A 732,931-nucleotide genomic window follows, 5' to 3' on the forward strand; every position below is an offset into this window, starting at 1 on the left:
GCTTGAGGATATCCGCGCCAGTACCTTGAATGACCGCGTTAAACGATGCGCGCTCCCAATATCCGATAAGGCCGCGATTTTCGGACAACGCGTCAATCTCCGTCTGCAGCACCGCAAGTTTACGCTGGTCAGCTTCGGTCGGCTTCGCCTTATTGCGCAGCGCCTTCCGCTCCGTATACAGCCGGATTAAGCGCTGCTCGTTCTTGCCGGCGCTGGCCGCAACTCGTTTGTAATCCGGAAAGCGCCGTTTCCGTCCGAACAAAGTTTCAACGTAACCGTGCTGGCGCATAAACTCGCGAATGTCCGCCACCATCGTCTTAAATGACGGGAACGTGCGGTCAAAGTTATCGAAGAACATTTCCGCAACGTCCGCCGATACGTTCATTTTCTTCGCGAAGGAGGCCGGGGACTGATCGTACGATACCGCGAGCTGGCCGGTCTTCATCATCGCGCGAGGCTTGAATGTATGCGTCGGGTCATACGCTTTGTCGACGCAAAACTCTTCCGCCAGGCCGAACGTCATCATCGCCATTGTCGTATATAGGTCAACGCCATCAACGAAGATTTGGCGCATTGAGTTATCGCCGTAACGCGTATACATGATATGCGACATCACGCGCGGTTCAATTTGGCCGAGGTCAGCGCCGACAAACGTGCAGCCTTCGCGCGGCACGAAGCAGTTTCGGACGCGATTGCCGGCGCCTTTTGACGGGAGGTTTTGAAGATTCTGACCGCGTTTAACCTTACGTTCGTCGGCGATGAGCTTACGGACGATAGCGTGATAGTTGGCGTCAGTTATGGCGAGCATTAAACGTACGTCCTTACGTCGTAAGTCTCTTTCAAGTATCCGCAGATGTCGTAGTAGTCCGCCTCAGTAATTCCCCAACTATCCAAGAAATCAAGGAAGCTGTCCCGCGCCGCATGTTTCGTCAGTGCGTACATTAATGTGCTGAAAACCTCGTTGTTCACGTTCATTCCTCCGTTTCAAATTCCGCTAATATGTCGATAGGTCGACCGCTGTAGCCGCTTGAACTGTACCGTCCGGTCGACGTCCCGCCAGATTTAAACTCCGAATGCACGCGGCCGTCTATTTCGATAATCGAGTCCTTACCAGCGCTGCCCAACATCGGTTGAATATACGTTGTCAGCAGCTTCTCGTACGCCGCAACGGTGGCCAGCGGACGGAGCGCGTCTTCCTCTTCGTAGTAAACGTCGAGTATCTCCGCCGCCGTACTCCGCGTTTTCCCGCGCTTAAACTGCCCGGTCCTGTCGCGTATTCCTAGGTGATCGTAGATTAAGTACGCGAGATGATTTCCATTTGTAATCGTAAACTCCTCGACGAATGCCGGCGCGTGCTCCACGTCAGGCGGCGCCAATTCCTCCGCTTCCAGTTCCGCTAATCTAGAGACCGCGTTCGTATACTTTTTGAGCGTTGTCTTGCCGGCCGCTTCGCATTCCGCGATAATCGTGCGCTGCTTCTCCTGCGCGGTACGATTCCGCTCGATTCGCGCCTGCTGCTTCGTACACCACTCCGTAATCTTGCTGGCGTTAAGTGTGCGGCCCATCTTGCGTACAAACTCTGCGTCGATGTTATACGCAGTAACCACGTCGGCCCGCGCCTTCTCAAGCAACGGCTCGAACTCCGCCTCTAATTCCGCCAGGCCGTCGAGGTCAACGCAGAAGCCGGACCGCGCCAGGAATACGTCCGTCTCCGGCAGCTTCGAGTCGATGAGCGCGTAGCATTCGAGTAGCTTACCGGGGCCTTCCGCCGAGGCTGCGCGCTGCATCTGTTCGAACTGCCATTCCGTCAGCTTCCACCCGTACAGAACGTCCTTTATCGCATAGATACCGACGAGTTCGACGCTGAACGGAGCCGGCGAGCGGTTTCCGAACATGTCCTCAAAGGTAAAGACGGGTCCGTCGATTCCGAAGCGACGGCCATACTTCGCGGTTAGTGGCTTCAAACCGAAAGCCTCTTCGTGTTCGTTAAGCATTCGCATTGCGTCCAAACTGTCCCATACGCATCCGTGAATCTCGTAGCCGTCTTTAATCGCGACGTGTAAGTCATAACGCGCCGACCCCATATGAAACGATTTGCCATGCGCCGGCTGCGAAAGGTACGGAGAAATGGCCGCTAGCACTTTCGACCGCGTTAACTGCTTGTCGCCCGTTTTAAACGCGCTCATATCGTCCAGGAACTCGAAGCCGTCCGCGCCGCGCATATCAACGTGACCGTACGGAAGGTAATAGCCCTCGTTAAGTAACGGAAGCCACACGGAATAACCGATAGAGACGTCAATATACGTATCAACGCCCGTTCCCTCGAAGTCATTCGCGGTTAGCGATTTAACGCCGAGCACCGCCCACCTGTCTGGCCACTCGCGTATCTGTCTGCGGCATTCCTCGCGCACTCTTTCGATGAACGCTGGCAAATCCCCGTCATCCGTAACGATATGGAAGTTCGCCGGCTTCGTCCGTAATGTCTCCGCAATCCTCTCCGCCCGTTCCTGCCGCTCGCGCTCCGAAAGTATCCGTTCGCCTGCGCTTATTACGTCTGCCTTCGTTATTTGTCCGCCACCTGAACGAAGCGGAGGTACGGACGGGGAATTGCCTGTTTCCCCCGTCGCGTATACATCCTTCGCAATTTCCACGAGTTGGCGCTCGCGGTCCGTTAGTGACATTCGGCTGACGCGTTCGATCGCTTCGGCGTCCGTTTCTTCCGCTGCCTTCTTACGACGGCCCGCGTCCTTAACGCGTTCGGCCACGTCTTCCGGCGCTTCGGCCGCGGATGAAGGGCGGAGATTGAGCGTTAGTTTAACGTCAACCATCTAGCGCCCTCCTTTACGCCGCCTCCGTTTTGTCGAAGCGCTGTTCGACCGGTACGATGAGTTTGACGCTATCATACCGCTCGGTGCAGACGCCGTAATCTACCGTTTTCACCTTGACGCCATCGGATACGACTTCGATTACGGGGACAACCGCACTATAGCCGGCGGTTACGTATTGAACGATATCGCCTGTCTTATATTCGTTTACCTTCCGGCCGATCTTCGCCCATTTCTCCGTCTCGACGCGTTCCTTCTCGATAGCCGACGCTTCCTCTGCGGTCAACTTTTCGAGCTCCTCCGGTTTGGCGTAACCATACCGCTGTCCTCCTCCGGTAATTTGAACCTTACCGTTATCGTACGGTGATTTAGGCGCATTAACCGTGTAGACACCGCCAGTAGCGTAGTCGCACAGTCCGGACGTTTCCCCTCCGCTAATCAACCGGACCTTATCGCCTTTAGCGAAAGCATCGCGCGGGTCCTTCGGCTTCTTCTGCGCCAGGAACTCCGTTTCGGTTGCGGGCTCGCATTCGGACACGCGGATGTAGTTTCCGATCGATCCGTCCGCCTTCTCCGCACGAAACTCGTCGTTACCATCCGTGTCTTTCGCGGTAATCTGCGCAATTTTAACGACGCTTCCGATTTCGTAGTTATGGTGTACGGAGTTGCCCGTTACCTTAACGTAGTCGCCGGCGGAATATGGCGTAGGTTCTTCCGGTTTATCGGTCGGAACAAGTACGACGTAATCAGCGGTCGCCAGGTACGGACCGGACTTTCCGGAACCTTTACGTTGAGGACCGTACGATCCAGCCAGCCACTCACCGACAATCTCCGTTACCTCTCCGATTTTGTACCCGTGCTTATTACCTATCATCGTATTTGCGACGACAAGGACGATTTCGCCGACGTTGGCAACGCGAGACTCCTTGCGGTAAGTTACACCGCTGTGAACGTAGGCATCGTCCGGTTCGAGTACGACGTATTCCGATCTCAAAACGTAATACTCATCATCGCCAGCGCAATTAACATAAACGTCGCCGTCCGAGTCGGCGCGATTAACTACGAACTCCGCCCCGTTTTTGTAATTCCGCTCAAAAGGGTCCTTGTCTACGATCTTAATCCGCTCGCCTACGCTGGCCTTCCGGCTAACTTCGCGGTACTGTTGCGCAGCTTCGGCTACTTTCTCGTAAACGTCGAACGTCTTCCCGCAGGTATCGTAATCATCGCCGTCGTCATCCGTAATCTGCGCGTCATCTACGCTATCAATCTCCGTTACGACGTACGGTCGGCCCAGCGTGAGGTAACTCGGCAATTGGGCACCGTCCGTGAACACGATAACGTCACCGACGCTGGCAATGCGGGCGACTTTGCGGTAGGCAGCGCCTTCGAACGTGATTGTATCGGACTCGGCGCTTACTGGCGCGTAGACTTCGTGTTCCCAGCCATTCAGCAGACGCGGGTCGTGGTCGTCGTCCATGAAGTGTGTCGCAGACCCATCCGCAAGATTATAAAAAGCGCCAGTTTCTACGTCTATGTCGGCTTCAAGCATTTTGACGATATCGCCCGCCTGCGCCTTGCGGTCAACCTTCCGATATTCCACACCGTTAACCAGTACGTTTACAGCCGGGTAAGTTACGTTCAATTTCGCCATTAATTCGCGTCTCCTTTAGTGGGGCTGTTCCGCAGAACCTCCGCCCCGGTTTACGTTATGATTGCGGTAGACTTCCGTTAAGCTGCGGCCGGCAAATCGGTAGATAGCGCGATGGCCTCCGTATAGATATCGCGATTCAGCGCTAACGGCAACTCGATCCAACGCTCCGACGCGCGGGCTTCTGCGCACCAATATTCGCCCAAAAGCCGGTTCTCGAACATGAACACGCGCGGTACTTCGCCCTCGACCGCCCATACTCCAACGATATAGTCAGCGTCGGCCAGGTCGTAAGTGGTCCCGTTACCTTTACGCGCATACACAACGAGGTCGCCGCCGCGATCCATGCGTTGACGAACGGTTTTAACTTGAATCTTAGCGTAATCGCCGCTGACCGGATCTCGCGCGAGGATGTCGTACGCTTCGTCCGTTTCCGATTGGTGAACGGTCCATCCGTTAGCGAGCAGCGCAAGCCGCGCCGCCAGCTCCGAATACTTACCGACGACTTCACTTAGATGTGCGATTGCCATCGTCCTCCTCTCCGTAATCTTCCGTGTGTTGTTGCGCCAGGAATCCGACAACAGGCGTTCCGTCTGCGTTGCGTCCCGGTACGCTCTCCGCATCAACTCCGACCTGTACACGGACGTCTAGCGCATAATCTTCCGCTGTCAAATCGCGCACGGTGTTAATAAACGCAGCGACATCGTGAGCGGCCGGACCGAGTTCCGCAGACTTCCGAAGGTTGATCCCTACGGTAAGCTGCGATTTAACGTCGACAATCTCGCCCTCTTCCGTTGTTACGTGAATATCATCGCTCAAATGCGTCGCCTCCTTCGTATGGTTATTGCGCGACCTCCGTCCGTTAGAACGGAAGGTCTTCGTCGGAGATATCGATAGGCTTGCCCGCGTCATACGTTTCGTCCGGCGTTGAGGGCTGCGAAGTCTGCGTACCATTTCCGGGCAATACTGACTTATCGACGTGTTCCGGATCGGCTTCACGCAGCAATTCGATGATGTCGTCTTCTTCGCGGAAGTTAGCGAGCTCGGCATACGGGAAGTCAAATCCGATAAACTGCGCTGCTTCTGGCGGAACCTCTGCGTCACCACTGCCGAGAGAATACGACTTGCCGTCGGATGTCTTCGTAACGCTGATAACGTCGCCAACCACCGTATAATCCTTGCTAAACTTCTTCGCTGCCTTTTCGAGTTTGTCGTAATCTCCGATGATATTCATTGCGTGGAACTCTTTGATATCGAGCACTCTCCACGTTTTGTATTCGATGTCGAATACGGGGATCATGAAATACAATTTCCGCTTGGCCTTCGCTTTGCACGAGATGCACGAACCGCCATTAGGCTTAGAGAACGCTTTGAGTTCTGCGCCGAGTCCGCGCGGGGAGTGCAGGCAAGTGTGTTTCTTAACATAGGTTGCCCGCGTTGCAAAGTCGCCGTCTTCGTGGCAGAAATAAAAGTACCAGTTGTCGGGATCTGCGAGGATTACGAACTGTCGGCCATCTTTCAGCTCGGAGCCGAGGCGCACATACCGCGTTACGCCTTCCGGAAGCCCTTCGTTAAGTCCGTTTCCTTTCGGAGTGTTGCGGTCTTCCTCACGTTGTTTCAGTTGGTCGCGAATGCTCATTCGTTCACGTTCCTTTACGTATAATGTACGGATAGGCTCCGCCAAGCCTCGGACTATTTCCCGTGTCCGCAGCGCGGTACTCGCTTGGAATACCGCACGGCCGGCGCAGGAACTAAACGTAGGTCTATCTCCGAAGTCGCTAGACGTAGGCAACAACGCTTTTCATAATGGCCGTCTTCTCGCGCTGAGTATCGAGCAACTCACGATCCAGCCGCGCTAACTCCGTGTCAATCAGTCCGATGCGGGCGGTCATTTCCGCTACCACACGTTCGGATTCCGATTTCGCCCGGCGGAGATCAAGCTGCGCACGTTCAACGGACAATTCCGCTTTCCTAACGGCTATCCGCTTCGTCTCGCGCTTTTCCTTGCGCTCCGCTGCGCTGACCGCCCGTTGAATAATGCGCTCGATCGGATTGCGGATCGTCTCGGACGCCAAGTGCTGCGGATACAGCGTAAGGACCGTTTGTTCCGTTAGCGCTACGATAAACGCTGTCCTCCGATACGCAAACATGCGGGCAGGCTTGCCGTCTTCGTCCACGACGTGTTCGGAGATTAACGCAGCCTTCCGTAGCATATCCATTACGTACATGGGAGCGCGGCTCCGGTCGATGCCGAAATGTTCGACGGCGCGATCGAGTGCGTGCGGTGTTACGAAAATCTTACCGATAAAGTGCGTTCCGGCTTGCGGATCGATTGCGATACTCATGCGATAACACGTCCTTTCAAAACGGTGCGGATATCGATGTAGTCGGCGGGGTCTTCGTAATCCTCGCGGCCGCCATTATATAGAAGAAACGCGTTATTCGTAAATTTTTCGTGATGTTTTGAAACCCGACGGACGGGCTTGCGTATATTCATAATGTCTACCTCCTAAAGTGGGCGTGACTAAATAAGCGTTGACAACCGCAAATTTTTTGCGTAAGATTGAAAACGTAGAAGTTTTAAAAGGAATTATTTGGGTAAACTATACATAAGAATTATTATCAACTATGTGTTATAATCAAGTTGGAACGGACTTCGTGCCTGATAGCCCGTTCCGCGATAAACAGGTCAGATTGCGTACGCCAACGCTTTTTGACACTCGGTTCTAAATCTTCCGATGGCCTTACGGTGCGTCTCCTCTTTACCTCCGAGCCTCTGCGCCAACAGAGATGCGGTTGTTGAGTCGTTAAAGTAAGGTTCCGTCCAAGATTTAAGAATCGCCAATTTCCTCGGGTCACCGGACGCCAATCCGGTGATTCTTTCGTTTAATAGGACGTTATCATCTACGAGCGCCAACTCGTCTACGATATCGTATTCGTTATCGTCGATTTCCCGGTTGATCGAGATTACGACAGCTCCTCGCGTTCTAGCGATGTTTCTCTTCTGCCATCTCCGCGTTCGCTCGCGTATCTTAGCCAAAGCGTGCGCCTCGAAGTTGCCGCGCTTCGGATCGTAAGTTTTTACCGCCTCTTCAATCCGCTTAAAGCAATCTTCCTCGTAATCCTGCTGACTACGCAGCATGTTTCGGTACTTGTCCGACAGGTTCGTGACATAACCGTGAAAGTGCGCCAACACATCCCACAAGGCCTTGTCTGAACCGTACTTTGCGTCTAGCGCCATTTTGTTTAGTTGTTCCTTATTCAGATTCGCCAACCTCTTTCCTAATTGTTTGCCTTACACTTACATACGGACAGCAGTTTTTAATATTGGGACATTGTGCTAAAATATTTTTGAGGTTATTTTTTTTATGGAGGTAATCAATGTACGTTGTCGGCGAATGCCGACTTCGGACGTTACTAAAAGAGCGCAGGATGTCGCAAGCCGAATTAGCTAGGCGGACTGGAATTGACCGCAAGCAGATCGGCAAATGGATAAACAACCGAGACGAGGTCGGCGTTATGGGCCTCGACAAGCTGCGCACAATAGCGGAGGCTCTGGAACTTGCTTCTCCGTATGAACTATACGAATGGAGCGAGACTTTGCCGGTAACACCGAAGTCGGTAGCGAGCGAGTAAATTCGTTCGCACCGGCCAGAATGTCGCCAAATTTGACGACATCTAGCGTACATTTAAACGCACGCCAACCGCATAAACTCGCTCTGCAGCTTCGCACGCTTCTCTAGTTGCCGCAATCCCCGCCGCATTTAAGTCCTTCGCTCCGTCCGGAACTCGTACGATTTTGAGTCGTACGTACCCGCTCATCTTCCGTTCGATCTCCCACCGCAGCTTTTCGCCAGCCGCGTCGTTATCGCCCGCAATCAGTAGCTCCTCGATCGGACTCCGCCGCAACAATTCCGCTTTAGCGTCCGTAAACTCGCTGCCACCGACCGCTAGGCCGAACGTACCCGCACTGGCCGCAGTCATTGCGCAAATCTCGGCCTCTCCGATCACAGCCCGCTTTATATTTCTTCGGTAGGCGACGTCAATTCCGTAAATCATATTCTTGACTGGCGCTCCGCCCTTCGCATACCAAAACGCCTTTCCCCACGTTGCCCGCCACTTCGCGTTAAGAATGTCGCCGCGCGGCCCCGCCCACGGCATCACAACCGCATTTTTCTGCGCATCAAATCCGCACCGGTAAAGGCGCTGAATGACCGGCGCTATACCTCGTCTAGTTAAGTACGGAACCTCTTGCGCTATGTACGGGGTAATGTCGATGGGCTTTCGCTGGGACGGCGGACCCTTAGCGCGAATCCTAATCCGTAGTTCCGGCCGTGTGTCAGCGCCGGGGACTTCGTATAAAATTTCACGGGCTTCCTCGTACGTTATATTTCTCAGGAACGCATATAGGCGTATAGGCCCTCCGCTCTGCCATTCCGGGTCGACTGCGCCCTTGTCCGACCAGCAGCCGTAAAACTGCGACGAGCGATCTACGTTAACAAAAAAAGAAGGCGCATTATCACTACGCAAGCCGAACGGAGAACTTGCGATCAGTTTCGTTGCATGCGGGATGACATTGCGCCAGGGGTATCGTCCTATTTCGGCATCTAAAGCGTCGGCGTTGATTTCGCGTAACATCGGATAACCTCCCTCCTATTGAACTTTTCCATTTATTACTGTATTATTTGCTTGTAGGTAGTCAGTACGCGTTTTGAATACTGACTACGAATACATAATATTCCTCATTACGCCAACTGTCAAGAGGTGGAATAAATGCCTTATAGTCAAATCGTCGCAGAGAATATCAAGCGGGCGCGTGAGGCTCGTGGCCTAGAAGCGCAAGAACTTGCGCGGAAGCTCGGAATATCGAAGCAAGCGATCAGCGGCTATGACTCAGGCCGCCGCAAATGGCCAATTGACCTAATACCGCAAGTTGCCGACATCCTCGGCGTAAGCATCGAATACATATACGGGCGGGAAAGAGACGAGTAGATCCGTTAAAACCCGCTCACATCCGCAAATTGCGCAGCCTGTCCCGCCGTGTCGATCTCCTGTACGATGCCGTAATTCGGCAGAAACACGACTTCGGCACGAAAGTCCTCGCCGCCCGATCGTCCCTTGCGCAACATAATAACCCCGCGCCCTTCGCGCGCATTCGTATCGATTCCGATAGTGTTCGCAGCATCGTGAAGTAGTTGTTTAGCCTTTGATAGCTCCTTACGGCGCGGGGGCATCAATTCACGGACGGCCTCATCATCGTCGCTCTCTTTATCCGTCTCATCTGCCTGCGTTATGGCATGTAACACCACTTCGGCCCTGCCGGTCATTATCCGTAGTTTCTTTGATGTGGCCGCTAGGTCACCTCCGGTTGTCTTCGACGTATTTGCTTCGAAGTCCATGTAATATACAGGATCGACGACAACCACGTCCGCTTCCGTTTCAAGTATCTGAGCCTCCAACTCGTTCACAGTCTTCGTAGTAAAGTCTGGGTCATTGATCGCCTTCACAATTATTTTCCCGCTTATCATGCCGTTAAGCTGTCGCAAAAAATCCCGGAAGCTAGTCTCAGTTTCTCCGTCGAGCTTCCCCGTCAGCAGCGATCGATTTTCGAACCCTGCTGCGTAATCCGCTCCGTTAAAGTTGGCGTTAAACGTGCCGAGCCGGGCGCTTGCCGACGAGCAGAAACGAGCCACCCACTCATACCACGACATTTCCAACGCCCATATTAACACAGTCGCCCCGTTGAACGCGGACTCAATTGCTTCCTCCATTACGAATATCGACTTTCCTCGTCCGGAGCGTCCGTACCATACGTACATGTTCGATGACATGTATCCCCCGCCGATCTCCGTATTAATGGATGGAAACTTTGACGGCCAGATTCGGAACGACTCTCCGGCCTTTCGTCGGTCAAACTCTGCTTCGAAGCGTTCCCTTTGTTCGGTAATGCTTACCAAACTACGAACGCCCGTTCGTGTTTCCATTTTAATCCGTTCGAGCTTTTTCGTCAAGTCGCCCGCAAACTCTTCCGCACTCTTGCCGTCAAATTCGTCCTGCAGTCCCGCATCTCCGAGAACTTCCGCTATCGCCCGCTTACCGGCCGCGTTCTTGATCTCTCGCGCAAGGTATTCGAACGAATCCGTCACGCTCGGTATATATGCGCAAACGTCGTCCGGGAACTCCGTTACGAACGTTGCGAGTGAAGGCGCTGCGCCGGCGTTCTCTGCTGCGTACTTGACTACGAAGTCGTGGGCGAGCCGCTCTCCGTCCGTTGCATAGTCTGTACGCTTGATTCCGAGCCGCGTAATTGCTTGGACGTCGCCGGTGTCGATAATCTTCGATAGTAATTGCTGTCCGTGCGCTGCCATACGTTACACCTCCTATTGTACTCCTGCGCCAATGACCGACCAAACCGTAAATTAGGCCATATTTCCGGTCCTAGTTTCGACACGTTTGGGATTATATATAAATATTTGGACGGCATTAGGAAATAATTAATACGATTAACTGATCTGTTTATCTTAGCTCTTGGCGGTTTTTGTCGAACTATAGTCCTAATTAACTGGAAACTCCCGTTATCTTAACGTAGCTCCTTATTACTCGTTATTTAGGCACTTTTGCGTATGCCGCGCTTACTTTCGCCAACAAACGTAATCTCTACGCACATATCCCGAACACGGTCCGCAAGCCTTGCGTCAAATACCGCTGCCAAATCGCCGATCGCAACGTTACTCGTGTAAACGGTCGGCAATGCGTTCGCTACCCGATGATTAACGATGCTGTGCAAGTCCGCGCGAAATGCCTCGGACGCGGTCCGTACTCCGATATCGTCCAGTACAACGAACGGTGTCCGCTTCGCTTTCTCCTCCATTGCGTAGTATTCGGCGGCGTGACGTTCGGCTGTTTCCTGCGGTACTCCCGGCCGCGTAAATCCGAGGAATAGCGTTTGCCATGCGTTCACATCGAGAAAGTACGCGGGACGTTCCAACGGTTGCCTGTTCCGTTGGATCGAACCAATATATTGGCGGATAATGTATTCGTTAAGGATCGCAGCCGCTGTCGTAGTCTTACCGGTGCCGGGCTCCGCGCTATACAGATACAGCGATTTAATGCGCTCCTCTTCCGCGTCACCGAATTGCCGCGCGAAAGTCTTGACGTACGTCTCTACCACGGAATACGCGCGGTACTCGCGGTCCTTGCCCTTCGCCATTACTTCGCGCGCCGGCGAGTTCTGCAGCGTAATCTTGCGGTAATCCGCCGGTACGCCCGCCGCGCCGATCCGTCCTCCGGTGCCATTGTGCCCCATCACTGCAATGTATGACGGACATATCGCAACACATCTCGGAGTCTCATATAAGGAGCATTGCTCTTTCAGGATACAGTTAAGCTGCGTCATTTCTGGCTGCACCTCCACTCATCCACTCATAAAACTGCTCTTTCGTATTTCTTAAACGGCCGTATGCTTTATGAAAAGCCCGATGACACTGAGTGCATAATGTCACCCCGTTTGTCACGTCAGTTCTTCTATCTAAGCACCACTCGTATCCGTCTAGGTGGTGTGCACACATACCTCCGGATTTACTACCGCATCTAACACACATATAAGCATCCCGCTCGCGCACCGATCTGCGCCAAATCCGATATTCAGTAAAGGCCCGTTTCTTAAGGCGCTCTTCAGTAGACATCTTTTGGTTAAATGTCGGACTTTTAACACCGGATGTCCTGTCGGGTAAGCACCCCTTACACAAACATCCCTGCCTAATGTTACTTAAAGAACTCCATGCAGTTCTCCCGCAAGTACAGACGTACTGTAACGGAACATCGACACCGTCGTACTGAGTAGATAAAAGCTTAAGTCCGCGACCTTCAAGTTCCTCTTTCACACTGGAGTAACTCAAGGTCTTTTTACTCGCGGATATTTCATGTCCACACCTACGGCAGTTTGGGTACCTTCGAAATTTTGAAAAACTCCGCAACCCTTCACGCCCGCATGAACACGTAAACCGCATTGGCGTTCTACAGTTCCTATACTCGGTTTCTAGTAGAATGCAGCCGTGCTCATAAAAGAACTGATTTACCTCGCTAAACGTCTTCTTAATGCCCGGTGTCTTTTCCACAGAACCTAACACCTCCTCCGCTTTACTGGCCCGCTCGTATGCTTGCTAATTTTTATGCCTTAGGCAGCTTCTCTTCTTTCGGTCAGCTCCGCAAACCACTCGCGATCACCGACGTCAAGCGCAATGTCGATTAGCGCCGTCAGGTCTTCCGCTGCGACAAAGTCCGGATTGAACGGCCGCACATTCGCGTGAGTTGGGCGGAACGTCTCGCCGGCGTATTCGGGCGGGTGCGTAACTTGGACGAATGTGACGTACGTTCCTAATTTCGTAACGAATCCTACGTACAGCTTTCCGCTCACATCAGCCGTTACCCAATCGCCAATTTCTACGTCTTCCATACCGCATTCCTCCCGTTATAAGAAGTCCGCAATCTCATCCGCCGTCATCCCGCCGTTAACTACCGCCTGCTCCGCCCGTTCCTGACGTTGCCTGTTCGCCAAGACTTGCGGCATGATTCGCGGAAGCATGTACGCGATTAGGAATCCCGCTGTTAACTGCGGATACTCACGCGTCGGCCGATATTCCACGAAGGCACGTTCGATTGTCTCGCGCAAGGGCTGCGCTCCGTATTCGGATAGCGCCCGTTTAACTGCGCCTTGCTCAAATCCCCATCCGCGTAACGGAACGTATTTCTCAACCGCAAATTTCTCCGCGTTGAGTTCGATGACCATCGCGTGTACGGTCGCCGTGTTCCAGTGTTCGAGAGGCAGGTTCCGCCAATCGCGGCGTTGTTCGGCGGTGATTCGCGGTTTAGGCTGCGCCTTGTCTGACGCTTTCTTGCGTGGTGCCATCAGCGCTCACCTCCTCCACCGCCCATTTAGCGAAATTGTATTCGCAAGTCACTCCGCGCCTGTTCGTCCCTAATCGCGTATAGTGTACGTCGAATAGATAACCTCGACCGTCCACGCCAATAATTACGATTTTGTCTACACGGCGTACGGTTCCGCGAGCGCTGCGGTACACGCGGCCTACGCAAATATCCGCACGATCAAACACGCGCGATCACCTCCCGCAACGCGTCATCGATAATCAGCGCGGCTGGAATATACGCTTCGCGGTCAACGTAGTATTTTGCGCGTTCTAGTGCGGCGCGTAGACGTTCGACATCCGCATCGGCCGCATCCGCACGGCTACGTAATTGAGCGCTTGAAGTACGCTCAGCCTCGTACATACGCAAGTACATAGACGCGCTATCCTGCAGGTCACGCAGCACCTCGTCTCTAATACCGCCTACCATCGGCCCACCGCCTTCTTTGCGCAGTAAACAACGTAGTCTGTTCCGCTAGATAGCCGCGTCTGCGCAATATCACCGCGTTCGAGCGCTTCGACCAGCGCCAGAAGCCAACGCTCCGCATTAATCGCCCGCTCAATGGCGTGAGGCCATCCGGTGCGCGCTTCGGCGATGAACACTGCGTCCTCCGGAGAAGGCGCATCCCCGCACACCTGGTCATACGCATTTGGCGCGGCTCCGAAATCCATTACGATGCTTCCGTCGTCTGCGTAAAACGCTCCGCAGTGTTCATCGTTCGCTACGTTTAAATACCACCCACCGCTAGTCGCCGCGCTGCAGATCGCTAAGTCTGCGTGTAAATCACGTTTCGTTTCCGTTGTCATTCCGTTTGACACCTCCGAGTATAAATTGATAGGTGCGAAATGGTAAAACGCCAAATTCGACGGTTTTACAGAACTGATGTGCTTATTTTGCTGGAAATTTTGATTAAGATATGTTAGGACAGAATAAACTATTTGAGATGTTTGATACCATTTGTTAAGATTGGATAAAGTAAATTCGGACAAATTTCCAGCTACCAATTTCCTACTGTCTCCCGTTTTCACCCGAATACTACGCCGCACGCACGTTTTCAACTTTTTTGCAGATCGTTAAACAGCGCAACTGCATCCCGCCAGCTCAACGTCTGATACTGCGGATTGTCGAACAGCCATACGTTAAACTCGCGGATTTCTTCGTTTGTCATCTGCGTCACGCTCCTTCCAGCGCAAGAGCCGCGCCAATAACCATTACTCCGATAGATACGAGCGTCCCAACGTCAGCGCCAGCGATTACGCATACAATTGTCGCGATCATTCCCGCACACAGCAACGCTTTTCCTGCGAGATACAGTATGAATCCGCGTCCTAAGTCGAACATCGCGTTTCACCTCCGTTATAATATCGATAACCTTCCGCCCGACCCGTATCCGCTCATAGCGTCACATCCCCGCTCCGACAATCGTTGCGGCTGATAGCACGAAAATGAGCGTAAGCACCGCCATCCCTACGACAGACCAGCGTACAGCACGTTTTGACATCCGGTAACTTTCCTCGCTAACTATCATTCCAAGCACAATTGCGCCAATTACCGAAGTAAGTGCGGCCGCCCATATGATAACCGACGCGAATAAGAACCAGTTCATCACGAAATCCCTCCCGTTATCCATGCAATAGGTACGATAATCAATATCGACGGAGCTCCCGCAACCCACAACGCAAATTCCGGCATCGTCATCGGCATGAGGCACCACGCAATCAGCGCGGACACGACGCCGACTAGTAGATAAATGCGCAGGAACCATGCGCCAATACGTTCAATTCGCGTCAGCCACGAGCGGTCTTGCGTCGGTCTAATCGGTTTCATTAACGTCCTCCTCTACGTAGCCGCTATACTCCGCATTGAATCGCGCTAACCACTGTTCCGGAGTCTCTCCGCTATCCCAAGCCGCTTTATCTGCGTCAAGGGCCGCAGCCACTTCCGGAATCTCGCGTGCTTCTGCAATCAACTTCGCGTGCTCATCTCCGAGTGCCATTAGCGTCCTCCCTTTGCGTCTGCGCCGCTTTTGGCGCTATAATGTTCGATGATGTCCGCTACACTTTCGAATTTCACTTACGCGACCTCCTTCATAAATAACGATAGCAAAAACCGTGTTGCATTTGTGTGCATTAATGCGGCGTGAGCACGTTAAAGCGTCAAAGTGTACCGTCCCATTCCGCGAAACGTTTGGCGGCCGCTTTCCGTCGTGCCTCATCTTCTGCCTTCTTGCGCTCGCGATCGGAGTATTCCGTCAACGTTTGCGTAGCCATACGTACGTAATCCGGTTCCATGTGGTCGTAGTCAACTATGCTGCGGAATACTTTCGTAAACATACGCTGAAACTTACGTCTCTTTACCGGAATGTGTAACGATACCTGCGCGATCCGTCCGTGGAAGTAGTCGTCAATCTCCTCAATCTCCACGCGAAACTCCGTCCCGTCCGGCGCTGTTACGGGGAATTTACGCAGACTCATTCGCAGACACCTCCGTTAATTTAGCGATGAGTGCGGCGAGGCATATCGCTTCCGGAAACGTCGGTTTCTGTATTATTGCGCGGATGCTCCCGTCGATTCCGTTTATACGTACCGCGTAGGAGACTGTTCCGCCCGGTATGCGCGCAACCTCTACGTATTCGTGTTGGTCAAACACCGCCCACGCTGCGTGAGTGTCCGTGCTCGGCTGGAAACAATCGCGAGCATCCACGGTTAGAGAATAATCAGTCTCGAACGCTGCGAGCCGTCCCTCTGCGTCCTGCCATCCGACAAATCCTCCGCCGCCGCCGCCTGGCCGCATAACTCTGCGCCATCCCATAACCGCCTGAGCCACCCACGCGTCACGTTCCCGCGCAGTCATCCCCGCCCACTTTGCGATAATCTCTTCGCGTTTCAAATATACCGCCTCCATTTCGTTATTTTTCAGCGCAAATCAGCGCTGGTTCGCGCTACCCTTCCGCTAATACTCCGCCCAGCTTATCGACGCTAATTGCACGTTGTTTCAACGCTGTTTCGACGCGTATTTCCGGCCAAGTGTCTACCGCCGATTCCAACGCGCTTGTTATACGAAGCGTCTCCGCTTGAAGCAGCGCTATGAACTCCGCGATTGACGTTGCGTCCGCGCCTACCGCGCTCTTAAACCGTACGTAATCGAGAGCCCCGCGCAAGCCTTCCGTACTGACCGGATAATAGGCAGCGTCTACCCAACGTTCGGACAATGCAGGAGCCGGCGCACCCTCTACCGCTTTGTAGCTGGGCGCTTTCGTTGGGTCAACGGTGCGGCGTTCCTTTACGATAAAGTTGCGGGCAGCGTCGTCAGAAACGATGGCGTAGTTTGGCGTGATTTGTGCGTTAAGCGGCATTAGGCAGCGCCTCCTTCCGTTTGTTCCGGGACGTTAACGCCGGGGATTACGATGCCGAGTACGTCGAGAACCCGCTTTACCGCCAAGGCTGCCATAAGGTACTGCGTCGGTTCTCCGTTATATGCCCTCCGCTCCTGATCGGCGGATGCGGATAATTTTCGGTAAATCTCCGCTACGGTTTCCTCTGGCGTACGCTCACGCTCGTACCCGTCGAGCAGAGCGCGCATAAGAGTGTCGAACGGGAGTTTGCGGATAGACTTGGCTAGAGAGTCGCTATACCTCGAATCTGTGTACACACGCGCAATGTCCTCGTTAGAATAAGCGCAGGTAGTCGCGAACTCTGACCGCATTACCTCGATTGCCTGCGCAACCTCACGCGGGATTACTACCGGTTTAATTTCGTTTGCCATTTCGATTCCTCCTCGTTTTAATTTACGCTGGAATTCTTTCGTAACGTTCGTACTCCGCCCGTACGCGTTTAACGGTCTGACTCACGGCCTGCGACGTTATGCCGATCGCTTTGGCCGCCTCAGTCTGCGTATAGCCTTCCGTCAGCAACCGGACAATGCGGCGCGGTTTCGGTCGCAATCGCGCCAGGAACGCGTCGGCAAAAACGCCGCTGTAATCGTCCGTGTTGCCGCGCTTATCATCGGCAGGCATGTCGCCGCAGTTGCGGACAGTAGCGCAGTACAGCGCCTTTTCCGCGAGCCGTACGCTAATGCCGAGTTCTTGCGCTACCGTTTCGGGGGCTTCACCTTCGAGGCCGGCGCGGGCCAGGCGGTTGACGATCGGAGTAATCTCTTTCGGAATGCGGACGGGTCCGGTTCCCCTGCGGAAATAGTTCCGCATGTACCCGTTTATCGTCTCTGTGGCGTAGGTGGCGAACTCGTATGTGGGATCGCTATATCCGTCGTAAGCGCGAATGAGTCCGACGTAGCCTTCCGAGATAATATCGTCGAGCGGCGTGTTCGTTGCGTAACAGGCTCCGCGAAAGCGTTGGGCGGCCTTATGTGCGAGACCGAGATTAGCGGTTATAAATTCGGAGCGCGGTCCAAGTAGCGGGTTGTCTGGATAAACGTTCATGATGGCGTTGATACCTCCGTTAGTAAAAGTGTAAATAAGTGCAAATGAATTGGCGCGGAACAATTGGTAATTACGGCGCTGGCGAGTTGTCATCGAAAAGTTTTTAAACTTAACGTTGACAAAACGCGGTAAATGTGTTATAAAAAGATATCTTTAAGAACTTAAGATCTAAAGATTAAGATCTTAACTCAGTTATTCACTACGTTCATAACTTCGTTACGGACCGGATAAAGACCAATCCGTCCCGAATATCAAAGATTAGCGCGCTAAAGGGTTATATAACAAGGATATGTGCGTCCAATCTTTAAACCTAAAGATAAAACCGTACCCGATGCGCCTCCGCCCCGACCTATTTCCGCAGCCCCACCTGTACCCTGCCGTCCGCCTCCGTGATTTCGCCGTGAATTACCGTTGAATTACGCGTTCTGATAGCGAGGGGGTACGTTTATGCCTCCCGTGTATTTAGAGCGCTAATTTCACGGTGATTTTACGGCGATACGTAAGGGAGCGGATTTTGGCGTGTTGGTGGCGGGAGGCTACGGAATTGGAAACGTAAGTGAACTCCGATATCGTTCGTCAGTATACACAAAGTGCAAACCGGTAACTAGCGTTGTTACGCGTTAGTGTCTACGCGGCCACTTCATCAGGACCGGCTACCGTTATCTTTACGATTTCAACGCGTTTACCTCGCGCTCGCTTTTCGCTCATATATCTACGCCTCCCTTCCGTTGTCCTTACACTTACATACGGACAGTGATTTCGCGGATTGGGACATACCGTCAAAAAAAAAAATAAGCGCAACCTCCGAAGAGATTACGCTTATTGATTACCGCCTCGTTTTCCGCTCTCTCGCCAACTTTCCGACAACATCGTTAATTGGCGAATACTGATCGTGCTGGTCCTTAACGGACTTCCTGCGCGAAAGGTGGGTATAGCGCATGATCATCCGCATATCGGCATGTCCGAGTATTTCCGCTAGATACCGCTCGCTTCCGCCGTTTTCCAGAAACAAGGTAGCGCTAGTATGGCGGAACAAATGCGGATAAATGTTAACGGTCAGCCCCGACCTCTCTGCGTGCTCCTTTAGCCGATTCCGAAATTGATCGTCCGTAAGCGCTCCGCCGTAATTTGTAAGGAAGATCGCGTCCGTCTCAAAATCAGCGTTCTCATCGATCAAGTCGCGCAGTAATCGGAGCGTCCGCTTTTGCAACGGTACGTACCGCGCCTTTCTTGACTTCGCTACCGTCTCCTTCACTGTCACCATTCCGGTATGCAAATCGACGTCCCCGGTCCGTAACGTCAGCACCTCATTTATACGGAAGAATCCGTCAATCAATACGTTCATCGCGACGTAGTCCCGAAATCCGGCGTACGTTCGCTGGTCTGGCGCTTTGAGTAGGCGCTGCAGTTCGTCGACCGTCAGTATCTCCGTTTCCTTTTCCGGTTCCTTCATCTTACGCACCTTTGCGCACGGGTCGTTAGAAATCTGACCGTCATCCTCCAGGAACTTAAACATCGTCCGTAACGATTTCATCCGCGTATTGACCGTAACCGGCGACAGCCCGACCGTCATGTTACGCTCATGCTTGTGCGCGTGTCCCTCCCACTTACGCCGACCTTGTGCCATCCACGCCATATAAGAGCGCAGCACGTCCGGTGTCACAGCGGTTAGCGACCGCTCAAGTCCGCAGTCGTCCAGGTAAGCGCAGAAGGCGGCGAAGTTCTCCCGGTACATTTCGAGCGTACGCCGCGACCGCCCCTCCGCCACCTTTGCGTTATAGAAAACGTCAAATAGGTGCGCGAGTGGCTTCGCGCTGTCCTGCGCTGCCCGATCGTTTTTAACGCGCTTGCCTACGCGTCCATCCAAATAAAAACGCCTCCTCAACGGTTATTTACCGCTGACAAAGGCGCGAACAATTGCGTATGTAATGACCGCACAACTGCGGACGTCCAACGAGACATCCACCGCAATGTGACGGGAATATTGACGAGATTATAGCGTGAAATTACTGCGGGACACCCCAAGGGTGCGCGCTACCAGACTGCGCCATACCCCGATGGTATGTACGTCTTCTGCAGATCGAATCGCATTAGCGACAAATATTATTATACGACTTACCGATCCCCTCTTGCAAGCAAAATCTGAGGTTAACACACACTAAATGCTTGCGAGAATCAACGTTCTACATATATTAAATTTCAGCTATAAACCATCGCTTAACATCATTTTACCGTATAGGCGCTCACCTATGCAAATTTTTGCCGCGCACCTATGTAGTCTATTTAAAGACAAAAAAAGGGCATATGCCATAATCGACATATACCCTCTCATCTCAACTCACATAGTATTTCTTATTTACATTATCCCACGAAACTTTATGTCCCAGTTCCTTCAGTATCTCTACAGAAACAAATCCTTTTCCATCCTTAAGGAATCCTTCAACCACCGAATTGTCCTTGGTAATGATCGCCTTTACGGCTTGCACGTTATCATCTTCTTTCGTCTCAGTTTCAGTTACAGCCTGAACTTGATCAACTTTATTAAATAATTCTAGTTCAGCCTTACGACGCTTCACCAATCCAGCAAGAACTGTACCACTGGATTTATTATAATTAGTGATGTTCTCACCAATCTGCGCTACAGTTCTTTCTTTACATAGGGTACGAAGGTTTCCAGATCCACAGTTGTAACAGAAGCTTACCAGTGCATCGAATTGATTCTGAGTAAGTTGTGCCGTAACTGGTACATATGATGCATCATTAACATAGGCTTCATACTTAGCCAAATCACTAACAAGTAAACTGTCTGCCTGAGCCTGAGTGATTGTCATTCCCTTTGTAACATCTGAACCGTAGTGGCCATATCCAATCGTGTAATAAGTTTCGGTTGGTACAGGTTTATAAGCCTTTAACCTGCAACCTTCAAATGACTTTATGAGGTTAATCCCTGCTTGAGATATTTTTCTACTCATATATATCTCCTTATTCCTTATTGGTTTTCTGTATGTTCTGCAACCTCTGATTTACCCTTCAGCACAGCAATTGCCTTCTTCATTTGTTCAGGCATAGGAAGATCCATCCGTCCGTAATTCTCGGCCAAGCTAATTAACTCATTGCCGAGATAGAAAAAAGTAGCTCCAACCATAAGGCTTAGATTGCCCTCAAGTCCAAGTAGTTGGTCTACTCTATAAAGAACAGCAATAACCGTAAACATAAGGACTTTTTTGAGAATGCCCCAGAAACCTCGGTTAGAGTTCAATCCTTTAGTGGAGTCATTCGGATGTTTCTTGCCCTCATAATAAGCAGCCGATAGACCTGTGAAGCAGTCTAAGGCCACCAAAAAACAGAGAAATGATAGTGCGTCATTCCAGCCTCCAAACGCATAGGCGATTATATAGCTGCCTACCGCAAGGAATATTTTCATAAAATTTTCATTCATTTATTTAGCCTCCAAAATTAAAAAAACAACCTGAACCAATTAAATATGGTTCGAATTGTAGGAAATTTGTCTTCACCTATTTTAAAGTTGATTCAAAAAAGCCAATACCTTCCGCGCTAAAATAATGTGCCATGCTGTATTTGGATGAAGACCATCCCCTGTACCCACTGTTCCTGCTCCTCCGTATGTATAGTTGGCTACGAAAGTGGTGCTGGTGATATTGAAGCTACTACCATTAAACAAGTCGAGGACAGGCAAGGAGTAACGCGCCGCTACAATCTTAATTGCATCGACATAATCCTTCAGAATAAATCCCTTGGAGTTAGCTGTGTTCATGCCTGTACGCGGAAGTGGCGTAATAACAGCAATTGTCTTCAACGGCCATTTGGCGATAGCATTACGATACGCGTTATCTACTGCACCATAGAAGGTGGTTGTGCCTGTATCGGCAGGCGTACCAAGATCAACGCCTCCGCCGTTAAAGAAGTCATTGGTTCCTGCAAAGAAAAGAACCAAGTCTGCCGTACTGTCTAAACCTGAGAGACGATTATAAATTGGAGTAGCATTTAGATAGCCTGTACCACTACGACCATCATTAAGAACCGTGCATCCGATCTGATCTTGAATCACATAGATGTATTTACGTTCGGGTGTAGCAAGATCGGTAATGCTATCGCCTGAGATTAAGATTTTCTTACCAGCCCATGTCCCGTTTGTTTTAGTATCTACATAACCTGTTGTAGCAAGGCGCTTGGGCTTTGTGTAGGTTATAGTAGAAGAACCATACATCATACCTATGGTTACTAAACTGCCACAAAGATTGATTCCATTTACTTTAATCTGTAGATTCTTTATATCTAGGTTAATGCCGGATGATGCAGACTTAGGCATGGAGATAACGACCTTCATAAAGTCATAGTTGGCTGCGGCCAATGTGATACTATTCTTGTAGCTAATTTTTCCTCCAACCATATTGGGGGTATAGCTATTTATATCTCCGAGAATGTTCGCCCAATCACCGGGATCTCCACTATTGTTACGGAAAGTACGGACATGTACCCCAGCCGATGAAGACACACCCGATGTTGCCGTTAAATCAAAAGAGAGGTTATAGGTGCCACCTACAGACTTAAACGGATTCGTAAACATGAATGATAGGAAAACATATGCACTATCCGTTGTTGATGTGTTCGTAAATTGTGCATCGATTGATGGATTAAAGAGGCCAGAGCCACTAATGCCCGCAGCATCTGCGATTGATGTTTTAGCTGCTCCAAGTGTTATTAAATCCATTTGTTACACCACCGTTCCCTTAACCGAAACATTCCCACCAGAAATAGAAGCTACTTCGACAATAAACGAAGTTAATCCAGTAACATCAAACTGCCATATCTCTCCCAAAGTACCAGATGTAGCAACTCCAAAGTCAGATATTCTAACACCAGACATTGCACGACTGGTTCCGCTTGGCCCAACTGCTTTAAAATTCACAGTTGCGGATGTTGCTGTTCCATATATTTCAAGAGTGATTTTTGATTTGTTATTAACTGTATAACTGCTAGTAGTTGTGCTAGTGACTGAATCCATAAAAGTAATAGCTTCAGGAGTACCACCACTCCCCATGCTTCCACCGACCACATAAACATTTCGGCTTCCATCATTATTAATACCGTTTGATCCTTCAACTATAGTTCCATTGGGTCTATGTACTTTGCCAGTATGCGAATCATAAATAAATCCTGTGTCCATTTATTCATCTCCTCATAAAAAATACACCCTCACATATAATGAGGGCAAATATAAAAGCACTAATATTAATTCAACTGAATTTAGTAACTGTCATTCTTATATTGTGAGTTTCCGCAATTGCGATAGAAGTTGTAGTAATATTAGCAATACGCAGTTTAACTTTATTTACTTCTGCTATCCATGCATTCCAAACAAGACCCGATGCCATATTGTCTATAATAACTCTGACATCATCATTAATAGCAGCACCTGTAAATGATAGGTCAATATCTATTGTAGAATTAGCTGGAATTGAAAGACCTGGAATTGCTGTTACTAAACTATAATTGGTCAATAAAGTGGAAGTAGTTAGTTGTGCCATGTGATCGGCAACTTGTGCTAAACTAATCGTTTTGGTTGTGGGCAGAAGTTGACTCCAACCTGTACTTGTTTGACCAATTATCCCATCCCAGTCTCCTTTGAGACAGAGATAGTAAGTAGAATTTAAAATGCCTCCTTCGAATTTGTAATAATTGTTGCATCCATCGAAGCTAGGATTGGTAACAACAAAACTACTATTACCAGTTGATAAATCAATGGCAACATTATAATTAAAGAATTTAGGCGATGTTAATTCGAATCCCACAATACGATGAAGTTTAATTGCAACATCTTGCTTTACTCCGTCCCAGTGTTTGAAACTACAGTTTCTAAAGCATATACCAGTTGGTGCATTGCCATCATCATCACCTATTTCTACTGGAATACCACCATTTGATTCTAGATTTACCGTATCAAATGTGACTGTACGAGTTTGACCGCCTTGGATTAAAACGCCGCCTCCAGCATTACGCTCAATAGCGCCTCCGACCCAATTAAAGACGTCTGGTGAATTTAGATACATTCCCATACCTTTGTTGTCTTTAATAGTGCAATTAATATGGTTGGATGGTGTAGCCGACACTTGGAAATAGGGTACTTGCCACCCATTATAACAGCCTTCTACTTTTACATTTTCAAAGTGAGTGTACCAACTACAACGCTCTGATACTCCAATAAAGTGATTTCGCACATCTACGTCAACAACTGTAACTGTGTGACACAAAAACATTTCTAAAGCTATTCGAGTGAAGGGAAGAGTGGATACATCACCAGTATAAGCAGAATCAATTGTGAGAGAGTGCAATCCCCATGTATCTATATATTCATTTCTAGGGTCAGTATTAGAACTTCCTTCGCCAATTGCTTTAATAGAAGGCCATACTCTTTCATGATTCCTCAATATCGTACTGGAACGATCTGTCCCCGCAATTGTTACGTGATCCTTCATCCATAAACGAGTGAATCTGTAGATGCCTTCAGGTAAGGCAATTCTGCCGCCGCCGTGATCGAAGCAATAATCAATTGCCGCTTGGATACCTCGCGTATCGTCATGTCTTACAGAAGTATTGCTTACTGTATAATTAGCAACATCTTGCATTGTAATTTTATTGGTCAATGAATTAACATCTACAATTTTTGTAACGAGTTCATCAATACCATCCATCATGTTGGTTATGACAAGTGTAACTCCTGTGGTTCCTGCATCATAGGTTATTTCGGGCTGTGGGCCTGCTATACTGCATTCGTATGCCAAAGTATTATCAGCGTTACTCCATTTTATCCATCCGGGAATATTGGGCCCCCATTCCAAGGTACCCTTAACAGATCCAATACTACCCGTTCCCTCTTGAATTTCTGCGAATTCACCCCATAAATCACCGAATCCGAAAACTTGTGCTCCATACTTTCTAGAGCCACATTCAACGGATGTAAATCTTACAACTCCAGCTGCCGGAGAGCTTATTGTCCAACCTTCCCATAAATTGGTGAAATATGGGTCTGTGGCAATACGATTGGCAAATACTTCTGCGGTTTCACCTTGATATAAATTTATGTATTTTGTATTCCATTCGAGAGATATACCAAATTGACCTGTTCTTTCACTAGTTCCGTGAAATGTTAAATCAAATATTTGTTGTTTGGTTACAATGTTGTATTGTGCTGTTAGAGTACCACACGTTAATGTTATTATTCCTGATGATACTGGTTTGGTTGCTACCTTAATAAAATTTAAAGCCTTAACATTTGCTGCATTTTCAATGGCTATATCTTGACCAACGATGAAACTATCTGTAGACGTAACGGTTAAGATATTTGATCCAGCTTGTGTATTACCAGTTGTAATAACACCAGAAGCGCTAATGTTGTATTGTTTTATATCAATTAAATTACCAGTTGTGCTTCCAGAACCATTATATTTTAACTGTGTTATTTCATCTTCCACATTGTTACCATTAGCCATTTTGACCGCAACGGCTTCAGTTTGTGGTGAAACAATTTCAACGACTTGACCTTGTTCATTTAGCAACTGTAATTCAACTTTCTTATTTGTCACTAACTTGCTCCTTTCTAAAAAATGACCAACAAAAAAGAGACTATTTCACATAATAGTCTCTTGGGCATTACATGTATTAAGCGGCTAATTAATAGCCATATGCGTTAATATAGTAGAGCTTAGGTGGGCACTTATGCTTTATTTTATTCCTGTACAATTGGATTTCCATTTTCATCAAGTCCAAGACTATTTAGATAAGCAATTGTATCTGTTCTTAATCCTGCTGGAACTTGTTGAATAGTTTTTACTTTTTTTCTGATTAAATCACCATATACTCTTGCCATTTTTAATTACCCCCTTGAAGTGCTAATAATTGTTCGTAAATATCAACCAATGCGATTTGCGTATTTGTTGTTTCTTCTTGTGAAGATTGCAACTGTTCATATGTATCTGCTAGTGCTAATTGAGTATTTGTTAATTCTTCATTTAGTTCGGCCACTCTTACACTTAATGCTTTTTGGAAAACAGGTGTTTGTGTCTCTTCTTGGTTTGGGTCGGGATAGCTAAATTCTAATTCTAAAGTTTCAGTATTAACACGATAACCAGTGCATTGTCCAAAATCTTCAATGTACTGGTTATAATCCAATTGAATAACTCCAACAGTTTCTTGTATACGCTCTTTTAAAATTTGATAAACTTCAAAGTCTTGTTCTTGTGTTGTTTCTACTACTTCTCCAGAACGTTGTCCGATGTCTTGAAGGACATTTCCAGTAATCTTATCAAAATAAATTTTTCTTCCAATTTCCATTATTTATCCTCCCTATTAGGACCAAGCTTCCCATGTAATTTCTGTTATAGAACCAGTACCAACCATTGCTCTGCATAGCGATGCGCTCATTTGGATATCTGTTCCGCCTGCCCAACCAGTTACGACCTCAGTTGCCCAATATTCGTTATTCCACCACCAAGTAACGAAACAGCCTAAGCCATAACCCCAAATATCACACATCACTGATGTACTCCAAACGCCATCAGCCTTAAATCTAACACGAAATATGTTAGGATTAAAACTTAAACCCGTTACACTAATCCGGTTCATCTGATAAGATCCTTCACGGATTCCAGCATTGTATGTTCCAGCGTCAGGAGACACTGTACCAGCCGCATACTGTCTAGGAGTTACGTTACCAGTAACCCCATATATCGTAACACCACTTCTTATGTTTCCTGCAGATAGATCGGGTTCTGCTGATTGTAATTGAGTTACGGACACTTTTATCTCTCCCGCTCCTGCCCCACCCTTTCTGTAACCTTCCGAGGGATATACCGCCAACCCGCCATCGGGCCACTGACCAACACCTTGGGCTGGGTCAGATCCAGAAGTAATAACAGGTATTGAACCCTGTAATCCAAAGATATTTTTATCAGAGCGGATATTGGCAGCTATAAAATCGGGATCATTTATAGTGGCAGACGCAATACCAGCTCCAAAACCAGAGTTGTTTAAATAAGCTCCTGTCGGAAATCCTGTAACCAAGTCTCCAGAACCATTGGTATAAAAACTGGATGAATATTGATCGTTCGCACGAGATGGTATTGTTCCCGTAACTAATCCAGTATCTGTACCTACCGTTTTTCCTGCAAGTACGTCTGCTGCTCCGGCAGTTCCATACTCACCCCCTTCACCCAACAGGGTAAAATTTGTTCCATCCCAAAATAGTGTGTATACACTAGCGTATAGTTTTGCATTGTTACCATTCGCTTTTTTAATTGCTGATGCTGTACCAGAATTAATTTTTAAAGTTGGAACAGTAGAAGATGCTGCATTAAATTTAATCGTAAATTTGCGATTTGCTGCAATTGACTCAGTTGTAGTAATACTATAGGAATCACCACTATTAGTAGTTGTTCCAAGATGAGGAGTCGCCTTTGTATGTACTTCATTTACAGCCTCAACGAGAGAATTTTTATCCGCTGTTGTTAAATCACCCATAACACCAATATCGTTACGGATAGATCCTGCTGTAGTAGCAATCGCTGAGTCAACAGCATTCGCTAAAGCATTTGTATCCCTTTTCACATCATTTATTGAATTATCTAGAATTAAGGGAAGGTTGTAATTTGAGGTTGTTGTCAAGTAATTAGCCCCCTATTTGTTATTTGTTCGTATGTTAATCCTGTTTGTGCTATTTGTTCGTATGTTAGTCCCGTTGTCTTCATTTCTGCGTATGTATAGTACTTAAAGACATAGTTAACTCGTAAATGTGCTGGTGTCATAGCACGTACAACCTTTTTAAGATCATCGATATTTGATGGGACTCCATACATATTGGTAAACTCCACTGTTACCCCATTATCAAGGTAAACGTCAACGTCTCCATGTGTATAGGAGTTAGCAACAAGCTTAATTTCGGCTGCACCTGTCTTACCTGTTACCCTCCACATAGATACAATTTGCTCTCTGCGCTCAGTGAGTGATTTAATTACATCAGTTACAATGCCAAGTTCGTTTTCGTACACGGGTAATGCCCATGTAGCTGTATCAATGTCAAGCTGTGCCGAAAAGTCATCCATACGCTCATCAAAGTTATCCATTGTAAGGCCAATCGATCCGTTAATTTCGTTGGTTAAAGAATCAGTACGAACGAGTTTATGTAGATTTTTTGTCAGGGTGTCTTTATACAATGGCCACATCTCCTAGAAAGGGAACCTCACGTTCGCCAACTGTAACATTTCCCGATTGCCCGTTAATGAGTAGATTAGAATAGTCCTCTACTCCTGCACTGTCCAAAATGGCTGATCCAATCTTTGCTTCGCTTACATAGGTAGTTTGGAAAGCAATACCCTCTATATATGAGGTAATCGAATCGGTTATGTTTTGTAGAACTTGTGCATCTGTGTATTCACTTGATTTTGTAATCGATAAGGTAATATCCAGCGTCTTAGTTGTTGCCGCATAGACATAACACTTAGCTCCGATGGGTGCTTGTCCGTAACCTAATCCTTCACTATTGGGGTCTATGTATTCTTGTACTTCACTAACGAGTGTTGTGCTTGCCGGGAGTTTATCCTGATCAATAATTACAATATCCACTTCGGCAATTCCACCTTGAACACCATTATCTACAGGGAAGACTTTAACAGACCCTACCCCACTAATCGATTTAGCCCAAGCTTTGTAATGACTAACGTTGCCACTTGTTGCTGTTTGCTGAAGTGATTCGTAGTATCTAGTACGTAAGATATTATCGGTTTCAGCTTCATAACCATCATGTGTTGCTACCGGATTGGTTACTGCTGTGATGCCTGATAGCGTGACTGGCATCTGTCTAATCTGGTTCGCTGGCACATTACCAACACTGCCAGCCGTTACGCACTCTATATTTACGATCCCATTGTCCGTAATTGTCTTGGTTTCTGTTGCGCGAAACTGGATACCATTTGCTACCTCGAATAAGTCCCCTATATTGACAGCCCCGTTACCTGTTACGCTGACTTGACCAACAGCATAAGTGGCCTCATTTCGCTTGATTCCCCGCCGCTGGAGAACGAACTTTGTTAGTTGATCGCCTGATAGTTTGTCTACATCAAGCAATGATTCGATCTCTTCCTGCTTTGTATACAGATCAGCAAAGACGATTGAAACAGATCTCATCATGTCGCTGATCAGATAGCCCTCGGTTTTGTCGTAGTCGTCGCTGATTTGGTTAATAAGTTGCTGATAGATATCATTAAGAGTAGCCACTGCACCACCTCCTATATTGTAATAACTAATCTAAGATTCGGGGTTATCGTACTGCCCAATAATGGCGTGCTGCTATATACTTGCATATTGTTAACGCTCGCCGTGTAGATAAGCTCCTCGTTTGGCTCATTCGAGATGACCACTTTGCTTAAGTAATCCCCGTTGATTTCCCTGCGTTTAGTCGATACCGTCATGCTCACTTTTGTCAGATCCCCATCACGGTCAATCGCGATGTCGCTAATAGCTGTAATCTCGGGATGTTGCACCAGCTTTTCTTGAAGCAAGCGCTCAAGCTCTGCTTCCTTGGTCCAACGGTCCATTTCTTGATTGCCAATCAGGTCATTGAGGGCAAGCCCGAATCCGGTATCCTCGTAAATTTTGGCCTTGTTCGCCAAGATGACGAATTGAATCCATTGGGCAATTGCTTGTTCGTAGCTTGCCTCGACAGGTCTGCCATTGGACAAGACGAATTGCTTCGTAGCGAAGTCAAAGAGGAATACTTTGCCCATCTGCTGGGGAACAGAGGATAGAGACTCTAGTTCCTCCAACGTGAAATCGTCATCAGGAAACATGCGGTTCACCTACTTTATCCAATAAGTAATAAATCTGACCGCTTGCTGTAGGCATTACAATCACACTGTCTCCTGCTTGCAATTCAATCTCATACATCCGAGAAGCAATCACCAAATCATCGACATCAAGGATAATGTCATCACTCAGTGATAACTTAATATCGGGCATGATGTCGATTACTTTAGCTACAGCAATTTCAGTAAGAGCTACATTCTCTCTTTCCTTAAATAGCTTTGTTAACTGTGTTTTCCAGTCGTCCATTAATTCACCTTCTCTAGTGTTACACTTACTTTATGTATTGCGTTTTGCTCAGTATGGTTAGCACTCTTGATAAGGTATCTTCCGCTAATCCCCGAAATCGAGTCTGCTACATCAATTAATCTTCCTGCCATAATGTCATCGTGTCCCAACAGATCAAGAGATACCTCTTCCTTTACTGTATTAAGTTCAGCTAATGTATTCTTGGCTATGTTACGTGCTTTAGCTGCTTCCTTGGAGTCTAGAGTTACAACTTCGGTTAACAGCCCATACTTCTTAATGCTATCTGTATCTGAACTCTCAGAATAAATCTTAGTTGAGTTGTCTTCACTCGTTACAACAATAACTTTATTCTTCATTTCTTCAATGGATAGGCTTCGGCTTGGATTGGAAATCTGTGAGGTTACATCAAAAAGCGGAGTGTTGTCCGTTAGTCTTACCTGAGGATTAATCAACAAATCAGTCTGCTTTTTAATGGTTAGCGTATCATCAACCATTTCCATCCTATAGGTTTTACCTGTTTCGGCTTTAACTTGGTCTAAGATGTCACTGATAGTTGTCATGACTTCATCTTTATAAATCTGCTTGATCTTAGTCGGCATATCTACAATGACATGTTTGACTCTAACTTTATTGCATAATTGTCTAATTGCATCGCTTGCTGCAACACCCTTGAACTGGATGACAGCTTTATTATTGTTGAGAAAGAAGGCATAATCGTAACAGGTAAAGGATTTGTTAACACGGCTATTTACATCCATTTTTATGACTTCATATCGACGAAGAGCCTTACCATTGTTAAAGAGGACAACCTTGTCACCCAGTTCAACAATGTCATATTTCTTAATGTTGGAATAATCATTATAGGCATAATCAAAAGTCAATTGTTCGGCCACTTCATCTGTACTACTGCTCCAAGCCAAATTGCCCACCAGTTGGGTAATGTTATACTTCTTACCTGACTTGATCAGGATCAATTCATGAGCCATTACGACACCACCGGAAATATGAACTCTTTGATATCCAATGTGTACTGGAAGTCACCAGCAGAATCAACACTGTACTCAAACGACTCGATAAGACAAGGCATGTTAAGGAGCTTTTTTGATTTGTCTGTAATGATGATTCGAATAGGAACACGTTTGTCATTCCACTTTTGAAAGAAGGCAACACAGTCATAACCGTTCTTCTGCACTTTCGCAAAGGAATAGTATTTATTGGGAAAGAATGAGGAAATAGACATTGATCGAAGTCCCTTGAGTCCGGGAAGATTTAGAGAGCCTACTCCATTTGCACCAGCAGATAGTGTAAACTCTTCATTTGCATTGGAGATAACTGGTATGGCAAGATCAGGAGGGACAAACGGCAATGTAAGCATCTCAGCGTTATTATTTGCAGTAAATACAACAGTAATTGACATTTTGACCTCCTTTATCTAGCCATATTAGGTAATTTTGTACTAACAATTGTTGTGAGTGCTTCGCCAACTTGACCAATAAGATCCTCTATACCAATAGCTGTTCCAATATTTATGGTCAGATTAACACCACTACTTTTCTGCATGATTTGCTTTGTTTTGCTTGCAGTTGTAACCTTCTCGCCACCTCGAAAGTTAACAAGTTCGGGGCCTCTTTCACCTACTAGAGCCATTCCCGCAGGAGCATAACTTGTACCTTTTGCAAACTGGGGAATTGTCGGGATATTAGGTGACCATATTTTCTGTTCGCCAGGAAGCCAATCAGGAGTTTTAAACGAAATGCCATTGATCTTATTAATAAGGCCATTGACAATGCCAATCATGTTGTTCACTTTCTCTTTGACGGTAGCAAGCGCACCCGTAAATGCTCCGCTAATCTTCTCCTTTATTGAATTAAATGCATCTGAAGTTGATGATTTAATACCTTCCCATTTCTCTTTGAGCCATGTCCATAGTTCTCCAGCTTTGGCCTTCACTGTATCCCAATTTTTGTAAAGTAATATGCCAGCCGTAACAAGGACACCTATAGCTATAGCAACTAAACCCATAGGATTCATTGACATAACTAGATTCAAAACACCTTGAGCCGCTGCAACACCACGAACAACAGTGGAAAGTGTTTTAAACAGCGATACAGCCTTAGATATGATATTAAATGAGACGAATGTTGCCAATAATCCACTTGCTACAGGTAGTAACCAGTTTATGTTATCCTTCACAAATTTAACTGCTTTGCCCAATCCATCAAGTGCTTTATTGAGTCCAGTTGTAATTTTGTTGGTAATCTTATCAATTGTTCCGTCTTTTTGCCACTTATCCAAGGTGCTTGCAACAGAACTAATTGTAGTCTTCAATTTGTCGTAGATACTGCCCTGCTTAATACTACCGTCAGATGTAATACCTACAAAAGAAGCCATAGCAGATTTAGCTGTACCTGTTACAGTTGACCATATACCTTTGAGTGTACCGGCTTGCTTCTCCATGCCACCATCAAATCTTTCATTCATGAGCGTAACCATCGCTTGGTTGAACTTTTCTTGGTCAACAATCTGGCCTTTCTTGTTGACAACTTCCTGTTTTTTGAACATTTTGTTAGCTTTTTCAGTGATTTTAGCTTTAGTAAGACCGAACTCTTTTAGTCTTTCTAGCTCCCCGGCTTGGCCGTCTATGATGGCCTCGACAGCCTGATCAAAGCTTTTGTTGGTAGCCGCCGCCATATCACCAATAATAGGTAGCCACTTCTTGGCGGACATTCCCATAGATTCAAGTTTAGATGCTCCTTCGACAAGTTCCCCGGCTTCATATGGCGTTTTATTAGCCAAATCAGAAGCGTATTGCATAATGGATGCTGCTTTCTTGGCATCCTTTGTTGCTGTCTCTAACTGGAGTCTATAACCCTCAAGGTTCATTGCCTCTTCGAATCCTGTTTTAATAGCCGCTCCAGCAAAAGTCGCCGTAATTCCCGCAGCCGCAGTAGCAGAATACTTGACCACATTCTTAAACTTGGTATTTGCTTCACTGGCAAATTTACCGACTGTGTTTGTCGCTAGTTTAAGTTGTCTGCTAAGTTGTTGCGTGTTACGTCCTGCTCGAAGAATCGTAGGACTCATGTTATCTTTCAAATTTAAAATGGATTGAATTGAACCACTCAATTTAGCCCCTCCTTCCTATAAAATTTTGTGGTATTCAACTTCCTTGTTGCCAACTGTCTCACTCTTCGCCTTACTATCTGACTGCTTTTGGTTGTTAAATGCAATAGCCTCAAGCATGAACAGTTTTTCCATATATGTCATGTTAATAAGCTCTGACAACGAATGGCCGCGCTCAACATAATAAGCGTACATTTTGTACTCCCATTCGTTATCAGAGTAGATTAGTTTTTTACAATATTATCCACAGATTCACTGCTTGTCAGTTTGTCAATTTCCTTGATTAACATATCAATATCCTCTACGGACAAACCATTAAATACAGCCAATTCGGGTAGACCTTCCTCTGCATAAAAAGCCGCTTCACGGAAAATAGGAACACATTGACCAATGAGATAACACATAGCCATAAACGTTTCTTGATTGTTATTGTTGGCTGCATTTACTCGATCAGCATAAGTAAACATTGTTGATTTAGTTGGTTCAACAAGCGTGATTTCACTATCAAACGAAGGAACAAACACATCTTTTGTTCGTTGTGGTCTATTTGCATTTTGTTTCTTCTTTGCGATGATTTCATCGAGAGTTAGTTTTGCCATCTATATGAATTCTCCTTAATTTTCAAATTTAAAAGGGAAGCAATAATGCCTCCCTTTGGTTTGTTACATCAGTTCCAAAACTTCTGGTGGATCACAAGCAAACGGAATTTCCTCTTCGACAAGAGACTGATTCTCGCTACTCATACCCGCTTCAGTGATTACTACATTGCGAAACACTAATCGTTCTGCTTTGCCCGTTTGGGCATTGAGAGCCTTCGATGTGATTGTGATATCAGGTGTTTTGCCTGTCTTTAAAACGTCACCAGTTAGCTTTAAGCCAAGCGATTGCGTCTTGCTAAATCCCATTGTGCCCTCACAGCTAATCTTGACGAGCTTCTTGTATGTTTTTAGACCATCTGGAACGTCTTCGAACTCATATGAGATCTTGTATTCGAAAGATTTAGCCTTGTAATCAACTCCGTTAACCCATACCGTAACTTCATTACCGGATACATATCTATTTCCTTCACTCATTTATGTATGTCTCCTCTCTTACTCCATTGTGATTGCAAACGTCATGTCTTCCATTGCATCCGCAATCTTGATTTGGCCCGCCAAATACAAGTTATCCTGATAAGGCATAGAGCGAACCTTTGTTTCATCCCAATCGGCAGCTTCCGGCTTACTAGGGAGCCATGCATTGCGCTGAGCCTCAACATCAATGAAGGCTCTGTTGTCATACTCGTTGTCGAGCACGTCTTGATTGGCTAGTTCGCGGAAATAGCTGTTGACAGCGCCGATAAAGAGCATTTGGTAATCAAGTTTGTTCTTGTACTTACCGATATAGTCGTTCTTAAACGTGCTAAAAATGTCATCTCGTATTAAGTCCATAACCTCTGTAACCAAGATTTTCGCACATGATTCTGGTACAGTCGGGCCAAAACTGGTCAAACTGTTGACTGCTCTAGCGATACGAACAACCCCATCGTCGTTAAAGAGTACTAGTTTACCAGCAGCGATTGCCGCTTCCAGATCTGCCGGTTGCGTAACAGCACTCAGGTCCAGAGGCAGGTAAGTAGCCGAACGACTAAGGCTAAGTCCAGCAAATAAGCCAAGCAAAATAGCAATGTATTTTTCACCCGTTACAGTTACGCCAGTATCGGCATAAGTCACATTGGTATTGCCAAAGTTTATCACATGCTGGCTATCGGGAGCAGTCACGTTATAAACAATTGCTTTAATCGTCTTATTAAGAGACTCTTGTGACTTTACATAGGTAGCCAAATCAGATTGCTCAGTTGTAGTACCTTCTGCAAAGCCAATATAGTTGTACTTTCTGCTGCCAAGTGCGGCGACAGCATCAGCAACCGCCGTTGTACCAGAAGTACCAACTCGAACTACGTAAACTTTGTTAGGGCCACCAGCCATTACTTGCTTAATATAATTGACATTAGAAGCAGTAAACAGGTTTGTCTCAATGTCGGTAATTGACTTGTATTCCTTGACGGTAAACGTGGTCGAGGTTGTATCCTTTACGATCAAGACAACAATACCTCTGGCGCTTCTCGCTACGGAACTGGCAGCGAGGGCTTTAAATGTTATCTCAATATTAGGTAATCCAATTGCCATTTATTTATCAGTCCTTACTTTGTTTAGTTTCAAAATTTAAATGTCCCATCATAAAGACGCTTTCTCCGTCTGCTTCTTCTTCGGGCTTGTACTCAAGTGATATTATGTCGAAACTTGTCTGTAACACTCCGTCAACCTTGACACTGGATATATATTCGGGGAAAACAACAAAACCCTGTCTAATGACAAGGTTCTCGGTGAAAGCTTTTTCTAATTTGTCTTGTACTTCAAGGATCTCTTTAAAATAATCGTTTTTATCAGTGGGAAAGTAATAAATTATGATGCTAATAGTTCTCTCAAGACCATCTGGCCCAACCTTAACATTGACTACATTATCAATATCAACATGGAAACTTGGTCTATCGAATCCCTCTGACACATCCATTAGATCAATTGATACTTCGGGAAAGATTGTGCCTAACTTTTCATTTATTGCTTCTAAGAAATCGCTAAGGGTTACTATTTAACTCAACCCCTTTTTCAACAGATCATTAATAAACTCTTCACAATCATCCAGGTATTGTCTCTCAAACTCCTGCTGTGACCTTTTAAACACCTTGTATCCTTTTGTAAAGCCATGTTCAGAGCCATCCTTGCCAACATTACGGTGCCCATGTTCCAGAAGATGAGCCTTAGGGTCGTTACTGTAAGCACGAATGCTTAAGTTTCCGTCAAATTTATATATTTTACCTCTCTTTATGGAACAGAAGTAGTTGCCTGATTCCTTCTCGATACCACTTGATTTCGCATTATTCCGCACCAGTCGAGTCAACTTCAACCCTTCTTGGCGAAGGAATTTCTTCGTTTCCCTTGGCATTGTTTCCTCAGCTATCTCCAGAAGTTGACGGGCAAATGCATCTAGCTTACGGGTGTCAAATCCATCACGCGCCATTATCCAACACTCTCCGATAAAAAGATTTCCAAGGACTCGTTGGCGAAGTATGGGTTCAGAATATAGAGGATATCGAATCGATTCCCACGATACTTGAACCACATGTCAGATGTGATATCCTTGCCGGAGTTATAACGAACGATTAACTTGTTGGTACAGTTAGTGAGGATCGTCTCTATCCCCTCTCTCCTCCCAATGCTTCCAGTCTGGGGAATTATCTGTGCCCATATCTCCTTTACCTTAACAGGCTTCTTCTGCTTGGCTTTTAACTCACCAATCACAAGTTCATTCTTCCAAACTTCTAGTTTGTTTCTGAGTTTACCAGCTTCCATATCAATCACCCCACTCAATTTGAGCCATAAGCGATTGAAGACTGTATTCAAGTGTTTTAGTGTTGGTGGTTACCACGGGATTTCTATTCTCATACTGATGGGAGCAAAATAGCATCACAGCAAGCTTATGTTTAGGATTAGTCTCGTCCACTACTTTGCCTGTTGCGGTCAATATGTAATTTCGCGCCGTATCAATTAAAAGACCGAGGAAGGAATCTTCCCCGGTATCTTCAACATCAAGGCGCAAATATTGCTTCAACTCTTCGAGCAATTTATAGCCCCTCCATTCTGGGACTAATTAAGTCCTCAATTAATTAGCTAACGGTAAGTTCACCGTACACATAAATCTTGTCACTGGAATCCACTTGCACTACATCCACAAGTTCAATCACACGTGCCATTGTAGCATTCTTAGTGAAGGCTGCTTCAGCACTCACAGCGAACTGATATGCTCCAGCATCAACAAACTTAACTGCCTCCATGCAGTTTCCATAGAAAATTGGCGCTTTCTTTGTGGTCGTTCCTGTAGTAGGCAGGAGAGCATTGGAGAATACATTCACAGGATATCCCATAAATAGACGCTGAGTTGGATTAGTAGGGTTTGTTTGAAGGACGGGTCTGCCATACTGGTCTAGTGCGGAGTCCAAAACATCAAACCCATCCTGGTTGGTACAGATGCAGGTACCGTATTTTACACCCTCATCGAGGTCGCGATTAATACTGGACTTCAACGCCTTCCAGTCTGCGATAGCCTTAACTGTTTTACCGTTCTTAAGAGCTGTAACAGCCATCTTATTTTCAGTTACTACCGCCTTTTTCGCGAACACCGTGGCGATATATTGAATCAGGTCATTGTCTGTCATTTGAAGCAGAGTATTAGACAGAGTAATGAGAGCGCCTTTTTCCTTGAGACTGAAGCTTACATTCTTGAATTTAACGTCAGTTGCTTCTACTCCATCTGTTCCATCTGTGAAGTCAACGAGTTCAGAGAATGTCTCAACGTCTTCAACTGGGAAAGTACCAGTAAGCGCCGTAGTAGGGATATAGCCTAGAACATCGCGGAAGGATTTGTATTGACGGATCTTCTCGACGATAATTGTCTTAATATCTTGAGGGAGGATATATCCTTCACCGTTAGTACCAGCACCACTTGCAGGAACAAGCAGAGAGTTTTCCACTTCAGTTAGCGGCTTACGCATAGCCATTTTAATCATGGCACGAACAGCATTTGCAGATTTCTTCATATCTTTAATTTCCATTTTATCTTCTACCTCTTTAGTATCAATTTTGTTTTGTACTTTTTCTAGAGCTTCAAGATCAAGCTGTTCCTGGATTTCAATTGCTGCCTTCAGTTCCTTGATTTCATCCATTTTTGCTTTTGCTTCGGCAACCTTGTTACCATCAAGCATGGATTGTGCTTCTGCTTTTGCAGTTTCAAGTTGATTCTTTAGTTCATCAATGCGTTTCATATATTTATATCTCCATTCATATTCAAAATTTTGGACAATAAAAAAGCCCTATAACATTTGTTATAGTAGCTCCAACTGTAGTTTCATTTTTAGAATCTCATTCTGGTCAATCTCATTATGTACTTCTTCACTATTGCTTAGTGATTCAGGAACATGTATGTAATTTTTGAAACTTTCGCTGATGCAAGCAGCCACATTATTTGCTTCCGCAATCTCAATGTTAAAGTACTTTGCCGCTTCGTTACCGTCAAGCCATGTTTCTTCATTTACCATTTGCCTAATAACTTCGATATCTACTCCATCTTTTAACTTATCAGCATAGACATTCATAATCCCAACTTCGATCTTATCCAAATCATCAGCTACTTTGCGAAAATCGTTACTGTTCCCAGCGAGCATATTCCAAGGTTTATGTATCATTAGATAAGCGTTAGCAGGGATAATAATCTTATCACCAGCCATTGCGATTACACTTGCAATACTTGCAGCCAATCCGTCAACGTAAACAGTCTTATAACCATGATAGCGTTTAAGGATGTTGTATATTGCAATCCCAGCAAAAACTGAACCACCACCGGAATTTATAAAGATATTTAGCTGAGATTTATCCTTTGCTTGATCTAACACTGCTAATACATCTTCTGGCGCTGTATCTGCTTCTGTCCATTTGTCCCAGAGTGAATTTACAATGTCACCATAAAAATAGATATCAGCAGAGTCTTGAGTAAGGTTCTTAATTTGTATGTATTTACTAGTCAATTTTTCACCTCCTTCTCTGAAGCCTGTTTGTCTACATTCTTGAGAGGAACATATGCGGAATTGATAAACAACTGATTACCGTTTGGATCAGGTGCATAACCCTCCTTCTTTCGGGCTTCATTTGGGGTTATTACACCATTATTAATACCTTGTGCATACCCTTCCATGCGAGTTTTGAAATCCGCTCTAAGGATTACGTCATAATCAAACTCAAGATTATACCTTGCGATCTGATCCTGCGATGTGAGTAATTTATATGTGGACTCCGCTTCGTACTGGACTAAAGCACTCATTAGAGTATCAACATAAAAAGCTCTATTTTGAGTTTCTGTACTTGCATATGTTGAAGATGAGTAATCATTTATCTGCGAGGGTTTGATTCCGAAGGCTGCTGCTATCTGAAGTGCGTTATACTTGTTCAATTCTAAAAACTGTGAATCAACCATCGAAATATTTAACGGTTGGAAACTAAATCCAAGAGGAACAGGAAGGATAGAACCAGCATTCTTTATTCCCGAAGCCATTGAGGCAAATTGCTCCTGCATCTTCTTGCGTGTCGTAAGATCGATATCTCCAACATACTGTAAAAGTCCTTTAGCAAATAAGCCGTTTTTAAAGTATGTATTTACAAAAGCTGCTCCTGATTTCTGATTTTCTATGTTCATAGATAAACATTCAAGAACAGATAATCCGGTTATTCCGTCAAAACTTGTACTGGTCTTAAAATGCATTACGCTATCATAAGACATCTTATATTGATGACCTGATTTTGAATCCGTGTAGATATACCATATTGAATTGTCTTTATCTAGCAATCCAATATTGTCAACCCAAATTTGAACACAGTTACTAGGAAGAATATGTAAAGCTGTAACTCTGCCTCTATTTGTTTCGATGTAAACAAACGCATTACCATAATGATGACGATTCAATTCTACAGTTGACCAGAATGTAAATGGAGTCATATATTTATTGGGTCGCTTCAAAATCTGGTTCAAATAATGCTCTGATGCAAGCCGTGAACTGTTGTCAGTATCTTGCCATAACTCAAGTGGCAGCTTTCCAACGCTCTCAGCAAGTAGCTTTAGACAAGTAAAGTAAGTGATCTCACCTAATTTGTATTTATCAACACTACTAACTTGGATGCCCAATGCATTAAGAAAGTCCGTATAGCTAAAGGCGGTAGTTAGATTTTTTACATTAGTTAATTGCCTACTAAAAATACCCATTTATTTGTCACCTCCTTGGCAGCGTAAAGTAAATGCCAATTAAAAGTAGAATGCCACCCAAGGTATATAACCCAGCAACAAAACTAAGATAAAAAGTTGCGTGAACAATAAAAAACAAGCCAATAATGATAAGTAAATCATCAATATGCTTGCCTACAAAGGTTGCGATATATTTTTTTAATCGTTTAATCATGCTACCATCCTAATTCCTTTAGGTATTCGTCCGTAATTAGATCATTTAGATTGATGGTTTCAATACTGTTATTGGCTACCGCTCTGCTAAGTCCCATTAGTAAAGCAATGATACCATCAATTTTATATTTGCTCTTCTTTTTGTCGTACTTCATACCATTCTTATCAGTAGCCACTACATTTCCGGCCATCCAGGTTAAAACGGGATTATTAGCAACAATGAGTCGGTTCTCCATAAGAAGATTTTCGAAATCATTAATAGCTGGAGCCATTGTCGCCCCACCTTGCCCCATCGTAACAACAGTAAAATTCTTCTCCAAAGCGGAAATAATGCCGATTGCCCCCCATCGGTCAAAGCCAATTTCTTCAACTTGAAACAAACCGTTTAACTCTTTAATATAACTGTGTAATTGCTCAAAATTGATAAACTGCCCATCGAGTGCTGTTATGTAACCTTTCTGAACAAATACATCGTAGCGCACATTGTCTCTCTCACTTCGCTCGGCAATTGTTTCCTTTGGCGTAAAGAGATGAGGATAGATTATGTATTTATCTTGATCTTCATCATAAAAGACTTGGACTAGAGCCGTGATGTCATTAACTGCTGACATGTCGAGACCGATCCAACATGGCTTTCCGTAAAACTCCTCTAACTTGATGTCTGCTAAACAATTTCGCCACAGATTCATATTGATTGCTGTCTCACCATCAAGGCTTATATGTTGATTTAGATACAATCGTCTAAATGCCGCTTCCCTCGTCTTTAGTTGCTTAGCTTTATTAGCTAAATCAACTAAGTCATCATATTTGCGGAAATTGCCTAGTGCTGGGTTAGCCTTAAACCATTGTTCTTCATCATCTAGTTTACAGTTCCGTTCAGCTTCGAATATCGCATAATAGAAAGATTCATTCGTCGTTCTTCCCGCCTCAATATCTTTGGCGTAATTGTACAACTCCATCTCTAAATTGTTCGGATCATTACCCGACGAGGCCGTGGTCAAGGTTATCAATAGTGGTTCATCCCAGATACCCATACCTGTACGAAGCTTGTCATATAGATTGCCATTCTTACTTTCATGGATTTCATCTAAGATACAGTAAAGACCAGCATAGGAGTCAGCATTCGATGCATCAGAACTGATTACTTGAAGTTTACTGTTCATATTCTTCTTCTCGATGACTTTGCGGCTATCACGAATCTTTACGTATTTCTTTAGAGTATGATTATTGGAGATCATGTATTTGATTGTGTCGAAGAGTTCACTTGCTTGTTTCGTTGTGTTGGCTGTAACGAGGATTGCCGAACCAAATTCATTTTTGCAGTAGTAGAGGTAAGTGATAATACAGGATATTATGAAGCCTTTTCCATTCTTTCGAGGGATGTTTATGTGTGCTTCGCGGTATCTTCTGAAGCCATTTACCCGCTTTTTTACACAAATAATTGAAGTACAGATAACAAATTGAAACTTGAGAAGCCTTATTTTTTGCCCCTTTTTACCCTTATCAAGTTCTAATTTTGAGATAAAATCGCGGAATTTTCGTGCCTCTGCTGCATCAAAATAGTACTTTTCATCGTCATATTTTGCTTTTAACTCGTTAATCCAAGACTCTATATCACCACTTGTCTGGATTTCAATCTGTTTTCTCGCAAATTCGTTCATTCAACCACCTATTTCTGAATCATATCCTCCATTTCGTCATCAGCATTATTATCTTCCTTTAAAATCATTTCCTTTAACTTCGTTCTCTCACGTGGTGTTAAAGCAAATTCTTTGATGAAGGAGAGCATATTCTTCATAGCATTATTCGCAATGCTAATCTCTGGGATCTGTTGACGATAACCAGTATCAGTAGTAAAACATAAATCGCCATTCTTTTTGATTGCCTTTTCAGCTTCAACCCAGTGCTGATAACTGGCACATAAAGCAGACAATGCAATTTCATCTCCGTCTCGCCATTTGTTATCGGCATTAAGAGCAGCATAAATGGTCTGAAATTTCTTCTTAGCTTCAACATTTAAAAATGCTGGAGGTTTAATTTGATTATCCATTCAATCACTTCCTTTCTGTGAAACCACCCCTCCTTAAAAATTCCTGTTCGGGTGCAAACAAGACTGGGCATACGGTCATTTACCTTTTCACTTTCAACATTTTTGATACCCCGTATCATATTTCTTTTAAATTTTATTTATATTTCTTTTTATCTTCCCAAGTTTTAGTGTTATGACACTCCAAACACAGGAAATCTATATTACTTTCGACCAATCTAAGACTCCAATCAACTTTGAGTGGAATCTTATGGTCTGCAATTACTCCTGCTTTAAGCATCTTATTATCCAAGCATCTGGTACACAAGCCATTACATTTAGCCTTAACAACTTCACGCAATAGTTCCCACTCTTTCGAATGATAGAACTGCGTAGCCTTCTTATCTCTCAAATATGTATCGTAATATCTATTGCGCTCTTGCTTATCTAACTGTCCTTGTTCCTTATGCTTGTTACAGTATTTATCACAAGGATTGCATAAACTATTGCAACCAGCTTTGTTACAGATCTTTTTGAGTGGCATTTTCGATGTAATCCACACCTTCAACAGTAAGTCCAACAATGAATGCATATGGATCACCCGTATAACTGCATTCTCTTTCCAAGTAGCCACTCTGAATCAGGTATTCAAGATTAAAATAACTAAACTTAAAGCCCTCATCTACCACACTTTTTAACTGATCAATGCTAAGCAAACTCATTCTCCCTTGTTTAATTCCAAGGTCATAAATGTAACGAAGCATTTCCTGTCTCTTCTCATTCATTTAAATAACTCCTCCATATTTCCACTCATCATTACCAACAATTTTTCAGCAATAACTGGATCATTTACTTCGTATGTCTCATCATTCACGCTAACTATGTATGTATTATCTGATTTGATAATCATACGCTCACCTTAAACCACATCTTTATAAACTTTTTGCTTAATCACGTTATAAATCGTTATGTAAGTAACATCTAATTGTTCTGCGATTTCCACGCAAAATGCTGTTTGTTGTCCTGTCCATTCATCAATATGTTTCCTAATCTCTCTAACCTGATCGTCAGTCAGTTTAGCAAAATTGCTCCTCTTACCAATTTTTGCTAAAGACATATTACTCCGTGTTGTTTCATCAAATTGTCCTTTACGATCTCTAGGTGATAAATTTATTGGACAATTGTTGTAAGGGACAGTATCCAAATGATGAGCCTCATCCCAACCTTCCCAAGTACCTAACCGTGCTGCCATTACAAAACGATGCTGTCCGCGCACGTAGGATTTATGACTATCATCCATTATTCCAACCTGTCTATAATTGCCCGTACATGGACTCGGCTTTAAATACCTTCCACTTTTACAACTCCAGATATTACCTGTTTGACTATGAACGAAATAATCACTAAATGACCTTTCAGTGCCATTCATATCGACTAGGTTAGGAATGCTCCAAAATTCATCCATGTTAACCGGCATTACTTTTTCCTTATTCTTCAATTCAATCACCTTATTATGTTTCAAGCGTTTCACCTTGTATCTGCTTCACTGTACACAAAAAAGAGACCAATGAAGTCACGGTCTCCTTAGTGTCTGATGGGCTATCTCACCCCATTATTACTCTCTGTCATTCCATTTTGTGGATGAATTTGTGGATTACTTGTGGACCGTTTGTGGATGTTCTGTGGATATCAAAAAACCAAAAAATATGTTTACAGATACAATATATTGGGTTATCTTAAATATGTAGTCGCAACATATTGTAGATCGGAGGTGATTTCAATGGCTAAATCAAGTTCTAGTAAAGTCTCTTCTTCTAAAATGTCGACTAAAGCTTCCTCAGTCCTTCGGAGCAGTTCTTCCAGTAAAACTGCCAAGTCTCTTGCAGGTTCTGTTTTATCACAATCAGGTAAAAGATAAAGTAAGTATTCTTCTAACAACCAAAGGAGATGGTTCACATGCCAAAGACAGTTAAGATTCGTGTAGGTGGTTCTAAATCACAATTTAAGAGTGACTTGAAAAAAGCTCAAAAGGAAATAGCGAGGGGTATTGAAAAACAAGTTAAACGCGAGTTGGACAGACTTAAATAGTACAAGCCTTCATAACCTTCATTTTCTCCTCCTCCAGGTGCGGGTACATCTGGAGGAATCACTTAATAAAAAAGAAGCGAACCAACTGGCCGCTTCTTACATGTTATATATTCAACTTTCATTTCATTTTCAATTCTCCACACATAACAAAAACCACTCCGATAGGGGAGTGGAATAAATTAAATAGAGGATATTCCTATTGTTGTAATTGCATTTAATCTAATCAAACTAATTAAAAGTCTCTTTAAGAAGAAATTATGAAGAGGTTCGTAATCATTTATATCTGCTTTCTTCATACATTCCAAATACTCAGGCTTATCTTCTGGTACCAAATAGATTGGTGGTAAGTTGTTTGTTCTCAACAGCCAATTCATCACAGCTCTACATAGCCTTCCATTTCCATCGCCAAAAGGGTGTATTTGAGCTATCCGATGATGAACTTTAACTGAAAACAAAAGCCAGTCAGACAATGATAAAATTTGTACACTTCCAAATGCCTCATCTATATCTTTGTCTAGCCAAAAAAGGTCTTCCGGTATTTGTCTATGATGAGAGGTATTAATTATTGCGCCACTTATGGCATTGTCTGTAGTTCTAAATTCACCCATTAATTCTGCTTGTGGTGCAATCTTGTATAATTCTTTATTCATTTCTTTAAGTTTATAGCTATCAAAACGTTCTTCTGAGTTTATTATGTAGTCATATAATAGAATATGACCAACAGTTTCAACGATGTTCTCATCATCTTGATACTTCGAATAGTACTCAGAATCATGTAATCTTAAACGTAAATCAGTACAAATTTCTGCTACTTTTTCTTTGGGTAAATCAATGCCTTCAACTCGACTATCGTTATAAACCAAGTCATGTTTAAAAATACTCCATAATGGACTAGTGTTGGCTTGAGGTATGTATGTATAGCCATTAATGATATTTTTTAAATAAAAGCTATCTAATGATTTAAGTTTTAGCAATTCAAATTGCTTTGTATATCCATAAGACTCAAAGAATTCTTTACTGGGTATTATATTTAAAACTCTCATATTATAGAGATGCCACATTACACTTTCATAACTAACGCCAAAATAGTAGGCAATTAGAACAGCGTCATCCGGAGAAACTTTCCCGTTTTTATCAGCATACTTTGAAATTTGTTTTTCAAAGTATTTCCTTGGCATCAGAAAATAAGTTGCAAACTGATTGGCATAGCGTTCCATGTGATCGTTACCACCAATTGGACTAGCGCTCACACTTTGAAAATCTCGTACATGATGACATAATTCATGAGCAGCAGTAAATCTTTGTCTTTCATATTTACTTTTACTGTTAATTGCAACAGCCGCATAGTTACCTTCATATCCAGGAGAGTACATACCCTCTAAACTATCTAATTCCATGAATCTATAAATGACTCCATAGTCTTTTAATACTTTGAAAATATCTATAGGAAAAATAGGGTCACTCTCTTTAAAGTAGTCATGAAAAACCAATTCAGCAAGCTCTCCGGGATGACCGCAATGCTTGCTGAATCGTCTTAAATATTCTAGATCAGTGTTGGGCATGGTTAATTATTCTCGACGCCTCTCTTTGGAAAGCTAAAAATTCATTAATTTGCCGTTTATCAAATTCACTAAGTTCCTGACCATTTCTAGCCAAGACCTGCATAGGTTTAGTTTCAGATTCATAAAAGAATGATTCTGGACATCCATAAACATAAGCGAGTTTTGTTACTTGAGCTTCAGTAGGGTTAAGCTCTCCCTTTTCAATGCTTTCCAACTCTAATGGAGATATGCCTGTCAAGTTAGAGACATATTCCAATCTCAAGCTTAATTCATTTCTGAACTCCTTCAATTGATTAAATAGCACTTTAGCCATAATACATCCCCCTTTCTAGGATATTCATTAGAAATCGAAAATGTGAAACAAAAGAACATTTGTTCTGTCTCAAGCAACTACTCTTATAGTATGGCATAAAACACAGCAAAATACACGTCTTGACAGCGACTTTTTTATGTAAATTTGTTGAACGAAACAATGATATATGATAGCATTTTAAGGATACCCACATTATTCATTGTCCGAATTCAAGGCGATTGCTTTGGTTATAATGTTTTTAAGGTATCAAAAAAGCGCCTTAAGGGAGGCGCTAAATTTAGCGATGATTTTCATAGTTCTCAATGGTAAATTTAACTTGCAAGTTCAATAATCTGTTGATTATAGTATCTCATCTGTTTTAAAATACTATTCTGTTTACGAAGATTGTCTCTATATTTTTGAGAACCTCTAGATATCGACTCGGATTCTATCTCCAATCTTTCTAACTGCTTTTTCAATTGGTCTATTTGTTTCTGCAAATACCGAATCGATTCCATCTTCTGTTTTTCTGTTTTGACTGAATTTTTAGTACTTGTTTTGGCTAATACTTGATCTTGAATCAAAAAAGTAGAAGAAGATAAAAACATGGTTAATGCAATAAATATTACAGCTATTTTTCTCAAACTCAAACACCCCATTCTATGTAATGCTTCCATTTTACACCAATGAATAAAATAGGTACATAGAATTAGACAGAAAGTTCTAATTATAAATATAACCGGTGCATATCCTTCATCTCCAATTACGAACAAGCCACAGATAGTAGCTTGCTCGTAAAAGTTTAGGAGGAAGCAAGGAACCCAGACTATTTGCTGGCCTTGCTGTACTTGCCTTTATTTATAACGCCCCAAAACAAGCGTGGCCCCTGAACTAGTGTATGCCAGTAGATAAGTGCGAGTGGAAGAAACGTGTAGCCGTGTAAATAATCATTTTTCTCCCTTTATTGACACCTTAACGCAATATTTAAATATAACAAAAATAGCCTTTTATATCAACACTTTTATTTTTAGATGTTGAAATACAAGGCTGAAAAGTTATGAAAACCATTGATTTACATAGCTTTTTTACAATTTTTCTTTCGCGCTTTTTCTCTAGATGCTGCACATTCGGGGCAGAATTTAAGTCCTTGCTTTCTTATTATATCCTTTCCACACTGCTCGCAGGGTTTGACTCTACTCAAATTCTCTTCAATATTACTGATGATCTCTTCACCGAAGCAATTCCACAACGTGTCTTTGTATGCGGTCTTCTTCACAGTATATAAATACTCAACCAATACATTTGTAAGTACTTTTGGATTGTTATACGCCTTCAACAGTTCATCACGAATGTATGTGAACATATAATCCGTAACTTGTTTTGTACTAGATTTAGTGTTTTCTCTCTGATACTTATTCTTGATGACCTTTTTATTTTTGTTTAGTTTATCATAGGTAAATCGGATCTCTTCAATCTCCCTCATTTTTGGTTCACGCTTTAACTCAGTCATCAACATTTTATAATTGAAATCATCAACTACATCGGCAAAAGATATGCGCTTGCTACTTACCATATCTGCTAAACGGTCAAGAGTTCTCTTACCTTCTGGCTGAAGACCCTTCTTTTTGTCTTTAGCATATTTAAAAACTTGTGGAAGTTTACCCCGTTTGTATTCGTCTAATCGCTTCTTTAATTCTTCGTCATTAATAGGCGCACGATACTGCGTCTTGCTGAAATCAATCTCCATGTTGTTTAATGCGCACAAACGCTTAATATCGTCCATTACCTCATCAGTAACTTCCATATGCCATGCCCGACTTATCGCATTACTTATATCACCAATGTTGGACCTAAAGCCATTCTTCAACGCTTCGAATATGGCTTCCTGTGTTATAATTTGTTTCGGTGCTGATTGCAAATTATAAGCGAGTGGAACGATGTTATTCATGTTACGTTCTGCAATGCTTATGAGTAATGGATCATCAGAACAAAGCAGTTTATCTCCATCCCAATCCAGCATAAGCAGTGTACTAATTGGGTCGTGACAACTTGTATAAACACAATTACTAATAAAGTAATCATTGTATGCCTGGTCAATCACATTGTTTCTAACCGCATGTTCTCGATACAAATGAGGAGAACGCTCAAGTAATATCTTACCTTGATCATAGAGATTACATCGCACTTCTCCATTCATCAACGCTCCAGAAGGATTCGCCTCTTGGTCAAACAACCACTGTAACCAAGCCACAACATCGGGACAAACATAAGTATACTTGCTGTTCGGGATAGATATCTTCCCTGCTTTCGCCTGTTTTACATAAGATTCTTTTGCAGTTTTAATTTCTTCCCGAACATAATTATCGCGGAGCAAATTCGGGTACACTTCCAACGCTTGTTGAAGGTAGTTCTTATTACTATTTGCTTCGGTTACACCCATAATCTCAAGCATTACATCTTTGTCTCTTCCAATCTGGTCAATTTTATCGTTAGTAGCAGTAACCAAAGTCTTCAATTCTTCATCTGAAACATCGGTAAGTGTCTGAAGCATTTGATATGTAAGCGATGCTTGGGCAAAAGTTTCATCTTCAACTGAACCAATTGCCATCTCACATTTATGTCGTTTAAACTTCTCCTTGTAGTCTTGCCAACTATCGTAATAATCGGACAATTTAAACTGTGATTTATGTAGAATTACTTGTATGTTATCATCTATGATATCCCAGGTCTTACCCCACACATCCACTACTTTTGTTGTCTTACCTTTGTATTTATCAAAAGGAACCGGGACTAACAAGCCTTTCATCCACGGTGACCGGATCATCATTGCTTTACTGCTGACCGAGGGAAGACAAAAACCAACACCATCAGTATGCTTAATGGTAATATCCCTTGTTGTTCTGGTCACAGACCAATCTTCGTCATTTACATAATCGACTACAACATCCGGTAATGTTGTATCCAAATCATCAATAACAATTACTCTATCTAAGTCAACCTTCCATGGCATTGTAGCTGAATTAGCAAGCATCATATAAGCAAGCAATTTTGATGGATTGATTCCTCCTTTTGTATTAATCATATCTCTAGTAAGCCCACAGGTTATTGTCATTTCATATTTCTTCCAGAGGGATATCTTAACGAAGACACCTTTCTTTTTCTTTATTTGCCCAGCACTTGAACTAAAATATGTGTATTCTTCACCCTTATATGTAAAGCCATCCTTCACCAGTTGACCGAACAAATCAAGATTAAAGGATTCAACGATCATCATATGATAACAGGGTTTCTTACTAGCCAATTTAGAATACTGACTAACCATTCCCAATGTCCTCGACAAAGTAGACTCAAACATTCCGGCCATATGAGAAGGCTTGATTGTAGATGTAAGTGAACGGTGAGAAACATTTTGCTTAACCAGTGAGTTCAATTCCTGTTTCGTTAAATCAATGTATTCCGTCATTTGCTTTTTTCTAGCTTTGTACATTCGTTTCTTAGACTTATTTTTCTTTGGAAGCTTATCAATGATTTCATCTCTTCGTTTTTGAATTCGATACATCTTAAACAATTTATCTTGGATTGCTTGCTCTTCCCCGTTAAAGAAGAATGAAGTAGTGATATTGGGGATGTACACCTGTTTTGATAGATTGGCCTTCTTTGATTTGTTGCTTGTCATTATATAAACATATCCTCCTGTAAATTTGAATTAAAAAAATAATATACAAATAATTACTCATGTTTAAGATGCCTTTGATCTTGATTTTAATCTTTTGTCTTTTGACTTTATCTTTTAATGTTTTCATCCCTTAAGCGTAGCGATTCAATTTCCAAACAAATAGGTCGCAGACCGTTTTGTAAATACTGAATCTAAACATCTAAAGAATCTAAAGATCTAAGACCTAATTAACTAGTGCCCATTCTATCCTGGATAATTTGGGATAGGTGATTGGATAAATTGGAATTAGACATTGGATTATTTGGGGATAGACATTGCATAGATTGGGAGTAGGTAAAATCATAATTTTTTTATGTTCTCATAATTCAAAAAATAGTGATTATTATACTTCGTAAATATCAACTTTCCATCCTCATCATATTGATAACTAGTCCCCAAATTATGTTTGTTGATGCTTATTAGCTTCTTGTCTACGAGCATTTGAGTATATTTTGGAATGGTATTCTTGCCCATGTTTAGTTCAGTTGACATCTTCTTGTCTATCCGTGTAAAGCAAAATTGTTTTCTCGAATCGGTAGCATTGATATAACTCTTTATATAGTAAAGCAGCCTTGCCTCCTGCCGAGTGAGCTTACCATCTTTAATACCAAACATTACATTTATAGGGAGCTGTGCAAAGAACTCTCCTTCCTTTCTGTTCTCGATATCAAATTTCTCCTTATTGAGTGAAATGAGAAACGGCTTGTTTGGCTCCAATTTACTCACTGGCTCAATTATGTAGTTCAAAGCATATAGATTTTGTAGTGATGCTTTCAAAGTTTTATTATCCTGAATATTCATATGTCGTTTTAAGTCTGGCCCCGACACCTCAAATGAGTAACGATCTCCGCTTCTAAATATGCAATATTTAAGATATAGAGATAAGGCGAAATCATTTATCGTCAGAGATGAATCTCGGACAACCGAATTAAGTACATTTATTGTTGAATTACCTTTCAAAAATTAGATGTCCTCCTTATTTTGTTGAATTAATGGAGAGAGGCATAAACCTCTCTCGTATGGTATGTAGAGATAAATTAAGACTCTTTTTTGTCTTTTATGTCAGATCTTTTTTGCTTGTTTTTATCTTCATTTCTTGTTTTGAGAGAATTTTGTTTTTCAGCATCCTTTTGTTTTCTCAAGTACTCTCTTCTACTAGGCTCGAAATTTTGAAACTCGTGATAGTACCCCATTCTTATATTCCTCCAAATTTGATATTTTTCAGCAGATAATCAACTTCCGTTTCATCATTTGGATACTCCATCCCATTTGAAGCACACAACATCATCAGCAATGATCTAACCATCTCAGCGTCAGCGTCATCTCTTCCCTCGTATAATGGCTTCACCTTGCTTATAATGTTTATAATGTCCATGTCCTTCTTATCTGTGTTTCCTCTTGATTTGAAGTCCTCGTATTCCTTAAGTTCTTTTTCGTAGGCTGATTCATAACCTTCAACTTCATCTGGAGCCTCCTGGTTAAGCATCTCACAATAGTCCGAGAAGAAATTAGAAATTTCTATTGGGACAGAGTGTCCCAGAGTCTCGCGACAATGCTTGTACAGATCATAGGTCTTATCATCAGAAAAAATCCAATGCCAAAGAGTATCGTAATATCCCTCCTGTTCTTTCAAAGTTAAAGTTTTAAAATTAAGAATATTCTTACTCATTCAATCTTCCTCCTATTTTTTGTTTTGGTCTTACTTTGTACATTCTAAAATTTCCAACCCCAACGGTAAACGTGCCGTTTAAATTCACCAATATCGGCGAATGACAACTCCTAATTTTTATTCGTTATTCCTGCATATTCATTCATCCAAATAAGCCTAGATGCTACATAACAAATCCTAAATGCTATAGAACTGCACTTCCGTACCATTTAGATGTTGCATATATTCATACTACATGATATTATTATGTACGTAGTAAAGGTATCTCCATTTCGAGGAAGCACCCGATGGAGTTTATTAATAGGCAAACAAAGGCATCACCTCCTTAAAAGAATAGGAAAATAAACGAGTAGGTCTATCAATGATTAGATGTACTCTATTTGAGTTTACTATAAATTGTAATCAAAATCTAGAGTTATTTTTCGTGACCGTCAGCCTGACGGAAGCGAAATTATTGATCACTTTGTACATTCTAATTCAAAACTTCTGTTTTCGTAAAGGTCCCCTACTTTCTCCTTTCTAGAGTTCAATTTGTTGTTCAATTTCTCTACCCGGTTTACTCGTTAAAATACTCTTACCCAACTTATCAAGCAATTCTTGCTGCTCATCTGTTTCTAGTTTAGCAAGAATGTTATAGGCAATAGATGGTTTAATTTTTTCCTTTCCTTCGCCGACCATAAGATCTTGCAAATCTGGAACAAGTTTAAGGAGTTGTTTATAACGCTGTAGTTGATCTACAGTTATACCCATTTTGTCTGCGAGGTTCTCTTGAGTTACAGCTTTTGCATTTTGCGTAAGCTGTAAATTTTTATTTTCTAATTGATGCCTATGTCCACCTTTACCTCCATTTTTTATCCCATAAATCCTCTCTAATCTTAATACCATGGATCATTGTAATGCTTAATGATATCACCTTGCACCCTACCGGCATCGTGTGACTCGACTTTATTTAAACGTCTAATCCGCTTTATTTCCTCCCTAATCTCTAAGCACCGGCTATGCGGTGTCTTACGATCTGAAGCTTCCTTGACCAAATCTGCAATAGTTAAATTACGCACTAATCCTTCCCCCGTTTAATGTTTGACTTTTCTTGACCTTAATTTAACCCATTGGTCAATCAAGGTCAATATTTAAAATTTTCAAGGAGCATACTGTTTATGATGCTATATAAAATGGAGTCCTAGATCATTGCTCTATGTTTAGCGGATATCCGGCGCCGCTCCGTCATAAAGAAGGAGCGTTCGGCCTGTCCAACTTGTCACCGCCACTATGACGGAAACCAGTGACAACAGGCCATCATCAGGCGGATTTAAGCATACATTAAAGCATCCATTAGATAATACTTTGGATTAGCTTGCTTCAGTTCATACAAGCGTCTTAGGCTTGCTCCTGACTCTTTAAAGTGAAACATAGCCCCATGGTTGATAGGCTCTACGAACAGACATTCAAGCGCTCTTTGTAGCTCCATTTCCTTAAGTTGTTCAAGGCTCACATATGTATGGTGGTTAGAGCCGATTTCCTTCGCCAGATCCATCATTCGGAAAGGCTTTTTTGGATGTTCGACCAAATTCCGCGAATCAAATTCTTGTATAAACAATACTCTGTCTTCGTCAGTCATAAGGAAAAACTCCAACTCAGCTTTAATGATGATTGCCTTTTTTGATACTTCGCAGTGGTTCAGGATTTCAGCGATTTCGACTTGTTTTTTCATTTTTGTTTCCTCCGTATGTTGTTGTTTTCTTTCATGTACCCATATTAACCTCTTTTGTACTCATTGTCAATAGAATTAGAGTACATTATTGCAACTTAATAGTACGAATCAATTGAATATGTACACATTGCGTGATATAATTAAGCATATACATTAAAGGAGAGATGGAAGTTTTGGAAGAGGAAGTTCAAAAAACAACAGAAGACTCTAGGAAGACTGTACAAGTTTTTGAATCAACGAAGAAGCGATTACAGGAGATAAAAACCGATCTTAAACTTTCTAATGAGAGTGATGTAGTAACATATTTAATTAGCCTATACGAGAATACTACTCATATCCCAAGAGAAGCACAAATTAAGCTACTAGAACTCATCAAGAAATAAAATACATAACAAAAAAGCCCTTGAGATGTGATCTCAGGGCTTTTTGCTGTCTATTTAAGATGAAGATTATTACCAAAGTCGCTCCATTCGCTGACCTTGTTATCTACAAAAGTCACACTTGAGGCACCATAATACCAAACTTCTCTATCTAGTAATTTGCTTATTGTATCTGGAGTACCCATGATCTCTTTGACTGTCGCTTCTGTGTCACCTTCTCCGAAAGTTTCTCCTGCGTATTCCTCTGCCGAATTGGTATACGACGAATTGACTGATGCCCTAAGATCATCATATTTATGACCTTCGTCAACCACATTCCGAGCTTCGGATATAACATCGTCTTTGGCTTTCTCTAATTCATCCTTGATGTCTGACAATATACTGTTTTTGATATCATCATTTTGTGTTTCTAACCTTGTATATACCTGCTGCTTGTATTCTTCGAATTTACTTAGCTGTGCATCTGCGTTGCCAACTGTCTCCCATGTGTTTCCCTTCAATACTTTCGTCTCACCTGTGATCCGGTTAATCATCACTGGATATTTTTGATTCAGTTTATCGTATTTGTACATTCCGGGATAAATAAAAAGACCAAATGCAGCAATACAGATAGCAACAGCTAAATATTTGAATCCATCCTTTAAAAATTCGGAGGAAAAATGTACAGGTTGATTCTTGGAGAGATTAACTCTCTTTTTTACCTGATCGTTTATCATAAAGCCAATTATGTATCCAGCTACGCCGCCAACAATGATGAGCAGAACTAATGCCCTAGTGCCGGAAGCAAAGAAATATTTTTTATAACTATATCCACCAAGAGCCAATCCCAAAAAAACTAAGATACTTGAATACTTATTCACTTAATCACATCTCCCAAATTTGTTAACCCTAACAAAAAGGTATCGTACATAATACATGCGAGCCATTTATGCTCTTATCCTCATCTCCCCAACAATCTCGACTTCGCTGATACATACTCCGCGCCCGCCAAATAGTCTCTTGCCCACAAACAGCCCGTAAGCGCTGTAGATGTGCCCCTCTTCAAGATCACAAGGTTGCTCAGACTCCCAAACAAAGCGCTCTCCTTCGCCTTCGAACACATAGTTGTGTACTGATGCCGCACTAATGTATCTGTCCAGATAGTCAACACCGTAATCATCCCTGATGTATGTAACTATGATATCAGTCTTTTTGTCCATGTTTAACACCATCATAATTGGTTGCTACTAGGCTTATTTTACCATACCAGATAGTACGAGAGTATGAATATTTTGGGTTCAGAGAACGAAGAAAAGAGATGTCTTCAGATAATTCTTAAGACATCTCTTTAGATAAAGTTTCCATATTATTCATTTTTTTATTATTTTCTTCAGATAATCATTCACATCTGATACATTCCTTTTACAGGAGTGACCCATTCCATAGCGCAAAAAGCCGTAGCTAAACTCCTTCTTGCATATTGGGCAAATTACTCTTGTTGATTTAATCATTGGCTGTTCCTCCAAAACTCTTGATAGAACTTTAACTTATTAAATTTCAACAATTTCATCTATATCAACTTTTCCAACTTTGCCTGTATCATCAAACTTCAACCTTGCAAACAACATGCCCCAATTATCTTCACTATAACCCATTAATGTCCCGGTTCTTCCTCTGTGCTTCAGTTTTAATTTATTGTACGGTTCAACTCTATATCTATTTCCAATACGAATAATCTTCTTTGATATGGTTTCATCGTTCTTTGTAATTATCACTTCATATTGACCTAATGAACCTTTATTATCTTTGACCTGCTTGATACTAGCTACTCTCATGGAAATCCCTCCACAGTCTAAATGTTCAGTCGAATTTTCACTTCAACATTCTAATTAACCTCATTGTATACTAAACAAGAAAAAAGCCAACCTCTTTAGAGATTGGCGAGTCAATTAACGTTTTGTTTTTCGTTCTTTTTGTAATCCACTTATTACGTTATTCATCGGTGTAAACTGTTCATGCTTTTCTTTAATTGATCTCTGGGACAAGTGAGTGTACTTACTCACCATACGCAAGTCAGAATGCCCCATAATCTCAGCCAAATAGCGTTCACTTCCACCATTCTCCAAAAACATTGTAGCAGAGGTATGTCTAAATAAATGAGGATGAGCTCTAATTTGCAATCCTGCCTCTTTAACATATTTCTTCAGCCTGTCTCGAAAACGGTCATCTGAGAGCGGCCCTCCATAATTAGTACAAAATATATAATCAGTTTCAAATTCAGCGCATTCCTTAAGCAGCTCTTTGATTAAGCGTGCCGTTCTTTTTTGTATTGGAACCGTGCGCCCTCTTCTCGATTTAGCTATGGTTTCATTTATATATATTGAGCCATGGACGAGTTCTACATCGTTGACCTTTAGCGTAAGCACTTCATTAATACGAGCAAAAGAATCGATGAGTACATTCATAATTACATAATCTCGGAACCCTGCATAAGTGCGCTGGTCAGGTACAGCTAACAACTTTTTTAGATCATCAGTTGACATAATTTTCATTTCTTTCTGCGGTTCCTTTACCTTACGGATCTTAGCGCATGGGTTCTTATCAATGTATCCTTCATCCTCAAGAAACGTAAACAGAGTTCGCAGCTTGCCGAATTTAGTATTAACCGTCACAGGCGATAAGCCTAGTGTCATATTCCGTTCGTTCTTATGGGGATGTTCATCCCATTTCCGTTTGGAATGTAAAAGCCAAGCAATAAATGACCGCAGTAAATCTGGTGTAATGCCAGTGATTGTTCGTTCGATTTTTTGTTCAGCAAGGAAGTCACAAAGGTAACGGTAGCTTTCCCTATACATTTCGAGTGTCCTCGGTGATCGACCTTCAGCTATTTTGGCACTGTAGAAAATATCAAACAATTCATCAAGTGACTTATCTGCACCAACCTTAGAACGACCACTTTTGTACCGTTTGCCTATACGATTATCCACAAAAAAACGCCTCCCCTTCGCGTAATTTGCGATGGTTCAGCGCTGAAAATTTAATGTATGTAGCCGCTCACCTTTGTACCGTAAATGTACAAAATTTAGCGTCAAAAACGTTGATAAATAAGGGTATCATCGTATAATTCTGAAGTCCAGACCCCAAGGGTGCGCGCTACCAGACTGCGCCATACCCCGATGGTATGTACGTCTTCTGCAGATCGAATCGCATTAGCGACAAATATTATTATACGACTTACCGATCCCCTCTTGCAAGCAAAATCTGAGGTTAACACACACTAAATTTCACCCTCACAGGTGCAAGGTTGTCCCACAAATTAAGGTGAAATTAAGGTGAAATTTAGGTGAATCTTGAGGTAACACCGGCTATTACCTTTTTTAGAAGGACCGCTAATAGTAGAGTAATGACAATGCAGATTAGATTATACGCAAGATTGTCGAAGCTTTTGCTTATTTTAGACGTGAGATGTAAAATCCTTTCATGAATCAAATAGATTTCAAGACTGTGTGTGCCGCAGAAGGTCAAGAAGATAAACTTTTTGATGCCAAGCTTTGAAGTAAATTGTAAAAAAGCAGCAAGAAACAAACACAAAGGCAGCGTCATTAAAATAAAAGGGTACCACCATATTCCATAATTCCATAAGTATTCGTCAGGTAGATATTTCAGACTGGCAAGTAAAGAGGTCAACCCGAAAATGACTGCCGCTAAGTTAATGATTACATGTGCCATAGTAATTTTTTTGTGGATTTCAATCCAATACCCGACAAGAAACCCAGTGAAGAAAATTGGAATTCTGATCGTGAAAATAAGCAAATACGATAATGGAGTTGGAGTAATGGCAACGGATAACAGTAATGCACCAATAACTACCGCAGAAAGTATAATATATTTGTTTTTCAACTTAAAATAATTCATAAAGAAGGGTGTCAGGAAATATAAAACCAAAATCGAAGGAACATACCAATCAAATTTCTTATCCGAGTTCAACCAAAAGCTTAGCGTCGTCAAATTTAAAACTGCATCTGTAAGCGACATTTCACCTTTATACCATTCAAAAAAACAAATGATAAACACAACGGCAAGATAGGTAGGAAGAATCCGCAGCAGTCTTCGCTTATAAAATGTATTTACGTTACTATCTTTCTGCCATGCAAAGTACAACCCCAAACCCGATAGCATTAAAAAAATATCCACTCCCCCATAACCGGTTGCTTTAATTGTATTGAGGATTGGAACAGTCGAGACGTTAATCGTAGAATGAAAAAATACAATCCATAATATCGCGATCCCCATAAGCTCCGTTCGGTACTTGCTAATTACCTTGTAATTAAGGTTGTTCATAAAGTCCCCCCAGTTGAATGGATATGAAATAATTATAACCAAAAATATATTTAGAATTTTATAGATATTTTCCAGGCGCTGTGCTATACTTTCCCTACAAGGAAAGGAGGTGCGTTCACATTAATAATGACATGTTGAACGTATCCCTTACCCGGACCATTGGCTAATGAATCGGCCTTGGTGGCGCGGGATACGGATCACGAAAGTTAAGCGCCTCGGGTAGAGAGACCGTCTTCGGACGGTCTTTTTTTATTGACCGGATCATATCGATAAGAAAAGCACAAGACCGCTTAGCCTTGAACCAGGGTCCACGGATAAGCGGTCTACTGGAAACGGATCTCTGACTGGCCTTAGCAGGGCCGATGAATAGGCATCACTGCCTCAAGGCAGCGGGTATGAAGCTTTAAGATTTCCGGTTCTTATAGAAGTCGATAATATCGCTGACCGTGCGGAGCGGCTCCGCTTCCTTGGAGGTCGGGTTCGTATTTGGCTTGAATTCGTCATGCGTCTTTGTTGTCATTTCAAAGTTCATCCTTTCGCTGGTTAGCCTTCTCTAGTATTTACGGCGCCTTATGTTATTACCCAAAAACAGCAGGCAACGACACCTATACAATATATGGCTTTGTTGAACTTTTTATGACGGCTATTTTCCCCTTTTTTCATTTCGAATATTCCGGAAACTCTGCGTGGCAAGCCAAGGTCTGTACCAACGAAAAAACGCCTTTTTAACTTGTCCGTTAAAAAGACGCCTTCTCTTCACTGCTGCAGCTGCCGCCGCAAGCTTCTTTGTTCTCCGCCTTCAACCGCTCCAGCAGCTTAAGGTCTTTCGGTGTAAGCTCCACCTTGTCCAGCAGGTCGGGTCTGCGCTCCAGCGTCCGCTTCAGCGCTTGCTCCTTCCGCCACTCTTCGATATTGGCATGATGGCCGCTCAGCAGCATATCCGGCACCTTCCAGCCCCGGAACTCGGCAGGCCGCGTATAATGCGGATATTCCAGCAGCCCCGTGCTGAACGAATCGGTCACAGCAGAGGATTCATTTCCCAGCGCCCCCGGCTGCAGACGGACAACCGCATCAATAACTGTAAGAGCGGGCAGCTCCCCGCCGGTCAGCACGTAATCGCCGATCGACAGTTCATCGGTAACGAGATGCTCCCGTATGCGCTCGTCATACCCCTCGTAGTGGCCGCAAATAAAAATGAGATGCTTCTCCCCGGCCAGCTCCTCGGCAATTCGCTGATCGAAGGTTTGGCCTTGCGGGCACATGAGAATAATCCGCGGTTTGGCGTTCTCCTCCTTCAGATTATCCAGAAGATGCTCCACCGCGGCAAAAATCGGCTCGGGCTTGAGCACCATACCCCCTCCTCCGCCATAAGGGGTGTCGTCAACGCTGTTATGCTTGTTGTTCGCAAAATCGCGGAAGTTCACCGCGCTCAGTTTGGCGATGCCATTTTCCCGCGCCTTCCCCAGAATGCTTGTCCCGAACACGCCTTCACACATTTCCGGAAAAAGCGTCAACACATCAACTCGGATCATGACAGCAGTCCTTCCATCAGCTGAATCTTGACCCGTTTGTTCGGTACATCGACGTCAAGCACCACATCGTCAATGACCGGAATCAGAATATCCTGGCCTTTCGGGCGCTTAACCACCCAGACATCATTGGCTCCGGGTGTCAAAATTTCGGCAATGACACCAAGCGGCGCGTTCCCTTCTTCCTCCGTAAAGACCTCGCAGCCAATAATATCGTGAAAATAGTATTCGTTCTCCGGCAGTTCTACACGTTCGCCCTCAGTCACTTTGATCAGACTGCCTTTGTATTTTTCGATCTGGTTGATGTCGCTAAAGCCCTTCAGCTTCACGATATACATTCCCTTATGCTCGCGGGCCGCCTCCACGATAACCTCGATCCGCCCTTTTCCATCTTCCGGAATAATGATCAGTTTACTGCCCGGCGCAAATCTCACCTCGGGAAAATCGGTACGGGACAACACTTTGATCTCCCCGCGGATGCCGTGGGTATTGACCAGCTTGCCTACCGTTAACAACGTTTCCGTCATGCCATCCACTCCCTTAACGCTTCAGCTTTATATTCATAACGTTCCCCGGTATAAGCAGCCTATGCCCGCGGGAAGGTCTGTTATTTTCTTAATCAAGAAGAAACGGCTTCGCCGTCCTTTTAGGGACGACACCCGTTTCTCGTAGAAATAGAAGAGACTTTTGTATGCGTACCGCATATACCTCTTCTATTTTAGACAAAAGGAGCCGGAATCCAGTGATCCCCAGCCCCTTTTCACATGACACCGATTAGGATAAAATATCCACGGTGACGCGCTTATCGCTCTTGACTGCTGCCGATGTAACGACTGTCCGAAGCGCTTTGGCGATCCGTCCCTGCTTGCCGATCACCTTGCCCACATCATTAGGATGAACGGACAATTCATAGACAATCAGATGATCCTTCTCCACGGTCCGCACCGTTACATCTTCCGGATGATCCACTAAAGCCTTAGCAATAACTGCAACTAATTCTTCCATAGAGGACCCTCGCAATCAGTCATTATTTCTGCAGCTTAGACTCATGGAACTTCTTCAACACACCCGCTTTGCTCAGCAAGTTGCGAACGGTGTCGGATGCTTGCGCACCGGTTTGAAGCCACTTGAGCGCTTTTTCCTCATCGATGTTCACTACTGCCGGTTGTGCAACCGGGTTATAGTAACCAATTTCCTCGATAAAACGACCGTCACGAGGAGACCGGGAATCGGAAACCACTACACGATAGAAAGGCGCTTTATGAGCACCCATACGTTTCAGACGAATACGTACTGCCACGAAATTCACCTCCTTCAAAGAGTTTCCCCTCCCAAACCCTCCCCAATGGGGAGGGCCCCAAGGGCTGCCGCCCTCTGGACACCGGCTAATGGCAATTGGCGTTGACGGGAGGACTGGCGGGACCTTGGATGGTTGGGGTAATGATCGCTTTTCGTCCCTGACGGGACACGCTTAACTGTTGATCTATCTAGTCACGGGTTGAACCCCTAAAAAACTAAAACCTCAAAAGATAAAAGACTAAGGGCGGATCAACCTATGTTGTACAATGGTTAATCTCGATAAAAGATTAAAACATTAAAGGCATGATTAACCTATGTTGTACAATGGTTAATCTCGAACAAAAGATTAAAACATTAAAGACTATGATTAACCTATGTTGTACAATGGTTAATCTCGATAAAACATTAACGGAAAGGGAATTTCATGCCTTTACCGCCGAGCGCCTTAAGCTGCTTCATGGCGTTCTTCTTGGAGGCTTTGCCTCCGCCCATTCCGCCCATCATACCTGAGAACTGCTTCATCATCCGGCGCATATCATCGAACTGCTTGATGAGCCGGTTCACCTCGGCGAGCGAGGTGCCGCTGCCGGCGGCGATCCGCTTGCGGCGGTTATGGTTGATGATCTCGGGCTGGCTCTTCTCCTTCTTCGTCATCGATTTGACGATCGCTTCGACGCGGCCCATCTGCTTGTCGTCGACCTTCAAATCCTTCATGCCCTTGGCTTTGTTCATGCCCGGGAGCATGTCGAGGATCTGATCGATCGGGCCGAGCTTCTTGACCTGATCCATTTGCTCCAGGAAATCGTCGAACGTAAACTCCGCGTTGCGCATCTTACGTTCCATTTCCTTCGCTTTGTCAGCGTCGATGTTAGCCTGAGCTTTCTCGATCAGCGACAGCATATCGCCCATACCGAGAATCCGCGACGCCATCCGCTCCGGATGGAACGGCTCCAGCGCGTCGATCTTCTCGCCGAGAGCGGCGAACTTGATCGGGCAGCCGGTTACGGCCTTGACGGAGAGGGCGGCTCCGCCGCGCGTATCGCCGTCGAGCTTAGTCAGCACGACGCCGGACAGATCTAGCTGCTTGTTGAAGCTGTCGGCCACGTTCACGGCATCCTGGCCGGTCATAGCGTCGACAACCAGCAGCACTTCGTCCGGCTTCACAGTAGCGTGAATCTGCTTCAGCTCTTCCATGAGCTCTTCATCGACATGCAAGCGGCCGGCGGTATCGATAATAACATAATCGAGATTGTTGTCCTTGGCGTGCTGTAGACCCTGCTTGGCGATTTCGACTGGACTTACCTTGTCGCCCAGCGAGAACACCGGCACCTTGATCTGCTCACCGAGCACCTCAAGCTGCTTGATTGCCGCAGGGCGGTAAATGTCGCCGGCCACGAGCAGCGGGCGGTGATTCCCCTTTTGCAGCAGCTTCGCCAGCTTTCCGGAGGTCGTCGTCTTACCGGCGCCCTGAAGGCCCGCCATCATAATGACGGTCGGCGGCTTGTTCGCCTTGGCCAGCTTTGCCTGGGTGCCTCCCATCAATTCCGTCAATTCCTTATTGACGATGTCGATGATGACCATGCCCGGCGTGAAGCTCTCCATGACTTCCTTGCCGATGGCTTTCTCCTTCACCTTCGCAACAAAGTCTTTGACGACCTTGAAGTTAACGTCCGCTTCCAGCAGCGCAAGCCGAACCTCGCGCATTGCCTCGTTTACGTCATCTTCGGACACTTTGCCTTTGCCGCGCAGCTTGCTGAACACACTCTGCAGTCTTCCGGTTAATCCTTCAAATGCCATAGGCTGCCTTCTCCCTTCAAGCTACTCCAGCTTCTCCAAAGAATCCACAATATCCGTAAAGCGCCGTTTGTACGGCTCAGGCAGCCCTACGTCCTTCGGCAGGCTGCGCAATTCTTCCAAATACCGGGTGCGGCTTTCATGCTTCGCCACCAGTCCCAGCTTATTCTCATAGTTCTCCAGCACCTGCTCGGCGCGCTTGATATGCTCATACACGGCCTGACGGCTGATATCGAATTCGGCAGCGATTTCTCCCAGCGAGAAATCGTCGTGAAAGTAATATTTCAGAAACATCTGCTGTTTGTCTGTAAGCAGAGATTCGTAGAATGCGAACAATATGTTAATTCGGTTGGTTTTCTCTAGCCGGTTACCCTCACTCATCAAGGGCACTCCCTTCGTCAAGGAAAAACACTTTACACCATTTCAACGCTCCCTATAATACCTAAAACAAAGAAAGATGTCAAGCATTTTTGCTTGTCATCTTTTTCTCTGTTCTGAGCCTTATAATTCACCGTTGTACCGGGCGCTCAGCGAATGGGCAGCAGGTACAGCAGCACCGCGAAAAAGTGCGTCACACTGCCCAGCAGCACGAACACATGCCAGACGGCATGGTGGAAAGGGAAGCCGCGCCAGACATAAAAAATGGTTCCCAGCGTGTACAAAATGCCGCCCGCCATCAGCAGCGCCATTCCGCCGTCTGCCACGGCCGCCGTGAGCGGCGCCCAGGCGATCACGATCAGCCAGCCCATGGCGATATAAAAAATCGTCGACATGAACAAAAACTTTTTCGTGAAGAAGGCTTTGAACAGAACCCCGAAGAAGGCGATGCCCCAAATGACGCCGAACAAGCTCCAGCCGAGCGTACCGCGAAGAGCGACCAGCAGAAATGGCGTGTAGGTGCCGGCGATGAACAAATAAATCGAAGAATGGTCGAAGAACTCGAACAGATCCTTCAATTTGCCTTCTTTAAGGCTGTGTACCATAGTCGAATTCAGATAAAGCAGCAGCATTGTCGTTCCGTAGATGGAGAAGCTGACAACATGCCAGGCTGTGCCCCTCAAGCTGGAAAAAACAATGAGCAGGACAAGCGCGGCCACACTAAGAATAGCTCCGATGCCGTGCGTTATAGCGTTCGCAATCTCTTCCCTCCGGCTGTAAGTGTACGTATTCGCCATATCCCGTCTCCTTCCATTCACATTTTTCTTCTATTATATCCGTTCAGTGTAAGACATTCCAATGTCGCCCAGACTATTCCGCCTGCTCCAGGTGATAGATATCGCGGTACTTCGCTTCCAGATAGTCAGCCAGATAATCGGGATTCAGCGGCTCGCCGGTTACCCGTTCAATAATTTGCGACGGTGTCTCGCTCATGCCGTAGCGGTATATTTTGTCCGTGAGCCATTCCTTGATCGGCAGCAGATTACCTGAAGACACCTGAGAGTCGAATTCCGGCAGCTCTTTACGCAGGGTATGTAGAATTTGCGCCGCGTACATGTTGCCCAGCGAGTATGAGGCGAAATAGCCGAAATCCCCACCCGACCAGTGCACGTCCTGAAGCACACCCAAACTGTCGCTCGGCGGTGTAATGCCAAGATACTCCTTGTACTTCGAGTTCCACACCTCCGGCAGCTCCTTGACGGTAAGACCTTCATTAAAAATAAGCTTCTCGATCTCATACCGGATAATGATATGGAGATTATAGGTCAGTTCATCAGCCTCAATTCGGATCAGCGAATTCTCCACCCGGTTGATCGACCGGTAGAAATCCTCTGCCTCCACATCCTTGAACGTCTCCGGAAAATTCTGCTTCAGATCACCGTAATACCGATGCCAGAACTCCCGACTGCGGCCGATCATATTTTCCCATAGTCTGGATTGGGATTCGTGAATACCCATTGAAGCGCCCTGCGCAAGCGGCGTGCCGACAAGGTTCTTGTCGATGTTCTGCTCATACAGCGCGTGTCCTCCTTCGTGCAGAGAGCTAAAAATGGAGCTGGTCACGTTATCCGGCAGGTAATTCGTCGTAATGCGGACATCCCCCGGATTCAGCCCCGTGGCAAAAGGATGGACGCTCTCGTCCAGCCGGCCGGCGTCGAAATCATAGCCCATTTGCTTCAGAATAAATAGCCCGAATTTCTCCTGCGCCTCCTTGTCAAAGGTTCCGTTCAAAATATCCCCATTCGGTTTGTTAGGCGAAGCGGCAATTTGCTCGGCTAGCGGCACCAGACGGCTGCGCAGACGGCTAAAAATATCATCGAGCTTCTCGACCGTCAGGTCGGGCTCGTACATGTCCAGCAGCGTGTCGTAACGTGTGCCTTTCACGCCCCAATAATCGATGAACTCCTGCTTGAAAGCGACAATCCGGCTGAGCCAAGGCTCAAAGGAAGCAAAATCATTATTTTCCTTGGCCGTTTCCCACATCGTTTCCGTTTGAGCGGCCAAAATGGCGTATTCTTCATATTTTTCCGGAGGAATGCTCTTACTGCGCTCGTACTCCTTCCGGCAGTCCTTGACAATTTTACGCTGCACGTCAGTCAGTTGGCTGTTGATCTCCGGCTGGCTGAACAGCTCTGTGAACCGCCCCATCTCGGGCGATGTTTCCAGCTTGAACAGTTCACCGCTCAGCATTCCGATCGTCTTCGAGCGGATTTCCGTTCCCTTGCGCGGCGCTCCTGTCCGCAGATCCCAATGCAGCAGGCCGATCGCCTCGCGATATCCGCTGATTTTGGCCAACAAGACACTGAAGGCGGTCCATTGGTCCAGTATTGGTTGTTCCATCCTACACACCCGCTTTCTGCAATTTGCATGCTACTCTTGATGATACTTTTTTAAGTGCGTATAATCAACTTCGGAGCAGATTTCTTAGATTTTAAGAATTTGGCTTCAACCCTAAGTTCAGACACAGGAAAAAGGAGCGTGAATAGCAATGAAAATTCAGGTGACACCGCTCGCGGAAAAAAGACTGAAGGAACGGCTGGGCAGCCGGCCAGGGACATTCAAGCTCTTTTACGATACGGTTGACTGCGGTTGCGACGGCATCAATGTGCTGCTGATTCTGGACAAGCCGGATACCGGAGACCTGCATGTCGAAGCCGGCGATCTGCCTGTAGTTGTCGGGAACCAGCACGAGATTTTTTATGAGGAGCAATTGAAGCTGGACGCCGATTCAAATACTTCTTCTTTTAAATTAAGCAGTGATTCACAGCTGTATGGACAAAATATTTTAGTACGCGATACGCGGGGGTTGCAAGAATTCGAATCCGCGCCGGCTTCGGCCTGCGAAGTTCGGACCCGTTCTTAAATTACAGAGGAGGTTCTGACGTCATGAGCCATATTTCGGAGATTCTGGATTTCAACCAAAAGTTTGTGGAAAACAAAGAGTACGAAGCCTATTTGACCAGCCGTTTTCCGGATAAAAAAATGATTATTATCACCTGTATGGACACCCGTCTCGTGGAACTGCTGCCGAAGGCGATGAATTTCAAGAACGGTGACGTCAAGGTCATTAAAAATGCCGGCGCCGTCATTTCCCAGCCCTTTGGCAGTGTTATGCGAAGCGTAATGGTTGCCCTGTACGAGCTGAACGCGGAAGAGGTTATCGTCGTCGGCCATCACGGCTGCGGCATGGCGGCGCTGAACGCCGACCACATGATCAACTCGATCAAAGAACGCGGCATTTCGGAAGAAGTTCTCTCCACGCTGGAAAATTCGGGAATCAAGCTGACCAAATGGCTGCGAGGGTTTGACAGCATTCAGGAAGGGGTAATTCAAACTGTGGAGCTTATTAAGCGCCATCCATTACTTCCCCCTGGTGTTCCTGTTCATGGCATGATTATGGATCCGACCACCGGTGCACTGGAGCTTGTCTCGGAAGGGTACACCAGTAATTGACATCTCTCTAAACTGCTGTTTGCGCGGGTACTGTACCCGCGCCTTTTTTTGTGCTTTCGGCTATAAATGCTTGAACAGCAGACGGTAATATTCCTCGGAGTTCGGCGTAAAATCCTCCAGCCGCACCAGCCTCTGCTCCCGGCTCACATGCTGCGATTCTTCATCGGCGACGATTCCTTCAATTGTAAGAGCATCCGTCTCCCCGCTCACAAGCTGCCGGAACTCAGGGATGTTCACAAAAAACAAACCCGAAATCTCTTCCCGCTGAAACCGGTACTTCTCTAATTCCTGATCACACGTATACAGAAACACATGGCTGAATTCCCTGTCGATTAGACCGGGCGCAGGTCTGCTCTCCTCCGCGGCCATCCCGCAGTAGATCAGGTCTTCAAACGGAACGGCAAGCCCAAGCTCCTCCTGAAGCTCCCGAACGCCATCCTCTACCGTTTCCCCGGCCTGAAGATGTCCCGCACAGGAGGTGTCGAGCCGTCCCGGGAAAGTATCCTTGCTCATATGGCGCAATTGAAACAGCAGGCTCCCGCCCGTGCCAACCGAAGGGTTAACGACCCAGCAGTGGAACGTTTGGTGCCACAAGCCTTTGACGTGCGCATTGTTCCGGCTGTCGGTCCCGATCCGGACCATTTGTTCATCGAAAATGTCGAACATTTCCGGCAGCGGCATTTCCTTTCCCTCCCTAGAACAAAGTTCGCAATCTCTGCTTCGTTGAATATTTTTAAGTATCGCAGTACAGGCTATCGGTTGTCTACAGTTTGGCCGCAGATGCTTGCCGCGCAGCATTAAAAATCAGATATTTAAAAATGAAACCATTTGGACAGGTCCGCGTATTACCGGATAACTGCAGAACTAAAGCATAAGCTTTCGAAGCGAGTTTTGCGAAGCTGTTCTGGAAGCGTATGCTTACAAAACTAAGCCAATGCTTTCGAAGCGAGTTTTGCGTAGTTCTGCCAGGAAGCGTATGCTATCAAAACTTTTAGGAGGTCAAGTTACTCAATGAAATTCTTAAAGAGCGCAATGATGATCGTAATGGCATTTACCCTCTTCTTTGTGGCGGCGGCACCGGATTACGCCGATGCGCGGCGCGGCGGGGGCGGCTTCAAATCGGGAAGGCAGGGCTACACGACAACGCCGAATAAAGCACCGCAGAGCAATGTGAGCAAAAGCGACGGCACCAAAGGAACGACAGCAGGCACCACGGCAGGAACAACGAACCGCGGATTCTTCAGCGGCGGCAGCTTTATGAAAGGCATGATGATCGGCGGTCTGGCCGGTCTGCTCTTCGGCGGTCTGTTCGGCAACATGGGCTTCTTCGGTAACCTGCTCGGCTTCGCCGTCAATCTGCTGGCCATCTATCTGGTAGTAATGCTTGTCCTTTCCCTCTTCCGCCGCAGACGCCGTCACAACTATAAAGAACGGGATGGCCGTTACTAATGTCCGTAACCGTGCTAAGCATGGACGAGATTATCAACGCCATTTGCCTTCATATGGCTGAGCGCAAGGGAATTCAGGCAACCGATGTCCAGGTGGAGCTCAGTTGGGAAGAAGATACCGGCTACACCGCCGAGGTGTGGACGCAGGGCCGAAGCCAGTATATCGTCGAGAGCAACATCATCGAGGCGATCCTGCGCTATCTTCATACCGAATACAACATCCGTGCATACCGCGAGGATGTCAGACTGGAGCTGGACGAGGAGATCACAGCGGTCGTCCATGGCTGATATTTCAGCTGGAGTATCCTTTGGCATCAGCTCAGGTAAAATATGCTACACGCAAAAAGCGTTCATCTGCCCGTGCGGTGGATGAACGCTTTTTTTAAGTATCTTTTTCCCGCATTTGACCCACATTGGATCTGTCTGCTGCGAGGAGATCGCTGTTCCCCCGCTTCTTATATAAGCGAAAGTGCCAGCAAATTATACAGCACCAGCGGCAAGACAACATTGCCCGGATAGTACGGATAGGGCGGGTAATACGGCTGGTAAGGATAGTAAGGCTGATAAGGATTATAGTAGCCGCGCATAGATTGGTATTGTGTAGACGTTGTTGTCACCGATACCGTCAAATAAAGATGGCCTTCATCAAAACCCGAGATGCAGCCTTCGTGGGTAACACCGTCGATAGTCGTTACCTTGACTTTCTGGTTAATGTAGGGCATCAGCGCACCGTGCATTGATTCGCGCACTTTTTTTACATGATGGAGCGAGGCGGGGTCGGCTTGATAAATTAGGGTCTGCGGGCCGGAATATGTGGACATAAGCTCATACCTTTCGTCGATGGATTTTATACAATAAGGTATGCATTCGCCCAGACGGTGGTGAAATAAAAAAGGGAGCCGCAGCTCCCTCCATTCAGCATTCAATCAAGATTCCGTCATGTTCTTAAAGGGCGATCATGCCCGTTATTTCGTCTCCTGCTCTTTTTTCGCCAAAAGCTCGCGAACAGCCTCAAGGCTTGTAATCGGCTCGCGGCAGGCAAAGTCCTGACAGACATACGCGGTAGCCGCTCCGCCGATGGCCGATTTGTCCTTCAGATGAGGAAGCAGAGCTGTAAGCTCATTCGCCGAATCTTCCCAATGGATGATCAGCGAAGCCTCAGGCAGATAAGCCTTCTGGACCAGTGAGATCATGCTGTGCAGCGACGGGTCGTCTTTCTTGCCGGAGAGCACCCATTCCTTGCCGCCGCTCGTCAAAGCCAGCAGGGCTTGCAGGAACATCCCGTAGCTTGCGGGATATTTCATCGCGGCTTTGGCCAGCACAGCGGCCGTCCGCTCGGCCACGCCTTTCAGCTTGACATCCTGGGTAATGGCCGCCAGCTTATACAGCGTCTTCACGGCCACGGAGTTGCCGGACGGCATCGCACCGTCATACAGCTCCTTCGAGCGGATGGGAAGCTTCTCCGCATCCTTGCCTGTGAAGAAAAATCCGCCCTCCTCCTCGTCCGTGAACAGCTCTAGCAGCCCATCTGTAAGCACCAGTGCACGCTCCAGATACACGGCGTCTCCTGTGGCTTCGTACAGCTCGGTCAGCCCCCAGATCATAAAAGCATAATCGTCGACATATCCCGGATAAGCGGCCTCGCCGTCCCGGTATCTCGCCAGCAGCCGGCCATCCTCGCGCCGCAGCCGCTCCCAAATGAAATCCGCCGCAGCACCGGCGGCCTTGGCGTATTCCGGTTTTTGGAACGCTTTGGCTCCTTTGGCCAGCGCCGCGATCATCAGACCGTTCCACGAGGTCAGCACTTTGTCATCCTTGGACGGATGCACCCGCTTCTCTCTGTACGCGAACAGCTTCTCCCGCCACTCCTCGATCCGGGACCGCAGGGCCAACGGGTTCATGTCCAGCTTGTCCGCAAGCTCTTCCGGCAGGCCTTCAAGCAGATTCGGGATGCTGTATCCACGCGAAATGCCCTCCTCCGTGATCCCGTACACATGACAGTACGAATGCATATCCTGGGCGCCCAGCGCTTCTTCAATCTCTTCCCTGCTGAAAATATAAAATGCGCCTTCCTCGCCGTCCGAATCGGCATCCTCCGCCGAATAGAACGCCCCTTCGGGTGAAGTCATCCCGCGCAATACATAAGTGAACACGCTCTCCGCAATCTCCGAATACAGCGGCTTCCCGGTAATTTGATAGGCTTCCACATAAGCAGAGGCAAGGAGCGCGTTGTCGAAGAGCATTTTTTCAAAATGGGGCACGAGCCACTGATCGTCGGTGGAATAACGGGCAAAGCCGAATCCGATATGGTCGTAGATTCCGCCCCGGTACATGGATTCCAGCGTCTTCTCCACCATTCGCAGCGCCTCCGGCTTGTCGAACGCCTGACTGTATGCGAGCAGAAAAGACAGATTATGCGGGGTCGGAAACTTCGGAGCCTGCCCGAAACCGCCATACGTCTCATCGAACAACGTAGTGTATAAGCGGAACGCATGATGCAGCAATTCATCCGTTAAAGCGACCTCTTCACCCTCGTTGTTCTTGAGCGCCGCAGCCTGAATTTCGGAGAGCAGCTCGTCGCCAAGCCGAGTTAGCTTATCGCTGTCCGTCTCCCATTTTAACCGGATCTGTTCAAGCACTTCCATCAAACCGACCTGTCCCATCATCCGCCGCTTCGGAAAATACGTCCCTGCATAGAATGGCTTCTTCTCTGGCGTCAGCACAACGTTCAAAGGCCAGCCGCCCGCCCCCGTCATCGCCTGACAGACCGACATATACAGAGCGTCAATATCCGGCCTCTCCTCGCGGTCTACCTTGATCGATACAAAATGGCCATTTAGCAGCTCGGCGACCTCTTCATCCGCGAAGGACTCCTCTTCCATTACATGACACCAGTGACAGCTTGAATAGCCGATTGATACAAATACAGGCTTGTTCTCCGCTTTCGCCTTTTCGAACGCTTCCTCTCCCCAAGGGAGCCAATCCACCGGATTGTGTGCGTGCTGGAGCAAATAAGGACTCTTCTCGTTGATTAACCGGTTGGTGTGTTTCGGTGGAACGGTTTTTTCGTTCATGGGAACAGCCCCTTTTTTTTCATATTTTTCGATAATTATAATATACCCTTTGGCAGCCGCACCTAAAAAAATGTGGACATTTCCGCTCAATACTTCATTAAAATAAGTCTAACACTATTAGATTTTCTTTTTTTGTAAATCATTTGAAATCTCCCATAATCATCTGATCCAATGTCGTTCCACTGAGAACCATAGGAAATACATTCTCTTCCTTCGGTACAACAAACTCCACAAGTACAGGTCCAGGCGTTTCCAGAGCTTCTTGCCAAATACGGAAAGCCTCTTCTTTATTGCTTGCTCTCAATCCCTTGATACCGTATGCTTCAGCCAATTTTACGAAGTCGGGACTCCCCCCAAGATCGATGTGGCTGTAACGATTATCGTAAATGATTTCCTGCCATTGTTTGATCATCCCCAATAATTGATTGTTAATCACAACAATTTTGACAGGTATATTATTAATAGCGCAAATAGTCAGTTCTTATCCTTTATCTGTACGAATTTTCGAGGAATTCAGCCGACATGCAGAGTTTCTAAAAATCATGTTCGGAACAAACGGAGACCTCTCTTACGCGAATCGGTACAAAAACTTTCTCGCTGAACAAATGATTGATAAATTCAGTTACTTACAACCACAGGATGAGAAAATGCACATTCCGCGAGATTACCTGATTGCTTATATGTCCTCGGCTAATTTCGGCATACTCATGCATTGGCTGGAATCCGGCATGAAGCAAACGCCTCAACAAATGGGAAGGATTATGGCCCAAATCATCAATTATGGACCCATTATTTCTTCCGGTCTCCGAGAAAAGTAATTTCAGGAAAATTCAGATGAGATGAAATAAGAATTGCCGCAAGGATGGGCTGAGGCCATACAGCAATAGGCCCGAGCTTTGCACAGTTCACATTTCATCGACAAGCACCAACCTTCTGTCCTCATCATTAACAAGGGAGGAAAGAAGGGCGGGATGCAGTTAGATAACAAAGATTATGAACAGCGGGCAATCTTTCTGGCAGCCGTCTGCGGACAGACTTATGCGCAATTTACAAATACGGACGGTTCGTTCGTCGTTCCATTGAATTACTCGGTCAGTCATACCATTCAAGCAAAATCTATAAGCAATGTATAGGAACGCTTCATATTTATTATCGAATCTCCGCAAGAGATTATTATTGCCTTTCGGGGAACGAGTTCAACGTCCGATTGGATCTCTGACATCATCGCTTCTCAAAAGAGGTTTAAATACACCGCTATCTTTCCGGAATGGAGGCGTTGGCCTCAATCACATCATCGGTAGCTATTTCACAGAGCTCTCCCGGCTTCAGCCGCAATTCACCCAATTGTTATGTGTAACGAACCCTGGGTTCTGTCCAGTTGCGGAAGTGAAACCACAAAAACCAACGAAGACTTTCAAGGAAACTATCTTTTTGAGAGGTTTTGAAAGCAAGCTGCCTTGTCCTACCAAATGAACAATAAAGATTTCACTGTGATTCTCCGCCGCTGCGGACAACGCGAACAGCAGGACTCACGAAAGAGCCCTGCTTTCTGGTATTGCTTCAAGCGAATTAGGATTGCTACTGTGCCTTCTCCAACGCATCATTTATTCTGGTAACTACTTCCTCCATTTTCTCATAAGTAATCGTTCCCCCCGAATTCATATCCATAAAAGTCTGAATGCCCCAGAACGACCATTTTAGCAATTCATCCAGATTTTCATTTGCCTGCTCTTGATTAATCAAGCCGTTTTCTATCAAAAACTGATAAAAGATTGGTTTGGCCGTCGCATTCTCTAGCAGTTCTGTAAATCCGCTGTCCGTCCTGATCTTTGAGACATACTTCCGGGAATTTTCCACCTGAACCGCCTTCGTAAGGCGGATGTCTCGGCTTGAGGCGCCGATCCGGACGATGAATTCCGCAGTGTCTGCAATCCATTTGCCGAACTCCGGGTTATAGTAAGAGAAGTCACGTTCTTCTAACACAAATTCAACTGTTTTCGTTTCTCCGGAATGGAGCGCCACTTTCGCGAAGCCCTTTAACTCTTGAACCGGACGAGGGAGCTTTGATTTCGGCTGTGAAAGATACAATTGTATAATTTCTTTCCCGTAGACATCACCAGTATTTGTAATATCTACAGTTACTTTTAAAGTTTCGGGCAGCTTAACCGATGATGACGATACGGTAAGATTGCTATACGTGAATTGCGTATATGAAAGGCCGTGCCCAAACGGAAACCGCGGAGCGATTTCTTTTTTGTCGTAATAGCGGTAACCTACATAGATTCCTTCACTGTAGTACAGATCCTTTTCATTGCCGGGGAAGCTAAGATACGCAGGGGTATTGTTTAATTTCTCCGGAATGGTGGCAGACAGTTTGCCGGAAGGATTCACCAAGCCGAAGAGGATATTGGCAAGAGCCGCTCCCATGCCTTCCCCGCCAAACCAGGTCTCCAGCACAACGCTAGCCATATCGGTCCAGGGCATCGAAACCGACTCTCCGTTAGCCAGTATCAGAATCGAGTTTCGATTTACGGCACAGACCGTTTCAATCAGTTGTTCATGACCCGATTCGATATTCATATCCCTCCGGTTGTAATCATCACTTTCTTCGGGCATAAAGGCTCCGGCGAAAATCAAAACAACATCCGCATCGCGGGCCAGAAGCCCGGCCTCCTGCAACAAAGCCTGATTTGTAGAGCCGTCGCTGTTATATCCGGGAGCATAAGCAACCTCGATAGTACCTTGGCACAGGCTGCGTATGCTATCCAGCGGTATATCTACCAGCTGCGCATTCACGACGGCGCAACCTGTTCCTTGATATAACGGTTCAACCGCCAATTTGCCGACAACCGCAATTTTCTTGATTTTCTCAGTGGATAGTGGCAGTAATTGCCGCCCGTTTTTCAATAAAACAATGGATTCCTCTGCGGCCCGCTGTGCGATCCGGTGATGCTGAACAAAATCGAACTCGGCCTTTGGTTCCGCTTTTTCCGTCAGACTAAATACAAGCTGTAGAATATGCTTCACCCGGCGGTTAAGCCACTCTTCGGCGATGTCGCCTTTTTGAACGGCCTCTTCCAAAAATCTTGACGAGCTTAAAGAAAGCGGCATTTGCAAATCAAGCCCCGCCAAGGTGGCTTCCACCACATTTTTGACCGCCCCCCAGTCACTGATCACCGCTCCGGCGAATCCCCATTCCTCACGCAAAATCTGATTGAGCAGCAAGGGATCTTCGCTGGCTTGAACCCCGTTAATTTTGTTGTACGCACTCATGACGGTAGTGGGCTTGGCCTGATTAACGACCCGTTCAAAGGCTGCTAAATAGATCTCCCGCAGAGCTCTTTCCTCCACAATGGCATCCACCAGTGTTCGTTTGGTATCCGAATTATGGCAGGCAAAATGCTTGAGAGAAGTGCCGACCCCTTGACTCTGCACACCCATAACCATGGCTGCGGCCATGTCCCCTGTTAAATAGGGGTCTTCCGAATAGTATTCAAAGTTGCGTGCTGTTAAAGGATGCCGGCGAATGTTCATTCCGGGGCCCAACAGTAGATGGATTCCCAGGCGACGGCACTCCTTGGCAATCGCTTGGCCGATCTCATAGATCAGCTCTTTATTCCATGAGCAAGCAATCGTTGATGCCGAGGGAAAGCAGGTAGCCTTATGGGTATTACTGATCGCCTCTTCACTGTCAAATCGGCTGCTAATGGACTCATAAAAGGATTGCGATCGGGTGATTTCGGAATCCTTCTGAAATCGGACGCCGCTTGAACCGTCACTCATAAGAATAGAAGGAATGCCCAGGTGTTTAAAGGCTTTGGTTTTCCATGAATTTTCACCGGTACATAACGCCACTTTTTCATGTAAGGTCATATCACTTATAAGCCTGTCCAAATCTTTATGCATAGTTAACCCCATTTCCAGTATTTTCGGTCTTTATTCAGCCAGACGATCCCATTCGTTTTGTAATTCTTGGAGGAAACCGTCCTTATCCACTTGACCGGCTACAAATCTCTGTACAGCTTCCCCAAAAGCCTGTGCAACACCATCCGGGTAGTAGGAATTGTACGATCCATATACCTTTCCTTCCTTTAAGTAGCGGGAAAGGTCTGCTCCCAAATCACCAATCGTTTCATTATCTGCCGAAAAGGAAGAGAATCCCGGTATAAGCTGCATGTCCTTGGTCATATGGGTTTGTCCTTCCGGCGTAGTGACAAGCCAGTTGAAGAAGTCCTTTACTTCTTTTTTTACATTAGAATCCTTATTGATGGCCCAATAACCACTAACGCCCGCATACAGTTTGTCATTCTCTTCCGGATTGTCGTTCACCGGGAGAGGCATTAACCCTGTTTCGAGGCTCGCATTTCCATTATCAATAGTCGGCTGGAGCCAGTTTCCTCCGAGCGTCATAGCTATCTCGCCATTCACCAATTGGGTAGTCTGATTATTAAAGTTGGTGCTCAGCCCGTTCTTTCCGTTGGCAAAATCATATTGAATAAAATCCGCCACTTCCTTAAAAATTTCATTTCCAACAAATGTAGCGGTTCCGTCATATAACCCTTTAATAAAAGCCAGCGGATCCTTCTGACGGGCAATCCCCATATTAACCAGGAAATTACCAGCCTGATACCAATCCATATATGCCCCTACTAAGGGTTGTATTCCGGCTGATTTCAGCGATTCGACATCCTGTTTCAATTCGGTTAATGTTACGGGAACCTTGGATATCCCCGCTTGCTGAAAGAGCTTTTTGTTATAGACATATCCATATCCTTCCACAGATACCGGCAGTCCGTATACTTTTCCATCATCTCCGGTAATGCCTTCCTTCGCCAGGGGAATCATATCTTTAGTCCAGGGCTGATCCGTCAAGTCCTCCAGTTGAGACTGCCAGAGTTTCAAATCCTGATTCCCAAGTACTGTAAAGACATCGGGCAGTTCTCCGGAAGCCAACTTGGTCTTGAGACCCGTGCTGAAATTGTCGCTGACAGACTCAATCGAAAATTGAATGTCCGGGTGAAGGGCAGTGTACGCTTCTGCTGTCTTTTTCAATGCCTTGTCAATCTCAATTTTGTTCTGATAAATATATATTGTCTTGGTTTTAGCGCTTTCCGAAGTACCCGTTTGCGAATTTTGTCCTTCGTTCGCTTGTCCACCGCATGCCGTCAATGCCAGCACCCCTGCCAACGACACGCACAGCATAGTAAGTCTCCCTTTTGTTCTCTTCATTCTTTTTCCTCCTAAAATTTAATTAGCTCAACCTTTTACAGCGCCCGCCATTACGCCTCCGACAATTTTCTTTTGCAGAAGGATAAAGATAACAATTATAGGAAGCATGCTCATGGTTAGAGCAGGCAAAGCTATGTCCCAACGGCTGTTATACATGCCGAACAAGCGGTTAATCGCCAGTTGAACGGTACTGAGTTTCTGATTGTTCAGCAGAACCAGTGGAATCATAAAATCATTCCAAACCCAGAACATATCCATCACAAATACACTGAATACGACCGGTGAAAGTAGAGGAAACACAATTCTTACAAATACCTGAATCACACCGCAACCATCAATCCGGGCGGCCTCCTCCAATTCATAAGGAAGAGTCTTGACTCCACTGCGGATCATAAAAAAAGCGAAAGGGAGTCCAATCCCCCAATAGGCCAGCACTGCTCCCGGAATTGTATTGTTTAAATGCAAGAACTTCATGACCTGGACAAGAGGAATCATAATTGTCGCGAAGGGAATCAACATGGATAGCAGGATGGCACTGCTAAAGATTCGGGAATAGACCGTCGGATGCCGCTCCGCCCAGTAAGCCGTCATCGTTGCCAGAATAATGACACCACATACAGCGGAAAAGGACACTATGGCTGTGTTCTTCATAATGTTAGGGATATTCACTTCTTCCCAAGCCTTTACATAATTATCGAAGCTCCACTCGTCTGGAAACCGGAGCGGAAAGGCTATAATTTCGTTAAGCGGCTTAAAGGAGTTCATGACCATGATCCATAAAGGGGCCACAAAGATTAGCACCCCCGCGAGCACAACCATAAACGTGATCAACATGGAAACTGGGTTCTTTTTCATAAGATTTGACTCTCCTTCCTTTTGCTCATGTACAATTGAACCGAGGTGATCGCTAAAATAATGACAAAGAACACAAGCGCCTCCGCAGTGGCTAATCCGTACTTATTGTTGGCAAAGGCATCGTTATAGATATTTAAGGCCATAGATGTAGTTGAGCCGTAGGGCCCTCCTTTTGTCAGAGAAACATTAGTCTCAAACATCTTGAGCGCGCTTGAAATCGTCCAGAACAGGGAGACTGTAATGTACGGAACACACAAGGGCAGTTTGATCCGGAGAAACGTATTTAGGGGTCTGGAACCGTCAACCTTCGCGGATTCAATCAGCTCCGAAGAAATTCCGCTCAAAGCGGCGATCATGATGACCATCACATAACCCGCATTTTGCCAAACATTGACGATGACTAACGCGGCGAATGCCGTCTTCTCTGTTCCAAGCCATTGCTGGGTAAAGAAGCCCAAATTCAGCTTGTCACCGATCGCCGGAAAACCGGCAATAAAAATAAACTGCCAAATAAAACCAAGGATTAATCCTCCCATCGTTTGCGGCAAATAAAAGGCGGCCCGGAATGGGTTCCGAAGAGGCAGCCTGGCTGTCAATGCTACAGCCAAAAGTATGCCGAGCAAATTGATGAGCAGTACACTGACCGCAGTAATACGGAGAGTGAACCAGAAAGCATCCAAAAACTTCGCTTTCCCCGAGAATATATTGTTGAAATTGTTGAGTCCCACAAACTTAATTTCATTGGAAATTCCATTCCAATTGGAGAACGAGTAAATAATACTTATAGCAAATGGAATAACAACGACGGCAAGAAAAACTAACGTGGAAGGTCCCAGAAACAGAAGATTACCCCATAACATGTTATATTTCTTTTTTTTCTTCAAACTCTTGTCCCCCATTTTTCAAATTCCTTTTTATAATGTCAGCATTTATAACACATTCTTTACTTGTTACTTTAAATTATATAAAATTAAAAACAAATTTCTTCGCTTTTTTTAGCTGATTTATAGCGAAAAATTGATATTGTGTCAGGGGGATGATCAATTTATGAATTATAGCCATGAAAGTATTATGGTTCCCGAAGGATTATTGGCATGGATCTACTTGCATTCGGAAAACCAAGTCACCTTGGTGGAAGATCATTGGCATCGCAGCCTAGAGTTAACTTTGATGCTCGAAGGTGAGAGCTTATATAACATAAATGGAAATGAAATCCTTGTTCGCGAGAATGAATTGGTTTTGATCAACAGCGGAGAAATTCACAGTTGTCAAATTGATCGGTCCAAACCCTATGAGGCTTTGACGATTATTTTTCCCTTTGATCTGCTGAAACAATCCAATCCAAGCGTTGAAAAATTTTTCTTCACCTTGGACAATGATTCGCCCAGCTATACACAATTGGTCTCAATATTTAGAGAAACCTACCACCTTTTCAAAAAACGAGCCTCCAATCCGCATTACCAACTAAAATTAAATAGTGTGTTTTATGATATTTTGTATCTACTCATGACCAGCTTCATTACTGAAAAAAAACTGTCCTTGTCTGTAAAATCCCAAAAGTACTGGAATAGATGTCAAATGATTATCGAATATGTAGACGAACATTATAAAGAGCAGCTTACCTTAACCTCACTGTCCAGGGAGTTTGGGATATCCAAAGAGCATCTGGCAAGGACATTTAAAGAATATATGGGAACAACTTTTAAAAAACATCTCACCCGTATCCGTCTGTTTTATGCTTATCAGTTACTTATCTATACCGATTACTCCCTCCTGGAAATCGCCATGAAAGAAGGTTTTACCGACAGCCGCTCCTTTATCAATAGTTTCAAAGAAATATATGGGATCACGCCGCAAAAATACAGAAAAACACTGGCAAATCATCATATCATCCGTCATAAAAAATACGATTTGACGTAAGTTATCCGTGACTGCAAACTCGTTCTCTCGCGTTTTGAAAAACAAATAGAAGCCCTCGCCACAAGCAGGAGCTTCAAGTTATTGAATCACATGACAATTTTTTATCTCAATGCCAGGACCATCTCTTCACTTGTCCGAATTCGGCCAGAGTTACTTTGCCGCTTAACTTTTGATGTATGTATTCAATGATTTTTTCTACTTTTATAGAGGCTCAATCTAAAAAATTAGTGTTTGATATTTTCAGCCAGATGAACGATGCCGATTGCATTCGACTAAAATGCCAGCTTTGTAACGTTCGCGATTGCGTGTGAAGTAGTGCCGGCGCTGATACGCTTTGATGCGATTGTGCCGTCCTTCGACGGTTGCGTTGGTCCAGCGGCAGCGATGGTAGTTCACAATCTCCGTTTCCCAATTGCGCATCGTCTTCAAGGTGCTTCGAACGGCATCATGATCAATGCTCTCGCCCTGCTGACACCAACGGTTAAAGCTAAGGCTAGCGATCCGGGCGTCCGGTGAACAGTTATACCAAAGGGAAAAAGCTTCTTTCCATTCCCAGACACTGCGCAGCAGCGGCGAGAAGCCGAGTAACCTAATTAGCTGGGCTTTACTCTTTTCCGGCAAGGTGTCCGAAGGGGATTCAGTAGTCGATGATGGCTTTTTAAGATCGCCTTGGCTCTTGGGGCAAGAGTCTGCTGTACCGACTTGCGGACGTCCTGGACACTTTCAATAACATAGCCGTGAACGTGGAAACGATCTGCAATGCGGATGGCACCGGGAAAGCATTCGCTGATCCACGTGTGGTATACCTGGGCCAGATCCATGACAACAGCTTTAGGCTTCAACGTAAGAAAGTCGGGGTGCTGGCGAGCATAGGTACGCAGGTCTTCCAGCTTGCGTCCAGCCAGCAAATCCAGCATGGTTTCGCCCCGAAGAAAACAATTTTATGAAGTTGTAGCTCTGGTAATCCGAAATTTCGTTGATATACTGGAGTGGCATCTGTCATTTCCTTCTTTGTTGTTGGGTAGGACTTACAACAATACAGGATTTGCAGATGTTTTTCCATTTTTAACCTTGTTTTATTTTCAACCGCTAATTTCGGTTTTGAGCCTTTAAAGAAATAGAGTAATTCTGATTTTACTTTTTGATATTGTGGTAAATGGCAATCAATAATGGCTGGAGACAGGTTCCATTTGCCATCATTCAAACTGACACGCGCATAACTAAAATGAACAGATAGAAAGCTGCAAGACCGCTCCTTATCCAGCTCTATAGAATGGGATACGCCGGGCCGAATGTAGAATAGCATCCCTTCTTTGCCTAGAAATCTTTTTCCCCCGACGATCATCCTTCCCGTTCCCCCGGTAAGAATTGCGAGCTGATGATAGGGAAGGGTTCTTGTGATTTTACGGGGATACTCTCCGGGTTCCTTGAGCTTCCTGCCGTTGCAGTAATAAATTTCCTCCATTTTTCATTCACCAACCTTCCGTCCTCATCATAAACAAGGAGAAAAGAAGGGCGGGATGCAGTTGGATAAGAATACCGGTTATGAGCAGCGGGCCATCTTTCTGGCTGCAGTCTGCGGTCAGACTTATACCCAATTTTCAAATGCGGATGGTTCGTTCGTTGTTCCATTGAATTACTCGGTCAGTCATATTATTCAGGCAAAATCCATTAACAATGAATGGGAGCGTTTCGGGTTTATTATCGAATCTCCGCAAGAGATTATCATTGCCTTTCGGGGAACCAGTTCCACATCCGACTGGATCTCTGACATCATCGCCTCGCAGAAGAGATTTAAATATATTAAGCAGGACTGTCTCACCCATCGGGGCTTCACTGACATCTATTCCTCGGCGCGTGATGAGCTCATTGCCGCACTGACCCGATTGTCGACAGACAAGACATTGTACATTACAGGCCACAGTCTTGGCGCGGCGCTCGCGACATTATGTGCGACGGATATTGCGGTCAATACTGCATATCGTTCACCTAACCTGTATACCTATGGGTCTCCCCGTGTAGGCGATCCGGCATTTTCCAAAGCTTTTACCGAATATGTCAGGAACAGCTGCCGCATTGCCAACCTCTATGATCTGGTAACCTATACGCCGCCAACCATTTACAAGCTGCCCAAACGGGAAAAAAAATACTATTACAGTCATGTCCAGACCTTCTCATCGCTGTCCTTCCAGAATGGAGGCATAGGCCCCAATCACGTAATCGGAAGCTATTTCGCTGCGCTCTCCCGCCTGCACCCGAAATACACCGAAGCATTATGCGCAACGAATCCTGGCTTTTGCCCGGTCACTGCAGTGTCCCCAACGGAATTGCCAGAGCCGCAGGAGATAAAAGACGGAAACTTGTAGAGCTTCGCAAAATGTTATAAAACAGAGAAAGATATTTTCCACATAAAAGCCAACCGAATCGAAGGAGATCACAAGATGGACAAGGAACGGGTTCTCGAAAAAACAAATCAATTCGTCAAAGACAAGCTAGAGGGTGAAGGGTCCGGACATGACTGGTGGCATATTGTCAGAGTCCGTAATAACGCGCTGGATATAGCCAGGCAGACCGATGGAGCCGATTGTTTTATCGTTGAATTGGGTGCTCTGCTGCATGACATCGCCGACCATAAGTTCGGATATACCGACGAGGACAGAAGAAGAATCATTTCGGAGCTGTTGATCGACTTGGAAGTTTCCAATGAGGTTATTGAAGAGGTAATCTACATAGCGAATCATATTTCTTATAAGGGAGGAACGAACAAGCATACACTGTCTACTATTGAAGCCAAAATCGTTCAGGACGCCGATCGGCTAGATGCCATCGGTGCGCTGGGGATTGCGAGAACGTTTGCTTACGGCGGGCATGTTAACAGACCTATATATAATCCGGAATTGAAAAAGGACGCTGGCAAAGCTGCAGTTGGCGGCAGCGAAAGCGATACAATCAGCCATTTCTATGACAAACTGCTTTTATTGAAAGATTTGATGAATACGGAGATAGGGGCACAAAAAGCGCAAAAAAGACATGATACCATGGTTGAATTTCTAAATCATTTCTATGCGGAATGGAACGGAGAAAATTGAAAAATGAAAAGCCTGTAAACGAGGCTGCCTCAAGCGGGCCCCGTTTACAGGCTAATTGAATGTTAACAATATGATTCCGTTAACGGTTCTGCTGCTGCAATTATTGAACCTTTGCTTCTCCGGTAACTGTACCTTCTACTTTGGCGGAGGATTGGAAATCAGCGCTTGCATAGTAGATGTTGCCGTCTACGGTTGCGGTTTTATCCAAAGTGAATCCGCCCGCTTGTACATAAACGTCGCCTTTGATCGTTCCGCCCTGAACTTTCAGGTTTTCACTTTTTACCGTGAGTTTAGGAACAGTCAGCGTGTAAGATGCAGTGATGTTATGATCGGCATCTTGCGAGTAGAGAGCAATTTTGCGGTAAACGTCTTTAGCCGCGTCGCCTTTGTCATGGAATTCGCCGGCAACTACAACTTCTCCATCGACTGTCAGGTCATTCAGAATGGCAATGATCCATGTTCCGTTTTCGCTTACTGCCGTTTTAAAAGCATCCGCTTGGTTTACGATAGACGCTGTAGTCGTAGCATCCGCTGCCGGTGCACTCGCTGCAGGGCTTGCTGCTGCACTTGCCGCCGGGCTTGCCGCGGAATTAGCCGCTTGATCATTATTCGCACCGCAGCCGGACAATACTGCAGCCGCGACTCCTGCTACCAACAAACCTTTTACTAGCTTCATAACCATTTCCCCCTAATTGTGTTTATGAAAAAATTATATATTAAACACTGGGAATAACAAGTGATGTAAGTTACAATTTGTCGAATTTTTCTATTTCGTGATTTATTATCGAATCAGGCTTGTCCGGTCAAACGTTCCATCAGCATTGCCAGAAACCGTTCACTGTCCACTTCAAGGCATACCTCCACATTTCCATCTTCATCCCGGACAGCGACAGTCTGCCCCGTCTTTGTCCGGTGATCATATTCGACCGTCACTTTCATTGTCTCGGTGCGAACAAGCGACCTGTCGATGAGAAGTGAAACGGTGAGCGGGTCATGCATGAATGTCTTCTTCTCCTTGATAAAATCGAACCAGAACTCCATCTGCCGGGCCAGCGCGGCATTCAGCGGATCATTCGCCGCCAGCAGCCGCTGCCGGTGTTCATCGGTGATGACAACCTGAAGCGTAACGTCGAGTCCGACCATTACGATGGGCGCACCGCTGCCAAATACGACCGAGGCTGCTTCCGGATCGCTGACGATATTATGCTCGGTCACAGGCAGTTCGGCCGCATTGCGTCCGAGGCGGGTAACGCCGCCCATCAGGATAATTTCTTTGACATGTTGAGCGATTCTCGGTTCACGGATCAGGCATGCCGCGATATTCGTCAAGGGTCCGATCGGCACCAGCGTAATTTCTCCCGGATTCGCCATGATCGTATCGATGATGAAATCAACAGCGTGCCGGTCTTCGTAAGGTAGAGCTTCCCCTTCCTCAATCAGCCCTTTTCCTTCGTGACCGGCCATCCAGATTTCGCGGTTACCGAGAAGCGGCCGATCCAGACCGGCGTACACGCACACATCCTCCCGACCCCCGAACTTAAGCATTTTGGCTACCATCCGGGCGCGCAAATCGGCATTGCCGTACACCGTTGTAACGCCTTCGAGCGTAAGCTCCGGGGATTTCATCGCCAGCGCAAGCGCCATGGCGTCATCGATATCGCTGCCGATATCCGTGTCGATAATTAAACGGTTCATATCCTGTTCCTCTCTTGTCACGCCACAGTTGTGATCGATCCGATCCAGCGGCTTTTTTTGCAAAAGCTGAAGTCATGTACTGATTTTATCAAATTTTAGCTTAAATTATTATTTATTTCGACGAAAAATGCACCCTTTAGAACGTTCATCAGCTAACCCGAGGGATTAAGCCAACGTACGTTCAAGGGGTGCATTTCATCTAAACCGGAGTTGTGTCTGTTTGTTTCATGCTGTTTCGTACTATGTGTATACGATCCGGTCCAGCCGTAAATCGGTTTCGGTTAGAATGTGATGCAGATCTTCCCAAAATACGAACCCTCGGCAAAATAATGCAGCGCTTCAATCGTACGATCAAACGGGAATACACGGTCCACAACCGGGCGAAGCCCGTTTTGCCGGATCGCTTGGTTCATCGCTTCAAACATGTCACGGCTGCCGACGTTAATGGCCTGCAGTCGCGCTCTTCTTAAAATGGCGGGGATTATGGCGAAACCATCTACCTGGTAGCCCGAAAGACCGCCTACCAAGCTGATCTGACCGCCCACCCGGAGCGCCGCAATTGACTTGTTCAGTGTTGCCGATCCGCCGAGATCGACGATATGATCCGCACCGCGTCCGCCCGTCCATTCCAGAACGACCTGATCCCAATCGGGCGTCTGTTTGTAATTGATCCCGAAATCCGCCCCGAGCTCCTTCGCACGCTTAAGCTTCTCGTCGCTGCTGGATGTAATGATTACCGCTGAGCCGTGTAGCTTGGCGAATTGAAGCGCGAACAGAGAGACGCCGCCTGTGCCTTGCACGACAACGGTATCACCAGCTTTGACCCGGCCTTCTTCCACGACAGCATGCCATGCCGTTACTCCTGCGCAAGGAAGCGCCGCCGCCTCTTCATCCGTCAAATGTTCGGGGACTCGAACGAGTCCTTTTTCCGGAAGCACGGCATACTCGGCAAGCATTCCATCAAGCGGACTTCCTAGCGTACTCACCCAATTTTCCCGGGTAGCCTCTCCGGAGATCCAGCTCTGCGTGAAAATACCGCTCACCCGGTCGCCGATCTTAAACCTAGTTGTTCCCTCGCCCAATGCCGCCACTTCGCCCACACCGTCAGATACCGGAATTAAAGGGGCTTTCAAATCGGGATTATAGAATCCGTCGATAACACCCAGTTCTCTGGAGTTAAGGGAAACCGCCCGCAATTTGATACTGACTTCGCCAGGACCCGGAACCGGAATCGGACGTTCAGCTTCCTTCAACTGATCTATTCCAAATGCGCCTTGAATTTCGTATACTTTCATGAGAACTCTCTCCTTTTTCGAATGGTATAGACACACATTAATACATGTACTACACTTTAGTAAGGAGGCACTTTATTGTGTCCAGGGAACCTGAAGGTGCACAGGAGGAGGTCAGATGAATTCTCCATATTCACAAAAAATAGTACAGCCCGACATTTCGTTAACTATTTGCGGATACAGCAAGGTGCTCGAAATCGTCTCCAATAAATGGACGGGGCTGGTCATCTATGCCATGGAAGACGGAATTATTCGTTACGGGGATATGAGAAGACGAATCGAAGGCATCTCCAAAAAAATGCTGACCCAGACCCTCCGCCAACTGGAACGGGACGGGCTGGTCAATCGCAAAATAACACCGGCGGTGCCCCCAATTGTCGAGTATTCACTCTCCGGGCTGGGAGAATCTTTGCTTGAACCTATGAAAGCGCTGAATCAATGGACGAAGGAGAATTATTCGCAGGTGGAGCTGGCCAGGGAGAACTACGATCAAATAAACAGCGGGGAATAAAATTCGGGACGCTTTTACGACTAAGTATTCGGTTCCATATATGTAATTAACCCTGTTTTACCCACCCCGTAGTCCGGGTATATTCATATCAAGTATGTTCTAAAATTCGACATGATCAACCGCTTCAACCAAACCAAGCAGAGGAGCGCAAAGATGAGCGAACACAAACTCACAATCACCGCCATTTGCGGAAGTCTTCGGGAAGGTTCTTTTAATCGAAGAGTGTTAAAGGCTATGGAAAAGCTTGCGCCCGAGCATTGGGAGATTCATCATGCCGATCTGTCGGGTATCCCACTGTACAACGCGGACACGGAAAGCCAGGGTGATCCCCCCTCGGTGACTGAATTTAAAGAAAGCATCCGGCAGGCGGACGGTGTGCTGATTGTGACCCCCGAATACAACTCGGGAATCCCGGGCGTGTTAAAGAACGCTTTGGACTGGGCTTCGCGTCCGGTCAAAAGCTCCGTGCTGATTGAGAAGCCCTTTGCGATTGCCGGGGCTACTCCGGGCGGCGGAGGAACGGCGCAATCCCAGGCACAGGTAAGACAGACCCTGCTTGCCATGAACGCTTATACCATGCCGGGTCCGAAAATTCTCATCGGCAGCGTTCACGAGAAACTGAATCAAACGACCGGAGAACTGGAAGACGAAGCCACTCTTCGGCATCTCCAAAGTTTCCTGACCGCTTTTGAACAATGGATTCATTACTTCAAGTAACACCAAAATGAAAGGCGTGAAGCATCGATGAGCGAACCCAAAGTATACTACGGAAAAAATATCAATGTCATGTTTAATTCGGAGATTTGCATTCATTCAGGGGTTTGCGTTAAGGGATTTCCTTCGGTTTTTAATTTAAGCAAGCGCCCCTGGGTTGATCCCGATGCCGCCACGGCGGAGGAAATTGCCCAGCATATTGACAAATGTCCAAGCAAAGCGCTAACCTATCAAATTCTGGAGGGGGAGAGTCCAATAAAGAACGAGGAATTGAATATACCTGTTGTTGAACATGATCTAGCCCACAAAAGATTCCTTATCCGGGATCAGGACGCAATCGCAGCAGAAATGACATATGTAACTTCAAGTCCGGAGCTTTACATCATCGATCACACGCTGGTCGACCCTGCCTACCGGGGACAGGGACTTGGCGACAAGCTGGTCGACGCCATGGTAGTGTATGCGAGGGAAAACGGAATCAAGATTCTCCCTTTATGCCCTTTTGCCAAAGGAAGATTCGAGCATTATTCGGAATACTGGGATGTGCTTCACAAATAACCGCAATCGTAAAATTCACGGTCATACCCAGCTCCTGCAGCGCAAGCTGCTGGAGCTTTTTTTGTTTTAATGCGGCTTTGTTAGTGTGATCGACTCCCCCTCCATCCCCTCCACCACCCTGGCAATCCGGACAACTTTCAGTGGTCATTCAGCCAAACTTCAGACAGGTTTAAGCTTCTGAGCGGATAATGGGTTCACAGATCGGAACAAGAAGATTGGAGATGAACATGTGAACAAGAAAAAACCGTATGTGAAGCTGGCCCTTGATGCTGCGATGGGCATTACTTTTGCTCTGCTGTTTAATACTAGAGTGTTTGGAGGGCTGACCTTTCACGAACTTGCCGGAATCGCCATCGGCTTCGCCATTTTAACCCACATTGGATTAAACCTTAATTTTGTCAAAAAAATCACGCTGCGTCTGTTCGATAAAAACCTTCCCAGTAAAACGCGTCTGAGCTATGGATTAAATGTGCTGCTGCTTTTATCCATGATCTTTGTTATTTTCAGCGGGCTGGTCATTTCCAGAGTCGTTCTGCCGAACTTCCAATTCGGGAACGAACGCTGGTTCAGTGTTTCCCATATGAGCATCGCTTATCTCACCCTTGCTCTGATCGGGATTCATGTCGGCCTGCACTGGCATTGGGTGATAAAAGTGACGAAAAGGCTGCTGCACCTGAAGATGTCAAGAACCCGTGCGCGAGTCTTAATGACCGGCGCCGCTGTTGTCGTAATGCTGTTCGGCGTGTACCAAGTATACGCGACTAACTACATTTCCCGGCTTCAGATGGTCGGGAACGTATTCGGCCTCTCGACGGTGGCGGCGGAAGAACGAGGAATGGAGCGGCATGATTTTGGCGAAAGGGCCTTCATGAATAACGGATCAGCGCCACTTGATGGGACAGACATGGACGAAGAGAACGGCTTCGGTCGTCGAGCTATGGGATTTTCCCGCGGAGAGCATGAAGGCGGCCAAGCACCCAACTTTATAGGCGTCATCTTGACTTATTTCGGCATTATGGCCGTGTTTGCGGGAATCACTTATTATGCGGATAAATGGACAGGCCGAAGAAAACGGGCCATTAGCGCTTAAACCACTTTGGAATTCGACGCCATCAATATTTCTTCAATTTCAGTCAAGGATTCCACTACAAAGTCCGGTTTAACATCATATTCCCAGACCCTGTTGCTTCTATTTATCCAGCAAGTTACAATGCCTTCTCTGGTCGCCCCAAGTATATCTGAAACAGAATCTCCAATGTGAAGAACATGTTTAGGATTGATGCGGTAGAATTTTAGCAATTCTTTAAACATCGTATTTTTGTCGTCGTTTTTATAGGATTGATGCCGCTCGGATGTAAAAAGATGCACCCCATAACTTTCATAAAAATAAGGAATCATTGCATCATCTGCGTCGCTTACGATACAAATTTTATGGTTCTTAAATATACTTTCAAGAAAGTCAACGGTCTCGTCATAGAATTCCGATAAAGTATGCTCCCGAAATAGAATGTTAACCGCTTCGCCGGCATCAAACGGAATCATTTTCTTATTAAACAATTCGATAAAACTTCGTTCATAGATTTCACTCATCAAAAAAAATTGTCCGCTCTTTCTTAGTTCCTGCCAGTGAGTAAAGAAAACTTTAAGCAAAGATTGTGCATACTCTTCAGCTAATTGTTCAGTGAAATGATGTTGTAAAATCGGTCTCCAGATTTGTTCGGTTCTGCTGTCCACATTTACTAAGGTTTGAAACATGTCGAGACTAATTACTTCAAAAGTGTGCAACAAATAATCAACTCCGATAAAAGAATGGGTGTTAGCCCTTATCCTATCATGATTTGGATATTTTTGGATAGTATATTCTCAGATTAGTCTCCTCATTTATTTGCATTGACATCAAGATACTCCCCCGGTATAATTCAAACAAACAATTAAAACAAACATTTAAATCATTTGTTTTAACCGTTCGAAACCATATCCATTTAAATTCGGGGAGTGAGAAAATTGATGAATACAATCAAGGCATTTTTGAAAATGAAGACGACGATCATCGGTATTGCCACAGCGCTGCTCTTTCAGCTGATCTTTTCGATCGTCTGGATGACAGGCTTTGAGGGTGTGTCGGATCGGATCGACAAGCTGAGTATAGCGATCGTGAACGAGGATGCGCAAAGCGGGACCATTATCGCGAAGCAACTGTCTGCGAAGCTGCCCGTTAAAGTACAGACGGCGGCGGACATGGTTTCCGCGCGCGAGCTGATGGATGACCGCAGCATTCAAATGATCGTGCACATTCCCGCCAATTTCACAGCGCTTGCGGCAAGCCCTGACGGCAAAGCGGCCATTCAATACGTCGTGAACGAATCCAACCCTTCGACGATCAAGAGCATCATGACCTCGATCGCCTCTCAGATAACGGCAGCGGCGAATAAACAGGCCATTGCGGCGGGTACCCGGGCCGCGCTGTCGCAGGGAATGCCGGCGGAGCAAGCCGCAGCCATCTCGGACATATTGTCCGAACGGGTCGTGTCCGACATCCAGTCGGTGAACAGGGTTAACGGAACGAACAACCAGATGGTCCCGATGATGATGGTGCTCGCCTCGTTAGTCGGTGCGATGATCATGGCCCAGAACCTGGAGGTTTCGGCGGCGGCGATCTCCTCCCGCACAGGACGCTGGCAGCGGCTCGCTGCCCGCTTCGCCATAACGATTCCGGCGGCCATCGTCGTTTCCCTCTTCGGAACTTCACTCGTAATGCTGCTCGGCGGACAAGTAGAACAGGGATTTTGGGCCTTGTTGGGCTTCCAGACCTTGTTCGTGCTCACGTTCATGCTTGTCGCCCAGACACTGCTCGTGCTGTTAGGGACGGCCGGTATGCTGCTGAACATCGTACTGCTGTCCATGCAGCTTGTGTCGTCCGGTGCGATGACTCCGCGCGAATTGCTGCCTGACTTTTATCTGCACCTCGGCAACCTGCTTCCGGCCACTTACGCCGTAGAAGGCCTCATGAGCCTGTTGTTCGGAGGTCCGGGAATCAGCAGCATCGCCGGACAACTGCTCGTTATTGCGGCAGTAATGACGCTTGTGATGATCGGAGTTACAGCACTGCGCAGAGCTGCTGCACTAGACCAGACTGCGGCCGTTCAGCCCCTTTCCAATACGGTTCGCGAATCCTGACCGATCCGCATATCGCGGCTGGAGTACAGAAACGGAGCTCACTGGAAAATTTCCGTTTGCCCCGCTTATAATATAAGGATAGACAAGGGATAGTTTTATTCCGCAAAGGGGTAATGGAAAGCATGGGCTCAGAAGAAAATGACGTGAAGCTGCGCATTTTGCAGGCTGCGAAGAAGCTGTTCGCACAGCAGGGCTTCAACGCTACGACCGTACGGCAAATATGCGAAGAGGCGGGCGCGAACGTATCGCTCGTCTCGTATTATTTTGGTGGAAAAGATAAAGTGTTCGAAGCCTTGTTCAAGGAGTATTTTCCGCGTGATGTCTTGGAAGGAGATCAAATAACGCGAATGGACCCCGTCTCGGGCCTCAAACTGCTGATACGGGAAATCACCGCATATCGGCGGCGCGAGCCGGAAATGATCAGTCTGCTGCAGCAGGAAATCGTCTTGCAGTCCCCCCGGATGAACAAAATTCAAGAATTGACGATGCCGATCTGGATACTGCTCCGGGATTGGCTGAAGCTGGGCCGCGAGCAGGGCGTGTTTCATTTCCGGTCACTCGATCATACGTTTATCAGCGTGATTGGCAGTATCCTGTTCCATAACAAGACGTATTATTTCAAGCAGCTGCTAGATAATCAGGAGGAAGATCAGGACTCCATTGTGGGGGATTTGACAACGTTTATTTTTCAAGCCATCGGTTACAAGGAACAAAGCTAAGCATTACAGCCCGCCGCCGTCGCTTCAACAGGTACGCATACCGCAATATTATTCAAGAATTCCCGTTCGGCCCATTATATAATGGCTGCAGATCGAATTGGAAAAGAAGGTGCTCACATGACTCGCGAGATTCGAGCGGTCCGTTACGATGTGGACTTAAAGCTGGAAGCGTACCGTTTTGAAGGGATTATGCAGAAGTTTCCCAATCATTTTCATGACTATTATGTCATTGGCTTTATTGAACAAGGCCAGCGGCGGCTGATATGCAACAATACGGAGTATATCGTTAACAGCGGCGATGTGGTAATCTTTAACCCGCATGATCCCCATGCCTGCGAACAAATAGATGGACGGACACTCGACTATCGCAGCATCAATATTCAACCGGAGGTTATGCGCGCATTTGCGCTGGAAGTGACGGGAACGGATGCTCTGCCCCGCTTCGCGAAGCACGTGCTGTACCACAGCGAGCTGGCCCCCCTCCTTCGCGAGCTGCATCTGATGATATTGGAGCGGCAATCCGGGTTCCCGAAGGAAGAATCGTTCCTGCTTCTGCTGGAGCAGCTGCTGAGAGAATATTCGGATGCAAGCGCGCAGACCCCTTCTCCCGAATGGACTTCGGAAATCCAAACGGTATGCGATTACATAGAATCCAACTATACGCAAAGCATCACCCTGGATCATTTAAGCGAGTTGACAGGAATTAGCAAGTACCATTTGCTGCGCTCCTTTACACGGGCAAAAGGCATCACGCCTTACAGCTACCTGGGGACCGTACGGATCAACCATGCGAAAAAGCTGCTGGAACAAGGAGTTCCCCCCATTGAAGTAGCCTATCGAACCGGATTTAGCGACCAGAGCCATTTTACCAATTTCTTCAAGAAGCTCATCGGCCTAACTCCCAAGCAATATATGCGAATCTTCGTTCAGGAGGCGGAACCGAAACCATCTGAGGAAATCCGGGTATGATGGATCAGCACAAAGGAACTGCCGGACATCTGCTATCGATCGTAACGATTTTAATCTGGGGAACGACCTTTATTTCCACAAAATTACTACTGACCGATTTTTCCCCCTTTGAAATTTTGTTGTTCCGGTTTCTTATCGGCTATGTTGTATTGTTCCTGCTCTATCCCCGGCCCGTCCGGACGAAGACGTTTAAAGAAGAATGGCTGTTTATCTCGGCGGGACTTTGCGGCGTCACCTTATATTTTTTAATTGAAAATATTGCCCTCACCTATACGCTTGCCTCCCACGTTGGCGTGATTGTGTCGATTGCTCCCTTTTTCACGGCGGTGATGGCTCATTTCTTCCTGGAGGGCGAAAAATTAACTGCCCCATTTATGATCGGCTTTGCGCTTGCGCTGACTGGAATCGTTCTTATCGGCTTCAACGGAAGCCTTAATCTGGACTTGAACCCTGTAGGGGATTTGTTGGCCTTTTTGGCTCCGGCCGTCTGGGCAGTGTATTCCGTGTTGATGAGAAAAATAAGCGGGCTGAACCATCATAATATCGGTGCCACCCGCAAAGTGTTTTTTTATGGACTCCTGTTCATGCTGCCTGTAATAAGGGTGGACGGCTTCCATCCAAACCTGGACCGGTTCTACAACCTTTCGAATCTCGCGAACCTTTTATACTTGGCAATTGGAGCCTCCGCAATCTGTTTTGTAACCTGGAACCGTGCCGTAAGCATCCTGGGAGTGGTAACAACAAGCGTCTACATTTATTTGGTGCCTGTCATTTCCGTAGCCGCCTCTGCCCTCTTTCTGCATGAACCGATCACCTCAGCGACCTTGGCCGGAGCCTTCCTGACGCTGATCGGCTCTTATATTTCCGAGCGGAAGCATGGCTTGATAGGAAAAAGAGAGCTTCGGAAGACGATACGAAGTGCGCAAAGTTCAATGGAAACAAAATAAAGTTGTGCGGCAAATCAACGACCGCTTCATACGGCTGCCAGACAGGCGCCGAGTTCAAACGCCTTTTTGCGGTCAATGGGGAACTGTTCCTCTCTGACCCTGGCCTTCTGCTCGGCGTCAAACCTGGAAGCTTCATACTTGGAATAATCGGCAAATTGATACGTATCGCAGGAGAGCAGAATCTCCGAATCCCCTCCGAGGATGTGTAGTAAATTCCGGTTGCCCTGGAATACCGCCTCGTAATTCATTTCCTTGGCCCGTTCTTCCGTAACATTCATGGTGTAAATAAAGCCTGAGTTAATCCTGCCCTTAAAAGTGGATCTCTCTCCTTCGTTGTAAGACAGATTCGGGAAGAGCAGCCGCTCCAGGAAGCTTCTCATTTCTCCGGTAACATTGCCGAAAAAGATTGGGGAGCCCAGCAGGAGGACGTCCGATTCCAGAATTTCCTGGAGCACTTCCCTTAGATCGTCCTTCATGGCACATAGTCCTTCCAGCCGGCTTCCCTTTCTTTTACAGGACAAGCAGCTTGCGCATCCCTTGTAATCCAGATTGTACAAATGCACCAGCTTCGTGTCCGCACCCCGGGCCTCTGCCCCTTGCAGCGCTTCCTGAAGCAGCGTCGCCGTATTGCGGTTTGTTCTCGGACTGCCGTTGACAGCAATTACTTTCATCTTTTTTCACTCCTAAAGTTCATGTAAGTTCAAAACCCTTTCCGCAGTGGCTGCGATCCCGAATGAAAAAAAGGTTCGCAAATCGCTCCTAAGAACAATTATACGAACCTTTGAGCTTATTTTCACATGAAATCATTCAAGACGACGGAATAGATATCTTCAACCAACTGTAACGCTCCATTATAGCCTACATACGATTTGCTCAGCACCAGCTCATTGCCGATCGGCGCGGAAACCGATAGCTGATAGGCGTTCAGGTCTCTTGCAACCACCCGTTCCCAGGAGCTGCCCAGAATGAGCGGACGGCTTCTGATTTTTAATTTACGGATTTCTTCCTCAACATAGCCTCCGTCATTGGAAAATACCGTTTCCGCAACGATGCCGCTAGTGAATTGCTCAAATTCAGCGGCTACGCCGCTTTGATAATCATTTGGCGTATCATCGGTGATGAACTGCTTCTCCGGAATGAGTCCCATGTCATTGGTCAAAAATCGGGCGATTCCCAGCGCATACAGGCTGTCCGCCACCGTAATGAAGCGTCTCGGCAGCAATCTCGTCTCCAGCAGCGTATCGGCCGCTCTTTCCAAATAGTAGAAATACCGGTCCTCCTGCTTGCGGATCACATTCTCTACGACTGCAGGATCAATCCCGGCGAATTCACCTACCGTTCTCAGGAAGTTGGAGGTTTCGGTCGGACCGATCGGAAGCGCCGGATAGTGCAGAAATGGTGTGCCGAATTTATTTTTCAGCTGCTCGGCCGTCCGGAGTCCCACCCATGGGGAGATCACCAGATTATACTGCGCCTTGGGTATCTCATTGATGGCGTCCACGCTGCTGTCCGGTCCGAAGACCACATTCGGTTTCAGCCCGAGCGAAGAAATGAGTATGTTCAGCTGCTCGATATCGCCTGACCAAAAGGTATTCTGATAAGGGACAGATGACCAGATATTGACCAGTCCCGGTTCAACCTCCTGCGGCTGCAAATGCTGATCGATAATGGCGCCCAGAACCAGTTCATGGCCGATCAGATTGCTTCCCTTGAACCCGCCGGTTTCCACATATACGATCGGTTTGCCCTGAGCCTGAAATTTTCTTGTAATCTCGCCCACATCATCCCCGATGATATCGGAAGTACAGCCCGTGAGTACAACGAATAAATCGCCATCGATGACGTCAAAGGTATTGGTGATCACTTTGCGCAGCTGGTCCGTACCGCCGAACACCACTTCTTTTTCCGAGGCATTGGTGCAGGGAATCGCATGTCCCCCGACATAGCCCGAGCCCTGATGACCGTTCTGGCTTCCGAGTGTCGTCCACAGCTTCGCTACGCAGCCCGGACCGGCATGAACGATGGGCACCGCTCTTTTGATGGCCAGTACCGATTCAAACGCACCGAGTGTGCACACATGTCTGATTTGCTCAACGCACTGCGACATTTTTCTTGTTCTCACTTTCTTTTCTCTTATTTTTTTGTTTAAGGAATTCGAAGGGGTCCTGCTCCAGCCACCATTCGGTATAGGGCAGCTGAATTCGTTTGGCCAGATTCAAGGCAAGACTATTGTTGGTCAGCGCATCAATAATGCGATGTCCGAACTCGATCGTTCCCTGATAACCGAAGGCGCTGTATTCATCGCTGACCATGATGGCGGGAATCCCCATCTTTGTAGCCCAGACGGACATTCCGGGATGTCTTCCGATAAAAATATCCGGCTTGACCTTTGACAACAAATTAATGACCTCGTGATTCTGCTGATCGCTTACGCTGACCGGGATATCTTTGTCTGTCTTGGTCAGTTCCACTGTGCAGGAAGGGCATCCGCCATGATCATGCTTGGCATCGTAATGCCAGGAGAATCCCCATACTACTTCCATGCCGAGATCCTCGAGAAACCGAATATAGTTATGCGCGAAGCTCGGCCCCATGCCGACGACCACTTTTTTGCCTTTCAGCTTAAACTTGATCTCTTCCAATTCAGGCGCAGCAATCACCTTTTGTTCCGCAAGATACTCTTCAACTTCTTTCTCCTTGCCCACTGTCTCTCCAAGCTTTGTGAGCCAGTCGTCAAATCCGGAAATCCCGTGCGGCTGCAGCGCCGTTACATAAGGGACGCCAAAATTCTGCTCCAGGCCATTCCCCATATAACTGCCGAGCGTGCCGCAAATACTGATTGTAGCCGCGGCTTCCGACCATCTGGAGATTTCCTCTATGTTGCTGTAGGGTATTCCGAACTGAGGCACCAGCCCCAAACGCCCGAAAATCTCGGTAATGACAGCCCGTCCACTGCCCGCAAAATTGATGACGTTAACAAGCTCGGGGCGCTTCTTCTCGGCCGGTTTGACAATTCGCGTAAGCAGAGCGTGAAATGCCGCATCGAATCCGGACGCCCAGATCTGTGACCGGAAGCCTTCGCAAAATACGGGAACTACGGGAATGCCAATCTCCGCTTCCGCTTTTTTTATCGTGCTTTCGATATCGTCTCCGATAATGCCCGAAGCGCAGGATGTCGTGACAAAGATCGCTTTCGGTTTAAATCGTTCATAGGCTTTCAGGATGCCTTCTTTCAGAATCTGGTCTCCACCGAATACGACAGCCTTTTCCGACATATTGGTATTGATGATTCGAACGTTTCTCTGGTTCCAGTCTCTGATACTCTGCCCCCATTGAAATCCCGCGTTTGCGCCCGCTACGTCACCCGCACAGCCGATCGGCCCATGATTGACGATAGCCGCATCCGTGATCGTGGACAGATACCCCTGCGCGCAGCCCGAGTTGCAATTGGTCGCCTGGCTGAATCCTCTGGTTGCGTTCTTGAGGCAGCCGGATTGGGACTGTTCCCCCAAATCCTTAATCGTTCCTTGATACCCTACAATGGATTTCAGTCTTTTTTCCCTGATGGTTACCTGTGAGAGATTTAAATTAATTGACAATATAAAAACCTCCTTCTAACTTATGTGGATATCATTTCACTCCTTAGGCGCACACCATTATTTGGCTGTTGCCAGGTAGAATAAAAAGCTAAATCGGACAAGGAATACGGTTATGAGAAAATCATGGAGAGTCGTCCGGATCATGGGAGGGCAATTGTACCCGCTGTATTATCCAGGGAAATCGTGGGGAAACGGGGAATTTGCTATGTACAAATAGGAAATCTTATTATTCCTAGTAATATAATAGTATTTATGTTTTTACTAGTATAACATTATTTGGGTATCCGTCAAGAAAAAAACGGAAAGAAGTTCAGGGTTTCACGAAGTTTTCAAGCTTAAGCGGGTTCGTATTGGTTAACAATGTAGAGGGGGCCTAAGCCAAACGCATCTTCCAAGGCCCGCTATTTCAGACCGCTTCAGAAGAAGGAGGTATACCATGAGAGAAGAAGAACAGGAACTGAATGAGCAAAAGGAATTTAACCGGACTGCGCTGGACCCTGAAGAGCAGAATGCCGGCGACCGGGGCTTGCATATGAAATCCGGCAGCGAACTGGAGCAGGAAAAGAAACTGGTGGAGTCCATGGATCAGCCGGATAGCTTTGAATATTAATGAAAAAAAGCGAAGCACCGGCCGGCGCGTCTTGGGAAGAGCGCTGGCCGGTGCTTCATTGTGTCATACACATATGGATCATTAATTTTGACCATATTGCCGGATCACCAAATTGTCAAAGACCGCCTTGCCGCCATCGGTGAACAGGGTGATCCCCTTATCATTCAAATCAGGAAAGATGACGCTCGAAAAGACAACCGATCCGTCATCAACGAAGACTTCGATGCTTGTTTTATCGACGAGGATCTTTAAGTGAACCTTTTTGCTGCCGGCATTAAAGGGCGCCCTGCTCTCCAAATAGGCTCCACTCTTGTCGGGCTGACCGGTAAAGGCCCGGTTGACATAGGTGTACCCGCCTTCCGCAAAAACGCCAACATCGACATGCCGCTGCTTATCGGCAGATTCGCGGAGCCGTAAACCGACATTCTTCAGCTCCGACCAGGAGATGTCCGCGTCAAGCTGATACGAGTCCCCGACTGCATCAAGCGTTCTTGAGCCGTCAACCTCTAGTTGCGGATAGGATCTCGCTTTCTGGGGCAATTGCTCCAAGGCTTGAACCGGCTGCGAAACGAGGGTGTACGTATCACCGGTCTGCTTCAGCTTGATTTGACGGACGATGGAATCCATTCCGTTAAATCCTTCCTTAAGCGTCGGCGTGTTGTGGGGGTAGTCCCAGTTATTCATCCACGCCAGCGCGTAACGGTGACTGAGCTTGTCTTCGCCCGGCCCCTCTTCAAACGTAACCGCCGCATACCAGTCAAAGCCATAATCCAGCCACTGCGGTTCTTTACGGTCCGGGATAAATTCCTTGCCGTTAAAGTCGCCGGTCCAGTAAGCATAGGTATTCGGTTTCCCCGCCGGCTTCCCGTTGGCGCTGACCCCTAGTATCCACCTATAGCTCCCGTCATCCGCGCGCATCAAATATAAGTCAGGGCATTCCACAAGCCCGATATTTTCTGTATTAAAACCGCTGATGTAACGCCAATCTTTCAAATTGGAGGACTCGTAAAAGCCCACCTTCGTTCCTTCTGCCATTGTCATGATCCATTTACGGGACTTCTCCTCCCAGATAATCTTGGGATCGCGGAAATCATGAGTCCCCGGATTGGGCAGCACAGGCTTGCTGCTGTAAGAACTGAATGTTTGGCCTCTGTTCGTGCTGTACCATAAATATTGCTCCTGCTTCCCTCCATCCGCGGAAGGCTGGGTTACAAGTGCCACAAGTGCCCCTTTGCCGAAGCCAGCCGTATTATCTTTATCGATGACGACCGAGCCCGACCAAGGATCACCGTTTCGGTTCGTATATTTCGGAAGGGCCACGCCTTCATCCTGCCAATGCACCAGATCCGTGGAGGTCGCATGCCGCCACTCCGTGCCGTTGCCTTTCGGATAATCCTTATTGTAGAGATAATAGTAGTGATACTTGCCATCGAAATAAATCGGCCGCTGCGGGTCGTTCATCCATTTGTCGGGAGTCGTGAAATGATAGCTCGCGCGGTAGGTTGGCTGTTGAGGAGCAAGAGGAGTTTCTTCACTTACACTAGTCTCCTCCTTGCTGTCCTTGGGATAATTAGCAATTAACGGTCCCCCGGCCAAAGCGGCTAAAAAAACAACCCATATCACACATCGCCGTTTCCATGTTTTCTTATTGTTCAATGTTACACCCCGCTTATGAAAAAAAGAAAATGCCAATGTAACATCGACATTTTCTTTTCTTTAATTTACGTTTAACCTGTTGTTACTTGATTGTCAATTGTCCTTGTTCAAGGATGCTGTCTTTGACGACCGAAGTCTTGGAGCCGTTAATTTGCACCAAGAAGCTTGGCGCGAAGGTGGATTTATGATCCTCGAAGTAACCTCTGTTGGTCATGTAGCTGGTAATAACCACTTTGTCGCCTTGAACTTGCGGTACAGCAAAGTGAGCGTAAGTCCAAGTGATGTCTTTTGGATCCAGATCTTGATGCAGGACAAGTCCGGTACCGTTAAGCGGTTTGTAAGGACCAGTCAAGGAATCCGCTACGTATCCGAGCATGTAGATATCTTCCGGTCCGATTCCGTCAACGACCATTTTAGCTCCTCTTGTATCGGTGAACAGGTACCATTTGCCGTTCAGTTCAAAGACGTTCGCACGTTCAATTTCATCCGTAACCGTGTTAGATGCAATCAGCGGCTTCAAGACTTGTTTCAGCGTATAGTCATCATTGAGTTCAACGATGCCCAGCGCTCCGTTGGCCTGGGAAGCGAGCTTCTTTTGAGGGCTTTGCAGCAGCTTGCTTCTCTCTGCTTCGAAGAATTTAGTGCTTCCTTCGTAGAATGCTTTATTATTGAAGGAATCTTCACCTTGGTAACCTGTTTCCGTACCGGTATTTGCTTCGAAGACAAGGTACTTGCGGCCGTTCTCTTCAACATAGTGAGGATCTCTCAGCGTATGGTTATCGGAGTAGTCTCCCGCGCCGAAAGCCTGGTCAACCGTTTGATAATATTTGCCGTCGCCGTCAAAGATCGATTTGAAGTCTTCCACGCCTTCCACCTTCAGCGTATTGGCATCCGGCTGGGAAAGATTGATTTGAGCCGTAGTCAGCGTTTGCTTACCGAAGAAGCCGTGAGCCGGATCCCAGCCATGACGGTTGGTATAGAACAAGCGAACTTCGCCATCGGAAGTCATGGTTGCGGAACCCGACCATTCCTCACCCTGTTGGTTTAGAATAGGATCGTTAGGCACGTATTTGTCGCTATCCTTGAATACCCGGCCGGCATTTTTCCAGGCGTCGATGGAGTTGTCGCCTTTCTTTTTATAGAACAGGTAGATAAAGGTGTCCCAGCCTCTTTTCGGGTCGCCTGCAAGACCGAATACAACATCGTAGCCTTTATAGTCCGCTACTGTGCCGTCAGCGTTTTGCAGCGGCCAGGTATCCCAAACGTCCAGATCGATGATGTTGCCGTAAGCATCATAACCTTTAGCGGATTCAATGTTCTTGATTTTGGATGCATCGAATTGCGGGACTTTAAATTGTGCTTGAGTTTGTTGTTGAGGGATTTTCAGAGCATCTAAGCGCGTAATGTGGGAAAAACCATAGTCCTCTTTGTAACTATCATTCCCTTTTGCAAAAGCCGAAGTTCCGCCACCTGCCAGTAAAGCTGTTGTAAAGGTTACTGCTGTCGCTTGCTTCACAAACTTTTTGATGTTCATGCTCAATCTCCTTTTTCTTTTGTTTTGTTCCTGAACAAACAGAAAAAGACCTAAAAATTCCTAATGGAGAATATCCGGCGCTTGGCCGCATGTCCCCAACGGACTTTTAGGTCTTGCCTGCTTTAACAGTAACAATCCTGTAATATTTTGTTGACACGGTTATTGTATATTTTTGATCTGCGGTCTGACTATAGACCAAAACTCCCGTTTTGAATAAGGGGGGAAGACGGGTGTAAGGCCTAGTCCATCCTCAATAATACCTAAAAGATTGTAACTATTTTACAGTTTCAAAACGATGAAGTTCGTTTAACATAGCCTTTCATCGACTTCCATCACTTCAATACAATCCCAAATCTACCCTTCATCGCCAAACCCAATCCATATAGGTCAATTGACCTATATGGATATTGACATTGAATTTTTTCGCTGACTTTAGTTGATCGTCAATTGCCCTTGTTCCAGGATGCTGTCTTTTACAACCGAGGTTTTGGATCCCTTGATGTTCATCAGGAAGCTTGGCGCGAAGGACGAACGATGGTCCGGATAGAAGCCGCGATTGGTAATATAGCTGGTAATCACCACGTTGTTTCCGTCGGCCTGCGGAACCGCAAAATGAGAGTACGTAAAGGTAACATCAGCGGGATCGAGATCCAAGTGCAGGACAAGTCCAGTGTCGTTCAATGGCTTGTAAGGTCCCGTCAGAGAGTCGGACACAAAGCCCAGCATATAAATATCCTCGGCGCCGATTCCGTCAATGGTCATTTTGGAGCCTCTGGAATCCGTGAACAGATACCATTTGTTATTCAGTTTGAATACGTTGGCCCGTTCGATTTCATCCGTTACAGTATTGGACGCGATCAGCGGCTTCATGACTGTTTTCAGCGTGTAATCGTCATTCAATTCAATCATGCCGAGCGCGCCATTCGCCAGCGTGGCGTCATGCTTTTTAGGGCTCTGCAGCAGGCTTTCTTTCTCGGCTTCGAAGAATTTTTTATTTCCACCATAGAAAGCCTGGTTATTGAAGGCATCTTCACCCTGGTAACCCGTCTCTGTACCCGTGTTGGCCTCGAATACAAGGTATTTATGACCGTTGTCTTCCACATAGTGAGGATCCCTCAGCGTATGGTTATCCCCTGAAGCATAGGCTCCTTCTTCGATAAATTGTTGAACATTTTGATACGTTGTTCCGTCTCCGTCAAAGATGGATTTATGATCCTCGACGCCGTCAACTTTCAGCGTACTGGCATCCGCCTCTGATAAATTGATTTGAGCCGTTGTTATCGTTTGTTTGCTATAACCCGTTCCGCCGTCTTCCGGCGCGCCCGAGAAATCCGTATAGAACAGACGCACTTGACCATCCGGGGTCAATGTCGCAGAACCGGACCACTCTTGGGTCTGATACTTGAGGATCGGATCATTGGCCGCGAATTTATCGCTGTCCTTAAATACACGGCCGGCGTTCTTCCAGCTGTCGATCGATTGCTCGTCGGCTTTTTTATAGAATATGTAGATCGAGGTATCGTTTCCGTCCTTCGGACTTCCCGCCAATGCAAAGACGATTTGATAGCCATGATAATTCGCCACGGTGCCGTCGGCGTTTTGCAGCGGCCAGCTGTCCCACACGTCGAGGTCGATCAGATTGCCGTATTTATCATAACCTTTTGCCGAAGCGATGTTCTTGATGGTGGATGCGTTGAACGCCGGCACTTTGAACTGTTCGCTCGTCTGCTGCTCGGGAATTTTCAGCATGTCAAAGCGTGTGATGTGGGAAAAATCATACGTTTCTTTGTAATCCACACTGTCTTTAGCCTTGGCCAAAACCGAAGTTCCGCCACCTGCCAGCAATGCTGTTGTCAAAGTTACGGTTGCCGCTGTCTTTACAAACTTTTGGATATTCATACTTTCTCTCCTTTTCCATTTCAAGTTTGGTTCCTGATAAATAGAAAAAGACCTAAAAATTCCATTGAGGGTATCCCGCGATCGCGGAAGCGATCCTCAAACGGATTTTTAGGTCTTGCCTGCTTCACCAGTAACAATCCCGACAATATTTTATTGTCTGGACTAATCTTATATTTTATAGCTCACAATAACTATAGACCAAATTTCCTCTTTTTGGATAAGGCGAAAATCAGGATAATTCTCCCAGTCTATCCTCATAAATTCCTAATTATTCCTGAATCTGATTTTCAAGATAATGATTATTTCACCATATCCTTCAACCGGGTATCCACCCGATTGATCTCCATGGCGATAAGCACCATCTGGCTGTCGGTAAAGGCATATCCGTAATCCTCTTCCACCTGGCTGGCAACCCATCCGGCTTGCTCGTAGGCCAGCACATAGCGTTCCTTGGCGATCCGCACGATTTCCGGGTCCAGCTCGTTGCGGAGCTTGCCCGTCTCATCGGCCTGGAGAATATTCTCCAGCTGGTTCACCAGACGCTCATAGTTGGCGGAGCTGCGGTTCATGGTTACACCGGCGGCATTTTCGATTCCTTCGGCAATGTCCCGGATCATGGCAGCCATGTTGGCGTCGGTTCCGCCGGCCCCGGCGTTCACCCAGGCGGTATGGATATGCATCGCGATATACCCTACCTCATCTTCCGGAATTTCGATCTGCAGCCTCTCCCGAATGAGCTTCTTCGCATGCAGCCCGATTTGGAATTCTCTCGGAAACAAAATGCGGATTTCCTCCAAAAGCGTGTTCTGGATGATCATCCCCTTGGTAAGTCTTTCCAGAGCAAATGAGAGATGATCCGTCAGCGCGATATGAATATGCTTGTTGAACGTTACTTCAAGTTCCAGTTCTGCATAGGAAATGATGCTCTCGGACACCGCAATCTCCTCTTCGGGCAGTGTCCGCAGCATTTCCTGGAGATGGCCGTATTGATCCGAATCGTCCATAATGAACACCTTCTCGATACGGGTCGGATCGACAATATCATTTTTTCCTTTTTGAAAAGCAATACCGGAACCCATGACAATCTTTTCTTCTCCCTGGTCGTGTACCACAACCGCGTTATTGTTAAGAATTTTTTTGATTTTCATGATATTCTCCTGTGCTTTTACGATTAGTATTTAGACCATTCTTCCTGATGATTCGGTTTGTCGACTCCGAGAAACCAGGTAACTGCAAAAGCTGTTCCCGTAGCCAGGAGGAAACCAACCATATAATGAATGAAATTGATGTGTCCAGGCGGGATGATAAAGGCAATCATTGGAATCCCGGTCAATCCGAATGAATTGGCGACCACCCCATGAAAGGCAACATAAGCCCCTCCCGCCGCCCCTCCCGCCGCTGCGCCCAGGAAAGGGCGGCCAAGCTTCAAGTTGACGCCGAAAGCGATCGGCTCGGTAACACCGAGAAATGCGGTGATCGAAGCGGGAAGCGCAATTTTTTTCAAATCCTTGTCCCGGGTTCGGGCATATACCGCAAGTCCGGCCCCTCCCTGAGCGATATTCGCCATCGACCAGATGGGGAGCAGAAAGTTGACACCGATGTTCGAATTGGAAATCAGCCCGATTTCAATCGCTTGAATGCCGTGGTGCAGCCCGGTTAAGACGATAAGCCCGTAGACCCCGCCAAGAAGCAGCCCAAACACCGTGCTTCCATATCGGAACACATCTTCCAGCAAGACGCTAAGAAAGTTGCCAAAATGCGCCGCAAGGGGCCCGATGACCAGAACAGCGAGTCCGCCTCCAACGACAAAGCTGAGAAAGGGAACCAGCAGAATGGTGGCAGATGACGGAACGATTCGCCGCAACCCCTTCTCGACAAACGTCATCAGCAATACCGCTAGAATAATCGGAATCACGGTGCCTTGATAACCGAACTGCGGGGTACTCGTCAAATCCACAGATTGTATCGCTGCTCCGCCAGTTCCTGATAGCTGTAATAAGTCGAGCCGGGTCATGACAATTCCGACTGCGGCGCCAAGCGCTGGGGTTCCCCCAAACCGTTTGGCCGCATGATAGCCGAACATCACGGCCATGATTTGAAAGGCCGAGCCGGTCAGCAATAATAGCGTTCGAAACCACGTGCTGTCCGGGGACGCCCAGCCGAAGGCTTGTATCATGCTGATCAAGCCCAGCATCAGGCCAACCGCGACAAAGAGCGGGATGATCGGCACAACAATATCGGAAAAAAAAGTGGCCTCTCCCATCACTCGGCTGAATAAATTCCTTTTTGCCGAATCTTTCATCTCTGGAGATGACTCCGCCCTTGCCTGATGTGCCAAGCCTTTCCGTTTCCATGCCCCCCGTAATGAAAGAAGCAAGGTATCGCCAGACCCCGCGACGCGAACAGGGCTCTCCGGTTCACTGGGTACGTACAGGCGCTCCACTTCCCGCTGCCGTTCCGGTCCGGAGTCCTTAAGAAGACTGACTATTTGACGGTGGACCTTAAAGACTATTGCCGGTCCAACAATAATTTGCAGCTGTCCGGAATGAACGAACACGTTCTGAACCTCTTCCAATTCCGCAAGACCGGCTTCGTCCACGCGGGCGCTGTCTCGAAACCTGATTCGGATCCGGGTTGTGCAGTGAGCTACTTCCGACACATTCTCCGGCCCGCCGGACAGCTCAATCAACCGCATAGCCAGTTCCCTTGCCGGGCTCAGATTATCATTCATTCTTCGCCCATCTTGAATCGGTTGAATATCGCCTTCTGGCATTTTCAGCTCCTCCCCGTTCCTTATGTGCAGCATCTAAGAAGTCATTCAAATTCTATATCGGCGGAGGACTTTCTTCTGTACATGAAAAAAAAGACCTATTTTCAGGTCAAGCACCTGCACCCTATAGATGCGGCCGCACTTGACTCTTCTCGGCCCTTGGTCCGCCCAAAAAAGTGACAATTCCGTAATATATTATAGTATATCTATTGTGACAATAATGGAATATAAAATCAATGGTCAGTAATTACCACCTTTATCAACTCAAAACAGGCACTATTCCTTAGTCAGAATCGATATCCGCCCAGTTAAGAGTTTAGAACTATCGACCTAATGAATAACAGGGATTCCCATACAATGCGAAACGGCAGCGAAAGCCGGATGCACGGTTTGCCGGACGGACGCTTTATATAAATAGTAAATTAAACTTCATCCAAAAAGGTCTCAAGCGCATCGTCGATTTCGGCAGAGTCCTCCGAGCCGAGCCACTCCTCCGGAATGACCAGATATCGGCCATCGCTCCGCTGAAGATAACTGTAAATAATCTGGGCTTCGTCGACCTCTTCGCGGCTCACTTCGCTGGAGGGTAGCCGGGTATCCGGTCCAAAATAGCTAAAAATGGCGGTTTTTATTTTCACGCACAGCGATGCCGTATCGCAGCCCCTAACAGAAATCCTTTCGCTGTACAAAATGCGGCTGCGCTTGATGAGAAAAAGCTTGATCCGATCCTCATCCAGTTCTTCAATGACGACGATGTTCCGGTCCTCCCCGGTGAAGCCGATCACTTTTTCCTTCATTAATATGTAGTCCAATGCTTCGATGCAGTCCCTGAATTTGGCCGCCGTCTCAAAATCATACCGCTCGGCAGCCCGCTGCATGCGATCCCGCATCTCTTCGTACAGACTCCGGTCGCTCCCGTCCAGCATCGCGATAAAACGGTCGATGATTTCATTGTATTCGTCTACGGCCTCCCCTCCAAGGCACATCCCCCGGCATAGACCGAGCGAATGGTTCAAGCAGGCAGAGCCGTTAAAACCGGCAGAACTGCAGGCGATTTGGCAGCATTCCAGAAAGCTCTGAACCGCCCTTTCCACCGAATGCCTGCTGGAGGTATACGGGCCAAAATAAACCGCGCCGTCGTTCCCGGCAGGCTCACCGGCGATTTCGATCCGGCGCAGCCCGTCCCTCATATTTACGACAATATAGGTGTAGGCGAGCGGATTTTTCATTTTTTTATTGTACATCGGCTTAAATTCCTGTATTAACCTGCACTCCAGCATAAAAGCTTCAAACTCGGTGTCCGTGACCCGATGCTCCAGATCCCTGATGTGGCTTACCAGCGCTTTTATCTTTTTCGGCTGGGATTTGGATTGATAGAAATATGACTGCACACGTTTCTTTAAATTTTTGGATTTGCCGACATAGATGATCCCGCCGAGAGAATCCTTCATTAAATAGACTCCCGGCGATGAGGGAAGGCTCTGAATCTTCTCTTTCATATCAATAATCCCTCCTTGCAGCTCCCGTCTTTCGCGCTCCCGATTTGAATGTTACTATGTCTACTGTAGACGAAATGGCCGAGGACGGAAATCATTTTTGGCAAATTTTTTGGCAAAGGGGAGTTTGGGCATGACCGATCCATTCAAGCCTATGATTGAATCAGCGGGAATCTGCCCTCTTTGCGGGCGTGACAATGGCTGCGCGGGCGCGGCCGGGCGCTCCCATGAAGGCTGCTGGTGCGCAGGCGAGGTTTTTCCGCAGGAGATATTTGAGAGGGTGCCGGAGGAATTAATCGGTAAAGCCTGTATTTGCAAGGAGTGCCTGGACGCGTTTAAGCGAAATGGCGAATAGTGTGCGTCTGCACGTATGGACACTAGAAACTTCATACAGCAAAAAACCGGGCCCCGGCAGTATGCCGAAACCCGGTCTTTTGTGCGCTTTTACTCGAAAGGATATTTTATTCCCCATTGATTACGGATATTGGTCATAAGGGCCATAACATCATTGGACAGATGCAGCGTAGCCGTATTCTTCCCGCTCTGAATGAAATTCTGCATGTCCTCCACTTCGTATTCCAATGCTTTAGCCGTCTCTCCGGCTTCAATCTGTTCCACTCTGCCGTCGGTATAGGTAATTGTGGCTTTATCCGCTCTTGGGAAGTTGTCCACAGTGATAAATCCAAGCTCTCCCGCGACGATACCGCGCTTCGGCATTTTGGCTCGCATGGTCAGCGAGATGACCGCCAGCTCGTCGGCCTCGTTCTTCAGAACGATTCCGGATTGCTCGTCCACACCAGTCTCAAATGTTTTCACCGTCGTCAGAACTTCATTCGGCTGCTGGGACAGGAAGAAGCGGGTGAAGGACAGCGCATAGGTTCCGATATCGAGGAGCGCGCCCCCAGCCAGATCTTTGCTGAAAAAGCGGTTCTTCACATCGTATTCCTTGCAGCTTCCGAAGGATACCTGAATCATTTTCAGCTTTCCGAGCTGACCTGAGTCCAGAATCTCCCGCAGTTTCTTATACAGTGGCATGTAGTACAGCGTCATCGCTTCGGCAACGACCAGGTTCTTCTCTTCAGCCAATGCGATAATTTCGGTCAATTGCTCGCTGTTCACGGTAATCGCCTTTTCGCTGATCACATGCTTGCCATGCTTCAGGCTCTCTATTATCAGCTTGTAGTGAAGATTGTGAGGGGTGGAGATGTAGACAACGTCGATGGCTTCGTCCTTTAACATCTCTGTGGTATTGCCGAAGGCATTTTCCACTTGATTCTTATCGGCAAAGGCCTGCGCCTCTTCCAGTGTTACTCCTGCAACGGCGTAGACGCTTCCATTTACCTCTTTGATCGCTTTGACAAAATCCGATGCTGCCCATCCCGGGCCGATGATGGCCCAATTCAACTTACTCATATTTTCAATTCCCCCTGAACATTTTCGTAATTTACTTTTGTATTGCTGTATTCACTAACAGGCTTCTTGATAAAAGAAAGGATGCCCGCCGTAACCGCTGTGCCTGCCAAAATGGCAATGATATACGGTACAAGTTGGGTAACGACATTCGGAATTAACAGCACCCATACGCCGCCGTGCGGAACGGCAAGTCCGGCTCCAAACGCCATCGACAGACCGCCGGCCACCGCGGAACCGGCCATGATGGACGGGATTACCCGGAGCGGATCAGTTGCCGCGAACGGGATGGCGCCTTCGGTAATGAAGGATGCGCCCAAGGCCCAGCAGGCTTTCCCCGCTTCTTTTTCCGCAGCCGTGTACTTTCTCTTCGCCAGCACCGTCGACAGCGCGATTCCAAGCGGCGGAACCATCCCGGCTGCCATAACAGCCGCCATAATCGGCGAAGCGTGACCCGGTACGAGAGTGGAGGTGGCGAACGCGTAAGCCGCTTTGTTAACCGGACCGCCCATGTCAAACGCCTGCATCAATCCAAGAATAATTCCAAGTATTGCCGCATTTGTGCCATTAAGCGAATTCAACCAATCAGCCAATGCCTTGTTGACGAAGGCGACCGGCTCTCCGACGACGTAGACCATGAGCAGTCCCATCACCCCAGCGGATAACAGAGGAATGATCAGAATCGGCATGAGACCCTGCATCGTCTTGGGAAGCTTCAGATATTTCTTGATCGCGATGACCAGATACCCCGCGGCAAAGCCGGCGAGCAGAGCGCCAAGGAAGCCCGACCCGTTCGTGCTGGCAAAATAGCCGCCGATCATCCCGGGTACCAGAGCGGGCCTGTCGGCAATCGAGTAGGCGATATATGCGCCAAGGATCGGAATCATCAAGGCGAATGCCGATTTGCCTGTTGTGAACAACGTTTCGCCAAATGAGCCCGGATGGTCGAAGACGTAGATGCCGCCGATGGCGAAGCCCAGAGCAATTAGCAGGCCCCCCGCCACGACAAAGGGAATCATGAAGGAAACGCCGGTCATCAGATGCTTGTAAATTCCGCTTCTCGATTCTTTTTCTTCCGCCTTGATTTGACTGACCTGCTCGGTCAGGTCCACTTTGGCTGGAGCCTCCGGCTTGGCGCTTAACGCCCGGTTAATCAGCTCTTTGGGATCTCTGATGGCTTCCTTAACCGGGACTTCAATGATCGTTCTTCCGGTAAAACGGCTCTTATCCACCTTCGTATCGGCCGCAATAATGATGCCGTTCGCTTCGCGCAGATCCTTCTCCGTAATCACATTCTCGGCTCCGACAGAGCCTTGGGTCTCCACCTTGATCTCATGTCCCATGGCTTTGGCCGCCACTTGCAGCGCCTCTGCCGCCATATAGGTATGAGCTATGCCGGTTGGACATGACGTAATGGCTACTAGCTTCATTCTAATCGTCCCCATTCACTTTGTTTTAAGCGCTTACAACACTGAAATTATTGGAAGCTCTGTTTCCTCTCATCCCTTGCTCGGCTGTATGACCATCCCCCTGCTCTATCTGCACATATGTGCATACTATAAAATTATGTGCAATAATGAACAACTTCAGTATAACACCGGCTTTGGGATTGTCAACCAGCAATTTTGCAAAAAAATAGAAAGGCTCCGCTATCCTCTTAAGGACAGCGAAGCCTTGGGCTCCATCAAGCTATACTACCGCTTCATTTTGTTTGGCAGCAATTAAACGGACGCCGCCTTCTCCGGCAACCAGCGCTTTCGTCGCAACCTGGACAAATAAAGACGTATCGACCACCCCGCGAATCTGCTGCAGTTCGCTTTCAAGGCTTGCGATATCCTCTACCTGCTCAAAATAGACGTCAAGCAGCAGGTTTCCGTTTTCGGTTACGGTGAACCCGTCTTTGGCGCCGCTGGTGCGAATGGCAGGCTTGCCTCCCAGTGCGGCGACTTTTTTCTGTACATAGGCCAGCGAATCCTCCAAAATCTCCAGAACAACGGGGTGCTTGAACGTCAGACGGTTCACTACCTTCGTCTCATCCACAAGCAGGATATAATCCTCCGCCATCGAGGCGATCAGTTTCTCCTTCGTATGGATGCCGCCGCCGCTTTTCAGCGCGTTCAGGCTTTCATCCACCTCGTCGCAGCCGTCAAAGGCGACTGATATTTGGTCCACCGCGGAAGTATACAGCACCTCCAGCCCTTGTTCGATGCAGAGCAGCCTCGTCTTGACCGATGGCGTGACCACCTTGACGCGGAGATCCGCATCCTCTTGGATGTATTGAATCAGGTAGGAAATCGTGCTTCCGCCGCCAAGTCCAATAACCGTGCCGCTCTTGATCCATTTGAGGGCTTCCCGCGCACATATTTTTTTAACATCGTCAGACATTTGTCTCCTCCTTATTCGGTCCGTTCCAGAATAGCCCTGGCCGTCTCCTCGGTCGTCACCAGAACGTTCAAATAACGTCCCCGCAGAGCGCCGATAATGGCGTCCGCTTTTTCCGGCGACTCCGCGACTCCAATGGCGTATTTCGTGTGCTTCAGGCGTTCGAGATTAACCGCAATCGTTCGGTCCGAGATGCTTGTCTCCACAAGATTACCCCCGATATCGAAAAATTGCGAGCAGATATCCCCGACAATCCCGCCTCTTTCCAGTTCGTCAAAAAGTTCATTGCCGTAAAAGGAATTCCATGTCGCCGTGCCCTTCATCCCAATGGAACCGATGCCAAAAATCGCGATCGTAATCTTGTCCCAAAGCTCGGAAATATCCTGGAAATATTGCGACTCCACGATGTGATCCCGCGTCTCCTTGCGTTCCAATATGGCCGGAACATCAATCAGGACAGAGGTCCCCTTAAACTTCTGGGCGGCGGCATACACAAGGGTATTCACATGGAATTGACTTTCCAGCTTGCCGGACGGCCCCCCGAGCATCGGGACAAATACAGCGCTGCTCTCGCGGGGCTCTTCCAGTTCATGAATGACCTCGGCAAGCGAGCTGCCCCAGGAGAACCCGACAACATCGTCATCCTGGACGATCCGCCCCAACAATTGCGCGCAAGCCCGGCCCATGACCTTCAGCTTGGCCTTCTTCTCGTCGCTCGTGACCGGCACGATGATCGCTTCTTTCAACCCAAAGCGTTCCATCAGCTGCTGCTCGATGCTGAACGTTTCGCTGAGATCGTAATTAATCGTAATTTTCACGATGCCTTTCTCGCGGATCTTTTTCAGCATGCGGCTGATCGTTGTGCGGTAGATACCGAGCTCCTTCGAGATTTCGCTCTGCGTCATGTCATTGTCATAATACATTTGGGCAACCTTCAGCATTAACCTGAGCTCTTCATTATTGTCCAATTCCAACACCTCTTACGTATACACATTTGTGCAGAGTAATATAAAATGTGCGAATGTGCAATTCGAGTATATGTTTTTTTCAAATGGGAGTCAATGCGTTATTCAGAAGATTCTTGGATTTACCGGGCACCACCCAGATATTGACAGATCAGGATGGTGTGATACGATATTTTAGACCGTTCTGTTTATTATATAGCAATTATCCAAATATGAAGGAGTGAATCGTGTGGGTTTTATTACAGTAGATCAAGAAGAGTGCATTCAATGTGAGATATGTGTGAAAGAATGTCCAACCCGTGCTATAACTATGGGAGAGTATGGTCCCGAAGCTATTGCGCCAAAAGATTGTATGGCCTGCGGACACTGTGTAGCTGTATGCCCAAACGAAGCGATCGATCATTCATTAACACCGCTGGCCAGGCAGCTTCCAATCTCAGAGTTTAATAAGTTTAGCGCAGAAGAAGCCGAGCGCTTCCTACGATCCCGCCGTTCTATACGCAGCTACAAGAAGACGGCCGTTCCACGGGAAAAGCTGCTGCAGCTTGTAGAGATTGCCCGCTTCGCACCTACCGGCGGTAATACGCAGGGGATCTCCTATGTCATTGTTGAGGATAAAGAGACTTTGCGCAAAGCATCGGAAATAACGATCCAGTGCCTGGAAAATGACCCTGTTTTAAGCACGCGATATTCTGCTATCGTTGACGCATACCGTGAAGAAGGAACGGATGTGATTCTGCGCGATGCTCCAAGCCTTATCCTCACAACCGCTGCTAAAGAATTCAAGAACGGCCGGGAAAATTCCATCTTCTCGTTGACTTACCTCGAATTATTTGCCCCTTCTCTCGGCTTAGGTTCTTGTTGGGCGGGGGGGCTCGAATTTTACGCGCTTATGGAAGATTCCCCTATGCTGGAGTTGTTCCATATCCCTGAGGATAAGGTCATCACCGGAGCAGTTATGGTCGGGTATCCTATGTATCAATACAAAAGATTAGTGGACCGAAATCCGCTGGATGTTGCTTTTTTCAGTCCTGAGAAAATTACCGTATAAAGAAAATGAATAGCGAGGTTCAGGCCGGAAAAGGTCAACAGTGTATGCAAAAAACGGTCTCTCCGTCATTTAATGACCTCTGAGACCGTTTCATGCCTGTCATTCTCATTTCTTCGTCTTCTGTTCGGTCAGTTCTTCAGACAACTCCGCGTTAGCGTATCCGGGAGATACTGGTCTGACGGGTGACAGCTGGCGAGTCGGCTTCCGGGATTGAACCGGAGATGTTCGGCGAAAGCGGCTGACCGCGTAAAAGACCGCAAATACCAGCAGGAACATCATTCCGGCGGCCAGGCCGCCGCCCTGCCCCGGGATAAGCGGCATGCTGACGATAATCGCAATCAAGCCGCCAATGGACAGCCAGGATGTATATGGGAATCCCCTCATTCCCCGCCCCTGTCCAAACGGACCGCCATGCCGCTTGCGGAGCCGATAATGGCTGGCTATAATGGCGACATACACAAACAGCAGCGAGAAGCCGCCCGAGCTGACCAGAAACAGATACACCCCTTGCGGCAGCAGCAGTCCAAGACCGAGAGCGGCCAGCATCGCCCCTCCCGATACCAGAATGCCCCGGTACGGAATATCCGTGCGGTCCCTCATCCATGCGGGCGTGTGTCCTTCCTCGGCCAAGGAGCGGAGCATCCGACCCAGTCCGAACACCGATGCCAGCATTGTGGACAAGATGGCCGTCACCAGCACGATATTCATGACGGTGCCTGTCCATCCCAAACCGTGCAGGGTAAGGGCCGACACGAACGGGCTGATCTCCTCGGACACGAGAGAACGGGGAATCAGAAGGAATAGCGCGGTTATGGCGGCTAAATACAGGCCGATAAGCAGGACCATTGTGAGCCGGATCGCCTTCGGGATCGTTACCGCCGGATTACGCGTTTCGGATGCGGCCAGCCCGAGTACCTCGAAACCCGCATAAGTAAACATCACCATCAGCATACTTCCGGCGATTCCGCCTATCCCTCCCGGAATCCAGGGCTCTCCGCGCAGGGCGCCGATTCCCGCCGCCACTCCTCCGCCCTGGCTGCCTGCCGCTGGCAGCCCGTTCGCCCCGATACCGGCGACGAGCCAGACGGCCAGCACGACAAAAGCGGCAATAGCCGACAGCTTGATCGCCGCAAGCCCGCTCTCCAGCTTACCGAGCCGCTCGGCCCCGAACAGGTTCAGCAGCGTTACGAGGACGATAATGGCTATACCAAGAAGCGGCAGTGACAGCCGGGGGAACCAGCCCCGGACCAGGATCGATGCGGCCGTTGCTTCGCTTGACATGGCCAGCACAAGCCCTGTCCAGTACAACCACCCGACCGTGAAGCCGGCCCCTCTGCCGAATGCCTGCTCGGTGTACGTACGGAATGATCCCGATGCCGGATTCGCCACAGTCATTTCCGACAGCGCGGTTAAGATAAAATAGACCAGAAAGCCGCCAATGACATAAGCAATGAGCACGGACGGTCCCGCCGCGCGAATCGCCACCGAGGAGCCCAGGAAGAACGAGCCCCCGACCACAGTTCCCAGAGCAAGCATGGCAAGCTGCCACACCGATAACCCTTTGCTTTTACGCTCCATAAGCCGCCTCCAAGCGATCTGTTTTACAACAGTATCTGCGGATATCGCGAAAATTAGCCATTTTAACCTGAAACCGCCGGCCAAACTCGCTGCTGAAAAAATCCAGATCCGGCCATAAAAAAAGTTCCGAAGCCTATGGCTTTCGGAACTTTCGTATACTCGGATGAGATTAACGGATCAATGGCCGGCCATCAGCGCCGGATCTTTCTGACGAACATCCCCGTCCCCGGAAGGCGCAGTCTTCGGCTTGCGCAGAATCAGGCTGATCAGAACTCCGGCGGCGGCGATGCAGGACGTAAAGAAGAAGACGTCGTCATAGCCCATGACGGCGGCGACCAGCGGATTGGCGTCCTTACCCGCCTCGGTCATATGAGCCGTAATCCGTGTGGTCAGGTATCCGGTCATACCGGCAACGGCGAAAGATACGATTACCTGCTGCGCCGCCGTCGTAAGCGGTGTTACGCGGCCGACCAGATGGCGCGGCGCGGCGTTAAGCACATGCGTATTCACCGGCATCATCGTAAGGCCCATGCCCAGACCCATGAGTCCGAGGCAGAGCATGATAAACGGCAGGCTGGTATCGACGGTAATGCCGGACAGCAGGTAAAGTCCGGTCGAAATGATGGTCAGTCCGACAAAGGCCAGCGGTCGCGCTCCGATCTTGTCGAACAACCTTCCGCCCAGCGGCATCCCGATACCGGAGGCTAGCGCCTGCGGCAGAAGAATGAGTCCCGTCTCTAGCGAAGAATACTGGCGAATCTGCTGCAAATACAGCGGTACGAACAGCATCGAGCCGAACAGGGCGGCCTGGGTTACCCAAGCCAGGAAGATGCCCCGCGTGAAATCGGAAGAGCCGAAGACACGCAGTTCAAGCAGCGGATTCTTCTGCCGCAGCTCCACGATAATGAACAGGAGCAGTGCGACCCCGCCAATGGACAGACCGGTAATCGCCGGGGTTGTGGACCATCCGGTGCTTCCGCCTTCATTGACGCCGTACGCGAGCATGGAGAAAGCGATCGGGGCCAGAATGATGCCCAGAATATCGAGATGCGGCGTCTCATGCCGCTCGGTTACCGGCAAATACTTGGTACCCAGCACGACGGCGAGAATGCCGATCGGCAGGTTGATCAGGAAGATCCAGTGCCAGCTTACATACTCGATCAGCCAGCCGGACAGAACCGGGCCCAGCGCCGGGGCAAGCAGCATCGGAATGCCCAGCATACCCATGATAGAGCCTCTGCGTTCCGGCGGAGCGAGCCGGAATACCATCGCCATCCCGATCGGAGCGACCATCCCGCCGCCAAGCCCTTGAATGACGCGGAAGATAATGAGCTGTGTCGAGGTCTGGGATATGGAGCACAGTACCGATCCAATGACAAACATGATAACCGTCCCCAGAAATATACGCTTCGCGCCGAAGCGGTCTGTCATCCAGCCGGCCAGCGGGATAACGGCGGACAACGCTAGCGTATACCCCGTAATCGCCCACTGTACCGTTTTGAGACTTGTGTCAAAATAATCGACCAGCACGGGAACGGCCACATTGACCACCGTGCTGTCGAGAATAACCATAATCATCCCGACAATAATCGCCAGCAGCGGCGGGATAATCGCCTTAAGTGAAAAAGGCTCCGCCGCGGCGGAGGAATTCACCTGTTTAGTATGCTCCATACATCTCCACTCTTTCTTTATAAGTTTGCCGTTTAAACCCCGTATTTGTGAAAATAATGATCAAATAAATGATCGACCTGTTCATCGAACGGGAGCTGATGCCAGAAAGGCTTGCTCTCTTCGTCATCATACGAATGTCCGCACGAGCACATGACCGCCGGCATTAATACCGCTCCGTACAGCTGAAACAACATCATCGTGAGCCGATCTTCATTCTCTTCGCCGGTGATCTCCCGCAGTACGTTCAGTGTTTTTTGTTTCTTCATCGTTTTGCTGTACTGGGAATATTGATGAAGTGACCCCATAATGGCCGGACTTTGGTCCATCATGTATCTCGCCAGCCCCGGATATTGCAGAAGATGGCCGATATACTGCTTGAGGAAGCGGCATAAGCGCTCTTTAGGCGGGAGACTTTCGTCCTCGAGGGCATTGAACGCGGTATCGAATCGGGAAATCAGCGTGCGAATTGCTTCGCGAAGCAGATTGTCTTTGGACTGAAAGTAGTAATTGACAAGAGCCAGATTGACCTTGGCATTTGCGCATATACGCCGCAAGGTCACACATTCAACCCCCTCCTCGCGTATCAAGTCGACAGTGGCGTCAAGAATTTGCTGCTTCGTATCTTTGTCCGCCGAAGATGCAGGTTCCGGAACTTTGTTCATTATTGTTGCTCCCCTTTTCTGCCGCTCAATTCAAACCGTGATTTAAACAACGTTTAATACGTCGTTTAATATACCCGTTATGAGGGCGATTGTCAACTTTTATGTAAAAAAAAGCGGCCTTCTGATCGAAGTCGCTCCTTTTCGTCACTTTTGACAATCCGTCCTCTTATTGCTCCAGTAGTGTCACCCGGTTTTTGCCGTTGGCCTTTGAATGATACAGGGCGTCATCCGCCAGCTTGTAAATATCCTTCTCTTTCAGACCATCCACCTTGACGGCCGCAACACCGACAGAGACCGTCAAACAACCGAAGACCGGACTCATTTCATGCCGTATTCCCAGTTCTTCGACGCTTCTGCGAAGCGTTTCGGCATACTCGAAAGACTGCCCGGGAGTCAGGCCGGAAACGATTATGCCGAACTCCTCCCCGCCGAGCCGGAAGACATAGTCGCTCACCTTTTGAGCCTGCTCCTTGATCGCCGCCCCCAGCTTGCGCAATACGTTATCGCCTTCATAATGCCCGTACGTATCGTTATATTTTTTGTAGAAGTCAATATCCAGCATGATATAGGTCAGGTATCCTTTATCCCTCTCGGCCCTGCTCACTTCCCGGTAAAAAATCGTATTGAAATGCCGCCGATTATAGAGACCCGTTAACTCATCGGTAATGGACAGCTTTTCGATCAGCCGGATATTTTTGTTCAGTTCTTCATTATTGAGTTCCAGCTCCCGGGTCCGTTCAATGACGAGCTCTTCCAGATGCTCCTTGTGCCGTCTTACCTCTTCTTCGGCCTTCGTTCTCTCGGTAATGTCCTTGACCGTTCCCTGGACCGCCGGCTTGTTCATATAATTGATCAGACTGACTTTATGAATGACATAAATCTCTTTTTTGCCATCCTTATGCAGCAATCTCGTTTCATATTCGCCGGGAGCGGTCTTCCCCTCCAATCTTCTCATGTAGTAGCTTTGCACCTTATCCAAGTCGGCGGGCACGATAAATTTCTCAAAAGGCTGGTCGATCATCTCTCCGATTTCATAGCCGAGCATCTGCGCAAGCGCCTCATTGACATATTTACAGATCTTGTCCTGAACAATGAATATGCCGTCCAGCATGTTATTGATCAGCTCGCGGTATTTCTCCTCCGAACGCTCCAGATCCGAATACAGGCTGGCATTTTCAAGCGAGAATACCATTTCTCTCGACAGCAGATTGATAATTTTCATTCTCTCTTTTGTGAAAACACCCGTTATCAGATTGTTCTCCAGATAAATGATGGCAATCGTCTTGTTATGATTGATCAGCGGCATGCATACGAGCGATTTGGGTCTATTCCGTAAAATATAGGCGTCGTTGACGAACCGGGTTTCGGAAAAAGCGTCATTATAAATCAGAGTCTCTTTGCTGTCCTCCACATAACGGATAATGGATTCCGGGAGGTTAAGCCCGCTTGAGACTTCATACAGCGCAACGGAGATTTTATCCTCTTCCGGCTTGTACTCTCCCTCTACAAGAAGCTCCTCGCCCGATCTCATCAGTATGCAGCCTCTTTGGGCGCCCGCATTCTTAATGACGATTTCCATCAGCGTTTCCAGCAAATTATTCAAATCGATTTCCCTTGATATGGCCTGGGAAGCCAGAAGAATCGAATTCAGATCAATGCTTTCCGTCGAATCCGTGACCGATTTTCCGATGGAGAATTCCTTTTTATTCTTCACAATATCAGCATACTGCTCTTCAAGCTGCCGGACTTTGCCCTTGGCCCCCCACACGGAGTAGTAATATAAGGACTGCCTGAACAGATGGGAGGCAAACTCTTTGAAATTCCTGTTGTTGTAAAACTTGGCGGCGAGTTCATAAGTCAGCGCTTTATAGCGGACGAAATTGCTCTTTTCGCTCGCTTCGATGGCGAGATCATAGTATTTGCCGGCCAGTTCCGCCTTTCCTGATATTCTCGCCCACTCGGCCTTCATCAGCCATTCGTGCTGCCGGAAATTTTCCGGGCAGTGAAGGGCCCACTTTTTGACTCGGCCGTATTCCTTGCGCATTCTCGCCTTCGCCTTCACTTTGTCATAAGCGGGCAAGTCTTTATAGCTATAGGCCAGATTCAGAAAAGTGTAAAGGGAGAACTCTTCCATAAAGGCCGAGCCTGCAAGGGTTCCAATGATGGCATACGCCTTATCTATATAATCCAAAGAGTCGCCGTAGCGCTCGTAGGAGAACAGAAGCTTCATTTTGTAAATATAGTAAATCGCGATTCCCGAATAATACTTGGCCTCTTCCAGCTGATGCAGGTAGTCTTCCTCGCTGAAAGTCTCGCTGTTGAAGGTCAGAGGGTCCTTCAGTTCTCCCGCCAGGTTGAGGTACTGCTGTCTGGCCAGTTTTGCCGTTGCCAGCGCTTCCTTGTATTTCGTATTCTCGATCATGGCGATATAGCGTTCGCTGTCATGAAGATAGGTGGCGATGTCCATCGTCGGATTCCAGAGGTTGATATAGAAGCAGGCGTGGGCCAGATACAACAGATCTCCCGTTCTCAGACTGGAATCAATCGATTTGCCGAACCAGTCATGCAGGGTGTCCCACGGCTCCTTCCATGCGTGACAGAACAGGGTATATAAGACATGCGCGGCCCCTCTCCACTGCAGATCATTGAATTTATCGTTAAGCCGGATCCCCAATCTGCCGAAATCAAACGCCCCTTTAATATCGCCGAAGCCGGACAGCAGGATGGAATAACCGATAAAAGCGATGGCCGATTCCGGGCAATTTCCGTATTTGAGCGTCAGCTCGGCTTTCTTCAGCACAATCAGGGCGAACAGATTGGTCTCTCCCGAGATAAACGCCGGAGGGAAGATATTGATCAGCAGCCGCATAATAAGCTTGATTTGTTCGTCTTTCATTTCGGGCTTGCCAAAAATCTCCTCGATCGTCAGCCCCCTGAGACCGGATTTAACCTTGATAAATTCATTTAGCACCGATGGCAGTCCCGGATGATCCGGTATTTTGATTCCCATCTCCTTAAGCCCGAGCTTCCCGGACCGGATCGATTCCTTCATCATTCCGAGGTAGGTATAATGATTGGCCTGCATCTCATAAACCTGAGCAGCCGCAACACTGTCTTCGGTATGTTCCAGAAGCGTCCGGCACGCCTGATCCGCTTCCTTGATATGATGGGTCAGATAGCCGCATTCCGCATACAATTTGTAAATTTCCGCCGTCTGCTGCTCCTCGTTCTCCCAGGAATATTTCGATAGCAGATGAACGGCGGCATGCAGAAACGCAAAAGCGGCATCAAAGCCAAAGGCGGCCTTCGCTTTTTTCGCGGCATTCAGATTGATCCGGATCACCTGCCGTTTCTCATCCTCTTCGCTGACAAAATTCAGCCCTTTATTAATATGCGTGGCGATATCTACAATTTTGTCCTGAGTGTCGGCTGGAGACAGCTGTGCCAGCAGCAGTCTGCCTATTTTAAGATGCAGCTTCTTGCTCGTTTCCGCGTCGATCATTTGGTATAAAGCCTGCTGAATCCGGTCATGCTGGAACCGGAAACGGATGTTGAGAGGAGGAACCCCCTCCTCATTCTCGTCACAGATATTCGTCAAAGCGGCGTAGTTGGTATCCGCCGGAAGAATAAGGTCTTCATCCACCGCTTTAATGAGCGATTTAGCAATAACCTTTAGCTCCGCTTCTCCGATCAGGGACAGCATGTTGAAATCGAACAGATTGCCGATGGAAGCGCCCAATCTCAGGACTTTCAGGTCTTCCTCGGGCAAAGTTTGGAGCCTGGACATCAGGAACTCGACGACATTGTCGTTTATATGCAAATCCGCAATCCGTGCAGTCTTCCACTGCCATACGCCTTCCAGGTCATCGAAATAAATGAAGCCGTTCTTATATAATTCCTTCAGAATTTCATTGATAAAAAAGGAGTTGCCTTTCGTTCTCGCATAAAGAATATCCGAAAGCTCCCGCACTCGATCCGCGCCGGTGTAGAGCGTATCGGCAATCAGATGCTGCACATCCCCGGAGGACAGAGGGCTGAGGACGATATTCTCTACCGTTCTGCTTTTTTCAATTTCGCCGATGGTGACGAACAAGGGATGGCTTTGAGGCATCTCGCTTTGCCGGCACGAGCAGATGATAAATAATTTTTGCAGCGAATTGCTTAGCGCCAGCTTCTTCACAAGCTGAAGGTTCGACAGATCAGCCCATTGAACGTCATCGAGAAACAGGACCAGCGGTCTTTCATAGTGAGTCAGGCCGGCTACAAAGTTAACGAAGGTCATAAAGAAACGGTTCGTTTCCTCCACAGGATTCAGGTGCTCGATTTCCGGCTGAACACCGATCAGCTTCTCCAGTTCCGGTATCAGATTCGTGACCAGCTTCCCGTTGCCGTCCAGGGCGGTTGTCAAGGAATTTGTTACTTTCTTTTTGTATTCGTCATCCGGACTGTCAACCAGTTGATTGATCAGCTTCTTGAAAGCCTGAACGATCGCGCTGTAAGGAATGTTCTTGTTGAACTGATCAAACTTCCCTTCCACGAACAGCCCTTTTTCCTGGCTGATATAGGGGTGAAGCTCGCTAACCAGCGCGGTCTTGCCCACGCCGGCGTCCCCGGTAATCAGCATGAGCTGCGGATTGCCTCTGACGCTCATCCGAAAAGCATTGACCAGGCTGCCAAGCTCCTCTTCCCGCCCGTACATTTTTTGGGAGATCCGGAAGATATTCAGCTTGTCTTCTTTGGCGATTTCAAAATCACGGACGCCGGCCAGACATTTCTTCAGGTCCGCTTTAATGCCGTAGGTGCTTCTGTATCTGTCCTCGGGCGACTTCTCCATAAGCTTCATGATGACGGCGGAGAGTGACTGCGATACACGGCCCCCGGTCAGCTGATAGGGAGAGACGGCTTCCTTGGCGATGATGGAATAAATCTGCTCCAGCAGATCGGCGGACTCGAAGGGCTTCACTCCGGTCACCATCTCATATAAGACGACGCCAAGCGAGTAGAAATCCGTCCGGTAATCGACATTCCGGTTCATCCGGCCCGTTTGCTCCGGAGAAATATACAGGAGGCTTCCTTCCAGCACGCCGCTGTTCTGGAATTCCCGCTTTTCTTTCGGCAGCTTGACCGCCAGATCGAAATCGATCACCTGTACAACGTCGGTTACTTCGTCCCATATCAGATTCGAAGGCTTGATGTCTTTGTGTATGACCATGCGATCATGGATGGCGCCAATAATATCAACGACCTTGATCATGAGCCTGAGGAGCGTATCCTGGTCCGGCTTGTCGCCCTCCATGATCCGCTTGAGTGACCTGCCCTGTATATCCTCCAGAACCATGACGAAGAAACCGTTCTGCTCTTCAAGCTTCAGGGGCTTGATCACCCCTTCGATGCTTGCGCTCAGCTCCTTGAGCATCTTGTATTCCTGCTTGAACCTCATAACCTCTTCAGGTCCGGAAAATTCCGATTTCAGCACCTTCAGTATAACCGTATCCCGGGAGACGGCGTCTCTGCATCTGTACACTGATTTTCTGTCGTTGTCGGAGATTGTTTCCAGTATTAGATAATTCTCAATCGCAGTCATACCCAGTCCACCTTCTAAGCGTTAATCTCCCTTAACTTCGAAATCGGCGTCAAAATTGAAAATATAAGCGGCAATCAGCCATATGATCCAGCAGTTTACTCCAAAAAATAAATAACCGAAATACCCCAAAATGGGCATCTCCGAAAAAATATGTATTTTGTCTAGATAAGGAACGGAATACTTCCAATAATTCGGATTGGTAGGCAGGGAATCATGGAACCATTCACTTCCGAAATTCCAGAATTCCCAGAAGAATCCGTTGAACAAGGTGGCTAGTGCAATAAGAATGACGGACGACCAATCACCATTCTTGATCGGTGTAAAAGGGGTCCAGTACCCCGTTAACGCCATCGCCGCCGACAGAAGAGGAACAAGTGCGACCCAGAGTACCCAGAACAGCACGTAAGGATAGTACCCCATGCCGAAAGCGAGCCCCAGTCCCAGGATGAAATATAGTAGAAGAAATTTAGTGCTTACCGAAAATTTGGGGCCGAACCGGTACCGGTCTCTGAACCCCTTGAACGTCTTCAGCAGCAGGTACCATTCAAAAATGGCGGGAAGCACCGTGGTATAAGACAAGGAGAACCAGAACACATTTCCGAAATTCGTAAAGACTTCATTGTTCGGATAATACCAGTTCTCAACGACAAAAAAGTTCAGAAACTCAAAGGCAAACCAGCTGAAGCAGGAAACGACGGCAAGAAGCTGCATGACCTTCGGCTTGCGAGAGACGATGGAATTTCCGTTATTCCGCTTGTACACGATCCCGTCCAGAATCAGGATAAACGCCCACCACAGCGGAACGAACGTATAGTATTCGAAAGCGATGAAAAAATGGACGCGCGCCCACATGAAATACCAGCTGATTCCCAGCACCGGCAGGCTCCACCAGAACCATACGGGGAACGGCGTCTTCTTGTCCGGTAACGATGGGTCTTGACCGCCGGGATTCTTCTTAAAGCCGAAAAGCCGCGGAAAAATCAAAAACAGGGCAATAAACAGCGCCACAAGCGAGGCCAGTGTAAAATACACCGCATTAAAGCCCGGGTCCGCCTCCGCAAGCTGAGCGGGAAAATCGCCGTAACCGGGCGGAAGGCCATTCCACCTGACCACGCTACCTATGTAGGGCAAAATAAAAATCAAGCTGAAAGTAACAATAAGTATAAGCTTTTTTTGCCAATTTTTCATCCATCTCAACCTTCCTATTTTAACGGATTCATAAGAGCTTTCATTCTCTATAACGGTATAAGCGGGAATGCTGTGAATAGCTAAAACCCCAAATTTACGGTTCCTGCAATCCCTGTTGGTTGATAGTTATCGGCTGTTTTTGATTGCCCCCCTCTCGCTCTTATTTCCGGCCGCATATGAATCCAAAGAGTATCACTTAACATTTTAAAGTTGTTATATGAATTTCCTTAGATTTTATTGTTTTTTTTAAAAATATTTACGTTAGTTAATCTTTATTCTAGAATTCCTTTCAAAGAGCATTTGTGCAGCAATGCCGGAGGACATGAGGAGATGAGGATAACGATGGATGAAATCGACCGCAGCATTCTGGAAGCTTTGAATGAGAACAGCCGGATGACCATCTCGGACATCAGTAAAAAAGTGAAGCTGTCCATTCCCGCGGTGACGGAGAGAATTCGCAAAATGGACGAATCCGGAACAATTGAGGGATATACCGTCAAAATTAACCGGGCCAAGGCCGGCTACAAGCTTCTGGCGTTCGTGCTGGTCGTCATCGACCGGACGGAGCAAATTCCCGCCTTTCGCGCTTTCATTGCCGGGTGCGGCGAGGTTCTGGAGTGCCACCATCTTGCCGGTGAATATGATTACTTGCTCAAGGTGCTAGTGGAAGACACCGGGGAGCTGGAGAAATTCCTGTCCCACACGCTGAAAAGCGTGCCGGGCGTGATCCGAAGCAATACCATGATTTCCCTGTCTTCGCTCAAAGAGAAGTGGAACCGTTGAACAGGAGGCGCACATGATATTACGTGGATTAAAATGGGGGCTGCTGCTTCAATTGGCCGTGGGCCCGGTCTGTCTGTTTATTTTCCGCGCCGCTTCGCTGCAGGGCTTCGGCGCCGCTTTTGCTGGAGTCATCGGCGTAACGCTGGCCGACGGACTTTATATTCTCGCCGCGCTGCGGGGCGTCCGCATGCTTGGCGCCGGTCGGAAGCCTGGCGGAGCTTTGTATCTTATTGGCGCGGGCACGCTCTTTCTGTTCGGCCTGAACATGATCGCCGGAATGTTCGACCTTAGCCTGCTCCCTTCCATCCCGCTTTCGCAAGGCACCGGCGGAGACAGCCTGTTCATTCGCGCCTTTCTGCTGACCGCGTCCAATCCGCTGACGCTGCTCTTCTGGACCGGGATCTTCTCGGCCAAAATGATCGAGCTGAGGCTCGGCGGCAGCGAGCTTCTTCAGTTCGGCACGGGCTGTCTGCTGGCGACCGTTCTGTTCCTGACAGGGGTTGCGTTTCTCGGGCATTTGGCCCATGCTTTCGTCACGCCCCTCGCCGCGAAGTGGCTGAACCTCATTATCGGCATCCTGTTCCTGTACTACGCCTTCCGACTGATCGTGAAATGGATCGTCAAGCCCGGGGAGCCCACAGCATGATGGACACTCCAGCGAGGCAGACCGCGGCGCCGATCCAGTCGTAAAGGTCCGGCGTTTTTTTGTCGACAAGCCATCCCCACAGCACAGCCAGCGCAATAAAGACTCCGCCGTATGCCGCATATACGCGTCCAAAGCCCGGGAAACGCTGAAAGGTCGGGATAATTCCGTAAACGACAAGGATCAGTGCTCCGGCGATCCCAGTCCAAAGCGGCTTCGATTCCCGCAGCCACAGCCACACCAGGTAACCTCCCCCGATTTCCGCCAGTCCCGCCAAAATAAACAATAGAATGGATATGGCCATTACCTTGCCTCCTGCTGCCGGATAGCCGATCTAGCAGTGTACATTTTCTATCCGGGTTATGTAGTTTCATTTGATATTTATTTGCTTATTTCGTGTTTTTTTCTGAAAATCCTCTATTATGTCACATTTCAGCGGTTTTTAGCGTTAAACTATCGCAGAAAGTGTCATTCGACATAAAACATTTGGTTGAAGCTTGAACCGGCTTTTGACATAATGAGTGAAATAGACAATTTATGACGTCCGGCAAGGGCGGTCAGCAAAGAAGACAAGGGGGAAACATCGTTGAAAGGAATCATTACTGTACTCGGTAAAGACAAGGTCGGCATTATCGCCAAGGTGTGTACATATCTGGCGGAACGCAATGTGAACATTCTGGACATTTCGCAAACGATTGTTCAGGATTACTTCAATATGATGATGATTGTTGATATCTCCAAAGCAGTGAAATCCATTGAAATTCTGGTAGAGGAACTTCAGCACATCGGTGAGGAAATCGGCGTGGAAATCAAGCTGCAGCATGAGGATATTTTCAATATCATGCACCGGATTTAGGACTTAGAGCCGATTCATTCAGACTTATCGAAGATAAACGCAAGCGGGAGGGTTACCATGATTTCATTGGTGGAAGTACAAGAAACGAATAAAATGATCCGTGAGATGAACCTGGATGTGCGGACCATTACCATGGGCATCAGCCTGATGGATTGCGCGCATACGGATTTGAAAGTATTTAACCAGAATATCTATGACAAGATTACCAAGTCCGCAGAGAAGCTGGTCAAGACCGGTGAAGATCTGGAAAAACAGTTCGGCGTTCCGATCGTCAACAAACGGATTTCGGTTACGCCCATCTCCATTGCGGCGGGTTCCCTGAATACGGACAGCTATGTTCCGGTTGCTGAAGCACTGGATCGGGCGGCGAAGGAAGTTGGAGTCAACTTCATCGGCGGCTTCTCTGCGCTTGTGCAGAAGGGTTGCACGACGGGCGACCGCAAGCTGATCGAGAGCATTCCTGAGGCGCTTGCCGTGACGGAAAGAGTCTGCTCCTCCGTCAATGTCGGCTCGTCCCGCAGCGGCATCAACATGGATGCCGTCAAGCTGATGGGCGATATTATCCGCCAGACTGCTGAGCGTACGGCCGACCGCGACTCCATCGGATGTGCGAAGCTGGTTGTCTTCTGTAACGCCGTGGAGGACAACCCTTTCATGGCTGGTGCTTTCCACGGTGTAGGCGAACGCGAATGCGTCATTAATGTGGGCGTCAGCGGCCCCGGCGTTGTCAAACGGGCCTTGGAGGAAGTGAAAGGGCAGGACTTCGAGACGCTGTGCGAGACGATCAAGCGGACCGCCTTCAAGGTGACCCGCGTAGGACAGCTCGTTGCCCAGGAAGCATCGAAGCGTCTCGGAGTGCCGTTCGGCATTATCGACCTGTCGCTGGCGCCGACACCGCTGATCGGGGATTCGATCGCGGAAATCTTCCAGGTGATGGGCCTGGAAGAAGCGGGAGCGCCCGGAACGACGGCGGCGCTCGCCATCCTCAACGACAATGTCAAGAAAGGCGGCGTCATGGCTTCCTCCTATGTGGGCGGACTTAGCGGCGCGTTCATTCCCGTCAGCGAAGACCACGGCATGATCCAGGCCGTGCAGCGCGGAGCGCTGACGCTGGAGAAGCTCGAAGCAATGACCTGCGTCTGCTCGGTTGGACTTGATATGATCGCTATTCCGGGCAACACGTCCAAGGAGACGATCTCCGGAATTATCGCCGACGAAGCCGCGATCGGCATGGTCAACAACAAGACGACGGCCGTCCGCATCATCCCCGTCATCGGCAAGGGTGTCGGCGAGATGGTCGAGTTCGGCGGACTGCTCGGCTATGCTCCGGTTATGCCCGTCAACTCCTTTAACTGCGCCGGCTTCATCGACCGGGGCGGCCGGATTCCGGCACCGATCCACAGCTTCAAGAACTAAAGCCGGACCGGGCTTACGGTCCGGCCATGCACGGCCTTCCGGCTTGAACGCCGCGCCGGAAAGCCGCAAAGCCTCCGTTCTCTCGCAAATCGCTGCGAGAGAACGGAGGCTTTTTCGATTGGAGCGGGCTGCCGTAGATGGCCCACTCCTTGATGTCAATTGTCGGTCTCCGGCGGATAAGCGCCCAGCTTATAAGTTCTTGTATTTGGACAATAAGAATTGCTTCAAGGCCTCACTCGTCCGGCGGGCTCTCCCTCTCGCACGGCTCTTTCGGTTTCATCCTCTGCCCTCTTCCGGTCTTCGCCGTTTCACTTCGACGCGAACCCGTTTCGTCCGGACGAACCGCCAGCCTGTCAGCACGGCCGCTGCCAGACAGATCGAAGCCGAGGTGATGAACACGACATGCATTCCCGCCAGGAAAATGTCAGGACGCCCCTTGACCAGCCCCGTCACGCGGTGGCCGGCCAAGCCGCTCATCACATGAAACAGCGTGGTGGTCGCTATCGTAATGCCGACGACCATGCCGATATTGCGTACCAGCGAATTCACGCTGCCCGCCGAACCCAGTTGGGTGCGCGGCACCGTCGACATGACCAGCGAATTGTTCGGTGACTGGAACATCCCGCTGCCGATACCGAGCATCCCGATCCATACGCCAACAAGCGCAACCGGGCTTCCGTCATGAAGCCGGGCCAGCCCGAACTGGGCGATGACCATAACAATCAGGCCAGCGAAGGTCAGCAGCTCCGATCCGATTTTGTCGGATAAGGCGCCGCTGAGCGGCGCGACCACGACCATACATATCGGGAACAGCATGAGCAGAACTCCCGCTGACGAGGGGGACAAGCCGAGCATGCTCTGCGTATAGAACGGAGCAATGATATTAAAGCAGAAGTTGGCGGCAAAGACGAGAAACCCGCAGAGAATGCTGAGCGAGAACAGCGGATTCTTGAACAGATTCAGCTGCAGCAACGGCTCGGGCTTGCGCAGCTCCACCCAGAGAAACGCGATCAGGGCGAGAGTTGCGGCACCCAGTGCAAGCAGGATTCCGGGATTGCCGTACCCGTGCTGCTGCCCGAGCAGAAGCCCGGCGAACAATGGAACGATGAAGCAGGCGAACAGCAGGCTGCCCGGAATATCGATTCTAGCCTGGACCCGGATCAGATCTTTCGGCAGCACCTTCCAGCCGAGACCGATAGCGATCAGGCCGATCGGGACATTTACCCAGAAAATGTACTCCCAGCCAAGGTTCGAGACGATAATGCCGCCAAGGCTCGGACCGGCGATGCTTCCGAGGGACACGAAGGTGCCGATCAGTCCAAGCGCCTTTCCCCGCTCCGTCGCCGGAAATATATCCGTCACAATGCCCTGGCTGTTCGCCATTGTCATGGCCGCCCCCAGCGCTTGAACAATCCGGGAAGCGACAAGCAGCGGCAGCGATCCGCTCAACCCGCACAGCAGGGAACCGGCGATAAAGACGACCGTCCCGATCTTGAACAGTTTGATTTTGCCTACGATGTCACCCAATCTCCCGAAGAACAAAATGACCGAGCAGATCGCCATCAGATATCCCGTCGTCACCCATTCGACCTGCGCGATCGGCAGACCCAGCTTCCCCGAGAGTACCGGCAGAGCTATATTCACAATGCTTCCGTCCAGCGTGGACATAAAAGTAAACAAATTAAGCACAATAAGAATCAGCCAGCGGCGGCGCTGCACCCCGGCATCCTCCTGATAAGTTCCTCGATTGATCGTGCTCATATGCCACCTCTTTTCACATCCGCACAATATAGTTGCGTGCGCAACGATTTTATAATCCACAGTGTACATCATTTTAGTTGCGCGCGCAACTTTTTTGCTGTACTATTTTTTTAACCCATTTGAAAGCTTAAGGACATTGAGTCCCGGCCCCTTAGAAAGGAGTCCCCATGACAGATACCCCCTCACTCAAAAAAGAACCGATCGGACGCCTGATCTCCTATATTCATAGAACCCAGCAGAAACGCTTGTCCCGCTCGCTTAGCGAATACGGCATCGGCGGCGGCGGACAATACAGCTTCCTGAAGGGAATTCTCATGACTCCGGGTACGACTCAGGACCAGTTAACCTGTAATTTGAAGTTCGACAAAGCGACCACCGCCCGCTCGGTCAAGCAGTTGGAAGCGGCAGGCTATATTGAGCGCACAACGGACCCGGAGGACCGCCGGTCGCACCGGCTGTACCCTACACCGAAAGCGCTCAAGTTCCAGCCGGTGCTGCAGGCCATTCTGGATGAGGGCAATGCCAAGCTGACACGCGATTTAACGGATGAAGAAGAGGATCAGTTGATCGCCCTGCTGCAAAAACTTAATCTGGAAGAATAACAAACGGCGCTTCTTCGCATGAAGAGCGCCGTTTTGCCGGTGTGTTGAAACAAAAGTCCTTTGTCACCAGCCGAATTAACCGCTAAAATGAGTAAATATTGCATAAGCTTTATTTTTTTCAGGAAAGGAACCCGTTCACATGTCTATTGAAAATGTAAAAGCACACTTCCGCGCCCTGAACAGGGAGCAGGACGTAATGGAATTTGACTCATCCAGCGCCACCGTGGAGAAAGCCGCGGAGACTATAGGCGTGATCCCCGCCCGCATTGCCAAGACGCTGTCTTTTCACGGCGAAGGCGGTTCGGCCATTCTGGTCGTCTCTGCCGGCGATACCAAGGTCGACAACAAGAAGTTTCGCACCGAGTTCGGATTTAAACCAAAAATGCTGAGTCCAGAGGAAGTGCTCGAACAGACCGGACATGCCGTCGGCGGCGTGTGCCCGTTCGGGTTGACCCATGAGCTGGATGTCTATCTCGATGTCTCTCTGAAGCGCTTCGACACCCTCTTTCCCGCCTGCGGCAGCTCGAATTCCGCCATTGAATTGACCTGCGGCGAACTGGAGCAGTATTCGGGCGGCAAGGCATGGGTTGACGTCTGCAAAGACTGGGAATAAAAGGCCTGCCGGGTTAGTGCCCGGCGGCCTTTTGATCTTCTGCCGTGCCTGTCATCTTGCTGCTTCCCATGAACAATGAGGATAGCAGAGCCAGAACCGCCGGAATGATAGCCCAGGCGAAAGTATCCGTGATGGAGGAAGACAGCCCCTGTGAAATCTTATCCAATATTTCCGGCGGAATTTTCGACCTCGTATCCGGGGACAACAGCGTATGGGGGTCCGACAGATCGAACGCCCCGGCCCCGCCCTGAGCGGCTCCCGCGAACAAATGGCTAAGCCGGTTCGATAAATAATGGCTCTGAATAATGCCGAACGTGGTAATGCCTACCGTCATGCCCAAAGACCGCAGGAAGTTGAGCGTTGCGCTGGCCGATCCGCGCTGCCGGGCCGACAGGCCGTCTATGGCGGCGTTGCTCAGAACGGAGAACGACGCGCCGATGCCAAGACCAATCAGGATCATATAGAGCGTGACAATGAGCCGCGTGGAGTCCGGCTGAAGCGTGGACGCAAGCCAGGTTCCGGCCGCCAGCAGCACAAGGGTAGGAATCATCAGGCTGCGGTAGCTGTATTTGGTCATCAGGAAGCCTCCGGCGGTTGCCGTGATAACGGAGCCCACCATCATCGGCAATAGCACCAGACCGGAGTTCGTGGCCGATCCTCCAAGCACGCCCTGAATAAAGATCGGGATGTAGACCGAAGCGACAATAAACGCCGCGCCGCTGAACAAAGCGACCAGAATGCTGAAGGCATACAGCTTCTTGCGGAACAATCCGTAGGAGATAATCGGCTCCTCCGCCTTCGTCTCGGCGTACAGAAACACCACGGCAAGCACCGCAGCCGCGCCGAACAGTCCGAGAATGAACGGGGAGTTCCATGCGTATTCTTTGCCCCCCAGCTCCAGGGCGAACATCAGGGAGACGACCGCTCCCAGCAGTGTGCCCGCACCCAGCCAGTCTATCGGCTGCTTCGAATGCTCATGCGATTCCTGATAAAAGAAAGCGACCAGTACGAAGGCAAGGACGCCGAGCGGCAGATTGATGTAGAATACCCACTGCCAGGCAATATGGTCCGTAATATAGGCGCCGAGCAGCGGACCGAAGATGCTGGACAGCCCGAACACCGCGCCAAAAGCGCCCCCCAGCTTCCCGCGCGTCTCAAGCGGGACCGCATCGAACATAATCGTGAAGGCGATCGGCACTAGCGCTCCGCCGCCTATTCCCTGCACCGCCCGGTAAATGGCGAGCTGGGTAATGCTGTCCGCCGTGCCGCACAGCACGGACCCTCCCATAAACACGATGAGGCCGAATACGAAAAATCTCTTTCGGCCGTACATATCGGACAGTTTACCGAAGATCGGCATGCCCGCCATCTCGGCGACGAGGTAAGCCGATGTGACCCAGACGAATTTGTCCATGCCGCCTAGTTCCCCGACGATGTTCCCCATAGCTGTCGCCACAATGGTGCTGTCCATGGAGGCCATCAGAATTCCCAGGAGAAGCCCTGCGATGACCACACCGAGACGGTTGTTTTTACTGCCACCCATAATCTCCACTCCAATATCTCTTTATTGTTTATCAGCTTACACTTTTACCTTGCGGCCCACCTTGGCGCTCCTGTGAATCTCAAGCGACTCCCTGTATTCAACTGTTTCGATATCGCAGCCGGGGCCGATAATGACGCTTCCGCCCCTCACGATTGCTGCCGACGCATACTCAAGCTCGACGAGATCCCCTTCAATTGTTCCGCTCTCGAAGCGGGCTTCCCGGCTCGGATGAACCATCGTAATCAGCTTGAATCCTTTGCTCCGCTTGATCCGGATCGAGCCTCCGCCCACATCTGCCGCCCGGCTGTACCCGAACAGGCCGATATCCAGCCGATCTCCGCTCAGCAGTCCGCCGATCTCGAACACGCCGCTAAGTCTGAATTCTCCGGCCTCGCAGTCATCTTTAACTTCAAGATGTCCCTCATATCCGAAACGTTCCGCCTTGAGCCGGGAATCAACCCTTAGCTCTCCCCGGCCCTTTACCGACAAGGCATCGATCCGGCCCCGGATTTTACATTCACCCGTTAGCTTAATTTCCTCCGCGCGAAGATTGCCCTCAATATCCGTATTCCCGGTCAGAGCGAATTTTACGCAGTCCACATCCCCGGTGAACCGGCATTCACCCGTTATGCCTATATTTTGAAACGAGCCACCCGCCGACGAAGAGTTCCCCAGAATTTTAAGATTGCGCTTGGCGAGATCAGTCACCGGTCTTCACTTCCTTTCCGACACGCGCGCCGGATTGTACCGATAATCCGGAGCGGTATTCCACTAGTCCGATACTGCAGCCTTCTCCAATGATTACGTCATTACCCCTGACGACATCCGCGGTCGTGTATTCGAGATCCAGGTGGTCGCCCTCGATGGACTTCGCCTTAAGCTCCGATTTGAGCTTCGGGATGATTCCTCCGATCAGCCGGTTCCACATGCTTTGGTTAACCCTGCGCACCTTCAGGCTCTCGGCTCCGATTTCGCGGACCTGCCACGCTCCGTTCAAGCGGATGTCGGCAAGCCCAACGCTCAGCAGACCTTCGACCGTAAAGCCGCCTTCCCCTCTCAGCTCCTCCAGCTCACAGTCTCCCCGCACGGTCACCAGTCCGTTCAGCGCACAGCTCTCACCTTTGAAACTGCCGTCAATATGGAGCAAACCCTCCAATTTCATTCGGCCAGTCTTCAAAGAGCCTTCAAGGTTCATGATGCCGCTTACTTCCATTTCCCCGGCTTCAAGTCCGCCTTGTACCCGAATCTGGCCGTTCGCCTTGAATAACCGCGCGGTGAGCGAATCCACAACCTTTCCCACACCGTCAATCAGAACCTGATCATAGCTTCCTCCCCCGGCGCTACCGACCCCATTCAGAATCAGATCCGGGAGCTGCCCTTCTTCCTTGAATGTTTCCGTCATTTAGGACAACCTTCCTTTCAACTGCTCGATTAAATCGCCTAGCGCCACCTTTGAAACGAGCCTCACGCCTTCATCGAAGAACAGTTCCGCTGGAGACGGAGCGAGCATGAACAGGGCAACACCCATTTTTCGGACAAAATACAAGTCACTCGGTCTGCCCTTCAGCTCCTCGGCATGTCTGTCCAGAGTACGCAGCAGCAGTCTGCCTTCGTCCAGATTCATGTCCCCGCTGGCCAGCAAAGTGTCCGCCGCAACCAGATGAAGCAGCTTATCAAAAGCGTACATATCATCCTTATCCCGAACATCCGCGCCGTAAGTTGACAACGTAAGATCCGTAACAATGTTTCGTTCTGAAATGGTCTTTGCCGTCAGACGAAGATCACTGAATCCTGCTGTATCAGAGAGCCTGCTCGCGAGTTCATCCAGCGAAAGATCATCTTTCATGTTTAATATATTTTGAACCCGGGCGAGCACAAGCATCTTCGGAAAAAAGGTTTCCTGTCCGGTATACGTAGATTTGCGGATAAACCATTCTTCCGGGATCAGCTGCTTTCGTTTCCAGCGGTACAGCTGGCCGTATGATATGCCTGTCAGATCCAGCAGCTCCTTTTTGGATATCAAGTCATCCTCCATCAGTTTCACCTCACGGAAGCATTGTAACATAACACTGTTACGTTGTAAAACAAAAGTTCGATTTCATAAGACAATCCTTACGGTTTCTTCGGCATGGATGGCTAACTTTTGGGGTTTTGTTGGTATAATGTACTTACCTATTCGCAGCATAATAACCCTAATTCGGTACATTAAGGATGGATGGACATGCTGAAGCCCAAACGGATCAAGCAGATTCAGCAGTATATTATGGAACACAGCACCGCGACGCTCGATGAACTGGTCAATGTATTCAATGTATCCAAAAATACGATTCGAAGAGATATTCAGGAGCTGGTCGAAGGAGGTGAGATCAAGAAGGTCTATGGCGGTGTAACGGCTGTACATCTCACGCCCCTCCTCTCGTTCAACGAAAGAAAGACGCGCAACCGTTCCGAAAAACAAAGAATTGGCAAGGCGGCAGCCAGCTTTGTAAACGACGGAGATATCATTTATATCGATTCCGGTACGACGACTCTGGGAATGCTTGAGTTTATCAAGCACCTTGAATTGACGCTCATTACGAGCAATCTCGATTTCATCCTCGGCGCCCTTCCCTATGGCAATTTGAACGTAATCTCAACCGGCGGCGTTCTGGAACGCAAGACGAAATCTTTTGCCAGCATCAAAAACACAGATTTGCTGAAAGCATACAACATTAATAAAGCCTTTATGGCTTCATCCGGGATTTCGCTCTCGGGCGGCGTCACCAACTCTTCACCGCTCGAAAGCGAAATCAAGCAAATTGTAACTCATAAATCCCGGGAAGTTTTCTTGCTCGCGGACCACAGCAAATTCGGCAAGCACGCGCTAATGACATACTGCAACCTGGAAGACATCGACTACTTGGTTACCGGCAGCATGCCCGGCGACGATTACCGGCAGTATGCTTTAGAGCATGCGATCAAGCTGGTCGTCGCTGACGAGTAGCGGGCCCCAATCATACCGTTTCAATGCGGGTAATAGTCAAAAGAGCGCGTTCCCCTCGTCCGGCGGGAACGCGCTCTGCTTGTCCGTGTAAGCGGGTCGCCACGCCGTTATCGACGGATAACAGCTAGAAGGCGAACGCATACACGAGAATCCATCTGATGAGATTCTGGAGGGTTGATCTCATATTCGAAGCGGACCTCGAAGCCGGTTAAGTCAAGAATCCCGCTTAATATTCCTGGACCGTCACCGCTGCTGCGTAGCGGACGGGCAAACTGAAGGCGGGGAGCAGGAGATGGATGTGAAGAAGCGGTGATATTTGGCGCACTGCTCCAGCAGCTTGCCGATCTCTCCCTTCCGCGCCAGCACTGTCAGACCGGCGCGGGCCAGCCGCTCGGACGGACCGGGACCGATTGCGGCGCAGAGAACGATGGAGCAATCCTGCAGCAGCTCCACCGTCTCATCCAGAATCGCCTCCTTGTCCGCTTCCCCGCATTCGGCCTTGCCATTGCAGTAAGCCTGAATCCGCCGAACGCCCAGCAGCTTCTGCTCTTGCCCGGACACCTCGTAGACAAGAAACTCGCGTGCATGGCCGAAGTGCACATTCACCTGGCCCCCGCCGCGCGTCGCCACGGCGATGCGCAGACTTCCGCGCTCTCCTTGCTCTCCCGCATTGGCTTCGCGCCGCTTGCGCTCCGCGGCCGTCCGGTCCAGCCGGATAAGCAGCTCCTCGCGTGCTGCCGGGTCGTATTCCCGGGCCGGCGCGTTCTCGGTCTTGACGCCAAGATCATCGCCAATCAGCCCGACCGCGTCGGCGCGGCATTGGCGGCAATGCCGCATAACCGGCATGACCGCCTCGCTGCGGGCCTGCACCTGAAGCGTCAGCGAATGAGCGGGCTCCTTGCGTCCCTCTTTTTCATATACGCTGCCCGGCGAGAGAATCAGCGGCATAATATTATGCGAGAAAGCGCCTGCCGCCTTGACCGCTTCGGTCACCTTGATCAGATGGCTGTCATTAACGCCGGGGATCAGCACGGAATTGACTTTGACCTTTACGCCGCGCTCCGCGATCCGCCGGATGCCCTCCAGCTGGTTGTGCAGTAACAGTTCTGCAGCGTCCTTCCCCCTGTAGGCCTTGCCTCGGAAGAACACGGCGCGGTATATCTCAGCCCCGATTTGCGGATCGACGGCATTGATCGTGACGGTCACATGGGCGATACGATGCCTGACGATATCCTCCGAATAATCAGGCAGCTTCAGCCCGTTGGTACTGAGGCACAGCTGCAGATCGGGCAGGCCTTCGGACAGCAGGCCGAAGGTTTCGAACGTCTCTCGCGGATTGGCCAGCGGATCGCCGGGTCCCGCGATGCCGACCACGGTCAGCTGCGGCAGCGAAGCCAGCGTACTGCGCACCTTGGCGTAAGCCTCCTGCGGCGTAAGCACCTTACTGACGACGCCGGGGCGGCTCTCACTGACGCAGTCATATTTAATATTGCAATAATTGCAGTTGATATTGCATTTCGGCGCTACCGCCACATGCATACGGGCAAAATAATGATGTGCCATCTCGTCGTAACAAGGATGGCGTGATTCGTTCGCCAACGCGAACACCACCTTTCCGTCAATTTTATCCGTCGTCTCCCTTCACCGCGAAGACGTTACCCCGAACAACCCTCCTTTCCATTTCAGACATCCGGTTTCCCCGAATGTCGATGCGGCGGCTATAATCGTGAATCAATTCACATTCCATTCCGGATCGGCACGCTGTTTCCATGCAACTCCGCCGAAGCATATCCCGATAGAGCAACATCCTCTGGATCCGATACCGTTAAAGCGACAAAAGCCGGACAACTGCAGCTGCAGTCATCCGGCTTCCTGACATTCGGTCGGCCGTGTTCGTTATCCCATAATCCCCATATGCTTAGAGTATTATAGAACGAGCTCCAATTTCTGTCAACGGCGAATGTAACAAATCCATGGTAAAGCAGCGGCGAGCGGCAATCAACGACTGATGAATGTTCTTGATTCCGTCAAATTCCGATTCGAATGCAGCCTGTAAATCTATTGACAACAAATCGTTGACAAAACTAAAATGTACAAAACTTATGAGAAAAATGGGATTTATAGAACGAACAGGGGGTTATACTTTCATGGCAACCAGGAATATCCCGGGTTTGCTGCTCGTCTGCTTGCGTTTATCCGGCATCGCCCTTCTCTGTATTCTGTGGGAGGTTTTGCCGAGAAGCGGGCTCGTGAATCCGACTTTCTTCCCGCCGTTGTCCGCGGTGCTGCAGGAGATCGCTGCTCTTCTGCGGGACCAGCATCTCCTTGGCCATACGATAGCCACACTGTGGCGTGTGGTTGCAGGCATTGGGCTGGCAGCACTGGTAGCCGTGCCGGCAGGTGCGATTCTCGGGTACTGGCTGCCCGGTCTTGCTGCAGGACTGAACCCGCTGTTCCGCATTCTGGCCCAGGTCAATCCCTTTTCGCTCATGACGGTATTTCTGCTGTTCTTCGGGATCGGGGAAAAGGCGAAGCTGATCATCGTCGCCTGGGTGGCGTTCTGGCCTCTGCTTCACCATGTCATTGTCGGTGTGCAGAATTTAGATGCGGACCTGCTGAAAGCGGCGCGCAGTATGGGAACCTCTCCCTCGCAGCTATTCCTGCGGATCATATTGCCGGGGACGGCTCCCTCTATTTTGCTGGGGGTCCGTACGTCGATTATATTGCTGTTGGCTATTCTGGTGGCCGGAGAAATGCTGGGAGGTTTGGCCGGTCTCGGCTGGCTGCTTCATTGGTCCAGCAATTATTACTCGTCTCCGTATGCTACAACGCCAATCTTTGCCGTTGGGCTATGTATTTCCCTGATTGGCGTCGCTCTGAGCGCCGTATTGCGCAAGCTGGAACGCGATCTGTTTTTCTGGAAGCCTCTTGAATCCGCATGGAGTGCATCGCCCGCCCCCGGGACGCTGCGAAGAAGGCCAAACCGTATTTTTGCAGTTACCGTATTGTCCGCTATGCTGCTGCTTCTCGTGGCTGGCGGCGCGTCAACAAGCTGGCTGAGCAAAACTAACGGCAGCTTCTCAGGAGAGGGCGATGTGCCTTCTCCCTCCGCCAGCGGGCACAGCGGCCACATGTCTCATGAGCATTCGTTACCTGCCGCCGGGCAATCCGGTCATTCAGGCCATACTGCGCCAACCGCTTCACCGGTACAGTCCGGACATCCGTGACAGACCTGGCGGCAATAAATTGTGTCGGGAGGAACGTAAGTGAATGTGTTAACCAAGCTTAGCAAGCGTTATGCTGCCGTAATCGCCTTCCTCGTCCTGTGGGAAGTCAGTGTAAGGTTCGAATGGGTAGACCCCCAATTCATTCCTCCTCTTACGCAGGTGCTTCAGTACATCGGCGAACAGGCGGCAACAGGAGCGCTGGTGCACCATCTGCTGATTAGTCTGGGACGCGCCGCCGGAGGACTGGCCATCGCCCTGATTGCAGGAGTGCCGCTCGGAATAGCTCTGGCCGGCTGGCCCTACATGATCCGTATAGCCTTCGAGCCGGTGCTGGAGTGGCTCTCTCACATCAATCCGTTTGTTGTGTTTCACATCATCATCGTATTCATCGGAGCCGGCGAGCCCACGAAAGTCTCGATTATCGCCTGGGCCTCCATTTGGCCGATTATGTTCAGCACATTGTCCGGGATGATCCATGCCGACGCAGACATTGTCAAAACGGCGCGTTCATTTGGGCTAAGCCGCCTTCGGCTGACGACGAAGGTCCTGCTTCCTTTAGCCTTCCCCTCCATCTTGACTGGAACGCGTCTGGCTGCGGGCTATGCGCTGCTGTTTCTGATCGCGGCTGAAATGATGGGATCCACCTCCGGCCTGGGCTTCATGATTTATACGGCTCAAGCCAATTATCAGATTGTGCAGATGTTCTCCGGAGTTTTGATTATTGCGGTCCTGGCCATCGTGCTGGACGGAATCATGTCAGCGGCAGGCAAACGGCTAGTCCATCCCGCTATAAAATAACAAATCATATAAAATGTTACAAATTTTCGAACTGGACGTTTTATGTAAATTCATGCGTTGACAATCATGAAAGTCTTAGAATAAGCTTTAATCCATAAATCTCATATGATTTATCGGATTAAAGAAAGTTGACCAGTTAGCTGGAGACTAACGTTCTTCCCCCCGGGAAGTTCGTTTAGTCTCTTTTTTTTATACTAAACCGAGGCAGGTGATGAAGGGCTGAATAGTTGCATCTTTGAATGTTAAATTTTTACTTAAATTAAAATTATTAGGAGTGAGAGAAAATGGCAGATGGTAAAAAGAAATGGGTTATTGTTTCCGTAATCGCCGCTTTGGTGATAGGAGGAATCGGCGTGGGCAGCTACTTGGGCCAGACGAAGAAAGGAATCGGCATCCAAGGCGCCGCAGGGTTATCGCATTTAAAGGATGCAGGGTTTGACCCGGCCAAATCCGGCAAGAAGGTGTACACCATCAAAACTGACACCAAGGTGAACTGCTCCTCCACACCATGGGTAATTGCCGAGAAAAAAGGCTTTTTCGCCGAGGAAGGGATCAATGTGGAATATACCGGCGAATTGACTCAAGCTCAAGTGCTTCCCTCCATCTTGAATGGAACGAATGATGTCTCCACCACCCATGTTAACAATGTCGCCACCTATATCGCCGGCGGCGCCAAAATCAAGGGTGTTGCGATCGGCGGAGTTGAACCGAAGCCGGATGTGGATGAAAAATATCATCACATGAAATTCTATGTCAGCCCCAAGGCGGGTGTTTCTTCACTGGAAGAGCTAGTCAAGAAGAAGAAGGGTGAGAAAATTACGATCAACGGCACCGTACCGAGCTGCACAACCTTCATCGCCACCAACGCATTCGACCATCTGGGCTTCAGTCGTGATCAAATCAAGTTTGTCGCTTTCGAAAGCGACACGGCGGCCTTGCAGGCGAACCAGCAGGGCAATATTGACATCGTCGGCGTCCATCCACCTTTTTACAAACTGGCAAAGGAATCCGGTCTGATCGAAGTTTTCGACACGGCGGATACCGGACTCGGCGAAGCGGCAGGCACAACCTTCTACTACTTCACGGATCAATTTATCAAGGATAATCCCGAAGCAGTCCAGGGCTTTGTCAACGCGGTGAAGAAAGCGCAGGCCTGGATCGTCAACCCGGCGCATGAGGAAGAAGCGATCAAGCTGACCGGCGACTATATCGGCCAACCGGTAAACGCCGTGCACTACTACTACACCGGCAAAGGATTCCAGGACAAGCTGATCCAGCCTTGGATTGATGATCTTGTCGTATCCGGTGCCTTGAAGAAGGATCAGCTGAAGGTCGACGACCTGATCACCACCCAGTTTGACCCGAACTAAAATGCCATCATGCAAAGGGAAATTGGCGTTAATTCGCTGCTTAATTACAATCAATTGTGAGGGAGAACCCGATTATGACTAAAAAACTGAGACAAATCGCATTTTACGGCAAAGGAGGAATCGGCAAATCCACCACTTCGCAAAACACCCTGGCTCAGTTGGCCGTCAATTTCGGCCAAAGAATTATGATCGTGGGCTGCGATCCGAAAGCCGACTCCACACGTCTGATTCTGAACACCAAAGCGCAGCAGACCGTGCTTGATCTCGCCGCCAAACTCGGAAGCGTAGAAGACCTGGAGCTGGAGGACGTAGTGTCCTCCGGCTTCGGAGGCATCCTTTGCGTGGAGTCCGGCGGTCCGGAGCCGGGGGTGGGCTGCGCAGGCCGGGGAATCATTACGTCGATCAATTTTCTGGAGGAGCAGGGCGCTTATGATGATGTGGATATCGTCTCCTACGACGTGCTGGGCGACGTTGTCTGCGGCGGGTTCGCCATGCCGATCCGCGAGAACAAAGCGCAGGAAATCTATATCGTCTGCTCGGGGGAGATGATGGCCATGTACGCAGCCAACAATATCGCCCGCGGCATTCTGAAATATGCACAGAGCGGCGGCGTTCGGCTGGGCGGACTGATCTGCAACAGCCGCAATACGGACCGCGAGCAAGAGCTGATCAGCGAGCTGGCGCGTCGCCTGAATACCCAGATGATCCATTTTGTGCCGCGGAATAATGTTGTACAGCATGCCGAGCTGAGAAAAATGACGGTTACCCAATACAATCCGAACCATTCACAGGCCGAAGAATACAAGCAGCTGGCCGAGAAAATTTTGCACAACGAGAAGCTGACCGTTCCCACTCCGATCGATATGGACGAACTGGAACGTCTGCTGATTGATTTCGGTGTGGTGGAGGATGAGGAGACGGCTCTGCAGACGCAAACCCCCAAGTAAGGAGGATGGAAACGCAATGAAATGGATCATTTCGGTTCATCAGAGATTGTTAAGCTTTTATCTTTTTTTCCTGGTGCTGATCATTTGGGAGCTCGCGCCGAGGCTGGGACTCGTTAGCAACGTATTTGTCCCGCCCTTCTCGCGGATCGTGGAGACTGGAGCCGAATTGGGACTTACGAACATTTTTCTCTACATTTCCATCAGTCTGAAAAGAGTGTTTGTCGGCTTTGTCCTCGCTACCGTTTTGGCCCTGCCTCTTGGCTTTATTCTGGCCGGAGCCATGCCGAAGCTGGCCGCATTTCTCCACCCTCTCACCAAATTTCTCTCCAGCATCCCGCCGTTTATTCTATTTCCGGTCTTCGTTATTATTATCGGAATCGGCGAAGGAGGCATCTATACGGTCATCTTCTGGTCGTCGTTCTGGCCGATATTGTTCACGACCATAGCCGGTATTCAGAATGTCGATCCGCTGCTGATCCGGTCGGCCAAATCCATGAATGCGAGCAAGCTGGTGATCTTCACAAAGGTGATCCTGCCCGGCGCCTCGCCGACATTGATCACCGGACTCCGTACCGGACTGACCATGAGCTTCTTCATGCTGATCGGTTCGGAGAGTATGGGCGCCGATTCCGGTATGGGCTGGATGATCCACAATGCCCAAAGCATGGGGTTTGTCGAGCGCATTTACCTTGGAGCCATTATGGTTGCAGGCGTCGGTCTGGCGCTCAATTATGTGCTTGAATACCTGGAGAGTGCAGTGCTGCATTGGCGGCAGGCTCCCGATTCAAGCAATAAAGCCGCGGCCTAGCCGGATCTTAACTTAAGCAAAGGAGGACGAGACGGATCCCATGAATTCCACCGCAGTCAAGCTTAAAAAAATCGGCATCGGCAGTATTCCGATCCTGTTGTTCTTCATCTTCTGGGAGGTCGGCGCCCGAATCATTCCGAAGGGCGTCATATCCCCTCCCAGCGACGCGATTCTAGCCATCTTCCGCTCGGTATTCTCCGGCTTGCTGCTGGAGCAGACGCTAATCAGCCTGTACCGGGTGCTGCTCGGGTTCTTGCTCTCGCTGATTATCGGTATTCCGCTCGGATTTTTGCTTGGCACCTTTTTCAGTTCGGCGGAGAAAGCATTGCTGCCTTTCTTGCGCACCTGCGAGAAGCTAAACCCTTTCGCGATCATTCCGATTTTCATGATCTTCTTCGGAATCGGGACTTCGGAAAAGGTGGTCGTCATCTTCTGGTCTGCGCTCTGGCCCGTACTGTTTAATACGATGGCTGGAGCCAAGGATATCGATTACAACCTGCTGCGGGCGGCACGGTCCATGGGAGCTACGCGCAGAGAGCTGTTTACCAAGGTCGTCCTGCCGTACACCGCACCCAATATTTTTATCGGTATTGAATTTGCCGCCCAGCTATCGTTCTTCATGATTATCGCATCTGAAGTAATCGGTGCCAGCACGGGACTCGGATGGTATTACATCAACTCTACCGCCCGCTACGATCTGCCGCTCATGTACGGCATCGTCCTGTTCATCACCGTGCTGGGCATTATCATCAACCTGTTGTTCTCCAGACTGAAAAAGCGATTTCTGGTATGGAAAGAAGCGTCACAGCTTCACTAAACACTACTTACATTTGAGGCCGCCGAGTAATCGCGGGAGAAGCTCGCAAGAGAAAATCGCAAACAATGCTTGGCAGAACAGGCAGAGCCGCCCCGGGGCGGCTCTGCCTGTCGTTGGTACAATTGACTGTTCTCCGGCCGCTCACCGTCCCTTTCGAGCAGCGGTAATCCGGCTTCAAGTTTCCGTCATTTCTCCTGATGTCCGGAATCCTCGGCTCACCGGTCCTCATCCGTCAATACCCTCCATTAATGAACACAAAAGGAGCAGACCGCTCCTTGCAGCAAGGGACGGTCTGCTCTTTTATTATTAGCCACAGCAGTACGAAATCAGGCTTCCTTGCCTTCCGAACCCTCGGCCGCTTCTTCCACGGCTGCGGGGGCTTCCGCCTCCTCGGCGGCAGGCTCTTCCGTTACGGTCGGCGGCAGAATCTTGATGACCAGAGTTTCCGGGTCGGTCAGCACTTCCCAGCCTTCATGCTTCGGCAGGTCGGATACCAGCAGCTGATCTCCGATCCCCAGCTCGGTTACGTCTACTTCGAACACGGACTCCAGCTTGTCCGGCAGCGTGCGGATATCGAGCTCGTGCAGTTCGACCGTCTGAACGCCGCCTTCTTTGACTCCTGCCGCAGTGCCTGTGAAGTGCAGAGCTACCTTGGTGTCCAGCTCGGCTTTTAAATCGATCACATGAAAATCAATGTGCAGCAGCTTCTTGCTCAAGGGCTCGCGCTGCACTTCATTGATAATTACATCTTTAGTGCCGGATGCCGGCAGTTCCGCTTTTAAAACCGCCCGCGGATTTTTGCTTAGAATATTGTCCACTGTTTTTGCATCCGCGCTTAAGGAAAGAGACTCCGAACCCGCACCGTAGATAACGACAGGCACGAGGCCTTGTCTCCGCTGCGCGGCAGGCTTCCCGGCTCTTTCGATCAAACGTACTGTTTCACTCATTGCCAATTCCTCCTAAGGATGGATTCAAAAAATAGAAGACCGATTAGATCGTATTCTAATCAGTCTCTTATTAACCATATTGCCTTTATCGGAATCAATATAGCACTATAGACGCGAGAAGTCAAAAAAAGGGAATATTCGTGTCCTTTAATAAAACTCAAACCAAATGGCATGCTACGTAGTGGCCTGCGCCGGTGTCGCGGAAAAGCGGAGCTTCCGCCTTACAGCGCTCCACGGTAAACGGGCAGCGGGTATGAAATTTGCAGCCGGAGGGCGGATTCGCCGGGCTCGGAATGCGGAGGGAGCTGTTCAAGCACGCTTTGCAGTTAAGCAGTCAACCTCGCTTTTTCCAATATCGGGTAGTAAAATAAAGATATTACACCAGAACAGGAGTGAAGAATATGGCGCAAATTCAAACCGGAGAAGGACGATTTTATATTGCTGGCGAAGGTAAGGACCTGGCCGAAATTACATACAGATTGGAAGAGAACAGCGGTGATTTGGTCATTGACCATACCTTTGTTTCGGAAGATCTGCGCGGTCAGGGAGCCGGAGAACAGTTGGTACGGGCGGTAGTGGACAAGGCTCGCGAGGAGCAGTTGAAGATTGTACCTGAGTGCTCATATGCGGCACATCAATTCAAGAAACACGCCGAATATTCGGATGTCCTGAGCGGGAACGCGCCCAGGGGATAAGCCCGTATTCGCGTGTGTCCCTAGGAGGATGACGGGTTTGACGACACATGAAACACTGAAACAGATTGAAGAATTGCAGCAGCGCTGCGAGGAATATGAAGACCTATCGTTGAAGCTCAACTGGGAATCCCTGCGCAGGGAACCCGGAGGCGGCAGCGCCGAATGGTTCGTTATCTACGAGGATGAACTGCTGGTCGGATTTATCGGGCTGTACAGCTTCGGCAGCGAAATCGAAGTATGCGGCATGGTACGTCCGGGTTACCGGCGGCGCGGCATTTTCAGCTCGCTATGGAAACGGGCACAGAGCTATATCGCCCGCCAGGGAGCACATACCGTGCTGCTGAATGCGCCGGCGGCCTCCAAGTCCGCTGCCGGCTTTCTGAAGACTCTGCCCCTCGCTTTCGATCATGCGGAATACCAGATGAAGTGGGACGAAGAGAAGGCCGATGAACGTTCAGCCTTTGAGAACAAGATTCTGCCGGATGACCATGTCATTCTCCGGCCCGCCCGCGCCGATGAAGTCCCTCTGCTCGTCGCTCTCGACAGCGCAGGGTTCGGCATGACGCCCCAAGAGGCTGCGAACATGTACGATGAATTCGCGGAGGAAGACAGCAATGAGCATATCATCATCGAGCTGGAAGGTCAGCCGGCAGGAAAGCTGAGGCTGTGGACAGAGCATCATGAAACGTGGATTTACGGGTTTACCGTTGACGAGAAGCTGAGAGGCAGAGGCATCGGACGCAGCGCCCTCCTCCAGACCATCCAGCGGGAAAAGCGCACCGGTAACGGAGTCAATCTTGAAGTCGCGCTGGATAATCCGAACGCGCTGAGGCTTTATGAGAGCTGCGGATTTGTTGTCACGAACAAGCAGGACTACTTTCGTTATGTCGGCTAGATGACGCCGGAAGCTTTGTAGAACCGACTTGCTTACCTTGCGCTTCATTTTGCCGATTAAGCAGCGGAAGCCGCTCAAACAAAATCAGGCCCTGCGAAACACCGGTATCGGTGCGCAGGGCCATTTTGCAATCGGATTGGCCGGTTGGCGGGTTCGAGGATTGATTGATTGGCTGTAAGTAAGCGGATTTGCGGCTACATGAGCAGCGGTTTTAATAAAGCATCCTCGCCGCTTTTGCATCCCTCGTCCTCCTCTGCCTGACAGTCTTGCATCAGTGTGCCCGGCTCATCGTTTATATTAGACAGCAGCCTCAAATAATCGAGCGAGGCCTCAAGCGTTAAGGAATCCCCCTCGTATCTGCGCATCTCCTTGTCCATCAGAAAATGAATCTCCACGCACTCGGGCGGCCTGCCGTAAGCTTTGCGGCAAAATACGTTGGTCATATGCAAAAACGCCGAGACGACCTCCTCATTTCTGCGAACCATATATTTCTGCACCTTCAGACCGCTTCCTTCTCTCCGGGCGTGCCAGACCAGATGAAAAATCATTGAGAGCTCCATTTGAAGCTCGGGTACGGGCACATACCACTGCTCATACAGCATGAACGGCATTTCATCTCTTTCGCTGCCGCCGGCCAGCCGGATCAGCTCATCGCATATCGTATCCTTGACTTCCCAATAGTGGCTCAGCGATAGAAAGCAGCGGGCCGAAGGCGGCCATCTTCGCTCCAGAAGAAACTGAATTGGCGTCTGCCTGCGCACCTCGGGGGTCAAGCTGTAATAATCATTGAGCGTATGGCCGACCGCATACTGCACCTGCTGCCGCCACAGAGGTAGGCCTTTTCCGCCGCTGCCGCATTGTTCCGCCATATCCAGCAGCGCACGCTCCACGACGTAATCATAAAGCTTCGGCAGCCGGGGCGCCTGATTGACTGGCGTACAATATGCCGTATTCATCTTCAAGATACCGCCAAGCAGAGCTCGGCAAAACGCTGCCCGAACTTACGGCATTCGTCTTTCTCCGCCGATGTCGGCCCGTACTCGATCTTCAAGCTTGGCTGCACGATGGCGGCCCCTCTTTCCTTCAGTTTTTCCTCTATCAAATCAACTGCGCCGCAGTATATCTCAAACCCGGTGTCACCGCTTCCGAACACGGCGGTTTTGTGGCCGGACAACTCGGTCTCCTCCAGCTCTTCATAGAAATCGAGGAATTCATCCGGCAGCTCTCCGTCTCCCCAAGTGTAAGCTCCCACAACCGCACCTTCATAGGATGCGATTTCGAAGGCACTGCAGCCGGTTACCGATTTCAGAACCGCCTCTTGGCCCGACTGACGGATTCCCCCCGCAATCAGCTCCGCCATTTCCTCGGTATTGCCGGTCATGCTCGCATAGACCACCAAAATTTTTGCCATCGTCCGCTTCTTCCCCCATTCGTTGAAACCATTCATATGTGCATCTCAGCCCCCGCAACCGTGCAGGACATAAATCTATTTTATTGATAATGATTATCAGTGTCAATTATGAATTAATGCTGAATCGCTGTCATGCGTTTCTCACAGGTTACGCGTCGCTCAAGCACTTCCACCGTTTGTTAAGAACCGGCAAAATGATGTACAATATAGGCTAAATGACTTCTTGAAGGATGGATTAACATGTACATGGCTCGGGACTGGAAAGATTATGAGATTATCGATACAGGAGGCGGAGAAAAGCTGGAACGCTGGGGAGATATTATACTTCGGCGCCCGGACCCGCAAATTATATGGCCGCTTGCAAACGAGACCGCGCAGTGGCGGAATGTCCACGGGCATTATCACCGCAGCTCATCGGGCGGAGGCCAGTGGGAAATGAAGAAGAGCATACCGGACAGCTGGAGCATTAGCTACGGCAAGCTTAAGTTTCATCTGCGTCCGACAAACTTCAAGCACACCGGGTTATTCCCGGAGCAAGCGGCCAACTGGAGCTGGATGATGGACAAGATTGCAGGTGCGGGACGCAAAATACAGGTGCTTAACCTGTTCGCTTACACCGGCGGGGCCACCGTTGCGGCAGCCAGCGCGGGCGCGTCTGTCGTGCACGTAGATGCCGCCAAGGGCATGGTCCAATGGGCAAAAGAAAACCTGCAGCTGTCCGGCCTTGGAGAACGTCCGGTCCGCTTCATCACCGACGACGTCTTCAAGTTCGTGCAGCGTGAGCAGCGCCGGGGCAACAAGTATGACGCGATCATTATGGACCCTCCCTCCTACGGCAGAGGACCTGGCGGCGAGATGTGGAAGCTTGAGCAGAGCTTGTACCCGTTCCTGGAAAGCTGCTTGAGCATTCTGAGCGATAACCCGCTCTTCCTGCTCATCAATTCCTATACAACCGGCATTTCCCCAACCGTGCTGGAAAACATGCTGTCCATGACCATGAAATCCCGTTACGGAGGCAAGCTCAGCGCCGGGGAAATCGGCCTGCCGATCACCTCTTCCGGGCTGAATCTGCCTTGCGGTATTCTCGCCCGTTGGGAGTCTTAAGAGCGATGGCGCAGAGCGTGAATGGCGGCCGGGAGGACGGACAGCCTGCGGCTTCTTTTGACATTTTATTTGAGGACAATCATCTTCTCGGAATCGTAAAGCCCGTCAATATTCCCGTACAGGAGGATGCAACCGGCGACACCGACCTGCTGACTCTGCTGAAGGAGGATGTTAAACGGCGGTATAATAAGCCCGGCAACGTCTTTATGGGGCTGGTGCACCGGCTGGACCGGCCTGTAGGCGGGGCCATGATCTTCGCCAAGACCTCCAAGGCCGCTTCGCGGCTCTCGGAGAGCGTCCGCAGCCGGAGCTTCCGGAAAGGGTATTTGACCGTTGTCCACGGCAAGCTTCCCGCAGCAAGCGGTCGGCTAAGAGATATCCTGCTCAAGAACGCCAAGACGAACACGGTCACCGTAGTCCGGGAAGGCACACCGGGCGGCAAGGAAGCCGTGCTGGACTACACGGTACTGGGATTTGCCGAGGGCCTCAGCCTAGTGAAGGTGGACCTGCTTACCGGCCGGTCGCATCAGATCCGCGTACAGCTTGCCCATGCCGGCTGCCCGCTGTACGGAGATCAGAAGTATGGAGCGGCCGTCAACAAGCCCGGCCAGCAAATCGCGCTTTGGTCCTCGCTTGTCGGCTTTCCGCATCCCGTGACCAGGCAGGAAGTCGAGCTGATCTCCCTGCCTCCGCGGCAGTACCCGTGGGACTTGTGGCCTGTGAAGCTTCAGGAGGGGGCGCTCCGGTAAGGGAAGATTCAAGGGCTGGCACGTCACGTGTTAGGAAAGGTGCCGGCAAAATTGTGTTCGCGAAAAGGCAGAAGCGGGTCTAAGCTCCAAAGAGAATAGGCCCGCTTTTTTGTGCTGCCCGTTCAGCAGGATGGCGAGTTTCTGAAAAGGCATGATCCGGCGTATTTTGTGAAGTGATATACATGCTCAGTATTGGTGCTGCGGAATAAGGACTACAGAACGCGCTTACTGCCTCCGGCAGCGGACGGTCTGCCTTCCCTGCCTCTGCGAGCTATCTGCTCATCTCCAGCGGAGCGATTTCGTTCCCCGGGGTCACAAGCTTGCCCATCAAGTACAGCAACAGCTGCTGGTTGTGGGCCGATATATGGTCCAGTACTTCCGCAAAAAAATCGCTGCGGACCTTAAGGCCCCGCGCTGCTTCCCTTCTCCCAAGATCAGTGATGCTGACCCAGACGATCCGGCGGTCGGCGGCATCCCTGTCCCTGATAATCAGCCCGCCCCGCTCCATCCGGTCGAGCAGCATGGTAACCGCCGCAGGGCTGGTGGCCAGATGCGGGGCGAGGTCGGAAGGCTTCGCCGCTCCCCGTTCCTGAACAAGCTCAAGCACGGTCAGTTGGGCGTCAGTAAGCGTAGGAGCCAGCTTTGTATCCATATGAACCTTATAGTCTTTGAGAATTTTGTGCCATATTTTACTAAATTCAAAGGAGTTCACAATTGTTCCTTCCTTTCTCGGCAAATGATCCGTTATAAAAATATGTTCGGTGAAGAGTTTGCTTTTCCTGCATCAGGAAAAAAATAAATAACCCCATAAACTTTTAACGGCCTAACCGCAATATCTCAAAGCTTGGATCACGAATGAACCAAATTTTAAAATCTATTAAATACCAAAATGAACCAGATTGTCAATCCGGTGTGGCCGGAATAAAACGCTTTCGACACATCGTTCCGATGCGGCTAACTTTGTCGTTTGGTTATTCGACATGACCTGCCACACAAGAAAAGACATCCGCGCTCTTGTCGAAAAAGGAGCGCGGATGTCAATGGAGACAAAGCCTGTATTCGAGAAAATCCGTTCTACTTCACGCTAATTTGCACGCTGACGATCTCGTCTTTCTTCTCAACCGGGACGAGAAGCTTGCCGGTCGAACGTCGTTCATCAATCGGTGCAGCCTCCGAAGAGAAGCTAAGGATCTCTCCTTCGCGTGTGATGGCCGTCAATTCGAATGTCTCCCTGCAGTAGAATGCCCCGGCAATCCGGCTGCCGTTCGGACGGACGCGTTTGCCTTCCTTGAATTCAAAAGTCGGCACGCCCTTGCCGCCCCGGCTCTGCGGGACATAATCCAGAAGCAGACTGCGCTTGCCGTAACCAATGTCGGATAGAACGAGAATCTCTCCTTCATCATCCGACACCCGGAAGCAGGCAACCACCTCATCGCCTTCCTTCAGCTGAATGCCTTTGACGCCGGCCGCCACCCGGCCCATCGGGTTCACCTCGTTCTCGCGGAAACGGATGCTCATGCCTTCCCGGGTGACCAGGACCAAATCCTGATCCCCTTCGCTAAGCATAACCGTCAGCACCTCATCTTCGGCTCCAACCTTGCAGGCGGCAATGGCTCCGCTGCGGGAGGTGACGTACTCCTTCAGCTCGGTGCGTTTAACCTGCCCCTTGCGCGTCACAAAAATCAGGCTGCGGACAGGCTCTTCGAAATTGCTGACAGGTATGATTCCGGCAATGCCGTCCCCCTTGGAAAGACCGATTACATTGACAATTGCGGTGCCGGGGTCCTTCCATTTGAAATCCGGAATCTGATGCACGGGAAGAAGGAAATACTGTCCTTTGCCTGTGAACACCAGCAGACTGTCCCGCGTATTAACGTCGAGAATCCGGGTGATATAGTCGCCTTCCTTGACTCCGGACGCGTTCCGTTCGCCGCCGGAGCGGGTGAAAGACAGCATGCTTGTCCGCTTGATATAGCCGTCCGCCGACAGCGTGACCAGCACATCCTCCGCATTAACCAGCGCCTCGAGGCTGACCTTAAGCTCTTCCACCTCGCCCTGAATCGCGGAGCGGCGGTCGATGCCGTATTTGTCGCGGATTTCCAGCAACTCCTTGCGGATGACGCTGACCAGTTTCTTGTCGCTCTCCAGAATTGCACGCAGGGCAGCGATCTTGCGCTGCGTCTCCTCCAGTTCTTTTTCCAGCGTCCTAATTTCCAGATTGGTCAGTCGATATAGCTGGAGTGTCAGGATGGAATCCGCTTGTCTTTCGCTGAAGCCGAACATCCAGACGAGATTGTTCTGGGCATCCTGGCGGTTCTTGGACGCTTTGATGGCAGCGATCACTTCATCCAGAATATTGAGCGCTTTGACCAGACCTTCCAGAACATGCGCCCGGTCTTCCGCCCGCTCCAGATCGAACTGGGTCCGGTGCGTGACAACTTCCCGCTGATGAGCGATATACGCTTCCAGAATGGCCTTCAGGCCAAGCTGCTGCGGAGCTTTGTTGACGATGGCCACCATGTTGAAGTTATACGTAATTTGCAGGTCGGTCTTCTTGAGCAGATATGCCAAAATCCCCTGCGCGTCGGCCTCCTTCTTCAGCTCGACGACGATCCGCAGACCCTCCCGGCCGCTCTCGTCGCGCACTTCCGCGATGCCCTCAACCTTTTTCTCCAGACGGATACTCTCCATCGCCGTAACAAGGCGGGATTTAACCACCTGAAATGGAATTTCGGTGATGACGATCTGCTGCTTGCCGCCGCGCAAATTCTCAATGTCTGTCTTGGAACGCAGATAAATGCGTCCTTTGCCGGTCCGGTAAGCGTCCATAATTCCGTCGCCGCCCATTATGAGCCCGCCAGTCGGGAAATCCGGGCCTTTCATAAAGGTCATGATTTCTTCGAGCTCGATCTCAGGCTTCTGCATAACCGCAATGCAGGCGTCAATCGTCTCGCGCAAATTATGCGGTGGTATCTCAGTGGCAAAACCGGCCGAAATGCCGCTTGTACCGTTTACGAGCAAATTTGGATATCGTGAAGGGACGACGACCGGCTCCTTTGCCGTATTGTCGAAGTTGTCCTTGAACAGCACGGTTCGCTTCTCGATATCGCGCATCATTTCCATGGCGATCGGCGATAGCCGGGCCTCTGTATAGCGCATGGCTGCTGCCGGGTCGTCGTCCATCGAGCCCCAGTTGCCGTGGCCGTCGACTAGCACATGTCCCATTTTCCAGGGCTGCGCCATCCGCACCATTCCTTCATAGATGGAAGAGTCGCCGTGCGGATGATAGTTGCCCATGACGTCGCCGACCGTTTTGGCCGACTTGCGGTATGGCTTGTCCGGTGTATTGCCCGAATCGTACATGGCATACAGAATCCGGCGCTGAACGGGCTTCAGCCCGTCGCGGACATCGGGAATGGCCCGGTCCTGAATAATATATTTGGAATACCGGCCGAAGCGGTCGCCCACGACCTCCTCCAGAAATGCCGGCAAAAATTGTTCGGATAAACTGCTCATGCATTCACCTTCTGTTCCTCAAACTGTCGCCTTTATAAAAGAATGGTGATCTGCGCGGGCGCTGTGCGACGGTTTGGACTTCCGGCCGCTGTTGTCTTCGAATTTCCTGAATGGATATCAAGAGGAAGAAATTCGAAGACAAAGGCGGACGCTAACGCTCCTCCAGTTCCAAACCTTTCGCCCTGCTTCGCAGATCGCCAAAACATTTAAACATCGAAATTCTCGTCACTACTCCACGATCTCGGTAAAATCAACATTCTCGACGATCCAGCGCTTGCGCGGGTCGACCTTGTCGCCCATCAGCGTGGACACACGGCGCTCCGCCTTGGCGGCATCCTCGATCTGCACTTGAAGCATGGTGCGCGTCTCCGGATTCATCGTTGTTTCCCACAGCTGATCGGGATTCATCTCGCCGAGACCTTTATAGCGCTGGAGCTCGAAGTTCTTGCCGAATTCCTTCAGATAATTCTGCAGCTGCTCGTCGGTCCAGGCGTAACGGACCGTTTCGAGCTTGCCCGATTTGCGGGTCAGCTTGTAAAGCGGCGGCTGGGCGATATATACCTTTCCCGCGTCGATCAGCGGCTTCATGTACCGGTAGAAGAACGTCAGCAGCAGCACCTGAATATGCGCGCCGTCGGTATCCGCATCCGTCATAATGATGATCTTGGAATAGTTGCTGTCCTCTACCGCAAAATCGGACCCGATCCCCGCGCCGATTGCGGAAATAATCGCCCGGTATTCGTCGTTCTTCAAAATTTCCGCCAGCTTGGCCTTCTCGGGATTCATCGGCTTGCCCTTCAGCGGCAGGATCGCCTGAATCTTCGAGTCGCGTCCCTGCTTGGCCGAGCCGCCGGCGGAATCGCCTTCGACGATGAACAGCTCCGTGCGGGAGAAATCCTTGGACTGCGCGGGGGTAAGCTTGCCGCCAAGGTTCGTGCCCTCGCTGCGCTTCTTGCCGCTGCGGATCTCGTCGCGCGCCTTGCGCGCTGCTTCTCGCGCCTTGGCCGCCTGAATGGATTTCTTCAGCAGGCTCTGCGCCACCTGCGGATTCTCTTCAAGAAAGCGCTGCATATTCTCGGAGACGACAAAGTCGACCGCGCTGCGCGCCGATGCGCTGCCAAGCTGGTCCTTCGTCTGGCCTACGAATTCGACCTCGGACATCTTGATGCTGATGACAGCCATCATCCCCTCACGCAGGTCGCCGCCATCGAGATTCTTGTCTTTCTCTTTCAGCAGCCCCGTGCGCCGGGCATAGTCGTTCATAACCCGGGTGTACGCCGTCTTGAAGCCCGTCTCATGCGTTCCGCCGCTGCGAGTCGGAATCGAGTTCACGAACGAAGCGATCGTCTCGGTATACCCTCCGTTGTACTGGATCGCAACCTCCACTTCGATTTCATCCTTCTCGGCACTGAAATGGATGACGTCGTGCAGCACGTCCTTGCCTTCGTTTAAATAGCGGACGAACTCGCTCGCTCCGCCCTCGTAATAATACTCGTCCTGGCGGCCGCTCCGCTCGTCTGTTAGCGTGATGCGCAGGCCCGAGTTCAGAAAAGCAATTTCCTGAAGCCGTTCGGAAAGCGTGTCGTAGTTCAGCGAAATGCCGCCCTGAAACACGCGAATATCCGGCTTGAACATAATCTTCGAACCGGTCTTGTTCGTATTGCCCAATACCTCAAGCCCCGTAACCGGTTCGCCAACATGCTCTTTCCCGTTCTTGTCCACCCAATATTCAAAACGCTGGCGATGGATCTTGCCTTCCCGGTATATTTCCACCTCAAGCCATTCCGACAAGGCGTTCGTCACGGAGGCGCCGACGCCGTGCAGGCCGCCGGATTTCTTGTAGCCCGAGCCTCCGAACTTGCCGCCCGCATGTAGCATAGTGAATACTACCTGCGGCGTAGGAATGCCCGTCTTGTGCATTCCGGTCGGAATGCCGCGTCCGTTGTCAGTTACAGTGACCGAACCGTCCTTGCGCAGCGTGATGTCAATTTTCGAGCAAAATTTCGCCAAATGCTCGTCTACAGCGTTGTCTACGATTTCCCATACCAGATGATGCAGTCCCGAGGAACTCGTACTGCCAATATACATGCCGGGCCGTTTGCGGACCGCAACCAGTCCTTCAAGCACCTGAATGTCGTCAGCATCGTATCCAGTCCGGTCTGCTGCGCCGTTTTTTGTGACTTCAGCGAACATATCGACCTGTTCGAACATTCATGTTCCCCCTTCTCTTCTCTAATCCCAAAATGCAAACAAATGTTTTGGTTACTTTGTACATTCTAATTCAAAATATCCCTTTTCGTAAAGATGACGAATGAAATGATCACTGAAACGGCCGCCCAAACGCCCAATACCGCAAGAGAAAACGGCAGGGTCATCCCCGCAATCGGCGCGGGAGAACCCGAGAGATAATTCGTCAGCCCCAGATTGACCATGAACAGATATTTCGCCGAAGTCCAGGCCGAGGCCATATTGGTCAGGATTGTACCGGCAATCAGCGCCGCCATCATTACCACAATGCTGGCGGCCGTGCTGCGGAACAGCACCGATACCATGAAGGCCAGCAGGGCTACGACGACGCTGACAAACCAGATGAGTCCGCACTGCATCAGCAGATACTCCCATTGCGGAACTGAATGGACCGCGGACATATCGACCGTGTCTCCGCTGAGCTGAAAGCCGGTGAATACCGGTACGTTGAACCCGCCGTAGCCAAAGGCGAGCCCAGAAATCAGGTAACTGACCAGAAAGACGGACAATATAATCAGCGACACGAACATGAGCAGCGCAATCAATTTGCTCATCAGCACCTTCCAGCGCTTGACTGGGCGGGTAAGGAGCATTTTGATCGTTCCCGTCGTGCGTTCACCGGATACGATATCCGAAGCGACCGCCATAATCAGCAGCGGGATGAACAGGGAGATCGAATTGTCCAGAAACTCGCGGGTAAAGGTTACGCCGCTCGGTTCGTTCGGATTTACGTCATGATCGAGATAGTACTGCATCTGCTGTATAAAAATTCGGCGGTAAGTCTTCCATTCCTCCGGAATGCGGCTGCTGCTTAGCGAATTTTCATTATCGGTGATTTGCTGCTGCAGTTCCAGACGCCAGTCGGAGCTGAACTTCTCCCGATTCCGTTCGGCGGAGCGCATCTGGGCATAAGTGAACATCGGAACAAGGACGAGAAGGATGAGAAGGATAACATAAAAGCGCTTCTTCTTAATGATCTTCATGCTCTCATTGCGGATGAGCGGCAGCAGGCTAATCAATGGTCTCACCCTCCGTCAGTTTCAAGAATAGCTGTTCCAGTGTCGGATGGATTTTATACACGGCCCTGACCTCCACCCCGGCGGTTACCAGAGCGGCAACGGTTTCGGGAACGTCTTCGTCGTCCATAATTGTTACGGCAGAGCCGGGTCGCATATTCGCCATCACCGTGTCGTCCAGATCCAGCTCTTCGGGATTGACCAGCCGGATTCCCGTTCTCGATTCCAGCAGGGCGGCTCCGCGTTCATACGGCTCCAGCTCCCACAGCACATAAGGCGAATTGCGGGCGACAAGCTCGCTCACGCCGCCGACGGCCAGTACGCGGCCCTTGCTGATGATGGCGACCCGGTCGCACAGCAGCTGAATCTCGCTCAGCAGATGGCTGGAAACGAACACCGCCATTCCCTCATCCGCCAGCCTGCGGATAAATTCACGCAGTTCCTTGATGCCCTTGGGGTCGAGGCCGTTCGTCGGCTCGTCGAGGATGAGCAGCTTGGGTCGTCCTAGCAGCGCCTGGGCAATGCCGAGGCGCTGGCGCATGCCGAGCGAGTAGGTTCTCACCTTGTCGTGAATACGCTGATCCAGCCGGACCGTTTCGACAACCTCGGCGATCCGCGCTTCGTTCACTCCCGGCTGCATACGGGCGAAATGCTGTAAATTCTCCCAGCCGGTCAAATACGAATACACTTCGGGATTTTCAACGATGGAGCCGACATATTGCAGCGCTTTTTCAGGCGACTTGTTGACATTATAGCCGCACACCGTAATGGAGCCCTCGCTTGGACGGATCAGATCGACAAGCATACGAATGGTGGTCGTCTTGCCAGCCCCGTTAGGGCCGAGAAACCCGAAAATTTCGCCTTCTCTTACGTCAAAGGTGACGTTGTCGATTATCCATTTGCGGCCGATTTTTTTACGGACTCCGTTCACGGATAACACCACATTCCCCGGTCCGATTTCTTTCTCGTTCGCCTGCATGTTCACCGCTCCTTTCCTCTAGCGCACCGCTTGAACGATCCGGTCCGCCATTCGCTGGTAGCCGTCGCCGTTCGGATGAAAATGGTCGCTGGACAAATATTGGTCAAGATGGCCGTTAAACAAATCCATCACCGGTACAAGCGTCATATCCGTATTGCGGTTGATAATATCCATGGCAGCGCCGTTCCAGGCCGTGACGGCCTGATTGCCCGGAATGAGCATTTCCCGGAGATCCCCAAAAGGGTTATAGAGACCGATATAGTAAACCTTGGCCGACGGATTGATTCTTGAAATGGCGGTTAATATGGATTCCAGCCGCTTCGAAGCGGAGGGAAGACCGGCCAGAAGCCTTTGGGGGTTCAAATTCTGTAAAGCGTTATTTCCCCCGGAGACGCCTCCGTTAACGGCAGTATTACCTCCGGCAGCTCCCGCGCCCGCACCTGAAGAACCGGCACCGCCGGATGATCCCGCCGAATTGGGTGCGCCGCCCTCAGGGGCCGTTCCTCCCGATGCCTCATTCAGCATGGATTGCGCTCCCTGAAACAGATCGTTCCCGCCGATCGAAACGAGAATAATATTCGCTTGGCGAAGGACGTACTGTACGCCATCCTCTTTCAGCTTGTCCTCAAGTCCGGCGGTCGTCAGCCCGTTAATGCCGAGATTCCCGACCAGTTCGGCTTTCATCCCGGAATCGGACAAGCCCGTAACGGTCCGGCGGACAAAGCCTTCGCCCGTGTTATCCCCCGTTCCCTTGGCCAGCGAGTCCCCGACCGCCGCAATCTTCAGTACACCCGTTTCGGCAGTGGGAGCCGCCGTGCTCTGCGGGGTCTGCACAGCAGGAGCGGCGCCCTTCGGATACATAATATCTCCTACGGCATATACAAAGCCGGTTAGCAGCATAAGGGTGGCCGCAATGGATAGAAGACTTGCGGCCCGCCAGGTCCATTTAAAATCGTTCAACATCATTCTCCCCCGTCCGCTCCGCAATGTGTTTTGTATTTAAACATAATTCTTCTATCGGCAATTTGCAAATGTACTGCATTTTCAAAAGAGTTGTCCAAGCGTAACCAATCCATGAAAAAAAGGACCAACCGTCGGCAGAAAGTTCTGCCTGGAAGATCCTTTTTCGGATAACCTGAAAGTACTGCTGGTTTACTCCGTGTACATGCCGGCGGGGCTGATGTTCAGCTTGATGGCGGCTTACCGCTTTCATCTGCCGGTATGGACTTTAGAAGCTAAAAAAACCGCCCGTCCTGCAATCCAGCAGGAGGGCGGAGATGGATAAAGCTTTTATTTTCCGATAAATTCCTGTGCCCAGTAGTTATTGTCAAAGCCCACACCGATGTAGTTGAAATTTTTGCTTAGAATGTTGGCTTTGTGGCCCGGGCTGTTCATCCAGGCTTTCATGACTTCTTCCGGCGTGCGCTGTCCCATGGCGATATTCTCGCCGGCATAGCTGTAAGTTACGCCGAAAGCGGACATCATATCAAAAGGCGATCCGTACGTTGGGGACGTATGCGAGAAATAATTGTTGGCGCGCATGTCCGTCGCTTTGGCTGCCGCGACCTTGTTCAGACTGTCAAGCGCAGCCAGCGGCGCGAGTCCAGCTTTGCCGCGTTCCTCATTGACAAGAGCTACGACCTCTTTGACAAAAGCTGAGCTGTTGGCCTGAGCCGCCTCAGGGGCTTTGGCCGCCGGAGCCGCGGGTTTGGCCGCAGGAGCTTCCACCGGTTTGGCCGGGGCCGGTTCCGCCGGCGGCGCAGCTTCCGGCTTGGAATCAACATCGCCCGTCAGATCAACAGTGATGGACCGGCCATAATATTGCTGCAAATATTGCATGAGCTGCTCATAGCTCATTCCGTTCTTGAGTGTTGCCTGCGGCGAGGCCGCTTCAGCCTGGGACGGCAAAGATATGCCTAGAGCCAACACTGCCGCTACGCTTCCGCTAAGTAATGCTTTTACCGTTCTGCTCTTCATTCCGCCATCTCCTTATTCTGGTTGTATTGTTGTCCGCCATGTAAGAAAACAGCGGCAAATATTACAAAGTTGTAATATGTTCCTTGGTCATTGTAACATACTAAACTCCCGAATGGAGTTCCAATTTCCGCCATTCGGGAGTTCTTTGAATATTTTTATCGGAGAGAAGAACGAAGCAGATGAGCCGGCAGGATGCAGTTAGCCTAGTGGTAGGACCGCCAGAATGCGCCTTCCGTGTTGATCAGGCCCATGATCTCGGCATAAGGAATCCGGAAGGTCGGGAAGCCCGCCGAGTAAGGGGCGATCTCATAAGGAGCGAAGTACAGATAGAGCGCCTCCCCGTCGACATAGAACGGCTGATCGGGTGCTATGCCTTTGTACGCATCGGGAAATACATAGGAATATTGAGGGTCAGTCTTGATTTGCCGGCCGACAATTTCGCTCAGTCTTTCCGTATATGGAATCGAAGGTTTGAACAGATCTTTTAGTTCGTAGAACGTTCCGGTCCGCAGATCAATTGGGGTAAAAATACGGGTCGGCATTCCGTGCGCGGCCCCGAACGGGTAGCGGTAACCGCTAAGCTCAAGCTGCAGCAGATTCTTCCGGAAGAAGGACACGGAAAAATCGCCCGTATAGCTGTAGTCTCTATCACTGCCCCCGGCACTGGCGGCATCGGCAAGCGAAAGCTTTCTCAATCTGTCATTGACCTGGGCGGATATTCGCGAATCGGAAATCCCCATGACGTAAGGATAGTAGACCAGATAATTGAAATCCGGTTTGAACTTGCGTTCCTCCACTGCATAGGGAGGGCGAAGGGGAATGAGTGTATTTTGTCTCCACACCTGCCTGCCGTTCCGGTCATAATATGCGGTGCGCTGATCCACGTCGGCTCTGATCAGTCTTCCGCTGAAGGAGAGGGTACCCGCTCCCGGGACAACCGGCGGCTGAGCGGCACGGCTGCCGCTTCGGTCGATAAAATACGTCTCGTTCTCGTCGTAGACGGAAGCGAGTCCCTCGCTGTAGTTATTCACTCCGCGCAGCGGATGAGTGTTCAGTATCCGGCCGGTTACTGCGTCGGCGATGGTGTACACGACCCCCTTATACGCCTCTGCCGGGTTAATGGGGGTACCGAGCGCGACACGGTTCTCCCCAAGCTGCTGTATATATTCGTATTGAGGCTGAATAACAAACTTCCCGCTCTTGTCGATCAAGCCGTAGGCATTCTCATAGTTCTCCGCCATATTGACGACCGCCCTACCCTCGGAAAAAGGCATCGCTGACGTAAACTGGGGACTGATCACCGTATTTCCTTCTTCATCGATATATCCGTAACGGCCGTTCTCCTCCGCCTGGTAAGCCAACAAGCCGTCCCCGGGGTTGCCTACAAAAGGATAGGAGTAGGTGTGCAGAACCTCTCCGTTCTTTCCAATGAGCGCAAACTCGCCCGCGTGCAGCTTGACCAGCGCTTTGCCATCCTTGAAGTCATTTGCGTCCTCGTATTTTGAAGGGATCGCTTCCCTGCCGTTCCGGTCCAGATACCCGTATTTGAGACCCTGACCTTCCGTCTGCGTGTTGAACAACGCCCGGCCTTCATGCAGGGAATTCAGATAATCGTACCTGCGGCCCGTGAGCGGCTTCCCCTTCTCGTCCATCAGGAAATAGCCCCGGCTGTCGCTCGCGACGGCGCGCCCTTCTTCAAAAGGACCAATATAGCTGTACATGGGCTTAACGACTTCTTTGCCCGCTGTGTTGATTAATCCGCTGCCATCCTTTCGCTGGATGACGGCAAGACCGTTATCCTGAAATTCCTCGGCGTAGTCGTAGCGTGGTTCAATGACTGTTCGGCCATTGTCGCCGATGTAGCCCCACAGCTTCCCTTCCTTCAAATTGAAAGGCGCCGGATGGAGTGAAACAACGCGCAGACCAACATCGTCATTAGCGTCGCTTCCTTCAATTATGGACGTCTCCCCGGCGCGGACATCGATCCAGTACCAGCCGGGCTCGGACGGAACGACCGCATAGGCGCTCTCGGCATACCGCGTTTCCGGCTGGGGAATGCGGCCGTTCCACCCTGTCCCGTCCCATTTCCAGACTTCCGCCGATACTCCTCCGTTCTTCCCGGCCTTCAGTGATCCGCTCAAATCAATTTTCAACATGCACCGCTCCCCCTAATCATAAGGCGTTTGCCTATAGAATATGGGATAAACGCCCATTGTGTGAGGGATGGCGCAGAAAAGCCGCCCCCAAGGCGGCGATAAATTTCCGACGGTCCGGGAAGCGGCCTTAATTCTTGAAATTGGGCTATCGTATGATGAGCCGCCTGCTTATTTCTTCGCGGAGTATTTCCGCATATCGAAGGCAACCGCGGCCACGATGATAAGGCCTTTGATAATGAGCTGCCAGTAAGGACTGACGCCGATAAAAGTCAGACCGTAGTTGATCAGGGTGAAAATAACGACGCCGACCAATACGCCCGGCACCGTGCCGATGCCGCCTGTGGTGGATACACCGCCGACTACGCAGGCCGCAATGGCGTCAAGTTCGTACATGTTGCCGTAGTTGTTCGTCGCGCCGCCCGTTCTGGCGGCTTCCAGCACGCCGGCAAGACCGTACAGGGCTCCGGCGATGGCATAGAGATAGATCAGGTTCTTGGAAACGTTGATGCCGGATACTTTGGCCGCCTGCATATTGCCGCCGATGGCGTACATGTTCTTACCGAGCTTCGTTTTGTTGAAGACGACCCAGACAATGAGAGCGACAACGATGGCGATGATGACGATATATGGGATCGAATACTGCCCTTTGCCGATAAAGCCGGAGCCTATATTGGTGAAATCGGGGCGCAGGCCGCCGATCGGCTGGGATTGGTTCGGTTTCATATCAAAGTACAGCGAGTTGATGCCGTACACCATAACCATCGTGCCGAGCGTCGCGATAAACGGCGGGACATTGAGCTTGGAAACGATCAAGCCGTTGATCAGACCGCACAGCAGACCGGCCAGAATGGCGATGACAATCGGAATGATGATCCACAATTGCGGCAGATCCGGAAAGAACCGGCGTGAATAATCCGGGATTTGCAGCATCGAGGCGGAGATCACCGCCGTCAGGCCCACGACCCGCCCGGCCGACAAGTCCGTTCCAGCCGTGATGAGAATAAAGGCGACGCCCAGAGCGATAATGACCCGCGTGGACGATTGAATGAGAATGTCGCGGAGCGTATTGACCGACATGAAGCTCGGTTCGTATACGGCGATGCCGAGAATCAGGATAACGAGTACGAGATAGATGGCATTTTGAGTAATAAAGCTTTGCGCTTTTTTGGCGTTCATTGGATGTTCCTCCTCTAAAAAAATGGTCCTGAATCAGTGCTGGGCAGCCAGACGCATCACTTCAGTTTCCGTCGCGGAGGCGCCGTCCAGGATGCCGGTCAGCCTTCCCTCCGACATCACCATGACACGGTCCGACATTCCAAGCAGCTCGGGCATTTCGGAGGAAATCATTATGATGCTCTTTCCCTGCTTCGCCAGATCAGCGATGATGGTATAAATTTCGAATTTGGCCCCAACGTCGATGCCGCGCGTCGGTTCGTCCAGCAGCAAAATTTCCGGCTCTGTGAGCAGCCATCTCGCCAGCAGCACCTTCTGCTGATTGCCTCCCGACAGATTCATAATCTGCGTCTTCGTGGTCGGCGTCTTGGTGCGGAGCTTTTCGATCATCTTGTCGACTTCCGTTTTTTTCTTCTTTCCGTTCAGCAGAAAGTACAGTTTCTTATAGCGCTCCAGGTTTGCGATGGCCCCGTTCTCATGGACGGACAGCACCGGAAAAATACCGGTAACGCGCCGCTCCTCCGTAAGCAGGGCGAGACCGTATTTCTTCGCATCCTGCGGCGAACCGATCTTGACCGGCCGGCCTCCGATGGAGATCGTTCCCGACTTCAGCGCCCGCAGGCCAAACAGCGCTTCGATCACCTCCGTCCGCTGGGCTCCCACCAGACCGCCGACGCCGAGAATTTCGCCTCTCCTCAGCTCGAAGGAAACATCCTTGAACGACCTCGGGTCGGCGGAAGTCAGTCCTTCGACCTTCAGAAACACCTCCCCCGGCACATTGAAGCGCTCGGGAAAACGGTTGGTCAAATCGCGCCCGACCATCCGGGAGATAATCAGATCGGTCGTCATTTCCACCGCCGGCCAGGTGCCGATTTTTTTGCCGTCCCGCATGATCGTAACCTCGTCGGAGATTTCCAGAATCTCTTCCATTTTGTGCGATATATAAATAATGGCAACGCCTCTTTGTCTAAGATCCCGGATAATCCGGAACAGATGCTTCACTTCCACGCTGGTCAGGGATGAGGTCGGTTCGTCCATGACAATGACGCGGGAGTTGAAAGAGACGGCTTTCGCGATTTCGATGGATTGGATTTTCGATACGGACAGCTTGCCTACAAGGGTTTCCGGGTGCAGATCAATGTCCAAATCCTTAAACAGCTTTTCTGTATCCGCATACATTTTTTTGTGGTCGATAAATTGAAGCGGTCCGATTCCTTTGGTCGGAAACCGCCCCAGCCATATATTTTCCATAACGCTGCGATGCGGCACCGGATGCAGCTCCTGGTGAATCATCGAAATACCGTTGTTAAGCGCATCATTAGAATTCTGGATAACCGTCTTCTGACCGTCCAGATAAATTTCGCCGCCATCCGGCGAGTAAATGCCGAACAGGCATTTCATGAGTGTGGATTTGCCGGCCCCGTTCTCGCCCATCAGGGCATGAACACTGCCCGGTCTGACCTTCAGGGTCACACCGTCCAGCGCCTTGACGCCCGGAAATTCCTTGGTGATATTGTTCATCTCCAGCACAAATTCGCTTTGAGCCATCGTCTTACGCCCCCTACGCTTTTTTTCTTATCCAAGAGAGGCACAGCGGTTCCATCCTTGTCTCCTGCCATAATAGGAATACCGGAGAGCGGCGGACCGCTCCCCGTTCGTGCAATCTGCTTATGCCCAAGCCGTAAAAAAGCTTACTTTACTTCGGATGCGTTGTCTTTCGTAATCTTTTTGTAGGAGATCCATACGTACTGGTTGTCGGAAATGTCAAAGCCCACATTGTCCTTCGTCGGCGCTTCGCCATTAGCAAGCAGAGCGGCCAGCGTGATCGCTGCCTTGCCCTGGCTCTTCGCATCGTTAAGCACGGTTCCGAGCATCGTTCCCTCTTCCAGCGCCTGCACGGCCGGAGCGGTAGCGTCAACGCCTACAACCGGCATGTATTTGTCGCCCGAGAAGTAACCTGCGGCTTTCAACGCTTCGATCGCGCCGAGCGCCATATCGTCGTTGTTCGCCAGAACGGCTTCAATCTTGTCGCCATGCGAGCCGAGGAACGCGGCCATTTTCTCCTGACCTTTTACGCGATCCCACATCGCGGTGTCTTCCGCCAGCTTCTCCACCTTGATGCCGGCGTCTTCAATAGCTTGAATGGAGTACTTCGTGCGCAGCTCGGCGTCCTGGTGTCCCGGCTCGCCTTTGAGCATCACATACTGCAGCACGCCGTCCTTGTTCTTGTCGGCTTCGGGATGAGCCTTCCAGTAGTCAACGATAAGCTGGCCTTCCAGTGTGCCGGATTCCTCCGCTTTGGCGCCTACATAGTAGACCTTGTCCCACTTCTTCATATCTTCCGGGAGCGGCTCACGGTTCAGGAACACCACCGGAGTGTTGGCCGCTTTCGCTTTATCGATAATGACGCCCGCCGCCGTCCGGTCAACCGGGTTGATCAGCATGCCGTTGTATTTCTTGGTGAGGAACAAATCCACCTTATCATTTTGTGTAGGCTGGGAGTTCTGGCTGTCCACGATGTCCACCTCGGCGATGCCTTTGGCGGATTCCTCGATCGCGTTACGGACCCCTGTCATGAAGGTATCGTCGAATTTATAAATCGCTACGCCGACTTTGGGCGTTTTGCCGGAGCCGCCGCTGTTAGCGGAATTGCCGGAACCAGTTGCCGCCGCGCCGCCGGAGTTGGACGAATTGTTATTGCCGCCGCAGCCAGCCAGAGCAGCACCGAGTAATGCGCTTGCAAGTAAGACGGAAGTAATTTTTTTCATGAGAAATTTGACCTCCTGGTATTTTGTCTTTTTGCTCTTTGGCCCCTCGCTCCCGGGCACATGTTTATTATGCAGGAAATGTAAGCGTTTGCGAATATAAAATACTCCTCAGATTTAGCAAAATTCTCATATCGAATTTCTAAGCTTGTCCTCCATGGGTAGACAAAAACCCGCTTTTCTCGCGAAAATTGTGCGGGTGGAGGGGACTTACACGCAATAAAAGGTTTGGGCCGACTTTGGCGTCTGCCCAAACCTTTTCTCCCCATAACCGCTGCCTTAGTTATCCTGCGGCCCTTTCCACCATCATTCCGCCTGCTCGCGATCAAGAAACGCCCGGTTCTTCCGCTTGTTCTCGAAAGCAATCAGCTTGCCGAGCGCATCCTCGACCGTTCCCCTGCTGGAATACACCGAAATTCCGATCTGCTTCAGCCTCTGCTGCGCTCCCGGCCCGATCTGAAGCACCAGCACCTTGCTACAGTCCTTTAACATATCGACTGTCCGGCTGAGCTCATCGGTATGATGCTCCCCTTCCTCCCTTGTCGTAACGTTGTCACGGACTTCCAGCAGCTCCCATTGCCCTTCATCGCTGACTTCATAAATATAGAACCGCTCGCTTCTTCCGAAATGCTGATCGACAAGCTCTCCGTCGCTGCTCCCTACCGCCAGTTTGTAAGACATTCTGCAATCTCCCTTCTCATTCGCCGCCTGCAAGCCTTCCATATGAAACTCCACACGGCATACGGCCGCCTTGACGCGGCGCTGCGTAGCGAAATTCTAGCATGAAAGCTGCAAATCTATCAATGAAAATAGATGCAAGGGAAGAAAATCCGGCGGTGAAAGCAAGGAAGATTTCATCAATACAACAAAAGAATACAACAAAAGTAATCCTGTTCTTAATTAACCCTGACCGCTCTGCTGGCCAGAATCTCGCGGCCGTAGCGGTCGGCTGCAAGAATGGCTTCCTTCATAAGCGGAACGCTCACTTCAAACGCCAGCCTCTCCCGGGCTTCGGGAGCAATAACCACGCCCTCAGCGATGTTGGCCGCCTGGACGGAAATGTCGCCGCCAATACCGAGCTGCTCCAGAGTGACGGGAAGCGTAAGCTCGCACAGAAATGAAACCAATTCGTTGATTTCCTGTAAAGTCTTGCCCGCAAGTACAAACTGGACGATTAAGCCGAAGATAACCTTTTCTCCATGAAGGCTGCCGTGGGTAGCGGGAAGAAAGGTCAGACTGTTATGAATCGAATGGGCCAACGCCACCCGCGGATTTTCTTGCGTAATGCTGCCCGCAAGACCGGCCAGTGCAATGACGGCATCCACGGTCTCGGCAAATGCCGGTGTAATGGCGCCGCTGCCCGCCGCCTGAGAGGCCTCCACCGCCTGTTCATCAAGAAGATCGAGCGCAAGCCGCGATACGCTTAAGCCGATGCTGAGTGACAGATCGGGCCGTCCGGTGGCATTGGGCTCCGCTTCATGCCATTTGACGATCGTATCGGCGATGCCTGCCTTCAGGTAACGGGCGGGGGCGGAAGCGAGAACGGCCGTATCCGCCAGAACAAGCAGCGGGGATTCCTGAAGCGGACGCGGAAACGCATATCTTCCTTCTTCATCGTAAATAATCGTCAATGCGGACCAGGCTGCGCAGGTGGCGGCAATCGTCGGAACGCTAATGACGGGAACACCGCCGTCCTCGGCGGCCGCCTTCGCCAAATCGAGCACCCGGCCGCCGCCGATGCCGAGAACGCAATCGGCACCGGTCTCGCGTACGAGACGGGCGCAGCGGGCGATTGCTGCGGCGGTACATTCACCCTCAAACGTATGCACGTGATAATGTACGCCCGCGTCGTCAAGGCTTGGCAGCAAGTGCTTGCCTGTCAGCGCAAGCGCTGTATTTCCGCCGATAATGAGAGCGTTTTGGCCAATTTCGGCGATCAGGGGACCTGCCGAATCGAGAATGTTCTTCTCGCGAATGTAGGTCTTCGGGGCTTTTAATGTAATCATAACCCGCTCCTCCTCAGATTTTGCCAACAAAAAAGCCAGCCGCGCGGGTTTCCCCTTGGATGAATATCGGCTTGGCTTCCTGTTGATCCGTCAACTAATTTGGCTGTCTCTGAAATAACGGTAATAACGGCCGCATTCGGCCAGCAGCTCCTGGATTCCGCCTTTGCGCGTGATCGCCATAATATCGGCGTGCCGGAGTTTCTCCTGCGGATACTCGCCGATTCCCGAGCACAGAAGAATGCGGCAGTCGCGAAGAAGATGTATAGTGTCTTCAAGAATAGCGCCTTTGTCCGCCCCTTCGCCGCAGTCGGCCGTGCCGTTGCAGTACGCCTGGATTTTGCGGATGCCCAGCAGCTTGCTCTCCCGGCCATGAACTTCATAGATCAGAAATTCTTTGGCATGGCCGAAATGCATGTTTACCTTACCGCCTCCGCGAGTGGCCACAGCGATTCGTATGCCCGTCTCCGCATCTCCGTTATTTGCAAAGCGTCTCCGGTGCCTGCTTTCCAATTCGTCATCCAGCTCCTTGAGCAGCTGCTCCCTCTCACCCAAAGAGTAGACCGGCAGGGTCTCGCTATTTCCGGTATCGTACAGGTCCTGTCCCCTGTCCTCACCCAGCAATCCGACCGCATCGGCCCGGCACTGCCGGCAATGCCTCATAACCGGTATAATCGCAGCCGATTCCTCCTGCACCTTGACGGTTAACTCCGGATCGGGCGCCTGTCTGCCTTCCCTCTCATAGCGGCTCCCCGGAGAAATGATAAGCGGCATAATGTTATGCGAGAATGCCCCCAAATCCCGGACCGCGCGCGACACTTCGGCAAGATGGCCGTCGTTCACCCCTGGAATTAACACAGAATTCACCTTGACCCGAATGCCTCTGGCGGCAATCTCCCGGATTCCGGCAAGTTGTCTTTCAATCAGGATGGCTGCGGCTTCCTGCTCCCGGTAAGCTTTCCCTTTGTAAAAGATGGCCTGGTAAACCTGGCTTCCGATCGCGGGATTGATTGTGTTCATCGTAACCGTAACATGGTTGATCCGGTAACGCTCGATCTCGTCCGCGTAATCCGCCAGCATCAGGCCGTTCGTGCTCAGGCACAGCTGCAGATCGGGCATTCCTTCCGCCAGCAAGGCGAATGTATCGAACGTCTCCTGCGGATTGGCCAGCGGATCGCCCGGTCCGGCGATGCCCACTACCGTCAATCTGGGAAGCACCGCGACAGTCCGCTGAACCTTGCGGTAAGCCTCCTCCGGTGTAAGCACGCGGCTGACGACGCCGGGTCTGCTCTCGCTGACACAGTCGTACTTAATATTGCAGTATTTGCAGCTGATATTGCATTTGGGAGCCACGGCCACATGCATTCTGGCAAAATATTCATGCGCCAATTCATCGTAACAAGGATGCCTGGTGCTCTGCTGCAAAACATTCACCCTCTTTCATCGCTTAGAAATTGGCTGATCTCAAAAAAAGCATGCGCTTTTCCATGGCAACCAAGAAGAAACGGCTTCGCCGTCCTTTTAGGGACGGTACCGTTTCTCGTTGAAATATAAGACAAATGAATAAGCGCTCAGCTTATACATTCTTATATTTCAAAAAAGGCCAAGCTCCATCACCAAAGTGACAGGGCTTAGCCTCCAGTTTACCAGTGAGCTCAACCATAATATCAAGTAATTACATCGGAATTGTTTATATATAGATCATAATACTTGTTAATCCTGTTTGTCAACAAAATTTGCCAATTGTGGTCTCGGGGATACAATTACCGTACGAAAGGAAACAGCAGCTTTTGGTTCTCCGGCCACAGCATATTGTCCAGATCGATCAGCTTTGTCCCCGTATCAACCCGCTCCGGTACCTGGATTCCCTGAAGGATTTCCACGGCGTTCTTGACTGCCAGATAGCCGTTGCTGAAAGGGTTCTGGATCACGGCAGCCTGCACGATCCCTTCCTGAATCTGCTCCATCATGGCAGGGGAGCTGTCAAAAGCGACCATCTTAATGCGGCGGAGACCGCGCTCCTGAAGCACAGCCGCCGCTCCCTGCGACGCCGTCTCGTTTAACGCCGCGATGCCGCGCAGATTCGGATGCTTATTGAGCATCTGTCTTGTAAGCTCTTTGGCTTCCGCCATAACGGAAGGCGTATAGGAAATGTCCACCACATGCACGGACGGATAGCGGGCGACGTAATTCAGAAAGCCTCTTTCCCTTTCGTCAGCGTCCCGTGCTCCGTAATCGAAATCGCTCTCCGGGCCGCTCTCCCGCTGATCCGAAGTATTCGTAAAGTTCAGAATGCCGATTTCGCCGGAGCCGTTCAGGAGCTGAACAAGCCGCTCGGCGGATTTCTGACCCGCTTTGTAGCCGTTCGAGCCGATGTAGGTCGTCACCCTGGCCGATCCGACCTCGGCGTCGACGGAAATGACCGGAATCCGGTTAAAGGCTGCCTTGTCGACAACCTGGGCCAGCCCCATATAGCTGCTCGCCGCCAGAATAATCACGTCCGCCCGCTCCTTGATGGAATCTTCGACCATGGCGATCTGCCGCTTCACATCGCTCTCCGTATCCGGAGCCTTGAATGTCAGCTTCACGTTGAATTCCCGGGCGGCGGCCTCTGCCCCCATTTTTACCGTGTTCCAGTAATCGCCTCTGTTCATTTTCACGATCATATGGATATTGCGGGTCTTTCCGACATCAAGATGCGGCGGGGACGAGCCGAGGCAGGAAGACAGCACAGCTCCCATAATGATAACGAGAAGCAGAGTGAGCCCAATCCGTATACGTTTCATTGGGATTTCGCCTCCTCCATCGCTGTTTCGCCGTCTTCACCCGCATCCCGAGCCGGAAAAGTAATCGTAACCGTAGTGCCTTCCTCAATCTCGCTCTCGAAGGACAGGCCGTATTCCCGGCCATAGTACAAGCGGATTCGCTCATGCACGTTGCGCACGCCGACGCCGGACCCGCCCCTGCTTTTTGCGCCGCCCTTTAAAATATTTTTCAGCATGTCCCCGCTCATTCCAAGCCCGTTGTCCCTGACCGTAATTACGACCAGACCGCTTCGCAGCCCCGCGGAGATTTCAATCAGCCCCTCGTCAGGCATCATTTCAATCCCGTGATACAGCGCATTCTCGACAATCGGCTGAAGAATCAGCTTGACCGTGGAACAATTCAGCACCTCCGGCTGCGCCTTGATCTCGTAGCGGAATTTATTTCTGAACCGGAAGCTTTGGATGACGAGATAATGACGGATATGATCTAGCTCCTCCCGGAGCGTAATAATATTCTTGCCCTTGCTCAGACTGATGCGGAAAAACCGGGAGAGCGACTGGATCATCGTCACCACCTCCTCATTCTTGCCGCGTTCGGCCAGCCGGATGACGGAATTGAGCGTATTGTACAAAAAATGCGGATTGATCTGGGATTGCAGCACTTCCAGCTCACCCTTGCGTTTCGTTTCCTGCTCGTAAATAATCTGGTCCATCAGCTTGCGGATGCGCTGGAGCATCAGATTGAACCGTTTGGACAACTGCTCCACCTCGTAAGGGCCGCGGACGTAGATCGAGGTATTCAAATCCCCCTCCACCACCTGCTGAACGGTACGCTCCAGCTTGGAGATCGGGCGGGCAATTCTGGCGGACAGCAGCACGGATACGACGATGACGCACAGGATAGACAGCGGGAGAAACAGCATCATGAATTGATTGAGATCCCGTTTGGTCGTCACAATCTCGTCGTAATAGGCGACGCCGACGATTTTCCAGCCCGTCTGATCCACCGTGCGAACAGTGATGAACCGCTTCTCTCCCGTCGATTCGTCCAGATAGCTGCGATAGGCGTACTCAAGCACCGGCTCCACATTCTCATATTTCAGTCCGGCATAAATCAGCTGCTGCTGCGGATGGTACACAATATTTCCGAGGGAATCCAGAATATAGGCATACCCTCTTTTTCCTAGCTTGACCTGTTTGCTCAGCTCGTCGATGGTGCGGAAATTGAAGTCGACAAGCAGTATTCCTTTTTTTCTTGTACCGTGGTCTGTGTAAGCGATCATTTTGCTCATGGATACCACCCAGGTGTAACGCTGCTTGAATAAGTTCTGGACATGCGGCTGGGAAAAAGAAATCTCTCCCGTCTTCCCGGGTGCGGTAAACCAGCTTTGTTCTCCCATTCGGGTGTTGCGCCTCATCGGGGCGAACGGAACGTCCAGCACCAGACGGCCTTCAGGCGTGAAGACAGCGAAGGACACCAGATCCTCCCGGGATTCGAGCAGTGTAGACAGGCTCTCTTGCAGCATCGGTGAATCAATAGCCGCATTCTGCCCGATCTGCCGCTCCGCTTTCATATAAATATTACGCATGCCGTTCACATACAGCCCGAGATTGTAATTGACCTGCTCGATAATCTGCTGCATATTCAGGCTCGCATTCTCCTCCGCCGTCTTCGCGAACCTGTTGTACAGCGCAAAGCTCACGATAACCGTCACGAGTACGGCAATCGAGGTCAGAGTTACCGTCAGGATCACCTGAATGCTGAGCAGCTTGGAGGTAAATGTGCCCCCGGGGCGTCCGCGCCGCTGCGGATGATGCGGAAAGAGACGGGTCCGCTCTTTGGGCATGGATTACCCTCCTCTGGCGCCGTTCTTGTACTCTTTGGGCGACTGGCCGTATTTCTTCCGGAAGCAGAAGCTGAAATAGTTCGGGTCGGTAAAGCCGATTTTGTCCGCGATTTCAAAAGCTTTAAGCTCCGTCGTGCGCAGCAGCTCCTTGGCCGCCTCCAGCCGGATTTGCAGCAGATAGCTCACGAACGTCAATTTGGTTTCTTTTTTGAAAATACTGCTGAAATACCCGGTGCTGATATGCAAATGCTGGCATACCTTTCCAATTGAAATATCGGAATCATCATAATGGCTCTTGATAAAATGTTTCGCCTGCTCGACCAACTGTTTGTAGCTGGACTGCCGCTCCAGGGCGATATGGTTCATCAGCCGGGTGCAAATATCGATAATCCACTGCTTCGCATCCTCCATATTGTTGAATTTGTTCATGTCCGGTAAGGACGCAATACCCGGCCCGAACAGCTCGTTCTTCTCGCTTCCGGACTCTTTGGCTACCCGCAATATGGAAGTGAGTATCTCCAGCAGAAAAATACGGTATTCACTCGCGGTCACCTGACTGCCGTCAAGCGTTCCGAACAATTCATTGATGATTTCTGTAAGCTCCTGCACGGTACCCAACTTGACAGTACGGATCAGCGACTGCTCGGTCAATTCGTCATAGACAGGCAAGCGGCTGGTACGCGACTCAACGTCCTCAATCCAGATCACCCGGTTGTTGCCAAGGATGAGCCGGTAGTCCAGCGCCTGAAGCGCGTCCGCGAACGAGCGGAACAGCAGCTCCGGCGTCCGGCATACCGTTCCCGCGCCGATGGTGACGGTCAGCTTCAGGAAGCGCTGCACGTTCTGGCGGATTTCCTCCAGCACCTCAAGCGTCCTGCCAGTCATTTCGCTCTCATCCTTTCCCGCGAGGGAAGACAGCATCACGAGATCGTCGCGGTGGATGAACACTCGGCCATAGCCGTGCTTCAAGCAAATTTCTTCGGCGATGTTGAGCACGGCGAACAGCTGCAGGTTGCGGTCGCCGGTATCGCGCAGGGAGACCGGATGATCGGCTTCCGCCGAACCCGGGCCGCGAATATAGTCCAGACTAATTACAGAGGATTGGAACCAGTCTCCGGAGAGCGGGATGCCGTATTCCCTGCTCTTTGCCGCAATCTCTTCCGGCCGAAGCCTGCGGGACACGAGCGAGGAGAGAAACTGCTCACGGAGAATGGGCAGGCTTTTGCGGTAATGCTCGCTGAGCACATGGATGTTTTCCTTTTCGGCAATCTCCGATTCTATCACAGCCTTAACCTTCAGCAGCACCTCGATCAATTCCCGGGAAGAGAATGGTTTCAAAATATATTCGTCAATTTGCAGCTTGATGGCACGCTGCGCGTACTCGAATTCATCATAGCCCGTCAAAATGATAACTTTCGTACCCGGGTGGCGGCTGCGAATATATTCCGCCAGCTGCAGTCCGTTCATAAACGGCATTTGAATATCCGTGACGACGACGTCAGGCAGCAGCCGGTCGACAAGCTCCGCCGCTTCTTTGCCGTTCTCCGCCTGCTCCACGACTTCAAAGCCGTAGCGTTCCCAGTCGATCTGCCCGATAATCCCCTCCCGGACATCCTCTTCATCTTCCGCCAAAATCAGTTTATACAAAGCACTGATCCTCCCCACAATACGTAAAGTATGCGCTTTCATAATAATTGTAAGGCTGACGCGCCCATAATTCAAATCGCAAACCGTGAAGAAACAGGCCAAAATGGCATGATGGTGTTTCAATCCGCCCTCAGACGTTTAATAAAAATATTGTGTCTGCCTGCAAAAAAAAGCCACCCCTGCACGTTGCGGGATGGAGATAGATGCCAGAGTAACGTTAAGTTAATACTAAACGATTTATAACAGCGATTTGCAAAAACGGTAACCGTTCTGGTCGAATCCGAGATGGCGGTAGAAAGCGTGCGCCGGGGCGCGTTCCACCCGGTTGCCGCTGCACAGGTAGATTTGCTTGCATTTCTTGCTGCGGGCCCATTCTTCCCCGGCTGCCATCAGCCGTCTTCCGAGGCCGGTTCCTCTGAGTGATTCCTCGACGATAATTGCGGTAATCTCGGCGACAGAGTCCTGGTTCTTGCAGTAAGAGATAACCTGACGGAGTTCAATCATTCCGGCAGTCTGCCCGTCCACTTCCGCGACAAGCGTGCAGCAGTCCGGATCGTTCTGCACGACTTCCAGTCTCTCTTTCATTACGTTGAGGGTTGTCGGATAGCCGAATCCTCTAAGCAGTGCCGTAATTGTATCCAGATCGTCCATACCGATGCTTCGAATCTGCAGTACTGGTGCCTGAGTACTACTGTTCATCCTCGTATACCTCCACTTTTAGCAGGGATGCCGCTTCTTTCGCAGCCGCCCGCGCTTTCTCCACATTATCGGCCGCGCTCAGCGCAACGGCCATCCGCCGTCCCGGGCGGACTTCCGGTTTGCCGAATACACGGACCTGCGTACGGGGAAGCCGCAGCGCTTCATTCAGTCCGGTAATGGCATAAGCAAATCCGGCAGCATCTTTCCCGGCCTTGAGCGTCGCCGACGCTCCCGGTGACAGCAATTCCACCGGCCCTAGCGGGAAACCGAGAATCGCTCTGACATGCAGAGCAAACTCCGACAAATCCTGAGTAACCATCGTCACCATTCCGGTGTCATGCGGTCTTGGACTTACTTCACTGAACAGGACGCCCTCGCGCGTCAGGAACAGCTCCACGCCAAAAATACCGTATCCGCCAAGCTCGTCCGTCACCCTGCGCGCAATTTCCTGCGCCTGGATCAGCTGTTCTTCCGTCATTTCATGCGGCTGCCACGATTCCACGTAGTCCCCGTCCTTCTGGATATGCCCGATCGGCGGGCAGAACACCGTACCGGAGGAAGAGCGAACGGTCAGCAGCGTAATCTCGCTCTCGAACACAACGAAAGACTCCACAATGACCCGCGTTCCTTTGGCTCTGGCGCCCTCAAGGGCCGTGTTCCAGCAGCTCTCTGCATCCTCGGGCTTCCGGCAGACGCTCTGGCCTTTGCCCGAGGAGCTCATAATCGGCTTGATCACGCACGGCGTTCCAAGCTCCGACACCGCCTGCTTCAGCTCTTCCAGACTGTCCGCGAACCGGTAATCGGCCGTAGGAAAGCCAAGCTTCTCAGCGGCGAGACGGCGAATGCCTTCCCGGTCCATGGTCAGCCTCGTTGCGCGCGCCGTCGGAACGACGCAAAATCCTTCTTCTTCCAATTCCAAAAGAGCATCGGTCGCAATGGCTTCAATCTCCGGAACAATGACATCGGGCTTCTCGGTACGGATCAGCTCCTTGAGCGCTTCTCCATCCAGCATATCCAGCACATAGGAGCGGTGAGCAACCGCCATCGCAGGAGCGCCTTCGTAACGGTCAACGGCTACCGTCTCCACGCCCAATCGCTGGGCTTCAATGATCACTTCCTTACCCAATTCTCCGCTGCCGAGCAGCAGCAGCTTGCGGCTGTAAGCAGAATAGGGAGATCCCCACATGTCGGTATTCAACCTCTTTCGGCAAAACCCGCCGGCCCTGCATCTTTTCATGCAAAATACGGCAGTTTCTTTTCAAATTTTCAGGCTACTTTATTTTCTTCCAAGACGCGGCAGATTGCAAGTGTTCTACGACAATTTCCTTCAAATTTCACACTTCCAACTTCATCCTACTGTCAAAAGCGATTTCCAGCTCGCGCAGTCCGCGGGCGAGAGTGCTCCAGCGTTCCGCCGAATCACCCCCTTTCAGCAGCGCGGACATGGCCAGCTCCTGCTCTTCCAGTCTTTCTCTCAGCGCTCCGGCCGCCCTGGCAAGCGCCTGCGCCGCAAGTGTTTCATAGTGATCCAGCAGCAGCGCCTCCCGCCCAGAAGAGGCTTCGGCCAACACTTCCTTCAGCAGCGGTTCGGCCGCGCTTCGCAAAGCGTCCCGGCCGCCGCCTTCAAAGAAATGCTTGGGCGACTTGAATAGTCCCCACCATCTCCCCCAATCCGCAGGCGGCAGTTCGCCTTCAAGACTTGCCGGGGCCGGCCAGGCCTCCTCCTCTTCCGGAACGGAGAACAGTGGTTCCACCGGCAGTCCAACCTCCGAGGCCGCGTTCTCCGATGCCTCGCTGACCAGTCTCCGGCCTGCAGCGGCGAGCCGCAGCGTTGTCGCCCACAGCTCCGCCTCCAGTTCACGGCCCGCGGTCCGCCACCATTCCCGGCCGCAGGCGGCGAATATCTCCTTCAGCGGCCCCGCTCCTTCCCGCAGGAGCGAGGGATGGAACGATTCCTGAAACATCCGGCCGAGCGCGAATCCGATCCGCTGCCGGACATGAAACAACAGCTCCGAGCCTTCTCGGCGAAGGTCGCGCAGAGGACGCTCCTCGGCGGCCAGCCGCGCAAGCCGTTCGGCCGCCGCGCGGCGCCGAGCTTCCATCCGGCGGCTCTCGGCTTCCCGCTCCGACTCCGCCTTCAGCGCCATGTCCCGCCATTCCTCCGCGTGGCTGCGGGACGATGACAGACTGTCCAAGGCCGCCTTCAGCGCCAGGTCGGGCAGCTCCTCGCCGGCGAACCGCCATAGCGCCGTCTCAAAGGCGCCGAACCGCGAGGCTTCATAAGACGCGCCGCCCCTTTTCCCCTCCAGCGCCTGCAGGCTGGAGAGCGCGTAAATGTGCGGGTTCGCAAGCCCCGCGGAGCGCAGGTTCAAGGCGACATGCTTCTTGACCTCCGCCAGCTCCTCCTCATCCGCCGCGAGATCGGACGCGTTGACGATAAAGAACATTTTGTCCAGCGGGAAGCTCTCCCTTATCCGGCCTAACTGCGATAGCAGCCGCCGGTCGGCCTTGGAGAACGCGTGATTGTAATAGGTGATAAAACAGATCGCGTCGGCTTCCTTCATATAGCCGAAGGTGACGCCCGTATGCCGGGCATGCAGCGAATCCGCCCCCGGCGTATCGACCAGCACGACGCCGCTCGCCGTCAGCGGGCAGGCATAGTGCAGGTCGATGCTCCGCACGAAGCAGGCCCGGCTCTCTTCGGCGACGAGACCCTGGTACTCGTCAAGCTCCACCGTACGGGTCGTTCCTAGAAGCGGCGCGGCCTCCTTCCATCCCCTTGCCGCCGCCTTCAGGAAACCGGCGTGCGGCAGAACCGAAGGGTGCAGCCCCCCTGCAGGCAGCGCCGAAACCGTATCCGTCCAAGCTTCAGGCTTCGGCTCTCCGAGCTGAAGCACGCCAAAGGAATGGCGGATATCATCCCATATTTCCTCCCGGCTCTTCATCGCAACCGCCGCCGTTCCATGCCGGAACGGTCCTTCTGGCGCTAGGATGCGGTTGACCGCGGCCGTGGCGGGGTGGGGAGACACGGGCAGCACCTCTTCGCCGAGCAGGGCGTTGGCGAAGGAGGATTTGCCGGCGCTGAACGCTCCCAGCAGCGCCAGCGTGAACCGGCCGCCGGCGAGGTCCGCCGCCCGCGCCGCCAGGCTGCGCGACGCCGAAGCCATCGCCGGCTCGCCGCGCAGCAGCGAAGCCGCGCGGTCCAGCAGCCGCGCGGCTTCGCCCAGCCGGCGGCGTCCCTCCGCCGGCGCGGGTCCGGCCGCGGCGCTCGGCGCGGCCGGTCCTGTGTCCGCCAGGCGAAGCGGCGGACGCTCCTGCGGGGCGGCCCCGGCATGGGCCGCCCGGGGAAGGGCGCTCACCTCCGGCAGCAGGCCGGGGGTGAGCGCGCGGCGCGGCGGCAGCAGCGCCGCGAGTTCGGCCGCGCGGGCGTCGTACGCGCGGGCGAGCGCCGCCAGCGCGGCGGCGGCCTGCGCCTGCCGGGCGCGGGCGGCGCGGCGGCGCGCAAGCTCCGCGCGGCGCGCCTCAAGGAGCGGCGGCAGCTTCGCCAGCAGGCCGTCTGCGGCGCCGAGGGCGGCGCGGCGGTAGCCGCTGCGGATGTCCGCCGCCAGGCCGCGGCAGAGCTGAAGCAGCGCCTCGCCCTCTACGGCCGCGCCCGGCTTCACCGCCTCCGCCAGCCACTGCGCGTGGGCTTGCGGAAAGCCGCTCTTCAGCGCCAGCTCATCCGCCTCGGTCCACAGCTCCAGTTCTTCGCCCCATGTGCGTATAAGTGACAGCACATGCCCTTCAAGCTGCGCCGATACCTGGCGCGCAAGCGTATCTGAGAGCAGCGCAAGCCGGCTCGCCCGCTCTCTTTCCCGCTTAGCCGCCGTGGTCAGCAGCCCGGTCCGGAAGCCGGGCCGCAAGCTGTCGGCGTAGCGGCTTACGGCCTCCCTGATATCGGCGGGCATCAGGTTAGCGTTGCCAAGAAGAGCGTCCAGGCTGCTTCGGAGCTGAAGCCGCGCCCGTTCAGGCAGCGTCTCAAGCTCTTTTTCCTCTGCTTCCATTTCGGCCAGCTCCCGTTCCAGCGCGGCTGGATCTTGGCCGCCAAGCTCTTCCAGCAGGGCTTCCCGCTCCTCCCGCTGACCCTCACGGCACGAGGCCAGATAAGCCTCCGCCGTATGCTCAACCGAGCGGGACAGGCTGTAGTCGAGAAGCGCTTCCCGCCGTTCCAGAAGCTCCGCAATCAGCCGGGGAAGGCTGTCCCAATGGCTGAGCGGATGCTCTTTATGCTTCAGCGAAGTAAACAGCAGACCGGCAAAATTCACGCCCCAATTCCGAAAAGCCTGTTCCGCCTGCTTCCGGTAGCTCTCCATCGGCAGTTCCTTTTCCCGGTGCTTGTCGATCTGATTAATAATCAGATACAGCGGCTTGCCCCAGTCGCTCAGCTGTTTGGCGAAAGCCAGATTATTCTCGGACTGCACATGGTTATAATCCATGATATAGAATACGATGTCGGCCAAGTGCAGGGCAGACCGGGTAGCGCTTTGGTGTCCCTCATCCGTCGAATCTACCCCGGGTGTATCCATCAGTACGCCATGCGGTTCAAGCAGCGGTACCTTGTCCCAGACCTCGATTGCAGTATAGTCGCCGCCGAGACGGCAGTAATCCCACAGCTGCTCCGCGGCAACTTCCATAGGTCCGCCTGAACCGCTTCGCGGGTTATCTTGGTAGATCAGGGCCCGGGGCCTGCCGTTACGTATCTTCACAATGTTTGCGCTTGTAGGCACCGGTCCTGAAGGGAGAATATCTTTGCCGCATAAAGCGTTGATCATACTAGATTTTCCTGCCGAAAAATGGCCGCAAAAAGCAATGGTCAATTCCCCATTCCGCTCTTTAGCCAGCAAATCCAGAAAAATATGCGCCCGTTCCTTGTCCCCCTGCCGCTCCATCCAGCCGGAAAGCTTTTGAATATATCGGGCCGCATCTGTCATTCCGCCGCTACGTACGATCTCCCGGTCCACACCCACGAATACCCACCTCTGCAGCCTTGGTATAGTCCATAACTTAGAATAATTCCATTTTATCACCGGATTGGCACAAATCAATGGTTTTGAAGTTGGATTAAGCATACACCTTTATTGCCTTGAGGGTATCACGCGTGACGTGGTTATGAGTACAAAAAAAAGAGCTCCCCGCTTGGGGAACTCCGTCTCTTCGCAGCTTAGGCGCTTTCGAGCACCGGCAGCAGAATTTCAAATACTTTACCATGCTGAAGGATCGTCAATCCGCGGGATTTATCCTTCATCACAACAACCTCGGGCTTTTGCGCCATGCGCTCCAGGTAATGCTCGGGCACGTCGCCGGAGTGGCTGATCGTAATGCCCTCTACTTCCTGTTCTTCATTCTCTTCCATCGAACTGTCCACTACACGGTCGAAAATATCCGAGAACAGCTCAAAATTGTCAGTGTATACGGAAATGCATTTCATTCCTATCCCATCCTCTTCTTCTCTCTGACTTTAACCGCCGCGCTTGCTATGATTTAGCTTGCCTGACTCGCGGCGTTTTCATACGTTTCTTGCCTTCCCGGCACACATCCAGAAGCGGGCATACCTGACATTGCGGATTCTGCGCTTTGCAGTGATATCTCCCGAAAAAAATCAGCCGGTGATGGGTCAGCGTCCATTCTTCCTTCGGCACGGCCTTCATCAGCTTCTTCTCGACTTCCAGCACGGAATCCTTCCAGCCTGCAAGCCCCAATCGTTTCGATACGCGCTCCACATGAGTGTCCACGGCAATCGCCGGCACGCCAAAGGCGTTGGATACCACCACATTTGCGGTCTTGCGGCCAACTCCGGGCAGCGTCACGAGCTGATCGTGGGCCCGGGGCACCTCTCCTCCGTACTGCTCGATCAGGATCGCGCACAAATTCTGAATATGCTTCGCCTTGTTGCGGTATAGCCCGATACGGCGTATGTCCTGCTCCAGTTCTTCCAGCGGAACGGATACGTAATCCAGCGGAGTTTTATACTTCCGGAACAAGTCGGCAGTGACCTTGTTCACCGTTGCATCCGTGCATTGGGCCGACAACAGCACCGCAATCGTCAGCTCAAATGCGTTACTGTGGTTCAACTCGCAGTCTGCATCCGGAAACATTTCGCCAATCGTATCCAAAATGTGACGTACGTCAGATATCTTCATGCTTCTACCTCACAAATCGGTATATCGGTCAGCAAGCTAAAAATGGCTGCGCCGGCTATCTAAGGAAAGTCCAACAAAGTAAGTATTATATCTGATGGTCATATACATTACAAGATTGTGTCTCCTTATTTTCAAAAAAAACGTCCTGACGCAGGAAGCCACGCGTCAAGACGGTATTTCTTGCGGAAAGCCGCCATTCCCTACTGCTTCGCAATTTCAACTACGAAATTGTTATTAAAATATACCGTAATTTTATCATTTTCTTTGAGAGATTGCACGGACAAAGTCGTGTCGCCTTGGTGAATGTATACGTTTGGCGCCAAGATAAACCGGTAATTCTCGTCGTCTATCGTATCCCTTTTAACAACAATACGGCCTGAGGCGGCATCATAGCTTGAGAAGCTGCGGCTTTGGACCGGGAGAACGCGGATAATGACGGTGCCGTCGGCATCCTTGCGAACCTCCGCTCTTTCGGATACCGAGAGGGAACCAAGAGCGCCGGAACCCGCGTTGTCGCGAATAATTTTAAAACCACCTCCAGCGCCGAACGTCAGAACCGCGCCGGAATAATCTTTGACGCTCAGTGACCCGGCTGCCGCATTAATCGCCGTAACCTGGCCTGTCGTCAGCTTGACGGACTGGATCGACAGCGGAGAGCTGCCAAGCGAGGAGACATTCACATAATCACCGGCTTTGAGATCGCCAAGCTTGATCGTCTGTCCCGTCTCATCAGTCAGCGGAAGCCCGAGCGTATAAATATCCAGATTACCGGCGGCCGCCTTGACGCCTAGTTTATTGTTCGCTGCGTCAACATACGCGAGCTGGAACTGCTGGGATGTCTTTACCTTGAGCGAAGTCAGCACGTCCTGGCTTGCCGACAGGAAGGCTGTGACGGCACTTCCCGCCGGTACGTCGTTAATGGTAAGGCCGGTCCGTCCGAATATCTCGATCACCGGCGGATAGGGCAGGCTCAAGGACCGGCCGTCTGCCGTTTTCAGCGCAAACATTTGAGTCGAGGTATTGACCGAAGCCAGCGTACCCTCGTATTTGCTTACAATTTCCAGAGAGAGCGCACGCTGTCCGAGGGCGCTGATATTCACCTTCCGGTTCTCTGTCAGCATCCCGGCCATGCTGCTCAGCGTCGGCACACTTCCGCTCGCGTTAGTCAGCTTCGTACTCGCGTCAAGCTGATAAACATGCGCCTGATTGTCGCTGCCCATGACCGTCAGCAGATTCGTCTTGGCGTTAAAGCTGGCGACAGACGCTCCGAACTGCTGCTCCATCCGGCGGTTGACTACGGTGATTTTGGTTACCTGATCGCTGCCGTTTAACGTCAGTTCCACGGTATCGCCGTAAACCGAATCGGCAATGAGGTCCGCTGCGGCAGGTTTGTCATAGCCCGGAATGACAATGGAGGCGCTTGGCGCCAGCAGCTGGACACCGCGTGTGCCGTCCGCCTTCTTGTAGACGACGGAGGCGTCGGTCAGCTCGGTCAGCATGCCCTGCACTGTCCGCTCAATCGCCTGCGTCACTTCGACAGAGGCGATCAAATTGTTCTTGATCGTGTAATTCACCGCTGAGCCCGCCTTCAGTTCGGATGGCGACAAGATAGCCTTTTGATAGCTGAACAGGGCGCTGTCGGACCATTTGAACGTTTCCTCCGCCCCGGAAGCGTTCTTGAAAGTTATCGTCTTGGCGGTAAGATCGATGCTCCCCAGCGTGCCGGATACCGTTTTATTGACGATTCCGGAAGTGACCTGAACTTTAAGAACCTTGTTCTGTCCGGTAAAGGTCTCGCGCGTGATCGTAATAAGGCTGTCCTCCGAGATCGAAGAAGCCGCAATGGCGCTCCCTCCCGCATCCACAAAGGCAGTCCCGCTGTCAAAGGCGTATTCCGGATAGCCGTCGGCATTTTTCAGCCATAATTTATTGGCACTTGGAGACAGTCTCGCGAACGTGCCTTGGATTGTCTCCACCTGCGGCTTTGGATCGGTCAATTCGACATAGGAAGCGGCTCCGTTCTTTCCGATGATCGTTACTTTCGTATAGGGCTTGATGTCATTCAGCGAAATCGCCGTGTCCGCTGTACTGGTGAAATAGGCGGTGCCGGAGCTGAGCGAATATACTGTGGAAGCCGCACCGCTGTAAAGAGCAATTTTGCCGTCCTTCACTTCGGTCACGATGCCGCTTGCCGTATTGTCATACACGACAGGCGACTGGGCCTCCGCCCGGCTGAAAAAGGTTGCAAGCTGCGCCCGCGTAACCTCGCCCTGCGGATTAAAAATATTGCCGCTTAGTCCGTTGGTTAATCCAAGATCAATAGCGGCGTTGATATATCCGCGTTTGTCCGCAGAAATTTTGGCATCGTCCGCAAAGCCCGAAGGCTCGCTCGCGACAGACTGCGCATCAGACGTCTTGCCGATGCCGCGAATGAGCAATTTGGCAATCCACTCGCGGGTAGCCTTGCGCGTCCCCCAGGACGTCTTCAGATTGTCCGCAGCCATTTCGGTCGCCTTATCCAGTACGTTCTGCTGAAATGCCAGCACGACATAGGGCTTGTAGTAATTGGACACATCAAAACCGGTCGGCAGCGCCGTAGCCACACTGCTGCCCGCCGCTTTATTCTCCAGTTTCATAAAACGAAGTGCCATTAGCACAGCTTCCTGCTGGGTAACGGGGTCGCCTGGACGGAACTTTCCGTTATTGCCCACAATGATTCCCTGAGCGGCCAGTTTGTAGATATGCTTCTCGGCCCAAAAGCCGGTCTTCACATCGGAGAAAGCTCCCGTGGCGGCAACGGACACCGGCGCAGCCAGCGATGCGGCAACGGCCGAAGCGCCGTCCGCGAATACCGCCCCTGCACCGCCGAAAACCATGGCCCCGGCAAGCAGAACAGATAGCGTCTTTTTCGTGTATTCCCTGCTGGTTGTATTGTGCTTGTTATTTCCCGACAATTTCAAGTGTTCCCCTCTCTGCATGTGGTTAAAGATTGCTATGATTAGCAAAATTCGACATCACGCCGTCCCATTCCTGCGTCAGGCTTACTGGCTGTTGTCTCTGGTCATGGGATGCAGCAGATCCGCGTGTCCCATCAAGCTCTCGACCTGCTCTCCATCCACTAGCAGTTCAATGCTCTGAACCTCCAGAAACTGGAACAGCGTCTTGGTCAGCGCGCTAAGCGCAAATGCTTCCCCGCCGGCCCCAAGCTGGGCTTCCGCCGGTTTATGAATGTCCATCACGATTTGCCCGTTCTCGAACTTCAGAGACTTCAGCTCGATTTTTCCCCAAAGAGAAATAAGATCGGCGTTATTGCTGTTTTGCAGCGCTTTGAAGGCTTCGGTATATTTTTCGATATCATTCTTGTATGCGATCGTCGCCTGTGCCGGCTTCAAATCCATCATTTGAGGATCGGTGTAATATACATCGATGCTCTTGCTCTGCTTCTCCTCCGGTGGTGTACTGCCGGGAGACGGCTCGGCTGTGGTATCCGTATTCCCCGTCGTCGGCTGGGACGAAGGATCGGGTACTGCGCTGCCCGAAGGCTGCGCCGAGGCTTCTGTGTTCCCCTCTGCTCCGCTTACTACCGCCGGAGTAACGATGCCGCCCTCATTTGCCGGCGCTGCCGCCGGCTTGCCGCCGCATGCTGCCAGCAATATGAGAAGGGCCGACGCCAAACCGATTAACCCCAATTTTTTATTGAACATTTCAACGCCTCCCAGTAAAAGTCTTCAGTTTGTCTAATGCGGGTAATATATAAGAAGAGCAGACCTTCACGCAAAGCATTCTCTATCCCTTTAAGGGCAGAAACCTGTCTTTGCGGCGCCGGTCTGCCGCAGGTTGTTAACTGATTCCCAGATATTCTTTGATTCCGCTGACGATTGCCTCGGCTACCCTGTATTGCAAATCTTCCGTAAACAGGGCGGCTTCGTCTTTCTTGTTGCTGAGATAGCCGACCTCTAGCAGAATCGCCGGCATTTTCGTTTCACGGATCACATGAAAGTTTCCGTACTGCACGCCCCGGTCGCTCAGACCGGTCGCCTGGACCAAATATTTGTGCATGACTTTGGCAAAAGCCTTGCTCTCGTCCCGTTTGTAATACGTCTCCGTTCCACTGGCAACCGAGGTGCTGCTGCTGTTGGCATGGACCGAAACGAACAAATCCGCGTTCAGGTTGTTGGCAATGGCCACCCGGTCCTTTAGCTCGAGGAAAGTATCGTCGCTGCGTGTCAGCACTACGTCGATGTCCGATTCTTTTTTCAGCAGCTCCTGCGCTTTCAGGACTACCGCCAGATTAAAGTTTTTCTCATACTTTCCGGTAATCCCGATCGCTCCTGAATCCTTGGCACCATGTCCGGCGTCCAGCACGATCAATTTTTTGCCGTCTCTGCCGGGTGGAACGGTCGTATCGTTCGTGGTGCCTGTGCTTCCGGCCGCCGCCACTCCTCCGGTTGCGTTCAAATCGACAATGGCCAGCTTTGACGCCGAATCCTCTGACGTGCTGTAACCGAAATCCTTGGAATAATTCAGCTCGATGACAAAACGCACCGTATAGGGATTGCTGCTGAACAACGCATAGCGGATTTCCTTAACGTCCGGGTATCCAGTCGCATCCAGCTTCCCCTGAAGGTTGGGGTCCAGAGCCTGGCCCGAGCCGAAGGTATCGGAGAATGTTGCATTCGGAATGTCCACGACAATCCGGTTCGGATTGTCCAGTACAGAAATCTTCGGCTTCGATGAGCCGGTCATCGCAATAATCAGCTGATTGCCGCTGAAGCTGACGCCGTTAACCATCGTGAGATTGCTTGAGGAATCAGGAGGAGTTGTTACGCTGCCTGTCCCGTTTCCGGAGGAATCGCTTCCTGCGGATGAGCCGCCACTAACTGAAGCGGGCGGTGTCGTAATCGTTACTGTCTTCTCCTTGTTGTCCCAATCCACCTTTAAGCCGAACTGCTCGGAGATAAAGCGAATCGGAACCAACGAGGTATCATTCTTCAAAATAGGCGCCTCGCTGAGAGTGACGGAATTGCCGTCCACCGACGCTGTTTTTTGCCCAACCGAGAGCTTGATTACCTTTCCCTGCTGCCCGATTGTCACCGTCTTGGCACTCTGGTTCCAGTCCACCTTGTAGCCCAAGTTCTCGGCGATCATCCGAAGAGGCACCATAATCGTGCCGTTCACGTTCTCGACCGGGACGCTTTGTCCTGCGGTTAGTTCCTTGCCATCGAGGAAAATCTTGTTGCTTCCAGAAGCGGCATGTCCATATTCCGGATTGATGAGTACGAATAATAGCACCAGCAGCATAAAACTTAACTTCTTCATCCTTCACCTCTAAGAGTCTAGTATTCCGCCCCGGAACGGCGTTCTTGGTGGTATCCTTCGACGACCTTTGACATTATTTAGACGCCTGTCGACTCAAAAAGTTGCGAAAGATTTCCATCCATTCGGCACATAAAAGCGCCCTTCCCCCGTTAGCAGGCGGATTATAGACCCAAATATTCAATGATGCCCGCCGCAATTTCCCGGGCCAGCGAATTCTGAAGCTCTTCCGTGTACAGCGCCGCTTCTTCTGCCGGATTGGTCAAATAACCGGCCTCCAGCAGCACTGCGGGCATGGAGGTTTCCCTAGTCACATGCAGACTCTTGGCCCTGACTCCGTTATCTTTGAAGCCAGTCCCCTCTACCAAATGCTTGTGCATGATCCGGGCGAACGGCAGACTCTCGCTGCGGGTATAATAAGTTTCGCTGCCGTTAACCTTATTCCAGTTGGACGCAGTCGTCGGCATCGCATTGGCGTGCAGCGATACAAACACATTCGCTCCTGCTTCTTCCGCCACTTTAACGCGGTCCTGCAGTCCAAGCGTCACATCATCGCTCCGTGTAAAGATAACTGTCATCCTTCCGTCGCTTTGAAGCAAAGCCCCGGCTTTCAGGATCACCGTCAAATTAAAATCCTTCTCAACACGTCCCGCCGCGCTGATCGCTCCGGGCTGTGAACCGCCGTGCCCGGCATCCAGTACGACAACAGGTTTGCCTTCACCGCTGATGCCGCCAGCATTCCCCCCGTTCAAATCCACGGTGATCAGTCCCGTGCTGTTATCAATGTTCATCCGGTATGGTAAAACATCCGTCGTTTGAATCTCAAACCGGACGGTCGATGAATTGCTTCCGGACAACGTATAACTGACGCCGGCTATTTGCGGATATCCCGTAACATCAAGCGTACCTTGGGAAGTCTGTCCGCCGGTGGACGCTCCTCCCCCTCCCACAAAATCAGCCGCCAGCACCGCTCCCGGCAGCTCGACGACAATCCGGCGCGGGTCCAAAGCCGATATATTCGGCGTAACGCTGCCGGTGACGGCAATAATCAGCTGATTCTCGCTAAATGCCGCTCCTTTTACCTGTACTGCGGCGGCTGTTCCGGTACCCGCCTGACCCGCAGAAGCTTGCGGTACCGATGAGGCGGTACCCGTTACGATACCGGCTGCCTGTGACGCCGCAGGTGTCGGTGTCGGTGAACTGACCGCAGCAGGTGTTGCCGACGGAGATGGCGCTCCAGACGGTATTGAAGAAGGTGCTGGAGACGGTGTAACTGACGGCATAGGCGCGGAAGGTACAGAAGCAGGGTCGGAAGAATTTCCCGACAAATACACAATTTTATCGTTGTTGTCCCAGCCGACTCCAAGCCCGAATTGTTCCCCGACAAAACGGATCGGAACCAGCACCGTCCCTCCGCTTTGCTTCGGCGCCGCATTCAGGCTGAATGGAACGCCGTCCGCGTCAGCCTGTTTGCTCCCGACGAGCAGTGCAATCGCTTTAAAATCCTGACGTATGGTTACTTTTCGCGTCTTTTGCTCCCAGAGCACCTCATATCCCAGATTTTCTGAAACCACGCGAATCGGGATCATCACGCTCCCGTTGACATTTTCAAGCACAATCCCTTTAGGGAGCGCCAGCTCCCGGTTGTCCAGCACAATCTTTCCGCTGCCCGCGGCGGCGGCTTCCTGCCCCGACCAAGCGATAAATAGCATCAGGGGCAGCAGCAGCGCGAACCATTTCAGATAAGCCTTCCTCATTCTCTTCTCCCCTTACTCCCTAACTTGTGGAACAACTGCGGCAATTTCCTTGACGCGGGCGCCCGCCAAAAGTTGCATCTGAACGGGCAGCCAAAGCCGATTGGCAAGAAATCTATGTAAAACTTCTAACGAAGTATCCTCGCAATTTCCGGTGAGCCCTTCTCTATTTGCGCTGCTTCTCTTGAAAGTTCAGGAAATATAATCCTGGTAATCATAGTATTCTGTTATTATAGCAAAAAAACTTCCATTCCCGGTGTCGGAAATGGAAGTTTTGTGTAAAATTTTATGAGATTTGTACCTGATTCACGCGTAAAGCTATTTTAGGCAAAAAGACGGGCAGCATTCTTCTGCTCATAAGCCGCAATTTCGTCCTCGTGCTTAAGCGTCAGGCCGATGTCGTCCAGACCTTGAAGGAGGAACTGGCGGCGATGCTCGTCGAGATCAAATGCGAGGTTCAAACCGTTGGAGTCGCTGATCGTCTTGTTCTCAAGATCAACAGTCAGTTCATAGCCGTCGTTGGCGGCCGTCCGCTGGAACAGGTCTTCAATCTGCTCTTCCGAAAGCTTGATCGGCAGAATGCCGTTCTTGAAGCAGTTGTTGTAGAAAATATCGGCGTACGAAGAGGCCAAAATCACCTTGAAGCCGTAGTCCAGAATCGCCCAAGGCGCATGCTCTCTGGAAGAACCGCAGCCGAAGTTGGCTCTGGAGAGCAGAATGGACGCTCCCTTAAAACGGTCTTGGTTCAACGCGAACGCCGGATTATCCTTGCCCGCTTCATCAAAACGCCATTCAAAGAACAGAAACTGTCCGAATCCCGTCCGTTCGATCCGTTTGAGGAACTGCTTCGGAATAATTGCGTCCGTATCCACATTGACCCGGTCCACGGGTCCGACAATTCCGGTTAATTTCTTAAAAGCTTCCATCTATGTTACCCTCCCGATTGTTCTCGAATTCTTAAGAGCTGACGGCTTCCGTCTTGAAGTTCCAATCCCGCACGTCCGTGAACCGGCCTTTGATTGCAGCCGCTGCTGCCATGGCAGGCGATACGAGGTGTGTGCGTCCTCCGCGGCCTTGACGGCCTTCGAAGTTCCGGTTGGAAGTCGACGCGCAGCGCTCTCCAGGCTGCAGAATGTCAGGGTTCATCGCCAGACACATGCTGCATCCCGCTTCACGCCATTCAAAACCGGCTTCCGTGAAAATCTTGTCCAGACCTTCCTTCTCGGCCAAAGCCTTCACTCTTCCCGAACCCGGTACGACAATCGCCGTTACGTTCTCCGATACCTTATGGCCCTTGGCAACCTCGGCTGCCGCGCGCAAATCCTCGATCCGGCCGTTGGTACAGGAGCCGATGAAGACGTAGTCGATGGCGATTTCGGAAATCGGGGTTCCCGGCTTCAGATCCATGTATTCCAGCGCTTTTTCAGCCGCTTTGCGTTCGTTCTCGGTAGCAAAATCAGCCGGGTTAGGAACCGTAGACGTAATATCGGTACCCATACCGGGGCTTGTTCCCCAGGTTACCTGCGGAATCAGCGAGTCCACATTAAACTCGACAACGGTGTCGAATTCGGCGCCTTCGTCGGTCACAAGCTGCTTCCAAGCCTCAACGGCCTCGTCGAATGCAGCGCCTTGCGGAACGTATTGACGGCCGCGCAGGTATTCGAATGTTTTCTCGTCGGGAGCGATCATTCCCGCTCTGGCTCCGCCCTCGATGGACATGTTGCAGACGGTCATCCGCTCTTCCATCGACAGCTCTTTAATGGATTCACCCGTATATTCAATAACATAGCCTGTTGCAAAATCCGTGCCGTATTTGGCGATCAGTCCGAGGATCATGTCTTTGGCCGTTACACCAGGATTGCGTTTGCCGATAAAGCGGACTTCCATCGTCTTCGCTTTGGCTTGCTGCAAACATTGAGTAGCCATAACATGCTCGACTTCACTAGTTCCGATACCGAAAGCAAGCGCTCCGAAAGCGCCATGAGTGGAGGTGTGGCTGTCGCCGCAGACAATCGTTTTGCCGGGATGCGTCAGTCCAATTTCCGGTCCCATAACGTGAACGACCCCGTTATCAATATCCTCAAGACCGAACAGCTTTACTCCGAAATCGGCGCAGTTCTTTGTGAGCGTATCAATCTGCTGTTTGGAGATCGGGTCGGTAATGTTGAAACGGTCCGTTGTCGGAACGTTGTGGTCCATTGTCGCAAAAGTCAGCTCCGGGCGGCGAATCTTGCGTCCGCTAAGCCGAAGTCCTTCAAACGCTTGCGGCGAAGTTACCTCGTGCACCAGTTGCAAATCGATATATAGAATGCCAGGTTTGCCCTCTTCCTGATGGATAACGTGATTGTCCCAGATTTTCTCGAACATTGTCTTCTTGCCCATGATTTCACCTCGTCATAGATTCGTTCATCAGTAAGGAAAATACGATTCTCCCTTAGAATGATATAAATATAACATGAGACTGTTTATTACGCCAAGATATAATATCTATAGTACCTATAGGTTCCGATTATAAGCAGGAAAGGTTTGTCTATTTCGCAGAGATGAAATGAATAACTGCGAATACTATCTAAAATATTGAACGAGAGCAAATATGAATATAAACACTCCAGTACCTATAGAGAGTCTGTTCCTTTTTACCTTGTTATCGAGATAATTAGCCCAGCCATTGAATATCAGCGTCCCGCTTGAAGCAGCCATAAACCAAAACCTGATCGAGTCACTATCATTCCAGATAAAAAATATGCAGATAACAACAGTCAATACACTAAACATGATGCCAATAATTCTGATAACCTTCCTCAAAAGTATGTTTTAAAAATAGAACCGACAACAAAAAAGGAGCCCGCCAGGCTCCTCATAACCCTTCCTGAATACTGATTCTAGGATTTATTAAGTTGAGCGATTTCTTGACCTCATTGAACCGGTATCCGGCGATTATGCATCTTTTGGATTTTGGCGTAATATTGCTCTCAAAATACGCGACTTTGAAAGTGGGATCCAATACGACCACCTTGTCCAAATTCAAAGAGTTACTCCTGTCAACCAGAGAAAAATTATGCCCGCTATTATTCAGCACTTCGTTCCAGAATGTTAGCGTGCCAATTGTATAATAAATATTCTCCGCGGTATGCACCAACACTCTGTCGATGCTTTTGGAGTAACTGAGCATTAGGATGTCGCCGATCTCAATATTGGTTATGCCGCTCTTTCCGCCAACATCTTTAGTTACCGATAATAACGCCATAGTCTTCATCTCCGTTTATTTAAGAAGCTCTTCCGGGACATCTCCGGAATATATATACCAAGCACTTGCCGAGTCGACGGTGGTAACAGCAACAAAGCTCAATAGCGCAGCCACATGCAGCATAGCACTATGCTTCATACCTTTGACTCTTCTTCTCATTCCATTGCTCACCTCCTTTCAGGCTGGTTAAAAAGCGATAATCCTTGAATAAAAAAGGCTGCCGCAATTACAGGGGAAGCTACAATAAAATTGACGAGTACAATCAAGCATGAAATGATTTTTAGCTGCGGATAAAAGGACTTGGGGATACGGGATTGCTTTTCGATTCCGGAGGGAGCAAAGACAGCGACAAGCAGCAGGCTTGCCAAATTTAAAAGGAATACATAGGTCCTTCCCGCATTAAAGAAAGATACGGCTGTAAGCATCGCGCTTGATACCAGCACACAGGTCATCCCTGTCTTCAGATGATAGCCGCCTGAAACCTGTCTCAATAAGGGGAAAGCAATTAAAGCGATCGCGGCTCCGCGCGTATTTCCAGTGAACAACGAAACCGCTAAAGTTAATAGAATGATCAATAAGGAATTAATAATGATGCTGAGTGAAAACTTCATGACGTTAACGGAGATCGGATGATCAGGAATGGACCGTTTAATCCCTTGAGCGAGTTTTAGAGAAATAAACTCAATCACGCTTCTTTTCCTTTCTTACCGCATAATATAAAAAGAAGATAACGGCGACTGAAACGAATAAAGCATCGAAGACATTATTTCTTCTTTCCAGCAAGAAAATAGTGAGGGCCAAAGCGCAGCCGATAACCCCATATAAAGCGAGCGTCTCCCGCTTCAAGCGAAGTTTTTCAAATTCGAAAGTAAAACCGCCCCCGAATACGTAAAAAACCCTGGAGCCGGCAATACCGAGGATGCTGCTTAACGTCTGCAGAAAGTAACCTTTTTCCGGATGAAGCTGCATCTCTGAGACTGACAGAACACCAAAAGAAAATTGCACAATGAGCACCTGCAGCAGCACATACAAAAAATATCCGGTTACCGAGATAATCCCGGACCACAACAGCGGGATCTTTATGACTGTCGCCAGCAGCAAAGTATACAGCAATATGTTGATCAGCGGCACAAATGCAGGCGTTTGTAAGTCCTCTCTTAAATAGAAGCTTTGTAAGTCCATCAGAAGAATCAGAAACAACGCTTGAAAAAAGAATTCAGAGGGGTGCATTCTAAATAGATACATCATAATAAAGTAAATCGCCACAAATTCCAAAGTTGAAAAAAACACAAAAGCTAAAGGCTCAAGTGACCAAGACAATACCAACACCGCCTGAATTGATTTTCACTGGACTAATTATATATCTTATTTCGTATTGACGTATACTACGATTGTACTATATCAGACAATTCTAGAGTAGACCGTCTCTACTGTTTAGGCAAGGTAATTTCGTATTCAAACTATGTTTCTATTATACCGAACAAATGTTCTGAAATCAATACAGTCCATCTACAAAACTTGCGCAAAAAATAATATAGCCCCGTCTCCTTTTATAGGTTATTCTTATAAGATGATGATTCTAAAAGGAGACCGCAAGCATGGAACTCAGACAACTTCTTTATGTACTGCAAATCGCAAATGAACGGAATTTTTCACGGGCCGCCGAGAAGCTGCATATCGCCCAGCCCTCGCTGAGCCAACAGCTGTCCAAGCTGGAGAAAGAGCTCGGGGTGATGCTGTTCCAGCGGAACACCAGCGCCGTCGAACTCACTCATGCGGGAACGAAATTTGTGGAGCAGGCGCAGATTATTATCGATGCCGTGGAGCTGCTTCGCCAGGAAATGACCGATATCTCGGAGCTTCGGACCGGCCGTGTCGTAGTCGGCAGCATGCCGATTACTGGAGCTCACCTATTACCCCACGTGCTGCCCGTCTTCAAGCGGAAATATCCGGAGATTGAAATCACCCTGCTGGAGGATTCCTCGATGAATCTGGAAAAACTGACCGCAAGCGGCCAGACGGATCTCAGCCTCCTGTCGCTCCCGCTGGAAATATCCGCGCTGGCCTACGAAATTCTTGGCGAGGAGCGTATCGATCTTGCGGTTCCGCCGGAGCATCCTCTGGCCAAGCGAGCGTCCACCGGAAGGAGAACATCTCTTGAGGAACTGAAACAGGAATCGTTTATCGTCCTGAAAGAAGGACAGGGCTTCCGGAAAATGACGGTAGACCTGTGCCGTCAGGCAGGCTTCGAGCCGTCGGTTGTCTTTGAGAGCAACAACATGGAGACCGTACAATCCCTCGTTGCCGCTGGCATGGGTGTGACCCTGGTTCCACGCTTTATTTCCCGCGCTCCCCGCAGTGAGTTTGTGCCCGTCTATCTCCCTCTGGCCGATCCGGTCCCAAGCCGGACGCTGGTGGTCGCCTACCGCAAGGGACGTTATTTGTCCAAGGCGGCCGAAGCTTTTATCGATACGTTCCAGACGACGGTAGCTGAACTCGCGCAGGAATGACATCAGAGAGGCTTCAAAACAGATTACTGCGGCAAAAAGCCGTTCATCACTGCTAAATGATGAGCGGCTTTGATTACTTTACAGTTGACCTTAGTTCTGGTATTTACGGAAATTCCGCTCAGAAATGAAATGGTTCTGAGTATCAGGCACATGCGAGGTATCTTCGTCAACCTGTCCTCTTGAATGGGGGCTTCCGGTCTCTTCCTCGATAAATTCGCGCATAGTCTGCCGCTGCTCCTCCAGCGCCTCTTTTCTTTCTTCAAGCTTCCGCAGGTCATCTTTATTCAATGGTTCCACCTCCTGGTCACGGATTAGAATTATTTTGCCCGCTTGCCCGAATGATAAACATTTTTTCATAAACCGGACTTATTCCATAGGCAATAGGTGGAACTCTCTTGGCAAACTTGGCTCTACATGGTATTCTAAATGACAAATAAGAGAAACGTGCAGACGGGACCAGTACGAACAGGTCTACCGCGCCAGAGAGTAAATTCCAACCGGCTGAAAGAATTTACCGCGGTTAGCGTTCCGAATCCTACCCCCGAACGGCCTGCCACGCAGGACGATTCCCTCTCGTTACGAGGCTAAAGTCGGATGATCCCTCATCAATGAAGGTGGTACCGCGGAAGTGAACCCAAGCTTTCGTCCTTTGCTCAGTCTTAGGATGGGGCTTTTTTTATTGTTCAATATGGATAAATAGGAAGTGAAAGGCAATGTCAACACGATTAGTCGTCAAAATCGGCAGCAGCTCTCTGACCGCGGCCGAGGGCGGCCTGAACCGCGATGCGGTCGCTTTTTTCGCCTCTGAAATCGCCGATTTGAGGCGGAGCGGCTGTGAAGTGCTGCTTGTAACCTCCGGGGCGGTAGCCGCTGGCTTCCGCAGCATCGGATATCCGGCGCGTCCCAAGCTGCTGCATGAGAAGCAGGCCGCCGCAGCTGTAGGGCAGGCGCTCTTGATGCAGGCCTATCAGGAAGCCTTCGCCGCGCACGGACTGACCGCTGCCCAGATTCTGCTGACCCGTACGGATTTCCGCAGCCGCCGCGCAATGAACAACGCCGTCATGACTGTGGAAGAGCTGCTGAGGCAGGGCGTCATTCCGATATTCAATGAAAATGACACCGTGTCCGTCGATGAGCTGAAATTCGGCGACAACGATATGCTGTCCGCGCTGGTCGCAAATCTCCTAAAAGCCTCGCGGCTGCTTGTGCTTACCGATATCGACGGCCTATACAGCGGCAATCCGCGCACCAACCCGGACGCTGTCCGCTACAGGCTGGTTGAGGATATCACGCCGGAAATCTACGCGATTGCCGGTGGAGCCGGATCAGCCGTCGGCACGGGCGGCATGCGTTCCAAGATCGACGCCGCCAAGATCGCCACCCGCGGAGGTGTGCCCGTCTTTGTGGGACGGGTTACCGAGCCCAGCGATTTGCGGCTGGCGGCGCAGGGTGAAGGCAAAGGAACATATTTTGCCACAACGCTGTCCTCTCTGCCTGTCAAGAAGCAGTGGCTGGGCTTCATGTCCACCCCGCTCGGCTCCATTATTGTCGATGCCGGAGCGGAAGATGCGCTGGTCCACGGCGGCCACAGTCTGCTGCCCGTCGGCGTCAAAGAGGTGCAGGGCAGCTTCCATGCCGGAGATGTAGTCGAGGTGCTCGGTCTCGATGGAAATCTGCTCGGGAGAGGCATTGTGAATTACGACGACGCGCAGCTGCTCAGCATTCGCGGCCTGCCCAGCGGAGAAGTCATGCGCCGGCTTGGAGAAGAAGTGCACCGGCTTGAAGTCATTCACAGGGATGAATGGATTACGCTCAAATAAACGAACCTACATTGAAGCCCGATAAGGAGGAACGATCATGAGTGAAGTTGCAAGCAAAGCGGCTTTGGCCAAAGGCGCGTCAGGAGCGCTCGGCCGGCTGACCACGGGGCAGAAGAACGAAGCGCTGCTGGTGATGGCGGATGCGCTGCAGCGGGAAGCCGCGTCGATTATATCAGCGAACGCCGAGGATCTGGAACGCGGCAGACAAGGCGGAACACCGGAATCCATGCTCGACCGCCTGGCGCTGAATACCGATCGGATAGGCGCCATAGCCGAAGGGCTTCGGCAGATTGCCTCCCTTCCCGACCCTGTCGGAAATATCCTGGAGACACTGGAGCGCCCGAACGGACTTATTATTGAAAAAATCCGCGTGCCGCTCGGCGTCATCGGCATTATCTACGAAGCCCGCCCCAATGTTACAGTCGACGCAGCAGGCTTGTGCCTGAAGACGGGCAACGCCGTCGTGCTTCGAGGCGGTTCGGCCGCACTCTCATCAAATCGCAAAATCGTCGAAGTGCTGCACGCAGCCTTGGCGGAGACGAGCCTTCCTGCACAGGCCCTTCAGCTTATCGAAGACCCGAACCGTTCGTCCGTCGATGAAATGCTAAAGCTGAACGGTCTGCTGGATGTGATCATACCGCGCGGAGGCAGCTCGCTTATACAGAATGTCGTAAAGAATGCTACCGTCCCTGTCATTGAGACGGGCGCAGGCATCTGCCATACTTATCTGGATGCCAGCGCGATTCCGGAAATGGCTGAATCGATCAGCCTGAACGCCAAGGCGCAGCGGCCTTCCGTCTGCAATTCGATGGAGACCTTGCTGGTTCACAGCAGCTTCGCCGCGGAGCACTTGACCAAGCTTGGAGAAGCTTTCCGCAGCGCCAACGTGGAGCTTCGCGGATGCGAGCGGACGCGGGAGCTCATTACGTGGGCCCTCCCGGTCACCGAAGAAAATTACGCTACAGAATACAACGATTATATTCTCAATATTAAAGTGGTTGACGGAATTGACCAGGCGCTGGAGCATATCGCCCAGTACGGAACGAAGCATTCCGAATCCATCATCACGGAGGACGAAGAGAACGCAGAGCGCTTCCAGGAAGAAGTCGACGCCGCGGCCGTCTACCATAATGCATCTACCCGTTTTACCGACGGATTCGAATTCGGATTTGGCGCGGAGATTGGCATCAGCACCCAGAAGCTGCATGCCCGCGGACCGATGGGTCTGCCGGCGCTGACTTCCACCAAATTTAAAATTTATGGCAACGGACAAATCCGGAGCTAAACCCATATCCGGCAAGGAGGATCAAGACAATGTGTCAACAAACCGCTAAGCCTTTGATTAACGACAAGATCGTCTTTCACGGCGCCGGCTCCATGGCGGAAGCTATCGTGCGCGGACTGATCGCACGCTCCGTTATCTATGCCGACAACATCATTATGCTTAACCGCAGCAGCAATGAGCGGCTGGCTGAGCTGCGTTCCCGGTACGGGGTTATCGGAAGTAATGATCCCGGACAAAAAGAGGAATATTTGCGCACATCCCCGGTTATTGTGCTGGCGATGAAGCCCAAGGATGCGGCAGCGGCACTGCGCAGTCTCGGACCGAACCTTCAGGACGGGCAGCTGATTATTTCCGTTATTGCCGGCCTCTCCATCAGAACAATCCAGGGTCTTATCGGTAAAAAACAGCCGGTTGTCCGGACCATGCCGAACACCTCAAGCTCGATCGGCCTCGGCGCTACGGGCATCTCCTTCTCGAAAGAAGTATCCGATGAGCAGCGGCGGCTGTCGCTCAATATCTTCGAAGCGATCGGCCTTACTTCCGTTATTGAAGAAGAACGTATGGAGATATTGACCGGCATATCCGGCAGCGGTCCTGCCTATATCTATTACATGATGGAAGCGATGATCGCCAGCGGTATCCGCGGCGGACTGTCTAAGGAACAGAGCGCTGAACTGACGGTTCAGACGGTGCTCGGCGCGGCCCGTATGGTACAGCAGACCGGTGAAGAACCGGCAGCCCTTCGCAAGAAGGTCACCTCTCCGGGGGGCTCTACCCAAGCAGCACTCGAAGTGCTCGACAAAGGCGATTTCTTCGAAACCGTCATTGCGGCGGTATCCCGCTGCGCCGAGCGTTCGCGTGAGATGGGAGCAGCGCTGGAAGCCGAACTGTCCGCAGAGACCGAAAAAGAACGGTAAACGCAAGGCTCTGACTCCCAACAAGAAGCCTAAAATTGCACTTCATTCAGTTTTACTCATAAATAACTGCAAAAACCGCAGCCCCAAGACCGAATGTCTTGATGCTGCGGTTTTTATTTTTCATGATACTCCGTATTTTTAGCTGCTTGTCTAGCTTCCCCCGCGGAACCGCTGGGAGTAGGCCTTGACGTCTTGAGCGTTCTTTACTCGGTTGCGGCTCCACTCCAGCAGAATCCGGTCGATATAACGAAAATATACTTTTCCGGCGAACACGGACTCCTTCAGAGCGAGCAGAATCAGCTCTTCGGGGTAACGGTCTTGATCCAGCCAGCCGGAGATCGTCTCGCATTCCATTGGAGAAAGCGGACGGCCGAACTCCTTCTCAAATACAACAAAGAGACTGGGGCGATCTTCTTCAGCAGGAACGATGCCGGATGGCATTTTCCTGCCCTTCTCTGCTCCCGATGACCGGGTGTCAGACTGGAACGAGGGGCTGCCTGCCTTTGGTGCCGCAGAACTTCGCTGGGAAGACAGATAACTCCCAAGCTTATCGTACAGCCCCGAAAAGTCATATCGTTCGTAATGAAGCCCCTTACCATCGTCGCTGCCCGCTTCAATCTTCAAGAATCCTTCCTTGATCAGCTTTTGCAGTTCTCCTGCAATGACGGACGCGCTGCGCCCGGTTACAGCCTGAAGCTCCTCCAGTGAAGGAAAATCCTTGCCTTCAACCTGGCGGAAAGAGAGCAGATGAATGAGCAGCATGGTCTCGCTGCCGGTCAAATCAAGCTTGCGGTAAGCGGTGAGAAGGGCATAAGGAATGACGGCCATCCCGCTCTGCAGCCCGAAGGACAGGCCTTCGCTCCAGCTCGTTTTTTCTTTGCCGTCCATAAGCGCCTCCTCTTATTTTTAAGGATAAAGCCGGTACAGCATGCGTGGAAATGGAATCGTCTCGCGGACATGATCCAGTCCGCAAATCCAGGCTACCGTCCGTTCCAGACCGAGGCCGAAGCCGGAATGCGGAACGGAGCCGTATGTGCGCAGATCCATATACCACTTGTACGTATCCAGCGAAAGCTCATGCTCCTTGAAGCGTTCTTCAAGCAGCGCCGGGTCGTCAATCCGCTGCGATCCGCCGATGATTTCCCCATAGCCCTCCGGTGCGATCATATCCGCGCACAGCACGACCTCCGGACGATTCGGATCGGGCTTCATATAGAATGCCTTGATGCCGGCCGGGTAATGGGTAATGAATACCGGCTTGTCGTATTCTTCGGCAATCGCCGTTTCATGCGGCGCGCCGAAATCCTCGCCCCAAGGGATGTCGAAGCCATTATCGTTAAGGAATTTAATGGCGTCATCATACGTGATGCGCGGGAAGGGCGCCTTGATATTTTCCAGCTTGGAAATATCGCGGCCTACCGCCTCCAGCTCTGACCGGCAGTTCTTCAGTACAGACTGTACGACATGGGTGATGAACTCCTCCTGCACACGCAGACTTTCCTCATGCTCCGTGAACGCCATTTCCGGTTCGATCATCCAGAACTCGATCAGATGCCGGCGGGTTTTGGATTTCTCCGCCCGGAAAGTCGGCCCGAACGAGTATACACGACCTAGCGCCATCGCAGCGGCTTCCATATAGAGCTGTCCGCTTTGGGTCAAATAAGCGTCCTCGTCAAAGTACTTGGTGTGGAACAGATTGGTCGTGCCTTCCGCTGAAGTCGGTGTAAGAATCGGAGGGTCAACGAGCGTAAAGCCGTTAATGTCGAAATATTCTTGGATGGCCCGGATAATCTCCGCACGGATGACAAGAATCGCCCGCTGCTTCGAAGAACGGAGCCACAGATGCCGGTGATCCATCAAAAAGTCTACCCCGTGCTCCTTCGGTGTTATCGGATAATTCTCAGTCAGATGCAGAACTTCAATTCCGGTCACCGTCATCTCATATCCCGATTGGCTGCGCGGCTCCTCACGGATAACTCCAGTGACGTATAGGGAGCTTTCCTGGGTCAGACTTTTGGCGGCATCCCAGACTTCCTCCGCCACTTCCGATTTAACGACTACTCCCTGAATATAACCAGTGCCGTCCCGCAGCTGCAGGAACTGAATCTTGCCGCTGGAACGTTTGTTGTTCACCCAGCAGCCAATGACGACGCTTTCTCCGACATGATCTTTTACGCCCTTGATAACAGTTTTGTTGGCCATGCCCACAATCTCTCCTCTTTAGAAGTACGGTTAAAGGTCCGACAGCCAAAGGCTGCTGCCTCGGCCTTTGGCTGTTGGAATATTCTCTCTGCAAAACGTAAGAAAGAATAAGCGTATCGCTTATCCTTTTCTACATTGCCTGGAGAAACAGGGAACGTCCTGAATAGGACGTTCCGGCTTCTCTTATAATCTATTGTATCTCTTTACGCTTGTTCTTGCACGATGCGAAGCGTATCACGGGCAATCACGAGCTCTTCGTTGGTCGGAACGACAAGCACTTCGACTTTGGAGCCGCTGGCGGAAATGCGGCGAGGGTCGCCGGAGCGGACCTTGTTCGCTTCTTTGTCCAGTTCGATGCCAAGGAATGTCAGGTTGCTCAGAACCTTCTCGCGAAGCAGAGACGCGTTCTCGCCTACGCCGGCTGTGAAGACAATGACGTCAACGCCGTCCAATGCCGCCGCATAGGAACCGATATACTTGCGCAAGCGGTATTCATACATTTCAAAGGCCAGTGTGGAATTCGGCTCGCCTTTCTCATAGCCGTCAATAATGTCGCGCATGTCGCTGCTCGTTCCGGAGATCGCGAGCAATCCGCTGTGCTTGTTCAGCATGGAGCTGGCTTCGCCCGGGGTCAGTTCTTCCTTGTTCATCACGTAAGGAACAACCGCCGGATCGATGTCGCCGCTGCGCGTACCCATCATCAGGCCTTCCAGCGGAGTCATACCCATCGAGGTATCCACCGAAATTCCGCCTTTAACGGCCGTAACGCTGGCACCGTTGCCGATATGGCAGGTGATAATCTTGAGGTCTTCAAGCGGACGACCGATGTACTCGGCGGCAGCTTTGCTGACAAAATCATGGGATGTTCCGTGCGCGCCGTAGCGGCGGACTTTGTACTTGTTATACAGCACTCTCGGAATAGCGTACATATAAGCTTTCTCAGGCATCGTCTGATGGAATGCGGTATCGAATACGACAACCTGAGGAACACCCGGCATATTGACTTCGGATGCGGTAATCCCCATAACAGCCGCCGGGTTATGTAGCGGCGCAAGGTCGAACAAGCGGCGGATTTCCGATTTGGCCGCCCCGTCAACGAGTGCCGAAGCCTTAAAGGTCTCGCCGCCGTGAACGACGCGGTGACCGACCGCATTGATCTCCGAGATCGAGTCGATTACGCCATGCTCTTTATCAGTCAGATTGGCCAATACTTTACGGATGGCCGTTGTGTGTTCCAGAATTTCGCTGACTTCGGTAACTTCCTGTTTGCCAGTCGGTTTATGGGTAAGGATCGAGGAATCCATGCCGATACGCTCAACCAGGCCTTTGGCCAGAACGGATTCGTCGGTCATATCATAAAGCTGATATTTTAAAGAAGAAGATCCTGCATTAATTACGAGTACTTTCATATACGGTCACCATCCTTGTCATACTTGAAGAAGCCTTCGCCGGATTTCATGCCCAGCTGTCCCGCGCGCACCATCTTTTTCAGAATGGTCGACGGGCGGTATTTCAGTTCGCCGAACTCGCGGAACATGCGCTCCAGAGCGGCGAGAACCGAATCCAGGCCGAAACGGTCAGCCATTTCAAGCGGGCCGTACTGGAACTGATAGCCGATACGCATGGCATCGTCGATATCTTCAGGAGAAGCGACACCTTCCTGCAGCACGTGCATAGCCTCGTTTATGAACAGGCAAATAAGGCGTGAAGTTACAAATCCCGGGGATTCGTAAATCATTACGCCTTTCTTCTCGACAACGTCGTCAACAAAAGCTTTCGTATGTTCAAATGTCGAATCGGAAGTCTTCAGTCCGCGTACGATTTCGACAATATCCACTTTGGCAACAGGATAAATAAAATGCATGCCGATTACGCGTTCAGGATACATCGTGGAGCTTGCCAGTTCGGTCAAGCTGAGTGTGGAAGTGTTGCTGGCAAGAATGATATTGTTCGGACACACCTGATCCAGCTGGTTAAATACTTTCTTCTTCTCTTCCAGATCTTCGATGATCGTTTCGATCACCATGTCGCAGGCGCTAAGTTCCGCGAAATGCGTCACTTTTTGGATGCGGCCGAGGATTAGCTTCTTCTCCGCCTGGGTAATCGCCCATTTCTCCAGCTGCTTATCAAGGCTAGTCTCAATCATGTTGTAGGAGTAGTCCAATTTCTCCGGCGTCTTTTCTACAAGCAGTACGTCCAGACCTTTGGCCGCCAGCATTTCGGCAATCCCTTGTCCCATCGTGCCGCCGCCGATGACACCTATTTTTTTGAAATTCATAAAAAGCCTCCATCCTTTCAGGTATCTCTACATTATTGTAGCACCTTTTTATCTGTCGAAAAAACAGCATACTCCGACATATAATCATATCTTAGCATGTCTGAAAAGTAAAAAAAAATAACCGGCATCAAGAATTATGCCGGTAAAAGGACACTGTCACGAAATTGACAACGAAATTGTTCTCCGGAAAGCACTTCTTCCTTCATCAGGATGTCCAGGGAAAAATCGAAAACATTTCGTTTATTTTCCAAAAGCGTACGGGTTCGCTCCATCAATTCGTCCAGAATTTTACTATTCTCTTTCATCAGTTCTTCCGTCGTCACCATCTCCAGCTTGGCGATGCCAAGCGAGGTCAGGCCCGATTTCATCATCATTTCCACGATGCCGAGCGCCTGATCAAAATCACCTCTTGAGCCCGTGCTGCGTCCGCCGTAATAGATTTCCTCGGCAGCCGCTCCGCCAAGAGCGATCATGATCTGCTCTTCCAGATACTCTTTGGTATATAAGTACTGTTCCTGCTGCGGATTATGTCTGACATAACCGAGCGCCTGTCCGCGTGGAGTCAGCGTGACCTGGCTTACGCTTCCCGGACGAAGCCCTTCGGCCATAATGGCATGTCCAAGCTCGTGAATGGCCACCCGCTTCTTCTCTTCCTGGTTCGTCTCGCGGTCCGTCTTCTCGCCCATCATCACCTTGTCGATCGCCATCGCCAGATGACGATGCTCCACCTGGGTCAGATTCTCTCGCATCATATAGATGGCGGCTTCATTCATGACGCTTTCCAGCTGGGCTCCGGAGAAACCGTAAGCTTCCTCCGCGATTTTGTCCAAATCAGTTTCAGGATGAAGCGGTTTGTTCTTCGCATGCAGCTCCAAAATCGACTTGCGTCCCTTTTTATCGGGCATGTCCACCTGGATGTGACGGTCGAAACGACCTGGACGCAGCAGTGCGGGGTCCAGCATTTCCTTGCGGTTGGTGGCTGCGATCAGCAGAATGCGCGGAGTGTCCGAGTTATAGATGCCATCCATCTCGGTCAGCAGCTGGTTCAGCGTCTGGTCGTACTCGCGCTGCTGTCCTCCTTCGCGCTTGCCTCCGATCACATCGATTTCATCGATGAATATAATCGCGCTCTCCTTGTTCTCCTTGGCGGCACGGGTCCGCGCGTCCTTGAACAGATCGCGGATGCGTCCGGCGCCGACGCCGACGTACATTTCCACGAATTCACTGCCGGAAGCCGCCACGAATACCGAGTTCGTGTAATGGGCCGCGGCCTTCGCCATCAGCGTCTTACCCGTTCCGGGAGGCCCTGTGAGGAGAATCCCCTTGAGCGGACGGATGCCGAACTTGCTGATTTCTTCATGCCGGATCAGAAAATCGAGCGCCTCGCGCAGTTCCTGCTTGGCATTGTCCTGTCCGCCGATTTCTTCAAATGTCAGCTTGGCCGGACCATTCTTCTTGCGCTTCTTTTCCGTACTGGCGCCTACCGCGATGCCGCCGCGCAGATGGGTAATCGTCAGCAGAGCGCCGACCATGGCGGCCGCAACGATAATCGGCACGACATTCAGACCGAGAAAGGCCAGAAATATCAGCAGCACAGGGACAAAACCGATTAATACTTCTTTGGTCCATTTAGGCATTGTTCCATACCCCCATCTTTTCCGGCTCGCGCGGTAAAATAATGAATTTGCTCTCTTTACCGTCCGTCAGGCTAACATATACATTTTTGTCGTCGATTTCCGTCGTGGCGGTAACGTTCTTGTATTGGGCGGACAGCTCTTTCAGCTTCTCCGGAATAATCGTATATTTGCGGCTTTCCATCGCTTCGGCTACGGAAAACATTGCTTTATCCCAGTATTCGTCAAGCGTTTGGTTGGAATGCTGTACCACATCCAGATTCACAGTCCGGCTCCCGATCAGAGGTTCGCCCTCGTTATTTATATATTGAACCAGTTCACGTAATTTCGTGCCCGGCTGCAGATCAAGTTTCAGAGTAACTGTATTGCGGTTAATAGAGATATGGGAAGCGTTGACTCCCTTATAGCTGCTTACAATCTTCTCAAGCGGCTCCTGGACGGCAAATTGGCGATACAAAAACCAGCCGCCGAACAGCAGCGCGGCCGACAGCAGCGCAGTCAACAAGGTTGGTATTAGACGTATTTTCAAGCAACGTCCTCCTTTCCAATAATGACAAACTTTATACCCTTCCATGCAGCGTGCCTGTGTTACTCCGAATCCGGCATATTTTTCTCATGCCCTAATACAACTAGTAGTATATCATAGGTGTATATACTAGAACGAATAATTTGTGACTAATATTTAAAATTTTACGTTCTATTTTTTCCCTATGACTATCGCAAAGGAGCTCTTCCCAAGTGGCAAAAACCTATGGCAAGCCTCTCTACCAAACGTTTTTAATTCATGGCGGACCAGGAGCGGCCGGAGAGATGGCTGTGGTTGCCGCCCGTTTATCACAGAAATTCGGAGTCGTCGAGTCCTTTCAGACCCGGCTGTCCATAGACGAATTGATCCTGGAACTCAAGAGAGATATTGAGGATTTCGGCAGCGGACCCGTCAGCTTAGTAGGCTACTCCTGGGGGGCCTGGTTATCTTTTATCTTTGCAGCCTCCTGCCCGGATCTCGTATCGAAGTTAATTCTTATAGGCAGTGCTCCGTTCGAGCAGCAATACACCAAAGATCTGCGGGCCACCCGGTTAGCCAGGTTAAACAAAGAGGATAGACAAAGAGTCCGTGAACTGGAGGCCTTTCTGCAAAAACCAGAGTCAAATAAGAATGAACTCCTTCGTCAATATGGAAAACTAATGGAAAAAGCGGATGTCTTCAATCCCCTACCGAGTGATAATGACGATGTGGAAGTCGATTTGAATATTTTTCAGCACATATGGAAGGAAGCCAGTGGACTCAGATCGTCCGGCGAACTACTCAAGCTGGGGTCTCAAATTTACTGTCCTGTAACCGCGATTCACGGAATCCATGATCCTCATCCCTATTCAGGCGTTTTACAGCCTCTGTCCGGTGTCCTTCAAGATTTTCATTACCATTTGCTAGAGAACTGCGGACATACGCCTTGGAAAGAACGCATGGCTAAAGATCCTTTTTATGATTTACTTGCCGCCGAATTGTCCGATAAATAGAATCCATGAAAAAAAGAACCAGCCATCCCCACAAGGGTTTGGCTGGTTCTTCGTTTGCGCCCCGCTAACGGTTGGGCAAGCTGTATCCGTCGCCGATCTGCTCACCGTCCGAAAAGCGGTAGAACCGGTAATAATACCGGTCACCCTCTTTATAAAAGAGCTGCCAAGCGTATTCGCCGTTGTACGCGCCGGGAAGCAGCCGCTTAATCTGGATGCCGGGAAGCGAGGAAGCGATGATCTGCCGCATTCTTTTCTCGGATGTGCCTTGCGACAGCTCCTCGGCATGCACGGCGCTATCTCCTTGCACCGGCTTTCCGTCTGTAGTGAATCGCACCCATACCATCATGTCGGTCCCGGCTTTGTTCTTGCCGGTTAGAACCCAGTAGATGGCATTTTCGTCCCAGATCGATTTCTGCGCCCGGTCGATTTCAGTAAGGGCCGCTCTGCTTGTGGCAATGGCTTCGGCCTCTTTCCGCTCGCTCCACGTATCCTTTAGGACATAAGCAAAAAATTGATAGAATCCAAACAGAAGGAGCAGGGCCAGGAATGCCCCGTATAACCCCCATTTTCTCCTTTTTCTCATCGCTTCAGCAGGTCCTCGAACGCTTCCTGCGCCTTTCGGCGGATCTCCTCTTCGTCAAGGGTCAGGCACTTTCCGTGCTGCACAACCTGCTTGCCGTCGACCCATACATGCTCCACATCCTTGGCGCTGGCCGAGTATACGGCATGTGATATAAGATCCGTATGCGGCAGCAGATGCGGCTGGTCGATATCAATCGCAATAAAATCGGCCTTCATCCCCGGAGCCAGACGGCCCACTTGATTCAGGAACACCGACTTCGCGCCATACTCCGTACCCATGAGCAGCGCTTCAGCGGCCGGAACCGCGGTCGGATCGCCGGAGACCCCTTTATGAATCAGCGCAGCCAGGCGCATTTCTTCGAACATGTCCAGGTTGTTGTTGCTTGCCGGGCCGTCCGTTCCAAGCGACACGGTTACACCGGCCTTCAGCAGCTCGGGCACTCGCGCTACGCCGCTGGCCAGCTTCAGATTGCTGCCCGGATTGTGGGCAACTCCAACCTGATGCCGGGCCAAAGTCTCAATCTCCTCGTCCGTCAGATGCACGCCATGCGCCACGAGCGACGGACGGGTGAACATGCCGAGCTTCTCCAGATGGGCGACGGGTCTCAGGCCGTAATCTGTTACGTTCTGCTCCACTTCCCGCCGTGTTTCGGACATATGGGTATGAATAGGCAGATCCAGATCATGGGCCGCCTGAACGAATTTCTCGATATAATCGGGAGGGCACGTATATGGCGAATGCGGCGAGATCATGGCCGTAATTCTGCCGCTTGCTTTGCCATGCCACTCTTTTGCAAAAGCAACCGCTTCCGCAAGCTTCTGATCCTGCACTTCGGCCGGACACAGCCCGATAACGCCCCGCATCAGGACTGCGCGAATTCCGGAAGCTTCCGCCACCTCGGCAACACGGTCCATATGATCGTACATATCAAGGAAGGTCGTTGTTCCTCCCTTCAGCATTTCCAATACCGACAGGGCGGTTCCCCAGTACACGTCGTCACCGGTGAATTTCCCCTCCATCGGCCACATCTTCTCCTGAAGCCATACCTGAAGCGCCAGATCATCTCCGTAGCCGCGCAAGAGAGACATCGCAGCATGCCCATGCGTGTTGACCAGCCCGGGCAGGAACAGCAAACGGCTGCCGTCAAAAGACGGAATGTCTTCCTCCAGCACAGGCGGTTCTTCCCCTATGTAAGTGATCAGATCGTTATCGATAACCATATAGCCATCGATCACAGGCTTATCTGAGCCGGGCACGGCAAACTTGCCGCCGCGGATGATCCATTTATTGCCCATCGGCTTCCTCTTCCTTTCCTTCGTGAAGATAATACGCCAAGCTTTGCAGATCGGTAGTAAAGTCTGCCGCATGCACTCGAACCTCTGACGGCGTCTTCAGAATGACCGGCGCGAAGTTCAGAATCGCTTCAATGCCGGATTCAATGAGAATATCCGCGACAATCTGCGCCTCCTGATCGGGCACGGTAATGATTCCGATACGGATGCCCTGATCCCGGACGGTTTGGGCAAGCTCTTCCATCGGCTGAACAGTCAGTGTATTGATTTTGGTTCCAACCTTCGGCGGATAGGAATCAAAGACGGCCGTTATTTTCATTGTATCTTTTAAATAGATGTTGTAATTGGATAACGCCTGACCCAGGTTACCGGCTCCGACCAAAGCAACGTTGATCGGCTGATCCAGCTTCAGGATATGACGGATTTTCTCGATCAGGTACGGAACGTCGTAGCCGATGCCTTTTCTTCCAAAGTCTCCAAAATAGGCCAAATCCTTGCGAATTTGCGCCGGGTTCAAGTCGAGCCGCTGTCCCAGCTCTTGAGAAGAAACAGTAGCGATTTCTCGTCTGTGAAGCTCGTTCAAAAACCGCAGATACACAGGCAATCTGCGGACGACGGCCTCCGATATTTTGTCCGATTTCATGAGTTCTCCTCCTAAAAGATTTTCGATCCCTCCCAAACCCTCCCTTCCAAGGGAGGGCCCCAAGGGCTGCCGCCCTCTGGACACCCGCTAAAGGCAATTAGCGTTTGGCGGAAGTTGGGCGGGACCTTGATCAGACGGTGAAGGATCGCTTTTCGTCCCTAACGGGACACGCTTTACGAATGGCGGGATTTAGCTACAGGACCCGCACAAAGCTACAAAACCGGGAGATCGACCTATGTTGTACAATGGCCGATCCGTATTTAAAAGCTGTAGAGCTTAAACCCATTTGATTGACCTATGTTGCACACGGCCACCCGAATTTAGGATGCTCCGTCATGCTGGAGCCATTCGGCAATTCGCGGAACCATCTGCTCTGTCGTCATATGCTCCATTTTCGGTCCGGGCAACGAGTACAGGAAGTATTTCCCGTAATAAGATTCGATTACTCTGGTATCATATACGATAACTATGCCGCGATCCTGCGCGGTCCGCACGAGGCGGCCAAATCCCTGTTTGAAGCGGATGACGGCCTGCGGGACGGACAGCTTCATGAAGGGATTCTTCTTTTGCGCCTGCAGCAGCTCGGCTTTGGCTTCCGCGAGAGGGTGGTTCGGCGGCTGAAACGGCAGCCTTACGATTGCAAGGCAGGTTAGCGCGTCGCCGGGAATATCCACCCCTTCCCAGAAGCTGCTCGTTCCAAGCAGAACGGAAGCGGAATTATCCTGGAAGCGGCGGAGCAGCTTACTCCGGCTCCCTCCTTCGACCCCCTGGCCCAGCACCGTGATTTCCTCGGAAGCCAGTACTTCCTTGAGCGGGTCGAACACCTGGCGCAGCATCTTGTAGGATGTGAACAGCACCAGCATGCGTCCTTTCGTCGTTACCGCAGCTTCAGCCAAGGATTGAACGAGCATATCGACGAACCGGGCGTCGCCAACGGTCCCTTTCACGCTGGGAAAATCCCGCGGAATAACCAGCAGCGCCTGATCCCGATACCGGAACGGAGATGGGAGCTGCATTGTGGACAGCCGTCCCTCCTCCTGAGCCTCGTTCAAACCGAGATTGTCGATCATATACTGGAACGATTTATCGACCGATAACGTTGCGGAGGTCAGGACAATACTTTTCTTCTTATCGAAAAAAAGCTCCTTCAGCTGAGCGCTGACATCCACAGGCACGGCATAAAGCTGGAGCGATTTGCTGCGGTAATTTCCATTTGCCTCCAGCCAATATACAACATTTTCATTATTCATGCCCATAAAAAAACGCACCTGCTCGCGGATTTCAGCCAAATCCTTGAACAGTCCGCCGATATCGGTTACGAGACTGTCTGCCGAAGACTGGCCGTCCTGATCGCGCATCTCGGACAGCATTTTCTCGCCTTTGCGGATCGCATCGCTTAATGAGAGATTCAGCGTATTCTCAAGCGATGCAAGCTCCTCCCAGCCTTTCGGCTTCTTGGTGGGAAGAAGACGGTGAACAAGCTGTCCCGCTTCTCCCGCCGCCGAGTCGGCACGTTCGGGTATGAGAGTGAACAGCTTCTCACTAAGCAGATCCCACGACTCCTTGACGGTAAGAAGATCGGGGTACAGCCGGTCGATAACGCCGCTCCACTCGGAGGCCTGCTCGCTCCCCGAGCTTTGAAGAATCTGACGCAGCGCGGGCAGCTGGCCGTTCCGGCTGTCTTTGTACAGACGATTCAGCGTATGGGACACCGTGAAATGCTTCATATTCATGCCCAGATGCTTCCCTGCCACTTCCTCCAGCTGATGCGCCTCATCGATAACCAGATATTCATAAGCAGGAAGCAGCTGATGACCCGCTTTGACGTCGGCAAACAGCTTGGAGTGATTGGTAATGACCACATCCGCGTTTCCCGCTTCATGCTTCGCGCGATGATAGTAGCATTTACGGAACCAGGGACACGCACGCCCAAGGCAGGAGTCGGTATCGCTTGCCACCGTTTCCCAGAAATCGCCTCCCCGGCTGCTCATGTTCAGCTCTTCGTCGTCGCCTGATTCAGTCTGGGTAAGCCACACGATCATCTGTGCGGCGGTCAGCGTATCCTCCCTTGGCGAGACGAAATCTTTCTTATTAATTTTATGTTCAAATTTACGCAGACACAAATAGTGTCCTCTGCCTTTAAACACCGCCGCCTTGAACGGAAAAGGTACGGTCTCGATCAATAATGGAATATCCCGTTCGCGAAGCTGATCCTGAAGATTAATCGTATGAGTGCTGACCATTACTTTTTGACCGGTGCGGACGCTCTGGTAAATCGCCGGCAGCAAATACCCAAGCGACTTGCCGGTTCCCGTGCCCGCCTCGATCAGCAAATGCTTCTCTTGTTCCAGCGCCTGAATCACTTCGGCGAACATGATCTCCTGTGCCTGCCGGCTTTCGTATTGGGGCAGGATGCTCCGCAGCCGCCTGAGAACCTCTTCCATATAGTCTTCAAAAGACAACTGCTCCGCCGGATTGTCACCGTCCTCCCGTGGTGGGGGAAGATCCGTCCAATCGCCTGCGGCGAGCGCTAGCTGACGGTAGAATTGAAGCTCGCTCTCCGGCTGAAACGATTCCATTTCACGTTCGCCCAGCAGACCGTCAAAGAACCAGCTCAGATCGCTGTCTTCTCCCGCAAACAGCTCGGTCAGTCGCTGCACTGTAATCAATGGCAGGCTGTGCAGCTCATCCAGACATTTCAGCAGCACATGCGCGGTGGCAAGCGCGTCGCTGTCCGCCTGATGCGGACGCTCGTGGACAATGCCGAAATGGGAGCTGACGGCTCCAAGCTGGTAAGAAGTGAGCGACGGAAAACAGATTTTCAGAAAATCGATCGTATCAAGAATTCGGCCCTGAAACGGCAAATATCCGCAGCGGTCCAGAGCATTCTGCAGAAAATGAAAATCGAAAGCGACATTATGTCCGACGAGCACGACATCATTGAGCAGGGGCACCAGTTCCATCATCATTTCTTCAAGCTCAGGCGCGTCCTGCACGTCGTTATCGGTAATGCCGGTCAAACCGGTAATAAAAGGGGGTATCGGTCCTCCGGGCTTGACGTAGGAACCGTATACACGCGAAATGGACCGGTCTTCTTCTATAGTGGCAAGTCCGACCTGAATAATTTCACCTACGGACTGGGTTCCTGTTGTTTCAAAATCAAGCACGGCAAATTTCATGATGTTTAAACCCTTTCATTTTGATACTACCTATCAGCATAACAGAAGTTGCGAAAAAAGGCGATGCACCCTGCCGAAAGCAGCAGTTGCATCGCTCCAAAAATAACCGCAAGATTTAAAGCAGAGAAGCCAGCTCACTTCCGATCTGCAGTTCGCCTCTGCCGCGCCGGCAAATCTCCAGATTGAGGCCGGGTTCCTGAAACGATGGATCATATTTCAGCGCCAAATTGAACAGCTCCTTGGCTTCCCCGAACCGCCGGCCAGCTGCAGCAATGCAGCCCATGGCGTTATAGAGATGCGCTTTAAGCTTACGGCTCTGAACGAGGGGCAGCATGTGTTCCAAATGTTCCCAAGCCTCGCCTGCTTTGCCCAGATGGAGATGGGACATCGCAAGGTACAGCCGGGCCGCAAGGTTGTCGGGATAATGAAGGATAACGGTACTGAACTGTTCGATGCATTTCGGATACATCAGCAGCTTGTAATATCCCTGGCCGCGCGCAAAATTCTCCATCTCAATCCCGGGTACTTCACTTCCGGCCGGCTCTGTCTCCGTCTCCTCGGAAAGATCCGCATGTTGACGGAACATACTGAGCGCCTCCGCAAAAGCCAGCCATTCGTCCAGCGCTTCATCGCTGAGCTTGCGGAGCATCCGGTATTTGCCTAGCAGCTCTTGCCGCCGGATGCCCTGAGCTCCTGGCCATTGTTTGGCGATATCGGAAAGCATCACGTTCATTTCGGCAAACATCTGTTGAAACACGGGAGCCATCCCTCCTTTTGGAACAATGAGATCAGTGCAGCTTGCCTGAATTCATTGTTCGCCTGAGGACGCTCTTTCATGCGTGGCAGTGATTGCATGCCCGCGTTATGACGGGATCAGGCAATCGTCGCGTGAAGCTCCTTATTTTCAAGCTTGACCGGACGATTGTTCTCATCCACAAAAACGACCGTCGGCTTGTGATGTTCAAGCTCTTCATGAGAAAGCATCGCATAGGAAATAATAATGACCGTATCGCCGGGCTGCACAAGTCTTGCCGCTGCACCGTTCAGACAAATGACGCCGCTGCCGCGCGGGCCCGGTATAACATAAGTCTCCAGACGCGAACCGTTGTTGTTGTCCACAATCTGCACCTTTTCGTTCTCCAGCAGATCGGCGGCTTCCATCAGATCCTCATCGATCGTAATGCTGCCGACGTAGTTCAAATTGGCTTCGGTTACCGTCGCCCGGTGAATTTTGGATTTCATCATATGTCTAAACAAGGGCTGCGACCTCCTTCGGCGTAAAGATTAAATTGTCGATCAGACGGGTGCGGCCGAACCGGACCGCCAGCGCCATGATAATTTCTCCTTCGGCCTCTACGAGCGGGAAATTCCCTTCCAGCGGTTCAAGCTGCGGAAAGGTCAGGATCTCCGCGTAATCAATATCGGCAAGCGGCGAGCTTGAAATAACGGATTTCAGCAGCTCCCGCACTTCATCGGTTGTAGCGACGCGGCCTTCTTCCACAGCACTGTGAGCTTCCCGGAGCGAACGGGACAGCACCAGCGCCTGTTGGCGCTCTTCGGCCGATAAATAGACATTACGGGAGCTGAGCGCAAGTCCGTCTGCTTCGCGTACGATGGGACAGGGAACAATCTTCACATTCATGTTCAAATCGTCGACCATCTGCCGAAGCACCGCCACCTGCTGGGCGTCCTTCAGTCCAAAAAAGGCATAGTCGGGCTGAACCATATTGAACAGCTTGGCAACCACCGTCGTCACTCCGTCAAAATGGCCCGGACGCGAGGCGCCGCACAATCTTGTTGTAAGCGACGAGACTACGATTTTGCTGCGGATTTCCCGGGGATACATCTCCTCTACCGCCGGAATAAACACAATATCCGCGCCTTCGCGTTCCGCGAGCTCCAGATCCCGCCGCTCATCGCGCGGATAGGCCTCGTAATCCTCATTCGGTCCGAATTGAATCGGATTGACAAAGATGCTCATGACTACCGTGCCGCATATTTCGCCCGCACGGCGCAGCAGACTGGCGTGACCATCATGAAGATAGCCCATCGTAGGCACAAGTCCGACGGGGCCTTGGCCCGCACCCCGCATAAATAAGGCGGCTTCCCGAAGCTGTTCTACCGTTCTAACAACTCTCATTATGATCTCGCTCCTTTTCCGGCTGCGCCGTACAGTGATTCCAGCACACCTTCATCCGCACCAAACGCGTGGTTTGCTGCTGGGAAGGCACGCTGTTTGACTTCCTTGACATACTCGCCGAGCGCTTCGCGGATGATGCCGCCCACATCGGCGTATGTCTTCACAAAACGCTTCTCCCTGTATGGCGAAGCATATTTCAGCACATCATGGTACACGAGCACCTGCCCATCGCAATAACGGCCCGCACCGATTCCGATGGTCGGTATGGAAAGCTCCCGCGTGATGGCCTCCGCCACTTCCTCAGTGACGAGCTCCAGCACGATGCCGAACGCTCCCGCCTTCTCCAGCGCCTTCGCCTCGTCCATCAGACGCTGTGCGTCCCTGGCGTCCTTGCCCTGCACCCGGTACCCGCCGATCGTATTCACCGATTGCGGCGTTAGGCCGATATGGCCCAGCACCGGCACGCCCGCGGAAACGATGGATGACACGGTTCCGCAAATTTCGAGCCCGCCTTCCATTTTTACCGCATGGGCATGCCCTTCTTGCATCAGACGGCGCACGTTGCGCAGACTTTCGTCAATGCTGCCGTGATACGTCATAAACGGCAGATCCGCCACAATGAAGGTATGCTCCGCTCCCCTTGCAACCGCCCGCGTATGATAGACCATATCGTCGATGGTTACAGGCAGCGTCGAATCATATCCAAGAACAACGTTGCCGAGCGAATCGCCGACGAGGATCACGTCGACGCCAGCTTCTTCAGCCAGACGGGCCGAAGGATAGTCGTACGCCGTCAGCATGCTCAGCGGCACGCCTTCCGCCTTCATTTTTTTCATTTTCACAATATTCAGTGCCTGTTTCTCAGCCATTCCCTTTTCCCCTTTTGCGAGTCACCGCGCCTCTATCAGCGCAAACAAAAAAACCTTTTAGCGTATCCGCTAAAAAGGTCCGAAGGGCAAAAAAGAGTCACTCGCGATCGTCCCTTCTGTCTCGGTCCTTGCGGCTCTGAGCAGAATCCAACGTAACCGTTCACTACAGTTACAAGAAGAAACATCCTGCGCCTTCCTCATAAGAAAGAGGCATTCCGTCTCACCATTCCAAGAGTGCAGTTCGTCTAACCGATACCGCCTCTTGCGAACAGTATAACAAATTCACCGCATAATTACACGATAAAAATATGACAAGGAATGGAATCCTTTGTCTAAATAAGGACAATTTCGCCGGAACAGACACTCGTCACCGTCCCGTTATCGTCCCGAAGCAGCAGTCCGCCATCTTCACCTAGTCCGATTGCCGTGCCTTCAAGCCAGCCCTGTTGGGTCTTCCGGCCAATCCTCCGGCCCAGAGTAACTGACTGCTCCTCCCATAAACGGGCAATCGGTCCAAATCCCTGCTCCAGGTACAATTCGTAGTGGATTTTCAGCTCCCGCAGCACTTCCCCGGCCAGCTTCACTCTGTCAACCGGCACTCCGCCTTCGATCAGCAGCGAGGTCGCTATTTCCTTAAGCTCCGCCGGATAGTCTTCCTCCGACAGATTGGCGCTGATGCCGATCCCGGCAATTGCATATTGAAGGCCTCCCGGCCCGACATTCGATTCAATCAAAATGCCGCACAGCTTCCGCCCGCCAGCCAGAAGATCGTTCGGCCATTTAATGCCCGCTTCAACCCCGGTCATCTTCCGGATGGCCGTGCAGACGGCGACGCCGGCCAGAAGCGTCAGCTGGGGCGTAGACTGCAGCGGAATGGCCGGTCGCAAGACGACGCTCATCCAGATGCCCTTGCCTTTGGGGGAATGCCATTTTCGGCCCATGCGTCCCCGTCCGCCGATCTGCTCCTCGGCCATGACGGCCGTTCCTTCCAGCGCGCCGCTCTCCGCCAGCCGCTTCGCTTCCTCCTGGGTCGAGACCACCGTATCCATACGGTGCAGCCTACCGGCCCAATCCGGGTCCCGCAGGCCGTCTGCTTCAGCGGCCCGCATCTTCTTCGTGCTCATGTTGATTCATCCTTTTCGCTATCGTAATCAGGGCCGCCCTATCGTTGAACACGTCACCCGCTGCCGCGGCCAGCAGCAGCTGCTGAAGCAGCTGCCCCAGCCACGGGCCCGGGCGCTTGTCCAGAGCGGACGCCAAATCGCTGCCCGTCACGGCCAGATCGGCCAGCTCGCGGACGGGCATCTCGCGCAGCCACCGCCGGGCGGCCAAGGCGTGCCCGGCGCCCGGGCCGCCGCCAGGCAGGGCGGTCAGCAGCGTCAGCCACCCTTCGGCGGCGTCCGCGCCGAAGGCCAGCACGGCGGCGAGGAATCGCCGCCGGAAGTCCGCGGGGCCATCCTCCGGCCCCGCCTCCGCCGCTGCGGTCCACGCCTCGCGGAACCGCAGCACCTGGGCGACGCCGCGCCGCGTCGCCCCCGGGAACGTCCATGCCCGCAGCACCGCCTCGGCCTTGGCGGCCGGGATGCCCAGGGCATGGAGGAGCAGCGCCCACCGCAGGAGGGCGCTCTCCAGTTCCCCTATGGAGGCGAGACTGGCGGCAGCGGCCGCAAGTCTTTCGCCCGTCCAGGGGAACGGGGCTTTTCCGCGCGCCAGCAGGCCGCTGCGCGCAAGCATCCCCAGGCCGCGTAAGGGCCTGGGGCCTTCCACGATGCGCGTCAGCTCAGCAAAGACGCGCTCCACGGCGATATGCGCCAGCCCGTCCCGGCGGCGCAGGAGACCGCGCCACGTATTCTTCGCGACGCGGAAGTCCAGCGTGGACGCGAACCGCACGCAGCGGAGCATGCGGAGCGCGTCCTCGTCAAAGCGCTCCTCCGCGGTGCCGACGCAGCGGATCAGCCGGCGGCGCAGGTCCTCCGCCCCGCCGAATGGGTCGATCAGCGCTCCGTCAAGACCCATGCAGATCGCATTGATCGTAAAATCACGTCGGCGAAGATCCTCTTTGACATCCTTAACGAAGACGACGTTCTCCGGACGGCGGTGATCGGCGTAGCCGCTCTCGGTCCGATAGGTCGTCACTTCAAACGGGAAACCGGCCTCCAGAACGGTAACGGTCCCATGCTGGAGGCCGGTAGGCACACATTTTGGAAAGAGCGACATGACCGATTCCGGCCGGGCCGAGGTCGTAATGTCCATGTCGTTAACTGGACGCCCGAGCAGCTCGTCGCGTATACAGCCCCCGACCCAGTACGCTTCATGTCCCGCTTCGGTTAGGCGGACCATGATCCGGCCCGCAGCCTCGGCCATCAGGGGATCGGCCATCTTCCAGTTCATCATCACTCAAGCTCCAATCTTTAGCAGACCGTGTTCGCGGTCTTGCGGTCCAGCACACGGTAATAAATGCTTTCGTATTGATCCGTAATGGCGTCGTTGCAGAAATCCTCTCGCGCGCGCTCCAGACAGGCTTTGCGGATATTACGGGCCAAAGCCTCGTCGGTCAGCAGACGGACGGCATATTCCGCCATGGCGGCCGTATCGCCGATCGGCGCCAGAAATCCGGTTTCGCCATGCATCACCAGCTCGGGTATGCCCCCGGCCTGCGAGCCGATCGTCGGCACGCCGCAGGCCATCGCTTCCAGAGCAACCAGTCCGAAGCTCTCTTTTTCCGAAGGAAGCAAGAGCACATCCGCAAGCGATATGACCTGGGCGATCTCATCCTGCTTCCCGAGAAACCGCACCTTGTCCTCCAGACCCATTTCCGCGATCTTGGCCTGAATCTTCGGGAGCTCCGGGCCCTCGCCCACAAGCAGGAGACGGGAAGGAATTTTCTTTGCAACCTTGTCGAAGATATCCACCACATCCCCAACTCGCTTGACCGGACGAAAATTGGAGATGTGCATCAATATTTTTTCATCCGGGGACGCGAAATCCCCACGCAGGTCGGAAACGTCCCGGGGATAATAGACTCTTTTATCCACAAAATTGTAGGTCAGGTCGATTTCGCTTGTAATATCCAGCACCCGCCGCGTCTCATTGATCAGGTCCTGCGATACCGCAGTCACCGCGTCGCTCTCATTGATGCCGAGCCGGATCAGATCCCTGAGCGATTCGTCCTGGCCCAGCACCGTAATATCCGTGCCGTGGAGCGTTGTGACCACCTTGACCCCATCGCCGCCAACCATCTGCTTCGCAAGAAAAGCACAGACGGCATGGGGAACCGCATAATGCACATGAAGAAGATCCAGCTTCTCCATCTTGGCTACCTGGGCCATTTTGGTCGCCAGAGCAAGATCATAAGGCGGGTAACGGAATACGTAATAGTCGTTGACTTCAACCTCGTGATAAAAAATATTTTTCTGAAACGTCCCCAAACGGAACGGAATGCTGTGCGTAATGAAATGAACCTCATGACCTTTTTCGGCCAGCAGCTTTCCCAGCTCCGTAGCCACTACACCGGAGCCGCCTAGAGACGGATAACAGGTAATGCCTATTTTCAACAACCGGTCCATATGTCCGTCTCCTTTATTTATTGACTGATTGGTCAGCGCTTATCCGCTGCTTGCGGGCGCCTTTCGTCACTGTTTCTTATCTTTTGAACCAATCTACCGCATAAGGAACTTTGGTAGCGAAGCCCTCGGCCAAAGAAAATCCTCTCCGCTGTCCGAGCAGCATATCTCTTGAGCGGACCCGTTCGATATAACCGTCGTTGAGCGGTGTCGCTACGACATCATCGCCCGGCGTCTTTTGAAACTGGGAGCGGTAAGCGGATAGAGCCGATTCCTTCGCTTCATAGGTTTCGGACACATCGACAACAAGATCCGTACGCCCCAAATCATTAATGAAGTAAAAATAGAGCTGCGGAGCCGGAACCGCCTTCAGCGCCGGCATATACCGCCGAAGCTTCGCATTAAAAACCGCCTCTTCCACAAGCCTGCCGCAGGCGACATGGTCGGGATGGCGGTCTTCCCAGTAGGGAGCGAACACGATATCGGGCGAGGAGCGGCGGATTTCCGCCGTCACAGCCCAAATCTGGTCTTCGGTCAGGCGCAGTCCCCTGTCGGGAAGGCCCAAGTTGGTGCGCGATGATACGCCGAGCGCAGAGGCGGCCCGGGCGGCTTCCTCTTTGCGGATCTTGGGCGTGCCATTGGAGGACATTTCCGCGGCGGTCAGGTCGCAAAGCCCGACCTTAAGCCCGGCTGCCGTATGCTTCGCAATCGTACCGGCCATGCCGATCTCCGCGTCATCGGCATGGGCGCCGAACACAAGAATGTCGAGTTTCATTCGTCGACTCCCGGCTTGTACTTGTGTACCAGATCCCGCCAAGCGAAATCGCCCCGGTCGATCGCTTTGACCAGGATTTCCGCGGTTGCGATATTGGTAGCCACTGGAATGCCGTACACATCGCACAGCCGCAGCAGAGCGGAGATATCCGGTTCATGCGGCTGGGCCATCAGCGGGTCCCGCAGGAAGATAATAAGGTCCAGCTCGTCCTGCGCAACAAGCGCGCCGATCTGCTGATCGCCCCCAAGCGGGCCCGACATAAAGCGATTAATTTTAAGCTGGGTCGCTTCCATAATTCTCTGCCCGGTCGTGCCGGTCGAATACATTTCATGTCCCTGGAACACATGCTCATATGCTGTTACAAAATTAACCATTTCATCTTTCTTGCGGTCATGCGCAATAAATGCAATCTTCATCGGTTTCTCCCCTGTCTATTCGATAAAGTGGTCAAATCCGTAAATCAAACCCGTATAACCCATAACCTTCTCGATGCCCAGCTTCACCCCGGGCATATATCCCGCACGCTCGTAGGAATCGTGGCGGATCTTCAGCGTCTGGCCGAAGCTGCCGAACACGACCTCCTGCTGTGCAAAAACGCCCGGCAGCCGGACGCTGTGAATCCGGAACCCGTTATAATAGCCTCCGCGGGCGCCCTCAATAACTTCCTCTTCCTGCGGGTTGCCCTGACGCAGTTCTTCCCGCGCCTCGGCAATCATCTCGGCCGTCTTGATCGACGTGCCGGAAGGAGCATCCAGCTTCTGATCTCCATGATACTCAATAATCTCAAGATGAGGAAAGTATTTTGCTGCCTGGGCGGCAAACTTCATCATCAGAATGGCCCCGATCGAGAAATTCGGGGCGATCAGGCCGCCGATTCCCTGTTCCTGGCACTGCTTGTCCAGTTCTTCTATCTGCTCCGGAGTAAATCCGGTCGTTCCGATAACCGGTCTTACCCCGTATTTGATGGACAACGCTGTATTGGCATAAGCCGATTGAGGTGTCGTGAAATCGACGAGCACGTCCGCGTCGCCCGCCGCCAAAGCGGCTTCGAGGTCCCCGGTAACCGTTACTCCCGCTTCAGGCAGGCCTACCAGCCGCCCCGCGTCAATGTCATGCAGCGAACGGTCCACAGCGGCCGCAAGCGTCAGATCTTCATCCTGAAGAACCAGCTTGACGACTTCTCTGCCCATCCGGCCGCCTGCTCCCGAAACAACGACTCTGATTTTATTATTCATGTACGTTCTGACCCCCGCTTTCTTCATCTGTTGATTACTGCATGTACTTTAGCAGCGATTTCTGCAGATCCTTCATTAATTCCTTTAACCCGTTATCGTCCGGGTGCAGCGCGATCACTTCCTTCATCGCTGCAATTGCCGGTAAATGCTCGTTCATTCTGCTGTAAGCAATGGCCAGCCATACGTAAGCATCCCCATAGAGCGGATCGAGCTTTACCGCTTCTTTGAGCAAGGTAATCGGCCGGTATGGGTTATTCCTAGCGTTTATATCGTCCTCCAGCAGCCGTTTGGCTTCCTGAACATGCAGCATGGCCTGCAAATGCTGCAAATGCAGTCTGTAATCCGTCTTGGCGCCGTCAAGCTTCACCGCGGCCTTGGCATGTTCGACCGCTTTTTCGAGCTTACCGCTGCGCGCGTAAGTGATTGAACAGCGATACCGGACTTCCGGATCATTCGGGTCGGCCGCAATCGCCGCTTCGAAGCATTGAATCGCTTCTTCGAAATCGCTTCGCAATATACAGCGGTACGCTTCCTTCACATAATCACCGGGACTCATACGTACCACCCTCCGTCATATGATTCATCATATGCGGCGGCGCCTAATCGGTGTTTTTTTTCGTCCAGCGGTCCGCGTCGCGGGTATTGAATTTGCGCATGACCTTGTCCATGGCTTCCGTCAAGTCGATTCCGAGAGAGTTCGCGAAGCAAACGGTGATGAACAGGATATCGCCCAGCTCGAGCTCAATCGAATTTTCCGGCTCGTCAGCCTTTTTCGGCTTCTCTCCATAAGAATGATTGACTTCGCGGGCCAGTTCCCCCACTTCCTCGGACATGCGCGCAAGCATCGATAACGGACTGAAGTAGCCTTCCTTGAACTGGGAAATGTAAGCGTCCACTTCCCGCTGTATTTCGGCGAGACTTTTCTCCATATTCCGGCGTCTCTCCTTTCGATCTGCCGCATATTGCCTTTTCGTTTGCCCCTATGTTATCGTAAAGACGTTTTGAAGACAAATCTTTTTTGCTCGCCTTGCGATTGTTATATAGGTATACTTTCATGCTGGCGGAGAAAAACTGCCGTTATCACGGCTTCACGGAGGATTCCATGAATACTGCAAAATTGAGTTCAATCATCAAGACGGTCGCTCCGATTATGCTCGGGACCGCGGTGTACGCTTTTGGACTGCTCTACTTCATTATTCCCAATCAGCTTATGGAAGGCGGCGTAACCGGGATCACCATTCTCCTGAATTATGGCTTCGACATCCCGGTGTTTCTGACCACGCTGCTGCTTAACCTTCCGCTGTTCCTGCTTGGCTGGAAAGAGCTTGGCGGCCGTCAAATCATCTACACCGGTGTCGGCATCGGATCACTGTCCTTCTTCCTGTGGGTATTCGAGCGGATAATCGCGCTTGGGTGGGTGGAGCCCTTCCAGACGGAGCATGATTTTATTCTTGCTTCCCTCTACGCAGGCGTTACACTGGGACTCGGTCTCGGCCTTGTTTTCCGGTTCGGCGGCACGACTGGCGGCGTCGATATCGTGGCCCGCATATGCGGCCGGCGTTTCGGCTGGAGCATGGGACAGGTCATTCTGGTGATCGATGTTGTTATTATCGGCTCTTCCCTGCTCTATATCCCAAGAGAGAAGATTTTGTATACGCTGGTTGCCGTTTTTATTTCTTCCCGCGTGATCGATTTTATCCAGGAAGGCGCTTATGCCGCCAAGGCTTTTACAATTATCAGCGACTTCGGGCAGGAAATCGCGGAGCTGATCACCAGGGACCTGGAGCGGGGCGTCACCTTGATCCCGTCGATAGGCGCCTATTCGAAGCAGGCCAAGCATACCGTTTACTGCGTTGTTTCCCGCCAGGAAATCCGGCGGCTCAGCCAACTGGTCAAATCGGTCGACCCCCGGGCGTTCGTCATTATCAGCGATGTGCACGACGTTCAGGGCGAAGGCTTCAGGGAAATATGAAGCTTTCGAGCGGATATATCTCGTTAACGAAACCAGCGGGACAGGTCGTGGAAGAATCCTCGCCCTGTCCCGCTGGTTTCGATTGTGCGCTCATTTCTGGAGCCTTATGAATTAACGAAGCCGGTCTTGTCAACGCCGCTCATTCAGTACGGATTCCAGCGGCTTTTCTCTCCCCTGTATTTTCTGTATCCGGTATAGGCCAGCGCCGCGAGAATAAATCCCGCTCCGAGCCACCCGGCCAGGCCGTACTCCCTCGGACCCAGAGGGAGAGACAGGGTCGGCTCATCCTTCTCTTTCCCGAACATCACCCTTGCGGCCTCCCGGCCGTTCGAGACAGCGTCCATAAGCTCTTCCCTGCCCGGGGGACGAGCAGCCGACGCCAGCCCGGAAGCATAGGAGAGCCATGCATCGAACCGGTTGACCTCTTCCGGCTTACGGGTAATAATGACCGCCGGCCGAATCGTATCGTAACGCTCCTGCAGACGGGAAACCGCCGTTCTCCAGCCCGCCTGATCGCTGCCGGCCGCGCTGCGTTCCATATCGTTCAGATCCTCCAGGATGAGCTTATAATATTGAAGCCACATCGGCTGACGGGGATGGGTCAGACTGTTGGCGGCCAGCCGGAGCCTTGCAGCGGCCAACTCCCACCGCTCCGGCTGGAGCTGGACCGCCGAAGCGGCGGCTTTCATGTCCAGAATCGCTCCGGAGAGCGCATTTACTCCTTCAACGGATGTAAGTCCTTCAAAAGAAGATGCGACGAACAACCGGGAAATCGCATCGATTGTTTCCCTTGTTTTGTTGATATTGCCTTCGGTAACGTAACCGTACAGCGCCTCCGCCTGCTTCTCCAGCTGCAGCGCGCTTGCTTTGGCCGCAACAGACGGCTGCGTCGGTTCCGCCGGCGTACCCGCCATACCGGATACCGATCTGCTCACAGGCAGAAGAACCTCGTTGTAGCCTGCAGCGCCTGCACTATCCCATCCGGCTGCCGCCGTGCAGACCAAGGCGAGCAGCGTCATCATCACCCAATACCTCCCGCGCAGCATGAGACATCCCTCCTGCCTTATGTGTATGCGCAGGGACAAGGGTTAGAACATCGTCTCATGGCTCCGTGCGCTGATGACGCAGCCGGACATCCCTCGAAACGAGCCAGGCGGCTAACGCGCTTACGAGAGTCAGGCCAATGGTGAATATCTGGATCTGCAGCACATCATCCTCGAGCGTGGCGGGAAGCCAAGGATAAACGCCGTAGGAATAATCGACGGTATCATTTAGCAATGTCCACAGGAGCGCAACCGGAATCATTTTCCGGCAAATAAAGTACCGGGCGTACAGCAGCGCCTCTACCGCCATACCGGTATGTGAAATCATCAGCATCCAGTCCTGCCAATCGACCGGACCGCCCTGGTAGCCGCCGGCTACAATAATGGAGACCGCCCAAATGCCGTATTTGACGGATGTGACAACCGCCAGCGCCTCGATCACCGCTCTTGCCGTAACCCCGGCCACCGTCTTGGGCGGATATAGCATGAAGATCAGCGCCAGCGTAAAGAACAGGCTTGCCGTAGGGCTGTCGGGCACAAACGGCAGCAGCCATCCCGGGTAATGGGAGGCCGTATAAGCCAATTGATTGCCATACCATATGTATCCATAAATGGTTCCCGGAATATTGACCGCAAGCAGCAGCCAAATCATTACCCGGTTGTTAAACAGTTTGTCCACTTCCCTACCTACTCTCGACACGACAGGCCTCCCCTAAAGCATGCAAAAACCTGACCGTATGACCCGATCAGGTTATGCTTTTTTCCTCTATTTTACTGTTCGGTTTTTTGTTTCGCAAGCCATTCCGCTAGCTGGTCAATATCCTTGTCGGTCAACCCGGCATTGATGGCCGTGTCGTACATAGGAGGCATCTTGTTATTGTACCCTTCCTTGATAATCGTTAAAATGCCCGCCTTGTCATGCTTGTCGCCGATGCCGCGCAGCGACGGTCCGGCCGCTCCCTTCATGTCGGCGGCATGGCAGGCCACGCAGCCGGCCTTCTGATAGACAGCCATGGCGGGATCTTCCTTGTCTATGATCGCCACCTCTTTTGCCTGTACGGCGCTGCTTGTCGGCAGTCCCTTCGCCCGGTTCTCGGCCGCCTTCTCCTCACGCTGCACATGTTCGGGCACCTGGCCGGTTGCCGCCATTTCATGTTTATACTCCGTCCACGCCGAGTTCGTCAAATAGATGATGGAGATCAGGGACAGGAACATGAGCGATGAAGCAATCGGTCTGCGGTAGAACCTGCGTTCTCTGCCCGTATCCAGAAAAGGGGCCAGCAAAAGGGAGCCGAAAGCGACGCCCGTAACACCCATCGTTCCAAGGACGATATAATCACCGGAGGCGTAAGGCAGCTTGAGGTATTGGTACAGAAACAGAAAATACCAGTCCGGGACCGGAATCACCGTCGCGCCGGGATTGGCGGGAAAGCCAAGGGGCGCAGGCTCCGAAATCGTCAGCACGAGAATCCCGACCAAGACGACAACGCCAACCATCCATTCTTTGAGCAGGAAGTTCGGGATGAACGCCTCCGATTTCCCGGGATAGGCGGAATAGTCTGGAGGAGCGATAAAGCCGTTTCCCCGCCTGACCCTGGAATCGCCGACGAAGACAATTTTTTCCTTGGAGCTGTCTTTATGTGCCACCTTATGTCCTCCTCTCCTTCGGATGCCGTTACAGCGGGCCCGAAATGCCTTGTCTGCGGATCATGACGAAATGTCCCACGAGCAGAATAAGCAGCACCGCCGGGAGGAAGAATACATGAAGAGCGAAAAATCTCGTCAGCGTCTCGGCTCCGACAATATTGCCGCCCTGCATCAGCTCCTTGAGCACCGGACCCAGCACGGGCACGGAGTTGGCGATTTCCAGTGTGACTTTTGTGGCGAAATACGATTTATTGTCCCAAGGCAGCAAATACCCGGTAAGTCCCAGTCCAAGCATCACGAAAAATATAAGCATCCCGACCACCCAGTTCATCTCCCGGGGCGCCTTATAGGAGCCTGTAAAAAAGACCCGCATCGTGTGCAGGAACATCATGACGATAACCAGACTTGCCCCCCAGTGATGCATGCCCCGGACGATTTGTCCAAAGGCGACCTTGGTCTGCAAATATTCGACGCTGGCGTAAGCGTTGATAATATCGGGGACGTAATACATTGTCAGAAACATGCCGGACAGAATCTGAATGACGGTAATGAAAAAAGTCAGACCGCCGAAGCAGTAGACGAATGCGGAAAAATGATGGGCCGGGTTGACATGCTCAGGCACCTCGTGATCGGCGACATCCCTCCAGATGGGTGTAATGTCCAAACGTTCGTCAATCCAGTTATAGACATTTTTAAACATCGGCGGTTACGCCTCCTTGGCGGCCTCGGTATTGGACACAATATCGCCCAGGTATACCCAGCCATTCTCAATTTTCGTCTTGTACTGATCGAGCGGCTTCGGCGCTACGGCCAGATTCTTGCCCGCCTTGGTGTAACGTGCGCCATGACATGGGCAATGAAATTCATCGGGCGTAGCCTTGTTATTGTTCCATCCGACCGTGCAGCCCAAGTGCTTACAGATCGGTGAAAGCGCATAAATTTCTCCTCGCTCGTTTTTGCGGATCCATGCCGTCAGCGTCGCCGTACTGGCATACCATCCGTCCTGCTGCTTGAGCTCAAAATGGAATTCCTGCGGCTCGCCCGTGATTTTGGATTCTTCCGCGACTTTGATAAACTCTCCCTCGCCCTTCTTATGTAGTATAGGGTCCACGGCGAAACGGATCATCGGAAGGACGGCGCCCACTCCCATAAAAGCGGAGGCTCCTCCGAGGGTGTAGGTTAAAAACTGTCTGCGGGACATTTCTTTGCGCCCGGGCGGCTTATTGTTCGGATGATTCTGGTGCTCTTCATGGCTGCTCATATCTGCGTTTACCCCCCTTGATCGGATTTGGGAAAGCGCTCGAAAGAACAATTAATACGTTTACAATGATAAAAATAACATTTATATCCATTCAACCTAATCATAGCTTAGCAGCCCATACCCGTCAATAACATCGTCAGGGAGAACGAATAGACAACAGTTCAACACCAACTGCATTGTCGATTTTCAGTCACATTTTCAGTTCATATTTCCTTCCCACATCTGCTGGATTTTTTGCATAAAAAGCGCCATTCCCTTATCTTTATTATCCCCGAAAAAGTCTTTAACGGCAATGATTAAATCGCTTTCAAAAATGATATCCCGAGTAAGACTTCCCACTCCGTCAAGCACGATGGCAAACCGGAAATTATTGGATTTGATATTGTGACATATTTCATTTATAATATCGATTTTCCCAATACCATCATATTGCACGGCGGGATATACCACGATACGTCCCTTAAAAGGGCGTTCCACCAGATCGATGGAGTCGCGAAGACGTTCCAGCCACTCGGCCGTTTGCGGAGGCGATTCCTTTCCCGTCAATCCAGAAAAAGGAATGAGACATGTATCATAAAATTTTCCGTTCTCTTCCCAGCTGCCCTTGTCGAAATCGCTGAATTTCATCCTGCCCCCGCCTCTCGCCGTTATTTGATTTCCGCAAAAAAAGAGGTGCGCCGCGAAGCGCATCTCTTCTATGCCAAACTTTTCAGTTCTTCTGTCAGGTTTCGGAATGCAACCTCGTCACCGGTAGCCAGCGCCGTGTCAATCTCACGGTACAAGATGGCGCACCGGCGCTTGCGCAGCGCTTCGTCCCACACCATTTCTGCCGCGAGCCCTAACATCACCTCATAGGTTGCCTTCATTTTGTCCATTCGAATACACCTCCGCTGTTTATGTTGTTCCATATTCTTTCCCGTACGACCATGGCCGGAGATCCGAGGGAAAGGGTGTAGGGGGATTTTTTGTTTTCGGTTACAATTTAACCGGCTCCTACTAAAGCATATTCACCAATCTCTGCTCTGTTCACAGAATGGCGCCCATTCCGATTAATGTTCCTCTGCCTATGCTGCGCAAATTTTACATCACCTATGAGTTTTGCTCCTATAGCCATATAGATGGACGGATGAAGCTGCGGTATGTAGGTCCCATACGCAATCCGCAAGCACTTTCCCCCTTTAGTTTAGCATCAATGGGAAGTCTTGCTCCCCCGGTGATGCGGCCTTGCAAAGCTCCTCTGCTCTCTACAGGAGCAGCTGTTTGGATTGCGCCATTTCCATTCCCCAATTCGTCATTTTAACGACGGGGCCTGAAGCCGCTTCGCCCGCTCGCAGCATTCCCAGATGCAGCATCATACGCAGAATGCGTTTTTCCAGAATTGAACCAGCATCATCGTAATAGAACGGCTTGATCAGCCAGCCCAGCGCATGTTCCAAAGATTTAACCGTCACCCATTCGTCCGCGCACACGCCAATCCAGTATACGAGTGATGGAAGGTTTGGAATAGCGCCTTTATAAAGTCTTAACCAAAAGGAGAAAATCTGCATCAGTGATTCGTATTTTGCTTCTTCCAAAACCGCCGCGCCCGTACTCGTCAATCTAAGCCGCTGCCCGTCCTCCGCAATCCACCGCCGATGGCGGGCAAAGTCGTACAAGAGGGCCAGCCTTGGCGGATAATGCTCGCAGGCTCTGCCGTACCCGAAGCGCCAGCCGCCTTTCGTCAGAAGCGGTTCGGGGATATGCAGGCTGTTCATCAGCATCTGCTGGCACCTTCTATACATGGCTCCTTCCAGATTCAGCTCCGGCTCGTCTTGCCCTACAAAGCGCAGGAGCGCTTGCAAATCTGCTGCGGCGAGGTCGCCCTCCTCCCTGTACATATCGGGCTCTCCGCCAGGCTCCACTCCCTCCTTAAGCCGCGCCGCCATCCGATCCCGGAAACGTTCTTTCAAATCCTTCGGAACTTGAAACAAGTACCTGGATTGCTGGGAAGTTCCGTTAAAGAGCCAGCCTCCGTTCTTGAACCGGGCCACGGTATCGCGGTAGCCTCCGTTCTGTCCGGCCGGAGTATCGAATGACGCCGCCCTTGCTGCGGCAAGTAAATCCTCTAGTGTAAGATAGCTTCTTTCGTCAAACAGCAGCGCATTCAGGAAGCGCAAATCTTGCTGTGAATATTCCCTTACCTGGGCCTCCATAAAATCTTTGCTTCCAAGCGTGTAGAGCAGCGTCTGAATGAGGTCCTGCTTGGAATTTTGCTTGCATTCGCAGCGGTAACGGCCTGCTATAGCCGTCAGCTGGTTCATGTCCGCAAAGCTGAGCATATCCGCCAGATTCATATTCATCGCCTCGCTGTTTTAATACCATTATGGGATTACTGGCTTTTTTTATTCCATTTTTCGCAAAAAAAATAACCCGAGGCCACCGGGTTAACGCTGATTTTGCAGGATATGTCGGGTACAGTTGTACAGCAGAGGGTTCCATTCCTTCTCTTTCTTCTCCAAAATGGTAAGGGACAGATTTCCGATCCGCTCGGAATATCTGTTCTTGTACAGCGCGGCATAGAGCTGGGCCAGCAGCCCTCCATGCGACACGACAAGCACGTTCTTGTCCGGATGCTTCGCGGATAAATCTCCCATAAAGGCAAGCGCCCGCGCCTGAAGCTGTTCATCCTTCTCCTGGCCGAATTCCTGACAAGCCCAGTCCTTTCCCCATCTCGCTTCGCGCTCGGCGGCCGTAAGCCCCTCTACCTGTCCGTATGCGCGTTCTCTGATACGCTCGTCTGCCTCAAGCAGCGGAAGCCCGAGCCGGCCGGCAATAACTCTCCCCGTTTCTTCCGCCCGGGAAAGATTGCTCGTGATGCAATAATCCCAGCGGTAAGGTTCATGCAGCAGGCGCTCCGCCAGCATCTCCGCTTGTCTGCGCCCTTCGCTGTTGAGCGGGATATCACTTTGTCCTTGAATCCTGCCGGCTGCGTTCCAATCGGTCTGGCCATGGCGTATCAAGCCCATCAACATAAGTAACTCCCATCCTTTTCCGTATATATTTTTTCTTACTGTACCATGGATAAGCTTAAATGTCTTCTTTTTTGACAGGCTGCGGACACAAGAAGAAACGCCTGACGGCGTCTTTGAAGTTTATATTTTCTGATATTATCAAAAAAGCCCCCTTGATTGTTCAAGAGAGCTTCTTCAATGCCTGCGGTACCGGTTGAGCCGGGTTAACGAAAAGATGGACAGGGCGATTCCCAGCATCGACAGCACCATCCAGTACTGCGGATGGGTTGGTCCCATGCTTACGACGAGCGGCTCGACAATCTGGCTGCCGCCGGATTCAACGGGATAGACGGACTGCCAATCGCCAGTCGCTCCGGCGACCCCGGTCGGTACGATTCCGCTCTTCGCCATAGTGGTGTTGTCCGGTGTCTGCACCAATGTAAAATACAGAAAACTGCACAGGAATATCGCAAGAAAGCAGGCGATCCACAGGCTGATCCGCCGCCGGAAGATTCCGGGCCTGCCGGGCGACTTGCCGTCCCCGGGCATCAGCCAGGGGCTTTCCAGGTAAATTCGTTCCATCACGCGCGCATTGACTGCCTCGGCGCGTTCCTCGCTGACCTCGGACTTTATGTCCTGGATCATACGGCTGCTTTCTTCCCACATCTCCCATTCGGCCGTGCAATAGGAGCACTGCGAGATATGCTGCAATAAAGCGATGCGCTCCAAATTGCCCGGGGGAGCATCCCAAAGAAGCGGAATCAAATTCTGCGCTTCTCTACAGTTCATTGGCTTTTCATCCTCTCAGGCTGTTCAACATAAGCAGGTTCGTAGAAATAGGACTCAAGCTGCAGCTTCACGCTGCTTCTGGCGCGGAACAACAACGATTTGACCGAGCTTACGCTCTGATCGAGAATGGTCGCGATCTCCTGATAATCCATTTGGTCATACTCCCGCAATATCAGCGCGGACCTCTGTTTTTCCGGAAGATTGTTGATCGCTTTGCGCACGAGATTCATCCGTTCATTGCGCAGTACGGCTTGCTCCGGCGCCACTTCCAACGGCGCGACCGGCGTATAACCGCTTTCTTCAAGCGACACATTGCCTAAGCGGTTCTTCCGAAGCTCGCTGAGCACGGTATTACGGGCGATCGTGTAAAGCCATGTGGAAAAGGAAGCGTCAACTTCACGAAAGGAATGAAGGCTGCGAAAAGCTTTGTAGAATGTTTCGGAACAGAGATCTTCAGCGATGAGCTCCATCTGGGAATTTTTTAGCATATGATAGATAAATGCCAGGATTTTGCGTTGGTAACGTCGCATGAGTTCTGAATAAAGTTCGGTATTTCCCTGCTTGATCAGCTGGATTAACTGGGAATCCGTCATGGTTGGGCGTTTCCTCCTCGCCATAGCACGTCATATCCCGTCCGTAATCATTATTACCGAACGGGTCCAAAAAAGTTGCGGTTGTTCTGAAAAAAAGATCCGATTTTCATACCGGTTTATATGTATATTCAGGACGGCTATTTTTAAGCTTAATATATTATTCTATCGGCAAATCTACAAAAATACTTACCTATTGTACCACATTTCGGTTAACGGTGACATGAATAGACGGATGAGGGATGGAAACTTCTATAAAGATAACCCTATTCGACAAAAAATGGGCTTGCCTGCACCCAGCTGCAAAGCAGGATTTTGATATGCCAAACGGGGCCTATAAATACTGAACTAATTTTTTTCGTGAAAGCGTTGACAAAATGTAAACGGATACATATAATAAAAGTACAGTATGGTTTCTCTCCACTCCTATCCAAATACTAAGCTCTAAATGAGCAAGGGCCGCTTTTGAAAGCGGTCTATTTTTTTGTTTTTTGGATGGATTGGACTGATTGAGGGTTACATAAAAAAGCCGGGCATTCGCCCGGCCTTGCTCTATTGCTATACATACACTGTGTAATCACGCCGCTGCAGCAGCGCTTTGGCCCGCTCCATATCGCATTCCTGACGGAAGGACAGGCGCATAATGCCCGGAACGTCCTCCCGGCTCTCGATAATTTGCACGTTGCTCAGGTTGATGCCTTGATCGCCCAGCTCCGTGGCAATCCGTCCGATAATGCCGGGGTGGTCGGGAACGTCGATATGCAGGTCGAACAGCGGGGTAATCATTCCCTTGCGCCGCTCGGGCAGCTTGCCGCGGAATCCGTTCGCTTCCTTGAACGCCTCCTCGATCCCTTCGCCGTCGGCGTTCTCCAGCAGCTGTACGAAGGAAGACACCTCTTCATTCCAGTCCTTGAGCAGTTTAAGCATTACCTCGCGATTATTCAGCAGAATATCCCGCCAGATTACAGGCTCACTCGATGCGATCCGCGTTATGTCGCGGAAACCGCCCGCAGCCAACGTGCTGTAAAGCGAGTCGTCAGAATCGTAACCGTGAACCTGGTTAACAAGCGCCACGGCAATGATATGAGGCAAATGGCTGATCGCTCCGACAATCTCATCATGCCGCTGCGGGTCCAGCCGCACGATTTGCGCTCTTGTATGTACCAGAAGTGCCTTGAGCGACTCATACGCCTCTTCGGGTACGCCCGGCGGCGGAGTCAGCACATAATAGGCGTTCTCGAACAGCAGCGACGAGGCCGCTTCAACGCCGGAACGTTCCGATCCGGCCATCGGATGACCGCCGATAAAATGAACGTCCTGCAGATCAAGCGAAGACGCGCAGACCGCGATGCTCGCCTTGGTGCTGCCGACATCGGTGATAATGCAGCCCTTCTTCAGCGGCAGCTTGCTCAGCCTGAGGAGATAATCCTCCAGCATTCCAACCGGAACGCATAAAAAAATAAAATCGGCGTCCAGCGCCGCCTCTTCAAATAACAGCGTCGCACTGTCGACTACGCCTCTGCTCACATATTTCTCAGCAGATTCCGGGCGGTGGGCATGTCCCACAACGCTGAAGCCTTCCCTGCCCTTGAAGCAAAGGGCAAGGGAACCCCCAATCAGCCCGACGCCGAAAATTGCAATCTTAGTCGTCATGTATTTGAACAACTCGCCTTCTGTATATTCCTTGCCAGGCCGGTGCTATGCCTGAACGCCCTGCTCTTGGAGCGCGGCCTCCAAAGCCTGAATAAAGACCTTGTTCTGCTCCTGCGATCCGACCGTAACCCGGATCCAGGTAGGATAAAGGCGGTGCCCGGCTCTTACGATGATACCTTTGCGAAGCAGCAGTTCGAAAATATCGAACGCCGGCACGCGGACGTCAACCATAATGAAGTTCCCCTGCGACGGGAAGTATTCCAGCCCCAGCCGCTTGAATTCATCCTGCAGCTGCACGAGCCCCGCGCTGTTAAGGCGCCGGCATTCTTCAACATAGTCCCGGTCTCCCAGCGCCGCGAGAGCCGCAGCCTGAGCAAGACGCGAGGTGTTGAACGGTTCGCGCACCTGGTTGATCAGCGTAATAATTTCAGGACTGGCGACACCGTAACCAATCCGCAGGGCGGCCAGCCCGTAAATTTTGGAGAATGTCCGCAGCACGACAAGGTTGGGGTAACGATCCAGCAGCTTGATGCCGTTGGAGTAGGACGAATCGGTAGCATACTCGTAATACGCTTCGTCAAGCACAACCATAACGCGGTCCGGGACCGCATCAAGGAAAGCCGTCAGCGCCGATTCAGACACAATCGTCCCTGTCGGGTTGTTCGGATTGCAGACCCAGATGACCTTCGTCTTATCGGTCACGCGGGCGAGCATCCCATCCAGATCATGGGTGCCCTGTACAAGCGGCACTTCGATGCTGACCGCCCCTTCGATATCCGCATTGCTCTTGTATACGGAGAAGGTCTGGTCGGCCATGATCGTCTCGTCGCCCGGAAGGAAGAAAGCGCGGGCGATCAGCGCAATAATCTCGTCCGAGCCGCAGCCGAAAATGATATTGTCCGCGTTGACCCCCAAATGGGCGGCCAGTGCGGCGGACAATTCGGCGGCTGAACCGTCGGGATACAGGCTGAGCTGATCAAGCTCGGCCTGTATTGCGGCTTTGGCGCTCGGCGAGGAACCGTACGGATTCTCATTGGAGGCCAGCTTAATGACCTCGTCCAGTCCGTATTCCTTCTTCACTTCTTCTATGGGCTTGCCCGGCTTGTATACCGGAAGGTTAACGATATGGGGTTTCGGCTTCATGAGCGGTCCTCTCTCTCAGTAAAATCAATCGATGTGTACAGCTACGGTCTTAATTGTGCCACAAAATTGCGAATTTGCAACAGTCCCTCGGCACGCTTCGCCGGGTCTTGAAGCAGGACAATCACTTCCTCGATTTTGCGGACGATTGCGCTTCCGACCACGACTCCATCGCAGATTTTGGCAAATCTGGCAACCTGATCGGGTGTGGAGATGCCGAATCCGACGGCTACCGGAAGGTCGGTCGATTGACGGACGGTTTCAATGAACCGGTCCACACTTTCGTGGAAAGACGAACGTTCGCCTGTCACGCCGAGCGAGGACACGCAGTAAACAAAGCCGCTGGCGTCATTTACGATCTTGGCGATGCGCTCGCTGGAAGTCGGTGCGACCAGCGGAATCAGGTTGATGCCGGCCTCGCGGCTGCGGCGGCGCATCTCCTCCGACTCCTCAATCGGCAGATCCGGGATAATCAATCCGCTGATTTCATGATTGCCCAGTTCCGCAAAGAATGTATCGAGTCCCATTTGCAGGACGGGATTGTAGTAAGTAAACAGAATGAACGGAAGCTGGCTTCCTGCCTTGCGGGCCTTGAGCGCCGCTTCCATACAGGTCCGAAGGTGAACGTTCCCCTTCAGCGCCCGCGACGAAGCGCGCTGGATCACCGGCCCGTCCGCCAGCGGATCGGAATAGGGAACTCCCAGTTCGACCATATCCGCTCCGGCTGCTTCCAGCTCGGCAATAATCGCAAGGCTGGTCTCCAGATCGGGATCGCCCACGGTAAGAAACGGAATCAGTGCCGTCCGGCCTTGCTCCTTCAGGCGGCGGAACGCGAGATCCATGCGGTTTGTCGTTTCGGTCGTCATTTCAGCCCTTCCCCTTCCGTATACGCCATAATCGATTCCACGTCTTTGTCGCCCCGGCCCGACAGACAGATAACGATGATGTCATCCTTGGAGAGCGTTGGCGCGATCTTCGCAACTTGCGCCACAGCATGAGCCGATTCCAGTGCGGGAATGATCCCTTCCGTCACGCAGAGCAGCTTAAGGGCATCGAGCGCTTCCCGGTCGGTAATCGGCACATATTTGACGCGTTCGATATCTTTCAGATAGGAGTGCTCCGGTCCGACACCAGGATAATCAAGCCCGGCGGAGATCGAGTGCGCCTCGATTACTTGACCGTGTTCGTCCTGAAGCAAATAGCTCATTGAGCCTTGGAACACCCCGTGGCTTCCCTTGCTCATCGTGGCGGCATGATACGGCGTATCGACGCCTTTGCCTGCGGCTTCGACGCCGATCATGCCCACGTTCTCGTCTTCCAGAAACGGATAGAACATGCCGATGGCGTTGCTGCCGCCGCCGACGGCGGCTACGAGCAGATCCGGCAGCCTTCCTTCCGCCTCCAGAATTTGCTTCCGTGTCTCATCCCCGATAATCCGCTGAAAATTGCGGACCATCATCGGATACGGATGCGGACCGACGGCGGAGCCGAGCACATAGAACGTGTCGTCTACGTTGCTGACCCAGTAACGCAGCGCCTCGTTGCCGGCATCCTTGAGGGTCCGAGATCCCGATGTAACAGATACCACTTCAGCTCCCAGCAGCTTCATACGAAATACGTTCAGCTGCTGGCGGCGGGTATCCTCCTCGCCCATGAATACCTTGCATTCCATCCCGAGCAGCGCCGCTACCGTGGCGGTCGCCACGCCGTGCTGGCCTGCGCCCGTCTCGGCAATGACCTTCTTCTTGCCCATCATTTTGGCGAGAATCGCCTGCCCGATGGCGTTATTGATCTTATGGGCCCCGGTATGATTTAAATCCTCGCGCTTCAAATATATTTTCGCCCCGCCCAGCTGAGTGCTGAGCCGTTCGGCGTAGTACAGCGGCGTCTCCCGTCCAGAATACTGCTTAAGTAAATACCCGACCTGCTCCTGAAACTTCGGGTCTGCCGAGAATTTGTTATAAGCCTCTTCCAGCTCGATCAATGCATTCATTAAGGTTTCGGGCACGAAGCGTCCCCCGAAAGCTCCGAAACGTCCATGCCGGTCCGGCACCTGTATCATGATTGCTTCACCCTTTCCACAAAAGCTGTCATTTTGGCGATATCTTTCACTCCGTCACTTTCCACTCCGCTCGACACGTCCACTCCGTCCGGCGCGTAGTCTTCCAGCAGCCCGCCTACATTGTCCGGCGAAAGACCGCCGGCTACAAAAAGGGGCACTCCCATAGCCCGCGCCCGTTTACGGTAAGCGGGAATCTTGTCCCAGGCGAACGTCCGCCCGGAGCCGCCTCTCTGCGCCCTATCAAACGTATCGAGCAGAAGGGCGTCAATCGCCCCGGCGTAGCTTTCAAGCAGCGGTTCCTTGCTTTCCGTATTATCCGTTTCCGCAGCTACCGGAAGCGCCTTCCATATCTGAACACCCGGGAAAGCTTCCTTCACCTCACGGCAAAATGCCGGGCTCTCGTTCCCGTGCAGCTGGATAACGCCAAGCGGTACAGCGGCCAGAATCCCGTTCAGTTCGTCCATCTCCGGATTGACAAAGACCCCGGCGGCAAGCGGAGCCTGCCCTGTCTTCCATTCTCCAAGGACGGAAGCCAGTCCCGCCGCCTGCTCCGGCGATACCTTCCGGCGGCTCGGAGCAAAGACAAGACCGATATAATCAACCGGCAAGTGTACCATAGATTTTAGCACTTCAACGTCCTGAAGTCCACAAATTTTTACCTTCGCCTCAGCCATTCCGCACCCGGCCCTCGCCACGGGTAATCGGGCCGAGCAGACTTCCGACCGCCTGTTCCACATCCTGCTGCCGCATGAAATATTCCCCGACCAGCACGCCGTCCGCGCCGTTCGACTTCAAATAGGCGATATCCTCCGGCCCCGCGATTCCGCTCTCACTGATCAGGGGAATGCCTTTCGGAGCAAGCGCCGCAAGCTCGGCCGTTGTGGCAAGCGCGGTCTCGAACGTTCGCAAATTGCGGTTGTTGATACCGAGCAGCACATGGGGAAGCTCCGCCTTGCCCGTGTTCAGTACCGCTTCCAGCTCGCTGCGGTCATGAACCTCGATCAATACGTCGAGTCCAAGGGTTCCCGCGGTATCTGCGAAGGAAGATAGCACGGCGGGCGTTAGTATTGCCGCAATCAGCAGTATGGCATCCGCTCCGATCAAGCGGGCTTCATAAATTTGCTTCTCGTCGATGATGAAATCCTTGCGCAGCAGCGGCAGGCTTACCGCCTCCCGGACCTGGGTCAAATATTCTCCGCTGCCCTGAAAATACTGCTGGTCGGTCAGGACGGAGAGACAGTCCGCTCCGCCGGCTTCATAGGATCTTGCGATCTGGACCGGATCGAAATCCGGGCGGATCAGCCCTTTGGAGGGAGACGCCTTCTTCACTTCTGCGATCAGCCCCATTTCACGCTGCCGTCCGAGCGTAAGCGCCCGGCGAAATCCGCGGGTCGCCGGCAGTCCGGCGATTTGGCGCTCCGCTTCGGCAAGGGAGAACGATGCGCTGAGCGTCTCCACCTCTTTGATCTTGGTAGCTACAATTTTATCGAGATACATGTTTGAGTTCCTCCGTAATGGCGATCAGCTGCTCCAGCTTGCGTGCCGCTTCGCCCGAATCGATCTTTTCCGCCGCCTTATGGACACCTTCAGCCAGCGTATCCGCAAGACCTGCGACATAGATGCAGGCTCCAGCATTGGCAAGCACAATGTCCCGGTAAGGTGTCTTCGCGCCTTCCAGCACCGTACGGATAATCGCCGCATTCTCATCGGGTCCGCCGCCGAGAACGGCTTCCAGCGGATGGCTGGGAAGCCCCAGATCATGCGGGGTAATTTCATAAGTCGTTACCGCGCCGTCCCGTAGCTCCGACACGACGGTCGGTGAGGAAATGCTGATCTCGTCAAGACCATCGCGGCTGCTGACCACGAGCGCGCGTTTCGAGCCAAGCTCCTTGAGCACCCGGGCCACCGTCTCGGTCTTGTCCAGGTCGTAAATGCCGAGGAGCTGCCGGTCCGCTCCGGCCGGATTCGTAAGCGGTCCGAGCATGTTAAACACCGTCCGGACGCCGAGTTCCTTCCGCGGGCCGGCGGCGTGCTTCATGGACGGATGATAAATCTGCGCGAACAGGAAGCAAATGCCGATTTCGTTCAGGCACCGCTTCGCCTGCTCCGCGTCCAGATGAATGTTGACGCCAAGCGCCTCCAGCACGTCGGCGCTGCCCGCTCTTCCGGAGGCGGAGCGGTTGCCGTGCTTGGCGACGCGGACCGATGCGGCTGCGGAAATAATCGCCGAAGCCGTGGAAATATTGAACTTGTGGATGCCGGAGCCGCCGGTTCCGCAGGTGTCCAGGAGCCGCTCATTCTCCGTGGCTACCTGAGTTCCGAACCCGCGCATCGCCTGCGCGAAGCCCGTGATCTCATCGACGGTCTCGCCTTTGATCCGCAGAGCGGTAAGCAGCGAGCCGATCTGGGCCTGCGTAGCCGCTCCTTCCATGATCGCGCCCATAATGTCCCGCGCCTGCTCCCGGGATAAATCCTTGCCTTCAATCAGCCCGGCGATTCCGGACTGCACCAATTGAGTAATGCTGCTCATTGCCGTATGTTCTCCTCTCGCTCCTCAGAGATTGATTATCGCTTCAGCCGCTTTTTGTAAAAGCCCGGTCAAGGGGTATATTCATACATGTAATCCTGATTGATGCTGCCCCTGTCCTTCGCTTTCGCCGGGAACATCGCCTCGGCCATCCGAATCGCCTTCAGCATGCCCTTGGCTTTGTTGACGGTCTCCTCGTACTCCTTCTCCGGCACGGAATCCCATACGATACCCGCTCCCGCCTGAACATAGGCCCGGCCTTTGCGGAAAATAATGGTCCGGATCGTGATGCAGGAATCCATATTTCCGGAGAATCCAAGGTACCCGATCGCTCCCGCATAGGCTCCGCGGGCTTCACGCTCAAGCTCGGCGATAATCTCCATCGCCCGCAGCTTCGGAGCTCCGGAGACGGTGCCCGCAGGAAGGCAGGAAAGAAAAGCGTCGAAGAAATCTTTGTCCTCGCGGAGTTTGCCCGAAACATTCGATACCATATGCATGACATGGGAGTATTTCTCGATCTCCATGAAAGAATCGCATTTGACGGTTCCAAACTTGGAGACGCGGCCGAGATCATTGCGCCCCAGATCGACGAGCATCAGATGCTCGGCTCTCTCTTTTTCATCCGCCAGCAGTTCAGCCGCCAGCGCCCGGTCCCGCGCCTCATTCTCGCCTCTCGGCCTTGTTCCGGCAATCGGCCGGGTCTCCACCCGGTCTCCGTCCACTTTCACCAGAGCCTCCGGCGAAGTGCCGACGATGATTTCATCATCCATTTTGAGATAGTACATATAAGGCGACGGATTCAGCGTCCGCAGCAAACGGTACACATGAAGCGGGGACACTTCGGTATTGATATGGAACCGCTGGGACAGCACGACCTGAAAAATATCACCGGCCCGGATATATTCCTTGGCCTTCTCCACATTGCCGACGAACTGCTCCTTCGTCAGATTGGAGTGAATATCACCCAGCTCGATATCCTGCGGAATGCTTCGCCGGTTCAGATTTTCCTGCGGTCCCTGGCTGTGCAGCTCCTCCGCCATCTCTTCCAGCTTGCGGTTCAACTGCTCGTAATTGGCCCGGATATCGGAATCGCTGTCGCCATCCTTGATATGAAGATTGCCGACCAGCAGGATCTGCTGTTTCACATGATCGAACACGATAATCCGGTCACAGAACATGAAGCGGATATCATCCATTTTCAAATCGTCGCTGGCATGCGCCGGAAGCTTCTCGTAATACTGAAGCAGATCGTAACCGAAAAATCCGATCGCCCCGCCGGTAAAAGGGGGCATTTCCGCAAGCTTCGGACTGCGGTACGACCGGAGCAGTGCTTTCAGCTCTTCGATGGGTTTACCCTTCAGCTGCTTGTTCTCGCCGCCGATCTCCACGTTGATGGCACCTTTTTTGCCGGAAATGAGCAGGAACGGATCGCTGCCGATGAACGAATACCGGGCCCATTGGATGCCGCCCTCCACGCTTTCCAGCAGAAAGGCATTCTTGCGTCCAGCAAACCGCTGAAAAATCCGGATCGGCGTTTCCATATCGGCCAGGAGCCGCTTTACCACCGGAATGAGGTTATACTGCTGCGAGAGCGATATCACTTGTTCAACACTGGGACTGGTCATTTGTCGTTCCTCCTTGAACTTTAGAAAGGGTATTCGAGCTGAAAATACAGAAAAACCTCCACCGAAGTAGAGGTTAGGTTAAGCAAGCGTATAAAAAGAGCGGGATTTCGGCATCAGGCAATTGCAACCGCTCTGCCCCGGAAGATGCAAACAAGATCCCCGCATTCAAAGCAATGCAACAACCAATATCCGAACAAGACGATATCTCCAAGGGTGGAGATAGATCTTAAACGATACAATCAGGCACAGGTCATGCTCAAATATCCGTGAGTCATGCGAACCTCGTGTCCGCAATCCCGCGCTTGGCATACCCGCCTTCTGCTGTATCCAATAAATCCCTATCACTCAGCTCTTCTCTGCTCATCTCAACTCTGATCAAACTCTGCTTCACTCGTCTGATTACACTATACATGATACAAACGCTCATTGACAACCCCTGAGACAACCTATTATTTGGAAAGCCGCGCCCTCTTTCGGGCAAGCTCCCTTATGCAGACCTCGGTAAACCTGTCATCTAAGCTTAAGTACAGCCCCGCAAGGAACTCCAATGCTTCGAGAAAGATACCTTGTACATTGCGGGGCCATTGAAAACTTATAAGTTCGGTAGGAAAATAACCGTTAGTTATTTACTCTCGGATAAATCCGGACGCAGCTTCTGCGCCTCGTTCAGATAGACATGACGGATTTCGCGCTGGCTCTTGTCCGTATTGACCTGCACCATCAGGCGAATGCATTTTGGCAGGCTGCCCTTGACCGGAATTTCGGTCGAGCACATCAAAGGCACGAGCTCCCAGCCTTCGATTTCGCGGATGGCCCGAGCAGGGAAAGTTGCATCCAGATCGGTGGTCATTGTAATCCACACGCTGCAGATATCTTCGGCGATAATGTTATTGCGTTCAACCATTTCCCGAAGCAGCAGTACCGTTTCCCGCAAAATTTCCTGTTCCTCGTTGCTGGTGACGGTAGTCGCTCCGCGGATGCCGCGGTTTACCATGGGCTCCCCTCCTCTTTAAGCTGCCGGATAACCTCGCGAACCGCGGACTCCTCAACACCGTTCACAATGCTGACGGCGCCGATCTCATCGGGAACGATAAACGTTATCCGGCCTTCCTTGAATTTCTTGTCGTGCATCATTGCTTCTATAATCTCTTCCTCGCCGTATTCTGCCGGGAGTCTCGTTGGAAGCTCCAGCGCGCCGAGCAGGGAAACCGTCTCCTCGTACAGGGAACGCGAACGACCCAGCTTGGCCGCGAGCAGCGCGGAACCCGCCATTCCGATGGAGATGGCTTCGCCGTGCAGGAAGGTTCCGTAGCCTCCCACCGCTTCGACGGCATGTCCGATCGTATGACCCAGGTTCAGGATGGCGCGAAGGCCGTGCTCCCTTTCATCCTCGCCCACGACATCCGCCTTGATCGCGCAGCCGCGCTCCAGCGCGTAGCCGAGCGCCTCAGGGTCCAGAGCGAGCAGCTCGGCCGCATGCTCCCGGCACCAATAGGCGAAATCACGGTCCAGAATCAGCCCGTGCTTGAGGACTTCGGCCAAGCCGGAACGCACCTGGCGCGGAGGAAGCGACAGCAGCGTATTCAGGTCATACACGACCATCTTCGGCTGGTAGAACGCCCCGATCATATTTTTCGCCAGCGGATGATTCACCGCCACCTTGCCGCCAACGCTGCTGTCATGCGCCAGAATCGTTGTCGGAATCTGCATGAAGCCGATGCCGCGCATATAGGTCGCGGCCACAAAGCCCGCCAGATCGCCGACGACACCGCCGCCCAGCGCCAGAACGGCGGAGCTGCGGTCCAGTCCGGCTGAGATCGCCGTCGTCATCACTTCTTCATAGACAGTCAGCGATTTCGAGGCCTCTCCCGCCGGAATGATATGGCTGACAACGGTATAGCCTCCGGCCTTTAACCGTTCCTCCAATTCCGAAAGATACAGAGGGGCCACCGCGCTGTCGCTCACGATCAGCAGCGGGCTGCGGACCGGAAATCCGGCTTCCGCGCACAGGCCGGCAATGCCCTCCAGAATTCCGCTTCCAATCACAATCGGATAGGAGCGTTCACCCAAAGCTACATTAATTCTCCGCATATTAATAGCTCTCCAATTGGGCCAGGTAGTTGTTGTAATTGGCCCGAATTTCTTCCATGGAATCGCCGCCGAATTTATCCAGGAATGCCTTGGCGATTTCCCAGGCGACCACATTCTCCAAAACTACGCAGGCCGCGGGCACCGCACAAGCGTCGGAACGCTCCACCTGGGCTGTAAATGGCTCTTTCGTGTCGATATCCACGCTTTGCAAAGGCTTGTAAAGCGTCGGAATCGGCTTCATTACTCCGCGCACCACCACCGGCATGCCATTCGTCATGCCGCCTTCAAAGCCGCCGAGCCGGTTGCTCGCCCGGTAGTATCCGCGGCCGGAATCGTACATGATTTCGTCATGCACTTTGGAGCCGCGCAGCTTGCCCGCTTCGAAGCCGATGCCGATCTCCACGCCCTTGAAGGCGTTGATCGACACCACCGCTCCGGCGATAGCGCCGTCGAGCTTGCGGTCGGACTGCACATGGCTGCCCAGGCCAACGGGGAGCCCTTCAACAATACATTCCACAATCCCGCCGATGGAGTCGCCTTCTTCCTTGATCTGGTCTATGTAGGCTTCCATCTTCTTCTCGGTTTCCTTGTCCACGACTCTGACCGAGGATTCCTCCGTACGGGCGATCAGCTCGTCAATCGGCAGATCGTTTGCGGGAGCTTCGATCTCGCCGATCCGGATCACTTGTCCGGCGATCTTTACGCCGAATGCTTCCAGCAGCTGCCGCGCAACCGCGCCGCAGGCCACACGCGCAGCGGTTTCCCGTGCGCTGGAACGCTCCAGAATATTTCGCAAATCCGTCTGATTGTATTTCAGGCCTCCATTCAGGTCCGCATGACCGGGGCGGGGGCGGTTAACCCGACGCTTATCCTCGTCCGCGCCTGGAATCGGCTCGACATTCATGATGTTCTTCCAGTGCGTCCAGTCTTTATTCTCTACAACGAGCGCAACCGGAGCGCCGGTTGTGCCGCCGTGGCGCACTCCGCCGACAATCTGGGCGGTGTCTTTCTCGATCTGCATGCGGCGGCCTCTGCCGTATCCCTTTTGACGCCGCTGCAATTGAAAATTAAGCTGCTCGAAATCCAGCTGCAGATTGCTGGGCAGACCTTCAATAATCGCCGTAAGCTGGGGACCGTGCGTCTCCCCAGCGGTTAAATAACGTAAACTCATGCTGCGTTCCCCCTTCGCGCTTTCAAACTGTAAACTGCTAAAATCCGTAATGACCTTTGCTCATTATAGTATAGGGAAATCCCTTTTGACAAGAAAAGCCCAAAGCTTATCCATTCTTTCATTATCAAACAAAAAACGCCGCCCGAACCCCAGTTAAGGAGCGGCGGCGCTTTAGCCGGACGCATAGCGGGCGGTATTACCCCCCGACGTGCTGGCTCTGCTGCGGGCAGGACGTTTTGCTCTCCTCCTGCTGAAGCAGGCGCTGAAGCTGAACGTCCTCCACACCGAGAATTTGACCGCATTCCCTCACGGTGATAAATCCGCGCCGGTATGCGTCAATCACCTTGCTTTTATCCATTTCCTAACGACCTTTCGCTTGGCATACTGACTCTATCATTCAGTATCTCTGCATCGGGCCGAAAGTATACCTCGCCCTGCCCGTATCCGGAATCCGGCGCTGCCCGGGCTATTTTTTACGATAGAAGAACGTTTCCGTAGATTCGAATCCGTATTTGGAAGGGGTGAAAATCTGCTCGGTGCTCCCGACGAACAGGTAGCCGCCCGGGCGAAGACTGGCCGAGAATTTGTGATACAGCTTATCCTTCGCTTCTTCCGTGAAGTAAATCATCACGTTCCGGCAGATAATGAGATCAAACCCGGTATCGAACTTGTCCAGCAGCAGGTTCTGCTTGCGGAAATCGATATGTTTTTTCAAATCCTCGCTGACCTTGAATATATGACCCTCCGGCGTAAAATACCGCGCAGCCACACCCTTCGGCACATCCTTCAGCGAACGTTCCAGGTACAGGCCATTCTGGGCCTTGGACAACGCACCATCGTCGATATCGGTAGCCAGAATGCCCGATTGGGACAGTATTTTTTTGTCGGACAGAATCATCGCGAGCGTATACGGCTCTTCGCCGGTCGAACAGGCGGCGCTCCACAGCTTCAGCCTTTTGCCGCTTCCCTGCAGTTCGGGCAGAATATGATCACGTAGCACTTCCCAACGGTTCGGATTGCGCCAAAATTCGGAGACGTTAATCGTCATCCTGTCGAGGAATTCGTAGAACAGCTGCTTGTCTTTCAGCATCGCCGCAAAAAAGTCGGAAAAGCTGTGGTAACCGTTCTTCGTGCGAAGGGTCGTCAGACGCCGCTTCATCTGGGCTTCCTTGTACTGTGACAGGTCGATGCCCGTACTTTTATTGACATTGTGAATGAACCCGGTATAATCTGGGTCCGCCGCCGGCGCTTCGCGTTCAGGCAACATCCTCATCTACCCCTGTCTTGTCACCCGGATCAGATCCAGGCCCCGATATCTTTCTTGTAATCATTCAGTTCCTCGGGAGCGAAAAAGTTGGCGATTTCTCGTGCTGCGCTCTCGGGAGAGTCGGAACCGTGAATCAGATTGAGCGGCGTGTGGCTGGCAAAATCCCCGCGGATCGTACCCGGAAGCGCTTCGCCCACCTTGGTCTTGCCGATCAGCAGCCTTGACAGGGCAATGACGTCGTCGCCTTCCCAGACCATGGCAAAGACGGGGCCGGATGTAATGAACGAGACAAGACCCGGAAAAAAGTCCTTGCCCACATGCTCCGCGTAATGCCGCTTGGCCTGTTCCTCGGTTATCGTAATGAGCTTGGCGGCCACGAGCTTAAAGCCCTTGTCCTCAAAACGCGACACAATGCGGCCGATCAGACCGCGCTGCACGCCGTCAGGCTTGATCATCAAATACGTCTTTTCCATAGGGTTCACTCTCCATTTTCCCTTACGAATGATGGTCTTGTACGATATCTTACCAAAAAAGGGGGCGGCTGTTAACCGTGCATTCACAAAATGCTGATCCTGTTAAAAAGCCTTTATGCTGCCGTTAGAACTTCCGGCCGGTTACAAAATGGGCGATGTCGCGCAAATTGCCCTTCGTGCGGTTATTGGGCAGCTTGTCGAGCGCCGTCAGCGCCTTCTCAATATATCGCGAGGCGAGCTGCTCCGCGCGGGATATGCCGTCTCCGGCGAGAATCATGTCGATTGCCCTTCCTACTCCGGAAAGCCCTTCCCGGATAAGCTCCAGCTCGCTCAGAAGAGAGGCGCGAAGCCGGTCGTCCTCCATCGTGTAGATGACCGGCAGAGTAATATTGCCTTGGCGCATATCGCTGCCCGGCGGTTTGCCGAGCTGCTTCTCCGTCCCCGACAAATCGAGCAAATCGTCGCGGATCTGGAAAGCCATTCCCACATTGTAGCCGTAATTATAGAGCTGCCGTGCGACCTCCGGCTCCGCGTCGGCGGCCAACGCTCCGAGCTGGCAGCTAATGGCGATGAGCAGCGCGGTTTTGCGCCGGATCCGGCGCAAATAATGACGGACGCTCTGCCCGCTGTTGAAGAAATCGCGGATCTGCTCCATCTCGCCGACCGACATCTCCACCATCGCCTTGGAGAGAATCTGGTGAACGCGCGGATTCGGCAGCTCTGCCGCTATAGACAATGCCTTGGCATAGATGTAATCGCCGGTGTACATCGCGATTTTGTCGCCCCATTTGGCCTTGACGGTCGGCTCGCCGCGCCGCGTATCGGCATCGTCGATGACATCGTCGTGAACCAGGGAAGCGCTGTGAATCAGCTCCAGGGGAATGGCCACCCGCTTCAGCTTCCCGAGATCGTAAGTGCCGAATTTGCCGCCCATCAGCACGAATACAGGCCGCAGCCGCTTGCCGCCTGCCTTCAGCAGGTGCAGCGACGTCTCCGTAAGCAGGTGATCGTCGCCCTGTACGCTAAGGTACAGCTCTTTTTCGAGAGCTTCCATATCCTTGTTCAGCAGGCCGAACATTTGCAGTCGTTTCATTCCTTCACCCGTGTCAACAGATTATCGCTCCAAAACTCCATTTTCACCTTCCGGGGCAGCAATCCCATCTCGTAGGCATACCGGAAATAGAGATTCAGGCCTTCCTGCTGCCTTTCTCCAAAATCATAACATAAATTGCGGAAATATCCGTACCAGTACTCGGGAGTCCCTCCGATCCGGCCGCAGGCTTCCCGGACTACCGGCTCCAGGTTTCTTAACCCGCTCCGTTTGCTCTCCGCAAAAGCCCGGTAAATCTCGCCGATAGCCTCCGGCACCTCACGCGCCGATTTCCGGCTTACCGCCCATACCGCAAAGGTCATTCCGAGGCCTGTCCAGGACTTCCATAGCTCTCCCAGATCGGTAACCGTATAATGACGATTCTGCCACATGCCCCGGATGGCGTGATCGCCGATGAGGAGACAAGCGTCGGCCCGCTCCATCATCTTCTCCAGATCCGGCTCGGCGCTTATGTACTCGGGCTGGCCGCCTATCGCCTTTTCCAGCAAAATTTTCAGCAGGTTCACTGAGGTGGCCGACGTGTTCGTCACAGCAATTGTGCCATTCGCCGCCTCCTCTACTGTTCCCTTAGAGAAGAGAAAAATCGATCCCACCGGACCGTCCGAGCTGACGGACAAGTCCGGCAGCAGCAGCAGCCGGTCGCTGGCCTCTGCAAAGGCAAACGAAGAGAGCGCCCCGACATCGATATCGCCGGTAGCCATGCCCCGGTTCAGCACAGAGGGCACCTCGCTTACCATCCGCGCCGGAAAAGATAGAACGGAAGGATCAAAGTGATGATAAACGGGCCATGAGTTGGTATAGCTGATTTTGCCGATTATGGCAGGACCGCCGCTCTTCATGCAAGTCACTCCCCCCATCTGCGAAATAAATCATGATCGATTCCGAAGCTGTCCAGCACCTTCCCGACCATAAAGTTTATCAGGTCGTCCATGCTTTGCGGCCCGAAATAAAAAGCCGGCATGGCCGGAATAATGCGCACGCCGAGCCGTGACAGCTTCAGCATATTTTCCAAATGTATCGCATGCAGCGGCGTCTCCCGCGGCACCAGTACGAGCGAACGCCCTTCCTTCATCATCACGTCGGCCGCTCGGGTCATCAAATTGTCCGAGGAGCCGTTCGCCACGGCCGAGAGCGTTCCCATGGAACAGGGCATGATAATCATGCCTTCGGTCCGGAAGGAGCCGCTTGCAATAGAAGCGCCGATATCGGCGACGGGATGATAGAACAGCGAACCGGGACGGCCTCTGAACTGTTCATTCAGAACGCCCTCCCGGTCTGAGACGTTCCAGCCCAGCTCTTCTTTAAGAACGCGCCAGCCCGCATTGCTGATAACGAGATGCACTGTCCGGCCGAGCGACAGCAGCGTTTCCGCCAGGCGCACGCCGTAAATGGCGCCGCTCGCCCCCGTAATCCCGACAACGAAGCCTTTGGAGCCTGAAATGCTCATTTGTAAGTCTGCACCACCAAGTCAATCAAAGTAAAGGAAAATACCACGATGCTGAGCACCCCGTTCATTGTAAAGAACGCCGTCTGCAGCCGGCTTAAATCATTCGGCGACACGATATGGTGCTCATAGAACAAGATAATATAAGCGATCACCATGCCGGTAATGTACCACCAGCTCAAATGGGCCAGAAACAGCAGCGAGATAAAACCAAGACCGGTCAGGATATGAAACACCTTGGCGATCTTAAGCGCTCCCGCGACGCCGAACCGGACCGGAATGGATTGAAGCCCTTCCTTCCTGTCGAATTCGACATCCTGGCAGGAATAGATGACGTCAAAGCCGGCCGTCCAGAACACGATCGTGAAATAAAAGACCATCGCCGTCCAGTCCACCTTGCCGGTGACCGCGACCCAACCTCCAAGCGGGGCAAGCGCGATCGTCAGGCCGAGTATTAAATGGCAGGCCCAGGTAAATCGCTTCGTAAAAGAATAAAACACGAGCAGAAAGACCGCAATGGGCAGCAGCTTCGCCGACAGCGGATTCAGCTTGAAAGCTGCCCAGAACAGCAGGAAGAAGGAAAAAGCGATAAAAGCGATCACTTCCCCAACCTTCAGCAGTCCCGCAGGAATGGCTCTACCTGCCGTACGCGGGTTCTTGGCATCGCTTACCCGGTCGATCAGCCGGTTAAGGCCCATCGCCGCGCTGCGCGCGCCGAACATGGCAATGATGATCCAGCCGATATCCCGCCAGGAAGGCAGAGAGCCCGACATGACCATCGACCCGAGCAAGGCGCCCATAAAGGCAAACGGAAGAGCAAATACCGTGTGTTCAAACTTGATCATCTGAAGAAAAATACCGATTTTCTTAAACATCCACATTCTCCTTGAGCCCAATGTGTAATGCAGCGATGCCTCCTGTCAAGGGGAACGATTCGACACGTTCTAGACCGGTTTCCCGGAAAATCCGCTCCAGCTGCTTGCGGTCCGGAAATAGCGCGAGTGATTCGGGAAGCCATTTGTACTGCTCGTAGCTCTTTGCGAACAGCTTGCCGAGCAGCGGGAGCATCCGTCTGAAATAGAAATAATAAATACCCTTGAAGGGCTGTATCGTCGGCTTGGACAATTCCAGACAGACGACCATCCCCCCGGGCTTCACCACGCGCTTCATTTCATGAAGCACCTGGATGGGGTCGGGCACATTGCGAAGACCGAAGCCGATTGTCGCATAATCGAACGAGCAGTCTCCGAACGGAAGATTCATCGCGTTGCCCTGCACCAGCGTAATCCGGTCTTCGAGCCCGCGCTCCTCCACCTTCCGGCGGCCTACGGCAAGCATGCCTTCGCTGAAATCGAGACCGATGACTTCGCCAGTCTCGCTCGCCTCCGCCATCGCAATGCTCCAGTCGCAGGTGCCGCAGCATAAGTCTACGGCGGTATCGCCGCGGCGCATCGCCATTTTGTCCATGGCGAACCGTCTCCAGGATTTATGGCGCCTGAAGCTGAGAATATCGTTCATCGTATCATACTTTCCGGCGATTTTCTCAAATACGGAGTGCACATATTGTTCCTTCGGCTTGACTCCGTTATCGCCGGTTACCGTTGACTTGTTCATGAAATGTCCTATGCCTCCCCTGCTGCTTGTCCCGTAATTTTCGCCTGCAGAAGGAAGCGGTCGAGCGCCGCCCGCAGCTCGCGGATCAGGCTTTCGTCCCTGAGCTCCTGAATGATTCCCTGAATGGATTCCGCCGCCTGATGAAGCTTGTCCGTCAGCAGTGAATCGCATTTATACTTCATCTTCAGCTTCTTCCAGTCCGGGGGCTCAAGCTTCCGTTCACGAAGCTGCCTTCTCTCGTCTTCGCTACCCGCCTCCAGCAGATGCCAATAGCAGTAACCGTCCAGCGCCTCGGCGGGTGCTGCTCCCCGCTTCAGTTCCAGCGCAACCGTCTCGAAGCGGCTGAATTCGTACAGCAGTTTCTCCCACGCGTCCGTCAGCCGATGGTCGATCAAAGGCGTAAATGCGCGGAACAGCCGCATGTTCAGCTGCACCACATCCTGCAGGTAGCCTTCAGCCGTCAGCCTCAGCTCTTTGGCCTTGCTGTACAGCCGGGCTTTAAGCACATTAAAGTCGGCGATCGCCGAGCTTAAAGTCCCGATGACCCCGATTTCGCCGCTCTTGGCCAAAAGGTGGTAGAACCAGCTGCTGAAATAATCTCCGGCCAGCACTCTGAGCTGCCGCGGGCGCATGGAATCCTCTCCCGGAGCTCCCGCCGGAAGGTCAATCGACTCATGGGTGTCCAATCCCAGCTGCACAAGACCGGTAACGAGCGTATACAGCTCTGCGCCGGGCTGCCGGGCCGCGCCATGGTTCAGAAATATATATAACAACGATCCCCGGGCATCCGGAAATGGCGGCAGTTCCGTATGCCGCTGAATCATGTCGTAGTCCGTATAAGATTTAGCCAGTTGCGGTATGCGGTACGGTTTCATTCGAGCCTCCGAGCCAATATAAAGTATGACCGATCGTTTGTTCACAATCTTGTCTATTATAGCACATGTTTTGGGGTGGCGCACGGCCCTGTACCCGCGCTGCTTCAAGCCTCTTAGTACCTTTTTACCCGGATCAGGGACCAATGAACTGATTTTTCCACAGGTTGGATTCGCTAATCCGAAAAGCCGCCTTGAGCGGTTCCGGGAGCGGAACATTATCCGTCATCTCAAGTTCTCCCAGCAGCTCGGGAGACAGTTCACGGCGTCTGGCGTCCGCAGCCAGCAGCAGGCGGGCCGTGCCCAGCCATTTGTCCTCCGCGATGACTCTCAGCATCACCTGGTCGACATTTTCCGTATTCCGGAATGCAAAATCAAATGTCTTGGCCATAGCGGCGTACACTTCCTTCGGCTGGAGACTGCTGTCCGTCACCTTCAAATCCAGCGACAGCACGCCGTCCTCCCAATCCACGCTGCCGATCGGCAGGGATAATGTCAGGCTGCCCACCGCATCGACTAGATTCCGGTTGCTCAGTACGACGCCGCTTGATCCGGGCGATAAGGTTTCCACCGTTCCGTGGGCGCGCAGCTCGGAAGAATGAAGGCTCTCCAGCTTCGGAAGCAGGACAGCAGACGCCGCCGTAAGCAGCATCGCCGCCCCGATCCACCAGGTACGGTTCATCTCTTCATCCTCCTTTACGCCTTGCTGATATGTCCGTGCACAACAGAAGCAGGACAGCACTGAGCTACTGCACTCTATACCTTCTTATATGTCAAAAAAAAGCAGGCTATGCCTGCTGCTGGTTCAGATCCCGCTTTCCAATTGTCCGTGCTTGGTCATTATCTCCGCCTTGCCGCGGATTTTCATCGCTGAGGTATGATCGGTAAACTGGGCAATCAGCACCTCGCCTTTGTCGAGCTTTTCGGTATGATGAAACCGGGTATCCAGGCCTCTCGTCAGTCCGATCACCTGAACGCCGTTCTCTTTGGCCTTGATCACGATATAATCGCTTGCCGGCGAATCCAGACCGGCCGCATTCTTGCTGTCGCTCATCGCTAATCTCCTCTCTTCCTAACCTGCCGCTTCCCGCTCTTAAAAACAAATGCCGCCTGGAAGGGCGGCATGATGCTTCAAATCAAGATTATAGTACGGATATGTAGAAATCTTATTTAATTCCGTCTTTAAGCGCTTTGCCCGGTTTGAATGCCGGAACTTTGCTGGAAGGAATTTCGATTTCTTCACCGGTTTGCGGATTGCGACCTTTACGTGCGGAACGCTCGCGGACTTCGAAGTTTCCAAATCCGACCAGCTGTACTTTGTCCCCATCCTGCAATGCTGCTGTAATCGCCTCAAAAACGGCGTCTACCGCTTTGGTAACATCCTTCTTGGGAAGTTCAGTTGCTTCCGTCACTTGATTAATCAAATCAGATTTATTCATTTCTTCTCACCTCCCTGGCTAATTCTCCCTTATTGTTCACTGTTTCCGTTTCAACGTAAAATATACGTGATTATTTCGTAAAGTGAAACATTACAGCATCCTTCCCCGGATGCGCAACAAATTTATAGTAATACAGGCCATCCATAATTTCAAGGCGTTCCTAAAAAAACAAGCTGAAATGATTTCCTGCGGCTTCAATCCTTATCCCACAGCCCCAAAAGATGAGGTCTCGCCCTTGAACTGCCCAAAAAAAAGAGCGGGACGCCGTGGTCCCGCTCTTTCTATTCCTTTGTTGTTCCGCTCGCTTGAAGCGCCTTACAGAATAATCGCGATCAGGCCGCCTGAGCCTTCGTTAATGATGCGGCCCAGCGTTTCCTGCAGCTTGTAACGGGCGTTGTCCGGCATCATGGCGATTTTGCCCTGTATGCCTTCGCGGACGATGCTGTGCAGCGACCGGCCGAAAATATCCGACTCCCAAATTTTGATCGGATCGTTCTCGAAATCCTGCATTAGGTAGCGGACCAGCTCTTCGCTCTGCTTCTCCGTACCGATAATCGGCGAGAACTCCGATTCGACATCGACGCGGATCATATGGATGGACGGCGCCGTTGCCTTCAGCCGAACTCCGAAGCGGGTACCCTGGCGGATCAACTCCGGCTCGTCAAGCGCCATTTCTGCCAGAGAAGGCGCCGCAATACCGTAGCCGGTCGTCTTGACCATCTCAAGCGCTTCCGAGAACCTGTCGTATTCCCGCTTGGCATGGGAGAACTCCTGCATCAGCTGCAGCAGATGGTCCTTGCCGCGGATTTCGACGCCGACCACCTCCATCAGGACCTGATCGTACAGTTCTTCGGGAGCGTACAGGTCAATTTCCGCTACACCCTGCCCCATGTTCATGCCGCTCAGCCCGGCTTTATCGATAAAATCATATTCCGCAAACTGGCTAACGAGCCGGTCGACGTCGCGCAGCCGGCGGATATCCTTGACCGTATCACGCACCGAATTCTCGTAATTGCTGCGGAGCCAGTGATTTTCGGGAAGCACCATCACCCAGCTCGGCAGATTGACGTTCACTTCATGCACGGGGAATTCATACAATACTTCACGCAGCACGCCGGTCACGTCTTCTTCCGTCATGGTGGCCGCGCTAAGCGTCATAACCGGGATATCGTATTTGGCGGCAAGCTCGGAGCGGAGCTGCTGGGTCTCGTCGCTTCTCGGCCGGGTCGAGTTGATGACGAGCACGAACGGTTTGCCGACCTCCTTCAGCTCCGCCACGACGCGTTCTTCCGAATCCACATAGGAACTGCGCGGAATCTCCGCCACGCTGCCATCAGTCGTGACGACGACGCCCAGCGTCGAATGCTCCTGAATCACTTTGCGTGTGCCGATCTCCGCAGCTTCCTGGAAGGGAATCGGCTCTTCAAACCACGGCGTGGAGATCATCCGCGGACCGTTCTCATCCTCATAGCCCTTGGCACCATCGACCGCATAGCCGACGCAATCCACAAGCCTGACATTGACCTCCAGTCCCTCGGCGACTTTGATCTGAACCGCATTATTCGGAACGAACTTTGGTTCGGTTGTCATAATCGTCTTGCCCGCTGCGCTCTGCGGCAGCTCATCCACGGCACGCACGCGGTCCGCCTCGCTCGTGATGTTGGGCAGTACGATCGTTTCCATGAAGCGCTTAATAAAGGTCGATTTCCCCGTCCGGACCGCGCCGACGACTCCCAGATAGATGTCTCCGCCGGTACGTTCGGCAATGTCCTTGAAAATATCCACTTTTTCCAAAAGAGATCCCCTCCTCATATACTTCCGAAGAAAAATGCCTGAAGAGCATCGACTTCGCGCTTGCCGCCGGTGTCCATCGCCTGAAAGAACCATGAACCGGACTTCGCACTGCCCGGCTGAAGCTTGGTCCGTAAGATCCGTAAGCTTTTGCCCCGCGGTAAACTCAAGAACGCTCGGACATGCATTTGGACTAGTATCATCATATGTACCCATTGCGGATTTATGACCTGCTTTCACGCAATTTGAAGGTTGTTCCTCCTTAATAGCAATTACGCGGCAGTCGTTTCCGGCGCCCGGAAGCTTTCTAGTCATGTATATGAGGATGCCGCCCGGAGTAGAACTCTTCAAGGAAAGGAATGGAGACAAGGCTTTAGAGACAACGCGAAAAAACGGCTCCCTCCTGGAAAACCGCCTTTTGCGCAAAATACTTTTATTTGGTTAGTCCACCTCTTTAATTTAATTGGAAGAAGGACGCGGAACGGGCTGACCTCCCGCCCAGTAGTACGGGAGCGACTTGACGGGAACAAACCAGGAATTATCCAGCAGATACGATCGCAGATCCTCATCCGGAGCGGGATGTGCCGACCCTTTGTCCACCGCAGTCATAATATCTAGCACATAATCCGCATAAACGCTGCCGGCCCGGTCCATGATGTAACCCATCTCCTCACCGGAATACACGCTTGTCAGCTTCAGTTTTTCCGTTCCGGCCTTTTTCCCGTCAACCGAATACAGTCCGGGATATACCTCTTCTGCAGCAGGCAGCTGACCGCCGTGGGACGAACGGTATAGATTCACCTTCCGCTGGACATCATTCACCGTTTGGACGGTGACGAGATCCATGACTTTGACCGTCGGATTCTTCTCCTCATCCAGCAGCAAAAAGCATGCGGTTCCGCCTTTTTCGAAGGCCGTCGCCGGAATGCTGTCCAGATAGCCCTTTTGGTTCAGCTTGTCCAGATCAATCCGGAATTTCTCAAATCTTGGCGTCGTCTCGTCGGCATTCATAATCGGAAGCAAGCCTTCGTCCCGGTAATAGTGGTCGACAGCGGTCTGAATCCGTTTGACGCTTTCCCGGTAGCTGACGGCTGAACCGCCGTTCTCCTTGCCGGGATACATACAACCGGGCAGCAATAGAGCAAGGATCAGCGTACCCAGCAACCCGGCGCGCAATGACGTTGGAATGCCTCCCCGAATGAATCTCACCTAGCCATGCATCCTTCCTCTCGTATTCTCACCACAGTTCATCCTCCCGTTCCCGGCGGGCTTCTTCCAGCCTGCGGCGAACAGCGGCTTTAAGCGGGTCCTCCGGAACGATAACCCGGACGTCGCCCCAGACCTCGGCCTGACAGGCCAGCCGTACGCCTTCGTCCAGTTGGCTGCCCAGCTTCCGGCGCTCGGCATCTCCGGGCGGTTTCACCGCTCCGGCTTCCTGCGCGTCAACCTGGACCTTGCACATGAGGCATCCGGCTTTGCCGCCGCACCGGGTTGCAATCTTGACGCCCGCCCTCCGCGCCGCTTCCAGCAGCGAAAGTCCTTTTGCGGCCTCGGTCTGCTTTCCTTCAGGCAAAAAGGTGACCTTATATCTTTTTTGCGGTTTCATGAATGCCCTATTTCCTCCTACTGTTTACTGTTTGGTTCATTTTAGAATGGCTATTATGAACAAAGCGCAGTTAAGCCTAACAGTTCGCCAAGCAGCCCGATATGGGAATGCTCCAACGAATTGCGGCGGATCAGTTTTTGAAGCAGAGGCAGATGGGCCGGCAAATTTTGTCTCATGACAGCGGCGATCGCCTCAAACCGGTCTCTTCGTCCGCGAAGCACGTTGAATACAAATTCATGAGCCAGCGGCATCAGGCATAGCTTTCCAATACCGGGGTAATCCACCAAAGGCGCGTTTCCCCGCAAAACCTCCGCCTCCACAACATACTTCGACGGACCGCTACACACCTCGAACCCGCATACGAGCTCCAGATGATAATTATCCAGCCGGTAATGGCCGATCAGCGAGTAACAGCCGCGGCTCCAGTCCTCCGCAGGCTCTCCGCAGGCATAACGTCTTAAAGCCGTGTGAAGCCTGCTTGCCGCATCCAGATCCGCATACACATCAATATCCCGGGGAGGCGCGGCCAGCGGCACATGGTGCAGCAGCAATCCGCAGCTCCCTCCCAGCAGCCATAACGGCGGGCTTCCCTCTCCCGCAGCGTTTAATGCGCCTAACGCCTGTACAAGAGCCTGACGCAATTCGAGTGGCATTGTATTTCCGTCCAGCATATCCCTACGCCCCATTCCATCAAAAATCGTGAACCGATTCAATCCGAAATATGTAATGGCTTACATAATTGAGGCCGCGCCGCCAAGCAGCCCAAGCAGCATAATCACAAAGGCGATGACAGACAACACGCCGCGCAAGAGGCCCTTCGTCCTGCTGCGGGCAAACGTAATAAGAAATACGGACAACCCCATAATCAAAATGGCAATGAGAGACAGCCACATTTTCGACATCGGGTCCATACATACGCCTCCATTCAGCTGGAATTGTAAGTATATTCATTATAACACGGACGAAAAAAAAGAGCATCGGAACCGCTCGGTCCTTCCGCTCTCTTATCATGGGTACTCTTATTTTTTCATCATCATCTTCACTAAGCTTTCCAGGCTGCTCGGATTCGTTCCGGTCTTTTTCACCGCACCGATAATATCTTTGATCGTGTCTTCGCTCACAGGCACTTTGGCCATCGCGGACACCTGCTTGATCAATTGGCGGAGCTGGGCTTCACTTTGCAGCGTTCCCGGTTTGACCGTACTGGCCAGTTTTTTCACAGCGCCTTCTGTGATATTTTTGCCCGTCTTTTTATTGATGGCGTTTAATGCGTTCTTGGGAAAATTTCGATTCATTTCTTATCCCTCCTCCGTCAGTCCCCATACAGCATATGAGGCTAACAGGCGAAAGGTGTTGGGCGTATCCCAAGTTCGCTTTAGGTATGCCACTGCTCCCAGGTTTCCTGGGAAATGGACTCCAGTTCGGCCTTCGGATCGCGTCCCATAAGTGCCTCGACCGCTTCCCGCGGACTCCGTCCCAGGAACAGCACATGATAAATTTGATCCGTAATCGGCATTTGCACACCCAGTTTGGCCGAGATGGCATAAGCCGCCTGGGTCGTGCGGATTCCTTCCACCACCATGCCCATCGACTCCAGAACCTCATCCAGCGGTTTGCCCTGCCCGAGCATGGAACCGGCCCGCCAATTCCGGCTGTGCTTGCTTGTCGCGGTTACAACAAGGTCGCCAATTCCCGCCAGACCGGCGAAGGTCAGGGGATTCGCCCCGAGCTCAACGCCCACACGGGAGATTTCCGCGATCCCCCGGGTTATCAGCGCAGCCTTCGCGTTATCGCCGTAACCGATTCCGTCAGACATTCCCGCGCCAAGCGCAATGATGTTCTTGAGTGCTCCCGCCAGTTCAACCCCAACCATATCCCGGTTCGTGTAGACCCGGAAATCGTTGTTCATGAACAGATCCTGTGCCTGTTTCGCGGCGTTCTCATCCAGAGATGCTACGACGACTGTCGTCGGGCAATGGCGGACGACCTCCTCCGCATGGCTCGGACCGGATAAGACGACAATGCGACCCTCCTCGCAGCCAAGCTCCTCGGCGATCACCGTGGACATCCGTTTCATCGTCTCCGTCTCGAATCCTTTGGTCGCATGAACACACAGCATATCTTCCTTCCAATAAGCCTTCAGACTGCGGGTCACCTGGCGCATGGCCGAAGAAGGAGCCACAATTACGACCGCCTTCGCGTCCCTAACCGCTTCTTCCATATTGGTCGTGGCGATAATGCCTTTAGGCAGAACGACGCCGGGCAAATAATGCTCGTTCGTGTGGGCCGTATTGATTTCGTCGGCCTGAGCTTGATTTCGCGTCCACAAATATATCTCCGGATGGTTCGCTGCCAGAACGCTTGCCAGCGCCGTTCCCCAACTGCCCGCGACCAGTACGGCGACTTTGTCAGACAACGCGTTTCCCTCCTTTGGGTTTGGAGCCGATTTTATTCTCGCGCCGCTGCGCGATTTTAATTATATTCGTCCGGTGCCGCCAGAATGCAAAGACGGCGATGACGAGGCTCGTCCACAGCACCGGATATGTAAACCCGGTGATCAGCAGGAACACCGGAGTCAGTGCAACGAACAGAAGAGACCCGAGCGACACGTAACGGGTAATAACGATGGACAGAATGGCGAAAATTCCGGCATAGAGTGCTGGAAAAAAGGCCAGCGTCGCCATGACGCCGATCGTCGTCGCAATCCCTTTGCCGCCTTTGAAATGAAAGTAAAGCGGCCAGTTATGCCCGATAATGGCCGCGATGCCGCATGCGGCCGCGACCCCGCTGCCCCAGCCGGCTGCCCATACCCCAAGCCAAACAGCAACAATGCCTTTGAGCACATCGAGAACAAGCACCAGTATGGCGGGGCCTGTGCCAAGCACCCGCAGCGTGTTGGTTGCCCCGGCATTTCCGCTACCGTACTGCCTGATATCGATTCCCTTAAGCAGTCTCGCCAACAGCACACTAAAGCTGATGGAGCCGAGCAAATAGCTGATTACAATAACCACAATCTCTAACGCCACGCTTCTTCTCCCCTATTCATCGTCGGATTTACGCCTAGTAAATATTCGGATCGGCGTGCCCTGAAAATCGAACGCACCGCGAATTTTGTTCTCCAGATAACGCTCGTAGGAGAAGTGCATCAGTGACGGATCATTAACGAATACAACAATCGTCGGCGGCTTCACGGCCACCTGAGTCACATAATTGATGCGAAGACGGCGTCCCTTATCTGTCGGCGGCGGGTTGATCGCAACGGCATCAGACACGACATCATTGAGCAGATGCGTGGCGATGCGGAGAGAGTGCTGCTGCGCGACATGCTGCACGACAGGCAGCAGCTTCTGCAGGCGCTGCTTCGTGAGCGCGGACAGGAAGACGACCGGCGCATAGGTCATGAACAGAAAATGGTCACGGATCTTGTTCTCAAAATGCTGCATTGTCTTGTCGTCTTTCTCGACGGCATCCCATTTGTTAACCACGAATATCGAGGCCTTGCCGGCATCGTGGGCATAACCCGCGATATGCTTATCCTGGTCGATAATGCCTTCCTCGCCGTTAATGACGACCAGTACGACATCCGCCCGTTCAATTGCCCGCATGGCGCGCATCACGCTGTATTTCTCGGTCGTTTCATACACCTTGCCGCGCTTGCGCATACCTGCGGTATCAATCAGAACATAACGCTGTCCATCCTGTTCGAACGGTGTATCGATCGCGTCGCGGGTCGTGCCCGCCACATTGCTGACAATAACGCGCTCCTCGCCGAGGATGGCGTTGACCAGCGACGATTTCCCCACATTCGGGCGTCCGATCAGCGCAACGCGGATGACATCCTCGTCATACTCTTCTTCCTTGGGCTCCGGCAGCCGCTCCGTAACCGCATCCAGCAGATCGCCGATTCCGGTGCCGTGACTGCCGGAAATACCGATCGGGTCGCCGAATCCGAGGCTGTAGAATTCATAGATGTCCTCGGCCCGCTTCATATTGTCCACTTTATTGATGGCCAGAATCACCGGCTTGCCCGACCGGAACAGCAGCTGGGCGACTTCTTCGTCCGCATTCGTGAGTCCGCTCTTCGCTTCGCACATGAATACAATAAGGTCCGCTTCCTCGATCGCCAGCTCCGCCTGTACGCGGATGGACTTTAGGATCATGTCCTCGCCATCGATTTCAATACCGCCCGTATCGATTACGCTGAACGCCTTGCCGTTCCACTCGGCTACGCCGTATATCCGGTCCCGGGTGATTCCGGGTTTATCCTCGACTATAGCCAGCCGATCACCGATCAGCCGGTTGAAGATCGTCGATTTCCCGACATTGGGCCTCCCTACGATGGCCACAACGGGTCTTGCCATGTTTCATTCCTCCTGTCTGTCTTACGTTTCCCATCATAGCAAAAAAGCTTACCTTTGGCTAACGCCCGAAAACACAATCGGCGAACCCTTAACTAAAGGGTTCGCCGATAAGTATACCCGTTATGTCAGACAAAAAGAGGAATTATTTCTCCTTGAATTTGTCCAGTTTGTCGCCGAAACGTTCGGCCAGCGTGAAGCTGAGTCCTTGGTTGCTAAGCGAAACGTTAGGGTTGTCAAGCACTTCTTTAGGCGCCCGATCTCTGTTTCTTTCCGGCTTGGCGCTAGGCGCTGGAGCTTCTTCCGTTTCCTTGATGCTCAGGGAAACGCGTTTCTCCGACGGATTGAAATCCAGAACCTTGACTTGAACTTCTTGCCCTTCCTTAAGCACTTCATGCGGCGTGCCGATGTGCTTATGGGAAATTTGGGAGATGTGCACGAGACCTTCAACGCCCGGGAACAGCTCAACGAACGCGCCAAAGTTGACAAGGCGTTTAACTTCGCCAGTTACCACATCGCCGATATGGATTTTGTCGGAAGCCGTATCCCAAGGACCAGGCAGTGCCGCTTTGATGCTCAGGCTGATCTTGCCTTTTTCCGGATCGACTTTCAGTACCTTCACACGTACCTTATCGCCTTCGGAGATAACATCGGCAGGCTTGTCGACATGGGTCCAAGCGATTTCGGACACGTGTACCAGACCGTCAACGCCGCCTACATCGACGAACGCGCCGAATTGAGTCAGACGCTGAACCGTACCTTCGATAATTTGGCCTTCGGAAAGCTCGGACATAATTCTTTGCTTGTTGGCTTCGAATTCTTCTTCGAGCACTTCTTTGGCGGAAAGAATAACTTTACCGTTCTCACGGTCAAGCTCTTTCACTTTGACGCGCAGTGTGCGTCCTTTGTAATCGCTGAAATCTTCAACGAAATGACGCTCAACCATGGAAGCCGGAATAAATCCGCGTGCGCCCACGTCTGCAACCAGACCGCCTTTGACAACGTCGGCGACGGTAACTTCGAAGGCTTCCTGGGAATTGTAATACTTCTCCAGATCATCCCAGGATTTCTCGCTGTCCACAGCGCGTTTGGAAAGAATAAGACTTTCCTTGTTGTCGTTGATGCTGACAACCTTGCATTCCACTTCTTGTCCTACTTCGACTGCCGAAGCGGCATTGTCGAGCTGAACAGAGGACAATTCGCGAATCGGAATGACACCGTCATATTTATATCCAATGCTGACATAAGCCTGGTTATCTTCGATTTTGACGATCGTTCCTTTCACGGTGTCGCCCTTTTTCAAGGAAATGAGTTGCTCCAGCTCATCCTGGCTTGCCACTTCCTCTTGATTGTTCGCAGCGGAATCTACCGCTTCTACGGATTCATTGTTTTCCACAGTCTCCGCAGCTTCCTGATTTCTTATTTCTTCAGACATGTGATTACCCTCCTCGATTCAAAACCCCATTTATTTAAACCCGCACTAGAGCAGGGTTCAAAACATACCTCTTTAAAGAAAGCCCCGCTTTAATTGCTAATCCCTATTATGTGCCAAAAAATAACGGCTATGCCACTTTCCGGCGGAGGAATATTTAGCTTCTTCGTAAATCGCATCAGTTACTGCTCGGCTTGCCGGTCTCAAGCATCTCCCGAATCCGGGACATGATCAGCTCGGTAACCGCTTCAGCCGAATCGCTGCCGCTTGCGGCATATTCGCTCAGATTGATCGGAGCGCCGTAAACGACGACCATCCGGCGAAATGGCTTGTAGTGGCCGATTATCGCCGCCGGAACAACAGCCGCGCCGCTGCGGAGGGCAAAGGTTGCCGCTCCCTTTTTGGCAATTCCACTGTCGCTGTTCCGCGTACCTTCCGGGAAAATCCCCATTACTTGCCCGTTTCGGAGCAAATTAAGCGCCGTTTTAATGGATTCTTTGCTTACGCCGCCGCGTTTAACCGGAAAAGCGCCAAGCTGTCTGACCAGCGGGCCGAGAACCGGAGCCTTGAACAGTTCCGCCTTGGCCATATAGTTCACTTTACGCTTAACCTTGATGCCCATGGTTACGGGATCCAGGTTGCTCGTGTGGTTGCCGCACAGCAGCACCCCGCCCTCGCTCGGAATATTGTCAACTCCGACCACTTTCAGCGGGAACAACACGGCATAAATCATGCGAAGCAATCCTCGGCAAATCACATAAATCATAAATGGTTTCTCTCCCCGCGAGCATAAGATCTGCAGTGGGACACGATCGTCTCCACAACCTGATCGATATCCATCGACGTCGTATCGAGCAGAAGGCTGTCCTCCGCACGTCGCAGCGGCGAAATTTCCCGATTCTGATCGAGATAATCGCGCTGTGCAATATCGTTCTCAAGCTGCTCCAGACTCACCTGCTCCTTATCCTTCAGCTCTTTGTAGCGGCGGAGCGCCCGTTCCTCCACGCTTGCCGTCATGAAAATCTTCACTTCGGCGTCCGGCAGCACGGTCGTGCCGATATCGCGCCCATCCATTACGACCCCTTTGACAAGCGCCATTTCGCGCTGCAATTGGCTTAATCGGGTTCGTACGGACTCGATTCTCGCGTACTGCGATACCATGCCGCTGACCTGGAGGGTGCGGATATGAGGAGTAGCGTCTTCCCCGTTGATCAGCACTTTCTGCACTTCTTGTCCGGGTATTAATTCAATCACCATATTTCGCACTGTTTGAAGCACGTCTTCGTGATCTTCCGGCTTAATGCCTTTACGGATCAAATACCAGGTAACCGCCCGGTACATCGCTCCCGTATCGACATAAATGTAAGAAAGCTTCTGTGCTACCTTTCGGGCTACCGTACTCTTGCCTGCCCCGGCAGGTCCGTCGATGGCGACGTTGATTTTGTCCAAAGTATGTGTCCCCTGCCTAACCAAAGGGGCAACCCTCCTCAAAATAAAGCCAAGACAGAGCTTGACAGGTGTTTCTTCTCAACATACCAAAGGGTCCGGATTGCCAAATCCACACCTTCTGATATCTTCAAGAAAAAAGCAGGCATTGCCTGCGACTTATAAAATTATACCACAGTTTATGCAGTAGTGCAAAATCGCATAGACTCAAAATACAGGCTTCAAAGCGGGGATAAACCGCGAATTTGGGAGAATTCAGAAACTCTTTGGGGCAATATCGCGCAAAAAATATCGGGAGCCCCTTTTTAGCGGTTACGGAAATCAAACTGCCGCTCGAAGCAGAAACGGATGATCTTTTGACGTTCGCCGTCCTGGATGTTCACGAATTTGAGCATCGCCAGACTCCGTCCGTTCTCAAGTTCCTTCATTCTCACAACCTCGGCTTCAAAGGATGCATGGTCGCTTGACCCGTTGCGGTATGGGACAAGAAGCCAGCACTGCAGCCGGTCCCCGAGTTCCAGCGGTACGTTCAGGTCCGTCCAGAACGATGCTCCGCCGCCGCCGACATCCTCGGTGTGGACCAGAAAACGGCTTCCTCCAATCGTTTTGGCCGCAAGCTCAAGCTCTGCGCTGACACGCAGGAAGCTTCGTCTTTGCATTTTCATAATTTCATTTTCGGCAGGCTTGCGAATGCGTACCATGCGGATGACATCCTCTTTGAATCCAAGCACATGCGTGTAAAAATAGTTCTTGATTCCGCCCTCGCTCATGAAGTAGACCGACAGCTCGTCTCCGATATGAAGTCTCTTGAGCCGTCCGGTGCCTTCCTGCATCGGAATTTCGATCAGAAATGATTCATCTTCCCATTCCGTAATTCTGGACCGGTATTCGGTCTCGGAATCGGCGGCGTCGCCGGATGCTGCTTTTATGAACAGGTGGTCGTTGATTTTGGGATACAAGCCTGTCACCGCCGTTATATTAGTAAGATCTTCTATAATGGCGATTATACCATGCGATTCGACACCTTTTCGACACCCAAGCGAGAAAATATTGCCGAATTCTCTACGAAATGTTATCTCTTGCCGAATTCCGCCGCAAAAAAGCAAGGCCGCCCGGATACGGACAGCCTTGCTGAAGTTCCAGAAAATCACTGTTTCTGCGCGCCCGAAGCGGTCCGGATCTCCTCCACCAATTCTTCGATGCCGGTATTCGCGTTTTCGTAGATGCGGTACTGCGATCCGTTGATCCGGCCCCCGAACTCGTGAGTGAGCACCTCTTCCCCGTCATCATTCTCGATCCAGGCAAGACGGTGGTACAATTCACGGAACTCGGGGTTCAGCTTTTTGCGCGCTTCGTCAACACTGATTCCCGGCTTCGGAATTTTGCGGTTCGTCTGGTGCTCGACCACGTAGTCGCTGGACTGAAATCCGGTAACGTCGCCGGTATCGAGTCCGGAGCGGACCGTTATTTTTTCCGGATAGATCAGCACGCCGTCCTGCTCAGTTACAAAAGTGAAGTTCGCCAGGTTGTCGAACCGGTCGGCGCTGACCGGCACCATGTTCGAATAACCCTTTCGCTCCAGAAATTGGCGGGCCTTGCTTTCAGCCTCATCCATAGATACCTTCGCCTTTCCGACCTCGCGGTTATTATTAAAAGAAATCAGCAGCCCGCCTTTTGTGGTGAAATCCATGCTGACCGTTTCTTTCGTCCCGATGACCGTCGCCGTATACGAAGCCCATTCCGTCCCTTTTCCGTTCTCGGTAACATGCACCTTCGCTCCGCTGCCGACATCCGCGTATTTCAGCGCCTTGCGGCGGATATCATCCACCGAAACCGGGGGACCGCTCAGCTTGCGGACGGAACGCTTATCATACACGCTGGCAACGGAAGGACCCCAATCGAGCTCCGGATAGGCGCTTACCCGTTTGTCCACGGTCTTGAAGCCGTCGATAATGGTGTTGTCCTCGGCCTTTTTCTCCGAAGCCAGCGCCGTCTCGACATCCATCCAGCGGAGACGGTTCGTGATTACCTTGTGCTGAACCTCCTGAAGATCCTTCGAGATTTCCCCCGAATTTTTATACAGGGCCTTCATGTTGTTCATTTCGCCTTCGCTCAAAGGCTTGGTCTTGAAATCCCGCACCGCTGCCTTGTAGGAGAAGTTCGATATTTTGGAGAGGAACTCTTCGGTCTTGCTGAACGGCAGCAGCGTCAAGGGGAGCTGGTTGATTTCATTCTGGGCCTCGCTCGTCAGACGCCACACATTTGTAAGACTTTTACGGTGCATTCCGTCGGAGGTGGAGCTTACGGCAAGCGCATTGCCGAGTTCGCCATGCAGCCGCTCCATATGATAAGACAGGTCATGGAAGGCACGCTGATACTGGTTCTCCGCTTTCAGCAGGACCGCGTTCTTCTCCTGGTTCTCCTGGTAACCCCACACAAGCGCTCCAATGAGCAGCACTGCGGTTATCGGGAACAATACGGCACTCATTCTTCTGTACATATGGCTGAAAGACTCCCTTCAGGTAACTTATTGCCCTTAGTTTGACAAAAGTCAAGAAGTCTTATGCACCGCCGCCCGGAGAAACCGCCAATGTCTGATCCCGTTGACGCAAAAAAGAGCAAGCTCGCCTCTCAAGCCTGCTCTTCAATCAAAAATCCTTCGGTGCAGTTGCAAAGGCACTGCTTGAATCCCGTGTGAATGACGCCCTGGGTTCGGATGCCGCGCAAAATATAGCTCTCCCCGCACTGCTTGCATACGATTCGCACTTTTACACGCAAAAAAGACACCTCGCTTCCGGGCAGTTTCCCTGTAGAAAATCATCCCGGTAACAGTGTGTCCATTTGCACTAAAGATTAACCTCTTCCTCCCGTTTCAGCAGGCGAAAAGGCGAAAGGCTGTTGGCCCGCGCCACCTTGATCATGCCTCCGTACCATAAAAAAGCCATCAGCGGCACGATAAACCAGATCCAGTAGCTTGAAGTCGTGTTCAAAATAAAATCATAAATCCCGTGCCACATCCAAGGGAGGAACAGCGAGACGGCAAGTATTCCCCGGCTTCTGGCCCCTTTGGAGAACTTGGCTCTCCCGAGATGATAACCCATCACAACCCCGAACATGGCATGCCCCGATACCGGAAGCAGCGCTCTCAGGAACATGGAACCGATAGACGCATGGCTGTACCAAGCGTACATCACATTCTCGATTGTCGCAAAACCGAGCGATATCGCCACAGCGTATAGAATGCCGTCATACGGCTCGTCGAACTCCGTGTGGTTATAGATGATATGATACATCACGAACCATTTCAGGCACTCCTCCACTCCGGCGGAGATCAGAAATGATTCCGTGTACGGACCCGCATGCAGCCCCAAGGACAGTCCCCGCTGAATAATCATAACCGGAAACACGATCAGCAGCCCCAGCAAAAAAACTTTAAGCACGATATGAAGCGGCTCCTGGTCGTACTTGTCCTTCAGGTAAAAATAAATCAGCAGGGCCAGTCCCGGTGCCACTGCCGACGAAACTACCGATAACAAAAGCACCGAACGTTCCTCCCCGCTAGTGAATATAAAAGAATAGGCCGGCTCTTTCCCTATGAAACAGGCAGGGCCGGCCGGCGTTGATGACAAGGGAGAGGGAATGTCATAACTAATCTCCCTCCCGCATTATTCTTGGCGTTTGAAAAAGGCGCACAGCTGCTGAACGGCGTTCTCCGCCATAACCGTCTTGCCGTATTCGTCCAGCACCGTCTCGGTTACCGGGGAAGAATCCCCGAATTCGGCAAGCACAGCGACGAGTGCCGACAGCGCCGGCTCCTCATATTCCTTCGGATCAAAATAGAGATACCATTTATCGTTATAGGAGTACAGCTTGCCGGCGGAAGTAATGTTGCCGATGAGCACATGCGCCGCTTCTACCACGACTTCGAAATCGCGGAAAGCGTAGACGATGGAGTCCGCCTGTTCCAGGGTAACCTCCATCTCATAAATCTCATCGGGCAGTTCTTCCTCCCCGGACGCTCCGTATTGATGATCGTATTTGCCTCGGGTGACGATGACGACCATACCTTGTGCGGGCAGAGCAAACACTTCCACGGCAAGAGGACCGGTTGCGTCAAATCCAAGTTCGTTGTATGCCTGATCCATCATTTCCGTAAAGAGGTCATGAACTTTGGGGACTTCTTGCCACATGTCTTCCTTCTGGATCCCCCGCTCGCTCAGGTCGTCAAAAGTGAGGAAAATCCGTATCTTATCTTGACTTAAACGCTCTATTCTCATGACAGGATCCTCCTTTTGAAAGCTCAGGTTTATTATAGTGTATGATGAGTCCCGAGTAATGAGCCAAAAATGGTTATTAAGTTGATTGATATGTATGTATGTTACCATTTTGCCGAGATAAATGCACGCAAATATGTAGGCGGGGCCTCTTACATTTTAAAAATGTGTGACTTATCGGCTCCATGCCCCGAACTTGCGGTCAAAAAAAAGAATCATTTTGAAGGTACAATATCCCCAAAATGATTCTTCAAAAAATAGTTGCGATTACAATCCGGGTACGGCGGTATGGGTTTCTTTGAGAATCTGCTCGACATCCCGTTTGACTTCAGGGTTGCTGCGGATGAAATCCTTCAGCATTTTGAGGTCGGCTTCCTTGGAACGGACAGGCGATTCCGTCTTGTTCCCTGCCTGAAGAGCGCTTGCCGTATTGGATTGCTGCTGTCCCGCGGAGGAACTGCCGAAGCCGGTCATCGCCATATCCATGATCTTGTTCTTGGCTTTGTCGGCTGCGCCGGATTGCCCCAGAAATGGAATGAACATATTGCGCTTCTTGGACATGAGCATACTAGTGGTGGCGCCCAGCATGACTCCCCATAAAAATGACGAAGTCTTCACATTTATTACCTCCTTGTGTGGTAAAATCATGACTAGTGTTCGCGGAAAGTTTCCGCCTCATACAGCCTAACGACAGGAAAGCGAGTTGAAATAAGTGGGTAAACAGACAGCAGCGCTGCTGATGGCCGCCTTGCTGCTGACATCGTGCAGCGGCGCGGGCGGCGGAGCGGATAACGCGGCGGCACCTGAGGGGACTTCCGCGGCTGCGACGCAAAGCGCGATCGCCTCTCCCGCTCCCGCCGGGACCGCGACGGCAGTACCCGCCGATTCTCCGCAGGTATCCGATTCAGGCAACGCCGCGGCTGCTTCGCCTGCTGCGCCCGGGTCTTCGGAGCCAGCAGCGACAGCCTCCGCAGGACCTACCGCTACCCCCACGGATGCGGGTAAGCAGTCCGCAAGCGGGATGAATGCCGATGTGCCGGTCCTGTATCATATGAACAAGAACTACGACATCAAACCGAATGAGGAGAGCACGAACAAAAAGATCGTCCTGCTAACTTTTGACGACGGACCGAAGGAAGCCAAGACGATCAATGCCATCTTCGACACGCTGGAGAAGCATCACGCCAAGGCGATCTTTTTCGTCAACGGCTACCGGATCAAGGAGCATCCGGAGCTGCTGAAGCTGATTCAGCAGCGCGGCGGAATCATCGGGAATCACAGCTGGGATCATATCGTTCTGAAGGACAAACCGTATGCGGAAGTCAAAAAGCAGATCGAGGATGTGCAGAGAATCGTCAAGGAAGTGACCGGGGAAACGCCCGTATTCTTCCGTCCTCCGCACGGCGCGGGCGGCGATGTCGGCAGGAAGGTTGCGGCCGAGAACGGCCTGCTGTACATGACCTGGTCTAACGGTTCGCTGGATTGGACAATGAGCGAGAAAGAAGAAAACAAAACGGGGAAAATTGTCAAGAATGTTACCAGTCAGCTTCACTCCGGCAGCAATATTCTCATGCATGAGCTTCCGTGGACAACCGAAGCGCTTGACACGCTGCTGACAACGCTCGAAGGCAAGGGCTACAGCTTTGTCGACCCTCGCAGCATCGAGCTGGGCACGCGATAATCGAAAAAGACGCCTTGTTCCATAATGGAACAGGGCGCCTTTTTTGTTAACGTGTTTTCGGCCGAGGAAATAAGCTGTCGAGCGATTTTCGGGCGGCGTTATCAATCAAGCGCTGTCATTTCCAGGCGCCCTTCCGCCTCAGCGTCAGAATATTAAGCTCGGCCGGGCTGTTCCAGCGCAGCGGCAAATGGGCGGTGCCGAATCCCCGGCTGATCAGCAGCTTGGCTTTTTTTCCCGTACCGTCACCTTTGGGCCACAGGAACATTCCGGCCGAGTAAATATGGTAAAAAGCTTCCACATGTCTTCGGCCGATATAGGGCAAAACCACCTGTCCCCCATGCGTATGGCCTGAAAGGACGAGATCGGCGGGGACGGTCTTCCGCTTCAGCAGCCACATCGGATCATGAACAAGGATAATCCGGCATTCCTTCTCCTTGCCCGGAGGCAGGTCCGGAAGCGGAGCATAGGCGACTTTGCCGCCGGTTCTAGGGTAGTCCACGCCGGTGAGCCAAAGCTGCGCTCCTTCCGTTGTCAGCGGAATGTTCTCGTCCGCCAGAAGCCGAACCCCGCTGTGTTCGAGTATGCGGTCAACCTCGCCGATATCCGCCTTGTAATCATGGTTGCCATGCACGGCGTAGACAGGCCCGATCGAAGCGAGCAGCGCCATATTCGCCCGGAGACGCTGAAGAGGACAATTCTTCTCCGTCATATCGCCGCCCACCAGCACAACGTCCACTTTGCCCTTCAAGCCGGACAGCAGCTTATGCGGAAGGCTCCGGCGATGAATATCGGTCACGAGCAGGATTCGATAACCGTCGAACGGTACGGGGAGCGTGTCCAGTGCAATTTCCGTCTCGGTTAGACGGCTGCGAAATGCTTCGGCCAGCATAACCGTGCCGATCGTGGTCAGACAGGCTGCGGCCAGAAGCAAAACCCAAACCGCTACCATAGCGTCCTCAGCGGCGGGGCGCCTTTGATTCCCCACCATACCAGCAGGATCAGGAGCATCATAAATAATACGTTCAGCGAATTGACAAACAGCTTGCTGAGTCTGACCCGTTCCGAACGATAGGTTGCGGACCGGGACGGGGCGGATTGCTCCTCTTCCTCCCCCGGTCTGGGGCGGTCCGCCCTCTTTCTTCCTCTTGGGGCTGCGGTTTTCCGGCCTTCCTGCCCGGTTTTACGGCTAGCAGAGGTGCTTTTGCGGGAACGGGAGAGGGTTGGCGAGGACGCCTGTTCTTTTTTCTTTGAGGCAGAAGCTTTCGCTTTGCCCGCGTTTTTTGCATGGATACCGGATGCTTCCTTGCGGATCTTTTTGTTCTTGCGTGACTTTATCCGGCTGAGCTCTTCACTCATGACTCCCTCCTGTAGCGAATCACCAATCCTGAGAACAGGTCAATGATAAAATGGCATAATATCGGTGCCCAGATCGTTCCGGAATAAATATAAATCAGTCCAAGTCCGTAGCTGCTCGCAAACACCCAGCCGGTTGGAATCCAATGCCTCAGGTAACGGACATGGATAATGGCGAACAGAATGCTTGTCCAATAGGGCCCGAAGGCATACTGTACCGCTCCTCGAAAGAGCAGCTCTTCGCAGACCGACACGATGGCGGCAATGAGCGCAATATGCCAGATCGGCCTTCCCCGGAACAACAGCTCATTGATCCCGCCGTCATCCATCGTTTCTTCGGGGACAATATAGGTTAACACGAAGTCCACGATGAGCATAATGACCGCCAGACCTAGGCCCCAGGCCACAAAACGGGCACCCTCGGGAAAATTTAATATGTGAAAGGGGTTTCTTTTCTGAAATAATATCCAGACCAAACCGATAATAAGAGTAATAGCCTGAGTGAAATAGAGATTAACAAGCAGCAGCCGGTCGGTTAACTGCTCCGGGGTTGCCTTTTTTACTTTTATATCGCCGAATTTAAATTTTTTCATTTATAACCTGCCTGTTCTATAATAGTGTTTTCCGGATGCTTCATCCTCAATTTATCTTTACTGAAAAAGGAGCCGTCGCTTATGAATCGCCGCACATCCCAATCCCCGCTGCTGTACACCCTCGGATTTTTGTTCAGTCTGATCTTGATCTTTGCCGTGTTCTTTACCGGAGTAAGGGTCGGGGCCGACAAGGTGGAGGCCAAATATGAGAAATCGAACGCCAATGCACAATTGGAAAAAAGCTACACCTCATACCGCCAGACGGATCTCGTCACCTTCTATCATAACGTATTTTCGCCATATCGGGAATTCAAGCGGAGCTGGAATGAGAAGGTGAGTCTATTGGCCGGAGGCGCCGATAACAGCTCGAATATCCTTAAGAGTCTCCGCTCGCTCGCGGATGACGCCTACGCGCAAGTCAATCAGGCCTCGCTCTTCCCCGATTCTCCTCTTCTTGAGCGGGGTCAGCTCAATATTCTGAAGAGCCTGCGCCTCTTCTCCGAGGCTGCGAACCAGGCGTCCGGGTTCTCCGGAGGAGCCCAGACGGCGAAGACGCTCAGAAGCGGCGAGTTCGCATCGGGCGCGGTTAAATTCGGACTTTTGGGCCAGAGCAATTATTATGCCTCGATGCTGAAATGGGGTTCCCAGACGAATTCTTCCATCCCTTCCGAAACGGGGAATCCGAAGGTGATTTCAATTGGCGAGTGGAAGAAGATGCCTCTTCTGCTCAAGAACGCTACAATCGCGGAAATCCTGCTGAACCGCGGCGTTTTTGCGGATTATGACCCGCAGGACGTAACAGCCAAGATCGACAACCTGATCCATTCCGGCACAGCGGAATCCCTTAAGCTGACCAGCATCCAAGGTGCGACCTCCTTGCTGATATCGACCGACGCCTTCGGGGAACGGGATTTCTCCAAGTGGCGCAATCAATACTACGGCAACGAGACGCTGCCCGCGCTTCCGTTCTTCTACGACTAAGCCGGCTAATGCATCATATCACAATTATCCGTTAAAATTCTATTGACACATGTCGCATGGCCATGTTACATTTATGAAAAATTAATCAAGCATAAAGCGATGATGGAACAAAGTTACTGAAGGTCTTCAGAGAGCCGGCGGGTGGTGCAAGCCGGTGACGGACGGTAGTCTTTAGCGCTCCTGAGATATTGTGTTGAACTTTAGTAGGCACAATCGGATCATCTCCGTTACCAGTGTTCCTGTTTACAGGAAATAAGGCTGTATCTGTAAAATGATGCAGTGAATTAGGGTGGTACCACGATACTCTCGTCCCTTACTGTGGAAGCAGTATGGGGTCGGGAGTTTTTTATTGCCAGCCCTGTATCTTTATTGGTCACCCGGAAGGCAACCTTCATCTCAGGCCCTGTTCCAGCTTTTGTCTTTGCTGCGGTACCGCGTTGACGCTTGCCTGGAAATGCGGTATGATCGCCTTCTCCTGTGATAATAATGGCTTTAGGTAATACGGAGAGCCCCATTAGGGCCTCCTCAAAATATAAAGTGTTTTACACATTTAAGGAGGAAAAAGAAAAGCATGTTTAAAATTTTGGTATCGGACCCGATCAGTGATCTGGGCATCCAACAGCTGACGGAAGCAAGCGACGTAACGGTAGACAAGAAGACAGGACTCAGCGAAGACGAACTGATTGCCATTATCGGCGAATACGACGGTCTGCTCGTTCGTTCCCAGACAACTGTTACGGACAAAATCATTGAAGCCGGGTCCAAGCTGAAGGTTATCGGACGCGCGGGTGTCGGCGTGGACAATATCAATCTGGAAGCAGCTACCAAACGCGGCGTTGTCGTTATCAATGCTCCCGACGGCAACACCATCACGACCTGCGAGCATGCTTTTGCCATGATGATGGCCCTGGCCCGTCATATTCCTCAAGCCTATGCCAAGACGGTTACCGGCGTATGGGATAAAAAATCGTTCCTCGGTGTAGAACTTCGCGGCAAGTCGCTCGGCGTTCTCGGCATGGGCCGGATCGGCAGCGAAGTCGCCAAACGCGCCAAAGCGTTCGGCATGAATATTTTGGCCTATGACCCGTTCCTGACGGCAGACCGGGCGGAAAAGCTGGAAGTCAAGCTGGCATCCGTCGACGACATCGTTCGGGGCGCGGATTTCATCACAGTTCATACGCCGCTGACGCCGCAAACCCGCCATATGATTTCCCGGCCGCAGTTTGAGGTTATGAAGAAAGGCATGCGCATCGTCAACTGTGCCCGCGGCGGCGTCATTGACGAAGGAGCGCTCGTGGAAGCTATCGATGCCGGCATCGTAGCCGGAGCCGCATTCGACGTATTTGAGAAGGAGCCGCCGGAAGCGGATCACCCTTTCCTGTCCCATCCGAAGATCATCGTTACTCCTCACCTTGGCGCATCCACCGTGGAAGCGCAGGAGAACGTGGCTATCGACGTGTCCGAGCAAGTGCTGCATATTTTGCGGAACGAGCCGTTTATCAATGCCGTCAACATTCCGCCGGTTGCTCCGAGCGTGATGAATAAGCTGCAGCCTTACTTTAATCTTGGCGAGAAGCTTGGCAGCTTCGCTTCGCAAATTACGAAGGGCGTTATCAACGAAATTCATGTTGAATTTGCCGGCGATCTTGCCGATGTCGATACTCAGCCGCTGAACCGTTACATCGTTAAAGGCGTGCTGTCCCGCCACTTCGGCGGAGACGCCAACATCGTCAACGCCATGCACCTTGCCAAGACAAGCGATGTTAATGTTGTCGTGACGAAAGCTTCGAAGCCAAAAAGCTTCACCAACCTCATTACAGTGAAGCTCCTCGCCGAGGGCGGCGAAGAGCGCCTTGTATCCGGTACGCTTCTGCAAGGCTACGGCGAACGGATTGTGCAAGTAGGCAAATTCCCGATCGATATCGCTCCGGAAGGCCATCAAATCCTGGTGTCCCATAACGACAAACCGGGTATTATCGGTAATGTGGGTACGCTGCTCGGCCAGAACGATGTCAACATCGCATCCATGCAGGTTGGACGGGTCGTTGTGGGCGGTGAAGCCGTTATGCTGCTGACCGTCGACAAAGAAGTGCCGAATGAGGTGCTTGTGAAGCTGGCCGCTCTGCCGGAGATCAACACGGCTACTGAGGTTATACTGCTGTAAACTGTTCAACACCAACTTGTAAGACGGTATAGATAAAGCGCCGGCTGCCCATTTCGAGGGCAGCCGGCGTTTTTATTTTTACATAAGAAAAACTCCTATTCTAGCCTCTTGAAGATGTTGCCGAATCCCTCTTTAGCGGTTGTTTTTCTTGAAATATCAGGAAGTCTGGCCTTTGAAGTTTATACTATTATAAGAAATACCGGCACGACCCTGCCGTCAATATCGGTGAACCCGTATCGCTCCGCCAACCGGCCCGCTTGCTGGGGAATGCCAGACAGCTCCATCACCTTCGGGTCCGAAGCCAAAGCGCTCGCCGCCCTCCCGATATAACGGGTCGATTCGGTCGAAGCCAATTCCTCCACCTCCTGCCAATGCGCTTCATCCGTATGAAAGCTGTCCAGCACCAGCTCCGTCCGCATCCAGCCCGGAGAAAGCGGAATGACAGCGATTCCGTCACCCCTAAGCTCCCTGGATAATCCGTACGCCATGCGAACCAGCGCGTTCTTGGCCAGATCATAGTAGAAGTTGCCCAGGTAGTTATACCGGTCCCAAAAGGTGGTATGAATAATCAGACCGCCCGGGCATTTCCTCATCAGTGGTATCGCATAATAATTCGTGATCAGCTGGGCATGCACGCCTGAATCGAACATATGGCTCCAATGCTCCAGCGGCTGCTCCCAAAAAGGTCGCTCATCAACCGGCAGCTCATTGCCACCCCATGCATTGTTCACGAGGATATCGAGCCTGCCCCGCTCGGAAGAGATGCGCGAGATCAATTGCTCTGTGTCCCCGCCCCTCGTATGATCGCAGCTTACCGCCGCTCCCCGGCCTCCCTCCTTCTCTATTTCTTCGACCGTAGTGTCAATGTCCCCCGGTCTGTTTCCCGTTCGATTGCCCTTGACGCTTCTCCCCGTCACATAGACATAAGCGCCGGCTGCGGCCAGCTCCAGTGCTATGCCCTTTCCCGCTCCTCTGCTTGCTCCGGTGACCAGCGCAACTTTGCCCTCCAAGGTCTTCATTTCCCGCTCCCTCTCTTCAATCGGTACTCGCCTGTCTCCGTTCGGTTTACCGGCTTCAGATCCGGACTTGCCGGATGATTCAGGCTGCATAATCAGCTTAATCTTTAATTATGTCACCGATTGTCATATATTCAGAATATTATAAGGATAATAATGACGATAACGAGTGAAGGAGGAACGTACATCAATGAGAGCCGACCGTCTGCTGTCCATACTGCTGCTGCTTCAGAACCGCGGCAAGCTGACGACCAGCCAGCTGTCCGAAATGCTTGAAATATCCGAAAGAACGGTGCACCGGGATATGGAGGCTTTATCGGCGGCGGGCATACCCGTACTTGCGGAGCGAGGGCGTGAGGGAGGCTGGCGCCTCTCTGAAGGATACCGGACCCGGCTTACGGGCATGAAGCCCCGTGAGATTGGGGCCCTGCTTCTGACCGCCGATCCGGCTATTCTGGACGATCTCGGGATCAAAGAGGATTATGCCGCTGCGGCCCGCAAGCTGGAGGCCGTTAACCGAACCATCGGCCCCGAATCCGGGTTTAATCTGGCCGGTCAGGTTCATATCGACGGAATCTCCTGGCATCCGATAGATGAATCCGTTCCCTATCTGACTCTGCTTCAGCAAGCGATGCGGGAATGCCGGAGCATCCGAATTCAGTATGGCCGGCAGGATGAACCAAAGGAGCGGATCATCGATCCGCTGGGATTGGTGGCCAAAAGAGGGATCTGGTACGCCGTGGCTTCCTGTGAAGGCGATCATCGGACATACCGGGTGTCCCGAATCATTCATGCGGAGATTCTGGAGAATCATTTTCAGCGGCCGGAGAATTTCGATCTTCAGGCCTACTGGGAGCAGTCCACCCGGGACTTCAGGGCTTCGCTGCCCCGCTACCCCGCCGAGCTGCGGATAAGGGACACCGCTTTACCGGAGCTTGAGAAGGAACGGTACGCGGCGGTGACTTCATTCTCCCCTGCGTCAGAACCGGGATGGATATGCGTGCAGGCCGAGTTCCAAACGTTTGAATCGGCCAGGCGCATCGTCCTGTCTTTCGGACCAGACGTGATTGTTACGGCGCCTTTGGAGCTTAGGCTCAAGGTCGCGGAAGCGGCCCGGGCCATTGCCGCTCTATACCGGGCGGCGGAGGATGGCGATACGTAAATCCGGCTAGCTCACGATGCCAGATGTCCAAAAAGATTAAGAATTTTTCACAATAGACCATGACTGCCTAAAGTCCTATACTGGTACAGAAATATTTTACAAGGGGGAATTTCGTATGGCTTGGATGAGCAAGCTCCCGCTGGGCCAAAGGGTACTCGCAGGTTGTTTTCTGATTGCGGCTTTATTCTCAATCCCGATGCTGGTCGTTTTTGCATTGATCGGCAAATTTATTCTGGGGCTTGTGCTGATTGCTTTGCTGGTCGTCTTGACCTATCCGCTGGCACGCATCATTGAGAGAACGCTTACATCTACATTTGAGGACATTTCCACCGTGACTCACAGCATTTCGAAAGGAGATTTCACCGTCAGAGCCGACGAATCGGGCTCAATTGGAGATATCAGCCGCACGTTCAACACCATGATTGACAAGCTTCGAGTCATATTGAGCGATGCTTCCCAGATTAGCCGCCATGTTATGGACGCCGGCCGGGGTATCGAGGAACGAAATCTGGAGCTGCAGATCGTTATGGCTCAGGTGGCCTCTTCTTCACACGAGCTGGCGCAGGGTGCCCATGAAATCTCGAACGACATCGTGGGCGTGATGGAATCAGTGAAGGGCATCGAGGATAAAGTGAAAAATTACACCGATGCCACGAAAGAAATGAACAACCGTTCAGAACACACGCTAAGTCTGGTTAACAAGGGACGCCAATCCATCGAGGTTCAAGCCGAAGGAATGAGAAGAAATATCGAAGCGACGCAAAAGGTTGCAGACAGCATTGATGCGCTGTCGAGGAATGCCCGCGGCATAACGATGATCACGAAGACCATCTCGGACATTGCCGAACAGACCAGCCTTCTCTCCCTGAACGCATCCATCGAAGCGGCGAGAGCCGGGGAACACGGTCTCGGGTTCGCCGTGGTAGCCGATGAGGTCCGCAAGCTGGCCGAAGAATCGGCCACGGCCGCTACCGAAGTGTTCAAGCTCGTCCGGCGGATCGAAGCGGATATGTCGCTGGCGGTAGAAAACACGGCCATTAACGAGGAGATTGTTCAAATTCAAAATGAAAAAATTCTGGAAGCTGGACATATTTTCTCCGAGATTGTCCAAAGCGTTCAATACATAACGGAACAGATCGCCGTATTTTCCAACGAGAGTGACCAAATGCTTGAAAGCGCGCTTCAAATATCGGGAGCCGTTGAGAATATTTCGGCGATCACCGAGCAGTCGGCGGCGGGAACCGAGGAGGTGTCGGCGGCGATGAATGAGCAAATCCATGCCCTTAAAGACGTAGCCGAAGAGACGGAAAAAATGACCCGCGCCGTCCTCAATCTGCAGAAGACGATTCAGATTTTTAAATTTTGATAGGATCTCCGGGAAACAGGGCTATTCAGCCGGCTGATTTCGGTTAGATTATAAAAAGGCGGACCGCGTCTCCCCCATCGGGAACGGCGATCCGCCATTTTTACGTACAAGATCTTTAGAAAAGCTGCTGACCGGCCTTACGGAGACTCATGCTTCTCCCAGCCCCGGGTCCGCGAAACGGCATCCTGCCAGACATGATAGCGCTGTTCCCGTTCTGCCTCCGGCATGGCGGGTGTGAAGGTCTTTTCCGCTTGATTGAAGCTTCGCAGCTCGTCACGGTTCCAGAAGCCAGCGAGTAGTCCCGCCAGCAGAGCCGCGCCAAGCGCCGTCGTCTCCGCGTACGTAGTCCGCGTCACTTCACTGCCCAGAATGTCGGCCTGAAACTGCATCAGCAGATCATTGCGGACCGCCCCGCCGTCCACCCTAAGCTCGGCAAGCGGCATTCCGGCATCCTTCTCCATTGCGCCGATCACATCCCTTGATTGAAATGCAAGCGATTCGAGAGTCGCGCGTACCAGATGGGCGGAGGACGTACCGCGCGTTAGGCCAAATACCGCTCCACGGGCATACATATCCCAGTAAGGCGCCCCAAGGCCGGTAAAAGCAGGCACCACGACAACACCGCCGCTGTCTTCAACCTCCCGGGCCTTCTGCTCGGACTGCCCCGGATTGTCAATTACGCCGAGCCCCTCCTCCAGCCACTGAACCGCGGCGCCCGCAACAAATACGCTGCCCTCAAGCGCGTAGTAAAGCTCATCTCCCATTCCCCAGGCGACCGTCGTGAGCAGCCCGTGCCGGGAAACCACCGCTTCGCTCCCGGTATTCATCAGAATGAAGCAGCCGGTGCCGTACGTGTTCTTGGCGCTTCCGGGTTCCAGACAGGTGTGGCCAAAGAGCGCCGCCTGCTGGTCTCCCAGCACCGAAAGGATGGGGATTTCCGCTCCGAACCACTCCTTGAGCGACGTCCCGAAGGACCCGCCCGACATCCGCACCGCGGGCAGCAGCGATGCCGGAATGTTCAGCTCGGCCATCAGCCTTTCATCCCAAACCCTACGGTGCAGGTCGAACAGCATCGTCCGCGATGCGTTGGTGACGTCCGTGGCGTGCACCGCCCCGCCAGTAAGCTTCCATATCAGCCAGGTGTCGACCGTTCCGGCCAGCAGCTCGCCGCATTCAGCTCTTTCTCTTGCGCCCTCTACGTGATCGAGAATCCAGGCAATCTTCGTGGCCGAGAAATAGGCGTCCACCACAAGCCCCGTCTTCTCCCCGATTTCGCGCTCAAGCCCTCTTCGCTTAAGCTCCTCGCACATCTCCGCAGTTCTCCGGTCCTGCCAACAAATCGCCGGATAGACCGGTTTGCCCGTCTCCCTGTCCCATACAATGGCCGTCTCCCGCTGGTTCGTGATGCCGATCGCGGCGATTTGCGAGGCATCGGCGCTGATCTTTGCTATGGCGTCTCTTGCCGCCTGGAGCTGCATTTCCCAGATCTCTTCGGGATCATGCTCCACCCAGCCTGGTTGTGGAAAATACTGGGTATTTCCGTATTGACCCTGCCCGACAATTCGGGCCTCATCGTTGAACAGAATCGCCCGTGAGCTGGTCGTGCCCTGATCAAGCGACAAAATATAGCGGCTCATCGGAAGCCTCCGCCCGGGTGCTTACTCGGCTGCAGGATGATTGGTGAAGAATAAATAAAGCGCTTAACTATTGCCGTTTTTCTCATGGAAAATCCTCCTGTCATACGGATACCCTTATTTACACGTTTTGTTCCACGGAGAACAAGATTTATCGGCTCTATTCAACAAAAAGCACCTCTGAAACAAGAGGCGCTGGCAAGTAATGTTTAAAATTTATTGTTTTTCGACAGGTAAACGCAAGGTAAAGCAGGTACCTTCTCCTAGCTTGCTGGCCGCCGAGATATGCCCGCCGTGGGATTCGACGATATTCTTGACAATGGCGAGGCCAAGACCGGTGCCCCCACTTTCTCCGCGAACCCGGGCTTTGTCCGCTTTGTAGAAGCGTTCAAAGATAAACGGAAGATCTTCGTTTGGAATACCCACGCCTTCGTCCCGGACCTCGATTTCGATTTCAGACCGGTTCGAATACGCGACCCAGTCGGCAACGATATCGATCTTTTTACCCGCCGGAGTGTGCCGGAACGCGTTGTCCAGCAGATTGGTCAGCACCTGCTCCAGCTTATCCTCATCGGCATCGTGAAGCCATAGCTCGCTGCTCTTTCGAATGCAATGCAGCTCGATATCCCGTTCCTTGGCGCGTACGGAGAATTTGCGGTATATCCGTTCGAGCAGCTCGCTCATGTCGACCGGAGCCTTCTGCAAATCGGTATGTCCCGCTTCCATCCGGGCCAAATCAAGCAGATCCTTGACCAGCCGTCCCATCCGCAGCGATTCGTCGTGGATTACCTGCACAAGCTCGCTGCTCTCCTCCGGCGAGGACGCCATACCGTCCAGCAGCGCTTCGCTATAGCCCTGCATCATTGACAGCGGAGTGCGGATTTCATGGGATACGTTCGCTAAAAAGTCGCGGCGCATTTTCTCAAGTCTGACTTCCTCCGTCACATCGCGCAGCACCGCCACAGTGCCCTGAATCTGGTTATCCGAATAGAGCGGCGCCATATGCACAGACCATACTCCCTGGCGGACATGCACATTGGAGCTGTGATCTCCGCCCTCCTCAAGCGTGCGCAGGAACAGAGTACGGAGCGGAAGCGGAACGCCCTGAGCGTCTGGGTACGGTTCTCCCGGGTCGGCCTCCTCCTCCTGCTCCCATTTCAAATCGCTCCAGCTCTCTAGGAGGGACTGGCCGTGCGGATTCGTCAGCACGATCCGCCCTTCGTTGTCAAAAGTGATCACAGGATCGCTCATGCTGCGCAGCACGCTGGACAATAGCCCTTTTTCATGGTTCAGGCTCCGGATCGTGCCCTCCAGTTCGGCCGCCATATGATTGAAAGAGGTTGCCAACTCGCCGATTTCGTCACTTGTCACCAGCTTCAGCCGCTTGCCGTAATCTCCCCTGCGAATGGCGTTCGCCGCGGCAATGACCTGCTGCATCGGCTGCGTGATCTTCGTGAACAGAAACAAGGCGAAGAAGGTCGTCATGGAAAAACCAATTAGTGCCGTATACATAAATAATCGTTTAATTGCGCCGGAATTGGCGAAGTTGCTGTCAATGTATGGCAGCAGGAACAGCCCCAGTGTCATAAGCACGACAGCGACGAGACAGATGATCGTCACCCACAGCTTGCCGACTAGGCTTCTCCAGAAGTTCACCTTATTTCGGGACCTCAAGCTTGTAGCCTACGCCCCACACCGTCGTAATCATCGCCGCCGATTCCGGCGACACCTTGTTCAGTTTCTCGCGAAGACGCTTGACGTGGGTGTCCACCGTGCGCAGATCGCCGAAAAATTCGTAATTCCATACATCCTTGAGCAGCTCTTCGCGCGAGAATACTTTGTCCGGCGAAACCGCCAAATAATGGAGCAGCTCATACTCCTTCGGCGTCAGGCTGACCTCTTGTCCTCCGGCGGTAACCCGGTGAGCGTCATGCTCAATGACCAGATGCGGAAATACGATATTGTTGCTGGAATTGGTCTCCTTGGACAAAAAAGCGGTTGCCGACGAGCGGCGCAAAATCGCCTTTACCCGGTAAATGACCTCACGCGGGCTGAAAGGTTTGACGACATAGTCGTCGGCGCCCATTTCAAAGCCCTGTACGCGGTTGATCTCTTCGCCCTTGGCGGTCAACATCAGGACCGGAGTGGACTTCACGTCCCGAAGCCGGGTCAGTACCTCGATCCCGTCGATTCCGGGAAGCATGACATCCAGCAAAATCAATCCGTAATCGGCAGCGGTCGCTTTGCGTAGCGCGATCTCCCCGTCTTCCGCTTCGTCGATTTCATATCCTTCTTTCTCCAAATACATTTTCAGCAGCCGGCGGATTCGTTCTTCGTCATCCACCACCAGAATTCTGTTCAGATGCTCTGCCATTTCACAACAACCCCTTCATCGAATACAAGTAGAAGATTACCTGAGAATGGCGCCCCCTGTCTACGCCCGAATACTTAGTCTGTACCGGCGTAAGAATGGAGTCCGGCAATAACCAGATTGACGCCAACCAGAGTAAACATGACAACCAGAAAACCGAGTACGGCCAGCCACGCGGATTTGCGGCCCTGCCATCCGCGTGCCAGCCGGAGATGGAGATAGGCGCTGTAAAACAGCCAAGTCACAAGAGCCCATACTTCCTTGGGGTCCCAGCCCCAAAATCTTCCCCATGCCACTTGGGCCCATATCATCGCAAAAATCAAAGCCCCCAGCGTAAAAATGGGAAACCCGATGGCGATTGCCCGGTACGTAATCTCATCCAGATCGCTTTCGTCAATTCCATCAAGTGCGGGTTGAAGCGCTTTGCCCAGAGGCTTGCGTACAAGGAGGCGCAGTACGCCGTAGAGGACGGCACCCGACAACAGCGACCAGATGACCGTATTGAGCTTCCGCCCCGCGTTGACTCCTTTCATCCAGAAAGGCGCTTCAAAGAGCGGTTCCTTCATGCCAAAAAACGACTGAAAGCTCTCAATTTCGCTATGGTAAGGTGCCACAAAGGGTAGCATTTTATAACTGACTTTCTCTATTGTACTATCATTCAGCCCGGGATTGTCAACGGTAACATTGCTTCTAATAAAAACCGTTTCGTATCCAGCCGCCCGAAAAGCGAACACTGAAGCCAAAAATCCGATGATGACGATGATGATGAACAATGTAAATTCGACGCCGAACTGCTGGCGTTTGTCGCTTTTTGACGAGCCGTTAAAATTCACCGTGCGCAGCAGATACATCAGTCCCGCCGCAAAGCCTACCGCAAAGAACGATTCGCCAAACGCCGCCAGGGTCACATGAATATTGAGATAGATCGATCTTAAAGAAGGAATGAGCGGCTGCACCTCCTGCGGGAACACGGCCGCGTAAGCCATAACAATAATGGAAATCGGAACGGAGAACAGACCGAGCAGGATTTTGCGGTAAATGGAGAAAATGATAGTAAATGCAACCATCACCATCATCGACAGGAAGGTCATGAACTCATACATATTGCTGACCGGGATATGCCCCCCGCCGGCCCAGCGGGTAAAGAAGTAGGCAAGATGGCACAGGAGTCCAAGGGATGAGACGGCAAAAGCGATTTTACCCCAGCGCGCGGTATGCGCCTCCGGATTCCGGCCGGACCATTTGCGTCCCATGATGGCGATGGTAAACAACATAAACGCGAGACTGTACAGGAAAAAGGCGGCGATAAACACATCGTTGCTGAACTGCAGCAGATTCATGCTTGACCTCCCCCGTTGTCGAGTAATTTTTCATCCGCAGAGATGCCCATTTTATTTAGGAAAGAGCTAACCTCCCGCCGGAAACCGAACCAGTTCTTGTTCGTATGCCCTCCAAGCGTCAACTCTCCCCCTTCCACGATCAGCCAGATCCGCCGATGCTGCCAGTAGAAGCCAAGCACCAGGCCAAGCATGACAATCCCGGCGCCGGTCCAGACGAACGGCATCGCTCGGTCCACCCGGATGTTGAGATAACTGGTCGACTCCGAGAAATCGACGCCGCTCATATCTCCAACCTCAAGCTCCAGAAAACGGTTCCCGCCTCCAAGCTTGTCGTTGATCGCGTCCTGCTGAAACTCCGCCTTGTCGTTCTGCTTCGGAAAATAGAAATACTGCTCTCCGTCAGGCGGCAAATCCGGACCCTTAATCAGAAAAAGAAAGGCCGGCGCGTTCGGATACGGCGATTTGGATATCGGCCGCCCTTCCGGGTCCAGTCCGAATTCCATGTATTTTTCCTTCAGCTCCAGCGTGTACGGTCCGGCTGTGAACGAGCGCTGCGGATTTTTCATCTCCAGCTTAAAGCTGCCGTAAGACTCGCCCGTCCGTGAATTCACCAGCTTAGGTGTCACGGAGCGCAGCACGGGAGTGAGGTCGTAGTCGAACTGATACGCTTTCATTCCATTGTAGCTTAAAGGATCGTTCACCCGGATGGCATGGGAAGCGACCTTCGTCAGCTTCGGCTTTTTGGAAGGATCGCCGCAGTTCGCCGTACATTCGTACAGTACCGCCTTCGTTTCGTACAGCTTCGGGAGCACTTTTTTGCCGCGGAATTCTTTGGGCATCTCTTCGTTGGAGTAGAACTCCACAGTGAATTTCTCATTCTTCAGGTAATAAGAGGTATCCGGAATGTGGATGAGATCGCCCTGGGGAAAAGCCAGATGATGATCCATTTGAAGGCCCGGCAGCCCTCTGGCCAGTACTGCAAGCAAAAAAACGATCAGACCGATATGTATAACGTAAGGTCCCCATCGGCTGAACCGGTGCTTCTCCGCCAGCAGCGCGCCGCCGTCCGTAAAGACATGGTAGCCTTGCTTCTTCAGAGGTTGAACAGCCCTTGCCGTCCAGGCTTCAGGGTCCTCCTCCACCTTCATCACAAAAACCACCTTCTGCCGGGTGAGGAAGCGGCGGTGCTTGCGGACATGCTGCCGGCTGAGCGCTTTGTAGAGAGGGAGTACACGGTCCAGGCTGCAGATGACAAGCGATGCCCCGATCATGACCAGGAGGGTGATGAACCACCAGGATTCATACGTATGGGAAAGGCCGAGTCTGTAATAAATTTCGCCGGCTGCGCCGTAACGCTGCTCGTAGTACGTGGAAGGATCGATATTCAAAAACGTGCTTTCCTGCGGGAAAATCGTTCCCAGCGTGGAGCCGAGAAGCGTCAGCACGATCAGGTAGACCGCGATCTTGACCGAGGAAAAAAAGTTCCACACCCGGTCGATCACGCCCGGATTGGCCTTTTGGGAGCGGCGGGCCATACCGTCATAGCGCATTTCAAGCGTCTCGCCGGTTTCGGGATTATCCAGCAGCGGTTTGCCGCATGCTTCGCACAGCACCGTACCGACCGGATTCTGATGGCCGCATTCGCATTTTGTATTGACAATAAGGGGCAGACGTCCGTTCATGGGTTCACCAGCTTTCCGATTTGCGCGCTCAGCGTGCTCAGATCAAGCTGTCCGATATGGATCGTATCTATTTTTCCCTTGGCGTTGATAAAAAAGGTAGTCGGCAGAGGAGAAACCCCATAGCGGCGCACCGCCTCCCTGTCCGTATCCAGCAGAATCGGGAAGCGGACTCCGGTACCGTTTACAAAATTCTCGACTGTCATTTGATCTTCGCCCACATTGACGCCGACGACCGCAACCCCCTGGTCCTTCCACTGCTGCCACTGGGCCTCCAGCGCAGGCATTTCCTTCACACATGGAGCGCACCATGAGCCCCAGAAATTCAGGACAACGGGTCTTCCTTTATATTCGTCCAGCGTGTGAGTTTGGCCGTCCAGACCGAGCAGCTCGATGGATGGAGCGCGGCTTCCCTCTTTGGGCTTGCCGCCGCCTCCAAACGCCGAAGTTCCTATAGCGTAACCGCCAAGCAGAACGATCAGAGCCAAAATCACGATTTGTACCGGTTTTCTCGCTTTGCCCACACAGATTGCCCCCTTCTGTGATACAGTTCATATCGCAAACAAGAAGTGTGAACATCCTATGAACATTATAACGAATCCGGTTCCATTTTTCCGTCAGGTCTTGGCGTCAGTTGTGAACATTATGTGTCTCTGCGTGTGTTGTTTCCTTTGGCCAGTCCCGCCTTGGCGAGCTGCTGCAGCCCGTTGATTTCGTCCTTGGTCAGATGACGGAAAGATCCGCGCTTCAGGTTCTGCAGCAGGATATCGCCGAACGAAATCCGCTTCAGCCGGATCACGGGATGGGAAATCGCTTCGAACATGCGCCGGACCTGACGGTTGCGGCCCTCGTGGATCGTGATGCTGATGACCGACTCGTTGCTCTCCTCGTCGACATCCTTGTATTCCACCTCGGCGGGAGCGGTCATGCCGTCCTCCAGCTTGATGCCTTGCTTCAGCTTGTCCAGCGCTGTACCGTGGGGGATGCCTTTAACCGTGGCCAAATACGTCTTTGGCACATGATGCTTCGGATGGGTCAGCAGATTGGCAAACTCCCCGTCATTGGTCAGCAGCAGCAGACCCTCTGTGTCATAATCAAGCCTTCCGATCGGATACACCCGCTCCTTGATGCCCTTCATGTAATCCGTTACGATTTTGCGGCCCTTCGGATCGGAAGCGCTTGTAATTACGCCCTTTGGCTTATTGAACATAATATAGACTTTATTCTCGCCCGAGATCGGTTTGCCCGACACTTTAATGATATCGGTACCCGGATCGGCCTTCGTTCCGAGCGTGGTTACTACCTCGCCGTTCACTTCCACTTTGCCGGCCAGGATCAGTTCTTCGCATTTGCGCCTTGAAGCTACACCGGCCTGTGCCAGTATTTTCTGTAATCTTTCCATTGTCGATTGGTCACCTCAGACTAATGATAACCATCGCCGGGATAAAGCACAAGTTCGTCCCAGGGAAAATACGAGCCAGGGCAAAGATCGTTATGAGGCTTCACGATCAGCGGAGATATGTCGTACAGTGCAGCCAGGTCGAGAATCAGCTTGCAGGCCCCAAAAAACTGCCGCTTGCCCTCGGCGGGCTCAGCGTCTGGAGATGAACGCCCGAAGTCTCCTTCCAGACAGAGGTGAATATAGTCCGGGTCCGTCAGAAGCGGGGCCGCATAGACCGTTCCCGAGGCGTCGATCCAGAAATCGAAACCTTTCCCGTTGATGGACGGACAGACGGAAGTGTGGATGATAAATCCTTTGTAAGGCACGCAAGCGTCGCCTCCCTTTATCATTGCTTCAATAGCATATGATAAAAGCGGATAGCGCGTTACGCGATCGCCTGAAAAGCCGCTGGTTAGCGGCGGCTTTTCGGGCAGCAAGGGAAGCGGCTTAGGGGGGCGGCGGCTGAGTTGGCTCGGGGCAAGGGAAGCAGCCCGGGGCGCGGCGGCTGAGTTGGCTCGGGGCAAGGGAAGCAGCCCGGGGCAAGGGAAACGGCTCGGCGGGCGGCGGCTGAGTTGGCCGGGGGCAAGGGAAACGGCTCGGCGGGAAGCGGCTGGGCTGGACCGGGCAAGGGAAGTGGCTCGGTGAGTGGCGGCTGAGCTGGAACGGGGCAAGGGAAGCAGCCCGGGCAAGGGAAACGGCTCGGCGGGCGGCGGCTGAGTTGGCTCGGGGCAAGGGAAGCTGCCCGGGGCGCGGCGGCTGAGTTGGCCGGAGCAAGGGAAACGGCACGGCGGGAAGCGGCTGGGCTGGACCGGGCAAGGGAAGTGGCTCGGTGAGTGGCGGCTGAGCTGGAACGGGGCAAGGGAAGCAGCCCGGGGAGCGGCGGGTCCCTGTAAAACCACCCTTGAACCAATAACTAACTGCGTCCGTTCAGTCTGTGTCCGGGTTACAGTGGCTGGCGTTTTCCTGCAAACCTGCAGGTTTGTCAGGTGTAATTTGCGCAGGAAGAGGTCAAACCTACATTTGTGCATCTTTTGGAGCTTTCGCGCTGCCAGACGGGGAAAGGAAGGAGAAATGCCTGCACTTTTGCAGGAACTGGGATTAGGATGAGGATTTCCCGAAAAAAAGATGTATAAACACAGGAATCTCTACATCCCACATATACCACACATCCCACACATCCCACTAGTCTGCCGTCCCCAGCCTAGCCCCCTCCACCAATCAATCCCCTCAACCACCGACCAAACCCGGCTTCGGGCCCAGCGTCAGCCGAACGCCAGCAGGCAGATCGCGATCGCCGCTACAAAGCCGACAAGGTCGGAGAAGAGCCCTACTTTAAGCGCATATCGCCCGTTGCGGATGCCGACGGCGCCGAAATACACGGTCAGCACGTACAGGGTGGTGTCCGTGCTGCCCTGGATCGTGGAGGCGATTCGGCCAATAAGCGAATCGGGACCGTGTACGCGGATCAGCTCAGTCGCGTAAGCGAGCGAGCCCGTCCCTGTCAGGGGCCGCAGCAGACCGAGCGGCAGCACCTCCGGCGGAACGCCGAGACCGCGCAACATCGGCGTGACGAATCCCATCAGGTAGTCAAGTGCCCCTGATGCGCGGAACACGCTGATCGCCACCATCATGCCGACCAGATGGGGAATGATCCCAATCGCCGTGCCGAAGCCTTCCTTAGCTCCGTCCACAAACGATTCGTAGACGGGAACCTTGCGGGCATAGGCATATAAAGGAATAAAAGCGATCATGACGGGAATGGCCCAGGTGGATATCAGGCTGATCAACTGGTACAAGGCCGGTCACCCTTTCGCTTCGGAATGCGCCCCGGGGGGCGGAGAAGCCGCGCCTTCCCCGGTCCGGGAAAGGCGGGCCGCCGGCGGCTCCGGCGGCCTTCGCAGCAGATGCAGCCGGCGGAACAGCCGGTCTGCGAAGACGGCGGCGAGCGTCGCGACCACGGTCGCCGCCAGCGTTGTCCCGACGATGCCTGCGGGATCGGCGGAGCCGTAGTTCAGGCGGATCGCGATCAGCGTCGCCGGAATGAGCGTGATGCTGGCGGTATTCAGCGCCAGCAGGGTGCACATCGCGGGAGTCGCCGTCTCCTTGTCCGGGTTCAGCGTCTGCAGCTCCTGCATCGCCTTGATGCCCATCGGAGTCGCCGCATTGCCCAGGCCGAGCAGATTGGCGCTCATATTGGACAGAATATAGCCAATTGCCGGATGCCCTTTCGGCACATCCGGGAACAGAAAGCGGACGACCGGGCCGAGCGCCCTGGCGATCGTCCGCAGCAGTCCCGCATCCTCGGCCACCTTCATGATGCCGAGCCAGAACACCAGGACGCTGATCAACCCAAAGCTGACCGTTACCCCGTTCTTCGCGCCGTCAAACACCGCCCCGGTGAAGGCGTCCATCCGGCCGTTCACCGCGGCGAACACAAAACCGATGACGATCATGCCGAGCCATATCGCGTTAATCATGGGAGCCCCCTCCTTCCGCTCCAAGCCGGAACAGGGCGCGAAGCGCGCTGCCTATCGCTTGAAGCCAGTTGTCCGCCGGATGGGCCTGCGTTGACGCGTACTTCTCTGCGTATGGCGTCGTGGCCGGCGGGAGATGGTCCGGTTCGTAAACCGGCACCCGGCCGATCGATACGTCGCCAAGTTTCAGCACGAGCGTCCCGCGAAGCCCGAAGCTCTTGTCGGCGCTGTCTGCCGTCTTCGGCCTTCCGTTCAAGACCAGCTCGGTGACAACCCGCTCCTGCTCGCCTGTGGTAAACGGATAAGAGAAATCCAGTCCGGCCACCAGCTCGTAGCCCTGCAGCTTCTCCCCCCGCTCGATCAGCGTTTTCAGCGGAAACCGGTTAAAGCCGAAATCGAGCAGGGCAGAGTGGTCGTTCCAGTCGTTGCCGTCGTTTAACGTCACGGCGACCAGCTGCTGGCCTCCCCGGGTCGCGGAGCTGACCAGGCAGCGCAGCGCTTTTTTCGTGTAGCCAGTCTTCACTCCGTCCGCTCCCTCATAGAGACGCAGCATCTTGTTTTTGTTGCTCCATTTATAGTCCCATGGCTCGTACGGATTTCCCGCCGTCTTGACCTGCGTCTTGACAATTTCCTTGAACACGGGATTATGCATGGCATAGGCCGTCAACACGGCCAGATCGTTCGCGCTGGAGTAATGCCCTTCGGCGTCAAGCCCGTGGGGATTGGCAAAATGGGTATGCTTTAGGCCCAGCTCCTCGGCTTTGACGTTCATCAGGTGAACAAAGCCTTCCTCCGAACCGCCGATATGCTCCGCGATGGCCGTCGCCGCATCGTTGCCCGAACGCAGCATGAGACCGTACAACATGTTCTCGAGCGTCATCTCTTCGCCCAGTCTGAGAAACAGGGACGACCCTTCTTTGGCAAAAGCGTTCTTCCCGACCTTGACCTTGCTCTTCAAATCCCCATATTCAATCGCCACGATGGCAGTCATGATCTTGGTCAGACTGGCAATCAGCATCGGCTCGTCGCCGTGGCTGCTGTACAAGATCCGCCCGGAATCCACATCAATCAGCGAGGCCGCCTTGGCATGGGTGGACACACTTTCTCGACCGGGCTCCGCCGCAGCAATCGGTGCAAAGAGCAAGAGCAGGCAGCAGCTGACCAGAACTAGAGAAGATCTGAAGTTTACTCTTTTCATGTTCATCCTCCGGCTTCCTCTTTAGCATTTTGTACAAGTGTATGCGGACGGGCGGAGCGGTATGTCCCAAAGGCTGCCGGACGCGCAAAATCGTCCTGAATCCGGGGTCTCTTCCGGCACCCGGTTCAGTAGGCGCTCAAGAGATCCTGAGAAACGTACACATCGTTTCCCTTCCAGACATAGACAAAAAAAGGATACCGCAGCTAATGTGCGATATCCTTATGTGCACGGCCCTGCCGCACCGGTCTTGTCATCCGTAAGCCATCCTCTGAGATCCCGGATTTTCCCGGAACTAAACGAGTCAGAACCCGACCGGTTACACCGGGGTAGACGGTGTAAAGGTAACGGCTTCGGAAGGAACGGGAGGCGGAGCCTGTGTATATTGCTGCTGCTGCTGTCCGGTGGATGATCCGCCCTGGTTCTGGAACATCGACTGGATTTTGTCGATCAGCCCGGGAGTGGAGTCGATAATTTTCTCGAAAATATGGGTCTGGTTGTCCAGCGGCACGATATGCACGCCTTCTCTTCCGACGACCAGAAAAGCGATCGGCCGGATGGATACCCCGCCCCCGCTGCCGCCTCCAAACGGAAGAATCTTCACGCCGTTCTGTCCGGCCACTGGCTTGTCGTCGTCTTCCACACTGAAGTCGCTGCCGCCTGCGGCAAAACCGAAAGCGACTTTACTGATAGGCAGAATGACACTGCCATCCTTCGTCTCCACCGGCTCGCCGACGATGGTGTTTACGTCGACCATGCCTTTGATGTTTTCCATCGCGGTCTGCATCAGACCTTGAATGGGGTGGTCACTCATATTGTTATCCTCCTTCGGCATATAGGGAATAGATTTCCGTCACGTCGTTTATATTCCCCCGAAAGAAGCGTTACTATGTAAACCGGCGGAGTCATGCCGCGCTTTTTTCACGCCGACGGGAGCGGATCTCGCGCATAATTTCCTTCCACTGCCTGATTCCTTCGTCGGCTTGCAAAGCCCGTACCAGCAGCCTCAATACTGCATACAGCACGTAGCCTGCCGATATTCTCCCTTTGCAATCAACCTCGGTGGAAAATTCCACGGTATCCTCAAAGACCGGAACGACAAACAGGCGGGGCTTACGCATCAGCTTTACCCATTGAGAGGTCCAGCCGATGATCGTCCATTTCAGTCCCCACAGCGCCCCGGCCGCCGTGGCCGTTCCCGCAGCATCGCCAAGCGAGAAATTGGTGGACCAGTCCAGCTTCGTAATCTGGACATGGGACATCGTCTCGGCAGTCCAGCGTCTTAGTCCGTACGTGGCTTTCAGCGCTTTTTTCCCGTATTCGATCCATTCCGAGACATCCTCCTTGTCGATATTCGTCTCTTCGTCCTTCGCTGATATGACCGGAGCGACACCAGTCTCTTCCAGCTTGACATGCAGCCCGCGCTTGAAACCTTCGAATACGAGCGCCGGAAGCGTGTAATGGAACTTGACAAGTCCGAAGAGTGCCGTGATATCAAGCACGATTTGGTCATCATGCCCTCTCCGGTTCAGACTCAGATGAAAAAAAATACGGGAAGAGAGCAGCAGGACCGCGACCGCAAGCAGCAGCAGGACGCCAATCAACAGCCATAGCTTCACGTGGTACCCTCCAAGCATTCTTTGATAAGAACTCCTTGGATTAGTATGGCAATTTCAGACTGGAAAAATTCGCTTGACGCCAAATTCGTCTCCAGTCTTCCATCTCGTACCTCCCCGTAAATAAGCTTTTTCTCTCCAATGCAAAAAAACCATAGACCCGTTCCGTCTATGATTCTTCATCATCTGCAAAATATATTACGATGGCTCCATTTCATCGATCGTCAACTGGCGCGTATCAAGCTTGTCGAACAGCAGCTGCGTTTCTTCCTCCAGATTGTCTCCGCTGTCCTGCGCGGAAGGCTCCGGCAGCTCTTGCAGACTGGCCAGCCCGAACGTCTCCAGAAAAGACTTGGTCGTTCCGTACAAAATCGGGCGCCCCACCGCCTCCGCCCGGCCAACCTCCTGGATAAGGTCCTTGTTGGTAAGCGTATGGATGGCTCTTTCCGACTTCACGCCGCGAATCTCCTCGATCTCCACCCGTGTTATCGGCTGCCTGTAAGCGATGATGGACAGCGTCTCCAGCGCCGCCTGCGACAAGGACGCTCGGGATGGTGAATAAGCCAGGCGCTCGAAATAAGGCGCATGGTCCGGCAGCGTCGCCAGCCGGTAATTGCCGGCAATCTGCACGACCTGAAGGCCGCGCCCCTGCGAAGCCAGCTCCTGACGCAGCTCCTCCACGGCTCCATTAACGAAATCCGTCCGCTGCTCCGTAATTTCGGCGATTTGTTTGGCGGACAAGCCGTCCTCTCCGGCCAGAAACAGCAGCCCCTCAATAATCGATTTCAGCCGTTTGTAATCCATCGAAGTCTTCCGCCCCTCTCCATTCCATCACAATGTCATCAAACAATTTCTCCTGATAGCACAAGATCGCCTTCATCTTCATCAGCTCCAGAATGGCAAGAAAGGTCGCCACAATTTCATGCCTTGCCATGCTGTCATCCAACAGCGATGAGAAGCGCAGCCGGCCGCCCTTCCCGGTTCGCCGAAGCGCCGCGGAAACGTCGCGGATGCGGTCCTTGACCGAGATCTCGTCTCTGGTGATCTTCGCGTACGAGGAACGTCTGGCCGCCTTGCCAAGCGCCTTGCGGAATGCGGCGATCAGATCGGAAGCGTGAAGCCCTATCAGGGTATTGTCGACCTGCGATGGCACAAAGGGAGCCAAATCGTCCGGTTCCTTCGTAAAAATCAGGCTGCGCTCGCTCTCCATATCCATCAATTGGGAAGCGATGCTCTTGATTTTGCGGTATTCGATCAGACGCTGCACCAGCTCCGCCCGGGGATCGTAATCGTCCTCCTCGTAGTATTCGAAATCGTCGATTTCGATCACGGGCGGCTTGGGCAGCAGCATCTTGCTCTTAATGGATAGCAGCGTTGCAGCCATCACCAGGAACTCGCTTGTAATTTCCAATTCGAGCTCCTGCATGTTCCGCAAGTATTCCATGTACTGCTCGGTGATCTCGCTGACCGGAATGTCCTGGATGTCGATTTCCGCCTTGTCGATCAAATGCAGCAATAAATCCAGCGGGCCCTCAAACGTCTCCAGCTTGTACAATACAGTCACGAGGCACCTCCCGCCAACTAGAAATTAAAGATAAGCAGACCGCTTGAACCTTTTTATAATATCAGAATGAATAAAACTTCAAAGACCAGACTTCCTGATATTGCAAGAAAAACAACCGCTAAAGAGGGATTCGGCAACATCTTCGAGAGGCTCCGATAGGAGTTTTTCTTATATTTCAAAAAAGTAAAGTGCAGCGCCCGAAATCAGACGCCACACAAATGTGAATACTTAAAAATGAAATTCGGTTTAAATACCGCACAGCAGACTCTTTCACTATTATTCTATCACAGATTCCGGATGTTGGACACGGCAAAGACGCCTTTGCCCGTCCGCTCCAGTTCCCGCTTAGACCAATTTGGAAAGATTGGCCATCTCGATGGCGGACACTGCTGCGTCCCAGCCCTTGTTGCCCGCTTTGGTGCCGCCGCGCTCAATCGCCTGCTCGATGTTCTCCGTTGTCAGCACGCCGAAGATCGTCGGAACGCCGGTCTTGAGATTAATTGCGGCTACACCCTTGGCTACTTCGTTGCAGACGTAATCGTAATGGGTAGTGGAGCCGCGGATAACGGTGCCCAGCGTAACGACGGCGTCATATTTGCCGCTTTCGGCCATTTTTTGCGCAATCAAAGGAATTTCGAACACTCCCGGCACCCAGGCGACGGAAATCTCTTCATCCTTGACGCCGTGACGCTTGAACGCGTCCAGTGCGCCAGACAGCAGCTTGCTCGTAATAAATTCGTTAAAACGTCCCACTACAATCCCGTATTTCAAACCTTCCGATACTAAATGTCCTTCAAAAATCTGCGGCATACTCATCAACAACCCTTTCTCATATTAGTCGGTTTTTGTAATTGATCGGCTTGCAAAATAAATTCGGCTCTCGCTTTCTGGCTTACGTTTTCTGGCTTACGCCTTCGAGCTTTCGTTCTGCTCAATGTTATCAAAATTCAGCAGATGCCCGAGCTTGGACTGCTTGGTGTGCAAGTAATTCGTATTGTCTTCGTTCTCCGGCATCTGGATCGGCACGCGCTCCACGACCTCAAGCCCGTAGCCTTCCAGCCCCTTGATCTTACGGGGATTATTCGTCATCAGCTTGATCCGGCGAACGCCCAGATCCTTCAGGATTTGCGCCCCGATTCCGTAATCGCGCAAGTCGGCCGGGAACCCGAGCTCCAGATTCGCATCGACTGTGTCGAGACCCTGCTCCTGCAGCTTGTAGGCGCGCAGCTTGTTGATCAGGCCGATGCCCCGGCCTTCCTGCCGCATGTAGAGCAGAACGCCTTTGCCCGCGGCTTCGATCTGGCGCAGCGCGGCTTCGAACTGCGGGCCGCAGTCACAGCGGTGGGAATGGAAGACATCGCCGGTCAGGCACTCCGAATGCACACGGACCAGCACCGGCTCGTCACCAGAAATATCCCCTTTGACAAGAGCGACATGCTCTTTATCATCTACCTCGTTCGTATAGGCGATCGTCTGGAACTCGCCGAAATCGGTGGGCAGGCGGACCGAAACTTCACGGTTGACCAGCTTTTCCTTCCCATTCCGGTAATGGATGAGGTCGGCGATGCTGATTAGCTTCAGATCATGCTTCTTCGCAATTTCATACAGATCGGGCAGACGGGCCATCGTGCCGTCTTCCTTGACGACCTCGCAGATTACCGCGGCGGGATAAGCGCCGCACATGCGGGCCAGATCGACGGCGGCTTCCGTGTGGCCGCTTCTGCGCAGCACGCCGCCTTTCTTGGCGATCAGCGGGAACATATGGCCCGGTCTGCGGAAATCCGCAGGACCTGCATTAGGGTCCATAATCGCCTTGGCGGTCAACGACCGCTCGTAGGCGGAGATGCCGGTCGTCGTATCCTTGTGGTCGATGGACACGGTGAACGCCGTGCCGTGGAAATCGGTGTTTTGACTGACCATCGGCTTCAGATCAAGCTCCGCCGCACGCTCCGCCGTAATCGGCAGGCAGACCAGCCCGCGTCCTTCGGTAATCATGAAGTTGATAACTTCCGGCGTCGCCCGTTCCGCCAAAGCGATAAAATCGCCTTCGTTCTCGCGGTCCTCATCGTCGACGACGATAACGACCTTGCCGCGCATCAAATCGTAGATGGCTTCCTCAATCGGGTCCAAACGAATGTCTTCGTTGTTATAGTGACTCATTTTTCTGACCTCCTGGTTCCTAGAAAATGGACTATCTTATAAAAAACCGTTCGCCGCCAAAAATTCGGTACTGATGCGGGAGCCCTCGGCCTCTTCCCTGTCTTCTTCGTTTTGCTGAGATGAGCCGTACCGGAGGAGATGATCCACGTACTTGCCCAGCACATCGCATTCCAGATTCACGCTGTCCCCCGCCCGCTTATAGGCAAGCACGGTTTGGGCGAGCGTATGCGGGATAATCGACACCGTGAACGATGAGGATAACGCGTCCGCCACCGTCAGGCTGATGCCGTCGATCGTGATCGAGCCTTTCGGAATAATGAACTTGAACAAAGACTTTCGAGCCGGCGCGATTTCGAATACGACCGCGTTCTGATCGCGTTTCACACTCTTGATCGTTCCCGTTCCGTCCGCATGCCCCTGCACGATATGTCCCCCGAACCTTCCGCCGGCCGCCATGGCACGCTCCAGATTGATCCGGCTGCCTGTCTTCAATTCCTTAAGCGTCGTGTTACGGTATGTCTGAGGCATGACATCGGCGGTAAAGCCGTGGTCGCTCAGGGAGGTTGCCGTAAGACAGACGCCGTTGACCGAGACGCTATCGCCGATTTTGAGATCGTCCATAATGCCTGAAGCATTGATATGCAGCACCATGCCTTCTCCGCTCGAGGAAACGCCCCGCAGCGTGCCGACTTCTTCAATCAGTCCAGTAAACATTCTGCTTCCTCCCTCCTTTTACACCAGTTCGGGTATGCCGCTGATGCACACATTATCTCCGAGAACTTCCACTTCCACACCCCGCAGCGTCACGGCGTTCCTCATCAGGTCCACTCCGTCAAAAGCAAACGCGGCCGGCGCCTCGGCGCCTCCCACAATCTTCGGAGCAAAGAAGAGCACCACGCGGTCCACCATCCCCTGCTCCAGCATCGCCCCGTTCAGGGTTCCGCCGCCTTCCAGCAGGATCGAGCCGATCTCCAGCTCGCCGAGCCTATCCATAGCGGCCGCCAGGTCGACGCGCGGCCCGGCGCCGCAGCGCAGCACCTGTACTCCGGCCGCCGTCAGCGCTTCTTCCTTCGCGGCGTCGGCGATTTCCGCCGCAATAATGATCGTCGGCGCCTGCCTATCGGTGACAACCGACGAATCTAGCGGCGTGCGGAGGCCGGAGTCGATGATAATCCGCACGGGGTTAATGCCCGGCACCTCGGTCCGGGTCGTCAGCGAGGGATTATCGGCTATAACCGTGCCTACGCCGACCATGATCCCCTGGTGCCGGTGCCTCAGCGTATGTACGATTTCCCGCGCCGACTCGTTGGAAATCCACTTGCTGTCTCCGGTGCGCGTGGCGATTTTGCCGTCCAGCGTGCTGGCCGTTTTCAAGGTGACAAAGGGGCGCTTCGTCAAAATATATTTGATAAACTTCTCATTGAGCCGTAAGGCGCGTTCGCGCAGCAGCCCGACCTCGACCTCGATTCCCGCTTCCTGGAGCATTGCAACACCGCGTCCGGCAACCTGCGGATTCGGGTCCTCGCAAGCGATAACGACCCTTGCGACGCCTTCGGCAATCAGCCTCTCGCTGCACGGAGGCGTCTTGCCGTAATGGCTGCACGGCTCCAGTGTTACGTAGGCAGTGCTTCCCGCGGCCTGCCCGGCCGCCATATTCAGCGCGTGCACCTCGGCATGGCCCGTTCCCCGCTTCAGATGGGTGCCCAGTCCGATTACCGCCCCGTCTTTGACCACGACGCAGCCTACAACCGGATTGATTCCCGTCTGTCCCTGGGCCCGCTCGGCCATATCGAGCGCAAGCGACATGTAGAACTCGTCATTCATTACTTCCATGCCTAATCCTCCGATCCCCTGCGTACCCAGCGCGCAAGCTCATATCCCCATAAGTCTAAAAAACCCATCTACAGCTCCTTCCAGGAGCGGTAAATGGGCAGTTTGAGAGTGTAAATGCAGCTCTTATCATATGCGTGCAAGTCCCCGTACATAGGTCCTTGTGAATTATCGCACATAATATGCGGAGCACTTTCATTAGGCTTGCCGCTTGAAACCTGCGGCAAACGGCTAACTCTCCTTCTTCCATCCAGACTGTAACTGTCGGTCCCGGAATCTCACCGGGTCCACCGTCCGCGCGGCAAGCGCGATCCGGGTAGCGGACTTGTCTTGCGCATGCCGCCTTAAGCGTCATGCGAATCATCACCGCCGGTAGGGAATTTCACCCTGCCCTGAAGGATTGTCTTATTTATTTGATAACGTAATAAATACCAAGGATTATGTCGGTATCTTATCATTTTATCGCGCAAAAATCAATCATTATTAAGTAATGGTTTTAAATTTACTTTATTATTGTAAGTTCTATACCGCATCCCTTACTTTTTCAGCACCGGGATCCAAATTTCACTTCTAAACGTTGGCGAGGTTACATCTATACTCTCATTCCACAGAATTTCCGGACCTTCCATTTGCTCATAGTTCGCAGAAGGGAACCATTCCGAATAGATACGCCCCCATATATTCTGCAGTGTGCTGGGGAAAGGGCCGATGGCTTCGAATACCGCCCAAGTTGAGGTGGGAACTTCAATCTGCGCCAAGCCGGCTGGACACTCTTCCGTCGTTGCCGCGCCAATGTAGTGATCGAGCTCCCCCTTTTCTTCCATTCTGCCCTCGGAAAAGTTCGCGGATGCGCTGATCAGCCCCTTGGGCTCTACATTAGAAAGTCCCTTAAGCCGGCGGATTGTTTCGCTGTCCAAGCTTTCCCACATCGCGGCAATCTCCGGGTTAACCCCTTCGAATTGTATCGGGACTCTTTTCTTCATCCCCACAATGCGAAAGGCTTCTTTCTCTTCGATCCGATAGTTCATTTCACTTCCTCCTTTAATTGTTAACTGAAAGGTCATCGGCGGATAAGCTTTAAGTAAATAACCGTTATTTCTCGCTTCCGACGGTTTGACGCCATGCAGTTTCTGAAAAGCTCTCGCGAAAGCGTCCGGCGAGTCATATCCGTATTTGACAGCAATATCAATGATCTTTTTGCTGCAGCCTTGAAGCTCAAATGCCGCCAGAGTAAGACGTCTGCGCCGAATATATTCCGATAGCGTGATTCCTGCGAGGAAAGAAAACATTCTTCTAAAATGAAAATCGGAACAGTGGGCCTTTTTGGCGGCTTCTTTGATGTCGATGTCGCTTGCGATATTTTCCTCGATATATTTCAACGCACTATTCATACTTTTGAGCAAATCCATGAATTCGACCTCCTTTTCATCATAAAAATAACAGAAAACGAAGACGTTCATCCGACATTTCGTGCCTGATTATGCAGGCACGACAGCCCCATTGCGGATTCTCAGCGTAGGTAAGACGCCCATGCTGGGCGTACCTAAAGAAGGCAGGCGGCGAAGCTTGCCGTCTGCCTTGATTTTTGACGCGATGCGCGGTGTGGTCTCACGCTCCCGATACCGATAATGAGCCAACCTTAAGCGATGGTGAGGTGCAGCTGCCGATAAACCGCGGATCGTTGCCGACCGTCTCAATTCCGTTAAGCAGCTCGAAAAAATTGCCGGATACCGTAATCTGATTGACCGGTCTCACGATTTCTCCGCGTTCGATCAAATAGCCGATTGCCGCCAGGGAGAAGCTGCCCGAAGTTGCATTCGTCCCGGCATGCAGCCCCTGAAGCTCCACAATCAGGATTCCCCGGTCCGTGTCTCGGATGATTTCATCAAAGCTGTCCGTGCCGGGAGCGATGTACAGATTGTGATGCGAAACCTCCACCATGCCTTTGTATCCGCCTTTCGCGGCGTTTGCCGTGTTCGCGGCTCCGGCCTTTCGGGCCGTTTTGCGGTTATGCAGGAATGTCAGCAGTCTTCCGTCCTTGACCAGCTCATGGCGCGCGGTGGCGCTGCCTTCCGCATCGAATGCTTTGCTTGTCGGCGCACTCTCCATCAGCGGGTCATCGATGATCGATATATTGCGGCCCGCCACCTGTTCGCCCAGCTTGCCCTTCAGCCGGGAAAATCCTTTGTCGACCGACTCTGCAGAGAACACCGACGCGAAGCTGGACAGCAATGAGGTTGCGGCGTCATTACGAAAAATGACCGGATAATTGTCCGATGGCACCGGGTTTGCGCCAAGCTTGGATACGGCCTCCCGGACTCCCGTCAGCGCCACAGCCTCCACATCGATATCGTCAAAGCTCCGCAGCGAGAAGTCGAACCAGCCCCCCGTTACCGTCTCCTTCGCATCCTTCGATTCTTTGGCAAGCACATAAATGCTCGCGGAGGCAGAGCTGTGCTTGCGGTGGCAGTTCAAGCCTTTCGTATTGACGATCAGCACGTCGCTCTCGCTTACGGAGGTCGCCGAGCGTCTGACCATATCAATGCGGGGGTCGGCGTCCAGCGCTATGCGTTCCATAGATAAGGCCGCTTCGATCAGCTGATCGGGTGCTGTGCCGATCAAGGAAGGCGAATACGTATTCAGGGAATGGTAGCGCTCCGAACCGGCAAACAATTCCTCCGGCTCCTCGTTCTCCAACACCTCGGCATTGCTCCTTGCTTCTTCCAGCAAATAGTCAATGGATTCCTGATCCAGCCTTTCGGTGGATGAATAACCCATCTTGCCGCCGATGAGACCGCGGAACGACAGGCCGCCGGTCTGGGCGTTTTTATACTCGTCGATTTCGCCTTTCAGCACCGACACCGAGACGGACCGGCCATTCGCATAATAAATTTCCATTTCGGTGAATCCCGCTTCCCGGCCTTTGGCAAAAAGAGCTTCCTGAAACTCTCCGATGTTCAAGCGCTACTCCCCCTTTCTTCCGCCGACGGTCATCTCCGACACCCGGATCGTAGGCTGCCCGCAGTTCACCGGAATACTTCCGCTGACAGACCCGCACATGCCCTGTCCGTGCTCGAGATTGTTGCCGACCATGTCGATTTTGCTTAAGCAGTCGATCCCCTTGCCGATCAGGGTCGCTCCCTTGACCGGCTCTTCGATTTTACCGTTCCGTATAATGTACGCTTCCTGAACGGCAAAATTGAAATCGCTGGTCGCCGTGTTGACCGAGCCGCCGCCCATGGACTTCGCATAAATGCCGTATTCGGTATTCGCGATAATCTCTTCGCGGGTCGAGGTTCCGTTGCAAATGAATGTGTTGTTCATGCGCGACGCCGGGGCGAATTTATACGATTGCCGGCGGCCGGAACCGGTAGCGGGCATACCCATTCTCCGGGAGCCCATCCGGTCGATCAGGTAGCCCTTCAGTATGCCGTTCTCGATCAGGACATTGCGCTGCGTTCTAGCCCCTTCGTCGTCGATATTGAGGGAACCCCAGGCGTTCACAATCGTGCCGTCGTCCACCGCCGTTACCAGCGGCGAAGCGACCCGCTCGCCGAGCTTGCCCGCGAACACTGACGAGCCGGGAGCGACGGAGGTCGACTCCAGCCCATGGCCGCAGGCTTCGTGGAAGAGAACGCCGCCAAAGCCGTTGTCGATCACGACGGGAAGTCTTCCGCTGGGCGCGAAGCCGGCTTTGACCATCGTGACCGCGATCCGGGAAGCCTTGCGGGCATGCTCTTCAATGTCCAGGCCTTCGAGGAATTCGTGGCCGGCATAGGCGCCCGGCCCGCTGAAGCCGGATTGCTTCTGGTCGCCGTCCTCCGCCACTGCGCTGATTCCAAGCCGTGTGTAGACCCGCTTATCTTCAGCCAGCAAGCCTTCGGTATTGGCAATCAGCACATGCTGCAGCTGATGGGTCGCATGGATTTTCGTCTGGGCAATGCTTGGATCGAATGCAGCCGCCGTGCTGTGGGCGCGGCGCATCAGCTCGATGGCGCGTTTCTTCTGCGAGCTGTCCGGCATAATTGCGACGGAATGGCGGTTATCGATGACCGCCCGGCGGAGATCCATAACCCCGCTGCTGGCGCCGCCGCCGCGAATGGCAGCCGCAGCCGATCGGGCTACAGCGACCAGATTAGACTCGCTGCTGTCGTTCGTGAAGGCATAGACGGAAAAGTTCCCTTTCAGTATCCGGATGCCCACTCCGTAATCACGGCCGGAGAGGGAGCTTTCCAGTATGCCGCCCACCATTTCCAGTCTTCCACTGATCTTGTCTTCGACGAAGATCTCTGCAAAATCGGCGCCCGTCTCTAGCGACGCCATCAATACATTAATAATAAGCCGTTCCTGAAGCATAGCCTTCCTCCCCGCTATTCTATAATAATACCTTTCCTTACCAGTATAGCTTATTTCGGCCGCTTCATCTCTCCACCCTTCTGTTCATGCGGACCGGGCGGCATCCCGGCTGTCCCTCCCACTATACTCCCACTGTACTCCCACTCACCTCCCGCTGCTGATAAAGCGGAAAATCTCCCTTTTATTCCGCGGCTGAAGAGCAATTAAGCCGATTAAGACGGAAAAGCTCCGTCTTATTTCTGACATAAGACCAAATTCAGGCGCATCCCTCCGATTAAGCTGGAGTTTTTCCAGTTCGAATGCGAGAAAGCCCGGTTTGGGGTCGAATAAGCTCCGCTTTTTCCGCTTTATTTCCCGCTACCCATGTCTTCCATTGCTTCTGACCACCAGACGGGGCAGGATTGGCCCAAGCAAACGTGCAAAGAAACTGACCGCTGCTGCTTGCGGGTACACTCTCTCCAGAGGCAGAAAAAGCGCCCGGGGAAATAAGCATCCCGGGCGCTTTCCGGCTGGGCCGGCGGTTCATTGTCCGTTCATTTCAAGTTGATTCCTTATTTATTCCGGTTTCTTGCTGCGATTGAGCCAGCGGTTAATGACAATACCGATCAGGATAAGGCCCAGGCCGCCCATATAGATCGGCAGCGAGCTTCCTTCTCCTGTCTTCGGCAGCTTGCCCGTAGCCGGGCTTACCTCCGGATCGGAAGGATTTCCCTTCGGTACGTCGTCATCGTCAATGTCGACTCCGCCAAGCGGAACCTCGTCATCGATCGGCACCTCCGTCGGCGTCACACTAGGAAGCGGCGTTGGCTGCGGTTCGCCCGGGTTCACCGGCCCTGCCGGGATTTGCTCATCCGGGATAATGACACCCGGAACGCTTGAACCCGTTGGCGATGGCGACGGAACCGGAACGACCACCGGTGGCGTTTCCGAAGATACCGGCGCGGTCGGTGTTGCCGACGGTGCCGCAGACACCTCTGCCGACGGCGTCACGGACGGCGCTGGCGACGGGGTCGCGGATGGTGTCGGCGACGCAGAAGCCTCCGCCGACGGCGCTGGCGACGGGGTCGCAGACGGTGCCGGCGATGCGGACACCACTGGTGACGGCGTCACAGATGGTACCGGCGATGCGGACACTACTGGCGACGGTGTCGCAGACGATGTCGGCGTTGCGGATGGCGGCGGAGTCTCGGACGGCACCGGCGAAGGGGCCACATGGTTGGTTATTGGCAGAACGATGTTCGCGCCTGCCCCGACGGTTACCGGACGCTCGGCGCCATCGAGGACATAGCCTGAAGGAGCTTTCGTCTCTACCAGGATGTAGCTTCCAGCCAAAATGCCGTTAAACACGGCAACGCCGTCAGCGCCTGTCGTCTGCGTTCCGATTAACAAGCGTTCGCTGCCGTTTAACCGGTACAGGTCAAAAGTAGCTCCGGCTAGCAGCTTCAGATAATCGCTGTCATCCAGCTTTTTGACCGTAAGCATACTTCGTGTTCCATTGCCCGTTCCCGAACCAGTTGATACCCCGACAATAACTTCCGTAGAAGTTTCTTTAGTGACTTCCACTACATTATTGCCGCTGAGCGTTACGGCGTTCGTCACGGTTTCTCCGCTGCGCGCGGCGATGAGCGACTGGTATTCCAGAATATAAGCCGAACCGATCGGATTCTTGAAGCTTAGGACGAACGTCTGCTTGCCATCATTCGTCGTAGTGACGTCCAGAGTATAATCGGTTCCCTTGACCAGTTCGGGGCCGGCCTTGGTTACCGTTCCGCTTGGAGAAACCGTGGTCGGATACAGATGGAACGAATCGGTCAGCAGCAGCTGATTTGCGCTTCCGACATCGGTAATCTTCGCGTCGCGTATAAACGATTGGCCGCGGTTGATGTAGACGCTCCAGTTGATTTTGTCGCCGGCTTGCGCCCCGTTCTTGACCACATATTCTCCGCCGAACGGAATGGTCACCGAACCGGTCAGATCCGCCGATACCGGCTTGTTGTCGTCATAGATGTTCGCTGTATTATTGATTTTGCCGCTGTTGATCAGCTTTCCATCCAGACTCGTCTTGAACTCGACATAAAACGGATAATTGACCGGCTCCAGCAGCTTGATCCGCAAAATGCTGTTGCCGTTCTCCTGAGTGACCGTATACGTATATTTGACATTTAGATCCCCATTTCTGGAGGTCAGGCCGCTTGGGTACAGATAGAGCTCTTTCAGCTTCACCGAACCGTCAATCAGGGATTGCGGAGCTTGAATCACATCCACGATTTCGGCGCTCTTCAGCGGTTTGCTGTTATAGTTGGCTGCAACATACCAGGAGATGGTCTTTGAAGCGGCATTGTATTCGCCAAATTTAAAGCCGTTGTTCTTGACTTCAATCCGGGGATTGAACACTCCCGTTGCCGAAGCCGAGCCTCCGTCCCAGGTCAAGTAAGCCGTATTATAGAATTTATTCTTGCCTTCCGTGAGTCCGTAATAGTCAAACTGCAGCTTGTAGCTGATCGTATATTTTCCAGTGATCGGCTTCAGGAAGGTGACTGTAAATCCTTTGCCCTGCACCACCGGTTTATCGTAATCCAGGGTGTATTCCGAAGTGGGGACTACGGCTCCCGAAGCGCTGCGGACAACGAGTGACTCCGGAATAAAGGTAAGGCCGCTGTACGGAAACGTATCCTTGACAACTACATTGCTCATCGGGTAGCCGTCATCATTAATCGTAATTTTCCAGTCCGCGGTTTTGTTGCGGTAATTCGCGCCGGCAGCATCGACCGTTTTATAAATAATGACGGGATAAATATCCTGATTTGCTTCCGCTCTATAAGTGCCGGAGGTTACGGTGTTGGTGATTCTTTTTGGCGAGAACAGCCGCTCCTTGGACTTGGTCTTGTATTCGATAAAATAAGGCGTGCTTACATCCTGCAAAAACCTGATCTCGAAGCCGATCTTATTAGCCGCCGATGCCGGTGTGAGCGTATAATCTGTCCCTTCGGCCAGCTGTGCGCCGACTGTTGCTTTTCCATCGCCATCGACTGTCACATTGTAGACTTTAACCGAGCCTGCGACCAGCTCCTGGGATTCGTTGAACAAATCCTTCAGCACCGCATCGGCCTGTGAAATGCTTCCATAGTTGTAATTATAATTTATGCCCCAGGTAATCGTCTGGATGGACGGCTCGTAATGAATGGCATACTTCTGAAGGCTTGGCGCTCGCTTGACTTCAACCGTTGACGAGGCTTCAGCTTGAGGTAAATTGTCGCCCGAAAAAAATGCTGTATTTTTAAATTTCGTTTTGGCTAAGTTAGTAATATCTGTGGAAAAAGCAATGCGATATGCGCCGCTAATCGGCGAATCAGCGAACTTCAGCTTAAGCTTTCCATCCTGCGTATCAAGCGTATAGTTTGAGGGATCAACGAGAATCCCCTGACTCACCGTGCCGTCCAGCCCGACATCAAGCTGATACACGGCAACCGTCACCGGGTCCAGACTCAATCCATCAGGGATCGGGTCGGTTACTTCCGCGCCGTACACGGACTCCAGCGTTTTGTTCACATCAACCGTCCAGTAAATGCTCTGAGCGTTATACCCCTCTGGCGTTCCTTTTTTCTCAATGGTTGACGCGACATCCGGCTTGAAGCGCAGGACTACAACCTGGGTATCCCCGTTCAACGGGAACGAAATCTGCTGAACCGTGCTTCCTTTGATGACCTCTTTATCGAACTTGGTCCTTAGGCTTAACGTTCCATGGACATTGTCATGATTTTCGATGAAGCTGTTGAAGGTCATGACGGCAAGGTAGGTATCTTTGTTTACCGTGAAGCTTCCCACATCGCCTTCATCCGAAACCAGCGGTCCGCTGATATCGTTATAGAGCTTGAACTGGTTGGGAATCTGGAAAGAAAATGTATCTCCCGCTTGATAGCCATGCCCATCCTGTAAAACCCACGTATAATTCAATGTTACCTCGGAGCCTTGTTCGTAGACGTCGCCAGTAACCGTCTGGCCATCGGGACCATACACCGCCATCGAAACGCTGGTGATAATGTTCCTGTCATTCTCGATTGCTCCCGCTTTCACTTCTGTCGTAAATCCCAGGCCGTAGCTGTACTCGGCAACCAGCAGCAGGATCACGAGCCACAAGGCCAGTTTCTTCCTAATCGTTCTCCGCGTCGTCATCCTTTTCTACTCCTCTCCCATAGTTCATTTGACGGTACAATACCTTGATCTTTCATTTATTAAAAAGCGGACTGATGCCGAATATATGCTGTTGTCTCCCCCCCGCATTCTCCCTCCTTGCCGGTCAGCCTTTTTCTGCGTTTCACTTTCTTCTGCGCTCGCTTATGTATGTCTTCCGGTCGTTCCCGTCCGCATCCCAAGCTTCGGCGCCCGCTCATCTATCCGTTCCAACTCCTCCTGCCGAACCAAAATTACGCTTCAAGTCTGATATGTACGCAGATAACCCTAATTTGTATTACCCATTTTTTCATGAACGAAATTTAAATTCAATCATTTTTAAGAGGTATTATTTGGGGCCGATCGGACTGTTGGATAAACCGATGGTCTTGTTCGTTCTAGATTACAAATACAGTCTACTATAAAGAACAAAAGGTGCACAAGAAGTACCGCCACGAAAAAAAAGCGCAGCTGATACGAACGCAGGCGAGTTAAAGTCTTGGGTTTTGCAGCAAAAAAGCGCCCTTGGCGGCAGTCTGAACAAGAAAGGGGTAATCCGAGGGGGGAATTCTTCAAAAAATTTACACAAAAAAAGCCCAGACGAGGTTCCGAATCACTCAGATCCTCATGCCGGGCTTAGGCGTGTATGATGCTTACGCTTCGTATACTTCCACAGAAGTCATTTTGTCGCGGCCTTGGAAGGCGTCGACGTATTCCATGCCTTTTACCACTTTGCCGAATACCGTATGCTGGCCGTCCAGATGCGGCTGCGGAGCGTAGCAGATGTAGAACTGGCTGCCGCCAGTATTGCGTCCGGCATGCGCCATAGCGAGCGTTCCACGCTCATGCTTGTTCGGGTTGATTTCGCAGTTGATCGTGTATCCAGGGCCGCCGGTGCCGGTCCCGTTCGGACAGCCGCCTTGAGCGACAAAGCCCGGAATAACACGGTGGAACACAAGGCCGTTGTAGAAGCCGTCACTGGCCAGTTTCTCAAAGTTGGCTACGGTGTTGGGAGCGTCCTTGTCGAACAGGTCCAGGATCAATTCGCCGCCGTTCTCGAGTTTAATTTTCGCTTGCTTTGCCATATATAAAATACCCCTTCCTCATTGGACAAAATGTGCAATACCTTAACAGTTTACTATGAAAGCCTCCCCAAAGCAAAGAGCCATCCATGCATGGGATGCGCATGAATGGCTCTTTCGGTTATTGCTATTTGGTAACCGGCTGTTTGGCGATACGCACCGGCACGATGTCATTGGCAATAATATCGCTGTGGCTTTCGCGCTTGACCACCAGATCGCTTTGACCGTTCTGCACGAAGACGACGGCTGGACGGCGGATACGGTTGTAGTTGCTGGCCATGGAGTAGTTGTAGGCTCCTGTGCAGGCTACGGCGAGCAGATCCCCGCTCTCCGCCTTCGGAAGCTCCACGTCCCAGATCAGCATATCTCCGCTCTCGCAGCATTTACCCGCGATCGATACGGTCTCTTCCGGCTGTTCGCCCGCCCGGTTAGCGAGCACAGCCTCGTACTTGGACTCGTACAGCGCCGGACGCGGGTTGTCGGTCATGCCGCCGTCGACGGCGACATATTTGCGGACGCCCGGGATTTCCTTGCTTGTGCCGATCGTATAGAGCGTCGTGCCGGCATCGCCTACAATACTGCGGCCCGGCTCAACCCAGATTTCCGGCAGCTTGCTGCCGATTCCGGCAAAATGCGTCTTCACCGCATCTGTAATCGCCGCAACGTATTCCGATACTTGCAGCGGCGTGTCGCCTTCCACGTAACGGATGCCGAAGCCTCCGCCGAGATTCACGACGCTGAACTCAATGCCCAGCTCTTCTTTCACCTTGCGGGCGAATCCGGCGACGCGCTCGACGGCAAGCTGGAAGCCTTCCGTCTCGAAAATTTGCGATCCGATATGCGAATGAACGCCAAGAAGTTTCAAGTTGGCTTTGCCCGAGGCCAGGTGCACCGCTTCCTGAGCGGAACCGTTGCCGATGTCGAAGCCGAACTTCGAGTCGGTCTGGCCGGTTGCGGCGTAAGCATGATGGGCATGCGCTTCAACACCAGGCGTCACGCGCAGCAGAACGTTGACCGTCTGGTTCTTCTCTGCGGCAATGGCTTGGAGCAGTTCAAGCTCCACCAAATTATCGACTACAAAGCAGCCGATTCGCGCATCAAGGGCCATTTCAATCTCATCCGGCGTTTTGTTGTTGCCGTGAAAATGAATGCGCTCGGCCGGGAATCCCGCCTGCAGCGCGGTGTACAGCTCGCCGTCGGACACGACGTCCAGCGACAGCCCTTCCTCATCGGCCAGGCGGCACATCGCCATTACCGAAAAAGCTTTGCTCGCGTAAGCAACCTGAAATCCAAGACCCGATGCCGCAAAAGCATCCATATATTCACGGCAGCGGCGACGAACAAGCTGCTCGTCCACTATATACAGCGGCGTTCCATACTCCGCCTTGAGTTCCGTTACGTCACAACCGCCTATTTCCAAATGTCCGGCATCGTTAATCCGGCTCGTCCCGTGTAAGAACATATTCGCAATCCTCCGATTTCTGTGGAATATCCATCCCATTCTTTTATGATATTCAGTATAGCAGAGGAAGGGAACGTCAAAGAATGGACAAATACGCAGTTGATTTGTATTATCCTACGGCTTGCCCTTCTTGCCTTCATTTTCAGACATGCGGGTGTTGTCCCGCGTTTTGTTGAACGACGGCCTCGTGCTGGAAGAAACCACCGACTGGCGGTACAGGATCGCTCCCATCGCTTTTGCATTAAAAGGTATAAACGGCCACAGATAAGACGAATTGTAGGAACGGTTGATCGTCAGCAGCAAGACAAACAGAGTCGAGCCGATCACGAATCCGGCGACGTGAAAGAGCCCCGTAGCTACGAGCAGCAAAAGCCGGACGAGCCGGTTGGCCAGTCCGAGTTCGTAGCTTGGCGTAGCGAACATCCCGATGGTGGCCACGGCCATGTAGAGAACGACCTCATTGACGAACAGTCCCGTCTTGACGGCGATGTCCCCGATCAGAATCGCGGCAATGAGGCCCATGGCCGAGCCGAGCGGCGAAGGTGTATGCACCGCGGCCATGCGGAGCAGATCCACACCGAACTCGATGATCAGAAACTGGACGAGCAGCGGGATCTTGGCCATTTCATGCGGACCGATAAATTCCAGCGGGGCCGGCTTAAGCTCGGGCTGTAAGACAAAGAGCATCCAGAGCGGCAGCAGAAAAATGGAAGCGAAAATACCCGCGAACCGCACCCAGCGCAAATAGGAACCCATGAGCGGAGTCTGGCGGTTTTCTTCCGCATGCTGGCACAGATCAAAAAATGTGGTCGGTATGACCATCACGCTCGGCGATGTATCGACGAACACGACGACTCTGCCCTCTAGCAGATGCGATGCGACGATATCGGGCCGTTCGGAATAACGGACCATCGGATACGGGTTCCATTTTTCTCCTATGATCGCTTCTTCAAGCTGTTTGTCGGCCAGCGGAATGCCGTCGATGTTGACGGTCTTGATTTTTTCGGTAACCGCCTTGACCTGAGTTTTGTCCGCAATATCGTCGATATAGGCGATGGCGACATCCGTCTTCGTTCTCCGGCCTACCTGGTGAAGCTCGAATTTCAGTCCCGGATCGCGCAATCTGCGGCGGACAAGCGCAATATTGCTCAGCAGCGTCTCGGTAAACCCGTCCCGCGCACCGCGCACCACCCGCTCGATGGAGGGCTCTTCCGGTCCGCGGACCGGATAGGCGCGCGTATCCATGATAATGACCTGGGCTTCTCCCTCTACAAAAAGAGCGCTCATCCCCGCCATCGTCTTGATCATCGCATCGCTGAGCTTCTCCGACTTTTCGACCTGGATATGGGGAATGTATTTCTGCATGAACGCGGCAAAAGCGTCGGAGGACAGATCATCCGGTGTAAGGTAGGTAAGCCGCTTCAGGATTTCATCCAGAATAACATCTTTGGCAAAACCGCTGATAAACAGCAGGGCAGCTTTCGTTCCGCCGAACGTCATCTCGCGGAATACGATGTCAAAAGACGCCCCGAGGCCCATTACTTCAGTCAGCACTTCTTTGGTCTGCTCCAGCGAATCCGGAACCCTGTCTTCACCATGCCAGTATTCGATTGACCCTTCTACCGAATTAGACAGCTCCTTGTCCCGTTTATTCTGCTTGGGGTCATTGGACAGTCCGATATCGTTCTCCTTTCCTTGGACGGGTTCCGTTTCCGGGCCCGCCTCAGCTGACTTCTTCGGAGATTCCGAATCGTCACTGCCGAAGAGGAAGTTCAGAAAGCCGGACGGCTTATCCTCGGAGCCATCATCCGGCGCTCCAAGCTCGCGGGCGGCTTCCATCTCGCCTGGGCCGGCGGCTTGACCGCTGATGGGATCAGCTGCATCCGTGCCAGCCTCGCCGCTCTGCTGTGCGGCGGCATCAACCGGGACGCCAGCATCCATGGCGCTTTGCTCCGCGGAAGCGCTGGCCTTATTCGCACCATCCTCGCCGTTTTGCCCGGCAGCGGCGTCTCCCGCGCTACTGGCATCGACGGCGCTCTGCTTCGCACCATTAACTACCGCGCCGCTTATATCCTCGGCGCTTAGTTGTGCGCCGGGATCAGCCGTATCTGCAGCCGCTGCTGCGCCCTGCTCCGCTCCGGGGGCGGCCGGGCCTAAGGCGTCCACGGTGCTTAGCTCCAAAGCGACGTCAGCCGGGCCGCCGGCGTCCAGACCGCTCAGCTCCACACCGGCATCGTCTGCTCCGGCTGTATCTCCGGCGTTCGGATTTGCACCGGCATCGGCTGCTCCGGCTGCCGCCCCCTGCTCAAGGCCGGAAACCGGCTGCCCGGTCCCATCGGTTCCAAAGTAATCTCCGCTGTGAACGTATTTGCTCATCTCAAGCCCTCCGTTTACTGTCGATACACAAACCAATCAAACAACGAACCGGCAACCTTGCCGAATACCATCGCCATCAGCAGCCCGAACAAGTATGAAGTCATGTGAAGACGTTTAGCCAAGATCGGCAGTACGTTCAGCACCTCCGTCAAAGCCGCGGCAAGCATGCCGACAAAGATTCCGTCGAACAGACCAACCGCCGTTACCACCACAGGTCCCGACGCCATTTTCCAGTTCCAGAAATCACTTACCGTCCCAAACAGCGATCCGCAGACCATCGCACCTTCATACCAATGGACCTTATCGTAAGAGCCCGTCAGCTGCGCCAGGCGCGGAATCATATCAAGAACTACGAACAGGGCGATCACTCCGCCGCCGACGGCGATGCCTCCAGCAATGCCTAAGAGCAAATTCAGGCCCACTTCGACCGGAGCCGTCATTTACGTCGCCTCCCTGCCCTTATCCGCTTCGCCGTGTTTCATTTTCCGGTATTCCTCATGAATGACATACTGGTCGATGTTTTTCTGGTACAGGAACATTTCCACTTCCAGCGGGGTAGGCTCTTCGTTCCATTTTTTCTTGAACAGATGATTGAAAAAAATAACCATGCCAAAGCCGATGCCGATCGAATAGGCCAGCTGGAACAAATAAGGATGCTCGTCCCGGCGGCCGGTCAGCATTTCCACAATCCGGATCTGGACTTCCTGCATGTTCACATCCACATGGAAATTCATAATCGTCAGCGCCGCGCCAAAGAACAGCAGCAGCCAGACGAGGGCGAACATCGCGGGCGAAGGCTTGCGCGGTTCCTCGGGCCCGCTGATCTGCACAATTGTCCGGCCTTCTCCAATCGGCTCGATATCGGCATCCGGCACGAGCTGTTTTACCAGGGGAATGACCTTCAGCGTGTCGATAAGGATCAGGTTGCCGTCACTGTATTCCGGCTGGACCAGAAGCAGCGATTTCAGCTTCTCCTCAAGCTCCGGCGGAGCGATCAGAAACGCAATGTCGCCAAGAGTCACCCCTTTTCCATGAGGAAGCGTTACCCGGTTCTTCAGTTGTATATAGATGGCGGAGCCAGAGTGGGTCTTCATCCGCTGTCCTCCTCATCAAGCAATCTTTCGAAAGAGCCGCCCGCCCTGGGCGCCCCCTCTGTTTCCGGTCCTAAGCTCCGGCATGCCAGAATAACGTTAGTATGGGTGGAAAGGCTTATTCTTACTCTTTTTCATAAGCAGCCAATCGGGAGAGCAGCCAATCTGCTAAAAAGTTCAAGTTCTGCCGGAATTTTCGGAATAGCGCAAAAAAACGCCCTCGCGGCGGTAATAACCGGTCTGGGCGTTCCTATTTTTTTCGGTAACAAGCCAAGTTCAATCCTTCTCTTCCCAGACAAAAGCGATAAAGTCGGTGTTCACCGGCTCCAGCCCTTCCATCCGCAAATAGGAAGAGATTTGTCCTCTGTGATAGCTTCCGTGAAGCACAACATGCGTCAAAATATCCGAAACGGTAGTGTTGAACGCCGTTCCGGTGCTGTTGCGGTATGCAACCTCCGCGTTCAGCCCGGAATCATCCAATCTGTTCAGAAGCTCCGCATACCCTGCGGCGTTCTCCTTCGCCAGAGCCGCACATTCCTCCAAGCTTTGGGGAGACCACGGCGCCATCCCTTTAGTTTCGAACCTATTGATGCGCATCAGCCATATCTTTTCCGCATTCAGTATATGTCCAAGCAGGGTCAGCGGTTTCCCGGGAATCCGGTCCGCCTGGTGAAGAGCCGCTACGATTTTGTCGTCCGCCCAGCTTGCATGCCGGAAGAGCCGGCTGAAATAATCCTTCGAGCTGCTGTTCTGCCCGCTCATATCCCCGCCTCCGTTAAACTGAATAGCAGGCGGCGTTTATCCGGACTTGGGTCTTTCACCACGGATGACGCCTCGTCAAAGATCAGCGTAGCCCGATCCGCAAGTCTGTACTGCGGCCACTGGAGGCGGGCGGTATCCGGATTTCCGCTGTGGGCGAATGCGGTCCATGCGCTCCGCATTGTATCCGACAGACTTTTCATCGCCGGACTGATCGCAAGCCCGAGCCGCCGCAAATGCGACAGGTTGCCGAACACATAGGGAATCTCGGCGGTATGTACCGCTCTGGAGAGCAGAGAATGGGCTTCCACTACCCAATCGAAGCGGTACATCCAGACCGGGCCGTGCTCCAGCAGGCTCTCCGCAAAAGCGACCGCGCCGCGCCAGAAGAACACATCCGTCAAGATTCCGGCTTGTCCTTCGCGGGTCGCGGGATAATGGGCGGCAAGCCCCGACAAATCGGGCAGGCCCAGCGTCTGCTCAAGCGCCCGGAGCGACTGGCCCATTTCGGGTAACGGCGCGCCTTCGCGGAAGAAATAGTCCCCTTCGTGGAGATTGGTTCCAATCAACACGGGAATGCCTTGAGCCGCACCCTTGGCTGCGGCGTGAACCGGCTCCTCCGGCAGCGTCAGCGGATCGATGACAGGCTGAAAAAACAGGGCGGGCGCTCCCCCGGTCAGCCGCTGCATGACAGCGCCTGCGGCCGTCGCAATCGTCTCGGCCGGAAGCGTCCTTAGCTTCCCGGCATCCTCCGGGGCGAGCCCGAGCTCTGCAAGCAGCGCTTGGGTGATCCCCCAGCCGTGGCCGGGGCTTAGCGCCTGCGACGGGCCGCTCTGCATGATCGCTCCGGCGATCAGGCCGCGCGCCTTGGGGCTGGCCAGCAGCGCGGCGATGCTGATGCTCCCCGCCGACTCGCCGAACACCGTAACACGCCCGGGGTCGCCCCCAAAGCCGGCAATGTTGTCCTTTACCCATTCCAGCGCGGCGATCTGATCCAGCAGTCCCGCATTGGACGTGAAGGTGCCGCCCAAGGGGGACAAATGAAGAAACCCGAACGGTCCGAGCCTGTAATTGACGGATACGACGATCACGTTTCCGTCAAGGGCCAAAGCCGTTCCGTCAAACAACGGCTGGCTTCCCGCTCCCGTCAGAAACGTCCCTCCGTGAATCCAAACCATAACGGGCAGCGATTCTGCCTCAGAAGGCGCCCATACATTCAAATACAGACAGTCCTCGTCATAGACGGGAGGCTCTTCCGGGAACCGGGTGCCTTTGCGGTCGGGCGGCTGATGGCTGACCGGACCGAAAGTTGAAGCGTCCCGTACCCCCTGCCAGCTCTCCGGAGGCAGGGGTGCGCCAAAACGGCGTTCGCCGACAGGCGGAGAAGCGAAAGGGACGCCGCGCCAGACGTTGACGCCGTCTTTTTGTATACCTCTCACTATTCCATACATCGTTGCAGCTTCAGGCTGTCTCACAAGCGGTCACCCTTTCGTCAAATGTCTTAGGAGTGTTCTCCGCCATCCTCGCCGGATGAAGCATATAGTCCGGAACGGAAACGGAACCACTGAAAAATATGCGTCGCCACAACCTTCAGCACGGCGTAGCCGGGCACGGCAAGAATGATGCCGACAACACCGAACATTTTGCCGAAGAACACAATGGCGAAGATGATGGTAATTGGATGAACCTTGAGCGTCTTGCCCATAATCTGCGGAGAAATAAATTTGCCTTCGATCAACTGAACGGCTGTCCAGACTACGATCATCTTAAGCAGCATCAGAGGCGAGGTGACCAGCGCCACGATAAGCGCGGGCGTAATCGCTATGGCCGGACCTAAATAAGGAACCACCGCCGTACAGGCCGCCACGATCGCCAGCACCAGCGAATATTCCAGCCCGATGATCAGGTAGCCGATATAGAGCAGCGCGCCGATACAGCAGCTTACAATAATCTGCCCGCGGATATAGGAAGAGATCTGCTGATTCATCTCGGACAGAACCATCCGGGTCTGGGGCTTCAGCGCGTCGGGCACAAGCCGTAAAATATAATCGGGCAGCCGCTTCCCGTCCCGAAGCAGATAAAAAAGAATGAGCGGGGTCGTCACGATCCCAAGCACAATCTCGGTCAGCGCCCCGACAAAGTTGCCGACACTGTTCAGTGCGTTATGCAGAAATGTGGTCAGCCATGTCGTAACCCGGTTGGTCACCGTGCCGAGCTCGGCCCCCGTGTTCTGCTGGAGCTGATCGAACAGTTCGCTGCCCGTCAGATGGGCAAGTTCATCCTGGATTTTCGAGCTGTACCGGGGAAAGTTGTCAATCAGACCCAGCAGCTGTCCCCGGATAATCGGAGTAACCGTCAGCAGAATGACGGTGATCACCCCGGCAATAAACAGATACAGCACGATAATGCCGTAGGTGCGCTTCACCTTGCTCTTCTTCTCCAGACGGTCCACCAGCGGGTTCAGCAGGTAATAGGCCACGCCCGACAAAATCAGAGGCAGCGCCACTGTGTGAAACAGCACCGACAAAGGTCTGAAAACGAACGGAATTTTGGCGAATACGAGCACGTTGAGTCCGATTAACAGCAGCACCAGCAGAAAGACGACGAATTTATTGTTGAGAAAAAAATTGCGGAATTTATCCGGCCAGAACTGCAACCTTTGCATCCTTCAGCCTCCCACTTTGCGAGTAATTCGTCTTAACAAGACGCCGTCAGACGTTTCTTCTTGCTAGCATAGTCAACTTGACTTGGGCAAGTCAAATTGGGCAGACCCGTTTCAGCAAGAAACGTTCGTTCAGCGCTTAAACCGCAGATCTGCAATTCTCCCCGCGCCTTTGAAGCCGATGGACTGATAGACTTTATTGGAATCGGGATTGTTGACATCCGCGTAGAGCATCGGCGTCAGGCCGCCCCGCAGGCAATAGTCGGACAAGGCGGCCACAATAGCGCTTGCATATCCTTTTTTCCGCGCTCCGGGGACTGTGTACACATCGTTGATTCGGGCATGCCGCGCCGTGCGGTGCGCGATTCTCGCAATGGATACCGTTTCTCCGCCCTCCTGCCAAAGGTACAGCCCTCCCGTGCCGATTGCCGCCGTCGCCGCTTTATATACCTCGCTTGGCTGGGGCTTGACATTAAAGGCTTCTATCGAAAAAGCGGCCAAATAGGCCGCGATCATCTCCGTATGCCGCGAGTTCGAGCGTTCCAGGGTTCCGCTAACATCTGCCGGGGGCTTGACTTCCGGGCATGCATACGCTTCCAGCATCATGTAAGGTTCAGGCTTCAGCCCTCGGCTTCCCGTATAATATCGGGCAAAAGATTCCGCAATCCCCAAATCACCGGATATGCCGGGAAAATCATGCGAAGACACTTGTTCCGCCAGCCCGCGGAGCAGCTCGTCCTCCCTTTCCTTCGAAAGCCCTGGAGCGATCCACAGCCAGGGATTGAACCCCGGGGTTTGAGCGAATATCAGCTCGTTGCTGTCATTTTTTATCCGCAGGGCCTCAGGAGAGCTGCAGATGAGATGAAGCAGGTTAAATCGGACCTCGTCTTCCAGAAACGGACTTCTGTTCAATACGTGATCCCTGTCGGCAAGCTTTACGAACATCCGGTCCACTCCCATCATTTCCTTTTATATCCTAACCTCTTTCGATCATAATGCCGAATGCCATAAAAAGAAACCCGCGGCGGCAAAATAGCCGGAGCGGGTTGTCAGGCGCCTGTCCCATTTCGGAACCCGTTACACCTTGGCTGCTTTTCCTCCTTTTTTCTTCCCCTTGGTTCCCCGTTCGCTTGACGCTGTCATACCGTCTTCTCCGAAGGTGTACATCTTGTTTTCTTCGGGCATCTCGCCCTTCAGCACTGCTCTGACCAGGGCCTTGCCGAGCTTCGGCGACATGTCCCCGTACCAGACGCCTTCGGGATAGGCAACGACCACCGGAGCGTCGTTGCACCGGCCCATACAGCGGGTCTGCGTCGGATGAATCCGGGCTTCAGCCCCCTGCTTCTCAATTTCCTCCTCGATCGTCTCCAGAATGTCTTCCCCTCTGCGCTTCTTGCAGCTGCTTCCCCCGCAGACCAGCAGATGGCATTTCGTTCCTTCGAGATTCCATGTCGTCATGACATTCACTCCTCTCTATAACGTTTATACCCCGTAGACACGGGTAATTCAATGAATAACGGGATGGACATACGATATAATATATTCAGCATATGTCCGCCAATCTTGCAATGCAAGGAGGAACAGGATTTATCATGAAAACCAAAATTATCTGTACCATCGGACCCGCTTCCGAATCGATTGAAACGCTTAAGGAAATGATTGCGGCCGGCATGACGGTCGCCCGCCTGAACATGGCGCATGGAGAGCTGGAGGAACATTCAGCCCGAATCCGCAACGTGCGGCAGGCCGCGTCCGAGCTGGGCACTTTTGTGCCGATTATGATGGATATCAAGGGGCCCGAAGTACGGATCGGGAAGCTGAAGGAAGAGTTCTGCGTCCTGAAGGCCGGGGAACGGCTCATTCTGACCACCGAAGAAATCCTCGGCGATGCGCAGTGCATTTCCGTTAACTATCCCGATATGACCGCGGTTGTGAAGCCCGGGGACCGGATTCTGATCGACGACGGGCTGATCGACCTGACAGTAACGGGAGTGCAGGGTCATGACATCGAATGCCTGATTGTCAGCGGCGGGAACCTGAAGCCGAGAAAAGGCGTCAATCTTCCCGGCATCCGCACGACTCTGCCCGGCGTCACCGAGCGGGATATCAGGCATATCCATTTCGGGTTCAAGGAAGGCGTCGAAATGATTGCCGCTTCATTCGTTCGCCGGGGCGACGATATCCGGGAAATCCGCAGCATTCTGGATGCTAACGGAGCTGATCATGTGCAGATTATTTCCAAGATCGAAAATCATGAGGGCATGACGAACCTGGACGATATTATTGAGGCGTCGGACGGCATCATGGCGGCCCGTGGCGATCTTGGCGTTGAGGTGCCGATCGAGGATGTACCGATGCTGCAAAAGGAAATGATTGACAAGTGCAACAAGGCCGGGAAGCCTGTAATTGTGGCGACGCATATGCTGGAATCGATGCAGATCAATCCGCGTCCCACCCGCTCGGAGGTCAGCGACGTGGCGAACGCGGTGCTCCAGGGCGCCGATGTCGTCATGCTGTCGGGCGAATCGGCTGCGGGGAAATACCCCGTGCAGTCGGTGCGCACCATGGCGGCCGTCGCCGCAAAAGCCGAAACGATGATCGATTATAAAGACCGGTTCATCCGGGGCTTTGAATGGGACAGCGAGAGCATTACCGAGGTGATCAGCCGCAGCGCCGTCAGCTCCTCGCTGATTCTGGGTGCCAAGGCGATCATCGCGGCGACCGAGAGCGGCTTCACCGCCCGGATGATCTCCAAGCACCGGCCGCAGGCGCCGATTATCGCCGTTACGCCGCACCGCGAGGTCCTGCCCAAGATCTGCCTGCTGTCGGGCGTCATCCCTGTCCTGGGCGATCCGGTATCCACCACCGACGAGATGTTCGAATCCTCCGTCAAGGGTGCGATAAAGACGGGAACAGTCGCCGCAGGCGATACCGTTGTGCTGTGCGCGGGCATCCCGATCTGGAAGACGGGAACGACGAATCTGGTTAAAATCCAGCAGGTCTGACCGGGAACAGCCCCCGGTGTATTCGATTTAGAAAAACAAAGCGGCCGCCGGGGACATGAACCGTAGTCCCGAGCTGCCGCTTGTTTTTTGCCAATTAGGCTTTATTGGAGGAAACGGATGCCAAATTTCAATGAAGATGACAAACGATTTGAGCAATTGGTATGCAGGATAGAGCCCAATGGGAAACTGCTCTCCGTACGGGAGATGACCGGCGGCGTATCCGCCCGGGTGACAGCGATTGAAATGGTGCTGGGCAGCGGCCAAATCACGACTCGGATCGTCCGCCGGCACGGGGAAGCCGATCTTAAGCGCAACCCGGGAATCGCCGCAGCCGAATTCAAGCTTTTGCAACTGCTGCGATCCGAAAGGCTTCCTGTGCCAGAACCTTATTATTTAGACGAGTCGTGCGGCATTTTTCCGCAGCCTTATTTAGTCATCGGGTATGAGGAAGGCGAGACTGATCTTGAGCCCGCCAATTTTGAGACTTATCTTATCCAAATGGCGGCGAATCTGGCGGCTATCCACCATGTGGATTGTCCATCGCAGCGCTTGCCCTTCCTGACCCGGCAGGAGGAATTGGCCGCCGAAATGCTGGATCAGGATTTCGTACAGACTGGCGATTCTCTAAATGTAAGCAGGATCAGGGAAATATTAACAGCGGTCTGGCCCTTAAAACAGACAAATCAAACGGCCCTTCTGCATGGAGATTATTGGCCGGGAAATATTTTGTGGGAGGACGGCAGGCTGGCGGCCATTATCGATTGGGAAGACGCGGCTTTGGGCGACCCTTTGGCTGACCTTGCGAATGCCCGGCTGGAAATACTTTTTCATTTTGGAATAGACGCCATGAATGCGTTCACCCGCCATTACCGGTCGCTTATGACGTGCATTGATTTCTCAAACCTGCCGTACTGGGATTTGTATGCCGCTTTGCGCCTGTCCAAATTTACCGAATGGGGACTGGACCAAGATACCGTGGAGCTGATGCGGGAAAGACACCGCTGGTTTGTGACCGAATCCTTACACATTATGAAATAATTATGCCGCTTGGGCGCATTCTCATATTGAAGGTTCCGGGCATATCCTATATAATTCAGTACAATATAAGCCGCTATTATTTATAGCCTTCGAAAGGAACTGAATAACGTCATGACAGAAAAGCTTAGAGCCGGTATCGTCGGCGGGACCGGGATGGTCGGCCAGCGCTTCATCGCTCTTTTGGAAAATCATCCGTGGTTTCAGGTTACGGCAATCGCTGCCAGCGCGAACTCTGCGGGCAAAACGTACGAAGAATCGGTAAAGGGCAGATGGAAGCTTTCCACCCCAATGCCTGAAAGTGTTAAACAAATTCCCGTTCAGGACGCTTCGCGCGTAGAGGAAGTTGCTGCCGGGGTTGACCTGATTTTTTGCGCTGTTGATATGAAGAAAAATGAGATTCAAGCGCTCGAAGAAGCATACGCGAAAGCGGGCGTGCCTGTGATCTCGAATAACTCCGCCCACCGCTGGACGCCGGACGTGCCGATGGTCGTTCCGGAAATCAATCCGGAGCATCTGGAGGTTATCGCTGCCCAGCGCAAGCGTCTCGGAACCGAAACCGGGTTCATCGCCGTTAAGCCCAACTGCTCCATTCAGAGCTATGTGCCGATGCTGACCGCCCTGCTCGGCTTCAAGCCGACACAGGTCATCGCCAGCACTTACCAGGCGATTTCCGGAGCGGGCAAGACCTTTACCGATTGGCCGGATATGCTGGACAACGTCATTCCTTACATTGGCGGAGAAGAAGAGAAGAGCGAGCAGGAGCCACTGCGCATCTGGGGTACCGTTGAAGACGGCCAGATTGTAAAAGCCTCCGCTCCGCATATCACGACACAGTGTATCCGCGTTCCGGTTACGGACGGCCACCTGGCAACCGTATTCGTCTCGTTCGAGAACAAGCCTTCCAAAGAAGACATTCTGGAAAGCTGGAAGAATTACAAAGGCCGCCCGCAGGAGCTTGAACTGCCGAGCGCGCCGAAACAATTCATTACGTATTTCGAAGAAGACAACCGGCCGCAGACGAATCTGGACCGCGACATTGAGAACGGCATGGGCATTTCCGCCGGACGCCTGCGCGAAGATTCACTGTACGACTTCAAATTCGTCGGTCTGTCCCACAATACGCTCCGAGGCGCCGCCGGCGGTGCTGTGCTGATCGCCGAGCTGCTGAAAGCCGAAGGATACATTACCAAACGGTAAGCAAGTCTAAAGCATATTAAATGCCTGTCTCCTGTTCGCAGGAGGCGGGCATTTTTTCGTTCAAACCAGTGCTCGGTGAGCAAAGGCAGCCGATGATTCACTATATTTCAATATCGCAACCATCAAAAGGCACGCCTCTTTCAATAAGTTTGACCGCATAGTTAATTGCATTCCGTTGCTCCACTGTAAGACGACTTTCATCACCATCCCATTCACCTAACCACCAGAAGAATGAACAAATATTCCGATACTCCATAAACATGGGTATTGTCTGTATCCAGTATTCGGAGAGATGATTTTCTTTACCGTAACCCAATAAAAATTCACGTAAGAACAGTTGAGCAAACTCATTTTTAGTTGCACGTTCATCTTTTTGCACTCCCCACCAGATGGCATGAGCGGCAGCAATCGCAATGTCTAATGAAAACCAGCCATAGATACTGTCGTCAAAATCAAAGACGGTTATTTCACTGTCGTCGATAAAAAAATTATAAGGGTGGAAATCATTATGAATCAGTCCAAACGAGTCTCTATCCCTTGGAAGTAAATGAATCCTACGCTCCATGGAGATCAATTTATCAAGAAGTACATTGAAACTGCCTCGCTGCAGATGAGGGCTATTGATGGTCTTTATGCTCCAGCAATCTCTTTTCACAAGAACGTCTGAAGCTCCGTAAGATTTCGAAAGCCGATGCATTCTCCCCATAGTTTCTCCCCAATTCCTAAATACCTTTGGTCCCCAATATTGTTCATCGTTTTTATCAAAAAAGCGACCTGAAGCCGCGTAAAAAGCTGTTGCAATATAACACTTATCTTCATCATGATAAACTGCTGTTAATTGATTTTCTCTTGTTTGGATTGGTAATGACGCACGTAAACCGTTCTTCACCAGATAATAGACCCAATCCACCTCAGCCCTTATCTTCTCTACGTATTCCTGTGGTTTCTGAGATAACCGTAAGATATAGGACAGATCACCCTTGGTAAACCGGTAGACTTCATTTGTTGAGTTGCTCAGGAAGACTAACGTTTCTGCATTAAATTCAAAAGATTTTGCAGCTTTAAGCAATATCTTCGAGCTTGCCATTAAGAATGCCCCCATCTATTAGAGTCACCCGGCCAGGTATAACCAAACAATATATGAAAATTCTAGAAAGATATAGACTTATCTTTTTTCCAAATATAAACTCATAATTAGATAAGGAGTTATTTTCTCTTCTACTAACTCCTATAAGTGTTTATTAATTTGTATATAAGTCCCTCCACTTAACCGTACAAGAAAAAAGATCGGACCAAAGTGTATTGGCCCGATCTTTTATTAGAGTTACGCTTTTCAAGACAACGCGGTCGGCCTAACCATAATTTCGCTGACTAGCGTATCATCAGGTTCATTAATGGCAAACGCGATGGCTCTGGCAATACTGTAAGGAGAAATCCCTATGCCGCTTATTTGATTGGCGATCGTCTGCACTTCCGGGCTGGTAATGCTGTCAAAAAGTTCGGTCTTCGTCAGACCAGGAGCAATCACGGTAGATTTAATACGCGAAGTCGAAGACTCTTCCAGACGCAATCCTTCCGAAATGGCTCTAACTGCGAACTTGGTGGCCGCGTATACGGCATTTGTAGGAGACACATGATAACCGGCGGTAGAGGATAGGTTGATGATATGACCGGACTGCTGCTCCCGCATGGTAGGTAATACCGCTGCGATACCGTATAAAACGCCTTTGATATTCACATCGATCATTTGATCCCACTCTTCTACTCTTAATTCATTCAGCCTGGAACTCGGCATGACCCCTGCATTGTTCACCAATACATCAATTCGGCCATACACACTTAAGGTAAACTTGGCCAAATTCTGCATATCTTCGGCAGAAACGACGTCTGCTTTTACAGAAATGGCCTCGCCGCCACCCTGTTTAATTTCATTAACAATCGCATGCAGACGTTCCTCTCTTCTGGCAGCCAATACCACCTTTGCGCCATTTTGTGCCAACAACTTCGCTGTAGCTTCTCCTATTCCGCTGGAGGCTCCCGTTATAATCACGACTTTATCTCGTACATTTTCCATTGTTAGATGCTCCTTGACCTAAAATTTTTCTTCGAAACGTGTGTTGAATATTTAACGGCCGTTGATTAATATTATAGACAGAAGCACCGATTACTCAATGGTTAATTGATGCGTATTTGTTTTATATAAAACAACACACTCAGAATTGTTGATTAGTTGAAGGAGGTAACGAAAGGAATGGAAAACGCTGTTAAAACCGACCGACGCATTCTCCGAACCAAGCAGTCCATAACGAAGTCGTTTCTGGAGCTTTTTTCGGAAAAAGATTTTGAACAAATCACGATTAACGAGATAGCGGAGCGTGCCAATGTTAACCGCGGCACCGTTTATCTGCATTACAATGACAAATACGACCTTTTGGACAAATGCATTGAAGATCATATCAACGAATTGATCTCGTTGTGCAAGAAACGGGAAGCCACGGTTAACCAAGGAATGGTACGTGAGCCCAAACCGGTTTTTGATTATTTGCGTGACAATTTCCCGTTTTTCTCTGCTATGTTTTCCAATCAAAGAGCCTTTCTATTTCGGGACCAATTGCTGGATTTTATCTCAGTCAATCTTATGGATAAAATGGAAAGGCCGGACAATGAGCCCGTTATCGACATTGAGTTAAAAGCCCAATTCATGGCCTCTGCTTTTATTGGCATTGTGGAGTGGTGGATACGTCATCAAATGCCGCATTCCACACAATTTATGGCCGATCAGGTTAGGAATTTATTTGAAAAAAATCAAGTTTACCCGAAGCAGGAAAACGGGGATACTTAAACGCTGATCCGCGTTAGAGCTTCCCTCATGGTTATGTGTTCGAATCAAAGGAAGGCTGGGTGACCTTCGTTACGTCTGACGCGAATTTTTCGGCGGACAAAGTTATCGTCGCCAACAATCATGGCATATTACTGCGCTGACCCAGAATTTTTTAAGGAAGCCAGTAAGGTATAATAAAGAAAGTCCTACCGATTGGTGGGACTTTCTTTATTTTCTCTATCCGTTAGCTCAAAGATGGTTGACAAGATATAAAACGCTTTCACTTATACCCTCCTTACTTTTTAAACCAATTGAGGGGGGGGATTTGGCATGCTTATTTTTCACTATACTTATAGAATTCTCTTAACTTTCCTGGGAATTTTGACATGCTATTAGCTGTTATCGCTTAACGAGATTGCCGGTGAAACCATATATCCATAATATAACATAGCAAAGGATACTGTATCATGGCGGAGAAAGACTAAAAATACGACCGGTCAGGTTCCCTAAGATTAGGAGAGACTGGATAAGGCAGAAATCTCGCGGATTATAAAGGGTGAGGATGCGAGCTTGGTTTGTTAGCATATTGGGATATGAGAGAATAAAACCGATTGGAGGAGTTAAAACGATGCCAGAGGTTAATCAACGCGACCATTATTTCGATAATGTGAAGTTTGTCTTGATTACGTTCGTGGTCATCGGCCATGTGCTCGAACCCCTTTATTCAACAAGCGAGTCCGCGAAGGCTGTGTACAACTTCATTTACTTTTTTCATATCCCGCTTTTTGTTTTTATAACGGGTTACTTTTCCAAGAAATCGGGGAAGCTTAGCCCCTATCTCGTTCTGTACGTCATTTTTGAAACGATGTATACGCTGCTGGATTATTATCTGAACGGCCGGGCAAACCTGAAATTCACCTTCTTTCTGCCCTATTGGATAACCTGGTACCTGCTAGCGGTTATTTTATGGAAAATCGCCCTGCCGTATTTTACAAAATTAAGGTATCCGATCCTGTTTGCAAGCTGCCTTGCGGTATTAGCCGGCTACGCTTCTACGGAACTGGGGTATAATTTGTCATCGCTCCGGGCGGTCAACTTCTTTCCATTCTTCCTGGCAGGTTACTATATGAAGCGAGAATACTTCTGTTATTTATTTAAATGGCCGGTCAAAATGGCATCTGCGTTTATTATGATCCTCACACTGGGGCTTCTATTCCGCTATGGCCAGAACCTCAATTGCGAATGGCTTTGGGGCAGCTACAGCTACTCCAAATTGGGCAGCCCGGAATGGTATGCGGGGTTATACAGGGTGGCTATTGCAGCTGTATCGGTCATTTTGTCACTTTGCGTTCTCTCCTTGATCCCAACAGGGCGGACACGGATCAGCGAGCCTGGCATTCGTACGATGTATCCCTTTTTGCTGCACGGTTTCGTATTTAAAATAATGGATCATCAAGGCATCTACCGGTATATCAACACTTGGGCGGATCAAATGCTGTTGATTCTGCTTGCCATCGTCATAACCTTTATCTTTTCCATGAAGTGGGTCGAAAAACTCTGCTGGGTGCTTTTCAGCCCTAACTTATCTTGTCTGTATAAAAAGAAAAGCTCACCATTATCGCGTGCGCAATGATTTTTTTCTTTCCACCTGATTTGTTTGATCAACGATTTAATCCGCGTTAGAGCTTCCCGTTAGGGTTAATTGACTATGCAAGAAAAACCTAACTGCTTCATGTTTACTAGTGTGGCGAAGCAGAGAAACTAGCAAAAAAACAGGAAACTCGGCGTCTCGGCGTTTATCGTATTTACCTTCCTTCGTTATACCTTCTTCCCCACCACGACGGAAGAGATTTCGCAAAAAAGAGGCATCAAAATGGGAAGTTCCCTTTACAACTGCTACAAAACTCATCCGGCATCCGTCTAATATACGAAAGGGGGACGGCCGCAACATGGAGGAAGGCACACAGGTACCCGAGCTGTTCCAGCGCTTGTTCCGGGAGCATTACCCCGGGGTGGCGCGGAAGCTCTATGCGTTGACCAGCGATTATGCGGCGGCGGAGGATTTGGCCCAAGAGGTGTTCCTGCGGCTTTACCGGAGCCCTCCGGACCGGCTGGAGGCCGTCGGCGCCTGGCTGCACCGGGTGCTGACCCGGGTGGGCTACGATTATTTGAGACAACGGTCCTCGGGAAAGACGTTACTGGAAAAAGAAACCGCCCGCGTGGCGGCTTGGTCGGAAAGCGCCGCCCCTTCGGGAGAGACGGAAGTCATCCGCGAGTGGGAAAAAGATGTGGTCCGCCGGGTGCTGCAGAAGCTCTCGGACCGGGACCGGACCGCCCTTATGCTTCGGGAGGAAGGGTACAGCTACGAGGAGATTGCCGTCCGGCTGGAGGTCAATCCAAAGATTGTCGGCACGCTGCTGGCCCGGGCGGAGGCACGGCTGAAGAAGAAATACGGGCAGGAGGAGGAGCAGCACGATGGCGGACGGAGCGAAGCGGACCGGCGGTGAGCCGGTTTTTGATACGGATCAGGCTTGGAACCGGTTTGAGAGACTGACGGCCCGGGAGCCGGTTCCGGCGTTTTGGAGGCAGGCGGAGGAAGGCCTGTGTTCGGATGAAACAAGAATCGAGGCACGATCGGATGGAAATCAAGATAATCATGATAAGGATGGTGCAGTTGAGATGAAACAGACGGAAGCATTCCGTGTAACAAAGGGGTCCTCGGCTGACCCAGCGATAGGGGCTGTAAGCGCGACAAGGGCTAACGGAGCGGACGGCGCCTGGCGGACGGAGAGACCGGCCAGGCGCAGGCTTCGGAGACTGACCGCCGGCGTTGCCGCAGCTGTCATGGCTATCGGCCTGTTCACCACCCCCCTGGGGGATCGTGCGCTGGCCGCCATGCTGCATACGTTCCGCATCCAGCACATGGTCGGAGTCGGGATTTCAGCGGATGATATGGCGGCCATCTCCAGCCTTCTGGACCACGGTTCGCCCGAGGGAGACCGGAGCTTCAATCTGGCCCAATACGGCACCTTGACCCAGTCAAGTGGCGGAGAGACCCGTACCATTACCTGGGACGAAGCGGAAAAACGGATGGGCGCCTCCCTGCTCCAGCTGGGGAACTCCACCGCCCCTTCTTACCAGCCAGCTACCACGCTTACCTTCAACCTGAATGTGAACGCGGTCAACCGGCTGCTCACCCGTTTGGGCAGCACTACCACCCTGCCCTCCGAAGCGGACGGCAAAGCCATCCGGCTGTACATCCCGGACGGCATCGCCACAGAGGGCACTTTGTCAGGCAAGCATGTGCGTCTGCTCCAATTCGGCAAGCCGGAGCTGACCGTGGAGAAAGGCATTGATGCGGCAACCGTCCGAGAGGCGGTACTGGGGCTGCCCGTACTGCCGGACAGCCTGCGGACCAAGCTGGCCGCCATCGGCGATTGGCGGAGCACCCTGCCGGTTCCGGCCCATGATGGCGTGACCAGCAACCTCCGGCTCGGCGGACATGATGCGGTCATGACCGCGGATAGCGGGAATCGCTATTTGCTCTGGCTTGGTGGGGACCGGATCAGCCTTCTGAGCGGCGATACGAAGGATTTCCCCACGGAATCCGCCTTCCAGCGGGCCGCGGAGGAGCTTGTCCAGCCATGATGATGATTGACACAGCAGAATTGACCAAGACCTACAACGGCCGCGGCGGCTGCCGCGGTATCACCCTGCAGGTGCCGGAGGGCTGCATCTTCGGCCTGCTGGGACCCAACGGTGCCGGCAAAAGCACCTTCGTCAAAATGCTGGCTGGCCTCCACCGCCCCGACTCCGGGCGGGCCACCGTACTGGGGCAGCCCCTGGGCCGGCCGGAGGCACGGCGCAAGCTCGGGTATTTGCCCGAGCTGTTCCGCTTTCAGGATTGGCTGACCCCGGCGGAGGTGCTCCGCTTCCACGGTCAGCTGGGGGGGCTGCGCCCGCAGGAAACACGGGCGTCCGCCTTCCGCAGCCGGGTCCGGGACACCCTGGAGCTGGTCGGCCTGTCCGATGCCGCAGACCGCCGGGTCGGCGGCTTCTCCAAGGGAATGCAGCAGCGCCTCGGCCTGGCTGCCGCACTGCTCCTGGATCCCGAGCTGGTCATCCTGGACGAACCCGCTTCGGCCCTGGACCCCGTCGGCCGGTACGAGATCCGCAGTCTACTGAAACGGCTCCGGGGCAGGGGCGTGACGATTTTCCTCAATACCCATCTGCTCGAGGATGTGGAGGAGCTATGCGATGAAGCCGCCTTCCTGTACGGAGGCGAGCTGCTGGCGTCGGGACCGCTGCACAAGCTGCTCAGCGGCACCGGAGATAGCGGGAGCAGCGGTACCAACTGGCGCTTCCGGCTCGGCGGCTGGCTCCCGGAGACTTGGGCGGAGCTGAACGAAGCGGTCGGCGGCGCCCTCTCCTCCCAACTGCGCCTGGTCGAGACCGATGAAGACGGCAACGCTCTCCTGACCGCCCGCGTTACGGACCGGGAACAGGCCGGCTACCTGTGCTCCCTATTCATCCGGAGCGGCCTGACGCTCTACGAATCCGGCCCCGAGCCGAACAGTCTGGAGGCCTGGTTCCTCCGGATGGCCGGGTCCCGCCAGGGAGGTGACCCGCAATGACCATGTATATTTCTGCCACCTTCAAGGAGCTGACTCGAAAGAGAGTGTTCCTCGTTACGCTAATTCTGACCTTCATCTTTCTGGTCCTGTTCGCCTTCGGGGTCCGGGAGCTGACCGGCATGACCGGACAGAACCAGGTCTCCCCCGCCGAACGATTGATGAACAGCATGGTGCTGATGGTGCTTGGGCTTTTTTTCTCGCAATTCCTGGCGGCCTTCTTCGTGCTCTTCTCAACCATGGGAACCGTCACGGGCGAGCAGGAGAACGGCCTGCTGCTGGCTGTCGCCGCCCGCCCCATCCCCCGCTGGAAGCTGTATCTGGCCAAATGGCTGGGCCACGCCGTCTGGATCACCGTTTACAGCACAGCCCTGTTCGTTTCCGTGGTTTGGACCATCCACATCCAGGCCGGATTTCCCGTACTGGCGGATGAGATGCTGAGAGGCTTAGGGCTGTTCCTCTGGATGCCCCTCCTTCTTCTCACGATTACCATGCTGGGCTCTGTCTATCTGCCGATGCTGGGGAACGGGATCTGCGCCGCCCTGCTGTACGGATTTGCCCTTTTCAGCGGGCTGGTTGAAGGGGTATCGAGCTATGGAGGGACCCATCCCGCAGTGGAAAAATTCGTCTTTCTGACCGGGCTGCTTCTGCCCACGGACTCGGTCTACCGAAGAAGCCTCTATGAGCTTATGGGGGGAGCAGATTGGGCCGGAATGGCGTTGTCTGACATGGGACCTTTTTCCATGCCGAGTGTTCCTTCAAATGCCTTCCTCTTGTATACGGTGGGATATGCGGCGGTTCTGCTCTTGCTGGGGTGCCGGGCGTTCAGCCGAAAGGATCTGTAGAGCTTGACCCTAACGGAAAAATCATGGTTGGTTGCATTAACTAACCTTGAGAAAAGAGACAGCGGCAGCCCGGGACGAGAAAAAAAGTCCGAGACTGCCGCTGTGCTATTTCACTAAAGTATTCCGGGCATCCATAGATATTATTGTACCTGATTAGCTAAGTCTATTAGGTCGGAAGCTTCTAATTTATTATTACCTAACTGATCGAGGCTTCCGTTGATATAATAAACAAATCGAGCCAAGAATCCTTTATCACTTTCCCACCAGATTGATTGACTGGTCTCGTCCTCTTCGTAATATGCTTGTTTCCCATTTTTAAGTGCAAAAAGTTGCTTTCCTTGCTCTGATATTTTCTCCGGTTCATCAATAACCTTGCTCAGAATATACCTTATTTCCTGCATGGACTGTTTGTTTTTATAATGAAAAACATATTGTTGGAGTACATATGGATTATCCATTGCTATCTCCGTACGAACTTCATTAACTTCAAATGGAAATCTAAACGGTTCATTGAAATCATAAAGCATTGATAAATCTCTATCTTCGGTTAGATTGCTACTACTACATCCACTTATTAAAATAATCAATATTAACAAAACTATAGAATTACTCTTCATTGTTACACCCCTTCTTATTACATTAAAAAAACAAGCATTTTGTTTCGTAAAACTGCCCATTAACCTAATCCCCATGGTATTCAGTGTGCATTTTTCATCACAATCCAGGGAAACTTAACAAGAAAAAATAATGGGATAATAGACATGAAAATAAAACTAAGAATTGCCCTTTTGCTACTGTCACTGATACTAATCATAAGACCCCTGGAATCAAAAGCATATCCGGGAATGCACAATCCAAAGCAAGATTCTACAGAACTCCAAATACAAGACATGCTTATGCTCTTACTAACTCCAGCGATTCAAGACGCAGTCAACAATTATTACTTGAAATATTTAAAGGAGCCGCCCTTGGTTTATCCGTATCAAATAGATGTAGTTCAGATAGAACGAAAAAATGGATTTCGGAGTTTCATGTTATTATTAACGGTGGAAGTGATGCCTGTTGTAGGACCACATATTACAGTAGGCATGGATCGTATTACGTTTGAAATATCTGCGGGACCTACCGTTAAGTTGAAAAAATATAACCACATAAAAGACTTTGAGCTGCCGCCAAATTGGAAGAATATCCTACGTGGAAAGTAGAGGAACCGCAAAAAAACGGGGAACTTAACCCCCTTGCCCTTCTCCGGCAAATGGAATAGCCCCAAGCGGATGCTTGGGGCTAGGATAGCTGTGTCTTCTTGTTGGCTGTGCTTTAATATTTCGAGACCAGATTATACAGCGCCTGCGCGGACTCCGCGCGGGTCGTATTGGCTTTCGGCATGAACCGGCTGCCATCCTTGCCTTTTAAGAGGCTGAGTGAAACGGCTGCGGACACATCGTTCTTCGCCCATCCGCTGATGCCGGAAGCGTCGGTGAACGAAGCTTTTGCCGAACTGTCCGCCGCTTGACCCGTCTTCACCTGGTAGGCCCGGATGATCATGGACGCCATCTCTTCGCGCGTTATTCGCTGCTGCGGGTTGAAGGCTCCCGCGCTTGCGCCCTTGACGATTCCGCTCTCGTAAGCGGCTGCGATGGAATCAGTGTACCATTCCTTTCCAGTCACATCCTTGAACGGAGCCTTACCCTTAGCGGTCAGACCCAACGAACGAACGAGCATTGCTGCGAACTCCGCGCGCGTAACCGGCTGGTTCGGGGCAAATACGCTGCCGTTTACTCCATTCACGATATGCTTCGCACTCAGCACGGTAACGGCCCGGTTCGCCCAATGTCCGGCAGGAACATCGCTGTAAGTCTTCACATACTCCATCGCTGCATAACGGCTGAAGTGAGTCACCTTCGCCTTGAGAAGGCCGCCATCCCACTCTCCTCCAATATACTCCGCGATACCAACGTTATTAAGGTAGTATACACCGGTAAGCTGTGGATCGGCTTTTGCGTCCGTGTGGAAGACAAGCTCTACCGGTTTCGGAAACTCGGAGAGGCTGATGGCCTTTCCATCCTTCGTTACCGCCTGAAGGGAGAAGTCGTACACCTCGCTCGCCAAGCCTATTGAGGTCCCGGTTGGCAGCGAAAGCTGCTTGATCGCTACTTCCTTGGCGGCCTGGTCCAGCTTGCCGACGTTCAGCGCAAGATGCGCCCCATTCAGCTGCTCGGCCGGCAGAAGAGAGGCCAGGGATTGCAGCACCGCGGCCGGAATCGTCAGTGACACTTGTTCTCCCTTGATTTCAATGCGGTCCACACCTCCGGCCGACCCGGATTGAACGGGCAGAACAAGCTGCTGAGCATTACGGTCCAGCGTAATCGAGGCGGCGCCGCTGCTATCCGGCTTCAGTTGATCAGCTGTTACCGTCTGGGTTCCGGCTGGCGGGGTTTGACCGGTTCCCGCGCCACCGCTTCCGCTGCCGGTTCCGCCAGTTCCACCGTTGCCCCCGGTTCCGTCCGAGGTGCTCTGCGGTACAACCTGGATATCAAAGCTCGTAATAAGTCCGTCATAACGGACGGTAATTGCAGCTGTACCCGGCGAAATAGCTTTAACCAGACCACCAGTTTCTACGCTTGCAATCTCCGGTCGGCTCGACTCGAACACGGACAGCGAAGTGACGTCAACCTTGCGGCCATCGCTGTATACCGCTTGAACAACGGTACTCCATGTATCGCCTGCCTTCAGGCTTGAAGCGGGTGCGCTGGCAATTAACTGCGCGGGCTTGTTGTTGTCCGGACCGTCCGGTTTCTTGACGACCTGCACCGTAAACGACTTCGACAGTCCGCCGTAGCGGACGGTAATTGCCGCGCTGCCTTCCGCCAACGCTTTAACAACGCCCTGGGCGCTGACACTGGCGATCTCCGGCTGCGAAGACTCAAACGACGCTTGCGGCGTGACATCCGCTTTGCTGTTGTCGCTGTACAGCGCCTGAACGGATGTGCTCCATGTGTCGCCCACGGTCAGGCTGGAAGCCGGAGCTGCAGCAGATAATCCGGTCAGTGTCGGCTTCACCGGCTCGCCCCCACTGCCGTTATCGGTTCCGGTTCTTGTGACGGTAATCGTCAATGTTTTGGTAGCTTGACCGGCGCGTCCCTTATCCGTATACCAAGGCAGGGCCAGCGTTTCGGCTGTCGGCTCAATATGAAGCACGAACTTGTTCACACCCGGCGTAAGCGGGATTCCGCTCAGCAGAACGTTGCCATGAGCATCCATCGCGCCTTCCGGGATCGGCTGCCCGTTAATCGTAAAGGCTACGCCGTAAGGCACGAACGCCTTCAAATTCATGGCACTGTCTTCGGTTGCATACTCAATGTCCGTGCCATATGAGGTTCGGGGCAGCGTGACGATCATCGGCATATCGACCCAGCGCAGCACATAGTCGTCGACGACCTGCTTGCTGCCGCCCTGATTGGCGATCGTCAGCCTCATATTGGTGTCGGTAGAGCTGTAAGCCCAGTTGCCCATATCCGTCGTGTCATTTGCAGAACGCGTATGGCTGGTGAACGCTTCAGTCTCCCAGCTGCCGCGGGTATATTTATACTGGATGGACTTGCCAGCCATCATCTTGAAATTGTATTCGACCACACTTCTGTTGGTCGCGCCGCTCGGCACCTTCAGCGGAGTCGAAGCGGCATTCCAGCCGTTGAAGTCGCCCGCGATATTAATGGTGTCTGTGCTCGGCGTGTAATCCGGCAGATGCAGGCGAAGCGTGACATCCACCATAACCAGCTTCGGCGTGACGGCCTGCTCCTCGGAGTAAGAGCGGTTGTAGGCGGCATCATAGGCTGCAACTTTGTACGTGTAAGCCGTATCGTTGCTGACCGTGTAATCCTTATACTCCCGTACCGTCTTATCCAGAGAGGCGATCAGCTTGTAATCTGGCCCGTCTCCCTTCCGGTATATTTCGATGCCCGCAGCATCCGCCGCGTCAAGGGTCCAGGTTAAATGCGTCATATTGGATTCAACCGGGATATCCGCCAGAGCCGGCGATGAAGGCGGCTCCGTATCGGCAGGATCGGAAGAAACGTTCACCGTCTCCGGTGCGGAGGATACGAAGCTTTCTCCGTTATCGGTGGATACTTGGGCCAAATACGTATAGCTGCCCGCGAATATCGGCTCAAAAGCCGCCCAATAAATCTTGGAGCCGCTTGGCTCATTGTCCGTTTTGTACCGGAGCTTTGTCTCCAGTGCCTGATCCGGCGAGCCCGCGCTCGGATAATAGATCAGCTTGGCGATCACACCCTCCGGCTCTTGATACACACTCGAAGGCACATCCGTCAATCCGGGAATGCGGATTTCCGCCTGGATTTCATAGGTGGCACTGCCGACACCGGCCGTCATATCCTCTGCTTTTTGCACGATCGTCACTGAATCGATGACAAAAGCAGGCGTCGCCGAAGCCATGTCGCACGGATCGCTCTCGTTGGCACCCGCTATGGCCGTCACCGTGTAATAGTACTTGCTTCCGTTCGTTACGCTGCTGTCGGTGAAGCTTGGCGTATCGCTCTCGCCCACCTTCTGCAAATCGCCGCCCTCAATCGCGGCCCGGTAGATTACATAACCGTCGGCTCCGTCTACGGCGCTCCAGGACAGAGCTACACTGCCGTCTCCGCCAGTGGCGTGGAGTCCCGTTACCTGGGGCACAACCGACAGCTCGCCCGTCGACAGCATCATAATGCCGGAGAGCGCCGGGATCGTCAGGCTGATCTTGCCGCCGGTCACCGTACCGGTAGCGTCACTGCCAAGCTGGTCTGCCAGTGTCAAGCCGTCCGGAAGAAATCCGGTCACATCAGCGTTCACCGTTTGGGCTTCGGTGCCCCGGTTGATAGCGACCAGTCCGCCTTTGGTGTCGTTTTTGCGGGCGTAGACAATAACATCTCCGCTGGCGTATGCCACCTTCAGATCGCCGGTACGGAAGACCTCATTGTCGTTCCGGACTTTAGCCGCAGACTGATATGTCTGGAACAGCTCCGCATATTTGCCCGTCGCACTGTATTCACCGCCGCCCGCAATAATTCTCTCCCACGGAAAAGTCCGTCTGGAATCGGGGTCTTTCGTACCCGTCACGCCGACTTCATCCCCGTAGTAAATGGTCGGAGCGCCGGGATACCCCATTTGCAGAATCGCCGTCAAGGCCTGCAGCTTAAGCGCTCGGTCCGAAGCGTCATCAGCAATGACTAAATGCTCTTCCTCATAGTCGGGATGATCATATTTGGTGATCGAGCGGGTCGTGTCATGCGAATCGACTAGATTCAGCATCGCCTGCCAGGCTTCCTTCGGATAATCCTCGCGGATCGATTCCAGCGACTGGTTCAGCGTATTCGCGTCACCGGAAATCATATAGCTCTGAACCGCGCCGCGGAAACGGTAGTTCATCACCGAGTCGAACTGGTCGCCCAGCAGGTAGCGTGTCGCCACGCCCCATTCTTCGCCCAGAATTACCGGGTTCTCGATCGGATTTCCGTTGGCGTCGGTTTTTCCTTCCACGGATTTGACCGCTTCGCGGAATTTCTTCCACGTTCCGCTGGATACGTCGGGAGCCACGTCCAGCCGCCAGCCGCTCGAGCCCATCCACATCCATCTCTGCGAGTTGGCGGATTCCATCGCCTTCTGAGCACCCGCTTCACTCAGCCCGCCAAGATCATGCCCAATTACCTCCTCCCGGTAGCCGATGTTGTTCCATTCATTCTGTCCATCAATTGCTTGCGCATCCGCCGGGAAAAACTCCGTTGCCGCCGTCTGCGGATCTTTCGCATCCATCGCCGGCAGCGAGTCATATCCCCACCAGGCGTCGTACTTGTAATGCTTGTTGTCGTCGTCGCGATTCTTGACCTTTTCATTGGTGATTGTGAACCATGTTGTATACGTAAAATCGTCCGGATACTTATAGTGCGTCCCTGTCAGCGGATTGATCTTGCTTGTGAACTCCGTGCGCACCGCCTCTTCGGCATCTGCTTGGGACAAGTTGCCTAAGTTCATTTTGTCGTAGACTTTGGCCCAGTACTCGTAAGCGCCAATCTCGGGGTATTTACTATACCGGTCAAAATAAATCGAATCGTCACCAACATGGTTAAACACGCCGTCGTTAATGATATGCATGCCCTGCTCGCGGGCAGCCTTGGCAAAAGCCTGGTATACCCGGTCGGATTCCGCCCGCGTAGCGGTGTAATCGAGTCCCGAGGACGGATCGCCGGGGGTACGGTATACCGGCTTGCCGAACATCGGATCAAGATGCCCGTAATCGGTGGCGTCGTATTTATGGTTGGAGGCCGCCCAGGCTACCGGATTCAAGTACAAGGTGTTGATGCCCAGCGATTTCAGATAGCCGAGCTTATCCTGAATGCCCTGGATATCACCGCCGTAAAATTCGTTCGTCCATGCTCCGTCCGTCTTGGCGCCCGGATAGTACGGCTGATTCTCGGCAGTTGTGCGGTCCGGGTTCTCGGGAACATCGCCCCAGGTTCCCCATACCTGATCCGGGGTCGGATCATTGGTTACCCCGCCGTCAAAATACTGCAGCTTCTGTCCGCCCTTATCCGTCGCATATTGACCGGAATTCGTGCCGCGGTATCCGTCCTCCGTCTTGGCGCGGTTATTGCTCTTGTCCCCGTCAAAGAAACGGTCCGGAAAAATCTGATAAACGACCGCATTCTTCATCCAGTCCGGCGTCTTGTAATCCGGATCGTATACCGTCAGGTCGTACGGCACCGCGCCTTCGTCGCTGACGCTGCCGCTTCCGCCTCTGGAAGTGTCGTCACCGTACTCGACTTTTGCCGTTCCGTCCACCAGTATGAATTTATAGCCCCAGATGCCGATTTTGGAGAACTGGCTTCCCGGAATCGTCACTTCAAAATAATCCTTGTTCCCTACCGAAGTCACCCGGTTCATCGTGAAATCCTTGGACAGCGAATCCGGGTTCGTCAGTTCGACTTTGGCGAGCTGCACGTCGCCCTTCAGGGCGGCAATGCGCAGCGTTACATCCTCCTGTCCCGATTTGATCGCTCCAAAAGGCTTCTTGTAAGTGATCGAGCGGCTGTCGAAAGAAACGGAGCCTTTATCGATTTTGCCGTCGAAGCTGGAGTTCTTCGAGACGTAATCATGGGTGAGATTTTTGCTGCCGGAGCTGTAATCGATGGAAAAAGTTACGTTGGCTGGATCAAGCACATTGATCGCCAGGTTCTGGCCGTTGTCTCCGTAATTTTCATCGCTGTTCCAGTCGGTACCGAAAATGACCTTCGCCTGATAGTTCCCCACGGGCAGGGTCCGCTGGATTTTGTAGACCGTATTATCGAAGTTGTAATCGACGAAAAACTGCCGGCTTCCTCCCGGCGACCATTCCGCTTCCCCGAAGACAGACTGCAAATCGCCGACCAGTCTTGGCCATTTCGCCTCAGGCAGGACCGGTGTGTACTGTTGAATACCCTGCACGTTCGGCAGGTTGATCCGCGCCTCGTTCAGTTCCTCGTTTATGTAGAAATTGACTTTGGCGGAAGCGCTCAAATCAAAGGCAAAGTTGTTCCCCGCATTGTCAAATCCGGTCCAGGTACCCGATCTGACCAGCTTGAACTCGTAATGACCGGCCGGGAGCACGATCGAATACACATAAAAGCCCCCTGCCAGATGCTTCATCTGCATCTCTTCGTTGCTGTTGTTCCAATCCTTGATGCCGACAACGATCCATTTGGTCGACCCGCCCGGCTGATCGGTCAAAGGATCAGCAGCCAGCGTCTCCGTATCGGCATTTGCCGCGGCCGGAACCAGCCCCGATACTAATTGGAGAACCATAATGATAGCGGTTACAACAGACAGCCAGCGCCAGCGTTTTTTTCCATACGACGTTGACATAAAGCTCATACCACCTCCGCAAAATAATAGACTTCAAACACTGTGCTAACGTTTGCACAAAGCCCATAAAAAAACTGCTGCTCTCTTCAGATCATCAAACTCAAGTTCATTTCCCATCGCTTTGAGTCGTTTTCCAAATCCAACAGCAGATCGCTTTAACGAACGTTTGCATCCCAATGCCTATTCGATCATAGCATATCGGCAAAATGATGTAAACGCTTTATTTGGGTTTCTCTGGAGATTTATTTTAGGATTTAAGCAGGCCCAGCGCCTTGTTCTTCTCCTTGAAGCGTTCGTTATGCGTTGAGACATAAGCGGTCTTCGGTGCCTCGGGGTCCAGATACAGCTTGGCGCTGTTCAGGGCCAATACCGCGTCCGTAAAGGTGCCGGCTATCAGCCTTACCTTACTGCCGTAATTCACGAAATCTCCGGCCGCGAACACGCCGGGCAGATTTGTCTCCAGCTTCTCGCTGACATTGACGTTCCGCTCTCCCATATCGAGCCCCCAATCTCTCACCGGCCCGAAATCGGATCTCATTCCATGATTAACGATAACGGCATCCACCACCAAACGCTCCGTGTTCCCGGTTTCCGTATGACAGATGGTAACTTCTTCTATTCGTTTGCCGCCGCTGCTGTGCAGTTGGCTTACCGTGAAAGGCGTACACACACGAACGGAGGACGCCTTCATCAGCGCAATATTTTTCTCATGTCCGCCAAACTCCTCCCGCCGGTGCACCACGGTAACCTGTGCCGCAACGGGCTCCAGCGCGTTCGCCCAATCCACAGCGGAGTCGCCGCCGCCGGATATCAGCACATTTTTGCTTCGGAACGGCTCCAATTCCTGAACGGTATAATGCAGATTCGATATTTCATACCGGTCCGCCCCTTCGATCTCCAGCTTGGCCAGTTTGCGAATACCGTAGCCGATCGCCAGAATGACGGTACGGGTCCAATGTTTATTTCCCGCGGCCGTAGTCAGCATATAGGTTCCGTCTTCCTGGCGGTCCATCGAGACCACCTGCTCACCCAGGACAATCGCCGGGTCAAAAGTAAGCGCCTGAAGCTTCAGCCGGTCGATTAACTGACGACACTGAATTGGCGTGACTCCGCCTACGTCCCAAATGATTTTTTCCGGGTAAAACAGCATTTTTCCACCCAGCTCCGGATTGACGTCAATCAGCTTGGTCTTCAAATCCCGCAAACCGCTGTAAAAAGCCGTATACATTCCGGCAGGGCCTCCACCGATAATCGTCACATCAAATAATTCCTGTTGATTGCTCATTGCTCTCCTCCAGATCGGACGTTTAAGTCGACATTTTATTCTCGCGATTGATAATCATTATCATTTGAATTGTATCCGATCCCGCTACCTTTGGCAACAGAAAAAGCCCGGACGACCCCGCCCGGACTTGATTCCCTGCTGTATGTACCTCTCTTAGGAAGCTAATGCCTCCTGCTTACTCAGCAGGGGGCGTAAACGTGCGGGCTGCAAATTCCGCATCCAGCATAAAGAATGCGTTGCTGTCGTTCTCGATCCGCTTCAGCTTTTGGATAATGCTGCTGAACAACGCCTCTTCCTCGACCTGCTCGTCAATGAACCATTTCAGAAAATAAATTGTGGCATGCTCACGTGCATCGAGCGCCAAATCGGCCAGATGATAGAATTTGCTGGTGTTCTTCTGCTCATGAGCGTAACTCGCCTCAAAAGCTTCCAGAACTGAAGCATACTCATTTTTCGGCTCCGGCAGTGCCGCCAGCGTAGCCCGGTGATCCCGGTCGTTCAGGAATTTGTAGATCTTCATGGCATGGAAACGTTCCTCTTCCGCCTGAATCAGAAAAAAGTTCGCGAATCCGTCCAGACTCTCGCCCGAACAATACGCCGCCATCGCCATGTATACATGCGCCGAATAAAACTCGAAATTCATTTGATCGTTTAACGCCTTTGCCAGTTCCTCTTGCATGTAACCACACTCCATCCTGTTTATATTTTCCCCTACATCATACCATGAAGTCTGTTTTGAATGCCTGACATCAGAGCGAAAAACTTGTCGAATCGGAGGAAAAACCACAGATCCGGAACTTGTTTGTTTCCTACGCCCGATGATCGGGCTGTTTATTCTTGCACTAATCGCGAGTACCACATTTCGAAAATCGAACTAATACATTGGACTGTGTTTTTTAGAGTAATTATCTATTTTTTCGAAAACTTCCTTGGAAGATTTCTTGTCTTGCATGGATGTACCATCCAGTATCTTAATTAAAACATCAATGTAGGACTTTAATTTTTTTGCAACATCGGGTAAATCCTTACCTTCCACTAAATAACTAGTAAATAATCGTGAAGAAGTGGTCACAAAATCCGCAGTATAACTTGGAAGAGGGGTTAAACCTCTGTTATATATTTGTTTAGACTTTAAATCTAGTAGTTTTAATTCAGAATCCATCTTGTAAGTAAAACTTAACACGTCGTACAGAGCCAGTTGTTTCTTCTTTTGATCCGTTTCACCTAAATAAGTATTAAGGCCTGTTTGTACAGCACGGACGTCTACCATAAACAACTCATATGAACCTTTGACTTCCCCTTTACCTGGAGTCGACTTGTAATCTTTATACAGCATAGAAACATTAACAAAAAGAGACACAAACAATAAAATAAGGAGTACTGCGCTAATATACTTCCTCAAAATTACTCCCCTTCCTAATGTTAGAAACAACCTCATTTCTTTAATATTCTCTCTTTACTTTACTTAACAGATCAGCTAACTCTTCTGAATTCTGATCTTTTAAATCCAGCATCTTTTCGCTATTGCTATCTTTAATCAGGAAGCCATTTTTAGTTTTATAATCCATATAAAGGCTGTATTCGACAACCTCAGAATCCGCGTAAGTAACAGTCATTCGATAAGTTGGTGGACCCACATCAACAGCCCCGCGTACTTTTTTTACAGTTCTTATAGCATCTTCAAATATTTGAATACTTTCAGTGTCAGTGTAAGTGATTTCCTTTGTTTCGGAAACAAGGCTAACGCTAACGATCTCTTGCTTTGGTCTGACTAATACAAATATTAAAATCAACAAAATTATCAGTGAAATTGAAAGGATGCTAATTCTTTTCATAAACTACCTCTCTTACTGAAGAAAGATGGAGACTGATCATTCAGTCTCCAAAATAATTTTATAACTCATTTGAGTATGTGCTGGCAATCTCATTAAATAAATTATCCCTAACTTTATTATCTCGTGTTCTCTACTTTCTGCAGTATGTAGCCGAAATCGGCAAGTGTACAAAGAAAATAAAGTCCTAGACTGTCGCTGTTTCATTGAACTCCCTCAGTACGATTCAGTTTTCTTACGAATGCTCACTTATTCGCAGGATTTCACCCTTGTTAGATTAACGGAATGATTGCTAGAGCAACCTAATTGAAGACCAGGACAACTTGAAGGCGTGAGGAAATAGAGGGGGAGGTTGCGAACCCCATATAATTCCATTTACTGCACACATTTCTCCACGCCGCCCCTGGAGGTTTTCACTCCCATGTCTCAACGGGTCTTTGCCCTCTCATTCCTTCGTTACGCCTGTCCAAGGGGTGGAGGCCGGTCTTGCTATCGTTACGGGTCGGTGCCCTTTGGTTCAATACATCCGGTACTCCGTGCTTTCTTTTGAAATCCTGCGAATAAGCCAAAATTCGTACGACGAAACGGTTATATGAAGCTTAAGCTGCCAATAGAATTGGCTTCGTTTTATGAGGATTGTACTCTTCGTTGCTCCGAGCCATTCCAACGAGTACTCGTGCTAATTTACCACACAGTTTCATCAGAGACCTCATTTTCTTCATCTTTTTAACCTGTACATTGTACGCATGTAACGCTTTGAACTCTGGGTTGTTCCCAACCATACTCATGGTCATCATGAAAATGAACCGGCGAAGGCGAGATCGTCCACGTTTACTAATCTTCATCTGTCCCGTCCATTTGCCTGAGCTTGCTTCTGCTAGGTTGAGCCCAGCGTGCCGAAGCAATGCATTACCATGAGCAAAGCCGCTTAAATCCCCAGCTTCACCAAGAATACCAGCGAGTGAGATCGCACTAATCCCTTTTACGGCAAGCATAGATTTAGCAAATGGTATGCGGTCTAACACTGCAATAATCTCTGTCTCTACGACTTGCAGCTGCTCACAAGCAAGGTCGTATTCAGCGAGAAGCTGTATTAAATGGAGCTTGTACGCATGCGTTGCCTGCTTAGAGCCAACAGAATGACTAGCAAGCGCAATAAGGGTCTGGCCCTTCTTGTCTCCTGGTTGTCGTTGCATAATGGATTTCCAGCCCCTTATCACGTCCTGGGGCGTTAACTTTCTCAGTTCTTCAGGTGTCGGGAAAAGACGTAGTGTTGCTAGTGAGCCTCTGCACATCAGGTTCTTAAATACTTGTCGTAGCTCAGGGAACACAACGTCAACCCAACGATGAATTTGGTTCTTCGCACTAACGAGTCTCGTAACAATAGAGTCTCGGTTTGAGAGTAAGACACGAAGCTCTTCAAATGCTTCAGGCGTGTTGCGAATGAACGAGTAGTAGCCGTTCTTAACCATGTCTGCGATAACGAGAGCATCCTTTTTGTCGCTCTTCGATGGTGTATTGTCGCGGTTTTCCTTATTCTTTTTCACGAGATGAGGATTAACAAGAACAACTTCGAATTGTTTCTCGGATAGCCATCTGGAGACGTTTAGCCAGTAATGCCCCGTCGGTTCCATGCCGATAATAACGGAGTTGAGGTTATGAGCTGCTTGCAATGATTGAATCCAGCGAACAAGGATCTGAAAACCTTCTTCGTCATTTGAGAAAAATAGCGGATTGCCAATTACGATCCCACGAAAGTTTACCGCACGAGCGACGTGTATTAGTTGCGCAATGTCGATCCCAACGACTAGATGCTGAGCGGTTATTTTTTCAATGAGTTGATTTGTTTGTCCTGCGCTTTAAACTTCATAAGTAGAGCGTCCTCCTGGATGATGGGATTTTAAGGGCTATGACCCGTTGCGTATTCCCATCGTACCGAGGCGCTTGTTTTTTTGCAAAGCTGTGTATTAACGCTCTACAGGAATGCTATCGTTCCCCGTTAGCTTAATTCCGAAATCCGTCGGGTAGACCGAGGGGCAATAGCTCCAATGCTTGAATATGTAGTTATCTGATGGATTCCCTCCTATGAAACACTAATCTCTCTTTTCATTAATTTCTTAAATGCAGAGTAATCCTGATCGGATTTAATAAAGCCTAGTATTTTTTCGGCACATTCTGTTGGACTCAACTCTTCAGTATTTACTTTAAGGTCATATTCATTAAAGGAATATATTTGGTCGTATTGGGAATTCGCTAGTCCAATCTGTCGATCTCCTCTGATTTGCTCTCTTCTTGTGAGTTCTTCTTTCGAGCATAATACGCCTACAAACAATGTTGGATGATCGAACAATAGATCAAGGTAATCATTAAACCGCTTGTCATTGTCGATTACGGTATCGACGATTACATTTAAACCCATTTCTGAAAACAACTTAATTGTTGCATAATACACTGAGATTATGGGATCAAAAAGGATTTTTCCGACATCATCTACTTCTCTTGTAGGTTCAATATCCGGAAAATTATTATCAATAAAATCATTGTAATTACCAAAAAAAGCATCTATGGATAAATGATGAAAAGGAATCTCTTTCTGATTTTTCAGTTCCATAGAAATACTAGTCTTTCCGGAACTTGAAGTTCCGTTCAAGAACACAATTAGTCCTTGCTTCACACGAATCACCCTCACATATAAGATTTGCGTATCATTCAGACAACATTATATTCATAAAGTTTATTAAATTATCCAACTGATAAAACATTCGAGAAACTATTAAACTATCCTGCCCGTTAGCTTAATGAAGTCATGACAGTCTAACACTTTATTTTCATTATTTATCAAGACCTAAATTAAAAAAGCCAGATAAAATAAAGGGCTCTACATATTGTACATGACTAATATGTGGAACCCTCTAAGTTTAACTATCGTTTTCATCAAACAATAGTTTTCTTAAAGTAATAATGCTTACTCCCGAATGGAGCTTCTTCAAATACTGCAACTTGGTTGTAGCCATTCTTAAATAAAACTCAGGAGCTTGAAAACTGAAAGTATTTAGCTTAATAAACGTAAAGCTTTTTTCCTTAGCGATTTTCTCAATAAGTTTTAACAGGCGGGTACCGTAACCCATCCCTCGAAGAGATTTTTCTATCCAAAGAATTTCAACCTCTACCCAATTCCAACAGAGAGTAGCTAACATTCCTCCAATAACCTGACCATCGCCATCTTTGATGGTTAGATTAATCTCTTCATACTGAGAACTTAAATTCTCAGGAACAAACCCTGCGTTAAATTCAATCAGCCTTCTACGAATGTATTCACTTTCTTCTTTATTACCAAAAGAAATATCCGGTTTATCAACCATGTTAGCTCCCACTTCCTGAGTTTTGGCTTGATGGCTCGGAACGGTATTGAACCGCGGACACTAGGATTTTCAGATCCGGATGCTTGTTGGCGAATGCCTCCAGCACTTCGGGGGCGTATTCGAACACGTACCGGTTCCCCTTATTTCCAAGCAGCGTGACGTCCTGCAATTCTTCGGCCGTTCTCCCCGCCTGCGGTTGACGCTTGTCCATACATAATCTCCTTTCTTACCTTCCGATAAAAAAATGTTGTCGCGGTGTCCTATCAGTCGGCAATCTCCAGCATCCGCTCCGAGGCAATCCTACCCACCCAATGGAATTTAAAAAAATTTTAGACGCCTGTGATAGAAAATGAAGTCCCCCTGTGTCTATAGGTTGAATCCCTATCGAAGGCTTCCCTAGCGGGTTCCTACGATTAGGAAAAAACCACATCAAAGGAGAAATGAACAATGAGAAAAGTTGTACTCTTCCTGCACGCATCGCTGGACGGCATCGTCGAAGGACCGAACGGAACGATGGACATCGAATGGATTTCCTATGACGACGACTTGGCGAAACACGCTGAGAACCTTCTGACTACGGTAGACACAATTTTGTGGGGACGCGGGACGTATCATATCATGAAGGACTATTGGCCGACCGTACCTTCGAATCCGTCGGCCAAGCCGCACGAAGTCGAACATTCAAAGTGGTTGGATCGCACGACCAAAATCGTGTTCTCCTCCACTTTGGACAACATAGACTGGGTCAACTCCGGATTGGTGAAAGACAATGCGGCGGAAGAAATCATGAAACTGAAACAACAGCCCGGCAAGGACATCATGATCCTCGGCAGCCCCGGGTTAGGGCACAGTCTTATGCAGCTCGGCTTGATCGACGAATATCAGATTACGGTGTCGCCTGTCGTGGTCGGCCGCGGTAAGCCGTTATTCAAGGGGATCGACGACAAGCTCCGCCTTAAACTGCTCGACAGCAAAACGACGAAATCCGGCGTCGTCTGCCTCCACTATCAGGTGCAGAAATAATCCGGCAGGAACGCCGCGCGATTTGTCGAATAACTGGTTATTCTGATTGGGTGGGACTGCAGCAAGTCTCACCGTCACAAGGAGGCATCGTGGATCACCCATTCGATTTGAAGGACTTGTTATCGCGTATTCGACAAGGCGACCATGCGGCATATGAGACGATTTTCAATCGGTACCGCGCAGCGGCGATGTCCTGGGCGCAAAGTGTCGTCCGCGATCCCTACTCGGCCGACGATATCGTGCAGGAAGCGTTCATCCGCATGAAAGACAAGCTGCACCAGTTGAAGGACGATCATAAATTCGCCGCCTGGTTCCGTCTAATGATCCGCCGGATGGCGATCAATTCGATCCGCGGAGGGGACAGCCGGCGCACGATCGTCATCGAGGAGATGCCCGAGTCGGGACCCGCGAATCGCGGCCGGTCCGACGAGATCCGTGAGTGGCAAGAGCAGGAGGCCAGCGCCGAGCTGGTTCGTCGCTCGCTTGCCAAGCTGTCCAAGCAGGCGCGGGACGTTCTGGACGCCGCCGCCAGTGAAGAAGCTACGCCGGAACAACTGGCGGACCGCTACAATATGAAGAAAAGCAATATCTACAACATCCTCTCCAGAGCCCGGCTCAAAGTGAACGACGAGCGGTTCCGGGAAGAGATTGCCGCCTATTTGCTGGAACGAGAAACGCACGGTCACCCGAACTGTTGTTTGTTGCCGGCGCCGACCTATTCGAGGCCTTATGCCTTTATCTCGGCCATGATCGGCGAAGCGCTGGGCACGGCCGATATTACGAATTTCACGTATACGGAACTGATGGGAATTTCGGCGGAGGCTTTCCGCATCAATATGCCGGAAAATTGCGATTGGCAGGGCATACTGACGTTCGACTGGAGCTATGCGGCTTACCGGACCGTCGAACGGCTCGGCTTCAGCGGAGTTTGTGTCGGTAGACCGCAGCAGACGACGGTGACGCCTGACATCCAGGTCCGAATGCTGTCGGTCGTCCACGGATCGGTCGATCGGGGGATTCCGGCCGTTATTTGGAATATGGAGCGGAACGAAATGGGCTTTGCCCACGGGTACGACGATCGTTCGCAGGAGATCCGGTACAAGGGATACAACGGGGAAACGCGGGTTTATCGTTATGACCAGTTAGGACGCCAAACCGACGAACGGCCGGTCTTCGTCTTCGGATTGCGAAGAAGGGTGTCGCCGCCTTCATCGGAGGATACGGTGCTTCGCGCGATCGTCGATCATGCCCGGGGCAAGGAGCCGCCGCTCAAGGGCTACGTCTTCGGTCTGGACGGTTATCGCGTCTGGCTGGAAGGGGCTCGGCGCAACACGCTCGATCTGAGCGGACATGCTTACCAGGTCGCCATTCTGGCCGAGGCGCGCCAGCAAGCCGCAGCTTTCCTGGAACTGCTGGCGGATAGATCCCGTGGTGCAGATCGCAGGACTCAGCTTCTGGCGGCGGCCGATTGCTACAAGCAAGTGAGCAAGTGGTTCGTGCGGCTCTACCCGCGGTTCCCGTTCGGCTACGGCGGCAGCCCCGCGAATCGGTGGCGGGATATCCAGGAGGGGCTGCAGGCGGCATGGGATGCGGAAGAAGAAGGCATCGCGCGAATTGAAGCCGTCATCGCCGGATCATGATGACAAAAATCCAAATATCCCAATTGAAGGAGGAAGTTTAACATGTCTCACCCGATATCGCCTCGCGTGCCGTCCGTGTTCGTGCCGGTTCGCGATCTAAAGCTGGCAACCGAATGGTACGCCAATTTGCTCGAACGGCATATTATCCCGAGAGAACATGAAGACGGCATATACATCTTCGACTTCGACGGTACGGAGGTCATCCTCGACAGCAATGCCTGGGGGTCTCCGTCCACCATCATGTTCGATACGAAGGATATCGCCTCCGCTTACGATTTCTGCGCCGGTCAGCGGTACGACACATTGACCGACGTGTTCAGCGACGAGTATATCTCCGTCTTTACCGTCAATTCGAATCTGATTTGCCAGGCGCACCGGCTGCCGGAAACGGCCAAATCGAAGCCGGCGCATGCGCTTCTGTCGAAGATCGGTCATGTGCTGATCCATACCGATACGTTGAATGAAACCGTGGAATGGTACGAAACATTGGTCGCGCGAACCGCCGAGCCGGACTCCAGATTCCCCGAGCTCTGCTGCATCCGGCTGGAGAAGGGCGCGCACCTGCTCTTCAACGACAAGCGGTTTTGCGAATCCGGTAAGCCTGTCGGCATTATCGAGACCTCTGACCTGGATGCGGCTCTGGCTCATGTGCAAGCCAAGGGAGCGACCGTCGCCCGCGGCATGGAAACCCGGATGAGCGTCCGCTGCTTCGTATTCGGCGATCCCGACGGCAACGAGTTTATCGTGTGCCAGACCGATGTGTGACGGAATTGCCGGCACCTGCGGGAAGTTGTTCGCAGAAATTACTAACCTGCCAGTGAGCGTAACGATCGACCCTCGATTAATGCTTTTTTCTCAGTCCGGAAAATAAACTTTTCTCAACCAAGGTCTTGATCATTTTCAGTCTAACATTTTATTTTCTTTTATCAGTTCTTTCATCAAAGACGAACTTGCTGTGTACAGCGGCCCAACCAACACTCGCTTATGGTCTCCCGAGCTCTCCATGTGGCTGAAAGAAGGATGGCGGCAGAAAAAACAAAACCCGTAAAAGGCAGCCATTGGGTTCCTTTTACGGGTTGTTATTGCTATGCAGTCACGATAGGTCATGCGTATCAACTAGTGAGCTCGGGCTTCACTGCGCAATCTGCTCCTTGATGTTCTGCAAAATCTTCTTCTCCAGCCGAGACACCTGGACCTGCGAGATACCGAGACGGCTCGCGACCTCGGACTGGGTCTGGTCGCGGTAATAGCGCAGGTAGACGATCAGCCGCTCGCGCTCGGTCAGGGAGCCGATGGCTTCGTTCAGCGCGAGCTTATCGAACCATTTCTCCTGGGATTCGTCGGCGATCTGGTCGATCAGGGTAATCGGGTCGCCGTCGTTCTCGAACACGGTCTCGTGGATCGAGGTCGGCGGCTTGTTCGCTTCCTGGGCGAAGACAATTTCCTCGGGCGTGACGCCGAGCGCGTCCGCCACCTCGCCGATGGTCGGCAGACGGTCGAGCGTTTTGGACATCTCGTCCTTCATTTTGCGCACCTTGTTGGCCATTTCCTTGAGGGAGCGGCTGACCTTCAGGGTGCCGTCGTCTCGCAGGAAACGCTGGATCTCGCCGATAATCATCGGCACGGCATAGGTGGAGAACTTGACGTCATAGCTCAGATCGAACTTGTCCACGGACTTCAGCAGACCGATACAGCCGATCTGGAACAGATCGTCAGGCTCATATCCCCGGTTCATAAACCGCTGCACCACCGACCAGACGAGCCGGATATTGCAGCCTACCAGCGTGTCGCGGGCGGTTGTGTCGCCGGCCTGGCTGAGCGCGATCAGCCGTTTGACCTCCGCATCGTCCAAATAGGTCGGCGGAGCTTTTTTTGACTCTGCATCCATGGCTCCATCCCCTAATTATATAAAGCTTTTTTTGAGACGATCGTCTTCTTCATCCGGATCGAGGTTCCGCGGCCCGGCTCGGAGGTCACATCAAATTCGTCCATGAAATTCTCCATAATGGTAAATCCCATGCCCGAACGCTCCAGCTCAGGCTTGGAGGTGTAGAGCGGCTGCTGGGCCAGCTCCAGATCTTCGATGCCCTTGCCTTTGTCCTCGATCATGAGATGCACCGTTTCCCCTTCGATCTTGGCGGAGATATAGACAATGCCCGACGGGTCGCTGTCATAGCCGTGAATTATGCAGTTGGTGACCGCTTCCGACACAACCGTCTTCAGATCATTCAGCTCATCGAGGGTCGGGTCAAGCCGCGAGACGAAAGCCGCTACGACGACGCGGGCGAACGATTCATTTTCCGACAGCGCCGCAAACTGGACGCTCATGAAATTTTTCGCTTGTTCCTGTGTCATAACGCAACCTCCAGATTCGAAAGCGCTGCCCTCTCATTCTCGTACAGCGGCATGATTTTCAGCAGACCCGACATTTCCAGGAGCCGCTTGACCGGCGGGTTGGCGGCGCAGATGACCATTTTTCCACCTTTCCCATGAATCAGCTTGTACCGTCCCAGAATAACGCCCAGACCTGAGCTGTCCATAAACTGGAGATCCTTCAGGCTCAAGACGAGATGCTCCACCTGTCTCCGCAGAATCGCTTCATCCAAATCCATTCTTACATAATCGGCCGCATGATGATCGAGCTCTCCCGTCAGACGAACGATGAGTACACCCCGGTGATGCTCCATTTTCACACTAGAATTCATATTATCGCCACTCTCCTCTTCGTTGCTTTGAAACGGCTTGGCTGATGACAACGTCTTCAAGGACAACGTTTTCTACGCGGTGGAGAGCGAATCCTGCCTCGCGACAAAACTAGAAGAAAACTCTCATCGTTCTACAAAAGGATCGGGGCCACCCGCCAAAAACCGCATAAGCTTCCGGCCCTTTCCAAAAGCTTAAGGCTCTGCAGCGCCTTTCGTCAGTTCCGTGAGAACATGGAACCCGTCGTCCGCTTGAACAGCTTCCACCAGCCGGCCTTCGCGATATCCTCGGGCGCCTTCAGCTCATACTGCTTCAGGGTGGCATTGCCCTGGTAGACCACCAGCTTGCCGATCGTCTGTCCTTTGGACACCGGGGCTTTGACTTTGTCCAGAATAACGGCTTCATGGCGAACGCCTTCCTGGGTGATTCCTTTTTTCAGCAAAAGGGTATAGTCCTCTTCCGCCTTGATCGGCAGCTCGGCCTTGACCCCCTTCTCGATCGTCAGGGTGCCCAGCGTATCCCCGGCCTTGTGGATCGTATGGACCTTATACTGCGAGAACAGGAAATCGAACATCCCCGAGACCTCGCTGTTGCGCGTCTTCGTATTGGGTTCTCCCAGGACGACAGCAACCGCCCGCAGCCCGTCTCTTGACGCCGTGGCCGACAGGCAGAATTTGGCCTCCGACGTGTAGCCGGTCTTCAGGCCGTCCGCACCGGTATAGAAGCGCACCAGCTTGTTCGTATTCACGAGCCAGAACGGCTTCTCCGTGTCCTTGCGAAGGTAGTCCTGATAGGAGCCGGTATATTTGATAATCTGGCGGTGCTTCAGCAGCTCGCGGCTCATGACCGCAATGTCATGCGCGGACGAATAGTGGTTCTCGGCAGGAAGCCCGTTGCAGTTGGCAAAATGCGTATCCTTCATGCCAAGCTCCTCCGCCCGTTTGTTCATCATGTCGACAAAAGCGCTCTCCGAACCGGCGATCTTCTCTGCCATCGCTACAGATGCATCGTTGCCTGAAGCCATCGCGATGCCCTTCAGCATTTCGTCAACCGTCATTTCTTCGCCAGGCTCCAGAAAAATCTGCGAGCCTCCCATCGAGGCGGCGTATTCGCTTGTCCGGACCTTATCGGTCAGCTTCAGCCGGCCGTCATCCAGCGCTTCGACGGTAAGCAGCATTGTCATGATTTTCGTGATGCTTGCCGGAGGCAGCTTGTCGTGGCTGTTCTTCTGGTAAATGACAGTGCCGGTACCGGCGTCCATCAGAATGGCCGAGCGTGCCTGCGGCGCGAGATCGACAGCTCCCGCTGAGCTGCCGGGCTTCTGCCCTTTTTCCTCGGCGAACACGGTGATCGGGCTTAATGCGCCGAAGACGATGCACAGCGCCAGTATGCAAAAGCGAAATTTTGTCATCAAAGTTCCCCTCCTGAACGTTTACCTTCATATCGCAGGTACTGTGTTCCAGTTTCGTCAGAAAAGGGCGGAATTATTCCTGATTTTGCTAGACAGACAAAAAAACAGCCGCAGAATACGCGTAATAGCGTATCCTGCGGCTGCTCCTGACTGCTGCCGAATATATGGCGAAAAGAGGGTTTTGATCGCGGCATTTCCCGGTAACCTCGTGAAGCAAGATGAACAGAATACCGGATAAGGATCATCCGTCAACCGAAATTACTCCTTGATCCGGACCTGCGTAATTTCACCGACATACATGCGGTGATAATCTTTTTTGGGATACATCTGATGAATGCTTTCGTCCAGAAACTTCTCCGGGTCGAGATCCTGATAATACAGCTTGCGGCATTCCAGCACGAGTCTGGCTTCCTTGAAATACACGATTCCCGGCGTATCTTCCACCGGCGTGATATCCGCAGCCGCTGCTTTATCCGTGTCTCTTCCCGAGGCGCTTCCGCAAATCTCTAGCGCGCTCCGGTAATCCTCCGTAAAGAACGACAGCGAGAACGTATCCGAGGACTCCATAAATTCATAGGTGTAGCGGGTTGGCCTTACCACGCAAAAAGCGATTTGTTTGTGCCAGAGAACGCCCAGTCCGCCCCAGCTTGCTGTCATCGTGTTATAACGCTGCGCGTCTCCCGCCGTGATCAGCATCCAGTCTTCCCCGACCAGCTTGAACACATTATCCGTCAGTTCCTGCGGCTCCAACAATTTAAACCCTTGGCTCATTCCTTCTCCTCCACCACGAAAAAATAACATCCATCACCCAGTATAACCCATTAATACCGGGTTACGCCATCCTTCGTGACGATAGCATAGACGAGCGGCGGCGGTATTACCGGCTGAGCCGAAATGCGGTAGGCCTCCAGCACTTTGGCCTCGGCTTCCTTCACTTTGCTCTCAGAAGCGTCATTGATATGAAGGACGGCCAGCGTCTCTCCTGCGGAGACGGCGTCGCCGACCTTCTTCGACAGCACGATGCCGACGGCCAGGTCGATGACGGATTCCTTTGTCTCACGGCCCGCGCCGAGCAGCATGGCGGCGATGCCGATTTCTTCGGCCTGAATCGCTTCGATATATCCGTCCGACTGCGCTTTAACCTCTGCCTGTCTCCGGGCAGAGGGCAGTTTCGAAGGCGTTTCAATCTGGGCGACATCCCCGCCTTGGGCCGCTGCGATCACCTTCAGCTTCTCGAACGCGCTGCCGTCCGCGATATGCTGCTTCAGGATGGCGCGGGCCTCCTCCGTATCCTTCGCCTTCCCGCCGAGAACAAGCATCTGGCTGCCGAGAATCAGGCACACTTCCGTGAGATCGCTTGGCCCGTGCCCGCGAAGCGTTTCGATGCCTTCTTTGACTTCGAGCGCATTGCCGATGCCGTAGCCGAGCGGCTGGTCCATGTCGCTGATGACCGCGACCGTGCGGCGGCCAAGCTGTGTACCGATATCGACCATCGCCTGCGCGAGCGCGATGGAGTCGTCCAGCGTCTTCATGAACGCGCCGCTGCCGGTCTTGACGTCCAGCACGATGGCGTCCGCGCCGGCGGCGATCTTCTTGCTCATGACGGAGCTTGCGATGAGCGGAATCGAATTCACGGTCGCCGTTACGTCGCGCAGGGCGTACAGCTTCTTGTCGGCGGGCGTAATGTTGCCGGACTGGCCGATGACCGCCGCGCCGATCTCGCCGACCTGAGCGAAGAAGCGCTCACGCTCCATCTCAACGGAGAATCCGGAGATGGACTCCAGCTTGTCCAGCGTGCCGCCGGTGTGCCCGAGGCCGCGCCCGGACATTTTGGCGACCGGCACGCCAGCCGATGCCACCAGCGGAGCGAGAACGACCGTCGTCTTGTCGCCCACTCCGCCGGTGGAATGCTTGTCCACCTTGATGCCTGCGATCGGGCTGAGATCGACCTGATCGCCGGACTTGGCCATTTCCAGGGTCAGGTCGCCGGTCTCGCGGGCGTTCATTCCCCGGAAATAGACCGCCATCGCCCAGGCGGACATTTGGTAATCCGGAATCTCTCCCCGGGTGTAGCCTTGAATGAGGAAAGAAATTTCTTCTCTTGTCAGCTCGCCGCCGTCCCTTTTCTTCTGGATAATGTCGACCGCTCTCATCTTACAGCTGCGCCTCGCGCACGAAAGCCCGGACAAGTCCGATAAACTTCGGCTTGGTCAGATTCGCCACCTTGACCACCTGCTCATGCGTCAGCGGCTCCAGCTCGTCGCCGATCGCCATGTCGGTGATACAGGTGATGCCGAGCACTCTCAGCCTGCTGTGGCTTGCGGCAATGACTTCTGGAACGGTGGACATGCCGACGGCGTCGCCGCCAAGGTACGCGAGCATCTTCAGCTCGGAAGGCGTCTCGTAGGTCGGGCCGCTGATGCCCGCATATACCCCTTCCTGGAGCGTCAGACTTTCTCCGTCAGTACCCTTGATTTCCGGCGCCAGCTTCTTGGCGAGCGCGATATATTCCGGATCGTAAGCCTTGGACATGTCTGGGAAGCGAACGCCGAGCTCCGGATCATTCGGGCCGATCAGCGGGTTGTCTCCTGTCATGTTCAGGTGATCGGTAATCAGCATCAGGTCGCCGGCCTTGAACGCCCGGTTCATGCCGCCACCCGCATTCGTGATGACAAGGGTGCCAATGCCGAGCTTAGCGAGAACGTATACGGGCAGCACGACTTTACGCATCGGGTAGCCTTCATAGTAGTGAAAGCGGCCCTGCATAATAATGACGTCCTTGCCTTCCAGCTTGCCGATAACGAACCGTCCGGCATGGCCTTCCACCGTCGAGCGGGGAAAATGGGGAATCTCCTCGTAAGGCAAATATACGGCATCCTCAATCTGGTCGCCGAGATCGCCGAGACCGGAGCCGAGAATCAGCCCGATAACCGGTTTATAAGAGCCCAGCTTGGACTCGATATAGGCGGCGGCTTCCTTCACCTGCGCGCCGTAATTGGCGGCTTCGGATACAATGTTAGCGGATGGTGTCATTGTGGATTCCTCCTCAATTGTCAAAGTTAATGTGCCGGAGTCCCCGCAAAGTACCTGAATAAGCTTCATGGATTAAGCTTCACTTTGCGGGGGATGTTTTACATTTTCGGAATAAGGGCAAGCACAAGGCTCAAGAAGCGCTCGCGGACACGCTCCGCCGTCTCCATGACCTCGTCATGGGACAAGGGCTGATCCAGAATCCCCGCGGCCATGTTGGTAATACAGGAGATGCCGAGCACCTCGATGCCTGCATGGCGGGCGACGATCGTCTCGGATACGGTGGACATGCCGACCGCATCGGCTCCCAGGCGGCGCAGCATGACGATCTCGGCGGGCGTCTCGTAGCATGGGCCGAGCAGACCCGCGTAGACGCCTTCCTTGAAGGTAAAGTTCTGCGCCTTCGCGGTTTGGCGCGCAGCCGCGATCAGTCTGCGGCTGTACGGCTCGGACATGTCAGGGAAACGTACGCCAAGCGCGGGATCATTTGGTCCCATCAGCGGATTGCGGCCCGTCAGATTGAGATGGTCGGTAAGGAGCATCAAATCGCCCGCCGAGAAATCCGTATTGACGCCACCGGCGGCGTTGGTGACGAGCAGGCTCGTTACCCCAAGCTCTTTCATGACGCGGACAGGGAACGCTGTCGTCTCCGGTCCATAGCCCTCGTACATGTGAAAGCGGCCTTTCATCATCACGACCTTGCGGCCTTCGATTGTACCGATCAGCAGCTCCCCTTCATGTCCTTCCACAGTGGACACCGGAAAATGGGGGATATCCTGATAAGGAATGCTTTTGCCGTCCTGAATCAGGTCGGCCAGAATGCCGAGACCCGAGCCGAGAATCAGCCCGATTTCCGGCGCTTCCGCGCCTTTGCTCCGGATATATTCTGCCGCTTGCTGAATCGCGCCGAGGCTGGTTGTGTTTGTCATGTATGCTCCTCCTTAAAGTAAACTTATAATGGGATGATACGAAACGCGAAAAAAGCCCTTCCATGCCGCCGTCAGGCAGATGATTATTTCAGCTCCCCGAGGAAGCTTGTCCCGTACTTCGGCGCAGCCGCTCCAAAATTATCGGCGATGGTCGCCGCCACATCGGAGAAGGTGGAACGGACGCCAAGGCTGTCCGGCGCCTGAAGCTTCGGACCATACACCAGCAGGGGCACATATTCGCGGGTATGGTCGGTTCCGCTGTGCACGGGATCGTTGCCATGATCGGCGGAGACGATCAGCAGATCATCCTCGCTCAAGGCGGATAAAATGTCCGGCAGCGCCTGGTCGAACACTTCGAGAGCGTGGCCATAGCCTTCCGGATCACGACGGTGCCCATACAGCGAATCAAAATCGACGAGGTTCGTGAACAGCAGCCCCTCGAACGGCTTGCGTAGCTGCTCTATCGTCACCTCGATGCCGTGCTCATTGCTCTTGGTCGGGTGGGCCGCCGTTACGCCCTCGCCTGAGAAAATATCGTTGATCTTGCCTACGGCGATCACATCTTTGCCGATGTCGGCCAGCGCGTTCATTACCGTCGGCTCCGGCGGCTTCACCGCGTAATCATGCCGGTTCGGCGTGCGGGTGAAGTTTCCCGGCTGGCCGACGTACGGGCGTGCAATGACGCGGCCGACCGAGAATTCCGGCGCCATCGTCAGCTCTCTGGCGATATGGCAGGCGCGGTACAGCTCGTCCAGCGGAATGATCTCCTCATGCGCGGCAATCTGAAAGACGCTGTCGGCCGAGGTATAGACGATCCAGGCCCCCGTCTTCATCTGTTCTTCTCCGTATTCCACGAGAATTTCCGTTCCGGACGCAGGCTTGTTACCAAGGACTTTCCGGCCCGTTGCGGCTTCGAATTTAGCGATCAGCTCTGCCGGAAAGCCATCAGGATATGTATTGAACGGCGTCTCAATCTTCAGACCCATCAGTTCCCAGTGGCCGGTCATCGTATCTTTGCCGACGGAAACCTCCTGCATCTTTCCATAATAGGCTTTCGGCTGCGGAACGGGACCCAGCGGCGGAAGGGGGGCGATGTTCGCCAAGCCCAAGCTCTGCATGTTCGGCAGCTTCAGCCCCGGGTTCCGCTCCAAAATATGTCCCAGCGTATGCGAACCCGCATCGCCAAAGCTGGCGGCGTCCGGCGCTTCTCCAATACCCACGCTGTCCAGAACGATAAAACAAATCCGTTTAAAAGAGGACACTTCGTCCACGCTCCTTCATTTGTAAGAAATCGTTAGGTTATTACGGTCATCCCTGTCATGCCCCGGGTGAAGGAGCGCTTGTCCGGCGTTACCGCGCCCGGGGATGATATCTTTCATAAACTTCTTTCATGTTCCCGCGCGCGATGCCGCTGTACATTTGCGTCGTGGAAATATCGGCATGTCCGAGCATCTGCTGGACAGAGCGCAGATCGGCTCCTCCCTCAAGCAGATGGGCGGCGAATGAATGCCGCAGTGTATGCGGAGTAATATCCTGCCGCGTATTCGTTTCCTTCGCGTATTTTTTAATCGTTTTCCAGAATCCTTGCCGGGTCAATCTACCGCCCAGACTGTTCAGAAACAGCGCCGGTTCATCCTTGCCTGCCCGAAGAAGCTTGTCCCGGCTGTCCCTGAGATATGCCTCCACACATTCGGAAGCAACGGCGCCGATCGGTACCACCCTCTCCTTGCCGCCGGAACCGGAGCATCGCGCGAAACCAAGCGCCGTCTGGACATCGCCCGCATCAAGCATAACCAGCTCCGATACCCGGATTCCAGTCGCGTACAGCAGCTCCAGCATCGCCTTGTCCCGCAGGCCATGTGTTGTGGAGACGTCGGGCGCTGCCAAGAGACGCTCCACCTCGTCCAAGCTGAGAATCACGGGCGGTTTCTTCTCCGGCTTCACCGCCTCTACCTCAAGCGTGGGGTCCGCACCGATCAGCCGTTCTTTAAGGAGAAAATGAAAAAAGGCCCGGATCGAGACCGTGCTGCGGTTAATCGTCGACGCGGCCCGGCCGGCCGCCTTCAGCCCGCCAAGATAAAGCGTGATCAGCGGTTTGCGGAATTCTTGAGGAGTTGTGACGCCCCGCTCCGCGGCATAGTCCAAAAACTGGGAGATATCGCGGCCGTAGGATTCCAGCGTGCTGGGTGACACGTTTTTTTCACGGGAAAGGTATTGTAAAAAATCCTGCAAAGTTGACTTCATAATCCTCCCTCCCGCCTTGTGCGCCGTTTTAGTGCGATTAGAGATTCGGGCGACAGCGGCGCTTTCATTCCCCGTACCAGTAATACAGGCGCAGCCTCTCCGACGGACTCAGCTCCCCGCCCCCCGGCTGAATTTCGCGAAACGCCCGCACGGCCGAACCTTCCGGAATCTCCGGGTCGGGCACAGGTCCCATCCAGCGATGAAGCAGGTCCATTATATTATAGAACAGGCAGCTCAGCGCGACAAATATCACAATAAAAAAGAGCCTCCGAAGTGCTTTTGGTACAGAAAAGACCATGTTCGCATTCCTCCCGCAGGTGGGCTAAGATCGGCCGCAGGGCTGATCCCTATCGTTTTCCATTTTTACGGACAATCCCCGTGCTTCACTTTATGCGAATCTGGTCTCCCTTATGTGTGCCGCGCAGTGTATAGCCACAAGAAGAAACGCCTGACAGCGTCCTGAAGACGCAAGTACGTTTCTCGTAGAAATATAAGTCAAAATGTTAAGCCCACGGCTTATAAATTCTGCCCAGAAGCTGCACAATCCCTTTTCTGACATTACCAAAAAGCCCTCCCCGGCAAAAAGCCGGAAAGAGCTTTAACGTACGTCTTCTATCCACTTGCCTGCCTGACTCTATGCACTCAATCGGCCCGGTTGTTATCCGATTTGTTCTTCTCCCTGCAGCGGTAGCAAATCCCGTGAAAATCGAGCCTGTGGTCGATTACGGAGAAATTGAATTCCTTATCCAGCTTCTCCTCCATCGGTCCGAGCCAATCCTCGCGAATCTCGTCCATGCTGCCGCACTGCACACAAATCAAATGATGGTGATGATGCTTGGAGGTATCCGTGCGCAGATCGTATCTGGCGACGCCGTCGCCGAAGTTGATCTTCTCCACAATATGCAGCTCGCTTAGCAGCTCAAGGGTACGGTATACGGTCGCAAGACCGATCTCGGGGGCCTTCTCCTTTACGAGCATGAACACATCTTCCGCGCTGAGGTGGTCTTCCTCATTCTCCAGAAGTACGCGCACCGTCGCTTCCCGTTGGGGTGTAAGCTTGTATCCTTGGGATTGCAGTTGCTGCTTAATTTTATCGATCTTGTCTTCCATATTCATTCTCCCTCCCCCCAGGAAAATAGCGCTGCGTTCTCTGAAAATCACTTCTTTCATTATAGGGGGAGTAATCTTGAGAAGTCAAACGCTTTTACTGCTCGTTAACCTCCGTCGCGTTCTGCACCAAAGCGGGGGTCACCCACTTCATCATCGACGGAGTCACCCAGGTCTCGAAGGACGAAACGCCAAGAATGAGAAGGGCCATGATAAAGGACAGCAGCGTATACATGGCAAAAGGACGCCCTACGTGAAGCGGACGGCGCGCAACCACCCGGCTGCGGATCATCAGCAGAGAGAAGGCGATCGCCGATGCACTGCATACGAGGATCACCGGGATGACGACCATATTATGGGGCGCGACTGACACGAGGGCGAACAGCAGGCCGTGCCACGAATATTGGCTGACCAGACAGCCGACCGTGAAGCCGATCAGGACCCCCTTGAGGAAATCCAGAATCAGAATTCCGGGAAGTCCGATAACCGACAGGCCGAGAATCCAGATCAGGCCGATCCATTTCAGATGAAGCCCGGCGATGCTCCAGAATGACTCCGGTGCCGCAGGCAGCCCGTTCTGGTCAACCATCACGAAGAAATTGCCGAGATAATCGGCAAGCTCCTGCTGCTGGTCCATTGTAAGCGCGCTGACGATCAGGGCGCCGAAGACGACCCCTACCAAGAATAATACGGCGACAAAAATATAAAGCGGCGTCTGCTCTTTAATCATATGACGGAAGTTCCGCATCGGGACGTTCTCCTCTCCTGGTCACATGTTACACCTTATGAAGAAGCGTCCCGCTCTATGACTTGTCCTTGGACGGATTGGCGACCCGGCCGTATGTTCCGCCCCCGCCGGCGGTCAGCTCCAGCGTCCCGGTTCGGGCGGCGGCGATTTTGGAAGCCAGCTCGGAACCGGCCACGGCCGCCAGCTCCTCCTCGGCGGTCTCGTGAAGAATATTCATCTCGGTGCCAAAGGCTTCCAGCAGCAGATTCATCTTTGCCTTGCCCAGGCCCGGGATGAACTCCAGCGGAACCTGATAGCGGTACGGCGGACGGTAACCGGGGATAACCGGCTCCTCCCTGTCGGCGATGCTCAGAATCCGGTCCAGCACGCCCTGAACCAGCTTCGTCCCGCCGCAGTACGGGCACCGCTGCGAGGTGGCATAGGCTTCGTCGATAATGCTGCCGCAGCCGGCGCAGTAGGTGCGGTGATATTTGCCCAGCCGTGGATTCAGCCCGTAATTGGCCGTAACCCCCCGGCCTTCGCGGCGCTCCAGCGCAAGCCTCAGCTCCGCGAACGAAGGAGCCTCCAGCTCCATTTCGTTGTATTCGCGGCCGATCTTGCCCAGCGAATGCGCGTCGGAGTTCGTCAGGAACGTGAACGGGTCAAGCTCGGAAATATACCCGGCCATTTCCGAGTCCGCGCTGAGGCCGAGCTCGACTCCTGCAATCCGCCGGAGATCGAACAGTTCGGCCATCCGCTCGGCGGCGCAGCCGTAGAGGCCCTTGTGCGGCGTGAAAATATGGGCGGGGATCAATATCCCGCCGCGTCCGCAGATCTCGTCCTGAAGCTCCCTGGACGGGACATAAATGCGCTGGGAGCTGAGATCGACGTTCTTCATATGCCGCCCCATCCAGGCGCTGAATTCGCTCATCGCCCGAAGATCCGGCATAAAGGCCAGCACATGGCACTCCTTGCGGCCGGGCTCGCGGATTTCAATCTCCGTCCCGAGCACGATGGCCGTTCCCCGGTACGCGATGCCGCCGCCTTCGGCTTCGGTCATCTCGCCTTCATCAAGACAGCGCATAATATCCCGCTGCACGGGAGGCGAGTGGCTGTCGATAATGCCGATCAAGCCGATGCCTTTGCGTTCGGCGGCTTCCCGGGCGATCCCGGCAAAGGTCAGATCGCGGCTGCCGCTGATCTTGACCGCCCGGCCCTCCGACGTTCTGCCAATATGAACGTGCAGATCGCAGTAATAGCGGGCAAGCGTCGGTTCCGCGGCCCGTTTCAGTGCATCCGCTTCTGCAGACAGATCTCCCCCGGCGGGAATCCGGTCTGCCCGATCCAGCTTCTTCTGTGCTAGTTCCATTTTCCGGTCAGCGTGCGCAGATGCCAGGCATAAACCGCCATAATCGTCTTCGCATCGGCGATCCGCCCGTCGGCGATGTATTCATACGCTTCCTCCAGCGTAAGCTCGGACACGACGAGGAATTCATCCTCGTCCAGCGACATCTCGCCGCTCTGCGCGTTCTCCGTCACATATAGATGAATAATCTCATCGGCAAAACCCGGAGAAGTATAGAACGACTTCAGCAGGAACAGATCGCCGCTGTGAAATCCCGTCTCTTCATGCAGCTCCCGTCCGGCCGCTTCCAGCGGGTCCTCGCCGGGGTCCAGCTTGCCCGCCGGAATCTCCACTTCCGTCCGTCCCATCGGCTGGCGGAATTGCTCTACCACGAGCATTTTCCCCTTGTTCAGCGCCAGCACCGCCACCGCGCCCGGATGCTTCACCACTTCACGGGTTGCCGTGTTGCCGTCCGGCAGGGTCACCGTGTCCACCTGCAGCTTAATGATCCTGCCTTCAAAAATCGGCCGGGTGGATACCGTAATTTCGTCCAGCGCCGGATTGGCGGGCCATTCTTTTTTTATTCCGGTTCCTTGATTGTTCATAGGTTTCAGGTCTCCTTTGTCTCTGGTCTGCATACGGTGTATTATAGCAAACTTCAATAGAAAGAAGGAAACCTTCATGAACAACAAGGTAGGTCGTACCCGCCGTACCGGCTTGTTTCTCTCGGGAAAACCGGACCATATCCGAAAGGAGCTGCTCGCCTTGCAGCAGCGGTATGGGCCGGATATGCCGCTCTCGTATGTGCTGTCGCTGCGCACCCCGGAATATACCAGACCCGTTCCGGAGAACCGCCCGCTGCCCGCGGCTCCTCAGGCCATATAAAGCGTGGGAAGCCCTTTAGGATGCCCGTAATCTTCTGGTATGGCGGACGACTGCCTCAGTTGTTGATGGATAAGTAAAAAAGCTGCTCCATAAACCGATCTTCCGGTCTTTGGAGCAGCTTCGCGTACACTATCGGCTGCCGCCGGCCTCTCTTGTTCCAAGAGCTGGCTTCGGCAGCCGCTTTGCCTTTATTTACTTGCGCTTTCCTTGACGATCGCCAATACCAGCTCGGCTGCCTTGACGATATCGCTGGCCTTGATGCGCTCCTTGGTCGTGTGGATATTCTCGTACCCGATCGCCAGATTCAGCGTCGGCACGTCCAGCCCGTTGAACACATTGGCGTCGCTTCCGCCGCCTGACGGGAAACGTCTTGGCGTCAAGCCGATCGACGAAATGGCCCGCTCGGCCAGCTGCACAATGGGATCATGCTCATTGAAGCTGAAGGCCGGGTAAATGATCTCGCTGCGGAATTCGCATTTCGCCCCGTATCCGCGAACTGTCGTTTCCAGCGCTTCACGCATCTGGGCGAGCTGCAGATCCACCTTGTCCTGGACAATGCTTCGCGCTTCGGCCTCCAGCTGCACATAATCGCAGACGACATTGGTCGGGCCGCCGCCGGCAAATTTACCGATATTGGCTGTCGTCTCGCTGTCGATGCGGCCAAGCTTCATCGCTGCAATCGCTTTGCCTGCCACCTGGATGGCGCTGATTCCGTCTTCGGGATTAACGCCGGCATGGGCCGATTTGCCGAAGATTTCCATCTTGATCTTGGCCTGCGTCGGAGCAGCTACCGCGATGGCGCCGATTTCGCCGTTGGAATCCAGCGCAAAGCCGAAATCCGCGTCCAAATATTTCGGGTCCAGCGAGCGGGAGCCAACGAGCCCGGATTCTTCGCCCGCCGTGATCACGAATTGGATTTGTCCATGCGGTATATTCTGTTCCTTGATTACCCGAATTCCTTCAAACAGCGCGGCCAGACCCGCTTTGTCGTCCGCCCCGAGGATAGTTGTACCGTCGCTCGTAATCCAGCCGTCTTCGCTGAGCGTAGGCTTGATTCCCTGACCCGGAACGACGGTATCCATATGACAGGTGAACAGCAGCTTCGGAGCGTCCTCTGCCGCATTTTCCGCTGGCCAGGTCACAATCAGATTGCCCGCGCCGTGCCCGGTTCTTTCCTGGGAATCGTCTTCTACGGCTTCCAGTCCCAGCTCCTTGAATTTGGTGATCAGATGATCGGCGATGTTCCGTTCATTTTTCGTCTCGCTGTCGATCTGGACCATCTCCATAAACTCCTGAATCAATCGGTCTTGTACTACCACCGGACTTCCCTCGCTTTCAAGTATACGTTACAATGGGATTAAACTAATTTCAAAGGAGTCACTCATGCAACGTCAAAAATGGTTCCGTATCTTTATTTATGTAATGCTGCTGGCAATGGTCGCCTCCACCCTATTGGTCGTCATTGAGCCTTTCATCGCCGGATAATTAGTCCGCGGGGCTTCTCCCGCTTATTCCAGCGGTCCGGGTATCCCGGGCCGCTGTTTCGATTTATTTGAAGGCCTCGGCTCCCGCCCAGTCCGATTCGATCGTGCCATAAGAAAAAATGTTCAGAAAATGGGGAATGAGCGCCGCGGCGACCCCTTCCACCTCGAACCGACGACCTGTACATTCTTCCAGCGAGGTAACACCGTACTGCGAGATGCCGCAGGGAATGATCCCCCGGAAGCCTTCAGCCCCGATGCCCTCCCGGATATTCAGAGCAAAGCCGTGGCTCGTTATAAAGCCTTTGCCCGCGCGGCTTCGGTTGAATTTGACCCCGATGGCGCATATTTTCACGTCGCCTACCCAAACCCCCGTATACTCCGGCTTTCTCCCACCCTCAATCCCGAAGGTGGCGAGATAATCGATAATCACCTGTTCCAGCGACCGCAGATAACCGTGAAGATCCACTCTTCCCTGCTCGCCGATCCGCAGCAGCGGATAGCCGACAAGCTGGCCCGGCCCGTGATAGGTAATGTCTCCTCCGCGGTCAATTTCAAACACCGAAATTCCTTGTTCCCGAAGCTGCTCGGCGCTCATCAACAGATGCTCGGGGTGATTTTGCGATCCGATCGTATAGGTTGGCGGGTGCTGCAGAAAGATCAGTTGCTCGGGACGCTCGCCGGCGTCGATGGCGCGGACGGACTCTTTTTGCAGATCCCAGGCGCGGCCGTATTCGATCATGGGAAAATAGGATATTTCGAGCTTCCGAGGTTCTGTGCTGTTCATGCTTAAACATCTCCCTTCCCGCGATTTGCACGGAGCCTGTATTAAGAAGAAACGGATACTCCGTTCTTTTAGCAGCTTAATCAGCTTATTAATGCTTATTTCAAAAAAGGGCCTCTCCGGACGTCCGGAGGTCACTTTGAACCCCGTCCATCCGGAGCCAGCCGCTTCCGCTTCTAGTAGACGTTCGTTTCCATACTGTAACTCTCGATATTGTCTTTCACGCGCTGCAGGAACCGGCCGCAGATGACGCCGTCGAGAATCCGGTGATCCAGCGACAGGCAGATATTGGCCATCGAACGGACGGCGATCATGTCGTTGATGACGACAGGCTTTTTCACAATCGATTCAAAGGTCAGAATGGCCGCCTGCGGATAATTGATGATCGGATAAGACAAAATCGAGCCGAACGAGCCGGTATTGTTCACGGTAAACGTTCCGCCCTGCATATCCTCCAGGCGAAGCTTGCCTTCGCGCGTCTTCACCGCCAGCTCTTCGATTTCCCTGGCAAGGCCCGCCACGTTCTTCTGGTCGGCCTTTTTGATGACCGGCGTCATCACCGAGTCCTCGGTGCCCACCGCCAGCGAAATGTTGATGTCCCGCTTGACGATGATTTTGTCGACGGCCCAGACGGAGTTCATGATCGGATAATCCTTGATCGCGCTGACGACGGCTTTCATGAGGAAAGCGAGATAGGTCAGATTAATGCCTTCCCGGCGCTTGAATTCGTCCTTCAGCTTGTTGCGCAGCAGCACGAGATTCGTCACGTCCACCTCGATCATCGTCCAGGCGTGCGGAATTTCCGAGACGCTCTGGCGCATGCGAGTTGCGATCGTATTGCGGATCGGCGTCACGTCGATCAGATACTCGGACCGGCCGCTCTCGACCTCAATCTCGGGGATGCGCGGCGATTCGGACAGATGCAGCCCGGAATGCCGGACGGGCGGCAGCGCCTCCTGCGGCGCGGGCGCTCCCGTCTGCGCGGCGGCGAACGCCGCGCTGTGCGGCTGCGCCGGCGCGCCGGATGCTGGCTCCGGCGCGGGGCGGCTCTGCGGCGCTGGTGCAGCCGCAGCCGCAGGACCTTTCGCAAGGAACGCTAGCACGTCCTTGCGAGTGACCCGTCCGCCGAGGCCGGTGCCCGGCACGGCGGACAGATCAATGCTGTGCTGCGCCGCGAGGCTCTGCACAGCGGGGGAATAACGCGCCCGCATCGGCGCGTCCGGGTTGTACGCGGCATGGGCTGCGCCCGATGCCGCGGGCTGTACCGCCGCCGCCGGAGCAGCGGCGGCGGAAGCTGCGCGCTGCGGCGCAGCAGCGCGCGCGGGAACGGCGGCTTCGGGGGCCGCCGAAGCCGGGGCCGGGGCCGCCGGAGCGGGCACGGCGATCCGGCAGATCACTTCGCCGACCGCGACCGTCTGCCCTTCCTCCACCAGAATGTCGCCCATGACGCCGTCCACGGTGGACGGCAGCTCGGCGTTAACCTTATCCGTAATCACTTCGCATAGCGGCTCATACTGCTCCACCGGGTCGCCCGGCTTCTTCAGCCATTTGCCGATCGTTGCCGATACAAGCGACTCCGCTAGCTGCGGCATCGTCACGTCCGTCAACTGCTTGTTGTCGGTCATACTTTCACTCCTTAGATGTCCTGCTCTTACAAGACCGTGTCTTCATTGGTTGCCAGTTGTAAACCATTGTGAGCCCCGGTTCCAATAGCTAAACGGGAATTTCTCCCGTTTAATCGATGGAATGGAGCGCTTTTTATCACATAAGACGGAAAAACTCCAGTTTATTCACTAAAAAACCGTCTTTTTCTGCCAAATGAGCAAAATAAGCGGGAACAATTCCCGTTCATTGCCTGATTTGTTCGGTTGGAGACAAATATGGGGAGTTTTTCCCTTTCAAGGGGGGGGGCATACGGCCGGGCTTGCTCACGCTCTGGGCCCTTCCGCCAGCGCGCTAGGCCCACGGCCTCCGGGCGCCTCGCCCTCCCCGCTCCGCTGTCCCCGCCAGCAACGCGGCTTTGGCTTTCCGCCAGCCCCCAGCCAGCTAAGCCGCTCTGTCTCCGCTTCGCAACAAGCGGCAACTTCCCTCGCCGCCCGGCCACATGCCCGTCAGCCTCTAATACTGCGCCAGGCGCAGCATTTCCGCTTTTACCTTGTCCTTGCTGAGCATAAAGAACTTCTCCATCGGCGGGCTGATCGGCATGGCCGGTACATCCGGGCCGCAGAGCCGGAAGATTGGCGCGTCCAGCTCGAACAGGCATTCCTCGGCGATAATCGCCGCGACCTCGGCGCCGACGCCGCCGGTCTTGTTGTCCTCGTGCACGATCAGCACTTTGCCCGTGCGCCTCACCGCCGCCTTGATCGCTTCGCGGTCAAGCGGCTGAAGCGTACGCAGATCAAGAATATGCGCCGTAATGCCCTGTTCGCGCTCCAGCTCCGCCGCCGCCTGCATTGCAAAATGCAGCGGCAGGCTGTACCCGATCACCGTGATGTCATCGCCCTCGCGCAGCAGATTCGCTTCGCCGATGGGAACGGTGTAGTCGCTCTCCGGAACGTCCTCCTTGATCAGCTTGTAGCATTTCTTGTTCTCGAAGAACAGCACCGGATCGGGATCGCGGACGGCGGCTTTCAGCAGCCCTTTCGCGTCGTAGGCCGAGTAAGGCGCGACGATCTTCAGGCCCGGCGTTCCGAAGAAGATCGACTCCGGGCACTGGGAATGGTACAGCCCGCCGAAAATGCCGCCGCCAATCGGCGCGCGGATCACGACAGGACAGCTCCAGTCGTTGTTGGAGCGGTACCTGATTTTGGCCGCTTCACTGATAATCTGGTTGGTCGCCGGCAGCATGAAATCGGAGTACTGCATTTCCGCGATCGGCTTCATGCCGTACATCGCGGCCCCGATCGCCACACCGGCAATCGCCGATTCCGCAAGCGGCGTATCCAGCACGCGCTCCGCGCCGAACTGCTCCTGCAGCCCCTTGGTCGTCGTGAACACGCCGCCTTTGACGCCGACATCCTCGCCGAGTACGAAGACGGAGTCGTCGCGCTCCATTTCTTCCTTCATCGCCAGCCGGATGGCATCGATATATTCCATCATCGCCATGACTTATACCCCTCCCTCGGAATCGCTGTACACATGCAGCAGCGTATCTTCCGGTTTCGGGAACGGCGCATTGTCGGCGTATTCGATCGCTTCTTTCAATTCCAGATTGCACTGGGCCGCGAAATCGCGTTCTTTCTCATCGTCCCACAGGCCGAGGTCAGTCAAATAGCTGCGGAACCGGGCCACACCATCCTTTTTCCAGTTCTCTTCAACCTCTTCCTTGGTGCGGTAAGCAAGGTCGTTGTCGGACGTGGAGTGCGGGGACAGACGATACATCATCGCTTCGATCAGCGTCGGTCCTTCGCCGGCAAGCGCCCGCTCGCGGGCCTCTTTGACGACTCTGTAGACTTCCAAAGGGTCGTTGCCGTCCACGCGGATGCCCGGAAAGCCGTAGCCAAGCGCGCGGTCGCTGACCTTGCCGCCAAGCTGGCGGTGAGCCGGAATCGAGATCGCGTACTGGTTGTTCTCGCACATAATAATGACCGGGAGTTTATTGACCCCGGCAAAGTTGCAAGCCTCATGAAAATCTCCCTGGTTGCTGGAGCCTTCCCCGAATGTGACGAACGAGACGAACTTCTTCTTCTGCATCTTCGCGGCCAGTGCAAAGCCGACCGCATGCGGCACCTGGGTCGTCACGGGGCTGGAGCCAGTAACGATGCGCAGCCGCTTGCTGCCAAAATGGCCGGGCATCTGCCGCCCGCCGCTGTTCGGGTCCTCCGCCTTGGCGAACACCGACAGCATCAGCTCACGGGTCGTCATGCCGACGGACAGCACGAATGCATAGTCGCGGTAATAAGGAAGAAAAAAATCATTCTCCCGGTCCAGCGCAAAGGCCGCCGCCACCTGGGCCGCTTCCTGGCCGATGCCCGAGACGTGGAAGTTGATCTTTCCGGCCCGCTGGAGCAGCAGACTACGTTCATCGTATTTGCGGGCCAGCGTCATATATCGGTACATGTCGATCACTTGGCCGTCGGTGAGTCCAAGCGGTTCATGCCTGTTCACTTTGTTCACAGTACCTTGCGTATCCATAATAAAGGTGCCTCCTTATTCATAAGGCCCCGACTTTTGCACAGGCGGGCAGATCCATATATTGATCTGATCTTAAAACCTGGTACTAATCGGGCATGAGTCTATTATATAGCGTTTGACTTCAAAAAGAAAAGCCGATTAGCGCCCGTTTACACCAGATAGCAGCCCCCTGGCTCCGGTTTCCCCCCGCTTCGGCCCCTCACCCCGGGCGCTGCAGTATATTGTGCGCTTTTACCGTCTTCCCACCGGATGCTGCCCTAAGGTGAAGCCCTTCTCTAAAGCCCCGGCAGACCGCCTTCAGGGTGAAGCCCTTCTCACCCCTGGTGGACCGTCTTCAGGGCGCCCAGCCGGGAGCAGGCATCTTCAGGGACCAAAAGCTCTCTAAGCTGGTAATGGTCCCGTCTACTGGAGTCGTCCATTCTCAGGGACCCTGACCGAACCTGACTTCCGTTTAAATGCCGATAGCCTTGCCGTCTACAGCGAGCATCGCTTCGCCTACGATTTCGGAGAGCGTCGGATGCGCATGGATCGTTTCGCCGACTTCCCAAGGCGTCGCATCCAGCATTTGGGCGAGTGCGGCTTCGCCGATCAGATCCGTCACATGCGGGCCGATCATCTGCACGCCGAGAATATCTCCGCTGGCCTTGTCGGCGACAACCTTCACAAATCCGTCCTTCGAGCCGTACACGAGCGCTTTGCCGATCGCCGAGAACGGGAACTTGCCGGTGGCGACATCGTGACCGAGGTCTTTAACCTCCTGCTCCGTATATCCCACGCTGGCTACCTCGGGCCGCGTGTACACGCAGCGCGGGACGAGATGCGGCTGGTACGGATGCAGCGGCTCACCCGCCAGATGATTGACTGCCATAATGCCTTCATGGCTCGCTGCGTGGGCCAGCTGCAGCCCGCCGATGCAGTCCCCGATCGCATAAATATGCGGCTCGTTCGTCTGCATGTTGGCGTTCACTTCGATAATGCCATTGTCGAAGCGGATATCGGTGTTCTCGAGGCCGATATTCTGAATATTGGCCGCTCTCCCCACCGATACGAGCAGCTTGGACGCGGACAGCGTCTCAGCCTTTCCGCCCCGGGTCACTTCCACGCTGACGCCTTCCTCCGTCACCCGGCTTGTTCCCGCGTTCACCGTCACGCCGGTCATTACGGTCACGCCGCGTTTTTTGAGCAGACGCTGCAGCTCCCGCGCCACTTCCTTGTCCTCACGGGGCAGCAGCTGGTCCGACGCTTCCACTATCGTGACCTGAACGCCGAAATCGGTGAGCATCGATGCCCATTCCACGCCGATGACGCCGCCGCCGACAATCAGCATCGAGGCCGGCAGTTCCTCCATCCGCAGCGCTTCCTCGCTGCTCAGAATGAACTGTCCATCCGGTTCAAATCCCGGAATGGCGCGGGGACGCGACCCTGTGGCGATAATGAGGTTGGCCGGAACCACCGTCTCCATTTCGCCGTCTTCCAGCTCCACCGCGACCGCTCCGCTGCGCGGAGAGAAGATCGAAGGGCCGATCACCCGTCCCTTGCCTTTGAGCACTTGTATTTTATTTTTACGCATCAAATACTGAACACCCTGGTGCAGCTTCTCCACAATCTCTTCCTTGCGGCGCTGCACTTTTCCGAATGCCAGCTTGACGCCGGAAATTTCAATCCCGTATTCCTCGCTCTCCGCGATTTCCGCATACACCTCGGCGCTGCGCAGCAGCGATTTGCTTGGAATGCAGCCCCGGTGCAGGCAGGTCCCGCCGAGTTTGTCCTGTTCGATGACGACAACCGACTTCCCGAGCTGTGCGGCGCGGATCGCCGCCACGTAACCCCCGGTTCCTCCGCCGAGCACCGCCACGTCACATGATATGGTCATGAATATGTATCCCCCAGTCTTTTGCACAAAATTTCGCATGAATCCACTCTATTGTACTCTCTTTTGCCGCTATAAGAAAATCCGGCTGAATTTTTCGAAAGAAGCAGCAGGAACGCTCCGCAAGCTACCGCAGTACCATAGACTTATAAAAATTTAAGCGTTATCATTAAAGCAGGAAAATCCGTTTAAATCCCCTTATTTTTAGGCTAAGGAGAGGAAGGGAATGCGCATGAAGCTGCTATTCTCCCGGTTTATTGCCATCCTGATTCTGGTGTTTCCCGGATTGCTCGCCATGAAGGGCTTCGTCATGATGAAAGACGATCTCTTCGACTATATGGCCATGCACGGAGACCATACGGCCACGCCGTCGTTCGCTTGGCTGCATTTTGCCGGTGGCCTTGTCCTATTTGCGGCGGGCATGATCTTCCTCGGCGGCTGGATTCTGACCCGTGACCGCAAGCGCAATTATGTCGGCCCCCGCTTCAAGGAGAAGCGCAAAGCCGGGCAGCCTCCCGCCAAGCCCTCAGCCTAGATTGCCCTCCCTCGCTTCCTCCCAAGAAGAAACGCCTGACGGCGTCTTTCAAGACGCAAGTACGTTTCTCGTAGAAATATAAGTCAAAATGATAAGCACCAGGCTTATACATTCTTATATTTGCACATAAACCGGGGCTTGCCCGTCTTGTGCCATCCGGTTATTTTATCATCACGACCGCCGCCAGTACAAACAGCAATAAACAATAATAGTTTTCTCAATTTTCTAAAATATGTATAATCATTTCAAATCACAAGTTCGCGGAGGTGTTCTTATTGAAAAGATACCATCAGCTGGACTCCTTGAGAGGGCTCGCGGCTCTGTCTGTCGTCATCCATCATTTTGTCTTTATTTTCACCGGATTGCTGTGGCTGGAAGCGTTGAACTACACCCCCTTGCGAATCTTGAAAGCCGGCCATGAGGCGGTCATCTTTTTCTTTGTCTTAAGCGGTTTTGTCCTGTCGCTGCCCTTCTACTCCGATAACAAAAAAGTGAATATCCCGCATTTTTTAATCAAAAGGCTGTGCCGGATCTATATCCCCTATATTGTCGCCGTTGGGTGCTCGATTGCGGCTTACCTCGCGTTTTACCGTCCGGGTGTGTACGCCGGCTTCAGCTCTTTTTTCCAGGATGTATGGAGCGAGCCCTTGTCCTTCCGGCTGATCATGGAGCATGTCTTTCTGCTCGGCAGCTTCAAAGATTACGCGCTGGACCCCGTCCTCTGGTCGCTGTCGGTCGAAATGCGAATCTCGCTAATCTTTCCCTTCATTATGCTGTTCGTCAAGAAATTCGGCTGGAAACCAAATATTGCTCTGGCCCTGCTCTTGCCTTGCTTGTCGGTCCTGCTCAACAATCTGGCGCATCCGGCCAATCCGAGTCCGATTTCCTCCAATATCTACTTCACTTTCCACTACCTTTCGTTCTTTATCCTGGGCGCGCTGGTTGCCAAATATCGGGTCAATCTCATGTCCTTGGCGCTTCGCTTAACCGTCAGACAGAAGTATGTCCTGCTGCTGCTCGGTTTGACGATCTATACCTACGCCGGGATTGGCGATGCCGTGCTCAAAAGGCTGTTCTCCGCAAGCGGGGTTTGGGTGGCGCTGGCTGCCGATTGGGGAATCGCGGCGGGTGTCTGCATTCTGGTTACGGCTGCGCTGTCTTCGCCCAAAATTTCAAACCTGCTCGGCCAAAAGCCGATTCAATTCCTGGGGAACATCTCCTACAGCCTCTATCTTTACCATTCGGTGGCGCTGTTCTCCTGCATTTACGCTTTTCGCAATCTGCTGCCGATGTGGGCGACGCTCTTTATTGCCATGTGCCTGTCGCTTCTCACAGCGTGTCTGTCGTATTATTTGATTGAAAAGCCCTCGATTCAGCTCGGCAAAAAATGGACAAGCAGCCCCGTCCGCAAGCTGAAGGAAGCGCAAGAAGTGGTGTAATACCGGCTGCTAAAGCCGATTTTGAAAGGGGCCTCACCCATGTATGAATTAAAAACGAAAGAAAACGACAGCAGCGTTACCGAGTTTATCGAAAATGTAGACAACCCGAAGAAGCGCGAGGACGCGTACAGGCTGCTCGATATTTTTACGGAAACAACCGGATTACCCGCAAAAATGTGGGGGCCCAGCATCATCGGCTTCGGGTCCTATCATTACAAATATGCCACGGGTCATGAGGGTGATGCGCCGCTGGTCGGGTTTTCTCCCAGAAAGGCCAAGATCAGTCTCTATCTTGCGCCTTATGATCCGGAACGCGAGGCGCTGCTCGCGAACTTTGGAAAATACACAGCCGGAAAGGGCTGCGTGTACATCAATAAAGTGGCGGACATCAAGGTGGAGGTGCTGGAAGCACTAATCACCCAATCGGTAGCGTTTCTGAAAAAAGCTTATCCCGGCGAGTGACCTGCGCCCCCGCGTGTATTGCCTGCTGGCCGGTCTCGCCGACCCGGTGCGGGGCGGGTTATAGCGATGGCCGCTTCGCCCCGTTTCCCGCCGCCCCCATAACCAGCTCGCTGTAAAGTCCTCCCTGCTTCAGCAGCTCCTCGTGGGTGCCCTGCTGGACCAGCTTCCCGTCCCGCAGCACGAGAATACGGTTCGCCATGCGGATCGTATTCAGCCGGTGGGCGATGACGAAGCTGGTGCGTCCCTTCATCAGCGAATGCAGGCCTTCCTGGATTTTCAGCTCGGTGACCGTGTCGATGCTGCTCGTCGCTTCATCCAGCACCAGCATGGCCGGTTCGGCGAGAATCGCTCTCGCAATGGCCAGAAGCTGCTTCTGCCCCTGGCTGATCCCGCCGCCGTCCGCCGACAGCATCCGGTCGTATCCTCCCGGCATCCGCATGATGAAGGAGTGGGCATTGGCCATTCTGGCCGCTTTTTCCACCTCTTCGTCGGAGGCGTCCAGCCGTCCGTAGCGGATATTATCGCGGATGCTTCCCTTGAACAGGAACGTATCCTGCAGAACAAACGCCATTTGGCTTCGCAGGCTTTCCCTGCGGATGGACGCCAGATCCTTCCCGTCAATCGTAATGGTTCCTTTGGACGGATTATAGAAGCGGGAGAGCAGACCGATCAGCGTCGTCTTGCCTGCCCCTGTCGGACCGACCAAAGCGATCATCTCGCCGGGTCTGGCCTCAAAGCTGATGCCGTTAAGGGTATCCGCTTCACCGTTATAGGAGAAGGAAACGTCCCGAAACTTCACCTCGCCCCGGATTTGCCCGAGCGGCGACGCGGCTTTCTCATCCTTCGCTTCGGTATCCTCGTCCAACACTTCAAAGACCCGCTCGGCTCCGGCGATGGCGGAGAGCACGCTATTCCATTGATTGGCCAGATCATTCAGCGGCCGGGTAAATTGACGTGTATATTCCACAAAGACAAGAATGACCCCAACGGTAATCGAGCCCCGGATCGCCAGAATCCCGCCGAATCCCGCGACAATGGCAAAGCTGAGATCGTTCAGCCCGTTCATGAGTTTCGGGATGAAGCCGGAGATCGACTGCGCCCAGAAACCGGAAAGCATGATCCGATTGTTCCGTTCCCGGAACCCCGAGATCACCCGTCGCTCCTGCCCGAACGCCTTGATCACACGCTGGCCCGACAACGTCTCTTCAATGTATCCGTTCAGTTCCCCCATGTTCCGCTGCCGCTGCTTGAACAAAGGACCGGTTCGCCGTGTAATCCAGCGCATGCCAAGAGCCATAAGCGGCACCACGATAAATGTGAGCAGGGTCAGCAAGGGACTGAGCCACAGCATGACGATTACCGTTCCGCCCAAGGTAAGCACGCCGGTGAAAATTTCGATGGCCGAGCTGTTCAGAGTGGAGCTTACATTTTCAATATCGTTGGTCAGGCGGCTCATGATTTCGCCCTGCTGCCGCCGGTTGAAGAAGGAGATTGGCAGCCGGTGCAGATGGGAGAACAATTCGCTCCTCATCCGGAACACCGTTTCCTGGGAAATTTCGATCATCCAGATGTTCTGCAGCCAGCTCGTTAAGGAATAAAGCGCATAAACGGCGCCGAGCCCCATCAAATAAAGCCCCCAGTGACTTCCGCCGCCTTCCAGGTAAATATCAACCGCTCTGCCGATCATAAACGGGCCAAGAAGCGAGAAGCCTGAGCTGAATACAACCATGACCAGTACGAGAATCAGCTTGACCCGGCGCTCGGCCAGAAAGCTCCACAACCGCTGCAATGTGCTGGACCAGTCTTTGGCGCCCGCCGCTTTGGGCTTCTGCCCGGACGACAAACCCCGGCCTTCGCCAAGCTCGATGACGGGGCGCGGATGGCGGAACGGCTCAAGTAAGGTTTTGAACATCAGCCTCCTCCTTTCCGCTTTGCGACTCGCAGATACTCCGGTACAGGCCGGAACTCGCAAGCAGCTCTTCATGGCTGCCCTTGGCGATCAGCCTTCCTTCGTCCAGTAGAAGTATCAGGTCGGCATTCCGGGTCGACCCGATTTTTTGCGTAATGATAAATGTCGTGCAGGACATGCCTTTCAAGGCATCCAGCAGCGCTCCTTCGGTGACCGCGTCAAGCGCGCTCGTGCTGTCGTCAAGGATCAGGATGGAGGGCTTCCGGACGAGAGCCCGAGCGATGCTGAGCCTTTGCTTCTGGCCGCCCGAAAGATTGACTCCCCGCTGTCCGAGCATCGTGTCGTAGCCGTCCGAAAGATGAAGCACTGTCTCCTGAATTTGCGCCGCCCGGGCAGCCGCTTCAATCTCTTCAAGGCTGGCATATTCATTGCCCCAGAGGATATTCTCCCGCACCGTTCCGGAGAAGAGCAGCACCTCCTGCGGCACGTAGCCGATAGCGCCGCGAAGCGCGGCCAGATCCATCTCCCGCACATCCCTCCCGTCAACCATGATCATACCCGCAGCCGGTTCGTACAGCCGGGGGATCAGGCTGACCAGGGACGACTTGCCGGAACCGGTCGCTCCCATAATGGCGATCCGCTCCCCCGGCCGGGCAATGAACGAAATCCCGGACAGGATTTCGATGTCGCTGCCCCGGTAGCGGAAGCCCACCTCCTCGAATCGCACCTCGCCCCGGATGCGTTCGGTCTCCTCGCTCTCCCGCCGGTTCTCCGTCTCTTCCGTACCGGATTCCGCAAGCACCTCCGAGACACGCTGCGCGGAGGCACGCGCCCTGGAATACGCCGCGACAATCCCGGACAGCGCGGACAAGCCGCCGATCGTCCGCAAAGAGTAATTGATTACCGCAACGGTCTGGCCCTGCGAAGCTTCGCCGGCGGCGATTTCGATCCGGCCGAGCCACAGCAGCAGCAGAATGCCGCCATTCATCATAAGAAGAATAAAGGGCATCGTCGTCTCCGTCAGCCGCAGCGCGGATACCGTACTTCTCATCAGCTCCTTGCTGTAGCCGGCAAATCGGCCGATCTCATGACCCATGCGCACAAAGACCCGGATCAGCCGGATTCCCGTCAAGTTCTCCTGCACAATGCCGTTTACCCTGTCCAGCTTGCTCTGGACCATGTGGAACATCCTCGACGATTCTTTCATCAGCACGATCAGGACGGCGAGCATCACCGGCACGATCAGCGCAAGGATGAGCCCCAGCCTCCACTGGACGACAAGCCCCATAATCACGCTGCCCACGACCAATAGCGGGATGCGCGACATAAACCGGAGACCCGTAAAGATCATATCCTGCAGCTGCGTCACATCGCCGGTCAAACGTGTAATCAGCGTGGACGCGGCAAACCGGTTAAACGCCTCATACGAAAAAGACTGCACCTTCCCGTACAGCCTGTCCCTCAGATCGGAGCCAAACCCCTGGCTTGCGTGCGAAGCGAAAAACGAGCTGAGAATGCCCGCAGTGAAGGCTAGGGCCGCGCTCCCGACAAGAATGCCGCCCCACAGCCAGACGACGGCGAGATTCCGCTCCCGGATGCCGTGGTCAATAATTTTTGAAATCAACAGCGGCTGCGACAATTGCACCGCCAGTTCAATCAGCATCATAAGCAGCGCGAGAGCGGCGGCGGTCCGGTATTTTTTTATAATAGAAAAAATAAGCGGCATACTGCTCTCCTCTATTCGTACAGGGCGTCGCGCAGACGGCTGGACATCGCCTGTCCCCCCGCCGCCTTCAGCGCGGCCCTCCGCAGCGCCCGGTTGCTCCGCTCCAGCTCCGCAAGCTCCAGAATCAGTTCGTCCAACAGCGCTTCGGCTTCAGCCGGCAGCTTGCCGTCCTCTCTCAGCTTCACGAGCCGCTCCTTCATTTCATCCGATTTCTCCGTCATCCTGTCCGCTCCTCTCTTAATGATAGCTATTTTAACAGATGGGATCGATAATTAACCAGTGTTCCCTTTTACTCTGGTCTCTCCCGCAGGGGTATGATACTCTAATAGGGTCGCATTTTCAGGAAGGGACAGATGGACAGTGGCGCAATTGTTTTTTAAATACGGTTCAATGAACAGCGGCAAATCGATCGAAATACTCAAGGTTGCCCATAATTATGAAGAACAAGGCAAATCCGTGCTTATATTCACCTCCGCTATCGACAACCGGGACGAGGTCGGCTATGTCTCCTCGCGGATCGGCCTCCGAAGACAGGCTATAGCCATTGACGAAACTACGGATATTTTCGGGATCGTGAATGGCAGCCAGCCTAAACCCTACTGCGTGCTCGTTGATGAATGCCAGTTTCTGAACCAAGACAGCATACTTCAGCTCGTCCGCATCGTCGATGAACTGGACATTCCGGTAATGGCGTTCGGCCTCAAGAACGATTTCCAGAACAACCTGTTCGAAGGCAGCAAATATATGCTGATCTACGCCGACAAGATCGAGGAAATGAAGACGATCTGCTGGTTCTGCGAGCGCAAGGCGACCATGACGCTGCGGGTAGAGGACGGAAAGCCCGTGTACAGCGGCAAGCAAATCCAGATCGGCGGGAACGAAGCTTATTATCCGGTATGCCGCAAATGCCACAAAAATCCGCCGCTGTAGCTCATACGGACGCTCCGCTCGATTCTTTAACCATAGCTAAATACGCGAACAGGGCCTTGGCAGGGATGATCCCCGTGCCGGCCCTGTTTCGCTATTCCAGCGCATATTATATAAATCCGGTTACGAGCTTGCCAATCGCCCGTTCCGCATCCACTTCAAGACAGATGTTTACATCGTTTCCCCTTAACGGATGAGGTCTCCGGTCGGTTACAACCATGCCGGATGTCAGACTTCCGCTGCATTCAATTTCGGCTTTCAGGGTCTGTATCTTGACCAGGCTTGGATCTACCGCAACCAGCAGCGCCAGCGGATCATGCAGCGGACATGCGTCAATGAAATCATTGACCCGGGTGTAGAAATTAAAATAGTAGGCCAGTGAAGCCCGCAAAAACTCCACAACCTCCCGGCAATCCTGACGCGCGTTCCGGTCCATCCAGTCGAGGTGCTGCATCGTCAGCTTCGCCTGTAATGTTACATCCAGCCCGACCATCGTCAGCGGAAGCCCCGACTTAAACACAAGCGCTGCCGCCTCGGGGTCCACATGAAAATTCGCTTCGGCTACCGGCGTGACGTTGCCGTGGGAAAATACGGTCCCTCCCATCATGACCACGTGCTTAAATTTACCGCGGATCGAGGGATCTTTCTCAAGCGCCAGCGCCAGATTGGTCAAACTTCCAAGCGTAACCAGAATCAATTCTCCCGGCTGCTCGTTGGCTTTCCGAATCATAAAATCAGCCGCAGATTCCTCAAGAGGAAGCTGGCTCGAAGGCGGCAGCTCCGCATTCCCGATGCCATTGTCACCGTGGACATGCACGACCCGTCCTCCCCATTTCCGCTCCAGCGGCCCGGAAGCACCCGGAGCAACCGGAACATTGTAACCCGGATTCGCGAGCTTAATGAGCCTCAGCGTATTGTCGGTTGCCTGGGCAACGTCCGTATTGCCAAATCCGGTGCAGATGCCCTCAATATGAATGTGCTGTGATTTTAACGCATAGAGAATGGCAAACGCGTCGTCGATTCCTGTATCGACATCGAGAATAAGTTGATGTTTGTTTGGCATCGTGTGCTTCCCCCATGAAAGATAAATAGATGAATGGAATAAAAAGTTCACAAACTGGAATTTATCCTTTTTCGGCGCCGGCTGTCAACCCTTGTGTCAGGAGCCGCTGAAGCAGAATGAACAGGAACGTAATCGGAACCGCGATCAGGACGCATCCTGCGGCAAACGTAGTGAAATCCGTAGACTGCCGCGTACTGATCATATCGAACAAACCGACGGCCAATGTCTTCGTCTCCGGTGTCCGCAGCACGAGCTTGGCAAAGATAAAGTCGGTGAACGAGCCGGCAAAAATACTCAGCGCCGTATACACAATAAGCGGTGTGGACAAGGGCATCACGATGCGGAAGAAAATGCCGAGATGACCCGCTCCGTCTATGCGCGCCGCCTCTACCAGGCTTTTGGGAATGGTGTCAAAGTAGCTTTTGGCAAAGAGGAAGAACAAGGGCGCTCCCGCCGCATAGACCAAAATAACCGCAAAATGCGTATTGAGCAGGTTCATCAGATTCAGCAAAATAAATACGGCAATCATGCTCATAAATCCGGGGAACAGGCCCAGCACCATCAATGTGCTCATCATCGTTTTCCGGCCGTTAAAGCGGAAGACCGAGAACGCGTATCCGGGGAGCAGCGTCAAGATCGTGCCGATCACGGTGGTAGTCACGGCAATCTTCAATGTGTTGACATACCAGCGGGCAAAATCGTATTTATCGAACAAATTGGCATAATGGCCGAACGTCAAGGCCGTCGGAAGCAAGGTTTCGCTGTACAGCGAATTGCCTGTCCTAAGCGAAGACATGATCACCCAAAGTGCCGGGTATACGGAGAAGACGCCGACGACAGCAAGCAGCACATAACTGACCGACAGCCAGATCGATCCTCTTATTTTACGGCTCATGACGATGTGTCCTCCTTAAATGCCTTGGTCCGGCGAACATTCCAGATCGCAAATGCGGACAAAAGAATAAAGATGATGATCCCGATAACGGAGGCGAAGTTGTACTGGCCGTTTTCCATGGAAAGCTTGAACAGCCAAGTGATCAGAATGTCGGTGTCTCCGGCGTACTGGAAATCGCCGTTGATCGGGTTCCCGTTCGTCAGCAGGTAGATCACATTGAAATTGTTCATATTCCCGACGAAGGACATAATGACCAGCGGGGCCATCGAATACATCACGCACGGGAACGTAATCAGCCGGGTCTTCTGAAAAGCACTCGCGCCGTCGATATCGGCCGCTTCATACATATCCTGCGGGATCGTCGACATGATTCCAATAATCATGAGCATCGATACCGGGAAAGATACCCAGAAATTCGCAATGATGAGCGTGACCTTCGCCCATGTCGGATCGGAGAGCCACGGAATTTTGCCGATGCCAAACAGCTCAAGATACTGGTTCACCGGGCCGAACTGGCCGTTAAACATATTTTGCAAAATCAGCATTGAAACAAACATTGGAATCGCATAAGGCAAAATAAACAGCGTGCGCCAAAACGACTTGAAGCGAATGCGTTTTTGCTGGACGAGCAGCGCCACCGCGAACCCGCCGAAATAACCGGTAAGCGTCGCAAGAAGCGCCCAGACAATCGTCCATAACGTGACACTGTAGAAGGTGCGGCTCCATTCTTTGATCCGGAAGAGTTCCCTGAAGGCCTCAAAGCCGGTCCAATCCAGCAGGTTCTTTGGCGGTGTATGCGTGGCCGTATAGTTTGTAAAGGCGATCAGGATCATGAAGACAATCGGCATGATGGTGAAGAAAAAGACACCCGCCAGCGGAACCGCCAGGATCAAATACGGGAAACGGTAGGACAGCACAAAACTGACCGTTTCTTTGAAGGTATTTGGTACCTCGCCCTGTTCCCTCATTTTCCCTGTACGATAAGAGTCTTTAATATTCATCACATAGATCCAGATAAAAATCAGCGCTACAAAAACGGTGACCAATCCCTCGATCATCAGGAAGACGGAGTGGTCCCCCATGACCTGCTTGTAGAGCCTGCCCACCTTTTTCAGCTGGGTCTCGGTTTCGCCAAGTGTGACCAGCCCCCATACCGCATGAGGCAGCCGAAAAATAAAGGTATACAAGGCCAGCGCGTGCACCGCCAGCAAAATAACGCCTTTCATGTACTGGCGATTGTACAATTGCCCCAATCCCATGGCCAGCGCCGACAATACCGCCGCAGTCCTGCTGTTCGTTCTGGTTAGCTTGGAACGTTCCTGCTCCATGATGAACTCCTGCATCCCCCTTTAACCTCCTTTTAATGAAATGCGATCACCCGTCGACAACCCAGGTGACCGCCCGTTACTCGCACAACTTCAGCTTCGATTCGTTATTTCTGATTGGCTATGTCCGATTTCAGCTTCTGGGCAGCCTTGTCCAAAGCGGCTTTAGGGTCTCCGCCTTTCCAGACGTCGGCTATAGCGGCATCCAGAGCCGGCCATACATATTTCGTTTCATAAAGACCGGGGAATCTATGGCTGCTTGCAATTTGCTTCAGGAAGCCCTGGGTCAATTCATCATTGCGGATTCCTTGCTCGGTTCCGGAGATATTGGCAGCCGGAAGCGCGCCGGTCAGCTCATTGTTCTTGATTTGCATTTCTTTGGTCGTGATGAAATGGGCGAGAAGCTTGGCCGCATTCGGATATTTGGAGTACGAGCTTACATAGTATCCCGTGCTTCCCGCAAGCGGCATCGCATTTTCACCGCCCGGCAGCTTCGGCATCGGCAGTACGCCTACAGGGAACGGCTGCTTGTTATGCTCCCCGATCGCCCAGCTTCCGTCCATATTAATGGCAAGCTTGCCTTGTGCCCATAGACCTCCTTTCAGATTGTTAGTGACATCGGCCAGTTCAAGCGGAATAATCTCGTGAAGAGATTGAATGAACTGCATGCCTTTTACAGAACCTTCATTATTGATTCCGATGTCATTGACATCCGTTTCATTGTTGCCGAAGATGTATCCGCCATACCCCGTCATGAAGGCGACGTCAAAGGCAGAGGTTTTGGGCTCGTACAGGAAGCCGAATTTGTTGTTCTTCACATCATTGAATTTCTTGGAGAAGGCGATAATATCATCCCATGTCTCCAGCTTCGCGTCTTTCACAAGATCTTTATTGTAGTAGAGGCTGAACGTATACACGTTCCAGGGATAACCGTACAGAATGCCGTCATGAGTAGCTGCCGCGATTGTGTCCGGCTTGTTAATGCTTTTCGTGTCTTCTTCAAAATAGTCATTCGGCAGCACGAGCCCGGATTGAACGGCATTTGCCACATCAGGCGTCTGCAGACCGAACACGTCAGCGCCTACTCCTGCCGGTCCGTCTGTCGACAACCGCTTGATGCTGTCCCAGTAACCGACATCCTCTACCGTGACTTTAATGTTGTACTTTTGTTCGAATTCTTTCAGCGCATAGTCAGTAAAAGGCTTCAGGTCGGTGATAAACGTCCAAAGTCTCAATTCCGCCCCTTCCTCGGGCTTCAGCTCTTCCGTAGCGGCAGTCTCATCTGTACCGGTCTGCGAACCCGCTGCATTGCTTGACTGATTACCGGAATTCGTCGCCGCGTTGCCGCCGCAAGCAGACAATGTGAACAGCATTATTGCAGACAGCATTACTAGACTTAGCTTCTTTTTCATGAAATATCTACCCCTTTTGCATGTATTCAGTGTGTACAAACCTTCGATCCAATTGAAGCGAGCAAAATGATTCGGGACGTCACTTTTCTAACTTTAGCCTGTTACCGCCATGCAACTCCCCCTTACTATAATTTCATGCGGAAGAATCCTTGTTTCCTTCAAATAATTCTCTTTCTGCTTGATTTGCTTCAGCAGCATCTCCGCCGTCTGTACGCTCAGCTCCTTAATCGGCTGCCGGACAGTCGTAATACCGGGACAGTAAGCTTTGGCCAAAAGGATATCGTCGAACCCCATGATGGAAATATCCCCGGGTACGCTCAGCCCGTTCATTTCAGCCGCCTTAATCGCGCCGATTGCGACCATGTCGCTCACACAGCACACGGCTGTCGGCCTGTCCGGTCTTTGAAATAACGTCATACCGTTCTCATAGCCGTGATCGATGTCGTAGTCATTGGCAAAAATCAGCGATTCTTCAGAGCCAATGCCGTATTCGGCCAGCGCTTGCTTATAACCGGATAACCGCTCCACCGCCTGACGGTAGATAAGCGGCCCGCCAAAAAACGCGATTCTGCGATGCCCAATCTCAAGCAAATACCGGGTCGCATCATACATAGCCTGATAATTATCGATATTGACGGACGAGAACTGCTGACTTGGGTCAATATGTCCCGCAAACACGGCTGGAATGTCCACCTGCTCAAAAAACTCAATCTGATGCGGCTTGGGAGGAGAGGTCATCAGCACGACGCCATCCACGTACTTGTCTTTCAAGAGCCTTAAATAATCCTTCTCGATCTCATCGTCGTTTCTTGTATTGCAGAGGAGCGTGGTGTAGTTGTGCTTAAAGAATTCCTCTTCAATAATGTTGACAAATTTTGAAATAAAGACATTATCAATGCTTGAAATGATGACTCCGATGAGCCGGCTTTCTTTCATAACCAGACTGCGCGCAACCGAGTTGGGATTGAAGTTCAGCTCTTCGACCACTTTCAGAACTTTCTCACGTATTGCTTTGCTGACGGGCTTGCTTTGATTGAGAACCCGTGAAACGGTTGCCGGCGATACATTCGCTCGCATGGCCACATCTTTAATCGTAATGCTCATGACTACACTCCCACCCCTCGCGTCAAAAACAACCAGACCCGGGGTATGCTGTAACTCACCTCAGTTGGAAAACACGGGAAATCGATTTCCCGAATTCCTGTCAAAGTGTTATGGATTGAAAATATGACTGCATCCCCTTGATAGAACAACTGTTACTCAGACAGGAAATCGTTTTCCGATATGACATCTGTCACTTAATATAACAACTACTGTTACGATATTGCGAATTGATTAAGAGAAATGTACATGATTTATACTATGAGAGCAACTAAGTTAACATTAGATTGTATATTTCGACAGATTATATTCTATTTCTTTATGCAGAATGCATAATTGACACGAATATTGTCGTGTAATGTTCATGTTATATTTGTGGAAACAGGAAAAAAGCCGCTTTTCAGCGGCTCCCAACAGAGGGTTTAATTGGAATAAGGATGGAAGGCGGAGCAATGGAGAATTAATGCAGGATAACCGTTACTTTAGGTAACGTTCTTTAATGATATTCAAATGATGCAGCTCATGTCCGATCAGCAGGCTGGCCTGCGCTCTGGCCGAAATGGGATGGCCGTTCGTGTTGCCTTTGCGGGTCCACGCCTTCTCCGGAATGGCCGCGAACAAAGCCAGCGTTGATTGGCGCGTCGCTTTGAACTGCCGAATCAGTTCTTCCAGTGAATAGGAGTCAAAATCGGCCGCATTTACGAAATCATTCTCATCATAGCCGGGAAGCGGCGTTTCATCTCCCCGGGACAGACGCAGCACGCGGTAGGCCATAATGCGGTCACTGTCCGTCAAGTGGCCGAGCAGCTGCTTAAGGCTCCATTTGTCCGGTGCGTACCGGTATGCCCCCTGCTCCTCGGTCAATCCTTCGAACAATGCGAAGACGGTCTCGGATAGTTCCTGCAAAACATCGGAAAATTCTCCTTGTTCCGGCACCAGTTTCAAATACTTCTCATTGGACTCTGCATACTCTTCCTTGGTCGGGCGTTGGCTCATCTTGAATCTCCTCTCGAAGTGAACTCATGACTCCAGTATACTCTGATTTTTTCCACTTTTGCTGATTTTCTACCGTGCACGATGATGATTTCTACTGTTCTCTTCATATCTTGTAGTTGACTTGCCAGTTTAAATTTTCGTTTCAAAAAGAAGCAATTATTATGTCATATTATCCATGATTTGTAAAGAAAAATTGAGGGGGAGAATGAAGGGAGACAAGCAGGCGTGAAAATGGTACCATTTGGAAAGGATGTATTTTCAAGAAACTATTTAACTTATGGAGGAATCTAATGAACTTTCATTTTACTCCTTCTCCACGCCCCTCCTCACTTGAAATGTTAACTAATGAACAGCTGTTGAACATCTATGAATTGGCGGTACAGGCGAAGGCATCTCCCGAATTTATTGAGATTATTGAAGAAGTCTTGTCCAAGAGAAGCTTGGAGCATTCCGAGCATTAATAAACAGTACTTTCTTTTTTCAATACAACGGGGCAGCACTTAGCAGTCTGCTTTCTTCATCTTCATATTATGGGAGTTTCCTTGTTCAGGCAGACCTTACGGTCTGCCTGTTCATTTTACTTGGATAATTCCCCCATTACTACAACTGAAAACACTCCTTTACTTGGCTTTCACAACCAAATAAAGGAGTGTTCCTTATTCCTTAGCCCGGTTTAACGGCTGAACGTTATTTATCCTGATCCTTACCCTTTCACGACACCTTATGCTCAATCCGCAGCTTGTCTGCCACCATCGCGATGAACTCGCTATTGGTCGGTTTGGACTTACTGATGTTGATCGTGTAGCCGAACAGGTGGCTGATGGAATCGATGTTCCCGCGGGTCCAGGCAACCTCAATCGCGTGTCGGATGGCCCTTTCTACGCGTGAAGGCGTTGTCTTGAATTTTTCGGCAATGGCCGGGTAGAGTGTCTTCGTAATCGCTCCCAGAATTTCGATGTTGTTGTACACCATCGTGATCACCTCGCGCAAGTACTGATATCCTTTAATATGCGCAGGAACGCCGATTTCATGTATGATCGAAGTGATATTGGCATCCAGATTTTTGCCTTTGGACAACGGAACAACATTGGATTTGACCGACGAGAAGATTGGAGAGCCGGCTGAGGAAGATGAGGTCATGACACTTCCACTCTGGGTTCCTACAAGCTGCCTTACCCGGTTGGTGAGCACCTCCATATCGAAAGGCTTCAAGATGTAATAAGACGCTCCGAGCTGCACTGCCCTTTGGGTGATATTCTCCTGTCCGAAGGCAGTCAGCATAATGATTTTAGGTTGAGGATTCAGGTCCATTTCCCTTAGACGTTCGAGGACGCCCAATCCGTCAAGATGCGGCATGATAATATCAAGGATAAGAACATCGGGAATTTTGCGTGCCTGGCTCAGCATTTGCACCACTTCTTCACCATTATACGCAATTCCGGTCACTGTCATATCTTCCTGCTCGGAAATATATTCAGCAAGCAAATTGGTAAATTCCCGGTTATCGTCTGCCAACAACACTTCAATATTCTGCACTGGCTGTTTCCTCCTTAAAAATATCAGCTTTGTAAAACAGCGTTGTCTTCTCTCCCTAAATATTTTCGACATGTGGAACGAATTTCCTTCTGTCGAAAATTATTTTTCTTTATTTTTTTTTTGGCATGATTTATAATTAATTATTTTATTACAGTTTTCGATTTTCTTCATGAACGTTCGACAAAAAATCTTAAGGCTAAACCGCCTTAAGATTGGATTGAAAACTATAGGGTTGTACAACACCGGAATCTTTAAGCATCCATTCGATAAAGCAGCCGTAACCCGATTTAGGGTCATTGACGAAGACATGCGTCACCGCTCCGACCAGCTTGCCATTCTGTACAATGGGACTGCCGCTCATTCCCTGAACGATTCCCCCGGTCTTATCGATCAATCTTGGATCGGTAATGCGCAGCACCATTCCTTTGGTAGCCGGCTGCTGCTGCCGGGCCACATGAATGATCTCGACATTAAACCGTTCGACCTGCTGGCCTTCAAGTACGGTAAGAATCTGGGCTGGCCCTTCCTGAACTTCGCTGCTCATGGCGACCGGAATCGGTTCGTTATACAGACTGTGGTCCGGGTTACGCCCCATTTTGCCGAAAATGCCGAAGTCGGTGTTGCTTTCAACATTGCCAAGCACCTGGCTCTCCTTAAGAAAGTGAGCCCGCTTCTCTCCAGGATCGCCGTCTTGACTCTTGGAAATGGAAGTTACGCTTGATTCCACAATATGTCCGCTGCCAACGACAATCGGGGTGCCGGTATTCATATCGGTAATGACATGGCCGAGCGCTCCATAAACGCCTTGGTTCGGCGCGTAAAAGGTTAATGTCCCTACCCCTGCAGCGGAATCCCTGATGAAAAGCCCCAGCCGCCATACACTGTCGTTCCGGTCATAAGCGGGTCTAAGCTTCGCCATCCGTTCCCTTCCATCACGTATATACCGGATAGTGAGCTCACGGCCGGAATCCCCTGCTCGCTTCACAAGGTCAGCCACCTTCCTTACCTCGTCCAGCCTCACCCCGTCAATCGATACCATCAGATCCCCCGGCAGCAGTCCGCTGTTCTCCCCAGGCGATAATTTGGTCTGCTGAGACACCTCGACCAGATGATGCCCCACAACCAATACGCCGGCCGATTTGACCTTGACGCCGATCGTCTGACCTCCCGGATACACCTTGACCTCCCGGGCCGTTTCCGATACTGCTCCTGCCCGGCTCCCTTCAGCCTGCGATACATAACCTGAAACCGGTACGCTAAACCCTGACACACTAAGAAAGAAAGCAAATAAAAGACCTGGCAATAACTTCCTGAGGTTAGGCTTCAATGGCTGTCACGCTCCCTTTTGCTTCTTTCGCTTGACGAAAAAAGTGGTCGCCAATTGCGTACCTATAAGATAACCTTGCCCCCAGGCTTTTATTACTGTCAATACTTAACCGGTTAGTGTTCTTGCGGCCTTGCTGGCGTCGGCCAGATTAAGCATTTCCTGCGCGTGATGCAGCGTCTTTTCGGTAATTTCCACGCCGCCCAGCATTCTCGCCAGCTCTTTGACCCGGCCTTCTTCGGACAGCGGCTGAACTTCGGTCATTGTTCGTCCGTCCTGCACTTTTTTGCGGATGAGGTACTGATGGTCCGCCATGCAGGCCACCTGCGGCAGGTGGGTAATGGAGAAGATCTGGCACATCGAAGATAACCGGTACAGCTTATCGGCGATGGATTGTGCCGCCCGTCCGCTCACTCCGGTATCTACTTCGTCAAAGATCAGCACGGGAATATCCTCATGCCTTGCAAAGATGCTCTTCATCGCCAGCATAATGCGCGACAGCTCGCCGCCCGATGCAATTTTGCTCAATGGACGAAGCGGCTCTCCCGGATTGGGAGAAATCATGAATTCGGCGCTGTCGATCCCTTGCCGGGTAAGGCGGATACGCCGGCCGTCAACCTCCACTCCTTTGGGATCTTCAAGGATGTCCAGCTTGACCTCAAGCGAAGTCCGTTCCATTTGCAGATCCTTCAGCTCGCCTTCCACTTGCGAAGCTAAATCCACCGCGCACCGGCGCCGGGCTTCACTAAGCTTGGCTGCAGAGGCCATCAGCTCTTCCAGAAGAGCGTTGCGCTTAACACCCAGCTTGTCCAAATATTCATCCTTGTTCTCCAGCATATCGGTTTCCCGTGAAATTTGTTCGTAATACTTCAGAATCTGCTCCACGCTATCGCCGTACTTGCGGCGCAGACTGGATATGAGATCCAGACGGTTCTCCACTTCCTCCAGCCTTGCCGGATTGAACTCGATATCCTCACGGTAATCGCGCAGCTGAAACGAGGAGTCCTCCAACTGGTAAAAGGACGACTGGAGCTGCTCCAGTACGGGCCGTAAATTTTTCTCATCAAAACGAACGACGTCCTCAAGCATCGAGATAACATTGCTGATCGCATCAAGTCCCTGCCGTCCATTCAGCAGATCGTAAGCGCCGGAAACGGAATCCATCATTTTCTCGCTATGGGATAGTCTGACCCTTTCATCCGAAAGTAATTCATCTTCTCCGCTTTTTAATGCAGCAGATGCGATCTCCTCCAGCTGAAACCGGTACAAGTCAAGCATTTGGTAGGTTCTTTGGCTTGAATCCTGCAGCTCGCGAAGCTCCTTCTCCACTTGGGCAAACTTCGAATATTTCTCCTGGTAGTCCGCCTTCATCGGTCCGATTACGGACTCTCCGTACGTATCCAAAAGCCCTAAATGGCGCTCCGGTCGAAGAAGATTCTGATGCTCATGCTGGCCGTGAATATTGACAAGTTGCTCGCCGATTTCACGCAGCATCGTCAAATTCACCATTTGGCCGTTAACGCGGGAGGTGCTCTTTCCCTGCGAGTTCAGTTCTCTGCGGATAATCAGATGCTCCTCTTTCTGCGCCCTGATTCCAAGCCTCTCCAGCGTGTCCCACACGGAATGATTATTGGGCAAGCTGAACAGAGCCTCCATCTCCGCCTTCTCGCAGCCGTAGCGGATGGAATCCGCCGAGCCTCGGCCGCCGGCAATCATGCTCAGCGCATCGATAATGATGGACTTGCCCGCACCCGTCTCCCCCGTCAGCACATGAAAGCCCGGATAAAAATATACATCTACCGATTCGACAACCGCCAGATTGCGAATAGACAATGTTTCCAGCACAAATATTGCACCTCCGACGCAAGAATCCTTGTGTTTTATGAACTGTCCTTCTCTAAGTAAGCGGTTATGTTACGCTAATAGTTGGTTAATGAATCAATTTCACACAAAGCAGCCGCAACCGATCGTTTGTTTGATGAATAGAACTTGTACAACTTTAATACAGAGTTTAATCAACGGCTGAACGGATGCGGAAATGAGATGCTCTGATGATCTGCATGGGCGAATTCCGCCGTTACTTTAGAGTATGACCGAACATAAGTTCGGAGTCAAGAGGATTTATCCAAAAAGTTAAGGGGCAGAGGAAGGAAGGGAATAAAGCGCTAACATAGAAGCTGCTTGAAGGGGCTTTAGGCAAGTTTCGGAACAGGTGTAAAACAGGTCGCGGTACGATTCTGTCACTATGCCATTCTGCAGGACAGTTCAGAGGGCTAATGCCCTCCCATGTCCAGAGACGATTCTTGTGATTAGAGAAGATTTTTCTCAGAAGGTGTTAAATGTAACCCATGATTTGCGATACCACTGTTTTGCTGTCATCCGCCTCTCGGCAGATTATCAAAATGGTGTCGTCACCGGATATCGTTCCCATAATTTCGGGCCACTCGATGCTGTCGATCAGCGCTGCGACAGAATTGGCCGTTCCAGGCAGGCATTTCATAACGACAAGATTGCCCGAATAATCGATGTGCACGAAATTGTCCACAAGCACCCGCCTCAGCTTCTGCGTCGGATTATAGCGCTGATCGGTCGGCAGCGAATATTTGTATCTCCCGTCATCCATCGGAACCTTAATCAGCAGAAGCTCCTTGATATCCCTGGAAACGGTAGCCTGGGTTACCTGGAAACCTGCATTCCGAAGAGCTTCGACCAGCTCGTCCTGCGTTTCAATTTCCCGGTGGGTAATAATTTCACGAATTTTAATATGTCTTTGACCTTTCATTAATGGCCTCCCGTATGTTCAAAAAGGTTCTAGTCGTTCTCTCCGTCATCCCTGCCAAAAGTGATCAGATTGACCGTGCCCGCCGCCGCATTCACATAGAGCAGTCCGCCCACCTCCGGATAAATCAGGAGATACGGCAGCAGCATGTCCCGCATCATGCTTCCGGTCCATTCCAGTGGACGGCGCGGCCTGGCCAGTATAACGAGATACTGCGTGCCGTTCTCGGCTTCCGCAATGTAATCAACGAACAGCCGGCTGTATAGCGGAGCGCCGTCAACGTTGAAGGACAGCGGTATTTTCAGCTTGCCGCCGACGACTTCATAGCCTGCATTTTCCAGCAGATTCAGCGCAGGATGGGAAATGATCTCTTTATTTAACGGAATGTGATCCTGCAAAAAAGAACGCGGCGAGCTCTGCAGCCATATATAAATGCGGTAGATGACCCAAACCGCCAGTCCAACGCCGATCAGCGCCATAACCGCCCTGTCCGGGCTACCCGTCATTGGAAATCACCTCGGTGATGTATTCGCTTAGACCGAGCCAAATCCCTTTTAAATAGCCAAAAGAAACTCATCGACCCGATGAGTTTCCATGAGATGCCTTACCGCCGAACGTCCCCGAGGCTTCCGCCACAACGGCTTCCGCGAGCGATGTATAATCGCCTTCAAGCCGGGGTAAAGCCTCCGCTTCGGAGGATGCTTTCCCCCCGTCCGCGCCTTCGCCGCCTGATTGTGTCTCTTCCGGTTCCAGATGCCAGTGGGCCAAAAATTCGATATTGCCCTCACCGCCCGTAATCGGGGAGAAGGTCAATCCTTTCAGAATAAATCCCTGTTCATGGGCCATCTCAAGGACATTAATAAGCACTTCCCGGTGAACCGCCGGATCGCGAACGACACCCGATTTGCCAACCTTCTCCCGCCCGGCCTCGAACTGGGGCTTAATCAGCGCGACAATATCAGCCGGCTTTCGAAGCAGCGCTTTTAGCGGAGGCAGGATAATCTTTAGCGAGATAAAAGAAACGTCGATGCTGGCAAAATCGGGAACGGGGCCTTTGAGATCGGGCGGCGTCATATACCGGAAGTTCGTCCGTTCCATGACGCATACCCGCTCATCTTCCCGGAGCGACCAGTCCAGCTGGTTATATCCGACATCGATCGCATAAACATAGGCCGCCCCGTTCTGAAGTGCGCAATCGGTGAAGCCCCCGGTGGAAGCGCCGATATCCAGCATTGTCCGGCCGCCGACATCGATGCTGAACCGGCGCAGCGCCTTTTCCAGTTTGAGTCCGCCGCGGCTGACGTACGGATGTACGGCGCCCTTGACCTTCAGGACAGAGCTGCGGGGCACTTTCATCCCGGCTTTCTCGATGCGTTCTTCATCCGCGAGCACAAGACCAGCCATGATGGCCGCCTTGGCTTTTTCGCGGCTTTCGTAAAAGCCCTGCTCGACGAGCAGCACGTCGATTCTTTCCTTCGGGCTCCGTTCTTTCTCTTTACCGTGCTCCATAGTCATCTCCAATTTCTATACTCGGGTCTCCCTTAGGCTTGCGAAGACGTTGTCTTGCCGAATGGATAAGAGCTTGCCGCCTTCATCGATTTGATCCGGGCGCATACCGCCTCGACGGTAAGTCCCGTCAGCTGGCGCTGTTCCTTGATCGAACCGTGTTCGACAAAAATATCCGGCACGCCCATCAGCTCCACCGTAACGTGATGCAGCCCATGCTCGGCATAATGCTCCAGCACGGCGCTGCCCAGGCTCCCCGCCTGGCTCGCTTCCTCCAGCACGATCATCTTCGTACCGGCACGGGCGAGACTTTGAAGCATGGAGCCGTCCAGCGGCTTCAGGAAGCGGGCGTTCACGACCCCCGTCTGAATACCCTCACGTTTGAGCAGATCCGCCGCATCCTCCGCCAGCTGTACCATTGGTCCGCAGGCAATGATAGCGAAGTCATCGCCGGGACGGAGCCGTTCCCAGGACCCGATCGGCAGGCAGCGCAGCTCCGGATCAAGCGCTGTTCCGGTGCCGTTAATACGGGGATAACGGTACGCGATCGGGCCGTCATTGTATTCCAGCGCCGTCTTCATCATATGGCGCAGTTCATTCTCATCCTTGGGCATCATCAGCACGATGTTCGGAATATGACGCATAAAAGCGATATCGTATACGCCTTGATGCGTCTCCCCGTCGGCGCCGACAAATCCGGCCCGGTCGATGGCGAACATCACGTTGGCGTTATGGCGGCAGATGTCGTGAACGATCTGGTCGTAGGCACGCTGCATGAAGGTGGAATAAACGGCGAATACCGGTTTCATTCCTTCCATGGCAAGCGCGGCGCAGAGCGTCGCCGCATGCTGCTCCGCAATGCCCACATCAATCATACGCCCCGGAAATTCCTTCGAGAACGGGAACAGACCGGAGCCTCCCGGCATCGCGGGAGTAACGGCGACAAGCCGTTCATCCTGCCGGCCGAGTTCGATCAGCGTCTCGCCGAACACTTCCGTGTACATCGGATGGCCAACCGCTTTCAACACCTGGCCGGATTCGATCTTGTAAGGGGTAATGCCGTGCCATTTATAGGAATCGGCTTCCGCCGGTTGATAGCCTTTGCCTTTGGTGGTGAGCACGTGAACCAGCACGGGTCCCGCCACATTGTCCGCCTGGTGGAACGTATCGATCATGGTTGCAAGATCATGGCCGTCCACGGGGCCAAGATACGTAAAGCCCAGCTCCTCGAACAGAACGCCGGGAACCATCATATATTTCAGGCTGTCCTTCATCCGTTCCGCGGTCTTCGCCAGACGGCCGCCGATCGCCGGAATCTTCCTCAGGAGCCCTTCCACTTCGTCTTTGGCCCGCAAATAATGGCGGTCCGAGCGAATTTGACTTAAATAGTTATGCATCGCGCCGACATTGGGGGCGATGGACATTTCATTGTCGTTCAGGATGACCATCAGCTTGCGGCGCTCATGTCCGATATGGTTCAGCGCCTCGAACGCCATGCCGCCGGTCAGAGCCCCGTCGCCGATAATGGCGACAACCTTGTTGTCCTCTCCCTTGAAATCGCGGGCCATCGCCATGCCCATCGCTGCAGAAAGGGAGGTGCTGCTGTGCCCGGCTTCCCACACGTCATGCTCGCTCTCGGAGCGCTTGACAAAGCCGCAGAGCCCGTTCTGCTTGCGCAGCGTATCAAACCGGTCCTGTCGGCCGGTCAATATTTTGTGGACATACGCCTGATGTCCGACATCGAATATAAATTTGTCCCGGGGACTGTCGTAGCAGTAATGCAATGCCAGCGTGAGCTCCACCACTCCCAGATTGGAGGCGAGATGTCCGCCTGTCGCAGACAGCTTCTCAATCAAAAACCTGCGTATCTCGTCCGCCAGGGTATTCAATTGTTCGATCGATAGCGATTTCAGTTGCTTAGGATCATTTAGTTGTGGAAGCAGCACGTGATTTCCCCGCTTTCCTGATGTTGTAAAGTATAACTCCCATTATAACATAAATGAAACGGCTGTCGAAATGCAGCCGTTTCCGCTTAGCTTTAGTGATCTCTAGACATTAAATAATCGGCGATTTCAATCAGACGTGCCCCATCAGCAAATCCGCCTTCCCGAACAGCGGATTTCGCTTCTTCCGTCAGCCGTTCCACTTCAAGCCGGGAAGCCTCCAGCCCGATAAAATAGGGATAAGTCACCTTCTGCTGCCGGACATCGCTGCCCGTCTTCTTGCCGAGCTTGCTTTCGTCCCCGACGAGGTCGAGAATATCGTCCTGCACCTGGAACGCCAGTCCGATGCTGACGCCGAAACGCCGCAGCGCTTCAAGCTGCTGATCCGACGCTCCGCCAATGCGTCCCCCGGCGAGCAGCGAGAATACAATCAGATCGCCTGTCTTGTGCAGATGGATATAGCGCAGGCTGTCCAGATCGGTCAGCCCCTGCTCGCCTTCCATGTCGGCCGCTTGGCCTCCCACCATTCCGCGCGGTCCGGCCATTTCCGCCAAGTCCTCCACGATCGACAAGACGTTCTCCGCGGACACCCCGTGCCGGCGGGCGGCCTGCACCACGCTGTAAAAAGCATGCGTCAGCAACGCGTCTCCTGCCAGAATAGCCGCCGCTTCGCCGAATACTTTATGGTTCGTCAGCCGCCCCCGCCGGTAATCGTCGTCGTCCATCGCGGGCAGATCGTCGTGAATCAGCGAATATGTATGCACCATTTCGATTGCCGCTGCCACAGGCAGCGCCGCTTCCCGGCATCCGCCAAGCGCTTCGCACGCCGCTATAACAAGCAGAGGGCGAAGGCGCTTGCCTCCGGCGAGCAGCGAATAACTCATTGCTTCCGTCAGCTTGGCGGGTACCTCCCAATGCTTCGGGAAGAGCATCGTCAGCTCGCCCGCAACAAGATCGCTAACGCCGGCGATATATTCCTTTAACGGCTGTTGGTTGTCAGGCTTCGCGCTTCGGCTTTCTTCCGGTTCCTTTCCGGAGAGTCCATTATTATACGGAATCATCGCTTTCCCCTTCCAGGTCGGCGCCGAACGGCTTCTTGCGCAGCTGTCCGTCTTCTTCCACGATCATTTCGATTTTGCGCTCTACCTGCTCCAGCTTCGCCCCGCACAGCTGGGAGAGCTTCATCCCCTGCTGAAACAAATCGATCGCCTTCTCCAGCGGAACGTCTCCGTGCTCCAGTTCACGCACGATCAGCTCCAGCCGGTCCATCGCTTCCTCAAACCCCAGTTCCGCTTCTTCCTTCGCCATGATCTTTCGCATCCTCCTTCATTCCCCATACCTGGCAGTCCAGCTGCCCGTCCGCCAGCTTCACGACAACCAGATCGCCGAGCTGAACCTCGCTTAACGATTTAATTAAATGCCGTTCCTTCTCATCGTAGACCAGGCTGTAGCCCCGCGCCATGACCTTAAGCGGGCTTAGCGCATCCAGCGCCTTAAGCTCCGCCGCAAAGCGGGAGCGCTTGTCCGCAAGCCGCGCTTTCATGGCGGCGACAAGCTCGCGCCTTGCGCCGTCGCTCCGGCGCCGGGCGGCAATGGCGCCCTCGCGCGGGCTGTAGCGCTCCAGGCGGTGCCGCAGCACCGCCTGCCGCTCGCGCGAGCGCGCCAGCCGCGCTTCGGCAGCGCGGTCAAGCCGCTGGCGCAGCATATCCAGCCGCTGCGCGTGCTGGAGCAGGTACCGGCGCGGGCTGACCAGCACCGGCGAGCGCTGCAGCGCCGCGAGCCGCTCGCGCCCGCGCATGGCGCGGCGCTGCAGCCCCTGGCGCAGCAAGCGCTGCAGCTGGCGGAGCTGCGAAGCCAGCTCCGCGGCATGCGGCACGGCCAGCTCTGCTGCGGCCGTGGGCGTCGCGGCGCGGAGGTCGGCCGCGAAATCGGCGATCGTAAAATCGGTCTCATGGCCTACGGCCGAAATGACCGGTATATCCGACGCCGCAATGGCCCTCGCCACCGCTTCTTCGTTGAAGGCCCACAGCTCCTCCAGGGAGCCGCCGCCGCGGCCCACGATGAGCACGTCGGCCTCGCCCATAGCGTTCAGGTCGCGGATCGCCTTCACGATGGACGGCGCCGCTCCCTTCCCCTGCACGAGTACGGGATAGAGCACGATGGACACCTGCGGATACCGCCGGCGCAGCGTGATGAGAATATCCCGGACCGCCGCGCCTGTCGGCGATGTAACGACGCCGATGCAGCGCGGATAGCGGGGCAATGGTCGCTTCAGCTCGGCGGCGAACAGTCCTTCCTGCTCGAGCTTCTTCTTCAGCTGTTCATAGGCAAGGTACAGACTGCCGATGCCGTCGGGCTGCATGTGCGTGGCATAGAACTGATACTGCCCGTCCCTTTCGTATACCGTCACATTCCCCCTGGCGATAACCCGCGAGCCTTCCTTCGGAACAAAAGGCAGCCGCTGGTTATGGGAAGCGAACATAATCGCCTTGATGCGGCTGCTCTCATCCTTGAGCGTAAAATACATATGCCCGCTGCCATGATGCGTAAAATTCGAAATTTCTCCCCGAATCCACACATCGGAGAGCAGATGATCCGAGTCAAGCTTCATGCGGATATAACGGTTGAGATCTTTAATGGAATATACCTTCCGCTCCGCCATGATGCCTGTCCTATTCCAGTCCGCGGCGGCGCTTGGCCGCAGTCAGCGTGTTCACCATCAGCATCGTAATCGTCATCGGGCCTACGCCTCCCGGAACCGGCGTAATATAACCAGCGACTTCCTTGGCGCTGTCGTAGTCAACGTCTCCCGCCAGCTTACCGTTATCCAGACGGTTCATGCCCACGTCGATGACAACCGCGCCAGGCTTCACATAAGAAGCGTCAACAAAGTTGGCGCGGCCGATCGCCACTACAAGCACATCGGCCTGTTTGCACAGCTCGGCCATATTCACTGTGCGGGAATGGCACATGGTAACCGTCGCGTTCTCCCGCTGGAGCAGCAGGGATACCGGCTTGCCGACAATATTGCTGCGGCCGATTACAACAGCGTGTTTGCCGGATAGATCGATGCCCGTGCGCTTGATCAGTTCGATTACGCCGGCCGGTGTACAAGGAAGCAGGCTGTCGTCGCCGATAACCAGGTTGCCGACATTGACTGGATGAAAGCCATCGACATCCTTCTCTACGGCGATGGCATCGATCACTGCTTTTTCATTAATGTGCTTTGGCAGCGGGAGCTGTACCAGAATGCCGTCGATTTCGTCCGCCTTGTTAAGCTCGTCAACGAGCGCGAGCAGCTCCTCCTGGGAAGTCGATGCCGGCAGCCGGTGCACTACCGAATGAAAGCCAAGGCTGATGCAGGTTTTTTCCTTACTGTTGACATATACCTGCGATCCCGGATCTTCCCCGACAAGCACTACAGCCAAACCGGGCTTTACGCCGCGCTGCAAAAGCGTCTCGACCTCACGGGCAATATCCACACGAATTTCTTCGGAAACCAGTTTACCGCTGATGATTGCTGCTGTCATGACACTTATCTCCCCTTTGGTGAACTTTTATTGTAGTAAGGTTGTCTTTTGCGAAAAAGGGCCAACAAGACGCATTGCATTGCTTTTTTAAATCAGCTTCATTTCTAGGAACGCTTGGTCTTCAGTTCTTCTAAATCCTGAATCATTTTTCCCAGCACGCCGTTGACGAACTTGCCGGAATCCTCGGTGCCGAAATGCTTGGCAAGCTCGATGGCTTCATTGACGGCAACCTTGGCCGGAACATCATTCAAATAGATCATTTCATAGGCCGCCAGCCGCAAAATTTGACGGTCGACGCGAGACAGCCGGCTCATCTGCCAACCTTTCAGGTAATGCTCCAGCATATCGTCAATCGCAGGCTTGGCTTCCCAGATGCCGTTGACATGGCTGAGCACATAATCTTTCAGCAGCAGCTCGTCCGAAATAACCCGCTCCGTCTCATTCTCCTCCGACGCTTCTTCCAGCAGCATCTCCACCGCCTCGCCGCTCTCGACCTCGTTCATCTCCATTTGATACAGGCTTTGTACTATAATTTCTCTCGCTACACGTCTTTTCATTGGGTTCCTCCTTATAATGATCCAGGCGATCGTTCAAATGCCCCGCTCCCATGTGAAATGGATGGAGACCTTCTTGGTATGCTTATATTAGGATGTACACTTTTCGTTCTGTTCATCGTCCTTGCTTCAGCGTCTGCTTAATCTCCAGATAGTCATCAAACGCAAAAAAACCGCACCGCCCTTCCCTCGGGCAAAACAAACAGCAGACCAGTTTCGCTCCGAAAGAAAGGCTTTAGCGCGGTTCACTTGAAGGGACGCCAGCGGGTCGTCAGCTGCTCCAGAAGCTCCCGCCAAGGGAACAATGGAGCCTGCGCGTCTTTCCTGCCGCCAAGCGTATATCCGATGAACACAACCAGTGCAAAGAACAGCATATCCCAGAAACCGCTAATTAAATAAATGATGCCAAGAATTAAGCCAAAGGCTACTCCGGCGATTCTGCCACCGTGACTTTCCCAAATTTCTCTCCAAGGCATTAGGGAAACTCACCTCTATTCCACTCGACTTTTGAAGCTTGGGGACTGAGCAAGATTCGCAATATAGACGGAGACGTCTGCAACCGGAACGCCCGTCGTTTCCTGTACGTATTCATGCACCTGCCGCTGGATTTCCGATGTCAGCAGCGGCAGCGAATGCTCGCCGTCAACTACGCCCCGGATCATAATTTCCAGTCCCGCCTGGGAAACACGGATGCGCGATTTCAGGTCGCGAATGCCTTTAACCCGTCCGGCTGCTTTCAGGCTCAGATTCTCGATTGTTTCCATCGAGATCTGAATATCCCCGTATTCCGTTCGCTGATCCACCGACAGGGTGGAAGTCCGCTCCCGGCGCAGGGAAATGTAGAAGAACCGGATACTAAGCAGAAATAAAATGACCGCCACGGCAACCGCAGCAATATAAGCGGTGTCCCAATCCCGGATCCTCAGATTATTCATTGGGAGAACCCCGCTTAACAGGAGGATGGCAATAACGGATAATGCTCCGATGCTCAAGCTGTATAGAAACAGCAAAAGTCTGTCCAAAATTTTCGCCACGAGCCTCTTAACCTCCTTAAAGTAGACTAAACCCTCGACTTGACCGTCGGGGGTTTAATGAAGACCGGAAGTCCTTATTTCACACGAAGGGCAATATCGGTATCGTCACTAACGCTGTTCTTCTCTGCTGTCTTGAACTGTACGTCGTGAATATGCACATTCACTTCTACGACCGTCAGGCCGGTCATCGTCTCGATCGACCGCTTGACGTTGCGCTGGATTTCCGCCGCCACTTCCGGAAGACGGGTACCGTATTCGATAATTACAGAGACATCCACAGCGGCTTCACGCTGTCCAACTTCCACCTTAACGCCTTTTGAAAGGTTCTTACGGCCCAGCAGCTCGACAATGCCTCCGGCAAAACCTCCGCTCATGCCCGCTACGCCTTTAACCTCTACGGTCGCGAGCCCCGCGATGACCTCAATCACCTCGGGAGCGATTTGGATTTCACCGATTTCCGTACGTTCGAATTCTGTCGGCAATGTACTCATTTAGTCCCCCACACCTTTCGTATTTGTTACTGACGGCAAGCTTGAAGCACGTCTCTCCATTAAACATACTATATCATTTGGCGAACTTTATGACAAACCAAACCGCCCCGTCCTAAATTTCATTTTCTTCAAGAAATTTAATATCGAAATGACCGTCCAGAAATACGGGATGCTCCAGCAGTTTTTGATGAAATGGAATGGTGGTATGTATTCCTTCAATGGCAAACTCGCCTAGAGCTCGCTTCATTTTATGAATCGCCTCCTGGCGCGTCGGAGCCCAGACGATGAGCTTGGCAATCATGGAGTCATAAAAAGGCGAAATCATTCCGCCAGGGTAAGCGGCGCTGTCCACGCGGACGCCAAGTCCGCCCGGAGGCAGGTAAAAACCGATCTTGCCCGGAGATGGCATGAAATTCTTGGCCGGATCTTCGGCGTTAATGCGGCATTCGATCGACCAGCCGTTGATGACGATATCTTCCTGGGTGAACGAAAGTGGATTTCCTTCGGCCACCGAGATCATTTCCTTGATCAGATCGACGCCCGTCACCATTTCGGTAACCGGATGCTCGACCTGGATGCGGGTATTCATTTCCATAAAATAGAACTGGCCGTCTGGCCCGAGCAAAAACTCCAGAGTTCCCGCGCCGGAATAATTCACGGCTTGCGCGGCGCGGACAGCCGCATCGCCCATGGCTTGGCGGATCTCCGGCGTCAGCACGGGGCAAGGCGCCTCCTCAACCAGCTTCTGGCGGCGGCGCTGAACGGAACAATCCCGTTCGCCGAGATGAACCACGTTGCCGTGATTGTCGGCGATAATCTGGATCTCGACATGCTTCATGCCTGTCAGATACTTCTCCAGATAGACCCCGGCGTTGCCGAATGCCTTCTGTGCTTCCTGCTGGGCTGCGGTAATCTGCTTGATCAGCGATTCCTCGTCTTCGGCAATGCGAATGCCTTTGCCTCCGCCTCCGGCCGTAGCCTTGATGATAACCGGATAGCCGATCTCTCTGCCGAGGAGAACCGCCTCCTCCACATTCTCAATTAGACCGTCGGAGCCTGGTATAACCGGAACTCCGGCATTCTTCATCGTATCTTTCGCTACCGCCTTGTCGCCCATCCGCGTGATGGCTTCAGGGGACGGTCCGATAAAGGTGATATTGCAGGAACCGCAAATCTCGGCAAAATCGGCATTCTCGGCAAGAAAACCGTAGCCGGGATGGATGGCGTCACATTCAGTCAAGGTGGCGACGCTCATAATATTCGTAAAATTCAAATAGCTGTCCTTGGAAGCGGTCGGTCCGATACAATACGCTTCATCGGCCAGCCGGACATGCAGCGAATCCCGGTCGGGCTCCGAATAGACCGCCACGGTGGAAATTCCCAATTCGCGGCAGGCGCGAATAATCCGAACGGCGATTTCCCCCCGATTGGCGATCAGCACTTTTTGTATATTCATTTCTTTCCTCCCGATTCTAAGATTCCGGTTTCACCAGGAACAGCGGCTGGCCGTACTCGACAAGCTGTCCGTTCTCGGCGAGAACGGATACAATCTCCCCGCGGACTTCCGCTTCCAGCTCGTTCATCAGCTTCATCGCTTCAATTATGCATACCGTTGTCTTCTCGGTCACCCGGTCGCCTGCGCTTACGAATGGAGGTGAGTCCGGCGAAGCCGAGGAGTAGAATGTTCCCACCATGGGAGAAACGATTTTATGTAAGTTTCCTTCTGCGGGAGCAGCCGGTGTCTCCTGCTGCGGAGCCGCTTGAACGGGAGCAGCCTGAGTGGGTGCGGCTTGACCGATAATCTGCTGAGGAACCGGCGGCTGCGGAGCTGACGTAAAGGGATAAGGATAAGGAGTAGCCGGAACCACATGCGCTTCCGCCGCTTCGGAACGGTCCGGTTTGCGGATGGCCAGCTTCATTCCTTCGCTTTCAATCTCCAGCTCGTGCACGGAAGAGGTCTGGTCCAGCAGTTTGATCAATTCCTTAATTTCGCTTAATTTGAACATTTCGATCAGTTCACTCCTTCAGCTTTCTCTCGAAGCCGCCAACTTGACGGAAAAGAAGAAACGTCATCGCCGCCTACAAAAGGACATCATCCGTTTCCCTTAATAATAGTAGGATGCCGGATTCGAGCGACGCTTATCCTCCTAATACTTCAAGATAACTTTATGTATTATATCACAAACGCAAGAAATAGAAAGAGCCCGGGAAAACCCGAGCTCTTTCGTCAATTTATGTGTTTTTCGTGTTTGACTTACTCTTCCGAAACATGCTGTACGCTCACTTTATCCTGGGATACGCTCAGCTCTTTCATGACAAGATCGATGATGGAAGCCGCCTGCTTCACGTCCAGCTTGCTGCTCAGAACGACAACTTTATAGGAGTTGCCTTCTTCCTTGACAATTGCTTCGCTATACTGCTGCTGAAGCTTTTCTTCGATTCCGGTGATCTTGGACTCCTTCTCTTCCAGCTGGTGCAACTGCTCCTGGGCGGCCGCGCTGTCCGCAGGCGATTTGTCCATATCGTTGATCTTGGCCATCAAATCCTGCTGTTCCTTCAGGTTCTTCTGATCTCGTTCATACAAATAGTTGGTGAACAGGCTGGAGGCCGACGCGCTTTGCGAGGCTACTTCGTTCAGTACGGCCGCGTCGCTCTTTGACGCGCTGCCGTCCGCCGAGGTGCTATCCTTGCCATTGTCCGCCGAGGCGCTGTCTTTGCCATTGTCCGCCGAGGCGCTGTCCGGTTTGGCGGATTCAGCCGGCGCTGAATCGGAAGTCTGATCCTTGGCGCCTTCCGAAGAAGAGTCTGCGGCGGATTTGCCGTTATCCGTTCCCGCCGCCGGCGAGTTCGTATCGTCTGCCTCCGAGCTTGCGGCGGCATTCGGATCAGCCGCAGTGTTAGGATCGGCGGCAACCCCAGTATCGGCGGCAGCCCCAGGATCTGCTGACGAATCCGTGTTTTGCGAAGTCACTTCGCTGACTTCCGCGCCGCTGTCGGCCGTCGATGGAAGGGCGTCGCCGGACGAATTCTTGACGGAATCCACCTGAATCGTTCCCGCTGTCTCCTTGGGCGATGAAACGCCCGAGTCTTCCGTGAACAAATAATACGCAGAGAGCACCACCATCAAGCTGAGCATGGATACCAACCAGATTGTTTGTCTTTTGCCGTTCATTGCTTTTCCTCCTTTTTGCTGTTCCTTCGGATTCGGCGTTTAGGCCGCTGCGCTAAGAAGAGCTATTCCTGTTTGCGCGGCACGACGGAAATGCGGTAGCTTGGCACGTTCAGCGCTTTTTGCACCGCCTGCTCGATCAGTCCCCTCACCACCTTGTTCTCGGCTCCTTTGGCAACAATGACGACGCCGCGGACCTGAGGCTTGATTCGTTTGGTAATAATCGGCGTCTCGTCTCCGGATTGACTGTAAGTGACGATCTCGCCGTCTCTGGTGTACGTGGTTGTGTGGCGCTTGCCGCCGTTCGCATCGGTCTCATCGCTGAGCTGCTGGGAATCGTTCACGTTCCGCTGGACAACGACCTCCTCGGTGGAATCGACGGTTACCATAATGTCCACTGTGCCGACTCCAACGATTTGCTCCAGAATTCCCTTCATGCGGTTCTCCATCTCCCGTTCGATGCCGTCAAACGAGCTGGCGCTTCCATCTGCCGTTTCCTGCATCGCCGCCTGCGAGCTCTGGTTCTGGGGCGGCTCTCTACTCGTATTCTCGCTGTCGAGCTTCTTCACATTGACAAAGGAATTGAACAGCATGATCGCTACGCCCAGCAAACCCAGAATAATCAACCACCGGAACGTATGGTTCCGCTTCGGGTTCTCGGCTCCGCCTCCGATCAACTGTTCCAGCTTCTTCAGCCAGTTGCCCACTTCGTAACTCCTCCCTCACGTTAAATCCGATTCGGCGGCGGCTACAGCTTCTCGCCGCTGCCGCTCAGCACGGTAATCTTCTCGGGGTCCAGACTCCAGTTCTTCTGGAGCATCGTCGTTACCGCTTTGGCATCGGTACCGCCCGAGCTCCCGTCTTCACCCGGCGCGGCTCCCGCCGGAACTGCCGCCGCGGAGCTCTCTCCAGTCTCCATCAGACCGCTCTTCCCTTCGCCGAGCTCAACCTTGATATCCTCCACAGGCTGAACCGTGATCGGAACACTCCCGCCGCTGCCGTGACCCCCTGGGACTGCGCTCGGCGATGCGACTCCATCTGCGGGAAGCTTGACGACCACCCCGGTGATTACCGGCACGGCATTGACTCCGGCTCCCTTCGCAAGGGCGAGTGTTACGGTCACATTCGCTCCTCGTTTTCCCGTCTCACCGGCAATCTGCTCCCGCATCTGTCCGGCGATCTGCTGCGCCGCGAGCTTCAGGCTCTGATCCCTCCCGCCTGCGGCCAGCTTCTGCCCTTCGGCCAGTATACGCGCAAGCTCGGCGTCTTCCGCCTTGCTCTGCCCGGGCGCCCCGCCGTCCGACTGGCTGAAGGCCAGACTGAGCTCGGACGCCGCATCGCCTTTCAGCAGCGAGACGATGGGGCTCAGAATCGTAAGCAGGACCAACAGGCTGAGCACGAGCCTCGCATAGCGCTCCATCGATTTGCCCGGCAGCAGCAGCTCGACGAAGGACGCCAGCAGCACGATCATTATAATTTCCCGCAGCCAATCCCCAAGCCAGCTCATGGTTCTCCCCCTTGTGAAGCTTCATCTCATCATGACCGTAACGTTGCCGGCGGTCAGAAGAATGGTTACGGCCAGAAAAAACATGAGCGATACGGCCGCCAGCGCCGCAAATACATAAATCATGCTCTTTCCGATCGTCTGCAGGCAGGAGACGATCGGCGTGTCGCCCAGCGGCTGCATTACGGCTCCGGCCACATTGTAAATGAGGGCCAGCACGAGGATTTTGATTGCCGGAAACGCGCACAGGAACAGGATGATAATGACGCCGGACAGCCCGATGGCGTTCTTCACCAGCAGCGAAGCCGAGATAACGGTATCGGTGGCATCCGCGAACAATTTGCCGATAACGGGTACGAAATTACCGGTAACGTATTTGGCTGCCCGGAGCGTGACTCCGTCCGTAACCGAACTTGTGATGCCCCTGACGGAGATCACGCCCAGAAAGACGGTAAGCAGAACGCCCAGCACTCCCGTGCCGATATTCCGCAGAAGATTCGCAAGCTGGGTCAGCTTGTATTTGTCCGAGATGGAACTGACCAGATGCAGCACCGCCGAGAAGAACAACAGCGGGAACACCATGGTGTGAATCAGCGTGCCGACCGTATGAATCATGAACACGATCAGGGGATGGGTCACCGAGACTGTCACTACATTGCCCATGGACGCGAGCAGCGCGAACAGAAGAGGGATCATCGCCATCATGAAGTCGATCATCCGGTCGATAGCGTCCTTGGCATAGCCGATGGCGATGTTAAAGCTGTTAACCGCAATTACCATCACCACCATGAAGCATAGAGCGTAGGCCACCTTGCTGACCGCCTTGCGCTCAAACGCGGTCTGGAGCGTCTCCAGAATCATGCTCAGCACGCTGATCATGACAATTGTGACAAGCAGCTTGCCGTTGTAGAGCACTTCATGCCACATGTACGACAGGAGGCCGGACAGCACATTTTTCAAGCTTAACCCCTGACCCCCGGGAAGCAGCATATCCATGAGCGAGGGAGTGGCACCGTCCGGAAAAAAACCGCCGTAATCCTTCATCAGCTGATTCCAGTATTTCTCGACTCCATCTTTGGGCAAGTTATCGACCTGGCTCTTTACCCATTGATCCACCGGCGTTTCGCTCTGACCGGTCTGCGCCCCGCCGGGTGGTTTCGTGGCCGCGCCTTGCCCCTCTGTGGCCGTATCGGCGTAACCCGCGGCACTGCCGGCTTGGCCGACATAAGCGCCCGATTGGTCTGCAGGCGTTCCGGCTTCAATTGCCGAAAAAGCGGCCGCTCGGCTCCATCCGATGAACACGAGACAGACAATCAGCAGCGCGACTTTTAGTTTGGGCGGTCGGAAAATGCCGCGCTTGTTCATTGTCTTTTCTCCTTTCTTTTGGCGGATGGGCCTTACCCGGAACTCCTTATGCCGGCAGCAGCTTCATAACCGTCTCAATAATGATGCCGATGATCGGCACAGCCAGCGTCATGATCAGCACTTTTCCGGCCAGCTCGATTTTGGAGGCAATGGATTCCTGACCCGCGTCGCGTACGATCTGAGCCCCGAATTCCGCGATGTAGGCGATTCCGATAATTTTGAATACCGTCTTCAGGTACACGGTCTCCATCCCCGATGACTCCGCAAGCCTCTGCAGCGTGGAGATTACTCCGCCGATTTTGCCGATCAGAAACAGGAAGATGAGGATTCCCGTTGCGGCCGCCAGCAAGAAGGCGAACATCGGCTTTTGTTCTTTCAGCACCAGAATGAGTACGGTCGACATCAGCCCGATTCCAACGATTTGAATGATATCCATGGCGCGCCTATTGAAAAAGAAAGATCGTCTTGATTTCCTGCAGCAGTCCGTCCAGCATCCGAATGACCATGAACAGCACGACGACGAAGCCGATAACGGTCACCCAATGAGCAATATCTTCTTTGCCCATCTGCTTGAGGACGGTATGAATCATGGCGATAATGATGCCGATGCCGGCAATTTGAAAGATCGCGTTGACTTCAATGTTCATTTCTGGCACCTCGCTAAAAGATCAAAATGACGATGAGCGCCCCCAGCAGAAGTCCCAGACTTTTGCTTACCTTTTCGTACTTGGCCTGGTCTTCGCGGGCCGATATTTCCTCCTGCTTCAACTGCTGTAGCGCCAGAGCGATATGATTCGTCTGATGGCTTCGGTCGCTGGTGCCGAGAGTGCAGCTGAGCTGCCGGAGAACCTCCTGCTCCGGGATTTTCATCGCGGTCGCCCTCCAGTGCGTTTCCATCGCCCGGTCCAGCGCTTCCTGCGCGGTCAGGTTTTGCGGCGGGATCATTCCTTCAGCCGCCGTGCCGAGCAGTCCCCGCAGCGGCTCCCTCGTCTGTACGGCGATTCGCTTGAGCGCCTCTGGCAGCGGCGTATAGCCATACATGATCTCGGTCTCCAGCCGCTGAAGCGCTGCGATCAGGCCGCGGATCTGGCGAGGCCGGTCCGCATATTGGCGGGCCCTGCGGAAGCCGGCCAGCGTGGCCGCGAGCAGGATCATCACGGCTCCCAGAAGCTTAAGCATGGCATTCGCCTCCTTTGCGTTCTCCCGGAGATGCCGGAAGCGGGCGTTTGCGGCCGTCCAGCACCCGGAAGGTCAGCTCGCCTGCAGCCCGGCGGAGGATGACGTACCTTTCGAACACGCCCAGTTCGATGATCCGGCCGAGTCCGGGCCTTAGTGCCAGCTCGGACACCTCGCGGCCGTGAGCTGCCGCCAGAACTGTAATTCCGGCATGCAGCGCCTCGGTCAGCGCCTCGGCGTCCTCCGGCCGGCCGATCTCGTCTGCGATCAGCACATCCGGCGAAAGGGAGCGGATCATCATCATCATGCCCTCGGCCTTGGGACAGCCGTCCAGCACATCGGTGCGCGGTCCGATATCAAAGGAAGGGACCCCTTTGCGGCTTCCGGCGATTTCGGAACGCTCGTCCACAATCCCTACCTTGAGGCCGGGGCGACGCCAGGAATCTCCCGCACTCCCGGCGGAAATCTGCCGGGCAAGATCGCGAAGCAGCGTCGTCTTGCCGTGCTGGGGCGGTGACAGGATCAGCGTATGCATGACCCGGCGGCGGCTGTCGTCCAGCAGGAGCGGCAAAATCCGGTCGGCGACGCCAGGAATCTCGCGCGCAATCCGGACGTTGAATCCGCCGATATCCCGCAGATGGCCCACGCTGCCGCTGCTCAGCACCGTCCGCCCGGCCAGTCCGATGCGGTGTCCCCCCGGGATGGTGATGAACCCCTTGCGAAGCTCTTCCTCCATTGTATAGAGCGAATGATTGCTGATCAGGTCAAGCATCCGGTGGCTGTCCTCCCGATTCGGCTTGTACGCTTCTTCCGGCTCCAGCGTCAGCCTGCCGGCTTCGTCCACAAAGTGGTATTTCCCCCCATAATTGATTTCCAGCGGCCGCCCTTCCCTGATACGGATTTCTTCCACCGTCTCAAGCAGCGGGAGCGGGAGCCGGGAAAGCGCGGCTTTCACTTTTTCAGGAAATATTTGGAGCCAGTCCGTAGCCATAAGCCGTACCCCCAAGTCGTTTCTATGGAATGCTTTATTCCATATTTATGCTTGTACGTTTGCAATATGACTACCAATCTATCATTTCTTCAAAATACCGATTAAGAGACACGATACGCCGGCAGCCACCCAGCACAGCTTGCTCGGAGAGAGATTCTGCGCCATGCCCGTAAGGCCGATGGCCGTTGTCAGAACAAGCACGGTCGGACCGACCAGCGCCAGCGCCGAATTGACCGCCAATGCCTTGTCCACCTGATTCAGCCTGAGCATAATCAGCGCGGCGGTAATCTCAGCACTGCCAGACAGCAAGCGCAGAATAGCCATCCAGCTAACATACTTGTCCACCTTTGTCCAACTCCTTCCGCCCGGATCGCCCCAATTCAGTCTTTCGAAACGGCCGCTTCCCGGCTGTTGTTCATAGATATGCGGGATTGTCCCGCTTTAGACAACAAGAATTTAGGATAAAACCAGATTCGATAATCCACTATATAGATAAGAAAGAAGACATTTTAAAAAAACTGATAGAAAATTATTATCGGTATGATATAATATTTTTAACGAAATAATAAAACAGTCACGCCACAGAAAGGAATGCTTTCATGCACACCCGTCATCCTGAAATGTCTATCCGATTCGAAAGTCTAACCAAAACAGCCAGAGAAGTCGCCACAGTCGTTATATCTGCCCTTCTGGTCGCCGTCGGTCTCAAGCTCTTCCTTATCCCTCACCAGCTGCTTAGTGGAGGCGTAGCCGGAGCGGCGTCCGTCATCGGTTACTTGACCGATCCCAAGTATATTTCGTTAATCTACTTCGGCATCAATCTTCCTATTCTGCTCTGGGGGTTCGTTGCCGTTGGAAAAAAATATATTTTCCTCAGTATGCTATGCGTCGCCTGCACGACATGGTTTCTGACGATTATTCCTCAGATGAAAGTAACCCAGGATCCGATTCTGGCCAGTATTTTCGGCGGGGTCATTATTGCGGGGGGCATCGGGTTCTCCCTTCGGGCGGGCGGCTCGTCGGGCGGGTTTGATATTCTGGGGTCAATCATTACGCGTAAAAGGGACGTTCCGATGGGGACGGTTCTGTTCATTATGGACGGATTGGTCCTGCTGACCCTCGGCTTTATGAAAAGCTGGGATTCTGCGCTCTATGCCATGCTGTGTACGTTTGTAAAAAGCCGGGTGGTCGATATGATCCATATCCGGCATGTCAAATTAACCTGTTTCATTGTGACTAAACGGAAGGAAGAGATGCTGGAGCGGCTGAACCGGCTTCCCCACGGGGTGACCGTTGTCAACGCGGAGGGGGGTTACAGCCACGAAGGGAACACAATGCTAATGACAGTCACCACGCGTTACGAGATTTCGGAGCTTCGCAAAGCCGTTATCTCCGTCGATCCAAGCGCCTTCGTGAACGTGCTGGAAACGGTGGAAATTCTGGGGAGGTTCAAACGGCTGGCCTAACCGGCCGCTTCGGCAGAATGAACCCGTTAATAGCTCATCGCAAAAAAAGGGACTGCTTCCAAAACCATGCCAGGCTTTGGAGCAGTCCCTTCATCTTTGTTAAGTATTAGACGCGGAAAATCGTTCCGCTTTAAGAGATTAGATTATAGCCGGATTAGCGGCGTTCCTGAGGACCGCCTACAAATACTTGCTGGTCGGTATCCAGCCCGTACGCCGTATGCAGCGCCTGGATGATCTCCGTAAGCTTGCCGGATTCCACGACGCAGGAAACCTTGATTTCGGAGGTGCTGACCATTTTGATGCTGACTCCAAGACTCGAAATCACATCGAACATCTGTGCCGCCACGCCCGGGTGGCTGACCATGCCGGCGCCGACGATGGAGATTTTGACCAGATTATCTTCCGAGGTTACCTCGCGGTACGGCAGTTCTTCGCGGATCTGACGGATGACCTCTTTAGCCCGTTCCATTTCGTCAAGCGAGACGGTGAAGGAGAAATCCGCTTCCCCATTCAGTACGCCGCTCTGTACGATGATATCTACGTTAATGCCCACATCAGCCAGCTTGCTGAACACCCGGGCCAGAACGCCGGGAACGTCAGCCACTCCCGAAATGCTGATGCGTGCTACATTTTTGTCATATGCGATGCCGCTAACGGCCACTCCCTGCTCCATGCTTGCTTCCTCCTTCACTACAGTGCCTTCATTATAATTAAAGCTCGACCGCACAACCAGCTTCACCTGGTACCGTTTGGCGTATTCCACCGCGCGCGGATGCAGCACGGCGGCGCCCAGATTGGCGAGCTCCAGCATTTCGTCGTAAGAGATCTCCGTAAGCTTGCGCGCGTTCTTCACGATGCGCGGGTCGGTGGAGTAAACCCCGTCGACATCCGTATAAATTTCGCAGACATCGGCTTTGATGGCCGCAGCCAGAGCAACCGCCGTCGTATCGGAACCGCCGCGTCCAAGCGTTGTGATCTCGCCGCCATTGGTCATCCCCTGAAAACCGGCGACGATGACAATCTTGTTCTTCTCCAGCGCTTCCAACACCCGGCCGGGGACAATCTCATTAATCCGCGCCCGTCCGTGCGTCTCGTCCGTGCGGAAGCCGGCCTGCCAGCCGGTATAGGATACGGCGTCGCGTCCAATGCCGCTCAGGGCGATGGACAGCAGCGCAATGGAGATTTGCTCTCCCGTCGTCATCAGCATATCCATTTCGCGCGCCGGCAGTTGGCTGCTAAGCTGCTTGGCCTGGTCGATCAGTTCGTCGGTGGTATCCCCCATGGCGGATACGACCACGACGCAGCGGTGGCCTTCGTCCTGCTTGTCAGCGATGCGTTTGGCGACCCGCTTCATACGCTCGATATCTCCGACGGAGCTGCCTCCGAATTTCATGACATAAAGTGACAAAGCATCATTCACTCCCAATTTCAATTTCTGCTACCCCTTGAAACATACGGTTTCCCGCTTTAAACCAGTATAATACGAAAGTAACCGATTGCGTTAGTTATTTTGCAAAAAAACGTCATACTTTATTTCCAAAAAACAGCCCCCTCGAATCTCATCCGATTCTCACGGGACTGTCTTTGTTGCCAGCCTTGATCTCTCGCCTGCTCCGGCTTATCCGGCCTTTGTCAGGCAGCCATCTTGCGGCAAGCCTCCACGCAGGCGAAGGAAGCTTCTTCGATCGCAGCGCTTGCAATGCCTGGCTTCATGCTGTCTTATGTATATCCGGTCTGTTCTCTTCCTGAAATACCAAAGCCTCCCTGCACTGCGCTGCGGGAGGCCCGGATCACATTCAAGCTGAAGAACTAAGCGCGGGAAATATACTTGCCTTCGCGAGTGTCGATCAGGAGAACGTCGTTCTCGTCAATGAAGAGCGGCACCTGAACGGTCAGTCCGGTCTCAAGCTTGGCCGATTTGGTTGCGCCCTGAGCGGTGTTGCCTTTAACGCTCGGCTCGGATTCCACGACCTTAAGCTCCACGCTGGTCGGGAGGTTGATGCCGAGAAGCTCGCCCTGGTAGCTGACAATGTTCACCGTCATGTTCTCCTTGAGGAAGTTCAATTCCCATTCGAGCTGATCGGCTTCAAGGCTGAACTGGTCATAGGTTTGGTTGTCCATGAACACATGCTCGGAGCCGCTGGCATACAGATATTGCACGGCGCGGTTCTCGATGATGGCACGGCCGATCGTTTCGCCGGCACGGAACGTACGCTCAACGGTGTTGCCGTTGCGCAGGTTCTTCAGCTTGGAGCGGACGAACGCCGCGCCTTTACCCGGTTTAACATGCTGGAAGTCCAGCACCGTGAAAATATCGCCGTCCACCTCAACGGTCAGGCCTGTCTTAAAATCGTTAACGGAAATCACTAATAAACCCCTCCTGAATTCATAAATAACTTGTTCTTATTAGAACAATTAAACTCTTAAGGTCGCAGCCTGCGCAGGCGGCATAACCGAAGTTTACAATACTGTGTAGTCTTTGGATGAATGGGTCAATCGCTCGACGCCGTTCTCCGTGACGACTACATCATCCTCAATGCGGACGCCCCCAAGTCCCGGAACGTAAATGCCCGGCTCCACGGTGACGACCATTCCCGGCTGCAGCACATCATCGCTGAGCTTGGACAGGCGCGGCCACTCATGCACTTCCATGCCGAGGCCATGGCCAAGACTGTGTCCGAACTGCTCGCCGTATCCGTAACGGGTAATGATATCCCGAGACAACGCGTCGCATTCCTTGCCGGTCATACCCGGCTTGATATGCTCCAGCGCGTACAGCTGAGCCTCCAGCACGATGTCGTAAATTTCCGTCAGCCTCGGATCGGGGCTGCCCAGTGCGATCGTCCGTGTAATATCGGAGCAATAGCCGTCCAGCAGTGCGCCGAAATCGAACGTTACGAATTCATTGGTCTGAATTACCTTCTCACTCGCAACGCCATGCGGCATCGCGGACCGCTCTCCCGAAGCCACGATCGTATCGAAGGACGATGAGGTCGCCCCGCGGCTTCGCATGTAGAACTCCATTTCCAGATCGACGTCCCGCTCGGTCATGCCCGGCTTGATAACGTTCAGAATGTGCCGGAACGTGTCGTCCGCAAGATCCGCTGCTCTTCTCATTACGGCCAGCTCGTCTTCATCCTTGATCATGCGGAGCTTCTCAACGGCCTGGGATACCGGAACGAGTTCGGCCGCCGTCTTCAGCGCTTCAGCGTAAGAGGCATAGGAGCCGTAAGCGACATGATCCTGCTCGAATCCGAGACGAACCTGCCCGCCATTCGGCAGCAGTTCGCTCACCGTATCGATAAATTTCGGACCATGCTGTACGACCTTAAGCCCTTTACTCTGTTCCGACGCCTGAGTCATATAGCGAAAATCGGTCAGCAAATAGCTTTCGTCGCCCGTAATCAGCACATAGCCGGATGAACCGGTAAAACCGCTCAAATAGCGGCGGTTGATGCCGCTCGTGATCAATATCGCGTCCAGACCTTGATCCTGCACTACCTTCCGCAGTTTGGAGACTCGGTTGTTGCCCATCATCATTCTCCTCTCGAAAATAGCCACATTGTATTGTAACATAGGGCCATGCCGCCTGAGAAGTTTTTTTGATGGATAAGAATGCCTTTTTCGCGCCGGATTCAGGCTAAATGTTTACCGGATTGTCAAGCCAATCCTGCGCTGCTCTCCCGTTTTCGTTCATCCGTGTATTCGGTCGCGGCCGTATAGCCGATGAACAACCCCCACAACAGGTACAGGCAGAACTCACTGATGACCGAATCCCAGGGAAGCCGGAAAGGCGGCTGCATCAGAAAGAGCCAGGAGCCTGCAAGAAAGAGAACGGACCACCAAAGAATGCCGTAGAGCATCCCCGCCCATGGTCCTTTTATTTTGCGGAATAATAGAACATACACGATGGAACAGAGAACCGAGAAGCCGATGAACAGCAAATAGCCCGCCAGCTGCCCGGCGCCCGTCACCAGAAATTTATGCTGAAAAAAAGGCTCTCCCAAATACCCGGGAATCACTTTCGTAAACCGGAACACAGAAAGCAGCCACTGAATTCCGCCCCAAATCAAGCCTGCAAAAAAACCCGTCTCAATCGCAAAAAACAGCGGATTCGTCTTCGGCCGCCGCTGACTCACCGTATTGCCCATTTTCGCCTCATTCCCCGCTTTCTGCTATAGTACAGGCCCCGACCTACGGCGGCGATCCTGCATATTGGCTAGTATGTACAGGAAAGATTGATCCAAGTAGAAATGTAAACAAAAATTAGTTACAATAAAGAATATAAAGAACATCACACTATTTTTTACGGGAAGGTGAATTGGTTGTCCCAGGAAACTCCGAGTTACGGCGGTCAGGCCGTCATCGAAGGCGTTATGTTCGGCGGCAAGCATGTCAATGTGACAGCCGTACGGCGGAAGAATCAAGAGATTACTTTTTTGGAGGTGCCGAGAAGCGAGAAGAGCTGGGTGAAGAAACTGCGCAAGATCCCGCTGCTCCGGGGCCTTGTCAGTATTATAGATGCCAGCGCCAAGGGCTCCAAGCATTTGAATTATTCCGCCGAGGCTTATGCGGAAGACGAAACTGAGCCCGAGGAACTCGCCAAGCAGAAGGGGAAGGAAGAAGGCTGGAGCCTGGGCATGATTCTGGGCGTAGCAGTTATGGGTATTTTGTCCTTCGTTTTCGGGAAGGTTATTTTCACCCTCGTTCCTGTATTTGTTGAAGATATTTTGTTCCGCAATGCATTTGACAATTATATTCTGCACAACCTTATTGAAGGAGCCATCAAGCTCGTGCTGCTGCTGGTCTACCTCTGGGCCATTTCCCAGACTCCTGTGATCAAAAGACTGTTTCAGTATCACGGCGCGGAGCACAAGGTTATCAGCGCATTCGAAGCCGGCGACGAATTGACGGTCGAGAACGTTCAGAAGCACAGCCGGCTGCATTACCGCTGCGGCAGCAGCTTTATGATGCTGACGATTGTGCTGGGCGTCATTATTTACTCCATTGTGCCTTGGCATACTCTGGTGGAACGAATCGTGCAGCGGCTGATCCTGCTTCCGCTTGTCATCGGCGTATCCTTTGAAGTGCTGAAGGGCACCAACGCCGTACGAGAACTTCCGGTGCTGCGCTTTCTGGGTTATCCCGGTCTCTGGCTGCAGCTGCTCACAACGAAGGAACCAAATAACGATCAAGTGGAAGTGTCGATCGCTTCCTTCAACCGCATGCGCGAACTGGATGCGGCCATCGAAGCGAATGGATATCAGCAATCTAATGTAACCGGAGGCATATTGGACCCTGCGAAAGGATGAGTGGCCTATGAAACGGCATGCTTTGATTTTTTGGAGCGCGATACTGCTAGCGGTTTTCGGTCTCGTATCGGGTTTGGCGGCAGAGGGCCTCTACTCGCTTAGAGGCTTTGTCATTCCCGTCCTTCTGTTCCTTGTCTTGTACCTGCTCTACAAGTTCCCGCCCCGCCGGTATGCCGCAAGCGGCCGCCGGTCCAGAATCAAGGTAAAGCCTTCCCAGAAGACCATGGCGAAGGTTGCGGGCATGAGAAAGAGCCAGCCGCCGGCCGGCAAACGCAAAACCTATCCGTTTCGTGTCATTGAAGGCAGCAAAGGAAAGAACGGCGAAGAACAGCTGCCCAAGTATCATTAAAGCTTTAACGCATGGTTTGGCGTCCTCACATTCCCTTAGGAGTGCGAGGACGCCTTTTTATTTACAACGAGCTGCTTATACGGCTGCCCTGGACGCCATTTCTTGAAAAACTCCGTCCCCGCCCGGTAACCGGAATCGTATAGCGCATTGCTTTCTTCAGGAGTCAGCTCGAATTGAACCGTGCCAATGCCTAACGTGGGAATTTTGACGGTGCGGACGGACTTTTCCTGCTCGATATACCGCTCGTCATGCGCAGACAGCATTGTGCCGACAAGCGCCTGAAGCATGCTGAACGGTCCGGTGATCCGGTGAGCCTGCGGCTCAGTACGTCCGACCATCTGGTAGCCGACAACCGGTACGCTTGCCGCTACCAGCGCTCCCTTCTCTTTTTCATCAAACAGCCACATCGGGAAGTTGCTCAATAGCCCCCCATCCACCATGTAGACGAACTGATCGGCAAAAGCTTTGCCCGCCGCCGCTTTACCGTTTCTGCGCAGCATCACAGGGTCGAAAAAGTACGGAATACTGCAGCTCATGCGCACCGCCTTGGCCACCTCGAAATATTCGGGGTTGATTCCATATTCTTCGAGCCCGTCAGGCAGGACTACAAGGCGCCCGTCCGTAATGTCTGAAGTGATAATCGACAGCTTGCCGGGAGGAAGATCCCGGAAGGAGACAATTCCCTTTTGCCGCAAAACGCCGCTTATCCAGGATTCCAGCGCTTCTCCGGAGTAAAGCCCTTTTTTCAGCAGGACCCGCAGGGCCGGGCCGATCAGCTTCGTATTGAAGACAGGCGACCTTTTCAAAAAAGAGCGGAAGGAGGTTGCCCGGATAATCCGGCTCATTTCCCCTCCGCTGTAACCGGCTGCCAGCAGCGAGGCGACAATGGAGCCAGAAGAGGTTCCAGCGACCCTTCCGAAAGTAATGCCTGCCTCCTCCGACGCCTGAACCGCTCCCGCAAGCGAAATCCCTTTGACGCCGCCTCCTTCGAACACCGCATTAATCTCCATATACGGCAATCCCCCGTTCCCATAGGCTTATACTGCTTATCTATGAGCACGGGGGATATTTCATGCCTTAAGGCGTCACGGTTTAAAATAAAACGTCAACAGGCTGCTCAAATCAGCCGGATTCCGTACAACGATGTCGCTGGCCCGGAAGAGAATGCTTCCCTGTACGGCTTCGTATTTCTCATTATATTTTAACTGATTAATGATTTGCTCTCCGCTCTGCCATTCGGCACTCTGGTGTAAGTCACCCACCTTGTAAGCCGCCTGGCCGATATACAGCTTCACATCCGTATTCCGCACCTCATTCACCCACCAGTCCACCAGCTTATCGTATCTCGCCTTCTCAAAGGACAAGCTCCAATAGATTTGCGGGGCGACATAGTCGATCCAGCCCTGCCGGATCCAGGTCCGCACATCGGCGTACATGTCGTCGTAAGCAGACACGCCGGCCGAAGTATCCGAGCCTGTAGCATCCTTATTTATATTACGCCAGACGCCAAACGGGCTGATTCCGTACGAAACCGCGGGCTTAATCGCATGGATCTGATTCCCCAGCTCGTGAACGAAGTCATTGATGTTCTCCCGCCGCCAGTCGGCTTTGCTGACGATGGCTTTGGGATTATACGTCTGAAACGCGCTGTCATCATCAAAAGCGGAGGACGGGTAGAAGTAATCGTCCAGATGAACGCCATCGATGTCGTAGCCTCTTACGACCTCCAGCACTGTGTCGATAATGCTCTGTCTGGCCTCGGGGATTCCCGGGTTGATATACAGCTTGCTGTCCGCCTTAACGATCCAATCCGGATGCAATTTGGCGACGTGATTGGCCGCAAGCGCTGCTGTTCCGGAATCCGTCGTCGCCCGAAACGGATTGAACCAGGCATGGAACTGCATTCCGCGGTCATGCGCCGCGTCCACCATATACTTAAGCGGGTCATATCCCGGGTCCTTTCCCTGGGTGCCGGTCAGCACCTTCGACCAGGGAACAATCGAGGACGGATACAGGCTGTCTCCGCTTGGACGCACCTGCACGAATACGGCGTTGAAGCCGATCGCCTTCAGCTTGTCGAGCAGGCTGCCGAAGTCTTTTTTCTGCTGGTCGATCTTCCCGTAGGAAGACGCCGAAGGCCAATCCAGGTTAAAAACGGTGGAGATCCATGCCCCTTTCATCGCCTTGCCCCCGGCGCCAGGAATGGCAGGAACCGATGGCACAGTCGGCGCCGGTATGGTTGGAACCGCAGGTACCGGCACAGTGGGTACCGTCGGATTCACCGGATCTCTCACCTGCGGAGGCTCCGCTCCCGTATACAGCGAAATTTGCTTCGCCGCGTGATTCCAGACGACCTGAAGCCCAAGCTGCTCCGCCACGAACCGGATCGGCACCATAATCCGGCCCTGCCGGATTACGACCGCGTTGTCCAGTAAGACGGATGAGCCGTTGACCAAAGCCGTTTTTTTGCCGCTCGTGAGCTTCAGCTCAATGCCGTCTTTGGCGATTGTGACGTTGCGGGTGCTTTGATTCCACTGCACCTGCGCGCCAAGCCCCTTGCTGATTACCCCCAGCGGAACCATGGTGACATACTTGGCCGTAATATAAGGCGGCACGTCGCTGGCAACTGTCATTCCGTCTAGTTCCAGTGTGATGGCTGCTGAAGCCGCACGGGCGGCGCCGGTTGACAGCAGCGGCAGGAGCAGCAGCAACAATAGCATCCCAGTGAACCATTTTTTCAGTTTCATAATTCCTCCCCCAAAATTGCAGTCCTGCATTATACTACAAGTTTGGACGAGAATAACCGGAAAAGGTTGCGAATAAACAAAAGAAACGGATGACCGCCCCACCCGGGACAATCACCGTTTCCGGTCTTTTAAAGTATAGGTACCAGAGAAAACGGAACCCGTTCCATTAGAACGGCTGCCGTTTCTTCCAGCTAAGAATCGCCGTAAAGCTCCTGGTGAATCTCATTCAGTGCCTGTATTCGGCTAGGATCGCGGCGGAAAAATTCAACCAGCGACTCGATGCAGGTAATGGAATCCCAGCTCAGGTGATGCTCGATCCCCTCGACGTCCCTGTAAATATTCTGCTCCTGTACGCCGATCATCGCGAGAAACTCTTCCAGCAGTTTGTGCCGGTCGACCAGGCGTTTGCCTACTTTTTTTCCTTTGGTGGTCAGGACGAGTCCGCGATACTTCTCATAGATGAGATATTCGTCCTTATCCAGTTTTTGGATCATTTTGGTGACGGAAGAAGGATGCACCTCCAGCCCTTCGGCAATATCCGAAACCCGCGCATATCCCTTTTCATCAATCAGCTTGTATATGCGCTCCAAATAATCCTCCATGCTGGGTGTTGGCATGCAATTACCTCTTTTCTATATTTCCATGGCGCCAAAGGCCAAACCTTGCTCTACCAATGATACATGTTTCTCCCCGAGCTTGGCAAGTCGCAAGCGCATAGGAAGCTTCCGTACACGCTGCATATGATTGCCAGGGTTCCCGGAACCGTCAATTCGTCAAAATAAGCGTATCCCTTTTTGTGAAGGAGTGTGAAGTGATGACAGTGCTGACGCCCGAACGTCTGGTTCCCGGAAAGCCAGGAAAACCGACGGGGCTGTTTATTCCGGAACTGGTGTATTTTGAGCCGGCCGCGCTCTCATACCCGAAGGGCGAGCGGATTATGAAGTGCGTTCGCGAACGCGATATTCCTTATCGTATGACGACTTCCCATAACCGGATTACCAATTTGCCCGGAGAAGGTGAACTGGAGCAGTACAAAATCGCCAAACGGACCCTTGTTGTCGGCGTCCGCAAGACCCTGGAGTTCGACCAATCGAAGCCGTCTGCGGAATATGCCATCCCTATCGCCACCGGTTGCATGGGCCACTGCCATTATTGTTATTTGCAAACAACGCTTGGAGCCAAGCCCTATATTCGCGTCTACGTCAACACCGGCGACATTATTGCCGCAGCCAAACGGTATATCGAAGCACGAGCGCCCGAAATTACAACCTTTGAGGCGGCCTGCACCTCGGACCCGCTTGGGATTGAGCATATCACCGGTTCCCTTGCAGAGCTTATTCAGTTCATGGCCGAAGAGCCTCTCGGCAGGCTGAGGTTTGTGACAAAATATCAGCATGTCGAACCGCTGCTAGGGCTTGCACATAACAATCATACCCGCATCCGGTTCAGCGTTAACGCCGATTATGTGATCCGCAATTTCGAACCGAACACGTCGCGGTTTGAAGAACGGATCGAGGCTGCCGCGCAGGTGGCCCGGGCAGGTTATCCGCTGGGATTCATCATAGCGCCGATCATCTGGTATGACGGCTGGCAAGAAGGTTATGCCGAGCTGCTGGCCAAGCTTGCGCAGGCCCTTCCCCCCGAGGCAGATAAAGACCTGACCTTCGAAATGATTCAGCACCGTTTTACCAAGACGGCCAAAGCCATTATAGAGAAGCGCTACCCGAAGACCAAGCTTGAGATGGACATCGAGAAACGCAAAAAGAAATGGGGCCGATGGGGGCAAAATAAATTCGTCTATCAGGACGAGCAGCAAAACGCCCTGCGGGAATTTATCACAGAGCGCATTTTTGAGTATTTTCCGGCAGGCCGGATCGATTATTTTACCTGACTATTTATCCGGTTGTTCCTAAAATTTAAGCCAGCCCGGGGTAATGCTTTGAAGCCAGATCGTAATCCGGAACATCTGATCCGTGAACAGCAGGATGCCCATAAACACCATCAGTGCCCCGCCTATCTTCATCAAAGGACCTGAATATTTCAGCAGCCGCCGAGCACCCCCGACAAAGAATGCCAGCAGGAAAAAAGGAAGCGCGAATCCGATACTGTAGGCTGTTATCAGCTTCAACCACGCTCCCGGTTCGCTCGCCGATAGAGCGATAATTGCCGTCAGGATCGGACCGATGCAGGGAGACCAGCCTGCCGAGAAGCCGATGCCAAAGATGAAGGAACCAAGATACCCTGCGGGTCTGCGGCTCAGTTCCATCTTGCGCTCGCGCATCAGGAAACGGGGCTGAAAGATGCCGAGCAGGAACAGTCCCATCGCAATGATCAGGATGGCGGACAGCTGCCGGATCAGCTCGCGCTGCCCGATGAAGAACTGCCCGAATACTCCGGCTCCGAAGCCAAGCGTATAGAACACTGCTGAGAATCCGAGAACAAAAGCCAGCGTATGGCTGAGTGTCCGATAACGGGCTTCCCTCCGCTGTTCACCCGATCTCAGCTGCTGTACCGACAGCCCGGTTATGTATGATAAATAAGAAGGATACAGTGGCAGGCAGCAAGGGGAAATGAATGAAGCCAGACCTGCAGCCAAAGCGATTCCCGCGTTAATGTCGGACATAGCGGCATCTCTCCTTCTGTCACTTTACCGGCAGCCTTTAGGCTTCCGGTTTTTGCTGTAGAGCCCTCTTCTTGCGGCTTATAACTATACTCTGATTCCTTTCTTGGCAATCAGCGTCAGCACGAGCAAAGCAATCAGCAGCAGCACAATGGTCGCTCCCGGTGCCAGATTCCAGATTCCCGCGATGACCAGCCCAATGACTACGGCGATTTCCGCAATGACAACGGACAATATGACCGATATCCTGAAGCTGCGGGCCCATAGAAGGCTGATGGCCACCGGAATTGTCAGAAGCGCAGACACCAGCAGCGAGCCGACGATCTTAATGGCTGTACTAATGACAAGCGCCGTCAGAATCGTAATCAGCATATTAAGCATCTTCACGGGCAGTCCGCTGACGTTGGCCGCGTCTTCCTCGAAACTGAGCAGAAAGAACTCTTTAAAGAACACCGTCACAACGGTGATCACTGCAACGGTAACGATACCGACGACCAGAAGATCCGCGTTGTCGAGTGTATAAATACTGCCGAACAGGTAGCTGATCACATCGGCGTTGTACCCTTTTCCCAAAGTGAAAAATAAAGAAGCCAGCGCGACACCGCCCGACATGATCACGGCGATCGACAGCTCCGCATAGCTCTTGTAGGCTTTACGCAGTTTCTCGATCGCAAAAGATGCCGCGACGGCAAAAATCAATCCCGCCCCCAGCGGATAAAAGCCGGCCAAAAATCCGAGCGCTACCCCGGCGATCGTTACATGGGCGAGCGTGTCCCCAATCATCGACAGCCGTCTAAGCACAAGAAAAACGCCCATTAGCGGCGCCGTAATGCCAATCAGCAGTCCGCCCGCAAGCGCCCGCTGAAAAAAATCGCTTAGTAGTATATCCAATGTGAAGTTTCCCCTCCCAAACCCTCCCCACCGGGGAGGGCCCCAAGGGCAGCCGCCCTCTGGACACCCGCAAATGGCGAAGGTGTGAAGGAGGGCTCTCCCTGGGACTGTTTGACTCATGATCGCTTACGTCCCAAAAGGCGGGACACGCTTAACTTACTGGTGTACTTAGAATTAAAAGACTAAAAGATAAAAGGCTTAAGATCAAAGGCATGATCGGCTGATGTTGTACAATGGCCGATCTTGAATGAAAATCTAACATCAAAGGCATGATCGGCTAATGTTGTACAATGGCCGATCTTGAACAAAAGACCAAGTGCAAAAGACCAAGTGCAAAAGACCAAGTGCAAAAGCCTAAGGACAAAAGCATGATCGGCTGATGTTGTACAATGGCCGATCTTGAATCAAAAGACCAAGTGCAAAAGACTAAGTGCAAAAACCTAAGATCAAGGGCTTGATCAGCTCATGTTGTACAATGGCCGATCTTAGTTATGTGAGCGTATGCTGCAGGTCTTCGGCGATGCAGTTTTGAAGCTCGTGCGAATGGTGGGAATAAAAGTTAATTTTTCCGTTTCGCTGAACCGGGTCTTTACCAAGATAGTTCTGGATCATATCGATGTCATGCGATACCATCAGGAATGTCATATGATGATGGGCATGCATATGTGTAATCAGCTCGAAGAACGCCGCCTGTGTCTCCGTATCGATGCCGACCGTAGGTTCGTCCAGTATGAGCAGGTCCGGATGGTTAATCAGCGCCCGCGCCAGAAATACGCGCTGCTGCTGGCCGCCGGATAACATGCCGACTCTCTTGTCCTGAATGCCCTGAATGCGCATTACCTCAAGCGCGTCATCACACTTGCACTGCTGGGCGCGGGAAATGCGGCGGCAGACATTTTTATTGTTATAAAGACCGGACATGACCACTTCCCGTACCGTGGCCGGAAACAGCGGGTTGAACGCATTTTTTTGCGGCACGTACCCGATTCGCTCCCAATCTTTAAACTTCCTCACCGGTTCTCCGAACAGACGGATTTCTCCTTTGGTCGCCGGAAGCAGACCGACGATCATTTTAAGCAGCGTCGTTTTGCCCGCTCCGTTCGAGCCGATAATACCGACAAAATCGCGTTCTCTCACGGTAAAATTCAAATCGGAAATGACCTTCTGTTCCCCGTAGGAGAACGAGAGGTTTTGTATATTGATCATATGCTGGTGGCAGTCCAGGGATACCGGTTGCATGACAATCCACCCTTTCACGTAAGCTTTCTATCTTATTTTAAAGCCAGAATCAGATTTTGCAAATTTTTCTCCATTAAAGTGAAGTAATTGTCATTGTTTTTTTCCTGCTGTTCTGTGAGTCCCTCCACCGGATTTAGCACCAGTGTCGACACCCCTGCCTCGGAGGCCAGCGTTTTGGCTAATTTATCCGAAACCAGCTCCTCGAAAAAAATATATCGGATACCGTCTTGTTTCACCAATTCCGCCAGCTTCACCAAATCCTGTCCGCGCGGCTCGGCGTCCGGGGATAACCCCATGATCGCGTGCTGTGTAAGTCCGTAGTCGCGGCACAGATAAGCAAAAGCCTGATGAGAAACAACGATCTCTTTATTCGGAACCTTGGCCAGCTCGCTTTCGAACTTCGCATCCAGCGCCTTCAGACGCTCCGCTAATTTGCCGAAACGCTCTTCATAGCCTACCTTACGCGCAGGATCAACCTGCACCAGACTGTTTTTAATATTTTCAGCCATAATTAGAGCGGATTTCGGACTGACCCACGTATGGGGATCGGTATGAAGGGAGTCGCTGGAAGCTTCTTCGCCGCTCTCTCCGCCATGATCGTGATCGTCTTCTTCATTTGTCATAATATAATCGATGCCTTTGCTAACTTCGACCGCCTGCACCTTGCTGTCGCTTTCGAGGCCCTTCAGAAAATTCGGGACCCAGCCTTCCAGCCCCGCACCGTTATAGAGAAAAAGCTGCGCTTTCGAAGTGTTCACAATATCTTGACTGCGCGGCGTCCAATCATGAGGCTCCACGCCCACCGGCAGCAAATTGATAGCATTAACATCTTCTCCGCCGATTTCCTTCGCAAACTCATAGATCGGATAAAATGTGGTGACCACATTCACCTTGCCCTCCACAATCGTCCCGCTGCTCTTAGGGCCGCACCCGGACAGCAGAACCGCAATCAGTATAAGCGGAAGAATAAATCCTTTAATTCCTTTTCCTGGCATGTTGTAGTGTTCTCCTCCTGATCGTAATCTTTACTATTAGCATTATAGTCGTAATCATTACGATAAGTCAATCGCCTACTATTCATTTTAGCGGGAATCTCGAAATCTATACCTCTGCTCACCTCAATTCATAGAAAAAAGCAGCCCGGTTCAATGACCCAGCCGCTTTCTCCTTTAAAACTTTTTAATCATCCGCCCTGCTTCTTCTAATCTACTTGACAATGGCGCCGTTCGGCATCGAATCGGGCACCGTCGCAATTGTAAGCTGATCGCCTTTGGAAGCCGCCAGAATCATCCCCTGCGACAGCTCGCCGCGCAGCTTCACCGGCTTCAGGTTCACAATACAGATCACCTTGCGTCCAACGAGCTCCTCCGGTGTATAGAACTTGGCGATGCCGGAGACAACCTGGCGCTGCTCGTAGCCGAGATCAAGCTGGAGCTTCAGCAGCTTGTCGGCCTTTTTGACCGGCTCGGCGGCAATGACCTGCGCAACACGCAGCTCGGATTTGGCGAAATCCTCGATGCCGATTTCCGCTTTGTGCTCTTCTTCCGGCTCGGCAGCAGCAGTTGGTTGCGCGCCGGCGGCCCCAGCGGTAGCTTCCGCTCCGGCTTCAGCCGCTTTCTTGCCTCCACCCATTGCCGATGAGATGTAGGCAACCTCCTGCTCCACGTCTAGACGCGGGAAGATCGGCGCTCCCTTCACAAGCTTAGTGCCGGCCGGGATTAGGCCGAATGTTTTGCCGCTGTCCCATGTGGTCAGTTCGCCCGGGGTGATACCGAGCTGCTCCCAGATTTTGGCCGGAGCCTGGGTCAGGAACGGCTGAAGCAGAATCGAAGCCGTCCGCAGCCCTTCCGCCAAATGTCTCATCACGGAAGCCAGTTCCGGCGTTTTGCTCTCATCCTTGGCCAGCACCCACGGCTGGGTCTCATCAATATATTTGTTCGTCCGGCTGACGAACGCTCCAATCGCGGCCAACGCGACGGAGAACTCCATGGTTTCCATCGCTTCTTCCACTTTCGCGTAGGTTTGAGCCGCTGCGGCTTCCAGTTCCCCGTCAAATGCGGTGACTTTGCCTTCATAGGCCGGAAGCTCGCCGCCGAAATATTTGTCAATCATCGCGACAGTGCGGTTCAGCAGATTGCCGAGATCGTTAGCCAGGTCGTAGTTGATCCGGTCCACGAAGCTTTCGGGCGTGAACGTGCCATCGGAGCCAAACGGAACCTCGCGCAGCAGATAGTAACGAAGAGCGTCAAGACCGTAGCGGTCGATCAGCGTAACCGGGTCTACTACATTACCCTTCGATTTGGACATTTTGCCTTCCTTCATCAGCAGCCAGCCGTGCGCGAATACCTTCTTCGGCAGCGGCTCGCCGAGCGCCATCAGAATAATCGGCCAGTAGATCGTATGGAAACGGACAATCTCCTTGCTCATGAGATGAACATCTGCCGGCCAGAATTTGTCATATAGACTGCGGTCCTCGGAGCCGTAGCCAAGAGCTGTAATATAGTTGGTCAGCGCATCGATCCAGACATAGACGACATGCTTCTCATCACCCTTGACCTTCACGCCCCAATCAAACGTCGTCCGGGATACCGCCAGATCTTCCAGGCCGGGCTTGATGAAGTTGTTGATCATTTCATTTTTACGGGATTCCGGCTGGATAAAATCCGGATTCTCCTCGTAATACTTCAGCAGCCGGTCCGCGTACTTGCTCATTTTAAAGAAATAGCTTTCTTCTTTCACCAGTTCCACAGAATGACCGCTGTCCGGGCTTTTGCCGCCGATAATCTTGCCGTCCGCGTCGCGGACAATATCTACAAGCTGCGTCTCCGTATAAAAGGTTTCATCTGAAATGCTGTACCAGCCTTCGTACTCTCCTTTATAAATATCTCCCTGCTGCAGCAGCCGGTCAAAAATATCCTGAACGACCTTGGTATGCCGCTCTTCCGTCGTGCGAATGAAATCGTCATTGGAAATGTCGAGCTTGCGCCATAAATCCTTGATTCCGGACACGATGTCGTCCACAAACTTCTGCGGCGTTTTACCCGCTTCCTCAGCCTTGCGCTCGATCTTCTGGCCGTGCTCATCCGTTCCCGTCAAATAGCGGACCTCATAGCCCCGAAGCCGTTTGTAGCGGGCCATAGCATCACCGGCAACCGTCGAATAGGCGTGTCCGATATGCAGCTTGTCACTCGGGTAATAGATTGGCGTTGTTAAATAAAACGTGTTCTTCTGGCTCATTTCCGTCATCCTTTCTTTTGTTGCAGCTGTTAGCCGCACTGCCGGTGCATCCGGCCGGTTCGTACTCAAGACACTCTATCGTCTATATCAAGCACTTCTGGAGCGCTGCACCTGCTGTACAATCTTTTTAGCCCGCAAAAAAAACTCTCGCCCCCATATGGGGCGAGAGTTATCTCACGCGTTACCACCCAAATTCTCCGCCTCCTCACAGAGCGCGGACTCTTCCAGTTCCCACAGCGGGAACTGCCCATTAACGCTGGATCACGCCGCAGGCTTACGCAGAGGCTTATGCGGCCTCAGATCGCTCGCGAGCGGTTCCTCCCGGACCATCTTCCACCTGACGTTCCAGACCGGCTTGCACCTGCCCCGGCTCTCTGTACTGGCGTCCCGATGTACTCATCCATTCGTCGGAAATACATTATTATTGAAAAATATAACCAATATAGCTTACCAATGTCAAGTAGAGCGTTCCGCCTTCTTCCCGGTAATCTTGCTCTTCGCCGGTGGCACCGGATCAAGCCCGCCCGGATGAAAGGGGTGACAGCGGGCAATCCGTTTGGCGGCAAGCCAAGAGCCCTTGAGAGGTCCGTGCACTTCCACCGCTTCGAGCGCATACGCCGAACAGGTCGGATAGAACCGGCAGGTAGCCGGCTTCAGAGGGGAGATGAAATTACGGTATAGTCTGATCGGAGCCTGTGCCGCTTTTCGTCCGATTCCCATACTTATTTCGCCTCTTCTCCGCGAGCCGCTTTGTCCTCTGCCCCCGCCTCCTCACATTCCCTACAGTACCCGAATACTTCGAATTTATGCTTCACCACGCGAAATTGATCGGGCGTATCCGTCATATTCATCGGGCAAAAAGAGATGGGGTACGTCTTCTGGCACTGGAGACAAATCATATGGTGGTGGTGATGGTCCTGGCTGCAGCTCGCCTTGAATTTGATTCCATCCTCAAAAACGATCTGCTCCAGCACCCCCAGCTCTTCCATAACACGCAGGTTGCGGTAGACCGTATCGAAGCTTAGTCCGCTGTACTTGCGTTCCATATGTTTATATACATCCTTGGCGGACAAATAACCCGTATTCTCGCCGAACAATTTGGCAAGCGTCTTGCGCTGATCGGTGATTCGCAGTCCCTGCTCCGACATGGCCACCAATATCTCTTCTGTCGACAGCATAAGCTCATCTCCCATAATATAGAGGATCAAGGTTTAACCCATCTATTAATAATGCCCCAAAAAAATAATGCCGTCAATGAAGGCCGCCATACCCCCAAATATTATTTCCCGGGAAAAAGAAACGGCTTCACCGTCCTTATAGGGACGGCACTTTTTTTCGTAGAAATATAAGATAAAATGGTAAGCGCTCCGCTAACAAATTCTTATATTTAAATAAAAATCCCGGCAGCAAGCCTTAACAAGCACTTGTGCCGGGAAAAAATGTATACAAATGATAACGAATCCGTTATTCCGTCTTCTGAGGCGGAAGCGGCATGAACAGCAGATTAATCGGCAGATTGCTTCCCGAAGCCGGGGTAAACACGATTTCTACCGTCTGCTCCAGGTTGCTGGTCCGGTACAGGACGCTGTTCTGATTCGGGGCATCTACCGCGCCCGCATTGGGGGCTTCAATGATATTGCCGTTGACCAGCAGCGGTCCCTGGTACTTTCCGCCGCGCGGATTGAGCGTAATCAGTGTGTTCGGGGCGACACGGGTAAGCGTTATTTTGTAGACAACGCCGAAGTTGCCAGAGTTGGATGCTTCCGTGCCCGATAGCGCGTCCATGCCCTTAAGGTTCAGGTCAGTGTTGTTATCTCCCAGAACCAGTCTTGAAGGCGCCTGGCCCACCGGATCGGTGACCGTAATGATTCGGTTCGCATCCGGGTACGTTCCGCGGTTATGTACACCGTCGCGATCCAGGTAGTTTAGGGTCGGCAGAGTTTGCAGCGGATCCTTGGTGGCGTCGATCATGATGATGGAGTATTTGACCGGGTAATCGCTGAATACATCAGACATCAGTGAAATGACTTGCCCAGGCTTCATCGTCACATTGTTGATTGCAGTCAGAACCGGTTTGCTCTCGCCGGGCTGCAGCGTGACATTGTCGTAAACACCGCCCATAGACATGGATTGCAGGTAGGTTTCGATCGACTTTTTGCCGGTGGCTGTCGGAATATCCAGCGGCCCGCCAAACCCGGACTGCTGAGTCGTAATCGTTGCCGGGTAAATATTATCGTTCGTTGCGATTACATACATCTTCATGTTGGTGGACATCTGGTTCTTATGATGAACCATAATCCGGCTGCTGCCCATCGCCGTCTCTTGATAAACAATGCCTTCCGAATTCACTGTTTCGGGACTATTGCTGCGGATCAGCGTAATCGGGTCCGAACTGACGGTATATGTGACCTTGTTCCATGTCGGAACTACACTTCCGTTGATTGTATAAATATCACCCAGCGGCACAAAAAGCTTGTTAAAGTCTTCCTGACTGTACAGCACTTCGTTCGTAATGTTGATTACCTTCTCAAAAGTGCTGCTGTGGCCGTGGGTATCGGTGACCGTCAGCTGAATGGGAACAGGGCCCGGGTTAAAAAAGGCCAGCGCGCGATTGGACCACGATTCGGTCAGCGCATCCCCGTCCGGATCGGAACTGATATTCGTAATAGTAATCGGCTCACCCATTTTGTATTCATCTTTATTCGTTGTAAACTGCGCTACCGGAGGCTGATTCGGCTTCAGAACATTGATGGTTACCGGATAGGGGTCGCTCCATTGACCATTCGAATCCCTAACTGAGTAACTGACTGTATAATAGCCGGGCTGCGCAAAAACGTCCTGACGTCCTTCCCAACGTTCCTCAACGATGGTCGCTCCATTAAACGCCTGGCTGCTGGTCACGTAATTGACCGTCGTTTCTCCAGCAAAAATCTCGGAAGGCTGCACGGTAAAGGATGCCTTTGGCTTTGTCTGCAGAGTCAGGATGACCCGTTTCTGCACATAATCCACTGTATAGGGAATGCCAAGCGCCTGAGTAATCGAGGTCAGCGGCACCATAAAAGTATTCTTATACTGGTAGGCCGGACCTTTCATCAGGGTGGCTTTACCGTTCACTGTATAAATCTTGCTGTTTGTCTTGAAACGAAGCTCGTTGCCGTCTTTGATGATAATCGTTTCTTTCGTTGCTCCGTTGTAGGTCAATTTCAGGCCCACACGCTCGACCATTGCCCGAATGGCCACGTTAGAGACACCATTCTTTACTGCCATCGGCTGTCCCGCCAAATACAGGACTCCGTTCATATACATCTTGTTGCTGTTCATCATCAGAACAAGCTGGCCGCTCCCTGCTGTGCTGGCCGGAATCTGTACGGCTGGAGCTCCGGTCGGCAGTGGCGCCCCTGAAGGCTGCGGCGAAGCTGATGGTAGCGCAGAGGCTGACGGTTCCGGAGTCGCGCCGGGCTGCTCCGTCGTTGGCGAAGCCTCTGGCGACACGGTCGGGGCTGGGGACTCGGTTCCCGTTAATGATGCAGCAGTAGCTGACGGCGATGGAGAGGATGCAGCATCGGCAGCTGCGGTTTTGGCTGCTGTCGATGCCGGTGCCGATGCAGCGGACTCAGCGAACGCCGGTAATGACGAAGCCGTCTGTGCCACCGTTAGTACAGCAATTAAAGCCAGTTTTCTAACATTCATTGGTATGACTCCTTCTGCTCCCTTATTAGTAAACAAAAAATCTATGACCGTATGGGCTCAGCCGCTCTCTATCTTTCCGACAAAAACACAGCCGCCCTTAGGCGGCCCGCGCTCTTATCATGGCTTCCCCAAAACAAAACATACTATTAGACGCAAGTCCCAGCAAAAAGTTTCAGTAAAATGGAGAAAATTTGTAAAAGACGGAAATCAATATGCGCATATCCATCAAACTTGGAGGGAAATACTAACGGCAAAGAGCGTCAACAAGTCGGCGCTTTTCATTATTTACGGGAGGTGATAAAAAATGAACAGACCCAAACCGGATAACCGGGAAGACAATGTAGCCCATTTGCAAAACAATATTGAAAACACCATCCGGAACTATCGGGAGACGGAGGATTATTTAAACGAACACCGCGACGAGATTTCCTCCGTCGAGAAAAATCAGCTTCAAGACAAGAATGAACGGCGTCTGAACAGCATAGAGGGATTCAGAGAAGAGGTAAAGGACGAAGCAAGAAATCAAAACAAATAACAGCTCTCTTTCGCCTGAATCCAATTAAAAAGGCTGTTTCCCAACATCCGGTCGTCTTCGGAAAGGGAACAGCCTTATTATGCGATGCCGCGATCTCCGATGAGTGACTCTCATCGTTATTCAAAATCGGAACCCCATTAATGAAGCTCTGATCGGTATTCGAGTTCGTAGTTACACCGGGGTCGTCTGCTTGCGGCCTTCTTCAATCAGCTGGTAAGCCCGCCGGATTTCTTCATCCCCGGGAGTAGGAACCCCTTCCAGCTCATAAGCCTTGCCGAGCATTTCCCATTTATACACGCCCATTTGATGATATGGCAAAATCTCGAATTTCTCCACCCCGTTCAGCGTTCCAATAAAACGGCCCAAATTAATGAGGTCTTCTTCTTTATTATGAATGCCGGGCACGTAGACATGACGAATCCACATTTTGCGTCCATGATCGGACAGCCAGCGGGCCAGCTTCAGGGTGCGGTCATTGGATTTGCCAGTCAGCTTGATATGAGCTTCGTCATCGATATGCTTGAGATCAAGAAGTACAAGATCCGTTACATTTAAGAGATCCGTAATTTTATCTCCCTCGTTATATCCATTGGAATCTAGAGTCGTATGGAGGTTCCAACGTTTCTTCACTTCGGTGAACAGTTGCTCCACGAACTTTGCCTGCAGCGTCGGCTCTCCACCGGATACGGTCAATCCACCACCGGAGGTACGGTAATAATTCAGGTAAGGTTCGATTTCCTTGAGAATCTCTTCGACAGTCACTTCTCTACCTTCATCTAAAGCCCATGTATCCGGGTTGTGACAGTATTGACACTTCATTAGACATCCTTGCATAAATAAAATGAAACGGATACCAGGCCCGTCTACGGTTCCGAAGGTTTCAAGAGAGTGGATACGGCCTTTAATCATAGAAGGTCATCCTTTCTTCACGACAGCTATAAACCAAAAACTTAAAATTTTAACAATCTCAACACAAGATTTTACCGCCCTTGATTCAAGGGCGGTATCACCTTGCCTTTTATAGCATTATTTAGAACTTAAATTCATCTTAGAGACAACTTACATCGAACCGTGGAAAGTACGGTTAATGACATCAAGTTGTTGTTCACGAGTCAGCTTGATGAAGTTAACGGCATAACCAGATACGCGAATGGTGAGTTGTGGGTAGTTCTCAGGATGTTCCATAGCGTCCATCAGTTGTTCGCGGTTAAATACGTTAACGTTCAGGTGATGGCCTTTGCTGTGGAAATATCCGTCCATCATGGATACCAGGTTCGATTTACGACCCTCTTCATCTTTACCCAGTGCCTTAGGAACGATCGAGAAGGTATTGGAAATACCGTCAAGGCTGTCTTCATAAGGCAGTTTAGCTACGGAACTCAGGGAAGCAAGAGCACCCTTCTTGTCGCGTCCGTGCATTGGGTTAGCACCAGGTGCGAATGGTTCGCCTTTTTTACGTCCGTCAGGAGTAGTACCTGTTTTCTTACCGTATACAACGTTCGAAGTAATCGTCAGAATCGATTGAGTCGGCAGGGAATCACGGTAAGTTTGATGTTTGCGAATCATGTTCATGAAGGATTCAACCAGTTCAACTGCGATGCTGTCAACAGCATCATCGTTGTTGCCGTAGCAAGGGAATTCACCTTCGATTTCGAAGTCAACTGCAATGCCTTGTTCGTTGCGGATCGGTTTAACTTTAGCGTATTTAATCGCGCTCAGGGAGTCGGCAGCAACCGACAGACCAGCGATACCGCAAGCCATCGTACGCAGAATGTCACGGTCATGCAGCGCCATTTCAATGCGTTCGTAGGAATATTTATCATGCATGTAGTGGATAACGTTAAGAGTATTGATGTAAGTCTTGGCAAGCCATTCCATCATCGGTTTGAAGCGGCTGATTACTTCGTTGTAATCGAGCACTTCGGAAGTAATACGCGGATATTCAGGTCCAACTTGAACGCCGGATTTCTCATCCACGCCACCGTTGATAGCGTACAGCAGAGCTTTAGCCAAGTTAGCGCGTGCGCCGAAGAACTGCATTTGTTTACCGATACGCATTGCGGATACGCAGCATGCAATACCGTAGTCATCGCCATAGATCGGACGCATCAGATCGTCATTTTCGTATTGGATCGAGCTGGTCTCGATGGATACTTTGGCGCAATATTTCTTAAATCCTTCAGGAAGCTTCTCGGACCACAGAACAGTCAGGTTAGGTTCCGGAGCCGGTCCCAGGTTGTACAGAGTGTGCAGGAAACGGAAGCTGTTCTTCGTAACGCGAGTTCTTCCGTCTACGGACATACCACCGATGGATTCTGTTACCCAAGTCGGGTCACCGGAGAACAGGTCGTTGTACTCAGGAGTACGAAGGAATTTCACGATACGCAGTTTCATAACGAAATGGTCAACAAGCTCTTGTGCTTGTTCTTCAGTCAGTGTACCCTCTTCAACGTCACGTTGAACGTAGATATCCAGGAAGGAAGATACCCGTCCGAGGGACATTGCGGCGCCGTTTTGTTCCTTGATTGCAGCCAGGTAACCGAAATATACCCATTGGAAAGCTTCTTTCGCAGTGTTTGCAGGTTTGGAAATATCAAATCCGTGCGCGGCAGCCATTTCTTTCAGTTCACTCAGAGCGCGGATTTGCTCCGACAGCTCTTCGCGGAGACGAATGACACTTTCGCTCATGGAATCTACTTCAAGGTTAAGTTGATCTTGTTTCTTTTCCTTGATCAGGAAGTCAATACCGTACAGAGCAACGCGGCGGTAATCACCAATGATACGGCCACGACCGTAAGCATCCGGAAGACCTGTGATGATACCTGCTTTACGCACAGCTCTCATGTCAGATGTATATGCATCAAATACGCCTTGGTTATGCGTTTTGCGAATATTCGTAAACATGTCCACAATGCTGCTCGGAAGCTCGAAGCCATAAGCTTTACAAGCGTCGATCATCATTTTGATGCCACCGAACGGTTGAATGGAACGTCTGAAAGGAGCATCGGTTTGAACACCAACGATTTGTTCCTTTTCTTTATCGATATAGCCCGGTTTGTGGGATACGATTGTGGAAACCGTGTTGAGGTCTACATCCCATACGCCGCCTTTATCTCTTTCTTCCTTGCTCAATTGGGAAATAATTTTCCACAATTCGTTAGTGTTGCTGGTTGGACCCACGAGGAAATCTTCGTTTCCTTCATAAGGTTTGATGTTCTTCTCAATGAAATCATTGACGTTGACATGCTTGCTCCATTTGCCACTAACAAATCCACGCCATCCCGACTTAACTTCTTGTACTTCTCTTTCAATCACCGACATACTAATCCCTCCATATATTTATATGATTTGTAGAGATCGCGGGCTTGAAGGATAATCCCGTGTCTCGTGATCCCAAGCCGTTATTTGTACCAAATTTCACAATGATGTTTCATAACTGGGACCTTATATAAACATCTTAGTTTACTTTCCAAAAGAAAACTGTGACAAATATCACCTTTAACCATCTTTTTGGTGATATTTGTCACTCCAGTTCATGTCCCAGATCTTACTGCTTTCAAAATAAAGTTTCTATATATATTTAAGGCGGGAAAGACATAATATTACTTAGAGATTAGTTGTCGAATTTGCCATAGAAAGCGTTGCGGTATACGTCGGCAAGTTCACTTACCAGCGGCAGCTTCGGATTGGCAGTTGTGCACTGGTCTTCGAAGGCTTTATCGGCCAGGTAGTCTACATTGGCTTCGAAATCCTTCGGATCAATGCCCAGTTGCTGGAAGGAATCTTCGATACCCAGTTTTTTGTTCAGCTCGCGAATGGCATTGATCAGGCTGTTGATACCTTCTTCGGTAGTGCGAGCCGGCAGTCCCAGAATACGGGCGATTTCAGCGTAGCGCTCGTCAGCCACAAAGTGCGAATATTTCGGGAACGAAGCGAACTTCGAAGGTTTCTTCGCATTGTAGCGGATAACGTGCGGCAGCAGGATAGCGTTGGTGCGACCATGAGGTGTGTGGTATTGACCGCCCCATTTGTGCGCCAAGCTGTGGTTGATGCCCAGGAACGCGTTGGCAAAGGCCATACCGGCCAGCGTCGATGCATTGTGCATTTTCTCGCGGGCAAGCTTGTCGGCTTCCAGAGCGGATTTCTCCAAGTATTGGAATACCAGCTGGATTGCTTTGATAGCCAAACCGTCGCTGTAATCGCTCGCCAAGATGGATACGTATGCTTCGATAGCATGCGTCAATACGTCCATACCTGTATCTGCAACAGCAGTTCTCGGCAGGCTGTATACGAATTCCGGATCGATAATAGCTACGTCAGGAGTAAGCTCATAATCAGCCAAAGGATATTTCGTATTTGGAGTAGTTGTTTTGTCGGTAATAACCGCGAAGGAGGTTACTTCCGAACCTGTACCCGAAGTTGTAGGGATTGCAACAAATTTCGCTTTGATGCCCAGTTTCGGGAATTTGTAGACCCGTTTGCGGATGTCCAGGAATTTTTGTTTCAGACCATCAAAGTCAGCATCCGGATGTTCGTAGAACAGCCACATTCCTTTTGCAGCATCCATGGAGGAACCGCCGCCAAGGGCGATGATGCAGTCCGGCTGGAATCTGTTCATCATGGCCGTACCTTTTTCAACCGTAGTTGTCGATGGATCCGGTTCAACTTCCGAGAACACTTCGATTGCTACAGGAGTTTGGCGTTGACGCAGGTAGTGCTCAACTCTTTCCACGTAGCCAAGCTTAACCATCATCGGGTCAGTAATGATTGCGACACGAGTGATGTCAGGCATTTTAGCCAGGTATTGCGTAGCGCCTTTTTCGAAGTAGATCTTTTCCGGTAATTTAAACCATTGCATATTCACGATACGACGATTCACCCTTTTCACGTTGATCAAGTTAATGGCAGTAACGTTTTGGGATACCGAGTTACGTCCGTACGATCCGCATCCCAGAGTCAGCGAAGGGATGTTCGTGTTATAGATGTCGCCGATTGCGCCATGAGTCGAAGGCGAATTGACGAGAATACGTCCGGTTTGCAGACGGTTCGAGAACTTCATGATTACTTCTTCGTTGTTGGAGTGGATGGCCGAGCTGTGGCCCATACCGCCAAACTCAACAACTTGCGCCGCACGTTCGATACCTTGATCGGCATTCTTAACTTTATAGCAAGCCAGAACCGGGCTCAGCTTTTCAGCGGACAGCGGGTATTTGGTACCTACGCCTTCCAGTTCGGCGATCAGGATTTTGGTGCCTGCAGGAACTTGAATTCCGCACATTTCGGCGATTTTCACTGCGGATTGACCGACGATTACCGGGTTAACCGCGCATTTTTCCACGTTCATTGCGCCGTTGGTCAGTTTAGCTGCTTCTTCTTTGTTAACAAAGTAACAGCCATTAGCGATCAATTTCTTCTTCACTTGGTCGAAAATCGGCTCTTCAATAATGATAGCTTGCTCGGATGCGCAGATCATGCCGTTGTCAAAAGTTTTGGAAAGAATGATGTCATTAACCGCTTGATCGATATTAGCGCTCTTCTCAATGAAGGCAGGCACGTTACCAGGGCCTACGCCCAGAGCCGGTTTACCGCAGCTGTATGCCGCTTTAACCATTGCGGATCCGCCTGTTGCCAGGATCAGAGCCACGCCGTCGTTGTTCATCAATGCGTTGGTTTTGTCCATGGTCGGTTGCTCGATCCATTGGATGCAGTTCTCAGGAGCGCCTGCTTTTACTGCTGCGTCATGCAAAATTTTTGCTGCTGCGGCACTACAAGCTTGCGCGGACGGATGGAAACCGAATATAATAGGATTACGCGTCTTAATGGAAATCAACGCTTTAAACATCGTGGTGGATGTTGGGTTGGTTACCGGAGTGATACCCATTACGACGCCGACCGGCTCAGCAATCTTTTGGTAGCTGTCGTAAACATTATCTTCAATTACGCCTACTGTTTTGTCATACTTGATTCCGTGCCAGATATATTCCGTTGCGAAAATGTTTTTCGTGATTTTGTCTTCATAAACACCACGGCCTGTTTCTTCAACAGCCAATTTTGCCAGGTACATGTGTTTGTCCAAACCGGCCAGCGCCATTGCATGAACGATTTTGTCAACTTGTTCCTGATCGAGAGCCATGAATGCTTCTTGAGCTTTCTTTGCTTTATCCACCAGAGTCTGAATATATTCTTCAGCGGTTGGTTGTTGCACTTGGGCGGCTACTTCATTCTTAACTGCCATTTCCCTCGTCCTCCTGTCAATTTGTGTGTTGTTCTTCTCTACACCTCGATAATATCACATCAAATGCGACTTGTATAGTGAAATCTTTCACAAAGTATAAAATTTTTTTGCGCTCTTTTCAAAGCGCTTACATTTTGGGCTATTTTCAGGGACGTCCTGCCTACTCCCCTTTCTTATATATGCTCAGGAAACCGTTGATTCTGGCCGATCAATAGAAGAATTCAATGCGATCAATTACCGATTACCCAAGAAACGCAGGTTCAAATATCTTTCCATGCTATTATTCCTAATTTTAACTAAAGGATGCGTTTCATTCCAATGGACAAAGGAACGGCAGCAATAGCACCAGCGATCCGGGACGCTCCCCCCGAAGAAATAATCGATGAATCGTTCATTTAGTAGAATGTCATAAACACTCTTCCCGATAAGCCCCATGATCCGGATTTCAGGTGCTTCTTATAGAACGGATCTTGTGAAAAAAAGCAGCAGCTCTATCCGCCTGTATCCATAAGGACGAGTTAACGCATTCACTGCCTTAAAATCCTGCTGCCCGGCCCACCACTAACTCCCGCAGTTTCCCGCTTCGCAAGATCGGCTTCGAAACTCCGCAATCAATCCTCTATAATAAACCCCTTCCCTACCAAGCCTATGAAAGTTGTTTCCAAATCGAGTTTCTTGCTTGCCTAAGGCTCAACCATCATTTATAGTAAAAAAAGCTGTTTCCCGTAATCAGAGACCACATCAAACAACATCAGTTGGAAATAAATATTAGAAATCACACTTAAAATCACGCTTTTGAAGTGAAAATAATCACAATGTTGAAAATTAGACACTTTTTGCGCAATTTTTTCACCCATATTGAGGAATTTCATTGTATAATTAATTTAAAATTTACTGAAAAACTGAGGGAATAAAGGGGATGTCGATTATGAAAGAACATACCAATGTCATCGAAGCCCATGGAAATACAAACTGTTTCTCCGAACAAAACTTCAACAGACTGCTGGTAACGATGAAAGAACGTTTGGTTCCTGAAGGCTCTCATTTATTCTGGGAAGGCGACTACTCGGATAAGCTGTTTTACATCAAACGCGGACGCGTCAAGCTGACCAAATCCACGGATGAAGGAAAAGAACTCATTCTTTATATGTATCAGGCAGGCGATATGGTCGGTCAAGCCGATCCGTTCTTCAGCACGAAGCACAGCTTCACCGCCGAAGTGATCGAGGAAAGCGAAGTCGGCGTGATCGAGCACAAGGATCTGGAAATTCTGATTTGCCAGCATTGCGATTTCGCGATTGATTTTATGAAGTGGATGGGTATCCATCACCGTCTGACGCAGACCAAATTCCGCGATCTGATGATGTACGGCAAGCCCGGCGCACTCTGCTCCACGCTGATCCGTCTGAGCAACACGTACGGCGAGAAGAACGGCGAAGCCATTCTGATCAACAAAAAGATTACGCACACCGACTTGTCCAACATGATCGGCGCAACTCGCGAGAGCGTTAACCGCATGCTTAGCGATCTGCGCAAAAAAGACGCCGTAGAATACGAGAACGGCATGATTGTAATTAAAGACATTGAAATGCTGCAGGAAATTTGCCACTGCGAGCTGTGTCCGAACGAGATTTGCCGAATCTAGCAATAACACTTCAACTCTTTACCCTCTTTACACCTCAGTGAAACATACATGTTCATTATTATTCGGTCTTATATTGTTCATGGCCGCAGGCGTCCGGTATCGGACGCTTTTTTTATGTCCGGATTACCCCTTGTCTATTGTTTCGAATATAAAAAAGACCGCCGCTCAAAGCCCGGACAAGGACGTTAAGCGGCAGCCTCTGCTGCGTACAGCGATTTGTGAGTAGAAAAAACGGACGGTTTACTTGGACTTAACTGCGCCTCTTACGGGCGAAATGACCCAATAAGCCATACCTACGAAGATCGCGCCGCCGATGATGTTGCCCAGCGTGACCGGAATCATATTATGCAGCCAACCGGCCAGGGTAACGGTCTCCGGATGGTTCGGCAGCAGCAGCGCCACGCTCATCAGCGTCATGTTGGCTACACTGTGCTCATAGCCGCTCGCGATAAAGGCAAGCAGACACCACCAGATCAGCACAAGCTTGGCGCCTTCGCTCTTCGCACGCGACGACATCCAGATCGCCAGACAGACGAGCCAGTTACAGAGAATGCCTCGGAAGAACAGCTCGGAGAATGGCAGGCTCATCTTTTTGGCCGCCGCTGCAAAGATCAGATGATCGGGTCCGGCAGCCTTGAACAGTCCCGCTCCCTGAACCAGCCAGGCGAGCAGCAGCGCGCCTGCCAGATTACCCAGGAAGACAACCACCCAGTTCTTGGCGGTATCCCACAGACTTGTCCGCCCCGCCAGGGTGCTGGCGGTAAAGAACATGTTATTTCCGGTAAACAGCTCCGAGCCCGCAAAGATTACCAGCGTCAGCGCGATGCCGAAGGTGGAGCCCATGACGAGGGGCTGGAAGGGCGACTTGGCCGCAGCCAGCGGCGCCCCCAATGTAAAGATCAGAATAATGCCGATTCCCACATAAGCCCCCGCCAACAGCGCGGCCAATGCGTACCTGGGCAGACTTTCGTTCATTTTGTCGCGTTTGGCTACCGCCGCCTCAACAATCGTTTCCACACTTTGCGTAAACATCTCCCTAACCCCCGTCGTCTATCTCGTTGTAAATCCTAAATCCCGATAAATATGGTGTCTCCGTCGATATGAACCGGATAGACCGCCGCCTGTCCCTTGTCAGGAGCCTGAACTTCACCGGTGCGAAGGTCGATTTTCCAGTCATACAGGGGGTCGTACAGATAGTGTCCCGAGACGATGCCTTCGGCCAGAGGGCCTCCCTTTGGATGCGGATTGCGGTTCTCCAGCGCATAGAACTCGTCACCGGAAGTGCGGAACACGGCCAGCTCTTTGCCTTCGATGACAACGACGCGGCCAATTTGTTTCAGATAGTCCTGTACCTTGCCTGCGGCATGGGTTTGTCTTGCTGCTTCCATCGCTCTCTCTCCTTTTGACCAAATTGGCTTAACGGATTTCCGCCTTTTCAAACAGCGCGTTGCGTGTAGGGTCGTCGTTCAGCATTTTTTTCCAAGGGTCTTTCACCTGTGTTAAGGCAAAATCGATGCGCTGTGCAAGAGCCTTGCGTTCTTCCTCGTTGTCCAGAATAGCGGATTTGATCTGGTCCAACCCGAGGCGTTCCACCCATTCGGACGTTCTTTCCAGGTAATTTCCGGTTTCGCGGTAATACTGCATAACGGCGGAGCAGATTTCGACCAGCTCTTCGTCCGTCTTCACTTTGCAGAAGGAATCCGCGATCCGCGGCTTGATCCCCCCGTTGCCGCCGATGAACACTTCCCAGCCGCCGTCGTTGCCGACAATGCCAATGTCCTTCGTGCACGATTCTGCACAGTTCCGCGGACAGCCATTGACAGCCATCTTGAATTTGGCGGGGAAATCCAGACGCTCGTACTTCCGCTCCAGCATCGCTCCAACGCCCATCGAATCCTGGGTTCCGAACCGGCAGAACTGTGATCCGACACAGGTCTTGACCGTGCGCAGCGATTTAGCGTAAGCATAGCCGGAAGGCATGTCCAGCTCCTCCCATACTTTGGGCACATCCTCTTTCTTGACGCCGATCAAATCCAGACGCTGGCCGCCGGTTACTTTGACAACCTTGACATCATATTTAATAGAGACATCGGCGATTCTCTTCAGATCTTCCGGTGTCGTTACTCCTCCGTACATCCGCGGAACGACCGTGAAAGTGCCGTCCTTCTGGATGTTGGCGCTCATCCGCTCATTGACAAAGCGAGATTCCTTCTCGTCTTCATGCGTATCCGGGTAGATCATGCCCAGATAATAGTTGACCGCAGGACGGCATTTCGAGCAGCCTTCTTCCTGCTTCCAGCCAAGGACGTTCATGACCTCTTTGGTCGTCGTAAGCCCTTTGGCCCGGATTTCGGCCACAATTTCATCCCGGCTGAGCGTGGTGCAGCTGCAGATGCCGGTCTTCGCGCTCTGCTCGAAGCCGTCGCCAAGCACATATTGAAGAATCTGTTCCACGACCGGCTTGCAGCCGCCGCATGACCGTGTGGCGCCGGTGCAGGCTTTAATCTCATCCACGGTTGTAAAGCCGTTATCCTGAATCGCGTCAACGATTGCCTTCTTGGTCACGCCGTTACAGCCGCAGACGATTTCGTCGTCGGACATGCTTTCAACGGATGCCGTCTTCTTGGCCCCGCCTCCGCCGCAGCAGCCAGTGCCCATGACGTCCGCATAAATATCGTCAGTCATCTCCGCGTCCTGCTTCACCAGCTTTTGCAGGTTAGCGGATTCCGTCACATCGCCGAACAGAACAGCGCCGACGATCATGTTGTCCTTCAGCAAAATTTTCTTGTAGGTTCTCTTCCAGTCATCTTTGGCGGCGATAACCGTGTGCTCCGGCGTGTCGATAAATTCCCCGGCGGAAAAGACGTCCACTCCGGAAATTTTCAGCTTGGTCGAGACGACCGAGCCTTCATACGGCTTCGTTTCCGCGCCGCACAAATGCTTCGCGAGCACATTTCCCTGTTCGAACAGCGGAGCTACCAGACCGTAGCAGGCGCCTCGGTGCTCAGCGCATTCACCCACGGAATACACATTTTCAAGCGAAGTTTGCAGATAGTCGTCCACCACGATGCCCCGGTTCACTTCAATTCCGCTGGCCTTCGCTACCTCCACATTCGGCTTAATACCGACCGCCATGACTACGAACTGCGCTTCAAGCTCCGTGCCGTCGCTGAAGCGCAAACCGCTCACCCGCTCTTCGCCGGTCAGCTCAACCGTCTGTTTGCCCATGGCGAACTTGACACCCTGGCGTTCCAGTTCCGCTTTCAACATCGAAGCCGCGGTATGATCCAGCTGCCGCTCCATCAGATCCTCCATCAGGTGGACGACGGTTACGTCCATGCCCAGGTTCACAAGCCCTTTGGCCGCCTCAAGTCCAAGCAGTCCGCCGCCGATAACGGCCGCTTTGTTATACTCCTTCGCTGCTTGCAGCATCGTTTCGCAGTCGGCAATGTCCCGGAAGCCGACGACGCCTTCCTTGCCGCTGCCGGGAATCGGCAGAATGAACGAATTTGACCCGGTGGCGATAATGACTTTATCGTAATCGGCGGTCAAACCGTTCTCCGCGATAACCTTCCGTGATTCTCCGTCAATGCGGGTCACTGCGGTTCCAGTATGCAGCGTAATGCCGTTCTCCTTGTACCAGTTCCAGTCGTTCAGGATAATATCGTCAACGGTTTTGCTTCCTTCGAGGACGTATGACAGCATAATGCGGTTATAGTTGGGATATGGCTCGCTGCCGAAGACGGTAATGTCATAATTGCCGCCCAGCTTCAGAATCTGTTCAATGGTGCCCACGCCTGCCATGCCGTTGCCGATCAATACTATTTTTTCTCGATTCGATGTCATTGTCAGGTCCTCCCTCAAAAGCTTTCGTAATCAACTCTCGTGCGTTATAACGGAATTATACTGTTTAAATTTTAACTAGGCGGGTGACCACAGTCACTCCAATAGTGAATGTTTTCACATCAATCTGTAACAAATATTGTTATTTCCCCTCTTGACAAACGGAAATAAGCCGATTCTCCAAGGATACTCCAGGGAAAATCGGCAGCTTTTCGATGCTGAAACTAGGCTTGATATCTCGGGAACAAAACGTTATTCTCCAGATGAACATGCTCGAAGGTCATGCCTTCCAGTTCTTCCAGCCGCGCATAGGTCAGACGGTAAGTCGTGCAGGCATGCTCGGGCGGGGTAAAATCGCCGGTAACGGCGCGAAGCTGTTTGAGAATGTTGCCCGCGGCGTCATGCTCTTCCTCTAAATCATGGAGAGACCAGCGCAGTGCAGACAGGGACTCTTCGTTTCCATCCTGCTCATAGGCAAGAATACTCGGGAAATCCTGCTCTTCTTCCTTCGCCGTATGCTCGAGCAGCTCATCTTTCAGCTGGTTGAACAGGCGGTAGACTTCTTCCAAATGCGGGGAATCCCCGCCGTGTACACGATAGACCTTCGTGACGTTCTGGCCGATCAGCGGCAGCTCTTCTCTCAGAAAGCGGTGATGCTTATCCACAATGTGGGCAATCAGCTCTTCAGACTTGGCTCCGTTCCAAGCGGTATCCTCTTCAAGCACCGGGTACTGCTCCAGCAGCTTGTACAAATCGCCGATGACGGTGTCCGCTTCAAGACCGCGCTCAATTGCCGCCTCCCGAAGCGGCTTTGCGCCGCCGCAGCAGAAATCGATTTTGCTTGCTTTGAAATAATCCGCAGCTTTCGGGAACTGCAGGACGATTTCTTTTACCAATGTATCGCTATTAAACAAAGGTTGTTTGACGCTCATTGTGACTCCTCCTTAGGGGTTACTTATTGATCTGCTTCTACAATAACCCCTGAGGGAGAGCCTCCGCGTGATTTGAATCACGTCAATTCGAAAATATTGTTGAACAGCCTTACTGCACATAAGCTTCCATATAGGTTCGTTTGCCCGCCGCATCCTTCAGATAAGGACCGAGTCCGGCAAATTTAGCTTGATTAACATATACCCCGGTCATCCATCTTCCCTCCGTCAACCCGTCATCCCATTGAAGAACAAGGTCAGGAGCCGCGATCCATTCCTGATAGACGCGGACATTGGTGTCCGTGTAGGCTTTACATGGTTTTGACAACTCCCGGAAACGGGCATCATTAACATAAGTCGGCACAAAATAGGCTGTAATCGTCTCCAGATCGTCATCATCCAGAAAAGGGTCCCCGCCCAAAAAAGGATGGAGCATCAGCGTTTTTTCAAACAGTCCCCAGATCGCGGCCTGGAGAATCAGGCTCTGTCTTCGGCCGTTGTGAAACGTGTACGTGCGCGGCTGATCCGGCAGGTCCGCCTCGCGCTTCGTCTCGCCCTGCTCCAGACAGTGTCTTTCGCACCCGATGCACTTCCAGCCCGAAGGTCCTTGAATCCATTTCTGAAACACCGTTCCGCCGTCGCCGTTGCCTTTATACAGGGAAGAAATAATGCTGTAAGGCACTCCGAATGAAGCGTTCCACAATGAGGCAGGGAGATGGCTGTGAAGCATGAACAGCGTCTTGTCGTAAATAAGCTGAACTTTGACGGACGCCGTTTCGAGCTCAGCCACATCCTCTTTTTCGTAACCGACTTCCCGCGAGAACAGAGTGGTCTTCATCTTGCTCGCCTCCCAATATTTCCCGTAATGCGGGGGAATTTGTTTAAGAAATGAATTCAGGAGTATACAGGATCCGAAAGAACTGGCCAATTACCTTACGGTGACTAAAAAGCTGTCTTTGGCGCAAATGTTTGGGCAAGCGCTTCCAACAGCCGAAGGACATTCGTTTTTTCTATTATATTACTTCTTTGCGGCTGTTGTGCAAGTTTTTTCTCAGGGAGATGCACAGCCGCTTTTTGAACACTAATTTAGAACTAAGCTCTATCACAAGCTCTCCAATTGATCCGCAAAACTGTATAAAATATCAGGCACGTAAATGCCTTGTTCAATAAATGACTTTCCAAATTCACTCATGATTGTTCTCATCTCTTCAAAAGACAGCGGCATATCATTCTTAAGCCAGTCTACTAAGATCGTAAAACCTCCTGCAATTTGATATTTTATTGAATATTTAAAATGTAATTCTTTTAATTTATCTGTATTTGTATGTTCTTTATTGTATAGGTTCACTAAATATTTAATTAATTCCTCAAATCGTTCATTTAGTAAACAATCAGGTACAGCATTAATGACCTTTAGTAAAGATTCACGATGTTTCTTTAATTGCGCAAAGAGGAGATCAGCAAGAACATCATTCTCATGAATGTCCTGCCATTTTTTTATTATGGTTAGGCGCTCTTTAAATATTTCATCAAAATATTGGATAATGATGTCGTCTTTACTTTTATAATTCCTGTAGAAGGTCTGTCTGGCGACTCCTGCTTTTTTTGTAATGCTGGTAATTTTAATCTGATCGTAGGGTGTAGTCTCCAATAATAACAGCAACGCCTCAAAAATCCATTCTTTTGTCTGATGCAACACTTTCACCTCTTTTGTCTATTTTCGTCGTTAAAAGCTCTATTAAAATTGAACTCTATTTTTACATATACTATAATTTATTCCATCAGATGGTACAATTCTAATGTATATGGAGGTTGATTAAAGTGAAGAAAACTCATATTGCAATGATTAATATTCCTGCTTTCGGCCATGTTAATCCAACTCTAGCCGTTGTATCAGAGCTCGTTCAAAGAGGCTATAAAGTGACTTATCCGGTAACAGACAAATTTATACCTGTTGTTAAGGACACGGGAGTTTCGGTTCTTCCCTATCATTCGAGCACAACGGATCTATTAGATCAACTAAGTCATGTCAAAGAAATCAATGAAGTCATAAGCAACCATTCGGAAAATCTTCCTATGAAATTCCTTGAAGAAGCGATATCCACTTATTATCAATTGGAGCAGATGTATGCCGATGATCTTCCTGATTTAATTCTGTTTGATTTTATGGCGCTCGGCGGAAAACTGTTTGCCGCAAAGCACGGCATAGATGCGGTACGCCTGTATTCTTCCTATGCGAATAATGAACATGTATCGACGTTACATGATGTTTTGGACGAGACCAAGAATGAATTGGCGTTAAAGCTTAAGGCTTTTTCGGAGAAGGAAGGGATTACGGGGGTATCCTTTATGGAGTTATTCGCTCCGGAAAAATTAAATATTACCTTTATGTCTCGGGCTTTTCAGCTTCAAGGCGATTCATTTGACGAACGCTTCCTCTTTGTTGGTCCGTCTATTGGCAAGCGCAGCTATGAAGAAAGCCTGCCGTTCGAAGAGAATAATGACCGCCCTGTCATGCTGATTTCGCTAGGTACGATTTTCAACCCATGGCCGGAATTTTATAAAATGTGCATCGAAGCTTTTCGTAACTCCGGTTGGCAGGTAGTCATGTCCACTGGATCTAAGATCAGTCCGGAAAGCTTGGGCGACATTCCAGATAACTTTATTGTCCGCCAGCAGGTCCCGCAGCTTGAAATTCTCCCTCAAGCCCGGTTGTTTATCACGCATGGCGGCATGAACAGCACGATGGAAGCGTTGAGCTGCGGTGTACCCCTGGTTGTCATCCCGCAGATGTTCGAGCAGGAAATCACCGCCCGGCGCGTTACGGAATTGGGACTGGGGCAGCATTTTCTGCCGGATGAAGTAACCGTTGAAGTGCTGCAGAAATCGGTTCAAGAAGTTTCAGAGGATGAGCAGTTGCAGCAGCGTGTGTATGACATGCAGAAGAACATCCAAGAAGCCGGCGGAGCTAAAAAAGCCGCTGAAGCCATTGAAAAGCTATTAAGTCTTTCAAATATACAGGCGAGGGTGTGAAGAGATGTCAAAGGCGCTTTTTTTAAGTATTCCGGCTCATGGTCATGTTAACCCGACACTCGGACTCGTAAATGAATTAATCAATCAAGGTGAGGAAGTCACTTATTTTTGTACAGAAGAATTTAAAGAAAAAATCGAAAAAACGGGTGCTGAATTTAAAAGCTATAGAGTAGACACTGTCCTGGGTAACAGAAAAGACAACGCACCGCAAAACATGGGAATTGAGCGTTTACTTAACAATATTAATGAAGCGCTCAAGTCAAGCGATAAAATAATTGAAGATGTCTTAGATCAAATTAAGGATAAACATTTTGATTATATCCTGTATACGGCGATGTATCCGTTTGGAAATGTCTTTGCTCAAATCTTGAAAATCCCTTCGGTTTCATCTTTTGCCGTATTTGCTACGCCGCAGGAACTTAAAGCTGGGCACAAAGAATTAATGAATGAAGAGTTAATGAACAACCATCCCGTTATGGATACCTTCAAAAAAGTTTCAAAACAATTGAAAGAGGTCTATAAGGTGGAGATGCCGGATAACCCGATGAGCTTATTTTTTAATAAAGGCGATATCAATATTGCCTATACATCCAAATATTTTGTCTCCCACCCGGAGTATTATGACGACAGCTTTAAATTTATCGGACCGCCAATCTATGACCGGCAAGAGAATTTGGACTTTCCGTTTGAACAATTGGAAGGTAAAAAAGTCATCTATATCTCATTGGGCACGGTATTTAACAGGGACATCAAGCTTTATGAACTTTTCTTTAAAACGTTTGCCGACACGGATGCTGTTGTGGTCATGACGGCATACAATGTAGATTTATCTGAAATTACAATACCCGATCATTTTATCGTAAGAAATTTTGTGCCTCAATCGGAGATTTTAAAGTATACCGACGTGGCGATCACACATGCAGGCATGAACAGTACCAGTGACTTACTATATAATGAAGTGCCTTTTGTAGCGATACCTATAGGAGCAGACCAGCCTTATATGGCAGGAAGGTCTGCAGAGCTCGGGGCGGCCATTTCCCTTGACAAGGACACAATTACTCCTGAACTATTAAGGGATTCTGTGGAAAAGGTGTTAAACGATCCAAGCTATGCTGAGAATATTAAGAAGATCAGTGATTCGTTTAAACAGGCGGGCGGTTATAAAAAAGCGGTTGAAGAGATTTTTAAATTAAAAAGCGAAAAAGGTATCCTCGTTTAAATTGAAAAATCTTATATGGGAAAAAAGAAAACTGGCGCCGAAAGATTCGACGTCAGTTTTCTGCTTGTTCTGCTGCTTTCCTCAGCTTTACTTCACCCAATTTTCCGCCCAGTGCTGAATCTGCTGCATGACAGGCTGCAGGGCGCGGCCTTTTTCCGTCAGCTCGTATTCGATCCGTACCGGCGTCTCGGGGTAGACATTACGCACCAGAATGCCTTCGCCCTCCAGATCCTTCATCCGTTCCGACAGCATTTTATCGCTCATCAAAGGAATAAGACTCGATATATCTTTGAAGCGCTTCGGTCCGCTCATCAAAGTCTGGATAATCAGGCCGTTCCACCGTTTGCCTAAAAAAGAAAAGGCCGTTTCAAACCGGGGGCACATCGTCAAATGATGTTCTTCCATTGTTATCACCTCTCGCTAATGGAAACTTACGTTAAGTTAGTATATATAATTTTAACACATTTTGTCCTTACTGAACACGGTTTGACAAAAAAAGTTTATTTTTCGGCATTCCCTCTTGCCGCAATCGCCTCGGTAATGACAAAGGCCAGATCGTCGTTACCATACAGCGAGAGTACGCCAAGCACCGTATCATCCGAGATAAAACCGGACTCATCCACAGGGACGGTCAGCGCAATCGCTCTCGCAAGCTGTTCATTGCCCTGCTGCTGCGGATACGCCTGCAAATAGAGGGCTTCGGGGTCAAGGCCGTTATTGACGCACCACTGGGCGAATACGAGAATCATCATCTCTTCGTCGCGCTTATAGCTATCTACAATGCGGTCTTCCACTGATTTGCGGTATTCATCCATTCTCACTCCCCCTCTCCTGTTAGTCTGTTCCATCCGCAAGCTGCGCCGCCAGCCTGTGTACCGGGAGTACGGACAACGCGGAAATGCTGCATTCAGCCGGTTTATGAATATGATCGAGAAAATGTTCAACGACGCCGCTAAAGCCTCTGCGCGCTAGAATTGTGTCCCAGCTTCCGAAGCCGTGAATGACAGGGGCTGCATTTCGGTCGTAAAAAACGGCGCGCTCCATGTCCGCGATCTCCGCCGATCTTCCATGTCCGTGCAGCTCCAATTTCTCCAGATCGGCTCCGGCATCCCGCACCATGCTGTACATGCCGGAAGCTCCGCCGCTCCAGCCGAGCATGCCCGAAGCCTGGACCAGCCGGCCTTCAAGATCGCTGTGCAGTGAGCCGCGCAGCAGCTCATAATCGTTCCCGCACAGCCACAGGAGCAGATCGAGCATGTGGATCAGGTCGTCATGCACGGTTTCCCGGCTGGACAGCTTCTGCCGCTTCGTCCGATGCTTGACTGCGCTGCAGTTGATGACGCCCCCGGCTTCACCCAGCCACGACTTGGCTTCGGCATAGAGCGGCGCAAAGCGGCGGTTGAAGCCGACGCCAAGCAGCAGTCCTTTGCTCGCTGCCAGCTCGGCCATCCGGACCGACTCCTCCAGCCGGTAGGATAGCGGCTTGTCGACATAGACCGCGAGTCCCCGCTCGAGACATTTCGTTACGATTTCATAATGGCTCGGGGTGGGGGCGTGCACAAATACCGCGTCCAGATCCCAGCTGAGCAGCTCATCCAGACTGCATGTGCCCCGAGGCAGCCGATAGGCGCTTACCGTGCTCTCCACTGTGGAGACCGAAGAGCTGAGAATCCCGGCGATCCGTACTCGCGTCGATTGCGAAAGCAGCGGCAAGTATACCTTGCGGGCGATATTGCCGATTCCAATCATGGCTATGTTTATTTCTGCGGTTTCCTTCAATATTCTGCCCTCCCAATAGATGATGCCGCTTGATCTCATTATGCTATTATACCCTGCGGGAAGGATTCGACAAATGAGCTTTCTTCTATTCTTCGATATTTTTCAGTATGATGGGTGAAGATGAAAGAGAAAGGACATATTAAGATGAGAAAATGGACAGTGGCGCTGCTCTATGTTTCGGGGATGCCCGCCGCGTTTATCTACAGATATACCATTCTGGATTGGCTCGGAAAAGACGGCCACGCGCTTCTCTCCTTTCTTGCCGCGACGGTGCTGGCCTTGTTTCCCGCTATTCCGTACAAAGCCGTGATTGGACTGTTCGGCTATGTCTACGGTAGCCTGGCTGGCGGAGCGATGTGCTGGCTGGCGACAACGGCGGCAGCGGCGCTGATGTTCGGCGGCGTCAAATGGCTGTTCCGGGAGCGAGCCCGCCGCTACCTGGCTTCCATTCCGGCGCTGGACAGATTTACGGCGGCCGTTCAGCAGCGGCCCTTCGCTTCCGTCGCGGCGGCCCGCCTGCTGCCGGTCGTTCCGCAGGCGGCGGTCAACGCCTATGCCGGAGCGGCGGGGCTGCCCTTCCGGAGCTTTATCCTGGCGACGGCCCTTGGAAAAATTCCGGGGATCGCCCTGTTCGCCTTCCTTGGCGGACAAGCCAGGCAGCATCCCGGAACCGCCGCGCTGGCCGCGGCGCTGTACATTGCGGCACTGCTGACTTTTTGGGCCGTGCTAAGGCCCGGAAAGCCCCGGAGCAAGGGACAAGGGGGACAAGCCTGAAAGGCTTGTCCGTGTAAGCCGCCTGCCCCGGGTACACTGGCATTCGTCATTTTCATCGTTTATAATTAAATTGCAAGCTATTTAATTGCTTATACGAGTGGAGGGACAATCATGAGTGACATACAGACTAATCCTACAGGTAACCGGACGGAAAAAGCGACATTTGCAGGCGGCTGCTTCTGGTGCATGGTCTCCCCGTTCGAGGAGTTGCCCGGCATTATCGATGTCGTCTCCGGCTATACCGGCGGACATACCGTCAATCCGACTTATGAAGAAGTATGCTCCGAAACGACAGGACATGCCGAAGCGGTGCAAATCACGTTTGATCCTTCAATTTTTCCATACAGCAAGCTGCTTGAGCTGTTCTGGCAGCAGATCGATCCGACGGATGCAGGCGGGCAGTTTCACGACCGCGGCTCCTCCTACCGGACGGCGATCTTCTATCATAATGAGAAGCAGCACAAGGAAGCCGAGGCGTCCAAGCTTGCAATCCAGCAAAGCGGCCGCTTCTCCGGACCAGTTGTAACGCCAATTGAGCCGGCAGGCGTCTTTTACCCGGCGGAGGAATACCATCAGGGCTACCACCGGAAAAATCCGGGACATTACAAGCGCTACCGCAAGGCCTCGGGCCGGGAAGCTTATATCGAACGCCACTGGTCGCATAGCGAAGACAAGCAAAGCCTGAAGGAGCGGCTCACCCCGCTGCAGTATGAAGTTACACAAAACAGTGCCACAGAACGTCCTTTTCAGAATGAATTCTGGGATCATCACGGGGATGGTCTTTATGTGGATATCGTGTCCGGAGAGCCTCTATTCAGTTCCAGGGACAAATATGACTCCGGCTGCGGCTGGCCGAGCTTCACCCGGCCCCTCCGCGACTACTCGGTGAAGGAGAAAACCGATCTCAGCCATATGATGATCCGCACGGAAGTCCGAAGCCGGGAAGCCGACTCGCATCTCGGACATGTCTTCAACGACGGGCCCGGGCCCAGCGGCTTGCGGTACTGTATTAATTCCGCCGCACTGCGTTACGTTCCCAAGGAGGACCTGGAAAAAGAAGGATACGGCGAATACCGGGTACTGTTCGAATAACTATTAAAAATCCTCCAAACCGCGCTGCCGCCGGTCTGGAGGATTTTTGGCGTTATTTGCGGTCCGGCGAATCGGTCGGCTGTGCCTCACCATCGGACTTTTCTTCACGGCTTCCCGGATCAGGTCCGGCTGCCCCGGAGGCTGCCCGTTCCTTCTCCCTCTGCCGGCCCGCTTCCCGGATCAGCAGCGAAGCCTTATCGCGGCGGCTCCTTCTGGAGCGCCCAAGCCAGAACAGCACAGCTGCAATGAATGCGGCGCCGATCAGCAGTGGAAGCGCTCCGGCCAGGAAGATAAAGAGCCACTGGAATGCCGTGGACAAGGCATTCAGTGTTCCGTGCAGTGCGTCCGCCGCTTTGCCAAACAGCGACCGGCGTTCTTCCAAGCGCTGATTGGCGGCGCTCTCATCCGTCTGGTACACTCGAAGCTCCACTGTAGAGTACAGCACGTTCTGGTCGATGTAGCGCATTCTGCCCTTGATCTGCTCGATGTTCTCCTGAATCTGTCCAAGCTCATTGGCGAAAGCCACCAGGTCGGAGGCTTTGGCAGCTTTTTTCATAAACTCGGTGTATTGGGCTTCCAGCAGTTGTTTCGCCTTGAGACGCGCTTCAAGATCGACATACTCTTCCGTAACGTCCTGGCCCTCAATGCTGCGCTGAAGCGACACATGCTTGATTTTCTCCAGATTGTCCATGAAGGAGGAGAACCCGGAAGCTGGCACCTTCACAACAAATGTGCCGCCATGCTCGGAATCGGACATGGTCTCGTTGAATCCGATAATATAGCCCCGGGAGAGATTGACCCAATTGCGCACCTCGGTCTGCGCTTTCTCATAATTTTCGACTTCCATGTTGAGATTGGCGTGGTAGATCAGCTTTTTGTTTAGACCGTCCGCCACATCGCCTGATGTGAATCCTCCGGGAGAGGCATTGCCCGTACGGTTCGCGGAATCGGTACTTGTCTGATTTCCGAACTGCTTTCCTTTCACTTGCGCGCCATCGGAAGATCCTCCGTTACCGGCCGTGATCGGAGCTTCTGCACTCGAAGAATTGGACTCGGCTGCTGTGCTGTCCATGCTTTCGGAATGTAAGGATTGTTTATCCTGATCGGCATGATCCTCGCTTCTTCCCGAACTGCAGCCAATCAGCGTCCCGGTCAGCAGCAGCAATGTTACAATGGTAAGCAATCCCCGCTTTATCATGACTCCCTCCTTTTTTTCTGTTCGTCCTTGGCGTTTGATTCCTAGACGATTCCATCCTCTGGAAGGTTGCAGAAGGCTGTATTTTTGTGACTGGGGAATAAACCGTCTCAAGATGATTTTTCTAAATTTTTAAATATTTTTGTTGCAATCCGGGAATGTGCGGGTATCTAACCAATAAGAACTTTTATTTTCATACAGGGAGGTAAATGCTCATGGCCAAAGATGTGCTGTGCGAAGTGAACACCTGTAGCCACTGGGAAAATGCAAACAAGTGCAACGCCGATTCGATTTTCGTCGCTTTCAACAAGGTGAAGGAAGCGACCCGCGCCGAAGAAACGGATTGTCAGACGTTCGAGAAGAAAACAGAGTAAGCTGGCTGCTCAAGCTGTTCTAACCTTTTGGATTTGAACAAGCCAAGAAAAAGAAAACACCGGGAGCCGTTTCCCGGTGTTTTTCTGCTTTTTTTATGCCCAAGTTACGGCTGGACCGCCCGCGCCTTCTTTCTCGCGTTGTCCGCGGCCGCCACCATATTCCGCAGCGACGCCTCCGTCTCGCTCCAGCCCCGCGTCTTCAGCCCACAGTCCGGATTGATCCAGAACTGCTCCGGGTGCAGCACCCGCAGTGCCCGCTCGATGCCGGTCTCCATTTCCTCTACGGACGGAACACGCGGACTATGGATGTCATATACGCCAAGGCCGATGCCCTTGTCATAATCCATTTGCTCAAAGCTCGCAATCAGCTCGCCATGGCTGCGCGACGTCTCGATGGAAATCACGTCCGCATCCATATCGGAGATGGAATCGATCATATCCCCAAATTCGCAATAGCACATATGCGTATGAATTTGCGTCGTATCCCGAACAAGGCTTGTGGAAATACGGAACGCTCTGACCGCCCATTCGAGATATTGCCTGCGGTCCTGTTCCTTGAGCGGGAGTCCTTCGCGCACCGCCGGCTCGTCTACCTGAATCATTTCCACGCCGGCGCTTTCCAGGGCCAGTATCTCCTGCCGCAGCGCAAGCGCAATCTGATTGGCCACCTGCTCCCGGCTCAGATCGTCGCGGACGAACGACCAGTTCAGAATCGTGACCGGCCCGGTGAGCATACCCTTGACCGGAAGCTTCGTCAAAGATTGCGCATAGACGCTTTCCTTGACGGTCATTGGCTCGGTGAAGGCGACGTCGGCGTAAATGACCGGCGGCTTGACGCAGCGGGAGCCGTAGGACTGCACCCAGCCGTTCCGGGTGAACAGGAAGCCGTCCAGCTTCTCGCCGAAGAACTCCACCATATCGGTGCGTTCGAATTCGCCATGCACCAGAACGTCCAGACCGATCTTCTCCTGCAGCGTGATGGATTCCGCGATCTGCTGCCGGATAAATTCATCATAGCGTTCCGGGCTCAGCTCGCCCTTGCGCCATTTCAGCCGCGCCTGCCGGACCTCCGGCGTTTGCGGAAAGCTCCCGATCGTCGTTGTCGGCAGCAGCGGCAGCCGCCACTTGTCCTGCTGGCGCTTGGCCCGTTCGGCGTAGACCGTGTTCCGCCGGTCCGTCAGCTCCTCCAGGCCGCGTTCAAGCTCCGCCACATCCGAGCGGTTTCGCTCCGGCAGCTTGCGGAAGGCATCCAGCGCTGCCTTCGCCCCGGCCCACTGCGCACCGGCCGCTTCCCTGCCTTCAAGCAGCGCGCGTTTCAGCAGTGCCAGCTCCGCCAGCTTCTCGTCGGCGAAGGCCAGCGCATTCCGCACCTCGGGCTTCAGCCGCTCCTCGCCCTGCACCGTCACGGGCACATGCAGCAGGCTGCTGGACGGCTGCAGAATCAGCTTGCCTTCCGGCACAAGCCGCTCCAGCCTTTCCGCCAGCGCCAGCTTCTCCTCCGGATCACAGCGCCAAATACCGCGCCCGTCGATCACACCGGCTCCAAGCGTCTTGTCCTCCGGCCAGCCCAGACGCTCGATCGCTTCGAGGTTGGCTCCGCCGTCGTGTACAAAATCAAGACCAAGCCCCTGCACCGGCAGCTTTAGCAGGGCTTCAAGCGGCTGCACCGACTCAAAGTATGTCTGCAGCATGATGCGAAGACCTGGAACCGCGGCATGAAGGGCGCCGTAGATATGGCCCAGCAGTTCGATATCCTCTTCCTGAAGTCCGGTCACGACAGCCGGCTCGTCGATTTGAACCCATGCCGCGCCCTCCCGCTCCAGTTCCTGCAGCAGCTGGACATAGACCGGCAGGAACCGCTCCGCCACGCTGCGGATTTCCGAAAGGGCAAACCCTTTGGAAAGCTTCAGAAACGTATATAGTCCGATGACGACAGGCTTGCCGTCGATGCCCGCCTGCGATTTGGCGAACCGGTACGCGGCCAGTGGTTTGTTCTCCGTCAGCACAGGCTGAATATCGCCGATCTCCGGCACGATGTAATGATAATTCGTATTGAACCATTTCGTCATTTCGCATGCCGCCGCCCGGGAGTTCCCGCGAGCCATGGCAAAATACAGATCCAGTCCGGCAGGCCCGCCTTCATACCGGTAGCGCGGAGGCACAATGCCGAACATAACCGCCGTATCCAGCACATGATCGTAATATGTGAAATCTCCAACGGGTATCAGGTCGATCCCCGCTTCCTGCTGCTTGCGCAGATTGCTGAGCTGAAATTGCTCCATTTCCGTCCGAAGCTGCTCTTCATTGATCTTTCCCGCCCAGTAGGCTTCCAGCGCTTTTTTCCATTCCCGGTTGGCTCCGATTCTCGGATATCCGAGATTGCTTGTTTTGGCATTCCTTGTCATCTCTTTCGTTCCTCCTCTATCTTCTGAACCTGCAAAAAAGGCGTCCTTCACCCCAGGAGCGCAGGGGGAAAGACGCCTACGTATTTCATTACGTTTGCGAACTTACACCTCCCTATCTCCCGTAGGTACAGCAGTGCGTCGAAACAGGCAGGTCTCCTGGCTGCGGCGTCATCGTCGTCAGCGGCCTTCCCGTCAAGCCCGGGCTGACAGTGGCATAAATGCTGATAGACTCTTCCGTTACAGTGGCGGGACCGCGTCGGCTTTGCACCGAGCTTCCCTTTTAAGCCTCCGGCCTTTTTCGGTCCGGTAAGCACCTGTTTCCGTTATTTAAGGTGAATTGTTGCTTGAATATTGAGTACACCATTTATGTTACGGCAAGACCCTGCGGCCCGCAATAGAAGATGGAGGCTCCAGTTATAGCAATACCTGATAACCGGTTAAAAGAAAATAATATAGACGATCGCTGCCAGCACAATGCGGTAGATGGCGAACGGCAGCAGCTTGATCCGGTTGATCAGCTTCAGGAAGAACCGCATCGACAGCAGCGCGAACACGAAGGCGCTGATAAATCCGGCAATAAAGAACGGCAGCGCGTCCAGCGTAAAATACTGCCAGTTCTTGAGCAGAGAGATGAAGCTGGCGCCCGCCATGATCGGAACCGCCATAATAAAGGTGAAATCGGCGGCGGCGCGGTGGCTCATGCCCAGAAGGACGCCTCCCGAAATCGTCGAGCCGGAACGCGAGAAGCCGGGCCACAGGGAGAAGCACTGAATCAGACCGACTGCAAGCGCCTGCCCGTATGTAATCTGGTCAACGGTCTGCACCTTAACACGCTTCGGTGCGAACAAATCCGCGCAGATCATAAATATGGCACCAATCACAAGACCGATCAGCACGGTTGACGTCGAGAAGAGGTACTCATCAATGTAATCCTCGAACAGCATGCCGGTAACACCCGCAGGGAGCAGCCCCGTCAATACCTGTCCTAGCTTTAGACGGCCTGACCCGGAGATTTGGGACGGTTGGCCGTCCGGAACCGGCTCAAGCGCCCCCCGGCTGAAGCGTTTCAGTCCCAGCAGATCGATGAAACGATTTCTGAAGATGACGACGACCGCGAGGATGGAGCCGAGCTGAATGACGACTTTGAACGTATTGGCCGTGTATTTTCCGAGAAATTCCTGGGATTTCAGCCACATGTCGTCGACAATAATCATGTGACCGGTAGAGGACACCGGAGCAAATTCGGTCAGGCCTTCCACCAGACCCAGAATAACGGCTTTGAGTATTGCGAGCAGATCCAAGCTTTCGCCTCCTTAAAAAAGATGTTTAAAGTTTTATTATAAGTAGCTTAAACATCACCGGCAATTTCTGAAACTTGCAAGCCCAATTTCCAGGAAAGAATACCTAACGCATGCATTTCGGCTCATCCTTGAGCACTTGCAGTACACCCAGGGAAATGTGTAATAATGTACAGAAAGATTACATTATAGCGGTATACGTTGGGAGGATGTTCATTGTTTGCACGCCTGCGTGCTTTTTTGTCTGCCTGGAGGGATTATCCCCGGGAAGAGGGAGATTGGATCGGTAAGCAGTACAAAGTGCTGTCCCGGATCGGCATGGGGAGCTACGGACTGGCATACCGCTGCCTGGACACGGCGGAGAACCGCCAGGTCGCCCTCAAACAGGCAAAGCCGAGCAAACGGGATATCGGAAAGAAAATGCTGATGCGGGAGCGGGATATTTTGCGGCAGCTGGAGCATCCCTACATCCCCGCTTTCCGGGATTTTTTTGAGGAACAAGGCTCGGCGTGGCTGGTTACCGATTATATTGAAGGGTTTACGCTGGAACAGCTGATTTTCGAGCAGGGCCTCTTGTTCGGAGAGCAGGACACGCTGCGCTTTGCCTTGAAATTGATGGAGCGGGTGCAGCATGTCCATGAGCGGGGCTTCGTCCACCTCGATCTTCGCATTCCAAATGTCATTCTCCGGAGAGAGGAACTATATTTAATCGACTTTGGACTGGCTCGCCGTATCGGAGATGACGGTTCGGGAGACGACAGCGAGCATGGGCTGGATCAGGACGGGCTGCCTAGGAGGATGCCTCCGGTCACTGCCTCCGATTTGCACGATATCGGGCATCTTATGCTCTTTATGCTGTATTCCGGTTACACACCGATACCGGGAGGCGAAGAACGCAGCTGGTCAGAGGAGCTGGAGCTTTCGGCGGAAATGCGCCAGATCCTGCTAAGACTTCTGGAGGGAGAAAATCCATATAAGGATTCCGGGGAGTTCATCCGGGAATTAGAGCAGGCTTTGTCAGCGTCTGCCCCGGGTTCGGATTCATAACTTTGATGCTGTCCCTCCAAAGCAGAAACGGCTTGCGCCGCCTCATATAGGGCGGCGCAAGCCGTTGACGCAATGCATCTTTTACAACAAGTCCGGCGATTAGCTGGAGCTTCCGTACCGGTTCTTGTAGTAGCCGTGCCCGCGTCCGCTGCCGTAGCTGTGTCTGCTGCTTGACGATCTTCCGTACTGCGGCCGTTTGTGGTAGCCGCCGGACGATCCTCTGTGTCTTTCATATTTTGAGTGTCCGACGGAGTGAATGAGTTTGTCGATAAGTTTCCTGAGCATGCTGTCTCCTCCTTTTTTTCGGATACTATCAGCCATCAGTATTACATCCTTACAATATCTCTATACGTAAAAAAAGCCAGCCGGTTTCGGCTGACTTCATGAATTACAATTTTCCCGTAATCGTTGCGGCCGCTTCCTGCCGGCCTCTCGCTCCAGGCTGAACCCGAAGCTTCTTGCCGCGTTTCGGCTTGCCGAGAGAGGTCGTGAATGTGATCACCTGCCCGGCCACAACCACCGCCATACCGGTATAAACGGTTTCCCTGAGCGGCATGTAGAAAAGCGAAAGCAGCAGCACGGCAATATCCATCATGATAAATACCGTACCTACCTTGATTCCCTTCCATTCACTGATCAGCAGAGATAAAATATCGTCTCCGCCGCTAGCGCCTCCGCATCGCAGCACCAGTCCCGAGCCAACCCCTGTGAGCAGGCCGGACAGCAGCGCCGCAAGCGCAAGGTTGCCATGGAAATCAAGGGTCATGCCAGAGTAACGCTCCATCAGTCCATAAAATACGGTAAATGATCCAACGGAAATAAACGTATGGCAGACAAAAGCTTTTCCTTTGAGCGCCAGCGCGATCAGCAGAACCGGCACATCGAGCAGCAGCACGGTGACAGAGGGTGACAGGCCCAGAACATACTTGCCGAGGAGCGACAAGCCTACAAACCCGCCTTCAGTGAGATGATTCTGGTAGTTAATATGATAGTAAGTAAAGCTAAGCACAAACGTTCCGATCAAATTGACAAGTAATTTTTGCGGCAGACGTGCACCGCGGATTGCATTCCTCATACCGATTCCCCTTATCGTAATTGGCGGCTAAACGTCCCACCAACCTCTACGACGGGTTGAACCGGAGGTCTTACTCCTTCGCATACCTGTTCCTTCCTTCGTAGAGGTGGTCGGGCGTCTTGTGACTACACACCTTCTACGGGGAAGCTAAGTATAAGATAGATCATAACGTTTCCAAATCGTCCTTTGGGAATTCGTCCTTCGGGGACACATGGTATCCTGATCCTTTCTCTTATGTTTTTAGTTCTGCAACCATTATAACACGAAAGAATCTCTTTCTAAACCGCCAGACAAGTCCTTACAGAAAAAAGTACAAGCCTTCAGCCCCGAAGCAGCCTGTTTACCGTCTCTCTGCGGACCCCGATCAGCTGACCGATCTCCTCCTGGGTAAGCAGTTCAGTCAGCGGAACGCCGTGCGAATAATCATCGAGCCAGCCGCTCAGCAGTTCCAGCCTTTCTGCAGGAGTCCCGACCGTAAGGTGATCCAGACGGGTCTGCATGAACCTGACTTTCTCCTGAAGCAGCAGTGCAATCTCCATCGCCTTGCCGGGTTCCTCCCGTAATTGGCGGTACCATTCGGATGCCGGAATGCTCTCAACCTCGCTCCTCATAAGCGCAGTGGCCGTTCCGTGAGCATCCTTCGGCGATATGAGTGAATGATGGGGCACCGTCTCGCCGGGATACAAAATGTTGAACAGCACGATATTCCCGTTCTCATGCAGCCTTGTCACCTTGAACAGACCGCTCTTCACTTGATAAAGATGATGGCAGCTGTCGCCCTGCCGGAATAAAATCTCCCCTTTATGCAGTATCATTGTCTATTCTCCTTTTGCCTTATGGGTTGTCAGATAGTTCAAGTATAATCAATATTCACCACCCTGCTCAAGGCATTGGGAAAACGTCTCATTCGCCTATTCCGTCTCCGCCCTTCCCGACATATCTTGAAGCATACGATCTAATAAAGCGGGTGAGAGAAGGTGGCAAGTAAAAACAACAGCCCACTGGACGACGAACTGTCCGCCGAAGACTATGCCATCATTGCTGCGGCGCTTGTCGCTTTGGGCGATTTCTTTGCTTTCCTGTCCCTCGTAAAAGCCAAGGAAACGACTGAGGCTGAAACGAATAAAAAAAAAGGTAAATCATGAAACAAGGCTGTCCTTTGGTCGTCAGGACCGAAAAGATAGCCTTGTTTTGGCTTGTTCACCGCTTCTCTCAAGCCTTCTCTCAAGCCGAATCCAAAGGGATCGCATTATGACTGTCGAACAGCTTGCCCAGTTCACTGGCTTTTCCTTTCTCCTCCGGCTCAAGCGTGACAATGACGATCACATGCCCAATGTCCACATGTTTCTCATAGGCCTCGGCGTCTTCTTTCGGAATTCCGATACCGATCAGTCCCACGGCGATTCCATCCTCTCCCGGATCATTTCCGAACTCCGCACCAGCAAGCCTTGGCGCCGCCGGCCCCGCTGCAACCGCCGTATCTGGCAGCATATTCAGTCCGATTGCGATCCCTTTCATCGTACCGAACAATCCGATGCTGCCGGGTCCCTCCTTCGGCTTGGCAATGCCGGTGCCATGGCTAAGCTCGCTGACGGTGCTTTTTTCCTTGGCGAGTACTGAAATTCTCTTGGTTCGTATTCCACTGTCCCGGAGATCCTGAATAGCCATTGAAGCATCCGTCTTGTGTCCGAATATGCCAACGACCAGCTTGGTCATCTGTGTCCCTCCCCTTGTTAAGCATGTACTTGCATTCCTCAACCGCTCAGGGAACCGCCGTTCCTCTCTATTGACCTATTAACTCCGACCGGCAGAATTGAACCCCCGGCCTTATGCTCCCGGAAAGCTCTGAATCAAGCAAGGATATTTCGGTTATTAAACTTACATATCAGCCGGTTCATTCTTAGGAGGTGCGGCCATTGCTGCTGCAGAACAAGTTCTTTCGTACCACGCTTGGAATCATTTTTCTACTACTCATCCTGTACCTGGGCTCCAAGGTTATCGTCTTATTCTCGCCCGTCGCTACCATCGTCAATCTCCTGCTTGTGCCGATGATGCTGTCCGGATTCATGTACTATTTGCTTCGTCCGCTGGTCAATCATCTGGAAAAAAGAAGGCTTAACCGCTCGGTCGCCATCCTGCTCATCTATCTTGTGTTTATCGGGCTGATCATCATTTTCTGGGTCGCCGTTTGGCCGACGCTGCAGGAGCAGATCCAGAATTTTATCAATAATCTTCCCTATCTCGTTCAGGATGTCCAGAAACAGATCAACCTGCTGCGAGAGAATCCGATGTTTGCGCGGTTCTTCCAGGGTGAATCGGATTTGACGGTACGTCTGACCGAGTATGTACAGAATGCGGTAACCTGGGTAACCAACTCCCTGAGTAATCTCATCACCGTCATTTCCAATATTGTCGTCGTAGTTGCCACGCTGCCGATTATTCTGTACTACATGCTAAAGGACAGCCACAAGCTGCCCCGCATTCTGCTCGGCCTCGTCCCGCGAAAATACCGCAAGCAAGGGCAGGAGACGTTGGAAGACATCGATTCGGCACTCAGTAGCTTTATCGTCACGCGGGTGATTCTGAACCTGATTCTGGGCGCCATGCTGTATATCGGATTCCTTCTGATCGGTCTGCCATATGCCCTGCTGCTTGCCCTTGTATCGGTGCCGCTGAACTTTATTCCCTATATCGGCGCGATTTTGTCCGCGGTTCCGGTGGTTATTGTAGGATTTATCGAATCTCCTATGACCGCCTTATGGTCTCTCGTAATTGTTATCGTAGCGCAGCAAATCCAGGATAATCTGCTGACGCCGATTATTTACGGCAAATCTCTGGATATCCATCCGCTGACTACGGTCATCCTTGTGCTCATAGGCGGCGAATTTTACGGTATTATCGGGATATTGATTGCGCTGCCGGTCTATATGATCGCCAAAATTATTTTTCTGCGGGTATATGAAATTGTCGTTGCGGAGCGGACGGACGAAATCTGAATGCACATCCCCGATTCCAAAAATAGAGTGTATGCAAAAAGAGCCCTGTCTGCCGATTGGCAGTCAGGGCTCTGTGCTGCGAGTGATCAACCTTCTCCCTAGCCTCGAAGCGAACGGACGACAAACAAATGCGTTCCCTTGGGCAGCGTTCTTCCGTCTTCCAAGGTGACCGCCCCCTTCGTATGCGAAACAAGAGTCGTATTAAGGGCAATCAGTCTGTCGCCCTTCCATACGGTTACGGCCGATTTGAAATAGACAGCATTATCGAATTGGAGCCGGTCCTTCATGATATAGCCGACCGAATACAGCACCGGAGGGAGCGCCCGTTCTTTGGGTGCCAGCGCCTTGATCATCGCGATATCGCGAATGGGAACAGCAATCTCCTGATGACCGATAATGACGCGTCCCGCGGCGCTGTCCCACCTGCGAAGCACCCCTCTCATCGAAGCATATTCAGGCTCCCGCAGATATACAATCACCGGCTTGCCTACCCAATGTCTCATGTCAATGCCCCCTTCCTGCCATATCTGTCCTATAAGTTCGGTATGGACCAGTCGATTGGTGCCAGACCGTGATCGCCCAGAAATTCATTCGTCCTTGAGAACGGACGGCTGCCGAGGAAGCCCCGATGAGCCGAGAACGGGCTCGGATGGGGCGACTGGATCACTTTATGACGGCTCTGGTCAATAAATGCGCCCTTCTGCTGGGCATGGCTGCCCCATAAAATAAAGACCAGCGGCGTGTCCCTCTCATTCAGCTTCTCCATAATAGCGTCCGTAAACCTCTCCCAGCCCATTCCTTTATGCGAATTGGGCTGGCCTTCGCGCACGGTCAGCACCGCATTGAGCAGCAGCACTCCCTGGTCCGCCCAGTGCAGCAATGAACCATGATTTGGAGTGCCGGCTCCCATATCGCTAGCCAGCTCCGTATAAATATTGCGCAGCGACGGCGGAATCTTCACCCCGGGCATAACCGAAAAGCTCAGCCCGTGAGCCTGTCCAGACCCGTGGTAAGGGTCCTGTCCCAGAATAACGACCCTGGTCCCGTTGTAGGACGTCAGCTTCAAGGCTGAGAATAGCAGCTCCTTCGGCGGATAGACCTTATACTGCTTAAATTCTCTCGCCAGTGAATAGCGCAGCTCCTGAAAATAAGGTTTCTCCGTTTCGTCATGCAGCACCTCGTCCCAATCGTTGCCAAACATATGCAAGTTCCCCTTCCGCATCTCCTCTATGATGAATAGTATACATGCCCTTTTTTCTATTAACCACTCTGGCGGTTCCTTTGACCAAGGCATGCAACGCCTTTCGTTCCAAGCGCCAAGGCTCCGGAAATCGCAGTCCGTGGAAAGGCGGGCTTTATTATTTTCTTCCGTAATCCGCCTTAATCTCTCCCCAGAGCCGGGTCTGCCACTTCAGCACCTTGTTAGCATATGTATTCGTCCGAAGCCAGTTCTCCGCGCGGTCAATCATTCTCCAGATCTCCTCCGTCGTATGATCGCGGGGAAGCGTGGTCGAAACCTTTTTCTCCCTGACCCATTTCATCGCGTTGACCGAATCGCTGTACACCGTCTTACTGCTGCCTTCTTTCTTTAAAAGCGCAAGCGCATGCACGATCGCCAGAAACTCTCCGAGATTATTCGTGCCTTTGCTGACCGGACCGCAGGAGAAGATGACCTCACCCGTCCGCGTATCCACCCCTTTGTATTCGACCGGCCCGGGATTCCCTCTTGTTCCCACATCGACCGAAATACTGTCGTAGTCAATAGCTTCCGATTCCGTCTGCGTTCCCGGTCTCTTGGAGGAATTGCGTCCCTGCGCCCCTGCGCCCGAGCCGCTTTTTCCGGGTCCCGTCTGTCCCCAGTTCCCTTTCCATCCTCCCCGGAACGCTTCCTCCGCCGCTTGTTTCGACTCATAGGATTTGTATTTCGCTCCCGTGAACTGGTCCGTCTGCTGCTTGCATTCCGCCCAGGTCGCGTAAACCCCCGGCTTCCGGCCCTCCCAGACCACATAATATTTCTGCTTTGCCATGATGTAGACTCCTTCCTGTCAGCTTAAGGTCCCGCTTAGTCCCGAGATTCCATTATTGCTCCATAGTAAATGACAAATGAGCAATACACAACTGGAAAAGCCCCCGGCAAACGGTGTCGTCCCTGCGGATGTTTCGACAAGCCTCCCATTTTTCTTGAAGGCCGAGCGCATTATGTCGATTGACAGCCGGACAGACCCGATTCATATGTTAAATTTAAAATAAAAAGCGGAAGGCAAACGATTAACCAGACGACAAATATGCATCGTTTCAGGACTATCAGACTATTTTTTGGATTCGTATTTTTCCGACAAAAACATCTCTTCACTCCCGCTGTTAGTTCCGGTATCATACTCTATATACAGTACAAAAGCATACACTTTCTGATCCGGCATCATGCATCTGCAGGATGAATGAAAGGGGTGCAACCATTCATTTTAGGAGGGGCGGCTATGGTTCTCTTATTGCACAACACTACCGCAGAAAGACTGGAACGTTTATCCAATGATGTACAATCGATTAACGATGAGGCGCGCAAGGCTTCGTACGAAATGAGCGTTATCAGGAAAGCCTCCGAGTCCGGTTATGAATGGGAGGTCACGGTTTACGGGAGGAAGGTATGCGTCAGATCGGAAGATATTTTCAAGATTCAGAGAACTCGCTTGGATTTAAGTATTAAAGACATTTTCAAAGAGATCGTCGCCTGGAAATTGAAAGCGTTGTCCATAATGCAATCCTAGCCACATTCGGGCGAAATCCATATCAATAAGCACTAATTGCAATTAAATGCACGCGGCAGCCCTTCCCGGTTTCGGGAGGGGCTGTTCTTACGTTTGCCTCGAACGCCGAGCGCCAAAATTACCATAACTTAACTCCTTCTGTTATACTTAATAAGTAACTATAAAAAAGGAGATGAATCTTTCAATGCCTGACAAACAGCAGCTTGGACGTACTGACCTTTATGTTACGCCTATCGGACTTGGAACCAATGCAGTGGGCGGGCATAACCTGTTCCAGAATCTGAACGAAGAAACGGGCAAGCAGCTCGTACTCACCGCCCTGGAGCATGGCATTGATTTTCTGGATACCGCTTATATATACGGACCCGAACGGTCGGAACAGCTGATTGGTGAAGTGCTTAAGGAGAAGGGCGGCCGGGATAAAATCGTGATCGCGACCAAAGGCGCGCATAAACCGGTCGGCGGTGAGATGATTCTGGACAACTCCCCGGCCTTTCTTGAGGCTTCGGTGGATGCCAGCCTGAAGCGGCTCCAAACGGACTACATCGATCTGTACTACATTCATTTCCCTGACGAAAATACGCCCAAGGACGAAGCCGTCGGTGCGCTACAGCGCCTGAAGGAAGCCGGCAAAATCCGGGCGATCGGCGTCTCCAATTTCACAATCGACCAGCTCCGCAAGGGGAACAAAAACGGTTATGTGGATGTCATTCAATCGGAATACAGCCTGCTCGCACGGCAAGCCGAGAAGGATTTGCTTCCTTATGCCAAAGAACACGGCATTTCTTTTATTCCGTATTTCCCGCTGGCCTCCGGACTTCTCGCCGGCAAATATGACCGGAACGCAACCTTCAACGATATTCGCTCGAACAATCCGCTGTTTGCCGGCGATGCTTTTGTCCGCAATCTGGAGAAAGTGGACCAGCTCCGCGGAATCGCCAAGTCGAAGAATACGGAGGTCGCCAAAATGGTTCTCGCCTGGTATCTGACCCGGGACGAAATCGATGCGCTCATTCCTGGCGCCAAGAAGCCGGAACAGGTTGTCGCCAACCTCAGAACGCTGGACGTCAAGCTGAGCGCGGAAGAAATCGCCGTAATCGATAGCATCTTCCGCGATTGATTTAAGGCATATCAGCTGCTCTCATCCTAAGTTTGCCGCCTGCACTGTATGTCAACGGACGTCGGTCGTGAAATGGTGGGCTGGCGAATGAAACGGAATTCCTCCCTCTTATTTACCTAAAAACGGCTCAAACAGACAGTGGAATGGAATTTCTCCGGTTTATTCAGGCGATTTTGCCGAAACCATTGGAAAATGGAGAAATAAACCGGAGCTTTTCCCGCTTATCGTTCCGGGACAGCCTTTTTTTCAAAAATAAGGGGGACATTTTCCCGTTCATGCATTACATAGAAAGTCCGGTTTAACCATAACCTAATCAGCGGAACTGTGCAGAAAGGAATGAGACAGCATGGAGGATGAGAGCAGGCTGACAGACCCCAAGGGAAGCGGCGTAGAGCCGATTCCTGATCCCGACAGCCCTCAGGCGAACAGAGAAGGATCGACCGGCAAGGTGGAAGATATCGTCCGCGGCATCATGGACAATGTAGAGGAAAGTCTGACCGGGAACCGTGATTCACGCGCGGGAGGCAGAGACAAGGCATAAAGCAGCGATGAATGAAAAAGCAGCGGATCGGACGCTATTTCCAGCGCCGGCCGCTGTTTTATTTTTCTGCCCTTTTTTTCATAAATGTGACCAATATGAAAACCCATTGAAACTTTCAAAACAGCGATGTATAATTTAGCAAATTAACGCGTTCCAATAGGTAGTCCATAAATAACGGGAGGGAAAATCATGCCTTACACCATTATGAAAAACGCCGAATTTTTCACCGCGGCACTTTCGCAGAAGTATGTATTTGCTCTGAAGATCGGTCCGGACGGCATGTATTCCCGCGTAGGCGCCGGACTTGTCCAAATGTTCTCCGATGAGTATGTTCGTCTTAAAAATTTTGACGGGTCGGTTGTCCTATACTCCAGATCGGATACCAAGTTTCAGCACTAGGTACTTCAATTCGCATTGAAGTACCTAGTATGGAAAAGAGCGAACTACTTCAATGTTTCATCGCCCCAACTCCACCTTCATTATCCCTCTTCTCAAAACTCGTAATTACAAAGTAACCGAACAGAACACCGGAGATTGGATTGATTATAGCAGAAGTCAATACCAGATAAACCGTGTCCTTCGGCAGCCAGCTCATTCCCCATGGCATATACGGATAGACACAGAACAACAGGGCAGGCAAAGCAAGAAAAATCAGCCGATACGTGTTAAAGGTCCAGCGGCCTCTCCGGCCGCGTTCCCGAAGCAAAGCATCTACACCGATAACCAAACCGGAAAGGGAGGGAATTAGAGGGTAAAGAAAAACAAGCTGGTCAGGGAATGGGAACTTGAAATTTTGACTTCGGTATACATCAATCTTGTTAACAACAATTCCCACAAGCAGCAATACGGCGATCAGAATAACCATTTTCAATAAATGGACCAAGACATTTTTCAAGCTCCTCACCCTTTCGCTTCTATAACCATCCTCTAAATCAAAACCCCACGTATTTTGTCAAAGCTTCTTTATACTCTCCTTAAACGCTAAACACAGTCTCTGCTGACCCATCTCATCCCCGGCGCCGCCTCGGGCCGTTCCTCAAACCCGAACTTTTTGTAAAAATCCGCCTTTTGAGCCGCCGCAAACAATTGAACCATCGGAATCTCCTGCTCTTTGCACTTTTTCAGCAATCTTTTAAGAATACCGCTGCCGATCCCCCTGCCCTGTTCATCCGGCACAATAATCAGATCGCAGATCAAAGCCTGAACAACGCCATCCGAGATCACGCGGCCTATTCCGACCAGCCGATTTCCCTTAAAAGCCGAAACAACGAGCCAGCTCTGGCGCAGAGCCGCTTCAAGCCGTTCGTTTCCCTTCTCCGTTATTCCCTGCCAGCCTGCGCTTTCCACTAACCGGATAAATTCGTCCCCAGCCGGCGTGTGTTCAAGGTATGTAATAGGCTGCAATTCCTTGAACATGATAATGTCCGTGCCAAAATCCTCCGATTCGATCACCCGAACGCGGCGGTACCCCATTTTTCCGTAAAAATACTCGGCCGTCAGGCTGCTGGGAACTTGAAGAACATGTACGCCGCTATTCCAAGCGGTCTGTTCCAAATATTGAATAAGGGAACGCCCCACTCCTCCGCCGTGATAATTCATATCTACGAAAACGGTGTACAGCGTATCTCCATCCAGACTTGCGGTACCGATGACCTTCTCGCCTTCCACGGCAACGATCATGGTTCTGGCTAAGGATGCTTGCATGATGTACTCCGATGTGAAGAGACCGGCCATTCTTTGAATGACCGGTTCCGGATAATCGCGGCTGTTCACCTTAAGCAGATTCTCCCTGATGAGAGCCGACACTGCTTCACTATCTTGCGGACGGAACTCCCGTATGGCTACAGCGCTCACTGTTTGCACCTCCGGCGATTATTATTCTTTAACCGCGATCCAAATCGACCAGCGGTCCTGCTCATGGATGGGGCGAGCACCCTCCAGCTTCTGTCCGATATAATCCACCAGCTCCAAGAGCTCATCATCCGTTAGTTCAAATAGCAGAGATCTTCCCGTCCGGCCCAGCAAATCCTGCTTTAGCTGTCCGAAATCCTCATAGCTCCGTCTGCTTTCCCAGAAAGAGAACTCAGTGATTAGGCGGAACCCGGTCTGCCGCAAAGCGTCGACCACCTCATTGCTGCAGTAACGTCTCTGAATCTCATGCTGAAGCAGCTTTGGATATTTCTCAAAAAAATACCCGCGGATATGGCTTGAACTTCCCGCCAGCGAACAATCTTCCGGCGTCCGGTCCTGGATAATGAATGTCCCGCCGGCCTGTAACACTCTATGTGCTTCCCGAAAGCAAGCGGCCAAGTCCTTAATATGATGAATTAATGCCCGTTCCAGCAACATATCGTACTGTCCATCCTTGAGGTCCGTATCAAGCGCATTCCCTTGAGCAAAGGCGATATTCGGAGTATCTCTGCAATTTTCCGCCGCTCCGTCCAGCATTTCCGCAGAAAAATCCATCCCTGTCACATGCGCAGCCCCGGATTGCGCCAGTGCCTTCGTGTAAATCCCGCCGCCGCAGCCAATGTCCAGCACCCGTTTCCCTTGAAGCCGGACATGCTTCGCTATCGTCTGAATCCAGTTAGCTGACGCCTCTCTGGAGGCATAGGTCGATTGATTATTCTGATCGTGAAAGTCGATAGGCATCCTAATTGCCGCCTTCCCACTCTTTTATAAATGCTTCCGAAACCCCTCCACACTCTCTTCCTTATAGCCCAGTTGCTCATAGAGCTTATGCGCTTCTTTCCGCTGCCCGCCCGACACGAAAATGATATATGCACAGCCTCTGGACCGCGCCGTCTGCTCGATTTCCAGCATCAGTCTTCTGCCGATCCCCTGTCTTCTGAAACGGCTGGCAACGACGACATTCTCGATAACCATAAAAGGCCTGCATTCTCCCACCAGATCCTGACAGACGATCCCCATCAGCGAGCCGGCTAACACATCACCATGAAAAGCGCCCAGCAAAATATAACGTTCATCCTGCTCCAGCGATTCAAAAGCTTCGGCCAGCTTGGCATCATTGGTCTTTCTCCCCATCAGTTCCTCATATAAGCCGCTTAAGCCGGGCAAGTGATCTCGGCCGATTCGTTGAATGGAAATCACACTCTTCCTGCCTTTCCGTTTGAAGCAAAAGCTTCATGCAGTTCCTGTACGGTATGTATGCAATATGTCGGGGCAATAGCTTCTATCTCAGCCTCGCTGCCGTATCCGTACAAAACGCCAATCGACGATATTCCGTTGTTATGCGCTCCGATAATGTCATGCTTCCGGTCCCCGATCATTACCGTGTCTGCTGTGTTCAGATTTTCTTGTTCAATGATATACCGGATGATTTCGCTTTTATCGGACAATGTTCCGTCCAGGTTGCTTCCCACCACCGCATGAAAAAAATGCTCCAGCTCAAAATGCTTCAATATCTTCTCGGCAAACACAAGCGGCTTGGAAGTCGCTACGATCAGTACGGCCTGCTGCTGAGTAAGCATAGTTAATAGCTCGGGAATGCCGGGGTACAGCTCATTTTCAAAAATCCCCTTATCCGCAAAATACTCCCGGTAAACCTGCACCGCCTGCCACGCATCCGCCTCCGAGAAACCGTAAAACTCCTGAAACGAATGAGTTAGCGGCGGCCCGATGAACGGCTCCAGCCGGTCCAGATTATCTTCGATAATACCAAACTTTGCGAGCGCGTACTGCACGGACTTCGTTATGCCGATCTTCGGGTCCGTCAGTGTTCCGTCCAGATCAAATAATATATGCGAAAAATTCAAATGCTCACCTTCTTTATCCGGATTACCTTCTTGTACTGTCACTTATATTCTCTTCTCAAAACATAGGCTGGACGGACAATCCGCGTATTCACCGAACCGTTCAATCTCGCCGTAGCCGTTTTTCTTATAGAATCCGACGGCCTCTGTCTGCAGATCCCCCGTTTCCAGCTTGATCCCTTTATATCCCTTACTGGCCGCCTCTTCTTCCAGCCGCTGCACAATCTTCCCTGCGATCCCCTTGTTCCGGTACTCCGGCTCCACGAAGAAACGCTTCAGCTCCACATGATCCTCGTCCAGCTTCTTGATCGCTCCGCATCCTACAGGCCGGGAGTCCAGATAAGCGACGATAAAATAGATATCATTCACGTAAGGATCTTCGAAATCGACCAGATAGACTTCCTCCGGCGGATAGAGCTCAAACAGATAACCGTCAAGCTGTGAAATCAGCTGGGCCAAATCCGAATTATCCGGCGCTACTTGTACCAGTTCAATATTTTGCATGTGTATTCTCTCCCTATGATTACTTCAAAAAGCTTGAATCCATTGTACTCCGCCAAGCCCAATTGAAAAAGACAACAAGTTCGGACAAAAAGCTTCCCCTTTTTCGGCGCTTGGTCCGCAGGTTAAAAAATCAATCAAGTTCGTGCAAATCTGCGCCCCTCACAACTAATTCCCCTTAAACGCCACAGCCAGTGAACCGATGTATTCCTTCAAAACGCCCCCAACCGTTTCGATCGCCCCTGGGCTGGGCGCCAGCTTTCCCGCATACCATGCCGCAGCAGACGCGGCGCTCGCATGATAATCGGTCGGGTACGGCTGGACCGTAAGTCCGGCCCGCCGGAACTCGGCAACCGCCCGCGGCATATGAAAAGCCGAGGTAATCAGGACCGGGCGGCTCAGCCCGTGTTCCTTGAGCAGCGCGGCCGTGTATTCGGCATTCTGCGCCGTGTTCAGCGAGCGATTCTCTGCGATGATGTTCTGCTCGGCAACTCCCAGCCCGATCAGCTGCCTGCGGGCAATGTCGGCTTCGTTACCGCTGTCGGCGAACACCTGTCCGCCACTGAACAGCACCGGCAGTCCGGTCTGGCGGTGCAGCCGCACCGCCGTGATCAGCCGGTTCGCCGCCGAGCCGCCTAAATTGCCCTCGCCGTCCACATCGGGGGTTCCCTGGGTGGCTCCTCCTCCGAGCACGACCAGACAATCGCCCTGCACCTGCGCCGGGGGCGAGTATTTCGATTCCAGCGTCCGCATCAACGGGTCGGAGATCAGCGGAATCGAAGACAAATAGAGAAACAGCGTTACGGTAAGCAGCAATGCTGCGAAGCCGCGCTGTTTTTTCCATAGCATCCACAATGCCAGAAGCGTCAGAAGCAGGACAAAGATTCCCGGAGGAAGCACGAAGCTGTAAATAAATTTGATGACATAGATCAATAGAATCCTCTCCTTTTCTGAAGTGATGAGTCTTAGGTCGCCGCAGCCAATTTGGCTCTGATGATCGATACGAGTTTGATTTTTTCCTCCTGCGGGACTCCTTCGGTTAATCTGGCCGCGGCTGTCGGTAATATCCACTCCTCAATCGCTGCATAGTCATGACCGGTTATGCGAAGGTACTCTTTAAGGTAGGCTGCCTTCAGCTTGTTTCTTAGTAATTGAGCCAAAACCTTGATGGGGGCCGGAGTGCCGTCAGGCATAGAACCTATGCTGAGCAAAATCACCGATCTCGCGACGTCACCGGCAGGATTTCCCGACATCCCCGTCATCCAGTCAAGGACCCGGCAGCTTCCGTCCAACATCACGTTGTCCGGATGAAAGTCGCCGTGGCACAGCCGGTTCCCGTCAGGCAACTCTTCCGTGTAACGAATAATTCGGGCCTTCTCCTGTTCGGTAAGAAGTGGAGCATTCTCTATATTTTCATAGAGCCTCTTCTTCTGTTTCGGGTTCAACTCCGCAGCATCAAAAGCATGAATTTCTGCGTGCACGTTCGCCAGCAGCTTAGCATATTTATTGACAGTCCAAGGCTTCTTCGTGAGAAGTGCAAGCAAAGAAGGGCCTAAGATGCGCTGGAAAACCAATCCGTTCCTTCCCTCAAGTTCGACAGGTCCAAAAGGCTCCGGAGTGCGAATGCCCAGCGAATAAGCCAATTGACTGACCACGAGCTCCTGATGGATTGCCTCCGCGGGAAAGTCCTTTTTGTAAAGCTTGATTATTCTTCCTTCGGCAAGTTCAAAAATATCGGCGGTTCTCCCCTGTCCAATCAGGTTCAACTCATTCATCTGGCTGTCTTCTCACTCCCTTCCTCTTCCCGGAGCCTGTGAAAACTTTCAATCGCCAGTAGCATCCCGTTCATTTCGTGGCAACGATATGCGTGAATATCGCAATCTCCCGATAAGGGCTCCGGCATCCAAGTTCAAACTCCAGCTCCATCGCCTGGCGGTGCCAATCTTCATCTTGCTTGATATCGTTATCCGCTATGTACCCGTAGACATTATGAATACCAAATCGCATGACTGACCCATATCCCGCTTCTCTCAACCATTCGGATAGCTGTTCAAAAGAATATGTCATTATATCGGTCTGAATGATTGCGCTATATTCTTTATTGCTTTCCATTCCCGCCAGAGCACTGTCCGGATCTTTGTTAATGATCGCCTTTTTCATCACTTTGGCCGCCGGATTGTGCGCGATTAGCGACAAATATCCTTTTTCCTGCTGATGAGCACCGATTTTCTCAATAAATAGCTTCGGGTCTTCCGTATATTCCAATATATTGTGGCAAAAAATCCATTCATAGGTTCCCAGCCCATCCGCCAGATTCTCAAAAGAGCCGCATGTAAATTGAGCACCTGATCCCTGCCCCGTCGCTATCTCAATCATGGATTTGGTCGGATCAATACCCGTAACCTTATGCCCTCGCCTTGCGTATTCATGGCTGGAAATGCCGAAACCGCAGCCGATATCCAAAACTGACATCCCAGTCCGGGTCATAAACCGGTCGATCTGCGTCCATGCCGTTTCATAGAACAACCGCCCCCATGGCATCCTTGTATAGTTCAGGTACTGCTCAAGCGTGTTCGAAAAGGCTTCTGATTTGTTCATCTATGCCTCCATCATACTTTTTTTCGAGCGGCAAACGTTATCCATTGGCCTCTGAATAAATTTGTTCATTTGCCAGCCCGCCTTTGCATTTCTTCTATGCCTAGCAAATAAGATTTCTAACTATTGGATATTCTGATAATACCTTCGCATTGCAGCGTTGACAAGCCGCCGAAACTTTCAATTAATACAGCACAATTAGACTAATATTCGAGTTTCCCTTCGTTCCGCTACTTCAACCTGTAAAGCCCGAATCTTTTGCGTATCCAGTGGGTTACAAACAAGATGGAGGGAATGACCGCGCAGACAGTAGTTAAAATATATTGTTGTACAACTCTCCCTTCTTCCAGATGTCTGGTATAGCTCTCCGTGCTGATGAGGGAGATCAACAGCATGACCACTCCGACAGGTACAGCCAATTTCCGGGGCTCCTTCACCTTGAACAGATCCGCAGCAACGACCATGGCGGCGTAACAGTAAACCGTCACTTTGAAAAAGATGCAGATGATCAAGTCCAGTATCACAAACGCATCCAATCTCTGGATAAAATCAGCCACATTTACGAGTGAAATGGTTGTAAACAACGGGAAGTTGGTTCTTTGGTATATCTCCTCTCCAAGCACCGACATTTCGATCGCATGCGTAAAACTCAACAACAGCGCGCTTAATATGAGGGCAGCAAGCCCTGAATTCCTGGCGGATTGACCTTTTCCGAGAAAGGGCAGGATGGTTGTGACTAACATGAGTTCCCCGAATGGAAACATCCATATGTTCGGATACGCTGAAGCAAGGGCCTCCTTCAAGTCCTTAATATTCAGAGGAAATAAATTTTGGAAATCCATAAGTCCCGATGCAATAATAATTGAATTACTGATTACACCGATCACAACAATCACAAGGAAATAGATTTCCGCTGTTCTGGCAAACACTTCTATTCCCTTGCTTAATACATACACAACAGCAACAATCATAATTGCGTTAATGATCAGGATGGGTGTCTTGTCATATGAGGCCGCGAGCAGCAGATATCCCGCTTCCGCCAAATTTCTTGAGCCGCTAAACATAAAGAACGGTACGTACAGCAGACTTATTGTCCAGCCGATCCATTTGCCCAGAATCTTTTGCATTAACCCGCTCAGGATCAGATTGGGAAATTGGCGGTACAAATGAGCATAAATCAAATATAATACTACACCTCCAGGGAGGGCCAGCAGGATGGACAACCATACGGCGTGTCCGCTTTCAAGGCCGACTGGAACTACAAGCGCCGTGCCCAGCTCAAACAGGACAATCAAGGAAACTAATTGTTTAGAACTGATGACTTCTTTTCTCATAAACGCCTCACCCGACCCTATCTTTAAATTCAATCCTCAAAGCGCCCCCGCAAATGACAAGGCGTTATGGACTAGGGGTACTTGCGAAGGGCAATACTATTTTTGTTTCCGTTCGGAAATCGGCTCTTTAAATCCATACCAAAGGGGTTATCTGATGAAAATCCTTCTTCTGTATGTACTTCTTTGCTTTTTGGGCTTGTCAATGACCGTCTTTGTAGATCTTATCTCCGGTATGAGTCTTTTCTCTACCCTTCAGTCCCTACGTACCACTTTACGTACCGCGAATTCAATGGAAACCACAGCCATGGCGCTTTTTTTCTCAGCACCGTTTATAGTAGTCATAGTGGATTCATTAACAAACAAAAAGAGGCAAAAAAAATGACGATGAGTAAATCGCTGTGCTATTCAGACGACAGGAACGGATTTAATCTCATGCCCGTATTGCGGATGAACGCTTCGACATGGATATCCAGCTCTCCTTTGGCGAATGCATGATCCCAATCCTTCCCGACTGATTTCCAACCATCGGAGTCTACTCGCTTAAGCTCATTTCCGAAATTAAAGACGTCAGTGTTCATACGCTGAGCGGCTTGAAAGGCCTGCGTCACCTCTTCTTTCGTTATTTTCTTCAGGTTATCTTCAAGCTTCCGGATCACTTCCCTATTGCTAAGCTCCAGCGTATCCTTGGTTTCAATCACAGTTCCTTCCTCCAAAATATGCACATGAAAGACGGGCACTCCATCCCGGACATCTACTTTGACTTTGGTTTCGGAAGTAAAAATATTGACGGCAGTCGACTCTTTTTTTTCTTCAGAGTCAATATTTAAAGTGGTCTCATCAATTTTGTCCAGCAGCCACAAGGTTCCTCTGGCCTCGGAACCATCCAGCCAACCGACAAGCTTACCGTCCTTTAGCACACCCAGTCCGCTCATTACGATGTTCGCCGACGACTCCGTTTGTTCAAGGTCCGATTTCTTCTTGCCTTCCTCCTTATCTCCGATGAGCCGAATACCGCTTATGGTCATGCCTCCTTCCCCGGTAAATCCGCTAATTAACTCCTTAACATTGACATACCGGTTTTCTCCCCATAAATGGGATGAGTTCTTGTTTTTTTTGGCTATTCCTATAGACGGAATGGTCTCCGCCCGCTGCAATTGCTTCATCATGGAAGCGGCATCCGTATCCCTCGATATAAGCACAGCCGAGTTAAGCCTGAGTTCATGAGACCTTTCGAAAATGTCAAATACATGATCAATTCCGCTTTCCGCCATGGACTCTCCCAAGATGACAAGCTGGGTATGAGCAAAAAAAAGCTGCCTGCTCACCTTCCTCGAGGCTTTCCTCATGGCCCCGAATAAAGTATTGTCGTTTGCCGAGTAGACCGCTATTGTAGACTGTTCCTTACCGGGTCCTGTACTCGATGAAGTAGCTGACGGATTTACAAGTTGAAATGTAACCCTGTATTCCTCTTTTCCCGGGAGCTTATCAATTCCAATACCGCTTACGATAGCAAGTTCATTCAATTCCCGACTGTTCCAACAGCTTGTGAGCAGCAGCGGCAGGCCTGAAAGAATAACCAGACAGCATATCCATTTAGCTTTCATGCTTACCCTCCCCTGATTTCGTTTCCCCGCCCTTTCCCCCGGTCCTATTCAAGAAATTCAATGGAGAACGGATAAACGTGTCTTTCTGATCCTCCGGTATAAAGGGAGCTATCGGGGACATATAAGGAGTTCCTAAGGATCGCAGACTGCATAAGTGGGCGGTAAAAATCAAGCTCATAATGGCGATGCCATAGAGCCCCATAAAGGCGGCCGCAAACATATTGATAAACCGGAGCAGACGTATGGACAGCGCCATATTATAAGCCGGGGTTGTAAAGCTGGAGATGCCCGTTAAGGAAACGGCAATAACCATGGCCGGAGAGACGATTCCGGCTTGAACAGCCGCCTGTCCCAATACCAGACCTCCGATTATGGATACCGTTTGGCCGATCGGAGAAGGCATACGAATACCGGCCTCGCGGATGATTTCAAAGGTGACCTCCATCAGCAATGCCTCGACAAAAGTAGGAAAGGGGACGCCTTCGCGTTGTGAAGCGAAATTGATCAGCAGCGGAGTAGGAATCATCTCCTGGTGAAAGGTAAGGGCCGCAACAAAGAGGGCAGGGCCGAATAATGATATAAACAAACAGATAAGCCTCAACATCCGGATCAAAGACGAGACATCATATCGCTGGTAATAGTCTTCAACCGTATGGAAAAACATAAAAAATGTTGTAGGAGCAATCAAAACGAAGGGCGTCCCGTCCACAAAAACAGCGATTCGTCCTTCCAGCAGATTTCCGGCCACGCTGTCCGGTCGCTCGGTATTATACATCGTTGGGAAAGGAGAATTCTTATTTTCTTCAATAAGCTGCTCAATATAGCCCGATTCCAAAATGGAGTCCACATGAATATTGTTCAGCTTTGTTCTGACCTCCTGAATCATGTTCTCGTTTGCAATCCCATGAACATACATAATCGCCACCTCGGTTCGTGTCACGGAACCTAAAGTTAACGTCTCTACCCATAAATCCGGATTCTTTATTCTTCTGCGCACAGCTGCAATATTCGTTCCAATCCTTTCCGTAAAAGCTTCCTTGGAACCTCGGATCGAAATCTGTGTAGCCGCTTCAGATATCGCCCTTACCTCGCCTCCGCTCGTATCTCCGCCTATAGCTTGGTTCAGACCGTCTATGAGAATCACCATATTTCCGGAAAGCAGAGCTTCGAGCAGCCCGTCCATATCCCGGATAGCCTTTTCTTTGCCCATCTCGAGCGCTTTTTCTTTCATATAATTGTTGATCTCCATAACGTCTGGAGCACTCGAATATCCGCTTCCTTCAAAGGACATGGCATGTCCGATAAAATCTTCAATCACCGCCTTATCGGTAATCCCTTCTATATATACAGCTCCCACTCGAACTTGTGAATGCATCAATTGAAAGTACCGTATAATGAGGTCAGGGCTTTTGCCGAAGCACTCACTAACCCGCTTTACATTTTCATCCAGACTGGAGGAGAGGGGGGCGTTCTTTTGCTTGCCGCTGTTCACCGCCGCAGGTTTTCTTGGTTTTGTTCTCCAAATGGACATAGCCGGCACCTCCTGCCTTTACTATTCGCCGCCCCCTGTTTTTTATTCAACTTATGGAAAATATGAAGTAAAAACGGGCACCCTCCCTCTGGAAGGTACCCGTTGTATATAAAGAAATATTAACTAAAAACGGACCCGCCAAGCTGATGCTGGCAGGTCTGTACGATTAATTCCGTGCAGTCGCGGAAAGCGTGTCGTCGCTTAAAAGAAGGTTCACATTAACCGCGCCATACTTGCGCATCCGAATGGAGTAAATTTGGTCGACACCAAATGATTTCATATATTCGGTATACGAATCGACGAGGTCTTTGGGCAGCAGGGCCATAATAACGCCGGCAAATCCGCCGCCATGAACCCGGCACGCCCCGGCGCCATTTTTCTTGATGAACAGTTCGGTAACGGCCAGGTACAGGGATACGCCCTGGGTTTCCGGGGTTAAATTGGAATAGACATTCTGCAGCCATTTCCACGACGAGTTGCCGGATTCATTGACCAGCTTGAGAAATTCGTCCGGACGGCCCTCATCCAGCGCTTTAATCTGCTTATCCACCCGGTCGTTTTCCTCGAAAAAGTGCAGCGCTCTCAGAACGGCTCTGTCTCCTGCCTTTTCCCGGAGTTCCTGAAAACGGCTCAGCACATCAGCCGCGCTCAAATCGCCGAGAACCTGGGCCCCGAGCTCCTTCGCTACCGCTTTCATTTCCGAGGGAATTGAAGAATACTCCTGGCTTAGATCTGCATGATTTCCGCCTGTGGGCACAATCAGAAGCTTGTAGGCCTGGTTCACCGGCTCAAAATTTAAGCTTGTGATTACCGGGTGCTGCGCATCCTTAAAGTCTATCGAGATCAGCCCCCCGTACCCGCAGGCGATTTGGTCAAGCAGGCCGGATTGCTTGTCCCACTTGGTGTTTTCGGCGTATTGTCCGATTTTGGCGCAAGCTACGATATCCAGTTGATTTCCGTTATAGAAGAAATTAAGGATCGCGCAGATCAGCATTTCAAAGGACGCCGACGAACTCACTCCGGCAGCGCTAATCACATCGCTCGTCAAACACACGTTGAAGCCGCCGATGGAATAGCCGTTTTTTTCAAACCCATTCAGGATTCCCTCAACGAGAGTGTACGTTCCGGATGCATTCGGGTTCTCTGCCCTGCGGCCCAGATCGATCGTAAAATCTTCATTATAAGTGATGCTTCTGATGCTGACCTTGTTATCCCCGGTCTTTTCAGCAACGCCTATGCAGTCCATGTTGATGCTGGCCGCAATCACTTTGCCCAAATTATGGTCGGTATGATTGCCGCTGATTTCACTACGACCGGGGGAACTAAACAGATAGACATCCGATCCGCCGAATCTTTGGCTATACTCATTGACTAAAGCGCTGTATCTTTCGGTTTGGCTGGAGAGCGCCTCTTGGCCATCCCCATAGAGTTCGGTCAGCCTGTCTCTGAACAACTCCGAATGGATCAACTGAAGCGTATCTGCAATGGATGGCATGTTACCGTTCCTCCTAAAGTTATTTTTTCCGCTAAGGGCTGAATCAAGATTGAACCTGACATGACTTAGGATAAGAATAACTCAGAATCGGGTGAAGTTACATGGAGAAACGTTACTTTTGCATGGAATTAAATGACTATCCCGGTCAGTTGGAGCCGGCCTCAGCCGCACACCGTTCCAGGAATTGAAAAGCTTTTTCTTTATTCACTGCGCCCGCGGAAACTCCGGCAATCAATTCGCCATGCTTCAAAGGCAGGGAAGACGCCAACTTGCTATTCGTAAAATCAATTCCATAGGGATGCTCGGCTCCGTCCTTGTCATTTAACGCCTTCCGGACATAACTATCTTTAGAGCCGGTGCTAAACCATTTGGACAGCCGAGAATCATCCAGAAGCTCAAGTCCGCCTTGCTGGGCCAGCCAAGGAAGAGTGTCCTTATCCAGGACCAGCACATCAGGCGTGCTTGCGGTCAATTCCGCAATGGCCTTTTGAACGTAGACCATGTCCCCGCCTTCCGAATTGGATGGAGGGATATACAAGGTTGTAACCTCCACTCGGCGCCACTCGGGAAACGCCTTTAATAACGCCTCTTCCACAGGCTGTCCATTTCCCTCCAGATCATTCTCTGCCATATAGTTGCCGATGAATATAATATTCAGATCAACCGGCGGCAGGCTGGCCTCTATTCTCTTCTTCTCCAGATAATTCTGTACACCGGCTACCCCTGCAATCAGCACCGCAACAATCGCGATGGTTACCAGCACGTGGGTCCTATACAGCCTGAAAAAATCCTCCACCCTGCCGACCGTGCCCGCGAATCTCCCCCATTTGGCCAGACGCTTATTCTCAGCCTCCTGAATTTCAGTTCTGGCCCAGTCGTCCAGAATCAGGCGGAAAGCCTTCATTTCGTCTTCATAGGTCTGGGTATGCCCGGAATCGGCAGTCCCGCTGCCAGTTGCCGATTTCCTGCGCTTCAGCTGGAGGTCGAACCGGCGGTTCACCTCTTCTTTGGTCACATCTTCTGGCAATCCCAAGAGCCTGTAAGCTTCTTTCACTTCATCCTTCAAGTCCGTTTCTCTCCTTTAACTAACATGACCGCCCACATCTCGCAAGCGGCCAAAGCTAAATCTCCACATTCTATTATTTTATCATAGATTTAATGCGTTTTCATGGTGAGCTAGGGAGAAGATAAAAGCAGTCGTTCCCCCTGCTGGTATCAGACAAAACCTTCTTGACCAATTAGAATAACCGGGACCAGTAACCAACCGTTAACAAGTAAATTCCAATCACCGAAAATAGTACAGCAATGATCCGGGAAAAAATAAAATACGCTCTGGGCGGTTCCTTAACCGCCTTCCAGCCTTGGGTGACCTTCCAGAAATAATACGGCCTAATAGCCGCAAAAACCGCGATTCCCGTCCAAATCAATAAAAACGCAGTTATAAACCATATAAAAACGTACGGCATCCCGTTCACGCTCCTTACGTTGTTTGGATAAAGAGTTCTTCAAATCCTAAAAACAAGCTTAATTCCATTGGGAGATCATGTAAATGATTATCGGTCTAAAACAGCAATAACCTCCTTCGCAGACATCTGACTGATCAGATACCGCAAAGGAGGGATAATAGGTTCTTATAATGAAACCTGTGCAGTACATTTAGGCACCTAGGATTCTATACTCTTGGTAAAAATAAAAAAACCTTGATTTCTCAAGGTTTCATCCAGATGCCGAGGACCGGGATCGAACCGGTACGGTAGTCACCTACCGCAGGATTTTAAGTCCTGTGCGTCTGCCAATTCCGCCACCCCGGCAGGGGTAAAAAATCATATCCCGCATAACGCGACAAGATATATAATATCATGGTTCAGGGCTTGGCGCAATCCCTTTTTTTTCACAAAGCATGACCCGCACCAGCGGTTCGCCGATACGGGCCATCGTCCTGCTTCAAAATTAACGGTGTTCGCGATTTCTGTTTCTCATGCCCGCCAGACCGAACAGACCGATCAGACCGAGCCAACCCCAAGAGAAGTTATTCCGGTTGTTGTTGACAGCAGTGGTACGGTAAGCGCCGGTGCGTGTTGTGTTCACGAGCGGAGTAACCGTATTGTCGTTGGTACGCAGCGTCCCTACGCCTGTAGGATAGTTTGTGCCGTCTCCGCGGTACATATCATTGGTACCATGGATCGCGACACTTTCCTCCCCAACTGTCGCGGATGCGTCCGATGCATACCCGACACCCATCAGACTCATCGATAAAACAGCGGTGCATGCAAAGCTAGCCATCAGCTTGTTCAAAGGTGAGTACCTCCTTGTTGTGTGAGTCGCTGTTATCTTCCCCCTTAACACCCCGATCTATGCAAAAGTGAGAACCCGCATGATTTTTTCGCCTGCCGGGAACACTAATCTGCGGAAAGGTGGGATGAACTATGGATATACACAGCGACAGCTACAAAGTAGCCACACTGGAGGATCAGCGGGATGCCATCGAAATTATCCAAAATGCCGAAACCCGCATCGCACAATTGACGGGCACTCCGGTTACGTTGATCGCATATGAAAAAAGCAGCGGTCCCGAAAGCTAACCGGGATACACTTCCATAATACGGTCCAACCCGATCCACTTCCATTCGTCTGCCCATTGCAGCTTGATTTCCCGCGAATGGGCATGAATGGAGGTGACAAATCCGCTCTGCCGCAACTCCTCAACCGAATCGCACCAAACAACAGTCACTCGAACATGCTCACGTAGCGACAGCGACAGCATTCTTTCCATCTCTTCCCGTTTCCGTTCATCCGTCAATTTCAATCGGCCGTTATCAAACAACGGGTTTCCCTCCAGTTTCTTCCCCAAAGGGAGTCGCCTCCTTTAAAATTAGCCAAAAACAAGAACGTATGTTTGTATTATAACCGCTTTTCGGCATTTTAATCAACCAGGAAAAACAAGCGAAAAAGGCGCCGACAGCCGATTAACGCTGCGCGCCTTGTATAGACGTTTAAATCCGTACTATTCGCTTTACTTCGGTTCAAGGAGCCCGATCGATTCTTTAGCCTGATTAAGCTTGGAGATCCCGTACAGCATGACAATATCGGCATTTTTGTTCATTTGATCGAACTGCTCGGGGGTTACGTCGGGTGAATCGGCGCTTTGCGAGGCTTCTTTCTTGATTTCATAGGCTTTTTGAAAAGATTCCTTGGCTTCGTTCAGCAGCTTCTCCACGTTATCCGGGAGTCCGGGTGCAACCTCGACATCATCCGCCTTATCCGACAAATCGGAGGCCGTATCCTGAAACTTCTCAATCGCCTTCTCCAGCTCGTCTGCCGTCAGACTGCCTCCTGAATATGAAGCCAGCGCTTCATTGAAGTCATTCAGGGATGTTTTTGCGGTCTGATCAAGCGAAGAAATCTCATTGTAGAATTCCTGAACGCTCTCCTGCACATCCTCATGGGACAGTGCAACCGGCGCTTTTCCGCCGCAGGCGCTGAGCAGCACAAGGGCAATTGCTGCGCCTGCCAGTAAGGCTTTTCTCATTTCTACTATCCCTCCTTTTAAAAGGATAGAGAAGATTGCGGGAATACGCAACTAAAAAAAATGGGAAAAACGATGTAAACAAATCCTTAAAATGAATTATAATTAAATTCTACGATTTGCATAAGAAAAGGAGTAGAACATTGAGTAAACAAAATCGGATCACAGCTCTTCTTGCCTTGCTTCTGCTGCTTTTGCTGCTGTCTTATCTTGCGGAGAGGAACGGGTGGGATTTCAGGAACGCTCCTTCTTCCGATACGGAAGTGGTACAGCTGATTTTTCCATCGGACGAGTATCCGGAAACGGCAAAGCATATTGAAAAAGCGATCGAGAGAGGCGAGTCCAGCATATGCACGATCAACCGTGAAGGAGCTGAAGAAAATCGCCGGGAGTCGCTGAAGGGAATTCCCACCAAAAAACATTATGATCGCGATGAATGGCCCATGGCCATGTGCGAGGAAGGCGGAACAGGAGCAGACATCGCATACATATCACCAGCCGATAACCGCGGTGCAGGCAGCTGGGTCGGCAATCAGCTGGAGAAATTGAAGGATGGGACCAGAGTAGAATTTATCATCCGATGAACGCACTAAAAAATCATGTTGTCTCTTCCCAATTCCAAAGCCCCTGCATCCCCTTTGCCGGAATCGGCTCCGGCAGCCGCCGGACATCCGCAAGCTCCCATGCGAAGCGCCCTAATGCAAACGATCCGAACGCTTTTTCAAGGTCGCCGATGACGATGGATTGCGAAGGGCTTTCCAGCTTAACCGCTCCACTTTCATTCTCGGTGACCTCAAGACAATCTGCCAGCCTGCATACCGCCACCACGCTCCCTGTCGGCAAGGTATCCGCTGTGTATCCGTGTTTTGCCAGTACGCTGCGGAACGGTTCTTTCTGGCAGATGGCCTTATCCACCTTCTTCCCGGCATGAATGGCGATGGAATCCCGGTGCTGTGTAGCCCAGCTTCTCGTTTCGAATTTTTTCTCTCCAAGCGCTAATAAAGTCGCCCAAGGCTGCCATATCGTGATACACCGCAAGACTAACCGCTCCTCTTTACTTCGCTGACTCAAGAAAAAAGCACCTAAAATAGGTGCCTCTTCTGCTTAAGCATTCAGTTTACTTCTATGATACCCGATCTTGCTAAAGATCTTCGATCTCACGCTCTCACACATACAATCTTCAAGTATAGTTTCGTTAAACCCCAACCAAAAAGAATGCCAATACTTTCCCATGCTTCTCCTCCTTTATTTCACATAAATCTACGGGAGGTGCGATTATTCGGGAGCTGGCTGACATACGGATTTCTCCACTTAGTCCCTTTAGCTTTGCGTCACTGATTTTCATCAGTTTTGCCTTTATCGTACGATTTATGTGACTATGTATTCAGGAATATTTTAGCATAGACAAAATAAAGAAGACAACGGTCTTAAGTAATAATGCCTATTACATGCTTGGGAAAACGAACAGTACCTGGGTATTGCGTCCGGACATCCCCCATTACAGAACTTAAGATTTGAAAATCCCCTCCGGTCTACAGTGCTGAATTCATGCTGTCATGAACTCTTTTTCAATGTATGCCAGAGGGGATTATACTAATTTACAACCGTTCAGACTGCCCGTCTCGACATTCGGGCTCTTGACCCTTTACTAGGGAGCCACGGTGGGGACGTTTACATCATCAATGTTGATATGGCCCCAGCCGCCGGTGGCGTTATCGACAATCTTGATGTAGCACTCCGTACCGATATAATCCGAGGCATCCCAATATATTCGGGTATACGATTCCTGGTCGAGTCCGGTTGCTTTGAACAACTCCTTACCGTCAGAGGCGCGAACGAGCGTAACATAGAGATCATAATAATTGTTGCCCCCTCCGACCAGTAAATTGATCTGTCCGTTGCCGCCGAGAACGAATTGCTCAGATCGCATAGCCCCGGTCTGACTGTCATTACCGCTTTGGACGCTCCACAGGTGCTTGGCGCCATTCTGGTTGAACGGGCCGCCCCAGCCCCAGTCATTGGCCGTCGTCACATCTTGGGCGGTGAAGGCGTCGCCGGACAGAATCGTCCAACCGTTGAATCCGTCTTCAAAATCGTGATTGGCGAGTTCCCCATGCGCCGGTTCCGCTGTGACTGTTACGGCAGTCGTCGCGGTGAAGCCGCCGATACGCGTCTTCGCGGTGATCGTGGCCGTGCCGACCGACTTCGCCGAAATGTTGCCGTTCACCACTGTCACCACTGCCGGGTTGCTCGATGTCCAGATGACATCCTTGTTCGTTGCATTCGCCGGCGTTACGGTCGCCAGCACCAGCTGGCTGTCGCCCTGAATAATCGTCTTGCTCGCAGGCAGCGACACTCCAGTCGGGTTGACGGAAGTATACGCCGAATTCATCTCCCAGATCTTCAGCGATTTCACAACGACCGTATCCGTGTTGTCATTCGCCCACAGGCGCACGCCCTTGGCGTCTCCGCGTGTCGGATAGGCACGGGTGGTCAGCGACTTGAGGCCGTTCAAATAAGCTTCCACCATGGAGCGGTCCACGTAGATATGAAGCTTGATGTTTTCGGTTCCGATATCCACCGTTCCTCCCTGATACCAGTGCTCCAAATCGGGATTGAGGCTGGATTTGGTCCGGTTGACGAAGAACTCCTTGGAGTTCCGCTTGTAGTAAACAATCGTCTCTTCTTCCGCTCCAGGGGAGCGGCGTAGACTGAAGCCGACCTCATTGGCGCTGCCCGGGTCGATCTCCGCTTCAATCTCGTACATGTCGGAGTTGACGGCCGAGGCCAGCGTCGTATTGGCGGCCGCAAAGCTCGTGTCGGTGCCGATATTAACGAGCTGCGTGCCGCGCAGCGCCTGAAGCTCGGCAATCGGCTCCTCGCCCAGCTTTCCGTCCGGACGGAGATATACGTTCAGCGGAAGTCCGAAATTATGGGCATAGCCGGCGTCCGAATCGATTGTCGCCGTTCTTCGTCCCTGCGCGATCGAATAGATGACGGTACGTCCATCGGGCGTCAACCCTGCCGCCGGGCCGGTGAAATGCTCTCCGACGTCCAGCAATTGCGGCGCCGGGCTGTCCGGCACGAACCGGGCCGTGTCCGGATTCCAGGTGCCGATCCAGTAATAGGTGTAGCGGGACTGGTACTCGCCGCGCGACATTTTGGCCGGATTGATCATGAAAATATACTTGCCGCTGCTGCCGAGCGGCCGCAGATTCGGAAGCTCCCATACGCGGCCCGTCTCCGGATAGGCGGAGTAGTCGCCAACGTAGAGATCGCCCCGGAATGTCCATCCGCTCTCGAGCGTCGGATCGGTGGTCGAATAGACCAGAGCGGTGCCGCCAATGTCGTTGCCGGAGGCGTCTTTTTTGCCGGACGTGACCAGCATGAACCACGTATTTCCGTCCCGGAACACGAACGGATCGCGGAATTCGCCCATGATCCCTTCGCCGTCTTGCTGATTGACCACGACTTTCGGACTCTTGATCCAATTATTCAGATCATTGTCCTGGTCTATCGCGTAATTGCTGCGGGCAATGTTGATCCGCTGTCCCGGCGTTCTCCGGTCGTCGCCGGCTGTATAGAAAATAACGGGCACATCATTGCCGTCCAGCACGGAGCCTCCAGCCCATGCGCCGTCAGGGTCCACGGCGTTCTTCTCGGGAATGACTGCATCCTTCGCGTCCCGCCAATGCACCATATCCGTGCTCACCAAATGCCCCCAGCGGATATGGTTCCAGAACGGCCCGCGCGGGTTGCTCTGGTAGAAGACATGGTACTGGCCGTTAAAGTACAGCGGCCCGCCAGGCTCGTTCTGCCAACCTGATGGCGGCTCCGCGTGATACTGCGGCCGCTGGCTGTCATCAGCGAGGATGCTGCGGTCGATCCGGTTGTTCGCCGTAGGCAGGTTACCGCCAAGCGCGCCCAAATAGCTGTCATACGCGTTTTGCACATCGGAAGCGCCCAAAGCGACGCTGCGGATTTTGACCTCGTCGATCAAGCCGCTGAACGCATTCATATTGAAGCCGTACAACCAGAACGCCTGATTGTTCCGGCCAATCAATAGATCGGTGTCGCTGGGAAGCAGGGCTTCGCCCGGTGTGAAATTCGCGGAGGCGACCTTTGTTCCGTTCAGGTAAAGCACCGCCTGCCCGGTTGAGCTCTCGTACGTGGCAACGACATACGACCAGGCATCGAGCGGCAGCTCGGCATCGGTCTTGACCTCCCGCCAGTTGGTTCCGGTGCCGAACTGGAAGCCCCAGGTGCCGTGGCGGTAATTGCCTAGAATAAAGCCCTCTTTCGCCTCCCGGTTATGCTGGTTGACGATCGCGGACAGCCGCGCTTCGTCGCCATGTTCGAAGTTGCGGGGCGCGACCCACGCCTCCACTGTAATCGCCTTGGTCGGGGTAGCGATCCGGTCCGCCGTCCGGGTCACATAGGTCGAGTAGCCGTCGAACAGCAGCGCGCCGCCGCCGATCCCGTCACTCTTCCACAGCGGGGATTGAGCAGGCTGGTAGACACCGGTGTTCAGATGATAGGCGACAGGGTCCGTTGTACCGGTCACCGACTCCTCGGTGTTCTTCCCCGAGCTCTCGTTCAGCTTCCAGTAACCGGCCAGACCTCCAGCGTAGACGGAATTCAGGACGTGAAAATCGTCGGCCCCGATATGGCCCCAGCCGCCTGTCGCATTATCGACGATACGGATGTAGAGATCCTGCCCGAGGTAAGCCGACGCGTCCCAGAATACCCGCTGGAACCCCTCCGAATTACGTCCGGTCTCTTTAAACAAAATCTGGCCGTCCGAAGCCCGCACAAGGGCCACGTACAGATTATCCGCGTCCCGTCCCCCGTTAATGAGAAAATCGATCCCGCCGTTTCCTCCAAGAGTGAACGTCTCGGACCGGATGGAGCCGGTCTGTCCGTCGCCTCCGTCCTTGAAGCCCCACAAATGATAGGTTCCGGCCTGGCGGAACTTGCCGCCCTGGCTGTAATACTCCTCATGCACGAGGCTGCTCGGCGCAAAGGCATCGCCGCTGACGCTTGTCCAGCCCCTGATTTCGTTCGGGTACAGGTCCGACTGCTCGAAATCGTGATTGTACAACGCGGGCTCGACATGAGCGTGGAGCGACGCGCTTTGCGGAACCACAATGTTATCGAGATTGATATGACCGGTTGACGAATTGTCCACCAGCTTGATGTACACCACCTTGCCGACATGCGCCGATGCGTCCCAGGTTATTGTGGTATAGGCATCACTCCCCGTCCCGGTCGCCTTGAGCAGTTCCGTGTTCGTGGCGTTGTCCACAAGCGCGACATACAGTTGGCTCAGATCGTTATCGCCGCCGACCATAAGGCTGATCTTGCCGTCACCAGCCAGCGTGAACGTCTCGGACACCAGCGTACCGACTTTAGCGTTATCGCCCCTCCCGCCCCAAATGTGCCAGAAATTGTGCTGATTGAACTTCTGCTTATTCCAGTAATCCGTGTCATTTGCCACATCGGCCGCACTAAAAGCGTTCCCGCTGTCTAACGTCCAACCGCTTAAGTCACCTGTCTCAAATCCAGGATTCGTGATGGTGTTGGAATAGGCCCTGGCCACTCCTCCCGGGATTATCCATTGAACCGATGAAACCAGCAAGGCGATAGCCAGCAACCGGCTTGTCCAAGACTGCAGCCCTTTCGGATAAATCATCTTTTCCCCTCCAGTGTCTTTGAAATCGGTCATCCTCTCCCCGGTGACACATGCGCACCGTTTACCGGTGGTCCCGCCGGTATTTCCAATTCTCTCCCTTCTGTCAGGATTTTTGAAACGTTTCCAACAATAATTGAAACGTTTCCAATTTTATTGAAAAATAAAATGGTTTCTTCTGTCTATATGTAATCGGAATTCGGCAGACCTCTTGGTCATCAACTTACTTTCCACCTGAATTCCGTCCTACCCGATCCTCTTCATACTCGGGGACATTAATGCCGGCCGCGTTTGCTGTCTCTATCAATTGGCTCGAATCTTTTAATACTGTATATGTCGTTCTCATGACATTCCTTAAATTGTTAGCGCTATCATAGCATTTATTTGGAAACGATTCAACTATTTTTTGAAGCGTTTTCCTTTTTGGGAGGCTTCGCTTCAAAGCAGTTCCGCACATTAAAGTCCATTGGATTATTTGATTTCTCCCAACTTCGAGGGTTCTTGTTACATAGCAAAAAAAACCCTTGGCAAGCCAAGGGTTTCAGGGTAGTGGGCCCTACAGGACTTGAACCTGTGACCAATCGGTTATAAATAAATGGACTTTCTTAGCTACATTCTGTAATTATTCGAACCTATTTTAGCGATAACTGTAGAGCCTGTAAAACGACCTGTCGTTGATGGAAGGCTTCTTCCGGCGGACAATCTCCGCAAATACTCAAAGTCCGGGTGAAACGTCTCATCCAGAAGATAAGCGGATGTTGTGCTGCCCGGCACTCGCTTTCTATTCAAAGCGGCGATGATTCCCTCCGCGGTATTAATGCCGATTCCATGCCCGTAGTACATTCCTTGGCCCAGCACGATAGCATTCTCGCCCTGCCACTCCGGTTTATCCGGAGCATGGTCTGGATTCTTGAAATACTGCACATCACCGGGATAGGCTTCCTCCCTGTTACTGATCGCAGTTAACTGTAAATCGCTGTCATACTGCCAATCATAGAGCAGCAGGTTTCTAAAGTACGAATTAAATACCTCTTCTCCCAGCGCATCAAGGACTCCCTTATATAAAACAACCACCACGGCTGTTGCGCACTCAAAGGCATACATACGGCCGTTCCGGAAAATATCATTGATCGCGTCGGACGGTAAAACTCCGTTATTTAAGAGGAGTCCTCCTTTATTGGTACGGGACCAAAAGTAACGATTGCCCCTGGTGTTCTCATACGGGACAAAGGTCACTCCGCTTGCATCGAGCGCGACAGCCGCTTCAACAATGCGCCTTCTCATATTCAGCTCAAATGCGAGCGCGGCGGGCGATTCGTAAACATAGGTTTCCGGGCTTCTCTGCTTCTTCTCCACTATCTCTCTCTCCACACCCGATAGCGTTGACATATCAATTCCGCTCTGGTCGCCGTTCAGAAAAATAATCACCGCTGTTCCTCCATTACTCGTTTTTCTCTGGATATAGGTTATTGTACGTGGCGCCGCCCAGGTATGTGCGAAATATGCGATTTTTGATATCCTTACATAGCAAAAAACCCTTGGCTTACGCCAAGGGTTTTAGTGTAGTGGGCCCTGAGGGACTCGAACCCCCGACCAATCGGTTATGACAAGGCCGCTCTAACCAACTGAGCTAGCGGAACCGATAAATCGTGTTAAAACTGATTCACATTCCCTTTATAATTGAGGGTTTTACGTCTATGGATTTAAATGTGTTTCTGGCAGTTCGTTGACAAATCCGTTGACAAGTTTCTTCGGTAAGCAGAACAACTTCTTATCTCCATTTACCATAATAAAGCCCCCGGTCGTGTACCGGGGCACAGTTTATGTACTCGCTATAATAATCTCGTCCATGTCGATCCAATCCCAGTCATCCTCTGACCATTTGAGCTTGATGCGCTGGAGTTGATAATCCACATCCAGTACGATTCCCTTTGCGATCCGTTCAGAATTCGGGTCGGACAAAGTAAGTGTGACCGGAGCCTTCTCCCACATGGAGTAATAAAGCGCCCGATCTATAAAATCCCGCTCTTGTTGACTTAAACTCGGCTTCATCATTGCGGCCTCCTTATGTACTTCCCTTCTTGAGCAATTCCCCCGCTTCTGCAATGTATCGCGTTAGCCGAATGCTTATTTCCGCCTTCATTACATCCCTGGTCATGCCAAACCGTTCCTTGTACCCCCGGCAATAAAAATAATGATATACGACCAAATCGGACTGTTCCTCCGTCAGAATCCGGATATTTCGCTGTTTAAGCTCCCGGCGCAGTCTGTACAAATCTTTCATGATTTGCTCCAGAATGTATTGGCCGGCGGCGAGATACAGGCGTTTGAGGATATGGGTGGAGTACTCGATTTCGGCTATGCTTTTTTGCACCATTGTTTCCATATACGGAAGCAGGATGCAGTCCCGGAGCATTGTGCGTTCCTCGGCGGTAATGATCTTGCCCGGGTGGGGAAGATGCTGCTGTTCATACTGCTCGACATGCTCTGTCAGCAGCATTTTGGATTTCCAGCGTTCGTTTTCATCTAATTTACTCATTTATAGTGTCCACCGATCTGTTCGGCCCGTTCAAGGGCAACTCCAGATTCCAGCAATGAAGACGCACGTATGAGAGCTCGGCTGCCGTATCTAGTTTTAATTTGATCGATTGCCCGCTCTCGGTTGTATGCGCGAATGCGATCGTCGAATAAGGTGAGCTGCATGACGCTGTCATCCGATAATTGAGAAATTGAGATCGCCAGTCGGCTAATCGGTAATCCCGTCCAATTCTCAGTAAAGAGCTTCAAAGCCGCGGCTGCCACCTCATGAGTCAAATATGACGGCTGCTGCAGCGTTATCTGCCGGCTGTAAGATTGGGCCTTATGTCCATCCGTCTCGGACACCGCGATGGATACGACGGAGCCCATATATCCATATCGCCGCGCCCGCTGGCACACCTCAATCACCAACTCCAGCAGCACGACCTCGATCTCCGACAGCCGCGTGTACAGATTCCACCGCAGCGCTTTGCCATGGCCCACCGATTTGATTTGGTGGCGAATTCCTGTCACGACAGGGCTGGGATCGATGCCGCGCGCAGTCTGCCAATAATATTCGGCTTGAATATCGCTTTGCTTACCCATGGTCGTGCGCATTCTCCGCTTAAACTCGCCCAGCTCCATACGGGCGATATCTCCAATTGTGGAGATTCCCATGCGGTAAAAATTTTTGGTCATTCGACCGGCTACCATAAACATTTCATACACTGGTAACGGCCAAAGCTCTTTATCTAAATTGTCGTAATCAAGCCTGAAAATTCCTCCTTCCTTCTTTTTCGCGAAATTGTTTGCCATCTTGGCAAGTATCTTTGTTGGTCCGATCCCCACTCGGGTACAGACCCCAGTTGATAAGAGGACATGCTGCTGTATGGAGTAAATCATCTCCTGCAAATCTCCTCCAAATAAGCTCAATGAGCCTGTCACATCCAAAAATTGCTCATCGATGCTGAAGGCTTCGACGAGGTCGGTATAACTGTGATATATCTCCGAAATCAGAAGTGAGACCTTTATATAAGTCCCCATCCGTGGTCGGATGACCACGAGCCCCTGACATTTAGTCATTGCTTCGCCCACGCGCGATGCAGTGGTTACACCATTGGCTTTGGCGATGGGGCAGGCTGCCAAGACAATGCCGTTCATCCGCGTTGGATCTCCCACGGCAACTGCCCGGTCTTTGTATTCAGGGTGAGCAGCTTTTTCAACACTCGCATAGAAGCTTTGGCAGTCCGACAGCAAAATAATTCGATCTTTAGGCATGTCGCTGACCCCGTGCCGGATGCCACGCGAGGATATTAGAGAGCAGAAATACTCGCGGCGCACGTATTGTTAAGCAAGTAGCCCGAATGCGACCATCGCGTATGCTCAAAATCTCAATCTGTCGCTGCGTAATCTGGTCTGCCTTATCTATATACACAATTTCCACAGTTTGGCCTGGTCGCATGTGCATAATATCGCCCCCTAAAACAAGAACATTTGTTTGTATATTATATGCGAACATTCGTTCTTTATGCAATGTAAAAAAAATCCCGCCCGGCCTAGTGCCTGACGGGGTTACTAGCTTACTTTGCAGAAACGAATTGAATAACTCCAATGGTCATTAGTATTAAAAACACACCTAATATGATCCAAATTAACATCCTCAGATAATTATTCGATGCCGGACGATTCATCTTACTCTCAAGTTTGGTCACGCGGTCCTCAAGTTCCCGGACTCTTTGATCTTGATTCAAAAGTCAGAGCCCCTTTCTTAAAGGCGTTAGGAATTGAAACTCACTCCGGAGGTAGTATTTATCTTGAATCTTTACGCTCACTGGCGTCAATTCGTAGATTACTCCATAATTTGGAGGAAATCAACAATAAATGACGAATCAGTAAAAGAGCAAATTTGCGACTATTCCTAAAGCAAAAATGAGATCCGGATCGATTATACCTTCATGCCGAATAGCCTCGGATATCCTTGTCACGATCCGTAGTGCACGACGGACGGATGACATATATATACGGATAATAGGGAGCTGTTCGTCTTGGAAGAAATCATTCTAAGAATCGAAGAACTCCGGTTGGAATTGAACCGATTGGCAAATTGTAAATTACTCTCCGATCCGGAGCTTATTCATGTGAGCCAACTTCTTGATGATGTGCTTAATCAGTATCACAGAATGATTCAGCGTAGAACGACAGAATAGCAAAAAAGGGACCTGCAGGCTGTACGCCGCAGGTCCCCATTTTTTAGATTGGCACTCGAAATTCAAACTCGCTCAGGAGATAATAAGCATCCGAGATCTTGACGCTCTCGGGTGTCCAGCGTTGGATAGGGCCACCATAATCGACTATGCAGTCAGCCAGATCGCCGCGAGTTTCGAAGACGGCGACCCGCGATTGAGCTAGAGCTGCGGTCAAGAGGTCGGCGTCGGTGGTAAGGATTTTAAAGGTAGTTGGCATGGATGGCTCCTTTATTTGCCAAAAGACACCTCGTTTAAGTACGAAGTGTCAGTAGTTTGATGAGTTTATGATAGCCTCAAGCGCTTCATGATCTGTCCTACTCGGCCATATTCAGAATCTTTCAAGCCATCAAGAGTATGTGTTATATCATTAGAATTGCCACACTTACTCGTCCACGCTCCTGATGCTAATTGACTCGCCGCATGTGTGGGATTGCCCCAATTATCAATATATATTGCGATTTTCTCAAAACACTTTCCAACTTGTCGTCATCACAGGTCTTATATCCTAAAGTCCCATAGGCAGCGATAAACGCATCTAGAGTAACTTCTCTAGGCACTTCATCAGGCCAATAAGCTAATCCTGCTTTATCAGGCCACCACCATCGATCATTTTCACTTGCTGCCCATGCTATACAATTGTATTCTGGAGTTCTTGGGCTCGTTAAAGACCATGGAGTATACCGTAAGTTTGGAAAATGGTTTTCTAATTCCATTATTTCAATAAGCAAATTCACAGTACCCGTCTCTCCCTGCCCCATTCTAGCCAAGACTCGGCCATCTTTTTGACTCTTCCGACATCCGTTTTTTTCACTGGGTCTTCCCCAGTAATAATTTTCAAAGCGTAAAACCAATGTCCTGGATTTTTTTCTAATTCCCTTAAAATTAAAGGCACTGCTTTAAATCCCATTGATATAATGTTTTGGTATGCTTTGTGATTTATGATGTCATCAATAGATGAACAAAATTCAATATCCTTCAGCCATTCATTTTTCAAATCTAGAAATTTCAACTGAACCGAGTTTTGTTGTAGTGAAAAAATCTGTTTTTGAATTTCATTCGCCTTACTCAGAACAACTAAAAGATCTTCTCCTACTCCAATCGGCGTGTCTCGTTTGCTACTCAAGGATGCAATATAAGACGGGTAGTTTACTTCAGGAAAACAAACAACAGAATTCATCACAGCTGTGCTCATCTGAACAACTCCCTTCCTTTATCTGTAATACTATTAAAGAAGATTTGGTTCTTATAATCATGCATCTCATCAAATAACAACCAAAAATCTTCCTTAGCGCTAAACACGACTTCTTTAATAACATTAATATCAAAAAGCAATGGTAAAATATGCTCAGTCCTTCTTGAGTTATCAATTGTTTCTGTAATAATTGCCATACATTTTCCGTCAGTACTCGGTATAACTAATTGCGTAAAAAAGTCAGAAAGACCCTGAGGAATTCCTGGAGCACGAGATTGTCGGCGAGGTTATGGAAATGCGTCATGCTGGTCTGATCTCCGACCTTCTGTGCCGCGAACCACGCCGGGGATACGTAATTGTCGATGATCGTCTGTGCAGTCCCGGCAGAAAGAGGAACGGCCACGGGCGCCTTGATTACGGCCGGCTGTCCTTGATCTCTGTGGCCACATCGTACAGCAGATCCTTCAGCGTCTTGCCGGCCATCGCTAGCGCCTGGTTACAATCGCGCTTCCTGGCCGGATCGAGCTGCTTGTGCGACGGGATATGCGTAAGAGGATTCAATCCCCATTTATCGCAGCAATAGGCCAGATACCATACGAATCGGTCATATGCGGCAGCGAAGTCGATCTCACCCCCGTAGCACAAATCTACGCCCAGAGCGATGTCGTTGGCATCGTCGCCGAATCGGTCATTGTCGGTTGACACATTGTACAGCACATGCCAGGCTTTTTCCTCCGGATCTGCCCCGGTGCCGGTTGGAATAATCTCCAGAATCTTTTTATCATCAATGAAGACCTGGGCCGAAGCCGAGCGATCCTTAAGGGTTTGAAAGTAATCGAAGTGGTTGTCCGCCGTCGCCCCGGGGTTACCGGTATCGTGGGCAACCAAAAAGCCCGGCGTTCCCGAGGTGAGCCGGGTGCCGGGCCGTACATTGTGGCGGACGTCGATATAACGCCGTTCGATTTGATATTTATTTTTGATCATTGTCTTTACCTTCCTCCTCTATTGTCCGATCCAGCCGTCGCAGCGCCATGAACTGATCGTATTTGCCTGTGAAGGTCAGCCATGCCAGCGCGATGAGCCCCGCCGTTGTGCCAACCTGAGCCAGCGTCCATCCGTACAGCAGCCACTCGGCGAGTTCGGGCGAGCCATAACCGAAAACCACGGAGGCCCAGATCAGCAAGACGATCACCATCTTGAACGTGTAAGCGGCCAAGAAGAATAGCATCGCCAGCATGAAGATGCTGACCGTTCCCTTCCGGAATCGTTCGTGAAAATATGCTTTGTGCCGGTGGATAATGTACAGCGAGCAGCCGATGGCTACGACGTACAAAACGATAAGTAAGTAATTAATGAGCATGATGATCCCCTCGATCGTAAACAAGATATTTGGCGAATCGGTTTCTTTGAATCTCCGCTTGAATTTCTTCAGACATATTTTTATACCGGGCAATCGTTACTGTCACCCGTCCGGATGCTTGCACCAGCTCCTTTTCTCTCTTGCGGTGCTGGGGCGATTGGCGATTGATCCATTTCATCAACACGTTATCCTCCCCTGTCCTCGTCATTTCCGCCGCTGACCCCGCCATGGTCTATCTTTAGGCGCTGCAGGACCTCAAGCGTCGGTGCCATAAAGTCAGCCCGCTCTTTATCCAGGATGGCCTGCAGCCGATCCCGGTCCTCCTCCGAGCGGTCCAGCAATTCCCGCGGCACCAGGTCACCCTTGACGATCGCGCGCAGCAGGAAAATCAGAATAATAAGCAAAATCAGCGCTACTACATAAGCCAGGCCGTACTGGTCCGCCAGAGGCAGCAATTTCTCCAGATTAGTGATGTCGTTACTATCCATTCCCCCGCTCCCTTCTCTCTATTTATCTGGTTCGCTTGTTTCTTCCTTGGCTTAAGATTCGGCAGCCATCTTGCGGGCTTTTTCCATTGCAGCCAGGGCTTCACCGACCTTCAAATCAACTTGCTTCAGCAACTCGTATTGCTGGCCGGCATGGACATTGGTGATGAGCGATATGATATCCACGATCTCTTCCACCGGACGAGAAAGGTCAATTGATACGTCGAGCTTGGTTACTTTGGCCAGGGGGACCACCTCCTTTCAGGAAAATAAAATGAGCCCTCAAATGAGGACTCAATACTCGTCACCAAAATTGCTTGTATCACCGCCTGCGTTCATATACGCCCTGAACACATTCAACATTGCCTGTTTCTGCCGCTTACTCAATACGATGTCTGTACTGTACAAATCAGTGCCGGTACATCGCACAATTGTTTTCTCAGCGTTAGCCATTGCTTTTATCATCTTTAGTTCATCACGACCAACAATATCATTGTAGTTTTCCCATACAGTTGAATATGAGCTTCTACTCGTAATGTAATCATTAATATTGTTAATATCAAAAAGTTGGTCATCAGCCCGTATGGTGAGCCAGTTTATATCAATCTGCGTTCGTCCTACATAATTAACTTCAAATTGTAAATCTGAGACAATCCCATTTTCCTTTCTAAAGTAAATGTAAAAGTCACTCTTTCCTCGATTTTCAATAGTCGTTTGTGCATAGTAAAACGAGGTATTGTAAACTTCATCCCGTTCTTCGATTAAACCAGACAGAGCTTTTTCCACTTCCTCTGGTGATTTCGTTGGTTGAGGCGGGCCTGCATTATTCTCGGCGCAGGCCGATAGGGTCATAACGACGAGCAGCAATAAGATGAACTTCTTTAGCATGTTATTTTTGGAGTCCAGCAAGTTGCGCCTTCAGCACAGCCAACTCCTTTTCCTTTTCAGTAATGACCTGCTGCTTCGCTTTGATCATTTCATTAATTTTAGCTAATCCATCTGCCTTCTGCTGTTCAGACGGAAGCTTATTAACCGATTCAATAGAATCCTCCAGCCCTTTTATTGCTCCCTTAGCGCTTTTGATTTCACTTTCGAGAGAACTGATTCGGAACTCCAGTTGATATTGCTGGGCCGTTTTTTTAGTTGTAGAACTACTTCCCATAATGATCTTTTTCCCCTCTACTTGGAGAGTTACTCCCACAGCTTCTGACACTGACCGAACAGGAGCATATGCCGATCCATTAATAATTGCCGCATCCGCGATTTTCTTCCCATCTTGCTTGATCGTGTAAACGCCTGATACTTTAGCCCCCACCAATGAAGTGCCTGCCGCAAAACCGATTGAGCTTCCCAACAGTAATACAAACACTACTAGACCAATAATCCTCTTCTTCATATAAACCTCCAAAATATAATGATTTACTAATTATATCCAGAAGGTGGTTTTTTGAATAGCTCATTATGCGCTGTTTTCCAATGCCTCAACGCGTCCGGACAGTAGAAGCAGGGAAGTGTCCACATTGCTTATATAAGAGTACAAAGCGTCCAGTTCTGAAGAAGTAGCAATCCTGTTACCGGGATTTTTGGTACCTACATAACTATCACCGTATAACATAATATTCATTGCATTTAGTGAAAGGTACAGACCACTGTCAATGCGTATATCGTTTGCGCCACGCATCTTCAGCTCCTTTGATAAAGCATCGAACGAAATATACGCCTCATAAAATCTGGGATCTACAAATTCAATCCGCCTGTTGTTCACTGCTCCAGCCAAACCCAGAAAAAGATTATTACCGATGCGCGCATCCTGAGTCACATTTATGTCCGTATCCGATGTTATGTCTCCGCCGATGATGTGGCCAGCGCGGAAAGTGGAGTCGGCAACTTCGCTCTCTTCAATTTTTCCCGTCAAAGTGATGTTCTTAGCAATTACCTCACCAGCCATGTTCACCCTGAAAGGAGCGTTTGCCCAATCTGCGTGCCCTGCGCTGATGCCGTTCGTATTCGTGATGTTATTCCCGATGCCGATTTCCATGGATACGAAGCTGCCTAAGACCCCGGCAATGACTTCGGCCGAAATCCCTCGACCGGTCATAGCCGTTCGTGCCGTTGCCCCACCGTCCTCCGTGATGATGATGCCATGTGAGGTCATAATCATCTGGACATCAGGATCATCGACTTCCTGAAGCACTATCCCCCGGCTGTCATAAATAACCTCGCTCTTTGAAGCGTTGATGTCGATGACGGCCTGTTTTGCAAATTCCTCAAAGGCCGATGCCCGAACCCTGCCGCCGGAAAGCAGATCATTAAGTATCTGCTTGCTACGCTCGAGGTCTGCAAGCACCTGCGTATCATCCCGCATAATGTAGTTGGCGAGCGTCGCCTGTGAATGTTTGTCCCGGGCGAAAGGATACTCTGTCAGCTCCATGACGCGGCAGCTAACCATGTTCATCACCATGTCCGGGTCGTAGGCGTAGACTGTGTCCCCGAGCCCGGCCGGATCCTCTTGATCATCAATCTTATGGATGTCCGCCGCGTTGACGCCGATTTCGAATTCCGGAATCTCCTTCTTACGGAGAGCTTCCCGGGTCGCCTTCAGCAGTTCGACCGGGTCCTCGATGTCCTGATCGACCAGCTCGCCATCGTAAAAGATGTTGACGTCATTGGTCCAATACTGTGCGTAGGGTGATATTGGGTAGTTGACCATGATCTTCCCGTCTTGAATGGCACCGGGTACTGACTGCAGCAGGCTGAGCTCTTCGGCCGTTAGGTTGTCGGTCGAAAGGCCGATGAATGTCCGGCCGTCCTTCATTTGCGCGAACATCCGCGTGACCAGGCTCGAAGAGTCGTCCTTGAAGCTGTCGCTGATGATATTCTTTCCGAGCCTGTACTGGAATCCCTTGTCAGACCCGATCCGCTTGTACAGATGAATGACCGTGTTGTCCGGCTCGATCTCGCAGCCGTAGAGGTTAAATGTATCCTGCAATGCGGCCAGCGCCGTTGTGCGGCCCCAGTCCTTCACGTCCATTAGGTCGAACGTATCATGGGTGACAAAAGTATACACGCCACCAGTCGCCGCGCTGATCTTGTCCAGCAGCACGCTGATGTGGACTCCGTAAGCCTCGTCGATGTACTGGTCGTAGGGGATTTTAAAGTCGATCATCTTGAACATGATGTGCGTACAGATGATCTGCGCAGTCAGTATCTTGTTGCTACGGTCACGTGCCCGGCTCTGAATGACATAGAATTGGCCACGCTCGTCTTGAACGTGGCCTTTGGGTATGATCTTTTCCCGGTAGTCGTCCGAAGTCATTGGGACCATGAAGGAAATTTCGTAGTCGCTGTTCAGCCGGCGGCGGCGCTGGACGTCGGTGGATACGACCAGCAACATTCTTCCATGAACTTGCTCATGTACTACGCCACTCCGGCGATCAGCGGCGCATGCCAGAGCTTTTCCGCCAGATGCAGGAGGCTGATGCTGACCGTTTCTCCCTATACGCAGGCATCCCATTCTTTATGCTCGAATCAATTCCCCTGCCGGCGGCAGAGGAAGAAGCAGCTGGACAACTCGCGGCAATCTTCCAGGTTCCGCCCGAGTTCGCCCTGCAACGACTACGGCAAATTCAGGAGCGGATCGCCGGCGCGGAGTTTCTGGCCGCTGCCTTTACATATCCAGCTGCGACACAGGAAGCACACCTCCCCATCACGGCCAACTCCGAACCGGTCATTCGGGGGATTTATGGGCTCGAAGATCTCTCCCGGCCGCATACGCTTGTTATCACGCAGCGCGGAGGATTCGACTGGGAAAGCCCGCTGCTCATCGATGTAGACGGCTACTTCAAGAGTGTCGACTCGCAGCCGCATTCGTATCGTGACGGGGCGGTGGTGCGCTCTGGTGACTTAAAAATCCCCCGGAACCGTGCCGGATACGTAACGATCGATATGGGCCGGGTGGCCTCCCGACACGGACAGACGGCGAATAGGCTGTTTCTTCCAATGGAAGCTGTCGATGACGCTATAAATTTCTAATTATAAAGGAGTAGTTAAATATGAAGGGACATGTATACCCGAGAGGGAAAACATATTCGTACGCTTTTGATCTTCCTTCCGACCCACTTACCGGAAAAAGAAATCAAGTCTTCAAGGGGGGATTCAAGACAGAGAAAGAGGCATGGACAGCCTGCCGAAAGGCGATGGCTGATGCAGAAAGAGGAGCAAACCTGAAAGCTACTAAAATGACCTTGGCACAATATCTTCAAGAGTATTTGAAACCCATGCAAAGCCTAACTTTAAACCGACATCCTATGACACAGAAAAGACAATCATTGAAGCCCAGATCATTCCGGCTCTGGGATAGGTGAAGCTCGAGGCGCTGACACCACGAGCCATTAAAACCTTTTACGCGGAGTTGCGGAAGTCATACTCAAAGGACTACGTGAAAAACATTCACGGCGTGCTGAAGCGAGCACTACGGCTTGCCTATACAGAATCAGGATTGTTGGGAGAGGATATCATGAGTAAAGTGTCCATGCGGAGCAAGGTCAATGCGAACGAGCAGAAGGAAATGCAGTTTTGGACAATCGAAGAATTCACACGCTTCCTGGAATCCTCAAGGGAGCATGTACATTATATTGTATTTTCTCTCGCCGTTTACACGGGAATGCGTCGTGGCGAAGTGCTTGGGCTTCGTTGGCAGGACATCGACTTCGAGCATAGAGAGCTTCGAGTCATTCAGACGGCGAACTGGACCCGCAATGGCCTAGTCATACAGCGTCCCAAAACGAACGACTCCATCCGTCGAGTGAAGCTTTTCCAGAGAATTATAGACGATCTTCAGGCGAGGTACGAGCAGGTACAAGCATACAAAGCAGAATACGGTGATGCATACGAGGATAATGATCTTGTATGCTGTTATCCAAGCGGAGGATATATCAAGCCCAAGCGAATCACTGAGGGAATGGAAGTCCTCGTCCGGAAGGCCGGTGTGAAGAAGATCCGGTTCCATGATCTGCGGCACACCCATGCTTCCTTTCTCCTCCGAATCGGGATCAATCCGAAAGTAGCAGCAGAACGTCTCAGGATGACGCCGGCCATGTTTAATGAACGTTACTCTCATCTCCTGCCAACCATGCAAGAGGAAGCCGTTGACAAGATCGAACAGGAACTCAACAAACACGCCGAAAAATCACTTGAACCTGTGGATAAATAAGTTTCGTTGACAAATCCGTTGACAAGCCACATTTACCGCTATATTTCATTGTCTACGGCTTATCGTTTTAAATCCGAGACAAGCAAAAAACCCTTGCTGCGCAAGGGTTTTAGTGTAGTGGGCCCTGAGGGACTCGAACCCCCGACCAATCGGTTATGAGCCGACCGCTCTAACCAACTGAGCTAAGGGCCCTGATCAAAATATCCGTATGCAATAAGTACTGTTTGAACTTGCACGTAAAATAATTGGTTGCGGGGGCAGGATTTGAACCTGCGGCCTTCGGGTTATGAGCCCGACGAGCTACCGGGCTGCTCCACCCCGCGTCAGTAATCATATTCAAACAGCGACAATAAATACTATACATCACAACATGGTGTTAAGTCAAGGAAAAGATGTTGCCATTTTTAAGGAAGAAACCGAACACCGTATTTTCCTTTGCGCGAACGGTAAATTTCCACCAGCTGCAGATCATGATAGCCATAAATCCAGCCATCCTGTTCGAGTCGCTTGGCCAAACAACCCGCCTGAAATCTTGTTCTGAACAGCTTGGCGAAATAAATCCAATTCATGATGCGCTCTTCCCCTTTCATGGTAGTTGTTCAAGTCCTCAACGATTGTTAGCTTGCCCATTTTTATAAAAAACTTACGGGACCCGCGTAAGCGTCACCTGAAATCCCGCAAGCCCTATTAAAAACCGCCCATTTCAGGGCGGTTTCCAATTTAATGCGCTTCAGGCTTCAAAATGATTACTTGCCGAATGAGGATGGATCGCGTCTCCACGATTGCAACAGCTCGACGTCTTCGGCCGCGATTTTGCCTTGACCGAGCGCGACGTCGATCAGGGTGCTGTAATTGGACAGGCTTTGCAGCGGAATGCCCGCTTCACTGAACGCATTGGTCGCACGATCCAGCTCATAGCTGAAAATCGCCAGTACCGCAAGCGGTTCGCCTCCCGCTTCTTGAACCGCCTGAGCGGCTTTCAGCGAGCTGCCTCCTGTAGAGATCAGGTCTTCGATCACGATGACCTTTTGACCAGGGGAGATAATGCCTTCGATCTGGTTCTGCTTGCCGTGTCCTTTGGCTTTGTCGCGGATGTAGGCCATCGGCAGATTCAGCTTGTCCGCCACCCAGGCGGCATGCGGGATGCCAGCGGTTGCGGTTCCGGCAATAACCTCTGTGCCGGGGTATTCGGCAGCGATCAATTCGGCGAAAGCGTCGGCGATATAGCTGCGGATTTCCGGGTACGAAAGGGTAAGCCGGTTATCGCAGTAGATTGGGGACTTGATGCCGGATGTCCATGTAAAAGGCTCCTGCGGACGCAGGGCGACCGCCTCGATCTTCAATAAGTAAGAGGCAATTTGTTCACTTCTGTTCAGCAATGGACTCACGCTTTGATCATCTCCTCAATAATTTGCTCTGCTGCCTGACGCGGGTCTGGAGCGGCCGTAATAGGCCGTCCAATAACCAGGAAGTGACTTCCCTGACGGATCGCCTGGCCCGGCGTCATGACGCGGCTCTGGTCGTCCAGCGAAGATCCGGATGGCCGGATGCCAGGGGTGACGGTGCGGAATGCGGGACCGCAGGCGGCCGATATGGCTGCGGCTTCCTGTGGCGACGCCACAACACCGTCCAAGCCGGCGGCTGAGGCAAGCTTCGCGTACCGCACGACCGTGTCCGGCACTCCGCCGGGAATACCGATTTCATTGTTCATGACCGCCTGGCTGGTGCTGGTAAGCTGGGTCACCGCAATAACCAGAGGACGGGCAAGCGCAGGGTTCTTGCGCAGGGCCGCTTCAATGCCCTCTACTGCGGCCGCCATCATGGCCGAGCCACCGGATGCATGGACGTTGAACATATCGACGCCAAGGGCGGTCACGCTCTCGGCTCCCCCTTTTACCGTGTTCGGGATATCATGCATCTTCACGTCAAGAAATACGGAATAGCCCAGAGCCTTCAGCTCTCTGACAAAATCCGGACCGGCGGCGTAGAACAGCTGCATGCCGACCTTCATGTAGCACGGGATGCCTTTCAGCTTGCCGATCAGCTCTTTCGCCTGCCCGGCATCCGGGTAATCAAGCGGGATCATCAGCCGATTGGCCATGCTCACCCATTGCGTGTTCTGTGTGACGGAATTCTCCTGCGCCGCAGCTTCCTGCAGTGGCTGCCTTTCTCCGGTCATAACAACACTCCTTCGCTGTAAGCTTCAAAGGCCCGGGCACAGCGGAACGGTCTGCGAGATGACGCAAACCGTTCCTGAAGTTCCCTATGCCTTGCCTTGCGCAATTTATCTTATTGTCCTACAAAAGCCGGCATCGACTGCGAGGAGAAGTTGATCGTCTCCAGCATGCGCAGCAGCGCCGTTACGGTATCAAGCGACGTCATGCAGACGATGCCGTTCTCGACCGCTTCGCGGCGAATAAGGAAGCCGTCGCGCTCCGGCGTCTTGCCCTTCGTGAGCGTGTTGAACACGAAGTTCGCCTGGCCGCTGCGGATAATGTCGATAATGGTAGGCTCGCCTTCGCCGAGCTTGTTGACGTTCATGACGTTAAGGCCCGCATTTTCCAGCGCCGAAGCGGTGCCGCCCGTAGCAATGATCTTATATCCCAGACGGTGGAAGCCTTTCATCAGCTCGATCGCTTCCGCTTTATCCTTGTCGGCCACGGTTACGATAATCGAGCCGGTGGTCGGGATTTTCATGCCTGCGCCGATCAGACCTTTATACAGAGCCTTGGCATACAATCTGTCGCGGCCCATAACTTCTCCGGTCGATTTCATTTCCGGACCCAGCGTCGGCTCTACTCTGCGCAGCTTGGCGAACGAGAAGACCGGCACTTTGACGGAGACGAAGTCGCTCTCCGGCCACAGGCCTTCGCTGTACCCTTCGTCCTTCAGCTTGCCGCCGAGAATAACCTTCGTGGCCAGAAGCGCCATCGGAATGCCCGTCACCTTGCTCAGGAACGGCACGGTACGCGACGAGCGCGGATTCACTTCGATGACGTAAACTTCGCCGCGGTAGATGACAAACTGAATGTTGACCAGTCCGACTGTCTTCAATTCCTTGGCGATCTTGATCGTGATATCGGCGATTTTCTGTTTCAGGCTGTCTTCCAGATGCTGCGGCGGATATACCGCGATCGAGTCGCCGGAGTGAACGCCCGCGCGTTCCACGTGCTCCATGATCCCTGGAATAACTACTGTTTCGCCGTCGCAGATAGCGTCGACTTCAACCTCTTTGCCCAGCATGTAGCGGTCGATCAGGACCGGATGATCCGGGTTGACCTTAACCGCCTCTTTCATATAAGTCAGCAGTTCGTTATCGGAATAGACAATCTCCATCGCCCGTCCGCCAAGCACGTAGGAAGGACGCACCAGAACCGGATAGCCGAGCGACTGGGCCGTACCTACCGCTTCTTCCACCGTCGTTACGGTGCTGCCCTGCGGCTGCGCGATATCCAGGCGTGACAGCAATGCTTCGAACCGCTTGCGATCTTCCGCTTCGTCGATGCTTTCAAGGCTTGTGCCAAGAATGTTGACGCCTGCCGCGCTAAGCGGAGCAGCCAGGTTGATGGCCGTCTGTCCGCCGAACTGCACGATAACGCCGATCGGCTTCTCCTGCTCGATGACATTCATGACATCCTCGAAGAACAGCGGTTCGAAATAGAGCCGGTCAGAGGTGTTGAAGTCGGTGGATACCGTCTCCGGGTTATTATTGATAATGACTGCTTCGTATCCGGCCTTCTGGATTGCCCAGACGGCATGAACCGTCGAGTAGTCGAACTCGATGCCCTGGCCGATACGGATCGGGCCGGAGCCAAGCACAACCACTTTTTGCTTATCGGATGGAAGCACTTCGTTCTCGGTTTCGTAAGTCGAGTAATAGTAAGGCGTAGTCGCCTCGAATTCGGCCGCGCAGGTGTCAACCATTTTGTAGACTGGTTTCAGTCCCTGCTCCAGACGCATCGTACGAACATCGGCTTCCTTCGTCAGTTTACCGCCAGGCTGGCCTTCAGCCCGCAGTTCGGCAATGGCGCGGTCGGTAAAGCCAAGACGCTTCGCCTGGTACAGCGTTTCCGGCGTCAGACTCTCTTCTTCGCGGATGCGGTCCTCGAAGCCGATCAAGCCTTCAATCTTATCCAGGAACCACCAGTCAACCTGGGTGAGATCCTGGATTTCCTGAAGCTGATATCCGCGGCGGAACGCCTCGGCAATCAGGAAGATGCGCTCGTCGTCCGGTTTCGCCAGACGGGTCTTCAGCACTTCATCCTCAATCAGTTCGGCTCCAGGCAGCTTGAACCGGTGAACACCGATCTCCAGCGAACGGATCGCTTTGTGAATCGACTCTTCGAAGGTGCGGCCGATGGCCATAACTTCGCCAGTCGCCTTCATCTGGGTACCCAGCTTGCGGTTCGCGTAGATGAACTTGTCGAACGGCCAGCGCGGAATTTTGCTGACGATATAATCGAGTGTCGGCTCGAAGCAGGCATAAGTCTGCCCTGTAACCGGGTTGATAATCTCATCAAGCGTGTAGCCGAGGGCGATTTTAGCGGCCATCTTGGCAATCGGATAGCCGGTTGCCTTCGACGCCAGCGCCGACGAACGGCTGACGCGCGGATTCACTTCAATGACATAGTATTGATAGCTCTGCGGATCGAGCGCGAACTGCACGTTGCAGCCGCCTTCGATGTTCAGCGCGCGGATAATTTTCAGCGAGGCGCTGCGGAGCATTTGGTACTCGCGGTCGGACAGCGTTTGGCTCGGTGCCACGACGATACTATCGCCGGTATGCACGCCGACCGGGTCAAAGTTCTCCATGTTGCAGACCACGATGCAGTTGTCATTCGCATCGCGCATGACTTCGTATTCGACTTCCTTCATGCCGGCGATGCTCTTCTCAATCAGGCACTGGCCGATCGGGCTGTAGCGAATGCCGGCTTTGACTGTCTCGCGAAGCTCTTCTTCATTCGCGCAAATCCCGCCGCCGGTGCCGCCCAGCGTATAAGCCGGACGTACGATCAGCGGATAGCCGATTCCCATGGCGAACGCCAGCGCTTCGTCGAGCGTCGTAACAATCGTGCTCTCCGGCACGGGCTGTTCAAGTTCGCGCATTAATTCGCGGAACAAGTCGCGGTCTTCCGCTTTCTCGATGGAGTGCAGCTGCGTGCCGAGCAGCTTGACGTTCTCCTGCTCCAGCACGCCCGCGCGCGCCAGCTCGACGGCCATGTTCAGGCCGGTCTGCCCGCCGAGCGTCGGCAGCAGTCCGTCAGGACGCTCCTGCCGGATAATGCCGGTAACGAAGTCGAGCGTAATCGGTTCAATATATACTTTATCCGCCATATTCGTATCGGTCATGATGGTGGCGGGGTTGCTGTTGATCAGAATAACCTCCACGCCTTCTTCTTTCAGCGCCTGGCAGGCCTGCGTTCCGGCGTAGTCGAATTCGGCCGCCTGGCCGATGACAATCGGCCCTGAGCCGATCACGAGTATCTTTTTAAGCTTATCGTTCTTAGGCATTCTATTAGTAGGCTCCTTTCACGGCTTCAAGCTGCTGTTTCGGGGTAGGCGCCGCGATCCGCGCGTTCGCCGCATGCTGGGCTTGACGGGAAATTGCGGGAGTATTCCGTTTGTGCTCCGCAATCATCTCCAGAAAACGGTCGAACAGGTAGCTGCTATCATGCGGGCCCGGAGCCGCTTCCGGATGGTACTGCACCGAGAAAGCGGGGTAGCGGGTATGCTTCAGCCCTTCAATCGTCTTATCGTTATTGTTGATGTGCGTCACTTCAAGCTCCGTGCCTTTTACCGAGTCTTCGTTAACGGTGTAGCCGTGGTTCTGCGAAGTGATATAGCAGCGTCCGCTCGACAGTTCCTTGACCGGATGGTTGCCGCCGCGATGTCCGAATTTAAGCTTCTCGGTGTCCGCGCCGCAGGCCAGCGCAAACAGCTGGTGTCCCAGGCAGATGCCGAAGATCGGGTATTCGCCGAGCAGCTCGGAAATAGTCTTGACGGCGTAAGGCACGTCTTTGGGGTCCCCAGGACCGTTGGACAGCTGGATGCCGTCCGGATTGATGCGGCGGATTTCGTCCGCGGTCACGTTATGGGGAACGACGATGACGTCGCAGCCGCGGTTGTTCAGCTCGCGCAGAATCCCCGTCTTGGCGCCGTAGTCCACGAGCACGATTTTTTCCTTCGTTCCCGGACTGCTGTATGCGCTGGCAGTGGAAGTGCGTGCCACCTGGTTGCGCAGCTCGTCAATCGAGGTATCGTTCATCATTTCCATCAGCTCTTCCACCGGCTTGTTGGAGGTGGTCAGGATCGCCTTCATCGTGCCATAGTGGCGGATGATGCGTGTCAGCATCCTGGTATCGATGTCGCTGATCCCGGGGATGCCGTACTCTTTCAGCAGGTCATCGACGCTGTACTCGGCCCGCCAGTTGCTCGGCACCGTCTCATGACGGCGCACAACGAAGCCGTGTACGAAAGGCCGCACGGACTCAAAGTCATCACGAGTGATGCCATAATTCCCGATCAGCGGATACGTCATCGTAACGATTTGCCCGCAGTACGAAGGATCGGACAATACCTCCTGATATCCCGTAATCCCCGTATTAAATACAACCTCTCCAGTCTTCTCGCCTTCCGCCCCAAATGCGGTGCCGGTAAACAGCGTTCCGTCCTGTAGCAGCAATCTTGCCTGCATTCCCTTCCACTCCTCTTCATTCTGTAGTTTCAAACTGTATATTTCCTGTTAACGCCGGAGTGTCCCACTCGCTTGTCAGCTTGTTAGGCCTGCAGCCCCGCTTCGTTCTTCCGGTTCTCTTCCAATTCATCACTCCATACAACCCGGCCGTCCGTAATCGTCAATACCGGCCAGCCTTTCAGCTTCCAGCCTGTAAACGGCGTGTTCCGGCCCTTGCTGGCGAAGGTTTCCGGGTCGACTTCCTTCTCCGTCTCCAGATCGATCAGCGTTACGTCCGCCGGAGCTCCCGGCTCCAGCACACCGGCGTTCAGCCTGAACACGCGGGCCGGATCGGCGGTCATTCTCTTGACCAGCAGGGCAAGATCCATCTTCCCGGCGGCGACAAACTTCGTATACATCAGCGGAAATGCCGTCTCGAATCCGACAATGCCGAAAGGTGCAGCCTGCATCCCTTTGGCTTTCTCTTCCGCGCTGTGCGGCGCGTGGTCCGTCACAATGATGTCGATCGTCCCGTCAAGCAAAGCTTCGATGCAGGCGTCCACATCGCGGCGCGAGCGCAGCGGCGGATTCATTTTCCAGTTGGCGTCAAGCCCCGGGATGTCCTCCTCCGACAGCAGCAGATGATGCGGACATACCTCGGCGGTCACACGGATGCCGATTTCCTTGGCCTGGCGGATCAGCCGCACAGACTGCTCCGTGCTGACATGGCACACATGGTAATGCACGCCCGTCGCCTCAGCCAGCAAAATATCCCGGCCGACATGGATCGCTTCCGACTCGTTCGGAATGCCCTTCAGCCCGTGCTTGCGGGCAAAGCTTCCTTCAGCCACCGGCGCGCCCACAACCAGGGAGTTGTCTTCGCAGTGCGCGATGACCGGCATATCCATGGAAGCCGCGATGCTCATCGCATCCTTCATCATTTGAGCCGTCTGCACGCCTACGCCGTCATCCGTAAAACCGATCGCTCCGGCTTCCTTCAGCGCGGCAAAATCCGTAAGCTCCTGCCCCTGCTGACTCTTCGTGATCGCGGCGTAAGGCAGCACCTTGACCAGTCCGGCCGCGCGGGCCTTGTCCTGCACCAGCTTCACCACTTCCGGGCTGTCGGTTACCGGCTTGGTGTTCGGCATGCTGGCAATCGTCGTATATCCGCCCTTGGCCGCCGAACGGCTGCCTGTCTCAATCGTCTCCTTATGTTCAAAACCCGGTTCGCGCAAATGCACGTGCATATCGATCAGCCCCGGAACCAGCAGCTTGCCGGCGGCATCAATCGTTTCCGAACCTTCGGCGATCGTCTCGTTCCCATTCAGAATCGCGGAGATCGTACCGTTCTCAATCTGGATGTGCTTGCGTTCCAAGACGCCTTCCGCATTCAAAACATTGGCATTTTTGATAATCACGTTGCTTCTCCTTCTGCCCGCGACAAGAGCATCCGGGCTCTATCGTTATTATATAATAAAAATTCATATCTGTGTATATTTATTAATTTTATTCAGCAGGGGTTTATCGGATCGCTCTTTCGATGACCGCCATCCGGATCGGAACTCCATTGGACATCTGCGGAAAAATCAGCGATTTCGCGCTTTCGACTACCGCGTCGTCAATTTCGACATTACGATTGACCGGTGCCGGATGCATAATGACTGTGTGCGAAGCCAGTTTAGCCGCCCGCTCTTCCGTCAGGCCGAACTGCCGGCGGTACTCTTCCGCCGATGACAGCATTCCCGAAGCGTGCCGCTCCAGCTGTACGCGCAGCATCATAACAACGTCCGCTTTCAGCGCTTCCTCCATCGAGACATAAGGCGCATAATCCATCAGCTCTGGGGCTTTCATATTCTCCGGCGCGCAGAACTGCACCTTGGCTCCCATCGTGGTCAGCCCCCACAGATTGGAGCGTGCTACCCGGCTGTGCATAATATCCCCGATGATGGATACGGTCAGGCCCTTGATGTCTCCGAAGGTCTTGAGCATGGTGTACAGGTCCAGCAGCGCCTGCGTCGGATGCTCATTGTTGCCGTCGCCGGCGTTAATCAGCGGAATGGATACTTTCTCGGAGAGCTGGGCCAGCAAACCTGCCGGCTTCAGCCGGATGACACCCGCATCGATGCCCATCGACTCCAGCGTGCGGACGGTATCGTAGATCGACTCGCCTTTTTCCACACTGGAAGCCGCGGCCGTGAAGTTCAGCACCTGGGCGCCGAGACGCTTCTCGGCCATTTCGAACGAGAAGCGGGTGCGCGTGCTGTTCTCGAAGAACATGTTGGAGACAAACCGCGAGGCCAGCACCGAGCTTGCCTTCTCCGTCTGCTTGTCCCAATACGCCGCTCTGTCCAGTATCGCGGAAACTTCCGCCGCGTCCAAACCTCTAAGTCCAAGCAGGCTCCGTTCCTTTACTCGGGTAGCTGTCATCATATTATTTTGCCTCCCAGTTCGATAGTATGTGCACTTCGTCCGTGCCGTCGACTTCCTTCAGCGCCACTTCAATCGATTCATGCCTTGAGGTCGGCACATTCTTGCCCACATAGTCCGGGCGTATCGGCACTTCGCGGTGGCCTCTGTCGGCCAGAACCGCAAGTTGGATCATCCGCGGCCGTCCGCAGTCCATCAGTGCGTCCATGGCCGCCCGAATCGTCCGTCCGGTGTAGAGAACATCGTCGAACAGGATAATCTTTTTATCCCGGGTACCCGAAACGCTGGGGGGAAGGATCAACGTCCCTTTTCCGTTACAATCTCCGTCGCTGGCATTCTTATTCTTCCCCGGCTCCAGATCGTCTCTGTAAAAAGTGACGTCAAGCTCTCCGCAAGGAACGTCGGCGCCTTCGATCTCTTTGATTCGCTCCGCGATCCGCCGTGCGAGATATACGCCCCGGGTGCGGATACCGATCAGCATGCAATCTTCGATGCCTTTGTTCTTCTCCAGAATCTCATGCGCTATGCGCGATAGCGCCCGGCGAATCGCCGTCTCGTCCATAATGACATTCTTCTCGATAATCATGCCAGGTTACCCTCCAGGTAATGCGCCGTATCCCCATATCTGTGGTGGAAATCAAAAACTCCTTGCCTGAAGCAGGCAAGGAGTGGAATCCGCAGATTGAAGAACGGTGACAAGCGCGCAGCAAAAGAGCTCCGTACAGACAGACGGATACCTCACTTAAAAAGCCGCGAACCTCGATTCACGTTACCTTGCCAGCCTCACGGGACTGATTTAAAGGCGCTATTCATTTATCATAAGAATTATGACAGAACGGACAGCCCATGTCAACTCCGGACCTATACAAATTTACCAGCGGATTCTACAGTAAAAAACAGCCCCCGAACCGAAAACCGGCACGGAGGCTGTTAAACGCAAAAGCTTGATTAAAATTCAAATTCCACGTCGCTGAGGCGGCGCTTGATTTCGGAAATAACGCGCAGCTCCTCTTCTTCGCCCTTGGCGATAAAGGTGACGGAGAAGCGTACGAACGCGCCGGCATCATCCCAAGGAACGGTCGAGATCAATTTTTCGCGAATCAGATATTGGGAGAAATCCTCGCCCGACTCGAAGCGGCGTCCGCCTTTGATTCCCTTTGGCGCTTCAACATACATAAAGAAGGAGCCCTTCGGTTTCGTTGCCTTGAAGCCAAGGCTGTTCAGCGCGTCCACCAGCAGGTTGTGTCGGCGGGAATATTTGGCCGCGATGGCTTCCGTAATTTCAGGATGAGCCAGGCCGTAAGCCGCCGCTTTCTGAATGGCGATGAACTGACCGGAATCGTTATTGTCCTTCACGTCGCCGAAAGCTTTGACGATCAGCGGATTGCCGGCCACAAACCCGATTCTCCAGCCCGTCATGTTGTACGATTTGGACAGGGAATGCAGCTCTACGCCAACATCCTTCGCACCGCGAACAGACAGGAAGCTCAGCGGCTTCAGGCCGTCATAGGTCAGCGCCGCATAAGGGGCGTCATGAATGACGACAACATTGTACTTCTTCGCCCAGGCTACGACTTCGGCAAAAAATTGCGGAGTTGCACTGGCTCCCGTAGGGTTGTTCGGATAGTTCAGGTAAAGAAGCTTCGCCTTGTAGGCGATGTCTTCGGGAATGGAACTCAAGTCGGGAAGGAAATTGTTCTCCTTCTTGAGCTCGACATTGTAGACCTGTCCGCCCAGATATTTCGTGTGCGTGCCAAGCACCGGATAGCCCGGAATGGTCATGATCGTAATATCCCCCGGATTGATAAAAGCGGAAGGGAGCATGGCCAGTGCCGGCTTCGAGCCGATGGAATGCAGCACCTCGGTAGCCGGGTCAATGTCGTTCACATTAAATACTTCCTTCAAATACTTGGCCGCCGCTTCCTTGAATTCGGCAATGCCGTTGTCCGCATAACCGCGGTTCTCTTCCTTAGCCGCTTCCTCGGCCAGCTTGGCGACGATGCCAGCATCCGCCATTTCGTCCGGCTCGCCGACGCCCATATCGATCAGTTCGATATCGGGAAAATCCTTCTTGGCCGCAGCCTTGGCGCGTTTGATCTTCTCAAATTTATAAATGTTGGTATCCTTGCCGTAGTTCGCTCCGCCGATGCGATCCGCGAAATTGTTCTGGATAAACGTATCCTGGTATTGTTCGATACTCATAAAGGTGTTCTCACTCCTGGCTTTTGAAATAGTAAACGGATGAACGAACGCTCAGCCTATTCATTTCCATATTGTTAAATATGACGCAACAGCCGCTGCAAAACAATGGACAAATCCGCAGTTCATTTGTACTTATCTGCTTCGCAGACGGGCCAGCAGTTCTTCCATGTCTCCCGGCAGCGGAGCCGAAAATTCCAGATATTCTCCGGTGGAAGGATGCACAAAACCGAGTACGGCCGCGTGCAGAGCCTGTCCGCCCTCCATGAAGATCCCTTTGCTTCGGCCGTATACGGGATCGCCGACGAGCGGATGGCCGATAAACTTCATATGCACCCGAATTTGGTGGGTGCGTCCGGTCTCCAGCTGCAATTGCAGCAAGGTACAATCGCCGAACCGCTCCAGCACGGTAAAATGGGTAACGGCGGTCTTGCTGTTCTTCTCCGTCACCGTATACAGCTTGCGGTCATGCGGGTCTCTGCCAATCGGAGCGTCAACGGTCCCTTGGTCATGAGCTACATTGCCCTGAACAACCGCAAGATAACGCCGGGTCACGCTGTGCGCCTTGAGCTGTGCCGCGAGCGAATTGTGGCTGGCGTCGTTCTTGGCGGCCATAATCAGGCCGGAGGTGTCCTTGTCGATCCGATGCACGATGCCGGGACGAATCTCTCCGTTGATTCCCGACAGGTCTTTGCAGTGATACATCAAAGCATTGACCAATGTACCTGAAGGGTGCCCCGCCGCCGGATGCACGACCATGCCCCGGGGCTTGTTCACGACAATCACATCCGAATCCTCGTAGGCGACATTAAGCGGAATATTTTCCGGGGTCAGCTCCGCGGCTGCGGGCTCGGGCACCGTCACCGAAATCATATCCTCCGGCGACAGCTTGTAATTCGCTTTTACCTTGCGGCCGTTTACCGTGACAAGTCCGGCTTCGATCCACTGCTGCACCTGGGAGCGTGAAATGTCTTCTTCCCAGGCCTCTGTAATATATTTATCGATACGTTCACGGGCGTATTCTTCCTGAACGGTCCAGGCGACCCCGTTATCGGGGCTCTCGCCTTCCGTCCGCTCATTAAGAGCGTCCTTATTCAATGCTACTCATTCCCTTCCTTTGCCTCGCCTGTTTCCTTCACTTCGGTCACTTCCGTCTGGCCGCCGCCCTTCATATCAAGGAGGGAATCCAGAATGATGAGCGCTACCCCGACGACAATGCAGGAATCCGCCACGTTAAAGATCGGAAACGTATAGCTGCCGAAATTAAACTGAAGAAAATCGACAACCTCGCCTGTCAACAGCCGGTCGAGAAAATTGCCGATCGCGCCGCCAAGCACAAGTGCAAGCGCCAAAGGCAGCAGCCGGCGCGTTTTTCTGACCTTATTCAGGTACCAGACGATTCCGACCACGACAACAATCGTCACAAGAATGAGAAACCAGCGCTGATTCTGCAAAATGCTGAAAGCGGCGCCGCGGTTGCGGTGAGATGTGATGAGAAAAAAATTCCCGATTACCGGAATTTGCTCGTCGAGCTGCAGACGTGAGGAGATTAAGTATTTCGTTCCCTGGTCAATCAAAAACACAATGAGCGCGATCAGATAGTACACCACTTCAGCTAGTCACTCCGTTCTTATTTTTCCCGCCCGAAAGCGATCCAAAACATGTATAAAGACTTGTATATTGTAGCACACGGCTTTAGAACACGTCCATTGACCCCTTCCAGCCTAAGTCTTATCCGGAGCACAATTTGCCAGACGTAAAAAGCCGGGCGACAGGCCAACCTAGTAAGGAAAAAGGCACAAAGAAAGGAGCCGACACTTATGAACCACCTGACCTCGGAGCAGCTTGACCATCTGCGCGGCCTTCTTGTCCGGCAGCGGGACGATATCCGGCACAGGCTTATAGAGAATGAAGATCACGGTCTGGAGGATTCTATGCGGGATATGTCGGGCGAGCTCTCGGAAATCGACAACCATCCCGGCGACGTTGCCACCGACCTATACCACCGTTCCATGGACATCTCGCTTCAGGAGCGCGAAGAGCTGGAACTAACCGAAATCGAGGACGCGCTTCGAGCGATGGACAACGGCACATACGGCATTTGCGCAGCAAGTGGCGAGCCGATTCCTTATGAACGCCTAGCCGCCCTGCCTGCAACACGTTACTGCAAAGAACACAGCCCCCGTCAGGAAAAACCGCATACGCGGCCTGTCGAAGAGGAGTTTCTGACCCCGCCCTTTGGACGGAGCAGCCTGGATGACAAGGAGTATAACGGGTTTGACGGCGAGGATTCCTGGCAGATCGTCGAAAGCTACGGCACCTCCAATACGCCGGCCATGGCCGAGGGAAACAATATCGATTCCTACAATGATGTAGAGATCGAATCCCACGATCCGGACGGCTGGGTGGAGCCCTGGGAAAATTTTATCGCCACGGATATGACCGGCAGCAACATTACGATCATACGCGGTCATCAGTACCAGCAGTATATGGACAGCGGAGAAGGCGACTATCTGCTTGATCCTTACGGTAAAAGAGAGAAGGAGTAGCCAGCGCGGGCTGCTCCTTTTTTGTACCCCCATAAACCGTCTAAGCCTATATGACTAATATGGGACTATAATCCTTCATTTATACCATTCAAAAAGCTATCAATTCGTCAAATTTCGAGTTATTAGCACAAATTCATTGACAAAAATAGGTCTAGGAATTTATTGTAAAGGGAGGGAAGGATTATTTTATGTGATTTATGGACTAAAAAATACATAATTCCCCGACATAAAACGACAAAACATCCATAGATCCATATATCCATAGACTCTTTTTCCCCTTAAGCCCATGACACCGGGTTTCTTATATACCAAGGGCCCTATGGTGATCAATTTTAGGCTCTAATCTACTTTTATATAACTTGGAGGAATTGTTTATGTCAGCCTATACTATTAATTATGACGAACAAAGAAATTTGATTATCGTAGTGGCCGAACGATTGGATGAAAATGCAGCAGCCGCTTATATCAAAGACTTTGAAGAAATTCTCAAAAAGGTTAAGCCTGGCTTCTCTGGGATTACGGATGTCCGTAAAGCCAAATCCGTCCTCTCGCAAGAGGTAGTAGCTTTGCTCTCGCCTACGATGCAGCTTGCAATCAATCGTGGTCTCCGCATGGATAAGAAGTGGGTATATCTTTCCGATAGTCCACTCTTTACAATGCAGCTCAATCGCATGTTCCGGAATCAAGTTGAATATAAAGAAACGTATGAAGAGGCTTATACATATTTTAGTTCGTAATTTCATGTAAAAAACAGATAACCTTTATCACTCCGGGCAGCTGCATGCTATTGCGGCTTGTTCGGAGTTTTTATTTCTACAAGTTGGGCCGGGACGAACGGTCATATCCACCAAGAGAACGGCCAACATGCAGACGGTCTGTATACTGGCCGATTAGGGTCTGGAACTAATACGTGTTAAGCTCCAGCTGATGCTGAACGATACGCACGATATCGGCGATGTAATCACCTATTATCGGCAGATTAAGCGCCCCCAGCACTTGAAGCACATAAATGATCGTCGCCGCAAAAAAAGTAAATCCGATGGCGATTCCGACGCCGCGTGCGGTCCCTGCCAGCACATTCAGCCATATAAGCCGCCATGGAGAAAAGAGCAGCTCCGTATACTCGGAGATTCTGGATTTTTCCATCCGCTGCGCCCAGTCGGTCGCCAGTCGGTATATGCGGTTTATTTTTTCCTTATCGCCTGGTTCGGGCGGCTCTCCTCCGCGCTCCAGCGGTTTCCAAGAGGTCAGGCTTTCCTTCCGATATGTCCCGCGATCCGGGTCCTCCTTCATCCTGCGGCTCCCTCCGTCCTTTAGCGCCGTAACGTAAGACGAGCCCGGCTTAGGAGAGACAGTCTGTCTCCCTCTCGCTCGGGGCTCGTCTTTGTGCGCCGAAATATTTTGGCAGGACATACCTTGGCGGAACGCCTGCGTTTATACTTCTGACACTAGTATATGCACTTTACGGACGGGACATGCGCCGCCGCTTGCTTTTAATCCAAGCTTTAGCCGATTACGATGCCGATCGTTTTGCCGCCAATATCCACCGTTTCAGGGGCACGATCACCGCTAAAACCAATCGTCGTAACCAGCACATTCTCCCGAAGGACATTCTCGAACGCCGTAACGGCCGCTTTCAGCTCATCATCGACACTCAGGGTCAGCGCAACGCGCTTGTCGATCGGCAGGTCAAGGCGTTTGCGGTAATCCTGAACCGCCCGCACGATTTCACGCACCCAGCCCTCTTGTTCCAGCTCCGGCGTGATTTCCGTATTCAGCGCGACCGTAATTCCGTAACCGGATGCGGACGCAAAGCCCGGCTTGGCCTGCTTGTCGACCAGCAGCTCGTCTGCGGTGATTTGCAGTTCTTCGCCTTCCGGAGAGGTGACGGCCACCTTGCCGCTTTGAACCGCTTCGCGGGTAGCGCCGCTGTCCATCGATTTCAGGAAGCCTTGGATGAAGCCAACGTTTTTGCCGTATTTTTTGCCTGCCACCTTCAGGTTCAGCTTCAGCGTAAAATCAACAAAGCCGCTGTCGCTCGTCTCCAGCACGATGGACTTGACGTTGATCTCGTCCTTGATGATCTCCTCGTAATCCGCGACATTAAAGCTCTGGCTGATGGAAACGATCAGCTCGGAAAGCGGCTGACGCGTCTTGATTCCGGTCTCGTTGCGGACGTTCCGCGCCAGCTCAACGATGTTACGGGCGCTTTCCATATCCTGCTCAAGCGTAAGGTCGATCAGGCTCTCGTCGGCAGCCGGGTAATCCGCCAAATGCACGCTTTCTCCGCCGCCCAGGTTGACGAAAATATCCTCCGCCAGCATCGGCATGAACGGAGCGACAATCTTCGCCGTCGTCAGCAGCACATGCGTCAGCGTACGGTATGCGTCCAGCTTCTCCTCTCCAAGCCCGCTGCCCCAGAAACGGTCGCGGGAACGGCGGATATACCAGTTGCTCAGCTCGTCGATAAAGTTCTCGATCGCTTTGGACGAGTTGACGAAATCGTTAACCGCAAGCCCTTTATCAACTACGAGGATCAGGCTGTTCAGCCGGGACAGAATCCAGCGGTCCAGCTTATGGGAAGACAGCTTGAACGGGTGCTCCGCCGGATCGTAGCCGTCAATGCCCGCATACAGCGTCAGGAACGCGTGGGTGTTCACCAGCGTATCGACGACCTTAGACTTGCTCTCGCCCACCAGCCCGCGGGAGAAACGCTTATTGTTCCACGGCGCGCTGTCGGCCAGAATCGCCCAGCGGAACGCGTCGGTGCCGTATTCGTTCATGATATCCCAAGGGTTGATGACATTGCCCTTCGATTTGGACATCTTCTGGCCGTTCTCATCGAGGATGTGGCCTGTCGCGATAACCGCCTTGTAAGGCGCCTTGCCTTTGAACAGCGTCGACACCGCAAGCAAGCTGTAGAACCAGCCGCGCGTCTGGTCGATGCCTTCGCAGATCATGTCCGCCGGATATTGTTCCTCCAGCTTATCCGCGTCCTCGAACGGATAGTGGCTTTGCGCAAAAGGCATCGAGCCGCTGTCGAACCATACGTCGATCACTTCGGAGGTCCGCACCATTTCCGCGCCTTCCTTGAACGGGCTGCGCAGGCGGATGTTATCCACATACGGCTTATGCAGCTCGATGTCTTCCGGCACTTCAGAGGTGGCCATTTCCCGCAGCTCGGCGATACTGTGCGGTGCAAACTCCTTGCCCGTCTCCTGGCAGACCCAAACGTTCAGCGGAGTGCCCCAGTAGCGGTTGCGGCTGATGTTCCAGTCTACGAGTTCGTCAAGGAACTTGCCGAACCGGCCTTCCCGGACATGACCCGGATACCAGTCAACGCCGTTGTTGTTCGCAATCAGTTGATCCTTGATCGCTGTCGTATTGATGAACCAGCTGTCTGTTGCATAGTACAGAAGAGGCGTGTCGCAGCGCCAGCAGAACGGATAGCTGTGTTCGTATTTTTCCTTGCCGTACAGCAGGCCCTTCTCTGACAGCGCCTTGACGATATCGAGGTCGCAGTCTTTCACAAAGCGTCCGGCAAAATCAGTAACCGTATTGGTATATTTGCCCGAAGTATCTACCACATTTACGAAGGTGATGCCGTTCTCGCGGCAGGCCTTGTAGTCGTCCTCGCCGTGCGCCGGGGCCATATGCACGATCCCCGTACCGCTGGCATCCGTTACGAAAGAAGCTCCGACGATCACATTGCTTCTCTCCGCCTGGATGTAGCTGAACGGAGGCTGGTACGTTTTGCCAACCAAATCGGAGCCTTTCAGCTCGGACAGCACCGTGTGCTCGCCCTTCGCCACTTCTTCGACCAGATTTTTGGCCATGATGTAGACGCCGTCCTCCTGCTGCACCCGCACATAGTCCATGTCCGGATTAACCGCCAGCGCCATATGCGCCGGAAGCGTCCAAGGCGTCGTCGTCCAGGCCAGCACATATTCGCTGCTGTCGTCCAGCTTGAATTTGGCGGTGGCGCTCAAGTCCTTGACCGTCTTGTACCCTTGAGCTACTTCATGCGAGCTGAGCGTCGTCTGGCAGCTTGGACAGTACGGGCTGACGCGGTGTCCGCGGTACAAAAGCCCTTTCTCATGAACCGTTGCAAGGATGTTCCATACGCTCTCGATGTAGGTATTGTTCAGGGTAACGTAAGGATTATCAAGATCGGTCCAATACCCGATCGCTTCCGTAAATTCACGCCACTGCTTCTCGTAGCCGAAGACGCTGTCTTTACATTTCTTGATGAATTTCTCGACGCCATAGGCTTCGATCTCCTGCTTGCCGGAGATTCCGAGCTGCTTCTCCACGCCAAGCTCGACCGGCAGACCGTGGGTATCCCAGCCGGCCTTCCGCACAACTCGGTAGCCCTTCATCGTCTGGTAGCGGCCGATGAAGTCCTTGATTACGCGGCCAAGCACGTGCCCGATATGCGGCGCGCCGTTTGCCGTTGGCGGACCTTCGTAGAACACGTAGTTCGGCTTGCCTTCACGGTACTCGATTGATTTGCGGAACGTATTCTCTTCGTTCCATTTCTTTAAGATGCGGACATCTCTGTCCCGCGCCTTTTCTTTGATGTCTACTTTTTGCATGGAATCCATTCCTCTCGTGGTTTTGTCTTAAAACCGTTTTCGATCCCCCTAAATCCCCCTTAGCCAAGGGGGACCCCGAGGGCTCGCCCTCTGGACACCCGGAAGTTTGTCGAAGCCCAGGGCAGCGGCGTTATTTTGAGTTACTGTTGTGATGTGCCCGCTTGCCGCAAGCGGCCGCTCTACAGGTGGCGCAAAGCGTAGGCCCAGCCGCCGCATATAGGCGGCTGGGCCGGGGCACCCGAGCCGCGATCCCGTTAGGGCAGCTCTTGCGAGGGGCCACTGGCGGGCGGGGCGCAGCCGCACGCACCCGGTTTGGCCCTTGCACCCGAGCCGCGATCCCGTCAGGGCAGCACTCGCGAGGGGCCTCCGGCGGGCGGGGCGCAGCAGCCCGCGTCCACTGCGCCGCTGTAAAGGCCCCTCGCGGCGTCCCCGTCAGGGGATGCCGCGAGGAAGGGCCGCTCCACCGCCAACCGCCGCTCCCGTCCGCCAAGCCCCCGCACCTCTCCAACCCTTGCGGGTGTCCAGAGGGTGCAACCCTTGGGGTCCCCCTTGAGGAAGGGGGATTTAGGGGGATCGCCGCCCCAAAAATAATAAACGCCCCGCCCCCAAAGGGGCGAGGCGACGCTCGCGATACCACCCTAATTCCGCGCAAACCTCTGCCGAATAAACGGCCAAAGATCATACGCGATCTCAGCTCCCGCGCAATTACGCAGGTCCGGTATAACGTCCGGGAGACGGCTCGCCTTACGCACGACACAAGGTTCGTTTCAGGTTCGCTTCTTGGGGAGGATATTCCGGCATGGTTTGACCATCGGCTTTCAGCAATCGCCGACTCTCTGGGGATCGTTGCCATGACGTACTGGTCCCGTCATCGAATACAATATTAAATGTTACAGATATGTTCTAGTTATAGCTTCTTTAACGATAAAAGTCAACAGGCCAGGGCCTTTGCCTCAAAATACTTCTTCGCGAACCTCGCGGCTCTCCAGCGCGTCCCAGTCATCCTGGGACAACAGCTCAAGCTGAGCTTCCACCAGCGTCCGGAACCGGGTGCGGTAGATAGAGGCTTGCTTGCGGAGCTCTTCGGTCTCAATGGCGATTTTGCGGGATTTGGAAAGCGCCTCGTTGATAATGCGGTCGGCGTTCTTCTCCGCTTCCTTAATGATGAGCTGCGACTCTTTCTTGGCGTTGTTCTTCACTTCGTCGGCAGCTTCCTGGGCTACAATGATGGTCTTCGACAAAGTGTCTTCGATGTTCGTAAAATGGTCCAGACGCTCCTGCAGGGTCAGAAGCTGATTACTAAGCTCCTTGTTCTCCCGGATGACGCTCTCGTAATCCTTAATAACCTGATCGAGAAACTCATTGACCTCGTCTTCATCATAACCTCGGAGCCGCCGGGCAAACTCCTTGTTATGTATATCGAGCGGCGTTAATGGCATGCTGTGCACCTCCTAGAAATTTCGGGCCTCTTCCGCCCAGCCGTCACTTCATCTTTCAGGATGAAGAAGGAAATCTGAAAAACAAGCCAGCTTAGGACAAGTCAAGCGGCCCATTTTTTCCGTGACTGTCTGAGATTTCGCCTCTTCTAAAACTATCGGCGTCCAGCTCCACAAATGTTAGCTGCCCTTAGAGTTAATCAATTTCGACAAGCCGACTGAAATTCCTGCAAGAAATTTATACAAATTTGCCGACCCGGACCCGGTATCGGGCTTTTTTTGTCAGTCCGCCGACCTCCAGCACTTTAAAGCGGCCAAAGCCCTGAACCGAAACGACATCGCCATCTTTCAGATGGAATGAAGGATCTTCCTCCACCTTCCAGTTCACCCGGACGCGTCCGGCCTTGATGGGAACGAGAATTTTGCTCCGGCTGAGCCGGCACACATCCGACGCGATGCCGTCGAGCCGCAGGGAAGATACCGTAAGCTCCATCGTTTCCAGCTTGACCTCGGCTCGCCGCAGCTCCGATACCGGCAGCACCTCCACGGTGACGGGAGCGCGGCCGACACTGCTCATATGCAGGGCCAAATAATCGGCGATATCCGACGTCACAACGGCATTGCAGCCGTCCTCCAGAACGTAGATATCGCCGATTTTGCTGCGCTTGATTCCGAGACCTAGCAGGGAGCCCATATAATCTCCATGCTCCAGCTTCGGCAGATTCTGCTCCGCCGGTGCTATGTGCAGCACCTTCAGTCCCAGCTCTTCATCTTCCAAGTCACGGTAATCGGGAGCAATCAGCGCTCTCCGCCGTTCCGCTTCTTCGTGGCCGCCATCCCATTTGACCTTCACATCCGGCTCACGGTTCGCGAGCGACTGCAGAATATAGCCCTGCCGCGGGTCGAGGAAATCCGTCAGCTTCAGCTCATGATACCGGACCGCATTCTCTATCCACTCATAAGCCCTGTCCACAAATTGCCGCTCGTCAGGGTGAAAATGACCGTAAATGTCCTGCTTCATGCTTAACCCATCAAGTAAAACAGCACGGACCTGAGTCCGTTCACCGCGAGTTCGAGCACCAGCAGCGCCACAATAGGCGAAAAGTCGATGGTTCCGAACAAAGGCGGAATTATTTTGCGGAACGGCGTCAAATAAGGCTCAACCAGCTTGCCGAGCAGCTCACCGATAAAGTTATCACGGACGTTCGGCAGCCAGGACATCAGCACGTAGAATAGGATCATGTAGAAGTAAATATTGAAAAGAATGTTAATTATGGAATCAATTTGGGACAAAGCCCGTTCACCTCATTCTGTTATAGTCTTGGTCGTCGGCGAGAATTTCCGAGATGGTGCCTTGAATTTCAACGGTATCGGGCGTGCAGAGAAAGATATTTCCGCCAATTTTGGAGATGCCGCCCCCCAGGGCGTACACCGTTCCGCTTAAAAAATCGATAATCCGCATCGCCTGATCGTTCCGTACCCGCTGCAGATTGACAACGACGGTTCGGTGCGACCGGAGATGGTCCGCGATTTCCTGGGCTTCGTCGTACGAACGTGGCTCGTACAGCACGACTTTGACATTTTTCTGCTGATGGATGCTGACGACATTCCCGACCCGCTGGTTCTTGCGGGTTTCTACAGGACTGGGCGCATAATCTTCCTCCTCATGCTGGCCCAGCTGTTCATGCTCGACAATCTCCTCTTGTTCCTGCAATCCCAAAAAGCTCATAAAGCGGTTCATGACACCCATTATGATTCCTCCTCATGGCCTACCAATACCGTCCCCAGGCGCACCCAGGTGGCTCCTTCTTCAATCGCCACTTCAAAATCATTCGACATGCCCATCGACAGCTCCGTCAACGGCTCCGGAGTCAGCCCCATGCCGTTAAGCTTGTCCCGCAGTTCGCGGAGACCGCGAAATACCGGCCGAGTAAGCTCCGGGTCTTCCTCATGCGGAGCCATTGTCATCAGTCCGACGATCTTAAGCCGGTTAAATCCCGAAATTTCACGTAAAAAATCCGGAACAGCTTCCGGATTCAGGCCAAACTTGGACTCTTCTCCGGAAATGTTCACCTGAAGGAATACGTTCACGTCCACTCCGGCCACCTCCGCCTTCCGCTGCAGTTCGCGGGCCAGCGACAAGCGGTCCAGTGAATGGATATATTGAAATTTGCCAATGATATCCTTCACCTTGTTGGTCTGTAAATGGCCGATAAAATGCCATACTCCCTGACTGCCAAGCGCTTCCCATTTGCGCTCGGCATTCTGCCAGCGGTTCTCGCCGATATCTGTAAGACCGGAAGCCAGCACGGCTGCTGTCATCTCCGGCGACACATACTTGGTCACCGCGATGATCCTGACTTCCGTTGCTTTCCGTCCGCCTTTGGCGCACGCGCGTTCAATGCGCCGGCTGACTTCGGCTATTCGTTCCTGCAATGTCGAGGACAACGGTCAACTCTCCTTTATTCCGATCCAGCTCGCCATTCTTCCCGTCACCCCGTTTTCCTTGCGGTAGGAGAAGAACAAATCAGGGCTGCAGCTTGTACACCAACTTGTACATTCGATATGTGTCGGCAATATTCCTGCTTTTATCATAATGCGTCGGTTCAATTCTTTCAAGTTGAGCATCATTTTGCCAATATGCGCTGTCGAAGGGCTGTACAGGCTTTCCCCGGATTCCTCATCCCGGATGAGGCTCTCCTCCAGCCTGCGCACACGGTCCATGACGAAATCGTCCACCTCGTAGCAGCAGGCCCCGATGCTTGGACCGATCGCTGCCCGGATATCCTTCTTGCGGCTGCCGTAGACAGCTTCCATCCTCTTTACCATGGACAAAGCAATTTCCGCCACCGTCCCTTTCCAGCCCGCATGGGCCAGGCCGACGGCTCCCGTCACCGGATCATAAAAATAGAGCGGAACGCAATCCGCGTAGAACGAAGCAAGCAGCACGCCTGGCACATCGGTCAGAAGTCCGTCCGTATCGGCAAACGCCGTGGACCGTTCCAGACTGCCCCGTCCCTTATCATCCGCCGTCACAACCGCGATTTCCGAGCCGTGCACCTGCTCCCCGCATGTCCAGTCTTCTAACAAAAAGCCGAGACTCTCGGCTACAAGCTTGCGGTTCTTAATGACATCCTCCGGGATGTCGCCTACATGAAAAGCGCAGTTCAGGCTTTCGTAAGGCGTTCGGCCTGCTCCCCCGGCCCGTCCGGTAAATCCGGCGGTTATTTTCGAATCCGGGTTCATCCACGACTCAAGGCTGAACAGCGCCGGACTCCCGCTTTTTTGCATAAAAGGTTCCATTCTCTCACCCCGCCTTCAAGTGTACCACAAGATCGCCCAGTAAAGTCTAGCGCCGGCCTTTGCGTTACTACGGATGCAAAAAGAAAGCGCAGCGTTCAGTACGTGCGCCGTTCATTCCTTTCTTCCCGCTGGAGCACCAGGATTTCACGCTCTTCCGCCTCAAGTGAAGGCCGGGGCTCCTCCATTTTCACCAGCACGACATCCGAACCGATCTTCACAATATTCCGCCATGGAATGACGAGATCGGCCCCTCCGCCGAACAGACCCATAAACCTCGTATAGCCCGGAACGATAATGGCATCGATCACCCCGCGCCGCAAATCCAGCTCCAGGTCGCTGACCTGACCGAGACGCCTGCCGTCGACAATATTGATTACATCCTTGGACTGAAAATCGGATATTTTCATTTTTTTGCCCGAAGCCGTTGTTTCCTGATTCATATGGCGCCACCTCTGTAAGTTCAAACGTACATCTAAGTATATGTGGCGGCGGCTTGGTCAAATGCCTCATATTTGGTGCTTAAAAAAACAACCCCACCTTCAGGCAGGGCCCTTGGGTGGGATGGGTTGTCCAATTTTTGTCTTAGGTTATGACTTCACATGCTTCTGCATCTGCTGGATGGCCGACTTCTCAAGCCGGGATACCTGCGCCTGTGAAATGCCGATTTCGTCGGCAACCTCCATTTGCGTCTTGCCCTCGAAAAACCGCATCGACAGGATGCGTTTTTCCCGCTGCCCCAGCCTCTGCATCGCCTCCCGCAGCGCAATTTCCTCAATCCAGGAGACATCTTTGTTTTTGTCGTCGCTAATCTGGTCCATGACGTAAATCGGATCGCCGCCGTCGTGGTAGATCGGCTCGAATAAGGAAACGGGGTCCTGAATGGCATCGAGCGCGAATACGACATCCTCTTTCGGAACGCCAAGCGCCTCGGAAATTTCAAAAATCGTGGGTTCCCGGGAATTCTGGTTGGTCAGACTGTCCCGCACCTGGAGCGCCTTGTAAGCGATGTCCCTCAGCGAGCGTGAGACGCGTATCGGGTTGTTGTCCCTCAGGTAGCGGCGGATTTCGCCGATGATCATCGGCACCGCATAGGTGGAAAATTTTACATTCTGCGACAGGTCGAAGTTATCAATGGCTTTCATCAGCCCGATGCAGCCCACCTGAAACAAATCGTCAACGAATTCCCCGCGGTTATTGAACCGCTGGATTACGCTCAGTACCAGTCTCAGATTGCCGTTTACCAATTTCTCTCTGGCGGATTTCTCGCCCTTCTGCTGCAGCGAAGTGAACAGCTCCCGCATCTCCGCGTTCGTCAGAACGGGCAGCTTGGCGGTATCCACACCGCATATCTCGACTTTATTTCGGGTCATGATGATTAACCTCCCAAGGAGAAACATTACTGTACATTATCTCCCCGGTCGGCCATTTTATTCCTTGGCCTTTTGCCTGCAAGAAGGGCCTTCAGGCAGGGCTAAACCATCTTGTTGAACTCTTTGCGCAGCCGCTTGATTATTCTTTTTTCCAGCCGGGAAATATAGGATTGGGAGATGCCGAGCAGATCGGCAACGTCCTTCTGCGTCTTCTCCTCGCCGCCGCGCAGGCCGAACCGAAGCTCCATGATAAGCCGTTCCCGCTCGCTCAGCTTTTCCAGCGCTTTTTGCAGCAGCTTGCGGTCCACCTGCTCCTCGATGTTGCGGTAGATGGTGTCGTTCTCGGTGCCGAGCACGTCTGACAGCAGCAGCTCATTGCCGTCCCAGTCGATATTCAGCGGTTCGTCGAAGGATACCTCGCTGCGCGTTTTGCTGTTGCGGCGAAGGTACATGAGGATCTCGTTCTCGATACAGCGTGACGCGTATGTGGCTAGCTTGATTTTTTTCTCGGGGTCGAATGTATTGACCGCCTTGATCAGACCGATGGCGCCGATGGATACCAGATCCTCGATATTGATGCCGGTATTTTCGAATTTGCGGGCTATGTACACGACAAGGCGCAGATTGCGCTCGATCAGCATGGCGCGTACGGCCGCGTCGCCCGAGGGGAGGCGCTGAAGCAGATAATCCTCCTCCTCCCGCGTGAGCGGCGGGGGAAGGGCCTCGCTCCCTCCGATATAATAAATTTCCTGGCTTTTCAGCCCGAGCAGAAACAGCACCCGGTAATACTGGAGCTGCAGCGTCAGTCTCCATTTGATCATCGTTGTTCCTCCTTCCTGAAGTAAGCGCTGAAAGCTGCCGAACCGCTTCTCCTTCCGAATCGCAGGGCCTTCAGTTCCGCAAGGGAAATGCGTCATGCATCAGGCAACTCCGCCCGGATGAATCGCAGACTCGCTCTGGGCCAAATCGGGATGAATGATCGCCCGGTAAGCCCCATCCCCGGACAGTGTGCCGCCGTCAAGGCCGATTAGCACTTTCCGGTGCCCGGTCGTCGTTTCGCCAAGGGTCACGGCAACATGGTCCGGCTTCAACGCCAGCATAAAAGACGCTCCCCTGTTCACCCCGCGGTAAGGGACGAGTCTTAGCCGGTCTTGCCATATAAAGGACTGCCCGTCCGTTTCCAACAGCAGCTGATCCGCCCCTTCCTGCGACAAACGCCCTTTCCAGCTTTCCGGCAAATACTCCTCCCACAGCGAAGCTTCCATCACCATAACGGGGGTTTTGGTCAACGGATCGTACAGCCGGTTCCCGGTGTCGAGCAATCCGGAGCAGGTGACGGTCACGCCTTCAATTTCGACCTGCACAGTGCCGATATAAGCTTCCAGCTTCTCTCTTCGCGCCCGGGAGGAATGAACGGCTTTATAACAGCCCAGCACAAGCAGCAGGATGAACAGAACGAACCAAAATCCGATTTTCAGCCGGTAAGCATAACCTCCTGCCGCCGTATACAGAATTCCGTTCCAGATATCCCCGGAGCTCTGAAGCAAATAATGTACACCCAGTATACCGCCCGCCGCCGCAAAATTAATGATGTAGAAGGCCCCCATGCTTCGCAAAAAGCCCTGCAGGCTGGTAAAACCGAAAGCGACACCGATCATGATGACCGACAAACCGAACTTGATCAGAAAGGTATACATGAACGAAAGCTCCGGCACAAACATCATAACGACATATAACGCGCCGACCAGGGCTGACAGCCAAAGCCTCCACCACCTGACCTTGACCTTGATCATCCATCGGGTGAGCCACAGCAGCACTGCGTCGATCAGCAAATTGGCGGCAAAGATCAAGTCGATATAAACTACCATGCATTCACCTGCCTAAGGCCGATATTGGAGCCACCAGATGCTTGGCTTCAGGTCTTTTTGCTGCGATAGGAATAGTATAGAAAGTCCGAAGTCCAAAGTCTGTCTAAACCTGGTAGGCGGCAGCGGGCTATTTTTGTCGAGTTTTCTTGTACCTTCGCCTATCCACAAAGCCTATGCTCGAATGACGATTGTTAGTACATTTTTTTGGGAGCATAAAAAAAGGAAGCCCTTCCTTTTTCAGGATGGCTTCCTTTGAATGTTGCCGTTTGTTAAGTTGTATTTACTCGCGATTGCCCCGCGAGCGGTTGCGCAGGAAGGTCGGAATGTCGAGCTGATCCGAGCTTACCTGGTTGCCGAACGGACGAAGGTTGTTCGTCTTATCCGGGGCCTGCTCGGTCTGGTTCGAAGCCGGACGGCGTTGCGCAGTCGGTGCTGCCTTATGCTCGAAGCCTGTCGCGATGACCGTAACCTTGATCTCATCCTTCATGCTCTCTTCGATAATCGCGCCGAAGATCATATTGACTTCGGGGTCAGAGGCGGAAGTGACGATCTCGGCCGCTTCATTGACTTCATACAGCGAGAGATTGGAGCCGCCGGTGATGTTCATAATGACGCCTCGGGCTCCCTCGATGGAAGTTTCAAGCAGCGGGCTCATGATCGCCTTACGTGCGGCTTCCGATGCCCGGTTCTCGCCTGTCGCGATGCCGATACCCATCAGAGCCGATCCGCGTTCCGTCATGATCGTCTTCACGTCGGCAAAGTCAAGGTTGATGAGGCCCGGAACGGCGATCAAGTCGGAAATACCTTGTACAGCCTGACGCAGCACGTTATCCGCTTCGCGGAAGGCTTCCAGCATCGGAGTCTTCTTGTCAACGATTTCGAGGAGACGGTCGTTGGGAATGACGATAAGCGTATCGACCTTTTCCTTCAGCGCCTCGATGCCGAGCTCGGCTTGTGTGGAACGCTTGCGGCCTTCAAAGGTAAAAGGACGGGTAACTACGCCAACTGTAAGCGCTCCGCATTCCTTGGCGATTTCGGCAATCACCGGCGCAGCGCCGGTACCGGTGCCGCCGCCCATGCCTGCGGTAACGAACACCATGTCGGCTCCCTTGAGCGTATTCGAGATCAGATCGCGGGATTCTTCAGCGGCCTTCTTGCCGACCTCCGGATTGGCGCCTGCACCCAAGCCGCGGGTCAGCTTATCCCCGATTTGCAATTTATGTTCCGATTTGGCCATATGCAGCGCCTGGGCGTCCGTATTAACCGTGATGAACTCAACGCCCTGCACGCCGTTCTCAATCATCCGGTTGACTGCATTGCTGCCGCCACCGCCAACGCCGATGACCTTAATTTGCGCCAGGCTCTCCATTTCAAAATCAAATTCCAACATATTGTTCCCTCTCCCCCTCAATGTGCTTGGATGGCCGGTCCAAGTGTATCTGGACATTCACTATATGAAATCGCTGAAAATATTTTTGAGTCGCTCCACGAATCCTTGCTTCTGGACGGCCTCCTGGCTTGGCGCGGCATTCGGTTTGCTGCGGCTGACCGTTTTCTTGTTCGCGCTAGCAGAGCCGCCGCGTCCCCGAAAGCTTCGGACAACGTGGTGCAAAATGCCGACGCCGCTTGTAAATCCGGGGTCTCTCACCCCGATGTAATCGGGTACCGCAATCCGGACGGACGCCGATAATTCCGATTGCGCCGCCTTCAATACGCCCGGCATCGATACAGTTCCACCCGTAAGTATATAACCTCCGGGGAGGTCGCTGTAACCAAGCCGCTTCACTTCCTGGAGAATCAGGTGGAAAATCTCCTGAACCCGGGGCTCGATAATCGCCGCCAAATCCTCCTGATTGAACTCCTTCTCCACGTTGCTGCCGATTCTCAGCACCTTGAACACAACATCGGAGGCCGCGTCGTCAATCCAGGCGCATCCGTATTTAAGCTTGACTTTCTCCGCCTGATCGGTCAGCGTCCGCAGTCCGTAGGCGATATCATTCGTAACAAATTCTCCGCCGATCGGTATCGTTGAGGTTGCAATAAGGGAACCTTCTTCATATACGGCAATCGTCGTCGCGCCCGCACCGATATCCACCAGCACCGCTCCCATTGATTTTTCATCTTTGGAAAGCGCTAACCCGCCAGCTCCGAGAGACATCAGTACGAGATCCTTAATCCTCAGCCCCGATTTCTCCACACAGCGCAGCAGGTTATGTATTGGCGTCTTGGCTCCGGTAACGATGGTGGCTTCCACTTCCAGGCGAACACCGATCATTCCGCGGGGGTCCTGAATGCCTTCAAGACCATCGACGATATATTGCTTGGCGACGACATCGATCACTTCGCGTTCAGGAGGCAGTGCGATCACTTCCGCAGCCTTGAGAACGCGCAGGATATCCTCCTCGCCGATTTCGCGATCTTCATTCTGGACGGCAACTACGCCATGGCTGGATTGCAGGCCGATATGATTGCCGGAAATGCCGACATACACTTCGGATATTTGAATGCCCACCATCTGCTCCGCGTGCTCGACTGCGTTTCTGATGGACTGTACCGTCTGATCGATGTCTACAATCGCGCCCTTGCGTATGCCTTCCGAGTCGGCAGAACCGACACCGATAATATTCAAGGTTCCATTGGTAACTTCCCCGATAATTGCCCGAACTTTGGATGTACCGATGTCCAAACTAACAATGATGTCATTGTTGCTCAAGCCCTATGGCACCTCCTGATTGATCGAATTGGTTTCCGCCGCTTGAAAGGGGCGGGAAACGTCTTTCTACATATTCCACATGCCTATTCCTTTCCCTCTTTTTTCTACAAATTTTTTGACCGGAAAAAAGAAACTTTTCTTGGAAATAAAAGCAATAAGTGGATGTAAAAAACTTTGCTCTAATTTCAAAAAATCCGGAGAAAAAAGAGGGATGAAACTTTATAGCCCATAAAACCGATTGTAGCATTTTTTATTCCCTGTGAGTAGTAGCTATTTATCTTCTGCGCCCTCTTGCGCGCTGTCGCCCCGGAAAGGAACGTAGGAATCCGCCTCAAGCATCGTTATCATCCCAGGCTCCTTCGTTTCGATGACCTGGTTCAGATATTCCACTTTGTCCTTCAGCAGCGAGACGGCAGTGGTCACTTCAAAGTGCGAACGAGTATACAGCTTGATCCGGTCCGGAAAAGAGAGCGATGGCGACGGCACGATTTCCGAGATGTCGCTCGTCAGCTCATTCGGTATCCCGGCCAGCACTCCGCACAGCTTCGCCTTATATGGATCCGTAGCCTTCCAGCCGGTCAGGATCGGCTTCTCCACCGCGATTCCGCTGTCGTCGATGGATACCGACGCGCCGCTGGACAGGATCGCCTTCAAGCTGCCTTTGGGATCAAGCTCGTACGCAACAGCCGGAAATTCGGTAACCTGAACCGAAATTACACCTGGGAAACGCTTGTCCACCGTCACCTTTTGCACCGTGTTCAGCTCAAGCAGCGACTTCTCCACTCCACTCTTCGATACGGCGAAGAACTGTCCTCCTTTTTTGAGGCCGCTCTGCCGAAGGAGCTCTTCCGAAGTGGAATATTTGCTGCCGCGGAATTCAATTTCCGTAATGCGGCTGGCCGAAGAACGGAAAAAAATGACGCCTAGCAGCGCGATAAACAGCAGCAGCAGGATCGCCGTCACTTTACGGCTTCTTTTTTTCTTGGGCTTGTCCTCTTGAAGAACAGGCAGTCGGGTATTTGGCATTCTATAGTCTCCGTAGTAAGGCCCTGCCTCCCCCGTCTTTCGATTGGAGGAGACAGGGGAGTTTAATTGGCCAGATCAATGGGGCCCGGAACAGGCGTCCTGCGGCTGATCCGGGCGCCCAGCTTCTGAAACAGCAGTTCGATGCCGTCGTATCCTCTGTCAATATGATGAGCCTGTTCAACGACGGTGGTGCCTTGAGCCGCCAGCCCCGCTATGACGAGCGCCGCGCCGGCCCGCAAATCGGTCGCTTCCACCGTTGCCCCGTAGAGCCGTTTGACGCCCCGGATAAACGCACGGTTCAAATGGGTAGATATATCAGCGCCCATACGGGCCATTTCTTCCACATGCTTGAATCTTCCTTCAAAAACGGTCTCCTTGATCACGCTGTAACCGTCGGCCAATGCGAGGAGCACCATGATCTGCGACTGAAGATCCGTCGGAAAAGATGGATAAGGGGAAGTAACAATACGTTCTACGGCCCGGGGGCGCCCCATACAACTAATATTAATTATATCATTGCATACTGTGATTTGAACACCGGCGCGCTTCAGGACGTGGATCAGCGAATTCAGATGACCCACGTTGGTATGCGTAAGCGTGACGTCTCCCCGGGTCGCCGCGGCGGCAATCATGACGGTGCCCGCGACAATCCGATCGGGAATGACTTCATAGCTGCACGGCTGCAGCTTCTGTACGCCCTGAATGGTAATCGTATCGGTGCCCGCCCCGATAATGGAGGCGCCCATCCGGTTCAGGAAGTTCTGAAGATCCTGGATCTCCGGCTCCCGGGCCGCTCCCGAAATCGTGGTGGTGCCCTCGGCTGTCGCGGCGGCCATCATAATATTTTCCGTCGCGCCGACGCTTGGAAAGTCGAGATGAATGTCACAGCCCTTCAGCCGCTCCGCCCGGCAGGAGATTTTACCGTCCGCTTCCTCGATCTCCGCCCCCAGAGACTCCAGCCCTCGCAAATGCAGATCGATCTTGCGTTCGCCGATGGCGCAGCCTCCCGGCTGATAGATGGTTACCTCCCCGAATCTGGCCAGCAGCGGCCCCATCAGGAAGATGGAAGATCTCATTTGCTTCATCAGGTCTTCCGGAACATGGGATGAACAGGCGGGCGCCGTGTCCACCGTTACCGTATCTCCGTCATGTGCGGCAGTGCAGCCCAGCCGCTCCATAATCGCGAGCATCGTTTCGATGTCAAGCAGCTTCGGTACATTGTGCAGCGAGTGAACGCCTTCAGCCAGCAGGCTGGCGGCCAGAATGGGCAGCGCCGCGTTTTTTGCTCCATGGATACGTATGGTGCCTGACAGGGGAATTCCACCCTCAATCACCAATTTGTCCAATGTATCACCTCCGAGATTACCGCTCACCCCCCGCTTAATGCCGCCGGCGCTTTCGATAAAAGCACGCTTAAGCCGGCAAGGGCAGCCGCTTCCGTCTTTTGTCAGGCAGGCGATTAATCTCTTATCGGACGCAAGCTGCGCGCCCTCCGCCATTCCGGTAAGCGGCCCTAGGTGATAGTCACGATTTATACGTTATCGTATGTCGATTCCCTCGGGTGTGTGACAGGATGGAGCGCCGGAACGCGGCATGCTGCCGTTACCGGCCCCTCTGCATTCGGACAAGCATTCACTTGCCGCCCGCAAGCCGCCGAAGCTCCTTAACAACAAGCGCAGCGGAATCCCGCTTGCCCAGTTTGCGCGAGGCTTCGGACATGGACTTGCGGAGCGCCGGGTCGCCCGTAATAGAGCGGACCGCCTTGTACAGCGACTGTCCGGTTAAATCCTTCTCCAGGATCACAACCGCCGCTCCCGCGCGTTCCAGCTGCCGCGCATTCGCCTCCTGATGGTTGTTCGTCACATTCGGTGACGGAATGAGAACGGAGGGGATGCCCAGCGCCGTAATTTCCGCGAGAAACGAAGCTCCCGCACGGTTCACAATCAAAGAGGTGCAGGCGAGCACTTCCGGCATATTATGAACATAGGGCAGCACATGCAGCCAGTTCGGAAGACTTCCCAGCTTCTCGCGCAGGCTCTTGCGGGTCCCTTCGTAATAAGGCTCGCCCGTGACGTACACGTAATGGACCTGCGATTCCTTGACGGCAAGCGAAGCCATCTCGATCATCGCCTCATTGATCGCTTTCGCCCCCCGGCTGCCGCCCACTACCAGCACGACCGTGCTGTCGTCCGGAATGCCCAGGGAAGCGAAGCCCCGCTGCGGATTCGCCTTGCTGACCGTTGTAGCGCGCGGGTTCCCCGTGTAAATCACGCGCTTGCCTGCCGGGAAGGCCGATTCGGTTCCCTCGAAGCTAACCGCCACCGTGCTCGCATACCGGCTTAAAAACTTGTTGGTCAGACCCGGTATAGCGTTCTGCTCATGAATCAGCGTAGGGATGCCAAGCTTGGAAGCGGCATAGACAACGGGGCCGCAGACATAGCCGCCCGTTCCGACGACCACATCGGGCCTAAATTCCTTCAGCATCCGCTTGGACTCTTTCACGCCTTTAAGGAAACGCATGACCGTCTTCACATTGTCTAGGGAAAGCTTCCGGCGGAACCCGGTAATATCGATCGAGCGGAACGGAAGGTTCTCTTGGGGAACCAGCTTGCTCTCCAGCCCCCGCGTCCCGCCGATATACAAAAATGCGGATGCGTCTTCCTCAGCCTCCAGCTGCCTTGCCACGGCGACGGCGGGATAAATATGTCCTCCCGTGCCGCCGCCGCTTAATACGATACGCATTGCCTTCACCTCGCATAACGGGATAAGTTTAGTAGAATGCCGAGCGCCGTGAGCATCAGCGTCAGCGAAGAGCCGCCATAGCTGATCAGCGGCAGCGTAATGCCCGTGACCGGCATCATGCCGATGACCACGCCGATGTTGATGACGACCTGCACGGCCACCATGCAGACGACTCCGACGGCCAGATAGCTGCCGAAACGGTCCGGCAGGCTCATCGCCACCCTCATTCCCCGCCAGATCAGGATAAGGAACAGGGTGAGCACCGCTAGTCCGCCGATAAAACCCAGCTCCTCGGCCAGGATGGAAAATATAAAGTCCGTCTGCGGCTCAGGCACATAGCTGTATTTCTGCCGGCTCATGCCAAGCCCAAGTCCCCCAAGCCCTCCGGGGCCGATCGCATACAAGGACTGGATGATCTGATACCCCTTGCCAAGCGGGTCGGACCAGGGATCAAGGAACGCGGTAATCCGCTGAATCCGGTAAGGGGCGGCCGCGACGAGCGCGGCAAATCCCGCGACTCCCGCCGCCCCGAGTCCGAGAAGATGCTTCATTCTCGCCCCGGCGGTAAAGACCATCATCAGAGTCGCCCCCATCATGACCGTTCCTGTGCCGAGATCGGGCTGAAGCATAATGAGTCCGAAGGCTGTCCCGATCAGGGCCAGCGGCGGCAGAAGGCCCCGCGTGAACGAAGTGATGTCGTAATCCTCGCGGCTCAGCCAGTTCGCCAGATAGAGAATCATCCCCATCTTCATGAATTCGGAGGGCTGGATGCCGAAAGAGCTGATACCGAGCCAGCTTCGCGCGCCGCCGCGAACGACTCCGATTCCGGGAATCAATACAATCACAAGCAGTACGAAGCAGACGATAAGCGCCGGCCGGGACAGCCTCTTCAGGACCCGGTAATCCACATTGGCCGTAAAGAACATGGCGGCAAGACCAAGGGCGGCAAAGAGCAGCTGTCTTTTGACAAAATAAAAAGAATCGCCATAATTACGAAAGCCCAGCACGGACCCCGCACTGTACACCATAATCATGCCTATGGCCAGCAGCGCCAGAATAGGAATAAGCAGCCAGATATCCGGCGCGGGACGGGTCTTGTTCATGAGGAGCACACCTCTTGCATCGTAGTGGAGGCTTATCCATCGCCCCCCTACTTACAGATTATGCACCGCCTCTTTAAAAATACGCCCGCGCTCTTCATAGGATGTGAACATGTCCCAGCTCGCGCAGGCGGGAGACAGCAGAACCACATCTCCCTCTTCGGCGAGAGCTGCGGCTTCCCGCACGGCCTGCTTCAGCACCGAGGCGGCGCTGTCTCCATTATCGACCGTGACGACCGTCTTTAATCCGGCAAGCTTCGCGACATGCGCGAGCTTGTCCTTCGTCTGTCCAAGCGCCACCAGCGCTTTGACGCGTCCCTCAAGGACCGGGACCAGCTCCAGATAGTCGGAGCCGCGATCAAGCCCTCCGGCGATCAGCACGATCGGCTGGCGGAACGAAGCCAGCGCCATGGACGTCGCCTTGGCGTTGGTCGCTTTGGAGTTGTTGTAATACGCCGCGCCGCCCTTGGCCTCGACATACTCCAGCCGGTGCTCCACGCCCCGGAACGAAGCGAGCGTCCCGGCGAGGCCCGCAGGGTCCGCTCCGGCGGCAATGGCGATGGCGCAGGCCGCCAGCGCATTTTCCACGTTAAAGCGGCCTGGGAGTCCGATAGAGTCCACCTCGGCGATTACAATCTCGCTCTCCGAATAGTCGCGGTAGACAATAACCCGTTTCAGATCGTCCTCGGTGCCCGTTACGTAGGAGGGACGGACAAACACGCCCTGCACCAGTTCCTCCGTCATCGAAAAGGGCAAAATCATGCCCTTGATATTAGGCACAAGCTCTCTGCAGTATGAATCGTCCCAGTTCAGCACGGCCGTGTCGCTCACACCCTGATTTGCAAACAGCTTGGCTTTGGAAGCCACGTAATCGCTCATGTCGCCGTGGTAGTCAAGGTGAGTCTCGGCCACATTCAGCAGGCAGCCTACTTTTGGCCGGAAATCTTCCGTCCCTTTAAGCTGAAAGCTGCTCAGCTCCACCACCATCCAGTTGTCCGCCGTTGCTTCCTGCGCCGCTTGTGTCAGGGGAGTGCCGATATTTCCGGCCACAATCGGGTTCATGCCGGCGGCTTCCAGCATTTTCCCAACCCAGGTGGTTGTCGTTGTCTTGCCGTTGGACCCGGTTATGCCGATAATCGGCGCCGCGCACAGATGATAGGCGACCTCCACCTCCGTCACCACCTCGATGCCCAGCTCCAGCGCCCGCTTTACAGGCGGAACGCTGTATGGGATTCCGGGATTTTTGACAACGAGCTTGATGCCTTCGTGGATGAGTCCTTCCGGGTGCCCTCCGCATATAACAGAAATTCCCAAAGACTCCAGTTCGGAAGCTTCGGGACATTGTTCTCTTTCTTTTTTGTCGTTCACCGTGACAACGGCGCCATGCTCATGCAGCACCTTGGCCACCTGCACGCCGCTCTTGGCCAGCCCAAGAACGACGATTTGTTCACCGCGGTACATATCCGGATGTTTCATTATCTACAACCCCTTGCTGATATAAAGTCCCAGACCGGCCAGCACGATGCCTACCGCCCAGAAGGTAATGACTACACGCCATTCCGACCATCCGCCAAGCTCGAAGTGATGATGGATCGGGCTCATTCGGAAAATGCGCTTACCGCGCGTCTTAAAGGACGCAACCTGCAGGATAACCGACAGCATTTCGATGACAAACACGCCGCCGATCACAACAAACAGCAGCTCTGTTTTGGTAACAATGGCAATGGCACCGATCGCGCCGCCAATGCCAAAGGAGCCGAAGTCGCCCATAAACACCTTGGCGGGATGAGCATTGAACACCAGGAAACCAAGCACTGCACCAATCATCGCGGCGGCGCATACACCTGCGGCAATTGAAGTGGCCTGCATGGCCACTACTGCAAAGGCTGCGAGCGCAATGGCGCTGACGCCCGATAGCAATCCGTCTACTCCATCGGTGAAATTGACCGCGTTGGTTACAGCCATCATCATGAGGATGATAAACGGATAATAGAACCAGCCGCCCCAGTCAAAGCTGATGGCTGTTCCCGGGATGCTGATGCTTGTATTGTGTCCGGCGGAAATCAGCAGGCCGCATATGACGGCACCCACCAATAGCTGTCCGAACAGCTTTTGCCGCGGAGTCAGTCCAAGTGAGCGTTTAAAGACGATTTTGATATAATCATCCAGAAAGCCGACCATGCCATAGCCAAGCATAGCTACCAGAAGGACATAAAAGTCCGTATTAATAACAGAAAACTTTAGAAATGACAAGGTGGACGCCAGCATGATGATAATTCCGCCCATCGTGGGCGTCCCCGCTTTTTTCAAATGAGTCTGAGGCCCGTCGTCGCGAACCTGCTGTCCGAATTTCAAGCGGCGCAGCAGCGGAATGATGAGCGGAGCGGCAATGACCGCAAGGATAAAGGATACGGCGATAGTTAGAAGCAAAAGTTGATAATCCACGGGTTCATCCTCTCCAAATCTTTAACTTTGATCAAAATGGGCGTGCAGCCGCTGAAGCGATTCTTCCAGCCGCATGCCTCGGGACGCCTTGAACAGCACGATATCCTTCGGATCCGTCTTCGATAGAAGCAGATCGGTCATTGCGGACTTGTCTGTAAAAGCATACACCCGGTCCGGACCGAACCTCTTTGCGGCAGCCTCGGCAAGATGAGCGGAGAGCGGACCGTATGCAAAGACGAGATCGACTTTCTCCGGGTCCAGGTAAGCCCCGACTTCCGCATGGAAATCCGCTTCGTCCGGCCCAAGCTCAAGCATGTCCCCCAGTACCGCAATTTTGGCGCCTGCGCCCTTCATGGACTGAAGCACATCGATCGCGGCCTTCATCGACGTCGGACTGGCATTGTACGCATCGTTCAGCAGCGTAAGGCCGGAGGACGCCCGGATCAGCTCGATCCGCATACCGGTCAGTTTGAGTCTGCCTAGACCGGCGGCCATCTCCTCATCGCTTACTCCGTAATGGCTTGCCACTGCCAGGGCGGCCAGACTGTTCACGACATTGTGTCTGCCGGGAAGCGGGAGCGTGAAGACCTGCTCGCCGTGGAGGCTGGTCGTGAATGTCGTTCCGCCTTCATGCGCCATGATTCCCGTCGGATAATCGTCATTTCCGGTCCCAAGACCGAAACGGAACGTCTTCAGGTCCTCCGGGGCCGCAAATCCCGGCTCGCCCATAACCTCGGCAAGCAGCGGTTCATCCCCGTTATAAATGAGCAGGCCCCCGGGTTTAAGCCCTTCGGCGATTTCCAGCTTCGCCCGGGCGATTTCCTTCCGCGAGCCCAGCTGCAGAAGATGCGATTCGCCGATATTGGTAATAACGGCTGTATCGGGCTGAGCCAAGGATGTGAGAAGGGAGATCTCTCCCCTTGAGCTCATGCCCATCTCCAGCACGGCGATTTCCGTATCCGCCGCCATGGACAGCACGGTGAGCGGCAGGCCGATATGGTTATTGAAGTTCCCCTGCGTCTTGTGTACCTTGAACCGCGTCTCCAGCAGAGCGGTAATGATATCCTTGGTCGTCGTCTTTCCGTTGCTGCCGGTGACGGCAACCACGCGCGGAGCCACTTCCTTCAGATAGGCTGACGCGAGACGCTGCAGAGCCTCCAGCGTATCTTCCACCAGGATGGCATTTCCCTGCGGAGCGGCGCCTTTATTTCGTGTCCACAGCGTCGCTGCCGCTCCCGCCTTCAGAGCGGACTCGCTGTAATCATGTCCGTCAAAGCTGTCGCCTACCAGCGGGACGAACAGGCAGCCGGGCGTAATTTTACGGGAGTCGGTAACCACTCCCGTTATTAAAACCTCGGCTGTGCTGCCCGGAGACAGCTCGCCCCCGCACATGGCGGCAATGCTTTGCAGTGTTCTTGTAATCAATGGCTTCTACCCCTTATAGCTTCTTTGGCGACGATGCGGTCATCGAAATCGAGAACGGCGCCGCCAATCAGTTGGTAGGTCTCATGACCTTTCCCCGCAATCAATACTACATCGCCGGGGCTTGCCACATCAATAGCTTTCCCGATCGCTTCGCGCCGGTCAACAATCAGCTCATACCGGCTGGTGTCCACACCGTCTTCAACCAGTCCCGCCTCAATATCCTTCAAAATGGCTTCCGGATCTTCAGTTCGCGGGTTATCGGAAGTGACAAGGATATGATCGCTGTACTTGGCTGCGATTTTGCCCATCAGCGGCCGCTTTGTCCGGTCGCGGTCGCCGCCGCAGCCGAAGACGGTCAGCACTTTTCCCTCGGCAAATTCGCGGACCGTGCGAAGCACATTTTCCAATCCGTCCGGGGTATGCGCGTAATCCACAACAACCGCGTACGGCTGACCTTCGTCAACCGATTCCACCCGGCCGCTCACGCCCGGTACCGCTTCGAGGCTCGCTTTGATGTCAGCAAGCGGAATATCCTCCAGCAGACCAGCGGTTATGGCGGCAAGCGCGTTGTAGACATTGAATTTGCCCACCATTTTCAGCGAAATATCGGCATTTCCCTTAAAGGTCCTCACATGAAACGAGGTGCCTTTGGCCGTAATGGAAATCTGCGAGGCGCGGACGCCAGCTTCGTTGTCGATCCCGTATGTAATGGTCTCCGCCGCGGTCTGGGCCGCAAAGTAAGTGCTTGCCTCATCATCAGCATTCAGTACGGCGTATTTGCGTTCTTCCTTCAAGGGCGAGATATCATTCCCAAGTCTTGCGAAAAACAGTCCCTTCGCCGCGCGGTACTCTTCCATCGTATGATGATAATCCAAATGGTCCTGTGTCAAATTCGTGAAAATAGCGGTGCGGAAATCCGTTCCTTTAACCCGCCCCTGCTCAAGCGCATGCGAGGAAACCTCCATCACGCAGCTTTGCACGCCTTGAGAAACCATATCACTGAGCGCGCGTTGAAGCTCCAGCGATTCCGGCGTCGTCCGGGGCATCGGATAGCTGACTCCGCCGTAGCGCATTTGGATCGTCCCGATGAGTCCCGTCTTCACGCCGTGATCTTCCAAAATGCGCTCGATCAAATAGGTCGTCGTCGTCTTTCCGTTCGTTCCGGTAACGCCGATCATCTTCATCCGGCTGCTCGGAGACCCGAAGAACGCATTCGCCAGAACGGCCATCGCAAACCGGCTGTCACCCACAACAATCTGCGGCAGATCAATATCGAGCTTGCGTTCTACAACAAGCGCCGCCGCGCCGCTTGCTGCCGCCTGTGGCGCAAATTCATGTCCATCGACGGTAAAGCCGGGGAGGCAAATGAACAAATCTCCGGGCTTTACCTTCCGGGAATCGGCCTGCAAATCGGTAATTTCGGTTTCGCCGCTGCCGATCAAACGCGAAACCGCCAGACAGGAAGACAGTTCTTCAAGTTTCATCTTAATCCCTCGCTCTATCGTATCGAATAATCTCATTATCATTATGGACTGGAAGAGCCCATATAAATCCGGATCGTCGATCCCCGTTCCACTCTTGTTCCCGGTTTCGGCGCCTGATTGATGACCGTGTCTCCGGTGCCGGAGCGGACAAGATTGAAGTTCATGTTCATGTCCTCGTAAATATCCTGTACCGTAGCGCCGACGAGGTCCGGCACAACGTCAATCGGCGTCTCTCCCAGCTTGTAAGCTTTGGGAAGCTGATCCGCGCGCTTGGGCACCTTCATATAGTTCAGGGAATCCTCCAGAATGTTCTGCACAATCGGCGCGGCCACGACGCCGCCAAACTGAATGCCTTTCGGATTGTCAACCGCGGTGTAGACGACTATTTGCGGATCGTCCGCAGGCGCGAAGCCGATGAACGAAACGATATGCTCCGTCGTGGAATACCGTCCGTTAATGACTTTTTGCGCGGTCCCTGTCTTGCCGCCGACGCGGTAGCCGTCAATGAACGCCGGGCGGCCCGTTCCTTTGGCGACGACGCTCTCCAGCGCCTCGCGAACCTTCCTGGACGTTTCTTCCGTGATGACCTGACGCTCCATCTCGGGTTTGATCTCGGATACAGTCTGACCGGTATCCGGGTTAATCCACGCCTTGGCGATATGCGGCTTATACAGTTTCCCTCCGTTGATGGCTGCTGAAACCGCCGCGATCTGCTGGATCGGCGTCACGGATACGCCCTGCCCGAAGGCCGTTGTCGCCAGTTCGACCGGACCGACCCGCGCCGGCTTGAACAGGATGCCGTTCTCCTCGCCGTTCAGGTCGATTCCCGTTTTGCTGCCAAAGCCGAAGTTGCGGATATACTGGAACAGCGCATCCTTTCCAAGTCTCTGCCCAAGAACGACGAAACCGGGGTTGCAGGAGTTCTCGACCACCTGCAGGAATGTCTCGCTGCCGTGGCCGCCTTTTTTCCAGCAGCGCAGCTTCGCTCCGCCCACCTCGATAAAGCCGGGGTCATAGAAGCGTTCATTCTTCAAATCGACTTTATTCTCGTTAAGCGCCGCCGCAAGCGTAATGATCTTGAACGTTGAACCGGGCTCGTATGTCATCCAGATCGGCAGGTTCCGGTTGTAAACGGCGGGATCGTACTCTTTGTACTGCCCCGGCTCATATCCCGGCCGGCTGGCCATCGCGAGAATCTCCCCGTTCTTCGGATTCATGGCGATCGCCCAGCTCGCGTTAGCCTGATATTTGACCATGGCCTGGTCCAGCTCCCTCTCCATGATCGACTGAATCTGCTTGTCGATGGTCAGTTCCAGATTCAGGCCATCCTGGGGCTTCGAATAAGTCTCGGAGGAGTTCGGCATGAGCCGCCCGCCCGCGTCGGACAAATAAGAGATATTCCCGCCGATTCCCTTGAGCAGCTTGTCATAGACACTTTCAATTCCTGTTATTCCCTGATTGTCAATGCCCGTAAATCCGAGGATATGCGCCGCCAGATCTCCATACGGGTAAAACCGCTTGCTGTCTTCAGCCACAACGATGCCCGGCAGCTGCAAATCACGAATGTCCCCGGCTAGCTCCATCGTAATTTTGCGTCCGCCGGGCTGCAGTCTCACCGTGGATTCACGTTTTGATAACAGGGTCACCAGCTTCTCCTGCGTCATACCCAGAAGGGGGGCCAGCTTCATAGCCGTTCCTTCCTTGTCCTTCACCTGCACCGGAATGGCGTACACGGTCGGCGAGCTGATGTTGTAGGCCAGCGGAATCCCTTCACGGTCCATAATTTCCCCGCGTTTGGCCGTAAAGGGAATATTCCGGCGCCACGAATTCTCCGCCTTGGCCGACAGTTCTTCGCCCTTGGACAGCTGCACATAGGCGAGACGCAGGGCCAGAGCCATAAATAGCACGGCCAGCCCCAGCAAAGTCCACAGCATCCGCCGCCGCGACACGACTCTCGAAACCTTCATCTCTGTCATCCCCGCTTTCCCTGCAATAGACATGTACTCTTTCCTTCATGACTATTCAGGACAAACCGGGCTTAGAACAAGCCTAATTCGAGGAAGGGGCATTCTCTCCGGTATTCGGATCCGCAGCTGAATCGGAAGCTGCCTCAGTACCCGGGCCGCCGGATTCCGAGTCCGCCGTGTCGCTGCCTTGCACAACCGGCTCATCCGGCTTTAGCGTCACCGTGACTTTCGTTTTGCCGTTATTTACGGATTCCTTCTGCTGCGTGACGTAGCCTTCACCCTCAACCTGAATGCCCACCTTCAGCAAGGTCAGCACTTCCAGCGCATCCCGGAGCGATTCGCCGCGCAGATCGGGAATCTTCGGTTTGTCTCCCTGCTCGCTGAGCAGATAGACCTTCTGCCCGGGGGTCAGCGCCGTTCCCGCTTCAGGGTACTGGCTGACCACGGACGGACCGCTTCCGACGGTTTCGAAGTCAAAACCCTGGTTGATAAGCAGTTCTTTGGCCGATTTCATCGTCTGGCCGACCATGTTTGGAGCAGTCCGCGCCGACACCGCATTATCTCCGGACTTCTTTCCGTTCTTGTCCGCTTCCGCGTACGCTTTGGGGACACCCATATATTCCAAGGACTGGGAAACGATCTTCTGGAACACCGGCGCCGCCGCCGTGCCCCCTCCGACGTCTCCTTTCGGCTCGTCCATAATGACGATGACCGAAATCTTGGGATCATTGACCGGAGCATAACCTATGAAGGAGACTAAATTCTTGGTGCGATCATACTCTCCATTGGCACCCACTTTGATCGCCGTACCGGTCTTGCCGGCCACCCGGTAGCCTTCAATATAAGCGTGTCGGCCGGTTCCGATTTTCTGGTCGGCGACAACCTGCTCCAGATAACTCCCCGTTTTCCTGGCGCTATCTGCCGAAATGACCTGACGAATAACTTCCGGCTTCGTCACGGTCGTTTTCCCGGTATTGGGGTCTTCGATTTCCTTCAACATATGCGGTTTCATTAACTTACCGCCGTTGGCGACGGCCGATACCGCGGCAAGCTGCTGAATCGGCGTAACCTGCACTTTCCCGTGACCATAGGCTAGAGTAGCGAATTCAACCGGCCACTCCGGGGTTATTCTTCCTTTGACCTCTCCGGGAAGGTCGATGCCGGTCTTTTCTTTAAAACCAAAATTATCGATATATTGTATAAGCTTGTCTCTTCCCAGCATTTCATAGCCCAGCTTAACAAAGCCTACGTTACTGGAATGCTTCACGCCATCCAGGTAAGTAATTTCCCCCCAGCCTCCGCGCAAATCATTAAGACGCCGTTTGCCGATCATGATATAGCCTGACTGAAATGTCGCATTTGGATCGAACAGCTTCTCCTGAACCGTCCCGGCCAGCGTGACGATTTTGAACGTAGAACCTGGCTCGTAGATGGACTTGATAGCATGGTTGTAGAAATCCCCCTGATCCTGCGTCTCCCAGTATTCGTTAGGATTGAAAGTCGGTAGATTGGCCATACCAAGAATTTCCATCGTGTTCGGATCGGCTGCAATTACCGTCATACTCTTCGGCTGGTATTTGTCATAGGCTTCCTTCATCGCGTCTTCGATGTAATATTGAATCGTACTGTCGATCGTCAGCTTCAGATTGTCGCCGTTGACGACCGGCTGGTACGTTTCCGCAGCATCGGGAAGCTTGACGCCTTTGCCGTCGCTCTGGTAATCGAGATAACCGTCGGCGCCTTTCAGCAGCTTGTCATAGAAGTATTCCAGCCCGGCTACGGCCTTGCCGTCACGGTCCGTGTACCCGAGAATATGGGCGGCCAGCGAGTTCTTGGGATAGTACCGTTTCTGGTCCTTGACCCAGCCGACGCCGGTTTCGCGGATGTCATGCTCTTTCTCCAGCTTCTTCACGAACACGGTTATCTTGTCGGCCACTTCCTGATCGACCTTCCAGCCTTCGTTGCGCACCTCGCGATTCTTGTACAAATTGCCGTCTTTGTCCTTGGCGTCGATCAGCTCTTCAAGCTCTGACACCGGCTTGTTCAGAATCTCATGCAGACCCTGAACCACCTCATCCCGTATGCCCCGCTCCTGAATGACATCCGGCTCCACCACTACGGTATAAGCCGGAACGTCGCTGGCCAGAACACTGCCGGTACGATCCGTTATCTGTCCCCGCTGGGCTTTGATGATCGTCGTATGCGCCCAAGTGTCCGCGGCTCTTTTTTGCCAGAAGTCCCCCTGAAGCACCTGAATCCAGAATACCCGTCCGACCAGAACAAGAAAAAAGAGGGTAATACATCCCCCTATGAACAGTGAACGAAGCTTTATTCTTTTTATCATACGCGAACCTCACAACCTCTATTTTACAATCTTGACGGCCGCTTCCGGCTGATTTAGGCCGGCTGGTCCTAGTTATTCCGGGTAACGGTAATGCTGTCTTCCGGCACACTGTACCCCTGTTCCCGGGCTTTCATCGCCACCTGCTGCTCAAGATCCTGCTTCTCTTTCTGATAAACAGCAATGTCCTTCTTGGCTTTGGAAATCTTCGCATCCAAGTCTTGCGCCTGCTTGTTCAAATCGTAAATGTGGACATAGCGCCATACCAGGACGCTGGACACAAGGACGAATAAGGCAAGAGTCAGCAAATACAGAAGCTTCTCCTGCGTAGGGAGCGTCGTTCGCCTTGTGACAACCTTAGTCTTTTCGCGGTAGCGAGGATTAACTTTCTGTTCCCTTTGTTGCTGCACTGCCAAATTGCCGCGGGTATAGGCCATCTCTGACTCTCCTTTTATCGTCGTTTACAATTTCTCCGCAATACGCAGCTTGGCAGAACGGGCTCTCGGATTACGTTCAAGCTCCTCTTCGCCGGGGGTAAGCGGTTTGCGATTGATCAATTTCACCTGTCCCTTGCCGCCGCATACACACATCGGAAAATCCGGCGGGCATGTACAGCGGCCGACATAGCCGTTCAGGATCTGCTTGCAAATCCGGTCCTCAAGTGAATGGAACGTTATCACGGATACCCTGCCTCCGGGGGCCAGACAACGTACAGCCGCATGAAGGGCCTCTTCAAAAGCGCCCAACTCATCGTTCACGGCAATGCGCAGCCCCTGAAAGCTCCGTTTGGCGGGATGTCCACCCGTCCTCCGCGTCGCCGCGGGAATCGCCTCTTTGATTATATCGGCCAATTCCCCCGTAGTTTCAATAGGACGCACCGCTCTCCTCTCGACAATTTTTCCCGCGATCCTTCTGGAGAACTTCTCCTCTCCGTACTGGAACAGCACGCGGGCGATTTCCTGCTCGGACCAGGTGTTGACGATGTCTGCGGCGGTCAATTCGGCGCTCCGGTCCATCCGCATATCGAGCGGGGCGTCGTGGTTGTAGCTGAATCCGCGCTCTCCTTCATCAAATTGCGGGGAGGAAACCCCCAGATCGAATAGAATCCCGTCTACCTGGGGAACTCCGTCCTTCTGCGGAACCGCCGGCAGCGAACGCAGCACTTCCTCCAAATCCCGAAAATTCGTCTTGACCAAAATGACCTTGTCTCCGAAGACGGCCAGCTTCTCCCTGGCGTTATCCAAAGCTGAGTCGTCCTGATCAAATGCGATCAACCGTCCATGGTCGCCCAATCTTGAAGCGATCAAGGCGCTGTGCCCGGCTCCTCCGAGCGTGCAATCCACATAGATGCCGTCTTCCCTGACGTTTAAGCCTTCCGTTGCTTCTTCCTTCAGAACCGTGATGTGATGAAACAAGCTGCAGCCCTCCAAACAGTATTCGGTAAATAATTATAAATCAAAGTTGAAATCCACCAGCTTCTCGGCGATTTCGTTAAACGACTCCTCCGACTGCCCGAAGTACTGTTCCCAAAGCTCCTTGTTCCAGATTTCCACCCGGTTCGAAACGCCCAGAATGACACATTCCTTGTCCAGCTTCGCATACTCTCGCAGATTGGACGGCAGGGTAACCCTACCCTGCTTGTCCCACTGGCATTCCGTCGCTCCCGAGAAAAAGAAGCGGCTGAACGCGCGGGCGTCGGACTTCATCAGCGGCAGACTTTTCAGCTTTTGTTCCATGATTCCCCATTCATCCATGGGATAAACGAAAAGACAGGAGTCAAGACCGCGGGTCGCCACAAAAGAGGAACCGAGCAGTTCACGAAATTTAGCCGGTATAATGATACGGCCTTTATCGTCAATGCTATGCTGGTATTCCCCCATAAACATTGCTGCCCACTCCTTAATCTCCTCGGGTCCCCACTTCCCCCCACTTTTCACCACTTAAGCATAATAGATTCGTCATCAAAAATCAAAAACCTTTTTCCGTTTCTAGGTATCTTTTTCCAGTTAAACGATGACCCTTAACGTGTCTTTATTTGGCAGAAAATATGCCGCTCCGCGCCATGCGACATCAAACGGGGCACATCTTATCGAACCTGTATGAAGGGATGCTGGCGAATAACCGCAGGTCGCCGTCCAGAAGGGGATTACAGGGGAAGTTTTATCGAAGCGGACGAATGAATCGATCTTTATGTCGAAGGGACTGTTCAGGGGGGGCTAACGAGTAAAATCCGAAAAAATAATTGGTTTAGGTTTCCAGTCTCCCGCCCGGTCGGCAAAAAGGCACCTTGCTCCAATGCTAGATTGGCCAAGGTGCCGCTGCTTGATAGAGCTATTGGGCTTTCTTCAAATTAAGCGTTCAGATTCCAGCTGTCGAGATAAGCGATCTGCTCTGGAGTCAGGGAGTCAATGCCAAGCCCCATGCTTTCCAGCTTGTAGCGGGCAACCTGCTCATCCAAAACGTAAGGAACATTCTCGACTTTGGCGCCGATATTGCGGTAGTTGTCATTCACGTATTTCAGCGAGAGCGCCTGAAGCGCGAAGGTCATATCCATAATTTCAGCCGGATGACCGTCCGCCGCGCCCAGATTGACGAGCCGCCCTTCGGCCAGCAAATACAACTTGCGACCGTCTTTCAGCTGATATTCCTCGATATTCTTACGGACCGTCCGCTGAATGGCCGCTCTCTCCGCCAGATCCGGCTTGCAGACTTCCACATCGAAATGGCCGGCGTTGCACATAATGGCCCCATCCTTCATCACATCGAAATGCTCGCCGCGGATGACGTACCGGTTGCCCGTTACGGTAACGAAGAAATCGCCCAGCTTGGCCGCTTCCAGCATCGGCATTACATGGAAGCCGTCCATGTGCGCCTCAACGGCCTTGATTGCATCGACTTCCGTAACGATGACGTTCGCGCCCAATCCCTTGGCCCGCATCGCCACTCCCTTGCCGCACCAGCCGTAGCCGACGACGACAACCGTTTTGCCCGCCACCATCAGATTGGTCGTGCGGATGATGCCATCCCATGCCGACTGTCCGGTGCCGTAGCGGTTATCGAACAGATGCTTGCAGTAGGCGTCGTTGACGGCAACCATCGGGAACTTCAGCACGCCCTGCTTATGCAGCGCCTTCAGCCGGATAATGCCAGTTGTCGTCTCCTCCGCTCCGCCGCGGATATTCTCCATCAGGTCGGGCCGCTCGGAATGCAGCAGCGTCGCAAAATCGCCGCCGTCGTCGATAATGAGGTCCGGCTTGCTTTCCAGCGCCTTGATGTTGAGCTCCTTGAATTCCTCTGGAGTCGGATTGTATTTCGCAAATACGGTAATGCCGTCTTCCACGAGCGCGGCGCAGACATCGTCCTGCGTGGAAAGGGGATTCGAGCCGGTAATGGTGACCTCTGCTCCGCCTGCCTGAACGACCTTGGCCAAATACGCGGTTTTCGCTTCCAAATGGAGCGTAATCGAAACTTTTAGTCCTTTGAATGGCTGCTCCTTCTCGAACTGCTCGCGGATGCGGTTCAGCACAGGCATGTGCTGGCGAACCCAATCGATTTTGAGGTGCCCGTCTTGAGCGAGCGACATATCGGCTACGATACTTTTTTGCCGGGATAATGAACTCATTGAATAACCTCCTGTTTCTCGTACGCTATCATTTTAACTTACATATATATGATGCGATGCGTTCCGCTATAGTCTGCCGGAAGCTCCATCAATCCGTCCAGCCAGGTTAGGCCGTACCGGTTCAAATAATACACGATACTGTACACCCGTTCCTGCAGCCTGCCCAGAGGCATTAGCGAACGTTCGATCCGCTCCCACTGCCGCAGCGCGGCTTCGCTCTGTTTGGCCATCGCATCCTGCACTTTCCCTTGGAGGAAGGAAATTTGATCGAGTATTTTCTCTTTGTTGCTTCCACCCAGCTTGATCAGACCGGCCTGGACCGTGCCGATTTGTTCGATAAGGGGATCATACATGGCGGCAAAAGAAGCCTTGACCTCATCAAATCTTCTGCCAAGCTCCAGCTCATCCTGAGCCTCCAGCCACCGGCGCTTCTTCTCTTCAAGGCCCTCCAGAACGTCGCCAAAGGTCAGGCCGTATTTTTCCATATGCTTGTGCAGTGTGCCTTCGACAATGGTAAAAGACATCCGGGGAACGATCAGCGGCATCTGGAGTCCCATCTGCTCAAAAGCCCAGCCCGTAATCCCCCAGTACGATATCTCTCCCTGTCCGAGCACGGTTGCCAGCACGGGCAGAAGATAATCCTGCATCAGCGGCCGGGTCAGCACGTTATTGCTGAAGCGTTCGGGATAACGGTCCAGAAGGTCAAGCAATTCCTCGCGGGAAAAAGAGATCGTCCCTTTGCGGTCCGTGAATACGCCGTCCTTCCTGATCAGCAGCAGCCGCGCGCCCTCATGGATGTAAAAGAGGTTCGCCCCGCCTTCCGCCACATCGGCCTGAAGCTGAAATCCCTCTGCCTTAAGTTCCGAAGCCATTTTATGGTAGGCATCTTCCAGAGTCTCGTTGCCCGTGATCAGCGAGCGGAAGAACGGCTGCTCCAGCCGGCGCAGCGCCGGGTCCGCCGAATCCAGCAGCACCAGACCAAATTTGCCGAAGAGCGCACCCATGATTTCGGCAAAAGCCGCGCACATGCTGCCCTTGCGGGCAGCGGCCTGCACCAGCTCCAGCATGCCCGCCTTAAATTCGCTTTCCTGAAGCAGCTCTTCAAGTTGTCTAAGAGGCGGCTCCCAATTCTCCCCGTCTACTTCAATATGGCTGACCGACGAGCGTCCCGTTTCCGGTGCCTCGATCTTCAGCTTGGCGATTTCCCCCGAGCGGTTCAGCACATACGTATGATTGACTTCGTCCCAGTCGTGGTCCTCCCCGGCAATCCAGAATAGCGGCACAACCGGCCGGCCCAGCTCCCGGCTCGCTTCTTTCGCGGCGAGGATGGCAGTGACCGCTTTGTAGACGACAAGCAGCGGTCCCGTAAACAGGCCGCTCTGCTGACCTCCGGCAACGACCAGCGTCTCCGGCCGTTCGAGCAGGTCGAGCGAGAGCCTGACCGCTTCGTGATTATTATATTTTGCGTTATAGGCTCGCAGCACTTCCGTTAGCCTGCCACGGTCAGCCCGGACGCTTGCGCTTTCATCCAGCCAGGCGGCCCGCTGCCGCTTGTTCTGGAGCGGTTGAAAATGACCGCCGTAAAACTTCGCAGCCTTCTCGTCATGATCCATGAACCCGCGGGCAAGCGCCGGTCCGCCTGGCAGCGGCTCCGGTACAACATTCATCTTTAGGTTGCCCCCTGTTCTCAAACTTCTTAAATGATTGTATCCAAACGAGCACGCCGCGTCAAAGCATGCCTTTCAATTTTCAAGAAGAAACGAATCCGCCATTTAGTAAAAACAGCCCCCGTTAAAAAACAAGGTTTCCGGCCGTTCTAAAGAAGCGGCCGGAAACCTAAGTGCTTTAATGCATTGAACTTTATGAATAAATGACTTTATCCGAACGTCAGAATCAGGCAAACGCCTTGGCTACCCAGTGGCCTTTCGAAACTTCAACCAGCTGTGTTTCTTCTTCGTTCGTCTTCTCGCCAGCCGAATAAATCGGGCTCCCAAGCTCGTCATGCAATATCAACCGTTTCTTGTTGACCTCAATTTCCGGATCGGGAATCGGAATAGCCGACAGAAGCGATTTTGTATACGGATGAAGCGGGTTGGCGTACAGCTCTTCACTTTCGGCAAGCTCAACCATTTTGCCAAGATACATTACTGCCACACGGTCGCTGATATGCTTAACCATGGACAAATCATGCGCAATGAACAAATATGTCAGACCCAAACGGTTCTGAAGTTCTTTAAGCAGGTTGACGACCTGGGCTTGGATGGACACGTCAAGCGCCGAAATCGGTTCGTCGCAGACAATGAACTTCGGATTGACCGCAAGGGCGCGGGCAATCCCGATCCGCTGGCGCTGGCCACCGGAGAATTCATGCGGGTACCGCGAAGCATGGTCATGGTTAAGGCCAACCATATCGAGCAGCTCTTCGATCCGCTTCTTTCGCTGGGCGCGGCTTCCGGCCATGTTGTGAATATCCAGCGCTTCGCCGATGATATCCGACACCGTAAAGCGCGGGTTAAGCGACGCGTACGGGTCCTGGAAAATCATCTGCATGTCACGGCGCATCGCCTTCATCTTACCCGGAGACAGCTTGTAAATATCCGTTCCGTTAAATTTGACGCTGCCTGCGGTTGGTTCGTACAAACGAAGGACCGTGCGGCCAGCGGTCGTTTTGCCGCAGCCAGACTCGCCTACCATGCCGAGCGTTTCACCTTCCCGAATCGAGAAGTTGATGTTGTCTACCGCTTTGAGCACCTTGCCTTTTCCTACATTAAAATACTTCTTCAGGCCTTCGACCTCAATCAATTGCTTGCTCAAGAGCGTTGCACCTCCTTGGCCATCGGATGAAGATTCCAGCAGCGCGCGGTATGCGTATCGCTGAATTCCGTAGTACCCGGATCGATTCTTTCACAGATCGCCATCGCTTCACTGCAGCGCGCGGTGAATGGGCAGCCGATCGGCGGTTTGATCAGATCGGGCGGCGTGCCAACGATCGGAATCAGCGGCTCGCCTTTCTTCTGGTCCAGACGCGGCATCGAACGAAGCAGTCCCTTCGTGTACGGGTGCTGCGGGTTTTTGAAAATTTCCCATCTTGTTCCCGTTTCCACCACTTCACCCGCGTACATAACGATAACCCGGTCGCACATTCCGGCGACAACGCCAAGGTCATGCGTGATCAGAATAATGGAGGTGCCGAGCTTTTGCTGCATATCTTTCATAACGTCCATGATTTGAGCCTGGATCGTCACGTCCAGAGCCGTGGTCGGCTCGTCCGCAATAAGCAGCGCCGGGCGGCAGGCAAGCGCGATTGCGATCATGACCCGCTGCCGCATACCGCCGGAAAATTCATGGGGATATTGATAAAAGCGGGCCTCGGCATTCTTGATACCGACAAGCTTCAACATTTCAATGCCTTGCTTGGTCGCTTCGGCCGCTGACATTTTCTGATGTTTGATCAATACTTCCGTGATTTGCTTTCCCACTTTAATCGTAGGGTTAAGAGAGGTCATCGGGTCTTGAAATATCATGCCAATGTCTTTGCCGCGAATAGCTTCCATTTCTTTGATGCTTTTCTTGAGAAGATCCTGTCCCTGGAAAATAATTTCGCCCTGCTTCACTTTGGACGGTGGAGAAGGAATCAACCGCATAATCGATTGGGCGGTAACGCTCTTTCCGCTGCCGGACTCGCCGACGATCGCTACCGTCTCCCCTTTGCCGATCTCGAAATTCATACCGCGGACGGCCTGTACTTCACCGCCCTTTACAAAAAACGAAACATGCAAATCTTTTACCTGTAAAATGGGGTCCATTATCGTTCACCTCCTATTTCTTCAATTTAGGATCAAGCGCGTCGCGAAGGCCGTCGCCAAAAATGTTAAAGGCCAGCATTGTGATACTGATGAGAATAGCCGGGAACAGCATACGCCATGGGAATGCGAGCCAGCCGGTCAATGCGTCACTGATCATCGAACCGAGCGAAGCTCTCGGTGCTTGTACGCCAAGTCCAAGGAAGCTCAGGAATGCCTCGGCGAAGATCGCATTTGGAACGGACAGTGTAATGGTTACAATGATGGGTCCAACCGCATTAGGCAGCAGATGCTTGAACAAAAGACGGCCGCTTCCTGCCCCCATTGAGCGGGAGGCCAAAACGAACTCGCGGTTCTTAAGCTGCATAATTTCCCCGCGCACAATCCAGGACATGTTGATCCAGCCTGTAATCGTGAGCGCCAGAATAATCGTCCACAAGCTTGGCTCCAGTACAACCAGAAGCAAAATAACAACGAGCAGGTATGGAATGGAATACAGAACTTCAGAAATTTTGTTCATAATGCTGTCCGTACGTCCGCCAAAGAATCCCATGATTCCACCGTAAATGACACCGATCAGAAGGTCAATCAGGGCTGCGGCCAGACCTACAATCAAGGAAATGCGCGCGCCGTACCAGGTGCGGACAAACATGTCGCGGCCCAGATCATCGGTTCCGAACCAATGAGCTGCAGACGGCGACTGGTTGGTATTCAGCAAATCATTCGAATCATAGGTATAAGTTGTTAAATGCGGGCCGATAATGGCACCTATAATAATTAATACAAGCAGGCCCAACGATACCATAGCCGCCTTGTTCTGGCGCAGACGGTACCAAGCATCCTGCCAAGCCGACAGACTTTCCCGTTCAATAACTTCCGCCTGCTTCTCATCCACGCCAATCTTGCGGAAATCTTCGGGCTTCAGATTAACGCCCGGCGGAACCATATGTTGATCTACTGCCACTCCTTAGCCCTCCTTTCCTCCACTCAGTTTAATGCGCGGATCTACAAAGACATAAGCAACGTCCGTAATGAACCGCGTAGCCATGAGCAGAATACCGTAGAAAATCGTAATTCCCATAATGATCGGATAGTCGCGAACGCTAATCGCTTCGACAAACTGCTTGCCGATACCACCGATCCCGAAAATCTGCTCGATTACAACGGAACCGGTAACGATGTTTGCCGTCATCGGCCCCACATAAGTCACGACCGGCATAATGCCGTTTCGCAGCACATGGCGGAAAAGGATAACGACCCAGCTAAGACCCTTGGCCTTCGCCGTTTTGATATAATCCGCATGCAGCACTTCAAGCATACTGGATCGGGTCAGCCTGGCAATGAATGCGATCGGCTGCGCCGACAATGCGGCAACCGGAAGCACATAGTCCAATGGATCATTGAAGCCCATAACATCAACCCAACCCAGCTTCGAAGCAAAGATATATTGCAGCACCGTAGCCAGCACAAAGCTTGGTACCGCTATTCCGAGCACCGCCAGCACCATCGCTGCGGTGTCGATAAATTTGCGATGGTAGAGCGCTGCCAGCATCCCTAGCAGAATACCGATAATAACCGACACAACAATTGCTACAAGCCCCAGCTTTAGTGAAGCGGAGAAAGTCTGGCTTATAATATCCGATACGTCCTGATTCAAGCGTTTCATTGAAACCCCAAAGTCACCTTGAATGATATTACCTAAGTATTTGATATACTGCTGGAAGACGGGCTTGTCCAGACCGTATTGTTCATACAGCCGCTGGCGGATTTCGTCCGGAATTTTCTTCTCGGATGTAAACGGATCACCCGGGATGGCTTTCATCAGGAAAAACGTGGCTGAGATCAGCACAAACAGTGAAACCAGCATATAGAAAAACTTATTTGCAACATAGCGTATCATGCCCGTCAACACCTCCTTCGACAAATTTTTCACACCTAATAATGATCTTATGAAATAATTAACCACTTGTCCATTTTATATATTTGTAAATACCCATAATATTCAAAGGTCAACTGACACATGGAAAAACGGCTGCGCCTTCTTTCAGGGACGGCATCCGTTTCTTTTAAAAGTATTCATGAATAATAATTCAAAAAAAAAGGGATATATATGGAATTCCACATATATATCCCGAAGTGCTTGAACTACTTCAGATATTTAATTATTCAATTAAATAGACTTGATGTAGTTCAAAGCGAATCTTAGTGCTCGAGCAGGTAAGCGCGAGTCAGGTCAACTGCGCCGCTGAAGTCAAGCGTTACGCCTTTCAGGTAAGGCTTGGTCAGCGAGTTGTTGGTGTAGTAGTAAATCGGAATCAGGATCATGTCGTCTTGAATGATCAATTTTTCCGCTGCGGCAAACTTCTCTTGACGAACTGCAGCATCATCCGTTGCTTTTGCATCGGCAATCAGCTTGTCGTATGCAGGGTTCGCATAGCCAGTATCGTTGTTGCCGCCTTTTGTTACCCACATATCGAGGAAGGTCATCGGATCATTATAGTCCGCTGTCCAGCCTGCGCGAGCAACTTGGAAGTTTTGATGTTGACGGTTTTCAATAAATACTGCCCATTCTTGGTTTTCCAGCTTAACGTCAACGCCCAGAGCTTTCTTCCACATGTCAGCGATTGCCAGGGCAATCTTCTTATGGCCTTCACTCGTGTTGTAAGACAAAGTGAAAGTCGGCAGTTTGGTCAGACCTTCTTCTTTCAGACCTTCTTCAAGCAAGGTCTTAGCTTGTGCGTCATCTTCAGTAAAGTAGCTGTCCTTAATAGCCGTACGGTATTCGCCGTTAGCGCCGGCAATACCTGGAGGAACGAAGCCAAATGCCGGCAGTTGTCCGCCCAAAGTAACCTTGTCGATCAGTGTTTGACGATCGATCGTCATCGCAAGAGCCTTACGGATTTTAACGTTGCTGAAAGGTTTCTCGGTTACGTTAAACTCGTAGTAGTACACACTTGCAATACCTTTTCTGTTAAACTCGTCCGGATATTTTTGCTGTACGATCGGAAGCTGCTCAGTCGGAATTTCGCCGTTAGGACCGCCAGCGCGGTCCAATTGGCCGCTCTCGTAAGCCGAAAGTTCGGTAGCGCTGCTGTTTACGAGCGAGAAGTCGATTTTGCTAAGTTTAATGGAATCTTTATCCCAGTAGTTGTCGTTCTTCGAAACTTGCAGCGATTGGCCGGTCGTCCACTCGGTCAGCGTAAAAGGACCGTTAACGATCATGGTGTCTTTGTTTGTTGCCCATTTCGCGTTGCCTTCAACCGATTTGTGAACCGGATAGTAAGTATAGAAAGAGAGCAGACCCAGGAAGTAAGGAGTCGGTGCAGCCAAAGTCACTTCCAGCGTCTTGTCGTCTACCGCTTTAACTCCTACTTGGTTGAAGTCGGTAATTTTCTTGTCATAGTATTCTTGAGCGTTCTTGAGGTAGTACAATTGGTAAGCGTAAGGTGCTGCCTCTGCAGCGGCTGGATCAAGGACCCGTTTCCAAGCGCGGACAAAATCGCCGGCTACAACAGGGTCACCGTTGCTCCACTTAGCGTCGCGCAGGGTGAACGTATATACCAATCCGTCAGGGGAGATTTCCCATTTTTCAGCGATGCCCGGTTCCGCTTGGCCGGTTTCATCGTTCATGCGGGTTAAGCCTTCATACATGGTCTTCAGAACCGTGTTGGCTTGGCTGTCTTGCGCAAGAGCCGGATCGAATGTCGGAGGCTCAGCACTCAGGTTGATTTTAAGCGTTTGATCAGCGGCAAGCTTCTCTCCCGATGCGCTTCCATCAGTAGCGGCCGGAGTGTTGCCCGCAGTATTGCCAGTGTTCGTGGCAGCATTATTGCCACCGCCGCATCCTGCAAGCACGGTTCCGATGACTAAAACGAGCGCGAACAGGAGCAAAAGACTTTTACTCTTCTTCATCTAGCAGTTCCCCCTAAATAGAATGTGTTATATGGTTTATGATTATACAACCAGTGGTCAAAAAAATCCAGAGGATTGTTCCTCGATTATCATATTTTTTCATTTTTTTAACGTTATGTGACAAACAGCCCGTAAATCGTGTCAGATTATATCACATTGCCTGTAGGATATATTTGATCATTCCAAAGATCATGAAGAGCACATAACCTGTCCCCATAACCAAAAAGCCAAGTCTCCAAACCGCGCGCAGCAGCCTTTTGCCATCCACTCTCCCCTTCAGGCGGTTCTGTGCGCCTCCAATCAGTCCAGCCGCAATCAGCACCAGGAGAAGAATCAGATAGAACCCGAAGCCGTTTTGAAAGAGGTTATTAAACAGTGCCGATACGGAAAAAAGAAGAAAAACGGTCGTCACGTCCATAGCCAGCAGAAGAGACGGCTTCCTGCCCCTTCCCAGGCGAATGGAGATAAAATAGACAAGCAAAAAAGGCAGCACAGGCAAAATGCTTAATACGATCAGCGAATTGCGGAGCCATTCCAAGCGGCTTCACCTCTCCTTTACAAACATGCCCTCAACCATCCGGATGACCCATTGGTGCGCGGTGACATCGACGCCTGCCTGTTCTGCCAGCGCCACCAAACTGCCGTTAATCCAGCGGATTTCCGTCTCTCTTGAAGACAGTACGTCCGCCAGCATCGACGAATGATTGCCCGATGTCGCCCGGCAGACCTCTAGGATGTCGTTCCACAGACTGTCTTCATAGGCTATTCCGCAGGCCTCGTAGACGGCGGCCGTTTCTTCGTACAGCTCTCTCATCATTCGCACGCGCAGCTCCGTACTCAGCAGCTCGCCGTTCGGGATGCGCCAAATCGCGGTCAGGGGATTGATGACCGCATTGATTGCAAGCTTCCGGAAAATCATGGCTTTCACTTCATTCGACAGAAGAACGGAAAATCCTGCTGATCGAAGCGTATCCGCCATACGAATTGCCGCTTGATTCCGGACGGTCTCACCTTTGCCCCATAATCCGATGGATGTCTGCCCGGCCCCGGCGTGAACGACCCGCACCGGAGACTCCCGCCTGGCCCCTTCCGTCGTGACGGCCGCATACAAAGAGGCTGCTGGCAGCAGTTTCTGCAGCAGCTCCATATGCCCCCAGCCGTTCTGCAGGCACAGGACATTGACCTCACTCTCCCGAAGAGGTCCAAGAAGCTCCGGCAGTGTGCCGTGCAGCACTCCCTGTTTCACGGTGAGCACCAGCCAGTCTCCGGGCGATTCCGGATAAAGACGCGGAAATTCGCTTATAGGGACCGCTTCGATCTCGCTTCCCGGAATGAAGACCGGCTCCCTTCCGTCAATATGGCTAATCGCCAAGCCTGCTTCCGCCAGCGCCGCGCACTGCTCCCCACTCCTGCACCACAGCCGGACTCCTGCTCCGGAACGGATCAGCTTTCCTGCCAGCAAAAGCCCCAGTGAGCCCGCTCCGATGATCTCGATTTTCAATCCTCCAGTCACCGCCTGCAAACATTAAATTAAAAAGCATCCGAGGATCCCGCACAAGCCAGGAGACAAGCTTCGGATTGGAAGCATCAATGCCTCAGCCTGCTGTACGGGGTTTACTGATCTAGTATACCGCGCTGGAGGCAAAAGGAAAATCCCGCCATCACGGCTTTCTTTCACACCGCTGGCGGGATTTTGTGTTCAGGCTTGCATGACTTCATTCGATCCGTTCCAGATTGCCGTTGGCATCCATCTTGAACCGGTTCTTAATCTCCTCTTCTTCCTCGCTTAAAAAGGCCAGCCTGCGGGCACGGTCCATGATCTGGATCAGCGCCTTGTAGTCGTCGTTCACTACACGGTAATCGCTTTGGGCCGTATTGACTTCTTTGGACAATCTCTCATTTTCCGCTCTCAGCTCCGCCAGTTCCTCTTCTTTGTCGCGAAGGTCACGCTCCAGCATTTTCAGCTGACGGCCGGCTTCCTGGTAAGTCCCCTTCCACTGTCTCAAGAACCTTATAACGGCGTCGATGGTCAGGGAATTCGGGGTATCTTCCGTTCCGTAGTCGTCCTCGCCGTCACTCAAGATGAAACCGGCAACCTGGGCGCCTCTGGACGAGTTTTGTTTTTTCAGATAGCTCCTTTTCTGACGCTGTCCTTTCGCAATGGCAATCGCTTCCTCGTAGCTTTTGCGCACACAGCTGTTCCAGCGAAATCCGCAGGCTGCCGATGTCCTGCCGATTTTCTCGCCCACTTCCTCAAAAGCGGCCAATTGCGTGCTCCCTTCCCGGATATGACGAAGGGTGACCTCCGCCAAAATGAGATCGTCTTCCTCGCTCCAGGCGTCTTGTCTAATGGCTGTCATAGAGCCAAACCTCCTAGTAACATCTTGAAATAACCATCTTTGTAACCGGCGGTGCCGCCGGCCAGTGAATGGGGATAAAAGCTGCTTACTCCATTCCTATGCCTCTCATAGAGTTCATAGAATCTATTTGATACTCATTTGTATTTCCAATTTGTCTTCCGCTCATACGCAAAAAAGGAAATAATCGCTTCACGCCGCCCATTTTGTCCGTCAATAACACAAATCACATTTTCACAGAAAACGGTCTCATTTTTTATTGAATTCGTTTACAACTATTTTGTGGGCCGGGTATAATGGATTAGAGGTATTCCGTTCGTTCTAACCTAAGGAGGGGGATGGTAACGTGGCTCGGATGTTTCGGGTTCTGGGATTCTTTACGCTGGTAATCGGCCTGATGGCATTTGCGGGGAAAATGGTCGAGATGGCGCTGCTGTTCTTTTTACAGACCGCATTTTTCGTAATCCTGGGCTATATGAAATTCACCGAAAGAACCTATATCCTTCTGTTTTGGGGGTATATGATTGTCACTTTTACCGGCTTCAGCTATTGGACAGTCTTCCGGATGGGCCTCCCCTTGTAGCTTCGGTTCATCCAGCGGCACATTTAAAACAGCGCAGAAATCCAAGCCCCACGCGATGTGGGGTTATTTTATGTTCCAAGGCAATAGGCCGCCGCACGGAAATGCGGTATGATATTTTTACAGGGTCAAACATATCATACCTACATAACGATTCGAATCTTGCAAGGAGGTGAGACGGTGCTCTCCCCCAAACGACTGGCCGCGGCCGCCCTGGCTATACCGCTCTTTTGTTCGCTGCTGCTAACCCCGCCGGCACCGTTATCATCCGCCGATCCGGACCCGGGCGGGCCCGCGGCGCCTTCCGCAACCTCCCCTTCTTCCATGTCGTCCTTTCCAGACAACGCCGATACCCGCAGGCTCATGCAGCAAACACTGTCAGCCGCCGAAATCCAAAAGGAAATCGAACGCATCGGGGTCGAGCAAAGCCTGGTTGAGCAAAAAACGGCGGAACTAACCCGTCAGGCCGACGAGAAACAGACGGAGATCGCGGAAAAAGAAAAGCGGGCAGGCGCCGTTATCCGCGCTTACTATACGGGAGACAGGGACCCTCTATTTATGGCTTTCCTGTCCACAAAAACGATAAGCAAATGGTTCATTCTGCTTGATTACTACGAGATGATTATGGGGCGCGACAAGGAAATTCTGGCGGATTATGAGCAGCAATACCATGACCTGCAGTCGACACTGGCTGCGGCTGAGCGTTCGTCGAAGGAACTGGCGGAGCTAAAAAGCGCTCTGGAGGAGCAGAAGCTGCGGGTCGAGGCTTTGCACAAAGAAATTGAAGGCGGCATTCAGAATAGCGGAGATCCGCAGAACATGACGGCGCTGCTTGAGGAGTTTACAGCCTATTGGCAAAATATCGGGATGCACGAAGTCAAAACTTACTTCAAAGCGCTGTCTTCGGCGATGAATCATCTGCCGCAGTTCGTGGAGAGCCGTGACGGTGTTCTCAAGCGCCGGGGGGTGACTTACGATTTGAATTTGAAAGAAGAGGATCTGAACGAATTCCTGCATTCACAGAACAAGCTGTTTGATAACTTCGCCTTTACGTTCAAGAACGGTTCGGTGATCGCCTCCGGCCAGGACGGGGATTTATCGCTTCGCCTGCAGGGGCATTATACAGTTCAGGAAGAGCCGGTCAACGCACTGATGTTTCATGTGGACAGCATCGTCTTCAACGGCTTTGAGCTGCCGGATACGACGCGAGCCTCGCTGGAGGAGGAATTCGACCTCGGTTTCTATCCGTCCAAGATCGTCTCGTTTCTTCGCGCCACCGAAGTGGACAGCAAGGACGGCGTTCTTCATGTAAGGCTGGATCTGTCATTCTGAACAAAAAGGGCGGCACCGCGGTCACGGCCTGTCATCCTCCGCCCCGGAGGATGACAGGATCTCTGCGACGTAGCCCTCGGCGTTCACCTTGCCGGCCAGCAGTAAGTCTGCCGCCGAAGTAATTTCGCTCCAACCGGCCTTCGGCGTCCCGCCCAGGCCGCCCCCGTCCATCAGCAGACCGCCGGCGTCAAAAGGAAAAGCGCCGCCGGTCAGCCCCGAGCTGTACGGCTCCGCCACCCCCGGCAGCCGCCCGGTATTCTCCAGCCAATCCCGCTGCGCCTTCTCGGAGGTCACATAGGACAGCCAGCCGGCGGCCGCCTCCGGACTTCGGGACTGCGCGGAGAGCGCGAAGCCGCGGCTGTACAGCAGCCGTTCGCCGGTTTGGTCACCCGTTCGCGGCAGTTCCGCCGTGAGGGCTGCGCCTTCGTTCTTCTTCCACTCGGACAGCCGGACAACGGCTGCGGCGACTTTTCCCTCCCGAAGCCAGTTCCAAAGATCTCCTTCCCCGCCATCCGTCAGATAGATGGAGCCGTGGTTCTGCACGACCCAATCCAGCGCCTTGCGGCTCACCGGAAACAGCCCGCTTCCGATGCTTTCCATAAAGGCGGACAAGCCGTAGGCGCTCCCCGCCTCCATGGCAAGCACATACTTGCCGGACTTTTGGCGGGTCTGCTCCAGCAGCCGGTTCCATTCGTCCAGCGTACTTGGAAGCGCTTCTGCTTCCAGCTCCTTCAGCCGCTCCGGCGAAAATACGAAGACATATGGATCAATATCCAGCGGCACGCCCCAGACGTATCCGTTCCACTGCAGCAGCGGAAGCAGGGAAGCCAGCGGGGTCCCCCCTGGCGAGCTTTCATAGACGTCCGCGGGCAGCAAATACCCCTGACGGGCCAACTCCCCGATCTGATGGATGTCCGTCATAACGATGTCGGGGCTGTCCCCGATCGTCAGCTCCTTCATCAATGCAGCATCTCCAGCCGCTTCGCCAAGATTCTTCAGTTGGGTGGTTACACCGCTAAGCCGTGTGTATTGATCGCTAATTTTTTGCAGCTCCCCAAGTTCATCATCGCTGAGCGATACCGATATTCGCAGATGGGCAGGCTCCCCTTTTTGCCGGAAAGCTGTGTCTTGGGTCTGCATCTGATATCCGTTCAGGGGAGGCGGTCCGTCCAGACTGCTCAGATCCATGCTTGGAGATAAGCTCGTCAGCGACAGCAGCAAAATAGCAAACAGCAGCCAATAATTTTTACGTCTCAGCATGTTCTCCTCCTTGTCCGTTCAAGCCCGTCCCTCCCATTGTACCAGCATTGCGGAACATTTGTCTGCCTGTTTATGTTAACGCTTTCTTTCCATTAAAAAGGGTGCCTTCTGCGCAGTAAAAAGGCCGGGAGTTGGTCTCCCGGCCCTTGTCTGTTGCCCTTAGATATAAACGGCTTTACAGCAAATCCGCAGCCAATTGCGCCAGACGGGAACGTTCGCCTTTTTCCAGCGTGATGTGGCCGCTGATGGCTTGCTGCTTGAACTTTTCCACGATGTAGCTTAGTCCGTTGCTGGCGGCATCAAGATAAGGATGGTCGATCTGCTCGGGGTCCCCCATCAGGATGACCTTGCTTCCCTCGCCCGCTCTGGAGACGATCGTCTTCACTTCGTGGCGCGAGAGGTTCTGCGCTTCATCAATGATGATGAACTGACCCGGGATGGAACGGCCGCGGATATAGGTCAGCGCTTCGACCTGAATGCTTCCGAGCCCCATCAATATTTTGTCGATGTCACCGGCTTTCTTCGTGTCAAACAGAAATTCCAGATTATCGTAGATCGGCTGCATCCACGGCCGGAGCTTCTCGTCTTTTTCTCCGGGCAGGTAACCGATGTCCTTGCCCATTGGAACGACGGGCCGGGCAATCAGCAGCTTCTTGTATTTATGCTCATCCTCCACCTTGAACAGTCCGGCGGCCAGCGCAAGGAGCGTCTTGCCTGTGCCAGCCTTGCCGGTGATGGTGACAAGCGGAATGTCTTCGTTAAGGAGCAGCTCCAAGGCCATCCGCTGCTGCGCATTGCGGGCGCTGATCCCCCATACGGGATCGTTCCCGAGATACAGGGGCTCCAAGCGGCTCGCGTCGCCATTCGCCTTAAGCAGCGCGGATTTGCCGCTTCCAATCTCATCCTTCAGAATGACGAATTCGTGTGGATACAGCGGATAGGACAGCTGCAGCTGCTTCACCGAAAGGCTGCGGTTGCTGTAATATTCGTCAATCAGCGCCGGGTGGACGGGCAGCGTCTGGTAACCGGCATACAATTCATTCAAATCGCCTGTTCGGTCGGACAAATAGTCCTCCGGTGTAATCCCAAGCACATCAGCCTTGATGCGGACCAGAACATCCTTGCTTACGAGTACGACGGGCCGGGGATCGGCCTTTTCGTTCTCCTCTTGCAAATAATTAAGCGCCACAGCCAAAATCCGATTGTCAGTGGATACCTCGCCGAACATTTCCTGCACCTTAATAAAGCTGCGGTGATTCAGTTCGACCTTCAATTTGCCCCCATGCTCAAGCTCCACGCCGCTGTGCAGATGCCCCCGCTCGCGAAGCCCGTCAAGCAGGCGGGACACCGTCCGGGCATTGCGTCCGATTTCGTCGGCATTCCGCTTCTTGTTATCGATTTCTTCCAGTACCACGGCGGGAATGATCACTTCATTCTCCTTAAACGAAAAAATCGAATTGGGGTCGTGAAGCAGTACATTGGTATCCAGTACAAAGATCTTTTTCATGTTATCCCCTCCACAGCGCCTGGTTTGTCTTAAAGATACATAACTCGTTTCGCCTCTGGCAAAGATAAAACCAGAACGTATATTGGACGAAAGGAGCTTGCATCCATGAGAAAATCAATGTGTCTGTTGCTGGTCCTTACGCTGGTGCTGACAAGCTGCGGTATGGTCAATAAACAGTCATCACCCTCTCCTCAGGATAAACATTCGGCAATGAATGGCGTAAATAACAGGGACCGCGGAGTAAGACCGCTGGCTGACGATGGTACGGCACCGGACGGAACGGACGTTGTGACGCTCAGCGACGCCGAGTTGAGAGACCATCTGGAACGGCTGGCCGAAAGAGTTCCCGGCGTAAAAGGAGCGCACTGCGTCGTAATGGGCAGAACCGCCGTTGTCGGCATCGACGTGGACGGATCGCTCAGCCGCTCCAGAGTGGGTACGGTCAAATACTCGGTGGCCGAGGCTTTGCGCAAGGACCCCGCCGGCGTTAACACGCTCGTGACCGCAGATGCCGATGTGTCGGCCCGTCTCGCCGAGCTGAGCCGGCACTTCCAACAGGGCCGCCCCGTCTCCGGGTTCGCTGCCGAAATGGCCGACATTATCGGGCGTATTATTCCTCAGGTACCCGAAGACACGACGCCGCGAGGCCGGTAATAACCTTTATATCGTCAGTTTCATCCGCAAATTGAATGATGACAAGGCCAAAAAAGCCCAGTGAACTTATCACTAGGCTTTTTGCATTGCGGCAAACACTTGTCCATCAAGCTTCTCCGCCGCACGCTGATCGTAGGTTTTCCCATATCTTGGAGCTGATTCCAGCTGAGCGCCATAAAAGAGCGCATTCCGTACCGCAGAGATCTGCACATCAAAGCAGCACATCTCGAACGGCACCTCGGGAAGCGGATCGATCTTTACCACGGCACGGCCGTTAATGGCATGAACCGTACCTTCCCCGAAGACGGTCAGCGTGACCAGGGGATTCTCTTTCATGTTTCTGACCAGCCGGGAACGGTGGTCGATGGCGAGCCGGAGCGTGGAGGCATTCACCGCGTACACCCACGAAATAGCCGTGGAGGTCGGGCCGCCGCTTTCCGCGTCGACAGTATTAAGCAGTACGAATGTTTCGTCTTGCAGCATCTTCAGCAAAGAATCGGTAAGCTGGGCAACGGATTCGGACATGTTGACAGGCCCCCTTGTGCGGCATAGTAGAGCTTAGTTAATTATATTATATCACAAGCCCAAACTTGCATTCAATTTGAGAAGGACGGACAGCCTTCGGAGCGGCGCGTCTAAGGGGCTGCGGAGGCCGTCGGAGCGGCTCCGGACAGCCGGTCTTTCAGACTCCGCTTCGCGGCGTCAAGCTCTTCTTCGTTAATATATACATAAGGGCTGCTCCAGGTGCCGGTTACCGGCCTGAACTCGACATTATTTTTGGACATTTGCCAATACGCTGCGATCATATTCTTGATCTGGTCCTTCTCAAGATCGGTCTGCATATTGTCGTTGATCGCATCCAGCACGCCGCCGATTTTGACGACTCCGCCCAGAGACTGCATCTGATCCATGAGGGAATGCAGCACTTCGCTTTGCCTGCGGTTGCGGTCGAAATCATCGGAAGGTTTCGTCTTCGGATCGCAGTTGGATTTGCGGTAACGGACATAGTCAAGCGCGTTGTCGCCGTCCAGCTTGGCGGGACCCTGTTTCAGATTAATGTCGGTGCCGTCCACGCTGTCCGTGTAACACATATCCTCGCTGATATTCACCTTCACGCCGCCAAGTTCGTCGACCGCCTTGCGGAAGGCCTGGAAATTAAGGATTGTCACATAGTCGATGTTTACGTCCAGATACTTGCCCATCATGGTCTTCATTTCATCCTCGGCCGAGATGCCCGACGTATCTTCCTTGCCCTTGAACCTCGTATAGTATTCGTTGATCTTCGTTCTTCTGTAGCCGTCCAGCTCCATATACGTATCGCGGGGAAGCGACACGATTGTTGCGGATTTCGTCTGCGGATTAAGCGTGACCACCATAATGACATCCGTCAGATACGATTTGTGCTCCGGCCGGTAATCCGTTCCTAGCAGCAGCATCGTCAGCGGCTTCACCTTGGCCGAATTTCCGGCCGCCACCGGCTGGTTGACTCCTGTATCCAGCACTCCGCTGTCCAGCTTGTAGTATAAATACAGGAGGTATCCGATCACGACAAGCGCCGAGATCAGTACCAGGGTTAACATCATTCTTCCCAGCCGGGACATGAAGCCGGGTTTCTTCTTCTTTCGGACCGGATTCTTCGAAGCCGGTCCGCCGGGCCTTCCGCTTCCGCCTCTCTGTCCTCTGGACCTTGGAGGCAAGCTTCCGTTTTTTGTACTCATAATTAAATAAAGTCCTTTTCTAAAGTGGGAATAAGTAAAATATCACTTGCTATATCAGACGTGTATTTCTCTCCAAAGTTGCACTTTTACCGCCGTTTGGCGATGTCAGCCGCGGCTTTTCGCTTCTGCCTTGCCTCGGCGAAGTGGCGTACACGCACGAGCAGCATTAGGCCGACGGCGACGAGCAGGCACTGAATAATCGGCAGCTTGTCATGCTGAAAAATGAGCAATATCCCCGAACCGAAAGCCATCATCACATAAAGCAAAATTTCCTTTGGCAGAGACAGCTTCTGATTGACCCGAAATACCCGGTTATACACAAAGCCAAGCAAAATAAAGATAACGACAAAGGCAATAAAGGGGTGCTCCGCAAACCAGATTTGCATATACAGCCACTCCTTGTCGGGTAATGGATACTGCATCCATTATAACATCGAAAGACGCTGCGCCGCCTAAAAACCTGCAGATGCCGGGGAGCCAAATCTTGCCGCTTGTGCCTTGATCGCAATAGGTCCGATAAAGGACAGACAGCCGCCGGAATAAATTCCGGCGGCTGATCCCTTTTAGGGGCGGCTTGCCCTTGATTACATATTGGCCTCAGCCATTTTGCGGTGTTTCTCCGCGCGCTCGCGCTCGCTCTTGTTCAGAATTTTCTTGCGCAGGCGAACCGATTTCGGCGTAATCTCGCAATATTCGTCATCGTTCAGGTATTCCAGCGCCTGCTCTAGGGAGAAGAGGAGCGGAGTCTTCAGCTTGACAGTCTCGTCCTTCGTTGCGGAACGGACGTTGGTCAATGCTTTTTCCTTACAGATATTCACGACGATATCGTTGTCGCGCGTATGCTCGCCCACGATCATGCCTTCGTAAATGTCGGTGCCCGGCTCCAGGAACAGCGTACCGCGGTCTTCCACACCCATCATGCCGTAGAAGGTGGAAGTTCCGGTCTCGGTCGAGACAAGCACGCCCTGGTGGCGTCCGCCAACCTGGCCGCCGATCAGCGGGGCATAGCTGTCGAACGCATGGTTCATAACGCCGTAGCCGCGTGTCAGTGTCAGGAAATGCGTGTTGTAGCCGATCAGACCACGCGCTGGAATCAGGAATTCAAGTCGGACCTGGCCGTTGCCGTTGTTGATCATATTGACCATTTCGGCCTTACGGCTGCCCAGGCTTTCCATAACGGAGCCCATGCTGTCTTCCGGCACGTCAATAAGAAGGCGCTCCAGCGGTTCCATCTTGGCGCCGTCGATTTCCTTGACGATAACTTCAGGCTTGGAAACCTGCATTTCATATCCTTCACGGCGCATGTTCTCGATCAGAATGCCGAGATGCAGCTCGCCGCGGCCGGAAACGATAAAGGCGTCCGGACTGTCGGTTTCGTTCACACGCAGGGAAACGTCCGTTTCCAGCTCCTTGAACAGACGCTCACGCAGTTTGCGGGAGGTTACCCATTTGCCTTCCTTGCCGGCGAACGGAGAATTGTTGACCAGGAAGGTCATCTGCATTGTCGGCTCGTCGATCTTCAGAACAGGCAGCGCTTCAGGGTTCGCAGGATCGGCAATCGTCTCGCCGATGTTGATGTCCTTGATGCCGGCAATCGCCACGATGTCGCCCGCGCCGGCTTCTTCGGTCTCCACACGCTTCAGGCCTTGGAAACCAAACAGCTTCTCGATGCGCGCCGACTTGTGCTTGCCGTCGCGCTGGATAACCGTTATGGCCTGACCTTGGCGGATAATTCCGCGGTTGACCCGGCCGATGGCGATACGGCCCAAATACTCGTTATAGTCCATCAGGGTAACAAGGAATTGCAGCGGCTCTTCCACGCTCTCCGTCGGAGACGGGATATGCTCGATGATGGTTTCATACAGGGCAAGCATGTTGTCATCCTGCTTCTCCGGATCAAGGCTGGACGTTCCGTTCAGCGCGGAGGCGTAGACGACAGGGAATTCAAGCTGATCGTCGCTCGCTTCCAGCTCGATGAACAGGTCCAGCACTTCGTCGATGACTTCGCTCGGACGAGCGGCCGGACGGTCGATTTTGTTGACGACGACGATCGGGGTCAGATTCTGTTCAAGCGCCTTGCGCAGCACGAATTTCGTCTGCGGCATACAGCCCTCGTAGGCGTCGACGACGAGCAGAACGCCGTCAACCATCTTCATAATCCGTTCTACTTCTCCGCCGAAGTCGGCGTGTCCGGGAGTGTCCACAATGTTGATGAGAAAATCTTTATAGGTAATGGCTGTGTTCTTGGCCAGAATCGTAATGCCGCGTTCCCGTTCCAGATCGTTGGAATCCATGGCGCGCTCCTGTACCGTCTCGTGCTCGCGGAAAATACCCGACTGCTGCAGCAACTGGTCGACGAGCGTCGTTTTGCCATGGTCAACGTGGGCGATGATCGCAATGTTGCGAATTTGTTCTCTTGAATGCATGATTTGTATCCAAATCCTTTCATTTATCAAATAAAATCAATTAAAATTTGCAGCGGGAATCGAAGGTTTCATAAAAGAAGCGCCGGACGCAAAACCCGACGCTTCGACATTATTTCCAATTGTATCGTGAAAGCACTGTGAAAAGCAAGTCTTTTCATGAAAAAACAATTTTCCAGAAGAAGAAGCTTACCAGCCCCTGTTCCATTTGTTCCGGCCGCCGCTCCGTCCCACGATCAGCCAGATTCCTCCCAGAACGAGAACCGCTCCGAGAACATACATAATGCCCGTACCAAGCAGGCTGAAGAACATTAACACCAAGCTGATTATGCCAAGAATCACAGCCCCGGCAGTGAGTCCGCCGCTACGAGGGGAAACGAACAGCGAATACTCGTACAAGCCGACCGCCACGCCAAGCGGCAGCACCGGCCAGAGATAAGCCATCAGCCCCCAGCCCCACGTGTTGCACAGGCCAAACAGCAGACCGTATACGGTGAGAATACCGGCAGGAACCAGGGCCGCAGGCGTCAAACGCCGGCCAAAGACGAGAGCATGCAGGAACAATCCCGCCAGCAGAAGAAGAAGCGGCCACAGCGCCCGTCCCAAAAATCCGAAGACTCCCAGCTTTCCGAGTAAAATAACGAGACCCGCGCATACGATGAACAGACCCAGCTTCATGTCGTTTTTAGAGGACATCCTACCACTCATCCCTTCAGGCAATCGCATCTCTATCCCTCCGCACGGCTTGTCTGCGCGCTTCAGGATTCTTCTTTATTTTATCCGAAAAACGCAAAAAGCGCCATCATGCGCCAATTTCCCACCAGATTAGATCTTTCCATATCAAGAAGAAACGGCTGCGCCGTCCTTTCAGGGATGGCACCGTTACTCGTAGAAATATAAGTCAAAATGATAAGCGCCAGGCTTATACATTCTTATATTTTTTAAAAAAGACCCCGTATCCAGGGCCTCTTTCGAAGCATACTCAGCTGCCCGATCCACCGGACCATCAGTTGAAGAACGGCCGGTTATTCTATCCCGCTTTCGGCGTGTGCCGTTTAATCCCCCCGGCCGCAACGACCGCAACGCCCAGGGCGACCGGCAGCAGGGAATGCAAAGTCGGCAGCAGGATGGACAGCACCGCCCCCAGCTTGACGTCCCGCAGCAGCATCTCTCCGGCGGTATAGGCGAGAATGTAGGCCCCGATGTAGATGAGCACCGGAAAACGGTGCAGCCAGCGGGTGATCACGCTGCTGCCCCATACCACCAACGGAATGCTGAGCGCAATCCCGATGACGATAAGCGCCAGATCGCCTTTCGCCAGACCGGCGATGGCAAGCACATTGTCCAGGCTCATAATGAAATCCGCGGCCAAAATCGTCCGGATCGCTTTCCACAGCGTGGAGCCTTCGCCCACGCGGACTTCGTCTTCCTCCTCAAGCAGCAGCTTGAAGGAAATCAACAGCAGCAGAATTCCTCCGCCCGCTTGAATGTAAGGAATTTTAAGCAGCAGCACCGCGGCCAACGTTAGAATGCAGCGCAAAATCACAGCGCCCGCCGATCCCCACCAAACCGCTTTTTTGCGTTGGCTCTCCGGCAGATTCTTGCTCGCCATCGCGATAACCATCGCATTATCTCCGCTTAGCACAAGATTCACCATTAATATTTCTCCGAGCAGCCATATCGAGTCCATCCCCCATACCTCCCGAACACTCATATTACTACTTGTATGCTCGGAGGCGACAAGCTATGCTTTCCGTCCTGTTATCGCGGATAAACGCAAAGACCCGCCCAAGCATGCTCAGGCAGGTCTTCTATTAGAACCAGTCTTCCTTGACGGAAGAGATTAAATCGGCTTCATCGGCAGGGCGCTCATTTCCGTGCGGAGTAACCTCCATCGTAACCGCCGCCGCAACCGCCTCGGCGAGCCGCTCCCCGTAACCGGGAAGCAACGACTCGACCTTCTCAATGATCTTCAGATTCGGGTTCGTTGTCGGCGATTTGGGCAAGAACAGCGTGCAGCAGTCCTCATAGGGAAGGATCGACAAATCGTAGGTGCCGATTTGCTGGGCAATCTCCACAATTTCGGATTTGTCCATCATGACGAGCGGCCGCAGCAGCGGCAGATCGGTAGCCCGTCCGATGACGTTCATGCTCGGCAGCGTCTGGCTGGCGACTTGGCCCAGGCTATCGCCGGTCACAAGCGCCAGGGCGCCTTCGCGTTCGGCCAGCTGTGTCGCTATTCTCAGCATGGCCCTTCTCATCAGCGTGACGATTAAATTGTCCTGGCCGATTCCGGCAAAAGAGGTCTGCACCTCCGTAAACGGAACCAGATGCAGCCGGATTCTTCCCGAGTACCGCGAGAGCACCCTGGCCAAATCGATTACCTTTTGCCTCGCTTCCCGGCTCGTGTAAGGGTAACTGAAGAAATGGACACACTCTACCTCCAGCCCCCGCCGCATGGAAGACCAGGCCGCCACCGGGCTGTCGATGCCGCCCGAAAGAAGCAGCAGCGCCTTGCCGTTCGTGCCGAGCGGAAAGCCGCCGACCGCCGGAATGCTCTCGCAGAAAATATAGGCTTGATGCTCCCGGACCTCCACCCGAAGCTCCAGCATTGGCTTTCTGACGTCGACGGACAGCGCCTGAAACGTCTTGAGCACAGGAGCGGACACCAAATGGTTCATCTCCTGCGAGCCATACGGGAAGTCCTTCCACACCCGCCGGGCGTTCACTTTAAAGGTCGTGCCCGGCTCGGGATCGACCTTTTCGATAAACCGAAGGCTGGCCTCCACGATTTCTTCAAGCTCGGGCTTGACCGCCTTTACCGGGCTGATCGACGAAATGCCGAATACTTTGGCGAGCGCTTCCAGCAGCTCTCCTGCCGGTTCGCCGTTCAATTCGACGTAAATTCTCCCAAATTCCTTAATCAGTCTTGCCTTCGGATAAGGCTTGACCATTCCCTTGACATGCCGCAGCATCGTGTTCTCGAAACGGCTGCGGTTCTTGCCTTTAAGTGTAAATTCACCAAAACGCAGCAGCAGCATGTCGGCGTATTCTGTGCTTCTTCCCGCCATCTGCACGGGGTTAGTCGGTTTCATGTTACCGCATGCCTCCTTCCGCAATCTTCAAAGCTTTAACCGCGCCAAGCAGCGCCTGTTCCAAAGCGGCAACATCAGCCGGGGTATGCTCATCCCCGAAGCTGATGCGGATGCCGCCGAGCGCCGCGTGCTCATCCCTGCCGATCGCCAGCAGCACCCGGCTTGGCTCCGCCAGCTTCGACGAGCAGGCGGACCGGGTGGATACCAGCATGCCCAGCTGCTCCAGCTGGCGCGCCATGACCTCGCCCTTCATTCCCGGATAAGAAAAATGTACAATGTGCGGCGCCCCCTCCTCGCTGCTGTTCAGGGAAAATTCCGGGATATTCCGCAAAAATGCCAGCAGGCGATTCCGAAGCGGCAGGATGCGGGAGACAAATTCGCCGCGCCGCTCGGCAGCCATTCTAACGGCTTTGGCTCCGGCAACGATCGCAGGCAGATTTTCCGTTCCGGCGCGAAGCCCTCCCTCATGGGAGCCGCCGCTCAGCAGCGGAAACAGCTGAGTGCCTTCCTTGACATACAGCAGGCCTACTCCGCGGGGCCCGCGTATTTTATGCGGAGACAGGCTGTATAAGTCGGCTCCGAAATCCCGGGGCCCTCCAGGGAGCTTGCCGAAGCCCTGCACCCCGTCCACATGAAACAGCGTCCGGGGGTTGGCCGCCTTGACGGCACGGCCGATCTCCGCCAGCGGCTGCACCGAGCCGATTTCGTTATTGACATGCATTACACTAACCAGCACCGTATCTCGGCGCACGGCACCGGCAACCTCCTCCGGCTTTACCACTCCGTCCTCGTCAGGCCGGACGATGGTGACCTCCCAGCCCATGCTTTGCAGCTGAAGGCAGCTTTCATAAATGGAAGGATGCTCCAGTTCCGTCGTTATGATATGGCGCCCCCTGTTCGTATACTGCAGGGCGATGCCTTTGATTGCCAGATTGTTGCTCTCTGTCGCTCCGGAGGTGAACTTGATCTCCCCCGGAAGAACGCCAAGAGCCGCGGCGCATACTTCCCGGGCGCGCTCGATCAGAGCCGCCGCCTCGGCTCCGGCCCGGTGCAGCGAGGAGGGATTCGCATAATGCAACCTCATCAGCTGCTCCACCGTCCGGGCGACCTCATCATATGGCGGCGCCGCTGCGGCATAATCCCAGTAAATCATATATGGCATAACTCCTTTACAGCAAATAAAGTGAAAGGATCAAACAGGGAATCCGGCGTCCGAAAAAAAATGGCGCTGGCGGTATATCCCGTTTGACCCTTTCTATTATACCGCGTATTTGGCGCGGGCGCGTTCTATTTTGGCAATATAGGCCTGAGTCTCTTTCGGCAGCTTGTCCAATTGCCCGATCAGCTCATCATCTGTGCTTACGCCAAGCTTCATTACCCGGCCCGGACCTGCGTTGTAAGCGGCCAGCGCCATATTTACCTGTCCGTTGAACCGCTTCAGCTGATACGACAGGTAGCGTACTCCTCCGTCAATGCTCTGGGCTGGATCGAACGGATCGGACACGCCCAAGCCTTCGGCGGTACCGTCCATAAGCTGCATCAGCCCTTTGGCGCCCGCGGAGGAAACGACGTTCGGATTGAATGACGACTCCGTATCGATAACCGCCTTAATCAGATCGACCGGCACTCCGTATTTAGCCGAAGCCGCCTGGATAAGATCGTCATACTCCGTCGGCCCAGCCGCTGCAAACGCAGCGCCGTCAACCTCTGTATCCGTCATTTCCCCGGAAATAGCCCCTAACGATAAGGCGCCGACTTGCTGCCACAGCAGACCGTCTCCGGAAGAAGCCCGTGCCGGGCGACTGCCTTCTGACGATGCTCTATCTTCAAGAATAGCCTCGAATCTGGACGATCCAGAATCCACAGCTTCATTCGTTTTTGACGACACTCCCGCATCAGCTGAACTTCTCAGGTTAATCCACTTCAGTTCGCCAGACCGGCTGGCAACGGCTGGGTTAATCTCCATGCTGCCGCATTCCCTCTTCCCATAATTTCATACTATACCCAGTATATCGGCATCTGGAATAAAATTGTTAAATATACTCCAAAAAAGGCTTCCAGCCCCTTATTTTAAGGTCTGAAAGCCTTTTTTGTCCACCATGTCTTTCCTGATCTTACCGCGTGAATGGAATCATAACAAAATAGCTCAGCGTCGCGACAATACCCAGCCCGATTGCCCAGGCGCCTGCCGTCTTGCGGCCATTATTATAGGCATAGTAGCCTAACACCGCCGCCGACGGACCCAAAATAATCGGCCAAATGAACAGAGAAGCGATTCCTAAGGCAAGTCCTACATAACCGACTGTCTTGTACGCTTCTCCTTCCTTGCCCTCCGACCTTGCCGCCGAACCGGCGGCAGAGTTGGTACGGACCGGAAGCGGACTTACCTCGGCGGCGTATTCTTCCCGGTGCTCGGGAGCTTTCCGAGGGTAATCGACTCTGCGCGGGCGCAGCGTGATTTTTTTGCGTCTGGAACCTTTGGGTCCCGAACCTTTTTGTCCACTGTCCATAGGGCGCCTCCTAGGCTTTCGGCTTGAAGGTCAGACAGCAGGTTGCGGAAGAATTGTTTGCAACATCCTTGTGATTCGAGAAGGTCATTTCCTCGGCGAACTCTTCCTTCGAGCGGCTGCCCGTGTGCTTGTCGATTTCGATAATGATCGAATCGGCCTTGCAAAGGTTGTTATCGCCCCAATAATGACAGTTGCTCACACTGCAGTGGACTACCGTTTTGGCGTCATTATTCATTATTATCACCTCGGATACATTATGTCCTTCCGGCCGGGACGCTATACGGCGCAGGAGTTCCCAAATGCGGGCAATCCGGAAGCGGCATAATTCGAGGAAAGAGCTGCGGATCGAATGAAAAGAATGAAAAAAGCCTCCCGGGCACTCGCGCCCAAGGAGACTTTGCAGAAGCTATACTTGATTTTGCATACGGCGTTCGGTCAAATAATCGTTCTCGTAATAAGTGAGATCATCCCGCAGCTCTTCATACACCTTGGTAATGTCCAGAATGATGTCGCGTGCCGGGCGAACCGGTTTTTTGCGGAAGCGAATCGCATCTTGTCCGGTATAGGCGTAACGGCCGTCTTCCGAGTAGCTTTCATTTTTCGGATAAAAGAAGTTGTTCACACCGTAATGATATACGTTATAGAGCGCTTTATGCGCGAAATCCTCATTGAACGTGGCCCGGCGGAGGGCAACTCCCAGCTTCTCGTACGACATCTCGGAGAATACGAGCAAATGGCGGAGATCAGACAGGAATCCTTGGTAAAAATGCGTCACCTCTTCGTCCTGCTCGGATGAGAGCTGCGGCAATGCGTAGTGGTTCAGGAACGCCTCCATTTTCTCGATGGCATATTTTAGCTTTTCTCTCGTCGTTTCGCACAATTTCTGAACATTGGCTGACATGGCGGTAGCTCCCCCTTATTGTCGTTAACTTTAATTGGCTTGCAGTTACATAGTTCCTTGTAATTCAATCGTTTTCATGTCTATCCTATCACAAAATGATGAACGGCGGTATCCTTTTGTACGCATGCATAAATCAGGCGGCTGTCTCCCATTCTAACCTTATTACATTGCCTGGGAGGAGCGGAATTTATGTCGCGTAAAAATATTGCCATCGCCGGTCTGCTCACCGCGATCTGCGCTTCCGTGCTGGCGGTGAGCCTGACCTCGCGTCCCGACAAGGGGACGGACGGGCTGCGTCAAGGCACCGAACATCCGGTCAGGGAGCACTCCCTGAAAAAGACCGCCTTGGTACAGGATGTGTACGCCACGGAAAAGCTGAGCCGGGCCGACGCGGGCCGCGATTTGAACGCCATGCTGACGGAAACGGAAGGCAAGCGGGCCCATGATGTTGCATTATATGCGGAGAAGCTGCAGCGCAGCCACGGGCATATAGCCATGCTGATGTGGATTGATTTTTCCTCGGGAACGGTTCGAACGTTCAAATCGGTTCCGCCGGAGGGCACCCCCGAGCAGCAGCGGCTGCTTCGGCAGTATTTAAACGCCGCCAAATCAGCAGTGAAAAAGCATCAAGCCTACGAATCGCCTTCATTTACCGTTGGTGAGCGCAAATACTTCATCATGAGCCAGCGGAGCCGGGACGGAAAGCTCGGCGTTCTCGCCCTGATCGACCAGACCCTGCTTAACCGGGTGGCGGAGCATCAGCGCAAAAATCTGCGCCTGATCCCCTACCCCAAGGAAGGCCATTTCCGGGTCGAATCCGTGCATACCGACACGCTGCAGGACATTACCGTCAAGACGGGACATGACAACGAGAACGCGAGCCATTTTTACGAGAATGAAATTGTTGTCCGGTTCAGGGAAGGGCACCCGAAGCGAGGGCAGCTGCAGACGATTTCCTCGGACATTCACTGCGCAGCGCCCCGGAAACTGGGATATGCTTACATTTTCCGCTCGCCGGATATGACTTACTCTCAGCTGAAGACGTATTTTCATTATAAGTGGCGGCCGCTCTATACTGAACCGCACTACTTGTATTTAACCAATGATGTGAACGGTGAAAATACGGCTGAGGTGATTACGCCGAACGATCAGCTGTTTTCCGCCTATCAATGGAATCTGCCTGCCATCGAAACGAGCCGGGGATGGAATTTGTCCAAAGGGAGCAATAAAGTCACGGTCGCGGTGGTGGATACCGGTGTTCAGGCCGACCATCCCGACCTGAAGGGACAGCTGCTCTCCGGCTATAACGCCATTTCCAATAATGGAAAACCGGACGACGACGTTGGCCACGGCACGCATGTCTGCGGCATTATCGGCGCTTTGGTCAACAATACCGAGGGAGTCGCAGGCATCAGCTGGTACAACAAAATTTTGCCCGTTAAAGCGTTGGACAGCAGCGGAGCGGGCACTACCTATTCCGTGGCCGAAGGCATTATCTGGGCGGCGGATCACGGGGCCAAAGTCATTAACCTCAGCCTGGGCAATTACGCCGATTCACAATTTCTGCACGATGCCGTCAAGTATGCCTATGACCGGGATGTGCTGCTCGTGTCCGCCGCCGGCAACGACAACACGGAACGGCCGGGTTATCCGGCCGCCTATCCCGAAGTGCTGGCTGTGGCCGCGACGAACGCCTCGGGAGAGAGAGCGTCCTTCTCCAACTACGGCGATTATATTGATGTTGCCGCGCCGGGCGAAAGCATTGCCAGCACGTATACAGGCAGCCAGTATGCGGCTCTGTCCGGGACTTCCATGGCCAGCCCGCATGCCGCCGCCCTCGCCGGTCTGGTACGCTCGCTGAACCCGGATCTGACGAACAAGGAGGTCATGGATCTCATGACCAAGAACGCCGTCGATCTCGGCTCTCCGGGCCACGACAAATATTTCGGCTGGGGACAGGTCGACATCTACAAGACGCTGCAGGCGGCGTCCGGCGGCGAGGTGCCGCTTGAGCTTTGGCCGCAGCATGTCCGGGAGAAGATCAAGCTGCTGGAACGGAAACTGGATACAAGCCCCTAAATGCGCCGGTTAGCCCGTTGATTCTTTCATGGCTTCCTTCAGCAGCGGTATAAGGAGCAGCAGCCCGCGCTCCATCTGCTCTTCCTCCATCTGCGCGTAGCAGAGCCGGATATGACTGGTCGAAGGCTCGCCCGCATAGCATACATTTCCCGCCAGAAAAGAGATGCCCAGCCGCGATGCCTTCCGGTACAGCTCCCCGATGTCAACGGAATGCGGCAGCTCCAGCCATAAATTGAGTCCGCCTTCGGGGAGTTTCCAACGTACCCCACGCGGCGCGTAGCGTTTCAGCAGTCTGGCCGCTCGTTCCATCCGCGAACGCAGCGAAGACCGTAATCCCGTCATGTAGGCGTCATAACGGCCGGAAATGAACGGGAGCAGCGCGAGCTGGATCAGCAGCGGACCGCCCAGATCGCTGGCCGCCTTGGCGGCGATCAACCGCTCGAGGATATCGCCTTCGGCCGCTAAACAGGCCATCCGGCAGCCCGGAGCGAGCACTTTGCTGAAGCTCTTCATGTAGACGACATGCCCGTCCTTGTCCATGCTTTTGATGGATGGCGGAGGGGGAGAGTGAAAATACAGATCCGAAAATGGATCGTCCTCCACAATGAGACAGCGGTAGCTGCGGGCAAGCTCCAGCAGCCGCTGTCTTCTTTCTGTGCTCATTGTGACTCCGCTTGGATTCTGGAACGTCGGCACCGTATAAATCAGCTTCGGCGGACGGCGGTCGCACAGCTTCGTCAGCAGGTCGATGCGCATGCCGTCATCATCCATCGGAACGGAAATCATCTCCGCTCCCCTCCCGGCAAATACATCGATGGCCCCCGTGTAGCTGGGCTCTTCCAGATATACGGCGTCGCCGGGGCCAATAAAGGTGCGGGCCACCAGATCGATCCCCTGCTGGGTTCCGCTCGTGATCATCAGGCTGGCTGGTGACAGGGAAATGCCGCGTGCGCGCAGATGCCGGGTCATCGCTTCACGCAGCTCCACATCCCCCTGAAAATTGCCGTAGGCCGACATCAGCTCCGGCCGCTTCGCCACAAGCGATGTCATCGCCTCGCCGATTTCCTTCAATGGAAGCAGCCCGGAATGAATCGCCGCCAGATGGAACGAATATTCGGCCTCTGAATAATCGAAATTCCGCCACAGCTGAGCCCTCGGCAAATAATCCTCAAAGCCTTCCTGCCACCCGAATTTCTTCCGGGTTCCGGTCTTTCCCTGTCCTGTATTCCGGCCCGGAGATTGGCTTCCGCCGGCATCGTTCTCCCTGTCATTCCCGTTTGTGCTGCCGTCATCCCGGGTACGATCGCCCGTTCGTCCGCCGTTTCCTATGCCGTACTCCTCAGCCTCGCGGTCTCTTGCGGGAGAAACAAAGCAGCCGAGGCCGTGATGCCGAACGATCCGCCCGCGCCGTTCAAGGTCGGCGTACGCTTTGCTGATGGTCACCTGGCTGACCCCGAGCGAGACCGCCAGCTTCCTGACCGAAGGCAGCTTCATTCCCGGCTGAAGCAGACCGGAAGCGATGCGCTGCCCCAGCGCATCGCTGATCTGCAGCGGAAGCGGCTTGCCGCCACCGCGGCTTAATTCGATATGCATCGTCAGGTCGCCTCCACTGTTATATTCATATCTTTACTGTTATACTGCTCTGCCGCTATGATACCATCAAATCACAGGTTAAGGAGCAAAATCGCATGAATATTGTTTACTCCACTATGGCGCAGCATCTCGGCTCATCCGCCGTACGCGATATTCTGAAACTGACTCAGGGAAGTAATGTTATCTCACTGGCCGGAGGGCTGCCTGCGGAGGAGTTATTCCCTCTCGAGGCGGTTCGTGAAGCTTATAACCGGGTTCTGACCGGACCTGCCTCCGTTCTGCAGTATGGTCTAACTGAAGGGTATGCCCCCCTCCGCGAAAAAGTCGCCGCAAGACTGGCCCGGCAGGGAATCACGGTATCACCTTCGGAAGTGGTGCTGACCACCGGTTCCCAGCAGTCGATCGACCTGCTGTGCAGAATGCTGCTCGACCCCGGCGACAGCGTTCTCGTCGAATCGCCGACCTATCTGGCCGCGCTTCAGGTGCTCGGGTCCTACCGCGCCAATATCGTATCGGTGGCCAGCGACAAGGACGGCATGCTCCCTGATGATCTGGAGCATAAGCTGCAGCTCCACCGCCCCAAGCTGCTGTATGCCGTTCCAACCTTCGGCAACCCAACGGGGGCGACTTGGAGCGAAAGCCGCAGGCGCAGCATCGTAGAGCTGTGCCGCCGCTACGGTACGCTCATCCTGGAGGATAACCCCTACGGCGAAATCGCATTTGCCGGAGGGGACCGGGCAGGGCTGCCGCCGCTCGCGGCCATTGACGGCGACATGGGAGGCGGCTCGGTGGTCTACACCGGCACCTTCTCCAAGATTGTCGCCCCGGCTCTGCGCACGGGCTGGATCGCGGGCAGCCGGGAGCTTGTCACCACGGTAGCCAAAGCCAAGCAGGCCGCCGATCTGCATTCCAGCACGATCGACCAGCGCGCGCTGGATGAGCTGCTGTCCGGATATGACCTTGACGGGCATATTGCGGCAATTTCCCATGAGTATGCCGCGCGGATGAAGATACTCTCTTCCGAGCTGCGCTCCCGGAATTGGGAGGGCGCTCACTGGGAGGAGCCTCAGGGAGGCATGTTCCTGTGGCTGACGCTGGACAAGTCGGTCAATACCGCGGAGCTGCTTCCGCTCGCCGTCGCCCGAGGAGTCGCCTTCGTGCCGGGTGAAGTATTCTATCCGGCGAATCCGGATCGAAGCACCATGCGGCTGAACTTCACCCATACGCCGCCGGATCTGCTCCCGCTGGCCGTGGAACGGCTGAACGAGGCGCTTGAAGAATGGAGCGGCAGAAGGCTTGAATCCCCAAATCCGGTCTAAGCCTCTTCTGAGAAAGCCAACTTCATCCACCTTTGGCCTTAGCGTTCAAGAGAACTTGCATTGAAAAAGCGGCGGCGCATCCGGGAAACCGGAAGCGCCGCCGCTTATGACGTGCATTTGATTAGTCGATATATAGTGTTGCCAGTTTAGGAAAGTTTGCCGTAAGCCGGGTTCTGTGCTCTTTGTGGTAATCGCGGGAACTACCCTCCCACTGTGAGCGACAATCATCTATCTAGGCCGTACATTGCTGCACAGCTCCAGCGACCAACCCGAACGCGCCTCAGGCGAAGGCTGCCTCTTCCTTACGGAATCGGCTGCGTTCCATTAGGTCTTGCTCCAGGTGGGGTTTACCAGGAACGAAGTCACCAGCGTTCCTCGGGGTCTCTTACACCTCGGTTCCACCCTTGCCTGTGCCGCCTGCAAGCAAGCGGCCATCGGCGGTCCATTTCTGTGGCACTATCCTTCGGCTCGCGCCGACTGGACGTTATCCAGCACCCTGCCTTATGGAGCCCGGACTTTCCTCCCGCGGCTCGTGGCCGCCGGCGATTGTCTGTCAAACTTTCCGAACAACATTATATATTATACAGGCTGGCCCCATTCGAAACAAGTGTCAAAATCATCCACACCCACAGCACAGTTGAGCTGCATCAGGCCGGCGGCAGCCCATAAGTTTATCTCTTCGCTTTGCCCAATTTCAACAGGCATTTTGCCGTTTCCATATCCGTTACAAGCGTATCAATCCACCCGCCCCGAAGGGTTGCTTCGATAGCAGCGGTCTTGTCCGTACCACCGGCAACCGCGATAACGTTAGGTATATCCCGCAATTCTTTCAGAGATAGTCCTACCATCCTGGTCTCCTCTTCACAATCAAGAATTTTTCCGTCGGCATTGATAAAAGAAGTGCAGACATTCGCTGCAGCCCCCATGGCTTTCATTCTCAAAATGCTTTGAACGTCAAAATAACCGGACTTTACAATGGTCGCCTCTTCTGAGACTTGTCCGATCCCCACAATCGCGACAGTGGCTTTTCGAGCAAGCTGAATCACTTCGCAGATCTTCTCCTCGGCCAAAATCATCTTGCGCATTTGCTCAGAGGTGACGATAGCCGGGGCATTCAGCTGAAAATATTTGGACTTCAATACCTCCCCGAATACTCTTGCGTTTGAGTTAGCGTGCCACTTGGCCCCTTCCGCTCCCCACCCTCCAATTATGGGAACAAACCTCATGTTTTTTTTAGGGAAAAAATGAAGCTCTTGCCCCACGGCGCATACACTTCTTCCGGCCATGATCGCTATGATGTCGTTGTCCTTCAGCACAGATTCCAACATTGCCGCAGCCGCTCTACCCAAATGAAGCTGGGTCAGCATCGGATCGGTGTTCGGCACTTGAATCACTGTCGCATTTCTAATACCGAATGTTTCTGTAATCGCATGTTCATATTGCTGTTCCTCGGCGAACGGATTTTTAATCGTTATCCTTACAATTCCCTCCGCTTTGGCAGCGCTCAGCATACGACTTATCTGCGGCCGAGATATGGACAACCGCTCAGATATTTCTTGTTGACTCAGTCCTTCCTCATAATACATCATGCTGGCTTTTACAAGTATTCGAGTGCGTTCTTGGTTAGAATCCGGCATCTTCGACTCCTTTTTGAACAAATGTTCCATGTTGAAATAATGTTCAGGTGGTTGTATGATTACAATAAATACAAAATTTTCTTTTTTTGTTGGGAGTGATTTGGCAACCCGCCTTCATTATATTCGCGGATAGCCTTTCTTTCCATATCATCATTCTAATTTTATGGTAATTAAAGGAGGATTTCACATTGAGTCTCACATTAAATCACTCCCGGGGCAAGTTTGGGGAATACGGGGGAAGATTCGTTCCCGAGACGCTCATGCATGCGCTTGAGGAGCTGGAACAAGCATTCCTGTATTACCGAAACGAAACGGATTTCGTAGGCGAAGTGAACGAATTGCTGCGTGAGTATTCCGGGCGGCCAACCTCTCTCTATTACGCCGAAAGATTGACCAAGCATTTGGGCGGAGCAAAAATCTACTTGAAACGCGAAGACTTGAATCATACGGGTGCACACAAAATCAACAATACGATCGGGCAAGCGGTTCTTGCTAAACGAATGGGTAAAAAGAAACTGATTGCTGAAACTGGAGCCGGCCAGCATGGCGTGGCAACCGCTACGGTCGCCGCCCTCTTGGGAATGGAATGCAAAATTTTTATGGGAGAGGAGGACATTAAGCGTCAGCAATTAAACGTATACCGAATGAAGCTGCTGGGCGCCGACGTGGTGTCTGTGACATCCGGTTCAAGAACCTTGAAGGACGCCGGCAATGAAACGCTGCGCTATTGGGTAGCCCATGTAGAAGAAACATTTCTCCTGTTCGGCACGGCCGCCGGCCCCCATCCTTACCCTATGATGGTTCGGGATTTTCAAAGAGTTATCGGTGATGAAGCGCGCGAACAAATGTTGTCCAAGGAAGGGCGATTGCCCGATTCAGTGGTTGCATGTGTCGGCGGCGGCAGCAACGCAATCGGGATATTCTTCCCGTTCCTGGAAGACTCGCAAGTACGATTAATTGGCGTCGAAGCAGGCGGAAGAGGACTGCATACCCGCGAACATGCGGCCACTTTGTCCAAAGGAACACCGGGGGTTTTTCAGGGTTCAATGAGCTATTTGTTGCAGGATTCATTTGGTCAAGTCCAACCGGCCCATTCCATTTCCGCCGGACTTGATTATCCGGGTGTGGGACCTGAGCATGCCCATTTAAAAGATATCGGCAGAGCGGAATATGTTTCGATTACGGACCTCGAAGCTTTAAAGGCGCTTCAATTGCTGGGACGGATCGAAGGAATCATTCCGGCGCTTGAAAGTGCGCACGCTCTGGCCCATTGTGTGAAGCTCGCCCCCACCCTTCCTTCAGAACATATTATGATTGTCAACATTTCCGGCCGGGGGGATAAAGATATGGACACGATTATGCAATATCTGGGGGGTCAGCTTCAATGAATCTCATTGACCAAACCTTCGCGGAACTGAAGAAAGAACAGCAAACCGCCTTTATTCCGTTTATAACCGCAGGTGACCCTGATGTATCGACTACCCTGGATCTTATGCTGCAGCTTCAGCGTTCCGGTGCAAATTTGATCGAACTGGGCGTGCCCTATTCCGATCCGTTGGCCGACGGCCCTGTTATTCAACAGGCATCAATAAGAGCCCTGAACAATAATGTTACAATTTTGGATGTTATCGGCATTGCCAACCAAGCTAAAGAAGCGGGCATTGGCATTCCTCTCATTTTATTCACTTATTATAATCCGCTCCTGCAGGCAGGCCTTGAAAACTTGTTTCCTTTAATGTCGAAAAGCGGTATTGACGGGATTATTGTGCCGGATCTCCCTGTAGAAGAAAGTGACAAAGTCCGGTTCCATTGCGAGCAGTATAACATTCATTATATTCCCCTGGTCGCGCCAACCTCCCAGGAACGAATTGGACCCATTGTAGAAAGAGCCTCCGGTTTTGTATATTGCGTATCCTCTCTCGGCGTAACCGGACAACGTAAAAATTTCTATGGAGATATCGAAGAATTTCTCTTAAAAGTAAGAGATAACACCCATTTGCCAATTATTGTCGGATTCGGAATTTCTGATAACAACCAATACAGAAGATTTTCAGAGCTTGCAGATGGAATTGTTGTTGGCAGTACTATTGTTCATACCGTCGAAGAAAATCTCGGCTTGCTTAAGCAACCCACGACTTATTCCCAAGGCATTAATAACATCAGAGAATTTATTTCCCACTTGCTCGGAAACTAAACTTATTTTACCCAATTGTTGTCAACCATAGGGAATTAGAGGAAAGATAAGATTGTTAAAGTTAAGAAAAAATATGGCAAAAAGCGTTCCGCTGTTTCGAGCAGCGAAACGCTTTTATTATGAATACCCGCGCCGCTTAAACAAACCGGAACGGCTCCGTATTCACTTCGGAAGCGTACACCGGCGTTTCATACTTGTGCTCCGTCAGCTTGGCCTTGATCCATTCGGCCACCTTAACCTTCATAATCTTCTCGGCGTTATGGCCGGGATCGATCAGCGCCACACCTCCCATCAGCGCATCCTGCGCCGTATGGTAGTCGATATCACCCGTGACCAGCACATCGGCACCGCGGAAGATCGCGCTGCCAAGGAATTTACCGCCTGATCCCCCAAGCACGGCGGCTTTGCGGACAGGCCGGTCTAAGTCCCCCACCACGCGCACCTTGTCTACGTTCAGACCGGTTTTTACGGTTTCCACGAACTGCCCCAGCGTAGTCGGCTCTTTAAGTTTGCCAACCCGGCCCAGTCCGAAGCTGCGGCCTTTGAGATCCATGGAATAGAGGTCATAGGCGACTTCCTCGTAAGGATGGGCCTTTAGCATCGCCTGAATGACCTTGGAGCGGATGCCGAGGGGGACAATCGTCTCGATTCGGACTTCCTCTGCCCGCTCGATTTTGCCCTGCTGCCCGATGTAAGGGTCTGCTCCTTCCCGGGGGAGGAACGTGCCGTATCCCTCGATATTGAAGCTGCAGTGGCTGTAATTGCCGATCCAGCCCGCCCCGGCGTTCAGGACGGCATCCAGCACCTTCTGGTGATGGTCCTTCGGTACGAAGACGACGAGCTTGGACAATTGTTCGGTATGAACATCCTTCAGCGGAGCGGCATTCTCGATGCCAAGCGCCTCGGCCATCCAGTCGTTCATGCCGCCTTCGGTAATATCCAGATTCGTATGACTGATGTACACAGCGATATCTTTCTTGATCAGCTTCTCGTAGATCCGCCCCATAGGAGTATCCGTCTGGAGCTGCTGCAACGGCCGGAAAATAATCGCATGATGCGCAATAATGAGATTGCAGCCTCGGGCAATTGCCTCCTCCACAACCTCGTCATTCACATCGAGCGCAATCAGAACGCCGGTAATTTCTTTATGCAGACTTCCAAGCTGCAGGCCGATTTTGTCGCCTTCCTCCGCTACATGCTTAGGAGCAAGCTGTTCCATGTATTGAATTACGGTTTGTCCTTTGGCAAGCATGCCAGCACCTCCGTGATCTCTTGGATAAGTTCCCCGATCTCCGAGCGTTTGCTTTCGGCAGATTCTAGCTCCGAGCGCGAGAGCGATTGCCTGATACGCTCCAGCTTCGATATTTCGTCCTGCCATTTGGCAAAAAAGACCGGGCCAGGCTGCCGGATCAGCCAAGGGCCCATGTTCAGCAGCGTTTCCATCCGGTACGGACGCTCTCCGCCCGCCTTCGCCGCTTCCGCATACAGGCTTTCGTTGGTCAGTCCCGCTTCGGGATCTTCCGGTACGGCGGTTAGCACCTCATACCGTTTGCCGTCCTCCTCAAGCAGAGCTTCGGCGGTCAACACCCAGCCGTTATCCAGCAGCCACCGGCGGAGAATATCCTCGCCGACATTGGGCTGAAGCAGCAGCGTCCTTACTCCCCCCAGCTTGCCTTCCAGTAAGCCCCGGTTCAGAATTGAGGCGATCAGAGCGCCGCCCATGCCCGCAATCGTGATGCAGTCGGCCTCTTCCGGCCGGAGCACCTCCAGCCCGTCCCCCTGGCGAACAGAAATACGTTTCGTAAGTCCCGCATCCTGTACCGCCTTTTGGGCTGCGCGAAGCGGTCCGGGATTCACTTCCCCGGCCACCGCGCTAACGGCGCGCCCGGTCTGCACCGCCGCCAATGGCAGCAGCGCATGGTCCGAGCCGATGTCGGCCAATTTCGAGCCCTGCGGAATTTGTTCCAGCAGCAGCCCCAATCTTTGCGATAATTTCACGTTGTTCATGTAGCCACCCACGCAATCCATTTTTTTCGAAAAAGAAACAACAACGTAAGCTCGGCGGCGATCTTTCCGATCAGCAGCAGTGAAAGCCATGCCGGATAATCCCGCCGCAGCAGCAGACTGTCTATTTCGGGCATGAGCCACAGCAGAGCGCCGACTCCAAAATAGACGCCGGAAACGCCTTTGACCCGATGATACAGGAGCCAGCTCAGCCAGATCATCAGCACGCACAGCGGGAGCCAGAGCAGCTGCAGTTCCCATACTCCGGCCTCCGGACGAACTCTGCCCGCAAATCCCGCATACAGAAGGCAGAGCGCCCCGTATCCTCCGAAATGAAGCAGACCGATCCGCAGCGTGAAGCCCAGAATGATCCAGAGCAGCCCGCAGACACCTACGAAAATGGGAATCGAAAGTCCATCCTCCAAATTATGGAGAAAAATCATCCATAACCCGAAGCCCAGCGTCAAAAAACTGCCGATTCCCGCCAGAGACAAGCCGATGATAGGCATTCGGTTCCTCAATAAACCGGCATATCCGTAGCATACCACAAGCAGCGATACCGCTGTCGCAAGTTGCAAACCCCAGGGAAAAACGCTAAAATAAAAACCAATTAACAAAATCAAGGAAATAATTCCAAATGCAAACATCCAAATTTTAATATTTCCTTGCTGCAGATTTTGCAGCGTTATCGGATTACTGTTGGGTACCTCGCCTTCATCACTGTACAAATTCGTGAGAAAGTCGCAGTACTGCTCCGGGAGGAGCTTGGTACGGCGCCAATACTGAATCTCTTTTAAAATGATGTCACGCTTCTCCACATTCAACGTCGATCCCTCTTTTCAAGCGGCAGCTATTGACTATAGACAAAAGGACCTCCTGCCGCATGCAGCAGAAGGTCCTTTAAAGGCTGATTTGTTATTCCAGAAAATCCTTGAGCCGTTTGCTGCGGCTCGGATGGCGCAGCTTCCGCAAAGCCTTGGCTTCGATCTGGCGAATCCGCTCCCGGGTAACGCCGAAGACTTTGCCGACTTCCTCGAGCGTCCGAGTCCGACCGTCGTCAAGGCCAAAGCGCAGGCGGAGCACATTCTCCTCACGCTCGGTCAGCGTATCGAGCACATCCTCCAGTTGTTCCTTAAGCAGCTCGTAAGCGGCTGCGTCCGCAGGAGCGAGCGCCTCCTGATCTTCAATAAAATCGCCCAAATGGGAATCGTCTTCCTCCCCGATCGGGGTTTCCAGCGATACCGGCTCCTGGGCAATCTTCATGATTTCCCGAACCTTCTCGACGCTAAGCTCCATTTCGGCCGCAATTTCTTCCGGCGCGGGTTCGCGCCCCAGCTCCTGAAGGAGCTGACGGGACACCCGGATCAGCTTGTTAATCGTTTCCACCATATGAACGGGAATACGAATCGTCCGCGCTTGGTCGGCAATGGCGCGGGTAATGGCCTGCCGGATCCACCATGTAGCGTACGTACTGAATTTGAAGCCTTTATTGTGGTCGAATTTCTCTACCGCTTTGATGAGACCCATATTGCCTTCCTGGATCAAATCGAGGAAGAGCATTCCCCGGCCTACATAACGCTTCGCGATGCTGACGACCAGACGCAAGTTCGCCTCAGCCAGACGGCGCTTCGCTTCTTCATCGCCGTTCTTGATCCGCATAGCCAGTTCAACCTCATCGTCGGCCGAAAGCAGCGGCACCCGTCCGATTTCCTTCAGGTACATGCGGACAGGGTCGTTGATCTTGATTCCGGGCGGGAGCGACAAATCATCGTCAAAGCTGAAATCGTCGCCATCTCCGCTCTCGCTTTCGTCATTTGGACGAAGCGTCACTTCCTCGTCGTTATCGTTAACGACTTCAATTCCCATATCACTGAGCTGCTCATAGAATTCATCCATTTGCTCGGGGTCCTGATCAAATGGCGACAGTTTCTCCATAATATCTTTAATGTTCAGTGAAGATCTTTTCTTGCCAGACTCAATAAGCTGATCTTTGACCTGGTCGAGCGTAAATTCCGTCTCCAGTTCGGTATGCTGATCGTTCGCCATTATTCGACTCCCTCCTCCCTAGGTACATCCTGTCAAACATTCACTGTCTGTCTAGGGCTATAATCTCACTTGCAATTTGTGCCGCACGCAAAAAATCACCGGCTTTTTCCGCCTCAATCATCTCTTCCCGCTTCTTATCCATCATACGCTGCACGGGATACTTCCGCACTTCACGGATATAATCGTCCAGTACCTGCGGACTCCAGTCGGGAGGCGATTCCATCATGGAAATGGAGGCCGCGATCTTCTCCAGCCGGTCGTCCTGCAGCGAGGACAGAAACCGGCTGATATCCGGCGGCTTGCCTTGCGCATAATAGGCGTATAGATAAGCGGCAATCGCCGCATGATCATCGATGTTGAAATCTTCTCCGAGATGTTCGTTAACATAAGCGGCCGCGTCGCTATCCTGAAACATCAGGGACAGCAGACTCCGTTCCGCGGCATGGTAAGCCGGAAGAAGGGCTCTTGCCTGCACTTGCCCTTTTTTATGCCTACCATTATTCCACCTTTTGTCGTTATTATCCCCTTCGGGGATGTTTTTTTGCATCGAGGCCCTGAGCAAATTGCAATCCTGCTTCAAGCTCTCGTAGCTCAGTTCGAGCTCGGCGGCTATTTCCTTCAAATATACTTCCCGTTCCGTAGAGGAATGAAGGGAAGCAATAATGGGGAGCGCCTCCTTGACATAGGCAATTTTGCCGTCTTCCTCTAGGAGTATATGGTTTTTTTTCAGATATATAAGCTTAAATTTCACCGTTGAAACCGCAGATTCAATGATTTGCTCCCTGAAGCGCTCTCCCCCGTACTGGGAGACGAACTCGTCGGGGTCCATACCGCCGGGAATCACCGCCACCTTGACTCGCAGGTCCACGGCTTCGAGCATCGAAAGAGCCTTCAACGCCGCAGCTTGTCCCGCCCGGTCTCCGTCATAAGCGATTACGACTTCGTCGGCAAGAGCCTTGATCATCGACGCATGGTTCTCCGTCAGGGAAGTCCCCATCGTCGCCACGCCGTTATGCACACCCGATTCCCAAGCCGAGATGACATCCCCGTAGCCTTCAAAAAGAACGAGCTGCCGCGTTTTGCGGATGGATGCTTTGGATTGGTGCAGATTGTACAATATCCGGCTTTTGTTAAAAAGCTTGCTCTCCGGGGAGTTCAAATATTTCGGCTGCCCTTCCCCGAGAATTCTCCCGGCAAAAGCCACCACTTTACCGGCACGGTTCGCTATCGGAAAAATAATCCGGCCGCGAAAACGGTCGATATAGCCTTTGCCCTCGCTTCGGGCCGACAACAGCCCGCCTCTCTCCATTTCGGCGAGGTCAAATTGGCGTCTTTCCAGAAACTGCAGAAGCGTATCCCAGCGGTCCGGGGCAAATCCGATCTGGAATTGGTCGATCATTTTATCGCTGAATTTCCGGGATCTTAAATAATCCATGGCGGCTTTGCCGTGTTCCGTATTTTTCAGCAGATAATGATAGAACTTCGCAGACCATTCATATGCCTGGAGAAGCCGGTCAATCTCCGGATTATGCGCTGACTGAATGCCTCCCGCGCCTTCCGGCATCGGAATGTCGCTTTCTTCGGCCATTATTTTGACGGCTTCGGGAAAGGATAACCCTTCGATTTCCATCCTGAATTTGATGGCATTTCCGCCCATGCCGCAGCCGAAGCAATGAAACACTCCGCGATCCGGAGTTACTGTGAAGGAAGGGGTGCTTTCCGAATGGAACGGGCAGAGGCCCCATAAATACTTCCCCCGTTTGGTCAGATGGACAACCTTTCCTACGGTATCGACAATATCATGCTTTGCCAGCACGCTTTCGATAACTTCCTCGGGAATATTGCCGTGTCCGCTTGCCACTACAACCACCTTCATCTCTTGACAAATAAATAATATTCGCTAAAGTTGAACATTCTCCTGCAATAGATTCAAAAGTTTTGTCAGTTTATGTTGAAAAAAATTTCGGTCCTCCGCGGTAAACGGTCTGGGTCCTTTGGAGTGACGGCCCCTTCTGCGCTCTTTCGCCCGGGCATGCCTTCCTTCCAGCATCATATCCATGTTGGTCTCATCGTATGTCTGACCCCTGAAGGAAAGAACATGGCAGCCTTTCGCAAGCACCAGGGCAGCCAGCCCGTAGTCGCCTGTCAGCACGATATCCCCGGACTTGACGTGATTGGCGATGTAAAGATCGGCGCTTTGATCGCTGTTGTCCACATGTACGACATCGACGCCTTCCCCGCCCCGAAGTTCATGGGCGTAAGACGACACCATCATCACCGGGACGCCGCAAGCGCGGGCGATGTCCGCCGTTTCTTTCTTGACCGGACAGGCATCCGCATCGATCACTATCGTTCTTCCCCGAGCATCCGTACTGTTCATAGGCTGTCACCGTTTCCCGTGTAATATATATACGCGCCTATCCCAAAAAATCCTTCCGGCTTCTTCCGAATCTTAAAAAAGCGTAAAATACGGAACGAAAGCCGCAAGCTTACGCTTTTGGCGCCGTTCCGTATATTTATACCCTAAACCGGCGTTCTATACCACCAGACCTGCATTTTCTTCATGATTACCCCGAACAGGAGTCTAACGGCGAGCTACCAGACCAGTTTGCCGAAATCGGCAAAGCTCTTCAAGTCGGCGTCAATGCCAGCCAGCAGCGCGAGACGGTTAGCCCGGACCCGCTCATCCTCGGCCATAACCATGACCGAATCGAAGAAGGCGGTTATCGCATCGCTGAGTCCAGCCAGCAGCGTGAGCGCCTGTCCCGCGTCATCCGCTTCCAGCGCTTTCTGGTACGGCGTACGCAGCGACTGCCACGTTTCATGCAGCGTGCTTTCGGCCGCTTCGTTCAGCAGCGCGGAATCCAGAGCGGCTCCGGTGGCTTTGGCCGCCAGATTGCTAACCCGGTTGAAGGAATCCACCGTATTCTTGAAATTATCCTTAGAGTCCACGGCATCCGCAAGCGCCCGGCTTCTGGCAACAACGGCTACAATATCGTCGTAGCCCGCGGCCATAACCGCGTCGACCACATCATAACGGACATTGTCCGACAGAAGACGCTTTACGCGCAGACCGAAGAACTCATACAGGTTAGTACGCAGTTCATCCACGGAAAGTTTCAAATTTCGAGTATTATCATGAACCTGAACAGCAATTTCGAAAATATCGTTCAGGCCAACCGGCAGCTTCCGCTCCAACACGATCTGTACGATGCCCGCCGTCTGGCGCCGCAGCGCGTAAGGGTCCTGGGAGCCGGTAGGGATAATGCCGATCGAGAAGCAGCCGACGATCGTGTCGATTTTGTCGGCAATGCTGACGATCGCGCCCGCTTCCGTAGACGGAGTGGTGTCTCCGGCAAAACGCGGCTGATAGTGCTCGAAGATGGCTTTGGCCACCAACTCGTCCTCGCCCGCTTTGCGCGCGTAATCCTCGCCCATCGTTCCTTGCAGCTCCGGAAACTCGTATACCATCAGGGTAACGAGATCGAATTTGCAAATATCCGCGGCACGGCTGACTTTCGCCGACACTTCCGGCGCTGTCTGCAGCTTGGCAGCCAGGCTGTCCGCGATTTGACGGATGCGGCGAACCTTGTCGGCGACGCTGCCGAGCTCTTCATGATAAACGATGGTTTCGAGCTTGGCGAGGGCATCCTCAATCTTCAGCTTCTGATCTTCTTCATAGAAGAACTTCGCATCCGACAGACGGGCACGCAGCACCTTCTCGTTCCCTTTGGCAATCGTCTCAAGATGTTCGGCATTGCCGTTGCGCACGGTGACGAAATAAGGAAGCAGCTTGCCTTCGGCATCCAGCACCGGGAAATAGCGCTGATGCTCGCGCATCGATGTAATCAGCACTTCCTGCGGAATATTCAGGTAAGCCGGATCGAATGTGCCGAACAGCACTGTCGGCGTTTCGACCAGGAACAGCACTTCTTCCAGCAGGTCTTCCTTGATGGCAATCGTCCAGTTTTTATCCGCAGCCAGCTTGTTGATCTGTTCAAGAATCAGAGCCTCGCGTTCCTCCACATCGGCAATAACATGCTGGGAGCGCAGATTTTCTACATAATCGGAAGGCTGTCCGATGACAGCTTCCTGCCCGAGGAACCGATGGCCGCGGCTGACATTGCCGGTTTTGACGCCCGTAATTTCAAAGTTGATAGGGTCGCTACCGAACAGCGCGACCAGCCAGCGAATCGGACGAACGAACTTGAAATCATAAGCGCCCCAACGCATATTTTTCGGGAAGGTCATGGCGCTTACGATTCCGGTCAAGCCTTCCGCAAGCAGGGAATACGTGTCCACGCCTTCGCTGCTCTTGGTGGCGTAAATATATTCGACCCCGCCCACTTCCTTAAACGTGAACTGTTCAGGGGATACACCTTGGCTGCGGGCAAATCCAAGCGCCGCCTTGCTCCATTCGCCGGCCGCGTCCAGCGCGATTTTGCGGGAAGGGCCTTTCACTTCTTCGCTGACGTCCGCTTGTTTCTCGGCTACATCCTTCACGAGAACGGCCAGACGCCGCGGCGTTGCATACGACTTCACTTCTCCGTGCTCCAGGCGGGAAGCATCCAGCCATTTGGTCATTCTGTCCTGAAGCTGCTCCATCGCTGCCCGGATAAACCGCGCAGGGATTTCTTCCAGCCCGATTTCAAACAGCAGGTCCTTAGCCAAGCTGAACACCTTCTTTCTTCAGCAGCGGGAAGCCGAGCTTCTCGCGCTCCTCCACGTAAGTTGCCGCCACCTGGCGGGCCAGATTGCGCACTCTTGTAATAAAGCCCGTACGCTCCGTCACGCTGATCGCGCCCCGCGCATCCAGCAGGTTGAACGTATGCGAGCATTTCAGCACATAGTCATAGGCGGGGAATACGAGATGGCGGTCCATGGCCCGGCGCGCTTCCGCTTCGTACGTATTGAAAAGTCCGAACAGCATGCTCACGTCCGAAACTTCGAAGGTGTAAGTGGAATGCTCCACCTCCGGCTGATGGAACACGTCGCCGTAGGTCAAACCGTCGACCCACTCCAGCTCGAACACATTCTCCTTCTCCTGAATATAGGAAGCAAGGCGCTCCATGCCGTAGGTGATTTCAACCGAAACCGGGCTGGTCTCAATGCCGCCCACCTGCTGGAAATAGGTGAACTGCGTAATCTCCATCCCGTCCAGCCATACCTCCCAGCCGAGTCCCGCGCAGCCAAGCGACGGATTCTCCCAGTTATCCTCAACGAACCGGATGTCATGCTGCAGCGGATCGATGCCCAGCGCCTGCAGGCTGTCCAGATAAATCTCCTGAATATTATCCGGGGACGGCTTGATAATCACCTGGTATTGATGATGCTGATACAGACGGTTCGGGTTCTCCCCATAACGTCCGTCCGAGGGACGGCGTGACGGCTCGACATAGGCCACTTTCCACGGCTCGGGTCCGAGGGAGCGCAGGAATGTCATCGGGTTCATCGTGCCCGCGCCTTTTTCCGTGTCATACGGCTGAACGATAATGCAGTTCTGCTTCGACCAGAACTCATTCAGCGTCAAAATCATCTGCTGAAAATTCATGCTACCGACTCCTTCGCGTAAATGTTGTGTGCTGCCGGAATCCACGGTCCCTGAAGACCGGCCAATATAGCGCCCGGCAAAACGTCCTGCGATGGAGGCGGTGCTCTTATATTCCGGAAGGAAGATGATCATATCTTTCGTTCCAGACCAAAAAGCTCCCGCCCCCATGCCTGAAATTCAGACATAGGGACGAGAGCTGTTCATATACTCCCGCGGTTCCACCCTACTTGATTCCGCCATTCACGGCTGCTGCCGGTGATTTGCGAAATCCACTTTTCACACTGCCGCCTCCGCACTCCCGGGTGCCGTTTCATGAGCGCTGCCGCACCGGGCTCCCACCGTCCCCGGCTCGCTATTCCAAGCAATCGTTCATTACTCTCCCGTTCCACATGCGTGCCGGCTATGCCGGCGGCGGCCTTCTCGTCGTTTGCCTTTAGGCAAGACATGATCCAACAAGAAGAAACTGCTCCTATATTAACGGAAAATCCGGCGTTCGTCAAATATTGTATTTATCGAGCTGATCCAGGAAATTTTGCGACTTCAAGCGAAGTCCCAATTGGGTATCCATAAATGCCCTCATGATACTCTTCAGCTCTGCCCGTGTGCTTTCCTTTACGTCCACATTGCCCAGACGGGTGAGATCCAGGGCGGCGAACAGACGGAGCAGCTTCAAGGCACGGGGCGAAACCTCCATTGCCGGCGGATCATTGTGCCGGCAACTTCGGCACAATGATCCGCCCAGCCGGGGACTTAGCCGCATTTCGTCATCCGGCTTCTCCCGACCGCAGGCAACGCAGGAATCCAGCTGCGGACCGTATCCGGCCGCCTGGAGTATTTTCATCTCGAATACATTGATAATAATCCCGGGCTCCTTGCCCTCTTCCAGCGCATCCAAACAGGCGGACAGCTGCCGGAACCAGAAGCTCCCCGTCTCCTCGTCATGCAACACCCGGTCCAGCAGCTCGCAGGCATACGAACCGTAGGCGGCTTTAATCAGATCTTCCCGAATCGGATGATGGGAGTTGATAATCTCGCCGGAATTCAGCGTACCAAGCCCGCTGTTGTTTCTGAAAAACACATATTGTCCTACCGTAAAAGGCTGAATTAGTGCCGCATGACGACTTTTTACTTTTTTGGCTCCCCGGACGAGAACCCCTACCTTGCCCGCATTTTCGGTGCAAAGCGTAATGATGGCGTTCCCCTCGCCGTAGTCCATACTGCGGATGACGATCCCTTCAACCCTGTGTAGCATGCCTCTTCCCCTAACCACTCGGCAAGCAACCAGTTCCTAGTTCGCTTCTTCGTCATAGACCTGCTCTTCTTCCGCCGCTGTATCGGCCGCCGTAACCATCGATTCCCCGGCTTCCCGGTACAGAAGATAAGCATCGACATCACCAGTCATTGCAAAATACTTCCACGAAAAATCTCGCATTCGTATTATCCCCCTTCGCAAAAGCACGATGTCTTCTCTAAAGTAGGATGTGCGATGGGACGGGTTCTATCCTTGCAATTACTGGCAGCCGATCGTGATAAATATCACTGGTCTTTGTGGAAGCCTAAATCGCGCAGCACGCGCTCCTGGTTGCGCCAGTCTTTTTTCACTTTTACCCAAAGCTCCAGAAACGTCTTGGACCCGAGCAGATTTTCAATATCGGTACGAGCCCGTCTGCCAACTTCCTTCAGCATCGCGCCTTGTTTGCCGATGATAATCCCTTTTTGCGAATCCCGTTCGACAAAAATAACGGCGGAGATATGCACCACTCCATTCGGCTCCGCGCGCATATCCTCAATGGCCACCGCAATGGAATGCGGCACTTCCTCGCGGGTCAAGTGCAGAATCTTCTCGCGGATCAGCTCGGCGATGACGAACTGCTCCGGATGGTCGGTCACCTGATCGTCCGGATAATACTGCGGGCCTTCCGGCAGGTATTTCTGGAGTTGATCCAGCAGTGTGTTTACATTGCTGCCTACCTTGGCTGAGATGGGAACGATTTCGGCAAAATCATGCAGCTTGCTGTACTCCGTAATCAGCGGCAGCAGCGCTTCAGGCTCCAGCTTGTCGATCTTGTTCATGACCAGAATAACCGGCGTCTTAAGTCCCTTAAGCTGCTCGATAATAAACCGGTCGCCTCCGCCAAGACCCTCGGCGGCGTCAATCAGGAACAGCACCGCCTCCACCTCGCCAAGTGTGCTCATCGCTGTCTGGTTCATGTAATCCCCGAGCTTGGACTGGCGTTTATGGATGCCGGGCGTGTCGAGGAAGACGATTTGCGAATCGTTCGTCGTGTAGACGCCGTGAATTTTGTTGCGGGTCGTCTGCGGCTTGTCCGACATGATAGCGATTTTCTGCCCGATGACCTGATTCATCAGCGTTGATTTTCCTACGTTGGGTCTGCCGATAATGGCGACAAATCCCGATTTGTATGACATATGTTAGTTCTCCTTATTAATAGATTTCGATCCCCCTAAATCCCCCTTAGCCAAGGGGGACCCCAAGGGCCCGCCCTCTGGACACCCGGAATTGGGCGTGCCTGCCACGGCTGGAGCGGTGAAGGGAATGCGGCGAATGACACGCTTACGTTCCCTTGCGGTCACCCGCTCCAGTTTGTGCCGGGAAGAGCGGTGCGTAGAGTGTCGAACGAGCGTGCTGAGAGACTCAGTGCGGGCAAACCGCTCGCGGCTTCGCCGCAACGCTTACGCTTGCGCGAATACGAGCGCGTTTCTGCGGCGGGGTTTCTTCTACTCCGTGCGAGCAACCGCTCGCGGCTTCGGCCGCAACGCTAGCTTTTTACTCGGGGGCCTGTCCCTGCTTCAGCTCGTCAGGGCCGAAAGCGCCGGGGAGCAGCTCGCGGACCGTAGTCTCGCGAATGTCCCCTTTCATATTGCCCAGAATGATTTTCATATCGGGTTCGCACAGCTCAACGATGACCTGACGGCAAGCGCCGCAAGGCGTAATCGGCAGCTCGGTATCCCCTACTACGGCTAGCGCTTTAAAGGTGCCGCGTTTATGTCCCTGGGCCATGGCGCTGAAGAGAGCGGTGCGCTCGGCGCAATTCGTGACGCTGTAGGCGGCGTTCTCGATGTTGCAGCCATGATGAACCTGTCCATCCTGGTCCAGAAGAGCGGCGCCAACGCCGAAACGGGAATACGGGATGTAAGCTTTAGCCCGGGCTTTGATGGCCTCTTGAAGCAGCGTGATGGAATCCATAGTTGTCCTCCTAAAAGTTTTGGTAGCACTAGCTTCTTGAGTATTCTTCGGCAAAACTTACTTTGGAAGCATTACTTAGTTTTGGTAGCATAGGCTTCTCGAGTATTCTTCGCAAAACTTGCTTCGAAAGCGTTACTTAGTTTTGTAAGCATAGACCTCTTGAGTATTCTTCGGCAAAACTTGCCTCGGATTACGATACTAAAAAACGAAACAAAGACAAAGATGGCGGAACCGCCTAACGGCTTATCCGCCTGTTCCGCCTGTAAAGTTGTAGTCTGATTATGACATAAATCCGGCAAACCAGTCCATCACCGGACGATAAAATACATAAATCCCCGAGATAACGGCAAACGCCGCTGTCAGGAACACGGCTCCCGCAGCGGTATCCTTGGCCGCCTTGGCCAAGGGATGAAGCTCCGGCGATACAAGGTCGACCACCGACTCGATCGCCGTATTGATCAGCTCGGCCGCCAGCACGAGCGTGATGGCCAGGAGAAGCAGCATCCAATCCCCCGGCGGAACGCGAAAGAGTGCGGCAAGCAGCAGCACGAGAATGGCGAAGCCGGTATGCACTCTCATATTCTGTTCGGTCCGAAAGGCTTGTCTGATCCCCTGGGCCGCATACCAAAAGGACTTCCAAAAACGTTTGGGTCCTGCCGCCGTATTTTTGGGCATCAGCGGGTCAACCCTACCTGGGACAGCACCTGCTCCTGCTTGCCCATCATTTCCGACTCGGATGCTTCATCCTGATGATCATAGCCGAGCAGATGCAGAAACCCGTGTACGAACAGAAATCCCAGCTCCCGCTCCAGCGAATGGCCGTATTCCTCCGCCTGCTCCTTGGCGCGGGTGACGGAAATGATAATATCGCCGAGCATATCGGGAATGCCTTCTGCATCGTCCTCGTCCATTTCATAGACGATTTCAGGCTCGTCCTCTCCGGATTCGTTCAGCGCGAAGGACAGCACATCGGTGGGCCGGTCAATGCCCCGATACTCCCTGTTCAGCTCATGAATCCGCTTGTTGTCGACAAAAGTCAGATCCACTTCGCCGCTGTCGACTCCTTCCTGCTTACCCGCTTTTTGCAGAATGTCTTCCAGCAGCGAGATCAGCCGATCGTCGATTTCCATTTCCTCTTGCTCATTGTTCCAAACCAGCTGCAGGCTCATGCGTTAACGGCCCCCTCCTCTTTTTTCGGCTTCTTCGCTTCCTCCGGATATTCGATACGCGAATGGAAGATGCCCATCACCGTTTCTTTCAGTGTCCGGGCGATAATGTCCAGCTCTTTCAGCGTCAGATCGCATTCGTCGAATTGATGATCATCCAGCCGGCTCTTGATAATTTTCTCGATCATCGTCTCCACCTGGTTAACCGTAGGACTGCGCAGGGAGCGGACGGCCGCCTCCACACTGTCGGCTATGCCGATTACCGCGGATTCCTTGGACTGCGCCTTCGGGCCGGGGTAGCGGAAATCGTCTTCGGTGAAATCGGGTTCGAGGCCTTTTTCTTCCGCCTGCCGCAGTGCTTTATGATAAAAATAATGCAGGAACGTCGTGCCGTGATGCTGCTCCGCGATATCTCTGATCGGCTTGGGCAGCTTGTATTCCTTCAGCATTTCCACCCCATCGCGGGCATGGGCTATGATAATCGATTTGCTCAGCTTCGGTTCTATGGAATCATGCGGATTCTCCATATTGTTCTGGTTCTCGATAAAATAGAATGGGCGCTTCGTCTTGCCGATATCGTGATAATACGAACCGACCCGGCAGAGCAGCCCGTCCGCTCCGATCGCCTCGGCCGCCGCCTCTGACAGATTGCCGACCATTACGCTGTGATGATAGGTGCCCGGCGTTTCCGTCAGCAGCTTGCGCAGCAGCGGATGGTTCGGGTTCGACAGCTCCACCAGCTTGAGCGCGGACAGAATGCCGAATGTCGATTCAAAAAAAGGCATAAGGCCGATAACGAGCACAACCGTCAGCAGACCTCCGGCAAAAGCAAATCCGATCGCATACAGCGTATGAATCTGCTGCCAGTCGCCGCCCCCGAGCAAATGGAGCATAAAGACGGTAAGCGATCCGAACAGACAGACCATGATCCCGCCCTTAAGCAGCGTCGTTCGCTGCCCCGCCCGGTGAGTGGCGAATACGGCAACAAAGGATACAACCAGCGCAAAGAAACCAAAATTGAAATCAAAAATCGTATTCTGCTGCACATTCAAAATAATGCTGGCCAAGGCCGCAAACAGAATGGAGCAGAAGTAGGCCAGCGTAATATCCAGCAGCAGCGCAACCAGCATCGCCCCGATGGCGACCGGCGCCAGAAAGCCCATAAACGGCCGCGTATCTGTCTGCAGAAATGCCGCAAGGCGCAAGGAGATAATGGTAATCAAAAAGACAATCACCAGCATCAGCAGCTGGGAATTGTTATACTTGAAGCCCGACGAGCCGGAAGCGCCAGAGTGCCGGATAAACATCAGCAGGCCGACCGATAAAATTCCGGCAAGGATCAGCAGGCCAAGCTGAGGCCAGTAGTTGACATTACTGCGCAAAAGGCCATTCTCGTCCAGCAGCTGATACAGCTCCGGCGTGATCCGCTGGCCCTTGGCCACGAGCACTTCGCCCTGCTCGATATATACAGGGGGAGTATTCTCCCGGGCCTGAACCTCGGCTTCCTTGGTCGCGTCCTCATCATAAAATCTATTGGCCGTGATTGCAGCGCGCGCCAGCTCCTGAACCACTTCCCGGGCCGTGCGCTGGGAAAGGGAACTGATGCTGACCTGCTCAGCCACCTTGGCCCGGGCAGCATTAGCGTCGGATATCTGGTCATTCATCAGCCTGCTGACGATATCCCGGGCAACTGGCTTCATCTCGATGATGTCCTGCGAGGTCAGCCGGGGGATTTTAATATACGTCTCCTCCGGGATCGAATAGGCCTGCTGCCGGATAACCTTCTGCATTTCATTGAGCAAATTGTCCGAGTATACTCCGCCGCTTCGGCTGGACGCGACAAAATTAAGAATGAAATCATTCACCCTCTGCGGAATCTCTTCCCGGTAGATGGAGGTCTTGTCGCTTTGAGAAATGGTATCGTCCTGATTCAGACGGTCGATGCGGTCCAGCAGTGAGGTGACAAGGCTCTCCGACCGGAGCGGGATGATCTGATATTTGGGCTGCACGTTCTCGGCCGCCTGTTCCTGCGCCTTCAGCGTCGCTTTTTTATCCTGAATCTGCATCGGCGCCACAATTTCCTTGGCACTGTTCGTTCCTTCTTTGATGTCATACCGTTTGGGCAGCAGGTCCGGAGACAAGCTGAAATATACCAGAATGCCCAGCAGCAGAAATAGAGCATAGCGCGTAACGGCGCTATACTTCCATCCGCTCACATTATATGAGAACCCGCTGAATTTCGACGGTTGTTTCGAAGCCATGGTGACAGTCCCCTTTATTCAAGGTTTTCGGCTGAATGTTCATAAGCAGCGATAATTTTCTGCACCAGGGAATGCCGCACTACATCCTGTTCCGCAAAATATACGAACCCGATATCCTCAATGTTGGCCAAGACCGTATTCGCCTCGATCAGGCCCGATTTCTTGCCCCGGGGCAAATCGATTTGAGTCACGTCGCCCGTAATGACCATCTTCGAGCCGAAGCCGAGCCGGGTAAGGAACATCTTCATCTGTTCGGGCGTCGTATTCTGGGCTTCATCAAGGATAATAAACGAGTCGTCAAGCGTACGGCCGCGCATATAAGCCAAAGGCGCAATCTCGATCAGCCCGCGCTCCAGCGCCTTGGCTACCTGATCCGGACCCATCACATCATACAGGGCGTCATACAGCGGCCGAAGATACGGGTCTACCTTCTCTTGCAGATCTCCCGGCAAAAAGCCAAGGCTTTCCCCGGCTTCCACAGCCGGACGAGTCAGAACTATGCGTTTGACCGAGCCTTCCTTCAAGGCCGCAACCGCCAGTACGACAGCTAGATACGTCTTCCCTGTTCCTGCCGGGCCGATGCCGAATACGATGTCCCGTTTCTTGATCGTTGTTACATAATGCTTCTGTCCGATCGTCTTGACCCGGATCGGTTTGCCGCGGAATGTCGTGGTGATTTCGCCCTTGAACAGATCCAGCAGCTGATCGGCGCGGAAATCCTTGGCCAGCTCTACGGCATACTGCACATCCCGCTCGCTCAGGATATATCCACTTCGTATAAGGGACAGCAGCGACTGAAACAGCTGGGCCAGCATGTCCACTTCCCTTTCCCCGCCGCGCACCGTCAGCTCGGCTTCACGCGAGTCGATACGGGCAGGAATTTCACTCTCGATCAGCTTTAAAAATCCGTCCTGCGGACCGAAAAGCGCCAGCGCTTCTCCCGCATTTTGCAAAGATATGCTTATGCTTGCAGTCTTGTCTGACAAATAGCCTCATTCTCCTCGGTTATATACTATCGGAAGCTCTTCCGTAATTCTTTCTTCGACTTCAAAAAGCACTTTCATATAAACTTTACCATTCTCTTTCTTCTCATGCAAAATTTTTTGGCTTTTGATGACACTGTCGCTGCCGTAACGGGCTGCAATATCGGCCGCCGCGCGGCCCAGCCCTTCCTTCTTCGCCGCTTCCGGCGTTACCGTTTCCCGGGTCTCATTGACTTCCATTTCTTTCTCTGTCATCCAGCCAAACGGCAGCCGGGTACCCCGCCAGGTCAGCGGATCAAGCTCGGTCAGCGTGCGTGACGCCGTAAAGGACGATTTGCCGTAACCCCACAGCTGTACCGCCCAGCTGCCGAGAACGAGATAGGTTCTGTCCTTGCGCTCCCCGGTATAGGCGGTGTGCTTTTTTTCCAGCGGAACCTCGATATTGTACTCATGCCATACCAGTCCCTTGACTTCTCCTTTGGCAACGACCGCCTGCATGTTAGCCTCGTCGCCGATGATCCCGGAAATGAGAACTTCCCCTTTTTTTACTCTCGCGTTGCGCTGGACTACGGGCCTGCCCTGTTCGGCGTAAATGTCGGTAATGACCGCATCGGTGCGGCTGATGAGATGCCGGGGACTATTCAGCGGCTTAGCCTCGGGGAGCTTAGCTTCGACAATCTGGATTTTGACGAATGTGCCGTTCCGCTCGATACCGACCCACGATACTCCCGGAAGCCGGGCCGCCAGGTGCTTGGAAAGCTTGTCCGGCGAATCCATACGCCAAATCCATTGATACGGATAAACCCCTTCCTTCCGGGCGGCATCCAGCACATCCTCCGACGCCAGGCGGTCATTTCCCTCCACCCGAACGGTCCAGACCAGAGAGCTTAGCATGACGAGAACAATACCGAACAGCAGCAGGCCCGCGGCAAAAAACTTCCGTTTCCACAGCCTCGCCGCCACGAACGGCATTCCGATCCGTCCCGTTATATGCATCCTGCAGCCTGTCTGCTTCAGCAGCGGCCGGAGAGCGTAAAAATCGTCCAGCAGCAGCCGGAGACTGACTCCTTTTCCGGTCGCTTTTACATTCCAGATGACAATCCCCGCTTCGGTGACGGCATTGATAAACCCTTCGGTCCGATCGCCAGTAATATGCAGCGCTACAGCCCCCCGAAGCCATGACAGTGGCGGCTCCTTCATCGCTTCTCCCCGCTTTCCTTATATCTGATTTCCCCGATCACGCCCTCCACCGCCAGCTCTCTTCCCAGAATGGAAGTGATGACAAGCCCTTCTCCGGCGATTTCCAGCGATCCCTTGGCAAGCTTAATCGTGAGCTGTCCGGGGGAAAAATTAAGTACGCCTTTGTGGTTCTCTATTACCATTTCCTTATTACCGATGAGGGTGATCCGGGGCATGTCGCTTAGCAGGTCCTGCGGCAAATCCAGCATCCCGTTTGTCCATCCCCGCAGACTGCGGCCAATCCGGGTCATATGTAGACGCTCCCCCTTCCTGTACTGTACACCTTATGCGTTAGGAAGCCGTTTTATGAAAGCCGGTAGGATTGAATTCGCCTGTAAGAAGTCTGGTAAAAAAAGAAAAACGGGCGCTCCCCCGCACCCTGAACCCGCCATCCTTTGAGAGATGGAAGATTCGTAAGCTGCGGATGAAACACCCGTTTAAAGACCGATTCGTTCTTATACGATTAAGATTAAAAAAGACGCGGCAAGGCGAGAGCCCGCTGCGCTCACGGCCGGCGGGAATTCATGGACCTGCGGGAGCGCGGAGGGCCGAGGATTTCGGCCCAAACGAGCCCGCTGCGCGGATCGCCGTCCAGAGACGGCAGCTTGCTAGCGGATGCAGCCGAAGCGCTGCGGGCTGCAGAGTCCTGCCCGATCCCTCCGCTGTCCATATCACTGGATATCCGGTCCAGCGCTCGGTGTACGCGTTCCAGCTCGCGCCGCATGCGTTCCTGCCGGACCTCAACACCGTCCTCTTCCTCGGGCTGCTCCAGCGAAGCCCCTTCGCCCGTCTCGTAATCCGGAGTCGGAAAGAGGGCAGGCTCGGGGAACGCCGGCGCCATGCCGGGTTCGCGGCCTTCATCCGTGCGTTCCGCCTGCTGTGCTGAAGGTACAGGGGCGGGGAAGCCGCTGCCCTGCGATTCCGCCTTCCCGCCCCTATCGGGCAGACCGGACCCTTGGCGGCGCAGAGGCCCCTCACCCGGACCGCTGCCAAACGGCGGCATTGCGCCTCGCGGCCCTTTTCTGTTTTTATTTTTACTCGTCTTGTTGAACTGGGACACTAACGCAAAAATAATGACCGCAATGACATAGATCCAGCTCATGGGGCTTCATCTCCCCTGCTTGTTGTGTTCATTATTTACCGCTCTTGGAACCGTCGTTATCCTGATCGCCCATTTTGCCGATCGAACCGCGCATCTGCGTGTCAGCTTCGATGTTTTTCAGATTCATATAATCCATGACACCGATCTGGCCTGCTCGCAGCGCTTCTGCCATAGCCAGCGGCACTTTTGATTCGGATTCGACGACCAGGGCTTTCATCTCGACGACGCGGGCCTTCATTTCCTGCTCTTGCGCTACGGCCATCGCCCGGCGTTCCTCAGCCTTGGCCTGGGCGATCCGCTTGTCAGCTTCGGCTTGTTCTGTCTGCAGATAGGCGCCGATATTCTTGCCTACATCCACATCGGCGATATCGATGGACAGAATTTCAAACGCCGTTCCGGCATCGAGCCCTTTCTGGAGAACGGTGCGGGAGATCGAGTCCGGATTCTCCAGAACGTCCTTGTGCGAATTACTTGAACCTACTGTTGTGACGATCCCTTCGCCTACGCGGGCGATGATCGTCTCCTCGCCGGCGCCGCCGACGAGCCGATCGATATTGGCGCGGACGGTAACGCGCGCCTTCACCTTAACTTCGATCCCGTCGCGGGCAACCGCCGCCACGGTAGGCGTCTCGATGACACGCGGGTTAACGCTCATCTGAACAGCCTGGAGGACATCACGTCCGGCCAGATCAATGGCGGCCGCCCGGGTAAATTCCAGCGGGATATCCGCTCTTTGCGCGGCGATCAGCGCGTTAACAACACGGTCGACGTTGCCTCCCGCGAGGTAATGGCTCTCTAACTGGTTGATATTGAGGCCAAGACCCGCCTTGGTCGCTTTAATCAAAGGATTAACGATCCGGCTTGGCGTGACGCGGCGCAGCCGCATGGCGACCAGCGTAATAATGCTAATCCGGACGCCGGAGGCCAGAGCCGAAATCCACAGCATGAGCGGAAAGAAGCTTAGAAATACGCTCAAGACAATAATCACTACGACTGCGATCAGCAAGACGGTTATTAGGGATGGTTCCATTTGTACATCTGCCCTTTCTGCCTGACAAATTTGGATAATGACAACACACTTACATAGTTTACCTTATTCCCGCGTTTCCTTCACTACAATCCTGCCGCCTTCCACCTTGACGACGATAACGGGCGTATTCACACCGATAAATCCGCCCTCGGTGACCACATCCAGACGCTGCTCCGCAATAAGCGCCGTGCCCGATGGACGAAGCGGTGTAATGCTGATACCTATCTGGCCTAACAGCTCCGGCTTCTCAGGCGCCGGAATGAATCCTGCCTCCTTGCTAAGACTGTCGCTGAGAATGAACCGATTCCAGATCCCCCGCTCCTTGAATGCGATCACGAAGCAAATAATGACGACCACGGCAGCTGCAAGAGCAATGCCCAGACTGAACAGCGCATGCGTAAAGCTGTAAGCCGCCCGCACTACGCCCGCGATCAGACTGACGGAACCCAGGACGCCCAGAATGCCGAAGCTTGGCACGAACAGCTCCAGCACCATTAGAACGAGGCCGACGATAAACAGCAGCCATGTCTCTGCTCCAGCAAAGCCAGCCACATAATTCCCGAAGAAATACAGCACAAAAGCCAACGTCCCCAGAATGCCCGGAACCCCAAAGCCGGGAACGAGCAACTCGATCACCACTCCTGCGATTCCGATGAACAGCAGAATGGTCATAACCGCAGGATGGGTCAGAAATTGCGACAGCTTCTCCGCGCCGGTATGCTGCACGCGAAAAACATCATCGGTCGAATAGCCCAGCCAGGCCGCCGCCTCCTCCGGCGTATTCCGCGTGGCATCGGCAAAGCCCGCTTTCAGCGCTTCTTCGCTGGTCAGAGCGATAATCTCGCCCTTGCTTTTGTGAACTCCGAGTTCAGGCTTATCGACGACCAGATTGATGTCTGTCATTCCGGCAGCAATATCCGGATCGCGCCCGTTCAGCGCCGCCGCCCCTGCCATTTTTGATTTCCAGAACGACACCAGCTTGGCGTCTTCAACCCTTTTGCCGCTACTGTCGACAAGCGACGCCGAACCAATCATGCTGCCGGGCTTCATTACAATCTTCTTCGCGTTTAGCGCGATATAGCTTCCGGCGGAAGCCGCGTCTCCTTTGATAAAGGCAAGCGTCGGGATTTTGCTCTCCCTTACCATGCTTCCGATTTGCTCCGCACTGTCCACCCGTCCGCCCGGCGTGTCGATCTCCAGCACGATCAGCGAAGCGCCGTATTTCCCGGCTTCCTCGAAGCCCCGTTTCAAGAAGCTCTCCAGCCCCCGCTCGATTGCCTGGTCCACTGGCAAAATAAATACCGGACCCTTTTGCGGTCCGCTTCCTGCAGGCGGCGAGTCCGGGCTGCCGGCGGCCAAAGCCGCTCCAAGCGGTACGAACAGGAGCAGAAACAGAGCGCAAACGGCCAGCGTCATTTTCCGCAACCCCGTCACAGTCTTTCCCTCCAATCTACTTCAATTAGTTTCGATCATTTTTCCGGATAATATAATTGGCGGATATAATTTATTACGGGATAAACGGATCGGCGTTTCACCGAACATCCTGCAGAGCCTGGTGTTCCCTTCTCCGGCTTCACCGCAGATAAAATGCTGATAAAAAAGAAAAACACCCCTAAAACAGGGGTGTTTTACCTTATATTATTGCAGAAATTTCAGAACCGCCTGGTTCACGAGTTTACCATCAGCGCGGCCTTTGACTTTCGGCATCAGCGCGCTCATCACCTTACCCATTTCACTTTTCGAAGAAGCACCGGTTTCCTGGATGGTCTGCTGTACAATAACCTGAATTTCTTCTTCAGAAAGCTGTTCGGGAAGATATTCCTGAATAATCTCGATTTCTGCTTTATTCGTGGCAGCAAGCTCGTCACGACCCGCTTTTTCAAATTCTTGGAGGGCATCTTTGCGCTGTTTGATCTCACGACTAAGGATATCAAGCACTTCGTTGTCGTCTAATGCTCTTTTCAAATCTATCTCAAGATTCTTTATCGTCGAACGAACCATTCGAATCGTGGAGAGTTTGAACTTGTCCTTACTCTTCATCGCCTGCTTCATATCTTCGTTCAATCGTTCGCTAAGATTCATGCTTGGGTAATCCTCCTAAAACTTTCTCTTACGAGCAGCCTCGGACTTTTTCTTGCGCTTAACGCTTGGCTTTTCATAATGCTTGCGTTTCTTCACCTCAGCCAAGACGCCATCTTTAGCGATGGAACGTTTAAAGCGACGAAGTGCAGCATCAATTGTCTCGTTTTTGCGAACTTTCGTTTCAGACACCAGTTTTCCCTCCCTCCGACCAGACCGTCCAAGAGCATAACACGGTTCATCAAATTTCATTATAGGTCAAACCAAAATAGGGTGTCAACCTTCATGTCCATACTTTTTTTCGCAAAATGCCCAAGATTGCCGGTTGCCTGTTAAGCGTGGGAGTCGGAATTGCCCGTCAGCGCACCTAATTTCGCTCCCCCGACTAGGTGATAGTGCAGATGCGGAACCGCTTGCCCGCTGTCCGGACCGCAGTTGTTGATCAGACGGTACCCGGTTTCGGCAATGCCCAATTCTTTGGCGATCTGCTGCGCCACGCTATGCATTTCTCCGATCAGCGGCAAATCCTCGGGGGCCACCTCGTTCATGGACGGAATCGGTTTCTTGGGGATAATCAGCACATGCACAGGCGCGGCCGGCGCGATATCGTAAAATGCCAGAATCCGTTCATTCTCGAATACTTTGTTACAAGGGATACTTCCCTCAATAATTTTGCTAAAAATCGTTTCCATACCGCAGCTTCCTCCTAAAGGATAATTGAAGCGCCCTTTCCCGCTCAGGTTTGGGCCGTCCCTGACGAATCAGTCTTTCAGATCGCCGCAAAAAAATACCGCGGACGCGTCCGTCGTCACTATTCATTTATCATACAGGAATTTGTGTTTTTTCGAAAGCGAAGCGAAAAATGAACAGATATACAGCGTCCGTACTACAACGTAATACATTCCTTCCCATACTGTATCAGATACAGTGGAACTAAATTTTAAAATATCCCGGAAAAAGACAAAAAAAAAGAAACACCCTTCACAGCTTATAAAGCTGATTCGGCGGCGGACGTATGAAAAGGAAGTATTTCCCTGTCATACGTCCACCGAGGTGTTTCAAATGATGTCGGCTTAGCTGTATTATAACAGGGGGGTAACACTGTCTCTGTGACAGTTATCACAACCCCCTGCCCTTTTTAATTTTTTTCCAAAAGGATGCGGGAGCCTTCTCCGCCAGGCAAAGCGGGGACCACAATAAGCTTGCGGGCCAGTCTGGCGCGAAGCTCCGGAACGTGGCTGATGATGCCAACCGACAGCCGGTCATTATGCAGCCGCTCAAGCGAGGTGATCACAGTATCCAGCAGTTCGGGGTCCAGCGTGCCGAAGCCCTCGTCCAGGAAGAAAAATTGCAGCGGATATTGACCCCTAAGCTGAATCTGCGCGGACAGCGCAAGCGCAAGCGACAGCGAGGTCAGGAATGTCTCCCCGCCCGACAGCGTCGATACCGGCCGCTTGACTCCTCCGTTTCCGTCGTCGCGGATGACAAAGCCGCCGCCGGAATCAACCTCCAGCGCATAGCGCTGCCTGCTCAGGAAACGCAGCCGCTGCGAAGCCGACTGGCATACCTGCATCAGCTGCTCCTCCGCGATATATTCGACGAAGGCGTTGCCCCGCAGGCAGGACTGCAGCTTGGACAGCCGGCTCTGCAGGCTCTCATACTCGGACCGCTGGCTTTCCAGCTCCGTCCAGCGGATATGCCTTTGGCGCAAATCCTCCAGGTCCCGCTCTCCACGGGCCTTGGCCTGCAGCGCCGTTTCGTCGTCCTCCTTGCAGCGCCGAAGCTCCGCCTCGCATTCCCGCCATTCCTCCTCGGTCAGCGACGCTCCCCCGAGCTTCTCTTCGATATGGCGAAGCTGAAGCTTGACTTCCGCCTCGCCGTCACGGTGTGCCCGTACTTGTGCGGATGCCGCGTCGCGTGCTCCGTCATCCAGGACGGCCGCTTCGGCTTCAGCGGCAGCAGCAAACGGCGAAGCAGCCAGGCAAGCCTCCCAGCTCGATGCCGCGGCATCGCAGTGCTCGCGGGCGGAATCGGCCGCCTGGCGGGCGATTGCCGCCTCTCTGGCATCCTGCTGCGCCCGTTCCGCAGCGGCGCTGTGACGCCGTCTGCCTTCCTCTGAGGCTTCCTGAAGCTCCTGCAGGCGCCGCTCGCACTCCGCTAGCAGAGAACCGGCGGAGCGGCCCTCGGTCCACTGCTGCAGCCGCTGCTCCTTCTCGCGCAGCAGTTCCTCTTTGCCCGTAAGCTGAGCCGTGAGGCCGGCAAGCTCCTTATCCAGCTCGGCGATTCTTTCCTGCAGACTCTGCACCGAGGCGCTCTTCTCTTCCAGAAACTTTACGCTGATGTCCAGTCTGCCCCGGATTTCCTCGGCAGCTTCATCCTTGCGCCGAAGTTCCCCGTAAGCATGCTCCGCTTCGCCCGGCGCAAGCTGCGGGAACCGCTGCTCCCATTCCTGATGCAGAGCCGATAACTGCCGCTTTAGCGCTTCCGCCTTGGCCGCCGTCTGCTCCTCCCAGCTCCGTCCGGTATCGGCTTCGGCCGCTTCCTTCAGGAGACGCTGCTGCGACCGGCGGTCTTCCTCCTGCCACTTCGCCGCCTCGCGGCGCAGCTCCAGAGAGCGGCTCTGCAGGCTCGTCAGCTGCTCTTCGAGCTCCGCCACGCCATCTGCTGCCATCCATACAGCTTCTGCTTCGCCTACGGCTGCGGATGCACTCGGTACAGGATTCGGTCCCGGGGCCAGACCAGATTCAGTTAAGCCGGGGACCGCCCCCCGGCCAAGGGCCGCAGCCGCTTCGGTAAAGGCTGATGCGCCTTGTCCGCTTCCGGCCGGCAAAGCGCCCGCCGCAGCGGGAATCCCGGGGAAGGCGCCGGATTCACCGTACGCCTGCTCCAGCCAGGCGCGGTCCTGCTCCCGCAGGCTCCGCAGCGCGGCGCGCGCCTCAAGCGCGCGTCCCGCCAGCGCCTTCGCCTCCTGCAGCTTCCGCTCTTCGGCGGAAGCTTCGTCTCCGTCCCGAAGCGTTGCCGGCGACGGATGGTGGCTGCTGCCGCACACAGGGCACGGCGCCCCGTCCCGCAGCTCGCGGGAAAGCGCCAGCGACAGCCGGTGCAGCTCCCGCTCGCGGAGCGCGGCTTCCAGCGCCGCGCAGGTTTGTTCCAGCCGCCCGGCAGCGGCGGCTGCCGCCTCTTCCGCGGACGCCGCCCGCTCCAAATGCAGGGCGGCGTCCCGCACCGCGGCTGCGCGCGCTTCCGCCAGCCGCGACGCCTCCGCCTCGGCCTCCGCGAGGCGGGCACGGACCGCGCCGAGCGCAGCGGCGCGCTCCCGGCGGTCCCGCTCCGCCTGCTCCCACTGGGACTCGGCGGAGCGCAATCCCTGCAGGCTCTGCATCGCTTCCTGCAGAGCCTGCCGCTCCTGGGAGCGGACCTCAAGCGGCAGGAGGCTGCGCTGCAGCTCCTGCTGCCGCTTTTGGCCCTTGGCCAAAAGCTCCCGCTCCCGCGCCAGCGTCTCCCGCGAGGCTTCCTGCCCGCGGGAGGCCCCGGCCCGGCGCTCGGCAAGCTCCGCGAGCGCCTGCCGCAGCCCCTCGAGCTCGGCTTCGAGCTCGAGCGCCTGGCGCAGCCTAGCCTCGCGTTCGCGGAGGCCCGGCTCTTCCGCGGCAAGCGCGCCATGCGCTTGCCGCTCGGCCTCGGCGGCCTGGGCGGCTTCCCGCTCGGACGCCGCAAGATGCGCCTCCAGCCGCTCCGCCGCCGAGGCCCGGGCGCGCCAGGCCTCCTCCGCGGTTCGCCAGGCCTTCAGCGCGGGAGCGATCTTCGCGGCTTCCTCGCCTTTAAGCAGCCGCGACTCCAGAGCCGCGATCTGCTCTTCCCGTGCCCGAAGCTCCAGCAGCTGCGTCTCCCGGCGGGCCCGCTCCTCCTGCAGCTCGCGGATTCTGCCGAACCGCTCGAAGCGGCGGGCAGCCTCGTCCAATCGCTTCCGGCATTCAGCGGCATGACACACAGCTTCGCCAAGGCGCTCCTCTGCCGCCTTAACATCCTCCGCTCCGGCACTGCCCAGCCCCTGCTGCTCGGCCTCCACCGCGCGCAGCGCCGACTCGTTCTCCTTAACCCGGCGGCTGAGCTTTTGCGCCAGCTGGTCGCCGTACTGCTCCAAATGGAACAGCCGCTGAAGCATTTGTCTGCGGTCCACGCCCCGCAGCGACAGAAACTCGGCGAATTTTCCCTGCGGAAGGACGACCGCCCGGGTGAAATCGTCCATTTTCAGCCCGATTTTATCCTCGACGCAGCGCGTTACCTCCGCGAGCTTGTCCGCAATTACGGTTTCTCCGTCCGGGCCAATCTCGATGAAGCGGCTGACCGTATTGCTGACGGATTGTTCGCCCGTCCTCTTAAATCTCCGCTCCACCCGGTACCGGCTGCTGCCTTGGGAGGAAGCCAGCTCGAAGGTGAACGCCACGGCAAGGGTATCCTCGGAGTGGTTCATGATCCCCTGCGTCCCGTTCACCGCACGCTCCACCTTGCCGTACATCGCCAGCGTAATCGCGTCAAGCAAGCTTGACTTGCCGCTTCCCGTAGGGCCGAAAATGCCGAACAGTCCGGTCTCGCACAAACCGAGAAAATCGATCTCCTGACTTTCACGGTAGCTCTGCAGACCGCTTACTTTTAGTAGAATCGGCTTCATTTCGAATCCCCCGTCTCCTGCACGTCACGCTCTTCCTCAGCCAGCTCCAGAAACAGCTCCACCAGACTATCCTCCGGCTCCGCCCCCCCGGTCTGCCGCCGGTAAAACTTACGGAACAGCTCCTGAACCGGCATCCGGGAGCGAAGCGATGCTTCCAGTTCCTGTTCCATCTCCGGGTATACCGGCCGGATATGTACAATGCCTTCCCGCGACTTGCGCAGCCGCTGGATATCTCCCATCGACAGCGCCTCGTTCAGGCGGATTCGCAGATCGATGAACGCACTTTCGTCTCTGCCCTCGTCCAGCCACCGGTACACTTCCTCCAATCCGCCTTCGCAATCCCACTCCACCAGAGGGCGTCCGCAGCGGAGCAGAATTTCTTCCGGCTTCGCCTCCGCTCCGGGCGAAATGTCCAGCATCGTCACGGACTTGGCTTGCCCCGCCTCCGAGAAGCTGTACGCCAGCGGAGAACCGCTGTAGCGGATTATCCCTTCTCCTTTGACCTTCTGCGGCCGGTGAAGGTGGCCTAGCGCCGTATACTGCGCCCCGCATGCCAGCGCGGAAGGATCGACGGTATATGCACCGCCGACCTGGATCGGACGTTCGGAGTCGCATTCCACGCCGCCCAGCACATAGATGTGGCTCATCGCCAGATTCACCGTGTCTGGCCGGAATTCCCTGGACAGCTGCTTCATCAGGCGTCCTACCCGGGCACTGTATGCGAGCCTCAGTCCGGTTTCGTCGCTGTCTTCCGCCAGCAGCTCCCCGAGCCGGGCTTCGGAAGGATAGGGAAGAGCCGCGATAACAGCCGTTTCTCCGGTACGAGCCACCCGGACCGTCACCGGATCGCTTGCCGGCAGGCCGACAAGGGTGATGCCATGCCCGGAAACAAGCGGAGACACGGAGGATACCCGCTCGGGCTGGTCATGGTTGCCGGCAATAACGACTAGTTGCCTTCCGCCGGAGGCAAGCCTTGAAGCCGCTTCATAGAACAGTTGCTCGGCCGCAGCCGGAGGATTGACGGAGTCATAGACGTCCCCCGCTATCATAATGAGGTCCGCCCGTTCCTCTTCGGCAATGGCGACCAGCTCATCGATGAACGCTTCCTGCTCCTTCTGCCTGCTTCTTCCCTCCAGCGTGCGGCCCAGATGCCAGTCACCCGTATGCAAAATCCGCATATTCCCCCTCTTTCCCGCCCCTGCCGGGCGAATATAAGTATCGTAAACTTCCTTGCGGCACAAACCTGAAGTCAACCGTCCTTTGCCACAGAATCATTTAAATGGCGCAAGTACACTTCGGTTATGGCAGCCAATTAGTCGTCACTTCTTCCTTTGCCACAGAATTTAAATGGCGCAAGGGTCACGGCATGGACGGCTCACTCCGAATAATCCTATGTCCGAGCGCCCTATACCCGAACCGCATGTCCTCCGTCAAAGAAATACAGCCAGGCCTCGGCGATCTCTTCGCCCAGTATATCGCCCAGCGCCTGCGAATACAGACCGAGCTGATAGTGGTATTTCTCCTTCAGGGCTTCCAGTCCGCCTCGATGCTCCAGAACGGCGTCGCTCTTGTAATCCAGCAGGATCAGCCGCCCTTCCTCGCGGAACAGGCAGTCGATAACCCCCTGGATCAGTACGGAAGGAGAGGCTGCACCGCTCTCGCCTTGCAGCTTGGAGACTGCCCTGTCCAATGCCTCGAGGCCCCGGTAGGCTTCTGAAGCGGGCAGCATATAGCTGAAAGGCATCTCCCTTCTCTTCCAAGAGGAAGCGAGCAGCCTGTGTCCGAGCGGATGGCGGTAAAAAGCCGCCGCTTTCTCCGGCTCAACCACAGCCGCTTGTTCCTCCGTCAAAATATAAAGCTGGACCAGTCTTTCCAGCGTCTCCTTCACTTCGGCAAGGCCAACCTCGCCCTCCAGCGGTATATGCTGCATGACGGTATGGTAAACCGTCCCGCGTTCCGACGGGGTTACGCCGCGCTGTTCCATAAACCTCGGACGCCGTAAATGAAGACTGTCGCCGGAGCCCCGCTCCCGGGAACCGTCAAGCCCCTCTTCCAACAGATCGAATGAGGGCTGGTCCTGCAAAGACAACAGGGATTTCAATTCTGTAACAGAGGTCTTGGCCGGAAGGCCCGCCGCCGCCCCGTAAGGATAACTCCACGACAGCCGCTCCGCTGCTCCGTACTTTTCTCCGGCATAAACCGTCACCGGAACGGCCCGGCTCAGTTCGTGCAGCGCTCTTTTTCTCGCTTCCTCTCCGTCTTCACTGCTATCCTTGACTGTTGACACAGCCGCTTCCAGTTCAGAGGATGGCAGAACGCTGACGCTCCAGTTCGACAGATCGCCGCGCAGGGAAAGCGGAGGCGCTCCTTCCTTCCCGGCGATTTTACGCAAAATTGCCGCGCCGGGGTGCCGGATCAACGCCGGCCCCACCCAATCCAGATAGCTGCGCCCCCGGGCGAGCAGATGATCGGGGAGGAGCTGTTCTTCTCCGGCGCCCGAAGACATCCAGCTTGCCGCTTTGCCCGCCAGATCGCGGACGGTTCCGACGAGAATCATTTTGTCACGCGGGCGGGTAAGTCCAACGTATAGCACGCGCATTTCCTCCGCCAGCAGCTCGAGGCGCGAACGGCGGCCGATAGCGAGATAAGGCAGCGTCGGATAGCTGACCCGGGTCTCCCGTTCCAGAAAGCGAGGGCCGAAGCCAAGCTCCTTGTGCATCAGAAACGGCGCGTACAGATCCTGCCGGTTAAAGCCCTTGGACATCCCGGCAAGAAAAACAACCGGAAATTCCAGGCCCTTGCTCTTATGGATCGTCATGATCCGGACACCTTCGCCCTGCTCTCCGCTTCCGCCGGCCGCGCCCAGATCGCCGCCGTTCTCCCGGAGGCGGGATATGAACACAAGGAAACGGAACAAGCCCCGAGCCGAGGTGTCTTTCTCAAATTGGACCGCCCGGTCGTACAGCGCCTTAAGGTTGCTCTGACGCTGGGCGCCCCCGGGAAGCCCGCCGACCCACTCCAGATATCCGCTCTCTCCGTAAATTCGCCAGATGAGGCCGCTCACGCCGCTCCGCCGCGCCTCGTCGCGCCAGCCTTCAAGCTGATCCAGAAACCGGATCAGCTTGCCATGGAGTCTGCCGGAGATCGCCGTCCCGGCGGCTTCCGTGTCACCGGACGCAGATGCTTCGGCTTTAACGGTCTCGCTGGCTGCTGCCGTCTCCGCTGCGTTCCCGGCCCGCCCGCGAACTTCGTATGCTCCGTCCGCTTCGTTATCCCTTATTTCCCCGAAGCCGTCTATATCCACATCCGCTTTCATGGCGGTATGAGCCGTTTCAACCATCAGGCTGCCCGTACCGCCGGCCGTTACTTCTGCCGACACAGCGGAATAACCCGCTTCCTGCGCGGTGCTTCCCGAGCCACCATCCGTTTGTCCTCCCGAGACCGCCGCGATTACCGCGTCATAGAACGAGCCTTCCGCGCACAGCCGCACCTTCGCCAACTCTTCTTCGGTCAGGCCGACAACGGGGGAGCGAAGCGTTCCGGCAAGCGGAATATCCTGCCTGGGGTTGTCGACGACTTTCAGCAGGGAGAGGATAACCTCCACCTCAGTCGCCTGGAAATAGCCCCTGTTCTGATTACCATAAGCCGGAATACCTTCCAGCCTCAGCTCTTCCATCATCAGCGGCGCCCACACGCTTGCGGAACGCAGCAAAATCACAATGTCGCCGTAAACGACCGGTCTCATCGCTCCAAGTCCCTTGTCATAAATCTGCAGCGGCTCGCCGCCGTCCGTCCCAGTCATCCGGGCAATCCGCCGGGCGATGGCCCGGGCTTCGAGCTGAGCGGTTTCGCTCTCGATCAATTCGCTTTCCGCACTATCGGCTTCCCCGTCTTCGGCCCTTTCCTCGGGCAGTCCTTTGGAGCTTCCCCGGTCGATCAGCAGCAGCTCCGGGGCAAAATACGTATCCGGCCCATTATCCGCCGCTCCGGGAAAGTTAGCGCCGTATACAAGCTCCGCCCGCTCGTCGTAGGCGATTTCGGCCACCGTTTCATTCATAATCTGGCGGAACAGCATATTGACGGCGTTCACAACTTCCATCCGGCTGCGGAAATTTCGCGCCAGATCGATAACGACTCCTTTTTCTTCACCGATTTCAGCACCGCTCGCCGTTTCGAAGCCGGATTCGTCCGTTCTCTGACCTTCCCGGCCATGCGCCTCTTTGCTTCCGCCTTGTCCATAGCTGCGGTACTTGTCCAGGAACAACCCCGGCTCCGCCAGCCGAAAGCGGTAGATGCTCTGCTTCATGTCGCCGACCATGAACCGGTTGCCCGGGTCTTCTCTTGAGATCAGCCGTACAATTTCTTCTTGTACGCTGTTCGTATCCTGATATTCGTCAAGCAGCACCTCGTCGAACTGGGCCCGGTACTCCAATGCGGCATCCGAAGGCATGGAATGGCCCATCGCGGAATCGGGATGGCGCAAAATAGCGAGACAGTAATGCTCCAAGTCGCTGAAATCGACCAGCCCTTTGCCGGCTTTCTCCGCGCGGTAGCGCTCGCCGAACAGGATCACCGTCTCCGCAAGCTCCTTCATTAGCGGTGCCGCTTCATGCAGCTCCCGGAGGAACGCGTCCGCCGGACGGCCGAACAGCGAGTCCTGCAGCTCGCCGATGATCTTCTTGACTTCATCTCTTAGTCCCTTGACAGTCTCCTGAAGAGCGGGATCGGTCGCGTCTTTCTTGCAGGGCTTCAGCTTGCCGAAAGAAGCGCCGCTGAACAAGGCGTACAGCTCGTTCCAGGGCCTCTCTTCCACCGCCTGGCGCAGCCCTTCCACCATCTCCAAATCCGCCGTGAGGTTATCCGCATATGGAGCCGGTCCGCCCGGCTGCAGGGCGATTTGCCGTCCCCGTTCCAGTTGGCTGGCTGCAGCCGCCAGCGCCAGCCCAGCCTCATCAAGGATGCTCCGCACCCAGGGAGTGCGCGACAAGGCTTCGGTATCCGGCATAGAGAAGCACTCAGCCGTCTCTCTCAGCCACTTCTCCGGCCACGGATGGCTTCGCGAAAAATCATAGAGCCGCTGAACGAGCGCATGCACGGCGTCATCGGAGCGCTCACCGCTGAACCAGTCCACCAGCTGCACGAACACGCCGTCTTCACCGGCCTCCTCATATTTTTCCTCGAACAGCTCCTCCAGAATTTCCTGGCGCATCATTTCCGCTTCGTGCTCGTTCAGTATGCGGAATCCGGGGTCAAGCGGAATCAATTGATAGTAGCGCCGGATGACCTCAAGGCAGAAGGAGTGCAGCGTCGTAATCGAGGCTCTGCCGAGCAGCGCGAGCTGGCGCCGTAAATGGCCGTTGTCCGGATCGTGCTCAAGCCTGCTCTCCAGCGCCTCGCGGATGCGCTGGCGCATTTCGGAGGCCGCCGCCTTGGTAAAAGTCGCCACCAGCAGCCGGTCCACGCTGAATCCGCTGCTTTCGTCGCCGATTCTGCGGATAATCCGCTCGACGAGCACAGCGGTCTTGCCGGAGCCCGCCGCCGCCGCCACAAGAATGTCGTCCCCGCTCTCCGCGATGGCCCGCCACTGATCGTCGCTCCATATGCTTCCTTCCGGTTTTGCCGGCATGATCACGGTCTGTTTCCTCCTTCGTCTTGGCGGGACAGCATCTCCCAGATGGCCTCTTTGCCCGGCTTGCCCAAGTGTTTGAATCCGTTGCCCTCCACGGCCTCGTCGAACTGGCACACTGCCCTGTAAGAACAGAACGTGCATGCGGTCTCCTGCTGAATCCGGTAAGGCGTGATTGCCACATCCCCTTCGGTAATGCGGGTTCCAATCTCCGTAATCGTCCCTCTCACCGAAGACAGAAGGCGCCCCCACTGCTCGGGTGTGGCGACGGAGGCGCTGCTGTAGAAGCTGCCGTCACTCTTAATCGCAACCGGCACGATGCTCGAATGCCCCTTGTCCAGACTCGTATCCATGAGCGAGACGACCTCGCGGTCCGCCATAAGGAGACCCTTCATCTTGAACCGCTTAAGCAGCTCCTGCTGAGCCTGCTCCCGGTTCATGCCATTCGCCGAAGAAAGCAGCGGATCATGAACATGGAAATACAGCGTTCCCGCCGCGAACGCGGGTGCTCCCAGCCACTCTTCGGCATAGGCCAGCAGCACATCGAGATAGGTCAGCATCTGCAGCGACAGCCCGTAGTACACTTCATGCAGCTTAAGATCCTTGCGGCTTGACTTATAATCAATAACCCGCAGCAGTATTCCGTTCTCGCCCTCTGCGGTGTCGACCCGGTCGATCCTTCCGACGACTTCCATCAGGCACCCGTTCGGGAGCTCGATGCGCAGTGGCGGCAGCGGCTTGCCGGGTCCGAAATCCAGCTCCAGAAAAGCGATGTCGAAGCTGCCCCGCCGGGCGTGCTCCCCAAGAATTACGGAGGCCCGCCCGACAATATTCTTAAGCTTGCGGGAAATATAGCCGTAGCGCTTCGAGCTAAGCAGAATCTCTCCCTGAAGCATCGGAGACAGCATGTCCACCGTCTTTCCGGCTTCCATCCGGCATTCGTCCGGCGTCATGGCCCCCCAGCTTCGTCCCTCGTCCCGCAGCTTGGCCGCCATGGTGCTCAGCGCAGCGTGAAACAGCTGTCCGATATCCGGAGCCTGAAGCTTATAAAGCTGGCGCTCCTTGAGGCGCAAGCCGTAGGAGGCGAAATGGGAGAACGGGCAGGAGACGAATTTCTCCATGCGCGAGACGCTTCCGCGCAATGTGGAGCCGCCATATAGCCGCAGACTCGTTTCACGCCTGAGCGGAGCTCCGAAATTACGGTAAAACAGCGAACCGGTCAACATCTGCAGGTGAGGGCGCCACTCCGCGTTATCCGCAAACCAGTTGTAGACCTCCCACCAGACCGCCGGGATATTCTGTCCCTGCTTCCACTGGCGCAGCTGTACGATGAGCATGCGCAGACTCTGCTCCGGATTGCCGATGAAATCGCGGTGCTCCTCAGGCGGTGCCGACACCGGAAGGCTGTGCAGAGGGTGCTCGGCGACCTCCGGGTACATCCGGCGCAGGTGGCGGATAACCTCCGAAGGCAGCAGAGACTTGCCTTCGTCATCCGTACAGGCATAGCTGATCCACAGCTTGCGGGAAGCCGATGTCAGCGCGTTATAGATCAGGAAGCGCTCGTCCAGCATTTTGCGGGAAGCGCCCGGAGCAAGCTCCATGCCCGCTCCTTCCAGGAAGGAGCGCTCCGTCTCGGACAGAACACCGTCCTCCTGAATAAGCGCCGGTACGACCCCCTCGTTGAAGCCAAGCAAGAAGGCGTATTTGACTCCCGTTGTCCGGGTCCGGTCCATCGTCCCGACAAGCACCTGATCCAGCGATGGAGGAACAAGGCCCATCCGCAGCTCGGCAAGCCCCGTCTCCAGAATCCCGGCGAACATGTCAAAGCTTAAAGCTTCATCGCCCATCATCTCGACGATCTGATCCAGCAGATCAAGGATAGCGCCCCACAGCTGCCGGTGCTCCCGGGCGTCCTGCGTTCTTCCTTCTTCCAATGCGGCGGCGCTCATATATTCCAGCTCCCGGGGAGCGGAGGTATCTTCCAGCAGCTCAAATACCGCCCTGCATAAATCCCCGGCGCTGCGGCTTCTCTTGATTCTTCGTTCAAAAGCTTTCAGCGGACCGGTGACCGCCTCCCTGCAGGCTTCCATCAGACGCACCAGTCTGTTGTCCGTCTTTCCTCCGCCTTCCAGCGACAGGCTCGGGATCGCCTTCCATTTATAATTCTTGTCCGTCCAGCGGTAGCCTTGAATGCCGCAGGCCAGAACGTAGTTTTCTAGAGTGTCCATATCGTCCCTAGTCAGGCTGCCGTCCGCAGGAAGCAGGAAACCCGTCTTGATGCACCGGAACACGTCCTCATACCGCCAGCGCCGGCGGACAATGTCCAGCGCCGAACGGATAAACTCCACCAGCGGATGATGCAGCTCGCCTTCTTTGCGGTCAAGGAAGAACGGGACGCCATAGTCGCGGAAAAGCGCAGGAACAAGGTAATCATAATCCTCCAGCTTGCGGACGAACACAGCCATTTCACCGTACTTCGCTCCTTGCTCCCGGGCAAGCATCATCATCTCGCGCAGTGCGCCTTCAATCTCCGCCCGCTTGTTCACAGCCGCCCGGATCGTAATCTCCTCTTCCGCGGGCTCCGGTCCCCGGTACGCCAGCCTGCGGTCAAAGCCCCGCTCCAGATGCGCCAGAGCGGGGGCCTCCGCAAAACGCGGCAGCACCGAAGGAGACAGCATTTCATCCCAGACTTCTGCGCCCAGCTCTTCCGCCATCCCTCTCAGCTTGATGTAAGCCGAGGCCGATGGATGGAACAGATCCAGCTCATGGGGCCGGTTAACGCCAAAAAATGGCCGGTCAAGCGTCAGCGCGACCGTGATATCGGCGGCATGAAGCATCAACTGGCGCAGCACCGTAAATTCGCGGGCCGTAAACCCCCGGAAGCCGTCTACGAAAATAGTAGAGCCCTTTACGAAAGAGGAGGAGGGAATCAACTCCGCAAGCTCGGCCAGCCGGTCTTCTTCGTCCATATACAGCCGGGACATCTCCTTCTCCAGATCGCCGAAAACGAGCTTCAGATCCGCAAGCTTCCCCGCAAGGATCGGACTACCGCCCGCGGATTCCGTCAGCCGGGAAATCTGCTCTTCAAGATCCGGCGCGCCAAGACAGCACCGCTTCAGCTCGGCATGCAGCCGGCTGAGCCGGTCCACGAATCCCGGACGATCCGACGAGGCGCCGAACAGCTTCAGCTCCTCCTTGCGCCGACTCAAAATCTTGTAAAGAAGCATCTTCTTGCCTTCATCGCCGATCGGTACGCCGCCCCTGCCGCCGGTTTCCTGCTTCACCCGGTAGGAAAGGCGCGGAAAGCTCAGCGTCTGCGCGCGCAGGCTTCCCCGGATGTCACAGGCGCTCAGCAGCCCTTGCTCAGCACTAAAGGAGCCCTGCTCCGGAACGAGCTGAATAATCGGAGGGCCGAGCGGGTCCTCGCGCAGAGCGGAACAGATCGCATTCCATATTTTCGTCGTCTTGCCGCTGCCCGAGCGGCCGATCAGAAACGTTACCGACATGCTTTATTAACTCCTTCCGCGAATAAACAATAAGTGCAAGCGTTCTGTGCAGACAGCTCCGCCGCATCCAGCGGCCGAGGCTGACATTCGTCCTATCATTATATCATATGAAAGCGAATCGGAACATACGTTTGCCATTCTACCAATTACTTAGCACAAAAACCGGATGCATAAAAAAAGAAACGGACGCCGTCCATTAAAGACTCGCCCGTTTCCCGCAACAATGATGATATACGCTCAACCGCTTTGGCTCATAAAACGCTGAATACAGCGGTATGTCCACTCCCCCTGGCGGACGCCGCTTACTTGGAGGTGACCTCAAAAATGGCAAACTTCAGGTAATGCCCCTCGTCCACGCCCAAAATTTGCGGATGATCCTTGCCCGCGGCGCGCCACTCGATCAGCCGCAGCACCTTGCCCGCATCCTCGGCGGCTTCGGCAATCGTCTCCAGAAACAGCTCGGGACGCATGTGATAGGAACAGCTCGCGGTAACCAGATAGCCGCCTTCATTCACGAGCTTCATGCCGTGCAGGTTGATGTCCTTATAGCCGCGGCAAGCCCCTTTGACCGCGCTCTTCGTCTTGGCAAAAGCGGGCGGATCGAGAATGACGACATCCCAGGTGCGTCCTCCACCGGCCGTCATCGGCCTCGAGGTATCCGTCTTGGCGGCGGCTTTTCCCCCTTTTGCTGCTGCCTTAGACTTCTCCGGCGAAGCGGACGAGGTATTCGCGGCGGCGCGTTCCGCCCGTTCCTCCAGCCCTTTTACCTGGCTGCGCAAATATTGGAAAGCGTCGTCCACGACGAATTCCACCCGGTCGCTGAAGCCGTTCAGCTCGACGTTGGCTTTAGCACTTTCAATCGCATGCGCGGAAACGTCGAGGCAGGTGACCTTTTTGGCCCCGTATTTGCAGGCGTTCAGCGTAAAGCTGCCCGTATGCGAGAAGCATTCGAGCACGGTGGCGCCATCCCAGTAAGGAAAAGTGACTTCTTTGCCGCTCTTGTTGACGGGAACCTTCCGGGTCAAGCCGTCTTCGCCCGAAACCTCCTGAAGCGTAATCCCGCTGCGCACTCCCCAGCCGGTCATCAGCGGAGCGATGGACGCGCGGTTCTCCCGCTGGTCGAAGAAATACCCTGTCTTCTGGCCCTGCTCGATGTCAACAATCAGCTTTAGTCCGTTCTCGGTCACTGTAACATGGCGGGGACATTCTCCATACAGAACCCCCGTCTTCTGCTCCAGGCCCTCAAGCTCGCGGACAGAGACATCGCTTCGTTCAAAGATCCCCTTCGGATTCAGCACTTGTACGAGCGCATCAACAATTTCGGTGCGGCGCTTGTCCATTCCGAGCGTCAGCAGCTGCACGACGAGCACGTCTCCAAAGCGGTCAACAATCAGACCCGGCAAAAAATCGGCCTCGCCGTAAACCAGCCTATAGGCGTTCTCCCCGCCGAGAAACCGTTCGCGGTGATTCAGACAGCGGGCAAATCTTTCCGCGAAAAATGCTGTATCCATCGCCTCCAGCGGCTTGTGCGACACGACTCGGATTCGAATCTGCGAAGCCGGATTGTAATATCCGGTCGCCAAATATTTTCGTTGATGGCTGAAGACGTCTACCAGACCTCCCTCTTCGGGATTCCCCTCCACCGTCTCCACTTCATTGCCGTAAATCCACGGATGTCCCGCTTCCAGCCTTTTTTTGCGGCTGCGCTGTAAAATAACCGATGCCAATAGCTTCAACTCCCGATGTTTGTTAATTATGAGGCTCCGTCCCTGTCATGTCCCGGTTGCCTTATTCATATATTGGTGTACAACCCTTCCAGGAAGCAAGAAGCGAGATAAGGGCTGTCCCAAGAGTAAGTTTACGATCTTATTTTTGAAAAAAAGGAGAACCGCTGCCATGATCCGCGAAGTGCTGTTCCCTGTATTATACGGCATTGTCATCTTTCTTGCCGGGATGAAGCTGATGGAGACCGCGCTTTCCAGACTGGCCGGCCCGCTGCTGACCGGCGTCCTGAACAAGGCGACGGCCACACCCCTTATGGGTATGGCCTCCAGCACCCTGCTGACCGCCCTTCTGCAAAGCAGCACCGCCGTAACGGTGCTGTCGATCGGCATGGTCAACGCCGGGCTGCTGACCTACGCCCGGACGCTTGGGATTATTCTCGGCAGCAATATCGGCACCTGCCTGACGACGGAACTCATCGGCCTGCAGATCGGCCGGTTCGCGGCGCCGCTGCTGGCGGCCTCGCTGTCACTTTGGGCGGCGGCGGTCACGCTTGGCGAGCTTCCGCCCTATAGGTCACGCCTTGCGGAGACCGGGCGCAGAATCTCCCTGCCGCTTCAGTTCGCCAGCCTGGCGATCGCAGGCTTCGCGCTCGTACTGTGGGGCATCTCAGTCATGCAGTCCATCGGCCCCGCGCTGCAGAAGAGCGGCCTCTTCGCCTGGTTCCTGAACCGGGCGGCGGAGAACGCCCTTTGGGGCTTTGCCGCCGGGGCCTGCCTGACAGCGCTCCTGCACAGCAGCAGCGCCGTCATCGGCATGGCCATGGGCGTCGCCGCTTCCGGGGCGCTGCCTCCGGAGCTTGGCATCGCCATTGTGCTGGGCGCCAATGTCGGAACCTGCGCTACCGCGGTTATCGCCTCCATTGGCAGCAGCCCCTCAGGCGTCTTCGTCGCCTGGTCGCATGTCGCGCTCAATGCAGGCGGCGCGGCTCTGTTCCTGCCCTTGACCGGTCTGCTCCGTGAGGCTGCCGCCTGGATCGGCGGGGGGCCCGCCGCGCAAATCGCCCACGCGCAGACCCTGTTTAACGTCGCCTGCTCGCTGCTGGCGCTTCCTCTCTGTTATCTGCCCGTATGGTCAAGACTGGAAAGGCGGCTGCAATAAAGCAGGCCGCCTTTCTTCTATTTTACAGTCACCGTTACCGAGACCGTTCTTCCGCCAAATTTCCCTTTTAACACAGCGGTTCCTTTGGCTTTGGCTGTGATTACGCCGCTCGGTGAAATCGCCGCGACGGACGGACGGGAGCTTGTCCATACGACCCCGCCTGTTACGTCCGCCGTTCTACCGGTATCGTATTCGGCTGTAATATCGACTGAAGCCGTATTTCCCGGAGACAGATTAAAGCGGGGCTCGCTTACTTTCAGCTTGGTCAACTTCGGGACGACGGATACTTTAACCGTAACCGGGATTCCCTGGTAAGAGCCGGACAGAGTTGCCGTTCCTTCGGCAAGAGCCTTGACCACAGCCCCCCTGACGGAAACCACGGCCGAATCGGATGTTGACCATTTCATACCCGCAGACAGGTTCACAGCCTTGCCTGCAGCCGTGTAACCCGTGGCCTTAATGGATTTGGAGTTCTTGATGTTCATTTCCAAAACGGAGGGTTCCACCGTAATTTTCACGATTTTTTGCTCGATTCGGACCGGTATGGAAATGCTCTTGTTGGAATAAGTGCCTTTCAGCGTCGCGGAGCCTTTGACAAGCCCCTTGATGACTTTACCGGAATCGGTCTGCTTGATCACGGCATTAGCGCCCGAAAGCGTCCACTCCATCTCCTCCGTGACCGGCTTTTCGTCTCCATTCTCCATGACGGCATTCACTTCGGGCAGCGGCGTTTCTTCGCCGGACACCAGACCGAGCCCGTCTTCAGGGCCGATCAGAACGAGCACCTTATTCTTGACAGTAAGCAGCACGTCCACGCTTTTGCCGCGAATATCCGATGGGGAAGACAACGCTTCGGCTGCTTTGAATCTCCCCGTAAGATGAACCGTTCCGGCGGCAGCCGCCGAGATTTTGCCGTCCTTAATTGTGGCGATCGCTTCATTCGCGGAGGTCCATTCGATGTCCTGGCTGATATCCAAAGCGGTTCCGTCCAGCCGGGTTCCGCTGACTTTCGGCAGTCCGGCGGTATCGCCGGTATAAAGCTCAAGCTCCGTGCTGTCCGCCTTCAAGTCGCTCAGCGTCGGATAAACGGTCAGCTTGAAGCTTTTGGAGCCGCCCTTATAAGCCGCCTTCACTGCCGTCGTTCCGGCTGCTTTGGCGGTAATGATAGTCTCAGTGCCCGTGTCCATTGACGCTACAAGCTTATTGTCCAGCGTGAAATCCGCATCGCCGGTCACATTGACCGTCGAGTTTGCCGCATTACGCACCTCCGCCTTCAGCTTCAACGACTCGCCGATAAACAGTGTCTGATCACCTGACGGGCTTAGCAGCAGCGCTTCATAAGGAGCCCGTACATAGACGTCGACCGACTGTGAAACGCCGAGATACTCCGCCTTAATCGTCGCTTTTCCGATCCCCACAGCTGTAATGGAGCCATTCGCAACCGTCACGGCGGACGGATTGGAGGAAGTCCACTTGGCCTCAGAGGTTACATTCTTCCCGGCGCTTGAATCCGAAGCCTTCGTAAAGGCGCTTAAGGAAAGCGGGTCATCTCCGACCAGCATTTCCAAATCATCCGCGTCAGCCCCGCCGTTTCGAAGCTCCAGTCCGGAATACGGCAGCGACACGACCGCTTTGAAGGAAGCGGTAAGCCCGCTGAATTTCGCCGTTACGGTCGCCGATCCCTCGCCGACAAGCGTGAGCAGCCCATCCGACACGGTCAATACACTGGCGTTGGAACTGCTCCACACAGCTTCTTCCGTCACATCGGTAACAGAGGCTTCCGAAGCGCCGCCCGCAGCTGTCGCCGTGACCCGCAGCAGGCTCTCACTGTCGCCCAGCTTGTAGCTGCCGGAGGCATGCTCCAGCTTCAGGTTTTTGTAGGGATAGGATACGTTAACTTCTATGGTTGCCACTGAATTATTGTACGTAGCTTTAATAATGGCGCTGCCGCTGCTCTTGGGGGTCAGCAAGCCGCCTGCGGCGGTTGCGACGCCGGTATCGGACGATGTCCAGACGGCGGCGGCCGTAACGTCTCTCTTGGAGGTGCTTCCTTCAACCGAAGCCAGAACTTTCAGCTGTTTTGGCGTCTGGCCAATGGTCAGCCCGATGCTGGAAGCGCCGTCGATTTCGATGGCATACACATCGCCGGCCGCGGCATGTGCGCCCGCAGGGAACAGGATTGATACGAGCAGGGCGACAAGCAAAGCCCAATGAGTCATTTTCTTGTTCGATAACATGGTAGGTCTCCTTTGGTTATGAATAGTTGTGCAAGCTTCTCCAAACCCTTCCAAATATATCGACAACCCTGTCCGAAATCATTACCTTAATGGAAAAAAATTCATACAAAAGCAAGGGTTCCATCCTAAGAAGAATGAAACCCTTGCCGCCGCATTTTCTCCGGCTAAACGGAGCGCAGCGCTTCTCCGGTCACCAAGGCCAGTTCGCCTCTGCACTCGTTGACGCCGGCTTCTGTCAGCTTGACGCGGCACAGCCGTCCCTGCAGCTCATCTCCGCCTTCGAAGAGCACCTGCAGATAGTTGTCGCTGAAGCCGTGCTGGATATCCCGGCCGGGCGCGCCTTTTGCTGATCTCTCCGCAATCACCTCAACCGTCTGTCCAACAAACCGGCGGGCATAGGCTATCTGCATTTCCTCGGACAAGTCGATCAGCTGCTGCACGCGGTCGTTCTTGATGTCCTCGTCGACCTGATCCTCCATGCGGGCCGCTGGCGTGCCTGTGCGCTTCGAATAAGGGAAAACATGCATTTCCGAATAATTGACGGCCTTCATGAAGTCGTAGCCCGCACGGAACATCTCGTCCGTCTCTCCCGGGAAGCCGACAATGACATCGGTGGTGATGGCAACATCCGGCATCGCCTGGCGGATCAGCTGCATTTTGGCAAAATACTCTTCAGTCGTATACTTCCGGCGCATCCGTTTCAGCACTTCATTATGTCCAGCTTGTAGCGGAATATGGAGATGACGGCACATCTTGGACGAGCGGTTCAGGACATCCAGAAGCTTCTCGTCGATCTGGCTCGCTTCGATCGAGCTGATGCGTACGCGCTCCAGTCCTTCCACCTTATCCAGCTCCCAGAGCAGGTCGGCAAGCCGGTAATTGTCCAGATCGTCGCCGTAGCCGCCGGTATGAATGCCGGTCAGCACAAACTCCTTATACCCGGCCTCAACGAGCTGATGCGCCTGTCTGACAATACTCTTCGGATCGCGGCTGCGGGACAGCCCCCGGGACCACGGAATGATGCAGAAGGTGCAGAAGTTGTTGCAGCCGTCCTGAATTTTGAGAAAAGCCCTTGTCCGGTCGGCAAAGCCCGGCACGTCCAGCTCCTCGAATTCCCGCGTCTTCATGATGTTGCGGACGGCGTTGACGGGCTGCCGCGATTCGCGGATGCCGTTCACATGGCGGATGATCTGATCGCGGTCCTGGTTGCCGATGACCAGATCGACGCCGGGAATGTCCAGAATCTCGCCCGGAGAGGTCTGTGCGTAGCAGCCGGTAACGGCCACAATCGCCTCCGGATTGCGCCGGACGGCGCGGCGGATCATCTGCCGGCTTTTTTTGTCGCCAGTATTGGTGACAGTACATGTATTAATGACATAGACATCGGCCTGTCCCTCGAAATCCACCTGCTCGTAGCCTTCCTGCTTGAACAGCGTCCAGATGGCTTCGGTATCGTAAAAGTTGACTTTGCAGCCTAATGTATAAAAAGCAACGGATGGCATTTTTCAAGCTTCCCCCATTTCTCCGGTTTCATATAAAATGCAGGCGGCGGCCACCATGCCGGCCGTCTCGCAGCGCAGAATGCGCTTGCCGAGGCCGACGGACACCGCGCCCGCCGCTTCAGCCTCTCTGCACTCGCTCTCGCTGAAGCCTCCCTCGGGCCCGACGATGACGAGGACCGAGGCTTCCGCCGCGTCTCCGAGCCGCGCCGCCCACGGCGCAACCGCGGAGCGCAGCTGAAGCCCTTCTTCCTTCTCGTAGCAGAAGTACACCGCATCGTAGCTGCCCGCCGATTTCAGCAGCTGCTTCCAGACAAGCGGCGCGGCCACTTCCGGAACGATATTCCGGTGCGCCTGCTCCGCGGCTTCCTTGGCAATCTTGCGCCAGCGGTCCAGCCGCTTGCTCTCCTTGCGCTCGTCGTACTGAACGATGGTCCGCTCCGAGAGGAAAGGCTGGAACGCGGCCGCGCCGATCTCGGTGCATTTTTGAATGACGATTTCCATCTTGTCGCCCTTGGGCAGACTTTGGGCCACCGTAATTTTGACGCGGGCCTCCTGCGTCATCGGCAAATTCTCTATAATGGAGACGGTAACGACGCCTTCGTTAATCGCCGAAATTTCAGCCAAAGCCTCGCGGGACACGCCGTCGCTTACAATCAGCTTGTCCCCGGGCTTGCCGCGCATTACCCGGGCGATATGACGGGCATCTTCACCGCCGATGGATACATGGTCTTCCCCGAACTGCCCGGGATTTACGAAATATCGCTGCATGTTTATCAACATCCTGTTCTGTATTAAAAGCATTCCCATTCCTTGTTTTCAGGCGAAAACGGCGGCGTCCCTCGCCTGCCGGGCCCTGCCGCCGTTTCCATTCAAACAAACTCCATCATACAACGTTTGCTTCCTGATGAACAGTCCTACAGATTTATTTAAGTAAAAAGCTGATAGAAAAAATTAAGAGTATCCGACCGCATAATATACGCCCACATGCTCAAAGGCGCGATCGTGTACGCCTGAAGCGCGGGAATGAACACAATCAGCAGAAACAAAAACATTGCCCACTGCTCGATCCGCTGCAGTCTTCCCCGAAGGGGACGCGGCGCGAGATCTTCGATAATCCGGTAGCCGTCAAGCGGCGGCAGCGGAATCAGATTAAATAAAAACAGGAAAAAGTTCCAGAAAGTAAATACGCTGAAAAACAGCTGTCCCGCCTCTTGGGCTTTCCCTGTCGGGATCGCATCGAAGACGCCGGTCGCAATAAGCAGCGCGTAGATCAGACAGCCGAGGATCGCCATCAGCAGATTGCTGACCGGTCCGGCCGCGGACACGATGATGCCCATTACGCGCGGACGGCTGAAATTGTCCCGGTTGACCGGCACGGGCCGCGCCCAACCGAAGCCTGCGATCAGCAGAAGAACAATACCGAAGAAATCAAAATGCACCGCCGGATTCAGCGTCATACGGCCCAGCAATCGGGCCGTCGGGTCGCCGAACCGGTTGGCGAAATAAGCATGGCTGAACTCATGCACCGTAAAGGCGATCAGAATTGAAACCAGAAAAAACGGCAGCTGATCCAGCGGCATACGAATAATGCTTTGCAAAAAGTCCATCTTTACCTCTTTCCGGCTGTGAACGCCACCCAGTCTTCTTCTCTCGTCACCTCACGGATTTCAAAGCCGGAGGCCAGCAGAGCCTTCCTTACCAGCGCTTCTTTATCCTTGTAAATGCCGGAAGTGATATAAATTCCGCCGGGCTGCAGCGCCCGGTATACATCGTCCGTGAACAGCACGAGAATCTCCGCCAAAATATTCGCCACCACAATCCGGACCGGCAGCGTCACGCCGAGTCCGCCCTGCGCAGAATCCGAACCGGCTGCCGGGCTGCCAGGCACCGATGCGTCTGCTCCGGCGGCTTCGTCCGCCGCACCGCTTTCGGCCGGCCGCTGCGACGGTCTTGCCGAGGGCCACATCGCTCCCGCAGGCGTATCCGCCGCTCCTTCGCCGCCGAGCAGGGACAGAAGATCGCTCTCTTTTACCGTAATGACGTCCGAGAGACCGTTCAAGCTCACGTTCTCCATGGCGCTGTGTACGGCCACGGGGTCAAGATCCAGTGCAAGAACGGACCGCGCGCCCAGCAGCATCGCGCCGACGGCCAGAATGCCCGAGCCCGTGCCTACGTCGATCACTTCTTCTCCGCCTTTGATCGCTTTCTCCAGCGCCCGCAGACACAGGGCGGTCGTCGGGTGGGTGCCAGTACCGAAGGCCATGCCGGGGTCGAGCATGATGATTTTCTCGTCCGGGCTTTCGGGAGTGTACTCTTCCCACACCGGCTTGATTGTCAGCCGTTCACTTACCTTAAGCGGCTTGAAATACTGCTTCCAGGCATGAGCCCAGTCCTCTTCGTCCACCGTCTTCCAGCTGATCTCCGCCTTTCCGGGATCAATCCCGAATTCCCGCAGCTCCTCAATGCGGGGCGCGAGCTCCGCGCAAATGCCATCCATCGGGGATTCTTCAGAGAAATAGCCCTTTATCACCGCTTCCCCTTCGGGAATATCGTTCAGCGGCTCGTCGTAGAGCTCGCCGTAGCGCGTGTCGCGGTCCTTGTTCAGCGTACCGGATTCTTCAATGGAAACGCCCCCGGCTCCCGCATCATGCAGCATCGCGGAAATCATCTCCTGCGCTTCTTCAGTTGTATGTATCGTCAATTCATGCCATTGCATTGTCTCGTCCGTTCCTCCTACAAGTTTTGTTTCCCATTTTCCAAACGGAAGTCGTAGCCATTATTATACCTTACCGCCGTGCCTAGCGCCAAACCGGAACGCTCACCGCGCTATATCAAGCGGCCGAACAGGCCGGGATGACAAAGCCCGCGCTAACTGTTAAGAGCCCCTTTTTTACGGCAGATGCAGTCCTTTACATGGTCATCCACCATTCCCGACGCCTGCATAAATGCATAGCAGATCGTGGAGCCGACGAATTTCATGCCTTTCTTTTTCAGCGCTATGCTCATGGCATCCGACTCCGGCGTCAAAGCGGGAACGTCCTTCAGGCTCTCCCGCTCGTTCACAGCCGGCGCGCCGCCGACAAAGCTCCACAAATAACGGCCAAAGCTTCCCTCATCCCGGGAAATTTCGCTGTAGACACGCGCATTATTGATAATGGATTTGATTTTGAGGCGGTTGCGAATGATCCCGGCATTGTTCATCAGCTCTTCGATTTTTGCGTCGTCATACCGGACAATCTTTAAGGGATCGAAGCTGTCGAAGGCTGCGCGGTAATTCTCTCTTTTTTTCAAAATCGTATACCAGCTCAGGCCCGCCTGCATCCCTTCCAGCATCAGCAGCTCGAACAGCTTCAGGTCATCGTATTCCGGTTTCCCCCATTCTTCGTCATGGTAGGCAATATAAAGAGGATCGCTGTTGACCCAGCCGCATCGGGTTATATTCATGGATGACTTCCTTTCGTGACTCATTCTCTGCTTTCTCGTAAAGTTAGACTAATGACTGGGGCGGTGCTTGTCAAATGCTATGCAGGAATGAGCCAAAAAAAAGAGGGGACCATGGGGCCCTCCTCTCAAACCTGTATTTAATTCCCGTTCGCATCTCTGAACTCTACTGCTCCGTGCCTCCTCCGGCCGCCTCGCCGGGCTGAAGGACAACTCTTGTTTCTTTATCCGGATCGTCGGTCGTGTAATAAAACATATGAATTTCCGCTTCCGTCCCCTTGAAATTCTTGTAAACGTCGATGGCCTTGTTGTTGCCGTCCCCGGTGAAGTTCACCGTGAGCGGTTTCCCGATTATCCGGTTTTTTCCGGTACCGATATACGTTTGATTGACACCGCCGAACCCGGGGCTGGCGCTCTCCGATTCCACATACAGATCCCCGTTCTGCTTATAATACGTCCATTTCACGGGATACCCGGAGATATTTGTAGTCAGCGATTGCTTTTGCGTACCGATTCCGGTCAGCCGGACCGGAGCCTCACCCCCGCCATGATAAGTAACCTTGTACCTGCAGACCAGAACGATTGGCGTTTCCGGGGTAATGACCAAATTCGCAGGCCGATCAAAACGGAAAGTTTCGATACGCGGCTTGCGGCCTTCGCTGGACCATAGTCTCCCTTCCAAAGTTTTGCCTCCGACCAACAGTTCATATTTTTGATACGGCATTATTCCCCACTTTGCCGAGTTTTCTATGGCCACGCTGATTTGTACAGGGGTGGTTACCATTTTCTTCAGTACCGACTGGGAGTTCTCTTCGAGTGTTGTATTCAACGCCTTAATGAAAGTCCCGCTCTTCATTTTCTCCTTGCTCAGTTTAAGATCGAAATTCCACGGGCCTTCCAGCGATTGCTCAAGCTTCGTATAAAGAAGCCGATAGGACGCTGAGCCGCCCGAAAGATAGCTGCGTTTAAAATATTGCTGCATCGTGTATTCCCCATGCTCGCCGGGAGTCCCGAATGTTCCACCTGGCAGACTGTGGACCTCCGCCCCGTTCTTGTATACGGCAATGCGCGGATAAGCCCAGTCTTTCGTTTCAGGCTGGTCGAAATCAACGGAAGTCGCCAATAGAAACTTATCCTCACCCTGCTCGAAGATCTGCACTCCAACCGACTTGAGTCCATCTTGGCGAATTGCAATTTCCTGGAGTTCCGGCGAACCGGGGTCTAGTGCCAGCTCCTTCTCCTGCTGACTGGTTGACCGCAGATTGTGCGCGGACAGTTCAACCTCCTCGGTATCGCCTGAAGGCGTCCAGTCGGCCTGTAAATAGCCCGTAAACCGGTTGCTCTTGTCATCCCACACCTGGGAGCCCTTTTGAAGATCGACAACCTTGCCCTCTTTATCCTTCAGGCTGATCCCGGCAAAGCTCCAAAACTCGTTTTTGTTGTGTTTACCGATGTCAAGACTGTACAAAATAACCGTCTGGTTCTCGTCAACGACCGCGGTATGGAGCGTCAGCGTAATTCCGTCTCTCGTGACAGACTGCTCCAGTTCCTGGCCCAGGTTCTGCTTCAAGGCCGTCTGCACGCCGCTGTTCCAACGCAGAAGAGTATCCCAGTCATAATGAACTGCAGCATAGACGGGAGCCGCTGCAAGCAGTGCTCCAAGGGTAGCGGCAACCGCGATTCTCTTCACCTTCCGCTTTCGGACGAACGGGACGGAAGAGGTATTTTTCCATTCCTGATCGGTCTGAATCTGCTGCATCCGCTCCCACATGGCGTCAAAGTCGGGATATGGCACTTGTTCGTCGTCATTTAACCGAAGCCTGAGCTCGTCTTCCAGTTTCTTCATAGTCCCCCTCCTTTTCTCCCTTCTCCAGCATCTTTCGCATCAGCCTCAGCCCTTTATACAGCCTCGATTTCGTTGTTCCGAGTGGAACGGACAGCATCTCCGAAATGTCGGACAGGCTGAAATCATGCATATACCTCAGCGTAACGGCCATCCTGATCTTGACGGGGAGCCGTTCCAGATAAACGGCCCATTCTCCCGCTGTCTCCCGGTCCTCCACAATCCGGTCCACCGGCTTGTTCGCTTCTCCGGCCAAAAGATGCCGGTTGTCCTCCACCTTCAGCTTCACCATGCGTCCGCGCTTGAGGTGATTCAGGCAATGGTTCACGGTGATTCGCATGATCCAGGCTTTGAGGTTAACGATCTCTTCCCGGCGGCTGCGGAATGCGGCAATAAAGACGTCCTGGCACAAATCTTCGGCATCCGCCGCGTTATGCACCATGTAGTAGCAGGTTCGGTATACATCTCTGCTGTACGTCTCGAACAGTTCACGGTCATCCATTGCAGGGCCCTCCTTTCCTGTCGGTTTCGTCTATATAACAATCGGGGAGGCCAAAAGGTTCATTATCCGGACGAAAAGTATAAAAAAGGGGCCGGCTCCAGGCCGCCCCCCAAACTCGATGTTCTCTTATCTCATTGAAACCATTTCAGCAAGCTGTACGGCAAATAGTTGCCGATTCCGACTGTCCCGTCCGGGCCGACCTTAACGCCGATTCCACTGCCGAATTTGGTGTTAGCCGTTTCCAGGCTGCCTGCCTGAATTGTATCCCCGGAAAAGCGGACTTCCAGCTCGCTTCCATCCGCCAGCACCAAGGCCGCTCTGGCCTCGGCGCCGATTTGCAGCTGATACACAGGTCGGCCAGTTTGATCTCTCACCGCGAACACGCCGGGAACGGAATGAATTACATTCGAATACGGACTGCCGGCGGGTTCATTTTTTAAAATTTCGAACACCGGGGCTTCGTCTCGGCCATGCAGCACGCTGACTTTGAGCCCGTCCGGCGCCGATTCCAGAATAAAATAACGGTCCGCAAACGACAGCGGTATAGAGTATTCCCCGAATTGATAGCCTAAAATAAGTGTCATTTATGTATCCCTCCCAAGCATTCACAATTCGACACCAAGAAGGCAAAACCCTTCTCCGGCAGACCGAATTCAGTTAATTTTATGGGCCTGACAGTTCCGATTATTTCCCGTCAAAAAAAGTCCCTGATCAGCGCCTGAAACATAGACAGGGCCGCCAGGGACAACCGGCATGTACCTTTACTCTTAACGGACTATTCCTCGTCCTCAATTATCTCGTGAAGCTGTCTGCGGTCCGCCGCCTGCGCCCGGTCCAGAGCCTCGATATCGTCCCGGTCCGCTTCCACTGCGGAAAATTCAACGTCCTCATTCTTGGCACCGAACAGCTTCTTCATCTTCTCATTCTTGGACAGCACTTTTGAATTTCTGACCATTCCGGACAGCATCCCCTTTTCTAATTTTTGCAGAACCTATTTCCAGCAGGGACGATCAGAGCATGCCGCCGGCTTCCTCGATGATCGACAGAGCCTGATGGAAGGACCCTTCATCGACAACGACGGTCAGGAGAATATCCCGTCCTGTCGGACCGCCCGCGCCTCCATCACTCATCCCGCTTGCACTCGGATCGGCGGCAGCCATAACACCTGCGTCGGGATATCCTGTGGCCGCCGTTCCAAGGCTTGAAATGAGGCCATTGGCCGGAGCGGCTTGGGAAGTGAAGCCTCCGCCATAACGGCTGAAACGGTCAATGGATAAATCGATAACCCGAAGCGATTGCAGCTTGCGCGAGACGCTCTCGGCTTCCTCGGGACTTTTGAAATAGGCAAGAATACTTTTTTCAGCCATAATCCTGTTGCACGCTCCTCTTCGAAAGCGGACGAAATGCCCGCCGGGATTTCAGCCTTAGCGTGTGCAGGTATGCCGGAATTTATCCTGTAAAGCAAGCTGCCAGAACAGAAAAGCGGACAGCGCCTTGAGACGGGCTATCCGCTTTTTGAAGGTCAGGCATGATGGGCAACCGCGTAATTCACCTTCATCAGCCGGTCGGCGGCAGCGGTTACATGTCCGTCGGAAGTGCGACTGAAACCAAGTACACCTTCAATTCCGTTTGGAATAATCACGGGAGTGACGGTGGATAGTCCCGCTTTGCGGATCAATTCCGGGTCGAATTCGATCAGCAGTTGTCCCGCCTTCACTTGATCGCCGGTGCGAACACTCAGCGCAAATCCTTCGCCTTTTAACGAGACGGTGTCGATTCCGACATGGATCAGCACCTGCACGCCGCTGGCATGCTCCAGAATGACCGCATGCTTGCTCTTTTCCATCACATGTGCGACAACAGCGTCAAACGGAGCATAGACCTTTCCTTCCTTCGGCTGAATTGCAATGCCGTCTCCCATCTGCTTCTCGGCAAAGGCCGGATCGGGCACCTGGCCAAGCTCGACCAACTCGCCGCTAATCGGAGAAAGCACCGTCAACGTTCCGGGAGCATCCGCCAAGGCAGCGCGGTCTTTCGCAAAAACAGGGACCTTTGCGGGCTCCGCAGTCTGGATGGCGGATTCTGAAGGAACAGCTGCGTCTATGCTTAACGTACGGCCTGATGCTTCAGCGGTCAGTTCTTCCGCACCTTCCAATGCAGCGTCGCGGTATCCGAACATCCATGTCAGAACGAAGGAGACGGCCATGGCGGTAAGGTTGCACACAATGTACAGCGGAAGCTGACCGTTCATATAGAGCAGGGTGCCCGGGATTACAGTAATGGCCATACCCGTAGCAGACAGATTAACGAGGGAAGCCAGGAATCCGCCCACCGCGCCGCCAATAAGCCCCATAATGAAAGGCTTCATGTAGCGCAGGTTCACCCCGAAGATGGCGGGCTCGGTAATCCCGAGAAAAGCCGACAGCGAGGAAGGCAGTGCCAGCGCTTTCAATTTGGCGTTCTTCGTCTTCAGGCCGACGGCCAGACAAGCTGCACCCTGAGCCGCCATGGCACAGGTAATGATCGCGTTGAACGGATTGGAGCCCGTCTTCTCCAGCAGCTGAATTTCAAGAAAGTTAAAGATATGATGCACACCTGTAACGACAACGATCTGTTGAAAGAAACCGATAAGCAGACCGGCGATCCCAAACGGCAGGCCGAGCAAATAAGTGGTTCCGTTCAATACAACCGTTTCCAAGGAATGGAACACCGGACCGATGGCAAATAAGCCAAGCGTAATCATAACCAGCAGCGTCAGAAAAGGCGTCAGAATTAAATCAAGCGCTTCCGGAATGCGCTTACGTAAAACCCTCTCCAATTTGGCGCCAAGCAAGCCGATGAAGAAGGCAGGCAATACGGAGCCTTGGTAACCTACGACAGGAATGAATCCGAGAAACGTAAGAGGTTCGGCGTTCCCACCCGCAACGGCATAGGCATTGGGCAGCGCCGGATTTACCAGCATCAGGCCAAGGACGATGCCGAGGACCGGACTTCCCCCGAACACCCGGAAAGCCGACCAGGCAACAAGCGCGGGCAGGAAAGCAAAAGCGGTGTCGGTCAAAATTTGCGTGAACAGCAGAAAGTTCGGTGAAATGTCTTCCGGAGCCACTCCGAACAGGGAAAGAATTTGCGGCTGAGTCAGCAGGCCACGCAGGCCCATGAACAGCCCTGTCGCTACAAGGACGGGAATAATGGGGACAAATACGTCCCCGAATGTGCGAATGGCCCGCTGGAGCGTATTCCCCGCTTTTTTCCCCTCCTGCTTCAGATTCTCCTTGGAAGTGCTCTCAATGCCGAGCTTCTCCACCTCTTCGAAGATCCGGTTAACGGTACCTGTTCCGAATATAATCTGATACTGCCCCGAGTTGAAAAAGGCTCCTTTTACCTTGTCGATGCTCTCCGTGCGCTTCTGGTCGATCATCGCTTTGTCCCGCACCATAATCCGCAGGCGGGTGGCGCAGTGCGCAAACGAAACGATATTTTCTCTTCCTCCAACTGCCTCTACAACCTGCTCGGCGATCTTTTGGTTTTCGGACATAAATATCTTTGCCTCCCCTGTTTAATGAGTATCCCACTTTAAAGCGTCAAAAGCTACTCTGCCGCCCTCCGCAAAGAAAGTGATTCCCGTGCTTTCCCGCTCCGGAAAGATTCGGGCTGTAAAAGTAGCCTCGCCGTCATTCACAAAAACTTCAACCGAGGAAATGTCCACGAACAAATGCAGAGTGAGCGCTCCGTCCTGAAGCTCAAGCGGACATTTTCGTTCGGTTCCGTATTTCAAGGCAAAGCTTTGTCCGGAAAGGGAACGGTCCAGCACCAGCGTTCCATCTAAGCGGTCATAATAGATCACCGTTTTCTCCAGACCGCCTGCCCGGAATTCGATGCCGAAACGGTCCGCTCCTTCGTCCCGGATCTCAACCAGCAGCTCGTACGCGTCGCCTGCAAGCTCTGCAATCGAAAGCGATTCGTCATTCACAACCGTTCGAACTTCGGTCTTGACTCCTCTGAGCTTCACAAATTCCCGAACCGGGCGCTGAATCAGCCGTCCATCCTGAAGGCTAATTTCCCGAGGGAGCGTCAGGCAATGCGCCCAGCCCTGATCGTCCGTCGGATATTCGATCTCCGGCAGCCCCATCCAGGCCGTGAGCAGTCGTCTGCCGTCCGGAGCCTGCGTCGTCTGCGGAGCGTAAAAATCAAAGCCGCAGTCCAGTTCCTTGAACTCGCCGTGCTGAAATTCCCGGCTGCTTAGGTCCATCGGCGATCCGGTTAAATAGCCGGATTGATAAATGTTGCGGAAGCGGTCGCCCTGCGGGGACACCCCCTGCGGTGAAAAGAGCAGGATTCCTGTTCCGTCCAGTTCAAAATAATCCGGGCATTCCCACATATAACCGAACGATTTCAGGCTCGTTTCGATTTCTCCCGCAAAATGCCACTGGCTAAGGTCCGGGGAGCGGAACATTACCGCGCCTCCCGTCATGTCAAGGCGCTGCGCGCCGATTACGCAGTAGTAGCTTCCATCCGCCTTCCACACCTTGGGGTCTCTGAAATGATCGGTATAGCCGCGCGGCACTTTCAGGATGACCGGCTGCTCCAGCTTGGTTATTACCCCATCTGGCTCCATAACGGCCATACACTGAAAAGGATGCCGGATCCAGCCCCGGCTGCGGGTATTCCCCGTATACATCAGGTACAGCTTCCCGTCTTTCTCAATAGCGCTTCCCGAAAAAGCCCCGTGGGAATCAAAAGGGCCACCCGGGGCGATGCCAATTCCCCGATTTCGCCAATGAACGAGGTCGGAAGAAGAGGTATGATACCAATATTTCATGCCATGCCCCGTTCCCAGCGGAAACCATTGGTAGAACAAATGATATTCCCCTTCAAAAAAGGAAAAGCCGTTAGGATCGTTAAGCAGTCCCGCTTCGGGTTGGATATGAAACTTCTGTCTCCAGGGACTCCTTTCCGCCAGCTGTTTCAGCGATTCCCATTCCCCCTCCTCCGCTTGATCGATTCGCCGGTATAATTGCTCTCTGCTCATTTTTGCCATTTGCTCACCGCTTTGCAATATTTTTCGGAAAAGCTATTATTACGCTTTCTTCGGAACCGGTTCCAACTTGATTATAAAAATAAGGAACCGGTTCCAAACCGTTTAATAAAAACGCCTTTCCAAAAGTATCGGAAAAGGCTCGGAACCGGTTCCAAGGTTATTATATGCTGCGCCCCTGCAAATTGTCAACGCTTTCTCTATCGATAATCTGACAATCCAGAACCGTCACCATTTCGACCGGCTCGCGGTTCACCAGAGCGATGATATTTTCGGCGGCAAGCTGGCCCGCCCGCTTATAATGGTATTTTACGGTCGTTAAAGCCGGATGTATGATTTCAGTGACTTCGTATCCTCCAAATCCGGTGACGGAAAGGCCCGCCGGTATTGGAATCCGCCTTAAAAAAGCGGCCCTCATCACGCCAAGCGCGATGTTATCGGTAGCGCACACAACGATCGAGGGCGTCCAGTCATCCAGCAACCGTTCTGCGGCTTTTACGGCCGCACCCATCTGGAAGCCGGATTCGTAATACCGGACCTCGCGCCCGTCATATTCAGCCAGTGCTTTTTTAAAGCCATCCTTGCGCATGACACCCACCGCGTTATCCTGTTCGGTAACCCCCAGATAAGCGATTCGGCGGTGCCCTTTATCCAGAATATGCTTGCCCACGATGTAGCCTGCATGAAAATCGTCATGGACGACACTGTGAAGTGAAGCATGCCGTTGCCCAATGACCACTGCCGGGACTTTGCAATCCCGTATGGCTTTCAGATGCCGCTCTGTAATTACCGCCGCCATGAATAGCAGACCGGAAATTTTTTGCCGGGCCAGATCGTAGATCGCTTCAATCTCACGGTTCATATCCTGATTGGCGCTGGAAATAAGCAGTTGATGCTGCCGGTCCCGAAGTTCATCGTCTATCCCCATCAAGGTCTGAGAAACCGCAAACGAATCCAGGCGGGGAACGATGGTTCCGATAATGCTGGTCTTCTTCGCTTTCAGGCTCTGGGCAAACGTATTGGGGACATAATTGTGCTGCTTGATAATGCTCTCGATCTTTTCCCTTGTTTCCTCACTGACAGATCCTCCGTTAAGGTAGCGGGAAACCGTGCTCTTGGCTACTCCCGCCGCCCGGGCAATATCGATTATAGTCTTCATCCTTCGGCTCCTTGCTGCATTTGGCCGGCTTACGCCGGGCACTTATACTTCCCATTATACAACAAACGGCAGCCTCTTTCGGTAAAAGAGAGACTGCCGTTTATAATAAGAATCAAATGTAAGGCTCACTCCGCTTGAACTAGTCTCCGCGGAAGGCGCGTTTCATCCGGTCAAAGAAGGACTGCCCCTGCTCATGCGTATTCTCGCCGTCGAAGGAAGCGAACTGGCGAAGCAGATCCTTCTGCTCGTCGCTCAGCTTGCTTGGCGTCACCACAATGACCCGGACGTGCTGGTCGCCGGTACCGTTCCCGCGAAGCCGTGGAACACCTTTGCCTTTGAGACGGAAGAACGTGCCGGTCTGAGTGCCGGCCGGAATCTTGAGTTTGACCTTCTCGGTCAGGGTCGGAATCTCGATCTCATCACCAAGCGCCGCCTGGGCGAAGGTCAATGGAACCTCGCACAAAATGTCGTCGTTCTCGCGAACGAAGAAATCATGCGGCTTCACGCGAATGATGATATACAGGTCGCCCGCAGGACCGCCGCGAAGGCCGCCTTCGCCCTCGCCCGTCATGCGCAGCTGCGCGCCGTCGTCCACGCCCCCCGGAATCCGGACATGGATTTTGCGCTGCTTCTTCACACGGCCGCCGCCGCCGCAGGTCGTGCATTTCTCCTTGATGATCTTCCCCGTGCCTCCGCAGTTGGAGCACGGTCTGCGGTTGACCATCCGGCCAAGCGGCGTGTTCTGCACAACCTCCTGCTGACCGCTGCCGTGGCAGACGGAGCAGGTATGCGGCTTCGTGCCGGGCTTCGCTCCGGAGCCGAAGCAGGTATCGCACGTTTCCGTACGCGGAATGGTGATGTCGGTCTCTTTGCCGAATACCGCTTCCTTGAATTCAATGGTCATCGTATACTGCAAATCATTCCCGCGCTGGGGAGCGTTCGGATCGCGTCTTCCTCCGCCGCCGAAGAACATATCGAAGATGTCGCCCAGGCCGCCTCCGAAATCGCCGCCGCCAAAACCTCCGCCAAAGCCGCCCATTCCCTGGTTCGGGTCGATATGGCCGTACTGGTCATACCGCGCCCGAGCCTGCGAGTCGCTCAGGACGTCGTACGCTTCTTTCACTTCTTTGAATTTGGCCTCGGCGTCGCTGGCCTTGTTCACATCCGGGTGATACTGACGGGCAAGCTTGCGGTACGCTTTTTTGACCTCGTCTTCCGATGCGTTCTTGCTTACGCCAAGCACCTCGTAATAATCGCGCTTATCTGCCACTGCCTTCACCTCCGTACAGGAACGTATCCCTATTACATAAGAAGAAACGGCTTCGCCGTCCTCTGGAAGAGGACGACATCCGTCTCTCGTAGAAATATAAGGCTATTTACAAGCGTGAAACTTATAAATACTTATATTTTAAAAGAAAGCCAAAACACGGGATGCCCCGGTTTTGACCTTCCCCTTTCTAGCGCTTTGTTATCGTTTAACTTTATCCTTGATTCTTGTCGTCGTCAACCACTTCATAGTCCGCGTCGACTACGTTGTCTCGCTTGGCGCCTTCACCTGCGTCAGCCGCGCCTTCAGCGCCTTGCTGAGCCTGGGCCGCTTGTTCATACAGCTTCACGGACAATTGCTGTACGATTTCGTTCAACGCATCGGTAGCCGCCTTGATTTCTTCCAGATTATCAGTTTCCAGCGCGGACTTCACTTTGTCCTTGGCTTGGTTCGCTTTTTCAATCTCGGATGCGTCTACTTTGTCTCCAAGATCCTTGATGACCTTATCCGTCGCATAGACAAGTTGGTCGGCATTGTTCTTCGCTTCAACCAATTCCTTGCGGATACGGTCTTCTTCGGCATGAAGCTCGGCGTCCTTCATCATTTGCTCGATGTCGGCATCGCTCAGACCGCCGGAAGAAGTGATGGTAATCTTCTGGCTCTTGTTCGTGCCTTTATCCGTTGCGGATACATTCACGATACCGTTGGCGTCAATGTCGAAGGTAACTTCGATTTGCGGAACGCCGCGAGGTGCCGGCGGGATCTCGCTCAGCATGAAGCGTCCCAGCGTTTTGTTGCCGTTAGCCATTTGGCGTTCACCCTGCAGAACGTGAATTTCAACGCTCGGCTGGTTGTCGGCAAACGTCGAGAAGATTTGCGATTTGCTGGTCGGGATCGTCGTGTTGCGGTCGATCATCTTCGTGAACACACCGCCTGCAGTTTCGATACCGAGGGACAGCGGAGTTACGTCCAGCAGAACGACGTCTTTGACGTCGCCGGTCAATACGCCCGCTTGAACTGCTGCGCCAAGGGCAACGACTTCATCCGGGTTAACGCCTTTGTGCGGCTCTTTGCCGGTCAGCTTCTTGATTGCTTCCTGTACGGCAGGAATCCGTGTGGAACCGCCGACAAGCACGATTTTGTCCAGATCAGCCGGAGTCATGCCTGCGTCGTTCAGCGCTTGGCGGGTCGGCGCAAGCGTGCGTTCTACGAGATCCGCTGTCAGTTCGTCGAATTTGGCGCGGGTCAAGTTGACCTCCAAGTGCTGCGGCACGCCGTCTACAACGGTGATGAACGGCAGGGAGACCGTAGTGGTCAGTACGCCGGACAGTTCTTTCTTGGCTTTTTCTGCAGCGTCTTTCAAACGTTGAACAGCCGCTTTGTCCTTGCTCAGGTCGATGCCTTGCTCTTTTTTGAACTCGGCTACGAGGTAGTCGATGACTTTTTGGTCAAAGTCATCGCCGCCGAGGCGGTTGTCGCCGCTCGTCGCTTTTACTTCGAAGAAGCCGTCGCCCAGCTCCAGAATGGAAACGTCGAACGTACCACCACCAAGGTCATAGACGAGAATCGTTTGGTCTTCGGATTTCTCCAGACCGTATGCGAGCGCCGCAGCCGTAGGCTCGTTGACGATACGCAGAACTTCAAGGCCGGCGATTTTGCCCGCATCCTTGGTTGCCTGACGCTGGCTGTCGTTGAAATACGCAGGAACGGTGATAACCGCTTGAGTAACCGCTTGGCCGAGGTAAGCTTCAGCGTCGGATTTCAGCTTTTGCAGAATCATTGCGGAAATTTCTTGCGGCGAGTAGTCTTTGCCATCGATGGTTTCTTTATGGTTCGTGCCCATATGGCGTTTGATCGAGATGATCGTACGGTCCGGGTTCGTGATCGCCTGGCGCTTCGCCGTTTCGCCGACAATACGCTCGCCGTCTTTCTTAAAGCCTACAACCGAAGGGGTCGTGCGCGCGCCTTCCGGGTTAGGGATGACGACGGCTTCGCCGCCTTCCATTACGGCCACGCATGAGTTCGTGGTTCCAAGGTCGATACCGATAACTTTGCTCACAGTAATTTGCCTCCTTAAAAGTTTTGCGAATGAATTTGCCCTCGTTAATAACTTCAGCAAAACTCGCTTCGTAAGAGTTCGCTTAAGTTTTGCGAATGTGATACTGCCAAGATAAAACTTCAAACTCGCTTCGTAAGTATTTGCTTAAGTTTTACGAATGAGATACTGCCCTGGCACCCATTTGCCGCAGCCGGGAAGCCGCGAGCATGACAGGTACAACGCCATGGCAGACGCACGGCAATATCGCCGGAATAGGCTTCCGGCGATTCACGCGTCAATTATATTGACTACATGCTTACTTTGACCATAGCGGGACGAAGCACCTTGTTCTTCAAAAGGTAGCCCTTCTGGACTTCCTCCGTAACAATGCCTTCCTCGTATTCGTCGCTCTCCACCTGCATGATGGCCTGATGGAATTCCGGGTTGAACGGCTGTCCCACCGTTTCCATAGGCGTCAGTCCCTCGGACTTCAATACCCCTTCCAGCTGGCGAAAAATCATATTCACGCCTTTGCTGAACGCGCCGCTTTCCTCTCCGGCCGGCGCCGTCGCCAGCGCGCGTTCGAAATTATCCAGCACCGGCAGCAATTCCGTAACCAGCTTGGAGGTGGCGTATTGGGCCAGATCCTCTTTCTCCTTCAAGGTGCGGCGGCGGAAATTGTCATAGTCGGCCTGCACCCGAAGCAGACGTCCTTGATACTCGTCCGCAGCCTCCTGCAGACGCTTGATTTCATCGCTGTCGCCGGAAGCCGCATGTACGGCTTCTTCGGCCGCTTCGCTATGGTTATCCGAGACGGCTTCGGCCTGGTCGGCCGCGCTTTCCCCGCTCATGTTGTTATCTTCGGTCACGCCCGATTCTTGAACCTGTTCCTCTTTCAAGTAAGTTCACCTCCTTAAGATGATCACGGTAATCATTTTGCACTAAATTCACTTATACCAGTGACGCAGCAGCGATGTCAAATCCCGGGACAAAATACCCAAAATGCCCATCACCTTCGCATATTCCATCCGGGTCGGTCCCAGAATGCCGATGCTTCCGAGCGCTTCGCCTTCAACCGAATAGGTTGCGGTAATCAGGCTGCAGTCCGCAAAGGCTTCATGCTTATTCTCGGTGCCAATCCGGACCTGAATGCCGGCGCCTCCGGAGGCCGGGGCGAGCATTTTGAGCAGAGTAGGTGTCTCCTCCAGCAGATCAAGGATATCCTTGACCTTGTCGACATCCCGGAATTCCGGCTGGGTCAGCATGTTGGTCGCACCGCTGAGGTAAATGCGCTGTTCCGGGTCGCTTTCGAGCGCCTCGTCAAGCATATGCATCAGTTCCTCATAATGGGAAATATGACGCTGCATTTCCTCCCCAAGCTCGGAGTAAAGCCTGCTCTTCAGTTTATAAAGAGGTACATTCACAAGCTTACTGTTGAGTAGATTGACAACCTTCTCCATTTCGGAAACCGAAATCTCCGGAGGAATACTGATTTTCCGGTTCTCAACCTGTCCGGTGCTGGTGACGATAATCGCCACGGCGGTCCGGTCATCCAGCGGCAGCAGCTGAAAATGGCGCAGTGAAGTATGAAAAACCTCCGGTCCCAGCAGGATGGAAGTGTAATTCGTCATCGTCGATAAAATCATGGCCGTATGTTGAATCAACTGCTCCGTCGCATTCAGCTTCTCGGCGAAAAAAGAGCGGATCGTTTCCGTTTCAGCCGATCCTGCCGAATTCCACGGCACAAGATGGTCCACATAATAGCGGTAGCCTTTATGGGACGGAATCCGGCCCGCAGACGTATGCGGCTGCTCCAGGAATCCCAGCTCTTCCAAATCGGCCATCTCATTGCGAATCGTGGCGGGACTGAACTTGACATCGCCCCGTTTGGATATGCTTCGCGATCCTACCGGCTCGGCCGAACGGATATAGTCATCCACAATGGCATTCAATATCATTTTCTGGCGTTCGGTTAACATGTCATTCCCTCCTGTCCGCCTGTGGAATTCGCTCGTTAGCACTCATCTCCGTAGAGTGCTAATCACTAATACAAAAATACCAAACCGAGCTTAACATTGTCAAGTGAGTCGGCAAGGCGGTGCAGGTGATTTTGAACAGCTCTGCTCAGCGGACAGCTGCGATAGCCGTCCGCAACACACGAGCCTCCGGACCGGAGAAGGGAGGTTCCCCCAGGATATATTGGAATCCAGCTTTAACCAATCATGATGCGGTTTTGACGACCGTTGAACCCTTTCTCAGCAGCTTGACGACTTCCATCAGAATGACGGCGGCCAGCGCGAGTCCGGCAGCGGTCAGCCACTGACTCAGCCCGAACTCCGCAGGAATGGAGAAGAACTGCCGGATACCGGGGAGAACCGTGAATCCATACAGACAAAGGCACAGCAGAACAGCTCCGAGAACGTACTTATTGCTGAAGAATCCGGCTTGGAACACCGTTTGGGTATTCGAGCGGGCTGCAAAGGTCTGCAGCGTACGGGCCAATATAAGTGTGGTGAAGGCCATCGCCACACTGATCTCCTGAGAGTGCTGCATACCGACATACTGGGATGCAATGACTGCTCCCCCAATTAGCAGGCCGCGTGTAATCACGACCTGAAGAGTCCCTCCGGCGAAAATGCCTTCTTTAATATTTCTTGGTTTGCGCTTCATGACGTCAGGCTCCGCTTTTTCCATGCCGAGCGCGATGGCGGGCAGCGAGTCATTGACCAGATTAATGAACAGCAGTTGGATGGCCGTAAACGGATTGATCCAGTTAAAGATTAAGGAGAACAAAATCGCAATTATGGCGCCCAAATTGCCGGCGAACAAATAAGCGATCGCTTTTTTGATATTGTCGAATACCGTCCGGCCAACACCGACAGCCTTTACAATGGATACAAAATTATCATCGGTCAGTATCATCGCTGCCGAATCCTTCGCGACATCGGTGCCGCTGCCCATCGCTACGCCGATATCCGCCTGCTTCAGTGCCGGAGCGTCATTAACGCCGTCCCCCGTCATCGCTGTGATTTTACCTTTCTTCTGCCAGGCCCTTACAATCCGGATCTTGTTCTCGGGCGATACACGGGCATAGACGCCGATGGATTCCAGCCTCCGGTCAAGTTCTTCGTCGGACATCGAATCCAGTTCCTGTCCGGTGACGGCAATTCCATCCCCTGACATGAGGCCGATATCCCGTCCGATCGCCTGGGCGGTCGTCTTGTGGTCTCCGGTAATCATAATGGTCCGGATGCCGGCTTTGTTCGATTCCGCAATCGAATCATACACCTCATCGCGCGGAGGATCGATCATGGCCGTTAGACCGACCAGAACCAGCCGGTGCTCATCCTCCAGGCCGACATCTGCGGAATCCCCGTCGATAGGCTTGTACGCATAAGCCAGCACACGAAGCGCCCGGCTGGAGAATTCTTCATTGGCCCTTACAAATTCCGCCCTTACCTCATCGGTAAGCGGAAGTTCCTCTCCGTTCAGCAGCACCCGGTCGCATCGGTCAAACAGCACATCCGGACCGCCCTTGGTAAGAATCGTCTTGCGTCCATTGAAGGTATGAACCGTGGTCATCAGCTTCCGGTTCGAATCAAACGGGATCTCCGCTTCTCTAGGAAATCTGTCGCGAATTTCCATATAGTCTTTATTTTTGCTGCTGCTAAACGCAATTAGCGCGACTTCGGTCGGATCGCCGAGTTCTTTTCCCTCTTCATTAATATGAGAGTCATTGCATAAGACTGCAATGTGCAGCAGTCTTCTTTCCCCTTCCGACCATTCCTCGTCGTTGTCCTGAAACAGGTTTTTGCCGGCACCGGGCAGGTAGTAATCGACAACCGTCATTTTATTCTGGGTAAGGGTGCCCGTCTTATCCGTGCAGATGACGCTGACCGAACCGAGTGATTCAACGGCAGGCAGCCTCCGGATAATGGCGTGGTGCTTGGCCATTTTGCCCGTTCCGACCGACAGAACAATGGTCACAATCGAGGACAGAGCTTCGGGTATAGCGGCTACAGCCACCGCAACAGCGAACATGAGCGCATTAAGAATGGCGGTGCTCATCTCCGATTCGTCACTGGACAACCAAGCCCGCAGAGCTTGAATGCCGAATATTAAAATGCACAGAAGCAAAATGACGATGCCGAGTCTCTTGCCGAAGCTTTCCAGCTTGCGCTGAAGCGGCGTGCTTTTCGCTTCGGCACTCTCGATAAGTCCCGCGATTTTGCCGATTTCGGTATCAGCCGCGGTCCCTGTCACAACAAAGCTGCCGCGCCCGTATACGATTAAAGATCCGCTGTATACCATATTACGCCGGTCCCCTAATGGAACCTCCGAATCGATTACATCCTCATGCTTCTCTACGGCTTCCGATTCTCCGGTAAGCATCCCTTCCTCAACCTTCAGACTTTCACTCTTCAGGATGCGTCCGTCCGCCGGCACGTAATCGCCGGCCTCAAGCAGCACAAAATCGCCCCTGACCAATTCACGCGCCGGAATTCTACTCGTCTCGCCGCTGCGGATCACCTTGGCTTCCGGGGCCGCCAGCTGGCGCAGCGCATCCAGCGAGCTTTCGGCTTTAAGGGTCTGAACCACGCTGATCACCGCGTTGAGCAGGAGTACAAAGAAAATAATCAGGGCTTCAACAACATGACCGAGCGCTGCCTGAACCCCGGCGGCTACCAACAGCACAACAACAAGCGGATCTTTAAAATTTTCCAAAAAAAGCTTCCAGACCGGGACCCTTTCCCTTCCCTTCAGCTCGTTATATCCGCCCGACTCAAGCCTCTTCCGGGCTTCCTCCGCCGTTAGGCCGGCATCAGTTCCGTTCACCTCCTTGAGAACTGCATGCACAGTACTGCGATAGAACTCCATCCATACCGCTCCTCTCTTGAAAGGCATTCTAATAAGACATGTGTTTTATTCTTGACTATTATAGTTGTATTTACCCTTCCAATCCGGCACTGTTAAGCGTTCGGCATGATTTGTGTGAACGTTAAGCAACACCCTGACAGGGTCTCCCGAAGAATGCCGGATCCCTCTTTGACGATACCAAAAAGCCGCTCTCCTTCAGACGGTTAAATGTCTGGCGAGAACGGCCGATTTATTCTATTAAGTTAGTCCAGCATTTTGAGAACGGCGATTTCGTCGCAGGCATGCTGCTTGGAGCAGTTGACGCAGTCGGTCCATACCTTTTCGGGAAAAATCTCCTTGTTGACGATATGAAATCCGTTCTTCAGGAAGAAGTTGACGGCATAAGTCAGCGCCATAATCTTCGGAATCTTCTGGCGTCTCGCTTCCTTGGTCAACTCCTCCACAATCATGGAGCCGATCCCTTGACCCTTGCACTCATCACGCAGGCCGAGCGAACGAATCTCGACAAGATCATTTCCAAGGCGGCACAGCGAACCGCAGCCTACAACCCTGCCGTTAACTTCCGCTACAACGAACTGATCAATCTGCCTCTCCAGTACCTTTCGGGAACGGGGCAGCATGATCCCGCGCTGCGCATACTCTTCTATCATCAAATACAACGGCTCAACATCTTCCAAAGTAGCGCTTCTGCAAATAGCTGCGGACGTTGGTTCCGGCTCTGCGGGTCTCGGCTTGGCAAGCACTGTGCTTCACTCCTCCATAAATAACTATGAATAAATATACAACATGGTGAATTAGGATTCAATAGGTATTTTAAAAATTAAATTTCCGTCAAAACTCCGACAAATTCTCCGAACACATCGTTTCCGAATAAAATGCCCTGGCGGCTCAATCGGTAGTTTCCGCCTTCTTGTTCAAGCAGACCGGCGCTCAGCATTTTTTGCAGCGGTCTTCCGAATACGTCCTCCAGCTGCTGGCCGAACTGCTTCCGGAAAGCTTCGCCGGTCACGCCCTCCCGCATTCGCAGGCCCACCATCATGAAGTCCTCCATGGCCTCTTCCTGCGTTACCGGGTAAGCATTCAGCCGGGGCAGGCCGTTCTTTGACGCCTCAATATATGGGCTCACGCCCTTCACATTGATATGCCGCATGCGCCGCGCATATCCGTGCGCTCCGGCCCCCAGACCGTAGTAATCCTGATTGCGCCAGTAAGTGATATTATGGCGGCTCTCCATTCCGGGCTTGGCGAAGTTGCTGATTTCATACTGCCCGTAGCCCGCCTCTTCCATGGAAGACATCAGCAGCAGATACATCGCCAGCTCATCCTCTTCTGTAGGAAGCGGCAGCTGATTCTTGTTAAAAAGCGTATGAAACAGCGTGTTCTCCTCCACCTTGAGGCTGTAAATGGAGTAATGGGGCAGGCCGAGGGCAAGCGCCCGCTTGATGCTCTCGCCCAGCATATCGACCGTCTGGTTCGGCAGGCCGAACATCAGGTCAATCGACAGGTTGGTGAGCCCTGCGGCGCGGGCATTGTCAAGGCTGCGGTAGACATCGTCGGTGTTGTGGATGCGGCCGATCCCGCTAAGCAGCTCGTTCTGGAACGCCTGAACGCCAAAGCTGACGCGGTTCACCCCGCCCGCCTTCATGACCGCCAGCTTGTCCGGATCGGTTGTGCCGGGATTTGCCTCCATCGAGAACTCGATATCCTCCGCCCAGTTCGGGAGGTAGGTGCGCACCGTCTTCAGAAAATACTCCATCTCCTCCGGCTTCAGCACCGTAGGCGTCCCGCCGCCCACAAAAATACTGCGGATCACACCCGGCGGATTATCACGGACAGTGAGCTCCATCTCCTGCTCCAGCGCACGAAGATAATCCATGACGGGCTGATCCTTCAATACATAAGAGTTAAAATCGCAATAAAAGCACTTGTTCGTGCAGAAAGGAATATGAATGTACACCGCCTCGGGCGGACGGCTCCCTTGCAAGCCTGACAGGTTGGTCATAGCTGTCCTCCTTAGATGAAAAGGGAAGCCGTTTTGGCTTCCCTGGATGAAATAAGCTGCAATATTTGCCTGAATGTCTACTCGTCGATCTTGAGCACCGCCATGAACGCTTCCTGCGGCACCTCGACGCTGCCGACCTGCTTCATGCGCTTCTTGCCTTCCTTCTGCTTCTCCAGCAGCTTCCGCTTCCGCGAAATGTCGCCGCCGTAGCACTTGGCAAGCACGTTCTTGCGCATCGCCTTCACCGTCTCGCGGGCAACGACCTTCGTTCCGACCGAAGCTTGAATCGGCACCTCGAACATCTGGCGCGGAATGATGCCGCGCAGCTTCTCGCAAATGATACGGCCGCGGTTATAAGCGCGGTCGCGGTGCACGATGAACGACAGGGCATCGACCTGTTCGCCGTTAAGCAGAATGTCCATCTTCACCAGGTTCGACTGGCGGTAACCGGAAAGCTCATAATCGAAGGACGCATAGCCCTTCGTTCCGGATTTCAGCTGGTCGAAGAAATCGTAGACGATTTCCGACAGCGGAATTTGATAAGTGATGGTCACCCGGTTCGCGTCCAGGTATTCCATATTCACGAATTCGCCGCGCTTGTTCTGGCACAGCTCCATGACGGTGCCGACAAAATCGTTAGGCACGATAACGGCCGCCTTGACGTAAGGCTCCTCGACATACTCGATCTTGCCGATCTCCGGATAGTTCGACGGGTTGTCGATCTCGATCATTTCGCCGTTTGTCAGCTTGATCCGATAAATAACGCTCGGCGCCGTCGTAATGAGCGGAATATTGAACTCCCGTTCAATGCGCTCCTGGATAATCTCCATATGCAGCAGGCCGAGGAATCCGCAGCGGAAGCCGAAGCCGAGCGCGCTTGACGTCTCGGGCTCGAAGCTCAGCGACGCGTCGTTAAGCTGCAGCTTCTCCAGCGCCTCGCGCAGATCGTTATAATCCGACGTCTCGATCGGATAGAGCCCGCAGTATACCATCGGATTGATCTTCCGGTAGCCGGGCAGCGGCTCGAGCGTCGGGCGCTTGGCGTCCGTCACGGTATCGCCGACCCGGGTATCGCCAACATGCTTGATGCCAGCAACGATAAAGCCTACATCGCCTACGTTCAGTTCGCTGACGATGCTCATTCGCGGCATAAACGCGCCGACTTCAATAACCTCGAAGGTCTTGTCCGTCGCCATCATCTTGATCTTCGAGCCGGCGCGGATGCTGCCGTCAACTACCCGGACATAGACGATTACCCCTTTGTACGGGTCGTAATGCGAGTCGAAGATCAGCGCCTTCAGCGGCTGTTCGGGATCTCCCGAAGGCGGCGGTACCTGTTTGACCACCTGCTCCAGAATCTCCTTGATGCCGATGCCCGCCTTGGCGGAAGCTAGCACCGCCTCGCTCGCGTCCAGGCCGATGACGTCCTCGATCTCCTGCTTGACCCGCTCCGGGTCCGCGCTCGGCAGATCGATCTTGTTGACGACCGGCAAAATTTCCAGATTGTTGTCCAGCGCCAGGTAGACGTTGGCCAGCGTCTGGGCCTCGATGCCCTGGGCCGCGTCTACAACGAGCAGCGCGCCTTCACAGGCCGCGAGGCTTCGCGAAACTTCATAGGTGAAATCGACATGCCCCGGCGTGTCGATCAGGTTGAGCAGATATTCTTCCCCGTCGTCGGCGCGATACGTGAGGCGAACGGCCTGCAGCTTGATCGTAATACCGCGTTCGCGCTCAAGGTCCATCTGGTCGAGCACCTGCTCCTGCATTTCGCGGGAAGTGAGCGCTCCGGTGTACTCCAGAATCCGGTCGGCCAGCGTCGACTTGCCGTGGTCTATATGTGCAATTATCGAGAAATTGCGGATTTGTTCTTGCCTTTTCTTAACGTCAGTCATTCCTTACCCCCACAGACAGGCTGTTGTTAATCATCTTATTATAGCAGTACATGTTCCCCCCAGCAATCCGGCACCCATAATCTTGCCGCGTTTATTCGGAAGAATCGAACAGCGAGACCACCCAGCGGATTCCCCGCTGCGAGGCATGCTGAAGCAGTCCCGCCGTCTTGTCCGCCAGCTCGTCCACCGTGGATTTATTCTCACCGGGAATAAGGATCTGCCCCGGCGTAAGCGTGCTGCTGTAGTTCGGGACCGTCTGCTGCTGAGCGCTTGCCGGGGACGATGGGGTGCCGGCCGCGGGCTGCTCCGCTGCCGGAGTCTGGACTTGCGGAACGGCCGAGGGTGCAAGGGTTACAGGGACGTAGATGTATCCCCCTTTTCCGTCACTTTGCACCTGAAGCCCGGTGACCGTCCCGTTCTGGGGCTGCGGGACCGGCGCCGTGTTCTGAACGCCTCCGGAAATGACGCTCCAGCCCGGAACGGGAGAAGATGAAGTTCCGCCGCTCCCGCCGAACTGCATGCCCACCAGTACGCCGATTCCGGCCCAAATGCCGACTGCCAACATCTTTTTTCCGAATCGAGACATCTTTACCCACCCTTTCATTCCATTCTTGCATGCCCCCGGCCCGGAACATTCGTACTGTTAAACGGACGGCGTCTGCCTGTTATTGCGCGGCCGGCGCCGTTGCCGTTCCGCCCTCGGCGTTTGCTTTTTCCGCCTTATGACTGCTCCAATATAAATCCGCGATGGCATCTGCCAGGATATCGGAGGTTGCCTTCAGCTCGGCTTCAGTGCTGTCTATGCCGCCCACCTCGATCAGGACGCTGTTCGGCGACATCGACTGGTTATACTCCCCGTTGTTGCCCTTGCCCGACGATTTGCCCCAGATACCGCGGGAAACTCCCGGGTAGCGCTTCTCCAGAAGCTGATGAATTTTATTGGCGAACTCCTCATTCTTCTTCCAGTCCTTGTTCGAACGGCCGAGAATAAAATACACCTGCGCGTAGCTTTTTCCGCCGATAACCGTAGTCGTCTTGTCATGCCGCTGCGAGTCGCGGTGAATGTCGATCAATTCGGTCATTCCCTCATTCTCGCTCATCGCCGATTTGACGGTCACGCGGGAGTATTTATAGGAAAAGTTCCAGTTGTAATCGGCAACCCTGGTGGCATAGTCCACCGTGGAATGGAGAGTACCGATGCCCCGTTTCTCGAGCTGCTGGGTGATGTAGGACCCGACCATCATGACATTTTTGGAAGGGTCTGCGGAGCTGGGATTGTCGCTCTTGGTGGAGAGCAGCGGATTGTACGCTTCGCGTGGATGGGAATGGTAGATCATAATCCGCTTCAACTCCGTGCCTGCAGATCCACTTTCCTGGGCGGGAGCGGAGGACGGCGCCGGAGCGTCGCTGTTCTCCGGCAGCGGCGACTCTTGCATGCCGCCGCTTCCCCCGGATGTCGGCGCCGGCGTCGCTTCCGCCGGCTCGTCCGCTCCGGGATGATAATCGACCGGAGCGCCCTCTACTCCGCCGGAGCCTTTGCGCAGCAGCACGGCGTCGTCAGCGGCCATCCCCGGGACCTCCCGGGACAGCAGGCTTTTCGGGTCCCCCGGGTTCACGCTGGTCAGAAGCTGAAACACGAAGCTCGTGACATTCCCTCCCGACAGCGCGGAGGATTCCTTCGACTTGGGCAGATGCGGGACCTCCATCCCGAGAAGCTCCTTAAACAGGCCGCCGGAGAGGGAAGCCGCAAGACCTTTCATCGAAGGAAGCGGCGAGTTATCCAGCCTCTCTCCCGCCATGCCCCCGGTTCCCAGCAGGATGAAGAAGACCAGGGAACCTATGGCGAGGAGCAGCATCGTCCTGCCAAGCGCCAAAGCGTCAAGGACCTTGGAACGCAAACGGCCGATGTTCCACAGATGAAACCATTTTCTGTTCATTATTGTTATGTCCTCCTCAAGCTCGCTGTAATCTCTTATACTTCAAATCTATGAGCGGAAGAGAGACGGTAGAACGAAAGAAAGACAAAATCCCCCGCTAAACGCGGCGATGCTTTCTCCCCACTTTTTCTCCCCACAAAAAAAGAGCTGGCCAATCAGGCCCGCTCACCCTATACACTTTCTTTTATTGATCTCCGGAGGTTACCTCGATCTTGAACTCAGAAGAGGTATCGCCTGTGGAATAGAAACCATCCTCCGTCTTCCAAAAAGCCAACACTCCGTAATAGTAAATACCGTCCTCGTGAGGCGCTGTAAAAGAATGGCCGTTCATCGGAACAATCGCCTGTTCGTCCCCAGCAAACCGGACGAGGCTGATTTGGCTGGATCAGTGGGTATAAGCCCCGACATTTCCGGGATCGACGGCGTCATGCAGCGCCGCATTCAGTCCGGTGGCCACAACGTTGGCGATATCTTCGATAAATTCGTCGATTTCCTTCGGCGTTACAATCAGATCATGGCCGAGCGGCTCCAGCACTTCCTTGACCAAAGCCAGCCGCTCCTGCTCCGAAATGCTGTCCAGCAGCCCCATAATTTCCTTGGTCCGGCCGTCTGCCCCGCCGAAGTGGCTTCTCATCATTTCCAGCACGTTGCCCACAATGGTGGAGGCATAGCATACCGTCGGCACGCCGATGGCGATACAAGGGATGCCCAGCACCTCGCGCGTCAGCCCGCGCCGTTTATTGCCGATGCCGGAGCCGGGGTGAATGCCGATATCGGCAATTTGGATCGTCGTGTTGACCCGCTCCAGCGAACGGGAGGCTAGAGCATCAATGGCAATAATAGCGTCCGGCTTCGTGCGCTCGACAATCCCCTGAACGATCTCGCTCGATTCAATCCCGGTAAGTCCCAGCACGCCGGGAGCGACGGCGCTGACGTTCCGGTAGCCCGGGGATACTTGATCCGGCATCAGCTCGTAAAATTGGCGGGTAATCAGGGCGTTCTCCACCACGAGGGGCCCGAGCGAGTCCGGAGTCACGTTCCAGTTGCCGAGCCCGACAATGAGCACGGACGCATTTTTGCCGATTCCGATCCGTGACATAAAGCTTTCGAACTCGCGGGCGAAGGCCTCGGACACTTTTTGCTGAAGTCCCGTATCTCCGCCCCGCAGTCCGGGAATTTCCAGCGTGACATAATTGCCGATCGCCCGCCCGATTTGCTGGGAGCCGGCATCGTTGCTCACGGCAAGCCGTGTTATTTTGATCCCATCCGACTCCTCCACTTCCTCGTTCACCCCGGGAATCGGCATGTTGCTCAAGCGCTGGGCCATTTCCTTGGACTCTACCGCCAAGTCGGTACGCACTGAATAAAGCTGCAGATCCAGTTCCATACGTTATGCGCCTCCTATCCTTTTTAAATAATAAGAAATCAAGTTTCTTCCTGACTACTAGTGTGCGGGAGGAGAGGCAGGATTATGCAAAAAGAGACGGGGAATTTACATGGTTCCTTGTTGCATTTTGCCGCTCTGCATGCTAAACTATTTTAAGTTGTGAATCATTTTGATGATTTCCGAATGCCTTACAGGAGGTGAATGCAATGCCAAACATTAAATCCGCGGTAAAACGCGTTAAGACAACGGAAAAACGCCGTGCGCTGAACGCTTCCCAAAAGTCCGCCCTTCGTACAGCTGTCAAAGCTGCCGACCTCGCGGTGGAAGGTACGGAAGTAGAAACTGCCAAAGCTGCTATTCAAGCTGCTTCTAAGAAGCTGGACAAGGCTGTAACTAAAGGTCTGGTTCATAAAAATGCGGCTGCCCGCAAGAAATCCCGCTTGGCGAAGAAACTGAACGCTCTTTCCGCTCAGGGCTAAGAGCTTCTATATCGAGCAATTGAAGAACCTGACCGCTCCCGATGACGCGGTTCAGGTTTTTTTGTTGTTCGTTCTCCTCTCCATTCTTTCCTCCCGCTCCTTCCATTCACAAATCCTTCACTGGACACAATCCATTGGAAATTATATCCTCTAAACATACCGAACGTTCGGTATCTTAATAAAAGGAGGCCTTCCGGGTTTGACAGCTAAACAACGGGCTTATGATTCGGTTCAGACCAAAGAAACCATCCTTCTCCATGCCAAAGCCCTTTTTTCGCAAAAAGGATACAAAGGTGTTTCGATCAGTGATATTTGCACGGCAACGGGTCTAAGCAAAGGCAGCATTTATCATCATTTTAAAAATAAAGAGGATCTTTTTGTCCATCTGGCCGAAGCTGCCTTCATGGATTCCTGGAAAGACTGGGATACCCGCTCCGTCCGGTTCTCTTCGGCGGTCGAAAAGCTGTATGCTTACAGCGAGCTTTTTGCCGACAATGTGGATCTTTCTCTTACCAAAGCGGGCGAGGATTTTATCGCAACCACCGGGGCGGATTCTGAAGCAGTCCAGAAATTCGGGGCGATAATTGCGGGCTATGTGCAGCGTTTCGAAGAGATGATCCGGGAAGGAATCGAGCGCGGAGAATTCAAGCAGCAGGAGTCCGGAGAAATGGCTTTTGCCCTGCTGAGCTGTTACTCGGGATTGGCGAACAATTCGCGTTTTATGGATAAGGAAAATGCGAAACGGATGTACCGCAAAATGACGGACATCCTGCTTGACGGCATCCGAAAATAGGAGATGAAATCTTAATGAAACAACCCATGTTCGCCGGAGCGGAGGAAACGGAAGAGATCTTATTCTCGGTCCTGATTCCCGCCCATAACGAAGAAAAGTACATTACAAAATGCCTGGACTCCATCGCGAACGCCTCAGCCAACAGCATCGGACGAGTTGAGGTTATAGTTATTCTAAACCGCTGTACCGACAGGACGGAAGACATCGCACGCTCGTATAACTGCATCATTGTACGCGACGACCGCAAAAATTTATCGCAGATCCGCAACAGCGGCGCGGCGGCGGCACGGGGAGAAATTCTTGTGACGATCGACGCGGACAGCCGAATGACGGCCAATATGCTCTCCGAAATCGAGTGGCATCTCTCGACGGGGAAATACATAGGCGGCGGCACGACCGGAAGATTCGAAAGAATGAGCTTTGGTATCGCCGTATCCGCGCTGGCGCTTCTCGTTCCTATGGCAATTAAATACGGAGCGATCTCAGTCGGTATATTCTGGTGCCGAAAGAGCGACTTCGATGCCATCGGCGGCTTTAATGAGAATATGCTGATGTCCGAGGATGCCGACTTTGCCCGGAGGCTCAAGACCTACGGAAAGCGCTTCGGGAAAAAATACGGAACGTTGACCAAAGCCTATATGATTACCTCCTGCCGAAAGTTCGATCAAGCAGGAGACTGGTTTCTTGTCAGGCATCCGAAGCTGATTCTCTCCTACCTGAAGGGGACCGACCACGCGCATGCGGACCAGGCCTATTACGAGAATCAAGGAAGATAGTTTACATAGATAGAGTTCTTAAGCCGTTCTTCCGGCGCCAAGCCGCAGCATGAACAGCTCCAGCCCCAGCACCTTATCGATACCGCCCGTCTTCATCTGGAAATCCAGGTCGGCGAGGAGACTCAAAATCTCTCTCAGCTGCTCCCCGCGGAACTTGCGGGCCTGCTCTCCGGCCAGCTTGACGGCATACGGATGAAGCCCGAGCTGGGAAGCGATTTGCCCCTGAGTATAGCTCTGCGAAGACAAGTCCTTGACCTGCAAAATGATCCGGAACTGCCGCGCGATGAGCGCGGCGATCTTGATCGGCTCCTCCCGCTGCTTGAGCAGCTCATGCAGCGTTCCTACAGCTCTGTCCAGCCGCAGGTTGGCAATGTCCTCCACCAGCGTGAACACATTCTGCTCCGTTCCGCGCGGCACTAGACTCTCTATAGCGGCAGAGTCCACCGTTCCCCCGGGGCCTGCGAACAGGCACAGCTTGTCCATCTCCGCCGACAGTCCCTGAAGCCCCGTTCCGGCGGAAGCGATGAGCGCTTCGGCCGCCCCCGGAGCGGCTTCGCTGCCGCGGTCGCGGATGCCTTTCTCCACCCAGCGGAGCAGCTCCTCCGCGCCCAAAGGGTTGAAAGCCAGCACAGTCCCGGCCGATTTCAGCGCCTTGACGATTTTTTTGCGCTCATCGAGCTTGTCGCTGTTCACCAGAAAGACGATCACGCTGAATTCGGCGGGACTGGATAAGTATTCCTGAAGAACCTCGGGGCGGTGCTCCAGCTTGGCATTATCCTTGCCCGCCGTGAACAGCGAGGCGTCCCGGACCACCAGCAGCTTGCGGGGCACCATAAACGGCACGGTCTCGGCCTCTTCCACCACCGCCTGAATCGGCGTCTCGGAAAGATCGAACGGAACCACCGCGAAATCGCGGTCCTCCTTTGCAATCAGCTCGCTCTCCAAAAAAGCCGCAAATTCGTTCATGCGGAATTTTTCGCTTCCATATAAACAATAGATGGGGGAGAACTTCCCCTGCTTGATTTCTTTGGCCGCCGCTTTGGCATCCATGCTGCGCCACTTCCTTTTTTTCATATCTGCTTTGTTGCCGAGAATGTTCGTTCCAATAGTTTAACAAAAAACGAACCGGCGCGTAAGAGCGCGAATCCTGGACAATCCGTGAGTGTACAAGCAAAAGCGAAGAGACCCCGGCAACCATGCCGGAGCCTCCTCGCTCTTACGCGGCTCATCTATATAAACGACGGGGCGGGAAGCTCTAGAAACTTCCCAGCCGCCGGTCATACCGATGTCTTCACCCGGGAACTGCCGCTCCACGGCAATTCCTGTCATACTGTATTGTATTCAGCAGACTGCAAAACGTGCCAGCTTTTCACTGTTTTGTTGAAGCTTCCGGCGACGGTGACGGCGGCGGGGATGCCGGTGCCGCCGGACCCGATGCCGACGGGGCGGCTGAATGGGCCGGAGTCTCCTGCGGTACGGTATAAGCGCCGCGCAGTTCTTTGCCTTCCGCTGACGTCACATAAGTAAACTGGCGGCTGTCGGCCGACCATTCGCCGGAGACCCATGCGCCTTCAAAGGAAATCGTGTCAACAGCCTGTCTTCCCTCTGCACTGTTCCCTGCGGCGCGGTATATCACGAGTTTCTGCCCCTCGATCACCGCGGTATACCGGCCGTCGTGAGACGTCCAGGACGGGGACTCAGCAGGCGAACCGGGCGGGGTTTCGATCGGTGCGATCCCCATAATTCCTGCGGCTCCTTCTTTGAAGCTCGGGGCTTGCAGCGTATTCTCCGGTATCATTGGATCGCTTTGGCTATCGCTCAGCTCCTGATCGGCGTTCGGAGATTCCGACGTTTCGGCCGTTGCCGGAGGAGTCGCCATTCTTTTGGAAACACCTCCGTGTTCCGTACCCGGCGCCTTACTCTTGGTCGGTTCACCCTTCCGGTTGTCCGTTGATCTCTCAGCAGGATCGGCGGTTTCCGGCGCGGCTCCCCCGCCCTGCCCGGTCTGCCCGCCTTCGGCCGGGGAAGAACTGTCCGGCGCAGCCATGATCGACGCTCCGTTATCGTCCGGAGTGGAGTTCTCTCCTGCCGGGGAGCTTCCTGCCTCTGCGCCAAATGTCTGTTTCGTAGCGGCATCGTCTCCGCTGCTATCTGCAGCCGATTCGCTTCGCTTAAGCTGCGCACTGCTGTTCATCTCCTCGTCTACCTGGGCGCCCGGCAGCTTCTCCGGCATGTTGAAAATCGCAATGGCAAGCACCACCGCCGCAGCGGCTATGCCTATTCCGAAACGGGGTGCGAGAGAGGAGCTCCGGTTCCTCGCCCGCGACGCCTTGCGGCTCATGGGCTGGGCCTGCGGTTCTTCCGCGGGACTAGCGGCCATAACGTCAGCCTCCCGGTCAATGGCCTCAAGCTTTGGCAGAATCGAATCCACCAGACTGAAAGGCGGGCTAACGTCGGGGAGCTGCTCCAGCTCTTTGGAGAGCGCGTTCAACCGCTCGAACAATTCCGCGCAGGAAGGGCAATTGTCGATATGACGGAACATTTCAAGACTCTCATCCGGACTCAAATCATGATCCAAATAACGGTGCATCCATTCCATCACCTCCGCGCAGTTCATCCCGATACACCACCTTTCTGATACTCCTGAAGTCTGTTTTGCAGCTGCTGTCTTGCCCTAAACAGATAGGATTTCACCGTGTTCAGCGGCAGATCCAGGCAGTCCGCTATCTCGTTGTAAGAAAAATCCTGCAAATAACGCAGCACGATAACCGTACGGTGATGCTCGGGCAGCTGGTCAATCGCTTCGCGGATATCCTCCGCCAAATAAGTGGACAGCACTTCCCGTTCCACATTTTGCTTGTCCTTGAACACCAGCTCATGCTCGTCAATGGAAACCGTCGGCTTTGTTTTTCTGAATTTATCAATGCATATATTGGTCACGATCCGCTGAACCCAGGTCTTGAACTGGGCCTTCTCTTCATAGGAGCCGATTTTGGTGTATACCCGGATTAATGCCTCCTGCGAAGCGTCCAGCGCATCCTGCTCATTATGCAAAATGTAAAAGGCCGTCTTGTACACATGGCCTTCAATTTCTCGCAATAGGGTGATTAGAGCGTCGCGATCGCCCGATTGAGCGGCTCTGATGAGTCCCTGCTCCACCACGAAGGTTCCCCCTCTCTATGCAATCTTACTGACGCGCAAGACCGCTGAATTGTTGCAATCTGTAATAACTTTTTGGAATACCGGAATTTGATAACTGCGTCTTTCGTGGAGTTAAATCGTTTCAAATATAAACGGCCTGATTTCTAGGCGCACACCTTTCTAAGCATACAGGGAAACGATGGGGCAATCAAACATTCCGTCATCCTAATTTTATTACAAAAATGACATATTGCGCCTCTTTTAATCCCGTGAATTCCTCGCGCAAAATGATTCGATCCAGGGGACGCCAAAAAACCGCCTTCCAATTAGGAAAGCGGCTCCTGTCCAGCGGGAACTACTTCACGGAGCTTGCCTTAATCTCCTGGAACTTCGCCACATACTTGGCGGCCAGCTCGGTGATGAGATCGTAGCGGCCTTCTTTGGCCGGAGCGGTCAAATTGCCGCCGATTCCCACCGCAATACAGCCTCCCCGAATCCATTTCTCCATATTGTCCAGATCGACGCCGCCTGTAGGCATAATATTCACATGCGGCATCGGTCCCTTGACGGCCTTAACGATGTCAGGGCCGAAGGCGCTGCCTGGGAACAGCTTCAGCACATCGACGCCGAGCTTCAGCGCTTCCTTCATTTCATCCAGCGTCAAGGTGCCCGGCATGTACGGAATTCCGTACAGGTTGCAGATTTTGGCGGTCTCTTCTTCAAAAGAAGGGCTGACTACGAATTCCGAACCGGCCAGAATCGCAATCCGGGCTGTAATCGGGTCCAGCACCGTGCCCGCTCCGATGACCGCCTGGTCTCCATATTCGGCGACAAGCCTTTTGATGGCGACATCCGCCTCAGGCGTCGTAAACGTCACCTCAATATTGGTCAGTCCGCCTTTAATACACGCTTCCGACATGCGGAAAGCATCTTCGGCGTTGTCCGCCCGGATGACAGCGACCACACCGACCGACACTACATTCTGCAGCACTTTTAACTTTTTCATTCCTATACTTCCTCTCACATTAGATAATAAATTACTAAATTCTAATAAATTATTTTATCAAATTCAGTAATAAATCCCTTGCTTACAACAATAAAATAGTAATAACAACCGTAGGCAGAGTCAATGTCTTTTTTGGGGACGCAACAGGACTAATCCGTTAAAAACAGGGGTTAACCGTTGATAATCAAGGAATATTCCAGCAATTCACATCATTAATTCACAAAAGAATCTCCACCACTTAAGCTCTTGTTATTGTACAAAACCGATTTATATGATACCCTCAAAATAAGACTACAGATTACCAAGTACAGGATATTTCCTATCCCCCCTAGGAGGAGCCCAAAATGAATAAACGATTGGATGCAGTCACTTTCGGCGAGCCGATGGCTATGTTTTATGCCAACGAGACCGGACCGCTGGACGAAGCGATGTCTTTCTCGAAAGCGTTGGCCGGAGCGGAAAGCAATGTCGCTTCCGGATTGTCGCGGCTGGAGCATAAAGTCGGCTATGTAACCAAGCTAGGCGAGGACAGCTTCGGAACCTTCATTTTGAAAGCGTTAAACAAAGAAGGGATTGATACCTCTAGCGTCACATTCTCCAGCGAAAATCCGACCGGCATATTAATCAAATCAAAGGTAACCGCTGGCGATCCGAAGGTGGAATATTTCCGCAAACATTCGGCTGCCTCCACACTGGGACTTACGGATTTCGACGAGTCCTACTTCGCTTCGGCGGGACATCTGCACGTTACCGGCATTTCCTCGGCAATCTCTCAGGAATGCCGCGAATTCTCCATACACGCCATGGAATTCATGAAGCGCAGCGGCAAAACTGTATCGCTGGATCCCAACCTGCGCCCCTCCCTTTGGCCGGATACCAAGACCATGGTGGAGACGATCAATGATCTGGCCACACGCTGCGACTGGTTCCTCCCCGGCCTCGGCGAAAGCCGCATTCTGACCGGACTTACGGAGCCGGAGCAAATCGCCTCCTTCTATCTGAATCAGGGCGTCTCCCTGGTCGTCATCAAGCTGGGACCGGAAGGGTCATACTACAAATCCTCCGATTCAGAAGGCTTTATGCCGGGGTTCAAGGTCGATCAGGTCGTTGACACGGTGGGCGCTGGCGATGGGTTTGCGGTCGGTGTGATCAGCGCGCTGCTGGAGAAGCTCCCCGTGGCGGAAGCGGTGAGACGGGGCAATGCTATCGGTGCGTTAGCGGTCATGTCGCCGGGCGATATGGACGGACTGCCCACCCGGGAGCGGCTGGAACAGTTCATGAACGCGGGCGCCGTCTGACCGGAGCGTTTCAACCCGGACGATTCGTCCGAAGGTTCTGGACCTAGAGCTTCGGACGAAACGCTTCCGATCCATACCCGGCACTCCCTCGAAGAACCGCCAGGGACATGAATCCGCTGAAACGGATGATGTCCCTGGTTTTTATAAACCGGTTTATTCGGATTTTGGCGCAGCCAGGACCGACTGTCTCTTTATAAGGGTCGGGGGGAACCGGTAGGTTATCGGCACAGAGGTACCCGTGTCTTCTATGCCGGCAAGGAGGATTTTCGCGGCCTGTACGCCCATTTCATATGCGGGCTGGCGCACCGTCGTAATTGCGGGATTGTAGATCTCCGCGAACTCTGCGTCGTCGATGCCGATGACCGATAGATCCCTCGGAATGGACATGGACCGCCGATTCGCGTACTTCAGCATTTCGGCAAGCGCGATATCGTTGGCCGCGAGCAGGGCGGTTGGAGGCTCCGGCAGAGACAGCAGGCGCTCCAGCGCTTCGCCCATTTCTTCCCTCGGCGCGCTGCACACATACTCTTCCCGCCACTCAATCCCCGCTTCCTCGACCGATCTCCGGTAGCTGAAGGCCCGTTCCTTGCGCGGGGTAATTGCATACCGGCCTGCCGGCAGTGTCAGAAGAGCGATCCGCTCATGCCCGTGCCGGATGAATTCCTTAAAGGCCATCTTGACCGCCATCTCATTGTCCACCAGCAGGCTCTGCGTCGCAATCCCCTCCATAAGCCGGTCCATAAACACCAGCGGATACTGTTCGTCAAGCAGGCGTTGATAGATCGACGAATCATCCCCTGTCGGAAAAACGATCAGACCGTCCACCTGCCGGGACATCAGCGTTTCGACGTATTTGGCCTCCTTGTCCGGATTCTCGTCCGCGTTGCAAATCATCACCTGATTTCCGCTTAACTGAAGCTCGTTCTCAATGGCATGGATACACTGAATGGACAGTGAGTAATTAATATCCCCCACGACGACGCCGACCGTGTTCGTCCGGTTGCGTTTCAGACCCCGCGCCAGCCCGTTCGGCTGATAATTCAGTTCGTCAATCACCTCGGAGATCCGGTTCCTCGTCGCCTCGCTCATATACTTGTAGCGCTTGTTCAAAAACTGCGAGACCGTGCTTTTCGACACGCCCGCCTTCTGCGCCACATCTTCGATTGTTAATTTTTTCATCTGATTCCGCTCCATACATCGACTGAATTAAACAAATCTTTATCAAAATTATATCTTCTTTTTAGTAAATTTACTACACAAGGATCGGTATGATCCGGAGATTCCATTCGTAAAAAGAGGAAGAAAAAGCTGTGATTTTTTTCTTTATTTCGTATACTTAATTTACGCAAAAATATAAACATATTTTTCGTTATTTTTTTCATCAATAAATCGGTAAAAAGTGGTATGATGATAGCGGCATACAAATAAAAGATACAGAGCACAAAGCGGGGGATTGGATTGAAAATAAAAAAAGTAACGATTACCGATATTGCCGAAGTCATGGGCCTCTCGCCGGTATCGGTTAGCCGGGCTCTGTCGGACCAGAGTGGCATCAGCGACGAATTGAAGCAGAAGATCGTCCAGAAAGCGGCGGAAATGGGCTATGTCAAACCGAAGAAAAGGAAGTCCCCGCGCATTCTCGTGCTCCATCAAAAGCCTTACCGCGAAGACAACAGCAATTTCAGCCATATGATGCAGGGGATCGAACAGGCGCTCCAAAAGGAGGACGCCGATTACAGCATTGAATTTCTAGATAAGGAAACCCAGAACCGGATGATCCTTCCCTACCGGCTTAGCAAGGGCTTCGTCTTTGACGGCGTGATTCTGATTGGCAGGTTCAACCTGGATTATGCCGCGCTCATCAACGAAAGGATACGGAATTTGATTTTTCTTACCGGTTATTCGCCGGCTTACGACTACGACAGCGTATGGTTCAGCTTCATCAATACCGGTTACAAGCAGTGCAAGTATTTGATCGATAGGGGCCACACCCGGATCGGCTTTATCGGCGACCGGAAGGCCTACCGGAACAAGGTGAAAGAAAGCGGCATTGCCTCCGCATTTGAAGAGAATGGGCTGCCTGTGGACGAAACGCTCTTTTTTGATACGGATGAAGACGGCTCTGCGAAATTGCGGAAGCTGATCGAGGGTAAACAGCTGCCGACCGCTTTTATTTGCGATCATGATTTTACCGCGATCGAACTCATCCGTACGCTCCAGCAGCATGACATGAAAGTGCCGGACGACGTCTCCATTCTCGGCAGCGGCAATACGGAAGTCTCCGCCCTCTCCCTGCCACCACTGACCACGATGGATTTAAATATTGGATACTCCTGCCGGGTGGTTGTGTCCACGCTGCTCAAACGGATTGTCGAGCCCGACAAGCCCGCCGAAAATATCGCGATTCTGAGCACTCTCGTGGAAAGGGAATCGGTCCGGCGGCGGATTTGACTTTAGGTTCAAGGTGGGGTGATTATGAAGGATTCTGTGCTGCTGCGGTTTTTCAAGAGCCGAAAGCTCAGCTACGCCGCAGGCTTTGCGTTTATGTTCGCCGCTTCGTTTATTCAGACGCTTTTTCCCAAAGTGCTCGGCAGCTCTGTCGACCTGATGAAAGAGAGTGGCTTTGCGCTTCGTCCCGTGATGACAAACGTGCTGTGGATGGTGCTGATCGCCTTAGCCGTCTTCGCCTGCACCTTCATGTGGCGGAATATGATTATCGCGAACGGGCGGAATTTGGAGTGCTATATTCGGGAAGAGCTGTTCCGTCATTTGTTGACCCTGTATCCCTCCTTCTACAGCACGCGCAAAACAGGCGATCTGATCGCACATGCCATCAACGACATTTCCGCCGTTCGCATGACTTTCGGTCCGGCCACGGCGATGTCCTTTAACGGAATCGTGATCTGCCTGTCCTCTATTTATTTTATGTTCGCTGCGGTGGATGTCCGGCTTGCGCTTCTGACGCTTGCTCCCCTGCCGCTGATCGTAGCGCTCATGCTGTTCATCGGCCGCAAGATTCAGAGCCGCTTCCGGATCGTTCAGGATCAGTTCGGGCTCGTGACAGACAAAGTGCAGGAGAATATTTCCGGCATCCGGGTGATCAAAGCGTATGCCCAGGAGCGTACAGAAATCGATAAATTTAGCGCTTTAAGCCGCGACATGGCGCAGTCGAATGTGAATCTGATCAAGGTATCCGCCGCGCTTCCTCCCTTGATCGAATTCGGATTTGCCGTCTGCTTCGTAATCAGTCTGTTCTACGGAAGCCGCATGGTGCTGCGGGGAGAGATAAGCGTTGGCGATTTTGTTGCGTTTAACGGATATTTAAGCCTCATCGTCAGTCCGATCGTATCCTTAGGCAGGGTCGTCACCATTTTCCAGCGCGGCATGGCTTCCCTCGGGAGGCTGTATGACATCCTGAGCGTCAAGCCGGATATCACGGATTCCCCGCATGCGCTGCGTGTTCGACCGGAAGGCGGTATCGAAATGCGCCATTTAACCTTTTCTTATGAGCGCTCCGGCGTTCCCGCGCTTACGGATATCTCGCTGAGTCTGCCCCAAGGGCATACGCTTGGCGTCATCGGACCAACCGGAGCGGGCAAAAGCACGCTCGCCGCTCTGCTGCTGCGGCTGTACAATACGGCGCCTGGGCAAATTCTGGTGGACGGCCGTGACATCGGCGATTATTCGCTTGAACATTTGCGGGAAAGCATCGCTTTGGTGCCGCAGGATACTTTTGTTTTTGCATCTACAGTTAAAGATAATATCGTCTTGTTCAAGGATACATACGGCGATGAGGAGATTGAGGAGGCCTCCCGGCTCAGTCTGATCGCAGACAGCATCTCCCGTTTCCCGGACGGATACGACACTCTTCTCGGAGACCGCGGAGTCAATCTGTCAGGCGGGCAAAAACAGCGGATGGCCATCGCCCGCGCGCTGATCAGGGACCCTGCCGTCCTCATCCTGGACGATGCGCTATCGGCGGTCGACGCCGTCACGGAAGGACGAATACTGGAAAGCCTGCGCCGGGCACGGAAAGGCAGAACCAATATCATCATCTCCCATCGGATTTCCGCACTTATGGAAGCCGACGAAATTATTGTGCTGGATAAGGGCGCCATTCGCGAACGCGGGACGCATGAAACGCTCCTGCAGAAAGAAGGAATGTATTATGATCTCTACACGGCTCAACAGGAAGACGTCCAGCGTAAGGCTTGAGAAAGGGACATCCCCGGGTCCGGTAAAAGAACTGCTGCGGTTGTCCGCGCCTTACGCCGCTCCGCTCGCGATCGCCTGCCTCTGCGTGGTCATTGTGAACGCGGCCTACCTCGTTCAGCCGCTGATCCTTCAGCGGGTCATCGACCGTTTCCTGATCGGGCATGCCGTCCCGCGCGGCCTGGATTCCATCGGGGGCATGGCGCTGCTGTATCTTGCCGTTTCGGCGGCGGGCAGCGTTTTCTCCTACATTCAGGCGCTGCTCGTCGCCAGATCAGGACAGAATCTGATTCATCACCTGCGGGTCAGAGTGCTGTCGATCATCCAACTGCTCCCCCTCTCCTACCTCGACCGGACCCTGCCGGGAAAGCTGATCACGCGGGCAACCAACGATACATCTGAAATCAGCGATTTATACACCGACGTTGTAGTTATGCTGATCAAGGATGTGCTGCTCCTCGGTGGAATCGTGTACGTCATGCTATCACTCAGCCTGAAGCTGACGCTCGTTTCTTTTATCGTGATTCCGCTCATCGTCTTCCTGGTCGTCTACATCAAAAACCGGATTCAAAAAAACTTCTATCACATGAAACATTTTATCGGCAAAATCAACGGCTTCATCGCCGAGAGCATCTCCGGAATGCGGGTTATCCAAATCTTCCGCGCAGAAAAAGAAAAGGAAGAGCAGTTTCTGGAGCTGAACGGGAGCTATTTTACAACCACGCTCACCCAAGTGCGGCTAAACAGCATCCTGAAGCCTGCCTCCGATCTGTTTCAAAATCTGTCCATCGCCATTTTGGTCTGGTACGGTGCGGGCAAAATCTTTGGCGGCTCGCTGCAAATCGGCGTTCTTTATGCGTTCACGACATACATCAAGCAATTTTTCGCGCCCATCTCCGACCTCGCCGACAAATACACTTCGATTCAATCGGCGCTGGTCTCCACCGAACGGATTTCCGAGCTGTTCCGGGAACAGGATAGGCTGGAAGCTCCTGAGGAGGGACTTCCTATGAAGCGCCTGGACGGAACGATTGAATTCAAGCATGTATGGTTCGCTTATAACGATAACGATTGGGTGCTGAAGGACGTAAGCTTCGTGATCGAAAAAGGCCAGACCGCCGCCTTTATCGGCGAGACCGGCGCGGGAAAAACGACGATCATCAGCCTTATCAACGGCTTCTACCGTGTGCAGAAAGGCGAGATTCTGATCGACGGCGTCAACGTCAACGATATCCGGTTGACCGAACTAAGGCGGAACGTTTCCGTCGTGCTGCAGGATGTGTTTTTGTTCTCGGGTACGATCCGAGACAATATAACGCTCGGGGACGATATCGATGACGAGAACTTACGGAACGCTCTTCGGGCTTCATGCGCCGAGACGTTCGTCCGGGAACTTCCGGGCGGGATCAATGAGCCCGTTACGGAACGGGGCGGCAGCCTGTCCGCGGGCCAGCGGCAGCTGATCTCCTTCGCCAGAGCGCTTGCGCATGATCCCGCGATCTTCGTGCTCGACGAAGCGACGGCCAACATCGATACGCACACGGAGAAGCTGATTCAGCGGGCGGTCGACAATCTTGCTCGTGGGCGGACCACCCTGATTATCGCCCACCGCCTGTCGACGGTCGCCGGAGCCGATATCATTATCGCGATGAAGAACGGCCGGATCGCCGAGTCGGGCGGCAGCGCTGAACTCTTGAAGCGGGGCGGATATTACGCGAAGCTGCTGGAGGAAAGCCGCAGCCATGCCGCTTCCTGATGAGGATTTCTCATTGCATACTCCTTGCACAAAAAAACTGCCGAGAATAATCTCGACAGTCGAATCTTTATACTCAAGAGGAGCCCGGTATAATCCGACAGCTCCTCTTATCGGCAAGCTTATCTGCGGGGCATGGTGATGCCCGTGTTGGTTTTATATTTTTCCGTAGCTTCCTTGATGACATCCTTGCCGCCCTTGGAAAGCCACTCTTCTACAGCCTTCGGCCAGTCGCTGATGGGCTCCTTGCCATACACCATCTTCACCATGTGCGTCAACAGCACCGGAGGAGCCGTATCCGAGTTGGGAGCGATGTCCGGATTCTTCACCAGGGCGTCAAGACGCGGGTCGAACTGAATCCCGTCGCGGCCTTCCTTAGCCAGAATCGTTTCGTATACTTTGATCAGATCCTTGCCCTCTTCCGTCATATTAAGGACTCCCTTGTTGTAAGTGGTGTCCTGCACCAGCCACAGGAAGGACTGACGGTAGCGCTCCTCATCTACGGCAGTGGAATCCGTGGGGGGCGTGTATACGATTTTGCCTTTCTCTTCCTTATAGGTTTCGCCTTTGATCCCGAAGGTAAAGAAGGTTTCCGCCTCATCGCTCAGCATCCAGTCAAAGAATTTCACGATATCCGCAGCATTCTTCGTACCTTCCTTGATAAAGTAGGTGCGCGTAACGGAGCCGTACAAGTAGGAGCCGCCTTTTCCGTCAGGGCCAACCGGCGACGGAATAATCTCCAGCTCGGCGGATGGCGTTGCAGCCTTCAATTGCTGCTCCCACTGCAGAAGCTCATTGGCATTCATCGTCCACATACCCGCTTTGCCCGCGAGAATCGCATTCTTGTAGTTGGTCGGGTTGATGGTGGCGAATTCCTTGTTGATCAAACCTTCGTCATACATGGTCTTGTAGGTCTGCAACGCTTTCATCATATTTTCGTTGTCTATAAACTTCGGCTGAACCTGACCGTTTACTTCCTCGAACATGGACAGGTACGGAAAAACATCATAAGCACCAAAGAAAGCGTCGGAATACTTGAAATCCTGACGGCCCATGTACGGGTTCTCAACGCCCAGCTTTTTGAAGGCCCGGAGCACATTCATGTACTCATCGACCGTTTTGGGAACCGGCAATCCAGTTTGATCCAGCAGGTCCTTGCGAATCCAAGTCGCGCGACGGGACGGATTGGACAGAAACTCCGGTATCGCGTAGATTTTCCCTTGATAGGTGACATTTTCCCAGGCTTCCTGCGGAATTTTCTTCAACAGGTTCTGACCGTATTTCTTCAGCAGGTCATCGAGGGGCATGAACACGCCCGCCACAACGGAACCGGCCATTTCCTTGCCGTTTACGCCGCCTGAGCCTTGAACCACGTCAGGAATATCGTTAGTGGCAAACATCTGGACCATTTTCTGCTCGAACTCCTTATGAGGAACCAGTACAATGTCCAGATCGGTGTTCGTCATCTCCTCCAGCTTTTTCACCCATTTATCCTTATTCAGATTGGGCGATTTCTCAACATAGTTAAAAGCCAGCGTCCGCAGCGAGATGGAGAATTTAGTTTTCTGCGGCGCATTTGTCACTTCCCCGGCAGTCACTTCTTTATCCTTACCCGAGCAACCTGCAATGACTGAAACAGCCATTAATGCAGTCAGACAGATGCCAATCCATTTTTTCATTATATAACCTTCTCCTTGTAAAATGGGGTGCCATTCGCAAATGAAAACGTTTTTATATACTAGTACGCTTTGGGAATCTCAACCCGGCGGGTAACACCCTGATTCGTAAAGTAAACATGAACCCCATGGTCCTGATCGTCCATAAAGTACGATACGTAATCCCGGCTTCCTGATTTTTGGGGAATAAGGAGAGTTACGATCCTATGGCTTATGGCCTCTTCGGTTGATGCAGTCAGGTGCCAATGCTCGGGCAGCCCTTCCCAATCCTTCGGATCTACACCGGTAAATTGATTGTTTTGGCTAAGCGCCATCTCTCCGGAAGAGCTGTAGACAAACCGGCCCTCCATTTGAGCTTTTTTGCCATTTACTTTGAAGGTTTGGCCCTTCAACGTCATGGGATATAGCGTATGGAACAGCCAATCCAGTTTTCCGGGACGTTCCAGATCTAAACTATCCGTGATGACAAAATAAGCGCTGTCAAAGAAGTATATTTCCCGCACATACCGCTTGATATAGGGCACATTCTCCCGGTAGGCTTCCGTTGCATCCATTTGTGTGTAGCTGATCCCGGGCGTGCTATGCGCCTTCAGCACCTTGCCGGAGGCTGCCATGTTCTTCGATTTGTCCGTTCCGGCATATTGGCCCCTTCCGTCAATAAGAATCACGTTCTTGGAGCGGGTTTGCCTGCGCCACTGCATATGCATCGTGCTGTTGAATGCGACGTAATAGCCGCTCTCGATAGCCAGAGGCTCGCCGAACGCATGCAGCAGGAAGGCGTTCTGATCCCCGTGGCTATGGCTCACGGAGCCGTAACGGCTGCTCTTGGCGAGCATCATGATATGCTCCTGCGGCTCTGCCATCCGATGATGCATAGCGACCCAGCCAACATCCTGAAACCACTTCAGAGGCTCCGCAGCGAGCGGTGGCTCTGAAGGAACCTGCGGATAATCCTTGCGATAAACCATCTCATCGAACCGGAAATCCCACCAGCCGTAATTATAGAAGATCATCTGGGTATCGGGATTCAGCTCGTTGGTCCGCTCATAATACCACTGGTATTGTCCATTTCCCATTAAGCCGGCGAATTGGCGGATATTGAAGCCCGTCTTGAGACTGACCGGATCTCCCAGCGTCGATTGATCCCCGAAGCTGGCCCTCAGGGTGTCGGGGCTGAAGCAATAAAGCGGAAAGTCGCCGGTTTTGCGTAAGAAGGGACGCTCATAGAAATTGATTCCCATGTATTTGCGAACCAGATTGAACGCCTCTGTAACGAAAGCCATCTGAGTGGTCCAATACATAGGACCTTCAGCCCAGCCGCCATCCTTGCCGCCCCATGGGGTATACATGGCGGAGAAATACTCCAGCGTATAATCAAACCATTCCTGAACTTTCTCCTCCTCGCCCAACATGGAAATGCAACAGGGAACGAGCACGGAGGACAAAGAGCGGACCGCATGGCTGTCATAAGGCACTTGATGAATTCGGGAGCGTTCGATGACGTGGAAGGCTACCTGTCCGGTTCTCCGCAGCAGAGCCTGCCGTACCTTAAGACGCTCCTCTTCCGTCAGAGAGCCGTGAAGCCAATCGTAGCCCCATGCCAACGTACCGGCTATGCGAAAGGCGCATTCGTCATTGTAATCCCGGCTCGTGGTACCCTCCGTGTTCCAGCTAGCAGCATGAAGCAGCCACTCTCTGGCTTTGGCGATGAGCACCTCGTCCTCCAGCACAACCCCCGCTATGGCAAGATGCCGAACGGCGTAGAAAACTTCCTGGCAGTCCATATACATCTGCCGCCATAGCTTGGCGACGCGCTTATTATCCGGATACGGTGCAGGCTCGGGAATGAGAGCACGCTCTGTCCAGGGCAGGACGGAATGCTTCATAAAGTCATCCCAGCCAGTCGAGGCAGGGTCTTGGCGGACGGCTTCCCGGAAGGAATGAAGTTGTTCCGCCTGGAGCCAAAGCCGCGGATGGCTAGCGGAAGCGGCGGAATACCGTTCCGCTCGGGATGGCAGAGGCGTTAACGGCAGCTTATCTGCAACCACGAAATCCCTTACTTTGCTCCATCCGAAACGGGTATCATTCTCCCCGATAAGAGTGTAGCGCCAATGATAGCTGCCGGGTTCCAGCGGCTTATCCGGAGTAAACAGATTATAGGGAATTCGACTGTAAGTCAGCGTGCATTCAGGCTCAAATTCGGTGGTTGAGGATATCTGCAGCTCATACATTCCCTCTTCCAGACAAGCAGGCATCCATGTAAAACGCGGCGGGTTCTCTCCAACATCCGTATGTTCATCAGGCCCATAAGACACGTCGAGAACGCCGCTGGCGGGTTGAAATAAAGGTTCGGACATCTTTACTCCTCCGTATTCCGGTACTCTTCCTGAATCAGTCCCGCTTCGGGGTTCAGGTAATAGACCATTCGTTGCCCAGCTGCTTCTACCTGAATTCGGGGTGGTCCGCCCGCTTGACTCACAAGCTTCAGTACAACCGGTTCATGACCAGCCCGGTAAGCCGTAATAAAATGGGCCGAGGGGCCTCTGTGCCGAAGCATGATGCCTCGAATGCGCCTGCTCGGGTCTTCGGTAATACCCGGTGTGCGGATTTCATGCAGAATGGAGCCGGGCTGCAGCAGAGCGCTTACGGACACTTCATATTCCGGGTCGTGACCCCCTCCGCCATGACGGGTGCTCCACCCTGCTCTTAACGCACAGTCCGTCTCATTCTGCAGTAAGGACAGCACCTCTACTGAGCCGTAGCCCGCTTCCTGTCCGAGGACTGCCGGAGAGTCCGTCCGGACGCGGGAAGACTCGACCGGGAACAGCAAATGTCCCGTCGGATGATACCACCAGTCTATTTCCCGATCCTGCTCGCGGCCCGTCACCTGCTCAACATGAAACCAGTCCAGCAGCCAACCGTCGGTCAATAAAAGATGCCGGTCGAGAACAGCCTCTTCATATGCGCCGTCCGAGCGAATCCATAAGTACGTATCTTCATTTTCCTGCCGGAATTGCCTGCAGCTGCCGGTATGGGGAGCCTGGGAGCGTCCTCCGATGCTGACCGTGTTATGGCTCGCGGTTTCGGCATACCATTCCTTTCGCAAAGTGGAGCCGTAAGGAACCATTCCCAGCTCGGGAGCAACCTCTCCCAACCGATGCATAATCGTGATATGCAGCTTGTCATAATGCCCGTGAGAGCCGCCATGCTCTCCGAAGTCTGCCAGAACAGACAGGGGGTTGCCCGGGTGGCGGAGGACAGCGAAGCCGGAATCCGGCAGCAGGACAGAGGCCCTCGTCCAGGAGGGGGAGTGAAGCTCCATACTCTCTCCTTGTCCGTACAGCACCGCCTCCAGACCGGTCCGCTCTTCCTGCCCGTATAAATACCGATAAGCCTTCGCCAGTACAGGCTGGAAGGTGGGGTCTTTGTAAACCGCACACCCTATTTCGAATACTTCAGCGATTTCCCGCGCGAAGGGAACACGTGCATAAGGACCATCATGCAGGGCTGGAAGCTCCCCGTTGTCGCCACTAAGCTCCACCAGTAACTGAAACATGCCACGAATGGATTGTCCCTGATCTCCCTTGGCGTCATAGAGGTCAACACCGAAGCGTTCGGCCATCTCGGCCGCTATGAGATAAGCCCGCAGCACAAAAATATGGTAGTACGTGCTGCCTTCAAATTCAAAGCCGTCCGGCTTGACGCCAATAGACAGATGATGATAGAACCCGCCTTCCCCCTCCAGCAGGGAACCGAGCTTTTCCCCGGTACCCTTGGCGGCATATACGCAAGCCAGGCTGGCGTTTAGCCATGCGGTATAATTGTTCTCTGCATTCTTCTTCTCGTGAATGAGAATGCGGCGGTACTGCTCCATGCTCTCCTCCAGCATCGTGAAGAACGCCTGCAGCTTCTTCTCTTCCCCTGCCGTGAACGTCACTCCATGGTCCACAAGAAGCAAGTAGGCCCGAATAAGCGTGGTGGACCAGATAGCCTCCGTCAGCGCCTGATGAAAGGCGCGGCCCCTAAGCATCCAGGGTTGAGCATCGGGATGAACCGGATACAACGGGAACTGCTCCGCATATCCGGCAAGAATCGTTCGGGCCAGGCCGCTATAGAATTCTTCCCCGTCTGCGGCGTATACCGCGGCAGCCTGCAGCGCGTACCGCGCCATCGCCTGATGCCGGTATACCAGCCATGCTCCCCGGTAGGGTTCACCTTCCAGCTTGCAGCCCTTCGGACAAGAAAAGACAACCGCATCCCGCTCTGCAGCATCGAAGATCAGCTCGGTATGATGCCGGGGACACACATATTGATGCCACCAGCCGCCGGGCTCTGCCGGAAGCAGAATCTCTTCACTCCGGAAAAGGTCCAGCTCTATCTTCATTTTATTCACCGCATGGCGAGCCCAGGAAAAATTGCCCGCTCTCTCCTTTATGTTCATCATCGCATGGACATGCCTCCGTTAATTTCAATGATTTCACCTGTCAGATAATCCGACAGCTCCGAAGCGAGAAATAGTGTCACGTTGGCCACATCCTGCGGAACGCCTTCCCGGCCTAGCGGAATCTTCGTAATCGTTGCCTGCCTTGCCGCTTCCGGGGTAAAAGTGGCATGAAAAGCGGTCTGACCGATGAACCCGGGGGAGATAGCGTTTACATTTATTCCGTGAGAACCCAGTTCCTTGGCAAGTCCCTTGGTATAAGACCATACCGCCGCTTTGCTCGCCGCATAGACGGAAGCGCCGGGTCCGCCGCCGTCATGGGCCGCGAGGGAAGATACATTGATGATTTTACCTCTTTTCTTGGCGATCATTCCCGGTGCTACGGCTTTGCAGGCAAACACGCACGATTTAAAATTGACGTCCAACACCTTGTTGTAATGTTCTTCGTCCATTTCGGTATTGGGAACCCTCTTGACCATACCGCCCGCGTTGTTGACGAGGATATCGATGGTTCCGCCGAAATGCTCCTCAATTTCCTTCACCATGTTGTCCAGTTGGGCAGGGCTTGTTGCATCTGCCTGAAAAGCATAAGCTTCTCCTCCGGCCTGACGGACCGCTTCCACCGCCTCCTCCGAAGATCCGAACAAATAGTTTACGGCCACTTTAGCGCCGGAAGCAGCCAGCGTCTCCAGGATTTGTCGGCCTATCCCTGCATTGGACCCTGTAACAAGCGCAATTTTACCAGTCAAATCAATTATCATTGCATATTCCTCCCAATAATCGTTTTATTTTTAAAACATTCTTTTCCCCGCTCCACGGGCATGGACAAGATCATCCGCGTTCCCTCATTCTCCTTGCTTTCGACGCTTAACCCGTATTGTTCTCCGAACACCATCTGGATTCTCCGGTGCACGTTCATGATCCCAATCCCCCCTCTATGATAGCGGGAATCGCCTTCCGTATCCGCCAATTGATTCAGGTTCAGCTTTTCGCGAAGCTCGCCGAGCCGTTCCCGAGACATCCCTGAGCCGTTATCCTCTACGAGAACAAGAAGCCGGTCTCCCTCTATCCTGGCGTCGATTCGAATATAGTGCCGGTCCTCAATCCCATTGAAAAATGCATGCTGAAAAATATTTTCGATCAAGGGCTGAAGCGTCAGCCTAACCGTCTTGGCGAGAAGCAGCGCTGGCGGAATCACAACATCGATTTCGAACTCCCGGCCGATCCGGTGCTTGAGAATCGTCATGTAGCTCAATACATGGCGAAGCTCATTGGCTATCGTAATCTCCTCCAGGTTGGTTTGGATGGAGTAGCGAAGCATGAACGCCATGGCCTCCACCATTTCCGTTATTTCATCCGAATCCTGAACGACCGCGTAGCATTTAATAGTCTCTAACGTGTTATACAGAAAGTGCGGATTAATCTGCAGCTGAAGCGCCTGGAATTCTGCCTGCTGACGCTCCAGCCTGGTCTCCTGCAGCTCCAGAGCCGCCTTCTGGGTCGTAAGCTCCGCTTCATATACCCGCTCGATCATTTCGGACAGTCGGGTCACCATAAGATTGTAGCTGCGCATCAAGCCACCCAGCTCATCCTGACGGCCGTCCGTCTCAAGCCTGCGCCAATTTCCTTTTTCCGTCTCCCTCATGCCTTCCTTTAGAATCAGGATGGGCTTCGTGATAGATCGTCCGAACCGGGAGGCAAGCCACAGTGTACCGGCAAGCGTGAGAACTCCCACAACCAGCGTGGTCGTACGTATGGTGGAGATGGGCTTGCGCAGCTCGCCAACCGGCATGGATACCACAAGCTGCCATTTGGAATAATCGGATTTTCGCGACACGAACATATACTCTTTCCCGTCTACCTTCTCCACGACGGAATCGTTCGGGTGCTGAAATACGTTTTGGATGAGATCAGGAGATAACCCTGGAAGGTTCTCATTCCCTTCCGGCCGGTATAGGAGTTTGCCGAATTCATCCATGATAAAGAAGAATCCGCCCTGTCCCAAATCAAGAGGTTCCCATATGCGGGCCAGATCCTCTGCCTTGAACTCGATGGCCACAATGCCGTTGGGACGATAGGACGAGACACCTCTGACTCGGCGGACCATCGTAATAATGTTATGATCCCCTTCATTCATCACATTCGTGTTGAGAATGGCGATGCGGCCGCTATCCGGCGTATGCTTGCTTAAGAAACGGTAGCGTTCCAGGGGATGAAACTGCGGGCTGTACGCCTGATTCGAGTTATCGTCGCTGATGGCCTTGCCGTGTTCGCCAATGACGTACATCAGGTTAATCTGGGGATAAAGAATAAACAGAGAGCGAAACAAATACTTCTGTATGTCATTCGTATATTGATAGTAAGAGTAGTTGTCCTCCGGGTCCATATCAAGGAACTGTTTGACTTGATTGTAGGACAGGATGGAATCGCTGGCCTTTTCATAATTTTGCAAATACAGGTCCGTTTGATAGGACGCGCTCCTGATGACTTGGGCAATGGACTTCTCCGAAGACTTATCAAGCGCTTCCGAAGCCTGAAAATAAGAGATAAATCCTACCATGGACAAGGATAGAACGATGACGGTCAGAAAGGAGGCAAACAGCTTGCCCGACAGACTCTTTCTCATCATTCAATTCCCAGCCGGCTGCGGTACTCGGAGGGAGACAGCCCCGTGAACTTCTTGAACGTCTTCGTAAAATGGGGGTGGTCCGCATACCCGACCTCATAAGAAATATCGGTTATCCGATAGCTTGAATTGGCAAGCAGCCTCTTGGCCTTCTCCATCCTGCGTTTAATGCGGTAGTGTACGAAGGTCTCTCCCGTCGAGTGCTTAAACAACTGGCTGAAGTAAGAGGCATTCAGACCAAGCACCTCAGCCACCTCCTCCAGCGAAACTTCCTGGGCGAGATGCTTTTCAATGAATGCTTTAGCTTCCTCCACCGGTTCCTTCGCCTTGCCCTTGCGCTTTATCCGAAGCTCATCCAGTATAGCTTCCGACGCCTCCGCGAAGCGGCGGAACAATTGTTCAGGTCCGGCTGCTGCGGACAGGTCAAGCACGCTTTTACCGGGTGTAACCGAATTGGCATGGAGCTTCTTCACGAGCAAGGTGTAACCCTCTTCCAGAAGCTCTTTTTGCTGACATCGGCTCATCCTGCGCTGCAGGAAGTCAGTTTCCCATTCTTTCAGCACAAGGTAAAGCTTCTCTTTATCCAAGGTCCAGACGGCATCATCCATCCGTACGACCCATTCATCGAGCTTGGCGACAGAGACAAAGCTCCCCAGTTTCTCTCTATTCGCCTCCAACTTGGCGATCACATTCTGAAGGCTTCCTCTGCTTACGGGCTTCAGGAGATATTCTTTTACTCCATAGGACAAGCATTGGCGGGCGTATTCAAAATCCCCATAGCCCGAGATGACAACGGTCTGAATATCCGTCTCCATCTCCGACAGCCGCCGGCACAGCTCCAGTCCGTCTACCCTGGGCATGCGGATATCTGTAAAAAGAAAATCCGGCTGTTCCTCCATAATGAACTGAATCGCCTCTTCCCCATCCTGAGCCAGCCTGATGCTATACGGATGCCCGCCGCATTGACGGATCATGACAGAGAGTCCCTTCCGAATCATGGGCTCGTCGTCTACGATCAATACACATCTCATCCATGGATACCACCTTCCGTTCCGTCTCGCTTCGCGCATTTCCTATTTTATCACATATCATGATAAATCAGGATTTCACGGAGCCGACCATCATTCCTTTAACGAAATGGCGTTGAAGGAACGGATAAATCATGATAATAGGAATGGTAGCGATAATGATAACAGCCATTTTGATGCCCTCAGGCGATGTGTGCGCCAGAGAGCTATAGACCGAGGAAGCCGGGTCGATGCTGATATCGTCCGTCTCGAACAGCTTCTTCAGCATCACCTGCAGAGGCCATAAGGTCGGCTTGTTGATGTAATACAGAGCGCTCATGTACGTGTTCCAGTGCCCGACGGCGTAGAAAATCCCCAATGAGGCCATTACCGGTTTGGACATCGGCAGCACCATACTGGCGATCATCCGCAGTTCGCCGCACCCGTCGATCCGGGAGGAGTCAATAAGCTCCTGGGGGATCTGCATGAAGAAGCTTCTCATCACGAAGAAGTTAAAAGCGCTGATGGCGCCCGGAAGCATGAGAGCCCAAAGGGTATTCATAAGCCCTAAGTTCTTGATCAGAATAAAGTTCGGAATAAGAGGGGCGCTGAATACCATGGTGATCAATACCATCATGACGATGTATTTGCGGCCTACGAATTCCGGGCGCGACACCGGATAAGCGAGAGACGCCGTCGCAATCAGATTGATTATGGTGCCCAGCACCGTAATATAGACAGAGACGCCGAACGCCCGCCAAATGGACCGGTCACTGAAAACGTACTCATAATTGATCGTCGTAAAGTCCTTGGGCAGCAAGCCTACCCTGCCGTTAATTATCGCATCCGAGCTGCTGAAGGATTGGGCAATCACGTTCAGGAACGGCAGAAACATAGCCAAAGCAAGGGCGGTCAAAAACAAGAGATTGAACACATTAAATAATTTCTGGCCGCGAGTATAGCGTCCTCTCATCATCCTTACCTCCATAAAGTGCGTTTAATACAGCGATTCACCGGTTGTTTTCTTGCTCAGAATGTTGCCGATGAATACCAGCATGAGTCCTACTACCGACTTGAATAGCCCCACTGCTGTTGTATAGCTGTATTGCTGGGACAACAGCCCCGCCTTATAGATATAAGTGTCCAGAATCTCCCCGTTCCCGGTATTGAGCGCGTTCAGGAATACCCATACCCGCTCGAAGCCAAGATCAAGAAATCTTCCGATATGGAGAAGGAACAAAATCATAATCGTCGGTATAAGAGACGGGAGTGTAATGGCCATGGTTTGCTTCCAGCGCCCGGCTCCATCTACTTCCGCAGCCTCATACAGGTCCGGGTTGATTCCTGCCAATGCGGCCAAGTAAATGATCGTGCCGTACCCGGAATCCCGCCAAATGCCGGAACCGATCAGAATTGTTCGGATGTATGAATTTTCACCAAGAAAATAAACCGGCTCAAACCCGAAGGCCTTTATAACCTGGTTCACTATCCCTGTTCCGGGAGAGAGGATGCCCAAGGCGATTCCGCTGACAATTACCCAGGACAGGAAGTGGGGCATATAGACCACCGTTTGCAAAAACCGTTTGTAAAACACAAGACGAATTTCATTTAGCAGAAGCGCAAGCACTATCGGAGCAGGGAAGGCGAATATGAGATCATACAGACCCAGCAAAATCGTATTGCTTAAGATTCGTCCGAAGTCCTGGTATTGAAACATGGCCCTAAAGTGCTCAAGCCCCACCCACTCGCTGCCCGTAAAGCCTTTAAAAATATTGTAATTCTGAAAAGCAATAACCGAACCGGCCAACGGCACGTACTTGAAGATGATAAAGTACAAGATCCCGGGTAATGCGATCACATAAAGCGCCCTGGATTTCCACATGTATGAAAGAAGGGACTTCTTCGTATTGGCCTTGTAGTTTATAAGGTCTAACTCGGTTATATTAGCCCCCATAACCGTTTCCTCCAGGTCCTGCTTTCAACAGGTTCGCCGGAGCATTCTCATCTAAGGGAATTTCATGAAATTCGACGGTAATAAACCGTTCCTCCCGATCAATAACCCGGGATAGCTCCCGCTTGAATACTGCGACAATCTCCTCCTTCTGCTCCTGTGTTCGGCCTTCGTACATTTTGATCGTAATGTGCGGCATCATCTTTCCTCCATTTCCTAGAATAGTGATTGAGACATCCTTATTTTACCTCTGATAAAGCGCTTGCAAAATGGAGTTTCTATGAGTGGACTTGTGTTTTCTTTAGGGTAGCCTTGCCCTATTCACATCATGGTTTACTACAATCAGGAACGCTTCCAAAACAAACTCGGCGACCTGTCTCCGGTAGAACACCGGGAGCAAGTCGCCGCTTAAAACCTGTTTTTTTACGGTCTACTTGACGGGGCTATGACCAATAGTTTACCGCTCCATGTCAGTCAATTCCATCTGCGCTGTCGGAAGGCCAGCCTTCAACTCCTTCCACTTGTTCGCTTTTGAAGTAATTGACGCCGATACTGTCAACGAGATTCCCCTGCAGGACGATCCCGGTTCCAGCGAGAAGTCGTATGCCGTTCGTATTGCCGGTCAGCGAATTTCTGATCAATTGAACGTTCAGCGGGTCACCCTCTCCGATATTATTTGCCTTGCTGTCGCCGGGATCATGCTCAAGCGATATCGCCCAATAATTTGACGCGGTATTATAGCGAATGACATTCTCTTTGATAATCGTGCCCGGCCCGTTCAAGATCCGGATGCCCTTGGCACCCTCTATTAGGGTTGTGTATTCAATCAGATTACGCTCGATGACTGTATCTGGCGTACCCATAATTACATTGATTCCTTCTCTTGTATTGCGAATCGTATTGTCATGGATATAGTTGCGCGGTCCTGTCTTGCTGTGATTGCTGGGCGCCGTACCGCCGGTGTTTCCAAGTCCGATCCCAGCGCCGGTAGGAATATCGGAAATCACGTTGCCGTATATTTCGTTCAAATATTCGAGTTCCCCGTGCAGATCGATGGCATCCAGCTTTGTATTCACAAACTGATTGTTTCGCAGGACATTGTTATGTGCGACAAATTGGATCAGCACGCCATGCCGCAAATAAGGCCCTTCGAAACGGGAGTCCTCGACAACGTTCCAAAGCGTGTCGTTCGCGTACCCGTTGCGATCCTGTTTGGCCAAACCCTGAATCGACACGCCGTAGCCGGCACCGCCCGGACCCAAATCCGTCGCATTGCGAAACGTGCTGCGGCGTACGACAATATCACGGCTGTTGTCGATACGAACGCCCATACGCAAATACTTCTCCACATTAACCTGATCAACCGTGATGTTGTATGACGGAACCTCGCCAAAATTCGCGATGACTATCATGCTGTCGGGACCGCCGGCGTCCGGGTTGTTCACTTTATGGTCCGTCGTGTAAACACCGTTCCAGGTGGAAGTTAATGTGAGATTGGATATGGACAGATCATGCTGTCCGGATACTTTCATCAGCGCGCTGTTTCTCACCTTGTCGAGTGACGTTTTGAGGATGGTTTTGGATTGATTTTCGCCACGAAGGTTTACGCCTGACTTGAGCTTTAAACTCACAAGGGTATCCAATGTCGAGTTCAAATTATAAACCCCGGACGGCAAATAGACTTCGTCACCTGGCTGGGCACTGTCAATGGCGGCTTGAATGGCTGTGCCGTCGTCTGTGTCGTTATCGGCCGGATCGGCATTAAAGTTCAACACGTTCAGGATACGCCCGGATGTCGCATGCGGGGAATGAACCGGATGCACCGTTCCGTCAGCCTCGGTTAATCCCGGAGCTGTAAACGGAACCGGCTCCCGGGCCGGACCAGGCGTGTAGTTCGGAATGCTCGCTACAGGCGTATCGCCATTCGCAAACGGCGCATAGATGTTTACCTCCGATAAGCTCGTATAGGCACTGCCGTCGGAATTCCCAAGACCTACAATTCGCACATATCTCGCTTCTGTGTCCGGGAGATCGAATGGCTGCATCTCCGTCGTCCTGCCGCTGCTGGCGCCAGACCATCCCGGAGTCCACATCACACCGTCATCCGAAGTTTCAATAACAAATTGGGTCGTGCGCAAATCACCTTTATAAAATGCAACACCTAAATAGCCGATCGACTTACTTTCGCCTAAATCGTACTGGATCCAGGCTCCGTTACCGGCGGCGGACCAACGGGTGAACAGGTTATTATCGATGGTATTCGTTGCGATATTGCCGTCGCTGTCGCTGGCTGTCACGTTTACCGTCGGGTAAGGAACGATGGGTTCTGTCAGCGTAGAACGGATGAAAGAAAGCGGCGCCGATGCATTGCCCGACAGATCCACCGCTTTAACCTTAAAGGCGTACGCCGTGCCCGGGTGAAGCCCGGTGACCGTATAAGTCGCGTCGGTAACAGTTGATAGGAGCTCGTCATCCTGGTAAACGCGATATTCGCCGATACCCTGATTATCCATGGCGGCCGACCACGCAAGTTGTATGAAGTCTGTGCCTATATTAACGGTTTTCAACGAACTGCCATCCGGCCAGGACGGCGGCACATGGTCGTTTGAAGCATCCGGCTCGTGCACAGTGGGCATTGCTGCGGTACGATTCTTCACATATTGATCCAGGAAGGCCCACGCCTCGGCGCTTGCTTGCTCAGCCGCTTCGCCGGTGAAACCGTGCCCCTGCCCCGGCACGATCTTAACATCGATCACTTTCACGCCTGCGTCCTTCAATTGATTGGAGAACGTAACGCTGTCCGTGTACGGGATCGTCGCATCCGCATCACCATGGCGGATGAAAAAAGGCGGATCGTCCGGCGACGCATAAGTGCCAGGCATAGCCAGCCGCGCCTGATCCGGTACGGAGAACGCGTTATTCCCGCCTAAAAGCGCTGTCACGGAGCTGTAGCTATTGGCAAATTTCGTTGTAAAATCCGCTGGTCCGTACATATCGACAACCGCTTGCACTTGATCGGAATATTCCTGCCAACCGCCCGTCCCATCCAAATCCGGAACGTTTACGACATGGCCTGTATCCAGCGCGATGGTCTCACCTGAGTCCATGTGCCCTGTCGTACCGAGCAGCGAAGCCAGATGACCTCCTGCGGACGAACCCCATACGCCGATCCGACTGGGGTCCAGATGGTATTCTGCCGCATGCGCGCGCAAATATCGAATTGCCAGCTTCACATCCTGAAGTTGCGCCGGAAACGGCGCTTCCGGGGTTAAGCGGTAATCCAGCGATACCCCGATGTAGCCGCGCTTGGTCACATAGTTGCAGATGTTTGCAAGGGCTTGCTTCCGGTCCCCGTGGTTCCAGCCTCCACCATGAATATATACCATCACCGGCATCGGAGCATGAGGAGTGGTCTTTGGTACGGCAATCGAAGTATAAATTGACCGCGTTCCGGCAGTTCCAATCAGCACGTCTTCATACAGCTCGACGCCTTCCGGAACCGGAAACGGCTGAGGCTCTACCGGCGGAGGGATCGGGACCGGTGTCTCGGCGGGCGGTATACCGGGAATGGCTTGAGCCTTGATGGCGACACTATCGATGTACATATTCGCGCTCATCAATTCGCCCACACGAAACCGAACTTTGACGTTCGGGTTGTTGTTGGCTCCGCTGCCCAGGAATTGGACTTTGAGCTTGTTCGGCTCGCTGTTCTTTTGTTCCAACGTCCCCGGAGGCAGCTTGAATTCCTCCAGCGTTGTCCAAGTCGTTCCTCCGTCGTCCGACCATTCCACGATGATGCTTCCCCCGATGTAGGAGGATGCCCGAGTATAATAACTCAATTGAAGATTGCCGTACCCCGTCGTATTAACCGGCAGGGCCAATGCGTCCTTGCCGTCGATTTTCACCAGATTCGGCGTGGACGGGGCCGTGGACGACACCGAAGTTTTCGCCAAGCTGTTTTCTTCGCCTTCCTGCAGCCATGGTGCCGGAATGGGAACGCCGCCGACCGATCCGAAATTGTCAGGGTCATCGAAGTTTTCCTCGTAGAGTGTAACATTGTCGCCGGACGGTTCAGCTGCATAAATTGAAGTAAGCGCTTGCAATTCGAAGGGCGGACATAACAAAACCAAAGCCAACAGTACACTTGTGCCAAGTCGATAAGCTTTCCTACGCAATCCGTTGCTCAAATGAATTCCTCCCAAACAAGGTATAGGAAATATCAAGCCGCATGGAGTATCTCAAACCTCGATAGCTGCGCTGCTTATTTATGTCGGGACAATATGACGCCGTCGTTTTTGTTATAACGTTCTGTTGCTTCCTTGACAACTTCACGGCCGCCTTTCTGCAGCCATTCCTCCACCACCTTCGGATAATCGGAAATCGACTCCTTGCCGTATACCATATTGATCACATGCGTCAATATGACGGGCGGCAGCTTATCTGCGGTCGGGGTGATATCCGGGTTTTTCTGGTAGCCTTGCAGTTGGGGCTCGAATTGAATCCCGTCGCGTCCCTCATTCGCAAGTACCGTATCGTAGAACTTCATCAAGTCTCTCCCTTCGGAGGTGAGGCTGAGTGCACCTTTATTGTAGGTCGTATCCTGTACGAACCATAGCAGTATTTGACGAAACGTTTCCTCGTCGACTTCACTGGCGTTTTTCGGATTCCTGTAGTTTATTTTTCCATTCTCTACTGTGTAATTTTCCCCTTCAATCCCGAAGGTAAAGAACTTCTCCGCTTCGTCACTGACCATCCAGTTGAAAAACTTGACGATCCCGGCGGGGTCCTTCGCTTTCTTATTGATTAAATAGGCTCGCGGCACCGTACCGACGAGGCGAAGTCCACCCTTTCCGTCCGGCCCTGTCGGCGAGGCAATCAGCTTCATTTTTCCGGTGGGTACCTGTTCCTTTAGCTGCTGGTCCCATTGGATCAATAGGTTGGCATTCATGTTCCAGATGCCCGCTTTTCCTGCAAGAATATCGTTCTTGAATTTAGCCGGATTAATCGTGACGAACTCCTTGTTGATCAACCCCTCGTCGAACATTGTCTTGTACGTTTGGATCGTTTTTTGCATATTCTCGATATTCATGAATTTCGGTACGATTTGATCCCCTTGTTTCGTAAAGAAATTGGCGAAGGTGTCATAAGACCCGAAGAACATATCCGAAAACACAAAGTCCTCCCGGCCCATGTAAGGATTCTCCACACCCATCTTCTTGAAGGCACGCATGACGTTCAGGAAATCGTCCACCGTTTTTGGTTCTGGCAGACCTGTTTTTTCCAAAAGGTCCGCGCGAATCCAAGTCGCTCGGCGTGACGGATTGGACAGCCATTCCGGAATGGCGTAGATGTTGCCCTTCTCATCGGTCTCCATCTCCCAAGCCTCCTTCGGAATTTTTTTGAGAAGGTCTTGCCCATACTTCTGAAGCAATTCATTTAGGGGCAGGAATACTCCGGCCTCCACGGAACCGGCCAACTGGGGATTCGTCAGGCTGGAGCTTGCTTGAACGACATCCGGAATGTCGTTGATCGCGAACATTTGGATCATTTGCTTATCAAAATTTTTCTGCTGCATCAAACGGATGTTAAGATCTGTGTTTGTAAGTTCCTCCAGCTTTTTCACCCATTTGTCTTCATTGATATCCGGATGATTTTCCGCATACGAAATGTTGCCGGTCCGAAACGATATGGAGAAGGAGGTTTTCTTTCCCGAACTCTCCCCTGCTTGTTCCTGTGCCCCCTTCGTTGAAGAGGAACATCCGATCATAGAGGCTGCTAATAGTGACACCCCCACCATGGATAGCATCCACCGCTTCATTCCCATCATCCCCCTATTATATTAATTTTTGTAATCGGCACTCGAATGTCCAGACGTTCGAAGCGACTCGACCGCAGGCCGCAGCAGCTTGGCTAAATGCTCGCTCATCAGCATGTGCCCGTAATCGGAAGGATGAATCAAATCGGACGTGAGCGATGTAAGATCGCGCATGATCCATGCGCCATCCAACAGATGCAGCTGCGGATGTTTTCTACTTTCGCAGTATTGAAGCAGCTCTTTGTTGAAGATTTTCTCTTGGACATGAAGAAGATGCGATTCATCAAGAAAATAAGTTGCGCGATTCGGATAAATCGTAGTGACAAACACCGGTTTGTCGGGATGGCGTTCGATTACATGGTCCAGCAGGTAAGTCACCCTCCGCTTGAATTCCTCGGGAGTCACCACTGCGCGCATATTGACGCCGAGCTCCAGAAACAGGAAGTCCCAATCCTCGCGTTCGGCCAGATGATCGGCAACAACGGTCTCGCAGTAACAAGATCCGCTGAGCGCGAGGTTAAGCACATCCACGCCGAGTCTGCGCGCCGACTGCTGCAAATATCCGTTGAAATGGTGCGTGGATCCTGCGCTCTGACTGATGGAAGACCCGTATGCCAGCATCGTAAGCGTTGGAACCTCATCCGGCCTCGGCACGCGCACTTCACAGCCAAAGGCATCCACCTCGTAGAAGACAGCCCCGAAGCGGTCAAAATGCAAGCGCCACACGTTAGAGGAAAATCCAGACTGATTCAGCCTGTCGCTCGGCACCTCTACGAAACGCTCCGGTTCCTCCAGGTGCAGGGTGGTTACCGTACCGGCCTGCAGACAATGCTGGGAATGAAAAAAATCCCCTCTGCATACCACGATGCTGCCGTTAATATCATTCGAGCCGACGGTGACCCTGACATGCTTCGATTCGGTGACAAACCGCAATTCGCAGCCGTTCGATTGTACGGCCTTGGTCCTTCCTTTCTCCGACAAACCGATGCGCACATGCTGCGGAAAACGCTGCAGGTGCAATCCGGAATGATGGGGTTTATGTACCAGCTCCGAAACATTGTGAAAATACACGCCTTGCTCTTCCATCTTTGCAGCCACACCACCTTAATGATTAAGAATTACGTTAACTCATATCTGACTCCTAACAAATCATATACCAATAATGAAAGCGCAGTCAATATGAATTATCATGATTTATGAGTTATATATGAGCCAATAATTGTGCAATAATCAAATAATCCAGCAAAGAAAAAAGCACAAGTTCAGCGCTGAACCTGTGCTGGAATTTTCGGATGGAAATGCAACCCTCAAGAGCGCGGAGTCTCCTGATCCGCCGTGTTCAATGTTACCTCGAGCCTGCGGCATAACTCGCCCTTATCCAGCAAGCCAGAAACAAACATCATGATATCACGTTGAATCTCCTTCAACTGGCGGTTATTTAAGCCCAGCTCCGTCACCATGCGATAGGTGGGAAAGATCTCGCGGTAAAGCTGAAAGCGGGCCGGACGATAAACGACTTCCTCGCCTTCCCATTCCATCGCCAAACGGTTGGCTGCAATATTCAGCGTCTTGCGCCGAATGAGCAGTTGCGCCTCGTACGAGGTGAGAAAATCGACGAGAAGCATGGCTGCATCCTTGTTCTGCGATTTAGAGTTAACTGCCAGTCCGTTTATGATCAGCAGCGTATTGGTATTTTGCAGCCTGGGCAGCGGGGCAATGTCGAACGCCAGATCAGAATGACGCAATTGATTCAAAAAGTAATAGGTGGTCATAATCATGGACACTTTGCCTTGCAAGAACAAGGCTTCTGCATCCGCATCGCTCTCGGACAGTATGGTTGGGAATACATCTTTCATGCTTATCAGCTTTCGACAGGTCCCCAAACTATCGATTAGCTTTGAGCCGCAGAGCAGGAATTTGCCTTCGCCGTCCTTTTCTGCATCGAACGTCGTGCCGCTCTGAAGCAGAAATAATGGCCACCGGTTACGAGAAGGCAGATAAAAATAAAAACCGTACCAGTCATGTCCTTCAGCCACCTTACGTCCGTTAGAGAACAAATCGTCCCAGGTCCAACTGCTGTCGGGAGGCGATATGCCGGCTTCCTTAAAGTGGCGTTTATTATAACAAAGCACGACAGGAGAAAATATGAAGGGGCGAACGCGATTCCTGTCACCGTACCGGAACGGTTCGGAAAGAATACGGTACGCGTCCGGCTGCTCCTCCAGCGGCTCCAGCAGCTCCGTACACCCTTGCTCCAAAAAATCCTGGTAATTGTTATTGTTGATCAGTACGACATCCATGATTTCCGATTGCAAATATTCCTTCAGCGATGCCGAGTAGCTTCCTGAAGGCAATTCGAGCGGCTGAACGTCGATATGCGGATACCTTTTGCCGAACTCATTCAGAAGCTCTTGCATCTCTACAAGCTTTGGGATGGTGTTCACATATCCGAATTTGATCGTCGTTTTGTACTCCGGTGCCGGAGGGATTACCCGATTGCCGACACGCGGAATTTTCTCAATCAGGCCTTCGTCCACCAGTACCTTAAGACCGTTTCGCACGGAAGCGTTACTAAGTCCGAAACGCACCTCCAAGTCGCTCTCCGAAGGAAGATAACTGCCGATCGCAATACTCCCGGAACGAATTTCATGTCGCAATGTTTGAATCATTTCCTCTATCTTAATACGGAAAAATTTTCGGCTATTCCTTTTCTGCATTGGGGTTCCTCGCCATCTTCCGGTTACTCCTGCCCATATGGGACAAGTTTACAGTACTCATCATACTGAAATCCTTTCGGAACGACAAGTCTCGGAGTTTGGTCCGAGTAAAACGCGCGTACAGCGCCGACGGCGGCCAGACAGTGGCGGCCAATGCGCCAAGTAGTGATCGCGGATGTCCCCCCATATTATCCGATTGTTCTCTCGTCATTTCCCCTCCAACTTATGACGTACCGATATTCCTTCCGGCAGAACTCTCATTTGAATCTCCCCGTGCTGGTCCGTGCGAAAAACCGTTGTTCGGGCTGCGGATAACCGTTCTAGCACTTCGCCATTAGGATGGCCGTATAGGTTGTTGACCCCGGCGGAGATTACTGCGGCACGCGGCTTCCAGAACTCCAGCCAGACGCCGCCAGTCGATGACTTGCTGCCGTGATGGGCGACTTTCAGCACATCTACGGGGAAGGCAGTTTCTCTTGATGCCCGGACGGCCGAAATCATGCGTTCCTCGCTCTCCATATCAACATCCCCGGTAAACAAAAAGCTTGTGCCGCTCATATCGAGGCGAAAGACAACGGAAGCCGGATTCTGCTTCTCCAGCACCGGAATTTCTTCGCCCGCCGGGTTCATCGGCTCCGGCCACAAGAAGGTGAGCTTGGCGGAGTCGTCCGGTGTCAGAGTCATCCCCCGATGAACGCCGTACAGCTTTACTCCGCGATCAAGCGCCGTCTTCATCAGCTTGATGTATTCCTCCCGCTCTGCCAGCGTTCCGTTGAACAGCAGCGCCGACACCGGAATCTCTTCCAGCACGGCCTGAAGACCGCCAGCGTGATCCTGATCCCCATGCGTCAAAATTACCGCATCCAGCCGGTGGATGCCGCGCTTTTTGAGCAGGGGAACGAGCGTCTTCGCCCCGACCTCGTAAGGGCTGCGGCGGATACGCCATGCCTCCTTGCTGCCGTAGCTCATCGTCCCTCCGCCGTCCACCAGAATGTGGGCGCCTTCTGGCGTCGTAATCAGCATGCTGTCGCCCTGCCCCACATCAAAAAAGCTGACGGAGCCCTCGGGCGAAAGCCTCTCTGGCCGGTACCCCGCATACAGCAACAAGCCGAAGCTTCCGGCGAGGACCGCAGCGGCGATCCGATAGCGAATCAGCGTCCTGGCACGCTCCGGATCACCGGGGAACGCGGAAGCGGAATGCGGCGCCTTGGATAACGGCTGCAGCCCCTCAAGCGGCCTTGTTTCGTCTTCCGCATACAGCGGCGCATCGCTCATGTCGGCGTAATGCTTAAGTATCCACAGCAGCGCATACAGCAGCGTATAATACAGGGCGATCCATAGCAGAGATGGCGAGCGCCAAATCGATATTCCCGCATAGCGCCCGGTCCACTCCACTGCGTTAAACGTCACATCGTTCATCCATTCAACGGCATGGGCCAGCGCCTTGGCGCCGGCCGGCCATATCCCGCCGAGCAGCAGCGCAGCCGTTCCAGCGGGGAGCACGGCGAAGGTGATGAAGGGAACGAGCGCTAAATTGGCCGCAAAAGACAGCAGCGCAAACTGGTTAAAGTAATAGATGGTCAGCGGAAAAGAAACAAGCTGCGCGACCAGCGTAACGGCCACAGCGCTTCCGAGCCTGCGGGGCAGTGCGGCGACAAGCGGCATGGCAAGGGGGACATAGACCATAAGACCGGCCGTAACGAGAAAAGACAGCTGAAAGCTGACATTCAGCAAAAAATACGGCTCCCATACCAGCATAAGCAGGGCGGAGGCGGCCAAAATGTGCATGCCGTCCTTCAGCACACCCATGCGCGCCGCATATAAGGCAATCATGCTCATCAGCCCCGCCCGGACGACGGACGGGCCCGCGCCGGACAGCAGCACATATGCAGGAACCAGCAGCAGCGTAACAGTCAGCGCCGTCTCTCTGGTAAACCTCAGCCGCGACAGGAGAAACAGCAGGAAGCCCGCGTATACCGCGACATGCATCCCTGAAATGGCAAGAATATGTGTCAGACCGAGCCTGGAAAACTGGCGGTACGTCGCGGGGTCCAGCTCATCCTGCATGCCGATAATCAGACCCTTCAGATAAGCGGCGTCCTTCTTCCGGAACAGCGATTCAAGCTCTTCCCCCAGCTGCGCTCTAACATCATCGTTCCAGCGCAAAAGCGTCCGAAAGCTCCACGCTGCGGGAGACGATGCATCGACTTGTCCGGTCCCGGCAACTTTTAGCAGCCAATGGATATGCCGGTTCCGCAAGTAAGCGCGGTAATCGAAGCCCCCGAAATTCCGGGCGCCGGAAGGGGAAGTCAGCGTGCCATTCAGTATTACACGGTCTCCTCTTCTCCAGGAGGCTGCGACAGCGATTTCCTGCTCGGCCTGGAGTTTAAGCTGAACGGCGATTTGTTCGCCATGGGCCGGCCCGGCAACTGCTGTGTGGCCAGATCCAATTGTTCCGTCCGGGCTTGTTGGCATTACCGACTTGTCCTCTCCGCCATTGGACAATGAAACGGCCGGTGAACCGGATGACCGAATACTGTCCAGCTTCACTGTAAAATCAACGCGGTCGCCGTCCCGTTCCACCGTTGAAACAATCGTCCCTTCCGCAGCAACCGCCAGTTCTTCCAGCCGGGCGGAGGGCATCCCCAGCGCCTGCGGAAGGACGCTTGTGTTCCGCAGGTCATTCCATTCCCAGTACGCTCCGCCTAAGGCAAGCGTTACCCACAGCAGGATCAGGTGCTTCCGGCTCCACCGGCCGGACATCAGGGCTGCCGCCAGCAGCAGCGACACTCCGGCCCAAGCAGCAAGAAGTCTTCCTGCGGTCAGCATGCTTGCGGCTGCGTTTCCTGCGATCCAGCAGACGACCACATAGAGCAGCGGTCTTTTTCTCATCACCCTTCCTCCTTATCTTCGTAAAATAACCAACTTGTTAAGCTAAGTGCGGCTCCTCAAGCGGCAACAAAAAAAAAGAACCCCTGCCAACGCAACAGCGTTAAACAGAGGTTCTTCCTCTTGGATTCTTCAATTTTCGTAACAGATGTAGAATTCGTGGATAAGCTGCCAAACTGCCCGCCTTAGTCGGATACGCTCAGCACCGTCTCACGAGGAGGCTCATACCCTTCCAGCCGGCGGAACTGGATGCCTTTTGAAGCCATCATCAACCGGACCTTTTCCGTGTCCTTCGGATAGCTCCGGTGGTAGACGATTTCCACGACCCCGCTGTTCGCAAGCATATTCGCGCAGGTCCAGCACGGCTCGTCGGTTACATATACCGTACTGCCTTCACGGTCAATCCGGTCCGTAAAGAGCAGCAAATTCTGCTCCGCATGGATCGTCCGGATGCAGCGCTGCTTCTTGACCATCGTCTCCACCCCATCCACAATCTCCAGCTCATACTGCTCGGAGACCATGCATCCCTCTTCGGAGCAGTCGGACACACCCATGGGTGCTCCGTTATAGGCGGTGCCTAGCAGCTTCTTCCCCTGAACAAGCACGGCTCCGACATGACGGCGGGGGCAGCGTGAACGGGTCGAGACCATAAAGGCGATGTCCATGAAATAGGTATCCCAATCTTTGCGATAGGCAGTGGTCATTGTCGTTCCCCATTTTCTTCAAAATCGTTGTTCTCTATTGTAGCATATCCTCCCATCCGCACACTATAACAACCGTCGCTTACGGATTAATCCGTCAAGCCAAGCTGTATTAAAAAGCAACATAGGGCTTCAGCTTTTCCAGCATTTTGGGGCCGATTCCTTTTACATTCTGTAAATCCGTCGGGCTGCGGAACGGCCCATGCTGCTTCCGGTAATCCAGAATCGCCTGCGCTTTCTTTTCCCCGATGCCCGGCAGGCTGGTGAGCTCTGTGAGGCCCGCCGTATTGACATTAACCTTGCCTTCGGCAGACGTCTGGGCATCCGCAGCTCCAGCAGCGGGAGCAGCGTCATGACCCGGCAGGCTCCCGCCGGTCCCGGACTGCGCTGCGAGAACCGGCGCTGTTGCCGTTACAGCCTCGCCGGCCCATGGACTGCCGCCTACTTCCCCAGCCGCCCCGCTCCTCCCGGTAGCCGCCTGTCCTCCGTCTCTGCCAATACTGGCGCTGGCATCCTGCCCGCCTTCAATCGCCTGCGCGACCCGGGCATTGAGCATTTCCCAGCCCTCGGTTCCCTGATCCCGGCCGCTTCCCGCCATCCAGATCAGGCCGCTTCCGATTATTGCTGCGGCGATTCTGCCGATTAGCATAGTCTTTTTCATAACCGCTCACCTCTTCTTCTATGACTTCTGAATGATCTGTAATCCTTTTCCAGATTCCACTTAAAAATTTGGTATGCGTACAGGACTGAAATGCATACATATAACGAAGAACATTACTGCCAATGAGTAAAGCGCGAAAGGAGGGAACCACAGGATGAAAGTGGGTTTTATCGGAACGGGCAGCATGGGCGGCCTGTTGATCGACGCCTTTCTTTCTTCCGGGGGGCTTCGGGCGGGTGATGTGATTGCCAGCAACCGCAGTCCGCAGAAGCTCGCTCGGCTCGCGCAGCTTCACCCCGGGATCACGCTGGCTGAAAGCAACGGCGAGACTGCGGTCAAGAGCGATATCTTATTTTTATGCGTCAAGCCGATGGAATTTAAAGCACTGACCGATGAAATCGGCCATTGTCTCCGGAGTGAACAAATCGTCGTATCTATTACCAGTCCGGTACAGATTTACCACCTGGAACGTGCCCTGCCGTCCAAAATCGCCAAAATCATCCCCAGCATCACGCACAGCATATACAGCGGTACCTCGCTCTGCGTGTTCGGCAGCCGCCTCGGGAACGAAGACAAGGCGAAGCTGCTGCAGCTGATGTCCCACATCGGCACTCCGGTGGAAATAGATGAGCACCATACACGCATTTCTTCCGATTTCTCCAGCTGTGGTCCGGCGTTTCTGAGCTACTTTATAGAACGATGGATTGAGGCCGGCGCGGAGGCTACCGGAATCGACCGGACGCTAGCGGTAAAACTCGTGGCCGAGATGCTGCTTGGGACGGGCAAGCTGCTGACCGAAGGCGGATTTACGCCCCAGGAGCTGCAGGATCGGGTCGCCGTCCCCGGCGGCATTACCGCCGAAGCCCTGAACCACCTGCGCTGCAGTCTGGACGGTGTGTTCGAGCGGCTGACCGCAACGACACACGGGAAGTACGGTGAGGATTTGGCCAAACTCGATTCTTTGTTCGAACAGGACGGGATTCACCCGAACAAATGAGAAGCAGCCCAGCGAAAATGCCCGGCTCTTGCGGCGAGAGCTTGACCGGGATATCCCGCCGTGACACTCTCAAACACGCAAAAAACCCCGCAGCGGGATAAATTCCCGCCGCGGGGTTTGGCGTGCTTCGCTAACCCGCTACAATATTGACCAGCTTGCCCGGAACCGCAATCACCTTGCGTACGGTCTTGCCTTCGATTGCCGCGCTCACATTCGGAAGAGCCAGCGCATGCGCCTGCATCTCCTCTTGTCCCATGCCCTGCGGAATCAGGCTGCGTTGAACGATTTTGCCGTTCACCTGAACCACGATTTCCACCTCGGCGTCCACCGTCAGCGCCTCGTCATAAGATGGCCATTCCACATAAGAGATGGTGCCCTCATGTCCAAGCAGCTGCCACAGCTCTTCGGCAAGATGCGGAGCGAGCGGAGACAACATCTGCGCGAAGTTTACCATCGCCTTGACCGGAAGCGTCTCCTGCTTGTAGGCGTCGTTGATAAAGATCATCAGCTGGCTGATTGCCGTATTGAACCGCAGATTTTCGAGATCATCGGTGACTTTCTTGATCGTCTTGTGCCAAGTGCGCTTGAATTCCTCGGTACCGCCGTTCTCGGTGATTTTGGCGTTCAGGCCGCCCTCTTCACTTACGAACAGGCGCCATACGCGGGAAAGGAAGCGGTGAATGCCTTCCACGCCGTTTGCGTTCCACGGCTTGGTTGCTTCCAGCGGTCCCATGAACATTTCATACACGCGGAGTGTATCTGCGCCGAATTCGTTCACAATCTCATCGGGATTGATGACATTGCCCCGGGATTTACTCATCTTCTCGTTGTTCGTGCCGAGAATCATGCCCTGGTTGACCAGCTTGTGGAACGGCTCCTTCGTGTTCACAACGCCGATATCGTACAGCACCTTGTGCCAGAAGCGGGCATACAGCAGGTGAAGCACCGCATGCTCGGCGCCGCCGATGTACAGGTCGACCGGCAGCCATTCCTTCTGCTTCTCGGGAGAACACAGCTCCTTGTCGTTATGCGGATCGATGTAACGCAGGTAGTACCAGCAGCTGCCGGCCCACTGCGGCATCGTGTTCGTCTCGCGGCGGGCTTTCATGCCGGTCTCGGGGTCCACCGTTTCGACCCATTCCGTCACATTGGCCAGCGGCGATTCGCCCGTGCCCGAAGGCTTGATCGCGTCGACATCCGGCAGAACAAGCGGCAGCTGGTCTTCCGGGACCGTCTTCATCGTGCCGTCTTCCAGATGCAGAATCGGGATCGGCTCGCCCCAATAGCGCTGGCGGCTGAACAGCCAGTCGCGCAGGCGATAGGTTACCTTGCCCTTGCCAAAGCCCTTTTCCTCAAGCCAGGAGATCATGGCGGCGATAGCCACTGTATTGTCCAGCCCGTTCAGGAAGTCGGAATTGACATGCGGACCGTCGCCGCTGTAGGCTTCCTCTTCCAGATTTCCGCCCTGGACAACCTCGATAATGTCAAGCCCGAACTGCTTGGCGAACTCCCAGTCGCGGGTGTCGTGTCCCGGTACCGCCATAATCGCGCCGGTGCCGTATCCGGCCAGGACGTAGTCGGCGATCCAGATCGGCAGCTTGGCGCCGTTGACCGGGTTGACCGCATAGGCACCCGTGAACACGCCGGTCTTCTCTTTGGCGAGATCCGTCCGCTCCAGATCACTCTTGCGGGCGGCAAGCTCCTTGTAATCCTCCACAGCCTGTCGCTGGGCGTCCGTTGTGATCGAAGCGACCAGCTCGTGCTCAGGCGCGAGCACGCAGTAACTGGCCCCGAACAGCGTGTCGGGACGGGTGGTAAACACGGTCAAGTCCGCATCATGCCCGTCGATGCGGAAGGTGACTTCGGCGCCCTTCGATTTGCCGATCCAGTTGCGCTGCATGTCCTTGATGCTTTCGGACCAGTCCAGCTCTTCCAGGTCCTCCAGCAGACGTTCAGCGTATTCGGTGATCCGCAGAATCCACTGGCGCATCGGTCTGCGGATGACGGGATGCCCGCCGCGCTCGCTTTTGCCGTCGATGACTTCTTCGTTAGACAGTACGGTGCCAAGCGCCGGACACCAGTTCACCGGCACCTCTGCCACGTAAGCCAGGCCGCGTTTGTACAGCTGAATGAAGATCCACTGCGTCCATTTATAGTAGCTGGGGTCCGTTGTGCTGATCTCGCGGTCCCAATCGTAGGAGAAGCCCAGCGATTTGATCTGACGGCGGAAATTATTGACGTTCTTGACCGTGATATCACGCGGATGCTGTCCCGTATCCAGCGCATGCTGCTCGGCCGGCAGGCCGAAAGCGTCCCAGCCCATCGGATGAAGCACATTATAGCCGCGCATCCGCTTGTAGCGGGAGACGATATCCGTCGCCGTATAGCCTTCCGGATGCCCTACATGCAGACCGGCTCCCGAAGGGTAAGGAAACATGTCAAGCGCGTAAAATTTAGGCTTGCTCGGGTCTTCCCCGGTTTTGAACGTGTGATGCTCTTCCCAATATTTCTGCCATTTCGGTTCCAGTACCTGCGCCCGGTAACCCTGGGCAGTCGTATTCCCCTTGTTGTCACTCATAACCTATTCCTCCTTGAATTGCTGCGAACAATCAATAAAAAAGCCTCCCATCCCTAGCGTATAACGCTAGGGACGAGAGGCTGAATTCCCGTGGTACCACCCTAGTTAGCAGGCGGACTTCCCAAATCACCGCTTGCTCACTCTAACGCCCTGTAACGGGGGCGGGCCGACGTCGGTTAACGCTTGGAAAGCTTCCTTCGGTCAGCAGGCATTGCTGTCCTTTCTGAAGTCCCTCGCGGTTGTCGCCGTTTCTCAGAGGCGAGTTCATTTCGACTTCGTCAACCGGCTCGCACCAAGAACACCGGCTCTCTGCGTGACACACCCGAAATTAATGCTCCTCTTCATTGAATCCTGTGAAGTTTATATTCCATAATATTATATACAGAAGCCGCCTCTCCAGTCAATGCGCATTCCCTCACACCGTCTTCCGCTTCATATAATAGGTGATTAGATGCTGAAGGACGACTTTACCGGCCGCGAACACGGGAACCGCCAGAATCAGGCCGACAATACCGGCAATTTCGCCCCCCACCAGCAGGGCAAAAATAATAAGCAGAGGGTGCAAGTGCAGCGTCCGGCCCACGACCTGCGGCGAGATGACATTGCTCTCCAGCATTTGGCACAGTGTGTTCACCACGACGACCATCAGCACCATGCGAAATGAAATGGTCGACGCCATCACGATGGCGGGAGCCGCGCCGAGAAATGGCCCCAAATACGGAACGAGTTCAAATATGGCCACAAGGCTCGCGAACAGCAGCGCATACGGCATTCCGATCAAAGCGTAGCCGATATAAGCCATTGTGCCGATGATCAGACTGACCAGAAACTGGCCGCGGATATAATTGCCGAGCGCCTCGTCGATATCTTTTAACATCGTCACGATGGATTTGCGGCGGGAACGCGGGAGACAGGACACAAGCGCCCGTTCGAATACATCGAAGTCCTTCAAAATATAGAACACCAGAAAGGGGACGATAAAAGCGTCGAACAGGACGCCGATCGTCGTGCCGATATGGTCGAGAAAATTCGAGATTCCTTTGGCCAGACGATTTTCCAGTTGAAAAAACCAGTTGTTCATCCCCATCTCCACTCCCGGCGGGATTAGACGGGTATTCATGCTGTGCATAAGCCCCTGCGCCCTTAAAGTCATCTCCGGCAAATGCTCATTTAGCTCTTCGAGCTGTTTTATGAACATCGGGATCAGATTAACGGCGATGACCGCGATTGCAGTGAGGAATACGGCATAAATCAGTAGGACGGCCACACCGCGCGGCATTTTCCTTTGGGCCAGCAGACTGACAACCGGATTAAGCACATACGAGATAATCATGGCAGTCACAAAAGGAGCCAGCACCGCCTTCAAAAAAGTAAAAATATGCTGCAGCATCGGATGAAGCAGCCAGACGAAATACAAAATGATCAGAGCCAGCAGCACCCCGACCATCGTGCGAAACCATTTGCTTCCGAGCCATTGCTCCATGGCGTTACCTCCTGCGGCCAAACTGGACTGGCTTGTAAAGTAAGTATATGTTTGTCCGCCGAAAAATAACCGCATGTTTCGAAAACCTGTATGATGACGCGATTATCCCGAATATTTTTCTTAAAATAAAAACGCCCAACCTCCCCGCCACATTTGCCGCAGTCAAGGAGATTGGACGCCGTTGCCCTCTTTATGTACCGACTCCTGAGACAAGCGTTCAGCTTGCCTCAAGAAGTGGCGTGAATATGCGGAAACTCCTGAACCAGGTCTTCTCCGCAGAACAGATCATCGAGCGAACTGAGCGTGCCGTCTTCTTCAACCTGATAGACCGACATTTTCTCGCCGTTTACCGTCAGTTCAATGAAACATCCCCAGCAATAAAATTGATGGGAACCAATCTTTCCGATATCCTTGGACCCGCAGTTTGGACACTTCATACACACATTCCACCTATCCGTTAACGATATTAATATTTTTTTCCAATCGTTCTTCACTGAGTGCGGGAACCAGAACCGCGTTCTCCCCAATCGTCATTTCCGGCAGACAAGGCAGCCATTTACGGCCTTCCATCAAATCGGTCACCAGACCATCGCTGATTTCCAATGCTACTATTGTGTTTCCCATCTTTTGGTCAAAATAAACATCAGACACTGTTCCGAGGATCGTTCCGGTCTCCGTCACGACCTGCATGTCTTTCAGTTTGCTCTTGCCGTCCAGAAAGGTATGGGGTATGCTGTCTGCGTCCATTTTCCGAATGGACTCCTCGCTCTGTATCATCACGGCATCCTCGCCATAGGCGACAATGTCTTCCCATGCCACAACTTTCACATGACCGCCGAAAAAAGATTTGCTTTCAAGTTCAATACCCGTAATGTTCCAGTTTGAATCCAAAATGCAATCGACAATTTTGCCGATCTCTTTACCTTCCTCGACTCCAATCACATTAAGACCGACAAATTCCTGGAGTTTCATGCCGCAATCTCCTTACATTTATGGAGTCCAAAGAGAATTCTGGCTAGCCTTAAAGCTGCCGAAGCTCCTGAAATGAAGAGAAAACCTTTCCGGCGATAAAGACTCTAGTCTTTAATACGCAGCCGGTTCACAATGGTTTCAATTTTCCGGGAAACAAGTTCCATTTCTTCAGTAGTATTACCCAATCCGGTGCTGAACCGAATCGCCGAGTTCAAATACTCATCCCGCAGCTTCATCGCCTTGAGTACATGTGAGATTTCGAGCGAGCCCGAGGTGCAGGCTGATCCGCTCGAGGCGGCGATGCCCTCCATATCGAGATTCATCAGCAAAACGTCCGTTCGAACGCCGGGAAAGCTGATGTTGGTGATATGCGGCAGTCCATACTCAGGATTTCCATTAATATGGTAGGCATCCCGTCCGATTCCTTGATCAAGGCCACGAAGGAGCCGGTCCCGCAGCAGCAGAGACTCCTCATGTCTGCCCGTCTGGCCCTTCACGGCAAGTTCCACCGCCTTGGCGAATCCGGCCGCGCCGGCCAGATTCTCCGTCCCGGCCCGCCGGCCCTTCTCCTGCAAGCCTCCGTGCATCCGGGGATGAAGCGGTGCGCCGCGCCGGACATAGAGTCCACCGATTCCCTGCGGTCCGTTGATTTTGTGAGCAGAAAAGCTCATGTAATCCACAGGCAGGGCGGACAGCGTAATCGGAACCGAGCCTAACGCCTGAACGGCGTCCACATGGAACAAAATTCCCCGCTCCCGGGCCAGCCTGCCTATTTCTTCAATGGGCTGTACCGTTCCCACTTCATTGTTGGCCAGCATGACGCTGATCAGGAACGTATCTTCACGAAGCGCGGCTTCAAGGTATTCAAGCACAACCCGGCCCGTTCCGTCGACAGGAAGATAGGTCAGGGAATAGCCCTCCTTCTCCAGTTCCCGGCAGGCATGCAGCACCGCGTGATGCTCGATCGCCGTCGTAATAATATGTCCGCCCTTACGGGAATGAGCCGCGCCGAACAGCGCCAGATTGTCACTCTCCGTGCCTCCGCCGGTAAAGACCCATTCATCGGAGAAACAGCCCAAAGAGGCGGCGATGACATCGCGCGCCCCGTTAACCGTCTTTTTGGCGGAGCGCCCAAACGTATGCACGCTGGAGGCATTGCCAAATTGCTCTGTCATTACCTTCATCATGACCTCCGCCACCTCCGGGTGAACCGGCGTTGAAGCAGCGTGGTCCAAATAGATCGGCTTCATATATTAAACTCACTGTCCTTATCTGTAAGTCTGTCCAGAAAATTGTATATCATCCCGCACACCCATAGGTTACCATTAATTAACAAAATAAATACAACCTTGTGACCGTGCTATGAGAGCATACCGCAAAAAGTCAAGACCGGCAAGAGCTTCGCCCAAATCGGACGGGAGACTACCGCTTCAGCGACAGGACCAGCGCTTCATATGGCTGCAGCTCTAAAGAGACGATATTTCTTGCGCTTTCGGCATAATTCCCTGTCACCCATGTCGCCGAAGTGTAGGAAACAAGCGATTCTGGCAGCTGAAACAAGGGAGTACCCTCGCTGAAGTTGCAGACGACCAGCCATTTTTCATCGTTCCATGATCGGGTATAGGCATAAATCTCCTCATGCTCGTCTAGAATCAGGTCATATTTGCCATAAACCACAATCTCATTTTCTTTGCGCACCTGTATCAGCTTCCGGTAGAAGTAATAAATCGAATCGGGGTCGGCCAAAACATTCTCGGCGTTGATATTCGTATAATTCGGATTCACCTCGATCCATGGGATACCGGTTGTAAACCCGCCATGCGGCGTCCCATCCCACTGCATTGGGGTACGCGCATTATCCCGGCTTCTCCGGTGAATGGCGCTTAACATTACGTCAGCCGCAATCAACCCGTTATCACAAAAATCACGGTAAGCATTAACCGTCTCAATGTCCCGATAGGCGTCAATTTGTTCAAACCGGACGTTGGTCATGCCAAGCTCCTCCCCCTGGTAAATATAGGGACTTCCCTTCAGCATGTGCAGGCAGACGGCGAGCATTTTAGCGGATATGATCCGGTACTCCTCGCTGTCATTGCCGAAATTGGACACCGCCCTCGGCTGGTCATGATTGCTCCAGTAAAGACTGTTCCACCCGCTCTCTTCCAGCCCGTACTGCCATTTGCTGAAAATCGTTTTAAGCTCGGGCAGCTTCCACTCCCCAACAGACCAGCGTCCGTACTCTCCATATCCCAAATTGACGTGCTCGAAATGGAACACCATGTTCAGCTCATTCCGGCTATCTCCCGTATAAAGCTTGGCTTCTTCAACGTCGACGCCAGGCATCTCACCTACGGTTACCAAATCATACCGGGACAAGACATTCGAATTCATCTCCTGCAAATATTCATGGATACGAGGACCATTCGCAAAGAACGGCATGCCGTTTCCGTAGGTAAGCCCGCTCACAACCTCGCCGTCCGGAAGACCCGGAACCTTGGAGATAAAATTGATTACGTCCATGCGGAACCCGTCAACGCCCTTATCCAGCCACCAGGACATCATCTCGTAGATTTCATTCCGGAGTGTTGGATTCTCCCAATTCAGATCCGGCTGCTTCTTGCTGAACAGGTGCAAATAATATTCGCCGCTCTCCTGATCCCACTCCCATACCGAACCTCCAAAGAATGAGCCCCAATTATTCGGCTCCTTGCCGTCTTGGGAAGGCCTCCAGATGTAATAATCCCGATATGAGCTGTCCTTGGAAGAACGTGATTCCATGAACCAGGCATGTTCGTCCGAAGAGTGGTTAACCACAAGATCCATCATAATTTTAATGTTTCGTTCATGAGCCGCATCCAGCATCTCATCGAAATCGGCCATCGTCCCAAATTCACTCATAATATCCCGGTAATCGGAAATATCATATCCATTATCATCATTGGGAGATTGATAGACCGGCGACAGCCAGATCACATCAATTCCAAGCTGCTGCAGATAATCCAGCCGTGACGTGATTCCTTTCAGGTCGCCAATCCCGTCTCCATTGCTGTCTTGAAAGCTCCGGGGGTAAATTTGATAAAATACCGCTTCTTTCCACCATTTTTTCTCCATTTCATATGCCTCCATTCATTAATTTAAAGATTTTACAGTCTGCAGTTCTTCTACAATATCCGGAAAAATCTTATCCAGTTTATAAAAAGCCAGGAATACGATTTGCAGAAGGGCCAAAATGATCGGGAAATAAATAAACATGAAATGAATCGACGCCAGAGCGGATACGCTGATGGAAGCCTGACCGCCGACATATCCTCCAATAGCCAGGCTCCAGCCGATAAACGCCGCCCCGAGTCCGCCTCCCGCCTTCGTTCCAAAGCTGCCCGCGCTGTATACCAGTCCTTCGGTCCGCATCCCGGTCTTCCATTCTCCATATTCTATCGTATCGGCCAGCATCGCGAAAAAGGTGCCGAGGATAGCTGCATGGCCAAGCGCCTTGATCATCAGTCCCGAGCAGACAACCGCAAGGTTCGCCGGACTTACGGCAATGACAATCGAGCCCACGATTAATAAAAGGCTTCCAATAATAGAGGAATTGCGTTTGCCGATCCGTTTGACAACGGGCGATAGAATCGCATAGCCAAGCAGAGAAGGAGCAAGCAGGGATAATCCCAATACCCCGACCAGATCAGCGTCATGCAGCACATAGCGGGCGTAGTATACGTTCATGCCTGTACCGATGGAGTTATTGATAAAGTAGACGATGGCAAATCCAAGAATCAGCTTCCAGTATTTGTTGCGAAGCAGCGCACCGAAGGCACGTTTAAATGGTATTGGCTTTTGTACAACCGACGGGGTAACCGTTTCCTTGGTGCTGAAGAATGTTATAAGGAAGAAAAAGGTGCCGAGCAATCCGAACAGGACAAAGGAGAACACCCAGCCTTGTTGGCCACCCCCAAACGCTTTCACAAGCGGCAGTGTAAAATAATTGATAAGCAAAGCGCCCATCGTAGCCAGGATCATGCGGAAAATATTCAGCAGTGAACGCTGGTATGCATCCTGAGTCATCATCGAATTCAGGACTCCGTACGGGACATTGATGCTTGAATAAATGAAATTCATCAGGATATAGGTAAAGTAAACGTATACAATTGTGATGGTCGCATTGGCATCCGGAACGGTGAACAAGAGAATTCCCGAAAGGGCAAACGGGCCGGACATCCAGAGCAGCCAGGGGCGGGCCTTGCCATGCTTGCTTTTCGTTTTGTCGATCAGAGCGCCAATTCCAAGATCAATAAAGGCGTCGAGGATACGCGTAATCAGCATCAAAGTGCCAATAATAGCCGCATTAATCCCGATAATGTCCGTGTAGAAATAGGATAGAAAAGTCATTGCCGCGGCAAATAAAAGCTGACTGGCAAAATCGCCAAACCCGTAACCGATCTTTTCTTTCAAAGTGATATTCGGCGGTGTTTCCAGTAGAGCATCTTCTCTTTTTACAAGCGCATTGCCCATCGTTTCTTCTCCTCTTTTCACCGATATTTTAGTTGAGGCCTCTCTTTATGTAGAAAACGTTTTCTCAATTAAGTTAAAAAAATCACTCTGATTAAGCCTATTCAATAGAAATCAAGGCAATAAAGGGTTATATCAGAGCATAAAAACTAAATAGATGAGAAAACGTTTTCTGGAAACGATTATACTCCCCTGCATATGATTGGTCAAGCGCTTTCTTATTCGATTACATCCAAAATAAAACATTCGGAATGCGGGATAAATTGCGTATTTAACCAAAACTGATATAATGAATTTACTTTCAGAAAACCTTTTCTGAAGGTCCATGTCTCCTTAACCTATGCAGGAAAGCCGGTTATTACTTATGAAAATTACTATAAAAGACGTTGCCAGAATGGCCAATGTCTCCATCTCTACCGTATCCCGGGTGATTAACAACAGCCCTACGGTTGGCAGCGACATTCGCCGGCGTGTGCTGGATGTGCTGGAGGTCACTCAATTTCGCCCAAACGCCATCGCCAGAACGCTGGTCAAGAATACTACTTCGTTAATAGGCGTACTGCTGCCGGAAATTAAAAATAATGTATTGGACGATATGGTTGAAGGGATTAATCAGGTCGCCCGGTTATATGGCTTTGACGTTATGATTGCGTTATCTGGAGGAAATGAGGAAAGCGAGCTTCACTACTACAATCTGTTCCGCGAAATGCAGGCCAGCGGAATCATAGTATCCGCGAGCGGTATCCGGGATTCTCTGTTCGATCTCACCCAGGCTTCGAATATCCCTTGCCTTCTGGTAGGCCGGGATTATCGCGAGAAGTCCATTCCTTCGGTCCATGTGGACAACGTGTCGGCCGCTTTTGAGGCGGTAACGTATCTGATCCAGCAAGGCCATCGCGACATTGCTATGCTGCGAGGCTCAACAGGCGATATCTCAGCAGGCAACCACCGGTTCCAAGGCTATGAACAGGCACTACACGCAGCTCATCTGCCCATTCGCCCCGAACGGGTACTCGAGAGCGCGCTATCGGTAGAAGAAGGAGCTGCCGCCATGCGTAAGCTTTATGATTCGGGGCCTTTGCCGACTGCCGTATTCTGCGCTACGGACCGGATCGCCATCGGCGCCATGAACTTTCTGGCGGAGACCGGGGTGAAGGTCCCGGAACAAGTCTCCTTCTTTGGCTTTGATGACATTGATATGACGGTCATTATCAGGCCCAAATTGTCAACGGTCCGGTATTCGGCATCCGAGCTTGGGATGGTTGCCGCGCGCAATCTCATCAAGCTCATTAAAGGAGAGGAACTGTCCGCTTACCATTGGTCCGTCTCGCATCAGCTGCAGATTCGCGACAGCATCGCCAGATTGAATTAAATAACAAGAAAAAAGAGCCTGTCCAAACAGGCTCTAAAGGGAAATTCCTCAGCATCGAGGAGTATATGTTTATTTTTAGAAATTCACACTCAGATATAAAACATGTAGTTGTCGATATGGGTCTCTTCCTTGAAGGAGATCAGATCCGCCAGCGTTGTGGAGTCCAGCACATCGGCAATGCTGTCGCGGATGCGCAGCCACAGGTCGCGCTTGGCCGGGTCGTCCTCTTCCGTAAAGTCCACGGGAGAAATCGGGCCTTCCAGCACGCGGATAATATCCCCGGCCGTAATATTTGCTGCTTCACGGGACAAAATATAGCCGCCATAAGCGCCGCGAATACTCTTGACGAGGCCCGCGTTGCGCAGGGGGGCAATCAGCTGCTCCAGATAATGCTCGGATAATCCGTTTTTCTCGGCAATGCTTTTTAAAGATGTTGGACCTTCGCCAAACCTGACGGCGAGCTCCATCATGATCGTTAATCCGTATCGGCCTTTTGTCGATATTTTCAAAGGGGCACCTCTTTCAATATTATAGCTGGGTATAGTATAATTAGTAGTTGGTCAAAACCGTAAGAATAAATCAGCGTATTCCGATGATTGCTCTTGATTTTATGTTAACATATCCGCAGATGGTTTTGAAACACAAAACGTAATTTTTTTTACAAAAGTGTTCTTCCAGGGCGGACAATGATGGCGTCAAATCAGCGGGAGCGTTCACGGTAAGCCCAGCCGCTGGTGTACGGCAAGACTGCATAAAGCTTATTCAATCTAAACAAAAAGATGGTGATCAGGGTGACAAAAGCAAAAGAAAATACCCGCGTCGTTGTCGGCATGTCGGGGGGAGTGGACTCCTCCGTTACGGCGCTGCTGCTGAAGCAGCAGGGCTATGACGTCATCGGCATCTTCATGAAGAACTGGGATGACACCGACGAATTCGGCGTTTGCACAGCCGAAACCGATGCGGAGGATGTACGCCGCGTATGCGAGCAGATTGACATCCCTTACTATACCGTAAACTTCGAGAAAGAATACTTTGATAAAGTGTTCAAATATTTTCTCGACGAATATAAGGCCGGGCGTACGCCTAACCCGGACGTTATGTGCAACCGGGAGATCAAGTTCGGCGAATTCCTGAACAAGGCGCTTCAGCTCGGAGCCGATTATGTGGCGACAGGCCATTATGCGCGGGTTGTGGAAGAGCACGGCGAATTCAAGCTGCTCCGCGGCGTTGACGCCAACAAGGATCAGACCTATTTCCTGAACGCCTTAAACCAGCAGCAGCTGTCGAAGGCCATGTTCCCCATCGGCCATCTGCCGAAACCGGAGGTCCGCCGGATCGCCGAAGAAGCTGGACTGTATACGGCCAAGAAGAAGGACAGCACCGGCGTCTGCTTCATTGGGGAGCGTAATTTCCGCGAGTTCCTGAGCCAGTACCTGCCGGCCAAATCCGGCGACATGGTGGACATCGCCACCGGCGAAGTCAAGGGCCGCCACGACGGGCTGATGTACTACACGCTCGGCCAGCGCCAAGGCCTCGGCATCGGCGGCTCCGGCACGGGCGAGCCGTGGTTCGTTGCGGATAAAGACCTCAGCCGCAACATTCTGTATGTCGTTCAGGGGGACAAGCACCCCAGCCTGTACTCCACAGGCCTTGTCGCTTCCGGCGTGAACTGGATCGACGGGCACGGCCCCGGCACTGAGCCGCTGCGCTGCACGGCCAAGTTCCGGTATCGCCAGCCGGATCAAGGCGTCACGCTGACGAAGCGCGAAGACGGCACACTGTATGTTGCCTTCGATACGCCGCAGAAGGCGATTACGCCCGGACAGGCCGTCGTCTTCTATGACGGCGATGTCTGCCTCGGCGGCGGAACGATCGAATACGCCGAGAAGGTTGTGCCGCAGCCGCAATAAGCCATCGGCCTAAAGCCTGGGGAGCCTTGCGGCTGTAGCGAATTTTTAAAGCAAAAGAGCCTTTGCCGGAACGCACCCAAGCGGTGCTCCGGCAAAGGCTCTTTTTTTCTGCGCCGTATACGGCTGCGGCCCGGTCTACTGTTCCCTTCGCAGCGCCTGATTATGCCGAATCTTCACTTCGCTCCCCTGCTCGGTCGCCTGGTAAAAGACCCGGCGCGAAATCGCCTTGGGCAAATACTCCTGCTTCACGTAGTGGCCCGGGAAATCATGCGGGTATTTATACCCGGCATGCCCCAAAGCCGCCGCCCCTTTGTAATGCGTGTCCCGCAGATGCAGCGGCACTTCGGCCGATTTCAGCTCGTCGATCGCCGACATCGCCCTGGAAATCGCCATGTACACCGCGTTCGATTTCGGACTCTCGACCGCGAACAGAATCGCCTGGGCGATGTTCAGCTTCGCTTCCGGCCAGCCGTTGTTGCGGTACGCCTCCAGCGCGCTGACCGCCTGCACCATCGCCTGCGGGTTCGCAAGCCCGATATCCTCGCTGGCGGCCGCGATCAGGCGGCGGATGAACACGATCGGGTCCATCCCGAGCTTCTCCACGGCGTAGAGGAACCAGAACAGGGCGGCGTCGCTGGAGCCGCGGATGCTCTTGTGAAAGGCGGACACCACGTCGTACTGCGTCGACTCGTCCGCTTTGACGGTTGGCCGGCGGATGGAATCCTCCGCCACCTCAAGCGTCACATGCACGGTTCCGCCGCTATCCGGCGGCGTTGTCAGCGCGGCCAGCTCCAGCGCGTTCAGCGCCCTGCGTATATCGCCGTTCGCCATCGTCGCGATGTGATCCAGCGCGGCCTCGTCGACCTTCAGATCCATAAAGCCGAGCCCCTTGTCCCGTTCCTCCAGCGCCCGGCGCATCGCGGTCAGGCTGTGCTGCTTGTTCAGCGGCTCCAGTTGAAACAGCGTGGACCGGCTCATGAGGGCACCGTTCACATAATGGAACGGATTCTCCGTCGTCGCCCCGATGAAAATAATTGTACCCTTCTCAACCGCAGGGAGGAGCGCATCCTGACGGGAGCTGTTAAAGCGGTGCACCTCGTCCAGAAACAGGATCGTCTTCGTGCCATAGAGGCTTTTTGCGTCCTGCGCACGTTCAATCACTTCCCGCACATCCTTAACGGTCGCTTCCACCGCGTTAAGCCTTACGAACTCCCCTTTGGTATGATGGGAAATAATGTGGGCGAGTGTCGTTTTGCCACATCCCGGAGGCCCGTACAGCAGAATGGACGAGACCTGATCCGCCTCAATCGCCCGGCGCAGCAGCTTGCCCTTGCCCAAAATATGCTCCTGGCCTATATATTCATCGAGAGTCTCCGGGCGCATGCGGTCCGCCAGCAGGCGACCGTCGCCGGCCATATTCCCGAAAGAGAATAAATCCATATCTACACTCCTTGCTGTAAGCTGTATGATTCTATCATACCATTTCACAGGAGATCGAGCACAGCCGCTGGAAATTCCAGGTTCGCGGGAGGCCCATTTCTCTTGCAACGCAGGCCCGCTACACAGATAAACCACCACCCGCTTATTAGTGAACGACGGTCTTCCGGTTACTCGAATATACCAATTTGCTTGTTATACGAGTTTTAAGTTCGTTGCTTCACGGCAGAGAGTTTTACGGTTGTCAGGCTATTCTCCCCCTCCCCCCAAAAAAGCCCGTCCGGAATTTTCCGGTACGGGCCTCATTCTGTTTTTTCGCTCAAACCAGCTTGTTCTCTGCTTCGCTCCTATTCCGCCTTCGCCGCAGAGGGAACTTCCGGCCATCCCTTGGCCGTCTCTCCGCCTTTCGCTGCCTCACGCAGATACTCCGGCATTCTGCCGTTATGCAGCAGCCACATCTCATGCAGGGCCCGGGTGCAACCGACATACAGCAGCTTCGCGTCCCAAGCCGTTTCTCCGTAAGCGTCGAGATCGGCATCGGCTACGATGGCGGCATCGAACTCCAGCCCCTTAGACAAGTAGAGCGGGAGCACTGAAAGCCCTCCCTGGTATTCCGTAATTCCGCCGTCGATCAAATGGATATCATCAAAATGCTCCGACAGCCCTTCGTAGAGCCGCGCCGCATCCGCCAGCGTCCGGGTCAGGACAGCCACGGTTCGGTAGTCTCTTCCGGACAGATCCGCAAGCGCGGACCGGATATCGGCTTCCCGGCTCTCTCCATACTCTATCAGCCGGACGGGACTGCCGCTGCGGAATACCGGAACGGCCAGCAGGTCGCTATGTACGCCTGCGGACAAAATCCCGTTGGCGAAATCGATAATTTCCATCGTGGACCGGTAGCTGCGCGTCAGCGCATGGTAGGACGTGTGCTCCGGCGCGAACAGGGACTGCATTTCGCTCCAGTCATGCACCCCTTTATAGGCATGGATGCCCTGCGACAAATCGCCCAGTATCGTAAAAGAGTGTCCGCGAACATATAGATCAAGCACCGCAATCTGGAACGGTGAGAAATCCTGCGCTTCGTCGATGACGATATGGTCGAATTTTGGCGCGCCTTCATCCCCGTTCAGCAGGTAATGAATATAGAGCAGCGGCGGCAGATCCTCTTCAAGCACCGCACCCTTTTTAAGCTGGCTTCGCGTCTCTTTCAGCACAGCTGACGGAATCGCATCGGGCGCTTCGGCCGGCCAATCCGCAGGCGTCTTTACAGCCCGGAAAATCTGCTTGTAAATCGTCAGCGGATCGTATTTGGGCCATTTCGCGCCGTAAGCCTTCTCGCGCTGCGCCCCTTTCTTCTTCCGGTCTTTCAGCGCCGCGGCCGAAGGGCTTTTCTTCAGCTCCATTTCGATCCAGCGGTGAATCCGGGCCATAACCCGTTCCTTCCGCTTGGCGGGCGGATAAGGGGCATATTCTTCATTATGCCACCGGAGAATCGTTCGCCGGGGCAGAACCGCACCCTCCCACGGAATAAAATCCCCTTCGGGGACAGAGCTGGATTCCAGCCTCCGCACCGCCTCTTCGATGATTCCCATCAGCGCCGTCGATCCCTTGAAGCGTCCGGGTGTCTGTTCCGTGATTTCCGGCATCCCGCCCGGCGACTCGAACCAGCGGCTCAGCGTCTCCATAGCGTCACCCTGCGTAAGCTCCAGTCCAAGCATCTCCGCAGCCCAATCGGCAAACGTGCTCTGCTGAATGTTGCCAACGCCAAGCTCGGGCAGCACATCCGAAATGTAGTCCAGAAACATCCGGTTCGGGGCAAAAATAATCATCCGCTCCGCCGCCACCTGCTCCTTGTACTGATACAGCAAAAAAGCGAGCCGGTGCAGCGCCACTGTCGTCTTTCCGCTGCCGGCGACGCCCTGAATAATTAGCGCCGTGTTTTTGGCCGCCCGGATAATCCGGTCCTGCTCCTCCTGGATGGTCGATACGATATCCCGCAGCCGGTTATCCTTGTTCTCTCCCAGACGGTAGACGAGAAATTCATCCGAAACCGCCGGGCCGTCGCTCTCGCGGTCGAAGGTGTCCGCGACCCGTTCCAAAATCCGTTTACGGATCACCACGTTGCGCTTTAGATACACCAGCCCTTCGACAATCCCCTCGGGCGACTCGTAGGAAGCGGGCTCCTTGCCTCCGGTAAACGAATAGAACAGGCTCGCCACCGGCGCGCGCCAATCGATGACGAGCGGGCGGTCGCTAACCTGTTCATGGTCCACGCCGATTTTGCCGATATAGAGCGCCTTGCGTTCCCCGCCGCCGTTTTCCTCAAAGTCCAGCCTGCCGAAGTAAGGCTCTTGTTTGAGCTTGGCCAGATTGCCGCGTCTCTGCTCCCTCGATGCCTCCAAAATCTGTTCCGTGTAATCGTTCCCTGTGTACACCGGTGTGCTCTTTAGCGTTGCCAGCTGCCGGTCAATTTCCGCAAGAGCTGTGTTCAGCCTTTCCTGCTCCTCTTGATAGGCACTTTGAAAGTTGTCCTCCAATTTCAGTTACCTCCTAAAAGTAATAGGGGGAAAGCCTCCCCCGTCCATGTAAGGCAGAACCGGTTCAAAGGAGCGCATGCTCCTCACCCATGCTCGCACAAAAAGGATATTCATTGTAGCACAGGTAAAAAGGAATTACCATATCCCGGAATGCGAAATTTGCATTAAGCTTCATCAGCTGCATTTACAGGAAGGCATGAAGGATGAAATTCGCTGTGAACAGACCGGCAATGGCGTACAGCGCAGGAGGAACCTCGCTGCTTCTGCCCAGCGCAAGCTTCAAGGCCGGATAGGCGATGAAGCCGAAGGCCATGCCGTCGACAATGCTGTAGGTGAACGGAATCATAACCATGATCAAAAAGGCGGGAAAGCCCTCGCTGGGATCGCTGAAATCGGTCCGGCTCACGCTCTGCACCATCAGTCCGCCGATCACAATCAGAATCGGCGCAATCGCGCTGTCCGGGATATAGGCCAGCGCCGGAACGAACAGGAACGTGGCGCCGAACAGCAGTGCGGCGACAAGCGAGGTCAGGCCGGAGCGTCCGCCGGCGGCAATGCCGGCGGACGACTCGGCGGCGGCCACAACCGGGCTGCTCCCCAGCAGCCCGGCGGCGATGTTGGCCAGCGAGAGCGCCCGCAGGCTGCTCTTGAAGCGTTCGGGATGCCCGGCCATCAAGGTCTGCGCAGAGATGAGGCCGATGTTCTCGAATACGACGATCAGCAGCAGCAGAAAGACGGCGATCCAGAACACGAGGCTGAGCGCTCGGGTCCAATCCATGCCAAGAAACACGTTCCCGTAACCTGCGAAGAGAGGCCCGGGCTCCATCTTGTCCGGCCCGGGCCCGGCGCCAAGAAGGTAAGCCAGGCCGGTCCCGGCAAGCATGCTGATCAGAAGCCCGCCCCGTGTGCCCCGCAGGAACAGCACAAGCGCCAGCAGCAGCGTGGCGCAGGAGGTGATGACGGCGGGATCGCTGAAGTGTCCGATGGCGACGAAGGTCGTCTGGTGGGGGATCACGATCCCGCTTTTTTGCAGGCCGATGAAGGTCAGGAACAGCCCGATGCCGACGCTAATCGCATGCTGAAGATTGGACGGAATCGCGTCGCTGAGAATCCGGTAGAGCGATGTATATGCTACCACGGCGAACAACAGACCAGTAACGGCGACAACTGCCAGCGCCTCTCTCCAGTCCAGCTTCATGGAATGAACCAGCGTATACGTATAAAAAGCGTTGATGCCCATTCCGGGCACCACGATAACGGGCGTCTTTCCGCCGAAGGCCATCAGCAGGCAGCCGGCGACGGCCGTCAGCAGCGTGGCCGCCATCCCCGCCCGGAGCGGCATGCCCGCGTCGTGCAGAATGGCGGCGTTGACCATGACGATATAGACCGAGGCAAAATAGGAGACAATGCCGGCTGCCCACTCCCGCTTCAGTTGATGCTCCGGTTCCATCCCAAGGCTGCGGCGCCAAAAGTTGTTGTTCATGCAGGTTTACCTCCGGTATTGCTATTATTCCAAAAATCACGTGAAACCTGTATATGATCAATAAAAGAGCGAGCCGCCCGCTTTCGGCGCTCGCTCTTATCAGTATTTTATGGTTTCAAATTTAAAGCTTAACCCCGGCGTTTTCCAGCAGCTCTCGCACGGCGACGCTGACCATAATCAATCCCGCCACCGGAGGCACGAACGCATTGCTCGCCGGGGGCTGCTTCGCCTTCCGGATCTCGGGCGCGTTCTCCGGCACGATTTTGTCCGTCACATCCTGCCGGGGCTTTAACGGCTCCTCGGTCGAGAATACGACCTTAACGCCTTTCTTGATGCCTTCCTTGCGTAGTCTCTGGCGGATAACCCGGGCGATCGGGTCCATCGTAGTCTTGGAAATGTCGGCGACCTGAAACTTCGTCGGGTCCATCTTGTTCGCCGCCCCCATGCTTGAGATCATCGGTATTTTTCGGGCGAGACATTCCTTAATCAGATGGATTTTGTAATGAATCGTATCTGACGCGTCGAGGACGTAGTCGAGCTTGTATTTGAACAGCTCCTCGTATGTTTCTTCGGTATAGAACATATTCAGCGCAATCGCTTCGCACTCCGGATTGATCAGCTTGACCCTCTCCACCATCAAATCCGCTTTTTTCTGGCCAACCGTCGTGGTGAGCGCATGAATCTGGCGGTTGATGTTGGTGATATCGACAGCGTCCTTGTCGATCAGGATAATGCGGCCGACGCCCGTGCGGGCGAGGGCCTCCACCGCGATGGAGCCGACGCCGCCGATGCCGAGCACCGCTACCGTGCTGTTTTTCATAACTTCCAGACCCTCGGGTCCGATAGCAAGTTCGGTACGCGAGAACTGATGCAGCATGATGTCAGCCTCCTATTTCTTGGCTTTTTCCTTAATAGCCACTCTGATATGCAGCTCGTCCAGCTGCGCGTCTTTAACCGGAGACGGAGCGTCCATAAGCAGATCGGTGGCGCTGGCCGTTTTCGGGAAGGCGATCGTTTCGCGCAGGTTGGTGCGTCCGGCCAGCAGCATTACGAGACGGTCGAAACCGAAAGCGATGCCGCCATGAGGAGGCGTGCCGTATTCGAATGCGTCAAGCAGATAGCCGAACTTGTCTTGTACCTCTTCTTTGGACAGGGAGAGCGCGTCGAACATTTTCTCCTGCACATCGCGCTTGTAAATCCGCATCGAGCCGCCGCCGACTTCGTAGCCGTTCAGCACGATATCATAAGCCTGCGCGCGGATTGCGCCGGGATCGGTGTCGAACAGGGCCACATCTTCTTCACGCGGACGGGTGAACGGATGATGCTCCGCCACATAACGCTTCTGTTCCTCGTCATAGCCGAGCAGCGGGAAGTCGGTTACCCAGGCGAATTTGTATACACTGTCGTCAATCAGGCCGAGCTGGCGGCCGATTTTGAGACGGAGCGCGCCGAGAACGTCGGCGACAACCTTTTTGTTATCCGCGGAGAAGAGCAGCAGGTCGCCTTCCTCGGCTCCCGTGCGTTCTTTAACGGCGGCAATCTCTTCCTCGGAGAAGAATTTTACGATCGGGCCGCGGAACTCGCCTTCCTTGACTTGAATCCAGGCCAGGCCTTTCGCACCGTAGCGGGCCGCATAAGGGCCGAGATCGTCGATTTCCTTACGGGTCCAGGTGCCGCAGCCCTTGGCGTTCAAACATTTCACTTCTCCGCCCTTTTCGATAACGGAGGCGAATACCTTCACGCCGCTGCCAGCGACGATATCATTCATTTCGATCAGTTCCAGACCGAAACGCAGGTCCGGCTTATCCGAGCCGTATTTGCCCATCGCCTCGGCATGGGTCAGCCGCTGGAACGGCAGGGCGAGCTCAACGCCGACCGTCTCTTTGAACAGCCGCTGCATCAGACGCTCCATCATGCCCAGCAGTTCGTCCTGGGACAGGAAGGACGTCTCAATGTCCACCTGCGTAAACTCCGGCTGCCGGTCGGCGCGCAGGTCCTCGTCGCGGAAACAGCGGGCGATTTGATAGTAGCGCTCAACCCCGCCCACCATCAGCAGCTGTTTGTAAATCTGCGGCGATTGCGGCAGCGCGAAAAATTCGCCTTCATGTACACGGCTCGGCACGAGATAGTCGCGGGCGCCTTCCGGCGAGCTCTTGGTCAGAATCGGCGTTTCCACGTCGATGAAGCCTTCCTCGTCAAGGAAATCCCGGAAAATCTTGGCCGCTTTCGAACGGAGCAGCAGCGTCTTCTGCATCTCCGGACGGCGCAGATCGAGGTAGCGGTATTTCAAGCGCAGCGATTCGTCCACTTCCACGCCGTCTTCAATGAAGAACGGAGGCGTCTTGGCGGCGTTAAGCACCTCAATGTCAGTCACGCGCACTTCGATTTCACCTGTCGGCAGGTTGGAGTTAACAGTCTCCGGATCGCGCTTCACGACCTGGCCTTTAACCGCAATCACATACTCGCTGCGGGTCTTGTCGGCAATTTGCAGCGCTTCTCCCGAGTAATCCGGATTGAAGACGATCTGTACGATTCCGCTTCGGTCGCGAAGATCGATGAACAGTACGCCTCCAAGGTCGCGGCGGGTCTGCACCCAGCCGTTCAAGATGACGGTCTGACCGATACTCTCCGTGGTCAGCTGTCCGCAGTTATGACTTCTTTGCATGATATACCATACCCCTTTGTAATTAAAATCTAACTTTCATCGCCGTTTCAAGCTGACTCCAATCAAGCCTGCTCCGCCAGCACTTCTCCCAGATCTTCCAGCTTAACGGTACGCTGCTCGCCGGTCGCCATGCTCTTGAGGGCGATTTCGCCGCGCTGCAGCTCTTCTTCGCCAAGAATGGCTGTAAAACGTGCCGACATCCGGTCGGCAGACTTAAACTGGGCCTTCATTTTACGTCCCAGATAGTCGCGCTCCGCCGAGAACCCCTGGCTGCGCAGAATGAACAATTGCTTGGTGATTTCGGCTTCAGCCTCTTCCCCCAGCGCCACGAGATACACATCCAGCGGCCTGGACGCTTCCAATTCCACCTTCTGGTTCTCCAGAATGAGCTGAATGCGCTCTAGTCCAATGCCAAGGCCGATGCCGGGCTGATCCGGTCCGCCGATTTCGCTGACGAGACCGTTATAGCGTCCGCCGCCGCCTACCGTATCGATGGAGCCGATACCGGCTGCCTTGTACTCAAACGCCGTATGCGTATAATAATCGAGGCCCCGGACGAGCCGCGTATTGACGGCATAATCGACGCCCATCGCATCCAGGTGCGCCCGCACCTTGGCGAAGTGCACCGTGCACTCCTCATCCAGGCTGTCCAAAATGGACGGGGCATCTACGAACTTCTCCTGATCGACCTTGCAGTCCAGCACCCGCAGCGGATTGCGCTCCATGCGCCGCTGGCAGTCGCTGCAAAGGCTGTCCTTCATCGGACGCAAGAACGCTAGCAGCTTCTCCCGGTAGGCGGCCCGGCTTGGAATATTGCCCACGGAATTAATCTCGACGCGTACGCCGCTCAGGCCCAGGTCCTTGCAGAACTGGTAGCCGAGCGAAATGACCTCCGCATCGATCGCCGGATCGACCGCTCCAAACGCTTCCACGCCGAACTGGTGAAACTGGCGGTATCTTCCCGCCTGCGGACGCTCATAGCGGAACATCGGACCGATGTAGTAGAGCTTGCTGACATCCGGTTCACCGTACAGCTTGTTCTGCACGTAAGCGCGGACGACACCTGCTGTCCCTTCCGGACGCAGCGCCAGGTCCCGGTTCCCCTTGTCTTTGAAGGTGTACATTTCGCCTTCCACGATATCGGTCGTCTCGCCGACGCCTCTCTCGAACAGCTCCGTATGCTCGAACATCGGGGTCCGGATTTCGCGATAGTTGAAGCGACGGCACAAATCTCTGGCTTTCTCTTCAACGAACTGCCATCTTTCCACCGCTCCGGGCAGGATATCCTGCGTGCCGGTCGGCTTCTCGAATCTTTCTTTAGCCACAGCTTATCCCTCCTGAAATTGCCCTTGACCACTTAGAAATGCCCATTAAAAAAATCCCCCGTCCTGTTCGATCAACAGGGACGAGGGATTATCGCTAACGATCTTCACCCGTGGTACCACCCACATTCCGGCCGAAAACCTAAGCTTTCAAGGCCGCTCCAAGCGGTTAACGCCCGCCTACGCGCAAGAACGGCTACTGACGCGGCATCCGCCGCTGTTCGCCGTGCGTTCTCGGGGAGGTCATTCATTCGCTCATCAACAGAATCCTTGCAGCCTGGCTGAATATTTGTTTAACCTCTTCCGAGGTCAAAAAATCGAGCCATGGGATTCCTCTCTGGGGTTGTGGGTGCCGAACTACTCGTTCCCGTCATCAAAACATGATATATGTCGTATATTGTTAGATTCTACTGAACCACTGCGTTAAAGTCAAGGGATGATTTTTGTTCTTTGGGACATTGTTTCCAAAGCCTTTATTCCCAAAAAAATGACCCGCAGCCGATTGCCGCAGGTCCAATGTAATATATTATAAAAAAGGGGGTCATGGCTTTATTATAGACACAGTATATTAAGCAATCATTTAAGAAATATTACTGTTACATTACAGAAAAGAAAGCGTTTTATTTTTCTGGGACAAGAAGACCTCCTGACGGCGTCCTGAAAGGACACAAGTGCGTGTCTCGCAGCAATAATATAAGACCAATTATAAGCGTAAAATATCCTTATATTTTGACAAAAGCCTCCCGCGCTGTGAGCGGGAAGCTTTTGCATGGGAAACGTTTATTCGGGCCTCGGAGCTTCAAGTTTAATCAAAAATTTCGACATAGGCATTTTTGCCCCGCAGGGTATGCACCACCGCGTTAAAATCCTCGTCGCTCACTTTGATCTCCATAACGTATCCCAAATGATCCAAATCTCCTTCGGCGTACATCCGGTCCGCGCGGAGGTCATCCCTTCCATTGGCAGCATCCCCGTTGAACGGCTCTTTCCTATCGATATCCGTACTCGCCGTTCTTACCGGTACTGCCGCGGGCGCCGCTCCGAAAGCCGCAAAGGTGGAGCCGCTCCCCGCCAGATTATTCGGCGGCATGAGCGGAAGGAGCAGCCTCCGGTCTTCTCCCAAAGGATCAGTCAGGGCTCCTACCTCCAGAACATCCGCGTCAAACGACAGCAGTACCGTCTTGGCGCCTTCTGCTTCATTCTCATTTCTGAAGTAAGCCTGAATCCGCTTGGTCATCGTTATCGCCTCCCATTCATAATGTGAAAGCCGGTTATTGAGTCACCTTGACCTGGAGTGACTTTAACAGTTCGCGAACAAAGGCCGGCTCATCCTTGGGCGTGCGTGAAGTGATATAATTGCCGTCCACGACGACTTCCTCGTCCTTGAAATTCGCCCCCGCGTTAACCATATCGTCTTTCAGCGGCGGATAGGACGTAATGGTTCGGCCTTTCAAGAGACCGGCGCTGATCAGGATTTGCGGCCCGTGGCAGATCGCCGCGACCGGCTTGCCGCCGCTGTCCGCTTCCTTCACGAATTTGAGTATATCGGCAGAAGATCGCAGCCCTTCCGGTGAGGAACCGCCAGGAATAACAACAGCGTCATAGTCGGCCGCCTTCACTTCGGTGATGGCCTTGTCGGTTGTATAGGAGGCTTCGCCCTTCTTACCCTTGAGCGTCTCGCCCTTTTTCAGTCCAATAATATCGGCTTCATGTCCGGCCCCCTTCACCGCATCGTAGGGAACCTTCATTTCGGAATCTTCAAATTGAGCAGCAAGCAGAAAAGCAACTTTACTCATTGTAAAAAATTCTCCTTTCTGTTGTTCTTGTTCTCGTAGTCTTATTACCCGAATCCGGCGTCCTTCTAACCCCGCAGATCGAAAAAGCCGCTGCTCCCGACCCTCTCGCTCACGAGCGCGGCAGTAAATCGCGGCTTCTTCCTTTCCGTATATCCTTGCTGAGCCATTCGGACTCCTTCGCGCTTGCGGCGGCTTCCACCAGGCTTCCGGCTGGAAGGGCGGCCAATGTTCTCCAGGCCCAGGCTTTCGGCGGCTGTCTCATTTCTAGCGCTCCTTAGGTTATGCTTGTCATTCTTCCCTGAAGTTTGCCCCGGCCGCTTACAGCCTATCCAACAAGATAGCATCTCAAAAGTGGAGCCTTCCCTTCAGGGACCCCGAAAATATAAATAGCCTATCCGGCAAAAAAACGGATGGTCCGAGAACCTGTTCCAGGTTTCTCAGCCATCCGTTTTCATATCGTACCGCCTTTTAGCGGCCGTTACATCTTGACTTCCTCTATGCTCTGCTGTCCAGAATGAGCGTTACCGGCCCCCAGTTGATCAAGGATACATCCATCATCGCTCCGAAGATGCCTGTTTCAACCGTCAGTCCGGCTGTCGCCAGCTCGCGGTTAAAATAGTCATAGAGCCGCTCCGCTTCCGCCGGTGCAGCCGCCGCCATAAAGTTCGGACGCCGTCCCTTCCGGCAGTCGCCATATAACGTAAACTGCGATACGGACAGAATCGATCCGCCCGTGTCGCTGACGCTGTAATTCATTTTTCCCGCTTGATCCTCAAAAATGCGCAGCCCGGCGATCTTGCCCGCCAAAAACTTGGCGTCCTGCTCCGTATCTTCGTGGGTGACGCCGACTAGAAGCATCAGGCCTTCGCCGATCTCCCCGGCAATCTTGCCATCCACCTCGACCCGCGCTTCCTTGCACCGCTGTACAACCACTTTCATGTATGCCACAACTCCTGACTTACTGCATAATCCGGTGAACGGTGTAGACGTCTTTTACCCGTTTGACCTTCTCCACGACCGAATACAAATGATCCGTATTACGGATCAGGATGGTCATATGAATCAGAGCCATCTTGTTCTTGTCGGAACGGCCGGTAACCGCTGAAATATTCGTCTTGCTCTCGGATACCGCCTGCAGCACTTCATTCAGCAAGCCGTTCCGGTCATGGCCGGTAATTTCGATATCGACGCTGTAATTCGCCTCCATACTGCCTTCCCATTCCACCTCGATGACGCGCGCTGCTTCCTCGCTCTCCTCCGCCTTGATGTTCGGACAGTCCGAGCGATGCACGGAAACGCCGCGGCCGCGTGTGACGTAGCCGACAATGTCATCCCCCGGCACCGGATTACAGCATCTGGCGAAGCGGACGAGCAGGTTGTCGATCCCCTTGACGCGTACGCCGTTCGTCGGCTGGTTCCGCTTCTCGGCGACCTTGATTTCCTTCTTCTCGGTCGTCAGCTCCAGATGAGCCGCCGCCGCTTCCTCCTGCTCCTTTCGCAGCTTCTCAGTCAGACGGGTGGCGATTTGCGCCGCCGTAATACCGCCGAAGCCTACTGCGGAGAGCATATCCTCAATATCGTTAAAGGCGAATTTCTTCGCCGCTTCCAGCAGCTTCTCATCGGACATCCAGTCCGAAGGCTCGATTCCAAGCCGCTTCAGCTCGCGCTCGATCGCTTCGCGCCCTTTTTCGACATTTTCCTCGCGCTTCTCTTTCTTGAACCACTGCTTGATCTTGCTTCGGGCATGCGAAGACTGGGCGATCTTCAGCCAATCCCGGCTCGGCCCGTAAGAATGCTTCGAGGTCAGGATTTCCACGATATCGCCGGTCTTCAGCTTGTGGTCAAGCGGTACGATCCGCCCATTGACTTTGGCCCCGATTGTGCGGTTGCCGACCTCCGTATGAATCCGGAAGGCAAAATCCAGCGGCACGGAACCCGCAGGCAGCTCGATGACTTCCCCTTTGGGTGTAAAAACAAAGACAAGGTCGGAGAAAAAGTCCATTTTCAGCGATTCGACAAACTCCGAAGCATCCTTGGCTTCATGCTGCAGCTCCAAAATTTCGCGAAAAAAAGGCATCCGGTTCTCAGGATTGGCGGCCCCGCCGCTTCCTTCCTTGTATGCCCAGTGTGCTGCTATCCCGTATTCGGCTGTGCGGTGCATTTCAAACGTTCGGATCTGGACTTCCGTCGGCTCGCCGCCAGGACCTACGACCGTCGTATGGAGCGATTGGTACATGTTGGCCTTCGGCATGGCGATATAATCCTTGAAACGGCCTGGCATAGGTTTCCAGAGAGTATGGATAATACCGAGGGTGGCATAACAATCCTTGATGTTGTCAACGATAATGCGTATCGCGAGCAGATCGTAAATTTCGTTGAACTGCTTGTTCTTTGTGGTCATTTTGTTGTAGACGCTGTAAATATGCTTGGGACGTCCCGAGAGATCGCCTACGATGCCCATTTCGTCCAGCTTGACGGAGATGCGGCTGATGACGCTGTCGATAAACTGCTCGCGTTCGGCGCGCTTTTTGTGCATCAGATTGGCAATCCGGTAGTACTGCTGGGGATTCAGGTAACGGAGCGCGATATCCTCCATCTCCCATTTGATGGCCGAAATACCGAGCCGGTCCGCGATGGGACAGAAAATTTCAAGCGTTTCATAAGAAATGCGGCGCTGGCTTTCTTCCGACTGATATTTCAGCGTCCGCATATTATGCAGCCGGTCCGCGAGCTTGATGACAATGACGCGGATATCCTGTGCCATGGCGACGAACATTTTGCGGTAATTCTCGTTCTGCTGTTCTTCCTTTGACCGGAAACGAATGCGTTCCAACTTGGTCAGTCCGTCCACGAGCATGGCGCAGGAATCGCCGAATTTCTCACGAATCTGCTCGAGCGACACCGTCGTATCCTCCACAACATCGTGCAAAAGAGCCGCGATAATGGAGATGACGTCCATCTGCATGCTCACGACAATATCGGCGACTGCAAGCGGATGCAGGATATACGGTTCCCCCGATTTGCGCACCTGCCCGTAATGGGCCTGGTCGGCAAATACATACGCCTCCTGTATGCGTGGAAGATCTTTTTCTTTTATATAGGCTCCGGCCCTTTCCAGTAATCGCTCAATGCCCATACTCGTCGTATCCGTTTCCTTTCTATAATAAAATGAACCCGCGTCTTTTGCGCATCCGCAGGCAGGGTTCGGTTTTTTTCATTTTTTAAAAAAGCCGACAACTTCCCTTATACTGAAAGTTTCCTATTATTATGACGCTTGCGGCGGGTTACGTCAACACTTGCCATTCTGTGGCATTTATTAACGATTTATAAGGAGATTGTGAAAAAAATAACGGACGGTGTGAAAATGTTGTTGAAAAAAAGGTCCGTTCTATTTAATCTAGTAAAGGCGGTTTTCCAGATTTAAAACATGTTGAGGAGTGAATGATTTGCAACGAGAAATTCAAGTAGACGAGAGACTCCCCCTGGGCCCCGGCTTTCTGCTAAGCCTTCAGCATCTGTTCGCCATGTTCGGTAGCACAGTGCTTGTGCCCAACCTGTTCGGGGTTGACCCCGGAATGATTCTGCTGATGAACGGCATCGGTACCCTTTTGTACATATTGATCTGCAAAGGAAAAATTCCCGCATATCTCGGCTCCAGCTTTGCTTTTATCTCGCCGGTTACAGCTGTACTAGCCGCGCATTCGGACGATCACAGCCGTGGATACTCGCTTGCGCTGGGCGCTTTTATCGTCACGGGCGTCATCTTTGTCGTTGTCGCCCTTATCATACGTTATGCAGGAACAAGCTGGATTGACGTCGTATTTCCGCCAGCCGTTATGGGCGCCATCGTCGCCACGATCGGACTGGAGCTTGTGCCGGTGGCCGCTAACATGGCCGGGCTGATCGCCCCTGCCGGAGCAGCGGATTGGAAACCCGATTCGGGTGCGATTACGCTCTCCATGGTTACGCTTGGCGTGACGGTAATCGGAGCGGTTCTGTTCCGCGGATTCCCCAAAATCATCCATATTCTGATCGGTATTGTCACAGGATATGTTTTGGCTTATATTATGCACCGGGTCGATACGGCGGCTATTGCGAATTCGCATTTTTTTGCCCATCCGACGGTTACAACGCCTTCCTTTGACTGGCAGGTGATCTTGACCATCATTCCGGTCTCGCTCGTCGTTATCGTCGAACACATCGGGCATCTGCTCGTGACCAGCAATATTGTCGGCAAAGACCTTGCCAAAGACCCCGGACTCGACCGTTCGCTCATGGGCAACGGCATTTCGACCATCATTTCCGGCTTTGTCGGTTCCACGCCCAATACGACTTACGGCGAAAATATCGGCGTTATGGCCCTGACCAAAGTTTATTCCGTTTATGTGATCGGTGGAGCGGCGGTTATCGCCATTTTACTCTCGTTCTCGGGCACGTTCTCTTCCATCATCGCCAACATTCCGCTGCCGGTCATGGGAGGCGTTTCACTGCTGCTGTTCGGCGTGATCGCGGCTTCCGGGCTTCGCATCTTTGTTGAGCAGAAGGTTGACTTCTCGAAGCCGACCAATATGATTTTGGCCACGCTCGTTCTCGTAGTGGGCATTAGCGGCACCACCCTTACTGTCGGAGGCGTTCAGCTCAAAGGCATGGCGCTGGCGACGATTGTCGGCATGGTGCTCTCCCTGCTGTTCAAGCTGTTCCAGGTGCTCGGCCTGTCCAACGACAAGGAAGAGATTAAACAAGCCAAAGCTTCGGATGTTTAATCATTGACATATTTTATAGCAAGAAGAAACGACTGCGCCGTCCTGCTAGGGACGGTATCGTTTCTCGTAGAAATATAAGGAAAATGATAAGCGCGAAGCTTATACTTTCTTATATTTTAAAAAAAGCCGGCGGCCATACCCGTACAGATGTACGGTAAGGCTGCCGGCTTGTTTATTTTCCGGGAAATAGGAGAACCTTTCCAGACAGATAATCAGTCTTCGTAGCTGAGAAGGGAAACGACTTCAACTCCAGGAAGCTTCTTACGGCCTTCCAGCTGCTCCAGTTCGATCAGAAATGCCGCTCCGACCACATTGCCTCCGAGCTTTTGAACAAGGTTAACCGCGGTGGAAATCGTGCCTCCCGTTGCCAGCAGGTCGTCGGCGATCAGCACGTTTTGTCCGGGAAGAATCGCGTCGGTATGTACCGCTAGCTTGTCCTTGCCGTATTCCAGATCATATCCCGCTTCAATTGTATCGTACGGCAGCTTTCCGCTTTTGCGGATCGGCACAAAGCCAACACCCAGCGCATAGGCAAGAGGAGCCCCTACCACAAAGCCCCGGGCTTCCGGGCCGGCAATGACATCAATATTCAAATGGGACACGCGTGCCTTCAGCTCATCAATGGCTTGACGGTATTTTTCGCCATCCTTCAGCAAAGTCGTAATATCTTTGAAGCTGATACCCTCCACTGGGAAATCCGGAATCACACGGATAATTTCTTTGAAATCCAAAATAACTCCTCCTAAAAATTTTGATAGAATAAGCTTCTTGGGAATAATCTTCGCAAAATTCACTTCGGAAGCATCTGCTTAGTTTGTTAGCATTACCTTCTTTGAATTGTCTTCGCAAACTTACTTCGAAAGCATTGCTAAGTTTTGATAGCATAAACATCTTTGAATCGTCTTCGCAAAATTCACTTCGGAAGGATTGGCTTAGTCTCAGCGGATTTAGGATACGCCCAGCCGGCGCGCCTCCATCCATTCTTGCAGCTCGGCCGTGCTTCCTTCCGAGAAGTACCGCTCCATTTCCGCCAATTCACTGAGATGTGTGTAACGGCTGGATGAAGCCAGATCACGGGCTGCGGGCCGGGTCACAAAGGACACTTGTCCCCGCTCCCTCCTGATAAAACCAAGCTCTTCGAATACGTCCAGCATCATCTTCAGCATCCGCAGGCTCATCCGCGATTGGCGTGTAAGCCGCAGCAGCGCCTCCTGCTCGGAAAGCGGCTCGGCGGCGATAGCGGCCAGCCATTTATACAGCGTCTTGAAATGATCTCTCGTCGGGATGAGCAGACGGTCCCGCTCCTCACGCAGCGAGTGCAGCAGCGCAATGTTTTGCACATCCGGAAATGCCTGAAGCAGAGCATCGAGCTGCTGCAGGGACTCCGGCATATCGAGCAGGTACAGCAGGGATATCTGTTTCCCCGCAATTCCTTCCCCCGGCAGATCATCTAAAGGGGAAATCCCTTTATATTGATCATATACCCAAAAGGACGTTCCCTGCCATTCGGGCAGCTCCCGCTCATGCAGCCGATCTTTACGAATCACCGCCGCCGCAAGTTCTTGCCTGCCTGTAGTCTGCGGCAGCAGCACATCAAGCAGGCGCCCCAACCTGCCTGCAGCATCACGCGCCCCGCGGAAATCAAACAGCTGCGGCTGCGGGACCGCCAGATCCTGCAGCATAAGCTGCGCCTTGCGGGACCCGTTCCATTCGTTAATCGACAATTCGGCTAGCACATCCACACCTGTCCCCGGCGGCAGCAGCTCCGCCAGTTCCCCCTTGCCGAAAGCGACGGCTTCAACCATAACGCCTTCCTGCTGCAGAACAAGCTTCAGGTGGCGATTGCCCTGGCCCATGGTGCGCGTCTCTTTCACGACCGCTCCCCGAACGATAAATTTCGGCAACGGGTTGGCCATGCCGAAAGGGGCCAGCAGCTCCAGCTCTTCCGCAGCCCGGAGCGATAAATCGGGCAGCGTGTACTCCCCGTCCGCGGTGAACACCGGCACAAAGTCCTCCTCCGTCAGAACCGAGGAGGCGAACTCCTCCAGTGCGGCGGCAAACTCGTCCAGCTTGTCGCGGTGCAGACTCATCCCGGCCGCCGCCGGGTGGCCGCCGAAGTGATCCATCATATCCGCGCAGGAGGAAAGAGCCGCGTAGATATCCAGCCCGGGAATGGACCGGGCCGAGCCTTTGCAATTTCCTGTTTCCGGATTGATGTCCAGAATAATTACTGGCCGGTAATAGCGTTCAAGCACTTTGGAAGCGACAATGCCAACAACCCCGACATTCCAGCCTTCCCCCGCCAGAACGATGATGCTTGGAAGCTTTCCGTCCTTCAATCTATCTTCCAAACGGGCGATCGCTTCACTGACAATCCGGTCTACGACCATCTGCCGCTCTTTATTCAGCAAGTCAAGTTCTTCGGCTAGACGCTCCGCCTCCGCGGGATCTTCCGTGGTCAGCAGGGATACGGCCCGTCCGGCATGATCGAGCCTCCCGCTGGCATTAATTCGAGGCGCCAGTCCAAAAGCGACATTGACCGCGTCCACCCTCTCCACCCTGACGGCGCTAACTTCAAGCAGCGCCCGAATGCCGGGATACTTCGATCTGCGCATGCTTGCAAGTCCCCGGCGCACGATGGCGCGGTTCTCGTCAAGCAGCGGCATCAGGTCGGCAACCGTTCCGATCGCCGCAATCTCCAGCCATTCCTCTGGAACTTGTCCGTCCAAGAGCGCCTGAGCCAGCTTATAAGCGACCCCTACCCCGGCTAACCCCTTAAACGGATACGGGCAGCCTGGCAGCTTCGGGTTAATCAGAGCGTAGGCGGAAGGCAGAACGTCAGGGGGCTCATGATGATCCGTGACGATGACATCCATTCCAAGATCGTTCGCATAAGCGATTTGGCTGCAGGCGCTGATTCCCGTATCCACCGTAATGACCAGCGAAACACCCTGCTGAAGCGCCCAATCGAGCGCGTGATTATGCAGCCCGTAGCCCTCATTGGAACGGTGGGGGATATAGATATCGAAGGACGCACCCAGGTGGCGCAGAAGATGAATCATTAGCGAAGTGCTGGATACGCCGTCGGCGTCGTAATCCCCGTAGACAAGGATATGCTCTTCTTCCTCGATCGCCTTTTGGATGCGGGGGACAGCCTCTTTCATACCTTTCAGCAAGAATGGATCATGATCTTCTTCCATCGCGCCTTCTATAAAACTATGAGCTTTTTCCGGATCGTTCATTCCTCTGGCGACCAGCAGGGATGCAACGAGCGGAGAAACAGAAAGTCTCCGGACCAGCTCCCCGGATTGTACGGGATCGGCGGCCGGAGATTGCCATTTGGTTTTTGAATGAAGCAATGCGGTTCACCTTTCTCTCGCGTAAAGCCTGGCTATTGCAGCAGTGTCGGCAGTTCGCTGTCCGTCAGCTCATAATTGGTTTTGTACGGATAACCGGGTTCATAAGGCACGATATCCATATGAACTTGGCCGACATGGACAAAACGGTGCTGCAGCAGTTTTTTGGCGCAGTCCGCGATTTCACGCGCTTCAATAACGCTGATACGCGGATTGACGCTGATTGTGACCTGAAGATTGACGTAACGGCCTTCCTCATGCGCCTTTAAATGTTCCACGCGAATGACGCCATGAACCTTTTGAACGGTATCGATAAAATTCGCCGCATCCTCATGCGGAAGCTCCTGTCCCTTCTTGCCGTAAATCGTACTGAGAATGAGCAAATATCCTTTGCGGAGAATCAGACAGGCTGCCAAAAGGGCGGCGATCGGGTCCAGGTACAGGAGAGGATGCAAGTTCATGTATCCTCCGAGCATGGACGCTGCCACACCGATTAACACGGTCAACGATGTATACAGGCTGAACCGGTGGTTATCGGCGTATGCAGCATGACTGCCGTTTCCGATTTTTTGAGCAGAACGGTATTGATATTGAAAAATAACTTCCTTCACCAGCAGAGACAAAAAGATCGTGAGCAGGGCATGTTCTCCCGAGGAATTCAGGTCACCGCTCGTCAAATCGCGGATCGCGGAAAAAGCGATTTGCAGACCGCCCATCAAAATAAGCACCGCGAACACAACGGATAATAATGGCTCCTTCTTGTCCTTCCCATCCCGCGAATCCGGTTTCCGCACACGGCTGCCTTCGCTTCCGCTGCGCCACGGGAGAATCTCGGCCAGCTTCGCCGCGGCATCCGCTCCCGAGTATAGAGCATCTGCGATCAATGCCTTGCTTCCGGAATAATAACCTGCAGCTCCTTTGACAAGAGCCAACGCGAAATCGCCGGCAATTCCCGTCCAAGCCACCCGCTCGTTTTGAGACGAATACTTTTTATTCATCTTCGGTTCCTCCTTGCCGCACCATGAACTCGCTGTGATGATGGGTATAATAACCGACATCCCGCCTAAGGTTTCAAAAGCCGCGTCGTCATGGACGCGGCTTCGTCTAATGGATCATTTACGCTTTGGCAGGCTTGCTCTTGGGCTTAGCCTTCTGGTTCTTCTTCAGCAGCAGCCACAGCGGACTTGCGATGAAGATCGAAGAGTATGCGCCGAACAACAGACCGATAACCATGGCCAGAGAGAACATCTTGATCGACTCGCCGCCGAGCAGAAGCAGGAAGAACGCGGCGATAAATACGGTAAAGGCAGTGTAGAGAGAACGCATGATGGTCTGAGAGATACTCTTGTTAACCAGAATTTTCAGATCATCGTACGTTTTTTGCTTGCCAAAGCGAAGATTTTCGCGAATCCGGTCAAAAATAACGATGGTATCGTTGATGGAATAACCGATAATTGTCAATACAGCGACAATGAACGTCAGGTCCACTTCCAACCGGAAAATGGAGAATATCGCGACAACCATAAACGCGTCATGGACCAGGGCGACAATCGCCGCAATCGCGAAACGCCATTCAAATCGGATGCTGACGTACACAATAATACCCAGGCAGGAAAGCAGAACCGAGTAAATCGCGTTGCGTGCAAGCTCCTTGGCCATTTCGGTATCAACAGTGTTGACTTCAAATGACGCCTTGTCGTCAAGTTTGGCAATGGCGCTCTTCAGCGCGGCATCCTGCTGGCTCGACAGCACTTCGTCATAGCGGATGGTTACCCGCTGCGTACCGGGCGTAATATTCGGCTCGTGCTCCGTTCCAATGTTAGCGACAGCCGTACGGATCTGATCCACCGTCAAATTTTTGGAAAGGGACACGTCGACATTGGACCCGGCCCTAAAATCAACGCTGTAATTCAGATTGAATATCGCGAGGAAGATAATCCCCAGAATCGTAAGCGTAATGGAAAAAATATAGAAATATTTGCTCAAGTGAACGTAATCGAGCTCTTTCTTAAAGCGCACTGATTTCACTCTCCTTTACCCCGAATTGCTTCGGCTTGCTCAGCTTGCCGGCCTTAACCAGCATATTGAGCAGCCAGCGGGCGAAATAAAGGTTCGTAAAGATGCTGAGCAGAATTTCTACGATCAGCACGAGCGCAAAGCCTTTTACCGAGCCTGTACCAAATGCGAACATAACGGCCGCGACGATAATCGTGGTCACGTTCGAGTCCATAACGGTACGGAAGGAAGACTTGCTGCCTGCCTTGACGGACGACATGATGCTCTTGCCGCTCCGCATTTCTTCCCGAATTCGTTCATTTGTAATAATGTTGGCGTCAACCGCCATCCCGATCCCGAGTATGAATGCCGCTATACCAGGAAGTGTCAGGGTGAAATCGGCAAATACGAAGACCAGAATCAGCAGCCATGTATGCAGAATCAAGGCAAAGCTTGCGATCAGTCCGGGTGCACGGTACATGCCGATCATAAAAATCAGAATGAACACCGAACCAATCAGGCCGGCTTTAACGGTCTGATCCAGAGATTGCTTGCCAAGAGTTGCCCCTACACTTTGGGAGTATTTCTCCGTCAGCTTCAGCGGCAGGGCGCCGAGATTAATCGTATCGGCCAGGTTCCGGGCCTCTTCGAGGGTATAATTGCCCGAGATTGATGCCGTTCCATCCGTGAGCTCCGCTCTGACCACAGGATCGGAAAGCTTCGTGTCATCGAGGTAAATCGCAAGATTCTGGCCGAGCAGACGTTTCGTAATTTCCGCAAACTTCTGTTTATCTTTAACCTTGATGCTGATTTCGATCTGATTCAGGTTGTCCCGGCCGATGGTTGCGGCATTCTCCACGAAGTCGCTGCCTACCAGCTCGACTTTGCTGTACGTTCCCGGTGCGTCGCTCGGGGCGGCACTGCGGAAAGTAAGCACAGCGGGTTCCTTCATCTTCTCACGAACCTCAGCCTCATTGGTGACACCGGCGATTTTCAGACGGATGCGATCCATTCCTTCGGTGGTAACCTCAGGTTCGCTTGTTCCTAGTACGTTGGCCCGCTTCTCCAGGCTTGCTGCGGTCTGCAGCAGAGAAGCACGGGTGACTTCCTGGCCTTGCTCGGAAGGCTGGGCCTGGTACAAAATTTCGAAGCCGCCCTTCAAGTCAAGACCCAACCGCACTCTGTCGAGCAGCCCGGGAGTCGTAACCGCCATAACGGCCGACAAGACGAGCACGGTAATGATGAAGCTCAGCAGTCTTTTCATGCTCTTGCTAGTTCCCCTTTCTTAAACTCAATATTCCTATTATAGCTAGGCGCCAAATCAGCGTCAATTTTAGCTGCGTTGGCAGCTCACTGTCCAAAGCGTACCTCCAGCAAGCATTGATCGATTCAATCCCGGCTGAAGGCATGCGAAAACAAGCGCCAAAAGAGCGCCGCGGCCAAAAAGAAACGGCTATCCTCATCAAGCTTGCCCGGGCCAGCCATCCGTTCCCTTAAGCAGCTGTGAGTTTGCCGTTCTCTACTTCCCACCTTAAATGAAGCCGTTTGCAATACAAGCCTGTAAACCGCCGTTCATATTAATTTTCATTTTAATCCCTTGTACATGGCAATGGTCACATAATTCATATAGGTGGTTACTTTCAACGAATAGATGTCATTCACAATTCTGTGAAGCGCCGGCGTTCCTTCCTTGCCATAATTCCGGCTGACACATTCCCAAATATCCTGGGCCGTGACATATTCATAGCCGAGAAGCCGGAATTCCTCCGCTTTGCTGAGACACATGGCTTCGAACTCCTTGTCCAGTTCCGCTTGATCCTTGCCCTCCGATTCCACGTGCTCCAACCTCCCCTGCTATTTACATGAATAATGTCCATGAACTCACTTCTTTAAATAATATTCGACCTGCATACTATCTTTCCTTCTTTACTTTTAAAAATGTTATGACGGAAAGACAGTCATGTCCAATCGCATGCGGCATATCCATTTAAAAGGACAACGTTCGGCTAATGCCATATTTCACCCCGGAAGAAGGAATGCCGTTTGAGGAAACCGAAGAGTCAAAGCTTTATCTATGGAACGATGATTCTGCTCGCGGCCGGAATTGTCAACCGGATGCTGGGCTTTATTCCGCGCATTATTCTGCCGCGTGTCATTGGAGCCGAAGGGGTCGGTTTGTATCAGCTGGGCTACCCGTTCTTTTTAGTGCTCGTTACCGTGATTACCGGCGGGATTCCGCTGGCCGTCGCCAAAATGGTGGCTGAAGCCGAAGGGCAGGGGCATCCGGACCGGTCGCGACGCATTCTTCACTCGGCTCTGGGGCTAAGCATTTCGCTGGGGATTTTGTTTACGGGAATCGCCATCGGCGGCGCATCCTGGGTATCCAATGTTATTTTAACAGACAACCGTGTCTATTATACATTCATTGCCATGATCCCGATGCTAACCATTGTCGCTGTATCCGCCGTCTACCGGGGCTATTTTCAAGGTCTGCAAAATATGATCCCCTCAGCGCTGTCTTCCGTGCTGGAGACGGTAACGCGCATTTTCTTCATGCTGTGGTTCTCCTGGCAGCTGCTGCCCAAAGGGATGGCCTTCGCCGCGGCTGGAGCCATGCTGGGTGTTACCGTCGGCGAGATTACAGGGATGCTGGTGCTGCTGATCCAGTACTATTTTGCCGACAAAAAGGACAAACCGGAGCCTGACCAAGAGAACAGCACGCCTACTGAACCGGCTAAAGAAGCTCAGGCCAAGGAAAGCCCGGCCCGGAATGGCGGAATACTGAGACGGCTGGTCGGCATCTCCGTACCGGTCACGGCCGGAAGACTCGTCGGCTCGTTCTCCTACTTGCTGGAGTCGATTATCACCGCGCGGAGCCTTGCCATAGCGGGGATTGCCACATCGGTGGCAACCGCCCAATACGGCTCGCTGCAGGGCATGGTGATCCCGCTGCTCTTATTGCCCGGCGCGCTTACCACTGCCCTTGCCGTCTCGCTGGTGCCATCGCTGTCCGAAGCGTCCGCCCGGCGGGACCTTCAGGCGATTCATAAACGGATTCACCAGGCCCTGCGCCTCGCTATGGTCACCGGAGCTCCGTTCGCCGTGCTGATGTATGTGCTGGCCGTCCCTTTATGCACCCTGCTGTACGGCAGTTCCGACACCGCTCCCATGCTGCGGCTGATGGCCCCGTTCGCCCTGTTCCTGTACGTTCAGGCTCCGCTTCAGGCCGTGCTTCAGGCAATGGACCGGCCGGGCAAGGCACTCATCAACACTTTGATCGGGGCGGTTGTAAAAATCCTGCTGATCCTTCTGCTCGCCTCAAGACCGGAGTATGGAATCAACGGCGCACTGATTGCCATTATCGTCAACAGCATTCTCGTTACCTTGCTCCACGGTTACAGCGTCGTCAAATTGATCTCGCTGCGCCTGAAGCTGAACGATTTGCTTAAGACTGGCGCTGCAATGACGATTATGGGCGCCGGCGTCAAATATGTATACACCCGCATACTTCTAACCGATACGCAGTGGATGCAGTTTCTGTTCGCCTCTTCGCTTGGCATGGCGCTCTATCTCGGCATTGCTTTGCTGACCGGACTGTTTTCCCGCCGCGACCTCGAACGGATTCCGGTAATCGGCCGCTGGCTGTAGCTATTTGGCGCGGTTGTGGTCCACATACAGCTTGCCTTTATGGTCAATCGAGCACAGGAAGACATCGCGAAAATCGGTTGCGCCTTTTTGCCGAATCTGGTTTCGAAGCCAAAAACGTGTCTTCCCGATCATCTCCAGATTGTGATCCTGCACCCTTCCGTCCATAATCAGCGGCACGGGCAGTCCCTCATACCGGATTTTGTCCTTGGTGTATTCGATCGCGGGTGCTTCGATGTCCGAACGGTTTTTGCCATCACCCTCTTTGCCTAAACCGCTGGAGGATGAGATGCCATTGTCTTTTTCAATGACGGTGAGTTGTCCGGTAGGCTCCAGAATTGCAAATTCGACATCTGCCAGATTGGTAATATTTTGCCCTCTCAGCTGCAGCAGCAGATCGTCTATATTATATCTTTGTTTGCGCATTTCCTTTCTCTGGATCTTGCCGCCCGATATCAAAACGCTAGGTTTGCCGTCAATGAAAAGACGCAGCTTGCGGCTCTTCAGGCTGAAATGGGCGAGTATCACCTGTGTCAGAACCAGCGTCACGATTGGCACAATTCCGTCATACAGCGGACGCTCAATATCTTCAATTGCGAATACGGCGATTTCGGCGATTAGAATGGATATGGTAAGGTCGAACACCGACAGTTTCCCGATCTCCCTTTTCCCCATAATGCGCAAGCTCAGAAAGATGAAGAGATACATCAGCAAGGTCATAAAGATATGTGCGGTGATGTGCCGGAACATATTGCTTCGCTCTCCTTTACAGGTCCTTCGGGCATGGCAGCGCCTGACGGAACAATGTAGTCCTATTCTGACCGCCAGCTCCATGTAACATTCGAAAGCCTCGCGCTCAATTACTGGTAAATGCCCGTACCCGCTTTCATGTACTATTGGGGCAAGCCTTCTCATAGTATGAAGTAACTGACTTGCACCTTTGGAGAAAGAGGAGGATAAACCATGGAACTGCTCCGTAAACTGTTCTCGCTGAAAATCGGGAATCCCGTGCTGTCGGGCTTGTGCCGAGCTTTTGTGTGGATGCTGCTGGGAGCTTTCATTCTGTCGCTGCTGCTTTGGGGAAGCGGGCTGAGCGAACATGATCTCTCGCTGTATACTTATGTTGTACATGGACTGGCTATCGCCTTCGGAGGCTGGACGGCGGGGAAAAGAGCCATCAGAAGGGGCTGGTATCAAGGCTGCCTTACGGGCGTTTTTTATGGATTGATTGTCCTGATCATCGGTTTTCTGGCTTTGGACAGTCCCCTGAAGGCTCCGGATCTATTGTGGATTGCGGCGGCGGCATTCATTGGCACACTTGGCGGTATGTTTGGAGTCAATTTCCAGAAAGTATAAAATTTATATTTTCAATGAAAATCAAAACTTCGCTTCCCAAAATGTGATACACTGTCTTCATCCCGTTGCTGTTTTTTGCACATTAAGGAGGCTTTGATTCCTTTGCTTTATCAGTCTATGAATACTGTTTCATGGTTTACCGTAGTGATCGTCTTTCTGCTGATCGGCCTCGTTTCCCGCCAAAATCCTTTCAAGGCAGTGGTCTACCTGGCCAAAGAAATTCTTCGATCCTACAAACTCGTGCTTCTGATCGCTGGGATGTCCGGCGTGCTGGCCCTTAACAAGTACGAGCTGCAAATTGAGAAAAAAATGCATCTGACATCCGATTTTACCGGATTTGTGTTCGGCCTCGAAGGACATTTCGTTCAGGGTGTGCAGCATCTCTTTTACGCTCCGTGGCTGACTCCAATTATTGTGTTCTTTTATGTGTTTATGCTCCAATCGGTACTTGCCGCCTCTCTCGGCGTATATCTGATGGACAAAAACCGTCTGCTGCTGTATGCGACTTGCTACGCCGTAATACTAAATTACGCGATTGCCATTCCTTTCTATCTGTATTTTCCGGTAAATGAGGTCTGGTCCTATGCACCAGCAGGAGTCCGGTTCGTGATGCTGGACGTATTTCCGAGATTTGAACAGGAGTACCGGGCATTGTCCGGGCTTGATAATTGCTTTCCGAGCCTCCATACCTCGATTTCACTGACATCAGCGCTGCTGGCTTTCCGGTCGGGCAACCGGCGCTGGATGACAATCGCGGGCATTTCCGCCGCCGTCATTATTTTCGGCATTTTCTATCTGGGCATCCATTGGCTTACCGATATGGTCGGCGGGACTTTGCTCGCTGTGCTTTCCACCTCCCTCAGCGTTAAGCTTGCCAAGCTTACGCTCCGTGAAAGCGAGCCTGCGCTCAGGGTTGGCAGCGAAGCTGCTCCTTTTCAATAGGAAGGCGATTCCACTTATTTCGGGGATTCCGTCCCCTTCTCTGAGGCATTGGTTATTTATTCACAAGAAGAAGTCCCGTTCGGGGCTTCTTTTTTTGTACAATAAAAAACGGTGTCTCTCCATCGAAATGGAAAGCACACCGCTTCGTAAAAATGAAATTGGAAAGCGATTACTTTGAATCCGCTTCCGTTGCCACCGAATGGCTGATCGAACCACGGTCAAAGGTCAACTTGGTCACATCATTCACCCGGAGCACGACGATATCGTCGGAAATCTCCATAATCGTGCCGTGAAGGCCGCCGATCGTTACAACCTTGTCACCCTTCTTCAAAGCCTTTAACATGGCGTTGCGCGTCTTGGTCTTCTTCTGCTGAGGACGGATCAACAGAAAGTAGAAAACGACAAACATCAGGACAAACGGCCCGACGAGTCCCAAAATATTCGAAGACTGGGACCCTGCAGCTGCAGCGTATTGAAACATATTTCACCCCCCTTTCAAATCTACGTTAAAGCGCAATTCAGCACTTAGAAACCTTTTGAATTCTCATGTAAACCGTATTGTGCGAAAAACTCATCGCGAAAATCCAGGAGCCGGTCTTCCATGATGGCTTTACGCACTTTACGCATCAGTTCCAACAGGAAGTACAAATTATGATAGGTCGTCAAACGGAGTCCGAAGGTCTCATCGCTCTTGATCAAATGACGCAAATACGCACGCGAATAATTACGGCAGGTGTAACAGCCGCATTCCGGATCAAGCGGCCCGAAGTCTCGGGCATACTGCGCATTTCGGACAACGAGTCTTCCCTGGCTGGTCATGGTCGTACCATTGCGGGCAATACGGGTCGGCAGCACGCAATCGAACATGTCAACACCCCGGATTGCGCCTTCCACCAACGCGTCAGGAGAACCGACGCCCATCAAATAGCGCGGCTTGTCCTGCGGCAGGAGCGGAACCGTGTAATCCAGCACTTCGTACATAATTTGCTTTGATTCTCCGACACTGAGTCCTCCAATAGCATACCCCGGGAAATCCATGGAAGTCAACTCGGCAGCGCTCTGCCGGCGAAGATCTTCATACATGCCTCCCTGAACGATAGCGAACAAGCCCTGATCGTGGGGACGGGCATGGCTCTTCAGGCAGCGCTCGGCCCAACGTGTCGTCCGTTCCAGCGATTTTTTTACATAGTCGTATTCCGCCGGATAGGGAGGACACTCATCGAAGGCCATCATAATGTCGGAGCCCAGCGCGTTCTGCACCTCCATCGCAACCTCCGGAGACAAGAATTTCTTATCCCCGTTCAGATGGGAGCGGAAGTGAACGCCCTCCTCCGTGATTTTACGCATCTCACTCAGAGAGAATACTTGAAACCCGCCGCTGTCGGTCAGAATCGGACGGTCCCAGTTCATGAATTTGTGCAAGCCCCCGGCTTCGCGGACGATATCATGCCCCGGGCGTAGGAACAGATGGTACGTATTGCTCAGAATGATCTGAGCATCCATTTCCTTAAGCTCTTCGGGACTCATCGTTTTGACCGTTGCCTGGGTGCCAACCGGCATAAAAGTAGGGGTCTCAATCACCCCATGCGGAGTGTGAACTCTTCCGAGACGGGCCCCCGACTGTTTGCATGTCTTAATGTGCTCGTAAGTAATTGCTGCCATATCCCTAACCCATCCTCTTACTTAGTAAATGAACATTGCGTCGCCGAAACTGAAAAACCGGTATTTCTCCTCGATTGCCTCTTGATAGGCAGCAAGGATATTTTCCCTGCCCGCCAAGGCGCTGACCAGCATAACCAGCGTTGATTTCGGCAGATGAAAATTCGTAATGAGGGCGTCTACCAGCTTGAATTCATACCCCGGATAGATAAAAATATCCGTCCAGCCGCTGCATGCTTCAAGCGGTCCGCCCTTAAATATGCCGCCGACCGTCTCCAGCGTACGGCAGGAAGTCGTTCCAACCGCCACAATCCGGCTTCCCTTCTCCCGAGCTTCGTTCAGTATATCCGCCGTTTCTTGAGACAGCATGAAAAATTCCGCATGCATGACATGCTCCTCAACCGTTTCTACGGACATCGGACGGAACGTGCCCAGCCCGACATGGAGAGTTATATAGGCCAGCTTAACCCCTTTTGCCTTAATCTTATCCAGCAGCTCCTCCGTAAAATGCAAACCGGCCGTAGGCGCGGCCGCCGAGCCTTCATTTCGGGCATATACGGTCTGATACCGTTCCCGGTCATCCAGCTTCTCCTTGATATAAGGCGGAAGCGGCATCATTCCGAGCCGGTCCAGAATCTCCTGGAAGATTCCATTGTACATAAACCGCAACGTACGCCCGCCCATGTCGCTTTCTTCCTCAATTACCGCCTGGAGTTCCTCGCCAAAGGAAATGACGGCGCCGGTCTTCAGCTTTTTGCCCGGCTTCACCAGAGCCTCCCATCGGTCTTCGCCCAAGCTCTTGAGCAGCAGTACCTCGGCCTTGGCTCCCGTATCTTCCTTTATGCCGAACAACCGGGCAGGAATGACTCTCGTATCATTCAGCACAAGCGTATCGCCAGGCCGCAGTTCTTCAAGAATATCCGTAAAATGCCGATGCTCCGTCTTCCCGCTCCGCTTGTCCATCGTGAGCAGCCTCGAAGCGCTCCGGTCTGGAAGCGGAATCTGGGCAATCAGTTCTTCCGGCAGATGAAAATCATACAAATCCACATGCATTGCTGTCATTCCTTAACTATAGTGACATTTTGAAAATAGTGTTGCAAAATCGCCTTGTAATCATACCCCTGATCCGCCATTCCCTTCACACCCCATTGGGACATGCCCAGTCCATGGCCGTTCCCCCAGCCAATGAACAGGAATCCGGAAGTGGCGTCAACAACCCGCGCCTTGGAGTCTCCGCCCATAACGACGGTTCCGCTGCCGCTCTTCGTTACCATACCCGATGCGGTCAGCACGCTTGTCTGCTGCGAACCGCTTACGCTTGCGGTTTTGCCGTCGGCGCCTAGTACAGTATAACTGCCCGAAGGTACAATATCAAACAAAGTGCTGGGCAGCCCGCCTAATGAGGAACGGTACAAGTCGGGATATTTCACACTTAGGGGATTGCCGTTGGCTTTAACCAGAACGGCCCGGCCCGAAGGACCGCGCTCCGTCACCTGAAGGGTCACGATGGTTGAAGGCAGCGTGGCGCTCGTCTTCCCTTGCAGACTTTTCAGCAGATCGGAAGATGTATAAGGCCCTTTAATCCAGCTGTAGCTCCCTGACTCCGATACCTTGCTCAGAACAACCGCATTTTCTCCCGGATTCAGTTTTCCTACGGGGCTTACGCTGTTGTCAATCACAGGCAGCGGCCGCACATTGACATCCTTGGTCGTCGCCGTTAGTATGTCCAGGCCGGCGGGGGTCTTGTCGCCCGTAAGCTTCACATTGTCTTCCCGGACATAGCCGTCCAAGCCACCAGGCAGCTGCACGTAATACCATTTCTTTGCGGAAGCCACCGCGGAACTATCTTCCGAACTGTCCACGCTGGCGAATACATTTCCGCCGCTGTTCCATACCTCGGAAGGATCGGCGGTCTTCCCGCCGCTGTTGGAAGAAAATACAGCTTCAACGAGATTTCCCCCGCTCTTCAGCACCTCGCCCGACGTGGCATCCACAGCTGACGTCACCGAAGGCGCTTCGGTTCCGATGCCGTTATAAACCTGGCTTAACGTAGTATCAACAACATTCGCAATATCGAATCTCAGCCCCTGCGCAAGCGCATAGCTGCGGGCCGCCACCGCCTGCGCCTTGAGCGCTTCTGCCGGCCAGCTGGCAGAGACCTCTCCGCCGACAACCGAGTACAGATATTGTTCCAGCGGCAGTTCATTAATGACGGACAGCGATCCGTTCGATCCGCCGAGTTCCAGGCTTCCGCGATAGGTCCGCTTGGACCGTTCGGCAAGCTGGATGCCTGTGCTGTTTCCGGCCGCTTTAAACTTCGCATCGCCGGATACCGCGTAGTGCATCGTCTGCGTCTCGCTGTTCAGATCAAGCCCGACATCCGTGCGGATCATCAGGCCTTTCGGTGCGGTCGTTAAAGAAAGCTGCGGCATCACCTGGCCCAGCACAAGCCGCGCCGCGGCTAAGTCGCTGTCGTTCACCGCTTCGGCCACCCACACCTCATACCGCGAACCGCCGCCTTCGGAAGGCACCACGGCGGTCCAGGTGTCCACGCCGGCTGCGGCTATGCTAGCCCTTGCGGTGTCGGCCTCCAGCTGCGTAGCAAAGCTGCCTGCGGTCAAATGCTTGCCGCCCTTTACAACGGGTGACTGGTCGGCTGGGAGGTTTAAGCCGGCTTTGGCCACTCGGTCAGCCGCATTCTTCGCGGCGCTTTCGCTGGCGTACATCCCGGTATAGAGCTGATAAACATTGCCGCCGCCCTTGGAGTTCATAAACAGAAAAGGCTTGTCCGAAGTAGATTGAAGCTTCTTCGCCGCATCGGCCGCCGTCTGCCAGGAAGGCGTCTCAAGCACCTTTACCCGGTATCCGTCCAGGCTTGCCCGGACCTTCGTCCCCGAAGGGACCGTTACAAGAACAGTCCCGGCATCTTCTGCGATCAGGCTCCAGGCCTGGCTCGAAGACAGCGTAACCGCCGGGACCGTCAATTTATATTTGCTGCCGATATCGGCAAAAAGCGCGACCCTGATCGTTCGGGCGGAGTCGGCGTAACCCGCCCCTGCAGGCAGCAGTAGACTTCCCGCTGCCAGTGCGGCGGCCAGCAGGCTTTTTGCCAGCGCCGATTTCCCTTTCCTCCATGCATGAATCATTTTCGCTTTGTCCTCCAATCGCCTAAATCGGTAAAATTCAAGACTGCTCCGGAGGGAGCGGAAGTCCTAAATGCTGGTAAGCGGCCGGGGTAACCACTCTTCCCCGGGGTGTACGCTGCAGGAAGCCGATTTGCAGCAAGTACGGCTCATAAACATCCTCTATTGTCTGGCTCTCCTCGCCTATCGTTGCGGCAATCGTATCCAGCCCGACAGGTCCGCCGCGAAAGCCCGTGATCATGGAGTGCAGCATCTTATGATCGATATTGTCAAGGCCTCTGGGATCGACCTGAAGCCTTTTCAGCGATTCTCCGGCGATGTCCGGTGTAATAATCCCATCACCCTTGACCTGGGCAAAATCACGGACCCGCTTCAGCAGCCGGTTGGCGATCCGGGGAGTTCCCCGCGAGCGCAGCGCAATCTCATCGGCGGCGTCGCCGAGGATTTCAATGCCGAGAATATCGGCGCCCCGTGAGACAATATAGCTCAGCTCATCGACCGTGTAGAACTCCAGCCGGCTGACAACGCCGAAGCGGTCGCGCAGCGGTGCGGACAGCAAGCCTGCTCGAGTGGTAGCCCCTATCAGAGTGAACGGCGGCAGATCCAGCCGGACCGAGCGGGCGCTTGGCCCCTTGCCGATCATAATGTCGAGCGCAAAATCCTCCATCGCCGGATACAGCACTTCCTCCACCGTCCGGTGCAGCCGGTGAATCTCGTCGATGAACAGCACATCGCCCTCCTGCAGATTGGTCAGCAGCGCCGCCAAATCACCCGGACGCTCAATCGCGGGACCGGACGTCGTCCGGAGATTCACTCCCAGCTCGTTGGCGATAATGTTGGCGAGCGTCGTCTTTCCCAGCCCCGGGGGCCCGTACAGCAGCACATGATCGAGCGCCTCGCTCCGCATTTTTGCCGCTTCGATATAAATCTTCAGGTTCTCCTTAACCTGGTTCTGTCCAATATATTCAGCCAAATAGCGGGGACGCAGACTGAGCTCCACCGCCTGGTCTTCCATCATTAAATTCGCGGATATGATCCGGTCCTCCATCTTTCCATCGCTCCACTTCATCATGTACTTAGCGGACCTTCGTCACTCGGGTGTCAATCCACTCTTGCTTTAGCCGGGCCTACTTCGCCACATACAGCAGCTTGAGCGCCTTCTTCATCAGGACGTCGACCGATTCGGCCTCCACTCCTTCTTTTTTCAGTGCCAGCCAGACACGATCCAGCTCAGTCTCCGTATAGCCAAGCGCCTTAAGCCCGTCTCTGGCTTCCTGCCAGGAAGTCTCACCGCTCTCCGAATTCTGCTCCTCCACCGCGAACAATCCAGTTTGGAAACTGGCCGTCCCCAGTCCGTCCAGCTTGTCTTTGAGGTCCAGAATCATCCGCTGCGCTGTCTTCTTCCCGATCCCCGGCAGCTTCGTCAAAAAGGTAATATTCTCCTGATAAATGGCCGAAATGACATGATCCGGCGTGCCTCCCGTCAAAATCCCGAGCGCCACACGCGGACCAATGCCCGACACCTCGATCAGCTTGCGGAACAACTTCTGCTCCTCACGGGTGGGAAAACCGAACAAAAGAATCGCGTCCTCCCGCACATGATGATGAATATATACCGTCACCGGTCCTTCCTGTTTGGCAAAAGCATATGGATTCGGGCAAAAAACCCGGTATCCGACGCCCTGTACCTCCAGCACCACATATTCCTGTTCCAAATGGACAACCGGTCCCTTTAAAAAATCGATCATTTGCGCAATACCTCATTTATCTTTGAATTCAGCGTATACGAATGGGCATGACAGATTGCTACAGCCAGCGCGTCAGCCACATCGTCGGGCTTCGGGACAGCGGACAGCTTCAGGTACATCCGCACCATCTCCTGCACTTGCTTCTTCTCCGCCTTGCCGTAGCCGACAATCGCCTGCTTCACCTGCATCGGCGTGTACTCCGCCACCGGAAGCCCCCGCTGCACCGCTGCCAGCACCAGCACACCACGCGCCTGTCCCACCGACATCGCCGTCGTTACATTGCGGTTAAAGAAGAGTTTCTCCATGGCCACGGCCTCCGGCTTGTACCGGTCGATCAGCTGCAGCATGCCCTCGTAAACGTGAAGCAGCCGCTCCTCCTCCGGCGTGTGGGCTTCTGTCTGGATGCACCCGTATTGAACCGGCGTAAGCTTGCTGCCATTTTTGTCAATGAAGCCGAAGCCGACAATCGCTATCCCCGGATCGATCCCCAGAATTCGCAAAACCATCTCTCCTCTATTTATCGGTAGCCTTCCCGCACAGATTCATGCCTTGAAAGCGAACATATGTATTCCTTCTACCCATTATAGCAAAAATAGGCTGCCCGGGGAGCATAAAGTTTGCCATACTCGATATCGTCGTAACAAGCCATCATTTCACGACAAAAAGACCGCCGGTTTTCACCAACGGCCTCTTTCCCGCTTTTGTTCAAGATTGCCTTCAAAAAAACACTTACATCGCCTGCTCCGCATCGTCCCGCGCATAATCGCTAAAGGTGGAGAGCACGCTGTTGTATTCGTCAATATCCTGCACGCGGATTCCGCCTTGAAGCTGCTTCCACACTTTTTCCGGCAGCGAGGATTTCATCGTTCCAATATCGATTTGAAAAAAAGTCTTAAGCGCCTCCTCCCGTTTCGGAGGACCTTTGAACAGGGTGAGATTCCCTTCATGATCTATGCCGATGTATGCTTCCTTTTTGCAGGAAGGCGATAAATCATTCACATTCCGCTCCAGCCAGACGTCTCCGTCGGCCCCGATTCTCCCCTGCCAGTCCGGTTGTTCGGTTAGGAGAGCCTGCAGCTTCGAGGGATTCAGCGGTCCCAGGGTAGCCCGTACTTCATCCCCGCACACATAGGTGGTCTTGTAATGGACTTTTCGGCTGAGGCCGGTATCCCCGATAATTCTGCTAAGCGACTTCGCATCGCCGAGTCCCAAAATCCGCTGCTCCGGCACTTCTTGTCCGAATACGGCGGAAGCTTGCTCACCCTGAATAGTAGCATCGGAAGCGAAACGGCTGTTCAGCTCGGCCAACTTCTCTTCCTCCACAGACGTCGGAGCGGTCAGCAAATCTGACAAGCGATCCGACACCCTCAGACCCGACCAGGCGAATACCGTAAGGATCACGCAGGCCGACCCGACCCACAGCGCTTTTTTCCAGCGTCTCCACCGGCGCCACAGCTGCTTCTTCAATCGAAAAGCACTCATGTTAATCCCTTCATTCTGCTTTTTTCCCTAATTTGCCCGGGGGCGACGGGATTTATGCAAGCTTCCGCTTTTTCATTCACCGAGAAGCACTAAATGCGTAAGCAGCAAAAAAGGGTCGATTAAGCTGTTCTATCAGCCTAATCAACCCTTGTTATTGGATGAAAATTA

At 52.6% G+C, this 732,931-nt stretch carries 699 protein-coding genes, 3 tRNA genes, 1 other RNA gene, 7 pseudogenes, 3 riboswitches and 2 other annotated features (1 of these 715 cut by a window edge); of the genes and pseudogenes, 122 read left to right on the forward strand and 588 right to left on the reverse strand.

All coding sequences use genetic code 11. The features are described 5' to 3' along the window. From G5B47_RS02330 to G5B47_RS02375, 10 genes are all read right to left on the reverse strand, one after another. On the reverse strand, positions 1 to 808 hold the 5' portion of the coding sequence (locus tag G5B47_RS02330) for a DNA polymerase (protein WP_165093870.1). The gene continues 287 nt to the left of window position 1, outside the view; the window shows 808 of its 1,095 coding nt (coding positions 1–808); its start codon is at positions 806 to 808; the stop codon falls past the left edge of the window. Continuing rightward, complete coding sequence (locus tag G5B47_RS02335; RefSeq protein WP_165093873.1) at positions 808 to 969, reverse strand: hypothetical protein; 162 nt, start codon at positions 967 to 969, stop codon at positions 808 to 810. The genes G5B47_RS02330 and G5B47_RS02335 overlap by 1 nt, the downstream gene beginning before the upstream one ends. Positions 970 to 971: 2 nt before the next feature. Further along, positions 972 to 2,828: a DNA polymerase I gene (locus G5B47_RS02340; RefSeq protein WP_206107177.1), complete on the reverse strand. Its 1,857-nt coding sequence runs from the start codon at positions 2,826 to 2,828 to the stop codon at positions 972 to 974. Positions 2,829 to 2,841: 13 nt separating this feature from the next. After that, positions 2,842 to 4,476, reverse strand: a complete 1,635-nt coding sequence (locus tag G5B47_RS02345; protein WP_165093876.1) for a hypothetical protein — start codon at positions 4,474 to 4,476, stop codon at positions 2,842 to 2,844. Positions 4,477 to 4,553: 77 nt separating this feature from the next. After that, positions 4,554 to 5,003, reverse strand: a complete 450-nt coding sequence (locus G5B47_RS02350; protein WP_206107178.1) for a hypothetical protein — start codon at positions 5,001 to 5,003, stop codon at positions 4,554 to 4,556. Beyond that, positions 4,981 to 5,292 carry a hypothetical protein gene (locus G5B47_RS02355; protein ID WP_165093879.1) on the reverse strand — a complete coding sequence of 104 codons (312 nt, stop codon included), beginning with the start codon at positions 5,290 to 5,292 and terminating at the stop codon, positions 4,981 to 4,983. The genes G5B47_RS02350 and G5B47_RS02355 overlap by 23 nt, the downstream gene beginning before the upstream one ends. A 43-nt stretch (positions 5,293 to 5,335) precedes the next feature. Beyond that, positions 5,336 to 6,157 carry a single-stranded DNA-binding protein gene (locus tag G5B47_RS02360; protein ID WP_235957064.1) on the reverse strand — a complete coding sequence of 274 codons (822 nt, stop codon included), beginning with the start codon at positions 6,155 to 6,157 and terminating at the stop codon, positions 5,336 to 5,338. Between the two features lie 94 nt (positions 6,158 to 6,251). Next, entirely contained in the window at positions 6,252 to 6,818 is a 567-nt protein-coding gene (locus G5B47_RS02365) for a hypothetical protein (protein ID WP_165093882.1), read from the reverse strand. Then, positions 6,815 to 6,970: a hypothetical protein gene (locus tag G5B47_RS02370; protein WP_165093884.1), complete on the reverse strand. Its 156-nt coding sequence runs from the start codon at positions 6,968 to 6,970 to the stop codon at positions 6,815 to 6,817. The genes G5B47_RS02365 and G5B47_RS02370 overlap by 4 nt, the downstream gene beginning before the upstream one ends. A gap of 192 nt (positions 6,971 to 7,162) precedes the next feature. Continuing rightward, positions 7,163 to 7,714 (reverse strand): hypothetical protein, encoded by a 552-nt coding sequence (locus tag G5B47_RS02375; RefSeq protein ID WP_165093887.1) that lies wholly within the window; start codon positions 7,712 to 7,714, stop codon positions 7,163 to 7,165. A 140-nt stretch (positions 7,715 to 7,854) separates the two neighbouring features. Between G5B47_RS02375 and G5B47_RS02380 the strand changes: the two genes are divergently transcribed. Next, positions 7,855 to 8,109 (forward strand): helix-turn-helix domain-containing protein, encoded by a 255-nt coding sequence (locus G5B47_RS02380; RefSeq protein ID WP_165093890.1) that lies wholly within the window; start codon positions 7,855 to 7,857, stop codon positions 8,107 to 8,109. Positions 8,110 to 8,151: 42 nt separating this feature from the next. Here the strand turns inward: G5B47_RS02380 and G5B47_RS02385 are convergent, their stop codons facing one another. Continuing rightward, the gene (locus G5B47_RS02385; protein WP_165093893.1) at positions 8,152 to 9,111 is read right to left on the reverse strand and encodes a toprim domain-containing protein; all 960 of its coding nucleotides are present in this window, start codon (positions 9,109 to 9,111) and stop codon (positions 8,152 to 8,154) included. A gap of 135 nt (positions 9,112 to 9,246) precedes the next feature. On the opposite strand from G5B47_RS02385, the gene G5B47_RS02390 reads away from it, so the two are divergent. Further along, on the forward strand, positions 9,247 to 9,465 hold the full coding sequence (locus tag G5B47_RS02390) for a helix-turn-helix domain-containing protein (protein ID WP_165093895.1): 219 nt from the start codon (positions 9,247 to 9,249) through the stop codon (positions 9,463 to 9,465). 5 nt (positions 9,466 to 9,470) lie between these two features. Here the strand turns inward: G5B47_RS02390 and G5B47_RS02395 are convergent, their stop codons facing one another. The 49 genes from G5B47_RS02395 to G5B47_RS02630 form a co-directional block, all read right to left on the reverse strand. After that, positions 9,471 to 10,841, reverse strand: a complete 1,371-nt coding sequence (locus G5B47_RS02395) for an AAA family ATPase (protein ID WP_165093898.1) — start codon at positions 10,839 to 10,841, stop codon at positions 9,471 to 9,473. 239 nt (positions 10,842 to 11,080) lie between these two features. Then, positions 11,081 to 11,869 (reverse strand): P-loop NTPase family protein, encoded by a 789-nt coding sequence (locus G5B47_RS02400; RefSeq protein ID WP_165093901.1) that lies wholly within the window; start codon positions 11,867 to 11,869, stop codon positions 11,081 to 11,083. After that, entirely contained in the window at positions 11,856 to 12,482 is a 627-nt protein-coding gene (locus G5B47_RS26125; protein ID WP_407945211.1) for an HNH endonuclease, read from the reverse strand. The genes G5B47_RS02400 and G5B47_RS26125 overlap by 14 nt, the downstream gene beginning before the upstream one ends. A gap of 167 nt (positions 12,483 to 12,649) precedes the next feature. After that, positions 12,650 to 12,928 carry an IDEAL domain-containing protein gene (locus G5B47_RS02405; RefSeq protein ID WP_165093904.1) on the reverse strand — a complete coding sequence of 93 codons (279 nt, stop codon included), beginning with the start codon at positions 12,926 to 12,928 and terminating at the stop codon, positions 12,650 to 12,652. A 15-nt stretch (positions 12,929 to 12,943) separates the two neighbouring features. Continuing rightward, positions 12,944 to 13,381, reverse strand: coding sequence for a hypothetical protein (locus G5B47_RS02410; protein ID WP_235957065.1), 438 nt, complete (start codon positions 13,379 to 13,381; stop codon positions 12,944 to 12,946). Continuing rightward, positions 13,341 to 13,586, reverse strand: coding sequence for a hypothetical protein (locus G5B47_RS02415; protein WP_165093907.1), 246 nt, complete (start codon positions 13,584 to 13,586; stop codon positions 13,341 to 13,343). Before G5B47_RS02415 ends, G5B47_RS02410 begins: the two co-directional genes overlap by 41 nt. Continuing rightward, complete coding sequence (locus G5B47_RS02420) at positions 13,579 to 13,827, reverse strand: hypothetical protein (RefSeq protein WP_165093910.1); 249 nt, start codon at positions 13,825 to 13,827, stop codon at positions 13,579 to 13,581. Before G5B47_RS02420 ends, G5B47_RS02415 begins: the two co-directional genes overlap by 8 nt. Then, a complete protein-coding gene (locus G5B47_RS02425; RefSeq protein WP_165093913.1) occupies positions 13,821 to 14,204 on the reverse strand; it encodes a hypothetical protein in 384 nt (127 codons plus the stop codon). Before G5B47_RS02425 ends, G5B47_RS02420 begins: the two co-directional genes overlap by 7 nt. Before the next feature lie 367 nt (positions 14,205 to 14,571). After that, complete coding sequence (locus tag G5B47_RS02430; RefSeq protein WP_165093915.1) at positions 14,572 to 14,739, reverse strand: hypothetical protein; 168 nt, start codon at positions 14,737 to 14,739, stop codon at positions 14,572 to 14,574. Positions 14,740 to 14,800: 61 nt separating this feature from the next. Next, the gene (locus G5B47_RS02435) at positions 14,801 to 15,004 is read right to left on the reverse strand and encodes a hypothetical protein (RefSeq protein ID WP_165093918.1); all 204 of its coding nucleotides are present in this window, start codon (positions 15,002 to 15,004) and stop codon (positions 14,801 to 14,803) included. Then, positions 15,004 to 15,225 carry a hypothetical protein gene (locus G5B47_RS02440; RefSeq protein ID WP_165093920.1) on the reverse strand — a complete coding sequence of 74 codons (222 nt, stop codon included), beginning with the start codon at positions 15,223 to 15,225 and terminating at the stop codon, positions 15,004 to 15,006. The genes G5B47_RS02435 and G5B47_RS02440 overlap by 1 nt, the downstream gene beginning before the upstream one ends. Beyond that, on the reverse strand, positions 15,212 to 15,394 hold the full coding sequence (locus G5B47_RS02445) for a hypothetical protein (RefSeq protein ID WP_165093923.1): 183 nt from the start codon (positions 15,392 to 15,394) through the stop codon (positions 15,212 to 15,214). The genes G5B47_RS02440 and G5B47_RS02445 overlap by 14 nt, the downstream gene beginning before the upstream one ends. Positions 15,395 to 15,554: 160 nt before the next feature. Further along, complete coding sequence (locus G5B47_RS02450; protein WP_165093925.1) at positions 15,555 to 15,872, reverse strand: hypothetical protein; 318 nt, start codon at positions 15,870 to 15,872, stop codon at positions 15,555 to 15,557. Beyond that, entirely contained in the window at positions 15,859 to 16,287 is a 429-nt protein-coding gene (locus tag G5B47_RS02455) for a BC1872 family protein (protein ID WP_165093928.1), read from the reverse strand. Before G5B47_RS02455 ends, G5B47_RS02450 begins: the two co-directional genes overlap by 14 nt. A gap of 52 nt (positions 16,288 to 16,339) precedes the next feature. Beyond that, positions 16,340 to 16,753 (reverse strand): hypothetical protein, encoded by a 414-nt coding sequence (locus G5B47_RS02460; protein WP_165093930.1) that lies wholly within the window; start codon positions 16,751 to 16,753, stop codon positions 16,340 to 16,342. Further along, positions 16,753 to 17,163: a DUF1642 domain-containing protein gene (locus G5B47_RS02465; protein WP_165093932.1), complete on the reverse strand. Its 411-nt coding sequence runs from the start codon at positions 17,161 to 17,163 to the stop codon at positions 16,753 to 16,755. Before G5B47_RS02465 ends, G5B47_RS02460 begins: the two co-directional genes overlap by 1 nt. 22 nt (positions 17,164 to 17,185) lie before the next feature. Next, positions 17,186 to 17,836: a sigma-70 family RNA polymerase sigma factor gene (locus tag G5B47_RS02470; protein WP_165093935.1), complete on the reverse strand. Its 651-nt coding sequence runs from the start codon at positions 17,834 to 17,836 to the stop codon at positions 17,186 to 17,188. A gap of 826 nt (positions 17,837 to 18,662) precedes the next feature. Further along, complete coding sequence (locus tag G5B47_RS02475; protein WP_165093937.1) at positions 18,663 to 19,703, reverse strand: tyrosine-type recombinase/integrase; 1,041 nt, start codon at positions 19,701 to 19,703, stop codon at positions 18,663 to 18,665. A gap of 466 nt (positions 19,704 to 20,169) precedes the next feature. Beyond that, complete coding sequence (locus tag G5B47_RS02480; RefSeq protein WP_165093940.1) at positions 20,170 to 20,808, reverse strand: lysozyme; 639 nt, start codon at positions 20,806 to 20,808, stop codon at positions 20,170 to 20,172. Positions 20,809 to 20,825: 17 nt separating this feature from the next. Next, positions 20,826 to 21,275, reverse strand: coding sequence for a phage holin family protein (locus tag G5B47_RS02485; protein ID WP_165093942.1), 450 nt, complete (start codon positions 21,273 to 21,275; stop codon positions 20,826 to 20,828). An 81-nt stretch (positions 21,276 to 21,356) separates the two neighbouring features. Beyond that, the gene (locus G5B47_RS02490; RefSeq protein WP_165093945.1) at positions 21,357 to 22,568 is read right to left on the reverse strand and encodes an SGNH/GDSL hydrolase family protein; all 1,212 of its coding nucleotides are present in this window, start codon (positions 22,566 to 22,568) and stop codon (positions 21,357 to 21,359) included. Positions 22,569 to 22,571: 3 nt separating this feature from the next. Then, entirely contained in the window at positions 22,572 to 23,024 is a 453-nt protein-coding gene (locus G5B47_RS02495) for a hypothetical protein (RefSeq protein ID WP_165093948.1), read from the reverse strand. A 70-nt stretch (positions 23,025 to 23,094) separates the two neighbouring features. Next, positions 23,095 to 25,440 (reverse strand): hypothetical protein, encoded by a 2,346-nt coding sequence (locus G5B47_RS02500; protein WP_165093951.1) that lies wholly within the window; start codon positions 25,438 to 25,440, stop codon positions 23,095 to 23,097. Between the two features lie 143 nt (positions 25,441 to 25,583). Then, complete coding sequence (locus G5B47_RS02505; RefSeq protein ID WP_165093953.1) at positions 25,584 to 25,724, reverse strand: CD1375 family protein; 141 nt, start codon at positions 25,722 to 25,724, stop codon at positions 25,584 to 25,586. 2 nt (positions 25,725 to 25,726) lie between these two features. Continuing rightward, positions 25,727 to 26,188 carry a hypothetical protein gene (locus G5B47_RS02510; RefSeq protein ID WP_328804425.1) on the reverse strand — a complete coding sequence of 154 codons (462 nt, stop codon included), beginning with the start codon at positions 26,186 to 26,188 and terminating at the stop codon, positions 25,727 to 25,729. A gap of 15 nt (positions 26,189 to 26,203) precedes the next feature. Continuing rightward, positions 26,204 to 27,517 carry a hypothetical protein gene (locus G5B47_RS02515; protein WP_165093956.1) on the reverse strand — a complete coding sequence of 438 codons (1,314 nt, stop codon included), beginning with the start codon at positions 27,515 to 27,517 and terminating at the stop codon, positions 26,204 to 26,206. Beyond that, positions 27,514 to 28,065: a putative phage tail protein gene (locus tag G5B47_RS02520; RefSeq protein ID WP_165093959.1), complete on the reverse strand. Its 552-nt coding sequence runs from the start codon at positions 28,063 to 28,065 to the stop codon at positions 27,514 to 27,516. The genes G5B47_RS02515 and G5B47_RS02520 overlap by 4 nt, the downstream gene beginning before the upstream one ends. Continuing rightward, on the reverse strand, positions 28,058 to 29,125 hold the full coding sequence (locus G5B47_RS02525; RefSeq protein ID WP_165093962.1) for a baseplate J/gp47 family protein: 1,068 nt from the start codon (positions 29,123 to 29,125) through the stop codon (positions 28,058 to 28,060). Before G5B47_RS02525 ends, G5B47_RS02520 begins: the two co-directional genes overlap by 8 nt. Positions 29,126 to 29,136: 11 nt before the next feature. After that, positions 29,137 to 29,697, reverse strand: coding sequence for a DUF2634 domain-containing protein (locus tag G5B47_RS02530; RefSeq protein ID WP_165093965.1), 561 nt, complete (start codon positions 29,695 to 29,697; stop codon positions 29,137 to 29,139). Continuing rightward, positions 29,687 to 29,959, reverse strand: a complete 273-nt coding sequence (locus G5B47_RS02535; RefSeq protein WP_165093967.1) for a DUF2577 family protein — start codon at positions 29,957 to 29,959, stop codon at positions 29,687 to 29,689. The genes G5B47_RS02530 and G5B47_RS02535 overlap by 11 nt, the downstream gene beginning before the upstream one ends. Continuing rightward, entirely contained in the window at positions 29,959 to 30,945 is a 987-nt protein-coding gene (locus G5B47_RS02540) for an XkdQ/YqbQ family protein (RefSeq protein WP_165093970.1), read from the reverse strand. The genes G5B47_RS02535 and G5B47_RS02540 overlap by 1 nt, the downstream gene beginning before the upstream one ends. Beyond that, the gene (locus G5B47_RS02545; RefSeq protein WP_206107179.1) at positions 30,945 to 31,376 is read right to left on the reverse strand and encodes a hypothetical protein; all 432 of its coding nucleotides are present in this window, start codon (positions 31,374 to 31,376) and stop codon (positions 30,945 to 30,947) included. Before G5B47_RS02545 ends, G5B47_RS02540 begins: the two co-directional genes overlap by 1 nt. A gap of 11 nt (positions 31,377 to 31,387) precedes the next feature. Next, positions 31,388 to 33,085: a hypothetical protein gene (locus G5B47_RS02550; RefSeq protein WP_165093973.1), complete on the reverse strand. Its 1,698-nt coding sequence runs from the start codon at positions 33,083 to 33,085 to the stop codon at positions 31,388 to 31,390. A gap of 221 nt (positions 33,086 to 33,306) precedes the next feature. Next, positions 33,307 to 33,681, reverse strand: coding sequence for a hypothetical protein (locus G5B47_RS02555; protein WP_165093975.1), 375 nt, complete (start codon positions 33,679 to 33,681; stop codon positions 33,307 to 33,309). 63 nt (positions 33,682 to 33,744) lie between these two features. Beyond that, entirely contained in the window at positions 33,745 to 34,155 is a 411-nt protein-coding gene (locus tag G5B47_RS02560; protein ID WP_165093978.1) for a phage tail tube protein, read from the reverse strand. An 18-nt stretch (positions 34,156 to 34,173) separates the two neighbouring features. After that, positions 34,174 to 35,250 carry a phage tail sheath C-terminal domain-containing protein gene (locus G5B47_RS02565; RefSeq protein WP_165093981.1) on the reverse strand — a complete coding sequence of 359 codons (1,077 nt, stop codon included), beginning with the start codon at positions 35,248 to 35,250 and terminating at the stop codon, positions 34,174 to 34,176. Positions 35,251 to 35,257: 7 nt separating this feature from the next. Further along, positions 35,258 to 35,713, reverse strand: coding sequence for a phage tail terminator family protein (locus G5B47_RS02570; RefSeq protein ID WP_328804461.1), 456 nt, complete (start codon positions 35,711 to 35,713; stop codon positions 35,258 to 35,260). Next, entirely contained in the window at positions 35,714 to 36,142 is a 429-nt protein-coding gene (locus G5B47_RS02575) for an HK97 gp10 family phage protein (protein WP_165093987.1), read from the reverse strand. Next, the gene (locus G5B47_RS02580; RefSeq protein WP_165093990.1) at positions 36,142 to 36,474 is read right to left on the reverse strand and encodes a head-tail adaptor protein; all 333 of its coding nucleotides are present in this window, start codon (positions 36,472 to 36,474) and stop codon (positions 36,142 to 36,144) included. The genes G5B47_RS02575 and G5B47_RS02580 overlap by 1 nt, the downstream gene beginning before the upstream one ends. 1 nt (position 36,475) lies before the next feature. Then, positions 36,476 to 36,745: a head-tail connector protein gene (locus G5B47_RS02585; protein WP_165093992.1), complete on the reverse strand. Its 270-nt coding sequence runs from the start codon at positions 36,743 to 36,745 to the stop codon at positions 36,476 to 36,478. A gap of 43 nt (positions 36,746 to 36,788) precedes the next feature. Beyond that, positions 36,789 to 37,943, reverse strand: a complete 1,155-nt coding sequence (locus G5B47_RS02590) for a phage major capsid protein (RefSeq protein WP_165093995.1) — start codon at positions 37,941 to 37,943, stop codon at positions 36,789 to 36,791. A 60-nt stretch (positions 37,944 to 38,003) separates the two neighbouring features. Then, positions 38,004 to 38,702 (reverse strand): head maturation protease, ClpP-related, encoded by a 699-nt coding sequence (locus G5B47_RS02595; RefSeq protein ID WP_165093997.1) that lies wholly within the window; start codon positions 38,700 to 38,702, stop codon positions 38,004 to 38,006. Next, positions 38,699 to 39,931 carry a phage portal protein gene (locus tag G5B47_RS02600; RefSeq protein ID WP_165094000.1) on the reverse strand — a complete coding sequence of 411 codons (1,233 nt, stop codon included), beginning with the start codon at positions 39,929 to 39,931 and terminating at the stop codon, positions 38,699 to 38,701. The genes G5B47_RS02595 and G5B47_RS02600 overlap by 4 nt, the downstream gene beginning before the upstream one ends. A 7-nt stretch (positions 39,932 to 39,938) precedes the next feature. Then, positions 39,939 to 40,124, reverse strand: coding sequence for a hypothetical protein (locus tag G5B47_RS02605; protein WP_165094003.1), 186 nt, complete (start codon positions 40,122 to 40,124; stop codon positions 39,939 to 39,941). 1 nt (position 40,125) lies between these two features. Then, entirely contained in the window at positions 40,126 to 41,784 is a 1,659-nt protein-coding gene (locus G5B47_RS02610; protein WP_165094006.1) for a terminase large subunit, read from the reverse strand. Positions 41,785 to 41,792: 8 nt separating this feature from the next. Continuing rightward, a complete protein-coding gene (locus tag G5B47_RS02615) occupies positions 41,793 to 42,173 on the reverse strand; it encodes a phage terminase small subunit P27 family (RefSeq protein ID WP_165094009.1) in 381 nt (126 codons plus the stop codon). Between the two features lie 133 nt (positions 42,174 to 42,306). After that, entirely contained in the window at positions 42,307 to 42,741 is a 435-nt protein-coding gene (locus tag G5B47_RS25815; protein WP_328804427.1) for an HNH endonuclease, read from the reverse strand. Beyond that, a complete protein-coding gene (locus G5B47_RS02625) occupies positions 42,671 to 42,934 on the reverse strand; it encodes a hypothetical protein (protein WP_165094014.1) in 264 nt (87 codons plus the stop codon). Before G5B47_RS02625 ends, G5B47_RS25815 begins: the two co-directional genes overlap by 71 nt. Before the next feature lie 134 nt (positions 42,935 to 43,068). Then, complete coding sequence (locus tag G5B47_RS02630) at positions 43,069 to 43,680, reverse strand: helix-turn-helix domain-containing protein (RefSeq protein WP_165094017.1); 612 nt, start codon at positions 43,678 to 43,680, stop codon at positions 43,069 to 43,071. 425 nt (positions 43,681 to 44,105) lie between these two features. Here G5B47_RS02630 and G5B47_RS25820 point away from each other — a divergent pair, with 425 nt between their 5' ends. After that, positions 44,106 to 44,237 (forward strand): hypothetical protein, encoded by a 132-nt coding sequence (locus G5B47_RS25820; RefSeq protein WP_268958319.1) that lies wholly within the window; start codon positions 44,106 to 44,108, stop codon positions 44,235 to 44,237. Between the two features lie 179 nt (positions 44,238 to 44,416). Here G5B47_RS25820 and G5B47_RS02635 read toward each other — a convergent pair whose 3' ends face one another. The 9 genes from G5B47_RS02635 to G5B47_RS02670 form a co-directional block, all read right to left on the reverse strand. After that, positions 44,417 to 45,799: an ImmA/IrrE family metallo-endopeptidase gene (locus tag G5B47_RS02635; RefSeq protein WP_165094020.1), complete on the reverse strand. Its 1,383-nt coding sequence runs from the start codon at positions 45,797 to 45,799 to the stop codon at positions 44,417 to 44,419. Further along, positions 45,786 to 46,112, reverse strand: coding sequence for a helix-turn-helix transcriptional regulator (locus G5B47_RS02640; RefSeq protein WP_165094023.1), 327 nt, complete (start codon positions 46,110 to 46,112; stop codon positions 45,786 to 45,788). The genes G5B47_RS02635 and G5B47_RS02640 overlap by 14 nt, the downstream gene beginning before the upstream one ends. A 311-nt stretch (positions 46,113 to 46,423) precedes the next feature. Then, positions 46,424 to 46,735, reverse strand: coding sequence for a hypothetical protein (locus G5B47_RS02645; RefSeq protein ID WP_165094026.1), 312 nt, complete (start codon positions 46,733 to 46,735; stop codon positions 46,424 to 46,426). A 428-nt stretch (positions 46,736 to 47,163) separates the two neighbouring features. Further along, positions 47,164 to 49,767: an RNA dependent RNA polymerase gene (locus G5B47_RS02650; RefSeq protein WP_165094029.1), complete on the reverse strand. Its 2,604-nt coding sequence runs from the start codon at positions 49,765 to 49,767 to the stop codon at positions 47,164 to 47,166. A 339-nt stretch (positions 49,768 to 50,106) separates the two neighbouring features. Next, entirely contained in the window at positions 50,107 to 50,583 is a 477-nt protein-coding gene (locus G5B47_RS02655; protein ID WP_165094032.1) for a hypothetical protein, read from the reverse strand. A 260-nt stretch (positions 50,584 to 50,843) separates the two neighbouring features. After that, the gene (locus G5B47_RS25335) at positions 50,844 to 50,999 is read right to left on the reverse strand and encodes a hypothetical protein (protein ID WP_206107180.1); all 156 of its coding nucleotides are present in this window, start codon (positions 50,997 to 50,999) and stop codon (positions 50,844 to 50,846) included. A gap of 2 nt (positions 51,000 to 51,001) precedes the next feature. Continuing rightward, entirely contained in the window at positions 51,002 to 51,475 is a 474-nt protein-coding gene (locus G5B47_RS02660) for a hypothetical protein (RefSeq protein ID WP_165094034.1), read from the reverse strand. A gap of 519 nt (positions 51,476 to 51,994) precedes the next feature. Next, positions 51,995 to 52,360, reverse strand: a complete 366-nt coding sequence (locus tag G5B47_RS02665) for a hypothetical protein (protein WP_165094037.1) — start codon at positions 52,358 to 52,360, stop codon at positions 51,995 to 51,997. A gap of 424 nt (positions 52,361 to 52,784) precedes the next feature. Further along, positions 52,785 to 53,186 carry a hypothetical protein gene (locus G5B47_RS02670; protein WP_165094040.1) on the reverse strand — a complete coding sequence of 134 codons (402 nt, stop codon included), beginning with the start codon at positions 53,184 to 53,186 and terminating at the stop codon, positions 52,785 to 52,787. A gap of 164 nt (positions 53,187 to 53,350) precedes the next feature. Here G5B47_RS02670 and G5B47_RS02675 point away from each other — a divergent pair, with 164 nt between their 5' ends. After that, positions 53,351 to 53,569 carry a hypothetical protein gene (locus tag G5B47_RS02675; RefSeq protein WP_165094042.1) on the forward strand — a complete coding sequence of 73 codons (219 nt, stop codon included), beginning with the start codon at positions 53,351 to 53,353 and terminating at the stop codon, positions 53,567 to 53,569. A 50-nt stretch (positions 53,570 to 53,619) separates the two neighbouring features. On the opposite strand, the gene G5B47_RS02680 is transcribed toward G5B47_RS02675, so the two are convergent. The 13 genes from G5B47_RS02680 to G5B47_RS02740 all read right to left on the reverse strand — a co-directional run bounded on the left by G5B47_RS02680 (position 53,620) and on the right by G5B47_RS02740 (position 65,286). Next, on the reverse strand, positions 53,620 to 54,426 hold the full coding sequence (locus G5B47_RS02680; protein WP_165094045.1) for a hypothetical protein: 807 nt from the start codon (positions 54,424 to 54,426) through the stop codon (positions 53,620 to 53,622). A 66-nt stretch (positions 54,427 to 54,492) separates the two neighbouring features. Further along, positions 54,493 to 54,765: a hypothetical protein gene (locus G5B47_RS02685; protein WP_165094048.1), complete on the reverse strand. Its 273-nt coding sequence runs from the start codon at positions 54,763 to 54,765 to the stop codon at positions 54,493 to 54,495. A 330-nt stretch (positions 54,766 to 55,095) separates the two neighbouring features. Further along, a complete protein-coding gene (locus G5B47_RS02690; protein WP_165094051.1) occupies positions 55,096 to 55,380 on the reverse strand; it encodes a hypothetical protein in 285 nt (94 codons plus the stop codon). A 114-nt stretch (positions 55,381 to 55,494) separates the two neighbouring features. After that, entirely contained in the window at positions 55,495 to 56,532 is a 1,038-nt protein-coding gene (locus G5B47_RS02695) for a tyrosine-type recombinase/integrase (protein ID WP_328804429.1), read from the reverse strand. A 352-nt stretch (positions 56,533 to 56,884) separates the two neighbouring features. Continuing rightward, entirely contained in the window at positions 56,885 to 57,886 is a 1,002-nt protein-coding gene (locus tag G5B47_RS02700) for an acyltransferase family protein (protein WP_165094053.1), read from the reverse strand. A gap of 737 nt (positions 57,887 to 58,623) precedes the next feature. Continuing rightward, positions 58,624 to 59,415, reverse strand: coding sequence for a tRNA (guanosine(37)-N1)-methyltransferase TrmD (trmD, locus tag G5B47_RS02705; RefSeq protein WP_165095400.1), 792 nt, complete (start codon positions 59,413 to 59,415; stop codon positions 58,624 to 58,626). Next, complete coding sequence (gene rimM / locus G5B47_RS02710) at positions 59,415 to 59,942, reverse strand: ribosome maturation factor RimM (protein ID WP_165094056.1); 528 nt, start codon at positions 59,940 to 59,942, stop codon at positions 59,415 to 59,417. The genes trmD and rimM overlap by 1 nt, the downstream gene beginning before the upstream one ends. A 247-nt stretch (positions 59,943 to 60,189) precedes the next feature. Continuing rightward, entirely contained in the window at positions 60,190 to 60,420 is a 231-nt protein-coding gene (locus G5B47_RS02715) for a KH domain-containing protein (protein ID WP_025335405.1), read from the reverse strand. A gap of 22 nt (positions 60,421 to 60,442) precedes the next feature. Beyond that, positions 60,443 to 60,715 carry a 30S ribosomal protein S16 gene (rpsP, locus tag G5B47_RS02720; protein ID WP_025335406.1) on the reverse strand — a complete coding sequence of 91 codons (273 nt, stop codon included), beginning with the start codon at positions 60,713 to 60,715 and terminating at the stop codon, positions 60,443 to 60,445. Positions 60,716 to 61,119: 404 nt separating this feature from the next. Next, positions 61,120 to 62,511 (reverse strand): signal recognition particle protein, encoded by a 1,392-nt coding sequence (ffh, locus tag G5B47_RS02725; RefSeq protein WP_165094059.1) that lies wholly within the window; start codon positions 62,509 to 62,511, stop codon positions 61,120 to 61,122. Between the two features lie 21 nt (positions 62,512 to 62,532). Then, positions 62,533 to 62,889 carry a putative DNA-binding protein gene (locus G5B47_RS02730; protein ID WP_025335408.1) on the reverse strand — a complete coding sequence of 119 codons (357 nt, stop codon included), beginning with the start codon at positions 62,887 to 62,889 and terminating at the stop codon, positions 62,533 to 62,535. A gap of 146 nt (positions 62,890 to 63,035) precedes the next feature. After that, positions 63,036 to 63,683 (reverse strand): PAQR family membrane homeostasis protein TrhA, encoded by a 648-nt coding sequence (gene trhA / locus G5B47_RS02735; RefSeq protein WP_165094061.1) that lies wholly within the window; start codon positions 63,681 to 63,683, stop codon positions 63,036 to 63,038. 73 nt (positions 63,684 to 63,756) lie between these two features. Continuing rightward, positions 63,757 to 65,286, reverse strand: a complete 1,530-nt coding sequence (locus G5B47_RS02740) for a carboxypeptidase M32 (RefSeq protein WP_165094064.1) — start codon at positions 65,284 to 65,286, stop codon at positions 63,757 to 63,759. Between the two features lie 148 nt (positions 65,287 to 65,434). Between G5B47_RS02740 and G5B47_RS02745 the strand changes: the two genes are divergently transcribed. Both G5B47_RS02745 and G5B47_RS02750 read left to right on the forward strand, forming a co-directional pair. Then, positions 65,435 to 65,809, forward strand: coding sequence for an iron-sulfur cluster biosynthesis family protein (locus G5B47_RS02745; RefSeq protein WP_165094066.1), 375 nt, complete (start codon positions 65,435 to 65,437; stop codon positions 65,807 to 65,809). Positions 65,810 to 65,832: 23 nt separating this feature from the next. Then, complete coding sequence (locus G5B47_RS02750; protein ID WP_165094069.1) at positions 65,833 to 66,399, forward strand: beta-class carbonic anhydrase; 567 nt, start codon at positions 65,833 to 65,835, stop codon at positions 66,397 to 66,399. 60 nt (positions 66,400 to 66,459) lie between these two features. On the opposite strand, the gene G5B47_RS02755 is transcribed toward G5B47_RS02750, so the two are convergent. After that, positions 66,460 to 67,080 carry an NUDIX hydrolase gene (locus G5B47_RS02755; protein ID WP_165094072.1) on the reverse strand — a complete coding sequence of 207 codons (621 nt, stop codon included), beginning with the start codon at positions 67,078 to 67,080 and terminating at the stop codon, positions 66,460 to 66,462. A 330-nt stretch (positions 67,081 to 67,410) separates the two neighbouring features. Here G5B47_RS02755 and G5B47_RS02760 point away from each other — a divergent pair, with 330 nt between their 5' ends. After that, positions 67,411 to 67,848: a hypothetical protein gene (locus tag G5B47_RS02760; RefSeq protein ID WP_165094075.1), complete on the forward strand. Its 438-nt coding sequence runs from the start codon at positions 67,411 to 67,413 to the stop codon at positions 67,846 to 67,848. Beyond that, complete coding sequence (locus G5B47_RS02765; RefSeq protein WP_165094077.1) at positions 67,848 to 68,135, forward strand: YxcD family protein; 288 nt, start codon at positions 67,848 to 67,850, stop codon at positions 68,133 to 68,135. The genes G5B47_RS02760 and G5B47_RS02765 overlap by 1 nt, the downstream gene beginning before the upstream one ends. A gap of 167 nt (positions 68,136 to 68,302) precedes the next feature. Here the strand turns inward: G5B47_RS02765 and G5B47_RS02770 are convergent, their stop codons facing one another. The 3 genes and pseudogenes from G5B47_RS02770 to G5B47_RS02780 form a co-directional block, all read right to left on the reverse strand. Further along, positions 68,303 to 68,584, reverse strand: a complete 282-nt coding sequence (locus G5B47_RS02770; RefSeq protein ID WP_235949644.1) for an LSm family protein — start codon at positions 68,582 to 68,584, stop codon at positions 68,303 to 68,305. A gap of 228 nt (positions 68,585 to 68,812) precedes the next feature. Beyond that, positions 68,813 to 70,921, reverse strand: a complete 2,109-nt coding sequence (locus G5B47_RS02775; RefSeq protein WP_165094083.1) for a thioredoxin domain-containing protein — start codon at positions 70,919 to 70,921, stop codon at positions 68,813 to 68,815. 139 nt (positions 70,922 to 71,060) lie between these two features. Beyond that, positions 71,061 to 71,402 (reverse strand): annotated as a pseudogene (locus tag G5B47_RS02780) (thiamine pyrophosphate-dependent enzyme); the annotation flags it as partial. 61 nt (positions 71,403 to 71,463) lie between these two features. On the opposite strand from G5B47_RS02780, the gene G5B47_RS26130 reads away from it, so the two are divergent. Together G5B47_RS26130 and G5B47_RS25485 are read left to right on the forward strand one after the other, a co-directional pair. After that, positions 71,464 to 71,739 (forward strand): TetR-like C-terminal domain-containing protein, encoded by a 276-nt coding sequence (locus G5B47_RS26130; RefSeq protein ID WP_407945202.1) that lies wholly within the window; start codon positions 71,464 to 71,466, stop codon positions 71,737 to 71,739. Between the two features lie 153 nt (positions 71,740 to 71,892). After that, entirely contained in the window at positions 71,893 to 72,054 is a 162-nt protein-coding gene (locus G5B47_RS25485; RefSeq protein WP_193373899.1) for a hypothetical protein, read from the forward strand. Between the two features lie 445 nt (positions 72,055 to 72,499). Here the strand turns inward: G5B47_RS25485 and G5B47_RS02795 are convergent, their stop codons facing one another. Genes G5B47_RS02795 through G5B47_RS02810 form a run of 4 tightly spaced genes read right to left on the reverse strand, consistent with a single transcriptional unit; the run spans position 72,500 to position 77,889 of the window. Continuing rightward, on the reverse strand, positions 72,500 to 74,827 hold the full coding sequence (locus G5B47_RS02795; RefSeq protein ID WP_165094089.1) for a glycoside hydrolase family 3 C-terminal domain-containing protein: 2,328 nt from the start codon (positions 74,825 to 74,827) through the stop codon (positions 72,500 to 72,502). Positions 74,828 to 74,857: 30 nt separating this feature from the next. Further along, positions 74,858 to 76,150, reverse strand: coding sequence for an ABC transporter substrate-binding protein (locus tag G5B47_RS02800; RefSeq protein WP_165094092.1), 1,293 nt, complete (start codon positions 76,148 to 76,150; stop codon positions 74,858 to 74,860). Between the two features lie 27 nt (positions 76,151 to 76,177). Continuing rightward, on the reverse strand, positions 76,178 to 77,005 hold the full coding sequence (locus G5B47_RS02805; RefSeq protein ID WP_165094094.1) for a carbohydrate ABC transporter permease: 828 nt from the start codon (positions 77,003 to 77,005) through the stop codon (positions 76,178 to 76,180). Next, complete coding sequence (locus G5B47_RS02810; protein ID WP_025335421.1) at positions 77,002 to 77,889, reverse strand: carbohydrate ABC transporter permease; 888 nt, start codon at positions 77,887 to 77,889, stop codon at positions 77,002 to 77,004. The genes G5B47_RS02805 and G5B47_RS02810 overlap by 4 nt, the downstream gene beginning before the upstream one ends. A 163-nt stretch (positions 77,890 to 78,052) precedes the next feature. Here G5B47_RS02810 and G5B47_RS02815 point away from each other — a divergent pair, with 163 nt between their 5' ends. Next, positions 78,053 to 78,925: an AraC family transcriptional regulator gene (locus tag G5B47_RS02815; RefSeq protein WP_025335422.1), complete on the forward strand. Its 873-nt coding sequence runs from the start codon at positions 78,053 to 78,055 to the stop codon at positions 78,923 to 78,925. Between the two features lie 240 nt (positions 78,926 to 79,165). Here the strand turns inward: G5B47_RS02815 and G5B47_RS26135 are convergent. Further along, a pseudogene (locus G5B47_RS26135) lies at positions 79,166 to 79,857 on the reverse strand (ISL3 family transposase); the annotation flags it as partial. Then, positions 79,764 to 80,390, reverse strand: coding sequence for a cupin domain-containing protein (locus tag G5B47_RS02825; protein WP_165094097.1), 627 nt, complete (start codon positions 80,388 to 80,390; stop codon positions 79,764 to 79,766). The pseudogene G5B47_RS26135 and the gene G5B47_RS02825, both read right to left, overlap by 94 nt. A gap of 55 nt (positions 80,391 to 80,445) precedes the next feature. Here G5B47_RS02825 and G5B47_RS02830 point away from each other — a divergent pair, with 55 nt between their 5' ends. Then, positions 80,446 to 81,291, forward strand: coding sequence for a lipase family protein (locus tag G5B47_RS02830; protein WP_051529777.1), 846 nt, complete (start codon positions 80,446 to 80,448; stop codon positions 81,289 to 81,291). A gap of 75 nt (positions 81,292 to 81,366) precedes the next feature. After that, positions 81,367 to 82,014 carry an HD domain-containing protein gene (locus tag G5B47_RS02835; protein WP_165094100.1) on the forward strand — a complete coding sequence of 216 codons (648 nt, stop codon included), beginning with the start codon at positions 81,367 to 81,369 and terminating at the stop codon, positions 82,012 to 82,014. Between the two features lie 100 nt (positions 82,015 to 82,114). Here the strand turns inward: G5B47_RS02835 and G5B47_RS02840 are convergent, their stop codons facing one another. The 3 genes from G5B47_RS02840 to G5B47_RS02850 form a co-directional block, all read right to left on the reverse strand. Then, positions 82,115 to 82,690 (reverse strand): polymer-forming cytoskeletal protein, encoded by a 576-nt coding sequence (locus G5B47_RS02840; RefSeq protein ID WP_165094103.1) that lies wholly within the window; start codon positions 82,688 to 82,690, stop codon positions 82,115 to 82,117. A gap of 113 nt (positions 82,691 to 82,803) precedes the next feature. Continuing rightward, positions 82,804 to 83,709, reverse strand: coding sequence for a nucleoside hydrolase (locus G5B47_RS02845; protein WP_165094105.1), 906 nt, complete (start codon positions 83,707 to 83,709; stop codon positions 82,804 to 82,806). A 281-nt stretch (positions 83,710 to 83,990) separates the two neighbouring features. Then, positions 83,991 to 85,004 (reverse strand): zinc-dependent alcohol dehydrogenase family protein, encoded by a 1,014-nt coding sequence (locus G5B47_RS02850; RefSeq protein WP_165094108.1) that lies wholly within the window; start codon positions 85,002 to 85,004, stop codon positions 83,991 to 83,993. Positions 85,005 to 85,119: 115 nt separating this feature from the next. Between G5B47_RS02850 and G5B47_RS02855 the strand changes: the two genes are divergently transcribed. From G5B47_RS02855 to G5B47_RS02875, 4 genes are all read left to right on the forward strand, one after another. After that, a complete protein-coding gene (locus G5B47_RS02855) occupies positions 85,120 to 85,512 on the forward strand; it encodes a winged helix-turn-helix transcriptional regulator (RefSeq protein WP_165094111.1) in 393 nt (130 codons plus the stop codon). Positions 85,513 to 85,665: 153 nt separating this feature from the next. Continuing rightward, complete coding sequence (locus G5B47_RS02860) at positions 85,666 to 86,229, forward strand: NADPH-dependent FMN reductase (RefSeq protein WP_165094114.1); 564 nt, start codon at positions 85,666 to 85,668, stop codon at positions 86,227 to 86,229. Positions 86,230 to 86,256: 27 nt separating this feature from the next. Continuing rightward, positions 86,257 to 86,784 carry a GNAT family N-acetyltransferase gene (locus G5B47_RS26140; protein ID WP_407945203.1) on the forward strand — a complete coding sequence of 176 codons (528 nt, stop codon included), beginning with the start codon at positions 86,257 to 86,259 and terminating at the stop codon, positions 86,782 to 86,784. Between the two features lie 229 nt (positions 86,785 to 87,013). Continuing rightward, positions 87,014 to 87,874, forward strand: a complete 861-nt coding sequence (locus G5B47_RS02875) for a DUF4405 domain-containing protein (protein WP_328804433.1) — start codon at positions 87,014 to 87,016, stop codon at positions 87,872 to 87,874. Here G5B47_RS02875 and G5B47_RS02880 read toward each other — a convergent pair. Continuing rightward, positions 87,871 to 88,572 (reverse strand): HAD family hydrolase, encoded by a 702-nt coding sequence (locus tag G5B47_RS02880; RefSeq protein ID WP_165094116.1) that lies wholly within the window; start codon positions 88,570 to 88,572, stop codon positions 87,871 to 87,873. The two genes, G5B47_RS02875 and G5B47_RS02880, sit on opposite strands and share 4 nt — an antisense overlap. Positions 88,573 to 88,791: 219 nt before the next feature. Between G5B47_RS02880 and G5B47_RS02885 the strand changes: the two genes are divergently transcribed. The 4 genes from G5B47_RS02885 (at position 88,792) to G5B47_RS02900 (ending at position 92,596) form a co-directional block, all read left to right on the forward strand. After that, complete coding sequence (locus tag G5B47_RS02885) at positions 88,792 to 89,961, forward strand: YhgE/Pip domain-containing protein (RefSeq protein WP_165094119.1); 1,170 nt, start codon at positions 88,792 to 88,794, stop codon at positions 89,959 to 89,961. Between the two features lie 122 nt (positions 89,962 to 90,083). Beyond that, on the forward strand, positions 90,084 to 90,680 hold the full coding sequence (locus tag G5B47_RS02890) for a TetR/AcrR family transcriptional regulator (RefSeq protein ID WP_165094122.1): 597 nt from the start codon (positions 90,084 to 90,086) through the stop codon (positions 90,678 to 90,680). Positions 90,681 to 90,797: 117 nt separating this feature from the next. Then, a complete protein-coding gene (locus G5B47_RS02895) occupies positions 90,798 to 91,649 on the forward strand; it encodes an AraC family ligand binding domain-containing protein (RefSeq protein WP_165094125.1) in 852 nt (283 codons plus the stop codon). Further along, entirely contained in the window at positions 91,649 to 92,596 is a 948-nt protein-coding gene (locus G5B47_RS02900; RefSeq protein WP_165095408.1) for a DMT family transporter, read from the forward strand. The genes G5B47_RS02895 and G5B47_RS02900 overlap by 1 nt, the downstream gene beginning before the upstream one ends. A 26-nt stretch (positions 92,597 to 92,622) precedes the next feature. Here the strand turns inward: G5B47_RS02900 and G5B47_RS02905 are convergent, their stop codons facing one another. From G5B47_RS02905 to G5B47_RS02915, 3 genes are all read right to left on the reverse strand, one after another. Then, on the reverse strand, positions 92,623 to 93,267 hold the full coding sequence (locus G5B47_RS02905) for a flavodoxin family protein (RefSeq protein ID WP_165094128.1): 645 nt from the start codon (positions 93,265 to 93,267) through the stop codon (positions 92,623 to 92,625). 122 nt (positions 93,268 to 93,389) lie between these two features. Continuing rightward, a complete protein-coding gene (locus G5B47_RS02910; protein WP_206107182.1) occupies positions 93,390 to 94,718 on the reverse strand; it encodes a nitrogenase component 1 in 1,329 nt (442 codons plus the stop codon). Then, positions 94,687 to 96,195: a nitrogenase component 1 gene (locus G5B47_RS02915; RefSeq protein WP_165094130.1), complete on the reverse strand. Its 1,509-nt coding sequence runs from the start codon at positions 96,193 to 96,195 to the stop codon at positions 94,687 to 94,689. Before G5B47_RS02915 ends, G5B47_RS02910 begins: the two co-directional genes overlap by 32 nt. 436 nt (positions 96,196 to 96,631) lie before the next feature. On the opposite strand from G5B47_RS02915, the gene G5B47_RS02920 reads away from it, so the two are divergent. After that, a complete protein-coding gene (locus tag G5B47_RS02920) occupies positions 96,632 to 96,805 on the forward strand; it encodes a hypothetical protein (protein ID WP_165094133.1) in 174 nt (57 codons plus the stop codon). 81 nt (positions 96,806 to 96,886) lie between these two features. Here G5B47_RS02920 and G5B47_RS02925 read toward each other — a convergent pair whose 3' ends face one another. From G5B47_RS02925 to G5B47_RS02950, 6 genes are all read right to left on the reverse strand, one after another. Next, positions 96,887 to 98,428, reverse strand: a complete 1,542-nt coding sequence (locus G5B47_RS02925; RefSeq protein WP_407945204.1) for a glycoside hydrolase family 32 protein — start codon at positions 98,426 to 98,428, stop codon at positions 96,887 to 96,889. Between the two features lie 115 nt (positions 98,429 to 98,543). Further along, positions 98,544 to 99,995: a glycoside hydrolase family 68 protein gene (locus G5B47_RS02930; RefSeq protein ID WP_165094136.1), complete on the reverse strand. Its 1,452-nt coding sequence runs from the start codon at positions 99,993 to 99,995 to the stop codon at positions 98,544 to 98,546. A gap of 432 nt (positions 99,996 to 100,427) precedes the next feature. Further along, the gene (locus G5B47_RS02935) at positions 100,428 to 101,894 is read right to left on the reverse strand and encodes a glycoside hydrolase family 68 protein (protein WP_165094138.1); all 1,467 of its coding nucleotides are present in this window, start codon (positions 101,892 to 101,894) and stop codon (positions 100,428 to 100,430) included. Positions 101,895 to 102,193: 299 nt separating this feature from the next. Further along, positions 102,194 to 103,042 (reverse strand): PRD domain-containing protein, encoded by an 849-nt coding sequence (locus tag G5B47_RS02940; RefSeq protein WP_165094141.1) that lies wholly within the window; start codon positions 103,040 to 103,042, stop codon positions 102,194 to 102,196. 23 nt (positions 103,043 to 103,065) lie between these two features. After that, positions 103,066 to 104,667 (reverse strand): PTS transporter subunit EIIC, encoded by a 1,602-nt coding sequence (locus G5B47_RS02945; RefSeq protein WP_165094143.1) that lies wholly within the window; start codon positions 104,665 to 104,667, stop codon positions 103,066 to 103,068. 419 nt (positions 104,668 to 105,086) lie between these two features. Further along, positions 105,087 to 106,163, reverse strand: coding sequence for a GIY-YIG nuclease family protein (locus tag G5B47_RS02950; RefSeq protein WP_206107183.1), 1,077 nt, complete (start codon positions 106,161 to 106,163; stop codon positions 105,087 to 105,089). Between the two features lie 130 nt (positions 106,164 to 106,293). Here G5B47_RS02950 and G5B47_RS02955 point away from each other — a divergent pair, with 130 nt between their 5' ends. After that, the gene (locus G5B47_RS02955) at positions 106,294 to 106,515 is read left to right on the forward strand and encodes a cysteine-rich CWC family protein (RefSeq protein WP_235957068.1); all 222 of its coding nucleotides are present in this window, start codon (positions 106,294 to 106,296) and stop codon (positions 106,513 to 106,515) included. An 89-nt stretch (positions 106,516 to 106,604) separates the two neighbouring features. Here G5B47_RS02955 and G5B47_RS02960 read toward each other — a convergent pair whose 3' ends face one another. The 4 genes from G5B47_RS02960 to G5B47_RS02975 all read right to left on the reverse strand — a co-directional run bounded on the left by G5B47_RS02960 (position 106,605) and on the right by G5B47_RS02975 (position 110,929). Continuing rightward, a complete protein-coding gene (locus G5B47_RS02960) occupies positions 106,605 to 107,573 on the reverse strand; it encodes a Gfo/Idh/MocA family protein (RefSeq protein ID WP_165094146.1) in 969 nt (322 codons plus the stop codon). Beyond that, a complete protein-coding gene (locus G5B47_RS02965; RefSeq protein WP_165094149.1) occupies positions 107,570 to 109,000 on the reverse strand; it encodes a PTS fructose transporter subunit IIC in 1,431 nt (476 codons plus the stop codon). Before G5B47_RS02965 ends, G5B47_RS02960 begins: the two co-directional genes overlap by 4 nt. 259 nt (positions 109,001 to 109,259) lie before the next feature. Continuing rightward, positions 109,260 to 109,955, reverse strand: coding sequence for a ribose 5-phosphate isomerase A (rpiA, locus tag G5B47_RS02970; protein ID WP_165094151.1), 696 nt, complete (start codon positions 109,953 to 109,955; stop codon positions 109,260 to 109,262). Between the two features lie 11 nt (positions 109,956 to 109,966). Beyond that, entirely contained in the window at positions 109,967 to 110,929 is a 963-nt protein-coding gene (locus G5B47_RS02975) for a sugar-binding transcriptional regulator (RefSeq protein WP_328804436.1), read from the reverse strand. 217 nt (positions 110,930 to 111,146) lie between these two features. Here G5B47_RS02975 and G5B47_RS02980 point away from each other — a divergent pair, with 217 nt between their 5' ends. After that, positions 111,147 to 111,968 carry a nitroreductase family protein gene (locus G5B47_RS02980; protein ID WP_165094156.1) on the forward strand — a complete coding sequence of 274 codons (822 nt, stop codon included), beginning with the start codon at positions 111,147 to 111,149 and terminating at the stop codon, positions 111,966 to 111,968. 105 nt (positions 111,969 to 112,073) lie between these two features. Here G5B47_RS02980 and G5B47_RS02985 read toward each other — a convergent pair whose 3' ends face one another. The 5 genes from G5B47_RS02985 to G5B47_RS03005 all read right to left on the reverse strand — a co-directional run bounded on the left by G5B47_RS02985 (position 112,074) and on the right by G5B47_RS03005 (position 122,651). Then, positions 112,074 to 113,546, reverse strand: a complete 1,473-nt coding sequence (locus tag G5B47_RS02985) for an amino acid permease (protein WP_165094159.1) — start codon at positions 113,544 to 113,546, stop codon at positions 112,074 to 112,076. A gap of 177 nt (positions 113,547 to 113,723) precedes the next feature. After that, a complete protein-coding gene (locus G5B47_RS02990; RefSeq protein ID WP_165094161.1) occupies positions 113,724 to 115,217 on the reverse strand; it encodes a DHA2 family efflux MFS transporter permease subunit in 1,494 nt (497 codons plus the stop codon). A 32-nt stretch (positions 115,218 to 115,249) separates the two neighbouring features. Next, entirely contained in the window at positions 115,250 to 115,879 is a 630-nt protein-coding gene (locus G5B47_RS02995) for a TetR/AcrR family transcriptional regulator (protein WP_165094164.1), read from the reverse strand. A 166-nt stretch (positions 115,880 to 116,045) separates the two neighbouring features. After that, positions 116,046 to 121,463: a diguanylate cyclase gene (locus G5B47_RS03000; protein WP_165094166.1), complete on the reverse strand. Its 5,418-nt coding sequence runs from the start codon at positions 121,461 to 121,463 to the stop codon at positions 116,046 to 116,048. Between the two features lie 21 nt (positions 121,464 to 121,484). Further along, positions 121,485 to 122,651: a small-conductance mechanosensitive channel gene (locus tag G5B47_RS03005; RefSeq protein WP_165094169.1), complete on the reverse strand. Its 1,167-nt coding sequence runs from the start codon at positions 122,649 to 122,651 to the stop codon at positions 121,485 to 121,487. Between the two features lie 330 nt (positions 122,652 to 122,981). Here G5B47_RS03005 and G5B47_RS03010 point away from each other — a divergent pair, with 330 nt between their 5' ends. Further along, positions 122,982 to 123,434, forward strand: coding sequence for an Lrp/AsnC family transcriptional regulator (locus tag G5B47_RS03010; RefSeq protein WP_235949646.1), 453 nt, complete (start codon positions 122,982 to 122,984; stop codon positions 123,432 to 123,434). 13 nt (positions 123,435 to 123,447) lie between these two features. Further along, a complete protein-coding gene (locus G5B47_RS03015) occupies positions 123,448 to 124,080 on the forward strand; it encodes a LysE family translocator (protein WP_165094171.1) in 633 nt (210 codons plus the stop codon). On the opposite strand, the gene G5B47_RS03020 is transcribed toward G5B47_RS03015, so the two are convergent. Continuing rightward, on the reverse strand, positions 124,055 to 124,381 hold the full coding sequence (locus G5B47_RS03020; RefSeq protein WP_165094174.1) for a YnfA family protein: 327 nt from the start codon (positions 124,379 to 124,381) through the stop codon (positions 124,055 to 124,057). The two genes, G5B47_RS03015 and G5B47_RS03020, sit on opposite strands and share 26 nt — an antisense overlap. Before the next feature lie 282 nt (positions 124,382 to 124,663). Here G5B47_RS03020 and G5B47_RS03025 point away from each other — a divergent pair, with 282 nt between their 5' ends. Then, positions 124,664 to 124,933, forward strand: coding sequence for an ACT domain-containing protein (locus tag G5B47_RS03025; RefSeq protein WP_165094177.1), 270 nt, complete (start codon positions 124,664 to 124,666; stop codon positions 124,931 to 124,933). A gap of 57 nt (positions 124,934 to 124,990) precedes the next feature. Then, positions 124,991 to 126,349, forward strand: coding sequence for a PFL family protein (locus G5B47_RS03030; protein ID WP_165094179.1), 1,359 nt, complete (start codon positions 124,991 to 124,993; stop codon positions 126,347 to 126,349). A gap of 276 nt (positions 126,350 to 126,625) precedes the next feature. On the opposite strand, the gene G5B47_RS03035 is transcribed toward G5B47_RS03030, so the two are convergent. After that, the gene (locus G5B47_RS03035; protein WP_165094182.1) at positions 126,626 to 128,110 is read right to left on the reverse strand and encodes an MFS transporter; all 1,485 of its coding nucleotides are present in this window, start codon (positions 128,108 to 128,110) and stop codon (positions 126,626 to 126,628) included. A gap of 167 nt (positions 128,111 to 128,277) precedes the next feature. On the opposite strand from G5B47_RS03035, the gene G5B47_RS03040 reads away from it, so the two are divergent. Together G5B47_RS03040 and G5B47_RS03045 are read left to right on the forward strand one after the other, a co-directional pair. Next, a complete protein-coding gene (locus G5B47_RS03040; RefSeq protein WP_165094184.1) occupies positions 128,278 to 128,712 on the forward strand; it encodes a MarR family winged helix-turn-helix transcriptional regulator in 435 nt (144 codons plus the stop codon). 139 nt (positions 128,713 to 128,851) lie between these two features. Continuing rightward, positions 128,852 to 129,325 carry a YbaK/EbsC family protein gene (locus G5B47_RS03045; protein ID WP_165094187.1) on the forward strand — a complete coding sequence of 158 codons (474 nt, stop codon included), beginning with the start codon at positions 128,852 to 128,854 and terminating at the stop codon, positions 129,323 to 129,325. 13 nt (positions 129,326 to 129,338) lie between these two features. On the opposite strand, the gene G5B47_RS03050 is transcribed toward G5B47_RS03045, so the two are convergent. Genes G5B47_RS03050 through G5B47_RS03065 form a run of 4 tightly spaced genes read right to left on the reverse strand, consistent with a single transcriptional unit; the run spans position 129,339 to position 132,891 of the window. Then, complete coding sequence (locus G5B47_RS03050) at positions 129,339 to 130,868, reverse strand: MDR family MFS transporter (RefSeq protein ID WP_165094189.1); 1,530 nt, start codon at positions 130,866 to 130,868, stop codon at positions 129,339 to 129,341. Between the two features lie 36 nt (positions 130,869 to 130,904). After that, positions 130,905 to 131,576 carry a hypothetical protein gene (locus tag G5B47_RS03055; protein WP_165094192.1) on the reverse strand — a complete coding sequence of 224 codons (672 nt, stop codon included), beginning with the start codon at positions 131,574 to 131,576 and terminating at the stop codon, positions 130,905 to 130,907. Beyond that, entirely contained in the window at positions 131,569 to 132,270 is a 702-nt protein-coding gene (locus tag G5B47_RS03060; RefSeq protein ID WP_165094195.1) for a hypothetical protein, read from the reverse strand. Before G5B47_RS03060 ends, G5B47_RS03055 begins: the two co-directional genes overlap by 8 nt. Continuing rightward, a complete protein-coding gene (locus G5B47_RS03065) occupies positions 132,271 to 132,891 on the reverse strand; it encodes a YhbD family protein (RefSeq protein ID WP_235949647.1) in 621 nt (206 codons plus the stop codon). 198 nt (positions 132,892 to 133,089) lie between these two features. Between G5B47_RS03065 and G5B47_RS03070 the strand changes: the two genes are divergently transcribed. Then, the gene (locus tag G5B47_RS03070) at positions 133,090 to 133,851 is read left to right on the forward strand and encodes a DeoR/GlpR family DNA-binding transcription regulator (RefSeq protein WP_165094201.1); all 762 of its coding nucleotides are present in this window, start codon (positions 133,090 to 133,092) and stop codon (positions 133,849 to 133,851) included. 243 nt (positions 133,852 to 134,094) lie between these two features. Here the strand turns inward: G5B47_RS03070 and nifB (G5B47_RS03075) are convergent, their stop codons facing one another. Next, positions 134,095 to 135,450, reverse strand: coding sequence for a nitrogenase cofactor biosynthesis protein NifB (gene nifB / locus G5B47_RS03075; protein WP_235957069.1), 1,356 nt, complete (start codon positions 135,448 to 135,450; stop codon positions 134,095 to 134,097). Between the two features lie 548 nt (positions 135,451 to 135,998). On the opposite strand from nifB (G5B47_RS03075), the gene G5B47_RS03080 reads away from it, so the two are divergent. The 6 genes from G5B47_RS03080 (at position 135,999) to G5B47_RS03105 (ending at position 141,818) form a co-directional block, all read left to right on the forward strand. Beyond that, a complete protein-coding gene (locus G5B47_RS03080; RefSeq protein WP_165094204.1) occupies positions 135,999 to 137,078 on the forward strand; it encodes an ABC transporter permease in 1,080 nt (359 codons plus the stop codon). A gap of 39 nt (positions 137,079 to 137,117) precedes the next feature. Next, positions 137,118 to 137,876: an ABC transporter permease gene (locus tag G5B47_RS03085; protein ID WP_165094207.1), complete on the forward strand. Its 759-nt coding sequence runs from the start codon at positions 137,118 to 137,120 to the stop codon at positions 137,874 to 137,876. Positions 137,877 to 138,160: 284 nt separating this feature from the next. After that, entirely contained in the window at positions 138,161 to 139,246 is a 1,086-nt protein-coding gene (locus G5B47_RS03090; protein ID WP_165094209.1) for an ABC transporter substrate-binding protein, read from the forward strand. 74 nt (positions 139,247 to 139,320) lie between these two features. Further along, positions 139,321 to 140,193, forward strand: a complete 873-nt coding sequence (gene nifH / locus G5B47_RS03095) for a nitrogenase iron protein (RefSeq protein ID WP_165094212.1) — start codon at positions 139,321 to 139,323, stop codon at positions 140,191 to 140,193. Positions 140,194 to 140,209: 16 nt separating this feature from the next. After that, positions 140,210 to 141,001, forward strand: coding sequence for an ABC transporter permease (locus G5B47_RS03100; RefSeq protein WP_165094215.1), 792 nt, complete (start codon positions 140,210 to 140,212; stop codon positions 140,999 to 141,001). Positions 141,002 to 141,041: 40 nt separating this feature from the next. Next, a complete protein-coding gene (locus G5B47_RS03105; protein ID WP_165094217.1) occupies positions 141,042 to 141,818 on the forward strand; it encodes an ABC transporter permease in 777 nt (258 codons plus the stop codon). Positions 141,819 to 142,144: 326 nt separating this feature from the next. Here G5B47_RS03105 and G5B47_RS03110 read toward each other — a convergent pair whose 3' ends face one another. Then, on the reverse strand, positions 142,145 to 142,765 hold the full coding sequence (locus G5B47_RS03110) for a 50S ribosomal protein L25 (RefSeq protein WP_165094220.1): 621 nt from the start codon (positions 142,763 to 142,765) through the stop codon (positions 142,145 to 142,147). Positions 142,766 to 142,922: 157 nt separating this feature from the next. After that, positions 142,923 to 143,060: pseudogene (locus G5B47_RS03115) on the reverse strand (oligopeptide/dipeptide ABC transporter ATP-binding protein); the annotation flags it as partial. A 106-nt stretch (positions 143,061 to 143,166) separates the two neighbouring features. Here G5B47_RS03115 and G5B47_RS03120 point away from each other — a divergent pair. Beyond that, positions 143,167 to 143,460 (forward strand): GNAT family N-acetyltransferase, encoded by a 294-nt coding sequence (locus G5B47_RS03120; protein ID WP_165094223.1) that lies wholly within the window; start codon positions 143,167 to 143,169, stop codon positions 143,458 to 143,460. Positions 143,461 to 143,497: 37 nt separating this feature from the next. Then, positions 143,498 to 144,355, forward strand: coding sequence for a GNAT family N-acetyltransferase (locus G5B47_RS03125; protein ID WP_165094226.1), 858 nt, complete (start codon positions 143,498 to 143,500; stop codon positions 144,353 to 144,355). A 194-nt stretch (positions 144,356 to 144,549) separates the two neighbouring features. Here the strand turns inward: G5B47_RS03125 and G5B47_RS03130 are convergent, their stop codons facing one another. Both G5B47_RS03130 and G5B47_RS03135 read right to left on the reverse strand, forming a co-directional pair. After that, positions 144,550 to 145,311, reverse strand: coding sequence for a hypothetical protein (locus tag G5B47_RS03130; protein ID WP_165094228.1), 762 nt, complete (start codon positions 145,309 to 145,311; stop codon positions 144,550 to 144,552). A 2-nt stretch (positions 145,312 to 145,313) separates the two neighbouring features. Next, positions 145,314 to 145,766 carry a flavodoxin gene (locus G5B47_RS03135; protein ID WP_165094231.1) on the reverse strand — a complete coding sequence of 151 codons (453 nt, stop codon included), beginning with the start codon at positions 145,764 to 145,766 and terminating at the stop codon, positions 145,314 to 145,316. A 240-nt stretch (positions 145,767 to 146,006) separates the two neighbouring features. Between G5B47_RS03135 and G5B47_RS03140 the strand changes: the two genes are divergently transcribed. Together G5B47_RS03140 and G5B47_RS03145 are read left to right on the forward strand one after the other, a co-directional pair. Further along, on the forward strand, positions 146,007 to 146,870 hold the full coding sequence (locus tag G5B47_RS03140) for a class I SAM-dependent methyltransferase (RefSeq protein ID WP_165094233.1): 864 nt from the start codon (positions 146,007 to 146,009) through the stop codon (positions 146,868 to 146,870). A gap of 5 nt (positions 146,871 to 146,875) precedes the next feature. Then, a complete protein-coding gene (locus G5B47_RS03145) occupies positions 146,876 to 147,619 on the forward strand; it encodes an RluA family pseudouridine synthase (protein WP_165094236.1) in 744 nt (247 codons plus the stop codon). Positions 147,620 to 147,890: 271 nt separating this feature from the next. On the opposite strand, the gene G5B47_RS03150 is transcribed toward G5B47_RS03145, so the two are convergent. The 32 genes from G5B47_RS03150 to G5B47_RS03305 form a co-directional block, all read right to left on the reverse strand. Continuing rightward, complete coding sequence (locus G5B47_RS03150) at positions 147,891 to 148,331, reverse strand: MarR family winged helix-turn-helix transcriptional regulator (RefSeq protein WP_025335496.1); 441 nt, start codon at positions 148,329 to 148,331, stop codon at positions 147,891 to 147,893. 362 nt (positions 148,332 to 148,693) lie between these two features. Next, positions 148,694 to 151,135, reverse strand: a complete 2,442-nt coding sequence (gyrA, locus tag G5B47_RS03155; protein ID WP_165094239.1) for a DNA gyrase subunit A — start codon at positions 151,133 to 151,135, stop codon at positions 148,694 to 148,696. A 228-nt stretch (positions 151,136 to 151,363) separates the two neighbouring features. Beyond that, the gene (parE, locus tag G5B47_RS03160; RefSeq protein ID WP_165094242.1) at positions 151,364 to 153,346 is read right to left on the reverse strand and encodes a DNA topoisomerase IV subunit B; all 1,983 of its coding nucleotides are present in this window, start codon (positions 153,344 to 153,346) and stop codon (positions 151,364 to 151,366) included. Between the two features lie 65 nt (positions 153,347 to 153,411). Next, positions 153,412 to 154,401, reverse strand: coding sequence for an ABC transporter permease (locus tag G5B47_RS03165; RefSeq protein ID WP_165095427.1), 990 nt, complete (start codon positions 154,399 to 154,401; stop codon positions 153,412 to 153,414). After that, complete coding sequence (locus G5B47_RS03170; protein WP_165094244.1) at positions 154,394 to 155,377, reverse strand: ABC transporter ATP-binding protein; 984 nt, start codon at positions 155,375 to 155,377, stop codon at positions 154,394 to 154,396. Before G5B47_RS03170 ends, G5B47_RS03165 begins: the two co-directional genes overlap by 8 nt. 18 nt (positions 155,378 to 155,395) lie before the next feature. After that, positions 155,396 to 156,337: a GDSL-type esterase/lipase family protein gene (locus tag G5B47_RS03175; protein WP_235957070.1), complete on the reverse strand. Its 942-nt coding sequence runs from the start codon at positions 156,335 to 156,337 to the stop codon at positions 155,396 to 155,398. Positions 156,338 to 156,667: 330 nt separating this feature from the next. After that, positions 156,668 to 157,354 (reverse strand): CAP domain-containing protein, encoded by a 687-nt coding sequence (locus G5B47_RS03180; RefSeq protein WP_165094250.1) that lies wholly within the window; start codon positions 157,352 to 157,354, stop codon positions 156,668 to 156,670. A 203-nt stretch (positions 157,355 to 157,557) separates the two neighbouring features. Beyond that, positions 157,558 to 159,510, reverse strand: a complete 1,953-nt coding sequence (locus G5B47_RS03185) for a WG repeat-containing protein (RefSeq protein ID WP_165094253.1) — start codon at positions 159,508 to 159,510, stop codon at positions 157,558 to 157,560. A 168-nt stretch (positions 159,511 to 159,678) separates the two neighbouring features. Further along, complete coding sequence (gene mglC / locus G5B47_RS03190) at positions 159,679 to 160,686, reverse strand: galactose/methyl galactoside ABC transporter permease MglC (protein WP_165094256.1); 1,008 nt, start codon at positions 160,684 to 160,686, stop codon at positions 159,679 to 159,681. 33 nt (positions 160,687 to 160,719) lie between these two features. Then, complete coding sequence (locus G5B47_RS03195; RefSeq protein ID WP_165094258.1) at positions 160,720 to 162,231, reverse strand: sugar ABC transporter ATP-binding protein; 1,512 nt, start codon at positions 162,229 to 162,231, stop codon at positions 160,720 to 160,722. A gap of 143 nt (positions 162,232 to 162,374) precedes the next feature. Continuing rightward, positions 162,375 to 163,451 carry a galactose ABC transporter substrate-binding protein gene (locus G5B47_RS03200; RefSeq protein WP_165094261.1) on the reverse strand — a complete coding sequence of 359 codons (1,077 nt, stop codon included), beginning with the start codon at positions 163,449 to 163,451 and terminating at the stop codon, positions 162,375 to 162,377. Between the two features lie 303 nt (positions 163,452 to 163,754). Further along, the gene (locus G5B47_RS03205) at positions 163,755 to 164,129 is read right to left on the reverse strand and encodes a NifB/NifX family molybdenum-iron cluster-binding protein (protein ID WP_025335507.1); all 375 of its coding nucleotides are present in this window, start codon (positions 164,127 to 164,129) and stop codon (positions 163,755 to 163,757) included. 215 nt (positions 164,130 to 164,344) lie between these two features. After that, positions 164,345 to 165,454, reverse strand: coding sequence for an iron-containing alcohol dehydrogenase family protein (locus tag G5B47_RS03210; RefSeq protein WP_165094263.1), 1,110 nt, complete (start codon positions 165,452 to 165,454; stop codon positions 164,345 to 164,347). Between the two features lie 90 nt (positions 165,455 to 165,544). After that, the gene (gene nifB / locus G5B47_RS03215; protein ID WP_165094266.1) at positions 165,545 to 166,885 is read right to left on the reverse strand and encodes a nitrogenase cofactor biosynthesis protein NifB; all 1,341 of its coding nucleotides are present in this window, start codon (positions 166,883 to 166,885) and stop codon (positions 165,545 to 165,547) included. Between the two features lie 329 nt (positions 166,886 to 167,214). Then, positions 167,215 to 168,237, reverse strand: coding sequence for a substrate-binding domain-containing protein (locus G5B47_RS03220; protein WP_165094269.1), 1,023 nt, complete (start codon positions 168,235 to 168,237; stop codon positions 167,215 to 167,217). After that, entirely contained in the window at positions 168,234 to 170,063 is a 1,830-nt protein-coding gene (locus tag G5B47_RS03225; RefSeq protein ID WP_165094271.1) for a sensor histidine kinase, read from the reverse strand. The genes G5B47_RS03220 and G5B47_RS03225 overlap by 4 nt, the downstream gene beginning before the upstream one ends. A 3-nt stretch (positions 170,064 to 170,066) precedes the next feature. Next, a complete protein-coding gene (locus G5B47_RS03230; protein ID WP_165094274.1) occupies positions 170,067 to 171,710 on the reverse strand; it encodes a response regulator transcription factor in 1,644 nt (547 codons plus the stop codon). Between the two features lie 237 nt (positions 171,711 to 171,947). Further along, positions 171,948 to 172,409, reverse strand: a complete 462-nt coding sequence (locus G5B47_RS03235; protein ID WP_165094276.1) for a GNAT family N-acetyltransferase — start codon at positions 172,407 to 172,409, stop codon at positions 171,948 to 171,950. Then, positions 172,399 to 173,595 (reverse strand): formate-dependent phosphoribosylglycinamide formyltransferase, encoded by a 1,197-nt coding sequence (gene purT, locus G5B47_RS03240; protein WP_165095430.1) that lies wholly within the window; start codon positions 173,593 to 173,595, stop codon positions 172,399 to 172,401. The genes G5B47_RS03235 and purT overlap by 11 nt, the downstream gene beginning before the upstream one ends. Positions 173,596 to 173,743: 148 nt before the next feature. Then, a complete protein-coding gene (locus G5B47_RS03245) occupies positions 173,744 to 177,415 on the reverse strand; it encodes a dynamin family protein (RefSeq protein WP_165094279.1) in 3,672 nt (1,223 codons plus the stop codon). Positions 177,416 to 177,609: 194 nt separating this feature from the next. Next, on the reverse strand, positions 177,610 to 177,876 hold the full coding sequence (locus G5B47_RS03250) for a hypothetical protein (protein ID WP_025335516.1): 267 nt from the start codon (positions 177,874 to 177,876) through the stop codon (positions 177,610 to 177,612). A 46-nt stretch (positions 177,877 to 177,922) separates the two neighbouring features. Then, on the reverse strand, positions 177,923 to 178,588 hold the full coding sequence (gene nth, locus G5B47_RS03255) for an endonuclease III (RefSeq protein WP_165094282.1): 666 nt from the start codon (positions 178,586 to 178,588) through the stop codon (positions 177,923 to 177,925). A 200-nt stretch (positions 178,589 to 178,788) separates the two neighbouring features. After that, the gene (locus G5B47_RS03260; RefSeq protein WP_165094284.1) at positions 178,789 to 181,548 is read right to left on the reverse strand and encodes an S-layer homology domain-containing protein; all 2,760 of its coding nucleotides are present in this window, start codon (positions 181,546 to 181,548) and stop codon (positions 178,789 to 178,791) included. A gap of 81 nt (positions 181,549 to 181,629) precedes the next feature. After that, positions 181,630 to 182,292: a GerMN domain-containing protein gene (locus tag G5B47_RS03265; RefSeq protein WP_165094287.1), complete on the reverse strand. Its 663-nt coding sequence runs from the start codon at positions 182,290 to 182,292 to the stop codon at positions 181,630 to 181,632. 136 nt (positions 182,293 to 182,428) lie between these two features. Continuing rightward, positions 182,429 to 183,907, reverse strand: coding sequence for an N-acetylmuramoyl-L-alanine amidase family protein (locus tag G5B47_RS03270; protein WP_165094290.1), 1,479 nt, complete (start codon positions 183,905 to 183,907; stop codon positions 182,429 to 182,431). A 161-nt stretch (positions 183,908 to 184,068) separates the two neighbouring features. Then, complete coding sequence (locus G5B47_RS03275; RefSeq protein WP_165094292.1) at positions 184,069 to 185,661, reverse strand: N-acetylmuramoyl-L-alanine amidase; 1,593 nt, start codon at positions 185,659 to 185,661, stop codon at positions 184,069 to 184,071. 320 nt (positions 185,662 to 185,981) lie between these two features. Next, positions 185,982 to 186,584 (reverse strand): 3-isopropylmalate dehydratase small subunit, encoded by a 603-nt coding sequence (gene leuD / locus G5B47_RS03280; RefSeq protein WP_165094294.1) that lies wholly within the window; start codon positions 186,582 to 186,584, stop codon positions 185,982 to 185,984. A 31-nt stretch (positions 186,585 to 186,615) separates the two neighbouring features. Then, positions 186,616 to 188,040: a 3-isopropylmalate dehydratase large subunit gene (gene leuC / locus G5B47_RS03285; RefSeq protein WP_165094297.1), complete on the reverse strand. Its 1,425-nt coding sequence runs from the start codon at positions 188,038 to 188,040 to the stop codon at positions 186,616 to 186,618. Positions 188,041 to 188,515: 475 nt separating this feature from the next. Continuing rightward, positions 188,516 to 188,905, reverse strand: coding sequence for a LytTR family transcriptional regulator DNA-binding domain-containing protein (locus G5B47_RS03290; RefSeq protein ID WP_165094299.1), 390 nt, complete (start codon positions 188,903 to 188,905; stop codon positions 188,516 to 188,518). Positions 188,906 to 188,920: 15 nt separating this feature from the next. Next, positions 188,921 to 189,064 (reverse strand): cyclic lactone autoinducer peptide, encoded by a 144-nt coding sequence (locus G5B47_RS03295; RefSeq protein WP_084266536.1) that lies wholly within the window; start codon positions 189,062 to 189,064, stop codon positions 188,921 to 188,923. A gap of 8 nt (positions 189,065 to 189,072) precedes the next feature. Further along, a complete protein-coding gene (locus G5B47_RS03300) occupies positions 189,073 to 189,594 on the reverse strand; it encodes an accessory gene regulator B family protein (protein WP_165094302.1) in 522 nt (173 codons plus the stop codon). Next, the gene (locus tag G5B47_RS03305; RefSeq protein ID WP_165094305.1) at positions 189,587 to 190,225 is read right to left on the reverse strand and encodes a hypothetical protein; all 639 of its coding nucleotides are present in this window, start codon (positions 190,223 to 190,225) and stop codon (positions 189,587 to 189,589) included. Before G5B47_RS03305 ends, G5B47_RS03300 begins: the two co-directional genes overlap by 8 nt. 278 nt (positions 190,226 to 190,503) lie before the next feature. On the opposite strand from G5B47_RS03305, the gene G5B47_RS03310 reads away from it, so the two are divergent. Then, a complete protein-coding gene (locus tag G5B47_RS03310) occupies positions 190,504 to 191,415 on the forward strand; it encodes a LysR family transcriptional regulator (protein WP_165094308.1) in 912 nt (303 codons plus the stop codon). 90 nt (positions 191,416 to 191,505) lie between these two features. Here G5B47_RS03310 and G5B47_RS03315 read toward each other — a convergent pair whose 3' ends face one another. After that, positions 191,506 to 191,703 (reverse strand): hypothetical protein, encoded by a 198-nt coding sequence (locus tag G5B47_RS03315; RefSeq protein WP_165094310.1) that lies wholly within the window; start codon positions 191,701 to 191,703, stop codon positions 191,506 to 191,508. Between the two features lie 425 nt (positions 191,704 to 192,128). On the opposite strand from G5B47_RS03315, the gene proB reads away from it, so the two are divergent. The 3 genes from proB to proC are packed head-to-tail and all read left to right on the forward strand — an operon-like array spanning position 192,129 to position 195,437. Further along, on the forward strand, positions 192,129 to 193,235 hold the full coding sequence (gene proB / locus G5B47_RS03320; protein WP_165094313.1) for a glutamate 5-kinase: 1,107 nt from the start codon (positions 192,129 to 192,131) through the stop codon (positions 193,233 to 193,235). Between the two features lie 37 nt (positions 193,236 to 193,272). Further along, a complete protein-coding gene (locus G5B47_RS03325; RefSeq protein ID WP_165094315.1) occupies positions 193,273 to 194,520 on the forward strand; it encodes a glutamate-5-semialdehyde dehydrogenase in 1,248 nt (415 codons plus the stop codon). A gap of 29 nt (positions 194,521 to 194,549) precedes the next feature. Beyond that, complete coding sequence (proC, locus tag G5B47_RS03330) at positions 194,550 to 195,437, forward strand: pyrroline-5-carboxylate reductase (protein WP_025335532.1); 888 nt, start codon at positions 194,550 to 194,552, stop codon at positions 195,435 to 195,437. Between the two features lie 150 nt (positions 195,438 to 195,587). On the opposite strand, the gene G5B47_RS03335 is transcribed toward proC, so the two are convergent. The 6 genes from G5B47_RS03335 to G5B47_RS03360 form a co-directional block, all read right to left on the reverse strand. After that, complete coding sequence (locus tag G5B47_RS03335; RefSeq protein ID WP_165094318.1) at positions 195,588 to 196,325, reverse strand: DnaD domain protein; 738 nt, start codon at positions 196,323 to 196,325, stop codon at positions 195,588 to 195,590. An 18-nt stretch (positions 196,326 to 196,343) separates the two neighbouring features. Then, positions 196,344 to 197,639, reverse strand: coding sequence for an asparagine--tRNA ligase (asnS, locus tag G5B47_RS03340; protein ID WP_165094321.1), 1,296 nt, complete (start codon positions 197,637 to 197,639; stop codon positions 196,344 to 196,346). A 203-nt stretch (positions 197,640 to 197,842) separates the two neighbouring features. Continuing rightward, positions 197,843 to 199,048, reverse strand: a complete 1,206-nt coding sequence (locus G5B47_RS03345; protein ID WP_165094324.1) for an acetate/propionate family kinase — start codon at positions 199,046 to 199,048, stop codon at positions 197,843 to 197,845. Next, positions 199,045 to 199,917 (reverse strand): 3-hydroxyacyl-CoA dehydrogenase family protein, encoded by an 873-nt coding sequence (locus tag G5B47_RS03350; RefSeq protein WP_025335536.1) that lies wholly within the window; start codon positions 199,915 to 199,917, stop codon positions 199,045 to 199,047. The genes G5B47_RS03345 and G5B47_RS03350 overlap by 4 nt, the downstream gene beginning before the upstream one ends. 134 nt (positions 199,918 to 200,051) lie before the next feature. Further along, the gene (locus G5B47_RS03355; protein WP_165094327.1) at positions 200,052 to 201,554 is read right to left on the reverse strand and encodes an AAA family ATPase; all 1,503 of its coding nucleotides are present in this window, start codon (positions 201,552 to 201,554) and stop codon (positions 200,052 to 200,054) included. Further along, positions 201,547 to 202,080: a hypothetical protein gene (locus G5B47_RS03360; RefSeq protein ID WP_165094329.1), complete on the reverse strand. Its 534-nt coding sequence runs from the start codon at positions 202,078 to 202,080 to the stop codon at positions 201,547 to 201,549. Before G5B47_RS03360 ends, G5B47_RS03355 begins: the two co-directional genes overlap by 8 nt. 209 nt (positions 202,081 to 202,289) lie before the next feature. On the opposite strand from G5B47_RS03360, the gene G5B47_RS03365 reads away from it, so the two are divergent. After that, entirely contained in the window at positions 202,290 to 203,069 is a 780-nt protein-coding gene (locus G5B47_RS03365; RefSeq protein WP_206107185.1) for an alpha/beta fold hydrolase, read from the forward strand. 64 nt (positions 203,070 to 203,133) lie between these two features. Here the strand turns inward: G5B47_RS03365 and G5B47_RS03370 are convergent, their stop codons facing one another. From G5B47_RS03370 to G5B47_RS03445, 16 genes are all read right to left on the reverse strand, one after another. Beyond that, the gene (locus G5B47_RS03370) at positions 203,134 to 203,652 is read right to left on the reverse strand and encodes a cell wall elongation regulator TseB-like domain-containing protein (RefSeq protein WP_165094332.1); all 519 of its coding nucleotides are present in this window, start codon (positions 203,650 to 203,652) and stop codon (positions 203,134 to 203,136) included. Next, positions 203,649 to 204,947: an amidohydrolase gene (locus tag G5B47_RS03375; RefSeq protein WP_165094335.1), complete on the reverse strand. Its 1,299-nt coding sequence runs from the start codon at positions 204,945 to 204,947 to the stop codon at positions 203,649 to 203,651. Before G5B47_RS03375 ends, G5B47_RS03370 begins: the two co-directional genes overlap by 4 nt. Then, positions 204,937 to 205,587 (reverse strand): redox-sensing transcriptional repressor Rex, encoded by a 651-nt coding sequence (locus G5B47_RS03380; protein ID WP_165094338.1) that lies wholly within the window; start codon positions 205,585 to 205,587, stop codon positions 204,937 to 204,939. The genes G5B47_RS03375 and G5B47_RS03380 overlap by 11 nt, the downstream gene beginning before the upstream one ends. A gap of 320 nt (positions 205,588 to 205,907) precedes the next feature. After that, positions 205,908 to 208,766 carry an ATP-dependent DNA helicase DinG gene (dinG, locus tag G5B47_RS03385; RefSeq protein WP_165094341.1) on the reverse strand — a complete coding sequence of 953 codons (2,859 nt, stop codon included), beginning with the start codon at positions 208,764 to 208,766 and terminating at the stop codon, positions 205,908 to 205,910. A 115-nt stretch (positions 208,767 to 208,881) separates the two neighbouring features. After that, on the reverse strand, positions 208,882 to 209,523 hold the full coding sequence (locus G5B47_RS03390) for a tetratricopeptide repeat protein (protein WP_165094343.1): 642 nt from the start codon (positions 209,521 to 209,523) through the stop codon (positions 208,882 to 208,884). 116 nt (positions 209,524 to 209,639) lie between these two features. Next, complete coding sequence (gene panD, locus G5B47_RS03395) at positions 209,640 to 210,023, reverse strand: aspartate 1-decarboxylase (RefSeq protein WP_165094346.1); 384 nt, start codon at positions 210,021 to 210,023, stop codon at positions 209,640 to 209,642. Then, on the reverse strand, positions 210,016 to 210,906 hold the full coding sequence (gene panC, locus G5B47_RS03400) for a pantoate--beta-alanine ligase (RefSeq protein WP_165094349.1): 891 nt from the start codon (positions 210,904 to 210,906) through the stop codon (positions 210,016 to 210,018). The genes panD and panC overlap by 8 nt, the downstream gene beginning before the upstream one ends. After that, on the reverse strand, positions 210,906 to 211,775 hold the full coding sequence (panB, locus tag G5B47_RS03405) for a 3-methyl-2-oxobutanoate hydroxymethyltransferase (protein ID WP_165094352.1): 870 nt from the start codon (positions 211,773 to 211,775) through the stop codon (positions 210,906 to 210,908). Before panB ends, panC begins: the two co-directional genes overlap by 1 nt. 332 nt (positions 211,776 to 212,107) lie before the next feature. Then, the gene (locus G5B47_RS03410) at positions 212,108 to 212,899 is read right to left on the reverse strand and encodes a biotin--[acetyl-CoA-carboxylase] ligase (RefSeq protein WP_165094355.1); all 792 of its coding nucleotides are present in this window, start codon (positions 212,897 to 212,899) and stop codon (positions 212,108 to 212,110) included. Next, complete coding sequence (locus tag G5B47_RS03415) at positions 212,871 to 214,169, reverse strand: CCA tRNA nucleotidyltransferase (RefSeq protein ID WP_407945205.1); 1,299 nt, start codon at positions 214,167 to 214,169, stop codon at positions 212,871 to 212,873. Before G5B47_RS03415 ends, G5B47_RS03410 begins: the two co-directional genes overlap by 29 nt. Positions 214,170 to 214,186: 17 nt before the next feature. Next, the gene (gene bshA, locus G5B47_RS03420; protein WP_165094357.1) at positions 214,187 to 215,341 is read right to left on the reverse strand and encodes an N-acetyl-alpha-D-glucosaminyl L-malate synthase BshA; all 1,155 of its coding nucleotides are present in this window, start codon (positions 215,339 to 215,341) and stop codon (positions 214,187 to 214,189) included. Positions 215,342 to 215,417: 76 nt separating this feature from the next. Beyond that, complete coding sequence (gene bshB1, locus G5B47_RS03425) at positions 215,418 to 216,113, reverse strand: bacillithiol biosynthesis deacetylase BshB1 (protein ID WP_165094360.1); 696 nt, start codon at positions 216,111 to 216,113, stop codon at positions 215,418 to 215,420. Continuing rightward, the gene (gene mgsA, locus G5B47_RS03430; protein WP_025335552.1) at positions 216,110 to 216,529 is read right to left on the reverse strand and encodes a methylglyoxal synthase; all 420 of its coding nucleotides are present in this window, start codon (positions 216,527 to 216,529) and stop codon (positions 216,110 to 216,112) included. Before mgsA ends, bshB1 begins: the two co-directional genes overlap by 4 nt. Positions 216,530 to 216,544: 15 nt before the next feature. Next, positions 216,545 to 217,348, reverse strand: coding sequence for a 4-hydroxy-tetrahydrodipicolinate reductase (gene dapB, locus G5B47_RS03435; protein WP_165094362.1), 804 nt, complete (start codon positions 217,346 to 217,348; stop codon positions 216,545 to 216,547). A 34-nt stretch (positions 217,349 to 217,382) separates the two neighbouring features. Then, the gene (locus G5B47_RS03440; protein ID WP_165094364.1) at positions 217,383 to 217,904 is read right to left on the reverse strand and encodes a tetratricopeptide repeat protein; all 522 of its coding nucleotides are present in this window, start codon (positions 217,902 to 217,904) and stop codon (positions 217,383 to 217,385) included. Positions 217,905 to 217,947: 43 nt separating this feature from the next. Further along, positions 217,948 to 218,277 (reverse strand): nucleotide pyrophosphohydrolase, encoded by a 330-nt coding sequence (locus G5B47_RS03445; RefSeq protein ID WP_025335555.1) that lies wholly within the window; start codon positions 218,275 to 218,277, stop codon positions 217,948 to 217,950. A gap of 173 nt (positions 218,278 to 218,450) precedes the next feature. On the opposite strand from G5B47_RS03445, the gene G5B47_RS03450 reads away from it, so the two are divergent. Next, the gene (locus G5B47_RS03450) at positions 218,451 to 219,320 is read left to right on the forward strand and encodes a YitT family protein (protein WP_165094366.1); all 870 of its coding nucleotides are present in this window, start codon (positions 218,451 to 218,453) and stop codon (positions 219,318 to 219,320) included. Between the two features lie 143 nt (positions 219,321 to 219,463). Here the strand turns inward: G5B47_RS03450 and G5B47_RS03455 are convergent, their stop codons facing one another. The 52 genes from G5B47_RS03455 to G5B47_RS03715 form a co-directional block, all read right to left on the reverse strand. Continuing rightward, a complete protein-coding gene (locus G5B47_RS03455) occupies positions 219,464 to 220,366 on the reverse strand; it encodes a sporulation protein YpjB (RefSeq protein WP_165094368.1) in 903 nt (300 codons plus the stop codon). Between the two features lie 55 nt (positions 220,367 to 220,421). Beyond that, positions 220,422 to 221,015 (reverse strand): DUF1405 domain-containing protein, encoded by a 594-nt coding sequence (locus G5B47_RS03460; RefSeq protein ID WP_165095438.1) that lies wholly within the window; start codon positions 221,013 to 221,015, stop codon positions 220,422 to 220,424. 119 nt (positions 221,016 to 221,134) lie between these two features. Beyond that, positions 221,135 to 222,010 carry a c-type cytochrome gene (locus G5B47_RS03465; protein WP_165094370.1) on the reverse strand — a complete coding sequence of 292 codons (876 nt, stop codon included), beginning with the start codon at positions 222,008 to 222,010 and terminating at the stop codon, positions 221,135 to 221,137. Positions 222,011 to 222,038: 28 nt separating this feature from the next. Then, positions 222,039 to 222,710 carry a menaquinol-cytochrome c reductase cytochrome b subunit gene (qcrB, locus tag G5B47_RS03470; protein ID WP_025335560.1) on the reverse strand — a complete coding sequence of 224 codons (672 nt, stop codon included), beginning with the start codon at positions 222,708 to 222,710 and terminating at the stop codon, positions 222,039 to 222,041. 6 nt (positions 222,711 to 222,716) lie between these two features. After that, complete coding sequence (locus G5B47_RS03475; RefSeq protein ID WP_165094372.1) at positions 222,717 to 223,271, reverse strand: QcrA and Rieske domain-containing protein; 555 nt, start codon at positions 223,269 to 223,271, stop codon at positions 222,717 to 222,719. A gap of 198 nt (positions 223,272 to 223,469) precedes the next feature. Next, the gene (locus G5B47_RS03480; RefSeq protein WP_165094374.1) at positions 223,470 to 223,898 is read right to left on the reverse strand and encodes a DUF2487 family protein; all 429 of its coding nucleotides are present in this window, start codon (positions 223,896 to 223,898) and stop codon (positions 223,470 to 223,472) included. Positions 223,899 to 223,966: 68 nt separating this feature from the next. Further along, a complete protein-coding gene (locus G5B47_RS03485; RefSeq protein WP_025335563.1) occupies positions 223,967 to 224,146 on the reverse strand; it encodes an IDEAL domain-containing protein in 180 nt (59 codons plus the stop codon). Between the two features lie 369 nt (positions 224,147 to 224,515). Then, complete coding sequence (locus G5B47_RS03495; protein WP_165094376.1) at positions 224,516 to 225,604, reverse strand: hypothetical protein; 1,089 nt, start codon at positions 225,602 to 225,604, stop codon at positions 224,516 to 224,518. A gap of 90 nt (positions 225,605 to 225,694) precedes the next feature. Beyond that, positions 225,695 to 226,282, reverse strand: a complete 588-nt coding sequence (locus G5B47_RS03500; RefSeq protein WP_165094378.1) for a histidine phosphatase family protein — start codon at positions 226,280 to 226,282, stop codon at positions 225,695 to 225,697. A 174-nt stretch (positions 226,283 to 226,456) separates the two neighbouring features. Beyond that, positions 226,457 to 227,050, reverse strand: a complete 594-nt coding sequence (locus G5B47_RS03505) for an anti-sigma factor (protein WP_165094381.1) — start codon at positions 227,048 to 227,050, stop codon at positions 226,457 to 226,459. Further along, positions 227,047 to 227,643: an RNA polymerase sigma factor gene (locus G5B47_RS03510; RefSeq protein ID WP_165094384.1), complete on the reverse strand. Its 597-nt coding sequence runs from the start codon at positions 227,641 to 227,643 to the stop codon at positions 227,047 to 227,049. Before G5B47_RS03510 ends, G5B47_RS03505 begins: the two co-directional genes overlap by 4 nt. Before the next feature lie 555 nt (positions 227,644 to 228,198). Further along, the gene (locus tag G5B47_RS03515; RefSeq protein WP_165094386.1) at positions 228,199 to 229,293 is read right to left on the reverse strand and encodes a prephenate dehydrogenase; all 1,095 of its coding nucleotides are present in this window, start codon (positions 229,291 to 229,293) and stop codon (positions 228,199 to 228,201) included. Between the two features lie 45 nt (positions 229,294 to 229,338). After that, positions 229,339 to 230,436 (reverse strand): histidinol-phosphate transaminase, encoded by a 1,098-nt coding sequence (gene hisC / locus G5B47_RS03520; protein ID WP_165094388.1) that lies wholly within the window; start codon positions 230,434 to 230,436, stop codon positions 229,339 to 229,341. Between the two features lie 41 nt (positions 230,437 to 230,477). Continuing rightward, positions 230,478 to 231,299 (reverse strand): tryptophan synthase subunit alpha, encoded by an 822-nt coding sequence (gene trpA / locus G5B47_RS03525; protein ID WP_165094390.1) that lies wholly within the window; start codon positions 231,297 to 231,299, stop codon positions 230,478 to 230,480. Then, on the reverse strand, positions 231,296 to 232,495 hold the full coding sequence (gene trpB / locus G5B47_RS03530) for a tryptophan synthase subunit beta (protein WP_165094392.1): 1,200 nt from the start codon (positions 232,493 to 232,495) through the stop codon (positions 231,296 to 231,298). The genes trpA (G5B47_RS03525) and trpB (G5B47_RS03530) overlap by 4 nt, the downstream gene beginning before the upstream one ends. Next, on the reverse strand, positions 232,492 to 233,169 hold the full coding sequence (locus tag G5B47_RS03535; RefSeq protein WP_165094394.1) for a phosphoribosylanthranilate isomerase: 678 nt from the start codon (positions 233,167 to 233,169) through the stop codon (positions 232,492 to 232,494). Before G5B47_RS03535 ends, trpB (G5B47_RS03530) begins: the two co-directional genes overlap by 4 nt. Next, the gene (trpC, locus tag G5B47_RS03540) at positions 233,162 to 233,992 is read right to left on the reverse strand and encodes an indole-3-glycerol phosphate synthase TrpC (RefSeq protein WP_165094396.1); all 831 of its coding nucleotides are present in this window, start codon (positions 233,990 to 233,992) and stop codon (positions 233,162 to 233,164) included. The genes G5B47_RS03535 and trpC overlap by 8 nt, the downstream gene beginning before the upstream one ends. Further along, positions 233,979 to 235,025, reverse strand: a complete 1,047-nt coding sequence (gene trpD / locus G5B47_RS03545; RefSeq protein WP_165094398.1) for an anthranilate phosphoribosyltransferase — start codon at positions 235,023 to 235,025, stop codon at positions 233,979 to 233,981. Before trpD ends, trpC begins: the two co-directional genes overlap by 14 nt. 68 nt (positions 235,026 to 235,093) lie before the next feature. Continuing rightward, positions 235,094 to 236,647, reverse strand: coding sequence for an anthranilate synthase component I (trpE, locus tag G5B47_RS03550; RefSeq protein ID WP_165094400.1), 1,554 nt, complete (start codon positions 236,645 to 236,647; stop codon positions 235,094 to 235,096). A 622-nt stretch (positions 236,648 to 237,269) separates the two neighbouring features. Beyond that, positions 237,270 to 237,641, reverse strand: coding sequence for a chorismate mutase (gene aroH / locus G5B47_RS03555; RefSeq protein WP_025335576.1), 372 nt, complete (start codon positions 237,639 to 237,641; stop codon positions 237,270 to 237,272). Further along, positions 237,635 to 238,738 (reverse strand): 3-dehydroquinate synthase, encoded by a 1,104-nt coding sequence (aroB, locus tag G5B47_RS03560; protein WP_165094402.1) that lies wholly within the window; start codon positions 238,736 to 238,738, stop codon positions 237,635 to 237,637. The genes aroH and aroB overlap by 7 nt, the downstream gene beginning before the upstream one ends. A gap of 1 nt (position 238,739) precedes the next feature. Beyond that, entirely contained in the window at positions 238,740 to 239,909 is a 1,170-nt protein-coding gene (gene aroC / locus G5B47_RS03565; protein WP_025335578.1) for a chorismate synthase, read from the reverse strand. A gap of 196 nt (positions 239,910 to 240,105) precedes the next feature. Further along, entirely contained in the window at positions 240,106 to 240,267 is a 162-nt protein-coding gene (locus G5B47_RS03570; protein WP_165094404.1) for a hypothetical protein, read from the reverse strand. Positions 240,268 to 240,375: 108 nt separating this feature from the next. Continuing rightward, the gene (locus G5B47_RS03575) at positions 240,376 to 241,176 is read right to left on the reverse strand and encodes a CheR family methyltransferase (RefSeq protein ID WP_407945206.1); all 801 of its coding nucleotides are present in this window, start codon (positions 241,174 to 241,176) and stop codon (positions 240,376 to 240,378) included. 29 nt (positions 241,177 to 241,205) lie between these two features. Beyond that, positions 241,206 to 241,649, reverse strand: coding sequence for a nucleoside-diphosphate kinase (gene ndk / locus G5B47_RS03580; RefSeq protein WP_165094408.1), 444 nt, complete (start codon positions 241,647 to 241,649; stop codon positions 241,206 to 241,208). A 124-nt stretch (positions 241,650 to 241,773) separates the two neighbouring features. After that, the gene (locus G5B47_RS03585) at positions 241,774 to 242,742 is read right to left on the reverse strand and encodes a polyprenyl synthetase family protein (protein WP_165094410.1); all 969 of its coding nucleotides are present in this window, start codon (positions 242,740 to 242,742) and stop codon (positions 241,774 to 241,776) included. Next, complete coding sequence (locus G5B47_RS03590; protein WP_165094413.1) at positions 242,739 to 243,599, reverse strand: menaquinone biosynthetic enzyme MqnA/MqnD family protein; 861 nt, start codon at positions 243,597 to 243,599, stop codon at positions 242,739 to 242,741. Before G5B47_RS03590 ends, G5B47_RS03585 begins: the two co-directional genes overlap by 4 nt. Positions 243,600 to 243,604: 5 nt before the next feature. Then, positions 243,605 to 244,207, reverse strand: coding sequence for a UbiX family flavin prenyltransferase (locus G5B47_RS03595; protein WP_165094416.1), 603 nt, complete (start codon positions 244,205 to 244,207; stop codon positions 243,605 to 243,607). Continuing rightward, the gene (locus G5B47_RS03600) at positions 244,204 to 245,079 is read right to left on the reverse strand and encodes a UbiA-like polyprenyltransferase (protein WP_165094418.1); all 876 of its coding nucleotides are present in this window, start codon (positions 245,077 to 245,079) and stop codon (positions 244,204 to 244,206) included. Before G5B47_RS03600 ends, G5B47_RS03595 begins: the two co-directional genes overlap by 4 nt. Beyond that, positions 245,072 to 245,818, reverse strand: a complete 747-nt coding sequence (locus G5B47_RS03605) for a demethylmenaquinone methyltransferase (protein ID WP_165094420.1) — start codon at positions 245,816 to 245,818, stop codon at positions 245,072 to 245,074. The genes G5B47_RS03600 and G5B47_RS03605 overlap by 8 nt, the downstream gene beginning before the upstream one ends. An 8-nt stretch (positions 245,819 to 245,826) precedes the next feature. Next, complete coding sequence (locus tag G5B47_RS03610; RefSeq protein ID WP_165094422.1) at positions 245,827 to 246,693, reverse strand: heptaprenyl diphosphate synthase component 1; 867 nt, start codon at positions 246,691 to 246,693, stop codon at positions 245,827 to 245,829. A gap of 133 nt (positions 246,694 to 246,826) precedes the next feature. Continuing rightward, positions 246,827 to 247,372, reverse strand: coding sequence for a hypothetical protein (locus tag G5B47_RS03615; RefSeq protein ID WP_165094424.1), 546 nt, complete (start codon positions 247,370 to 247,372; stop codon positions 246,827 to 246,829). A 123-nt stretch (positions 247,373 to 247,495) separates the two neighbouring features. Continuing rightward, positions 247,496 to 247,744, reverse strand: a complete 249-nt coding sequence (gene mtrB, locus G5B47_RS03620) for a trp RNA-binding attenuation protein MtrB (protein WP_165094426.1) — start codon at positions 247,742 to 247,744, stop codon at positions 247,496 to 247,498. A gap of 112 nt (positions 247,745 to 247,856) precedes the next feature. After that, positions 247,857 to 248,129: an HU family DNA-binding protein gene (locus G5B47_RS03625; RefSeq protein ID WP_025335590.1), complete on the reverse strand. Its 273-nt coding sequence runs from the start codon at positions 248,127 to 248,129 to the stop codon at positions 247,857 to 247,859. Positions 248,130 to 248,444: 315 nt separating this feature from the next. Beyond that, positions 248,445 to 249,923, reverse strand: coding sequence for a stage IV sporulation protein A (gene spoIVA, locus G5B47_RS03630; RefSeq protein WP_025335591.1), 1,479 nt, complete (start codon positions 249,921 to 249,923; stop codon positions 248,445 to 248,447). A 456-nt stretch (positions 249,924 to 250,379) separates the two neighbouring features. Further along, on the reverse strand, positions 250,380 to 251,129 hold the full coding sequence (locus G5B47_RS03635; protein WP_328804443.1) for a DUF3939 domain-containing protein: 750 nt from the start codon (positions 251,127 to 251,129) through the stop codon (positions 250,380 to 250,382). A gap of 28 nt (positions 251,130 to 251,157) precedes the next feature. Further along, entirely contained in the window at positions 251,158 to 251,526 is a 369-nt protein-coding gene (locus tag G5B47_RS03640; protein ID WP_165094428.1) for a 2Fe-2S iron-sulfur cluster-binding protein, read from the reverse strand. 53 nt (positions 251,527 to 251,579) lie between these two features. Beyond that, on the reverse strand, positions 251,580 to 252,179 hold the full coding sequence (locus G5B47_RS03645; RefSeq protein WP_165094430.1) for a hypothetical protein: 600 nt from the start codon (positions 252,177 to 252,179) through the stop codon (positions 251,580 to 251,582). Positions 252,180 to 252,257: 78 nt separating this feature from the next. After that, positions 252,258 to 252,437, reverse strand: a complete 180-nt coding sequence (locus G5B47_RS03650; protein WP_025335595.1) for a DUF2768 family protein — start codon at positions 252,435 to 252,437, stop codon at positions 252,258 to 252,260. 108 nt (positions 252,438 to 252,545) lie between these two features. Then, positions 252,546 to 252,821, reverse strand: coding sequence for a stage VI sporulation protein F (locus tag G5B47_RS03655; RefSeq protein WP_165094432.1), 276 nt, complete (start codon positions 252,819 to 252,821; stop codon positions 252,546 to 252,548). 80 nt (positions 252,822 to 252,901) lie between these two features. Further along, entirely contained in the window at positions 252,902 to 253,942 is a 1,041-nt protein-coding gene (locus tag G5B47_RS03660; RefSeq protein WP_165094434.1) for an NAD(P)H-dependent glycerol-3-phosphate dehydrogenase, read from the reverse strand. Next, the gene (gene plsY / locus G5B47_RS03665; protein WP_165094437.1) at positions 253,935 to 254,552 is read right to left on the reverse strand and encodes a glycerol-3-phosphate 1-O-acyltransferase PlsY; all 618 of its coding nucleotides are present in this window, start codon (positions 254,550 to 254,552) and stop codon (positions 253,935 to 253,937) included. The genes G5B47_RS03660 and plsY overlap by 8 nt, the downstream gene beginning before the upstream one ends. A gap of 12 nt (positions 254,553 to 254,564) precedes the next feature. Next, the gene (gene der / locus G5B47_RS03670; protein WP_165094439.1) at positions 254,565 to 255,887 is read right to left on the reverse strand and encodes a ribosome biogenesis GTPase Der; all 1,323 of its coding nucleotides are present in this window, start codon (positions 255,885 to 255,887) and stop codon (positions 254,565 to 254,567) included. Between the two features lie 142 nt (positions 255,888 to 256,029). Further along, entirely contained in the window at positions 256,030 to 257,319 is a 1,290-nt protein-coding gene (gene rpsA / locus G5B47_RS03675) for a 30S ribosomal protein S1 (RefSeq protein ID WP_165094441.1), read from the reverse strand. A 175-nt stretch (positions 257,320 to 257,494) separates the two neighbouring features. Continuing rightward, the gene (locus G5B47_RS03680) at positions 257,495 to 258,082 is read right to left on the reverse strand and encodes a lysophospholipid acyltransferase family protein (protein ID WP_165094443.1); all 588 of its coding nucleotides are present in this window, start codon (positions 258,080 to 258,082) and stop codon (positions 257,495 to 257,497) included. Beyond that, positions 258,079 to 258,789 carry a (d)CMP kinase gene (gene cmk, locus G5B47_RS03685; RefSeq protein WP_165094445.1) on the reverse strand — a complete coding sequence of 237 codons (711 nt, stop codon included), beginning with the start codon at positions 258,787 to 258,789 and terminating at the stop codon, positions 258,079 to 258,081. The genes G5B47_RS03680 and cmk overlap by 4 nt, the downstream gene beginning before the upstream one ends. 278 nt (positions 258,790 to 259,067) lie before the next feature. Beyond that, positions 259,068 to 259,721, reverse strand: a complete 654-nt coding sequence (locus G5B47_RS03690; RefSeq protein ID WP_206107186.1) for a flagellar brake protein — start codon at positions 259,719 to 259,721, stop codon at positions 259,068 to 259,070. Between the two features lie 188 nt (positions 259,722 to 259,909). Further along, on the reverse strand, positions 259,910 to 261,262 hold the full coding sequence (gene ypeB, locus G5B47_RS03695; RefSeq protein ID WP_165094447.1) for a germination protein YpeB: 1,353 nt from the start codon (positions 261,260 to 261,262) through the stop codon (positions 259,910 to 259,912). Positions 261,263 to 261,393: 131 nt separating this feature from the next. Further along, a complete protein-coding gene (locus tag G5B47_RS03700; RefSeq protein WP_165094449.1) occupies positions 261,394 to 261,540 on the reverse strand; it encodes a hypothetical protein in 147 nt (48 codons plus the stop codon). 68 nt (positions 261,541 to 261,608) lie between these two features. Beyond that, complete coding sequence (gene prsW, locus G5B47_RS03705; protein ID WP_165094451.1) at positions 261,609 to 262,304, reverse strand: glutamic-type intramembrane protease PrsW; 696 nt, start codon at positions 262,302 to 262,304, stop codon at positions 261,609 to 261,611. 123 nt (positions 262,305 to 262,427) lie between these two features. After that, positions 262,428 to 263,039, reverse strand: a complete 612-nt coding sequence (locus G5B47_RS03710) for a genetic competence negative regulator (protein ID WP_025335606.1) — start codon at positions 263,037 to 263,039, stop codon at positions 262,428 to 262,430. 264 nt (positions 263,040 to 263,303) lie between these two features. Then, positions 263,304 to 263,654 carry a hypothetical protein gene (locus G5B47_RS03715; protein WP_165094453.1) on the reverse strand — a complete coding sequence of 117 codons (351 nt, stop codon included), beginning with the start codon at positions 263,652 to 263,654 and terminating at the stop codon, positions 263,304 to 263,306. 94 nt (positions 263,655 to 263,748) lie between these two features. Between G5B47_RS03715 and G5B47_RS03720 the strand changes: the two genes are divergently transcribed. Then, positions 263,749 to 264,717 carry a polysaccharide deacetylase family protein gene (locus tag G5B47_RS03720; protein ID WP_165094455.1) on the forward strand — a complete coding sequence of 323 codons (969 nt, stop codon included), beginning with the start codon at positions 263,749 to 263,751 and terminating at the stop codon, positions 264,715 to 264,717. A gap of 115 nt (positions 264,718 to 264,832) precedes the next feature. Here the strand turns inward: G5B47_RS03720 and G5B47_RS03725 are convergent, their stop codons facing one another. The 3 genes from G5B47_RS03725 to G5B47_RS03735 are packed head-to-tail and all read right to left on the reverse strand — an operon-like array spanning position 264,833 to position 266,663. Further along, positions 264,833 to 265,666: a metallophosphoesterase gene (locus tag G5B47_RS03725; RefSeq protein WP_165094457.1), complete on the reverse strand. Its 834-nt coding sequence runs from the start codon at positions 265,664 to 265,666 to the stop codon at positions 264,833 to 264,835. Continuing rightward, a complete protein-coding gene (locus G5B47_RS03730; RefSeq protein ID WP_165094459.1) occupies positions 265,660 to 266,073 on the reverse strand; it encodes a hypothetical protein in 414 nt (137 codons plus the stop codon). Before G5B47_RS03730 ends, G5B47_RS03725 begins: the two co-directional genes overlap by 7 nt. After that, positions 266,070 to 266,663 carry a CPBP family glutamic-type intramembrane protease gene (locus G5B47_RS03735; RefSeq protein ID WP_165094461.1) on the reverse strand — a complete coding sequence of 198 codons (594 nt, stop codon included), beginning with the start codon at positions 266,661 to 266,663 and terminating at the stop codon, positions 266,070 to 266,072. The genes G5B47_RS03730 and G5B47_RS03735 overlap by 4 nt, the downstream gene beginning before the upstream one ends. 81 nt (positions 266,664 to 266,744) lie before the next feature. Between G5B47_RS03735 and G5B47_RS03740 the strand changes: the two genes are divergently transcribed. After that, a complete protein-coding gene (locus G5B47_RS03740) occupies positions 266,745 to 267,644 on the forward strand; it encodes a hypothetical protein (RefSeq protein WP_165094463.1) in 900 nt (299 codons plus the stop codon). Between the two features lie 90 nt (positions 267,645 to 267,734). Further along, positions 267,735 to 267,961: a binding site (T-box leader), on the forward strand. On the opposite strand, the gene G5B47_RS03745 is transcribed toward G5B47_RS03740, so the two are convergent. Beyond that, positions 267,929 to 268,159, reverse strand: a complete 231-nt coding sequence (locus G5B47_RS03745; RefSeq protein ID WP_165094465.1) for a hypothetical protein — start codon at positions 268,157 to 268,159, stop codon at positions 267,929 to 267,931. (Overlaps the previous feature by 33 nt.) A gap of 56 nt (positions 268,160 to 268,215) precedes the next feature. Here G5B47_RS03745 and serA point away from each other — a divergent pair, with 56 nt between their 5' ends. Then, entirely contained in the window at positions 268,216 to 269,808 is a 1,593-nt protein-coding gene (serA, locus tag G5B47_RS03750) for a phosphoglycerate dehydrogenase (protein ID WP_165094467.1), read from the forward strand. A gap of 179 nt (positions 269,809 to 269,987) precedes the next feature. On the opposite strand, the gene G5B47_RS03755 is transcribed toward serA, so the two are convergent. Then, positions 269,988 to 270,827 (reverse strand): SDR family NAD(P)-dependent oxidoreductase, encoded by an 840-nt coding sequence (locus tag G5B47_RS03755; protein WP_165094469.1) that lies wholly within the window; start codon positions 270,825 to 270,827, stop codon positions 269,988 to 269,990. 187 nt (positions 270,828 to 271,014) lie between these two features. Here G5B47_RS03755 and G5B47_RS03760 point away from each other — a divergent pair, with 187 nt between their 5' ends. Next, entirely contained in the window at positions 271,015 to 271,986 is a 972-nt protein-coding gene (locus G5B47_RS03760; protein WP_165094471.1) for a helix-turn-helix transcriptional regulator, read from the forward strand. A 115-nt stretch (positions 271,987 to 272,101) separates the two neighbouring features. Continuing rightward, entirely contained in the window at positions 272,102 to 273,352 is a 1,251-nt protein-coding gene (locus G5B47_RS03765) for a methyl-accepting chemotaxis protein (protein ID WP_165094473.1), read from the forward strand. A 137-nt stretch (positions 273,353 to 273,489) separates the two neighbouring features. On the opposite strand, the gene glpK is transcribed toward G5B47_RS03765, so the two are convergent. From glpK to G5B47_RS03930, 33 genes are all read right to left on the reverse strand, one after another. Further along, positions 273,490 to 274,989, reverse strand: coding sequence for a glycerol kinase GlpK (gene glpK, locus G5B47_RS03770; RefSeq protein ID WP_165094475.1), 1,500 nt, complete (start codon positions 274,987 to 274,989; stop codon positions 273,490 to 273,492). Between the two features lie 213 nt (positions 274,990 to 275,202). After that, the gene (locus G5B47_RS03775) at positions 275,203 to 276,642 is read right to left on the reverse strand and encodes an ATP-binding protein (RefSeq protein ID WP_165094477.1); all 1,440 of its coding nucleotides are present in this window, start codon (positions 276,640 to 276,642) and stop codon (positions 275,203 to 275,205) included. A 1-nt stretch (position 276,643) separates the two neighbouring features. Continuing rightward, positions 276,644 to 277,360, reverse strand: coding sequence for a response regulator transcription factor (locus G5B47_RS03780; protein ID WP_025335619.1), 717 nt, complete (start codon positions 277,358 to 277,360; stop codon positions 276,644 to 276,646). Positions 277,361 to 277,434: 74 nt separating this feature from the next. Then, positions 277,435 to 278,697, reverse strand: coding sequence for a cytochrome c biogenesis protein CcsA (ccsA, locus tag G5B47_RS03785; protein ID WP_165094479.1), 1,263 nt, complete (start codon positions 278,695 to 278,697; stop codon positions 277,435 to 277,437). After that, positions 278,694 to 280,379: a cytochrome c biogenesis protein ResB gene (gene resB / locus G5B47_RS03790; RefSeq protein WP_165094481.1), complete on the reverse strand. Its 1,686-nt coding sequence runs from the start codon at positions 280,377 to 280,379 to the stop codon at positions 278,694 to 278,696. Before resB ends, ccsA begins: the two co-directional genes overlap by 4 nt. After that, positions 280,376 to 280,900 carry a redoxin domain-containing protein gene (locus G5B47_RS03795; protein WP_165094483.1) on the reverse strand — a complete coding sequence of 175 codons (525 nt, stop codon included), beginning with the start codon at positions 280,898 to 280,900 and terminating at the stop codon, positions 280,376 to 280,378. The genes resB and G5B47_RS03795 overlap by 4 nt, the downstream gene beginning before the upstream one ends. 119 nt (positions 280,901 to 281,019) lie before the next feature. Continuing rightward, positions 281,020 to 281,778 (reverse strand): pseudouridine synthase, encoded by a 759-nt coding sequence (locus G5B47_RS03800; RefSeq protein ID WP_165094486.1) that lies wholly within the window; start codon positions 281,776 to 281,778, stop codon positions 281,020 to 281,022. Between the two features lie 20 nt (positions 281,779 to 281,798). After that, complete coding sequence (locus G5B47_RS03805; protein ID WP_165094489.1) at positions 281,799 to 282,143, reverse strand: N-acetylmuramoyl-L-alanine amidase; 345 nt, start codon at positions 282,141 to 282,143, stop codon at positions 281,799 to 281,801. Between the two features lie 936 nt (positions 282,144 to 283,079). Further along, entirely contained in the window at positions 283,080 to 283,568 is a 489-nt protein-coding gene (locus G5B47_RS03810; RefSeq protein WP_206107230.1) for a spore maturation protein, read from the reverse strand. A gap of 51 nt (positions 283,569 to 283,619) precedes the next feature. Continuing rightward, the gene (locus G5B47_RS03815) at positions 283,620 to 284,294 is read right to left on the reverse strand and encodes a nucleoside recognition domain-containing protein (RefSeq protein WP_165094494.1); all 675 of its coding nucleotides are present in this window, start codon (positions 284,292 to 284,294) and stop codon (positions 283,620 to 283,622) included. Beyond that, the gene (locus tag G5B47_RS03820; RefSeq protein WP_165094496.1) at positions 284,287 to 285,495 is read right to left on the reverse strand and encodes a D-alanyl-D-alanine carboxypeptidase family protein; all 1,209 of its coding nucleotides are present in this window, start codon (positions 285,493 to 285,495) and stop codon (positions 284,287 to 284,289) included. The genes G5B47_RS03815 and G5B47_RS03820 overlap by 8 nt, the downstream gene beginning before the upstream one ends. A 310-nt stretch (positions 285,496 to 285,805) precedes the next feature. Beyond that, positions 285,806 to 286,300, reverse strand: a complete 495-nt coding sequence (ytfJ, locus tag G5B47_RS03825) for a GerW family sporulation protein (protein WP_165094498.1) — start codon at positions 286,298 to 286,300, stop codon at positions 285,806 to 285,808. A gap of 91 nt (positions 286,301 to 286,391) precedes the next feature. After that, positions 286,392 to 287,105, reverse strand: a complete 714-nt coding sequence (locus tag G5B47_RS25990) for a DUF2953 domain-containing protein (RefSeq protein ID WP_165094501.1) — start codon at positions 287,103 to 287,105, stop codon at positions 286,392 to 286,394. A gap of 195 nt (positions 287,106 to 287,300) precedes the next feature. Then, positions 287,301 to 287,906, reverse strand: a complete 606-nt coding sequence (gene scpB / locus G5B47_RS03835) for an SMC-Scp complex subunit ScpB (protein ID WP_165094504.1) — start codon at positions 287,904 to 287,906, stop codon at positions 287,301 to 287,303. Next, on the reverse strand, positions 287,875 to 288,666 hold the full coding sequence (locus G5B47_RS03840; protein WP_165094507.1) for a segregation and condensation protein A: 792 nt from the start codon (positions 288,664 to 288,666) through the stop codon (positions 287,875 to 287,877). The genes scpB and G5B47_RS03840 overlap by 32 nt, the downstream gene beginning before the upstream one ends. A 345-nt stretch (positions 288,667 to 289,011) precedes the next feature. Further along, on the reverse strand, positions 289,012 to 289,476 hold the full coding sequence (ribH, locus tag G5B47_RS03845) for a 6,7-dimethyl-8-ribityllumazine synthase (RefSeq protein ID WP_165095447.1): 465 nt from the start codon (positions 289,474 to 289,476) through the stop codon (positions 289,012 to 289,014). A 96-nt stretch (positions 289,477 to 289,572) separates the two neighbouring features. After that, complete coding sequence (locus G5B47_RS03850; protein WP_165094509.1) at positions 289,573 to 290,826, reverse strand: bifunctional 3,4-dihydroxy-2-butanone-4-phosphate synthase/GTP cyclohydrolase II; 1,254 nt, start codon at positions 290,824 to 290,826, stop codon at positions 289,573 to 289,575. Positions 290,827 to 290,862: 36 nt separating this feature from the next. Beyond that, a complete protein-coding gene (locus tag G5B47_RS03855; RefSeq protein ID WP_165094511.1) occupies positions 290,863 to 291,540 on the reverse strand; it encodes a riboflavin synthase in 678 nt (225 codons plus the stop codon). Positions 291,541 to 291,558: 18 nt separating this feature from the next. Further along, on the reverse strand, positions 291,559 to 292,659 hold the full coding sequence (gene ribD / locus G5B47_RS03860; protein ID WP_165094514.1) for a bifunctional diaminohydroxyphosphoribosylaminopyrimidine deaminase/5-amino-6-(5-phosphoribosylamino)uracil reductase RibD: 1,101 nt from the start codon (positions 292,657 to 292,659) through the stop codon (positions 291,559 to 291,561). Positions 292,660 to 292,890: 231 nt separating this feature from the next. Further along, a riboswitch (FMN riboswitch) is annotated at positions 292,891 to 293,060 on the reverse strand. Positions 293,061 to 293,192: 132 nt separating this feature from the next. Then, a complete protein-coding gene (locus G5B47_RS03865) occupies positions 293,193 to 294,065 on the reverse strand; it encodes an AraC family transcriptional regulator (protein WP_165094517.1) in 873 nt (290 codons plus the stop codon). 199 nt (positions 294,066 to 294,264) lie between these two features. Continuing rightward, a complete protein-coding gene (locus tag G5B47_RS03870) occupies positions 294,265 to 295,617 on the reverse strand; it encodes a TldD/PmbA family protein (protein ID WP_165094520.1) in 1,353 nt (450 codons plus the stop codon). A gap of 3 nt (positions 295,618 to 295,620) precedes the next feature. Beyond that, positions 295,621 to 297,012 carry a TldD/PmbA family protein gene (locus G5B47_RS03875; protein ID WP_165094523.1) on the reverse strand — a complete coding sequence of 464 codons (1,392 nt, stop codon included), beginning with the start codon at positions 297,010 to 297,012 and terminating at the stop codon, positions 295,621 to 295,623. Positions 297,013 to 297,567: 555 nt separating this feature from the next. After that, positions 297,568 to 301,185: a collagen binding domain-containing protein gene (locus G5B47_RS03880; RefSeq protein WP_165094525.1), complete on the reverse strand. Its 3,618-nt coding sequence runs from the start codon at positions 301,183 to 301,185 to the stop codon at positions 297,568 to 297,570. Between the two features lie 650 nt (positions 301,186 to 301,835). Continuing rightward, positions 301,836 to 302,267 (reverse strand): peptidylprolyl isomerase, encoded by a 432-nt coding sequence (locus G5B47_RS03885; protein ID WP_165094527.1) that lies wholly within the window; start codon positions 302,265 to 302,267, stop codon positions 301,836 to 301,838. A 124-nt stretch (positions 302,268 to 302,391) separates the two neighbouring features. Continuing rightward, positions 302,392 to 303,726 carry a diaminopimelate decarboxylase gene (lysA, locus tag G5B47_RS03890; protein ID WP_165094530.1) on the reverse strand — a complete coding sequence of 445 codons (1,335 nt, stop codon included), beginning with the start codon at positions 303,724 to 303,726 and terminating at the stop codon, positions 302,392 to 302,394. 114 nt (positions 303,727 to 303,840) lie between these two features. Then, positions 303,841 to 305,565 (reverse strand): spore germination protein, encoded by a 1,725-nt coding sequence (locus tag G5B47_RS03895; protein ID WP_165095450.1) that lies wholly within the window; start codon positions 305,563 to 305,565, stop codon positions 303,841 to 303,843. A 551-nt stretch (positions 305,566 to 306,116) separates the two neighbouring features. After that, the gene (locus G5B47_RS03900) at positions 306,117 to 306,542 is read right to left on the reverse strand and encodes a stage V sporulation protein AB (RefSeq protein ID WP_165094533.1); all 426 of its coding nucleotides are present in this window, start codon (positions 306,540 to 306,542) and stop codon (positions 306,117 to 306,119) included. Further along, positions 306,543 to 307,196, reverse strand: a complete 654-nt coding sequence (locus G5B47_RS03905; RefSeq protein WP_165094535.1) for a stage V sporulation protein AA — start codon at positions 307,194 to 307,196, stop codon at positions 306,543 to 306,545. A gap of 273 nt (positions 307,197 to 307,469) precedes the next feature. Continuing rightward, positions 307,470 to 307,955 carry a DinB family protein gene (locus tag G5B47_RS03910; RefSeq protein WP_165094538.1) on the reverse strand — a complete coding sequence of 162 codons (486 nt, stop codon included), beginning with the start codon at positions 307,953 to 307,955 and terminating at the stop codon, positions 307,470 to 307,472. Then, a complete protein-coding gene (locus G5B47_RS03915; RefSeq protein WP_165094541.1) occupies positions 307,952 to 309,427 on the reverse strand; it encodes a carboxylesterase/lipase family protein in 1,476 nt (491 codons plus the stop codon). The genes G5B47_RS03910 and G5B47_RS03915 overlap by 4 nt, the downstream gene beginning before the upstream one ends. A 26-nt stretch (positions 309,428 to 309,453) precedes the next feature. Beyond that, positions 309,454 to 310,617: an AI-2E family transporter gene (locus G5B47_RS03920; RefSeq protein WP_165094543.1), complete on the reverse strand. Its 1,164-nt coding sequence runs from the start codon at positions 310,615 to 310,617 to the stop codon at positions 309,454 to 309,456. 129 nt (positions 310,618 to 310,746) lie between these two features. Further along, positions 310,747 to 311,577: a GNAT family N-acetyltransferase gene (locus G5B47_RS03925; protein ID WP_165094546.1), complete on the reverse strand. Its 831-nt coding sequence runs from the start codon at positions 311,575 to 311,577 to the stop codon at positions 310,747 to 310,749. A 114-nt stretch (positions 311,578 to 311,691) separates the two neighbouring features. Then, positions 311,692 to 312,072 (reverse strand): (2Fe-2S) ferredoxin domain-containing protein, encoded by a 381-nt coding sequence (locus G5B47_RS03930; protein ID WP_165094548.1) that lies wholly within the window; start codon positions 312,070 to 312,072, stop codon positions 311,692 to 311,694. Between the two features lie 131 nt (positions 312,073 to 312,203). Between G5B47_RS03930 and pyk the strand changes: the two genes are divergently transcribed. From pyk to asd, 3 genes are all read left to right on the forward strand, one after another. Next, positions 312,204 to 313,619, forward strand: coding sequence for a pyruvate kinase (gene pyk / locus G5B47_RS03935; protein WP_165095453.1), 1,416 nt, complete (start codon positions 312,204 to 312,206; stop codon positions 313,617 to 313,619). Between the two features lie 117 nt (positions 313,620 to 313,736). Continuing rightward, complete coding sequence (locus G5B47_RS03940) at positions 313,737 to 314,657, forward strand: phosphotransferase family protein (RefSeq protein ID WP_165094551.1); 921 nt, start codon at positions 313,737 to 313,739, stop codon at positions 314,655 to 314,657. 111 nt (positions 314,658 to 314,768) lie between these two features. Further along, positions 314,769 to 315,854 (forward strand): aspartate-semialdehyde dehydrogenase, encoded by a 1,086-nt coding sequence (gene asd, locus G5B47_RS03945; RefSeq protein ID WP_165094553.1) that lies wholly within the window; start codon positions 314,769 to 314,771, stop codon positions 315,852 to 315,854. 100 nt (positions 315,855 to 315,954) lie between these two features. Here asd and G5B47_RS03950 read toward each other — a convergent pair whose 3' ends face one another. Further along, positions 315,955 to 316,941 (reverse strand): phosphotransferase enzyme family protein, encoded by a 987-nt coding sequence (locus G5B47_RS03950; protein WP_165094556.1) that lies wholly within the window; start codon positions 316,939 to 316,941, stop codon positions 315,955 to 315,957. A gap of 246 nt (positions 316,942 to 317,187) precedes the next feature. Continuing rightward, on the reverse strand, positions 317,188 to 317,928 hold the full coding sequence (locus G5B47_RS03955; protein ID WP_165094558.1) for an SDR family oxidoreductase: 741 nt from the start codon (positions 317,926 to 317,928) through the stop codon (positions 317,188 to 317,190). A gap of 177 nt (positions 317,929 to 318,105) precedes the next feature. On the opposite strand from G5B47_RS03955, the gene G5B47_RS03960 reads away from it, so the two are divergent. The 6 genes from G5B47_RS03960 (at position 318,106) to G5B47_RS03985 (ending at position 324,151) form a co-directional block, all read left to right on the forward strand. Further along, positions 318,106 to 318,696 (forward strand): TetR/AcrR family transcriptional regulator, encoded by a 591-nt coding sequence (locus G5B47_RS03960; RefSeq protein WP_165094561.1) that lies wholly within the window; start codon positions 318,106 to 318,108, stop codon positions 318,694 to 318,696. A gap of 607 nt (positions 318,697 to 319,303) precedes the next feature. Further along, positions 319,304 to 320,308, forward strand: a complete 1,005-nt coding sequence (locus tag G5B47_RS03965; protein ID WP_168128749.1) for an acyltransferase family protein — start codon at positions 319,304 to 319,306, stop codon at positions 320,306 to 320,308. A 316-nt stretch (positions 320,309 to 320,624) separates the two neighbouring features. Further along, on the forward strand, positions 320,625 to 321,182 hold the full coding sequence (locus tag G5B47_RS03970; protein ID WP_165094566.1) for a sigma-70 family RNA polymerase sigma factor: 558 nt from the start codon (positions 320,625 to 320,627) through the stop codon (positions 321,180 to 321,182). After that, positions 321,151 to 322,323: a hypothetical protein gene (locus G5B47_RS03975; RefSeq protein WP_165094569.1), complete on the forward strand. Its 1,173-nt coding sequence runs from the start codon at positions 321,151 to 321,153 to the stop codon at positions 322,321 to 322,323. The genes G5B47_RS03970 and G5B47_RS03975 overlap by 32 nt, the downstream gene beginning before the upstream one ends. Beyond that, positions 322,320 to 323,309 (forward strand): ABC transporter ATP-binding protein, encoded by a 990-nt coding sequence (locus G5B47_RS03980; RefSeq protein WP_165094572.1) that lies wholly within the window; start codon positions 322,320 to 322,322, stop codon positions 323,307 to 323,309. Before G5B47_RS03975 ends, G5B47_RS03980 begins: the two co-directional genes overlap by 4 nt. Beyond that, entirely contained in the window at positions 323,306 to 324,151 is an 846-nt protein-coding gene (locus tag G5B47_RS03985; protein ID WP_165094575.1) for an ABC transporter permease subunit, read from the forward strand. The genes G5B47_RS03980 and G5B47_RS03985 overlap by 4 nt, the downstream gene beginning before the upstream one ends. Positions 324,152 to 324,291: 140 nt before the next feature. Here G5B47_RS03985 and G5B47_RS03990 read toward each other — a convergent pair whose 3' ends face one another. Beyond that, entirely contained in the window at positions 324,292 to 324,828 is a 537-nt protein-coding gene (locus G5B47_RS03990) for a hypothetical protein (RefSeq protein WP_165094577.1), read from the reverse strand. Positions 324,829 to 324,912: 84 nt separating this feature from the next. Between G5B47_RS03990 and G5B47_RS03995 the strand changes: the two genes are divergently transcribed. Further along, positions 324,913 to 325,356: a DUF3888 domain-containing protein gene (locus G5B47_RS03995; protein WP_165094580.1), complete on the forward strand. Its 444-nt coding sequence runs from the start codon at positions 324,913 to 324,915 to the stop codon at positions 325,354 to 325,356. 112 nt (positions 325,357 to 325,468) lie between these two features. Here G5B47_RS03995 and G5B47_RS04000 read toward each other — a convergent pair whose 3' ends face one another. The 9 genes and pseudogenes from G5B47_RS04000 to G5B47_RS04040 form a co-directional block, all read right to left on the reverse strand. Continuing rightward, a complete protein-coding gene (locus G5B47_RS04000; protein ID WP_165094582.1) occupies positions 325,469 to 332,044 on the reverse strand; it encodes an S-layer homology domain-containing protein in 6,576 nt (2,191 codons plus the stop codon). A gap of 247 nt (positions 332,045 to 332,291) precedes the next feature. Continuing rightward, positions 332,292 to 333,329 (reverse strand): NAD(P)/FAD-dependent oxidoreductase, encoded by a 1,038-nt coding sequence (locus G5B47_RS04005; RefSeq protein ID WP_165094584.1) that lies wholly within the window; start codon positions 333,327 to 333,329, stop codon positions 332,292 to 332,294. A gap of 175 nt (positions 333,330 to 333,504) precedes the next feature. After that, positions 333,505 to 334,008: a ferritin gene (locus tag G5B47_RS04010; RefSeq protein ID WP_165094586.1), complete on the reverse strand. Its 504-nt coding sequence runs from the start codon at positions 334,006 to 334,008 to the stop codon at positions 333,505 to 333,507. Positions 334,009 to 334,203: 195 nt separating this feature from the next. After that, positions 334,204 to 334,731 carry a hypothetical protein gene (locus G5B47_RS04015; protein WP_165094588.1) on the reverse strand — a complete coding sequence of 176 codons (528 nt, stop codon included), beginning with the start codon at positions 334,729 to 334,731 and terminating at the stop codon, positions 334,204 to 334,206. Positions 334,732 to 334,771: 40 nt separating this feature from the next. Beyond that, the gene (locus tag G5B47_RS04020) at positions 334,772 to 335,164 is read right to left on the reverse strand and encodes a hypothetical protein (RefSeq protein ID WP_165094590.1); all 393 of its coding nucleotides are present in this window, start codon (positions 335,162 to 335,164) and stop codon (positions 334,772 to 334,774) included. Positions 335,165 to 335,760: 596 nt separating this feature from the next. Continuing rightward, positions 335,761 to 337,031: pseudogene (locus G5B47_RS04025) on the reverse strand (IS110 family RNA-guided transposase). Positions 337,032 to 337,244: 213 nt separating this feature from the next. Next, complete coding sequence (locus tag G5B47_RS04030) at positions 337,245 to 337,835, reverse strand: chloramphenicol phosphotransferase CPT family protein (protein ID WP_165094592.1); 591 nt, start codon at positions 337,833 to 337,835, stop codon at positions 337,245 to 337,247. A gap of 260 nt (positions 337,836 to 338,095) precedes the next feature. Continuing rightward, positions 338,096 to 338,523, reverse strand: a pseudogene (locus tag G5B47_RS04035) (GNAT family N-acetyltransferase). A gap of 1 nt (position 338,524) precedes the next feature. Further along, positions 338,525 to 338,734: a hypothetical protein gene (locus G5B47_RS04040; protein WP_165093124.1), complete on the reverse strand. Its 210-nt coding sequence runs from the start codon at positions 338,732 to 338,734 to the stop codon at positions 338,525 to 338,527. 236 nt (positions 338,735 to 338,970) lie between these two features. Here G5B47_RS04040 and G5B47_RS04045 point away from each other — a divergent pair, with 236 nt between their 5' ends. The 3 genes from G5B47_RS04045 to G5B47_RS04055 all read left to right on the forward strand — a co-directional run bounded on the left by G5B47_RS04045 (position 338,971) and on the right by G5B47_RS04055 (position 341,951). Next, on the forward strand, positions 338,971 to 339,546 hold the full coding sequence (locus G5B47_RS04045) for a dihydrofolate reductase family protein (protein ID WP_165094595.1): 576 nt from the start codon (positions 338,971 to 338,973) through the stop codon (positions 339,544 to 339,546). Between the two features lie 89 nt (positions 339,547 to 339,635). Continuing rightward, on the forward strand, positions 339,636 to 341,186 hold the full coding sequence (locus G5B47_RS04050) for an RNA polymerase sigma factor (RefSeq protein WP_165094597.1): 1,551 nt from the start codon (positions 339,636 to 339,638) through the stop codon (positions 341,184 to 341,186). Between the two features lie 42 nt (positions 341,187 to 341,228). Further along, a complete protein-coding gene (locus G5B47_RS04055) occupies positions 341,229 to 341,951 on the forward strand; it encodes a VOC family protein (protein WP_165094599.1) in 723 nt (240 codons plus the stop codon). Positions 341,952 to 342,318: 367 nt separating this feature from the next. On the opposite strand, the gene sigF is transcribed toward G5B47_RS04055, so the two are convergent. From sigF to G5B47_RS04130, 15 genes are all read right to left on the reverse strand, one after another. Beyond that, entirely contained in the window at positions 342,319 to 343,074 is a 756-nt protein-coding gene (sigF, locus tag G5B47_RS04060; protein WP_165094602.1) for an RNA polymerase sporulation sigma factor SigF, read from the reverse strand. 11 nt (positions 343,075 to 343,085) lie between these two features. Then, entirely contained in the window at positions 343,086 to 343,541 is a 456-nt protein-coding gene (gene spoIIAB / locus G5B47_RS04065; protein ID WP_165094604.1) for an anti-sigma F factor, read from the reverse strand. Then, positions 343,538 to 343,891, reverse strand: a complete 354-nt coding sequence (spoIIAA, locus tag G5B47_RS04070; RefSeq protein ID WP_165094606.1) for an anti-sigma F factor antagonist — start codon at positions 343,889 to 343,891, stop codon at positions 343,538 to 343,540. Before spoIIAA ends, spoIIAB begins: the two co-directional genes overlap by 4 nt. Positions 343,892 to 344,106: 215 nt before the next feature. Further along, positions 344,107 to 345,300: a D-alanyl-D-alanine carboxypeptidase family protein gene (locus tag G5B47_RS04075; RefSeq protein ID WP_165094608.1), complete on the reverse strand. Its 1,194-nt coding sequence runs from the start codon at positions 345,298 to 345,300 to the stop codon at positions 344,107 to 344,109. A gap of 258 nt (positions 345,301 to 345,558) precedes the next feature. Next, positions 345,559 to 346,071 carry a flavin reductase family protein gene (locus G5B47_RS04080; protein ID WP_165094610.1) on the reverse strand — a complete coding sequence of 171 codons (513 nt, stop codon included), beginning with the start codon at positions 346,069 to 346,071 and terminating at the stop codon, positions 345,559 to 345,561. A 50-nt stretch (positions 346,072 to 346,121) separates the two neighbouring features. Continuing rightward, on the reverse strand, positions 346,122 to 347,453 hold the full coding sequence (locus G5B47_RS04085) for a pyrimidine-nucleoside phosphorylase (protein ID WP_165094612.1): 1,332 nt from the start codon (positions 347,451 to 347,453) through the stop codon (positions 346,122 to 346,124). Position 347,454: 1 nt separating this feature from the next. Then, a complete protein-coding gene (locus G5B47_RS04090) occupies positions 347,455 to 348,333 on the reverse strand; it encodes a purine-nucleoside phosphorylase (protein WP_165094614.1) in 879 nt (292 codons plus the stop codon). A 98-nt stretch (positions 348,334 to 348,431) separates the two neighbouring features. Further along, entirely contained in the window at positions 348,432 to 349,259 is an 828-nt protein-coding gene (locus G5B47_RS04095; protein ID WP_165094617.1) for a purine-nucleoside phosphorylase, read from the reverse strand. A gap of 83 nt (positions 349,260 to 349,342) precedes the next feature. After that, a complete protein-coding gene (deoB, locus tag G5B47_RS04100) occupies positions 349,343 to 350,521 on the reverse strand; it encodes a phosphopentomutase (protein WP_407945207.1) in 1,179 nt (392 codons plus the stop codon). A gap of 88 nt (positions 350,522 to 350,609) precedes the next feature. Next, positions 350,610 to 351,503, reverse strand: a complete 894-nt coding sequence (gene xerD, locus G5B47_RS04105) for a site-specific tyrosine recombinase XerD (protein ID WP_165094623.1) — start codon at positions 351,501 to 351,503, stop codon at positions 350,610 to 350,612. Positions 351,504 to 351,567: 64 nt separating this feature from the next. Then, entirely contained in the window at positions 351,568 to 351,801 is a 234-nt protein-coding gene (locus tag G5B47_RS04110) for a DUF4227 family protein (RefSeq protein ID WP_165094625.1), read from the reverse strand. A gap of 344 nt (positions 351,802 to 352,145) precedes the next feature. After that, a complete protein-coding gene (gene fur / locus G5B47_RS04115) occupies positions 352,146 to 352,613 on the reverse strand; it encodes a ferric iron uptake transcriptional regulator (RefSeq protein WP_025335689.1) in 468 nt (155 codons plus the stop codon). Between the two features lie 94 nt (positions 352,614 to 352,707). After that, entirely contained in the window at positions 352,708 to 353,358 is a 651-nt protein-coding gene (gene spoIIM, locus G5B47_RS04120; protein WP_165094627.1) for a stage II sporulation protein M, read from the reverse strand. 55 nt (positions 353,359 to 353,413) lie between these two features. Continuing rightward, a complete protein-coding gene (locus G5B47_RS04125) occupies positions 353,414 to 354,706 on the reverse strand; it encodes an endonuclease Q family protein (protein WP_165094630.1) in 1,293 nt (430 codons plus the stop codon). Next, the gene (locus G5B47_RS04130; RefSeq protein ID WP_025335692.1) at positions 354,697 to 355,287 is read right to left on the reverse strand and encodes an NUDIX hydrolase; all 591 of its coding nucleotides are present in this window, start codon (positions 355,285 to 355,287) and stop codon (positions 354,697 to 354,699) included. The genes G5B47_RS04125 and G5B47_RS04130 overlap by 10 nt, the downstream gene beginning before the upstream one ends. Before the next feature lie 76 nt (positions 355,288 to 355,363). Here G5B47_RS04130 and G5B47_RS04135 point away from each other — a divergent pair, with 76 nt between their 5' ends. Next, positions 355,364 to 355,567 carry a hypothetical protein gene (locus tag G5B47_RS04135; protein ID WP_165094632.1) on the forward strand — a complete coding sequence of 68 codons (204 nt, stop codon included), beginning with the start codon at positions 355,364 to 355,366 and terminating at the stop codon, positions 355,565 to 355,567. Positions 355,568 to 355,755: 188 nt separating this feature from the next. On the opposite strand, the gene G5B47_RS04140 is transcribed toward G5B47_RS04135, so the two are convergent. Next, a complete protein-coding gene (locus G5B47_RS04140) occupies positions 355,756 to 356,886 on the reverse strand; it encodes a M20/M25/M40 family metallo-hydrolase (protein WP_165094635.1) in 1,131 nt (376 codons plus the stop codon). Positions 356,887 to 356,950: 64 nt separating this feature from the next. Between G5B47_RS04140 and prli42 the strand changes: the two genes are divergently transcribed. Further along, positions 356,951 to 357,052, forward strand: a complete 102-nt coding sequence (gene prli42 / locus G5B47_RS04145; protein ID WP_144240528.1) for a stressosome-associated protein Prli42 — start codon at positions 356,951 to 356,953, stop codon at positions 357,050 to 357,052. Between the two features lie 63 nt (positions 357,053 to 357,115). Here prli42 and lipB read toward each other — a convergent pair whose 3' ends face one another. The 5 genes from lipB to lpdA all read right to left on the reverse strand — a co-directional run bounded on the left by lipB (position 357,116) and on the right by lpdA (position 363,839). Further along, positions 357,116 to 357,835 carry a lipoyl(octanoyl) transferase LipB gene (gene lipB, locus G5B47_RS04150; protein WP_165094638.1) on the reverse strand — a complete coding sequence of 240 codons (720 nt, stop codon included), beginning with the start codon at positions 357,833 to 357,835 and terminating at the stop codon, positions 357,116 to 357,118. Positions 357,836 to 358,008: 173 nt separating this feature from the next. Beyond that, entirely contained in the window at positions 358,009 to 359,457 is a 1,449-nt protein-coding gene (locus tag G5B47_RS04155; protein ID WP_165094641.1) for a dihydrolipoamide acetyltransferase family protein, read from the reverse strand. A 493-nt stretch (positions 359,458 to 359,950) separates the two neighbouring features. Beyond that, positions 359,951 to 360,937, reverse strand: coding sequence for an alpha-ketoacid dehydrogenase subunit beta (locus tag G5B47_RS04160; protein ID WP_165094643.1), 987 nt, complete (start codon positions 360,935 to 360,937; stop codon positions 359,951 to 359,953). 3 nt (positions 360,938 to 360,940) lie between these two features. Next, positions 360,941 to 361,966 carry a thiamine pyrophosphate-dependent dehydrogenase E1 component subunit alpha gene (locus tag G5B47_RS04165; protein ID WP_165094646.1) on the reverse strand — a complete coding sequence of 342 codons (1,026 nt, stop codon included), beginning with the start codon at positions 361,964 to 361,966 and terminating at the stop codon, positions 360,941 to 360,943. A 451-nt stretch (positions 361,967 to 362,417) separates the two neighbouring features. Continuing rightward, positions 362,418 to 363,839 carry a dihydrolipoyl dehydrogenase gene (gene lpdA, locus G5B47_RS04170; protein ID WP_165094648.1) on the reverse strand — a complete coding sequence of 474 codons (1,422 nt, stop codon included), beginning with the start codon at positions 363,837 to 363,839 and terminating at the stop codon, positions 362,418 to 362,420. A gap of 229 nt (positions 363,840 to 364,068) precedes the next feature. Here lpdA and G5B47_RS04175 point away from each other — a divergent pair, with 229 nt between their 5' ends. The 3 genes from G5B47_RS04175 to G5B47_RS04185 all read left to right on the forward strand — a co-directional run bounded on the left by G5B47_RS04175 (position 364,069) and on the right by G5B47_RS04185 (position 366,272). Then, complete coding sequence (locus tag G5B47_RS04175) at positions 364,069 to 364,371, forward strand: DUF2627 domain-containing protein (protein WP_165094651.1); 303 nt, start codon at positions 364,069 to 364,071, stop codon at positions 364,369 to 364,371. A 275-nt stretch (positions 364,372 to 364,646) separates the two neighbouring features. After that, on the forward strand, positions 364,647 to 365,810 hold the full coding sequence (locus G5B47_RS04180) for an acyltransferase family protein (RefSeq protein ID WP_165094653.1): 1,164 nt from the start codon (positions 364,647 to 364,649) through the stop codon (positions 365,808 to 365,810). Between the two features lie 39 nt (positions 365,811 to 365,849). Continuing rightward, positions 365,850 to 366,272, forward strand: a complete 423-nt coding sequence (locus tag G5B47_RS04185; RefSeq protein WP_165094656.1) for a DUF1801 domain-containing protein — start codon at positions 365,850 to 365,852, stop codon at positions 366,270 to 366,272. A 58-nt stretch (positions 366,273 to 366,330) separates the two neighbouring features. Here G5B47_RS04185 and G5B47_RS04190 read toward each other — a convergent pair whose 3' ends face one another. Genes G5B47_RS04190 through G5B47_RS04200 form a run of 3 tightly spaced genes read right to left on the reverse strand, consistent with a single transcriptional unit; the run spans position 366,331 to position 370,128 of the window. Further along, a complete protein-coding gene (locus G5B47_RS04190) occupies positions 366,331 to 368,184 on the reverse strand; it encodes an ABC transporter ATP-binding protein (RefSeq protein WP_165094659.1) in 1,854 nt (617 codons plus the stop codon). After that, positions 368,165 to 369,907, reverse strand: a complete 1,743-nt coding sequence (locus G5B47_RS04195; RefSeq protein ID WP_165094662.1) for an ABC transporter ATP-binding protein — start codon at positions 369,905 to 369,907, stop codon at positions 368,165 to 368,167. Before G5B47_RS04195 ends, G5B47_RS04190 begins: the two co-directional genes overlap by 20 nt. An 11-nt stretch (positions 369,908 to 369,918) precedes the next feature. Further along, the gene (locus tag G5B47_RS04200; RefSeq protein WP_165094665.1) at positions 369,919 to 370,128 is read right to left on the reverse strand and encodes a Ni2+-binding GTPase; all 210 of its coding nucleotides are present in this window, start codon (positions 370,126 to 370,128) and stop codon (positions 369,919 to 369,921) included. A 139-nt stretch (positions 370,129 to 370,267) separates the two neighbouring features. On the opposite strand from G5B47_RS04200, the gene G5B47_RS04205 reads away from it, so the two are divergent. Then, positions 370,268 to 370,837: a thymidine kinase gene (locus tag G5B47_RS04205; RefSeq protein ID WP_025335707.1), complete on the forward strand. Its 570-nt coding sequence runs from the start codon at positions 370,268 to 370,270 to the stop codon at positions 370,835 to 370,837. A 106-nt stretch (positions 370,838 to 370,943) separates the two neighbouring features. Here the strand turns inward: G5B47_RS04205 and G5B47_RS04210 are convergent, their stop codons facing one another. From G5B47_RS04210 to G5B47_RS04235, 6 genes are all read right to left on the reverse strand, one after another. After that, positions 370,944 to 371,897, reverse strand: a complete 954-nt coding sequence (locus G5B47_RS04210; RefSeq protein WP_165094667.1) for a nucleoside hydrolase — start codon at positions 371,895 to 371,897, stop codon at positions 370,944 to 370,946. 61 nt (positions 371,898 to 371,958) lie between these two features. Further along, complete coding sequence (locus G5B47_RS04215; protein ID WP_165094669.1) at positions 371,959 to 372,792, reverse strand: sugar ABC transporter permease; 834 nt, start codon at positions 372,790 to 372,792, stop codon at positions 371,959 to 371,961. Further along, entirely contained in the window at positions 372,789 to 374,135 is a 1,347-nt protein-coding gene (locus tag G5B47_RS04220) for a carbohydrate ABC transporter permease (protein ID WP_235950181.1), read from the reverse strand. Before G5B47_RS04220 ends, G5B47_RS04215 begins: the two co-directional genes overlap by 4 nt. Before the next feature lie 89 nt (positions 374,136 to 374,224). Further along, the gene (locus tag G5B47_RS04225) at positions 374,225 to 375,529 is read right to left on the reverse strand and encodes a sugar ABC transporter substrate-binding protein (protein ID WP_165094672.1); all 1,305 of its coding nucleotides are present in this window, start codon (positions 375,527 to 375,529) and stop codon (positions 374,225 to 374,227) included. A gap of 93 nt (positions 375,530 to 375,622) precedes the next feature. Beyond that, positions 375,623 to 376,633 carry a LacI family DNA-binding transcriptional regulator gene (locus G5B47_RS04230; protein WP_165094674.1) on the reverse strand — a complete coding sequence of 337 codons (1,011 nt, stop codon included), beginning with the start codon at positions 376,631 to 376,633 and terminating at the stop codon, positions 375,623 to 375,625. Positions 376,634 to 377,107: 474 nt separating this feature from the next. Next, positions 377,108 to 377,626: a DinB family protein gene (locus G5B47_RS04235; RefSeq protein WP_165094676.1), complete on the reverse strand. Its 519-nt coding sequence runs from the start codon at positions 377,624 to 377,626 to the stop codon at positions 377,108 to 377,110. 290 nt (positions 377,627 to 377,916) lie between these two features. Here G5B47_RS04235 and G5B47_RS04240 point away from each other — a divergent pair, with 290 nt between their 5' ends. Further along, positions 377,917 to 378,087 carry a sporulation histidine kinase inhibitor Sda gene (locus G5B47_RS04240; RefSeq protein WP_165094678.1) on the forward strand — a complete coding sequence of 57 codons (171 nt, stop codon included), beginning with the start codon at positions 377,917 to 377,919 and terminating at the stop codon, positions 378,085 to 378,087. Positions 378,088 to 378,337: 250 nt separating this feature from the next. Here G5B47_RS04240 and spo0A read toward each other — a convergent pair whose 3' ends face one another. The 26 genes from spo0A to G5B47_RS04370 all read right to left on the reverse strand — a co-directional run bounded on the left by spo0A (position 378,338) and on the right by G5B47_RS04370 (position 400,873). Beyond that, positions 378,338 to 379,162 carry a sporulation transcription factor Spo0A gene (spo0A, locus tag G5B47_RS04245; protein WP_165094680.1) on the reverse strand — a complete coding sequence of 275 codons (825 nt, stop codon included), beginning with the start codon at positions 379,160 to 379,162 and terminating at the stop codon, positions 378,338 to 378,340. Positions 379,163 to 379,358: 196 nt separating this feature from the next. Next, positions 379,359 to 380,489: a SpoIVB peptidase gene (spoIVB, locus tag G5B47_RS04250; RefSeq protein WP_165094682.1), complete on the reverse strand. Its 1,131-nt coding sequence runs from the start codon at positions 380,487 to 380,489 to the stop codon at positions 379,359 to 379,361. Positions 380,490 to 380,594: 105 nt separating this feature from the next. After that, complete coding sequence (gene recN, locus G5B47_RS04255) at positions 380,595 to 382,331, reverse strand: DNA repair protein RecN (RefSeq protein WP_165094684.1); 1,737 nt, start codon at positions 382,329 to 382,331, stop codon at positions 380,595 to 380,597. Between the two features lie 490 nt (positions 382,332 to 382,821). After that, positions 382,822 to 383,268 (reverse strand): transcriptional regulator AhrC/ArgR, encoded by a 447-nt coding sequence (gene ahrC, locus G5B47_RS04260; RefSeq protein WP_165094686.1) that lies wholly within the window; start codon positions 383,266 to 383,268, stop codon positions 382,822 to 382,824. 29 nt (positions 383,269 to 383,297) lie between these two features. Continuing rightward, positions 383,298 to 383,771, reverse strand: a complete 474-nt coding sequence (locus tag G5B47_RS04265) for a hypothetical protein (protein ID WP_165094688.1) — start codon at positions 383,769 to 383,771, stop codon at positions 383,298 to 383,300. Between the two features lie 67 nt (positions 383,772 to 383,838). After that, a complete protein-coding gene (locus G5B47_RS04270) occupies positions 383,839 to 384,774 on the reverse strand; it encodes a TlyA family RNA methyltransferase (RefSeq protein WP_165094690.1) in 936 nt (311 codons plus the stop codon). 32 nt (positions 384,775 to 384,806) lie between these two features. Then, on the reverse strand, positions 384,807 to 386,717 hold the full coding sequence (dxs, locus tag G5B47_RS04275) for a 1-deoxy-D-xylulose-5-phosphate synthase (RefSeq protein ID WP_025335720.1): 1,911 nt from the start codon (positions 386,715 to 386,717) through the stop codon (positions 384,807 to 384,809). 92 nt (positions 386,718 to 386,809) lie between these two features. Next, positions 386,810 to 387,775: a polyprenyl synthetase family protein gene (locus tag G5B47_RS04280; protein WP_165094692.1), complete on the reverse strand. Its 966-nt coding sequence runs from the start codon at positions 387,773 to 387,775 to the stop codon at positions 386,810 to 386,812. Then, positions 387,762 to 388,022 carry an exodeoxyribonuclease VII small subunit gene (xseB, locus tag G5B47_RS04285; RefSeq protein WP_165094694.1) on the reverse strand — a complete coding sequence of 87 codons (261 nt, stop codon included), beginning with the start codon at positions 388,020 to 388,022 and terminating at the stop codon, positions 387,762 to 387,764. Before xseB ends, G5B47_RS04280 begins: the two co-directional genes overlap by 14 nt. Then, positions 387,991 to 389,376 (reverse strand): exodeoxyribonuclease VII large subunit, encoded by a 1,386-nt coding sequence (gene xseA, locus G5B47_RS04290; protein ID WP_165094696.1) that lies wholly within the window; start codon positions 389,374 to 389,376, stop codon positions 387,991 to 387,993. Before xseA ends, xseB begins: the two co-directional genes overlap by 32 nt. Before the next feature lie 10 nt (positions 389,377 to 389,386). Further along, positions 389,387 to 390,244, reverse strand: coding sequence for a bifunctional methylenetetrahydrofolate dehydrogenase/methenyltetrahydrofolate cyclohydrolase FolD (gene folD / locus G5B47_RS04295; protein ID WP_165094698.1), 858 nt, complete (start codon positions 390,242 to 390,244; stop codon positions 389,387 to 389,389). Between the two features lie 104 nt (positions 390,245 to 390,348). Beyond that, positions 390,349 to 390,801 (reverse strand): transcription antitermination factor NusB, encoded by a 453-nt coding sequence (gene nusB / locus G5B47_RS04300; RefSeq protein WP_165094700.1) that lies wholly within the window; start codon positions 390,799 to 390,801, stop codon positions 390,349 to 390,351. 242 nt (positions 390,802 to 391,043) lie between these two features. Next, positions 391,044 to 391,274, reverse strand: coding sequence for a DUF2273 domain-containing protein (locus G5B47_RS04305; protein WP_165094702.1), 231 nt, complete (start codon positions 391,272 to 391,274; stop codon positions 391,044 to 391,046). Positions 391,275 to 391,289: 15 nt separating this feature from the next. Beyond that, the gene (gene amaP, locus G5B47_RS04310) at positions 391,290 to 391,832 is read right to left on the reverse strand and encodes an alkaline shock response membrane anchor protein AmaP (protein ID WP_165094704.1); all 543 of its coding nucleotides are present in this window, start codon (positions 391,830 to 391,832) and stop codon (positions 391,290 to 391,292) included. Between the two features lie 74 nt (positions 391,833 to 391,906). Beyond that, complete coding sequence (locus G5B47_RS04315; RefSeq protein ID WP_165094706.1) at positions 391,907 to 392,323, reverse strand: Asp23/Gls24 family envelope stress response protein; 417 nt, start codon at positions 392,321 to 392,323, stop codon at positions 391,907 to 391,909. A gap of 112 nt (positions 392,324 to 392,435) precedes the next feature. Continuing rightward, a complete protein-coding gene (gene accC / locus G5B47_RS04320; protein WP_165094708.1) occupies positions 392,436 to 393,779 on the reverse strand; it encodes an acetyl-CoA carboxylase biotin carboxylase subunit in 1,344 nt (447 codons plus the stop codon). A 16-nt stretch (positions 393,780 to 393,795) separates the two neighbouring features. Beyond that, the gene (gene accB, locus G5B47_RS04325; protein ID WP_165094710.1) at positions 393,796 to 394,329 is read right to left on the reverse strand and encodes an acetyl-CoA carboxylase biotin carboxyl carrier protein; all 534 of its coding nucleotides are present in this window, start codon (positions 394,327 to 394,329) and stop codon (positions 393,796 to 393,798) included. 248 nt (positions 394,330 to 394,577) lie between these two features. Further along, the gene (locus tag G5B47_RS04330) at positions 394,578 to 395,495 is read right to left on the reverse strand and encodes a SpoIIIAH-like family protein (protein WP_165094712.1); all 918 of its coding nucleotides are present in this window, start codon (positions 395,493 to 395,495) and stop codon (positions 394,578 to 394,580) included. 62 nt (positions 395,496 to 395,557) lie between these two features. Continuing rightward, positions 395,558 to 396,199 (reverse strand): stage III sporulation protein AG, encoded by a 642-nt coding sequence (gene spoIIIAG / locus G5B47_RS04335; RefSeq protein WP_165094715.1) that lies wholly within the window; start codon positions 396,197 to 396,199, stop codon positions 395,558 to 395,560. A 41-nt stretch (positions 396,200 to 396,240) separates the two neighbouring features. Continuing rightward, positions 396,241 to 396,999: a stage III sporulation protein AF gene (spoIIIAF, locus tag G5B47_RS04340; protein WP_165094718.1), complete on the reverse strand. Its 759-nt coding sequence runs from the start codon at positions 396,997 to 396,999 to the stop codon at positions 396,241 to 396,243. A gap of 21 nt (positions 397,000 to 397,020) precedes the next feature. After that, the gene (gene spoIIIAE / locus G5B47_RS04345) at positions 397,021 to 398,361 is read right to left on the reverse strand and encodes a stage III sporulation protein AE (RefSeq protein ID WP_235957071.1); all 1,341 of its coding nucleotides are present in this window, start codon (positions 398,359 to 398,361) and stop codon (positions 397,021 to 397,023) included. 46 nt (positions 398,362 to 398,407) lie between these two features. Next, positions 398,408 to 398,797, reverse strand: coding sequence for a stage III sporulation protein AD (gene spoIIIAD, locus G5B47_RS04350; RefSeq protein ID WP_165094721.1), 390 nt, complete (start codon positions 398,795 to 398,797; stop codon positions 398,408 to 398,410). A 7-nt stretch (positions 398,798 to 398,804) separates the two neighbouring features. Continuing rightward, the gene (gene spoIIIAC / locus G5B47_RS04355; protein WP_025335735.1) at positions 398,805 to 399,008 is read right to left on the reverse strand and encodes a stage III sporulation protein AC; all 204 of its coding nucleotides are present in this window, start codon (positions 399,006 to 399,008) and stop codon (positions 398,805 to 398,807) included. A 13-nt stretch (positions 399,009 to 399,021) separates the two neighbouring features. Next, the gene (spoIIIAB, locus tag G5B47_RS04360) at positions 399,022 to 399,540 is read right to left on the reverse strand and encodes a stage III sporulation protein SpoIIIAB (protein ID WP_165094723.1); all 519 of its coding nucleotides are present in this window, start codon (positions 399,538 to 399,540) and stop codon (positions 399,022 to 399,024) included. Continuing rightward, positions 399,533 to 400,528: a stage III sporulation protein AA gene (gene spoIIIAA / locus G5B47_RS04365; RefSeq protein ID WP_165094726.1), complete on the reverse strand. Its 996-nt coding sequence runs from the start codon at positions 400,526 to 400,528 to the stop codon at positions 399,533 to 399,535. The genes spoIIIAB and spoIIIAA overlap by 8 nt, the downstream gene beginning before the upstream one ends. 81 nt (positions 400,529 to 400,609) lie before the next feature. After that, on the reverse strand, positions 400,610 to 400,873 hold the full coding sequence (locus G5B47_RS04370; RefSeq protein WP_407945208.1) for a YqhV family protein: 264 nt from the start codon (positions 400,871 to 400,873) through the stop codon (positions 400,610 to 400,612). A gap of 254 nt (positions 400,874 to 401,127) precedes the next feature. Here G5B47_RS04370 and G5B47_RS04375 point away from each other — a divergent pair, with 254 nt between their 5' ends. Continuing rightward, positions 401,128 to 401,994 (forward strand): YitT family protein, encoded by an 867-nt coding sequence (locus tag G5B47_RS04375; RefSeq protein WP_206107189.1) that lies wholly within the window; start codon positions 401,128 to 401,130, stop codon positions 401,992 to 401,994. Positions 401,995 to 402,148: 154 nt separating this feature from the next. Here the strand turns inward: G5B47_RS04375 and G5B47_RS04380 are convergent, their stop codons facing one another. The 4 genes from G5B47_RS04380 to G5B47_RS04395 all read right to left on the reverse strand — a co-directional run bounded on the left by G5B47_RS04380 (position 402,149) and on the right by G5B47_RS04395 (position 406,145). Then, positions 402,149 to 403,402, reverse strand: coding sequence for an aspartate kinase (locus G5B47_RS04380; RefSeq protein WP_165095463.1), 1,254 nt, complete (start codon positions 403,400 to 403,402; stop codon positions 402,149 to 402,151). Between the two features lie 401 nt (positions 403,403 to 403,803). Continuing rightward, the gene (efp, locus tag G5B47_RS04385) at positions 403,804 to 404,361 is read right to left on the reverse strand and encodes an elongation factor P (RefSeq protein ID WP_025335740.1); all 558 of its coding nucleotides are present in this window, start codon (positions 404,359 to 404,361) and stop codon (positions 403,804 to 403,806) included. Positions 404,362 to 404,454: 93 nt separating this feature from the next. Beyond that, positions 404,455 to 405,528: a M24 family metallopeptidase gene (locus G5B47_RS04390; RefSeq protein ID WP_165095466.1), complete on the reverse strand. Its 1,074-nt coding sequence runs from the start codon at positions 405,526 to 405,528 to the stop codon at positions 404,455 to 404,457. A gap of 125 nt (positions 405,529 to 405,653) precedes the next feature. Further along, positions 405,654 to 406,145 carry a YqhR family membrane protein gene (locus G5B47_RS04395; protein WP_165094729.1) on the reverse strand — a complete coding sequence of 164 codons (492 nt, stop codon included), beginning with the start codon at positions 406,143 to 406,145 and terminating at the stop codon, positions 405,654 to 405,656. Between the two features lie 225 nt (positions 406,146 to 406,370). Here G5B47_RS04395 and G5B47_RS04400 point away from each other — a divergent pair, with 225 nt between their 5' ends. Next, positions 406,371 to 407,306, forward strand: a complete 936-nt coding sequence (locus G5B47_RS04400; RefSeq protein ID WP_165095469.1) for a DUF1385 domain-containing protein — start codon at positions 406,371 to 406,373, stop codon at positions 407,304 to 407,306. 7 nt (positions 407,307 to 407,313) lie between these two features. Next, a complete protein-coding gene (locus G5B47_RS04405) occupies positions 407,314 to 407,655 on the forward strand; it encodes a hypothetical protein (RefSeq protein WP_165094732.1) in 342 nt (113 codons plus the stop codon). A gap of 35 nt (positions 407,656 to 407,690) precedes the next feature. Here G5B47_RS04405 and G5B47_RS04410 read toward each other — a convergent pair whose 3' ends face one another. The 3 genes from G5B47_RS04410 to mntR form a co-directional block, all read right to left on the reverse strand. Continuing rightward, complete coding sequence (locus G5B47_RS04410; protein ID WP_165094735.1) at positions 407,691 to 408,665, reverse strand: patatin-like phospholipase family protein; 975 nt, start codon at positions 408,663 to 408,665, stop codon at positions 407,691 to 407,693. A gap of 75 nt (positions 408,666 to 408,740) precedes the next feature. Next, positions 408,741 to 410,402, reverse strand: coding sequence for a family 10 glycosylhydrolase (locus tag G5B47_RS04415; RefSeq protein WP_165094737.1), 1,662 nt, complete (start codon positions 410,400 to 410,402; stop codon positions 408,741 to 408,743). Between the two features lie 191 nt (positions 410,403 to 410,593). After that, entirely contained in the window at positions 410,594 to 411,019 is a 426-nt protein-coding gene (mntR, locus tag G5B47_RS04420) for a transcriptional regulator MntR (protein WP_165094740.1), read from the reverse strand. 197 nt (positions 411,020 to 411,216) lie between these two features. On the opposite strand from mntR, the gene splB reads away from it, so the two are divergent. Next, positions 411,217 to 412,293 (forward strand): spore photoproduct lyase, encoded by a 1,077-nt coding sequence (gene splB / locus G5B47_RS04425; RefSeq protein ID WP_165094743.1) that lies wholly within the window; start codon positions 411,217 to 411,219, stop codon positions 412,291 to 412,293. A gap of 18 nt (positions 412,294 to 412,311) precedes the next feature. Here the strand turns inward: splB and G5B47_RS04430 are convergent, their stop codons facing one another. The 8 genes from G5B47_RS04430 to G5B47_RS04465 all read right to left on the reverse strand — a co-directional run bounded on the left by G5B47_RS04430 (position 412,312) and on the right by G5B47_RS04465 (position 422,079). Further along, positions 412,312 to 413,025, reverse strand: a complete 714-nt coding sequence (locus G5B47_RS04430; RefSeq protein ID WP_165094745.1) for a cytochrome c biogenesis CcdA family protein — start codon at positions 413,023 to 413,025, stop codon at positions 412,312 to 412,314. A gap of 84 nt (positions 413,026 to 413,109) precedes the next feature. Beyond that, on the reverse strand, positions 413,110 to 413,913 hold the full coding sequence (locus G5B47_RS04435; protein ID WP_025335750.1) for a metal ABC transporter permease: 804 nt from the start codon (positions 413,911 to 413,913) through the stop codon (positions 413,110 to 413,112). Positions 413,914 to 414,402: 489 nt separating this feature from the next. Beyond that, entirely contained in the window at positions 414,403 to 415,152 is a 750-nt protein-coding gene (locus G5B47_RS04440; RefSeq protein ID WP_165094748.1) for a metal ABC transporter ATP-binding protein, read from the reverse strand. A gap of 32 nt (positions 415,153 to 415,184) precedes the next feature. Continuing rightward, the gene (locus tag G5B47_RS04445; RefSeq protein ID WP_165094751.1) at positions 415,185 to 416,147 is read right to left on the reverse strand and encodes a metal ABC transporter solute-binding protein, Zn/Mn family; all 963 of its coding nucleotides are present in this window, start codon (positions 416,145 to 416,147) and stop codon (positions 415,185 to 415,187) included. 211 nt (positions 416,148 to 416,358) lie between these two features. Then, a complete protein-coding gene (gene metG, locus G5B47_RS04450; protein WP_165094753.1) occupies positions 416,359 to 418,389 on the reverse strand; it encodes a methionine--tRNA ligase in 2,031 nt (676 codons plus the stop codon). A 456-nt stretch (positions 418,390 to 418,845) separates the two neighbouring features. Next, positions 418,846 to 419,109 carry a membrane protein insertion efficiency factor YidD gene (gene yidD, locus G5B47_RS04455; RefSeq protein WP_025335754.1) on the reverse strand — a complete coding sequence of 88 codons (264 nt, stop codon included), beginning with the start codon at positions 419,107 to 419,109 and terminating at the stop codon, positions 418,846 to 418,848. A 2-nt stretch (positions 419,110 to 419,111) separates the two neighbouring features. Further along, complete coding sequence (locus G5B47_RS04460) at positions 419,112 to 419,567, reverse strand: Fur family transcriptional regulator (protein WP_165094756.1); 456 nt, start codon at positions 419,565 to 419,567, stop codon at positions 419,112 to 419,114. A 286-nt stretch (positions 419,568 to 419,853) separates the two neighbouring features. After that, positions 419,854 to 422,079: a copper amine oxidase N-terminal domain-containing protein gene (locus G5B47_RS04465; protein WP_165094759.1), complete on the reverse strand. Its 2,226-nt coding sequence runs from the start codon at positions 422,077 to 422,079 to the stop codon at positions 419,854 to 419,856. A gap of 304 nt (positions 422,080 to 422,383) precedes the next feature. On the opposite strand from G5B47_RS04465, the gene tlp reads away from it, so the two are divergent. Next, a complete protein-coding gene (tlp, locus tag G5B47_RS04470; RefSeq protein WP_165094762.1) occupies positions 422,384 to 422,614 on the forward strand; it encodes a small acid-soluble spore protein Tlp in 231 nt (76 codons plus the stop codon). A gap of 171 nt (positions 422,615 to 422,785) precedes the next feature. On the opposite strand, the gene pflA is transcribed toward tlp, so the two are convergent. The 3 genes from pflA to adhE form a co-directional block, all read right to left on the reverse strand. Next, complete coding sequence (gene pflA, locus G5B47_RS04475) at positions 422,786 to 423,523, reverse strand: pyruvate formate-lyase-activating protein (protein WP_165094764.1); 738 nt, start codon at positions 423,521 to 423,523, stop codon at positions 422,786 to 422,788. A gap of 150 nt (positions 423,524 to 423,673) precedes the next feature. Next, positions 423,674 to 425,935: a formate C-acetyltransferase gene (pflB, locus tag G5B47_RS04480; RefSeq protein ID WP_165094767.1), complete on the reverse strand. Its 2,262-nt coding sequence runs from the start codon at positions 425,933 to 425,935 to the stop codon at positions 423,674 to 423,676. 292 nt (positions 425,936 to 426,227) lie between these two features. Then, positions 426,228 to 428,849, reverse strand: coding sequence for a bifunctional acetaldehyde-CoA/alcohol dehydrogenase (gene adhE, locus G5B47_RS04485; protein ID WP_165094770.1), 2,622 nt, complete (start codon positions 428,847 to 428,849; stop codon positions 426,228 to 426,230). 928 nt (positions 428,850 to 429,777) lie between these two features. Here adhE and G5B47_RS04490 point away from each other — a divergent pair. Next, positions 429,778 to 430,494: a Crp/Fnr family transcriptional regulator gene (locus tag G5B47_RS04490; RefSeq protein WP_025335762.1), complete on the forward strand. Its 717-nt coding sequence runs from the start codon at positions 429,778 to 429,780 to the stop codon at positions 430,492 to 430,494. 240 nt (positions 430,495 to 430,734) lie between these two features. On the opposite strand, the gene G5B47_RS04495 is transcribed toward G5B47_RS04490, so the two are convergent. The 6 genes from G5B47_RS04495 to G5B47_RS04520 form a co-directional block, all read right to left on the reverse strand. Continuing rightward, positions 430,735 to 431,526, reverse strand: a complete 792-nt coding sequence (locus G5B47_RS04495; protein WP_165094773.1) for a formate/nitrite transporter family protein — start codon at positions 431,524 to 431,526, stop codon at positions 430,735 to 430,737. A gap of 35 nt (positions 431,527 to 431,561) precedes the next feature. Continuing rightward, positions 431,562 to 431,882: a nitrite reductase small subunit NirD gene (gene nirD / locus G5B47_RS04500; RefSeq protein ID WP_165094775.1), complete on the reverse strand. Its 321-nt coding sequence runs from the start codon at positions 431,880 to 431,882 to the stop codon at positions 431,562 to 431,564. 28 nt (positions 431,883 to 431,910) lie between these two features. Then, a complete protein-coding gene (gene nirB, locus G5B47_RS04505) occupies positions 431,911 to 434,340 on the reverse strand; it encodes a nitrite reductase large subunit NirB (protein WP_165094778.1) in 2,430 nt (809 codons plus the stop codon). 221 nt (positions 434,341 to 434,561) lie between these two features. Then, the gene (gene ric, locus G5B47_RS04510; RefSeq protein WP_165094780.1) at positions 434,562 to 435,269 is read right to left on the reverse strand and encodes an iron-sulfur cluster repair di-iron protein; all 708 of its coding nucleotides are present in this window, start codon (positions 435,267 to 435,269) and stop codon (positions 434,562 to 434,564) included. 109 nt (positions 435,270 to 435,378) lie between these two features. Next, on the reverse strand, positions 435,379 to 436,104 hold the full coding sequence (locus tag G5B47_RS04515; protein WP_165094783.1) for a hypothetical protein: 726 nt from the start codon (positions 436,102 to 436,104) through the stop codon (positions 435,379 to 435,381). A gap of 264 nt (positions 436,105 to 436,368) precedes the next feature. Beyond that, the gene (locus G5B47_RS04520) at positions 436,369 to 436,962 is read right to left on the reverse strand and encodes a TetR/AcrR family transcriptional regulator (RefSeq protein WP_165094786.1); all 594 of its coding nucleotides are present in this window, start codon (positions 436,960 to 436,962) and stop codon (positions 436,369 to 436,371) included. Between the two features lie 125 nt (positions 436,963 to 437,087). On the opposite strand from G5B47_RS04520, the gene G5B47_RS04525 reads away from it, so the two are divergent. Beyond that, positions 437,088 to 438,299, forward strand: a complete 1,212-nt coding sequence (locus tag G5B47_RS04525) for a macrolide family glycosyltransferase (protein WP_165094788.1) — start codon at positions 437,088 to 437,090, stop codon at positions 438,297 to 438,299. Between the two features lie 4 nt (positions 438,300 to 438,303). Next, a complete protein-coding gene (locus G5B47_RS04530; protein ID WP_165094791.1) occupies positions 438,304 to 439,518 on the forward strand; it encodes a macrolide family glycosyltransferase in 1,215 nt (404 codons plus the stop codon). 87 nt (positions 439,519 to 439,605) lie between these two features. On the opposite strand, the gene G5B47_RS04535 is transcribed toward G5B47_RS04530, so the two are convergent. The 3 genes from G5B47_RS04535 to G5B47_RS04545 form a co-directional block, all read right to left on the reverse strand. Then, on the reverse strand, positions 439,606 to 439,923 hold the full coding sequence (locus G5B47_RS04535; protein ID WP_025335771.1) for a winged helix-turn-helix transcriptional regulator: 318 nt from the start codon (positions 439,921 to 439,923) through the stop codon (positions 439,606 to 439,608). Positions 439,924 to 440,018: 95 nt separating this feature from the next. Beyond that, positions 440,019 to 440,333, reverse strand: coding sequence for a hypothetical protein (locus G5B47_RS04540; protein WP_025335772.1), 315 nt, complete (start codon positions 440,331 to 440,333; stop codon positions 440,019 to 440,021). Positions 440,334 to 440,352: 19 nt separating this feature from the next. Next, positions 440,353 to 441,297 (reverse strand): Gfo/Idh/MocA family protein, encoded by a 945-nt coding sequence (locus G5B47_RS04545; RefSeq protein WP_328804448.1) that lies wholly within the window; start codon positions 441,295 to 441,297, stop codon positions 440,353 to 440,355. A 144-nt stretch (positions 441,298 to 441,441) separates the two neighbouring features. Between G5B47_RS04545 and G5B47_RS04550 the strand changes: the two genes are divergently transcribed. Both G5B47_RS04550 and msrA read left to right on the forward strand, forming a co-directional pair. Then, positions 441,442 to 442,071: a TVP38/TMEM64 family protein gene (locus G5B47_RS04550; RefSeq protein WP_165094796.1), complete on the forward strand. Its 630-nt coding sequence runs from the start codon at positions 441,442 to 441,444 to the stop codon at positions 442,069 to 442,071. Positions 442,072 to 442,182: 111 nt separating this feature from the next. Beyond that, positions 442,183 to 443,163, forward strand: coding sequence for a peptide-methionine (S)-S-oxide reductase MsrA (gene msrA, locus G5B47_RS04555; RefSeq protein WP_165094799.1), 981 nt, complete (start codon positions 442,183 to 442,185; stop codon positions 443,161 to 443,163). 52 nt (positions 443,164 to 443,215) lie between these two features. Here the strand turns inward: msrA and G5B47_RS04560 are convergent, their stop codons facing one another. After that, entirely contained in the window at positions 443,216 to 444,361 is a 1,146-nt protein-coding gene (locus G5B47_RS04560) for a DUF4349 domain-containing protein (protein WP_165094802.1), read from the reverse strand. A gap of 212 nt (positions 444,362 to 444,573) precedes the next feature. On the opposite strand from G5B47_RS04560, the gene G5B47_RS04565 reads away from it, so the two are divergent. After that, positions 444,574 to 444,732, forward strand: coding sequence for a DUF1540 domain-containing protein (locus G5B47_RS04565; RefSeq protein WP_165094805.1), 159 nt, complete (start codon positions 444,574 to 444,576; stop codon positions 444,730 to 444,732). 104 nt (positions 444,733 to 444,836) lie between these two features. Here G5B47_RS04565 and metE read toward each other — a convergent pair whose 3' ends face one another. Together metE and G5B47_RS04575 are read right to left on the reverse strand one after the other, a co-directional pair. Then, positions 444,837 to 447,137, reverse strand: coding sequence for a 5-methyltetrahydropteroyltriglutamate--homocysteine S-methyltransferase (gene metE, locus G5B47_RS04570; protein WP_165094807.1), 2,301 nt, complete (start codon positions 447,135 to 447,137; stop codon positions 444,837 to 444,839). A 129-nt stretch (positions 447,138 to 447,266) separates the two neighbouring features. Continuing rightward, positions 447,267 to 447,470: riboswitch (cobalamin riboswitch) on the reverse strand. A gap of 104 nt (positions 447,471 to 447,574) precedes the next feature. Then, complete coding sequence (locus tag G5B47_RS04575) at positions 447,575 to 448,438, reverse strand: undecaprenyl-diphosphate phosphatase (RefSeq protein WP_165094810.1); 864 nt, start codon at positions 448,436 to 448,438, stop codon at positions 447,575 to 447,577. A gap of 213 nt (positions 448,439 to 448,651) precedes the next feature. Between G5B47_RS04575 and G5B47_RS04580 the strand changes: the two genes are divergently transcribed. After that, positions 448,652 to 449,482, forward strand: a complete 831-nt coding sequence (locus G5B47_RS04580) for a serine/threonine protein kinase (RefSeq protein ID WP_165094813.1) — start codon at positions 448,652 to 448,654, stop codon at positions 449,480 to 449,482. 99 nt (positions 449,483 to 449,581) lie between these two features. Here the strand turns inward: G5B47_RS04580 and G5B47_RS04585 are convergent, their stop codons facing one another. The 3 genes from G5B47_RS04585 to G5B47_RS04595 form a co-directional block, all read right to left on the reverse strand. Beyond that, positions 449,582 to 449,767, reverse strand: a complete 186-nt coding sequence (locus tag G5B47_RS04585) for a hypothetical protein (protein WP_025335780.1) — start codon at positions 449,765 to 449,767, stop codon at positions 449,582 to 449,584. Between the two features lie 103 nt (positions 449,768 to 449,870). Further along, entirely contained in the window at positions 449,871 to 450,557 is a 687-nt protein-coding gene (locus tag G5B47_RS04590) for a YitT family protein (RefSeq protein WP_165094815.1), read from the reverse strand. 320 nt (positions 450,558 to 450,877) lie between these two features. After that, a complete protein-coding gene (locus G5B47_RS04595; RefSeq protein ID WP_025335782.1) occupies positions 450,878 to 451,372 on the reverse strand; it encodes a Crp/Fnr family transcriptional regulator in 495 nt (164 codons plus the stop codon). 162 nt (positions 451,373 to 451,534) lie between these two features. On the opposite strand from G5B47_RS04595, the gene G5B47_RS04600 reads away from it, so the two are divergent. Then, entirely contained in the window at positions 451,535 to 451,702 is a 168-nt protein-coding gene (locus G5B47_RS04600; protein ID WP_165094817.1) for a hypothetical protein, read from the forward strand. Positions 451,703 to 451,781: 79 nt separating this feature from the next. Here the strand turns inward: G5B47_RS04600 and G5B47_RS04605 are convergent, their stop codons facing one another. After that, positions 451,782 to 452,273, reverse strand: a complete 492-nt coding sequence (locus tag G5B47_RS04605; protein WP_165094819.1) for a general stress protein — start codon at positions 452,271 to 452,273, stop codon at positions 451,782 to 451,784. Between the two features lie 200 nt (positions 452,274 to 452,473). Here G5B47_RS04605 and G5B47_RS04610 point away from each other — a divergent pair, with 200 nt between their 5' ends. Next, complete coding sequence (locus G5B47_RS04610; protein WP_165094821.1) at positions 452,474 to 453,553, forward strand: AI-2E family transporter; 1,080 nt, start codon at positions 452,474 to 452,476, stop codon at positions 453,551 to 453,553. Between the two features lie 98 nt (positions 453,554 to 453,651). Here G5B47_RS04610 and G5B47_RS04615 read toward each other — a convergent pair whose 3' ends face one another. The 3 genes from G5B47_RS04615 to rnhA all read right to left on the reverse strand — a co-directional run bounded on the left by G5B47_RS04615 (position 453,652) and on the right by rnhA (position 455,580). Beyond that, positions 453,652 to 454,056 carry a hypothetical protein gene (locus tag G5B47_RS04615; RefSeq protein ID WP_025335785.1) on the reverse strand — a complete coding sequence of 135 codons (405 nt, stop codon included), beginning with the start codon at positions 454,054 to 454,056 and terminating at the stop codon, positions 453,652 to 453,654. 29 nt (positions 454,057 to 454,085) lie between these two features. Next, the gene (locus G5B47_RS04620; protein ID WP_165094823.1) at positions 454,086 to 454,754 is read right to left on the reverse strand and encodes a uracil-DNA glycosylase; all 669 of its coding nucleotides are present in this window, start codon (positions 454,752 to 454,754) and stop codon (positions 454,086 to 454,088) included. Between the two features lie 157 nt (positions 454,755 to 454,911). Further along, a complete protein-coding gene (gene rnhA / locus G5B47_RS04625) occupies positions 454,912 to 455,580 on the reverse strand; it encodes a ribonuclease H (RefSeq protein WP_025335787.1) in 669 nt (222 codons plus the stop codon). A 450-nt stretch (positions 455,581 to 456,030) separates the two neighbouring features. On the opposite strand from rnhA, the gene G5B47_RS04630 reads away from it, so the two are divergent. The 4 genes from G5B47_RS04630 to G5B47_RS04645 all read left to right on the forward strand — a co-directional run bounded on the left by G5B47_RS04630 (position 456,031) and on the right by G5B47_RS04645 (position 458,378). After that, positions 456,031 to 456,318, forward strand: coding sequence for a hypothetical protein (locus G5B47_RS04630; protein WP_165094825.1), 288 nt, complete (start codon positions 456,031 to 456,033; stop codon positions 456,316 to 456,318). Positions 456,319 to 456,502: 184 nt separating this feature from the next. Beyond that, entirely contained in the window at positions 456,503 to 457,438 is a 936-nt protein-coding gene (locus G5B47_RS04635; RefSeq protein ID WP_165094827.1) for an aldo/keto reductase, read from the forward strand. A gap of 346 nt (positions 457,439 to 457,784) precedes the next feature. Continuing rightward, complete coding sequence (locus tag G5B47_RS04640; RefSeq protein ID WP_165094829.1) at positions 457,785 to 457,979, forward strand: hypothetical protein; 195 nt, start codon at positions 457,785 to 457,787, stop codon at positions 457,977 to 457,979. Between the two features lie 189 nt (positions 457,980 to 458,168). Continuing rightward, positions 458,169 to 458,378 carry a hypothetical protein gene (locus G5B47_RS04645; RefSeq protein WP_038596000.1) on the forward strand — a complete coding sequence of 70 codons (210 nt, stop codon included), beginning with the start codon at positions 458,169 to 458,171 and terminating at the stop codon, positions 458,376 to 458,378. Between the two features lie 49 nt (positions 458,379 to 458,427). Here G5B47_RS04645 and G5B47_RS04650 read toward each other — a convergent pair whose 3' ends face one another. The 17 genes from G5B47_RS04650 to G5B47_RS04725 form a co-directional block, all read right to left on the reverse strand. After that, complete coding sequence (locus G5B47_RS04650; protein ID WP_165094831.1) at positions 458,428 to 458,874, reverse strand: hypothetical protein; 447 nt, start codon at positions 458,872 to 458,874, stop codon at positions 458,428 to 458,430. 86 nt (positions 458,875 to 458,960) lie between these two features. After that, on the reverse strand, positions 458,961 to 459,833 hold the full coding sequence (locus G5B47_RS04655) for a GNAT family N-acetyltransferase (RefSeq protein ID WP_165094834.1): 873 nt from the start codon (positions 459,831 to 459,833) through the stop codon (positions 458,961 to 458,963). Between the two features lie 21 nt (positions 459,834 to 459,854). Further along, positions 459,855 to 460,631, reverse strand: coding sequence for a class I SAM-dependent methyltransferase (locus G5B47_RS04660; protein WP_165094837.1), 777 nt, complete (start codon positions 460,629 to 460,631; stop codon positions 459,855 to 459,857). Between the two features lie 24 nt (positions 460,632 to 460,655). Further along, entirely contained in the window at positions 460,656 to 461,090 is a 435-nt protein-coding gene (locus G5B47_RS04665) for a GNAT family N-acetyltransferase (protein ID WP_165094840.1), read from the reverse strand. Next, on the reverse strand, positions 461,087 to 461,797 hold the full coding sequence (locus G5B47_RS04670; protein WP_328804449.1) for an HAD family hydrolase: 711 nt from the start codon (positions 461,795 to 461,797) through the stop codon (positions 461,087 to 461,089). The genes G5B47_RS04665 and G5B47_RS04670 overlap by 4 nt, the downstream gene beginning before the upstream one ends. Next, complete coding sequence (locus G5B47_RS04675) at positions 461,798 to 462,256, reverse strand: GNAT family N-acetyltransferase (RefSeq protein ID WP_165094843.1); 459 nt, start codon at positions 462,254 to 462,256, stop codon at positions 461,798 to 461,800. Positions 462,257 to 462,421: 165 nt separating this feature from the next. Then, positions 462,422 to 463,186, reverse strand: a complete 765-nt coding sequence (locus G5B47_RS04680; protein ID WP_165094846.1) for a YdcF family protein — start codon at positions 463,184 to 463,186, stop codon at positions 462,422 to 462,424. 32 nt (positions 463,187 to 463,218) lie between these two features. After that, on the reverse strand, positions 463,219 to 464,028 hold the full coding sequence (locus G5B47_RS04685) for an aminoglycoside phosphotransferase family protein (RefSeq protein WP_235957072.1): 810 nt from the start codon (positions 464,026 to 464,028) through the stop codon (positions 463,219 to 463,221). A gap of 70 nt (positions 464,029 to 464,098) precedes the next feature. Next, positions 464,099 to 464,851: a methyltransferase domain-containing protein gene (locus G5B47_RS04690; RefSeq protein ID WP_025335798.1), complete on the reverse strand. Its 753-nt coding sequence runs from the start codon at positions 464,849 to 464,851 to the stop codon at positions 464,099 to 464,101. Between the two features lie 227 nt (positions 464,852 to 465,078). Continuing rightward, on the reverse strand, positions 465,079 to 466,182 hold the full coding sequence (locus G5B47_RS04695) for a GerAB/ArcD/ProY family transporter (protein ID WP_025335799.1): 1,104 nt from the start codon (positions 466,180 to 466,182) through the stop codon (positions 465,079 to 465,081). Between the two features lie 401 nt (positions 466,183 to 466,583). After that, positions 466,584 to 467,786, reverse strand: a complete 1,203-nt coding sequence (locus tag G5B47_RS04700; protein WP_025335801.1) for a Ger(x)C family spore germination protein — start codon at positions 467,784 to 467,786, stop codon at positions 466,584 to 466,586. Further along, positions 467,776 to 469,317, reverse strand: a complete 1,542-nt coding sequence (locus G5B47_RS04705; RefSeq protein ID WP_165094849.1) for a spore germination protein — start codon at positions 469,315 to 469,317, stop codon at positions 467,776 to 467,778. Before G5B47_RS04705 ends, G5B47_RS04700 begins: the two co-directional genes overlap by 11 nt. 166 nt (positions 469,318 to 469,483) lie before the next feature. Further along, complete coding sequence (locus G5B47_RS04710; protein ID WP_165094852.1) at positions 469,484 to 470,812, reverse strand: galactokinase; 1,329 nt, start codon at positions 470,810 to 470,812, stop codon at positions 469,484 to 469,486. Between the two features lie 145 nt (positions 470,813 to 470,957). Next, complete coding sequence (locus G5B47_RS04715; protein ID WP_165094855.1) at positions 470,958 to 471,878, reverse strand: type 2 periplasmic-binding domain-containing protein; 921 nt, start codon at positions 471,876 to 471,878, stop codon at positions 470,958 to 470,960. 172 nt (positions 471,879 to 472,050) lie between these two features. Next, the gene (locus G5B47_RS26145; RefSeq protein WP_407945209.1) at positions 472,051 to 472,278 is read right to left on the reverse strand and encodes a DUF6199 family natural product biosynthesis protein; all 228 of its coding nucleotides are present in this window, start codon (positions 472,276 to 472,278) and stop codon (positions 472,051 to 472,053) included. 259 nt (positions 472,279 to 472,537) lie between these two features. Then, a tRNA-Leu gene (locus G5B47_RS04720) sits at positions 472,538 to 472,623 on the reverse strand. A gap of 139 nt (positions 472,624 to 472,762) precedes the next feature. After that, positions 472,763 to 473,095, reverse strand: a complete 333-nt coding sequence (locus G5B47_RS04725; protein ID WP_165094858.1) for a WGxxGxxG family protein — start codon at positions 473,093 to 473,095, stop codon at positions 472,763 to 472,765. A gap of 143 nt (positions 473,096 to 473,238) precedes the next feature. Here G5B47_RS04725 and G5B47_RS04730 point away from each other — a divergent pair, with 143 nt between their 5' ends. Continuing rightward, the gene (locus G5B47_RS04730) at positions 473,239 to 473,394 is read left to right on the forward strand and encodes a hypothetical protein (protein ID WP_165094861.1); all 156 of its coding nucleotides are present in this window, start codon (positions 473,239 to 473,241) and stop codon (positions 473,392 to 473,394) included. Here the strand turns inward: G5B47_RS04730 and G5B47_RS04735 are convergent. Both G5B47_RS04735 and G5B47_RS04740 read right to left on the reverse strand, forming a co-directional pair. Continuing rightward, complete coding sequence (locus tag G5B47_RS04735) at positions 473,391 to 473,663, reverse strand: YolD-like family protein (protein WP_165094864.1); 273 nt, start codon at positions 473,661 to 473,663, stop codon at positions 473,391 to 473,393. The genes G5B47_RS04730 and G5B47_RS04735 overlap by 4 nt on opposite strands. A 162-nt stretch (positions 473,664 to 473,825) precedes the next feature. Next, complete coding sequence (locus G5B47_RS04740; RefSeq protein WP_165094867.1) at positions 473,826 to 474,341, reverse strand: hypothetical protein; 516 nt, start codon at positions 474,339 to 474,341, stop codon at positions 473,826 to 473,828. Between the two features lie 140 nt (positions 474,342 to 474,481). Here G5B47_RS04740 and G5B47_RS04745 point away from each other — a divergent pair, with 140 nt between their 5' ends. Further along, positions 474,482 to 474,922 (forward strand): NucA/NucB deoxyribonuclease domain-containing protein, encoded by a 441-nt coding sequence (locus G5B47_RS04745; RefSeq protein ID WP_328804450.1) that lies wholly within the window; start codon positions 474,482 to 474,484, stop codon positions 474,920 to 474,922. A 13-nt stretch (positions 474,923 to 474,935) separates the two neighbouring features. Here the strand turns inward: G5B47_RS04745 and G5B47_RS04750 are convergent, their stop codons facing one another. The 6 genes from G5B47_RS04750 to G5B47_RS04775 all read right to left on the reverse strand — a co-directional run bounded on the left by G5B47_RS04750 (position 474,936) and on the right by G5B47_RS04775 (position 483,822). After that, the gene (locus tag G5B47_RS04750) at positions 474,936 to 475,376 is read right to left on the reverse strand and encodes an ASCH domain-containing protein (protein ID WP_165094869.1); all 441 of its coding nucleotides are present in this window, start codon (positions 475,374 to 475,376) and stop codon (positions 474,936 to 474,938) included. Positions 475,377 to 475,616: 240 nt separating this feature from the next. Continuing rightward, a riboswitch (cyclic di-GMP riboswitch) is annotated at positions 475,617 to 475,703 on the reverse strand. Between the two features lie 283 nt (positions 475,704 to 475,986). Then, positions 475,987 to 480,030 carry a GH32 C-terminal domain-containing protein gene (locus tag G5B47_RS04755; RefSeq protein WP_235957073.1) on the reverse strand — a complete coding sequence of 1,348 codons (4,044 nt, stop codon included), beginning with the start codon at positions 480,028 to 480,030 and terminating at the stop codon, positions 475,987 to 475,989. 606 nt (positions 480,031 to 480,636) lie between these two features. Further along, positions 480,637 to 481,455, reverse strand: a complete 819-nt coding sequence (locus tag G5B47_RS04760; RefSeq protein WP_328804451.1) for a protein-glutamine gamma-glutamyltransferase — start codon at positions 481,453 to 481,455, stop codon at positions 480,637 to 480,639. Between the two features lie 393 nt (positions 481,456 to 481,848). Further along, positions 481,849 to 482,082, reverse strand: coding sequence for a YolD-like family protein (locus tag G5B47_RS04765; RefSeq protein ID WP_206107191.1), 234 nt, complete (start codon positions 482,080 to 482,082; stop codon positions 481,849 to 481,851). A 10-nt stretch (positions 482,083 to 482,092) separates the two neighbouring features. Beyond that, positions 482,093 to 482,566 carry a hypothetical protein gene (locus G5B47_RS04770; RefSeq protein ID WP_165094875.1) on the reverse strand — a complete coding sequence of 158 codons (474 nt, stop codon included), beginning with the start codon at positions 482,564 to 482,566 and terminating at the stop codon, positions 482,093 to 482,095. Beyond that, a complete protein-coding gene (locus tag G5B47_RS04775; protein WP_165094877.1) occupies positions 482,563 to 483,822 on the reverse strand; it encodes a DNA polymerase IV in 1,260 nt (419 codons plus the stop codon). Before G5B47_RS04775 ends, G5B47_RS04770 begins: the two co-directional genes overlap by 4 nt. A 767-nt stretch (positions 483,823 to 484,589) precedes the next feature. Between G5B47_RS04775 and G5B47_RS04785 the strand changes: the two genes are divergently transcribed. Beyond that, positions 484,590 to 484,751, forward strand: coding sequence for an aspartyl-phosphate phosphatase Spo0E family protein (locus G5B47_RS04785; RefSeq protein WP_206107192.1), 162 nt, complete (start codon positions 484,590 to 484,592; stop codon positions 484,749 to 484,751). Positions 484,752 to 485,072: 321 nt separating this feature from the next. On the opposite strand, the pseudogene G5B47_RS04790 reads toward G5B47_RS04785, so the two are convergent. The 11 genes and pseudogenes from G5B47_RS04790 to G5B47_RS04835 all read right to left on the reverse strand — a co-directional run bounded on the left by G5B47_RS04790 (position 485,073) and on the right by G5B47_RS04835 (position 491,221). Next, a pseudogene (locus tag G5B47_RS04790) lies at positions 485,073 to 485,548 on the reverse strand (DUF7689 domain-containing protein). After that, positions 485,521 to 485,982 carry a hypothetical protein gene (locus tag G5B47_RS04795; RefSeq protein ID WP_165094883.1) on the reverse strand — a complete coding sequence of 154 codons (462 nt, stop codon included), beginning with the start codon at positions 485,980 to 485,982 and terminating at the stop codon, positions 485,521 to 485,523. Before G5B47_RS04795 ends, G5B47_RS04790 begins: the two are co-directional and overlap by 28 nt. Then, the gene (locus G5B47_RS04800) at positions 485,979 to 486,242 is read right to left on the reverse strand and encodes a TIGR04255 family protein (protein ID WP_165095489.1); all 264 of its coding nucleotides are present in this window, start codon (positions 486,240 to 486,242) and stop codon (positions 485,979 to 485,981) included. Before G5B47_RS04800 ends, G5B47_RS04795 begins: the two co-directional genes overlap by 4 nt. 154 nt (positions 486,243 to 486,396) lie before the next feature. Next, positions 486,397 to 486,966 (reverse strand): peptidoglycan recognition protein family protein, encoded by a 570-nt coding sequence (locus G5B47_RS04805; RefSeq protein WP_235957074.1) that lies wholly within the window; start codon positions 486,964 to 486,966, stop codon positions 486,397 to 486,399. Continuing rightward, the gene (locus tag G5B47_RS04810) at positions 486,953 to 487,342 is read right to left on the reverse strand and encodes a hypothetical protein (RefSeq protein ID WP_165094886.1); all 390 of its coding nucleotides are present in this window, start codon (positions 487,340 to 487,342) and stop codon (positions 486,953 to 486,955) included. The genes G5B47_RS04805 and G5B47_RS04810 overlap by 14 nt, the downstream gene beginning before the upstream one ends. Further along, the gene (locus G5B47_RS04815) at positions 487,332 to 487,520 is read right to left on the reverse strand and encodes a hypothetical protein (protein WP_235957075.1); all 189 of its coding nucleotides are present in this window, start codon (positions 487,518 to 487,520) and stop codon (positions 487,332 to 487,334) included. The genes G5B47_RS04810 and G5B47_RS04815 overlap by 11 nt, the downstream gene beginning before the upstream one ends. A 7-nt stretch (positions 487,521 to 487,527) precedes the next feature. Then, entirely contained in the window at positions 487,528 to 487,830 is a 303-nt protein-coding gene (locus G5B47_RS04820; protein ID WP_165094891.1) for a hypothetical protein, read from the reverse strand. Between the two features lie 51 nt (positions 487,831 to 487,881). Beyond that, positions 487,882 to 488,013 (reverse strand): hypothetical protein, encoded by a 132-nt coding sequence (locus G5B47_RS25835; RefSeq protein WP_268958341.1) that lies wholly within the window; start codon positions 488,011 to 488,013, stop codon positions 487,882 to 487,884. Between the two features lie 108 nt (positions 488,014 to 488,121). Beyond that, on the reverse strand, positions 488,122 to 488,694 hold the full coding sequence (locus G5B47_RS04825) for a hypothetical protein (RefSeq protein ID WP_165094894.1): 573 nt from the start codon (positions 488,692 to 488,694) through the stop codon (positions 488,122 to 488,124). A 22-nt stretch (positions 488,695 to 488,716) separates the two neighbouring features. After that, positions 488,717 to 489,223 carry a hypothetical protein gene (locus G5B47_RS04830; protein ID WP_165094896.1) on the reverse strand — a complete coding sequence of 169 codons (507 nt, stop codon included), beginning with the start codon at positions 489,221 to 489,223 and terminating at the stop codon, positions 488,717 to 488,719. 63 nt (positions 489,224 to 489,286) lie between these two features. Beyond that, positions 489,287 to 491,221 (reverse strand): phage tail spike protein, encoded by a 1,935-nt coding sequence (locus tag G5B47_RS04835; RefSeq protein WP_165094898.1) that lies wholly within the window; start codon positions 491,219 to 491,221, stop codon positions 489,287 to 489,289. A gap of 50 nt (positions 491,222 to 491,271) precedes the next feature. Here G5B47_RS04835 and G5B47_RS04840 point away from each other — a divergent pair, with 50 nt between their 5' ends. The 4 genes and pseudogenes from G5B47_RS04840 (at position 491,272) to G5B47_RS25530 (ending at position 493,039) form a co-directional block, all read left to right on the forward strand. Further along, positions 491,272 to 491,859 (forward strand): hypothetical protein, encoded by a 588-nt coding sequence (locus G5B47_RS04840; protein ID WP_165094901.1) that lies wholly within the window; start codon positions 491,272 to 491,274, stop codon positions 491,857 to 491,859. A 20-nt stretch (positions 491,860 to 491,879) separates the two neighbouring features. Then, positions 491,880 to 491,978, forward strand: a pseudogene (locus G5B47_RS25520) (hypothetical protein); the annotation flags it as partial. Between the two features lie 101 nt (positions 491,979 to 492,079). Further along, complete coding sequence (locus tag G5B47_RS25995; protein ID WP_328804464.1) at positions 492,080 to 492,187, forward strand: tyrosine-type recombinase/integrase; 108 nt, start codon at positions 492,080 to 492,082, stop codon at positions 492,185 to 492,187. Positions 492,188 to 492,343: 156 nt separating this feature from the next. After that, complete coding sequence (locus G5B47_RS25530) at positions 492,344 to 493,039, forward strand: site-specific integrase (protein WP_235957076.1); 696 nt, start codon at positions 492,344 to 492,346, stop codon at positions 493,037 to 493,039. A 118-nt stretch (positions 493,040 to 493,157) separates the two neighbouring features. Here G5B47_RS25530 and G5B47_RS04850 read toward each other — a convergent pair. The 13 genes from G5B47_RS04850 to lspA all read right to left on the reverse strand — a co-directional run bounded on the left by G5B47_RS04850 (position 493,158) and on the right by lspA (position 505,948). Next, positions 493,158 to 493,231: transfer RNA gene (locus tag G5B47_RS04850), tRNA-Ile, on the reverse strand. A gap of 54 nt (positions 493,232 to 493,285) precedes the next feature. Continuing rightward, positions 493,286 to 493,362, reverse strand: a tRNA-Met gene (locus tag G5B47_RS04855). An 81-nt stretch (positions 493,363 to 493,443) separates the two neighbouring features. Continuing rightward, positions 493,444 to 493,608 (reverse strand): hypothetical protein, encoded by a 165-nt coding sequence (locus G5B47_RS04860; RefSeq protein ID WP_165094904.1) that lies wholly within the window; start codon positions 493,606 to 493,608, stop codon positions 493,444 to 493,446. A 177-nt stretch (positions 493,609 to 493,785) separates the two neighbouring features. Then, a complete protein-coding gene (pyrE, locus tag G5B47_RS04865) occupies positions 493,786 to 494,427 on the reverse strand; it encodes an orotate phosphoribosyltransferase (RefSeq protein WP_165094907.1) in 642 nt (213 codons plus the stop codon). Further along, positions 494,424 to 495,140 (reverse strand): orotidine-5'-phosphate decarboxylase, encoded by a 717-nt coding sequence (gene pyrF / locus G5B47_RS04870; protein WP_165095492.1) that lies wholly within the window; start codon positions 495,138 to 495,140, stop codon positions 494,424 to 494,426. The genes pyrE and pyrF overlap by 4 nt, the downstream gene beginning before the upstream one ends. A 188-nt stretch (positions 495,141 to 495,328) precedes the next feature. Further along, positions 495,329 to 498,550 (reverse strand): carbamoyl-phosphate synthase large subunit, encoded by a 3,222-nt coding sequence (gene carB, locus G5B47_RS04875; RefSeq protein WP_165094909.1) that lies wholly within the window; start codon positions 498,548 to 498,550, stop codon positions 495,329 to 495,331. 4 nt (positions 498,551 to 498,554) lie between these two features. Next, entirely contained in the window at positions 498,555 to 499,733 is a 1,179-nt protein-coding gene (gene carA / locus G5B47_RS04880) for a glutamine-hydrolyzing carbamoyl-phosphate synthase small subunit (protein ID WP_165094912.1), read from the reverse strand. An 83-nt stretch (positions 499,734 to 499,816) separates the two neighbouring features. Next, complete coding sequence (locus tag G5B47_RS04885) at positions 499,817 to 501,130, reverse strand: dihydroorotase (RefSeq protein ID WP_165094915.1); 1,314 nt, start codon at positions 501,128 to 501,130, stop codon at positions 499,817 to 499,819. A gap of 103 nt (positions 501,131 to 501,233) precedes the next feature. Then, positions 501,234 to 502,142: an aspartate carbamoyltransferase catalytic subunit gene (locus G5B47_RS04890; protein ID WP_165094918.1), complete on the reverse strand. Its 909-nt coding sequence runs from the start codon at positions 502,140 to 502,142 to the stop codon at positions 501,234 to 501,236. Between the two features lies 1 nt (position 502,143). Beyond that, a complete protein-coding gene (gene pyrR / locus G5B47_RS04895; protein WP_165094920.1) occupies positions 502,144 to 502,725 on the reverse strand; it encodes a bifunctional pyr operon transcriptional regulator/uracil phosphoribosyltransferase PyrR in 582 nt (193 codons plus the stop codon). 362 nt (positions 502,726 to 503,087) lie between these two features. Further along, positions 503,088 to 504,341, reverse strand: coding sequence for an LL-diaminopimelate aminotransferase (locus G5B47_RS04900; protein WP_165094923.1), 1,254 nt, complete (start codon positions 504,339 to 504,341; stop codon positions 503,088 to 503,090). A gap of 132 nt (positions 504,342 to 504,473) precedes the next feature. Then, positions 504,474 to 505,436 carry an RluA family pseudouridine synthase gene (locus G5B47_RS04905; protein ID WP_165094925.1) on the reverse strand — a complete coding sequence of 321 codons (963 nt, stop codon included), beginning with the start codon at positions 505,434 to 505,436 and terminating at the stop codon, positions 504,474 to 504,476. A 2-nt stretch (positions 505,437 to 505,438) separates the two neighbouring features. Then, positions 505,439 to 505,948, reverse strand: a complete 510-nt coding sequence (gene lspA, locus G5B47_RS04910) for a signal peptidase II (protein WP_165094928.1) — start codon at positions 505,946 to 505,948, stop codon at positions 505,439 to 505,441. Positions 505,949 to 506,158: 210 nt separating this feature from the next. On the opposite strand from lspA, the gene G5B47_RS04915 reads away from it, so the two are divergent. Further along, positions 506,159 to 506,887: a TraR/DksA C4-type zinc finger protein gene (locus G5B47_RS04915; RefSeq protein WP_165094930.1), complete on the forward strand. Its 729-nt coding sequence runs from the start codon at positions 506,159 to 506,161 to the stop codon at positions 506,885 to 506,887. Between the two features lie 374 nt (positions 506,888 to 507,261). Continuing rightward, positions 507,262 to 507,624, forward strand: coding sequence for a hypothetical protein (locus G5B47_RS04920; protein ID WP_165094933.1), 363 nt, complete (start codon positions 507,262 to 507,264; stop codon positions 507,622 to 507,624). 166 nt (positions 507,625 to 507,790) lie between these two features. Here G5B47_RS04920 and G5B47_RS04925 read toward each other — a convergent pair whose 3' ends face one another. From G5B47_RS04925 to G5B47_RS05100, 37 genes are all read right to left on the reverse strand, one after another. Further along, positions 507,791 to 508,180, reverse strand: coding sequence for a DUF5665 domain-containing protein (locus G5B47_RS04925; protein WP_235957077.1), 390 nt, complete (start codon positions 508,178 to 508,180; stop codon positions 507,791 to 507,793). A gap of 212 nt (positions 508,181 to 508,392) precedes the next feature. Further along, a complete protein-coding gene (ileS, locus tag G5B47_RS04930; RefSeq protein ID WP_165094935.1) occupies positions 508,393 to 511,482 on the reverse strand; it encodes an isoleucine--tRNA ligase in 3,090 nt (1,029 codons plus the stop codon). Positions 511,483 to 512,435: 953 nt separating this feature from the next. After that, positions 512,436 to 512,921, reverse strand: a complete 486-nt coding sequence (locus G5B47_RS04935) for a DivIVA domain-containing protein (protein ID WP_025335849.1) — start codon at positions 512,919 to 512,921, stop codon at positions 512,436 to 512,438. 235 nt (positions 512,922 to 513,156) lie between these two features. Then, on the reverse strand, positions 513,157 to 513,939 hold the full coding sequence (locus G5B47_RS04940; RefSeq protein ID WP_165094938.1) for a YlmH family RNA-binding protein: 783 nt from the start codon (positions 513,937 to 513,939) through the stop codon (positions 513,157 to 513,159). A gap of 2 nt (positions 513,940 to 513,941) precedes the next feature. Then, positions 513,942 to 514,211: a YggT family protein gene (locus tag G5B47_RS04945; RefSeq protein WP_165094941.1), complete on the reverse strand. Its 270-nt coding sequence runs from the start codon at positions 514,209 to 514,211 to the stop codon at positions 513,942 to 513,944. A gap of 7 nt (positions 514,212 to 514,218) precedes the next feature. Next, complete coding sequence (locus G5B47_RS04950) at positions 514,219 to 514,668, reverse strand: cell division protein SepF (protein WP_025335852.1); 450 nt, start codon at positions 514,666 to 514,668, stop codon at positions 514,219 to 514,221. Further along, on the reverse strand, positions 514,668 to 515,366 hold the full coding sequence (locus G5B47_RS25340; RefSeq protein ID WP_168130067.1) for a YggS family pyridoxal phosphate-dependent enzyme: 699 nt from the start codon (positions 515,364 to 515,366) through the stop codon (positions 514,668 to 514,670). The genes G5B47_RS04950 and G5B47_RS25340 overlap by 1 nt, the downstream gene beginning before the upstream one ends. Positions 515,367 to 515,369: 3 nt before the next feature. Beyond that, the gene (gene pgeF / locus G5B47_RS25345) at positions 515,370 to 516,221 is read right to left on the reverse strand and encodes a peptidoglycan editing factor PgeF (protein WP_206107195.1); all 852 of its coding nucleotides are present in this window, start codon (positions 516,219 to 516,221) and stop codon (positions 515,370 to 515,372) included. A gap of 95 nt (positions 516,222 to 516,316) precedes the next feature. Further along, entirely contained in the window at positions 516,317 to 516,661 is a 345-nt protein-coding gene (locus G5B47_RS04960) for a YlmC/YmxH family sporulation protein (protein WP_235957078.1), read from the reverse strand. A 147-nt stretch (positions 516,662 to 516,808) separates the two neighbouring features. Then, positions 516,809 to 517,591, reverse strand: a complete 783-nt coding sequence (gene sigG, locus G5B47_RS04965; RefSeq protein ID WP_025335856.1) for an RNA polymerase sporulation sigma factor SigG — start codon at positions 517,589 to 517,591, stop codon at positions 516,809 to 516,811. Positions 517,592 to 517,692: 101 nt separating this feature from the next. Beyond that, the gene (gene sigE / locus G5B47_RS04970; protein WP_025335857.1) at positions 517,693 to 518,412 is read right to left on the reverse strand and encodes an RNA polymerase sporulation sigma factor SigE; all 720 of its coding nucleotides are present in this window, start codon (positions 518,410 to 518,412) and stop codon (positions 517,693 to 517,695) included. A 99-nt stretch (positions 518,413 to 518,511) separates the two neighbouring features. Then, a complete protein-coding gene (gene spoIIGA, locus G5B47_RS04975; protein ID WP_165094944.1) occupies positions 518,512 to 519,459 on the reverse strand; it encodes a sigma-E processing peptidase SpoIIGA in 948 nt (315 codons plus the stop codon). Between the two features lie 280 nt (positions 519,460 to 519,739). Continuing rightward, on the reverse strand, positions 519,740 to 520,849 hold the full coding sequence (gene ftsZ / locus G5B47_RS04980; protein WP_025335859.1) for a cell division protein FtsZ: 1,110 nt from the start codon (positions 520,847 to 520,849) through the stop codon (positions 519,740 to 519,742). A 60-nt stretch (positions 520,850 to 520,909) separates the two neighbouring features. Then, positions 520,910 to 522,172, reverse strand: coding sequence for a cell division protein FtsA (ftsA, locus tag G5B47_RS04985; protein WP_025335860.1), 1,263 nt, complete (start codon positions 522,170 to 522,172; stop codon positions 520,910 to 520,912). Positions 522,173 to 522,442: 270 nt separating this feature from the next. Beyond that, on the reverse strand, positions 522,443 to 523,198 hold the full coding sequence (locus G5B47_RS04990) for a cell division protein FtsQ/DivIB (RefSeq protein ID WP_165094947.1): 756 nt from the start codon (positions 523,196 to 523,198) through the stop codon (positions 522,443 to 522,445). A 62-nt stretch (positions 523,199 to 523,260) separates the two neighbouring features. Beyond that, the gene (murA, locus tag G5B47_RS04995; protein WP_165094949.1) at positions 523,261 to 524,544 is read right to left on the reverse strand and encodes a UDP-N-acetylglucosamine 1-carboxyvinyltransferase; all 1,284 of its coding nucleotides are present in this window, start codon (positions 524,542 to 524,544) and stop codon (positions 523,261 to 523,263) included. 286 nt (positions 524,545 to 524,830) lie between these two features. Next, positions 524,831 to 525,940 (reverse strand): undecaprenyldiphospho-muramoylpentapeptide beta-N-acetylglucosaminyltransferase, encoded by a 1,110-nt coding sequence (murG, locus tag G5B47_RS05000; protein WP_165094952.1) that lies wholly within the window; start codon positions 525,938 to 525,940, stop codon positions 524,831 to 524,833. Positions 525,941 to 525,945: 5 nt separating this feature from the next. Further along, entirely contained in the window at positions 525,946 to 527,043 is a 1,098-nt protein-coding gene (gene spoVE, locus G5B47_RS05005) for a stage V sporulation protein E (RefSeq protein WP_165094955.1), read from the reverse strand. Between the two features lie 51 nt (positions 527,044 to 527,094). Then, a complete protein-coding gene (gene murD / locus G5B47_RS05010) occupies positions 527,095 to 528,516 on the reverse strand; it encodes a UDP-N-acetylmuramoyl-L-alanine--D-glutamate ligase (protein WP_165094958.1) in 1,422 nt (473 codons plus the stop codon). A 3-nt stretch (positions 528,517 to 528,519) separates the two neighbouring features. Further along, a complete protein-coding gene (gene mraY / locus G5B47_RS05015) occupies positions 528,520 to 529,485 on the reverse strand; it encodes a phospho-N-acetylmuramoyl-pentapeptide-transferase (protein WP_025335866.1) in 966 nt (321 codons plus the stop codon). Between the two features lie 21 nt (positions 529,486 to 529,506). Then, positions 529,507 to 530,910: a UDP-N-acetylmuramoyl-tripeptide--D-alanyl-D-alanine ligase gene (locus tag G5B47_RS05020; RefSeq protein WP_165094961.1), complete on the reverse strand. Its 1,404-nt coding sequence runs from the start codon at positions 530,908 to 530,910 to the stop codon at positions 529,507 to 529,509. Then, complete coding sequence (locus G5B47_RS05025) at positions 530,907 to 532,394, reverse strand: UDP-N-acetylmuramoyl-L-alanyl-D-glutamate--2,6-diaminopimelate ligase (protein ID WP_165094964.1); 1,488 nt, start codon at positions 532,392 to 532,394, stop codon at positions 530,907 to 530,909. Before G5B47_RS05025 ends, G5B47_RS05020 begins: the two co-directional genes overlap by 4 nt. Positions 532,395 to 532,435: 41 nt before the next feature. Beyond that, the gene (locus G5B47_RS05030) at positions 532,436 to 534,361 is read right to left on the reverse strand and encodes a stage V sporulation protein D (RefSeq protein ID WP_165095500.1); all 1,926 of its coding nucleotides are present in this window, start codon (positions 534,359 to 534,361) and stop codon (positions 532,436 to 532,438) included. Between the two features lie 82 nt (positions 534,362 to 534,443). Next, complete coding sequence (locus tag G5B47_RS05035) at positions 534,444 to 536,705, reverse strand: peptidoglycan D,D-transpeptidase FtsI family protein (protein WP_165094966.1); 2,262 nt, start codon at positions 536,703 to 536,705, stop codon at positions 534,444 to 534,446. Positions 536,706 to 536,773: 68 nt separating this feature from the next. Then, the gene (locus G5B47_RS05040; protein WP_165094969.1) at positions 536,774 to 537,139 is read right to left on the reverse strand and encodes a cell division protein FtsL; all 366 of its coding nucleotides are present in this window, start codon (positions 537,137 to 537,139) and stop codon (positions 536,774 to 536,776) included. Between the two features lie 24 nt (positions 537,140 to 537,163). Next, positions 537,164 to 538,117 carry a 16S rRNA (cytosine(1402)-N(4))-methyltransferase RsmH gene (rsmH, locus tag G5B47_RS05045; RefSeq protein ID WP_165094972.1) on the reverse strand — a complete coding sequence of 318 codons (954 nt, stop codon included), beginning with the start codon at positions 538,115 to 538,117 and terminating at the stop codon, positions 537,164 to 537,166. Positions 538,118 to 538,150: 33 nt separating this feature from the next. Further along, complete coding sequence (gene mraZ, locus G5B47_RS05050; RefSeq protein ID WP_025335873.1) at positions 538,151 to 538,588, reverse strand: division/cell wall cluster transcriptional repressor MraZ; 438 nt, start codon at positions 538,586 to 538,588, stop codon at positions 538,151 to 538,153. A 464-nt stretch (positions 538,589 to 539,052) separates the two neighbouring features. Next, entirely contained in the window at positions 539,053 to 540,324 is a 1,272-nt protein-coding gene (locus tag G5B47_RS05055) for an adenosylhomocysteinase (RefSeq protein ID WP_165094975.1), read from the reverse strand. A 38-nt stretch (positions 540,325 to 540,362) separates the two neighbouring features. Continuing rightward, the gene (gene bshC, locus G5B47_RS05060) at positions 540,363 to 541,991 is read right to left on the reverse strand and encodes a bacillithiol biosynthesis cysteine-adding enzyme BshC (protein WP_165094978.1); all 1,629 of its coding nucleotides are present in this window, start codon (positions 541,989 to 541,991) and stop codon (positions 540,363 to 540,365) included. A gap of 226 nt (positions 541,992 to 542,217) precedes the next feature. Further along, positions 542,218 to 543,138, reverse strand: a complete 921-nt coding sequence (locus G5B47_RS05065) for an ABC transporter ATP-binding protein (protein ID WP_025335876.1) — start codon at positions 543,136 to 543,138, stop codon at positions 542,218 to 542,220. Then, a complete protein-coding gene (locus tag G5B47_RS05070) occupies positions 543,135 to 544,130 on the reverse strand; it encodes an ABC transporter ATP-binding protein (RefSeq protein ID WP_165094981.1) in 996 nt (331 codons plus the stop codon). The genes G5B47_RS05065 and G5B47_RS05070 overlap by 4 nt, the downstream gene beginning before the upstream one ends. A gap of 13 nt (positions 544,131 to 544,143) precedes the next feature. After that, positions 544,144 to 545,073 (reverse strand): ABC transporter permease, encoded by a 930-nt coding sequence (locus tag G5B47_RS05075; RefSeq protein WP_165095502.1) that lies wholly within the window; start codon positions 545,071 to 545,073, stop codon positions 544,144 to 544,146. 21 nt (positions 545,074 to 545,094) lie between these two features. Beyond that, complete coding sequence (locus G5B47_RS05080) at positions 545,095 to 546,027, reverse strand: ABC transporter permease (RefSeq protein ID WP_165094984.1); 933 nt, start codon at positions 546,025 to 546,027, stop codon at positions 545,095 to 545,097. A 302-nt stretch (positions 546,028 to 546,329) separates the two neighbouring features. Beyond that, positions 546,330 to 548,039, reverse strand: coding sequence for a peptide ABC transporter substrate-binding protein (locus G5B47_RS05085; protein WP_165094986.1), 1,710 nt, complete (start codon positions 548,037 to 548,039; stop codon positions 546,330 to 546,332). 151 nt (positions 548,040 to 548,190) lie between these two features. Then, positions 548,191 to 548,577 (reverse strand): DUF3397 domain-containing protein, encoded by a 387-nt coding sequence (locus G5B47_RS05090; protein WP_165094988.1) that lies wholly within the window; start codon positions 548,575 to 548,577, stop codon positions 548,191 to 548,193. A gap of 6 nt (positions 548,578 to 548,583) precedes the next feature. Beyond that, positions 548,584 to 549,540 carry a ketopantoate reductase family protein gene (locus tag G5B47_RS05095; RefSeq protein ID WP_165094990.1) on the reverse strand — a complete coding sequence of 319 codons (957 nt, stop codon included), beginning with the start codon at positions 549,538 to 549,540 and terminating at the stop codon, positions 548,584 to 548,586. 214 nt (positions 549,541 to 549,754) lie between these two features. Beyond that, positions 549,755 to 550,399: an RsfA family transcriptional regulator gene (locus G5B47_RS05100; RefSeq protein WP_165094992.1), complete on the reverse strand. Its 645-nt coding sequence runs from the start codon at positions 550,397 to 550,399 to the stop codon at positions 549,755 to 549,757. Positions 550,400 to 550,742: 343 nt separating this feature from the next. On the opposite strand from G5B47_RS05100, the gene G5B47_RS05105 reads away from it, so the two are divergent. Continuing rightward, positions 550,743 to 550,979 carry a DUF2626 domain-containing protein gene (locus G5B47_RS05105; protein ID WP_025335884.1) on the forward strand — a complete coding sequence of 79 codons (237 nt, stop codon included), beginning with the start codon at positions 550,743 to 550,745 and terminating at the stop codon, positions 550,977 to 550,979. Positions 550,980 to 551,156: 177 nt separating this feature from the next. Continuing rightward, positions 551,157 to 552,308, forward strand: a complete 1,152-nt coding sequence (locus G5B47_RS05110) for a hypothetical protein (protein WP_328804453.1) — start codon at positions 551,157 to 551,159, stop codon at positions 552,306 to 552,308. 21 nt (positions 552,309 to 552,329) lie between these two features. Here G5B47_RS05110 and G5B47_RS05115 read toward each other — a convergent pair whose 3' ends face one another. Both G5B47_RS05115 and G5B47_RS05120 read right to left on the reverse strand, forming a co-directional pair. Further along, positions 552,330 to 553,568, reverse strand: a complete 1,239-nt coding sequence (locus G5B47_RS05115) for an extracellular solute-binding protein (protein WP_165094995.1) — start codon at positions 553,566 to 553,568, stop codon at positions 552,330 to 552,332. A gap of 175 nt (positions 553,569 to 553,743) precedes the next feature. Next, positions 553,744 to 555,075, reverse strand: a complete 1,332-nt coding sequence (locus tag G5B47_RS05120) for a PhoH family protein (protein ID WP_165094998.1) — start codon at positions 555,073 to 555,075, stop codon at positions 553,744 to 553,746. A 105-nt stretch (positions 555,076 to 555,180) separates the two neighbouring features. On the opposite strand from G5B47_RS05120, the gene G5B47_RS05125 reads away from it, so the two are divergent. Then, complete coding sequence (locus G5B47_RS05125) at positions 555,181 to 555,729, forward strand: YhcN/YlaJ family sporulation lipoprotein (protein ID WP_165095000.1); 549 nt, start codon at positions 555,181 to 555,183, stop codon at positions 555,727 to 555,729. Between the two features lie 72 nt (positions 555,730 to 555,801). On the opposite strand, the gene G5B47_RS05130 is transcribed toward G5B47_RS05125, so the two are convergent. The 12 genes from G5B47_RS05130 to G5B47_RS05185 all read right to left on the reverse strand — a co-directional run bounded on the left by G5B47_RS05130 (position 555,802) and on the right by G5B47_RS05185 (position 566,376). After that, positions 555,802 to 556,254 carry a pyridoxamine 5'-phosphate oxidase family protein gene (locus G5B47_RS05130; protein ID WP_165095003.1) on the reverse strand — a complete coding sequence of 151 codons (453 nt, stop codon included), beginning with the start codon at positions 556,252 to 556,254 and terminating at the stop codon, positions 555,802 to 555,804. Between the two features lie 110 nt (positions 556,255 to 556,364). Next, positions 556,365 to 557,447, reverse strand: coding sequence for an LCP family protein (locus tag G5B47_RS05135; protein WP_165095006.1), 1,083 nt, complete (start codon positions 557,445 to 557,447; stop codon positions 556,365 to 556,367). A gap of 86 nt (positions 557,448 to 557,533) precedes the next feature. Beyond that, a complete protein-coding gene (locus G5B47_RS05140; RefSeq protein WP_165095008.1) occupies positions 557,534 to 557,833 on the reverse strand; it encodes a YlaH-like family protein in 300 nt (99 codons plus the stop codon). Between the two features lie 198 nt (positions 557,834 to 558,031). Further along, the gene (typA, locus tag G5B47_RS05145; protein ID WP_025335892.1) at positions 558,032 to 559,873 is read right to left on the reverse strand and encodes a translational GTPase TypA; all 1,842 of its coding nucleotides are present in this window, start codon (positions 559,871 to 559,873) and stop codon (positions 558,032 to 558,034) included. A gap of 186 nt (positions 559,874 to 560,059) precedes the next feature. Further along, positions 560,060 to 560,566, reverse strand: coding sequence for a hypothetical protein (locus tag G5B47_RS05150; RefSeq protein WP_165095011.1), 507 nt, complete (start codon positions 560,564 to 560,566; stop codon positions 560,060 to 560,062). Positions 560,567 to 560,900: 334 nt separating this feature from the next. Further along, positions 560,901 to 561,560: a TerC family protein gene (locus G5B47_RS05155; RefSeq protein ID WP_165095013.1), complete on the reverse strand. Its 660-nt coding sequence runs from the start codon at positions 561,558 to 561,560 to the stop codon at positions 560,901 to 560,903. A 124-nt stretch (positions 561,561 to 561,684) separates the two neighbouring features. Then, entirely contained in the window at positions 561,685 to 562,965 is a 1,281-nt protein-coding gene (gene thiI, locus G5B47_RS05160) for a tRNA uracil 4-sulfurtransferase ThiI (RefSeq protein WP_235957079.1), read from the reverse strand. 1 nt (position 562,966) lies between these two features. Then, complete coding sequence (locus tag G5B47_RS05165) at positions 562,967 to 564,118, reverse strand: cysteine desulfurase family protein (protein WP_165095015.1); 1,152 nt, start codon at positions 564,116 to 564,118, stop codon at positions 562,967 to 562,969. 105 nt (positions 564,119 to 564,223) lie between these two features. Beyond that, entirely contained in the window at positions 564,224 to 564,931 is a 708-nt protein-coding gene (locus G5B47_RS05170; protein ID WP_165095018.1) for a lytic transglycosylase domain-containing protein, read from the reverse strand. A gap of 148 nt (positions 564,932 to 565,079) precedes the next feature. Beyond that, positions 565,080 to 565,475 carry a hypothetical protein gene (locus tag G5B47_RS05175; protein ID WP_235957080.1) on the reverse strand — a complete coding sequence of 132 codons (396 nt, stop codon included), beginning with the start codon at positions 565,473 to 565,475 and terminating at the stop codon, positions 565,080 to 565,082. A gap of 10 nt (positions 565,476 to 565,485) precedes the next feature. Then, positions 565,486 to 565,710, reverse strand: a complete 225-nt coding sequence (locus G5B47_RS05180) for a DUF1540 domain-containing protein (protein ID WP_165095020.1) — start codon at positions 565,708 to 565,710, stop codon at positions 565,486 to 565,488. A 171-nt stretch (positions 565,711 to 565,881) separates the two neighbouring features. Beyond that, positions 565,882 to 566,376 (reverse strand): YpuI family protein, encoded by a 495-nt coding sequence (locus G5B47_RS05185; RefSeq protein WP_165095023.1) that lies wholly within the window; start codon positions 566,374 to 566,376, stop codon positions 565,882 to 565,884. A 189-nt stretch (positions 566,377 to 566,565) separates the two neighbouring features. On the opposite strand from G5B47_RS05185, the gene G5B47_RS05190 reads away from it, so the two are divergent. Further along, entirely contained in the window at positions 566,566 to 568,455 is a 1,890-nt protein-coding gene (locus G5B47_RS05190; protein ID WP_165095026.1) for a S8 family peptidase, read from the forward strand. A 9-nt stretch (positions 568,456 to 568,464) separates the two neighbouring features. Here the strand turns inward: G5B47_RS05190 and pdxR are convergent, their stop codons facing one another. Continuing rightward, the gene (gene pdxR / locus G5B47_RS05195) at positions 568,465 to 570,048 is read right to left on the reverse strand and encodes a MocR-like pyridoxine biosynthesis transcription factor PdxR (RefSeq protein ID WP_235950080.1); all 1,584 of its coding nucleotides are present in this window, start codon (positions 570,046 to 570,048) and stop codon (positions 568,465 to 568,467) included. 95 nt (positions 570,049 to 570,143) lie between these two features. On the opposite strand from pdxR, the gene G5B47_RS05200 reads away from it, so the two are divergent. Beyond that, positions 570,144 to 571,367, forward strand: a complete 1,224-nt coding sequence (locus tag G5B47_RS05200; RefSeq protein ID WP_165095028.1) for an aminotransferase-like domain-containing protein — start codon at positions 570,144 to 570,146, stop codon at positions 571,365 to 571,367. Between the two features lie 147 nt (positions 571,368 to 571,514). Here G5B47_RS05200 and rnpB read toward each other — a convergent pair. Then, positions 571,515 to 571,929: RNase P RNA component class A (rnpB, locus tag G5B47_RS05205), an RNA gene on the reverse strand. A gap of 109 nt (positions 571,930 to 572,038) precedes the next feature. Then, positions 572,039 to 573,004 carry a sugar-binding transcriptional regulator gene (locus tag G5B47_RS05210; protein WP_165095031.1) on the reverse strand — a complete coding sequence of 322 codons (966 nt, stop codon included), beginning with the start codon at positions 573,002 to 573,004 and terminating at the stop codon, positions 572,039 to 572,041. A gap of 260 nt (positions 573,005 to 573,264) precedes the next feature. On the opposite strand from G5B47_RS05210, the gene trpB (G5B47_RS05215) reads away from it, so the two are divergent. Then, complete coding sequence (gene trpB, locus G5B47_RS05215; protein WP_165095516.1) at positions 573,265 to 574,392, forward strand: tryptophan synthase subunit beta; 1,128 nt, start codon at positions 573,265 to 573,267, stop codon at positions 574,390 to 574,392. Further along, on the forward strand, positions 574,389 to 575,198 hold the full coding sequence (gene trpA, locus G5B47_RS05220; RefSeq protein WP_165095033.1) for a tryptophan synthase subunit alpha: 810 nt from the start codon (positions 574,389 to 574,391) through the stop codon (positions 575,196 to 575,198). The genes trpB (G5B47_RS05215) and trpA (G5B47_RS05220) overlap by 4 nt, the downstream gene beginning before the upstream one ends. A 136-nt stretch (positions 575,199 to 575,334) precedes the next feature. Here trpA (G5B47_RS05220) and G5B47_RS05225 read toward each other — a convergent pair whose 3' ends face one another. The 29 genes from G5B47_RS05225 to G5B47_RS05365 all read right to left on the reverse strand — a co-directional run bounded on the left by G5B47_RS05225 (position 575,335) and on the right by G5B47_RS05365 (position 613,395). Beyond that, on the reverse strand, positions 575,335 to 576,450 hold the full coding sequence (locus G5B47_RS05225) for a Nif3-like dinuclear metal center hexameric protein (protein WP_165095036.1): 1,116 nt from the start codon (positions 576,448 to 576,450) through the stop codon (positions 575,335 to 575,337). Then, on the reverse strand, positions 576,426 to 577,205 hold the full coding sequence (locus G5B47_RS05230) for a tRNA (adenine(22)-N(1))-methyltransferase (RefSeq protein WP_206107196.1): 780 nt from the start codon (positions 577,203 to 577,205) through the stop codon (positions 576,426 to 576,428). Before G5B47_RS05230 ends, G5B47_RS05225 begins: the two co-directional genes overlap by 25 nt. Then, positions 577,202 to 578,026 (reverse strand): hypothetical protein, encoded by an 825-nt coding sequence (locus G5B47_RS05235; protein ID WP_165095038.1) that lies wholly within the window; start codon positions 578,024 to 578,026, stop codon positions 577,202 to 577,204. Before G5B47_RS05235 ends, G5B47_RS05230 begins: the two co-directional genes overlap by 4 nt. 91 nt (positions 578,027 to 578,117) lie before the next feature. Then, positions 578,118 to 579,248, reverse strand: a complete 1,131-nt coding sequence (gene rpoD / locus G5B47_RS05240; RefSeq protein ID WP_165095041.1) for an RNA polymerase sigma factor RpoD — start codon at positions 579,246 to 579,248, stop codon at positions 578,118 to 578,120. Between the two features lie 40 nt (positions 579,249 to 579,288). Continuing rightward, positions 579,289 to 581,109 (reverse strand): DNA primase, encoded by a 1,821-nt coding sequence (gene dnaG, locus G5B47_RS05245; protein ID WP_025335908.1) that lies wholly within the window; start codon positions 581,107 to 581,109, stop codon positions 579,289 to 579,291. A 39-nt stretch (positions 581,110 to 581,148) separates the two neighbouring features. Beyond that, on the reverse strand, positions 581,149 to 581,628 hold the full coding sequence (locus G5B47_RS05250) for a YaiI/YqxD family protein (protein WP_165095043.1): 480 nt from the start codon (positions 581,626 to 581,628) through the stop codon (positions 581,149 to 581,151). A 215-nt stretch (positions 581,629 to 581,843) separates the two neighbouring features. Beyond that, the gene (gene glyS / locus G5B47_RS05255; protein ID WP_165095045.1) at positions 581,844 to 583,919 is read right to left on the reverse strand and encodes a glycine--tRNA ligase subunit beta; all 2,076 of its coding nucleotides are present in this window, start codon (positions 583,917 to 583,919) and stop codon (positions 581,844 to 581,846) included. Then, positions 583,912 to 584,799, reverse strand: a complete 888-nt coding sequence (gene glyQ / locus G5B47_RS05260) for a glycine--tRNA ligase subunit alpha (protein ID WP_165095047.1) — start codon at positions 584,797 to 584,799, stop codon at positions 583,912 to 583,914. Before glyQ ends, glyS begins: the two co-directional genes overlap by 8 nt. A gap of 496 nt (positions 584,800 to 585,295) precedes the next feature. Next, entirely contained in the window at positions 585,296 to 586,051 is a 756-nt protein-coding gene (gene recO, locus G5B47_RS05265; RefSeq protein WP_165095049.1) for a DNA repair protein RecO, read from the reverse strand. Positions 586,052 to 586,087: 36 nt separating this feature from the next. Then, the gene (locus G5B47_RS05270; protein WP_165095051.1) at positions 586,088 to 586,231 is read right to left on the reverse strand and encodes a YqzL family protein; all 144 of its coding nucleotides are present in this window, start codon (positions 586,229 to 586,231) and stop codon (positions 586,088 to 586,090) included. 104 nt (positions 586,232 to 586,335) lie between these two features. Then, positions 586,336 to 587,229 carry a GTPase Era gene (gene era, locus G5B47_RS05275; RefSeq protein ID WP_165095053.1) on the reverse strand — a complete coding sequence of 298 codons (894 nt, stop codon included), beginning with the start codon at positions 587,227 to 587,229 and terminating at the stop codon, positions 586,336 to 586,338. 358 nt (positions 587,230 to 587,587) lie between these two features. Further along, on the reverse strand, positions 587,588 to 588,061 hold the full coding sequence (locus tag G5B47_RS05280) for a cytidine deaminase (RefSeq protein WP_268958348.1): 474 nt from the start codon (positions 588,059 to 588,061) through the stop codon (positions 587,588 to 587,590). A gap of 225 nt (positions 588,062 to 588,286) precedes the next feature. Then, entirely contained in the window at positions 588,287 to 588,682 is a 396-nt protein-coding gene (locus G5B47_RS05285; RefSeq protein ID WP_165095059.1) for a diacylglycerol kinase family protein, read from the reverse strand. Continuing rightward, complete coding sequence (gene ybeY, locus G5B47_RS05290) at positions 588,682 to 589,176, reverse strand: rRNA maturation RNase YbeY (RefSeq protein WP_165095062.1); 495 nt, start codon at positions 589,174 to 589,176, stop codon at positions 588,682 to 588,684. Before ybeY ends, G5B47_RS05285 begins: the two co-directional genes overlap by 1 nt. Then, on the reverse strand, positions 589,173 to 591,434 hold the full coding sequence (locus tag G5B47_RS05295; protein WP_165095064.1) for an HD family phosphohydrolase: 2,262 nt from the start codon (positions 591,432 to 591,434) through the stop codon (positions 589,173 to 589,175). Before G5B47_RS05295 ends, ybeY begins: the two co-directional genes overlap by 4 nt. Positions 591,435 to 591,448: 14 nt before the next feature. Then, positions 591,449 to 592,420, reverse strand: a complete 972-nt coding sequence (locus tag G5B47_RS05300; protein WP_165095067.1) for a PhoH family protein — start codon at positions 592,418 to 592,420, stop codon at positions 591,449 to 591,451. Positions 592,421 to 592,426: 6 nt separating this feature from the next. After that, a complete protein-coding gene (yqfD, locus tag G5B47_RS05305; RefSeq protein ID WP_165095070.1) occupies positions 592,427 to 593,617 on the reverse strand; it encodes a sporulation protein YqfD in 1,191 nt (396 codons plus the stop codon). Beyond that, a complete protein-coding gene (gene yqfC / locus G5B47_RS05310; RefSeq protein ID WP_025335920.1) occupies positions 593,614 to 593,907 on the reverse strand; it encodes a sporulation protein YqfC in 294 nt (97 codons plus the stop codon). Before yqfC ends, yqfD begins: the two co-directional genes overlap by 4 nt. Positions 593,908 to 594,161: 254 nt before the next feature. Beyond that, positions 594,162 to 594,758, reverse strand: a complete 597-nt coding sequence (locus tag G5B47_RS05315) for a hypothetical protein (protein ID WP_165095073.1) — start codon at positions 594,756 to 594,758, stop codon at positions 594,162 to 594,164. A 31-nt stretch (positions 594,759 to 594,789) separates the two neighbouring features. Beyond that, complete coding sequence (gene floA, locus G5B47_RS05320) at positions 594,790 to 595,788, reverse strand: flotillin-like protein FloA (protein ID WP_165095075.1); 999 nt, start codon at positions 595,786 to 595,788, stop codon at positions 594,790 to 594,792. A gap of 63 nt (positions 595,789 to 595,851) precedes the next feature. Next, positions 595,852 to 597,204, reverse strand: a complete 1,353-nt coding sequence (locus tag G5B47_RS05325) for an NfeD family protein (RefSeq protein WP_165095522.1) — start codon at positions 597,202 to 597,204, stop codon at positions 595,852 to 595,854. A gap of 222 nt (positions 597,205 to 597,426) precedes the next feature. Beyond that, positions 597,427 to 597,870 carry a GatB/YqeY domain-containing protein gene (locus G5B47_RS05330; protein WP_025335924.1) on the reverse strand — a complete coding sequence of 148 codons (444 nt, stop codon included), beginning with the start codon at positions 597,868 to 597,870 and terminating at the stop codon, positions 597,427 to 597,429. Positions 597,871 to 597,885: 15 nt separating this feature from the next. Next, complete coding sequence (rpsU, locus tag G5B47_RS05335; protein WP_005547957.1) at positions 597,886 to 598,059, reverse strand: 30S ribosomal protein S21; 174 nt, start codon at positions 598,057 to 598,059, stop codon at positions 597,886 to 597,888. A 140-nt stretch (positions 598,060 to 598,199) separates the two neighbouring features. Beyond that, complete coding sequence (locus G5B47_RS05340; protein WP_025335925.1) at positions 598,200 to 598,559, reverse strand: histidine triad nucleotide-binding protein; 360 nt, start codon at positions 598,557 to 598,559, stop codon at positions 598,200 to 598,202. A 446-nt stretch (positions 598,560 to 599,005) separates the two neighbouring features. Further along, entirely contained in the window at positions 599,006 to 602,536 is a 3,531-nt protein-coding gene (locus G5B47_RS05345) for an AAA family ATPase (RefSeq protein WP_165095078.1), read from the reverse strand. Further along, a complete protein-coding gene (locus G5B47_RS05350; protein WP_165095081.1) occupies positions 602,533 to 603,714 on the reverse strand; it encodes an exonuclease SbcCD subunit D in 1,182 nt (393 codons plus the stop codon). Before G5B47_RS05350 ends, G5B47_RS05345 begins: the two co-directional genes overlap by 4 nt. Before the next feature lie 227 nt (positions 603,715 to 603,941). Beyond that, positions 603,942 to 608,162: a UvrD-helicase domain-containing protein gene (locus tag G5B47_RS05355; RefSeq protein ID WP_165095525.1), complete on the reverse strand. Its 4,221-nt coding sequence runs from the start codon at positions 608,160 to 608,162 to the stop codon at positions 603,942 to 603,944. A gap of 2 nt (positions 608,163 to 608,164) precedes the next feature. Continuing rightward, complete coding sequence (gene addB / locus G5B47_RS05360) at positions 608,165 to 611,668, reverse strand: helicase-exonuclease AddAB subunit AddB (protein WP_165095084.1); 3,504 nt, start codon at positions 611,666 to 611,668, stop codon at positions 608,165 to 608,167. A 302-nt stretch (positions 611,669 to 611,970) separates the two neighbouring features. After that, on the reverse strand, positions 611,971 to 613,395 hold the full coding sequence (locus G5B47_RS05365; RefSeq protein WP_165095087.1) for a class I SAM-dependent rRNA methyltransferase: 1,425 nt from the start codon (positions 613,393 to 613,395) through the stop codon (positions 611,971 to 611,973). A 169-nt stretch (positions 613,396 to 613,564) separates the two neighbouring features. On the opposite strand from G5B47_RS05365, the gene G5B47_RS05370 reads away from it, so the two are divergent. Further along, positions 613,565 to 614,551: a Na/Pi cotransporter family protein gene (locus G5B47_RS05370; RefSeq protein ID WP_165095090.1), complete on the forward strand. Its 987-nt coding sequence runs from the start codon at positions 613,565 to 613,567 to the stop codon at positions 614,549 to 614,551. Positions 614,552 to 614,568: 17 nt separating this feature from the next. On the opposite strand, the gene G5B47_RS05375 is transcribed toward G5B47_RS05370, so the two are convergent. From G5B47_RS05375 to gpr, 26 genes are all read right to left on the reverse strand, one after another. Beyond that, positions 614,569 to 616,788 (reverse strand): hypothetical protein, encoded by a 2,220-nt coding sequence (locus tag G5B47_RS05375; RefSeq protein WP_165095092.1) that lies wholly within the window; start codon positions 616,786 to 616,788, stop codon positions 614,569 to 614,571. A gap of 164 nt (positions 616,789 to 616,952) precedes the next feature. Next, positions 616,953 to 618,290: a tRNA (N(6)-L-threonylcarbamoyladenosine(37)-C(2))-methylthiotransferase MtaB gene (gene mtaB / locus G5B47_RS05380; RefSeq protein ID WP_165095095.1), complete on the reverse strand. Its 1,338-nt coding sequence runs from the start codon at positions 618,288 to 618,290 to the stop codon at positions 616,953 to 616,955. 3 nt (positions 618,291 to 618,293) lie between these two features. Further along, positions 618,294 to 619,058 (reverse strand): RsmE family RNA methyltransferase, encoded by a 765-nt coding sequence (locus G5B47_RS05385; protein ID WP_165095098.1) that lies wholly within the window; start codon positions 619,056 to 619,058, stop codon positions 618,294 to 618,296. A 158-nt stretch (positions 619,059 to 619,216) separates the two neighbouring features. Continuing rightward, positions 619,217 to 619,897: a site-2 protease family protein gene (locus G5B47_RS05390; RefSeq protein ID WP_165095101.1), complete on the reverse strand. Its 681-nt coding sequence runs from the start codon at positions 619,895 to 619,897 to the stop codon at positions 619,217 to 619,219. Between the two features lie 2 nt (positions 619,898 to 619,899). Next, positions 619,900 to 621,006, reverse strand: coding sequence for a 50S ribosomal protein L11 methyltransferase (gene prmA / locus G5B47_RS05395; RefSeq protein ID WP_165095104.1), 1,107 nt, complete (start codon positions 621,004 to 621,006; stop codon positions 619,900 to 619,902). Positions 621,007 to 621,158: 152 nt separating this feature from the next. After that, positions 621,159 to 621,734 (reverse strand): DNA-3-methyladenine glycosylase I, encoded by a 576-nt coding sequence (locus G5B47_RS05400; RefSeq protein ID WP_165095107.1) that lies wholly within the window; start codon positions 621,732 to 621,734, stop codon positions 621,159 to 621,161. A 163-nt stretch (positions 621,735 to 621,897) separates the two neighbouring features. Beyond that, the gene (locus tag G5B47_RS05405; protein WP_165095109.1) at positions 621,898 to 623,577 is read right to left on the reverse strand and encodes a DUF4179 domain-containing protein; all 1,680 of its coding nucleotides are present in this window, start codon (positions 623,575 to 623,577) and stop codon (positions 621,898 to 621,900) included. Beyond that, a complete protein-coding gene (locus tag G5B47_RS05410) occupies positions 623,537 to 624,076 on the reverse strand; it encodes an RNA polymerase sigma factor (RefSeq protein WP_165095112.1) in 540 nt (179 codons plus the stop codon). The genes G5B47_RS05405 and G5B47_RS05410 overlap by 41 nt, the downstream gene beginning before the upstream one ends. 131 nt (positions 624,077 to 624,207) lie before the next feature. Further along, on the reverse strand, positions 624,208 to 624,660 hold the full coding sequence (locus G5B47_RS05415; protein WP_165095115.1) for a hypothetical protein: 453 nt from the start codon (positions 624,658 to 624,660) through the stop codon (positions 624,208 to 624,210). Positions 624,661 to 624,851: 191 nt separating this feature from the next. After that, positions 624,852 to 625,031 (reverse strand): YfhD family protein, encoded by a 180-nt coding sequence (locus G5B47_RS05420; protein ID WP_165095117.1) that lies wholly within the window; start codon positions 625,029 to 625,031, stop codon positions 624,852 to 624,854. Between the two features lie 55 nt (positions 625,032 to 625,086). After that, positions 625,087 to 625,443 carry a hypothetical protein gene (locus G5B47_RS05425; protein ID WP_165095120.1) on the reverse strand — a complete coding sequence of 119 codons (357 nt, stop codon included), beginning with the start codon at positions 625,441 to 625,443 and terminating at the stop codon, positions 625,087 to 625,089. Between the two features lie 155 nt (positions 625,444 to 625,598). Continuing rightward, positions 625,599 to 627,614: a sucrose-specific PTS transporter subunit IIBC gene (locus G5B47_RS05430; protein ID WP_165095122.1), complete on the reverse strand. Its 2,016-nt coding sequence runs from the start codon at positions 627,612 to 627,614 to the stop codon at positions 625,599 to 625,601. A gap of 21 nt (positions 627,615 to 627,635) precedes the next feature. Then, positions 627,636 to 629,117, reverse strand: a complete 1,482-nt coding sequence (locus tag G5B47_RS05435; RefSeq protein WP_235957081.1) for a glycoside hydrolase family 32 protein — start codon at positions 629,115 to 629,117, stop codon at positions 627,636 to 627,638. Between the two features lie 160 nt (positions 629,118 to 629,277). After that, positions 629,278 to 630,273: a LacI family DNA-binding transcriptional regulator gene (locus tag G5B47_RS05440; RefSeq protein ID WP_165095124.1), complete on the reverse strand. Its 996-nt coding sequence runs from the start codon at positions 630,271 to 630,273 to the stop codon at positions 629,278 to 629,280. 139 nt (positions 630,274 to 630,412) lie between these two features. Continuing rightward, the gene (dnaJ, locus tag G5B47_RS05445; RefSeq protein ID WP_165095127.1) at positions 630,413 to 631,543 is read right to left on the reverse strand and encodes a molecular chaperone DnaJ; all 1,131 of its coding nucleotides are present in this window, start codon (positions 631,541 to 631,543) and stop codon (positions 630,413 to 630,415) included. A gap of 211 nt (positions 631,544 to 631,754) precedes the next feature. Further along, positions 631,755 to 633,599, reverse strand: a complete 1,845-nt coding sequence (gene dnaK / locus G5B47_RS05450; RefSeq protein ID WP_165095129.1) for a molecular chaperone DnaK — start codon at positions 633,597 to 633,599, stop codon at positions 631,755 to 631,757. 287 nt (positions 633,600 to 633,886) lie between these two features. Next, positions 633,887 to 634,477, reverse strand: coding sequence for a nucleotide exchange factor GrpE (grpE, locus tag G5B47_RS05455; protein ID WP_407945210.1), 591 nt, complete (start codon positions 634,475 to 634,477; stop codon positions 633,887 to 633,889). Positions 634,478 to 634,525: 48 nt separating this feature from the next. Further along, entirely contained in the window at positions 634,526 to 635,557 is a 1,032-nt protein-coding gene (gene hrcA / locus G5B47_RS05460; RefSeq protein WP_165095132.1) for a heat-inducible transcriptional repressor HrcA, read from the reverse strand. 241 nt (positions 635,558 to 635,798) lie between these two features. After that, complete coding sequence (locus tag G5B47_RS05465; protein ID WP_165095135.1) at positions 635,799 to 638,456, reverse strand: cation-translocating P-type ATPase; 2,658 nt, start codon at positions 638,454 to 638,456, stop codon at positions 635,799 to 635,801. A gap of 242 nt (positions 638,457 to 638,698) precedes the next feature. After that, the gene (locus G5B47_RS05470; protein ID WP_025335948.1) at positions 638,699 to 639,199 is read right to left on the reverse strand and encodes an N-acetyltransferase; all 501 of its coding nucleotides are present in this window, start codon (positions 639,197 to 639,199) and stop codon (positions 638,699 to 638,701) included. Between the two features lie 77 nt (positions 639,200 to 639,276). After that, positions 639,277 to 640,458: a radical SAM family heme chaperone HemW gene (gene hemW / locus G5B47_RS05475; protein ID WP_165095138.1), complete on the reverse strand. Its 1,182-nt coding sequence runs from the start codon at positions 640,456 to 640,458 to the stop codon at positions 639,277 to 639,279. Between the two features lie 77 nt (positions 640,459 to 640,535). Next, a complete protein-coding gene (gene lepA / locus G5B47_RS05480) occupies positions 640,536 to 642,350 on the reverse strand; it encodes a translation elongation factor 4 (RefSeq protein WP_165095141.1) in 1,815 nt (604 codons plus the stop codon). A 91-nt stretch (positions 642,351 to 642,441) separates the two neighbouring features. After that, on the reverse strand, positions 642,442 to 642,936 hold the full coding sequence (locus tag G5B47_RS05485) for a hypothetical protein (RefSeq protein WP_165095144.1): 495 nt from the start codon (positions 642,934 to 642,936) through the stop codon (positions 642,442 to 642,444). Positions 642,937 to 643,015: 79 nt separating this feature from the next. Then, positions 643,016 to 644,287, reverse strand: a complete 1,272-nt coding sequence (locus G5B47_RS05490; protein ID WP_165095147.1) for a stage II sporulation protein P — start codon at positions 644,285 to 644,287, stop codon at positions 643,016 to 643,018. Positions 644,288 to 644,471: 184 nt separating this feature from the next. Continuing rightward, a complete protein-coding gene (locus tag G5B47_RS05495) occupies positions 644,472 to 644,618 on the reverse strand; it encodes a hypothetical protein (RefSeq protein ID WP_165095149.1) in 147 nt (48 codons plus the stop codon). Between the two features lie 54 nt (positions 644,619 to 644,672). Continuing rightward, positions 644,673 to 645,674: a GPR endopeptidase gene (gene gpr, locus G5B47_RS05500; RefSeq protein ID WP_165095152.1), complete on the reverse strand. Its 1,002-nt coding sequence runs from the start codon at positions 645,672 to 645,674 to the stop codon at positions 644,673 to 644,675. Between the two features lie 206 nt (positions 645,675 to 645,880). Between gpr and rpsT the strand changes: the two genes are divergently transcribed. The 3 genes from rpsT (at position 645,881) to G5B47_RS05515 (ending at position 647,722) form a co-directional block, all read left to right on the forward strand. Next, complete coding sequence (gene rpsT, locus G5B47_RS05505) at positions 645,881 to 646,153, forward strand: 30S ribosomal protein S20 (protein ID WP_025688854.1); 273 nt, start codon at positions 645,881 to 645,883, stop codon at positions 646,151 to 646,153. A gap of 199 nt (positions 646,154 to 646,352) precedes the next feature. Next, entirely contained in the window at positions 646,353 to 646,946 is a 594-nt protein-coding gene (locus tag G5B47_RS05510) for a TetR/AcrR family transcriptional regulator (RefSeq protein ID WP_165095154.1), read from the forward strand. Positions 646,947 to 646,960: 14 nt separating this feature from the next. Beyond that, positions 646,961 to 647,722, forward strand: coding sequence for a glycosyltransferase (locus G5B47_RS05515; protein WP_165095157.1), 762 nt, complete (start codon positions 646,961 to 646,963; stop codon positions 647,720 to 647,722). An 18-nt stretch (positions 647,723 to 647,740) separates the two neighbouring features. Here the strand turns inward: G5B47_RS05515 and holA are convergent, their stop codons facing one another. The 4 genes from holA to G5B47_RS05535 all read right to left on the reverse strand — a co-directional run bounded on the left by holA (position 647,741) and on the right by G5B47_RS05535 (position 651,869). Beyond that, positions 647,741 to 648,772 carry a DNA polymerase III subunit delta gene (holA, locus tag G5B47_RS05520; protein ID WP_165095160.1) on the reverse strand — a complete coding sequence of 344 codons (1,032 nt, stop codon included), beginning with the start codon at positions 648,770 to 648,772 and terminating at the stop codon, positions 647,741 to 647,743. 319 nt (positions 648,773 to 649,091) lie between these two features. Then, the gene (locus G5B47_RS05525) at positions 649,092 to 650,339 is read right to left on the reverse strand and encodes a zf-HC2 domain-containing protein (protein WP_165095162.1); all 1,248 of its coding nucleotides are present in this window, start codon (positions 650,337 to 650,339) and stop codon (positions 649,092 to 649,094) included. After that, complete coding sequence (locus tag G5B47_RS05530; RefSeq protein WP_165095165.1) at positions 650,336 to 650,884, reverse strand: RNA polymerase sigma factor; 549 nt, start codon at positions 650,882 to 650,884, stop codon at positions 650,336 to 650,338. Before G5B47_RS05530 ends, G5B47_RS05525 begins: the two co-directional genes overlap by 4 nt. A gap of 334 nt (positions 650,885 to 651,218) precedes the next feature. Then, positions 651,219 to 651,869: a bifunctional 2-keto-4-hydroxyglutarate aldolase/2-keto-3-deoxy-6-phosphogluconate aldolase gene (locus G5B47_RS05535; protein ID WP_165095168.1), complete on the reverse strand. Its 651-nt coding sequence runs from the start codon at positions 651,867 to 651,869 to the stop codon at positions 651,219 to 651,221. A gap of 344 nt (positions 651,870 to 652,213) precedes the next feature. On the opposite strand from G5B47_RS05535, the gene G5B47_RS05540 reads away from it, so the two are divergent. Further along, complete coding sequence (locus G5B47_RS05540; protein WP_165095170.1) at positions 652,214 to 653,167, forward strand: sugar kinase; 954 nt, start codon at positions 652,214 to 652,216, stop codon at positions 653,165 to 653,167. A 153-nt stretch (positions 653,168 to 653,320) separates the two neighbouring features. Here G5B47_RS05540 and G5B47_RS05545 read toward each other — a convergent pair whose 3' ends face one another. Then, positions 653,321 to 654,346, reverse strand: a complete 1,026-nt coding sequence (locus G5B47_RS05545; RefSeq protein WP_165095173.1) for a LacI family DNA-binding transcriptional regulator — start codon at positions 654,344 to 654,346, stop codon at positions 653,321 to 653,323. 279 nt (positions 654,347 to 654,625) lie between these two features. Here G5B47_RS05545 and G5B47_RS05550 point away from each other — a divergent pair, with 279 nt between their 5' ends. The 3 genes from G5B47_RS05550 to G5B47_RS05560 are packed head-to-tail and all read left to right on the forward strand — an operon-like array spanning position 654,626 to position 659,135. Further along, positions 654,626 to 655,618, forward strand: a complete 993-nt coding sequence (locus G5B47_RS05550; protein WP_165095176.1) for a LacI family DNA-binding transcriptional regulator — start codon at positions 654,626 to 654,628, stop codon at positions 655,616 to 655,618. Positions 655,619 to 655,642: 24 nt separating this feature from the next. Beyond that, a complete protein-coding gene (locus G5B47_RS05555) occupies positions 655,643 to 657,382 on the forward strand; it encodes an ABC transporter ATP-binding protein (RefSeq protein WP_165095179.1) in 1,740 nt (579 codons plus the stop codon). Next, complete coding sequence (locus G5B47_RS05560) at positions 657,336 to 659,135, forward strand: ABC transporter ATP-binding protein (RefSeq protein WP_165095182.1); 1,800 nt, start codon at positions 657,336 to 657,338, stop codon at positions 659,133 to 659,135. Before G5B47_RS05555 ends, G5B47_RS05560 begins: the two co-directional genes overlap by 47 nt. A gap of 119 nt (positions 659,136 to 659,254) precedes the next feature. Here G5B47_RS05560 and G5B47_RS05565 read toward each other — a convergent pair whose 3' ends face one another. The 9 genes from G5B47_RS05565 to G5B47_RS05605 form a co-directional block, all read right to left on the reverse strand. Then, the gene (locus G5B47_RS05565) at positions 659,255 to 660,811 is read right to left on the reverse strand and encodes an extracellular solute-binding protein (protein ID WP_165095185.1); all 1,557 of its coding nucleotides are present in this window, start codon (positions 660,809 to 660,811) and stop codon (positions 659,255 to 659,257) included. 59 nt (positions 660,812 to 660,870) lie between these two features. Beyond that, positions 660,871 to 663,165: a DUF4962 domain-containing protein gene (locus tag G5B47_RS05570; RefSeq protein WP_165095187.1), complete on the reverse strand. Its 2,295-nt coding sequence runs from the start codon at positions 663,163 to 663,165 to the stop codon at positions 660,871 to 660,873. Between the two features lie 2 nt (positions 663,166 to 663,167). Beyond that, positions 663,168 to 665,252: a heparinase II/III domain-containing protein gene (locus G5B47_RS05575; RefSeq protein ID WP_165095190.1), complete on the reverse strand. Its 2,085-nt coding sequence runs from the start codon at positions 665,250 to 665,252 to the stop codon at positions 663,168 to 663,170. Further along, entirely contained in the window at positions 665,249 to 666,010 is a 762-nt protein-coding gene (locus G5B47_RS05580) for an SDR family NAD(P)-dependent oxidoreductase (protein WP_025335968.1), read from the reverse strand. The genes G5B47_RS05575 and G5B47_RS05580 overlap by 4 nt, the downstream gene beginning before the upstream one ends. After that, positions 666,007 to 667,878, reverse strand: coding sequence for a cache domain-containing sensor histidine kinase (locus G5B47_RS05585; protein ID WP_165095193.1), 1,872 nt, complete (start codon positions 667,876 to 667,878; stop codon positions 666,007 to 666,009). Before G5B47_RS05585 ends, G5B47_RS05580 begins: the two co-directional genes overlap by 4 nt. Then, positions 667,875 to 668,906 (reverse strand): response regulator transcription factor, encoded by a 1,032-nt coding sequence (locus G5B47_RS05590; RefSeq protein ID WP_165095195.1) that lies wholly within the window; start codon positions 668,904 to 668,906, stop codon positions 667,875 to 667,877. The genes G5B47_RS05585 and G5B47_RS05590 overlap by 4 nt, the downstream gene beginning before the upstream one ends. 67 nt (positions 668,907 to 668,973) lie before the next feature. Next, on the reverse strand, positions 668,974 to 669,855 hold the full coding sequence (locus G5B47_RS05595) for a carbohydrate ABC transporter permease (RefSeq protein WP_165095198.1): 882 nt from the start codon (positions 669,853 to 669,855) through the stop codon (positions 668,974 to 668,976). A 24-nt stretch (positions 669,856 to 669,879) separates the two neighbouring features. Beyond that, complete coding sequence (locus tag G5B47_RS05600; protein ID WP_165095201.1) at positions 669,880 to 670,836, reverse strand: ABC transporter permease; 957 nt, start codon at positions 670,834 to 670,836, stop codon at positions 669,880 to 669,882. Further along, entirely contained in the window at positions 670,826 to 671,035 is a 210-nt protein-coding gene (locus G5B47_RS05605) for a tautomerase family protein (RefSeq protein ID WP_235950072.1), read from the reverse strand. Before G5B47_RS05605 ends, G5B47_RS05600 begins: the two co-directional genes overlap by 11 nt. A gap of 126 nt (positions 671,036 to 671,161) precedes the next feature. Between G5B47_RS05605 and G5B47_RS26150 the strand changes: the two genes are divergently transcribed. Continuing rightward, positions 671,162 to 671,245 carry an IS3 family transposase gene (locus tag G5B47_RS26150; RefSeq protein WP_407945212.1) on the forward strand — a complete coding sequence of 28 codons (84 nt, stop codon included), beginning with the start codon at positions 671,162 to 671,164 and terminating at the stop codon, positions 671,243 to 671,245. A gap of 58 nt (positions 671,246 to 671,303) precedes the next feature. On the opposite strand, the gene G5B47_RS05610 is transcribed toward G5B47_RS26150, so the two are convergent. The 7 genes from G5B47_RS05610 to G5B47_RS05640 all read right to left on the reverse strand — a co-directional run bounded on the left by G5B47_RS05610 (position 671,304) and on the right by G5B47_RS05640 (position 683,616). Continuing rightward, positions 671,304 to 675,020: an alpha/beta hydrolase fold domain-containing protein gene (locus tag G5B47_RS05610; protein WP_235957082.1), complete on the reverse strand. Its 3,717-nt coding sequence runs from the start codon at positions 675,018 to 675,020 to the stop codon at positions 671,304 to 671,306. A 74-nt stretch (positions 675,021 to 675,094) separates the two neighbouring features. Continuing rightward, positions 675,095 to 676,651: an extracellular solute-binding protein gene (locus G5B47_RS05615; protein WP_025335975.1), complete on the reverse strand. Its 1,557-nt coding sequence runs from the start codon at positions 676,649 to 676,651 to the stop codon at positions 675,095 to 675,097. Between the two features lie 21 nt (positions 676,652 to 676,672). Continuing rightward, positions 676,673 to 677,734: an SGNH/GDSL hydrolase family protein gene (locus G5B47_RS05620; RefSeq protein WP_165095207.1), complete on the reverse strand. Its 1,062-nt coding sequence runs from the start codon at positions 677,732 to 677,734 to the stop codon at positions 676,673 to 676,675. Positions 677,735 to 677,955: 221 nt separating this feature from the next. Beyond that, positions 677,956 to 679,317 (reverse strand): extracellular solute-binding protein, encoded by a 1,362-nt coding sequence (locus G5B47_RS05625; protein WP_158442601.1) that lies wholly within the window; start codon positions 679,315 to 679,317, stop codon positions 677,956 to 677,958. A 255-nt stretch (positions 679,318 to 679,572) separates the two neighbouring features. Further along, complete coding sequence (locus G5B47_RS05630) at positions 679,573 to 682,257, reverse strand: ComEC/Rec2 family competence protein (protein WP_165095210.1); 2,685 nt, start codon at positions 682,255 to 682,257, stop codon at positions 679,573 to 679,575. Positions 682,258 to 682,439: 182 nt separating this feature from the next. After that, positions 682,440 to 682,958, reverse strand: coding sequence for a deoxycytidylate deaminase (locus G5B47_RS05635; RefSeq protein WP_165095213.1), 519 nt, complete (start codon positions 682,956 to 682,958; stop codon positions 682,440 to 682,442). Between the two features lie 109 nt (positions 682,959 to 683,067). Next, on the reverse strand, positions 683,068 to 683,616 hold the full coding sequence (locus G5B47_RS05640) for a ComEA family DNA-binding protein (protein WP_165095215.1): 549 nt from the start codon (positions 683,614 to 683,616) through the stop codon (positions 683,068 to 683,070). A gap of 154 nt (positions 683,617 to 683,770) precedes the next feature. Between G5B47_RS05640 and comER the strand changes: the two genes are divergently transcribed. Next, complete coding sequence (gene comER, locus G5B47_RS05645) at positions 683,771 to 684,613, forward strand: late competence protein ComER (protein ID WP_165095218.1); 843 nt, start codon at positions 683,771 to 683,773, stop codon at positions 684,611 to 684,613. A 130-nt stretch (positions 684,614 to 684,743) separates the two neighbouring features. On the opposite strand, the gene leuS is transcribed toward comER, so the two are convergent. From leuS to G5B47_RS05680, 7 genes are all read right to left on the reverse strand, one after another. Beyond that, a complete protein-coding gene (leuS, locus tag G5B47_RS05650; RefSeq protein WP_165095221.1) occupies positions 684,744 to 687,191 on the reverse strand; it encodes a leucine--tRNA ligase in 2,448 nt (815 codons plus the stop codon). A 65-nt stretch (positions 687,192 to 687,256) separates the two neighbouring features. Further along, positions 687,257 to 687,545 (reverse strand) — a binding site (T-box leader). A 61-nt stretch (positions 687,546 to 687,606) separates the two neighbouring features. Continuing rightward, positions 687,607 to 688,674, reverse strand: a complete 1,068-nt coding sequence (locus G5B47_RS05655; protein ID WP_025335984.1) for an AI-2E family transporter — start codon at positions 688,672 to 688,674, stop codon at positions 687,607 to 687,609. A 227-nt stretch (positions 688,675 to 688,901) separates the two neighbouring features. Next, positions 688,902 to 689,111 carry a hypothetical protein gene (locus tag G5B47_RS05660; RefSeq protein WP_025335985.1) on the reverse strand — a complete coding sequence of 70 codons (210 nt, stop codon included), beginning with the start codon at positions 689,109 to 689,111 and terminating at the stop codon, positions 688,902 to 688,904. Between the two features lie 13 nt (positions 689,112 to 689,124). Continuing rightward, entirely contained in the window at positions 689,125 to 689,646 is a 522-nt protein-coding gene (locus G5B47_RS05665; RefSeq protein ID WP_025335986.1) for a PRC-barrel domain-containing protein, read from the reverse strand. Positions 689,647 to 689,750: 104 nt separating this feature from the next. After that, positions 689,751 to 690,896 (reverse strand): cysteine desulfurase family protein, encoded by a 1,146-nt coding sequence (locus tag G5B47_RS05670; protein WP_025335987.1) that lies wholly within the window; start codon positions 690,894 to 690,896, stop codon positions 689,751 to 689,753. A gap of 172 nt (positions 690,897 to 691,068) precedes the next feature. Further along, entirely contained in the window at positions 691,069 to 692,757 is a 1,689-nt protein-coding gene (locus tag G5B47_RS05675; protein ID WP_165095223.1) for a glycoside hydrolase family 13 protein, read from the reverse strand. A gap of 18 nt (positions 692,758 to 692,775) precedes the next feature. After that, complete coding sequence (locus G5B47_RS05680; protein ID WP_038596042.1) at positions 692,776 to 694,155, reverse strand: MFS transporter; 1,380 nt, start codon at positions 694,153 to 694,155, stop codon at positions 692,776 to 692,778. Between the two features lie 361 nt (positions 694,156 to 694,516). Here G5B47_RS05680 and G5B47_RS05685 point away from each other — a divergent pair, with 361 nt between their 5' ends. Beyond that, positions 694,517 to 695,524: a LacI family DNA-binding transcriptional regulator gene (locus G5B47_RS05685; RefSeq protein ID WP_084266557.1), complete on the forward strand. Its 1,008-nt coding sequence runs from the start codon at positions 694,517 to 694,519 to the stop codon at positions 695,522 to 695,524. A gap of 89 nt (positions 695,525 to 695,613) precedes the next feature. Here the strand turns inward: G5B47_RS05685 and cymR are convergent, their stop codons facing one another. Then, positions 695,614 to 696,033, reverse strand: coding sequence for a cysteine metabolism transcriptional regulator CymR (gene cymR / locus G5B47_RS05690; protein ID WP_025335991.1), 420 nt, complete (start codon positions 696,031 to 696,033; stop codon positions 695,614 to 695,616). A gap of 270 nt (positions 696,034 to 696,303) precedes the next feature. Between cymR and mnmA the strand changes: the two genes are divergently transcribed. Continuing rightward, positions 696,304 to 697,434 (forward strand): tRNA 2-thiouridine(34) synthase MnmA, encoded by a 1,131-nt coding sequence (gene mnmA, locus G5B47_RS05695; protein ID WP_165095226.1) that lies wholly within the window; start codon positions 696,304 to 696,306, stop codon positions 697,432 to 697,434. A 135-nt stretch (positions 697,435 to 697,569) separates the two neighbouring features. Here the strand turns inward: mnmA and G5B47_RS05700 are convergent, their stop codons facing one another. The 11 genes from G5B47_RS05700 to G5B47_RS05750 form a co-directional block, all read right to left on the reverse strand. Next, complete coding sequence (locus G5B47_RS05700; RefSeq protein ID WP_165095229.1) at positions 697,570 to 698,874, reverse strand: replication-associated recombination protein A; 1,305 nt, start codon at positions 698,872 to 698,874, stop codon at positions 697,570 to 697,572. 344 nt (positions 698,875 to 699,218) lie between these two features. After that, the gene (locus G5B47_RS05705; protein WP_165095232.1) at positions 699,219 to 701,408 is read right to left on the reverse strand and encodes a HelD family protein; all 2,190 of its coding nucleotides are present in this window, start codon (positions 701,406 to 701,408) and stop codon (positions 699,219 to 699,221) included. Between the two features lie 184 nt (positions 701,409 to 701,592). Next, positions 701,593 to 702,891, reverse strand: a complete 1,299-nt coding sequence (locus tag G5B47_RS05710; RefSeq protein WP_165095234.1) for an NCS2 family permease — start codon at positions 702,889 to 702,891, stop codon at positions 701,593 to 701,595. Between the two features lie 121 nt (positions 702,892 to 703,012). Continuing rightward, positions 703,013 to 703,768, reverse strand: coding sequence for a tRNA threonylcarbamoyladenosine dehydratase (locus tag G5B47_RS05715; RefSeq protein WP_165095237.1), 756 nt, complete (start codon positions 703,766 to 703,768; stop codon positions 703,013 to 703,015). Positions 703,769 to 703,780: 12 nt separating this feature from the next. Beyond that, entirely contained in the window at positions 703,781 to 705,556 is a 1,776-nt protein-coding gene (gene aspS / locus G5B47_RS05720) for an aspartate--tRNA ligase (protein WP_165095239.1), read from the reverse strand. A 62-nt stretch (positions 705,557 to 705,618) separates the two neighbouring features. Then, positions 705,619 to 706,881 carry a histidine--tRNA ligase gene (gene hisS / locus G5B47_RS05725; protein WP_165095242.1) on the reverse strand — a complete coding sequence of 421 codons (1,263 nt, stop codon included), beginning with the start codon at positions 706,879 to 706,881 and terminating at the stop codon, positions 705,619 to 705,621. An 802-nt stretch (positions 706,882 to 707,683) separates the two neighbouring features. Further along, positions 707,684 to 708,115: a hypothetical protein gene (locus G5B47_RS05730; RefSeq protein ID WP_165095244.1), complete on the reverse strand. Its 432-nt coding sequence runs from the start codon at positions 708,113 to 708,115 to the stop codon at positions 707,684 to 707,686. A 34-nt stretch (positions 708,116 to 708,149) separates the two neighbouring features. Further along, positions 708,150 to 708,674 carry a type 1 glutamine amidotransferase domain-containing protein gene (locus G5B47_RS05735; RefSeq protein WP_165095246.1) on the reverse strand — a complete coding sequence of 175 codons (525 nt, stop codon included), beginning with the start codon at positions 708,672 to 708,674 and terminating at the stop codon, positions 708,150 to 708,152. 109 nt (positions 708,675 to 708,783) lie between these two features. Continuing rightward, on the reverse strand, positions 708,784 to 708,936 hold the full coding sequence (locus G5B47_RS05740) for a hypothetical protein (RefSeq protein WP_165095249.1): 153 nt from the start codon (positions 708,934 to 708,936) through the stop codon (positions 708,784 to 708,786). A gap of 233 nt (positions 708,937 to 709,169) precedes the next feature. Next, entirely contained in the window at positions 709,170 to 709,613 is a 444-nt protein-coding gene (gene dtd / locus G5B47_RS05745) for a D-aminoacyl-tRNA deacylase (RefSeq protein ID WP_165095252.1), read from the reverse strand. A 19-nt stretch (positions 709,614 to 709,632) separates the two neighbouring features. After that, complete coding sequence (locus G5B47_RS05750; RefSeq protein WP_025336002.1) at positions 709,633 to 711,810, reverse strand: RelA/SpoT family protein; 2,178 nt, start codon at positions 711,808 to 711,810, stop codon at positions 709,633 to 709,635. Between the two features lie 310 nt (positions 711,811 to 712,120). Between G5B47_RS05750 and uraA the strand changes: the two genes are divergently transcribed. Further along, complete coding sequence (gene uraA / locus G5B47_RS05755) at positions 712,121 to 713,437, forward strand: uracil permease (RefSeq protein WP_165095255.1); 1,317 nt, start codon at positions 712,121 to 712,123, stop codon at positions 713,435 to 713,437. Between the two features lie 212 nt (positions 713,438 to 713,649). On the opposite strand, the gene G5B47_RS05760 is transcribed toward uraA, so the two are convergent. The 6 genes from G5B47_RS05760 to G5B47_RS05785 all read right to left on the reverse strand — a co-directional run bounded on the left by G5B47_RS05760 (position 713,650) and on the right by G5B47_RS05785 (position 720,624). Next, a complete protein-coding gene (locus tag G5B47_RS05760) occupies positions 713,650 to 714,168 on the reverse strand; it encodes an adenine phosphoribosyltransferase (protein WP_165095258.1) in 519 nt (172 codons plus the stop codon). Between the two features lie 216 nt (positions 714,169 to 714,384). Continuing rightward, a complete protein-coding gene (gene recJ, locus G5B47_RS05765; RefSeq protein ID WP_165095262.1) occupies positions 714,385 to 716,796 on the reverse strand; it encodes a single-stranded-DNA-specific exonuclease RecJ in 2,412 nt (803 codons plus the stop codon). A gap of 32 nt (positions 716,797 to 716,828) precedes the next feature. After that, entirely contained in the window at positions 716,829 to 717,791 is a 963-nt protein-coding gene (locus G5B47_RS05770) for a cation diffusion facilitator family transporter (RefSeq protein WP_165095265.1), read from the reverse strand. A gap of 118 nt (positions 717,792 to 717,909) precedes the next feature. Further along, complete coding sequence (gene secF, locus G5B47_RS05775; RefSeq protein WP_165095267.1) at positions 717,910 to 718,812, reverse strand: protein translocase subunit SecF; 903 nt, start codon at positions 718,810 to 718,812, stop codon at positions 717,910 to 717,912. Further along, the gene (gene secD, locus G5B47_RS05780) at positions 718,802 to 720,052 is read right to left on the reverse strand and encodes a protein translocase subunit SecD (RefSeq protein WP_165095270.1); all 1,251 of its coding nucleotides are present in this window, start codon (positions 720,050 to 720,052) and stop codon (positions 718,802 to 718,804) included. Before secD ends, secF begins: the two co-directional genes overlap by 11 nt. A gap of 320 nt (positions 720,053 to 720,372) precedes the next feature. After that, positions 720,373 to 720,624 carry a post-transcriptional regulator gene (locus G5B47_RS05785; RefSeq protein WP_025336007.1) on the reverse strand — a complete coding sequence of 84 codons (252 nt, stop codon included), beginning with the start codon at positions 720,622 to 720,624 and terminating at the stop codon, positions 720,373 to 720,375. Between the two features lie 246 nt (positions 720,625 to 720,870). On the opposite strand from G5B47_RS05785, the gene spoVB reads away from it, so the two are divergent. After that, complete coding sequence (spoVB, locus tag G5B47_RS05790) at positions 720,871 to 722,436, forward strand: stage V sporulation protein B (RefSeq protein ID WP_165095537.1); 1,566 nt, start codon at positions 720,871 to 720,873, stop codon at positions 722,434 to 722,436. On the opposite strand, the gene G5B47_RS05795 is transcribed toward spoVB, so the two are convergent. Beyond that, entirely contained in the window at positions 722,437 to 723,183 is a 747-nt protein-coding gene (locus G5B47_RS05795) for a DUF421 domain-containing protein (RefSeq protein WP_165095272.1), read from the reverse strand. 213 nt (positions 723,184 to 723,396) lie between these two features. On the opposite strand from G5B47_RS05795, the gene G5B47_RS05800 reads away from it, so the two are divergent. Continuing rightward, complete coding sequence (locus tag G5B47_RS05800; RefSeq protein WP_165095275.1) at positions 723,397 to 723,789, forward strand: TIGR04086 family membrane protein; 393 nt, start codon at positions 723,397 to 723,399, stop codon at positions 723,787 to 723,789. Between the two features lie 102 nt (positions 723,790 to 723,891). Then, positions 723,892 to 724,731, forward strand: a complete 840-nt coding sequence (locus G5B47_RS05805) for a phosphatase PAP2 family protein (protein ID WP_235957083.1) — start codon at positions 723,892 to 723,894, stop codon at positions 724,729 to 724,731. 169 nt (positions 724,732 to 724,900) lie between these two features. On the opposite strand, the gene yajC is transcribed toward G5B47_RS05805, so the two are convergent. The 8 genes from yajC to G5B47_RS05845 form a co-directional block, all read right to left on the reverse strand. Then, a complete protein-coding gene (yajC, locus tag G5B47_RS05810; protein ID WP_165095278.1) occupies positions 724,901 to 725,212 on the reverse strand; it encodes a preprotein translocase subunit YajC in 312 nt (103 codons plus the stop codon). Positions 725,213 to 725,256: 44 nt separating this feature from the next. Next, a complete protein-coding gene (gene tgt / locus G5B47_RS05815) occupies positions 725,257 to 726,393 on the reverse strand; it encodes a tRNA guanosine(34) transglycosylase Tgt (protein WP_165095280.1) in 1,137 nt (378 codons plus the stop codon). A gap of 21 nt (positions 726,394 to 726,414) precedes the next feature. Beyond that, positions 726,415 to 727,443, reverse strand: coding sequence for a tRNA preQ1(34) S-adenosylmethionine ribosyltransferase-isomerase QueA (gene queA, locus G5B47_RS05820; protein WP_165095283.1), 1,029 nt, complete (start codon positions 727,441 to 727,443; stop codon positions 726,415 to 726,417). 5 nt (positions 727,444 to 727,448) lie between these two features. Next, entirely contained in the window at positions 727,449 to 729,536 is a 2,088-nt protein-coding gene (locus G5B47_RS05825; RefSeq protein WP_165095286.1) for a SpoIID/LytB domain-containing protein, read from the reverse strand. Positions 729,537 to 729,573: 37 nt separating this feature from the next. Next, entirely contained in the window at positions 729,574 to 730,581 is a 1,008-nt protein-coding gene (gene ruvB / locus G5B47_RS05830; RefSeq protein WP_165095543.1) for a Holliday junction branch migration DNA helicase RuvB, read from the reverse strand. Between the two features lie 79 nt (positions 730,582 to 730,660). Further along, the gene (gene ruvA, locus G5B47_RS05835; protein WP_165095288.1) at positions 730,661 to 731,281 is read right to left on the reverse strand and encodes a Holliday junction branch migration protein RuvA; all 621 of its coding nucleotides are present in this window, start codon (positions 731,279 to 731,281) and stop codon (positions 730,661 to 730,663) included. Beyond that, the gene (gene ruvC, locus G5B47_RS05840) at positions 731,278 to 731,781 is read right to left on the reverse strand and encodes a crossover junction endodeoxyribonuclease RuvC (protein WP_165095545.1); all 504 of its coding nucleotides are present in this window, start codon (positions 731,779 to 731,781) and stop codon (positions 731,278 to 731,280) included. The genes ruvA and ruvC overlap by 4 nt, the downstream gene beginning before the upstream one ends. Positions 731,782 to 732,010: 229 nt before the next feature. Then, the gene (locus G5B47_RS05845) at positions 732,011 to 732,763 is read right to left on the reverse strand and encodes a BofC C-terminal domain-containing protein (RefSeq protein WP_165095291.1); all 753 of its coding nucleotides are present in this window, start codon (positions 732,761 to 732,763) and stop codon (positions 732,011 to 732,013) included. Positions 732,764 to 732,931: the final 168 nt, after the last annotated feature.

It is taken from the genome of Paenibacillus apii, assembly GCF_011043685.1.
GTDB classification, from domain to species: Bacteria; Bacillota; Bacilli; order Paenibacillales; family Paenibacillaceae; genus Paenibacillus_AQ; species Paenibacillus_AQ sabinae.

Excerpts from the sequence above, each read along its gene's own strand:
- G5B47_RS02340 (WP_206107177.1), bottom strand. The coding sequence starts at position 2,828 with ATGGTTGACGTTAAACTAACGCTCAATCTCCGCCCTTCATCCGCGGCC.
- G5B47_RS02345 (WP_165093876.1), bottom strand. The coding sequence starts at position 4,476 with ATGGCGAAATTGAACGTAACTTACCCGGCTGTAAACGTACTGGTTAAC.
- G5B47_RS02350 (WP_206107178.1), bottom strand. The coding sequence starts at position 5,003 with ATGGCAATCGCACATCTAAGTGAAGTCGTCGGTAAGTATTCGGAGCTG.
- G5B47_RS02365 (WP_165093882.1), bottom strand. The coding sequence starts at position 6,818 with ATGAGTATCGCAATCGATCCGCAAGCCGGAACGCACTTTATCGGTAAG.
- G5B47_RS02370 (WP_165093884.1), bottom strand. The coding sequence starts at position 6,970 with ATGAATATACGCAAGCCCGTCCGTCGGGTTTCAAAACATCACGAAAAA.
- G5B47_RS02375 (WP_165093887.1), bottom strand. The coding sequence starts at position 7,714 with ATGGCGCTAGACGCAAAGTACGGTTCAGACAAGGCCTTGTGGGATGTG.
- G5B47_RS02380 (WP_165093890.1), top strand. The coding sequence starts at position 7,855 with ATGTACGTTGTCGGCGAATGCCGACTTCGGACGTTACTAAAAGAGCGC.
- G5B47_RS02385 (WP_165093893.1), bottom strand. The coding sequence starts at position 9,111 with ATGTTACGCGAAATCAACGCCGACGCTTTAGATGCCGAAATAGGACGA.
- G5B47_RS02390 (WP_165093895.1), top strand. The coding sequence starts at position 9,247 with ATGCCTTATAGTCAAATCGTCGCAGAGAATATCAAGCGGGCGCGTGAG.
- G5B47_RS02395 (WP_165093898.1), bottom strand. The coding sequence starts at position 10,841 with ATGGCAGCGCACGGACAGCAATTACTATCGAAGATTATCGACACCGGC.
- G5B47_RS02400 (WP_165093901.1), bottom strand. The coding sequence starts at position 11,869 with ATGACGCAGCTTAACTGTATCCTGAAAGAGCAATGCTCCTTATATGAG.
- G5B47_RS26125 (WP_407945211.1), bottom strand. The coding sequence starts at position 12,482 with ATGCGGTTTACGTGTTCATGCGGGCGTGAAGGGTTGCGGAGTTTTTCA.
- G5B47_RS02405 (WP_165093904.1), bottom strand. The coding sequence starts at position 12,928 with ATGGAAGACGTAGAAATTGGCGATTGGGTAACGGCTGATGTGAGCGGA.
- G5B47_RS02410 (WP_235957065.1), bottom strand. The coding sequence starts at position 13,381 with ATGGCACCACGCAAGAAAGCGTCAGACAAGGCGCAGCCTAAACCGCGA.
- G5B47_RS02420 (WP_165093910.1), bottom strand. The coding sequence starts at position 13,827 with ATGGTAGGCGGTATTAGAGACGAGGTGCTGCGTGACCTGCAGGATAGC.
- G5B47_RS02425 (WP_165093913.1), bottom strand. The coding sequence starts at position 14,204 with ATGACAACGGAAACGAAACGTGATTTACACGCAGACTTAGCGATCTGC.
- G5B47_RS02430 (WP_165093915.1), bottom strand. The coding sequence starts at position 14,739 with ATGTTCGACTTAGGACGCGGATTCATACTGTATCTCGCAGGAAAAGCG.
- G5B47_RS02435 (WP_165093918.1), bottom strand. The coding sequence starts at position 15,004 with ATGAACTGGTTCTTATTCGCGTCGGTTATCATATGGGCGGCCGCACTT.
- G5B47_RS02440 (WP_165093920.1), bottom strand. The coding sequence starts at position 15,225 with ATGAAACCGATTAGACCGACGCAAGACCGCTCGTGGCTGACGCGAATT.
- G5B47_RS02445 (WP_165093923.1), bottom strand. The coding sequence starts at position 15,394 with ATGGCACTCGGAGATGAGCACGCGAAGTTGATTGCAGAAGCACGCGAG.
- G5B47_RS02450 (WP_165093925.1), bottom strand. The coding sequence starts at position 15,872 with ATGAGTCTGCGTAAATTCCCCGTAACAGCGCCGGACGGGACGGAGTTT.
- G5B47_RS02460 (WP_165093930.1), bottom strand. The coding sequence starts at position 16,753 with ATGCCGCTTAACGCACAAATCACGCCAAACTACGCCATCGTTTCTGAC.
- G5B47_RS02465 (WP_165093932.1), bottom strand. The coding sequence starts at position 17,163 with ATGGCAAACGAAATTAAACCGGTAGTAATCCCGCGTGAGGTTGCGCAG.
- G5B47_RS02470 (WP_165093935.1), bottom strand. The coding sequence starts at position 17,836 with ATGAACGTTTATCCAGACAACCCGCTACTTGGACCGCGCTCCGAATTT.
- G5B47_RS02480 (WP_165093940.1), bottom strand. The coding sequence starts at position 20,808 with ATGAGTAGAAAAATATCTCAAGCAGGGATTAACCTCATAAAGTCATTT.
- G5B47_RS02485 (WP_165093942.1), bottom strand. The coding sequence starts at position 21,275 with ATGAATGAAAATTTTATGAAAATATTCCTTGCGGTAGGCAGCTATATA.
- G5B47_RS02490 (WP_165093945.1), bottom strand. The coding sequence starts at position 22,568 with ATGGATTTAATAACACTTGGAGCAGCTAAAACATCAATCGCAGATGCT.
- G5B47_RS02495 (WP_165093948.1), bottom strand. The coding sequence starts at position 23,024 with ATGGACACAGGATTTATTTATGATTCGCATACTGGCAAAGTACATAGA.
- G5B47_RS02505 (WP_165093953.1), bottom strand. The coding sequence starts at position 25,724 with ATGGCAAGAGTATATGGTGATTTAATCAGAAAAAAAGTAAAAACTATT.
- G5B47_RS02510 (WP_328804425.1), bottom strand. The coding sequence starts at position 26,188 with ATGGAAATTGGAAGAAAAATTTATTTTGATAAGATTACTGGAAATGTC.
- G5B47_RS02530 (WP_165093965.1), bottom strand. The coding sequence starts at position 29,697 with ATGTTTCCTGATGACGATTTCACGTTGGAGGAACTAGAGTCTCTATCC.
- G5B47_RS02535 (WP_165093967.1), bottom strand. The coding sequence starts at position 29,959 with ATGGACGACTGGAAAACACAGTTAACAAAGCTATTTAAGGAAAGAGAG.
- G5B47_RS02540 (WP_165093970.1), bottom strand. The coding sequence starts at position 30,945 with ATGGCTCATGAATTGATCCTGATCAAGTCAGGTAAGAAGTATAACATT.
- G5B47_RS02545 (WP_206107179.1), bottom strand. The coding sequence starts at position 31,376 with ATGTCAATTACTGTTGTATTTACTGCAAATAATAACGCTGAGATGCTT.
- G5B47_RS02555 (WP_165093975.1), bottom strand. The coding sequence starts at position 33,681 with ATGGCAAAACTAACTCTCGATGAAATCATCGCAAAGAAGAAACAAAAT.
- G5B47_RS02560 (WP_165093978.1), bottom strand. The coding sequence starts at position 34,155 with ATGAGTGAAGGAAATAGATATGTATCCGGTAATGAAGTTACGGTATGG.
- G5B47_RS02565 (WP_165093981.1), bottom strand. The coding sequence starts at position 35,250 with ATGGCAATTGGATTACCTAATATTGAGATAACATTTAAAGCCCTCGCT.
- G5B47_RS02575 (WP_165093987.1), bottom strand. The coding sequence starts at position 36,142 with ATGGCGCGTGATGGATTTGACACCCGTAAGCTAGATGCATTTGCCCGT.
- G5B47_RS02580 (WP_165093990.1), bottom strand. The coding sequence starts at position 36,474 with ATGGAAGCTGGTAAACTCAGAAACAAACTAGAAGTTTGGAAGAATGAA.
- G5B47_RS02590 (WP_165093995.1), bottom strand. The coding sequence starts at position 37,943 with ATGAAACGCATTGATGAACTAAAGAATCAACTTGAAACTGCAAAAGCA.
- G5B47_RS02600 (WP_165094000.1), bottom strand. The coding sequence starts at position 39,931 with ATGGGTATTTTTAGTAGGCAATTAACTAATGTAAAAAATCTAACTACC.
- G5B47_RS02605 (WP_165094003.1), bottom strand. The coding sequence starts at position 40,124 with ATGATTAAACGATTAAAAAAATATATCGCAACCTTTGTAGGCAAGCAT.
- G5B47_RS02610 (WP_165094006.1), bottom strand. The coding sequence starts at position 41,784 with ATGAACGAATTTGCGAGAAAACAGATTGAAATCCAGACAAGTGGTGAT.
- G5B47_RS02615 (WP_165094009.1), bottom strand. The coding sequence starts at position 42,173 with ATGGATAATCAAATTAAACCTCCAGCATTTTTAAATGTTGAAGCTAAG.
- G5B47_RS25815 (WP_328804427.1), bottom strand. The coding sequence starts at position 42,741 with ATGCATTCATTGTTGGACTTACTGTTGAAGGTGTGGATTACATCGAAA.
- G5B47_RS02625 (WP_165094014.1), bottom strand. The coding sequence starts at position 42,934 with ATGAATGAGAAGAGACAGGAAATGCTTCGTTACATTTATGACCTTGGA.
- G5B47_RS25820 (WP_268958319.1), top strand. The coding sequence starts at position 44,106 with ATGCCAAAGACAGTTAAGATTCGTGTAGGTGGTTCTAAATCACAATTT.
- G5B47_RS02635 (WP_165094020.1), bottom strand. The coding sequence starts at position 45,799 with ATGCCCAACACTGATCTAGAATATTTAAGACGATTCAGCAAGCATTGC.
- G5B47_RS02640 (WP_165094023.1), bottom strand. The coding sequence starts at position 46,112 with ATGGCTAAAGTGCTATTTAATCAATTGAAGGAGTTCAGAAATGAATTA.
- G5B47_RS02650 (WP_165094029.1), bottom strand. The coding sequence starts at position 49,767 with ATGACAAGCAACAAATCAAAGAAGGCCAATCTATCAAAACAGGTGTAC.
- G5B47_RS25335 (WP_206107180.1), bottom strand. The coding sequence starts at position 50,999 with ATGGGGTACTATCACGAGTTTCAAAATTTCGAGCCTAGTAGAAGAGAG.
- G5B47_RS02660 (WP_165094034.1), bottom strand. The coding sequence starts at position 51,475 with ATGAGTAAGAATATTCTTAATTTTAAAACTTTAACTTTGAAAGAACAG.
- G5B47_RS02665 (WP_165094037.1), bottom strand. The coding sequence starts at position 52,360 with ATGGTATTAAGATTAGAGAGGATTTATGGGATAAAAAATGGAGGTAAA.
- G5B47_RS02670 (WP_165094040.1), bottom strand. The coding sequence starts at position 53,186 with ATGAAAAAACAAGTCGAAATCGCTGAAATCCTGAACCACTGCGAAGTA.
- G5B47_RS02675 (WP_165094042.1), top strand. The coding sequence starts at position 53,351 with ATGGAAGTTTTGGAAGAGGAAGTTCAAAAAACAACAGAAGACTCTAGG.
- G5B47_RS02685 (WP_165094048.1), bottom strand. The coding sequence starts at position 54,765 with ATGGACAAAAAGACTGATATCATAGTTACATACATCAGGGATGATTAC.
- G5B47_RS02690 (WP_165094051.1), bottom strand. The coding sequence starts at position 55,380 with ATGAGAGTAGCTAGTATCAAGCAGGTCAAAGATAATAAAGGTTCATTA.
- G5B47_RS02700 (WP_165094053.1), bottom strand. The coding sequence starts at position 57,886 with ATGAACAACCTTAATTACAAGGTAATTAGCAAGTACCGAACGGAGCTT.
- rimM (WP_165094056.1), bottom strand. The coding sequence starts at position 59,942 with ATGACGGAAACGTTGTTAACGGTAGGCAAGCTGGTCAATACCCACGGC.
- G5B47_RS02715 (WP_025335405.1), bottom strand. The coding sequence starts at position 60,420 with ATGGAAGAATTAGTTGCAGTTATTGCTAAGGCTTTAGTGGATCATCCG.
- ffh (WP_165094059.1), bottom strand. The coding sequence starts at position 62,511 with ATGGCATTTGAAGGATTAACCGGAAGACTGCAGAGTGTGTTCAGCAAG.
- G5B47_RS02730 (WP_025335408.1), bottom strand. The coding sequence starts at position 62,889 with ATGAGTGAGGGTAACCGGCTAGAGAAAACCAACCGAATTAACATATTG.
- trhA (WP_165094061.1), bottom strand. The coding sequence starts at position 63,683 with ATGGCGAATACGTACACTTACAGCCGGAGGGAAGAGATTGCGAACGCT.
- G5B47_RS02740 (WP_165094064.1), bottom strand. The coding sequence starts at position 65,286 with ATGGAACAACCAATACTGGACCAATGGACCGCCTTCAGTGTCTTGTTG.
- G5B47_RS02745 (WP_165094066.1), top strand. The coding sequence starts at position 65,435 with ATGAAAATTCAGGTGACACCGCTCGCGGAAAAAAGACTGAAGGAACGG.
- G5B47_RS02750 (WP_165094069.1), top strand. The coding sequence starts at position 65,833 with ATGAGCCATATTTCGGAGATTCTGGATTTCAACCAAAAGTTTGTGGAA.
- G5B47_RS02755 (WP_165094072.1), bottom strand. The coding sequence starts at position 67,080 with ATGCCGCTGCCGGAAATGTTCGACATTTTCGATGAACAAATGGTCCGG.
- G5B47_RS02760 (WP_165094075.1), top strand. The coding sequence starts at position 67,411 with ATGAAATTCTTAAAGAGCGCAATGATGATCGTAATGGCATTTACCCTC.
- G5B47_RS02765 (WP_165094077.1), top strand. The coding sequence starts at position 67,848 with ATGTCCGTAACCGTGCTAAGCATGGACGAGATTATCAACGCCATTTGC.
- G5B47_RS02770 (WP_235949644.1), bottom strand. The coding sequence starts at position 68,584 with ATGCACGGTGCGCTGATGCCCTACATTAACCAGAAAGTCAAGGTAACG.
- G5B47_RS02775 (WP_165094083.1), bottom strand. The coding sequence starts at position 70,921 with ATGAACGAAAAAACCGTTCCACCGAAACACACCAACCGGTTAATCAAC.
- G5B47_RS26130 (WP_407945202.1), top strand. The coding sequence starts at position 71,464 with ATGTTCGGAACAAACGGAGACCTCTCTTACGCGAATCGGTACAAAAAC.
- G5B47_RS25485 (WP_193373899.1), top strand. The coding sequence starts at position 71,893 with ATGCAGTTAGATAACAAAGATTATGAACAGCGGGCAATCTTTCTGGCA.
- G5B47_RS02795 (WP_165094089.1), bottom strand. The coding sequence starts at position 74,827 with ATGCATAAAGATTTGGACAGGCTTATAAGTGATATGACCTTACATGAA.
- G5B47_RS02800 (WP_165094092.1), bottom strand. The coding sequence starts at position 76,150 with ATGAAGAGAACAAAAGGGAGACTTACTATGCTGTGCGTGTCGTTGGCA.
- G5B47_RS02805 (WP_165094094.1), bottom strand. The coding sequence starts at position 77,005 with ATGAAAAAGAACCCAGTTTCCATGTTGATCACGTTTATGGTTGTGCTC.
- G5B47_RS02815 (WP_025335422.1), top strand. The coding sequence starts at position 78,053 with ATGAATTATAGCCATGAAAGTATTATGGTTCCCGAAGGATTATTGGCA.
- G5B47_RS02825 (WP_165094097.1), bottom strand. The coding sequence starts at position 80,390 with ATGGAGGAAATTTATTACTGCAACGGCAGGAAGCTCAAGGAACCCGGA.
- G5B47_RS02830 (WP_051529777.1), top strand. The coding sequence starts at position 80,446 with ATGCAGTTGGATAAGAATACCGGTTATGAGCAGCGGGCCATCTTTCTG.
- G5B47_RS02835 (WP_165094100.1), top strand. The coding sequence starts at position 81,367 with ATGGACAAGGAACGGGTTCTCGAAAAAACAAATCAATTCGTCAAAGAC.
- G5B47_RS02840 (WP_165094103.1), bottom strand. The coding sequence starts at position 82,690 with ATGAAGCTAGTAAAAGGTTTGTTGGTAGCAGGAGTCGCGGCTGCAGTA.
- G5B47_RS02845 (WP_165094105.1), bottom strand. The coding sequence starts at position 83,709 with ATGAACCGTTTAATTATCGACACGGATATCGGCAGCGATATCGATGAC.
- G5B47_RS02850 (WP_165094108.1), bottom strand. The coding sequence starts at position 85,004 with ATGAAAGTATACGAAATTCAAGGCGCATTTGGAATAGATCAGTTGAAG.
- G5B47_RS02855 (WP_165094111.1), top strand. The coding sequence starts at position 85,120 with ATGAATTCTCCATATTCACAAAAAATAGTACAGCCCGACATTTCGTTA.
- G5B47_RS02860 (WP_165094114.1), top strand. The coding sequence starts at position 85,666 with ATGAGCGAACACAAACTCACAATCACCGCCATTTGCGGAAGTCTTCGG.
- G5B47_RS26140 (WP_407945203.1), top strand. The coding sequence starts at position 86,257 with ATGAGCGAACCCAAAGTATACTACGGAAAAAATATCAATGTCATGTTT.
- G5B47_RS02885 (WP_165094119.1), top strand. The coding sequence starts at position 88,792 with ATGAATACAATCAAGGCATTTTTGAAAATGAAGACGACGATCATCGGT.
- G5B47_RS02890 (WP_165094122.1), top strand. The coding sequence starts at position 90,084 with ATGGGCTCAGAAGAAAATGACGTGAAGCTGCGCATTTTGCAGGCTGCG.
- G5B47_RS02895 (WP_165094125.1), top strand. The coding sequence starts at position 90,798 with ATGACTCGCGAGATTCGAGCGGTCCGTTACGATGTGGACTTAAAGCTG.
- G5B47_RS02900 (WP_165095408.1), top strand. The coding sequence starts at position 91,649 with ATGGATCAGCACAAAGGAACTGCCGGACATCTGCTATCGATCGTAACG.
- G5B47_RS02905 (WP_165094128.1), bottom strand. The coding sequence starts at position 93,267 with ATGAAAGTAATTGCTGTCAACGGCAGTCCGAGAACAAACCGCAATACG.
- G5B47_RS02920 (WP_165094133.1), top strand. The coding sequence starts at position 96,632 with ATGAGAGAAGAAGAACAGGAACTGAATGAGCAAAAGGAATTTAACCGG.
- G5B47_RS02930 (WP_165094136.1), bottom strand. The coding sequence starts at position 99,995 with ATGAACATCAAAAAGTTTGTGAAGCAAGCGACAGCAGTAACCTTTACA.
- G5B47_RS02935 (WP_165094138.1), bottom strand. The coding sequence starts at position 101,894 with ATGAATATCCAAAAGTTTGTAAAGACAGCGGCAACCGTAACTTTGACA.
- G5B47_RS02940 (WP_165094141.1), bottom strand. The coding sequence starts at position 103,042 with ATGAAAATCAAAAAAATTCTTAACAATAACGCGGTTGTGGTACACGAC.
- G5B47_RS02945 (WP_165094143.1), bottom strand. The coding sequence starts at position 104,667 with ATGCCAGAAGGCGATATTCAACCGATTCAAGATGGGCGAAGAATGAAT.
- G5B47_RS02950 (WP_206107183.1), bottom strand. The coding sequence starts at position 106,163 with ATGAAAGAGAAGATTCAGAGCCTTCCCTCATCGCCGGGAGTCTATTTA.
- G5B47_RS02955 (WP_235957068.1), top strand. The coding sequence starts at position 106,294 with ATGACCGATCCATTCAAGCCTATGATTGAATCAGCGGGAATCTGCCCT.
- G5B47_RS02960 (WP_165094146.1), bottom strand. The coding sequence starts at position 107,573 with ATGAGTAAGTTGAATTGGGCCATCATCGGCCCGGGATGGGCAGCATCG.
- G5B47_RS02965 (WP_165094149.1), bottom strand. The coding sequence starts at position 109,000 with ATGAAGCTAGTAGCCATTACGTCATGTCCAACCGGCATAGCTCATACC.
- rpiA (WP_165094151.1), bottom strand. The coding sequence starts at position 109,955 with ATGTCTGACGATGTTAAAAAAATATGTGCGCGGGAAGCCCTCAAATGG.
- G5B47_RS02985 (WP_165094159.1), bottom strand. The coding sequence starts at position 113,546 with ATGGAGCGTAAAAGCAAAGGGTTATCGGTGTGGCAGCTTGCCATGCTT.
- G5B47_RS02990 (WP_165094161.1), bottom strand. The coding sequence starts at position 115,217 with ATGGAGCATACTAAACAGGTGAATTCCTCCGCCGCGGCGGAGCCTTTT.
- G5B47_RS02995 (WP_165094164.1), bottom strand. The coding sequence starts at position 115,879 with ATGAACAAAGTTCCGGAACCTGCATCTTCGGCGGACAAAGATACGAAG.
- G5B47_RS03000 (WP_165094166.1), bottom strand. The coding sequence starts at position 121,463 with ATGACTGCGATTGAGAATTATCTAATACTGGAAACAATCTCCGACAAC.
- G5B47_RS03005 (WP_165094169.1), bottom strand. The coding sequence starts at position 122,651 with ATGAAAAATTGGCAAAAAAAGCTTATACTTATTGTTACTTTCAGCTTG.
- G5B47_RS03010 (WP_235949646.1), top strand. The coding sequence starts at position 122,982 with ATGAGGATAACGATGGATGAAATCGACCGCAGCATTCTGGAAGCTTTG.
- G5B47_RS03015 (WP_165094171.1), top strand. The coding sequence starts at position 123,448 with ATGATATTACGTGGATTAAAATGGGGGCTGCTGCTTCAATTGGCCGTG.
- G5B47_RS03020 (WP_165094174.1), bottom strand. The coding sequence starts at position 124,381 with ATGGCCATATCCATTCTATTGTTTATTTTGGCGGGACTGGCGGAAATC.
- G5B47_RS03030 (WP_165094179.1), top strand. The coding sequence starts at position 124,991 with ATGATTTCATTGGTGGAAGTACAAGAAACGAATAAAATGATCCGTGAG.
- G5B47_RS03035 (WP_165094182.1), bottom strand. The coding sequence starts at position 128,110 with ATGAGCACGATCAATCGAGGAACTTATCAGGAGGATGCCGGGGTGCAG.
- G5B47_RS03040 (WP_165094184.1), top strand. The coding sequence starts at position 128,278 with ATGACAGATACCCCCTCACTCAAAAAAGAACCGATCGGACGCCTGATC.
- G5B47_RS03045 (WP_165094187.1), top strand. The coding sequence starts at position 128,852 with ATGTCTATTGAAAATGTAAAAGCACACTTCCGCGCCCTGAACAGGGAG.
- G5B47_RS03050 (WP_165094189.1), bottom strand. The coding sequence starts at position 130,868 with ATGGGTGGCAGTAAAAACAACCGTCTCGGTGTGGTCATCGCAGGGCTT.
- G5B47_RS03060 (WP_165094195.1), bottom strand. The coding sequence starts at position 132,270 with ATGACGGAAACATTCAAGGAAGAAGGGCAGCTCCCGGATCTGATTCTG.
- G5B47_RS03070 (WP_165094201.1), top strand. The coding sequence starts at position 133,090 with ATGCTGAAGCCCAAACGGATCAAGCAGATTCAGCAGTATATTATGGAA.
- G5B47_RS03080 (WP_165094204.1), top strand. The coding sequence starts at position 135,999 with ATGGCAACCAGGAATATCCCGGGTTTGCTGCTCGTCTGCTTGCGTTTA.
- G5B47_RS03090 (WP_165094209.1), top strand. The coding sequence starts at position 138,161 with ATGGCAGATGGTAAAAAGAAATGGGTTATTGTTTCCGTAATCGCCGCT.
- nifH (WP_165094212.1), top strand. The coding sequence starts at position 139,321 with ATGACTAAAAAACTGAGACAAATCGCATTTTACGGCAAAGGAGGAATC.
- G5B47_RS03100 (WP_165094215.1), top strand. The coding sequence starts at position 140,210 with ATGAAATGGATCATTTCGGTTCATCAGAGATTGTTAAGCTTTTATCTT.
- G5B47_RS03105 (WP_165094217.1), top strand. The coding sequence starts at position 141,042 with ATGAATTCCACCGCAGTCAAGCTTAAAAAAATCGGCATCGGCAGTATT.
- G5B47_RS03110 (WP_165094220.1), bottom strand. The coding sequence starts at position 142,765 with ATGAGTGAAACAGTACGTTTGATCGAAAGAGCCGGGAAGCCTGCCGCG.
- G5B47_RS03120 (WP_165094223.1), top strand. The coding sequence starts at position 143,167 with ATGGCGCAAATTCAAACCGGAGAAGGACGATTTTATATTGCTGGCGAA.
- G5B47_RS03130 (WP_165094228.1), bottom strand. The coding sequence starts at position 145,311 with ATGAATACGGCATATTGTACGCCAGTCAATCAGGCGCCCCGGCTGCCG.
- G5B47_RS03135 (WP_165094231.1), bottom strand. The coding sequence starts at position 145,766 with ATGGCAAAAATTTTGGTGGTCTATGCGAGCATGACCGGCAATACCGAG.
- G5B47_RS03140 (WP_165094233.1), top strand. The coding sequence starts at position 146,007 with ATGTACATGGCTCGGGACTGGAAAGATTATGAGATTATCGATACAGGA.
- G5B47_RS03145 (WP_165094236.1), top strand. The coding sequence starts at position 146,876 with ATGGCGCAGAGCGTGAATGGCGGCCGGGAGGACGGACAGCCTGCGGCT.
- gyrA (WP_165094239.1), bottom strand. The coding sequence starts at position 151,135 with ATGAGCAGTTTATCCGAACAATTTTTGCCGGCATTTCTGGAGGAGGTC.
- parE (WP_165094242.1), bottom strand. The coding sequence starts at position 153,346 with ATGTTCGAACAGGTCGATATGTTCGCTGAAGTCACAAAAAACGGCGCA.
- G5B47_RS03170 (WP_165094244.1), bottom strand. The coding sequence starts at position 155,377 with ATGCAGGCGAACGAGAAAGAAATCGGACCGGGGAATGTGGTGTTATCC.
- G5B47_RS03180 (WP_165094250.1), bottom strand. The coding sequence starts at position 157,354 with ATGAAGAGCAGAACGGTAAAAGCATTACTTAGCGGAAGCGTAGCGGCA.
- G5B47_RS03185 (WP_165094253.1), bottom strand. The coding sequence starts at position 159,510 with ATGTTGAAAATTGATTTGAGCGGATCACTGAAGGCCGGGAAGAACGGA.
- mglC (WP_165094256.1), bottom strand. The coding sequence starts at position 160,686 with ATGAACGCCAAAAAAGCGCAAAGCTTTATTACTCAAAATGCCATCTAT.
- G5B47_RS03195 (WP_165094258.1), bottom strand. The coding sequence starts at position 162,231 with ATGGCTCAAAGCGAATTTGTGCTGGAGATGAACAATATCACCAAGGAA.
- G5B47_RS03200 (WP_165094261.1), bottom strand. The coding sequence starts at position 163,451 with ATGAAAAAAATTACTTCCGTCTTACTTGCAAGCGCATTACTCGGTGCT.
- G5B47_RS03205 (WP_025335507.1), bottom strand. The coding sequence starts at position 164,129 with ATGTCTTACAAACTGGCGGTAGGGAGCAGCGACGGAGAGCTTGTCGAT.
- G5B47_RS03210 (WP_165094263.1), bottom strand. The coding sequence starts at position 165,454 with ATGATTACATTAAAAGCCCCGAAGACCTACATTCGCGAGAAGAACATT.
- G5B47_RS03220 (WP_165094269.1), bottom strand. The coding sequence starts at position 168,237 with ATGAAACGTATACGGATTGGGCTCACTCTGCTTCTCGTTATCATTATG.
- G5B47_RS03225 (WP_165094271.1), bottom strand. The coding sequence starts at position 170,063 with ATGCCCAAAGAGCGGACCCGTCTCTTTCCGCATCATCCGCAGCGGCGC.
- G5B47_RS03235 (WP_165094276.1), bottom strand. The coding sequence starts at position 172,409 with ATGAACAGTAGTACTCAGGCACCAGTACTGCAGATTCGAAGCATCGGT.
- purT (WP_165095430.1), bottom strand. The coding sequence starts at position 173,595 with ATGTGGGGATCTCCCTATTCTGCTTACAGCCGCAAGCTGCTGCTGCTC.
- G5B47_RS03250 (WP_025335516.1), bottom strand. The coding sequence starts at position 177,876 with ATGAAATGCATTTCCGTATACACTGACAATTTTGAGCTGTTCTCGGAT.
- nth (WP_165094282.1), bottom strand. The coding sequence starts at position 178,588 with ATGAAGATATCTGACGTACGTCACATTTTGGATACGATTGGCGAAATG.
- G5B47_RS03265 (WP_165094287.1), bottom strand. The coding sequence starts at position 182,292 with ATGTTCAATAAAAAATTGGGGTTAATCGGTTTGGCGTCGGCCCTTCTC.
- G5B47_RS03270 (WP_165094290.1), bottom strand. The coding sequence starts at position 183,907 with ATGAAGAAGTTAAGTTTTATGCTGCTGGTGCTATTATTCGTACTCATC.
- G5B47_RS03275 (WP_165094292.1), bottom strand. The coding sequence starts at position 185,661 with ATGAGGAAGGCTTATCTGAAATGGTTCGCGCTGCTGCTGCCCCTGATG.
- leuD (WP_165094294.1), bottom strand. The coding sequence starts at position 186,584 with ATGGAAGCTTTTAAGAAATTAACCGGAATTGTCGGACCCGTGGACCGG.
- leuC (WP_165094297.1), bottom strand. The coding sequence starts at position 188,040 with ATGGGCAAGAAGACAATGTTCGAGAAAATCTGGGACAATCACGTTATC.
- G5B47_RS03290 (WP_165094299.1), bottom strand. The coding sequence starts at position 188,905 with ATGGCGTTATTATCGGTAACTAAAGATGTTGGCGGAAAGAGCGGCATA.
- G5B47_RS03295 (WP_084266536.1), bottom strand. The coding sequence starts at position 189,064 with ATGAGAAGAAGAGTCAAAGGTATGAAGCATAGTGCTATGCTGCATGTG.
- G5B47_RS03310 (WP_165094308.1), top strand. The coding sequence starts at position 190,504 with ATGGAACTCAGACAACTTCTTTATGTACTGCAAATCGCAAATGAACGG.
- proB (WP_165094313.1), top strand. The coding sequence starts at position 192,129 with ATGTCAACACGATTAGTCGTCAAAATCGGCAGCAGCTCTCTGACCGCG.
- G5B47_RS03325 (WP_165094315.1), top strand. The coding sequence starts at position 193,273 with ATGAGTGAAGTTGCAAGCAAAGCGGCTTTGGCCAAAGGCGCGTCAGGA.
- proC (WP_025335532.1), top strand. The coding sequence starts at position 194,550 with ATGTGTCAACAAACCGCTAAGCCTTTGATTAACGACAAGATCGTCTTT.
- G5B47_RS03335 (WP_165094318.1), bottom strand. The coding sequence starts at position 196,325 with ATGGACGGCAAAGAAAAAACGAGCTGGAGCGAAGGCCTGTCCTTCGGG.
- asnS (WP_165094321.1), bottom strand. The coding sequence starts at position 197,639 with ATGGCCAACAAAACTGTTATCAAGGGCGTAAAAGATCATGTCGGAGAA.
- G5B47_RS03345 (WP_165094324.1), bottom strand. The coding sequence starts at position 199,048 with ATGAAAGTACTCGTAATTAATGCAGGATCTTCTTCTTTAAAATATCAG.
- G5B47_RS03350 (WP_025335536.1), bottom strand. The coding sequence starts at position 199,917 with ATGAATTTCAAAAAAATAGGTGTCATCGGCGGCGGCACGATGGGACAA.
- G5B47_RS03355 (WP_165094327.1), bottom strand. The coding sequence starts at position 201,554 with ATGCCTAAATGGACCAAAGAAGTATTAATCGGTTTTGTCCCTGTGCTG.
- G5B47_RS03370 (WP_165094332.1), bottom strand. The coding sequence starts at position 203,652 with ATGAGAAAAAGGAGAAAATGGGGGTTATACGGGGCATTCCTGGCCCTG.
- G5B47_RS03375 (WP_165094335.1), bottom strand. The coding sequence starts at position 204,947 with ATGGGCAATAAATGGATCATCCGCGGCGGCAAGTTTGCCGTGCCCGGC.
- G5B47_RS03380 (WP_165094338.1), bottom strand. The coding sequence starts at position 205,587 with ATGAAATCGGACAAAATATCGGAGGCCGTCGTCCGCAGATTGCCTGTG.
- dinG (WP_165094341.1), bottom strand. The coding sequence starts at position 208,766 with ATGAAATTTGCCGTGCTTGATTTTGAAACAACAGGAACCCAGTCCGTA.
- panC (WP_165094349.1), bottom strand. The coding sequence starts at position 210,906 with ATGAGAGTTGTTAGAACGGTAGAACAGCTTCGGGAAGCCGCCTTATTT.
- panB (WP_165094352.1), bottom strand. The coding sequence starts at position 211,775 with ATGGCTGAGAAACAGGCACTGAATATTGTGAAAATGAAAAAAATGAAG.
- G5B47_RS03410 (WP_165094355.1), bottom strand. The coding sequence starts at position 212,899 with ATGAGCACGAAGAAGATGCGGGCCGCTGAAGCAGACGGCCTGCGGGAC.
- G5B47_RS03415 (WP_407945205.1), bottom strand. The coding sequence starts at position 214,169 with ATGATGAACTGGAAGATGGCCGATCCCCTGATGGCCGAGGCTGCGGGC.
- bshA (WP_165094357.1), bottom strand. The coding sequence starts at position 215,341 with ATGGACCGGTTGTTGAAAATAGGCATTACCTGTTATCCGTCTCTAGGC.
- bshB1 (WP_165094360.1), bottom strand. The coding sequence starts at position 216,113 with ATGAAACTCGACATTCTTGTGTTCGGCGCCCATGCCGATGACGCGGAG.
- mgsA (WP_025335552.1), bottom strand. The coding sequence starts at position 216,529 with ATGAAGATTGCATTTATTGCGCATGACCGCAAGAAAGATGAAATGGTT.
- dapB (WP_165094362.1), bottom strand. The coding sequence starts at position 217,348 with ATGAATAATAAAATCAGAGTCGTTGTTTCGGGAGCAGGCGGCCGGATG.
- G5B47_RS03440 (WP_165094364.1), bottom strand. The coding sequence starts at position 217,904 with ATGAGTCCCGGTGATTATGTGAAGGAAGCGTACCGCTGTATATTGCGA.
- G5B47_RS03445 (WP_025335555.1), bottom strand. The coding sequence starts at position 218,277 with ATGGAGAAAAGTCTCGCCGAAATACAGCGGGAAGTGGACGCTTACATT.
- G5B47_RS03450 (WP_165094366.1), top strand. The coding sequence starts at position 218,451 with ATGAATACTGCAAAATTGAGTTCAATCATCAAGACGGTCGCTCCGATT.
- G5B47_RS03455 (WP_165094368.1), bottom strand. The coding sequence starts at position 220,366 with ATGCTGCGCGGGAGGTATTGGGTGATGATGACGCTGCTCGCCTTGGTC.
- G5B47_RS03460 (WP_165095438.1), bottom strand. The coding sequence starts at position 221,015 with ATGATTTGGCTGCTGCTTGCGGTCAATATTCCGGGAACCATTTATGGA.
- qcrB (WP_025335560.1), bottom strand. The coding sequence starts at position 222,710 with ATGTTTAAAAATGTCTATAACTGGATTGACGAACGTTTGGACATTACA.
- G5B47_RS03475 (WP_165094372.1), bottom strand. The coding sequence starts at position 223,271 with ATGAGCAGCCATGAAGAGCACCAGAATCATCCGAACAATAAGCCGCCC.
- G5B47_RS03480 (WP_165094374.1), bottom strand. The coding sequence starts at position 223,898 with ATGAAATTCAGCGATTTCGACAAGGGCAGCTGGGAAGAGAACGGAAAA.
- G5B47_RS03485 (WP_025335563.1), bottom strand. The coding sequence starts at position 224,146 with ATGGACAAAATGAAGGCAACCTATGAGGTGATGTTAGGGCTCGCGGCA.
- G5B47_RS03495 (WP_165094376.1), bottom strand. The coding sequence starts at position 225,604 with ATGAATCTGGCGGATATGCTCAGCTTTGCGGACATGAACCAGCTGACG.
- G5B47_RS03500 (WP_165094378.1), bottom strand. The coding sequence starts at position 226,282 with ATGTTGATGGGCTTGATACGCCATGGCCAGACCGATTGGAACGCAGCC.
- G5B47_RS03505 (WP_165094381.1), bottom strand. The coding sequence starts at position 227,050 with ATGAACTGTAGAGAAGCGCAGAATTTGATTCCGCTTCTTTGGGATGCT.
- G5B47_RS03510 (WP_165094384.1), bottom strand. The coding sequence starts at position 227,643 with ATGACGGATTCCCAGTTAATCCAGCTGATCAAGCAGGGAAATACCGAA.
- G5B47_RS03515 (WP_165094386.1), bottom strand. The coding sequence starts at position 229,293 with ATGACGACTAAGATTGCAATTTTCGGCGTCGGGCTGATTGGGGGTTCC.
- hisC (WP_165094388.1), bottom strand. The coding sequence starts at position 230,436 with ATGAAGCCGAAACCCCATATCGTTAACCTTCCGGTATACAAGCCGGGC.
- trpA (WP_165094390.1), bottom strand. The coding sequence starts at position 231,299 with ATGACGACCGAAACGACAAACCGCATGGATCTCGCGTTCCGCCGCCTG.
- trpB (WP_165094392.1), bottom strand. The coding sequence starts at position 232,495 with ATGATACAGGTGCCGGACCGGCATGGACGTTTCGGAGCTTTCGGGGGA.
- G5B47_RS03535 (WP_165094394.1), bottom strand. The coding sequence starts at position 233,169 with ATGGCTGAGGCGAAGGTAAAAATTTGTGGACTTCAGGACGTTGAAGTG.
- trpC (WP_165094396.1), bottom strand. The coding sequence starts at position 233,992 with ATGTATCTCGATAAAATTGTAGCTACCAAGATCAAAGAGGTGGAGACG.
- trpD (WP_165094398.1), bottom strand. The coding sequence starts at position 235,025 with ATGAGCAGCATTACTCAATTGGTGCAGTCCGGAATCGCCGGGCTGATT.
- trpE (WP_165094400.1), bottom strand. The coding sequence starts at position 236,647 with ATGACCAGTCCCAGTGTTGAACAAGTGATATCGCTCTCGCAGCAGTAT.
- aroH (WP_025335576.1), bottom strand. The coding sequence starts at position 237,641 with ATGGTAAACCGCGGCATCCGCGGAGCGACTACCGTCACCAGCAACGAG.
- aroB (WP_165094402.1), bottom strand. The coding sequence starts at position 238,738 with ATGCGGAGAATTAATGTAGCTTTGGGTGAACGCTCCTATCCGATTGTG.
- aroC (WP_025335578.1), bottom strand. The coding sequence starts at position 239,909 with ATGAGTTTACGTTATTTAACCGCTGGGGAGACGCACGGTCCCCAGCTT.
- G5B47_RS03570 (WP_165094404.1), bottom strand. The coding sequence starts at position 240,267 with ATGGATAAAAGCAAGGTGATTGACGCATACCGGCGCGGATTTATCACC.
- G5B47_RS03575 (WP_407945206.1), bottom strand. The coding sequence starts at position 241,176 with ATGTTGCCTGAACGCGAAGCGCCGGCGGCGGACCCAGATTATACCGGG.
- ndk (WP_165094408.1), bottom strand. The coding sequence starts at position 241,649 with ATGGAAAAGACGTATTTGATGATCAAGCCTGACGGCGTGCAGCGCGGT.
- G5B47_RS03585 (WP_165094410.1), bottom strand. The coding sequence starts at position 242,742 with ATGAAACGACTGCAAATGTTCGGCCTGCTGAACAAGGATATGGAAGCT.
- G5B47_RS03590 (WP_165094413.1), bottom strand. The coding sequence starts at position 243,599 with ATGAAGAGCGGCGGTCCTGCCATAATCGGCAAAATCAGCTATACCAAC.
- G5B47_RS03595 (WP_165094416.1), bottom strand. The coding sequence starts at position 244,207 with ATGAGCATTTCAGGCTCCAAAGGCTTCGTTGTCGGGATTACGGGGGCG.
- G5B47_RS03600 (WP_165094418.1), bottom strand. The coding sequence starts at position 245,079 with ATGTTTAAGAAAATCGGTATTTTTCTTCAGATGATCAAGTTTGAACAC.
- G5B47_RS03605 (WP_165094420.1), bottom strand. The coding sequence starts at position 245,818 with ATGAACAAGTCAACGGTAACCGGCGATAACGGAGTCAAGCCGAAGGAA.
- G5B47_RS03610 (WP_165094422.1), bottom strand. The coding sequence starts at position 246,693 with ATGAAACCGTACCGCATACCGCAACTGGCTAAATCTTATACGGACTAC.
- G5B47_RS03615 (WP_165094424.1), bottom strand. The coding sequence starts at position 247,372 with ATGAACCGTACCTGGTGGATCGGGGCGGCGATGCTGCTTACGGCGGCG.
- mtrB (WP_165094426.1), bottom strand. The coding sequence starts at position 247,744 with ATGAGCGACAGCAAGAATGCGGCCGGTCTGGATTCGCCGGCAAGCGAT.
- G5B47_RS03625 (WP_025335590.1), bottom strand. The coding sequence starts at position 248,129 with ATGAATAAATCTGATTTGATTAATCAAGTGACGGAAGCAACTGAACTT.
- G5B47_RS03640 (WP_165094428.1), bottom strand. The coding sequence starts at position 251,526 with ATGAAACCGCAAAAAAGATATAAGGTCACCTTTTTGCCTGAAGGAAAG.
- G5B47_RS03645 (WP_165094430.1), bottom strand. The coding sequence starts at position 252,179 with ATGCCACTCGAATTGCGTCAGGCTCTTGTACAGGCGTTAGGCGCATTA.
- G5B47_RS03650 (WP_025335595.1), bottom strand. The coding sequence starts at position 252,437 with ATGGACCCGATGTCGAAAATGTGGCTGTCTCTCATTGCCATTTTGATT.
- G5B47_RS03655 (WP_165094432.1), bottom strand. The coding sequence starts at position 252,821 with ATGAATCGAAATTTTCCCAAGAACGCATTAAACGCCATCAATAAAAAG.
- der (WP_165094439.1), bottom strand. The coding sequence starts at position 255,887 with ATGGCAAGACCCGTTGTGGCCATCGTAGGGAGGCCCAATGTCGGGAAA.
- rpsA (WP_165094441.1), bottom strand. The coding sequence starts at position 257,319 with ATGTCTGAAGAAATAAGAAATCAGGAAGCTGCGGAGACTGTGGAAAAC.
- G5B47_RS03680 (WP_165094443.1), bottom strand. The coding sequence starts at position 258,082 with ATGATTTATGTGATTTGCCGAGGATTGCTTCGCATGATTTATGCCGTG.
- ypeB (WP_165094447.1), bottom strand. The coding sequence starts at position 261,262 with ATGTACAGAAGAATGAGTGCCGTATTGTTCCCGATAACCGCAGTGCTG.
- G5B47_RS03710 (WP_025335606.1), bottom strand. The coding sequence starts at position 263,039 with ATGAGAATAGAGCGTTTAAGTCAAGATAAGATACGGATTTTCCTCACT.
- G5B47_RS03725 (WP_165094457.1), bottom strand. The coding sequence starts at position 265,666 with ATGGTAGCGGTTTGGGTTTTGCTTCTGGCCGCAGCCTGTCTGACCACG.
- G5B47_RS03730 (WP_165094459.1), bottom strand. The coding sequence starts at position 266,073 with ATGAGTGAAGAGCTCAGCCGGATAAAGTCACGCAAGAACAAAAAGATC.
- G5B47_RS03735 (WP_165094461.1), bottom strand. The coding sequence starts at position 266,663 with ATGAAAAAATTTAAATTCGGCGATATAAAAGTAAAAAAGGCAACCCCG.
- G5B47_RS03740 (WP_165094463.1), top strand. The coding sequence starts at position 266,745 with ATGAATCGCCGCACATCCCAATCCCCGCTGCTGTACACCCTCGGATTT.
- G5B47_RS03745 (WP_165094465.1), bottom strand. The coding sequence starts at position 268,159 with ATGGGGCTCTCCGTATTACCTAAAGCCATTATTATCACAGGAGAAGGC.
- serA (WP_165094467.1), top strand. The coding sequence starts at position 268,216 with ATGTTTAAAATTTTGGTATCGGACCCGATCAGTGATCTGGGCATCCAA.
- G5B47_RS03755 (WP_165094469.1), bottom strand. The coding sequence starts at position 270,827 with ATGAAGACCTTGGAGGGCAAAGTTGCGCTGGTCACCGGAGCAAGCAGA.
- G5B47_RS03760 (WP_165094471.1), top strand. The coding sequence starts at position 271,015 with ATGAGAGCCGACCGTCTGCTGTCCATACTGCTGCTGCTTCAGAACCGC.
- G5B47_RS03765 (WP_165094473.1), top strand. The coding sequence starts at position 272,102 with ATGGCTTGGATGAGCAAGCTCCCGCTGGGCCAAAGGGTACTCGCAGGT.
- glpK (WP_165094475.1), bottom strand. The coding sequence starts at position 274,989 with ATGAGCCGCTATATTTTGTCGCTTGATCAGGGCACGACCAGCTCACGG.
- G5B47_RS03780 (WP_025335619.1), bottom strand. The coding sequence starts at position 277,360 with ATGGCAGAGCATCTGAACAGAATTCTGGTGGTGGATGACGAAGAACGA.
- ccsA (WP_165094479.1), bottom strand. The coding sequence starts at position 278,697 with ATGAATCTGCTGCAGTTCAGCAACGATGTGTTTATCGCCGCCTTTTTC.
- resB (WP_165094481.1), bottom strand. The coding sequence starts at position 280,379 with ATGAACGGACGTCTGCCCCTTATTGTCAATACAAAATGCGAATGCGGC.
- G5B47_RS03800 (WP_165094486.1), bottom strand. The coding sequence starts at position 281,778 with ATGGAAAGATTACAGAAAATACTGGCACAGGCCGGTGTAGCTTCAAGG.
- G5B47_RS03810 (WP_206107230.1), bottom strand. The coding sequence starts at position 283,568 with ATGATCGCTTTTATTCCTTTATATGCCTATGCCCGCAAGGTTCCCGTC.
- G5B47_RS03815 (WP_165094494.1), bottom strand. The coding sequence starts at position 284,294 with ATGATTAACGCGATATGGCTCGGCATGATCGTCATCGGTTTTGTGTTC.
- G5B47_RS03820 (WP_165094496.1), bottom strand. The coding sequence starts at position 285,495 with ATGAACATGAAAAGAGTAAACTTCAGATCTTCTCTAGTTCTGGTCAGC.
- ytfJ (WP_165094498.1), bottom strand. The coding sequence starts at position 286,300 with ATGAGTGACCACCCCATTCAAGGTCTGATGCAGACCGCGATGGAAAAC.
- scpB (WP_165094504.1), bottom strand. The coding sequence starts at position 287,906 with ATGGATTACAAACGGCTGAAATCGATTATTGAGGGGCTGCTGTTTCTG.
- ribH (WP_165095447.1), bottom strand. The coding sequence starts at position 289,476 with ATGCCGCAGATTTTTGAAGGACATTTAGTATCGGAAGGTTTGAAATAC.
- G5B47_RS03850 (WP_165094509.1), bottom strand. The coding sequence starts at position 290,826 with ATGAGTCACTATAACAACGAAGACATTCGTTTGGACCCGATTGAGGAA.
- G5B47_RS03855 (WP_165094511.1), bottom strand. The coding sequence starts at position 291,540 with ATGTTTACTGGACTGATTGAAGAAGTCGGCACGCTGCGGGGCGTTTCC.
- ribD (WP_165094514.1), bottom strand. The coding sequence starts at position 292,659 with ATGGAAGTAATGAATGACGAGTTCTACATGTCGCTTGCGCTCGATATG.
- G5B47_RS03865 (WP_165094517.1), bottom strand. The coding sequence starts at position 294,065 with ATGGATTTGCTCAAAAGTATGAATAGTGCGTTGAAATATATCGAGGAA.
- G5B47_RS03875 (WP_165094523.1), bottom strand. The coding sequence starts at position 297,012 with ATGCTTCAGGAACGGCTTATTATTAATGTATTGATGGCGTCGCTAGAG.
- G5B47_RS03880 (WP_165094525.1), bottom strand. The coding sequence starts at position 301,185 with ATGACGACGCGGAGAACGATTAGGAAGAAACTGGCCTTGTGGCTCGTG.
- G5B47_RS03885 (WP_165094527.1), bottom strand. The coding sequence starts at position 302,267 with ATGGCAAAGCAAGCGAAAATTAAACTCGAGAACGGCGGCGAATTGATC.
- lysA (WP_165094530.1), bottom strand. The coding sequence starts at position 303,726 with ATGTTCTTACACGGGACGAGCCGGATTAACGATGCCGGACATTTGGAA.
- G5B47_RS03895 (WP_165095450.1), bottom strand. The coding sequence starts at position 305,565 with ATGGAAGCCGCCCGCGAGCTTGGAGCGCCGGATGATGGCTCCGAGGAT.
- G5B47_RS03900 (WP_165094533.1), bottom strand. The coding sequence starts at position 306,542 with ATGACGGCTCCGGTCGAAGTGGGCCTGAATTTGCTCTTAGGCATTGCT.
- G5B47_RS03905 (WP_165094535.1), bottom strand. The coding sequence starts at position 307,196 with ATGAAGACCCACTCTGGCTCCGCCATCTATATACAACTGAAGAACCGG.
- G5B47_RS03910 (WP_165094538.1), bottom strand. The coding sequence starts at position 307,955 with ATGAGCGGGCAGAACAGCAGCTCGAAGGATTATTTCAGCCGGCTCTTC.
- G5B47_RS03920 (WP_165094543.1), bottom strand. The coding sequence starts at position 310,617 with ATGCAAAGGTTGCAGTTCTGGCCGGATAAATTCCGCAATTTTTTTCTC.
- G5B47_RS03925 (WP_165094546.1), bottom strand. The coding sequence starts at position 311,577 with ATGATGGGAGTGGACCGGATGTTCGTAAAGCTTGCCGACAGGGATCAC.
- G5B47_RS03930 (WP_165094548.1), bottom strand. The coding sequence starts at position 312,072 with ATGACGACATGGAATCTCGAAGGAACGAAATGCCATCTGCTGGTCTGC.
- G5B47_RS03940 (WP_165094551.1), top strand. The coding sequence starts at position 313,737 with ATGCCAAATTTCAATGAAGATGACAAACGATTTGAGCAATTGGTATGC.
- asd (WP_165094553.1), top strand. The coding sequence starts at position 314,769 with ATGACAGAAAAGCTTAGAGCCGGTATCGTCGGCGGGACCGGGATGGTC.
- G5B47_RS03950 (WP_165094556.1), bottom strand. The coding sequence starts at position 316,941 with ATGGCAAGCTCGAAGATATTGCTTAAAGCTGCAAAATCTTTTGAATTT.
- G5B47_RS03955 (WP_165094558.1), bottom strand. The coding sequence starts at position 317,928 with ATGGAAAATGTACGAGATAAAGTCGTGATTATAACGGGAGCCTCCAGC.
- G5B47_RS03960 (WP_165094561.1), top strand. The coding sequence starts at position 318,106 with ATGGAAAACGCTGTTAAAACCGACCGACGCATTCTCCGAACCAAGCAG.
- G5B47_RS03965 (WP_168128749.1), top strand. The coding sequence starts at position 319,304 with ATGCCAGAGGTTAATCAACGCGACCATTATTTCGATAATGTGAAGTTT.
- G5B47_RS03970 (WP_165094566.1), top strand. The coding sequence starts at position 320,625 with ATGGAGGAAGGCACACAGGTACCCGAGCTGTTCCAGCGCTTGTTCCGG.
- G5B47_RS03975 (WP_165094569.1), top strand. The coding sequence starts at position 321,151 with ATGGCGGACGGAGCGAAGCGGACCGGCGGTGAGCCGGTTTTTGATACG.
- G5B47_RS03980 (WP_165094572.1), top strand. The coding sequence starts at position 322,320 with ATGATGATGATTGACACAGCAGAATTGACCAAGACCTACAACGGCCGC.
- G5B47_RS03985 (WP_165094575.1), top strand. The coding sequence starts at position 323,306 with ATGACCATGTATATTTCTGCCACCTTCAAGGAGCTGACTCGAAAGAGA.
- G5B47_RS03990 (WP_165094577.1), bottom strand. The coding sequence starts at position 324,828 with ATGGGCAGTTTTACGAAACAAAATGCTTGTTTTTTTAATGTAATAAGA.
- G5B47_RS03995 (WP_165094580.1), top strand. The coding sequence starts at position 324,913 with ATGAAAATAAAACTAAGAATTGCCCTTTTGCTACTGTCACTGATACTA.
- G5B47_RS04000 (WP_165094582.1), bottom strand. The coding sequence starts at position 332,044 with ATGTCAACGTCGTATGGAAAAAAACGCTGGCGCTGGCTGTCTGTTGTA.
- G5B47_RS04005 (WP_165094584.1), bottom strand. The coding sequence starts at position 333,329 with ATGAGCAATCAACAGGAATTATTTGATGTGACGATTATCGGTGGAGGC.
- G5B47_RS04010 (WP_165094586.1), bottom strand. The coding sequence starts at position 334,008 with ATGCAAGAGGAACTGGCAAAGGCGTTAAACGATCAAATGAATTTCGAG.
- G5B47_RS04020 (WP_165094590.1), bottom strand. The coding sequence starts at position 335,164 with ATGAAAAGAATTAGCATCCTTTCAATTTCACTGATAATTTTGTTGATT.
- G5B47_RS04040 (WP_165093124.1), bottom strand. The coding sequence starts at position 338,734 with ATGGACAAGCGTCAACCGCAGGCGGGGAGAACGGCCGAAGAATTGCAG.
- G5B47_RS04045 (WP_165094595.1), top strand. The coding sequence starts at position 338,971 with ATGAGAAAAGTTGTACTCTTCCTGCACGCATCGCTGGACGGCATCGTC.
- G5B47_RS04055 (WP_165094599.1), top strand. The coding sequence starts at position 341,229 with ATGTCTCACCCGATATCGCCTCGCGTGCCGTCCGTGTTCGTGCCGGTT.
- sigF (WP_165094602.1), bottom strand. The coding sequence starts at position 343,074 with ATGGATGCAGAGTCAAAAAAAGCTCCGCCGACCTATTTGGACGATGCG.
- spoIIAB (WP_165094604.1), bottom strand. The coding sequence starts at position 343,541 with ATGACACAGGAACAAGCGAAAAATTTCATGAGCGTCCAGTTTGCGGCG.
- spoIIAA (WP_165094606.1), bottom strand. The coding sequence starts at position 343,891 with ATGAATTCTAGTGTGAAAATGGAGCATCACCGGGGTGTACTCATCGTT.
- G5B47_RS04075 (WP_165094608.1), bottom strand. The coding sequence starts at position 345,300 with ATGACAAAATTTCGCTTTTGCATACTGGCGCTGTGCATCGTCTTCGGC.
- G5B47_RS04080 (WP_165094610.1), bottom strand. The coding sequence starts at position 346,071 with ATGAGCCAAGGGTTTAAATTGTTGGAGCCGCAGGAACTGACGGATAAT.
- G5B47_RS04085 (WP_165094612.1), bottom strand. The coding sequence starts at position 347,453 with ATGAGAGCGGTCGACATTATCCAGAAGAAAAGGGACGGCGGCGAGCTG.
- G5B47_RS04090 (WP_165094614.1), bottom strand. The coding sequence starts at position 348,333 with ATGACACCATCCGCTAACATTGTATCCGAAGCCGCCAATTACGGCGCG.
- G5B47_RS04095 (WP_165094617.1), bottom strand. The coding sequence starts at position 349,259 with ATGACAAACACAACCAGCCTCGGCGCGATTCAGCAAGCGGCAGAATAT.
- xerD (WP_165094623.1), bottom strand. The coding sequence starts at position 351,503 with ATGAAGTCAACTTTGCAGGATTTTTTACAATACCTTTCCCGTGAAAAA.
- G5B47_RS04110 (WP_165094625.1), bottom strand. The coding sequence starts at position 351,801 with ATGGTCTTTTCTGTACCAAAAGCACTTCGGAGGCTCTTTTTTATTGTG.
- fur (WP_025335689.1), bottom strand. The coding sequence starts at position 352,613 with ATGGAAGACAAGATCGATAAAATTAAGCAGCAACTGCAATCCCAAGGA.
- spoIIM (WP_165094627.1), bottom strand. The coding sequence starts at position 353,358 with ATGCGGAACTTCCGTCATATGATTAAAGAGCAGACGCCGCTTTATATT.
- G5B47_RS04125 (WP_165094630.1), bottom strand. The coding sequence starts at position 354,706 with ATGGAACTAGCACAGAAGAAGCTGGATCGGGCAGACCGGATTCCCGCC.
- G5B47_RS04130 (WP_025335692.1), bottom strand. The coding sequence starts at position 355,287 with ATGAACAATCAAGGAACCGGAATAAAAAAAGAATGGCCCGCCAATCCG.
- G5B47_RS04135 (WP_165094632.1), top strand. The coding sequence starts at position 355,364 with ATGAACAACAAGGTAGGTCGTACCCGCCGTACCGGCTTGTTTCTCTCG.
- prli42 (WP_144240528.1), top strand. The coding sequence starts at position 356,951 with ATGCAACGTCAAAAATGGTTCCGTATCTTTATTTATGTAATGCTGCTG.
- lipB (WP_165094638.1), bottom strand. The coding sequence starts at position 357,835 with ATGAACAGCACAGAACCTCGGAAGCTCGAAATATCCTATTTTCCCATG.
- G5B47_RS04155 (WP_165094641.1), bottom strand. The coding sequence starts at position 359,457 with ATGACCGACAACAAGCAGTTGACGGACGTGACGATGCCGCAGCTAGCG.
- G5B47_RS04160 (WP_165094643.1), bottom strand. The coding sequence starts at position 360,937 with ATGGCGATGATGGAATATATCGATGCCATCCGGCTGGCGATGAAGGAA.
- G5B47_RS04165 (WP_165094646.1), bottom strand. The coding sequence starts at position 361,966 with ATGGATACGCAAGGTACTGTGAACAAAGTGAACAGGCATGAACCGCTT.
- lpdA (WP_165094648.1), bottom strand. The coding sequence starts at position 363,839 with ATGACCATATCATGTGACGTGGCGGTGCTCGGCGGAGGAACCGGGGGT.
- G5B47_RS04175 (WP_165094651.1), top strand. The coding sequence starts at position 364,069 with ATGAAGCTGCTATTCTCCCGGTTTATTGCCATCCTGATTCTGGTGTTT.
- G5B47_RS04185 (WP_165094656.1), top strand. The coding sequence starts at position 365,850 with ATGTATGAATTAAAAACGAAAGAAAACGACAGCAGCGTTACCGAGTTT.
- G5B47_RS04190 (WP_165094659.1), bottom strand. The coding sequence starts at position 368,184 with ATGTTCAAAACCTTACTTGAGCCGTTCCGCCATCCGCGCCCCGTCATC.
- G5B47_RS04195 (WP_165094662.1), bottom strand. The coding sequence starts at position 369,907 with ATGCCGCTTATTTTTTCTATTATAAAAAAATACCGGACCGCCGCCGCT.
- G5B47_RS04200 (WP_165094665.1), bottom strand. The coding sequence starts at position 370,128 with ATGACGGAGAAATCGGATGAAATGAAGGAGCGGCTCGTGAAGCTGAGA.
- G5B47_RS04210 (WP_165094667.1), bottom strand. The coding sequence starts at position 371,897 with ATGCCAAACAAACATCAACTTATTCTCGATGTCGATACAGGAATCGAC.
- G5B47_RS04215 (WP_165094669.1), bottom strand. The coding sequence starts at position 372,792 with ATGAGCCGTAAAATAAGAGGATCGATCTGGCTGTCGGTCAGTTATGTG.
- G5B47_RS04220 (WP_235950181.1), bottom strand. The coding sequence starts at position 374,135 with ATGCAGGAGTTCATCATGGAGCAGGAACGTTCCAAGCTAACCAGAACG.
- G5B47_RS04225 (WP_165094672.1), bottom strand. The coding sequence starts at position 375,529 with ATGAAAAAGAAGCTAAGTCTAGTAATGCTGTCTGCAATAATGCTGTTC.
- G5B47_RS04230 (WP_165094674.1), bottom strand. The coding sequence starts at position 376,633 with ATGAGCATTACGATTAAAGATGTGGCCATGCGAGCGAATGTATCGCCG.
- G5B47_RS04235 (WP_165094676.1), bottom strand. The coding sequence starts at position 377,626 with ATGAGCCAACGCCCGACCAAGGAAGAGTATGCAGAGTCCAATGAGAAG.
- G5B47_RS04240 (WP_165094678.1), top strand. The coding sequence starts at position 377,917 with ATGAACTTTCATTTTACTCCTTCTCCACGCCCCTCCTCACTTGAAATG.
- ahrC (WP_165094686.1), bottom strand. The coding sequence starts at position 383,268 with ATGAAAGGTCAAAGACATATTAAAATTCGTGAAATTATTACCCACCGG.
- G5B47_RS04265 (WP_165094688.1), bottom strand. The coding sequence starts at position 383,771 with ATGACGGGTAGCCCGGACAGGGCGGTTATGGCGCTGATCGGCGTTGGA.
- G5B47_RS04270 (WP_165094690.1), bottom strand. The coding sequence starts at position 384,774 with ATGGAGCACGGTAAAGAGAAAGAACGGAGCCCGAAGGAAAGAATCGAC.
- G5B47_RS04280 (WP_165094692.1), bottom strand. The coding sequence starts at position 387,775 with ATGATTCCGTATAATAATGGACTCTCCGGAAAGGAACCGGAAGAAAGC.
- xseB (WP_165094694.1), bottom strand. The coding sequence starts at position 388,022 with ATGGCGAAGGAAGAAGCGGAACTGGGGTTTGAGGAAGCGATGGACCGG.
- xseA (WP_165094696.1), bottom strand. The coding sequence starts at position 389,376 with ATGGCGGAGCGGAAGGTATATTCCATTAAAGATCTCAACCGTTATATC.
- folD (WP_165094698.1), bottom strand. The coding sequence starts at position 390,244 with ATGACAGCAGCAATCATCAGCGGTAAACTGGTTTCCGAAGAAATTCGT.
- nusB (WP_165094700.1), bottom strand. The coding sequence starts at position 390,801 with ATGAAAAGACGTGTAGCGAGAGAAATTATAGTACAAAGCCTGTATCAA.
- G5B47_RS04305 (WP_165094702.1), bottom strand. The coding sequence starts at position 391,274 with ATGCCTTGGAGAGAAATTTGGGAAAGTCACGGTGGCAGAATCGCCGGA.
- G5B47_RS04315 (WP_165094706.1), bottom strand. The coding sequence starts at position 392,323 with ATGAGTACATTGCCGACAGAATTCGAACGTACGGAAATCGGTGAAATC.
- accC (WP_165094708.1), bottom strand. The coding sequence starts at position 393,779 with ATGAATATACAAAAAGTGCTGATCGCCAATCGGGGGGAAATCGCCGTT.
- accB (WP_165094710.1), bottom strand. The coding sequence starts at position 394,329 with ATGTTCAAATTAAGCGAAATTAAGGAATTGATCAAACTGCTGGACCAG.
- G5B47_RS04330 (WP_165094712.1), bottom strand. The coding sequence starts at position 395,495 with ATGAACGGCAAAAGACAAACAATCTGGTTGGTATCCATGCTCAGCTTG.
- spoIIIAF (WP_165094718.1), bottom strand. The coding sequence starts at position 396,999 with ATGAGCTGGCTTGGGGATTGGCTGCGGGAAATTATAATGATCGTGCTG.
- spoIIIAE (WP_235957071.1), bottom strand. The coding sequence starts at position 398,361 with ATGAACAAGCGCGGCATTTTCCGACCGCCCAAACTAAAAGTCGCGCTG.
- spoIIIAD (WP_165094721.1), bottom strand. The coding sequence starts at position 398,797 with ATGGATATCATTCAAATCGTTGGAATCGGGCTGATGTCGACCGTACTC.
- spoIIIAC (WP_025335735.1), bottom strand. The coding sequence starts at position 399,008 with ATGAACATTGAAGTCAACGCGATCTTTCAAATTGCCGGCATCGGCATC.
- spoIIIAB (WP_165094723.1), bottom strand. The coding sequence starts at position 399,540 with ATGCTTAAGCTTCTGGGAGCCGTGATGATCCTGCTCGCGGCCACGCTG.
- spoIIIAA (WP_165094726.1), bottom strand. The coding sequence starts at position 400,528 with ATGGCTACGGACTGGCTCCAAATATTTCCTGAAAAAGTGAAAGCCGCG.
- G5B47_RS04375 (WP_206107189.1), top strand. The coding sequence starts at position 401,128 with ATGCACACCCGTCATCCTGAAATGTCTATCCGATTCGAAAGTCTAACC.
- G5B47_RS04390 (WP_165095466.1), bottom strand. The coding sequence starts at position 405,528 with ATGGGCAACAACCGAGTCTCCAAACTGCGGAAGGTAGTGCAGGATCAA.
- G5B47_RS04395 (WP_165094729.1), bottom strand. The coding sequence starts at position 406,145 with ATGGGCAATACGGTGAGTCAGCGGCGGCCGAAGACGAATCCGCTGTTT.
- G5B47_RS04400 (WP_165095469.1), top strand. The coding sequence starts at position 406,371 with ATGTTCGGCGGCAAGCATGTCAATGTGACAGCCGTACGGCGGAAGAAT.
- G5B47_RS04405 (WP_165094732.1), top strand. The coding sequence starts at position 407,314 with ATGAAACGGCATGCTTTGATTTTTTGGAGCGCGATACTGCTAGCGGTT.
- G5B47_RS04410 (WP_165094735.1), bottom strand. The coding sequence starts at position 408,665 with ATGGAGATTAATGCGGTGTTCGAAGGAGGCGGCGTCAAAGGGATTTCG.
- G5B47_RS04415 (WP_165094737.1), bottom strand. The coding sequence starts at position 410,402 with ATGAAACTGAAAAAATGGTTCACTGGGATGCTATTGTTGCTGCTGCTC.
- mntR (WP_165094740.1), bottom strand. The coding sequence starts at position 411,019 with ATGCCAACACCCAGCATGGAGGATTATTTGGAGCGCATATACAAGCTG.
- splB (WP_165094743.1), top strand. The coding sequence starts at position 411,217 with ATGACAGTGCTGACGCCCGAACGTCTGGTTCCCGGAAAGCCAGGAAAA.
- G5B47_RS04430 (WP_165094745.1), bottom strand. The coding sequence starts at position 413,025 with ATGTCCGACATTAACGCGGGAATCGCTTTGGCTGCAGGTCTGGCTTCA.
- G5B47_RS04440 (WP_165094748.1), bottom strand. The coding sequence starts at position 415,152 with ATGCAACCGGTATCCCTGGACTGCCACCAGCATATGATCAATATACAA.
- G5B47_RS04445 (WP_165094751.1), bottom strand. The coding sequence starts at position 416,147 with ATGCCAGGAAAAGGAATTAAAGGATTTATTCTTCCGCTTATACTGATT.
- metG (WP_165094753.1), bottom strand. The coding sequence starts at position 418,389 with ATGAGCCAGAAGAACACGTTTTATTTAACAACGCCAATCTATTACCCG.
- yidD (WP_025335754.1), bottom strand. The coding sequence starts at position 419,109 with ATGGGAATCGGACGAAAAGCGGCACAGGCTCCGATCAGACTATACCGT.
- G5B47_RS04460 (WP_165094756.1), bottom strand. The coding sequence starts at position 419,567 with ATGCTGTCGACAGAAGAGATATTGGTGGCCATGTCGGAGCAGGGACTG.
- G5B47_RS04465 (WP_165094759.1), bottom strand. The coding sequence starts at position 422,079 with ATGAATGTTAGAAAACTGGCTTTAATTGCTGTACTAACGGTGGCACAG.
- tlp (WP_165094762.1), top strand. The coding sequence starts at position 422,384 with ATGAACAGACCCAAACCGGATAACCGGGAAGACAATGTAGCCCATTTG.
- pflA (WP_165094764.1), bottom strand. The coding sequence starts at position 423,523 with ATGATTAAAGGCCGTATCCACTCTCTTGAAACCTTCGGAACCGTAGAC.
- pflB (WP_165094767.1), bottom strand. The coding sequence starts at position 425,935 with ATGTCGGTGATTGAAAGAGAAGTACAAGAAGTTAAGTCGGGATGGCGT.
- adhE (WP_165094770.1), bottom strand. The coding sequence starts at position 428,849 with ATGGCAGTTAAGAATGAAGTAGCCGCCCAAGTGCAACAACCAACCGCT.
- G5B47_RS04490 (WP_025335762.1), top strand. The coding sequence starts at position 429,778 with ATGAAAGAACATACCAATGTCATCGAAGCCCATGGAAATACAAACTGT.
- G5B47_RS04495 (WP_165094773.1), bottom strand. The coding sequence starts at position 431,526 with ATGTTTACGCAAAGTGTGGAAACGATTGTTGAGGCGGCGGTAGCCAAA.
- nirD (WP_165094775.1), bottom strand. The coding sequence starts at position 431,882 with ATGGAAGCAGCAAGACAAACCCATGCCGCAGGCAAGGTACAGGACTAT.
- nirB (WP_165094778.1), bottom strand. The coding sequence starts at position 434,340 with ATGACATCGAATCGAGAAAAAATAGTATTGATCGGCAACGGCATGGCA.
- ric (WP_165094780.1), bottom strand. The coding sequence starts at position 435,269 with ATGAGCGTCAAACAACCTTTGTTTAATAGCGATACATTGGTAAAAGAA.
- G5B47_RS04515 (WP_165094783.1), bottom strand. The coding sequence starts at position 436,104 with ATGAAGACCACTCTGTTCTCGCGGGAAGTCGGTTACGAAAAAGAGGAT.
- G5B47_RS04530 (WP_165094791.1), top strand. The coding sequence starts at position 438,304 with ATGTCAAAGGCGCTTTTTTTAAGTATTCCGGCTCATGGTCATGTTAAC.
- G5B47_RS04535 (WP_025335771.1), bottom strand. The coding sequence starts at position 439,923 with ATGGAAGAACATCATTTGACGATGTGCCCCCGGTTTGAAACGGCCTTT.
- G5B47_RS04540 (WP_025335772.1), bottom strand. The coding sequence starts at position 440,333 with ATGGATGAATACCGCAAATCAGTGGAAGACCGCATTGTAGATAGCTAT.
- G5B47_RS04550 (WP_165094796.1), top strand. The coding sequence starts at position 441,442 with ATGAGAAAATGGACAGTGGCGCTGCTCTATGTTTCGGGGATGCCCGCC.
- msrA (WP_165094799.1), top strand. The coding sequence starts at position 442,183 with ATGAGTGACATACAGACTAATCCTACAGGTAACCGGACGGAAAAAGCG.
- G5B47_RS04560 (WP_165094802.1), bottom strand. The coding sequence starts at position 444,361 with ATGATAAAGCGGGGATTGCTTACCATTGTAACATTGCTGCTGCTGACC.
- G5B47_RS04565 (WP_165094805.1), top strand. The coding sequence starts at position 444,574 with ATGGCCAAAGATGTGCTGTGCGAAGTGAACACCTGTAGCCACTGGGAA.
- metE (WP_165094807.1), bottom strand. The coding sequence starts at position 447,137 with ATGACAAGGAATGCCAAAACAAGCAATCTCGGATATCCGAGAATCGGA.
- G5B47_RS04585 (WP_025335780.1), bottom strand. The coding sequence starts at position 449,767 with ATGCTCAGGAAACTTATCGACAAACTCATTCACTCCGTCGGACACTCA.
- G5B47_RS04590 (WP_165094815.1), bottom strand. The coding sequence starts at position 450,557 with ATGAGGAATGCAATCCGCGGTGCACGTCTGCCGCAAAAATTACTTGTC.
- G5B47_RS04595 (WP_025335782.1), bottom strand. The coding sequence starts at position 451,372 with ATGATACTGCATAAAGGGGAGATTTTATTCCGGCAGGGCGACAGCTGC.
- G5B47_RS04605 (WP_165094819.1), bottom strand. The coding sequence starts at position 452,273 with ATGACCAAGCTGGTCGTTGGCATATTCGGACACAAGACGGATGCTTCA.
- G5B47_RS04615 (WP_025335785.1), bottom strand. The coding sequence starts at position 454,056 with ATGAGACATTGGGTAGGCAAGCCGGTGATTGTATATCTGCGGGAGCCT.
- G5B47_RS04620 (WP_165094823.1), bottom strand. The coding sequence starts at position 454,754 with ATGTTTGGCAACGATTGGGACGAGGTGCTGCATGACGAAACGGAGAAA.
- rnhA (WP_025335787.1), bottom strand. The coding sequence starts at position 455,580 with ATGGCAAAGCAGAAATATTATGTGGTCTGGGAGGGCCGGAAGCCGGGG.
- G5B47_RS04630 (WP_165094825.1), top strand. The coding sequence starts at position 456,031 with ATGGTTCTCTTATTGCACAACACTACCGCAGAAAGACTGGAACGTTTA.
- G5B47_RS04635 (WP_165094827.1), top strand. The coding sequence starts at position 456,503 with ATGCCTGACAAACAGCAGCTTGGACGTACTGACCTTTATGTTACGCCT.
- G5B47_RS04640 (WP_165094829.1), top strand. The coding sequence starts at position 457,785 with ATGGAGGATGAGAGCAGGCTGACAGACCCCAAGGGAAGCGGCGTAGAG.
- G5B47_RS04645 (WP_038596000.1), top strand. The coding sequence starts at position 458,169 with ATGCCTTACACCATTATGAAAAACGCCGAATTTTTCACCGCGGCACTT.
- G5B47_RS04660 (WP_165094837.1), bottom strand. The coding sequence starts at position 460,631 with ATGCCTATCGACTTTCACGATCAGAATAATCAATCGACCTATGCCTCC.
- G5B47_RS04675 (WP_165094843.1), bottom strand. The coding sequence starts at position 462,256 with ATGCAAAATATTGAACTGGTACAAGTAGCGCCGGATAATTCGGATTTG.
- G5B47_RS04685 (WP_235957072.1), bottom strand. The coding sequence starts at position 464,028 with ATGAATGAGTTGAACCTGATTGGACAGGGGAGAACCGCCGATATTTTT.
- G5B47_RS04690 (WP_025335798.1), bottom strand. The coding sequence starts at position 464,851 with ATGAACAAATCAGAAGCCTTTTCGAACACGCTTGAGCAGTACCTGAAC.
- G5B47_RS04695 (WP_025335799.1), bottom strand. The coding sequence starts at position 466,182 with ATGAGAAAAGAAGTCATCAGTTCTAAACAATTAGTTTCCTTGATTGTC.
- G5B47_RS04700 (WP_025335801.1), bottom strand. The coding sequence starts at position 467,786 with ATGAAAGCTAAATGGATATGCTGTCTGGTTATTCTTTCAGGCCTGCCG.
- G5B47_RS04705 (WP_165094849.1), bottom strand. The coding sequence starts at position 469,317 with ATGTCCATTTGGAGAACAAAACCAAGAAAACCTGCGGCGGTGAACAGC.
- G5B47_RS04710 (WP_165094852.1), bottom strand. The coding sequence starts at position 470,812 with ATGCCATCCATTGCAGATACGCTTCAGTTGATCCATTCGGAGTTGTTC.
- G5B47_RS26145 (WP_407945209.1), bottom strand. The coding sequence starts at position 472,278 with ATGCCGTACGTTTTTATATGGTTTATAACTGCGTTTTTATTGATTTGG.
- G5B47_RS04725 (WP_165094858.1), bottom strand. The coding sequence starts at position 473,095 with ATGGCTAGCTTTGCATGCACCGCTGTTTTATCGATGAGTCTGATGGGT.
- G5B47_RS04730 (WP_165094861.1), top strand. The coding sequence starts at position 473,239 with ATGGATATACACAGCGACAGCTACAAAGTAGCCACACTGGAGGATCAG.
- G5B47_RS04740 (WP_165094867.1), bottom strand. The coding sequence starts at position 474,341 with ATGAGAAAAGCCTTACTGGCAGGCGCAGCAATTGCCCTTGTGCTGCTC.
- G5B47_RS04755 (WP_235957073.1), bottom strand. The coding sequence starts at position 480,030 with ATGATTTATCCGAAAGGGCTGCAGTCTTGGACAAGCCGGTTGCTGGCT.
- G5B47_RS04765 (WP_206107191.1), bottom strand. The coding sequence starts at position 482,082 with ATGATGAAGCCGAGTTTAAGTCAACAAGAGCGGGATTTTATAGATCGG.
- G5B47_RS04770 (WP_165094875.1), bottom strand. The coding sequence starts at position 482,566 with ATGAGTAAATTAGATGAAAACGAACGCTGGAAATCCAAAATGCTGCTG.
- G5B47_RS04775 (WP_165094877.1), bottom strand. The coding sequence starts at position 483,822 with ATGCCTAAAGATCGAATTATTTTGCTGTCGGACTGCCAAAGCTTCTAT.
- G5B47_RS04795 (WP_165094883.1), bottom strand. The coding sequence starts at position 485,982 with ATGAGCACAGCTGTGATGAATTCTGTTGTTTGTTTTCCTGAAGTAAAC.
- G5B47_RS04805 (WP_235957074.1), bottom strand. The coding sequence starts at position 486,966 with ATGATCAAAAATAAATATCAAATCGAACGGCGTTATATCGACGTCCGC.
- G5B47_RS04810 (WP_165094886.1), bottom strand. The coding sequence starts at position 487,342 with ATGCTCATTAATTACTTACTTATCGTTTTGTACGTCGTAGCCATCGGC.
- G5B47_RS04815 (WP_235957075.1), bottom strand. The coding sequence starts at position 487,520 with ATGAAATGGATCAATCGCCAATCGCCCCAGCACCGCAAGAGAGAAAAG.
- G5B47_RS04820 (WP_165094891.1), bottom strand. The coding sequence starts at position 487,830 with ATGGATAGTAACGACATCACTAATCTGGAGAAATTGCTGCCTCTGGCG.
- G5B47_RS04830 (WP_165094896.1), bottom strand. The coding sequence starts at position 489,223 with ATGAAGAAGAGGATTATTGGTCTAGTAGTGTTTGTATTACTGTTGGGA.
- G5B47_RS04835 (WP_165094898.1), bottom strand. The coding sequence starts at position 491,221 with ATGTTGCTGGTCGTATCCACCGACGTCCAGCGCCGCCGCCGGCTGAAC.
- G5B47_RS04840 (WP_165094901.1), top strand. The coding sequence starts at position 491,272 with ATGCCAGAGCTTTTCCGCCAGATGCAGGAGGCTGATGCTGACCGTTTC.
- G5B47_RS25530 (WP_235957076.1), top strand. The coding sequence starts at position 492,344 with ATGAGTAAAGTGTCCATGCGGAGCAAGGTCAATGCGAACGAGCAGAAG.
- G5B47_RS04860 (WP_165094904.1), bottom strand. The coding sequence starts at position 493,608 with ATGAATTGGATTTATTTCGCCAAGCTGTTCAGAACAAGATTTCAGGCG.
- pyrF (WP_165095492.1), bottom strand. The coding sequence starts at position 495,140 with ATGGCCAATCGGCTGATGATCCCGCTTGATTACCCGGATGCCGGGCAG.
- carB (WP_165094909.1), bottom strand. The coding sequence starts at position 498,550 with ATGCCTAAGAACGATAAGCTTAAAAAGATACTCGTGATCGGCTCAGGG.
- carA (WP_165094912.1), bottom strand. The coding sequence starts at position 499,733 with ATGCAGGCAAGATTGCTGCTACAGGACGGAACGCTGTTTACCGGCACC.
- G5B47_RS04890 (WP_165094918.1), bottom strand. The coding sequence starts at position 502,142 with ATGATGACAGCTACCCGAGTAAAGGAACGGAGCCTGCTTGGACTTAGA.
- pyrR (WP_165094920.1), bottom strand. The coding sequence starts at position 502,725 with ATGATTATCGAGAAGAATGTCATTATGGACGAGACGGCGATTCGCCGG.
- G5B47_RS04900 (WP_165094923.1), bottom strand. The coding sequence starts at position 504,341 with ATGAGTATCGAACAATACCAGGATACGTTTATCCAGAACAATTTCGCG.
- G5B47_RS04915 (WP_165094930.1), top strand. The coding sequence starts at position 506,159 with ATGAACCACCTGACCTCGGAGCAGCTTGACCATCTGCGCGGCCTTCTT.
- G5B47_RS04920 (WP_165094933.1), top strand. The coding sequence starts at position 507,262 with ATGTCAGCCTATACTATTAATTATGACGAACAAAGAAATTTGATTATC.
- G5B47_RS04925 (WP_235957077.1), bottom strand. The coding sequence starts at position 508,180 with ATGAAGGAGGACCCGGATCGCGGGACATATCGGAAGGAAAGCCTGACC.
- ileS (WP_165094935.1), bottom strand. The coding sequence starts at position 511,482 with ATGCAAAAAGTAGACATCAAAGAAAAGGCGCGGGACAGAGATGTCCGC.
- G5B47_RS04935 (WP_025335849.1), bottom strand. The coding sequence starts at position 512,921 with ATGCCATTAACGCCGCTCGATATACATAACAAGGAGTTTGCCCGGCGG.
- G5B47_RS04940 (WP_165094938.1), bottom strand. The coding sequence starts at position 513,939 with ATGAAGCAGGACATTTACGGTCATTTTCACCCTGACGAGCGGCAATTT.
- G5B47_RS04950 (WP_025335852.1), bottom strand. The coding sequence starts at position 514,668 with ATGGGTGTCATGAACCGCTTTATGAGCTTTTTGGGATTGCAGGAACAA.
- pgeF (WP_206107195.1), bottom strand. The coding sequence starts at position 516,221 with ATGGAACCTTTTATGCAAAAAAGCGGGAGTCCGGCGCTGTTCAGCCTT.
- G5B47_RS04960 (WP_235957078.1), bottom strand. The coding sequence starts at position 516,661 with ATGAATCAGGAAACAACGGCTTCGGGCAAAAAAATGAAAATATCCGAT.
- sigG (WP_025335856.1), bottom strand. The coding sequence starts at position 517,591 with ATGACCCGAAATAAAGTCGAGATATGCGGTGTGGATACCGCCAAGCTG.
- sigE (WP_025335857.1), bottom strand. The coding sequence starts at position 518,412 with ATGATCAAATGGAGACTGACGCTGCAGCTCCAGTATTACCGGGTGCTG.
- spoIIGA (WP_165094944.1), bottom strand. The coding sequence starts at position 519,459 with ATGGTAGTTTATATCGACTTGATCTTTGCCGCCAATTTGCTGATCGAC.
- ftsZ (WP_025335859.1), bottom strand. The coding sequence starts at position 520,849 with ATGTTGGAATTTGATTTTGAAATGGAGAGCCTGGCGCAAATTAAGGTC.
- G5B47_RS04990 (WP_165094947.1), bottom strand. The coding sequence starts at position 523,198 with ATGCCAAATACCCGACTGCCTGTTCTTCAAGAGGACAAGCCCAAGAAA.
- murG (WP_165094952.1), bottom strand. The coding sequence starts at position 525,940 with ATGCGTATCGTATTAAGCGGCGGCGGCACGGGAGGACATATTTATCCC.
- spoVE (WP_165094955.1), bottom strand. The coding sequence starts at position 527,043 with ATGAACAAGACCCGTCCCGCGCCGGATATCTGGCTGCTTATTCCTATT.
- murD (WP_165094958.1), bottom strand. The coding sequence starts at position 528,516 with ATGAAACATCCGGATATGTACCGCGGTGAACAAATCGTCGTTCTTGGG.
- G5B47_RS05025 (WP_165094964.1), bottom strand. The coding sequence starts at position 532,394 with ATGAAACTTGAAGAACTGTCTTCCTGTCTGGCGGTTTCGCGTTTGATC.
- G5B47_RS05030 (WP_165095500.1), bottom strand. The coding sequence starts at position 534,361 with ATGAAGGTTTCGAGAGTCGTGTCGCGGCGGCGGATGCTGTGGACTTTG.
- G5B47_RS05035 (WP_165094966.1), bottom strand. The coding sequence starts at position 536,705 with ATGATAAAAAGAATAAAGCTTCGTTCACTGTTCATAGGGGGATGTATT.
- G5B47_RS05040 (WP_165094969.1), bottom strand. The coding sequence starts at position 537,139 with ATGGCCTATACCCGCGGCAATTTGGCAGTGCAGCAACAAAGGGAACAG.
- mraZ (WP_025335873.1), bottom strand. The coding sequence starts at position 538,588 with ATGTTTATGGGGGAATACCAGCATAGCATTGACGATAAAGGCCGTATC.
- G5B47_RS05055 (WP_165094975.1), bottom strand. The coding sequence starts at position 540,324 with ATGAGTTCATTATCCCGGCAAAAAAGTATCGTAGCCGATATGTCGCTC.
- bshC (WP_165094978.1), bottom strand. The coding sequence starts at position 541,991 with ATGAATGTTGTACCGGAGCCGCTGCCAGGCGGACCGGCGCTTGCCCGC.
- G5B47_RS05070 (WP_165094981.1), bottom strand. The coding sequence starts at position 544,130 with ATGGACCCCATTTTACAGGTAAAAGATTTGCATGTTTCGTTTTTTGTA.
- G5B47_RS05075 (WP_165095502.1), bottom strand. The coding sequence starts at position 545,073 with ATGGTTCCGCCGGGCGTTAATCTGAAGCCCGAAGATTTCCGCAAGATT.
- G5B47_RS05080 (WP_165094984.1), bottom strand. The coding sequence starts at position 546,027 with ATGATACGCTATGTTGCAAATAAGTTTTTCTATATGCTGGTTTCACTG.
- G5B47_RS05085 (WP_165094986.1), bottom strand. The coding sequence starts at position 548,039 with ATGAAGAAGAGTAAAAGTCTTTTGCTCCTGTTCGCGCTCGTTTTAGTC.
- G5B47_RS05100 (WP_165094992.1), bottom strand. The coding sequence starts at position 550,399 with ATGACAGCCATTAGACAAGACGCCTGGAGCGAGGAAGACGATCTCATT.
- G5B47_RS05115 (WP_165094995.1), bottom strand. The coding sequence starts at position 553,568 with ATGCTGAGACGTAAAAATTATTGGCTGCTGTTTGCTATTTTGCTGCTG.
- G5B47_RS05120 (WP_165094998.1), bottom strand. The coding sequence starts at position 555,075 with ATGAAAAAGATCTTTGTACTGGATACCAATGTACTGCTTCACGACCCC.
- G5B47_RS05125 (WP_165095000.1), top strand. The coding sequence starts at position 555,181 with ATGAGAAAATCAATGTGTCTGTTGCTGGTCCTTACGCTGGTGCTGACA.
- G5B47_RS05130 (WP_165095003.1), bottom strand. The coding sequence starts at position 556,254 with ATGTCCGAATCCGTTGCCCAGCTTACCGATTCTTTGCTGAAGATGCTG.
- G5B47_RS05135 (WP_165095006.1), bottom strand. The coding sequence starts at position 557,447 with ATGAGTACAAAAAACGGAAGCTTGCCTCCAAGGTCCAGAGGACAGAGA.
- G5B47_RS05140 (WP_165095008.1), bottom strand. The coding sequence starts at position 557,833 with ATGCAAATCTGGTTTGCGGAGCACCCCTTTATTGCCTTTGTCGTTATC.
- typA (WP_025335892.1), bottom strand. The coding sequence starts at position 559,873 with ATGCATTCAAGAGAACAAATTCGCAACATTGCGATCATCGCCCACGTT.
- G5B47_RS05150 (WP_165095011.1), bottom strand. The coding sequence starts at position 560,566 with ATGTCCTCTAAAAACGACATGAAGCTGGGTCTGTTCATCGTATGCGCG.
- G5B47_RS05155 (WP_165095013.1), bottom strand. The coding sequence starts at position 561,560 with ATGGACTCGATATGGCTGCTCGGAGAAATATTAATGGTGAATCTTGTG.
- thiI (WP_235957079.1), bottom strand. The coding sequence starts at position 562,965 with ATGAAACCGACTAACCCCGTGCAGATGGCGGGAAGAAGCACAGAATAC.
- G5B47_RS05165 (WP_165095015.1), bottom strand. The coding sequence starts at position 564,118 with ATGATTTACTGGGATTATGCCGCAGCGGCGCCGCCATATGATGAGGTC.
- G5B47_RS05170 (WP_165095018.1), bottom strand. The coding sequence starts at position 564,931 with ATGGAGATTAACCCAGCCGTTGCCAGCCGGTCTGGCGAACTGAAGTGG.
- G5B47_RS05175 (WP_235957080.1), bottom strand. The coding sequence starts at position 565,475 with ATGGACAGTGGACAAAAAGGTTCGGGACCCAAAGGTTCCAGACGCAAA.
- G5B47_RS05180 (WP_165095020.1), bottom strand. The coding sequence starts at position 565,710 with ATGAATAATGACGCCAAAACGGTAGTCCACTGCAGTGTGAGCAACTGT.
- G5B47_RS05185 (WP_165095023.1), bottom strand. The coding sequence starts at position 566,376 with ATGTCAGCCAATGTTCAGAAATTGTGCGAAACGACGAGAGAAAAGCTA.
- G5B47_RS05190 (WP_165095026.1), top strand. The coding sequence starts at position 566,566 with ATGTCGCGTAAAAATATTGCCATCGCCGGTCTGCTCACCGCGATCTGC.
- pdxR (WP_235950080.1), bottom strand. The coding sequence starts at position 570,048 with ATGCATATCGAATTAAGCCGCGGTGGCGGCAAGCCGCTTCCGCTGCAG.
- G5B47_RS05200 (WP_165095028.1), top strand. The coding sequence starts at position 570,144 with ATGAATATTGTTTACTCCACTATGGCGCAGCATCTCGGCTCATCCGCC.
- G5B47_RS05210 (WP_165095031.1), bottom strand. The coding sequence starts at position 573,004 with ATGCCGGATTCTAACCAAGAACGCACTCGAATACTTGTAAAAGCCAGC.
- trpB (WP_165095516.1), top strand. The coding sequence starts at position 573,265 with ATGCATGCGCTTGAGGAGCTGGAACAAGCATTCCTGTATTACCGAAAC.
- trpA (WP_165095033.1), top strand. The coding sequence starts at position 574,389 with ATGAATCTCATTGACCAAACCTTCGCGGAACTGAAGAAAGAACAGCAA.
- G5B47_RS05225 (WP_165095036.1), bottom strand. The coding sequence starts at position 576,450 with ATGCTTGCCAAAGGACAAACCGTAATTCAATACATGGAACAGCTTGCT.
- G5B47_RS05230 (WP_206107196.1), bottom strand. The coding sequence starts at position 577,205 with ATGAACAACGTGAAATTATCGCAAAGATTGGGGCTGCTGCTGGAACAA.
- rpoD (WP_165095041.1), bottom strand. The coding sequence starts at position 579,248 with ATGGCGAACGATCAGCATACCGAACTGGAGACGGAATTTACGCTCGAC.
- G5B47_RS05250 (WP_165095043.1), bottom strand. The coding sequence starts at position 581,628 with ATGAACAGTACGGATGCTCGGGGAAGAACGATAGTGATCGATGCGGAT.
- glyQ (WP_165095047.1), bottom strand. The coding sequence starts at position 584,799 with ATGAATTTTCAGCAGATGATTTTGACGCTGAATGAGTTCTGGTCGAAG.
- recO (WP_165095049.1), bottom strand. The coding sequence starts at position 586,051 with ATGCTACACAGGGTTGAAGGGATCGTCATCCGCAGTATGGACTACGGC.
- G5B47_RS05270 (WP_165095051.1), bottom strand. The coding sequence starts at position 586,231 with ATGCGAGATTTTTCGTGGAAGTATTTTGCAATGACTGGTGATGTCGAT.
- era (WP_165095053.1), bottom strand. The coding sequence starts at position 587,229 with ATGTCATACAAATCGGGATTTGTCGCCATTATCGGCAGACCCAACGTA.
- G5B47_RS05285 (WP_165095059.1), bottom strand. The coding sequence starts at position 588,682 with ATGCCCAAAAATACGGCGGCAGGACCCAAACGTTTTTGGAAGTCCTTT.
- ybeY (WP_165095062.1), bottom strand. The coding sequence starts at position 589,176 with ATGAGCCTGCAGCTGGTTTGGAACAATGAGCAAGAGGAAATGGAAATC.
- G5B47_RS05295 (WP_165095064.1), bottom strand. The coding sequence starts at position 591,434 with ATGGCTTCGAAACAACCGTCGAAATTCAGCGGGTTCTCATATAATGTG.
- yqfD (WP_165095070.1), bottom strand. The coding sequence starts at position 593,617 with ATGAAGGAGCCGCCACTGTCATGGCTTCGGGGGGCTGTAGCGCTGCAT.
- yqfC (WP_025335920.1), bottom strand. The coding sequence starts at position 593,907 with ATGACCCGGATTGGCCGCAGTCTGCGGGGATGGACAAACGGGATGCTG.
- G5B47_RS05315 (WP_165095073.1), bottom strand. The coding sequence starts at position 594,758 with ATGAGCTGGATCTATGTCATTGCGGTCATTATTTTTGCGTTAGTGTCC.
- floA (WP_165095075.1), bottom strand. The coding sequence starts at position 595,788 with ATGGAACCATCCCTAATAACCGTCTTGCTGATCGCAGTCGTAGTGATT.
- G5B47_RS05325 (WP_165095522.1), bottom strand. The coding sequence starts at position 597,204 with ATGACGCTGGCCGTTTGCGCTCTGTTTCTGCTCCTGTTCGTACCGCTT.
- G5B47_RS05330 (WP_025335924.1), bottom strand. The coding sequence starts at position 597,870 with ATGAATCTTAGCGAACGATTGAACGAAGATATGAAGCAGGCGATGAAG.
- G5B47_RS05340 (WP_025335925.1), bottom strand. The coding sequence starts at position 598,559 with ATGGAAACGATTTTTAGCAAAATTATTGAGGGAAGTATCCCTTGTAAC.
- G5B47_RS05345 (WP_165095078.1), bottom strand. The coding sequence starts at position 602,536 with ATGAAGCCGATTCTACTAAAAGTAAGCGGTCTGCAGAGCTACCGTGAA.
- G5B47_RS05350 (WP_165095081.1), bottom strand. The coding sequence starts at position 603,714 with ATGCGGATTTTGCATACGGGTGACTGGCATCTGGGCCGCACGCTGGAG.
- G5B47_RS05355 (WP_165095525.1), bottom strand. The coding sequence starts at position 608,162 with ATGCCGGCAAAACCGGAAGGAAGCATATGGAGCGACGATCAGTGGCGG.
- addB (WP_165095084.1), bottom strand. The coding sequence starts at position 611,668 with ATGTCGGTAACGTTTCTGATCGGCCGCTCGGGCAGCGGCAAGACGACG.
- G5B47_RS05370 (WP_165095090.1), top strand. The coding sequence starts at position 613,565 with ATGATCCGCGAAGTGCTGTTCCCTGTATTATACGGCATTGTCATCTTT.
- G5B47_RS05375 (WP_165095092.1), bottom strand. The coding sequence starts at position 616,788 with ATGTTATCGAACAAGAAAATGACTCATTGGGCTTTGCTTGTCGCCCTG.
- mtaB (WP_165095095.1), bottom strand. The coding sequence starts at position 618,290 with ATGCCATCCGTTGCTTTTTATACATTAGGCTGCAAAGTCAACTTTTAC.
- G5B47_RS05385 (WP_165095098.1), bottom strand. The coding sequence starts at position 619,058 with ATGCAGCGATATTTCGTAAATCCCGGGCAGTTCGGGGAAGACCATGTA.
- G5B47_RS05390 (WP_165095101.1), bottom strand. The coding sequence starts at position 619,897 with ATGGACTTTTTGCAAAGCATTATTCGTATGCCGCTGGATCAGCTGCCG.
- prmA (WP_165095104.1), bottom strand. The coding sequence starts at position 621,006 with ATGCAATGGCATGAATTGACGATACATACAACTGAAGAAGCGCAGGAG.
- G5B47_RS05400 (WP_165095107.1), bottom strand. The coding sequence starts at position 621,734 with ATGAATATAACCCGATGCGGCTGGGTCAACAGCGATCCTCTTTATATT.
- G5B47_RS05405 (WP_165095109.1), bottom strand. The coding sequence starts at position 623,577 with ATGAAGAAACTGGAAGACGAGCTCAGGCTTCGGTTAAATGACGACGAA.
- G5B47_RS05410 (WP_165095112.1), bottom strand. The coding sequence starts at position 624,076 with ATGGATGACCGTGAACTGTTCGAGACGTACAGCAGAGATGTATACCGA.
- G5B47_RS05415 (WP_165095115.1), bottom strand. The coding sequence starts at position 624,660 with ATGACACTTATTTTAGGCTATCAATTCGGGGAATACTCTATACCGCTG.
- G5B47_RS05420 (WP_165095117.1), bottom strand. The coding sequence starts at position 625,031 with ATGGTCAGAAATTCAAAAGTGCTGTCCAAGAATGAGAAGATGAAGAAG.
- G5B47_RS05425 (WP_165095120.1), bottom strand. The coding sequence starts at position 625,443 with ATGGCTGAAAAAAGTATTCTTGCCTATTTCAAAAGTCCCGAGGAAGCC.
- G5B47_RS05430 (WP_165095122.1), bottom strand. The coding sequence starts at position 627,614 with ATGTCCGAAAACCAAAAGATCGCCGAGCAGGTTGTAGAGGCAGTTGGA.
- G5B47_RS05435 (WP_235957081.1), bottom strand. The coding sequence starts at position 629,117 with ATGGCAAAAATGAGCAGAGAGCAATTATACCGGCGAATCGATCAAGCG.
- G5B47_RS05440 (WP_165095124.1), bottom strand. The coding sequence starts at position 630,273 with ATGAAGACTATAATCGATATTGCCCGGGCGGCGGGAGTAGCCAAGAGC.
- hrcA (WP_165095132.1), bottom strand. The coding sequence starts at position 635,557 with ATGTTAACCGAACGCCAGAAAATGATATTGAATGCCATTGTGGATGAC.
- G5B47_RS05465 (WP_165095135.1), bottom strand. The coding sequence starts at position 638,456 with ATGGAGTTCTATCGCAGTACTGTGCATGCAGTTCTCAAGGAGGTGAAC.
- hemW (WP_165095138.1), bottom strand. The coding sequence starts at position 640,458 with ATGACCAACCTGTCAGGCTTGCAAGGGAGCCGTCCGCCCGAGGCGGTG.
- lepA (WP_165095141.1), bottom strand. The coding sequence starts at position 642,350 with ATGACTGACGTTAAGAAAAGGCAAGAACAAATCCGCAATTTCTCGATA.
- G5B47_RS05485 (WP_165095144.1), bottom strand. The coding sequence starts at position 642,936 with ATGTCTCGATTCGGAAAAAAGATGTTGGCAGTCGGCATTTGGGCCGGA.
- G5B47_RS05490 (WP_165095147.1), bottom strand. The coding sequence starts at position 644,287 with ATGAACAGAAAATGGTTTCATCTGTGGAACATCGGCCGTTTGCGTTCC.
- G5B47_RS05495 (WP_165095149.1), bottom strand. The coding sequence starts at position 644,618 with ATGAACGGCCATTCTTTTACAGCGCCTCACGAGGACGGTATTTACTAT.
- gpr (WP_165095152.1), bottom strand. The coding sequence starts at position 645,674 with ATGGAACTGGATCTGCAGCTTTATTCAGTGCGTACCGACTTGGCGGTA.
- rpsT (WP_025688854.1), top strand. The coding sequence starts at position 645,881 with ATGCCAAACATTAAATCCGCGGTAAAACGCGTTAAGACAACGGAAAAA.
- G5B47_RS05515 (WP_165095157.1), top strand. The coding sequence starts at position 646,961 with ATGAAACAACCCATGTTCGCCGGAGCGGAGGAAACGGAAGAGATCTTA.
- holA (WP_165095160.1), bottom strand. The coding sequence starts at position 648,772 with ATGGATGCCAAAGCGGCGGCCAAAGAAATCAAGCAGGGGAAGTTCTCC.
- G5B47_RS05525 (WP_165095162.1), bottom strand. The coding sequence starts at position 650,339 with ATGAACTGCGCGGAGGTGATGGAATGGATGCACCGTTATTTGGATCAT.
- G5B47_RS05535 (WP_165095168.1), bottom strand. The coding sequence starts at position 651,869 with ATGAAAAAGTTAAAAGTGCTGCAGAATGTAGTGTCGGTCGGTGTGGTC.
- G5B47_RS05540 (WP_165095170.1), top strand. The coding sequence starts at position 652,214 with ATGAATAAACGATTGGATGCAGTCACTTTCGGCGAGCCGATGGCTATG.
- G5B47_RS05545 (WP_165095173.1), bottom strand. The coding sequence starts at position 654,346 with ATGAAAAAATTAACAATCGAAGATGTGGCGCAGAAGGCGGGCGTGTCG.
- G5B47_RS05555 (WP_165095179.1), top strand. The coding sequence starts at position 655,643 with ATGAAGGATTCTGTGCTGCTGCGGTTTTTCAAGAGCCGAAAGCTCAGC.
- G5B47_RS05560 (WP_165095182.1), top strand. The coding sequence starts at position 657,336 with ATGATCTCTACACGGCTCAACAGGAAGACGTCCAGCGTAAGGCTTGAG.
- G5B47_RS05565 (WP_165095185.1), bottom strand. The coding sequence starts at position 660,811 with ATGAAAAAATGGATTGGCATCTGTCTGACTGCATTAATGGCTGTTTCA.
- G5B47_RS05570 (WP_165095187.1), bottom strand. The coding sequence starts at position 663,165 with ATGTCCGAACCTTTATTTCAACCCGCCAGCGGCGTTCTCGACGTGTCT.
- G5B47_RS05575 (WP_165095190.1), bottom strand. The coding sequence starts at position 665,252 with ATGATGAACATAAAGGAGAGAGCGGGCAATTTTTCCTGGGCTCGCCAT.
- G5B47_RS05580 (WP_025335968.1), bottom strand. The coding sequence starts at position 666,010 with ATGATAATTGATTTGACTGGTAAAATTGCGCTTGTTACAGGGTCCAAT.
- G5B47_RS05585 (WP_165095193.1), bottom strand. The coding sequence starts at position 667,878 with ATGATGAGAAAGAGTCTGTCGGGCAAGCTGTTTGCCTCCTTTCTGACC.
- G5B47_RS05590 (WP_165095195.1), bottom strand. The coding sequence starts at position 668,906 with ATGAGATGTGTATTGATCGTAGACGACGAGCCCATGATTCGGAAGGGA.
- G5B47_RS05595 (WP_165095198.1), bottom strand. The coding sequence starts at position 669,855 with ATGAGAGGACGCTATACTCGCGGCCAGAAATTATTTAATGTGTTCAAT.
- G5B47_RS05600 (WP_165095201.1), bottom strand. The coding sequence starts at position 670,836 with ATGGGGGCTAATATAACCGAGTTAGACCTTATAAACTACAAGGCCAAT.
- G5B47_RS05605 (WP_235950072.1), bottom strand. The coding sequence starts at position 671,035 with ATGATGCCGCACATTACGATCAAAATGTACGAAGGCCGAACACAGGAG.
- G5B47_RS26150 (WP_407945212.1), top strand. The coding sequence starts at position 671,162 with ATGGTTTACTACAATCAGGAACGCTTCCAAAACAAACTCGGCGACCTG.
- G5B47_RS05615 (WP_025335975.1), bottom strand. The coding sequence starts at position 676,651 with ATGAAGCGGTGGATGCTATCCATGGTGGGGGTGTCACTATTAGCAGCC.
- G5B47_RS05620 (WP_165095207.1), bottom strand. The coding sequence starts at position 677,734 with ATGGAAGAGCAAGGCGTGTATTTTCACAATGTTTCGGAGCTGGTACAT.
- G5B47_RS05625 (WP_158442601.1), bottom strand. The coding sequence starts at position 679,317 with ATGATTCAAACATTGCGACATGAAATTCGTTCCGGGAGTATTGCGATC.
- G5B47_RS05630 (WP_165095210.1), bottom strand. The coding sequence starts at position 682,257 with ATGAGAAAAAGACCGCTGCTCTATGTGGTCGTCTGCTGGATCGCAGGA.
- G5B47_RS05635 (WP_165095213.1), bottom strand. The coding sequence starts at position 682,958 with ATGACCACTGCCTATCGCAAAGATTGGGATACCTATTTCATGGACATC.
- G5B47_RS05640 (WP_165095215.1), bottom strand. The coding sequence starts at position 683,616 with ATGAAAAAGACTATGCTAATCGGCAGAATCGCCGCAGCAATAATCGGA.
- comER (WP_165095218.1), top strand. The coding sequence starts at position 683,771 with ATGAAAGTGGGTTTTATCGGAACGGGCAGCATGGGCGGCCTGTTGATC.
- leuS (WP_165095221.1), bottom strand. The coding sequence starts at position 687,191 with ATGAGTGACAACAAGGGGAATACGACTGCCCAGGGTTACCGGGCGCAG.
- G5B47_RS05655 (WP_025335984.1), bottom strand. The coding sequence starts at position 688,674 with ATGGAGCAATGGCTCGGAAGCAAATGGTTTCGCACGATGGTCGGGGTG.
- G5B47_RS05660 (WP_025335985.1), bottom strand. The coding sequence starts at position 689,111 with ATGAAGTGTCCAAACTGCGGGTCCAAGGATATCGGAAAGATTGGTTCC.
- G5B47_RS05665 (WP_025335986.1), bottom strand. The coding sequence starts at position 689,646 with ATGAAACTCCAGGAATTTGTCGGTCTTAATGTGATTGGAGTCGAGGAA.
- G5B47_RS05670 (WP_025335987.1), bottom strand. The coding sequence starts at position 690,896 with ATGAAGCCGATCTATTTGGACCACGCTGCTTCAACGCCGGTTCACCCG.
- G5B47_RS05675 (WP_165095223.1), bottom strand. The coding sequence starts at position 692,757 with ATGGAGAAAAAATGGTGGAAAGAAGCGGTATTTTATCAAATTTACCCC.
- G5B47_RS05680 (WP_038596042.1), bottom strand. The coding sequence starts at position 694,155 with ATGGGCAATGCGCTTGTAAAAAGAGAAGATGCTCTACTGGAAACACCG.
- G5B47_RS05685 (WP_084266557.1), top strand. The coding sequence starts at position 694,517 with ATGAAAATTACTATAAAAGACGTTGCCAGAATGGCCAATGTCTCCATC.
- mnmA (WP_165095226.1), top strand. The coding sequence starts at position 696,304 with ATGGTGATCAGGGTGACAAAAGCAAAAGAAAATACCCGCGTCGTTGTC.
- G5B47_RS05700 (WP_165095229.1), bottom strand. The coding sequence starts at position 698,874 with ATGGATTTATTCTCTTTCGGGAATATGGCCGGCGACGGTCGCCTGCTG.
- G5B47_RS05710 (WP_165095234.1), bottom strand. The coding sequence starts at position 702,891 with ATGAACAACAACTTTTGGCGCCGCAGCCTTGGGATGGAACCGGAGCAT.
- G5B47_RS05715 (WP_165095237.1), bottom strand. The coding sequence starts at position 703,768 with ATGCTGCATCAGTTCTCGCGTACCGAACTTGCTATCGGACCCGAGGGT.
- aspS (WP_165095239.1), bottom strand. The coding sequence starts at position 705,556 with ATGCAAAGAAGTCATAACTGCGGACAGCTGACCACGGAGAGTATCGGT.
- G5B47_RS05730 (WP_165095244.1), bottom strand. The coding sequence starts at position 708,115 with ATGACCAAGCGGATTCAGGCTTACTTCAGAAATGAGAATGAAGCAGAA.
- G5B47_RS05735 (WP_165095246.1), bottom strand. The coding sequence starts at position 708,674 with ATGAGTAAAGTTGCTTTTCTGCTTGCTGCTCAATTTGAAGATTCCGAA.
- G5B47_RS05740 (WP_165095249.1), bottom strand. The coding sequence starts at position 708,936 with ATGAGACAGCCGCCGAAAGCCTGGGCCTGGAGAACATTGGCCGCCCTT.
- dtd (WP_165095252.1), bottom strand. The coding sequence starts at position 709,613 with ATGAAAGTGGTTGTACAGCGGTGCAAGGAAGCGCGGGTCGAGGTGGAT.
- G5B47_RS05750 (WP_025336002.1), bottom strand. The coding sequence starts at position 711,810 with ATGGGCATTGAGCGATTACTGGAAAGGGCCGGAGCCTATATAAAAGAA.
- G5B47_RS05770 (WP_165095265.1), bottom strand. The coding sequence starts at position 717,791 with ATGAATAAAAAGTATTCGTCTCAAAACGAGCGGGTGGCTTGGACGGGA.
- secD (WP_165095270.1), bottom strand. The coding sequence starts at position 720,052 with ATGAAAAGACTGCTGAGCTTCATCATTACCGTGCTCGTCTTGTCGGCC.
- spoVB (WP_165095537.1), top strand. The coding sequence starts at position 720,871 with ATGATTCTGCTCGCGGCCGGAATTGTCAACCGGATGCTGGGCTTTATT.
- G5B47_RS05795 (WP_165095272.1), bottom strand. The coding sequence starts at position 723,183 with ATGTTCCGGCACATCACCGCACATATCTTTATGACCTTGCTGATGTAT.
- G5B47_RS05800 (WP_165095275.1), top strand. The coding sequence starts at position 723,397 with ATGGAACTGCTCCGTAAACTGTTCTCGCTGAAAATCGGGAATCCCGTG.
- yajC (WP_165095278.1), bottom strand. The coding sequence starts at position 725,212 with ATGTTTCAATACGCTGCAGCTGCAGGGTCCCAGTCTTCGAATATTTTG.
- tgt (WP_165095280.1), bottom strand. The coding sequence starts at position 726,393 with ATGGCAGCAATTACTTACGAGCACATTAAGACATGCAAACAGTCGGGG.
- queA (WP_165095283.1), bottom strand. The coding sequence starts at position 727,443 with ATGCATGTGGATTTGTATGATTTTCATCTGCCGGAAGAACTGATTGCC.
- G5B47_RS05825 (WP_165095286.1), bottom strand. The coding sequence starts at position 729,536 with ATGATTCATGCATGGAGGAAAGGGAAATCGGCGCTGGCAAAAAGCCTG.
- ruvB (WP_165095543.1), bottom strand. The coding sequence starts at position 730,581 with ATGGAGGACCGGATCATATCCGCGAATTTAATGATGGAAGACCAGGCG.
- ruvA (WP_165095288.1), bottom strand. The coding sequence starts at position 731,281 with ATGATCGATTTTTTAAAGGGACCGGTTGTCCATTTGGAACAGGAATAT.
- G5B47_RS05845 (WP_165095291.1), bottom strand. The coding sequence starts at position 732,763 with ATGAGTGCTTTTCGATTGAAGAAGCAGCTGTGGCGCCGGTGGAGACGC.